This window comes from Pedobacter steynii (assembly GCF_001721645.1).
GTDB classification, from domain to species: domain Bacteria; phylum Bacteroidota; class Bacteroidia; order Sphingobacteriales; family Sphingobacteriaceae; genus Pedobacter; species Pedobacter steynii_A.
Map to the genome: position 1 here is coordinate 5,881,619 of NZ_CP017141.1, position 700,041 is coordinate 6,581,659.

Below are 700,041 nucleotides of genomic sequence, written 5' to 3' on the forward strand. Positions count from 1 at the left end.
CAATGTGGCTTCATTATTGCCAAGCAGGAAGTGTTTATCTGTCTTATCACCTTCGCTATGGTACAAATAAGTATCCAACCAGTCCGGCACTTTGCCGGTGACATCCTTTTGGTAAAAGCTTTTACCGGTAACGCCATTGGGATGGCGGTTAAGTGATTGCGGTCTGTCTTTTAAATACGGAAGCATATATGGTGCCACCTGATAATAATAATTGATCAGGTCGCGTTTGGTATACTTTTCCTTCGGCCAGAATATCTTGCTCAGGTTAGTGAACTTCAATTCATGGCCACCTATTTTTTTGACCTGGGTTTCTTCTTTGGGATTGAGCAAAGTCTTTCTTTCTCCTTTGCCTACCGGAGTTATGTATTTGCTTTCCTTTGCATCGGCGATCAACTCCTGAGTTTCGACTTCTTTTTCAAGCACTACTTCCTTTGCTTTTTTGTCTGAACGCATCCCTTCAAAAGACGGGTGGCGCATAACGCCGTCCGTGGTCATTTCGGTAAAGCTAACCTCACAGATGAGTTCCGGTTTTAGCCAGGTGGCGGTGGCCTTTGGCGGGTTGGGCCGGAACCGGCTGGGCTTGTTCACATCCGGCTCTTCTGTGAAAGGGGGCGTTTTTCTAATCAATGGTTTGAACTGCTGCAGCATTTCCTTTTGCTGTTTGATGTTAAACCCGGTGCCGATCTTGCCGGTATAGACGAATTTCCCTTTTTCAAATACACCTACCAGTAAAGAGCTAAATGGCTTGCTGGTGTCGATATTGGTGGTGTATCCGCCGATTACCACTTCCTGACGCTTATTGGCTTTTATTTTCAGCCAGTCCTTTGTCCGGTCACCTGCATTGTAATGGCTATCCTTACGCTTTGCCATGATTCCCTCCAGGCCCATCTTCTTTGCAGCTTCCAGGAACTCAATACCTGAAGTTTCAAAGTCCCGGCTTAGCTGTAAGATGGAACTTTCAGGAACCAGTTCAGAAAGTATCGCCTTTCGTTCAGTTAGAGGAAGATCTTTTAAATCATACCCATCATACCAGAGAATATCAAAAAGATAATACAGCAACGTGCCGTCTGCTTCGCTGCGCCAGTTCTGCATAGAGCTGAAGTCCGCTTGCCCGTTTTCTTTTACAACGACAATCTCTCCATCTACAACCGCGTTGATACCCCAGGCTTTTAATGCATCGTATACCGGGTAGTACTTCTCATTGAAGGACTTGTCATTCCTGGATTTGATCTCCAATTGCTTTTTATTCATAAAGGAGACTGCACGGTATCCATCCCACTTCACTTCGTAAAGCCAGCCTTCGTCGTCAAATGCTTTGTCTACAAGGGTCGCAAGCATTGGCTTTACCTTGGTGTAAAACGCTTGCTTCGTCGCTTTTTTAAGTATTGACTTTAACCGGTTTCCGGCAGGTGCAATACTTTCACTTTTCTTTGCTACAGCTTGTGTAACCTTTGCAACAGATGTCGGAGTTTTTGGTTCTTCCTCGCTGCCGGAGCCGCTATTGGTGCGAGACGTTTTTTTAGAAGACTTCTTATTTTTGATAGCGGCGTTCTTTTGAGGGTCATCTTTTCCATAGATATTGGTTGAAGTTTTAGCAATCTGTTCAAGTGTCTTTTTTGATAAAACTGACTTATCTTTTAAAGTGATATCATCTGTTTTTGCATACTTGTCCTCAAGTTTCATCAGCAGCCAACCGTTTTCTCCTCTGCCATGAGCTTTTACCAAGGCGTATTCCCCCTTTAGTTTTTTACCTTTCAGTTTGAATTTAATCTTGCCGGAATGCAGCTGATGCAAAAGTTCGGTTTCCTGCTTTTTCAAATCACCGTCCACAGGTTCAGCCAGTTCATAAGTGCCCTCGTCCCACACAATCACTGTTCCCCCGCCATATTCACCTTTTGGAATGATACCTTCGAAATTGCGGTAATCGTAAGGATGGTCTTCAACCATCATGGCCAGGCGTTTTACTTCCGGATCTGTGGAGGGCCCTTTCGGTACCGCCCAGCTTTTGAGCACACCACGCATCTCCAGGCGAAAGTCATAATGCAAATGGGAGGCGGCATGTTTCTGGATAACAAATCGCAACTCGGTTCCGGACGGCTCACCGCCAAATGGTTCAGAAGTTTTACGTTTCGATCTCTTGGAGTTGTATTTGGTGAGACTCATAAAATAGTGTTTACTGTCAAATCCATAACACGTTTAAATTCAAAATGTTTGGTGACTCAAATCGACACATTTCTAAGAATGGTTAAACTTTGAGCAATAACTTCTGGCATTTTTACTTGCCATAGCACAATCGGCATCTAGCGGTGGAAGCCTCATCATTTCAAAATATGCTAACTCAGCTAAGCACTTGATCATCTCAGTTAGTGTTTAGTGAAAATTTATACAGCGCTTGAGCACTGACTTAAACGCGTTTTCCAAGGCAATTCGTTAGATTCTCAATTGATGATACAAATTATCATACCAGTGGCATGTTTATTGTGATTGTTAAAAAACTTTAAATTATGTCCTCATTTAACGCAAAACTACTTTTTACAGATAATCCAGGTAAGGAATATTCTGTATTGCAGTGTAACTATTCTTTCCTTCAGAAAACAGATGATAAAGGAAGACCCAGCTCTCCGGCTTTGGGTGGTAACGTATATCTCACCCTAACAACCCCTCCTGATGATTTCCTATTAAAATGGATGGTTGACAGCTATAAGCGAAGGTCCGGCTTTATTAATTTCTTCAAAATTGATGAAGAGGCGACTTTTCAAAAAGTAGTATTTACCGGGGCATATTGCGTAGAATACCACACCAATTTTAACGCCGAAGGTTCTGCGAGTATGGTTACGTCTATTGTCCTTTCTGCACAGAAACTGCAGGTCAATGGAGTGGACCACAACAACGACTGGCCAGACTAACAAGAAGAAACTAGGATATGGTTAACAAAGGAAAAATAATATTGGTCAATGGGTATTGGCAAAATACCTGGCTGGGTAGGGAATTTATCGGCTCAACCGCGCCTAACAAGGATTATTGGAACAATGGAGATTTTAATGGCTATGCCAATGCTGCACAACGTTTCTTTGGTTTAAATGAAAATATCAATGATGCCTGCATCTGCTTAGATGCGTCAAGTTTGATAGTATTGGATGATAACGGATCAAGTAGAGCCGAGAGAGGCCATGATGAATATACTACTTATGAATGGGCAGGCAGAATGTATAAGAAAATCAGTGATAGATATGGTTATGGGTTACCTGAAACTTCGGGGCTCCGTAATAAAATGCTTGCTTCAGAAATTAATAAGAAAAGATTAGCCAGCCTAACTTTAGGCATGAATAAAAGCCAGCATGCTTTTTATTTAGTTGGACATAGTGAAGGCTGTGCCTACGCCGCAGGCTTAGCCAGATTATTACAAGAAAAGGGTTGGAAGGTTAATTTCATTGTATACCTCTCCTCTTATGACAGTGGCACTTTTGATAGTCCAAAAGGTATAAAAGCTTACCAGTTAGGATATACAGCTAAATATTTCGGAGATTGGGCAACTAATAATAACCCTATACGAAGCGGCGTCGAGCGCACTGCTATCGTATATAAAAATTGGGGTCATGCTGAAAAAAAAACATCATTAAAAGACGAGTATGGACGTGCAAAGGATGACTTTCAATATGCTCACGGCTCTACCAAAGGAGCTGAGGTTTGGATTCACCTGGAAGACTTACGGACTTTGATATTGAGAACAGGGAGAACTTACGGAACTACCTGGCAGGAACAGATAGCACAGTCAACTCCCAACCATACCGTATTTGCATTTTATAACGGGGTTAAATTGAACTATAAAGAATACATGGATTCTGAAAATGCAAAGTACAATCAATACAATCACAAAAAACATTATTACTATCGTTAATCAAAACTATGTTTTCAGACAAAACGCTTCAAGAGTTTATTTACCCGGTATTAAAGATCGCTCTATTTATAGTTAGTTCCTTTATTCTGCTCTTTGCACTGAATATGTTTTTGGGAACTAAAGAAGAATATGAAAGACTAACTCGGGAGTACACCTGGTCCAGAGTTTTTGCAAAGGGTCTTGTTTTTATCATTATACATTCTATAGCAGTACTGTTTTTTTTTATAGTCGGGAAGGTTTGCAAAGTATTATTCAACAAAAAGGCGTACTTATGGTTATTGGCAATTCATCTTTTTATTCTAATCATTTCATTAACCATACTTCTTTAAAGCTTGATGTTCAAATTGTGTAGAACTAATGCCTTTCAGCTAAGGCTACACAATCTAAATGCTCTCATAAATCTCAAAAAATTGAACAGGCGTAATTTGCAAGCCCTTGCAAAGCGCAATAACTGAAGTAAGCTCCAGATTAACTTTACCCTTTGAAATTCGCTGAACTTGTGCATATTCCAACTCAGACGCCAACGCAAGTTTACGAAGGCTCAGGCCTTTCTGCTCTATCAACTTTAAAAGTGCTTCGCCAAACCTGGCCTGAATTTCAACCTTATTCTCCATTACGGCCAATCTCTGTGTTTCATTGAAAATAAATGACGTATGATCATACATCATTCCGTAATTAATTGTTACATTAGAGCAAGACGATTGAAAGAATATGATGAGAATAAAGAAAAACCGGGTAATTATAGAATTTCCCGACCTATCTGGCTTCGAAGAAGACATTATCTACAGACTTCCGACTGAATTATCTAAGTTGCTACAGTGCGCAACGATATTACAGGTGGAGCACGGATGGGAAACAGACACGACCTTTTATAGCGTTTATTCGTTATTGAATGCTATACATCCGACAATGCCGCAGGTACAGGCACTTCATTTTAGCGCAACGAATAAACACGAACTGGACAGTAAAGATAGAATAGGATGAGGGCAATGGTTATTGGCGACATTCATGGTGCTTATAAGGCGCTGGAACAGTGTTTGGAAAGGTCTGCGTTTGATTATGAGCACGATATATTAATACAGCTTGGAGATATTGTTGACGGTTATCCGGATGCGTTTGAGTGTGTCGAAGAGTTATTAAAAATTAAAAACCTGATCTCCATTAAGGGCAACCATGACCAGTGGTTCGACGAGTTTATCAGAACTGACTTTCATCCATTCTACTGGACATATGGTGGCAAAGGAACACTGATCTCTTATTTGAAACATGCAGGTAAGGAAGGGCGTTACTTCGCTACGGGAAGTGGGTTTAAAACTTCATTGGAATCTTCAGACATACCTGAAGCGCACAAAGATTTCTTTAGAAATCAACAGCTATATTATATTGACGATATGAACCGTTGCTTTGTTCACGGTGGCTTTGTGCGGGATGTTCCTTTTATTCATCAGGCAAAATCAGAATATTACTGGAACCGGAGCCTATGGAGCGAAGCGTTGGAGCAGCAAGAACACGGCGCTGATGCGTTTACCATTGCAACACAGTTCAGCGAGATCTTTATAGGTCACTCTCCGACCACACATTGGGGAACGGACAAGCCCATAACTGCGTTTAATATTACCAACCTGGACACCGGAGCCGGGCATTCCGGGCGCTTAACGATTAGGGATGTAAATACAAAAGAATTCTGGCAATCAGATCCTGTATTAGAACTGTATCAAGAAAACTTCCGTTAGTGAAATATGTAATAGTTTTATTCCATTGACTAGCACTGAAGTGAATCAGGTAATGATCTTGGTGTGGATATTACAACACTTAGGCGATCTTGCTAGTTTAAGAATGTTATAATTGCCTCTCCATTCTTTGCCGCAAGAGTATAAAATTGTTGTAGGTTAAAAAAGAAGGGATTCAGATAATCAAACGCTTCATCTCCCTCTTCCCAAATTTCCGGATAGATACCTAATTCAGTCATTCGAATCGGATCGAATTTTTGTTTTAAACGCTCAATGTTAATTCCTGCAATCTCATTATTTAAAACATCAACTTGTTCCGGTGTCAAATAATGGGCGGGCCCATAACCCAAATCCTGATCTTCATCAATAAGCTGACCACTGAAAAGAACTTGTACAAGCGGATGTTCTGAACTTGCTACACTATCCCCTGTTAGCAAATAGACTATTCCATCCCATGCCTTATCAATGTCAATCGAATTAGGATCTTCTTCGTTGCTGTAAATCCGGTCCTCCAATAATGAACTGTCTTTTAAATAATCTTCTAATTCGCTGTTAGTCACTCTAAGCAACCTGCCGATCATACTCATAAGTCAAAATAAGTTTATGTTTTGCAAACATAAAGCAATCATCCGTATTTCGTGCCACTGGCATTATATTATTGAATTAAATAGCATACACAATCATTAGCTTCTGTTCGCGAGCCACGTCTGTTGATATCAAATCTTATTGCCTTTGTTCCCATACTCCTAATTGTAGTAGCGGAAAAAATTCTAAAATCGTTTTTCTGTATTGTTATTGTTGACGCTATTTTTTCTTTGTTGCAGCTGGTAACCCATACCGGCAAATCCTATTGCAAAAAGTATAAGTACCACGGCAACTAATTTGCCAAGCCGCTCAAGCCAAGTGGTGGCGACTGCCTTCCCATAGCTATCATAATGCTGTAACCCTCCAGGTCCTCTCCTATAGAACCGTCTCCGATTTATTGACGTGTTTACCACAATGCCGACAATAAATAGCACGGCTGCTATTACATAATACCAATTCACCTGTCCTCCTTCCTCAATAAATTAATACTTATTCCTTTTTCTAATTTAAGATTTCCTAAAGAAACATCCTCATGTTTCTGCAAATAAATCTGCAACGTTTCACATTAATAGCAGATTTAGAATCGCTCCACTCCCACTTTTGCTTTCGTAACCCGATGGTCCGATAACATTTGCCCCTTTTATTCACGCAACAGAAAAGGAGGATAAAATGGAACGGCAGAAGAAGGTCAGGCACGGAAGTCTTTTTAGCGGTATTGGCGGCTTCGACCTGGCGGCAGAATGGATGGGATGGACAAATGTATTTCATTGTGAATTCGATCTGTTCTGTCAAAACGTATTGAAGTATTACTACCCAAAATCAAGAAGTTATGGAGACATCAAAAAAACGGATTTCAGGGCGCACCGGGGCGGCATCGATATCCTCAGCGGCGGTTTCCCCTGCCAACCATATTCCATCGCTGGAAAGCGGCTCGGAACCGCTGATGAGCGCCACCTGTGGCCCGACATGCTTAGAGCAATACGGGAAATCAGGCCAATGTGGGTTGTGGGCGAGAACGTTCGCGGAATTATTAGTTGGAATGACGGGCTGGTATTCGAGCAGGTGCAGGCTGACCTGGAAGCTGAAGGATACCAGGTACAGGCGTACGTACTTCCTGCTGCAGGTATCAACGCACCGCACCGGAGGGAACGGGTCTGGTTTATTGCCTACCGCGACAGCGATGGATGCAACCGGGGCAACAGCCCAAATGAATTCCTCGCAGATGAAAGAGGGCAGCATGCATTCAGTGACCCTAAGCAGGGCCCTGGTCATGGGCCTTTTACCTACACCGATTGCATCAGAAGCAAAACGCGGAACAGTCAGGCAACTGACGATCAGCGACGGAAAGATACAGAACCTCTCCCCGAACGGAATGCGATTCGGCATAGGGATACGCCAGCTGGCAGAACAGGGGCTACTACCGACCCCGCTATGCTCGGATGCAACGACCGGCGCGATAATTGGCAAGAACGATCTCTTCAAAGCGACAAAGGGGCTGCCGCGCAAGATCAATCAGAACGGCAAATCAGGAAGTGTAGGCCTGGCTCGGCTGGTGCTGCTGCTGCCGACACCGGTGGCCCGGGACTGGAAGGGCAAACAGGCGAGCGAGTATCACCTGGAAGGGAGAACAGAGCTGAAAGGGAAAATAAGGAGCCTGCCGGGTATGGTAGAATACCGGGATGGCGAGACTTCCCGCAAACTGAACCCACTATTTGTAGAGGAAATGATGGGATTCCCGGAAAACTGGATTTTGATGCCCTTTTTGAATTGTACCCCTCAACCATAATGCCCCTTACATTTCCGAAGTGGCGTACCGAAAGTATAAAGGCGCTCGGCAATGCAATTGTGCCGCAACTGGCTTTACAGATATTTAAAGCAATTGAACAAACTATGAGAAAATTAAAATAATGCTGTTATGAAAATTGAATTGAAAAATATAAAACATAGCCCTTCCCTTAGCGAAGAGACGGAAGCATTTACCGCTAACCTTTATATCAACGACGTGCATGCAGGCTATGCAAAGAATAATGGTCATGGCGGTTCAACCGACTATTACCACGCAGATGAAAAAGGTAGGGATCTCATCCACGAGGCAGAAGAGCATTGCCTCAGCCTACCTGATAAACAATATCCGGCAGCCTATGGCATGGATGCCTACAGTCTAAAAATGAACCTGGAGCATTTTATTGATGACTTACTAAGCAGCCACCTGCAGGAGAAGGAAAACAAAAAGTTCGATAATAAAATAAATAAGGCAATGATCAATGGTATCGTCTATGGTTTACCCAATGATTCATCGGTAAGTATTGTGGCTTTCAAAATACCGTTATCACAACTGCTCACGCTTCCTGTAGGTCCCGATTCAATTAAGAATGCAATTATCAAGAATGTGTTACCGGATATAAAACCTGGTGAAATAATTCTGAATACCAATATCCCGGAACAGATTCTTAAAGATGCAGGATTAAAAGAAGGGCAATACATGGTGCCGCAGAAAACTGTTGCTCCAAAGCAGACCCAGAAGAAAGGCAAATCGCTATAGGCTTAGCGAACATATTTTAGACAAATCCTCACTGGAAAAAGAGAAACCATAATTTTTTAAACATGGAAATTGAAATTAAAAGAATAAGTTTTAATCCCAGGATTGATGCACAATCATTTGCTGCAAACCTGGTAGTCGATGGCGTGAAGGCCGGAAATATTGTAAGCAATAGTGCAGGTACCCAATACTATCCGGTAAATGAAAATGGACAGGCCTTGATTGAAAAGGCAGAGAAATTTTGCGAAAAACTTCCGGCCAAAACAATTACCGTGGATGGTAAGCCGCAGGAAGTAAAGCAAAACCTGCCGGCATTTATCGGTGATCTTTTTGCAACACATCTTCAAACACTTGAAAAAATAAAATACGATAAAAAGGTAGATATCGCCATGAAACAGAACATCGTTATCGGTGAACCGCTAAAGTATATTCGTACCGTACCGACTAAGAGTCCAATCAGTCTTTTGGCACAAACTACAAAAGGACAAGAGTTTCTTTCTGAGATCATATCCCGCCAAGTGTTACCTGGTTTGTCCGCTAATGAAAAGCTGCTCAACACCAATATATCGGAAGATATCCTGAAAGCAGCTGGATTAAAACAAGATCAATACGTCAGGCGAGCAGATATACATCAGGAGCTTCCGAAGCAACAAACAAAAAAACAAGGCAGAAAAATTTAGGATTTGTCTTTTCAAATTTAAGACAAAACGATAAACAAGAATTTTTTAAGAGCGGTAAAGAATGGCAAGTGAAAGAGAAAAAGTAGCAAATCTGGTCGAATTCCTTTCTTCCATAGGGTTTCATGGAGAGCGGCTCGAGCAAGGGATCAATAAGTTGATCGAATTAAATCCAGTTGGTTTTAGGCTCGACCATAAGGTTCAGTACGGAGAGGAGACCATGTTCTTTGAACTTCAATTTAAGAAGGACAGGCAGTTTAATGCCTATCGCCTCGAACAATACAATGCCAGGCATCGCAAGGCCATAAATATTGAATCCACAGTTATCAATGGCATCAATACGGATGTTTTAGAATTGCGGATGCAGGGCCTGGATTGGGAAACCTATTTTAAAGCTCCTGATACCATTGCCCCTGCCGCTTTAAGAAATATTGAAGATGCAAAGGAGATGCTGAGTAAATTATCTTCCAGTCAGAACTTCGACGGGATGAAGATTCGGGATGCACTAATGTTTAAATACTGGCCGGAGAGTGCCTTTGCAGGTTCCCTTTCCAATTATGATGATTTCCGGCAGCTTTATGAAGGAAAAAGAGACTTTCATGCGGGAGAGTCCGGTATTTGTAATTGTAACGATGCTTACATGCATGTGTCCGGGAAGTTCGAAGACCTACATGAAAAACTGCTGGAAATGAAGTTGGATGAATATGCAGGTGTCGATACCTATGATGAACTGACCCGCCTGCTTGCTGATAATCCAGATAGCTTCGAGATCAAATGTGCCAACAATAACTCGGAGGCGTATGCGGAGTTTCTTATCCCTGTCACTAAAACAGATGGCTCGTATAGTATCGACGAGTATACCGTCAGCCTGCAGGTTTATCCTGATATAGAGTATGGCATATATAATGGAGTGAACACCCTTGAATTGGAGAAAGCAATGCAGGCTGTTGACTGGTCCAAGGACGGTGAATTATTTGTACTTCATGAGGACCGGGAGCCAGAGTTTTATCCAGAGGTTGAGCAAATACAGCAAAAAATGTATCAGCTGGAACAGGACGAACAAGGAGAACCTATCTCCTATCTTCTGCAATTAAAATACTGGCAATACACCTCATGTCTCGAATCGTTCATTCAACCTGGAGCTGATCAACTGATGGATTCCCTGCCGAAAATTGAACGCAGGTTTCCTTGTGAGCTGGATGCTGGTATTGCCTGGAACCTGCTTTGTGGCAGAGCCGTTCTGGATAAAAATGTGTACCCGTTTCTTCCAGAAGCTGTAGATTGGCTACGTTTAGACCGCCAGCAGTATACTGGTGAAAGAAACCTTGCCTTTACTGAGGTCGGGGGGCTTTCAGCTCAAGAACTTGGACAGCTGATAAGACAGATGCCAATCTTTGCTGACCGGTCCGTGCAGTATCGATTGGAGAGAGGCGACCTGGTGCCGGTTACCTTAAACAATCAAAACAAAATACTGCTCCAAGCCAATCCCGAACAGAAAACTATAGATGTATTTACCACAGAGAGAAGGCCAATCCCAGTGAATCTAAACTTCGATCCGGACTGGAAACCAGTTCACATGCCCTCCGATGGATTACAAAACCAACAAGAGCAGTCAACCCGAAGGCAGATTAAACTTATCGCCGATGTGAAGGGTGTAAAAAGAAAAGGAAAGGGAATATGACCGAACATTTTAGAATAGTTCCTGCCTTTTAGGAGTACAAAAAAGGCAAAGAATATAGTCAACAACGGAAAAATGAGTATAAAAATTATCTAAAAAATAGAGCAATGGAAGATATCGGAAACGGATTTACGGCTTATACGCTTGAAGACCTGGGAATCTTGGTGACTGAGGCGGAAAGATTAAGATCCGGCGTAGGATTTGAGCATTATTTAAGAGATGAAGGTTATAAAAAGAAGTCGGAGTTTGTATACATACATAGCGAACCCGAACAAATAATTGAGCTTACTCAGAACAAAAACCAGATTACCTACGCCAATAATTTGGATAGAAATGATAAAGGTAATTTTATAAATTTCCTGCAAAACCGGCACCTCGAAGTCGGTCGTATTATTCCTAATGAAAAGATCCACACTTTTCTCAGCGCGGTTCAGGTAGCCCTCCAATATGAACAAAAGGCTCACTCGATAAAAATCTCTCCTGTAAAGCCTCCGATGAAAATAAAACGTAAAAGCAAAGGCCTTTAACAAGGCAAGTATCCATTTAAATAGGTAGAACACACTTCTGGGGTGTTCGGCAAGATGTAGGATTGTTGACAACAATCCGATCTTGCCCTGGCCGCCGTATGCGGTCCAGGGAAGCAAAAACCCTCCGGAGTCGGGTTTTTTATGATTAAGCTTTAAAAGAGGAAGAGATGAAAGAGAGAAAGAGCGGGAATTTAAAGTTTAAGGTATTTGCCAGAGTAAGTAAAGAACATTTTGATGAGCTTACTGCTTTGCTGGCAAAGTCCACCTGCAGGACCATGAGCGAATTGATAAGGGACATTCTCGAAAAGCGGGAAATCCGGGTACGGACTTTTGATCATTCTCTTGCTTCCGTAATGACAGAGCTTTCGCTGCTGCGCACAGAACTTCATGCCATTGGTATAAATATAAACCAGGTTACGCATCGTTTTCATCTTGAAGATAGCGCCGAAGGCAAGCTATTCCAGGCCCTGGAAATTGCAAAATTATACCAGCAGACCGACCAGAAGGTTGCCGACCTGTTCGTAATTATCTCCAATCTTTCTCAGCGATGGTTGCCCGGATCGTAAGCGGGAAAAGTATAAGGGGTGTTCTGAATTACAATGAAAACAAAGTTAAGAATTCAGAGGCTGCGCTGCTAATGGCCGCAGGCTTCCCGCGCGGTCCGGAAGAGCTTAGTTTCAAAAATAAGCTGGAAAGATTTGAAATGCTGATCCGGCAAAACAAGATGACGCTTACCAATGCAATGCACATCACCCTCAATTTTTCTCCGAAAGATGTGGTCGATGAACTGAAGCTTCAGGCCATTGCAATGGATTATATGGATCGGATCGGCTTTGGCAGCCAGCCTTACCTGATATACCAGCATTTTGATGCAGCGCACCCGCATATCCATATCGCTACTGTAAATATTGCGGACGGTGGTCAGCGCATAGAAACCCATAACATAGGAAAGAACCAGAGTGAAAAGGCCCGTAAAGAAATTGAGGTTAGCTATGGTTTAATCAAGGCGGAAGACCAGGTAAAGGAGACCGCCTTTATGATGCAGGCTATAAATCTGGAAAAGGTTATTTATGGAAAGGCTGAGACTAAAGCAGCCATATCTTCTATTGTCCGGGAGGTTACCGGAACTTATAAGTTCACTTCACTTCCCGAGCTTAACGCTGCTTTGCGCCAGTTCAATGTCCTGGCTTATCCTGGCGCACCGGGAACCAGAATGAACGAAAAGGGTGGGCTGGTTTATTGTCTCTTGGACGAAAAAGGCGAGGCAGCCGGTATACCGATCAAGGCCAGTTCCATATACTCCTCCCCGACTTTAAAGAACCTGGAGAAAAAATATCCTCAAAATAAAGAAGCCCGAAAGCCTTATGGCCAGCGGTTAAAGCATCTGCTTGACAAGGGTATCGATTCCGCAAAAAGCCGCGAAGAATTCGAAGCCAATCTCCGAACACAGGGTATCCGTATCCTGCTTCGGGAAAACGAACAGGGCCAGGTCTACGGCCTCACTTTCATTGACAACGCCACAAGGTCTGTGTTCAATGGCAGTGATTTAGGAAAGGCATACAGTGCAAAGGCTTTCCTGGAACGGTTACCGAGACTGACCGGCGAGCGTCCTGCGGAATCTGCAGCGCAACAACTTCCCAATGCACCATTTGATGCCGGACATAAAACAACCAAGACCAGCTTTGAACCCGCAGAAATAAAATATCCTGCCTCTGATCAGCCTGTCATCCTGACGCTGATCGACATAGCCCTATCTGATACCCACGAGGAAAATATGCCTGATCCTTTCCGAAGAAGAAAGAAAAAAAGAATACAAACTGAATAGTTGATGAGCCCTAAAGCCGTGAAGAATGAATACTGGAGAGAACGCAGAAGCTTTAAGAAAGATTGCCGATTTTATCAGGAAGAGCAGCATTTGCCTGTTATGCCTGCACTTTTATGTTTATTGCTATGCCGCATTTGAACAGTGGCAGCTCACCCACAGTATAGTCCGGCAGGTGTTGGAAAACATTGGCCGGACCGGGCTTTTTAAAGAGTTCTATATATCAAAGGCCGGGGCTTTGCTCCTGCTCATTGTTTCGCTGGTCGGCACTAAAGGCAGGAAAGATGAGAAGCTAAAGCTATCCACTGCTTTACGCCAGATCATCTCCGGTCTGATTATCTATGGCACCAGTTACCTGCTGCTCAGATTGGAAGCCTCGGTTGCTGTGCTTGGTGGCCTATACATAACGGTTACAGCAATCGGTTACCTGCTGATCGTTAACGGAGGCACATTGTTAACCCGCCTGTTGAAGCAACGTTTGGATGAAGATATCTTTAACCAGCTGCAGGAGACTTTCCCCCAGGAAGAGAGACTGTTGGAAAATGAGTATTCCATTAACCTGCCTGCCCGCTATAACCTGAAAGGCAAAGTCCGTAAGTCCTGGATCAATTTTATAAACCCATTCAGGGCCTTGCTTGTCGCCGGAACACCAGGTGCCGGCAAAAGCTATTTCGTAATCCGCCATGTGATTACCCAGCATCTGAGCAAGGGTTTCAGCATGTTTATTTACGACTTTAAGTTCCCGGACTTATCTGTTATTGCCTATAACTCCTTCCTAAAAAATAAGCATAAATATAAGGTTGAGCCGAAATTTTATGTAATCGATTTCGACAACATTTATCACCGCTGCAATCCGCTTTATCCGGAAAGCATGACTGATATCACTGATGCAACGGAAAGCAGCAGGACGATCATGCTCGGCCTCAATCGCGAGTGGATCAAAAAAACCGGGGATTTTTTTGTCGAAAGTCCAATTAATTTTCTCACCGGCATCATCTGGTACCTGCGAAAATATAAGAACGGGAAATACTGTACGCTGCCGCACTGTATAGAGCTGATGCAGATGGAGTACGATAAACTGTTCCCCGTTTTGCGTACCGAGCCTGAGATTGAGGTGCTGATCAATCCCTTTGTAACAGCATATGTAAATGGGGCGATGGAGCAACTCGAGGGACAGATTGCTTCAGCCAAAATTACGATGGCGCGGCTGGCCTCTCCCAAGCTGTATTATGTGCTCTCAGGCAACGACTTTACCCTTGATATCAATAATCCCGCAGATCCCAAGATTGTTTGCGTAGGCAACAACCCGCAAAAAGCACAGGTGTATGGTGCTGTGCTTTCGCTGTATGTTTCGAGGATGATCAAGCTGGTCAACCGGAAAGACCAGCTAAAATCGTCACTGATTTTCGATGAGTTTCCGACCATATATATCGGCGGTGCTTCCGGCATAGAGGGTACGATCGCGACCGCCCGAGGGAATAGGGTTTGCACCTGCCTGGCGGTCCAGGATATATCGCAGTTGCGTAAAGATTATGGAAAAGAAAGTGCTGATGTGATCTTCAATATTGTCGGCAATATCATCAGTGGCCAGGTGCTCGGCGATACAGCAAAGACTTTAAGCGAACGCTTTGGTAAGATCATGCAGCAACGCCAGAGCCTTTCCATTAATGCAAGTGATACTTCTATAAGTAAATCAACGCAGCTTGAGTATGCGATACCGGCATCAAGAATTTCAACACTTTCTTCCGGAGAGTTCGTCGGCTCCGTAGCCGATAATCCGACAGAAAAAATAGAACTTAAAAATTTCCATTCGGAGATCATTAATGATCATGATGCAATAGCAGCTGAGGAAGCAGCCTATGTGCCGATACCTAAAGTCCGAGAAACGACTGCGGCAGAAATTGAAGAGAATTATCTGCAAATTAAAGATGAAGTGGCTATGATCATCGAATCGGAAATGGAACGGATTTATGACACCCCCGAGTTAGCCCACCTCTTGATTGTAAGAAATGACTAAAAGGCTTCATCTCCATTATAAAGCAAAGTTAACACCTGAACTGACAGACATGGTAGCGATTACGATAGTAAGTAGGTGCTGATCCCCTCCTGTGTTTTTGAGCTGTCGGCACTCGCTCATTCTTTTATCCATTTCATGTGGCAACTCATGTTCCAGTTGGGCATTTCATGAGTGAAATTGGGTATCCTACGATCTTTTCCCTTTGTTTATTTGCCAATGCACTGCACCCAGGAGTAATTTTACCCTAAGCAACGGCATAATCATCATCCCTCCTATTATTTAAATCCCGAACAGATTGCCGTCCTTACCTTAAATGTTTGTACCATGACGACGCTCTTTGTTCTATTCAATTTTTCCGGTCACGATAACCAGCAGATACTTACCCCTTCAACTGCGAGAGATCCACCATGCTTACGGAATAATCGATCCTGGTCTTCAACAATGGAAACAAATAATCAAACCTTTATTTCAACAAAAAATGAAAAAGATATATATCACAGCAATAGTACTCTTCATAGGGTGCCTCGCTTTTTATGCCTGCAAGAAAGCAGGTAACCATAATTCACCTTTTAATGCTGATAACAGTAAGGATTCCGAAATCGGAGCCTTGCTGGCATGTAATTTTGTGACTCTGTCGGGTAATATCACGACTAATACTACTTTGTCTGCCGCCAACGTTTACAAGCTCGATGGCTGCGTGACAGTAAAAGCCGGAGCGACTTTAACTATTCCCGCTGGTACAAAGCTTTTGGGCATGAAAACCCCCACAGCCGGTGGGGAAAGTGCGTTGATTGTTGAGCGCGGAGCACAACTCGTTGCTGTCGGAACTGCAACCAATCCGATAGTATTTACCAGTGACCAGAACCCCGGCCTTCGTGCCCCTGGTGATTGGGTTGGCTTGCGCTTATTCGGTAGGGCTAATAATAACAATGCTAACTCCCTGCCTGTAGATTTAGGTTGTGCGATTCAAATTGGTGGCGGGACAAATAATGCCGATAATTCAGGTCGCTTGCAGTTTGTTCAGGTAAATTTCGCTGGGGCGCTTGCCAGTGCCAATGACCTATCACAATCTGGAATCATGTTCAACTCGGTAGGCGATGCCACACTGGTGGATCATATACAGATCAGCAACAGTAAAAATGACGGCCTCTTTGCAGCAGGAGGCAAAGTAAAACTAAACAATATTCTTACTTATAATTCAGATCGTACTGACTACAGGATATCCTATGGAAATATCAGCAAGATACAGTTCCTTGCCGCAATGCGTATGAATGCTGCAGCAATCCCATCTGCAAGTGCTTACGGAATTGATATTAGCAATCATCCAACTGCACTAACCAGCGCACCACTTACAAAACCAGTTATCAGTAATTTTACGATTATGGGACCCAAATATTGCGGTGCAGCCACTATAAATAATAACTTCCAGAACGCGATCAGGTTTTTCAACAATGGTGCCGGAGAAATTTACAATGGAGTTGCTTCCGGCTGGAATGGACGAGGACTTTTAATTCAGGGTCAACCTTCTGTTGCTCAGACAGCATCCAATAACCTGCAGTTTTCCTATAATAGTTTTCATAACACTGCAACACCATTTGCCTTTACTGCAGTGGGCACATGGCCTGTATCAGGTGGCTGTGATAACACCATTGCAGCATGGATCACCGGTTCAGGCACTGCTTCCTGCAAAGAAGCCGGTAATCAGTTTTCAGTAGCAACGTTGGGTTATGATGCTTCCTTCTGCGGAAACTATTGTGCAACAGGATTCAGCCAGAACTTTGTTTTGGGTAGCACGACCCTGCTTGCTGCTAATTTCGGTTGGGATACTACGAGCTCATTTACACACCCAAGCTATCGTGGAGCTTTTGGTTCTACTTCATGGACCCAAGGATGGACCGATATGTGCAGTGAGAGTACTAATTATTGTTTATAATACGTGTAGCCGGGGATAAATAGGGAAAGGGCTACTTCGCGGTGCGGGTAGCCCTTATTAGTTTCCTAAACTTCGCAATTACCGAATTAAAAGCACATCTCCTTTATAAGTTTTGGAGCTGCGGTCAGGTAGTTCAAGTTCGATGAGATAGTGGTATGTTCCTACATCACATGGATTATTATTTTGTGTGCCGTTCCATCCTTTAGTCGGGTCGGAGGTGCTGAATACACATTGCCCGAAACGGTTAAACACCCAGAACTGCTTTATCCTTTGATAACTGATGCCCTCTATCTTAAAGATATCATTTAAGCCGTCACCATTCGGTGAAAATGCATTGGGTACCATAGAAGGCATAGTATAATCAATGTCAATGCTTACAATGCCCGTATCCCCACAGCCATTTTCATCAATGCCGAGTACAGTAATTATTGTTGGCTGCAACGGGGCGGCCCACACCAAAGCGCCGATAACGGTATCCAGGAAAGTCGCAGGTGACCATACATATAACAGTGCCCCTGCTGCCTGAAGAGGAATACTATCACCATAACGGATGGTTGTATCTGCAGGGCTGGCAGAAACTACGGGCGCAGGATAGCTAGATATGGTTGCAAAAAGTGTAATGTCACACCCCGATTGATAAGTCAACTTAACCGTGTATGTACCTGTGGCAAGGCCATTAATTGTATCTGCAATGTTCTGGCTACTATTTTTGAGGGTCGCCCCTGCCGCATCGTACCAAATTGCGTTAAAGGGGACGCTCTCCCCGTTTAGGTTCCCCGCGGCTATGCTACCGGTATTGGTACCGGCACAGCTCTGATTGATGACGGTCAGAAATGGAGTTGCAACAAAGGAGACAAGGAATGTATCCGAATGGTAGACGCAGTCCTTAAAGTAAGTAACTGCATATTTGCCGTTTTCATACACCACCCGGTTATATTCCCGTGAACCGTTATCCCACAGTAAGCATTCCTTGTCCTGGTCGACAGCTAGGATCAGGCTGTCGGAAAAACACGCTGGCACAATATGGCGACCGAATAAAGTGTCTGGCAATGGGTTAGTATAAACAATGTCATTTTGAAGGTATGACTCACCACCGTCTCCTGACATGTAAAATTCTACACTTAACGGTGATTTTATCCTGTTTAAAACCGGCAGGCAGGCAAGACCCGCTGCATTTGGATTGTCTAGGACATGGAAGGCAGGTCCCGGATTGTATCCTAACGGCACGAAGGCAGTGTCGAGGCAGGTATAGCTACCATTGTCTATATAGACTTTGTTATCCGGGCCGGTTTTGATTTGGCCTAATGGATTTTCGCCAACCAAATCGCATGTTGCTAGGTTAGGAAAGATTGAAGGTTGATTTGCGATGATTAGTGTTCTGGATGCTACTAAAGCCGAAAAATTAGGTTGATTTAAATCGAATTGAAACAGCTCTCCAGGGGCGATCATGAAGTTTATGTTTCTATTTTTTGTAACATACAATTTAGTATTGTCAGGTGAAAACCCCACACCTGTAAACCTACTGTGGGATGGAAGAACGGTACCGGCACCGGGAAAGAGCGGTGGGTTGCCTGTGGTGTCAAGACTACCAGTTAATTTTATCTTGCCGCTGCAGCGTTCAAAATTGAAAAGTTCCACAGCGCTCCATCCTGTGACGGAAAGATAGGCCCCATTAGGGGATGCCTTTAGTGTCCCACCATAATTATAATCCCCTGGTGGATAAGCGCCGCTATGGGAAACTATTTTATGGGTGTCAATCCCGGAGGCCGAAACTTTATAGCTGTAGAATTCATCCGCGATTTGTGATCTTATAACCAGCCAGGTGCCGTTGCAACCTCTGACCGGAGTTATAAGTCTCGTGAATATTGAGCCTGGAGGTGCAATCTGTACATTTTTCTCACCCGGAACCATCCCTCCCGCTCCACCATTAAGGCTCATATCCAGCAATGAATAATACAGGCCGTAGTCTACAGAATGAAAAATATAGAATTGATCGCTATTGCCGGGTCGGGGTATTACAACCGGCATAGAATAATCTATCAATCCTGCGTCTGTCAACAAATCTTCACTACCGACAATTCCATTGCCGGCAGCATCAAATACATAGAACTCAGGAACGCCAAAGAAATTATATTGAAATCTTACGAAGAACCTGAGTGATCCATTGGGGTAACAAACCGTGCTTGCCCAATGGGATTGATTGGTCGGGATATTTACCAGTTCGTCTACCGACGGGACAGGCGTGTTAAAGTTAATTACTCTATTGGCCTGAAAACCAAAATTGCAGATGTTGTTCTCTCCCTGAGCTGTGGAAATAAACGGCAGGGTTAAAAATAATAGAAGGGTAACCAGGTAAGCTTTCATGGGCAATGATTTTAAGCAGCTTTCCAAGAACTGGAATTGGTTAAGAACAAAAATGGCACTAATGCCTTATTACAAAACAAACACATAAATCAGAGAATTACAGAACTATTTTTTGCCAAATGTGAACTGTTAAAAGATACATTTATTAGGTTAAAATGGCTTAAATTCGTCTAAAATGATCAATATGTACAGGGATCGGGATAGTGTTCGACAGTTGATTTCCGCAATGTCAGGCGGGGAAAAGCGTTATTTTTCTAAGTTCTCCAAGTCTTTTAATGTCACAGGGGAACAGCCCATGTTTTTACAGCTATTCCAATATCTTGAAAATGCCGAAAGTGAACTTCCAAAGATATTTTTTGAAAGTTCCCCCCAGGCGCTGACCACTACAAAGAGGCGGCTTTATCAGAATATCCTAAAGAGCCTGCGTTCCATGAATGAAGACAAATCGATTGATATCAGTATAGGTAATCAACTTGCAGACATTGAAATCCTTTACCACCTTAACCTACCGGAACAAGGCGCGTTTATTATCAATAACACCAGAAGGCTTGCAGCCTCACACGAGCGGTTTGGATTATTGCTGCAGGTTCTGGAATGGGAGAAACGGTTAAATATCGTACTTGACAAGCCTACGAGATCGGCAGAAGAGATCCTTGCTGAGGAACAAAAGGTATTACAACAGTTCCGGCAGGTCATGGACCTGGAAAATATTTACGGAAAAGCGAAAACCCTGAAAAAGCAATATGGATATGTAAAAGGTAAAATGAAAAAAAACCTGGAAAGGGAAACTATTGCGGCACCAGCCATGGTAAGGCTTACGGATTGCCTTTCGGAAAAGGCTCGTTATTATTACTATTTCATTTATGCCCTGCATTCATGGATGGTGTTTGATCATGACCAGGCTTACAGGTACAGTAAGCATTTACTGTCAACGGCGGCAGAAGTGATTTTACCCGATGACTATATAGAGGGTATTCTGGAGCATATTACTTCCTGCGTCTGTATGGGATTTTTTGAAGAGGCGCTTAATGGGCTGGAAATCAGTTCAGCTTACATGGAAATCCATAAGCTGGATCAATCACCTGCATTCGTTGTTCGGATGTTTGCCTATAACTCCGTGTACCGGTTAATTATCTATAACTACATGGGTAGCCGCTCTAAACTTCGCAACGTTATTAAAGAAACTGAATCGAAGCTTATACACTATGAAAAACTACTTTCATTTGAGATCAGGCAGGTCATCCTCGGAAATTTGATGAACGCCTACGTTGGTATCGGTAATCTCCATAAAGCAGATGAAATATGGAATAGCATGTTTAACAAACAGGCAAAAACTATACGAAGGGATATATACGCCGACCTGTATTTGTTCCGTTTGTTCAGCCTACTGCAAGCCAGGAATTATTCCTTACTTCAGCCTGCTACCCTTGCAGCATCCAGGTATTATCATAAATTTAAGGATGCTCCGTCGCTTTTTGAGTTCGAGATGCCGATTGTAAACTTATTTACAAAACAAATACGTTTGGATAAACCGGAAGCCATTGAGGAACTTTTGAGCCAAATCAAAGTTCTCATAGACCAGTACAACGTCCGGCTTAAAGGCAAAGCCACATTTCAAGAGCATTATACGCGATATCTTATATGGATTGATAGCCTGATCAACAACTCACCTTATAATGAAGTGGCGGCAAAATGGTACAAGTCTTCAATGGTATAAAGCGTAGCAACTTTTCATTGTAATGAGTTAACTGATTGTGTTATATGCCAAGCCGTTTCCGGAGGATGCAGGTCATACTCGAGTCCTGAAAAAGTCGGTTCTCAAAAATGGGCTGCAGGTTGTTAGTTTTCATTCAGCAAAGGTAATCTATGATTTACCTGACGAATTTCTATAGCAATCAAGCGGATTGAAAGATTTTAAGAGCGAATTTACATTAGAAGTTTCGAGCACCAAATTCTATAATAGTTTTATATAAATTATCAGTTGGTTCGAAGGAGCTTGAATCATTGAAAGGTGGTAACTGGCCTTCAACACTTACTTTATTGTCTAAGCCCTGCCTTTGGGGATCAGTTATGTTCAATTGCTCTAGTTTTCCAAAAGAAATTTGCATGACTGTTTTTGAGAACCTGCCTATGGTTTGTCAGTCTTATCTTACCTCGAAGGAACTCAATGAAATTTTTATTCTTTCCGAAAATGAAATTGGAAAGTTTCGAAAGAAGTTGAAAAAGTAATTTAAACTCTCACCGGATTGATCTGCTTATAAGCCTCAATATAGAACACATTCCATTGTTTTACTTTTTAATCCTTTAAAACGAAAAAATTATGAAATTGCAAAATTCAGAAAAAATTAAAAAGGTGCTAATGCCAGCATTTGTATTTGCCATTGCTGGTATTTTTCTAATACAAAGCCCGTCCCCGGTTACGGCCCAAGAGAAACCTACTACCCCTTTAAAACGCTCTGATGAGAAGGAAAAAATTTATGTCTCGATAGATCATATGCCGGAGCCAAGTGTCGATTTGAGCAAATACTTACACGAAAAATTTAAAGACCCTGAAAACGCCAAGAACGATACAACGAAAGGTTTAGTGGTCGTACAATTTATTGTCGGCAAAGACGGAAAGGTGAGCGACGCCAAGATTAAGAAATCAATACGTGCAGATATAGACGCAGAGGTTCTGCGCGTCGTTAATACTTTACCTGATTGGAAACCAGGAATACATGAAGGGCATCCAGTTGCAGTATACTACACTTTACCGTTCCGCTACAAGTCAAATTAAAGATGGACACCCGCTATCAAATTTGGACAGAAAGCCTATTGAATGAGACACCGTTTCATATTGAAGCAGCACAATGGTATAAGAAACTGTGACATATTTCTAAAAAAAGTTGATGAAGGCCTTTGTTGCGAGTGATGTCCTCTATTAATAGTGTTTAGCTACATACATTCAAAACTCTCTGGACTTTATAGCGATGCTTTCAATTTGATCATCAGGTTCCTGCCTGCGCCATTTATTCCGGAGGCAAATACCCGGTAATTCTGGTCGAATAAATTTTCCAGGGCTACCTGTGCTTTAATGTTTTTGGTAATACTCCAAGTTGTGGAAACATTAAACGTGTACCAGGAAGGCATACCCAATTCTGTAGTATATTGCAGGTTATCTTCTCCATAGGGATTATAATCGCCAAGATGTTTCCAGCCATTATATAATATGTATACATCTGCTTCCAGGAGACGGTACCTGTAACTGGCACCGGTCTTACCAAACACAGGAGGAATATGATCCATGGGCACTTCCTGTCCATCCAGGCCCTGATAACGGCCATAGGTGTAAGTAATATAGCTGTACAGACCGAAGCCTTGTAGCGGTCGCAGGATAACACTACCCTGGAAGCCGCAGATAAAGGCTTTGGCTTTATTCTGATTCGCAACCACAGCAGTCAGCTTCCCATCATAAAGTATGGAATCGGCTCCGTTAAATTTATATTTATCCAGCACCATGGCATTGCGGAACAAGCTATAAAACCCACTGGCTTCAACATAAATCCAACCCAGGAAATTCCGGGATAAGCTCAGGTCAAAATTATAAGTTTGCTCGGGGCGTAGATCGGGGTTCGGAACGACCAGTTGTACACCTCCGGCCGATTCAAATACTTTAGCCATATCGTCTATGTTCGGCGAACGGAAACCAGTTGCAAAACCCATGGAGAGTTTACTTTTATCATCAGGCAGGTAAATGATGCCGGCATTAGCACTGAAGGTAATGTTACGCTGGCGGGCTCCTGTAAATGGCAAATGAAGGATAGCCGTATCTGAAAATTTACTGTTCAGGCTTACGTAGTTCAGCCGCAAACCATCGTTAATAATCAGTTTGCCCGGTATAAGTTTAAATAAATGCTGTCCGTATATACCGGTATAATTCATATTATTACTACCATCGGGGTAGCGGGTATCAAGGCCATAAGTTTTTTCCTGGCTGACTATATTTTGTTTATAAGCGGTTGAGTTTAAAAAATTAAATTGCCCATCTATACCAATACTGACTTCATGCCTTCCTTTGCTCTTCCGTAGATCGGCATTCAAAGCAAGTACATCCACATCTTCGATCCTGTATTCCTTTTCCTCTTTTTTGTATGCACGTTGCACCCTGCTTTCTTTTATGTTTTGATAGTTTGCTCCGATCATCATCTGGTCAAAAAAGCCGTTCAATGCCTTTGCCTTGTATTGGTAGGATGCCATAAACCGCTCCTGCGGCCCATAATACCATTCAGCCCAGCGGAGTTGCCCATTCCTGGTATCTGTCAAGCGGTCGTAACGGGGAATGTCTCCACTGGTAGAATACTGGATATTTAACTGGTGGCTCTGATTGAGCTTGGGTTGCCAATATATCTTTTGTAATAAATCGATCTGTCTGTAAGAACTGAACTTTTGCACATTAGCATCTTTGTTGGCAACAATCGAATCCACACCGTTGATCCGCTCTATATACTCCTTCCTTTTACCCAGTTCGGGATAAAAGGGATTACGGTTATTGCCCTGACGCAGATCGCCGAAGCTGCTGTAGCTGATGGATGTAAGCGTTGCCCATTTCTTCCAACCCATGTTTACATCGATATGCCCGGTATATTCCTGGAAAGCACTGCTGTACCGGGTACTGACATTGGATTTTACCGATAGCTTTCCGGAAGAAGACAATTGCGGTTTCCTGGTCTGGAAATGTACAACCCCACCCAGGGCATCTGATCCGTATATGGTAGAAGCCGGGCCATACAATATCTCTACCTTTTCCAGGATATCATCATCTATTGTGATTGCATTCTGCAAATGGCCCGTCCGATATATGGCGTTGTTCATCCGTACACCGTCTACCATCAGTAGTATACGGCTGGCTTCAAAGCCACGCAATACCGGGCTGCCGCCACCTAACTGACTTTTCTGTACGAACACTTTTCCAGTCTGTTCCAGCAGACTTGCCGTGTTATTAGACATGGAATTTTCAATAACTGCAGGGTCGAGTACTTCCACCCTTTGTGCTACATATTTACTCTTTTCTTCAAATTTATTGGCGGTAACAATGACTTCAGCCACCTGTTGTTTAGTTGCTACTGTGTCTTCTTGCGCGTAGGAGGTCAACGCGTATAGGCTGACAGATAGGATACAGAGTAATTTTTTTTTCATGGTATTTATCAAGTGTAGATACTACGAATTCTTTTTATACCGGGAAAGAATAATATCCGTCCGAACAAACATTTTTCGAGAAGATTCTGGCCAGCCCTTAAGTATTGGGCGCTATTTTTGAATTACCAATTTGTCGAACTGCAGGACATTTGCTTCCGCAATGAATTGTAAAATATAAATGCCGGAAGCGAAATATTTTACATCAAGCACTGTTTCATGTTTGAATTTTGTCTCCAACAATACTTTACCCTGCAGGTCTGATATTTTTACAGAATATTGTTTATCGGACTTCTCATAACCTTTTATCGTCAGTTTATCACAACCAGGATTCGGATATAATTGAAAATGTTTTACTTTTTTATCCAATTTTTCTATAGCTAAAGCATTACAGAAGACACTAAATTTTGGATTAATTGAGCCCTTGTTCCGGAAACAGCTCAGTATCAGAGGGCCATATTCATTTATACTATTAGGTTCAAGAATGGGGCCGGAATCTGGTCCAACACCTTCATAAACAGTGTACCTGGTGTATCCTTGTGTGTCCCCACCTCTCATTCCTTTATACGCATTAAACTTATGCGTTTTATACCAAGTATTGTCTGACATAAAGCTGTCGACTTCAGTTACTACGTGAATACTGATGCTGTCTCCACTTCCCCAAAAGACCAAAGGCATGATTAGGGTATCACCGACATTAAGGTTATAATTTAGATACACAAACTCATTGGTATCTGTCACTCTGTAAATTCCAGAAAGTGTGTCCTGAAGGGGCTTTATATATACTAATCCAGCTGCGGTATCATCACGTATCAAGGTTCTTGCAAAGTATTGCTTCTCCCAGCCAATATCAGACTTTATCTCTGTATAAAAATGACCGTTCCTTTCAATTAAAGTATCAGAAGAATAATATTGATAAAAATTCCAGGTACCTAGACCGTTCGGCCCCATTTCTCCCGCTCGCCTGGTAATCCAGTTGTTGGTCGTATCCGTAAAATATATCTTTTGGGCGCCTGCCTGAAACGACAACAGCACCAATAAGCAATAAATGCAAACCGAGCAGTAAAAATGATTTTTCATAACCGAAATTTAGGGAAGGAAATATATTGTTCCTGCACAAGATGCTGAGGTGCAGGAACAATATACTTAAGGAATTACGCTCAATTTTTTCGAAGCGATTATATGGTTGTCCAATTCCAGGTTATAAAAATATACGCCCGCCTGCCAGCTTTTTACAGGAACACTAACCCGGTTTTCACCCACCTGCAATTTGGTACGCCAGACTTCGGCGCCGGAACTGTTGCGGACAATCAAGTGAGGATGCTGTATTGCATCGGCCGCATTAATCGTTGCTATAATCAGTGTATTGTTTTGTACCGGGTTTGGCGCGGCATCTGCCAAAGTACTTGGTTGGCGCCCTGGCGTTTCCGGTATTTTTATTTTTTTAGACATAGGGTCCATAGGTAGCTGCTCCACAGGCAACTCCCTGTCTTCCGCATACGCATACTCTAACAGTCCTAAGGCCATCTGGTTTACTTCTGCTTCCGATGCTGCAAGTTCACGAACCATTTCCAACTCAGCTGTTGTAAGTTGGTGTATAGTTCTGTTTTCCTGTTTGAGATTCAACATAATCGTATAATAGTTGAGGTATGCCTGTTTTTCAATAGCAGACACACTCAGTGCATTGATCGCATTGATTCCCTCGTCAACCATCATGGCATTGACATACATCGGGATCAGCAATCTGCGCGATTCATCATCATTTTCGCTTTCCAGGAACATTCGTAATCCGGCTTCGTCCTCCAGGTCATTATATCCCCATACGATTTCAGTTTGTAAGGCCCTGCCTTCAAAACTATATTTGTCACCTGCACTTACCAATCCGCTGTAATCCACCAGCAATCTTCCGTGATCCAAGCGGGTAATATACCTAACCGGGCACGCCCTTGGCCTATTGCATTGGGAGTTGGCAGTAGTATTGCAATTGTTCATCGTCATATGTCCAGACCAGAACGGGTTTTCGTTAGCACCATTACCGGCAAAGTACTTCCAGTTATAGGCTGTTGTAACGAAGTAAGAAATGATATCATATTGGTTTGTAGTAAAACGGTTGCCAGCCCTGATGCCCGGCGTGGGGACACAGCTCGTGCCCTGATCATTAAGAAAGCCATTGGTACTTTGAGGGTTAGCGGCCCAGGCCAGTTTGTTTTTATTATAAGTGTTACAGAAAATATTCAGAGCACCGTTGATTCCCTGGGTTTGTGTACCTACAGAAAGGTCACTGAAACCATTGTCAATAACGTGGATATAATTCCCACGGTTATTGTTGGCAATTAGCCCTAACCGGTTAACTATAGAACCAATACCCGGACCACCGTCCGTTGTGCCCGACACACTATTGCCACAGCCTACATAGCCGCCCGCAGACCCGTTCATGTAGATACCATATGCATTCATATAGGAGAGTCGGCTTTTGTAAGGATACATATTGCGGATGATATTACCCCGGATATCGGCGTAAGGGTCATCCTCGATGGTAATACCTTGGGAATTGTGATCAAAGGTGTTATAATTGATCTGGGCGTTACGCATGGGTGAGCGATCATAGCCATTTAGATAAATACCTCTACGGTAGCCGTCGAAAGAACTATTTTCCACCTTAATACCCGTTGCTGAAGCATTGATGGCTGAAGAACGGTGTGTGTAAGGTACATTCTGCCAAGGCACGGAAGTTATGGAATATCGGAACGTGCAATTACGTATTTCTACACCACCCTTTATCAACCAGGACGTAAAATAACCGCCTGCATCTATTTCATAGCGTGGATCGTCTTTGACAAACTCTACATTGTCGAAAATGCAGTTGGACTGCGAGGTGCCTGGCGTAAAGTAAGTGTAGTTAGGATAGTTATTAAGACATACCGCCATTTTGCAATTATTGATACTGCTGTTACTTGCTTTGATAATACCACCACCGGTATTCTCATCCCAATCAAAATTGGAAATTGCTAGGCGCGCATGTTCAAGACGTGCATTATTTTTAAGTTCCAGATAGCCTTGGTTAATAGGGGTCGGTGGCCCATTGAGGTTACCTGAAAGTTGTATGCCCAGCCACATAGCGCCATCACATTCATTGGTTATCCTGGCGCCGTCAATGATCAGCTTTGCCTCACCCTCAACTGCTATCTTACCTCTTGAAGGCATATAAATGGTGGTGCCTGAACCACTGATGGTTAAAGTAGCACCACTTCTGATACGGATACTACCACTGATAGTTTTGCTGGAATTCCAGGTAGTATTGGTAGTTATTTCATTGGTTTCACCGACGGGTGTAAGGCTACTCGGATTATCTTCTATTGGAGTCTCCCAGATGCCCCGGCCATAAGTTGACACCTTTAGCTTACCGCTACAGGCATTAAAATTAAGGTCTGTAATTATAGTTTTAGGTATACCGTTATTGAAGCATTCCCATTGTCCTCCTGTCTTGTTCCATCGGTAAACTCCGACATCGGTAGCGGCAAACAGCACATCATCTGAGCCTTCAATATAAAGGAGTTTAATCACAGGCATAGCTGGTAATCCTTTACTGATATCTGTCCAGGTATCGCCGTTATTTGAAGAATACAGAACTCTTTTTTTTCGTAGAGTACTGGATACCGGAACCTGAGATTCAACAATATTCCCATAACTGACCCAAACGCGATTGGGGTTCTTGGGGTCGATTTCCAGATCACTAATTGCACATCCCTCAACCTGTGTCGGAGTAATGTTGTCCCAGGTAAAAAGGGTAGTCCTATTTTTTGTCCGGAAGAGGTTACCATAATTATCACCGATTCCCCCATTTGCCCAATACACATCAGAATAAGCAATATAGGCTACATCTGGGTTCTTCTCTGATACAATAAAATCCGGAGGGTTTTTATGTTTTGAAAGTAATTCCAGATTCGCTGAAGAGTAGTCAAGTCCAATGGTTGGCTTTGGTTCCCGCATATTGGATAGATCACCGAATTCGGAAATCCAGTCTGGATCCATCAGCGCTTTTTTCCAGATGAAATGAAAGCCTAAACCGGCTACATTTTTTTCGTTAAACTTCAAAGGGCGCATCCAGCGATACTCTGTCCCCCAGATGACATCGGGAGGATTAGGCACATTACCTTGATTCGTCACAGTATTGCCTAAAAATGTTAAATTTACATTCATGCCAGTCTGCATTTGCATATAGGATGTATTAATACCATTCCGGCTAAATGCAGGTAGAACACCGTCTCCATAAGTATCTTCAAGGCTCCAGGGCTCAGGGCGGTTCCTTACATAAGCATGGTTACCGTTATCTTGTGCTCCTGCGGACATATAGGCATCGTTGGAGGGACTGATAGCCAGTCCATAAAATTGTGTGATACAAATATTTGCCCCCATGAGACTTTTGAAAGTTGTCCCCTTGTCAGAACGGGCCAATCCACCATCCGTTCCACAGAATAGGGTATCACCACCTGTATTCCCACCGTGGTAGATGTGAACAGCACGGCCGTCTGGATGCCCGCCGCCTATTGGACTGAACGTCAGACCACCATTAGACGATTTATGAATAAAATTGTAAGGATAGCTCGGATTGCCTGAGAGGTTATAAAGGTAAAGAACATTAGGGTCCTTTTGGGACACTTCAATACCTCGGAAATTGTAGGTTTGGGTGGCATTCTCCAGATTATTGTTTATAAGGGCTAAGGAGCTTGCAGCAGGGATACCAGTTTTGTATATTTTTTTTCCAGATTCTCTCTGAACAAGCATGTAAACATCATCTGAAGCTGTTAACCCAATATCGTTTATTCCTTCGGTGGAATCTAGCGGGTTGAAAACCATATTATGCTCTCCCCAAATTCCTGGCAGAGTTCCATTGATTTCATCGAAGGTATATAGTTTATGATCCGGATGAAGATTAGTTGTGCTCATTACTATCTTGCCGGTGGGGTTATGGGTAAAATCAAAATCAGACAAATTATAGTAATTGTTGAAAACGGAGCTGGTGATATCAAACCATGGTTGGTTATCGCCTGGTACAGGTTTTACGTAAAGTTTTTTGTTGCATAAAGCGTATAGTCTGTTTGTCATAGGACTATATGCAAGCTTAACAATAGGTTCTCTTGTCCACCCATTCGTCCCTGAGGTGCTAAGAATTTGTCGGAATTTAAGATCAGCTTGCCAGGTCTGCCCACCATCTTTACTGTACATCAGTCCTAACGTATATGCACCTTCCCAGGCCCGTGTAGCACCATGATAAGTGCCAGATGCGATATATATACTTTTGTGATTAGTTGGGTTTACTGCAATATGCGTAATTCCCATCGTTCCGGGCAATGCCTCATAAGATATTCCATCTGTAATGTTATTCCAACTTAGCCCTCCATCTATGGTCCGCCATAAACCACCAGCACCTGATCCGGCAAGAATAGAATCTGGATTGGTTGGACTAACCCAGAGACTGACAATTCGGCCATTAAAGTCAGCATTTTTACCGAAGTAATTAGTAAAGGGGCCTAAACAACTCCAGTTTCCTTTGTATCCTATCCCCAGACATCCAGATGTGCCACGCATCGCCACATCAAGCGCTTCGCTTACTAGGCCAAATATTGACGTGCCAAGCGCAGCGTCATTAGCTACACGCCCTCTCCAGAAGGTTTCCCAACGTCCATGTAGTTTTTTAGCCCTGGCGATCTTTGCTGAATCTGTTTCCTGTGCCAGAACACCACTTAAATATCTCTGGGAAATGAAATCAAAACTATTCGTATCCATTGGTGCTGAAGTCAATGGAGATTGCCCATAGCTTTGCCAGGCCGCCCATAGAAGGCAGCAGGTGAAAAGGAGTTTTTTCATGTATTTGTTTTTAAGGTTTGCGGACTAGTATCTTCCTGTATTGAAAATTATTGATCGGCTACTACCATTTTTTTCGTTCCTGTATTACCAGATATATCGGTCAATGTTACCGTATATACGCCGGGTTGCCATAGGCTGATATTTAGATCTAATTTATCGTGGAACTCTGTCTTAAAGGTTGTACTGCCCAAAGCACTTGCGATAACCAGGTTATATTTTTCTTTATTACCTCTTTTGATCCGGATATGTAAAGTCTTTTTACCCGGAACAGGATATAATTCCCAAACGGAAGCTTCCAGTACTTTATCTCTGATGCTTACCGTTTGAGGGCCAAGTCGGGTAAGGAAAATATCATTCTCCCCTTCGGTGGACTGCGGAAATTCAGGACTTGTAGGACCGGGAGAAGTTGTATAATAGTATCTTCCCCCCGCCAAAACCGTTCCATCTGACAAAGGATGAATCATATCAATCTGATCTTCCTTATTGTTACCAAATGACCGTTGGTTAATGAAATTGCCCAGGCTGTCGGCATGTACGACCCAGGAATCTGTCATGCCATATGTTGCATCAATCATACCGCCGGTCAAACTGCTCAGATTCTGCCCGCCCATCCAGAAGCTGCCATCTGTTGCCCGGCAGAAAACAGATGGTACCTGCCAGCCTGGTCCGCCAAAAGTGCTTTCCCATATAAGATTAGCCAAACTGTCAATATGAACGAGCCAGAAATCAGGACCATCATCAAGGGGTAACCTTCGCTGAATATCCCCATCATGGGAATTGGTGCGGTTAATCACATAAAACCCTCCCTGTCCGTCCTCTATAGCTTTGATCCCCAGGTCATAACCACAGCCATCTGTTGCAGTACCACCTAAGCATCGGTGCCACTCTTTTTGACCCAAACTATCCAGTTTTACTATATAGAGATCACTCGCACCTTTCATACCCACGGCATCATGGTCTGAAGAGGCCGTTACTCCAAATACATAACAACCACCATCAGGTGATGCCTTGATATCACGCGGAAGATCCGAACCGGACCCGCCCAGTACTTTTCCCCATAATTTGTTCCCATTACTATCCACACGCAGTATCCAAATATCAGCATCGAAGCCGCTACCATAGTGTAAGCCAACATCCCCATCTGTTGAATTCGTGCCAACAGCAATAAATAAGCCACCGTCAGCCGCCCTCGCAACATTTGCCAGACCATCACTGCCGGTACCACCATAGTATTTCGTCCACAATACGGTCCCAGAAGCACTTCTTCGCTCAATAGCTATATCATCGCTGGAACCGGCTGTATCCCGCATGCCCACAAATAGGGTATCACCATTGGTTTGGGAGTAGTAATATTCCGCATAAAAAGAAGAGCCTATTGAAGCGCAATACTCAGTAAGTACTGTTGTCCCAATGGCATTATATTGCTGGTAAAAAAAGCTACCAGATCCTCCTCCAGGAAATGTTCCGAGACAGGAGGTATTAATATTTCCAGCGGTTGAAGCGGTACCTATATGTATACTAAATGTACCATCGTTATGGTTATATACTCGGTCAAACACAGCTTCACTCTTATTGCCCCCTATACTTCCCATGGAAAGTTGAGCACAACGTTGCGCATAAGAAGTAAGGCATATCAGAAAAAGCAATGACGCTAGCACGCATGATTTCATGGGATATCAGAAAGAAGGTTATAAATAATGACAAAAACTAGTAATCTCCAAATGCGGTAGGGACAAGATAATCGCCAATCGAACGATAGGTAATCAGATGTCAAGCTAATACACTAACTCCTTTAGTTATTCATTAACAAGACAGCAACGAAAATATAACATATTTTGTAAACTCAAAATTTTATTTAGGCTATTAAAAACAAAAATTGTGATCATTCTTTCCCCAAAATTTCCACCAAGGTCTGCCGTTTTCCTTGTCTGTATTCGCTGTCATTTTAGCCCTTGAACGCAACAAATTGAAATTGAAGCTTCCTATTGTTTCGGCAGAATAGACTCTTTCGGCCTCAGCATCAAATACAAAATACGCCGTCTCGTCCATTATTATATTTAAATAAGCCTTGACTTCACGAAGTACATGAGTTTGCTTTTGTTCAATCAATTTAAATGGGATATCAATGCTTATTGTCGTGTCAAATATTACAATTGAAACGTTTGTTCCTCTATCTAATGATTGAATCTGGATAAAGTCGAATCTTGCCCTCGCTTCGTTTTCTGATATGTTTTGCAATAAAGCTATCTCTTTAAAGTCATGCGAGAGTATCCGTAGTTGAGGGTTGGTTGCTGCTAATTTTGATGCCAGTTTCTTTTTTTTATGTCCTATGCTGCCTTGGCGAAAATGCAATTCGCATTCCATGACCTCTAATGCCTCTATAAGATTAGGTCTACCTGTAGGACTATGGTAACAAAATAGTTGGTAATCCATGATAGGTTCTCGGTTTACTATAATCTGGGACGGGTGACGTTATCCGCCTGCCAGTGACTGTAATTTTTTAAGGTATTCGACAGCATTTTTGTTTGATGGATTCAATTCCAAGGAGCGCTTAAAACTCTTTGTTGATTTTTCGTAATCCTTCTCGATGAAATACATTTCGCCTAAGCTGTCAAACAGGTTTGCAGAAGTTGTATAAATTTCAGTCCCCCATAACAGTGTCTGTATTGCTAACTGGCCTTTGTTTTTTCCAGCCAGAAAGTACGCGTATGTATTAAATAAGTCCTCTGAAAACGACATTCGGTTTAGCTGGTAAGACTTTTTAACTTCTTGTATGCCTATGATCTCCGCAGCTTTTAAAACTTGCCGTGGTGTTTGAAGCACCGTTTTATCTTGTGCCTCGCCGTTTGCACCACGCGGCAGGTGTTCGGCAAAATTAGACCTGGTATTCAGGAATTGAAACGCACGCCCATTATTCTTGGGTTGGGAATAAAAATTAAAAAAGGCCAACGTATTCTCGCATACAGATGTATAATCTTTAACTTTTCCCAACAGTTCTTTATCATTTTTTAATTCGCCTGCAACCCAAGAGTTACTGATTTCTCTGGTTGAACTATAGTCATGGTGCTCTAAAAAGTGTAAGGGCAAATAATACCTGTCTGCAGATACAAAGGAATCAGTCATGTTGAATGTGGCTTCTTCATTTGTGAAAAGCAATAGTGGTTGCGTTATGTTTTGCACGCCTGCTAGGAGTAGTGCCGGCAGGTCCTTGAATCCTTTTGGAGCATAATCAAATGAATACTCCAGCCGGGAGTCCAAAGAAACGGCACTAACAAATTTGGAACCTTTTGCCAGTAGGTTAAAATTTGCCTGAGCGCCAAAACTATATCCCAGTAAATGAACGTTATTAGTGTCGATTACCAAATGTTGCTTTGAGTATTGAACTAGAAAGTTTACGTCTCCTTCTGCTCTCTCCAGATTCCAGTCCGGCCCCATCCTAACACCATTGTCGGGCTGATATGCGCAACTAAGAACCACATACCCATTTGATGAAAGATACTGACACAATAAGGCGTTTTCTTCAATTGTACCGCCTAAGCTGGGTTGATAAATTATCAGGGGATGATTTCCAGTAACAACCGGCTTACCCGAAGAGGCAAGAACCTCAGTATCCATAAGCCGCTCAAATAGCCTATCTTCTCTTACCGTATCGTTTAGCTTGGTATATCTGAATCCATTTAGCTTTACCGTTTCTTCGTTGTACTGTTTTAAACGATCAAGGAAATTCTTCCAACTTGGGTTATCATATGCAAACCGGAGATAGTTTTTGTACGGAAAGCTTCCACCGGAATTAACTTCTACTGGATACCACATATTTAAAACCATTGACCTCGGAAACTTCGTGGTATCGGAATTGGTTCCAGGTTGGAAATTTAAAGGATAGGAACGTGATGAATCAAATGTGTAAATCCTTTTAAATCCTGCATGATACTTTCCTGAAGGCAATCCTTCACTGCCGAGTAAAAATTGAGCATTCTGGCTGTGACCATAATTAAATGCAAAGGAAAAAACAATCAACAGGAGTTTGCTTTTAAACAAGGATCTGATCATTTATAAAATGTTTTTTGATTTCTGATACTATTTCTTTGGAAGCGCTGAGACCAACAAATGTTTCCAGCCAGTAATGGGCGCCAGGACGATTGGCCTCTAAAAAAAAGTACTGATCGTCTTCTGATAAAATCAGATCAATACTACACCAGGTTAAATTCAGACATTTTGCTAATGCAATAAGTTTGTCTTGCAATTTTTGGGGTAGCGCAGTAAGTTCCCATTTTACATGTTCATCGTCGTGAACACGCCAATCATTCTTTGCTAATTCAGAATCCTGAGAATGTATTTTACAAGGGAAAATCTTATCGCAAATTACAACGACTCTAAATTCGTATTTTTTATTGATATACTTCTGAAATATACATGGGGCAGCAAATAACAGATCTTTATCGACTTCATCAGCCTTGATTTTTGCAGGAGATAGTGAATACGGAGGGGTTGAAAACTCTCTCAGTAAAAGCTCATTCCCATGAACTTTGCTAAAACGGTGGAGCTCGTCCAAGTCATTGGTCAGGATAAAAGGCGGAACGTTTATTCCCAAGTCATAAGCGATCTTGTATTCAGATAATTTATTCTGCCATTCCTGGGAACCATTGAATGGGTCTCCAGGAAACCATAGCACGTCTTTGCGAAGGAAACCTCTGAATTCTTTTAATATCTGTGACCATCGTTTCCGGTGAAGGAATTGTTCCCGGTTTTTTTCTGGAAGGATGTTAAAATCAAAAATCGGATAAGGATACAGCGGAGTATTCCATATTACTATTTTAACATCACTTAAATTCATGATCACGTCTCCGACTTCAAGTATATTTACAATTGCGTTTTCTGTAATGCTGAACGTGACTTTGCCTTGGGCAGCAAACTGCACAAAATCAAGAAATACGAACTTGATGTTTTGCTCACATAGCTGATCAACAAACCCATAGCTCAAATTGCCCATAGCAAAAACCAGAACAATATCCTGATCTTCATCTCCCATGACATAATTTGTCATGCAAGCATAATCGACCTGTTCCCTTTCTTTTTTTAGTTCCTCGCCAATATTTTTGATCTTTTCCGGGTTTGCGGGAGTCCATGACCATTTCTCCGGATTCTCCCTGTTCTGGGTACTGAGTTTGAGTTCCAGATACTTACTTCTGTCAAATTCTTTTAAGCCAAATACTTCCATTGTGAAAATTTTTATAGTAAAAAATATCTCACCTGGCCCGCTTCAGACGGCCCTGGTGAGATAGGTAAGATTAAGGCAACGTAGGATCGCCTGGATGGATAATTATCGGGCTTGTACCATCATAATCAGTGTTGCTCTGACCGGAGCCTAAGCCTGAGGCTACATCTTTGCTGTCAGTATCACCTTTCAACGAGGCATTAACTGCACCGCCAAGAATTGATTCGAGCTCCTTAGTAGTGAGCGATTTTACTTTCTTTAATTTTAACATGTTTTCAGATTGAAAATGAGATTACTTCTGTCTTTGCTTTACCTTAATTTTTTAAAGGTAACCTTGCCATGAAGCGGATATTCAGCATTCCTTTGTTGTTTTAATGGGTAATTAAGGAGTAAACCCATATTCGCGAATAAATTATAATATTTTTTATATCATCTTTGGGTAATCGAAAATGTTTGGATGGTGCCTTTTTAATGAACGATATGGTGGATAGTAAATATTAAAAACTGACAGAAATCGATCATGGAACCAGACATGAAAAACACGCGGTCTGAAGGCAAATGTATTGTTCGGAAGCAATGAATCCAATACTTACTTATACGAATATTTGTACGTATTTGTAAGTACTATTAACTCAGTTTATTGTTATAAATAGTTTTACAGATTTAATTTTATATAATTTAAATGTTGTTTGGTCAAAATATCTTGAATTTCTCGTATAAGGAGAAAAAAAAAGACCTAACCAACGGTTAGATCTTTCTCCTGAGTTCCTGTAATACTATTAAGTCAGTTTCCTAATCAATTCGTATCTGCTTTTTACCCCCACTTTTTCATATATATTTTGAATGTGTTTTGTAACTGTAGATTCAGCAATATAGAGTTCATCGGCTATGTCCTTTGCTTTCAACCCCGCAATAATTTTGCTTGAAATCTCCATTTCACGGTTTGTTAACAAGTATATTTTACAATTCTCTATATAGCTGTTGCTGCTGGCCGTCGTTTCAGGCAGCATATTCCTGCCAAAGTCTTTCATATTTTGAAAAAGCCTTCTTTCCTGATTACCTTTCAAAGCAAGAATTGATTCTATTTTCTTAAGCAAGATTGGGTACGAGAAAGGCTTCTCCATGTAATCCACGGCTCCAAGGCCGATTCCTTGGAGTTTATCTTTTTCGGTATTTTTAGCAGAAAGGAAAATTATGGGTACATGATTCAGTTGAGAATTCTTGCTTAGAATTTGTGCCATTTCAAAACCGTCCATCGTATCCATCATAATATCAGAGATAATTAAATCCGGAATCCGATCATTAATTCTTTTTATCGCCTCCGCACCGTTGATAGCAAACCTAACATTGAAAACCTTACTAAGTTTACCTGTAAGGTAACTGTTCATCGACTTGTTGTCTTCAACTATTAAAAGGTGCGGTGCGTTTTCATCAAAATTACAGTCTGATAAGCGAATTTCCTCTTCCAATAGGAAATCCTGCCATTCAGCCTGATAGGATGCAATCGTGCCTTCACCGTTAGACTTATTTAATGATACCAATATTGTCGTCCCTTCCTTCCCGGCTTCATCATTTTTTAAGATTTCAATTACCCCGTTCAATCCATCGAGGATAGATTTAACCAAGGGTAGTCCTAAACCCATACCCTGAATGTTATTTTTGTTTAATTGAAGATAAGGGACAAACACATTTTGGACCTCTTCTTCAGGGATGCCAATGCCCTGGTCCTTGACTTGAAGATAAATCTTATTTTCATCTGAAGTAAGAGATATTGAAATAGTCGAATCTTCCGGAGAGAACTTTATGGCGTTTTCAACAAGGTTATTTATTATCCGGTTTACTGCAGCAGGATCTGCAAGGCTACTTAGATCGGGAGTGATGAAATGTTTTAATCGGATTTTTTTTCGTTTAGTGTAGTATTCAAAAATTCTTAAATTGTCTTCGAGAAGACCTGATACGTCACAATTTTGTTGGTGATCATAAACCTCTTTTCCGAGTTTAAGTCTTTGAAGGTCAAATATATTATTAATGTCTTTATTCATTTTTCCCATGCTGATTTTCATCAGATCAAGTTCGTATGAGCTACTATGTTTTTCTATATGCTCATTCAAACAGTTAATCGTCAGTGTCAGTGGAGTTTTGATTTCATGAACCAAATTAGCAAAAGTGTATTCCAGTGTTTTGTAATTGGACTCTATCTGCCTGGCTCTTTCTTCTTCGATTTCTTTTGCTTGAAGTGCCTTTTGTTGCGCGAGGTTTTCGGCAAGTGCTTTTCCAAGTTCTTTTAATTTTTTAAAATACTTTACTATAAAAAAATACGCAATAGCCTTAACAAAAAACTCCCAAATCCATAGAGAGCCCATTACAAATTCCTGCTTGAGCTTCAGGTTTTCTTTCGGAAACCCTCTTGCAACATCCATAATTGGAAATAGCCAAAAGTTTAATGTAAAGCGTTGTGCAAAGAAGACAGAAATCAGGCCTATTAATAGTAAAAATCCTGTGAGATATCTTTGCGGGGATTTTCCTGAGAGGTGGATGAACAAAAAAACAAAAGCATAGAAAAGATAAAGCGGATGCGTGACCAGCAGTAGCAATTCCTTGGAGAAATAATAAAAAGGCCCATAGAGAATCTGATCAGTAATATATCCATAGATAAAATAAAGCACCCAAAAAGCGAAATGCAATTTGTATTTCCAAAGCCAGGCCGCAGCCCTGCTTCCAACAATCTTTCCGATAAAATTTTTAATGTTATCTATGCTCATAATAATTTCTTACGAACTCAATCCAATCCGATTGCTGATCTGGAATTACAACATCTGGTTTAATCCCTGTACGATCTATAGGGTTTTGTCCGGGTGGAATATATCTTTTAAAAGTCGCTAAGGACATGACATACTTTTTCGAAGGGAACTGGGTCTGGAAGCTATTTAAATAATCGACTGCCCCCATAGTGTTCTCGCCAAATGTTTTCACTTTACTGCTCTGTTTAAAATCCAGGATCATCATTTCAGCAGCACTTTCTACAGAAAAGTTTTGGATTATGGCCACATTTTTAGGGTAAACCATAGCGCTGTCGAACTTAAGGGTATCGCCGGGTTCAAATACAAATTTTCCCAGATTTAAGGATATTTTGATCGAATCCTTTATCAATTCAGTAAGTACCACACTGTCAACTTTTGGCGCAGAACGAGTTGCCGAAAGCTGCTCTTTACGGTGTTCTAAAAGATCTGTGCTGCAAAACTTATAGCCTGCAATGGCCACAATTGGTTTTGTGACAATATATGGAAGTATGGGCCAATATGACCTGACCGTTCCCCCTGGGTTATTTCTGACGTCGAGGATGAGTGTTTTCGCTTGCTTAATTTTATTATGGTCTGCTTTTAGAATACTATCCACAACGGTAATATTCGGAGAAGTGAAATCTGGCAATGTCAACAGATAATTATCTTTATCAAGAAGCCTTCCATTGGTCGTCACTTGTCGCGGGGAGATGGTGCTTTCGGGAAGTATAGCTTCTTTATTTGACATTTTATTCCATGTAGCAATGTCTCCCATTACAAAAGTAGAGTCGTTACGAAATAGAGATCTTAATAACATTCTGGATCCACCACGCGCGGAAAGAAAATCAGTAATATATCTGTCATTAGAAACTTTTTCAATGGTTCCTATACGGTAACCGGACGGCACTAAAGAGGATGATTTGGAGGCGATAAAGTAAATTTTATAGCTGCCTGGCTTTTTCTTTTCTTTTAATATTGCAACGATCGTAGATTTTCGATCATTAATCCAATAGCCTTCATATTTATCTTTATTTATCGCTTTATTTGAAATAAGAGAAGAAATCTCTCCAAGCTTACTTTTGCATTGTTGACTATCGATTCTAGCATTAATTAGATCGTTAACAGCATATACCTGTAAATGTGGGTTGTCAAAATAAGCGACAATCCTACCTAATATCCGAAAGGTATCTGTTTTCTCTTCTTTTGTAACCCTACTAACAAACGCAACAAAATTTTTATGATCACCTTTAATTCGGTCTTCGTAGCCGGCATATCCAGTTTTAATCCTTTTTACGAGAAACTCAATATCATTACTTTGAGCATGTACATTTTTGGAAATTAGAGTGAGCAGAAGCAAGGTTGAAATAAAGAACCTGATCATGAAAAGAATATTGAGTATTTTAAAAATGAGTATAAAAGGTATGTTGCCTTTAAAATTTAGGCAACATACCTTTTACCAATAAAATAGATTGCCGTTCAAATCATTGATGGCTAAACTGTGCCTGTGTAAGTCGGTGGTTTTAAAGTCAGGCAGTCATCAATAAACGATGCAGTTGTTGGTGTGCAGACAATTGTCAGGGTTTGCTCACCACCTTTTAATTTAAACGATGAGTCAGGAGAAAGTACTGAAATGTTCATTTTTGATAACGCCAGTTTTTTGGGCGTAAGAGCCTTTTTTTTCATTTTCCTTGAAGATTTGATTTTAAAATATCAGGTTAAATAGATAATCAATTGAATATTGACCTGGCAAATTAAATGCAAATTTCCCAAACCAACCTACAGACAAAAACCTGAATTTTCCGATACTTTTGTAAATGTGTTACCGTCAAAACATTATGAAGCTCATTATTTAAGCAATTTGAAGTTTTTATATAGTGGTGAATCATTTCCTAAGAGCAATGCTGTTCTAAGTACGTTTTTTCTAGCCACCGTAGATTGCAGTTGGATATTCACACCGATAAAACCTAAGGTGGCGCCACAAATCGCTAACTACATGTCGTTTTTTTCTGTATTCAAATTTGATTTTTTAGGTTAGTCCGCTATAGACCCTAATAATGAAGAAAATAGAATTGCATCCTACTGCTGTGTTGAGGCTACCAGCCTTCTCTTATGCTGAAAACTTAAAAACAAATTGGGACGCTTTCAAAGACGCGATAGAACACTCATCACCAGGCTTCTTTCAATTAATTAAGGATCTTACTTTTGATCAGTTGCAAGCAACGGATAAAAAAATCCAACTAACGATACAGAAGTATTTTAACCGAGCCTCTTTTCGAAGTACTCCTTATGGTAAATTTGCGGACCTAACAGTGGTGCCGTTGTCGATTAATCCTGATCTACCTATTATAGTCGAAGAGCAGCCAATACATCACACTTTCCCCGATTGGGTCACCCGTCCGAAAGAAAAGATTACTCTTGAGGATGCAGTCAGAGCTGAATCATTGATTTTTAGTAATACAAGTTTTTACCGCTTACAAAATGAGATCAGGTATATACAAAATTCGGAAGACAAGTTTGTATTGGCAGCCGTTGACTTCAATGAAATCGTATTTGATATTCTTGAAACATGTAGTTTACCGAGATCGTATGATCAACTGAAGATAATTCTAACCAAGTATGATTCCGAACTGCTGGACGCGTACCTAAGCGATATGTTGGGAACTGATCTGCTTTTTACATCTAAAGATGCCAACATAATCGGCGAAGATTTTTTTTCTCGCATCGGGGACACGCAAATAGGCCCTACCCGGCAATACATAATCTCAGAAAAAAAAGTGATTACAGGCAGTCTTGATAAACGTCTATTCAGGCATATTCCTGATCTTGTACAAAAGTTGCAGGGAATTCTTCCAGATAATAAAGTCACTAACCTAGAGGAATTCAAGACAAAGTTTGTTCAGAAGTTCGAACAAGCCGAAGTGCCTTTTTTGATTGCTTTGGACCCAGATGCAGGTATCGACTATGGAAACCTGTCTATGGCTGTTGAACAACCTAAATTTGAAAAGCTGATCCTACAGTTTGCCTCGGAAGTTGAAGAAACCGGAATTAGTAAATTCAGGCAATTCTTGTACCGCGAAATATTACAGAACATAAAGACCGGTAAAGAAATAAGGCTCGAAAATTTTTCTAATGAAAGCAAGCAATTTCAACCATTACCCAATACATTCAGCGCAATTATTAATCTTGCGGACGATACTATCTTTCTTCAATCTATGGGTGGAGCCTCGGCTACAGCTCTACTCGGTAGATTTGCCCTTGCATTACCAGAGGTGTTTAAGCACTGTCAGGAATTGGTTAGCATTGAGCAAGAGGCAAATCCATCCGTTTTGTTTTTTGACATTGGTTACACTAAAGAAGACAATATAGACAACATTAACAGAAGGCCGTCGATTTATGATCAGCAACTAAATATTCTTAATTTCAACACATCAGCATGCCCTCTTTCCATGCACGATATCCTGATTAGTGTACGGAGCGGCGAGGTAATACTGCAATCCAAGCGTTATGGTAAGCGCCTTATTCCCCGGGTTGCTTCGGCCTATAACCATAGACGTTCCGATCTGCCTGTATACCGTTTGTTGATTGATATTCAAAATCAGGGAGTCAAGACCAATTTGTTATTTAACCCTTCACAACTCATTCCAGGGCTACCTTTCTATCCCAGAGTTAAGTTTCGTAATATTGTTGTTTGTCCTGCCTCCTGGTCCCTTTCTATTGACATAATAAAGGGAATTGTGGATCTCGATGGAAAAATCCTCGCTATAAAGAATCATCTTAAATCCTTTCTTAGTGGCCAGTACTTTAAGATTGGTAGATTTGATCAGACGCTGTTTTTAAACATTAAAGATCTAGCTGATATTGAAATACTCCTTTCCATTTTGGAAAAGGATCGTAAGATTTTTCTGGAAGAAGCATATTTGCCAGGTTCTCCGTCAGTACAGAACTGTAAAGGCCAACCGTTCCTTACTCAAATTATTTTATCTCTGAGTCATAACGAAGAAATTTACCTGCCGTTAACTACGCGACAAGTTTCATTCGCTGCTATAGAGGAAAAGAGTTGGATTGCACCAGGAAAGGATTGGCTATATTTTGAAATTTACTGTAACCCGTTTCGAGCGGATTTTTTGCTCCGGACAAAGATCAAGAGTTTTCTGGCTTCAAATAAACCACAGATAAGGAATTGGTTCTTTATTCGATATGATGAAAATGGAAGCCATATCCGTTTAAGATTGCAACTTCGCAACCGTTCCTGCGGGTACCAATTGATGGAAATGCTTACGGATATACTTGAACCGGAAATTAGGGCAGGTGTCGTCGCTGACGTTAAGATAAAAACTTACAAAAGAGAGGTTCATAGATATTCAACCCGTCTTATGAGTAGGGTCGAAAAACATTTTTGCTGCGATAGCCGATTCGTCATCAATTCCAACGGTGCAGCGTTAACCGATATGAAAAAGTATCGGCTATGTATTGAAATATTAGAATCCATAAGATCAAAGGAGGTTCTAACAGCAGAAGTTTTCTACAACGTCATCACTAAAATTACAAACGCTCTTAATCAAGAACATGAAATTTCCGGCAGTGCTTTCAAAGAGCTTAATCAGAAGTACAATGTTTTTTTAACAGAACCGTTTCCGAGGCTTAACTATAAGCTGTTACAAAAATATCATTCCTTAATTAAATCGTTTATAACATTACTGGCAGATTGTGACGATTTTAACCGGGTCATCTTGATGGCTGACCTTATACATATGCATGTCAATAGAATGTTTACCTCAGATCAAAGAAAACACGAGATGGTCATATACAATCTTTATCAGACAATGCTTAAGGCCAAAGCAGCACGCGAAAGCAACTTTCTAAGGGCTTAGCAAAGTAATAGATTTTAAATCGACCTGAACCTGGCGTAAACAGCGTCTATATATGTGGAGCCGATCACTAAAACAATCGAGTTTTCCAAATTTATCTGGTTCCCCACAATTCCGGTTATATAATCCAGGTTTACAATATGCGACTTGTGAATGCGCATGAACCGGTCCGCAGGAAGAATTTCGACCATACAATTCAATGCTTTTTTTACAACCAGCGGCTTCTTTTCACCGATATGCAACTCCAGCTCCTTATCCTTTGATTTGATATAAAAAATGGATTCCAGTTTAACTTTGATAATGTTTCGCGGAGAAAGATTCACAAAAATGTACCGTTGGTCGGTTTGATGGATTAGTGAAGGTTTTGTTGTGAGCCGCTCTCTTGCCCGTTGAACCGCCTTCATGAATTTAACCGGGTCAATTGGTTTAGTAAGGAAGTCAACTGTGGATGGACCAAAGGCATCAACAGCGTAGTGGCTATAAGAAGTTACAAATATGATCAATACCCTGTCACCGAGTAGCTCAGACATTTTTAAACCATTCATGTCGGGCATATCAACATCTAAAAAAAGCAGGTCGACACTGATGATTCCCGAAACAATTTTGTTCAGAGCTGTCAGAGAGTCGGTTTCAAAGCCTATCAGGTCCAGTTCCGGAACCCGTTTCACAAGGGTAGTAACCCCATCTATACCATGTAGTTCATCATCAACTATTAACACGCGAATACTCATAATTTAATTTTAAGGGTTAAGGAATAAGTTTCCTCGTTGTCGGCGATCTCCAGGGAATAATGTTCCGGGTAGTAATAATCCAATATAGTCCGAACACTCTTTAGACCTATGCCCCTTCCTGGTAACGGAAATCCACGCTTATGATTGAACGTATGGAAGATCATAAAGCCGCTTTCTTGACGGAGACATATTTGGGCCGGTGTGTCTGGATCATTTAGTATAGCATATTTTAGAACATTGTCTGTTAGTGTCAAAAGGATTGAGGGTGGAATTTTATTTTCAATTCCTACATTTTTGAACTGGTCTATATAATCAATATGCACTCTGCTTTTCGACCTTTTCTTATGAAGTTCTATGTAATTATACACAAGATCAATTTCATCTGACAAATACACCTTTTTAATCTTCCGAAGGTCGATTAGTGTATGTCTGAGAATTGCGGAAAGCAAATCTGCTATTTGGGCGATATCCGGATTCGTAGTTTCTGACTTTACTTTTATATAATTTAAAGAACCAAAGAGATGGTGAGGGCTTAATTGCAATTGGGACATTATGCTTTCAATTCGCAGTTTTTCCTCAAGTGCTTCGGAAGCCTTGCGATTTGCGATCACTAGTTGTTTTCCTTTTATCTCGCCAACCTGGTACAGCCATATATAAAAACTTAAAATGAGGACCAGCATCAGTTGTAAAGATGTAAGAACAAGCTGATCATATAAGATTACGAATTTCCAAAAATCAGCGTGCCAAAAACCACCTATAATTATCCAGCCTCGTAGGAAGCCATATCCAATTATTAAAACTGATAGTCTTCCGACAAATGCAATGATCTTTGTCTTTGGGCTTCTGATTGGGATAAGCCAAAAGATACCTGCGTAAAAAGTAAGGGTTTGTAATACAAAGATTAGCCAGCCCTTGAAAGTAATATTTAGTCCAGCGGAAATAATAAGTAGCATTTGGGAGCCAATTATAAACATGACTCCAAAAATGTGCAGTAAAATCAATTTTAAACTTGTGGCTTTTAGATACAAAAGCAGGGTATGAATTCTAAGTTTACGGTTCATATATAGGTGTTCACACCAGAAATATGGTAGTTCACGGATTATAATTGTTAGCAAAGACTGGTCGTTTTACCTTTAGTATACCAAAGCAATCAAGCTGAGGATTTTATTCAATAGCATCATGAACAAACAAAAACAAACAAACAGGTTATTAAAAATGAGATCTCTTTATGTGTTTGCACATAGCGGTAACAATTTGATGTCAGCAGGAAAGTCTACAGAAAACACTTCCGTATTTACCGTTGCATCCAAGACAAGTACCTGCTGTCCTTAAAGATTGGTGCGAATTTTTTCGCACCTATAAACTTTATGTTGTCGAAATAATTAAAAATAACAAATATTGATAACATGAAAAATTCAGTTTTTTGCATAAAAAATACATAATTGCTTATCTCCTCGATAAGGATTGATATCGGCCCCTACTTTCACGGAATCCCTGACAAACTTGTTACTTCCCCTCGACGTCGAAATATTGGTTATAAAATAGGCAGCGACTATAAGAAGACCGATTACCCCTTTGACCTTTTCGATTCCACATTTTGCGGTTCTAACTTTCTTAAACAGATGGCTATGATTCAGAAATGTAATGCTACCGGCAAGACGATTTTTCTTACTAAGCAGGATGCTAAGGCTACCATTAAGAAAATAAAAGGCTTTTTCAGATACTTGCGAGAAAGACATAAAGCCAGGCATCGATGGGGTAAACCCTCCCAAAAAAGAACCTATTATTGTAGTCATTGCAAGGGATACCATTTGACAAGTTGGAATTTCTGTTCCGTAAAAACCGAAAAAGAAAACAAAGCAAAACATAGATTTATTGTCGAACATATCCTGTCTCTAGTAAGATAAGGACCAAAACTTTAAACCGCGCAGGACATGCCTGAGGCCTGCGCTCGATCCAGGGCATCACCCCGTAACTCATTTTAAAAATCGAAAATGAGTCACTCAGATTAAAGTCGCTTAAATAAGGTCCCTCCTCTTTGGTACAAGACTGTTTACCAATAGGAGTTTTATTATCCATTTTAATTTCAAACATTTTATCTAACACAAAAAACAACCGAATATGAACTTCAAAAAAATAGTGCCCGTATTTGCCGCTGCCATCACTCTGTCTTTGACTGCTCTTGCAGGAACTCCCGAAACAAAACATCCGTCAGCAAATAAAACACAGCAGGACGACCAGCACACGTATTTTGTAATCAGCGAGCAGACTATTGGCGGTCAGGTCTACTACAATGTAACTACCAGTAACCCTGGTTGTCCCGATGTTGGAAGTAAACCTTGCGAAGTGCTTTCCGACCAACTAGCTGACAGCAATAACCGCATTCCACAATCTGCGGTGCTGTCGGTAGAATCTACCAGGAATTAAAATATACCATGTCATCCTAAAGCGGCATTCTTATTAGAATGCCGCTTTTTTATTCGCATGCTTTATAGTGCGGATAGTCAATACATCCACTTTTCTTTTCCCTTTTTTAATCGTGAGTCCAGCCTTATTAAGGTAATATTTTAGCTTGCCGAAATCCATTGTGCCCTGCGGAATTATAACCGATAGTTTGGTTGTAACGTTAAGACCTGTTTCATCTACTAACATTATTTTATGCTGGGAATTTTCTATTCTTGAACGTAGTGCATAGTAAACGACGGAAAATGGCTGATTCTGATAATTCACGGTATTTGAATCTAACTCCTCAACCTTGCTTTCCTTGTCAAGTTGTTGATTTAAATTACCCGAACCTTTTTGTAATATCCAGCAGGGATATTCATTCTTTTGCATAAAACCCTCAATTCTTTTTATTTCGGAAAAATAGCGGTTTAAGTCGGTTTGCATGTGTTTCGTTAACCGTTCCTTTAACCCTACTGGCAGGGCAATCTCGTATGAGAAACAATTTTCATCGAACCAGCTATCGACGTCATTATTATTTCTGGGCCATTCCATTGAAACGCTGTCTGCAACGTCGATTCTTATCCTGTTTTTTTCGTAAGGGGAAACTCCAAATGCTATCTTATACAAATCAAGAATTGGTTGGTTATAGAACCTTCTAATGAACACACCGTCCATTGTATCAATCTGGGTGCTGGCACCGCGTCCAATGCCATGAATGCCCTTAAAAAAAACAGAATAGAACATTGGTTTAAGTGTGGGATGACCTTTATGAACCAGGCTGCTTTTTTTTACATCATAGCCCGAAAGCTGTAAGTCAACTTTTAAGGATAGATTTACCTTTTCACCTGCCAGGATCTTTGCTATATGTTCCCTTGTTGCATTACGACTAAAGGTGCTAGCTATTACTTTATTTTTATAGATCCAGATATGGTGGGGAACACCAGCATGCGGGAATATATTTCTCCATACAGTATCTCCGTAAGCGTTAGGTAAGGTTGTCAAACCAATGCCAGGCCTAAGTATTTTCATGGCGTTTACCCTTTTTATTATGGCCTCTTTCTTTTCCCAAGGATTTACCATTATTATTTGTATCCTATCTGCAAATTCCTGCTGTAATTGTTCCAATGCAGGTATTGCTTCTACGCAACTGGGACAACCTGTAGTCCAGAAATCTATGATCACAAGTTTATCAGAAAGCATTCCAAGAGAGAGCTTTCCTTTATAATTAATTAAATTCCGAAAAGCTAGGTCAGGAACAGTGTCCCCTACACTTAATGCCTTGATTGTGGGCTGCGCCTTTACTTTGCAAGCTATTACAATTATAAAAAATAGTATAAGCCCTTGTATCATTTTATTACTCTTCTTCATCGCTCATTTTGTTCTATACCACTTAACCTTATTTCATTGTCCGGAATTGGGAAGACATATCTTTTGTCATTCGGTGCTAGTTCATATTTTACGCCATCAATGTTGCGTATCAGTGTTTTTGCAAATCTTGGATCTTTATTTAGCCTCCTTAAGTCTTCCCAACGAAGTTGTCCCGTAAAAGGAAGTTCTTTTCTTCTTTCCTGAAGTATTTTAAATAGCAGGGTTTCGGGATCATTGATATTAAGGCTGACAAATGTTCCGGTACGGTATCTGTTTTTCAAAAGGAGGTTTAAATCGTTATTTGCCTCTTCGATTTTACCAATCCTTGCACCGGCTTCGGCGTGGATCAGCAAGATCTCATTGGTGGCAATGCCTGCAAAATTATTATTGGAAGCAGCGTAATTCCCTCTAAATTGATAGAAGCCATTCCTTGCTACAAAGAACAAGCTTCGTCTCAGGTCATTGAGCTCGTACATGTTGTATAATGTTGAGTCCACATATCCCTGTGAATTGGATTGTGCAGAAACCGTTCTGTAAAGGTTTTGCCGGGCATAGAACTGGATCTCTGGATTATTAGGATAGTTAGGAAACCTGAAGGATGATGTGGGCGATACCTGGCTACTATTGAAATCCAATAAAGCACTGAATTGCTGTAATGCTGCTGAGGAATAGCTATATGCCTGTACATAGTCTTCCATAGCCAGGTAAACCTTGGCTAACAAAGCATTTGCCGAAAATTTGGCAGGACGCATTTGGTAAGGGGTAGTTGCAGGCAGACCATCAACTGCTGATTTTAAATCCTGGACGATGCGTTCATAAGTTTGTGCTATAGTTGAACGAACTGACTTTTGATTGACATCCGAATTCTCTCTTAAAACCAGACCAGGCAGGTTAAGATGATCAGGGGAATAGGTTTGGCAATAAGTCTGGCTTAAAATATAATACATAAAGGATCGTAAAAACAAAGCTGTTGCTTTTACCCTGTCGTAATCGAAGTTGTTTGCACTGGTCCTTTCTACTTTTTTGAGACCATCAAGCACAATATTTGTGCTTTCAATAAGCACATAAGCAGTATTCCAATCCGAAGCCATATTGCCGCCATAAATATCTTTAGCCCAGATATAGGAATTCTTCAGCAACAACTCAGCTCCATTATAATTCTGATCTGTAAGGAAATAATTGTCCGTACCAGTCAGTCCTATACCGGGAAATTTATTATTTACCCAAGTATCATCATCCAATATTGCCTGAAAATCCTCCAAGGTAGTAGGTCGCACATCAGATAGTTTTGATTTTTCATCTAACCATTTATCTTCCAGATCGCATGACCCGGAAAATAGAATCCCGATCATAATTAAAAAGTGGAATAGCCGTATCTTAATTTTATTTGTTTTCATAATTCTTACATATTAAACTGTCATAAGGTAGCTTTCAAACCGAAAGAAATTGAGAATGGTATTGGCAACTGATTCGTGTAATAGCCCCCGTAAACGTCAGGGTCAAGGCCTTTATCATTTGACCTCCAAATAATACCTATATTGGTCAGGTAACTAAAAAATTGTAAACTTCGAAGCGGCAACCATCCGGATTTTATAAAATTATAACTAAGCCGAATGTCTTGGAACCGGATATGATCGCCTTTTTCTACCAATACATCAGAATATTGGTAAAAGGTATTCCGATTCACGTCTTCTGCCATTAACACAGAAGGCACAGAGCTTGTCTGCTCGTCACCAGCTTTTTGCCACCGGTTTCCAAAATCACTATTGCCACCGTAGCGCAGAATGTCACTGTAATTGAGAAATGTCGAGGACCTGCGAAAAAAATATCCGAATTTGTAGCCGATGGAAAAAGAGAGCTGGAAATCTTTGAAAGCAAAATCATTTCTCAGATTACCAAAAACGGTTGGTGTTTCCGAACCATTATAGATAAGGTTCTCGGGCTGAAACTTATTAATAATTCCAGCATAATCCTTGCTTATCTGACCGTCTATATAACCCAATGGGTCTCCATTCTCAGGATCAAGCCCGCCCCATCGGTAGCTGTAAATACTATTAATCGGTTTCCCGGTAACTCCAATTACTGCAGAAGAAATAGATGAAGTAGACAGGGGTACGTCATAGGTGAGTATCTTATTTTTAATAGTACTTAAAATTAAGGTGGTGTTCCATTTTAGTAACCTGTTCAGGTTCCTGCTCGTTAATTGTAAGTCTACCCCTATGGTCTTGGTTTCTGCCGCATTTCCGGAAAAGGAAGTAAAACCTGTTGAAGGGGCTAATTCTATTGGTTGTATAAGGTCTTGACCATTCTTGATATAATACTCCAGGCTACCTGATAATATTTGGTCTTTCAAATTAAAATCAAGTCCAAAATTTACATTCCTAACTTTTTCCCATCTTAGGTCCGGGTTAGGTGCGGTCAAGTTGGTTATCCTTGGCAGACCTGTAACGGTACTTATAAGTGAAACACCGGTCACGTAAGCAGTACCAAAATAAACATTGCCGTTATAACCATAGGTTGCCCTTAATTTCAGGTAAGGAAAAAGATCACTATGATAAAACTTTTCATTACTTAAGTTCCATCCAAATCCTGCCGACCACAAGGGCGTTATTTTTTGGTTTGTGTTAACACCAAAGATATTTGCGCCATCGCGTCGGGCACTTGCGGTGACAGAATAAAGGTTCTTGTAAGTATAGCCGATATTGCTAAAGTAGGAAATGTATCTATTGGTAATTCCATATACCGTGCCTCCAGGAGAAGGTATCCTTGAAGTACCAAAAGGATTGACAGGGAAAAATGTGGCGAAGTCAAGACCGTTATTGATCGTACCCACCTCTTTTCGATATCCGTAATAATTACTTCCATAACCTTGCGTCCTTAATTGCCTTAATTCCCAACCGAGTATAGCAGATAATTGATGACTTTCCTTTATGTTTTTATCAAAACTAAGTTGACCTCTAAGGTTATTGGCATTCCAGTCATATTGTGCTATTTCCATGACCCCGCCATTATTGGGGAAGTGATAATTTATAGTGCCGTTATCGTTCAATACAGAAAACCTGTTAATCAAATTTCTGGCATAATAGGTCTCAGGGCTATTATAATTTGTCGTTTTGACTCTTTGATGCTGATTTTGAAATAGTATTTCAGCTTTCAGGAATGATGTAATTTTATAATTAACACCAGCCCTTAAAGTTAGATCGTTGATTCGCGTACTTCTGTCACTAAGGTCAAGCTCCGTCAGTGGTTTAAAAGTCCAGTCCTTAAAACCTTTGCCTATCATTTCTTGCAGATAGTAAGGCCTGTAATCTTTTATGATTGCAAGTGGTTCGCCTTGTTCATTCGCAAACCGAGCATAAGGATAGATCCTCCCATATTGTCCCCCCATAGCATAACCTCCACTGTATGAAAATTCATTATTCAGATCTGTTTTACTGATAGTATTAATAATGCCCGCTGTTAGCTGGAGCTTTGGTGTTATCTGATAAGTATTTATCGAATTGATCGTAATTCTTGAAAAGTTATTTCTTTGCAGACTTTCTGCGTTGTTGTCATAGCCAGTGGAAAGTGCATATTTTATTTTTTCACCACCTCCACGTAGCCCAATAGAGTATTGTTGGTTTACACCTTTGCGATACATATATCGTTCATATTGCTTTCTGACATCGTTTGGTTTTAAAGCTGAAACCTGTGCATTATACTCCGTAGCATCAATATTATTATTTCTCAACTGGGATAACAATTCTACAACCGGGGAAACTGGTGTATAAGCGAAGTTATCGGCAAGGTCTGCATCAAAATACCCGTTTCTAAAAAGTTCTTCCTCGATACCGATATAATCCCTACTGTTCAAAAAATTCCGGTCGTAATTAAGATCAGGTTTATCTCTGATGCTTAAATTACTATTAAGTTCAATGGTTAATGGACTATTGTGTTTTCCCTGTTTCGTTGTAATCACTATAACGCCATTGCCTGCCCTTGCCCCCCAAATTGACGCTGCAGCAGCATCTTTCATAACAGTAATACTCTCAATGTCGTTGGGGTTTATATTAGACAGCTCTCCTTCATATGGGAAGTTGTCGATTACGATGAGTGGAGCTTTGCTCACGCCTGAGGATAAGGAAGATTGCCCTCTAATCAGTAACCCCGCATTTCTGCTTAATGGGTTGTATGGTGAAATCGTTTGAAACGATACGTCCGTATACTGTAATCCGGGCACCATTCCATTTAACCTTTCTTGAAAATTTGTAGATACTGAACGGTTTAGGATTGTACTGTCAATAAATACAAATGATCCAGTTACTCGTTCTTTGGGAATGCTCTGGTAGCCTGTGTTTACAATGCTGACTTCTTTTAATTGCGCAGGTTCCTGATTAAGTTTTACGGAAAGAATTGATTCATCATTTATAGTATGTTCAAGGTATTGATAACCCACACAAGAAAACTGGAGAACTGAACCGATGCCTGGAACTTCAATTGAAAAGTGGCCTTGTTCCTTTGTCGATGTCCGGATGTCTGTTCCTTTCACCATTACATTAACACCGAACAATGCTTTTCCTGATTCATCTAAAACTCGCCCGGTAACCGTAATCTTCTTCATACTGGTTCTGACTTTACCACCTGCCTCTTCCGTGTTGGGTTTAACAACAATGGTTTTGTCGATTATCTCATACTGTAGCGGCTGGCCTTCAAAGCATTTATCAAGCGCTTCTTTTAAACTACGGTTCTTAATGTTAAGCGTAACATTACTGGTTCCCCTGAAATGCCTGGTATTGTAAATTAACTCATACCCCGTCTGTTTATTAATTTCTGTAAGTACTTCCAACAGAGGTTTGTTTCGCGCGGACAGGGTTACACTCTGCGCGTATGTCGCGGCATGAACACTAAGGATGCTCATGAATAAAAGAAATGCAACGAAGTTTATCCGCATGATGACCTTTCTTTTTATTGCCGGGTGTAATCCTGAATACCAGGAAAGCACGCGTAGCTTTTCTTTGCTATGGTAATTACCATAGGCTGAAAAAAATTTCATACTTTTATTCGGTTTAGTTAAGTAAGATTGACTGAACTGCTGACTGGCCTTTTCATTAAGCGCCAGACTTTACCGGAAGGGCTCTGAACAGCACCTCCGGTTTTTTTATGTCTGGCATAACTAAAGACCTAAATTTTAATTTGGAAAACGGTTACTTCATACTGTTTGGGTTAGGTGAAACATCGGGTTAGTTATCTTTTAGGGTTTGATGATAAGTTTATTTCCCTGCGGAGTTTGTATCAGGGTAAATTTAATTTCCATTGCCTGAAACATTCTTAGGACTGAAGAGAGGTCTGAGTGTCGGCTGATTGTTCCGGTGATAGTGTCATCAGGTATGGCTCCCTGATATTCTACTTTTATATTGTACCATCTGGATACTTGACGCATGATTTCAGCAATTCCGGTATCCTTAAATGTCATCTTATTATTTTTCCAGGCCAGCGCCGTCTTCAGGTTCGCCTCGGCCACCTGTAAACTTTTATCTGGATGTAGCAGCGTTTGCTGCCCGGGTTTTATAGTCGCTACGGTGCCACCACCAAATACACGGACAGCGCCTTCTTCCAGCGTAGTAACTATCCTGCCTTCATCAGCATATGTATTGATATTAAAATGGGTTCCCAGGACCTTAACCAGCTGACCAGCTGATTTTACAATGAAAGGCATGTTCTTATTAGTTGTAACATCGAAGTAAGCTTCACCGGTAAGTTCAACAACGCGCTGCCTACCGGTAAATACTGCCGGATATTTAAGGGATGAGGCTGCATTAAGCATAACCTTGGTTCCATCCGGCAGTTTTACCTGGTATTGCCCCCCATTGGGCGTCTTTATTATATTGAGTTGCGTTTTGGTTTTTGTTGATGACATTGAATCTTTAATGTCATAGGTGAGGATACCCTCAGCAGCCTTCGAGATTTTTACTCCATCTATTTCTTTGATCATACCAGCTTTAATTTCTTCAAGAGCAATAACAGTCCCGTCCGATAAGGTAAGCGTGGCTTTGTTGCCTCCGGGTTGTACCTGGCTAAAAGATAGTTCGGTATCCTGTTGATCATCCCGCACATACTTTAGAAAGAAGTAGGTACCAATACTTAAGATCAGAATGATGGATGCTGCTATTTTTGCCGGCATCCATAAGCGTTGGGCAAGGCTTCTGCTGTTTTCTTTCTTTAACCTTGCCCACACCTCATCCATATGTCCTTCAACAATATGCTCATCCATATGCAGGTTACCCGATCCAAACTGCTCATACCACTTTTCCACCAGCAGCTTTTCTTCTTCGCTGCAAGTGCCTTGGCGGTACTTTTCCAATAAATGTTTTGCGTTTAGGTCTGAATTCAGCATTACTGTAAATGATTTTATAGGTTCAATTACAGCTATAGTCAGATGAAAAGTCAGGTGGGGGGTAAAAAAAATTATTTATTTAAAAGCAGGGCCACAAAAAGGAACATGCCCAGTTTTAAGCGAAGGATATGGAGCGCATTCTTTACGTGAGAGCGTACACTTTGTTCTGTAATATTTAGCTGCTCGGCGATTTCTTTATGACTTAAGTTTTCTTTCCTGCTTAGCTCAAAGACATGGCGCATCTTCGGTGGCAGGTTGTTTATTTCCGCGTCTATTATTGAACATAGCATTTTTTCCCGGACCAGGTGATCGGTATTGTCAGCATAAGTCGTGAGGAAGGACTGAAAACTATCGACGTAAATAGAAGCTGTGTTTTTGCGGGCGATCAAATTGATGATCTTATAGCGCACTGCCTTAAACAAGTAGGCATTGAGATTATCGGTGATTTCCAAAGTCTCCCGTTTTGCCCACAGACCTGAGAATATTTCCTGAACAATGTCTTTTACTTCTTCCCAATCCCTAAGCTTTCGATAGGCATGGGTAAATAAAACCCCTTTGTACCTGTTATACAGTATAGCAAAAGCCTGCTGATCCCCTTTACGCATGAGGTCCAGGAGCACGGTATCATCGGTGGCACTTATTTGGTTCATCTTTGGTTTAGTTCCGCAAGTATATAAATTTAATCATTATGTCTCGCAAAGGAAAGTGATAAAGGTGGTTATAAGCGACTTAACAAAGACGTGACATTGGCATGGCCATCGTAAAAATGTGGAATTATTAATGTGAGGGCGATAATTCTGGAAGGTTGTTATAGGCTTCAACGTTTACTGCGAATTACTGCTCAATACTATTACTTTCTAAGGATCTTAAGAAGATATCCATGCTAAAAGCGTTTACATACCTGCTTACCGGCAGTTCGCAGGAAAGAATTGCATGTGGTTTTTTTATGATATAATTTCAAGGTATTAACCAATCTGTTTTTTATGAAAAAGAAACATTTAAAACTGAACCCGCTTGATTTACAAAAAGAAACCATTGCCAGGCTGACTACTGAAATGATAACGGGAGGAGGACCGGTCACGATCATCGGTTCTTCCTGCTGGAACAGCTGCCAACCAACTTGTACACTTGATGGAACCAAAGCATCGCAATATGTTAGCAATTGCTGTGCTACAGGTTGATTAGCTGTGACCGTGTAGTAACACAATTTTTGGGAACCATTAATTTATAGCCGCACCGACTTCGGGCGGCTTTATTTATAATTACAGATACTTGAATTTTCTTGAAAAGTTTTGCCGGAAAGCGCAAAACAAATTTTTGGTTGCCGGATATACTTATTGCTATATTTGAACGAGAGCGTAATAAACGGGGGTGGCACGGCTTAGGCTGTGCCCTTCTGCTTTAAAGGGAGGTTGGGTCGAGAAAATCTTTATAAAGAGCTATCTTTAAATGTATGGCCCGAAATAAGAAACCTGAAAGATACGAGGGAGAAAGAAGGGAGCAGATTGAATGGACTATTATGATTATTATTATGATCATCATTGCGCTTGCACTGTTATCCCTACCATTTATTCCTGGTGATCCACCAAAGTGGTAAGGTGCGTCAGTGCGTTATTGAGAGAGCGTTAATTTGACAGGCATTTAATCTACAAGATCATATTTAATCGAGGTGGTAAATGATCCTCCTATTGGCCCCGGTCCTGCTATAGGCGGGAAATAATTACTTGTACCACAAAACTCAATTGCCACTTGCTTTGTTCTTCGTGGCGGTCCATAATTGGTAGGAACATCCTGCATTACGATTACTGACCGGTGAATAATTGCTGCAGCAAGAATAGCCCCCCAGGCAAAGAGCACAGTGGGCGGCAGCAATGAAAAATAGGTGTGCTGTTTGGTGCTTAGCGTAAAGTTTAAAGCAGTCCAGGCATAGAGGTCATTGGCAAGATCCTTTGCTTCTGTCAGCAAATCACCATCATCGAGAAGATACAGATCAGCTGTTTTCAAGGTTACCCCTGCAGGGGTGAATGGATACGGCATAGGCTTAAAAATTAGGTTTAAATAAAGAGGAATTTAATAAATAACCCGAATAATTTAATAATGTAATCGAAATATCATATTGGTTTTAAATAGTTAATGGATGATTTTTTGCTTAAATTTATTTTTTGTAATTGTTGTTGGACTAGACTTAACGATTTGGAAACTCTCGCTCATCCCATTAAACGAATCAGATATAACGACCGAAAAATCAGGATCATTGCCATTATCATTGCTTCATACATCGTAACCGAGTATGGTGGAAACAGCCCACTGCTTCCACGGCTGCTTACCCTGATGTATTATATCGAATTCGGCGCAACGCTAATTATCACCACCATTCTCGTAGAAACTATCTATCGTATAACTCGCTTTCTGGATATCCGGTATCCCTGGAATGAATCTTTACTTAAAAGGATATTGCTGCAGTTTTTACTTGGAATAATATTTCCAACCGTTGGTTCTTACCTATTGGCTGCATTATATTTTGGCGTTCAGGGATATGATATCATAGACTATAATTTCCACATTTATGCCCTGCCGTTTATTGCACTTTTAATTACGCTTTTCAATGTCTATTATTTTGTGCGATACTTACTGGCAGAACGCGCTTACTATAAGCGGATAGATCCGTTATTGGATAGAATGGAAGAACGAACAACACCGCTTCAACTTTCAAATGAAAATCGGGCCAATGGTATATTTATCGTGCATACGGTCAATAAAAGTTTTCCGATTGATATTGCTGATATTGCTTACTTCTTCAGGGAAGCCAACCATGTATTTTTGCGTCCGTTTGATGGTGAAGACTATCTTCTCAACCAAAGCTTAGACCAGATTGAAAAAGACCTGAATAACCGCGACTTTTTCCGGGTAGCCCGGCACATGCTCATCAGCCACAATTCGCTGAAGGATTACCGGCCGCTGAATTTCGGCAAGCTGGCTGTAACGCTAAATCCCCCATACCGGGAAGCTGTAACCGCAAGTAAACCCCTTTCCCGTAGCTTTCGTCAATGGGTTGCCAATCCCGGCGGCCTGTAGCGCCTTAATGAAGGATAATAGTCGGGTTCTCTATTCAAGCTAATGGGAAGCACCTGGCATAAATACCGCTCAGACTCCCTGCTGCCTGATTATTGTAGATGGCGCTCATGTCGGTAAATTCAGCCATTGAAAGCAGAAAATGTAAATATATCAGCGAAAAAAAATATATGCACAACGAATATATAATCTATTCAATTTTGGATTTGCGCTTTATTAGCTTTACAGTTGCGCCATTACGCCGCTGTGAACTGATATAAATTCTGGCACTTCATGTGGCAATTCGCCTGAAATCCTGTCTATTCATGCCCCTGTTTTACCATTTGGCAATATTTACGCTTACAAAATTCCTTTCCTGTTTCTACACATAGATAGATTTGGCGCAAATAATCTTAAACCAAATACATCCCATAATGGAAAGATTCACCAATAACCTCTACACCCGGATGCAAAACCAACTGCAGGATATCGCACAGTCGACGGGAGATATGTTACATCTTGCAGAACAATCTTATTATGCCGTCTTTGAGCATCTTAAGGAACTCAACACTTTTGCCAAAGAATATGATTTTAAAAATGAAGAGGAGGAGGTAAAATTCTTTAAAGAAATCAAACCTTCTTTTCTGAAAGAAGCGATTTTTTTTGATGCGCTCTTTGGCGTTGAATCCACCAAACCACCTTCAAGTCCAGAGGTGCAAAAGAACTATTACCGCGAACACATAGATCGGTTCTGCCGCTATTTTGAACAGAACCAGGAGCTCTATCTATATTATCGGCTCGATCACTCCCATCTGGACCCGGCGATGTTCGTCCGTAAGCCCGACAGGAATGTGATGATGCCCGCCTATTCCTTAGAAATCGATCCCTCCCATTCCAATGTTTACAGTTTTAAATTCGGAAAGATTCAAGCTCTTGAAGACATGGTCAGCTACATTAAGGGTAGTATAACAGCATTGGATAATGGCGGCGCCCTGCAAACAGTAAGCGACGAAAGGTTAACCTTTACTGGCACAAAGGCACAATTCCATGAAGTGATGCAGGCTTTAGAAGCTGCGGGCGTTTTTAACAATGGCAAAGCGAGTACCCGTCTAATCTATGATGTAACACAGAATGCCTGGAACATCAGGGTAAGCAATTATTATGGATACTTTCAAACGATCCGTATCCGTAAGAAAAACAGGACCCCCTTCATGGACCTTGCCAAAGAGATGCTGATCCGCAAAATGGATGACCAGGACGAGCATCCGCGTTTCCATTGATCGGTAAAAATCGATACCCAAAATTTAGCTCTCAACCGACGATCTGGCGGTGCAATGGCCAGCAGTCCCGTGTTTATATAACACACCGGACTGTTGGCCTTTTTTGTGTCCAAAAAAAATAAATTTTTGAAACGTTTCACTCTAGTATCTAAAACAGAGTTGCCCAGGTGACAATTTTGCCTTCGTAATCATCACGGTAATGGAGCCTGATGACAAATCAAGACATTATGATCAGCAACATTTCATGGGGACTTTACTTCACAGCTTTGGGGCCAATCCTGTTTCTCTATTATACCGTAGTTCTGCTTTTGTTCTTTCGCAACGAGCTACAGTCCCTGTTCGAGTCAAAGCCTTCCCGTACTCGGGCAACTCAAGCAGCCGAACTTAAAGTACATTCCAACGCCTCAGAAGGTTCTGTAATTGATGGGATGGAAACGGTAGTAAAGGATTTGCGGCAAATATTACACAATGCAGGAAAAGATGCCGACAAGCAGGAACTCCTCCAGCAGCTTAACAGCCGTCTCGCCGGTTACAATGGGTTACGGCATCCCGTATTTCAACCAGCTATAATAACGTATTTGATAAACAATGCTGAATCCGTCTGCGGGGTGAGCTTTAGCGAGCAGGAACTCGTGCGTGGATGGGAAAACTTGCCCCGCTGATTAATCAAAAGGGAATGGCACGCACCCTTAAACAGCGTACCGGATAAACTCTAAATAAAAATTGCTATGAACAAAATTTATGTAAAAACACTGGCTGTGATTATGACAGGGCTATCGTTGTTTGCTGCATGCAAGCGTTCGGAAAGTATGGAACCCGACAAATTGAATGCGACAGCCAGCGGCATGCCCACTCCTATCACAGGCAAAGAGGGCTTGAGCGTTTCCAATGGCTGGCTGAAATTCAGCAACATGAAAAGCTTTAATACTACGATGGAAATGCTCCAGGAAAAGTTCGGAACCCCCAAAAAACTTAAAGGCTGGGAAGCTGCCTACAACCGACAGGGCTATACTTCTCTTCGAAATCTGTATGAGAAGCTGGACGCCGACACATCGGAACGCAGAACAGCTCCGACTGCTGATTCACTGATCAATGCCAATAAACTTCTGGATTGTCCGGACAGCTGGTTTGCAACTGTGGTAAGTAAGGACGGCTATATCCAGATTGCAGATACTGTATATAGCTTTAAGCCGGGCAAAGAGAAAGGCGAAGCTTATGCCATTCCTGCCAGGCATGTGAAATCTATTATATCTCGCGTAGAGCCAGAGCAACTGGAAGGCACCAAAGTGCATTATACTTCATTTCTGCGTATACCTTTTCCAAGATGGGGCGAGGTTGGCGAAGAGCATACCGGTCCGCTCAGGTTGCCAATCTGCCTTTACATGGGAAGCCCAATGCCTAATTTTTGGGGACAAAGCGGAGGCGATATCTATCACGGTGATAATGGCGATCCTTTTCCGGAACACAACGGCCGCACAGTAAAATTAAATTATCACCGCTGGCGTGTTGGTTATGTATTCTACGCCTCGACCGGGGTCCGTTTGAAAATGTGGAAACATACCCGGTTCGCAGGATGGCAAAGTGTTACTTATGCCGATCAAATGACAATGGAGGCCTGCTGCAAAGGATATGCAGTAACAGCCGGGACAAGCCCATATCAATTCAATTCTTCCACATCCCCATCCTGGCCAGGCTTCACCAGGTACGCAGAAAATAATTTCGAGAAAACCCTGAAGTGGGTCGGCTCACCAATTTTCAGCGAGATCTTACTGGAGCATTTCAACTTTCATTTTAAAGTCAACTACAGGGGCAGGATTGTGGAACGTTCCATTAGGCAATAGCAAATCAGTAATGAAAATAAGTAATGTGTCCGGCCTGATGGCCGGCCGCAGCCGGGGATGTTTTGCTTAAAAAAAACTTGTGGATAAGGTGAAGCATGGTTTGGTGAAGATGGAGACAGCCGCAAGGCTCTGCAGGCCCCTGTCCATCCGGACAGGGGAACCACAGAGCATTATTGAAGAAGGCCAAAGCAGTAGTTGAGGCCGCATCGTGTGCAAGGGATTAAATTTTAATCAGTGAGAAATGAAAAACGTGAAGAAGGGATTAAAGATTTCCCGTGTAGCCGGATCAGTGGTAGCAGTGCTGTTCCTTATCGTTATCGGCTTCTATGCTCAAGCCCAGGACGGGAACCAGGGTATCGCCGATGCCACCGCAAAAGTTAAAGGCTACTTCGAGAAGGGAACTTTTTTGATGTATGCTATCGGGGCTCTTGTGGGACTCGTGGGAGCTGTGAAGGTATATAACAAATGGTCAGCCGGAGAACCAGACACGTCCAAGGTTGCCAGTAGCTGGTTTGGCGCCTGTATCTTTCTGGTAGTCGTAGCAACCATACTCAAAGGCTTTTTCGGTGTATAACCAGGATCAACAATAAAATTATAGTGATATGGAAAGGCACTTACCTGAAGTGGATATAGAAGGCACTGCATTCTATGTAGATGTAATGCGAGAGGAGTTACGACAGAAAGAGGACCGGCTTAACCGGATATCCTTTAATGTTTTCAGCCAGGAAGGCAACGGATATACTTTCCTCTATGACAGAGCAACAAAAAATGTTGCCGAGGCTGACCAGGATCATCCGGTGATGAAAGAAACGTTTGTCTGGGTGACGCTGCCTGCTTTAATGGAATTGGACGCCGAGGGCATTGCCCTGAAATATAATATTCCACTATCGGTACTGTTGCCGGAGCTGGGTCTCGATGATGAAAATGAGGAGGAGGACTATTATGAAGATGAACACTATAGCTGAAGAGTTGCTGCAATCCAGGCTTGACGGGCAGCTTCCCATTATCGATATCGCAGGAAAGGATTTCAATGTGGTCTGGCAAGATCGCATGCTGAAACCTACGAACGGCAGCGGCTCCGGTTTGGACCTGGATAATATGCCCCTGGATGAAGACGGGTTAAACTACTTGTGTTTTTACAACCAGGCTACCGAATCTCAGGTATTGATACCGGAAAACATTACCCGGCTACCGGAAGATACCGTATTGCTTAAAATCCCTAATGAACTATACCTCGACCCGGTTGGTGTTGCAAGGGATTATGGTCAGCCAGATGCTTTCCTGCTCAATCTTTACCCGATCAGGGGAAACTTGAAGGCAGAGGTAATTCCCATTGAATTATCCGGTCTTCCGGAGTTAATAAAGGCCAATAAAGAGAAAAAACTGGGCGCAAAGATCTGCAAAGTATTTAAAGGTAAAAGGAAAAGTGGAAAAGGATTATAAGGGCTATGAAAGAAATCCAATATAGTATTAATAAAGGTGTTAACCGGCCAATTGAATTCCGGGGTCTAAAGGCACAGTATATCTATTATCTGGCAATTGGACTCGCAGTGTTGCTGGTTGTGTTCTCACTCATGTATATAGCGGCGGTACCTGTTTACCTGTGCGTACCGGTAGTGTTGTTGGCAGGATCGGGTTTGTTTATGGGGGTCTACCGGTATAGCCACAGGTACGGAGAGTTCGGGTTGATGAAAGCCCTTGCACTCCGGCAGGTGCCCGCTGCTATTTTACTGCGCTCGCGCAAAGCTTTTATTGCCTTGTGCAAAAGATAGGTTCATTCTGTAACGGTAAGGTGAAGAGATATGATAGTGATAATGATAATTGCCGCGATCCTTCTGGCAGCAGTGCTGCTACAGCATAAGGAAGCAAAAATAAACAGTAAGGATATTGAAAAAATCCTTCCGTTATGGAAGCTGGAAAAGGACTGTATCGTCTCCAAAAACGGCGATTTAACTCTGGCCTTTGCAGTTACCTTGCCGGAAATATTTACCCTATCCAATGAGGAGTATGAAGGATTACACAATGCCTGGCTAAAGGCAATCAAGGTATTGCCGGTTGGTACTGTGCTCCATAAACAGGACTGGTTCATGCGTTCATCATACAGCTCCGTATTTTCAGATGGCGAAGACAATTTCCTGAAGACAAGCGCCAATAAATTTTTTAACGAGCGGCCTTTTCTGGATCATAACTGCTACCTGATGCTTACCCTGAAAGCAGATGGAAGAAAGCCTGGCAGCTCTGCTTTTTCTAACCTGTTACGAACAAACATTGTTCCTGCAGGTGCGATTAATAACAAGCAGTATCAGCAGCTGACAGATGCGGCAGGCCAATTTTGCCGGATCTTATCAGATAGCGGTCAGCTTCAGCTCAGAAAGCTTTCGCAGCAGGAACTTACAGGCGACCAAAATAATACGGGGCTACTGGAACGGTATCTGTTTCTATCGGGCAATAAAGAAACACCTCAGATCAGGGACATCGAATTTAAGCCGGACTGGAAAATCGGCGAGAACTACTGCCAGCTTTATACCCTTGCCGATACTGACAACCTTCCGGCCACTTGTGGCCCAAGGGTAAATTATGATAAATATTCAACGGACCGCACCAAGTTCTCTGTCGGTTTTGCATCGCCTATCGGTCAGCTGCTTCCAGTAAACCATATTTACAATCAGTTTCTGATCATTGGTGATATTCCCAAAACCCTGAAGCGGCTGGAAGCCAAGCGCAGAAGACTGCAATCGCTTTCTGGCTATAGCCGGGAAAATACGATCAGCAAAGACGCGACCGGGGATTTTTTGAATGAAGCCATCGCAGATGCCAGGACACCGATAAAGGCACATTTTAATTTACAGTGCTGGACGGATGATTATAACGAGCTAAAGGAGCTGCGTAACCAGACCTCCTCCTCCCTATCCAAGATGGATGTAGTGCCGCACCTGGAAACAACAGGTTATCCGCAGCTCTGGTGGTCCGCCTTAGCTGGCAATGAAGCAGACATCCCGGAAAACGAATGTTTTGAAACCTTTGCAGAGCAAGCTTCCTGCTTCCTCAATATGGAAACGGCGTACCGGTCCTCAAAGAGCAGTTTCGGTATCCGCCTCAATGACAGGCTTTCGGGTGTGCCGATACATGTCGACATATCGGATGAGCCGATGGGAAAGATCACTCAAAACCGCAATAAGATAGTGGTGGGCGGTTCCGGATCCGGGAAATCGATGTTCATGAACCATATGCTCCATAGCTACGTACAGCAGGGCGCCCACTGCGTTGTTGTCGATGTAGGCCACAGCTATGAAGGGCTCTGCGAGTTGTTGGGTGGTTATTATTTTACCTATAGCGAGGAAAACCCAATAAAATTTAACCCTTTTTATATACCGGCAGGCGAAGTGCTGGATACAGAAAAAAAAGAGAGCATCAAAACTTTGCTTGTTGCCCTCTGGAAACAAAACGATGAGTCGTTCCGGAGATCGGAGTACGTGGCCATATCCAATGCCTTGCAATCTTATTACGGCCACCTGGATACAGAACCGGATCTGTTTCCCTGCTTTGATACCTTTTACGAATTCCTCAATGAACATTTTATCAAAGAGCTAGACCGGGACCGGGTAAAGGACCGCGACTTTGATGTTCATAATTTCCTCTATGTACTGCGGCCCTTTTATAAAGGCGGAGAGTTTGATTATTTACTCAATGCTAAGGAGAATCTGGACGTACTGGGCCAGCCTCTGGTGATATTTGAAATTGATGCGGTCAAGGACCATCCCATATTGTTTCCGGTTATTGCGTTGATCATCTGTGAGCTTTTTATATCCAAAATGAGAAAGCTGAAGGGAATCCGTAAGGTGATCGTCATTGAAGAGGCATGGAAAGCTGTGGCGAAAGCAGGTATGGCTGAATTCATGAAATACCTCTACAAAACAGTTCGTAAATATTTTGGCGAAGCAATAACCGTTACCCAGGAAATTGATGACCTGCTTAGTTCGCCGATCATCAAGGAAGCTATTATCAATAATGCCGATTGTAAAATCCTGCTGGACCTGCGCAAGTTCCAGAACAAGTTCGACCAGATCCAGGAAGTGCTGGGCATGTCAGACAAAGGCAAAGCGCTGGTGCTGTCGCTCAATATTGCCAATGATCCAAATAGAAGGTACCGGGAAGTATATATCGAGCTGGGTAACCAACTGATGAAAGTATATGGCTACGAACCATCGATTGAAGAGTACTATGCCTATTCTACGGAGCAGACAGAGAAATTGAAAGTAAAAGAATTTACAAAACGGTACGGAGGCGATATCAGAAAAGCATTGAGCGCCATTGCAGCGGAAGAACTCCGTGCCTAAAAATTAAAAGATTATGGAAAATGAATTTAATCCTCAGGATCTCTTCGACATAAATGTCTATAAATCCCTAAAAGGGAAAGAAGCAGTATCGCGGCGTGTTGACGGACTCCAGCCGGTTATAGACATCAAGGGCCAGCCCTATTTTATAAACGTTCACTTTGGCCTGCTGGAACCGGCCAACAACTTTTTGATTGAGCCGATCCGCATCGGTGATATCCAAATGGACCAGCAGACAAAAAAGTTGTCCTTCTACTTCGATACCAGCACCAAAGAAAGGGTTGATATCGACGAGGCCATTACGGAACTGCCGGGAAACGTGGTCCGTGTAGAACTACCCAACCTATATTACCTGGACCCTATCGGTATGGCACGTCGGAATGAAAAGGATTTGTTGTATTACAAAAACGATGGCATCCCGTTAAGGATGTACCGGGTAGCTACTATTATTCCATTGCAAAAAACCGAACTGCTGGCCGAGGTGAATGAGAACCGCAAGCGTTCAGGTATGGAGCCCTTGCAACCTGGCGGTAAGGGGAAACAAAATACTCAAAAGAAAAGGAGGATGGGCTTATGAAAAATGTCATTACCGGTAGATTGAAAAAAACGCTTGTAATAGTATTATGCCTGTTAGTTACTACGCCTGTATTTCAGGCACAGGCGCAGATCCCGCTGATCGATGTACTCAAAGGGGCAGTCAAAAAGGTGATCAAAGCTGTAGACCTGCAGATACAACGCCAGCAGAACAAAATCATCTGGCTGCAAAACGCGCAGAAAACCCTGGAGAACGCCATGTCGAAGCTGAAACTCAATGAGATATCGGAATGGACAGAAAAGCAGCGTAAGCTTTATGACGATTACTTCCAGGAACTCCGTAAGGTCAAAAACCTGATCAGCACCTATAAAAAGACAAAGGGTATTATTACCCGGCAGGTTCAGCTCGTGGAAGAGTATAAAAAAGCATGGAACCTGCTGCGCCAGGATAAGCACTTCAGCGCGCGGGAGCTTGATTATATGTATAAGGTCTATACCGGCATACTGGATGAGAGCCTAAAAAATCTGGATCAGCTGTTTTTGGTTACCAATGCTTTTGCAACGCAGATGACCGATGGTAAACGATTGGAACTGATACATACTGCGAGCGACAACCTGGAAAAGAACCTGACTGACATGCGGGGATTCAATAATCGCAACTACAGGATCAGCCTCTCCCGCGCAGATGATATCACCCAGGCCGAAATGTTGAAAAAACTGTATGGTTTACAATAGAGGAGATATGGAGAGCGAAGAACAAAAAAGGATTGCAGTATCAGACTTTACGACACTGCTATACCAGAAGGGATACCGGGGGCGCTTTAGCGTCGAATTGCCCCTGACGAACAACACGTTTTTTGCAGGTAGATTATCCGACTGCCTGAGTGATGCCCTTAAACATTATAATGCTACAGCCGGTACGGAATCAGTGCTTAAGTTAAAGACCACGGCCCCATATGCTGATCATCTGGAATGTACTTTCAGCGTTCGGTTTGATGAGGTTAAAGGCTTTTTAGTTAATGGCGCAGCATTTCGCGATACCAGAACCGGACAAAGCCATGCTTACAGGATAAGCAGTAATCATCAGCTGCCGGGTGCCAATACCATTGAAGGGCTCTTTCCAAAACCTAAACCCTGGGATAAACATTTGAAAGGAAAATTCAGGCCATGAAGAAACAATTTATTAATACCGGAAACAGATACAGATTGCTTACATGCTGCTGTATCAAGACGCTTACCACCCTAACTACTGTGATGCTGCTTTTCGCATCACCCGCCATTGCGCAGACCTGGGGCGAGTGGTTCAACCAGAAAAGTACGCAGAGAAAATACCTGATCCAGCAGATCGCTGCACTCAAGGTGTATACGGAGTTTTTACGCAAAGGCTATACGGTTGTAAAGGATGGCACCGGGCTGATTCGTGATATTAAAAACGGGGACTTTAATCTGCATAAGGATTATTTCGGAGGTCTGAAAACTGTGAATCCTGCAATAAAGCAATATGACAAGGTAGACGATATCATTGCAATGCATGCACTGATGTTGCAGGAGCGGCAAGCAACACTGGCTACGGCAGCGGACAGTAAGCGTTTCAGCAATGAAGAGATCCGGGCGCTGCTAAAACTGTATGCTGCACTGAGTGATGAAGCAGGCAAAGATCTCGATGAATTGCTAATGGTAGTAGAGAACGGAACACTGGAGCTTAGCGACGATGAACGAATTAAAAGGATTGAACAGTTATATGCCAGGATGCAGGGTAAGCTTAGTTTTCAGAGGAAATTGAATAACAATATTGTCGCAATATCCAGCGGAAGAAAACGTCAGTCGGAGGATAATGAGATAATGAAAGCCATAATGGGTATTTAAGATTGAATGTGAAATAGAAAAGGGCCTGACGGATTAACCGGAACGGCATGAGGAGAAAGATATGATGGAGATAATTTCACTGGGTTTAGGCGTGCAGAGCACGGCCCTTTACCTGATGTCCAGTATGGGACAAATTCCAAGGGCTGATTATGCCATTTTCGCCGATACAGGTAAAGAAGGTTCCGGCACTTACAAGTATATGAACTTCCTGCAGCAATGGCAGGCAAAAAATAATGGTATTCCGCTGATCGTATGCCAGGACAAAAACCTTTATGCAGATCTGCTGGACAAAGAACGGAGCAACCGATTTTCTTCTATTCCGGCATTTACCCAAAGTGAAAATGGTTCTGTAGGTATGCTTCGAAGGCAATGCACGGCCGAGTACAAAATATTCGTTGTCGATAACTATATACGCGATCATATATACCAGATCCCCAAAGGGACCCAAAGGCCACGAACCGGGCTTTGGCATGGTATTACGCTCGATGAAGTCGAACGCATGTCGCTTCCCCATGAAGCATGGAAGGTCAACACCTATCCTTTTCTGGGTCAGCTATCCCGTAAAAATGGAGAGACTTCCCCTATTTCCTGGTCCAGGCCGATGAGCCGTCAGGATGTAATCCGCTGGTATGTTTTGCATGAACTACCCATTCCGCCGAAGTCGAGCTGTGTATTCTGTCCCTATCAGTCCGATCATTCCTGGGCAATGAAAAAAATAAATGAGCCTGATGATTTTGCGGCAGCAGTAAAGGTCGACGAAGCGATCCGCAACAGTACGGCAAAAGGCATTAATAATCCGGTATACCTGCACCGCTCCTGTCGGCCATTAGCCCAGGTTGTATTCGATACCGGGCAGAAGGAAGAGTGGGGCGAATGTTCGGGCAACTGCCATGTTTAAAGGAAAGGCAAAAATACCAGCCGCAGGTGCGGCTGGTAAGAAAAAGTTGGATACAAAATTCAAGATCATGAAAAAGATACTTACAGCGGTTTTGACCCTGTGCTGCACCTTGCAGCTACAACTGGCTTCCGCCCAATCGGCGGAGATTCAGCAGCTGATATTAAATATTGAAAAGCTGGCGCAGTTCAAGGCTATCCTCAGTGACCTTAAGAAAGGATATGATATCGCGCATAACGGCTATAACACAGTAAAGAATATTTCCCAGGGTAATTTCAGCATGCACCAGGTTTTCCTCGATGGCCTGCTGGCGGTCAATCCGGAGCTTCGCAAATACAGGAAAGTAGCAGATATCATTAACTATCAGGTCAGGATACTTTCTGAATATCAGTCTGCCTTCAACCGGTTTAAAAGTACCGGCAATTTTACACCTGCGGAAATAATCTACCTGGGCAAAGTATATGGCAACCTGTTTGACCGCAGCCTTGAAAATATTGATGAGCTGGCTATGATCCTTACCGCAAGCGAACTGCGTATGAGTGACGATGAACGGATCACTGCCATAGACCGGCTTTACGAGGATATGAGCGGTAAACTTTCCTTCCTCCGCTCCTTCAATAAAAAGACCGAAATACTCCACAGGCAACGGGGCCAACAAGTCCGGGAGAATAATTTGGCAAAAAAGATATACGGACAATGATCCGGTAAGCAAGTTTAGATACCTAAAAATCGTGTAGAATGAAAAAGTGTGGAAGAAAATTTTGGGTTATGGTTACCCTATGCCTGTTAGTGCCGATGTTCAGCCAGGCTCAGGGCGTTAGTGAAAGTGTTTACGATCTTAATGGAGTGCTGAAAAAACTGTTCAACGATATGCTCCCTTTATGCGAGCCGCTGATGAACGTCGGCAGGGCAATTGCTGGTTTTGCCGCCCTTACCTATATAGCTGTCCGTGTATGGAAGCACATTGCCAAAGCAGAGGCTATTGATTTCTTTCCATTGCTACGGCCTTTTGCGATTGGAATGGCGATTATGTTGTTCCCGCAGGTTATCGGCCTGATGAATGGTGTGCTCGATCCCATAGAGGTCGCGACCAGGCAAATGTCTAAAGACAGCCATAAGGCTATCCGCTACAATATTGAGCAGCAGGAAAAGGCGGTTAATCAAACGCCACCCGTTGGCGTTTATCCCGGCGGCCCGGATGATATGGAAAAATATGAGCAGCCTGACGGCAGCTCGGAAGAAGATGGATTTTTCTCTGGTCTGAAAAGTGCCTTCAGCGTATTTAATCTCAAAAATATGTTTAAGCTATTTATCAGCGATGTCGTCCAGATCCTCTATTCTGCTGCCGCCTTATGTATCAATACCATCCGCACTTTTTACCTGCTCATACTGGCCATCCTTGGTCCCCTGGTGCTGGGATTGTCCGTCTTTGACGGCTTCCAGCATACGCTGGCGAGTTGGTTTGCCAGATATATCAATGTCTATATGTGGCTTCCGGTCGCCAATCTCTTCGGAGCGATCACATCGAAGATTTTAGAAAACATGATGACCCTGGACCAGGATTTTGGCAGCAGCATCGCCTATATCATTTTCATGATCATTTCCATAGTCGGCTATACCACTGTGCCCAATGTAGCTGGGTACATCATCCAGGCCGGTGGCAAAGATACCCTCCTCCATAAAATCAACAACATGACGCAAGCTGCCGGGAAGGCGGCAATGACCGGATTGTCAAAACTCTGATTCCTCAACTAAAGCAAACAAATATGTTCCGTCAATTGCAAAATATTGAAACGGCTTTTAAGCACGTGCGCCTATTCAGTTTCGTGCTGATTGGTGCCTGCATGGTGATCTGCTGTTTTACCGTACTGGAGAGTTATAAAATGGTGAGTGCCGCTCAGGGGCGTATATATCTCCTTGCCAATGGCAAAGCATTGGAAGCTCTTGCTGCCGACCGCAAGGATAATATACCTGTAGAAGCGCGCGATCACATATCGACCTTTCATCATTACTTCTTCAGCCTCGACCCGGACGATAAAGTTATCGAAGCCCACATCAACAAAGCCCTGTACCTGGCGGACGGGACGGCCAAGAAGCAATACGATGATCTCAAGGAAGGCGGTTACTACTCTGCAATCATATCCGGTAATGTAAGTCAGGAGGTTGCTGTGGACAGTATAGAGCTCAATATGGATACCTATCCGTATTACTTCCGCTATTGCGGCAAACAGAAAATTGTCAGGCCAACAGCAATAGTTACCAGGAGCCTTATTTCAGAAGGTTACCTGCGGAGTATCAGCCGGTCAGATAACAATTCTCACGGCTTTCTGATTGAGAAATGGCGCATACTCGATAACAAGGACCTTGATGTACAAAAACGATAAGACCATGCTATTTAGAAAAAGGAAAAGATCACCAGACCATACTCCCATTCAAGACAGGGCTGCGCTCGGCATTGCAAATGGTATTATCAGGCTGCAATCAAGGATGGCCGCAAAGCTCAGTCGCTGGGAAAGCAAATGTACCGTCAGGCAGAAAAAGATCCTGCTGTTCGTATTCTGCCTTGTATTCGGCACGTATTGCCTTTTCCTTTTACTCCGCTCCATACTGCTATAAGCAGAAGTAAGGATAGATAAGCCACTAATAATTCAACTAAAATAAAAAAACATGAAACCACACACAGAGCAAATTTTAAAGAAGAGAAAGTTTCTTTTGATGCTTCCTTTACTTACTGTTCCCTTCATTACCCTTGCATTCTGGGCTATGGGGGGCGGAACGGTTACCAAACAGGAAACCGGCAAGCAGCAGACCGGCTTGAACAAGGAACTGCCCGGCGCGCAACTGAGTACCGACCCGGTAGATAAAATGAGTTTATATAATAAGGCGGCCAAGGATTCCCTGGCTTTGCGTGAGCGCAGCAAAGGCGATCCCTATGCAGTGCCAGATAGTTCTTTGCAGACCATAACGTCAGATGCTTATGCAGAAAGCGGCTACAATAATCCGGCAACCGGTTACTCTGGGATGAGAACTTATGCTGATCCGAATGAGACCAAAGTAAAGGACAGGCTGGCGGCGCTGGAACGGGCCCTGAGCCAGCCCCAGCCACAAACTTCATCTGCCGCTTATGGCAATGGTGCTTACGGACAAAACCCCGGCATGTCTGCCGATCTGGACCGGCTGGAAGCCATGATGCAATCCATGACTTCCGGCAGCGGCGGAGACCCGGACCTGGCGGCCTTGAATGGTATGCTCGAAAAAATTACGGAGATCCAGAATCCTCAGCTTGCCCAGGAGAACCTCAAAGAACGGTCCCGCAAAAATAAAGGTCAGGTATATTCTGTGAACACCTTAACGGAGCAAAGGGAAATGCCGGTAATCAGCCGGAATGATCAGGTGATAACGGCAGAAAATCACGCAGGAAACTCTTTTTATGCCATTGAGGGGCAGGCTGCCACAGACTCCGTTCAGACTGCCATTCCTGCGGTGGTGCACGAGACGCAGACTTTAGTCTCCGGCTCAACGGTCAAGATGCGCCTGCTGGAAGATATTTTCATTAATGGTATGCTCATACCCAAAGGCAATTTTGTGTTTGGTACGGCGACAATAAATGGCGAGCGCCTGGCTATTGACATATCCGGTGTCCGTTATGGCAAAAGCCTCTTCCCTGTGTCCCTGAGTGTTTATGATCTTGACGCCCTGGAAGGCATTCATGTTCCGGGTGCCATTACAAGGGATGCGGTAAAAGATGGTTCTGACCGGGCTATGCAGAGCCTGCAGTTTATGAACATGGACCCTACACTGGTCGGCCAGGCCGCTGGCGTCGGTGTTGAAGCGGCAAAAGGACTTTTTTCTAAAAAGGCGAAGCTGGTGCGCGTTACCGTTAAGGCCGGATATCCTATCCTGCTTATGGATGCCAAGGCAAAGCAGGACCTCACTAATTGATTTCTTAACCCTATACAATTACAACTATGAAATTTTTGATGTTTATATGCGCCCTATTGAGCGTAACCATACTTAAAGCACAACAAACAGCCATTAATCTTGACGGCAACACTGTAATTCCCGCTTACAATCTTGATATAAGCTGGAATAAGACCACGATGCTGATCTTTCCTGCCGCAATTCAAAGCGGTGACGTAGGAGACAAATCCATTCTCGCCGAAACGGTAAAGGATGTAAAGAACATCCTGAAAGTAAAAGCCGGTAAAAAGGATTTTGAGCAGAGCAACTTACAGGTAGTAACTGTTGATGGTAAGGTGTATTCCTTTCAGGTGAATTATAATGAAAATGCTCCTTCGCTACCTATTGATATGGGCAAACAGCCTCCATATGCACCCATAACCTTTAAGGGCATATCCCTCAATAGTAAAGAGCTTGAAACTTATGCAGCTAAAGTCGCAGGCAGCATACCTTTTATGAAAGGCAAAGTATACCATAAACAAGGAATGGAATTCCGGTTAGACGGTATCTATATCAAAAACGATGTTTTGTTCTTTCAGTTTCATCTGCTCAATGAAACCCGTATCCCCTATGATGCAGCTTCCCTCCGCTTTTACGTGCGCGATAAAAAAACGGTCAAACGTACTGCATCCCAGGATAAGGAGATCCTGCCGGTATATGTGCATCAGTCCGGGGCTCCTGAATTTGGTAAAGGCCGGGTGATCGTTGTTGCTTTCCCCAAGTTTACCATTGCCCTAAAAAAGCGCCTTACCGCTGAACTTATGGAACAGGACGGAGACCGCAACCCAACAACATGGCTCGATCAGAAAAAACTGTTGAAGGCAAGGTCGCTTTAGGGAAATATAAAACACACAAATATCATGGAACAGGAAATGCAGATGTACAATAAAATGCAGGATTCTTTGATGGTGGAGCTCGGTACATGGAACAGGCAGGAAAACAAGTTCCGGGAAATATTTGGCGATCAGGCACTCAAAGACCGGGATTTTAAGAAGATGAAGCTGTCCGAATATGAGCGTCTTTCCAGTCTGTATGCCGGGGCAGCAACGACTATAGATGAGAAAGCAATGGTAAGGATGCTTCAGTTCCAACGGCGCAAACTTACCAAAGACCTGTATCCGGGCCTGATCAGGCGTGCCATTCATAAACTGATCGTTTTCTTCCGTTCGGAAATCAGTGCAAAACGGGAGTTGGCTATGGTAAAGCAGGCTGGAATGCAGCCTTACAGAGACATCCAGCTTCCCGGTAAAGACCCGGAAATTAAAAAGAGCCAGAATGAAAGTATAGAGGTGAACCAAGGTCAACGGCACAGGTACGCAAGCCGGGACCTGGGCAAAAAACGTCCGAGGCCGCAACATAAGAAAGGCCGGTCGATATAGCAGACCGGTATTATTCAACTAAAAAACAGAAATCATGGAACAAGAGAATTTCGAGAAACTAAAGAAGGAGCTTTTTTACAGGGGCTTTGGTGAAGGGCTTAATAATGAGCTTGGCGAGAAAATGTCGCGATCAGGTCCTGAATTTGCAATAGAGCATCAGGTGGGTATTGAAGGCGACCAGATGGCCTACCGGCTTAATTTCAGAAAAGATGACAATGCGGACAAGTATTATTTTAATACCATAGACACTTCTCTGCTTAAAAATGGCGACCAGCCGGGCCAGGAGCTTACCCATAGCTTCCCTGCAAATTCACTGGTAACAGCAACGGAGATGCACCATATGCTTAAACATGGATTGCTGGTTGCCGTAAACAAAACCCTTTTTAATAAGGAGGGCGAAGCCTACAATACCTGGGCGAGCATTGATATCAATGGACCAAAGGATGATTTCGGAAATTATCCGCGCAAAACTTATCATCAAAATTATTTCGCAAAGCAGCCTTTTGATGTCCAGCAGGCACTGCAGGACCTTGCAGTACCTGTCAAAGAATTGGAACAAAAATTCAAACTCGGTGACTATGAAAAGGCACTCAAAAAGGCAAACCTACCAGAAGTAACCATTATGGTAAATGGCGTGGAAAGCAAGGGGTATCTGTCTGTCAACCCTGGAGAACGGCGCATCGATGTTTATGATGCCAATATGAAGATCGTTCAACGGCAAGAGCAGGCCCAAGGCTTATCTGCTGCTGAAAATAAAAAAGATACATCGGTCCAACAATCCGGCGATGTAAAAAAAAAGCCCTGGGAGCAGCAGCAGCGAGTGAACTGGAACAGGAATAAAGGAAGAGGAATGGGTGCCTGAGCCCCATAAGGGGCTCAGTTTTTTTTAAAACTTATGGTTGAATTATGACAGCAGAGCAAATAGAATTATACCAGAAGGCCGCCGAATTAGGTACTATACCTGATGATAAAAATCCGCTCTACCTATTTTCGGTAACAGACAGTCACTTGCTGCTTCGAATACTCAATGATGATTTTGACCTTAAAGTCCTTGCCAGGCGGGAGCTTGAAGGGCGTGGTTATGCCAACGTCGATACATTGAAAACAAGCGGTAACAGCCAGAAGGACAATTATTCCAAAAGAATGAGTGAGGGCAAGCGGAAAAGAAAAGGCCGGGGACTTTAAGGCAATAGTGCAATAAGATTGAACATTAAAATGCAATAAAAAATGTCGAAACGCAGAGACTTGTTTTTGGAGAACACCAGTCCGTATGGATTCAAGCCAGAACTCCTGGTAAATGCTGATGAAGAGATGATCCGATTCCGTAGCCCCAATGCAACGGGCTACCAGGTCAACTGGTACGGTGAAGATATGGTGTTTTTCAGGCCTCACTTTTATCGCGGGGAAGAAAAATTACCATTCCTGACCAGTTACGAGGCATTGCTCAGGAGCGTTCCGTCGCTGGACCATATCGTAATCGACTCCATAGACACGCATGCATTGGAGCAAAAAATGGCCGCTGTCGATTGGTTTACAGCTGGGCCTCATTATGAGCGCCTGACTGAAGATGCACTTCGGCAGCTCCATGAGATCTGGCCAGTTATGGAGCAGCTTAAAAAGACAGGAAACAGAGCTGCAGCAAATATTGTTCAGGACCTGCAAATGAAGTATTGGGCGGACTCCGGAGCGGAATACTATACCCGCCTCGATATGAGAACTGACCGATATGATCGCAGTTACGAATTTTATGTCCGTCAACAACATGCTGGTATCAATATACGGCAGGCGTATAATTTGTTATGTGGCAGGCCACTGCTGCGTACCGAAGGTTCTGATAATGGAATGCCATATTGGTTGCAGCTCAAACCCTTAATGATTCCAAAAAGCTATGAACAATTCCAGGAGCATCGCTATCCAGATTTTGACCTTGCAGAAAAATTATCTATCCTGCCACTGAAGGAACTGCGTACAGAAGCGGAAGCAACTGCGCTGATCAGTGGCCTACAAGCAGGTGACAAAGTAGAAGCAGAAATAGAATCGACCGAAGGTGTAATTGCCGTGAAACTGACCGTTGATCCTGAAGCTCAGGCTGTATCTATACAGCAGCAAGGCTCCGCTCCTGAGATCATCAGGGCAATCGATGATTTTAACCGATTAAAGTATAACAAACCACTAACACAATCCCCGGCTCACCGCAGTAAACCGGCAAAAAAAAGAAAGCGTCAGGGATTATAAATCTTGAACAATGAAAGTAAAAGATATCAATGAGCTGGGCGCCTACCTGGAACATTTAGGGCTTGCCGATGCAGCCATTATGGAAAATCTTCAAACTTTGAAGGAAGGTGAAGGCTTCATAGGCCGGGTCGCTGCCCGTCATGGCGAAGACCGTTTGAGTTGCAGGTATCAGATCTCCAGGGATTCAGATTCTAATCTTTACCGGTTAGACGGCTATAATGCGGCGCTTCTCAGAGTAGATATTCCTCATGGTGTACTTGATGGAATCAGTTCCATGAACCTGGAAGCCAGGCTAAAGGAAGTCGATGTTTACCGGGACTGGCAAGATGTCTTTGACAGGCACAGTAGCATAGCACAGATATGCATGGAGCTTACACTGCTTTCAAAATCAACGGATGAGGAGGCCAGGGAACTAGGGAATTTACTATCGCTGAAATACCTTGCAGATACACCTGTTGAAAAATTGGTTGAAATCAATATCGACCGTCACCATTATGAAAAGGAAATATTTATCCCCCTTATGGGCAATGACCATGATACTGGAATCTTGCAGGCCTATAACCTGCTTTGCGGTAGGGGTATTATGAAATTAAAGGACATTTCGGAAGACCACCCCCCGGAAGCATATTGGCTTGTGCTCGAAAATGGCTATTTGCAATCTCTCCCTGAATTTGATATTGTCGGACAGCTTATGAGATTACCATTTAACACAGGCTTAGATCGCGAAGTTGTCCAGGATATGTTTTTACAACTCGTAAATGGGGATCAAATTACCGTTGATTTATCAATGGCTGGCCAACGCAGGCAGGGTATTATTGAAGTAGATGCGCGGCAGGGGATGATAGTTCTTTGTAATCAGCAGGGTGAACGCATATTAACTTCTGCAATGATAAGACGGGAATTGCCGAACCTGAATAACAGAGAAAAACCTAATGGGGCTATTAAAAACAATGCCCCGATAAAAAAGAAAAAAGGGCCCTCATTATAAGCCCAGATAGAATTATACAACGTGAAAATGATATGTGAGCATGGAAAAAAAACAAATGAAGACACCCGTCACCTATTATGGCGGCAAACAAACACTGGCACCCCTTATAGTATCGCTAATACCCGAGCACACCCTTTACGCAGAGCCCTTTACCGGAGGAGGGGCTGTATTCTTCCACAAGCCACCTTCCAAAGTTGAAGTGCTGAACGATACCAATGGCGAGCTGATGAATTTTTATAAAGTAACACGGGATCAATTCAAGCCGCTGCAGAAAATGATCCAACGGACACTGCATTGCCGCAATTCGTACAGGCAAGCTGAAGTAATTTATCACAATCCCGACCTTTTTGATGAAGTGAGGCGTGCCTGGGCTGTCTGGGTGATTTGTGCCCAGAGTTTTTCTTCAAAGATGGACGGGCCGTTTGGCTATGATAAAACACAGAATACAACCTCGAAGCGGATTGCCAACAAGCGGTTAAACTTTACTGAAGATTATGCAAAGCGATTGGAGCTTATCCAGGTAGAATGTGCCGATGCGCTTTATATTATTAAAAGCCGGGATCATGAACAGGCATTTTTTTATTGCGATCCTCCCTATATCGGTACGGCTTGTGGTCATTACAAGGGCTATACAGAAGCTGACTATAAAGCTTTACTAGACCTGCTTTCCAGCATCAAAGGTAAGTTCCTGCTTTCCTCCTACCCAACGAAGATATTGTCTCAGTATGCCAAAGAATATAAATGGCCATCGATGAAACGCGAATTATTTGTTACGGTAAATATGAAATCGGGAAATGCCAAAAAGAAAATAGAAGTGCTGACAGCAAATTATCCAATAGAAATAACCAAATAATAAAGGAGAAGAAATCGTGAGAGAGGAAATTGAAGAGAATAATATTTATGCAATCGACTGCCTGCAAGGGTTAAGAAAAATAGAGGACGACTCAGTCCAATGTTGCATTACGAGTCCGCCATATTGGAAACTTAGAAATTACGGTGTGGAAGGACAATTTGGACTGGAGCGTACTCCGGAAGCCTATGTGGAAATACTTGTTGAGTTGTTTGATGAAGTGAGACGGGTGCTAAAGCCAGATGGTACACTATGGCTGAACCTCGGAGATATGTATTGGGGCTCAGGTAAAGTCGGAAATAATCCTGCCTACTTACAAAAGCAAAAGGAGTTTAACAAGGTATCAGCACATCCTGGAAAATTCGGGATGCCGTTGACAGGAAAGCATAAAGAAATAAAAGACAAGGATCTAATCGGTTTCCCCTGGATGGTGGCGTTTGCGCTCCGAAAACAGGGATGGTATCTGCGACAGGATATTATCTGGCATAAACCCAACCCCATGCCCGAAAGCATTACCGACCGCTGTACGAAATCGCATGAGTATATCTTCCTGCTATCGAAAAACAGAAAGTACTATTTCGATCATAAAGCAATACAGACGGAAGCAAAAGGGCTTACGATCCGTGACCGCACATCAAGACCAGCTAGAAAGGCAAAATATGAGCCGCTGGTAAACTGCTTCAGAAAAGAAAGAAGTCCTGACCTGAAAGCAAACAGACGTTCAGTTTGGAGCATCACCAATAAGCCATTTAAAGAAGCTCATTTTGCTACATTTCCCCCTGAGATTCCAGAGTTGTGTATGCTCGCCGGTAGCAAGGAACGGGACGTTATCCTTGACCCTTTTATGGGTGCAGGAACAACTGCACTCGTTGCAACGAAGCTGAACCGGAGGTTCATAGGCTTTGAACTCAATCCTGATTATGTAGATATCGCAGTAAAACGACTTCTTGCGACCGGAGTCAGCATTGAAAAATTAATCAGGGAAAATTAATAACTATAGCATTAGACTATTAAGGAGACCACATGGAAAAGGAAGGGACAGGGAATTACTATTTCCGGAATCTGGCCACTGGGAAATTGAATATTTATATCGACGTGGCATTCTTTGAATCAATGCCAGAGCAGCAGAAAGGCATTTTTAGCGAGTTCTGTATTTGGAGCCGTAAAACAGGATGCTGGATATCAAAGAGAAAAGCAACAAAAAGTATTTACCTGCGGGCACGATTAAATGAATTTGGTTTTCAAAACAAGGGCGATATGGAAGGAATGGTAACCGATGGATCGGTGCAGACAGTATGATTCAAATAAAAAAGAAGTATTGGGTTTTAGATCAGTGTTATGGAAAAGAAGGACAGGTTAGAGAAGCTGATAGGGAAAACTGTAATGGTACCACAATTTCTTACGACAGACCCGGCTAATCATCGGGGAGATATAGGAACGGTTACCGCTGTGCACAGCTACAAGGATGGCTATGCGGATATTTCTGTCAGCTTTAAAGACGGCTGTGGAAGATATGATGCCTTCGCATTACTCATCCTCTTCCCTAAAAAAATAATTTTGCAAAGTCTCATCAACAAGTTTGATTCAATTGACAAGGAAACCAGGAAAGACATGCTTCAGGTGGTGAAATTGATTTGCCAAAAACGTCCCGAGCGTGCATTAAGCCTCGCAATGGAGAACAAGGACTTAGAATCTTCATGCGTTACCAATTGCCAGGACTGGATTGAAATAAAGAAAAAACAGGCATTAAAAACGGCCAGAAGACTTAGTGGGAATAAAAAATCCTAAATAGAAATTGATTAGTAGAATTTGTGATTAAATAAACAGCGATGAGAAATAAAGAAGCAATAATGGATTTGATAGGTAGGGTGGCAATAGTCGACCCTTACCAGGACGCCATGCAGCTCCTAAGGCCAGGGGAATGCTGTGTCATACAGGATATTCGGTCTGAATTGCCCTGTGAACGAGTGTATGTTGCTTTTGAGGATGGGAAAGTGGACTATTTTCATCCCACTGACTTACTAATATTGCGCCCCAGGTCTGATATTCTTCGAAGTATAGTTACCAGTACTGCAAACATGAATAAGGACGATTATAAAAACCTTATAAAAGTCCTCAAGTTGCAAACGGATAAAAAAACTGTACTGGCACTGCAGCTGGCGGTGAGCAAAGAATGTTACTTTATCCATTGTATTACTAGCTGCCAGGACTGGGTGGCAATGAAAGAGACGCAGCGTCTAAAGCAGTTCAAGCAGTCCGGAAAAAGAATTTAAGTTACAATTAAAGACAAGATTATGGCAGAATTGAAAAAGAGGATCTTATCCTTAAGTACCGGCAGACAGATAAAACTATACGGTAACAGTCTGGCCATCGGTAAAAGCCTGGAGGTAGGGGAAGGCTATGCGCCGAATGTACTATCATTCTATCCCGATGCTCCCGCTGATAAGGTATCAATGACGGTAAATAATCCTTATAAGTTTACCGCAGAAGAGATACAGGAAATTGCGGACTACAATATCCGGCTTTGGATGGAACTTAAAGACAACTTACGAAAGCATGGTATTGCAAGCAACAAGATCTTTAATAAAGACGGGGTTTTGTAGCAACGATAGGTTTTGAAAAAGCAAGCGGAAGATAGTTTCGCCGGAACCGCTGTTTTGGTGGAATCGGCAAGACCAAAAGAACAACATCCCAGGTCTGGGCAGATCGGCAGAATTGTGTCAATTTCTGAAAGTCGAGATTTGGTGGAGGTGAAATTCAATGATGGCAAATCGAATATGCACAGGACGGAAGATTTACTGACCCTGCATTCCGGCGAAATTATATTGAAGGGGCTTCTTAAAGAGTGGGATATCAGTAACAAGGACTGCCAGGTTGTTTTACATGTTATCAGATTGCTGTCAAAGGGAAACAGAGAGGATGCATTAAGATGGGCGCAGACCAATGATATTACCAGGGCGTTTTGTTTGATCAGGCTAAGTAGTTGTCTGACGCTCGTCAAGACCAAAAAGAATAATCCAAATTCCCTTAAAGGATACAAATAATGAAGAAAGTTTTTGCATAAAAGAAACTGCTTATTGGTTGGCGGTCAATGGCGGATCTGGTGTTGGCTGGGAAATGCCGACCCAGATTTCAGGCACGTGATTAGGATGCGATAGTTTTTAAGTCGCTTAATTTTTTTGGCAACAAAATTTGAACGCAGAGATGGCAAAGGTGAAGTTAGGAAATGAGGATGATGATAAGGTGTTAGGACAAAAGAATGATATTGAGCATCCCGAATTCAATATTACTGTTCTAAACAGAAAAGCTTTTCTATCTAGAAAAGCTAAAAAAGTCTATAAGACTATTATAACATATGTACAATTAACGGATGATGAAGCCAAAATCAAGCGTGCCATAATTGGAAGCATTATAAAGAAAGCTTATAAAAAATAGAATATTGCTATCAATTCATAATTTCATTAACAGTATCAGTTTATTTAACTTTTTTTGCGGAGGGACCCTTTCCGCTTTCTCCCATGCACATATCGTAGAACCGTCGATGCCGAGAATTTTTCCTAGTTGCTTATGACTAAGCCCGTTTCTATACCTATAAGCTTTCAATTTTCCTGCAATAGCAGAAACATCAATCTCCAAAGGCAAATATCCTAAAATCCAATAATTTGAGGAAAAATGGCGAATTTGGTGGATATTCTGGAAGCCTTGACCATGTCATTCTGACAATCATTGATCAGGAAAAGTGTTGAATATCGACCGCAGTCATGGTTAACTAAATCCGGAATCTCATGGTCAACCCCTTCGGATTTCCAATAAGATACAGTCGCTCGTTTTTAGTCATAATCAAGATTCAAATTTATATCAAAAGTTAATGTATACAAGATGAAAAAAACGTTATTATTACTTATGGCTTTTTTATGCTATGTTACAGCAAGCGCTAATAATTTTTTGATTTCTGATATTCCACTTTCTAACGCACACTTTGAAATTTAAAAGGGGTTTGACAAACATTATTACGATGCTAAAATATACACTGACATCGCTTACCGGTACAAAATTGAAACCCTTGAGGGCAAGCCCTTGCTAATTATTGAATCTAACCTATCGATTGGTTCTAAAAGCTGGATTAAGCAGGAGTTTTGGAGCCAAGCTAGATCCCTTGTTTGGGTGTTAGCGTATGAGTGTTAAATCTCCTTTTTTCTCGTAAATCTTTTGATCGCTGCATGTATATTTCAGGTAGTACATATAGACTCCGGCGGCGGCCTCCTTTCCATCGTAGGTACCGTCCCACCCTTTGGAAGGGCGCAGGTTGTTATATACCAGGTTACCCCACCGGTCGAATATCTTTGCAGTCAGTAATATTTGTGCAGGCTGCAGCTTTGGAAGCCAGTAGTCATTCAGGGCGTCGTGGTTAGGAGAAAATGCGTTCGGCACAAAGGTTTCGCAGCATGGTTTGGTAATCACAATGATGCTGTCTGTCGCCTGGCAGCCGTATTCATTAAATACCTGCAGGCTAACTGGGGTGTGTAGCTTAGGAAAAATACCCCGAACGACCCGGCTCCCGGCCCCGGTTGTCAACATAAAATAGCTGCACGGATACCATATATAATTATAACCCTGCCCCCCTTCCGCTTCGAGCATAACTGTATCAAAACTACAGGGTACTTCGGCTTCGGACAGGTGTATCTTCGCTTGAGGCAAGGGATGTATGGTCACAACTATTTTCCGGGAGGTGTCGCTGCAACCGCCTGTAATGCCGACTACGGTATAAACTCCCGCATCTTTTGCCAGGATTGAGCCACCAGTCTCCCCGTTAAGCGCTGTGCTTTCTTTATACCACTGGTAACTTACATTCGCGTCAGGGTTGTTGACCCTAAGCCAAATACTATCACCGACACAGAGTGAGGCGTCCGGCGGCATGGTTGCCATATCAGGCAAGGGTATTACATTCAGGTTAAGCGTAATACTGCTGTCACATGCCAGGGCATTGCCGGAGATTACGGTATCATAGGTGCCGGCACTGAAGAGGGTTTGGCCGTAAAACGTATAGCTATCGCCTTTGCAAATGGTTTTATTAATGATAAATTCCGTTGGCAAAACTTCAAGCAGATAGCTGCCAGTTACCTGAAGGCATTCTGTGTTCAGGTTAGCGGTGAAGATATAGGTACCGTTCTGACCTGGCTGCACATTGGTGAGGGTGACATTTGGCCCGGAAGCAGTAAAACCATTAGGCCCCGTCCATTGATAATTGGTATAAAGTGAATTTGGGTTACTTGCCGGCGCATTAAGGGTAAGGGTACCGCCGGCGCAGATTTGTCCGGTTAATGTAACAGGCTGCTGAATCGGGGTAATCGTAATATCGTCGACGAGGACACCGAGGCTGGCAGTGAGGTTGGTGCTGGCCATATCGACCGTTACCATATTCGTTGTAGGTATAAAAGAGTCTACTACGCAAGTCCATTGCCAGGTTGTATTATTGGCGACTTCGTTACGGCTAAGAAAATTGATTGCCCCCTCATAGATTTTGACGTTAAAGTTGCTGGGATTAGGTGCTGAGCCATTACCGGTACGCCTGCTGTAGCGATAGGAAATATAGTAAGGTTGCCCGGGCGTGACGGCAATATTGGTTTGCCTGAGTGACGCTTCCATATCCAGTTCGGCCACAATGTTTGCAGTCACCACACCTCCATATGTCGTTTCCGGATTATTGGCCTCTACTGAAGTGCCCGGCGGCGCAAAGGTCCAGGATACCGGCGGCTGCTGCGTAAAGGTGCCGTTCTGAACAAGATTCTGTGCGTTCAGAAATACAGGCAACGAAAGCGCGAATAACAGGAACATAAAGTTTCGTACTAGTAGGTGTACAAATGTAATGCATGCTTGCTTCATGGTTTTTATTTTAAAGCTGCTTGGAAAAAATAGCAATCTCCGATAGCTATTATTATAGGTTAGATTCCGTTAACTCTTTGACAACCGTAGAAAGACAGCGTCGTGGCATGTGCTGAACATTGCCGGGTATATCTGCCCCCTCATTGAATTTATTCTTTACAAAACCGTGTGTCACCTACCTACAATTTGCAGGGCCAATGGAGTGCTACTTAAAAATAGTTACGCTTTACCGGTCTGCATTTAATAGAAAGGCACTCCAGATTTTTTTCGGACTGGTATGTCTGACGGACCGGCGTTGGTTACGTTCATGAACGCAACCCGGATTTCGTATCTGAAATAAAAATAAAAGTGCCCGTATAATATCTTAAAACGAATCCGGACCAGAATCTGCAATTTCAAGTAAGTAAAACTTACGCTTCGCCATTTTTTTTAATGACTTTGTTTAAGGAAAATGATACCCTTTCTGATAGCGCAAGTCCATTTATTTCAGTACTTCGAATTTGCGGTTCACAAATCCTTTGTCTGTAACGACATGCATAAAATAGATACCCGGTACAAGTGAGGCAACACTGATCTGCTGCGTATTTCCGCTGAACTTGCCGGTTAGTAGGGTAACGCCGAATACATTGGTGATGCGGTATAGTTCCGGTTTCCAGGCATTATTCCGGGTCCCTATGCTGATCTGCGCCCGTGCGGGGTTCGGATACAACAATAAATCCGCGGATTGCCCGTGACTAACGATGCCCGTCCCCTGCCCGTCAAACACATCTACGGTACGGGATTGCACCAGACTGTCCTTGCAATCGCCGCTCAATTTTACGGTTACCGTAAAGATACCATTGCGGTTATAGCGATGCTGCACCTGGGGACCGCTTGCCAGCGGGGAGCCGTCACCAAAGTCCCAGGTGTAGTTGGATACGAATCGGGGATTAATAACATTGAATGTATAAGTGGCGGTATCCCCGTATATCGCATTGATCGTACCGGATGGGGTCGCTTTAACCACAATACCGATGCTATCCCTGCCTTTGCAGTCATAGTTGTCCGTTACCAGAACGGCGTAATTACCGGTTGTATCAACGATAATGGTCTGGCTGATTGCACCTGTATTCCAAAGAAAACTGGCCCCGGTGTTTCCGGCGTCGAGGACAAGGCTATTGCCCCTGCAGAATGCCGTATCATTACCGAGGTTAACAACAGGTAAAGGCCGCAGTGCTACATCTGTATTACTGTTAATCACGCAACCGGTCGCACTCGTTATCGCTACCGATTTCAGTCCGCCAGTAGTTACATTTATGGTTTGCGTCGTTTCTCCACCTGGTGTCCAGAGGAAGCTGCTGCCCGTATTACCTGCATCTAATGTTGCAATATTGCCTGCACAAAGATCGAGGAGTGCAGGAAGGTTATTTTGCGGCGTAATTCCGGCTGTGATCATGCGGGCTGCAGCATTATTGCAGCCGTTAAGCATTACTTGTACAGAATAACTGCCCGGTGCGCTGACAGTAACGACTTGTGTCGTCGCACCTGTATTCCAGCTATAGCTTGCTCCGGGATTGCCAGCATCCATGCTATAGGTAATACCGGGACATATCGTGGTATCATTACCTATGTGAACCACCGGCACCGGACGGATGCCGGCAATAACAGCCTGCCGTGGTGTGCTCTCGCAGCTGCCGGAAAATGCACTGATATAGTAAGTGGTGGTCGTGGTAAGCGACGGTGTGGTAAAGCTATTGCCAGTTGCCAGTGCTGTCCCTCCCGTAAGAGCGCTGTACCATTTTATACCGCCTCCCGCAGATGCCGTTGCCTGCAATACCACAGTACCGGGCCCGCAATGATAGCTATCTGCTTTTGACAAGATTGCAGGTATCATACAAGGTGTGGTGAAGTTCGTAACCTGCGACCAGACACTGGTGTCATTAGGGCCACATACTGCGCGCACATAATAGCTATATGCGGTAAACGGCGCCAGCGGCGCATTTAATGTATACGGCTTAGTAACCGTAAAAACAGAAGTCCCGGCAGTTGCAGGGTTGAAACCCGGGGCGCCGTATTTGATTTGCCATTGCAGAGGCGTTCCGGTCTGCGTCCAATTGAGCGTAGCCGTAGTGGGCGTCAGCGCAGAAGCAATAGGGCCGGTAGGCGCTGCACAGGTTATCATAGACTCAAAACTTACCGCAAATACGTTCAGTACACCGGTACCCGAGGTACGGGTAAACTGGATACTGGCAATTTGCTTATTTTGATTGGATGCGGAGATCGCCAGCACCTGGCGGTATAACCTGGGGCCGGTGGCTGATGTTTCCGCGGCGGTACTGGTCGTGTTCCGGAGTATTCTCCCTATCTGTCCTATTTCAAAAGGAGCGCCCCCAAACCAGTCGCTGATAGCCAGACCGGCAAACTGCTGATTGGTAGCATCCATAAAGTTGACCTGTGCGGTTATGGTACAATTTCCACTTCCTGATGTAGCCAATATATAGATGTTTTGTGCTTTAATTTGGCTCGCGAATGTCAGTGTACCTGTTGTGGCATTATTAATGCGGAGACTGTTGTTGGAGGAATAATCTGCCAACTGATAGGTAAGGCCGGGCGTAATGGGGCTGATGATCTCGCCATTTGCCGGTAATGCATTTACCGCCGGCGCACCGGATGCATTGAACTGCCAGCCGGTAGATAAAAAGCTGTAGTTGGCACCGTCCACGTCATTATTGGTGGTGGCTATAGTGGTGCCAATCCCATTGGCAATAACATCTGCGTTGAAACCTGACGGAATAACCATCGGTACCGAGTTGATCGGTACCGGCGGGGTGGTAAAATTATTAACAGGCGACCAGGCGCTGGTATCATTAACCCCGCACACCGCGCGTACATAATAGCTGTATGCAGTAACCGGGGTAAGGGGCGGGTTTAAGGTGTAGGGTCTGATAGTCGTAAAAACAGAAGTCCCGGTTGTTGCCGGGTTGAAGCCCGGGGCGCCGTATTTGATCTGCCATTGCAGAGGCGTTCCGGTCTGTGTCCAGTTGAGCGTGGCCGTTGTGGATGTGAGTGCAGAAACAATAGGCGCAGTAGGCGCCGCACAGGTTACCACAGACTCAAAACTTACCGCAAATACGTTCAGCACACCAGTTCCTGAAGTACGGGTAAACTGGATACTGGCAATTTGCTTATTTTGATTCGCTGCGGAGATTGCCAATACCTGGCGGTATAGCCGTGGGCCGGTAGTTGATGTCTCCGGCACGGTAGTTGTTGCATTACGAAGTATCCTTCTTATCTGTCCTATTTCATAAGGATTACCGCCAAACCAGTCGTTGACTGCGAGACCGGTAAACTGTTGATTGGTGGCATCAGTAAAGTTGACCTGGGCCGTTATCGTGCAGTTACCGCTTCCCGAGGTAACTAATACGTACACATTCTGTGCCTTAATCTGGCTAATGAAACTAAGGGTACCGGCAGCGGCATTGTTGATTCTAAGGCAGTTGTTGGAAGAATAGTCAGCTAACTGATACGTAAGACCAGTGGTAATGGGACTGGTGATCAGACCGTTGGCCGGTAACCCGTTGGCCAGTGGCGCATTGGCTGCATTGAACTGCCAGCCCGCGGATACAAAACTATAATTGGCCCCGTCTACGTCATTGTTGGTAGTCGAAATAGAGGTACCGATCCCGTTGGCAATAACATCGGCATTGAAGCCAGATGATACTGCCATGGGCACATATGCCCCAATGGCAGGGTTGACTGCGCATGATAAAAAAAATGCTAAAAATATTCCTCGTTTCATATAGGGTATTTTGTTTGATATCCGGTTTTTTCGTTTAGGTGACGTTCGTCGTTCTGCTTCAATGGCAAATACGGGATGGAATAATATGACCCAGAAGGTTTATCGTTCTGCCTGACCGAGGCCCATCTTCCGCGAAGACAAGTATCATCCACAGTAATATCATTAGGTTTATTTTATAAAGTCTTGTTGCGATTCCGACTACATAACACATGTATACAAACCAGCTGGACTTGAGCCGTACTCATCATTAGAACTAATACAATACGTAGTTCTATTTCGCGAGTTGCACATTCTAATTTGAATTAAGCTAATTCAAAAAGATTCATGAACAAATAAAGAGGCTAGCCCTAATCTGCTGCATTTTTTTTGTCGTACAACAATAATATACTGCGTTAAAAATTTCGGTATTGAGGCAGCTCATATTGCATTCTTCTATGAATTATTTATGCACCACAAATCGGCTACTTTACTGTAGTATGATACTTAAAATAGATGCTGCAGCCAAGAAAAGAAGCACAATCAGGCCAAAACCTTTAACTGCTCGGTGGATATAGAAAACAGTATACTTTCTGGGCATATACAAAGATTTATTTTTCGGGTAAAAGAAATTCGCATATAGCACATATTTAATTCTTATGGAAAGCTAGAGATTAATAATATGTATTCAGTAAAATCTTTACATACATTAACATTAATTAACATAGATCGAAAGGTCGGGTTCAAATTTCAAGACGGATTTGGCATATCACAAAATCTATATATGTCTTCAAATGTAGCGGGTAACCTTAAGTACCGGCAGGCAAATAAAACTATACGGAAATAGCCTGGCTATTGGTAAAAGCCTGGAGCTAGCTGAAGGTTATGCACCAAATGTACTATCATTCTATTCTGAAGTGCCCGCAGACAAGACATCAATAGCTGTAAACAATACTTATAAGTTTACCGCAGAAGAGATACAAGAAATCGCGGATGATAATATCCGGCTTTGAATGGAACTTAAGAATAATTTAAGAAAGCATGGAATCGGCAGCGATAAAATATTTAATAAGGAGGGGCTGCTGTAGCAGCACAGGTTGTGGGAAAGAAGAGTGAAGGTAGTATTGTCGGTGTAATTGTACTGGTAGAGCCACAACCCGGCTCAGAGGTCTCTCCCAGAGCGGGAGAGTTGGGTCATGTGGTATCTGCTTCTTTTGCCGGTGATATTATTTTGAAGGGGCTTCTTAAGGATTGAGAAATAAGTAACAACGACTGCAGGACTGTCTTGCGGGTCGTAAAGCTTTTATCAAAGGGTAATAACGAAGAAGCATTGAGGTGCGCCATGACGAATGAGACTACCAAGGCTTTTTGTATAATCAGGTTGAGTAGTTACCTATGCCTGGCTCAACAAAATGGAACGCGTATAAAAAACCAAGAAGTTTCAGTTAATAAATGATTGATGAAATGATAGCAAAAACCATTTTAAAAAAGTACGCTTACTCCTGAATTTTATAAGTGAATTCATGCTGTAAATAAATAGACTACAATCGTACTGTAAATGAGTACAAGATGTAAGCGATCAGGAAATGCCTCAATGCAAATTGAGGCATTTCCTATTAAAAGATTTTTAGAAACTGCCGGAATAGCTTATCTTTTACATAGATCGATGTATTTATTGCCTCCATGACCACAGCTTCATTTGTAGACAGGTTTTTAAAAACATGGATAAATTAAGTCGCCAGCGCGCATTCAAGTCAGGCGATCCTTGCTATGCAAAGTTTGCAGAAGACCAAGGATATTGGAGTACAGGGTTGCCACAGCCAAGCGATATTAACGATTCAGTGTTTTTAATACAATTTTTTATCAGAAAATTTCATATCCGGTATTTTCGGTAGTGGTCTAATTAAAACAACTTTATTTCTTTTCTTTAATGCTTTTTTTGAACCTGACTGCTCATCAGTTTCGATCCTGAGCCCGGAAATTAAGTCAAAATTAGTTTCTGTAAAGATGGTACTCTCATCAATATACTCTTTGGTACCATTGATAATAAACTTTTTTACATTGATTAATTCGAAATTCCCTTTGCGATATTTAAAATCATAAGTGATATTTCCTCCTTTAATTTCACTCCACATCGATAAAATCCCGTTTTCAATGAAAAAATTAGGAATTTGGTATTCATTATGTTTCCCTTGGTTTTCAACGGGATATTGTGGTTCAATTATTTTGGTCGAAGATACCGCTAAAGTTAATTTTCTTCCATTTGGTTGAGATAGGAAAATTTGTAATCTTAGTGGTCTTGTTTCGTTTATTGTATCCATTTCCACCGTTATTTTGTCCATTTTACCATCATTGTTTAAATCACCTTCCTCTTCTCTTACTTGGTAATTATAATGGTCTTTATTTTTATTTTGGGCGAATAAATCCATTTTGACTGAAATCAAAATGAATATAAAGTATAGATAAGTTTCTTTCATAATTTTAGTTCATTAATTTCATGTTCTTGAATCAGACGGCTACACCTGAATATACGCAACTTATTCAATTTGTGTAATGTAAACCTTCCAACCTCTCCGCTGATGATAACGTAAATTTATGATATATGTTCAAACTACCAGTTTGGCTGCTGTCTACGGTCCATTGACAAGAACATACTTGTATTTCTATTACTTAACATCATCAAAAACTATCTATGACACCTTTGCGAAATATCTCGCTTATTTGCATATTATCGGTATTAGGAAATGTTGTGCTGGAATGGATAAGCAGCTTGATTTGTTGGCCAGGTTTCTAAAAGGAATGAGCAACAATCAAGTTGACTTGGTAATACGTGCATTAATTTATGAATCCCATCGCAAACCAGTTTATGATTTTCCACTCACTAATTTTACTATTAATCTTAACCTCTGCTTGTTCTTTACTAGTGATCTTGTCCTTAATTTTCGATAGCTTTTCAACCTTGCACAATGAGTATGTCATAGTAGTTACAGCCGTGCTTTTCGCTACCACTATCATATTTAATAGATGGCGAAAATGGCTAAAGCAGCATCCGGTCAAGTACCACAGGCTTATAAATTTGCTAAGGAGCATATTGACCAAACCGCTAATTTTAGATGATCGTCCAGTTGCCCGAATGAAAAATAAAAGGTCGACTGAATAATGCAACGAGGTTCTTTCAGCAGCGAGTAGCAATATTGCGAGTATTCTATTAATGTTACTTTTGGAAACATTTAAATAAGCAACAAGTCAAAATGCATCCGTTTCTCATCGCATAATACGTTTAGATAGTCGGATTCGGGAGGTATGATCATGTTGAAGAACGAAGAGAAACCTTTTGCTCAATTTTCAACCTAAAACTCACTAGTGAAAAAACTATCAGAAATAGAGCTTATTGTATTAGACAGTATCTTGGAAGCATGTCCAACAGAGAAAGTTGAACGTTATCTTGCTCCGTGGGCAAGCCTCGCCGATGACCTCGGATTATCTCGCCATGAAATTAACCTGGTTGGATTCACGGTAGAGCAGAAGCTACAGGATCTGGGATTTCCGGCGCTAACCGATGAGCAGATATTAAGCTGGGAGAAAGTTCAGGATATTGTTGACTCGGTAGTCGATATTATGGCAGCTAACTCCAAATAAAAACCAATGCGAAATGTAGGTTGCAATCATCTGGAATGCTCGCCTTATAAATAACCCGGGTGTATGCACTATTTATTGTGACCACCTTAACGCTCACAAGATTTCTTTTAGGGTTATATCTAATGAAATCTAGCACAATCTCAGTACTCATATATGGCGAATACCATTATTTTACCTACGAATTCCATGCACAATCTGACTATGGTCAAATGGCGGAGGTAAAAATGGGCGATAAGCGAATGTATGTAGATGAAAATTTATCCCCGTTCATGACTTCTATTCCTGAAGATTGGATTGGCCCTATAATATGTAAACTTAAGGAAGTAATAAACTAACAACAACACCACCCATTAAAGGTGGTGTTGTTGAATGATATCAGGTCCACAATTCCCAACACACAACCTATTTTTTTGAGGTAATAAAATGAAGTTGGTTTCAGCCTGCATGATGATTATCATTGTCTTTACAAAACCTTCGGCTTCTTAAAGGGCATACATTTTTTATCAGGCCCAAACTTCGATGTGAAAAGATCAGGAAAAAGAAATAAAATAATTCCCGCCAACTGTTTAAAGTTGACGATGTCAGTGATTCGCTACATATTCGGCCTGCCATGAAAAGCGAACTTTAAAATGAGCAATACGCCTGGGTTTATGGCACCGGAACAGTGTGGCGTTTCCAGGTCAGATTGAAGTGTCTTTTGAACTTGATTTAGTTATTCCCAACAAATAATTTTTAATTAGCGGGCGAGTAATATTTTTTTAGAAGTGGAAGTTGCACCGTCGAAAAAGCGAATAATATACATCCCATTCGCGTAGTCACTCAGATCAAAACTATGAGAACCTGATTTTACTTTGTTTAATTTGGCAGATTGCTGTTTTTTGCCGGTTATGTCGTAAAGCTCAACAGTTAGATCCATTGCTTGCTTAAGATTGAATCTTGCTATCACCTTTCCGTTGGACGTTGGATTAGGTGAAATACTAATCGAGTTGGCCAAATCATCTTCGACAGAAGGTATCATTGTACCTCCTATACTGGTACAATTAGAATGCAAGGCATCGATCATAATAGTTCCTGTATTGCCTGGATCCAGCCAGGGCTTTAATTTTCTTCTAGGATTATTACCATCGACTGAATAATCCCAGATAAAAGAAAATTTACTGTAAAATACAATATCATTGACATCAATAGGATCTCCTTTCCCATTTACTTCACAGACTACTGGCACAAGATTGCTAGGGTTTCCTCCAGTAAGGACGCCAATTTGCCTACCCTTACCGTCAAATAGACCGCTTCCCGATGATCCTCCTGCTACATAACCGGAATCGAGTTGCGTACCCCAATGAGAATTCTGCATTCCAAGACTTTTAGACTCAAGAACATGAGAAGATGAGACCTTTTTTGTGTCTCCGCTTGGATGATGGAAACCTGTAAATTTTTCTGGGGCAGTTGCTGTTAAAGGGATTGTAGCACTGTTATTCCACCCTGCTAATGTTACATCCCAGCTGGTTGGAATTACTTGCCGGAGTTCAAGTAGCAAAAAATCCCCTTTAGTATTTGACGCAAGAGGGCTTGTATGTATACTTCTTGAAATAAAGTTAATCCCAGTCATAGTTTTTGCTTCCGGAATAATTCCTCCAGTGCATAAGGCACGTTCAAAGTTAAAGCGGATGATTGTCTGGTCAAACTTATCCGATGTAGTATCATTACTGCTATTGCAGTGGCTGGCAGTAAGCAGGTAAGGTTTGCAATTGGTGGGTGTATTTTCGACACTATTCACCATTGTTCCTGAACAAACGCCAAGCGCCGTCTCGCCCCCAACGGTTTGGGGAATCAACAACTGAACAGAGGCTTTGCGCTGTATGGCGTTATTGGCCCCCAACGGACAGATCGCATTAATCATACAGCCAGAGGAACTTCCATCCAATGCGGAATCCGCTTCGGAAGCAAGAAAATCGACTGGATTGCTATACCGGTGCAAATATTCATACCCTCTGAAATAAACGGCGGAGCGGTCAATGTGGAAATTTATATCTTCAAGATTTACTCCAAATTCAATATCTATTTCCAGGTTTACAACACTACCTTGTATTGCTTCGGTGGCAAAAAAACCGCTCGCTGTATTATTTGCTGCGGTAAAAGCGCCCAATATTTGGTTACCATTACCATTTGTAATATAGTATTTTACTCCCTTCGGTAGATGAAATCGATCATAATACAAACCTATGGCTGGAGCATTTTCAATCTTTAACTGGCTACACCATATTATTTTACCATTTTCCAATTGTTTAAATGTACCTGAGGATGGGAAGCTGATATTCAAAGGAGTAAAAAGAGCAATCGTAAAAGGCTGAGCCAGATCAGGGGCTTGCAATGTCTCCTCCTTTTTGATAAAGCTTTCCCAATCCGGTGCAGTTGCGTTTGTAACAGAAATGTACTGTTGTTCCTCTTTCAGTAGCATACCTTCGGGAATGCCCCCTACGCCAATCTGCGCATTTGCAGTAATGACCATGGAAGAAATGTAGCAAACGATTAGGCTTATTTTTTTCATATCTACTATTTTATGTTTTTAAATGTTTTGTTCGGAGTTTTAGACTAACGCTATTTAATTAATAAGAACAATATTTTTTGTGGATAATAAATGTTTTTTTATAAAAGTTTGCACGTCATTCACCAAACAAATTATCGATCTTAAAGGATTATAACTTTGCTTTTTATACGCATGCACTTTCTCGCAGGATGAATCAAAGAATTTATTTAACGTCCTATTATTACCTTTCTGGTATAAAATTCTTGATTCGATTGCAGTTTCAAAAAATATACTCCTGATGGCAAGTCATCAACTTTAATAATTCTGCTGCCATCGTGAATGCTCTTTACAGTTTTGCCAAACATATCCGTTAAAATCATCGATTCTATGTTTCCTTCAAAATCAATATTGAAGTATTCTCTTGCCGGTTGCGGATAAACTATGATTGAATTAACTTCGACATCTTTATATGAAATACCCGTGGGGTATTGGTTAATCAGAGTGTCCCGCTGATTTTCAAGAATATCTCTCATAAAATCAACTTGGCTTTTCGTAAACATCACCCTAAAAGGATCAAGCGTATAATCCATATAGTTTTCCCACAGATCAGGTAAATCTCCGGCTTGCCCGGCATTACAGCTGTTTTTTAATGAATCGGGAGTGGAAGTTCCCGAAGACTGCAATGGGGTATCATTGATGCCATCGTCACCCCCCAATGTACATGAGCCTCCGAAAATATGAACCAATCCTAAATAATGCCCAACCTCGTGTACTGCAACACGACCTTTCCCTCCCCCATGTGTTGACGCTGTTGCCAGATATGGACTTTTTTCACCGCCGACATATTGGTATTGCAGGATAATGCCATCTAACGTGTTGTCTAAATAAGGAGCAAAGCCCCAGTTTGAGGGCAGTGGATTTAATGGAGGTGTACCATAACCGATAACGCTGATCACGTTTTGACCATTCTCCTTAGTCGACATATCGGACACCCAAATGTTGAGGTATCTATTCGCAGGCCAGGGATCTTTACCTCCAAGAGCAGTTTTCTTTATCCTTTCAATGGAATCGATAAAATAATTATTATTACTTTCACCCCCGAATCCCTTCATAGTAGTCGATGTTCTTGTAATACCATTAGTATTTGCGCCCTGGGGATCTTTGGTTGCCAGGAAGAATTCAATTTCCGCGTCTGCAACCAAGGGCTTAAAAACAGTTCTCAGGATCACAGTATCTGCATTTCTTTTGCGAAAAGCATCATTCAAAATATCTATCTGCTCTTGCAAAGTGGAATCCGGAACATTACCTTTTACGATGCCGTTCTGTTCATAATATAGTACGTGAAATACAACAGGTATGCGATAAATAGCCCCGGTAGGTTTTGCCGCAACATTGCTTAACCTTTTTGCCGCGATGTAATCAGTATATTTCTGCCGGATGCCTGGACTTTCCTTTTCAAGCTTTTTCCAATACATCTCTGAGGCACACTGTGTGGTGTATGAATTGGATACCTGGGCCGAAAGCTTAGGCAGCGGCAGTATCAATAGTAGGAACAGAATTTTACGTATCATAAGTTGACTTTTAAAATAATAGGTGTAAGCATCAATATGCGGTTATTTTATGACTATTCTTTTTACACATAGTCCGCCTACTATACCTAACCCGTTTTGTATATTGCTGAATATCGAGGAAGGCTCAACAAAAGGATTACCCGCATTTTCTACAGCGTTGTAAGAACTTTTCAGGTATTTATAGCTTGCTTCGGACAAAGCCGTTATTTCGACTATAGCAGAATCAACAGTAGTATAATTGAGGGATAACGTATAGCTCATATCCTGAGCATCGAATAACTCATCATCTGTAAAGAAAGCCGTGTATTCCGTATTTAATGTCAGGTCGCTACCCAATTCGGTTTTTCCGTCAACGGAAAACGAATTTAATAGTGGATCATTGTTAGATGTATGGAGTTGAAATACCCTAAAACGATAATAATTTCTGGTATTCGCCTGATCGGTTAGGGAAAACTGAAGTTTGGTTTGTTCGTTACCTTCGTTATCAGTCTCATGACTTAGTTTGCCAGGCCTGACGCTAACGCTGCCCGGAATAATGTCCTCACCCTCCAGTTTTCCTTCTGCCATCTCTGCTTCGATTTTGTAACTGAATCCCTCAACTGCATTAATCGTGCTTCGGTAAAACAAGCGTCCGTTGCGTTCTTCCTTAAAAAGCGTTTCCTTAAATACACCATTTTCATAGAGCCTGACTTCCTTGGCCTGCTCTTCTTTAAAATTCACGGATAAACCAGGGTTAAGCTTAGTGAGCCGAACATAAATAATACTATCCTTGTTCATTAAAGCATTGAGCACAAGTTGTTCCGCACCTTGTGGTAAGGGGATGTCTATCTTCTTTTCGCAGGAAGAAAGGGAAACAACAAAGGATAGTAATATAGCGGTCAGCGATCGTAAATGTTTCATTTTGTTTTTATTAGACCTGTCAGGAATTGTTGCAGTAAATTGAAAATGGCCCCTGCCGTTTAGAACTTAAGACTGTAGGAAATACTGGGTAAAACCGGCAGCAAGGTGAGCCGGGTCATGTCACTTGTATTGGTCAGACCATTGTACTTGGAATAATAAAGGAAAGGGTTTTTCCTGTTGTATGCATTAAACACACTGATATTCCAGGTCCGGATTACACCGTTCTTCTTATTCCGTATAAAACTTAAACTTAAGTCCAGCCGGTGGTAGGATTCAATTCTGAAATTGTTCCTGGCCGTTATATTGGGTAATGCATTTGCCGGGTTGCCATATTCATCGTAAGAAGTGACGCCTTCATACTGTCCCACAGGAATGGTAAAGGGTGATGCAGACTGGAATATCCAGGATCCGCTAAGTTCTATACCCGGCGTCAGTTTATAACTGGTGATTATTTTAAAGTCGTGCCGGCGGTCATACTTATAGGGGAATGTCCTGTCGAAATTAATGCCTGGTATGGTTCGTTCGGTTCGCGATAAGGTATAAGCCACCCAACCGGTAAGCCGCCCTTCTTTTTTCTGTATCATTACTTCCATACCATAAGCTTTGCCTTTGCCCATTGCTATTTTATCACTCCAGTTTTTATCCGCTGTATTTATGTAGGCTTCACCTTCTTTGTATTCAATAACATGATCCATAGTTTTGTAATACCCCTCCAGTGAAAATTCTATTTTGTTGCTGAAAATATTGCGTGCCAACCCTATCGCAAATTGATTGGCAAGCTGTGGCAGTACCTTTTTTGTTGCAGGCACCCATAAGTCTGTGGGTAGGGTGATGGAGTTGCCGGCCAGTAGGTGTAAATACTGGGCCATCCGGGCAAAAGAAACTTTCAGGCCCCAATCGCCGGGTAGCAGATACCGTGCACTGATCCGGGGCTGCAGGTAATGGTAAAATTTTCCCTCTGTTGCAAAACCGCTCCAGTGCAGACCGTAGTTTACTTTAAGCTTGTCCATTACATTCCAGTCATCTTCTGCATAAACGTCTAGCTCAGTGCCTGATATTTTGTTATTGTTACTTTCCTGCAGCGACACCTGACTACCATCTTCTTCCAGCACTTCGCTGGTAACACCCGGCGTAAAGGCGTGCCAGGTATATCCGGCTCCGGCCCTGATGCTGTGATCGGGATGCGGCCGGTAATCGAAATCTGTTTTAGCGCCGTAGTCCCTGATCCCGGAATTAAGTGTAAAGGCATGTTTGGCTGTAGTGCCAATACTGGTTCTTTCATCCCTGTTACTGGTTTCGAATGCATAGTCCGACAGAATCAATGTAGTATTGGCAAACAGGTTTTTTGAAAATACATGGTTCCAGCGCAGCGTGCCGCTATAATTGCCCCAGCCAAGCGCCATATCATTTATGTAGTTGGTGCCCTTTGTCCTGATGCGGAGTTTATCTTTGCCTGCATACAGGCTTAGTACCAGGCGATCACGTTCCGATAACAAGTGTTGCATTTTGAAATTAAGGTCGTAGAAATACAATCCGAATTTATCTATATTAACAGCAGTCCCTTTCATCAACGGTGAGACAAACAGATCGGCATAAGTCCTTCTTCCTGATAATACGAAAGAAGTCTTCCCCTTAACAATGGGGCCTTCGAGTGTGAGTTGTGATGCTAATATCCCGATCGAAAAATCGCCGTGTATTTCATGGAGGTTGCCGTCTTTCGTTACTATATCCACAACAGAAGAAAGTCTCCCTCCAAAACGTGCCGGGAAGGCGCCCTTATACAAGTCTACATTCTTGATGGTGCTGGTATTAAAAGTGGAAAATACACCCAGCAAGTGAGAGGGATTATACAAAGGAGCACCATCCAGTAAAATCAGGTTCTGGTCAGGAGAGCCGCCCCGAACCAGTAAGGCAGAAGTGCCTTCGCTGCCCTGCTGTACACCCGGCATCAGTTGTAACGTTTTCATGACGTCAGATTCGCCAAAGAACTTAGGCATAGATTTTATCTGTTCCGGAGAAAGCGTCATTTTACTCATTTGCGACGTCCTTTGTATTTCCGGGCTCTTACTGGCTGTAATCACAACATCCTCCAAAGTGCTTTGTTCCTGGGGCATTCTGAAAACCACTCTTGTATCTTCCTGTAGCTGTACCGTAGTGTCTATCGTTTTAAAACCAAGGTAAGAAAGCCTTACATGAGCCTGGTTGCCGGGTAGTGCAATGCTGTAAAAACCATAATTATTGGAAGTGGTACCCACATCCGCACCGTAAACATATATAGATACACCTACCAGGCGTTCGCCGCTGGCCGGATCTTCTATATAACCGCTAAGGGTTCCCCCGGTCCTTCCCTGTTTTTCCTGACCGGTCCTGTTTTCCTGCCCGCCGTTTTTTTTTATAATAATATTATTTCCCTTCTCTTCATAACTCAGGTCCGTTTCCCGGAACAATGCTGTAAGTATAACGGACAACTTTTGATTTTTAAACCGGAATTTCCTTACAGTAACATCTTTGAGCATGCTGCTCTCGTAAGCAAATGTAATTTTATATTGCTTTTCTATCAGCCTGATTGCATCTTCCATCTTCCCGGAGGGGATATCAATACTTAGATTAATCGCCGCCTGTTGAGCCCCTGCATTAATGTTGAAGCATAAGAAAATACTTACAGTCAGAAACATTAGGACAAGGCATAATTTGATGCTCCTTTTTTGCATAAAAATGTATTAGCCAGTTAATATTTATTGTATCGGTTGTGATTGTTTTTTAGTCCTCTTAGTTTATCTTACGGATAACAACCCTGTCTCCTTGAATTTCATAATCCGCATCACTAAGGTCTCTGAGAATATTCAACGGTTCTTTTAAAGGCAATTGTTTTGAAAATTTAAAATTGAACTGCAAACCTGAAAAGGCACCTTTATCGTAAACCAATTTAACTTTATAAATTGCTTCTATGATTTCTGCTACTTCACTAATGTCGGCATTGTTAAACATCACGTTCCCGTTAACCCAATCCACAAGCTGGTGTGCATTTATACTTTGTTGTTTGCTTTCGCCTGATGTTTTTGAATACATAATTTGCTGATCAGGTGTTATCGTACCAAGGTCCCGTTTGGTGGCAGCAACTTTCACCTTTCCGGTAACTACACTTACCGCTACCTGGTCTGACTTTGTGTAAGCACTGATGTTGAATGATGTACCCAATACCGTTGTGCGGACATCACCGGAGGTTACCGTAAATGGTGCGTTTTCATTACGGACAACGGTGAAAAAAGCCATACCGTTGACTAGTTCCACTTCCCGTTTATTACCTGCAAACTGATGTGGAAACTTAAGTGTGGTACCGGCCATCAACCATACTTCTGAACGATCAGGCAGGGTAACCAGTTTGTTTTCCAGGCCTTGAGGGGCAGTGATTGTGGTGTAAGCTGTTTGTTCCGTTTCCGGACCGGTCAAACGGGTGGTACTCCAATACATCCAGGCGCCAAAGCCCAGGATAAGTATAGCTGCTGCTGCTGCAATACTCCGGCTGTACCTGAATTTTACTGCTTTGTTATTTTGTTTGGGCAAAGCGAGATGTATGCCTTTATAGACAGCGGTCTTAACTTCCGTTTTTATCCTTTCCCTGTCTATGGATGAACTAAAGGTAAGATCGTCATGCTGAGGGAACTGGTCATACCACTGCTCCAGTAATGCCTGCTCCTCTTCGGTCAGCGGCCTGTCGACCCGGAGTAACTCCTTTATCTTTAATTCATCCATGAGGTGGAAAATTTATCAGTTTCAAAAAAACATTTTTTATTTCTGCTTCATAATAAAGGTAGTTTCTGTATTGTTACCCTTATAATACAGGTTTAATTTTTCGGAGGTAATCATGGTAATGGAATATACCTGGTTTAAAATGTCTGCAAATTCATAACCGGACGGGAACGTTAATTTTACCTGTCCGTTGTTGTTGCCGATGATCTGGAAATTCCCTTCGACCGTAGTATCATCCACATGATAGGTAAATTTACTATTACTTTTGAACTCCATATAATCCCCGGGCTCGCCCGGAGTAGTTTCCGTATCGATCCCTATAACATAGATAGTAGTATCCAGTTTCCATTTTTTATAAAATTTCTCCGCAAAGGAAGGTTCTTTTGGGGTTGGGACCTTGTCTTCTTTTTTACAGGAAAAACTGAAAATGGATAAGATCGACAAAATGGCAACTATGGCGAAAACTGATTTTTTATTCATTGGATGATTTTTTTTAGATAATTTATTTCCTTAAGTAAGGGGCTCAACTACTGGCCCTGTTGTTTTAATAGTGACATCATTCTTCTATTACCAGCATATAATACGAGCGTATCTTTTGATAGGCGGTAATGGGTGGTAATTTTCAGCGCATTTAAAAAGTGGTACTCGGCCCGCACCGCACCGGCACAACCTCTCCAGGTCATGTTCATGTTTTTAAAATGAAGTATTCCCCGGGCGGGTTTTAGGGAATAAGTACCGGAAATATTATTACAAAGCGCGAAGCCGGACATTTTGTTGTTATTCATTAGGGTTATACCCATCTTTTGCCCGGACGCCCTGGAGGGAATTGTGTCTTCGAATGAAACAACCTGCCAGAATATGCCGGTTATCTGTTCTTTTACTACCGTCTTGGATTGCCCTGCGGCAGATAAATGAAGACATAAGAGCAGCATTGGAAATATAATTGGGTTGATTATACCGGTTTTCATTTTCATCGCGTAGCATTGACTAATTTCCTGGTGAAGCTTTTCCCATCTTTGTCCGAAATACGTAACAGGTAAACGCCTTGCGGCATACCGGTTGTATTGATCAGGTAGCTTTTAAATGAAGGGTTGGCAATAGCAACGTGGTAAGCTATTTTGCCTTCGATATTGTATAAGCGCACCATTACATTGCCCGTCTTCAGGTCCCCTAAAATAAGGTTGATGTTGCTGCCGTCACTACCCACCTTTATCTCTTCCCCGTTCCAACTTAATTGGCTTATAGACGTTGCCGGATCATTGGCATTCATTACGGAATCAATCCAGGGGCGGTAAGCGGCCAGCTTGGTAAATAGTCCCGGTTCGTCCTGAAGGGTTGTTTCGTCAAAGCCACCACTTACTACGCCGATTATCTTTTTACCACCTCCCGGCTGTTCTATCCATACCGGACCACCGCTATCTCCTGCTGCCGAGCCGGCCTGGACTTCACCTGCTTTATAACCTGCACAAAAAACATTATTACTCAAACTCGTATTATAAATAGCCGTGGTAAGGCTGTCACAGATATTATGGTCATATACTTTTGTATTACACCATTTCATGTTGAAGGATATATCTCCCGAAAAAGTGTCTTTGACACCCCAGCCAGCCATTTTTACCGGTGCTCCGGTTTGGTAGACTGTTGCCATGTCGCTGGTTGCAGGCAGGCTGATCGGGGTAATCGAAGTTACCGGTTGCTTAAGCAATACCAGGCCGATATCATAACCTCCTGCTGGGTTTGCTGTGGTCAGACTGAAAAGCTGATGCGGGAAAAATGCTTTTACTTCTGCTTCTACACCTCCGCCCGGATTGAGTGCGTTAATTGTGTTAACACTATTGAACCTGATGGTCGTGCCGGCAAGAGGGATTACAGAGGTATCTACACAGTGCCCTGCTGTAATGGCCCACCTGGGATGAATTAGCGCCGCACCGCAAAAATGCCCGTCAGGAATTCTCATGTCTCCGATCCAGGGGAACTGGCCCTCACTGGCTTCCTGACCACCAACAATCCAGAATTGTTGTGCAGAACAAGGCTTGTTGCTATTGAGTACTATAAACCCTATCGCGATAAACGCTAAAATTGCTTTTTTCATGTACGTCTGTTTTTAAACTTTAACTGCATTAGCGGAATAATATATAACCTGCTTTGAGATTAAGACCAGGAGCAAAGGTGTTCTGCCCGTTTCCCATCTGGTAGATTACCCCTGCTTCAAGATTAAGGAACAGGTTATTGTAAGTCCTTTGCAGTCCCCACAAAAGACCAACATTATAGCTGTATTTATCCGGCATTATATTGTTATTTGTTTCTGCACTGCCATTCTTCTTTTTACCCTCATCGTATAGGGTGAAGAGGTTTCTGGAAGCGCAGGAGGAGAGTGCGAAGTAATTGCCGGAGTTACCTGATGTATTGAGTCCTTTACGAGCTCTTTTGTTGAGGTTGTAGTAGTAACGACCCTGGGCTTCCAATTGTAATGCGCCCATCAGTACGCTTTCATTTTTTTCTGTACCATTCGCCAATTTGAGTTTCCGCTCATACGTGACTGGGCTAACGCCTAAATTGGCACCGATAGTTATTTTATCCGATAATCCGTGTTCGAACCCTAAACCGGGCATCAGGAAATTGATTTTGTATTGATTTTTTTCAACTCCTGCTGCCGGCCTGTTGTTAGTCGTTTGCGCAATGGTTATTGACTGTGTTGCAAGTTGTATGCCTGCGAATAGAAGGAGGAACAATGCTTTACGATTCATTTTGTTTTAATTTTTTAGATGATTAATTATGCCCTGGCGCCTTGGACGAAATAGAAAATACTAGTTTTTCTAAATACAACACATCCCTCACAAGGGGAAGTACTATGCCAATCCATAATTTTTTTTCTAAAATTTATGCGCAAACAAAAAAGAAGATAGCAAACCGTCTGGAATCCGTATCGGGATTTTGCATAAAAGGGGCTAATACTGCCCTTATTTTTTTTGTGGCAGCCGTAAGTTGATTTTTTACGGTCTGGGGTGAGAGGGAAAGATGAAGTGAAATTTGTTCAATATCAAGCCCTTTCTCCCGGCTTAAAATATAGATTTCACGCATTTTTTCAGGCAGTTGTGTGATACTTCTCTGATAATGTTCGTTCATTTCCTTTGCTGCCAGTAGTTCTTCTGTTGAATAGGTGGAGCTTGGCAGATGATAGCCGGCGGCATTGGTGTGTCCTTGCCGGATAGATTCTGATTTAAAATGATTAATTACCCGGTTGCGGGCCATAACTCTGAGATAGGCCTCAATGCTTCCGGTAATAAGAATGGATTCCCGCTTTTCCCAAAGAGATATGAAAATGTCTTGAAGCAGGTCTTTGGCTATATCTTCATCACATACACGCCAGTATATGGTATGATAAATAGTTTCCCAATGGAGATCATATATATCCCCAAAAGCGGTGGCATCACCTTTTTGGACTAAATGCCATAAATGCTCCATTTCAGATATAAATAAGTGGTCCAGGGAAAAATAGCAATCATCTCTATTGCCAAACAGAATGGAAAGGTAAATCTATTTTAAATATAATATTAATCTTATCGTACTATTCGGTTCTTATTTAAAAACAATCAGGACGTGCTAACGAACCCTTAGATTCTCTTAGCCAATAATGTTTTTTTTAATTACTTCCACACAATTAGGTCCGTTGGTTTAAGTTTGATCGGCCAAGCCCCCTATTTAAAATCATAAATAATTCGTGGTTTTTGTCTGTAAATTAATCTAAACTTTACTATTACCTTTATTGGGAACCGTACTAAAATGTATGTCTCAGTCTTAGATTATATCCTTCCTTAATTCTAACACTAAAAATCTTTCTGTATGACGCTTAATTTGAAATCTGTCATCTATCTTTCAGTATTTCTGTTGCTAATATTCTCTTCCCGCATATATGGCCAAGATAAGGCATTTGCTACAAGTCAATCCAATGTAGTATTGCAGCCCTGCTCTCAATGCAGCATTCAAAATCCAGATGGCGCGGTAGGAATTGAGGATACCAGTTATTCAACATTGTCCCTTGGTGGGGCTACACCGGGCACGGGTATCAAGCAAACACTCATTTTTGACGAATCAGCACCTGCTTCCATTGCTAAGGTCGTAATCCGGATAGGTAATGGAAATGCCTTAACTCCGGAACTACAACAGGATATTAGGATTCAATCTTTCTTAGGCAACGTAGCTAATAACGACACCACAACAGTTGCCAATCTTATTGGTTTGTTTGAATCAGACTCTCTAAACGCAGATATTGAGTTTTTTCCACATAAAGAATTCGATCGGGTAGAGATTTATTTAAGAAGCGAACAAATTAATGCATTTTCAAATTTCCGTATTTATCATGCCTATAAATTGATTGAAGTGATTTATGCTGCAGGTGAAACACATAATGTCCAGTTTCCATGTGGTTTATGTTCTGTCGAAAATCCCGCGGGTGCCTTAGGCAGCAATAGTGCTGACTATTCGTCATTGGTCCTTGGAACCAGTTTAATAGGAGGCAGTGTGAAACAGAAACTTATATTTCCAGACACAGCGGATGGAACTACATCAAAAGTGACGCTACGAGTAGGTAACGCTCAAGGGTTATTTATAAGGCTATTGGGGAATGTGACGGTTGAGTCATTCTTAGGTAATGTTGCCAATAACGATAAAAGAAAAATTGACAGTCTTAGTATCAGCATAAATACTGATTCTACCCTTGGAAGTATTGAATTTATTCCTGGAAATACATTTGACCGAATTGAGATTTCTTTAAATGGAGGATTAATAGGATTATTTGGCGCTTTTCGGATTTATTATGCTTATTATACATTACCTCCATTTAGTGAGTGTGCGACAATTCCTACAACTCCTTTGGCGTATTATCGTTTTGATAATAATTTTAGGGACGAAATTAGCCAAGTAGATATATATACTAATTTAGGTAGTAGATTTGACGGCGATGGAATTTGTTCTAAAAGCATGATTCCTGAAAATGTCGCTGTTTATCATTTTCCTTTCACAAACATGAATGAACGGTCATTTGCCGTATGGTGCGAAACTGACAGTACAGACAGTCAAAGAATGCTTCAAATGAATGGTGGTGATTTCTTATTTTCAGACACAATTACAGAGGGCGTACATAATTTACACCTTTCTCAGGCCAATTCAGCCGGATTAAAGATTCAATACACATTTAATTCTCCGGGGCCCATTCATGTGGTAGGTACTTTTGATGGAGATTCGACAAAGCTATATGTAAATGGTGTCTTTGTAGGAAAAACAGGAAAGGGACCGCTTCAATCCTCCACCAATGCGACATTTGTAGGTAATGCGGTGGCCATTGACGAATTATTTTTCTATGATCGTGCTTTAACACAAGAAGAGATTTCAGCGTTTTACCAATCGTATCCTGACACAAGCGGACAAACTAATTCATTTGCACTGCGAAAAGGTATTGAAAAACGAGCAGATATAAACGCTCCGATTTGCGAGTCATTGACACTTAGTCCGAATCCGACCACCGGCAAAGTAATCATCACTACTAACCGTTATATAAAACATGCAAATATCAGTGTGATAAATATTGCCGGACAGCTTTTATCGGAGCAAAAGGAACTAGAGGGTAATAAATTCTACCTTGATATTTCAGCATACCCTGCCGGCGTGTATATTGTAGCGTTACATAAAGCCGGAAAATCACTAAGGATTAAATTACTGAAGTATTAACGCTGAGGTTAATTTACCCGATCACCTTAGTTCGGAACTATAGAGGAAAAGCAAACTAAACATCATACAGAAGCGGTAGCGTTCGAAATGTAGGTTTACTACTTTTTGCTAAAGGCTAGGAAGGATATTTTTTTGGGATTAAAGAATGATATTTGTATCTTAGCTCTGCAAAAAGTTCTTGTATAAAGTTAAACAATCATAAACAAACAACAAGGGTAACTTTAAGGGTACCTATGTTTGTAACACTCTTAATAATAGTGACTTAATTAGTGAATTCGAGTCCCAGCGGGATCACGAAAAGCCTCAGAGAAATCTGGGGCTTTTTGCGTTTTATCTCTAATACCTTGAAGATATAGCCAATGATATTAATCGAACTTAATAAACATCTGGTTAAAATTCAGGATCATTTTGCTGAATTGACGAATCACATCCTGTCCTATGTTTCCATAAACAGTTTCTTTATTGATTTTAGCTTTTAATAAACTAACATTCTTAAGGGGAACCTGCCTTCCCAATATATGGAAGGTGTGATTCACTTTGAATCCCTCATGCTCAATCTTTCCGCCGGCACCGCCCATACCAATCTTAACGGACTGGTACTGCTTGTCAATGTTTTTTTTATTTTCCTGATAAAATGGCGCATATAACATCGTTTTATCGGCACCGGTATCAAAAGTAAAATGTCTTCCATCTATGTAAATGAGCGGAGTCAGGCCGTCAATTGCCATATTCGATTGCATATTGATTTTTGTATCCTCATATGGCACAATAAAATAATCGTCTTGTGTCAGCTGTACTTCATTTAAAGCCTCAATAACAGGAAACCCAAGAATGCCGTTGATCTGATAGTTGATTTGCGGAAAGCGAAGTGCACTGTCCGCAAATACAAGAAATACAGCATTTTCCACTGTAACATTCCCCAGGACCAGTTTTTTACAAACGGCAAGATCTGCTTTAACAGAAATGCCGGTAACTGCATCCACATCAATACCAGCAGAGATGACCTTCATTTTTAAGCGCCTGGCAGCGGATGCTGAAACCGTAGAAATATTAGCTCCTGTATCAAAAATAAAGTTCATGGTATCTTTTCCTGTATTTACTTTCAGGTTTTTTAAGCCTGCAATGTCTTTTTCCATCTTAAGACGGGTGCTGCCATTAATGGAAACCTGTTGTCGGAGTTCATGCTCCAGGGCAGTCCATATTTTCAGGTTATTTCTTAAGTCATTTTTTTCATCCGCTGTAAGTAAGTCAGGATATTGGTTGAGGGCAGTTTGCACGGCATTCTTTGCGCCCGCATAATCGTACTGCTTCATGCAGTTGTCCTCTTTAATAAGCCGGACTTTAAGCATCAGTGAATCCGGAAGTATGGCTTTTGAGGCTTCCAGTTTCAGAATTTTCCGGTTGGATTCCTCGGGCTTGTTAAAAGCATTGTCGAGCACCGCCCCTATAAAATACTGGTGCGCAATGGGTAATTTGCTATTCGTTCTGGCAAAAAGCTGGTTGAGTTTAAAAAAATTCTTTTGATTGATCTGCTCATATAGGACATCAAACGCAGAATGATGAGTCTGGCCGAAGCTGGTAAAAGATACCAACAACATAACAAACCATACCACCATATGTATCACCTTCATAATAGTACCGGAATTCTTCATGGTAATTTTATTAATTTATTAAATCTAATCATTCCGTACGACACAAATCACCTTAAAATTTTAGAAATCACACTTAACACCTGATTAAAGCAGGTATATACTTTAAATTTAAAACAATTACCAATTCGACGGTGTTGAAGAAAACAAAAAAACATTTCAACAGCTTATGCAGGAGACGACGACTTCCAGGAATAAAATCATTTCAAAACTCCTGCTGGTTTTCGGCCTTGCAATTTTGTTAGGCGCTGAAGGGTATTTTGGTTATCGGCTACACCAGCTTTCAGACCAGCAGGAAGAGATCAAGGAAGATTACGCTAATATTAACAACATCAGCTCAGGGCTGTTCTCTGTAGAGCAGTGGCGAGACAAAGTTTCGGCAATTGTCAGTCACCAGATCCGCGATTTCACGCTTAGTGCCAAACAAAAGAAAACACTTCAGAAGGAAGTTGAACAAATCATCATTGCACTGATTGACAAGGCAGAAGCATTGATCAATAAGCCTAAAAAGACCCTCGACGGAAAAATCAAGAAATTTATAGTTAAAAATTTCGTAAATACAGATGACTTCCGGAAGAAGGCTCCTTCATTCGCTAAAGAAATTATTGCCAAAGTTTATAATCCCACAAATAAAAAGCAGCTCAGCAAGATGGCGATGAACAGGTTTGATGCACTGGAACGTGCGGAATATCTGGACAGCACCGTAGCTGCCACGAAAGCTGCATCCGAAAAAATCTATAAAAAATATCGCGCATCGTCCAATGAAGAATTAAACAGCAAACTCAACTCTTCACTATCGCACATCAGGACTTTAACTTACAATTACTCCTTCGCGATGTTGGGTTGTATCGTAATCGTTTTATCGCTATGGTGGATATTAAGAAAACGGATTGATTTGCACGCGCCCCTTTTCATCATGTCGTTGATGTTCGCATTCATATTGCTTTTTATCGGCCTGACAGCGTCTATGATAGAGGTCGATGCACGCATCAAAGCACTCGATTTTGTGCTGCTGGGCGAACATGTGATTTTTGAGAACCAGGTATTGTTCTTCCAGAGCAAAAGCATTCTGGATGTGGTCAGGGTATTGATTAGCCAACCTGCTATGGATGCCGTAGCAGTAGGGATTCTGATATTAATCTTCAGCATACTCTTCCCTGTCATGAAGCTTAGCGCTACCGGTATACACCTGCTGAGCACAAAGAAAATTGCCCGGAACAAGGTCATCAGGTATTTTGCCTTTCAATCTGGTAAATGGAGCATGGCTGATGTCATCGTCATCGCAATATTAATGGTGTATATCGGCCTGAATGGACTGCTAGACAGTCAGCTGAACAACCTGAATATTAAAAGCGATGACTTAAATGTCATTACCACCAACAATACTGCGCTCCAACCAGGATTTATCATATTCATCAGCTTTGTATTATACGGCCTCATTTTGTCGACCATCCTAAAATTCATCTCTCCTCATGAAAGCCATTAGAAAAGTAGCCCTTCCTAATATTTTGCTCCTGGCTGGCCTGAGTCTGCTGCTTTGCGGAGAGGCCTGGTTTGGATTCCGCATATCGACTCTTTCCAGCCAGCAGGAAGAAATCAAAGCAGATTACAGTGTCGCAAACAGCATTACCTTTGGTATCTTATCCGTGGACCAGTGGCGTGAGAAAATGGCTGCGGTAGTTGACGACAAGGTGAACGAGTTCAACATGACGGCCGTGCAGAAGAAAGCGCTTCAGAAAAAGGTCGAAAAACAATTAAACAGTCTTGTTGACAAGGCCGTTGCCGAGGTCAATAAACCACAAAAGAGTATTGGTGGCAAACTCAAAAAACTGGCATTCAACGCATTGGTTGATCCGGAAGAAATCCAGGCAGAAGTTCCCGCATTCGCCGCAACCATTGTTGCCAGGATCAATAAGCCTACAAGTAAGAAAAGACTCAAAAACATTGTCACCAGTAAAGTCGACCAGTTGGAAAAACAAACATTCGACAATACGGAACCAGCCAGCGTTACGGTAACCAGGCATATTTATAAAAAATATCAGGTCTCCAATACAGAGGATTTTGAGAAAACTGTCAATTCACAGCTGATTAGAATACAGAGACTCAGCTATAATTATACCTATGCGATGATTGGTTGCGTGCTGCTGGCGCTTTTTCTCTGGTTCTTTCTGAGAAAACACGTACGCCTTCATACTACACTATATATCCTCTCTCTCATGTTTGCCTTTGTCCTCTTATCGGTAGGCATCACCGCTACAATCATAGAAGTTGATGCGCGTATCCAGTCCTTAAACTTTACGCTGCTAAGTGAAAAATTAGCTTTTACCAATCAGGTGTTATTTTTTCAAAGTAAGAGTATAACCGGCATAGTGGAGTCATTAATCGGACAGCCTAAACCCGATGCAATATTGGTTGGTATCCTCATATTGCTCTTCGTTATTATTCTACCCGTGCTTCGAATGATCGGCAAGGGCATCCTGATATGGGGCAGAGATAAATACGCTGAAAATAAGCTGATCAGATTTTTAGCATTGGACTTAGGCAAATGGGATATGGCCGATGTCATGGTTGTAGGTATTGCGATGACTTACATTGGCTTAAATGGAATTCTGCAAAGCCAGCTCTCGGGTTTGAATATAGAGGAGGAGTTGCTTTCCACCGTAACACAAAATAACACTTCATTGCAACCTGGCTACTACATTTTTGTAGCTTATGTGATCTATGCCTCACTATTATCGCTGATCTTAAAACGTATAAACCCATTAAAAAAATAACTATTGGAATAGTACCCATGAAGTTTTCCAAAGCTACATCCGCTTCAAGTTTGATTTCTTTGACGCTTTGGCTGTTTTATTGAAATCAAGGCATAAGTTCACAAAATACTCGAAGTCCATTTTTGTCTGAATTCCTTCAGGATTTATATAACAATACCCTTTGTATTCTTTTCCTTTCATTAGCATCGTTTCATAACCATTTTTTTCTGCAATCTCTTCCTGCATTTTTGGATCGAAACGACACATTAAATTTTCTCCGCTTACACAAACACAGGTCTTCCCGTTTACCATAAAATTCAGCACGTTAAACATTTTCTTTTCTTCAACTTCCAGATCGGGTATTTCAGCAAGATAGGCTCTTAATCTGTCGGCAAGTTTGATGTCGTAGGTCATATTTTGATATTTTACATTTGTCATGATTAAATTGTTTCACGTTAGCCAGCAAAATTAAAATGACTTTCAAACCTAAAATTGTAAAAATGCGACAAGGAAGGTTAATCCGTTTGATCAAAAATCAAAGACATCTTTAAGAGGTCTCCATAAAATTCTTTGGGTGTAATTCCGGTAAACTCTTTGAAATCTTTAATAAAATGCGCCTGGTCATAATACTCACCTTCGTAAGCCAAAGTAGTAAGGCTGCTCACTTTTTTTGTCAGCAAGGTTTTGAGTGTGGCTTGCAGCCTTATCGTTTTTGAAAGCTGTTTTGGGCTTAAACCAACCACCGAAGAAAATTTACGTTCTAACTGTCTGCGGTTGATATTGGTTTGTCTGGAAAGCTCATCAATTGAAAGTTGTCCATTGGCAGTCAAAATAGTTTCAACGGTTGATTTTACAATTTGGTCAAAGGCTTCCGTATTCGCCAATCTGCTGAATAAAAATGATTCGATGAGACCTATCCTGTCCTGTGTTGATTTGGCTTTTAAGATCTTTTGCTCAATATCCTGCCCTTCTTTTCCAAATAATTTCTCCAACGGAACGGCGGTATTTTCCATTTCTTTGATTGGAATTGTTGCAAAGGGTAAAAATCCATTCGGATGAAAGCGGACAAAAAAAATGCCCGTCTCCCCGGTCGGCTCTACTTCAAACGGCCCCGTCAGTTGTCCGATTACGAAACATCTCGGAAGGAGAGTGTTATTTCCATTTTCAGCGTAATGTTTATACAAATCGCCATAGTGAAAAATCATCTTCATACTGCCATCGGGAACAATGGTGTTTCTTTCAGGTGTTTTTTCTTTAGGGCTTTCCAATGTCCAGTAACATCTGACAACTGCTGCCAGATCATCGCTCGGCTCAAATATCTGGTAATTCATTATCTTTTTTTTAGCTTTTCCTGATGTTTTTTTGCCCTTTCTTCGCCTCTGCCCCTAATAACCGCTGTCAAAAATTCATAAGAATTCTTAAATTTAGTGATAAAAATGGAAGCCACTATACAAACACTTTATAGCTCGGAGATTTGTACCGTACATAACTTTTTATGCCGGTGTACAGATTGCCTGGTATCTGCTAAAGAACATCAGGACAACTTTGTCATTGCTTACATCAGAACCGGCAATTTTCAATTCAAAGTGTTCAGAAATAACCTCGATGCTTACCATGGCTTTTTCTTAATCAATAAGCCGGGGTATGAATATAGGGTCGGCCATGACCATAAATTTCCCGACGAATGTACTATCTTTTCTATTTCAGAGGAGAGCTTACAACAGATAAAGGAACATGCCGGCGCATTATCCTGGTTTTTTGACAATCCGGATCTTCAATCCGTTTTGGTTAAAGCAAGCCCGGAAACAGAATACCTGCATCATTGCATATTTCAACTTTTACAAACCACCCGGTTAGCCCGTCTATGGGTAGAAACGCTAATCACTGAGCTTTTTATTCAGGTACTTTTAACCTACGAAAGACCGGCATTACCACCATTACTAACGGTTAAACAAAAGAAAAACTACCTGCCGACTATCGAAACGGTTAAACAATTCATAAATGAAAATTTTACCGCCGATATCTCTTTGCCCGAACTTGCAGAATTGGGCTACCTCAGCTCCTTTCATTTTAACCGGCTCTTTAAACAGATGACCAGCGTTAGTCCATATCAATATTTACTGCGTGTACGTTTAAAACATGCTCATCTTCAGCTTTGCAATACCTCTACTCCGGTTTCTGACATTGCCTTCCTGGCCGGATTTAATAGTCTGGAGCATTTTTCTGCATCGTACAAAAAAATGTACGGAATGTCCCCTTCTTTTGCTCGTAAATAAAAAGCGCAATTTTCCTTAAATCTTAGCCAAATCCAGGCTTTAGCTTTGTTTTTACAAAATATACTTTTTATGAAAACTCAATTATTATCAAGACTGGAACAGGCTAAAAACTACACACTAAGTGTCGCAGAAATAATGCCCGAAAAATGGTATCATTTTAAACCGGCAGACACGATCTGGAACTTCAAGGAACTCCTGCATCATATCGGATACGGAATACATTGGTATGAAGACAATTACCTTAAAAAGAAAGATAAAGAATGGATGCCACCTCCCCCTACAGAAGATAAAACTGCAACTATCGCATACCTGAACACTGCTTTTGCAGGCTTAGCGCTAACCATCGCGCATATGAATGAAGATTCGGAAACCGTAAATGGCGTTTATGCGACCCTTGATCACATTACACATCACCGCGGACAGGCAACCGTTTATTTACGTTGCAGCGGAATCATACCACCCGAATATATCTATTAACAATTTAACCTCAACTCAATCAACATGGCAGTATATTATATAAACAGCTACGATATTGTAGATGCAGAACGCTATCAGGAATATGGTCCGAAAGTCTATCCGATACTTCAGCGATATGGGGCAGAAATTTTAGCTTCAGATACCGCTCCCATCGTCGTGGAAGGCCTGGCCAGAAAGATGAATGCAATTGTGAAATTTCCTTCAGAAGAAGCAGCACTGAATTGTTATAATGATTCTGAATACCAGGCGGTAAAGATGATCAGAATAAATTCAACAGCTAATTGTACAATGGTTTTGGTAAAAGAATTTAGTACTTGATTCGCATATTTAGAGCGCTCTTTTTCTTATTAATGGGTCTTGATTTAATTCAAGGCCCTTTGTTAATCTTTTAACAATTAAATAGGCAACAAGGAGATTCGGTATCCATGACCACCAGGCTATGATAATATATGCCGTTCTGAAATTGCCGATTATCAAAATCAAAACAGGCAACCAGATTCTTAAAGTTACCGCGGCAAAACAAGCTGCATAGCTGTAAATCATCATGGTCTGGTGTCTTATAAGCTGCTTATTTCTGATGGCCAGGTAAGCGATTAAAGTCGTACAAAACCAAATGACCCCCAGGATGCTAAATCCGAGCGAAGCCCAGAATCCACCGTCCGCAAACAGCGCAATGTAGAAACCCGAAAAAGAACTTAATAAAGCTGAAACCACATATATTTTTCCGATCTGTCTGTGTATCCTGACATTTATAGCCCTAAGTTTTGAGCTGAACTGAGTCCAGCCAATAAGTAATGAAATCCCTCCAAAAGCAATATGTGTATAAAAGGCAGCATTCCAGACCGCGCTCGCTAAAAGCCATTCCGGTTTAGAATTTAGGATCCCAAACTTTCCATCCGTTAATAAATACAGCAATGGATATAAAGCGATAGTGATGGAGAAAATGGCAAACAAAAACCAAAGAATCTTTTTTTTCATGTCAACAATTAAATTTAGAACCACAAAAATGTGCGTTATCGGGTTAAAAATCGTACCATCTTGTAAGATGGAACCTATTGTTTGTTAAGTTGCGGCCTGGAGTTGTATTTTCTGTTGCTGTAAATAAGCTGTTGGCGAACAACCCGTTATGTTCTTGAAATTTCTATTAAAGGAAGTTTTAGAATTAAAGCCAACTTCATAAGCCAGGGACAATAGTGTGAATTGTTGATTTTCAGGCAGAACAACAATTACCTTAAACTCTTCAATCCGAAGTTCATTGATGTAATCATAAAAGCTTTTTCTCTCCATAGTATTGATCACCTCCGATAATACACTGGGATGTACGGAAAGATATTTAGCAAGGACTCCGAGCGTAAGCTCGCCATCTTTAAACAACTTTTCAGCTTCCATAACGGCCAGGAGTTCCGCGTGTATTTTTTGAGCGGTGTTTTCCGTTAAAGTTGACTTTTCATATTTGATCTTTTCAGGTTCAACCGCTTTGGCTTTTTCTTCAACAGGAGATAGCATTCTATTGGTAAAGATCCCAACCTGCTTGATACCAAAATAGCCAATAAACAAGATAAATAAATCAACAAAGGTAAAGGTAGACCGGTCATTGCCAAAGAGAATGGACAACCAGATCACTCCCATCCCGATCGTGAGATTCCTTAGCCAGTTCAAATTGATCTTTTCCAGATAAGAGGCCTGATTTGATAGGTTTCTACGATGTGCTTTCAGCAAGAAAAGCGACCCGGCGATATAGGCAATTCCCGAAGGTAAAATTGCGAAATGGACAATTTTTAAAAGAGCCGTATAACCAGCGCCATTACTTCTATAAACAAGTACCTTTTCGGCCGGCGTCAATAAAAAGAATTTTGACAGGGTAAGGTAGATCAGGATGACCGGAAGGAAATGAAAAAAACAATGTAATCTTCCGACCCGCTTTCCGGTTATTAAAGCGGTATATAGAAATAGAAAAGGACCGTGGATAAAGGGCATGGCAATCTCAAGCCCCAGAAAGTATGGGAATTCGGAAAATTGATCAGAAGCGAGTAAATAATAGCTGAGCAGATGAAAGGAGATCAGGAACAGCCAAAGTGCCAATACTAAATCTGCATCAGACTTACCCTTTTTTGTAAAAAGAAGTAGAGAAAGAAACAAGGAAATGATTATCCCTATGATATGTAGCATGACCGATAGGTAAAAATATAAGCTAAATATAAAAGAAAGCAACAATATATTGAATAATGCTTAATTTTATGCCTACCTGCCACAAAATAATATTCTATATGAAAATATTAATGAAACCTCTTATTTATACTTTCTCCGCGGTTTTCCTGCTCCTTTCTGCCTGTACAAAGAAAAACACTAATGCCAAAGAAAAGAGGATTAAAGACGGTCCTACCCTTGATCTCGGGGCTGGACTTGCTGAAATTGTGATGACGCGAAATGATACCGCAAGTGTTGCACTATTTCCCCGTGCTCAATATTTCTTTATTGATCTTGGTCTGGAAGGAAGTGAGCAGAACATCCAATTGATCAAAGAGGCCAATCGTCTGAACATTCCTGTACGTGCGAAGGTATTTAAAGACAACGTAAGCGAAATTGCAGAAATCTACCCAGCTACTAAGGAAGAAATAGAAAAACACAAAAAATCCAAAGTTAAAACCGGACTATAAAACCAATAGTCCGAAATCCCTTAAATTATAAATCGGGTCTGAATACCAGAACAATTCGAAATGCTCGGCAGAAGTTTCAAAATCAGCTTTTATTTCCTGAAATGTATAAACCTGGGTGTTAGAAACCGCTATTTTCTGTAAGATAGAAGCCAACCATTCCCCCTCATTTTTATTGGTCTGGATGCTAAAGGTTTCCTTTTTATCATGAAAAGTTAAATTCATCATTTCCAGAGGCTTGTTTTTCTTATACCTGGTAAAGCTTTCCGTGTCGGGCTTCCCTCCTAACCAGACCACTTTAGCCGTTGATTTGGTATTGAACTTACTTTCTTCCCTGATTGCTTTCTCAATAAAATCAGGTGGAATTGTTGTTCTTGGAATCTTAAAATCAAACCAATCCTGTAGCTTATAATCGAAGCAAATCCCATGCATAAAATTAAACAGCGACTTCTTCAGGCCAAAACTGAATTTATCATGGTCTATTCCCGTTTTGTCAATATAATTGATATCATTATTGGCAAAAGTTCCGATTGCCTCCGTTTCTTTAACTACACCAAACTTCTCCGGATGCATTCCTACCGGGCTATGTGCAGTCATCGCAAACTGATGCCAGAAACCAGATTGTAAAATACCTGCTTCAAACAACTGTCTCACCATTTCCAAACTATCTACTGTCTCCTGAATGGTTTGTGTTGGATAACCATACATCAGGTAAGCATGGACCAGCACGCCCGCTTCCGTAAAATTTCGGGTAACCTGAGCCACCTGTTCCACTGTTACTCCTTTATCAATTAACTTCAATAACCGATCAGATGCTACTTCTAAGCCGCCGGAAACGGCAATACAACCCGATGCTTTCAACAAAATACACAGATCTCTGCTGAAACTTTTCTCAAACCGGATATTGGTCCACCAGGTTACAGAAATTTTTCTTCTTAAAATCTCCAGCGCTACCTCCCGCATTAATGCCGGTGGAGCAGCTTCGTCAACAAAGTGAAAACCATTCTGACCGGTTTTTTTACTCAGCTCTTCAATGCGGTCTACAATCAATTTAGCAGCAACAGGTTCATAAACCTTAATATAATCCAGAGAAATATCGCAAAATGTACATTTCCCCCAATAACACCCATGCGCCATGGTTAATTTGTTCCAGCGGCCATCACTCCACATCCTGTGCATTGGATTTACAATTTCTATCACCGAAATGTATCGATCCAGCTGTAAATCACTATAATCCGGTGTTCCTACATCAAATTGCTTATAATCACTCCTTAACGCATCATTTCTATAAACAACTTCATCATTCTCTAATAAAAATGTTCTTTTATACAGATGAAAGGCTCCGCCTTTTAGGATCGAATCATAAACCAGTTCTATTGGCAACTCTCCATCGTCTAAGGTAATATAATCGAAAAATTCAAATACCCTTTTGTCAGAAACCGAACGGAGTTCTGTATTGGCAAAACCGCCTCCCATCAAGATCTTAACCTCAGGATAATTCCGTTTCACATATTGCGCACATCGGAAAGCAGCATACAAATTTCCTGGAAAAGGAACAGAAATTAAAAACAATTTAGGTTGAATAAGCGCAATTTTCTTTTCCAAAATGTCAATCAGGATTTCATCCATATAGGTATATCCCTGATTTAAAACTTCATAGAGCTCATCAAACGAGTTCGCACTTCTGCCTAGCCTTTCCGCGTAACGACTAAAACCGAAATTCGGGTCAATACATTCAATGATAAAATCCGAAATATCCTCGAGATACAATGTCGCTAAATGCTTACCCTTATCCTGGGTTCCCATTGCACCGAATGCCCAGTCCAACTCATCTAATTCTGCAAACCTGGATGCTTCCGGCAGAAAATCCTCCTGACAAATCTGCAATGCTAAAGTTGGATTTTTACCTTGCAAAAAAGCAATAACTGCATCTATGGTTTTGATGTACTCATTTTTTAAGGCAAGAATGCGTTTCGCATTTAAGCTTCTCGTCTGACCAGACAGGCGCTCAGCATGAAGAAAAAGATCTTCCAGACCTTTCCTGGAAAATAAAGTCAGGATCACTTCAATCCCCAAATCGGCCTGAGTGGAAGAAATATTTTTTGTGTTTAAAAACCCTTTAATATAAGCAGTGGCAGGATACGGGGTATTCAGTTGGGTAAAAGGAGGTGTGACAAGAAAAAGATCTGTTTTCAAAATGGAATTGTATTTCCCTACAAAAATATCCATAATTATTTTAGTATTGGGCTTTATCAAATGATTTCTTGAGCTTCATCAGGTAACCATCAGCTATAAAAGCAACAAAAATGGGTAATTTACTTCCTCCTCCCCATCCGGAAAGAAAAACCTTTATCATCTTCCCCCAGAACCTCCACAAAAAGCGTAGAGTCATTTAATTTGGTATACTGTACCTTTTTAGGGAAATCATGAGATAAATTCTCAAATGAATACTTGTCTTTTACATCTTTGTTCCATACAAAGTCAATGACCTGCGCATTATTTTGATCCAGAACTCTGGCCTGGTAAACCATGCTATTGTTCAGGCTTTTGATCAAAAGTTCCTCCGTTATTATTTTCTTTCCCTCTTTAATTTTGTAGGAATTCCCCTTCAGTGTATTTCCTTCTCCTCTTTTCCAGGTTTCATAAGTTTCTTTATTTTCCACTTTCCAGGTTCCTTCTAAAAAAAGAAGATCATTAAAGTCATCATTAATCCTAAAAAAACTAAAAGGGAAAAGTATAAATGCGATAACAAATGTTTTCATTCCCATTGAATTTTTAAACCCTGCATTATTGCCGAACAAAACTATCAGCATAAAAATAAGGAAAATTGAGAGAACAAGACATCAGGAATTGTTTTCATTCTCCTCGGACTAAAAGTAGGGCTGACAAAAAAAATACTGTTTATAAAATCTTTTCTAAGGCTTCCATTAGCCTTTCGCCCCTCAGGTCTTTTCCTATGATGATCCCCTTAGGGTCAATCAGGTAATTAGAGGGCAGGTATTGAATATCATAAGCCTTTTGAGCCAGGTCATCAAAATCACTTAACTGAGGCCATAGATTTACCTGATCTTTCTTAATAGCTTCCAACCAGCTCTGTTTCATAGTGGCAACATCTCTGGTAATGCTGATGACCTGAAACCCCAAATCTTTATATTTAAGGTAAGCCCTGATCAAAGTCGGACTCTCTGTCCTGCAAGGCTGACACCAGCTTGCCCAAAAATCCACCAGTACATATTTACCTCTGAAATTGCTGATTTGAATAGATTTACCTGCTGTATCCTTTAAGGAAACATCCTTAAGCACCTTTCCCTTTGCCATTGTTCTCCCCAGTAATAATTTACTGAGCAATGTCCCTGCAGAAGGTAATTGCCTCATATCATCGCTCAGTTGATGAAACAATTTTTCTATCTCTTCTGGTTTTGACTTTAAGCGCTCATTTCCAAAAGGCCGGCCCGCATATTGGCAAAGTGCATACAAGCCAAAAGGACTATTTAAATTTCCCATAACCATTTTATAGAGATGATGGTCAGCTACATTTTCTACAGAATCCTGTATAAAACTGATCTGTGCTTCCACATCTGCAATCTTTTTGTTCTCATAGCTCACATTTTTGGCCAGACTATCCGTCAGAAAATGATACCATCTCATCTTTGCTTTCAGATGATTGATCTGTTTCTCCAGTTCCTGCGGATCAGAACGAACTACTACAGGTGCTGAATCCTGATCAATACGCAAACGATAGGTCGAAGCTAAGGCAAGAAAAGAGGTAGACGTGACTTTCCTGCCTGGCCAGTAAAACATGATGGTTAAGAATTCCGGCTCCGATAAAGGACTTTCATACCGAAATATCGCTGTGGTAATTTTAATACTTTCGGACTTAAGGTTAAAATTGCCCAGGTCCATTCTTTCCACACTCACCTTCAGCGGTCTGACTTTAAATCTTTTTAAATCAGCCGTCAATATTAATTTCCCCGGAATTTGCCTCTGCTGGGCAAATGTAAAGTAGTTAATGACGCTCAGGAAAATAACAAATGTGAATTGCAGTTTCATATTCCCTGTTATTTAATGTGATATATTTTCTTTCTTAAAGCCATGCCCTTTTCGCTTTTCTTTAGCCTTTCTGAAAGCAGGGTATACAATTCTTTAGGCGAGCCAAAAGCAGCTTCCAGTTTATCCTGGTTCAGCGGACTAATTCCGGAACTGGCCTCCGCCACGGCATCAAGACTCATCTGAGCATCAGGAAATTTTCTCACAAAATCCAGAAGCTTTCCATTTTTTGACCTAAGTGCAGCGAACCATTCATATAATATCCTGGTCTGCTTTCCTCCTGATGCGATTCGAGAAGTCTTCATTTGATCAGGTTCAGCAATAACCAGATCTATATCCTCCAGTATAATATGCTTAAAGTTCTTTTCACGATCAGTAATCAGGATCAGTTGGCCAAATTTGGAAATCAGCTCCTCTTTAGAAATGTTGCCCCGCTCCTCAATAAATACAGCGGCATGCTGATAAGTGTTATTGTCCAGCTCAAATGTCCCCCTGAAATTGAACTTTCCGTCTTTAATTGGTGTGACCATTAATAACTTGTCGCTGGAAATGGGCACCTGATGAGATAATGTGGTCAGGTAAGCGAATTTGGCCTTCTTTGTGTCTTTAAGACTTCCCTGAATGGTAAACTTTATAGATTGGGCTAACGACGTAAATGACGAAATGCACAATAAAAACAGATAAATAAAATGTTTCATGATGGATTGCTTTAGTTTGAACTAACAATTTAGGTGATTAAAATTGAAAACTAAAACTTTAGTACAAATTATTTAGTTTGCAAACATATTTCCTGAATGGCTGTTTAAGTGTTAAACCGAAATTCATGAATATGATTCTTCCAAAGCCATTACTAATGATAGACTGGTCCTCATTTTTCTTCGGTGAAGAAGGACTTGAATTTTTACTTGAAATCTCGCTGCGTACATTTATCATGTACCTGATCATCCTGGCAGGCCTCAGACTATTGGGTAAACGAGGGGTAAAACAGTTATCCATATTCGAGCTGGTAGTCATCATCAGCCTCGGTTCTGCAGCTGGCGATCCCATGTTTTATAAGGAAATCGGCTTACTGGTACCGATCGTTATTTTCAGCATCATTGTAGCCTGCTACAGGTTCACCACGTATCTGACTGCAAAAAGCACGAAAATTGACGACCTTGTGGAAGGTAAATGTACCTATCTGATAGAGAATGGCGAATTCTCCATTGAAAACTTCGGTAAAGAAGGACTGGCCCAGGACGAGTTTTTCTCCGAACTGAGACAGTATAGCATTTCACACCTCGGCCAGGTAGAAACCGCCATTTTGGAGACTTCCGGAAACCTAAGCGTATATTTCTTTCCCAACGAAAACGTAAAATATGGCTTGCCCATCCTCCCCGCTTTGTTCGAAAACAGCTGTACAGAAATCGTTAAAAAGAATACCTATGCCTGCTGCTTTTGCGGGAACATTGAAGAAATTGAGCCTAAACCGAAACATACCTGTAAAAAATGTGAACAGGATAAATGGGTGGCCGCCATCAATAGCCTCCGTATTAAGTAAATCCTAACGTAGACCTTTTGTAGACGCTATCTCTAAAACCCGTAGTCGGTAAGTAGCACACCATTCCTTGGCTGCACCGAACCATCTCCCTACTTTTGACTCCTATCATTTACCACGCTTTATGCATAAACACAATACCTATCTCATGAAAAAAATACTAATCATTTGCTTAGTAACCCTCGCAGGGTTAGCCGGCTGTAAAAAGGAAAACCAGGACAAAAAGAACAATCGAAATTTGCTGGGAACCTGGCAAGTACAGAAACAAGTAAGAATTGAGTACGAAAACAATGTGGAAAAGGACCGGGATGAGCGGATCTATGATGACGAGGTCCTTCAGTTTATTTTCCAGGGAGAGAACAAATTATCCATAAAAAACGGAACGGACGGAGACAACACAGAAGAATACACCTACACGCTAAGTGGAGATACCCTGGAGCTGAGAGAAGGAGATTCAATCACTACCCTGCTCCTCAGGTTTAATGGAAACAAACAAATGATATTGAGTCTTGAAGACATTGATGTTGACGGCGACATCACCTATAAAAATGTTACCGAATTTACGCTGGATAAGAAATAAAGAAATTATCGGTCTATTTAGCTACATAGTGTAGAAGATCTCTACAGTTAATTTTCGTTAAAATTACATAAACAACTGTTTATCAATGCTGTGCCAAAAACAATCTTTAATGGCATCATTATTAAACCTATCCTAAACGTAATTAACAAGAATATTAACTGAAATACAAAGAATATGAAAAAGATCATTTTATCAGCAGCATTTTTAGCTTTCGCAGGATTAACAGCAGCAAACGCAACTGAAGTAAAAGAACCAGTAGCAATTACAGTTAAACAAGATAGCGCTACAAAAGTACCAGTAGAATTGAAAGACCTTCCTGAAGCAGTAAAAACTACTTTACAATCAGAGCCGGTTAAAGCATGGACACCAACAGCAGCTTTCCTGGTAACGAACGCAGATAAAACTAAATACTACCAGATTGATGTAAAAAAAGAAGCAGAAACTGCTTCCATCAAAATTGGTGAAGACGGTAAAGTGATTCAATAGTTCAATTGGTCATACAGGACGAATATTAAAAAAGGCCGGATTTATCCGGCCTTTTTCATGTATCCACGCACCTATAAAGCAACTAAACAACACATAATTCTACAATAAAAACAATAATAGTATAATAAATATACAAGCGGGATAAAAAAAGCTATTTTTAGACGATTATTAATTATCTGAAAATATGAATAACCATAATAGAAATCAGTTAAATTTGATAACTGTTAAGTTGCTGTTTTTTTTTAGCGTCTTTACCATACTGATTTATTCTTGTAAAAAAGATCCGGTCATCATAAAACCAGATCCGGTCATCACCCCCACTCCGGAACCGAAACCTGTTGCGAGCAATAAAGCCTTTAAGCTCGACTCTATCAGAAAGCAAATAAAACTTCGCACAGATATCCGGTTAGTTTCAGACAGCGTCTGGAAGGATAGCACCGGTGTTACCTTCAAAGTGCAGAACGTAGATAAGGAATATAGCTTTGCATTCAGCCCTCTTTTTAAAGACAGCCTTTACGTTGGCGCCCTGGCATCTGAAGCCTCTCTTTTAAACGGCAGCGGACGGTCAATGCCGGAATACCGTGCCGGCAAGCTATCTTATTATTTCAGTAACCCATGGAATCTTGAGGAGTTTCAGGATACATTTGAACCATCTCTATTGGCTACAAAGAAATTTATTTCCGATGTTTTCCGAAATGCCAGGCCAAGAAAGCAAGTGGAGTATTCGCAGGGGGCAAGAACCGGATTTAGTGATTACAACGTCGTAAAGCAACAATACCTTAAATTATCTGCAGGAGCAAACATCAATGATTATCTGGAATTTTCAAATCAATCAGCAGACCCCAGGGGCCGCCTGAAAAAAAAGAATGGCTTTCTCCTATATGCAGCAACCATAAACCACGAACTTGTGATCGAAAGGTCCTTCCCTTATAAAGAGATTTACCTGAACACCAATGGTACTTCCATTACCTCAAAAGATGCTGCAGTAATCGAATCATTAAGTTATGGCTCCATTGCACTTTTAACCATAGAATCTAACCATACCTTTGGAGAGATTAATGCTGCCTTTACAGCAATGACAGACGGCCAGGCTTCGGCAGAACAAAGGGCAATTCTGGAACAGGCAGTTTCCGGGGTATTCATAAAAGGCTTCTCACCTTCTTTAGAACGGGCTATGAAAGCAGCTAAAGGATATGAAAAGATAAAAGCTTTTTATCATACCATAGATAAAGGATATATAGAAAAAGGATTAGGTGCTCCTCTTTTTTATCAGGCCACAAATTTAACAACAGATGAGAGGATTGGCTACCACCTACAAACTGAAATCAATTTCACATTTTAAACAAATCATCGTCGATAAAGAGCATATTTTGAACAAAATAGTTCGTTTCTTTGAATCATAAAAATGAAAAAGTATAGCTCATGAATATTTTAAAAGTATCAAAATTGAAACCAATCCTTGTAATAATAGCCATTGCAGCTCAGATTCTGGCTTCCTCTAAGGTTACAAAAGCAGCCGACCAGACCCTGCCTGCTGACTCGGCAATATATAAAACGACTACCCTGATCATCAATAAACTTTCCAGTCATTGTTACCAGCACCTGTCCTATTTTAACACCGAGGATTATGGAAAGGTAGAATGCAACGGAATGATTGTAATCGATGGAAATGAAGCCATTGTCTTCGATACCCCTGCGGATAACCAGAGTTCAGAAGAACTGATAAACTATGTCACCAAAAAAATGAATGTCAAAATAAAAGCCATCATTCCTACTCATTTTCATGAGGACTGTGTAGGTGGGTTGAAAATGTTTGATCAGTTCAACATTCCTTCTTACGCATCCAACCAGACCATTGAACTGTTAAAATCAAAAACCAAGACCAATACCAGCCGGATCAAAGGCTTCGACAAAAAACTTGATTTAAAGGTTGGAAATATTAAAGTTTATGCCAGCTACTTCGGAGAAGGTCATACCAAAGACAACATCATTGGATACGTTCCGGCAGATCAGGCTATGTTTGGAGGCTGCCTTATTAAAGAAGTAGATGCAAGCAAAGGCTATCTGGGTGATGCTAATGAGAAAGAATGGTCACAAACCGTAAAAAAAGTTAAACAAAAATTCCCTGATGCAAAAATCATTATTCCCGGCCATGGAAATTACGGAGGAACAGAATTGCTGGATTATACGATCAAACTATTTAAAGACACCATAAAATAATTTCTGTGGTAAATAGATATCCCCCCTATTTAGATGGGATATTCACCCCAGGCTGAGCATCAATTTCCTGAAATTCAAGTTCATAAACCATTTAACCAAATGTAAACGATTATGAAAAACTTGAATCTCCCTGCCATTCTCCTGGCCTTATCGCTGATGCTCAGCTGTAAAAAATCAACAGTACAACAGGAGCTACAGCCAGACACAAAGAGAATGATGACCCTTGCCAGCACCACAGGCACGGTCTATTATGTAGACCCCAATGGGGACGACAACAACGATGGAAAAAGCGACACGCAGGCCTGGAAAACAATTGACAAGGTCAATTCCATGGTTTTTAACCCGGGTGATCAGATCCTGTTCAAATCCGGCGGCGTCTGGGCCGGCCATTTGGCACCAAAAGGCTCTGGCATTCCAAATTCCAACATCATTTTAAACCGGTATGGCACAGGCAACAAGCCGCAGATTAACGGTCCGGGATCAAACGGCAGCTCCGCCATTTCTTTAAACAATCAATCCTACTGGGAAATACACAATTTCGACCTCACAAATACCGGAACAGCAACAAATACCAGCGTCAGGGGAATCTATGTGGGCCAGGCAGATTCTGTCAGGGGATCCGATATCAGGATCATGAACTGTGACATTCATGATGTAAAAAGTGCCCCGGGAACCAGCACCGTGTCCAATAAATCCTCAGGTGGAATTATTTTCGGTGGCAATACCGACAATGTACTCGTACAGAGCAATACCGTAAAAAACTCTACCCTGGAAGGAATCCGGACTTTAGGTGCGCCTGGAAAAAGTACTAATGTGGTGTTCGACCAGAATTACCTGGAAAATATTCTCGGCGATGGTATTGTCTTATCAAACGTGATCAACTCTGCCGCAACAAGAAACACTTTTAACAATTGCGCTTACTCCACAACTTCCTTAAACTATGCGGTTTGCTGGACCATTAACAGCATCGGCACGAGAGTAGCATTTAACGAGGTTTTCAATACCAAAGGCGGAGGGGTAAACGACGGACAATCATTTGATGCCGATCTGACCACCGATGGCGATATTTTTGAATACAACTATTCTCATGATAACAAAAGGGCATTCATGTTGTTCATGAACAGTTCAAAAAATATCATCGTCCGGTATAACTTAAGTATTAATGATGCCCAGACCCCAAGTTATGGCTTGTTTCTTTACATCTCAACCAGTACCAGCAATAAAATTTATAACAACACTTTCTATATCAAGGGTAACCTGGACTATATCTTTAAAAGCGGCGCTTTCAACAGTGTATTCAATAACAACATTATATACGCTGAAGGGACGGTTAGTAAATTTGGCGATAAACCGCTCAGCACTTCCAGTGTCATTCAAAACAATTGTTTCTATCCGGCATCGATCATCGCGGTTAATGGCCCGGCAGGCACTGTTTCAGGAAATATATATGTTAATCCTAAATTCGTTAACGTTTCCGCACCAGCGCTGGTGGAGAATTTTAAACTGCAGAAATCTTCAGCCCTGATCTCCGCAGGCTTTAATATGGTCAGTAACGGCGGACTGGATTATTTCCAGGCTACCTTACCAGGCAGTAATCCTGATATTGGCGCAGCACAATCGGCCTATAGTTTCAGCGGTTTTGTAAGCAATGCAGATAGCTATGTAAGAAACGGGACGTATGCAACCACTAATTACGGTACAGAAACAGGCATATATGTGAAATCAGATGTGAGCTCCTACGCCAGAAAATCTTATGTGAAATTTGATTTCTCAGCGATAAGCAGCTCAGCAATCTCGAATGCCAGGTTAATCCTGAATGCCTCCGGAGTAAATACAGATCCATCCCGGGTTATTAAAGTCTATACCACCCTGTCCAATTCCTGGCTGGAAACCTCATTGAACTGGAACAATGCCCCAGCTAACGGAAGCCTTGTCAATAGCTTCACCGTTTACAAGGCAGAAAAATATGCAATAGATGTGACCGATATCATCAACCAGCAACTCGCTGCAGGCAATAAAATCATCACGTTTGCCCTCCTCAATGAAGCGGCAGCAAGTGCCAAAAATGATGTGCAGTTTACAAGTAAGGAAGCAACAGCAAATAAACCGCAATTGAATATTATACTATAATATTGGCTAAAGAGTCATTTGATCATATTCAAATGACTCTTTAGTTCTTTAAGGTTATTTTTTTCTGATGAAAAACCCCGGCTCAGTTCCGGTCTCTGCTGTTCATAAAAAGCAGAATATAATAAAGCAAAGTGGCAACTGAACTGATGGCTGCGACCACATAGGTACGTGCAGCCCATTTTAAGGCATCGGCAGCCATATCATGTTCAGCAGTCGTGGTCATATGGCTTTCTTCAAGCCATTTTAAGGCGCGGTTACTCGCGTCATATTCTACCGGGAGCGTAATGATGGTAAACAAAGTCGTCACCGCAAATAAGGCAATACCAACCAGTAGAATCGTAGGATTGGCCCGGCCGATTAAAAAGCCCAGCCCAGCCAGTATAATCCATTGCGAAAGCTGAGAACTGATGTTCACAAAAGGAACAATGGCACTGCGAAAAGTGAGCATGCTGTACGCCCTGGCATGTTGAACGGCATGACCACATTCATGCGCTGCAACCGCAGCAGCAGATACACTTCTTCCTTCATACACATCAGGACTCAGGTTAACCGTTCGGTCTGAGGGATTATAATGGTCGCTCAGCTGACCGGGTACGGAAAGCACCCGGACATTGTAAATGCCGTTATCGGCGAGCATCTTTTCCGCAATCTCCCTACCACTCAGGCCATTTCGAAGCCCAATCTGACTGTATTCATTAAATTTACTTTTGAGCCTGCTGCTGACAATCCATCCAACAACAAACATAATACCTGCGATAAGGTAATATCCTGTGAGTCCCATGGTGTTAAAATAAATCCGGTAAATCTTTATAACAATGCTAACTTTAAATGGTTCGGTTTTCCATAATTTCTTTAACCATAGTCCGTTTCTTTTGAAAGCTTCATTACATTCGCTATGACAATACTCCTTAAAAACAAAGAGATGACCTACGATGAACGGTTAGCTTCAATTAATCCCTGTAAATCATGAACCATTTATCTGACAAGGAAAACCGCGGTAGTTTAGTGGCTAAAGAAAGCCGGAATACCCTGCTGAAACTTTTTCTCTCATTAAACCCGGAAAATAAAGCCCTATGGGGAAAGATGAACCCACAACAAATGGTAGAACACCTCATAGAGCAGGTCCAGTACACCAATGGTACAAAAGAACCTTTTTGTGAGGTGTCTGAAGAGGAAGCCATGCGCGCAAAACTTGCCAATATCTATTCCGATCGGGAAATTCCAAAGAACGTGATATTAGGGGAACTACCTGGTCAATTGAGATATCCCGATCTGCAGACTGCCATTGATCAGTTGATGACAGAGCTGGATACTTTTGACCAGTATTTTAAAACCCCGGGAACAACTGCCATACACGGTGGCTTCGGAGCAATGAACGAAGCAGAATGGCTGATCTGGCATAGCAAACATTTCAGGCATCACTTAAAACAGTTCGGCCTAATGCCATTTACCTCATGATCAACACCTTCATAAATAACCGGCAATTCATACGTTAACCCCTCATTTTTTTCGGACTAAAGCCATAAAATGCTTTAAAAGCCGTAGAGAAATTGGAGACATCCTTATAACCCGACAAATAGGCAATCTCCCCTATAGACTGTGTTTTCTGATGCAAAAGATAGCGTGCATTTTCCATTTTTAGCCGGATGATGTACTGATAAATCGTCGTATTAAATTTTTCTTTAAACCCGTTCTTTAGCTTAAACTCATTCAGGGAAACCATTTTGGACAACTCAGATAACAATGGAGGATTGGCATAATTGCTTTCCAGAATTTCTTTTGCGGCCATCAGCTTATGCAGCTCTCCCTCTTTCAGAAAACCCTTTCCTGATATCAGCTTTGGCTCTTGTTTCAACTGATCCAGCTGGAGGACCAAAAGCTCACGGATCTTCGCTTCCACAAACATCCGTTTAAGAATACCCTTCCGCTTGCACCTTAAAATATCAGAGATCGCGTTTTTTATCGATGCGGTAATCGGCGAACCTACAGGGGCAAAATAACTGTGTTTCCTGCCTGCCACCTGACTGGCAAATTCCCGCTGCAGCTCAGATTGCTGGCCGATGAGGTTAAAATAAAAATCCTCGGAAAGGATGACACAGAAATAATTGATCGGCTGGAATGGGCTCATTTCAAATGTTCCCTTAAATGAAGGAGTATAGCGGATCGTATGGTATTCCTGAGGGGCATCTTCCAGCGCGGCCAGCTTTTCTACGCGTTCAATCGGACTACCCTCTAACATGAAATCAAGGGTAATACTGCTGCCTTCAATCTCAAACAGATCGACCACAGTCTGATTAAAATTCATAGTTGTATCAATGATAAAAGCACCACTGGTGCTGAGTTGTATGCTCCTCAGCTGTTTAATCGTCTCGTCCTCCATCTCCACAATTTCTTCCAGCATTAAACTGTTGGGATCATAGGCCTCGGGAATCTCTTTATTGGAGATCCATTGGTCCATATGCAACAGTTTTGATTTAATTCTTATCATTTAATTAAAAGCAGATTTGAATTGCAAAGTTATTTTTATTCGGTCTAAATAATAACATTTACCACCCTCCTTTTGCAATTAATTTTAATCAACGCCTGCACTTTTCAAGCAAATCATCCCATTAACCTCCTTTAAATTAACATAATAAGCAATTAATTACACCATAATAACGATAAAAAAGCACATTAAATTAATCCTTTTTTAATAATTAATAATCCTTTTATCACAAAACTAAAAGCACAGCTGACTGTATATTTGCCGCATTATTTATATCGAGTCTAAATAAAACTCCAAATCAACGCATGTCGCAATTAAAATTTAATTCAATTCAAGGCCATTATCTGGTAAAATTCTTTCTGCTGATCTCTTTCCTGTTGATCTCTGCCCGCTCCTTCGGTCAGTCGCCGGGAAATGTTTCAGGAACCATACTGGATCAAAGCGGATCTCCCATTCCGGGCGTATCAGTGTCCTTTAAATCCATAAAAAAAGGAACTTCAACCAACGAAAAAGGCAGTTACGAACTGCAACAGTTGCCCGAAGGCAAATACCAGGTAATCTTCAGTATGATTGGTTACCAATCCGTAGCGCTGGAGGTTCAGGTAAAAAATGGCGCAAACATCGTCAGAAACCTGGTCATGAAAAGCAGTACACAACAGATGAAAGAAGTCAATGTTGCCGGAAGATCAAAAACCCAGCAGGCAAACAGACAAGCTTATCAGGTTACCGCCATTGATGCCAAACAACTGCACAATACTACACTTAACCTGGCAAAAGCATTGGACCGCGTTGCTGGAGTACGAATCAGAGAAAGTGGCGGTGTAGGCTCAAGAACGGAATTTTCGTTAAATGGCTTCTCCGGAAATCAGGTAAAATTCTTCATCGATGGCATTCCTATGGATAACTTCGGCAGCTCTTTCGACATCAATAACATTCCGGTAAACCTGGCCGAACGCCTGGAAGTATATAAAGGTGTAGTACCGGTTTCATTGGGTTCAGATGCCCTGGGTGGAGCAGTAAACATCATTACCAACTCCGGAAGATCAAATTACCTGGATGCCTCCTATTCTTACGGCTCTTTCAATACCCACCGAAGTTCGGTCAATGCAGGCTATACCACTGCAAAGGGAATCGTTTTAAACCTCAATGCTTATCAGAATTACTCCGACAACGATTATTGGGTAAATACAGAAACCCAGGTAGATCAGTATGGAACCATTGAGCGGGTAAAAGCACGACGTTTCCACGATGGATACCGCAATGAGATGATCCGGTTCAGTGCCGGCGTAAAAGGAAAGTCCTGGGCGGATATGCTGACCCTTGGTTTAGACCTAGGCCAGAATAAAGCAGATATTCAGAATGGAGTGGTTATGGGTGATGTCTATGGTGCGCGCAGAACAAGCGGAACCCTGGTCATGCCTTCCCTAAAATACCTGAAAAAGAATCTCGGACTAAAAGGTCTGGACCTGAATATCTCCGGAAACTTCAACCTGGGACACGAAAAAACCATTGACACGGTCAACAAACAGTACAACTGGCTGGGACAGGTGGTAAAAGATTTCAGCTATGGCAACTCGGACATTAAAGGTGGTGAAAGAGAACGCATGCTTTACCGCTATAAAAACAACAACGGAATCGGGACCATCAACCTGAGCTACAAACTGAACGATCAGCATTCCTTCGTGATCAACAATACCTTTAACACCTTCCGCAGAATAGGAAAAGACCTGCTGGAAGAGAAAGACCTTTATTTCGAAAGACCACAGACGACCTCAAAAAATGTACTTGGTGCAGCCTATCGTTTTGATGCAAATGAACGCTGGAACACCACGGTATTTTTCAAACATTACTACCAGCGCTCTAAGGCCTTTATCAATATAACCGGTGTCGACAGACCTTCCAACAGTGATTATGGCTGGTCAGAGAACAATTTCAGCACTACAGGTTATGGCCTGGCCAGCACCTATTTTCTGGGCAAAGACCTCCAGTTACGTGCTTCTTACGAACATGGGGTAAGGGTGCCTGAGAGTTCAGAGTTATTTGGAAACGTAAATACACTTACCGGAAACTTCTCCCTTAAACCGGAAAGCAGTGAAAATGTAAACATCGGCGCCATCTATACCCCGGCCATCAATAATACACATTTCTTCACCATTGATGCCGCATTGCTCTACCGCTATTCCAAAGACTTTATCCGCCCGAGTTTGAATGCAGGTAACAAATATACCCTTCAGCGTATGGTCAACCTGCGCGATGTGGACAATACCGGAATAGAAGCCAATATCAGGTACCGCTATAAAACGGCATTCAATATCGGCGCAAATGTGACCTATCAGAACCTCAGAAACCAGACTAAGTTCGAAGGTGGCGAAGGCGATAAACAAAGTATCATTTATGGCGACAGGCTGCCGAATATGCCTTACATGTATGGAAATCTGGATGCATCCTATACCTTCCGGAACCTGATGTCTAAGGGAGATAACCTGACTGTAGGTTATAACCTGCTCTATGTACATGCCTATTTTGAAGGCTGGCCTTCCTTGGGCAACAAAAATGAAAAATACACCATTCCTGAGCAATACGCGCATAACGCCAATTTGCTGTACAGCTTCGCCGGAGGTAAATATAACCTGGCCATGGAATGCCTGAACTTAACGGATGCCCTGCTGTATGACCATTACAAACTGCAAAAGCCAAGCCGCTCGTTCAACCTTAAGCTCCGCTATTTCCTCTTTAACAAATTCAAATAAATCACTATACACAAATCCATACAAAATGAAAAAGAACAATTTATTTTTACTCGCCGGTTTAGCCGCAGCACTTACTTTCAGCTCCTGCAAAAGCAATAATAAATCGGATGACGGGCCGGGAACGGATGTCAATGGCAGGTACATCATCTCCGGAGAATCCGCAACAGCCGAGGAAAGTAAAAACTATATCCTGAGCCTGGGCAACCTGACGGAAGGAAAAACAACGATCTTAGGAAACGGATTGGAAACCGCCGGAAGTACACTGGTATTTCAGAACAATAAAGTGTTTGTCTTCAAATACAACAGAGGTAATGATGGCGTAACAGAAGTATTCCAGCTGAATGGAAACGGTAAAATCGAAAAAATACAACAATTTGGGATCAAGTCGGTGAACGTGTTTCTCCCTTTAAAAGACCGTAAGGAAATCATCGTATTCAACGTAGCAAGAAACATCAAAACCCCTACCGGAAGAGGTTACCGCATCAGTACAGAAACCGGAAGAGTGATCAGCGATAAAGCCATTGATCAGAAAATCGTGTATGTAGATGGTAAAAACATCGAAGATCAGATGGCCCATATCCAGGGTGCTTTCCAGGTTGGCAACAGAATCTATATGGTTTTCCAGCCCATCAACGGTACTGCTGAAAACCAATGGGGTGGCAGTTATGGAAACCGGGCCTATGTTGCCATCTTCGACATGGAGCTGAACTTCATCAAAACGATCAGCGATAACCGTATGCCTTATATCGGAAGGTATTACGGAGGTATGGGACTGGCAGAAACGGAAAGTGGCGATGTATACACTTTCAGTAACGCGATTCCTGATGATGAAATGCCTGCAGGTGTTCGTTCAACCTTCCTTAAAATCAACAAAAACACGGAAGAATTCGACAAATCTTACTTTTTCAGAGTGGAAGACCTGACTGCAGGTTATAGAATTCAGCATGGTGAGTATGTTGGAAACAACAAATTTGTCCTGGCAATGATCAAAAGAGACGGTACCGGAGATAAAGCCAGAATTGGAGTAGCAGACGTACTGAACAAAACCTTTTCATGGGTGAGCGGAATGCCTGAAATCCCTGGAAATGACTACAGCATGCCTATGTTTGTAGAAAAAGGTACGGCATACATCTCTGTTCCTGAACGCGCTTCTGAATCGGTAATTTATGCGATCAACCCTTCAGACAATACGGCAAAAAGAGGTATTGTAGTAGAAGGCGTGTCGAATGTTGGCCATATCGGCAAACTGACTCCTGGTAACTAAACCAGATTATTTCATGTAAATAAAAAGACCAGGCATCAACCTGGTCTTTTTTTACGCCCTTGATTTCCTCTTTATCAAATGACCCGATCCTGACCAATTGATCATAAATCCGCAGCGTAAGGAAAGATAATTTCCTAAATTAGTTCATCAAATTAATCATGCAGATGAGTCAGGAAGCAAAACGCATTACTTCAGAAGGTTGGAAAAAATGGGGACCGTACGTCTCCAATCGTCAGTGGGGAACAGTCAGAGAGGATTATAGTGACAATGGTGATGCCTGGCAGTACAGCACACACGACATGGCGAGAAGTAAGGCCTGGCGATGGGGAGAAGAAGGTATTGGCGGCATTTCTGACGATAAACAGCTGTTGTGTTTTGCCCCTTCCTTCTGGAATGGGAAGGACAGCATCCTCAAAGAAGTATTGTATGGCCTCAGCAATACGGAAGGAAACCATGGTGAAGATGTAAAGGAGCTCTTTTATTACCTGGACTCCTCTCCCAGTCATTCCTATATGAAAATGCTGTACAAATATCCTCAACAGGCTTTTCCTTACGAAACGCTCCTTCAAGAGAACCGCCGTCGCAGCAAGGAAGATCCTGAATTTGAATTGATGGATACAGGCATTTTTGAGAACAATGAATACTTTGATATTTTCATCGAATACGCGAAATCGGCTCAGGAAGATATCCTGATTAAAATTACCGCATACAACCGCCATACGGAACCCGCTCCACTAACGGTGCTTCCCTCCCTCTGGTTTCGGAACAGGTGGTCCTGGGGTCATCACGAAAAAGATTTATCCATTTCCAAAATAAGTGACACCGCAGTTGCGGTCCGCCACCATACCTTAGGGGAATATTTTTTCTATTCGGAAAGCCCTTCAGAATGGTTGTTTACAGAGAACGAAAGCAATACCATCAGGCTGTACCAATATGATAACGGCAAAAGATACTTTAAAGATGCCTTCAACGACTATGTGGTCGATCAAATGAAGAAAGCGGTCAATCCGACTGGAACAGGAACTAAAGTCGCCGCCTATTGTCGTCTGGATATCCCCGCCGGAGAATCGGCAGTGTTGCAATTCAGGTTGTGCAAAGGCTCGCTTAATAAGCCTTTTTCTGATTTTAAAGAGCGCTTTGATCTCCGCAAAAAAGAAACAGATATTTTCTATCAGGACCTGCAAAAGAAAATGAAGTCGGCGGAAGAACAATTGATCCATCGCCAGGCTTTAGCAGGATTGCTCTGGAACAAGCAGTTTTACAATTACAGCGTGAGCCGCTGGCTGGAAGGCGATCCGGCCGGGATGCCGCCACCAGCAGGTCATCAGATTTCCCGCAACCTGAACTGGAAACACATCAACAATGCAGACATCATTTCCATGCCGGATAAATGGGAATTTCCATGGTATGCTTCCTGGGACCTCGGCTTTCATTGCCTTAGCCTGGCCCTGGTAGATCCTGATTTTGCCAAACAACAGCTTTCCATACTGACCAAGGAATGGTATATGCATCCGAACGGGCAATTGCCTGCATACGAGTGGAACTTTGATGACACCAACCCTCCTGTCCATGCCTGGGCAACATTCGAGGTCTATAAAATGGACAAACAACAAAACAATGGTAAGGGCGACCTGTTTTTTCTGGAATCGGTGTTTCAGAAATTACTGATCAACTTTACCTGGTGGGTAAACCGTAAGGATGATAAAGGAAGTAACATCTTTTCGGGAGGCTTTCTGGGTTTAGACAATATCGGAGTGTTTGACCGCAATACGAAACTCCCTTCCGGTGTACGCATAGAACAGGCAGATGGTACGAGTTGGATGGCCATGTATGCCCTCAATATGATGCAAATCTCACTGGAACTGGCAGTTCACAATAAGGTTTACGAAGATATGGCCTCCAAATTCTTTGAACATTTCCTATATATCGCAGGAGCGGTCATGAACATGATGGGAATTGCTGATACGGGACTATGGGATGAAGAAGATGGATTTTTCTATGATGAATTGTCTACGGATGATACGCATTCTATTAAGCTGAAACTCCGGAGCATGGTGGGACTTATCCCGCTGTTTGCAGTCGCAGTGATTAAAGATGAAACCTTAAAGAAACTTCCAAAATTCGCAGCCAGAATGCAGTGGTTTCTGGAACACCGTCAGGATCTGGCCTCTCTGGTTTCCCGGTGGACTGAAAAAGGAACGGATGATAAACATTTACTGAGTCTGCTTCGCGGTCACCGGATGAAACAAATCCTGAACCGAATGCTGGATGAAGCAGAGTTTTTAAGTGATTACGGAATCAGAAGCCTTTCTAAAAGCTATGAACAGCAACCTTATGTATTTCCAACAGAAAAGGAAGAGTTTGTGGTAAAATATGTCCCTGGAGAAAGCGATAGCGGAATGTTTGGTGGAAACAGCAACTGGCGGGGGCCGATATGGATGCCGGTCAATTTTCTGATCATTCAAAGCCTGCTTCGCTTCCATGATTATTACAGTGATGATTTTAAAGTAGAATATCCTAAGGGCTCCGGAAGCTTCCTGTCGCTCAAAGAGATTGCACTGGCACTTTCCCAGCGACTGATTGCCATATTTAAACCGGATGCAAACGGCAGACGCGCCTGTTTTGGAACGGACGAGAAAATGCAGACAGACCCACAGTTCAAAGACTATCTCTTGTTCAACGAGTATTTTCATGGCGACAATGGCAAGGGGCTCGGCGCAGCTCACCAAACGGGATGGACGGCATTAATCGCGAATCTTCTGGTCTCTGATCAGGATATTTTTTCTTAATTCCAAAAAGTAAACGCGGATAGCATGTTAGCAGAAACCTTTATCGAACTACTGAAACCTTACCAAAACAATACACTAATAATCAATGAATTGTGGGCTGAAATTAAAGTAAAACATTCAGATAAGAAAAGGCACTACCATACTTTAACACACCTTGAGCATTTGCTAAATGAGTTGTCGGCAGTTAAGGCCCGAATCAAAAACTGGGAGGTAGTCCTATTCAGCCTCTACTATCACGACATCGTTTACAATCCGCTTAAAGACAACAATGAAGAAAAAAGCGCTGAGCTTGCCGAAACCAGAATGCAAAGCATCGGTATCCCTGCCACATGGATTCATCAATGCAGCCTGCAGATTCTGGCTACCAAAAAACACCTCCCGGATACCAACGAAGACACCAATTACTTTACCGATGCTGATTTGTCGGTTTTAGGACAGGACTGGGATACCTATTCCGCTTACACCCAGGCCATCAGAAAGGAATATTCTATTTATCCAGACCTGATTTACAATCCAGGAAGGAAAAAGGTATTGCAGCATTTTTTAAAGATGGACCGCATTTACAAAACGGAATATTTTTACCAGCGACTGGAAGAAAGGGCAAAATCGAACCTTCAAAGGGAGCTGGAAGCGCTATAAACCTGGTTTTCAAAACCGCCATTACTCCTGTCCGTCTGATTTCTTTTTGAACAGATCCCCATATTTACTGATGAGCTTAGCCGCCTGCTCGGGAGCAATCAGAATATAGTTATCACCATGTAAATCCTGACGGAAATAACTGCTGTCTTCCGGCAAAGGGTATACTCCATAAGGAATCTTCGCCTCAGTCAAGGCCTCATTAATGATATTAATCAGCTTGTTATTCTCCCAGGCCTGCTCTTCCGTTGCAAGCTCTAGTTCATATTTCTTTTGACCACATTGAAAAGTAAGCACCAGCTTTTCCTGATCAGGCTGACCATTAACCGGAATGCGGGAATGGGCATAATCAGTCAGGTAGTCCTGATCTGTAGTTTGAAGTTCTTTTAATCTGGTGTTCAAATCGTATAGAAAACCTTCTACGGTGTTGCTCAATCCCGAAGTGAAGGCATTGGGAAGCTCCAACAGCATATTGGAAAGAGAAACCGGATTTCGTTCCCTCCAGGCAGCAACCAATTGTTCTCTGCTTTTCTTTTCCGTTTTTTTGAGGATTTGTTCTGCCAGGAAAAAATCAACAACATCTGCAATCTTGGTACGTGTTAAGCGCTCGTTGAGGTCATAATATTCCCATACCGCATAACTGTAATCGCCCGGACTACCATTGTAACAAACATCTGATTTACTGGCCAGATATACGTTTCTAACCAATTCTGCTTCTTTCTCTTTCAATAAAGTGAAGAATATCGTTTTGGGATAATTAGCCTCATATCCCGTGAACAAAGCCGCAGTGGTAAAATAAAAACGCCTCGGATCCAGCTGATCTTCCAGATAGTGATTAAGAAATTGAAAATTAGGGGCATTAATCCAACTTTCCAGATCCCTTTCTTTTATCATTTCTTTGTATAGGATGTCATTGATTTTTACATAGATATAAAACTGACGGTTGCCCGGAACTTCTGCCTGTATTTCGTCTTTTACCACATGAACTTCCAGGTCTGTATAGCGGAAATTCAGCAATGCCGCCGCTTTTTGCAAAACCAATTCATACAGCTTTTTTATCTTATCTGTGGGAATCTGACCATAATACTCCCTGGTGATAAAATCCAGCGGTTCTATCTCCTTTTCATAATCAAAAGACAGGTAGTTCTTCGTATGCAAGGCCAGGTCATTTATGTTTAAAAGAGTGGCCCGGCTATAGTTATCAATCAATTTTTTTCGTGCAGCCGGGTCTATAAAGCCGGTAGCAGTAAGGCTATCCAAAAGAGCAAGCTGCTGTTGTTTATAATAAGGGAATTTATCATGATAAATGATCAGTTTTCCGATATCATCCATCATTTTACGATGGCTTACAGAAGAAATAATGTTATTTCCATAGTAATGCTCCATCCGCATATCCTGAGCATCCAGCAAACCCGTTTTTTTAAACAAATCCAGCCATATTAAATAGGGTTTAGCCTGTTTAACCCGTTCTTCCTGCTGTACCTCCGTATCCTCAAAAGCAGAAACCTTAAATTCAACGGTGCTATCACTGAGAAGTGGTTTTATGGCCGGGCCAAAATATTCCCCAAACCCTTCAGCCAGCTTTTTTGTCGCCTCAGAACCCGATTGTTCATCCCGGTAATAAGCAGCGGCAGCATGAATAAAATTGAAAAGATCAGACCGGTTTGGAAAATTACCTGCCAGATAGCGCTGTTCTTTAAGCTCATATCCCTTTTCAAAGTCCTTTATTTTATTTAAAAGCGTATCAAAATGAGCAGGTGGAAAAATATTACGGCCTGGAAGGTCATCCCCATAATTTTTTTCGCTGATATTTTTATAAACCTGTAAAGGCTTCTTTTCCGAGAATCTGATCAGCTCATCCTTTCCTTTTTGACTCAGCAACTGCTGATCTTGCAGGGATTGTGCGATCTGGTTTACTTCAGTCACAGATAAGGGCTGCGCCAGCGCAAGGGAACACCACAACAGGAATAAGACAGACAGGGCTCCAAAACGTACAGATTTTCTAAAATTCATCATTAAAAATTATGCTTTCACAATTAGCGACAAGGATTGCACAGCAAATTAGCCAAATATTCTTTATTAGCTAAAGTAGGCGGTCAAAAGCTCCGGTTTTTTTTATTTCTTTGTGAAATATGAGATTCCTCCTCAAACAGTTTTATGCCCTGAAATGGACCGGGATCGGATGGGCTGCTCTGCTCCTTCTGATCTTAAATTCAGCCCCGGCTTTTAGTCAGCAAAACCAGCTGAACCGCATCACCTTAAACTGGAACTCATTTCGCAAAGTCAACAGTAATAACCGCCCCTATATTGCCTATACCGCTCACCAGACCAGACATAAATACCGCGCTACACAAAACGGAAAACATCTTTCGCTTCAGTTTGAAGTTGGGGTAACTTTAGACAGCTCGCAGACGATCATCGACCTCAGTAAACTAAAAAGCCTAGGCAATGCAGATAAAAAAGCATTGTTAAACCACGAGCAGGGGCATTCAGACCTGGCCGTTATTTACGGCAGAATCCTTTACCAGCGCTTATCCAGGAAAAATTACAGCATTGGCAATTTTAAAAAAGAGGTAAAAGTCATCTATGATGCGGTGATGAAAGAACTTGCCGGCAAAAACAGAACCTATGATATCGAGACCGAACATGGTCAGTATGCAGAACAACAGCAGAAATGGGATGTATACTTCAAAAAGGAACTCCTTAAAAATCCGGGATTAAGCCAATAAGGATTACAAATCCTTAGCTATGCAACAGCTGTTTCAATACCTGTTTATAGTTTTTCCCCAATGGCAGCTGCGTTCCATTTTTCAGGTATATCGTATTTCCTTCAATATAATGCACAAACTTTTTGTTCAGGATATAGGATTTATGAATCCGCACAAAGCTTTCTGCCGGCAGCTGACTTTCAAAACTACTCAATGTTCTTGGCGTCAGTAGAAAACCCTGCTCCTGCCAAACCTTCACATAATTACCCAGGCTCTCCAGGTAACACAATGCGTCCAGGCGAAGCAATACAAACTTCTTATCAGATTTAATATAAATCTCTTCGGCCTCATTAACAGCCACAGGCGCATGATTTTGAGCCAATGGCTGCGCATTATTTTTCAGGCTATGCTCTGCCAATGCCCGGTTTGCGGCTTTCAAAAAGCGATCAAAACGAAATGGCTTTAGCAAGTAATCACAAACGTCCAGGTCAAAACTCTCCAAAGCATGTTCTTCAAAAGCGGAAGTAATGATGATCAATGGCCTTTGTTGTAAAGTTCTCAAAAAGTCAAGCCCGTTCAATTTGGGCATACGGATATCAAGAAAGATCAGGTCTACCGCATTTCTGCTCAAAAACTCCAGCGCTTCGGTAGCCCGGTAACATTGTCCGCTGAGCTCCAGAAAGGAAACATCCGAAATGTATTTCAGGATCACCTCATGTGCCAGAGGTTCATCATCAACAATTAAACAGCGCAGGCTCATAACAGGTTCAGGTGTAATTCTGCCTTAAAAATAGAACTATTTATCTCTGTTTTCAGCACATGACGATCAGGATACAGTAAAGCCAGCCTTCTTTTCAGGTTAATCAAACCAATTCCCGAGGCTTTTTCCGGCTGTAGTTCAAATGAATTCTCACAGCTAAAATAAAGCAGCCCCTCCTTACACTTCAGCAGCAGGTTCAATTCCGCCGCTTCTTCTGCGGGCTCTATTCCATGCTTAAAGGCATTTTCTACAAAGATGATGAGTAATAAGGGTGCAATAGGCTGGTTTTCATCATCGATATCCACCAAGAAATTTAAGTTCAGCTTCTTCCTTAAACGGAGCTGTTGCAGCTGAATATAATCCTGAATATATTTTAGTTCTTCTCCGATACCCACCCAGTCTTCCTTTCCTCTGTAAATCACATAACGCATCAGTTCCGACAACCGGAGAATGCTTTCCGGTGCATCTTTAGATTGCTGCAGGCTCAGGGCATACAGATTGTTTAAGGTATTAAAAAAGAAATGCGGATTGAGCTGCTGCCTCAGCAGGTCCAGTTCGGTCTGTGTCTTTTCCTTTTCCAGAGAGATGATCTGGCTGTTTTGTCTTGCCCATTGCAGCGCCAGTACGATCGGCAGACTGATCACCATAATCCCCATCGCAGAAAAGGCATTCTCCATTTTAAAGGGATTGCTGGAAATGATTCCCCCCATAATGCTGTTGATGGGCAGGCTGATTAAAAACTGTCCGATCAGTGGATATAAAATGCCTACCGTTGCCAATACACTGAGCACATAGATGACCCTGCCCTGATTTTTCAATACCTTTGAAACCAAATAACGGCTATTGATATAAAAGAACAGGTAACCGCATAAATACATCAGCATAAACTGAATGCTAAAGCTCAGAAATGTTCCGAAATTACTAAAGATCAGCCGGAAGTTCAGTTCAAAATAAATCAGGAGGTAACCGTTTTTCAGGTACTCCGGCTTTTCAAGAGAGGAAACACCCATGGCCGCCAGAATCACCGAAACCAACACCAGGCTAATCAAAATGGCCCCATCCAGGTCCAACCTTTTTAACCACCTGACATGCTTTACCTGAAGCTGATAATATCGGTTTACCTCTAGTAAAACTTCAAGTATCAAACTGAACAGGCCGGTCATAAATATCGCCCCTTCAAAAATGCCCCAGGGTTTCAGCCAGATTAAAACACTGGTGGCGGCAGGCAAAAGCAAACAGAAACAAATCAGCCAGCACCAGATATACTGCTTTTTAGACAAATCCGCTTTAAGCACCGGCTTATACCAGGCAAAAACCAGCGCCGGCAACTGAGCCAGACTAAAGATAACAACGCCTTTAAAATAGCTATTCCAGCTGGAGTCAGCTTCTTCCAGATTGTAAAAAATGGCAATCCACAACACCAGGCCTATAAAAAATATGAATTCCTGATACCTGGCGAATGCGTCCTGCTTAACTGATAACTTAACCATAACCTATTAAAGAAGTATAAAGGAAAGTTGAAAATAGCGGACCAGCAAATCTTAATGACAAACGTCACGATTTTAGTGATGAAGGTAAAATAATGCGGATATCAGGAAATACCAGTCGTTCGTCACGCCACTGACCTCCTTCCTCATTTATAATTGAATCCTGTTTTTACCGCAGCTAATTTGCATCCAATTCATTCAAACCACATTTATGTACAGATTGCAAATCATCGGGCTCAGCAAGAGCTATAACAAAGGCATCAAAGCTTTAGATCAGGTTTCCCTTAACATTTCTAATGGTCTCTTCGGACTTCTGGGCCCGAATGGAGCAGGTAAATCTTCTTTAATGAGAACACTGGCCACCTTGCAGCAACCAGACAGCGGGCAGGTCTTATTTTCCGGAGTCGACATTCACCGGCATCCTCAGGAACTGCGCAGTCAGCTGGGATACCTGCCACAGGATTTCGGGGTTTATCCCCGGATTTCTGCGGAAGCACTCCTGGATCACCTGGCGCTGCTAAAAGGGCTGATTAACAAACGGGAAAGAACCCAGCAAGTGATGGCCTTATTACAACAAACCAATTTATACGAGGTCCGCAAACAGGCAGTAAGTACTTTTTCCGGAGGAATGAGGCAACGTTTCGGCATTGCCCAGGCATTACTTGGCAATCCCCAGCTGATCATTGTCGATGAACCTACCGCCGGACTGGATCCGCAGGAGCGGAACCGCTTTCATGACCTGCTGAGCGAGATTGGTGAACAGGTAGTGGTTTTGCTGTCTACACACATTGTAGAAGATGTGAAAGACCTCTGCCCGGAAATGGCGGTCATGGCACAGGGCAAAGTAATCCTTCAGGGAAAACCAGCAGATCTGACCGAAACCTTAAAAGGAAAAGTATGGCGCAAAACGGTATCCAGAGAAGTGTTAAAAGTTTACCAGTCTACCTTAAACATCATCTCCACCCGCAGTCTGACCGGCAAAACTCAAGTTCACGTGCTGGCAGAAAGTTGTCCGGACAGTGGCTTTGAGCCTTTCTATCCAGGTATGGAAGACGTTTATTTCTCCGCGTTATTCGGGACACAGAATCCGGGAAAGGAAGGCATTTCATGTTAAAAGATATGCTTTGGTTTGAGTTAAAGTATCACTTTAGCCAGATCACCTTTAAGATTGCTGCAGTGCTTTTTTTTGCAATGGGAATCCTATCCACAAAGGCCGGCTTCGGGAGCGATGAAATCCATAAAAACGCACCTTATGTAATCAGTACTATGGTGGGCCTGCTGGCCTTATTCTCTATTTTTGTAAGCACTCTGTTTTGCGCCAATGTCGTGCTGAGAGACAGCACCTATAAAATGGATTCCCTGTTATTTACCACAGGTATCAAACGCCTGCCTTATTTTACGGTAAGGCTCTCAGGACTGGTACTTGCCGTATTTATCATCCTGGCACTGGCAGTACTGGGACTGTTTACCGGCGCTCTGTTTCAGGAAGCGGAACAACTGGGGCCTTTTAAACCGGCTTACTTCATTCAGCCATTATTGATCATGGGCCTGCCAACAGTATTTCTGATCAGCAGTATTTTGTTTACTGCTGCCATCCTGAGCAGAAATGTAAAGATCATTTATGTCTGCGGGGTTTTACTTTATGTATTGTACCTGCTGGCTTCGATTCTCGGCAACTCCCCTTTAATCGCCAATTCAGCTCTAAAACTCACAGAGCCTGATCTCCTGACACTTTTAGCCGATCCTTTTGGTCTTGCCCCATATTTCAGGGAAACGCGCTCCTGGACCATCCTTCAGCGTAATGAACAGGTATTCGGATTAGAAGGAGATTTCCTGTTAAATCGCCTGGCATGGACCGGATTTGCCCTGTTGCTACTGGCCATCAGCTACCGATTCTTTAATTTCCGGGCATCTATTGCGTCTAAAACGGAGAAAGCGGTAAAACAGGAAAATACCTCTAAAAAAGAATGGTACAGAAAATACAAAGTGCAGACTACAGGAAAAAGCTATCACCTGGCCTCATTCTGCCAGCAACTGAAGCTGGAAACCGCTGCAGTGTTCAAGCACCTTCCCTTTTACCTGATGCTGCTGATCTGGGCTTTTCTGATGGGTGTGGAGATCAAAGACCGGCTTTTCAGCGGCTTCTATGACATCAATACCTATCCGGCTACGGAAGTCATTATCGGACAGCTGCTCAGCATACGTCCCGCCCTATTGCTGATCATATTTTATACCGCAGAACTCATTTGCAGGGAAAGAACAGTAAACATACAGTCGCTGGTCTACAGCAGCCCTGCTCCCAACCTGATCTTCTGGGCTTCCAAAGCCATGACCCTGGGCCTGATGATCCTGGCCCTGATCAGTCTTAATATTGGTATTGGCGTCACCACACAACTCTTCAATGGTAATTTCAACATAGACCTGCCGGCTTATCTGTCTCTGTATTATTATACCGGTTATCCCTTGTTTTTATTTGCATTGCTAGCTGTATTTATCCAGACACTAATCCCCAACAAATATCTGGGCATGATGCTCAACCTCTTTATTGCCGGGCTGATCAGCTTCAGCAGAAACATCGGCATAGAACATTACCTACTTCGTTATGCTTCCGTACCACGACTGGATTACTCCTATCTGACCGGCTATGGACATCATACCTATGCTTTTAACTGGTATATGATTTACTGGACAGCATTTGCTGCTATCCTTTCCCTGCTCAGCATTTGTATCTGGCAGAACTACCGGAAACACAGCTTTAGGGAACGTTTCAAATCTATTGTAAAAGGCTGGAACAAAACGGGCACATTCCTGCTCCTGCTCAGTTTGATCCTTTGGGTGGGTTCAGGGGCTTACATCTACTACCAGACCAATGTCCTGGGCAAGTATAAAAACATGCTGACCCAGGAAAACTGGCAATTGCGCTATGAAAAGAAATACAAGGCCGTGGACAGTCTTCCACAGCCTATGATCAAATCCATAAAAACACAAACAGACCTTTATCCTGAAGAACAAAAATACCGGGTAAAGGGCAGTTACATCCTGAAAAATGAAACGGGAAGCCCGATTTCAAAGATCTGGGTAAATATTGACCAGGAGGTCAGCACTGCGGAGATTGACATCCCGGGTTCAGAAAAGCTATTGCATGATGCCGAATTTGACCAATACCTGTTTGCTTTAAAGCAGCCGATATTGCCAGGAGCCAGCATGACCATGCGGTTTTCTATGGAGGTGATCCGTTCGGGCTTTACGCCTTTCAACGATGAAAATTCTGTGGTAAGCAACGGCAGCTATATCGAACTGGAAAAATACCTTCCTTCCTTTGGTTATAACAGCGGGAATGAAACGGATGATGCGGTTGCCAGGAAAAAAGCCGGACTTTCGGAAAAACCTCTGGCCCGAATTCCAGATCGGCAATACCATCTGGTCGATTACGAGAATACAATTTCGACCCTTGCCGATCAATACGTCGTAAGTCCGGGAACGCTGGTACAGCGATGGACCAAAGGCCGCAGAAACTATTTTCATTACAAAACAGCAGCTCCGATCAACTTCATGCTGGCTTTAAGTTCAGCATGCTATACCCAAAAGACAGAACAATTTAAGGGGATTGCCCTGAATGTATTTTATCAGGCCGGGCATGAATATAATGTCCCTGCAATTCTTCAGGGCATGAAGGATGCTCTCAGCTATGGCAACCAAAACTACAGCGCTTATCCTTTAAAGCAGCTCAGTTTTGCTGAAATCCCGCAGTACCGCGGTGCAGCTACAGCTTATCCGGGTGTGTTGTTCGGAGCAGAGCAACTCATCTTTCTGAGTGATTTCCGGGACCAGACCAAAGTAAATTATACCTATGCCACAACGGTTCATGAAACCGCACACCAATGGTGGGCAAATGCACTGTCTCCAGTCTATGGCCCGGGCGCTGCTTTCCTTACCGAATCACTGGCAAAATATACGGAAGCAGTGGTGGTCGAAAAACGATCCGGAAAGGCAAGGCTGAGTACGTACCTGAAAGCAGACAACGAGCTTTACTTCAACATGCGCTATAATTACAACGAGGAATTACCTGTGGCAGAAACCATTGATCAGGCTTTTGTACACTACCAAAAAGGAGGACTCAGCCTGTATGCCATTCGTGAAGCGATCGGAGAAGATCAGGTAAACGCTGCTTTGCGCAGGTTACTGAGCAAACATGGCGCTGGAAAAAGCAAGGCCTTCGCAAAAGACTTCCTGCAGGAATTGTATCAGGATGCTTCCCCGGATCAGATCAGGTTGATTGACGAACAGCTAAAGAAAGTAATTACTTATGCGCTAAAAATCAAAATATTAGGCTGCAAAGCACTAAACAAGGGGCAATACCAGGTTCAGCTACAGCTCAACATCGGGAAGAACGAGCTGCAAAATGGCAAAACCAAAGCCTTAGCCATCAATGATGACTTTGACATTGCCCTTTTTGATACGCAATCCAAACCTTACTACCTGCAGAAACACCATTTCCTCAAAAACGACAACCAGATCAGCATTATCCTGAACAAGAAACCTGTTTCAGCGGCAATCGATCCTTATGGCTATGTATTAGATGAAAATCAGGCAGACAACAAAGAGGTGTTTAAATAAAAATCGTGCCCCGGACCTGTCATAAGCCGGGGCGCGGTTATTAAACGCGCATTAAAAAGCAAAACAATTTGGCTAACTTTCGGGCTTTATAGCCCATGAGAACATTTTTAGCCCTATCCCTGACATTAATCTCCTTTACCTTTTCCGGTAAAGCGCAAAAATCCAGCACCGCTACCATCCGCCATTTCAGCGGGAAAATTGATCAATACCCGATAGAAATAACCATCAGCAGTTATGCTGAAAACGATTCTGTTGCAGGGAGCTATTATTACGTCAAAAGCGGCAGCAACCGTTATATTGACCTCAAAGGCACCTTAAAGAACAACATCCTTGACCTCACAGAAAGCACCTTTCAGGTCAAAAACAATAAACTCATCACCACCATATCCGGTCAGTTCAGCTTACAAATGAGCGCAGACTGGGGACTAAAAGGCATCTGGACCAATGTTAAAGGCGACAAGAAACTGAACGTCTCCTTAAACTGCCTGGAAAACAACCGCAGCTATAACCCTTTAAAAAACAAATACAAATTCCAGCAGTACACCATTAACAAATCAACGGTCAGCTATCCCAACTGGAAAATCGACAAGATAAAGGGCCTGGACATCTATAATGAGAAAGGAGTTTTAATTCAATCCTTAACCGGTTTTGACGAATTCATTTACGAAAGAAAAGCAGAAGTAGAACTCGAAGACCTGAACTTCGACGGCCTGCCCGACTTAAAAATCCAAACCTACCTGCCCGAACAGACCAAGGGTGATATCGCCTATCTCTATTTCCTCTACCACCCTGTTCAAAAGAAATACATCCGCAACCCTCAGCTTGAGGAGCTGGGCGTACTGAGTTTTGATGCCAAAAAGAAACTCGTCCTCAAAGATTATGCAGATGGCAGCGGAAACGAATCCACCCATACCTTCAAATGGCTCAACAACAAGATCTACCTGATCAAAACAGAAAGTATTTTTGAGAATGATGACCAAACACATTACGAAGAGTACCGGATTATCGGCAACAAATCTGTAAAAGTCAAATCCTACAAAAGCAAGGGTTAATAATTACGCTTGTTCTTTCCCCGTCTTTATGTAAATTTAAATTAATTGGCCAGACCAGGCCTAAAACCAAACATAAAGGAAACACATTTAAGGGCAATGAACAGAAGAATGCAGTTCAAAATAAAACAACTTGTCATCATCGTGATTTCATGGATGGCTATCGGTTTTATCATCGCTGTGTACGATCACCTCGTATTGCGTACCCATAGTGCCCAGGGCCCTGCTCCCGACTATTCCTTTCCAGTGGCCCTCGCCATCAATATGGGTGCCGGACTAATCGGAGCTTTACTGGGTGGCAGTTTTCTGGTCTTCTATATCAATGTCAGATACCAGGATAAGTCTTACGCTTATACCGTCATTGCAGTAACCGTTTCTTTCATTCTGATCATTATCCTCATCAATATTGTGTTAAGTCTGCTCGGCATTCCAGACTTGCTCCGGATGGCCAAAAACGGACTCGTATGGTCCATCATCGTGGCCATCACCCAGTTCTTAATTCAGATCAACAGTAAATTCGGACATGGCATCTTCTGGGACATCATCCGCGGAAAATACAATACCCCAAAAGAAGAACGCAGGATCTTCATGTTCCTCGATATCAATTCATCTACCACCATTGCCGAAAAGCTAGGCGATCAGAAATACCACGAATTGCTCAAAGACTTCTTCAGCGACATCACCAACCCCATTATCGACAATAAAGGAGAAATCTATCAATACGTGGGCGACGAGGTGGTCGTGGCCTGGAAATATGAAGATGGCATTCAAAACGGCAAATGCATCAATTGCTTTTTCGACATCAAAACACAGATCCACAACCTCCGCGAAAAATATATGAAGCGCTATGGTGTAGTCCCGGCATTCAAAGCCGGAATCCATTGTGGTCAGGTTATCGCCGGCGAGGTCGGGATTATCAAAAGAGACATCACCTATTCCGGCGATGTGCTCAATACCACTTCCAGGATCCAAAGCCTCTGTAAAGAGTTTAACCAGGAAATCATTGCCTCTGCTGACCTCATCACCGAACTCGGCATCACCAGCAATTACACTCTGCAAACCCTGGGCTCCATCAAACTGAGAGGTAAAGAAAAAGAAATGATGCTCGTTGCCCTGGCACCTATCCACTAAAAAAGCCACCCGAAGGCGGCCTTTTCTGATGTACTAAAACTAAAAAAAACTATTTGGACTTCTCCTTCAGGAGGCTCACTTCCTTCTTCAACAGCTCAATTTCTGCTTGTTGTTCTTTAATTGCCGCAACGAGTACCGGAATCAGGTTCTCTGTCTGCACTTCATTATACCTGGCAATTTTTGAATCGCTTTTTCCTGCAGGATAGCTTTTGGCGCTTTCATATACCATTGCCGGAAACTCAGGCTGGATGTTACTCGCTAAAAAACCGTACTGCTGACCAGCTGGCAATTTAAGGTAATTGTATTTTTTCGTATCGTATTTGAAAGTCACAGGCTCCAGCTTTTTTAACTGCTGCGTGGAATTCGCAATCTTGTCAATATTCACTTTTAACTCCTGTTCTTCAATTTTCTGTGCGTTTGCTGTTACTGCACAGGCGCTCAATAAAAGTCCCAATACAGAACCCTTAAATACTAAAGGATATTTCATATTTATTTAATTTAACTTGGTAAATGCTTTAATTCTGATGTTTGATGCCCTAACTTACAGGCGGTCGTCCGGAGGCGGATTACTCAGGGAAATATAGACCTTTACCGTATCCGGAAAGGCAAAAAGAGGATAGCCCTTTAATAGGCGCTGCGCAAAATCAGCTGCGGCAAGAGGTGCGATATATTCTTCATCCAGGCTTTCTATCGTTGCACCACGCTTCTGATCTTCATCAGGAACATCTTCTTCCTGGGCATCGGTGCTATGTACGACAGTAGTATGAGGATTAAAAGTAAGCGCATACAGCGAACCGCTCTTTACCAGGAGGAAAGAGATCAAGATCAGCAGGCCCGTTACTTTTTTAATCATAAGCGCTCAAATTTGCAAAAATACTCCAGAAAGTTAGTCATACTTCCTCCATTTTTACAATCTTAAGCTAAAACATTTTCAAAATTCAAACATAAAAAAAGGGTTCAGAATGAGGCCGTACCCCATCCTGAACCCTTCTGAATTATTTTAACCAATAGATTAAAAGATGTTTGCAACCAGCTGTAAAGTACCGGTTTTATGCTCCGGACTAAACATCGCCGTTGCAGAAACCGGCAGGTGATAGTTAAACAACACCAGGTCCTTATTATAAGTAAGCCCCGTATTCACCACATTCGGACGGTTTCCATAAAAATTCTTCTCTCTGCCAAAAGCAAAACCACCACCCACAAATACGTGCAGACTACTGTTTTCCTCATCCTTCCAGAGTAACTGATCCAGCTGTACGTAGTTTGAATAGGCATTGCCCAGCTTTCCATTACCCTTTACATAAGTATCTCTTCCCGCTACAATTGTATTCCAGCTCAGTGTTAGCGGCAGCTTAAAATCAAACTGATAAGCCAGTCCCACATCAATAAAATGGGATGTCGTTCCTTTTTTATAGTTAAACAGGTTTGCATTCGGGAAATCGCTGAAATTGTTGATGTCCCATACACTCAGCGTAAAACCTTTCTTCGTATAACTCATATAATAATCAAACTCCTTATAATTCCCGTTCAGGCTCGCCCCTCCCCAGAATCCTGCCTGAAAGCTTCCATCCTTAGATTTATAATGCAGGTCCACATCAGATATCGGCGCGTCCGACACTTTAAACCCCCTCCAGATGTATAAACTCCGAAGCTGCAGATTGGCATCAAAAGGTTTGTATTGTTTAATTGTTTTTGTGCTTTGATTCAGGGCGGTACTATCCTGTGCCCGAAGGCTCAAACCGGACAGTAACAGCAAAGCAATGGCTACCCCACTATTCTTTAACATGTTCATAGGTTTATTTTTGTTTTTCAGAAGATAAAGTCATCACGATCTGATCATGATGGTTAGCATGGTGCTATTTCAGCATCAGGTGCAGGAATGCGGCCAGTGCAGCACCAGTAAGCGGTCCCACAACCGGGATCCAGGCATAAGCCCAGTCATTGCCAGCTTTGTTTTTGATCGGAAGCAGCAGGTGCATGATCCTTGGTCCAAGGTCTCTTGCCGGATTAATCGCATACCCTGTAGTTCCACCCAGCGAAAGGCCGATCACCCAGACCAATAATGCCACAGGCAGGGCGCCTACAGAGCCCAGCCCTACTATCTGTTTCGTAGCGGTAATCTCCGCTCCGGTAATGTGAAAAATAGTGTATACCAGCACAAAAGTTCCCACCACTTCACAGATAAAATTGATGCCGTAGTTTCTGATCGCCGGTCCAGTGCAGAACACCGCCATTTTAGCGCCCGCATCTTCTGTACGGTCAAAATGATCTTTATGCGTAAGCCATACCAGAAAAGCTCCCATCATTGCCCCTAAAAACTGGGCGACAATATATCCCGGAACTGCTGTCCATGGGAAAGCACCGCTAATGGCCAGCGCCACTGTTACCGCAGGGTTCAGGTGTGCCCCGCTATACGGTCCGGCCACCACGACCCCAACAAATACAGCCAGTGCCCAGGCAGTCGTGATCACGATCCAGCCTCCGTTATTTCCTTTTGTGTCTTTTAAGACCACATTGGCTACCACGCCATCGCCCAATAAGATGAGCAGCATAGTACCAATCATTTCTGCAATAAATGGTGTCATAGTGTTTGTTTTTGGTTGTTATGATTGAATTTTTTTGGCAATAGTGTTCCTCCGCAGGGAGGAAAGGTTCAAAACAACCTCAGCTCCCTGCCTAAGAGCAGGACATGATGATTAAAATTTAAAGGGTTCTTTTCGCTATTCTTCCGACCAGTTTCTCGATCTTTCCACCGCTTTTTTCCAGTAATGAAGCAGGTTTTCCGATTTGTCTTTTTCCATCTCCGGTTCAAACTTCTTTTCTACCGCCCATTGTTTCTTGATCTCATCCACACTTTTCCAGTAACCTACTGCTAGTCCGGCCAGGTAAGCTGCACCAAGCGCAGTCGTTTCCAATACTTTAGGACGGATCACATTGCTTCCGAAAATATCCGCCTGGAATTGCATCAGGGCATTATTTTCTACCGCACCACCGTCTACCCGAAGTTCTGTAGATTTCTTTCCCGAATCCGATTCCATACTTTTCAGCAGATCCTGCACCTGGAAAGCAATCCCTTCCAATGCTGCACGGGCAATATGTGCTGAAGTTGTTCCTCTGGTAATTCCGAAGATCGCACCGCGGGCATACTGATCCCAGTAAGGCGCACCTAAACCAGTTAGCGCCGGTACAAAATAAACCCCGCCATTGTCCTCTACCGAAGCAGCCAGCTTTTCACTTTCTGCCGAAGTCCGGATAATGCCCAGGCCATCACGCAACCATTGAATCGCCGCACCGCCTACAAAAACACTACCTTCCAGCGCATAAGTTACTTTGCCATCAATCTTCCAGGCTACGGTCGTCAGCAGGTTATTTTTAGAAAGCACAGGTTTATGTCCAGTATTCATCAGCATAAAACACCCTGTACCATAAGTATTTTTAGTCATCCCCGCATCCACACACATCTGTCCGAATAGTGCCGCCTGCTGGTCACCGGCGATTCCGGCAATCGGGATTTTAGAGGCGAAAAGGGTGGTTACTGTATCTCCGTAGATTTCTGAACTTTGTTTCACTTCAGGAAGCATACTTTCTGGAATGGTCAGTAGTTCCAGCAATTCCTTATCCCATTCCATCGTATGGATATTGAACATCAGCGTCCGGCTTGCATTAGACACATCTGTAATGTGCATCGCGCCCCGGGTAAATTTCCAAACCAGCCAGCTGTCTACCGTACCGAAACAAAGTTCTCCGTTTTCCGCCCTTTCTCTTGCACCTTTCACATTATCCAGGATCCATTTCACCTTAGTTCCGGAGAAATAAGCATCAATCACCAATCCTGTTTTTTCCTTAATCTTATCCGACCATCCTTTTTCTTTCAGCTCGTCACAGTATTTTGCCGTTCTTCTATCCTGCCATACAATCGCATTATAAACCGGAATTCCCGTCTCTTTATCCCATACAATCGTAGTTTCCCGTTGATTCGTAATTCCAATTGCCGCAATGTTTAAGCCGTTTAAATCCGATTTAGCGATTACCTCTGCCGCTACAGACGACTGTGAGTACCAGATTTCATTTGCATCATGCTCCACCCATCCCGGTTTAGGAAAGATCTGTTCAAATGGCTTTTGCGCTACCGCAACAACCTCCCCATCGTGGTTAAAGATAATTGCGCGAGAGCTCGTCGTGCCCTGATCTAGAGCGAGTATGAATTTTTGGTCTGGATTCATAATATATAAGGTTTAATTAGGTATAAAATTTATATGGTTAATATCAAAAGACTAAACGAGTGTATAGGTCTTAGCCAATGTGCTGAAGTCCTGCAGCTCCTGTGTTACCCAGGCCTGGTCCAGCTTCAGTTCTTCCGCTATTATTTCTGCAACTGCCGGAGCAGCGGCCAGAGCGGCATGTACATCCAGGAACAACAAACGGAAACGACGGCCTACCACATCCTCTACCCTGCGGGCAAATTCATTTCTCACCGCCCATACCACCATGGCTTTGGTATATGGATATTCCGGCACCAATCTTTCCTGCAAAGCCGGATTTTCATTGATCAGTTTTTGTACTCCTGCGATGTCAGCGCCGTAAAAATGCAAAGGATCCGCACGATCAGGCTCTGGCACATAACCATGAATATGCAGTTCTTCCGTCACACATTTCTTAGCCGGTAAAAAGTTCTTTTCAATGGCTTTGTCCAGTGTATCCTGTGCCATCCTTCTGAAAGTAGTCCATTTCCCTCCCGTAATCGTAATCATTCCGGAATCCGAAACAATGATTTTATGACTTCTGGAGATTTCTTTTGTTTTAGCCCCCTCCGCTTTCGGAGCCGCCAATGGACGTAGACCTGCAAACACTGCTAATACATCCGAGCGCATTGGTTTTTTTACCAGGTATTTTCCTGCAGTAGAAAGGATAAATTCAATCTCTGTTTCCAAAGCTCTGGGCTCCAGTTCCGCATGATCGACCAAAGTATCGGTAGTTCCTACAATCAGTTTATTGTGCCATGGTACCGCAAAAAGCACCCTTCCATCGTCAGTCTCCGGGATCATCAGCGCATTTTCGCCGCCCATAAAGGAACGGTCCAGCGTAATGTGCACCCCCTGACTCGGACGCACCAGATGTGGCGCTTCCGGTTTATCCATTTTCAGGATATTATCTACATAGACTCCGGTCGCATTGATTACGATCTTTCCGATCGCCTCATAGCTGTTACCGGTTTCTATATCTTTCACTTTAATACCGTTTACTTTCTTTTTATCATCTTTCAGCAAACCTTCCACCTTCATATAGTTCAGTACCGTTGCACCGTTTTCAATGGCAGTCTGCGCAATGTTCAGCGCGAGACGGGAATCGTCAAACTGACCATCATGATACACCACCCCTCCTTTTAAACCTTCCTGTCTGATAGAAGGCAAAGCTTCAATGGTTTTCTTTTTGCTGATGTATTTCGAAGCGCCAAGACTTAGCTTGCCGGCCAGAAGATCATAAAACTTCAATCCGATGGTATACTTCACATTGTTGAACCAGGAATAGTTCGGGATCACAAAGGTTTCATTTTTTGTCAGGTGAGGCGCATTTTTCAACAACAAACCTCTCTCATGACAAGCCTCACGAACCAGACCAAGATCCCCTTGTGCCATATAACGAACACCACCATGCACCAGTTTCGTCGCCTTACTGGAAGTTCCTTTCGCATAATCCGCCTGCTCTACCAGTAAAGTTTTGTAACCACGTGTGGCCGCATCCATCGCAATACCTAAACCCGTAGCCCCGCCACCAATGATGATTACATCCCATTGGGTACCGGCAGCTAAATTCTGTATCAATTGAAGTCTATTCATAATAGCAGCTTTTAATAAAATGAAACTTTCAAATAGTTTCATTTACTTTCACAAAATTGTCTTATTATACTTTCATTTCCAAATTATTCCTAAGTTTTTTTACGAAGCTGCCAATTTTAAAGAAATCAGCAGCAGCAAAAACAATTGTAAAAGCAGGCAGAAGAACGTTTAAGCAGAATAATTCAGATTATTTTGCAGCAATAACCACACCACGTATTCAAAGGTTATTTATAAAGGCTTTACGAAAGTATTTGAAATTTGCTTTTCTATTTTATTAGACAGAGTGATGTTTTAGCCTATAATGCAAAAACATTTTAGCTGTATTTCAATGAATTAGCGGATTTAACAGAAAAAACTTAAAAATTAACACAATTAGATTGGCAACTTAATTTTAAAATCCTATCTTTGCCGCTCTTCAAAACAACGAAGAAGATTCCGTAGCTCAGCTGGTAGAGCATTACACTTTTAATGTAGTGGTCCTGGGTTCGAATCCCAGCGGGATCACCGTCAAACAAAAACGCTTCTAAAGATAATTTAGGAGCGTTTTTTCGTTGCAAGCGTTTGCCAAAGGTCCACACTCCCTATTCAGGGATCAATACCAAATTAGCACCTCAGAGGTCACCTTTAATACCGCAAGAATCGGATTCTGTACAGTATACTATTATGGTAGATTTGGTTATAAACAAATATCCATATGCATCAGTTAAGCGAACCCTCAATTCTTTATTTCGGCACTCCTGTAGTGCTAATCACCACCACTAACCCTGATGGGACATATAACATCGCACCTATTTCATCTATTTTCTGGCTCGGTTGGCGTGCTATAATAGGCATTTCGACTTTCTCAAAAACTACTGAAAATATTCGTCGTACTGGCGAATGCGTTCTAAACCTCCCTTCTATTCATCAGGCACCTGCCGTCAATCGCTTAGCACTAACCACAGGTGCTTTTCCCGTTCCGCCAGGCAAAATACAGAAAGGCTACGTCTATGAGGCTGATAAATTTGACCGTGCTCAACTTACACCTGTACCATCCGAAACAGTTAATCCACCTAGAGTGGCAGAATGTCCGGTGCAAATGGAAGCTGTAATGGAGAACTTTCATGGAATTGGAGAAGATGATGAGCAACAGCGTGGGCGCCTGATTACTATTGAGCTACGCATTCAACGTGTTTATCTTGATGAATTAATTCTAATGGATAGAAATCCAAATCGGGTTGATCCAAATAAATGGAGACCGCTTATAATGAGCTTTCAACAATTTTATGGTCTTGGTGAACAGGTACATGTTTCTACCCTGTCATCTATATCTGAGGATTTATATCGTAGTCCTGATGTTGAGCGGGCAAAAAATCTCACAAAAACTGAATCCTGAATATCTGAAAGCAAATGGTTATTCTTTTATCAATTCTGCTGGAGATAGCAAATTAAAAGCAGCACACGGCTTCAATACATCGGTTGTAGAAGCCCAGTATCAAATATTTAAAACATAAAGAGCTTATAATTAAAACTTTCAATAACGGTCATTAGCGGTTTTTAAAAGATCATATACTTGCCCGGCAATCGGATTAAACGATGATTAAACGATTGTCCGGGCAGTATGTATTGACAGCGTATGGTATCTATTTCATCAACTCAGCCAGTTTTTTATTGAGCACTTCACCCATCAAGTGACTGCCAATAATTTTACCGTCCGGCGCGATCAAAAAATTAGCCGGCACACCTGATATGCCATACACCTTTCTTGCGTCGCTTTCCCAACCTTTAAGGTCGGAGACCTGAGGCCAGGTTAATCCATCTTTTTTAATGGCCTCGATCCATTTAGCCTTATCATGATCTACAGAAACACCAAGGATCTCAAATCCTTTATCTTTATATGCCGCATATTGTTTCGACAAATTAGGACTTTCTGCGCGACAAGGAGAACACCAACTCGCCCAAAACTCCACCAATACATACTTTCCTTTAAAATCTGATAGCGACACAGATTTACCATTTACATCCTTTTGTGTAAAATCAGGGGCTTTTGAACCCAGCGCAGTTATGGTAGTGGCATTTAGAATTTTATAAAGACCCTGACCAGTATAAGATAACCTCAATGGCTCAGTGAGGCCATTAAATAAAGGCAATGCGATGTCTGACTTTACGCCATATCCACTTACAGATTCAGACAAGGCCTGCAACGCAAAATAAGAACCTGGATTATTTTTCGCGAACAGCAACATCTTTTGTCCACGCGAAACCCTTAAGGCCTTCACCTGTTTATCAAGAATTTGGAAATAAGCAGTGTCTTTTTGCTGTTCAGGTGTAGCCTTTTTCAGCAACACATTGGCATTATGATGCACCGTCATCACTGTTGGCCCCACCTCCTTTTCGAATGCTTTCATCTCCTCATATACTTTTGATCCCGTCCATTTTGCATTATACAAAGAGTCCGGAGAACTGATATGGATGTTTTCCTTGCCGAAGTTCATATAAATTACATCTCCGGTACCGCTGGCATAAATTTCCTTATCTCTGATCCCTTCGCGCGAAAGTGTCATTCTGGAAGAAGCGATTCCCTTTATATTCCCTGTAAATTTAAATGTCCCGTTTACCAAGGTCGCAGAGTCCGATTTCCCCTCTCCTTCTGAGCTGTAGTCAAGATAGACCTTTGCTGGTGCATTAAGGTTGCCAATTTTTCCGGTAATGGTAAAGTTAGGTGTCTGTGCTGCTGCAACAAAGGGTGCTAATGCAGCAATTATCAATAGTTTTATTTTCATTGTCTTCTATGTGTTTATCGTTTTTATCTGATGACTAAATCAATCGGTTCACCGGGAATGCCACTTATCGTTTTGGTGATGTTGCCATTTTTACCCACGGTGACATCAAGCGTGTATACAAATCCATTTACGCCTGCAGAAAGGGTATTTCCATCTGCACTTATTTTTAACATCGTCACCTTTTTACCGCCAAAACTGGCCTCAAGCTCCGTCAGACTTTCATTTACCGGATTATACCGCCATATTTTATCATTTGAGGAGAAATAGAATACATTCAGGTTGTTACGCACCCATTTTGAGTCCGCATTTACTGATGATGACCCCTTAAAGACACGTTTATGCTCAGGAATAATTTCCTTATCCTTGCCGGTGAGTTTGTAGCTGAACTTCAATTCATAGGTATTCCCGTCTGCCTCCTTAAAATAAGCGTAAGAAGTGCCCGACTCGCCTGCTTTCATAAAAATCAGGTTTTGCAGGCCAATGGATTTAGGGTTAAATATACTGGTCTCCTTTACCAGATAAGTGGTCCCGAGGTAGCTCCCATCTCCACCAAAAATCACAAATGCTTTTGCTTTCTTATCGAAACCAAAATAAAATGAGCTGCCATGCGTAAAAAAGCTGGACAATTGATAATCGCCATTCTGCTCATTCGCAAATTTCCCATAATCAGGTGCAAATGGTGCAGTACTTGCGATACCGATGTATAATTTATTGTTGATGACCCCGTTTGATATCGTACCCATCACCGGCTCTATATATCCCGGGGAAACCGAGGCTGGTGGCAAAAAGAACTGCGATTTGAAATTATCTTTGTGCAGCAACGTATTGGCGTCGACTATGGTACTTCCCTTAACCTCATCATTACATAATACCCAGTATTCTTCCTTGCTCAGTAGCTGATAAGGCAGTGGTTTTGAATAGTACAACTGCACCGGATTCCCACCTAGAGATAGGTTGTTAAGGTTTTGATAGATATTTGGCAATACGGTATGGTCTGGCTTTACGAATGACAATTTTGTAACGCCGCCATCATTGCTCAATACCACCGAACCTGTAGAAAATTGTGTGGTGCCGGTTACCTTAAACTTGAACTTATAAATAAGGCCATTTCTTTTATCTGTAACCACCAGGGTACCCGCTCTTTCGCCTGGACCTAATCCATAAAGCATTTTTAAGGGATAACCGGTATAAACGATTTCCTTCAGTTCCTCCAGTACAAATATTCTCCATTCAAAATTGAGGTCTTTCAGCGGATCCGCTCCGTCCAGACTCACTTTCGGTTTTATCACCAGTGTATCGCCGGTAAGTGCCGGAAAGTTAACATCCTTAACCCCTTCTACAACAGGCACCGAAGGAGGGGAATAGGAATAGTTCCCCAGGTCCTTTTTACAGGAGGTATAAAATAGGACTGTGATGGCCAGTATAAATATATATTTAAAATTCATGATCTTTTTTTTAATGTCTGAACTACATGATGATCTGTTTACCAGCCTCATTGATAAAGAAATAGCCGTTTACCTGAGGAAAGAACTTTACATAAAATTTGATTTCCGGTGATGCGGTATGGTAGAAATCATAATCCTCAGTTCCATCTTTACGCTTGGTAAGGACATATCCCGACTGTGGATTTCTGCTGATCCAGGTAAAGGGATCCTTAACAAACAACCTTACATTTTCCAGATAATACAATGTTCTGGGGATCTCCAGGTATGCATTTGGCAATGTTGGATTGACCAGATTTTTTCCACCGGAAATCAGGAACAATTGATGGGTTACCCTACTGTATTGTCCGAGTTGTCCCTGCCAGAACATCCACCAGGAAGGCATTTCCAGTCTATTGGAATAAACTATTTTTTTGGTACGTAGCTTAACCGGCAAATCGGGTTTAAAATCAGCACTTCCGGTCAGCATAAAGGTTAAGGCTACAGACTTACTGGTTAAATCCTGGTCGATATTTTTGATGATCACCGGAACTTTTATTTTTCCGGAATCTGCAGGCATAACGTAAAAAGGTTTTAGTGGTTCATAGTGTTTATCCTTTTCTGCGGTCGTTGCCGTATCTACAACCCTCAAAATAAACTGCCTGTCACGGTTTAGTCGTTTGCCTGAAACCACAACCGGCACCCAAACGGTATCTTTTGCCAACCCCGGACTGGTAGAAAAGGAATAAGTAACTGCTGCAGTGTCAAAAACACCTGTATTATCGTAATAATTTAAGTAAATATTATCGGCGGATTCATAGGTGGATATATCGCTTTTTTTACAGGCAAATAGCAATGTGCCCAGTATAAAAACGTAAAATAGGTTCATTTTCATCATCTCTGTATTTAGTTTCTGTAAGCTTGTTCGTCAACCGGAATCGGGGACACAAAAATGCTGTTGGAGGCAGGATAGACTAATCCGTTGGTATTAATGATGTCCCTGTTTAACCTTTTATGCATAAAGAAAATCTGGCTTTCTCCATAAAGTTCCTTTCTTGCCTCTCCAACGAGCTTATTCATAAATTCGGCTTTGCTGATGTTTTTCGGCAATGGCGTACCTATTCCACGGTGTTTACGTACCGTGTCCACTAAAGCAGTTGCGTTGTTCGGATCACTGTCAAAACTGGCTTCGGCAGCAATGTAATAGACTTCTGATAGCCGCAGGCCAGGCGTTACTGTTGGATGAAGGTTTTTTAAGGGACTGGAATTTGTCGTGTACTTCTGTAAAAAAGCTTTTCCGCCATCATTGGAGGAAGGCACATCGCGAAACCATTGCGCCCTTCTCCAGTCGTCCGCACCCACTGTTCCTTTTTCATAGATTAAGTCCTTCTGTGTAATGGAGGGCACATACATGGCATCATTTTTTGTAAACAGGGCGGAGAAATGATCTACCTGATTATTATCTTGTGAAACGAACCAGGCCGAAATCAGTTCCGGATAAAAGATTTTATCGCGCTGTTCAGGATTGGTATTGTTAAAATCTGCACTCTCCGTCCATGGGAATTTTTTAGCATCGATAACCTCCCTCGCATTTTGCAAACTATTTGGCAGGTCGTTCTTATACAGATAAACCCTGGCCAGCTGACCACAGACTGTAAAATAGTTCATGCGATGCCTTCTGTTCTGAAGAAACAGGGAGGAACTACTGGTCTCCGTTGCTTTTTTTGCTACTGGTGTTTCATCCGGATAAACTTTTCCCGGATAACCAATGATGTATCCCGGACTCAAAATAGGATCGGAAGTTCGCAGCAATACCTTAGCCGCAGAAAGATCGGCAATCACTTTATCCAATACCTCAGTTACCGTAGAGAAAGGGGTACTTTTTATAGAAACTGTGGTTACATAAGGAATAGCGGAAACGCCGGGATTGTTTTTATAGGATGGCGCGTACATCCTTAACAAGTCAAAGTGCAGGTAAGCACGAAGTGTAAGCGCTTCGCCCTTGATCAGCTCAAAGTTCTTATCCTGAAAAATGGATTTCTTCTGATCTATCGCTTCGAGTATGGCATTGCAATTACTGATGGCTTTGTAGAAATAGATCCAGATCTGATCATATTTGCTGATCAGCGTCTGATCAGTATATTTAAATGAAGCAATCTTCTGCAGGTTAAGATCGGTAAGCGTATAATTTTGGGCCATAATGTCCAGATTAGACACCGTCAGATTACCTCCATATAAATCGCGGGTGGCACAATAGGTATACACCCCATTCAATGCTTCTTTGAAACCTTCTTCTGTGGTAAATAATTGTTCCTTGGTTACGTCAGACTCCGGCTGTACATCTAGAAATTTCTTGCATGAAGTACAAATCAGCAAGCAGATCATAACTATATATGTTAATTTTAATGATTTCATGTGGCTGTTTTTTAAAAGGTGGCCTGTAAAGAAAATGTAATGCTTCTGGCGAAAGGTGAATCTATACCCCGCTCTATTTCTACGGTCGATGCCCTGAAAATATCATTCATGGTAAGCGCTGTTCTTAAGCTCTGGAATCCTGCTTTGCGTACAAAATCCTTTTTAAAATCATACGACACGTAAACCGATTGCAGCTCTATTAAGTTCTCTTTTTGAATAAACCTTGAACTCGCTCTGGTTAAGGAAAGATCTTGTATATTCTTGTATAAAGCAGGGTCTCCTGGCTTAAGCCATCTTTGCGACAATGCCCTCCGGTCTACATTAAACCGCGGATCAGCATTTTCGATTCTGTCTACCAGGGTCTGGTTATAAATCTGTCCGCCCATGCGGTAGTAAAAGCTAAAACTGACCATAAAATTCTTAAAGCTGACATTACTACCAAGATTACCCGCTACTTTAGGTGTGCTGTCCCCTACTGGCTGAGTATCTTTAATGTCATAGTCGTAGGTCAAAGTCCCATCTCTTTTTACATAAATCTCTTTGCCATTTTCCGGATCAATTCCTAAAGATTTTACGGCATATATGGTATTGAGCGACTGACCTTCGTTATACCGCAGCAAAGGCATTGACTTTAATCCATTTGCAGCGTTCTCATTGTAAGCAGGATCATTTTGCAGATCATCGATCTTATTGTTCAGCACTTTTAAGGAATTGGATAGCTTGACCAATGTATTGGTATTGTGGGCCAGGTTACCGGTGATATTGACATTCCAACCCGAAGTGTTAATTGCGTTAGCAGTTAGGTAGATCTCGTATCCTTTATTGGCCATATCGCCCAGGTTTTCTTTATACGTCGTAAAACCTGTAGATGGAGCAAGGCTGATGTCTGTAATCAAACCCTTGGTAAGTTTGTAATAGTAGCGTGGGGAAAGGACGATGCGGTCTTTAAACAAGCCGATGTCAAGGCCTACATCATAGGTTTTGGTTTTCTGCCATTCCAGATTACTGTTGCCGTAGCCGAGCTGAGCTGCTCCGATACCGGTAGAATACCAGTTCTGAGAATAGTAACCGTACATGGATCTGGACATATAGGGTTCAAATCCTACAGAGCCGAGTGTTCCAGTACTGGCCTTTAACCTCAGCTGACTGATGACCGGCGAGCCCTGAAGAAAATCTTCGTTATGAATGTTCCATCCCGTTCCTACAGCCCAGAAAGGTGCAAAACGCTTATTTGATCCAAATGCAGAAGAGCCCTCCAATCTGAAAGATCCATCGAACAGATATTTGTTCTTATAGGAATAGTTACCGGAAAAAAAGGCTCCCGCCGTCCTGCTGATGAGCACATTGCCACCCGGGCCGGAATTTTCTTTATAGATCCTGGCAAAACCGATATTGGTGAACCGGTCATTAGAGAATCCCTGTGCTTCAACAGACTTAAAATCAGACTTGGCAGAAAGAACATTGGCCCCTAGTACTAAATTGAAAAAATTGTCTGCAACCTGTTTGTTGTAATTGATGGTTAAATTTCCGTCGATGGCCGTTCTGTTTGTCGTGGTATACCGGTAAGTTCCCCTGTTATTTAGCTTATCTGTCGCATACTCATAAAATTCATTGCTGGAAGGTGAACGAAAGATATCGCCTTTTGAGTTGGTTTGATTTAAACTGATCAATCCTTTGATGCGGAGACTGGGCGTCAACTTATAATCAGCAGAAAAGGCATCGATGATTTCCAAATAGGATTCCTTATTGAAATTGTTTAACCCGGCCTCAAACAAGGGGTTAAATACATATACATTTTTATATTGATTGTCCTGGTTTCTGAAGGTATTTACCCGCCAGTTCGCCAGTTCCTGAATGATCCGGCCGGCGCTGTCGGCCTTAGGAAAATAGGGGTTCATCAGGGCATAGGTAGAAAAACTGCCATAGGGAGAATTTACCGCATTGGTCTGGTTGATAGAAAGATCGTTTCTCAGGATCAATTTAGAAGAAGGGTTATAAGTGAAATTCATTCCCCCGCTATACCGGTCTCGCGTGGCCCCTTTCATTACACCTGGCTGAGTCTGGTACCTGAGGTCAATACCATAACGGAAATTCTGATCCCCGCCCTGGGCATTAAGCGCGTGTTTCTGTGCGTAACTATTGCGAAGCGGCTGTGATAACCAATAGGTATCCACACCACTTGCCACGTTTCTTAACCTGGAAAATAATTGTGCATCCAATACATCCTGTGGGGTATCACCACTTGATCCACCTGTTCTGTACATCCCGGCAAGCTGTTCATAAGCAATTTTATCTTTGGCATTGAGCACCTGATAATCGGAAAGGTCTGGTCCCGAAAAAGTAAGTTCATAGTTATATCCCAATTGCAGTTTGCCCGCTACAGGGGCTTTGGTGGTGATCACCATAACGCCGTTAGCCGCTCTCGATCCGTAAACAGCCGTTGCGGCGGCATCTTTAAGCAAGGTAATGGAGGCAACACGGTTAACATCAAGGTCAATTACTTTTTGGAGGGAAACTTCAAATCCATCCAATATAAAAGCCGGCAGGTTAAAAGAACTGGACAAATTGTTCCGGTCCAATACATCATCCCTGTTAGCGGGTATGCCAGGTAATGCGGTAGCACCGCGCACATTGATTCTTGGCAGGGCATTTGGATCCGATCCTGCAAGGTTATTATCCAACAATCTGAAGGATGGATCAAATGTCTGAATGGCTTTCAGCACATTTTGCGGATTGGTTCTTTTCAGGTCTTCGCCCTTAATAACGATGGCATTCCCGGTATAACTCTCCTTTTTGATCGTCTGGTAACCGGTAACAATGACATCACTCATCTGGTTTACCTGATCTTCCATGCTTATGGTTAGAAACTTGGCATCGCCAACTTTTACTTCCTTTTCCTTATATCCGATATAAGTAAAGACGAGGATATCACCTGGTTGCGCATCGATTTTAAATTCACCTTTGCTATTGGTCTGAGACCTGATATTTTTATTCCCTTTGACGGTAATATTTACACCAGGAATTCCAATCTGGTTTTGGGGATCAATCACTTTTCCTGTGATCTCGATCCGGTTGCTCGCAGTTTCGGTCGCATTACCGGCCACCTCATTTCGGACTACAATGGTCTTATCGACGATGTTAAAGGTTAAATTCTGATCAGTAAGACATGCTTTAAGTGCCTCTTCCAGGGGGACATTTTTCAATTCAACATTTAGTATTTGCCTGTTCAGGTTCACCTTCCCACTATAGAAAAACAGATAGCCGGTTTGTTTTTTAATATCCTTGAAAATGGTCTCAAGTGTGGTATTTTTTCTGGAAACAGTAACGTTTTGTGAATAACTGGCAGCATAAATATGCATGGTCCCGATCAGTAATAAAATAGCAGTTAATTTCATCACTAATAGTAATTTGTACTTTACCCGCCGCATAAAAAATACGGGGCTGTAAAGAAAAGTTAATTTCATACTTTTGGAATAGAATTAAGTTAATAAATGGCAGCCCGGGCTCAACATCCGGCTGCTGACTTTTTTTTAACCGGAAGTGGTGAGATACTTCCGGTTTTTTAGTCAAATCTTTTGTGGTTCCTGATTTATTGTAGCTTTCTTATCATCTGCGATTGGTCTGGTTGGTTAAAGATTAGGTTCGTTATTTTACTGATTTTGGAACTGTTGCTGAGGAGGGCCGTTGGTTATACGACACCTTGATGGTTTTCCCTGCAACATCAAAATTTACATTATTGAGTTCCAATATTTTAATCACTTCTGAAAGTTTACTGCTTCTGGAGATCTCTCCGAAATATTTTTCCTCGCTGATCGGACCTTCATATATTACATTGACATCGTACCATCTCGCAACCTGTCGCATGACAGATTTAAGGTCATCCCCTTCAAAAGAGAAAACACCATTGATCCAGGAAGTTTCTTTATTGATATTGACAAGGTGTTTGGCCATAGAATTTTCATCAGCCTTATCCAGCACCGCCTGTTCTCCTGGTTCTATTAAAACTGATTTTTTAGCGGTAAATACTTTTACAGCACCTTCCAGCAATGTTGTTTTTATGGTTTGTTCATCTCCATAAGCATTGACATTGAAATGGGTTCCCAATACCTCTACAGTCTGGAGGCCGGAAATAACCCTGAACCGCTTGTTTTTTTCTTTAGCCACTTCAAAATAGGCTTCCCCGGTTAATTCAACCCTACGGTCTGCCGCGTTAAAAGATGTCGGGAAGGTCATGGACGAAGCCGAGTTTAACATCACTTTAGTCCCATCTGAAAGTATGATGGCATATTTCCCGCCTTTAGGTGTAGAAATGGTATTGTATGTATTTTCGCTCAATTCATCATCTCCGCTGGAAACAACCGTATATATCAGTTCACCATCCTTAGATTTACTGACACTGATACCCGGCTGCTTAGAAATTTCGCCTTTGGCGGCATCATTTAACACAATTTTCTTTCCATTAGCCAGCGTAAGAATAGCGTCATTGCCCCCAGGACTAATGGCATGGTCCATTTGAGCGATAGGATCGCTTTTTTGTTGATATGAAAAGAGATAAATGGAAACCGAAGCCAATAACAATACTGCTGCTGCTGCGTATTTGATCCATCCATAGCTTAGCTTTTTCAGCTTTGGCCCGGCAATACGCTGGTCTATCTTTGCCTTGATGTCCTCTTTTAATTCAGAAAACAAAGATTCATTTTCATCATTAATAAGGTCTTCATTGACATCAAACATATTATAATAAGTCTCCAGGAACCTGGTTTCCTCCAAACTGCTCTTATGTTGCCTGTATTTTGTAAGAATTTCTCTAAAATAGTTTCTGTAAGCGCTTTTCATTATCCGTGTTATACCTATATGAGTCGCAAAACCCAAAATAGCCCACGCGAAATTGAAATTTATATTTTTTTTTAGTCTACAACAATAAAAAACACAGGTTTTATCGTATCTGACAATATAAAACAACAGCATAAAACAGCATTAGCGAGGTTCTGAGCTTATTTAATGCCTTACCTAATTGATTTCTTACTGTTTTTGGTGAGATCTGCAGTCTATCCGCAATTTCCTGACTGCTTAAATCTTCTTCGAAGCGCATTTTAAAGATAATGCGTTGTTGTGCAGGAAGACTGTCTACCAGCTCATGAAAGGCCTGAAGAAACTCCTTATGTAATATTTTTGCATCAGCATCACCCTGGGTGCCTTCTAATTCAGTTACTGTATCAGGAAGCGCTGCATATCTTCCTTCTTTCTCCAGATGCTTGAACACCCCATTTCTGGCGGCCACATTTAAATAAGCAGGAAGGTTTTCAATTGGAGTGGTTGTGCCCCTGATCCAAAGCTGAGTAAATACATCCTGAGCAATATCCTGAGAACGCTCCATATCATTCAACCTTTTAAAGGCAGTATTAAAAACAAGCCTCCAGTATCTGTTATATAAAATATCAAAAGCAGGCTTGCTCCCCTCACTCAGTTGGAGCAAAAGCTCATCGTCCCCGGAACTATTTAAACTGTCAGCGTACATCTTCCCCTTTAACAACCAAATCTATAAATATTTATAATATTACCTATAGTGCGCTGCCATAAACACCAAATAGCTTTACATCCTAGTTTAAACCATACGTTCCGGGATCACTGGTACGCAGAAGCATTTGGTTGATGCTTATTCCAATTTTCGGTCAGTATTTTCATCAGCTCATTATGATTGATCTGCATAAATTGTGCGGAAAGACTAAAAGGCGATCCGTAATTATTTACATTAAACTTCATCAACTGCTTCCGCATTTTATTTTGCTCTTTTTCAACCCAATATTCCGAATTGTATAAATCAATAATTATCAGTTTTGTGCTGTGAATTTTAATTTCTGAGAATCCCTGAATATCATTCCATGCGATCTGCTCTGACGAAGATTTATTCGGATTGATATGTAATCCGTTTTCATCAACGATAAGAGCCAGGTGATTTTTGATCAGCTGTCTGATGGAAACATAGATCCCCAATCCGAAAAACAGAATTGAGGCAATTCCCACACCTTTTATAAAGGCTGGACTTTGCCCTCGGTATGCGCTGTTATCTCCCGCTTTCATCACCATCAAAATCCCCATAATTACAAAAAATGTGGAGCCGATTAATAATAGAAAAGACTTTTTCTTACTCGAATATATTTCAATGTTGTCCATTAGCATTTATTGGTTTTTCGGTTTAACTCATCATTAAGGCACTAAAAATACACCTAAATAAGATTAAAGCAAAAAGCAATAAAGCTCTCTATTTACCATCAGGAGCGATGCTAAAAATAGAGCGTTAAATATATAAACATAATGGGCAACGAGATCACCGGATTTTAAACCAATTGTGCATTATAATTTCTAATTTTACTTGTTTTTAAGAATTGTCTGACCTCCTTACCAGATTGATCACTGCAGATGAAATTCACAGAAGTCAAACCACACTTAAACATCGCTCCTTTTGTCGATGCCTATTGGGAGCTTAAAAACTGTGATAATTTTACCGTTTTGGATAAAGTTATTCCTGACGGCTGCATTGACTTGATCATCAATTTAGGGGAAGAGTACCTCATCGAATCAGAAAACTGCAGCCTCAAAAGCGAAAAGGCATATTTGGGAGGCGCCATAACCGAGGTAAAAGAGAATAAAATCAGGCCAAATACACACCTGTTGGGCGTAAGGTTCAAACCAGCTGGTTTTTCTCATTTTTATGCCTTCTCCTCATTGCATGAAACCACAAATCATTGTGTAGAACTGGATCAGCATATGGTTCCCGATCTGAAGTCCCTCTCAGGTAATTTCTCGAATGCCTTTGATCGGTTTTATGCTAACCGGTTCATACAGCCAAAACACTTTATGCTGCCCGTAGTTAACTCTGTTCAGAAATTAAAAGGCCAGGTTTCCGTTAATGATCTAGCCGAAATAAACTGTACCACAGTTCGGCAATTAGAAAGAACCTTCAAATATTATACAGGTTTAACACCTAAAGAATATATTGGCATTGTTAGATTTAAGTTTGCCAGGGAACTAATCGCGTCAAGCTATCCCGAAAGAACCCTTCTTGATATTGCTTTGGAATGTGGTTATTACGACCATGCCCATCTCGGCAATGAAATAAAAAAATATACAAACCTCTCTCCTTCTCAACTTTAACATATAGAACTCTCATCTAATCTGACTCTTTAGAATGCAAATTGTCTTTTGAGAAGCGGTTTATTTTGTCGCATTTTTCCAAATCTCCAGGTTTTAGTGTGTTTATTTTTGGTTATGAATAAAATAGCAAGAATTAGCACCCTTTTAGCCTCCTCAATTTTACTATTTTTTGGACTATTGCATCTGCATGGCACCTTTTTTTCTACAGATCTTCATCCCCAAAATCTGGATTTAACCACAAGACTTAAATCGTCCCATATACAAATGGACGAGTCTGGAAACCTCTGGAAATTATGGATAGGATTTAATGCCATGTTTAGCGCCGGCCTTATTTTTATCGGTTCCATCAATTTATACCTATCTGCAAGGCATTTCCAATTCTTAAGCTGCCGACCTTTTATAGGCTTGCTCAGCATTGCTACAAACGCTTTTTTTGTTTGGGTAGGGTATCAATACATGATAAGTGCATTTGTATTGAGTATGTCAGCCCCATTGCTGCTATTTGTTACCGGCTTTATATTGATTGCAGGCAAACCCAGGGGTTCAAATGAAAAATGAGGCAATACCCATTATTGCAGTGCTATTATGGGAAACAGGTATATATTTTCTATCCGCCCATATGTCCGATAATGAAGACCTTTTGTTTTGGATCGGGATACGCAGACTGTCAACAATTTATGGGAAAGAAAGTGCCAGGATGATTTTTGTTTCAGCGATGCTGTGCTTTGCCATTAACCATCTGATCCATTTTGTCTATATTGTTTTACATTACCGATATCAACAGCTAAGCCTTCTTAAACCAGGAAATATTTTTGGGGCGATTGGTTATCTGACAATAGTAGCCCTGCCCGTTTATCTGTTGCGAAAAAAATTCTTAACAAAAGGACGCTGTATCACAATTCATCTACTCCTCTATGCGACAACACTAATGTTTCTTGCCACTTATTTAGGCCGGCTCTCGAAAGAACTTCCCTTTCCCAGTCCAGCGTTATTCTATTACCTCTGCTTGTTACTTATTCTCTTTGCTATAGCAATCAATGTCCTTTCCTTCTTACTAAAGAAGGATGTCAGAAATGGCTGAAATGCGATCGTTCAATCCATTTCCTGCAAACTCCCTATTTCTTCCCAACTATATTAATAAAAGGTCTGATCTTTCCTGTACCATCCTGCCCGGTCACTTCTTCCGTCATTTGCGCGGCCTCAATATTCACAAAACCTGCTTCCTTGAAAAACCTTTTCACCTCATTAACATCATAAAAGGTAAAATCAGCCTGTGTCCAGGGTAACTCTACCCCATTCTTTTTTTCCATAAAGGATAGGCTAAGTTTTCCTCCGAGCCGTAACACACGATAGATTTCCTTTAAATGGGATATAGGGTCTTTCCAGAAATAAATGGCATTTACCGTAAAACAACCGTCAAAGAAATTGTTTTCAAAATCCAATGTACCATCTTCTTTTGCCTGGTTAAATTGGGCCGTACCTTCATTTATTTTTAATGCCGGAGCGGATGAAGCCCCTGTTACCAGCGCTTCAGAAATATTATTGCCGTAATAACCGATCCCAGTAGCTTTCTGAAAAAGAAACGGAAGATATTCCCTGCTTTTAAAGCCGGTTTCCAAAACCAGGGAATAGTCGGCCAATTCCAGCTGATCCACTGTTTTGGAAATCATAGTACGGTCAAAGGGCGAAATGTTAATTGTATTTTTTTTGCCTGCTTCTTTAAAATCTATTTGCTCTTCCATATTTGCTTTCTAAATCTCTTTCCAAATAAATTCTATAAATTTTCTTTTGAGCTTATTGAACGGCCAAAATTGAGCAATAACTACTGCAGGGATTTACACAAAAGGGATTTTCTTTTACAGGAAAATGTAATTTTTGAAAATTGGACTCATAAAAGGTCTACTTTATGATTATCATTGCCATTATGGCAATTAATGTTGGTAAGGATTATGGGGCCTGGAAAAAAGTAGGTGGGAATTTCGAGCCCTTTTCTAATCAGGGACAATTCATTAAAGAAAGCAGAGACCGATACAATTTTTCTTTTAGCGATGCGGAACTCCTGCAGATCACCACTCCGGATCTTTATATCGTATACGGGGACATTTCATTCAAACAGCGTCAAATCTATTTCAGCCCCAACAATGATAAACCGGATATGATTAAGTTGCGTTTCACCCTATCTGGTAATGGAACCATATATAATGAGGTGAACAAGCAACGCTATATCTTTAATTCCAACCAGCAAAACATCATTTATATGCCTGAACTGGATGGTACAGGTGAATATGATACGAACAGTAATTACCGTTTCTTTGAAGTCCATTTTGCTAAAGAAAAATTTTTGCAACTCGCCGAAAACTCGAACAGGCCGCTACAGATTTTAGCTGACCATCTGGATGCCGGACGTTATTCGCAGATGGCTGAGCAAAACCTGCCGATCTCCTGGGCCATGCAAAACTGTATGCATGATATCCTCAATTGTACTTATACAGAAGGATTAAAACTGCTGTTTATCGAGTCGAAATGCACGGAATTACTGGTGCTTCAGGCCGAAGCTTTTGAAAATGCGGTTGCTAAAAATGAAAAGTTTCCCCTGCAATCTGCCTATGATAAAGATTGTATTTATTATGCCAGAGATTACCTGATTCAGAACATCCTCCATCCTCCTTCCATTCCGCAGCTGGCAAAATTATGTGGCATTAACGAATTTAAATTGAAGAAAGGGTTTAAGAGCCTGTTTAATAAAAGCATATTTGGTTATTTAACTGATCACAAGCTAAACCACGCCAAACAACTCCTGCTTGAGGGTACGCCGATAAAGTCTGTGGCATTTCAATCGGGGTATTCTTCTGTTCAGCATTTTAGCAATGCATTTAAGAAGAAGTTTGCAGTTTCACCAGGGAAAGTGAGCGGATAATAGTACTCATTCCAGCACTCAACAGTAAAAAAAAAATTATTAATTTAGTACAATGAACAACATCAAAAACGCTCATCATTTTAAGTCTGGATTAATAGCAAATAACTGTAACAATTATAAACGTCAAATAACCTATACGGATTACATTACTTATCTATTAGGTAAAAATCAGCTCAATCAACCAAAAGCCAAACAGTCTATCAGCGACAAAGATCAATTCCAGGAAATTAAATGGCAAACCATTCAAGCTCAAGAAGACAATAAATTTCATGCTAAAGAATTAGCTACCGGATGTATATATCTGGCCTACCATTCTGACCAGGAACAAAACGCAATATTAAATGTATCTGGTCATCGGATGTTATACCTTAATGGCGTGCCACACAATGGCGACATGTATACTTATGGCTGGATGTACCTTCCTGTAAAGCTTAAAAAAGGCATTAATGAACTTTTCATCTTGGGTTCAACATCTGATATCACTGCCACGCTCCTCTTTCCGTTCAGCCATGCGATGATGAGCTTAAAAGACACAACATTTCCACATGTTATTTTTGGAGAACCGCATAAGATCTTAACAGGAGGATTAATAGTGATCAATTCCTCAGATCAACCACTTACAGAATTGAGTTTAGTAAGCAGAATTGCCGGAAAAGAAAGAACAACAAAAGTACCTGCTATTCCTCCTTTGACATTTCGGAAAGTTGCCATGGAATTTGATACTAGCGGAATGGTACAAAGAGGGGTGCACAAAATGGAACTGCAACTGCTGGAAAGTGGAAATATCACAGATCAAAATGCAGGAGAAATATTGGTGGTAGAACCAAATGAATGCCACAGCAATACTTTTATCAGCGAAATAGACAACAGTGTTCAATACTACAGTATAGTACCTCAGTCTGTATCCGGGCCTGAACCTCCGGCGCTGATCCTTGCCTTACATGGAAGAGAAGTATTTTCTTTAAATCTGGCCCATGCACATCGTCCCAAAAACTGGGGGCTGATAGCGATCCCGACCAATAGACGTCCAAGGGGATTTACATGGGAAGACTGGGGCAGATTGGATGCAATGGAAGTCTTGAATATGGTGAAAGAGAAATTTAAAGTAGACCACAGTCGTGTTTACTTAACCGGACATTCGATGGGAGGACGTGGCACATGGTATCTGGGGGCAACCTATCCTGGTACCTGGGCAGCTATTGCCCCTTGTGCAGGATATGCCACAACCACGTTGAGGGGTACTGAAAAAGAAGAGCCAATCAGAAAATCAACAAATATTGAGCAATTAATGAGGAGAGCAGGCAATGCCAGCAATGTTCTTGAACTCATGAACAATTATAAAGCATCTGGTGTCTTTATTCTTCATGGTGACGATGACGAAATTATCCCGGTAGACTATTCCCGTAGAATGAAAAAACTGCTGGCCCCCTTTCATCATGATTTAAGCTATCAGGAACATCGCGGCGGCAGCCATTGGTATGGCAATGAAAGTGTGGATTCAGAATCTATATTTGATTATTTTAAACCTCGCAGCATTCCGGTAAGCAAACAATTAAATCACATAGATTTCAGCACCGCAAATCCTGCCATTTCATCAACCATGCATTGGCTAAGTATCGTACAACAGAAATATCCGTTAAAATTTAGCCGGATCAAAGCAGACAGGGACCTGGAAAAAAAGAATATCGAAATCTATACCGAAGATGTACTTGTTTGCAACCTGAGTCTGGCAGATTTTAACATAGCTGACACCATAACAATTACTATAGATGATTGCTTAAATCTTTATCAGGTAAAAGATCCGGAAGAAAGGATCTATTTTTATAAGAATAATGAAAAATGGACATTAGGCCCGGACCTTAATCCGGAATTGAAGGGCCCCCACCGTTATGGAACCTTCAAAGAAGCATTCAAAAACAGAATGGTTTTCGTGTATGGAACTTCAGGTACCGAAGAAGAGAACAACTGGAATTACAACAAAGCACGTTATGATGCGGAGACATGGTATTATCGCGCCAATGGTGCGGTAGAAATGTTAAGCGATAAACAATTCAAGGCTTCAGTCTACGCGCACAGAGGAGTGGTTCTGTATGGAAACAACAGCAACAACAGTGCCTGGGAAGAATTGCTTGCAGATTGCCCGATTAAGGTACAAACAGGGTTAATTAACATAGGCGAGACAACATATACGGGAGATGATCATGGTATATATTTTGTCTGGCCGAGAGCAGACAGCCCGACAGCCCTGGTTGCAGTTATTTCTGGCTCAGGGATGCAAGGAATGCGCGCTGCCGAATCCTGCCAGTATTTTCATCATCAGGCCCAATTTCCGGATTTCATGGTATTCAATTTAGACTTTCTCGTTAATGGATTACGGGGAGTTAAACTGGCCGGATTCTTTGGTAATGACTGGAGTTTAGAAAATGGAGAGCTGGTTGAAAATGATCAGTTTACCTATTCCGATGAATGGGTTTAACAAAACCGTTTCAGATTTTGACCGGCCTGGTTTTGGTTTCCGGAATGTTTTGAACCTCTCCATATCGGGTTATTTTTTCCCATTTAAACAAACTTCCCTTAAAGGCTTTGACAACCATAGTAATATAGGTAAGCAATACCAGTTGTCTTAACAGGAACCGCTGAAACACCATGAAAAGAATCTGCAAAGGCCTTTCCTTACTCAAAAGGATAATAGCAGAACAAATTAAGGAATCGATACCGATAAAACAAAGATAAGCCGGCAACAGGGAAAAATCATGCATGAATAAACATTGGTAAATCACAAAATAGTCAACTATCGGAGTGATCAAAGGAAGAAACATCCCAAATATCCAGTTATAAGGAATAATGAGAAATAATAATATTTTGTTGGGATGAGAAAAGGGATAGCTCGAAAGTACCTGAACGGTTCCTACTTTCCATCTGATGCGCTGCCTGATAAACATTTTAAGACTGGCCGGAACTTCAGTATAGCCTTCTGCATCAGCTGCATTACGAATCAGATAATCATTACATAATATCCTTAAAGTCAACTCGGTATCCTCAGCCAATGTATCACTGGTATACCCTCCTATCGAATACACGACTTCTCTTCTAAAGGCACCAAGTGCTCCGGGTATGATTAAGATACCATTTACGGATTCAAACAGGTTCCTGTCGTAATTATACATAGTGGTGTACTCGGTAGACTGAATCTGAGTGATCAGGTTACTTCGATTGCTCACTTTGATATTTCCCGCAACTGCGGCTACTCTGGGATCTTTGAAGTAAGGCAATAATTTATCGATTAAATCGGGCTTCACAAGTGTATCGGCGTCAATACAGATGATAATTTCATGAGAAGAATTTTCAATCGCATTATTAAGGGCAGCGGCTTTTCCTTTATTAGGCTGATGGATGATGTTAAAATTTGGCAAACCTTCGTAATGCTGACGAACCAGATGAAGGGTATCGTCCTCAGAACCATCATCAATAATGGTAATGCACAATTTCTTATAATCAATCTTTCTAAGGGCTTCAATGGTTCGAATAATGACCTTCTCCTCGTTGAACATCGGAACAATAATATCAACACCAACAGGCTCAATATCATCATTTACTATTGGAGCGGCTATTGGAGCGGAATTTTTAGATCGATAACCTTTCTTAGGTAAGAAAAAATAGATTACAATTTTTAAGGCAAACAGGCAGTTAAGAATAATCAATAATAGCATACGTTTTATTTTATAAGTTAATATTAAAACAGGTAGGTGAACTTAAAGTCCTTGAGCAACAAATCTCTGTGCAAGTGCCTTCTTAACCATCGCTTTAGCTAAACAATCTGTAGCATCTATGATGGAAATCCCTTTGATCAGTTCAGCACTGGTAATCAGGGAAAACTCCGTACAGCCTAAAATAATGGCATCGGTCTGGTTATCCTTAAAGAACGCTATTGCCTGCTGAAACATGGTCAGCGCCTTTTCCGAAATCTTATTCTGACAAGCTTTGATCCCCCAATCAGGATCGTAAACTATCCGGTGTATGATTCCATCCTGAAAATCTGCATCGGGTACGATCACTTCATAATTCATATCCTGAAGAATCTTTTTATACAAACCGGTTTTATAGGTGCCATTCGATGTCATCAGTCCAATTCGACTGGATTCAGGAAAATTATCCTTAAGATGTAAACAGGTTTCCATTGGCATATGTAAAAGCTCTACCCTACTACCCAACTTTTTAAGCTCCTGCTTAATGATGTTATAAATGGCGGCTGAATAAGAGGTATTGCAGGCCATTCCAACAATGCCTGCACCTGCTGCTTCAAGCCTTTTTATCACACCAATAATGGCGTAGGCCGGGTTTTCCTCAATAATTCCGTCCAGAAATACTGACCTATCCATAATTTCAGATGGAAAAGAAATAAGAATTACAGGTAAATGTTCCTGATCCGTTTTGGCAGGAGTATTACATATAATTCTGTTAAACAACATATTTCCTGCCAGTGGTCCCATACCACCAACTATACCTATTGCCAGATTCGGCTCCGGCTTCATTTGATCGTAGTTTATCATCATTGAATTATAAGTTTTCTGTAATATTCAAGTTGCCCCATATCCATTTTCAAGACCTTATCTGCAACATCGAAATAATGATCATCATGCGTAATTGCAATAACTATTTTACCCTGAGCCCTCATTTCAGGCAATAGATTCCTATAGAAGAATTTACGGTAGTCGGGATCCTGATCCGCAGCCCATTCATCGAACAGGTATATCGGAGAATCTTCCAGATAACACTGTAGCAAAGCAAGTCTCTTTTTCTGTCCTCCGGAAAGTTCGAGTGTACTGAACCTGTTTTCAATAATGGAAACTTTCCCCTCAAGTCCGAGCGTCTTTAAATAACTGTCAATTTTTTCCCGCTTATGATCAAGATCTACATTATACAGTGTATCAAACAAATAAGCAGGACTGAAAATAGCAGAATAGTATTCGCCTAATAATGCAGGGTTTATAGCCTTGCCATTAATGCGGACTTCACCACTTGTCGGCGTATATAAACCAGTTAGTAATTTAGCAAGTGTGGTCTTGCCACTTCCATTACCACCGATAATAAATATAATCTCTCCTTTATTGATTTCAAGATTGATAGGGCCTACAGAGAATTCGCCATTGTCACTTTGATAGGCAAATGTCAGCTGATGTGCAGCGATGTGCTGAATGTTCTTATCAACAGGTAGCATCTCCTGAACCTCCTTATTATTCACCGGGATGGTTTTGATAAATTCCTGAATACGGTTCCAGGCAATACGTACTTGTAAAAGCGCAGGGATAGAACTTAAAATAGAATTGATCGGACCAATCAGATAAAGCAAAATCACAACGAAGCTACTGATGGTATAAACCTGAATCGATGGAAACATTTTGGGGAAACCAAATGCAACAACACCGAGTACAATGATCAGCAATGTTTCACCAATCAGGGATACATTTACGAACCGTATACTGGCAGTCACAATCTTCTCTTTATAATATTGAGCAGCATCTGATACCCTCCCCTGATACTCTTGCTTCTTGCCCTTCTGTAAGCTGATTTCTTTAAAGCCTTCAATCATATCACTGGTTAAATTCATGAATATGTTTTGACTGTTTCTGGCCTGTTCAAAATAAACGTTAGTGCTGTTGCCGGCAAAATAATAGACAATCAAAATGATTACAACAAGGCAGACAGTAATCAGGGTGGCCCAGAAAGCGATACTGGCTAGATAAATAAAAGCCCCTATCGCGGTAATAAAATTGGTAATCAGAATGATGAAAACATTCGTGGACTCCCCAATCACTCCAACGTCATCGTTCAGGGAAGTATAAATATTCCCCCTCGGAATTTTTTCAAATTTCTGGTGTGAGGTTCCTAAAATCTTTCCAACCAATTCAATCCGCAGATTGTAGGTAAGTCCCCTCGAAAAACGAATGAGCTGGATTTGCACGTATCGTCTTCCCATCAGGTACAACAGCGCCATGAGTAAATAATAGAAATAAAAATACTTCAGGTCCGCATCGGTGTTCAGAGAAGAGGTAATGAGTATGATGATAATCATATTCGCAAATCCCGCCAGGATCCCCAACAAGACCAAAAGTGGCATTTTACCCCTGAAAGTATTCTTTGCAGGATAAACAATGCTGAATACATAAGTCAGGTAGCTTAAACTTACAGCTGCAGTTAACAAAACCAGGCATACCTGCAAACTAAAGGGAGACCATACAAAAATAGCGCTCCAGTTAAAGCCAACCGTAGCTTTCGGAAGCAGATAAACGGCATATACAAAAGGCAACAGAATAAACAGACATTTCAACATTGCGCTTACTTTACTAAAATTCAAATTCGAGTAAGCCCGCTTTTTCTGACCTATCTCTATGAACATAAAGATGCTGTAACCAATAATAACAAGAATGTATAACACCAATATAACCGAGACAATCGAATAAGCCGAATCTCCTCCATCCTTCACTTCATAACCTTTCCCCGGTTCATCACCTGATATGATTTTAATAATTAAGGCGCCCAGATAGGCCGTATAATTACTAGAGGCGTTGGCCATGATAACCACACCGGTTTTGGTACGTGGACGAAAGGCGGTATAAGCCGTAAAACTCGGATTGAATCCGTCGTGATAAATCTCTCCCGATCCGTTTAATGCAACCTCCCAGCCCATAGCATAAGAAGACATCTGATGTAACTCTACAGATTCATCCCTCTGCTGGGTCCACAAGGCAGACTTGAATAAAACAGATGGTTTAAGTCCCATCTGAAATTTCAGCCATTCGCTCATATCTGTCGCATTTGAAATGACATAACCCGCGGCATTATTGCCTTTAAATACAGGTGGAGTAAAGGGCTCTGGATGATAAAATGCCGATTTGTACCCTTTTGCCATTAAAGAACTGTTTACAGGATATCCAACCTGAGTATGACTTAACTTTAATGGATTAATCACTTGTTCCTGTACATAATTTTCAAAAGGTTGTTGAGTAACAGATTGAATGATTAACGCACAGATGTCGTAATTAATGGTAGCATACTCGAACTTCTTTCCTGGTAAATGGGCCAATTTCTGATTTTGAAGGGTTCTCACCGTTTGCTCAAGTGCATCGGGGTTATCTATAGGAGAAATATTAGAAATCGTTTTCCAGGGTATTCCACTGGTATGGTGCAACAATTGCTTTATGGAAATTTTCACCGCTTTCCCTTTAAAGGTAACTCTGAACCAGGGCAGGTAATCAGATACGGATGCGTCAGGATTAATTTGTCCACGATCCACTAGTCTGGCCATGGCCAGGGCGGTGAAAGCTTTCGAACAGGAACCTATTTCAAATAAAGTATTGGAGGTAACCGGCACTTTGTTTTGCAAATCAGCATACCCGTAATTTCGTATGATCTGCTGACCATTCGCAATAATAACCAGACTTAACCCTGGAATATTGCCTTTTTTCATTGCTTTGTTAACTTCAGAATCGGCTTTTTTCAGCAACGAATCCAGCGATTTTACCTGCGCGGAAACCTGGAAGAAAAGGAAAACAAATAATGCAGTCAGTGTTATTTTCGTCGAGAGATGATAATGCATTTGTTGGAGCTTAAATTAATGGAGGATTTATTCAGACATTGCAACCAGCACCTTTCGGCTGCCGGTAAAGGAATTACGACCGTGACTCACCAGTTCATTATTCACAATTAGTAATTCATTTTTATGCCATGGAGGTGCAATGGTACAACCCTTAATCGTATGCAATACCTCGAGTACTAAATCATCCGGGATCTCCGTACCATCCGCAAAGCTTACATACATAGGGAAGTTTTCCTTGCTTTCGTACAAAATCTCTAATGTTTCATACATTTCATCTCCTAACTGAATAGGGTGAAACTGATCAATCTGATTAAACCAGATTTTTTTCCCGGTCGGCTCATGATGGAGAATCCCTTTACTGAATTGCTTTAACTTTAAACTGTCATTATGCCCCCATTCATAATTGATCTGATAGCTCCTTAGGTACTCTTCTACCCGGGATTTTTGATCTGATTCAAAAGTATCCTGCCAGGAGGGCCCCAATCCTTCACCGGAATGAAGATTTCTGATATAAGTAATGCCCCTCTTCTCAATTTCTTCAACAATAGATTTGTTCATCTGATCATATATTTCGCTGCTGCTTGCCAACAGCGTTTCCCCACCGGATGCCGCAGGCACAATACAACTGAAGAAAAGTTTTCCCGGCCATTTGGCGGAGTACGACAATTCATTATGCATGGTGATGATTTGCGCGGGATCATATTCTGTGGAGGTATAAACATTACCTGATAATTTGGTCCGGGGAGAATTGCCATCTATATAATTCATGAATTTTGTAGAAATCTCATTCACAACCTGTTGAAAATCATCTTGGCAGGCAATACTTACTCCGGTAAATTTCAAAGCCCCGACATGATCCAGCTGTTGGTCGTACTTTTCTTTATTCCGCTTAAAATGATCTATAAAATCGGGAATGGTAAGGTCTCCCAATTTCACTTCAACGGGCAGTTCAGTTTTACTGATTAAGTCATTTTTCATATGAATTACAATTAGTGATTTAGTTTTATTTTCCTTTAGAAATTGCCTTTTCTTTGATTTTAAGCAGACAATCGTCAATTTCCGGGCTGATATCCCAAAGTTTGAAATTCAGTTGTTTTGCTCTCTTATATTGTTTAAGGGCAACCTCATATTGGTTCATTTTTTTATAAAGATCTCCCAGCAGCAAATGGGCATAGGCCGAATTCGGAAAATACCTGATGTTCTGCTCAAGAATACGCCGGGATATGGTCGTATCCTGATGAAGGAAAAGCTGCCCCAACTGATTAAGGGTATTTGCCTGAAGTTCTTTAATCTGACGAAGCCTTTTAACTTCAAGGAACATGGCCTCAACTCCATTCAGCTTGTATAAATTCAGAAGAGAAATAGATTTACTGGGATATTGATCAACAGAAAATTGTTGGTAGTATTCCAGAATACCCAACTTTGTCGTCAACTCATTAATACGGCTGGTAATCAATTTACCCAAATCGCTGTTTGTCAGAAAGACCAATCCTCTTTTATTCACAACTGAATAAAACATCTGTGCCTTAAATCCTGGATTACTGCCACCATGCCCTATAATGGTATCTGTGCTGGTATTCAGAATTTCGAAACCGGTGCCATAAAAATATTTAGAATGCTGGATTCCAGTTGGAACAACCGGGGTCAAAATCTGTTTTACCGTTGCTTGTTTAAGATGAACACGATCAAATGTTGCCAGTAACAGCCGCGCATAATCTTCGGCGGTTGTACTAATGCCACTGGATGCTGAAGATTCATAATTTTTCCATTTTGGGAATTCCTTACCAAAGGAATCATGACCATAGGCAAAATTCACAGGGTTTGTGCTGATGACTCCATTTAAGGTATCCGATTTAAATTGACTAAAAGTATTTTTCAGCTGCAATGGGCTTAACACCAACTTTTCCAGGTATTTATCGTACGGCTCCTTCTGTATAGATTCAATGACTGCACCGAGATAATTATAGCCCAAGCTGGAATAATAAAACTTCTGCCCGGGAGTACTGATAATATCCATTTGTTTTGGGTTATGGTCATTTGGCCAATCTTCGAGCCCCGAACTGTGGCTCAAAACCATACGGGGGGTAATCAGCCGGTATCTTGGATCATGGTCCAGCATCGGACCAGGTTCCAGGTACTGATATAGCGGTTTATCAAGATCCAGTTTTCCCTGATCTACCAATTGATATGTGGCGTATACCAAAAAACTTTTAGACAATGAACAGGCCTCGAACACAGTACAGCTATCGGCTTCCTCAGGCTTTAAGGCTTCCTTTACACCATAGGTTTGCTTATAAGCTATTTTACCCTGATCAATAATCGCCAGTGAAACCGCCGGAATGCCGGCTTCCTTAATCATTTTAGTGATTTCCAGATCAAAATGATAAATGTCTATACTCTTTCCGTTGGAGATAAAAGTACCCTGTTCCTGAGCCAGCAATTCTTTGGAGCATCCTGCAGTCAGGAGAAATATAAAAACTGTTCGTAAAACAGTAAATGTTGTAAAGTTCATATCGGTTATATTAAAGGGAAACCACCATCTGATTATCCGGATGCTCATCTATAAGCATCTGCTTGTCTATATAATCCGCGGTGAAGCGGATAGTCGGTCTGATAAACAATTCTTTAAGCGGCATTTTTATATTATAAAATTGATAAACCTCAGACGAAAAGGCCATCGCATTCAGAGAATGTCCTCCGATATGAAAAAAGCTTGTAGTTACACTGATTTCATCCTTTTCTATTCCTAATAAAGCGGACCAGATCTCCACCAGCTTTTCTTCAGTCGGTGTTTCGGGCGCTACATATTCCATCGAATCAAATTCCGGTTCAGGCAAAGAATTCCGATCAATCTTCCCGGTAATTGTCATAGACATCTCCGGTATAAATACATATTGTAATGGAACCATGTAGTCCGGTAAAAGCGTGGAAAGAAAAAATTTCAGGTCATCTGGGGAAATCTGCTCATTTGCAACATAATAGGCCAGCAGATAACTAAAATCTTTGTACTCCTTTTTCACAACCAGCACATCCTTTATTTCCGGAAATTTATTCAGACAGGCTTCAATTTCTGCGGGTTCGATACGAATTCCCCTGATTTTTATCTGGTTGTCTTTTCGACCTAAAAACTCAATCCTGCCATCTTCAAGCCAGCGGCCGATATCCCCTGTCCGATACATCACTCCTCCGCTAAAAGGGTTTTCAACAAACTTTTCCTGACTGAGTTCCGGGTCGTTCAGATAACCTCGGGCAAGGCCCTTTCCGGATACACAAATTTCTCCTTTTAAAGATACCGGTGCCAAATTCCCATGGTCATCTACCAGCAAAACCTGCCTGTTCCTGATCGGACTGCCAATGATTGGCGCATCTTCCAAATTCAGTATAGGATGATAGGTCATACATACCGTAGATTCCGAAGGTCCATAAGTGTTATATATCGGACAACAATAAAATAACTGATCGATATAACTGGCTTTTAAAAGATCTCCACCACTAATGATGATTCGTAAGCTTCCCAAATAATCAACAAAGCCATTTAGTTCATTAAGAACCAATGGAGTTGAGCTGAGTATGCTGACATTCGTTTTGTAAATAAGATCAGCGATGGAATTCCCGCTGAATACCCGCTCACTTAGCATAACGATGCTTGCACCGCTGATCAATGCAGGGAAAATTTCCTCTATGGCGGTATCAAATGTGAACGAAGCCATTTGCAATACCCGGTCCTGATCAGTAACAGAAAAATAATCACTAAATGTCATCGCGTAATCAAGAAGCGACTGATGTTCTATCATTACTCCTTTTGGAGTTCCGGTACTACCCGATGTATAGGTCACATAAGCAAGTGAATATATAGGGATTACTTTTTTTGGATTATTGACCGGGAAGGTATCAGTACAGCCCTCAACTTCAGCAAAACTAAGGGCTTCGGCCCCATAAAAATCTGTCGTATGCATTTCAGCTACAATCACATTTTTCACCTTACTTTCTGTCAGAATTGACTTCAACCGCTCTGAAGGACATTGATCAGGATCTATACACAAGAATGCACCCCCTGCTTTCAAAACAGCAAGCATCGCAATAATCATTTCTGCTGAGCGATCCAGATAAAGGGCTACGATTTCTTCCATTGCCACTTCCCTTTTGATCAGATAATGAGCAAGACGATTAACCCGTTCATTGAGTTCATGGTAAGTAAAAACCCTATCCATATAGGTCAATGCCTCTGCTTCCGGCCTTTGACTTACCTGGTATTCAAAAAGATCAATAATGGTTTCATTTGTATGGTACTCCACAAATGCAGAGTTAAATTGGTTTAAGACTTCATCTTTCTCTACCTCCGACATCAGCTGAATATCAGCGATTGGTATCTCGCTGTTGATCACAATCTGATTGATGATATTTCTTAACCAGATCCCATATCTTTCTATTGTTTCTCTTTTGAAAAGCTTGGTACAATATTCAAAATTGAGGGCAATCTCTTTGTCTATTTCTATGGCAGTAAGGGTCAGGTCAAATTTAGCTCCGGCATTCTCCCAGTTGATCATCTCGAAACTTAAATCCGGAATGATATCCGACGAACGTTCAAAATTCTGAAGCATAAACATCACATCAAATAATGCATTTCTACTTAAATCCCTTCGTTCCCCGGCCACTTCCAGTGCGATATCAAACTCAAAACTTTGATGCTCAAAACTTGCAAGTGTTCTATGTTTAACAATGTCCAGAAAATCGCTAAACTTCAGATCTGCTTTAGGTTTATTTCTTAAAGGCAACGTGGAAAGAAACAGACCAATCATTTCGTTTAAATCCTCATGGTTCCGTCCCGCTGTTGAAGTACCGATAACCAGATCTTCCTGCCCGCTTACCTTACTGAGTAGTACGGAAAATGCGGAAAGCAGCACCATAAAAAGAGTGGTTTTCTGATTTTCAGCCAAATCCCGGATCGCCCCGCTTTCCTCTTCGTTTAGCTTAAAGTCAATCACTTTCCCTTCATGGCTTTTGCTGACTGGCCTTGTGAAATCGGTAGGCAGATTCAATACCGGAATTCCCTCAGCAAATTCTTTCATCCAGAAATCCTTTTTACGCTGCATTAATTTCTGTTGAATATGACTCTGCTGCCATTCCGCGTAATCTTTAAAATGTAATTTAATCTCTGGCAATTGTTCATTGTTATAAAGCGCAGCAAAGTCTCTGATCATGATTCCATTTGATATTCCGTCGAAAATAATATGGTGAGTGTCTACCATTAAATAATGTTCCGTATCGGATACCTTGACAATTCCGGCCCGGATCAGGGGCGCTTGAGCCAGATCAAAAGGCTTAATTAGGCTCATCAATAGCTGAGAAGTCTCTTCTATAGAAGCGGAGGTGAAAATCGGAATGTTAAAATCCGGCTTTTCTGTTATCAATTGCACTGGCTGATTTTCCACCAATGCAAAGGAAGTTCTGAATATTTCATGTCTGGCCACCAGTTTTTGTAAGGTATCTACCAGCTTTTCTGTAGTTACAACCCCACTTATTTTGACAATTCGTGGCATGTTATAAGCCAGAAATTCACGGTCATATTCGTGTAGGAAGTATAAACTTTTCTGTGCGGAATTCGTGCTGTAGTAGGACTTTTTAGAAGCCTTTGGAATAGAACGGTAAACGGATTGTTCAGTATCGCTGATGAGCCTGGCCAGGGAACGGATCGTATTGTTGGTGAAAATTTCCAGTAGAGGTAATTTAACTTTTAATTGTTTGAAAACTTTATTCAATACCACCATCGCCCTTAAAGAATGTCCTCCAAGGTCAAAGAAACTATGGTCAATGCTGATCAGACTAGCTTCAATTTTCAGTACTTCCGACCAGATCTCCAGCAACTGCTGCTCAATGGCTCCGGAAGCTGCAACGTAGCTGCCCGATCCGGTCAACAGCTCAGGAGCAGGAAGCCGTTTGCGATCCAGTTTGCCATTCCCCGTTAACGGAAAAACATCCATCCTGATAAAATATGAGGGCAACATATAAGAAGGCAGCTTACCCGAAAGAAAACTACGGAGCTCCTCTGTACCCAGCTCCACCGAAGAAATATAATAAGCCACAAGGCTTTGCTCTCCCTGCTGCTCCAGCAACAAAACCACACTCTCCCCGATCTGCTCATGAGCAGACAGGTGAACCCCGATCTCCTCCAGCTCAATCCGCTGACCACGAAGTTTTACCTGATGGTCTATACGGCCCAGGAATTCCACCTCCCCTGATGCGCTCCAGCGGGCAAGATCGCCCGAATGGTACAAACGCTCGCCCTTTATCCCTGCTGAAAACCGGAACTTCGCATCGGTCAGTCCTGCATTCCCCAAATAACCTCGCGCAAGACCCACTCCGGCAATACACAACTCTCCTGAAACCCCTAATGGAACGACTTTGCCCTGGGGATCAAGAATGTAAAAACGCGTATTGTCGATCGGACGGCCAATAGGAATCGTGAATGGAACAGGAACACTGAAATCACATTCATAATAAGAAACATCCACAGTCGCCTCTGTCGGCCCATACAGATTGATCAGACGGCTTCCTGTATAACGATGAATGTAATCCCTGAACTGGCTCACCTGAACCGATGGTAAGGCCTCCCCACTGGTAAAGACTTGTCGCAGGCCTTGAAGCGCTACCTCCGGGCTTTCCTCCTGAACAAGCATCTGCAGAAAAGCCCCAAGCATCGAAGGCACAAAGTGGATCGTGGTCACCCCTTCCCGACCGATCACCTCCAGCAGCGCGGAAGCATCTTTCTCTACCCCTGGTTCAGGAACATACAAGCCCGCACCGCTAACAGACCACCAGAACAATTCCCAGACCGAAACATCAAACGAAATCGGTGTTTTCTGGATCAGCAAATCTGATGCACCTATCCCATAACGATCCTGCATCCACAATAAACGGTTCACTACCGAATGATGTTCGATCATCACTCCTTTGGGCTTACCCGTTGATCCCGAAGTATAGATCACATAAGCCAGGTCACTCCCTTTAACCGGAATGCTTAAAGCTTCCTCCAACAGGATATCATCCAGCACCACATCCAGGTCTATAAACAAATCTCTGAATAATGGATTCTCTTTCAATGACTCAGGAATACAGGACCCTCTGGTCAGTACCGCTTTCAGTCCTGAATCTTCCAGGATCGAAACCATACGGGAGACCGGATAATGAGGATCTATCGGAACATATGCACAACCACTTTTCAATACCCCATAAATCGCCGGCACCAGAATGGAATCCCGTTCCAGTAATATCCCCACCAGGGATCCCGACGCTACCCCACATTGGCGATGCAGATAAGCCGAAACCTGACCGCTGAGCTTATTCAACGCTCCATAACTCAGCTCTTCCTGACCAAAACGCAGGGCCCGCTGCTCCGGATTACGCGCTACCTGAGCCTCAAAAAGACTGATCAGGTTCCCATCTGAGGGATAAGCCCGTTCCGTCTGGTTGAAACCGTTCAGCAGCTGCTCAGATTCCACTGCAGGAAGGATGTCCAGATCGCCGATAATCGTTTCCGGATTCCGGCAAAGGGTATCGATGATCCTGCGCAGGTAACCGATATAACGATCGATGCTTGCCGGCAAAAACAAAGCGCTGGCATAGTCCAGATCAAAACACAAACAACCGGATCTTTCTGTGCAGGAAAGTAATAAATCAAATTTAGAGAGCTGATGGGGGCTGGCAAGCGGGCTCAATGTTAAACCCGGAATCTGCAGCTCATTCATCTCATAATTCTGAAGCACAAACATCACATCAAACAGTGGATTGCGGCTGGTATCACGCTCCAGATGAAGGGCACCGATCAGCTCTTCATACTGATAGTCCTGATGGGCAAAGTCATCCAGCACCGCAGTACTCAGCTGCTGCAGGTAAACCTGAATCTCCTGTTCCACAGGGATCTCAGTGCGTAAAGCCAGCGTGTTGACAAACATCCCGGCCATCTGCTCCAGTCCGGCGTGATTTCTGCCCGCGGCAGGGCTACCCACCACAATATCCCGCTGACCGCTCAGACGGAACAACAGCAGGTTCCAACAGCACAGTAAAACCATAAAAACAGTGCTCCCCTGTTCATCGGCCAGCTTTTTCAACGCCTGGCTTTCGGCTGCTGTCAGCATAAACTGAACCGAACCTCCTTTATGGTCTTTCACCAGCGGACGTACCTCATCCAAAGGCAGGTTCAGTACCGGCAGTTCAGCAGAGAAACGGTTCAGCCAGTAAGCCTTGTCGGCTTCCTGACCATGCTCCTGCAAGCGATTATATTGCCATTCTGCATAATCTATATATTGTAATTCCGGTAATGCCGGATCTGCTCCCTGATACAAGGCCATAAATTCCCGGATCAGGATCTCCTGGGAAATCCCATCGGTAATGATGTGGTGCATGTCGATCATCAGCACATGTTCCTCTGCCGACAAGCACACCAGCCCCACTCGCAGCAAAGGACCTTCTTCCAGATCAAAAGGACGGATAAACAGATCGCTAACCGCTGCTAATTCGGACTGGTCGGCGGCCGTAAAACAGGATACTTTAAAAACAAAAGGAGCCAGAACAGACTGTACCGGTTCCTCGCCTACCTGTTCAAAAACAGTGCGCAGGATGCCATGACGACTAATCAAACGGCTAAAAGCATCTTCCAGACGAACCAGATCAACCGCGCCCTCCAGGCGGAACAAATGTGGCATATTGTAAGCCAGTGATTCGCGGTCCAGCTGATACAGCAGGTACATCCGCTTTTGAGCGGAAGACAACCGGTAATAGGGCTGCTTAGCAGCCTTCCCGATACCCTGATACTGAGACCTGGTACCAAACTCAGGCAACTCTCCCAGACCCCGGATGGTCGGGTAGTTGAAAACATCTTTCAAACGAAGGCCAGCCCCCATTTCCTTGCTGATCTGGTTGATCAGGTTCACCGCTTTCAGCGAATGCCCTCCCAGCTCAAAGAAACTGCGGTTCCGGCCAATCAGCGCTTTGTCTATTCCAAGTACTGACGACCAGATCTCTGCCAGCTGTTCCTCAATGGCTCCTGTAGGAGCAATATGATCGGCTTCCAGCTCCACAACAGGCTTTGGCAACAACTTCACATCCAGCTTCCCATTGGAGGTCAGCGGAAAAGAATGCAGTTCAACATAGTAAGAGGGATGCATATAATCGGGTAACAGTTCCGCAATATGGCTCCGTAAAGTACGCTCATCAATCCGTTCATCAGCCACATAATAAGCAACCAGATATTGGTCCTCCCCAACTTCCAGAAGCGATACATGAACCTCCTTTATACCGGCAAAAAGCTGCAGGGCATAACTGATCTCCCCCAGTTCTATACGGAAACCACGCAATTGCACCTGGTTGTCCGCACGACCTATATATTCGATTTCCCCTGAATTGTTGATCCTGGCCAGGTCTCCACTTCGGTACAAACGCCGGGCCTGATGATAGGGACTGTTTATGAAACGCAGGTCTGAAAGCGGCTTATTATTCAGATACCCCCTGGCAACCCCTTCTCCTCCAACATAAATTTCTCCCGCAATTCCCAGGGGAACTAAATTCATATATTTATCCAGCAGACAAACAGAGAGTGTTGGAATAGGTTTACCAATGCTATTGATGTTGGCCTCAATTTCTGAGCCGCTGATTTCCTTATAAGTAACATGTACCGTAGTCTCCGTAATGCCATACATATTGACGAGTTTAACGGAAGGATGCCGTGTATACCAGGAATGTAACCTCCTGACATTTAGCGCCTCTCCTCCAAATACAACCAGCCTGATTTTTAGGGCGTCATCATCTGCCAGCTCATCTTCTGCGATAAGATTGTAAAATGCACCCGGAGTCTGATTCAATATGGTTACTCCTTTTTCTTTCAGGAGTCTGAGGAAAATTTTTGAATCTTTTGCAGTTTGTTTTGGAACGATAATCAATTTACCACCATACAACAAAGCTCCATACATTTCCCATACACTGAAATCAAAACAATGGCTATGAAACATGGTCCAGACATCATGCTCGTTGAAATCAAAAGAGAAAGATTCATTAAACATCAGTCTTACCACATTTCTATGTTCAATCATTACCCCCTTTGGATGACCAGTGGTACCTGAAGTATAAATTACATAACACAAATCAGATGGTTTTGAACGAAGCTCAGCGGATAAAACATCAGTATTTTTCATTTCAATTTCATCCAGATAAATCACTTTTACATGGTCTGGTATGATACCTTTAAACTGCCGGTCCGCCAATATAAATTCAAGGCCACTATCCTTGATCATATAATCAATTCGTGAAGCTGGAAAATCAATATCAATGGGTAAATAGGCGCCCCCTGCTTTTAAAATACCTAGCATAGCAATAACAGCGTCGGGAGAACGATCTGTTAAAATACCTGTTATCGCATTCCCGGTCAAACCAGTTGCGATCAGCGCATTGGCAACAAGATTACTCAACCTATCTAATTCCTGATAGGTCATCTGCTTCTCCTCAAATTCAATGGCAATACTTAAAGGATCTTTTAATACCCGCTTCTTAAACAAGCTAACAATGGTTTCAGATTCAGGATATTTTACCTCACAATTATCCAAACCGGCTAATAATTGCGCTCTTTCCTTTTTTTCAGTAATCTGTAAATACCCGATACTCAATTGTGGCGTTTTAATTACATTTTGAATAAGCTGTACAAAATGTTTCATAAAGGCCTTAACAGTCAACTCGTCGAGATACAATGCATTGTAAACCATTATCCCATCCGCAATTTTTCCGTTGTGCTGAATCAGCAGATTAAGATCATACTTTCCATAACCAAGATTGGTTTCTTCAATCTCAACCTGTAATCCATTCAAATCAGAAACCTGAACAGGGGCATCATCATACTGAAACAACACATCAAATAAAGCGGTACGACTCATGTCTTTCTCCGGAGCCAGTTCTGTTACCATTTTATCAAATGGCATCAATTGATATTTACCACTTTCCTGATAGGCTTCGTACAAATCACCGAGGTAAGAAAGAACACTTAATTCATCATTAACATCGCTTTTAACAGGAATAAGATTTGAAACAGGCCCGATCATATCTCTTAACAATTGATGCTCCCGGTTTTGGATACTGGCCCCAATCACAATCTCATCCTGCAATGCATATTTATGTAACAGAATTTTAAATACCCCCATAAAAAATGTCTCGGTACTTAGCTGATGAGAGGCCGTAAAGGCCAGCACCTGTTTTAATACCTCTTCAGGTATGGCGATCTTGACGGTAGCAGCTTTATAAATATGAATGGCTGCCCTTGATCTGTTTAAAGGAAATTCCAGTGCACGCAGATTTTTCCCGATTGCTTTTTTCCAGAAAGACAATAACCCTAATTCTATGGAGCCAAACATGCTCTTCTGCCATAAACAAAACTCCTCATACCGGGCGGCTGACTTTATAGGCAATACCTTTCCGGTCTGCATAAAATGATCATAAGCGTTGATGATCTGTCCAGCAAGAAGCTTCATGGTGAAACGATCGGCAATCAAGTGATGCATCACAATCACCAGGACTGCTTTTTTGGATGAAATTTGAAAAGCCGTTATCCGGAACAATCGTTTAACAGTTTCAAAATCAAAGTTAAACTCCGCAGCAATCAGATTTTCAAGGTCTTTAGGACTGCCGTTTAAGTCAACAATATGGAGCAAAGAACCGGTATCTTCAGCCGGTTTAAGTATAATCTGGTCATTCAGCAGCTCAGCATACTTAAAAAATATACTGTCCTTTTTCAGGATTTCCTGCAAAATCCAGCTCAGCGCTTCAGTATTCAAATGCTGATTAAAATGCATTACCAACGGTATATTGTGGTAAACAGGTTTGGAAGGATATAAATATCCTGCTTCAAATTTATCAATAAACCAAAGCCGCTCCTGATGGTATGATGCCGGAACGGGATGCTGATTTTTGTCAGCTAAACTGAGCTGGTCTATGGTCTGACTGATCTCCTGGTCGTCCAAAAATTCTATTTCATGGATAGGCATATGAGCATTGATCAGTAGCTTTCTGCAAATACCCCAATAGGCTCCGGCTATTTGTTTGATATACTGTAATTCGAACCTCCTTGCATCGTATCTCAGGTTCAGTCTAAGGTTTTCCTTACTTTCGAAAGAAAAAAGAAGATCTATCTCTGCATTCCGTAATACATCTACATCGTGAATACTTTCGAACGCCACACCTGATTTAATAAAAGCGTCGTTTTCCATTTCTCCGGCTGAAAAAATTCTTGACAACTCATAATCAACATGTTGAAGGTCCTGATTCAAATTAACCTGGGTATTCCTGATCAGTTCAGCGAATGTAAATGCATCCAGCTCATTAATCCGGAATGGGACAATTTTCCCGCCTTTACTGCTTTTATCTTCCTGATAGGTCGTTGTAAAAATCAAAACATCCTGTTTAAAAGATAGCTTATTCATCAAGGCTGCAAGCACACTTATAAGGATGATATGCTGTCCTTTGGCCGAGGAAGTCAGCTTGAATAAATCCTCTTGCAGATCAACAGGAGCCATCAGCTCAAAAAGACGAAAATCACTTTCCTGTCCACGATCAGTAATAGAAAGACCGGGCTGGAAATAATTTGTCCATTCAAAATTATTCAGCCTTTTATTCCAATAGGTACGACCCTTAATATTTAAATTCGCGCTCAGGGCGCCAAGATCCAGTTTTGATTGATTCGACATGTAATTGCAATCGGTTAGCGTGGTGAGATAGGTTGATGAGGTTTTACTTAGATGTTGAAGATGATATTGTCATCTACGACAGCATCTCCTAAGTTATTTTCATGGAAAAGTTCTATGATCTTTGTATCGGGGCCCGACATGACCTTTCTGATCATAGTTTGAAATTGTTCTGCCAGCAATTCCATATCCGAAGCGGTAAAATAGGCATTCGAATATTCTAATCTGAAGTCCATTACATCATCATATTCTTTAACATATAAAGTCAGCGGATATTTGGAATCTGTATGCTGGAAATCAAAACGGGTTGCCTCACGGTGATCACTTTTTTCATGATCCAGAAAAACAAATACCACTTCAAAAAGACTGAGAAGAGGATGTTCTCTTTTGGAATTGATATCAGACATAATATTGGAGAGATCATATATCTGTTTGCTATTGATTTCAATGAGCAGCTCATGTAGATATTTTACAAACCCGGAGAAAGTGGAATCATAGTTAATGATGGCACGGACAGGAAGCGTTTTCACAAACATACCTACCACCTTCTCTAACTCTTCCTGCATACGTCCGGATGTCGTACTGCCGATTACCAGATCATCCTGTCCCGATAACCTCGAAATAAAGAGGAAGTATAGCGAAAAGATTCCTGAAGCCAATGTGATCCTATCTTTCTTAACCAGATCAAAAACAGGATGGAACAGCTCTTTCGTTAAGCTAAAACTGATATTCCCCCCTTTATCGGATAAATCGTCGATTAAAGGATTAGATACCGGTAACCTGAAATGTGGCAATTCCTTTTCAAAAATCCCCAGCCAGAATTCCCGGTGTTTGACATATTCTGTACTCAGCATAAAATCATACTCCCACTCCGCATAATCTTTGAGCTGAATCGAAAGTGGAGACAGATCAGTGTCATAATAACTTTGGGTAAAATCTGTCAGCAATATGGTTTGGGATATACCATCACAAATGATATGATGCAGATCCATAATAAAAAAATGTTTGCCCTCATCTGTACTGATAATTCCCGATCGGAACAAAATATCTTTACTCAGATCAAAGGGCCTGATGAAATCAGAAATTTTACGCTGCACTTCATCATTTGAACAAAAGATCTCATCCAGATGAAAATCAACCTCTTCACGGATCACCTGCATGATCACTTCGTTCTGCTCAATAAATATGGTTCTCAGGCTCTCATGTCGCGAAATTAACCGAACCAATGTTTCTTTTACTTTTGACACAGAAAAGGCTTCGTGAATCTCCCATACCATAGGCAGGTTAAACGAGGTTTTCTGAGGATTAAGCTTATAGCTGAAATACAACCTTTCCTGGGCTGCTGACAAATGGTAGGCAGGTTTCATTGTTGCCTTTTTAATCACCATCATATCATCCGTCTTTTGAGCCCTGATAAATACAGCCTGCTTCTGGATGGTTCGGTTTTTAAAAATCTCCTGCAATGGAACCCTGACTTTAAACACACCGTAGATTTTGCCGATCAGCTTCATAATGCTTAAGGAATTTCCACCCATTGCCTGAAAACTCTCGATAGTGGAAATCGGCTTGTCTCCCAGAATTTCCTTCCAGATTCCCAGCAATTTCGTTTCTATGTCATCTACCGGATTCACCAACTCAACAGGAATGGGTGTATTCAAAAGTTCCTGCAAATTAATTTTGCCATTAGGCAGTAAAGGAAAAGCATCAAGTTCTATAAACTTTGATGGCATCATTGCTGCCGGTAAAAAGTCCTTCATCACTGGTTCGAGCGCTTCATGAACATTTGACGGAACTTCAAACCCCGGTTTTCTAACAAAAAAAGCAAGTAATGCTTCTACTCCTCCTGCCTCAGATCGCAGACCAATAATGGCATTTTGAACAAAAGGAACCCTCAGCATAACATTTTCAATCTCTTCGGGCTCTATTCTTATACCCATCAGTTTTATCTGCCGGTCATCACGTCCGATTAAATCAATGTTTCCATCGGCAAGCTCCCGCCCGTAATCTCCGGTAAGAAATGCTTTTCTCATAGATCCATCTTTCAGTGTTACAGAAATGAACTTTTTTTCATTCTGCTCAGCATCGTTGAAATATCCTTTGGAGATATAATCTGAAACAATTAAAATCTGACCGGTAATCAGCTTTTTACAGCGTTTTAAGTTTTCGTCAACAATCCACAATTCGGTTTCGTCAATTGGCTTTCCAATGGGAATTTTTGAAGCCTGGGCATCCCCTGGTTTAATGAGATAAAAGGACCTGATCATCGTGGTTTCAGTTGCACCGTAAAGATTCACCAACTGAATCCGATCAGCAAACACACTGTACCATTTTGTGAGTTCCTGAGGCTTAATTTTTTCACCAGACATCAATACATGCTTCAGATTTTCGAAATCATCTGCTTTTAAATCAGAGGAATTAAGTGAACGAAATACACTTAAAACACAATGAATAAGGCTAACTTTTGATGCTTTAATCCAGGCATGCAATTTATCAGGAGCAAAGGTTTCTTCGTTTTGAACAGGAATGCAGATGGTTCCACCGGTTAATAAAGGAACAAATATATCCCTGAGGAAGGCATCGAAATAAGGACTGATCAATTGACTGACACGGCAATCACTTTGAATATCAAAAGCAGCAATTTCCCATTTCAAAAACTGAAGAAGACTGACATTACGTCCTACAATCCCTTTGGGAGTGCCTGTAGACCCGGAAGTATAGTAAATGTAAATACTGTCATCCTGATGAAATTCCGGATAATCAATCTGATGATCTACATCAAAAGCAAAAGACTGATCATACCTCAATACCTTTGTCTCTTTTCTTACGAAAACATCAGCTTCTGAGCTGATTAAATAGGCAAGATCAAGATGATCAGCAATCCGTTCCTGCCGCTGTATGGGTTGATCCGGATCTATAGGTACAAAACAGCACCTGGCATTGATGCAGCCAATCACAGCGGTGATCATCTGTATCCGGTCTTTTATCATAATTCCGACAACAGTTTCGGGATTCAGATTTTCATTCAACAACATATGGGTAATGTAATTCGCCCGGGATAGCACTTCCTCATAGGTCAGGGAGCGGTTATCCCCCTCAATGGCGATCTGCTGTTTATGCTTTATCATGCTATGATAAAGCTCAGACTGAAATGTATTTAACATAAATATTGTATTTAAAATACTTAGAAATATAATTGCTACTATTTATACCGGTTAAGAATATCGACCATATTCTCTTTTCCGGTGTTCACAGCAACCTGATAGGCAGAGCTGCCAGGCATTAGTGTTTTACTTTGTACATCTGGATTTGCACCCAAAATAAGCATGGCTTCCAGGACCTGCTCAAAATCCAGATGAATGGCTTTTATCAATAGTGGTTCGCCAGATTCATCGGTATGGTCAATACTAAAACCATTGGTGATAAACGAATTGATCAGATAACAAACCTCCTCTAAGCCCATCGTTTCAAGACCTAAACCATGGTCAATGTCAAACCGGTTCCACCAGTAGTTTACACTTATGGAAGTGTCGAGCGACTGAACCTGATGCCACCAGTAAGGAGTCAGATACAACAAATCACCCTCTTCCAGTAAACAATAATATTTAGTTGCTTTTCTGAATAGTGGAAACTGCTCATGATCCGGATCAGTGATTTGAACCCTGCTCACATGATCAAATTTTTTATCGGTATTAGGATACAAATACACGGAGTCTTCAGGTGAGAACAGAATCATCTCTTTACGGCCACGAACCTGAGCTAAGAAATTCTGACTCCGGTCAAAGTGCAGGTGTGTACTGCAGCCGGCACTTCCCATCCATAAATTGATAGAAAAAACATGAGCAGAAGGATCCTTTGAAGTAGGAAGGCTCAGGTCATTCATTAATTCAGGAAAGATTTCAGGTATCGATAATTGCTGCAAATAATAAGATTCCTGACTATTTACCTCCTTCGAAATCAGATCCACGGCTTCTGTAAAAGGAACCTTGATATTTACATACTGACTTACATTGGATATATTGTATAAACCGCCCTGACTGTATTTAACATCAACCTCCTTGGAACCTATGGCCGACTTAAGGTAGTTATTGGTCCAATTGGTAAAACATTTGTCTCTCAAAATGGCCTTTTTAAAAATAACCGGCTTTTTATTATAGTAAAGCTCATTAAACCGTTCCAGGTTAAGCTCATCTATCACATCTATTTCCTGATAAATGGTATCATTGACGACTGATTTCAAACTACTCATATGTTTAATTTTATAGGGTTCTTAATGAAAAATTCAGGACTCAAAAAATACTTCCTGAAGGATACCGAAAGTGATCACAGTAATGAGTATATCACTTTCATAGGGCGCGTTAATCGTAAAGCCCGGCTGGCTGTAGGTCTTTTTTAATTCTTCAATTTTATCAGGATTAAAAAACCCTTGTCTTTTAATGCGATCATAAGACAGTAAATCGTTGATATATTCTGATTTATTTTGCAATAGATAAGGACTTCCAGGAGCGATAAAATGAAATTTTTCTCTTTCTAAAACTGCACTGGGAAGAAAACTCCGCGACATTCTTCTCAGGATATACTTTTCAGTAAAATCATTCAATTTAAGGTCTGCCGGAAGTTGGGCAGAGAACTCAATCAGCTTCTTATCCAGAAAAGGATAACGTACTTCAACTGAATTGGCCATCGCCATCCGGTCGCCATGATCTGATACCAGATGATCAACCAACCTGATCTTATAGTCGATATAAGCTCTTTTGTTAATGTTGTTTCTCCCCTTAATGCGTTCAGCATTAATCACAAAATTGTTTAGACAATTAAACTCATCAAAAGAAGATGCCAGATGATCTGAATAAATTCCTTTTTTAAATTCATCGAATTCTAAAAAATTCCTTTCGTAAAAAAAATCGCTGTCGCCCCACAACCTGTTGCGCAAAATCTTTTCTTCATGACTACTGGAATTCTGGATTAAATTCATCTCACGCATCTTATCAAAGCGATACCCCACATAACCCGCAAAAAACTCATCTGCCCCCTCACCGGATAATATCACTTTGATGCCCTTTGCACGAACGGCCTCTGACAGACATAAAGAAGCAGTGTTATACGTTTCTTTAATCGGGCATTCGCTGTGATAAACCGAGTGCCGGAGTCGTTTGCTGATATCTTCGAAATAGAAGATTTTTTGGTTCAGCACCGCATTGCTTTCTTTCGCAACTATTTTCTGATAAACAGACTCAGAATGTAAAGATTCCGTGAAATCGATCGAAAATGCTTCTTTTGCAACACCGGGAAACATCTTGCTGACTTTTAACGCAATCATAGAAGAATCCAATCCCCCACTTACGTATAAACCTGATGGAACATCCGCACGAAGTCTTAAATTGATGGATTCTTCAAAGATAGTTTCCAACTCATCTACATAAGCCTGCTCAGGCTTTCCGTTCATGGGCATGTCCCCCATAGGGTAAATCAAATCCCAATATTCTACGTCGGTGATTTGCTGATGATCGTCAATAACAAGATAATGCCCGTTCTCAAGACTTTTAATACCTTTAAACATGGTTCTCGGACTAATCAAACCGGCAAAGGTAAATACCTGATCAAGGCCTACCGTATCCACCTGCCGCTTTACCTGCGGATGCTCCAGGATCGCTTTGATCTCGGACCCAAAAATAAACGTGTTCTCAACAAGTGTATAAAACAGAGGGATGATACCTAGCTGGTCCCTGACACAAAACATTTGTTTCCTTCTCTTATCATAAAGGGCAAAAGCAAATTGTCCGTTCAGCTTATTCAGGAAGTGAATCCCTTCTTCTTCATATAAGTGAATGATCACCTCAACGTCGGTACTTGTTTTAAAAACATGCCCTTTTGCCTGCAGCTCTTTGCGCAATTCAATATAATTGAATATCTCTCCGTTACAAATCAGAACAATACTCTCATCTTCATTAAATAAAGGCTGCATACCGTCGCTCAGTCCGATGATACTCAGGCGGGTAAAACCAAGGGCAACATTGTCAAATACTAAGGTATCCTGTGCATCAGGACCCCGGTGGACCAGCGTTGAATTCATTTTTTCAATCAACAGTCTCTCACCGTCTGATACTTTCTTATCAAATTTTATAAAACCACAAATTCCGCACATAATAGCTATTTATTGTAATGATTAACATGGCACTTGTAAAAATCAGATCATGACGATCTGTATGAATTTCTAGGAATTAGATTCGAGATCTAAGTCTTTAATAGTCTGTAAAGGATGAAGCAATACAGATTTCAAAATATGGATATAATAGTCCATTAATAAGGAGACTGTATCCTGATCATAAACCTTGTCATTGTATATGAACGCAATGATGATCCGATCACCGGTATCCACAACCTCAACCTTGAATTTGTATTGAGATGATAGTTTTCTTTCTACCTCAACTGACTCGAAAGAGAGTGCTTTCAAATCATGGTCATTGCTAAAGACCTCAGCTATAGAAAAATGAACTTCAACAATGGAATTACCGGATAACTGATTACTATCCTCCACCAGGTCTATCATCTGATCAAATTGAAATTCCTGATGCTCCTGGCCCTCCAAAACAATTGTTCTCACCTCTGCTAATAGCTGATCAATGTTATGCTCTGGGTTTAGATGGATTCGCATCGGGAGTATATTGACAAATGTTCCAACCATATGGTCTAATTGTGAAGATATCCTTCCTGTCGCATCAGAACCCACAATCATGTCGGTCTGACCAGAAACTTTATAGAGTAAGGAAAAGAATGAAGTCAGCAAAAACATAAACGCAGTGGTCTGGCTCTCCATCATTTTCACCTTTACTTTTTCATACCATTCCCCATCAATTTCACTCCTTAGTACTTCCGCTGAATAATCATCCAAGAACTCCTGTTCAGAAATTGCAGGCAGGGATAATCGTGGCAGCTGACCGGAAAGTTTTTTCGTCCAGTACAGTTTCTGACTTTCCCGGATTTTCGTCCGGCTTTCTATCCAGGAGGTAAAATGCCGGTATTGTAACTTCAGCTCCGGAAGTACTATTCCCCTGGCTATTTTATGTAAGTCATTAACCAATATATTCAAGGAAATCCCATCGGCTACAATATGATGGACATCAACAATCAGCAGGTTCTTTCCATTGGAATCTTTCAACAAGCCTATGTTTAACAATGATTCTTTCTGCAGATCAAATGGCCGGACAAAGCTTTCCAGAACATCGGATAACGGTGCGCCGCTATCATTTTTCAGCACCTGTACCACAGCAGCGACAGGAGGATTGATCACTTGCTTAACCTCCCCTTCCACAAGGAGGAAAGAAGTTCGCAAACTCTCGTGTCTTTGAATCAGCTGATTAAAATAATGTTGTATTTGTTCCACATTAAACTCATTGGGAACATAAAAAGCCCTGCATATATTAAACCCGGTAAATAAAGGATTTAATGACTGCTGAAAATACATTCTTTGCTGTGCTGCCGAAGCATTGTAATAAACCTCTTCCTCAATTTCCGGAATCAACTCTTCTACCACCTGATCTGCATGATCAATCAATTTTGATTGCAACTCAATGGTATAATGATTAAATACCTCAGGCATGGACAATTGAATGGAAAAGCACTCATTTATCCTGTTTATCAAATACATAGATTTAATGGAATGCCCTCCTAATTCAAAGAAACTGCGGTTCCGGCCAATCAGCGCTTTGTCTACTCCAAGTACCGACGACCAGATCTCTGCCAGCTGTTCCTCAATGGCCCCCATAGGAGCAATATGATCGGCTTCCAGCTCCACAACAGGTTTTGGTAACAACTTCACATCCAGCTTCCCGTTGGAGGTCAGCGGAAAAGAATGCAGTTTAACATAGTAAGAGGGATGCATATAATCGGGTAACAGTTCCGCAATATGGCTCCGTAAAGTACGCTCATCAATCCGTTCATCAGCCACATAATAGGCAACCAGGTATTGGTCCTCCCCAACTTCCAGAAGCGATACATGAACCTCCTTTATACCGGCAAAAAGCTGCAGGGCATAACAAATCTCTTCCAGTTCTATACGGAAACCACGCAATTGCACCTGCTGATCTATACGTCCCTTATAGATCAGTTTATTCCCTTCAACACGAATGGCCAGATCCCCGGTTTTATACATCCGGCTCCCTTTTACAAAGGGATTAGGAATAAACTTCTCTGCGGTCAGCAATGCATTGTTCAGATAACCCTCGCTCAGCGCAGATCCTGATATATAGATTTCACCAGGGGCACCAAATGGAACCGGCTGCAGATGCTCATCCAAAGTATAGATTTGCATATGATCTGCAGGACTGCCTATAGGTACAGAAAGGTACCCATCTGCCGGATCATACTGATACAGCATACAACCTACTGTGGCCTCGGTAGGCCCGTATTCGTTAAATATATTTACCCGACCCCCAAACAATTCATGTATCTCTGCCGTAAGTCCTGACTCCAGCTCCTCTCCACCCACAATCAATGTCCTGATCCGGCTCTCAGATAAGGATTCAGCAGTAAAATTTGCCCGGATGATTTTAAGGTGTGAAGGTGTTAACTTCAACACCGTGGCCTTATGGTCCAAAAGAACATGATTAATCAATAAAGCACTTTCTTCATGATCATATAAGCGAATCGTATTTCCTGAAATCAGGGGTACAAAAATTGAGGTGATCGTCAGGTCAAAACCAATAGAGGAATATAATGGGAATACAGAAGTGGCTCCGTTAACATAAACCGCGTCTGCCCACTTCACATAGTCGGCCAGTGCCCTATGGCTGATCATCACCCCTTTGGGCTGCCCGGTTGATCCGGAGGTATAAATAACATAAGCCAGACTATCTTCTTTTACAACATATCCGCTCGCTTCACTGGCCGAAGAGGTAATGGCCTCCCAGTCCTTATTCAGATCAGATACCTGAAGTTCTGATGGTAAAGTCAATCCAAAATCGTCCCTCATGATCAACAGCTGGGCATGGGCATCAGTTAACATGCCAACAACCCGTTCCGCTGGTGCATGTATATCGATGGGAATAAAAGCAGCCCCACTTTTCAATACCCCCAGGATGACCGGCAGCAGGCAGTATTCTCTACCCAGTAAAACACCCACCAGATGACCGGGTTGAATGCCTTTTTCTGTGGTTAAGTAATGGGCAACCTGGTTCGACAGCTCATCCAGCTCCAGATAGGTCATAGACAAGCCTTCAGCCTCTACCGCACACCCGGATCCGTTTAACCTCACCTGTTTGCTAAATAAATCCGGAACATACCCGGAAGAAAGGGTTAATCCCTCACTTTTATTGAACTCATAAAGCAGATGTTGCCGGTCTGATTCTTCCAAAATTTCAATCAGCCCGACTGGTATCTGCGCATGGTTCAGCAGTTTTTCTAAAAGCAGCACAAAATATCCGGCAATAGCCTTAAAATGAGGTTCATGATAGGAGCCGGCAATCATTTCTATACGGAGTGTTCCAGCCTCCCCATAGGTAAAAATCAAAGCATTCTCGTACTCATCAAAAGCCTGGGCAGCTTGTAGACCTTCCACAATCAAACCCGTCATCTGACCGAACAAGGGCAACACATCAGCACTGGAACTGATGCTGTTTAAAAAGTAATGACCATATCGGAAATCCGCTGTTAACTCCTGATGAACACGATTTACAAATGCATTGAAGTTCTCCTGATCATTTCTGGTCAGGAGTACAGGAATTACTTTTCCTTCATCTGTCTGCCGATATAACGGAGTAAATATCACTGCTTCATTGAGCGAATAATACTTTTGCACAAGGATGCTTAAAGCTGCAGTTAAAACAACATGTTTGGCTGCAGCGGAATTGGCAACTTCATTTAGCCTGAGCTGTATCGCTTCCGGAATAACCATCGTATACTTCCCATGATTCATCAACAGATGACTCAGCCGATGCTGAGGTCTGAAATAGGCAGTATGCCTGAGAACCGGAACTTTCTTGTTCCAATGACTTCGCGCAGCTACATTTTTATTAAAATGAATGGTCTCAAAATTGAGGTTTGTTTTACCGGCCATTTTCTAAGATTGTTTATGATATTAAAACCGAAAATCCAGGTCCTCTTTGCTGAATGGGTCCACCTGATCAGCATTCAGACTACTTTTTAAAGGTGTCTCAGAATTAGCCACAAGTAGCTTTAAAAGCTGAATAAATTGCTCGCTTAACATTAAAATATCCTCTTCTGTGAAATAAGAAGTGAGGTACTCCATGCGGAACTGAAATCCATCTCCATTCTGATAAACAAACAAACTCATTGGATACTTAGCCGCACCTGATTCAAAAACATGCGGAGTAAATAAATGACGCTCGTCAGCAGCCTCACTATGTTCAAAATTTTGAAATACCAGCATCGTATCAAATAACTGACCGATCTGAAAATCATGATCCCTGTTGATATCACTTAAAATATCTGAATAGTCATACTGCTGATAGTTAAGCAATTCTCTAAGATGGGCCTGTATCTTTCCGACAAACTGCAGATACGTATCATCAAGATCAATCTCATAACGTACAGGCAGTGTTTTTGCAAACATTCCTACTACATTTTCAAGCTCGCTTTGCATCCTTCCTGAACTATTGATACCAATGATGAGGTCTTCCTGTCCGTACAATTGCGACAGGAATAAAAAGTAAGCAGATAACAAACCTGAGAAAACAGAAACCCCCTCTTGTTTCCATTGATCCAGCAAAGGAAGCAGATCTGATGAAGGCACATAAAAAAGAAGATTACTACCATAAGATGAATCCTGTGGCTGATCCCGGACCGGCCATTTCAAGGAAGGAAGCTCCCCTTTATAGGAGTCAACCCAGAATTTCCTGCAGTTCAGATACTCAGGGCTGGTTCTGAATTGTTGTTCCCATACCGAATAATCTTTATACTGGATGGGTAATAAATCCAGGTCCTTACCATTGTAAAACTGCAAAAGATCAGCAAACAAATTCACCTGCGACATACCATCACAGATGATGTGATGCGCGTCTGTAAATAATATTGTCTTCCCATTTTCAGGATAGATGAGAAAACAACGGAACAAAGGGCCATTGTCCAAATCAAATGGTTTGATGAAATCGGATAAGGAAAAATCTGCAGCTACAGGTACTTCTGTAATCTCAAAATTGCTCCCATCTTCGATCAACTGATTGATGCGATGACGATCCATATTAAAATAAGTCCTTAAACTTTCATGACGGATCACTAAACTTCTGATGGCACTTTTCAACCGCTCTGTGTCAACTTCTTCACTCAGCTCCCATGCCATTGGTAAATTAAATGTGATTCCTGATTTGTCTGATAAATACAGGTAATAAATTCTTTCCTGAGCAATAGAAGCCGGATAAAAATCCCGTTTCCCAACTGTTGCAATGTGCAATGACTCATCCTTAAGCGCCGAACGGATCAATACCGCCTGTTTTTGTATGGTTAAATTATTAAAGAGGTCTTTTAGTACGACCCGCACATTGAACTCCTTGTATATTTTTGCAATCAGCCTCATAATGGATAAGGAATTCCCTCCTGCCTCATGGAACTTCTCAATTGTAGAAACCTCTTTTTGACCAAGAATTTCCACCCAGATGGCTAAAAGACGCTGCTCAATTTCATCCTTGGGAGCGATGATCTCTTTTTGTAAGGACAGCGCCGATAATTCCGGATAATTGATTTTCCCGTTTGGTAACAACGGATAACTATCGACCACGATGATCTTAGCCGGAATCAGGTCTTCCGGCAAATGTTCTTTCAGCTTGTTTTTAAGTTTTTCCGCCCAGTGCTCATCATCAGCTTCAGCATCATTTCTGATCACAAAGGCAGTCAGGATTTCCGGATCGGCCGACTGGCCTGCCGATTCATCCTGCAGTTCAGGATTTCCCAGAAAAACCAATGCATTCTTTAAAAATCCGGATCGGAGAAGGATGTACTCAATTTCTTCAAGATCAACTCTTATGCCCCTTATTTTTACCTGCCGGTCATCACGTCCGAGCAGTTCAACCTTACCAGATCCGGTAAATCTCGCTTTATCCCCTGTTTTAAAGGCTGGAACTTCTTTCGCTGTTCCTTTAAATAAGGTGATAAATTTCTCCTTGTTCAGGGCTTCATTATTCAAATACCCCTTCGATATAAAAGTAGAAGCGATATATAAATCTCCAACTATATATTTAGAACAGGGTATCCCATTTTCATCAAGGATAAACAACTGTGTATCCGCAATAGGGTTTCCTATGGATATTTTAGATTTTGAGGAATCTTCAGGCTGGATTCTATAAAAACAACGAACCATTGTTGTTTCAGTGGCACCATACAGATTAACAAGGGAGATCCGGTCATTAAACGTAGCATACCATTTAGCCAGTTGCAAAGGATTGATTTTTTCGCCCGACATAAAAATATAGCTGAGCGATGGAAACAAGGTCGCTGATGGAGCCCCCTCATTTATGATCTGGAATACACTTGGCACGCAATGTACTATCGTTACGCCGGCCTCATTCAACCAGGAAACCATTTTTAGCGGAGTAAATAAATCTTCCTCTTCGGGAGGTAAGCAAATGGTACCGCCGGTAAGAAGAGGAACAAATACATCCCGGAGAAAAGCGTCAAAATATGGACTGATTAACTGACTGACTCTACAGTTTTGATCTATGGAGAACTCATTGATTTGCCACTGTAAGTATTGCAGCAGACTCTTGTTTCTACCTATTATTCCTTTAGGTTTACCTGTTGATCCGGAAGTAAAATAGATATAGATGCTGTCATCCTGATCAAATTCCGGATAGATTGGCGTGGATTGATCTGCTGATTTCTGGTTTAAAATCAGATCAATGTCTATTGTATTGATTCCCGTATCCGTTGATTTTCCTCCAAAAATATAAGCCGGAGAAACTTCATTCAGCACTTCTTCTTTCCTTCTGACAGGCAAATCCGGATTGATCGGCACAAAAACACAACCGGCATTCATAATACCAATCATACATACAATTATTTCTTCCGGACGATGGGTATGAACCCCTATATTGCTACCCTTTAATACATTTTGCGCAATCAGGAAATTGGTAATTGCATTTGCCCTATGCTGTAGTTCAGTATAAGTAACAGAACCTCTGGCACTTTCTACGGCAATTCTATCCCCGTTAGCCGTAAAACTTTTCAGTAATTCATTTTGAAATATCATATTGATTGAGTTAAAACTTTTGGTAGTATATAAAGGAAATTAAAAGAGATTTTATCCAAAAGCTGATCTGACTTCAGCTTCCAGTTCAATGTTATTAATCGTAATAAAATTATCTTTTACGATGCTTTTGAGAATGTTCTGATAATAGTCAGCCAATGCCTCCACAAATTCCTGATCATGTAAACTGGTTTTATAAATAAAATCAAGCTGATAGGTTCCATCTTTTTCACATGCATCTATTTTCAATTCATACTGAGTGGTTAACCTGCGCTTAATGTCTATAGGTTTCATCTTTTTATTCCGCTCTTCTTCCTGGCTTTCGATATAGTTTGAAAAGGCAAAATGAACTTTAATCAGTTCCTGATGATAACCAGGGTTTAATGATTTCTGGATGGCAACAATCTGATCGAATTGAAAATCCTGATGGTCAAATGCAGAGATCACCGTACTTTTAACTTCCTTTAAAAAGTCTCCATACTCGGCATCTGCTGATACGCTCACCCTGAGCGGAAGTAAATTGACAAAACTTCCAACTGTATTTGTTAAACCGGCATCTGTTCTTCCTGAAACATCAGAACCAATGATGAGGTCTGTATAACCCGTTATTTTAGATAGTAATATATAATAGACAGAAAGTAGCAATACAAATTCTGTGGTATTGTATTGGGCTACCATTTTTTTGATTTGATGATAATCATCATGATTTATAATAAGCCTGTGAAGCCCGGTTTCATCCTGGTCCGGCTGATGATGTCCGGAACCATCAGGAAAGCTCAGTGGTACCACCGGAACAGAAAATACATTTGTCCAGTATTGCTTTTGTTTTTTCAGTTCATCTCCTCCATCCTGCTGCCACACCGAATAATCTATATACCTGACCTCCGGCTCTGCTGTGATGATCCCCTCACATAAATTATTAAAATCTTTCATCAACAGATTAAGCGAGATTCCATCGCAAATCATGTGGTGGATATCTACCATTAATAAAATGACTTTATCATTTTGAGTAATCGCTTTTGCCCTGAAAAAGCAATTTTCTGAAGGATCAAAAGGACGGATAAAGTCCTGGTACAAACGCGCTGTGTCCTGACCGTTTTGCTCCTGGGTTTCCAGCTTAAAAAATCCACTTTCCTGTACAATCTGATAAAGACGGTCTTCGGAGGAGAAGAAACTTGTTCTCAATACTTCATGACGTGCAGTCAGCTGATCGAAAGCAACTTCCAGGCGGTTAACATCAGCATCAAACTGAAGCTCAAATATCCCTGATATGTTATAACTCAGGTCTTCCTTATGCAGCAATTGCTGATAGTATAATCTTTCCTGCGCGGACGATGCCGGATAACGGTTGCTCTGCTCTACCCGGGGAATCTGGATTCTTGTTATTTTATCCTTTTGAGCAATGACCTGAGCCTGGCTTTTAATGGTATTGTGCGTAAATAATTCCTGCAACGAAACTTTGATCAGCAGCTTATTTTTTATCTGGTTAATTAGACTAAGTGCCCTTAAAGAATGTCCTCCAAGGTCAAAGAAACTATGGTCAATGCTGATCAGACCAGCTTCAATTTTCAGTACTTCCGACCAGATCTCCAGCAACTGCTGCTCAATGGCTCCGGAAGCTGCAACGTAGCTGCCCGATCCGGTCAACAGCTCAGGAGCAGGAAGCCGTTTGCGATCCAGTTTGCCATTCCCCGTTAACGGAAAAACATCCATCCTGATAAAATATGAGGGCAACATATAAGAAGGCAGCTTACCCGAAAGAAAACTACGGAGCTCCTCTGTACCCAGCTCCACCGAAGAAATATAATAAGCCACAAGGCTTTGCTCTCCCTGCTGCTCCAGCAACAAAACCACACTCTCCCCGATCTGCTCATGAGCAGACAGGTGAACCCCGATCTCCTCCAGCTCAATCCGCTGACCACGAAGTTTTACCTGATGGTCTATACGGCCCAGGAATTCCACCTCCCCTGATGCGCTCCAGCGGGCAAGATCGCCCGAATGGTACAAACGCTCGCCCTTTATCCCTGCTGAAAACCGGAACTTCGCATCGGTCAGTCCTGCATTCCCCAAATAACCTCGCGCAAGACCCACTCCGGCAATACACAACTCTCCTGAAACCCCTAATGGAACGACTTTGCCCTGGGGATCAAGAATGTAAAAACGCGTATTGTCGATCGGACGGCCAATAGGAATCGTGAATGGAACAGGAACACTGAAATCACATTCATAATAAGAAACATCCACAGTCGCCTCTGTCGGCCCATACAGATTGATCAGACGGCTTCCTGTATAACGATGAATGTAATCCCTGAACTGGCTCACCTGAACCGATGGTAAGGCCTCCCCACTGGTAAAGACTTGTCGCAGGCCTTGAAGCGCTACCTCCGGGCTTTCCTCCTGAACAAGCATCTGCAGAAAAGCCCCAAGCATCGAAGGCACAAAGTGGATCGTGGTCACCCCTTCCCGACCGATCACCTCCAGCAGCGCGGAAGCATCTTTCTCTACCCCTGGTTCAGGAACATACAAGCCCGCACCGCTAACAGACCACCAGAACAATTCCCAGACCGAAACATCAAACGAAATCGGTGTTTTCTGGATCAGCAAATCTGATGCACCTATCCCATAACGATCCTGCATCCACAATAAACGGTTCACTACCGAATGATGTTCGATCATCACTCCTTTGGGCTTACCCGTTGATCCCGAAGTATAGATCACATAAGCCAGGTCACTCCCTTTAACCGGAATGCTTAAAGCTTCCTCCAACAGGATATCATCCAGCACCACATCCAGGTCTATAAACAAATCTCTGAATAATGGATTCTCTTTCAATGACTCAGGAATACAGGACCCTCTGGTCAGTACCGCTTTCAGTCCTGAATCTTCCAGGATCGAAACCATACGGGAGACCGGATAATGAGGATCTATCGGAACATATGCACAACCACTTTTCAATACCCCATAAATCGCCGGCACCAGAATGGAATCCCGTTCCAGTAATATCCCCACCAGGGATCCCGACGCTACCCCACATTGGCGATGCAGATAAGCCGAAACCTGACCGCTGAGCTTATTCAACGCTCCATAACTCAGCTCTTCCTGACCAAAACGCAGGGCCCGCTGCTCCGGATTACGCGCTACCTGAGCCTCAAAAAGACTGATCAGGTTCCCATCTGAGGGATAAGCCCGTTCCGTCTGGTTGAAACCGTTCAGCAGCTGCTCAGATTCCACTGCAGGAAGGATGTCCAGATCGCCGATAATCGTTTCCGGATTCCGGCAAAGGGTATCGATGATCCTGCGCAGGTAACCGATATAACGATCGATGCTTGCCGGCAAAAACAAAGCGCTGGCATAGTCCAGATCAAAACACAAACAACCGGATCTTTCTGTGCAGGAAAGTAATAAATCAAATTTAGAGAGCTGATGGGGGCTGGCAAGCGGGCTCAATGTTAAACCCGGAATCTGCAGCTCATTCATCTCATAATTCTGAAGCACAAACATCACATCAAACAGTGGATTGCGGCTGGTATCACGCTCCAGATGAAGGGCACCGATCAGCTCTTCATACTGATAGTCCTGATGGGCAAAGTCATCCAGCACCGCAGTACTCAGCTGCTGCAGGTAAACCTGAATCTCCTGTTCCACAGGGATCTCAGTGCGTAAAGCCAGCGTGTTGACAAACATCCCGGCCATCTGCTCCAGTCCGGCGTGATTTCTGCCCGCGGCAGGGCTACCCACCACAATATCCCGCTGACCGCTCAGACGGAACAACAGCAGGTTCCAACAGCACAGTAAAACCATAAAAACAGTGCTCCCCTGTTCATCGGCCAGCTTTTTCAACGCCTGGCTTTCGGCTGCTGTCAGCATAAACTGAACCGAACCTCCTTTATGGTCTTTCACCAGCGGACGTACCTCATCCAAAGGCAGGTTCAGTACCGGCAGTTCAGCAGAGAAACGGTTCAGCCAGTAAGCCTTGTCGGCTTCCTGACCATGCTCCTGCAAGCGATTATATTGCCATTCTGCATAATCTATATATTGTAATTCCGGTAATGCCGGATCTGCTCCCTGATACAAGGCCATAAATTCCCGGATCAGGATCTCCTGGGAAATCCCATCGGTAATGATGTGGTGCATGTCGATCATCAGCACATGTTCCTCTGCCGACAAGCACACCAGCCCCACTCGCAGCAAAGGACCTTCTTCCAGATCAAAAGGACGGATAAACAGATCGCTAACCGCTGCTAATTCGGACTGGTCGGCGGCCGTAAAACAGGATACTTTAAAAACAAAAGGAGCCAGAACAGACTGTACCGGTTCCTCGCCTACCTGTTCAAAAACAGTGCGCAGGATGCCATGACGACTAATCAAACGGCTAAAAGCATCTTCCAGACGAACCAGATCAACCGCGCCCTCCAGGCGGAACAAATGTGGCATATTGTAAGCCAGTGATTCGCGGTCCAGCTGATACAGCAGGTACATCCGCTTTTGAGCGGAAGACAACCGGTAATAGGGCTGCTTAGCAGCCTTCCCGATACCCTGATACTGAGACCTGGTACCAAACTCAGGCAACTCTCCCAGACCCCGGATGGTCGGGTAGTTGAAAACATCTTTCAAACGAAGGCCAGCCCCCATTTCCTTGCTGATCTGGTTGATCAGGTTCACCGCTTTCAGCGAATGCCCTCCCAGCTCAAAGAAACTGCGGTTCCGGCCAATCAGCGCTTTGTCTATTCCAAGTACTGACGACCAGATCTCTGCCAGCTGTTCCTCAATGGCTCCTGTAGGAGCAATATGATCGGCTTCCAGCTCCACAACAGGCTTTGGCAACAACTTCACATCCAGCTTCCCATTGGAGGTCAGCGGAAAAGAATGCAGTTCAACATAGTAAGAGGGATGCATATAATCGGGTAACAGTTCCGCAATATGGCTCCGTAAAGTACGCTCATCAATCCGTTCATCAGCCACATAATAAGCAACCAGATATTGGTCCTCCCCAACTTCCAGAAGCGATACATGAGCCTCCTTTATCCCGGCAAAAAGCTGCAGGGCATAACAAATCTCTTCCAGTTCTATACGGAAACCACGCAATTGCACCTGCTGATCTATACGTCCCTTATAGATCAGTTTATTCCCTTCAACACGAATGGCCAGATCCCCGGTTTTATACATCCGGCTCCCTTTTACAAAGGGATTAGGAATAAACTTCTCTGCGGTCAGCAATGCATTGTTCAGATAACCCTCGCTCAGCGCAGATCCTGATATATAGATTTCACCAGGGGCACCAAATGGAACCGGCTGCAGATGCTCATCCAAAGTATAGATTTGCATATGATCTGCAGGACTGCCTATAGGTACAGAAAGGTACCCATCTGCCGGATCATACTGATACAGCATACAACCTACTGTGGCCTCGGTAGGCCCGTATTCGTTAAATATATTTACCCGACCCCCAAACAATTCATGTATCTCTGCCGTAAGTCCTGACTCCAGCTCCTCTCCACCCACAATCAATGTCCTGATCCGGCTCTCAGATAAGGATTCAGCAGTAAAATTTGCCCGGATGATTTTAAGGTGTGAAGGTGTTAACTTCAACACCGTGGCCTTATGGTCCAAAAGAACATGATTAATCAATAAAGCACTTTCTTCATGATCATATAAGCGAATCGTATTTCCTGAAATCAGGGGTACAAAAATTGAGGTGATCGTCAGGTCAAAACCAATAGAGGAATATAATGGGAATACAGAAGTGGCTCCGTTAACATAAACCGCGTCTGCCCACTTCACATAGTCGGCCAGTGCCCTATGGCTGATCATCACCCCTTTGGGCTGCCCGGTTGATCCGGAGGTATAAATAACATAAGCCAGACTATCTTCTTTTACAACATATCCGCTCGCTTCACTGGCCGAAGAGGTAATGGCCTCCCAGTCCTTATTCAGATCAGATACCTGAAGTTCTGATGGTAAAGTCAATCCAAAATCGTCCCTCATGATCAACAGCTGGGCATGGGCATCAGTTAACATGCCAACAACCCGTTCCGCTGGTGCATGTATATCGATGGGAATAAAAGCAGCCCCACTTTTCAATACCCCCAGGATGACCGGCAGCAGGCAGTACTCCCTAGCCAGTAAAACACCCACCAGATGACCGGGTTGAATGCCTTTTTCTGTGGTTAAGTAATGGGCAACCTGATTCGACAGCTCATCCAGCTCCAGATAGGTCATAGACAAGCCTTCAGCCTCTACCGCACACCCGGATCCGTTTAACCTCACCTGTTTGTTAAACAAATCCGGAACATACCCGGAAGAAAGGGTTAACCCCTCACTTTTATTGAACTCATAAAGCAGATGTTGCCGGTCTGATTCTTCCAAAATTTCAATCAGCCCGACTGGTATCTGCGCATTTTTCACAGATAGCTGGCCTAGGATAAACGCAAAATGACGTAAGACATCTTCCACCATATCAGAAGGTAGCTGATGAATATTGAAATTGACTTTTATACAAAAATCCGCTCCGGGAACAATAGTGATGGCTAAGTCATAATGAGTCTGATCAAAAATCTCGGTTTTAAGAATTTTAAAATGATCTGAAAAGGAATGATCCTGCCCTTCCTTTTCTCCTAAAGGATAATTTTCAAAGACCAGAATATGGTCAAAGAGATTCTTTTTCAATAAAGAACAAGCCTGTATTTCCTGTAAAAAAGTATAATTATGGGATTCCCGGTCCCTGGCTTCAGTCCTGATGCGGATTAAAGCATCAGCGATCAATTCCTCAGGCTTAATTTGAATTCTGACAGGCACGGTATTGATAAACAAACCAACCATATTTTCAATACCCTGGACTTCTGCAGGACGTCCGGAAACAACTGTTCCAAAAAGGCAGTCATTGCTCCGGTTATATTTAGAAAGTAATAAACCCCAGGCCAATTGAAAAACATGGTTAACTGTTACTTCATATTTTTTAGCAAAATCATAAAGCTGCTGGCTTTCCTTTCTTCCAATTGTGAAAGACCTGTTTTCAAACCTTTTCACACCCGAAGTCATTTGCTGTTGAGGAATTCCTGTTTGCAGTTTAAATCCATCAAGGTAGTTAGACCAATAGGCCAACGAAGGTTTTTTATCCCTGTTTTCCAGCCAATTGATAAAGTTTACATAAGGATATACTTCATCCAGCACCGGGGTATGTTTACTCAGATAGGCATCGTAAATTAACTTAAACTCTTTCAGAATGATGCCCATGCACCAACCATCCATAAGAATATGGTGATGGCTCCAAATCAAAGCAAATTTTTCCGGTCCTGTTTTAATGACATGCAACCTGATCAGTGCGCCCTGATCGAAATCAAACTTTTCAAGACGATCTGCAATTTTATAGGAACTTAAAATTTCATCAGCAGACACATTCAAATCTGAAGCATCTGTAAAACGAATAGCAACCTCTTTCTCCTTTAACACCATTTGAACAGGACGTTTCATATCCCTGTGCCGGATCAGTGTCCTGAAGATCACATGCCGGGAAGCTAAAAGCGCCATTGTTCTTTTCACTGCTTCGAAATCAACAGTTCCCTCCAAAAAGACAGTCGCCTGTTCGAAATAAGAATCGGTATCAGCATCTAACAGGTGATGAAACAACAGACCTTCCTGCATCTGAGATAAGGGATAAATATCTTCAATATCCCCTGCTTCAGATAGACTTTCCAGCTGTTGCATGGTCAATTGACTGTAGGTGAAATCGGATGGGGTTACGACTTTTTCCCTGGCTGAGCAGCAGTACTCAATAATATTCAGCAAAGATTGCTGATAGGAATGCATAAAAGAATTCATCCTGCTTTCAAAATACTGCTCTCCGCTATAACTCAGGCTTAACTGTAAAGTCCCTTCCACAACAAGACCTGAGAATTCCCATTCATACAAACGGGTTTCCTCAACTCCGATATGGTCCCATTTAAAATCATTCCGCACTTCAAAGGACTTGCCCGAGACATCGGTATCAAATTGTCCTGAATAATTAAAACTGATAGAAGAGTTGACAACATTGACCTCCCCTTCGGATTCGACGCCCGGAAAACGACTCAATAAATAAGCCTGGGAATATTCAGGAACGGTCCTTAAAGCTTCTTTAACCTGAATTAACAGCGTTTTTAAAGAATCATGTGCTGAATTCAGCAAAATCGGATATACTGCCGTAAACCAGCCGATAGTCCTGCTGATATTCAGCTGACCAACAGGATCACGTCCATGCCTTTCCAGGTCTACCAGTATCTCCTGCACTGCGAATTGTTCCTTATAGGCAAGCAACATAGCCGCCAGCAATAAGTCTTCCGTCCGGGTACCAAAAGCCAGATTGGCTTCCCCAAGTAACCTGTCGGTTTCCCCCACAGACAGTTTAAACGAAACTTCTTTCGCTTTTCCTATGGTGTTTGTACCCAAACCATGGTCTTTCGGTAAAGGATTTCCTTTCAACGGAAGCTGGCTCCAATAAGAAATGGCATTCAGGTATGGATTCGAGTCAATAGATTCATGAACTGCGCCTACCCATAAATGATAAGGATCCGTTTTTAAAGGAAGCAATAGTTCTGCTTCGCTTTTTACCTGCTGCAGCAGCGTTTGTATATCCTCAAACAAAATTCGCCAGGAAACCAGGTCTATAACCAGATGGTGAATGATCACCATTAATCTGCTTTCCTGCCCTACCTGAAAAAGGATTAACTTAACCAATCCGCCTGCTGTGATGTCAAAATCAGACTGAGCACGATTACCCATGCTTAAGATCAGCTCATCAGAACCAGGCTGATCTTCGATAAACAATTCATGGACAGATAATTCTGATGAAAAAGAACTGATCTTTTGAACATATTTATCATTTTCCCTGACGAATTTCGAACGTAAAACATCATGGTGTTCCAATAGCTTAGAGAAAATTGTCCTGATCTCAGATAAACTAACAGAGTCTTTAAAAGAAAGTAACACAGACTGGTTGAAATGATTTTTATTGCGGATCACTCCAGTCATGAACCAATGCTGTATAGGCGAAAGTGCGGTTTCTCCTATGATTGCCGATTGATCCGCAATTCTGTTTCTCTTTTTAAGTTGTAAAGCTAGTTTAGCAATGCTTTGCCAGGTAAAAATGTCTTTTACACTCAACTCAAAACCAGCTGCATGTACCTGAGAACAAACCTGTATAGATTTTATAGAATCACCGCCAATCGCAAAAAAGTTGTCATTTACACCTACCTTTTCCAGACTCAGCGTTTTTGCCCATATGCCAGCCAGTAACTGTTCATTTTCAGTTTCTGCTGCCAGGTACTGATCATTTGCCTGTACAATGGGTAGTGGAAGTGCTTTTCTGTCGATTTTACCAAGACTGGTATAAGGCAGGTTCCCGAGCAGACAAAAATGTGCCGGCACCATATAATCCGGTAACTTATGGGCCAGAAAATCCCGCAGCTCCACATCGGCAAGAGGAACTTGGGATACATAATAGGCCGCCAGTTTAGTTTGGTTATCTTTCTGAATCGCGACCACAGTTGCCGCTGTAATTTCAGGATGCTTAACCAGCTGAACTTCAATTTCAGCAAGCTCGACCCTAAAACCACGAATTTTTACCTGATCGTCAATGCGACCAAAAATTTCAATATTACCATCTGGTAACCAGCGCGCCAGATCGCCTGTTCTATAAAACTTCTGTCCGGATAGAAATGGATGCCTGCGAAACTTTTCTGCTGTAAGCTGCTCTGCATTCAGGTAACCATTGGTTACACCGGCTCCTGATATACATAAATCGCCTTTTACACCAATAGGAACCATTTCGTCATGCCGGTTCAATATCCATATCTGGGTATTGAAAATAGGCTTGCCAATGATCCGGTTATCGGTATTTAACAGGTTGTTGTTACAAGTTGCAGCAATGGTAGTTTCAGTTGGACCATACTGATTTTCAATAACAGTAGCAGCGAGCAATTCAGCACTTCTGCTCAGGATGTCATCAGTTGCGGCTTCTCCACCCAGCGTCACAAAACGAAGGTCTGTCGACTGATCAGCCCGCAATTTCAGGGCAGTTAGAATTTCCCCGTAAAAACTTGGCAGGACCGCAAAATTAGTCACCTTATTTTTTTGGATCACGTCGACAATGTAATCGGAATTATATTTTTGCCCGACAGGGATACTCACCATCGCCCCACCGGAGATAAATACGGAATAAAAGTTGGCACCAAATCCGTCAAAATGATAAGGGACCAGTTGTAAGGTAACATCTGAAGGGGTTAAACAATGACTATCTCTGTTCCATACGGCAAAGTTCATCACGTTACCATAGTTCACACCAACGCCTTTTGGTTCACCCGTTGTTCCGGAAGTATAGATAATATAAATCAAACGGTCATCAGATACTTTACATTCGGTCATTATAATTTCTGAAGCCACCGCATCGCCGACAAAAATAATCTGATCAGCATTTAAGGGCCATTCGGAAAAGTCTTTCTCTCCGTTCATTGCTTCGTTGGTCAGCAAGACAACGGCCTCACTATCAGCAATAATATAGGCATTCCTTTCTAATGGGGCTTCCGGAGATAGGGGCACAAACGTGCAACCACAGTTTAATACGGCAAGGATTGCAACAGACATATCGGTAGAAGGCTGAAACAACAGTGCGACTCTTTGTTCCGTTTTCCCTTCTACTTTCTCTTGTAGCAACAATGAAACGGCATTTACCCGCTCTTCAAGCTGCCGGTAGGTGATCTTTTCCTGATCATGAATTAATGCAGTCCGCTCTGGGTATTCCCGCACGCATTTCTTAAATACGGAAATAATCCCGTCTTCAGCAGGCAATTGAACCTTAGTGTTGTTAAAGTGTTCGGTTAATAGCTGCCTTTCGGGCAGTGGCAAAAATGCGATCCGCGAAAGTAAAACCTGATCATCATGAACCACACTTTCCAGAATATTATGAAAATAGGTGACGAACCGCTCAATGGTATCCTGCCGGAACAGGTCTGCAGAATACTCGAAAAAACAGGACAATTCGCCGTTTTTTAAAGTAACAGATAAAATCAGATCAAACTGGGTAAACTGGTGGCCGGCATCGTAGGAATAAATATCCAGGTCAGGGATGCTTAAGCGCTCTTCCTTAAAATCCTGATAGGTAAACAAGGTATCAAAAAGGGGATTATGACTATTGTCACGCTCTAATCTCAGGTCCTCAACCAATAAATTATAAGGAAATGACTGATTACTGAACGCTTCAGCTGCCCTTTTTTTAACGGATAGGATAAATTCATCAAAGCGCATTTCCCCAGAGGCCAGATTTCGTAGGGGAATCGTGTTCACAAACATCCCCGGAATATTTTCTAAACCTGGATAATCCCTGCCTGATACAGGAGTACCAACCACAATATCTTCTGCGTTGCACAATTTGGATAATAGCAGGTTATAAACCGACAGCATGAGCATATACATGGTCAGCCCATGTTTGTCACTGATCACCTGCAATTGCTGAACTAAATTTTCATTGATGTTGAAATTGCATTTTCCGGCTTTGGCGTCAACAAAAGATGACCTTGGGAAGTCAATAGGCAATTCCAGCACATCAGGGATCTGGTCAAAAAGCTGATTCCAGAACTTTCTTTGAGAACTGATCCGCTCCTGTTGCAGGGTGTCATTTTGCCACATCGCAAAATCCTTGTATTGAAGCATCAGCTCGTTAAGCGGATAACCATTATATAAAGAAGTAAAATCTTTGATGAGGATTTCCTGCGACAAGCCATCGCTAATGATGTGATGAATGTCAAAAATCAGTAAATGTTCTTCCTCCATCATTTCAATCAGCGCGATACGGAATAACGGCAGTTTTCCCAGATCAAAAGGCCGGACAAACTGCCGGATAATTTCCTCCTGCTTTCTGCCTTCACTTTTTAGCATTTCCAGCTCAAAAACATAATCTTCTACAATCTTTTGAACAGGTACGCCATCAACGGTGGTAAAATAAGTCCTTAATATCTCGTGGCGGTCCAAAAGCTTTTGAAATGCCTGTTTTAAGCGGTGAATGTTTAACGGACCTTTTATTTCCGTGACCAGGGAACCATTATAAGCCGAAGAATCCGGATTGAATTCATTCAAAAAATATAATCTCTGCTGTGCTGGCGATAAAGGGTAAAAATCGGCGGAAACTGCTGCAATGATTGGCTGAAAATGAACAGCGTCCGATCCATTGATGAAACCTGCCAGGGTCTGAACCGTTGGATATTTAAAAACGTCATTTAACGATACCCTTATGTTCAAAGTCCGGTTGATTTCATTGACCATAGCCATCGCCCTTAAGGAATGTCCGCCCAGTTCAAAGAAACTCCGGTTGATGCTGATCTGTGAAATATCAAGTCTTAAGACTCCGGACCAGATACTGACCAGCCGGGACTCGGTTTCCGTTGATGCAGCCACATAATCTGCCCCGGCTTCAATCACAGGGTCCGGCAAGGACTTTCTATCTAACTTTCCACTTACGAGCAGAGGAAATTCTTCCATCATTATAAAATAATGAGGAACCATATATTGTGGCAGACGGTCCAGAAGAAACTGATGCAAATCGGGAATAGCTGCTGTTCCCGACGGAATGTAATAGGCAACCAGATAGTCTTCTTCATTTTGCTGCCTTTTCAGTACCACAGCTTCTTTAATCCCCGATAAGGACAGTAACTGAGACTCGATTTCGCCCAGTTCTATCCGAAATCCCCTTAGCTTAATCTGATTGTCTACCCGGCCCAGAAACTCTATATTTCCATCGGGCATCCACCTCGCGAGGTCCCCGGTTTTATAAATTCTCTCAGTAATGACCGCAGGCTGATCAATAAACTTTTCTGCGGAAAGGCTTTTATTATTGAGGTAACCAAGTGCCAGTCCAATCCCACCAATGCAAAGCTCGGCCGTCACGCCAACCGGAACCGGATAACCCCAGATATCGAGAATATATAAATTCACATTATCCAGAGGTTTGCCAATCGGAATCATATTGTTTTCATCGGCATTAAACCTGCATTCGTAATAGGAAGCATCCAGAGTTGCCTCTGCAGGGCCATACAAATTGATCAGCCTGGTGCCACAGTATTTATGAATACTGTTCCGAAACGACTGAACCTGTAATGGCAATAAGGCCTCACCGCAGGCAAATACGATCTTTAAACCCGAAAATTGCGAAAAATCAAACCCTTCATTCAGCGTATTTAAAAACATACCTAACAATGAGGGTACAAAATGTAAAGTTGTAATTCCGAATTTACGAATGAACTCCACCATCAAGGGAGGATCCTTTTCTCCGCCATGAGGCAGAACAATAAGTGATGCCCCGGTAAATGACCAGCAAAATATCTCCCAAATGGAGATGTCAAATATAATCGGTGTTTTCAGCAACATCACATCTTCACCAGACAAAGGATATTGCTTTTGCATCCACCACAACCGGCTGGTCAGGGAATCATGAGAGATCATTACCCCTTTAGGTTTGCCGGTTGAACCGGAAGTATAAATGACATAGACCAGATCAGCTCCACTCAGCACTTCGCAAAACTGCCCCTGCCCTTTTATCTCGTCCAAATCCAGATCCAGATTCACCAGATTTCCAATATTTAATATTCCCGCAGGAATATGATGACTTCTGGAAATTAAAGTCTGCATTCCGGAGTCTTCCACAATAGAAGCCAAACGCTCTGCAGGGAAACCGGGATCAATAGGAACATAAGCACAGCCAGCTTTTATGACCCCATATATTGCTGGTATCAAATAAGCTTCTCTTTCCAGAAGAATACCAATTAAATCGCCTTTCTTTACCTTTTTGACTACTTTTAAATAGTGTGCAAACTGAGAAGACAACTCATCCAGCTGAGCATAGTTTAAGACGAAATCGTTAAACTGTACGGCTTTCCGGTTCGGATCCAGTTTAACCTGTTCCTGAAACAGAGTGATCACATTTTCAATTTCCGGATAAGGACTACCCGTTTGATTGAAATCACTGATCAACTGCTTATTTTCCTCCGGAGACAACAGATTTATACTTTTCAGATGCCTATCCGGATGAAGCATCATATCATCAAGAATTTCAATCAAATGACGACTGAATGAAACCTGATCAAAATATGCCGGTATATTTGGCTGGAATATAAACTCAAATTCTACCTCTTCTTTAAAAAATACATTTAGCAATAAAGGAATCTCCGTTTTTTCCGATACAGAATGTAACCTGATATCGAGCTGGTCATTAATTTTCAATGCTTTGGTATCAATCGGATAATTTTCGATCACAACCACAGCGTCAAATAACTCTTCTGCAGGAGTTAGTCCGGCAATTTCTTTTATTTCACTGTAAGCGTACTGAATGAACTCATTTCTACGAACTAAGGAAACATTGATATTTTCAATTACCTCTCCAATCGTTTTGTTTTCCTGCTCATTGATGCGAAGTGGCAGGGTATTGATAAAATTCCCCATCACCCGGTCTGCATCCTGCAAATCCATAGCCCGGCAGGATACGACCGTACCGATCACCACATCATTACAGTTCAGGTATTTACGCAATAAAATCCCAAAAGCGGCATAGACTACTGTTGCAGGAGTAACCCGATAAGAAGCGGCAAATGACCGCAACTTCTGAGCAGCATATACCGCAGTGACCTTATTCATTTCCAGAGCCCCCGCATTAACCACATAGCTGGTATTATTAAATAAGGATTTAGGAGAATAACCATCCAGATACTGTTTCCAATACCCTGATCCTGCATCTCCCCCTGATTTTAAGAATGATGCTTTCTGCATCGCCAGGTAAGATGGCTTTTGCAGCAAAACAGGCAGCCTTTCATTCTTTACTGAAAAGAAGTTTTCAAAAATTTCCTTCAGCAAAATTCCGGTACTCCATCCATCATATAAAATATGATGGTGGGTAATGGTAAACAGCTGACTGGAGGAACCGGTTCTGATCAGGTGAAAACGCACAGGAAGCTCCGTTAAATCAAAACGGGTCTGCTGATCCTCTTTAAGATATGCCTGAATAAATTCCTCTTTCTGCTCCATACCTGCGGCAGAAAGGTCATGAAAATTGAATATAAAAGGACATTCCCGGAGTATAAGCTGGATAGGCTTTCTTACTTCCTCCCATCTGAAAACGGACCTTAAAATTTCGTTATTTGCCTGTAAAACCTTTAGAGATTCCAGCAGCATCGACTCTTCAAAATCTCCCTCCAGTTGTAAGGTAATCTGTACATTATACAAAGACTGATCTGTTTCTTTAAGAAAATGAAACAGCATACCCTGTTGAACCAGATTTAGTTCAACAATTTCCGACACATTGGATTTGTCAATTTTCTTACTCATATCCTATTATCTGCTTAACTATTAAACAACCTGTCCATTTCGTTCTCATCCAGATCAACGGACATAAACTCTTCAGGCTGCGTAAAAGAAGTGGTGTTTTTTAATGTGGTGATGATTTTCTCCAGATTTTCTGTCCAGGAACGAAGCAGCAACTCCCCTGCGCCTGCAAAAACAGATTCATGACTATAACTGATTTCCAGCCACAGTTTTTTGCCAACTACCATTGCATTGATGTCGACACCCGCTGTACAATGATTTTCATGGTGTGTCTCTAAAAGAGGCGACTCCATACTATATTGAAAAAGGTCGTTACTTAATTCTGAACCAAACTCGCCCAGATAATTAAATCTGAAATCCGGAATGTCATTTACTAAATCATCCTGTTTATGGCAGCCATACTTCCAAATGCCATAATAGGCACAGGCATCATTATAAGCCTCCATCTGTTCTTTCAGATAGTGTATTTTAGTGAGCAGGTCCTTTCCTTTCCATTCCCATAAACCCGGGTACATTGCCGTGAACCAGCCTATGGTTCTTGAAAAATTGAAATCTCTGGTATGACGACCATGGCTTTCATGTGTAACCAGAAAGGTATCCTTACCTTTCATCTGCTGCATACTCTCTAAAAATGCCGCATATAACAACAATGCAGGATCGAATTTGAAAATATGCGAAGCCGTTCTCAGCAAGAAGCTCATATCGATTGATGCGGCTAGAGAATGTACTTTAAAAGGACGGCCAACACTTTGCTTTTTGGGCTGATCTGTGCCCAGCGTATTTTCCCGGGCACGATCAATCTCTTCCCATTTCGCCACATAGCCCAGAAAAGAAGCCGAATTGCAAATCTGCAAACGATCATTTTGCCAGGCAGTCAGCGAATCCGTTTTTAAAGGTAAAACTGGAATTCTGCCGCTTTCCAATGCTGTATAAACCTGATATAAATCTTCCAGCAAAATTCTCCAGGACATCCCGTCAATAACCAGGTGATGTGCCCTGATGAATAAAAAATGCCTGTCATTGGAATTAAATAAGGCTCCCCTCAGCAGACAATCCTTTTCCAGATTAAACTGATTCCATGCCTCAGCGGCATAAAACCCAACCAGTTCTTCCGGTCCTCCGGAAAATATTTCACTGAAGGTTTGAACTTTAAAGGTTGCTTTCTGATGCAAAGGATTATAAAAAAATTCATTCCTGCCAGCATCATAATTGAGTCTGAGCCCATCATGGTGCTGCAGCAACATCGTAAATGCTTTGTCCAGCAGCGCGGTATCCGGTGTCCTTAAAAACTCGAAAAGCAAAGTCTGGTTATAAAACCCGGCATGTTTAAACTTTTGGTGGAAAAACCAGGCAGCAATTGGTGATGGTTGTATGCTCCCCTCTACCGGTCCCTGATGAGTCGCAAGGCTGATGTCGATTTCTTTTGCATGGGCACTGACTCTTTCCAAAGTGTGCCAGGTCAGGATATCTCTGGCAGATACACGGACTCCTTTTGCCAATAAACGGGATGAAATCTGTGCTGCCTTGATAGAATCCCCACCCAACTCAAAAAAGTTAATGTCGGCACCTGCCCCTTCATATTCCAGAATCTCTTTCCATACCCCTTCGATGATCATTTGAATTTTCCCTTGTGGCTTGTCCTTTTTGATTGAAGGAGCCGAAGGATGTTCAACCGGCAGGCTACTGTAATCAATTTTTTGATTTTTTGTCAGCGGTATTTTTGGTATCCTGAAGTATTCCGCCGGCAGCATGTAATGAGGCAGTCTTTCGGATAATGCACTAATAAGGTCATCAGGATCAATAACGGTGTCACTGGTATAATAAGCCAAAATAACAGGAACCTGATGTTTGTTTATTTTCACCTGTAATAAAGCTTCAATAATGCCAGGATATTGCCTTAAATTCAGTTCAATCTCTGCAAGTTCAATCCGGTATCCGTTTATTTTGACCTGATCATCAAATCTTCCGATATATTCTATGGTTCCATCCGGGAGAAATTTCGCCTTATCACCGGATTTATACATCCTTTTCCCTTCCGCAAACGGATGGTTAATAAAACTTTTTACAGTGGCCTGCTCATTAAACAAATAACCGGTAGCCAAACCATCTCCCGCAATATAGATCTCTCCTGTTACCCCGATTGGGACCATAGACAGGTATTGATCCAATACATATATCTGCATATTATCGGCTGGTTTTCCAATGGAAACTACTGCCGACTGATCTTTCGGGTCAAAGGCATGAATCATGCAACCTACTGTGGCCTCTGTAGGCCCATATTCATTTAAAATTTCTACTTTACCATGAAATAAAGTGTAAATCTCCTGAGCCAGCCAGCGTTCCAGTTTTTCCCCTCCCACAATAAATCTTTTTATTTTACTCCCGGAAAGGGAATGCATCAGCGGGAGCCGGGCCACGATTTTAAGATGGGAAGGTGTCAGTTTTATCGTGGAAACCTTATTCTCACGCAGGATGGTTTCAATTGCCATTTCATGTTCTTCATAAATAACAATCGTATTGCCCGTAATCAGAGGAACAAAAATAGAGGTGATGGTCAGGTCAAAAGAGACTGAAGTAAAAAATGGGAATGCTTCCTTTGCTGAAGAGGTATAGGTTTTAGCCGCCCACACACTATAATTCACCAGAGATTGCTGACTGATCATGACTCCTTTGGGAGATCCGGTTGTTCCTGAAGTATAAATGATATAAGCGATATCGGCCGGTTTTTTATTTCCGGAAAAATGACCTGCCGGGTTTTCCGCAAGATCAGAATCATCCACATCAATCACCCTTGCTGTTATTTTACGGGCATCTGTCAACGATTTTAAACCTGAGACAGAGGATGAACTGCTGATGATGAAATCACATCGGCTATCATTTAATATCAGTTCAATTCTGCCAGGAGGCAATTCGAAATCAATTGGAAGATAAGTTGCCCCGGACTTTAAAACAGCCAGTATACTATAAATCAGTTCCGGCGACCTTTTCAGGTAAATTGCGACGATTCCCCCCGCTTTAACGCCTGCTTTCTGCAGATTTCGGGCCAGATGATCGGATTGGATTTCCAGTTCCTGATAAGTAACCTGCTTATTCCCAAATATTAAAGCCAAATGATCAGGCGTTTTTATCGCCTGTTCTCTGATTAACTGTTGAATCGTTTTTTTATCGGGATAAATCGCTGTGGTATCATTAAAGGTATCCAATTGATAAAAATGTTCCTGATGACTTAGATAAGATAGGTCACAGATCCTCTTTTCGGGATCGTTCAGTATGGTCTCCATCAGTTGCTTAAAATGGCTAACCATTACCAAAATGCGCTCCCGTTCGAACAGGCTTTTGCTAAACTCAATATTGCCGTTAAAGGTATCTCCGTCATCAAATATTTCCATGGAAATATCAAACTTGGTAGTCCCCGGATCAAAGAAACAGGGTTTGGTACTGAAATCATCAGAAGAAGGGAAAACATCCAGCATGTTTTGAAAAACAAACATCGTATCAAAGAGCGGGTTCCTTGCGGGATCTCTCGGGCCTTTATACATTTCAACCAATTCATCAAACGGAAAATCTTTATTCAATAAAGCTTCGTTCATGTTTTCCGCCTCCGATTTCAGCACTTCAATAAAAGTAGCCCCGCCATCTAACTCCTGTTTTACCGCCAGATTGTTCACAAACATTCCAAACAGCGATTGCAGGTCAGGATGATCGCGTACCGCAACAGGAATACCGATTACCATATTATGTTGACCGGTATATTTAAACAATAAAATTTTATAAATAGTGAACAACAGTACATGTATACTACAGCCCTGTTTCTGCGCCAGTAAAGCTATTTTTTTTCTTTCTCCCGTTTCAATCTGAAAAAATATCCTTTCTCCCTTTCCATCAAAATAAACGGGACGGCTATGGTCTGCAGGCAATTCTAATACCGGCCATTCCTCTGCTATCTTTTCCTGCCAGTATTTCTTTTGAACTGCAATTTCATTCCCTTTTAATTTTTCAGCTTCCCAGTTTAAGAAATCAGCATATTGAATTCCGGAAGAAGGCAGGGCTTTTCCCTGATACAACCTCAGTAATTCCTGTAAAAAGAGGTGTACAGAAATGCCATCAGCTATAATATGATGAAAATCAAGGAATAAAATATGAAGATCAGGTCTTATTGAAAATATCTTAAACCTAAAAAGCGGACCTGTTTCCAGGTTAAATGGCTGAACGTGTAAAGCCATATTGAATTCCCCGGCTTTCTCCCCCATCTTCAGGATTTCCAGCTGAACATCCAGCTCATGATGAACCACGAACTTTGGTTCTTGATCAAAAACAAAAGTGGTCCGAAGACTGTCGTGGCGCAAAACAAGCGCTCTTAACTGATCTGCTAAAAGGGAAAAATCGGGCAGGCCTTCGAGAAACATGGCCACAGGAATATTATAATTTATGGATTCCGGTGTCAATGCCCAGTGATAGTAAAGCCTCCGTTGTAAAGCCCCAACCGGCTGATTGATCCGGTAAGTGTTTCCTTTAACCGGCTGATAATTTTTAACAGGCCCGGACCTAATATTTTTAGCAATACCGGCTAATGTGGGCTCTTCATACAACAGGCGAATGCTCAGATCAATATTCCACTTCTTCAAAATGCTCATTTGCATTTCCGTTACTTTGAGGGAATTTCCTCCATTCTCAAAGAAACTGTAAGCGGGATCCGGCTTCCGGCCCGGTAGTACCTGCTGCCAGATTTCAAAAACCTGCTTTTCTATCGGACTAAGCTGCTCCAACATTAAATCTACCGCTGATGCAGCTTGCTTTTCGATCTCCTCTATTTCAGCAACAACACTTTGAAACTCATTGTTCTGGTATGCTTCCAACAGCTTAAAGCGCTGGATTTTACCACTGGTTGTCCTCGGTATATTTTTAACCGGTATAACGGATTTCAATGAAATACCCGTTTTTGCATTGAGGTAATTCCTCAATATTCCGGAAGTTTTCAGAAAATTATGCAGACTGCCTTTATGAACTACGAAAGCAATCACTTCCTCCTGTTCGATATCATGGTTATAAGCCCCGGCTATTGCAATCTTATTCAATTCAATTTCCCCGAGTTCTCCCGCTATACCTTCCAGGTCATTCGGATAATAATTCTGACCATTTACAAAAAAAACATCTTTGTCCCTGCCTGTGATGAACAGGCAGCCGTCTTTCAGAAAACCAAGGTCTCCTGTATTTAACCAGCCATCACTGCTGATGGTTTTATTGGTCTGCTCGGTATTGTTGTAATAACCGCTGGTCACAGATTCACCCTTGATATAAACCAGCCCTATGGTTTCGTCCGGCAGTTGCTTTGCTTGTCTGTCCAATATGCTAATGGCACAATTGGGAACTGCAGTACCTAAATTTACGATAGATACGCCTTCATTACCTGCGGTCAGGATTAAAACTTTTTCACCTATATTATTTTTTCGGCGACTGATTTTTAACGACAGTACAGGATCTTCAATTCTGGAAATCGAAACGGCCAGGCTTGCTTCCGCCAGACCATAAACCGGACAAATGGCCAGACTGCTTAAGCCATAATTTTCAAACTGGGCCAGAAAACGGCGACTGATTTTTTCAGAGACCGGTTCCGCGCCATTGTAGATCAGACGAATTGCGCTGAAGTCCCAATTTTGGTTTTCATCTGAGTTTAAACGTTTTAGGGTATACTCATAACCAAAATTTGGAGAGCAGGTAACTGTCACACGATGATTGCTTATCGCATCCAGCCATAATGACGGCCTCCTGATAAACAGTGAGGTTGGAATGATAAAATGATTAAGGCCACTATAAAGCGGGCTGATATGAAAGCCGATAAGCCCCATATCATGCGTTAAAGGCATCCAGCTGAGCAAAGAATCCTGCTTTGAATAACCAGATGCAGTAGCGATTGCATCCACGTTGTAAAGCAGGTTCCGATGACTGAGGATCACTCCTTTCGGTGATCCGGTAGAACCGGAAGAAAACTGGATAAAAGCGGTATCCTCGGCCTGAATATTTTCAATCCGTCCGTTTTCATCAGAAAGGGATAAAGTCCGGGGATGGATAATCCGGTCAGCCATCTCCAGATAGGTTTCCACCACTCCGTTGCTTTCAGCAAAATTTTTGATTTTGACAAAGTCATTATCTTCTATCAATAAAAATGGAGATTTCAATACAGGCCAGATATTGAACAGCTTATTCCTGTGGTCATAACTATTGTCCGTCGAAAGAGGTACAGGAATCACTCCGCCAAGTATACAGGCCCAGAATGAAATGACAAAAGTTTTCATGTCATCGACCTGAAACATCAGTTCATCCCCTTTTTCCAATCCTGCATTTTGCAAAACAGCCAAAGCTTTCGTAGCATGATGGAACAGCGCCTTATAAGAAAGAAACTCTTCCTGATTGGTACCGCTTATAAAAGTAATTCCAGATTTATCCTGATCAGATCTCCGTTTTAAAATATCTGCAAGCGTATTAAATTGCATAGGGAATTATTAATTCACAATTTTTTGTAGCGTAAACTATTATCGATTCAAACCTTGAATGGCCTGAAGAAATGGAAACGAGATTGAAAAATAAAGGTAAAAGCGCTGTATGATAGAAGAACACACAGCTATCGCTAAGGTTGTGTAGATTTGCTATTTTTGAAACGAAAAATTTTAATCCGACTCTCTTTATTCAAATATGATATATTGAGAGAGCACTTCCAAGCTTTTGAATCATATTTATACGAACTACCATTTTTTTGATGCAAACGGCAAATAATTCTTTCTAAATCCTAAAATTTGGATTTCATCACCCTCAAAAAGCATAGTTTATACAAAAAAACTATGCCAGAGTCTCTACAACAGAATCATAAGCCTGTTAAGTATAATAAAAATCAAATATCTGATATACTTTCAAACGTTCACACAAAGAATAAATGATAAGGCATAGACAAAACAATGATTCACATAATAAATAAATATTATTGTTTAGAATTAAGAATTGTCTTATAATTTTGAGACAGACCAAACACCAAACCATCATCTTAATCATAATACCTATTTGAATGAGCTTTCTACCAAAGTGGCAAATCGTGTATACCAGGCCGAAAAATGAAAAATTAACATCGAGATACCTAAACGAACTGGGAATAGAGCATTTACTGCCTATGGGAAGGATGACCAGACAAATGCGCGATACCCAAAAGACCATACGTGTACCACTCTTTCCTTCCTATATTTTTGTCTATCTCACCGATATCAGAAACGTTCTTGAGGTACTGAATTTAAATTCAGTAATAAATTATGTAAAAATTGGAAAAAAGATAGTTGAAGTTCCCGAAAAAGTAGTAAATAACATTAAAATATTAACCAATCAGGATGACGAGGTTATTGTAATTAATGATAAAATTAAAGTAGGAATCAAATGCGCGATTAAAGAAGGACCATTTGCCGGACTTGATTGCGAAGTTGTGAATATTGAACGAAAGAAACACATCCTGGTCAGACTGGATATTTTCGATAGAAATATCCTGTTAGAAATAAAGAATTCGAGTCTGATTTCAGTTTTGGATTAGATTTCGGATTAGTCCGGCATTCCATCTGCTTTAACTGTGGCTTCTTTGTAATGTATAATTTATAAAAAATATAAAATGAGCGATCTCCTAAAATGATTCCACCTCAGGTCGTCCGGACCAGATATACATTTCGAATCAATTAAAGCACATGATGCCAATTTCCTTCCGGGAACAAAGCATATATAGCTTGCGATCCCCTGAAACAGGAATAACGCTCCTTCTTCTCTACCAGCAGGCCCGGGATAAAGTCATTTTCAGCTCTTTATTCATTGAGCAGGCATACTAAATGTCACTACCTGGTGATTAAAATAAACAATTTAAAAATAATTAAAATAAATAGGACGGATAGCGTATTTTTAAAAATGAATAATTTAAATATATTGCGGTAATTTATTAACAACTACAACGCCCTATGAAGATATCCTGCTATATTGTGGATGATGAAAGCCATTGCATTAAAACGATTAAGGATCATGTAGAAAGAACACCTGGACTCGAACTTATAGGAACAGAGTCCAATCCTTTAGAAGCGTTAAGAAAAATTCTAACTCAGGAAATAAAACCTGATGTGGTATTCCTTGATATTAAAATGCCACAACTATCCGGAATAGAATTAGCCAGATTGATAAAAGACAAGACCAAGGTAATTTTCGCCACCAGTCATAACAATCATGCTTATCAATCTTATGACCTGGGTGCATTAGACTTTCTGATCAAACCTGTTTCTTATGAGCGCTTTTTACAAGCTATAAAAAAAGGATATAGTCAGCAGGCTCAACCTTTACGTGACGTCCATCCTTTTATTTTTGTTCAAACGGAAAATAAAAAAAAACTAATCAAAGTCGATACAGAAGAAATCACCACAATTGAAGGACTTAGCAATTATGTGAAAATTAACACCAGTTCTGCCAAAACATATACGGTTTACACCAGCATGAAGTCTTTGCTCAACAAATTGCCATCTGCACATTTTATCCGTTCTCATAAATCTTACATCGTTAACCTGAAATTCGTGGAAATGATTACAGGCAATGAAATTCTAATGAAAGGAAATGAGGTAATCCCTATTGGTGATTTCTTCAAAAAACAATTATATGGGTGTCTGTAAATGATAACAGCATTGATTAGTTCGCAATATCATTATTTGTGATGTTTCTTCTGGTTTTATTTACACCGCCTTTTAGTCGTCCGAAATTATAATTCAAATTGAATGTAAAATTCTGAAAGTAGTCTCTTGAGGTATAATATTGATTAAATTCCTTACCAAAACTACTGGAGTCATTATTTCTGTACTTCACAAACGGATTATTGATGCGCGCACCTAATGATAATTTATCAGCAATCAATTGCTTACTCACACTAAAACTGGTACTGATATAACCCTTAGTTGTCCCCTGCAAACCAGTAGGGCTTTTACTTACTCCGTTCAAAGTAGCATTCAAACGCCAGCCCTTATTCAGATTAAATGAATTCGAGAAGGAAAGCGAATACATGAGCAGGTCATTATTGACAATAATACCATCAGAATTCCCTTCTAACCATAGATACATTGCATTTCCATTGAGGCCTACCCTGTAAGCTTTACTGATGGGATAGGAAATCGAGAGATTACCTCCCAGACTACTGGACTTTCCGGTATTGTCGTAGGTTGTTCTTGTAATTTGAGTAGCGGGATCAAAATTGACCACCTGCAGATCAAGGTTATTCATAAAGGAGTAGTTCAATCCTGCATTTATCGAAAGCTTTTTATTATTGCCATAATTAACCTGTATATCATTTAAGAGTACCGGACGCAGATTCGGATTACCAGAGGTTTCAAAAAGCGGATTAGAGCGGTCAACATAAGGGTTTAGCCTTTTTATACTCGGTCTTCTGATGCGTTGGGAAAAACCGAAGCCCAGACTGCTTTGATCTTTGAAATTTTTATTGATCGCAATGGAGGGAAGTACATTGAAATAATTCTGATTTGCCACCGTCGCATTGCTAATGAAATCTCCTCTGATGACCGTCTGTTCAACACGTACACCAGCAATAATATTCCATGATTTTAAAGCGATGCGATAGGAATTATAAGCACTAAATACGTTTTGTGTATTGGTATACCTGTTGGAAAATTCAGGATCAAATTCAAACTGCCCATTATCAGCATTAAAGCTATTGTAATCAAAATTACTGCTACTGGACCTTAAGATACCTTTAAGTCCGGCTTCAATATTAATTTTCTTCACCGTGGTAGTAAAATCCATTTGAAAAGTATTTTCATTGAATTTCTGATGATCGTTCTGTCTGTAATCCGATTGATCATAATTGATTAAATTAGACAGATCTATATCTCCATTACGGTCAGTTCCGCTATTGGAATATTGATAAGAAAAAGTCAGCAGTTGATCCTTAGCCTTTTTGAAACTGATCTGATAGTTAACCGCAGCATCAAATCCATAATTTTTCCCTTTGTTATGATTTAAAAGATCGTAGCCCTGTAGGGGATCAGTACCACGTATTAATGCGGAGGATTGAGACTTGGAGCCGGATGACCTCCCCCCATTGAGGTTGAACTGACCAGACACTAAATTAAGGGAATCGATACTATAACTTAGTTCGGTGCCAAAATAACCTGTTTTTTGATCAGATTTCTGAAGACCTTTTTGAAAAAGATTGCTCATGACAGTACCGTAGCTCAACCTGCTGCCCTCATAACTGGTTTCCGGGTTGTCGTTCAGACTTGCTCCTCCAAAAGCTGAAATCGCAAAGTTTCCACTTTTCGCGGTAATCGATCCGCCAAATCCGGGTCCGCCGGCAGGAAAGCTTTCGTTCAGATTAAAAGATCCGTTATATCCATCACTAATCTTTTTACTAACGATGATATTGATGATCCCCGCCAGCCCTTCTCCATCATATTTAGAAGGAGGAATAGTAATCACCTCTATTTTTTCTATGGTAGAAGCCGGCATACTTTTCAGTATGGCAGTCAGATTTCCTTCCACACTCGCAGAAGGTCTGCCGTTAATCAGGACCTTAAAGCTGGAATTGCCCTTTAGTAAGATATTGTTTTGACCATCCAGCGTAAGGTATGGAATTTTAGGAGCCATATCCAGAACGCTGCTTACTTTACTTTCAGGGTCAGCTTTAAGATCGTAAACGATCCGGTCTGCCTTTTGACTGATCATCGGTCTTTCTCCGGTGATGACCACATTTTTCAATGTTTTGGACTGCTCTGTTAAATAAATGGCCCCAAGATCAATCTCTTTGAGTTCTTTTCCGGACAAGTTCAGTGAGATTGTTTTTGGATAATAACCCAATGCAGCGAAAGAGATCTGATAGTTCAAAGGCCCAAGTGCGGGAATAACAAACTTTCCGTCTTTATCTGACGCTACCGCTTTAAGGACCAGCCCTTTTTCATCTTTAATTCTGACTGTAGTAAAAGGCAAATCACTACGGCTCGCAGAATCAGCTGTCACTCCTTTAATCTGATATTCGCCTGGTGCATTCTGTGCAAACAACGCGCTGGTTTGAACGGTTAAAACAATTAGTAATAACATTGTTCCGGTAATTAACTTTACGATTCTCATTGGTAATAATTTTTAACTGTTTCTGGTTTTCGGGCATAGAGAATCATTTAAAGGCTTTTGTGCTTTAAAATCAACTGCTTTTTAAAAATTTAAATTGAATTACGGTATAGCAGGCAGGACTATTTATCTTTTTGATCGCGGATCATCAGATGGTAGACTAAAAATCCACCTGCGATAAAGATCATTTCAACTCCGTAAGGTAATGGTGATTCTTCTGCATGATAGGGTATAAACTCCAGCACCACAAAACCAATTCCAGCCGACATCAGGATAATTCCCCATTTCAGCAATTCGTTGACTCCGGATAACTGTTTTAAGAATTTCAGGCCGATTTCATCCAGCGGACCTGAATCAATGATTCTTCTTTTTAATCTGTACTTATAAAGGGTAATGATAAAAATTCCAATGATTATAAAAAAAACGATGACGATTATAAATGGCATTAACTGTTTCATGATCTTCTATTTTAAGTGATTTACCCAGTAGTCAACGAAAGAAGACAAGCGGTTGCAATTATTTTAAATTAATTTATTGAATCATCTTTATGCGTAATTATCTTCTGTTTTTTTTGTATTATTAACATCTGATGAACTAAAAAAGCTTTAAATTAAAATAACCTGAATATACTTCACATTTTTTGCAACCGGCACCCCATATTGATTGACTACTAAGTATGTTTAATGAAAAGGATATTATTACCAGAATATTAAATAAGGATTTTAAGGCTTTTGAATTGCTCGTCAGACAATACGAAAGGCTTGTTTTCTTTGTGATCAATAGGCTGGTACATGACCAGCAGGATAAAGAAGATCTCTGCCAGGAAGTGTTCATTAAAATCCATAAGAACCTTTACAAATTTGAATTTAAATCAAAGCTGTCTACCTGGGTTGCCCGTATTGCTTATCTGACGGCCATTAATCACCTCAAAGCGAATAAGCAGGAACGGCTGTCAGAATATCCCGAAGATATTGACCGGTATTATTTTACCGACGAAAACCCGGAACATACCATGATCAAAAAGGATACGGTGAATTACGTCAATGAATTAATTCAGGAAATGCCGCTTCAATATCGTACCGTATTAACCTTATATCATTTAAACGAATTCTCCTGCTCAGAAATTGAGGAAATTACAGGGATTCCCGAAGGAACGGTCAAAAGTTACCTGTTCCGGGCAAGGAAATTGTTAAAGGAAAAAATTGAAAAAGATCTAAAAAAAGAAGAAATATGAAAGAGTCAAATGATCAGAAAATACAGGAGATGTTGGAAAAAGGCATCAGGCATGATTCTCAACATTCATTTGAAAATGACGATCTCCTGGTTTATAAACAATTGTTCCAGGCTTTAAATGCCGGACAGGAATCAGGATTGCCGGCAAACTTTGCCTCCAACGTGACGAAGAAAGTTCAGAAAACAACTTATCAAAAACAGGATATGTGGTTTGCCCTGACCATTATTTTAATATTCGCGGTCACTTTTGGCGCAGCTTACCTGGTCCTTACCCTGATTAATCCGGATGCAGGACGTGATTTTTACGAAATGAACCTCAGATTTAAATACGTGATTCTCCTTGGAATTTTAACCTTTCTAGGTATCTTTTATGATAAAGGAAAGGCCAAAGTATGGAGTTAAATGACAATATCGCTGGACAAGAGGATCTCATCAATCAGTACGGAACTTTGATCGGGAGATAAGCCAAATATTTTCCCGGTCATATCAGCACTTACCTGGATTTCCTGGCAACAGGCAAAAATCTCGTTAAAATGATTAAGGTCCCAGGTATTACCGCCATGATAAACATAGATGTATAAGCCGGTGATTTCATTGATATTGACAATATATCCCTCTTCACATAAGAATTCCACAACTGCCGTATCCTCTCCTCTTGAACTGTTATCATATTGCTTTAACGAGAAAAGCTGCTTACGACACAACAGACTTCCTTCCCAGTTTCTGGCATGAGAAATATACAGTTTGTTATTTGTTGCGTTAAATATCAGCCAATGCGTTAATATTGAACCTGATTTCCCGGCAGCTGTTAAGGCAGTAAACTGATACTGTAAGCGGTTTACATGATACCAGTCATCATCGTCCCACTGACAAATAAAATCACCATCAGCTTCTGCAATGGCCATATTTCTCAACTCACCCAATGTCCTTTTCGGATAACCGCTTACTTCAAGAACCTTACAATTGTCAGGGAATGTCCGATTTTTGATGTAATGGGTTGTAGCCAGGTCATGATCTTCGTAAAGGATAATCAATTGTTTATTTTCATAGGTTTGAGCCTCAAAATAAGCGATCGCTGCATCCAGCTTTAAAGGCTTATTGAAGGTTACACAAATACAAGAAATTAAAGGTGATGTTTTTCCCATTTTTTAAATATTTTAATGAATTTATTAGCTATAATTTATATGGAATGATTTCCATAATGTTCTCTTTGAGCTAGCCCCACCAGCTTCCCCAATAATAATGCAGTCCATACGCATCTTTCAGATTTTCGGCAACCACATTCTTTTCAATATCGGCCAGCAGCTCTTTATTGATCTCGTCTTTTGTAAGCGGATATAAAAACTCCGGTTCAATTATTTTCACCTTTAAAGTTTCATCATGCTGATGTTGTTCGTACACCCTGGTTAACATAAAAGGCCCGGTTGTTTCAAGAATCATGTCGTTTTTATCTTTGAAGGTAGCAACTGAGGGATGATAAAGCTCTTCACAAATTAATTTCATGAACTCAGACTTAGCCTTGCAAGCCATAAATGCATTACTGATGATCATCTTTTTGTGGTGAATAGCAGAATGTAGCGCATGCTCCAGGCCAAATGCACAATGGCAATTTTCCAAAATTGGAGAGATATGCTTAAAACAATAGAAATCCAGGTCCACATAGATCCCCCCAAACTGATACAGAATAAAATACCGCACCGCATCCACTCTTTGAATATGACTGGGATAACTGCGATAAATGTCCAGAAAATCAGGAAAATAACTTTCAAGGAAACCGACATTCATGTCGTCAGTCCACAAAGAATACTTCCAGTCCGGATGAAGGTTTTTCCAGGAGTTTACGGATGCAGCAAATTCCTCAGGAATGGCCGCGTTTTTCCATGTTTGATGGATTATGGCTGGGATCTCCATTAGCATTCAAATATTTGATATAAAGATGATGAGTGAGAAAAAACAACAGCTATCGCTAGGATAGATTAAGAATAGGGAATATAAAAATCAGTAGAATACAATTATTTACAATTGATTTACAACAAACGATAATCTAAAATAGAACAACAATTTTAAATTAGCAAACATTTTAATTGTTTTTTCGCATTGGCAAAGATCTGCCTGGCAACTGTTCAATCTGTAAACAGACCTATACAAAATCAAACAATCACCCTGATAATCAGAAATTTAATTTAAAATCAATTGCAGCGATTAAATAAATTGCGACTTATTGATATATTTAATATTAGAATAACGGGCCATTCTTTTAAGACAAGGAATTTCAAGTCCTTTTAGTAGTGATATAATTTGATACGATTTATGAATGCTATTCCGAAAAAGATACATCTGATCTACAAGACCCATCATATTCCGAAAGAATATGAGAATTTTTTAGAAAGCATTCAATTGCATCATCCGGAATGGGAAATTACCGTATATGACGATGCAGAAGCACGTGCGATTGTACTTAACCATATGCCTGATCTGCTCGAAATTTATGACCAGTATTCATTGAATGTACAAAGAACAGATCTTTTCAGAATAATTGTAGTTTATCTTTTTGGTGGATTTTACCTGGATCTGGATATGCTTTGTTTTAAAAGCCTGAATCCACTTTGCCAGCATAAATTAGTACTTGGAGAGGAAAAAAAACTTACACCGGAAGAATGCCTGAAATTAGGGCTAACTCATCCGGTAAGAATTGCCAATTATATGTTTGGCTCTATCCCCCGGCATGCCTTCTGGCTGGAGCTCATCCATGGCATACGCGAATATTCCAGAATCGAAATCAGGAATGAAGACGATGTGTTAAATTCAACCGGCCCCGGACTACTAACCAATGTCTATCATGACCTAAAAGAAACTTACCAGGATATCACCTTAATTCCCAATCATCATAAACTGTGCATGAGATCCTGCTCGGCAAACTCTTGTCATTTCGGCGACTATGCAGCACATTTTCATCTTGGGAAATGGAGATGGGAGTCCGGTCCTGCCCCGGCATCTACTTTAAAAGCGAATCAATAGATCATGAATAGAAACACAATGAATGAGCATGCGGAAATCATAACTGAACCCTCTATAGGACAGTTAGACCATTTAAAATACCTGACCGAATCCGCTGGAAAACAAAACGTCCCCTACATGGTCTTTGAGACATTCTTGTCAAAAATCAATGTCGAAATGATCGAGAAAACTTTGTCATTTATGGTCAAAAGACATGAAAGCCTGAGAACCATCTTTCCGGTAATTGATGGAGAAATCAAACAGGTCATCCTGCCATATGAGGAAGAAACCTACAAACTGGAACAGTTTGAAATTCAGTCCGAGAAAGATTTTTTGCCTACAAGAACGATGCTGTATCAGAATGCAAGCCAAAGCTTCTCAAATTTAGATCAGGGACCACATGTAAAATTCATTCTGATCAAAAATGCTGATAATTATTTTTTCTCCTTTCTGATCAATCATATCTTTTGTGACGCCTGGTCATTACGGGTCATAGAACAGGAATTATTTGCCATTTACACTTCTTACGTCAAAGGAGAAGAACCCAAATTACCGCCTTTAAAACTTCAGTTAAAGGATTACTGCTTCCGGCAAAATGCCTATCTCCACCAACACAAAGATCAGTTAAGTGAATTCTGGGCTAATAAATTAAAAGGATTTAACCAGACCTTGAGAATTGAAGATTTCTACAGAAGTTATTCCAAAAGAAATCAGAAGGCATTGCAGCCGGAAAAGAAAATTGAAACGGAGCAGGAATTAACAGCAGTCTTGAATCAGGAAAAAACAATGGTATTTTCCTCTACTTTTGTTCAGCAGAACTACTTAAAAATTAAAACCCTTGCACAACGTAAACACTGCACGGTTTCCGCTATAGTCTATGCCAGTTTTTATGCACTTATTTTTCTCTATTCCAAAAAAAGCAGGGTTTTACTAGCTGCCCTGGTTGCTGACCGCGGAAAATTAGAAAACCGACAACTGATTGGCTGTTTATTAGGCGGCACTTATTTACCCATGAATGTCACAGAAGAAATTAGCCTGGATGAATTGATCGATCAGGCTTTTCCTAATCTTTTAGAAGGAATTCAACAGGTCATTTATTGCCATTCTTTTTTAGGAATAACAGGATCTGTATTGAGAACAAGCTCTGATATGTATACCAATTACATTCCGGTAGACGGGCCGTTAAATCCGCAGGAATCTCAAAAATTCAGTAAAGAACACCGGGTAGACGAAGGGATATATTATGCCATCAACTGTATGGTGTATGAATATAGTAATGGATTAGCCGTTAATTGGAGGTACAACACCGGTGTTTTCGCTAAAGAGCTGATGGAAGATCTGGTTAAATGTCATGAAACCATTATGGATAGCATTATAAAAAATGACAAATTAACTTTAAAAGAGATTCGTGCGCATCTTCAATTGGAGGAATTATAAAAACACTATCGCTCAATCCATTTCCTAAATTCAGCAGTAGCAGCAGTTGAAGTAATCAATCGCCTGGCACGGCCATTAAGCAAAATTTTATATTATTGTATACTGTATCGGCCTGAAAAATTGCCTGTAAATAATTAATGTGATGAAAAACTACTTTTTAGGCCTGATGCTTTTATATCTGATATTAGACAATAGTAATTTAAAAGCTCAAACTATTGATGTCACTAATTTCGGAGCCAGACCGGATAGTTTTGCGGATGCTACAGAAAACGTTAAAAAGGCTATTGAGGCAAGTAAGGCGCAGGAACAAACCATATTGAATTTTCCCAAAGGCAGATATGATTTCTGGCCCGACCAGGCTACCGAAACCCATTATTACATTTCAAACAGCTCTTCGGAAGTAGAATTCCCGGTAAAAAAACAGCGGGTGGGTTTATACCTCAAAGGATTGAAAAACGTCACTATTGAAGGCAATGGATCTTTGTTTGTTTTCCATGGAAAGATGATCTCCTGGGTATTGGACGATTGTTCGCAAATCAATATACAAAACTTAGCTATAAATTATGAGCGTCCGGGGATGTCTGAAATGACCCTGAAAGAAGTATCGCAGTCAACCGTAATAGCCGATATTCATCCCGATTCCAGATTTGCCATTTCCGATGGCCACTTAGAATGGTATGGTGAAAAATGGATCGCCAAAAACCATCATGCAGTATTGGTACGCCCGGAAAAAGGCATGTTATTATACAGCGATTGGGATCCGTTTTTAAAAAGCAAGGCAGAAAAGATTGCAGCCCTCCGGGTGAAATTCACCGGTGATTTCTCGAAGTTTAAAGGCAATCCAGGCGAAATACTTACTATAAGAGACCGGTACCGGGATTATGTGGGTGCTTTCATCAACCGGTCAAAAAATATTCGCTTACATCACCTGCACATGAATTCGATGCATGGCCTGGGCATTGTTTCTCAGTTTTCCGAAAACCTGAATTACGACAGTGTTTTTGTAGAACCCGAAAAAGGAAGCGGAAGGGTAATTGCCTCCTCAGCAGATGGGATGCATTTTTCGGGTTGTAAAGGGCAGATCACCGTCAATAACTGCAGGTTTAATGGTTTACACGATGATCCCCTAAATGTTCACGGAACGCATTTAAAAATAACGGAGATCGTAACACCAACCACCTTAAAGTTGAAGTTTATGCACCATCAGACTTATGGTTTTGATGCTTTTATTGCAGGAGATACGGTTGCTTATCTGCACAGCGCTTCTCTACAGATTTTTGAGCAGGGCATCGTTAAAACGGCTAAGTTGATTTCCGAAAGAGAAATGCTGGTGGAATTACAAAAGCCCTTTTCCAAAGCACTTAAAGTTGGAGATGCGCTGGAGAATACCACCTGGACGCCATCTGTTACCATTAAAAATTCGAGGTTTGAAGGTACAATATCCAGAGGAACTTTAATCACCACGCGCAGAAAGGTGATCATTGAAAATAATGTGTATTACCGTACAGGGATGCATGCAATCTTAATTGAAAACGATGCTTCGGGCTGGTATGAATCAGGTGCTGTAACAGATCTGACAATACGGAATAACCAGTTTATCGAATGTGGTTTTAATTCTGCTCCGGATAATTACATCATCAGCATCAATCCGCAGGATAAAGAGCCTTTATCCGGTTACTATGTGCACAGGAACATCAGGATAGAAAACAACACTTTTAAGGTGTATGACAGTCCCCTGCTCAGTGCCCGTAGTACAAATGGGCTGACTTTCAAGAACAACAAAATTGAGAACTCAGATTTTCTACCGGCAACTAAAACCAAACCGGCTTTCAATTTCGTAGGCTGCAAAGGGGTAAAATTAAGCGGCAATCAATTTTATAAAGTAATACCCCCGCTACACTGACCCTCCCAACAATAAAACATTGGGCTTTTCAGCAACAAAAAATAGTCACCAATAAGGCAATTTTGTTCTATAACTTTTAAACAAGGTAAAATGAGCAAAACAATTTTAATTACAGGAGCGGCAAGCGGTTTCGGGAAAATCGCTGCGTTCGATCTGGCCAAAAAGGGACATAAGGTAATCGCCACCACACAGGTGTATCCACAAATGAGCGACCTGATCACTGAATCTAAGGAAAAGGGAATTGACCTTATCGTGGATAAATTGGATGTGACCGATCCCCATGACATAGCCTATGCAGTTAAAAAATATGATATCGACATCCTGATCAGCAATGCCGGAATCATGCAAGGTGGCCCAATTGCAGAGCAACCCCTAAATCTGATCCGGTCGATGTTTGAGACCAATGTGTTCGGTGCCTTGGAACTTGCTCAGGGCTTTATCAGGAAATTCGTAGCAAAGAAATCCGGCAAAATTGTATTCACTTCCTCCATGGGCGGTCTGTGGACTGTTCCTTATGTGGCAGCATACTGTGCCTCAAAACATGCACTCGAAGCCGTCGCCGAAGGGCTAAAAACAGAACTAGCGCCCTTCAACATTAAGATTGCGACCTGCAATCCGGGAGTATTTGGCACTGGATTCAACGACCGCGGAGCCGATTCCATCTTTCGCTGGTACGACTCTGAGGTTAATTTCACATCCCCATCGGCATTCGACGGAATGGCTGAAGCCCTTGCTAACCAACTCGATCCACAATCCATGGCAGATTGCATCGTGGATGTCGCGCTGGACGACAATAGCAACTTCAGAAATGTACATCCAAAGGAAACAGAAGCCTTTGTAAAGCAATTACAAACCGATGCCTGGACCACAAAAAGTTAGTATGAACTTAACCTATAGTGTGGCAGCAAAGGCATTGGATGCCGCCATCAAAAAAGCAAATTCGCTCCACATCCCTGTAAGTATAGCCCTTGTAGACAATGGTGGTCATTTGGTATCCTTTGGGCGCCTGGACAGCGTTTATGGAGTGATCGATTTTGCCATTAAGAAGGCAAGAACTGCAGCGATGTTTGGAGTAGACAGTGATATAATGGGAACCATCATTGCCGGTGCAGAAATGCATGGTTATGGGATGATAAACGCCAATGGCGGTTTGTTGACCATTGCGGGTGGTGTGGTATTGAAAAACAAGGATGGTCATATCATCGGGGCCATTGCTTCTTCCGGAGGAAGCCCTGAGCAGGATCAGGAAATCGCAATGGCGGGAGCTGCCGCCATCTCCTGATTTTTTAGATATTTGTAATATGGGCGAATTCAGTGAGATCATCTTTGGAAAACTGGTCTATTCCTGTGCTTTTGAAAAATACAGAGGCGATGAGGAATTTATACCTGAGCATTTTCTAGGTTTCCAGTTATCTGGAGAGACCCATGCTTTCCATGCACAAGGGAATACGGTGATTACCGAAAACACCATTGTCGTGGTCAGAAAAAACCAATTGATTCGAACCATCAAATATCCTGACAAGTCTGGCAAATATCAGTTTGTATCCATATCGCTGGATCAGGAAACACTGCGACAATACGCCATTGAAAATAAGATCGTAGCTGATGCACCCTATCAGGGAAATCAGAAACTTTTCTTTGAATCGGATGATTACCTGCGGTCTTATTTTCTTTCTCTTGCCCCATATATCAATAAAACAAAGGAAGCAACGCCAAGACTGGCTGCATTGAAAATCAGGGAAGCCGTGGAATTGCTACTTCAAAGCCGCCCTGATTTTAAAAATCTACTGTTCGACTTTTCCGAACCTTATAAGATAGACCTGGAAGAATTCATGAATCAAAACTACATGTTCAATGTTCCGGTAGAATCCTTTGCGAAACTTACGGGACGTAGTCTGTCTACATTTAAACGGGATTTTAACAGAACCTTCGGCATCTCGCCGAAACGCTGGTTACTGGAAAGACGTTTAGACGAAGCCCACTACCTGATCAGGCACAAGCAAAAAAGGCCTGCAGAATTTTACCTGGACTTAGGCTTTGAGAACCTTTCGCATTTTTACTTTACTTTCAAACAAAAATTCGGTCTGACCTCTTCAGAAATATAAAAGCCAATTTTATGGAATTTATCCGGCTGATATAACCTTGACTAATATGATCTCCAGGGCTTCACCTGGCAAAGTAAAACCTCCTGCATCCTGATAACCGAGTTTCCTGTAAAAATGCTGTGCCTCTTCATTGGATAAGGTTGAGGTTAGTACCAACGAATGTCCCAGCTTACACATTTCCGATTCCCAGTATTCCGCTAATCTTTTCCCTACTCCCTGTTTCCTATAATCCTCTTCCACAAAAAGCAGGTTCATAAAAGGGATATTATCCCAAAAATATCCGAATCTCAGGTAGGCAATTTCGCGGCCTTCAACTGCTGCAATGAGAATTTGCCTGTTGTTGATTTTATCTAAAAGGGTTTCGCTGGTAATGTGTTTTTCAACTTCTGCCAGCCATTTAAAAGAATCGCTATCTGCATATTTAATGAGCATAAAAAGTATTATGAGGAAATTTAGAAAAAACACCTTAAATCATCTGACTGATAAATTCAAGCCAGACGATAAGGTACTGAAAAATAGTTCTGGTAACAATTCTTTTTAAAAAGCATTAAAGTCCCAATCTCCGCGATAAGGCCTACTCCTCAATGCATTAGCATATGCATGATCAAACTCTTCCTTCTTAGGGTTCCATCTTAGGTCTTTTTGTAGTTCATAGGCTATATTAACCGCATTGCAGATCGTGCTTGTCCTGTGCCCAATCTCTACATCACATATTGGTTGGGAGCGTTTTTTAATAGCGTCGATCCAATCCTGGTAATGGTTGTCGCTGAAATAGACCCGTTTGTCCTGATCACTGAATTTGAGCGAAGCCAGCTTGTCCTGACTCGTTCTGATAAACGAACGGCTTACTTCTATCTTACCCTCAGTACCGATAAATTGTATGGCATTGTGCTCGCCCCAAAGTACGTGGTTAACCTTGATTCCACTCTTATAGACATACGAGAGGCCATTTTGCGCGGCTGTTTTTTTAGGTGGGACAAACAAAATCGGTCCACTACTGTCCATATCCAGGGCCCATTGCACGATATCAAACATATGTGCGCCCCAATCAGCCACATAGCCTCCTCCAAAATCCCTGTACCAACGCCATCCCGCCCAGCTCGGATCTCCAAACTCCGGAGCCAGTATTGGGTGATAGCCACGGTACATAGATGGCCCTACCCACATATCCCAATTCAGTCCTTTTGGTACAGGCATGGTTGGCAGGTCACATTGTTTAACTGGCTCTCCAATAGAAACGTTTACTTCCTTAATTTCGCCGATATAGCCATTACGAACAAGCTCGACTGCCTGTCTAAAGTTGAAAGAAGAGCGCTGCATACTTCCCGTCTGAAATACACGCTTGTATTTCCTTGCTGCCTCAACCATTGCTCTGCCCTCGTCAATAGTTGAGGCCAATGGTTTTTCACAATAGATTTCCTTCCCTGCCTTGGCTGCATCGACAGCAATCTGTGCGTGCCAGTGATCGGGGGTTGCGATAACTACAGCATCGATATCCTTACGTTCCAGCAGCTCCCGATACAGCTCATAACCCTTTATTTGGGTAGATGGCTTTCCAAGATCTGTCTGGGTTTTGTTGGTTTCGGATAAAAAATTATTCAGCTTTCTGGCATCTACATCACAAGCAGCCTGTACCAGCACTTCCTTGCATCGGGACAGTTGATTCATCAATCCGTACGATTGCTTGCCGACGCCAATATAGCCAAGGTTAATACGATCACTTGGAGCTATAAAACCAGTGCCTCCGAGTACAGATCTGGGAACGATGGTAAAGGCCAGGCCAGCCTTTAAACTTTTGTCAATAAAGTCTCTTCTGTTCATATTTAATAGTGTGTTAAGGTCACTTTTGATTTTGTATGTACAATAGTAAATATGATAAAAAAAATATTATTGCGCAATCGATTGCCTGATATAATTTACCGTTGATATCTGCCCGGTAATTTTTACAGAAAAGATCTGCCGTAACAGCTGTAAAAATTAAGGACTATTGCCCAAATTCATTAGTGATCTCCTGATAATCAGCTTGTATTGAAATATTCTAAAATTGGCAAAACAGGGTCGATTCAATTATAAACTCCTATCCTGATTTACTTCAAAAATAAAACTCTGTTTACCATGCTGATAAAATGTGCGGTATTTGTGTTCACATATTATTGGCTATTACTTAATCATTAATAGGTAGTTGATAGGTCAATCATTGGTCATATAGACCTTTAAACCACGCCTTTAATACCTGGCAACAATTAACTTTAATTAAGCACAAATTAATATGATATGCAAAACATTTCGTAACTTACCGTAATTAAACTTAATCAGTTAATTAAAAACATAATCATGGGAAAATTAATAAACGGGATATTTGGCGGATTCCATGGCAGAATCGGCAATCTGGTAGGTTATACTTTAAAAGGTAAACACATCATCAGAAAAATAGGTATCAGCACTAAACCGCTTACCCCCGCAAGAAAAGCCAATTGTCAAAAAATGAAGGTAGTCAATGAAATACTAAGCCCTTCACTCCCTGTTATTCGGGCCGGATTCCGTTTGGCAATTGCGGGAACGGACAAAAACGAGTATAATGAAGCCGTTTCTTATAATAAACTGAATGCCCTTCAGGGGGAATATCCAAACATCAGCCTGGATTATACCAAAGTACTGGTTAGCATGGGAGATCTTCCTGTGGCAGTTAACCCTGTTATCAGCCAGGACGCCAATGGTCATGAAATCGAATTTAGCTGGGAAGTACCGGCTGATTTGTCCTATCAATATGATAACGACCGTGCCATGCTAATGATTTATTTCCCGGCATTAAAAGTAAGCTGCTATCATTTGATCGGGTCAAAAAGAGCGGAAGGGAAAGACAGTATCCGTATCGATGCAGCCCATGCGGGAGAACGCATGGAAGCTTATATCGCTTTTATCAAAGATGATGGAAAACAAGTCTCAAATAGTGTTTATGCCGGTTCTTTAAATGCTGGTAAAGGAGTAAAAACCGAGAAGGAAACAGCGCCAAAAACAGCAACACCAATTCTGGATTTCAGTTTTTCAGGCTCAGATTTTGAAATCCTAAACGATCAGAACCAGAATTCAATATCAGATGAAGGTTGGTCCCGTTACTGCTTAAAAAACAAGGCTAATGATGAGATTATTGGTGATTTCGCCTTTAAGCTCAGACGAAACAACCAGTATATAGGCGAAATTAAGATCAACATCTCTCCTACCGAACAACGCAAAGGTTATGCAAAAGAAACGGTATCTGCGGCCTTGTCTTTCCTGTTTAAAAATGCAAAAGTTAACCGGGTTGTGAAAACCATAGATGCCCAAAATGAGGCTGCTATAGCCTTACTGAGGAGCTTAGGCTTCAGAGAAGAAGGTTATTTCATTGAAAATGTCTTCGTCGGCGGTAAGTGGATCAACGAATATCAATTTGCCCTGTTAAAATCGGAATGGGATTTAATGAATTAGGAATCTCCTCCACAAATTACAACTTTAACAAAGCTTTGATCGAACTTTTTTTCTGTTTTGAAACGGGAACCTTCTGGTTTGTGTAATTCATGATCAGGTATCCGGAATCTTCATTGAGGATACTGGTAACATGTGCTTTATTGACCAAATGAGACTGATGACACCGGATAAACCCATAAGGACTCAATAGCTCATCATACTCATACAAAGGTTTTGAGATCAGGTGTTCGGCCCCATTCGTCAAAAAAAATGTGGTATAATTATTCGAAGACATACACCTCACAATATCCTTTACCGGTACCAGATAAGTTTCCTTCAATGTAGGTAAAGCAATTTTCTGATTCTCGTCCGGTGATGTGCGGTCCAGCAGTTTAAGAAGGTTATTCAACCTGGCATTATGTCTTTTCGCATTCACTGACTCAGCGATTCTGCCTACCGTGCTTTTGAGCTCTGCAATATTTATTGGCTTTAACAAATAGTCGAGCGCCGAAAATTTAACGGCCATGATACCATAAGCATCGTAAGCAGTGACAAATACAACGTCAAAATCAGGTTCATTAATCGATCTTAACAAATCAAAACCATTCTTTCCCGGCATTTCTATATCCAGAAACAGCACATCCGGCTTTAACTCCAGGATCAGTTCTTTCGCCTCATCAGCACTTACCGCTGTACCTACGACCGCTATCTCCTTGCAGTGACGGGCAAGTAAAGCTTGTAAGTTATCTATATTGATGGGCTCATCGTCAATTATTATTGCGCTTATCATTTAATTATCAATCCAGTTGTGAAATGTTAAAATGGCTTCCGTCCCTGATTCCTTATTGAAATCAAGCACAATTGCCTGTTCTTTCTTCAGTTTATTAATGGCCAGGATTCTTTCTGTGGTTAAAGAAAGACCATATCCTGAACCGGAGCTTTTATCCAGCCAGGTTCCATTATCTTTCACTATAACTACAAAAGTATTTTGTTTCTCTCCTTCCCGGCAAATGATCTGTAGTTTTCCTCTATCGCCAAGGCCGGAAAGGCCGTGTTTGATAGCATTCTCTACCAGAGGCTGCAACAGCAAAGTGGGTATTTCTATTCCTGATGTTTGGAGCTCTTCAGAGACGGATATATCCCAGGAAAAATTGAAGCGTAAGGCTTCCAGGTGGATATACATGCGCATCATTTCCAGCTCCTGATCGAGGCTGCTGAAAACCTGCTGACTTTTAGCCAGTGTTTTCCTGAGCAAGGAACTAAATTCCTGTAAATATTGATTCGCTTCTTCTATGCGGTCTGTATTCATCAACCCCTGAATCGAGCTGAGCGCGTTAAAGGTAAAATGAGGATTTAGCAGCGACTGTAACCTGATCGCTGCCTCTTCCATTTTTTGCTGTTTCTTTTGTGAGGATTTGATTTTATTCTTTAAGCCGCTGGTGATCAAAAGAAAAACAAGGATGACAACTATGGCCAGAAATATAATATAGGTGATGGAAGATTGATACCAGTAAGGTTTTACATTCAGATAAATCAGCTCCACGCTTTCTTTTTGAACCACATAGTTAACCCTTAATTCGTATGCTGTATTTGCGGTCAGCTTTAAAGAATCAAACCCGGTTTTACCTATTCCACGCTGAGATCTTTTTGTTTTTAAGTTGACTAAAGTATATTCTACCTCCATATCCTTAAAATCAGCCCTTTCGGTAATGCCTAATTTAAATTCTCCGGGTGATAAACTAAGCTGATCAGAATGATCTCCGGAAGAGGAAATATAGAAAGGAGTTTTACTGTTTTCTCCATGCTGATAGAACTTGATTTCAGGAATGAGTTTTGGCCTTTGGACAACATACCTGCACAACAGCGCATTACTTTTTCGGTCCGTCACATCCGTAAAAAATTCAGATCCGGGAGATAGATAAGCTGTATAGCCCCCGATCGGACGTTCTGTTTCCTGGCTTCCTTTCTTTTCTGAAAGCCTGTGAGTCTCATTATGGAATGCGCTGGAAGTGTAAATGCTAATAAAACCACCCGATACCTCAACCTTAATCAACTTTCCCTGTCGATTTTCCTTAACCTCGCTGCCTGGCACTCCAGCAGCAACATCAAAGCGCAGGTATGATTTTTCTGGTCCTTTGGCCGGCTGGCTGTAAGCGCCTGGAACACCCGTAACAAGAACTAGAATAAAGGCAATTAAATTCATATCACTGTCTTAAAGTACTAATATAATGGTTAATATCACATCCAGTTGCTTATTGCTCTTTGGCAATAGCAATCATTGCTTCCAGTTCATTGATCAGTTCCCTATCTGATGAATAGCCCTTGGTTGAAAACCGCAATTTACCTTTCCTGTCGATGACTACTTTGGTGGGGATCCCATCTACTTTATAGGCGGATGCCACCTGGAATAGTTCCGTATGCTGATCCATAGGTTGATCCATTAACGCATTAACCGGAAATTTATTCATTTTAACATAAGATGCTACACGCAGCGCTGCATCTTTTCCGTTCTCTCGAGTAGCTACAAACAAAAAAACCACCTCTGGATGTTGTTTGCTAATTTTTTCCATTGCCGGCATTGAGGCGACACATGGAGCACACCATGTAGCCCAAAAATCTAATACCACCACCTTCCCTCTCAGGTCTGCAAGTGTTACCCGTTTCCCATGAAGGTCCAAAAGGCTGAAATTTGAGGCTTCCTGGTTAGTAAACATAGTTTTGGCAATCTTCGTTCTGTAGGTATCATTTCCTTCTCTTTGTATAGGATCCAATTTCATCAATATCTCTCTGGCTTTATCTTCTTGCCCCTGAGAAACCAATAAAGTACTATAAAGTGTTATTGATGATGACATGGCATCGTCCAGATCAATGCCTTTTAATGCTTTCTCCTCGAAGATTAATGCGGTTTTATCGTCTCTATTTTCATGAAGAATTGCAGCATAAGTTTCATAATACGGATACGCAGCCATTCTCATAAACCTGTTCCAATCTTCCAGAGGAAAGCCATCAGGCCTGGCCGATGGGTCATCTTTATAAGAATCGTACAACTCCACGGTTTTTTGTGCCAGAGCCTGCGCATAATCCATGTTGTTTCCGGCACGGAATAACTGATCTGCTGCCATATTCAGATAAGAGGTCTGATTAAATTTGTTTCTGATTAAACCAATGTAGATTTCAAACTTCAGAAAGGTACCAGCCTTGAGAAAGGAAAGTGCCACCTGACCTTTCAAAACATCAATATCTTCCGAGTTTTTCACCGAATCGAGCTGGTAATCCCGGATGATATTGCGCATCGAAACGACATTTTTTTCCGGATCCGATTCTTTAGTCATCATTTGAATCCGGTTTTGCAGGGTTTCTTTGGTTTGTGCTTTTGCATTCCATGAGCAGCAAAAAAGCATACTCAATAATAAAATCATGATCGTTTTCATATTTTTCCTTTTTAACATAGGTCAAAATTAGGCCGGGACTTATGTATAAAGAATTGGAACTGTGAAAACGAACTAAATGGCTGTGAATTTGAAACCGTAAGAGAGAATGGCACTTTGCTTCAAAGGGTTCTTACTCCAATCCTCCCATGAAGCAGTATGAGGGTCGTATCCGCATTTTAAAGGTTTGCTGTAATCATCTGCAGGATCTTCCAGATAAGCCCGGCAATCGGTACAGATATAACGGAATTCGCAGTCTTTACAGGTCCGGATTTCATCTTTATGGATCGTCCACATTTTTTTAAAGTCTGATCTGGCGACTACGCTACTCAATGAAGTATCCTTAATATCTCCATAAGCAGTTGCCATGCCGGGGCAATTCTTAATCTGACCGAACCTATCCACGCTGATTTTCTGATTCAAACAGGTATTATGAAGCTGTGCTTCTGTAAAATGAGGGATATTGGGACTGAAATAGGACAAATGAAAAACGCCGCAATGCGTTTCATCTGAAAGGTGCTGCATGGTATAATCCACCCTGATCTGATTACCGAGATACCAGTCTGACCTGTTTTCAGGGGCGTCATAACAAATGATCGATCCGATCCTTTGATGCACGATAAAAACCTCTTCCAATTGTGAATTGCCGGCAATGCTTTCAGAATAGGGAATAATAAATTCAATGTTTCTGCAATTGCTGTTCGCTGTTGCAGTAGTGATATCGAGGATTTCTTCCAGCTCCATCAAACGGTAACTACGAACCTGAATAGCGATGCAATCCAAGGAGATCAGTTCTGCAATGATCTTGTGCAGATCAAAAGACGATTGCCCGTCTACATCAATAATGGCATTCTGGATTTTTCCGGAAGGCAGAAAATCCAGGGGTAAGTCGATAAACCTTTCTGCATCGGCAGCGGTATTGCTTAAAAAAATATACTCGCCTTCCAGTAAAAAGTCCAGGTACTCCTCCAGGGTCTGATGTTCTTCTTCCGGATAATCAGCATACATCTCTTCAATTCTTTTTCCTTTGTAGTCTGTAACCAGGTCTTTTAAACTCATAGGTACGGGCATAAATCTTTGCCGCTGCAAATCGCAGAGCAAAGCTCTTTTAGCCCCTGTCGTAAACAGACAACTGGCTAAGGGGATCAGGTACTTTTTTCCGTAGCGGTTTAAATTGTCCATCTGTTATTCGATTATCCTGGAAATAGGTTTATACAAACGGTGTACCCGGATAGACTTCAGGTGATACTGATTAAAAGAGGCATGCTTACTCAGCAATGCAGACTTGTCGTCTATACTGATTTTGGTGGCTTTTGCCTTTCCGTAAAAAGGCGGGTATTCGGGATCAAACCTTCCGTTAAAGATATCTTTTAGTTTTTTCATAATCACAGGGAGAGCTTAGATAAGTGTAAAGCAACATTTCTTTCTAAATAATAATTGCAGTTGGAGCTTACATTACCAAACTGACCAACAGGGTTGACTTCCAAAAAGACAAACTCATCTTCAGGGCTGACAATAATATCTATAGAGCCGGTTTTGAGCGATAATTGTCTCATCAGCTGATCTATTTTAACCGCAATTTCTTCTGGTAAACGATAAGGAAGAGCACGATTAGGCCTCTGGAAGTTGTAGTGCCGCATGTCTACACTTGTCTGTGTATCCTGCTGACTTAGAATAGCCATCGTATAGCAGGTACCACGTAGGTAAAATATGCGCAGTTCATATTTCTTTTCAATATATTCTACAAACAATCCTGGTAAAAAGGAATCGGGTAAACGGTCAATATCCTCCTGTTCAAAGACATCGGTATACTGCATATACGCGACCTCATCTTCATTTAAAGAGATGCCATCTCCGATTGGCTTGGTAACAATTTTTCCATGTTTTAGAGCGAAGTCCTGTACCTGCCGGCGAGTATTAAAAACACCGAACGAAGGAATTTTAAGCCCTGCATTCTCTGCAATACACATCACATCCAGGCGATTTGAATCGGCATTTAAACTGCTGCTTAGGTTAGGTAGCTCCAGTAACCTGTTATGGATCAGTTGAGTGATGCTGTTGAGTTCCCTTTTCAAATGAGCATGGATAATTGCAGGATGATCTTCAGCAGCTTTCAGCCGGAACGTAAAATCTCCCCGCCGATACCAATAGGCTTTAATTTTTGAAAAATCCAATGTCCTTTGATCCGTAAAACGAAGTAGGGTTTCATCATTGCTGATCTGAACTTCTTCAATGATATCTTCATTGCTCAGCACCATGATTTCCTGATCAAAATGACGGAGCCATTTGATTACATCCAGGGTAGTCGCATCCTGGGAGCCTGTTAAGATTAGAATCATAAGAAAAAAATGCCCGTGTATCCGCAAATACCGGGCATTTTAAATGTTGGTTTAATACCAGCCAGGACCGTCGGCAGTTTCACTGTAGACCAATCGACCGGCACTATCATGTATATATGTTGAGGTGTAATGGCTTCCACCCGATTCATAATCGAATACGGTTACCAGGTCGGTTCCGACCCGGTAACTGTTCATCGACCCACCTCTGAGACTGGTCATTTCTTCTTTACTTAGGGTTTGGTTAAAAACCCCAAGCTTTTCTAGTGTTTTCACAACTAAGGTTGAATATCTCTGGTATCCGGAGCTACGTTTGTAGAAAGGCCTTTAGGGCCAAAACCGATATCAGTACAGGTCGTTTGTCCTGATGGGTTAAACGGATCTAAGGTATCTCTACCTGGTCCAAGCGTACCTCCTTTAACCATTTTCTGCTCGTCTTTGCTTAACTCATGATTAAATGCTGAGAATTTTTCTAGGGTTTTCATATGATTTTGTTTAAGTTTAATATTAAAGTTCACAGAATTATAAATTCTTACAGCAAAATACAAAGTTGATTTCTGTTGAGGCAAAGAGATTGAAATTCGTAAGGTTTTTGTTATTATTCGTTAGTTTTCAATAGATATGTGTATTCTGACTATATAATTAAACCCTTAACGAGCCACGGAAGCCCCTGGCTGCATAATAAGATTCCGCACCATTATGGTACAAAAAGACCGTTCCATAGCGATAATCGCAGAAAAGCGCCCCTCCTAGTTTTCGGATATCAGCAGGTGTTTTAATCCAGCTCGAAGTTTTTGTATCGAACTTTCCAAGCTGTTGTAACTCACGATACTGCTCTTCGGTTAAGATTTCAATCCCCATGGCAGCAGCAGCATCCAATGCATTGTTTGCAGGTTTATGTTCTTTCCTTGACTCCAGCGCCGCACTGTCATAACAAAAACTTCTGCGACCTTTAGGGCTTTCGGCCGAACAATCATAAAAGATGTATTCACCGGTCTTTTGATCATAGCCCACTACATCCGGTTCGCCACCAGTAACTTCCATATCGTCCAGGGACCATAACTTTTCAGTACTGGCTTCCAACCTGGCCTGCACCTTTGCCCATTCTATATCTTGATGACGGTTCTTATTTTTCTCAAATCGGTCTTTCAGGGTTTTGAGTAATTCTTCACGTTGCTCTGGTAACAATGTTTTATTCTGGTTTTTCATGATATTTGGTTTTATGATTTAAGGGATTTTTATAGATTAACGGAGCTGATTTTTCTATCCTCAGGTCTGATGTACCAGGAAACTATGGTGAGTACCAGTAACAATAGCGGAGGGAGGATATCGCTGATGGGATTTCCCACTGCGATGTGCGAAAATATGGCGCCCGACATGGAAAAGAAAAAGCCGGCATAAGCCCACTCCTTTAACAAAGGAAATTTAGGAATAAGGACAGCAATAACGCCCAGAATTTTCCAGATGCCCAGCATGGTTAAAAAGTAGCCGGGATAGCCCAATTTTACCACAAGATCTACTTGTTCTTTCATTTTTAGTATCTGTACGACTCCTGTTGACACCATTCCCAACGACAGCCATAGTGTAGAAACCCAATAGATGATCTTTTTTGTTTTTGTCATGATTTGTTATTTTAGTTTGTTTACGATTTCCTGTAATCTGTTATGTGCCATGTTGATGCCCTTTGCAAATGGCAATTGTAAAACCTGATCTCTGACTGCGGCTGACCGGTATACAATATGCATACGAAGCTTGCTGGTTCCTTCAGTCAGTTTTTCAAATTCCAGGAATTCCAGTTGAGCATCAAAAGGAGTGCTGTCCATTTCGAATGTCCGGGTGATTTTCTGGTTCGGAACAAACTCATGAATAACCCCGCTGGCTGTAAACGCCAGATTTCCTTTAGGATCGCTCGTTTGAAATTCCCAGGCCCCATGCTTTTTGTTTTCAAGTTTCAGCACTTTTGTTCCCATCCATTGTTCCACAATTTCGGGCTCTACATAAGCTTTAAAGAGTAATTCAAGCGGTAAATCAAACTCCCTTGTAATTACAATTTCCTGTCGGCCGTTTTCAGCATCGATTTTTGTTTTTTGTTCCATCTTATTCTAATTCTTTAGATTGATAGTTTTTCATGATACTCTCTAATTTGTTGAACCTGTCATCCCACATCTTGCGGAAGGGTTCGATAAAATCTGCTACTTCTATCATTTTTTTTGCGTTTATGTAATAGTGAATCTCTCTCCCGTTCTGCTCCTGTTTCAATAATTCACATTCGGTAAGGATTTGAAGATGTTTGGAAACGGTGGGTCTGGCGGTGTCAAAATTGGAAGCAATTGCACCAGCCGTCATGGATTGTGAGGCAACCAATAGCAATATTGCCCTTCTTGTCGGGTCTGCTATGGCTTGAAATACGTCTCTTCTTAAATTCATCGTGTAGTCATTTGACTACTAATATACGTGTAGTTATTTAACTACACAATTTTTTTTTACATTTTTTTTGGCAGGATGCTTCGTATACTCCTATTAATCAATCAGAAGAAAGAATAAACGAATGCTGGAATGGATTTATTTAAAATTCCTGGCTTCGGGAAAAAGCTCAGTCTGTACCACTTTTTTGGGTGCAGTGCCTGTATTTTCAGCGTCTGTTGCCACCAGCCCCTGCAAAAGACCAGACAGGTCATAACAATGCTTAACCACCACATGAATCACCTCTCCTTCCTTTTGCAATTTCCCTTCTACCATCAGTAACTTTGACCTTAAGATCTCTTTCCGGTACTTTTCAAACAGTTTCTGAAAAACCACCAGATTGGCGATTCCTGTTTCATCCTCAATGGTAATGAAACAGATCCCTGCAGCGGTTCCCGGCCTTTGCCTCACCAGCACCAATCCACATACCCTTACCAGCGTACCATCAGGCCAGCGGTTTAATTCCTTAGCGGAAAGAATATGGCGATGGAACAGTTCCTTGCGGACAAAACTTACCGGATGTGCTTTCAAGGATAAGGCTGTGGCCCCATAATCATGAACCACATGTTCTGACAATGACATTCTGGGCAATTGTATCTGCTGCTCTTCTGCACTTTCTTTCAGTTGCCCTTCGAATAAACCTAAAGGGCGGTCAGCAAGCGCGGTTACCTCCCATAATGCCTGTCTCCTGTCCATCCCCATAGAACGGAAAGCATCAGCATCGGCCAGCTTTTCCAGCGTAGACAGAGGCACTCCGGCTTCCATTAAGGCATTGATATGGCGATAAGGCCCCTGTTGTCGTCCGGCGATCAACAAATTTAAATCCTCTTCTCTCAAACCGTTACTCTGACGAAAGCCCAGTCTCATCGCGCAGTATTGGCCGGACAGCTCTTCCAGGGTGTTATCCCATAGCGATAAATTCACATCAATCGGTCTGATCTCGACCTTGTGCTTCCTGGCATCACTTACAATCTGGGCAGGCTGGTAGAAACCCATAGGCATACTGTTTAGTAAAGCTGCCGCAAAAATATCCGGATAATAATACTTCAGCCAGCAGGATACATAGACCAGCAAGGCAAAACTTGCAGCATGACTTTCCGGAAAACCATAACTACCGAATCCTTCCAGTTGTTTGAATACCCGTTCTGCAAAACCTTTCTCATATCCTTTTGCAGTCATGCCATCCACCAGTTTCTTCCGGAACTTAGTAACCATGCCCTTAGATTTAAACGTAGCCATACTTCTGCGCAATTCGTCTGCCTCTGCCGGTGTGAAGCCTGCGGCAACAATGGCGATCTTCATGGCCTGTTCCTGAAACAAAGGCACTCCCCTTGTGCGTTCCAGGATTTCCCGGAGTTCTTCTGAAGGATAACTGACCTCTTCTTCTCCATTACGCCGGCGCAGATAAGGGTGAACCATATCTCCCTGAATGGGTCCGGGGCGTACTATTGCCACTTCAATCACCAGATCATAGAAGTTCCTCGGTTTTAACCTGGGTAACATAGACATTTGTGCCCTGCTTTCAATCTGAAATACCCCTATCGTGTCCGCATGACTGATCATATCGTATACTTTGGGATCGTCCTCAGGAATATTGGCCAGGGTGAGATCCAGATCATAATGCTGTTTGGCCAGATCAAAGGCCTTTCGGATACAGGTCAGCATCCCCAATGCCAGTACATCGATTTTAAGGAAACCAAGTGTATCAATATCATCCTTGTTCCATTCAATACAGGTCCTGTTTTCCATGCGAGCGTTCAGGATCGGACAAAGCTCGCTCAGTTTCCCCCTGGTAATCACAAAACCACCCGTATGTTGTCCCAGCTGACGCGGAAAACCGATAAACTGCCGAGTGAGCTCCAGGATCTTAATCAGGTGTGGATCATCAGGGTTAAAGCCATGATCAGACACAACTTTACCTTCAAACCATTCCTCCGTTAATTCCCACATTGATTTGGAAAGGCGGTCTACCGCGTCCACAGATAAGCCCATTGCTTTTGCCACATCGCGCACTGCCCCTTTCTGATGAAGCTGTGTTACTGTGGCCACAATTGCTGCCCGGTCGCGTCCATACTTATCGTAGATATACTGAATCACTTCTTCCCTTCGCTCATGCTCGAAATCCACATCTATGTCCGGAGGTTCATTCCGTGCAGAAGAAATGAAACGCTCAAAAAGCAACTCGAATTTGGTGGGGTTTACTGAAGTAATACCTAAGCAAAAACAAACTGTTGAGTTGGCTGCAGATCCCCTGCCCTGGCACAAAATCTTTTGTGCTCTGGCAAAGCGAACAATGTCGTACACCGTGAGGAAATAAGCTGCATAGTCCATTTCTGCGATGAATTTCAATTCATATTCAATGGCGCTGGAAATCTTCTCCGGCAGCTCTTCTCCAAAAAACTCTTTTGCCCCTTTCCAGGCCAGATGGGTTAATTCTTCCTGCGGATTACGTCCTTCGGTCGTGATTTCCTCAGGATAAACATATTTCAGCATATCCAGAGAAAACCGGCAGGCTTCCGCAATCTCCTGACTGCAGCTGATGGCATCCGGGTATTGCCGGAATAAACGCTCCATTTCTGCGGCAGGCTTCAGGTATCTTTCTGCATTCTGATACAGGTGATAACCCGCATTATAGATGGTACATTTTTCCCGGACACAGGTTACCACATCCTGAAGTTCCCGGCGGTCCGGATGGTGAAAATGAACATCATTGGTGGCGACCATCGCTACCCCGATCTGATCTGCAAGCGCTGAGATCCGATACAGTTTTTTCGCATCATCACCCCGGTAGGAGAAACTGGCGCCCAGATAGAGATTCGATCCAAATGCCTCCTTATATTCCTGCAAGGCAATTTTAAAGGCCGGATCTAAATCAAACGCAGGGTTTAATTTCCCCGGAGGGACAGTAATAAATTTGATTCCTTCGGAGAACTGATACACATCTGCTTTATACAATTCGCATTTACCTTTTTCTGTCCGCAGGTTGCCTGTGGAAAGTAAAGTAGACAAACGGGAATAAGCCGGCTGGTCGGTTGGATAGGCCAAAAGACTTGGACCATCTACCAGATCAAGCCTGCAGGCAGGAATGATCCTGATTCCTTTTGCCTTTGCCGCAGCATGCCCCCTTACGATACCGGCAAGGGTATTGTGATCGGTGATGGCAATTGCACGATGACCAAGCAATGCAGCCTGCTCTACCATTTCTTCAGGATGCGAAGCACCTCTTAAGAAGCTGAAATTTGTGGTGACCTGTAATTCTGTATAACTCATATCTATCCCTTCCTCAGGCAAAAAAACCATGTATAAACCATTCCGGCTGATCATCCTTATACTGACCCGAGCGGAAAACCCAGTAACGGGCACCCTGCTCATCTTCTACCCTATAATAGTCTCTGATCAGCCCCTGTTCGATCCACCATTCCCTTTCAATTCTTTCCGGGCCATCGGCCTTCCTGATTTTATGAACCTTTCCTTTATAGATGAATAACATTGGAGGATAATCCGGAATGGGCGAAGTGACCTGGATCGGTTCGGGTCTGGGTAATAAGCATACCGGCCTGGGCTGATCCTCCGGCCAGTTAATGGCAGGCCTCTCTTCCAGGCTTTTTGCTTCACATATAGACCGCTCCGGCCAATGGTGCTGATCCGGCAGGTACCGGTGGATGGCACCCGCTCCAAATCTTCCGGCCAGCCGGTCCAGCAAACCTGCAATAACGCTGTTTTCCTGATTACCGGCCGCCCAGAGAGACTCCTGCTGGATGGAAAGGTCTTCTGTAACAGGAGCTTCGAGGACAAACAATTCTATCCCCAAACCAGGGGCAATTGTAGCGATCTTCAAGGCAAACAATTTAAACAGGTGTTCGATATTTCTGACCGGTTGATTCGTACCGATTTCAATCTGCTGGATCTTCCCATCAATCCTATAGCCTTTAAATACCGCTTTCCTCATCCCTTTACCTTCCCGGAACAGACGCTGACAAATCTGATCCAACAATTTACGCAAGGCAATTTCAATACCTGTTGCTGTACGGATGGGTTCCAGAGCAGGGAGGCGTTCCTGATAAGGGACAATGGCTTGTATTGGTTCTATCCGTTCGGTTGTCCGCCCTAAGGCCTGGTCCAGTCTGGTCAGCAGGTCCTGCCCAAAGCGTCTGCGCAATACCCTGGCAGGCATATTAATAAAGCTACGGACCTGATACAAGCCTAGTTTTTGCAGGCGCTCCAATACCGGTGCTTCCAGGCGCAGGGCCGCCGGAGGTAAGGACCTTAAAGCATCCATATGGTCGCCGGGTTCCACAACCGCACTAATTTGTCCGAAGCGGGATATCGCCCAGGCAGCACCTATCGTATCTGCTATGGCCGCACTTACTTCATAACCTGCTGAACGCAGTTTCGTTAAAATCTCCCGAAGGTATAAATCTTCCCCACCCCAGAGGTGAGTGCAGCCACTGACATCAAGTATCAGGCCGTCAGGCAAATCAACCGCTGCAACCGGAGTATACCTTAAGCTCCATTCGGCCAGTGCGCGAAGTAACTTTCCGGCCCTTAGCGGATGATTGTCCAATACGTCCAGATCGGGTAATATAGCCCTTGCATCTGCCAGTGCCATTCCTGTTTCAATTCCCCTTTTTGTGGCAGCGGCACTACAGGCTTTCACCACCATCCGCCCACGTTCCGCAGCAGCAAGCACAAAGGGCTCTCCTTTCAGTTCCGGCTTACGGATAGCAAGCTGGTCTGTGGTCAGATGACGAAACCATATGGTCAGATAGCGTCTCGACATCTTATCCTGTTTGTTGAATTAAAGTTTGATCTGCAGCAGCCGTTGCCAGGTGGATAAACCGCCCTGCAGACCATTCCAGCTGCCAGCTGCCGGGTTTACCATTACGGATCTTTTGCAGTTCGACATTCCAGCGGGGATAACCGACACCCGGAAGCCCATCTTCCAGCTGACTGGCTATGGGGCTAATCTGCCAGCGGGAAACACAGGTAATGCGGTTTGTTTTGAGGGAATTGCAACGGTGCAGAAAACCAGTAACCCGGCTTTTCTCTACCGCCAGTTGTAACCTCCTGGATTCCGTAAGACTGATTTCTTTTAATTCGGCAACCACCGCAGTCAATGCCCCGCATTTTAAGCCTTCCTCTATTGCCCAGAGTGCATCCCGTTCGCGCTGCAGGTCTATAAAAATGACCCGGTCCGGGGAAATGCCAAAGGCCTTTAATCCCGGAGGAAAAAGCCTGCGTTGTGTACCCACCCAAAGGCAGGTTCCCTCTTCTTTCATTAAATGACTGATCAGGCCAGCCATAAATCCGGTTGTTGCTGCTCCCTCTGCCTGACTGGAGCTGACAAATTCGTGAACAGCTGCAGTTGGAAAAACATGATTGGGAAAGGCTTTTTCTAAAGGTCCAAGGCCTATATCGGGGCGCTCATAATCTAAAACTGCAGAGAATCCCTGCATTAAAAGGATGTCTCTTTTCAATTTTTCGATAATGTCATTTTTATTCGCCCCTTGTTCCATTACAATTAATTTTAAAAACACTACATTTGACACGATTAGTGTCAAATATTTGACACTAATAATAACAATACAAAATGAATACTCAAAAAGTTTTTTTTTCTACCAATATTAAGTTCCTCCGGGAAAGGAAGAAACTGAGTCAGGAATTGATGGCAGAAAGCCTGGGCATAGGCCGTTCCAAGCTCAATGCACTGGAAAGCGGGCAGACGAAAGCACCCCAGCCGGAGGACCTCATCAATTGTTCCAATACTTTTAAGATCAGCATTGACAGTCTGCTGAAAGTTGACCTATCCAGAATCTCGGAACTCAAACTCAGGGAACTGGAATCCGGAAGTGACATTTATTTACAGGGTGGCAATATCCGTGTATTGGCGATTACGGTAGACAAGGACAATAAAGAGAACATGGAATATATTCCGGTCAAAGCAAAAGCAGGTTATCGCGCCGGCTATAATGATCCTGAATTCGTCGCTTCCTTACCCAAATTTTCCCTTCCGAATCTTCCTGAATCGGGGACCTTCCGTATGTTCCCTACCATAGGAGCTTCCATGCTTCCAATTCCCGAAGGTGCTGAGGTGATCTGTAAATTTATAGAGGACTGGCAAAACATCAAGGCCCGTACCCTCTGTATTGTGGTACTAAAAGCGGAACAGGATTTTGTATTTAAGCAGGTGACGATTGAACCCGAAGGAATGATATTACTGGAATCTTTAAACAAACTCTTCCAACCTTATAAAGTACCGGTTTCTGAAGTGCTGGAAATCTGGCAATTCCATAGCTACCAGAGCCAGGAAATCCCGGAACAGGAAACTGATCTTCAGGAAATTAAGCGGATGATCACTGCACTACAAAACCAGGTGCTGAAAAGCTAATGTTATTTTTTTAAGTATGGAGGAATAACTGGTAACAATTACGCCTGAAACCAGTCTATAATGGCAAAACCTGATTATGAAATTCACTTTCTTCATTATTGCATTCTTCGTTATCGGCACTTTAAGTGTTCAGGCCCAAACCACTCAGGATACGCTTGATATCAAAAAAGTAGCACTGGCTTATATTGAGTCCCAGCATACGCCAAATCCCAAACAAATGGAAGATGCATTACATCCACGTGTAGTGAAAAGATCCGTGTTCAAAAATAAGAAAACGAAGAAAGATTATGTTTCTGAATATTCAGCGGAAAATCTGGTTATCCTTGCAGAAAGTTATAATACCGCAGGCGACAAATTTCCCAAAGCACCAAGGAAAGACCTTAAATTACTTGATGTATCTGCATTAACTGCTTCTGTTAAACTCATTGCCGACGAATGGTTTGACTACATGCACCTGGTTAAGACCAATGGAGAATGGAAGATCATCAATGTCCTTTGGCAGTATAATAAGATATCAGAGCACCAATAGCCGGTTCACTTTACCCACCAATTCGTCGAGGTCAAATGGTTTGGCTATATAATCGTCCGCTCCTGCAGCCTCGGCAATACTCTCTCCTTCCTTACTTGCGGAATACATAAGTACGGGGAGTTTAATAATGCTGTTGCTGTCCTTTATACTTTTTAAAACCTGATCTCCTGATAACACAGGCATCCAGATGTCTAAAATCAGTAGATCAGGTTGTTCTTTTTCAATTCTAGATATGGCATTCAGGCTATTGATTTCAGAGATGACAGAGAATCCCGCATCTTCCATAATCATTTCGATCAGGTCCAGTATTCCCCTGTCATCATCACATACCATTACTTTTTTAATACTCATAAGCCGCTTTTTTATCAAGATTTACCGGTAAAGTAAAACTGAATACCGATCCTTTTCCTGGTTCACTTTCTACCCAAAGTGTTCCTTTATGATTTTTTATAATCTGATCACAGATATAAAGGCCGATGCCCATACCCGGATAATTTTTCTGAATCTCTCCCACACGATAGAACCTTTCGAATACTTTTTTCAGATCATCCTCTTTAATTCCAAGTCCATAATCTCTGACCGAAAATTTAATAAAGCTACTCACCCGGGAGACGTGTATGTCTATTTCTTTAGAATCCGGTGAATATTTGATGGCATTACTGATCAGATTGGTAATTACCTGTACCAGATTGGATTCATCACCATAACATTGATTAATAGGTTGTCCTTTCACAATAATCCGATGTCCACGGGTTGCAGCTTGAATTCCTTCAATGGTTTCTCTAACCATTTTATCAAAGTCGAAATAATCCATGTGTAATTCAATATTTCCCGTTTGTATGCGGGAAACATCCATCAGTTCTTTCAACAACTGATTTAAGCGTGCTACATATCTTTCTGTTTTATCCACTACAGAACGGAATCTTTCCGAGGAATTTTCAGGCATTAAACGCTGCATCATCTGCACATAACCAACTACCGTAGTCAGAGGTGTTTTCAGCTCATGACTTGCAATGGAAAGAAAATCATCTTTACGCTGCTCAACCGCTCTTTTCTCAGTAATGTCTTCAATCGCCAATAAAATCCGGTCCTTAAACTGACCTTCCAGCTCTACCCTGTGTGCATTTAACAACATTAGTTTCCGGCCGATATGAGGAAATTCATGTTCCACTTCATAATCCAGTACAGGATTATTGGTAGGTAAGATCTCCTCCATCATTAACCTTAACTCCGGGATATCCCATTGCCCGTTTCCAAGGTCATACAACAGTTTTCCTTTTGTTTCATTGAGGGATACTTTAAACGTATTTAGAAAATGATGATTTGCACTTAGAATGGTATAATCTTTATCCATGACCAAGAGACTTTCACGGATTGTTTCCACAATACTGGAAAGGTACTCCTCGCTTTCTTTGAGCATCTTGGTCCTGTCGATGACCTTCTGCTCAGTTTCCTTGAAATTCATCTGCAGGGTCTGCTCGGCTTTTTTCCTTGAGGTCACATCGTTCTGTATGCCAATAAAATGGGTCACATTACCGGAAAGATCTTTAACCGCAGAAAGATAAAGCTGATTGTAGAACAACTGCCCGTCTTTAGTATAGTTCCTGATTTCCACCACGCAGTTTTCACCATTTCTTATCGCTTCGGCGATTTCAAAACGAGCCTCCTGGCTACGGTCCTTATTTTGTAAAAAGCGACAATTGTGACCAATGATCTCATCATGATCATAACCACACATCTTCTCAAAAGCTGCGTTACAATAGATGATGGGATTGTCCGGCAATAAATTATCGGTGATTACAATACCTGTGTTTGTAGCATCCAATACACTGGCAAGAATAGTCGGATCGAGAAAGCGTTTCTCTGATACGGATATATGATTTATGTTTTTCGTCTCCAAAGGCAAATATTTTTTTCCTTATCTAAACTCAAAAAATATATTGTTTGTTTGAAAATTTGAGTTTTTTTGTTAAAAAACAGGCTTTTTCAGCCAGGAATAAAGAAAAAAGTGCTAAAGACAGGGATAGTCTTTCCTACCGTTCGGGCTATTTGAAAAAAGTAATTACATTTATTTCGTGAAGTATAGAAAGAAGAAAAAGCCTGAACTGTTATTGCTTAATGATTCCAAATGGATCGCTCCGGTGTTGCTAATAATCAGCCTGATCTTTGTATATTTTATTCCAAAGGCAATTATGTACGCTGATTACAAAATAATTGGTATGCTTCCTTTCTTTGTTGGCTTGTTCCAGGGTTATAGGGAGAAAATAGAACTGGAGAAATTTGGGGTCTGGACTACATCCATTGTTGTGGACAGAAAGTATGTTAAAAATCGTCACAACCCGGGCGAATGGCTAATAAAATGCAGTTACCAGGCTACCCATCAATCTTATGAAACCGCTTATCATACAGATAGCAAACCAGCACATCCAGTTGGAAAAAAAATAAGAATAATCTACAGCAGTCAGTACCCTAAAATATATACGCTTGATTACGAATGGAAGAGATAAGTACTCAAGTCAAGACACTCCTTAACTTAAGTACTTTCCAGGCCACAAAAGATATTGGAGAAATCACCCTTCGCCAGATCGCTTTTATGGATAACAAAGTAAATCTCTCCGGCATCCCAGAATGAGAATCCGGTATGGTTATCTGAACCTACCCTTAATAAAACCATGTAATCCTCAGGTTTGCCCTTGAGTTTATTGGCAGCTTCGATCTGGGGCGAGCTGTGCTGTTTAAAAACATAACTGTTAATGCTATGCATTGGCTTAACATTTTGAGGCTCCAGACTTCGTCTGAATTTATCAATCAGATCCTTTCCCTTGAACTTGTTATAATAGTATTTTCATAAAGGGCAACGGTGATCATTCCATGGTCATCATCACCGTATTCGTATTCATGCTCCGCCCGGATACATTCCCACATGGTTTGCATATGTTCAAAGGGAGCAGGAATATTGATTTGAAAAGTTTTGGCGCTGATCGTTTTCATAATGACTGATTGGTTGATGTACACCAAAAATAGCCAATACGTGCTGGAATGAAGACATTTAACGGTCTACTTAGCGTCTACGATGCTCCGTTATTTTTTTCTTTTAATCCGGTCGAGCTCATTAACGCGAAGTACCGCGCCCCGGTCAAAATAGAAATCCGACATCACTTTCATGTTATTCTCGTCGGCAGTGATGTCATCTGTGGAGTTTAAAACAATCAAAAACCTGCCCAGGCTCATCATAGATCCATTGATACCATCTTCCCTGAACACCTTTAAGCCTTTTTCCATTTCATCCGGAGAACTGTATTCATATACCTCTACCGAAACTTCATCCAGGTTGTGGCCAGGCACCATAAAGAATTCCGAATATACCCCTTTAAGATGTACATTGTCCCGCCCCAGATTGTAACGTATTATCTCTGCAGGATCACGGTGAATCTTATTTTCATTTTCTTTATATGGTCTTGCATTTTTAAACTTTATCCCCTTTAACCTTAAATCTTCCAAAGTAGATTCTCTCCCCGCTTCTTTGGCGATTGTATCTGCCTGAGCAGACTTATCTACGCTATTTATGCATCCAACAGAAAACAGCGCCAAAGTCAGGGTGAGCAGATTCTTATTCATAAATCGGGGTTAGATTTTTGTTTTCCCAATATTAAGAAAAAAGCATGCTCAAATCAATAAAACTAAAGAAATAGGTTTGTCAAAAATTCACCATCCAGCTGACACCGAATTTATCGATGAACATTCCAAAACTTTCTGCCCAGAATGTTTTGCTTAAGGGCATGGTTACCGTACCTCCGGCAGAAAGTCCGTCAAATATACGCTGGGCTTCTTCTTTACTTTCCGGTGTGATGGTAATAGAAAAATTAGTCCCGTTCATAGGCGGCTCCATGTTGCCAGGCATATCACTTCCCATCAAAATAGTATGTTTTCCGATAGGCAGGGCAACGTGCATTATTTTATGACTTTCATCCGCCGGATACGGGCACTCGGTCTGGTGCTCGCCAAATCTCATGAGGGTAAGGAATTCTCCTCCAAAAACCGATTTATAAAAGTTAAATACTTCTTCGCAATTGTCTGCGAAGGATAAATAAGGACTTAATTCAGCCATGGCTTCCAAATTTTAGGTTTAATTACAATTGGTTATCTACCAGCTAAGTTAAGCTGCAAAAATCCAAACATAGCGGTGCAATTGCGACAACTAAAAGGGGAATCCGCGACTAATCAAGGTGACCCTCATTTACTCCTTTATAGTGAGCTCCTGAGCTGTAAGCGCGAAATAAAGGTTCTGTAGCTGATGAACATATTTCAGCTTATAATCCAGCATTGCAATTTCACCATCCATGGGCTGAAAGGTGTCGCTCAATACAAACTGATGGCCATTTTTCTTTTCCAGTACATACGTGGTTTCATCTCCTTCCTCGTACTCAAAATCAAAACGTTCAAAACCAAACTTAATCACCCACTCTTCCGTCAATATGATGGGCTCCATCATTCCGACAGAATCTATATCAGATCCATAAGGAATTTGTTCCGGATGTCCATGATCCAGTGTATAATTCCCAATTCTTAGTTCAGTCGCTTCCATAATCTGTAATTTGCCGCAAAACTACGATAAATCATTGTCTTATCTACCCCTCCACCTCATCGTTTGGTTCCCAAAGCTCAATAATGTTTCCTTCGGGATCGAGCACATGGACGAATTTACCATATTCAGAGTCCTGGATCTCATCAATAACGGTCACATGATCCTTTTTTAATTCATCTACCAGCGCAACGATATTTTCTACCCGGTAATTAATCATGAATTGTTTATCTGAGGGATTGAAATATTTGGTATCCTGAGGAAACGTGCACCATGCTGTTGTTCCTTTTTGCGAAGGATTATCCGCCTGACGCCACTCAAACGTTGCTCCGTAATCACTGGTAGCCAATCCAAGGTTTTTGGTATACCACTCATTCATACTCTTCGGATTATCACATTTAAAAAATACACCGCCAAGGCCTGTTACTTTTTTCATATTTATATATGGTAAGGTTAAAAATGGAATTTCCATTTATTTCCGGACATTAACAAATCTGTTTTTGGCAAGAAAATGATTACCTTGGATTTATTCATGAACGCCTGGTCACTTTTATTCATCGCTCTTTTATTAGCCTATGTGATCTATGGGATCGTTAAAACCATGCGTAATAAAAACCTCAGCCCTTTGCATAAACTTGTCTGGATAATTGTCATTGTTTCTATACCTCTTCTTGGCACTTCGGCTTATTTAAGATCCTCTTTTACACCAAGACGATTTTAGGGGCTTCTGACAAGAGTGGCAAGCATATAAAAACCCCTGGCTGAGTTCATCAACCAGGGTTTTTTTATAGTTCAGCGCTTTAAATTAAATTGGTTTTAAAGTAATGCTGGCAATTTCCGATAGCGACTTACCGCTAATTCCCGTTGCCTTTAATTCCAACCTCAAAGAGGCTGCACCTATGGCCTGCTGAGAAACTTCTATTACTCCCGCTTCCACTTCTTTAAATCCGGTACCGCTTGCGGCAGGAATGCTGTAGTTAAGCGTACTGTTCTCCAGGCTTAAGCTCAAGGCCCCTCCTGCATCTGCTGCTGCAAAATAATTCAGGATTACTTTATATTTTCCTGGTTTCTGAATTTTCAGGTCCCAATAGGCATAATCGTTCTTGCTGGTCCAGAAAGCAATCGTATTTGGCCGGTTTGGATCATGTGTTGATGCCCCTTTCAATTTAATCCCGCCAGTACCGGTTAGTTTCGCACTATTTGCAGTCAGCACAACACTTCCATCCTTCAGTGAACTCACCTTGTTGACCACCGCAACAGGCTCACCTTTTATCTCTGCCACAACCACCATTGGTTTCGGTCCGTCGAAATCAGCAGGCAATTGAATGGTTTTACCATTTGCAGAGGTTTTAACAGCAAGAACTTTCCCCTTACTTCCTAAGATATAAGCTTTGCTAATGGCGCTCGATAGCGGGACATCCAGCTGACCATTGGCTGGGGGATTAAATACTTCCAGGTATAATTTTCCAGGCTTTTGTGTTGCGTAGCCCCAATCCAATGCAGGAAAAGGGCTGGCAGTGGTTCCATAAACAGCCTCTCCATTCACTTTCATCCAGGTTCCGATTTCTTTCAGCAGCTTTACTGCAGGTTCAGGAATCTGTCCTTCTCCATCAGGTCCGATATTCAGTAAAAAATTTCCTCCTTTACTTACGGTTTCCAGAAACAGGTTCATCATCTTATCATAAGATTTCCAGTTCTGGTCATGGGCACTATAGCCATAACTCTCGTTCATCGTATGACTTACCTCCCAATCCATTCCAGGCAGACCTGCTGGCGGAACATATTTTTCAGGTGTACCGATATCGCCGTTTTTATTTTCCAGGCCATCCCAGAAGCGGTTGTTTACGATGGTACCTGGCTGCCATTTGATCAGGTCGGTCAGGATCCGTTTGGTGCCCCAGGCTTCCCCCTGATTGTTTTTTGCACTAAAGTCAAGCCATAACACATCCATCTTCCCATAATTCTGTGCCAGTTCTTTTATCTGATCATACAGATACGTCTTATACACCTCATGATTCGGTTTAGTCCCCGGTACACGTGGGTTATTACTGAATGTATGATAAGAATCCGGATGCTGCCAATCCAGCAAAGAATAATAGGCTCCGGTTTTTAAGCCCTCTTTTTTGAAAGCAGCTACCGTTTCTCCATATAAATCCCTCCCCTTTGGAGAGATGTTTGTCCCTCCCGTTACCGGATTGTTTAACGAGTAGGGTGTTTTACTGTTAAAGATACTGAAGCCCTCATGGTGTCTGGAGGTAATCACCATATACTTCATCCCTGCTTCCTTTGCCAGCGCCGCCCATACTTCCGGTTTAAATTTTGCTGCTGTAAATTTTGGCTTCAGCGTTTCACTATATTCTTTACTCGGAATATTAGCCCAGGTTTCAATCCATTCCGCATAATGCTGAGGATAGACTTTGCCCTTCCAGGAACCGCCCGCAGCACTATATAAGCCCCAGTGGATAAAAAGACCAAAACGGGCTTCTCTGAACCATTTCAGTCGCTGGTCCTTGCTTTCTGCCCAACCGGGCACTCCTTCGTAGGGCTTCGATTCCTGAGCGAACATTGGTGTCGCTGTGCTGAACAACAGGATAAAAGATAAAGTGATTTTTTTCATAGCCGGGCTAGATTCATTTCGTTGAAAAATAAATCTAAATGCTTTGTATGATATAATCTGGAATATGCTAAAATAATTGAATGTTATGTTAATAGCGTATAATCAATTTTACAGATCTGGAAAATAAGATTAAATAGTACCTTGCGGTCTTTCTATACTACATGGACGATAAGATACACCCCAATTATAAAATTGCAGCTTACTTAATTTTTGCCGCTATAGGCGTTGATTTAATTAACGGATTTATTCAAAAACAGAACAATCCGGCTTTCGACATTACTGTTCTTGCCGAAGTATCCCTCATGTTCCTGACTTTTGGATATTTTGCTTTCATTGGAAAAGAATGGATAAAATGGGTGCTGTTGCTCGCCACAATTCTTACCATATTTCCGGTAGTTGCCGCACTTAACCAACCAGCGAATAACCTAAACTTATTGTATGCTTCGCAATTCTTTTCCAGTTTGCTAAAGTTCAGCGCATTTACCCTGCTGTCTTTGGCCTCAATGAAAAAGTAACCCCAGCCCTGATGAGCGGGGATTCCCGATCAGGAATAGTTTTGGCAATCAGGCTTAACGTACAGAAGAAGAAGTAAAGGTCAAAAAAGGGGCTTTATCTATGGCGCTTTCTTTTTGTTGCTGACCGTAGGCAATCGCTTTTCCGGACACCTGTTTCCATGCTCCCCTTTTGTTAGTACCCTGGTCATCGGTTGGTTGCATTTCCAGGTAATAAATTCCCTCTTTGCTGACCAGTCCATAGACACCCGCCCGGTTTAAGGGGATGATGGTATAGTGTTTCCCATCTGAGAGTGTCAGGTTGCCGATATTCCCCTTAAATTTCAATTTCCCTGTTCCATCCAGGGTTTTATCTTTTGATAAGGTACTGGTCATAACTTTAGTTTCAAAATCTGGTATAGTATGCGGAACCTGATCATCCATAAACAGCTCCGCAAATAAATGGGCCGTTTCTTCTATAGAACTCGGCCAGGACGCATTTACCATGATTGAAACGGCAACTTCCTGATCCGGAAACATACAAACTACTGTCCTTGCTCCTTCCATTCCCCCTGCATGTTCTATTACATTTCGTCCAAATACATCCTTGCTAAACCTCCAGCCGATCCCGATCTGCTGTTCTTCTCCGGAAGAGAGGTGTTGATGGCTGAACATTTGTCCGGTAACCGCTGATTTTAAAAAACCATTTGCATACGCAAATGTCAGCTTCAAAAGATCAGATGGTGTGCTGATTAGTCCTCCTCCGGCCCATTTGTAACTTACATCTTCCGGATTGGACTCTTCGAGAAGTGTATCATCTTTAAAATCATAAAGTCTGGCCAGATGAGTATAGTGCTGATGCTTTCTCAGGTCAGGACCAGTATTGTTCATGTTTAAAGGCTTAAACAATTCTTTGTTCAGGTAATCCAGGTAATTCATACCCGAAGCCTTTTCCATTACGGCCGACAATAGTGTGAATCCATGTGTAGAATAGCTGTATTTTGTTCCGGGAGGACTTATCAATTTCTGATGTAAAAATACTTTCAATGCCTCTTCGGTTGACTGGTAGAAACGATTTTCAATTTTATCGTCATCAGCATAATGAGGCATACCAGACAGGTGTCCGGCTAATTGTAGCGGAGTAATCTGTTGATATTCCTGAGGTAAAGCAGGCAGATATTTTCCAATACCTGCTTTCAGGTCCAGCTGACCATCCTGTATCATTTTACCAAGTGCCGTTGCAGTAATAACTTTAGCAACGGAGGCCGTTCTGAATTGTGTTTCCGGACTAACCCGAATCTTATTTGCTAAATCGGCATAACCAAAACCTTCAGCATAAACGATCTTGCCCTTTTTACTTACGGCAATCGAAAGCCCCGGAATCTTAGAAAGCTCCAGCAGTTTTTCTGCCATGATTCCAGTCTGTGTAACCGGATCATTAATACACTGCATAACCACCATTTGATCCTGGAAAGAACGATCGTAACTGGACTGGGCAGCTCCGGTTATTAAAACAGATAATACAACAAAAATTAAGGTTAGTTTTTTCATGGCTTTTATCATTTACGCTAAAGTAAATGCAGAAACGATTGCAAAAAAAGAAGTCGTTAGTCAGTTTGATTTTGCCTATAGAAAAGCATAATTAAGAGACAGATCCATTCCATACACTTTTTTAGCTTGTTGGTCTGCTTTTTTCAAGGGCCCGTCGCCAGATCAGATTAATCATCAGAATCGGATTGCAATAGGAGTTAATAAAAAAACTCAATATTTTTCAGCTTATAATCAACAGGTTAGAAATAAATCTGCAATTATTTAAACAAAAAACGTGTCTGATGGCTATAATTTAAATATTAATGATACTTTTGCACCTCTTCAAAACAACGAAGAAGATTCCGTAGCTCAGCTGGTAGAGCATTACACTTTTAATGTAGTGGTCCTGGGTTCGAATCCCAGCGGGATCACCAGACAATGCTAAAAAGCGCACTTTAAGTGCGCTTTTTCTGTTTGTGATGGTTTTATGCCATTATATAAAAAAAAGGATCCAAGACAATTCAATGTAATTCAAGAAAAATGTTAACCATTCTATTAACCAATTATGTTCCATAAATTGGGTTAACGATTTTCTAGACTTTAGTGCGAACGCTAGAACCGATTTTAGAAAACACAACTAAAAAACATCAGTACAGCACTTAGTGCCCCCTTAACAAATAATTGATATACAAGTTATACTCCTCTAAGGTTTAATATGCAATAAGTTTTTAAATACAAATTCTAGAACCGCATCCCTGTTTCCAAGTATGTCCTCAACAGAGTTTGATACCTGATAATCAGGAATAGCTCCTCTTTTCTTAATATTTGGGTTTATTGCATGCTCGGTATGTAAAAGAGGTATTGTTATGGCTGTTTCAGTATGGCCGCCCAATATTGATATTATTTGTACCCCATTACTAATGCCAGCATATCCGGACGTTTCACTTCCGACCATAATAGCATTCGTATACTCTTTGAAAAGTCCTGCGGCCGTACCAGCCGCAGAAACCATTCCGCCATTAATCAACACCACCAACTTCCCGTTAAAATGATATTCTTCGATTGGATCAAATTTATTCAATTCACGCAAGGCATCAGTTTTCGTCACCTTAAAAGTACCATCCATTTGCTTAGCAAGGCCATAGTCTTCATCTAATCTAAGTTTAACCCCGGTTGTTTTCAAAAAATATTCATCATTCCCCAATGTAGTTACTTCTTTAGCCGGGATTACGGGCTTATCAATAAAGTACTGAAGTAAATAAGCGGCATTTGCTCCCTTACCACCACTATTATCTCTTAAGTCGATGATTAGGTTTTTAATCTTATTGGCAGAAATTTCCTGGAAACATTTTTTATAATAATCGGGAAAAATATTTTCGGGTTCATTGAAACTGTCTTTAAAAAATTGATTGATCTTGAGAATTGCATAGTTTCCTTGCCTGTTAACCTCAAAATTGAAAGCATCTGTCGCTGGGATTGAAGATGGATAACGCTTAGCTTTGAGTTCTATATAGTTTTGTCCGGATACCGGCTCTACCTGTGCGGTTAGTATTTGCTTAGATTTATAGTCCCGGTAGGAAATATTGTAAGACGATCTTCCTCCAAAAATCTGCGGATATAGTTTACCAAATAGCGTAAAGTAAGACACTCCCAGTTTATGTAGTGTAGGAGATTCGCTTATGCCGTCGGAAGAAAAATATTTCAAAGTTTCAGATAAAATCTCATTGCTTAAATGACCGTCTATTGCCAGAATTTCAGAGCCTTCCGGGATTTGCAGATTACTCAGGTTGTTTACTATAAAAATGCGCTCACCTGTAACGTAAACCTGAAAGGGTAGCCATTTTTGATTAGCAATAATATCGCCCAAATGGTTAAAAGCCTTTACACTTGTATGGTCATCATGAATACTAGCAATCATTTTGAGTACAACTTTGTAAAAATCTGCTGCCTGCATAGGTTTGGAAGTTTCCAATATCAATTTGTCTACCACTTCCTCAAATTTCTCCGGGGATTGATTTGTATAAAGTCCCGGATGTGTTTTGATAAGTGCATTTTTAAATTTATTGAGATCAGCCTGCATATCTTCAGGCTGATAGACTATCGGTTGTTGTGCAATTCCCGAGACAGGTGTAAAGTTATCCTTGTTAAACAAAGATATATCACCGCCCTGGTTCACTGTCATTTCACCGTTGGAAGTATCAAATAACAACTCTATACCAGCCTTATAATACATGAATTGATCTTTGGCACCGGCTTCCAGCGGAAATGCACTCTGTCCAGTTGCCTGGGCTATTAATGTCGTATCATTTTTGCTGATGGTTATTTTGAGTGAAGATTTTTTGCTGCTGTAAATGCCTAGGTAGCTATCTATGGGTAGCATCTTGATGGTTTGTGCCGCTACGCCAAAGGTAAATTTGATAAAGATTGATAAGAGTATAAAGATTTTTTTCATGATGAGGGCTTTCCTATAAGACGAATATAATATAAAAGGCAACACTTTTAACAAACTTTCCGGATGGCCTTTAAACGCTGAAAATTGAACCAAGTTCATATCACAGCGGGCTCACAGAGAACAGTATCAAAAGAAAAAACCCTGCAAATCAAACAATTGCAGGGTTTTTTCTTTTATGGGAACCTTTATATGCAATAAATCGCATATAAAAGTTCCCATGGTCTTTCCTTAAAATATTGGTCTATATAATAACTACATGAAATAGATGAAGTTTTTTTCATGTAGTTAATTTTCTATCAGTTAATTATTAAATATTAGGGGTCGTGTTCATTTTAATTCCGTGCCATTGACCATTTCTTTTAACTATCCCATACATAAGCACTTTGAATTCCTGTGGTTTTTTTAAAGCTCCTGGATTGGTACTCGGATTCACATCACCATTCGAATCTATTGTAAAACCGATTTGAAATCCCCAATCATAGGTTTTCTGAACATCGTCGGCATTATATTGGTGCTCATAAGAGGTCTTTTTAACTAATAACTTTCCTAAAGGCACAGCATTGTAAGAATAAGTAATATTGTTATCAGGTTTGGACTGCCCTAAAGATGATGCGAAATTTCCAACATTTTTCATTACATGGTCCCAGAACAGTTTATCCAGTTTACTATATGCCAATGCTTTATCACCAGCCTGTAAAGCAGAATACAGACCTTGATCTATCAATGAATTATTAGAAGAAAAAGGCAGGATATCAGAAATGTAGTAATTATCTTTAAAGATTCTCGGGTATCCCTGTGTGCTGAAGCCTGTCATGGTATAAATTCCCGGGTAATATGAGCTCTGTGTCCAGAATACGTTGGCATCAAACATATATCTATTGTTATTATTATATATAGTGGTTATTCTGTTATTTCCGGGTGCTGGGTTAAAAGAACCAGAATAATCATAATAGAATGTAGCTCCCACAACGCCAAGCCTTATCTCATCAACATTTTCTTTCCTCCATAGACCGGTCCACCCCCTATATTGGTGTTTTACCTTTACGCCTAGATTGTATACAAGGTAATAATTATAGTTATACGCCTTAGCTTTAACCCTGCGCCTGCTTTCATATTTATTAGTACACATATCATTGTCCCCAAACAAACTCTGAAGCCATGTGTGGTAAGTACTACAATTCGGCAAAGAATTTATATAATTTGCCATTTGCACATTGGGATCAGTCACAGGAGGAGCACCTGAACTCCCGCCACCACTATATGGAGGTGTGCCCGTTCCCGACCCCGGGTAATAATATATTCCTCCATCAGAGTCCGCAAGGCTCATAGTAAGTGGAATGCGCGCAGAAACATAATTCGTTTGAACTGCCTCTTCAGTCTTATATAGCATATTGTCTGCTATTTTTTCTTTTTCCATATACCTAAGCAAAGATTCATAATTCTCTTTGTTAACTTTAAATAATCCCACGTCCGTATATTTATAAATGTCTCCTCCGATCTGTATTTCTCCATCACTGTTTAATAGCCCTGCATAAATGTCATCTCCGACAATCTCCTGCAGGTTATCAATGTCATCGATCATTTGTTCAATATTTTCCAGTCTAACAGAGGCGTTTTTACTGGACATGAACCTCCTATTTTCCTTTAAAGCCCCTATCCGGCTAACAGTTTTATCATAGATATTTTTTTCATTCGACTCGGTCACTACGGGACGCAGCGATGCTATTCCCGTTGCATCGATATAGGACGCTATTGTCTCTTCATCTGCTTCCTTCAGTTCGTCAAAAAGGGTCTGCAGCTCTTCCTTGCTGGCAAAATACAATCGGCCATCAATAACATTTTTGGAAGCCATCCGGCTTAAATACAAATGCTTTTTCGAGAGAGTTTCGTTTGCAGGTTCTGAAAGATCTTTTTCTTTACACGAATACATCAAAAGTACACCCACCATTGATAGTAATAGCAATTTCTTTTTCATGTTTACTTGAGTTAGTTAATCAATAATTTCAATTGCATAAATATAATTTTTTTTTAAATACAATAAAATAGAAATATCTAATGTTAGTGAATTTGAAAAATTGGATTTTCATACAGACAGGCAATGCGTCTATCTATCCCCTTGATCTTATGAAAATAGGATTTGTGTAGATGATCCATCAGGAGAACACTGAAGAAAAAACGGTACAACCTTTTTGCAGGTTAAAATTATTATCCTGATCAACTGGTAATTCCTCCTTTCTTATTACGTCCATTAAAAGAGTAGATCAAGCCTTCCTGGATGATTTCGACTATTATTTAAGATAAAAAATGTGAGAATAATTATGTGGTTAAGAACGTCAAGAATTTAAGAAAGATTCTACGGATTGGCTTGAAGAATGACTGGGTGGAAAAAGATCATTTTCTGGCTATAAAGGCAAAACCAAGAATGTTGACCGTTATTAAGAGGATCTGGATCGTACAAATTAATTCTATAACCATCACAGGATCTTTCTCCGCATCGTAGCTCCATTTATGCAAAAGAGCATTATCATCCCAAATATAGCAAGTCGTTTTCTTTGAACAAATTGGTTAGCCGTTCAGTGTTTTTAATATAACTTTTTATCGGAAAATTTAAAATCCTGTATTTTCGGTAAAGGTCTGATTAAAACTGTTTTTTTTCTTTTATTTAATATTTTTTTTGAGCCTGATAGCTCATCAGTCTCAGTTCGAAGACCCGAAATTAAATTAAAATTAGTTTCTGTAAATATTGTATTTTCATCAATATACCCTTTGGTTGCGTTGTTAGTTAACTTTTTAACCTTTATTAATTCAAAATTGCCATTACGATATTTGAAATCATAAGTAATATTCCCCCCTTCAATTTCACTCCACATCGTTAGAATCCCTTTTTCAATAAAAAAACTCGGAATTTGGTATCCATTAAATTTCCCCTGGTTTTCCACAGGATATTGTGGTTCAATTATTTTGGTCGAAGATACAGCTAAAGTTAATTTTTTACCATTTGGTTGAGATAGGAAAATCTGTAATTTTAGCGGCCTTGTTTCATTTACTGTATCCATTTTCACCGTTATTCTGTCCATTTTACCATCATTGTTTAAGTCGCCCTCTTCTTCTCTTACTTGGTAAGTATAATTGTCTTTACTTTTAATATTTTGAGCGAATAAATTCATTTGGACTGTGACCAAAATGAATATAAAGTATAAGCAAATGTTTTTCATAGTTTGAGGTTCATTTATTTCGATTTTTCGAAACGGACGTCTACCCCGTGAATATACGCAACTTATATTTATAATTATATGCCAACCAGAACCATGACTTACCAGTCCCACTACCCCATTATTTTCATATATCGTCCTTGTAACCATCTTGCTGATATTGAAAAGCCTGGGTAATAAGCATTAACTAAAATCACTTTTAACCTATTTTAACAGATTCATGCCATCTATATGAATAAAAAAGAGATAACTTAGTTATCAAACTTAATGCAATAAAATGAAAATAACGCTCTTTGTATTTCTGATGCTTCTATGTCAAAAAAGCTTTTCACAACACCATACATACACGTTCAATACTAGTAAGTTTTACAGTGAAGCTGATATAAAGAAGTCTTTTGAATCGACTAAAAAGTCATTGGGATCAAGTTATATCGTCGTACCAGTAATCTATCATAAGCTAGCTAAAAATGATACGGTTGTCAATTATGTTAGATTTGAGATCAGTAAGAACGGCTCAGGACGGGAAACACCTGATTTCAAATTAGTCTACAAACAAGATTCTACTTTCCTACTCTTAGGTAAAAAGCTTCCTGATTTCAGATTAAAGGAATTGTCTGGAATTGAAATTTCGCTAGACCAGCTTTTAGGAAAACCTACCCTTATAAATTTTTGGGCAACCTATTGCGGGCCCTGCATAGCAGAAATGCCCCAGTTAAGCAGGCTAAAAGAAAAATATAAGGATAAAATGAACTTTATATCTATTACTGAAAACAACGCTATAACTGACAAGTTGAAAGACTTTTTAAAGGATAAAGATTTTAATTTCGACGTTTTGGAAAGCGCTGAAGCCTATAAGAGAGCTCTTAAAATAGAAGCAATTCCCAAAAACCTTTTTCTCGATAAGAATGGGGTGCTAAAATACATAGAGGGAAACTATCCGATAGGTAATGGGTCGACTCCTGTGGACATCGATGATGAAAGGAATGCATTCACTAAAATTATTAAGGAACTTATTGCGAACTAATCATCTTAGACTTCATACCATTTAAATACAGATATCCGGACGGGGTTCGAATCCCAGCAGATGCTTTGTAGATGCCTGTTATTAGGAAAGAGCCCTCATCAGATAGCACCTTTGCAATAAACATATCAAAATGAGAACAATTAAATTTTTAACGACATCAATATTATTGGTTACTGCCTTGGCATTCGTTGGCGCCTGTAAAAAAAAGTAATCCTAAGGATGACCAAAATAAAGCGGTTGAAATGATGCAACAAAAAATCCTGGGTCGTTGGAATTTGATAAAATTCATAGAAGAAACAAAAAAAGGGAACGAACCAGCCGAAGTGATTGAAAACAAGCCTGAAGATATTTACTTCGAGTTTTTTGCCAATGGCAAGGTAAAAACGAATGCTGAGGGCGAAGAAGAGCTCTCCTATTCAGTTAAGGCCGACAACACCTTAATATTAAATGGTTTCCCTCAAACCATAACAGCGCTTACAGGTAGTAGATTTACCTTCGGCAATACCGCAAGCGAGGCAGGTACAGTTTACAAGCAAACCTATGTTTTAACCCGTTAAAGAAGTCAGTATTTGAAAATTAAAAAGATCACATCATGAGCATCTACAAAAGAATATAACGATGAAAGAATTTATCCAAAATCACCCTGGTGAAAAAGACGCCAGTCCAAGGTATAATCCCCAGGATGGTAATTCAGTTACTGCGGGATGGGCTTATTTCGTCCTGGCCTGCGTACCCGTAATCATTACCTATGCCGTACTCAACAGGCTTAAAGAAATTAATAAAATAGAAACCTGGATGCACTATGCAGGCGTTCTGCTTGCATTGGCTTTCGGGGCCTTTCTAGGTAGTTTTTTTATCCGGAAAATAACCCGCAAAAGAATATCGGAACAAAAAAGGTACTATAAACTTTATGGCGCGAACTGGCTGCCTAAAGAAAAACAGGAAGCCCTTCAATTAGATGCACCCGATGCCTACCCGCTTGGCGAGTGGCTGGAAACGTTGGAATACTGGCCTTGCGAGGCAAGAGGCGCAAAACCGGAAGATTTTAAAACCTTTTTGGTTACGACCAAAGAAGAGCGTCTTATAAGTAACGACGAAAGCTGGGGTGTACTGACGGAACGATCCTATCATGAAACAATTGACAAGCTTTTTAATGGTATGCACAGCAGGCTTTTTGCTGCTGATAAAACATTGATGCAGGCCGATACTAAACAAAAAATGATTAACCGGATAGCAGAACTTACGCAACTGCCCGAAAGTTATGTGCAAAGTTGCTGGCAACCGAAGGATAACAGGCCACCACAATTGCTCTGGGGCTTCGACCTTAACCGGGTGATAGAATTATCTCGCACCTCATTTATGGCAGGATTGATTTCCGAAGAAACCGCCTGGGAAAATATATAAAAAACATCCTGCTTTGCCCATGCACTATTTGATAGTCTGGACGATTTCTACACTAATTTCAGGCTGGGTCACGCTTATTGGAGTAACGATTTTAAGCTCAGCAGCGAAAAGCTGAAAGGACATAAAACATACCATAACAACTGCGACTGATAATGAGGCTTAAATCCTATTTATCAGATTATGCTATAATACACTATTTTTCTAATCCGTAATAGGCTATAGCCTCCTGCTTAAGCGGACTGGTAGCCCAGTCCTCCCAGACATTTGCGTAAGGATCATAGCCACATTTTAATGGTTTTGAGTACCGGTCCTGAGGCTGCTCTACATAGGCCCGGCAATCGGTACAAACATGCCTGAACTCGCAGTCTTTGCAAACAGCAATACGGTCCTTATTCAGCAGCCAGTTTTTCTTAAACTCCGGATTTGCCAATACGTCTGCCAACCGGGTCTGGCTTATATGACCGAAACTCTCGGGCATGGAGGGGCAATTTTTAATATATCCATCCTTATTTATGGATAACTTACGGTTTAAGCAGGTATTGTGCTTTTGGCTTTCTGTAAACAGGTCTATGTTTGTCCTGAAATAACCAGGATCAATAACCCCGCATTGTAAGCAGGATGCGATCACTTCTTTCTTGTATAAGATGGAAACAGAGTTTTTTAATAATTTAATGGTCTTTTCCTGCGGGGAAGAATGTACAACAATAGAATTGATGCGCAGGTTGTTTTCTATTAAATTCTTAAAAAGTTTTTCTGTACACCAATTATTCCATTTCAAGAAAATCCTGATGGTTCCGACTATACTCTTACTGAAGTGATTTAAAAATTGTGTTAATTTTTCGCTGCTGATCGCCTCATAACATCTGATTTCAATAGCTTCTAAGTTTAGGTTTACCAACTCCTCAATAAAACAAGAATCATTTGCCATTTCCGGCGACAACTCCACGATTACATTGGTAATGTCAGCGTAGGCGTCCCATTGTAAAGGAAGAGGAACCAATTCGTCCATGATACGGGTATCCATAAAGCCCATATCGTTCTTTAAAACAAAATCCACATAGGATTTAATGACACCTTTGTTACCATAACCATAGGCATCATAACATTCCTCAACCGAATGGGATTTCAAATAATCCAGCACATCTGCCATGTCATTCGGAACGTGGTAATACTTCCTGAGCTGTAAATCACAGATCAGGGACATATTCTTTCCTCTAACCAATGGACAATTCGCAAACATATTTAAATATCCCATACATTATAATTTTGAAATTGGTTTATAATAATTTACGATACGATAACCTTTTGAATTGATTCTATCTGCTTCATCCATTTTTAACAGACCCTGGTCTGATAAACTCAATTCCTTATCTAAAAAATAAATGGCTAAGGGCAGTCCTTCCATTTTTGCTAACTTCTTTACAAATCTGTTTTTCATCAGAATATTATTGTTTTTCATCGGTTATGAGGCGATCATAAGTCCTCTGCACTCTTTTCTTTAAAGACCAGGGCCATTTCGCGTTCCAGATAATAATTACAAGGATGAGATACCATACCAAACTGGCCTTCGGGATTGATCTCCAGAAATATATAGTCTCCCCCGGGTGTAAGTATCAAATCGATAGAGCCTGTGTTAAATGATAAATCTTTCATTAAGGCATCAAGCTTTATTTCTATTTCTTTAGGCAGCTGATAAGGTACAGTTCTATTGGGGCGTACGAAATCATAGTTTCTAAAATCCACTTCTGTATTGTTATTATTTTGAGAATAAATAACCATGGAATAAAATTTTCCAAATAAATAGAATGCTCTTATTTCCATTTTTTTTGCTATACATTCCTGAATCAGAGAAGGAAAGAAACGAACTGGTACGTAGTGAATATTTCGCTCATGAATTACCTTGGTTAACATCTTAAAATGTGTATTTCCTTCACCCTCCAGAAAAATAAGTTCGCTCAACGGCTTAACGATGATTTGCGAATGATCACGAAGGATCCTGGCTACTGCAGCTCTGGTGGTAACCACTTCTGTAAATGGAACATTTAAATTGTGTTTAGCGGCTAACTGTAATACATGTAGCTTGTTTATTCCGTTTAGACTAAATGGATCATTAACCCACTTTTTCAATTCTATTCTATGATATAGATAAGTGTAAACAGCTTTAAACTCATCGGCTAAGAATTTCTTTAAGGCAAACTCATTATTATAATGCTGCGCCTTAAAACTATAATTTACATGTGGAAAACTGGAAATACGCCTCCTGTACCATACCAAACTGTAGTCTGTATTCTGTGGCATATCGTTTAGGCTATCCAGGTCAAACAAATCTTCGCCATTATAGCGCACAAACGGGATGCGATAATAAATTAGCCATTTACACAGAAGATCTGTTGAGGATTCCAACTTGGCCTGACTTAAAATTAAAACTTTACTCATTCTACCCAAAATCCATATTCGTTTAAAATTTATACTATTGATAAAGCATTGAAACAAAAAGCTTCACAAAAGATTAAAAACCTACTTGTGAAGCTTTTGCACTAGCAATAGACTTTAAACGTTAGTCTGGTGTGTGATCACAGATGAAGTGTCCGGTTCGAACAACAGCTGTTGGTTCATGGATATACGTACTTCCACCACCACCGTCAGACGTTTCCAAATCATAAGGACCTGCTAGTCTTCCACCCTGGATTTTTTCAAGTCCTTCAACTTTTTTTTCATTTAGTTTTTCTAACTTTTTCATAGTTTTTTTTTTAAAAAAATGATTTAACTAATTAGAAGCGAGAATAGCTCATCTATCTCTTTCTATTCCAAAATTTGGCATAAAAAATAAACCACTCAAATGCTAGTCTACATACGCAGCTCTGCAACCCATATTTGCAAACCTTGAGCAGATATTCGTAATGAAGCCAGGAGGATCAGTTATTTCAATACCGTATCATAAATTTCATTCAATAGGTTTTGTCTCATTTTTGAGTTCCTTTGGTTTAGAAGTATGATAATACCCCAGTTTTTTGCCCTATTGTAACATATAATTGAGGATTGTCCCATTGAATCTCCTGATTTCATATAGATTGTATTTTTATCATCCGTCACAATGTTTGTCCCTAATCCCATTTCTCTATTTTCATGTTTATAGAAGATTTTTTCCGTAATGATGGCCGCTTTCCCTATTGCAGTTTCTTTATTTAAAACTGCTTTTAAAAACGCAACCATATCAGCAGCATCGGATTTAACTAATCCGGCTGCTGCTGTAACATTCCATTTCATGAATTCCTGAACTCCACCATTGGGATTATGGCCAATTGTCCTGTTTTTTACCTCAAAATCTTTTGTTAAAGTATTTTTCATACGTAAGGGTTCAATTATTTTGCCTCTGAGGATTTCATCGTAACTCTTGCCATACACTTTTTCTAAAATTTGTCCGAGTAAAGTATACCCAATCGTAGAATAACGATATTTACCATAATCTATCAGGTCAGTACAATTATTGATTATCGTGGTCAATGTTTTTTCAGTTACACTACTTATAGGTTGTTGCGGATCCAGTTCGATTAACTTTCCAAAATCTATATCAGGCAAACCAGATTGATGAGATGCCAGGTCTGAAATTTTTATTTTGTTTTTAAGGTTTTCATGTAGCACATAAGCTTTGGGAAGAAGGTCGTCGATATCCTCATCAATTTTTATTTTATGATCAATAACCGCTTGTGCGATTAGATTTGAAGTTAAAATTTTAGTAATCGATGCGATTTCGAATATGGACTTTTTATTGATTTTAGTTTGACTTCCCGGATTCAAATCACCATAGGCTGTGTAGTATTCAACATTACTTTTGATAAAACCAACGCTGATACCTACGTCAGGATTTTTCATATAACTATCCTTGATTATTGAATCAATCTTTTTGGAGATATCTTGTCCAAAAGAACAGTTGCTGATTAATAATAGCGCCGCTAGAAATTTTAATGAGGTTTTCATTGTACCGTATTTTATGTTAAAAATTATTTAGGTACAAATATGTAGAAGAGCTCAAAGCTATACGACCGAATAAAAATAGTCGTACGCATTTGTTTCGAAAAATACGTACGAGTAGTTAAAGAGACAAGTACGAATAATTACAAGGGATTGTTTTACAAATCCTTACGATAAGAAGTTGGTGTTTTACCTGTGTGTTTTTTAAAAGCCGTATTAAAGGAAGATTTTGAATTAAATCCTACGTCGTATAGGATTTCCAAGACAGTTACCTTATTTTTTGTAACATCTTTTAAGATATCCATAGCACGCTCTATACGATAGGTATTGACGAAATCATAAAAATGCTGCTCCTGTTTATGGTTAATTAAAATAGATAAGTCCCGGACAGGAATTTTAATTTCCCTGGAGATATCCTGAATTGTTAAGGAAGGATTGAGAAATGGCTTTTCCTCATTCATATACTTCTTCAATTTCAATAACTCTTCATTGTACTCGTTTTCACTTACGGCTGACTGCTCCCTGTTTTGCTCTTCGGAAATGATATTCCTTACCAGTTTTAATTTGGAATCAATATTTCTAAATAGTTCCGGGTGATTTAATGCTTTATATAAATACCAACAAATGCTAACCAGCGTAAATAACAAAAGTCCAACTTTTAACCATTCAGAAATGCCAGGATATTCAGTAAACTTAAAGATGTTTTTTAGTAGCGCGATAACATAAAAGATGGATAGCGCCAGCGTAAACTGAAATAACCAATGAAGTGATTCCATACTTGCCCCTGCATAATTTTCAAGATATATTTTCCTTGCTTTTCTTAGTATCATAAAAGCTGCAATGAGGTATAATACAATTTGAATATGCATCAAAATATGATTGAGCTGTATTTCCGGCCTGGTACTGCTTTTTTCAAGAAAACTAATTTTAGCGGCCAGGTTAACGGCATAAAAACGCGGCAGCAAGGTTAAATTGGCTACTAAAAAAGTAGCTGTATGAATTAAGTGTACTGGTTTTAGTTTAAAATCAGCATAGCAGACAGATAAAACATATAAATAAAAAGCTGGAAGTTGTAAGAAAAAGAAAGAGCTTATAAAAATTCTTGCATTCAAAGGAATTTCAAGCAGGGAACCCTGACCTCCGACAATATCAATTGCGGTTAAGACCAGAAAAAAAGCAAAAAGACGATTACTTAACTTATGTTCAGTTTTGACTGTAATCAAAAAAAATGATAGAAATAACGAAATGAACATGGTAACTACAGCGATTGTAGCTAGTAAATTAATTTTATCCATTAATTATTTCTCAATGTTTGTTTTCAGGAAAGTTTCTTTTTTGCTTGCGGGTAAGGGTTCACAGCACAGGCGGCGAATTTAACTAATTTTTATAATTATTACTCCAATTTCCGCAGGCACCAGGTGGTCATTGACCGCAAATTCTGAACATTGGTTGTCTTGATCGGCTCATGTAGGGTTGCGCCCAGCTCTTTGGTAAACCGGAGTAACATCTCCTGATTGACCAGAAAACGCTCAGATTCATCCGGCAGAATATATCTTCCGTCTCCGATTGATCTGACCAGATTCTCTATACCAATATCCGATGCCAGACGGCAAAACAGATAGCCTCCGGGACGGATCACCCGCCACATCGAGTTCAACATTTCTTCGAAATGCCCGGCATTACTGGCAAAATGGAGTACGGCACTGCTAATTACCAGATCAAACTTTTCATCGTTAAATGGCAGATTTTCCACAAGACCGGTTCTGAAATTTTCTTCCGAGGAACTATCAGAAAATGGAGCAGCCATCTGTTTAATCCGGGCAATGTTGTCTGCAGATGAATCGACACCATAAACCTGGTATCCGGATCGCAAAAAATAACCGGCATTCCTCCCCTGCCCGCATCCTGCGTCCAGGACGGACCGACAGTCATCATATGTTCCTTTTAATAACTGATCAAATAAATAGATGTCGATATTACCAAACAGATGGCGCAGCTCTTCTTTCATAAAGTTTGTGTTTTCATATCACTGTTCCTAAAACATTTTACAGGGTTCCAATCCCGTTCAATCAGGAAGCAGTATGGCAACAAATGTAGCGTAATTTGCCCGTTTCACTTACCTTATTTCATTGCGTAGTTGATGTAGCCACCATCTGCTAATAACTCTGTTCCTGTAATAAAACTTGCGGCGTCAGAAGCGAGGAACAACACCGCATTTGCAATTTCATCAGGGTTACCCAATCTTTGCAGCGCTGTAGCAGCGGCTAAATGTCCTTTTGCTTCCGCAGGCACCGCGTTATCTAATCCAGGTGTTGCAACGGGTCCGGGACTAATAATGTTTACGCGAATTTTTCTTTCCGCCAATTCGTTTGCCGCAATCTGGGCAATTTTATTTAACGCTCCTTTGGTAGAAGAATATACACTGGTTCCCAGATTTGAAGCTGTTGCTACCGTTGAAGAGGTGAACAATACCGCTGCTCCATTTGCCATATGGGGAAGCAATTTTTGCAAAGTGAAGAAATGACCTTTTACATTGGTATTGAATTGTGCATCAAAGTCTGCTTCAGTAACTTGTTCAATTGGCGCAAATACCGCTATCCCTGCATTCAGAAAAAGAACATCCAATTTACTTCCGCTTTCTGCAACTGCTTCTTCCAATACCTCAATCTCAGGCAATTTAGAAGTGTCAGAAATTACAGTCTTCAATTTTGGGCTGTTGATCTCTATAGCGGCCTTTTCCAGATTACCTGCATTTCTACCTGTAATCCAAACATTTGCTCCTGCCCCGATAAACGCTTTTGCAGTTGCTAATCCTATACCTGTGGTTCCGCCTGTAATGACGACGTTTTTATTTTTAAAATCCATGTTTAAAGTTTTTAATTATTTATACTGCAAAGTTAGAATAGCTAATTTATTTTAGTTACTTTGTAACGAAAAGTAACAGTAACATTCGGGTAACCAAGTAACTTATGACTGACGACGTGTGTCAAAAAGGACATAAAAAAGAGATCATGGCCGTCCACGATACCATGGACGTGCTAAGCGGGAAATGGAAAATTTCTATCATTTCTTCTATTTGCTATTACAACAAAAGAAGATTTTCTGATATTTTGAATGATGTAAACGGAATATCAAACAAAATGTTGAGCAAAGAATTAAAGGAATTAGAGATGAATAAGCTGATAAAACGAACGGTTTTAGACACTCAATCTGTAACCGTTCAGTATCAACTAACGGAATATGGCAAAACATTACAGACCATAATTAATGATCTTACTGACTGGGGAATGAAACACCGGAAAGTAATCATTGGAGAGAAAGAGAAGTAAAAATGGGCTTCCGATAAACGTCTAAAACCCCTGCTGATCGTGCGATTGCAGGGGTTTGCTTTTTCAGGTATGCGGGATAAAATGTTTCCTGATTTCTTTAGGACTGTATTCTTTGTAAATTTCCAAATCGTTTCTCCTGAATGCGGTCGTAATCTTTCACATAATCCGGATGTTCTGTTTTCATCCACCTATCCCAGACCCTTAAATACAATCCATAGTTTCCTTTAAACTTCTGATGGTGCATGTTATGGAAAGTAGAAGTATTGATGATTTCGAAAAGGAAAGTATTCCGGAATCCTTTAGGCATAATTTCATAACCAAGATGTCCGTAAACATTGATCACAAAAGAAGAAAAGGCAAACAGCATCAATGTTAAAGGATGCAAAGGCATGGTAAACACCAATACGATCATCACTCCTCCTTCGGCTACCGCTTCAAAAAAATGAAAGGAATAAGCAGCCCAAGGAGAAGGATTGGTCGATTGATGGTGCACCAGATGTGTTGCCTTAAATAGTCTTTTATGGTGCAATATCCGGTGCATCCAATAAAAATAAGTGTCATGCACGATTAAGGTGAGTAGTAAACTAACCGGAACCCACCAAAGCGGATAAGTATGCAGATCGGTATAGATAAAAGTATATCCGCGTATTCCTTTTGATAAAGCAATCAATGCCATTACGGCCAGCACCATACTGGACACCGAAGAATGCAGGATCTCGCGCAAGAAATCGGCCGTTCCCGCCAGCTTGCTTTGAATTTTATTTCGCAGCATACTCTTGGGGAAAAGCAGGTAAAAAACTAAAAAAAAGACACCTGCAATAAGAAAATAACGACCTATTGTGAGGAGAAACGCCAAAATGATATTCTCAAAAGTTTGATTCATGATTATTTACGTTTTCTGCGGATCAGGGTCACCATTCCAAGCAGGAAGATGGCTCCCGGAATTACGCCATAATAAAATATTTGTATCGTTTTCACGCTGCCCTTGGTGAGCGTTGTTGCATTGTCTTTACGATCCGGCCTGCTCGTATCTATCGGGAATTCCCCATAAGCAAACCATTTGAAAATACCGAGGGCAAAACCTGCGTTAATGGTGGTCATATTCAACCTGGACAGTTCGGCATTGCTTAAAAAGTCGGCATCGCCTGATACCATGATGCGCTGCTCTTTGTTGTTCCGGTTCCTGGTCAGCATCAATGCAGTAGGAAAACTGCCCTTCTGGTCTCCGGCTCTGGCATCAAATACTGCAGCAGCAGAATCCAGCACCAGCTTACCGTTTTTCAGCCAGCTGCTTTCGGCATTGGTTGTTAACAATGGGTGGACTACAAACGGCCCCTTAGGATCGTAACTTAAAGCGGCTGCACCCGGCATGGAAACCACCCATTTCTGCAGGTAGAAAGGTTGTAATTCCGGAGTCATGGCTATCGCTCCGGCAGCCAGATTTGGGGCCACCAGATCATTTGCATAATCTTTACTCTCCTGAACCAATGTTCCTTCCAGCATTTTTACCCCAAGGGAATCCAGCAATGGATTCACAACACCTTGCTTCCCGGTCTCCCCGGCAATCATCAGGTTTCCGCCCTCACTGATATATTTCCGGAGCTTAGTGAGGGCAGCCTGACTAAAGGCCACTTTAGGATCAGCGATCACCAAGGCCGCAATGCCTGCAGGAATCTCGCCCCTTTCCAAAGAGACACTATCGACATCAAAGCCCTGGTTGATCATTGATCCCCTGCTCAGCTTCGTATTCGTCAAGGTTTTATAATCTCTGTCGCCTACTTTGTCCATGCCCCGCTGATAACCATCGGTTGCAAAAACAACTTTTGGCGCATTCACCATCAGACGTTTTAAGGCTGCCCCTGTTTCCGCTTCTTTGGGCCAAAAATAAGTATCGGGAGAAAATGTCCTTAGAAAAGTCGTCTTGCCTTTATACTTTAACTGCATCACCACACGGGCGTTCTCTCCTTCCAGGTTAATCCGTTTCTTGATCTCTGCAGGTGTCAGAAACTTACGCAGGTCAAGTTTCAACAGGTTGGACATGAACATCACATAATAGTTAAAACTGACCTTTTGCTGTTTCAACTGTACGGTTAAACCCGGGATACTATCATAATAATACACCCATTTCAGCTTGATATTTGGTTTAAAACGCAGGTAAGGCTCCCAGCGGGCAATGTCTGCGATCCGTTGTTTAGGCGTCGCCTGGTTGTAAGAATCTTCCAGGCCATTGATGTATTCGGTCATCTCCACAGGTTCATCCCCCATCTTTCTAAGGATTTCCTGTGTGTTTTTACTGATGGTGTTTTGCTTCGTAGCCGTCGCATCGTAATAACCAATCATCTGCTGGCGGGAACTGACATAGGTTGCTGTTAAACCGATCGCCAGGATCAAGCCATAGCGTATCACCTGCTGAAACACAGTTTTCGAGAGCCGCTCCAGTTCCAGTTTAGTGATCGTGAAAGCCAGAAACATCCCGGAAATCACGAAGTAATAAATCACATCACGACTGTTCAGCAATCCCGCCAGCATCCTTGCCGTACGGCTTGGCATAGATAAGCTATGGGTCAGGTCGCGGATAAAATCAATCCCTTGTCCGACTGTACCAATATAATTCATAAAACCCAAAGCCAAAAAGGTGCTGATGGCCGCAACCGCCTGGTAAGTAGTTAAACTGGACACAAAGATGCCGATAGCAGCAAAGGCATTGAGCATTAAATAAATGGCGAACAATGCCACTAAAATATGTGGGTAATCAAAATGCGGGATGTATATGGCACCAATCAACACAAACAACGCGATTACGCCAATGATCATCAGGTTATACACCAGCATCGCGGTAAATTTTCCATAAACCACCTGGTTTAGTTTTACCGGAGAAGAGTACAGTAATTTGATGCTTCCGCTACTAGTTTCTCTGCTGATGATCCCCATGGTGATCAAAGGAATGTAGAGATACAGTTTATCCAGAATAGCACTCAGGACACCAGCGTAGTCTATGCTCATATACAACCGCTCCGTCAGACCGCTAAATCCTTGTCCGCGGACCAACTCAGGCAACTTGGGAGTAAAGCCCATGCTCATTTGCACAAACAGAATCAGCAGCATCAGCCAGGCGATCGGTGAATAAAATAGCAGGCTGAGCTCCAGCCTCGCTATTTGTATTATTTTCTTCATATTTTTATAATCAAGGGTTAGTTTTTTCTGGCATCAGGACCAGTTTCACATAGTTTTTGTCCTGAATGTAAGTCGCCGCAGCTTGCTGAACTGATTTTATGGTAATGCCATTTAAGGCGGCGTCATAATCAAAAAACTGTGTCAGCGGTTCTTTATTCATCACCTGCGAAACCAGGTAGTCCAGCCAGAACTCATTGTTCTTAGCGCCCGTTTCCAATCCGACTTTACGCGCAGCCTTAAATTTCTGCAGGTTTTCTGCGGAAGGGCCTGCAGTTTTCATTTTGTTGATTTCATCCTGTACTGAAGCAATCAGCTGATCTACATTCTTAGGTGCACAGTCAAAAGAAACGACTATAGCAAATCTGGTTTTCGGATATCTGGATAGGTTCATCTGCACATTCGGGGTATAGGTCCCTCCTTCCTGATCGCGAAGGCGTCGGGTAAGGCTGATCTTTAATACATCGGCAATTGCATTCATCTTAATGGTGTTCTCGAAATTGTAATCAAAAGCGCCTGAATAAACCAGAACAACACTTGACTTCTGCTCTGTGCCTTTATATACGGTTTTAGAAATCCTACCCGCAGGAACGTTAATACCAAGGTCGCGCATGGTTTCTTTCTTCCTTGTCGAAGGCAATGAGCCCAGGTATTTTTCCAATAAAGGCTTCACTTTTGCTACTTCCATATTTCCAACAAATAAGAAAGTGAAAGCTGAAGCATCGGCAAAACGTTCTTTATAGATCTCAAAGGCCTTATCCAGTTTTACCGCATCTAAACGATTGATACTTTGTGGTTTCTTGCGCAAATGATAGTTGCCCAAGACCAGGGTTACAGTATCCATAAAAACCTGACTGCGGCTATCTTGTTTATTGATCAACTGTTCTTTAGCCCTGCCCAACAGAGTCAGATAAGATTCTTCGTCCTTTCGGGGTTCTCTGAAATAAGCGTGCAGCAACTCCAGTGCAGCTGGCAAATCCTCTTTGGTGGTACTGCCATTGAATCCCTGATACTGATCAAGTATAAAAGGGCTTAGCTGGACCTTTCTGCCTGTCATCAGTTTACCGAGCTGCAAGAAGTCATAGTTACCTGCACCTGCTGCTGCAATGATATTTGCGGCATTGGTGGCGCTTTCGTAATCTGCATCACCAGATAAAGAGGTTCCTCCTTCTGCAAGTCCCTTAAACAGGATCTGGTCGTTCTGAAAATCGGTTTTTTTCAATAGCACCGTCAGACCATTACTAAGCATGATTTTTTGAATATCTGCTTTTTTGATCTCTTCCACAGCGCTGATTTTTCCCGGAACAGGTTCCTTTTTAAGCAGGGGAAGTAAGTTTTCCTCTTCTTCCATCGGAGGCAGACTTTGTGTATACACACTTTCTATCCATTTCAACACAGTAGCCTCATCCGGAAGAAATGCTTTATTGTACTCTGAAGATTTCACAATAATGTCCCGGTCTGTAGCTTTCATGTAATCCTTCATCAATGCATTGACTTCGTCCAGCGTTACTTCAGGAAGCAATTCGCTGGTCAGTTCCGCTTCTTTACTGATCCCTGGAGCTGCATTACCGGTTAAAAAATGCTGCAGATAAGTCTTGATCAGCAGTTCAGACGCCGTCCTGTCTTTTTCTTTCAAAGCTTCTTCTATCTGGTACTGATGCGCTTTTTTCACCCTTTCCAGCTCCGATTTCGTAAAGCCCTGTTCCTCCATGCGGCGAAGTTCCAGCCATATACTTTTCAAGCCCTGCTCGGTCTCGGCCGGTTTGGTCGTAAGGTTCACAGAAAAAGAATTTAGTCCGCCTGTCAGCGGGCCAAAACCAACAATCGGTAACCTTCTAAACCGGATGCTCACCAGCTCAGCCAGCAATTTTTTAAGCAGACTGGTCCTGTAATCCGCAGTGGTCCTGACGGTATCAGCCAGCTCTTTCTTCGTAATTTCTAAGGAAACCCCGCCCAATTCTGGATCTATAAACTGCATATACTGGTTTTTTCCGGTCAGCTTTACCGGATAAACAGGACGCTCCTTTTCTTTTTGAGGGTTGCGCAGGTCAGAGAATTTTGCCTTGATGTCTTTCTCCATCTGATCTACATCAATATCGCCGACAACCAATATGGCCTGCAAATCGGGGCGGTACCAATCTTTGTAAAAACTGCGGATTTCTTCCGGTGTTACCTTTAGCAAAACTTCTTCCGTTCCGATGGGCAACCTCGAACCGTGACGGGAGTTGTTGGTGTAAAAAGGCACACTTTTTTCCTGAACACGCTGCGCAAGTCCCTGTCTGAAACGTTTTTCTTCCAGGATCACATGACGTTCCCGCTCCACATCTTCTGCTTCGATATTGGCATCCTGTGCCCAGTCGCGGATGATCTGTAAGCCATTGGCCAGCAGTTCCGGATGGTCCGAAGGCAATGGAAGCTGGTAAACAGTTTCTTCAAGACCGGTATTGGCATTGATGTCTGCCCCAAAGCGTACCCCTGCCTTTTCCAGGTAATCAGAAAGCTCCTTTTTTGGGAAATGTTTGGTTCCGTTAAAGCTCATGTGTTCTACAAAATGGGCTATCCCTCTTTGCTGATCTGTTTCCAGAATGGAGCCTACTTTGCTGGCCAGGTACATGGTGACACGTTTTTCGGGTGTTTTATTTTTGCGGATGTAATAGGTAAAGCCATTGGGCAGTTTACCCGTTCTTACTTCCGGATCCAGCTGCAGCGGTTGTGTATCCAGGCTTGTTTTACAGGCTAAAGGAATACAAAGCGTGGCTAGAAACAGAATGCTTAAAAACTTATATTTGATGAACATGTTACAGTGATATTAATGGTTTGCTTGTTACCTGATCGTTTCCTTTAATGATGTCGACGATCTTTTCATTTTCAATGATGATCATTCCCTGCCTGTCGGTGGTGATACCAGATGCCAGTGTATATGGATAGGTTGGTACGCCATCTTTCATCACTGTTGGTAAGAAGGAGAACTGCAGGTTATCACATACTTTACCTAAAGCTTCTCCTACTTCAATAATATGAGTAGAGACGACAAAGAAACTATTCCTGTTTTCTGCAAAGGCTTTAGTTACCGCGAGTGTGGCATCGTAAGCATCTTTTACATTCGTACCTTTAAACAACTCATCAAACAAGACATACAGATCAAGAGATTCACTCACCGCTTTTGCCACTGTTTTGGTCCGCAATACTTCTGCATAAAAGTGACTATAGCCCATATCCAGGTTGTCAGAAACATTGATCGAGGAGAACAAACCATCTTTCACGGAAAACTCCATCTTTTTAGCCGCTATCGGGAAGCCCATGTGGGCAAGGTAAACCGCGATGCCCATCGACTTCATAAAGGTGGATTTACCTGCCATATTTGCGCCTGTTAAGAACAGCACATTTCGGTCTCTGGTTAAATGGAGGTTATTGGCTACGCCATTTCTCAATCCCGGATGGCGAAAACCCTCCATATTTAAGACCATTTGTTCGGCAGGCAACGCTTTGGCATAAACGAATTCATTTTCTGCGGCAACTGTTGCTACACCGGCAAAGACATCCAGTTCATAGATCAGTTTCAATAAAGTTTCCATCTGGTTCATCATTGCATGACGAATCACGTAGTCATTTTTGATCAGTTGCATCAGCGAGGGCTGTTCCTCCCCGCCATTCAGGATGCCCTGCAACCTTGGATCCTGCAGGATTTTTTCTGCCACATCCAGCTCCTCCTGATACACTGCAATACCGGTTTTTAATTTCAGATCTGAAAAGAATATGCGGAATGCTTGCAAGACCTCTATCGTTACCGATTGACCGGCCTGCAATTGCAGCAATTCTGCACTATGGAAAAGCATTTGCTGGATTTTTTTTAGGAATATGCCCCAGGCAACGCTTGGCAGCGCAGCGCCCGCCCCACCAGCCAGGTAATCTTCCATAGACTCTACCTGTGAACGGATCACCGGAAAAATCACCCTGTGTTGCTGAAAAAATGCGAATAAGGCACTGCGTTTATTGATCTGATCCGGCTGATTCAGCGGACGGAGAAACATACCTTCGAGCACTTTCTCCCCACCCCTGGTTTGCAGACGGTTAAACAGGCTATAAATGGATTGCTGCTTAAACTTACCTTGCAGATTCAGGTCTTCGATCGTCTGCTGATCTGCAATAAGGCTGGTCTGCGCTTTCTTTGCTTCTTTTTTATCGCTGATCAGCTCCAGGACCCCTTCATTATTGATGATGATCATCCCATGCCTGTCGTCGGTAATCCCTTCGGTCAGCGTATAGGTATAAACCGGCTTGCCATCTTCCATGCGGGTGGGCAGATAGCGGAAACTCATGTTACTGCATTTTTGCTTCAACACTTCTCCCGCTTCCATAATGTGTGTGGAAATCACAAATAAAGAATGTGGCTTACCGGCAAAAGCTTCCATAATCGCGATGGTACCTTCGTAAGCATCCTTTACATTGGTACCGCGGAAAAGTTCATCAAAAACGACAAACAGGTTCTTTCCGGCACCAAGTTCGACCGCTACTTTTTTCACTCTTAATACTTCCGAATAAAAATGACTGGCGCCCATGGTCAGATTGTCCGGCAGGTTAATGGTGGTATACATGCCATCACAAACAGAGAATTCCATTTGTTTCGCGGCAACCGGGAAACCCAGGTGTGCCAGATACACGGCAATGCTCAGAGATTTCATAAAGGTCGACTTACCCGCCATATTGGCCCCGGTAAGAAAAACAATATTGCTGTCCGGGTTCATCTCCAAAGAATTCGTGACCGGCTTATTCAGCAAAGGGTGACGTACCTCTTGTAATTTCAAACGGTTGGCATCGCGTTTTAAAGCAGTCGCAAAATGATATCCACGTTCCTCCGCTACCCTGGCGATGGAAATGTAAACATCCAGGTGGTAAATGTGCTGCAGGATTTTCTCCATTAATGGACGCTGCTGAAAGCGCAAAATATTGTCGTACTCTACGATCTTACCCGAAGAGATCTTTCCCTTTCCATGATCTGCGAAGATGATTTCCAGCTCTCTGGAATTGACCAGTTCCAGTATTTTTTCCACTTCTTTGCCATAAGGGTTTGCCGCTACTTTTTGCTGAATGTCCAGCATAAAAGCCTTCAATCCCTGTAAAATCTCTGTTAAGGCGATTACACTTTCGCCGGCAGCTTTAAAGTCTGCCATGCTAAAACCCTGATTGGAAAGGCGGCTGCGGGGATCGGTATTGCCCAGATATCGTTCTGCTTCTTCAAAACGGTTTCCCTGTAGCGGGAAAGCAGATTTACTTTGCTGAAAATACCGTAACATCGCAACCCTGTCATTGATCATTTGCTCATCCGAAAGCGGATTGCGAAAGAGATCTTCCAGCAGCGCAGCGCCGCCCTGGGTATAGGTTTTATTAAAAATATGGTAGATAGAATCACTCCCCGATCTGGAGAAGATATTCAAATCATCGATTGTTTGTTTATCAGTTATAAAGCTCATTTTATTTACGTTTTCTGCGAATCAGCAACACCATTCCCAACAGGAATATGGCGCCGGGAATCAGCCCATAATACAATATCTCTAAAGTGCTCACCCCTGCTTTGGTCAGCATCAATTTATTATCTCTGGATTCAGGACGGGATAGATCTACAGGGAATATCCCATCAGCAAACCAGCCAAAAATACCGATGGCAAAAGAGCCGTTCACGACCTCCATATTACTCCTTGCCAGCTCTTTATTGCTAAAGAAATCGGCATCACCGGTTATTAAAATCCGCTGTTCCTTGTTCTTCAGTTTCCGGGTCAGCATCAAAGAAGAAGGAAAAGCACCCTGTTCATCACCCGTCTTTGCATCAAATACCAAAGCAGCTGAGTCCAGTACAAACTGTCCTTTTTTGATCCAGGCGATCTTTTCATTCGTCATTAACAGCGGCTGAATGGTAAAAGGCCCTTTATCATCCTGACTTAAGGCTGCGGCACCTGGCATCGAGATCTTTGCCTTTTCTTTATAAGCCTTTTCAAGCCGCGGACTCATGACCACCGCAGCAGCAGCCAGGGTTGGCGTAACGAGTCCGTAAGAGAAATCCCTGCTTTTCTGCACCAGTGTTCCATTGCGCATTTTTACACCCATGGAATCCAGCAAAGGATTAACAATAGCTTGTTTACCGGGCTCGCCAGCAATCATCAGGTTCCCACCGTCAGCAACATATTTCTGTATTTTGGCTCTTGCAACGGGGCTAAACTGAACTCTGGGATCGCCAATCACCAATACAGAAATACCTGCAGGAATCTGTGCCTGTTCTAAAGACACACTGTCCAGGTCAAAACCCATATTGACCATCGAATTCCGCATAAACTTGTTATTGATTAACATTTTGTAATCCCTGTCGCCGATCTTATCTATGCTCCGCTGATAACCATCTGTTGCAAAAACAACCTTTGGCGGAGTCACAATCAGGCGTTTCATCGCTGCCGCAATCTCTCCCTCTCCCGGCCAGAAATCAGCATCATCGAACGTCCTTAGAAAAGTGGTCTTCCCTTTATACTTTAGCTGGAATACCAGGCGGTCGTTCTCCCCCCGCAGGTCTACTTCTTTACGGATCTGCTCCGGACTTAAAAATCCGGCGGTATCAAAATCCGCAGCCTTTGCCTGTTCGGCAAACAAAGTTTTTAAGCTTTTCCCCTGGTTCATGACATAGAACTGAGGGTCCCTGTAATCGTAATAATAGACCCATTTCAGATTAAGATTAGACTTGAATCGTAAATATGGTTCCCAACGGGCCGTGGCCGGAATACGGCCAACAGGAGCGCCAAAACCATAGGAACTATGTAATCCATTGACATAAGCCGTTACCTCAAGCGGCTCATCACCCATCTTTTTTAAGACTTCCTGGGTCGTTTTAACAATCGTATTGGTTTTGGTAAAGGTGGCATCATAGTAGCCGATTACAGGTTGGCGGGAGCTTAGATAGGCTACTGCCAATCCAATACTCAGCACCAAGAGGTATCTACCCGCATGATAAATAAGGGATTTGCTTACCCTGGCCAGTTGTAATTTTGCAATCGTAAAACCAAGGAAAATTCCAGTAACTACGAAGTAATAGATCACATCACGACTATTTAGCAGACCTGCTACCATACGTTCTGCCCTGCTGGGCATGGAAAGGCTATAGGTCAGGTCGCGGATAAAATCAAGACTTTGTCCGAAATTCCCGATATAGTTCATAAAAGCCAGTACTGCAAAAGTGCAGATCGCAGCAACCACCTGATAGGTTGTGAGGCTGGACATAAAGATCCCGATTGCCGAATAAGTATTTAAAAGCAAATAGGCAACAAGCAGTGCCACAAGTGGATGTGGAAAATCAAAATGATCTATACATGCAAAACCGATCAGGAGAAAGAGGCCCATTAAAGCGATAATCACCAGATTATACATCAGCATGGCGAAAAACTTTCCATAAACGATCTGACTCAGTTTTACCGGAGATGAGTACAGCAGTTTAATGCTTCCGCTGCTCGTTTCCCTGCTGATGATGCCCATGGTTACCAATGGCGTATACAGATAGAGGCTGGAAAGAATGCTAAAAAAGATCCCGAAGGGAAGGTTACCTACCCTCAGGCTCGTGGTAAACAGCTTGTCTGTTAAAAAAGAAAAACCGGGAATAAATTGCTGGATATGTTGTATTTCATCTATCGCCGGAATCAGATCAAAACTCATTTGCAGAAACAAGATCATGATCAGTAACCAGGCTATAGGGGAATAAAATAGCAAGCTGAGTTCCAGCCTCGCTATTTGTATTATTTTCTTCATTTGTATATAGTTTTCTTTGGTGATGACTTCATTTGCGTGCCGATGCTTAGTTCGAGATCCTGGACAATTGGGCAAAGGTTTCATCCAATGAGCTTTTTTCCATATTCAGCTCACGCAAGCGCCATCCCTGCTTTGCACTTTCCAGCACCAGGGTTTCAGAAATACTGCGGTCGCCATTAAAATAGAGGCGCAACTGTTTTTCTGTCAGGTATTCTACTCTTGTAATGCCTTCTATGGCGAGCAGACTATCCTCCGCGGGTGCGTTTTCCATCAGCACAACCATACTGTGCGGCGCCACATAATTGTCGAAAGCTTCCATCGTGTCCGAAAACACAATGCGCCCGCTTTCGATCATCACGATTTGCTTACACAGGTATTGAACTTCGGTAAGGACGTGGGTAGAAAGGATCACCGCCCGTTCAGCAGCAATGTCTTTGATCAGGCCGCGAACTTCAATGATCTGGTTGGGATCGAGTCCGTTGGTTGGTTCATCAAATACCACGAGTTTTGGATGGTGAATAATGGCCTGGGCAATTCCCACCCTTTGCTTATACCCGCCAGATAAGTTCTTGATCAGGCGCTTACTGATATGTATCAGTCCACAGCGCTCTTTTACTTCATCCATGGCAGACCTTATTTGCCTACTGTCTATCGAACGCAGAATCCCACAATGCCTCAGGTACTCATCTACCGTTAAATCCATGTATAATGGAGGTGTCTGAGGCAAAAAACCGATTTCCTGTTTGGCCCGTTCCGGTTCCTTACTCAGGTCAATGCCATTGATGATCACCTCTCCCGCGGTTTGCGACAATACGCCGCAAAGGATGTTCATGGTAGTAGATTTACCCGCTCCATTGGAGCCTAACAGACCTACAATCCCACTCCTTGGGATCTCTATATTGATGTCACGAATAGCCCAGCTGGTACTATAACGGTGCGACAGACCGCTAATACGAACGATTGGTTCCATAGTAGTTAAATTTGGATTAAGAAAATTTATGAAGAGCAGGCTTAAAGAAGCCTGCTTTTGATTAGTAGTCGTTGAACAAAAAGGGTTTTTGTTTTAACACTTCTGTTGTTTCACCGGCTGATCCAATCAGGGCCAGGGTGAAATTCCGGAAACGCCATAAATTATCTTTGGCAACCCCCACTCCGTTTGTAGTATAACTGGCCAGGAGTTTTTGGGTTTCCTGATCCCGAAACTCAAAAATATAATCTCCGGTTTCTAATGGTGCCGCATAGCGCTTGTATTCAGTACCAGCTTTGTAAGCCAGCCCCTCCACTTCTTTACGTTCTCCATTGCTAACCAGGTAAACATTTACAGGTTTGCTTTGATAGGACAGGTTCAGAAATCTAATGCCGAATGTGCTGTCTGCAGCAGTGTAAGCAGGAGGAACAAAAGTAGAAAGCAGGTAATCAGGATGGGCCGCTGTCCCTGTAAAGTATAACCTGTTGATGCTTCCCTTTTTTATTTTAAGGTTCAGTTCAAACAATGGTTTACTTGTTGGCAATGTATCCGGATAGCTGTATACTGTTAAAGGCTGTTCTTCCTTAGTAATCGCGTATTTACCCAATTCATTAAAAGTAGCATAATAAAAAAGCTGTGCACTAGCGTAACGTTCCAAAGGATCGGTTCCTTTAAAGCTAGGCATTAACTTAATATTTCCAGGCATCGCATTAAATAGCGTAAGGTGACTAATAACAGCAGCCTCGTCGTTTTTTTTGCAGGAAACAAAAGCAAAGCACAATAAGCTGATTGACAGTATAATATTCCATTTATAAGTTTTCATGTAGTTCAGTTTAGGTGTTTAATAACCGGGATTTTGAATCAGTTTATTATTTGTCCGTATCTCGGTTAAAGGAATTGGATACAACAACTGATGATCTCCCGCCCAGGGCTGTTTAACAGGAATCACTGAAAGTACATCATGTGCCTTTCCGGTCCTTTTGAGGTCCAACCAACGGTGCCCCCACTCCGAAAAAAACTCTGTTCTTCTTTCTTTCTCAATTGCAAGAACAACGGCTTCTTTGGAAAGTCCTGCGGGGAGCTCATCAATGCCTGCGCGACGGCGAATCACATTCAGATCGGCAATAGCAAGCCCCAATTGCTGGCTTCCCAATGTTAAAGCTTCCGCTCTGATTAAGTATTGTTCTGCCAGCCTTAATATGGTGTAGTATTCTGTGATCGGGCCTCCGATTGACGAATTACCTATTCCTATTTTATATTTGTGGACAAAATAATTGATTTCCCCAGCTTTAGTCACCGGCATTAGCCAGGAAGATTTCCGCTTATCGTTGTTTTCAAATTTCTGAACAAGGTCATCCGCAATGCGAACACCAAAATACTCATTAGCTACACCAGACTGATAAGGTTTTATGGCATAACCTTCCGCTGTGGCATTTCCACGTACGAGCGTCAGGTTGCTATGCTGCATTTGCCAGATTGCTTCTTTATTATTCATTAAAAAAACCTCATTTAAATCCGCCCTCAACTCAAATAGTCCGTTTTGATTAATCACTTCCGTTGCAGCGGCAGCGGCATTGGAATAATCGCCCATAAAAAGGTAAACTCTGGCCAGCATGGCTGTTGCCGCCCATTTGTTCGGACGGATACGTTCTCCGGTTTTTGATCCGGAAAAATCAGCAGCAAGATCTGATTTGGCATCCTGTAAATCCTTAATCACCTGAGTATACACTTCCGCCTTTGGCGTACGGCTCATTTTAATGGTCTTATTAAAATCATCGGTAAGCACCAATGGTACGTCTCCAAAAAAGTTAACCAGGTAGAAATAGGTATAGGCCCTCATGAACTTTGCCTCAGCAGTCAGCTTAGTTCTAACCTCCTTATGCAGCTTTAAAGAAGTAGAAGCCGCGATTCCTTCAATAACGGCATTGGCATTATAAATATTCTTATAAGCAGTAGTCCAGAGGATAGCCGTACCCAGATCCGCCGAAGTGAGTTTATTGGTATACAATGCATTAAGGTTTGCGGCAGAGATATTTAACTCGTCGGCAGACTGGCTGCAAAAGGTTGTAGTTACCCCATTTCCAAAACCAAGGGACAGTTCGTTAATCAATTGCGAATAGGTTCCGGCCATGGCAGAGTTTGCCTGGTTATCATTATCAAAGACCTTCGCTGTAGTAATCGTATTGATTGGATCGGGAATGTCAATCAAATCTTTACAGGAAGAAAACATAAGGATACATGCCACTATAAAGGTATATCTGTTTAAATTTCTTTTCATCATCATCTCATTAGGAATTAAAAATTTACCGAAAGGCCACACAAATAGATTTTGGCGGGTGGAAGCGCCCCAAATTGCTGTACATCAGGATCAAGTCCTTTCACATTACTAATCACAAATACGTTCTGAGCATTCATAAATATGCTTAGCGAGCTTGCACCGAGCTTTTTTGCCCATTTCTGATCCAGCTCATAGGAAAGTGACGCATTCGACAGACGGATATAGGAAACCGTTCTATACCTGCCATCGGAATTAAAAAACAGCTGGGTACCCTCATTAAATTTGGTAGTTGGTTTCGGATATAAGGCATGGTCACCCGGGGCTTTCCAGTAATTCCCGATCACCTCTTTTGGTAAATTTCCCGGAGCGCCTGGAAAGACATCAGAACTGAAATTGGGATCTGCCCCTATAAAGTTATTGTAATTGAAAGAAGTACTCAGGCTGATGCCCTTGTATCTCAAAACATTAGTCAATCCACCGGTAAATCTTGGAGAAAGGTCTAATGCGACATACTGGTCACCACCACCGGCAAGGCCGGCATTCTGGCCAACAAAACCATCCCCGTTATAATCTTCCACCCTATAAGTACCAGTCAGGGGGTCTACGCCTAAATAATGAAAAAGATATTGGGTATTGATAGATTTACCTACTTTATGCGTATTTACATAAGGAGAATGTTCAATATCAGGATAAGAAACCAGTATATTTTTATTTCTGGAACCAAAAAGTGTTACCGACCAGTTAAATTTCTCTGAATTGATCAGGTTCGCATCCACTGTAAGATCCCAGCCTTTATTGTCTACTACCGCAGGCCAGTTGGCCGTTACTGTAGGAAAGCCAGTATATACCGGCGTAGGGAAATCCGTCAGTTGATTGCCGCAGCGTTCCCGGTATACTGCAAATGCAACATTGATCCTGTTTTCTAAGAAACCAATGTTTACAGCAGTTTCCAGCTTTTTATTCACCTGCCATTTGTAATTAGGATTTACCGCCAGCAAACTGATTAAAGGAGCAGTCCCATCATAGTTGGGTAATGGGTCGGCATACTGTTTATTTTTACCCCATTGTGCCAGGTATTTATAATCTCCAACCGCATCGCCACCCGTTAAGGCATAACTTCCTCTCAACTTCAGAAAACTGATAAACGAAGGAAGGGATTTTTTGATTGGTGCTTCTTCCGTTAAAATCCAGGCAGCTGCAACAGAGCCGAAATTACCGTAACGGTTGCCAGGTCCGAAGCGGGAAGATCCATCCCTGCGCCAGTTGATATTGACAATATATTTTGATTTCCAATTGTAGTTGATCCTGCCAAATACAGCAGCCAGTTTATGGTAGCCTACATCTCCGGTAGGATTGAAAATCTGAGGTGCCAGATTAATGGATTCAATAAAATCATCGTTATCATAACCAAGTCCCATCAATGAATTGGCCTTAGTTACATTTTTTTGCCAGGAGCTTGCTAACAACAACTCCAGTGTTCCTTCGCTTATTTTCAGTTTATAATTTAACTGTGGTTCTATCAATAAATTAAGGTTATTGGTGCTTCCAAAGCGGCTGGATCCTGTTGGGTTAGTGATCGGGTCCTGCGCATAAATATAACCGAAATACTTAGTGGCATTATTGCTGTAGCCGTAACCCAATGCGGTAGAAAAATTCAGGTCTTTTAGTATTTCGTAATTCAAGGTCAAATTACCATTGAACATATGAGTATCTGAATAATACGGGACTTCCAGACCGCTAAAAGGGAATTTACTTGATCCATCAGGGCCTCTCCATGGTGCAAAGTTCAACAGGCCATCAGTCCCATAGATATCCGGTGCATTGGGCGCCAGAGTAGCCATACTGGGAATCGAGGTGGTATTGACTGTACTGTAAGTATACATGCCCCTAAAATCTACCTTAAATCTCCTGTCGACAGTAGTATGCCCCATGTTAAAGGCCAGTCCGGCCCTTTGATTGCTTCCTTTACTGGTCAGGATCTCGGTTTGTTTGCCATAATTGGCGCCAAGGCGAAACTGGGTCTGAACATCACCACCGGTCAGACTCATCGTAACATTAGACTGTTTTCCAATATTACCCCAAAGTACTTTTTGCCAGTCTGTATATTTATTCTGGTCCCATAACACCAGATCAGGTGCATTTTCAAGCGTAGGAATAATATTGTCATTTTTAAATCCTTCCTTTCTGAGCTGCAGGTACTGCTCGGTATTCAATACATCCCAATGGCGTGTTACTTCAGAAAATCCCTGCTCCACACCCACCGAAAATTTAGTAGCCCCGGGCTTCCCTTTTTTTGTGGTGATCATAATGACACCATTAGCTGCCCTTGAGCCATAAATCGCGGTAGCATCACCATCTTTTAATACTTCGATACTTTCTATGTCTTTACTATTGATGTTAAACATCGGACTCTGGCCTCCGGTTGGAGACAATCCGTCCTGAACGACACCTGGAGAACCGGTCTGGTAATTGGAGTTTCCGCCCAGATCCAGCGTGTTTTGAGGCACTCCATCAATCACATATAAAGGTTCTGAAACGAAAGCAGAATTTATGGTTTTTCTTCCTCTGATTTCTACCTTCACCGGACTGCTGGCATAACCAGCGGTGGAGGTAACGGTTACGCCGGGTATTCTACCCTGTAAAGCGAGCAAGGGATTCATCAGGGGCTGCTGTTCCAGTTCTTTTGAACTGATCCTCGCAATGTTACCGGTGCTTGTTCTGCGGTCTGTGGTTCCATAGGCCTGCACCATTACTTCATCCAGAAAGGATACCGATGGCTCCAGCATAATGGTCAGATAAAAGCCAGTCCCTGTTTTTACCACGCTCATATTTTTAGAAAAAGAACTGGTATTGACTTCCATTTTTTCGAACTCCGCCAACCTGACCTGCAGGGAATCAAATCCTACAGAGCTGAAGGTAATGACACTATTCTCCTCCATCTTTGTCAAGTTAAACTCTCCCCTGGCATTAGAACTGGTGTTTACTCTTTTATTTTTTACCTTTAGTGTTACTCCACTCAGCGGTTCATTGGTCTTTTTATTGATGATATTTCCCTGCACTTCTATACCAACAGTAAAAACTGCGGCTACACGGTCCATAAGCGTCGGGGCCTTGGCCTTCAATAAAACGGTTTTGTTTACAATCTTATAAGTGATCGGCTGGTCGTTAAAACACTTTTCAAGCACCTCTTCTATCGCTGCGTTTTTTACAGAGATGGAGATCGGTTTACTCGCCTTAATCAGTCCTTCGCTAAAAAGGAAGTCGTAACCACTTTGCAACCGAATATCCTTTAGTACCTTTTCTAATGCAGTATTTTTGGTATTCAGGGTAATGCGCTGCGCAAAACTGCTGGCACTTACCTGCATAATTGTAGCTATTAAAATAACGGTGGTGAATCGCATCATTAGCAAAATTTTGTTCACATACTTTTTGAGTACGGGTTGGTTCGTATAGGTTTTATACATTTCATCTGGTTTGCGACAAATTCTTAGCGGCCGATGAAACCATAGCATTGCTTTAACTCACAATATTTGCTAAGTTTGTTTGTCTGGTTTAGTTGATAGGATCTCAAAATTTTTGTTAACGTATTCCGGCATCGGTCAGGAGTGTATCGAGCACTTCTGGCCTCTTTCTTAGGATTACGTTGCTTAAATAGTATCTATTTTTTAACGATCACCCTCCTTCCCTCAATTTTAAAATGTACGTTCCCGGTATAATCGAGCATATTTAGTAGTTCTGAAATATTTTTGTCTCTGGAAATCTCTCCCTTAAATTTGAAATCAGGATCTGGTTGGGTTTCATAAATCACCTCTACATCGTACCACCTGGAAACCTTGGTCATGATGGACATCAGGTTTTCATTGAATTTGAAATAGCCATTCTTCCAGGCGAGTACATCTTCGAGATCTACATCCTGGATCAGTTTCATATTTCCCGAAGATACCTGGGATTGCTCACCGGGTTTCAGAATCAGGAATTCGGCGGCATTAACTCTGGTAGCATGAGTTACATTGGAAGATACTTTCACACTTCCGGATAATAAGGTTGTTTTAACGGCCTTCTCATCATCGTAAGCCATGATGTTAAAATGGGTACCCAATACTTCCACTGTTTGCCCTTTTGCCATCACCCGGAACGGCGCTTTTTTATTGTGGCTGATTTCAAAATAAGCTTCCCCTTTCAATTCTACTTTTCTTTCTTTAGTAGCAAAAACTACAGGATACTTTAAGCTGGAAGAAGCATTTAAAAATACTTTCGAACCATCCGGCAAAATCACCTGCCACTGTCCGCCACGGGGCGCTTCAATGGTATTGTATTCAGTCTTATTTTTATTGAAAGCATTTGGAGCAGCCTGATAGATCAATTGTCCGTTGCTGGTTTTACTGATTGTCACTCCTGCCTGTTGCGCCAACTGCCCGTTAAGCGCATCGGTTAAACTGATTTTCTGTCCGTCGGCCAGGGTCAGCACGGCTTTATTTTTACCAGGATTAATGTCGTTTTTCACGATCTGAGGTCCGTTAACGTCTTTATAATTGCTATAGAAGAATACAGCAGTCATCGCGATGATCAATACCGCAGCGGCAGCAACTAACCTAAATCTTAAAGTTGACTTTCCTGCAGGAGTAATGTTTAAATTACTTTCCATTACAGGGCGATCGATTTGTTGTCCGATATTTAACCACATCTGTCGTTTTACATCCAGATAGTCAATATCCTCAGGCTCCTGTTGCCGAAGCTCAGATTGCTTCACAAACCAGTTTTCGACCAGACGTATTTCTTCTTTTGAGGCACTGCCATCATTATACTTCCTGATCAATTCTATTACCTGTTCCCTATTCATCTGTATTTATCAGTTTATTCCTGATTTATAAGTAATAGCGATGAAAGGCCCTCAGGGCGTAGATGGAAATGATGAAAATTTGAAAATAAATGTAATCAACTGATTTTCAGAAAGGAATATTTTAATTTCTTTTAGAAAGTTCAATAATAATTAGTCCGAATGATGCATAAACGGCTAGTTTTGAACGAAGAATCTTCAGGGCATTGTTCACCTGTTTTTTTACCGTCTGATCTGAAAGCCCAAGCTTACCGGCGATTTCAGCATGAGAAAGATTGTCCTTACGGCTCATTTCAAATATAAGCTTCATTTTAGGTGGTAAATTATCTATCTCGCGTTGTACGATAATTTTCAGCTCACGTTCATCGATATCCTGTATCGTTTCCAGGCTGATTTCTGAGGCATATTTTGCTAAAGAAGCGATGTGGTCATTTTTGAGCTTGTTACGTTGGATAAATTTCAATACGCGGTTTCTGGCACCAACATACAGGTATCCGGCAATGTTGTTATCTTCCTGAATAAGTTCCGGTTTATCCCAAAGGGCCACAAATAAATCCTGTACCAGGTCTTTAGATGGTTCTTCGTCCCTTAACATCTGATTTACCTTATAAAACATCAGCACTGCATACCTATTGTAGATCTCTGCAAAAGCCTGATGATTCCGGTCTTTTACAAGACGAACCAATTCAGAATCCGTAAATTCAGAATACATTTTCATTATAACCGCTATCCAATGCCCCCCAGCAATTTAAAGAAATAAGACAAGATTTGATCATTAAGAGGCGGATTGTGATCTGTCAGATCACAATAGTATCATCACCCCTTAACAAACGTACATAAATATTTTTTACAATCACAGCTCAATTTACTGCTGCGATTGTAGCTAATTTAAATAATCCTTTTTACTCCCGGAATCAATAAAACAAGGGCAGCAAGTATAAAGCTACAAAATATGGCTAATGGAGCGACCAGCAGCAGCTTGATCGCCGGATCTACCGACCAGTTTCTTACTGCAAGGGTCAACGCAACAATTGCCAGCGGGTGAAAAATATAAACGGCAAAAGAGCAACGTGATAACCTGCCGAGCAGTGGCGATGAGGCATTCCATGACCGTTTTGCCCGACAAAGCAATGCAGTCAGGATAGACAGTCCTATCCATTGTTCCCAAAGGGCATATAATAACGACTGCCAATGAAAGCCGCCGGAGTACCATGCAACCGGCATATTCAATTTGACCTGGATAATGAAAAATACCGGAAAGAACAATAAACACCACCATGCAGACCAGGTAAGGCGCTTCCCAGTACGTTGAGACAGGTTGTCAAACCATTGATTTCGATAGGCCAGCACCCCGATTATAAACAATGCAATGTACTGCGGAAAATGTCCCAATTGAAATCCCAGTGGCTTAAGCACCCATCCAACCGAGAATAATATCCTGGTCAAAAAGCTGATTACACCTAAAGAAACAGCGAACAGCAGAATGGTACCGGCTCCAGGCATAGGCAGTGGTTTTTTGAAAGTAATTTTGATGAGGCTTCGTCCCAACAAATAAATCAGGGTAAAAACCAATAACGCAGCCACGAACCACATTACACCGAAATCTATCCAGCTGTCAAACCCAGACAAGTATTGCAGGTAGGTGATGTGATATCCTTTGGCAAAATAATAAACCAGATAACTGAGAAAGGGTGAAAATACAAAAGAATAAAATAGCAAAGGGATACCCAGCCTCAGCAAACGGTCAGCAATAAACCGGCTGGCTCCTTTCCTATCGTAAGAAGGGCCCATAAAGTAGGCTGACAGCAGAAAGAACAGCCCCATAAAGAATGATTGGTTGATACTAACAAACATCGTCATGGGAACAGCGGCAGCAATATGAGCTGTTTTTTCCGTATAATACCAGCCATCGGAAAAACAATAGGCTATGAATGTGTGATGGAGCACCACAAGTATCGTTAACAGTACTTTAATATTATCGATGTAAAATAGCTTGTTTGACTGATCGGCTGTTGTTGTTGACATGTTTGATTTCTATTTAAGATGGAGAGGTTAACCTTGGTACTGATCACAAACCAACAACAACAACAAACAGCCTCCAAAGCACTTGTTAATGTAAATTTCCATAGTTTAAGCTATTCTCTCTGTCTATCAAAAATATCGTTTTTTATCTAAGCTTATTCTTAATTTTCATTTAAAGCACTTCGTTTCTTTTCTTCTTCCGCTCCAGCGCTTTTTTTGGCATTTCTTATTGTACCACCAAGGTTATGGCCATTAATTAGTTTATAATCAAAATATGATGGAGATGGTTGAAAATAGCTTCCAAAGCGGCTTTCTTTTGAAAAGATGCCGGCTTTCCTGCAGGTATTCATCCATGATCCGTGGTTTTCTTAAAATTAAATCTGTAATCGTATCTCTAGCCGGTTCAGGAACCTTAATTGCCAACTCGTCAAGCTCAACAATATGGGTAGCTAACCATTTCGGCAATTTGGCTTTGTTGGTTAGTTGACTAAACAATTCTTCTGGCGTAATGTCCACATATTCTATTTTACTGCCGGTTATATGGGATAGTTTTGCTGCCATTTCTATGTTCGTAATGGCCTGAGGTCCGGCAAGGATAACTGAACGTTGCTTTAATTCTTCCCTTGCCAATAAATAATTCACCGCCACTGTTGCAACATCACGACAATCAATATAATTTCGCTGAGCATTGCCTAAAGCCCCGTAAATTTTACCAAAATATCGGATGGTAAATGTATTCCGTTCCCAATTTTGCATAAACGAATGGGGTCTTAAGCAACAAAATTCATCGAAATTGCGCAGCAGGTAGTCATCGATTTCACCATGCCACTGGCTGACTTCCACTTTTGCCGGTGAATGAATTACCGGCGCAGATAACTTAACAATTCGTTTTATACCGCTTTGTCTGGCGGCATCAATGATGTTAATTTCATGCTCAATCTGGTTTGGGGATGTTGCAGTCAGAAGAAACAATGCATCCGCTCCAATGCAAGCCTCTTTGAGTTGGCTGCCTGAGTTTAAATCGGCACTTACATAAGTTATGTTGGATGGGTAGCTGCCTATCGGCACAGGATAAGGGCGTTCGGGATGTCTAAGCACCCCTCTCACCATACAATCACAGGTATTTAGCTGGCGCATCACCTCTTTCCCAACCGTACCTGTACATCCAAAAACAACTATGGTGGGTTTAAATTTTTTCATCTTTATAATTTTTTACATGTTGCCGGATTGTCAATATTGCTGCGCCCAGGAAGGCTGAGAATATGATATTAAAGCGTTCTGATGGTACATTGAGTATTGATGTGCAGGTCATCCCCAGACTAATCATCAATAGGATGATCAGCAGCGATCTTGTTAGCTTGTTTTGCATTAAGATCTTCCTCGACTCGAATTGCCAGAGTATGATAAAGCTAAATATTGTTGACAATAAGGAAGATAAACCTATAGTTGTATAACTTGCCATCATCAACTCCCTTTTTTGAAGAAGAAAGCCTGATATAAATGACATTGAGGCAGGAAATACATAAGCCGGCACAGCTGCAAAGACCAGGGAACGCAAATTGAAAGCTGAGGAAGGATAATTTCTCTTTTTCATCGTAGATTAATGTTTATTTGTTCTCCTGCCAACACGATAGCTCAGTGCAGCTTTTCCGTAAGCCATGTTCGAAATTGAGAAGTCATTCACTGTTTTTTGCCTGGTATCGAAGAGTTCGTAACGATTTAAAAGTCCCATTCCGCCCTGTACCTGAAGCCAGATTCCTCCTACCAGACGTTGATGTAACTGGAGGCCACCATGAATAGTAGAGAACTGCGCGTAATCAACCTCCTGACCTTTGTAGCCAGGATAGTTTTTCAGGTTAAACCGCGTCCAGTCTATGGAACCAGCCAAACCTATCTGGGTATTGGGGTTTACACTATAGAGCACATTTAACCTTGGCCAATAAAACTGGGCTAACCACTTATTGTTTGTACTCCGATAATCAATGGATATTCCCGGAGTAATCAGGGTCTCTCCGAAGGAATACATGGCATGAACACCCAATCCGATTTCCAGATTCGATTCTGCACCAAATTTTTTCGATACCCCAAGTATTCCGTCCAGGATCAGGTCATCAAATGAAACGGACTTTTTCAAATCCGCAGCAAGAGCAGGCATTGCAATTCCCAAAATCGACCATTTACCTGAAATCGGGCGCCGGATAATAATTACCGATTTTATTTCGTGGATTCGTTCCATAAGATTTGGATCCGCTATGGTATTGTTCTCATATTTAAAATCCATCAAGCGATAATTCAGGTTACTAAAAATGCTCGTCCTGCCAATTTTAAAAGGAGGAACAGGTAACCATGCGTCGTAAGTATTCAGCTGAAACTTATGCTCGGACAGCGAACTTTCTGAGGGCAGATCCTTAAAACTGGCTTTATTATGAATAGTGGCGGCAATACCACCAACATCCTGAATAATCTGGCCATGACCCTTATTCGAAAAGAGGACTAGAAAAAAAACCAGCAGACAAAGACGGGACCATTTGGTCATCCCTTTATATCTACAATGTGAGGCAATTTGGAGGTTATTACTGATATTACAGCTTCTAACCAGGATTAATGTTTTCATTTTCTTTGAATTTAATAACACAAAGATGGACTGAAAACAAAGATTGCTTTAAAACGAAACCACGCTTTATCCGGACAAATCCTGCATAAAAGCAATTCGATATTCAGAGGGGGTTAGGCCGGTTATCTTTTTAAAAAGGCGGCCAAAATAACTTGGGTCTCCATAATTAAGCTCAAAAGCAATTTCTGAAATGCTTTTGGTCAGGTCCTGTAAGAGCAACTGGCTTTGCAGGATGCATACTTTACTGATCCATTCCTTGGGACTTTCCCCAATTGTTTCCTTGATACAGCGATGGAGATAATTTTCGGAAACAGAGAGCTCATCAGCATAAAATAAGATCGACTTATGTTTAAGATAGTGTTTGTAAACCAGTTCTTTAAAATTGAAAGTAATTTCGGCGCTTCGGTTTATACCTTTATTCAGTTCTTTACTGGAAGTAAAGATTTTCTGTAACCCTGCCTGCAAAAGAGAATAACAGATACCAAGGTTTGGACTTGGATCATAAATCTCGACGCTCAACAGTTCAAACAACGAGGTTAGCCATACGCTGTTCTCCTCTGATAAATGAATAACGGTATTGGCAGAAAAGAGTTTAATGAGTTCCTGTTTTGATAACAATTGGTTGAGTGTCTGGTCTTCAAATAAAATCATGTGCCCGGCTGCATCAGGGCTCACCTCCTTTAATGAGGTAACATTCCCTTGTCTGACAAATAAGATTTCATTCTCTTTTATTGATATCAAATTAGCATCTACCTGCTGTTTCGCATTTCCTTTGGTAATATGAACAATGAAATTGTATTCTGGTCTATGTAATGGAGTGGGTACTTTAATGAAACCAGATGTTTTTTCTATGCTATGTATCTGAACAGGTGTTTTTAAAGTTGCAAAATCCGTTGACATTTCAGACATATACTGTCCTCTGAAATCTGTTGGAGTTATTCTCTTTATTTTAGTTTTGGTCACGGCTTAAAATTAATTACCCTCTTCTACTAATTTCATCAGTTATCAATGATTTAGAAATATACATCGATTTTATCCTGTTCCTAAGTAATGTGTACTGAGGGGTACCCTCAGAAAATTTGGGTTGCATTTTCTCACATTTGCTGATAATTGAAGTCACCGCTTTTAGCGCGTCTAACAATTCGTCTTTCGTATATTCCATATCATTTTCCTATTTAGATTATATCGCAGCTTTGACTCAATTAAGTTTAGCGTCAAAATTCTACAAAAAGATCCACAAACATAGACTTTCGAGGAGCATAAAAGTATTGAAGCTTACAGGCCAGGCTTATAGTTGTTAAATACAACCATAAGTAGCGTAATTACCACTAAGAGTTGTTATTTTTCTGCCGATTCAACAAATGAATCTAAATATCTTTGTAGTATCAATCAAAGAGATAGCACCTATGTTAAGTACAAAGATGATCGGAAATAAAATTATCAAAGCAAGAAAGGAAAAAAATCTTTCTCAGGCCCAGCTTGCTGAACGTTTATTCATTAGTTCTCAGGCAGTCGGAAAGTGGGAACGCGGAGAATCAATGCCGGATATCACTACTTTTAGCCGTATCGCAGAAATTCTAGGTGTTGATCTCAACTATTTTTCAGATAATTTCCAATCTGAGGTCAGGGAGGCCTCCGCTGCTGAAACATTGGTTAAACCATCAGATGAGTTGCCGTCACTAAAACGGGAGAAAAAGTTCAACTGGGATATGTCGAGAGGCAATTGGGTAGATGCTAATTTTTCCGGGTTGAAAAACCTACATGAAAAATTGAGTTCTTCCAACATGCAACGCTGCATATTTATAGGTTCAGATCTATCCGGACTTCTTTTAAAAAGCAATAATCTCGATAGCTGTGACTTCTCGAATTCCGATATCAGCGGCAGCCATATCCAAACTTCCCAGTTAGACAACAATTTATTCAAGAACAGTTTCCTGAAAACAGCTAAATTTTCAAAAAGCCATATCAAATTCTGCGACTTCTCCGGTTCTGATATCAGCAACAGCCACATTCAGAGTTCGCACTTTGAGAACAATCTATTTAAGTACAGCTCCATGAAAGAAGTCAACATTTTAAGAAGCCATTTCAAAGGTTGTGATTTTTCTGATGCTGATTTTACCGGAATGGAGTTTAAATCCGGAGGCTTTGTGCATAGTAAAATTGTAAATGCGGTATGGAATCACAGCTCTTTTATTGGAGTTCAGATTGAGGATATTGTTTTCGACAGCAATTTGGAGGACTGTTATTTTGAAAACTGCTCTTTTAACTGGGTGAAATTCCAGAGCGTAACCCTGATTAACACGTTCTTTAAAGACAACAGGTTTAAACGGATCCAGTTTGTTGATTGTCAGGCAGACCAAATCACCTACGAATTCCTGAAAAGTGGAAAAGCAGATTTAACGGGGATCAGAGTGCTGACCCCATAGAGGAACAATCCATCTTGATGACTGTGCCATTTATTCCTTGTGAAATACAGGAGTAGTGACCTTTTTAAAAACCAGTTCAGGATTGAAATTTGGAAACAACCTATCAATTTCCTGCTTACTCATGTTCCCTGCAGAAATAAATTTCCAGGTTTTTCCTCCATCAGCACTAATCCCCATCAAAGGAGAAGTACTGGTAATATAGCCACCTGGTACATTTATAGAGGAATGTTGAGGAATTGTGCAATGCAGCTCCGTTCCGGCTTTATATATTTTGCTGACCGCTCCTAAAGAGACACTTCGGAAACTCATGCCAGCCTTCTTCATCTCTTCCAGAGATTTTTTGACAGAAGCTATCATTTTAGCTTTCCCTGCACCAATAATTACTTTTGGATAGGTATAATTCATCAAGGTATTGAGGTCGCCTCTAAAAAAAGCATCTGCCATCATCTTTGCCTGCTGTTTAACTTTTGCAGTATCCTGTGCTTTAGAACCAGCAACTGATAATACAATTGCCAGGAAGAGGGTAAGGAAGGATGATTTCATGTGTTATTGTTTTCTGCAAGCTATAAAACCTGAATGATTTTCCTGCAATAAATTAAAAATCTGCGAAATAAATAAGTTTTATGTAAGAAATCCGGACTTGTCTTTACTAAATGATAAAACAGCTTAAACAATGAAAAGGGCAATATTAAACTCGGAATCGTTATCATCAGAAATTGATACATTTATCGGCAAGGCATAAAATCAGAAAATTTTGCAGAATAATAAACACGAACAGCAGGATTTCTTTACCGGACTCATCAAGGCAAATCATGCCAGTATCTACAGGATTTGCCGTGCTTATCTATATGATGCTTCTTATGCCGACGACCTTTATCAGGAGATTCTTTATCAGATATGGAAAAGCATTAAAAGTTTTAAGGGTGATTCTAAGGTAAGCACCTGGATTTATCGGATAGCCGTAAATACAGCGATTGGATTCAACCTGAAAAACAAACGACATCAGCATGAATCTATCGCTGAATCTCTGCAAATGCCTTATATAGAATCCTTACCAGAAAAACAGGAACAGGAAGTACAGCTAAACAAACTTCGTTACTGTATTAGCCAACTGGTTGCTCAGGACCGCCTGATCATTTCTTTATTGCTGGAACAGAAGAGTTACAAGGAAATTGCCGAAATCACCGGAGCGACCATGTCCAATACCGGAGTGCGGATTAACCGGATAAAAGAACGTTTACTTTATTTAATGCAAAATACCCGACCATGAATAGTTTTGAAGAAATGCAGAATAGTTGGCTCTCACAGCCCCTGGATAAAGAATTCACGCCTTCGGCTGTCCTTTCGATACAAAGTAAATGGCATAATCATCAGCGTAAATTCTTGATTTCAAGTTTGTGCATGAGCATTGGCTTTTTAGCTACATTTATTGTTACAGGATGGATTTATTTCGAATTCCGCCAGGAGTACCGATGGCCTTTCGAAATAAGCATCGCAGCGATTTACGTCATTTTGATTACATTTCTTATTGTCACCTGGCGAAGCTATGGTTTTAAAAAAGAAAGAATGGAAGTCTCGAGTGTGGATTATATCACTTACCAGCTAAAAAAACTACAATGGCAGCGAAAAACACTTACTAAATATGTTTGGATTTACATGATTTTGCTTTGGTTGGCCTTAAGCTTGTATATCATTGAAATCACTAAACGAGGTACTTTGCTATTTACATTAACCGCCTTAGGAGTTACTACAGCCTATATTGCCGGCATCATGCTTTGGAGTAAATTTTACAAACAGAAAAAGCAAATTCAGACAATTGACGATATATCTGATGACTTGAAGGAAGTACTGAAGGAAATAGAATAACCAGAAAAACCTGTGGAAATAAAAGGACTCGAACCTTACTACATAGTTATTCCCCGATAAATCGGTTTCAGTATAAAGCATTGTATTGATGTCATGTTCATGGTGCAACCATATACTATTTTTTGCAAAACCGGTAATTTACATTTATATTAATATTTTATTTTTTGCATTTCAACTATCGATAATTATAGTTGTTATAAAAAGAGATCCTCTGTTAGTTACAGGTATAATGATAGCAGCCGAACAGTATCCAAAGGTTTATTTATATAGAAGAATAGTACAGGCCAAACTATTCATCGACAATAACTATGCGGATAAAATAAACCTGAACAACATTTCAGACGAGGCTTATTTTTCCAAGTTCCATTTTATCCGCCTATTCAAATCTATATATGGAAAATCGCCGCATCAATATTTAAAATATGTCAGAATAGAAAAGGCAAAAGAGCTGTTGAAGAATAAGGTGTCAGTTTCTGAGGTCTGTTTTTTAGTAGGCTTTGACAGCATTTCCTCATTTAGCGGACTTTTTTCAAAAGTAGTTGGCGAATCACCTTCCCTTTACCTGGCGAATCATCAGGAAACAAAAAAGAGAATCAGTCAGGAACCACTTGCCTTTGTACCTGGTTGTTATGCCTATCAACATGGTTGGCTCGAGAATAGCAATTTTGAAGAAGTCGACGAATAAATTATTGCAGAGATTTAGGTTATGTTTAATACTAAATCAAAAAAGCAATGATTACAAAAATGTCGATTACTAATATTCATGTCATAGACCAGGATAGTGCCTATGATTTCTATGTAAACAAATTGGGGTTTAAGGTTGTAGATGATATCCCTATGGGGCCAGATACCCGTTGGCTCACGGTCTCCCCTCCTGAACAACCTGATTTACAATTGGTATTGTTTCCAGTTAAAGTGAGTAAAATGTTTCCGAAAGAAGTAGCAGAAAATTTAATAGACCTCATCAAAAAAGGAATATTTGGTTGTGGTGTCTTAACCTGCAATGATATTTTCGCTACTTATGAGGAACTAAAATCCAAAGGGGTGGAATTCATCAAAGCACCGACAAAAGAATTCTACGGAACAGAGGCACTGTTCAAAGATGACTCAGGAAACTATTTTTCTTTACAACCTATAAACAACTTTGGCAATGAAAACGATATTTGATCCTGCAACCAGGCAGGAATTAATAGAAAGAATAGATGCGTTAAATGAGAACAACAGTGCTTTATGGGGGAAAATGAATGTTTTTCAGATGGCCAAACATTGTACAATTTGGGATGAATGGGTTTTGGGCAAGAATAACCATACCTATAAACAAGAGTTTCTTGGTAAAATATTTGGCAAAATGGCTTTGAAAAGCAACACTAAGAATGATAAACCTCTCGGTAAAGGTATGCCTGCGGGAAAAGGTTTTACGGTGAAAGAGAAAGAAGGCGATTTGAAAACCCAGAAAACAATCTGGACAAAATCGGTAGCTGACTATGAAGATTTTTCAAATGAAGGGTTTGTCCACGACTTTTTCGGCAAGATGACAAAAGAACAAATCGGGATATTTGCTTATAAACACGCAGACCATCATTTAAGACAATTTGGAGTGTAGAAGTTTTATTTATTGATAAATATTTATCCATATTTTACGGTTCAATATTAAATCATAAATAAGCAATGCCTATTATCGTAAACTTAGATGTCATGATGGCAAAACGAAAAATGTCATTAAATGAGCTTTCAGATAAAGTAGGCTTAACCCTTACAAACTTATCTATTCTCAAAACCGGAAAGGCGAAGGCGATTCGGTTTAGTACACTGGAATCTATTTGTAACGTACTGGGTTGTCAGCCAGCAGATCTGTTGGAGTATACCGAAAAATGATCAATATGAAATATAAATATCTTTTCATTTTCCTCCTGAGTATCAATTGCACTAGCATTTACGCTCAAAAAAAGGTAAACAATCAAAAGATTAGTTCAGATTACAGGGAAGTTATACTTGGAACTACAGAGGAATACCAAAAATTGCCCCATCTGAAACTTAAATCAGCCTCAGCAGAAGATTTTGATCAATTGCCTGAAACCAATTTCTGGACCATGCCAAAGGTAGAAAAAGCAAATCATCACTTTTATATACAAACGTCAAAGGGAAAGCAGAAATTTAAAATATATAGCAATGAGGGAAATCAGAAAGGCTGGAATGGTTATGAGCTTTTAGGCTATTCGCATTTGCTAAGTCTCTATGCTATTTCCAGTAACAGCTCCAGTGAGGGCATTGGATTTGGAGAGCTGTTCTTACTTGACCCTAAAAATAGTTTTAAGTATCATATCTCCTCTTTCGGCGACTGGTATGTTTCTTTACCAGTTCCCTCTACTCAGCATAAAAACTTTGCTTATTACCATAACACCCAGTATCAGCATAAAAATTCAGACATCGGTATTTTAAAATTTAATGCGAAAGCTGCAGCCGGTAAGGCATTCAAACCTGTAGCAAGCCTGCATTCAGACGAGTTCGCGGTTGAAGAAATGAGATGGGCTGACGATAATATCCTTTATATAAAGGGATTTGAAGAGATCTATAATTGCGATAAATGGATAAAAAAGTACAAGTATTATCGGGCTGCATTGTCTGACCTATAAGATCATTTCATGTTCCCGATATGTGAATGAATGCTTACGCATTTTTTTAAATTAGAATAATCAACAACTGAAAATAAAGGGTGATATGAATTTGACAGCACAGATCGCAAAACATTTCAGAGAGGTTCATTTCGGAGGGAATTGGACCTGCTCCAATCTCAGAGATAACCTGGCAGATATCACCTGGCAGCAAGCCACGATATCCGTTCATTCCTTCAATACCATTGCTGCTTTGGTTTATCACGTTAACTATTATGTCAGTGCAGTTTTGAAGGTATTGCAAGGCGAAGTACTTGAGGCCAAGGATGAATATAGCTTTGACCATCCTCCCATTCGTTCGAAAGAAGATTGGGAAGCTTTAATCAACAAAGCACTGACTGATGCAGAAAACTTCGCTACATTAATTGAACAGTTACCGGAGCGTAAACTGTGGGAAACCTTTCAGGATGAGAAATATGGAATCTATTATAGAAATATCCACGGAATAATTGAACATACCCATTACCATTTGGGGCAGATTGCCCTGATCAAAAAAATGATCAATACAGGATAAAAAGTACCGTAGACGAGATGATGAAAACACTCCCACGAGTAATGGGAGTGTTTAAAAGATTTTTAATTAAACGCAGAAAATGCTGTGCTGAAATCCCCGATAAGGTCATCGATATCTTCAATACCAACTGACAACCGGATCATCGAATCAGGTATTCCCATCTCATCGCGCTTTTCTTTACCCAATTCAAAGAAGATGGTCTGCGCAACCGGAATAGCCAGTGTACGTGTATCCCCAAGGTTACTGGATTTTATCACCAACTTAAGTTCATTCAGAAATTTCAGACAATCTATTCCATCTACCAGTGTAAAGCTCATTAAGCCACCGTAACGGTGAAACAGGCTTGTAGCGAGTTCATGTTGTGGATGGTTTTTCAATCCTGGATAATAAACCTTGCTGATCATAGGGTGTTGGTCAAGGAAACCGGCCAATACCAAGGCATTACTACAGGCACGTTCCAATCTCAGCGCGATGGTTTCCGACCCAACAGAAATACTATGAGCTGCTTCCGGAGAAAGTGTACCACCTCCGTCTCTCAAACCTCTTTTTCTGATTTGAGTGATGCCCTGCATTTCCGGACGAATTTGTTCTCTTATAATTGGTGCAATATTAGGGAATCCCAGCCAGTTAAATAAGCCAGTATCAGTTACACTTCCACCTAAGGCGTTGCCATGACCACCGATATATTTAGTTAAGGAATTGATCACCAGACTTGCTTTTACCACAACCGGACGAAATAAATAAGGAGAAGTCATGGTATTATCCACCATATATATCAGTTTCTTTTCTTCGCAGAAATCACCTATTGCTTCCAGATCTGACACCTGAGTGGCGGGGTTTGCAATGGTTTCCACAAAAACCATTTTCGTATTTTCACGATAAGCATTTTTGATCTGCTCTGCATCAGTTGAATCTACAAAAGAAATCTCAAGTCCCATATCTATGTACGTCTGCATCACGCTTCTGGTATTTCCAAAAAGGTAAGAACTGGCGATGATATGATCAGAAGACTTCATTAAAGCGAGTATCGTAGAAGAAATAGCAGCCATACCCGTTGAAAAAGAAACCGTAGCGATTCCTTGTTCCATCTGCGTTACTTTGTTTTCAAGCGCAGTGGTAGTTGGATTTCCCTGACGAGAGTAAGCATATCCTTTAGTTTTATTCTGAAAAACATCTACCAGGCCCTGTACATCATCGTAGCCCCAGGTTACGGCATTGTGAACTGGCTGGTGTATGGCTCCGAATTCGGGCTTCAAAAGACGGTCTGAATGAAGAATGGTTGTTGTAAATCCTTTTTTATTAGTCATTTCAATAGATTAAAGAGGCGAACTTCTGCATTTTATTTTAAAAAAAAGACGATTTACGTTTATTTAGCTTCCTTTTTTTGCTGATTGATATGTGCACGTCTTTCTTCAAAATTCTGCTGCTCAACCGGAAGGAGAACCTGGCTGAACAATTGAATCAGTTCTTCGGAATGTTCCACTGGTTTTTGGCGGGCAATATCAAAATGATTGAACCTGGTCCAGCATAAGGCTTTGAGCCTGGTTTGCTGTTCATCATACATCCGCATTTCAACGACCAAAGCTCTGGAATCAAAGGAAATAAGCTGTGTTTCGATCCTTATACTTTCCATCGCCGCAGCAGGGCGCAGATATCCGATCTGATGAGAAGAGATCACCCAGCCCAGTTTCTGAGTATCCATCAAACCAAATACATCAAGTCCATAATCCTCAAGCAATTGATCTTCTCTCGCATTGATGAAGTAATCCAGGTACTTTGCGTTGTTCAGGTGATTAAAAGGATCACAATCCTGAAACCTTACCTTTCTGGTGTTAGCTAATATTTTTTTCATGTTTCGTATTTTACATACCGTTCGGTATGCTTAGGTATAAAAAATTTTAATGGTTCATTTTTTCTTTCAAAAGCTTCGCGATCAGATCCATAATATTCGCCACATACGAAGGATCTCTATGAGTAACAGACATGAACACGCTACCCTCTATCATTGAGTAGATGTTCTTTCCAAATGCAACAGCATCAGTATCCTTTTTGATTTCTCCCTGATCTATTCCCAGCTCAATTAATTCAATAAGACCGCCTTCCAATTTCAGAATGATCTTTTTTACGGCCTCGAACAATTCAGGGTTATTGTTATTTGCATCTGTGGCCATATTCAGGATTGGGCAGCCTCCCTCTTCAACGATCAAACCATAATACTCCCGGTAGAAAGCAATCAATACTTCCAATTTTTCGACAGCACTATCCTGAGCCATCATTTTCTCTGCAAGTGGATTTATTACCTTTTTGACATTTAGCCTGAAGGCCTGAATCGCAAGATCCTGTTTATTCCTGAAATGAAAATAGAGCGCACCTTTAGTCAGTCCGGTTGCCTGGGTAAGGTCGCTCAATGCAGTCCCTGAATATCCCTTTTTATTGAATATCGGGGCCACTTTTTCGAGTATAAGGGAATGGGTCAATGTAGAATCTCTTTGCACTGCTTTTGTTATTTGAGCCAAAGATAATAAAAATACCGATCGGTATGTTGTTTTTAATGCACTAACTTATTATGATTGCCTGATCAACACCGATCTGTTTCAAAAAATATTCGTCATGAGAGACTACGATTAAAGTCCCCTTATACTCATTAACCGCTGCAGTTAAAATTTCTATGTTCTGAATGTCCAGGTTATTTGTTGGTTCATCCAAAATAATCAGATCCGGAGCCTGATTTCCAATTGTTAAAGAACATAGCATCAACCGCATTCTCTCTCCCCCACTCAGCGCCCGACAAGGCTTATCCCAGTCTTCTTTTGTAAACAAAAACCGGTTTAGGCGGATCTTTATTTCATGTTCCTGCAAAGCGCCAGAATTAAATTGCTGCGCCTGTTCATAAACTTTTAGGGAAGGATCAATTAAGGAATAGTCCTGATCCACATAAATGCTCTTAACACCAGAATATCGCTCTATTTTTCCGGCTTTTGGCTGAACCTGTCCTAAAATCATTTTGATCAATGTGGTTTTTCCCGAGCCATTTCGTCCTTTAATCGCCATCCGCTCGGCACTCTTAATTTGAAAAGTCAGTCCATGTTTCCATAAACACATTGTACCATAGCCAAAATTAATTTCATTTGCCTCTACCAACGTTTTCCCTTTATGGAGGGCTGATTGGTCAAAATCCATTTTCATTTTATCGATATCTGGTAGGTTTTGCCTCAGCTGACCGAGCTCCTTTGAGATTGCAGCCGTCTTTTCCGTATGAACATCCTTTATCCTTGAGGTACTTTTCTCTGCATTGTTTCTAAGCGTGTTCATGAAAATGGTGGGCACACCTGCTTTTTCCTGTTTTTTCTTTCCGCGCGCATCTAACTTTTGCTGTCTTTCCAAAGATTCCTTCTCTACCTCTTTTGCTTTGCGAAAGGCCTTTTCTTTGCTTTTTAGTGCCTGGTTCAAGGTTTCGTCTTCTAGTTTTTTCTGCTCTGCATAGAAATCATAATTGCCACCATAAATGGTAATACCATGTTTTCCAAGTTCAAAAACAACATTTAACAAGTTTAATAAAGTCCTATCGTGGCTTACGATCACGAATGTTTTTCTGCTCGACACAATATCATCATAAAGCAGCTTTCTGCTCCAGGCATCTAAATGATTACTAGGTTCATCCAGAAGAACAATTTCCGGCCGGTGGATACGGATTCCGGCAAGGAAAACCCTGGTTTTTTGTCCGCCGCTCAGGTTCTCCATTTTCTGATCCAGTTCCAGTCCTTCTAATTTCCAATGCGCAAAGGCTTCCTGACAACGCTCCTCAATTGCCCAATCGTCATCAAGCAACGCCATGTTTTCATCAGTTACCTGACCATTTAGAATTTCTCTTAGTGCTTTTAGCTTCTCCCCGATCTGCAAGGCCTGGGCAATGGTATAATCATTAAACTGACCAAAAATCTGAGGCACATAATAGGGTTTCGATTCGGTTTTCACCAATCCTTTTGATATTGGTAAATTTCCTGCCATAATGTTCAGAAGGCTGGATTTTCCAACACCGTTATTGCCTATTAAGGCTATTTTATCGTGTTTGTTGATGACAAGGTTTAAGTCAGCAAACAATAAATCTCTGTTGGGATGTATATAGGTAATATCTTGAAGAATAATCATAATTCCTTTCTTTTTTGAGGTAAATAACTACGGAGACCAATGATTTGGTCGTCCATTATTTTCAGGAAAGAAATTAGATTCTACATGTGGTATTGATGTTCTTTGTTGCGTTGCAAAGATAAAATTTAAAAATGAAAACTATATATTTAATTATTTTGTTGCTGAGATCATCAATATAATGAGGGGAATAAATATGACCGCAGCTATAATCAAGGGCTTCCATATTGGTTTGGCCCGATGTTTAACATCTTCCTCAATGTATCTTCCCCAGAAGAGCTCGTACATTAGCAAAACGCCAATACCATTTACGATATAGACATAGGCTTTTCCTGGAGCGATATAATCGAGTGCTAATGACGTTAATAACGTAAATCCTAAACCAAATAAAATTACCGGTCATCCCTGCTTTCCAGCGTCCTTGCAATTTGCAGCCAGCATAAACGACCCAAAGAAAGCGGAAAACAATATCGAAAAAACATAAATAGCTGTTTTGGAATAATACTCCGGAGCATCAACATCTGTCACTACCTCCCTTTTCCAAAGTGGTACACTCTTTTCGTGTTTTTTTGCCTTATGAGCATTGATCTGACTTTCCAGATGGTCAGCAAAACCTTCTGGAAAGCTTACCTTTCTATTTTGTAATTCAGCAAATGCCAGGCGCACCGCTTCTTCCGTATGCTTTTCTACGTTTTTAACATAGAAAATTAGCTCCTGATCGGTTTTGGCAGTGAGGATTTTTTTAAGAGTGCTCATTTTTTGATTTCCACTAAATGTGTTGATCAAACAGAATCGTGTTTCCATCCGGATCAGTTACCATAAAACTTGCCGGCCCGGAAGAACTTTCATCAGCCTCTCCCATAATGCTAACCCCTTTATCTTTCAGCTGTTTCTGGATAGTCCTGACATCATCAAATGATGGAAGATTTGCTGCATTTTCATCCCATCCCGGATTGAAGGTCAGTATATTATTTTCAAACATTCCCTGAAACAGGCCAACCAAAGCATTTCCATTTTTCATAATGAGGTAATTCTGCTCCAGTGATCCTGCAAACACCCTAAAGCCAAGATTTTCGTAGAATGATTTCGAAGCGTTAATGTCTTTAACACTCAGACTGATTGAAAATGCGCCTAGTTTCATATTCTCTATATTTTGTTATCCTAAATAACGACTAATATTCGTTAAATGGAAATCATCAATTGACCAATTCTCAATTGTTATAGAATACCGGCCAGCTTAATATGTTGCAACAGCATAATCGTCTTTCCATCTTTTATTTCCCCGCTACCAATCAATTCCATCGCCTTGTCGATGTGCATTTCCAGCACCTCAATTTCCTCCTGTTCATGAGCGACTCCTCCTCCATCTGCTACTTTCATAGATTTGGAATATTCAGCGATAAAGAAATAAAGAATTTCTGTAACAGAACCGGGCGACATATACGCTTCAAAAATCTTTTTTACATCAGATATCTTATAACCTGTTTCCTCTTCAGTTTCTCTTCTTATACAATCTTCAACATTGTCTTTATCCAAAAGTCCTGCACAGGTTTCGATCAGCATTCCGGTCTCATTGCCATTGAGATAAGTAGGCAGCCTAAACTGCCTGGTTAGGATCACTGTTTTTAATGTTTTATTATACAGCAAGATCGTAGCGCCATTCCCCCTATCGTAGGCCTCTCTGTTTTGAGTCTGCCAAGTACCGTCCTTTTTTAGGTATTCGTAAGTGACTTTTCTTAAGGTATACCAATTGTCGGACAATACCTCGGTTTGAAGGATATTAATTCTACTCTTCTGCATGTGGTACCTCATTGATATTATAATACACTTTCAAGCCTCTTTCCAGGGCGATTCGCACGTCTTCATCCGCGCCTTTCGAAGCGCCTTCAAGACGAAGCACAGCGTCACATTTTTGCAGCAGACGATGTGCTACCGGATATAAAATTTCTTCATAAGCCTCATCTCCAGGTTGCGTGGATCCTGCAAGCTCCAATAATGGCAATGCAACCCACTCTCCGATCATCGGAATATGACCCAGCCTGAATAGCGGAAGCGCAGCTGCTTCTAATCTGCCTAAGTTTTGTTGCATCAATATGGGATCGTCATTGGTCCCGCTACGATATGGACCTGCAATAAGTATTAACATAATTTATATCTTTTTTACAAAAAAAGGGAACAAAGCGGAAGGAAAAAATAATATAGTTTAAGAAATTATTTTCTTTTTGGTTTTATTACCCCGAATCATGCTTAGGAATTCAGGGGTAATGCCCAGGTAAGAAGCAATTTGTTTTTGTTTGACTTGCTGGGCGACTTTCGGATATTTAATTAAAAAATTATGATAGCGTTCTTCCGCAGAAAGAGAAAGCTCCTGAATTACCCTAAGCTGTTCTCTGATATATGCATTTTGCATGATGATCCTGAAAAATCTTTCAAATTTAGGCACTTTTATATAGAGCTGATCTAAGTCTTCTTTCTGAAGTTGTAGCATACGACTATCCTCTATGGCCTCAATATTCAACATTGCAGCCTGTTCATTTACAAAGCAAAACATATCGGTTACCCACCATTCTGCAACAGCAAACATAATAGTGGATTCCTTCCCCATTTTATCCAGATAAAAGGCTCTTAATGTACCTGATTCTACAAAATTAATCTCTTTACAGACTTGTCCCTCTTTAAGAATAAAATCTTTTTTTGAAACCTGTTTTGGTTTTAAGAGCGCAAGAAAATATACTTCCTCTTCAGAAGTCAGGGTAATATGTTTGCTGATATTTTTTAAAATAAGTTCAGGCATTACTTGCTAAGTTACACGCTTATTTATTGAACTCACTATCCTGCCTTTCAATTGTAAGCTTTTTCAAGTAAGCAATAACATCACGGTGTGAAAATCTGATAGAGAGCTGCAAAGCTATGTTTTTCTTTTTTATAACTTGCTTAAAAATTGCCCATGAAAATACCAGAAAATTGCTTACGAATTTTCCCGGAATATGAAGATGTTTTTTACAATGACCTGGAAAATCACAAAAAGTATTTCCTCCCCTTATGTTCGATCAACACCAGGTTTTTTTCGCCTGCAAAAGATCAATGGTTACACTTTGTGTCGGTTAAAGAAATCTATGATGGCCGGGTAGGTGAAAATAGTGTTCCTTTTCATACAGACTTCACCAAATGTGATATGTTTGGTTTTGACATCATTGACGGGAAATATAAATTTGATGCCAGCTGGGACTACTTTACCGTTTCCAAAGAAATTCTTCCGGAAAATTATGCTCTGGAATATTCAGAAGCAGAGATTGAATATAATTTCAATGACAGCATGTACCAGTTAAAGAAGGCATATTACAAAAAATATGGAAAGATCTATGATCTTGATTTCAACAGACCTGGACTCGGTGTTTTTGACATCAGAAGGCTGGACCGGTTAAGACAACTGACTCCGGAAGATTTACACAATGATCAATTTTCAGATTATTTGGCTGATCGCATTAACGCTAAGATCAATGGTGTACTGGATGAAATAAACGTCGAAAACCTGCCCATGGAAGACTGTCAATTTGGAGGTGAAAACCTCATGGATAAACCTTTTAACAACCATAAGCCTTTTAATTATATAGGTTGTATGGAGGGTTATGATTTTCAACAGTATGCAGCCGATCAAGTGTTTCTGTTCCATGATCAGGAATTAAACAAAGCGGTGATTTGTCTGGAATATACTTAATTGTCCCTGCTCCTTACAATTAAACACCAGGATCATAGTATGATTATTCCGGATAACTGGTATATTCGCGACAATTATGGGTTACGCAAAAGAAAGAGGAAAGCTGGAAAAGTTATTGACAAAAACAGCTGGTATAAATGTATATGATGAGAAGAGCCTGGCAATTCTTGTGGATAGTCATGAAAAATACTCACATACAGTGAGGATTTTAAAAAACAAAGAGCCTGAATTATTCACAGACCTGTATACCAACGAATTACAGGAGATAAAAGAAGGCAGAAAATCACTAAAAGAGAGTGATTCAGACGAAGCACGTCAAACTAATTTTACAGCCTATAAGGACATTATCGTACGCGCTTTAGAAAAAACCATTAAAACGACAAATGAGACTGTTTAACCCTCCATTGAATTGCAATTGAGCTGATATATTTATCCCTGACAGGGATTACAAAGCCACTCTAAAGAGTGGCTTTTCTATTTTAGCTGGCCGGAATCCCCCTGTTATTTGTCACATACCTACACCTTAATTTTCCGGATTATCCTGCATTTTTGAGAAGTAAAAAATCAATTGTTCACATTTAGAACTCAGGATATGTTACTTCAAAACAAAACAGCCATTATATATGGCGCAAGTCCTTCTCTTGGAGGAACTATTGCCAGATCCTTTGCTGCTGCCGGAGCAAACGTATTTGTCACACATAAAAGATTGGAAGTCGCACAAAAAGTTGCTGACGAAATCAATACCCTCGGAGGTTTCTCCGAAGCAGCCGAAGTAGATGCCCTTGAAGCGGAGGCGATTATTAAGCACCTGACAGCGGTAAAGCTAACGACAGGTCACATTGATATCATTTTCAATCTTATCGGTTGGAATGACACTCAGGACATTCCTCTGACTGAGATGGATCTGTCTGACTTTGAGCGTCCGGTTCATATCGCCCTGCGCACCCAATTTCTCACCGCTACCGCAGCCGGGAGAATTATGATGGAACAGGGCTCAGGTATAATCTTATCACTTACTGCTACTCCTGGCGGCATTGGTTACGCAAATGTGGGCGGCTTTGGTCCGGCATGTTGTGCCGTAGAAAGTTTTTCAAGAAACCTGGCAGCGGAGCTGGGCCCTCATGGGGTACGTGCCGTCAATATCCGATCTGCGGGTTCGCCAGATTCCAGACCTTTTAAAGAAGCATTGAAAAATCCGGGCGAAGAGGTCAGCAATTTCTTTCAAAAGATGAAAGACGACACCATGTTAAAGCAGTTACCAATGATGGAGGACATTTCAAACACAGCGGTATTTCTGGCATCAGATCTGGCTGGAAAAATTACCGGCGTAACCATAGATGTAACTGCTGGAACAACTACCGCTTTAAACTATAAAGTGACCAAAATCCCCTTTGTATGATCCAGTTCATGATCATCCTTTTTATTTTTTGCAGATAATTAATATTATTTGTCCCCATCTTTAAGATTCAATCGTCATAAGCGCAAAACATAAAATAAAAACGATGAAAGAATTCTTATTAATTTTCAGATTGAACAACGATTCAAATGTGAAACCTTCGCCTGAGCAGATACAGGAAAGGATGAATTGGCTGGCAGGCATTGCCGCTCAGAACAAACTGGCCGACAAAGGAAACACCTTATCTACCCTCAATGCAAAAACAGTAAAGGCAGACAATGTAGTTACTGATGGTCCCTATGCAGAAATCAAAGAATTTATCAGTGGATATATTATCGTAAAAACTGATACGATTGAAGAAGCCGTAGAATTTGCAAAAGGTAACCCAATCTTTAAGATGGGTGGCAATATTGAAGTAAGAGAAGTACTGTAAGTGTCATGGCTGCAATTGGAGATCAGGAGCTTATCCCAAAGCTGTTCAAGTTAGAATATGCTAAAATGACGGCCGTATTGTGCCGTCATTTCGGACTGAAAAACGTGGAAATAGCCGAAGATATCAGCAGTGAAACATTTCTAAAAGCCACAGAAGTATGGGCTGTAAATGGCATTCCTGAAAACCCAACTGCATGGCTTTATACTGTGGCAAAGAACAAGGCCAAAGATTACCTGAAAAGGCACGCGATTTTTGAAACGCAGATTAAGGAAGCAATCAGGCAGGAAGAGTTGGAACCAGAATCCGACTTAGGCTTTAATCCACAGGGTATTTCCGATAGTCAGCTGGCTATGATCTTCGCTGTTTGCAATCCTGGCAATTCTACGGAGGCCCAAATCTGCCTGGCACTTCAAATCCTCTGTGGCTTTAGTGTAGAAGAAATCTCAGATGCCTTTCTCAGCAATAAAGAAACCATTAAGAAACGCTTGTTCCGGGCCAGAAATATCCTCAGAAAAGATAACTTTCAGATTAAACAGCTCCAGCAAAGCAGTATTTCCAGCAGACTTGATACCGTTTTGAGAACCTTATACCTCTTATTTAATGAGGGGTATTTTTCTAAATCGAACAACCTGCTTATTCGAAAAGAACTTTGCTCAGAGGCCATGAGGCTCTGTCATATGCTCACAACGCATAACTGGACAAATACAACCGACGCGAATGCACTTCTTGCGCTGATGTGCTTTCAGAGTTCGAGGCTCGATGCCAGATCAAATGATATGGGGGAAAGCATTTTGTATGAACAGCAGGATAAGAGCCTTTGGAGTCAGGAACTCATAGACAAAGGGAATTATTATCTTGTCAATGCTTGTTCAGGGACGGAAATTTCAAAATACCATTTGGAAGCAGGGATTGCTTATTGGCATACTACTCCCACAGACCAGCATAAGTGGAAACATATTTTGCAATTGTATAACCAGCTGATCCTGATTGAATACTCCCCTATGACTGCATTGAACAGAACCTTTGCTTTTGCAAAAGTTTATGGATACGAAAAGGGCATAAAGGAAGCTGAAAAGCTAAATCTGACAGAAAGCAGCCATTACCATTCTCTACTCGCTTACTTATTTTCCGGCACAGATCCGGATAAGGCAGTTGACCACTACCACAAAGCAATTGCCTTGACAAAATCACTCACAGAAATGAAAACTCTTAGAAGAGAAATGGAAAAGCTCTTCAGAAAAAAATAACAAAAACATGAATACTGAAAGTTTGTTCAGGCCATTTCGCCTGAAATCCCTACATACCAGGAATCGTTTTGTCATGTCTCCTATGACGAGGTCATGTTCACCCGCTGGAGTCCCTACAGCCGATGTTGCCAATTATTACAGAAAAAGGGCCGAAGGAGAAGTTGGCCTGATCATTTCAGAAGGTACCGTCATCAATCGACCTTCTTCTTCAAATGAACCTAATGTTCCGGATTTTTATAAAGACCAGTCGCTAGCCGGCTGGCAGAAAGTAATAGATGGTGTAATCCATGCCGGCGGACAAATGGCACCCCAGCTATGGCATGTTGGAATTCAGGAAAATCACCATTCGGGATGGCTGCCCTCTGTCCCATTTGAAGGACCATCAGGAATCGGGAATGGAAAAGCTATGACTGATGCTGATATTGCAGATACTATTGCTGCTTTTGGCCGTTCCGCAGCTCATGCCAAACAAATGGGTTTTAATAGTGTAGAAGTACAGGCTGCCCATGGATACCTTGTAGATCAGTTTTTCTGGCCAAACACCAATACAAGGAACGATTTTTTTGGTGGTAAAACTTTAGCCGAACGTAGCCGCTTCGCAGTAGAAATAGCCAAAGAAATCCGCAAACAAGTGGGAGATGATTTCGCGGTAATGATGCGCTTATCACAATGGAGGTTTAGCGATTTCTACAGCAAGCTGGCGAACAGTCCGCAGGAGCTGGAATCCTGGTTAAATCCTCTGGCAGATGCAGGGGTAGATATTTTTCATTGTTCTACACGACGTTTTTGGGAACCAGAGTTTGAAGGCTCAGACCTTAACCTTGCAGGATGGGCAAAAAAAATAACTGGAAAAACGACCATTACCGTCGGTTCTGTAGGTTTAGACAATGACGTAACCACCATATTTGCAGGTCAGAAATCAATGCCGGTCTCTATTGATGAACTGGTTCGGAGAATGGACAATAATGAATTCGATCTGGTTGCAGTTGGCCGGTCTATTTTAGCTGACCCCTATTGGGTCCAAAAAGTAAAAGAAAACCGGATGCATGAATTTCAGGGTTTCAGTAAAGAGGCACTTGAAACATTGGTTTAAAGCTATTGAGAAAGACTAATTTAAGATATAAGCCAAAACTGCCTTTTTATATGCAGGCTTTTGCACCTGTAATCCGAGGTTTTTAATGATCCTTAGCGGTCCCTCGGATGCAAACATATTGATGAGCCAGGGTGGTAAGGTTCCCCCCGGATCTACGTGGATGGTATATTCAATGCTGACATGGTCTGTACCGGATGGGCTGATTACCCATTTTCCCTTGGAATCCATGATCCTTACGATACCTTCTTTTTCAGGTACATGCCCCCTTACCGCTGGCCCATCAATAGTGACTACTTTCGTATCCCGGTTTTGACTAACGGTCAGGTGCGCCACGAAATCTCTATTTTGCAGAGGCCAGGGCAAACTGATCTCCGAGTAATAAAACAGTTCGGAAGCGGAAACTTTTTTTATCAATGAACATGATTTTGTATGATAAACCCAGTCTTTTGCTGATGCAACATCCATCAACAGGGCCACAACCTGTGAATTTGTAGCCTTGATCCTGCATTCTGCTTTTACCGCTTTGATCCTCGACCCTTGTAAAGCACTCGTATAAATCTTTATTCCATCCTTTTCCACGGAGAGTTTCCAATTCTGCTGTCCAAAGACAAAAATGAATCTGGCTGTTAACAGTAAGGTGATGAATACTACTTTAGGCATCTTTAAGTACAGTTTAATCCTGTTTAAATTCTTTTAGCGTTCCATCCGGATTGAACTCAATGATATAACGTTCCCTGCTCCCATCAATATTTGTCGGGAACCAGCGGATTTGATTTTTCCAGATAGAAATATAAATATGTGTGCCTGGCTTTGCACCTTCAATATGAGCTGCTTTCTCATCATAAATCTTTGCTACCCTGGCTACATTAAGAAATGGAACACTGCTGAGGGGGGCCAGTTGACTTTTAACATCATCTCTTACCGATAATTGTCTAGGCTTGGGTGCAGACCAGACTCCCTTTTTGTATTCATAACTATCTACATATTTGGGATTTTGAGGATGTTGCAGCATAACCGTGATTCCTCCATCATTATAGAAATTAATACCTGAATAAATGAAAATCTCTTTACCTGCATATTGGGGAAGCTTTTTCAGTTCATTTTCAGCTTTTGTCAATTGCTCAACATCTGTTAAAAAACTGATGTTCTTACCTTCAGTATGCTGCTCTGTATAGGTACTGGTATGCGTTTCTGTTATTGTGCTGCTCGTAGTTTGACTTTCAGTATAAAACTCATCCTGATTTTCTGTGGGTTTGTCCTGCGCAGCTTTACTGGTCAGGGAATCATTCGGATTAAAGGTTTCTTCTACGCTTTTTGAGATTTGCCTGCAACTGAAAAGAAGCTGACTGCAGAGCATCAAGATGATTAGTTTCTTCATGGGAGTTTAACTGATTTCGTTTAAGTCACTGGCAAAAGCAATACGTTCCGGCTTTTCCTTTAGGTAAAATATATCAATATGTTCCTGTTTGGTCATGTTTAAATCCAGCAGGTTGACAATTTTCTTTAAATTTCCCCGATGTTTCTGTTGGCGGTCATCTGTATATTCAAGATCGAAAAGAATCATAGGCTGTTCATTAATATAAGTACCTGTCTGGCTCGCGTTGATGAGCTTTGCAGTAGTTTGCACCCCCTTAAATTTGATTAAAGCAGCATCATCCGCTTGTCCGCTAAGTTTACTGAATAAACCCACTAAAATTTTATACGATAAAAGTACCAGCGGGCAAACGATTAAAGGATGTCCAAAGCTCATAAAACGCCAGCCCATCCCCTGGCTTTCGGACTGGTAGGCATACAGATAATAACCTGTTATTGCGGCGAGTAGCAGGAGCCAGCCTAATGTCCTAAGAATAACAACAGAAAAGTGTATCGTTGCTTCTGTGCTGGCAAGGATAAAATAAGGAATACGTTTCATTTCCTGATCAATTAAGATCTCTACTTTTTTACCCACTTCGAAACGCCGTTCTATAGGCCTGGCATCATTTACTCCTGACTTCTGTTTAATTTCTGTTCCCACCAGGTTTTTAAAACCCAGCGTCAGTTCATAGGTATCATAGTCGGCATTTGATTTAGAAAGCTTTGTTGCCGTTAAAATCCGCGCTTCCCGACGCTCTCCATGTTGTTTCAGGTATTCAATATTTCTCTTGGAAACAAAAACATTCAATACCCATTTGCGATAAAACACCATCAAAAGAAAACACCACAACAGGATAGAAACCACTAAAAGACTAAGTGCAAGCCAGGGGTTTTTATCACGAAGGCTATTGATATCGTCCTGATTATTGATAGAATAATACAAGATCATCGGAAATGGAACGGCAAAGAAAAGGCTGTAAAGCATCCAGAAGATAAGGGCACCACGTTTCATTTTTTTACAGATTAGCAGGGATTGATCAAATACTTAATAAAGCTAGCAAAGATCTACTTCAATTCCTGTATCATACTTCCTAATTTTTGAAGTGCAGCTTCAATTTTAGAGGTCCAAAGGTTACTGCAGCTGATCCGGATATAGTTCCTATAGTCTGCTCTGTTTGAAAATAAGCTGCCCGGGGCAATCTGGATGTGAGCTTCAATTGCTTTTTGATGGAGGCTAAGTGCATCAACTTCCTCCGGCAACTCAATCCAAAGTACCAGTCCGCCTTTCGGTCTGCTTACCCTTGTTCCAGCAGGGAAATACTTTTCTATCGCCTGTAAGGTCAACAACATCAGGCGGTGCAGCTCAGGTCTTAGCCGGCGCAGGTGACGATCATAGGCTCCTGTACTGAGTAGTTGTAATAAAGACAATTGTACCACACTTGCGGTAGCAACATTGGTTACTGACTTGAGGCGGACCACCTTTTCCGTAAATCTTCCCGGGGCACACCAGCCTATACGATAACCCGGCGCTACGGATTTAGAAAAAGAGGAACACAACATCACCCATCCATCTTCATCATAACTCTTGATATTTGCCGGCCGGTCCACATCAAAATGAAGGTCGCCATATATATCATCATCAATAACAGGTATTTTCTTCCGTTTTGCAAAAGCGGCCAGCTCTCTTTTTTTCTGATCAGAAAGCATGGCCCCGTTGGGATTATTAAAGTTAGAAATCAGGACAACTGCAGCTACCTGATGTACTTTACAAACCTGCTCCAGCTGATCCAGGTCAATTCCTGATAAGGTATCTCCCGGAAGTTCTACTATTTTTAATCCCAGCGCTTCGATCGCCTGAAGAATGCCATAGTAAAAAGGAGTCTCCACTACAATCGTATCCCCTTTTTCGGCAACGGCCCTTAGGCACAGGCCAACAGCTTCCAGTGCCCCATTGGTAATGACCACATCTTCAGCATTAAGCATCCCATTCCATCGGAAAGACCGCTTAGCAATTTCCTGTCTCAGTAAAGGATTTCCATCGGCCTGCTCATACAAAAGATGCGCGCCAGTCAGATCTCTTGAAGCATGCTGAAGACTTCTTCTGATGGCATTAAGCGGTAAAAGGTCCACATCCAGCACCGCATTAAAAAATGAAACAAAAGACTTGTTCTCCTGATCAACACGACTGATTTTATGTAAAATCGGGTTCAGCTTCACCGCTCCTGCAGGAGATACTGTTTTACTACTTTGCGGCAGATCTTCCCCGGTAACCGATTTTCTCAAAACCACATATCCAGATCGTTCCTTTCCCAAAATCAATCCTTTATCGATGAGTAAAACAAAGGCTTTCAAAACCGTCCCGATACTCACCTGGAAGCGGGAACTGATCAAACGCAGGGAAGGAAGCTTCTGACCTACGGGATAAACTCCCGTATTGATCAGCTTTTCTAACTCATCCGCTATGGCAATATATTGAAACGTCATCATCTGTTGCACTAAAATAGTTAAATTCTGTATCTGTTACAGTTCACCAAAGCTATTTACTTTTACGGAGTAAAAAAACATATTTTAACATAGAAAATGATGAAGAAAATCGGACTTGTCGGAGGCATCAGCTGGACATCAACAGTAGATTATTACCGTTACATCAATGAGGGAATCAATGAAGAATTAGGCGGATTAAACTTTGCGGAATGTATGATTTACTCCGTAAACTTTGACAATTTCCAACGTTTCAATTCAGAATACGATTGGGATGCCACTTTTGAATTGTTGGTTAATGCAGCGGAAGATTTAAAAAAGGCCGGCGCAGAAGCCATAGTTTTGTGTGCAAACACGGCTCATATTGTGTCTGACAGGATTGCGGCACAGGTAAACCTACCTTTGATAGACATTACCACTGCAGTAGCTGAAAGAATTAATCAGGTTGGTCTGAAAAAAGTAGGATTGCTTGGTACTACTTATACGATGGAACTGGATTTCTATAAGGACAAGCTGATTGCCAATGGAATTGAACCCATGATTCCGGAAAGCCAGGAAGACAGAGATTATATTGAGGATACGTTAAGGAACGAACTGGGCCGTGGGGTATTAAATCCAGAGACCAAGAAACAATATCTGGCAATTGTCCAGCAGTTGATCGACAAAGGTGCGGAAGGTATTATTTTAGGCTGTACCGAAATTCCATTGCTCATCCACCAGGAAGATATCCAGGTACCCGTTTTTGACACCACAAAGATTCATGCTCAGGCGGCAGTTGCATTTGCCCTGGAAGCAGGAAAATAATCTGATAAATCCCCGATCGGCACAGCATCCCTCATTATCCCCCTGGTGTGGGGACGCTGTGCCATTCGTGTTCGATTTCTGTCATCAACAACGCATGATCAAATACAACAGACCCTTTTGGTAACAGACTTTCATTTTCAAAAAAACTAGACCTCAGGTGTGAGACTTCCAAAGCTTTCATCTCCCATCGGTAAGTCTGCAGTTTAAGACCATCAAATTGGTCTTTATTCGGAGAGTACCCCAACGATCCCTTTTCAAAAAAAGCGGAGGCATTGGCTAAATTCTCAAATATAGAATGCTCATTTAAATCGGATATTTCTTTTGCATCAATTGAAATACCCGTTTGATCGCTGCTTAGGAAGTCAATGTGATAATGTCCGTTTTCTTCTTTCACATTGAATTTTGCCAGATGATGAACACCAGGAAAAAGCCAGCCGCCAACGAGGGTATTCAGCCTCAATGAAGTGTCTCTTCGGGGGATGTAAACCCCTTCTTTGACCTCCCCGTTTTCGTCCCATTCGACGGCAATCCGATGTGCTCCATTTTCAGAAGAAACGCCAATAAAGTCCGGTAAGCTCTTTGGTTTGACTTGTTTCAGCCGGATTAAGCAAATCCCGACAATCGCTTTATCTTTATAAATTTTAGGCCGGAACGGGAAAGGAAGAATTTGTCGTACCACTTCCGCATCAGCAGTATAATTGATTAGAATTCTCCGCTCAATATTACCATGTATCACAGGTATTTTCATCTCTTAGGATTAACTGTTATAAATTAGTTCTTTTATTCCTGAAACTAGCCTCTCCTAAACAAAAAATGTTGTATCCTAAATCATGAAGTTCAAGTCTGAGATGGCTCGGATAAAATAATTAACTTCGCCCCTTGATTATAACATAAGTATATGAAACTGGAAGAACTATTGCTGAAGAGAAGTGAAAACAAATGTGAATTGTGCCAATCCGGGGAAGCCCTTAGTGTATACGAAGTTCCTCCTCAGTCAAAGAGCAATGAAGACAACTGCATCATGATTTGTGAGAAGTGTTTATCACAGATTGAAAATAAAGAAGAACTGGACAGCAAACACTGGACTTGCTTAAGCGGAAGCATGTGGAGTGAAGTTCCTGGAGTACAGGTTGTTTCCTGGCGTTTATTGAACCGTCTCAGCAATGAAAGCTGGGCAATGGACAACCTGGACATGATGTACCTGGATGAAGAAAGACTGGAATGGGCTAAATCTGCAGGTCTTGAAAATGGCACGGCAGCAGAATTTCATAAAGATTGTAATGGCAGTATTCTTCAGGCAGGAGATTCCATCGTATTGATAAAATCATTAGACGTAAAAGGTTCTACATTGAATGCAAAAATGGGAACGGTGGTAAAAAACATCCGTCTGGTAGAAAACAACACAGATCAGATTGAGGGTAAAATTGAAGGTCAGGTGATTGTGATCCTTACTAAATATACCAGAAAACAGGGTGCTTAATTTTTTAGTCACCGAATTTCTGTTAAAAAGCTGATCATAAAATGATCAGCTTTTTTATGACGTTTTACCAGTTTATTTAATCGAATGATTACGCCCCCGTTAGTCAATCTGCAAAATCGTCTTTGCTAAATTGATCATCCTGTCCGTTCCGGTATATTTTCCATGTTCATCGGAGAGTTTCACCACTTCTGTCCACTCCCCGTCTTTAGGATGTGCTTCCGTCATTTTAATAACGATATTCATCGGATCGGGACCAGCATCATTGGTAAGGTTTGTTCCTATTCCAAAAGACATTCCTATTTTATCCCTGCAGTAGTCTGCAATGCGGGCCACTTTTTCATAATTCAGACCATCAGAGAAAATAATCGTTTTAGACTTAGGGTCAATCCCCATATTCTGATAATGAGCGATTACTTTATCCGCAAACAACAGCGGGTCTCCACTGTCATGCCGCACTCCATCAAAGAGTTTGGAGAACATCTTATCAAATTGACTGAAAAAGACTTCAGTGGTATACGTATCTGATAAGGCAATGCCCAGATCTCCGCGGTAAACATTTACCCAATGTTCCAAGCCCATGGCATTGGCCATTTTAAACCCATAACGGGCTGCATGAAACATAAACCATTCATGAGCATGGGTTCCAATTGGTTTGGTCTGGTGGAGCATAGCCATGTGTACATTACTTGTCCCAATAAATGAACCGGCCCCAAATTGTGTCAGGGATTGCAGGACCAGGCGATGTACCTGATAAGAATAACGTCTTCGTGTACCAAATTCTGCGACTGTAACTCCTAATTTTCTAAGGTTTTCAATTTTTTTTCGCGTCACTTCTATGACCTCATCATTGTTGATTCTTTCGGATCCGCTAAGGATATAAAACAATTCGCAGATGAGCGACATCAATGGAACTTCCCATAAAATGGTCCGGTACCAAAGCCCCTCGACATGAACCTCAAGCTGATCGTCCTGCTGTTCAATACGGACTTCTTCGGGGTTAAACCGGTAACCTTCCAGAAAATCCAGGTATACCGGATCCAGATACGGACAGGTCACTTCCAGAAAATGTTTCTCTTCCCGGCTCAGCTTCAGTAAAGCCATTTGATTGACCGCTTCCCTTAACGCTTTTGCAAATCCAGGCGGGAACGAATGTTTGCCCCGGTTAATGAACTTATAACGAGCTTTTGCACCAGGAAACAAGCGAACTACCCCTTGCTGCATAGTAATTTTGTAGAAGTCGTTATCAAGTATTGAAGAAAGTGTTACCGCGGGGTTTAATTGCATCATTGGTGCTGACAAAGTTTATTCCAAAACTACCGATTTTTGTTTATTTCTTTTTGTCGGCCGCAGCAATCACCATCAATGCGATGATTAACAGGAAGCTATATTCACAACCTCCTGCCCCATGCTCTCCCACAAACCAGCCATTTTCCAGATGAATGATCACGATTCCAAGCGTAATGATCCCAATAAAACCCGCCGACAACCATTTTGTGAAAATACCAAAAGCCAGTAATACCCCGCCAAGTACCTCATAGACCGTCACCCCCCAAACCAATGGCGTCCCATACACAAAACCTTTGTTATTCAGGTATTCTCCAAAACGAACCACCGTTCCTCCGGTAACCCGTATTATCGCGTGAGCGAGAAAAATAAATGCCACAGAAAGCCTCAATAACATCAGACAAGCCGACAAACTGATGAAGGGGAAATTTTTCATAAAGAGGAATGCGAATTTTTCAACAAAAACAGGTTTACCCAAATCTGCCGATTAACCTTTACAATTGCAAACTTATCACATCTCATCGCGGATTCTATTGCCTTACTTTTGCCAATAAAAATCCTGAAATGCTTGCTTTATTACAGAATTTAGTCTTTATTCGTTATTAATTTTTTATAGAATAGCTAAATTATGTCTCCAAATAAGCGTTTAAAAGTCGGACAGGGTCAGATCAGCGGATATATCTCCATCTTTTTATCTACATTGGCCCTTTTAGGAATTTTTTGTTTCCGGTATCCTGAACAACTGACTACCCCCGAGTTTCGTGAGGTTTATACCGAAGAGGTGGTGGAGATGATGATGACCATCGGTATCATTGCCTCCTTCTTTTTCGCATTACTCAGTTTGATTTTAAGTAAGAAGATCAAATGGGCACTGACAGGGACTTCAATTGCCGCGGTAGCTATTATTCTTGGCGCATTTACTGTTCAGGGACGCAGTGTGGAAAAAACCGACTGGCATTTCGGACTAGACTGGATGATTCTGGATTTGTTGCTGATGACGGTCATTTTTATTCCTTTAGAGTTATTTTTTCCTAAAAACAAGTCGCAAACGAAATTCCATGAAGAGTGGAGAACCGACCTGATGTATTTTGTCATCAGCCATTTATTCATTCAATTTTTTGGTATTGTAACCCAAAAGCCTGCAGTTTTATTCTTTGGCTGGATCGGGCTGGAAAAAGTTCATTTATGGGTTCAGGGTCTACCTTTCCTGGCTGCTTTATTCCTCGCTTTTTTTACTACAGATTTGTTTCAATACTGGGCGCATCGCTTTTTCCATACCCGTGTATACCTCTGGCGTTTCCACTCCATCCACCACTCTACAAAAAGCATGGACTGGCTGGCAGGTAGCCGTACTCATTTTATGGACATCTTCTTCACCAGAGCCATGACCTTTATTCCATTGTACATTCTTGGATTTTCTACCACGGTTTTCAATGTCTACATCATTTTTATTGCCATACATGCCGTACTGATCCATGCCAATACCAGGGTGAATTTTGGCCCCTTGAAATACATCTTTACTACTCCTCAGTATCACCACTGGCACCATTGCGAAGACCCGAAATATTATGGACATAATTTCGCTTCTATCTTTCCCTTCATTGACCTGATGTTTGGCACTTATTACCTGCCGGGAAAGAAATGGCCTGCGGGAACAGGGGTACATGAAGCTCAATATCCCAAGGGTTTTATCAAACAATCCATTTATCCCTTTACAAAAAGTCCATTTGATACAGACTTAAATATGGAAGAACGTAGCGACCGTTAAAAAAGAAGACTCCGCTCATTGTTTTTCCAAAACAGGGATGTAATTTAGTAGTAACAAACAACTAAAATCAACCACCACTAAACCAGAAAAACAATGAAAATCTTAAAAGTAATCTTAGGCGGAATCGTACTGATTGTTGTACTTCTCCTGATTGTTGCGTTATTCGTTAAAAAAGATTATGCTGTAGAACGGGAAATCACTATCAACAAGCCGAAATCTGAAGTATTTGACTACATCAAACTTTTGAAAAACCAAGACTTGTACAGTGTATGGTTAAAGCGTGATCCTGCTGCAAAAAAGGAATATAAAGGTACCGATGGAACGGTAGGTTTTGTAGCTGCCTGGGATAGCAAAAATAAAGAAGTTGGCAAAGGAGAACAGGAAATTTCAAAAATCACAGAGGGAGAAAGAATCGACATGAAACTTCGTTTTATAGAACCTTTTGAATCAAATGACGACGCTTATATGAGCACAGAATCCGTTTCAGAAACACAGACTAAAGTGAGATGGGGTTTTAAAGGAACTATGAAATATCCTATGAACCTGATGTTACTCTGCATGGACATGGAAGGCATGCTGGGTAAAGACCTGCAAAAGGGATTGGATGATTTAAAGGTGATACTCGAAAAATAGTATCTTAGAGCCATGAAGCAAGTCATCCTGGACCTTTCCGGTAATAAAGTGCAACTTTTAGAGGCTGATGCGGAGCTCTCTTTTAAACCTTTTATTGAATATCTGAGGAGAAGAGTAAAAACGGAGCCAACGATCAAAAGGTCTTACTATGAACTTGCATTGGCCGCCTTTGAAAAGGAAAAGGGCTGCGAAGCTGATATTTCACTGGAAGGCATCCATCGGTATGAACTTCTTTTGGAGTATATGTATGCTTCTCTTTCACCCGCACAGGAGGATGAAAAATTTGTGGCCTGGGGACTTTGTTTCCCGCTTCAGCCCATCACTTTTTATGGAACCAACTCCCTGTATGAATTGTTAGAAAGCAAGAAGGAAAACCCGGAGGAGTACTTTACAGCTAAAACTCCAGAGGAATTCCATAAAGAAAGGCTAAGGTATGTCTATGCTTTTATCCTGCAAAAACTATACAATTTCCATATTCCTTTACCAAAGGAAAAGTACCATTCGGGAATTAATAAAGAAACTGGTTTACTGAGTTACTATCAGGTCCATGTAAACACTGATTTTATAGAGGTTAAAGTAAAAGGAAAATTGCCGAAACTTGATTTCCGACAGATCCATGAGCACTTAGGTGATGGTGTCGGGTATGAAATGCTGGAAAGCGTATTGCCATTAAACCTATTTCAGTTCAGGGGCATTTCTGTACTTTCCGTGCATGATGTGACCGCCAAGCAGGCGGTAGAAAACATCAACAAAATACGGCTTAACCGCATTAGTGGCGAGGAAGAACAGGGTTATCAGATGGTCATTCAATCGTTAAAAACCTTGCTTCAGAATAACCGTATTGAGTTTGACTTATTTCCATTTGTCCGCGTGAACAACAAACTGGTGTATGGTTATGAAAAAGGCGGGACCGGGATCTTATTCTCGGTATGGGGTGAAAAAAGACTTAGTCCTCAAGCATTTCAGCAATTAGCGCAGGCCTATAGTTCCAATCCCAATTCATTTTTCTCCCCTGATATTTCAAAAGAAGACCTGAAGCAGTTTGCATTTTTAACGAGTTTTATTGAATTAGGGGTCAGGTCTATGGCGCTAATCCCTTTATTTTATAACCATACGCTTGTGGGGGTATTGGCCATGCATACTTATGAAGGTGAATTATTTAATGAATCTGCACTTGCCCTGCTGGAACCTTCAATCCAGCCAGTCGCCCAGTTGCTGCAGGTTTATATTGATGAATTTAACCAGGAAATCGAAAATATCATCAAGGAAAAATTCACTTCCATTCAGCCTTCAGTACAATGGAAATTTAATGAAGTGGCCTGGCATCACCTGCACAATAAGAAGAAACATCTTCCTGAAAGAACAGAATCGATCTATTTTAATGAGGTTTACCCCTTATATGGAGCCATTGACATCAGAAATTCTACTATCGAAAGGAATATTGCCAGCAAGGCCGACCTGGAATATCACCTCAATCTGTTGTCCGAAACACTGCAATCCTTAAAGGAAAACCACAATTCCTCTTTGATGGAAGAGATGATCTTTAACTGCAAAAAATGGCAGGGGGCTTTGGCTCAGGAACATTGGAACACTACTGAGGAGAACAACCTGAACGGTTTCCTTAAAACGGAGATGGTTGACTACCTGACCCACCTGTCTCAACAGGATTCAAGGACAAAAAAAGTGGTGGATCATTACCTGGGACGCGCCACTAAGATCGATGGTGAGGTTCAGCAGAACAGGTATGCGCTGGAAGTATCTATGCAGATGATCAATAATGCGGTGAACAATTACTTCGAGTCTGAGAAAGAAAAACTCCAGCAATCCTACCCTTGCTATTTTGAAAAATTCAGAACAGACGGCGTAGAGTACGACATCTATATCGGCCAGTCTATTGCTCCCGGAAAGCCATTTAATCATTTTCACCTCAAAAATCTAAGGTTGTGGCAGCTCTCCTCTATGGCCGCAGTAGCAAAGCTTACACATTCTCTGTTACCCGGAATGCCAAAAAAACTGCAAACCACGCAGCTCGTCTTTGTTCATAACCAAACTATAGACATCAGTTTCCGTTCAGATGAGCGTAAATTTGATGTAGAAGGCGCCTATAATATCAGGTATCAGATGATCAAAAAAAGGATTGACAAAGTCCTGGTTAGTGAAACCGGAGAACGCTTAACCCAGCCGGATAAACTCGCTATTATTTATTTTAACAAAAAAGATGTGGAAGATTACCTTCCATTTATACAATACCTTCAGGAAACAGGAATATTACTTCCTGAACTGGAAGAGCTGAACCTCGAGGAGGTACAGGGTCTAAGCGGACTAAAAGCCCTAAGGGTTGGTATTGCGCAGGAGTAATCTCTTGAATTATGATAGTTTTCTGGTAAACATATTATTTGAATTTTATAACTTTATAAAATGAACCACACTGAAACTATCGAAGATTTTTACAAGCGCGTGCCCCAGGCAAATGCTTCCGGGCGACCGTTAAACAACGCCGGAGCTGGCCATTTTAACGTATATACCCGCAACCTCTGTAAAGTACAGACACCTTATAGCAGGCGGGACTTTTATAAAGTCTCCCTGATTCTGGGAGAAGGGGTACTTCATTATGCCGACAAATGGATTGCCATTGACCGTCCTGCCCTTCTGTTCTCCAATCCGGTAATCCCCTATTCCTGGGAACCCTCTTCAGAAAAACAGGAAGGCTGGTTTTGCCTGTTTACCGAGGCATTTGTTAGCGCACATGAGCGTAAAGATGGCCTTCAAGACTCTCCATTGTTCAAAATCGGCGGTAAACCGGTCTTTTTCATCAATGAAACCCAACAGGAGGAAATCTCTGCAATATTCAGAAAAATGGTCCTGGAAATGGACTCAGAATACACCCACAAATACGATTTGCTACGCAATTACCTGCACCTGATCATTCATGAAGCCATGAAGATGCAGCCAGCTGGAAGCTTTGAAAAACATGCCAATGCGCCCAGCCGGATTACCAGTTTGTTTATGGAGCTTTTGGAGCGTCAGTTTCCGATAGACAGCCCGGAAGACGCACTCCGGTTAAAAACAGCGAATGACTATGCACAGAGCCTGTCTGTACATGCCAACCATTTGAACCGCTCGGTAAAGGAGGTTACAGGAAAAACCACAACAGCGCTGATTTCGGAAAGGATTACCAAAGAAGCCAGGGCATTGTTGCAGCATACCGACTGGAATATTGCAGAGGTAGCCTATAGCCTGGGTTTTGAATACCCTGCATATTTCAATCAGTTTTTTAAAAAACAGACCGGAGTGACTCCCGGAGATGCAAGAAACATGGCTGTTTGATTATTATAATCATCTGTTTGAATCTTATAAACCTGATCAGCTGCTATCGGACTAATTTTGATTCATAAAATAAAACGATATGAAATACAGAAATCTAGGAACAACAACAGAAAAACTATCTGCCATCGGTTTGGGATGTATGGGTATGAGCTTCGCTTACGGTCCGACGGATGATACAGAAAGCATCGCTACCCTACATAAATCATTAGACTTGGGAATTAACTTTTGGGATACTGCCGATATGTATGGCAATGGGCTGAATGAAGAATTGATTTCCAAAGTTCTGGTTCCAAACCGGGATAAGGTATTTATTGCTACCAAATTTGGTTTCCGCTTTAAAGACGAGCAAAAACCTGCAAGCAACGTAAATGGTACTTATTTTGACGGCTCTCCAAAATGGATCAAAATTGCTGTAGAGAACAGTCTCAAACGCTTAAACATTGATACCATCGACTTATACTATGCTCATCGTGTAGATCCGAATGTACCTATTGAAGAAACTGTAGGTGCTATGGCAGAACTGGTAAAAGAAGGAAAAGTGCGTTATTTAGGATTAAGCGAGGCCTCTCCTGCTTCTATTAGAAAGGCGCATGCCATTCATCCTATTTCGGCTTTACAGAGTGAATATTCTTTACTGACCAGAGATGTGGAAGCGGAAATTCTGGATACCGTAAACGAACTTGGTATTTCCCTTGTTCCCTATTCTCCACTGGCCCGTGGATTGGTCATCAATACAGTTGACATCAACAGTCTGCACGAAAGCGACTTCCGGAAAACGCTACCGCGTTATAGTGGTGAAAACCTGGAAAACAACAAATCCTTATCCAATGATTTTGCCGCCCTCGCCAGCGATAAAAACTGTACTCCTGCTCAACTGGCCATTGCATGGGTATTGGCACAGGGAGAACAGATTATTCCTATTCCGGGCACTAAAAAAAGAAAGTATCTGGAAGAAAATGCAGGTGCTGTAGACGTAAACCTTTCAGAAGCAGACCTTAAAGCGATACTAAAGGTTATTGAACAATACCCAAATACAGGCGCAAGATATAGTGAAGGAGCATTAAAGCTAGTTAACAACTAGTCTGGTTTAAACGCCATATCATAAAATAATAAGGCCGGGAAGAATGATCTTTCTGGCCTTATTTATTGATATCTAGATATCTTTAATCAATGATGCTTTTCAGGTGTTTGTAATTTGATTTCACCGTGTCCAATACTTCATCAAACTTACCACCCAGCATGAGTTTAGTCATAGAAAGGGCCATTCCTTTCATCATTTTAAATTCTATTTTAGGTGGCATTGCCAGGGCATTGGGATCCGTCATTACATTGACCAACACCGGTCCGTTGTGCAGAAAAGCTTCTTTTAAAAGTATTTCCAGATCATCGGGATCGCTGATGGTTATTCCTTTTATCCCCATTGCCTCTGCAACCAATGCAAAATCCGGGTTTACCATATCCGTTTCGGCATCAGGGAGTCCAGCCACCTCCATCTCAAGTTTCACCATACCTAAAGAACGGTTGTTAAATACAACCAGTTTAACTGGCAGGTTGTATTGTTTAATTGTAGCCAGATCACCGAGTAACATGGAGATTCCTCCATCCCCACACAAGGCAACCACCTGCCGGTCCGGACTGGAAAGTGCCGCACCTATCGCATGAGGCATGGCATTAGCCATGGAACCATGATTAAAGGAGCCCAACATATCTCGCTTACCGGTGGCATGAATATATCTGGAGCCCCATACACAACACATTCCGGTATCTACCGTAAATATGGCATTATCTGCAGCCAGCTTGTTGATTTCGAAGGCCACTGCTTCCGGATGAATGGCATCCGTTTTACCCTTATCTTCGACATAAGTATTGAGGTGTTCTTTTACTTTTTCATAAATTTTCAATTGTGCATTCAGAAAACTTTCATCCTCATTGCTATCCAACAGTGGAATTAATGCGGTTAAACTGGACTTAATATCACCGTGCAGGCCCATTTTCAGTTTTGCACGTCTACCCAGGCGCTCTGGTTTGGTATCGATCTGAACCAATATTTTATCCTGCGGGATAAAAGGGACATAAGGGAAATCCGTTCCCAGGAGGATCACCAGATCGCTTTCATGCATGCTATGGTATGCTGAAGGTAAACCAAGTAAGCCAGTCATCCCTACTTCATAAGGATTATCATATTGAATGCTCATTTTCCCACGGAAAGAATACCCAACAGGTGCTTTCAGGATTTGCGCAAGTCTAACCACTTCATCATGAGCCTCTGCAGCACCAACACCGCAAAAGATCGCAATCTTTTTATGGCTGTTGATTAATTTTGATAAGGCCAGGAGTTCCTCATCTGCCGGACGGACAATTGCTTTGGAAAAATAGGTCCTGTCTGCCGACATGTTCTCTACCGCTTCCATACTGCTGACATCTCCAGGCAGCCCTAATACAGCCACTCCTTTATGGTGAAACGCATGTTGCAATGCCGCCTGTGCCATTCTTGGCAATTGAGCTGGTGTAGTTGCGATCTGGTTATAATGACTACAATCGTCAAAAAGCTTAGTGATATTGGTTTCCTGAAAATATCCAGAACCGAATTCTGTAGTGGCACAGGTAGAGGCAATGGCTAGTACCGGAGCACCTGCACGATGGGCATCGTAAAGACCATTGATCAGGTGTACATGTCCAGGGCCGCTGCTGCCAGCACAGCAGGCCAGTCCGTGTAATTCCGCTTCTGCTGCCGCTGCATAAGCCCCGGCTTCTTCATGTCTGACATGGATCCACTGAATATCAGGATTTCGTCTTACCGCATCATTTAATTCATTTAAACTATCGCCGGTTACGGCATAAATACGCTTAATGCCTGACTGGATTAGCATATCGACCAATTGCTCTGCAACTTTCTTTGACATATCTCAATTTTTAATGCTTAATAAAATCGCAGATCTCAGAAATTTAAGATGGATGTTATCGGTTAATACAACACCCATCTATTGGCTATGGTTTTAGCTAAAATCGTTTATATCCGGTCCAGGTATCCCTGCAGTTCAAAAACTCGTTTTTTGGTAATTTCAAGATAGGCGGCAGCAAGTATCACCCTTTGGATTGTTCCTCCGCCGGAGTATTTTTCTTCGGTCAGCAATGCGTTCATTTTTCTTTCTGAATCCCGATATTTCAACCAGTTTCGCTGCACTTCAATCAGCAAAGGTTTATCTCGGGTTTCCATCAGTTTGAGCAGTTGCTGATAATACTTATTTAATAACTGGTCATATTCTTTCTCCGCATCATAGCTAGCCTGTACCATGCCCATTGTTGAATAATCAATCGCAATCCGCTGTTTCATGAATTGTTCAATTCTGGTCGTATCCATTTGAAAATCCATTGCAGTTTTGCTCATGTAATTATCTTTATCAGGATTTTCCAGCAGTTTTTTATATTGTGCATCCACTTCCTTATGGATTTTCAGCTTCATTTTCACCAAATCCTGTTCTGGAATTTCTTTTGGTGCCTGGGCAGTAGCTGTACTGAAAGAAAGGAGTCCGATACCCATCAATAACAATAATTTCATTTGTATTTTGTTTAAAACCGGCATTAGCCCATCAATTCTTTCATCAGCTTATCAAAAGCTTCTTTCATTTCTGCAAGTTCCTGTTCTACTTTTGCTAGACGGCTTTCGATTTCACTGGCCGGTTTGCTATAATGCTCTTCAACAGCTTCATCCTGACTAAGATCCGGGGTTCCTGAAAGCAGATGAATATACCTCATTTCTTTTTGACCCGCTTTTCTTGGCAATTGCAAAATATACGGTTGTTCCGCATCAGCCAGCCGTTCCAATACCGATTGTACTTCCTCCAGGGATTCAAATTCGAATAATCTTCCTGAATTGGTATTGAGTTCACCAGGAGTCTGAGGGCCTCTTAACATGAGCAGACATAGAATGGCAACTTCCTGCGGAGTAACCGGGAAGACAATAGCGAAATTATGCTTGTATTTTATACTTCTGCTGGATCCACCGGTAGCGGTAGAGATTAGTCCTTTTCTTTTAAGCACATCAAGCGTCAGAACCACGGTTTGTTCATCATATTGAACCACCGGCTTACGGGACGTCTTCTGATTACAGGCAGCGGTGATTCCATTCACCGTCATTGGATAATACTCGGGTGTTGTTTTAGATTTCTCCATCAATACGCCAAGAACACGAAGCTCTTCAGCGTTTAATACGGGCAAAGTTTGTGTAGATTCCATGCCTAAAGATAAAAATAAAGGCGGATGTTACCTTATGCCGACAAAATCCGGTCAATCTTTTGCAATTCTTCTGTACTAAAAGTAATGTTATTTAGGCATTTCAAGGAATCTGCAAGTTGTTCAGGCTTACTGGCACCAACCAGAACGGAAGTTACACGTTCATCCCTCAGAATCCATGAAAGTGCCATATGGGCGAGCTTCTGGCCTCTTTCGCCTGCAATCGCATTCAGTTCGTTCAGTTGTCTGATTCTTTCCGGAGTAATCTGGTCCTGCTGTAATGCACCATGTGATTTTGCCGCTCTGGAATCCGAAGGAATATCCTTCAGGTATTTGTCGGTCAGCATTCCCTGGGCCAAGGGAGAGAAAGGAATACAGCCAACCCCCTCATGACCTAATAAATCCAGTAATCCGCCTTCAATCCAGCGTTCGTACATGGAATATTTGGGCTGATGGATAAGACATGGCGTTCCCAGCCTTTGGAGTATCTTAATGGCTTTCGCTGCTTCTTCAGCTTTGTAATTTGAGATCCCCACATACAGTGCTTTCCCCTGACGTACGATCAGGTCCAATGCAGCCATTGTTTCCTCCAGTGGAGTTTCCGGATCCGGACGATGGTGATAAAAAATATCTACATAATCCAGCCTCATGCGTTTCAGGCTTTGATCCAGACTGGAAACAAGGTACTTTTTAGAACCCCAGTCTCCATAAGGTCCATCCCACATGGTATATCCGGCTTTGGAAGAAATGATCATCTCGTCCCTGTAACCTTCAAAATCCCGCTTCAATAACCTGCCAAAATTTTCTTCAGCCGATCCCGGAGGCGGGCCATAGTTATTGGCAAGGTCAAAATGAGTAATCCCATTGTCGAATGCAAGTTTCAAAATATTGCTGCAATTCTCCAGCTGATCTACATGTCCGAAATTATGCCATAAGCCCAGCGAGATTGCCGGAAGCTTTAATCCACTGTTTCCGCACCTGCGGTATTGCATTTGAGAGTATCTGTTTGGGGCGGCTGTATAAGACATAGCTGGAGGGGGAATGGGAAAGAGAATAAGCATCAGTAGCCGTTCGTGACGGCTACTGATGTTCGAATGAATCGATATTATTTACCGCTGTTCTTTTTGTCTGTTACTTCAGTACGGATTTCTTGTGCAAGAACTTTTAAATCCTGCATAGCTTTACGTACTCTAGTTCCTGCTGCGCTGTTTCCTGCATTATAAAATTTCTCTGCATCAGCCTCTACAGAAGCTAGTAATTCTTTAACTTTTGAAAATTTTTCCATGTTTTGATTATTTAATTTATAGCCAAATATATATTATTTTGGAAATAAACGTACATAACTTAGCTTCTATTGCGCTTTTTCTATTAAATCTATCTTATTTTTTCTTTTTTAAACCTCATTCAGCCCCCTCAGGGGCCCTTTCAGACCTCTTTCAGGGACGGGAATAGCGCTTCTCAGTCATAAAATCCAATTGGCCGGCAAGGGAATAATAGGCTTTTCCTTCCTGCTCCTTTAACCTTTCCGTAAACAAAATTCCATTCAGGTGATCCGTTTCGTGCTGAAAAATCACTGCAGTAAACCCTTCAATAATTTCCTCTTTTTCCTGGCCGGACTGGTCAGTATATTTAAGCCTGATGGAATGATGACGTACCACATCTCCTATCGCATCCGGAATAGACAAACACCCTTCCTGTCCTTTTCGCAACAACTCAGACCTCCAGGTGATCTTTGGATTCAGATACAGTTCAAAAGGCTCTCCCTCTTTATCATATCGCTTTACCCAGATGATATTACGGTTAATCCCTACCTGTGGCCCGGCAATTCCTATTCCCGGCCTCCTTACATCCCTCATGGCGAGGTACATGCGCCGCGCCAGCACTTTAATTAAAGGATCTTTAGGGTTAATATCAGCAGATACTGAGGTCAGCACCTTCAGCTCCTGCGCTTCAGTAATCTGAGTTACCCTCAACATGGTTGCGGTATCCCCTGACAGGATGATTGATTTTTCGCTGGCATTAAACCTTTGTGCAAAGCTGCAGGCCGGGATGGAAATGATGATGCCCAGCAGGGCAAGAAAGAATGTTCTCATAGATTGATACCCGATAGTCTGACTAAGGTAATGATTTAAAATAAAACGGTTTTTACTTTGATTTTGTTAAAAAGCTACCGAGATTAGCAAAAATGGAACAGAGAACCAGCCTATACAGCGCAACATTAATGACTTATAATAAAAGTCAGCTGCAAGTATATGCCCTTTTCAAAAGGTTTTCCAGGGAGAATTATCCCTTCGGCTTTACTTACCAGATAACAAGTAAAGACTTTATTAATTAAGCCCCGAATCATTTATTTCCAATCGGTTCAGGGGCCTTTTTCTTCTGATCAATTCTGCTATATTATCTTTTAAGACTCTGGCAATTTTGCCTGTTTTCTTTTATACCTGATTGATCTGTTATGCAAGAACTCCTTTGCGTTGCCTTTATTTTTCATCAGTAATTAATCATTATTCACATCAAGACATTTAAAACATGGAAACAAAGTCATTATCCTTATCCAAAAGCGATTTAAAACTGCTAAAAGAACACCTGGACAAATCTGACATGAGCTCATACAACAAAGAAAAACTAAGACAGGAAATTAAAGAAGCCACGATCTATGCAGATCAGGAACTTCCTGGCGATGTAGTTTGTTTGAAATCTGAAGCCAGAATAGCCAATACAAAGACCGGCAAAGAGTTTAATTTCAGGATCGTAATGCCCGAAGAAGCGAATATAAAACTACAAAAAGTATCTGTTTTCGCACCTATCAGCATTGCTTTATTCGGATACAGAACAGGCGACATCATTAACTGGGAGATGCCCGATGGCATTCAGGAGTTTAAAATACTGGAAGTAAAGAAAATTTCTTAACTCTGGTTCCCCTTCAAAGTCGCATTCCAGCTCCTAAAAATAGCGAGAATGTCAGGAATGCGTCTTTGTTTGGAAAATATTCTAAAAATCACAGAAAATATTCCTACATTTGAGATTACAAAAATGAAGTAATATGGCAAGTACTCCAAAACCCTACAAAACCAAGGCTAAAGTATCGGTAGTTGCTGAAGCAGCACTTATCGCTCCTTATCAATCCTTATATACCAATTCGATCAGTGTGCTTACCAGTGCCAAAAATGGCTTATCTGCAAAAGCAGCACTTGATTTCCTGAGCCTGTCTGGTTTTACCAGGGAAGAGTTTCAGGATACTTTTAAAACGAATGTAAAAACGATAGAGAATTATGTGAGCAATGCAGCTAAACTGGATGCGTCCTTAAGTGAGAAACTCTTAAAATCCTTCTCTCTTTTTGAAAAAGGGATAGAAATTTTTGGAACTGCAAAAGCTTTTCATTTATGGTTAAACACCCCTTCTTATGGTCTGGGCAATCAGGTTCCTTTTGATCTGATGGACACCATTACCGGTATTTCTCTGATTGAAGAAGAATTAATCAGGATAGAATACGGTGATTTAGCTTAGTATGCAGGTATTTCGAATTGCCCTTACCAAATATGCCGGTGCTTTAGTAGCTTCCGGAAGAGCAGCACGCTGGAATCCCAATGAAGTGGAGGTGATTTATAGTGCAGGATCACGTTCTCTGGCCTGTCTGGAAAACGTAGTACACAGAAATCAGATTGGGCTCAACAATTCTTTCCAGGTAATGACCATTGAAATTCCCGATGACATTATGGTACTTAGCATTGAGCTGAAGAAATTACCTTCAAACTGGGTTATCTTTGAAAACATGCCCCTTACGCAGGCTATGGGCGAAAACTGGATCCGAGAAGGAAAATCAGCAGTATTAAAAGTCCCCTCTTCCATCATTCCTGCAGAATACAATTACCTGATCAATCCGCAGCATCCGGATTTTAAATTGATCAAACTCCTGAAATCAGAATCCTTTGTCTTTGATAAGAGGATCAAATTATAGTGTTTACCTTCCGGCCAGCTTAATCATCCGTTGTGCCAGATCTTTTCCAAGATAGCCGTCAATAATACCATGAACCAGGTACAATATCGGCGTCATGAGGATGGCAACAACAAACTTGTAGGTATAATTCACCAATCCGATAGCGGCAACCATTTGCCAGCTCCAGTGGTACTGAGGATTCAGGTAAAAGGCGATAAAGATCACTACAAAGCTATCGATACACTGAGAAACCACTGTAGAACCTGTTGCCCGTAACCATAGGGCCTTATCTCCCGTCACTTTCTTTATTTTATGAAAGATGAGCACATCGGCGATCTGCCCGATCAGGAAGGCGATAATAGAGCCTACAATAATCCACATTCCCTGTCCGAATATCCCTGCAAAAGCTGCGTTCATATTCAGCTGATGTCCTTCAATATTCTGGTTCACCCAAAAATCAGAAGGTGTAAGCCGCATTGCTGCACCAACAATGATAAAAGCGTAAGAGATCAGCACCGCTGTTAAGATGGACAGGAAACGCACCTGTCTGACCCCAAAATATTCATTGATGATATCGGTCATGATAAAAATCAGTGGCCAGGTTAACACCCCTGCCGACATATTAAAGGAAAGGTTAGGCACTCCAAGCAGATTAATGTCAAACTGTTTGATTCCAAGCGTTCCCTCTACCGTAAATATTTTTACGCCTATAAATTCTGAGAGGATGGCATTGGCAACGAAAAAGGAGCCTAAAACGAGCAGCAACCTGCTTTCTTTTGTTTTAAAAGTCATAGCAGGATGAAATTATTAAATAAATCTGATATAAGGGGATAAATATTATTTCTATTTTCGTTGCCACATGATATCTACACAATCAAAACTACCTGGAACAGGCACGAACATTTTTTCGGTCATGTCCAAATTAGCTGAAGAACACCAAGCAATTAATCTTTCTCAGGGATTTCCTGATTACGACGCTGATCCAAAACTAATTGAATATGTAGCGGATGCGATGAAGCAGGGATTCAATCAATATGCTCCTATGACCGGACTTCCGGCACTCAGGGAGCTGATTTCTGAAAAGATGGATTATCTTTATGGCGCCAGTTATCATCCTGAAACGGAAATAACTGTTACTGCCGGAGGCACACAAGGGATATTTACTGCCCTGAATGCTTATATCAATGCCGGAGATGAAGTGATCATTTTTGAACCTGCGTACGACTGTTATGCGCCCACTATAAAGATGCTTGGCGGCCTGGTAAAGCCCTATCAGCTAGCCCCTCCAAATTACGAGATCGACTGGGAAATGGTGAAGAAGCTATTTTCTGCCAATACCAAAATGATCATTTTAAACAGTCCTCAAAATCCTACCGGCTGCGTTTTGTCGGAGAAGGACATCAAGGCCCTGATCAAGCTGACTAAAAATACCGACATCATGATTCTGAGTGATGAGGTTTATGAACACATCATTTTTGACGGCAAAAAACATCAGAGTGTCGCTTTATACCCTGAACTCAGGGAAAGGAGCTTTATTGTCGCCTCTTTTGGCAAATTGCTACACACGACAGGCTGGAAATTAGGCTATTGTCTTGCTCCTGAAGCATTGATGAAAGAGTTTAGAAAAGTCCATCAATTTAATGTTTTCAGTGTGAACACCCCTATGCAGGTTGGGATAGAAAAATACCTTAAAGATCCGGAGACTTATCTTGGATTATCGGCTTATTTCCAGCAGAAACGCGATTTGTTCCGATCCCTTCTTGGAGAAACTAAGTTTAAATTATTACCTTGCAATGGTTCTTATTTCCAATGTGTTAGCTATGAGCACCTCAGCGATGAAAAAGATGTCGCCATGGCCGAAAGGTTAATTAAAGAGTTTGGCGTAGCCTCCATCCCGGTTTCTGCCTTCTATATCCGGAACACGGACCACCATATTTTACGTTTTTGTTTTGCCAAAAAGCAAGAAACCTTAGAAAAAGCCGTTGAAAGACTAGTTAAATTATAATTTACATCTTCTTAAATTAGCATAATGGAAAGTCCAGATTACCTGAATATTAAAAACCTGAAGATTACCATTTTTCAGGCCTACTTATTTTGGGAAAATATTGACAAGAACCTTCAAAACCTATCCTTAAGGTTGTCGTCAGGTGTAAAAGAAAAAACAGACCTGATTATTCTCCCTGAGATGTTCAACACCGGTTTCAGCATGAATGCGGAAGCACTTGCAGAAGAAATGAATGGAAGAACCATGCAATGGATGAACGAAATTGCAAAGAAATACGAATGTGTGGTTACCGGAAGTCTGATTATCAAAGAAAACGGAAACTATTATAACCGCCTGATCTGGATGCTTCCTGACGGTGGATACAGTCATTACGATAAGAGACACCTCTTTGGTTTAAGTGATGAAGATAAAACCTATACTCCCGGCAATGACAAAATCATTGTAGAATTAAAAGGCTGGAAGATACGCCTTGCCATCTGCTATGACCTTCGTTTTCCAGTCTGGTTGCGCAACCAGAATGAAGAATATGACATCCTGTTGCTGATCGCCAGCTGGCCGGATAAGCGTGCGATACATTGGAACGCTTTAATCCCTGCACGTGCGATTGAAAATCAGAGTTATGTGATCGCTGCAAACCGTGTGGGCCATGATGGAAAAGAAGTTTACCACAGTGGTCATTCTCAATGCATTGACCCTATGGGTAAAACTGTCTATTACAAACCTGAGGACGAAGACTTATATACCTTCAGCATCGGTTATGAAGAACTTATAAAAACCCGCCAGACTTTTCCTTTTTTAAAGGATGCTGACAATTTTAATATCATTTAAAACAAACCATTACTAAACCAAACCATGTTTAACCGTAGAAAATTCATAAAAGCATCTGCACTTTCAGCCTCTTTATTAGCTATCGACAGAAATAGTGCAGCAGCGATGATCCCTAATTCTTCCTCCCATGAACCTGTAAAACCCATTGTGATCTCTACCTGGGATTTCGGTATTGCAGCCAATCAGGCTGCCTGGAAAGTACTTTCCAATGGAGGAAGGGCATTAGATGCGGTTGAAAAAGGAGTTCATGTACCCGAGGCTGACCCTAAAAATCAGTCGGTCGGATATGGTGGTTTACCAGACAGAGATGGTCGTGTGACCCTGGATGCCTGTATTATGGATGATTTAGGCAATTGCGGCGCTGTAGCTGGTTTAGAACACATCATGCACCCTATATCTGTGGCCAGGCTGGTAATGGAGAAAACGCCACATGTGATGCTTGTGGGCGATGGCGCCCTTCAGTTTGCGCTGGAAAATGGTTTTAAGAAAGAAAACCTGCTCACTAAGGAAAGTGAAAAAGCATGGAAAGAATGGCTGAAAACGGCGAAATACGCACCGGTAATGAATATCGAGAATAAGCTTTATGATAAAGCCGCTCCGACTAAACTACCTGGAAACCAATACAATCACGATACCATAGGAATGCTGGCTATTGATGCTAAAGGAAACATATCCGGTGCATGTACCACCAGTGGAATGGCTTATAAGCTTCATGGCCGTGTAGGAGACAGCCCAATCATTGGTGCTGGTTTATACGTAGACAATGAGGTTGGTGGTGCCACTTCTACCGGAGTTGGGGAAGAAGTAATCCGTAATGTGGGTAGCTTTTTAGTTGTGGAGCTGATGAGACAGGGTTATGCTCCTGAGGATGCCTGTAAGGAGGCAGTGATGAGGATCATCAAGAAAAAGCCTGAAATTGCAAAAGGCATTCAGGTCGGTTTCCTTGCATTGAACAAAAAGGGGGAATACGGTGCCTATGCTATTCAAAAAGGGTTCAGCTATGCCGTATGTACCAGTCAGAAGGACGATCTATTGATTCCAGGAAAAAGCTATTATTAATATTTTTCATTGTATAAAATGATTCAAATGGAAGTTTGTGCCAACTCCCTTACCTCTGCCCTTGCGGCACAGGAAGGTGGCGCGGTGCGGGTAGAATTCTGCGATAATTTACCGGAGGGTGGCACCACCCCCAGCTATGGCCAGATTAAGCTCGCAAAAGAATTATTGCACATCCTCGTCTATCCTATTATCCGTCCCAGAGGCGGGGATTTCTTGTATTCCGACTTGGAATTTCGCATCATGAAAGAGGATATAAAAATGTGTAAATCATTAAATTGTGACGGAGTAGTGATTGGAATTCTCCACGCAAACGGCAGCATCGATAAGGAACGTTGTGCAGCATTAATTGAGCTGGCAAGGCCTATGAAAGTAACTTTTCACCGTGCTTTTGACATGTGTAATGATCTCGAAAAAGCGTTGGAAGAGCTGATTGAATTGGGTTGTGAGCGGGTACTCACTTCAGGCGCCGCAGCCTCTGCCCTTCAGGGTGCAGAACGTTTGAAAGCATTGATTACACAGGCTGCCGGAAGGATCAGTATCATGCCCGGAGCGGGTATCAAAACAGAAAACATAGCAGAGATCATCCGCATTACCGGAGCTACAGAGTTTCATGCTTCTGCAAAACACGCGGTAAAGAGCGATATGCAATTCAGAAACCCGGGATTGAGTATGGGAACTTCTGCAGATGAGTTTAGCTATGACCTGACCGATGCAGCAACAGTGAAAAGCCTGATCGAATTGGCCAACAGCAATAGTTAACGCGATAATCACCTATAAAAATGATAAAAAAACTGATCAGCACGGCTTTATTTAGCGTCTTTCTTATTTCCATTGGTTCTGCCCAGACTAAAAGAGATTACACCCAATATGTCAATCCCTTTATAGGAACAGGTGGCCATGGGCACACTTACCCAGGTCCTTCTATGCCTTTTGGAATGATCCAACCAGGCCCGGACACCCGTTTAACAGGATGGGATGGTTGTTCCGGTTACCACGATACAGACAGCGTGATCTACGGCTTTTCTCATACCCATTTAAGTGGTGTAGGGATTCCTGATTATGGGGACGTATTGTTTATGCCTACTACGGGACAGCCGGAATTCAGCAATACCGCCTACTCCTCTCCTTTTCAAAAGAAAAATGAAAAAGCAAGCGTAGGCTATTATGCTACTAAGCTTGACAAATATGGTATTGATGTTGCCCTCACTACCACCAGAAGGGTTGCTTTACACCAGTATACTTTTCCTGCTTCCAAACAATCCAATATCATTATTGATTTAAAACACCGGGACCGTGTATTGGATTCCTGGATCGAAGTGGTTAGCCCCACCGAGATTCGTGGATTCCGAAGGTCCAGAGCCTGGGCAAAAGATCAGCCGGTTTACTTCTATGCTAAATTTAGCAAACCCTTTAAATCATATGGTATTGCTGTGGATGACGTTCTGCAAAAAGGACTGAAAAAGGCTTCTGGCAAAAACATCAAATTATATATACAATTTGAAACTAAAGCTGCTGAGAACGTACTTTCCAAGGTAGCCATCTCTGCGGTAAGTGCTGAAGGCGCTTTAAAAAATCTGGATGCGGAAATGAAAGGTTACGATTTCAAAGGTGCTGTAGCTAAAGCTAAAACGATTTGGAATACCGAACTATCTAAAGTAGAAGCAGAGAGCACTGATCTTAAACAACTCAGAACTTATTATACGGCATTGTACCATAGTTTCCTGAATCCTAATTTGTTTATGGATGTAGACGGTCAATATCTTGGTTTAGACAAAAAAACACATCGTGCAGCCGGCTTTGAGTACTTTACCGTTTTCTCTTTATGGGATACCCATCGTACCGAACACCCTCTCCTCGCCCTAATCGACAGAAAGAGGACGCTGGATTTTATCAAAACTTTCCTGGCCATGTACGATCAGGGAAAATTACTACCCGTATGGGAATTGGCTTCAAATGAGACTTTTTGTATGATCGGAAACCATGCCATTCCTGTTATTGTAGATGCCTACGCCAAAGGAATCCGGGATTTCGATGCTCAAAAAGCATTGGAAGCAATGAAAGTATCTGTAAACAGAAAACAATTCGGACTGGACCTCTATGCCACTGAAGGTGCCGTTCCTTCCGACAAAGAAGAGGAATCGGCCTCCAAAACCGTAGAATATGCTTATGACGACTGGTGTATTTCGGAGTTTGCCCGAATGTTGGGTAAAAAAGAAGATCAGGAGCATTATAGTCGCCGGGCACAATACTGGAAAAACCTATACGATCCGGAAACCAGGTTTATCCGTGCGCGGCAAAACGGAGGGTTTTACAAACCCTTTGAGCCAACAGAAGTAAACAGCAATTACACCGAAGGAAATTCCTGGCATTACTCTTTCAGTACCCAGCAGGACATCAATACCCATATGGAATTTATGGGTGGTGAACCTGTATATCAGGAAAAGCTCAATGAGCTCTTTACCACAAAAAAAGGATTAACAGGCAGGGCCCAGGATGATATTACCGGTTTAATTGGCCAGTATGCCCATGGTAATGAACCCAGTCACCATATGTCTTACCTCTTCAATTACACCAGACACCCTGAAAAAACAGCGCATTACCTGCAAAGAATCTATCGGGAACAGTACCACGATCAGCCCGATGGTTTATCAGGAAATGAGGATTGTGGTCAGATGAGTGCCTGGCTTGTCACGAGTGCTATGGGTTGGTACCCCGTCTCTCCCGGCAATAACATTTACAATATCGGCAGTCCATGGTTTAAGAAACTGACCGTACACCTGGAAAATGGGAAAAAGATAGTTGTAAATGCTCCTACGTTGAGCAACAAACAGTATTATACTTCCGGGCTAAAATTAAACGGTAAACCATACAAAAAACTGTTTTTGAATCACAGTGACCTTTCCAATGGAGGAACACTTGATTTTGAGTTTTCCGAGCAACCGGATATGGATTACCTGAACAGCCTTGAGAAGCCGGTGATGAAGATCAGTCAACAACTTATCACCCCTAATCCATCAATTAACGGCCCCTCAGCTATTTTCAAAGGAAAACAAACCATCAGCATCAGTAATCCATTAAAGGATGTTCAGATCTATTATACCATTGACGGATCGACACCTTCCAAGGCCAGTCTTCCTTATACCGGACCTTTTGAAATCAACAAGGACAGTCACATAAAAGCCATCGCTTATAAAGATGGGTATGTGAACAGTTTTCCTGTTGAAGCTTCTTATCAAACCGCAGCACAACATTATACCATACAGGTCAAAACTGCCATTAATCCAACCTTTACCGGTGGTGGAAACAATGCGCTGATTGACGGAATCAGGGGAACAGCCAATTATAAAATCGGAGACATATGGCAGGGTTTCAGAAGTCCTGAAATTGAAGCGGTTGTAGACCTCGGATTAAAGAAAAAAGTAAACACCGTAAGCATCGGCGCTTTACAGGATACCAATGCCTGGATCATTATTCCTTCGGAAGTTAGTTTTTATGCTTCTTCAGACAACATTCATTTTACAGAAATCGGTAAAGTAAAATCGACCGTTGATCCAAAGGATGAGCGTCAGCAAATTCAGGAATTTAGTGCCAAAGCAGGCATAGAATGCAGGTACATTAAGGTAATAGTCAAGGCTTATGGTATTTTTGGAGACTGGCACGATGGCTCAGGAGAGCTGGCACATTCTTTCTTTGATGAAATTGCGATAAATTAATCGAGTCAAAATCCTATATTTGCGCCACTGATGAAGCACATACGTAATTTTTGCATAATTGCACATATTGACCACGGTAAGAGCACCCTGGCTGACCGTTTATTGGAATATACTAAAACCATCACCCAACGTGAGTCTCAGGCTCAGTTGCTGGATAATATGGATTTGGAACGTGAACGTGGGATCACGATAAAAAGCCACGCCATTCAAATGAATTATGCAGTGGACGGACAGGAATATGTATTAAACCTGATCGATACTCCCGGACACGTAGATTTTTCCTATGAAGTTTCCCGCTCTATAGCTGCCTGTGAAGGTGCCCTATTGATTGTTGATGCTTCACAAGGTATCCAGGCACAAACCATTTCGAACCTTTACCTTGCGTTAGAGCACGATCTGGAGATTATCCCTATCCTAAACAAGATGGATTTACCTGGTGCAATGCCTGAGGAAGTTAAAGATCAGATCATAGACCTGATTGGCTGTAAACGCGAAGAAATCATTCCTGCTTCCGGAAAAACCGGATTGGGGGTAATGGATATCCTTCAGGCAATTATTGACCGTGTTCCTGCTCCGGTAGGTAACCCGGAAGCGCCATTACAGGCTTTAATTTTTGACTCTGTATTTAACTCTTTCAGAGGAATCATTGCTTACTTTAAAGTAGTAAACGGTGAGATTAAAAAAGGCGATAAAGTAAAGTTCATCAATACCGGCAAAGAGTATCTTGCTGACGAAGTGGGTGTACTTAAGTTGAACATGTTACCTAAGGACGGTGTAAAAACCGGAGACGTAGGTTATATCATATCTGGTATTAAAGAAGCGCGGGAGGTAAAGGTTGGGGATACGATCACTAACGTTGCCAGACCTTCATTAGATGCTATTCAGGGATTTGAAGAGGTAAAACCAATGGTATTTGCGGGAATCTATCCGGTAGATACAGATGAGTTTGAAGAACTTCGTGAGGCGATGCACAAATTACAGCTGAACGATGCCTCTATTGTATTTGAACCGGAGAGTTCTGCAGCTTTAGGCTTCGGATTCCGTTGCGGATTCCTTGGAATGCTGCATATGGAGATTATTCAGGAGCGTCTGGAGCGCGAATTTGACATGACAGTAATTACTACTGTTCCCAACGTCTCTTACATTGCCCATACGACCAAAGGAGAAGAAATTATTGTAAACAACCCTTCAGATCTTCCTGATCCAAGTAAGATGGAATTTGTGGAAGAACCTTTCATCAAGGCAAACATCATTACCAAATCTGAATTCGTTGGACCGGTAATGTCACTTTGTATTCAGAAAAGAGGAACTATCATTAATCAGTCTTACCTGACTTCTGACCGTGTGGAGCTGGTATTTGAAATGCCCATGGGTGAGATTGTATTTGACTTCTATGATAAACTAAAGACCATTTCCAAAGGATATGCTTCTTTCGATTATCATCAGATCGGCTACAGACAATCTGACCTGGTACGTTTGGATATCCTGTTAAACGGAGAGCATGTAGATGCTTTATCTTCCTTAATTCACCGTGCAAACTCTTATGATTTTGGAAAGCGCATCTGTGAAAAACTAAGGGAACTGATTCCAAGACAGCAGTTTGAAATTGCGATTCAGGCTTCAATCGGTGCAAAAATTATTGCCCGTGAGAACGTAAGGGCTTTACGTAAGGATGTAACCGCTAAATGTTACGGTGGTGATATTTCCCGTAAGCGTAAACTTCTGGAGAAACAAAAGAAAGGTAAAAAACGAATGCGTCAGGTAGGTAACGTGGAGATTCCACAAACGGCCTTCATGGCCGTTCTTAAATTAGATTAATTTTGGGGCAGTGCGCCGCATTGCCTATATACATAACAACCCATTAGGATTACATGCAGTTACTGGACGGAAAATTCGCATCAGAGAAAATAAAACAGGAAATAGCAGCAGAAGCAGCGGCTTTCTTAGCGGAGAGCGGTAGAAAACCCCATCTGGTTGCCATATTAGTTGGAAATGATGGTGGCAGTGAAACTTATGTTGCCAGCAAAATGAAAAACTGTGAAAAGGTAGGTTTTCAATCTTCCCTCATCAGATATGACGTCACAGTTACCGAAGCAGAGCTATTACAAAAGATTGAAGAAATCAATCAGGATGCCGGTGTAGATGGCTTAATTGTTCAGCTTCCTCTTCCAAAACATATCGATCCGGAAAAAGTAACAGAAACCATTGACTACCGTAAAGATGTAGATGGTTTTCATCCCGTAAACCTGGGCCGTATGATGAGGAACCTTCCCTGCTTCATTCCCGCAACTCCCTATGGGATCCTGTTAATGCTTCAGGCTTATCAGATTGATACTACAGGTAAACATTGTGTAGTTGTTGGCAGAAGTAACATCGTGGGAAGTCCTATGAGTATCCTGATGGCCAGGAATGCAAATCCTGGAAACTGTACGGTAACGTTGACACACAGTAAAACGGCTAACCTGAAAGAACTGGCATTACAAGCTGATATTATTGTAGCTGCAATCGGTAAGAAAAACTTTGTGACTGCCGATATGGTAAAAACAGGTGCAATTATCATTGATGTGGGTATCAATAGAGAAACTTCAACAGAAACAAAATCGGGTTACAAGCTCTATGGCGATGTTGATTTTGAAAATGTTGCACCGAAAGCATCATGGATTACTCCGGTTCCGGGAGGTGTAGGTCTGATGACGATCGTAGGTTTATTAAAAAACACATTAGCTTCGGCAAAAAAAGAGATTTATCCCTAAGGATTACGATCATTTAGATAAACCAAAAAGGCGGATTGATGTAACATCAATCCGCCTTTTTGGCTTTCAAATTTATTTAACCAAACAGTTTTTTTATCCAGCTTTCCTTTAGTCCAACATAAATTCCATCTACTCTCACTTCCACAGGGTAAGTATCAATATAATCTCCCTGCCCCTCCGCTCCTCTTCCTGTTTTCAAATTATACTCATAACGGTGGATCGGACAAATCAGGTATCCATCCCTACAACGGCCGCCACTCAGAATTCCTCCGGCATGCGGACAAGTATTCTGCACCACATGAAGCTCATTCTGATGTCTCAGCATACATAGTTTTTTTCCGTTCACCTTAATCTGGGTTACAAAATCCTGTTCCGGGAATGTTCCTTCTATCCTGTACCATTTCAACATCTCCGACTTACCTCCTTTTTCATAGATTGGTCATATAAACGTTTTCAATATACATATAATCTCATTTCCCGCGGATATTTTATTTACCTTTGCAGACTTTATATGGCACATCAAATACCAGCAGACGGCACATTACTTCCATTAATGGAAGAGTTTTACACCATTCAGGGAGAAGGATTTAACACAGGAAAAGCGGCTTATTTTATTCGTTTAGGAGGTTGCGACGTCGGTTGTCACTGGTGTGATGTAAAAGAAAGCTGGGATGCAGAGTTACATCCTTTGACGCTATCGGATGATATTGTGACCAAAGCGGACATCTTTCCCGGAAAAGCGGTGGTGATTACCGGTGGTGAACCATTGATCTATAACCTGGATTACCTGACTCAAAAATTAAAAGAAAAAAATATTCTGACCTTTATAGAAACTTCGGGTGCTTACCCACTTTCAGGCAGCTGGGATTGGATCTGTCTATCACCAAAGAAATTTAAAGCTCCCCGTCCGGACATCACTCCTTTTGCAAATGAACTGAAAGTAATTGTATTTAATAAGAGTGATTTTGAATGGGCAGAGAAATATGCAGAAACGGTTTCTGACACCTGTAAGCTATATTTACAACCAGAATGGTCTAAATCAAAAGAGATGACTCCCTTAATTATTGACTATGTAATGGCCAATCCGAAATGGGAAATTTCTTTACAGACTCATAAATATTTAAATATCCCTTAATTATATCTTCAGATTTTTCGCTACATTTAATATTATTCATAAACAGTAGCGTTTTGAAAAAAATATCTATTGCAGCTTTTTTGGTCTTTCTAATTCTTGGTGTCAGCGCTCAAACCACTTCCGTCAGAAAAGCGATGGCTGATTTCGAGAAGGCCCAGGTGTATTTGAATGACAACAATTATGCGGAGGCAATTGCTTCCTTAAAAAACGCTGCAGCCGCAGATCCAAACTTTAAAAATGCCATTATTCAACTCGCCGAACTCAACAGAAGGATCAAATCTTTTGAGGAAGCAAAGTTATATTATCAGAAAGCAATTGATTTAAGTGGAGGATCTGACGTCCGGTTATACTACGGATTGGCCGAATCACAGGTCAATACCGGAGATTATAACCCGGCATTGAAAAACATCAATCTTTTTATCGATCAGTATACTGGGAATGACAAGGCCTTTCTCGCTAAGGCAAAAAAATACAGGAAGGATTGTGAGTTTTCTATCACCGCCTTAAAAACGCCGCAGAAATACGAACCTGTTAATCTCGGCTCCCAAATCAACTCTGCACATCGGGATTATTTCCCCGCCATTACCGCCGACAATGAAACCTTAATCTTCAGCAGAAACATCGCCGGCAATGAAGATTTTTTCATTTCCAAAAAGCATAATAAAGAATGGAGCAGTCCGGTTTCTTTGAGCAGCAATATCAATACGGCGCAATTTAATGAAGGTGCCCAGTCTATTTCTCCAGATGGTCAATACCTCTTTTTTACCGGCTGCAACAGGCCCAATGGATTGGGAAGATGCGACATCTATGTCAGCCATAAAGAAGGGAACAGCTGGGGTCAGCCCTTTAACCTGGGTGCACCTGTAAATACCATTTACTGGGAATCACAACCTGCCATCAGTCCGGATGGAAATACCTTATACTTCGTCAGCAACAGACCCGGAGGGATTGGTGGTTACGACATCTGGAAAACACAACTTAATGAGGAAGGCGAATGGTCCCTTCCCCTCAATCTTGGCCCGGAGATCAATACGCCTTATGATGAAAATACCCCATTTCTCCATGCTGATGGGAAAACCCTGTATTTCTCTTCCGACGGATGGCCAGGCATGGGTAACAAAGATATCTTCCTGAGCCGTATAGACAGTACAGGACATTGGAGCAATCCGCTCAACATGGGTTATCCGATCAATAGCTTTAATGAAGAGACCGGACTTATCGTAAGTCCTGACGGAACGGAGGCCTTTTTCTCTTCCAATTTAAAGGATGGGTATGGCGACATGGACATTTATCAATTTAAACTACCTGAAGATAAAAAGCCAATGGCCATTACTTATGTAAAAGGAATTGTCCGGGATAAAGAAACCCGGAAGTTTCTGGAAGCCAGAGTACAGGTAGTTAATCTGGGTAATAAAAAGACCGCTTACAACGATTATACCTCGACTGACAATGGGCAGTTTCTTGCAGTGATGCCTTTTGGTGCAGATTATGCCTTTAACGTCAGCGCCGATGGTTATCTGTTCTATTCCGAAAATTATGAATTGAAATCCGCCAATGGAAATAAACCATTCCTTCTGGAGATTGATTTGGAACGGTTAAAAGTGGGTACAAATATGATCCTGAAGAATATATTCTTCAATACCAATGAATATGCCCTTCTACCACCTTCGGTAACGGAATTAGCCACCTTAAAAGACCTGTTAAAAAACAATCCGAACATCCATATAGAGGTTCAGGGACATACAGATAATGTGGGGAACGACCTTCAGAACGAGAAACTATCTGTCAACCGTGCCAAAGCAGTATATGATCATCTGATTGAAAGTAAAATTGATGCAACAAGGTTAACCTATAAAGGTTACGGTGAAACCAGGCCAATTGCAGGAAATGAAACAGAAGAAAAACGGAAGCAGAACAGGAGGACCTCCTTCATCATTACAAAAATCTAGAGAGAACGGCCGTTCTGGTGCTTTTCATAAAGCTTTGTACATTTATCCTCATAGTCAGAATATATACTTTCGCTATATGTTTCCAGATTAATGGCTTTAAATTTCATTTTTGCTCTGATCGTTGGAATTTTAACCAATCTCCCTTCTCCATTATTGGCCGAAGTGTTAAAATAATTCCAATCTCCGAGGTAATCATGGGTCAATAGGTTTACACTGGATTCCCCGCTTCCATCATGGGTAGCACCACCAAATGAATATCTACCTATACCAATCATCTGTACTTTTTTAGTGTTCTTATTATACCTGAATTGAGTTTTAAAACCAGCACGCATCCAGTCATTAAAAAATTCAAAGCCGTTTTTAGTGGCATTAATCCCTGAATTATCACTTAGATTTCCTATTGGCTGGCTTTGGATTTTTGCGAATTTCTGACTAGATAATTGGCAAACAATGGTTAATTCTTTTCTGGATAAATATACCGTATCCTTTATCCCATCATGATCTAAATCTTTTATTAATTTCTCCTGCCCAAAAACGAGCATGTGGGATAGTAACAAGATAGAGGTAATAAGTGCTTTTTCCATACTGTCTATACAAAATCCAACACTGGATAATCCGGCGCTATAAATTCCAGCAGGCGTTTCCGGGTAATTACCTGGTTTACTCTAAAAAAGGGGGCATCATCCAAGCGGGCCAATGAAGAAGTCGATTGCTGAACTAACCAGGCAACGAATAAATCCCTGTTCGGGAAGATTCGCGGTTCGGAAAAACTGCTATCCCATATTTCCGCATACAGGAATTCTTTTTTTTCATTCATGGCCATCCCCATACCACAATAGTCGCGATGGCCATATCTGAGTACATATCCTGATTCGAGTTTATCAGCTACCTGGCTAGCCAAAACAGGGCCAAACACTAAAGTATCTGATGCCAGTTTATACAGAGCTTCTTCATATTCGTCCATATACACAAAATTAACAATCCGGTTACCTCATTAGATCACCGCTTGTCTTAATCTGACCAGTTTTACCAGCAAATCTTCCAGTAAATCCAGGTGTAACATATTTGCTCCATCTGATTTTGCATTTGCAGGATCAGGGTGGGTTTCAATAAACAAACCATCCGCGCCAACCGCAATGGCTGCTTTTGCAATCGTTTCTATCAGTTCAGGCTTTCCTCCCGTTACTCCGGAACTCTGGTTCGGCTGTTGCAGGGAATGGGTACAATCCATTACTACGGGAACTCCGAAGGCCTGCATTTCCGGCAATCCGCGATAATCTACAATCAGGTCCTGATAACCGAAAGTATTTCCGCGATCCGTTAAGATTACCTTGTTGTTTCCTGATTCCACAATCTTTTCTACCGCAAACTTCATCGATCCTGCTGATAAAAACTGTCCTTTCTTTACGTTTACCACTTTGCCGGTATGAGCTGCTGCAATCAGCAGGTCTGTCTGGCGACATAGAAATGCCGGAATCTGCAATACATCCACATAAGCAGCAGCCATAGCCGCCTCTCCGCTTTCGTGGATATCAGTAACTGTTGGTACGTTAAAAGTCTTACCTATTTTCTCTAGTATTTTCAAAGCTTTTTCATCTCCTATTCCTGTAAATGAGCCGCCTTTTGAACGGTTGGCTTTACGATAGGATCCTTTAAAAATATAAGGGATATTTAGCTTATCAGTAATGGTAATGATTTTCTCAGCAATGCGTAAAGCAATCTCCTCTCCTTCAATGGCACATGGTCCGGCCATTAAAAAGAAGTTGTTGGAGCCCTGATGTTTTAAATTATCTAGTGGAAAATTGATCATTTCGTATTTTGTGTATTAATTACCTAATTCAGACATGAACTTGATCCGCATCAGCTGGATCTCTTCACGCGAATAATCTGTTTCACCTAATTCTTTTAGTGCTTCATCGATGGAATCATTTTCCGCAGACTGGAAGTAATCGAATACTTCATCCTGGCGGTCTTCGTCAATCAATTCATCTACAAAATAATTAAGGTTCAGCTTGGTGCCTGAATTTACAATGGCTTCGATCTCTTTTAAGATATCGAAATAAGTGATGCCTTTGGATTTTGCAATATCTTCCAGACCAATCTGTCTGTCGATATTCTGGATAATCGAAACTTTAAGCTGCGATTTATTCGCCTGAGTTTTAATGATCAGGTCTATAGGGCGCTCAATGTCATTATCCTCTACATATTTCTTAATCAGCTCAATGAATGGGGAACCGAACTTCATGGCCTTTCCGTTTCCTACTCCGGAGATCTGTTTCAACTCATCCATTGCAATTGGATAATGCGTACACATCTCTTCTAAAGAAGGATCCTGGAATACCACAAATGGCGGTACATTCTTTTGCTTGGCGATTTTCTTTCTAAGGTCCTTTAACAGCTGCAATAACTGTGTGTCCAGAGTTCCTGATCCATGTTTAACATCATCCTCGTCGTCATCGGCTGCACTTTCAATCGGCTCATTGAGCAAAAATTTCAAGCTATAAGGATTTTCAATGAAATCCCTGCCATTATTGGTTAGCCTTAACAGTCCGTAATTGTCAATATCCTTGGAAAGGAAATTGTTCAGTACGGCCTGACGAACCAGCGACTTCCAGTGATTTTCTCCTTCTACCATCCCCAATCCAAACTCAGGAATCTTACCATGCTCATAAGCAATGGTTTGCGCGGTTTCTGAACCGGTAAAAATGTTCAGGATATGGGTATCATCAAATTTCTCTCCGATACGTTGAACCAGCTTCAATAAAATGAGCAGCGATTCTTCCGCATCAAAAAGTTTTTTAGGTTTCTTACAGTTATCGCACATACAGTTACAGCCCGTTTCATTGAAGTTTTCTCCAAAGTAATGCAGGATCTGCTTTCTGCGGCAAACGCCGGATTCTGCATAATCAATCACTTCTTTCAGGATCTGTGTTCCGATCTCCCGTTCAGACACCGGCTTATCCTTCATGAATTTCGCCAGTTTGTCTACATCCTTCTGTGCATAAAAAGCGATACATACCCCTTCACCACCATCTCTTCCAGCCCTGCCAGTTTCCTGGTAATAGCCTTCCATACTTTTAGGGATATCATGGTGGATCACGAAACGCACATCCGGTTTATCGATTCCCATACCGAAAGCAATGGTTGCCACGATAACTTCCACATCCTCCATCAGGAATTTATCCTGAGTTTCCGCCCTTACCTTAGGCTCTAAGCCTGCATGGTAAGGCAAAGCTTTAATTCCGTTCAGGTTTAGTGATTCTGCTACTTCTTCTACCTTTTTGCGGCTCAGACAGTAAATGATCCCTGATTTTCCGGTATTGTACTTGATATACCGGATCATTTCCTTAATGACATCTCTTTTCGGACGGATCTCATAAAATAAATTCGGTCTGTTAAAGGATGATTTAAATAAGGTAGCATCCGACATCTGCAGGTTTTTAATGATGTCCTGCTGAACTTTCGGGGTAGCTGTAGCCGTTAACGCGATAATCGGGATACCATCCCCGAGGCCAGAGATCACTTGTCTGATCTTGCGGTATTCCGGGCGAAAATCGTGTCCCCATTCCGAAATACAGTGGGCTTCATCAACCGCTACAAAAGATATCTTAATCAGTTTTAAAAACTCAATATTGTCCTGTTTGGAAAGCGATTCCGGGGCAACGTACAACAATTTTGTCTGCCCGCTTAGCAAATCACTCTTTACCTGGGTAATTTCGGCTTTATTTAAAGAAGAGTTTAAAAAGTGGGCGATGCTGTCGCTTCCACCGAAGGCCCTTAGCTGATCCACCTGATTTTTCATCAGAGCAATCAACGGCGATATAACAATTGCAGTTCCCTCGCTCATTAGCGCAGGTAACTGGTAACATATGGATTTCCCTCCACCGGTAGGCATAATAACAAACGTATTCTTTCCCTCAAGAACATTAGTGATGATAGACTCCTGATCACCTTTAAAATTATCAAAACCAAAAAAGGTTTGTAAGTTATCAAACAACGACTTTTTCACATCCATTACGCGTATAAAATATTCAGTGCTATATTTACTTCAAAATAACATAATTTTGCACTAATTCAAAGCATCAATATACTAATTAATTCTGTTTGAAAAGTAAAAAATCTATTATCGAGGACGCAGTCAACACGTTACAGCTGGAAGCCCAGTCTATTTTGGGGCTGATTGATCATATAAATGATGATTTTATCCGGATTATCGACCTTATTCTGCAATGTAGAGGCCGTGTTATTGTTACAGGAATTGGTAAAAGCGCCATTATAGCGCAAAAAATTGTTGCAACTTTCAATTCTACTGGTACACCATCGATATTTATGCATGCGGCAGATGCCGTTCATGGTGACCTTGGAATGATCCAGAAAGACGACATTGTGATCTGTATTTCCAAGAGCGGAAATACCCCTGAAATTAAAGTATTGGCACCACTGTTGAAACAATCCGGCAACCTGATGATTGGCATGGTTGGACAGCTCAATTCCGAACTTGCTGTTCAGGCAGATCTGATTCTGAATACCACGGTTGCAAAAGAAGCCTGTCCACATAACCTAGCACCGACCACCAGTACTACCGCACAACTTGCCATGGGTGATGCCATTGCCATTTGTTTGTTAAATGCCAGAAATTTTAATGAAACTGATTTTGGCCGGTACCATCCTGGCGGCGCCCTAGGTAAACGCCTGTACCTCAAGGCCGGAGATATTGCACTTAAAAATCAAAAACCAAGTATCCCTCCCGATGCTTCTGTAAAAGATGTCATAATTGAAATTAGTCAAAACCGTTTAGGAGCAGTTGTTGTTATTGAGGCTGATGTGATTTTAGGAATCATTACTGACGGAGATATCAGGAGAATGTTAGAAAAACATACTAATTTAGCCGACATTACGGCGAGCGATCTGATGAATGCCCGTCCTAAAACCATTGAGAAAGAATTCCTGGCAATTAACGCTTTGGAAATGATTAAAGAAAACAACATTACCCAGTTACTGGTTACCGATGGTGGCGCTTATTTTGGGATGATACATTTACATGACCTTCTTCAGGAGGGGATAATTTAGATTTTTAGATTGAGCATGAATAAAAATAATTACGCACTTATAATGGCCGGTGGCGTTGGCAGTCGATTTTGGCCGGTAAGCAGAACAGAATATCCTAAGCAGTTCATTGATTTTTTTGGCATTGGTAAAACACTGATTCAAAGCACATACGAACGATTCCTAAGGGTTTGTCCTCCGGAAAATATTTTTGTGGTTACCAATGAGATTTATACCGATATCGTAAAAACGCAATTGCCTGATTTAGCAGAAAATCAAATTCTGGCTGAGCCGATAATGCGCAATACGGCACCATGCATCTCTTATGGTTCCATGAAAATTCTGAATCTGAATCCTGAGGCGACGATTGTTGTTGCCCCTTCAGATCACACCATTACCAATCAGGACGCTTTTATTGCGGCTATAGAACAGTCTTTAAAAGCCGCTTCGGAAAATGACTGTCTGATTACACTGGGCATTAAACCCAGCAGACCGGATACCGGATACGGCTACATTCAGTACGTGGAAAACACACTGGAAACCGATAAACAGATCCATAAGGTTAAAATATTCACAGAAAAGCCGAATCTGGACCTTGCAAAATCATTTATTCAAAGTGGCGACTTCCTCTGGAACGCCGGGATATTTATCTGGTCTGCGAGGTCGATCACCAAAGCCTTCGCCAAGCACCTTCCGGAGATGCATGAGATCTTCCTTCAAGGAAATCCACTATACAACACCAATAATGAAACCGAGTTCATTAGCGTGGCTTATCAACAGTGCACCAACATTTCAATCGATTTCGGAATTATGGAAAAAGCAGATAATGTATATGTCCTTCCTGCCGATTTCGGATGGTCAGACCTGGGTACATGGGCCTCGATCTATGACATTGCGGAGCACGACTACGTAGGTAATGCCGTTATTCCTGCAGAGAAAGTGATGATGTTTGACTCTTCAAACTGTATGGTAAACGTCCCTAAAGACAAACTCGTCATCCTTCAGGGTTTACATGATTATATTGTGGTGGAGTCGAACAACACCTTGATGATCTGCCCAAGAACCGAAGAACAAAACATTAAACAGATTGTAGCCGATGTAAAATCTAAATTCGGTACAAAGTATATATAACCAGAATCTTATCTTTTTTTAATACATCCGGGTTTTAGCATTTGCCAGAATCCGGATGTTATTGTTTTTAACAATTTTGCCCCAAATTTTTCTTCACAATGAGTAAGTATTTATACGGAATTGATTTTGGCACAACCAATTCTGCCCTATCTATCTATGACAACGAAAAAAAAGAGATCATCTCTACGATTACAGTTCCTTCCATTCTGTATTTCCAGAACGAACTCAGCGCCACAGAACCTGTACATCATTTTGTAGGTGAAGATGCCATAGAAGCCTATCTGAAAGACGGCATGAAAGGCCGCTTTATGAAGTCTATTAAGAGAATCCTTCCCAGAAGCAGTTTTATAGAAACCCGGGTATACAACAAAAAATACAATGCTTCAGACCTGGTCACCCTGATTTTAAAAGATCTGAAGCTGAAAGCAGATGAGATCATCAGATACGATTGTCAGAAGGCAATTATTGGCAGACCCGTATTCTTTGATGACGACAATACCGCAAAAGATGCCCTGGCTCAGAAACGCCTCAATAAAGCAGCGGAGAATGCCGGATTTACAGATATCCGTTTTCAGTTTGAGCCTATTGGTGCTGCCTTTGCTTACGAAAAAACCATCACAAAAAAAGAGAAAGTACTCGTAGCAGATTTGGGTGGTGGTACAACCGACTTCACCTACCTCATTCTTGATCCGGAAAAAGTAGGTAGTAAAGACCGTAGAAATGACATCCTGGCAACTGGTGGTATTTATATCGGCGGAGATAGCTTTGATTCGTCCTTCATGTGGGACCGTGGAACACCTCATTTTGGGAAAGAAACCCTTTATGAAGCTGCTCCCGGAAAGATGTTAACCGTTCCAAACTCCTATTTCAGCAACATCTGTTCCTGGGAACAAATGAACTTCTTCAATGGCTTAAGGGTGAGAAATGACCTTCAAAACTATTATCATTACTCAAAACAGGACCCAAAGCTCAAGAATCTGATTACGCTAACCGACCATAACCTGGGCTACTCTCTATTCCAATCCATAGAGAAAACCAAAGTTCAGTTGTCGAAAAGCAGCAATGCCCCTTTTGCCTATAGGAAAATGGAAATAGAGATTGATGAACAGGTTTCTCTTGACCAATACAATACAATCATCCATAAAGATCTGAGGAAAATCAGCATGTATCTGGATGAATTCATTCTTAAACATCAGATTAAGGCAGAGGAAATCGACAGTTTATTCCTTACCGGCGGAACATCCCTGGTGGCAGCCGTTAAAAGCTTATTCAACAGCAGATTTCCTGGTGTACCGGTGAATTCAGGAGATAATTTTATCAGTGTAGCCAAGGGATTGGCCTATAGCGGATATTTATTTGAAGAAGCTTAAATCAATTGGGGAGCCTCGGCTCCCCAATTGATTTAAATATGATATTACAACTGACGTTGTCTGATGGCTTCGTAGAGGATAACTCCGGCAGATACCGAAACATTCAATGAGCTGATTTCTCCGATCATAGGAATTTTAGCCAGGTGGTTTGCCATTCTCATGATGTCATTAGAAATCCCTTCATCTTCTGCTCCCATTACGATTGCTGTAGGAACAGTATAATCGGGTACATAGATCAGGTCATTTGTTTTTTCAGTACAAGCTACAATCTGCAATCCGCAATCCTGTAAAAATAAAGCTGTTTTATGAAGATTCGGGTGCCTGCATACCGGAATGGTAAATAAGGCTCCGGCAGAAGTTTTGATAGCGTCTGCATTGATCTGGGCAGAATTTTTGGTGGGTACTACAATCGCGTGAACTCCCGCGCAGGCTGCAGTTCTGGCAATCGCCCCCATGTTACGCACATCAGTAATGCCATCCAGGATCAGGATCAATGGTGTCTCCCCTTTTTCATAGACTGCAGGAATAATGTCTTCAATTTTCTGGAAGGTAATGGAAGAAATCACCGCGATCACACCCTGATGATTCTTCTGGGTCATCCGGTTTAATTTTTCTACCGGCACATTGTGAATCGGGGCATCAACCTCCTTTAAAAGGGCCTTCAATTCCAGCATCAGGTCTCCGGACAAACCCCGTTGAATATAAATACTTTCAATATCTTTAGCAGCTTTAATTGCTTCTATTACAGCACGTATACCAAATACGAATTCATTATTTTCTTTAGCTCTCGGGGCTCTCCTGGAATTTTCCATCTTTCTTAAATTGAAGCGCAAAAATAGCTGAAATATTACGATTAAAGGAAACCTATTTTTTCCCGGGGCTAAGTCCGTCTTATCCACATAGTTCTGTTGGAAAATAAGTTCGATTTGGCAAGGCGGTAGTAGAATTCCGGTATTTGATCTTTTTAAATGTTCATAAAAGAATTAAGCAAAGGACTTAATTTTTGTATATTTTTGTGCCTATGAGTAATGATAACGGAAATCAGGGACAAGACAAAGCAAACTTCACTGCCAGAAAAAACAGGTTAAGCAATTCCATGAATACGATGGGAAAGATACCACCTCAGGCTTTAGACCTTGAAGAAGCTGTCCTTGGTGCTTTAATGTTAGAAAAAGATGCACTTTCTACAGTAATTGATATTTTGAAACCAGAGGTTTTTTATGCCGAAGCGCATAAGAAAATCTTTGAAGCCATTGCTTTATTGTTTCAGAAATCAAAGCCTGTCGACATTTTAACAGTAACCTCAGAGCTTAGAAACCTGGGCTTACTGGAAATGGTAGGTGGTGCTTATTACATTACAAACCTGACCAACAGGGTTGCTTCAGCAGCAAATATAGAATACCATGCCCGGATCATTTCACAGAAATACATCCAGCGCGAACTGATCAGGATCTCTTCTGAGATTATTCAGAATGCCTATGAGGATACGACGGATATTTTCGATCTGCTGGACCATGCAGAAAAGAATTTGTTTGACATTGCCCAGAACAACCTTCGCAGGGATACCCAGAAAATGGACGAGATTGTTAAACAATCCCTGGCTACTTTAGAGGAACTTCGCGGAAAAAGTGACGGATTAACCGGGGTACCTTCAGGCTTTACTGATCTGGATCGGATAACCGGTGGCTGGCAACCTTCAGATCTGGTGATCATCGCGGCACGTCCGGCGATGGGAAAGACTGCATTCGTACTAACCTGTGCCAGAAATGCGGCAGTAGACTTTAAACGTGCAGTAGTGGTATTCTCCCTGGAGATGTCTTCGGTACAGTTAGTGAATCGTCTGATTTCCGGAGAAACGGAGATTGAGCAGGAAAAGATCAGAAAAGGGAATCTTGCGGAATGGGAATGGCAACAACTCCACAGTAAAATAGGTTCTTTAACAGAAGCCCCATTATTAATTGACGATACCCCTGCCTTAAATATCTTCGAATTCAGGGCAAAATGCAGAAGGTTAAAATCACAATACGACTTACAGTTAATCATCATCGATTACCTGCAGCTGATGCATGGTAAAGGTGAAGGTGGTGGTGGAAACAGGGAGCAGGAAATTGGTAGTATCTCCAGGGCCCTGAAATCCGTAGCTAAAGAATTAAATGTTCCTGTACTCGCGCTATCTCAGTTGAGTCGTGCGGTAGAGAGCAGGCCCGGACAAAACGGTAAACGCCCGATGTTATCGGATTTACGTGAATCCGGTTCCATCGAGCAGGATGCGGATATGGTGCTCTTCTTGTACAGGCCGGAGTATTACGGGATTACAGAAGATGAGCAGGGACGTTCACAGGCAGGTATTGGTGAGGTAATTATTGCAAAACACCGTAATGGTGAAACGGGTATTGTTCCCCTTCGCTTTATTGGTAAATACGTTAAGTTTGCGGATCTGGAAGAGAATTTCTCTGCACCTACCTCCTTCTCTATGGATAGCCCTAGTGCAGGAATGCAGCCTTCGCAGGATTTCGACAGACCTGCCGGCAATGTCATCATTAAACCATCCAGAATGGATGACATGAACGATGATGATGCACCGTTCTAAAATAAAATATCAAATGAAATAACCGAGTAAGATTCCCGCCAGCACAATGAATGGCGGGCTTATCCGGGTGAAATGAAGCACCAGAAAGGTGCTCAACATCACGCCTATTCCCATCAGGTTTAAGCCCATTGGCATTACCAGCAGGATAAAAGCGGCAATGATAAAGCCAACGCTAACTGCATTGATTCCTGACATAGAGTATTTAATTCTGGAGATCTTTTTCAAATCTTCCCAGAAAGGCACGATAAACAGGACCAATAACAGGCCAGGCAGGTTAATCCCCATAACCGCGACCAAGCCCCCCAGAATCTGTCCGGTAAGCCCGTAACCAAAGGTTTTCATACTCAAAGTCCCTACATAACTTGTAAAGGAAAAAGTAGGTCCCGGTAAGGCCTGCTGAAGGGCAAAACCGGAAAGGAAACCAGAACCGTTCAGGTAATGTTTCATTTCCACAAACTCCGTAAACATTAAAGGTACAAGTACTTGTCCGCCTCCAAAAATGAGGATCCCGTTCCGGTAAAAGTTTTCAAACAGCCTGATCGGTAAACTAAAGGGAGAAGTCCTGTTTATGATCGCCCCCAATAGTGACAGCAACAGCAATACACCAAGGAAATAGATCAGTTTCTTAGGATTAATGTTAGAGAAGAGTTTTACCCGGAGCTCACTTTCTTCCTTTGGTGTTCCGATAGCCGAAGATATCATTCCGCCAATCAGGATTGCAATAGGAAATACATAAGCATTTCTGAGCACCAGCGTGACAATTACTGCCGCAACTGCCAGAAAAACGGTTAATTGTGAAATGAGTACCCTTTTGGCCAGGTTAAAGGCACCAAAGGCAACAATCCCCAGTGCAATGGGTTGAATATACTCCAGGATTTCCCCGAATTTCTGCTTCTGATCCCATCTGGCAAAGCTAATGGCAGCAAAAGTCATTACCGCAGCAGAAGGAAGGACCCAGATCAGGAAGCTGATGAGCGCAATTTTCAGCCCTCCTACTTTATACGCAATCCCAACCAGGGTTTGAGTAGATGCCGGACCAGGTAATACCTGTGCCAGCGCATTTAATTCCAGCAATTCCTCTTCAGAAACATACCTGACGTCTTTTACAAAGTACTTCAGCAATAAAGCGAGATGCGCCTGTGCACCACCAAAGGCAGTAAACGTAAACAAAAACACATCCCTGATAAATAGCAGTTGTCTTTTACTCAACTTAATAAAGGTTAATCGTCCTCATAATCTAAACCTGCAGCAGAATTATAAGCCCCCTGTAACTCAGAAAAGGCATGCATATCCCGTTTATTTTTTGCCACGGCCATTCCTTTCTGATAGGTGGTTATGGCTTCTTCTTTTTGCTGTTGTTTTTCGTATAATTTACCCAGATGGTAATAAGTTCCTACATAATCCGGGTGTTCTGCCGTGAGTTTCAAATAATACTCAAATGCCTTTTCTACGTCATTTGAATTGTTGTATTCGGTCGCTAAAGCGTATAGAACGAATGGATCATTGGGATCATTGGACAAAAACTCCAATAACTTTGCTAATCGGGTACTTTGCATTTTAATTCCCTGCTTTTTTAATTAGATTTGCAAAAAGACAATTTTATGAAAATATTAGTTTGTATCAGTAATGTGCCCGACACAACGACAAAAATAACTTTTACTAACGATAATACACAATTCAATACATCAGGAGTCTCATTTATTGTGAATCCATATGATGAAATTGCCTTATCAAGAGCAATTGAGCTGTGTGCCGGTGGTAAAGGAACCGTTACCGTTATCAATGTTGGAGAAAGCGTCACAGAACCAACCATAAGAAAAGCACTAGCCATCGGAGCAGACGATGCAGTCAGAATCAATGCAGATCCGAGAGATGCTTATTTCACTGCTTATCAGATCGCGGAATATGCGAAAACTACAGATTATGACATGATCCTTTGCGGTCGTGAATCCATTGATTATAACGGATCACAAGTAGCGGCAATGGTTGGTGAATTTTTAGATATCCCTTCTATCTCCATCATCAAAAAATTAGACTATGATGGAACTACTGCCACTATTGAACGCGAAATTGAGGGTGGTAAAGAAGTGGTTTCTGTAAGCGGCAAATTTATCGCAAGCTGCGCTGAAGGAACAGCTGTTGCAACCATTCCTAATATGAGAGGCATCATGTCTGCAAGATCTAAACCTCTTCAGGTTGTTGAAGCTAAGGAAATAGCACAAATCAGTAAAGTAAAACAGTTTGACACTCCTCCTCCACGCGGAGCGGTTAAATTGGTTCCTGCAGAAGAAACAGAAAAGCTAATCGGCCTTCTTCATTCAGAAGCGAAAGTTATCTAAGTTTCCTATTTCACAGTTTAAAAAAATTATTTAATAAAGATCTTATGTCAGTTTTAGTATATGTAGAACAAGTCGATGGTAAGTTTAAGAAATCTGTTTTCGAAGCAGTATCTTACGCAAAATCCATTGCAGATATACAAGGAAGTAATTTAACCGCGATATCTATTGGTAATGTTGGAGAAGGTGAACTTAAAGAACTTGGTAAATACGGAGCCTCTAAAGTATTAAATGTTTCCAATGACCAGTTAAAAACCTTCGTTAATCAGGCTTATGCCTCGGTTATTGCCGAAGCCGCGAAAAAAGAAAATGCAGATGTAGTGGTTTTATCCAACTCTTTCTCCGGAAAAGGTCTGGCACCGCGTATTGCTGTAAAACTGGAAGCAGGATTAGTAGACGGTGCAGTAGAATTGCCTAAATTAGACGGAGGTCAGTTTCTAGTAAAGAAAACTGCTTTCTCAGGTAAGGCATTTGCCATCACTGAATTGACTTCCGCAACGAAAGTTATTGCTTTAAACCCGAATGCATTTGGCGTAAAGGAATCTGCAGTTGATGCAGCTGTTGAGGCATTCAGTCCTGAAATCAAAACCACAGATTTCAGTGCAATCGTTAAAGAAATTGTAAGGGCAACCAATAAAGTTTCTCTACCTGATGCAGAGCTGGTTGTTTCTGCAGGAAGAGGCTTGAAAAGTCCGGACAACTGGGGAATGATCGAAGAGCTGGCTAATTTATTAGGTGCAGCTACTGCTTGTTCCAAACCGGTATCTGATGCAGACTGGAGACCACATTCTGAGCACGTTGGCCAGACAGGAATTGCCATCAGCCCGAACTTATATATCGCTATCGGTATTTCAGGAGCCATTCAGCATTTAGCAGGTGTAAGTTCTTCGAAAGTTATTGTAGTGATCAATATAGATCCTGAAGCCCCTTTCTTCAAAGTAGCAGACTACGGAATCGTTGGTGATGCCTTCGTAGTAGTACCCAAATTAATTGAAGCTTTAAAAGCACATAAAGGTTAATTAAATACCCGGCGGAAACCTTGGTTTTGGCCGGGTATTATTTAATATGAAAAAAGTAAAACTCGACATTATTGGTTTGTCCTACAGCCAAACCCAATCAGGAGCATACGCCCTGGTACTTGGTGAAGTAAATGGCAGAAGACGTTTACCGATTATTATTGGTGCGTTTGAAGCACAAGCTATTGCCATAGAAATTGAGAAAATGGTCCCTAGTCGGCCTTTAACTCATGACCTCTTTAAAACTTTCGCCCAGACCTACAATGTGCAAATTACAGAAATCCTGATCTACAATCTTGTAGAAGGTGTTTTCTTTGCCAAGCTGATTTGTACCGATGGCGAAACCATACAGGAAATTGACGCAAGAACTTCTGATGCCATCGCATTGGCTGTTCGCTTTAATGCCACCATATACACTTACGAATTTATCCTTTCTTCTGCAGGTATTGTCATCGAAGGCAATGACTTCCTGTTTCTGGAAAACATGGATAACATTCCGAAAGATCAGGGCTCTGAAGACATTGGTACTTCTATCCCGGGCGCTAACTATAAAAACCTCAGTATTGAGGAGTTAAATCAAAAACTTCAGGAGGCAATTGCCGAAGAAGCTTATGAGAAAGCGGCGAGAATACGGGATGAGCTGAATAAAAGAAATTCTGCATAACACCACCATTTCCATATTATTTTACATAAAAAGCTGGATATAACAAATTTTTACTACTTATTTCAAACTATTTCGACTCATTTTAGATATTGTTTTAAAATAGTGATATATTCAGCTTCAATTCAAAATCAAACTAAACTATTATTATGAATGTTAAGTTACGCTTAACGCTGATGAATTTCCTACAGTTTTTCATATGGGGATCATGGCTAATTACCATCGGAGTATATTGGTTTCAAAACAAAAAATGGTCTGGTGCTGAATTTGGAGCCATATTCTCTACTATGGGAATTTCTTCTATTTTCATGCCCGCGCTTACGGGAATCATTTCTGATCGTTTTATCAATGCCGAAAAACTGTATGGAGCATTGCATATTATGGGAGCAATAGTGCTTTTCACCTTACCTATGGTGACCGATCCATCGGTTTTCTTTTGGGTGATCCTCCTGAATATGATTTTTTATATGCCTACACTCTCTTTATCCATAACTGTAGCTTATTCCGCATTAAAAAGCAACAATAAAGATGTGGTAAAAGATTATCCGCCAATTCGGATCTGGGGAACCATAGGTTTTATTGCAGCGTTATGGGTGGTGAGTCTTACTGGAAATGAAGCTTCTTCCAATCAGTTTTATATTGCATCGGCAGTTTCTTTAGCATTGGGAATATATGCATTTACGCTTCCGAAATGTCCTCCTCTGGCCAGTAAAATTGCTACAAAGTCCTTTGTTGATGCTTTAGGTTTAAGGGCATTCACCTTGTTTAGACAGCGAAAATTTGCGGTTTTCTTCTTCTTTTCTATGTTTTTAGGTGCTGCCTTACAGTTGACGAATGCCTATGGAGATACCTTTCTGCATGATTTCAAAAATGTACCTGAATATCAGGACCTTCTTGCCGTAAAATATCCTGCTGTAATTATGTCGATTTCCCAAATATCGGAGACCTTGTTCATCCTTGCCATTCCTTTTTTCCTACGAAAATTCGGTATAAAATACGTGATGTTATTTAGTATGATTGCCTGGGTGTTGCGCTTTGGCCTATTTGCCTTTGCTGATCCGGCCGGTGGCCTGTGGATGATCATTTTATCTTGTATTATTTATGGAATGGCTTTTGACTTTTTCAATATATCCGGTTCCTTATTTGTGGAAACACAGATAGACGAAAAAATAAGAGGTAGTGCCCAAGGTTTATTTATGATGATGGTAAACGGTTTTGGCGCCCTTTTTGGAAGTTTTGCGAGCGGGTACATTATACAGCAGTTTTTCACCAATGCAGATCAAAGTAAAGACTGGTATCACATCTGGATTACTTTTGCATCCTATACTTTGGTTTTAGCCATCATATTCCCTTTCATTTTCAAATACAAGCACAATAAGGCAGAAGCAAAAGCCATTGAGGCGATGAACCACTAAACGCCTTTAAAACTCTCCATATATGTCAGGTAGATACCGTAAAGAAAAAAACTGTTTAAACTGCGGCCATACGGTTGAAGATCATTTCTGTTCGCATTGCGGACAGGAAAACATCATCGTTGAAGAAGATGCTTTGCACATGATCGTTCATGCAACAGCTGATTATTTCCATTTTGAGTCGAAGTTTTTCGGCACAATAAAGCCCCTTCTGATAAAACCGGGATGGCTTACACAACAATACGTGGACGGTAAAAGGGTAAAGTTTATTCACCCTATCCGTTTATATATTTTTGTGAGTATTGTTTTCTTTCTGGTGATCCTTAGTGGTGGTCACAAAGCAAAAAAACATGTTGAAGTTGCTCCGGAAACAAAGGAAGAAACACTAAAAAAAGACAGTCTTCAAAAAGATGGCCTTACAAGACTAAAAGAAGGTCTTTCGACCGTCCCGGTTCCCGGAGCATTGAAAGACAGCATCATTAGTGACATTAATAAAAACGCAAAAGCACGTAAGAAGGATCAGGAATCCGAGCCGGTATATTTCAAGCTGGACAGTGTATTACGGGGGAAATTTGAGACAGTCGAGGACTACGATAAGCACCAAAAGAGCCTGCCGAAATCAGAGCAGGACAATTTCATTGAAAATTATATCGCTAAAAAAAATATAGATCTTAAAGATTATCCCGGTGATATAGGGAAAAAGGTGTTGGAGGATTTTCTTCACAATCTCCCAAAGATGATGTTCCTCCTGCTCCCTTTATTCGCATTACTATTAAAGCTGATATATATCCGTAAAAAGAAATACTATTACGAACATCTGATCTTTTCTTTTCACCTCCATTCGGCATTATTTCTAAGTATATTGATTACGATATTTCTTAGCTGGCTCTCAGGCTTCGTTTATAATGCAACTGGTTTTATGCGGGGAGCATGTTTCTTTTACATTGTTTGGTATATCTACCGTTCTTTAAGAACCTTTTATAACAGTAGCCGATGGATCACTGTTTTTAAGATCTTCTTCCTTTTGTTTGGTTATACCATTTTGGTTTCCATCACTTTTCTTATTGGAATCCTGATATCGGTTGTACTCATGTAATACCAATAAAATATTGTTAAAAGAGCGGAAAAATATATTTTTCTGCTCTTTTTATATAAGCCCAGGCCCAAGCTCACATTGGCCATCTTTATAGAATCCTCAGGGAATAAATTCCCCGCTTCATAAACCAAAAGAAAAACATCTTGAAATAAAAAAGCGATCGGGTAAATAGTATTACCCGATCGCTTTTTTTATGACGTTTTATCAGAGATTATCTGGCGCTGATGTCCGTAAAATCTCTGTTGGTATGACCTACATACACCTGACGTGGGCGACCGATAGGTTCTTTGTTCTCATGCATTTCTTTCCATTGTGCAATCCATCCCGGTAGGCGACCTAAGGCAAACAATACCGTAAACATATCTGTAGGGAAGCCTAAAGCCCTGTAAATGATTCCTGAGTAGAAATCAACGTTAGGGTACAATTTACGTTCTACGAAGTAAGGATCGTTTAATGCAGCTTCTTCCAGTTTTTTCGCAATTTCCAGAACAGGATCATTGATGCCTAATTTCTCCAGGATCTCATCACAAGCTTTCTTGATGATTTTTGCTCTTGGATCAAAGTTTTTATAAACACGGTGACCAAAACCCATCATACGGAAAGGATCGTTTTTATCTTTTGCTTTGTTGATCCATTTCTCTGTATCTCCACCATCTTCTTTAATGCGCTCCAGCATTTCGATTACAGCCTGGTTTGCACCACCATGAAGCGGGCCCCAAAGTGCTGCGATTCCTGCAGATACTGAAGCGTACAGGTTACAGTCTGAAGAACCTACCATTCTTACTGTTGAAGCAGAACAGTTCTGCTCATGATCAGCATGAAGGATCAGTAAAGTATTCATTGCTTTTACTACTACCGGATCAATTTCCACTTCTTCCGTACGCTGACCGAAGATCATGTTTAAGAAATTGCTAACGTAGTCGTATTTATTTTTTGGATAGATCAGCGGATGACCTAAAGATTTTTTATAAATGAAAGATACTATGGTTGGGAATTTCGCCAATAGTTTGATCATGGTCAGGTCCATGGTCTCCGGATCAGAATTTGCATTTAAAGATTCCGGATAGAATGTTGACAATGAGCACACCAAAGAAGCCAGTTGCGCCATTGGATGAGATTTAGAAGGATATCCATCCAAAAACTTCTTCATGTCTTCGTGAATCAGTGTATGACGACTGATCGAAGCCTGAAAATCATCCAGTTGTTCTTGTTTGGGTAAATCGCCATATATAAGCAGGTAGGCTACCTCCAGAAAAGTTGATTTTTCTGCAAGCACTTCGATTGGGTAACCGCGGTATTTTAAAATTCCTTTTTCACCGTCTAAAAAGGTAATTGCACTTTTTGTTGATCCCGTATTTTTGTAACCAAGGTCTAATGTAATGTGACCTGTTAAATCTCTAAGCTTAGAAATATCTATCGACTTCTCCCCTTCGGTACCTGTAATAACGGGAAATTCATAGACTTTTCCGTCAATCTTAATTTCTGCAATATCTGACATATATATATCTTAAATTTATAATAAACAAAACTAGCTAATCCTTTTTGATTAGCATTTAATCAGCTATAACAAAGCTGTTAAATAATTATTAAATGTGAGTCAAATCCAAGTAAGAATCCGAGATTCTACTTAGCTGGTTTAAGTTCTTCAAGAACAGCGCCGCACTCCATCATTTCATCTCCATAATATGGATTCTGAATTTTCTTTTCTGAAGCCAGCCAATCGCCCCCGTCTCCGTTATTTGCCATTGGGCAATGTTGAACGTAAATGGCTCCTTTCTCGATATCTGCATGTTTAAACATGGCAATCAAGTCGGAACTTAAAGCGGTAAAATCTTTTCTCTGGGCAGCAAGATCTTTAGCTGTAACCATTTTTCCAGCCGTAACAGCAGTATTTTCACATCCTTTATAACCGGACAGGTTAATTTTTAATGCTGCTGCTGCTTTTTTAGCCTCTTCAAATTTTGAGCTGACCAGCGCATCCTTTAAAGAGAGGTAACCGTTGTAAATAGCCTGTACACTGGTGTCCTTTAACTGAACACTAACAACCGCAGCCGTATCAGATGCCTGGTCGGTGGTCGTGCTATCTGCACTTAAAGCCACTTTTTGATTCGTGTTTGTACAGGATGTAGCAATCATAATTGCTGCTACAGCGAAGTATCTTTTCATATAAGTGTATTAGTTTTTATGAATAACAGATCTATGATATTCTGTTTTTTGGTTAAATTACCATTTTAAATTTAAATAAATAAAAAAGCCCCTGAAAAAATCAGGGGCTTAGTGTAATTAAGTCTTTTACAGACCTATAATTTAAAGCCATAAGCTACACGTAATGCGACCTGACCTGTGTTCAAACCATCTTTAGGCAAGCCTTCATACTTCACACCAAGGTCAAGCCCATTACTCCATGCATATCCTATTGCAGGAGAATAAAGGAAAGAAGTACCGGAGTTTTTTGTCACACCAAAGGCAGCGCCAATCTCGCCAAGACCATATAAGCCAGAACCACTCTGATCAAAAAACACTTTTACCCCAGCTTTAACAGGGATATATCCATAATCAGGGATATCTACATTATTTATTGTTTTTCCTAAAAAGTGCGTATAACCCGTTGTTACCGGAATAGACACTTGTTTGGAAACGTCAAATTGCATTCTTGCATCGGCGCCAATTGCGAAATTATAACCATCGCTGGTTGGTACACCTAAATTAACACCTACACCAAGTTTTTGCGCATTAACATCCGTACTTAAAAATAAAGCCACTGCAGCTACTGCCGAGGCTATAAAGGTTGTAGACTTTTTCATGCCTAGGTCATTACAAAATGCATGCCATCGGCTTTTTTATATACTTAGAGTCCCTTTCGATGAATATAAGCACCTAAAACCTGGCTAAATAGCTGATCAGAGTCCTGATCGGTGTCGAACCAATGAATAACGACTCCATCCTTTTCCATTTTCCTGAAAAAAGTCATCTGACGCTTTGCAAACTGACATATTGCAGTTCCGAGCTGTACCTTCAACTCCGTATAACTTAGGGTCCCCGATAAATAGGCTACAACGAATTTATACTCTAAACCATAAAAAGTAAGCACCTCCGGGTCCACTCCACTTTCGAGTAAAGTCTCTACCTCCCCGATCATTCCTTCTTCCAGTCTGAGCTCCATTCTCTGGAGAATCCTTTTCCTGCGTAAGCTCACATCAGAAGTCAGCCCCACGACAAAAGGTTTGATTAAAGGCCTTTTTACCGAGACCAGTTCATGATGACTTAAATATTCTGCAATCTCTATTGCCCTGATCAATCGCTTAAATGAAGAAAGGTCGGCATGCTGCGTTAGTACCGCCGGATAACCTTTCAGAAGCTCCCTTAAATCCGCAATATCTTTCAACCTTAATTCTTCCCTCAATGGCTCATTCACCGGGATTGCAGTATACTCATGGTCCTGAAAAATGCTGTGTACGTACATCCCTGTACCCCCGCAAAGGACAGGTAGAATTTTCTTTACTGTCAGTGCTTCAAAGACCTGATAAAAATCTTCTTTGAACTCATTGACATTGTATTTTTCTCCTGCTGCCCTGATATTGATCAGATGATAAGGAATTTGTTTACCATTGATCTTATATTCTTTAAGGTCTTTTCCAGTACCAATGTCCATACCTCTAAATACCTGCCTGCTGTCGGCACTGATCAGTTCTCCATGAAGAGCCTCAGCAAGCCTTACTGCAAGTTTGGTTTTTCCGGAAGCTGTAGGGCCTAATATGACCAGTAGTGGATGCTGCTCCATTTAAAAGTATAATATGTATTTTAAATTTCCGGTGTTAAAAACCCGTATATAATCATTTTCCAGAAGAAATTGTTGCTGCTCTTCCTTAGCCATTTCTTTCATTGCGGATTGAAGTGGTATGGGCAGACGATGCGTAAAAACTCTTTTATCGTCTTTTCTGTTTAACCAGATGTCTACCGCAGGAGATTCCTTTACCAGTTTAAAACCCGATAAATCATATGCATTTCCCAACGACCAGTCTTTATCTGCATAGCTCATGAGGTCATTCGGTTGAACCAGGTTAATAAAGTGCTTCAGTAATTTACTGAATCCACCAGTAACGGTATAACCAATCAAGCTGGCAAAACGGATCAGTTCATAAGAACGGTAATCTGCAGCGATTCTGTTCATTGGCCTTCCTCCACTGAATAAAGCGACTGCAACCATCTGCCCATCGATATCCAGTGCAAATTTATATCTGGCCTTTGCCGAGGCCTGCAAATGATTTTCTTCCAGGAACTCATCGGCCTCTGCCTGGTTGATCACCAGCACCTTTGCTTTACGCCCATGAAGGGTTTTATTCTGTCCCAGAATCGAAGCTATCCTACCCAGCACCTGATTTCGTCTGGTTTTCCAGATGTCTTCCCATAAATGAACAAGGTAAATGTTTTTCTTTTGACAGTCCGTTTGAAGATCGATCAGTTTTTCAGGATCAACATTGTTTTGTAAGGACACCATATTGATCGCTACCTGCCCTTTATCCAGCAAAACCAGTCTATCTTCCCCTTCTTTAAAGGCAATGCCCTTTTCCTGTAATGCGGCAACAAAATTCAATTGCCAGTCTGCTGTTATGCTACCCAACCTTTTTCCTTATATAATTTATATCCCTCTGCCAATGCGCTTTCGATCATTGACAGGAGTTCTTCATCCAGCTGTTTGATATGAAAGCAGGATTTTCCCTTTAACAATTTCAACAACTTCGGATCAAAAACGGCTTTCATATCCGGTTCTGCATAAACCGGCATATAATAAAAACCGACATGGCCCTTTTGAATCACCACACTGGCAAAAAATACTTCTGTTCTTTTGCGACCTTCGATCACGACGTTTTTATCACTCCACAATTCATATGCGGTTTCACTATTCAGGCGATTGCTGAATCCTAAAGTTGCATAAGGCTGCAATGCGGCCCTGATGGTTTGAAATATTTCTACAAAATCCGTTTTCATGAGCATAAGGTTTATTTCAATAACAGGTTTTCTCAGGTATTGTTTATCACTCCTCAATAGAAAATAATAAAATCAGCGCACATCATGAATTAATACGTAAAAATACAGAAAATAAGGGAAAGATGAAGGTCGTCAAGATATGCTTCGGACATTGAACTGCATCTTTCAGCGCTCGGTTGTATCTTCAAAGAAATCCTGAAGAAATGTCGTTTAGAACCCAACGTAAGCAAAGCTGATTTCCGAACAGCTAAGCTATATCAGAGCAACTCGGGCTAATCAAGAAACCATTTAGAGGAAGGATAGGATTTATCCAAGATCAAAGGTTCTCCCAGCATGGGTGTGGTTAGCTGAACCCCTTCTTCCTCTGCCTTTTTAACGGCCCTCATAATGGGTTCATTCCAATCGTGAGTGGCCAGTGTAAACTTACCCCAATGTACCGGAAGAAGAACTTTTGCTTTTAAATCTATAGCTGCCTGTACGGTTTGTTCCGGAAACATATGAATGAGTGGCCAATGCACATTGTACTGCCCGCATTCCAGAATGGCAAGATCAAAAGGACCATATTGTTCCCCGTCCTCTTTAAAATGGGTATCATAACCGGAATCACCACCAAGGTATAATTTATGTTGAGCAGTCTGCAGGATGAAAGCGGACCATAACGATTGATTTCGTTTAAACTTCCTTCCCGAAAAATGACGGGCAGTTCTTGCCAGAAACTTCAATCCGTTCAGCTCCTTTTCTTCTCCCCAGGCCAATTCAGTTATTTTATCCGTAGGAACTCCCCAGCGTTCCAAATGCGCGCCTACCCCTATAGAGGTCATGAAATGTCTAGTTTTATTTTTCAGTTTAAGTATACTCTGATAGTCAAGGTGATCATAATGGTCATGACTGATCAGTATCAGGTCCAGTGCAGGAAAGTCCTCTGCTTTGACAAAATCTGTGCCTTCATAATTCTTTGTTCCGATAAAAGAGAAAGGAGAAGTTCTTGAACTGAATACCGGATCAACCAGGATCCGCATACTATCTACCTGCAACAGATAAGAAGAATGCCCGAACCAGGTAACTTTTATGCCCTCAACCTCGGAAAAATCCGGTGTCAGAAAAGGAAGTGCCTTTTTAGGTCTCCCGTTTTTATTTCCTTTGAGCATACCAAGGATGATGTCCCAGTAACTGACCCCCTCCGGCAAGGTTGGAGTTAAAGACCGGTTCGTCAATTCCCCTTGCCCGTAATTCTGAAGGGTTTTAATTTTTGTAAGCCGTTGCTGCTCCGGCAAGCTTCCGAAGACCGGTAAGTTTAGCGTCCATAAACTAAACCCGATCAATACCGCAATAACTATCACCACATACATAGGTCGCTTTATTAAATTTTATGATGCTGCAGGCGTTTCTGCAGATTTTTCTTCCTTCGTCGGACTTAGCTTTGCAGCCAGGCCATTCCCTGCCAGCAACATCTCATGCGTAATCGCCTTAGTATACTCCGTGATTTCTGCTTTAAAGTCAGCCACTGAAGCACCCGAACGGATCTCTTCCAGGCGTTTCTCCCATTGTCCGGTCAGTTCCGCCTGAGCAATTTTCTGGTCTTTCACCACATCGTATACTGCAAGTCCTTTTGCAGTCGGCACCAGGTTTCTCTTTTCACGCAGGATATACTCTCTGTTGATCAGGGTCTCGATAATCGAAGCCCTTGTTGCCGGAGTGCCCAGCCCACTATCTTTCATGGCATAGCGCAGTTCTTCATCCTCTATGTCTTTACCTGAGGTCTCCAGTGCCTTAAGCAGCGAAGCTTCATTATACATTGGTTTAGGTTTGGTCTGTTTTTCCAGAAAGGCTTTATTAACTACCGGCAATTCCTCTCCTTTTTTCACTTTTGGTAAAGAAGGGTTTTCTTCATCTTTCTTTTCTTCATCACTTTCATTGAATACCGACCTCCATCCTGCGGACCGGATTACAGTTCCATTCGCGATAAACAGCGAACCGGACTCTATGGATATCTTGGTGATCTCTTTCACACATTCTTCATGGAAGGCTTCCAGCATACGACCTACCACCATATCATAAATGGCCTGCTTATCTCCGCTTAGCTGATATGCAGACTCACCTGTAGGCAGAATTGCATGGTGATCCGTCACTTTCTTGGCGTTAACGCTTCTCTTGTTCAGCTTTGCCGTAGTCAGGAACTCTGCCTGTTTACCAAAATCCTTATGGTCTTTTAATTTGTCAATCAGATTTGGAACCCCCGCAAATACATCATCTCCAATATAACGGCTGCCAGTACGCGGATAAGTAACCAGCTTACTCTCATACAAGCCCTGTAACAGACTAAGCGTCTGATCGGCAGTAAATCCCTTACGTTTATTTGCTTCCTGCTGTAAACTACTTAAATCATGCAATAGCGGGGGCGGTTCTTTTCTCGGCTTCGCTTCAACGCTGATGATTTTACCACCATTAGGAAAACCGGAATCCACATCCTCAATTTTATCAAATAGCTCCTGAGCTTCTTCCTTTTTGTTAAAATTGTTTACAGAAACTGCTTTAAACAGCTGCCCGTCTTTATCCAGCTGAATGGCCAGCTGATAATACGTTTGCGGAACAAAGTTTTTGATTTCCAGAAAACGAGAGCAGATCATGGCCAGAGTAGGCGTTTGCACCCTTCCCAACGACAATACTGAACGGTTTCCGGCGGAGATGCTCAAAGCCTGGGTGGCGTTCATTCCAACCAGCCAGTCGGACTCTGACCTGCAATGTGCAGAGTTGAACAAGGTATCGTAATCCGTACCCGGTTTCAGGTTTCTGAACCCCTCTTTAATTGCTTCATCAGTCTGCGAAGAGATCCACAGCCGCTTAAAAGGCTTTTTACATTTCAGGAAATAGTAAATATAGCGGAAGATCAATTCGCCTTCCCTCCCGGCATCCGTAGCCACTATAATCTCCGTAGCCTCATCAAAAAGCATTTTAATGGTATCCAGTTGTTTCCTTACCCCCGGATCTTCCACCAAACCGTCTTTCGTTTTAATCTTACGGATCGCCAATTTGAATTTTTTAGGCAGCATCGGCAAATGTTGCCTTCTCCAGCCGATAAAACCATATTCCTGTGGTGGAGCCAATTGAAGTAAATGCCCAAAGGCCCAGGTAAAAGAATACCCGTTTCCTTCAATATATCCATCTTTTCTTGTCGTAGCACCGAAGACTTTCGCCAACTCACGCCCTACAGAGGGCTTTTCTGCAATTACAATCTTCATAATTATTCAAAAATATCTAAACCGATTTTAAATGTATTACAATGTGCATCTACAATATCCTTAATGTTTGGAGAATAGCCCCCACCCATACTTACTTGTACGGGTAGGCCGTTGTATTTACAAAATTGCAATACCTTCCTGTCCCGCTCTTTACAACCCTCTTTTGATAAAGCCAGCTTTCCAAGCTTATCACTTTCCAGTACGTCTACCCCTGACAGGTAGAATACAAAGTCAGGCTGATGTGCTAAAAGTAAAGGAAGTGTTTCTTCCAGTTTATCCAAAAACTGTTCATCAGCAAGCCCCTCTTCCAGAGGGATATCCAGGTCTGATGTTTCCTTTCTGAAGGGAAAATTCTTATCCCCATGCATAGAAAACGTAAATACCCGGGGTTCCTTATAAAAAATTTCTGCCGTTCCATTTCCCTGATGAACATCTAAATCTATAATTAAGATTTTCGAAGACAGTCCATTGTGCAGCAGGTAATTTGCAGCAATTGCCTGATCGTTTAACAAGCAAAAGCCTTCTCCCCAATTGCTTCCGGCATGATGTGTTCCTCCTGCTACGTTAAAGGCAATTCCATTTGCTTTAGCATGCAATGCCCCGTCAATCGTTCCCTGAGCAATTCTCCTTTCCCTTTCCAGCAATTGCGCCGTTAACGGAAAACCAATTCGTCTTTGTTCCCTTTCTGGAAGTGTTAAATCGCTGAGTTGTTCCCAGTACCCCCGATTATGACTTAACAAAACCACCTCTTCCAAAACCTCTTCCGGAGAGAACAAATTCGAAGTGCTAATTACCCCTTCATACAGCAGTTGCTCCGGGATCAGTTCATATTTGATCATCGGAAAGCGATGTCCTTTGGGCAAAGGGTGTGCAAACAAATTATGCCAGGCAATCTTAACCATTTATTTCAGGATCTCTCCTACATGTTTTTCTATATTATTACAGATCTCATCTACCGGCAGATCATTGGCATCCAAACCAAAAGGGTCTTCAATCTCTTCTGCAATCAACTCCAAACTGGCGAGCACATACAAGATAAAAGGCACGATAGGCACCACAAAATACCCCAGACTAAACACCCATCCAAAAGGAAGAGTAATCACATAGATGAAGAGAAATTTCTTAATAAAAGCGCTGTAAGAATAAGGAATTGGCGTTCGCTTAATCCGCTCACAACCACCGCAGATATCAGTAAACTGCTGAACATCTGCATTAAGTATAATCAATTGTTCCTGGCTGATCTTTCCACTTGCCTGAAGGTCAAAAATTCTCGTGGAAATACTCGTTGCAACCTGGTTTGGAATGTGTTTTCCTCCATCAACTTCGATCAGTAAACTGTTCTTTCCAAAGTACTGTTTTTCCCTTAAATGCTCTTTTAAAGCAAACGCATATTTAGGGATGGCATAGTCAAAAAATTCATTATCCTCTTTAGCCATTCTCAAGGCCTTGATTTTTATAGCAAAATTTCTGCTTACATTGGTTAGTGCACCCAGCAACCTTCGGCCTTCCCACCACCTGTCGTATGAGGTATTGGTACGGAAAACCAGCAACATGGAAATCACAAAGCCCAACAGACTATGCATCATTCCTATATTCTTTACATAAGAACTGTCTGAAAGTTTCAGGTAATTTAGTTCCAGATAAGCGATGGCCCCTGAAAAGAGGGCTACACTAATCATCAATGGCCATAATTTTCTGAAGGTATCTGCTTTATCAAAATGAAAGATAAAGGTGATCCAGTCTTTCGGGTTATAGTGGATCATGAGCGCAACTCCTTACTTATCTTTAGCATCAGATCTGCACATAGAAATACATCTTCAAAAGAATTATACATCGGGACAGGGCTTAGACGGATTACGTTAGGCTCCCTCCAGTCGCCCAACACATGGCGTGCTACCAATTGCTGAAAAACTTCCTTTCCATTCTGTTTTGCAATGATAGAAACCTGGGCGCCACGGTTCTTTTCCTCTGCAGGCGTAATGACTTTAAATTGCTCTTCTCCAAGCTCAGTATTCACTTCATTTATAAGGTAAATAAGGTAAGAAGTTAAAGTTTTACTTTTAGCTCTTAAGGGCTCAATAAACCCCGCTTTTTCAAAGGTTAACAGGGATGCATGATAGAGCGCCATAGGCATCACCTGGGTACAACTTACCTGCCAGCCATCGGCACCCGCTTCAGGTACAAATCCCTTTTCCATTTTAAACCGCTGCTGTTCCTGATATCCCCACCATCCCGCAAAACGGTTCAGTGTCGTATCACCGAAATGCCGCTCATGAACAAAGATTCCACTGATTCCTCCGGGACCTGAATTCTGATATTTATAGGAGCACCAGCAGGCGAAATCTATGTTCCAGTCGTGCAACCACAATGGAACATTTCCAGCTGCATGGGCAAGGTCAAAACCGACTATTGCACCCGCGGCATGACCTGCTTTGGTAATGGCTTCCATATCAAACCATTGTCCGGTGAAATAATTTACACCGCCAAACAATACCAATGCAATCTCTTCCCCATTTGCTTCAATCTCTGCGATGATATCTGCTGTTTCTAACGTATATGCTCCCGGCTTTGGAGTGACTTCAATAATTGCATCTTTGGGATCAAAGCCATGAAAACGAACCTGACTTTCAATGGCATACTGATCTGAAGGGAAAGCTCCGGCTTCCATAATAATCTTGAAACGCCGGCCCTGGGGCTTGTAGAAACTAACCATCAAAAGATGGAGATTCACGGTCAGTGTATTCATCGGACAAACCTCTGCCGGAGATGCACCTACGATGGGCGCCATCAATCCTTTAAGCTCTTTATGGTAAAACATCCATGGGCTGTTTCCTTCGAACCAGCCTTCCACGGCAAGGTTTTCCCAATTGCTCAATTGCTGTCCCAACACTTCACGTGCTGCTTTAGGTTGCAACCCTAAAGAATTGCCACACAGATAAATAAAAGGCTTTCCATTTTGTTTCGGAAACAAGAAATCGTTTCTCCTATCTGAAAGCGGATCTGCCTGATCCAGGCTTTTCGCAAAAGCTAAAGTGTTCTCAAATTTCATTGTTTCAAATATCAATAAAAAAGGCAGATAAATAAACCGGACACCCGTTTTGTTATCCACAATCCCGTTCGAAGTACCCGAATATAAAAAAGGCAGGGATCTACATACCTGCCCCGTTTAACTTTAGATCTAGATTTAACTATTGGGCTTACTCACGTACTTATTCCCTTTTAGGTAATACCTCCAGGGCAACAGCGCATGATCTGCAGCATAATCAACTCCTATTCTTGGGCCGGCTACAATCTCAGCTGATTGCCAATCGGAGGCCGCCTCTTCAATCCATATTTCCTCCCCGGTCAGATCTTTCGCATTCAGTAGCCGGTCGATCCCCATCGCCTTAGCCAGCGCACCGGGACCCGCCGTGATATTGGGCTTCAAAACAGACATCCCCCTTCTTTCCATCATCAGATCTACTCCAGTTAGCGGTTCCAGCCCCCGGATCAGCACCGCATGTGGAGTTTCCTTTGGCGCTGTTACCACATTGAACAGGTGATGAATTCCATAGCAAAGGTACACATAAGACAAACCACCATTTTCATACATTACTTTTGTCCGGTCTGTATAACGGCCACCATAGGCATGAGAGGCCTTATCTTCTACCCCTTTATAAGCCTCAGTTTCCACAATGATTCCGGCGGTAAGCTGCCCATCAATCCGGGTAAACAAGCGTTTTCCCAGGAGCTGTACGGCAAGGTCATTCACATCGTCATTCTGATAAAAAGAGAAAGGTAGTTTAGACATCCAATAAATTAATTATTTCCTTTAAGTACTTAGCATCAACTTCATTAAAATGAGAAAGATACTCACTATCTACATCTAATACTCCAATCACTTCTCCACCTTTAAACAAAGGGAGTACGATCTCAGACCTGGAAGCTGCAGCACAGGCAATATGTCCGGGAAATTCTTCCACATCAGGCACAATCAAGGTTTCAGCCCGTTGCCAGGAAGCACCGCAAACGCCTTTTCCTTTTTGAATTCTGGTACAGGCGACAGGCCCCTGAAACGGACCCAAAACCAATTCTCCATTTTTCACCAGGTAAAAGCCAACCCAGAACCAGCTAAACTGTTCTTTTAACGCTGCAGCGATATTTGCGAGGTTTGCGACCTGATCCGGCTCCCCACTGATTAATGCCTGAATCTGAGGAATTAACGAGCGGTACTGCTCCTCCTTACTGACGTCTGTAACAATCTTTAAATCTTCAGCCATATCGCATTTCATTAGTATTTACCCGTCAAAGATACAAAAGCCCAACCCTAAATGTTGCCAAAATTTTATCTAAGTTTGGGGTTTTATAATCAAATATACCATCGAAATGAATAAGAAAACTTTATTATTTACTTCACTATTAGCACTCGGAATCCTCCAGTTGGGCTACAAACCCTGGGATGAAGGAATGTTTCCTTTAAGTGAAATCCACAAGCTGGACTTAAAGAAAGCAGGCTTAAAGATAGATCAGAATGAAATCTACAATCCTAATGGTACCAGCCTGGTAGACGCCCTTGTTAACGTAGGCGGATGTACCGGATCATTTATATCCAACGAGGGACTTATCATCACTAATCACCACTGTGCATTTAGCGCTGTACAGCTTGCCAGCACCCCTGAGCACGACTACCTTAGCAATGGATTTGTCGCCAAATCACATGAACAGGAAATTGAAGCAAAAGGATTAACCTGCCGTATTACTGACAGTTATGAAGACGTTTCTGATAGAATTTTAGGCGCAGTAGCTCAAATCGAAGATCCCGCTTCCAGACTAAAACTCATCAATGATGCGATGAAAAATATCGCAGCAGAAGCGGAGAAAAAAGACCCGAGCATTAAAGCCGAAGTATCGGAAATGTTCATCGGCAAAACCTATGTATTGTTCCGTTATAAAACCATACAGGATGTCAGACTAGTCTATGTACCGAATCGTCAGATTGGTGAGTACGGAGGCGAAACAGACAACTGGGTATGGCCACGTCATACCGGAGACTTCTCTTTTATGCGCGCTTATGTAGCAAAAGATGGCTCTCCTGCAAAATATTCAAAAGACAATGTCCCATATACACCGAAAAAATTCCTGAAGGTAAACCCGAATGGGACCAATGAGGAAGACTTCGTATTCATTTTGGGTTACCCGGGAAAAACTTTCCGACACCGCCCTGCTGAGTTCATCAAATACCAGCAACAATATGTCCTACCTTATGTATCTGATCTGTACGACTTCCAGAATACCACCATGGAAAATGCAGGTAAGAAAAGCAAAACCACTGAAATCAAACTGGCAACCAGAATCAAAAGAAACGCCAATGTATTAAAGAACTACAGAGGAAAGCTACAGGGACTAAAAGGCATGGATCTTATTTCTCAAAAGAAAGAGGAAGACGCTGCTTTGGCAGAATTCATCAACAACAATGTCGATGTAAAAGCAAAATACGGCAGTTTAATGAGTGATATTGATAATTTATATAAACTGATTAATGGGGACGCACAGAGAGACTTATGGTTTGCTCAAATTTACAATTCCACCAGTTTGCTATCTATATCAAAAAACATCAACGCCTTCAAAATGGCACTCGATGCACAACCCATGGCTCAGAAACAAACCTTCTTTGAGCAGAACATTGATCGCCTTAAACAATCTTTGAACAGTACTTACGAGGCTTATGAGATAGAGGTAGACAGAAAAATATTCAAGAGAATGCTAACTGATGCCGCTGCATTTAATCCTATCCAGAAGGTAAATGCTGTAGATAAGATCAATAGTAAAGGATCAAACAGCAATAACCTGATCGATCAGTTTATCGAGCATACCCTTGGACTAAGCAAACTAAAAGACGAAGCATATGTCTTTAACACCCTTTTGAAATCCCCAAAAGCCATTGCCGACTACAATGATGGATTGCTGTTATTCGAAAAAGACATAGCCAGACAAATTGCAGAACTGAAACCGGAAAAAGACCGTAGAGAAGGCTTACTTAACAAGCTAATGGGAGACTACGTCAATGTAAAAGAGAAATTTAAGAAAAAAGACTTCATTCCCGACGCCAATAGCACCTTGCGTCTTACCTATGGTTACGTAAGAGGATATTCTCCTGCAGACGCTTCTTATATGAAACCCTACACCACCATTAAAGGAATACTTGAAAAAGGAACCAATGGAAACCCTGAATTCAGTTATCCTGCCCAGATAAAAACCTTATGGAATGCCAAAGACTTCGGTCCTTTTGCGAAAAAAGACCTGAACGACGTTCCGGTATCCTTCCTGTACAACATGGATACTACCGGAGGAAACTCGGGCTCACCAATCATGAATGCAAAAGGTGAGTTGATCGGTGTGAACTTTGACCGTGCATACGGAGCAACCATAAACGACTATGCATGGAATGAAAGCTATAGCAGATCAATAGGTGTTGATATCCGTTATGTACTATGGGTAGCCTCAAAAATCGACAAAGCTGACTTCCTGATTAAGGAAATGGGCGTTAAATTATAAACCATTAAAATTTACCTGAAAGCCGTCATTCTTCATTTGAAATGACGGTTTTTTATTAAGAAAAAAAGACATGAGAGTAATAGCAGAACTGCCACATCCGGAATGCAAAATCACCCTGTTCAATATGAACCAGAAATACATCGTAAAGTTTGAGCAAGGCACCCTTGAACAGAGTTATAAATTATCTGAATTAGACCTGAGTGGAGGAGGCGCAAACGAGATTTTTCAAATGCTTGATGAGGCATTTATCAGCACTGTAGTGGAAAGATTTAAGACGATGAGGGCCGACTTTTCCGCCGCTTACAACAGACAGCAATACTAGTTGACAAAAACAAACGTAAATTACTGTAAAACAGCAATATTAATTCAAAAACAAAATATTGTTCTGCCAAAAACACCAAAACAACAACATATCCGACAGCACTGAGGCAACAAACAGACAGCAATAGATAATATAAATAACATTAACAGCACTGATAAACAGTAATTTAAAAAAACCAACAAAACATTATATGGTCCATGTTTTATGCCAAATATTATCAATGTTTTATGATTTTTGAGTAGAAAAGGATAAAAAAAAGAGGTTGATCAAAACTAAGAATTTAATGATAAAAAACAAGCATATCTGTAAAAAAGCAGCACTCTATTGTCTGTTAAAAACAGCAGAATACAGGCATACAATTCTGCCAGTTAATACGTACTTTTACAACGGCATTTTTTTAATTGCCGGAAATAAGTTAGACCTATGATGAGAACGAAATTCCCCTGCTTGGCTGCCTCCCTTCTACTTGCTTTATCGGCATGTAACAAAGTTTCTGAAAGCATTCAGCGGGACACCATCATCACTCCCGATTCCATTTCTTTCGAAATCCCGGTTATCCCTGATTTAAACAACCCAAACATCGACATTAAGGATCTGGAAACCGAAGTGGATCTGGCAAAAGAAATAGCAGATCTTCAGGGTGAGCGCTTCGAACCTGAAAACATTGTAAGCATCAGATTGAACAGCATGGTGATTGACCTGATGCCTATCCGATCCGCTGATGGCAAAAGAGATAGTATTGATGCTAAAAACAATTTTGCAAATATCGGCAATATAAGAGTGAATGTGACCAATGGCGCTAAAACAGACAGCCTGGCCAGGGTGACTAACAGCAGCAACACCCTACTCGCTAAATTCAACCTGACTCCAATCATCTCTCCTGATTCCTTAAGGGGTTATGTCAATACAGCGAATATGAAATACAACCTGGTAGTTCGGGCAAATACCCCAACCACCAAAACAATGAAGGCAAAAATTGCGGCCACTTATATCCTTACTCTCCGCAAATAAACTGAAACTCCATAAAAGTAAAGCCCCGATGTCAGCAGACATCGGGGCTTTACTTTAAAAAAAGCAGAACTATGCTTTTTTCGGAGGAAGTTCAAATGCGATTGCATCGTGCTCAAAATGACCACGGTGAGCCCCATCACAAAAAGGTTTATTTGCAGACAATCCGCAACGACAGATAGAAAGGGTAGTTCTTCCCTGCAATCCATATTCATTACCCTGCATATCTACAATTTCGAAATCACCTTCAATCTTTACAGATCCGTTATTATTTATCGTTAGTTTAGTTTTTGACATGTATATTTTTTTTTGACAAAAATAGAGATTGAATCCTTAGGCAAAAGCGCTCTTTACAATTTAGATTCATTCAGATTAAGCTGTTAAAAAGTATTTAAACATCTGAACTCCGCTCCTTGCTCATTTAAAACTGCTCCAGAATTGATTATGAACTTAAAAATGCTTACATTTGCATGAAACGGGATATCATTACAACTATTCTCTTACTACTTACTTACTGATCAATCCATTTGATCGGGTTTCAATTTCTCCAGGTTGCTAATCCGTTGCCTCCCGAGAATTAAATTACATTCTAGCCAAATTGATCTATAATGGAATCAAATAAGCAGGCTTATAGAATAGGTAAAACCAGGGGAGAGAGTTATTTTTTAACTAATACATTGAATTTATGGCTAAATCTCAGGCTACCTTCATGAAGAAGCAACTAGAAAAAAACAGACAGAAGAAAAAAGAAGATAAAGAACAGCGCAAACAAGAGCGTCAGCAGAATTCTACAGGCGGTGACCTGGAAAGCATGATGGCTTATGTAAATGAATTTGGAGAGATCGTATCCACCCCACCGGAAAAAAAATAGATCAACGAGAGAAGCTGCTTTTATAGCGGCTTTTTTTACATCCCTTATTGTGCAAATATCACCTCAATACCGGACAACCTGTCCCGTTTTCTCTTCAAATTAAACCTCCTGAGCTTAGGTTATAACAACTATTTTACACAAAAAAAATCGCCAGGTCAGCCCTCCTTTACTACCTGAAATTTTGAAAGCAAAACAAGATCCCGGCAAACAAAACGCCTTAAAACACTAAAAACAAGCCGATTATAAAAGAAGTTGTTTCAATCATTTCATTATTAGACAGTTTTTTTCCAATCATCCCCCCTTATATTTTAGTATTTTAGAAAAATGTATAATTAGATTATAATGAAACTACGCAAATAGGAGAGCTATTTGAAATAGGTTAGCTAAAGTTTCTATAGGTATATGTAGAAACCCATTGATAACTCATCCTATTTTTTCATCATAAATGATTCAGATATCATTGTTTACTTAACAACTCGACTTTGATATGCCAGATATTCAATTCTCTCTACTATGCCAGCAGAACAGTTCACTTTAAACCCAGACAAAGAAACTACGGTTCATCAGCTTTTCGAACAGGCAGCAATGCAATATCCTGATCTTAAAGCCGTTGTCTTCGGGTCATCAGCTATCAGCTATAGCGAGCTAGAGACCAGATCAAATGATTTAAAACAGGTTCTGTTAAACCTCAGCCCTGATCAGCAAATCATCGGGATCAGCGCAAGCCGGTCGATAGAAATGATCATCTCCTTGCTGGCAATCCTGAAAGCAGGTAAATCTTACCTTCCTCTGGATCCTACTTATCCCGAAAGCAGACTTCAGCAGATCATATCAGATTCCGGAGTTAAAGCATGCATCGCGCTAAATACGGAATCTGAATTCTTTTCCAATCTGGGCCTTCAGCCTGTTAATCCTGAACAAGTTTTAAGTCAGAACAGCGGAACTCCATTTCAACAAGGCTTAAACGGTTGCGTACTGTATACTTCGGGTTCTACAGGAAGACCAAAGGGTGTATGCCTGGGACATCAGAGCTTAATCAATTTTTTGAGCTGGCAAAAAGAAAACTCACTGAGCAAAGTAGGAACAAGATCATTACAGTTCTGTCATTTAAGCTTTGATGCTTCTTTTCAGGAGATCTTCGTTCCCCTAACAACCGGAGGAACCCTATACCTGATTGAGGACGACGACCGCCTGGATGGCGGAAGATTATTGAACTTTCTGATTGAAAACCGCATTAACAAGGCATTCTTTCCATATGTTACCCTGCAATACCTTACTGAGGCATCTGCCGCAGAAAACAAATACCCCCTGCATTTAAAGGAAGTAACCACCGGGGGCGAACTTTTAAAAATTACACCTACCATAAGGGCTTTCTTTTCTGCGTTGGCGGACAGCAGCTTTCTAAATATTTATGGACCAACTGAAGCTACAGTTTGTGTTACTACACTAAAATTATCTGGAAATCCTGAGGAATGGCCTGCAATTCCTACGATCGGCAGTCCGATGGCAGGCTCATCTGTATTTATCCTGAATGAAGAGCTGCAGCTGCAGAAAAATGGAAATGAAGGCGAATTGTGCATCTCGGGATTATGCCTGGCAAATGGCTACTTAAACCAGGAAGAATTAACGGTCGAAAAATTTATAGACTGGGAGCACCCCACTCTGGGCAACCTGAAAATTTACAGAACCGGCGATCTGGGAAAATACCTGGACAATGGGGAAATAGAATTTTTTGGCCGGAAAGACGGTCAGATTAAAATACGTGGTAACCGCGTTGAGCTTGGAGAAATCGAAGTCGCATTAATGCAGCACGAAAGCGTGGAGCAAGCAGTTGTCATATTAAGAGAGGACAAGCCTGGCAGGAAGAATCTCATTGCTTATATCGTTGGAAACAAGCAGACTTTTGATGCCAAAACCCTCCGCGACCAGGTCAACAGGCTTCTACCCGATTATATGGTTCCTTCCAATTTCATCCGGATGGAACAGTTACCGAAAACCGTTAGCGGGAAAATAGACAAAAAAGCGCTTCCCAAACCAGATTCTAAAAGACCGGATTTAAATGTTCTTTATAAAAAACCGGGTACAAAAGCAGAACAAGAGATTGCACATTTGTTATCCGATATCCTTCAATATGATAAAATAGGAATGGATGATAATTTCTTTGAACTGGGAGGCAACTCTTTACTCGCTCAAAGGACCGTATCAGAATTAAAATACAGATTGGGTTATCACCTGCCAATTACGAAACTGTACCAATTCCCTACTGTTTCCGGAATGGCGAAATTCCTAGATAAAAGCACATCCGGCGCAGCGTTCAGCTCAAGGAAAAGAACAAGCCAAAACCAGGCTTCCGATATTGCTGTAATTGGTATGGCGGGTAGGTTCCCAGGAGCAGATACCATCACTGGTTTATGGGACTTGCTGAGGGAAGGTAAAGAAACCACCACCTTCTTTAATCAGGATGAGCTGGACCCGGGAATACCAGCTCACATCAGGCTGGATCCTTCTTATGTAAGTGCGAGAGGAATTATCAGGAACGCAGATCAGTTCGATCCTGTTTTCTTTGGTATCAATCCGAAACTGGCCCAGCTAATGGACCCTCAGCAAAGGGTATTCCTTGAAATTGCACAGGAAGTATTGGAACAAACTGGTTATGCTACTTTAACAGACACTCAGAAAACGGGAGTCTTTGCCGGAAGCGGAAGTAACACCTATTATGAATACAATGTATTGCCTCATCCTGATCTTGTTGAAAACCAGGGAAAATTACAGGTGCTCACGGTGAATGAAAAAGACTATATTTCTTCTAGAACAGCTTATCATTTAAACTTAAAGGGACCTGCGGTTAGTGTTAATTCGGCCTGTTCAACGTCTTTACTTGCCATTGCGCAAGCCGTGAACAGTCTCCGCGCAGGTCAATGTGATACCGCATTAGCCGGTGGTGCAAGCATTACCTCTCCCATTAACAGCGGCCATCTTTATCAGGAAGGAAGTATGCTGAGTGCCGACGGCCATTGTCGTCCTTTTGACGACGACGCCACCGGAACGGTATTTAGTGATGGGGCCGGTGTGGTTCTTTTAAAAAGACTGGACGATGCCAAAAGAGATGGCGACACCATATATGGACTCATCAAAGGTGTAGGTATCAATAATGACGGATCCGGCAAAGGTAGCTTTACAGCACCGAGTACGGAAGGTCAATCTGATGCCATCATTCAGGCAATTGACGATGCAGGAATCGAAGCTTCAGAAATCAGTTATATTGAAACACATGGAACAGGAACCCCAATTGGTGATCCGATAGAATTTGAAGGGTTAAAAGCCGCATTTGGCGATCAGCCTAAAAAACAATTCTGCGCAATTGGTTCTGTTAAGAGCAATTTTGGCCATTTAACCCAGGCAGCTGGTGTGACAGGGCTGATAAAAACCTGTCTGTCCTTATATTATAAAAAAATCCCGGCCTCTATTGGTTATGTAAACCCTAACCGGAATATCGATTTTGCCAACAGTCCTTTTTATGTGAACCATTCTTTGTCAGACTGGAATGCCGATAAAAGAATTGCCGGAGTCAGCTCATTTGGTGTTGGAGGAACAAATGTACACGTGATTCTGGAGGGCTACGAAAATGAACCCAAGCCTTCATCTACCGGCCGGTCTGCAGAACTGATTACCTGGTCTGCCAATTCATCCTATAGCAGGGACCAATACGCAAAAGCACTTTCTGCTGACCTAAGCAGTCGGGAAGCAGTAAACATAGCCGATGTCGCTTATACCCTGCAAACATCAAGAACTGACTTCCGTTTCAGGAGGTTCCTGGTCTCAGACGATCCAGCTCAGCTACCGCAGTCACTTTTGGAGGAGAAACCCAATGCTGTTGAAGCACACCAGCTCCTGGGGCTACCTGGGGAAGTAGTCTTTACATTTCCTGGTCAGGGTGCACAGTATTTAAATATGGGAAAAGAACTTTACCTGACTGAACCTGTATATAAAGCAGCGATAGACCAGTGTGCTACGTTGCTTATTCCCTATCTTCAACTGGATATCAGGGATATTATCTTTCCGGCTGAACCTTCTGAAGCAGCATCTGAAAGATTAAAAGACACCCGTTATACACAACCGGCATTGTTTGTAACAGAATATGCGCTGGCGAAGCTCTGGATGCACTGGGGAATCCAGCCAACCCTGTTTTGCGGACATAGCATCGGAGAATATGTTGCCGCACATCTTTCCGGAGTATTTTCATTGGAAGATGGCCTGAAACTGATTGCTATCAGAGGGGCAATGGTAAGTGAATTGCCTTCCGGAAGCATGTTATCAGTCAGACATGAGGCAGAAGCCATTTCCGCATTGCTAACAGGCGACCTGTCCATTGCGGCAATAAACAGCCAGAAACTTTGCGTTGTTGCAGGTCCGGACGAGCAGGTCCATGAATTTGCCAAACTACTCGATACCACTGAAATTGCCAACAAATTATTATTTACCAGCCATGCTTTCCATTCTTCCATGATGGATCCTATTGTAGAGGAGTTCAGAAAGGTGGTTTCCGGGATAAGCCTGCATGCGCCTGAAATAGCTATTGTATCTACGGTCACAGGCGATGCTCTGACAGCTGAACAGGCTACAGATCCGGGGTACTGGGCCGGACATCTACGAAAAACAGTACGGTTTAGCGCTGCCATTGAAACCATTTTGAGTTATGAGCTTCCATTGTTCCTGGAAGTTGGCCCAGGAACAGTAACCTCGACACTGGTTAAACAGATTGCCGGTCTTCATACTAAACAAATTAAGGCAATACCAAGTTTAAGCAATAAGGATAAGGAGACTTCCTCTATATTAAATGCACTTGGCCAGCTATGGCTACATGGCTTAAATCCGGAATGGAATAATTATTATCAGGGACAGGAAAGGACTTTCCTTAACCTACCTACCTATCAATTTGACAGAAAAAAATACTGGGTGGATGCAGTGACCGAAAATCCGGTATTAAACAAGCAAGAATTAATTAATACTCTTATGATGAGAAAAGAAAACCTAGCAGCAAAGATCAAACAAGTATTAGAGGATGCCTCAGGCATCGAGATGAGTGGCATTCAATCAGACAGAAACTTTCTGGAAATCGGACTGGATTCCCTTTTACTTACCCAAGTTGCGATTTCCCTGAAGAGAGAATTCAATCTACCTATTACCTTTAGAAAACTAAATGAAGAATATCCTAGTATAGATGCTTTAGTAGATTACATAGATCAAAATACAGCATCAGATCTTCCGGCTGCTGCTACAACTGCAGCAAGTGCTCCGCATTTCCAGCCGCAACCTTCAGCACAGAACAATTCTATAGGCATAAACCATGCCTCCCCTGTTAATGACAGCGCATTAGGGCTCATTGCCCAGCAACTGGAGATTCTTTCGAAGCAGGTGATGTTAATGCAGGGAAACCAACCATTGGTGATTGCTGACAACAGTCCTGTTATACGGGCAGTTCCAGCCCCTGTCCGCATGGAACAATCAGAAAATCAGGAGCTGAGCCTTCAGGAAAAAACAGAGATTCAAAAACCATTTGGAGCAACCCCAAAGATAGAGCGTCATTCCACAGCGCTGAATCCGAAACAACTGAATTTTCTTCAGGAGCTGACCCGACGATATACGGCTAAAACCCTAAAGAGTAAGACTTATGCTGCTGAAAGCAGGTCTTTTATGGCTGATCCCCGTGTGGTTTCCGGCTTTAGACCGCAAACTAAAGAACTGATTTATCCCATCGTGATCAACAAGTCCAGTGGCAGTAAAATGTGGGACCTTGATGGAAACGAATACATAGACGTTTTAAATGGCTTCGGATCCAACCTCTTGGGTTATCAACCGGAAGTGATCAAAAAAGCGATGCACGATCAGGTGGAGAACGGGTATGAAGTAGGTCCGCAGCATGAATTAGCTGCAGAAGTAAGCAAACTGGTTTGTGAGTTTACAGGTTTTGACCGCTCAGCTTTATGCAGCACGGGTTCTGAAGCAGTTCTTGGCTGCATCAGGATTGCGCGCACGGTAACCGGACGTTCCTTAATTGTCGCATTTACCGGCTCTTATCATGGTATTATCGATGAAGTATTGGTTCGTGGAACAAAAAAATTAAAATCTTTTCCTGCAGCAGCAGGAATCATGCCTGAGGCAGTGCAAAATATTCTGGTACTGGATTACGGAACAGACGAAGCACTAGCCATCATTAAAGAACGCGCACACGAAATTGCAGCAGTACTTATTGAGCCGGTTCAGAGCCGCAGGCCGGAATTTGTACCTATAGAATTTATAAAGAAAGTAAGGGAAATTACCACTGCTTCAGGCACAGCATTGATCTTTGATGAAGTGATTACCGGTTTCAGAATGCATCCTGGAGGTGCACAGGCGCTGTTTGATATCCGAGTTGACCTTGCTTCTTATGGAAAAGTAGTAGGCGCAGGAATTCCAATCGGCGTGATCGCAGGAAAAAAAGAATTTATGGATGCCCTTGACGGCGGAACCTGGCAATATGGAGATCAGTCGTATCCGGAAGTTGGGGTAACCTATTTCGCAGGGACTTTTGTACGTCATCCTTTGGCGCTAGCCTCGGCAAAAGCATCTCTGAACTATATGAAAGAAAAAGGCCCTGCCTTACAGCAGCAGCTAAATGAAAAAGGAAATTACATTGCGACCAGTCTGAACAAGGAAATCGAGAAAAGAAACCTTCCATTTTTTGTTGCAAATTATGGATCTCTATGGAAAGTAAAATTTAACGAAGAGGTTCCATACAGCGAACTAATGTTTACTTTAATGAGAGAGAAAGGAATTCATATACTGGATGGGTTCCCCTGCTTTATTACAGAAGCCACTTCCAATGCTGACATCGAACAGGTGATAAAATGTTTTATAGAAAGTATGGATGCCATGATTGAAGCTGATTTTTATCCTGCTGCAACTAAAAAAAAAGAATTCATCAATAACCATACGATCGTTATCAATGGAAATCAGCCTCCGGTTAAAGGAGCTAAGCTTGGAAAGGACGAACAGGGTAATCCCGCCTGGTTTATCAAAGATCCTAATCAGGATGGAAAATATCTTCAGGTTGAAATTAACTAATCCTTATGCTTGATCAGAAATCCGACCTTAGTTTTAACGAAATCACCTTCAATCCATTTGAGGACCAAAAGGATATTGAGAAAATTGTAGCAATTAATGAATCACAACGTGAAATTTGGCTATCCTGTATTTTAGGTGGAGATGAAGCCAGTCTTGCCTATAATGAATCTGTTTCACTGGACTTTTCAGGTCCTTTTCATTTCGGTTATTTCAGAAAATCTTTTGAAATAATTGTAAAACGCCATGAAGCCTTAAGATCTTCAGTTAGTGCAAATGGAGAGCATTTTATCATTTACGATGATTTTCCTTTCCCTTTCGAAATGGAAGATCTGAGCAATTCCAATACCGATGAACAGGACCTGCTGCTTAAAGAATTCGTAAGCGCTCAGATGAACCTTCCCTTCGATTTGCAGAATGACCCCCTGTTCCGTGTACAAATTCATAAACTGAAAGAAAACCGCCATTATTTTACATTGGTTATCCATCACCTCATTGGTGACGGCTGGTCTATAGGTATCATTTTAGAAGACCTGAGCAAACTTTACAACGCATTTTTGAAAGGTTTCCCGGCAACTCTGGAAAAGGGGCCCCAGATCAGCACCTATGCTCTGGAACAACACGAATTCCTCCAAAGCAATGATTTCAAAAAGGTAGAAAATTACTGGCTGGAACTTTACAAAGGTCCTATCCCTGTACTGGATCTGCCAACAGATTACCTCAGGCCATCAATGCGCTCTTACAAAGCCAATCGGATTGATCATCCACTTTCCGTGTCGCTGATCAATCAATTGAAAGCAATGGGTGCCAAAGCAGGCTGCAGCCTGGTCAACACAATTTTGAGTGCATTTGAGATTTTTCTATATCAACAAACCGGACAAACGGATATTGTGGTCGGACTGCCAACAGCAGGACAATCTGCAACAGAAAATTTTGAATTGGTTGGACATTGTGTGAATCTGTTGCCTTTAAGAAGTACCATTGATCAGGAAGTTTCCTTCCTGCAATACCTAAAATACAGAAAATCTGCTTTTTTTGATGCCTACGAACATCAGCAGCTTAGTTTTGGACAGCTGGTAAAAAAATTAAATGTCAAAAGAGATCCTTCCCGAATTCCTTTGGTTCCGGTGGTGTTTAACATGGATATGGGCATGGATAATGCCGTCTTTTTCGACACCCTCAAACATCGTTTGATTTCAAACCCAAGGGCATATGAAACCTTTGAGATCTTTCTGAATCTGACCGGATCGAAAGACAGCTTTGTATTGGAGTGGACTTATAACACCCAGCTCTTCAAGGCTGCAACGATAGACCGGATGACAAATGATTTTGAAGTCCTGCTGGAAAGACTAGCCGGTCATCCGGACCTTCAATTAAAGGAGTTCGCTCAAGCCGAGACAGAAGAACTACCGGAGCCAACAATAAACGATGGGCTGCCTTTTAAAGATACGATCAGTCTGATCAATGAGGCAGCAAGCCTTTACCCAGATAAAACTGCTGTTTCTTTCAGAACTGAACAGATAAACTATACTGCGCTGATAAGGAAATCTAACCAGCTGGCTTTCTACCTGATTAAAAAGGGAGTTCAGCATGGTGACGTTATCGGATTGTCCACAGAGCGTTCTATGGAAATGCTGATTTCTCTGCTTGCTATCCTGAAGGCCGGAGCGGTCTATATCCCTCTGGATCCGGAATATCCTCATGAAAGGATAGAATTCATGTTGGAAGATTCTGCAGCAAAAACATTGCTGACTTCACGCCAAAATAAAGGCAAGTTCCGCAGCGATGCCTTAGAAATTGTAATTGAAGAAATCTGGGATGACCTTAACAATTATCCTGATCATGACCCCGGTTTGACCTTAAGTCCGAATGACCTGGCTTATATCCTGTATACTTCCGGATCAACAGGAAAGCCAAAAGGGGTAAAAATCACTCATAAAAATCTTGCTAACTTTTTATTAAGCATGCAGGCTGCACCTGGAATTACTGCAGCAGACCGTCTGCTTGCGATCACCACCATTTCTTTCGACATTGCTGGTCTGGAGCTTTATCTACCCCTCATTTCTGGAGCAGAACTCATCATTGCAGATGCGGAAGAAACAAAAGACGGCAGATTACTCCTCCATATCATTGAGGAAAGAAAAATCAGTATCATGCAAGCCACTCCTTCCACCTGGCAGATGATGATTGATTCTGACTGGCAAAAAAAATATCCGATAAAAGTGCTTTCTGGTGGAGAGGCCATAAAGAAGGAACTTGCGGATCAACTGCTTAAACGTTGTGCAGAGTTATGGAATATGTATGGTCCAACCGAAACAACGATTTGGTCCACGATCAAAAAACTAAGCTTTGCAGATCAGCAAATGACTATAGGCCTTCCGATTAACCAGACGCAGATTTACATCATAGATGAATTGGGTAGGCCCTTACCTGCCGGGATGCCAGGTGAAATATGCATTGGCGGCGCAGGTGTGGCAGATGGCTATTTAAACAGACCAGAGTTGACAGCCGAGAAGTTTATAAAGAGAAAAAACTCAGGTCAGCTATTATATAAAACAGGTGATCTTGGCAAATTACTGGAGAACGGGGAATACCTGTGCCTGGGAAGGATCGATCAGCAGGTAAAAATCCGTGGACACCGGATCGAATTGGGGGAAATTGAATCCATTATTGCCGCACAGGAAGGAGTTAACCAGGCTGTCGTCCTGGCAAGAGAAGATACTCCTTCCGATAAACGGCTGGTTGCTTATGTGCTCCCTGACGACAAAACCGATCAGGATAACCTTTCCTGGAAAGATCGCTGGGATGCGCTTTATGATATGGGGGCTGCATCCAAGCAAAACCTGGCTCTTTCCGAACAAAATTTGGACGATAGTTTGCTGGAACATTATGAAAACAGTGCTGATTTAGCTTTACAGGCTGCAGAATGGCTTCAATCCTCAGCAGAAAGGATTAAGGCACTCGGTTCAAAAAAAATATTCGAAATTGGAAGTGGTGCCGGACAGCTCTTATTTGAACTCGCTCCCGGAACTGAATATTATATGGCTACTGATTACGCCCAGACAGCCATTCATAATTTAAATGAGAAGTTAGAAGCAGCTCCTGAAAAATGGAGCCATGTAAAAGCAAAAACTGCAGCTGCAGATGATTTTACAGCCATTGTGGATGCTTCCTTTGATCTGGTAGTGATTCATAGTGTCGCCCAGTATTTTGCTAATGCGGATTACCTGATCAAAGTGATCAAAGAATCTGTAAAGTCGCTCAAAGTCGGTGGATGTATTTTTATCGGAGATATGCAGGGCAAGAATTCCCTGAAAATGTGCCATGCGATGGACCACCTGCCTCATGCTGCTGATACCAGTACGCTTACTTCATTTAATGAAGCTGTGCTCAATAGGGTCCGGATAGAGGACGAATTGGTTGCAGATCCGGCGTTTTTCTATAGTCTCCCGGCCATGATACCTGAAATCTCGGGAGTAGATGTGCAACTTCGGAAAGGTCAATCTTTAAATGAGACTACTAAATACCATTACGACATATGGTTGTATGTGGGGGTTCCATCCCATACCGCAACTCCTGATATCCAGGCAGATTGGACGAATGGGGGGTCATTGTCCGAAGCAGAACAGCTCCTGTCAGCCAATCCATCAAAGGTGCTAGAGTTCAAAAATATTCTAAATGAACGTACTGCCAAAGACCATCGGTTATTACAGCTCATGCAGAGTGAAGCTCCGGACAGTCCATTAAAAAATATCAAAGCAATGGTGGAATCAGTAAAGGAAGGCTACGCTCCCGACCTGTTCTGGGCACTGGGAGAACGTTTAAACTTTAATGCACACCTGAGGTGGACTACTGATGGAACAGATGGACTGTTTGATGTGGTATTTATTCCTTCTTCCCGGAAAGCAACCATTCCTTATTTTTCTGCTGCCGGGTCTTTAAAGCCGAATATATACCACTATGCCAGGTTACCTTTCTCCAAAAATGAAATCGTTGTTTCTAAAGAGATCATTACAAAATGGAAGGAAAACCTTTACGAAGCACTCCCATCCTATATGGTTCCGGAAGACTTTATTGTACTGAAGAGTTTTCCTCTAACGGCAAATGCAAAAATAGACAGAAACGCATTTCCTAAACCTTATGGCAAAAAAGGTAATGGAGATACCAGTCTTCAGCCACGGTTGCCGCTTACTAAAAATGAGCAACTGGTACTGGATATCTGGTCAGCTGCATTGGGACTAGAGGAATTAAACATTACCGATGATTTTTTTGAGCTTGGCGGGCATTCCCTTCTGGCGGTAAAAGTAATGATAGCAATTGAAAAGGAAACGGGGAAGAGACTTCCGCTATCTACTCTTTTTAACAATTCAACAATCGAAAAGCTGGCCGGACAACTTTCGGAGGACGAGCATGAAGAAATTTGGGAATCCCTAGTTCCTATAAAAGTGACCGGTAAAAAAGACCCCATATTTTTAATCCATGGCGGTGGATTAAATATCCTCTTATTTAAATCAGTTAGCAGCTATTTTGACGACGACCAGCCTGTTTACGGACTTCAGGCCATGGGACTGAACAAAGAAACGGACATCCCTCCCAGCCTGGAAGAAATTTCGAAAAGGTACGTCGACGAAATACTCAAAGTTCATCCTAATGGCTCCTATGCTTTAGCAGGTTATTCTTTGGGAGGACTGATTGCATTTGAAATGGCAAAACAATTAAAGGCAATGGGAAAAGACATCAAGTTACTGGGTGTCATGGATACTTATGTAGGTTCACATACAGCGCCTTCCGGAACTTTGCCAAAGTTAACCAGGAAAATCATTCGTCAGTTCCATAAGGTGCCGTTTTTCGTAAAATCATTCCTGAATAATCCAAGAGAATCTCTGGCTTATCAGCTGAACATCATCAGCTATAAATGGAAAAAGCTATTTTCTTCTGACCTTGGAATGGAAAGAGAAATCTTTACTGATTATGAAAAAGAGATCTATAGTGCCTATAGCAAAGCCAACGACAAATATAAGCTTCAGGCATCTGATTTGGAAGTGACGCTTTTCTGTGTCGAGAAAAGGCTTTATTATCTGGATGACAAGGTATTTCTGGGATGGGATAAGTTTGCCTTGAAAGGGGTGAAGATCCATGAAGTTCCCGGCGATCATAAAACATTTTTGCTTCCGCCCAATGATCAAAAATTCGCACAGATACTACAAGCTGTCCTGGATTATAAGAAGTAAGTAAGAACCGATTAAACCTCTCCCCTTCGTCCCTGGGATAAAAGGGAGAGGTTTACTATTTGTCAGGCATTATTTTCTTTTTGATTTTTCCCAGGCCGCACTCTGGTTCTTTTTAAAGAAGCGGACAATACCCGCAATTACCGCATAATTCATTACGCAAAAATAATAAGGCACAAAAAAGGCTTTGACCCGGATCTGACGGCTTTCAAAAAACAGCCCAAGAAGACTTAAAAGGTAAAACACCACCTGTCCACCAAACAGGACTTTATAAATCATCTGAGGATTATTGAAGCAAATCCATCCATTCAATAAGAAAACCAGAATGAGCAGAAAGGGAGTAATGGTCCATCGCAATACCCGATGGCTAATGTACTGAAATGTCAGTATTGGATAGTTAAATGGATTGGCAGCTTTTTTCAAGCGGCCGATAGACTGTATTCCTCCCGCCGCAATACGTATTTTCCTTTTCAGCTCCTCGGCAGTATTTGCAGAAGCGGTTTCCATTGCATACGCAGCCGCCTCATAGGCGATAATGTAACCTTTTTCGGCAATTCTCATAGCGATCATATGGTCATCGATAATGGTGTCGCTTTCTACAGGTTCATAAAGCGAGGTTCTGATGCTAAACAATTCTCCTGCAGCACCAACATTGGAGTACAATTCATAATCCCATTTTTTAAGGGCCGACTCATATTTCCAGTAAAAACCTTCCCCAGCCGAACTCGCATCCGCACTTTCCTGAACCAGTATTCTCTTTTCTCCGGCTACCGCTCCTACTTTTTTATTCTGGTAATGTTTGACCAGTTCTTTTAAAGCGGCCTTGTTTAAAAACGTATTTGCATCTGTAAACACAATGATCTCAGTTTTTATAAATGGCATAGCTCGTTTGATTGCCGCCATTTTTCCTGCCCTGATGTCCTCATGCAATAATAAAATATCTTTCCAGTTAGATGCCCTTTCTACGGTACGGTCGCTGGAGCCATCTGTAATCAGGATAACGTGTAGTTTTTCTTTGGGGTAATCAAGTTCAAGGGTGTTTTTGATCTTCTCCTCTATCAGATCTTCCTCATTATAAGCAGCCACCAGCACGGTTACTCCTGGTAATACCTGATCCAGATCAAAAGATGATGTTTTTTTAAAGAATCGTTTTATTCTGACCAGGATAAACAAAAGTAACCCATAACCAACAAAAGTATAGATGATCAGAAAAAGGCTGACCCAAAAAATTATAATCATTATCTATTAGATTTTAAAACCGAGTTTACTGCTATTTTTTGAGTTGGTTAAATTCCACCAAAGACCTTTAATAACCCCCTTTATCAAGTCTGCACGACCTTTAAGCAAATAAAGGACCACTTGTCGGCTGCTGGCCAGAAAAATATAATAGATGCTGAACAAAAGGGTATTGAGAAGCCCGGTATTCCTTCTGATAAAAAGCATCCTGTTACGGGTCATAAAATAAGTTTTGATACTACTTTCTTTTCCAACGCTGATAGATTCCTTATGATAAACTTTGGCTTTTCCGGTAAACCAGATCTTTTTTCCTGCTTTTTTAAACTGTTCACACCAGTCCAGCTCTTCATAATATAGAAAAAAATGCTCGGCCATTAATCCAACTCTATCCAGATCCGATCTCCGGCACATCATTGCGGCTCCATGGCAATATCCGGTTTCTACACTAACCTGATCATATTGCCCCTGATCTTCGTCCATACTCCCGATCCCCTTATTCCTGCACAGGAGATAATTCATTTCTGTGAACCCGGCATATTGTATAATATTTGGCTGATCAAAATATAAAATCAATGGAGAAACCATTCCGATTTCCGGGTTTGAATCCAGTTCTCCCTTCAAAACCGGGATCAGATGCGCAGTGATTTCGGTATCGTTGTTAAGGAATAAGAGATACGCTCCTTTTGATGCCCTGACGCCAAGGTTGTTTCCCCCTGCAAATCCCAGATTTGCTTCCGATCGGATATAGATCAATCCCGGAAACTCCTCCTTAAAACGGGCTCCATGGTCTTCCCGACTGCCATTATCAACTACTATAACTTCCAGGGATTCCTGATCAGCATGTTTTTTTATTGATTTCAGAAGGTCCAGGGTTACTTCAGGCTGATTAAAATTGACCGTGATAATGGAAGTAAGTTTCATGTATCGTAAAAGTAGTGTTTACAGTTATAAAATTCAGCATATTATTTCGAGGCAGGCGAAACGGGATTTTATAGAGCCTGAACAAATACAGGGGTTTCGGTTACCTTGATTTTCAAGATTCCACCCGATGTAGCGACCTTCTTTTGTTCCACCTGATCAGCACCTGGTTTTAAAGAGAAGATCATGGCATTTTTTGCACCTTTGAGGTCCAGTTCGTAGTCTTCTGTTCTACCTACTTCATCCGGAACAACCAAAGCGTACATTTCTTTTTTATTGAGATGATAAACATCTACAAATGGATCCTGATTAAGGGTATGTGAATAACGATATTCTCCCATTAGCTTACCTAGTTGCAATAGATAATCTGCTGCAGGCCTACGGCTATCCAGGTTAAGAAGTCCCGAGGCACCGAATGGATTGCCAGAGTTTGCTCCCGGTTCATCGCTATCAAAAAGCTGATAAAAGAAAATCCTGCTAACCCCGTGTCTTGCATACAATAAAGAAGACCTCACAATCCAGTCGGCCTGCGTAAGCTGGGCCGATTTTGAACCAATTGGAATTGCGCGTTGAATACTTTGTTCCCTCAGGTCATATCCCAGTTCAGTAGACCAGACTTCCACATTTGGCGGACCAAGTGTTCTTGCCAGGTCAACAAAAGAATCTGCAATTTTCCCCATGTTATTTAATTCCGGAGCCATTCCCCGCTTTTTACTTGAAAACTTCGAAAACCAGCTGGTATTGTCGTTCGAATACATATGGTAATTAATGATGTCAAAACACAGGTTGACACTCCCATCTGCCCTGTATCCCCTGTTCTTCTTACACCATTCCACCATATCCTTTACAAAGTTGACGTCAGGTTTTGCAATTCCCCCCATAGCAACCTTAATTGAAGGGTCTGCATTTTTAACCCCTACACCTTTACCCATAGTACCTTTATGTCCATCATAAAACGCAGAAAGGCTCGCGGCAAACTCAGCTGGTGAGAACTGAGCGCGTTTCCCCTTCCACCACTTATCCGGTTCATTATTACATTCTATATATTTGATTACGCCCATACCTATCCTAACCACATTCACCCCATCTTCATTCCAGCGCTCTTTTCCATTAACCTTAACTAACGAAGAATCAATATGTTTGTTAGAACCATAACGCGCGGCGAACTGGAAGCCCAGTTTGGCCATGTCTATATAAGAACCGGGCTGCTCACGGGCTGCTCCTTTAAACAGCGGCAGGTTGTCCATATCCCGTTCTCCTTCCGGATAGGTATTATACATCCAATCGGGAGTATTTTTAATACAAGGCAATATTTCAATCCCTTCTGCTTTACTCCTGGTATAGATGGTGTCGTAATTCCAGCCTCCTTTATGCGTAGGATTGTAAGTATAGTTTCCCTGAGTAGTTTCCAGTTTGTCCCAATCTATATAATGTCTGACCCCGCTAAATGATTTAATCATATTCATTTTAGGTTCATAAATTTTATTACCCGGCCCCTTGCCAGTTGCATCTCCGAGGAAGTCCCACTCGTGACCATTTACTCCCAACAGGTATTTAAACTTTACACCATCAGCATTTTTGTTTCCGGCTTGCGTAAATTTAGCATCAGAGGTGCAGGCGCAAATAAAAACAGAACTAAGAAAGATCAGAAATTTATGAAATGAGATCTTAACATTCATAACGTCGAATTTAATTTTATATCACAGTATTGTAGCTTGCGAAGATAATGCAATTAAAACTAATATAAGAAGAATAGCCAGGTAAAAAGCCGCTTACAAAGCGCCTGGAACACAAAGATTAATACCCTTAAAAACAGACAGATACACATTTAGTTATAAACTTTTCCCTGGTCGTATCTCCCTCTATAAATTGACAAAAACGGCATAGTAATTGTTTTCATTTTGAGGCGGATTTTCAGAAAAAAAACAACCACATATGGAAAATAATCCCCAATTCTCCCCACTATTTTTCAGAAAAACAGTTTGATTCTTATTTTTTTTATTTATCATTGTTTGATTTTTAGTAAATAACGTATATAGGGATATTTTTTTGAAGGCAAATTGCCTGCTTTACAGGGCATTTGAGACATTCATTACTACTGAAAATAATAAGATATTTTTTGTTACTACATGCTATTTAATTAGAATGATGCGCCGATTTACCATATTATTAACAGCCTCTCTTAGCTTTTTTCTGTTGGTGTCCTGCAAAAAAAGCAATATCGGAACCGACATTCCCGAAATCACGAACCCTATTCCCGTACCTCCAACTGATACTGTAACCACTCCAATAGTAGTAGGCAGAGTGATTCCCATTGGTTTGGGTTCAGGAAATCTGGCAATAGATGGCAATACGCTTGGGATCTTACCCAATGATCAGATTCTCATTAAAGGAGGTACTTATACCAATATCAACATTAAAAATGTACGCACTGCGGACGGTTCCCGTGTCTATATTAAAAATGATGGCTTAGTAGAAATATCCGGAACAGGAAGCCAGATGCGTTTATCTAATTTAAACAATGTGACCATCTCAGGAGATGGAACAAAAACCATCAGCAAAGGATTTTCTTTCAGAAATCTTAGCAACCGCGCTGTTCAAATGGATGGCAATATTGACAATTTCACATTTCAACATGCCTATTTCGAAAATATAAGTGACTATGTTATTGCTTATAACTCGAACAGGGTATATAACGGAAGCCAGGACTCCTATGCTAAGCGGTTAAAATTCAGCCAACTGGAAAGCAAGAATACGGCGTCTTTAATTTATTTCCCGGCTGCAGTGAATTCAGGAGGAATTATAGGTCTGGTTAAAAATCTTGAAATCTCTTATATCGTATTCAGTAATTCCCCATCAGTTTCTTCTGTGGTGAACCTTGGGGCTGCTGAAGATTATGACATCCATCATAACGTGATTAAAAACATCAATACGCTAAATAATAATCACAATGGAATTTTCCAGTTGAATGGAAATGGCAAATTTCATAATAACCTGATTAGAGATCATCAAGGTAATGCCGTAAGGTCCTGGCTCTTTAGTGTTGGCTCTGCGACAAAAGAAGTTCAGATATATAACAATATTGTATTCAACTCCAGAAAATATTCCGGATTCGAAGTGCAGGGCTTTAGTAATCTTGTTGTTCCGGGTATAACCAGTTTTGCCAATGCAAAAGTTTTCAATAATACCTGCGGAAGTCTTAACATGAGCAAAGATTGGGTCGGGGTTGTGGTAGATGTTTATGATTTAAAAGGTGGCCAATGTGAAGTGTTTAATAACCTGGGCTATAACTTCCCTACTCCAAGTAATAATAATATGATCTGGAGCCAGCAATCGGCTATTCCGGCTATCGCCAGCAATAACCTGTATTTCGCTGATTATTCGCGTGCAGGCCTCAGAGATGAGGTGAAATTCGAATTATCTACGACTTCTTCTGCCAAGAATGCAGCGATAACAAATAAACTGGTGCTGACTGAAGATTATTATGGAAATAAAAGGGGAGCAAAATACTCTGTTGGAGCCGTAGAATAACTCCTTTTTTTAGATTTTTTTTGTTCTATCTTTAGTCATCGTTTAAACGGGATTTAGGCATAGCTATTGCTTAACCGGGAAGTATAAAACTCATAGATGAAGCTGAAGAATTTTTTCAAATCACTAAACAACAAATATGTATTATCTCTCTTAGGAAACGGCGTAATGTCTATCATTGGCATGGTCATCTCCATCATCCTAAGAAGGGTATTTTCCCTGGAGGAAATGGGGATCTGGCTCCTGTTCTTTAGTGTAATTCTATTAGTAGACACCTTCCGGACCGGTTTTTTAACCACTGCATTTATTAAGTTTTTTGCCGGAGCTGAAGAACAGAAAGCGAGAGAAATTGTGGGTTCTACCTGGTATCTGGCCATTCTGATCACCGGCGTACTCCTCCTTCTGAATATCCCCGCTTATTTCATTTCTTTTCACGTTGAAAATTTAGGAGTGTCTTTATTCTTAAGATGGTTTGGCCTTGCTTATGTCTTGTCTCTTCCCTTTTTTGTGACCTCCTGTATTCTCCAGGCGAAGCAGAGGTTTGACCAATTGTTGTTTATTCGCCTTTTCAACCAGGGATCCTTCGTTGTATTTATCTTACTATTTATCTTTTTTAAGAGAATAAATATCACGACAGTGATCTATTCCTACCTTTTATCCAATGCTGTTTCCAGTTTTATTTCCGTCCTGAGAGGTTGGTCCATGATCAATGATGTCAGACTAAAAACTAAAGAAACCATCGCTACCATTTATCATTTTGGAAAATTCAGCGTAGGGACAAATATCAGTGCAACGCTTTTGGGAACTGCAGATTCCCTGATTATCAATTTTGTGATGGGGCCAGCCGCCCTTGCCATTTATGATGCCGGGATCAAGTTCATACAATTTATTGAAATCCCGTTGAGAAGTTTTGCAGCTACCGCCATGCCGGCACTATCTACCGCGTTTAACAACAACAAACGTATGGAGGTGATCGACATTACCAAAAAATACATTGGTATGGTTACAATTGCGATCGTCCCTATTACGCTGGGGACGTTGATTTTTGCCGATTATGCCATTCTGATTTTAGGAGGCGAGAAATATGTGCATACCATTGCCCCGAATATTCTAAGAATTGTGATGATTATTGCCTTATTTTATCCTGCAGACCGTTTTCTGGCCCTTACACTCGACGTAATCCACAAACCAAAAATTAACTTTTATAAGGTCATGCTAATGGTTGTCGTTACCGTAGTAACAGATTTTGCCGGTATTTATCTGACCAATAGTTTATATGGAGTAATTACGGCAACCATTTTCCCAACCCTTACCGCAATACTGATTGGATACTACGCCCTGCAGAAGAACTACGAGAAATTTGGATTCTGGGATATTTTCTCTTCAGGATACCTGGAAATGAAGTACTTTTTAAGTAGCCAGTACAAAAAATATTTCCGTTAAAATTTTAAAGATTTCCTTTTTTCAATTCATTGAAAGCAAAGTCACACGCCCTGGCAGTTAATGCCATATAGGTCAGCGACGGATTCTGACAAGCTGAAGAAGTCATACAGCTACCATCGGTGACGAATACGTTTTTCACGTCATGAAGCTGGTTATTTCCATTAAGCGCTGAACTCCTGGGATCATGGCCCATTCTCACTGTTCCCATTTCATGAACTGTAGAACCCGGCACTTTATTGTAATTAAAAACCTCTATATCTTTAAATCCCGCCTTATCAAGAATTTCTTCAGAGCTAGCACAAATATCATCCATCATTTTCTTTTCATTTTCCTGATAGGAGAAGTCGATCTTTACCAGAGGAAGCCCCCATTGATCCTTCTGATCTTTATCCAGGGCTATCTTATTATCAAAATAAGGCAGGCACTCCCCCCATCCTGCCATCCAGACCGTCCAAGGACCAGGATTGCTTAATTTTTCCTTGAATGATTTACCGAAACCGGCCTCATGAGCAGTAGTATCCATCCACTCCCTGCGCTCACCATGTCCCTGTAAGTTATAACCACGTAAAAAATTCATCTTTTCTCTTCCCGGCAGATTCCGGTATCGGGGAACAAGAAAGCCGCAAGGTCTGCGACCTTTATAATACATATCCGAAAATCCGTCATGCTTTCCTGATGCCCCGGCAGATGAATGATGGTCCATCAGATGATGGCCTATCTGACCACTGTCGTTTCCAAAACCCTCCGAAAACCGATCAGACTTTGAATTTAAAAGAATGGATGCAGTACCAATCGTAGAGGCATTCAAAAAGACAATTCTTGCTGAAAACTCATAAACCTCTTTCGTCATGGCATCAATGACCCGAACACCTTTTGCTTTTTGTTTATCGGCGTCATATAGTATCTCTGAAACAATTGAAAAGGGTCTCAATGTCAAATTACCAGTGGCCATTGCCGCAGGGATCGTCGAACTGTTACTGCTAAAATAACCACCAAAAGGACATCCTCTGGAACATAAATTACGGTATTGGCAAGGGCCCCTGTTATCCCATCCCCGGGTTAAATTAGCCACTCTGGCGATAGTCAGCAATTTATGTTCATCATTTTTCCGGATAGACTGAGCTAGGTGTTTTTCGATGCAGTTCAACTCCATTCCAGGTAAAAAATTACCGTCAGGCAAATGGCTCAATCCTTCATTTGTCCCACTGACGCCAATGAAAGACTCTACATGATCATACCAGGGAGCAATATCTTTATAACGAATAGGCCAGTCAACAGCTATACCCTCTTTAGCATTCGCTTCAAAATCAAGATCAGACAAGCGGTAACATTGTCGCCCCCAAGTTAACGATCTCCCACCAACCTGATAACCTCTCACCCAATTAAATGCATTATTCTGGATATATGGATGTTCCTCATCCTTAACAAAATACATCTTATCGCCCTCATCATAGAAACCACTCTGAACCGGACTATTCAACTGATCCTCCCGGGTATTTAATAAACGATGATCGAAATCCCAGGGATTAAGGTTTGCACTTTTATAATCCTGAATATGCTTCACATCCCTCCCTCTTTCCAGCAGTAAGGTTTTTAAGCCCTTCTTACACAATTCCATCGCCGCCCAACCTCCGCTAATACCGGAGCCAATAACGATTGCATCATAAGTTCTATCCCCTTTGTTATCCCTCATGTTCATTTTAGTTTATTTTGTTGCCCATGATTTCTGACCCTCCCGAAGAGGGATACAGGAGTGGTAAACCGATGGTATATAATCATAATTCAGTCCCTTTGTTGCACCCGCCATAGAAGTACAATAACCGATCACTGTATATTGTTTAAGTATTGAAAAAAAAGTATCCCCCATAATTTTTCTTCTTACCTTTTTCATAAAGGTATTTACATATTCTGTATTCGCTTCAAAATGAGCCAATGTTTCTTCTTTCTCCTTGGCATTACATGCTTTAAAATCTCTCCCGTAGCGATCCTGGGTATATTTCTTTAAATCTGCCAGTCCGTCAATAAAGCTCCTTTGATTTTTAGGTTCCAGGCAATCAGTTACGGCTTTAATTACAAAGTGATGCGCCCCCACATCTCTGGCACCTGGAGTTTCTGTTCTGGGGATGATGACTTCTGCCAATTCTGCGATCAGCTCAATATCAAGTTTCAGATCAGCTAGGTCAGGTGCATGCGTAAACTGATACCATTTGGATACAGAAAAAAAAGAAATACCAATACCTGCGAATAGTCCAGTTACGATTGCTTTACGCCTGTTCATCTGCAGGAAAATTTACTTGTTCCGCTTTTCATTATACTGATAAATTAAATTTATAAAATTAGTATACCAATACGCAAATACATAACATAAAATAAAACACATAAAAAGCACTGCCGATAGTGGAACTGAAAGTTTCAGGCTATCAATCACATACAATCCTGTAGTGATTACCAATACATGAATTAAATACAATCCGTAAGATATTCTTCCGGTAAACAGAAAAAAATCATTGACAAATTTAATGCTGAAATTATAGATCAGGACCGCCAGGCCGGTATAACCAACTAATGCAGGAATATCATTGAATAAACGGCCTACCTGACCTCCTTTGAAAGCCAGAAAGGCATAAGTCATCAATCCTGCCCCTGTAAATATCAACAAGTACAGATAATTAAACTTTCGGTTCAAAAAGCTTTTATCTTTCCATCTCGCCATAGCCATCCCCAACATAAATTCCCACATAAACTGAAGAAAAAAACTATTCCATGTCCTCAGATCAGATTTTTCCATCAGAAACACAAAAATGCTCCATAAGATACTAATTATAAACCCAATAAAAATGAACCATTTACCAGGAATTCTATTCAACAATTTCAGCAGGAAAGGAAAAACCAGGTAAAACTGAATAATGGTGGAAATAAACCATAACTGATGACCATAACTGATAGTGATGTCATTATCAAACATCTTATAAAAGAAAACATGGCCAAAAAAAGCATACCAGGAAGGATCATCAAATAAAGGAGTAAATAAACACAGTCCTGCCGATAAACATACGATCAGGATATAAGGAATATATATTTTATCAAACCGCTTCTTCAGGAAATCGAGGTAGCTGATTTCTTTGTTTCCTGAAGACAAAGCCAGACCGAAGCCCGATACCAGAAAAAAGGTATGAATACCCGTTCCACCAAAAAAAATGGCCTTATCAAAAGGTTGTGGTAAAGTGAAATATTGTAAAATATGAAAAATAACAATGGTGAATATAGAATATCCTTTCAGGAAATCAATCAATACAAATCTCTCTTTCATAATGACTTGTCAGTTTTTATTTTCTTATATAGGTCTTCTATCTGTAAGGTCATTTTTGAAATGCTGTAATCTTTCTTTACCGCTATTTCCGCTTGTTTCGCCAGCTCCACCCGGAATTCTTTTTCCGCAGCCAGCCTAATGATGGCATTCGCCAGGCCTTCGGCATCTTTTGGTTCAATAAGCAGTCCATTTAACTGATCGTCGATTACTTCTTTTGTCCCGTTAACGGCACTCGAAATGGTTGCTTTTCTCATCGCCATTGCTTCAAGCAGGCCAATAGGCAAACCCTCCCATAAGGAGGGCAGGCAATAAACATCAAAGATATTTAAGAGCTCAGGTATATCCTGCCTGAATCCTCCAAAAATTAATTTATGGCCTACCTTCAGCTGATTCGCTAATTCCACTGACTGAGCTTTCAGATCCCCATCACCTATCATTAAATATTTTATATTTAAATCATCCGGAACTTTGGCAACAGCCTCAATAAATGTAAAGGGATCTTTTTGTGCAGTAATACGGGCAATATATCCTACGATCAGGCTTTCCTCATTAATATCAAAACTTGCCCTGAGATTTTTGAAAGGAAAGTCTGCGTTAAATTTGGAAAAGTTAATTCCATTTTTAATAACCACTGCGCGATCCATATTAAAATTAGATTTCCCCTCTGCCAGATTATTCGCTGAAACGCAAATTGTCGCATCTGCCTTTCCTACCAGAAAACGTTCGGAAAGTATTCTCATCTTCTTAACCAGCGCATGCTGATTGGGATGAAATGACCAGCCATGAACAGTATAAATAATTGGAATCCCCAATTTCTTTGCCCCCCAGAAAGTATTCGACTGTGCACGGGTACCATGTGCATGCAATAAATCTATCCTCTCCTCCACCATCAGCTGTTTCACTTTCTTCCACACACTAATATTAAAAGGTTTTTCTGTGAGGATGACATGGGTTTTAATACCCAGTTTGTTGAGTTCAGTGATTAAAGGTCCATCTGTAAATGCAAGTACAACCGATTCAAAATCGGCTTTATTCAATTCCTGAACCAGGTCCAGAACATGAGTCTCCCCTCCTCCAATTTTCCCCTGTCTGATCGCATGAAGTACCTTCATCTTTCTACTATTCATAAACGTTTGATATTAGGGATTTTCCTCCACATGTTTTGTGGCTACAGACAATTTATTTGCCTTTCTTACTTTGGTAAATGCCAGTATCTGATAAAAAATAAATTTTGGAATTCCTTTTAATGACTGATAGATCTTTTCATCCGCTTTAAAATAAGACAGGGCTCTAAAGAATACAAAAAGGAAGAGAATGCCTGTACCCAGCCAAAAAAACAGCATATAAGGCAGGATAAATATATCAATCAAAAAACAGGTTCCTGAAAACAAGATCAACAGAAACAATGGCGGCCTCAATAATAAGATACTAAAGAGAAAACCGTTGAGGTTGAGCTTTGATAGGGAACTTACCAATAATTTTGTACCCAGAAAGAAAAACTTAAACCAGGTATTGATCCATCTCGCTCTTTGTTTAACCAGCTGATCAGATTTTGCTGTTTTCTCATCATAAACGACTGCTGCTTCTGAAAAAGCAATTCTGTGCCCTCTTTTGATAATCTCAAATTGAAGAATTTTATCAAAACCAGCTCCCATCAGTTGCTGATCAGCCAGACAGTTTTTATAAAGATCTAGCGTAAAAGCCATTCCTGAGCCAGCCAGAGAAGCCGATGAACCAGATTCAAATAATAATTTCCGGTCTACGTACCTATAATAAATATCTCCCGCCTCATCAAGTGCAGCATAAGTAGTATTGATCTTTTTCGCCCTACGGACACCTTGAACAGCCTGAAATCCAGCATCAAAAACCCGATTCAATGCTTTAAGGTAGTTTTTATCCACCAGATTATCACTATCTATAATGGTAATCCGGTCATGAGCTCTTTTGAAGTTATTGATCGCATAAAAATGAGATTTCACATTACTGGCCAGTACTTCCGGAGGCCTCAATAAGACAACTCTCTCATCAGTAAAATGAAGGTTAGAGATGTCACAATTATCAGCAATAATATAAATCAGGTAATTTTCATAATCCAGGTCCAGAATTGAACTGGCCACAGATTCCAGTAAACCAGTTTCCTCATAAGCTGTAACAATAATCGCATAGTCAGCAGAATCATCTGAAACTTTTTCAACTGATTTTCTTTTTCCCGACAATTTAGCTGCAATAAATAACAGGAAGGGGAATAAAAAATTAAAACCTAAAATAACCTGTAACACTGTCCAGACGATCATATTTGTTTACCTTGATAATTAAATTGTGTACCTGTAAGGGCATTAACGATCCAATGCCTTTACTATATATTGAAAGATACTTTTAACACTATTTTCCCAGGTATGGGTAGCAGCAAAAGCTTTTCTCTCTTGTTTGAGTTCAGGAGAATTCTCCCTAAGCGCCTGAGCAATTAATTCTACATATCCCTCTTTGTCTTTTGCCAGATAAACATGTGGTTTGAAAATCTCCATTGCTCTTGTTTCCGTCGCTACTACCGGTTTTCCTACTGCCAGATACTCATCAATTTTCCTCGGATAATTACCTATGGTAAGTTCATTAACCATTTGAGGATTGATGCATACATCAAATGAACTGATATATTTCAGCAATTCATCTTGTGGTTTAAGCCCGGTAAACACTACATTTTTAAGCGAATGAAGTTTACTTCGTTTAAATTTTTCATCCTCAGGCCCAACCAGCATAATTGTCCAGTCTGGCTGCGCCATAGCGATGTATTCTATCAGTTCTACATCCAGACGGATGCTTTGCAAAGCGCCTACATATCCGATTACCGACCCGAAACTTTCCTGATATTCAAGGGGCTTGGGCAATGCTTTTTCCGAACTAAAGTTGTCCAGATCACAGCCTTGCCCAACATAATAAGACTCCCGGTTATACTGTTGACAATAATCTGAAAGGTAGGTGGAGTTTGCCAGACAAAGATCGTATTTGGCAATCATCATTGGCTCCAGTCTCACACCATGCTTTTTCCAATACGGAGTGGCTAGAATATAGTCCCTGGAATAATAAACTGAAAGTCTGGGAGCCAGCAGGCTATTCAAATAAAAACATTTGATGATCTCGTTATCATTAAACAGGACAAAATCCTTAAAGTTAAGTGAATTGACCGCCTTTAATATAGATTTGTGAAATCTCCTGTTATTGATCTTATTAATAAAATCAAACAGAAATGCAGAATTCAGCCAATTGATGGATTCCACAATGCAATCCGGATAATAAGTCCAAAGATTCTCTTTGATGCTGATCAATCCCGTTTCCTTTCCCTGGATTACCTTCAGTCTTTTCTGACTACTTTCCAGCTTCCTTTCTCTTATTGAGGTAATCCGGTCAAGAGGCGAATTTACATACAGCACCTGGTGATACCGACTAAGTTCCAAAGCAATGTCTTTGCAATTGCTTCCTATCTCAGTATCCCAGGGTTGTTGTCCAATAATTATAATATTTAGCTTTTGCATATATGATCAGATAAGTATCTTGTATCCGCCTTTAAGTTTTTTTCTTGTAATAATTTATACCGGCAAAAAATCCGATAATCAGACAGATAATTCCTGGAATTGCAAATATTTCGAATGGCATACCTCAGTTTAATTTGTGATTACTTGGTTTATACTTTCTTCCTTCTCTTTGTCTAACCGAGGTCCTAAGTAAACAAAGGCCCAGGATACATATAATATTAACGCCGTAGGCATTGTATTCATCACTTCATTTCCATAGCTACAGACGAAAACCCCCACTGTTCCCGAAGTCAGTGCAATGAGTTTTACCCTCAACCTGTCGTCCTTTATCTTCCATACAATTCCACAACATTTACCGACGATATACATCATTATGCCAAACCAAATGACAAAACCTATGATTCCATACATCACCCACACTTTCACCCAATAGCTGTCTGGCTCAATGGTAGAAAGGAATTTATCTTTATTATACTCCTTCCCCCAGGTACCGATTACACCAAGTCCACCTCCAAACGGTCTTGAGCTTAAGTACTCTTTGAGGATTAGTTGATTGGTAAACCTCACATTCAGAGATGGGTCCGTAGGATCCAATGCCGTTCTTAGCCGAAAAATCTGGTAATTTCCGTTTCCAATGGTAGTAAATTTCAAAAAACCGAGAAAGGCAACGGCAAACATCCCGCCCAACAGCAACACCTTAAAATTTTTACTTAAAAATAAAGCAAAAAAACCACCCGCCACCAGCGCAAACAATGCTCCCCTGGTACCGGAGATCAGCATTCCATAAAACAATATAAAAGCAGCTATTCCAAGCAAAACACGCTTCCACCATAAGAATGGGCCTAGTGCCAATATAAATGCGATTAAACAAATGTGTGCCTGAGAGGCGCCAAACTGCCCCGCATCACTATAGAAGGAAAAAACCCTGAGTTTGCCCCAGAGTAAGTGTGTTTGGGCAGCCCCGTTATCAAGAAACTGCTGTTCTCCAGAGGTTAATCCTACAAATAGCTGCCGCATTCCATAAAAAGTTCCCGCCACAGAAATGATAATGATCAGTGCCAGAAAATGATTCAGGTCTTTTTTGCGATTCAATATCACAAAGCTTAAAGGCACAATCATAATAAAATAAAGTGCGGAACTTCTGATTTCCTGAACCCAGCCTCTCACACTTGCTCCCGCCGGATTAATCACTTCGATCAGACTGATCATAAACCAGAATAACGCCAGGAAAACCAGATCATTATTAGCAAGTTTCCAGTTTACCCTGTTACTATTAAAAAAGACAGAACACCAGACCAGCAGAATCATCACTTCCACTCCAATCCCAAACGGAATGCTGGAGCTGATTTCCCGATACAGAAAAATCACCATAAAACAGAAAGCAAACATGCCGTAAAAAGCGAACTTTATCTCCCTTACGGTGATCAGCAGATAGATGATTCCCAAAAAGGTTACGGTAAGCATAATCGGAACGATCACCCCAAAACGGACCGCCAGGAAAGCAACAGCCAGTGAGAAAATAATCCCAATTGTCAATAAAACGAAATTACTGCTTTCTCGCAACCAGACTTTCATAAAAAGAGTATCGGTTTATAGGAACAGAGAAGACACTTATAAAGGGGCCTTCTCATTCAATTCTTTGATTTTCACTTTGTTCAAAACCCATCCGGCGAATCCTTCATGATTTCGGATGTAATTTACAAATTCTTTATCATTTTCGTTGATTTCACTCCCCGCTTCAAAGATGGCAATAGAGTGGTCAGTAAAAGATAACCATTCTTTTGCTTTGTTAACAGACCTTAGACTATCAACATCAATCAGGATCAGATCAAACTTCTCTTTTAGATAATCAAAACCTGCTTTTAATACACTTGAGCTTTGAATTTCCAATAAGGAATTGCTTGTAGAGCTCTTGTTCAGGAAGGTAATCAGATCTTCCGTTTTGATTTCTTTCTTTACGAGGAAATTTTCAAAATACTGACTAGTCACCAGGCTTTTTTCATTCTCTGCAGGCTGACGGTTGGTATAGTCGTCACCGATCAATAAGATTTTCTTACCTGTCATTGCAAATGCATACGCGAGCGCAGAAGTAAAGAAAGTCTTTCCTTCGCCGGATTTCACGCTGGTCACCCCCAGGATTTTAGAACCTGAATCAAGGTCCAGTGTTTTAGAAATTTCAAAACGCAAAGAACGCATCAGGTCCTTAAACACAATAAAGTCAGTAACTTTATCATTGTCTCCCCAAATTACACGGGGATCTTTATCTTTCTCCTCAATAAAATTGATATTTCCCAGAACCCTACCAATGTTAAGACCGGAAAGTTGTTTGGTGTTATTTATAGTATGGTCAAGAAGAAACATGGAGAAAATAATCAATAAGCAGAAGGAAAAACTGGAAATACCAGACAATGCCATATAGATTAATTTTTTAGAAGGCTCCGGAGGTCCCGGCAAGCCCATTTGTGCTACCTGAAGCTTTAAACCTATACTCTTTTCTACATTTGATTGGTTGTACCGATTTAATGCATCCATATATTCTTTGGTCGCCACATCTGCATCACGTTCAAAATTCTGAACACCTGCATCAAAAGGTACCATCGTGTTATACTTCGCCTTAAGCTGATTCAATTCTGCGTCAATAGATCTCAGACTATTCTGCGCTAAAGAAACGGCAATCTCCATAGAGTTTTTTTGTTGAATCAGGCTTTGTTTGGTCGCAACCGGATCAGTAATGTTATCATCAGATGATTTCTGCATTTGCTTGGTCAGCAAAGTCTGCAAAGAATCTACTTTACGCTGATCCGATGGTTTAAAACCATTGTCTATATAATTGTTTGAAGCGATCTTAATCTGATTGTTTAACGCGACAATATTGGTATTTTCCTTAACCAGACCTCCACCAAGATATTTTTGGTCCGTTCCATTAAGTTTTCGGTTCAGGTTTGCAATTGCACCCTGGTTTGATTGGATTTCCCGAAGAGCCTGAGATTTACGCTCTTCGTAATCCGTAATCTGCTTATAAATAATTTCGGATTGTTTATCCAGGTTCAGTACACCATTATTGATTTTATAATTCTTTAACTCTGAGTTTTTAGAGTTCATGGCCATTTCTTTCTTTTTGACCAGTGAATCAAGAACCGAAATAGATTTATTCTGGTTGCTTGATACATTTGCACTATAGGTATTGATAAATTCACCTGATAAGGTGTTTACCACAAAAGCCGACAGCAAAGGATTTTCAGATGTATACTCGATATTGATAAAATCACTGTTATCAATTCTGTAAATGCTCAATTTTTTATTGAGGCTGATCTCATCATATCCCATCGATACCAAAAGATCATAAAGTTTATATTTGCCACTATCAACAGTAGTGATGACCTCCTTTTTAAAGAGTTTATCACTATAAAGAGAGATCACATTCTGAAGATCTGTAGCATTTAATTTTTTAATCTCCTCACTGTACTGTTTAAAAGATTCCGGTGCGCTTAACAAATCGTGTAAAATCAGACTATAAGACAGGGTACTCATGGTCTTTTTCATTTTCATCATCTCCATGATGTTGCTGAATTGCTGATTGACCTTAAAGAAATCTGTATTCTGGTTTTCTGAGGCCACCTGTCTGGACTGATCAACCAGACCAGTCGACATCTGTACCTGAGACTTATATTCCTTAGGTAAATTTTTTACCAGAAAAAAGGTAAGTAATAAAGCCACAAGTGGTACCAAAATTAGTACCCACTTATAGCGTAATAAAAGTCTTAAAAATACTTTAAGATCCATAGTTTAGGGATTTTTATAATTGGTTAATTAATCTCGGTAAGTTTTTTACCAATGATTTCCTCCAATGCATCTTTCGCTCTGAAATAGGCAACCTCTGTTAACAGCTTATCAGAATCGGCGGTTGCTGAGTTGATTCTCGACTGGTTAAAGACATCGATAGTTACTTCTCCCTTTGCAAATTTGTATTTTAGGTTCTCAGCAACACTTTTGTTGTCCTGAGCAGCCTGAGTTTTGATTTTAAGTGTACCTTGTTGTTGCAGGTACTCATAATATCTTTTTTTAACTTCATTGACAAGGATCAGGTCATATTCTTCATTCTCCAGTTGAGCCACTTTATATTCGGCTTTTGCTTTTTTTACCATAAAAGGTTTTTGAAGCAATGAACCAACGTTAACGTTTACACCAAACTGAAAGCCGTTTACAGTATAAGGGTTCAAAGGATTCAATGCCGCTTTATCATCAGGTCTGTAAATATAAGACGCATTCAGAATATCAAAGTAAGACATATTAGCAATGGGAACTCCTGTTTTAGCTTTTTCAACATTTGCTTCAAAAATCTTTTTTCTAGGATAGTTTTGTCTTGCAGACTGAATATATTTTTCTAACTGGCCATAATTAATGTCTCCTACTATAGATTCCTGCGCTGACAAGTTCAAATTAAAGATACCTATAATTAAAAAGGTAATAAAAGCTGATTTTTTCATTTTTTTTATGTTTTGTAGATCTTTTAAATAGATTATACTTTCTCCTTCTGGATTAAAGCGGGTATGGTTTTTAGGATGATTTTCAGATCCAGCAGAATAGAATAATTATCAGCATAATAATTATCCAGTTCCTTACGTTCGCGCTCTGACATATCTTTTTGACCTCTTTTACTAATTTGCCATAAGCCTGTCAGACCCGCAGGCCCAAGGAATCGCGTAGACCATTCGTTGGTGGTTAACTGTTCTGCCTCATACAAGGGCAAAGGTCTGTTCCCGACCAAAGACATATCTCCGATAAATACATTGATTAATTGTGGCAGTTCGTCAATACTTGTTTTTCTTAGAAACCCACCCAATCTGGTAATTCTTGGATCATCTTTGAATTTAACAAATGCAGACTTACCGGTTTTGTTCTCCTCATTATTAGCATATTGATTCAGATCGGCCATATCCTTTAGCATCTTATCTGCATCACTGCGCATAGATCTGAATTTATAAAAATCGAATATTTTATAGCCAGCCCCTACCCGCTTGCTCTTGTAAATTACTTTCCCCTTAGATTCCAGTCTGATGAGAATCGCAACAACAATAAACAGTGGCATCAAAAACAACAGCGCAAAGCCCGAAGCTACCATATCAAAAGCCCGTTTAGTCCATGGCAATTGATATTCTACATCAGCTTTCTGTGCGAGCTCCATTAATTTCGGTTTGATTAACTTAAATTTAACTAAAAAATTAAGCCTTTCACAAAAATCTTCCAGTGGAAAAGGATAGGTATAGTAATCATTGACTTTTAGATCCAATGCCATCTTTCTCCAGACTTTGTCTTCTTTAATCCCTAAAAGAACAAGAATGAGTCCCTGCAAAAGTGGATTTTTCTTAATCTCTCTGATCTGTTCGAAACAGTTTTTATTGTCATCAACTTCAATCAAAATGATATCAGGTAATGTTAATAATGACTGCTGATCAAGATAGCGCTTAAAATCCTGCGGGTCATCCATATGCTCCACATTGGTGTCGAACTCCTCAGCAATCACCTCTTTAAGGAGTTTTCCAAAATGCACTATTTTGGCATTTATCTGAGGACGGTTAATGGTCGAAGTTGTCATGCGGTTATGAGTTGAGCAATTTGCGATTTTAGAATTGCAGGATTAAAAGGTTTTTCCAGATAGCTGTCAATCTTGAAAGGCATTTGTTTCACTTTATCCGCCAGATCTTCTGCCCCAGACAATAAGATCACCGGTGTATTTCTGTAAAACCCGCTGATCTTAAGGTTTCTGATTAATGTACTTCCATCGAAGTAAGGCATCATCAGATCAGATATGATCAGATCAGGATCGTTTCCTTCTTCCAGCCAGGCTATAGCTTCGATTCCACTCTTTTTTATGATCAGGTCATAATCAGCCGCCAGGATGAAGCTCAATAGCTTAAGAATACTCAGTTCATCATCTACGATGAGTATGCTTTTTTTATGATCAGGTTTAATTTCCATGTATTCGTTACTGTAATTCTTACGGGAATTCCACAACAAAAACCTATCCAAATAAGGAAAATTCCCCATTTCGGATTCATTTTCGGTCGTCCCATTATTACTGATTCTTTCTGTAAACATAATACTTTTTCTAGTAATCGTCCCTATTCAGCCTCGATCGGTTTACATTTTAGAAATTTCCGAGTTTAGCCCCCTTAATTAACTTATTTTATATTAATAACAAATGTCTTTTTACTTACCTCGCCTGCCTTCAGGTCATTCAGTTCATTACAAACAATACGGCCAAAAGAATCGATTACTAATAACCTGATCTTTTGTTCTTCTTTAGACAACACCTCAGTTTTCAAATCAAAATCTCCGGAGTAGAAAAAAGGAATATCATTGCTTCCCTTATCGATTCCAACATTATATGCCTTGCTATTTACCTCATAATTGATTTCGCAATTTTCACATTCCACCCTTAAAAGCCCTTCTCTTTTAAGAATCACATTAGATATATTATCAAATGAGGCATCCTTTTTACAACTGTATAAGGAAGTCAGAACAACTAGCAATAATAGATATTGAATTCTCATTTTAGGTTATTATTATATCGAGGTAAAGGAAAAAACCAAGCCAATAACAGATATGATAGACGGAAATGTGGATATTAGGGGTTCAACCAAACGTTAAAGCTGTTTAGAAGCTGATTTTTCTTTCTGGTTAATTCCAAAATTTTTCATTCTTTCATTTTACCGGGTAGTTTATTTTCCCAAAATCCACCCCACTGTGGGCAATTTTCTACAATAAAAAAAATGGGGAATGTTGATTTTTGAAGGATTAATTTCCAATTGGGGACTTTCACACCATGCTCTATTCAGAAACAAAGATCTGTATCTTAAAAAGTTCAGTATATATTAAGATAAAAATAGATTTGAACTTAAAATTCCACAAAAAAACCAGGTAAAAAACCCCAATTAAAAGGCTCTTACCTGGCTTTCATGAAAATTTCGGTAATTAAATACTAATTTTTCGGCGTTACTCTTCCGGATTTTCTATCCTGTGCCCTTCCAATCACATAACCTGTACCGGCCCCCACAACTCCACCGATAATCGCACCTCTTCCATCCTTTTTATCAATCAGGACACCGCCTAAGGCACCTGCCCCTGCACCAATAACTGCTCCTTTAGCTGCCTGACTCCAGCCTTTTTTCTTAGCAGGAACTGCAGCTTCTGTGTTAGATGAATTATTTCTATCACTTCTTTCTGCTGCTGCTTCATTCCGTTCGGCCAAAAGAAGCGTTCTTTTTTCTTCTTTAACTTTTTCTTCTTTAACTTTCGCTAATCTTTCTTTCTCCTGAGCATCTGCTCTTTTAAAACTATCTAGTTTCAGACTATCCTTTACCGCAACAATTGCTTGCTGCTTTATCATCGCCTCCTGCTTGGCATTATTTGAACATGCTGATAAGACTATCGCAAATGCCGCTACTGAAAATATCTTTTTCATAACTATAGAATGTTTAGATTAATACATATACACTGTAAAAATGATGCCAAACTCTCTATTTGTCCATTAATGGCGAATTAATGAAAGGTTCATCACGATCATGATCATCGTCCTCACCGTCCGGATTTCCTGAAATCCGGTCATTATCAGTATTCAAATAATTATAAAAAGAGAAATTTTCTGAAGACTGATCCGCATCCAAACCGAGGTTATCCGGCTCTTCATAAGTCCTCTTTTTAGGTCTCTTTTCATTTGCAATTGATCTTATTTTTTCAGGATTCGTCTCTTTGCTCATTTTATCAATTTTAAATCCGACTATACATTAACTTCCTTATACCCTAACAATATACGTTTAAATAGGTTCCAACGGCATTCATCATTAAATATTTAATTCGTTTTTCTTCCTATTTAAAGATTTTGATATTAATATTCTATTCATTATTTTCACATCGAAATATATATATAATAATATGCGTACAACAGGAAAAGTTAAATGGTTTAATTCTGCAAAAGGATTTGGATTTATAACTCCAGAAGATGGAGGAAAAGATATTTTCGTACATTTTTCTGCGATTGCAGGAGATTCATTCAGAGAGTTGAATGAAGGAGACAGCGTAGAATTCGAATTGAATGAAGGAAAAAAAGGTCCTGAAGCATCAAACGTAACAGTTCTTTAGTCTTAATTCATTTCATAAAAGAGGGGTATGTTTAGGCATCACCCCTTTTTTTATTGCAGCCTTTAACCTGGATATACAACAAAATGCCGGAAAGTCCATCCTCGATTCCTCAAAACCATACCATCAGCATCCTTGGTTGCGGATGGTATGGTTTTGAACTTGCCAAACAACTCCTCTCATCAGGTTATCTTGTAAAAGGTTCCAGTACCACAGCAACTAAGCTAACCCTGCTTTCGGAATCTGGAATCCAGCCCTACCTTATAGATTTTCAAGAAGATAAAGCTCATTACGATCCCGATTTCTTTAATACAGATCTGCTGATCATCAACATTCCACCAAAGAGAGTCAGTGGAAAACAAGACTCTTTTTGCAAGAAAATAGAAAGAATTGCCAGTGCAGCACAAAAACAGCAGTTAAAACATATTGTGTTTATCAGCTCCACAGCGGTTTATGGCGATCAAAATCTTGAAATTACAGAGTCTACCCTAACCAATCCGGATACCGCATCTGGAAAAGCCATGCTCGAAGCAGAAAACCTGCTGACCAGCCAAACTGCTTTTACCACCACCATTCTTCGCTTTGCAGGATTAATTGGTCCCGGCCGAAATCCAGGAAGGTTCTTTGCTGGTAAAGACAATATTCCCAACGGACGCGCCCCTGTTAACTTAGTACACCTGCAGGATTGCATAAACTTCAGTATAACCCTGATTAAAAATGCAACATTCGGACCTATATATAATGTCTGCTCACCAGACCATCCGAGCAGACAGGAATTTTATCGCAAAGCCGCTCAGGTATCCGGACTTCCTGTTCCTACGTTTCAGGATGAACTTCTGAAATGGAAGAAGGTATCGACCATACATGTAGCTCCCGGCTTTAACTATACTTACCGGGTTAATAATTTTTCAACATGGATGGATACAGATAAATTATAAAAAATGATAACTTGGCTCCAATAAGGATACCATAGCTATGAAATTGACTATTTGGGGAGCAGCAAGACAGGTAACAGGGAGTATGCACCTGCTGCAATTAGAGGATTATAATATACTGGTCGATTGCGGTCTGGATTATGAAAAAGAAACTTATCAGGAAGAGAACCAGTATTTTCCTTTTGACCCATCCAGCATAGATGTGGTCATCCTGACACATGCACACATTGACCACTCCGGCAATTTACCTACATTAGTCAGAATGGGCTTCGAAGGTCAGGTTCTTTGTACTCCTCCCACAGCAGATCTTACAGAACTACTACTGCTAGATTCTGTCAATATTTTTCTCAGTAAACAGCATAAACCCAAGGGCCGCCGTGGAAGAGGTTCCCATCCCGGACCTCAGCCACTTTATCTCCAAAAGCATGTCATGGATACCGTTGAACGTTTTGTTACGATCGGCTTCCACAGAGATTTTCGCTTAAACGGGAAAGTATCTTTAAAATTCATACCGGTTGGCCATCTCCTGGGTGCAGCTGCGGTCGTACTCACGGTACAGGATCATGGGCTGGAAAAGAAAATCGCTTTTACAGGAGATATTGGCCGGAATAATTATCCGGTACTGGTAAACCCTGAGCCCATTCCTCAGGTAGATTACCTGGTGTCAGAATCCACTTACGGAGGAAAACTACATAGCACGGACGTCAGTCTGGAACAGAAGTTAATCGATACCATCAATGAATCCTGTATCAAATTTCCAGGACGGCTGATCATCCCGGCTTTTAGTATTGGCAGAACTCAATCTCTGGTTTATTCCTTAAACAAAATTTTCAGCCAGGGCCTCCTTCCCTACGTTAAAGTTTTTGTAGATAGCCCGATGGCAGAATTCGCCACTGATATTTACCGCCACCACCATGACCTGGTTAACGATGAAGCAAAAGAATTTTACAAACAAAAAGGAGATGAGTTTGAATTTGAGGCACTTTCTTATGTACACGATAAAAAAGAAAGTTTATCTGTTTCCAATTATCATGAACCGTGTATCATCATCTCCTCTGCCGGAATGCTGGAAGGAGGCAGGATACAAGACCACCTTTATTATAATATTCAGAATTATTATTGTACCATTCTATTCATTGGATATTGTGCAAAAGGAACATTAGGCAACCGCCTCTTGCGTGGTGATCCAATCATCAGGCTCAGAAACCGTGATCTGATGGTTTATGCAAGCATTAAGCAAACTGATCTGTTGAGCGGTCATGGCGATCACAATGATCTGGTTAATATGATAAAACACCAGGACTCCGGACAATTAAAACAGATATTCCTCGTTCATGGTGAAGAGAAGAATACAAATAGCCTGGCTGAAGCACTTATTGATATTGGCTATAAAGTCAGTATTCCGGAAAAGGGAGAAGTGTTTGAATTGTAAACCTGAGCTAGCTCTTCCAATGTTCAATTCTTTCTAAAACCAGGAATTGTAGCAAATACTATACATAAAAATGCCGCATTTATCAAAAAAGATATATTTTATAAATATTCTGGAACATCTATTAACATACTGATTATTAGTTAATTCTGATTTATTTTCCATCAACAATAGCTTTGGCAAGGTTATTACAAGGAGGTTAGCAGTTCAGTAGAGTAACTGGATGCACATATATCTAATTGAAAAGAAAATGAAATCTAACATTACAAAAGCCGCAATGGTAGTTGCCCTATTGGGAGTATCATCGCAATTATTCGCTCAAGATACGGCGCCTGAAACTACAGGACGCTTTGGGAAAAAAGAATTCCGTACCTGGTCAATTGGTGGACATGCTGGTGTATTAAGCACCAATACCATCTTCAATGGCAATAGCCGTGATTTTAAAACTGCAAATGAATCTTTAGGATATGGCGGTTATATCAAAAAACAAATTCTACCTGCTCTAGGTTTACAAGCAGATTTCTTAGCTGGTAAAGTAAAAGGTTCAAGAGGACTTGCTGGAATTAATCCATTAACCAATGAAGCTATTTACAGCAATGATAAAAGCTTTGAAACAAGACTTGAATGGTCAGCAGCCTTAACTGCAGTTTATAACCTGGCTAATATCAGCATCAACAGAGAAAATGCAGTATTGATTCCTTACGTAAAAGCTGGTGCTGGTTATATGTCATCAGGTGCTGATGTAACTACTGCCGGTGTTGTTGACAAACAATCTTACAGAGAAGGATATTTCATCCCGGTAGGTGCTGGTTTTAAATTGGGTATTGCAAAAGGTATCAATTTAGACTTCGGTTACGATGTTAACTTTGTTAAAACCGGTAAATTTGACGGTATGAACACTGCAAGATTCGATAAATTCTCTTATGGACATGCAGGTTTAGAATTTGCTTTGGGTAGCAAATCAAAACCACAGTTACAAAACTACAGCTCATTGGCTAACTTACGTAACGAAAGTGCAGAAGAAAGTGCTGATTTAAGAAGAGCCTTATCTACAGCAGAGCAAAATGCTAAAAGAGATAAAGAAGCAATGGAAGCTAAATATGCACAGGAAATGGGTGATGACGATGGTGATGGTGTAGCTAACAAATTTGATAAATGTCCAGGTACTCCTTCAGGAACCGTAGTTGATGGTGCCGGATGTACATTAAAAGCTGCTCCAGCTGTAATCAGAGAAAAAATTATCGTAACAGAAGCTGACAAAAAAGTAGTTAACGAAGCGATCAGAGATTTAGAGTTTGACTTAGGAAAAGCAACTATCCGTTCGAAATCTTATCCTACATTAAACCGTGTTGCTGCTCTTCTGGTAGAGAAAAATTTCAGCTTAAAATTAGCTGGTCACACAGATAACACAGGTTCAATGGCTTTAAACTTACGTTTGTCGAAAGACAGAGCTGAAGCAATCAAAGCTTATTTAGTATCACAAGGTGCAAATGCTTCCCGTATCGAAGCTACAGGTTACGGACCTAACCAACCAATAGCAACTAATAAAACTGCTGCTGGTCGTCAGAAAAACCGTAGAGTTGAATTTAGTTTGTTCTAGTTTAATCAATTAATAAGGAAAGGCCGGCAAGAAATTGCTGGCTTTTTTTTGTCTTGTCCTCCTTCAACTATAAAGAATCAGGTTCGCGCTCCGGCAGGTCAATTCCTTTGACATCCATTGCATTTCCTCCCTTAAGCAGAGAAATGCTCAGTAGCATCGTTTCGGAATCTACCTGATCAATAGCATTACAGACGCTGTACTCTTCCACTACATAATTTGCTTTAAGGCGAAATTCATTTGTCGCAAGCACCTGTAAACTCCTCTCTTCGAAGACCACCTTTCTCACCTTCTCCCTGGAATGGTAGCCCTGAAGCATCAGCTCAACCTGCGCTGCAGCTACATTTAAAATGTTTAATATTGCTGAATGAGCATCATTTTGCCATAGGGATTTATTTTCAGCAGTAACAGGAAGAGTAACAGAATATTGCATAGGATATCTTGTTTAGGACTCAAGATACAAAAAAGACCTGGACAAGTATTGTCCAGGTCTTTTAAGGTGATAAAGCCGCTAAGAATTACTTTGGTTCTTCTATAGCCGCTTTCTCTTTAGGAACGAATATCAGCGAAGCAATTACCGATAAAATCAATACCCCTCCTACTATTGATAAAGAAAGTGGAGAAGAGATATGATAAATCGGTGCAATCACCATTTTTACCCCTATAAATGCCAGGATAATTGCCAAGCCATATTTCAATAAGCTGAACATATGAATGAAATTAGCCAGAAGAAAATATAAAGCCCTTAAGCCCAATATGGCAAAAATATTAGAAGTATATAAAATCAACGGATCATCCGGAGCAATCGCAAAAATCGCAGGGATGGAATCTACCGCAAAAAGTAAATCAGTAAATTCAATCACAGCCACGACAACCAATAAGGGAGTAGCCAACTTTACACCGTTCTCCACGGTAAAGAACTTAGCACCATCAAACTCTTTACTTACTTTAAAGAATTTATAAACCAGACGTGCACCTGCACTCTTGCTAAAATCCTTCTCCTCGTCACCGTCGTCGTCTGCAACCCATGATTTGATCCCTGCATAAATCAGGAACAGACCAAAAATCAACAACACGATGTTAATTTTAACCAGGTGGCCCAATATGGTCATTTCCGGAAGGTAAGTCAGGTTAATCAATCCTACACCGGCAAAAATGAAAATTGCACGGAACAACAAAGCACCAATAATACCCCAGAAAAGCACTTTATGGTGCAACTCTTTGGGAACTTTAAAAAATCCAAAAACCAGAATAAACACAAAGAGGTTATCTACAGATAAGGCTTTTTCAATCCAATAAGCGGATTGAAACTGTGTGAACTTCTCAAATCCGGAGGTGATGTAAATAACCCCACTGAAAATCATGGATAAACTGATCCATACGATAGACCAAATAGCTGCTTCTTTACTTGATACTGCGTGAACCTTCTTATTAAAAACGCCCAGATCCAGTAGCAGCATCACAAGGACCAGCACTGCGAACCCGATGATCACACCGGGATGATTGATTAAATTATTATCCATTTTTTACTTTATAGTTTTTATTAATTGTGATAATTGCCTTAAAAATGCTAAAAAAGATCGGTTTTAAGCATCGCTTTTAAAATATTTGCCTGCACATCAAAGTTATTCAGATGATCAAGGAAATTGATATCTGATATCTTCAGGTAGTTTTCTTCTAAAAGAGCGATAATTTCTTTTGGAATATAGGATTTAAGTGCCGCAGCACTACTCTCCAGCTTGTCATTTTTATAAGAAAGCTCCTGAATAATCTTCTCTTTTTCAGACAGGTTTGTAGACCAGTCTACTTCTTTAAGTATATCCAGATCGCAGAACAGAAACAAGTTTCTACTTGGAAAAAACAGAAAATGACGATCTAAATCTATAAACTTATAAACCTCAATAATCAACTGTCCCGACTTTAACCCATAAAAAAATTCCGTTTTAAAATCCTGTTTACACAACATACCCATCAGTTTTTTCTGAATACTGGCACTTACATCCACATACATTTCCTTAGGATCATAGTCGATCAGCTGACTCAGCTGATCCGGACTAATATTATAAAAGAAATCTTTAGCATACCTGGAGCTGAAAGAGTTGATGTTTTTTGAAAATGGGAATTCCGTACTGAGTTCTGACAATACCTGGAACAATTTTCTTAAGGATAAGTTGATCTTTAAGGCCTGCTTCTGTTTATCCAGATTAAAGTTCTTGTCCGTATATACAGAACTGTTCATCCGCTCCATCAATTCTTCATTTAGATGAATTTCATCGTATAGCAGACTCACATTCTTTTCATTATTTTTCTTAATCTTTCGGAGAAGTTCGATAACACTTGAGGTAAACTGAACGTGAAAAAGTTCCAGTTTATCAATATCCAGATCCTCATTCTGCTCAAACAACTGGTGAATAACCTGACTGCGCAGATATATTTTATATACGGACTCCTCCTCAAAAAACACAGAGAGCAGCTGTAAACGGCTGATCTCTGTACGGGATTCCTTTAAAATATAAACACGGCGTTCATCCATTGATTAATTTTAATTAACGCGGGTAACGTTTTTCTTCAGTTCTGCTTCCAGGGTTTTTAATTCCCCATCCAGCACCCTTCTGCTTTGGTTACCTTCTTCATGAATTTTCTTCACCTCATTTAAGGTTTCGATCAACGAATTGGTCGTCATCTTCAAGGTTTCAAGAGACACCACAGTTTTCTCATTTTCTTTCGCCACATCGATGCTGTTTTGTTTCAGCATTTCTGCATTTTTCTGTAAAATGGTATTTGTGGTATCGGATATTTTTTTCTGCATCTCCACATTGGCCTTTTGCCGTTGCAGCGCCACCGCAATCGTCAACTGATTTTTCCATACCGGAATTGTGGTCGATACAATTGATTGTGCTTTTTCTGCGATGGAAGTATTGTTGTTCTGTACCACCCTGATCTGTGCCAGCGACTGCAACATGATAAAGCGTACAATTTTCATGTCCGCCAGTCTCTTATCCAATCTACTCAGGAAGTCCCTTAAATCAGCAATTTCATAATCCTGATAATCCGCAGGTCTTCCCTCCATCTCCGCCAGCTTAACACTCAGTTCATTGTATTTAAGCTGTCCTGAGATGATCAGTTCTTCCATCTGATGGATGTACCCTACATTGCTGTCGAACATCGTCTGAAGCGAGCTATTATCTTTAATAGAGTTTAAACGTCCAGCTTTGATTTTATTAGTGATTTTATCAATATTATTCACCACCACATCATATTTCTGGAAGAGTTTTTTAACATCTACCACCAGATTTTTCAGGAAGGGGATCTTTGAAATAAAAGACTTAAAGCCACCTTGTTCCAACTCAGAGACATCAATATAATTCAGCTCAGTCAGCAATTCGTTGATTAATCCACCAACTTCACCGCTATTATAGGTACGTACAGAAGACAAAAACTCATTACTGTACTTCTCCATAGAATTCTGTGCCTCTACCCCATAATTCAGGATAGAGTTCACGTCTGAAGGTTCCAATGATTTATTGAGCTCATTGTATTTTCTGGTTTCCTCAGGAGTAATGGTAGTCAGATCAACATTTCCGTCCTTATCCAGTTTTACAGGAGTAAGGTTTTGGGTATTACTTGGGTTTGTTTCCATAATTTAATAAAATGATCATCAACCTTTAGAGCTTATAAATAGCTTTGTGTTACGGTATTTACCGTTTCTTCTAATTTTTTGTCTTTTGTAGGTTCTCCGATTGCGTTGAATTTCCATTCTCCGTTTTTCTTATAGAACACCCCCATAACCATGGAAACATGGCCGGCAAATCCTGAACCGTTTGCAATGTCATAAGTGGCAAACACTTCGTTTACTCTTTTTGGTGTTCCTTCATAAATACGAATCGAGGCAAAAGGAATTGTTCCAAAATCATGACCTCTAAAACTGTTCAATACAAAAGCCACATAATTGACTGCCGGATTAAGTTGGGAAAAATCAAGCGTAATCACTTCATTATCTAATCCATCATCCCCTCCCATATCACCGGTTAAATCATCACCGCTATGTTTCACGGCACCATCTTTGGATTTTAAGCTACCGAAGTAAACTACGTCCACGAGTTGTTTGTTCTCATTAAATAAAGCACAGCTGGCATCTAAATCCACTGCTTCTTTACTTTTGCCGAAGCCAAACATGCCTTTTTTCTCGATGGCACCCCAGTTGATACCTACGCAAATATTTTGAAGTTTACTTCCATTACTTTTTTCAAGACTAATACGTTGTCCTTTTTGAAGATTGATTGCCATAATTTCTTATTGATATTTGTTTAAATAATCCTGTAAACCGCCTTTCATACCCATTCCTACTGCTTCGAATTTCCATTTTCCTTCACGCTTGTAAATTCTTCCAAACTCCACAGCCGTTTCAATGGAAAAGTCTTCTTCCAATTCATACTTTAAGATCACTTCATTGCTTGAAGCATCGAAAATACGGACAAAAGAATTTCTTACCTGCCCAAAATTTTGCCTTCTACTGTCTGCATCATGAATCGTTACCACTATACAGATCTCAGCTACTTTTGAATCAATAGTGGTCAGATCAATTTTAATTTGCTCATCATCACCATCTCCGGCTCCTGTCAGGTTATCTCCTGTATGTTCTACGGCCCCATCAGGTGATTTCAGGTTATTGTAAAATACCAGGTGTTGATCCGACACTAACTTTTTCTGATCGTCTAATATAAAAATGGAAGCATCTAAATCAAATGCGGTACCTGTAGTAGAGCTGTTGGTATCCCAGCCTAGCCCAATGGTAAATTTAGGGGCATCAATGTTCTCTCTTTGCCCTTTTTGCAAGTTAATCGCCATATTAAATCAATTTATAATTGTTACTATATATATAGTTCTTTAAATAATTCAGGTTTTCCGAATAGGATTCTATCGTATGGTAGCTGTTGCCTAATGACAAATCATAAAGATTATTGATAAAATCTCCACTTTGACGCTCCAAAAAGATAGAAAAACTATTAAAATCGCAATTTAGGATATATTTAACAATCCGCGTATTTATACAGAAATTTCCTCCTTTAATGATTTCCTCCAGATGGAAAATTGACTTCACCTGGTGGTAGTTTAAATGATTTTCTACGTTGGGATGAATGTCTTTATTCATTAGCTCTGCATAATAGAGCATGTGAATGTCATTTTTCAATCCATATTCTTTGACCATTTTCAAGATCATCCGTTCATGACTGCCGGTAATTTTTATGTCGTCCAGAAAAAGCAGTGTTTTACCTTCCAAAAAATCCTTATCGATATGAAAAGAGTCGTTTCCGATCAGGTTCATCCGGTCTTCCGCACTAAGTGCACCATAATCTTCCTTATAGGTAATGGTACGATGAACTTTAGCTTCCTGAACAACCAGGCCACCATGTTCCACCAACCAGCGGTTCAGCTGAGAAACGAAATAGTTTTTCATTGCAAAAGTTGCCGTTGGAATGAAGCAATAAGGACTGGAAATAACCACAATCTGCCCGGTAATGAAATTTTCCGTCAGATAATATCGGATAAATCCATCTGCAAGGTCTTTTCCAAAGGATCTGGCCACTTGTTCATCACCGAATTTAAACCGGCTATAATCGTTGGGCTCAAACCCGAAATTATCCGTGTTGTGGATTTTATGTAAAGAATAGGTGTATGGTATCATGAAAGTAGGTGTGAAATAGATAGATGATTTGAGTTGATGAGCAAGCTGTTAATGCCAATAGCTTCAGCCCCTTTGATATCCGCAATAGGATTATCACCGATATGGATAATTTCTTTTAATTCTATTTGCGGATGTTTCTTTTGATCAATGGTGTCCAGCATCAATTGAAAAAATTCTCGGTTTGGCTTGGACAAACGAAATTCATCCGAATACAACTGAAAATCTAACAGGCCATCCAATTTCAAATGTTTTAATACTTTTCTTAATGTTTTTCCCTTTATAAATCCGGTATTGCTTAAAATACTAATTGTACTTAAATCAGATTCCCTTAACTGACCTAACACGTCAATACATTCAGAACAATATAACAGGGGCATATGTTTTAATAATAATTCCTCCATCTCCAGATATAATCCTTCCACATCTATATCCTGAAAGGCGGTAGAGTAATCATTAATAATGCTAATCACCATCAGGTACATCTCATCAGCATCGATATTCTTTCCAGTTTTTTCATTGATGGCATTCACCATCAGGTCGACCTGCCGGAAGATCAGTGCCACTTCTTCTATCGTTTTTTTTGTGGTATTAAAATGAGTTTGAAAGTATTTTGTCCTTTCCATCTTAAAGGCTGGATCTGATTTGATTAAGGTTAACCAAAGATCAAAGGAATAGTGTTTATAAAAAGGCATCTTAAAGTGATATTTTCCAGTCTGATTTAATTAGGACCATAATGTTACAAATTTTGGATTGTAGTTCGAAATTAAATTTACCAAGCTGAGAATAAACACAGTTTTGCACCGCTCCCTCATCAGCAATTTTTATTTCACTTTATCCAGTGGGTTTCTGCGGGTTGAGCTGGAAGTTTTATACTTGCTCGGTGTCAGTCCGGTTAAAGATTTAAATTGAGCAGACAAATGTGCACTACTGCTGTACCCCATTTTATAAGCAATCTCGTTCAGATTCAATTCGCCGTATTCAAGAAGCTCCTTTACCTTTTCTATTTTCTGTTGAATGATATATTTTTCAATCGTAATGCCTTCCACATCCGAAAATAAACGACTTAAATAGGCATAATCCTTATCAAGACGATCCGCGATTAAGTACATCAGACTTTGGTTAATCTCATTAAGATCTGAATAATGAACCAGTTCAATCACTTTGTTCTTAATCTGTTCTACCAACTGATCCTTTTCTTTATCGATTAATTCGAAACCAAGAATCTGAAAAGAAGAAGCGATATCCTGCAATTGATAAGCATCAGGATCAGGGGCAACCTCCACTTTTCCAAGACTGATTTCCCCTACTTCAAAATTAAGGTTTTCCAATTGCTGACGCACAATCATCACGCAACGGTCGCAAACCATATTCTTTACATATAACGTCATATCCGGATTATTTACCCCTAAAATTAAAGATTTAAACGCAAAAATAAGACCTTTTACTTTCGCAAGGTTTACATAATCCTGCGTAAAAGTTATATAATTAGGAGAATGTTGATTTCATGTTATCTTTTTACATTACAAACAGATTTTAGCGCAGCCCTAAGTACAATGAGTATATTTGCGGGATCAGATGACAAAGCAAAAATACTTCCTACTGATTCTTTTATTAGGATCCTTAACCGCCCTTGGCCCCTTTTCTATTGACATGTACCTCCCTGGATTTCCCGCAATAGCGAAAGATCTGAATACTACTGTACTCAAAGTATCTCTGTCATTATCCAGCTTCTTTATAGGCATTTCGGCCGGACAACTCTTGTATGGTCCATTATTAGATCGCTTTGGAAGAAAAAAACCTTTATACATCGGGCTCAGTGCCTATATTCTCGCTTCAGCAGGATGTGTATTTGCCACTAGCCTGGATGCGCTGATTGTACTGCGTTTTATGCAGGCCATAGGAAGCTGTGCTGCTGCAGTAGCTTCTATTGCCATGGTGAGAGACTTATTTCCGGTACATGAAAATGCAAAAGTTTTTGCCCTGCTGATGCTCGTGGTAGGTGTCTCTCCAATGGTAGCCCCTACAATCGGAGGTTACGTTACCGTAGCTCTGGGATGGCATGCCGTGTTTATTATTTTAATGGCTCTTGGTCTTTTAAACCTTATCGCCAGCTGGCTTTGGTTGCCTGATAGTTATCAACCAGACACCAGCCTTTCCCTAAAACCTGTTCCAATCATTAAAAACTTTCTTTCGGTTGTAAAGGAGCCCCAATTTTATACTTATGCATTTACAGGTGCACTGGCCTTTTCCGGACTATTCGCTTATATCTCCGGTTCTCCTCTGATCTTTATCGATATCTTCAAAGTCTCTGAAGAAGGTTACGGATGGATATTCGCTTTGTTATCTGTAGGTTTAATAGGCTCCAGCCAGGTCAACACCTTAATGCTTAGGAGATACAAAAGTGAGCAGTTGATCTTTTCGGCATTAATCTGTCAACTATTTATCGTGTCTTTATTCCTTATTGGCAGCATCAATCATTGGTTTGGGCTAATAGAAACCGTTGTATTGCTCTTTATCTTTTTATGTTGCCTTGGCTTTACCAATCCGAATACCTCCGCATTATCGCTTGCTCCTTTTTCAAGAAATGCAGGAAGTGCCTCAGCTCTAATGGGGTCGGTACAAATGGGGCTCGGTGCATTGGCTTCATTTGGGGTCAGCATGTTTGAAGTGAAATCCGCTGTACCGATGGTTTCCATTATGACTGGTACTACCATTACTGCTTTAATTATTTTAACATTGGGCAGAAGAAATATCAAAGTTCAGGCAACTGCAGAAAAACGCCCTAATTACCATGATTTAGAATAAGTTGCTCAAATCGGCTAAAGTCTTTATTCAACCGAAGCAGCAATTGTTGTTTTACTGATGGCTCCTTTATAAAAGAATAGTTGATGCTGTTATAAACCATCTTTTTAATATCCTCATAGGTAAACTGAGGATACCGGTTGGCCAGAAGTACGTACTGTTCTGTTAAATTAGTTCTGAGAACCCCTGCATCATCTGAACTGATGACAATAGGCACATTAAACTCTTTATACAAAGTAATAGGGTGACGGTCGCCTTTTACTTTTAGAATAAATTCATTACTGGACAAGTTGACCTCAATGGCGACTCCCTTCTCTCTCATATACCTCATCAAATCATAACTACCTGTTTCATAAGGCATATCAACCCCATGCCCAATACGGGAAGCTCCGGCATCCCGTACTGCGGCATTAATATGCCAAGTTAACTCTTCAGGCTTAACAAGACCTAAACTGAGCTCACCGGCATGCATAGAATACTTTACCTGAGGATACTTTTTATGGCAGTATTTGAACATCTGCATATGTAACCAGTAATCCCGCATAGCCACATCGTTATTTTCCGGTGCCAGGATATTTACACCAACAATTAATGGATTCTTACTGGCAGCATCAAAAGCAATCAACAGCCTTTTGAATACATCACTGGCTTCAAGAATTCTAACTGTATACGTTTGATACCGCATCACAAACGATTCGTCATCCATCTTTAAGGAATGATGCAGTTTATTAACCGTGTGCTCACTGAAGTTATCTGCACAGGAAATCACCCCCTTTTTTAAAAGTTCCTGATAAAGCGTATCTAATAATAACTGGCATTTCTGCTCCTCATTTTGCTTTTGGAGTACCTGAAACCGTGGGTTGAACCGAATACTCAAATCTCCGGTTTTACCACAGCTAGCTGAGGCAAGCATGGTTTCTATATAACTTACATTCTCCTTAACTGCACGCTTTTTGATTTCCAGTAATCCGGAATCAATATTATTTTCACTTGCCACATTAAAGTGATTAAAAGATTCAAAAAATTGCCTGTCGGAAGGAAAGCTGACACCATTATAATCTTTAACAGACCACTTTTGTAATAACCTGGCCTTATAATCCTCCAGCTGCCCCTCTTTTTTTATCGTACTTAGTTTTGCCCATTCCTGATCTTCAGAAAGGAGGTTATCCCTGACTTCCAATGTTGCTCTATGTACAAAGTAATCCTTCGTGATTACATAATCAACAAAGCTCTCTGCATAGACAGAACCGCTATAATGATGATGAAGGTCTCCCCCTTTAGGCATTTGAGAAAAAAAGGCAGTCAGCTTCGCGGGATTATTCCTGATTTTTTCCAGATAAGCATGAATCGTTTGAGCATTGGTATGAAAGAAAAGAAAGGTAAAAAATAGAGTCAGGTACTTTTTCATTAACATAGTTTAGAAAGGACTGCATGGCCTTTCCACAATATTAAGAAAATTTATCTTCTGCCGTAGGGGTAAACCCTTATCTCGTTGTCTCAATTTAAAATAAGACAGAGATGAACATATTCTACAACAGAAAAACACAGGACGATCGGAGATTCAAAACTTTTACCCCTATTTTGAAAGCATTCGGTTTAGCCGGACTTTTAATCTCAGGGTTAAGTGGTTTTAGTCAGCAGACTAATCCGGGCAAAATACACATTGGTTTGGTTTATCCATTGAGTACCAACGGAACCCATGCACCATTAGATACCAACAAACTTTCTTTTCACCTTATTGCAGGGGTTTCTTCTGTGGAACGAGGCTTTAGTTTTGCCGGGCTCTCCAACATCATCCGTAACGAGGCAAAAGGAACCCAGTTTGCTGCTTTTTCCAACCATATTGGTAAAAAAGCAGATGGCTTACTGATAGCCGGATTTCTAAATACCTATGGAGAAGGTCAGGGTGCACAGCTTGCAGGCTTCGGAAACTTTTCCCGTGGAAATGTAAAAGGGGCTCAATTAGCCGGATTTGGCAATATCGCCAAAGAAGTAAATGGAGCTCAGCTTGCTGGCTTCTTCAATATCTCCACCTCAGTTAAAGGGCCCCAACTTGCAGGTTTTATGAACCTTAGCAAAAAAAATGTGGCCTGTACACAGTTTGCTGGATTTATCAATAAAGCTGCAAATGTAAATGGTTCTCAGTTTGCCGGATTCATCAATATCGCTAAAAAAGTGAAAGGCATTCAGGGAGCGGGATTTATCAATATTGCCGATAGCAGTGACTATCCGATCGGAATCATTAACCTGATAAAAAAGGGAGAAAAGGCAATCAGTATTACAACAGATGAAACATCGAGTACAATGCTCTCTTTCAGATCGGGAGGCAAAGTGCTTTACGGTATCATTGGTATTGGTTACAATTTCAAAAATAAAGATGAAGTATATGCCATGGAGATTGGATTTGGTGCCCACTGGTTTCAAAGTTCTTCCTTCCGCTTAAATACGGAACTGACTGGAATGTCGGTGGAAAGCTTCAAAAGAGGAGAATATTTTAAATCATCTTTCAAAGTCTTGCCAGCTTTAAGAATTGGAAAACATATGGAACTCTTTGGCGGACCATCATTTAATTTCCTAAGCACCAACACCATTGAAGGTAAAACCTTACACAAAAAATTCATCCACAGCTGGGAAAACAAATGGGGAGATCACCTTCAGGCCCTATATATAGGTTATGGCGGAGGAATTCAATTTAACTTTTAAACAAATAAAACCATGAAAAATATCGTTGCCTGCATGATTATCGGTCTTTTCCTGACCTCATGCTCCAAAGACAGACTGACCGCCAATGGCGATATCATTACAGAAACAAGAACTCCGGGAAATTTTAGCGGTGTTAACCTCAGCGGATCCAAACATATTCACGTCGTCTATGGAGAAACCTTTAAAGTGGATTTGAAAGGTTCCAGAAATCTGATCCCCTATTTTAGAACCGAAATCATCGGGGATAACCTCCATCTCGATTATAAAAAGGTGAATGTGAAGGAAGATGACCTCGAAGTTACCGTTACCCTGCCAGCCATTAGAAATGTTTCCCTGAGCGGCAGTGGCAAAGTGCGGATCTCGGGTTCTTTTCCCCTGGTTGATAAATGGAAAGGTTCTATCAGTGGTTCCGGGGAAATTATTACTCAGTCTGTCTTCGAAGTAAAAGATCTGCTACTTAATATTTCCGGTTCTGGAAACGCAAATCTGGAAAAAATTGTGGCCAGAGAAGCTGATGTAGACATTTCAGGCAGCGGTGATGCCAGGATTAATGCCTCAGAAGAATTAAAGGCCCGAATCAGCGGATCCGGAAAGCTTTACTATACCGGGAACCCAGAGATAGATTCCAGGATCAGCGGGTCTGGAAAAATTATCAAATTTTAATATAAAAACCATGGCAACAAATACTATGATCTGGCAGGACTTCATTTCTATATTTGGAGCGCAGCGCATCAATATATCAGACAGTTATCAAATCCAGGAAAAGGCACCTAATATTGTTGCCTATGCCCTACCTGCAGTTTTTCTTCTGACCATCATTGAGTTTATGGTTTCCTATTTCGGAGAACATAAAAGCTATGAAAGAAAAGAAACCATAGGTTCATTACTCGTTGGATTAGGAAATCTGGTTGTGAATATCTTAATGAAGGCTATATTGATCTATGCCGCAATCTGGATCTATAACCTGTTGCCGTGGAGAATGGAAATGAGCTGGTGGACCTTAATCCCATGCTTTATTCTGTATGATTGCTGCAGTTACTGGTCTCACCGCATCTCCCATTTCAACCGCTTTTTTTGGGCAACTCATGTCGTTCATCATTCAGCGGCGCACTATAACCTCACAGTAGCTTTCAGACAAAGTTGGGTACAGCATTTCAAAACTGTATTCTTTATTCCTGTGGCCATGTTAGGTTTTCATCCGGTGATCTTTTTGGTGGCCAGCCAGTTAAGCACACTTTACCAGTTCTGGGTACACACCGAATCGATTGGAAAGCTACACCCATTTATAGAAAAATACTTTGGTACTCCTTCTAATCACAGAGTACATCACGGTAGTCAGGAAAAGTATCTGAACAAAAATTTTGGTGCCACTTTCATGATCTGGGATCATCTTTTCAATAGCTTTCAGTATGAAGAAGAACAACCTATATATGGCCTAACGACTCCTTTGACAAACAAAACCAATCCATTTATACTGAACTTTCATGAATATCGGGATATGGTAGAAGATATTAAAAAAAGTGATGGAGTCCGGGAATGTCTGTTTTTCATTTTCGCCAGCCCATGCAAAATTTACCGCCATAAGCTGCAAAAAGATCAGCAGACTGATCCAGAAAAAAAACATAAAAATCATACAAAAACAACCGCTTTAATCTTGATGATTATGCTATTATTAAACCAGATGCTGAGTGCTCAACCTTTACCGGTACATGCGGAACTGCCTACTCCTACCGGAAAAAATCTGTTGTTCTTTCTGCAAAGAACTCCAGATGCAAATACAGTCATATACGAACTGAACTTCAAAGGGGAAGCGCTCGATCCAGAAGCACCGGTTAAGGGATCCTGGATCAGGTATGAAGAGGATGGAAAGACCAAGGAGCTAACCCCTATTGAGAAAAAATTCGCTTATGGAGTAAAATGTAAAGACTTGGGAAATGATCAGTTTGAGATCCGCCTGATGGCTTATAAAAAAATGCCAATGTACCTGATGAAATCTCCACTGGATCATAAATATCATATCTACATCAAAGAAGAAGGAAAACATTTTCTATTAAAAAGGGTGTTTGTAAAGGTAAATGGGGGGTCCTTCTGGTTTCCAAAAGTAGCTTACATCGACCTGATTACAGCCAATTCGGAAACAGGAAGGGAAATCTTAAAAAGAATTAACATTTAAGATAAACAAATAAACCCAGGGATAGAAAAAGCGAAGGAAACTAATATATTTGAAGAAGAATTAAACAAGTGAAATTAACCGATCCAGTTTCCGACACTGTCGTACATGATTATAATGATGAGGCTTTTGAACAATTGTTCAAACTGCATTATAAGGCTTTGCACATTTATGCCAATGTGATACTCAAGGACGAGGATCTTGCAGAAGAAATCGTTCAGGGCATGTTTCTAAAATTTTGGGAGAAAAGAACATTATTAAACATACAATCTTCTATTAAAGCTTATTTCTATAAATGCGTTTATAATGATTGCTTAAATTACCTGAAACATGAAAAAATTAAAATCAAACATCAGGAATTTACTTACCACACCATGGATACACATCACGAATCCGCATCGGCTAAAGTAGAACTTACTGAATTGGAAATCCAAGTGAGGACAGCATTAAATGAGCTGCCGGAACAATGCAGGACAATATTTCAAATGAGCAGATTTGAAGAACTTAAATATCGCGAAATCGCGGAACAGCTGGGGATATCCAGCAAAACAGTAGAAAACCAAATAGGAAAAGCGCTGAGAATACTGAGGTTAAAACTCGCTGATTTTTTAACCCTAATCCTATTGGGACTGATGTACTATAAAGATTTTTTGAATTAAGCAATGACAGCAATGACTGATGAACTATTGATAAAGTTTCTATTGAAAGAAACGAGTGAGGAAGAAAATATGACCGTTCAGGAATGGCTCGCTGCTGATCCTGCAAATATTTCCCGTTTCATCCAGTTTGAGAAAATCTGGGAAGCCAGCAAAAGCCTGGCCCCTGAAAGCAAAATTGATGAAGAACAGGCATGGAATACTTTCAAAGAGAAAACTAAACAACTAAAAAAGAAAGAAGAAGCTGTTATCGTACCCTTAAAGAAAAGTTATAGCTGGTTAAAAATTGCCGCGGCATTTGTGCTCGCCATAGGCGCCTGGGCCATTTACCAATTTATGGTACCAGTAGCGTATACCGCGCTGACAGCCAGCAACAAAGTATTGACCAGCACACTACCGGATGGAACTGAGCTTACCCTGAATAAAAAATCGCAGCTCAGTTATGCCCGCAACTTCAAAAATAACCGAAGTGTGCGTCTGGATTCAGGAGATGTTTTTTTTAATGTAGCTCACGATAAATCGCATCCTTTTGTGATTGAAATAGATGAAGTGTCTGTTGAGGTTGTTGGCACTTCCTTCAATATAAAACATCTGAATAACCAGACTGAAGTAATTGTAGAAACCGGAATAGTAAAAGTCAGATTAGATGGAGAAGAACTACAGCTTGTTAAAGGAGAAAAGGTATTCATCAGCGACCTCAGTAAGAAACTGACTAAAGAGCGAAATCAGGACCAGTCTTACAACTACTACCGCAGCGGGATTTTTGAATTCAGCGGGATGCCGCTATGGAAAGTTGCTGATTTACTGAACGAGGCTTATGAGGTAAAGATCAATGTCGATCCAGCCGCCAAGGAACATAAGCTATACACGACCTTAAAATTATCCAACTCACTTGAGCACAACCTTACAGTTATCTGTGATGCCTTGGATTTAACCCATTCACGTAACCAACAGGAAATTTTGTTGTCTAAGAAAAAGTGATGAAGACCAGAATGATTATTTTTTTTCTCGTTTTATCGGGATCTGCCCTTGCCCAGACAACTACCGGCACTTATCAGCACAACCTTTCCAAAAGAGTGAGCTTTTACATCAGACAGGAAAGGGTAAGTCAGGTCCTGAGCAAAATGAGTAAAGCGGGAGATTTCTACTTTGCCTATAACGGCACTTTATTTTCCCAGGACAGTCTGGTAAACCTAAATGTAAGAAATGCACCGGTCAGAGATGTTCTGGACCAGATGTTTAACGGAAAGGTGGATTATAAGGAAAATGCAGAATACATCATTCTCCGCTATGCAGTAAACCACCTGACCATCGAACCTGAAAATATCACCACCGCTGAGAATCTGTATATGATCAGCGGTTATGTTGTGGATACCCAAACCGGAAAAAAAGTTACACAGGCCAGTGTTTATGAAAAAAGATTATTACAGTCTACACTAACAGACAACGATGGCTATTTCAGATTGCGTTTTAAGGGCGATCATAAAGAGGTCATCCTCAACGCCAGTAAAGAAACTTACCGGGATACAGCCTTGGTTTTTCTTGCCGATATCACCATCAAACCTGAATCTTATGATGATCCGGACAGAGAAAAGGGAACTATGTTTTCGAATGCAATTGAAGATCTGGGCATCGGTCGTTTCTTTATCTCCTCTGCACAAAGGATACAGAATTTAAACATTCCTAACTTCTTCGCCAATACCCCTTTTCAGGCCTCCCTTACACCTGGACTAAGTTCTCATGGAATGATGAGTTCCAGGGTCATCAATAAAGTATCTTTAAACGTGATTGGCGGATATACCGCGGGAGTAGATGGAGTGGAGTTTGCCGGTGCATTTAACCTGACCAAGGGAAACGTAAAAAAGGCACAGGTAGCTGGAATTTTCAATACGGTTGGCGGTGATGTAGACGGAACTCAGTTCGCCGGACTACATAATGATGTAAGGGGACAACTAAAAGGAGCACAGGCTGCAGGCTTGCTCAATATTGTAAAAGGAGATGTAAATGGAGTGCAATTTGCCGGAATGGCCAATATTGTGAGTGGAAATATGAAGGGATTTCAGGCAGCTGGGTTGACAAACATTGTGGGTGCTGAAACAAAGGGCGTTCAAATTGCAGGTCTTGGTAATGTAAATTCACGTAATTCAGTGGGAATAGCAATTGCAGGATTGGCTAACATTACTTCCAAAACCTCTTCCGGTTTGCAATTGGCCGGACTCTTCAACGCTACAAAGAAGAACACGGGTTTTCAAATCGCGCTGGTTAATCTTGCAGATTCTTCTTCGGGAACAAGCCTTGGTCTGCTTAATTTTATCGGAGATGGTTACCATAAAATCAGCATATCTGCGAATGAACAGATCAATACAAATATTGCCCTAAAAACTGGAAATGCAAAGCTTTACAGCATTATTTTAGCGGGATACAATTTCTCTGACACCGCAAAACTGGCTACACTGGGCATTGGTTTCGGCCACGATTTCATTTTCAACAAACGTTTATCTCTTGCACCGGAACTCTTGTTTCAATACCTGTATCCTGGCAATTGGGACTATTCAAATTCATTAACAAAATTCCAATTGAATCTTCAGATCCAGGTCTTTAAGGGCTTTACGATATTTGGAGGTCCATCCTACTCTTATTACAATAGCGATGCCCCTGCCGGGTCGAGCGCTAAGAATTACAAGCAACAGATTGTGCCACGAAAACACCATAATTTCAGCGGAAATAATAAAGGATGGCATGGCTGGAATGTCGGGATTACCATTATGTGACCTGATTAACTCAGCAGTTGTAACAGTTCTTTCAAACCTTCGGTTGCTGTTTTTTCAATTCGGACTATTCTACTGCTGTCTCTCATTTCCGGTATTTTCGGATCGATGATATACCTCGGGCTTCTTCTGGGAACAAAATTCAGCAGATTTGCAGCGGGATATACTGCCAATGAACTGCCTATCAATACAAACAGATCTGCAGATCTGCAAATTCCAGCTGCTGCCTCGATCATAGGCACTGCCTCTCCAAACCATACCACATGTGCACGCAGCTGAGCCCCCAATTCACAAAGCTCGCCCATTTTTATTTCCCAGCCGTTTACAGGATAGGTCAATTCTGGATTGAGGTCTGATTGCGATCTGGTAATCACACCATGCAAATGGGTCACATTTGAAGATCCTGCTCTTTCATGCAGATCGTCAATATTCTGGGTAATAATCTGGACATCATAATGAGCCTCCAGCTCAACTAATCCCCTATGCGCATCATTTGGTTCGGCTGCCAGCACCTGCTTTCTTCTCTGGTTATAAAAATCCTGCACCAGTTCTGGATTTTTAAGCCAGGCTTCAGGCGTAGCTACATCATATACATTAAAGCCTTCCCACAACCCATCCGTGTCCCTAAAAGTTTTTAAACCACTTTCAGCACTAATTCCAGCACCCGTTAAGACGACCAGCTTCTTCTTCATAAATATCACGCTTCAGACCAAATATAGTAAAAAGGGTCGGTTAGCGAGCAAAACACATGCATCAGGACAAATTCCAGGGGAGACAAAATAAACCATGGTTCAGGATTTTGGAAAATAAAAATCCCGTAATGGTTTATGAACCATTACGGGATTAATATAACAAAGTAGCGGGTTAAGCTACTCTTGAATGGGTTAAACTCAAATTTGGATATTTAGCCTTAAGCATTTCGAAAGCACCAAACATAATGGCTCCATAAGCAAAGGTTCCATAAAGGAATTTTAGTTCAAATGGAATCGCCGCAACTAAACACGTCCAGTATCCGGCTAAAGTAGGTGCATATAAGCCAGGAATATACATTGCACTGATATCACTGATGATCCAGTGAACAAGAACCGCAGCAACTGAAGTCGTAATAAAGCTCAATACAGTCACTTTATTCATCATTACCTTACTTACAAATACCATCAATATGAAGGCAATATAGGTCCAATACCATCCACCATAGAAAAATCCAAACCCTGAAGTTTTTGCAATAAATAGATCACTCAATAATAAAATCAATAGTGGAAAAGCAAATGCTTTAATATTGTTATTGAAATATGCCCCTCCGAATAAAGCGATAGCCCCTACAGCAGAGAAATTAGCGATCACTTTAAAGTCACCGGAAAATGGAGCTGCAACACGGATAATGCTGACAAAAATGATAATCAATAATAAGATTATCGTACGCGGATTGAATTTAGATTCAGACATATTCATTTATAATTATAAAACAAAGTTATATTTTTTCCATCGGATAATAAAACGGGGAAATCCCTGTGATGGAATTTCCCCGTTTTTATTCTTATTTAAATCCCGTTAATGAAATACAAACATAGCCGGAAAATGGTACTTATCATAGCTAATGGTTTTATTCAGCTGCCCTGTTCCCGCATTATAAAAATATAGGTTGTTGACCGCATAATTTGCACCGTAGCCATCCTGAACAGTTGTAGTTACAATCTGATCGGTCTTTGCATAATATCCCAGGTTCTTTTTGTAGAAAGACTGCCGGTCAGGCGTGATAATAAAAGGTTTATCTAAAGAAGCCTTACTGCCAGCTACATATTTATAAATCTCTTTTCCACCACCAAAGCCCGGTGATTTCATAATAAACACTGCATTTTCTTTACTGGAAGCAATAATTGGAGATGAGAACCAGGCAAACCAGGTAGTACTCGGCGTAAAAGGCAATTCCACACTATCCGTTGCCAGGGTTTGCGGATCTGACTGATAAAGGTACTTACCTCCGGTATACCAAACTTTACCATTTGGTGTCCTTGCAAAACCAAGACTTACTCCTTTTATTTTTTTGGCTACCGAATAATCTGAAATATTATAAATTACCGCACCGTCAGACTGAGAAAGTGTATATACATATTTATCCGTCTTCAACATGTCTCCAACCTGTCCTTTAGTGCCCAAAAGACGCATTGCAGGTTTGAAAGTTTTAAGATTTACAAGATAAATACCATCACTACTACTCAATAGACCATCATTTTCATCGATTCCAACAAATGCACGCCAATCGTATTCAGAAGAGGCCGGGATTCGTCCCACTTCTTTCATCGTCTTTGCATCGGCCACCACAACTGGTCCGTTTATCTTACTTACTACATATAGATTTTTATTGAAGATCGTTCCAAATTGTACTGTGGAGCTTCCCGGCTCAAAACCTTTACCCGGATTCTCTTTTTGGAAAATGCTATCCTTTAATGTAGCACCGGCTGCATTAAAAAAGCTGACAGATCCGGTACCATGTCCAAACCATCCTTCATTGATGATAAAAAAACCATCTTCATATTTACCCGTCACCTGACTCAATTCTGCTTCCGCAGGGGCATCTTTCTTACAGGAGAATAACGCTGCAGATAAAAATACTGCAGTTGCTACACTCTTAAAATTTGTCATTTTCATTTACTATCGTTACTTACTGATTTACAATCTCTTTTTATTTTACCAGGCTCAGGTCTTCAACACCAATCACTTCTGTCGATAATTCTCCTAGCCAACCCATATTGGCCTGTATTGCAGTCTGGATCCTAATGAAATCAATTCCTCCCAATGCCACACTTTTACCATCTTTATCTACTGCCTTTGCAATATCTATCTTATCTCCGCCAACCGTATTATCGGCATACCCCCATGCGAAAGGAGTACTTGTGATATAGGAAGGGTTAGACATATTAATGCCGGTAGAAGGTAATAAAGACCCCTTTAGGGTATATGTATTACCCGTTATCCATTCCGGGAAATAAGATTGCTTGTGGAAACTATTCGTTTTAACCACACCGGTATTACCATCACTATCTTTCCACGGTACATCTGCGGTTGTCGGTACAGGTCTGGTATAGGTAACTGAATAATTGCGCCTGTATCCCGTTTTGTTAAATTCGCTGCCGGAGATTTCATACCAGGTATCATCCGCTAATCCATTTCCGTTTTCATCCTGCATCACCCAAACAATTCCTGGCTCTGCAAAATTTGGCATTGGATTTCCATAAACAATGATGTCATCTTTACCAGTTTCATTAATTACCGTATGGTCAAACCCAAGGACAATATATCCTCCCCAGGCGCCAAGGGTTACCATTCCCTTTTTACCCAGAATCCCCTGAGCACTCACCAGGTTTCCAGGCGCTTTATTAATAAACTGTCCGGGAGCAGGAGAATATTCCAGTAATTTCGTAACAAAACTATTGCTGGTCGGTGTAACCGGAACAGTAGGAACGCCTACATTCAGTGTATAATCATAGGTAAATTCAGTACCGCTTGCTTTTGCAGTATAAGCAATACTATAAATACCCGACTTAGGTGGCGTAAATTCGAAAGAACCTGCTGTAGTTTTAATGACTCCATCCAGTGTCCAGCTCTGTTCCACCAGCACACCATTCTCCACGGCTGCAGAAAAATTAATTTTCTCATTCACCTTTCCGTTTAAGGCTTTATCGGTTACGGCCATCTTTACAGATAATACAGGTTGTTCTTCTTTGTCCTTTTTGCAGGATGTCAAAACGCTAAAACTCAATAGCGCAATAGCGAGGCAATGTTTGATTTTCATTTGTTTATACTTTAGGGGGATAATTTGATGATTATGAATTATTTATAACCATATCTGAATACTGCAGCCTGAGGATTGGTACCTGTAGAGAAAGAGAATTTATGTTTACCATCTTCACTAAACCCAAAGAGCATTCCATCTCCGGTATAATCCTTTGCATCGGCTACAAAGAAAGTATTGTCCAATGGATTTAAAGTTACTGCATAAGCCGAAGTAACCACGGTAGCATCAGTTATTAAATTACCTTTAAGCGCTCCTGTGGAGACGTCAAGGGATTTCAGGTAAGGCCCTGGATTATATCCTATAGCAAACCCTTTGTTTTTTGTGATTTTTAAAAATGATGGGCCCGATTTATCATCACTGCTTACTCTGGTATCGGTAACACTACTTAGTTTATCTATTGTTGCCGGAATTGAAGGCTGGTACTGACCTCTGGTCATTACAAATAAATCTCCGTTTTCAGTAGCTGAGATTCTGGCAGGATTTAAACCCATAGGAATCTCTTTAATTTTAGCAAAAGTGTTCAGGTCTACAACAGATACAGAGGACTTAATATCCGAAGGAAAAAACGGATGTACAGAATTGGTCACATATAATTTGTTATTTACAATCGCCAATTCTTCTAATGCACCACCAACTTTAACCCTCGTCTCAATTGCCAGACTTGCTGTATCAATTTTTGTAATGTTTCCATCATATCCGGAAACATAGGCTTTGTTCTTATTAAAGACTATAAAACGAGGCATAAATCCACCATTGGCGTCTGAAAAAGCAATGCGTTTTATAGATTTACCAGTACTGATGTTCAACACTTCAATATAAGAATCCTTTGCGGCAACAGTTGTTCCGGTAATGAGACAATAAATTTTGCTGCCATATTGCTGCAAGTCGTTGGCGTTTGACCCCAGGTCTTTGCCATTTTGTTTTTTGAAATAATCTTTTTCTGTTGTTTTTGTGGCAATATCATAATAACTAATGCTGCTACTGGTGCTGTTGGTAACGGTATTGTATGCGCCCTCATTCAACACATATACACCTATTGTAGAAACCGGGCCTGGCTCAATAACCGGCATTTTATCTTTCTTACAAGAAGAAACGGCAGCCATAAACACGGCAGCTACTGCAATTGATTTTAAAGTACTTTTTAATTCCATATTTGTATGTTTTTATAATGTTTAGTTTATTTAATAAGACTGAGGTCCGTAACACTGGTCAGCTCTGTGGAAAGCTCCCCTACTGATTTCATGTTTGCCTGAATACCGGTTTGTATCTTAATAAAATCAATCCCCGTTAAGCTGATGTTTTTTCCATCCTTATCAATTGCTTTCGCAATATCTATCTGATCTCCGCCTGCGATGTTATCGGCATATCCGAAAGCAAAGGGTAGACTAGTCACAAATGCCGGGTTCATCATATTTATATTTGATGAAGGAAGCAAAGTACCTTTCAAGGTATATTCGGCACCGCTGATCCAGTCAGGGAAATAGGACTGACTGTGGAATGTATTTGCCTCAATCAAACCCGTATTCCCCTTATTATCCTTCCAGGAAACATCTCCGTTAACCGGCGTAGGTTTGGTATAAGTAACCTCGTAATTGCGGATATATCCAGCTTTACCAAATTCACTCCCTGCAATCTCATACCAGATATCATCAGGCTGGCCATTTTTATTTTCATCCTTCATCACCCACACGACTCCGGGTTCCGCAAAATTTGACTGAGCATTCCCCTTCACCAAAATATCAGGAAGATCTTTCCGATTGATTACAGTATGGTCAAATCCAAGAACGATGTATCCTCCCCAGGCACCGAGACTTACGATTCCTTCCTTTTTCAGAATACTTTGCGCTGATTCCATACGGCCGGATCCGAGATTGATAAACTGACCGGGAGCAGGAACATATTCGAATAAGCGGGTAACAAAGGCAGTATTTTCAGGAACCTCGGGAATAACCGCAGCTGTTTCCCCGTCTTTCTTACATCCTGATAAAAGAGCTGTTGCAATAAGTGCTGATGTCAGATAGTGTCTGGTATTCATTTTAATTCAGTTAATAGAAGTTATTATTTATAAACAAATGCAAAATGTGCCGGAATATCTCCCGCTGTCACTGACCATTTCTTTAATCCCTGCGGACTAAAACAATACACCACTCCTGGCGAAACGTAATCACCGGCATCAGTCACAAATACCTCTTTGGTAAAAGGATCAACAGCAATACCATAAGGAATGACAATGCTTTTATCCGTTCCGTCAGTAATAAATTTTTTATCCAGAACCTGCTCTTCATTCACATCAAGCATGCCATAAGTAACGGTGGTTTCTCCTGTATTATGGTTCCATTCCGAGCCATAGAAATAAGCAATATCATTATTAATCGTCAGGTTACTCACTGCCAGATCAAACTGCTTCTTTACCTTGTCTGTTTTGGTATCGATCACAAACATTTTGGACTTTGTTTCCAGATAATCACCTCTTGAAGTCACATATAAATCACCATATTTATCTGCTTTTAGCCGATGAAGATTAATGGCAACGTCAATTCTTTTGGTCTCTGTGAAGGAATTTAAGTCGATCACAGAAACGGTCCTCTCATAGTTTTCCGGACTGTAACCTCCAGAATTGGCGACATATAGTTTACTTCCAATAATGGCCATCTCTTCTGGTTGACGGCCTACTTTCACTCTTTTTTCTTCCGTTAAGGAAGCGGTATCAATCTGCGCAACAATACCATTCGGCTCAGCGGCATTTCCAACCTCTCCTAAATAGGCGCTGACATAAGCTTTACCATTTTTGAAGGTGATATAACGACAGTTGACAATATTAATCTGCTGCAGCCTTTTACCGGTTTTTACGTCTAACACTTCCACTTTATTGGAAACATTTACTACGATATATAGTTTTGATCCATAAATCCCAACATCATTCGCTACATCACCAAGTCCTTTTACCTGTGTAGGATTGGCTTCATTATAAATATTTCTTCTATATATTCCTGTTCTGAAATCCATGTAATCAAGTGAGGCTTTATTCATCCCCATATTCCCCTCATTTACCAGGTAAAAACCTTTGGCCGGACGGGCTGGCTCAGGAGCAATCACCTCTTCTTGTTCTTCTTTGATCACCTGTGGGTCTTTACGGCAAGCGCTGGTCAGCGTCATTGCCATCAACAGGATGCTCAGGATGTTCTGGTGTTTAAGTTTGATTCTTTTCATTGGTTTCATTTATCTATAAGCTATTGCTAATAATCATAAGTCAGGCTAAACCGGTAGGAACGGCCAGGCATAGGGTAATTGGTAATGACCTCGTAGGCCTGATTAAACATATTATTCATTTCTGCAGTAACCCTTACTTTTCTTTTATGAATAACCGCATGATAGTGAATGGCCATATCATGGGTATAAAAAGGCTGAACATAATTCTGAGCAATGTTGGCCGACTGGTCATAACGTTCTCCTGTATACAAATAGCTGTAGTTCATGGCCAGATTTTTATAGGATACACTTGCCAGAAAAGTAATGTTATGTAATGGGATATATGGAATCTGATGTTTATATGTTGTAGAAGTCCTTTCCGTATTCAGGGCCTGCTGATAAGTATAGTTGATACCTGCATTTAGGCTTAATTCCTTATTCAGCTGCCATGCCGATTGTACATTGACATCCAAACCTTTAATCTCCACCTGCCCCAGGTTTCTCATACTCCACATGGCTTGTGATGTTCCGGGAACCGCAACGATTTTATCTTTCACCTTATTAAAATAAGCATCTGTTTGTATAGAAAATTGCGTTAATGCCCTGTTTTCATATCCTTTTATATAAGTAAAGCCCAGATCGTATTGTTTGGTATATTCAGGTTTAAGTATAGTAAACTGATAAAAGGCATAATACAAATCATTAAATGTCGGCATCCGGAATATGCTCTTGTAAAAAGAACGAATCCTAAACTCTTTCTGATCAAATGGCTGCCAGGATATCATAATGGTTGGCGTAAGTTCATTCTTATTCCCCGCAGCAGGCCCACTTTTCACCTTATCGTAGGTCAAAGTACTTAGCAAATTCGCCTGGATATCCAGTCTGTCGAAGTGGACTTGCGTAGCCAATGCATTTAAAAAGGTATTCCTGATGGGGTAAGCAAAGCGATAGAGATTTGCATTCATATCATTAATCTGATAGTCTGTCGACCATACCACATCCCAAAAATGATTGATTTTTACTTTATTTGCCAATGACAGATACAATTCCTGCTGATGATATTTGTTGTTCAAAAGCCCTGTTGTCGTCACAATATCCGGGTTCAGATAGCGCAGATAATCATTGGAATATTTAGCGGAAGCCATCAGACTATACTTTCCTATAGTCTTTTCATAGGCTGATTGAGCAAAGAAATTACGATTCCACATCCGTTGGGAAAAATGCCATACATTGGCAACAATAGCTCCGGGCAAACCCTGATTATCATTGTAACCATACAACTTAACACTCCATTTGCTGCTATCCCGAAGGATTCCGTTCAGTCCCAGTTCCAGCCTCATTGCCTCCACATCCCCATCTGTTCTTACTCCTGTGGTATCCCATACCCCATTTGTCGAACGAAATTTATAACGTCCATTAGCCTTTTTAAACTCAGCGCTCAACGTACTATAAGTATGTTCCGAAATTTTATGCTGCCATAGTAATGAAGGATTAACCAGACCAAAAGAACCTGTTCTGATTACACCCTTAAACCGGTTATTTCTCCCCTCTTCAAAACTCGGCTGTCTCGCTTTCAGATATAAGGAACTTGCAGAAGCAAAACTTTTGGCAGATTGCAAAACATTGCTTTTCTGCCCGTTATACAATTCGATCTCTTCAATATTATCCAGGGAAAACTTCCCCAGGTCTACTTGTCCGTTCTGTGCATTTCCTAATTGTACTCCATCATAAAAAACCGCGGTATGATTGGTCCCCATACTACGTACATTGATGGTCTTCAGTCCACCAATACCTCCGTAGTCTTTCAGTTGTACTCCTGAAAAGAAGCGAACTGCGTCAGCAACAGAAAGACTGTTCAGTTTTTCCAGATCAGCACCAGAAAGAATCTGTAAAGGAGTAGAAGAAGTCTGACGCCGGGTAATCTTGATGGTCTTGATTTGTACTTCTTTCAGCTGGTTGATCTTTTCCAGCGAATCTTTTCTGGATCGCTTTAAAGAATCCGTTTGGGCAAACAAATTTAAAGGCATAGCCAACCCAAGCCAGCTGATGGCAAGAAAAGTAAAAAAACAAGGATTTATACCTTTAATGGTAAAATTGTTTCTTCTCATTTTTGTTGTGAGTTATTTACCCACAGCAAACAGTTCGATCAAGGAAATGAAATACAAAAAACAAGCACTCACTCCAAGCTTCAATCCCCGAAAGCTATGAAATATTACACCTACTGGCAGGTCTTCTGACTTACTCCCGGATATCCTGCCTTCCCAATCTATACCGGAACATTTCCGGATCGGACAAGTGGCTTCGATTTGAATACCGTTATGGAGCTTACAGCTGCGGGACAGTTACGGAATCACACCGTATTCCCTTTTAATCCCGATGAAACCACCGGGAACCAAAAGCGAGGCAAAGGTACTCAAATATCCAGCTAACAACAAACTTTATCAATTGATATACTATTTAGCTTTTCCTTACTATCTTAGGAATAATATTTTTATTAACAATAAGACAACGATGAAGACGAATATTCCAACCCTGCTCATCCTTATACTCAGCTTGAACACTATGGCACAACAGACTGATACTATACTTATTGAACAATTAATGCAAAAAAATCCGGAGCTCTTTTCCAATATCCTGAACCACCCACAAAAAAACCAGGTACAATTATTATATACCCAGGTAAACAGGAATAATAAAAACATACCCAGTTTTAAAACCTATAGCTATAACCTGGACAACCACCGGTACTTCTACCCTGCCAGTACGGTAAAACTGGCGGCTGTGATCTTTGCTCTGGAGAAAATCAATGAGCTGAAGTTAAGTGTAAAAGATCTCAGTTCAAAAAGTACAATGATCACCGATTCAGCTTATGCCGGCCAGACTAAGGTATTGAAAGACAGCAGCTCTGCAGATGGATTGCCTTCCGTAGCGCATTACATCAAAAAGATCCTGCTGACCAGCGACAATGATGCTTTTAACCGCCTCTTCGAATTTATTGGAAGGGCCGAAATCAACGCCAGGTTAAAAAAACATGGCTTTAACGACAGCAGAATCCTCAACAGACTAGCTATCGGTGATTCCGGCGAACCAGCTAAACATACCAATCCAATCCAGTTTTATCATCAGGACAAACTCATCTATTCCCAACCGGAACAATACGATCCCAAAGAATACCCTCTTCAGCTGACAAATACCATCATGGGTAAAGGTTATCTGGACAGCGCCGAGCGGCTCGTTAACAAACCTTTTAGCCTGGAGAACAAAAATGCGTTTAGCATCTCCGATCAACAGGCCATGATGAGGAAACTCATCAGCCCCGAAGCCTTTCCTGAACAGGAAAGGTTTAACCTGAGCCCCGAAGATTATAAGTTGATCTATACCCATATGAGTAAACTACCCACCGAAAGTATTTACCCTTCTTATAATGCCACAGAGTTCTGGCCAGCTTACGCTAAAATGCTATATTATGGACGAGAAAAGGATGCCGTCATTGAACCCAATATCCGGATATTTAATAAATACGGCGATTCTTATGGCTTCATCATTGATAACGCCTATATCGTAGATTTCAAAAACAAAGTAGAATTCTTTCTTACCGCAGTTGTACAATCCAATGATGATGGTATTTATAATGACAATAAATATGAATATGAGACCGTTTGCTATCCTTTCATGGGAAATATAGGACGCATCATCTATCAATATGAATTGGAAAGAAAACGAGATAAAATGCCTGACCTAAGCAAGTTCAGACTCGCTTACTAATTCGTCCATTAAAGGAAAAAGAAGCATTTTATTCAAAGGCTGAAATCTTCACCCTGAAGGGGGCAAATATTTCTATGCCTTTTCATAATACGCATCTTTTTTTTAAAAACCTACCGGTTACAGCGCTCACGCCATCATTTCCAGCTATTGGCTTAAACATGTGTATTCAACCATTCCATCCCATCCCGCAATTCAATCCCGCTATTCCACTTTGCTATTCAGCAAAAAGAAGTTTTCTGTGAGACGGCATAGAAATTCTTGCCCCCTTCAGGGCAAAAGGTTTCAGCCGTCGAATAGAATGCTTCTTTTTCATTCTTTAAGGAGCAGCTCCTTTATTTCGTCTAGTTTTTTTGCTTCCTCTTCTGCAAGAACAGGAAACTTAAGATCCAGCCGGTTAAAATGTTCTTCAAGAATCTGACTGATTGCCAGCCTGGCGTGCCATTTTTTATCTGCAGGAATGATATACCAGGGCGCCTGTTCTGTAGAAGTCTCTTCTATAGCCGTCTCATAAGCTTTCATATATTCATCCCATCTTCCACGTTCGGTAATATCCGAAGAAGAAAACTTCCAGTTTTTTGCAGGATCATTTATACGATCCAGAAAACGTGATTTTTGCTCTTCTTTAGAAACATTAAGAAAGATCTTAATGATGGTTATTCCATTTTCAGAGATGTGCTGCTCAAAACTACGGATGCTTTCGTATCTCTTTTTCCAGAATTTATCATCGATAAGTTTCAGGTCCTGATAACCCGGAATATTTTCATTCAGGACATATTCCGGATGAACTTTACAAACGAGTACATTTTCATAGTGTGAGCGGTTATGGATACCAATCCGGCCTCTTTCGGGAAGCGCCTTGTAATGACGCCATAAAAAATCATGTTCATATTCTTCAGATGTCGGCGCCTTAAAGCTGTATACCTGACAGCCCTGCGGGTTTAAGCCCGACATGACATGAGAAATCGCACTGTCCTTTCCCGCTGCATCCATAGCCTGAAAAAGAATAAGAATAGAATGAGAATTCGCTGCATATAATGTTTCCTGTAGCTTGCTCAATCTTTCCTTAACCTCATCCATCTCCTCTTTACCATCTTCCTTTTCCTGATCACCATTGTAACTGGTCTGATGATCTTTCAATAAAACTTTCTTTCCCGGAACGGCCAGGTATTTTTCGATCTCCTTTTTCATTCATTGATAGTTTACACGTACTTGTTTAAATATAATGATACGAGTGCACATTACAGCATTCGGATGCGATTTTCATCCCAGCTCCCTGAGCCGGTCCCGCAAATCCTTTCCTTTTCGAATAGAGATAGGAACCGTCATTCCATTACTTAAAATGATGGCATTGCTTTTTTTAAGGCTGACAATATGGTGAAGATTAATCAGATAAGACTGATGACACCTTAAGAAAATCTTATCCGGCAAAATGGCTTCATAATGTTTTAAAACTTTTGAGGTAACCACTTCTTTTCCATTTGATAAATAAAAAGTAGTGTAGCCGCCATCAGACTTACAGTAAATCAAATCTTTATAATCCACCAAAATGGTATAATTCTGGCCACTCAGGGTTATTTTACTGAAATCACCAGTAAAATTATTCACTGCTCCTTTTATCTGCAGGTTATTTAAAGCATTCCTTTTCGTTGCCTTTTCAATTGCCAGATAAAACTCATCTGCAATAATTGGTTTTAATAAATAATCAATTGCACCGGCCTTTAAAGCCCTGATGGCATATTCGTCAAAACTGGTAATAATGACCGCCACAAAATCAGGATCGTCGAATTTCTCCAGTAAATCAAGCCCTGTTTCGCCAGACAGTTGGATATCCAGTAAAATTAAATCCGGATTATGTCTGATAATTTCCTCATAGGCGTCCTTTATGTTATTACATTCCGCAACAACGTGGACATGCTCCAGTTTTTCCAGCAAAATGCGGCAAACACTGCAAATGTGGGGTTCATCATCTATTAAAATAACCTTAATCATAATCAGTTATAATTGGAATTGTCAACTTTACGACCAGCCCCTTCTGCCCATCGTCACGTGGATTCATCTCAAAGGAAGACCTGTTGCCGGTTTCCTTATTCAAAAGGGCCAGACGTTCTTTAATGATTTGGATCGAAAATGATTTTTTACCCTGCTTGTGAATCTGATGACTCAGGCCATGACCATTGTCCTTAACCTCACACACCAGATGCACACCCTGCAAAAATATTTTCAGCTCCAACAGACCTCTGTCAATCATGTTCTTAAAAGCATGTTCAATAGCATTTTCAATGATCGGCTGCAAAAGCATATTCGGTATCTTAATCTCCTCCATCACCAGGTCGTCGGCAACATCAAAGATGTACTCAAATTTGTTTGTAAACCGGATCTGTTGCAGCTCGATATAATTCCTGAGAATATTCAATTCGTCGTCCAGATAAATGTATTTATTTCTTGAATTTTCAAGTATCAGACGGTTTAACACCGCGTACTTATTCAGGTAAGAGATAGCCAGGTCATTCTTATGCTCATAGATCTCCTTTTGAATAGCGCTTAATGCATTTGCTATAAAATGAGGATTCATCTGGGCGAGTCGGAGACGTTGTTCCAGATCAATCGCCCTGTGTTTCTCTTTAAGCCTGAGCTGGCGATAATAAAAAAAGATACTGGTCGCTAATAGAATGAATATTGCGGAAAGGAGAACTGTTCTTTGCTTAATGACGGTCGACTTTAAGCTGTTTTCTGAAGCCAGTTTTTCTATTTTATCATTTTGTGCCTTTACCTGATAAATAACTTCAGCATTTTTAAGTGCCTTTGCTTTCTCACTATCGTAATTATTCCTCGCAAACTTCTGATAGGCCTTAATCAGGATATCCAGATCTGCATTCTTTTTTGTTTGTAAAGCAAAGGCTATTAAACCGGTAATGATCTTTTCTTTGCTGGTATAATCTGACACAGTTGCTTTAAAAAAGTAACTCTTGGCATGCTGATAATATTGATTTGCTTTTTTCAAGGAACCCAATTTAAGGTAGTTTAAAGCAAGTTCGGTTGCAACGTCATTATTAATGATCATTCTGGTACTATCCAAACCGGCAAAACTTTCCTCGGCAGTGTAGATCGCACTATCGATTTTATTCTGCCTTACGTAAATACGGCTTTGCAAACGGTTATATTCCATTTGCATGACCTCATTTATTTTTTTATTTGCTGACAGGTATGTTTTAGATCTTTTTAAATAAAAAAGAGCACTATCAATCTGGTTTGATTGTTCATATAAATTCGCAAGATTGTAATACACGGCCTTAAGAGTAGTCCCTTTTGTCTGTCCGCCGGATAGGTTCAGTTTTATTGATTTCAACAGAAGTCCCCGACTTTTCTTAAGATCTTTATCCAGTTCCAGAATATAAGCATAGTAACCGTAGATATTCGCTAACGTTACATTATAAACTCGTGTACTCTGTCCTGGCTGCTTAATTAAAGCTTCATATTCTGCCTTTTTAATATAATTGATGGCTCTCTCGCTGTCGCCAAGGCTGGCGTATAAAAGTGAAGCCCCCCTTAAAACATCAATATACTCCTTTCTTGCAGTATGGGGATAGTTTTTAAAATAATTGTAAGCGATATTATTACAGATCAAAGCCTGATCGAACTGACCCAATTCTGAGTAACAATCACACTTAAACAGATTGATATAAGCAATAGCGAGCGTATCAGCAGCATATCTTTTTTCTGCGTCTGATAAAATCTCCAATGTTTTCTTAGGATCGGAAATGTCAGTATTTTCGTTGGTTATTTTACTAAAAATTGCATTCAATTCTCCAGATAACCTATCCTTTAAGGGTTGATTTTCAATAACTTTATTAGTCTTTTGGCAAGAAAAAAATGCAAAACAAAAAGCTAAAACAGCAGCATACCTGTAAAAATATGTTTTCATTATAGGGTGATCTTTTATAACGCTAAAGCCGGATCAGAGACGATTGATTTTAAGAAAAACAACCATACCATTTCCGCTTTCAGCAGTAAGGTATACAAAGTGCATAAATTATTTATTAATTGTAGAAATCAAATTAAATTTCCGTTCCGGTTTCAGCAAAGGCCTATTCTTCCTGATGATCTAAATGGTTTATCGCAACCTTAAATCAGCATCATTCATTTACAGATTGAGGGTATGAATACAAACGTCATACCTATATAGAAATACAGATACGGACCAATAGGATAGAGAAATAGGGAAAAAATTTTTGTGTTCAGCTTCTCTCATCAAACCATTATGACAATAAAGATTACTGTTTAACTTTTAGACAGTTGCCCAAACCCTTTGCTACTGTTGTATAAAACAAGAAATCACGGCTTTGCTTCCTGTCGCGTTTAATTTAAATATAGAATAAAATTTAAGTAAATTAATTACGTTAATTTGTACTGCAAGTTTTAACACTATTTAACACTAACTGTTTTACGTTTTTTTGATCTTTATCTCATGTTTAAAGAAATTCGCAATAAGTATATCCGTTATTCAAGCATATTCCTGTTTTGCATTATTATCTTCTTTTGCGCATTGCAACTCAACTTTTTATGGTTATTTGGATACTCTCCATCCTATAAAGACATCAAATCACCTACCCTTAGTGTCGGCTCCGAGCTTTACACTTCAGACGGAAAACTAATTGGACGTTACTTTAAAGAAAACCGGACACCGGTAAGTTTCAATGAGATTGCGCCAAGTGTCATTAAAGCCTTAGTAGCGACTGAGGATGTCAGGTTTTACAGTCATATGGGAATTGACTTCCGTTCTTTACTTTCCAGCGGTCTCTCTACTGCTACCGGCGATAAACGTGGCGCGAGTACCATTACACAACAACTTGCCAAAAACCTTTACCGTACCAGATACAATAAATCGCAGGGTTTTATCAAACATATACCTGTTGTACGTACGATCATCTCTAAGCTAAAGGAATGGATGACCGCAGTAAAACTGGAATCCAATTATCCTAAAGATGACATCATCACGATGTACCTCAATACAGTATCATTTGGGAACAATGCCTATGGAATTAAAACTGCCGCCAGAGTATATTTTGATAAAGAAACCAATGAACTACAGGTACCGGAATCAGCAATGCTGGTCGGAATGCTGAAAGGTACGACCACTTATAATCCAATCAGAAACCCTGCGAAAGCACTGGAACGAAGAAACGTGGCGCTCGCTCAGATGAATAAATATAATTACATCAGCACTGAGGAGCTCAACACCTATAAAAACACTCCTATAAAACTCAAAGAAGGAAGCGTAGATGCGGGCAGTGATGGAGATTCTTACCTTAGAGCGGCTGTAGACAAATACCTGGAAAAATGGGCCGCTGATAACAATTATGATCTTTATGAAGATGGTTTAAAAATCTATACCACCATCGACTCCAAACTTCAGAAGTATGCAGAAGAGGCTGTGGCTGAACAGATGAAAACTATCCAGAGAAGGTTTTATAGTGTTTGGGGCAACGAAGATCCCTGGGAAGATTCTGAAAAGAAAAAGGTAGACTATCCGGATCGCGCCATGCGCAAACTACCGATCTATGCCTTGCTGGAAAAAAAATACAGCAACTCTCCTGACTCCGTAACTGCCTATTTCAATAAAAAGAAAAAAATGAAAATCTTCACCTGGAAAGGTGACCGTGATACCCTTTTCTCCACTATGGATTCGATCCGTTATTATGGTAAAATCATGAATACAGGAATGATGACCATGGATCCTTTCAGTGGTAAAATCAAAGTCTGGGTGGGTGGTATTGACCATAAATTCTTTAAATACGACCATGTTAACCAGAGCAAAAGACAGGCAGGCTCCACCTTTAAACCTTTCGCTTATCTTGCCGCATTGGAAGAAGGAATGAGTCCATGTGATAAATTCACAGATAAGCCGGTCAAAATCAAGTATCAGGAAAATGGTAAAACGGAATACTGGGAGCCTAAAAATGCAGATTGGAATTTTAGCTACAGGGAAATGTCCCTACGCTGGGCGATGGGTAAATCGGTAAACACGATTACCGCACAGGTAACAGAGGCTGTAGGAGCAGAAAATGTGGTAAAATGGGCACATGAATGTGGTATCGAAAGCCCCCTCAAAACCGTACCTTCAGTAAGTTTGGGGCCAAATGACGTTACCGTATTTGAAATGGTAAGAGCCTATAGTACCTTCCTTAATGAAGGCGTAAGAACGGAGCCGATTCTGGTTGAAAAGATCACAGATCAGGACAATAACCTCATTGAAGAATTTAAAGCAAAAACAAAAAGGGTACTTTCTGAAGAGATTGCCTGGCTGATGCTTTACATGCTCAGAGGTGGAATGGAGGAACCAGGTGGTACTTCCCAGGCGCTCTGGGAATGGGACCTTTGGAAAAACAATAACCAGATTGGTGGAAAAACAGGAACCTCATCTGATTATGTGGATGCCTGGTACATGGGGGTTACCAAAGACCTGGTTACGGGTGTCTGGGTAGGTTGTGACGAACGTACCGCACATTTCAAAAACGGAGAAACAGGCGAAGGTTCAAGAACAGCTTTACCTATTTTTGCTAAGTTCATGGAAAAAGTTTATCATGATCCCAGCACAGGATATACTTACGGTGCCTTCCCTAAATCAAAAGTTAAGATTACCAGAGAAATCAATTGTCCAAGTCCGAGGATTCGGGTAGACACCTCCAGTTCTGATAGTCTGGCAGTAGATTCCACAGGAGTCGCCCCTCCGGTGGTGGAAGAACAACAACCAGTACTGAAAGAAGAAGATATTATCAAAACTGAGGAGAAAAAAACTCCTGAACCTGTTAAACAGCCTGTTGCAGAGGTTCCTTTAACCAGAAAGGAAAAAAGAGAGCTGAGAAAGAAACAGCGTGAAGAAGAGAAAGAAAAGGAACGTATTAAAAAAGAACAGGAAAAGAATAACCAATAAAGAAGGATGACGATGCCCCGCCCCCAAAAAGGTCCGGGGCATTTGCTCGCAGTTTCCTGCTTAAATTATGATGAAAGGTGTAGCGTATTGGGCCTACCGGACGTTCTCCTTGAAATATCTGCTGCCAGTCAGCCAACTTAATAACACAATTTGCGTAAATTTAAACACAACAAAATATAATCACGCTATGAATCTGAGCTCTACTCTCTTTAGACGATTACTCCCTGTTCTGATTATTCTCCTTGTATCGGCCACTGCTGTCCAGGCCCAGGTTTTTGGACAAAATATAGTGCGGTATAAAAATGAGAAATTCAAAGTCCTGCAAACCCCTCATTTTGAAATCTATTACTATTTAAAAAATGAGAAGCTAATCAAAAAATTTGCTCAGGACGCAGAAACCTGGTACAAAATGCATCAGGAGGTTTTCAGAGATACTTTCTTAAAGAAAAATCCCATTATTCTGTACAATAACCATCCGGATTTCCAGACTACAACCGCATTGAGTGGTGAGATCGGAATCGGTACAGGTGGGGTAACCGAAGCCTTTAAGAACAGGGTAATTATGCCGGTTATGGAGCTGAACAACCAAACCCGACATGTACTGGGTCATGAGCTGGTGCATGCCTTCCAATACCACCTTTTACTGGAAAAAGATTCCATCGGTTTAGAAAATATCAGTCAGACTCCTTTATGGATGGTGGAAGGGATGGCCGAATATCTCTCCATAGGAAAAACAGATGCTTTTACTTCCATGTGGATGAGAGATGCCCTGCTCAACAGAGATATCCCCTCTTTAAAAGACCTGACCAACTCCAACAAGTATTTTCCTTACCGATATGGACAAGCTTTCTGGACCTTTGTAGGGTCGGTTTATGGCGACACCACCATTGTTCCTCTATTTAAAGCTACGGCCAAATATGGTTATGAAAACGGATTAAGATACACCTTCGGATACGACGACCGTACCCTTTCCGGTTTATGGAAAAATGCCATTGAAGCCCATTACCGTCCGATGTTGAAATCAGACAGTTCACAGGTGAAAATCACAGGTACAAAAATTATAGACAATAAGAATGCAGGAAATATGAACGTAGCTCCGGCAATTAGTCCGGATGGCCAGTATATTGCCTTCTTATCTGAAAAGGACCTTTTTGGGATTGACCTATTTCTTGCTGAAGCGAAAACAGGTAAGATTATCCGAAAGCTCAGCAGTCAGATTTCCAACTCCCATATTGACGATTTCAACTTTCTCGAATCCGCTGGAACCTGGTCTCCGGACAGCAAACAATTTGCCTTTAGTATCTTCAGTAAAGGAAGAAACCAGTTGATGATCATCGATGTAGCCACCGGAAATGTAAAATTACGTGCCCCGATGGGGGAAGTAAGCCAGTTTGGAAACTTGTCCTGGTCTGCTAATGGAGATGACATTGCTTTTTCAGGAATGGTAGAAGGGCAGAGTGACATCTTTTCTTATAACCTGAAGACGAAGCAGGTTACCCAGATTACCAACGACAGCTATTCTGATTATGCACCAAATTATGCTCCTGATGGAAAGAAGATTGTCTTCTCCTCAGACCGGGCATCTATGTCTAAAAACAGCAATACCGCGGTACATCCGATCAATCTGACAGTTTATGATATTGAAACTAAAACACTGATTGATGTTCCGGTATTTCCGGGTGCGAACAACTTAAATGCACAATTCTCCGGAGACAGCAACAGGATTTTTTTCCTGTCCAACAGAGATGGCTTCAGGAATCTTTACGAGTATAACCTTTCCGATCAAAAAGTAAAACAACTGACAGATTATTTTACGGGGATCAGCGGAATCACAGAATTCTCTCCGGCCATGTCTGTTTCCAGAAATGACGATATTGTTTATAGTTATTACCGTTCACAGCGTTATACTTTATACAATTCTCCATTAAGTAATTTCAGATCAAAACCGGTAGATGCAAATGAAGTAAACTTTGATGCAGCGATCCTTCCTCCTATGGAAAATCTGGGTGTGGACATTGTAAATTCCAACCTGGCGAATTTTGAGCGTTTTGAAAAAACGACCACAGACTCCATGAGACTCGTTCCTTACAGACCGAAATTTAAGCTCGATTATCTGGCTAACAGTGGTGGTGTAGGTGTTTCTACCAGTCGATTTGGAACAGGCGTTCAGGGAGGTATTTCCGGTCGCTTCAGTGATATTCTGGGTAGAAACCAGATCATTGCAAACCTTGCCGTAAACGGGGAGATCTATGATTTTGGGGGGCTTGTAGGCTACATCAACCAATCGAGTCGGATCAACTGGGGTGCCGCAATTTCCCATGCCCCTTATGTAACCGGATTCAGGGATATTGTTGCCGAACAGCTGGATGGCAGAAATGGAAAAGTGGACGTGATCAATGACCGGACAAATATCATCCGTACTTTTGAAGAACAGGCCCAGGTATTTGGTGCTTATCCTTTCAATAAAGTACACCGCTTTGAATTGGGTGGAAGCTTTTCCCGTTACAGCTATCGGGTAGATCGCTTCAGCAATTATTATGAAGATCTTGGTGGAGGCCTGATCGGTGGTTACCTGGGTTCTGATAAAAGAAAAATTCCTTCAGCACAAGCTTCCAGAGAATTAGGCTTTTCGCTTAATTCATTTACCATTATGCAAGCCAATGCTTCCTTTGTAGGAGATAACTCGATCATGGGTCTCACCTCTCCTCTTGATGGATTCAGATACCGTGTTGGAGTAGAACAGTATTTTGGCGATTACAAATTTTACGGATTATCTTTAGATGCCAGAAAGTATGTTCGTCTTAAACCATTCACTATTGCGGCCAGAACATTCAATTACCTGAGAGTAGGTAAAGATGGAGAAAACCTCTATCCCTTATTTATCGGATATCCTTATTTCATCAGGGGTTATGAAGCAAATTCATTCTATAAAAGCCGTAATTCAACCAGTGGAGATTTCGATATTAATCAATTGTCTGGAAATAAAATTGCAGTCTTCAATTTTGAAATACGCCTGCCATTTACCGGACCTAAAAAGCTAGCGCAAATCCCTTCAAAATTCCTGTTTACTGACCTTAACTTTTTCTTTGATGCAGGATTAGCCTGGAACCAGGGCAATAAAATCGCATTTAAAAGTCAGCCGACTTATACTACAGAACCGGCAAAAGACGGACAGGGAAATGTAATTGTGGATGCTGCAGGTCAGCCAGTAATGACACAGGTCACCAATGAACGGGTTCCGGCAATCAGTTTTGGGGTATCCTTAAGGGTCAACGTATTTGGCTATTTTGTACTGGAACCTTATTATGCTTTTCCATTACAGCGTAAAGATGTTAAAGCAGGTGTATTTGGGTTAACCTTTGCTCCTGGATGGTAAATCATTTGAACGGAACACCCCGGCAAACGGTTGGGGTGTCCCTGTTCAAAATCTATGATAGAATAAAGGGAAGATTCACCTGATTCACCAGTTTCTTACTGCTGATGATGTGTTCAAAATCCAATCCAATCGTCAGATCAATCCAATCCGGATTACAAGCCCTTACCACCCGCTCCTTCTGCATTCTGGTAAACCTACTGATTACTTTAAACCGGCTTAATGCCTGAGCTTCAGTCTTGAACTCTTCGAAATACACCAACCTCGTCAGCTGTTCACCGCAATCAAAAAATAAACTCGGCATCTGCTTATAAAAATCAAGCGTCTTAATTAAATCAGAACTCATTCCAACATGTAAACTCTTGCGGTTTCTATCAGTTACGATATATACAAATTTCTTCATGACTAAAGGATTAAATGACATAAACTAATTTAGTTAGTACAGCTATTTGGTATTCGAATAAATATTACTAACTTTATTGGTACAATAATACTAACAATATTAGTAAAAACAAATAAATTTTAAACTTTTATTTTATGTCAAATATTTCCTCCAACCTGAAGTACCTGAGAAAGAAAAAAAGCCACACACAGCAGCAATTCGCTGATGCTATGGGCATTAAGAGATCACTTATCGGGGCTTACGAAGAAGACAGGGCTGAGCCTAAATATGATTTGCTAAAAAAAATAGCAGAATACTTTGACCTCACGATAGACGAGTTTATTAACGAAAATATCAATGACAACTGGAAACCCAAGCCAAAAAGCCAGGGTTCGAACCTGAGAATTCTCAGCATCTCTGTAGATAAAGACGATAAAGAAAACATAGAAATGGTGCCTGTGAAAGCCAGTGCCGGTTACCTTAACGGTTTCTCGGATCCTGAATACATCAGAGACCTTCCTAAATTTCAGCTTCCGCTTCCTTTTCTGAAACAGGGAACATTCAGGGCCTTTGAAATTTTAGGAGACTCCATGTTACCCATCCAGTCTGGAAGCATTATCCTTGCCGAATACATGGACAACTGGAATGATGTAAAAGCAGGAGAAACCTATATCATCATCAGCAAAAATGAAGGTGTGGTTTACAAAAGAGCCGGGAATCGTTTTAAGGAAAATAAGGAACTGAAATTGATATCTGATAACAAGATCTACGATCCATATACCATTCCCTCAGATGAAATTCTGGAAATATGGAAAGCAAAAGCATTCATTTCCTCTACCCTTCCTGACCCCACACCGGAGCCTACTATTGAAACATTAAGCAGCATGATGGCCCAAATGCAGAAATCAATCTCGCAACTCAACAAAAACTAAAGAGGAAAACATTAGCTTAACCAGCCGGAAACGGACATTTGTCATAAAATTAAAATAAAGAAAGCAGGTTCCTCCTGCTTTCTTTATTTTTGAACCCAATGAACAAAACCCAACAGTTTATACAAGACAGGTTAAACGACAGAAAGGATAAAGGATCACTAAGAAAACTATCCCTTGCCCATTTGCCTGTAGACTTTTGTTCCAATGATTATCTGGGCTTCTCCAGGTCAGCGCTTCTCAAAGAACGTATAGAAAGCATGCTTCATCAGGTACCACAGCTATCGGTCGGCTCTGGTGGTTCCAGGCTCCTGAGCGGAAATCATTCCTTTACCGAACAGACAGAAACATTGATCGCGGCATTTCACCAGGCAGAAAGCGGTTTAATCTTTAACTCAGGTTACGATGCCAATATTGGCCTCATTTCCAGTCTGGCACAACGTGGAGATACCATCATCTCTGATGAACTCATTCATGCCAGCCTGATCGACGGCGCCCGGCTGAGTCATGCGAGCAGATATACCTTTAAACATAACGACCTGGACTCGCTGGAAGCTAAACTCAGACTGGCTACAGGCAATATTTATGTACTCGTAGAAAGTGTTTATTCCATGGACGGTGACCTGGCCCCATTGATAGAAATTAATGACTGTTGTAAAAGACATGGTGCAAACCTGATTGTAGACGAAGCACATGCCTTAGGGATCTTCGGAGCTCATGGAAAGGGAAAGGTTCAGGAACTCAGTCTGGAAAAAGAGGTCTTTGCAAGGGTGGTCACCTTCGGCAAAGCTCTGGGCTGTCATGGCGCCATTGTTCTTGGCACTTCCGCCTTACGCCAATACCTGATTAATTTCGCCAGATCTTTTATTTATACTACAGCAGCCCCATTACATAGCATCATCTGTATTAATGCAGCTTACCAATTACTTACAGAAACAGATTATACCCCGCTCATCACCGGTCGGATCCAGCAATATGCCTTAAATATGGAAATGGCCGGAATTTCCGGAAAGATCAGTAACAGCAGCATACAAACGATACTTTACGACAGCAATACTGCAGCCAAATCTGCTGCAGAAAGTCTTCAGCAGAAAGGCATGGATGTTCGTGCCATCTTAAGCCCTACTGTTCCAAAAGGTACTGAGCGGTTGAGAATTTGCCTGCACACCTATAATAGCAATGAAGAAATTCAAACCCTGATCAGTCAGCTGATCTTATTAAGACAACATGAATAAAACTTATTTCATTACCGGGATCGGAACAGGTATCGGAAAAACCATAGTCAGCGCTATCCTGACAGAAAAACTTCAGGCAGATTACTGGAAACCCATTCAATCAGGAGACCTGGACAATAGCGACAGCCTTTTAGTAGCGCAGCTGATCAGCAATAAAAAAACCATTATTCATCCGGAGCAATTCAAGCTTAGCCAACCGCTTTCCCCGCATTTATCAGCCCGGATAGATGGCATAAACATTTCTGCAAGTGCGATAAAAGCTCCTGTAACCGACAATCATCTGGTGATTGAAGGAGCGGGCGGTTTAATGGTACCAATTAATGAACAAGAACTGATGCTAGATTTGCTGAAACCCTTAGAGGCAAAGATAATTGTCGTTTCGCAGAATTACCTCGGTAGCATCAACCATACCCTTCTGACACTCGAAGTCTTAAAATCCAGACAACTTGCAATAGAAGGCCTCATTTTCAATGGCACTCCTAATGAAGAATCCGAACGTTACATTACAACTTATACCGGGGTTCCAATATTGGGAAGAATCCCTCAGTTGGACACTCTGGATAAAGAACACATCCGGAAAGCCGCAGAACAGCTGATTTTCTGATAATATAAACCACAAAAAAAGGGAGCTAATTGCTCCCTTTTTTTTTATTAAAACGATCTTAAGATCTATTTTACTGCATCAATTACAGCTTTGAAAGCTTCAGGATGGTTCATTGCTAAGTCAGCTAAAACTTTACGGTTTAAACCGATGTTTTTAGCAGCTAATTTACCGATCAGTTGAGAGTAAGAAATACCATGTTGACGTGCTCCAGCGTTGATACGTTGAATCCATAGTCCACGGAATTCTCTTTTCTTAACTTTACGGTCACGGTATGCATATTGCAAACCTTTTTCTACCGTATTTTTAGCAATGGTGAAAACCTTACTTCTTGATCCCCAATAGCCTTTGGCCATATTAAGGACTTTTTTCCTTCTTCTTCTCGAAGCTACTGCGTTTACCGAACGTGGCATAGTGTGTTGTTTTTTGATAAACGGTGTTGCGTATTACAGCAAACTTACTACCGGATACCTGGTTAAAAATTTAATTATTTACCGATGGCAAGCATACGCTTAACGTTGCCCATATCAGCTGCGGACACCATTGAAGTGTGACCCAAATTACGCTTACGTTTAGTCGACATCTTAGTTAAGATGTGGCTTTTGTAGGCATTCTTCCTTGCGATTTTACCTGTTCCAGTAAGCGAAAAACGCTTTTTAGCACTGGAATTGGTTTTCATTTTTGGCATAACCTGTGTTTATTTATGTAATTTATTTATTTTTTAGCAACTTTTGGAGCCAGCGTTAAAAACATACGCTTGCCCTCTAATTTAGGTAATAACTCCACTTTACCGATATCTTCAAGCGCTTGTGCAAACTTCAGCAAGAGAATCTCTCCCTGCTCTTTGTAAACAATTGCTCTACCTTTAAAGTGTACGTAAGCCCTAACCTTCTCCCCGTTTTCCAGGAAGCTAACCGCGTGTTTCAGTTTGAACTGAAAATCGTGATCATTGGTATTAGGACCGAAACGGATCTCCTTAATTACGGTTTGTTTTGCGTTTGCTTTGATCTCTTTCTGCTTTTTCTTCTGCTCGTAAACAAACTTGCTGTAATCAATGATCCTACATACCGGAGGCACTGCATTTGGAGAAATCTCAACCAGATCCAATTCCAATTCGTCGGCAAGGGCTAAAGCTTTTGCCAAAGGATAGATCCCCGGTTCAACATTATCTCCAGCTAATCTAACCTCCTGAGCTCTGATAAACTGATTAATATTATGTTCTGCTTCTTTTTTCTTAAAAGGAGGACGTGGTCCCCTGTTAAATCCTGGTCTGCCTAATGCCAAATTTATATACTATTTAAATTGTTATTTCTTTAATTAATAATTCACTAAACTCCTGCTGAGTCATTTCTCCTAAATCTCCCTCACCATGTTTCCGCACTGATACCTTTCCCTCCGCCATCTCTTTCTCACCGATAATCAGCATATAAGGTATTTTTTTAACCTCTGCGTCCCTGATTTTCCGTCCGATTTTTTCATCCCGAAAGTCAATCAAACCGCGAATATCGGAATTATTTAGTTCATCTGAAACTTTTTTCGCATAATCTTCATATTTTTCAGAGATCGGAAGAATGATAAACTGCTCAGGGGAAAGCCATAACGGAAAATTACCAGCGCAATGCTCAATCAATACCGCGATGAAACGCTCCAGGGAACCAAATGGGGCCCTATGGATCATCACCGGACGGTGTTTCTGGTTATCACTACCTGTATATTCCAGTTCAAAACGTTCTGGTAAATTGTAATCCACCTGGATCGTTCCCAGCTGCCATTTTCTACCCAATGCATCTTTCACCATGAAGTCTAACTTCGGACCATAAAATGCCGCTTCACCATATTCCACTACAGTAGGTAAACCCTTTTCTGCAGCAGCTTCAATGATCGCAGATTCTGCCAGATGCCAGTTCTCATCAGAACCAATGTATTTAGATCTGTTCTCCGCATCTCTTAAAGACACCTGAGCGATATAGTCACTGAAACCCAAAGATTTAAATACATATAATACCAGGTCAATCACTTTCATGAATTCTTCTTTTACCTGATCCGGGCGACAGAATAAATGAGCATCATCCTGAGTAAACCCACGTACTCTTGTCAGTCCGTGAAGTTCTCCGCTCTGCTCATAACGATATACTGTTCCAAACTCTGCAAAACGCAAAGGAAGGTCTTTATATGAACGTGGTTTAACTTTATAGATCTCACAATGGTGAGGACAGTTCATCGGTTTAAGGAAGAACTCTTCTCCCTCCTGCGGAGTTTTTATCGGCTGGAAAGCATCCTTACCATATTTTTCATAATGACCCGAAGTAATGTACAGATTCTTATGTCCAATATGAGGAGTAACTACCTGCTCATATCCTGATTTAGCCTGTGCTTTAGTTAAGAACTGAACCAGACGTTCACGCAATGCCGCACCTTTAGGTAACCACAATGGCAACCCCATACCTACCTTCTCAGAGAAAGCAAACAATTCCAGCTCTTTACCTAACTTACGGTGATCTCTTTTCTTAGCCTCTTCAATCATATGAAGGTACTCAGTCAGCTCACTTGCCTTAGGAAAAGTAACCCCATAAATACGGGTTAACTGCTTTTTAGTTTCATCACCACGCCAGTAAGCGCCAGCCACATTCATCAATTTTACCGCTTTAACGAAACCGGTATTGGGAATGTGTGGTCCACGACAAAGGTCAGTAAACTGCCCCTGGTTGTAGAAAGTGATTTTTCCATCTTCCAGGCCCTCTAAAAGATCTAGTTTGTACTCATCACCTTTCTCCGTAAAATACTGAATTGCATCCGCTTTAGAAACATCTTCCCGCACAAAAACTTCTTTTTGTTTGGCCAGCTCAAGGATCTTGGTTTCGATCGCCTTGAAATCATCCGAAGAAAATTCTCTGTCGCCGAAATCTACATCATAATAGAAACCGGTTTCAATCGCAGGACCTATACCGAATTTTGTACCCGGATATAAAGCCTCTAATGCCTCCGCCATAATATGGGCAGAAGAATGCCAGAAAGTAGCTTTACCGGCAGCATCATTCCAGGTCAGCAACTTCACAGATGCATCACCTTCAATTGCTCTTGAAGAATCCCAGATCTCACCGTTAACTTCGGCGGCTAAAACGTTGCGCGCCAGTCCCTCAGAAATAGAGAGCGCGATTTGGTGGGCAGTTGTGCCCTTTTCATACTGACGACTGGAGCCGTCAGGTAAAGTAATGTTAATCATCTACAACTATGATTTAAAAATTAATAAAATTGATTGTATAAAAATCACCTACAATGTGATTTATTTCCTACAAAGATAAAACTAATATTCTGTACTTTCTAACCATCCGTTAGCTAAAACGTCTGCTAAATGCATTGTTTTTAATGGAATGTTATTTTTATCGATATATCCCTGCAAATGCATCAGACAGGACAGATCTGTAGAAATCACATATTCCGCCCCCTGTTCCAGTGCATTGTTAACCTTTTGCTCAGCCATAGCAGAAGAAATGGCATCAAACTTCACAGAAAAAGTACCGCCAAAACCACAGCACATATCTGTATCTTTCATTTCCACCATTTCCAGTCCATGAACCTTAGATAACAATTGTCTTGGTTCTGCTTTGATCTTACATTCCCTTAAACCGCTGCAGGAATCATGGTAAACTGCTTTACCATCCAGTTCAGCACCAAAATAATCTCTTTTCAGCACATTGACCAGGAAATCAGACAGCTCAAATATGTTAGACTGAATATTTCTACATTTATTGTGTACAATCGTATTGGTAAACAGGTCACTAAACCCGTTCTTTACCATCCCGACACAGGAGGCAGAAGGTGCCACAATATAATCTGTTTCTGAAAAATCATTCAGAAATTTAGTTCCGGTTTCTTTGGCCTGCTCCCAATATCCGGCATTATAAGCCGGCTGCCCGCAACAGGTCTGGGCAGAATTATAAAACACCTCACAACCCGCTTTCTCTAATAGCTTTATCGTATTAAATGCTGTCTCAGGATATAACTGATCAACAAAGCAAGGAACAAATAATTCTATCTTCATGTGTATCTATTCGTATTGATCCTGAACCCTTACAGATCCGGAATCTTATTAAAGTAAATTATGGTTAACCTTTAACCACTTTTGGTGCTACTTTCTTAAGCAGTAGCAAAAATATCAATCCCAGTACAAAAAACGAGGCCAATGCGAAAATGGAATTCCGGATACTTCCTGTCTGTTCCTCAATATAGGCAAAACTAAAAAGTCCGATCACCACAGCCAGCTTTTCCGTTACATCATAAAAACTAAAAAAGGATGCAGTATCCGGTGTGTTTTCAGGAATAAACTTAGAGTAGGTAGATCTGGACAACGACTGAATCCCTCCCATAATCAGGCCAACCACGGATGCCAATGCGTAAAACTCATATTCATTGGTAATAAAATAAGCATAAATACAAGTTAATACCCAGATACAAACCACCAGGATCAGCACACTCACATTCCCGATTTTCTTTGCCAGTTTAGACATCCAGATCGCACCTAAAATGGCCACCAACTGAATAATCAGGATGACCATGATCAGTTTTGAAGTACCCAGATGCAAAGTTTTCTCTCCAAACCCTGCCGCGGCCAGCATAATCGTCTGCACTCCCATGGAATAAAAGAAAAAGGCCAGCAGAAAGCGCTTCATCACTTTCATACTCTTTAATTGTCTCCACACTTTCCCTAACTCCTGGAAGCCACTACGCACCACACTTTTATTAATTGCCTCATAATTAGGACTACCCGCCGGTAACCTGCGAAATGGAATCTGGGCAAAACCAATCCACCAGATTCCCACCAACAGGAAGGATAACCTTGCCGGCAGTGAAGCATCAGTAATACCAAAAAGTTCTGGCTTCAATACAAAGACAAAACAAATAATTTGCAGCAATACACTACCTACATAGCCATATGCATAACCTTGCGCACTCACCTGGTCCTGCCGATCTTTTGTGGCAATCTCCGGCAAATAAGAATTGTTAAACATCACCCCGCCGATATAGCCCATTGCAGCAATAGCAAAACAGATCACCCCCAGTTCCAGCGTATCCAGTTTAAAGAAAAATAAACCAATGCAGGCCAAACTCCCCAGATACGTGAAAATCTTCATAAAGATCTTCTTATTGCCCCTGTAATCTGCTGTAGCCGATAAAATCGGTAGCAGGATCACCATGATCAGATAAGCCAGCGAAAGTGCATAATTCGATAAAGCTGTATTCGTAAACGTACGGCCAAAAAAAGTCACTTTATCCCCATGCTCTGCAGTCGTGGTGATAATCGTATAATAAGCCGGAAAAATAGTGGAGGTGATGACTAAATTATAAGCGGAATTTGCCCAGTCAAAGAAGGCCCATGACCGGATAACTTTCTTGTCGTTTTTCTGTTCCATGTATTAAATAAGGCAACTAAAGTAGCTAAAAAACAACAATACGGCTAATTTACTTTTTCCAGTTTAGCCGCACCTGATTTCTTTTCGTCTACATTCTTTGGGTTCCCTTTATAATAAATTTCACTTGAACCGGAAGTTTTCACCTTTAAATCATTTAACACATTGATATTGGCTTTCCCTGTACCATCAACAGTAATGTCATAAATACCAGCAACAAAATCAAAAGCTTCTACCTTAGATGTTCCGCTTGTTTTCAGCACATGAGTTCCGGTTTGTCCGCTCAACGATAACCTGCCTACCCCATCAATTTTTGTCGTCACTTTGCCGGCACTCAGGTTTAGTTTCACATCAGAACTACCACTTAGATCCATTTTCAAGTCCTTCACATAAACCGGTCCTTCTCCGATTATACGTACCATTCCGCTGGTATTCAACTCAGTCAATTCCCCAATTCCCGCATAGATCACCACAGAGTCCGTTCCGCAATAGCTGCCATTTTCCAGTTTCAGCTCTAATTCGCTTCCACTTACCCTGGATCTGATGTGACTCATCACATTGGAATCAGCCTGAATTTTCACGTTGTAGGTACTATCCTGGGTTAAAATCAACTTTATTGTTCCGCTCACCTTAATTTTATCATAACTTTTCAGTTCCACCACTTTACTGGTCTGAATTCCTGAATCTTCTACACATTTCGAGGTACATCCTGCTAAAAACACAGGGATAGCAAGTACAATAAGGCTTAATTTCTTCATAGGTATATAGATTTGTTGCAATTTAAAGATAATAGTTTTTACCATCAGTTTTAATTTTTCCCGCATCCAGCAATTCCCGGATCCGGTCCAGTTTCTCATTTTCAGTTCCCATTTTTGTGCCACTGATCAGTTCTTCAATCGTCCGTGCCTGTGTTTGTAACAGTGTGATCAGCTCAAAATCAATACGTTCAGAAAGCAGCTCCAGATCGTCTTCTTTTTTTTCTGCAAGACAAACATCACAAACGCCACACTTATCGGCATTGGGCTCATCAAAATACCTTAACAACTGAACATTCCGGCATTCCGCATTTCCGGTATAAGCCAATACCGCGTTAATCTGATCCAGTTGAATCTTTTTCCTCAGCTCGATGTATTTCACATCAATATCCATATGGATAAAGTCTACCCTCGGACGGATATATTGCAATTGAGGCTGATCAGATTGAGGCAAATAAGACAATAATCCCTGTTCTTCCAGGTTGCTGATCATTTTCCTTGCTGTGCTAAATGACAAACCTACCTTTTTGGCAATTTCGTTTTCTTCGATCTTCACATATTGATCAAATGCTCCCCCATAAGATCTTAAGATCGCCTTTATAAGCGGGTCGTATCCTGCATTTTCAATTTGAAAACGGTAAACATCTTCATGAGAAGCTGTAAACAAAACCCTGGAAGGCAAAAAAATATTTTCCGACAAAGTCAGATAACCATCGTGCTCCAGAAACTTCAGGGCAGCCATTGTTTTGATCACTCCGATATTGAATCTTTTGCAAAAATCGGCAAGGTCAAAATTAAAGGTCAGCCCTTCCCCTGCGCCAAAAGCCAGCTGGAAGTAATTGCCCAGGTAATGGTATGTTTTTTTGATGTCTTCAACAGTTGGAAAATGATCAGCATATTTGGTTCGTAAAGCCATCTGATCAGATTTATTGGCCAGCAATACTGCATAAGCTTTTTGCTCATCTCTTCCTGCCCGGCCAGCTTCCTGATAATAGGCTTCCAGGCTCTCCGGTAAATCCAGGTGTACAACAAAACGAACATCTGCTTTATCGATTCCCATTCCGAAGGCATTGGTCGCTACCATCACCCTGATCTTATTCTTTTTCCATTCTTCCTGTTTTCTAAACCGCTCTGCCCTTTCTATCCCCGCATGGTAAAAATCAGCGGCAATCTGGTTCCTGATCAAAAAAGATGCGACCTCTGCTGTTTCCCTCCTGTTGCGAACATAAACCAATCCGCTTCCCTTCACATTCCTGACAATATCGATTAGTTTCTTATATTTATCTTCTTTATCCAGCACGACATAGCTCAGGTTCTTACGCTCAAAACTCTGAACAAATACTTTAGCTTCTCTAAACTTTAATTTCTCTGCAATATCGGCCCTGACAAACTGAGTTGCTGTAGCCGTAAGCGCCAGAACAGGCACTTTGGGGTGAAGCTCCCTGATTTCCGCAATCTGCTGATAAGGAGGCCTGAAGTCATATCCCCACTGGGAAATACAATGGGCTTCATCTACCGCAATCAGGTTTACATTCATATACGAAATCCGAACCCGTACAATTTCTGATAATAAACGTTCCGGAGAAAGGTATAAAAACTTAATTTTACCGTAAATGCAGTTGTCGAGCAGGATATCAATTTCCCTTTTCCCCATTCCCGCATAAATTGCGACGGCCTCAATACCTTTCGCTTTCAGGTTCTCCACCTGATCTTTCATCAACGCAATCAGGGGAGAAATGACCAGACATATTCCTTCCTTTACCAATGCAGGTATCTGAAAGCAAAGGGATTTGCCTCCTCCGGTGGGTAGCAATGCCAGGGTATCATGACCATTTAAAACAGAACTGATAATGTCTGACTGCAATGGTCTGAAAGAATCAAATCCCCAGTATCTTTTTAGTATCTCGGCTTCACTCATAAAAAGGTTACTCATCAAAACTATAAAAATGAACTGATATTATTAAATTGCGGGCTAATTTATACGATCCACCGCTATGAAGAAATCTTTACTCCCGCTATTATTCCTGTTTGTTTTTCAGTCCTCATTTTCCCAGGAAAAGAAATGGGACATCGAAAAATATAAGGGTCCTACAAAAAATTTCAGCATAGATACTGATGAGGGTACCTGGATGAACCTGGATGTGAGTGCTGATGGTAAAGACATCGTTTTTGATTTGCTTGGCGATATATATATCATGCCTGTTACAGGTGGCTCTGCTGTTTTATTGAGTGGAGGTATTCCCTGGGACATTCAGCCCCGCTTTAGCCCGAATGGCAAATACATCTCCTATACCAGCGATAAGAATGGTGCAGACAATATCTGGATCATGAACCGCGATGGTTCCAATAAAAGACAAGTTACTAAAGAGACTTTCAGGTTATTAAATAATGCCACCTGGGCACCAAACAGTGAATACCTGGTCGCCAGAAAACACTTCACAGGGTCCCGTTCCCTGGGTGCAGGAGAAATGTGGATGTATAGTATTTATGGTGGCGAAGGGGTACAGCTGACCAAACGAAAAAATGATCAGCAGGATGCCGGTGAACCTAATATCAGTCCAAATGGCAGGTATCTTTACTTTAGTGAAGACATGGCACCCGGTCCGAATTTTGAATACAGTAAAGATCCGAATGGTCTGATTTATGCCATCCGTCAACTGGATATGACCACTGGAAAATTCAGCAACCTGATTGCTCCTCAGGGTGGTGCCGCAAGGCCCCAGATTTCTCCTGATGGAAAAATGATGGCCTATGTAAAACGTGTCCGCCTTAAATCAGTATTGTACATTCAGAATCTGCGTACCGGCGAGGAATGGCCTGTTTACGAAGACCTTTCTCATGATCAGCAGGAAACCTGGGCGATATTTGGTGTGTATCCAAACTATGCCTGGACACCAGATGCCAAAAACCTGATATTCTACGCAAAAGGAAAGATCAAAAAAATCGACCTGGCTACATTGAGTACCAGCGACATCCCTTTCCGGGTAACCAGTAACCATACGGTTCAGGAAGCTTTACATTTCCCTCAGTCCGTATTCAATGCCGAATTCGATGTAAAAATGATCCGTCAGCTCTGCACCTCTGCAGATGGAAAAATGGTTGTTTTTAATGCCGCAGGATTCCTTTACAAAAAAGAACTCCCTAACGGAACTCCGGAAAGGGTAACCAATGGGATCGACTTTGAATTTGAGCCTAAAATCAGCAATGACGGAAAATATGTAATTTATACGACCTGGAATGATGAACTCAAAGGAGCCATCAAAAGGACAGACCTTAAATCAGGAAAAACCATTACCCTGACAGATGAAAAAGGATTTTATTACTCCCCCTCCTATTCCAATAAAGGAGATAAAATCATCTTCAGAAAAGGCATAGGAAACGATGTATTAGGCTATGCTTATGGTAGAGGAACAGGAATTTTTATTATGCCGGCAAATGGTGGCACAAAAACCCTCGTTTCAGATAATGGTATTAAGCCGCAATTTAATGCTGATGATACCCGGATTTATTTCCAGGGAAATGAAGGAGGAAAAAAAGCGTTTAAAAGCGTCGATCTTAACGGCGCCAACGAAAGAACCCATTATACCTCTACTTATGTGACCCAGTTTACGCCAAGCCCGGATGGTAAATGGATGGCCTTTACAGAGCTGTTCAACGTATACATCACCCCAATGGTGACTGTGGGCAGTCCACTTGAACTGTCTTCTACGAACAAATCTATCCCGCTTACCAGGGTAAGTGCCGATGGTGGAACTTATATCCACTGGAGTAACGACAGTCAGAAGCTCTTCTGGACACTTGGAGATCAATACTTTAGCAGAGAGATTAAAAGCGCTTTTAATTTCACAGATTCGGGAAACCAGGCGGTTCAAAAACCTGATACCACCGGTATTTCCATCGGACTAAAGCTCAAAAGCGATATGCCTGCAGGTTTACTTGCCCTGAAAGGAGCCAGAATTGTGACCATGAAAGGTGACGAAGTGATTGAAGAAGGAACAATTCTGATCGAAAATAATAAAATCATCGCCATTGGAAAAGCATCGGAATTATCTGTTCCTGATCAGGCAAGGGTAATTGATGTAACGGGCAAAACAATTATGCCTGGAATAGTCGACGTGCATGCGCACCTGAGAACCAGTCCGGATGGAATTTCACCGCAACAGGACTGGTCTTATATGGCTAACCTTGCTTTTGGGGTAACGACCTCGCACGACCCATCTTCCAATACGGAAATGGTATTCAGTCAGTCTGAAATGTTAAAAGCAGGAAGAATGGTTGGGCCACGCTTATATTCTACAGGCTCTATCTTATACGGTGCAGACGGAGATTTCAAGGTCACTATCAATAGCCTCGAGGACGCCCTTTCTCACCTTAAAAGATTAAAAGCAGTTGGCGCATTCTCTGTAAAATCTTACAATCAACCCAGAAGAGACCAACGTCAGCAGATACTGGAAGCCGCCAGGCAGTTAAAAATGGAAGTGGTGCCTGAAGGAGGATCGACATTTTTTACCAATATGAATATGGTAGCCGATGGACATACCGGGATTGAACATAGCATCCCTGTAGCCCCGGTTTATAAAGATGTAACTTCTTTCTGGAACAATACCAACGTGGCTTATACCCCTACCCTGATCGTAAGTTATGGCAGTCAGTGGGGAGAAAACTACTGGTATGACCGGACCAATGTATGGGAAAATGAAAGGCTGATGGCTTTCACCCCACGTTCCATCATTGACTCACGCGCCAGAAGAAGAACGACTTCAGAATATGGAGATTACGGACATATTGAAGTTGCCAAAGCCACCAGACAAATTGCCGATGGCGGAACAAAAGTAAACCTGGGTGCACATGGACAGATTCAGGGATTAGGTGCACATTGGGAGTTATGGATGCTGGTACAAGGAGGAATGACTCCGTTACAAGCCATTCGCAGTGCAACCTTAAACGGGGCAGCATACCTTGGAATGGATAAAGAAATCGGTTCACTGGAAACAGGTAAACTGGCAGATCTGATTGTAATGGATGCCAATCCTTTAAATGATATCCGGAATTCTGAAAAAATCAAATATGTAGTGATCAATGGTAGAATTTATGATAGCCTGTCGATGAATGAAATTGGTAGCCGTGAAAAACTTCGTGGCAAACTATGGTTTGAAATGGGCAAAGGAATGATTTATAGCTTCCCGACCGGGATTGCAGAGACATGGACTTATACAATTCCTAATTGCGATTAACCTCATCTTGAGGAGCTTGTCCGTATTAAGCCGTTCTTTAAAAAAAGAGCATATTCTTCAAAGACTGAAATCTTTTGCACGCTGGAGGGCGGCAAAATTTTCTATGTCTTTTCAGAACATGCTCTTTTTTTTATAAATACTGCATGATATATTGCTCACTACATGAGCGAACCCCGGTCCGTCCAGGTTTAAATTCGCCCTCTTCTGCTTTAAGAAGGTCTTTCAACATCATGTGATTGTACAATCATTGTTTTAAAGAAAAAGTATCCTCTGCTTTGAAGACGTTCGAATATTTACCCTTCAGCAAAGATTCGGGGATGAAAAGGAGAGGATACTTTTTCTTTATTACCTTCCGGAGCAAAAATAAATTTAGATGCCAGATAGAAATGGCCGATAAACTCAACAGCAAATTAAAGCTAACGGGCAATTAATAAAGATCATTCGAATAAGGGACAAAGTCCTTTAACTTCGGCAAGGGACTGATTTTAATGATTTTACTGCGCTTACTGTTTTTTTTATCCGAATCGTCATACTCCTCTGCCTGCAGATAAACACCTGTAGACAAATTAAAATCGACCGCACTCATTCCAAGGGGATTTGAAGTTCTGGAGCTATATCCTATCAATTCGAAATTTCCATTTTGATAACGAAATTTATGACGAAAGTGACCTCTTAAAAGCTGACAGAAAACATCAATCACTCCTGCTTTTATCGTTACCTTTGAAAACCCATATCCATCCCTGTATCCATCTTTTCCATTAGGAAACTGTTCATTAATCGCTTTGTCAGTCTGGATATTTCGCTGAAATCCACCGCCTTTTTTTGCAAAATATATTTCCAGACGATAAGGAGAAGTATCCGCAGTAGTATCCTGAGTAACAACTACAGAGTCAGCCAGTAAATCTTTATTCAGATCTCCTTTCGCCATAGAAACGATCACATTAAAATTTTCCTGGGCACGGAGCGATGCAGAAAAAATAACGAAGCAAAGCGGCAACAAAGAAAGTATTTTGATCAGTTTGACAGATCTTTTCATCGTATTAAATATTTTGAGCGATCACATAACCATTCGCCCATGCCCATTGAAAATTATATCCACCCAGCCATCCTGTTACATCTATACATTCCCCGCCAAAAAACAACCCCGGAACACGTTTACATTCCAGCGTTTTTGAAGACAGTTCATTCGTATCAATGCCCCCACGCATTACTTCCGCTTTATCATACCCCTTATCACCTGCAGGTTTTACCTTAAACAGGTGAATCGTTTTTTGAATTGCCTCCAGCTCTGTTTTAGTCAGTGCAGCTACCGGCTTCTCTATTGGCAGGAATTTCCCCATCGCATCGGTAAACTTCTTAGGATAAATCCGGTTCAGTAAGGTCGATAACAATAGCTTCCCATTCGACTTCCGTTCAGCTTCTATCAGTTCCAGAATATCCTGTTTTGGCAATAAATCTATATTGATAGACTCTCCCCTTCTCCAATACGAGGAAATCTGCAGGATTGCAGGCCCACTCAATCCCCAATGGGTAAACAGGATGTTCTCTTCAAAAGAGATCTTCTCGTTACTCACTTCACAGAAGACTGAGTTTCCTGATAATTTTGCATACCATTCTTCATCTTTTCCGGTGATGGTTAACGGAACAAGTGCTGGCGCCGTTTCAATGATTTTCAGATCATGTTTTCTGGCAAAACGCAGCGCGAAATCTGTAGCACCCATTTTGGGAATTGGTAAGCCGCCTGTAGCAACCACCAGCTTTGGCGCTTTTAACGTGCGCGACTTGTTTCCTTTATCAAAATGAACCTCAAATCCTGCTGTCGTTTGTTCAATTTCGTTCACCTGTGCATCGCAAATAATCTGTTGTCCAAAGTCCTCACAAATACTCGTAAATGCCGCCACAATATCTTTTGCATTCTTTCCGTCAGGAAAAAGTTGCCCTAATGTTTTCTCTTTTCCGGTGATTCCATAAGTCTCAAAAAAACTGATCGTATCTTCTACCGTCCACTGCGTAAATGCGGATTTGGAAAAGTGTTTGTTATTGGAAATGAACTGTTCATCAGTGGCAAACAGATTGGTATAGTTACACCTTCCTCCACCGGAAATCAGGATTTTCGCTCCCGGCTTATCACTTTTTTCCAACAATATTACCCTTTTCCCCAAATAGCCCGCCTGAACCGCACACATCAAACCGCAGGCCCCGGCGCCAATAATTATAGCATCTACATCCATCAATCCGTTTATATTGTTATTTTTGTGCAAAATAAGCATAACTTTTTCATATCGATATGGCAAAACAAATAAGTGATTTAAAATTAGGCATATTAGGTGGCGGTCAATTGGGCAGGATGTTGATACAGGAAGCCATCAATTATAATTTAACCACTTTAATTTTAGATCCGGATACAGACGCTCCATGTAAACACCTCGCAAACTACTTTGAATGTGGTTCTATCACTGATTTCGACACCGTATATAATTTCGGAAAAAAAGCAGACATCATTACTATTGAAATAGAGAAAGTAAATATTGAAGCACTGGAACAACTGGAGAAAGAAGGCAAACACGTTTATCCTCAATCCAGGGTAATCCGTTTGATTCAGGATAAAGGTGTTCAAAAACAATTTTTCAAAGAAAACAACATCCCTACTGCACCGTTTCAACTGGTTAACACCAAAGAAGACATGCGCAATAGTCATTTTCCATTCCCTTACATCCTGAAACAGCGTAAAGACGGTTATGATGGTAAAGGAGTGATGAAGATAAACAACCTGGCAGATATAGAAAATGCTTTTGATGCACCATGTTTAATCGAGCAACTGGTAGATTTCGAGAAAGAAGTCGCCGTAATTGTTTCCAGAAACCCTAACGGAGATGTAAAAACATTCCCGATGGTGGAAATGGAATTCAACGCAGAAGCAAACCTGGTAGAATTTCTGATTTCTCCTTCCACTTACCCGGCATCCATTCAGCATAAAGCGGAGACCATTGCTAAAAATATTGCTTCCTCACTGAACATTACCGGATTATTGGCGGTAGAAATGTTCATCACTAAAAACGGAGATATCCTGGTGAATGAGCTTGCCCCACGTCCACACAATAGCGGACACCATACCATTGAAGGAAATTATGTTTCTCAGTTTGACCAGCATTTACGAGCCATCTTCAACCTTCCATTAGGGGATACACGCACCATAAACAATGCCGTAATGATCAATCTTCTCGGAGAAAAAAATCATAATGGGGTGGCCAAATATCAGGGATTAGAAAAAATCATGGCCATTGAAGGAGTATACATCCACCTTTATGGTAAAAAATATACCAAACCTTTCCGCAAAATGGGACACGTTACCATTGTAGATCAGAACCGCGAGAAGGCTATAGAAAAAGCCAATTATATTAAAGACACACTAAAAGTTATTTCCTAATGAGCATACAAGTAGGCATTATTATGGGCAGCAAGTCTGACCTTCCTATCATGAAAGACGCAGCCGATATCTTAAAAGAATTCGATATCCAATTTGAAATGACCGTAGTGTCTGCTCACCGCACGCCGGAAAGAATGTTTGAATACGCAAAACAAGCTGCATCAAGAGGATTAAAAGTGATCATCGCCGGTGCCGGTGGTGCTGCACATTTACCGGGAATGGTAGCTTCAATTACCACATTACCTGTAATTGGCGTGCCGGTAAAATCTTCTAATTCTATTGATGGATGGGATTCTATATTGTCTATCCTGCAAATGCCAAATGGCATTCCTGTAGCAACCGTAGCACTAAACGCTGCAAAGAATGCAGGTTTACTTGCGGCTCAGATCCTGGCAACAGCCAGCCCGGAGCTTTCAGCAAAAATGCAGGCTTATAAAGACGATCTTAAGAAAAAGATCGAAGAAAGTGCCATAGATCTTGAAAATTATTAATTGAGATTAGGATCCTGAGGGAAATTACTCACATGGGCGTATTTAGGCCCAAGATTAATGATTACCTCCTTCCAGAGTTCCTCTTCATTGTTAGAGAATACCACATCAGCATGAAACTGATCGGACACAATCCAGGTATTCTCTTTCATTTCATTCTTTAGCTGAACGCCCGACCATCCGGAATACCCGATAAAGAATTTAATATCAGCAGGCTGAATGCTGTGGTTATTAATCAGCACTTTTAAAGTCTCAAAATTCCCCCCCCAACATACCCCTTTCGCAATCTCTTCTCCGTCTGTGATCAGGTCCTGACGCCTATGGATAAAATGAATGGTATCAATCGCCACCGGCCCCCCAAGATAAACCGGAAAATCGCCACCAACAAAGTCAGGCACTAAATCATTGAGCAACAAAGTACTGCGCTGATTCAGGATAAAACCTACTGTTCCCTCCTCCTGATGCTCGGTAAGAAAAACTACAGAACGCTTAAAATTAGGATCCATTAAGAATGGTTCTGAAATTAATAATTTACCTGCTGATGGCTCTAATCGACTTAACATTTCGGAAATTTAGCGATAAAATTAAATAAACTAAAACCTATTTTTGTACATGGAGCTGAATAAAGAAAATCTACAGAATTTAAGACAGGAATACCGCTCAGCAGAACTAGCCGAAACTGATGTGGAAAGTAATCCCATCCTGCAGTTTAAAAAATGGTTTACCGAGGCCGTAGATGCCCAGATCTTCGAGCCCAATGTCATGACACTGGCGACGGCAAATTCCGACAGCAAGCCCTCTGCACGTATCGTCCTTTTAAAGGGCTTTGATGAAGATGGTTTCGTATTCTTCACGAATTACGATAGTGACAAAGGAAAAGATCTGGCAGAAAACCCGCAGGCATCACTGGTGTTCTTCTGGGCTGAGCTGGAAAGACAGGTACGCATAGATGGAGTAGTCAGCAAGATTGACGCAGCAGCATCTACCGATTATTTTCACTCCCGTCCGATCGGAAGTCAGATTGGGGCCTCGGCCTCTCCGCAAAGCAGGGTGATCCCGAACAGGGAATCTTTAGAAGAGAAAGTAGCAGAACTGAGTACCGCTTACCAGGACAAAGAAATTCCACGCCCGCTTCATTGGGGAGGGTACCTGGTAGAACCTACACATATTGAATTCTGGCAAGGCAGGCCAAGCAGGCTGCATGATCGTTTAAATTATCAGTTGGTGGATGGTTCATGGATTATCAATAGATTAGCACCCTAATTACTCATTACCATAAAAAAACTTAAATGAAGAACATCGCAGTGATTGGCTCAGGAACAATGGGCAATGGAATCGCACATACTTTTGCGCAATTCGGATATCAGGTCAACTTAATTGATATTAACAATGAAGCTTTGGAACGCGCCATCAGTACCATCGGAAAAAACCTGGATCGTCAGGTCACCAAAGGTACAATTACGGAGTCCGACAAAGCAAATACCCTGAAAAACATTACGAATTTCACTCAGATCGCAGAAGGCGTCGCCAATGCAGACCTGATTGTGGAAGCGGCAACAGAAAATCTGGAGCTGAAGTTAAAGATCTTTAAAGACCTGGATTCTTTTGCCAAACCGGAGGCTATTCTGGCCAGTAATACCTCCTCCATTTCCATCACCAAAATAGCTTCTGTAACCAGCAGGGGAGATAAAGTGATCGGTATGCATTTCATGAACCCGGTTCCGGTGATGAAGCTGGTAGAGGTGATCAGGGGTTATGCTACCAGTGATGAAACCACCGCCACCGTAATGGACCTTTCGACAAAACTGAGTAAGGTTCCGGTAGAAGTAAATGATTATCCTGGCTTCGTAGCCAACAGGATTCTGATGCCGATGATCAACGAAGCCATTTATACCTTGTATGAAAGCGTAGCTGGTGTGGAAGAGATCGATACCGTAATGAAACTGGGAATGGCACACCCGATGGGCCCGCTTCAACTGGCAGATTTTATAGGCCTGGATGTTTGTCTGGCTATCTTAAATGTGCTCCATGACGGATTCGGAAATCCTAAATATGCACCCTGCCCCTTACTGGTAAATATGGTGACTGCAGGAAGCAAAGGTGTAAAATCCGGTGAAGGGTTTTATAACTATGCCAAAGGTATTAAGGAAGCAGTTGTTGCAGCCAAGTTTAGCAAATAATATCAATTACAAGCCTTTTATACTAACTTTACCCCATGAACGAAAATCTTGATCCCAATTCAGAAAGCTTAACTCCCTTTGAACGTGATATTGAAAAAGTATTGCGCCCGCAGGAATTTGAAGACTTTACGGGTCAGGATAAGATCATGGAAAACTTAAAAATCTTTGTCAAGGCTGCAAAGTTACGCGGAGAACCTTTGGACCATGTTTTACTGCATGGTCCTCCGGGACTTGGCAAAACCACCCTCTCTTATATCATTGCCAATGAAATGGGTGTAGGAATTAAAGTAACTTCCGGCCCTGTTCTGGATAAACCCGGAGATCTTGCCGGATTACTCACTAATCTGGAATCAGGAGACATCTTATTTATTGATGAGATCCACCGTCTGAGCCCTCTTGTGGAAGAATACCTGTATTCTGCTATGGAGGATTTTAAGATTGACATCATGCTGGAAAGTGGCCCAAATGCCCGTTCTGTACAGATTTCACTGAACCCTTTCACCCTGGTCGGAGCCACAACCCGATCCGGATTATTAACCGCACCATTAAGGGCACGGTTTGGAATCAATTCCCGACTCGCGTACTATGATGCAAAATTACTAACCACAATCGTTCTGCGGTCCTCGGATATTTTAAAAACCCCGATTACCGAAGAGGGAGCTTACGAAATTGCCCGCCGCAGCAGAGGTACACCCCGTATCGCCAATGCGCTGTTAAGAAGAACCCGGGATTTTGCACAGATCAAAGGAAACGGACAAATCGATACTGAGATTGCCAGATATGCTTTAAGAGCCTTAAATGTTGATGAACATGGTCTGGATGAAATGGACAACAAGATCCTGGTGACCATCATTGACAAGTTCAAAGGAGGTCCTGTGGGTCTGAAAACCATCGCTACTGCCGTCGGTGAAGATGAAGGCACGATCGAAGAAGTTTACGAACCATTCCTGATTCAGGAAGGTTTTCTGATGCGTACTTCCAGAGGAAGAGAAGTCACCGAAGCCGCCTATAAACACCTGCAAAAGAATTTCCCCGGACAAACTGGGAAATTATTTTAGAAATTCAACCTGTTTAGGCATCATTTCTGATCTTATTAGCTAAATTTAGCTGATTATGAATATAGAAACAAGAAAACTTACCCTAGCAGATTACAATGATTTGAAAGAATCAATGCAACAGGCCTATGATACCCTGGGTGGACAGATATGGAGCAGAAGCAGCATTGAAAGATTACTTAAATTATTTCCGGAAGGTCAGCTCTGCATTGCGGTAGACGATAAAGTGGTGGCTTGTTCCCTATCAATCATCGTAGATTATGATGAGTATGGTGATAAACATACCTATAAAAATATTACCGGAGATTATTCCTTCTCTACTCACGATGCTGAAGGAGATGTATTGTATGGAATAGAAATATTTGTAAGCCCTGAATTCAGGGGATTAAGACTGGGCAGAAGGTTATATGAAGCCAGAAAAGAGCTTTGCGAAAGCCTGAACCTGAAAAGTATCATTGCCGGAGGGAGAATCCCACGCTATCATGAATATGCGGCAACCCTCAGTCCCAGACAGTATATTGATAAGGTAAAAGCAAAAGAGATCTTCGATCCTACCCTGACTTTCCAGATCTCCAATGATTTTCACGTCCGGAAAGTACTCAAAAATTACCTGCCCGGAGACCATGAGTCCAAAGATTATGCAACGCTGCTGGAATGGAACAATATTTACTACCAGGGGATAGACGCTTCTGCACGCTCAGCAAAAACCATCAGAATTGGTTTGGTACAATGGCAAATGCGTCTTTTTCCAGATATCGATGCCTTTTACGAACAGGTGGAATTCTTTGTGGATGCAGTGAGTGGATATAAATCAGACTTCATCATGTTCCCGGAGTTCTTTAATACGCCACTCTTGCAACCTTACAACCATCTGCCTGAAATGGAAGCCATGCGTAAACTGGCAGAGCAGACAGAAGAGATTGTACAAAAGATTCAGGAATATGCCGTTTCCTATAATGTAAATGTAATTTCGGGCAGTATGCCCATTATAGAGAATAACAAACTTTATAATGCGACCTATTTATGCCATAGAAGTGGTAAGACTGAAGAATACAGAAAAATCCATATTACCCCTAATGAGCAGAAATATTATGGAATGGTGGGTGGCGACAAAATCCAGGTTTTTGATACCGATTGCGGAAAAATAGGTATCCTGATTTGTTACGATGTAGAATTCCCGGAATTGAGCCGGATTTATGCAGATCAGGGGATGCAGATTCTTTTTGTTCCCTTCCTGACCGATACACAAAATGGCTATACCAGGGTAAGAAGATGTGCCCAGGCCAGAGCGATTGAAAATGAGTGTTATGTAGCCATTGCCGGATGTGTGGGTAACTTACCAAAGGTAAACAACATGGACATTCAATTTGCGCAATCTGCAGTATTTACACCTTCCGACTTTGCCTTTCCCACCAATGCGGTAAAAGCAGAAACTACTCCGAATACAGAAATGATGCTGGTAGTCGACGTAGACCTTCATTTACTGGATGAACTTCATCATTTCGGGACCGTAAAAATCCTGAAAGACCGTCGTAAAGATCTTTATGAAGTGAGGTTATTAAAATAATCAGCTGATCAATATTACCTGTCGGAATACGCTAAACCTATGTAAGCCGCATTCCGACAGGTATTTTAAGTTTCTGTTATTTTAGGAAATCCCTCTTTAGTTTACTCAGCTATACATGAGCTTTAGGAATGTCTGAAAAATAGCCAATAAATCAGCAATGCAAGTACCAATATCGGAATGATCCATTTCAAAACCGGTCCGGCACCATTCTTATCATATTCATTTACAGCCTGAGGAGATGGTCCGGGATCATCCTCATGTTTAGAATAATTCGTTTCTATTGGCTTATGCGGTTTTAACGGATCCTCTTCGTGTTGTGGATTAATATTTTCCATGATTTCAATGTTTAATTCCAGTTTACATAACAACACCTTATCTTTTAAAAGGTTTTAAGGCTAAATCTTATCTTTGTAGCCGATGTTGAACAATTCCGTGAAATATAGCAGGATGATTAAAGCCGAAGCCTTAAGGCTGGGCTTCATGCAATGCGGAATTGCCAAAGCAGATTTCCTGGAGGAAGAGGCCTCGAGATTGGAGAAATGGTTGAAAAACAACCACCATGGAGAAATGGGCTACATGGAGAACCACTTTGACAAACGGCTCGACCCAAGATTACTTGTGGACGACTCAAAATCAGTGATCTCTCTGACCCTGAACTACTTTCCTGAAGAAAGGCAGCAGGACCCCGATGCGCCTAAGATATCGAAATATGCCTATGGTACCGATTACCATCTGGTCATTAAGGATAAGCTTTTTCAACTGCTTAATTTTATTTCAGAAGAGATTGGTGAAGTCAGCGGACGTGCATTTGTCGATTCGGCTCCGGTGATGGACCGCGCATGGGCAAAACGCGCTGGTATTGGCTGGATTGGTAAAAACAGCAACCTGATTAATAAAAAGAGTGGCTCTTTCTTTTTCCTTGCGGAGCTGATCGTGGACCTTGAACTGGAATACGACAACCCTTTTGAGACGGATCATTGTGGAACCTGTACCAAATGTATAGATGCCTGCCCTACTGATGCCATCTTATCCCCTTTTATTATAGATGCGAAAAAGTGTATTTCTTATCTGACCATAGAATTAAGGGAAGAAATTCCGCAGTCTTTTAATGATAAGATGGAGAACTGGATGTTCGGATGTGACATTTGTCAGGACGTATGTCCCTGGAACAGGTTTTCAGTTCCCCACTCTGAACCGAAATTTCAACCCAATGAGAACCTGTTGCAGATGAAACGAGAGGACTGGCTGGACATTACGGAAGATGTATTTAAAACCATCTTTAAAAACTCAGCAGTAAAGCGGACCAAATTTAAAGGGCTGACCAGAAATATTGATTTTATTAAAACAGCACCAAAATAAAAAACTGCGCCATATATCGATGCGACGCAGTTCTTATTGTTTTTACTTTTTATTTTAGCAGCTTATCGATGAATCCAACTATTTCCGGATCATTGTAGTCGGCCGCACCTAAATGGTGAAATGCCAGTTTTCCCGATTTATCCAGAATCACAGTAGTAGGCATTGAGCCAGCAAAATATTCTTTAGGCACCTCACTCTCCGGCAAATAAACAGGAAGCGTATAGCCGTTCTTTTTCATGAATTCATTGGCCTCTTTATATTTACCGTCTACATCAACCATGATAAAAACCAACTGCTCATTATCTTTATATTTAGTATATAAAGCTTGAATAGAGGGCATTTCAGCAATGCATGGAGGGCACCAGGTAGCCCAGAAATTAACAAAAACTACTTTCCCTTTTAATTCAGCAAGGCTGATGGATTTGCCCTTCCCATCGGCAAAGGTGACTTGTTCTCCACCAGGTACCGCAACCGAAGCATCTGCTTCCGGCGCTGAACTTTTTGGTATTGCAGGCGCCTGAACCAATCCTATTTTCATCAGGCTTTGGATCACCCAGCCTTTTGCCTCCGGACTAAATATGAGAGTAAGCACAAATAAAATGGCTACTGCCATACTGATATTCGAAAATGTGAACCAATTCTTTTTTTGCAGGTTATTATTTTGATCTTTTATAGATGTCATGATATTGATTTAAACTTCAGGTATTCAGAAACTTTTGTTTTATTACGGATGATGTAAACAGATCCTATATCAGTAAAAGTCTGTTCCACAGGAAAATCGAAGTCCTTGTCCGGCGAAACCAGGAATATGGAATTGGAAGCTGATAATGTCTTTTGTCTGCTGTCAGAAGAGAAGTCAGAAATCCAGGCAAAATGAAAAACAAGAATGGCATCATGGCCTGTGTCTTGCTTAGGTTCCGGAAGGTCAACTGTACGCTTTCTTTTAAAGCTGTCTGCATTTTGCAGGAGGATATTCCTGATTTAAAATCTGCTTTTATCCGGGTAACAGTCTTTACTGCCCCTACCCGAGCTGATTGTTCAATAGTCTGAGCAGAGAAAAAGAAAATAATCCCTTGTTTCAAGGCGCAGGAGGAAGGCAGACATAATGTACACAACAGAAACACCGCTAAAATCTGACGGACTTTAGTGGTTAATTTACAAGGAGTATGTCCAACTAATCTGTTCATGCGACACAAAAATAGGGAATTAAAGAAAACGAATGGTCATAAGTCTTAAAAAACAAAAGAAGACAGCTCTTCACTGTCTTCTTTTATACCACAGGACTAAAACTATAAACTCAGCACATTATCAGATTTGTCCTTGTCCGGAACATGAGCACTACCCAGCTCCACCTTTTTCAAATTTTTCTTACCTGAAACCCGAAGACTGATCTTTTGATCTCCATTCTCCCATACCGCGATACTTTGATGAACCTTCATCTTAGTACCATCCTCAAAAGTCAACGACAAATCCACAGGCAGCGGTTTATTGCTTTTGTTTTCTATTACAATTTCATATTCTTCTCCTACTTTGTTCGCAGAAACGATCCCCAGGTCCGTTACTCCCTCTTCGAAGAACCAACGTTTCCAGAACCAGTCCATATTTTTACCAGCACCTTCATTCATACTGTAAAAGAAGTCGAATGGCATCGGGTGTTTTCCCTGCCATTGGCTGATATAATGATGTAAAGCCTTATTGAACAATTCATCTCCCAGATAATCCTTTACAAAAAGATAACCTAATCCGGGTTTAGGATAAGAATTCGTAAATGCCCCTACCCCCTTCAGCTCCGTGCTTAAGGTCACGATGGGAACATCATCCTTTGAGCCGGAAGACATTGCTGTTGGAGCTACTCCATATTCATCAACCATAGCCGGATCGATCATTGGTCCGATCAGCCATTCGCCGATGGTGGCCCAGCCTTCGTCCATCCAGGCATATTTGGTTTCATTCGTGCCCATATAAAAAGGAAACATCGTATGAAAAATTTCATGAACCGTCAGTGTAATCGCATCTTCTCTTTTTTCTACCGGATTATCGTTCACCATCATTGGATACTCCATCTGATCAAGCCCGTCAAAGATCGTTTCATGTGCATATGGATAAGGCCATTTAGGGAAAGTATAGCTCATCGCATGAACCGTTTTACGGGCAAAATCGATGACTTCATAATAATCCTTATGGATTGGGTTAAAAGCTGCATCTACCCTGGTCCTTCTTCCTGTTTGAGGATCTACAACCAGACTCGTTGACTTCCATAAGTAATGATCGCTTGTGGCGAACACAAAATCAGTTACATTTTTAGCTTCAAACTTCCAGGTATTGTACGCCTGATCAGCAGTAACTGCTTTATTTTCCAGGTCTTTATCGTCAATCACATCAACCACCGCATCTTCCTTTTCCGCTTTGGCAAGACGTTCTGCAATGTCTTTTTTCAATACCTGTTTTGCATTCAGCAGATCGCCGGTAGCCCAAACCACAAAGTTCTTGGGAACAGTAATTTCTCCTTTGAAACTACAGAAATCATTATAAAACTCCACTTCACCGGTATATGGGAATTTATTCCAGCCATCGATATCATCATAAACAGCCACACGCGGAAAGAAATAAGCAACGAAATGAGAACCTTCATCTACCTGTCCAGTACGCATATGAGAGCCTTTATTCAAATCGTATTTGTATTCGATTTTCAATTTGATGTTCTTTCCCGGGGCAAGGGCAGCAATTGCGGCCTGCATATTCGTTCCTTCGATGGTCATGGCCTGCTGATCCAGTTTCCGGCCATCAGCCTGCATCGACAGGATACTCACGCCTTCATTCAGGTCCCTTTCATTAAATTTGGTTTTTCTTTCCACACCCTTCTTATATAAGTTCGGATAAAGTTTAAACCACAGTTGTTTCAGCGTATCCGGACTGTTGTTATAATAAACAACCTCTACTACTCCTTTTAACTCCCTGCTTGCAGGATTAAAATTAACTTTCAGGTCGTAGTTTGCCGTATTCTGCCAGTATCTGGCTCCGGGTTTCCCCGATACAGCTCTCGTACCCTTTGCATAAGCTGCCTGGATTTCCGCAGGAACAGGTAACTGCTGAGCATAAACCAAGCCCGACAGGCATATTGATACCAGCAAAAATGAGATCTTTTTCATAGTTAGTATATCATCTTGTTTTAACAAAAAAGAGGTTGCCGGAAATGAATCCAGACAGCCTCTTTATATTTTTCTAATCGTTTCTTTTATTTTCCAAACTTCATTTTCAATTGCTCTAACATATCGTTAGTTACTGCAACTGCAGGTTTCGGCTTTTTAGCTTGTGGAGCTGATGGATTGGCATTAGGCTGAGCTGGTTTTGGCTTATTTGCCCCGGCCTGTTGCTGCTTTTCCTGTTTCAACTGTTCCTTCTTCTTGTTCCATCTGGTCCAGATCTCTTCCAGCTTTTTCTTGGTATAAAGCGGGAAATCCCCTTGCTTCATCCATGCATAATAGCTAGGCTCAGTATCAAATACCTGTTCAACCGTTTTACCTTTATGTTTACCGAAGTTAAATATTTCCTGATCCTGCTCATTGAAAACCATTCTTCCGGCAAAATCAACGGGTTTATTCATATTCGTAAAGGTATGCAGCGCATCTACATCATTCTTTACCGGCTTAGAAATTTTACCTTGTTTATCTTCAAACTCAGTATCGCTGTAACGCTCAATCTGAGCAAGAAGCACATGGTAAGTCGCCAGGATATCGGCTTCAGCAGAGTGTGCATTCACAATATCTTTGTCGCAATAAAACTTATAGGCAGCACGTAAAGTGCGTTGTTCCATCTGGTGAAATATATTCTGAACGTCTACAAATTTCCTGTCAGACATATCAAAATCTACTCCTGCTCTTAAAAATTCTTCCAGTAATACCGGAATGTCAAATCTGTTGGAATTATAACCTGCAAGGTCAGCATCTCCAATAAATGCAGACAGTTCAGCAGCTACATCTTTAAAAGTAGGCTCATTGGCAATATCCTTATCATAAATCCCATGAATCAGGGAAGATGCTAAAGGAATCGGCATTTCAGGGTTAATGCGCATTGTTTTGATCAACTCCGATCCATCGGGCATCGCTTTTAAAATGGCAATTTCTACAATACGATCTGCACCAACATTAACACCAGTGGTTTCCAGATCAAAAAAAGCAAGAGGGCGGTTTAAATTTAATTTCATTAGTATATGTTGCTATTTTTAAAGGTGTGAATCCCCAGGAATTCATTTTATAACTCTTTGGTAGCTTTTCAAAAGTCGTAAAAATCATCCATTAAACCTGAACTTATTTAGTATTGTATAAAATAGTCTCCCCGGTTCTTTTTTATTAAGAACTATCCTACCTTTGCGGTTAATAAGTTACGCTTCCATGAAATACATTTACCTCTCATTATTTTTTGTTTTTTGTTCAGTGAAATCCAATGCACAGGATTTCAAATTCGGAGACTATACGCACGATGATCTTGCCTTAAAAAACACGGTGATTGACAGCAATGCCAATGCCATCGTAATTCGTGAGTTTGGAACAGCGAGAATCGACAACGATGATGTCAGAGGCCGGATGATGGTCGAATACCTATACCATGTCCGCATCAAAATCTTCAACAAACAAGGCTTTGACCAGGGAAACATCAGCATTATGCAACATGTTTATGGTAATGACGCAGAAGACGAAATCAGAGACATCAAGGGCGTTACCACAAATTACGTAAATGGGACGTTTAAGCAAACTGATCTGGATCCTAAAAAAATATTCAAAGAGAAAAAGAACAAATATAGAAATCTGACCAAATTCACCATGCCCAATCTGATGGATGGAAGTATTATTGAATATAGCTATCGCATCAGTATCCCCAGAATATTTAATTTCAGAAACTGGGAGTTTCAATCCGATATTCCAAAATTACATAGTGAATACATTGCTTACATACCTGCATTGTACAATTATAATGTATCCTTAAGAGGAGCCTTAAAACTCAACGATACCAAGGCCGAGCTTCAGAAGGAATGCCTGCGGATCTCCGGTGTTTCCGTTGATTGCTCCAAAATGACCTATACCATGAAAAATATCCCCGCATTTGTAGAGGAAGATTACATGACAGCAGCGGTCAACTTTAAATCAGCCATTAACTTTGAACTCTCCGATTATCAAACATTGGATGGTTCTAAAAGAAACGTTACAAAAACCTGGAAAGACGTCGATAATGAACTAGTATCTGATAAATCATTTGGATCACAGATGAAGAAAAAAGATGCTTTTAAAGACCTCATGCCTGAGCTGCTTAAGAATACGACCGACGACCTGAGTAAAGCACAAGCCATATACCGTTACATCGCAAAAAACATCAAGTCCAATGGTTTTATAGGAATCTATAGTGAAACAGCCGTTAAAAAGGCACTGGAAACCCATTCCGGCAATACCGGCGACATCAACCTTAGCCTTATTGCCGCACTCTCAGCAGCAAATATTGATGCAGAAGCACTGATCCTCTCCACCCGTGAGTATGGTCAGGTAAATGACCTGTATCCGGTGATTACCGATTTTAATTATGTGGTGGCCAAAGTAAATATCGGAGATAAAAGCTATCTGCTGGATGCTTCTACCCCACTACTTCCTTTTGGCCTACTCCCGCTACACTGTATCAATGGAAAAGGAAGAGTAATTAACCTTAAAAAACCTTCCTACTGGTATGATCTGATTGCCAGTCAGAAAGATTATACCCGCTACAACTTCATTGCAACCCTCACCAAAGAGGGCAAAATAAAAGGCGAACTACTCACCTATTCCTCAGGATATGCAGCACTAAAAAAGAGAAAGGGCATTCAGGCCGCTAATTCTGTAGAGGAATACGTGGAAAAACTGGATGAAAAAATGCCTAAAATCAGCATTGGTAAATATGAAATCCAGAATGTGGACAGTCTGGAGCAACCATTAATAGAAAAGTACGACATTACCATTAATTCTTATGATGGAACCTCAGCGGCTCAGATCCTCTTCAGCCCTTTCTTTATCGATAATATCAGTAAAAATCCTTTCAACCTGAACGAAAGAACCTATCCGATAGATTTGGGTGCAATGACAGAAAGCAGATGCAGTATTCAACTTACCGTTCCGGAAGATTTTGTGCTGACTGAACAGCCGAAGGACCTGAACATTGCTTTACCGGATAATGGGGGAAGATACCTGAGCTCCACCTCTTTTATGAATCAGGTCATTAACTTTAACCAGCTCCTGCAATTGAATAAGCCGGTTTACCATCCGGCAGAATACCTGTCCCTTAAAGAACTTTACAGCAGAATTATTCAACTGCAAAAAACAGACATTATCTTTAAAAAAGCTAAATAATTATGATGAGGAGTTTAATCCTTGGGTTATTGACATTTACAGCCTTTCCTTGTTTTTCTCAATCGCCATATGCAACTGATCTGGTTCCATCAAACTTAAAAAGCCGGGCAAATTCGGTGATCCGGGAAATGGAAACTACCGTAGACATGCGGGCAACTGACCAGGTCATTATGACCGTAAAAAAGGTCGTTACCGTCTGGAATAAGAGTGGCGATCCAAGGGCAGAACTCGTAATTTATTACGACAAAAGCAGCAGCATCCAACGGGTCAAAGGACAGGTTCTCGATGCAATGGGAAACCTGAATACCAAATTTTCTCTCAGTGATTTTAACGACCAGAGCGCAGTTAGTGATGGAAGTCTGTTTGTAGATTACCGGCTGAAATATTATTCACCAATTGTCACGACTTACCCCTATACTGTGGTATATGAATATGAAATCAGGAACAAGCAAAACCTGATCATTCCCGATTGGTATGCAAATGCCTATCCCGACCAGTCTGTCGAAAAAAACAAATATACTTTTATCTCCAGGCCGGGTGATGAAATCAGGATCAGGGAATACAATTATGCCGGAAAATCAGAAGTACTAAAGTCTGAAAAATCAACGAGTTACACCTGGCAGCTCAGCAATAAACCGGCTTTTAAAGCGGAACCTTATGCTCCGGATCCCGAACGTTATCAGACCTATGTAAAAATCGCCGCCAAACAATTCAGTTATTATGGATACAAGGGTAGCTATCAGAATTGGGACGAGCTGGGGAAATGGGTATATAATGATCTGATTAAAGGCAGACAAGCCCTTCCTGAAGGTGCCATACAGACCGTTACGGAACTCGTAAAAGGAATAGACAACGACCGTGAAAAGGCAAAAAAGATCTATGAATATGTTCAAAAGAAAAACCGGTATATCAGCGTTCAGATTGGCATAGGTGGTCTGCAACCCATGCAGGCAACAGAAGTTCATCAGCTGTCTTACGGAGATTGTAAAGCCCTGGTAAATTATACACAAAGCCTTTTGCAGGCTGCCAATATTCCTTCTTTATATTGTGTGGTCAATGCAGGAAGCAGAAAGAAGAATATGGATCCTGATTTTGCAAGTGTAGAACAGGGCAATCACATTATTCTGGCTGTCCCGATGAAAACGGATACCGTCTGGCTGGAATGCACCAGCTCAGATAATCCCTTTGGTTTCCTTGGAGATTTTACCGACGACCGTACTGTTCTTGCCTGTACTCCGGAGGGAGGAAAGTTATTAAAAACTCCTGCCCTGACCAGTGAAATGAATACACAGAAGAGAAAAGCTCAGCTTCAGGTAGATGCTCAGGGATCTATAACCGGAAAACTAAACACCATCTTCAGTGGTTCACAATACGACAATTATCAGCATATGGTTGCTGAACCTTATACCGAACAGCTGAAGTTGTTAAAAGACCACTACGATGTGGACAACATTAATTTCAGCGATTTCAAACTCGTTCAGGACAAGGGTTCAAATCCAAATACCCGGGAATCTTTCAACCTGGACATTCAGAAATATGCGGCTAAAAATAATGACCTGTTTTATCTCGAATTAAACGCTTTTAATAAAACCCGTACCATTCCTGAAGTCAGAAACAGGACTTTGCCGGTATACATTAACAGAGGCTACACAGACGATGACGAACTCATTTACCAGCTTCCGGAGGGTTTTAAGGTAGAAACAAAGCCAGACAATAAGCTGATCATCAGCCCGTTCGGAACCTATAGCTCCAGCCTTAAAATCGAAGGAAAAACCCTGACTTATAAAAGGATACTGCAACTAAAAGACGGAAACTATCCGGCAGAGAAATACGAAGAATTCAGCAATTTCATGAGCAATGTAAATGCGGCAGACCATGCTAAATTAATTTATAAGTTAAACTAGCACAACGGGTTAAGCTAACTCAGGATCAGAATCCCAAGGCCAATGCCGATAATCATAATCAGGTACATCAGGATTTCAGTCGTTGCAAATTTCTTGTATTTTTTCCAGAAGGAATCTTCTTGTTTTGAGGTGGACATAGCTTAGTTTTTTATAGATCCTGCTTTCACCAATGCCCGCTGATAAGCTGGTAAGTTCAGGTCGTCTACCACCACACCACGTGTAGTGGAAGCATGGACAAAATAGTTATTATTGAGATAAACCCCTACATGGTCTACCGCACCGCCACCAAAAGAGAAAAAGATCAGGTCTCCTTCTTTTAGCTGACTCACACTTTTGGTCCTGATCACTGTTGCCTGATCACTTGACCTTCGGGGCAGTTCATTTCCATAAATATTCTTCTGCAGCAAAAAAGCAAAGCCCGAACAATCCACCCCTCTTTTATCCAAACCACCCAAACGATACCTTACCCCTGTCCAATCGGTAATAAAACGGTATAAAGGTTTACTTTTAAGATTCGACATGGCCATCGCTGTTCTGGCCGCCGTACTGGTGCTGACTGTTTTCTTTCTGGAACCACAGGCAACCAGTACCATCAGCACCATTAAAAAAAGTAACGATTTTAATCTTCCTTTGAGAACAGTGTGATCAATGGTCATCATAGTTTATTCTTTAATTATCCGTTGTATTTCATCCAGTTTTAGCAAAGCCTCTACCGGTGTCAATACATTTACATCCAGATTATTCAGGGTATCTCTTATTTTCAGTAATACCGGGTCATCAATTGCAAACATGTGTAACTGATAAGCCTGATTCTGTACTTTTTTAATGCTGTCTTTGATGCTCTGCCCCTCGGTCCTGTCGATCTCCAGCTTTTTAAGGATCTCATTTGCCCGGTTGATCAGCTTAGGAGGCATTCCCGCCATCTTGGCTACATGAATACCAAAACTATGCTCACTACCACCAGGCACCAGTTTTCTAAGGAAAATCACCTTATTGCCCACCTCTTTAATCGACACATTGAAGTTCTTGATACGGCTCATGGTATTGGCCAGCTCATTCAGCTCATGGTAATGCGTCGCAAACAATGTTTTAGGCTTTGCAGTAGGATGGGTATGCAGGAATTCAGCAATTGCCCAGGCGATCGAAATCCCGTCATAGGTACTCGTTCCCCGGCCAATCTCATCCAGCAGGATCAGGCTGTTGTCCGAAATATTGTTCAGGATACTGGCCGTTTCATTCATCTCCACCATGAACGTACTCTCTCCGGAAGATAAATTATCCGAAGCACCAACCCTGGTAAATATCTTATCTACCAGACCCAGCGTAGCCGCTTTTGCAGGTACAAAACACCCCATTTGCGCCATCAGCACAATCAGACCGGTCTGCCTCAGTATGGCCGACTTACCCGACATATTGGGTCCCGTAATGATAATGATCTGCTGTGTTTCATTGTCCAGAAATACATCATTCGTAATGTATTCTTCTCCTACAGGTAACCGCTTTTCAATTACCGGGTGCCTTCCACCTTTAATATCCAGGTTTTTGGTCTTGTTAACCACGGGTTTCACATAGTGGTTTTTAACCGCCAGCTGAGCAAAACAAAGCAATACATCCAGCTGCGCAATGGAGAAAGCATTCAGCTGAATCTGTTTGATATAGGCACTCACCAGGAACATCAGTTCTCCATAGAGGCGTACTTCGATCTGCATGATCTTTTCCTCCGCACCCAGAATCTGTTCTTCGTATTCTTTCAGCTCAGGAGTAATATAGCGCTCTGCACTTACCAGGGTTTGCTTCCTGATCCAGTCGGCAGGCACTTTATCTTTATGGGTATGCGTCACCTCAAGATAATATCCGAAGACATTATTGAAGGCTACTTTAAGCGAAGGGATACCTGTACTTGCCGCTTCTCTTTTTTGAATTTCTACTAAATAATCCTTTCCACCGAAAGAAATTTTACGCAGGCGGTCCAGCTCCTCATTCACCCCATCGGCAATCACATTTCCTTTGATCAGCAATGCCGGAGGATCCTGTTGCAGTTCTCTTTCCAGCTTCTCTCTGATGCTTAAACAAGGGTCCAGCTGATCAGCCAGGGCCATAAGGAAGGGGTTACCGGATGCGGTTGCAATCTCTTTTACCGATTCAATATGGTACAACGCCTTTTTAAGCTGACACAATTCTCTTGGTCCAACTTTTAACAGCCCTACTTTAGAAATCAGACGCTCCAGGTCACCAATCTGTTTGATGTGGTTTAAAAACTCTTCCACCAGGGCCTCATCTTTCACCAGGAACTCCACCATTCCCAATCGTTCCTCAATAGGCTTCAGTTCCTTGAGCGGCATAATGATCCAGCGGTGTAGCAAACGTGCCCCCATTGGTGTAGAAGTATGGTCGAGCACCTGAAATAGCGTTACCGCATTATCATTGGCCGAACTAACCAGTTCCAGGTTGCGGATTGTAAAACGATCCAGCCACATGTATTTATCTTCCTCTAACCGGGAAATAGAAGTAATATGTTTTAAATTACGGTGTTCGGTTTCATTCAGGTAATGAAGCACTACCCCGGCAGCAATAATACCGATCTGCAATTTATCTACGCCAAAACCTTTCAGTGAGTTGACCTCAAAATGTTTGGTCAGGGTTTCTGTAGCGTAATCAGTCGTAAAAGCCCAGTCGTCCAGATGAAAAGTGTAAAACTTATCACCGAAAAGCTCCAAAAACTCTTTTCTTTTTGTCTTTTGAAAGATGACTTCATTAGGTTTAAAACCCTGCAAAAGCTTATCGATATACTCCGCATTTCCTTGAGCAACGTAAAACTCTCCCGTAGAGATATCAAGAAAAGAAACACCCATTCCCGCTTTATCAAAATAAACCGAGGCCAGATAATTATTCGATTTCTGGCTCAGGATGTTATCATTGTAAGCAACCCCAGGGGTAACCAGTTCTGTTACTCCACGTTTTACAATTGTTTTGGTGGTTTTGGGATCTTCCAGCTGGTCACAAATCGCTACCCTTTGGCCCGCGCGAACCAGTTTCGACAGGTAATTGTCTAAAGAATGATGGGGAAACCCAGCCAGTTCAATGTGCCCTCCAGGTCCATTTCCCCTTCTTGTCAATACAATTCCCAGAATCTGAGAAGTTTTCACCGCATCTTCACCAAATGTTTCATAAAAGTCGCCAACTCTGAACAATAGTAATGCACCCGGATACTTTGCTTTAATAGCATTGTACTGTTGCATTAAAGGTGTCTCTTTAGTTTTATCTTTAGCCAAAATGTATTTTATTTTACAAAACCGTAAAGATAGCATCTGGATGCATAACCTTTAGGCTTTGTTGAAAATTTTAAAAAAAACTACAACTGTTCAATATAGGACAGAAACAGGCTTAAAGCTTCCCGCTTTTTTTCCGTCAGTTCGAAATCCAGTTTATGCATTAAGTAGTCGTCAAGATCAAAATCCGGAATGGCCGGCAATTCTCTCAGCAACTCCGCACGATGGGAAAGACCGGTGGCCAATGCCTCGTTAAATTCAGTAATAAATGTCTCAGGAATAGCTTTATTGGCCACCCAGGCCGCGTATACAAAAGGAAGTCCGCTGAACTTCATCCATTCCTCTCCCATATCATAGGCATAGGGGTAGTTCGCCTTTTTACCAAAAGTCCGGTCGCCAATCAAAACCATTGCATCGGTCTTCGCTTCCGGATCGGTGGTATAGCTGACTTCCTGTTTCCAGTGAAACTTTAACAACACCTTAGCCAGGTTGTTGGAAGTACGGGAATGACTATCAAGCCTTACCGTTTTGATTTCCTGAAAAGGGACATTGCTGAACACAAACACCGAATTTACCGCACCAACAGAACCGATACAATAATCTGCAACAATATTTGCATTGGGTACCATTGGAATTGCAGCCACCGGAATCAGGCCTATATCGACCTGACCATTAATGAGTTTTGCAGCACAATCTGTAGGGATATCTAAACTTAAATCTATCTTATTAATCAGTTCCGAATGCTCAATCCCATAAATAAAGGGTTTAGTATTGGTATAAGAAACTGCGGAAATTTTAATCTTATTCAAAGGGGAATTATTTTAAATGATCCGTATTGTTAAACTCAGTGATCACAAACTGATCTCCGGTCATTTGAATTTTATAAAGGGTGGTATTCTGGTGAGGAAACTCTGTCATTTCGCTCAATGGTCTGCCCGTAAGTAAACAAAGGAACAGGCGCATTGCGCGCCCATGCATGCAGATTAAAATCGTTTTTTCATTTTTTGCAGCAGTGATGACTTTCAGTGCTTCTTTCTGACGGACAATGACATCTGCCGGGCTTTCCCCTCCTTCAAAACGGGCGTCATAATCTGCCGACTGCCATTTTTCCATGATGCTTTTAAAAGCTGTAATGGCATGTTCATCATTTGTTTTACCTTCCCAGATGCCCCAGGCCAGCTCATCAAGTCCTGACAATTGCTCCCATGGTAATCCGGCATCAATAAAACCTTGTACCGTCTGGTGGGTACGTTTCAGTGCTGAAGTGTAAACCTTATCAAAAGGAACCTCTTTATAAGTGGCATAAAATGCAGCTGCCTGTGCTCTTCCGGTATCATTAAGGTCACTATTGATCCCTCTTCCCTGTACGATACCCTGTCTGTTTAGTTCTGTTTCACCATGTCTGATGATGTATAATTCTTTATCCATTAATTGATTACAGGCAATTTATAATATTGTGGTTTCACCGATCCTTCAAATACGAAATCCGTATAATCAGTGACTACATTGTAAAGGGTATCTCTTTCTATCGGCTTACGGTTTACCTGTTTGATCAGGTTTACCAGCTCTTCCGTATTCATTGCTGGGTGTTGTTCTTCAGCACCTGCCATAGAATAGATTTTGGTCGTATCATCTAAAGTACCATCAATATCGTCTACCCCGAAGTTTAAAGAAAGCTGTGCAGTCTGCCTGCTGATCATTGCCCAGTAAGCTTTGATATGGTCGAAATTATCCAGATAGATTCTGGCGATAGCATAGTTTCTCAAATCTTCAATCACCGAAACCTCCGGAACATGGTCCATCTGGTTGTTTTGGTTTCTGAATTTAAGCGGGATAAAGGCCTGGAAACCTCCAGATTTATCCTGCTGCTGACGTAAGCGTTCCATATGGTCTACACGATGCCAGAACTGCTCAATATGACCGTACAACATCGTTGCATTGGTTTTCATACCCAGTTTATGTGCCTGTTCATGAATATCCAGCCATTGTTCCGCATTACATTTATCATGGGCAATTTTCTCTCTTACTTCAGGGTGAAAAATTTCCGCTCCACCTCCCGGCATAGAATCCAATCCGGCTTCCTGCAGGTATTTCATTCCGTCATAATGACTCAGCTTCGCCTTTTTGAAAATATAGTAATACTCCACAGGAGTCAATGCTTTGATATGTAAATCAGGGCGATGTGCTTTTGCACGCCTGAAGAAATCACTGTAAAAATCAAGATTTTGCTTGGGAACAACACCTCCTGTAATGTGGACTTCCGTTACCGGCTCATTGTCGTACTTTTTAAGCACATCCATCATTCCTTCTACGCTCATCTCCCATCCTTCCTCACGCTGCTTAATCAGTCGGGAGTAAGAACAGAACTTACAATCGTACACACATACGTTGGTCGGTTCAATATGGAAATTACGGTTAAAATAGGTTTTATCGCCATGTTTTTGCTCCCTGATATAGTTCGCCAAAACACCCAGGTAGCCTAGTTCGGCATGCTCATAAAGGTAAACACCTTCATCGAAGGTAATCCTTTCCTGGTTCTGAACTTTATTGGCAATAGCTTTAAGTTCTGCAGACAGACCGGTGTCGTTTAGAAGTAAGGCCAGCTTTGAATTAGCATCCATGTAGTATGATATAATGATGAACAAAAGTAGTATAAAATCATCAGAAACCCGTTTTTTTAACAGGTTTTAGCTGTCAGCATTGTGTAAAAGAGCATTAGGCTTAAAAAATGAAGGCAGATAAGGAAAGGGAATAAATTTTGATTATTTTAGAGCATACCATTAAGTATGGTCCTATACTACATTATGCCATGGAAAAATACGACCCTAGAGTTGACGCCTATATTGACCGTGCAGCAGATTTTGCCCAGCCAATCCTGAAACACATCCGCAAGCTCGTTCATCAGGCTTGCCCGGAGCTTATAGAAACTATAAAATGGGGCTTCCCTCATTTTGATTACAAAGGAACAGTATGTAGCATGGCCTCCTTTAAGAGCCATTGCACTTTCGGCTTCTGGAAAAGCAAGCTCCTTCCCGATCCGAATCACCTGCTTGGCGAGAGTAAAGAAGAAGCTATGGGACAACTGGGGCGGATTACTTCCGTCGCAGACTTACCGGAAGAAAGCATTTTTATTACCTATATTCAGAATGCCGTCATCCTCAATAAAGAAGGGATCAAGATGGAGAAAAAGCCGGCCGCAGCAAAAATAGAACTGGTAATTCCTGATTATTTTGCCAAAAGCCTGGCCGAAGCTCCGGCAGCACAGGAGCATTTCGACAAGTTCAGTTACTCGCAGAAAAAAGAGTATCTGGAATGGATTGTGGAAGCAAAGACAGAGGAAACCCGTCAAAAAAGACTCGGTACCGCGCTGGAATGGATTGCTGAAGGGAAATCACGTAATTGGAAATACCAGCGTTAAATCTAATAAAACACCCTATTCAGACCGGAAGAGAAAAAACAGATTACTGAAGAGTGATCTTATTGATAAAAGCATGATCCGTTAAGGTTTTTAAAAACACAATGATCTTTTTCTGCTCAGTAGCTGTTAAAGGGATTCCTGCTTTTCCATGTTGCTGCATTAAAGGATCCAGATCTGCATCAGCCTTTACACCCGAAGCATAATACTGAAGCACTTCTTCCAGCATATTAAACCTGCCATCATGTAAATAAGGGCCAGAGACTTCCACATTTCTCAGACTGGGTACTTTAAATTTCTTTACCGGATCCTTTGCCATTGCCGTCCCAATATTTCTGAATGATTCATCACTGAACAATTCCCCGGAATGACAGGACGCGCAGTTTCTTTTAAACAGTTTCCATCCTTCCCTTTCATCCGGACTAAAAGTATCCTTCTGTTTTGCCACCAACTGATCGTAACGCGAATTAGCGGAAACCAGCGAAAGTAAATATTGTTCAATCGCTCTGGTCAGCTCTTTTTCCGTAATTTTCTCTACGCCAAAAACAGTCAGAAAGTGTTGTTTATACACCCTTGAACTGTTTAATTTCCTAACCACATTCTCCATGGTCTCTCCCATTTCCGCCGGACTGGTAAGCGCATTTACGGCGGTATTTTGAAGTTTTGTTTCCCGGCCATCCCTGAAATAGGAATGTTTCCATTGCAGGTTCATCAGGGCCGGGGTATTTCTTGTCCCCATTATTTTGGCATCTACCCCTTCATTGATTTTAATACCCGCACTGGAATACGCATCAACCTGATTATGACAGGAAGCGCAGGCCACTTTTCCGTTTTTGGATAAGGAAGGATCATCAAATAATTTTTGTCCCAGCGTTACCCCTTCCACAGTCAATGCAGGCGCTACCTGAACCGGAACTGGAAAATTAACCGGTTTCCTTACGGCAACCACTGTTTTTATCGTAGAAAGTCCAAAAGCAAGTGCCAACAGGACGGTAGAAAACGCAATAATGGCAATTACAAAAAGTTTATTTTTCTTCATTTAACATCAATTCGGCCTTTCTTTTTCGGCCCTTAAAAAATCAGGACTTCAGGAAGATATCGTAGGCAAACCTCAGAATCGTACCAAAAACAACGATCAGAAAAAAGATCCTGATAAATTTATTTCCCTTCAGCAACGCCAGTTTAGTCCCTAAAAAGGAGCCTCCAACATTACAAACAGCCATAGGGATAGCCAGCTCGTATAAGATATGCCCCGTACTTCCGAAATAACAGATCGCCGCAATATTGGTCGCCATATTGATCAGCTTTGCCCCGGCACTGGCATGAAGGAAGTCGTAACCCATCAGTGCAATAAAGGCAAGGATGAAAAAAGTTCCCGTTCCAGGCCCGATTAAACCATCATAAAAACCAATCACAAAACCAAAGAGCAGACCAATCAACACCTGTTGCAACACCGTATGTTCCTTTTCCTGATGAACACCGAATTTCTTATTGAAATACGTATATACAGCAACCAGGATCAGGATAACTAATACTGCGGGTTTGATGACCTGATTGTCGATCAGGGTAATGCTATAGGCACCAAATAAGGCACCGGTAAATGCGGCCAGTGCAATATAGATGAGCAGGCCCCAATTCAGCTTTACATTCTGGGAGTATTTCCAGGCAGCGAAAGCGGTTCCGGAAAGAGAAGGGATCTTGGTGGTACTGAAAAGTGTAGCTACCGGGTACTGCGGCAAAACGATCATGATGGCTGGCGTCTGTAATAAACCTCCCCCACCAACAATAGCATCAATAAATCCTGCAAAAAAAGAGACTATACAGAGTATAATCAGGTCTGAAACCATAATCCAAATAATTGCCGCAAAAGTAGCGTTTTTTAAGGCAAAAAAAAAGGGACCCACACCACTGAGTCCCTTTTAACCTAAACCAAATTTAACTAAAAACTATTTTGCTGCTGCTGTAAAGTTTAACACAATATAAGCAGTCGAATTACCATATTCTACAGGTGATTTGATAGTCAGACTCTCTTTTGTAGCAGAAGAAAGTACCAGTCTGTAACCTTCAGTTACATTTTTAGCTTTATCACCTTCGTACAATTTTTTAAACTGGAACGTCTGATCAGGTACACTTGCAGACCAGTAAATGGTTTGTGTTTTAGCTGCACATGCTCCACCACCCGGCAGACTGTAGCTTCCATTACCGCTATTAGTTAATCTCCAGGTACTACCAACAAAGCAGGTATATGCACCTTCACCAAACAATGATTTTACAGATGCCTGAGGAATGCCTTCAAAAGTAATATCGTTTAGCACCCAGTTACCTGTTACATCACCACGTTTAACAACAGTTTGAGCAGCACCACCACCTTTTGGTGAACAACTTTGCAAAACCATTAATGAACTGCATAAAATGGCTGCTATCAGGAATATTCTTTTCATATCAATTTGTTTTTCTTCTTTAATACATAAATCTTGCCAAAACTTCAACAGAATAATTTTTACCTTTAGCTTTGTTCTACCAAGCCACTTAATTCACTATTTATCCTCCTGAAAATGAAACCAGAAACTTTAGCAATCCATTCCGGAAACTTGTACGAGAGCAGCACTAAAGACGTTACCCCGCCTATTAATTTGTCCACAACTTTTTTCAGAGATGAAGATGGTGGCTATTCTGGCGGACATATGTATAGCCGGGTGAGTAACCCGAACCGCTCTGCACTGGAACAGGTATTGACCAATCTGGAAAAAGGAGCTGATGCCTGTGCCTTTTCTTCCGGGAATACCGCCGGAATGTCTCTTTTTCAGGCCCTGGCACCGGGAAGTCATATCATTGCCGCGGACGACATGTACTGGGGGTTTAAGAAACAATTGCAGTCAATTTTTGCAGACACCTTAACCATCGATTTTATTGATCTGACTGATATTGACCGGATCTCCGGCTATATCAAAGAAAATACCGTGATGATCTGGGTAGAAACCCCTTCTAACCCTTTATTGAAAATCACAGACCTTGTGGCCATTTCTGCAATCACTAAAAAACACAACCTGATTCTGGCCTGCGACAGCACTTTTGCTTCTCCCTGCCTGCAAAACCCAATTTCCCTGGGCGCAGACATCGTCATGCATTCTTCCACCAAATATATTGGCGGCCACAGCGATGTGCTGGGCGGGGCACTCATCACCGCAAAAAAATCCGCTTTCTGGGAAAAAGTCAGAAACATACAGCAGATTGGTGGGGCAGTACCTTCCCCATTCGATTGCTTTTTACTGTTAAGGAGTATCAAAACCCTTCCTTACCGCATGCGTGGACATTGTGAAAATGGAATGGCACTGGCACAATACCTGGAGCAGCATCCAAAAGTGGAGGCCGTATTTTATCCGGGATTGCCTGCACATGCACAACATGAAATTGCCCGTCAACAGATGACCGGTTTCGGAGGTATGTTGTCTATTTTAGTGAAAGGTGGTGCCGATGAAGCCCGCAGAGTGGTTAATACCGTAAAGCTTTTTGCTCAGGCCACCAGCCTGGGCGGAGTAGAGAGTCTTATTGAACACCGGGCATCAGTAGAAGGTCCGGACACCAAAACCCCGCAGAATTTAATTCGGATCTCTGTAGGACTGGAACATATAGATGACCTTATCGCAGATTTCAATCAGGCCCTGGCCTAAAAATCACCATTCACCCTGACAAACCGGACTCCAGAACTATATTTTATAACACTCATTATCAATTAATTACAAAATAACCAGAATATAATTTTGGTTATTTTGTCACTTAGCTTTACATTTGAACTATTCTTAGCGAAAGCTATTCAAGTCATTACCTCTTAAACTGGGTTTTGATTTATAAAGAAGTGGCGAGAGACAGGCTCTTTGACCCACTGGCAACCCTCCCAAAATGGAGAAGGTGCCAATTCCTGACCGGCTGGCATGGTGCCATCTGGAGAGATAAATTAAGACAATGAGAACAGTTAAAATTACATCAGATTCTTTTAATTATTGTTGCCCGCAGCGTACGATTTGTATGTGCTGTTGCATACAATAACCGACAAAATCTTCCTTTTGCATTCTTGATCCATCCGGAAGGCCTCAATTGAGGTACGCTAAACAGCTATATCCCCTTATGCCACAATACCGCATAAGCAGGAGTCTCAAAACCCTATTTACCAAACGATTAAAAGAACACAACATGTCAGCCAACCATAAATTCGAAACCCTTCAGATACACGCAGGTCAGGAAATCGACCCCACAACAGGTTCAAGAGCCGTTCCACTTTACCAGACTACTTCTTACGGATTCAAAAACTCTGAGCACGGAGCCAACCTCTTTGCTTTAAAAGAATTCGGAAATATCTATACCAGGATTATGAATCCTACCACCGACGTTTTTGAAAAACGTGTAGCCGCCTTAGAGGGTGGTGTTGCTGCCCTGGCCGTAAGTTCTGGACAGGCCGCTCAATTCATTGCATTGAATAACATCCTGGAAGCCGGAGACAACTTCGTTTCTTCCTCTCATTTATATGGTGGTTCCTATAACCAGTTCAAGGTTGCCTTTAAACGTTTGGGAATTGAAGTGAAATTTGCAAATGGCGACGATGCTTCGGACTTCGAAGCAAAGATCGACGAGAATACCAAAGCCCTTTACCTGGAAAGCATCGGAAACCCTTCTTTCAGCATCGCAGATTTTGAAAAGATCTCTTCAATAGCCGGGAAACATAACCTTCCTTTAATTGTAGACAATACCTTCGGCGCTGCCGGATACCTGTTCCGCCCATTAGAACATGGCGCACATATCGTCGTTCAATCGGCCACCAAATGGATCGGCGGACATGGAACCAGCATTGGTGGAGTAATCGTTGACGGTGGAAATTACAACTGGGGAAATGGTAAGTTCAAACAATTTACTGAACCTTCCGAAGGTTATAACGGATTGGTATTTAACGATGTATTCGGTATCGGTGGTCCATTTGGAAACATCCAGTTTATCATCCGTGCCCGCGTAGAAGGTCTGAGGGACTTTGGTCCTGCCATCTCCCCTTTCAACTCTTTCCTGTTGATCCAGGGCCTGGAAACGCTTTCTCTCCGTGTACAACGCCATGTAGACAATGCGCTTGCTTTAGCCACCTGGCTGGAAAATCATGAAGCGGTAAAAAGTGTCAATTATCCCGGCCTGGAAAGCAGCCCTTATCATGCAAATGCTAAAAAATACCTGCAGAATGGATTCGGAGCGGTATTGTCCTTTGAACTTCATGGAGAAAAAACCCAGGCTACCGCATTGGTAGATCAATTGAAACTGGTGAGCCACCTCGCAAACGTAGGGGATGCAAAAACACTGATCATCCAGCCTGCTGCCACTACCCACCAGCAGCTGAGCGAAACAGAGCAGATTGCTGCCGGAGTTACCCCCAATTTATTGCGGGTGTCTGTAGGAATAGAACATATCGACGACATTAAAGCGGATTTCGAACAGGCATTTGCAGCAATCAACGTAAAATAGACAATGAGCACTATATCAACATATACCCATACCAAAACTTTCAAGCTGGAGAGTGGCAAGAAATTGCGTAAAATAGAACTGGCTTATCAGACGTATGGAAAATTAAATGCAAAGAAGGACAATGTCATCTGGGCTTGTCATGCTTTGACAGCAAATTCAGACGTGCTGGACTGGTGGAAAGGCCTTTTTGGTAACAACGACCTGTTCAATCCGGAAGAACATTTTATCATTTGCGCGAATGTATTAGGTTCCCATTACGGAAGCACCAATCCACTGAGCATTAACCCAGTAACCGGTTTGGCTTATTACCTTTCTTTTCCTGAATTTACCATACGTGACCTGGTTTCTGCACACCGTTTGCTGGCAGAGCACCTGGGAATAAAAGACATCAAAGTTTTAATCGGTGGTTCATTAGGAGGGCAACAAGCACTGGAATGGGCAATCACAGATGGCTCTGCAATAGAAAACCTGATCCTGGTAGCCACCAATGCGGTACATTCTCCATGGGGAATCGCCTTCAATGAGAGCCAGCGTCTAGCCATCAGTACCGACAGAAGTTTTTTTGCACAGAAGCCGGACGGTGGACTGAAAGGATTAAAAACTGCCAGAAGCATCGCATTATTGTCTTACCGTACCTACGATGCCTATACCGATACACAACTGGAAAGTGTGAACGATAAGACCGGTTCTTTCCGGGCATCTTCCTATCAGAACTACCAGGGTGAAAAACTATGTAAGCGCTTCAATGCCTATAGTTACTGGTACCTCAGCAAAGCGATGGACAGTCATAATGTGGGAAGAGGCAGGAAAAGCGTAACAGAAGCGCTGGCTACTGTAAAATCAAACACCCTGGTGATTGGGGTAGAAAACGATGTATTGTTCCCGATCTCAGAGCAGGAATTTTTAAGCAAACACATTCCTGATGCCGCATTTCATAGCATCAAATCTGCTTACGGACATGATGGTTTCCTGATCGAAACCGACATCCTGACCAATGTGATTGGCAATTTCCTGAAAGAAAGCAGCAACAAGAAAATAATTAAATTACATAAAACAGCATAGTACTTAGATGAGCAAGAAACTTAAAATTGGTTTATTTGGATTTGGAGTGGTAGGTCAGGGATTGCACGACATTATTCGTGGTCAGGAACTGAACCTGGAAATCATTAAAATCGCTATCAAAAACCCGGATAAGAAACGTAGTTTAGACGCCAACCTTTTCACTACCAATCACGACGAGATTTTAAATAACGAAGAGATCAATACCATTGTCGAACTGATCGACGATGCAGATGTTGCTTTTAACATTACCAAACGTGCCTTAATCAGCGGCAAAAATGTCGTTTCCGCCAATAAAAAAATGATTGCCAATCACCTGGCAGAACTGGTAGAATTACAGGAAAAACATGGCGCTTCCCTACTTTACGAAGGTGCGGTATGTGGCAGTATTCCAATCATCAGAAACCTGGAAGAGTACTATGACAATGAATTACTTCATGGCATCAGTGGCATCTTTAACGGCTCTTCCAATTATATCCTGTCTAAAATTTTCAATGAAAACCTGGAATATGGTGTGGCTTTAAAACAGGCTCAGGACCTTGGTTTCGCAGAAACCGACCCGATCCTGGATGTGGGAGGTTACGACCCTAAGTTCAAGCTGGCCATCGCCACTGCACACGCTTATGGTTTGTTCATCAATCCTGATAAAATCCTCAATATCGGCATTCAGAACCTGAGTGAGAACGACATCAGGTATGCAAGAGAGAAGAACTTCAAGATCAAGCTTGTTCCAACAGCACGCAAAATCAGCACCAAACAGGTAGTTACTTATGTATTGCCTAAGTTTGTGAAATCTGATGATTTCCTTTACAACGTAGAGAATGAATACAATGGGGTAACCGTTCAGGCTGCCTTTGCAGATAAACAATTCTTTTTCGGAAAAGGCGCAGGCGGACACCCTACGGGAGCAGCAGTACTTTCCGATATCGCTGCCTTAAGATATGATTACCGTTATGAGTACAAGAAATACCACCAGCAAAACGGCCTGATCCATACTGACAATGTAAATATCGAAGTTTACCTGCGTTATGTCCATGAATATACCGTGGAGAAATTACAGGTAGAGAACATTGTAGAACGTTTCTCCCGTCAGGATTACAAATATGTAATCGGAAGTGTCAGCTTAAAAAGCTTATTGGCCAACCGCAATTTACTGGAGCAGAAAGACGTATTTATTGCCCATACCGGCAGATACACCTATACTGAGCAACAGATCCAGACGGTTACAGAAGAAGAAATACTTTTTAATTAATAATAACAATTCGTTTTGATCGTAAAAAGGCCCCGGAATTCGGGGCCTTTTACGTTTTCAATCATTTTATAGAAATCCTTAGATTTCTCTGTTAATGTCCCAGCTTTCCAGGTAATCAGCCACTCTGCGTACAAAGGATCCGCCTAAAGCACCATCTACTACCCTATGGTCATAAGATAAAGAAAGGAACATCATGTGACGGATGGCGATGACATCGCCAAATTCCGTTTCCAGTACTGCAGGCTTCTTTTTAATTGCCCCCACAGCCAGGATTGCCACCTGAGGCTGGTTAATGATCGGAGTTCCCATCACATTTCCAAAAGAGCCTACATTGGTCAGCGTAAATGTTCCGCCCTGAGTTTCATCAGGTTTAAGTTTTGAGTTGCGTGCACGTACCGCCAGGTCATTCACCGATTTGGTTAAACCGACCAGGTTTAGCTGATCCGCATTTTTGATCACCGGAACAATCAGGTTTCCGCTTGGTAAAGCCGCTGCCATACCGATATTAATATCTCTTTTCTTGATGATCTGTGTTCCGTTAACAGAAACATTGATCATCGGGAAGTCTTTAATTGCTTTAGTTACCGCCTCAATAAAGATTGGTGTAAAAGTGATTTTCTCATTTTCACGTTTCTCGAAATTGCGTTTCACTTTTTCACGCCACAATACCATATTGGTTACATCCGCTTCCACGAAAGAAGTCACGTGGGGGGAATTGTGCTTACTCATCACCATATGATCGGCAATCAGCTTGCGCATCCTGTCCATCTCAATGATTTCGTCACCACCATTCACACTTACCACCGGTTGTACCGGCTTAGAGGGAGCTGGCTGATGGTTGACTGCCGTTACTACCGGTGCAGCCGTTGCTGTAGCTATAGGTGCAGCACCACCTGTTTTTTGCTGAATATAATTTAAAAGATCATCCTTTGTTAAACGTCCTTCTGCTCCTGTACCTGCGATGCCATCCAGTTCAGCCATTGAAATATTTTCCTGAGCTGCGATATTTTTTACCAATGGAGAGTAAAAACGATCTGAACTGCTTTGCTTTGGTGTTTGTACCTCCTCATTTGAAGGCAACTGATCTGTACCTGGAATTTCTGCAGTCGTTACCTCCGCTTCAGGCTCCGCTACCGGAGCTTCAGCTGGTGTTGCAGCAGCATTGGCATCTGTTTCGATAATTGCAATTACTACACCTACCTGAACCACTTCGTCTTCCTTGAATAACTGTTTGATTAATTTACCGGCGATTGGTGATGGAACTTCAGAGTCTACCTTATCTGTAGCAATTTCCAAGATCGTATCGTCCAATTCTATCATATCTCCTGGTTGTTTCACCCATTTGATTATGGTTGCTTCCGCAACGCTCTCCCCCATTTTAGGTAACAATAATTCGTATTGAGCCATTTTTTATTTTATGATTGGTATCAGGTACAAAAGTAAAGTATTTCGGACACTTAATCCTCATGTTGCTGGAGTTCATTCAAAATCATTGACAATGCAGCACTTGCAGAACGTTCAATATTCTGTGCTCTTTTGTTGCCAAAACTGAATACTTTTGCCACTACCCCTTTTGCATGGGCCACTGCTATCCAGACAGTTCCGACAGGTTTATCGGGTAAACCTCCGTCCGGACCAGCAATGCCACTTACGGCTACTGCATAATCTGTTTTAAAATGTTTTATTGCACCTAAAGCCATCTCTTTAACCGTTTCCTCACTTACGGCGCCATATTTTTCCAGCGTTTCCTGCAAAACACCAAGAACAGACTTTTTAAGTTCATAAGAATAGGTCACTGCTCCTCCTTCATAGACAGAAGAACATCCCGGATGCTGTGTGATCAGCTGTGCAATATATCCTCCCGTACAGCTTTCTGCAGTGGAAAGTGTTAGTTTACGCTGCTCCATAAAGTTCAGGATAGCTTTTTCCAAGGCGATATCTTCCTCCGCAACTACATACTTTCTGATTTTAGCAATCATCTGTTGTGCATATACTTCTACCTCTTCTTTCAGCAGCACCTCATCCGTTCCCGTACTGCTTAACCTTAAACGTACCTGTCCGAGTCTGGGCAGGTAAGCCAGTTTAATATGGGCAGGCAGGCGGTCTTCAATCTCTTCAATTTCCACCGCCAGAAAGGACTCCCCGATATTTGAAGTCAGAATGGTCTTATGATAAATGACTGGTAATTTAAAGGACTTCCGGATTCTTGGAATGATTTCATCATCCATTAAATACATCATCTCAAAGGGAACACCCGGCATGGATACAAATATTTTTCCATGTTCCTCAAACCACATACATGGAGCTGTTCCGTTTTTATTTTTGATCACCGTACACCGGTCAGGCACATCGGCCTGCTTCCTGTTCAGGTCTATCATAGGCCTGTTAACACGGGCAAAGATTTCCATAACATGGTTTAGCGTTTCTTCATCTCTTCTGAAACCCATATTGAAATATTTAGCGAGCGTCACCTTGGTGATGTCGTCTTTTGTCGGCCCTAATCCACCCGTAATCAAGATGACATCCGCTCTTTTTTCTGCCTCCTGCAAGGCTTCGATAATATGATCAGCATCGTCAGATACGGAGGTGATCTGTTTCACTTTCATCCCGATCAGGTTCAGTTGTTTCGCCATCCATGCAGAATTCGTATCTACAATCTGACCAATCAGGATTTCATCACCTATGGTTATAATTTCCGCCAGCATATCAATAGTTTTAGTATCTCGTATAGTAATTCTTTCTCTTGCTCAGCTTCAGATCCTGTAATACAGAAGCTTTCACTTTGATGTCCACTGAATACATCTGCTGCGTACCAAAAGGAATCCAGCTGAAACTCATATCCCAGCAATGCAGGTCCCTGTAGATACCAAAACGGGTAATGGAGAAATTATTGGTCTCAAAATTCCATCCAGAGTCAAATGTCACCTTCCATTTAGGAGTGATGTTTGCATCTCCGTTAAAGGTCAGGCTATTGTTGATTCTGCTGTTCAGTCCTAATCTATCCGTAGAGTAATTGAAACTGTATCTGAAAGCAAAGTTCCATGGAATTTTAAAGTCCACAAAAGCGTTTGGATCACGGCTTACCAGGGCCATCGCTTCCGCCTGTTCAGGTGTCATTCCTTTCTGAATGTTCTGCTCACGCTGATCCTGTTCATTGATATTTTTCCTCTTCAGGGCTTCCGGATTCAGACTATAGTCAAATGATAAGCCGAAGGAGGTCAGACGTGGCAATTGCCCTCTCTGCCAGGTATACGTATTTGTATAGGTCTTTGCGGTATTATTGATCGGATCATATTCATCCTTCACGTAATAAGGATTCAGCACGGCATTGTAATTCACCTGAAATTTATCGGTAAAAGGCGTACTACCTGTGATGTTAAAGTCAGCCAGGTTATTTCTTGGCGCCAGGAAATTATAGGCACTGGTGATGGATAAGTTATTGATGATCGGTACTTTCTTTTCTCCTTTTCCGGTAGTATCCTTCGGGGTCAGCACCTTTGCTTCAACCGTATTTTGTATCCCGAAAGAAAGGGAGGCTGATCTTCCCATAGGTGGCCCACCGTATAACATCCCCTCCTGGCGCGCATAAGTCAGGTATTGAGGTACCGTATTATTTGTAGTTGCATTATAAGAAGGATTAGGTACGCGAATGGGGTTCCCATTGGCATCTCTTGATCCGTCATACTCCGCATACCGGTAATTTCCTTTAGTAGGATCAGAAAAGTCCGGCGCATAACTAAAACCAATACTTGGCGTCATGACATGTCTGATTGCTTTCAGATTCCCCATCTTGGAAAACTGCGCCGTAGAGTAAATCTTAGTCGAAACCGATCCACCCACATTATAAGTTCCATAACGGTTAAATCCGGGAACGGTATCTATCCGGCTCAGATCAGCACCATTTCCGGTTGCTTTTAAATAAGTTTTTCTGATGGTTTGAAAATGCCAGGTCTCGGTATAGTTCACACTTGTACCAAAGTTGAAGTACTTCAATACATTAAAGTTCATTTGAATCGGGATGTTATGTTGCATCCCGTTTCTGAACTTATTCAGGATTTGTTTCTTGAATAAAATACTATCTCCTGCAGTCACCGAGTTACTGCTTTTCATGCTGTAGCCTATGGAAATCTTTTCATACCAGCGCTGGTCGCCTACCCTGTTAGGGGAGGCAAAAGGAAAAATACTCCTCGCCATATTCAAACTGATATCAGGTAAAGTCAGATCGACCGTTTTCGAAGACGTATTCTGGTTTACCCTTGTTGCCAGGGAAAGGTTAAATAAATCCCCGAACAGCAGCTTGGAATAAGAGATCGAAGAGGATAAGATATTGGTGGAAAGTTGCTGAGGATCATAAGTCATCCCCGCGGCAGTATTCCTGTTGTAACCACTGGTCTGAATCTGCACGGATGCAGAGAAATTACTCCCCGGATTCGCATTCGCATTCTGACTGTGGTTCCAGTTGATGCTAAAATCTTTCTGTTTACCAAAATCTCTTGTTCCTTCAGATCCCGTGATGGTATTGGCGTACCTCAACATGATATTACCATTATATTTATACCTTTTGGTGTAGGTCGAAGTCAGGTTGACATCATAAGAGCCCCCTGTAAAAATCGTACCCAGTATTTTAGCGTCCCAATAATCACTCAGGCCAATATAATATCCACCATCTCTTAAAAAGAAACCTCTGGTAAAGTCTTCACCGGGACTGGGTAAAATAATACCCGACGACTTCTTATTGGGTTTTGGGAAAAAGGCGAAAGGCAAGCCGATCGGTAATGGAATATCTTCTATTTTTAAATAAACCGGACCAGTAATGATCTGATTCTGGGTAACGATCCCTTTTGTGATGTGAATTCCGAAATGGGGATGTGGCAGATTACACGTACTATACGTTTGTCCTTTACTGTGAATCTCATCATCCGGTTGCTTTTTTGCCAGTCCGCCTGAGAAAAAGCCTCCTTCCTGCTCGGTAAACACACCATAAATTTTTCCGGCTGCCGTTTCTGTGTTGTAGCGCAGGGAATCTGCCAGGGAACTCCCCTGTCCGGGCATCTTAAATATCGGCCGGCCCACATACTTACCTTTGGCATCGTGTTTCCCGCTGGCAAAAATCTGTTTTGTTTTACTATTATAGGTAATATAATCTGCGTCCAGTTCTAATCCCTGGTAAACTACCCTCGCGCGACCATATAAATAAACGATACCTTCTTTTTTATCAACTTTTGTGGAATCCTTAGCAGAGTACTCAATTTTATCACTGGATTTTGCAGTATCCGTAGGATTACTTTTCAGCCCGGTTGCCCCGGCCCTTTTAGTGGTATCTGTTTGAGGGACGACCTGTTGAGTGGAGGAAAAACCAGAAGATGCAAGAGCAGGAATACTAACAATTGTTAATAAAACAAGCCGTTTTAAAAAAATGATGTCGCTTAAAAGTTTCAAATTCGTGTGTGAATGTTATTTTTGCATTAATGTTTAATCCAAAACGTTCAAAATTAATGAAAAATATGCCATTGCTTAGACCAAATGCAATTTTGATCGTATTTATTTCTCTGATATTAGCTACAACCACTAGTTATCAGGCATTTACGCAAGAATATAAAATAAAAACCATCGTATTAGACGCTGGTCACGGGGGAAGAGACGGCTCTACCAGGGGGGCTTATTCAACAGAAAAAGATGTCGCTTTAAAAACTGCATTACGACTTGGAGCAGCGATAGAAGCCAATATGAAGGATGTAAAAGTGATTTACACCAGGTCAACTGATGTTTTTGTTCCGCTTTATGAACGCATTGCCATTGCCAATAATGCAAAGGCAGATCTTTTTATCTCCATTCACTGTAATGATATGCCGGTAATCCGCTCCTCTACCGTTACAGGATACCGGAAAGGACGCAATGGAAAAAGGATTCCCATTACAGAAACCTCCTACAGAAAAAGTACTTCCACCCGGGGCGTAGAAACCTTTGTTTCCGGTATGGGCAGGATCAATGAACAGGATGAGGTAATCAAGCGGGAGAATGCCGCCATCTTCCTGGAGGATAACTACAAGGAGAATTATGAAGGTTTTGACCCCAACAATGCGGAAAACTATATTATACTATCTTTGATGAAAAATACGTTCAGAACACAAAGTTTAAAATTAGCAAAACTTGTTCAGGACGAATATGTTAATGTAGGACGTGTAAACCGCGGGGTACAGGAAAAAAGCCTTGCCGTTTTAGCCAGGGCAGGAATGCCCGCCATATTAACAGAGATTGGATTTATCAGTAACCCTGAAGAAGAAGATTACATGAACTCAGAAGCCGGACAGGCGGAGATCACCAGTTGCCTGCTGAAAGCCATACAAAGCTATCAGCATAAGATAGAAGGATAATAGTTAGATACCGATAAAATAAAGAGTTAAGCCTGATGAGATTGAAAAGAAGTATATTCTTGTTTACCGTTTTATTATTTATAAGTTCAGAATTCGCTTTTTCGCAGGGATATAAAGTAAAAACCATTGTAATTGATGCCGGGCACGGAGGTGGTAAGCCAGGAGCCGCAGGCAGTTACTCTAAAGAAAAAAATGTTGCCCTGCAGGTTGCCCTCCGACTGGGTAAAAAGTTTGAAGACGAGATGCCTGAAGTCAAGATTCTCTACACCAGAAAAACCGATGTAGACGTTGACTTTTATAAAAGGGCCGAAATTGCAAATGATGCCAAAGCAGATATTTTCATTTCCATCCATTGTAACTCTATGCCCGACAGAAGGGTTGTAGCCGGTTATACCAAAGGAAAAAGAGGTAAAAAGATCCCGAGATATGCTTATGTAAAGAACTCTTCCACCAGTGGAACAGAAACTTTCGTTGCCGGAACACACCGATTAAATGAGCAGGATGTGGCCATCAGGGAAAATGCCGATATCAAACTCGAGAAAAACTACAAACAAAACTACGACGGATACGATCCCAATGATCCCGAAACATTTATTATACTATCTTTGTTTAAGAGTACATTTAGAGATAAGAGCCTGAAATTAGCGAGATTGATTCAGGACAACTACACTAACGACAATAAGAGAGTAAACAGAGGAGTAAAAGAGCAGGGGATTTTGATTTTACAAAGGGTTGGAATGCCTGCTGTGTTAACGGAAATCGGATTTATATCAAACCCGGCGGAGGAGAATTACATGAATTCTGCGAGCGGACAATCGGAAATCGTAAATGCTATCTTTGATGCCGTCAAGAAATATAAAAAACAAACAGAAGTAAATTAAGTAAACACACATACGTGAAAATAGCAAACGAAACCAAAGTAGGCATACTAGCAGCCTTTTCCATAGCCTTATTAATCATCGGCTACAACTTTTTAAAAGGCAATGCCATTTTTTCCAGCGAGACGGTATTGTATGCCAGGTATTCGCATGTAGACGGGCTGGGTGTCTCTAAGCCGGTTTTAATCAATGGCTATCAGATCGGCCGTGTAGATAAACTTACCCTTCAATCGGACGGAACAATTATCGCGACGCTGAAAATCAAAGGCAAATATGAAATCCCTAAAAACAGTGTGGCCAAACTGGAGAGCATTGACCTTTTGGGTGGTAAAGCAATTGTGATGGCTTTAGGAACCGGAAACGTATATGCTAAAGACGGAGATACTTTAAATGCAAATGTGGCTAAAGGCCTGATGGAAACGGTACAACCGGTTCAGAAGAAAGCAGAGATGATCATTGCAAAAATGGATTCCATCTTAACCAGTGTAAACTCTATCCTTAACCCTAACTTCCAGAAAAACGTAGACAAAAGTTTCAACAGTATTGCTTCTACCCTGGCTTCCCTGGAAGCTACTTCTAAAAAAGTAGACAATCTGGTAGGCTCTGAAGGCAGCAGGATTTCCGCTATTCTGGCCAACGTAGAGAACATTTCCAATAACCTGAAGAACAACAATGAAAAGATCAATGGTATCCTGAATAACATCAACACCATTACCGATCAGGTAGCGGCAGCGAACTTCAAACAAACCATAGACAATGCCAACAAATCAATGGCAGACCTGCAGGCGATCGTTGGTAAGATCAATGAGGGTAAAGGTACTTTAGGCTTGTTGATTAATGACACGAAAATGTACGACAACCTGAACAGTGCTTCTCAGAACCTGGATAAGCTGATCATTGACTTAAAAGAAAACCCTAAACGTTACGTTCACTTCTCTGTGTTCGGTGGCGGGGCCAAAAAAGATAAATAACGATTGTTATCCAAACAGAAAAGCCTGCTTAAAATTTAAGCAGGCTTTTTTTATGGTCATTGATTTTTCTTTTTAATCAGTTGATTTCAGGTCAGATGGAAAAGGTACTTCCCTCCTGTGCCAGTTGCGTGTGTTCAAAAACCTGACTGGCTTCTTCCAGCAAAGGCTGTAAGGTCTTATACCTGGAAGAAAAATGTCCGATGAGCAGTTTTTTAGCTCCTGTTTTTATCGCCGTTTCTGCGGCCTGCAAAGCAGTGGTATGGTGAGTTTGATTTGCCCGTTCCAGCATCTCATGCAAAAACGTAGCCTCATGGTAAAGGGTATCACAATTCTGAATGAGTTCAAAATAACTGCCATCACAAAGGGTATCCGAGCAATAGGCATATTTCCTGGGCTCATCAGAGTCTGTGGTATAATCCTTATTCAGTAATACAGTTCCATCCGGTAAGGTCAGGTCTACCCCTCTCTTGAGCAATGGATAGTATTCCAAAGGAATATTTTCCTCTTCCAGTTTTTCAACGATCACCTTGCGCAATCTTTTCTTTTCGTTGAAAACGAAACCGGTACAGGGAATTCTGTGGTTCAATATAATCGTAGATACCGTCAGGTCCGAATTCTCAAATATCTGCTGAGGGGAATCTGCAGTAATGGGTACAAAGGTAAGCGGATAGCGGAGAATCGTTTCAGAGTGCTTAAACTGAAGCTCCAGGATTTCCATTAAAGCTGCAGGAGCAAATAAGGTAATCGGTTTGATCCTTCCATTCAGATGCATGGTAGAAAGCAGTCCGATCAATCCAAAATAATGATCTCCGTGAAGGTGGCTGATGAATACAAAATCTATTTTGCTGGCTTTAAAACCATACTTGATCAATTGCTGCTGGGTTCCTTCCCCACAGTCGATCAGATAAAATTTTTCATTGCAATTTAAAAGCTGGGCACTTGGATTTCTATTGTATACAGGTGTAGCAGAACTGCTACCTAAAATAGTAACCTCAAACTTCATTAACCTTTATCTACGCTCCCCAACAATTCCTTCTCAATTTCTTCCATAAAGATCAGATCCGTAGCTTCATCCAGTTTAGACACAATGGTCAGGGACTGATCCAGATTAGACATTTCTAATATTTTGGCAACTACGCCATTTACCCCTGTAAGAATAAATAAACCATTTGCTTTCTTGCATAGACGGTCTCCTACCAGCAGACTGCTCAGATCCTGTGAATCATTACATTCCTTTATAGCGGATAAATCCAGAACAATGTTATGGTAACCTTCTGCGTTCAATAAAATGAACTCAGATTTTAACTTAGGGGCATTGTCGTTTGTAAACTTAGTCTCTCTAAGCTTTAAAACAACATACTTTTCATGCTTGTCAACTGAAAATTTCATGATATTGATTTATTTATATGTGTTGCTAAAGTAATTAATTTTATCTGTTTTTAATATTGATTGGTCTAATAATTCCTTCTTAACGATCTAAAAATTTGTTTCTGAAGGTGCCAACCGGCTTTGGCTTTATATCATGGCGCTCATCCGACAATTCAGATGAGCACCATAAATTTAAAAACAGGGTTTAGTTTTCTAAAAGCCTGTTTAATGAATTTTTCACATTCTCTTCAATCCGCTGAACCACATCTGAAGTTTCATTTTTGATGAAGGTATCACCTGTGATCTGCTCATAAAGCTCAATATAGCGTTCTGAGATGGAATTTACAATTTCTGGTGTCATCACCGGAATCGCTTGTCCATCTTTACCCTGGAAACCATTTTCGATCAACCATTTACGGACAAACTCTTTAGACAATTGCTTTTGAGGCTCATCTGTAGCTTGTCTGTCGGCATATCCTTCCGCATAAAAATAGCGGGAAGAATCAGGTGTATGGATTTCGTCAATCAGGAAGATTTCCTCCCCTACTTTACCGAATTCATATTTGGTATCTACCAGGATCAGTCCGCGCTCAGCAGCCATTTGTGTACCACGCTCATAAAGTGCATAGGTATACTGCTCCAATTGCTCATAGTCTGCCAGGGAAACAATTCCTTTAGCCAGGATATCCGCTCTGGAAATGTCTTCATCATGCCCTACCGCTGCTTTTGTAGTTGGGGTAATGATTGGCTGAGGCAATTTATCATTTTCTTTCAGTCCTTCAGGCAAAGCAACTCCGCAAACACTACGTCTGCCGGCACTGTATTCTCTCCAGGCATGTCCGGCAAGGTATCCCCTCACCACCATTTCCACCTTAAAAGGTTCACAGATCCTGCCTATGGTCACCATTTCATCCGGAACATCAATTACCCAGTTAGGTACGATATCTTTGGTAGAACTCAGGAATTTAGCAGCGATCTGGTTCAGCACCTGTCCTTTAAAAGGAATCGCTTCGGGTAGTACAACGTCAAATGCAGAGATTCTATCCGTTACGACCATGGCCATAAACTGATTATTGATCGTGTATACATCACGCACTTTTCCCTTGTAAAAATTGGTTTGCTTTGGAAAGCTAAAATTTGTTTCTTTAATTGCTGTCATGGTATTTGCCAAAGAGCTGTTGTTATTTGTTCTTAATTATTGGATATCGCCGTAGGCTTTTAAAATTCTTTTTACCAGTTTATGCCGCACCACATCTTCTCCCGTCAGGTAAATAATTTCAATACCAGGAATATCGTCTAAGATACGCAGGGCATTATGCAGTCCGGACATCTGCTTTTTAGGCAAATCGATCTGGGTTACATCGCCTGTTACAATAAACTTAGCAGAAGGGCCCATCCGGGTGAGGAACATTTTCAGCTGCAGGTCAGTTGAGTTCTGGGCCTCATCGAGGATTACAAAACAGTTATCCAGTGTCCTGCCACGCATAAATGCCAAAGGGGCAATTTCTATCGTTCTGTTCTCCAGATAAAGTTTCAGTTTTTCTGCCGGGATCATATCATCCAGGGCATCATATAAGGGGCGAAGGTATGGATCTACTTTTTCCTTCAGATCGCCTGGCAAAAAGCCCAGGCTCTCCCCTGCTTCTACGGCAGGTCTGGTTAAAATGATCCTTTTAATTTCTTTATTTTTAAGTGCTCTTACGGCAAGGGCTACTGCGGTATAGGTTTTTCCCGTTCCTGCAGGGCCGATGGCAAAAAGCACATCGTTCTTCAGAATGCTGTCAACCATGCGTCGCTGGTTCGCGGTCCTGGCTTTCACCAGTAAACCGTTTGGCCCGAATACGATCACTTCACCTCCACCACTACCCGCCGCAGGAGCGGCCTTTTCGGCTGTTCCATTTTCGGAAGCAGGCTGTGCTTTCTTAGAAACGAGGATAGATTCTACATCACTGGCAGTTAATGTGCTATACTGCTCCAGCTGGTTTAGCAACAGCGTATATTTCTGCTCAAAAACTTTAAGCTCTTTCTCATCACCCAATACTTTCAGTTCATTGCCTCTCGCCACCACTTTAAGCTTTGGAAAAGCATTCTTAATCAGCTCGTAGTGCTCATTGTTTGCTCCCCAAAACTGTACCGGATCTACCGATTCTAATGTTAATTTAAGTTCGTTCAAAATATTGTTTTTTAGATAGAGGTGTATATTTTGATATAAAAATTGAATATTTGTACGCGATTTGCCGCTTACGCAAGATTAAGAATAAATATTCAATTTTTAATGGCCATTATTACATTAACGACAGATTTAGGTTCAAAAGATTTTTATCAGGCTGCCCTTAAAGGCAGTATCCTGAGCATCTTGCCTACGGCCAATATTGTTGATGTTACCCATGAAGTTCCTTCCTTCAATATTTCTTATGCGGCATTCGTTCTGAAGAATGTTTATCCTTATTTTCCTAAAGGTACTGTGCACCTGATCGGTATCGATTCCGTGTTCAGTGAAAACACCAGATATATTGCCCTGAAATACAGGGACCATTATTTTGTGGGTGCAGATAACGGTATTTTTTCTTTATTGTTTGAAGAAACTCCCGAAGAAATTGTGGAGCTGAATATCATGCAGGACCTGAAATACCTGCATTTTCCATTGGTAGATATTTTTGTAAAAGCAGCCATCCATCTGGCTAAAGGCGGCAGGTTAAGAGACATTGGAATGCCGACCGACAATGTAGAGGAACGCATGTTGCTAAACCCTGTTATTGAGCGTGATATCATCCGTGGAAGTGTGATTTATATCGACACCTTCTCCAACGTGATTACCAATATCACTAAAGAATTATTTACTAAAATACAGCGGAACAGGGACTTTACTTTGTACTTCAGAAAGAGTGAAACCATTACCCAGCTGAGCTGGCATTACAATGAAGTTCCTGAAGGAGAGAAACTCTGTCTTTTCGGCATAAGTAATCACCTTGAAATTGCCATTAATAAAGGAAAGGCCAGCGGCCTCCTCGGCTTACACCTGAGCGATATTGTCAGAGTGGAGTTTCATCCTTAAAAATATTTTCATGTTAATACGTCTGGTAAAAATGCATTTCTCTGCTGATTCTGTAGCAAAATTCAAGGAGACCTTCCAAGCAGTACAACCCAAAATAGCTGCGTTTAAAGGCTGCAGCGCCGTGCAACTGCTTCAGGACAACACTAACCCTGACGTATTCTTTACCATCAGTCATTGGGAAGATGAGCAGCATCTGGAAGATTACCGGCAGTCTCCGCTCTTCCGGGAAACCTGGGCTATCGTAAAACCCATGTTCCTTTCCAAAGCTGAGGCATGGAGTTTGCTTGCTCCATAGAAACACAAAAAATGATCAAAAATTTATTGCTTCTCCTGTTGCTTGGATTTAGTCTCCAGGCCGCTGCTTTTCAAAGTGACACCAGTGCCTATCAACTACAACGTTTAAAGATCAATGGGCTCCTTGCAGAGCGCAGTACACGCTTTGGCCAGTACGACCAGAGTTTAGATGCAAGAACCGGAATCTTCGGGTTTCAAACAAAAAGAGACATTAAAAATTCCAATGAAATCCTTCGTCAGATCGTCCTGAACGACAATAATATTTTCAAGGAGCTTAAAATATTAATGGACTACAAAGATCAGGAAGTGAAAGAAGTTATCAATACTGCCAACAGCACCAATAGCAGGATTCAGGCCTATATGCTCTCCATCAAAAAGCTACAGGACCAGAATCAGTCTCTTAAAAAGGAAGCACAGCAACTGGAACGCGGCAAGACCTTTTATCACTATATCATCATATTTTTGGTATTGGCACTTGGGGGAACAGGCTACGTTTTACTGAAGAAGCTAAAGAAAATCTAAGCCTGCCGATAAAAGGAATTCAGCCAAAATTTAAACTTAGCGCATATGAAAAAATGGTTTTTCAAGATACTGGTCAGGATCAACAAAGCCCTCCTGCCCAGTTTGTACAAAAAAGACCCGATGAAACTAAGTACCTTTCAAAAGGCAATATTAGGTTACCGGTACTGGGTATTGACCAATAGCCTCAATTAAAATAGTTGGTCAGCAGGCCTACTAAAAATTTAGGTTCTACCCAGGTGGATTTCGGAGGCATTACCCCATCCGCTTCTGCGACTGCGATCACCTGTGCAACCGAAGTCGGAAATAAAGTAAAAGCAACAGCAAATAAGCCGTTATCCACCCTACTTTGCAGGGCCGAAACCGGCGTTCTTCCCCCTTCAAAAGTAATTCGTGCATCCGTTCTCGGATCCCTGATTCCCAGGATGGGTTCCAAAATAAAATCCTGTAAAATACTCACGTCCAATACCCCTACCGGATCATTCGCATCATAAATTGCCGGCTTAGGACTCAACACATACCACTGTTTACCGAAATACATTCCAATCTGATGCAGCTCCTGTGGCTGGACAGGCACGTCCGATATGGCGACCTCAAAACCAGTTTTCAGGGCTTCCATAAATTCAGCTTCGGTCTTGTTTCCAAGATCCCTCACCAGCCGGTTGAATTCCAGCACCTTTACCTCAGCAGTATTCATGTACACCGTAGTGAAATAATTATAGAGTTCTGTGCCCGTATGTTTAGCACTATTCAAAGCCTGCTTCTGAAGTCCCATTTTGGCCATTGAAGCGGCCCTGTGATGACCATCAGCAATATATACCGAAGGTATTGCCTGAAAAGCAGCCACCAACTGGTCCAGGTCCCTCGTTTCCGTTATTGCCCAAACCCGATGCCGGCTCGCATCTGCAAAGCTGAAGTCAAGGTCAGGATTTAATGCCACATACTTTGCAATCAGCCCATCGATCAGCTCATCCGGATGATAAGTAATCAGTACCGGATTCGCATCCAGTCCAGTTTGCTGCAGGTAGTCGGCCAGCAGTTTTTCTCTGCGTTCTACAGTAGATTCATGCTTTTTTATCCTTCCTTCCAGGTAATCCTTAATGTGGGTCAATGTCCAGATTCCAGTCTGACATAAGCCATCATGTTCCACCTGATACACATAAATTGCAGGTTTTGCTTCCCTTACCAGGTAATGGTGGTCCAGAAAACCTTCGAAATTTTCCGCAATCTTCTTGAAGATCAATTCCTGACGGGTCCCTCTAAGGTATGGATTGTCCAATTCCGGATTAATCAGGTGCAGAAAGCTACAGTTATTTTCGGACGCAATTAAGCGGGCTTCACCCGTTCCATAATTTTCCAGGGGACGGGTAACCACCTTCGACTGGAGGTGAACTGCAGGTTTTAATCCACAGAAAGGCTTTATATTTGGCATAGGATGGATTGGGAAATGAGGTACCCTTCTATGGGCACCTCATTAAAAGCTATTTATTAAAATGCTCAATAATTAGGGTAGCAAGTTCAACACCGATACGCTCCTGTGCTTCATTTGTTGCCGCACCGATATGAGGTGTTAAAGAGATCTTTGCATGTTGCAGGATAGCCGCTGCAGGGGTAGGTTCGTTATCGAATACATCTAATCCGGCAAAAGCAACTTTACCACTGTCTAAAGCAGCGATTAACGCGGCCTCTTCTATGGTTCCGCCTCTTGAGCAGTTCACCACACCAACGCCGGTTTTCATTTTTTCAAACTCTTCCGCACCCAGGATTGGTTTATCTGCAAATGGTGTATGTAAACTGATGAAATCACTGTTCGCGATCACTTCTTCCAGCGAAACTGTTTTTACCGGAATATCCACTTTAATACCTCCCTGAAGGTTTAAGGTCAGGTTTCCTTCGAAAGGAAAAAGATCATAAGCCAGGACATTCATTCCCAGGCCTAAAGCTACAGTAGCCGTTTCTCTTCCGATTCTGCCGAAGCCAATGATACCGATCGTTTTACCTCTCAGTTCCACACCTTTAGCATAAGCTTTTTTCAGGGCATTGAATTTAGTATCTCCTTCTACAGGCATTTTTCTGTTGGCATCCTGTAAAAAGCGAACACCAGTAAACAAATGAGCGAATACCAGTTCAGCTACAGAAAGAGAAGAAGCAGCAGGCGTATTGATTACTGCCAGGCCTTTAGCCCTTGCATAATCTACATCGATATTGTCCATTCCTACCCCACCTCTTCCGATCAGTTTAAGATTTGGACACTGATCAATCAGTTCCTGACGTACTTTTGTGGCACTACGTACCGTAATCGCATCATAATTCTGTAAAGCTTCAGCTAATTTATCCTGGGCAATTGTTTCTGTATCTACTACAAAACCCGCCTGCTCTAACAGGGATTTACCGATGGGATCTATTCCATCGTTTGCAAGTATCTTGATCATTAATTCTAAATTTTATTGGTGTTTTTCAGCAAAAATCTGCATTAATTCAATTAAAGTATGTACGCTGGTAATTGGAAGTGCATTGTACATCGAAGCTCTGAAACCGCCCACACTTCTGTGGCCTTTGATTCCTTCGATGCCGTTTTCTTCCGCGAACTTTAAGAATGGTTTTTCGAGTTCCGGGTTTTCCATCACGAAGCATACGTTCATTCTCGAACGGTCTTCAACTGCACAGGTACCTTTGAACAATGGATTTCTGTCGATTTCTGTATATAAAGCTTTCGCTTTTGCAATGTTTTCTTTTTCAATTTCAGCTACGCCACCTTTAGATTTCAACCATCTCAGGTTTAGCATCGCTACATAAATAGAGAATACCGGAGGTGTATTGTACATAGAACCACCTTCAGCATGAACTTTATAGTCCAGCATCGAAGGGATTTTTCTTCCCGACTTACCTAAGATCTCATCTTTAACAATGACTACCGTTAATCCTGCAGGTCCGATATTTTTTTGTGCACCTGCATAGATCAGGTCGTACTGAGCTACGTCAATTACACGGCTCATGATGTCTGATGACATGTCACAAACTACAGGAACTTTTGTTTCCGGCAGGCTGAACATTTCTGTTCCATAAATGGTATTGTTAGAGGTGCAATGAAAATAAGCACTGTCTTCAGGGATGCTATACTCTTTAGGTACAAAGGTATAGTTCGATGATTTTGAGGAAGCTACAATATTTGCAGTTCCAAAATTAGCGACTTCCTTAATCGCTTTGTTTGCCCATACTCCTGTCTCCAGGTAACTGGCTGTTTGGCCTTCAGGCAATAGGTTCATAGGAACCATTGCAAATTGCAAACTCGCACCACCTTGTAAAAAGAGAACGGAATAACCGGCAGGAACATTTAACAATTCTTTAACCAACTTCCCGGCCTCTTCAACTACACCTTCAAATTCAGGCGTGCGGTGAGAGATCTCCAGAATAGACAAGCCGTCTTTAAAATCAAGTACTGCTTGTGATGCTTGCTTGAAAACTTCCTGTGGTAGGATACAGGGTCCAGCGCCGAAATTATGTCTCATTTTTATGTTATTTTTATTAGTTGTAAATGTAATATTTTCTATGGTTTATTATTTCGAATTTTTAAACTTAATGATCAGTTTCAGGTTGAATCTCCTCCCGCTTAAATAATTAGGTATCGCATATTGGACGTTATTCAGGTCCTTCAGCCAGAGGTAGGATACCGTGTTGTCGATATTCAAAAGGTTGAACACTTCGGCATATAAGGCAAAAGAGCTGAAGTATTTATCCAGCAATCTTGATTTCCCCGGACTGGCATCATCCAGAAAATCTTTAGAGAATCCGATATCTATTCTTTTATAGGCAGGAATATGAAAATCATCCGTATAGCGATCCGACGAAGGTGCTCCGACAGGCAATGCTGATCCATACAAAACGTTCAGGTGTACTTTATACGTCGGACTATTGAGCAGGCGGTCCTGAAAATAGGCAGAGAAGTTCAGACGCTGATCTGTAGGACGTTTCAGATAACCTTCCTGATCACCCGCTATATTTTGCACCGCCTTCATCAGAGAGAGCCTGAAATGAGAAACCAGGTCTTTCACAAACTCTCCCCCAATGCTGAAATCAGCACCATACGTATATCCTTTTGCCTGTTCTCCCGCCAGGTACCTGATCCGCACATTGTCCATCATATAAGGGATCAGCCGGTCCTGATATTTAAAGTAGGCCTCCGTACTGAACTTGAGTCTTGTACCCAGGCCATCAAAAGCATAATCCATTCCGGCAGAAGTATTGTAAGAGCGCTGCGCCTTTTGATTCAGGTTCAGTATGCCCTGAAAATCCCGGATACTTCTATAGTCAGGAGCCTGCTGATATACTCCTGCACTCCACCTGAAAATCTTATGATTACCCGAAGGCCGGTAAGCCAGCAACAAACGCGGACTGAAAAGCAGCTGATCACTCAGGCTATTGTAATTTCCTCTGATCCCCAGCTGAAGGTCCGTATAGGCAGACAGGCGGTAACTATCCTGCAGGTAAGCACTGTAATATTGAATACCCAGTTTATTTTCAGCTTCGATGACCGGCCCTCCATAAAAACGGCGGATTCCCGCAGAGTCAATCACACTGTATTCACTTAAATCATCCCGGTAGTTCTTATGCTCAAAGCGCAGTCCCCAGGAAAAAGTATGGTCATTAAAAGTCTGGTCTCCTTTCAGTTCAGAGCTCAGGTGCTGAGAACGGAGTTTGTTATTGGCAAACGTAAAGTACCCTCCTACTCCTGTTAATCTTTCCGATGGCCGGGGTTCCGGATCCCCCGGATCCGGGCTCATTTCGCTTAAAAAGTAAGCCCCCTGAATGTCTATATTTTCTCTCTCCCGACTGTTAAAATAGCTGTTGATCCATTTGATCACCAGGTTTGGCCTGGGTGCATAAAGCGTGGTGATGGCTCCACCCAGCGTCCGGTAATCATCCACTTCCTTTCCTTCATAATCTACATCCAGTCGGATTGTCCTGCTTAAAGTTCCGAATTCCGTCTGGCGGCTTTGCGGAATCAGTTTAAAGCTGCCATTGTTAAAGCTGCCCATAAAATTAAGGCTTAGCTTTGGAGAAAGCTGCTGCTGATAGATCAGTTGGGCATCTGTAAAATTAGGACGATAGCTACCTTTGTTCTCCTGGCTACTTAATACCCCTGTATTGTTTTTATAACGCAGGCCTGCCAGCAGAAAACTATTTTGACGGAGCATTTTAGTACTCAGAGAAGCGCCGTTCAATCCTGCAGTTAAAACCGTCTGACTACTGTCCGGTCTTCCGTACTTTACATCCAGCACAGAAGACAATTTATCTCCATACCGGGATTCAAAACCTCCGGCAGAAAACTTAGCATTGCTCAACAGGTCACTATTGATAAAGCTCAGTCCCTCCTGTTGCCCGTTTCTGATCAGGATCGGCCTGCTGATTTCTATATCATTGACATAGACCAGGTTTTCATCAAAATTTCCTCCCCTTACGCTATACTGAGCACTCAACTCGTTATTTGTAGAAACGCCAGGCAAAGTTTTGAGTATGGCCTCGAAATTCCCAGAAGGAGAAGGCATGGCCCCTATTCCCGAAATATTAATGGTGGTGCTGTTGCTGAGCTGGTTTTGTCTGCTGGTAATCGTGACCTGCTCCAGCTCATTACTGCTTTCTGTAAGCGTTACATTCTGGATCAGTCGGCCGGCCTTATCATGACTAATGCTGACCAGCACTTGCTTGTAGCCCAGCAGAGCATATTTTAAAATGAAAGAAGTGTTTGTGGCGTAAATGGTATAATTCCCTTTATCATCTGATAAAGCGGACTGATCCTGCCCCAGGATTCTGACGGTCACTTCAGCCAGTGGTTGTTGCAGTTCATTCGTCACCCTTCCTGTCACCTTTACTAAAGGTTGCGCCTTCAGTCCTGTCAGTGTCAGGAGAAGAACAAAGAGCAACAGGAGGCGTTTACGCATTTACACTTTCAGGATGCCTGCATTGAGATTTTTTAATTCCGAAATCATTTCTTTTGGAGCTGTTGCTGCGAAAATGGCATTTCCGGCTACAAAAGCATTAGCACCAGCCTGGATTAAATCTGCCAGGTTATGGATATCTACCCCTCCATCCACTTCAATAATCAGTTCCGGATTTATTGTAGCCGATAAAGCTTTCAGTTCTCTCAGTTTATGAAGCGTATTGGGAATAAATTTTTGTCCGCCGAAGCCGGGATTTACCGACATCACCAATACCAGGTCCAGGTCTGCCAGCACCTCTTTCAGTAAAGCTACCGGCGTATGCGGATTAATGGCGACCCCAGCTTTACATCCCGCTGCATGAATGGCCTGTATCGTCCGGTGAAGGTGTGTACAGGCTTCATAATGAACCGTAATCACTGCAGCCCCTGCCGCTGCAAAACGTTCGATATACTGATCGGGGTTAACGATCATCAAATGTACATCCAATGGTTTTGTAGCATGTTTTTTAATTGCTTCCATCACAGGAAAGCCAAAAGAGATATTGGGAACAAAAACACCGTCCATCACATCTACATGGAACCAGTCTGCTTCACTGGAGTTAACCATTTCAATATCACGTTGAAGGTTCGCAAAATCAGCAGCAAGTAAAGAGGGAGCAATGAGGTGTTTCATGATCAACGGGGTTTTAATATTAACGAAGTAAAGATAAAAAATTAAGCCATTTTAAAACAAAAAACCCCGCAAATTGCGGGGTTTTAAATGTTTGTATTATGCAGGTTTGTTTTCTGCGGCGCCTTCCGGTTTTGGTGGACGAGGTAATAAAGCTTTTCTTGAAAGTTTCATTTTTCCTTGTTTGTCAATATCCAAAAGTTTCACCTGAATCCTGTCACCTTCTTTGAACACACCGTCCATCGTTTCTAAACGAGTCCAGTCGATCTCAGAGATGTGCAACAATCCGTCTTTTCCTGGCATGATTTCTACGAATGCACCAAATGGCATAATAGATTTCACTTTACCATCATAAGTAGCACCTATGTCTGGTTTAGCAGCAATCGCATTGATACGGCCAACAGCAGCATCAATAGCAGCTTTGTTATCAGCGAAGATTTCAACGATACCTTTGTTACCTACTTCTTCGATAGAGATAGATGCACCGGTTTCGCGTTGCATTTCCTGGATGATTTTACCGCCTGGGCCGATTACAGCACCAATAAATTCTTTATCAATACTTAGAGAAACGATACGTGGCGCGTGATCTTTGTAGTCTTCACGTGGTGCAGCAATCGTTTTCTTCATTTCGTTTAAGATGTGTAAACGAGCTTCTTTAGCCTGGTTTAGGGCGTTAGTTAACACTTCCCATTTCAAGCCATTGATTTTTAAATCCATCTGACAAGCTACGATACCTTTTTCAGTACCGGTAACTTTAAAGTCCATATCACCTAAATGATCTTCATCACCTAAGATATCTGAAAGGATTGCATATTTACCAGTTTTCTCATCAGTGATTAATCCCATTGCAATTCCGGATACCGGTGCTTTGATTTTAATACCTGCATCCATCAGTGCTAAAGTACCTGCACAAACAGTTGCCATTGATGAAGAACCGTTTGATTCCAGGATATCAGAAACGATACGGATGGTATATGGGTTTTCTTCCAATCCAGGTAATACTTTCTTCAATGAACGCATGGCTAAGTTACCATGACCGATTTCACGACGACCAGCACCTCTGTTAGGACGAACCTCACCAGTTGAGAAACCAGGGAAGTTATAGTGTAATAAGAATTTGTTATATCCATTAACGAAAGCACCATCAATCATTTGCTCATCATCTTTAGAACCTAAAGTAACGGTAGTTAATGATTGGGTTTCACCACGTGTAAATACTGCTGATCCGTGAGCAGAAGGCAGGTAACCTACTTCACTCCAGATCGGACGTACCGTGCGTACATCACGACCGTCTAAACGAATTCCTTCGTCTAATACCAGGTTACGGATGGCATCATATTGTACATCATGGAAATATTTTTTAGATAAGAATCCGGTTACATCATCGATATCTTCACCTAAAGTAGCGATGAAATCCATCAGGATTGCACCGAATGCATCACCACGCTCACCTTTGCTTGTATTGCTTTTCGCTATTGCATATACTTTATCATAAGTAGCTGCATAAACCTGTTCTTTTAACTCAGGATTGCTGTCTTCATGAGAATAAGTACGTTTAACCGTCTTACCTACTAATTCAGCCAATTCTTTTTGTGCCTGAACCTGTACAACGATTGCTTTGTGTGCAAATTCGATTGCTTCTACCATGTCAGCTTCAGAGATCTCATCCGCTTCACCTTCCACCATTACGATGTCGTTTTCAGTACCTGCAACAAGGAACTCCATAGTTGCACGCTCTAAGTCGCTCACATATGGGTTAATTACAAAGTTACCATCGATTTTAGCTACACGTACTTCAGAGATTGGTCCGTTGAAAGGGATATCTGAAACCGCGATAGCAGCCGAAGCAGCTAAACCAGCTAAACAGTCAGGCATTATATTTTTGTCAGAAGAGATCAAAGTGATCATCACCTGAGTATCTGAGTGATAATCTTCAGGGAACATCGGGCGTAAAGCACGGTCAACCAGACGTGAAATTAAAACTTCATAATCTGATAATCTTGCCTCACGACGTAAGAATCCACCTGGAATACGGCCTGCGGCAGCATATTTCTCCTGATAATCTACAGATAGTGGCAAAAAGTCAACACCAGCTTTTGCACCCACTGTAGATACTACAGTAGCCAATAACATGGTATCGCCCATTTTAACAACTACAGAACCATCAGCTTGTTTCGCCAATTTCCCTGTTTCAATTTCGATTGTTCTTCCATCGCCCAAGTCGAACGATTTTTTTATTACATTCATTTAAAGAGTATTGTGGTGTGTTTTCCTCTTTCTACACACCTGATTTATATATATTTATTTTATTTTTCAAAGTAAAAAAGCCATCCTTAAGAATGGCTTTTCTTGATATTTTAACGCTTATTTGCTATCTCTCGAACCTAATGGTTTGATGATATCTCTTAGCCCTAAAGCTTTGATGATAGCACGGTAACGGCTAATATCTTTTTTGTACAGATAAGCCAAAATACCGCGGCGTTTACCTACTAATTTTTGTAGAGATAACTGAGTAGAGAAATCTTTACGATTTTTCTTTAAATGCTCTGTTAAGTGCGCAATACGGTATGTAAATAACGCTACCTGACCTTCTGCAGAACCCGTGTTAGTTTCTACTTCGCCGTGTTGTTTAAAAATTTCGGCTTTCTTTTCTTTACTTAAATACATTTCTTGAATGATACTAAAGTGTGTATGGATTAATTAATTGGGTGCAAAGATAGTTTAAGTTTTAATTATTCGCAAGTTGTCAGCCCACAATTGTCATCTGCTTTTAATTTACGATGATGGAGCAAATATAAATAAAATCTAAACCCTATTTTTGCCCACAGAACGAAGAAAACATGGAAAAGAGCGAATACAGCATATTTGAAAGTGAATTAAAAGTACGTCCGGATGACATAGATATGTTTCAACACGTACACAACAGTAAGTACTTTGACTATGTCCTAGCAGCCAGGTACGACCAGATGGAGCAATTTTATAAGATGCCTATGGAATCTTTCCTGGAAAGTGGCTTTGGCTGGGTGGTACGTACCGCACATGTTGACTTTAAGCGCCCACTGATTCTTGGCGATATCATTGCAGTCCGCACCGGCATCCTTACCATCAATGAGAAAGGCTGTCGTGTTCAGTTTGAAATTGAAAACAAACGCACCGGCAAAATCGCATCTGATGGCTGGTTCGATTATGTGATGATTGATACCAATACCGGAAAAGGATGTAAGGTGAATGAAGAAATGATTCAGGCTTACAGCATTTAGACCTTCCTTTTCAACAATACGATAACACCTCCGGACCTGCCGGGGTATCCCTAAACTTATCCTGGTATAGAACAGTTCGGGGATCCTCCGTAATGAGTCCGGATCTGGGAGGTAGTTACGAGGTAGTTGCGAGGTACTTGAAAGGTTAAATAACCATGCAACTACCTCCCAGATACCGGTCAACTACCTCGCAACTACCTTCCAACCCCAGAGTCTGTACAGAGTGTCTTATACTGCAATAAGTTTACATACAGAAAGTAAATTACTGATTAGTGTTTACGTAGTTTTTTTGTTTTACTGATATAGGTTTACAATGATAAATTTTATTACTGATATAAGTTTACCCAAAAATGCTGATTTTCCTGTTTTGAGTTTACATAGGCAGTAAGGATTGTGTTTTTTGTTGTTTTGGAACGATATTCTCCACCATGTGAGTCAGCTGTGGGGTTTGGAATTCGCAACTGGAATGCATTCTTAAATTATTGTATTTATCCATAGCCAGTTCTACTGATACTTTCGCCTGGGCTACATTTTTAAAGGTCTTTTCCAACCCTAGTTCCATTTTCAGTATTCCATTCACTCTTTCTGCTATTGCATTATCATATGGACTGCCTGTCTGAGTCATACTGATTTGTATTCCATTGTCTTTAAGCATGGTCACATAGTCATCGCAACAATATTGAGTTCCTCTGTCTGAGTGATGAATAAGGGGTCTGTTTGGATACAATCTTCCTTTTAAGGCTAGATTTAATGCTTTAATACATCCGATTGCCTTTAAATCAGTCGCCAAATGATGACCTACGATCTTTCTTGAATAGGCATCTGTGATTAGTGATAAATAAAGAAAACAAGTACTGGTACGCAGATAAGTAATATCGCTTACCCATATTTCTTCAGCATGTATCGCTGGCCTGCGCTGCACCAGATCAGGATGAACTTTAAACCGGTGAAAAGAATTTGTTGTACGAACCCATTTCTTTTTTGTCTTGATCAACATTCCATTAGAACGTACGAATTCAAATACCGCATCTCTTCCCATAGTGATACCATGGGCCTGTAAAAAGCCATTATTGAGTTCTTTATACAACTTTATGCATCCTGTTTTAGGAAGCGCTTTACGGATCTCAATGATTTTTTCAAGTACAATATGCTCCTCCAGAAGATGCAATTCAACACTTTTTAGATGATTATACCAGGCTTGCCTGGTATAATCAAATGTGGCGCAAAGAAGAGCTATGCTATAGTATTTGCGGGTGCCTCTGAGTTCTGAGATCACTTGGTAGCAGCTTTTTTTTTAAGATCTGTACCATATTCCTCATTAGCAATGGCAATCACTTTTTCCAGCACGGCGACCTTCAGTTCTGATAAGGCCAGCCGCTTTTCCAGCTCTCTTCGTTCTTTAGCGCTGAAAGGCAGCTCTTCAGCTACGTTGACGGCTTCTGGCATAAGATGGTTATGATTACTTTTGTACCAAGATACGAATCTATAAACCGTATTGGGCGATAACCCATACTTACGTTCTATTTGAACCTGGCTAAAATCACCATCAAGATACTCTAAGGCGATCTGTACTCTAAGACTCTCGGAATGATTCCACTCTGTGCCTCCTTTTCTTTTGTTTGGACGTTCATTTTTCATACTCATTTTTCTCTCTTGAAAAACTTTCTTATGTAAACTCAGGGCAGGAACGGACAGAGGATCCCCGAAGCAATCCCGGCCCGCTTATCCGACCTGTAACACCAGCGCGCAAAAAATTATTTTCTTTTTTAAAGATTTAATCATAAAAAAACTATATTTGGCACTTAACTAAACCGCAGTACCATGATAGTATTTGCAGTCCGATTTAGGTTTTAAGCCGAGGACTCCCCTCCTTCCTTCAGTTAAATGATTCAGCATTACCTGCTGACAACGGTTTATTATTATCTCTTTTCCCTTATTTATGTCACATCAGCAAACAGCTTCAACAGGCAAGCTATCTCAAATTTTTACGCTTTTAAAACAGGCCTTAAAAGGCGAAGACCTTGATTTCACTCAAGGCAGCATTCGCCGTGCAGTGCTACTTCTGGCCATCCCGATGATGCTGGAAATGGCTATGGAATCCGTTTTTGCACTGGTAGACCTTTATTTTGTCGGCCACCTTCACAATAGCAGTCATGCGATACAAACGGTAGGACTAACAGAATCTGTACTCACCATTATTTACTCTCTGGCCATTGGAATGAGTATGGCAGCAACAGCCGTAGTTGCCAGACGCATCGGCGAGAAAAACCCGGAAGCAGCTGCAAAAGCAGGTGTTCAGGCCATCATTGTGGCTGTTGCCGTTAACCTGATTATCAGCATTGTCGGCTTCATTTACGCTTCAGACATTCTGTTGCTGATGGGTGCTTCTGCAGAAACAGCCGAACAAGGCACTCCTTTTGCGCGGATCATGATGGGCGGAAGTGTGATTATTGTTCTTCTCTTCCTTATCAACGGGATATTCCGTGGAGCCGGAAATGCGGCCATTGCCATGAAAAGTTTATGGATTGCCAATATTGCCAACATCATTTTATGTCCGATACTCATTAACGGCTTTGGCCCTATCCCTGCATTCGGATTAACAGGTGCTGCCATCGCTACGACTATTGGCCGGGGTATTGGTGTCTGTTATCAGGTGTATCATCTGGTTAGCGGAAAAAGCCTGCTTAAGGTTCACTTATCTTATTTCAAACCGCATTTTGAACAAATTAAAGCTTTGTTAAAAATTGCTACACCCGGTATCTTTCAGTTTATCATTGCCTCCTGCAGCTGGATTTTCCTGGCTCAGCTGGTGGCGACAACCGGAGGAGACCATGGTTCTGCAGGTTATCAGACGGCTTTAAGGCTGATGATGTTCTTTATGTTGCCCGCCTGGGGTATGAGCAATTCTGCGGCAACCCTTGTTGGTCAGAACCTCGGTGCCAAGCAACTTGACCGGGCAGAGCAATCCGTTATGAAAACTGCCAAATACATTGTAATCTATATGATCTCCGTGATGCTCTTTACTTTTATAGGAGGTTACTATTTCATTTCCTTCTTTACCAACGATAAGCAGGTACAGGAAGTAGCCCTTCAGGCATTACAGATCATGTGCCTTGGTTATATATTTTATGGAATCGGAATGGTTTTGATCAGCACCTTTAACGGTGCCGGTGATACCTGGACACCAACATGGGTTAACTTCTTTGGTTTCTGGTTGTTTCAGATTCCACTGGCGTTCTTATTGGCAAAACATTTTAATATGGGACCTACAGGTGTGTTTATCGCGATCCCTGTAGCCGAAACAGGAATTGCTATTGCAGGTTACATTCTGTTTAAAAAAGGCAGGTGGAAAACCATTAAGGTTTAATGCCTGTTTCGGAAGATTCAGGATCTTACTGGAAAAAGAAGCATGACCACTCAAAGGCTGGAATCTTTTGCGCTAAAAAGCGCAAAATTTCCTATGCCTTTCCCTGGAACGCATCTTTTTCTTGAAATTAAGTTCCCTGCATCCGGTTTCATTTCGCAATTTCAATATACCCATAAATAAGCATTGTGATACTGAGGGTCTATCCCGAAATTTGAGGGACAAATAATTATAAAGCGTATGCGAAAGACTTTCAGCAACTTAGTTCTGCCATTTGTTTTGCTTACATGGTCTTTCTCGGGCAATGTAAGTTATGCTCAGGAGAACAGTACAAATTCAGAAAAACATCATTTGGTGAAGTGGAATGTTGCGGCATTGGTGCTTAAAAACTACTCTTTTCAGTATGAGCAAGCTATTGGTAAGAAGACCGCTTTCGCGCTTGGCATCCGCTTTATGCCAAAATCAACTGTGCCATTTAGTTCCCTATTAAAAAATACAATTGATGATGATCAGACATGGGATCACATTAAAGGTTATAAAACGGGTAACTTCTCCATTACCCCTGAGTTTAGATATTACCTTGGAGAAAGTGTTTTTCAAGGGTTTTATATTGCCCCTTTTCTGAGGTATGCCAGATACAATGCTGATCTTCCTTTCACCTATGAGTATCATGGGAACGGCATTACCATAAAAGACGAGATGAACTTTAGCGGAGGGATAGATACCTTTACCGCAGGCGTGTTGTTTGGCGCACAATGGAATTTGGGTAAATCCATCTCCCTTGATTTATGGATTGCAGGACCAAATTACGGTGTTTCTTCCGGAAATATCTCCGCACAAAAAACGCTCAGCCCCAGGGAGCAGGAAGAACTGAAAAAGGTACTTGAGCATGATTTTGGAAACCTTCCCTTAGTAAAAACGAAAACCACCGTTGATGGCAATGGCGCCAATATAGATTTTGACGGTCCATGGGCAGGCTTAAGATCAGGATTGAGTATCGGATACAGGTTCTAAATTTTTCGGGATCCTTTAGATCATATTCTTCCTGCCGGGTTCGGGATGTCAGTGCAGGATTAATAAAAAAAACGAGAATCCTCTTTGAAGACATTCGAATATTTGCCCTTCAGCAAAGATTCGGGGATGAAAAGAGGGTTCTCGTTTTTTAAGTAAATCACTTAGGAATTACCCTATAGTTTCTTTTACTAATTTGGTATAAAAGTCGTTGAGTTTCATTCCTGCTGCTGCTACCTGCTGAGGAATAAAGCTGGTTGCTGTTTGTCCTGGAATGGTATTGATCTCAATGAAATAAAAATCACCTTCATCTTCCGTCAGGATAAAATCAATACGTACCACGCCGCTGCAGTTTAGTTTCAGGTATACATCTTTTGCAATCTGCTCTACCCTTGCTTTGGTTTCCGGTCTGATTGGTGCAGGAGTAGTTTCCGTTGCTACGCCAGGTGTATATTTTGCTTCAAAATCAAAAAACTCTTTCGCAGTTTCCACTTCTGTTGCCGGCAATACTGTAATTTTCCCATCCAGCTTCACCACTCCTACGGTAAACTCACGACCGGAAATAAACTCTTCAATCAGCAGCTGAGTATCTTCTTTGAAGGCTTTATCGATTGCGCTTTGCAGGTCTGCACCATGAGTAACCTTACTCATTCCGATACTGCTTCCACCGTTATTCGGTTTTACAAAATATGGGATTTTGAGGTCCTTTTTTATTTGCTCCAGGCTATATGCCGTGTTTTTAAAAATTTGCGCAGATTTAGCGATGTGAAGATTTTCGATCCCCTGAACGATTGCTTTGGTATATCCTTTATTCATAGTGATGGCCGAAGTGAGGGCATCGCAAGTGGTATATGGAAGGTTAAGCATGTCGAAATAGCCTTGTAATTTACCATCTTCACCCGGAGAACCATGAATGGCAATAAAAACGCCATCGAACATAATTTTCCTGCCTTTTATAGTCAGGGAGAAGTCGTTACGGTCGACTTCAATTTTTACAGAGTCTGCGGGTTCATAAAACCAACCTTGCTGGGTTAGCATAATTTTATAAACATCAAACTTGTCGGCATCCAGATTTTGGGCGATAGTGGCTGCACTTTTAACCGATACGACCCACTCACCTGTGGTACCACCGGTTAGTAATGCTAATGTTTTCTTCATTTTTAAGCGTGTTAAAACCTATTAAAAGTAATAAGTTAAATGTATGCACAAATATAAATTAGTTGGTGCAGATGTCATTTTAATTCCAATAAAATATTTTTTTAGCCTATTTTTGGGCAAAATACAATAAGAACGAAAAACACCTATGAGCAAATTCATATCTTACCTAAAGACGAAATCCTTTAGAAACAACTTTATTGCCGCAATTGTAACTGTAGTGGTGATTTTACTGGTTGCTTTCTTTAGTTTAAGATATTACACCAAACATGGTCAGGGATTAAATGTTCCGGTATTGAAGGGCCTCGCATTTACTCAGGCGGTTAGTAAACTCGAAGATCTGGGACTTCGTTATGAAGTAGACTCGGTATTTGTGATGGATTCGCCTCCGGGGATTGTGATTGATCAGGATCCTGAAGCCAATACTTTTGTAAAAGGCAACAGAACCATTTACTTAACCGTAAATGTAGCCATGGCACCTAACGTTAAGTTTCCTGATATAGAATTTAAGCCTTTGAGAGAAGCGCAGGCATTGATTGAAAATTACGGACTTAAACTTGGTGATACGACTTATAAATCTGATGTCAGCAGAGATGTAGTCCTTCAGGCATTATTTGGTGGACAACCACTTAAGGCGGGCGAGTCTTTACCTAAAGGCTCCAGAATTGACTTTGTGCTGGGTGACGGAAAGGGAAATGAAGAAGTTGACATTCCTTCGTTAATAGGGCTGACTAAAGATGAGGCTGTTTTTGCGCTAAAAAATGGCGCAATGCTTACTTTAGGAACAGTTACTTACGAAGGAGAGATTACAGACAGTGTAAATGCCGTTATTATCAGGCAGGATCCTTTCTTAACAGACTCTGTTTCGAAAGTAAAAATCGGCACACCAGTAAATATTACGTTATCCAATAAGAAATAACATTTACGATCATTTTATGACAAACGAAAACGAGAAAAGCTTTAAGACAAAAACGAAGGTAATATTAGCTGTATTGCTGGCTATATTGGTTGTTGGTGGTTATTATGGGTTACAATTTTATAAGGTTTACTTTGCACCAAACACAACAGGGAAAGAAAAATACCTGTATGTGAGAACCGGGCATAATATTGATGACCTGTTCCAGGAAATCCGACGTAAAGATATTTTAACAGACATTGGAACTTTTAGTCAGGCTGCAGCAAAAATGGACCTGAAGAGTGCATTAAAACCAGGTCGTTATAAAATTGCAAAAGGAATGACCAACCGTGGTCTGATCAATATGCTGAAAGCTGGAAATCAGGAACCGGTAAAGCTTAAATTCCAGAACATCAGAAAGAAAGAGAACTTTGCCGGATACCTGGCTAAGAACCTGGAATCAGACTCTCTTACCTTTATCAAGTTATTGGATTCTGCATCTCTAATTGAAAAATATGGTTTCAACAAAGACAACAGTTATACCATGTTTATCCCAAATACTTACGAATTGTACTGGAATACCTCCCCTTCTGAGTTCTTTGAGAAAATGCAGAAAGAATATGAAAAATTCTGGAATGACTCCCGTAAGGCTAAAGCCGCAGCATTAAACCTTAGCCCGATTCAGGTTTCAATTTTAGCGTCTATCGTAGACTCTGAGGCCTTGTACGATAAAGAGATGCCAATCATTGCGGGGCTTTACTTAAACCGTCTGAAAAAAGGAATTTTACTTCAGGCAGATCCAACGGTGATCTTTGCCAATGATGATTTTACGGTTAAAAGGGTAACTAATTCTCTTTTACAGGTTCAATCGAGATACAATACTTATAAGTATGCAGGATTGCCTCCGGGACCAATCATGATGCCAAGTATAAATGCAATTGATGCGGTATTAAACAAGGACAACAACAACTACATCTATATGTGTGCAAAGGAGGATTTCTCCGGCTATCATAATTTTGCGGTTACGGTTCAGGAACATGAAATCAACGCCAAAAAATATAGAGAAGCCTTAAACAAACGCAACATTTACAAATAAGGATGTATACACACAGCACTAAAGTCAGGGTACGTTACGGAGAAACGGATCAGATGGGATACGTATATTATGGCAATTATGCAGAGTATTACGAAGTTGCCCGTGTAGAAATGCTTCGTAGTCTGGGAATGGATTATGCAGGGATGGAAAGCAGCGGGGTAATGATGCCGGTTCTGGAGCTGAACTGCAAATACATCAAGCCGGCACTTTACGATCAGGAGCTGACCATTAAAACCACCATCCATGAGCTTCCGGGTATACGCATACATTTCGTGTATGAATTGTTCAACGATGCTGACGAACTGATCAATATCGGAAAAACGACCTTGGTATTTGTAGACATGGAAAAGAATAAACCATGCTCGCCTCCTGAAAACTTCATGGAAAAGTTAAAAGTATTTTTTAATTAAATTTGATAGATGGAGTGGGTACATAGGCAACTATTAAAAATCAGGATTTATGCTTTGTTTATAGACTGGACCAAAGTATGTGTACTTCCAGGTTTTAGTCCGCTGCCGCTTTATACCATCGCTTCGTTTTTCTTTAAGGAGATCGGGAAGGATTCTTTAGTCAATAAGGCCTCTTCTCTTGCCTATAATTTTATGCTGGCTTTATTTCCTGCCATCATCTTTCTGTTTACTTTAATTCCGTTTATTCCAAGGCGTATAGGCTTCCAGAAACAGCTGATGGATTTCATTGTGCTGATCCTGCCGGCCGATGCTTATAGAGCCTTTGAGACCACTTTAAATGAAATTGTAAACAAGCCTAACCGGGGATTGTTATCCTTTGGTTTTTTCCTTTCTCTATTTTTCGCTACAAATGGCGTGCATAGTCTGATGATGGCCTTTAACAAGTCATCCCTGATTATAGAAACGAGGACCTGGTTAAAGCAACGCTTAATTGCAATACTGCTGACCATCGCGATTGCGCTTTCTGTGATCATTTGTATCGTGGCGATGACCATCGGAGAGGTTGCTTTAAATTACATTGATGATGAACTGAACATCAAAGGAAACTTCATTGCTTACCTCATTCAGTTAACCCGCTGGTCGCTCCTTGGGATTCTGTATTTTGTGACCATCTCGATTTTATACAAATACGGACCCGCACATGCAAAAAAATGGAGATTCTTTAGCGCAGGTTCCTGCCTGTCTACAATCCTGGCATTTTTAACGATCTGGGGATTCTCTTTTTATATCAATAATTTCAGTTCTTACAATAAAGTATATGGTTCAATTAGTACTTTAATTGTGCTGATGATCTGGCTTTATTTAAATTCTTTGATCTTATTGGTGGGATTTGAGCTCAATGCGAGTGTAGATTTGTCGAAAAGAAGTGTAAAAATCATCCGTCCGAACTTCAATATGTTCAAAAATACACCGCCTAACCCGGGGAATTCAGAAAGATAAAAAATTTTTCTAACTCATCTTTAAGGGCTTATCAAGTTTTCGTTAAATTATCTGATTCTGAATTTGCAGAATCAAGCGGTATTTGTACTTTTGTCGCGGAGAGTTGGCAGAGTGGTCGATTGCGGCAGTCTTGAAAACTGTTGACTTGTCAAAGGGTCCGCGGGTTCGAATCCCCCACTCTCCGCCAAGGTATCAAAACCTACAAAAATCCTGCAAATCGAAAGATTAGCAGGATTTTTTGTTTTAATTGAACTCCAAAATGCTCATTAATTTCCATATAGTTGGTGAGTGATTCGGTGAGTACATCTTGGACTTGTAAAAACTCACCGAACAGACAATACCAAGTCGACATTAAACAATGTTAAAAAAACAAACATCTAATCTTTAACATAGTCGTTTCATTTAGACTACCGACTTATATCAATGGATTCACTACACAGAGAATCAATGTCCAAACCAACTAAATAGATTATTGCGTTAGAAATCAGATCTGCGTTTACTTCAGCCATAAAGTTCAATAGGATTAGAAACCATACATACCGCCCGAAACTGATATTTGCTCACCAGTGATCCAACCCGCATCATCAGATGCGAGAAATACCGCGGCTTTCGCAATATCTTCGGGCTGGCCTCTTCGGCCAAGTGGTGTATTGGCAATAAACATTTTTTCATAATCACTTCCGGCGGTTACACCCGCACTGGTTGCACCTTCTGTTTCTGTGGCGCCAGGTAAAACTGAATTGATCCGAACCTTTTTTGCACCCAGTTCTTTTGACAAAGCGATAGTGAAGGCGTCTAGTGCAGCCTTAGTTGCAGAGTACAATGAAGCATTCGGAAGTGGATATTTACTTGCTCCCGAACTAATATTAATGATGTTGCCGCCCTCATCACCAAAAAGTTTCAATGCTGCCTGAATAGTCAATATTGGCCCTAACACATTGACATTAAAACTCTGGTGAAATGCCTCTACCGAAATCTGCTCAATAGGTGCGTAACCCTGTGATACTGCATTGTTAACTAAAACATTTAATGTGCCGTAGGCTTTTTCCGTTTCTTCAAACAGCCTAATCACGTCAGCTGCTTTAGATACATCTGCCTGCACGGCGATGGCTGTGCCTCCATTATCTATTATGGCTTTCACCACTTTTTCTGCGCCTTCTTTACTTGAGGCATAATTCACCACAACTTTTGCGCCTTCTGCAGCAAAATGTTTCGCTATGGCTGCGCCTATTCCTTTTGAAGCACCGGTAACAACCGCCACTTTATTTATTAATCTTTCCATTTCGAATTATTTTTTTATTTAGATAAATAGGTCATGCCACCATCAACAAGGAGTTCAGCACCCAACATGAATGAAGAATCATCAGAGGCCAGGAATACCGCTGTTTTACCGATATCAGACGGATGGCCTATCCTGCCAATTGGCATTACACTAGCAAAGTGAGTTTTTAAAGCTTCGATTTGCTCCGCAGGCACGAATTTGTCAAATGCCGGCGTATCAGTTGTACCCGGCGTAATTACGTTTACTCTTATTTTTCTATCTATAAGGTCATTTGAAAACGCTTTTGCCAGATAGATCACTGCTGCTTTTGCGGCACCATAAAGTCCAAATGAAGGGTAGGCACGATGTGCTGCATTTGATCCGATCAGAATAACAGAACCTCCATCATTCATATAAGGCAGCGCTTTTTGCACAGTGAAGTAAACACTTTTTAAGTTCAGGTCCACGGTGTTGTCAAAGTCGGCTTCGGTCGTATCTGCTACGGTTCCGGTAGTTCCAGCCCCCGCGTTCGCAACAACCACGTCTATCTTACCGAATTTTTCAGCGGTTTCCTTAAAAACGCGCTCCAGATCGGCTAGGTCGGTTACATCTGCGTTGATGGCTATAAAATCATCACCAAGCTGTGCCGCAGCGCTTGCCAGGGTTTCCTTGTTTCTGCCAACAATGGTTCCTACTACGTTTTCATTTTTGAAGGCTTCCGCAATACCAAAACCAATACCACTATTACCGCCTGTAATTACAGCGACTTTATTTTTTAACTTATTCATGATTTTTATGATTTAATTAACATATCCAAAAATGCAGTGTCGTAACGGGCTGAATCTTGACTTAAGTCATTAAATACACTTGATAAAAATCAATTTATTTTAAGGAATTCTTTCTTATCCTGCTTAAAGTCTCGGGAGATAATCCCAGATAAGATGCGATCATGGCTTGTGGAAAGCGCTGTAGAAAATGTGGATACTCATTAACCAATTCCTGGAAACGCTCTTCGCCTGATTGGCTTATGGCAGACTGCATCCTTTTCTGTGCTGCAATGGTGTAATTTTGACCTATAACGTTTTGCATTGCCGCAAAAGCGGGAATAGGCTTAATAAACTCATCCACTAGCGCATTCGTTATCTGGAGAATTTCCATATCCTCCAATGCCTGGATATTAAACCGACTTGGTGTTAATTGGTAAAAGCTTTCAAAATCGTTCAACCACCAGTTCTCGACACTTAATTTTAGAATATGTTCGTGCCCTTTTTCATCAACTGTAAACGTTCTGGCCGAGCCTTTTACGATAAACCCGGTATATTTACATACATCCCCTTCTTGTAGAAAATATTGTCGTTTTTTTAGTTTCTTTGACTTGAAGTGCATCATAAAGACTTGCTTCTCATCAGCTGAAAGCACTTTGCCAGAAAGTTTCTCAACATAATCAAAGAGCGGTGTAAATTCGGACATCATATAAATAGCTATAGAAATAAGGTCAAAAATAGCCTTTTTTCACCTTAGTTCTATAGTCTTCTGTCACTTGTTAAAAACCGGTCGATGGCACTTAAAATCATCGTTTAACCAGAGAACCAGTACGCCGGAAGAAGCCGGAGAACGCATCGCCAAATACGCGCTGATCGACCCGAACGAGTCTACTGGTAAATATTTCAGCTAAGAATATTTACCAGACATAGTTTGTACCTGGTAATCAGCTAAAAGTCTGACGAAATTCCAGTGGTGATAAATTCGTCTTCTTTTTGAAAAGCGTGCTAAAGGATTGCGCGTGCTCAAAGCCCAAGGCATAAGCGATCTCGCTGACCGAAAGACTGGTCGTGGAAAGTTTTTCTTTGGCTTTCGCGATCAGTTTTTCATGAATATGCTGCTGTGTGTTCTGCCCGGTATGAACCCGAAGCAGGTCACTCAGGTAGTTCGGCGACAGGTTCATCTGCGCAGCAATATATTGTACCGTGAGCAAACCCTCTACGTCGCTGTTAAAATAGTCATCTATCAACTGCCCGAACCTGGTCAGCAGCGCTGAATTATTATTCTTGCGGGTCAAAAACTGCCGCTCATAAAAACGGTTGGAGTATTTTAGCAGGCTCTCGATCTGCGTCAGAATGATCTCCTGGGTATGCTTATCGATACGCTGGCACTCCTTATCAATTTTATGGAGGATCGTGATCAGGTCATCTTCTTCCTCGGCCGACAGGTGTAGCGCTTCGTTAACTGCGTAATCGAAAAAACCGTATTGATGAATGCTATTCGCCAGCTTATGCTGTAACAGGAAGTCCGGGTGAAAGATCAGGAGATAACCGGACCCGCATTCCATATTTTGCAGGTCCAGTTGTTGCACCTGGTTAGGCGCAGTAAAACTCAATACTCCTTTATCATAATCATAATGCTGCTGTCCGTACCTGATCTTGCCTTTGGCCTCGCGTTTGAGCGCCACGCAATAAAAGCGGTTAACGAAACCTTTCCAGATCTCGTCTTCCAAAAAAACACTTTCTGCGAGATTGATCACGCTCACCAGCGGATGGCGAGGTTCTGTTAAGGAAAGCAAACGGTGAAATTCCGATATGGAGTTAATGGCGTTCATAAACAAAACTAATCAATTAAGCCCATACTGAACTCATCATAAGGCGCGCCGGTATCTGTACCTAAAGGCACGATGCTTTCCAGTTGTGATAGATCCGCCTGAGTTAATACAATAGTTGTTGCCGCAATGTTTTGCTCCAGGTACTTCCGGCGTTTCGTTCCCGGGATCGGCAGGATGCCTTTGCTCATGATCCAGGCCAAAGCCAGCTGCGAAGAAGTGACCTGCCTGGCTTCAGCCATTACTTCTATAGCTTTCACCAATTCAATATTCTTGTCGAACTGTACGCCCTGGAAACGCGGGATTGCCCTGCGAAAATCATTCTCAGGCAGATCATCGATGCTTTTGATCTCTCCAGATAAGAATCCACGGCCCAGCGGTGAGTAAGCTACAAAACCAATACCCAGTTCCTTTAAAGTTGCCAAAACCCCGCGTTCTTCCACCGTCCTCTCGAACAAAGAGTACTCGCTTTGTACGGCAGTGATCGGGTGCACGGCATGCGCCCGCTTAACCGTTTCAGACGAAACTTCAGACAAACCGATATAACCCACTTTACCTTCTTGAACCAGCTGAGCCATCGCCTCAACCGTTTCCTCGATCGGCGTATTTTTATCCAGGCGGTGCAGGTAATACAGATCAATGTAATCCGTATTCAGATTTTTGAGCGAACGCTCCAAAGATTTCTTTACATAATCTTTCTTGCCATTGATGGCCCAGGTTACCTTATTGTTATCATCGATCTCCCAGCCAAACTTGCTCGCCAAAATATACTGATCACGTTTACCACTGATCGCTTTAGCGATCAACTGTTCATTCTTTAGCGGTCCGTACAGATCGGCAGTATCTAAAAAATTACCGCCTAACTCAAGCGAACGTTGGATCGTCGCGATGGCTTCCTGCTCATCCGCAGGACCATACATATGCGCCTTTTCAAAACCCGTCATGCCCATACAGCCCAGGCCGATCACAGGCAGAACTAAACCCTGGCTGCCCAATGCTATTTGTTTTATTTCCATGATCCAAAGGTCGGTAAGCCAAATCGCGTGCATGTATGCAAACCCCTGAAGCTTGTAAGCAAATCAAGGATTGATTTTTAAACGTCTATAAACCTTTCGACTTATGGGAGGATCTGACTTACTATGAAATAGAGTTATAACATTACCGTCTAAAAGAAAAGCCATGCTTTAGGAGAAAGATAACCCACGATCAGTGAGTGATTCGGTGAGTCGCCAATCACAAACCATCCAGACACCATATTAAAGCAGGATTTTAACCTGGGGTACAATTCCCCCACTCTCCGCCAAGGTATCAAAATATGCTCAGTTTTTCATCCTGTAGATGAGCGATTCGGTATATGTAAGGCTTTTTGTGATCATTCATTCTCTTCCGCTTAAAGAGCTACATTTCTTATCCTTATTAACTTACCACTCAGTTCATCGGTAAGAATGTATAATTTACCCATAGGACTTTGCGTCACTTTTCGCATTCTTACTCTATCATCTGTAAAAAGTTCTTCAGCGCTTTTTATATTTTCCCCTTCTATTACCATGCGCCATAAGCTACCTTTTGATAATCCTGCAACAAGTAAGTTTCCTTTCCACGCTGCAAACTCATTTCCCGAATAAAAATGTAATCCGGTAGGTGCTACAGTTTGTAACCAAGACCATACAGGGTCTGTATACTCATTACCAGGGATAGGTTTTGGTGCAAATTCTGCAAAGCGGTACTTCCCCGTGGTTTTCATAGGCCAACCATAATTCGCTTTTGCTTTCAGCACATTAATTTCGTCCCCTTGATGTGTACCATGTTCTGTAAACCAGATTTTATTGGTAGTTGTATCAAGCGTTATACCCTGTGCTGCCCTGATTCCTATAGCATATAATCCTGGACTTGCTTTGCTTCCAAAATCTGGGTTGTCTTTTGGAATGGTTCCATCAGAGTTAATTCGATAAATTTTCCCTCTTCTATCTTCAATATTCTGAGCAATGGGAATTGCAGGCTGATCTTGCTCAGAAAATAATCTTTCCCCGATAGTAAAATATAATTTTCCATCTTTACCAAAAACCATTCCACCTCCATAGTGATACCGCTCTTTTGTATAAGGTTCTGCTACAAAAAGCACTTTAATTTGCTGTAAAGTTTCATTTTCTAATACTGCTCTTATAATCTTAGTAGTTCTATTATTAGAACTTAAAGCAACGTAGGATAAGTAAACATATTTATTTGTTTTAAAATCCGGGTCTAACAGAACCTCAAATTTACCTGTGTTGTCTCCAAAGCCAGTAATGCTATCATCTAGGTCGGCTGGATAACCTTGTATCTTAGTCTTTTCTTTAGTCAAGAGGTTAACTTTTACAAGATCTCCTTCTTTCTCAGAGATGAGTGCTTCGTCTTCTGACATAAAAGCGATGCTCCAAGGGCGTTTTAAACCTTCTACAATGATTTCTTTTTTTGGCAGGATAGCATTTACATTAAAGATTTTATGTGGTGTTCTCGTCGAAACTTTATCGGCAATAAACCAGCCTTCATTGGTTTTCATCAAATTGAAATAATCAGTAAACAGATCTCTTTCCGTACTAATTTCTACTTTTGCACTACCCATATTGTTGGTAATATCGATAGCAACTATGCTGGTTTTTAAATTCTTAGTACGCTCATGAAGTTTGAATAAGCTGAGATACTGATTTCTGGTAAATGTGATAAATTTACCATTGTTATAATTCTTTAACTGACAAGAAGGATGCATTGCCCCGCCCAATTTAGTAGTGTCTCCAGTTGCCCAGCCATCGAAATAGCGTTGTATTGTATTTTCTATTAATTGCCTTTCAGTCGGCTGATTTTGGGAAAATCCGGAGAAAAAAAAGGCGACTATTACAATGATAGTCAGAATTACATTTTTCATAAAAGTGTTTTGATAATTAGTGAAATTTTTACTTGTTGTTCAAATTTGCACTGTACTTTTATGATCAGGGTCTTGTAATTTAAATCTAGTAGTACGATTTTATAAATCTGGAGTGTTTAACTGCTGATAAACACTGGGCGTTGCCCCCTTCATTTTTTTGAACGCCGCAAAGAAAGTAGATTTTGCATTAAATCCCACTTCATCCGCTACTGCTTCAATAGTAAGGTTTGTATTACTTAATAATAGTTTACAAGCTTCATTTATTCGGTACTCGTTAATAAACAGTGTAAAATTCTTATCAATACTTTCATTTAGAATTTGCGAAAGTTGATGGCCAGAAATGTTAATCGCTTTGGCCAGGTCTGATACTTTCAAGTTTGGATTTTTAAAAAGCTCTTTCTCAGTCATTACTTTGGTTAGCCTGGAGATGATTTGCTTCACTTCTTCATCATCCAGCTTTTTGTCGGCATATTTCTGAACAGAGAAAGCAGACAGATCGTTTGTTTTCTTTCGGTAAAGCAATGTAAATACCACCAAATAAAGAATTAAAGAAAAGAATACAGCCGCACCTATATAGCTACCCTTGGTAATATTCAGGATTGCCCAAACATAGGATGCAAAAAGTACCAGCACCCCACAATAAATGGTTAATATCCACTTTTCAAAAGTCTTTAGTTCTTCTTTATGAAATAATCTTTTTACTATTGGCAACAAGAAAAACGCTGAAAAAACAATATAAATACCCCATTGAAAATAAATGAGAGGAATGATATAGTTCCACCATAAGGGAGCAAAATATTCATAAGGATAAATAGTGCCGATTACTACAATCAGTACCAACCAACCTACAAGTTGCCATAACCACAAACCAGGTAACCTTCTAATTTTTCTAGCTTCCGTTTTGATGAAAAAATACAAAAACGGTCCGATAAAAAGACACGCTGTTAGTCCAAGTTGAAGGTAAATTCGAGGTAAACTATTGTCAAAAAAATAGACAACCGATTTTCCGATCCTGATACTCAATACCACTAACAGGGCTCCTAAAAGATAATTAGACAAATGTTTTTTAGTCGTAAAGAAGATAAAATAAACACCTAATATGAGTGCGTTAAATGCGCCCAAAAAACTAAAAAAGAATAATATTTTCTCGCCAAAGCTCATATTAATGTTTAAAACTATTTTACTTTCAAAACTTTACTTACTTCATCTACAATAGATCCGCTACCGTATCCCTTTGGGCTATAGTGCGGATTTTGGATGATTGTGCTGCTACAGGGAGGTAGGCAACAGTTACCAGAATAATTAGTTTAGAGAATATCTTTAATAACGCCATTTTTCATTTTCAATCAACAACTTCAAATGTAAATATTTGGAAGGTATAAAAATGCGTAGGATTTATTATTTTATCGTTACTAATTCCTATATCGGTGTATAGCATTTGCAGCTAAAACGTACAAAGAAAAGGCGAGTGATTCGCTGAGTCAATAATCACAAACCTCTTCGACACCATATAAAGCGGGATTTTAACCTGGAGTACAGCTCCCCCTCTCTCCCTATTTACGTATCACAGTAAATGGTAATAAAGAAGAAATAAAGATACTGAACATCTTCTTAAACCATTTAAAGATCAAAGTTTATGAAGCGCAAACCCCGTGATTCGAACGATACTCTCCTACTTATAAAAGGAGGTTATTGTACTGGCATTCTTAATTTTCTTTGTTCTTTAAAAGGAAAAAATAGAATAAATAAACTCCCAACCAGACTCCTGCTACCGTTGCATAAATATCATTTACGTCGAATGTAAGCCCCGTTCCCTTTTGTGTCATTTCGTGTAGAAGAAATCCCACTAAACCAATAATTGTAAATGCAAATAACAATAATAGTTTGAACTTTTTTGAAATCGTTTTGTCAGATGAGCTTTGTGCTAAAATAATTATAGCTATTGCAACTGACATGAAACCTAAAGGCGCAAGAAAATTGGGAAGCCACCCTAGTATTTCACTAAGCAATCCATACTTTCTTTGTCCATATATTGGCCTTAACAAAGTCCTTATCAATTCACTTGTTATAAAAATTAAAGCTGGAAGAAAAAAAATCACTTTACTTTTTTGCTGCATATTGGCTGAAATTTATAGACTCAATTTTTTAATTTCCCTGCTCTTCCAGGCTACATCGATTCATCGGGCTTTTCGCAGCATAGGTCGTAAAACAGGCGAATTTCCAGATTGAATCGTTCCGATAACCTCGAAACCGTGACGCTTATATAACGAAATATTCTTTGGGTTAGAGGATTCAATCATTAGCGCGGAGCCCACACCGGCGCCTTGGTGCGCAGGATCAACACCAATCATTGGTAAATACCAATGTGGCTCGGTCGGATGAAATTTATCCATTTGCTCAAAGATTCCCTGCATATGACCCTTTTACGATTCGGATTCCATTAAATCGGCATTTGGTAATTATGGCCCGATCGATGCTGTGATACTTCGTTATTTTCTATTCATTTTTATTTTCTTGTGTTTATGAAATAATTCAGTACAGCTTTTAGCATAACCAAAATAGATTTCTTCTCCGAAGTCTTCTAAGTTTATTAAATTAAACTTCATTTTAGTTTTTATAGTTGGTATTTTAATTAGCTCACCTTTATCCATATCATAATAATTCCAATTTCCAATATAATCTGCAGTTAAAAGATTAGCACTAGACTCACCACTTCCGTCATTAGCGGCATTCCCAAATTCATATCTACTCATACCGATTAATTGTATTTTCTTTGTTTTAGTGTTATATCTAAACTGATTTTTATAACCAGCACGCATCCAATCGTTAAAAAATTCAAAACCGTTTTTTGTTTCAACAACACCTGACATTAAATTCAAAATCTCAATAGGTTTGCTTGATATTGGATTGTAATTTTTTGTGGATAATTTACAAACGATTGTATATTTTGTTGAGTCAACATATACAGTATCTATTATGCCATCATGATCAACATCTTTTAATAATTTGTTTTGCCCAAAAACAACTAATTGAATTAATAGAAGAATTAATGTTACTACTGATTTTTTCATGTATTTTTCTGTTTATCTTCAATTATTAATTCGTTTTATTAAAGCTATTTCGCATTTAAATTTGACTTGAAATACCTGAATTTTAAATCCTCTTTATTCCCCGTCCGTGTTCCATTATACAATTCAAGAGCTATAGTATTCTCATCCACCCAGATCAAATTATTAATTGACCAGTCTTTGGTATAATAATTAAGAGAAGGTGTTATTCCTTTTAACCCGATTCCTGTTGAAACATTGAATAAAAAAATTTCTGCTCTATATTCATAATAGTTTCCATAATCAGGGCCATCATATGATGAACAAACTATTAGTTGATTACACGATGGAGAAAGTAGCATCTTTAATATTCCTGCATCATAGGTCGAAGGCATTAACATTTTTCTATTTGTATTCCTTTCTGCCAGGTAAGTTTCATAAATTTCTTTACGCTCGTGAATTACATAAAGACCTGAACCACTGATAAATTGTCCGGAATCCAAAACGCAACTTGCTTTATATTTCCCTTTGTAAGATTGAAACTCATTCTTCGATATTTTAGTAAGATTTAATTCCCGGCCACTACGTAAAGAGTCATTATACAACGTCAGTGAACCAACAGCTGTTTTTCTTTCTATTTTGTCATTCATATTGTCTTTCTTCAATGCGTCAGAAATAACAATTGCTGCGTCAGCACCTACTTTTAGATTATCATTTGTTAAATAGCTTGCAATTAAAAAAATGAACCCAATTTGTAATTTCGAAGTCTTCATGTCTTTAATTTTCTTTGACAAACTGATGCCCGTTAAATTTTAAATAGAAAATACTTGGTTCGCTATTGTAGCCTTCACCTATTAGTGTTGTTAATTTTACATTGGCCATTTTATCTTTTGAATAATCTCCTTGACCATCTACAGCATATTTCAGTGGAGATGGAACTGAGGGATGTCCCAGAAAACTAGTTAAAACCTGTATTTTAGCGTCGAATTCAAATTCTCTGTTACATAAATTCAGATAGGGTCGGTTAACAAAAATTGGATTATCTGCGATTAAATAATCACCCTTAATCTCAATAACATATGCTATGCCCTGATAACAATTACCGTCACCAGCCTCTACTCCAATTAACAAGTATAAATTACGGGATTGGCTTTTGAGACGATATATTTTGAAAAAATCGCAATTAATCTTTGAAGATAGATTGTAGGCAAAAATTTTGCCGTATGCATTTTTCCATTGAATAACAGGATGTGTAATTAATCTCCTCGTTCCGCCACAATCATAACCAAAATTGTAAATTTTAATGGCTGTTTTGTCCTTGCACTCTGCAGACAACTTTAAACCGAGATTCTGATAATAAATTGACGAATAATTGTTGCCTACCATTAAATTCACCACCTTATTTGCCGTTACCTTGCAAAGGCTATCGATATTATAGTCAGAGTTTTCTGCATAAACAAAATTTCTGGCAAAGCTGATGTTCTTTTTGATCTGTCCGGTCAGTTTTTTCTGGTAATTATTCTTCTGCCCAACACTAATTATCGATAGAAAAAGTAGAAGTGTCAATAAAAAAACTGTTTTCATATTTATTATCTTTCCCAACAGATTGAACATACTTAAAAATAAGCTTATTATTTGGCAGTTTATTCGACAATTATTATTCGCCCAAAAGCAGCATATATTTGATGATTCTTGACTATCATTCGTAATGAAATGGTTAGCTGGAGCATCCTTTATCCCTATAAATCTCTCCAATTATCCTCAAAATTTCTGACAAGTGTTCTAATGGGGTTCCTATTTCCACGCTAGCAAACAAAAAAGCCTTTGGTTATATACCAGAGGCTTTTTTGTTTTTGGGGTATTGCGGTAGTCTTAAAATATGTTACGATTCCAATCGGTGTTTCATATTGTTCAGGCTTTCTGCAATGTCGTTACCGATGATTTTATCCATATCCATAAACAGAAGTACGAAATTAATTGGCCAGTTCATCCCACTGTTATATACCCAGGTCAGTTTTGTTGAATTTGGCGACAGGGATTTTACATCCATATATCCGTTGGCTGTAAAAGCCAGAAAACGAATCTCAAAATCAACCCTTTGGCCAGCTGTTATTTTTTTAGTTTCAAATTCACCTTTACCTGCTTTACTATTGCTGCTTTCAAAGGTTAGTATAGCACCGGGCAATCCATCAGGCTCACCTTTATAGCTAATTTTTGTATTGGGGTCAAGCAACAACCATTTGTTGTATTCAGGCTGATTCCTTAAGTACCTGACATAATTAAACACAGTATCCGCTGGTCGGTTGATGATAATTTCCCGCGTTAATGTATACTTATTTTTAGAAAACATGGCAATAACCAGGGATACAGCAACAATGGCAATTAGGACAACTATTATTTTTATGATCATTTTCATTAGTGTTTACATTTTTTATTTTAGTTATTTAAAATGCTATCTGGATAACTGATTGTCGAAATTGATCATCCATTGAATGCCAAATTTATCACGACACATTCCAAAGTAGGCTCCCCAGAATGTTTTGTTTAACGGCATATCTATTTTTCCTGCTGCAGAAAGTGCCCCAAACAACCGATCGGCTTCCTGTTCATTTTCCGTATGCATACAGATGTGGAAATTATTTCCTTCATTAAAAGGTATTTCCATTGAATCCAGCACATCAGATGCCATAATACAGATATCATCTGAAATTTGTAATGTAATGTGGATGAGTTTTTCCCGGTCTTCGGGCGACATTTTTTTTCCGCTGTCCAGGCTTTTATAATGCTGAATATTTTTGAATTCACCACCGAAAACTGATTTGTAAAAATTAAATGCCTCTTGGGCATTGCCCATAAAATGCAGGTAGGTATTCGTGCCAATCATAATGAATGAAAATTAATTGATTAATTGTTTAACAAAGGTAAATGCATATTATAAAGGTAGTGATGGGTAAATGCGACATAGTATAGAAGGTGAATGCGACAATTATAATATCTATTTTTGCTGAATGATCCGGATATCTATACTCCCAGTAAAACGAGCGGTTTTGGCAGCTATTACCGATGCTCATGATGTGTTTACCTATACCAACAGTTTACTAAAACAAAAGGGGAAGCCTGAACTATTTAGGATTTCCCTGGTTGGGCTAGGAAAGGATGTGCAATTGAACGACGGTTTGTTTACCATCAGGCCAGATGGGCAGATTTATAAAGAGCAACGACATGATCTGATTGTAATTCCTCCTATGTCGGGCGATATGATTAGCGCTACCTATTTAAATAAGGATTATGCAGGCTGGATAGCCGATCAGTATAAAAATGGTGCTGAAGTCGCAAGCTTTTGTGTAGGCGCATTTTTATTGGCCTTTAGCGGATTACTTAAAAATAAACAATGCAGCACACACTGGGATTATGCTAACGAATTTAGAAGTTATTACCCCGCAGTTCAGCTGGTGGAAGATAAAATTTTTACGGCTGACACAGGACTTTACTCAAGCGGCGGCAATAATGCTTACTGGAGCCTGCTTTTATACCTTATAGAAAAGTTTACGGACAGGCAGACAGCAATACAAGTTGCCAAGCATTTCGTAGTGGACATCAACAAGGTGAATCAAACGCCGTTCGTAGTGTTTAAAGGCTATAAAAAACATGATGATGAACTGATCAAAGAAATCCAGACTTTTATTGAACAAAATTTTACAGAGAAACTAACCGTTACTGATCTGGGTGCAAAATATCACATAGTAAGAAGAACTTTTGAGCGTAGGTTCCTGAAGGCAACACACCTTACAGTTGCTGAATATATACAGCGCATCAAGATAGAAGCTGCAAAAAAACTTTTGGAAACGGGGCGCAGATCTGTTTCGGAGGTGATGGTGGCAGTGGGATATGCCGATACACAGAGTTTCCGGGATGCATTTAAGAAGATTACCGACCTTACACCTGTTGCCTATAGGGATAAATACTTACTTTTACGCTAGCAGAATCCTAAAAAACAGCACAACAAAATGAAAGCCATTAATAAATCTCAAATTCTGTCTTCCCTTTTGGGATATGCAACAAATAGTCTAATTCAGCTCCAGTCAGGCTTCCCCCTTTCTTGAATTTACACAGTAGTGCAGAAGCTCCTCTGAAACCTTTGTCTTTCTTTGTACTTTTTAATCCCACCAACTTTCCGTCTCCGTAAAAAACTAATTCGTAATGCTCCAATGGCATAAATTCTAAACTTTCGGCTTTTGCTATAGAGGTCAACTCATCCCAGCCTTCCTGCACTTCATCTTTATCAAAATATTGGGAAACGGCCTGGTCTTTCATTTTACGATAAGAAAACTGTGCAATTTTATCCATATCTTTTGCCTTAAATGCTTCCTGAATCATTTTATATGCTTCGAGTATCTTAGCTTCTAGTATTTTTTTGTCAAAATTTTTCAGATCCTGGCTGTCTTTCCAACTTATGGTGTAAGGTACATTAGACAGTTTAAAGGTTTTTGTTTCTTCAAAACGACCTTTTCCTGCATCTTTAAATAAGTTATCTTTATCCTTTGGCGCATTATAAACAAATAAATCATTCTGTTGCTTTTCGGCTGAAAGCCTTTCGGTATTTTCATAAGATTCCACTTTTACATCAAACTCTGTCTGACCATCCAATTTTTCAAGATCTTCCCTTGGGTAAAGAACAACCTTTAATGTATTGGTATTCCCGGTAAGATATGGATTGATCTCATTTCCGCTACTGAATGATTCATTATTAAAGCTTTTTGTAACTTTAACATCATTAATAAAGATTTCAAAATTGCACATCCCATTCGTATGAGAGATCACATATTTAGACTCTTTTGGATAATGCCTTATATTTTGAAGTATTTTTTCTATAATATTTTTAGAATTGATTTCCGAATCCTGTTTCGTATTCAATTGACTATTAGAAATTTGAGAGCAACTTAAAGTTGTAAATAAAATTACTAATGATAAAATAGATCTTTTCATTATATTTTTGATAAATTAAATCCTTCTAGGAGTAATGAATGATGTATTGTTGCAATACTTAATACAACTCTATATAAGTATCATCAATGGCCCTATCAGTTTGGTATTTGATATTCTTTGCCACCACTGTTTCCTTTTTCAAATCCTGATCAATCTTATATAAATTATTATCCGAACAGAGGTAATAGTAAAATCCATTACAATACTTAAGCTGCCCAATCGTTTCCCGGTCTGCAAAATACTTCTGCTTTAAAATCTTTCCATTATCCTGGTCAACAATCAGCAAATAATGTGGGGTATTCGCAACAATAACATCATCCATTACCTCCATAGATTGTAAAAGGTTATTCTTTCCTTTTTTATCAATTTGATGAGGCAAAACAATCCGCCAGTTCAACTTACCACCATTTTTCTTTAATGAAACCATTGCGGTATCGCCGTAAATAATATCCTGCTCAGTAAAATTGAGTTTAGTCTGCTGGAACATATCCACCTCAGGTTTATACGCCCAACGCAAATTCAAATCACCATCTAAGCAATGCACAGCACCATGCTCATCAACTACGTAAAGCAGATTATCGTTTACAACAGGAGCTAAAAAAGCTGGGGTTTCCAAATCAAAGGTTGCTATTCGCTTACCATTAACCAGGTTTAAAGTTCTGATTGAAGAACTCGCATTAATGACCACTTTGTCGTTGAAGATTACTGGCGAACAATAAATAGGTTGATGAATCTGATGTGTCCATTTCACTTTTCGGGTTTTCTGGTCTACAGATTTAAATTCACCCCGGCTATTGCCAAAAATAAAATGGCTACCCTGTATAATTGGGTACTGAGCAAATAACAGATGAGATACACCAGTGAAATCATAACCATACTCGGCCTGATTGGGCGAAACTTCGTCCGTAAATACCCAATTGATTTTCCCGGTATGTTTATCAATTTCCACAATACGCTTATCGGAATATGCCCTTAAAATAGTTTGATCCTGTTGCGTAAAATAAGTCAGCTCATCATTATTTCTTTGATCTAATATTTGCCATTGTAATTTCCCGGTAGTCAGGTTGACATTATACAGGTCACCATTATTGGTCGCAATCAACAAATTAGTTTTAATAGGCTCCTGCTTTTTGGTACAGCCAAATAAACCAATGCCTAACAGTAAAAACCCGACATAATGAAGTAACCTCATTTTATCTTTTATTTAACTTATAATCATAAGGAATGGTTTGGCTGATGTCCGTCACATACCAGGTATCAGGATCACTTTCGAACTTCACAAAATCATATACGGGTAACAGTGGTTCCTGAATGTTCATCAAATTAACATGCTTACTGTTAAACGCTGTAACCATCATGGTAACCCGTGCTATCTCCTGCCCATTTTTCTCACTATTTTGTAGAGGTGCATGATAAGCCTTTCCACCTTTTAGCGTGGCATCATTTTGTTTTAATAAATTAATAGCCTCTTCCCCAAATCTTTGCACAATTGCCTGTCTGATTTCAGAATCATTTGGTTTATCTGTAGCAACACTCATTTTAGAAAAATCTGTTTTTCTAATGCGTGCCAACTCCTCTTTTACCCCATCAGGAATATAATCTCCATTTTTTATTGAATTGACCCACATTAAAGTATCCAGTGGAAATTCCGGCGCCGATGCGACCTCAGTTGTCATATCCTCGGTCGTTACAGCAGCATCCATTGCAGCCTGTTCTCCGCTATCCATGTTACCTGATATACCCACCATTTGTCCAAGTTCCCGCACATGATGTGGGATATGCTGAAACCCCAGGTAATAACCTAAACCCAAAAACAGGACTACAATTATACCCAGGCTGATTATTGTTTTTTTATATCGTTTAAAGAATGGCACTTTTTTCATTTGATCTAGTTTATTTTTTTAATTTCCCGATTGGAGACATTGGTACATGTCCTAATCATTTTTTATTGAAGCTTTTATATGATTGCGCTAAAATAGAGAATGCGCTACACTAAATAAACTAACTTTATTATTCGTTACAATTACGTCTTTATTTGTCGTCATTGAGTTATTATTCGGGATCTGATGACTCTTCCCGGGAGATGGCATCATGCAACCTTTCTAACATGCCAATCGTCTACTTCCATTGATCACATACATTATGAATAAATTTCTTCTATCCTTCTTGCTTCTATTGGCACCCATCTATCTTAACGCACAAACAGTATTTCAAGGCACCGTCAAAGACCAGCAAAACAATCCTATTCCTTACTGTTCCATCGGTGTCAAAAATTCCAGAACCGGCAGCCTGGCCAATGAAAAAGGACAATACAAACTTGTATTGCCGGATAGTGTAAAAAACAACCCAATCATATTCAATGCTCTGGGCTATCTCGAAAAGACAGTAAGCCTAAGCGAACTCCAAAACAATGGCAATATAGTACTCGCCGAAAAAGTATCCACATTGAATGAAGTAAACATTAGTAGCACCAGGCTCAAAGAAAAAACCATCGGCCAACAATCGCGTCCGTTCCTCACTTTTTCAAGAATGTTCGACCAAAATGTACCGACCATAGAGCAGGGAAACAGTTTTCAACTTTTTGCAGACACCAGGTTAAAAGCCTACAATTTTTACATCATGCCCAGCTCAAGGTATAAACAAATTACCTTGAAGCTCAACATTTATAGCTTAAAGAATGACCTTCCAGACCAGTCACTTCAAAATGAAAACATCATTTTTAGAACGGAAACTACCGGCTGGCAGCACATCGATCTGTCCCCTTACGCACTAAGGTTCAAAGACCAGGACAAAATAGCCCTTACCCTTCAGCTCATAGACTATGTTCCCCTAAAGGACACCGCCTTCATATTTGGACTTTCTGCCAAAAAAACCATCTCTAAAAACCTTTTATACAGGTACCAGAGCCAGGGAAACTGGGAGGCCAGCGCAGGTACCTTTCTATCCAACCTGCAGGTAAGTTATAGCCAAAAGGGCAACAAAGTAGTGGGAAACAGTACTACAAAAGCCGACACCAGTACCGACCTGAACACGAAAACGCTGATAACTGTATATCAGAACAGGGCAAAGGCACAAAAAACAAGTTATGGAAAAGACAAAAACGGAAAATATGTAAGCATCAGAGATGCGAAGATCTATTATGAAGAATATGGAAAAGGCGATCCCCTTATATTGCTCCACGGCAACGGGGGTAGCATCGCAGATTTCTATCAGCAAATCCCCTACCTGGCCAGATATTTTCGGGTCATTGCAGTAGATACCAGAGCTCAGGGTCGTAGTACTGACCTATCTACCCAGGCATACAGTTACGAGCAATTCGCCTCAGATCTGTTTCAACTCACCGAAGCATTGCAACTGAAGAGAATAAATATTCTGGGCTGGAGCGATGGTGGCAATACAGGCCTGATCTTCACCCATCAGCACCCCCAACTGGTCAACAAGCTCGTTACCATCGGGGCAAACCTAAACCCTAAGGGCGTAAAAGAAGATTTACTCGCAATGTTCAGGAAGCAGATATCCAATAACGATAAGGACACCAGACTGATAAAGCTGATGCTGGAGGAACCGAACATTAGCCCTGAGCAACTGGATCATATTACTCAGAAAGTGCTGATAGTTGCTGGAAGCGAGGATGTCATCCTGGAGGAACAAACCAGATCAATTGCGGCAATGGTCAAAAATTCCCAATTGAGGATCCTTCCCAATACAACCCACTACCTCCCTTTTGAGCAGCCAGAAGAACTCAATAGGATGGTTCTGGAATTTCTTAGAGAGAAATAGAGCTCCTCACACGACAATTCCACTAAAGAATTGTCTGCAAAAAGACAATTCGCACCAGATATAGCATAATTTAAATCAGAATCATACAGGTTTATTTATCTTTAGATAAAACCTACTTCAAGGCTTATGAAAAACGAGAAAGACCTGAAACTTGCTGTACTAATAGATGCGGACAATGTACCCTATGCCAATGTGAAAGAGATGTTTGAGGAAATTGCCAAATACGGTACACCTACTTTTAAAAGAATCTATGCCGACTGGACTAAACCAACAGTTTCCGGATGGAAAAAAGTACTGCTGGAAAATGCCATTACGCCCATCCAGCAGTACAGCTATTCCAGTGGCAAAAATGCGAGCGACAGTGCGCTTATCATTGATGCAATGGATATCCTTTATACAGGAAAAGTGGACGGCTTCTGTATTGTCTCCAGCGACAGTGACTTTACCCGGTTGGCCACCAGGCTTCGGGAAGCAGGGATGAAAGTAATCGGGATTGGCGAAAAGAAAACACTGACACCTTTTATTACCGCCTGTGATAAATTCATCTATATCGAGATCCTCAAACCTAAACTACAACCTTCAGAAGACAACAGCATCACAGCAACCACTGCCAGCACTAAATCTCCGGAAACGCAGCCTTTAAACAAAGTTGATCCCGGAATCATCAGGTTGTTTACCGATAGCATTACCGACCTTGCAGATGAAGACGGATGGGCTTATCTTGGAGATCTAGGCAGTTTGATGATGAAGAAAAAACCAGATTTTGATTCCAGGAATTATGGGTTCTCTAAATTGCTGCCTTTAATAAAGAGCACCAATCGCTTTGAAGTGGATGAAAGAGAAAGTGGGAAAACTAATGTTAAACACATCTATATCAGAAAAATAACTCCACCTGCAGCTGTCATACAAAAGCCCGGCAATAAGAGAAAATCGACAAAACGGTAAAGAAACAAACAGATCAGGGGGTGTTGCTTTAAACCTGTCGCATTCTCCCCTTCTATTTGCCGCATACATACCGCAGCTATTTCCCTATCATTCCCTAGATTTACCTTCGTAACCTGATCTATCTTAAAATGTACTTTTAAAATAACTATGCAGGAGGCTAATCGATATGAGAAAAATAACTGTTTTATCATTCATTACTTTAGACGGAGTAATGCAAGCTCCCGGCGGACCTGAAGAAGATCCGTCTGAAGGATTCAAATACGGCGGTTGGACCGCAGCCTACGATGATGAAGTTTCTGCTGAGGTCATGCAAAAACAGCTGAAACCTGCCGATCTTCTTTTAGGCAGAAAAACATTTGACATCTGGGCAGATTACTGGCCTACACATGCAGAATATTGGCCTGGTGTAAATGAGGTCACAAAATACGTCTTGTCCAATACCATGGATAAGTCAGACTGGGAAAACTCTGTATTCCTTAAAAGCGTGGAAGAAATTGAAAAGCTTAAAAATTCGGAAGGTTCCGACATCAACGTTTGGGGTAGCAGCAAGCTGGTTCAACTATTATTGGAACATGATCTGGTAGATGAATTTTGGCTCAATATTCACCCGGTGCTTCTTGGTAAAGGAAAAAAACTATTTGACGATAGCGCGATACCAGCAGCATTTACGCTTATAGAAAGCACGGTTACCCCCAGTGGTGTGATTATGGCGAATTACAGACGAGAAGGAGAAGTCAAAACCGGCACCGCTGGTGCTTAGAGATTGCAAAAACATACAAAAAGCCTGGAATCATAAGACTCCAGGCTTTCTCATTTTTGATTCAAACGGTTTTTAATTCCTTACGTTTCCTTCACCTCAACCAAATTTGTATAACCCCTCATTACCGAAATATCATCTGGGTGTACCAGCAATTTAGGTTTTTGTGCAGAAAACGAATAGACGATATTAAAAACCCCTTTCACCTGCAATTCGTTATCACCGGTATATCGAAAATAAACGGGTCTTTGATCCGTTGTACGCAGATTATTTTCTGTTTCATGCACATCGGTATCAGTAGTAAATTCCAGGCTTTGCCTTTTTTGTCCGCAGCAGTTCATAGTTTTAGTTTTTAAGGGTAATTAGATTATTTTTCGGGCATCACAAACAAAGCAGCCTAATTTTTTTTCATAATTATTTGTTCTAAAAATATTGCAGCTGCCGAAAAAGACAGGGTTAATAATATTTTTTCCATCCAGTCGCCACCGAAATAAATCCCGACAGGCAATGCTACCCAGATAGACAAGCAAAAGAAACAATCCATTAATGAACCAAAAAAGCTTTTACCAGCAAGCTTTCTTAGCTTATAAACTACATCAAAGGGACCATCTTCTGCCTGTATTAAATGGGTAACACGCCAAACGGAGAGAACAGAAATTAGAAACAAATAAATTGTCATTGCGCTGTGTCTATGGTAAACGTTCAATGGCTACACCCGTACTTATGGTATAGGGAGCCGCATTTGCACCAGCGCCATATCCATTGGTTGTTCTTTTTGATGCCGATAGACCAATAGAAACGGTTGCATAACTTTCATTAGGTTCCAGCCATTTTCCCGCGGGAACAGGTAAAGGCACAAAAGTAATCTGGTGTGCATTTGAATCTCCGAATTTGCTGGCATCTGCTGTGCCCCGATAACCCGGGCAACTGTTCGCCTCGTTATTATTGGGGTTATCACCATGTAAAATACCCGGTTCAGGTATCAGGCTTCCCAATCGTTTCACCTCAAAACCTGCAGAAGTACCACATTTTCCGATAGAAAGGTCGTAATGATCCTGGAATACAGAATTGGGATGAGTCTCGCAGGCTTTAAATTTCACGTTTAGTGAACTGTTTAAAAAGGCCTCTTTAATACGGTATAAATTACATTCAGCTTTTACAATATTTACACCATCTGCATCAAACCAGACATCATCTAAGCTAAAGCCAAGGTAATTGTTATCTATAAACATGGCAATCATATCTGTAGCACCTGGTATATGTTTTCCGGCAGCATCGTAACCGTCCATACGGAAATAAACTGTCCCTGGTGCCGTACCCTGATAAATTGAGGTATTTAGTTGGATTAAGCGGTTTTTATCGTATGGCACCCAGGGAATACCCGCTTCAATTTGAGCTTCTACGTTTAAGTAGTAAGGTACTTTAATTGCCGGGCCACCATCAACCTTTAGGGGAACAGTATCGTACGAACCTATTAATTTGGGCAACAGGTCCCAGCTGCTCCCTTGAAATAAATACCCCATATAACCTTCAGCTACATAATTCCAGGTACTGAAGGGTTCCAGCATATTTTTGCTGTACCTAATGGTATAAAAGGCAATTATCGGATCAGTAGCTTTCCTTTGCGTATTGTACAAACAACCTTTTACATCTACAATACCCGCCCATGCTGCACAATCTATATTTAAATGCGCTAAAACATTGTGGCTGGTAATACGTCCATCGGCATGTAAATGGTTATGCAGGGCAGCAGAATTTCTATCCATTGCAGAAGCAGCAAAACTTGCCGCGCTATTTTGGTTACCACCTATAAGTACGTTGCCTAAAGCACCGATCATATTGCCGTTAAAACAATTAAAAGGTTTGGATATAACCGATGCAGGGATGCAAATATCAATGCGTTTAAGTTTACTTACATTGAAGTAACAGGCGCTTTCGTACAAAACAGGTGCGCCAACAGTAGATCCCGGGATGCTTACAATCAAATCCGGCAATACCTGTACGGCAACATTTTCGCCGACAGCATAATCTGTCGAAAATTCGTCCAATACATCAGAAACCCTATGCTTATAATGGAAAATATAGTTACCATTCATATCGGTAATGGCAAAGCCTAAATTTCTTCGCTCTCCTGTACCGGTATAAGGATTTCCAACTTTTTCCGAAGTAGTACGGTCGTATTCTTCAAAATTTAAACTGATGTTTTTTCCGTCGGAAACGCTGCATCCAAAACGGGCATTCTCAAAAATGCCAACAACTTCACGATGAGCTGCAGTCAGCTGTTTACTTACTTTGGTATCCAGCTGAATGGTTTTACTAAATTTCAGTGTGCGCTCCAGGGACATACTTTCCGGATTTTTTAAACTGGTTGCTTTTTTATCAATAACCTTTTCTTCGTTTTCAATGTTGAATACCTCGGCTATACGATTGGGCATTTGCTGATCATCCATTAAATTAATCATAATGGGTCTGAAGGGGCCTGGATCTGGCGGATTTGGATTGACAATAACGGGTGGAATACGCTCAGGGTAATATTTTTTGATCAGTTCATACATTCTTGGATTTTTTAATGCCCGTTCTAAAGCATCACGATGATCAATCACAAAATGGCTGCGATAACAAGGATTGTATAGACAATTGCCACTGTAGGTGCTGACATGGCCATAGGCTAAAAAATCCTGAGCACTTGCCGGCGTGATGCAGGTAAGCACCAGATCATCGAAATCCTGATCAGCTCCCGTATCATTGGATTGAATCTGAAACTGGTAATTGGCCCCTACTTTGGTTGGAAATTTAATCCGCGTATCAGAATTCTGGAAACCTGTACCTGGATTATTTTGAATATTAAGGGTCCACATGGCGCCGGTTACCACCACATCGGCTGCGCCGATTGTACCTGGATAGGTGCCGTTTCCGCTTGTCGCGCCTTGCACTACAAACTGCTGTTTAAAGGCTGCATTTTTGGCCGTAACACGTATGGTCCAATTGCCTTGCATAGAAATATACATAGTTTTGATGATTTTAATAGCCTACTCTTTCATCGGATTTTCGGCTGACTCCTGTATTTAATTTTAGATGCACACGCTTCAACTTTGCCTGGAATGGCATATATAAACGCTCAGACTAACAGCATTACCCCCCTGGTTGGCATGCTGAGCGTTCCTGGAGCGCAGCGTTTAGCTATCTTCTACCCCAGCATCACAGTCATTAGGGCAGCAGCGATATTCCTGTGATTTTTCGAGTAGTTCTATTTGCTTACGCAAAAGTTCATTTTGTAAATGGATACGTTCTCTTGCAGCGGGTTCGCAGGTGTTACATTCATCCAGACAACCTTTTACAATGACACCGGCAGTTGGCAAAGAGAACTCCATCGAAAACTCAAATTTCTTCCGGTAAGCCGCAGAGATCTCACCTTTATCATCTAAGATACCTGCCGCAATCAAATCTTTGTTGAGCTCTTTTAAGGCTTCTTCACGCATAGCAGGTGTGATGGCCGGATTGACAAAAGCAAGATTGGTAACTCCTGAAACGCTGATTAGTTTTTCTATACTTAGCAATTCAAATTTTACGACCTGCTTTTTATTCATCCGGTAAAAAAAATACGAGATGGCGTGACAGCCATTAGGGTTCGAGAACTCCCTGGAAGAAGATTCGAAATGATCTTCTGACTGGCCCTCCGCGTGGACCTTGGTGGCAACCTCGCCAATCGAAATAGAATGCGCTTTATGTGTCGCATTTACCGCCTGACTTGCAGAAGCCCGCATGTTACTGCTTTGGCTGTTTAAATAATCGAGTGTAGAAGAACCGTTGTGATTTTTAGTAGCATTACTGCTCGAATCTACACCCGGACTAAACGGATTGATATCAATACTGCTGCTCGAGCCGCCGCTAAAGTCCCAGTGGTCTTTATTTTCACTACTTTGATGTCCTGACTGGCTGCTTTCCATATCAGAAAAATAGCTTTGCGATGCTTTCATAAAGTACTGTTCTTCTGATATCTGTTCAGAACGGTAACTCAATTGGGTGCTGGCATCATAGGTAAACCGGCTTCTTCTATCGGTGGTAACCAGGCGCACTCTTTCGCCAGGCAATAAGGTGGTGGTATAAACCGGATCACCCAATACATTACCTACGGTACACCTGCTTAATCGAAAGCTGATTAATAGTTGGGCTATCAGAGCAGTTTGCCGGTCCTGCCCCCTTATAGCCAATGGGTAATTTAAAGTGCGTGTAAAAACAATTACATCGCAATTGCTGTCCTTTAACAATTCAGGACAGCAGGGAACTTTTAGGGATTCATCTTTTGTTTCCATTTTTTTAAAATTTATTCTTATTCAATAGGGATGTTTAATCAGGATAATTGAGACAGCCATTTGGATTCCTTTTTTGATAGATTAAAGTTCCAATGAATACCGGCCCGACACAAGGTAGCCGCCACGGATTTTGCATGCGTGTTATTACGCATGAGCAATATGGCTTTTACGCAATTATTAATAAAAGGCCGTTTATTGACGCTAAGTCTTTGAAATACAGTTGATAAATATCTAATTTTAGTAAACCAAACTAAACGAACCTATAAAAATGGAAACTCAAAACAGACAACACCCGATTGATGGTACCGAAGGCAATCCAATTGATTCAAAGATTGCCGCTGCCTGGACTACTAACTATCGCATCATGAATCCGAATGAAACGATTTCGTATTTTTTTGGCAATCAAATTATACAGCAAATCCTTAGTCAGCCTGATTGTTTAGGCATCCGCATCTACTATGCGAATGAATTAAGGTTAAATTGGTTTCAGCGCATTGTGATTACCATAAGCAATTTTTTGCGTTGGATTGTTGGCGCCTACGGCGTGAAGCACCTGATTTTGGTAGGTAGTGATAAAGATGGTATAGATCAGATACCGGAGGAAGTGCCGACAATGGATCCGGCAGGTTCACAAAAGACAATGATGGCCATGTCTTTTAATAAACAAAATTATATTATGGGTGAGCAAGCCTCGCCATGTCCGGGTGGTGCGGGTTGTCCGGACAATAAACTGACCAGTTAAAAAACAGATCATGTCAACGCCTCTCCTTTTGCAAAACTTATCAAGCTTATCTGCACTCTTTCCCATAGTGGCAGCAATAGTTAACCGCAGGCACTTAAATCATCTGCAAAAAATTGCTGCTGTCTTTTTTATCATCTCTGCTCTGTTTGATTTTAGTTTGTTGTTGGTGAGGCATTTTAACATCACCTTAATTACTACCGGAGGACGTGCCAATAATGCGCCTTTAATTCATCTGTTTATATTGGTAAGCGTCTTTTTTTATGCGTTAATCTACTTTTATGCCTTTAATAAATTAACTTTAAAAAAGCTCTCTATAATTTTTGCAGGAATAGCCGGAGTACTGATTTTAACCAATGCCTTTTTTATAGAGGGTTTATCAAAGTTTCCTTCAATCGGTAATACCATTTTAAGCGTAACCTTGATTTTATTGTCTTTGTTATATTTCTGGCAATTACTGGATCAGGTTGAAATTGTCCGCCTTGAAAAGCAACCCATGTTCTGGATAAGTGCGGGGGTATTATCGTATTGTAGTATCAATATTTTTTTATTTATGCTCATAAGGTCTTTGGGATCTTTGTCTCAAAACTTTTGGACCATCCACTCTATCATTAATATAATAGCTAACTCATTATTCGCAATTGCCTTATTTTGCAAACCACGGAAAACGATATAACCGAAGTACTCATTATTGGTACACTTGTGGTAGTTTTGCTACTGGTATTTTTGTTTTTGTTTGTCATCCTTTACCAACGAAAGACCTTAAAATACCAGGAAGAAAAACGTAAAATGCAGGCTGAAGTACAGAACAGTTTCTTGCGCGCAGTTTTTGAAACGCAGGAAAGTGAACGCAAGCGCTTATCAGTTGACCTGCACGATAGCGTCGGACAGGTATTATCAGCGATCAAATTAAACCTGCATCGCATTGATAAATTATCTGGAAATGCCGAAAATGCCTCCGCCCTGCTGGCCTGTACCCGCAACTTAACCGACGAATGTATACAGGAAATACGCAACATTATTCATAATGTGTTGCCTCCGGTTTTAATAGATTTTGGATTGACCGATGCACTGCAGGATCTGTGCAATTATGTACAGCAAAATACGGGCATGCAGGTCATTTATAGTCAGAATTTAAATGGAGAACGCTTTAAACCAGAAATAGAAATCACACTCTACCGCATGATACAAGAGCTGTTTGGCAATGCCATAAAACATGCGCAGGCTTCCATAATTGAAATTACTTTAAGCAAAGAAGCGGAACTGCTCTGCTTAAATTTTAAGGACAATGGCATCGGCTTTAATAAAAAAACCATTGTACATGGCTTTGGTTTGAAAAACCTGCAAAGCCGGTCCCAACTTATAAAAGCTGACATCAAAACCTGTTCAGAAATCGAAAAAGGCACCCAAACTACGATTACTTTAAATATCAATAAACTTGACAGTTAACTTATTCCAGGCTATATTTATATACTTAACCACCACCACAGCATCAACTTATGGACTTAATAAAATTAGCTATTGCTGATGATCATAAAATTTTCCGTGAAGGTTTAAAGTTCACTTTAGAAGATTATGTCCAACTAAACTTAATTATAGAAGCAACTGACGGAAAAGACTTAATTGCTCAGATTACCAATAACAAACCCGATGTTATTTTAATGGACATTAAAATGCCCGAGATGGATGGCATGCAGGCGATCACCTATATTCATCAACATTTCTCAGACACTAAAATCCTGGTGCTTTCTATGCATAACGAAGACAAATATATTTTAAATGCGATGCGTTTGGGGGCTTCAGGTTATCTCTTGAAAAACGCCGAACCTGAAGAAATACTGGATGCTATTGTAACCGCGCACACTAAAGGTTTTTATTTTAATGACAATCTATCCGTGACGATGGCTAAAGAATTGTTGGGTGCAAATTTCATGCATCGTTTACATGAAAAAGACGCCCGGCTAAATGAACGCGAAATTGAAGTACTTAAACTTATTTGTGAAGAATACTGCAATACTGAGATCGCCGATAAATTATTTTTAAGTGTACGTACTGTTGAAGGTTACCGTACCAGATTGTTGGAAAAAATAGGTTCTAAAAACGTTGCAGGCCTGGTTATGTACGCAGTAAAGAATGGAATAGTTACTATATAACTCTTAAATTGAGTGTATACACAATATTTGGTCTTTATTAGCGTCTATATAGGTGAGAGCGTTAATTTAGATAAAGCGGGAATGGTCGGAGGATCATTTCCGCTTTCTTATTTACTTTTCGTATACTGGAATGGTTAGACTTTGTGTGAAACCAGGTGTACCAGCTACCATGATTAAGATACTGCCATTGGTTTCATTAGCCGAATCGATATAAAGCTGCCCCTTCTTCCCTATACCAAATTGCATTTTTGCAGAGGAAACCGACCAAAAAAATGGGGGCACTCCCCTCAGCGACAAGTCATGCCTGGCCCTAAAATAACCCTTTTTCAAATGACCTTTTAGAACCCCCGTTTTTAAAGGAGCATTCCCCTTATATAATATTGCTGTAAGGTGCTTTTTGTCGGACAGCTTCAATTCAATATGCGTTGCCTGAGCTATTTCCAGAGAATCTATGTCCTTAGAATTCTTAAAATAATACCAGACCACTGTTGAAATGATCTTGCCCTTATAGGATCCGGTTTCAATCGTCCGGCTAACGTTGACAGGATACTTTCCCATTGTCATCGGTGCTTGTAATGGAACAAGATCTGCACGTTTAGGTGTTTTAAGGCTTACACATGAACTAAAGAATCCCAGAACGAAAACAGCAGCCAGTACGGCTTTCTTTTCAACGATTGATATTGAGGTCTTTTTTTTCTTTCCGTTCATGGATGTTCTGAAGTTTAGCCTTACTGATGCTTTCTTTGTATGAAGAGTGTAAACAATGAGATTTCTTAGGATAATTATTCTCTCTAATATAAACATGTTTCACCGACACAAACAAAGAAATTTTCTATGTCTAACTTTATTTGAAACAGGTTGTTAAATTAAACCTTAAATTTGGCCAGCTAAATGATATCATGTCTTATCCCTTTTCAATTTTCTTTACTATTTTCTTTTTACTCATGTCCAATGTTCATGCGCAAAAGAACGAGCAGACAAAGGAAAGTATACTATATTATTTTTGCAGCCCGGACAGCGCTTTTGTAGGAGTAAAAGATCAGCTGGGTAACATCATTATTCCGGCTACGTATCGTGCAGGTTTCAATTACGATTTCAAACATCCCATTACCGATCCTGTAATAGAATTCCAGGACACAGATGTTCAACCCAAAAGAAAAGACAGTCCGGCTATCCCCATAGGCGATGTCTACAGCCGGGAAGGCAAATTTTTATATCATGCCCAATTCTTCGATAATGGTCTGGACTATTATTCGGAAGGCTTTCGTCGTTACGTAGATGGTGATAAAATTGGATTTGCTGATAAATATGGCAATAAAGTGATCCCTGCACAATGGAATTTCGCTACTCCTTTTCATTATGGTTACAGTAGGGTGTATACCGGGAAATGGACAAGAAAGTACGATAAGAGCGATGAACACTGGACTGTAGTACCAGACGCTCCCGATACGGATATCCATATGATCAACGTTAAAGGAGAAAAAGTAAGCCCTTTGGCGAAACAACAGAACCCGAAAGATTATTTTTCGGACGGCAATTATTACCCTTACCCGTTTTCCTATACAGCTAAAGAACAAAAAATCGCAGATCAGCTCAACAGCCTTGAGGTATTAGGTCTGATAGCCCGGCTCAGATTCAGCGATGAGCAACAGGATACCCCCAGATTACAATTTGAAATTACCGAATGGCCTACCAGTCGTTTCCCTTATTATACCTTGCAGGGTTACCAGAATCAGCGGGCAGAAGATGACTACATATTTACGGTGTCTGAAGATGGCAAAAACATCTTCCATTACTCTTTTTTTATCACTGAAGAGCAGAAATCCTTACAAAAATGGATAGTTTCTGAGTTAGAAGAATGTAAAAAATACATCAGAAATCACCCCAATGCTCCGTATAGGTTTGATGTAAAAAAACATTTGAAAGAATGGAAGAATAAGTAGTAGTTTTAACCGAACATCCAAAATCAAATCCCCATGAATAAACTCCATACCATCGCAATTTCAGCCCTGCTATCCTGCCTCTTTTACTCCTGCGCGACTTCCAGAAGTTCGTCCACGGAAGAGAAAAAGAAACGTACAAAAATAACCACCATTAAACCCGGCATTAAGAACCCTACAGGATCGGTAATTAATGCAAGCGGCGACGGACTTTCACAGGGCATTAATCAGCCAAAGGGTGCTGGCTCAAGAGAAAATGCAACTCATATTGCCAGCAATGCCATTGAAAGGGCAAACGAACTGGCAAAAAGTAAACAGCAAAAACTGGACGGACTTACAAGTACAGAGCTGATCAACGGAATGATAGCCGCACAGCAAACAGAGATCAGTGTAAGCAGTAATACCCGGAAAACAACGGCAAATGATAAAATCAGAGACTATGCCAGCATGATTCTTAATGGCCATGCTACACTTACAGGTGAACTGAAAAACCTTTCTACACAGAAAAATATTGCACTGAGAGAAGAAGTTTCATTAAAAAAAGCTTCTAAAACCGATCTGGAATTTGTTAAAATGATGATAGAAAGCAACCGCAACCTCATCTCACTTTACACGGCAATGAGTCATTCTGAAGATCCGGAGCTGAAAGCCTTTGCTCTAAAGCAATTGCCAGCCTTGAGAAAACACCTGGAGGCCGCTCAGGAATTGACTAAAGAAGTAAAACCGAATTAAGTAAGCTCCTGCTGTCGGGCTTCGCTTACAACGGTTAACCGGAACGGCCCATAGACCTGCCATGGACATACCTGGAACGTCTTTTTGAACATTTTGGCGTTCCAGATACGTTCCAGATACGTTCGACGTACGTTCCAGTTAACCGTCGTTATCGAACAAGCTTACAACTTGCTATAGCCAAATACATTATATTTAGGCATTAGCTGTAGCCATTTTATGCAGCATACGACCTGCTTGTTTTTCATTATTCTTTAAGGGTAACCCGGCAACCAGATATTGATGGCTAAATCCGCTCTTTTCTTTTAAATCATTCCATTTAAAACTGGTTTTTCCAAGAATGATCCCATCGTAGCCAACCTGGCTTAGTACGACTTCTTCTTTTTTCGAGTTTCTGGAAATCATAGCGCCGCTCATCACCTTTGTGCCGTTTTTTCCGATGATGAAATCAACATATGCTGATCGCCCGGCTAAATAAATATTACTATAAGATTTATCTTCGGCATTCAGATTAGAAAGGCAGATCACGAAATCACATTTTTTTTCCGTTTTCAGGAATGCTGACACCTTGTTCAGCGAAAGATAAGGATCCTGAAAGCGAAGACCTTCTACCTGCACTTTTTCAGCGAGGCCTGTAATTCCGATTTTTAAACGACCAAAGTGAATAATCACATAAGTCTTCACCTCTGCAGATAAAGCAGGATTACTGAATTTGTAATTACAACTTACCAGAGGAAAGCTCAGATCAGGTAGCAATGCCGCCAACTCCTCCTGTCCTGCGCTCAATTCATTTGCCCCGATAGCTGCAGCATGATAGCCGGCCCTGTTCATCTGAGAAATGACTTCATAGGCAGGTACCTTTCCCATGAAATTTCCCACATCCAGAATCAAGCCTGAATGCTCCTGTCTTTCAATAAGCTTGTGAATTTCCCTTAAGCCCCCCAGCTGTTCGGCATTACTTTCTAAATGGCCCTTCAGGTTACCGGTATGATAAACTGTCAGATGGTGCCCATTTGCTAAACTCTTAATTGTTTTATTCACCTCAGCGAGCGCTGACAACGGACTGCTTACCAAGGCAGTACCAGCGAGAATAGATGCATTTTTTAAAAATGATCTGCGTTTTGATTCCATGAAGCATTAATTTGAAGACGAATATTACAAAAAAAATCTGCTAAACGACAAAAAACAAGATATATTATATTTATTTTAAAATTTTCTTGAAATAATGGATATTTAAATATAATTTTATTTGGATAATCTAAAACTCTCTCATATGTCACTCGAAGCTTATATCGGCGATATCAGCATTGTCGCCTTTGACTTTGCCCCAAAAAACTGGGCCACCTGCAGCGGACAACTCTTATCAATTGCTCAAAACCAAGCCTTATTTTCTATCCTGGGGACTACTTATGGAGGAAATGGAACAACCAATTTTCAACTACCCAACTTTCAGGGCAAAACACCTGTTCATGTCGGGCAAGGTCTTGGTCAGTATTTTACACTCGGACAAACCGGTGGGGAATATGCCCATACTTTAACCAATAGCGAAATGCCCGCACACCAACATTTGGTATCTAATGCGGGGGTGGTAAAAGCAAAAACAGGACCTTTGGCAGATCAGACCTCTCCGGTAAATAATTATTTCGCTACTAATGCGGCAGAAACGAAGCGATTTACTGCAGTCCCGGATACCACAATGGGAACCATTTCATCACTGACTACAGCAACCGCCGGATCTTCCAGTCCTCATGAAAACATGCAACCCTACCTGGTACTGAATTTTGTCATCTGTTTATACGGTATGTTTCCTTCACGCAATTAATTTAAATAGTTATGCCAAACGATACCTACGTTGGTGAGATTAACATGTTCGCCGGCAATTTTGCAATTAGAAACACAGCCTTATGCAATGGTCAGATCTTGGCCATTCAGCAAAACACGGCTCTGTTTTCCCTTCTAGGGACAACCTATGGAGGCAACGGTTCAACCACTTTTATGCTGCCAAACCTGATGGGGAAATGTCCGATACATCGCAGCGATACCCATCCTTTAGGGGAAACGGCCGGTACTGAATCGGTCACTCTGCTCCAAACAGAAATGCCAACTCACGACCATGGTCAGGCCGTACAGGCTGCCATCGGCACAGGAGGAGCTGCAGTTACTGCTACAGCGATAGATTCTTTGCCAGGAACCACTACGGGAACAGCCTTATACACCAGTAACCCCACGAATACCTTTATGACTCCGCTGACGACAAACCTCAGTGGCCCGACCAGTATAGCCGGCAGTAGCCATCCTCACAACAACCTGCAACCCTATCTGGCTGTAAACTTTTTAATTTCCCTGTATGGAATCTTTCCTGCAAGAAACTAATTATTAATTATATAAAGACATATCATGGATCAACCATATTTAGGAGAAATCACCATTTTTGCAGGAAATTTTCCACCTCTTGGCTGGAGGTTTTGCGACGGACAGTTATTAGCTATTTCTGAAAATGATGCCTTATTTGCCCTTATTGGAACCACCTATGGTGGAGACGGTGTGACCACCTTTGCCTTACCAGATTTACGGGGCCGCGTTCCCATCCATCAAGGCTCCTATGCTGGAAGAACATTTATTCTGGGTCAATCATCTGGAAGCGAATCCGTTACACTACTTACCAATAACCTTCCAATGCATAACCATGGTGTAAACGGAGATATCAGCTTTAAGACACGGAGTGATTCAGCAGGAAATTTCGCTTCTCCTGATGACCACTATATCGCACAGGCTCCTTTAAAAAAGTTCTTTGGCCGAACGGTAACTACAGATAAGATGGCGCCGCTTACCTGTTCAGGTATCATTGGACCGGCAGGTAACTCTATGCCACATGACAATATGCAACCTTATTTAGCACTACACTTTATCATCGCAGAGTATGGAGTTTTTCCATCACGCAATTAACGATCAACTCAACTAAAACCATCTCAGAAGCAACTGATGAAAACAGGTATACTATTACCCAGATCCAGTACTCACCCATTGATCTCCTACAATTTTATGGATGGCATCCATACCTTCCTTAAACATAGGGGACTGAGCAATGAAATAGAATGTATTACCGCTTCTATAGGTTACGGGACAGACACGGCCTTAATCCAACAGGAAGCAGAACGTTTAATCCTCGAACACCGGGTAGATTTACTGGTTATCTTTGCAGATTATCCCGTGGTAGAATGCCTGTTTCCTGTAGTTACTTCTCTCAACAAATTATTAATCATAGTAAACCACGGGGCTAAATATCCCCCTTCATGGGCAGCAAGTCCCAATGTGATTCACCATAGCCTGAACAATGCATCAAATTGCTGGTTAACCGGAAAATTGGCTGCAAAAGAAAATAAATCGGCCGCATTGGTAAGCTCATTTTACGACGGGGGTTATTCCATTACTCATGCAATTGCTGCTTCCTTTATGGACGATTCCGGACAAATTGCTTTTAACTTTGTCGGCCACCAGCAAAAGGAACAATTCAACACCAAACCACTCATCTCCTTCCTCAAAACAAAACCCGAAGTCGACTCGTTATTGGCAACACTAAGCGGTGAACTTGGTCCGGAGCTTTATCTTCAACTTCGTGAACAGGCGGCTGATAAAAATTTAAAACTTTATGCCTGTCCAGTATTATTGGAAGAATCGCTATACGAAGGCAACTTAAATCCTGAAGAAAGCATTGCCGTTTCAGGATATACCTCCTGGTTTAAAGCATCAGAAGAGGAAGAAAACCAGGCATATTGCCAGACCTTTAAAAAAGAAACCAACAGAGAACCCGATTCTTTTGGCGTTTTAGGCTGGGATACCGGCCTGATGCTTAAAACAATTCTGGAAATCTCAGAGGATAAAGCCCTCGATGCAAAAACGATAGTTCAACATCCGGATCTACAAAAGCTTCGGGGGGCTAAGGGTGAAATGCGTTTGCATGCGTACACCCAACATTACATTTCTCCGGTACATTATCTGCATAGTGGAGTCGGTAAAGAGGTATCTAAACATCACGACTTATCCCTGGAAATGGTGGAAGCCTCTTTTAATGAACTGATTAATTTCGAAATACAAGGCCCTTCATCGCAATGGCTAAATACATATCTCTGCTCATAAAAAAAAATTATAGGGTATAATTTTACTATTAAAAACGCTCTCAATGAAAACACTAACAAGCGCATTGCTATTAAGGGTATTACTACCCTTATGTATGATATTTTGCATTGGTTTTTCGGCCTCTGCACAATGTACATTAGGTCCCGGCGACTTAGTCATCACCGGATACGATCAGCTTGATGATGGCACTAGCGGATCTACCTTCAACGATTCCTTTTCCTTCCTGCTGTTAAAAGACATCCCTGCCGGACAGGTGATTTTTTTTACAGATTTAGGCTGGACAGGGAGCAGCTTTCAGACGGCCAGCAATGCTCCGGCAGATGCGGTACTGAGATGGACAGCAGATGTTGCCTATGCGGCGGGAACAGAGATCATTGTTTACTGTAAATTTTCACCCTCATCAAAAGATATCAACGGAATAGCCAGAGGAACCATTACAGTAGAACAGCCTTCTTTCAATACCAGCTCCGGTGCCGTAAGTCCGGCAGAACAAATGAGTCTGGCCGAATTTTCAGGTGATCAGATATTTGCCTTTACCAATTCCATTGCCGCTCCTACCTTTTTGGCGGGAATCAGTATCAACAGACCGGCAGCCTCTCAATGGGATGCAGTTCTTTTATCCACCACTTTTGCTTCAGATAAATCTACACTCCCTGCCTCTCTGGCTTCAGGAGCTCAAAATATGGGGGTTTCTTTTGTGGATCCAGGTGACCCATTTGTGAATGCCGCTCCGGTTGCGAGATATAAAAGAGATGTTGCAGGTAATGCAACAGGACTCGCTTCTGCCCTGCTTACCAAGATCAACAATGTGGCAAACTGGGAAATCAGAAGTGATGGGAACAATTACGTTCCATTATTTTCGGCCACTCAGATTAATGTTACCGGTATCAGCATCACTGCACAACCGATAAACCGGACTAACTTATGTCCTGGCTCATCAACATCTTTCACCGTTGCCGCCAGCCCTGTATGTACGTATCAATGGGAAGTCAGCAATGATGGGGTCAACTTTACAGCAGTTGTAGCTGGAGGAGTTTACAGCAATGTGACTACGGCGACACTCAGCATCAGTAATGTGTCGACACTGAATAATAAAAAATACAGGGTCAAGCTGACTGGGGCGCATGGCACCACTTCAAATATTGTCAATTTAACCCTACTCAATCCTACAGTAGTACTCAACCCAGGGCCACTTGCAGCAGCAGTTCCCAATGTAGCCTATAGTCAGTCTGCAAATGTAACTTCCGGTGGAAGCGGAACATTTACCTATACTCTTGACAGTGGCACTTTACCGACAGGATTATCACTTAACGGCAGCACAGGGGCGATTACAGGAACGCCAACTGTTGGTGGATCTTACTCATTCGTGATTAAAGCAACAGACAACTGCAGCAGCCCGAATAGCGGAACCCAAAGTTATACGATTATTGTTGGCACACTGAATCAGGTGATTACACTAACGGATTATAGTAAAACCTATGGGGATGCAACCTTTACTTTACCTGCTACAACTGATGCCGGCTTAACCATCAGCTATACCTCTGCAACACCAGCAGTAGCAACAGTAACCGGCAATACCGTAACCATTGTGGGTGCGGGAACTACAAATATTACGGCAACGCAGGGAGGAAATGCCAGCTATAATCCTGCAACACCAGTGACCAAAGAAATTGCAGTGGCTAAGAAAGCCATTACGATTACTGCCGATATGAAAACAAAGGAATATGGGCAAGCGGATCCGGCACTGACCCAGTCTATTACAACCGGTGGCCCATTGGTGGGTACGGATGTTTTATCCGGAGACCTTGGAAGGGCTCCTGGGGAAAATGCAGGTAATTATGCCATCAATATTGGAACACTCACTGCAGGCAATAATTATCTTACAACCTTCGTCGGCGCCAACTTCAGCATCACGGCAAAACCATTGACCCTGGCGCTCAATGCAAGTCCATTGATCACTAAAGCCTATGACAACAATGCTTCCGCTACGCTTGCAGCAGCAAATTATACCCTGACCGGCCTGATCAATAGTGATGCGGTTACGGTTACGGGAACGGCAACTTACAACGATGAAGATGTTGCCGCAGGAAAGACAATTACTGCAAATACCTTTGTTCTGGCGGGCCTGTTAAAGGATAACTATAACCTGACCACCACTACAGCAACGACTACCGGCGATATTACCGCATTACCAATCACCTTAACATTAAATGCCAGCCCACTGATTACAAAGGTCTACGATGACCAGACCACCGCAAATCTGGTTGCCGGAAACTATACCTTAAATGGTGTTCTGGGCCTGGATGTAGTGACGGTTTCAGGAACAGCTGATTATGATACCAAAGCAATAGGCACAGGGAAAACCATAACGGCAAATACCTTTGTGCTTGCTGGTCCGGATAAAGACAATTACAGTTTAACCACCACAACGGCAACAACTTCCGGTGACATCAGTACCAAACCAATTACCTTAACCTTAAACGCCACACCGCTCATCACCAAGGTGTACGACGACAACAATACCGCAACGCTGGCAGCAGGTAATTATAGCTTAAGCGGGGTATTGGGTACAAATGTGGTAACCGTATCCGGAGCGGCAACCTATGATACCAAAACCACAGGAACCGGTAAAACTGTTACGGCCACTACTTTTGTACTCGCCGGTGCGGATAAAGACAACTATAACCTGACCACCACTACGGCAACGACTACCGGTGAGATTACCGCCTTACCGCTTACTTTAGTATTGAATGCAACACCCTTAATTACTAAAATTTACGACAATAACAATACTGCAACTCTGCTTCCTGCCAATTACACATTGACCGGAGTATTGGGTACAGATGTGGTAACCGTTAGCGGCTCCGCAACCTACGACAATGCAGATGTAGCAACAGGAAAAACCGTTACTGCAAATACTTTTGTGCTCGCAGGTACGGATAAAGACAATTACTCTTTAAGCACAACCACGGCCACTACAACAGGTGATATCAGTACAAAAGCAGTTACCCTTGCTTTAAATGCTGCTCCTTTAATTACCAAGGTGTACGACAATAACACAGCAGCAACACTAGTTGCAGCCAACTATACTTTAACAGGTGTCCTGGGTACTGATGTGGTTACGGTAAGTGGTAATGCAAATTATGACACTAAAGCCACTGGAACAGGGAAAACCATTACGGCAAATACCTTTGTGCTTGCTGGTGCGCAACAAGGAAACTATAATCTGACCACCACCACTGCAACAACAACTGGTGAGATTACCGCATTGCCACTTACTTTAGCGCTAAATGCAACACCTCTAATCACTAAGGCGTACGATAACAACAATACTGCAACACTACTTCCTGCCAATTACGACTTAAGCGGAGTATTGGGTACAGACGCAGTAACGGTTAGCGGTACAGCGACTTATGACACTAAAGATGCGGGGACTGGTAAAACAGTTACGGCCAATACATTTGTACTTGCCGGTGCAGATAAAGACAATTACAGCTTAAGCACCCTCACTGCCACTACTACCGGTGAGGTGACTGCCTCCCCTATTACGCTGGCATTGAATGCCCTGCCATTAATCACCAAAACCTATGATGGGGATGCTATTGCAACATTGGTTCCTGCCAATTATACTTTGACCGGAATATTGGGCGTCGATGCCGTTACGGTTAGCGGTACCGCTAGTTACGACTCTCCTGACGCAGCAACAGGTAAAACCATTACCGCAAACACTTTTGTGCTTGCCGGTGCAGATAAAGACAATTACTCATTGAGTACCACTACCGCAACAACCACAGGTAATATCGTTCAGAAGTCACTCACCCTGGCATTGAATGCCACACCTTTGATTACGAAAGTATACGACGATAACAATACTGCAACATTGGTACCTGCCAACTATGACTTAACCGGGGTATTGGGTACGGATGTGGTAACCGTTAGTGGTACCGCAACCTACGACACTAAAGCTACCGGAACAGGTAAAACTGTTACCGCCAACACTTTTGTGCTTGCTGGTGCGCAACAAGGAAACTATAACCTGACCACCACTACAGCAACAACTACAGGTGAGATTACCGCATTGCCACTTACTTTAGCATTGAATGCAACACCTTTAATCACTAAGGAGTACGACAATAACAATACTGCAACTCTGCTTCCTGCCAATTACACATTGACCGGAGTATTGGGTACAGATGTGGTAACCGTTAGCGGCTCCGCAACCTACGACAATGCAGATGTAGCAACAGGAAAAACCATTACAGCGAACACTTTTGTACTTGCTGGTGCGGATAAAGACAATTACTCTTTAAGTACAACAACAGCCAGCACTACTGGTGATATCAGCACAAAAGCAATTACCCTTGCTTTAAATGCTGCACCACTGATCAGTAAAGCTTACGATGGCAACACTACGGCAAATCCAGCTTCGGCAAACTATACGCTAACCGGAATCCTGGGAGCAGATGTGGTTACTGTTAGCGGTACAGCGAATTATGATACCAAAGCTACGGGAACAGGAAAAACCATTACCGCCAATAATTTTGTACTTGCAGGTGCACAACAAGGCAACTATAACCTGACCACCACCACTGCAACAACAACTGGTGAGATTACCGCATTGCCACTTACTTTGGCGCTAAATGCAACACCTCTAATCACTAAGGCGTACGATAACAACAATACTGCAACACTACTTCCTGCCAATTACGACTTAAGCGGAGTATTGGGTACAGACGCAGTAACGGTTAGCGGTACAGCGACTTATGATACTAAAGATGCGGGGACTGGTAAAACAGTTACGGCCAATACATTTGTACTTGCCGGTGCAGATAAAGACAATTACAGCTTAAGCACCCTCACTGCCACTACTACCGGTGAGGTAACTGCTTCCCCTATTACGCTGGCACTGAATGCCCTGCCATTGATCAGCAAAACCTATGATGGGGATGCTATTGCAACACTGGTTCCTGCCAATTATACTTTGACCGGAGTATTGGGCGTCGATGCCGTTACGGTTAGCGGTACCGCTAGTTACGACTCTCCTGACGCAGCAACAGGTAAAACCATTACCGCAAACACGTTTGTACTTGCCGGTCCGGATAAAGACAATTACTCATTGAGTACTACTACCGCAACAACCACGGGTAATATCGTTCAGAAGTCACTTACCCTGGCGTTGAATGCGACTCCACTAATCAGCAAAGTATATGACGACAATACTTTAGCAACATTGGTTCCTGCTAATTATACCCTAAACGGAGTATTAGGCACTGATGCGCTTACCGTAACTGGTACGGCAAATTACGATACCAAAGCCACCGGAACAGGAAAAACCATTACCGCCAATACTTTTGTACTCGCTGGGGCGCAACAAGGAAACTATAACCTGACCACTACTACTGCAACAACAACCGGCGACATTACCGCATTGCCGCTTACTTTGGCACTCAATGCAAGTCCTTTGATCACTAAGGTCTACGACAATAACAATACGGCAACCCTGGCTCCTGCCAATTACACGTTGACCGGAATATTAGGTACAGATGCAGTAACCGTTAGTGGTACGGCAACTTATGATAGCCCTGATGCCGGAACAGGAAAAACCGTTACGGCAAATACCTTTGTACTTGCTGGTGCGGATAAAGACAATTACTCTTTAAGTACAACAACAGCCAGCACTACTGGTGATATCAGCACAAAAGCAATTACCCTTGCTTTAAATGCTGCACCACTGATCAGTAAAGCTTACGATGGCAACACTACGGCAAATCCAGCTTCGGCAAACTATACGCTAACCGGAATCCTGGGAGCAGATGTGGTTACTGTTAGTGGTACAGCAAATTATGATACCAAAGCTACGGGAACAGGAAAAACCATTACAGCCGGTAACTTTGTACTTGCAGGTGCACAACAAGGCAACTATAACCTGACAACCACTACAGCAACAACAACCGGAGACATTACCGCAATGCCACTTACGCTGGCCTTGAATGCGACTCCTCTGATCACTAAAGTGTACGACAATAACAATACTGCAACATTGGCTCCTGCCAATTACGCTTTGACCGGAATATTAGGTACAGACGCAGTAACCGTTAGCGGTACGGCAACCTATGATACAAAAGATGCAGGTACAGGGAAAACCATTACCGCCAACGCTTTTGTGCTTGCAGGTGCAGATAAAGACAATTACAGTTTAGCAACCACCACTGCCACTACTACCGGTGAGGTAACGGCCTCCCCTGTTACCCTAACACTGAACGCCCTCCCAGTGATCAGCAAAACCTATGATGGCAATATCAGCGCGATTCTTACTCCTGCCCATTATAACCTAAACGGAATATTGGGTACAGACGTAGTAGTCGTGAGCAGCGATGCGACCTATGACAATCCCGATGCAGGAACAGGTAAAACGGTTACAGCCAACAACTTTGTGCTGCTTGGTGCTCAGAAAGATAATTACAGCTTAACCACTCCTACTGCAACTACTACCGGTAATATCGTTCAGAAATCACTTACCCTGGCTTTGAATGCGACTCCGCTAATCAGCAAAGTATATGACGACAATACTTTAGCAACATTGGTTCCTGCCAATTATAACTTGACAGGAATTCTGGGTACGGATGCGGTCACGGTAACTGGTACGGCAAATTACGATACCAAAGCCACCGGAACAGGAAAAACCATTACCGCCAATACTTTTGTACTCGCTGGGGCGCAACAAGGAAACTATAACCTGACCACTACTACTGCAACAACAACCGGCGACATTACCGCATTGCCGCTTACTTTGGCACTCAATGCAAGTCCTTTGATCACTAAGGTCTACGACAATAACAATACGGCAACCCTGGCTCCTGCCAATTACACGTTGACCGGAATATTAGGTACAGATGCAGTAACCGTTAGTGGTACGGCAACTTATGATAGCCCTGATGCCGGAACAGGAAAAACCGTTACGGCAAATACCTTTGTACTTGCTGGTGCGGATAAAGACAATTACTCTTTAAGTACAACAACAGCCAGCACTACTGGTGATATCAGCACAAAAGCAATTACCCTTGCTTTAAATGCTGCACCACTGATCAGTAAAGCTTACGATGGCAACACTACGGCAAATCCAGCTTCGGCAAACTATACGCTAACCGGAATCCTGGGAGCAGATGTGGTTACTGTTAGCGGTACAGCAAATTATGATACCAAAGCTACGGGAACAGGAAAAACCATTACAGCCGGTAACTTTGTACTTGCAGGTGCACAACAAGGCAACTATAACCTGACAACCACTACAGCAACAACAACCGGAGACATTACCGCAATGCCACTTACGCTGGCCTTGAATGCGACTCCTCTGATCACTAAGGTGTACGACAATAACAATACTGCAACCCTGGCTCCGGCCAATTACGCTTTGACCGGAATATTAGGTACAGATGCAGTAACCGTTAGCGGTACGGCAACTTATGATACTAAAGATGCAGGTACAGGGAAAACCATTACCGCCAACGCTTTTGTGCTTGCGGGTGCAGATAAAGACAATTACAGTTTAGCAACCACAACAGCCAGCACCACAGGTGACATCAGTTCTAAAGCAGTTACACTTGCCCTGAATGCCCTCCCATTGATCAGCAAAACCTATGATGGTAATATCAGTGCCACACTTACTCCTGCCCATTATACCCTAAACGGAATACTGGGTACAGACATAGTCGTCGTGAGTGGCGATGCGACCTATGACAATCCCGATGCAGGAACAGGTAAAACGGTTACAGCCAACAACTTTGTGCTGCTTGGTGCTCAGAAAGATAATTACAGCTTAACCACTCCTACTGCAACTACTACCGGCAATATCGTTCAGAAATCACTTACCCTGGCTTTGAATGCGACTCCGCTAATCAGCAAAGTATATGACGACAATACTTTAGCCACATTGGTTCCTGCCAATTACAACTTAACAGGAATCCTGGGAGCAGATGTAGTTACCGTTAGCGGTACGGCAAATTACGATACCAAAGCCACCGGAACAGGAAAAACCGTTACCGCCAATACTTTTGTACTCGCTGGGGCGCAACAAGGAAACTATAACCTGACCACTACTACTGCAACAACAACCGGCGACATTACTGCATTGCCGCTTACTTTGGCATTGAATGCAAGTCCTTTGATCACTAAGGTATACGACGATAACAATACGGCAACCCTGGCTCCGGCCAATTACACTTTGACCGGAATATTAGGTACAGATGCAGTAACCGTTAGTGGTACGGCAACTTATGATACTAAAGATGCAGGTACAGGAAAAACCGTTACCGCCAACACTTTTGTACTTGCAGGTGCAGACAAAGACAATTACAGCTTAAGCACCACTACTGCAAGCAGCACAGGTGATATCAGCACAAAAGCAATCACCCTTGCTTTAAATGCTGCGCCACTGATCAGCAAAGTTTATGATGACAATACTTTAGCAACATTGGTTCCTGCCAATTATACCTTAACAGGAATTCTAGGTTCTGATGCGGTTAGTGTAAGTGGTACGGCAAATTATGACACCAAAGCCACCGGAACAGGAAAAACCATTACCGCCAATACCTTTGTACTTGCGGGTGCACAACAAGGCAACTATAACCTGACTACCACTACAGCAACAACAACCGGAGACATTACCGCAATGCCACTTACGCTGGCCTTGAATGCGACTCCTCTGATCACTAAGGTGTACGACAATAACAATACTGCAACATTGGCTCCTGCCAATTACGCTTTGACCGGAGTATTAGGTACAGATGCAGTAACCGTTAGTGGTACGGCAACTTATGATACTAAAGATGCAGGTGCAGGGAAAACCATTACCGCCAACGCTTTTGTGCTTGCAGGTGCAGACAAAGACAATTACAGCTTAAGCACCACAACAGCAAGCACCACAGGTGACATCAGCTCTAAAGCAGTTACATTGGCCCTGAACGCTTCACCGCTGATCAGCAAAGCTTACGATGGCAGTACTACTGCAAGCCTGGCCACAGGAAACTATACACTTGCCGGAATTCTCGGTACGGATGTAGTTACGGTTAGCGGTACGGCAAATTACGATACCAAAACCACCGGAACAGGCAAAACCATTACAGCCAATAACTTTGTACTTGCAGGTGCACAGCAAGGAAACTATAACCTGTCTACCACTACTGCAACGACGACCGGTGACATTACCGCATTACCAATCACATTGGCATTAAACGCCAGCCCGTTGATTACAAAGGTGTACGATGATAACACTACCGCAACATTGGCTCCTGCCAACTACGCCTTAACCGGAGTATTGGGTACAGATGCAGTAACGGTTAGCGGTTCTGCAACCTACGACAACCCCGCAGCCGCAACAGGTAAAACCATTACAGCAAATACTTTTGTATTGGCCGGTGCGGATAAAGACAATTACACTTTAAGTACTACCACCGCAACTACTACCGGTAACATCACGGCTGCTCCGCTTACTCTGACGTTGAATGCAACTCCATTAATCAGTAAAATTTATGACGGCAATACTGCTGCCCTTCTTGTTGCAGGGAATTACAGTTTAACCGGATTACTTGGTACAGATGTGGTGACAGTTTCAGGAACGGCCAGCTACGATAACAAAACAACAGGAACTGGCAAAACAGTTACTGCGGATGGTTTTGTACTCGCCGGAGTTGATAAAGACAATTACAGTCTGACTACCACTACCGCAACCACGACAGGTAATATCACGGCCTCTCCGATTACTCTGGCATTGAACGCCACACCATTAATCAGCAAAGCTTATGATGGCAATACCACTGCGGTACTTGCTGCAGGGAATTACACCCTCAACGGAATCATCGGAGCTGACGTGGTAAACGTAAGTGGTACTGCCAATTATGATAATAAAAATGCAGGAACAGGTAAAACGGTTACCGGAAATGCCTTTGTGCTGAACGGAGCGGATAAAGACAATTACAGTCTGACCACCACTACCGCAAGTACCACTGGCGAAATTACCCTTAAAACCATTACTGCTTCATTGAATGCCGCACCAATCATCAGCAAGGTGTACGACAACACTACCATCGCTACTCTTGCTGCAGGAAACTACAGCCTGAACGGAGTATTGGGTGCAGATGCAGTAACAGTAAGCGCTAGCGCAACCTACGATAACAAAACCGTAGGAACAGGCAAAACCATTACAGCAAACACCTTTGTATTAGCCGGTCCGGATAAAGACAATTACGCTTTAAGTACCACTAACGCAACTACTACTGGTCATATTACTGCATCCCCACTTACTTTAACACTTCATGCGAGTCCTTTAATTACCAAGACTTATGACAATACTACAGCAGCCACATTAAGTCCTGCGAACTTTAGTCTGAATGGTATTCTGGGTGCAGATCAGGTTGCCGTATCGGGAACAGCGAACTACAATAATGAAGATACCGGAAATGGAAAAACCATTAATGCAGGAACATTTGTACTTAGCGGTACAGACAAGGATAACTATACCTTAAGCACAACGATAGCTTCCACAACCGGAAACATCACATGGAAAGACCTGACCGTTACGGCTGACGACAAGAGCAGATTCCAGGGCACTGCAAACCCGCCTCTGACCCTTACCTACAATGGCTTTGTTACCGGAGAGGGAATCAGTAACCTCAGCACTGCACCTGTTGCCTCAACCCTGGCAAATGTTGCATCGCCAATAGGAGATTACGACATCACTGTAAGTGGAGGACTGGCTACAAATTACAATTTCATCTATGTAAACGGGACATTGAAAGTACTTCCGGGTGCACCAACAGCAATCCTTCTGGCCAGCACACCGCTTTATGAAAACCGTCCGGCAGGAACAACTGCAGGAACCTTAAGTTCAACTTCAGAAATTCCTTCTGCAGTTTATACGTATTCCTTAGTTGCGGGAGCGGGAGATACAGACAACAGCGCTTTCAGTATCGTTGACGATCAGATCAGATCAACTGCAGCATTTGATTTTGAAACGAAATCAAGCTATAGCATCCGGGTCCGGTCGACCACTCAATTCGGACTATCGCTGGACAAACAGTTTACCATCTCTATCAGTGATGTAAACGAGATCCCAACGCTTTCCCCTATATCCAATCAGACCATTTGCTATACAACAGCAACACAAAATGTTCCGTTGACTGGCATCAGTGCGGGGCCTGAGACTGCTCAGACCAACACATTGACCTTACAGAGCAGTAATGCCAATCTGCTGCAAAATCTTACCGTAACACCTACCGGAGCAAACGGAAACATTAGCTATCGTGTGAAAAACGGAGCTTCTGGCACTGCAACCATTACGGTAACCGTAAAAGATAACGGAGGCACAGCAAATGGTGGTGTAGATACTTATACCAGAACATTTGTAATCACAGTGAATCCTTTACCAGTGGTTATGATTCATGCAGACCGCGGAACGGTTAACGGAAACAGTACGGAAGTCAGCAAAGGAGAAACAGTATTGCTAACCGCAAGCGGCGGCAGCACTTATGCCTGGTCTGCTCATAATAGCATCATCAGCGGACAAAACGGAGCCACATTAACGGTAAGACCTAGAGAAACGACTACTTATATGGTCACCGTAACCAATGCGAATGGCTGTACTGAAACGGCAACATTCAAGGTTAACGTACTGGATGATCTGGCTAAAATCAAAGGCACCAATATCCTGACTCCTAACGGAGATGGCTACAATGACAAGTGGGTAGTGGATAATATTGATTTTTATCCTAACAATGAGGTTAAAGTCTTTGACAAGTCCGGAAGAATAGTATACTCAAAAAGAGGATATGACAACAGCTGGGACGGAACCTTCAATGGTACGGCCCTCACTGAAGGAACCTATTATTATCTGATTGACTTTGGAAGCAACAGACTAAAATTCAGAGGCTTTATTACCATCGTCAGAGAAGACTAATTCATAAAGGCATTTACAAAACACATCATGAAGATGAAAACGACATACAAATTTCTGGCCTTGTTACTGGTGATCATCACCAGTAACAATAGCTACGCTCAGTTAAACCCACTTACCTCTCAGTATTACAGCAACCGTTACCTGATCAATCCTGCCTTTGCCGGTACCGGAGACGGGCTGAAACTGAATGCGGCTTACCGCAAACTATGGAGCAATGTTCCCGGATCACCACTTACCCAAAGCATCACTGCCGATTATGGAACCGGCAGAGTTGGCCTTGGCCTGAATGTTTATAATGAAAGTGCCGGACTGCAGAGACAAACGCGTGTAATTGGTACTTATGCTTATCACCTGCCACTTGGTGCCAATGAGCAGCAATTGCATTTTGGATTATCTCTTGGTTTCATGAACCAGCGGCTGGAGACCAGTGATCTTTATGGCAATCCAAATGACCCTATGGTAGGTCAGTACAACAATAGAAAAACCTATCTCGACGGAGATTTCGGACTGGCTTACACCTCCCGGAAAATCAGTCTCCAGCTTTCGGTACCTAACCTGAAAAGCGTGCTGAAAAAAGACGTCATCAAACTGGCCGATGTTACTACTTTTTACGGAGCAGCAAGTTATAAGATCCGGATTAGCGAGGGGGTTGAAGGCATAGATCTGGAACCAATGGTGGCTTACCGCGGAGTTAAGGGATTTGATAACATCTGGGATGGAGGGGCTCAACTGGAACTTGCCGACAAACAGGTCTTTCTTCTGGCGCTTTATCACAGCAGCAAAAGCGCCACCTTCGGCTTAGGAATGGACTTAAAAAAGAAATACATGGTGAGCGGCAATTATACGACTCAGACTTCTGCCCTTAGCGGATATACCAATGGAAGTTTTGAACTCAACCTCAGGTTAAACCTGAGTAAATAATCGCAGATTAACCTGATTCAATGATGCGTCCGGCTTACATTAAGTTCAACCTCAGTTACGATAGCCAAAGGCTTCAGCAGGAACTCCGCTCCTGCCTGGAACTGGAATGGCCTATGCATTTCAATACCAGGGATTTTGAAGGAACCTGGAAAAGTATTTCTCTGCGTTCCAGTAGTGGTTCTGCTACAGATATTCTCGCCCATCCGGGGCAAAACCTTTATCAGGATACGGCATTATTGCAAAATACCCCTTATATCAAAGAGATTCTAGATTCCTGGAAATGTGATAAGGAAAGCATCCGCTTACTTGCACTGGAGCCTGGAAGTTTGATAAAGCCACATCAGGATATGGGTTGTGCTTATAAAGATAGTTCCTTCAGAATTCATATCCCGATCCAGACCAATCCCGGGGTTTACTTTACCATCGCCGGGCACCAACTGCAATTAAAGGAGGGGGAATGCTGGTATATGGATTTCAGTAATACACACAGTATCCGGAATGAAGGAAAGACCACCAGGGTCCATCTGATCATCGATGCCCTTAAAAATGACTGGACGGATCAATTATTTGAGACTCATGGTTATCCCCTTTCCGAAGACCATGCGCCCAGGAAGTATGATGAAGATACCCTGGCAAAAATGATTGCGGAGTTGACCCGAATGGATACTCCTGCAGCCCATGCGCTCATTGAAAACCTGAGAAACCAACATTCCTGATTAAATGAATCCTCATCCCTTAAGCAATTGGATCCCCTATCAGCTATCTTATGATGAACAAGGTAAATGGCTGCTTTTCTGGCTGGACCTGGAGCATAGAAGAATGAAGGAACCTTTTTTTGAGGAGACCATCCAGATCAGCCGCTATCGTAATATCGAGCGTTCCCGGTTAAAGAGCTGCAGTGATCCTGAGTTTTTAACTGCCCTTGCTCCAGGGCTCCCACATCTTAAACCTACCGCCTTTATCTTTCATATCTCTCGTTGTGGTTCCACCCTGCTCACGCAGGCTTTCTGTGAAGCAGAAGAACATATTGTAATTGCCGAGGCTCCCCTGCTTGATGAAATATTAAGGGCAAATGAAAAAGATCCTCAAGTTACACCGGCTCAGCAGGAGAAATGGTTTAAGGCTGCCTTACAACTCATGGGACAGCTGAGAAATTTCAAAGAATCTGACCTGATCATTAAGCTGGACAGCTGGCATTTACATTTCTATACCCTGCTCCGCAAGTGGTTTCCGGATGTTCCATTTATTTTTTTATTCCGAAAGCCTGAGGAAGTGCTGGCCTCTCATGAAAAAAGAAGGGGCATACACAGTATACCCGATATGCTCAGCAGTATTTTACTGGGCATTGATCCTGCAGTCGATTACAATAGTGATTTCAACCGGTACACTGCCGATGTCATCGAACAATACTTTTTAAAACTCCATCTTATTCATCAGCAAAAACATCCGCTTAATTTCTTTGCGGATTATGGCGACGGAATAAGCCCGATGATTTCATTATTTACCAGGGCTACCGGTATAAAAGTCAGAAATCCTGATCAGCTAAAAACACGGCTGAACTACCATAGTAAATCGCCAGATGAGATCTTCAAAGGAGACCTTCCTCCGAATCCAAAATTCAGTTACCCGCATTGTACCCGGGCTTATGAGGAATTTAGAGCACGATGCTTATCTGCACCCTATATCAGTATATAAATGAATCAACACTGCACTTTCGTCTCCCTGATTTATGAGATACATAGCCAAAAGAAAGCCGGAAAGAAACCGGCTTTACCCATGGATTTTGAACGTACAGAATCTATGTGGATGAACTTTTATGGCCTGGGAAAATTTGAGACTTTATCTTTTCTCTATACGGAATGCAAAAGTCCGGAGCATTTAGAAGAATGGATCATTAACCGGAAAGGTCAGGATTTTACAGATGAAGCTGCGCTTAAATTCAGAGCCTGGCAGAATGCTCAGGAATCTATAGACACGAACAGCTCCGATTATCCTCAAACGCTTTTTCCTGAGCAACTGCAATTCTGGGAACAAAACGGTTATCTCGTGATCCCGCAGGTAGTAGAAGCAGCACTTTGCGATCAGGTAAAAACCCAGATCTGCCAGCACCTGAAACTTGACCTCCTCCGGCCGGAAACCTGGTATACGCCACACCCGGACTGGCAAGGCATTATGCTTCAGCTTTATCAGAATAAAGAGATGGAACAAATCCGCTATCACGATGGTGTTAAGGAGAAGTTTGCGGAACTTTATCAGAGCACTGAGCTGATTCCAAATACGGAAAAAGTGGGTTACCATCCTCCCGAAACTCAGGGATACACCTTGAGAAACGGAAGTTTACATTGGGATCTGGATTTGAGCAGGCCTATCCCCTTTCACATCCAGGGGCTGGTTTACCTGGATGACGTTCCGGAAGAAAGAGGACCATTACAGGTCGTACCAGGATTCCACCGTCATTTTGAGGATTGGATGAAACCTTTTTCTTCATTAGATACCGCCCATCAGCACATGCTGGCTACAGAAACTGCAAAACCAGCATCGGGTAAAAAGGGCGATCTGGTACTCTGGCTAAATACCTTGCCTCATTCGGCAGGCAGAAATCAATCTGATTTGCCAAGATTTGTTCAATATGTGAGCTTTAATAAATTATAACTGTGATCATTTTATACCTCTCAAAATGTCTAAAACAAAGAAAAAGAAAAATCTTTCAGATTTGGAGCTTTCCTTAATCAAGGAAAAACTTATTAACGGAAATGCAAATGTGATTACCGTAGATAAACTGGCATCAGTAGCACCAGTCCTGGCCTTATTAAAATCCTTCAACGTACAATATCAAGTCTTTGGCTCGAGTATTTACATGAATGCGGCCAATCTCATTGTGATGAAAAATGTCGGAACTGCGCTGGCCAACACCAACTTCTCCTACATTTTTTACCATGTGAGTAATCCACTTGGAAGTGAACTACGCACAAAGAATATTGCCCCGCTTAAGGAAACAGATATTAAGGACATTTTATTAATCAATTAAAATCATGAGATTTTTCATATTCATACTCTGCTGGGGCTTTCTATATGCTCCTACCGGTGCGGTAGCACAAAGTAATAAATCGCTGAACCGGGGGTCCATTATAAACTTTGTAGACTTCTATCCCATCAATACTGATCCTTATATCGGATGGAAATCTAATATGACCGATAAGGAAACCATCCTGTTTGAAACCAATCCGGAAGTGCGCATCAGTTTGTACAATAATTTTGTTGCAGGCATGAATGAAGGGAGGTTCCATACCAGTGCCTACTATATTCATTTCAGACCTCAGTTGAGGATGTTTTCAGAAAACTCCTCTCCTGTAAAAACGATTTCCACGCCGATTCTGCTGGGGACTCAGCATGCATTTCTATTTAACAGGTACCAATCGGATGGGACTTTAGACGACTTTAAACGTTCAATACTTTCTTTTTCCTTTGAGACAGGACATTATTCCAATGGCCAGAAAATGGGTGCCTTTACCGAAGCATACGAGGACGGAAGTACTGAAAGTGAAGCCATATATAATACCATCACCCCAACCACCAACCTTTCAGACATCCTCAACCGGAACAGTGGAAATTTCTCGACCAACCTGACCGAAATCAGAGTAAACTACCGGGCAAATAAGTTGGACAGCAACGCCATTCCAGTCCGGACACATTCCATGACCTTTGGGGGAACACTCTACCACAACAGGCTGCTTTATCTGTTCGATCTGGGTGGTTATTCGGCAAATGATATTAAAATTTATGGCCGGATCAGGTTAAATGCAGGATATGAATATGTCAACTATCTGCCGTTTTTCAGAAAAGTCAGGTATGCACTGGCCGAGAACATCGAACGGATTTTTAATGCTCATCCCTTTGTAGAACCCATGCGTTTTGAAACATCAGTGACGGTATACCCTTTTCCCAAAATTGGGGATCTGGGCTTTTTCGTTAGCCATACCTGGGGACATGACAATTACAACTACCGTTTTGTAGATTCGGGACATCAATTTGGTATTGGTGCCAGTTTCTCAGTATTTCCGCCTTTCACGCTAAAACAAAGGAACTGACATCAACACTAATTGCCGGTACAGTTAATGATGCTCATTGATTTTATGGTAATAGACATAAGAGAGCCCTAAAATAACCAGAATGATCAGGGGAAAGAGGCCATTAAAGCCGAAGCCGTCCACTGCAAAATGGCTCACACTAGCGGCAATAAGATTAAAACCAAATCCTGCATAGGCCCATTCTTTTATGCGCTTAGGGATCTGGGGGATAATCAGTGCCAACGATCCCAGGACTTTAAACACGACGAGCATCACACGGAAATATTCAGGATAGCCGAGGTGCCTGATTCCTTCTTTTGCAAGTTCAGTCTGTGATGTAAGTGCAGGCATCAGACCTTCAAACAGAAAAATTACGATGGTTGCGGTCCAGTAAATTATTTTATTCTTTTTCATTTTAGTTGATTTGGTTGTTTAAATAATGGTTTTATATTTCTTTTATCATTCCAAAATTAAGTTTGAATCCTGAATTCAAAGTAGTGCAAAAACGACATATTCAGGGGGCGAATCAGACAATTGTATCTACCTGTTTCCTGGTATTTTTAGGTTCATTGTTTCAGGGTATAAAAAAAATACTCATTTTTAGGCATATGATGAGAGCATTATACACCTGCTGCATCCTACTGGCCATTGGCCTGTGCAGCAAAGCCCAGCTGCCCATGAATGAGCCTGAATATGCGGACAGCCTGACCAAACAACTAAAATTAAAAGCAACAGATAGTGCCAAAGCAAGGACCAATTTCCTATTGAGTCAGTATTGGTCTTATCTGGATTTTAAAAAGTCTAAACAATTCCTGGACGAAGGAAAGAAACTGAGCAAAAGCAACGTGATGCTGAATGCCATTTCCTATTTTTTTGAAGGAAACCTATATTTTGACGATGAACCTGCAAAAGCAGAAAAGGCTTTTCTTACTGTTGAACGGCTGCTGAATAAAGTCAACACAAAGGAAAGTTATTATTTCCGCGCCAAAGCATTAAGTAATTATGCGACATTGCAGGAGGGGAAAGACGATTATAAAACTGCCATAGACATTTTGTTAAACCAGGTAATTCCTTTGGCCGAGAAGAATGGCAATCCCACTGCCCTTGCCGGATACTACCAGAATCTGGGTTCGTTTTTTCAAACCAATAGACAATTTGAAAAAGCAGAAACTTATTACCTGAAGACCATAGAAACATTAAAAAACGGGCCAGCTAAATCTGTAACAAGATTAAAAGCATATGTCAGTGCGGCCAACCTTTATTGCTTCATGAAAAAATTCCCACAGGCAAAAAACATGCTGGACAAGGCCAGACCTTTCGTAGCCAACCTGAAGAACACAAAAGTGGTAGTGGATTATTACGCTGCTGAGGGGCTTTACAGTTGGTTTGGGGCAAGGCAATTCGACAAAGCACTGGTCAGTTTTGACAAGGGTTTAGCACTTGCAAAAAAAATCAATTATGACTATGCCATCCCTTCCCTCACCTTCTCAAAATACGATGTATACAGCAATCAGAAAAATTTTGCTAAAGCACTTGCCACCCTCAATGAGCTGACCAGATCCAAGCTGTTTATGGGTTGGACAGAAAACAGGATTTCCATCTATAACGAGTATGCAAATACATATGCCGGCATGGGCAAAATGTCGGAGGCTTATGCCTGGTCCAGGAAACACAGTAAACTAAATGACAGTCTAAATAAAGCTGAGGTAAAAAAATACATCAATGACCTGGAGATCAAGTTTAAAACTACCGAAAATCAAAAGAAAATAACCCGCCTGGAAGCAGAAAAGAAAGAAGTAGCCCTTACGGCAAAAAATGCCCGGTTAAACAACTGGTTATTGGGTTCCATCAGTACCTCGCTGCTGATTGTCACCGCCTTTGTGATCTTCTATTACCGGAACACCAAGAAATTATCCAGACAAAAGGAAATTAACCACAAGCAGCAACTAAAAGAGATGGAGCAGCAACAAAGACTGGTAACGGTAAAAGCCATGCTGGAAGGAGAGGAAAAAGAACGCAGCAGGATGGCGAGAGATTTACATGATGGTCTCGGCGGATTACTTACCGGAGTGAGGCTTAATCTTTCCAATCTGGTGGCAGGCCCGGGTATAAAAGACAAGGAAGCTGGCCCCCATCCATTAATTGCGCAGGTGGATGCTTCCATCCACGAATTGCGTAACATCGCCCATAACATTATGCCACAGGCGCTGCAGAATTACGGACTTGAAGCGGCAATAAGAGACTTGTGTCATTCTATGATGAGCAGCGATCTTCCAATCCGGTTCCACACGCTTGGCATGGAAAACAACCTGTCCCTATCAGTAAAAATGACCATATACAGGATTATTCAGGAAGCCCTTAGTAACGCCATCCGTCATGCCGGAGCGAATTTTATTATCGTTCAATGCAGTCAAAATCAGGGTGTATTGTTCATTACCATAGAGGATGATGGCGTTGGTTTTAGTCCTGAGACACTAAAAAACAAAAATGGGATAGGTTTGAGTAACATCAGGAACAGAGTTGAATTCTTAAAAGGGGAAATCGAAATCAGCTCTGCTCCAAATGAAGGGACCACCATAAATATTGAATTGGTAGTGGATTAGATTAAAGAAGTTGCGGAAAAAGGTGCAGATGGGTGCTCGCTCCCTGGTGGTTTACATCCATCTTCAGTACCTCCTTAAACCTGGCCCGCGCCTCCTCAGCACGTCCCAGACCAAGATGGCCTAAACCGATCAGATATTGGCAATGGATGTGATTTTTCAAATGGAGGTCCTGATCAAATACCAGTAAATCCGGAAGGGAAACCGCAAAGTAATCGATCCTGATCTTATCGTCAAGGTGTAACTCAGCAAATCGGATAAAGCGCTCAAAGATCACTTTTGCCTTTTCCTGTTCCTCTAGCTTTAGCCAGGCCAGGCCCTGGTAAAAGATTTTATCCGGTTGTGGATCATTATAAAATATAGCCTGTACCGGTTCATCCGGCCCAGTAGTTGCCATCAGAAACTGTTCTCTTGCCTGATCTGTCCATCCCATTTTTTCGTAAATGCAGCCACGCAAATAGTGGATATCATTTTCCTGTGCACCATATAATTTCCCTTCACCAAGATGATGCGGATATTCCACTGTAGCCGAAAGCAATTCCAGTGCAAGCTCATATGCGCCTTCCCTCAGCGCCTTTACTGCCAATCCAATATGACAAAGCAGATACTGTCCTACTACCTTTCCTTCTCCCCCTTCCCAGGGATGAAACTGCTTCACTGCAATACATGCCCTGGCCTCCTGATAACGGTTCAGCTGATTCAACAACGTCACCTGCTCCAGGTACAAATCATCGCGATCGTTGACCAGTTCCGGATATTTTTCAAAAAACGCCAGGCGATGCTCCGGTGTGTATCCCATTTTTTTATACAACTGATCCAGTTCCATAAATACCCTTGCATCCGTCTTATCCAGGCTAAAAGCTTTTTCAAGTGCTTTCAATGCACGGTCAGACTCATTCAAATGATTCTGATAGGCCAGAGATAGATTTCGATGTGCCGTTGGAAAAGATGGATCTGAAGACACAGAATTTTCCCAGCATGCTACTGCTTCAGTAAACTGTTGTTTGTCGAACCAGAAATTCCCCAGATAATAATGCGCTTTAGCATCCCCTGGATTTAACGTGATGGCGGAGGATAAAACCTTTACATCCTCAATCCGGTGCGGGAAACACAAATCAGGTATCGCCTGTTCCCCTTCAAGAAAACATGACCTTGCTGCCTGCCCGTCTTCAATCTGCAGGTAACACCAGCCCATATAGTAATACACCATTGGATATACTGCGCCTTCCTGTTCCCCGGTATAAACCAATAAAAATGCAATCGCTTCTTTGTATAATCCTGCATGAGCATAATCCAGCGCACATTCTATGTAATTATGGACATCCTGTCTCATCAGCTGCACAAAATGGTTCAGTGCTTGCCCGGCGACGGCACCCTCAGCTGTCTCCAGATGGATGACATATTTTTCATAAAGGCATCCGAAATTGAAAGGATCAATCAGTAAAGACTCTTCAATAACCTGCATCGCCTCTTTAACCCGGTTCATTTTATGAAGAACAGCTGCTTTAAGGTGACGTACCGAATGCGCCTGTCCATTCCTTTGCAGCGATTTATTCAGCAGGTATAAAGCATCCTCAAAATCTCCTTTTTCTGAGGCAATCCGCGCCAGTGCAAAAAAACCGGCATCCTGCCAGGCGGCATTCCAGGTCGCTTTATAAATTGCTTCATAAGCTTCCTCCGATTTCCCCTGCATCTTTAAGGACCAGCCCAGGTTATAATAAGGCTCCCCATCATAAGGATTCGGATTCCGGCTGGTTAAGGTCTTTATTGCAGTCCGGAAAAAGGGCTCAGCTTTGGTAAACTGTCCGCGTCTCATATACCATAACCCCATCGCGTTATTACATCGGGCATCTCCCGGCTCGCGTCTGAGTGCTTCCAGGTAATAATCCCTTGCCGCGTAAGTTGCGTGACGGTATTGCTCAATATGCAAACCATTCAGGTATAATTCTTCTACGGAGCTGATCTCTTCCGGATCCTTCGCTGCAGTTGCTGCTGCAGGAATTTCTTTGTTGGTTTGCTCTTCCTGTTCATAGTCGATCAGGAGCTTACCATCGGCCCTTTCTACGCGCACACTGATATTTTCCTGACATACGTTACCCTCCAGCTGAATATTCTTCTCAAATATAGCCGAGGGCGAAAGGTCAAATACACTGCTATCAACAAGCGCTTCATTTACAAACAACTTAATTATTGCTCCTGGAAAAGCCGAGGTGGCATAGACCTTTATCCCTACCTGATCTCCATTCGGTTCCACATTCAGCATCGCCTCTTTACTGGCATTTTTAACTGCCCCTACTTTTGCGTAAGGCATAAAATACTGCTCAAATGTTTTCTCTTCATTGGGCTGTAACCAGGAAAAATCCGGTTGATTATCCGTAAATACGCCCGTCATCAGCTCAATGTATGGCCCGTCTTCATCGGTCAGGTTTCTATCCCAGGATTGTCCGAAATCACCATTTCCCCAGGTCCATTGTTTTTTTCCCGGTGCGATATGGTGATTTGCCACGTGCAGCATTCCCGCCTCGGTATCATGTTCGTAGCCACCAATAAAATTATACTGAGAGCGGATGGCCATATAAGAAGTGGGTACCGGAATATTTTTATACCTGGAGATATCCGTTCCCGGTGCATAGTCCTTTTTATAATAGGTTCCTGTAGCGATCGGAAAATCCGAGACATCCCGTTTTCCATGATCAAAGACAGCATAGACATCGGGCGGAAAAACAGATTGATAGTGGTCATTCACCTTTACCGCAGGGTTTGCCCACCACAAAAATGTCTGAGGAAAAGGAGTACGGTTATATATCTTGCCTTTAACCTCCAGATATGCCTTATCAGGATAAAGGGTAAAACCAGCCATTCCTTTTGTTCTGCACATCAGCTCCAGCTCATTTACCCAAACCGTTTTGCTGCCGTCGGCATATTCTTCTATCGTAAAATCCACTGGATCAAATGTACTTGGACGATGGTGTTGTGGCCAGTTAAATTCGATTCCTCCGGAAATCCAGGGTCCGGTTAAGCCCACCAGTGCAGGTTTGATCACCTGATTATAATAGATAAAATCACGGTTTCGTACTTTATCAAAAGCCCTTTGAATACGGCCGCCCAGTTCAGGGAGCACCATAATCCTGAGAAATTCATTTTCTATATATACTGCTGTGTATTCCTTATCGGTCTTTTCATCTGATATTTTTTCGATTACCGGATTTGGATAGACTGCCCCGGTACTTCCCTGGTAAACTCTTTTCTCCAGAAAAATCGGATTCTTCTCAGGTTTGCCTGTTTCGTAAGTGGGGATGATCACTTTCTCCACCCATGCTTTTACTTCCATAATATTGCTTCTTGATAGATATGTTATAGGTTAATGAGGGGTAAATACGGACTCCAGTTCTTCCAGTGTTTTGCCTTTGGTCTCTTTGACTTTGGCCCTTATAAACAAGAAGCCCAGCACACAAATCCCCGAATAGATATAAAAAGTATGGTGCATTCCAATCCATTTCGCTAGCACCGGGAAGGTAAAGGTCAGGATAAAATAGGCCGACCATAAGCACAGGACGGCGATGGAAGAGGCTGCCCCTCTGACGTGATTGGGGAAGATTTCCGAGATCAATACCCAGGTTACTGGCCCGAGAGAAATGGCATAAGTGCCTATTGCTGCCAGCAGAAACATGCCCACCAATGCAGACTGAATGGCCAGCAGCTGAGCAATTACGACATATAGTATGGCCAGTGCCAACGCACCAAACAGCATCAAAGGCCTCCGTCCGATCTTGTCGACCAGAAACATCGCCAGGATGGTGAAAAACAGGTTAACCCCTCCTATGAAAACGGTTTGCAACAACTGGTCATCCTTCGAAGCCCCAATACTTGCAAAAATATTTGAAGGGTAATTGAAGACCACATTAATGCCGCATAACTGCTGAAAAACCGCTAGGACAATACCGATCATTACCGCCGGAAATACCGCTTTTTCAAATACCGCTTTATAGCTGACTTGTTGGTTTCCTTTTAAAGAAAGCTTAATCAGGTCCATGGAACTGCTGGAAAATTCTGGCCCGCCGATTTTCTCCAGCACCGCCCGTCCCTTCTGTTCTTTTCCGACCTTAAGTAACCATCTTGGACTTTCCGGCAACCAGATGACCCCTATAATGAACAATGCTGAAGGAACAGCTCCCAGACCAAACATCCACCTCCAGGCATCAGGCCCGCTATTCCGAAGAGAATAATTAATCAGGTTGGTAATCAATATTCCCAGTACGATGGTGAGTTGGTTGATGCTGACCATTCTGCCCCGGTATTGTGCCGGAGAGACTTCTGCAATATACATGGGCGACAATAGGGAGGCCATTCCTACCCCGATTCCCGCTATAAAACGCGCCGTAATAAAAACACCCAGACCAGAGGCAAAAGCCATGGCCAGCGAAGAAACCCCGAAAATAAGTGCGGCCAGAAACAACCCTGGTCTGCGGCCATATTTATCAGCTACCCGGCCAGCTGCCAAACAGCCGATAATCGCGCCAAGGGCAAGCGACCCGGTCGCAAAACCCTCCCAGTATTCATTTAATCCAAACTGATCTCGCAAAAAGGGCAATGCACCGGAGATGACGGCAAAGTCAAAACCAAAGAGGTATCCCCCAAGTGCAGAGATAAAAGAGATAGACAAAAGATACGAAGTTTTAAAATGCTGCATTTTCAGGTTTAATTTGGTTAAATCAAATTTGAGCTTATCCCAGTGACAGAACAATAGAGATATTTACGAAAGTAATGGACTATATTACGGAATAATCTATATAAATTCACGCCAACAGAAGCCACAATATGGAGAACATGAGCACTGATATTAAGAAAGAAGAAGGGTTTGATGGCCAGAAAGCCATTGTATTGCCAAGACCGATCCTGATAAAAAACTGTGTTCCAAACCCATTGTTATCCGGAATTTACATCACAGACATCGGTTTCTATCCGAAGGCGAAGTTCCATTACCGGGAACGCGATCATGGCATAGATCAATACATTCTGATTTATTGTACTGATGGAAAAGGTGAAGTGAAGATTGAAGGGCTTTCCTATACCCTAAATTCGGGAAATTTCATCGTCATTCCTGCGGAAAAATCACATTCCTATGCTTCGGACCGGAACAATCCATGGACCATTTATTGGGCACATTTTAAGGGCCATCTGGTAAAGTCCCTGATCGGACTGCTGGTTAAACGGCAAAAAGGTTATAAAGGTTCTGTCCAGTTCAACGAATCCAGGATAAAGCTTTTTGACGACATCTATTTAAACCTGGAAAGCGGTTATAGCAGAGATAACCTCTATTATGTGAATATGAGCTTCTCCCATTTCCTGTCGTCCTTTATTTTTGATGAGAAATTCAACTACTCTTCTAAAAAAAGCAGTGTAAACCCCATTGATATTTCAATAGAATTTATGCAGAAAAACCTGCATACCACCTTTACACTGAATGCAATTGCCAAATCTGCCAACTTATCACCCTCTCATTTTTCTGCCCTCTTTAAAGAGCAAACCGGCTTTGCCCCCATCAAATACTTCAACCATATTAAAATACAGAAAGCCTGTCAGTATCTGCAATTTACGGAGCTCCGGATTAAGGAGATTGCTGCAACACTGGGTATAGATGACCAGTATTACTTTTCAAGAATGTTTTCTAAAATAATGGGCGTTTCCCCACAAGACTATAAGCTCCGCAGAGAAACACTGCGCGAAAATAAATCTTTATAAAACAGGTTTATTTACTTTCCACAAATACCAGCTCGTCAATCATCGCATTGCTTCCGGCAAGAGATTCCATACGAACCTTTACTTTTCCATCATTGGTATCCTCCCTCATCACGAATAGCTTCACCCATTTACCTTCTTTATCCAGTTTACCTGTCGTAAACTCCCTCCCTTCAATCCATATTTTAACATCTCTGCCCTCATTGTTCCAATCTGCAAAATGAATAAATAACTCACCGATTACCCCTTGAGGAGGATTGATCTCCAGTTCCATTTTCTTACCATACCAGGCCGCTTTATTGTCCCAGCGCCAGGTGCCCTCGGCCCCCTTAAGTTCATAGCTGGTATTGCGCTTCAGAACTGCTGTACTTTCCGTCGCTTTGGCGTACAGTAAAGCATCTGCGAAGGCGGCCGGAACAGGGATTTTACTTTCCGCCTGTTTGATAAATGGGAAGCTTTTTTTCAGCAGAACGGGATCTACTTCTGTATCCGGATTAAAGTCTTTTGTATGGATATAATTTAAGAGGCTGTACCTGAATTGTCTGGCGACAGGGTTTTTAGCAGATTGTACATCATAACCACAAATCAGCAGCTTTCCTTTCCCAACCTTACACTCAATCAGGGCACCTAACTTTTCATTGAGATGAAAATCACTGATCGGCTGAGCCATAGGCTGGATGTTTTGCGGCCATCCTGCCAGTCTGAATGCCCTGCCTCCTTTGCTAATCGATTCCCATTGCCAATCTGTCCAGGAATCTGTAGGAAAATCACGGTATACAGGATGTTTATCATTGATATAGGCTCCCAGCGTCGTATTTTCCTGACCTGGGAAAAATACATTAGACCAAAACAAAGGACTGAAAAATACGGGTCTGAAGTTTTCTGTGTTTCCCAGTTTTGCGGCATAAAGCAACACTGTTTTTCCATTTTGTAAAGCGTCCAGTGTCTTTTCATCAAGCACATCAGTTTCTATGACCTGTGCAGAGGATGGTACATCGGTATGATCCGGATAGATCCACAGGTCCCATTCATTGCGGTATTCCGTTCCTGGTAAGCTGAGCAGCAACCGGGCTTTTGTTGCTTTCTTCACTTTCCCTAAAGCCACATTTAGGGTACCGATCTGTTTTACTTCTCCTCTTTTAACGATCCCTGCTTCCAGCACTCCGGTTCCTAAAAGGTCCTCATTATCTGTCCGGATTTCCCACTTTACCTTGTTCATCAGATCGGCACTTCCATAATTGGCCAGCTCCAGTGTTGCATGAAATGCTTCCCTGTTTTCCCAGGCGAACTTTTCGAATCTTGCCAAAGGAACCACTGCATTATTATATTGTTTAAAATACTCCGGAGAGGTGCTGCCTTTATCCTCATAAAACACATCCAGCCAGCCAACCAGTGCTTCTCCCTGGCCCTGATAATCCTGCATGCTCAGCATTTGAAAACCTGCACAGGAAGGAGTACGGTAAAAGTTCTCAATTAAACTCTTGTATAATACCCTTTGCAATGCCCCACTAGATTTATGAAACACTTCATCCTGCTTTTCCAGGCCATTGGCAATGGCCGAAGCCCGGCAGACTTCCAGGTTTCGCGCCTTCAGGACTCCTGTGTATTTATTGATTTCGGACCATAAAGGGTATACCGGAAACTGCCCTACTTCATGAGCAAGAATTGGAATATTGCTTCTGGAATAATTCTTCTCCAGGTCGTAATCCGTACGTGCTCCCTGCAAACCATAAGTACCGCCAACATTCGGAATGTTATGGGTAGCAGAAAAATCATCCACCGGCATAATTTTTCTTGCTGTAGATACTGCGTACAACCTCCTGTTGTCTGTTGTTTTTAGCTTTTTTATCCATTCCTGCATCACCTCAAAATCAGAATTCCCCAGCTCATTTCCGATACACAGCATAGCAAAGGAAGGGTGATTCCCGTAAGCATCCAGCATACGCTGCATTTCCTCCTGCACAAACTGATCGGCAGAGGGATTTTTCCCGAGACCTTTAGGCAATCCCTGGGTCAGCATATCCGGACGGTCTTTAGGTGGCTCGGTCATCCACCAGTCGATCCAGATGGTTTCTGCCTGGATATAAATTCCCAGCTTATCTGCCGCTTCAAATGCAGCTTCCGGAGGGCACCAGGAGTGAAAACGAACATGGTTAAGGCCATAAGATTTATAGATCTTAAAGATCCTTTCCCATTCTTTTACATCACAGGAAGGATATCCTGTAAGTGGAAAATGAACACAGTCGAGATTTCCCCGCATAAATACCGGGGCATTATTAATCAGGACCTTTGAAGCAGAATGACCGATGCTCCGAAAGCCAAAATCGATCTTCGTTTTATTCTTATTTTGCAATTCAGCTATGATGCGATAACGGTTGGGGGAAAACTCATCCCATAGCTTTAACGGGAAATTTAACTGCAAATGATGTGTTTGATTTTCTGCGGCAGACAATGCCAGCGATTTACTGAATACCTTTTTGTTCGTTTGCAAATCCAGAATAGTATAGGTGATTCTGGTTGCTATAGGGTTTTCCAGTTTCATCTTCAGCTCCAGTGTCTTTTTCCCTGCATCAGGAAAAACCTGCAAATTGCTCAGTCGACTGCGCTCTTTTGCCCTCAGTTCCATCTTTCCCACAACGCCATTCCAGATGCTTTGGGTATATTCTGTATATACATGGCCCTTATCTCCGATATTGTAAATCATTCCATTATCAATGCGCAAGGTCAGCAGGTGTTTTCCCGGTTTTAATTTACCCAGTGAATGCAGATGTGGTACGGCCAGTGCATCCCTCGTGGTTAAAGCTTTGCCGTTTACCCATACTTTCGATTCCCACATGACCCTTTCCAAAAACAGCTCCACCTCCTTTCCCTTCCAGGCAAGGGGGATATTGATTTCTCTGCTGTACCATGCTTTTCCGAGATATTTATAAGCCCTTGAGAGAATACCGTAATCGGCCCCTTCTGTTTTGGTTCCTTTTTTACCTTCATCCGTAGAACCGGGTAATGAGATCTGCTCTTTAAAATTCTGCTGATACCACTGTTCTTTTTCTCCCTTACCGGCAGGATCAAGTTGAAAATTCCAGGAACCTGCCAGCGACAATTGTTCCTGTGAAAAAGCTTGTTGTAAGGTTAAAACAAAAAGAAGAAGGACAGTAAAGCATCTCATAAATTGAACTTTAAAATGGCAAAAAAACAGATCATCTGATCAGGTACAAACTTAAATGAACTGAGCCTATTCCGAATGGATATTATATCGTTAATGATGGATTATTTTATGGGATGCCATAGTTTTTCCCCCTATAAAGTTTGATTTGTCACCCCTACCGGGGTTTCCATCCTTTTACCTTTATTAGAATTGATAACCAAATTAAACCCTGTTATGAAAAGTAAAATCATCCTATTGGTATTAGGCAGCAGCATACTTGCCCATACTTCCTGTAAAAAATCAACGCTTACACAAGATTCTCAATTGAAATCCAACACCCTTCTTGTTAATCAGCTTAGTCCAGGCTACAGCCCCAACCTGATCATGACTGAGCAGGGATTTCAGGATATTTTAAACGATATCTCCAATACTCCGGCTGCACTGCAACTGATCAGCAATACGGTAACTAATCCTGCAAAGGCAGCATTAAGCGTTGCCCCGAGTCCGGTAAGTAGTTTAACCGACAGCCAGACCTCTGCCAAAGTCAAAGCAGATGGAGACCGGATTTATAAAACTGCGCTTCAATCATTTCTGTTTCAAAACTCGGATAGTTCCGGTATCTATAGAGATAAAGCCAGAGACATTCTCCTGGCCTGGGTCAATGCAAACAACATCGCAACCACCCATACCCCTAATGAAAGTATCTACCAGGGCTTCTATGAAGGCTATTCTCTGATCAGGGCATTTATTGATACGGACAGTAAAACTGCGATAGACAATTGGTTCAAAAAGAAATATATTGTCTTCAAAAATACAGCTTCCCGTGCAAACAACTGGGAAACGATCAGAGGCTGGCTGATGCTGAATATTGGCTATATATTGAATGATCCGGCGTACATAACGGAGAGCAAGAATATAATCTATACTCATTTTGACAAAGATACCCGCGTAGACGGAGCAAGTGTAGATTTTCTGGGAAGGGATGCATTTGCCTATCATGCCTATAATCTGGCATTTATTGGCCGGATCCTAAGAATTATCGCCATCCACAATGGCCGCATAGAGAGTTCAGGCCTGATCTACAAAAGGGTAACAAAATGGAATTCCGAGGTTACTGGCGGCACTATTGCCGAGCAAATCAAATTCTGGACACCTTATATTGTGGATCCTGCCAACAATGTCCATCTTGAATTTGTAAACACAGAATGGGCACCAGACAAAACCAGATCAGACTATAACAAGCCTTACAATGCTGCAGGAACCTATTATGCTTTGGATCAAATGGTATATGCCATGAAAAATCAAATCAATGCCATCTATAGTATAGCGGCTCCAAACAGAACAAAGTACAATAGTGGCCTGGATTATTACCTGAATTCATTCGGTTTTACTCCGGAGGAACTTTCCGGCACACAGGTTTACTTATATGCGGATGAGAATTACCTAAAATTAGGAAAAGCTTTGAGCCCCGGAAATTACACGATGACACAACTGCAGGCTTTAGGCATTACCAATGATGCCATCTCTAGTGTAGGTGTACCCGATGGGATGAAAATCACACTTTACGAGCACAACAACTTCACAGGAGCAAGCATTAGCCTGACTAAGCATACCCCAATCCTGAGCGCAGTAAGCTTTAATGATAAGGCTTCTTCAATTAAGGTAGAAAAGCTATAATTACTTCGTAACTTTGGAAGAAAAATATTTACATGGCAGTATTACATAGAAAAGAAGAGAAAATTGAAATGGTGCTGAGTAAGCTTCCAAAAGATTATACAGACAAGCAATTTGTGGACACCTTTATTCAGCTTTATTCTTTGGATTGGGGGAAGATAAAAGCTAATTACATTAAGCAATCTCAGGATAAAGAGCCAGGTGCAATCATTACCATGCCGAAACCTGAACTTTATTTAAAAAGCATTTTAGAGACCTACCTTGAAAATTTGAAAAGTACTAAAGGCGGTAAATAATAAAAATTCCGGTACAATATCAGTTGTTGTACCGGAATAAATTGCTTAAATATCAGACTCCTCTCCTCCATATCAGCGTTTGAACCTTCAAATGATACTGATATTTTGGCCTGACTATGGCCACATGTAACCTAATGGAAGAACAAAATCAGTCTTTTTAGCGCCTAATCAGTCGAATAAGGCGGTTTTACAATATTTTTAAAAATAAATCAATCTTAGTTTGGAAAATCAAACAGGATTTGTACTTTTGCGCCGGAGAGTTGGCAGAGTGGTCGATTGCGGCAGTCTTGAAAACTGTTGACTTGTCAAAGGGTCCGCGGGTTCGAATCCCCCACTCTCCGCCAGATGGTCATCAAAACCATGCAAAAAGCCTGGAATCGTAAGATTTCAGGCTTTTTGTTTTTATCGGGTATCAAAACTCTCATAAGATTGGTGAGTAAATTCTAGACAAGAGTCACCAAGAATTTAACACAATCCTTATAATAATCGTATTGAAAGAATGATCATCTTGACTCTTAATCATTAAAGGTATACTAGTGTTTTTACAATAGGCTCCTTATTAAGGAAAGCATCCATTTGGAAAAAAGCGGACGTTAGTTCATTGGCTTTCAATTCCAATTTCTGAATCGATGATCCCGAAAGATAACAAGCCATTTCCAAAAAAGCATTTCTAGCCCTCAATTCAGAAACCTCTTCGACAAACTCTTCCTGATCATAGGATAAAATTTCATCCGCAAGTAACGATGTTAACAATCCATCTGTAGCGTTAGCGCCATCTACAAATAAATCAGCCCAAGGTAAAGTGTCATTTACTGCTTCGGTTAAGCTCCCGCCGTTTAAAAGGCGGAAAGAATATTCAAATATATTAGCCTGTTCGTTGTCCAAACCGTAAAACACCCCTGGGTAAATTCCCCAATCTTCATCACAAACCAACAATGTGATATGGTATTCATTAGAATAAGGGATGCTATCAATCTCTATGTACAGGGACAATTGTTTCTTTTTTAAAAGCTGATTAGTTTGTTCTCTTGATGTAAGTAATTGCCAAAGCTTGTATTGAAATTTATTTTTAAACAAGACAATACTTTCGAGCATCATACGACTGCTATTTATCAATATGTTTTTCTTAGCAATTTTAATCTTAAAGGATTTCTCCGTTAAAATAGCTGTTGCATGATTGATTTCTTGCCAATAGGCAATATTATTAATTTTGTCATAGATGACAACGATCACTGGCATGGAATGATTCAACCAGTATTCTAAATGCTTTTTTGAGCCACGAAAAACAAAATGATCATCTTTTGATTCTTTAAAATAGCTCTCTCCGGACTTGATTTGGACACCAAATAATTTTCCAGTTGGAATTGAGTCTATCCTATCTTTCGTTATTTCGACAAAGGCGTCAATGCCAAAATCATTTATTGGTTGCTCTCTAAAAATCCATTTCAGATTTTCAGAGAAAATTTTAGCAACTGAATATACTCCGAGTCTTTCTTCGTTATTATATCTCATTATAAGGTCGTCTCATGATTAAAATTAAATCTGTAATTTAGTAACACAGCATTAGAGGCTAAAATGAAAATAACATTAGTTAGTGATTCAGTGAGTCACAAATAACAAACCTCTTTGAATCCATATTAAAGCGTAATTCCAACCCATGGTACCCCCTCCAAATACTCGATAAAATCATACAGATGCCTGTAACCACAAGATCTGAAGTTTTTCAGTTTTTTAATCATTCCTATAGTAATAATTAAAAATGATTCCTCTATTAATTATTCTTTAAGCCCAGGTCCGTGTTTTATTCACACTTTTTATATAGGTTCGTATATATCCAATCCAGATTATGACAACTAAAGATCAAATTACGATTTATCAAACTAAAGACGGAAATACTTCTATTCAAGTTAAACTGGAAAATGATAGTATTTGGCTAAACCAACATCAACTCGCTGAACTTTTCAAAACAGACAGAACTTCATTAGCTAAACACATCCGAAATATATATAAAGCTGGAGAATTAGACGAGATATCAACCTGTGCAAAATTTGCACAAGTTCAAACAGAAGGTTCAAGAACTATAAGAAGAGAGATAATTCACTACAATCTGGATCTTATCATTTCTGTTGGCTATAGAATAAATTCAAAACTAGGCACCCAATTCCGCATTTGGGCTAATAAAATTCTGAAGGAATATCTTATAAAAGGCTATTCTTTAAATGAGATAAGATTAAGAGAACAGAATGACCAGTTAAAATCCTTGAAGAACACCGTAGGATTATTAAGTAATATACTAGAAAACAGGCCGCTAAATTCTGACGAAGCCTCCGGATTATTGAGAGTCGTAACGGATTACGCATACGCACTTGATATTCTTGACAAATATGACCATCAGCAGTTAGCTATTGAAGGAACAACAGCTCTAGAGCTATTTGTCATAAACTACAACGAAGCAAAACAAGCTATATATGATCTCAAAGATAAGTTCGGGGGCAGTTCATTATTTGGAAATGAAAAAGATGAATCTTTTAAAAGCTCAATTTCCACAATATATCAAACATTTGCTGGTATAGACTTGTACCCGAGTGTTGAAGAAAAAGCTGCTAATCTTTTGTACTTTGTAGTTAAAAACCACTCCTTTTCAGATGGAAATAAACGAATAGCTGCCTATCTTTTTGTGTGGTTCTTAGACAAAAACAATATTCTTTATAGAACGGATGGTTCTAAACGAATCGCTGACAATGCATTAGTGGCATTAACACTAATGATCGCAGAAAGTAAGTCGGATGAAAAAGAGATGATGGTAAAGGTGGTTGTTAACTTAATTAACATTAAAAATTAAGTTATAAAAGCATCTAAGGGCCTGCGCTTTTCGTCAGTACCGAGGCAGTAATCGACCCAAGTCTTAGCATGAATAAGAATTTAATATCTAAATTAGTGACATAGCATTTGCAGCTATGAAAAGAAAACAAAATCGGTGAGTGATTCGGTGACGCCAATCACAAACCTATCCGACACCATATTAAAGCGAGATTTTTACCTGGGGTACAATTCCCCCACTCTCCGCCAGATGGTCATAAAACCATACAAAAAGCCTGGAATCGTAAGATTTCAGGCTTTCTGTTTTAATTGAAAGTCAAAACACACCGACATTCCTTATAAATCGCTGAATCATTCAGCGAGTAGTTGAAAGTAAATTAAAACGCCAGGCTCAAAAAATATTAATCCAAAAAAATGGTGTTCTTAGCAATTGCAATTATCACGATTGCGTGAAGTATAAGCAGATATTTCTTCCAAACGCTTTATTGACCCCGGAAAATGAAACAACCTATGTCAGGCCGCTTGAATTCAGAGCAGGATATCTTATGCGAAAAAATGAACAAGATGAATAAATAGTGGTTTCATTGCATAATTATGGTCAATTTCAATGTATACACCAAAACAAGCCTTTTTTTTATTGACAGTTACGTATCTATAGTTTGAGAGTAAAACCACCTCACTATACAATAAATCTATTTTATATTATCTTTAAACTCTCAGTTTTTAAACGAAATTTTAAATTATATGCAAAAAACATCAATTAATTGCTCTCCTTTATTGTTATGTGCCTCATTTATGCTTGCTATGCTCGTTGGATGTAAAAAAGACAATATTGTACCAGAACCAAAACCAACTGTACTTTCTATGAACGAGTTATACAAAAGCGCCATACTGGATGCAATGGTAGCTGATAGTGCAGAAATAATTGACACCTTATGGGCCTTAACACCTGAAAACACTGCTCTGAAATGGAAAACAATTAAGGGTAAGCCACATGTTTTGCTGGCTAGTTTTATGCGTTATCCTTCCAGCTATCCTGTTGGTGATTCAATTACTACTTCATGGGGCGAATCGTGGTTATTCATTCCACAACAAATGAAAGCACGCATCGGTTCTTCCTTCTCTGCGACAAGTGATACAACAATGCGTATCTGCCAGCTATTGGGCCTACCCCCTGCTAATGAACGAAGTAATACGCATATCGCCGAGGTTTGGGTAAACCCAGAACGTTTGTATCGACCAGCAGGTAGCCGGGTGATCACAACTAAAACAACTGGTGCAGCGCTAAACAATAGCAATCCTGAAGATTTCACCTCATGGTTTAATAACTATATTGTTTTTGCCTATTATCGAACATTATCAACTACATCTGATTACCATTACCCTTGGACGCGTCTAGGTTATACATATGATTGGGCCCCTGATAAAAATGAGGTGGGACTGAGCGAATACGTTTTACAGTCCAATTCAGGCGCTTGGGTGGAAAGTGTATCAAAAGTGAGCAACTATTTTTAAAGTATTCGCCATCAACTAAAATCAATATTTCAGGCTGTCTGATACGCGGTTAAGCTATTCTATAGCTAAATAAGAGGGACTAGCTTTGCAGAATTCCTTAGAATTCTTACCTTCGCAGTGGATAGCTGGCAGAGTGGTCGAATGCGGCAGTCTTGAAAACTGTTGACTGTAATAGGTCCGGGGGTTCGAATCCCTCGCTCTCCGCTAGAAGGTATCAAAGACCAAGAAAATCCTGCTAATCGTATGAATAGCAGGATTTTTACTTATTTCGAAATCATAGTTTTAAGGGAGCCGTAAAAAAGGGTAAGCGGGAATTCCATTACTTCAAAAAAGCCGTATGCCTTTTAGCAGTCCTATTGTTTACTACTCCGTTGGCCTGCCTGCTGGGGAGTTAAAACATGTACATCTTTATCAGCTATATTTAATAACATAAACAAAAATCACCTTACCTTCAAACTGATCACTATTTTATAAAAATCAGATCACATTTCGACTCCGTAAATTTTATTAATTATTAAAAATACAACCGACAACTGCAGGGAATCCAGGGCAACAAAAACAGAGAAATATAACGTTATAAAAGAGGTATTCCGGAATATTAACTTCAATGTAATTTATCACAATATTGTTTTTACGGAATATTGGGATCAATGGTTGTGAAAGGACTGAAAATGGCGGTTACCGTTGTAGTATGGATAGCTGGCCAGTTACTGTTAAGCCTCTCAAAGCGGGAGGATTTATATTCTTATCTAATAAAGTTCATTTCGACGATTATCATTATTCCATAGTATTGATTAAAGTAGATAAAAATGGCCAGATAAATTAAGTAATTATCTTTTTTTGTTTCTTTGCGTCATGTTTAAACAAATGTTTGCCGCCCTGCTAATCATCTTTTCTGTTAGTCTTCAGGCGCAGGAGCGCCCCGCGGCCTATGCCGTAGATAAAGAACTTAACCTCTGGAATAAAAACATCAATGATACTGCCTGCGTCTTCGCAGATATCGCTTATATACGAGATTATCCTGGTTTAAACGGAGCGTTATTGGATTCCTTGAACGCCGGGACGAAAGTTATAATCAAAAGCGAAGCTTATAACAATACCTTAATCAAAGATTTTCACGCACCATGGCATAAGGTCGAATATACTATTGGGAAGCAAAAGCGGTCTGGATTTATCTGGCTGGGGTTGCTCGCTCTTGGAACAAATACGGACAAGGAAGGCAAGCTATGGATGTATGGTTTCAACAAATACCTGAACCGGTCAAATGATGAGGCACACCTCTCCCTATGTGAAATTAAGGTTTTAGATGCTTCTAGCCACCTTATTGGCCGAACGTCTATTTTAATCACAAAGGGAGACCGACCTTCAACCAGTGGAAAAATCATGGACAACATGGGCTTAGCAGGCTTACAATCCATTTACCGGATCGGCTTTTTTAGTGAATCCTGTGGCGTACCAACGGACCACTATTATCTTGGATGGACCGGATCGGAATTTCTACCCCTGCCGGGAAAGACCAATGTTAGTGATGCTGGCGTTTCTTATTATGAAGAAAAGTTGCTGTTCCCTTCCGAGCACGGCCTTGACCCTTCCTTAATTATTAAAGACATCATCGAAGGAGAAGTAATAGACCCCGACCAGAAGGAACTAACTTATAAAGAAAGTAAAAAACGTGTGAAATACATCTGGAATGGTAAAATCGCCAGCGAAATCATAGAGATGAAATAGCTGTTTTTAACCTGTAAAATGGCTTTTCTATCAAATTCCATGATAATATAGCGACAAGCAATGTACATATCGCATAAATAATGAAACAGCTTCCCGGCGAAACAATAATCTTGAAAAAGATCTCAATTCCTTTTTCGTTGTTCTTGAAAAAGGAAGGAAAATGATGCTCCAGGCTGTCATAAAATTTATCAAATAACTTCCAGAATACGATAGGAACAAGAAGGTGATACAGGTAAATTCCATAGCTGATCTTCCCGATAAAGAGTACGATCCTGTGTTCAAGAAATCTCCCGAAGGAAGCTTTGTAGCCCAGGATTGCCCCTTCAATTAATTTCATAGAGATAATTGAAAACACCAGCGCCCCTACCACAAACGAAAAATAAAAGGATTGCAGAAGAACGATCATCAATGCCAAAGGGATCGCTACATAAAGCGCGATATTAAAACCCTTGCTGATTGCCCCCCTTTTTTCAACTGGTAGGGTATATTTATAAGCAAGCAGTCCTCCGATAGCAAAAGGATCTAAACAATAATGGGTAAGTATTACCTGAGGGATTGTTTCAAAAGGCTGATAAGTAAACAACCTGAGCACAACACTGCAGATCAGCATAAGTAAAAATGTTCTGAGCAAATACCTGTGCGGAACAAATAGAATGACAAATGGCCAAATGAAATAAAACTGTTCTTCCACAGCGAGTGTCCATATATGTGACGTTACAGGTGACCAGATCTGATCATGAAACATTTGGTAATTGATCAGATAGGAAAAGTACATATCCGCATTCTTTCTAACCTCAATACCGATAACCGGCATAAGGGCAACAACCAAAAGAAAAAAGTAATAAGCAGGAAATATACGGATCACACGCCGTAAAAGAAATACACTCATGACTTTGTATTTCGAAATCCCCTTACTTACACTCTTCTCTTTGGCAAAGAATAATATTTTAGTAATCAGATAGCTGCTCAGTACAAAGAAAAAATTGATAAACCCACCAAAGAAATAGCTGATCTTTAATTCTGAAATATAGGGCATCCAATGATAAGTGACTACAGCTAAAACTGCAAAAAAACGAAGCCCGTCCAGCTGAGGATTGTATTTAATGACCTGAGTTGAAACCTGCTGATATTCACTAACCATAATGGCTAAATTAATAAAATATTCGCAAGGTTTCCTAAAAATAGTCCACATCCCTTTCTGATTTCTAATTCAGAATCAGCATTAACTCAGTTTTAAATTACTCTTTGTAAGCAGATATACTTTCATCGCTGTATTTCGTTTCTTTCTCTTCCGGCAACTCCAGCCTGATCTCTATCTGGTTTTCTTTTCTATGGCTAACAGGTATAGGTATTCCCCCTCCCAGGCTAATTCCCAGCATGGCCAGACTAAGGTTTTGCTACAGGTTTTTTATCATAAAAATTCACCTGCTTTCCCTTTAGTCCCTTACCAGCCAGGACTAACTCAGTTTGGAATTTTTGCTGTTGCACAGAGAAGAAAGCCTGATTTCCAGATAATGCAAAAAAACTGATCAATAAAAAGACGATCATCAAAAAACCTGAATGCACATTTTTCATCCGGACAAACCTTTGACATTCCATACTGAATCAAAGTTAATACTTTTATATTCAACCACCTGCATTCATCTTTCCTGTTCCATCCTGTCATGATCAGGCTCATGTAGCCCGATTGTGCCAGAATATTGCAATGGCACGGCCTGATTTTTGATAACCTATAAAAAATTAAGTATTTATAGACATGCCAGATACTACCGCTTTATTACAAGCATTTAGAGAAAATAATTTCGAACAAGCCAAACTCCTTTTAGAAAACGATAAGAACCTGGCTTCCGGGCTGGAGGAATTTCATCGCGATCAGATCTTTACGAAGGTGATTAATGAGAAGGTTTTTGATCTCATCCCGGTATTGATTGATCAAAAGATAATCGAAACAGATATCTATGAATATGATTCTTTTAAAAAATCTATATTCAAAAACATTGTCATGTATCTTAAAGACGATGAAATATCTGTCAGATTTCTGGATGATCTTCTTGCAAAACTGGACAATATAAAAGATGAAGTAGCAGATCAGACTTTATTGAGTTATGCAATGGAGGAGGGCGCTGATTTATGGATCATCAAAAAATTGATAGCTGCAGGCCTGGATGTACATTATAAAAACAATTCCGACCTGAGCCTGCTGCACGAGGCAGTCAGGAACAACCGCATTAAAGGAGAAAAATCCCTTGCCTATGTTGACCTCCTTATTGAAGAAGGCCTTGACGTAAATGCGTTGAATGTGGTCAACGAAACTCCTTTATTCTATGCCATCGATTATAATAAACCTGATTTAATTGACCTGCTGCTTCAAAACGGTGCAGATCCAAACCACAGAGACAATTCCGGGGAATCTGCTTTTTTTCAGGCAGTTGTACACAAAGGAGACTTCAAGCTCTATCAGAAACTGCAAGAATACGCCAGTCCTGAATTTGATGAGCCGAATAAAGACGGGGTCACACTGTTATTTGATTTTATCAGACGGATACATCGCATTGATCAGGACACCATTGCATTTTTGAAGAAACTAATCGGAGATGGTGCAGATGTACAACAACCGGCAATCTGGTATGGCAATGGAAAAACACCATTGGAGGAAGCCGTAGAAAAGAAGTTTGAAGTACTCCTTGCCATTATTGACCTGGATATCATCGACATCAATGCCACAGACGAAGATGGAAATACACTGCTGCACAAAGTATGTGCATTCAATGTCAACTATGATAAGGAAGTTGCAAAAGATACCTATAGAAAAGCAAAACTACTGATCGAAAAAGGTGCAGACGTTAACCTCATAAACAGTAAAGAGCAAACAGCATTGATGCTTGCTTCTGATGATAACTTAAAATCAAAAACAGTAGAGTTGTTACTTACCCATCAAAACGCCTAAATAGAAAAGAATGTCCATGTCATTTATAATTGCCTGCGAAGCCGGCAAGAGAAAAATTGCAGAAATACTGCTTAAAAACAACGAAGTAGAGGTCAGCTATACCGACGAGAAAGGACGAACGGCTTTACATTACGCTGCTCATCAGGGCTATCTCGACATTGTAAAATCATTGATCGAAGCCGGAGCTGAGTTAGACTATGAAGACCACAACGGGGAGACTCCTCTTTTCTTTGCCTGCCTGCAGAAGCAAAAGCAAACGGCTTTATATCTATTGGAAAACGGGGCAAAGGCCGATATCAACGACCATCAGGGAAATAGTCTCCTGCATCTGACAGCAAAGACCGCTCAGATTGAAGTATTAAACGAACTCTTGCAGAAAGGCCTTGAAGTTGATTTACAAAACAACCAGGCAGAGACCCCATTATTGGTGGCTGCCTGCTTCAGAAATAAAGAAATTGTACAGAAGCTGATTGATGCTGGTGCCGACACCAATACCACAGATAAGGTTGGTAACAGTCCGCTTCTCTTTGCGGTTGGCGCGAAAACAAATGCAATTATTGAATTGCTGTTAGACAATTCTGCAGACATCAATCATGCTAATCATGCTGGGGAAACTGCGCTTTTACTGGCCTGTTATCAAAATAACAATATGCTGATCAAGATCCTGGTTCAACGTGGAGCAGACCTGAAAGTATCTTCTAAAAACGGATTGTCACCGATATGGTATGCCTGCAGCCATAATCAAAAAGAAATTGTCAGTTTGTTTTTGGAAAATGGGATAGATGTGAATTACAGCAAACCGTTATCCGGTGATGATGAGTCTATGAATTCGTATCTCGACTGGATCGAAAACGCTACCAATATCTCCTTAGACAGCAGTTTCAGTTTAGATAGCAGCTACAATTATGGTGGAGAAACTTTACTTCATGTAGCAGTAAAGAAAGGTCATCTTAGCCTGGCTAAGCTGTTGATAGAAAATGGAGCGTCAATTAACATTGCTGATGAAAGTGGAAATACCCCGCTACATTACGCTGCTGCCGATGGTAAAAAAGACATCGTCAAATACTTACTGGAAAACCAGGCAGATCCATCTGTAGTGAACGTAAAAGAACAGAAAGCAATCGATTATTCCAATATTAAAGGATTTAATGAAATTACAGAACTACTGCTGAAATTTAGCCCTAAGGACACCGTATCGGCTAATGTTCCTGCAGAAAAGCCTGTTGCATCAAATGAAAAAGCTCCGGAGAACCAAATGGCCTTAAAAAAACAGGCACTCCTGGACCTTAAAGAATTAATGGATGCCGGAATTTTAAGTCAGGAAGAGTTCGATCTGGAAAAACAAAAAGTCCTGAAGGGGTAAAAAACTCGATAAATAAAAAAAGAGGTGCCGGAGAAAAAACCAGCACCTCTTTTTATTTCAGAACATTTCAGTTCTTTAAACCCCTTCCATTCCGTATTGTTTCAGTACATCAGCAGGTACTCCTTCCCATTTATTTGGAACATTCCCTACATAACCAATGTCTTTCACACCAATCTCGCTGGTAAAAAAGCCGGATGCGGTCAGGTTTCTCATCAGGTTAAAGAAAGCTACCCCCTGCTCCATGCCCGGCTTTGCTTTCTTCGGATAGGCAATCTGATCGATCATTTCTATTTTCTGTTCGTAAGAAGCATCTTTAAAAGATTTCTCAAAGCGGTTCAGGCATTGCAGATCCAGCCATCTTAATCCTCCCCTCATAGGAGTTTGATGCTCAGGCATATCTTTCACGATAAACTCAATAAAATCAGGCACTTTTGCATCAGATGCACTTCCTGACTTCCCATCTTTAGGAATGATGATATCTGCAAGCAGTGTAATCGTTGCCATTTCATGAGCAGTGAAGAATTTTTCGGCTTTCAGTTTTTTATCTCTTTCTACTTCCCACTCTTCTCTTCCGGCTTCTGATGCTGCTCCTTCCGGATTTTCCAATGCTTTCTTATCTTCACCTGGTTTACAGGCATCCAATAATACTGCAGTACTAACAGCGGTTAGTCCTAAGACTTTCAGTGAATCACGTCTGTTCATAATTTCTTTGTTTTAAACAGATTAAATATTTTGTTTTTTCTTTTGCTCCAGGATGTACTCCGCAGTTCTCATAGAAAGGGCAAGAATTGTCCAGGTTGCATTTTTATCTCCTTGTTGTACAAAAGGTGCAGCATCTACTACAAACAGGTTTTTACACTCATGTGCCTGACACCATTTATTCAGCGCTGATTTTCTCGGGTCATCTCCCATCCTGATGGTACCTACCTCATGGATGATTTTCCCTGGTGCCTCCAGACCATAATTGGTCTCAGGTCCCGGAATATCAGAGGTAATAATGGCGCCCATTGCATGCATCATCGATTGAAATGTTTCCTGCATGTGTTTTGCCTGTTTGATTTCTTCGTCAGCCCATTTATAGTTGAATCTCAATACCGGAATACCGTATTTATCAACCACTTTAGGATCAATTTCGCAATAATTGCTTTCTCTTGCAATAGCAGTTCCCCTACCGGCCATTCCTACGGATGTTCCATAGAAACGTCTGTAATCGTCCTTTAAAGAAGCACCATAACCTCCGGCTTCCTTCATTTTGCCGTCTCTGCCAGGAACCATACCGTTTAGTTTGGCAGTACCGCCACCAAATCCATAGGCTGGCATTCCCATACCACCCCAATACTCGATATGATATCCTCTTGGGAAATCAAGCTTTTTATTATCCAGCCACCATGGGGAATAGATATGAACACTGCCCACTCCATCTTCATTATAGCGTTTACGGTCCATTAACTGTGGCAGGAATCCACCCAGACTTGCACCTGTAGAATCATGTAAATATTTACCTACAATACCGCTGCCATTGGCCAGTCCGCCGGGATGTGCAGCTGATTTGGAATTCAACAGGATCCGTGCAGATTCACATGCACTCGCACCAAGGATGACTGTTTTAGCATTCACCTGGTACTCTTGTCCGTCTTTTTTATTGATGTAAGATACACCGGTAGCCAATCCATTTTTGTCCGTCAGCACCTCTCTTACCATTGCATTGGTAATTACCGTTAGGTTTCCTGTTTTCACAGCCGGGATAACCAGGCAGGAAGAAGAAGAAAAGTCTCCGTAAACTTTACAGCTACGGCCACATTGCCCGCAATAAAAGCAGGGAGCACGGTCTTTATTTCCAGGTAATGCTTCTGTTAAAACAGAGCCTCTTCCAGGGATAACTTTTACTCCGGTCTTTTGTCCGGCCTTTTTAATAAACAACTCCGTAAGTCTTGGTTTTGGAGGAGGAAGGAAAATACCATCGGGTTCATTTTCGATCCCTTCGACACTTCCATAAACACCAATAAGGCGGTCTACCTTATCATAAAAAGGTTTTAGCTCATCATACGTAATAGGCCAGTCGTCGGTTAGTCCATCCTTACATTTGAAATCCAGAGGACCCATTCTAAGCGAAATTCTACCCCAGTGATTGGTTCTTCCTCCAAGCATTCTTGACCTGAACCAGGCAAACTCGGTTCCGGATTTTTGGGTATAAGGTTCTCCATCTAATTCCCAACCTCCATACGAGGCATCAAAATCTCCAAAGGGTCTTGTGGTTGATGCACCGCGTCGGGGAGATTCCCATGGCCATTTTAGCTGTTGTGCGTCGATACGTGGGTCAAAATAAGCACCAGCTTCCAGCATCAGCACTTTTTGCCCGGCATTGGCCAATACATATCCGGCCATACCTCCGCCCGCTCCTGATCCTACGATAACAACATCGTAGACGGCAGACGATTTCTTGATTTGAAATTCACTCATATAGTTGGTTGAATGGTTGATGATCTAATATTAATAAAAATATGACTAAATATGCAAATAGCTAAATCAAGAATGATTCTTAATAAGCAAAATCACATTTATGTAAGCAAAAAAATACAGTCATCTTTTTTCGAATATCGCTTTTACAGCTCAGGAAGACGACTTTTTAACCTGGTCTGGAATAGGTTTAGATTTAGGAGTTACCTTGGCAGAGACTTTTCTTTTTACCAATGGTTTCTGTGTCGACTTTTCTTTCTGGAGATCTTCTGCAGCATCTATAGAATGAGATTTATGAATATCATCTTCTGCTTCAGAGATATCAGATATCTTTTGATAATACTTATGAAGTACATCAAGCTCCGATTCTGTCAGGTCTTCAATATCAACCATCCGGTTACTGGCATGTCTGCTTGCAGCAATCAGCTCATTTAATTTGAGTTGAATCGCTTTAGAATCCTTATTCTGACTTTTCTGAATCAGAAAGACCATCAGAAAAGTAATAATGGTAGTCCCCGTATTGATCACCAGCTGCCAGGTATCAGAATAATTAAATATAGGCCCTGAAATAATCCAGGCCAGTACAATAAAAAAAGCAACCCCAAAAGCCACAGGACTTCCTGTCCAGGTAGTGATTTTAGTAGATATCTGTTCAAAAAAATTATCGGCATTCTTTTTCATAGGATAAAAGTTTAGCTTATTCACGGTGATTTTCTACCAATAACAGTGCAGCATTTTAAAAGTTTGAAAGCAGTACCTTAACCTGCTACTAATCAGCGCAAAATGATGCAGGGTATTCAACTAACATCCGTAAATATTTAAAACATTTTTCTTTCTGATTTGTAGCTATAATATTGCTAACTACAAACTTAGAACCATGAAAACTAAACATTTAACCGTAATTTTCTCATTGGTTGTATTGGCATTTGCTGCCTGTCGGAATACCGATAAAATTAATGCAGGTGCTACAGATTCCAGTATTGAACAAAGCATGACCGATACCACCGCGATAAACCGGGGTGCTGATCCGGCCGCATTCATAAAAGAAGCTGCAATTGCAGGAATAATGGAAATTGAACTGGGAAAGGTTGCTATGGAAAAAGCAACCAATGCAAAGATTAAAAAGTTCGGCGAAAAAATGGTCAAAGACCACAGCAATATTGCCGCCGACCTAAAAACATTGGCCGATAGCAAAAAAATAACCCTTCCCGCCACCCTCCCATCAGCAGATCAGCAGCATATTGAAGAAATGAAAAAACTAAGCGGCAAGGCATTCGACAAGCATTATATGGAAATGATGGAAAAAGACCACGTAAAAGCACTGGATCTGTTTAAGTCTGCTGCCGTATCGGGAGATGTAAAAATCAGAAATTTTGCCAGCAAAACTTTACGTGTCGTAGAACGTCATTTTAAACTGGCTGGGGAAATTAATGCAGGTACTACTTATTAGCATTGGTCTTATCAGACATGCTGATCATCTGATACTTTTTCATATAACTATATAAGACCATATCGAGCCCGTACACGTCTCTTCTCAACTGCAAAACACCCTTATGGTCTGCCCATGCTGTATAATAACTGAGGTAAACGGGGATTTTTTGGGGTAAAGCAATGTTCTTTGCCCTTGGATAGGAATTTTGCATTGCCAGCCTGATCTGATCATAATTTTTTCCTTTGCCAAACAATGCAAGAGCAAGTTCCAGAGGTTTTTCTACACGGATACAACCATGGCTAATTGCCCGGTTAGCTTTTTTAAAGGCACTTTTTACCGGAGTATCGTGGAGGTATACACTACTGTGGTTGTTGAAAAGAAACTTAATTTTTCCAAGAGAATTCTGATCACCAGGACGTTGTTTAAAGGAATAATGATCCACCTGCTTCCAATCTATCTCCTGACTGGAACTAATACGTTTGCCATCTCTATAGACATCGATCTCATTGTTCTCCAGGTAATCAGGATCCTCAGCCTGATATTTTGAAATTTCAGCCCGGGCAATGCTTGCCGGAATATGCCATATCGGGTTTACCTGTACACTATGAATGATGCTGTTGAGCTGAGGACTTTCCTTTTGCTGTAACTGGTCTTTAACTAACCCCGTATCGGGATCTTTACTCAGCTGCTGCTGATAGCTTTTATTTCTCCCTTCCCCTACACATACTTTCATCTGTAAAACAGATTTTCCTTTTTCTATCACCTGCAGGTTAAAATCAGGAATATTTACCCATACATATTTTGTAGCCAGTGGCTTATTTTTCCATCTTAATCTTTCCAGGTTAACTTTAATAATCAATTCCGCTTCTTCTGCACTAATTTGTTTGGTGCTCATACCGGTTTCCAATGCTTTTTGCATCGCCAGATAAGAGGCGGAAGCGGGCTGAATGCTGTCCAGGTAATTCCCTAGGGAAGGTTTGGAGAATGGTTCCATCATCGCGGCACTGTCCGGACTCGGGCCGGAGATAAAATAGTTTACATAGACACTATCCGGATTCACCATTCCATAACGCATCGTCAGACTATATTTGATCAGAGCTGCTGAAAGGAGCCCTTCCAGTTCTGCTTTCGCCCTTAGATCGGATTTCATTTTTTCCGGCTTCATCTCTACCATTTTATGGAACAGGTCCCGGATTCTGGAAAGGTAAAAAGCTTCCGGATTCAGGCCGTGCCGTGGACTCTGATCCAGATATTTCAACAAAACGTCAAGGTCACCGGAAGCCAGGTACCGGTCGGTCAGAATCGTTTTATAATTTTCACTCTCATAATAACGGATCAGGCAATCTGAAGGATCATCCCATACCTTTTTAGACAAGAGCACTTTTTTTAAGGTCGGATTTGCTACTTTTTCAGGTAGGATTGGCTCCGGCACCTCTACAGGAGAAAGCCTGATCAACTCTTTTACCTTCGGGGTCACAGCATGCTCAGGTACCTTTACAGGAACAACTGGCTTTTTTACCTTGCAGGACGACCACATTAAACATATGGTTAGTCCTAAAGCAATTGCCAGTTTCAAAGGCCGATAACCATCAGCAAACTTCAACATGAGGGAGATAATTATGCTTATCTACTTTAAACACCAGTCCATCTTTATTGTTTCAAATCAGCAAAAAAATAAAACACTAACTCACTGAAATAAAAATACATATAAATCAAAATTATTAAAACAGCGGACCTCTTCTCTTGTTTATAAGTTATCAGCAATGTCAATTTGTTGGATAAAAAGAAGAAATCATGAAAACCATATTAGTGGCAACAGATTTTTCAGAGACCGCCAGCCATGCTGCTTATTATGCGGTCTCTATCGCCTGGCAAATCGGATTTTCCAGGATCATTCTTTATCACTCTTACGACATTCCATATGTAAGCTCGGAACTTCCGCTTCCGGAGCCTGCAGATATTAAACAATTACACCAGCAAAGCCTGGAATTCCTAGAATACCTTAGAAATGACCTGCTTACACTTGGAAATCAACAGACGCTGATAGAAATCCATACCGATGAAAGACCTCTGATGCTGGCCGTGCAGGCTTTTACAGTGGAAGAAGAGATTGAACTCGTGGTGATGGGAATCAGGGGAAAAAACAAAATGGAGAAATTATTACTTGGCAGCAATAGCCTGAATGTGGCAAAAGAATGCGATGTCCCTTTATTATTGGTTCCTTTGGAAGCTCCTATTGAACGCATTAAACGCATTGCACTGGCCACTGATCTGAAAGAAGTAGCAGAAATCAGTCCGGTTGTGACGATCAAAAAACTCATCCATGCGCTTAAGGCCAAATTGTTTATCCTGAATGTGGATTATAATGAGAGTGAACATTACAGCCCTGATATCATTACTCAGCAAACAGCACTTCATAAATTATGGGATGATGAAAATCCAGCATATCATTTTACCAATCATAAAGATTGCGCAGCAGGGATTATGAGTTTCGCGGAAGAAAACGACATTCAGCTGGTGATTGCTATCCCAAGGAAATACGCTTTCTTTCAAAGTCTGTTTCACCGCAGTCTAACCGAAAAACTAGCTTATCACAGTCATATTCCCCTGCTCTTTATCAAAAGATCAGAACTCATTGATTAATCAACTCATCAATTATTTTAGCGTGAGCCGGGGTATTCCGTTCAGGTTTATCCCTGCGGGAAGTATTAACTCCTCAACAGTAGCCTGGTATCTGTTCATATTCCTGGTTAAACAATTAAGCAGTCAAGTGGTTTGTTTTTTTTGATGGACAAAAAGAACTAAATTTATACTGGATTGTTTAAGGTATATAAATTACACACATCATGAAAAAATCGATGTTTATTGGTCTTTTAGGAATGTTTTTTCTATTGACCTTATTATTTAATTCCTGTACCAGCACAAAAATCATTTCCTCCTGGGCAAATCCATCAGGACAATTTGGACAATATCAGAAGGTGCTGGTGATCGGTTTAATGGGATCAAAGGATCGGGAACTTAGGGAAGAGATTGAAAATTCGATGGTCAGGATCCTTTCCAGCCATGGTATAAATGCCGGTTCTGCTTACGCGGAATACGGTCCTAAAGCATTTGACGGATTGAATGAAAAAGAAGCGATAAAAAAAATCAGAGATAAAGGATATGATGGAACCTTTACCGTGGCATTACTGGACCGGAAAAAACAAAGGACCTATTACGGTCCTTCTGTAGGTTACTACCCGCAAACCTATCGGTTTTGGGGGCATTACCGAACCCTCTATGCGCGCATATATGAACCTGGCTATTATACGGTAAGCACTAATTTCATGCTGGAAGCCAATTTTTATAAACTCGGCTCAGATGAACTCTTGTATTCACTGCAAACGAAAACTTCTGCGCCAAATAGTCCACAGAGCCTGGCTACGGAATTTAGCGAAGTGCTGATCAACGATATGCGAAGTAAAGGACTCGTTAAATAAGCTCTTTTATACTATTTTAATCCGGCCTCTTTCGCAGCGGGACCAATAAAACCGCTGGCGATCTTCGTTAAATACTCCTCTATATCCTTTTCATCACTCAGGCATTCCTCCAGTAAAACCGTCACTTTTGAATGCTTCATTTCTGCGGATAAAGAGACCAGACTACTATAAATAGCAATTTTATAGTGTTGAATAACTTTAACGAGGCAGAAAATAGCTACATCTCTCAGTGCGGTCCCCGTCTCAATCTTCCGGATCATACCAGATGCTTTATCTGTCAGGTTTTCCACCAGCAAACAAGTCCCTGCCCCAGCTTGATGATGAAACCTACCCATGATAGCCTCCAGATGTCCCAGGTGTTTTTCGGTAACCGCGCCATGCGAAATCAGCGCATGTTGAAGTTCTTTGCTTACTGCCGCCAGTCCAAGGGCGGCAAAACATTTCATAAACCTTTTTTCTGCATCATAAATCTCTTCCAGCCCATCAATGAAAAAATCATGCAGGCCTATTCTACTCATGGTATCTGTCATAATTCAGAAGTCAGTTAAACCAAAATCAAGAAAAATGTTACTATAAATTTCGTTAAATCGCATTTAATTCGCAAGAATCAAACTGATTTAAAAGCACTTACATCAAAAAATATAAAGTAAAAACCTATTTTTTGTTGATTTGTTTTATAAAAACAATGAAATTTATCATACTTCTGCTCTAAGCTATCTTTTTTTGTTTATGATTTACATTAAAAATTAAAACAAAAATATTCTTCGGCGGTTATACACCCAGCATTTATGAATCACTTATGATGACGACAAAAGATTGGATTTCAACAGATCAGCAATTACCAAAAGACCATGGCTATAAATTGATTACAGTCATGAATCCTGAGTTAGAATATGGTTATCACATTGCCCGTTACAATACTTATCTGCAGGAATGGGAACTTCAGGAAGAAGAAAATTTAAGTCCCTGTCTGAAGGTGACGGGATGGATGGATTTACCGGAGCTGTTTAGCAAGAATCGGATTTCTTCTCTGCAATAGAGCCATTAGCTTTGTAACCAACATCAATAAGATTACCTAAACAATTAAATGATGAACAGCGTTACAAGCAACCTAAAAGCCAGGAACTGGGAAGAAATAGGCCATCACCTGCATGAACATGGCTATGCCAATGTAGAAAATGTGCTCAGCAAAACGGAATGTACAGAATTGATCAGCGCCTATCAGGACGACCATACCTACCGGAAAACGATTACCATGGAGCGTTACCGTTTTGGTCTTGGAGAATATAAATATTTTCAATATCCGCTACCAGATCTGATTACAAGGATCAGACAAACGGTTTATTCGTTCATTGCTCCGATTGCCAATCAATGGATGAAAGTCCTGAATCTTGATCAGCTCTACCCGGAAACCCATGAAGAGTTCAAAAAAACCTGTCACGACAACGGCCAGACAAAACCTACTGTACTGATTCTTAAGTATGGCAAAGGAGGATTCAACACCCTTCACCAGGATTTATATGGAGAAACCTACTTCCCCCTGCAAATTGTCCTGTTTTTAAATGAACCGGATGAGGATTACCGTGGCGGGGAATTTGTACTGACCGAGCAGATTCCAAGAGCACAATCCAAAGCTAACGTTCTCCGCCCCAAAAGAGGTGATATGCTGATCTTTACCACAAACTTCCGCCCCGTAAAAGGGAGTAAAGGCTATTATCGGGTAAATATGAAACATGGGGTCAGCCCACTGCATAGCGGACAGCGTCATACACTGGGGATCATTTTTCATGATGCACTGAGTTAAACATTTCCTATATTCATAGCTGATTTTACCTCCTGTATATGTTTAGTGAAACTCTGCTCCTCGTACTTGTGCTTCTTTTCGCTGTTTTTATGCTGACCATGCTGGCACAAAAACTCAAGATATCTTATCCAATCTTTCTGGTCATCGCCGGTCTCGCCATCAGCTTTATTCCAGGAATACCAAAGATAAAAATTGAACCGGAGCTCATCTTCCTGATCTTCCTGCCACCACTATTATATGAATCAGCCTGGTATACTTCCTGGAATGATTTCTGGAAATGGAAAAGGCCGATCGCTGCACTGGCCTTTGGTCTGGTATTCTTTACCTCGATCATTGTAGCTTATGTTTCTACAACAATGATTCCTGGCTTTACCCTGGCAATGGGCTTTTTATTGGGCGGGATTATTTCACCTCCCGATGCGGTAGCGGCAAATTCTGTATTGAAGAACATCAAAATACCCAAACGGTTAACTGCGGTATTGGAAGGAGAAAGCCTCATCAATGATGCATCCAGTTTAATCGTATTCCGTTTTGCACTGGCGGCAATACTTTCAGGTCAATTTTCCATGCAACAGGCAGTGGGACAATTTTTCCTTGCAGCAGGAATGGGGGTAGTAATTGGCCTGGCCATCGCACATATCGTTTATGCAGTGCACCGCTTTTTACCCACCACACCTAGTATTGATGCAGCATTAACCCTCATGACACCTTATTTCATGTATATAGGAGCAGAACATTTTCATTTTTCCGGGGTGATGGCGGTAGTCAGCGGAGGGTTATTTCTTTCCTTCAGGTCCCATGAAATTTTTGCACACAGCAATTCCAGGATACAGGCAGTGGGTGTCTGGGCAACTCTGGCCTTTGTTTTAAATGGCCTGGTTTTTATCCTCATTGGTCTTGAGCTTCCTGTAATCATGGAGAGTCTGGGTGATTACTCCATCAGTCAGGCCATCAATTACGGGCTGATCATCAGCCTGATCATTATCGTTATCCGGGTATTTTATGTACTCCTCATTGCTTATGTACCTGCATGGCTCGGCAATAGAAAACGGGCTGATCCGGTAAACCCACTCTGGAAAGGCCCTGTAATTGTAGGCTGGGCAGGGATGAGAGGGGTCGTTTCCCTGGCCTCAGCACTTTCTATCCCCTTATTAATGGGAGATGGAACCGCCTTCCCCCACCGCAGCCTGATCCTCTTTATCACCTTTGTCGTTATTCTTGTGACTTTGGTATTTCAGGGGTTGACTTTACCTCTGGTAATCAAATGGACGAAAATCAGGGAAATTGACGATTTCCCGCCAGAAGGAGAACAGGAAGCAGGGATCCGCCTTCACCTGATGCAGGTCTCTTTAAAAAGACTGGAGGAGAAATTTTCAAAAGAGATTCAGGAAAACGAATTAGTCGGCTTTCTGAAAGACCAGATGGAGAGTGATATTTTCATCAATAACCAGCGACTGGAATCTTTGGAATGTGATACCATAAGAAAAGACGAAATGGACTTCTACAACTCCATTTTACTGGACATCTATGCCGTACAACGCAAGGAATTGCACCTCTTACGTAAAGAGAACCGCTATAGCGACGAAGAAATCCGAAAACAGGAAAGCCAGCTTGACCTGGATGAAGCAAAGATCAATTATTAGTTTCATTCCCTCAACATATGTATATGTTTTGCAGTTAAAGTAAGCAGAACTTTGTTTCATAAAACAAAAGAATATGAAACGATTACTGTTTATTTTAACTGCAATTTTCTTTGCAGACGCAGCTTTTGCCGCAAAAGTGGATACGGTGAAGGTCTACAGCGAAAGCATGAAGAAAGACATTACCTGCCTTTTTATCTGTCCGGAACAGGCTAAACAGCAGAAAGAAAAGAAGTACTATCCTACAGTATACCTGCTGCACGGCTATACAGGAGACGCAAGGAGAACTTTGAAACTGGACATCCCTGATCTGAAAGCCCAGGCAGATGCCCTGCAAATGATCATTGTGCTTGCTGATGGCGGATATGGGAGCTGGTATTTCGATAGTCCTGTTGATGAAAACATCAGGTATGAGCGCTTTATTACTAAAGAGCTGGTTCAGTTTACTGATAAGAACTATCCCACGATTGTAGATCGGACCAAAAGAGCCATTTACGGCTGGAGCATGGGCGGACATGGCGCTTTATACCTTGCAATGCGTCATAAGGAGTTGTACGGTGCAGCAGGAAGTATTTGTGGAGCAGTAGATTTCAGAGCAGCCACAAAAGGTTATGACATCGAAAAAAGTCTTGGTGATTATGCGGGTAATGAAAAAAGCTGGGAAGAACATACGGTAAACTACAATGTAGCTACTCTTAAAAACCAGGAATTGAAGTTGATCATTGACTGTGGACTTCAGGATCCTTTGCTGGAAGTAAACAGGACTTTACATAAAAAACTAACTGACCTGAAGATTGACCATGATTATATTGAACGTCCTGGTGTGCACGACAATACCTATTGGTCAAAAGCTTCCGCATTCCAACTCTTATTTATCCATAATTATTTCAGCCAATCATGAACAAACTCAGATCAACATTATTTATAATCCTATTCAGTATTATGGCAATTCAAGCTCAGTCACAGGAAATCAGTAACCCGAAAGGGCTTTACGACCCACGTCCGCACGGATATTCACATATGGCCACTGTCCCGGCCAACAGCACCCTGGTTTTTGTGGCCGGACAGGCGGGAACCGATGAAAAAGGAGAACTTTCTGCTGACTTCAGAACTCAGGTGAGATTTACCCTCAAAAATATCGAAACCGCCCTTAAAAGTAAGGGCTTAACCCTTAAACATATCGCGAAACTGACCACATTAGTGGTAGATTATGGCCCGGAAAAGCATAAAATCCTCATCGAAGAGAGCAAAAAGGCATGGCCTGATGAGAAATATCCGGTAAACACCCTCATTCCGGTATCCCGACTAGCCCTAGACGGGATGCAGATTGAGATAGATGCAACGGCAGTCCTTTTGAAAGATTAACCTCATTTCTCCTCCCGGAAGGCTTCCCGGAGGAGATTTCATTTATTACCCTAAATCGAGTAGATTTATTCCTGGTTAAACATTAAAGGAATGAAAATTAGTTTACTGCACCTGGTCTGTTTATTATTTATGGTTTTTCTTTGTCGGACTGCCTCCGCACAGAATAAAATCGTCGTCTTTCAATCTGATTTTGGATTAAAAGACGGTGCTGTATCGGCAATGAAAGGAGTGGCAATGGGGGTTTCCACAGATTTAAAATTATACGACCTTAGCCATGAAATTCCCGCATACAACATATGGGAGGCTGCCTACAGATTGTTACAAACTGTCCCCTATTATCCAAAAGGAACGGTTTTCGTTTCGGTGGTTGATCCTGGCGTTGGAACGGAGCGCAAATCTGTTGTCCTGAAAACCAAAAGCGGACATTATATCGTCAGCCCTGATAACGGAACCCTGACCCTCCTTGCTGAATCTTTAGGCATTGAATCAGTCAGAGAAATCAATGAGGCGGTTAACAGACGTAAAGGTTCCGGAAAATCCTATACCTTCCATGGAAGAGATGTTTACGCCTACACTGCAGCACGACTTGCCGCAGGAACCATCAGTTTTGAACAGATAGGAAAACAATTACCAAATCAGGTGGTTTCGATTTCTTATCAGAAAGCGCTGATGGAAAATGGCAAAATCAAAGGAAATATCCCTGTTTTGGATGTTCAGTACGGAAATGTATGGACGAATATAGATGGAAAATTACTAAATCAACTGGGTGTTAAGTATGGGGATCAGCTTCTTCTCACGGTTTATCACCTGAATAAAAAGATTTATGAAGGAAGCATGCCTTATCATGCTACATTTGGCGAAGTACAAGAGGGAAAACCTCTGGCTTACTTAAACAGCTTGCTGGAGTTATCATTTGCGATCAATCAGGGTAACTTTGCTGCAGAACATCAGGTACAAAGTGGCAATGAATGGAAAGTAGAAGTAAGTCTGGTTAAGTAATGGTAAAACAACTCATATGAAATGGATCCTCGTCTTAGAAATTGTCTACACCCTCTTTATTATAGCTGTTTGCCTGCGCATTATCTACGACACACGCTCTGTAAGCAAAACACTGGCTTATCTGATGCTGGCTGTATTTCTTCCGGTAATCGGTGTCATCATTTACTTTTCATTTGGAATCAATTACCGGGTGAGGAAGATCTATAACAAAAAAATCATTTCTGATGACATCATATCTCAAAGGATCAATGCAAGGATTGTTCTGAATTCAGAGAAAGCCGTTGATGAGATGAACCCGGAACTTCAAAAGTATAAAAAGCTCGCTCAATTGCTATTGAACAGCAATGTAAGTGGACTATCCGGAAAGAATGAGGTCAAATTATTGCTAAACGGCGAGCAGAAGTTTCCGGAAGTATTGCAGGCATTACGGGATGCCAAACATCATATTCATATGGAATATTACATTTTCGAGGACGAGAAAATCGGAAATGAGATCAAAGACATTCTAATTGAAAAGGCAAAACAAGGAGTACAGGTCCGCTTAATTTATGATGATTTTGGCAGTCGCTCTATCAGGAAAAAATTGGTTCCAGAGCTCAAAAAAGCCGGAGTTCAGGCCTTTCCTTTTTATAAAATCTTATTCATTGCCCTGGCAAATCGCCTTAACTACCGAAACCACAGAAAGATCATTATTGTGGATGGAAATATTGGATTTACAGGCGGGATCAATATCAGCGACCGTTATGTCAATGATGTCAGTGACTCTAAATCTTTATTTTGGAGAGATACTCATGTGAAGATTATAGGCCCTGGAGTACATTATCTGCAACATTTGTTCATCTCCGACTGGAATTTCTGTTCCGAAGAATCTTTAGAAATTCAGGAAGCCTTTTTCAATACACATGGAAAACTTAAAGGAGATGTAGAAGTACAGATTGCAGCGAGTGGCCCCGATTCAGACCATCCGACGATCTTACTGAACCTCATTCAGGCAATAGGAATGGCTGATCAGGAGATCCTGATTACCACTCCATATTTTATTCCGGGGATTAGTCTGTTAGATGCGCTCTTTGTAGCTGCCCTAAGCGGGGTAAAAGTAAAACTACTGGTTCCCTTCGAGTCGGATTCCATTTGGGTTGCCGCTGCTGCCCGTTCCTATTATCAGGAATTACTGGATGTAGGAGTGGAAATCTATCAGTATCAGAAAGGTTTTATCCATGCGAAAACCATGGTGATCGATGAACAATTATCCTTTATAGGGACTGCAAACATGGACGAACGCAGCTTTGAACTGAATTTTGAAGTGAATACCGTTATTTACGATACCGGAATTGCCAAAGAGCTGAAACATGCTTTTGAAGAAGACCTCAGCTTCTCCGTCCCTATTGACCCGGTAACCTGGGCTGCAAGGTCCGCAAGAGTACAGTTCCCTGAAAAGATAGCCAGGTTGCTTTCTCCATTATTGTAATGACTACATAAAGCAATCGATGTAATCCAGAATCATATGGATGACCAGTCCTATTCCAACTAACCTCGTCTTAGGAAAGAACAACAAAATCACGTACACCCCTATTGCATAATAAGAATGTAAGGGATGAAATCCAATGCTGCACCGGTTAGGATCATAGATGGGCACAGCCAATAAATGATCCAGGTCTACCACCATAGTAGCCATCATGATCAACCATGCTTTCAACAGGGTTTTTCTAAAAAAAACAACAGCAACTATCGCGGGTACCAGAAAATGTAAGAAGATATGAAACATGGCTTCAAAGATACCGCTATGCAGGCTTCAAATAAAATATAAAAAACGCTACTTATTTTTAATATAATATTGTTAAAGTGAAATATATTACCAATATTAGACATACATCAAAGATGTTAAGATGCAGAATCCCTCCTGTTCAAGCCAATATGATAAGATTATCAAAGAGAATATGAATGAAGCCATACCGAATATACTTATTGGTATTCTCGGTATTCAGACCGCAAGAGCAGAGGAACTTGCAGAGCGCATACAACATACGAAGGAAAGAATTCCTGATCAGCTGAAAAAGATCGCGGATGATTCAGGAGAAACCTTTGTATTGCACATAGAATGGCAATTGAAAAACGATGCCGAAATGATTGACCGGATGCTGGAATACCGGGCAATGTTAAGGAGGAAGTACAGGATCAACATCAGGCAATATGTATTGTTCATGGGAAAAACAACATCAACAATGATAAACAGAATAGAAGAAAGAGGTCTGAAATTCCGTTTTCATCTGATTGTCTTATATCAAATAGATTATAAAGTGTTCCTGGCCTCAGAAAAGCCGGAACAGAAAATACTGGCGGTACTCGGGGATTTTTGTAAGGAAGATCCCGAAACCGTTTTAAGAAAAATAATTGAAGGAATAAAAGCAAAAACCAATGGAAGTCTGGCTGGGCAAAGGCATATGAATCAGCTCAGGATATTGGTGCAGTTAAGAAATTTAGAAACACAATTTAATCATATTATGGAATCAGTAAGCACATTTTTTAAAGAAGAAAGAGATCCTTATTACATCAGGGGGTTTCAAAAAGGTACAGAAAAGGCAACGATTAAGGCAGCAATCAGAGCATCCTCTGAATTTGCAGAAAGATTAATTGAGGGTACAGACCTTACTGATGAAGTCATTGCTAAATTAGCTGGCGTAACTGTCCCATTTGTTAAAAGAAAATGACGTGCCCTGATGAAAAGGAAAAACATCAATAAATAAATAAATAAATAAGAACACCTTATGGATTCAACAAGAACTTTTTTCAAAGAGGAAAGAGATCCTTATTACATCAAGGGATTTCAAAAAGGAGTCGAGAATGGAAAAAACAGGGAAAGAGCCAGGGCATCAGCTGAATTTGCAGAAAGGCTGATTCTGGGTACAAATCATACTGATGAAATCATTGCGATCCTGGCAGGCGTGACCATTGCTTTTGTAAAAGCAAAGCGCCACTCAGTAGCCAAAAAGAACCGCATAAAGAAATGAACGAGAGTTACCTGATTTTGCATGATGAAAACAATTTCATCATGCAAAATCAGGTAATGTGGGAGAGGGATTATCTTTTTCCGGAAAGCGTATAGCCAATGGTTAAGGAAACACCCCGGTTATAGATCTTCCACTGACTATCATTTCTTTCAGTATGCTCTATCAGGGGAATAAGACCATGGGAATATCTGGCCTGTATGTTCAGGCCATTCTTCAACTCATACCCCAATCCGGCCAAAAATCCGGCATCAAGTTTTTGAGTGTAATTCCCTGTTTGTTTTGCATCTCCAAAAATACTTTTGTCTGTGTAAAGTGCTCCGGATTCATTTTTCCGCTGAATGGAGGAAGACAGCAAGACCCCTGTATAAGGCCCGGCAAAAATCTGCAACCCTTCCAGGTGAAAGCTCAGACTAAAGGGAGCAAGATCCAGGTAAACATTTTTATACTTGCTGTCAAAAGCAGAGGAAACGGAATCTTCTGCCATTTTTAGTATCGCTCCCTTTTGAAGGATGGAAAGTTCATGTTTGATGCTTAAATATTTGTTCAGTTTTGTATGGAGTTCTATTCCAAAATAATAGCCACCCAAAAAAAGCGGCTTTCCTCCGGTAGAAAACTCACTTAGCCCCGTTCCCGCAATCGTAAAACGGGAATAACCTGCTTTCAGACCAAAACTCAGTTTCCCGGTCTCTGTTGTTTCTTTATCATCTTCCTGAGTTATTCCTATCGTTGTCTGGGCCATTCCAACATTAGTCAGCAGCAGCCCCAATAACACCACAATTATCTTTTTCATTTCCTGTCTTTTTATCAGTTAAAATTCAATATCCCAAATCCCGGCAGCTCTTTCCAGTTCCAGCAACGCATCTCCATAAACATTCAGCGTTTCCAGATAGCTTTGCTGAACATCATTGAACGTTCGCTGGGCGGTAAGGACTTCCAGAAGCGAAGTTTCTCCACGTTTATAGCTGTACACCTTTCCATCCAGCACTTTTTGTGCATCCAGTAACATCCCTTCTCCAAACTGTGCAACCTGCTTCCGGCCAGCCAGATAATTATAATAGGCCTGGGTTACCTCTGTTTGAATCTGCAATTCAGTTTGTTTGTACAATACTTCCCCCTGCTGAACTCCATATCTGGCAGATTTTAATGCGCCCTGATTTTGATTGGAAAATTTTAAGGGGATACTAAACCCAATGGTCACATTTGTAGAGGAAGGTGTAGGTGCCACCGCATTCGCAACAACAGAATTCGAAGCCAGGCCAATAGAAAGGCCCAAATCAAGCGTTCTGGCGGCTTTAGCAAGCTTAAGTAAGCTAACAGATATCTCATTGCTTTTTAACGCAGCCAGCAGATCGGTACGGCGATTCTGAGCATTTAAGATCAGCTCTTGCAGATTAAAAACTCTATCGAGCTTTTTCATATCTGCTTCCGGCTGGTAAAACAAATCCCGTTGTTTGGATCCGATGAGCAGGTTCAGCTTAGCGACTGCCGCTTTCCAGTCGGCCTCCTGCTGGAAAACTTCATTCAGCTGAGATGCTGCTTCCAGTCTGGACTGCCGGGCATCAACGGCTGTAATTGCCCCCATTTTTAAACGAATGCTATCCGAACTGCTCAGTCTTTTCATCATTTCATAAGAGTTCATCTTGACGCGCAACAGTTCTCTTTCCTTGATTGCATGGAGATAAGCCGCGCTTGCATCTACCCTGAGGTTTCTGAAATAATCATCCAGTAAGAGCTGGGCCAGCTCTGCCTCCCTGTTGGCAAGGTTAATTCTCGCCCTTCTTTTACCACCCAGTTCCAGCGTATAGCTTAATCCTGAACTGATTTCATAACCCATTTTCATGCGGCGCTGTCCATGATCTCCTGCCCCAAAACTCAGTTCAGGGTCCGGAAAGACCTTCGCACTCAGCGCATCTGCCTGAGCAATACTGACTTTGAATTTCTCTGCAGCATAGCCGAGGTTGTGTTCTCCTACCATTTTCAAATAGGTTGGGAAGGTTAATTTCAATTGCTTAAAAGTCGTATCAACCTGAGCAGCAACCCTTCCTCCGGAAAACAACATCAACAGGATCAGCAGGCCATTTTTATATTCATTAAGTAAGTTCATTGGTGTTGGTATTAGTCGTTAATAATTTAGTTTCCTGACCTGTCCTGCTGCCCTCTCCTTTTCGCTCCAGCAGGTAATAAAGCGCCGGAAGCGCGTATAAGGTGATCGCAGTAGAAAAGAGCAGGCCATAAACAATCACCGTTGCCAGTGGACGTTGTACATCGGATCCTATCCCTGTCGCAAGAGAGGCAGGTAACAGGCCCAGAACAGCCACAGTTGCCGTCATCAGAACCGGCCGGAACCGATGCTTTGCGCCTTCAATTACCGCAGTCTTCAATACCATCCCTTGTTTACGGAGGTTATTGATATGGGAAATCATGATGACTCCATTTTGAATGGCCACTCCAAACAAGGCAATAAAGCCTACTGCGGAAGAAACATTGAGCGTCATTCCCCTCAGATTTAAAGCCAGCATTCCACCAAATAAAGCCAGCGGAACAATGGTCAGAATCAGTCCTGCCTGATTGAACTTTCCGAAGGCCACATAGAGCAATAAAAACATGATGGCCAAGGCAAGCGGGACAATCACCAACAACCTGGAATAGGCACGGTTCTGGTTTTCAAACTGACCTCCCCACTGGATGCTGTATTGATCATGATCGTATTTAACGTTCGCCTCAATCTTACCTTTAGCGTCTGCAAGTAAAGAAGATAAATCCGTACCCCTCATGTTAAGCTTTACTGTCAAATGCCTTCTGTTGGTTTCCCTTGTGATGGTACTTTCTCCTGTACTTAACCTGATCTCTGCTACCTGAGACAAGGGAATTTTTGCCCCTTCATTGTTCCTCAGCATCAGGTTCCCAATCTTCTCAGGGCTGTCCCTGCTCTCCTCTTTATAGCGACAAATCACATCGTAAACCTTATTGCCCATAAATACTTGTGAGATTGCTTTTCCACCAATGGCCACTTCTATCAGGTTTCCTACATCCGAAACATTCAATCCATATTGAGCAATCTTTTCCCGGTCAGCATGAATCTGTAGCTGAGGAAGCGGAGGCTCCTGATCGATCGCGATATCTACCGCCCCTTTCACCGTTTTCAATGTACGTTGGATGTCTTCTGCAATTCGTCTGGTCTCTTTAAAATTATCGCCATAGACCTTCACCACGAGTTCGCTGTGTGCACCTGAAATTTTATCCATTACGCCATCAATCATGGGCTGTGCAAAGCCGACGGTATACCCGGGCATGCCTTCATATTCTTTGGACAATTCCTCGATCAGATCGGCCTTGGTTTTCCCCCTTGGCCATTGGGAATAAGGTAAAATCCCGATGGAACATTCGAAGTGAGAAGCGCTAAAAGGATCGGTCCCATCATCGTTTCTTCCGGCCTGAATCATCATGTAAGTCACCTCCTTATGTTTCATCGTCCGCTGCCGGAGGGTATCGCTCATCTCTCTAGACTTCTCTACCGTAATTCCCGGAGGAAGCTGAACCTGCAACCATATAGAACCCTCATCTAAAGGAGATAAGAAATCTTTTCCTACAGCAACACTTAAAGCGATAGCCGCGGCCAGCACCAGTGCAAGCGGCAGAAAAACCTTGCGGGGTTGCTGCATAATTTTGCCGGTTCTGCTATGGTAAGCGACGCTCAGTTTCTCCAGCCATTTGTTGTGATACATTTTTTTAGGCTTGCGATAAGTGAGGTAAGCAAGTCCTGGAATCAACAGCAAGGCAACGGCCAGAGCACCGAGCAAAGCATAGCCAACTGTAAAGGCCATAGGGGTGAAAAGTTTCTTCTCTACCCTTTCAAAAGCAAACAAAGGCAGGTAAGCAGTGATGATAATCAGTGTTGCAAAAAAGATGGGTTTTGCTACGCTGAATGCACGCTCCGCAATTGACTTTTCTTCCAGAACTTCCTCCGGATGATCTTCTCTTTTTTTGAGAATCGTCTCCATCATTACGATTGCACCATCGACAATAATTCCGAAATCTATCGCTCCCAGTGAAAGCAGGTTGGCCGGAATATTCGTTAGTTTCATCAGGATAAAGGCAATTAGCAAGGAGATCGGCACGGTGATCGCTACTAATAGCGCAGCTCTCCAACTGCCCAAAAAGACAATCAAAACCACGATCACCAGGGCCATTCCTTCGATCAGGGTATGAGAAACGGTATTCAGAGTGGCATCTACCAGATCCGTACGATCTAAAAAAGTGTGAATCTTTACCCCTTCAGGAAGCAGGCCGTTATTGAGTTCATCAACAGCTTTATTGATCCCCGAAAGGACATCTGAAGGGTTTTCACCTTTTAGCAACAATACAATTCCTTCAATACTCTCGCTGTAGTTTCGGCTCCGGTCGGTATACCCCAATACCCCTTTCCGCTCCAGATTCCCGTATTTTAAAGTTCCCAGGTCATTCAACAGAATTGGCACACCTTTTTGCGTCCGGACCACGATGCGGCCAATATCTTCCAGATTCCTTAGTAAGCCGATCCCACGGACCACATAGCCTTGCTCTCCTCTGTTGAGGATGCTTCCACCTACATTTGCATTGTTTTTACTAATCGTTTCTTCCACATCATCAATGCTCAGCTGGTATTGTTCCAGCTTTTCAGGATGAAGTTCGATCTGGTACTGCGTCGTAATCCCCCCGAAGTTCGTGACATCGGCTACGCCTGAAACCTGTTTGATTTTGGGGATGATGAGCCAGTTTTGAAGACCAGTCAGTTCCCGGAGGCTATACCCCTTACTTTCAATCACATACCTGTAAATTTCTCCTGTGGGCGAAGTGAGGGGATCCAGACCAGGTTTCGCTCCGTAGGGAAGTTCGACCTCATTGAGCCGTTCCTGAATGCGCATACGTGCAAAATAATCGTCTGTGCCGTCTTTAAACACAATGGTGATCATAGATAAGCCGAATGTACTTTTGCTTCGCATCACGTGCATCCCAGGCATTCCATTTAATGCCCGTTCTACGGGAATGGTAATCTGTTGTTCAACTTCTTCTGCGGCGAGGCCTGGCACCTGGGTAACGACCTGAGAAGTTACATCAGCAATATCCGGGTAAGCTTCTACAGCAAGTTTTGTCCAGGAATAATAGCCAAATACGCCCAGAAGGAGGAATAAAGCCAGCATCAGCCAGCGCTTTTGTATGGCGGTAAGTACAACATTTTTCATTTGTGTATTTTTTGTACGTGTAATGATTTAAGGTCTTTGTTAATTTGCTTTCAACAGGGTTATTTTGCTTCCAGCAGGTAAAAACCGCCTTCAGACACAATCGTTTCTCCTGGTTTTAGCCCGGAAAGGATCACCATTCTCCCTTCATCAGTAGCTGCTGTCTGCACCTTCCGTCGAACAAAGCTTCCTGGAGTAGTTTGTAGAAAGACAAAGCTGCTGTCATTCATCTGCAAGACCGATTTGACAGGAACAACAGCCGTATTCTGAGGGCTGTCTTTAAAGGTGACGGTCACATACATTCCTGGTTTAAGGGTATAATCCTTGTTTTCACATTCGATCAGGACCTTTACACTCCTGGTTTCTTCATCCACCAGTTCATCAACATGGTATACTTTACCCGTAATTTTACGTCCCGGATAAGCTGCGATTTCTATGGTCGTATCATCTCCCTGACGGATAAAACGGATGTCCTTTTCCTTCACCTGTCCTGCGATCCAGACTTTATTCAATTCTGCGATTTTAGCGTGTGGAACTTCATCACTTTTCAGGTAATGGCCGGTCACCAGTTCATTCTGAATCACCTCACCTTTGATGGGGGATCGGACGATCAGTGGTTGCCCTAAAACCATTTTCTCCGGGTCTGTCTGATAGATTTTAAGCGCTGCTTTTAAATTCTCATACTCTTTTAAAATCAGCTCATAAGCTACCTCTGCCTCTTCTAAATCTTTAGATGAACCCACTTCGTTTTTTTTGAGGTCCTGCTGACGTTTTAAATTTAATCCCGCCATCTTTAATTCGGATTTTGCAGCGAAAAAATTCTTCTGGGTTTCTATAAATTCCGCGGATACCATTTCGAAAAGCGGGGTGCCGGGATCCACCTTCATTCCCAGCTTCAAAAACACCTTCAATACCCTCCCTGAAAATGGCGGAGCGATGTCCGCATAGAAGTTTGGAATCGCTTTTACCGTCCCGGCACTGCTGAGCCTCATGCGATAAGGGATCTCAGCAACGGTATCCACTTTTATTTTATGCTGCAGATTTGAATTTGCAGCAATGACTACCGTATCACCGGACAGGTGATAATTTGCTGTTTGTTCTTTGTCTTTTTTTGGGGCACAGGAAGCCATGAACAGTACGAAACTGCCCCTTAGAAAAATGTATTTCATTTGTGTTGTTTTTTTACGTTTGAAAGAGAGAATTCTCAGCGCAAAATCTCAGATTTCTTTGTTTACAAGGACTAAACTCTCAATTTTAACAATTTTTAACTATTTTTTATTCAAATACTTACAACCATTGATTAAACTTTTTAATGAATACAGTTTTCACATATTGAGTCAACAAACAATAGCCAGTAAGGATCCCGATGAGCCATGGAAAATAGCTGAGCGGCAGGGCTCGTAACTTCAATATTCCGGCAAAAGGACTGAAGGGAATGGCGATCCCGATTAACATCACCAGGGTAGTCAAAGCCACTACCGGAGTTGTTGCCCAACTTTGGATAAATGGAATTTTGCGGGTCCGGATCATGTGCACAATCAGGGTCTGCGATAAGAGTCCTTCGACAAACCAACCCGTTTGAAATAAGGCCTGGTGCTCCGGCGCATTCGCTTTAAAAACAAAGAACATCAGGGCAAAAGTTGCATAATCAAAAATTGAGCTAATCGGACCGATGTACATCATAAAACGGCTGATCCCACCGGCATCCCATCTTTGCGGTTTCTCGAGGAAATCTTCATCCATCCTGTCCCAGGGAATGGAGATTTGAGAAATGTCGTACAAGAGGTTCTGAATGAGCAAATGGATAGGTAGCATGGGCAGAAAAGGCAGAAATGCGCTTGCACCAAGCATGCTAAACATGTTTCCAAAATTACTGCTGGCGGTCATTTTGATGTATTTGATGATGTTTCCAAATGTTCTGCGTCCATAGATCACTCCTTTTCTAAGTACCATCAGGTCCTTTTCCAGCAAAATGATATCCGCACTTTCTTTGGCAATGTCTACCGCTGTATCCACAGAAATCCCTACATCAGCATCTCTCAATGCAGCTGCATCATTGATTCCATCCCCCATAAAGCCAACCGTATGGCCTTTGGCTTGCAACAGCTTTACAATTCTCGATTTTTGAATCGGACTAAGCTTGGCAAAGATGCTCGTCTCCCCCAATTGCGCAGAGAGCTGCTCATCCCCCATTTGCTCCACTTCATTGCCCAGTAAAACCTGTTGAAAAGGAATACCAACCTCCCTACAGATTTTTCGGGTCACCACATCATTGTCGCCGGTCAGTACCTTTACACTGATCCCCAACTTCTGTAAACCTTCGATTGCAGGCTTTGCAGAGGGTTTAGCGGGATCAAGAAAGCCGATAAAACCTGTTAAGATCATTTTGTTCTCATCGGCAACCGTGTAATTTACCGGACATTCCCCATGTTCTTTGATGGCCACGAGCAACACCCTGAGTCCATCTGCATTGAGCTTCCTGGAAATGCGGAGCACCGTATTGCGCATGGCTTCATCCATAGGCACAATCCCATCTTTTTCAATATGGAGCTGCCGGTCTTCCCCCGGATCAAAAGCATGGGAACACAGGTCCAGCATTTCCTCTACCGCTCCTTTACAGATCAACAACTGCTTTCCGTTTTTCTGTTCCAGGATAACACTCATGCGTCTGCGCTGAAAATCAAAGGGAATTTCATCTACTTTTACATAATCCTCTTCAACCTTCAGGTAATCATGCAGTTCCACATGCTCCAGGACCGCCAGATCTAGTAGATTTTTCAATCCGGTTTGATGGAAGCTGTTGAAATAAGCCCATTTCAATACTTCATCATCTTCATCGCCAAATACGTTCAGGTGCCTTTCCAGGATGATTTTATCCATGGTCAATGTCCCTGTTTTATCAGTACAAAGCACATCCATGGCGCCAATATTCTGAATCGCATTCAGGCGTTTCACAATGACTTTACGTTTGCTCATATTCTTTGCCCCTTTGGCCAGATTTGCGGTTACAATCATCGGCAGCATTTCGGGAGTAAGCCCTACGGCAACGGCAATTCCAAATAACAAAGCTTCAAACCAGTCACCTTTGGTTAAGCCGTTAACCAGGAAAATGAGTGGTACCATCACCATCATGAAGCGAATCAGCAACCAGCTCACCTTATTCACTCCCTTGTCAAAGCTCGTTTCTGCCCGTTTTCCGATAATCGCCTTTCCGATAGAGCCGAAATAGGTCAGGTTTCCGGTAGTGACCACAATGGCCATTGCTGTTCCACTCACCACATTTGTCCCCATGAAACAGATGTTATCCAGCTCCAGCGGCGATTTATGATCGGCATCGGGAATCGGTTCCGAATTCTTTTCCAATGGCAGAGATTCTCCGGTAAGCATGGCCTGACTCACAAACAGGTCTTTCGACTGAATGATCCGGATATCTGCAGGAATCATATCTCCGGCACTTAAAAAAATAACATCACCGGGAACAATGTTTTTAATGTCGATTTCCTTTTTACCCCTTTTACGAAGCACGGTGACCGTGGTTTTCACCATGCTCTTCAATTGCTCTGCTGCCCGGTTACTGCTGTATTCCTGCCAGAAACGCAGCAAAGAACTCACAATCACCATTACCCCTACAACAATAACCGTTTTATAATCCCGCTCATGCGCTTTAGCGAGCCATACATCCATTATAAAGGAAATTACAGCCAAAGACACCAACACTCCGATAAAAGGGTTTAAAAACGCCTGAAATAGCTGAACATACCAGGCCGGAGCTTTTTCATGTTCAATTTCATTTAACCCAAAGGTTTTTCTCTTGTCAGAGACATTGGAAGGCCCCAATCCTTCTTTGCTGCTGGTCAGCATCGCATAAAAGTAATCCTGATCTCCCCTGGAGGCATTTCTTAATTTGGTCACTGCTACATCGTCGAAGCCTGAGACCGCTTTCTGATGGTTAATTTTTAGTGTTTTCATAACTCTGATTGTTGTCCTGTTAATTCCCAGCTTACCCTCATTACCTCGCTCTCGATCGTTAACCTGCTGACCATTTTCTCCATTAACTCGTCCTGATTGCCCGCAGCAATGATTTCGGCAGTGATGATCGCATTTGCCGGATCCCCGTTGTCGCTGCTTGTCAGGGACCTGAGCATTAACTTATCATGGTTCCCCAAATGTTGCAGCAAGAGGACACGGATGTGATTTTCTACGGGTTCTTTGCATTTGATAGCGATCAGGTATTCCGTTTCAGCGGATTCGCTTTTCTCAAAAACCGACATATTTCCCAGTTTGATACCCAATGGGCGTAACATCAGGTGTGCCATCACAATGAAGCCAGCTCCAATGGAGGCTTCCGGAATAAATCCCATTCCACATAGTGCACCAATTGCTGCAGAACACCAGAGGGTAGCTGCGGTATTGAGGCCCCGCACATTCATTCCATCTTTCATGATGACTCCTGCACCAAGGAATCCGATTCCGCTGACGATGTATGAGGCCACTCTTCCGCTTGCATCTCCTCCGATCTTTACGGCGAGGGTAATGAAAATTGCAGCACCTAAGGACACCAGTGTATTGGTGCGTAATCCTGCGATCCGCTGACGCCACTGGCGTTCTATTCCGATACCTGCGCCTAAAGCAAGCGCCATTAAAAGACGGGTAGTGAAGTCTAATGTAGTTAACATAGCTTTGTTGTTGTCCTTTTCAGGGACAGCAACAAAGTGCTATTTCTGAGAAGGGGGGTTAAAAAAATAATGGCTGATCACACGGAGGCTTATCCATAGGGTTTGTTTTTTATTGTGACGCAAAAGTAAGGCAGGCGCTGCCGGATCGCCGTTAGGGGACCATTAGAAACACATTAGAAAGTCATTAGAAAAAGGAGGATTTTACTAAACGTGGTTTAGGATAAGGATAAAAGTCGTTCCTTCATTTAGTTTGGAGGTGACCAGGATTTCTCCGTTATGCAGGGCGATGATCTTTTTGGTCAGGGCCAGGCCGATACCATTTCCTTCCGCATACCCCTTATTATTTCCACGATAAAAGGGTTTAAAAAGGTTCTCGATGTCTTTTTCTGCAATTCCTATCCCCTGATCAGAGAAGCGGAGAATTGTTTTTTCTTTGTAATAGGAAATGGAAACTACTGATTCCCGGTTTTCAGAAAACTTACAATTGTTCTCCATCAGGTTGATAAAAGCAACTTTTAACAGGTGTTCATTCCCCTGAATGGAGATAAAATCATCATCTTCTGCTTCCTGATCAAAGATAATGTTCACATGATACCCTTGCTGATTGTGCATGACTTCAGTTCTGGCATCCAGCAACACCTCATCCAGGCGGATTTCTTTAAAGCTGATCTCTGCCTGATCATAACTTGCATTGGCCAGGTTCAGCAGGCTTGTGCTCAGGCGGGCCAACTTCCGGGCATCAGTTAAAGCCAGTTCGATTGCTTTTTTATATTCCTCTGTACTACGTTCTTTATTTTGAGAGATTTCCAGTTCTGCAATCACCGTTGCCAAAGGCGTTCTCAGCTCATGAGAAATATGGGAAACAAATTCTTTCTGTGCATCAAAAGAGTTTTCAATTCTATCCAGCATCAGGTTGAAGGTAGTGGCAAGCTCCCCTACTTCATCATTACTATTCTCGACTTTAAGTCGCCGGTCGAGACTTTTAGCGGTAATTTCTTCTACTTCATCCACCATTTCTGCCACCTGTTTCAGGGCATGTCTGGCAAAAAAATAACCCGCAAAAACAGTCAGCAGCACAGATCCCAAAGCAGATAAAATCAGGATAAAACGAAGATTATTCAGTTTTAACAGTCCATATTCATCTTTTGCTGCGGCGGTAATTACGTAGTCCGTCCCTTTATACCGGTACAAAAAACCGACTGCCTGCAGTTGCCCCTGGTTGAACTGAATTTCCCCCTTGCGGACAATCTCTCCAATCATTGCTTTGGTTTCTTTGATCTTATCAATATTCACCGCATCATGATACAATAAATGAAAAGCGGTATCATAAACGGCTACTTCCTCCTGAAATAAGGAACTGGGAGAGTTCTTATAGATCAGTTGTAAAACATCAGGTGCTACCTTAGCATCCAGCAATAAATTTGTTTTTGTGATGGCCAATTGCCTCAACCGCTTATAATACTCTTCCTCCCGGTTTTCAGCTGAGGAGAAATAGATAAAAAAGGCAAATCCACAAATGAGCACTGCAAAAAGCAGGGTAAATAAAAGGCTCAGTTTATGACGGATTTTCACAATGTTCCAGGTTAAAAGATCAGTTTTCTTTAAAGATAAAGCCCATTCCGGTTTTGGTATGGATGAGTTTATTTTCAAAATTCTTATCAATCTTCTTTCTAAGATAGTTCATATAAACATCGATAAAGTTCGTTCCTGTATCAAAATGGGTATCCCATACTTTTTCTGCGATCTCCGTTCGGGTTAGCATCCGTTCTTTATTGCGCAGCATGTATTCCAGCAGCTTAAATTCTTTTGGGGTCAGGCTGATCTCTGCCCCCATCCGGCTCACGACCTTTGTTTGCAGGTTCATTTCCAGGTCCGCATATTTCAATACATTCATCAACGGGCTTTGCAAAGTCCCTGCTGAGCGGTTCAGAAGGGCTTTTATTCTGGCATGAAGTTCCCTGAAGTCAAATGGTTTCACAAGATAATCATCAGCACCTGCATCAAATCCTTCAATTTTATCATCCGTAGTCCCAAGAGCAGTGAGCATTAGGATTGGGATTTCCGGCCAGATCATTCTGATTTCTTTACACAGTTCAATTCCGTTCATCTGTGGAAGAACAATGTCCGTAATGATCAGGTCATAAGAATTGGAGGTCATTAGTTTCTTTCCCATCAGCCCATCATAAGCCAGGGTAACCAGGAAGCCCTGTTCCTCCAGTCCTCTTTTTAGGAGTTCGGAAACGCGAAGATCGTCTTCAACCAATAACAGCTTCATACTTATAATTTAAACGGCTTGTGCTGGCAAATATCCAGAATTATTTCGGATTACCCCATTTGAAGAGAAAACAGCTTCACAGTTAAGCAATAAAACAAGGTAAAACTTGTTTTATTGCTTAACTGTGGTATTTTTGCAGTATAACTATACTTTATGATCACGAATCAAACATCAGCCATTGGCTGGAGCGATTTATTATCCGGAAAAAATGGGCTCAGGTCAATTGCTTTAGCAGGAGGAGTGATGCTCCACGCTACAGATGTCTACCTGGCAACTACAATCATGCCTTCGATTACGCGGGACATCGGAGGTTTATCTTTTTACTCCTGGGCCACCACGATCTATGTCGTAGCAGCCATCATGGGATCAGTTTTCTCTTCCCTTCACCTTTCAAAAAGAGGCCCCAGGTTAGCCTATCGGATTGCCGCATTGCTCTTTGCAGCCGGATCAATAGTCAGCGCTACCGCACCAAACATGGGATTACTGCTCCTTGGCCGATTCATTCAGGGACTTGGAGGAGGGTTATTATTTGCCCTCTCCTATGCCATGATCAGAATTGTTTTTGAGGAAGCGCTCTGGCCAAGAGCAATGGCATTGGTCTCTGCAATGTGGGGCATATCTGCTTTTTCAGGTCCTTTTGTCGGAGGAATGTTTGCCCAATACGGTCATTGGAGGATTGCATTTATCACTCTGGTGGTGATTGCTGTTTCTCTGTTGCTGATTACCGAAAATATTTTACCAAAAAAGACGTCTGAATCTTCAGATCAGCAAAAGGTTCCGTTTACGCAATTATTATTGCTTACACTGGCCACATTAGCCATTTCAGCAGGAAGTATTACAGACCTTTTAGCTGTTAATATTGGTAGTATGAGTTTGGCCATTGTTCTTTTTTTATGCTTGTTAAAGATGGAAGCAACGTCAGGCAACAGACTTCTTCCCACCGGAGCTTATCAATTGTCAAATCCCTTAGGTGCCACTTATACCGTGATCGCCTTACTGACCATTGCCACTGCAGTAGAAATTTACATTCCTTATTTCATGCAGATCGTTCATGGATTTTCGCCGCTTAAATCAGGTTATTTAACCGTAATCATTGCATTGGGCTGGTCTTTTTCTTCTGTATTTTTCTCAGGAGTTTCGAAAGAAAAAGCAAAGTTACTGATGAATAGCGGCCCATTATCTGTACTTGCAGGGTTAATCGGCTTCGCTGTTCTGACGCCATTAAGCCAGAGCAGCAGCGGTCTCTTTTATTACCTGATGTGCCTTTGTTTATTCCTGATTGGCATTGGTGTAGGGATGGGATGGCCTCATTTGCTGACTCAGGTATTGACTTCCAGCGCCAAAGGTGAGGAAGAGAGGGCCTCGGCCTCTATTACCACGGTACAACTGCTGGCTACCGCGGTGGGCACTGCATTAACCGGATTAGTGGTCAATTCAGCAGGCATCATCAAACCCGGAGGTATTCAAGGTGCTGAGCAGTCTTCCGTATGGTTGTTTTCCCTATTTGCAGTGATGCCGCTTTGTGCATGGCTGATTCAATTGTTAAAAGAAAGCCTTAAAAACAGCAATTCCGGACCTTAATTTAAGCATCCGGAATTGATATAACCATCTATAAAATACGGTTTAGTAACTCATTTCAACGATTTTCTGTACGTCTGAAGGAGAAAGTGTTTTATGCTCACCCAATCCTAACCAACCTCTTTCCGTAAAACGTTCAGAGATCTTTTCAGCGGTCCCCTGATAGTCATCGGTATATTCCGCTAAGGTTGTTTTTATGTCCATTGAATGAAAAAAAGCCTCTGTTTTTGCAATTGCAACAGTAGCGATCTTCTCAATTGAACCTTCATTCACTCCCCATACACGCTGACCATACTGAGCCAGCTTTTCTTTTTTAGCTTCAAAATTATAGCGGTAATGACTCGGCGCAATAATCGCCAATGTTCTGGCATGGTCTATTCCAAATAAAGCAGTCAGTTCATGTCCCATTGCATGTACTGCCCAGTCTGTAGGAACTCCTTTTTGGATCAGTCCATTCAAAGCCATGGTACAGCTCCACATAAAATTAGCTGCAGCCTCATAATCAGTGGGGTTAGCAATCACCTTTGGTCCTACTTCGATTAATGTCTGCATGATGCTTTCTGAAAAACGATCCTGCAGGTGTGCTCCTGCCGGATAGGTCATGTATTGCTCCAACACATGCGTAAAGGCATCTGTAATGCCATTTGCCAGTTGCCGTTTTGGTATAGATTTAATGACTTCAGGATCCAGGATTGAAAACTCCGGAAACAGCCCTGGACCACCCATACCCAGTTTCTCCTGAGTCTCTGCCCGGGTAATCACTGCACCAGAATTCATTTCTGAACCTGTTGCCGGCAAGGTTAACACCGAACCAAAGGGCAATCCCCACTCCGTTCTGATATTTTTTGACAGGATATCCCATGGATGCTCACCAGGAAACACTGCTGCAGCAGACAGGAATTTTACCCCATCAATAACTGAGCCTCCTCCTACTGCCAGCATATAAGTGATATTTTCTTCTTTAATCACTCTCAAAGCCTGCATTAACACTTCGTATTCCGGATTTGCAGGCACCCCGCCAAACTCCAGCACTTCAAAGCCTTTCAATGCACTAATCACCTGATCATATACCCCATTGCTTTTAATGCTTCCTCCACCGTAAACCAACAGTACTTTTGCACCTGGGGGAATTTCTTTACTTATCTTTTCTATTTGCCCTTTTCCAAAAATGATTTTGGTTGGGTTTTTAAATTCAAAATTTAACATGCTATAGGATTAAAAGGTAAAATTATCATCCATAGATTATAAATCCAATGCATGTACCTGCTTTATTGCTTACTGAATGTCATATTACCCAACGAAATTCATCTTACTCCACTCTTTGCATCAGCATTTTTCTCGTTCCGGCTTCCAGCTCCTGCTTCCAGAGCCTTCTATCCAGCTCATCGATATAATAATTGCTCAACATTCCAGAAATCTCATCAGAGACGCTCAACACCCACACTTTTCTTAATCCTGATTTCTGACTTTGGTAGGTTCCTTTTTTTACCTCCTTTACTGAAGCACTAATGACTCCCCTTTTGCCTGCGGAATTATATTCAAAAATGGAGATTTCCTGTTGATATCCTTCTTTTAAAGGCAACCACCTGAGCAACGTAGGATATAGATTTCCATCAAAATAACCCGCTTTTGAAACTTCATTGATATCAGTTTTCAGCTTTTTAATTTTGTCATTGTAGAATCCGGTTACAGTATCCCCAAAACGAAGCACCATATCGCGTTGTGGATTGAAAGAAGAATGATATAGCGGTTTTAAATCTTTGCGAAAAGCAACAGTAGTATCTACCCAGGTTCCCTGCATTTGCTTCATTCCAACTTCTGTAATGACCATTACCTTTTCTTTATCCAATAAAATTCTATTGGTAACCGTTCCTATTTCAAATTTCGAAGTATCTTTCAAAGCATACCATTTCATTTGGAACTGTTCATTTTTAATCCATTTTTCAGTGCCATTTTTTTGTGAAGGAACAAGTTTATCCTGGGCACTTAAAGAAAACGTTGTCAAAAGCAGTAAAAAAGTAATTGATAATCTCATCATCAGATCGGTTTTAGTTTCAGCTATAAGACTGATTTACTGACCAGTTGTTACATATATACTCTTGAACAAGTATACAAAAAATCATGGAACATAGCCTTGAAAACGATACGTCAGAGGAAGCTGATTTAGAATGAGGTTCCTCTGGTGTTTTTTAAATACTCAGCATATTCCGTTTGGGTATCTTTTGCCATGGTAAATTCGGGTGAAATAAAGGAAAGCGCCTTGATTACCTCTGGATTTGAGGTTACATTCAACGCCCTCACTCTGGGCATTTCCGGTATTCTAAATTCCGTATGGTCATGAAAAATTACCGTTACGATCGTTCCGCAATCACTCCCATCCGGATATTTTATAGCGGTCCATATCCAGCGTTCTCTATGATGCTCCTCCCCCCATTCTCTGGAAATGTTTAAATTTCCAGGCAATCTTGGCCGCATACGGAAACCCGACTTCCTGAGTTTCTGAACAACAGGCTCCAGAAGGAGCTGAAAATACACCCCATAAGCCGCTTCAGACATTTCCTCATAAGCCTTTAATAACTTCAGGGGATGGTTCCTCAGGATGACATCCCAGTTTTGTTCCATATGTTCCTGAATAAATATGGCAATGGAGCTAATAGAGCTTTCCGCATTGATTGTATTCATAATTTTTAAGTTTATTTCCGAACAAACCTCCCTGTTTTTTTCCTTATTTTGCCTTTATATACTTTTTCCTCTATAAAGAAAAAATACACAAACAACTGATAAACAAATAATTAATTTTACAACTTGAAAGATTTCATCCATCAAAACAAAATATATTACAGTCCGGTTGAATTTGCCATGGCCCATATTGGAGGAGTCTGGAAGATGCCAATTATTTTATGTCTGGGAACACAGGCATTAAGATATGGGGAGCTAAAGGAAAGAATTAAACACATTTCAGACAAGATGCTCATTACCCAATTACGGGAATTGGAAGAAAGGGGGATGTTGAGCAGAACTGCCTACCGGGAGAAACCTCCAAGAGTAGACTATCAGCTTACCGAAAGAGGAGTACAAGCATTACCGGTGATTCATCAGCTCCATAAATATGGCCAGACGCTGATGCAGCTGGAAGGAATAAATACTTAAAGCAATAGCGGCGTTTCTTTGATCGTATCCATTACAAATATGCTTTTGGTTTGTGCTATTCCTGAGATTTCGCTCAGCTTGTTTACGGAGAAATAATGAAAGCTTCCCATACTTTCCACCACAATTTTGAGCATAAAATCGAAATCTCCGGAAATGTTGTAGCATTCAGTGACCTCCTTAAATTCCAATACCGCATCTATAAATTCCTGCGCAGCTCTTTTATTGTGCTCCTTGAGTGAAATCTGAACGATGACTGTAATTCCTTTATTGATTTTCCGGTTATCCAGTAGCGCTACATATTTTCTGATTACTCCCTCTCTTTCCAGACGCTTGATCCTTTCATGGGTTGGCGTTGGACTCAGGTGTACTTTTGAAGCAATTTCACGGATAGTCAGCTTCGAATTTTCCTGTAGCAGCTTCAAAATTTCATAGTCTTTATCATCTAATGTTACCTGAGCGTGTCCGGCTTGTTCTGTTTGAGCTCCCATATTTAAGACCAAAATAACTTTTGTTCTGTGAACTTAGCAAAATTTAATCATTTGTTCTAAATAATACGAACTTATTTTTACTCTGTTTCACCACGCATACCTTTGTAAGAAAATTATACTTTATGATTCAAAGAAAGAACCTGATCCTTGCCATCGCCTCTGTTGGTATATTTGTAGAAGCCCTCGACATTGCCATTGTCAACCTGGCTATTCCATCTATACAATCAGATTATGGCTTAAGCAGTGATAAGGTACAGTGGTTACAAACGCTTTATGTGTTGTTATACGGCGGATTTCTAATCATTGGCGGAAAACTTTCTGACCTCATTGGTAAAAAGAACATTTTTATTGCAGGTTCTGTTATATTTCTGCTTACGTCTTTGGGGGCCGGGCTCGCTCCTTCTTTTGAAATGCTCGCTTTTTTCCGGGCAGCTCAGGGGATCGGTGCTGCATTGATTATGCCATCTGCATTTTCTATCGTCACCCATACTTTTACTGAGCCCAGAGAACGTGCCAAGGCTATTGGTATATTCAGTTCTTTTGCCGCCATCGGATCGGGAAGTGGTTTAGCTCTGGGCGGTATCATCACCACCTTTTGGGGTTGGCAATGGGTATTTTTCATCAATGTCCCTGTTTTAACTGCAATTATTATCCTTTCCTGGTATTATTTAACTGCTGATCCGATAAGAAAAGTCAAACCAAGACCTGATCTTATTTCCGGTTTCTTATTGGTCCTTGTTTTATTGATGCTTAGCTATGGAGTTCATGAGCTGGGCAGGATACGGGAACATTACTTCCTGTTGATGGCATTGACAATTGCAGTAATTGCCGGAACCAGGGTGATTCTACAGCGCTTAAAAGGGCAAAAGGAACCCTTAATAGATAGTTCTCTTTTCCGCTCAAAAGCCACAGTGACCGGTATAGGGGTGTTTATGCTTCTTGGAGCATACTTTACTGGGTATATGTTTATTTTATCTCTTTTATTACAGAAAGACATGCATTTTACAGCTGCAAAAGCAGGAATTACCCTTGTGCCTTTCAGTCTTTTGTCTGCACTTTTCGCCAAATTTGTTTTGCCACCACTCATGAAAAGGCTCAATGTCTGGCAGACGGGTGTCTTTGGAATGTCTCTGATGGTAGGTGGTGCAGGTTTTCTGCTGGGTTCTGTATTGATGAACCATAACCTGATTTTATTGCTTTGTTCTGCAGCTTGTGTTTCCGGATTGGGAATGACCATTTGTTATACCAGCTTATCGGTAATTTCTGTACAGGGGATTCCGCCACAGCATTATGGCCTGGCATCCAGCTTAGCTACCACCTCTTACTTTCTGGGAGGAGGAATAGGACTATCTGTTCTTTCTTTATTCATTATCGCTAAGGGTCCCGGAAATTCGGTCAGCAATTCGTCTATTATTGTGCTTTGTATATACGCGATTGCGGCGTTAGCCTGGCTGGCTTCCTATACAAAAAAACATGTCGCACTGGAACGTCCGTCTCTGGCCGGAGAATAACATTATTTGCTGTTCAGCCAGTCTTCAGCGAAATCCGGATCGGTAAAAAACTGTGTAACGACATTCCCAACGGCAATGTCTACACTTTTTTTCGCCGACAGCCGACTGAACATACTTGGCGAATAGATCCAGGCAAAATACTTCAACCCTGCTTTTTCAATCATTGGAAACCAGACCTCTCCTGTCCATTCGGCCGCTTCAGACCAGGTGCCCAAAACATTCCTGTTGTCGTTCAGGATTTTGCTGCATTGGTTGTCCTTCAGCATCTCCAGCAGCTTCATTCCACCATGTTGTACGGATTCAAAGCTCTGAAAGCCGGTCCAGTCTACATCCAGACGTCTGTGCTCCTGATGATAAGCGATCGTAATATGATCATCTTTATAATAAAGGGGCTTTTGAATAATCGGCTTTGAAGATCTTGTTTTGGAAAGCGGAAGCCTGAAATAAAAGGTAGAACCTTCTCCCAGCCTGCTTTCCAGCCAAAAGCTCCCCTGATGACGTTTTAATATCTCTGAGGAAATAAATAACCCCAGGCCAAGTCCTTCAAACCTCAGCGCAGAATTGTCTACACGGTAATAACGTTCAAACAGGCGTTGCAAGTCATTGCTGGCAATTCCAATTCCAAAGTCCTGTACAGAGACCATCACGTTGCCCTGCTGAAGCCGACTGTTGATCAGCACCTTACCTCCACCCGGCGAATATTTGACCGCATTGCTTAGAAAATTATTCAATACCTGTTCAATTCTAAAACGGTCTCCTGTATAGTTCACTTCCACCTTTTCCTGCAGCACCAGCTCATGGTCAGGAGAAATATACTGGACACTTTCTACACTTTCCTCCAGCATCTGACCGAAATCAAACTCAGTCATAGAATAAGTCATCTTACCGGCATTAATCTTGGTTACATCCAGGAGGTCGCTGATGAGCTTTTCCAATCGAAAGATATTGGCGGCAGATTTCTCCACAAAACCTTGTAGCTTCCCCATGTCGTTCGTCTTTTTCATCAGCTGATTGAAAGCCTTGATGGTGGTCAGCGGAGTTTTAAGCTCATGACTGGCGATAGAAAGAAATTCGTCCTTTTTCTGTTCATTACTTTTTTGAAGATCGATATTGGTGTTCGTTCCCATCCATAACCTTAAGGTCCCATTTTCAATCAACGGGATCGCTTTGCCTAGAAACCATTTATACGCTCCGTCCCACATCAGCAGACGAAATTCTACCATATACTCCACCTGGGTTTGCAATGCTTTTTTCCAGGCTTTCACACAACCTGGAAGATCTTCAGGGTGTACAAAACTCTCCCAGCCCAGTTCTTTAAGTTCGGCTGCATTTTTACCAAAATCAAAACAGCAGATCTGGTTCACATAGTTGATAACGCCCTCAGCTGTAGCCGTCCAGACCTGCTGAGGCATCGCATTTAAAAGAAAGCCGAGATGCTTCTCACTCGCCCATAACTCTTTTTCACGTTGTTCCACTCCCTTTTTTGCTCGAACCAGGTCAGTGACGTCAAAACTATGCTGAACAATATACTGAACCTCTCCCTCCTCATCTGCAAAAGGGGTATGGGTGATGTCCATATACCGCTGCCTGTTATGGGTTTTGTTGCCCGAATCGGGCAATTCCTGTCGTATTAAAGGCAATTGATGTGGTTTTCCTGTGCTGAGTACTTCCTGTAGGGAAGCTGCAAATCCAAGTTCATAAGGAACTGCGGGATCGGGAGGAAAAACATCAAAAATAAATCTCCCGGTGATTTCGGCGCGGTTCAGCGCCTTTGCTTTTAAATAAGAATCGCTGGCAGTAAGGATGATAAGCTCAGCTGAAAGAACAAGGTACATACCTGGTACAGTTTCGTAAGCGCTTAAAAGTTCAGGTGTGGGTAAAGTTCTATCTTTCATATCTTATAAGTGGTATAGCTTACAAGACTCATACCATTTACGCCAAAATGCGGGTATTTTCTACATCATTAACTCTCAGCTGAATTCTTTTCTACAATACTTTGCCTATTTTTACACCATGTTACTACCATTCGGCAAGACGCAATTCAGTAACCTTTTTAAAAGGACGATCTATTTTCTCATTGGTCCTCCGGGACATTTCAAATTGGAGAATCAGGTATTCAATTCTATCTGTGTCATTGCGATCATTATTGTCGGATATAATGTCCCTTTCAGCTACTATACGGGATTAAAAATAGGGACACTGATATTTTCGCTGCTGTTATTTACTTTTTGCTTCACTTATTACCTTGCACGCTATAGAAAACAACTCAAATTCAGCATTATCATTTCGTCGGTGATGGTGTTATTGATGTTAGGCAGTAACTATTTCTTTAATGCGGGAATCAGGGGCCCTTCATTACTCTCCTTCACCCTTGCCTTTTTCCTGATTATGATCATCTCACCCAGGAAACAATATGGTTTATGGACACTCCTGTCTTTAGCCACAGGCCTTGGCCTGCTGCTTTTTGAGTACAATCACCCACAATATATTCAAAGCGCCTATAGCGGCCAGTCTGCCATGTTCATTGATATGGCCTCCACATATACCATTAATATCTTTGTCATATTTATCGGTTTATATTACCTCAAGACGGCCTATTACAGGGAAAAAAGATCTGCCGAGGCGAAGGCATTGATGCTGGAAAGGATGAACCATGAAAAAACAAAATTCTTCTCCATCATTTCACATGACTTGCGCTCCCCTCTGGCTTCCATCCAAAGTTATATGGAGTTGTTCAAGATGGATATCCTGACTGAAGAAGAAAAGGAAATGATGGAAAAAAAGCTGACCAATGCAGTGACCGGTACCCAGGAAATGCTGGACAACATGCTTTCCTGGTCTAAAGCCCAGCTAAACGACGGTAGGGTAAATATGGAACTAAACAATTTAAGCCGGGCACTCCAACCAGTCATCAATATCCAGATAATGGCAGCTAAGGAGAAAAAAATTAAGCTTACCCATCAGATTGATCCTTCCATGGCGGTAATGTCTGACATACATATGCTGCAGCTGATTGTCAGAAACATCATCGGTAATGCCATTAAATTTACTCCTGAAGAAGGACTTATTCAACTTACGGTCAGCAAATCTGCAAAAAACTGCCTGATTAAAGTCCAGGATAACGGAAATGGGATCCCAAAAGAGAATAAAGCAGAGATCTTTTCTTTGAAAGCACAGTCTACCTATGGAACGGCGAATGAAAAAGGCATCGGACTTGGTCTGTTCCTGTGCAGGGAATACACACAGGCCCAGGGCGGAAAGATATGGTATGAAAGTCAGGTAGGCATTGGAACCACCTTTTACATCTCAATTCCCCTTGATGAGGAGGCGTTTTAATCCTTAGGAAATGCTGAGCTCCTGATCTTCGCTCATACCGGTATTGAAAATTATTTTAGTCGGGAATAACCTGGCTTTTTTCTCTGTGGGAAACCAGTTCCGGTCTTGATTCACAATGATGAACAGGCCCTCTTCATCTCCAAGTGCCGTAAAATTATCTTGTGCAGGTTGTTTTGAATAAACTTCCAGTCCGTATTTGGTCATCAGGGTTTCGGCTAAAAAAGGAACATCATCGGAAACCAGTCCGATTTCACTGACATGAAGAATAGATGAGCCGTCAAAAGCATGCTCAGACTGATTGTCAAGATCATACCTACAAATCAATTCCAACAGGTTTTCATTGTTATCATAGAAATAAAAAGACTTCGCGTTCCACAATTCAAAATCAGAGATTTCGGTCTCGTCAGTTACGGGCAACAAGTTGATTTTCTGCTTTAACCAATGATAAGCTTCCTCCAGCTTATTTTTGGGGATATCAAAAGCAAGGTGGTATATCGGATTTTCTTCTGTGGAGAGCTGAAAAACGATCTTGGTTTCTCCTAGTAACAAAGAGACTTCCTCTTCTTTCTCTTCAGTAAGCACCGCAGCAATAACCTGAGTATAAAACTGAACAGTTTCTGTCAGGTTATTGGTCAGCAAATGTAATTCCTTAATTTTCATATTCCTTTGTTTTATTCCTCAGCGACTAAATTAGGCATATTTCATGGTAGCAATGTCATAAACAGGTAGTATGGCAAATTTGATTTCTCTATTTCGTAATTTATAAATATTCAACTAACTTAAGCTCACCAAGATTGCTAAGAGATAAGGAGAATATGATGTCAAACACGAATACTTCAGCTAAGCCAATTCATCTTCAGGGCTCCGCCCCTTTACTATCAGTTTTTAATATGCCGGCCTCAGTTCGCTTTTACCGCGATGTGCTGGGTTTCGATGTGGTAGAAACTTCGGATAAACCCGACCGACAGGATGATTTCCAATGGGCATTGCTCAGATTAAACGGAATTGAACTGATGTTGGAACCCAGAGGGGAAAAAAGCTGTCCGAAGCCAGTTACAGCAAACGCCTGGCTGGATCGCCACGATATGTCTATCTATTTTGGCTGCAAGGAACTGGATAAAGTTTACACTTATCTGTCTTCGAGTGGGATTGAGGTACAGGAGCCATCTGTTACCTCTTATGGTTACAAGGCACTATATGTCAGGGATCCTGATGGCTTTCTACTGGTATTTCACTCGTATCCCTCAAACAAATAAAGCAGGAGACTGTTATTGATAGAAAATAATACATTATGGCTATTCCAGAAAACGCAGAGGATAACGTTCCTTTAGATGACGCACTGAATTCAGAAGCAGAAGATCAACAGAGTCAGAAAGACATCCATTCCAATGGATTTGATGAGAATTTTGACCAGCCTGAAGGACACGAGCAACCGGATACAGAAATATTAAAGCAGGCTTTTGATGCGGCTGAATCTTCATACACCTTAAATGCAGATAAAGGTATCGCACCTAAAAATGGTAAGGAGGGTGACAAGAAGAAATAACTTCCCGTCGGGTAAAAATTAAAGAACTCTGATCAAAAACTTCGTAATTGTTCAATTATGATGATCTTTGTAGTTCTTTAATTTAAACTTCATTCCTTCTTTGTTTATGTTCCGTCTTAAATTTACTTTGCCGCTGTTTATCCTCAAAATTGTCTTATTTCTATTCCCTTTTCTCCTAAATTCTTCCTTAAAGGCTCAGGTAAAGACCGGCATTTACAAAATTGATTACCGGACCGATGCTGCTTTCTTAAATAATTATTTCTCTCCCTACAATCAGCAAAATACTGACCGGACTTTCAACATCAAAACCTTTTATAACTACCAGTATAAAAACCTTGTCGATAGCAGCAATGGACTAAACTATGTCCTGATCATCAATAAAAAAAATCCCGGCAATAAGGAATTTTATACCCTTCAGATGGTCTGGCTGGCCCAATACACTCCGGAACATTTTAACCTTACCTATAGTGATTCATTGCCCAGGAAATTTGTAGGAATGGAAATCTACGTCGGACAGAAAAGGAATTACTGGAATGCCGGCCGTCCCTCCTTCAACGATGGGTTTATATGGAACCAAAATTTTGACCGCTACTCTGCCGACGACAGCTACCGTTATAAATTAAGTGATAGTACCTTCTATTCAGATTCTGATCTCTTTATTCTCAAATCAAAGAAATTTGAACTGATCTCCGATTCTGTAAAAGTAGATTCCAGCACTTATTACAGTTATCCACTAGGAGACTCCGGTTATAAAACTGCAACAAAATACCTCAGCTATAAACAGGATTTTACAACGTTTAAGCTGAAAGAAGCCAAAGCCTATCAGTCATTTCTCTACCTCCCGGCCAATGTTAAGTTTTATACCGGCCCCCTGGAACGTCCGCAATTTAAAGAACTCCAGGCCGGTGATTTTATTGCCGTTACAAAAGAAACAGAAGAATGGTACTGGGGCGAACACGTCTCAACTGATGGTAAGGTTAGTAAAGGAAGAATCTATATCAGTGATTTATGGATTGGAAAGACAAAATCACAAACCATTAACGGCCTGCGACTTCATATAAAATACAGCTCAAACCCTGAAGAAAATTCTTTCCCTGATGCTTCCGGATCAATTTCAGGCATCCGGATATATTCCAACAATAAGCTGGTTCAGGTCATTAAAGATCCAGGACTGGTAAAAGATACCGCCCAGATTATTCATCCGGTAGATGTTAATTTTGATGGTTATCCGGATTTACAAATCTATTCACATTCTGGAGGTGCAGGGCCCAACTATGGAAACAACTATTATCTGTACAACCCAAAAACAAAGCGATTTGACTATCATGCAAAACTATCTGACCTCTCACAACCGGAGATCAATGTAAAAACCAAATCCATTTCCGCTGCCTGGCGCAACGGAGCGGGAAACTATGGCTCAGAAAAATACAAGTGGATCAATCGTCAGCTAATCCAGGTAGAATATTATGAAATCCGGTATCTGGACGAAAATCAGATAGAGGAAACACATCACAAAATGATTAAGGGCAAGATGAGGAAAAAGACCCGTATTCTGAAAGACGAAGAAGCATTCTCCTCTCCACGTTGAGGATTAAAGCTTTAACAAAAAAGGCTGTCCTGAAAAACCGGACAGCCCTTGCATTTCCTTTCAGTCTGTTTACTGATATTTATTCAGGTAATCCTGCAATCCACCATTCATACCAACACCCACTGCCTCGAATTTCCATTCTCCATTTCTGCGGTAAATTCTTCCAAATTCTACTGCTGTCTCGATAGAAAAATCTTCTTCCAGCTCATATTTCATGATTTCAACGCCATTGTTGTCAATAATTCTAACAAATGAGTTTCTCACCTGACCAAAATTTTGTTTACGGGTAGCTGCTTCATGTATCGTTACCACAATACAAAGCTCCGAAACTTTGGCATCAACCTTAGTAAGGTCAACTTTTATACTTTCATCGTCCCCATCCCCTTCACCGGTAAGGTTATCACCAGCATGTTCCACTGCTCCATCAGGAGAATTCAAATTGTTATAAAAGATAAAATGCGAATCTGAAACCAGTCGTTTATCTTCACCAAGCATAAAAACTGAGGCGTCCAAATCAAAATCATGTCCGGTTGAACTGTTCGTATCCCATCCAAGTCCAATAGTGAATTTTGGGGCATTTATATTTTCCCGCTGTCCTTTTTGTAAGTTAATAGCCATAGTATTGATTTATTTTTTGCTTTATTCTCAAATATTAGGACATTATTTTACATAAACAACACCGGATTAAAATAATTTATAACAATTCTGTTAGGCAGAGACCATCTTTCTCCATATCAATGAGATATTGGTTTTAGCCCTGCTTACGTTTCACTTAACAGGCTTAAGCCAGAATTACGCAGGGTATTAGCGGAAGATAATCAAAACACAAAAACACAATTAATTTTTCAAATAAAACCCTATTGAGCTAAATCAATTTAAAGCCAATTAATATGACTAATTTTGGAAATGACAATTAAGCACCTATTAACGAAGGAACAGGAAACCTTTCTAAAGAAGCACAAGATCTCATCAGAACTATTGTTCGATGCCGAGGGGGAAGACACATCAGAAAATCTACAGAAAAGTATGACTGAAGCGGACAAGGTAATCGCCTGTAATACTGCCGCATGCAGTGAAGATGACACGCATACCTTAAAAACTATCGGAGGCTTTTGTCCACAATGCGATACGACTAAAATTGCTGCTGCTTTAAGAGAACTAAAACCCGGTTATATCTACATCTCCGGATCAAAAAGAGGAGGTTTAATAAAAATCGGTTCCTCTAATGAAGGAAAAAGCAAAACACTGACTTTAAATTTAACTACCGCAAGAGATGGTGGCTATGACGACTGGGAGCTATTATTCAGCGCAAAAACTGCCACATTGGGAAGAGTAGAGCGCATATTTCAGGAAAAGCTAAGTGAATACAAAGCAGCTTATCAGCATGAAAAAAGCGGAAAGCTACAAAATGGTGGAGAATTATACCGTTGCTCCTACCTTAAAGCCAAAGAGGCTTACCTTTCACTACAAGAAGAACATCTATTTGAATTTACTCAGATCAGTGAGAAGAAACACATCATTTCTGAATATCAATTCAAAAATCTAAAAATAAAATCGAGTACTATCGTTACCGAAGCGTAAACTTTTACACTTCCGCTGAACGAACTCAGCACTATTCAGTATCGGAACAGACTTAAAATGTTCCGATGCTGATCTGATTCCCTTTCAGATTTCTATTTCTTCAGGATCATAAAGTCGTCAAGACTGACCCCTTCGGCCTTTAGCTTTTCAAGTTCATCTTTGCTTTTCATCAATGCACGCGCAGCTTCTTTGGTAAATTCATTGCTCCCTAAAGCATAACTAGTACCATTTAACACCAGCTTTTCTGTATAACAGTCCATCAACATATGATAAGCAGCAAAATCTGTAATAGGGAAAGTCATTTTATCCCATTTTATAGCAGTGGAATTTCTTTTGGCCGTCTCGAAGGGATAACTGCAACTAAAGATTTTGGTCTCCTGAGGCGCAAGTACTTCTGTACCTTCATAGCCCTTACTGCAGCTCCAGCCATCATTCTCATCTTCAGTAGAAGAATACGCGATTACTGTGGTATAATTGCTGATTGGCTGGTCACTTTTATTGGTAAAGGCACAATAAATCACCAACTGCCCATTCAGCAGATCTGCTTTTACCGGCCTGGCTTCCAGCACATTTAATTTCGATTTCAGCTGATCGGTTTTCTGCCTTTTAAGCTCCTCAACCTTTACCTCGGCTTCCTTTTTATCAATCTTTCGCTGATGATCTGCTTTTACAAAGCTTTCGGCAAGGCTAAAAACTTCCGGCAGGGATTTACCATTGATCCTTTTTCTCACCACCTCATCGAAGGGTTTCTTTTTGTTTACCGGCTGATTTCCTCTTTCATAAATAACAGAAAGGGCCAATACCCTCATGGCAATCTCCAGTTTGTTTTTTTCCTGCTCGGTGATTCCACTCTCTATTTTCTTTCTTGACTCCTCAAATTTCTCTTTTGATCCTCCTTTGAAAACGTCCTGACACACTGCCAGAAAAGGAAAAACAATCAATAACAGGGATAAATATCTTTTCATGCGTGGGTCTGTTTTAATAACTAATCAAGGATATCAGCATTCTTTTTTCCATAATCAGGAATGTGCTTCCCTCCCATTTCCAATAAGGTAGTTTCAATCATTTCCGTCATGGCGTTTAAGGCCAGGTCATTGGGTGCTGTTCCAAAAGGCTCTTCTATTTCATCTGCAATCGCTTCCAGCGCCACAAAGGTATAGGCAATAAAAATAACAATGAACGGAGTCAGCCAGCTGAGGCTGTCGACAAAACCAAATGGCAATAGAAAACAATAAATATAAACTGTACGGTGCAGCAGGATATGATAAGTATAGGGAATCGGTGTGGAAGCAATCCGCTCACAACCTCCTACAATATCCGATAACTTGTTCAGGTTCTCATCAAAAGCCCGCTGAAGAATGGTATCTATTTTCCCGTTTTCTCTTGCTTGCTGTACCCAGATCCCCATTTCTTTCATCAGTATAATGGGCTTGTAAATTGCCGTACTTAACCTTTTAGCCAGTACAGGGTCCAGTCTTTCCCGAAGATCCTCAGTAGCATCGGTTCCCCTCAGCTGATGTTTTAAAGCATAGGTAAAAGCAATCAGGTATTTCAGGAAGGTATCCACCTCTTTCCCGTCACGGTGATAACCGCTAAAGGTAATCGCTTGTCTTGCCAGCGAGCGGGTATCGTTTAATAGCGCACCCCAAAGTTTACGCGCCTCCCAGAAACGGTCATAACTGGCATTATTCCGGAAGCCGAGAAATAAAGCCAATGCAATTCCAAAAAGAGTAAAAGGCGCCGGGCTCAGGGGAATCTTGAAATGAAAAAAGGTTCCTTTAAGGAAGACAATTCCAGCTGAAATCAGAAACAGCATCAATAAACGGGGTAACAACTGCGGTAAAACTGAGCCTCTCCATATAAAAAGCATGCTAAACCAATGTTCGTTTTTCCTTTGGATCATATGGACAAAATTAAACATTTATCGCAAACCATCTCTTTAAAACCCAATCTCATGATTAACTGTTATACAAGTATGACAGCAATAGAAACCCCGGATCATAATCGCTACTTCTCAGGAACCAGCGGCCTGTTACTCCCCTTTCCCAATAAGGAATACTACCCGGCAGAATTCCAGGATAAGAGCAGGTTAACCTATTATGGAACACTATTCAACAGCATAGAAATCAACAGCTCTTTCTATAAAATCCCAATGCCTTCCACCGTACAAAAATGGTCGGATAGTGTCCCTGAAAACTTCAGGTTCACCTTTAAGCTTTGGAGAGAAATTACCCATCATAAAGACCTGGCCTTTGATCCGGAGGCGGTATATCGGTTTATGAAAAGTGCAGAACAGGCAGGTAACAAGAAAGGCTGCCTGCTGATTCAGTTTCCGGCCAGTATCAGGAATAGCAGTCTGAGGCAATTGACACAGCTGATGCAGCATGTCAGCTTAAGCGATCCGCAGCAACAATGGAAAATAGCCCTGGAATTTCGTCACCCTTCCTGGTATCAGGAAAGCACCTACGAGTTAATGGAACAATACGGTGCCGCAATCGTAATTCATGACAAACCGGGTTCTGCAAGTCCTTTGACGGAACAACAACAGGATTTTGTATACCTTCGTTTTCATGGCCCGGAGGGCGATTATAAAGGCAGTTATACCGATGAGTTTTTAAAAGAATATGCAGGTTATATAAAGGACTGGAACGAGGAAGGGAAAACAGTATATACTTATTTCAACAATACAATCGGAGATGCACTGGGGAACCTCCAAACCCTGAACAGCTACCTTAGCCAGATTTCCGTTCAGGGCTTTTAATTCCGGTTATTTCTGAGCAGTGAGCTCATTTAACAGATTTTGTATGGCTACGTTATAACCCACCATTTCGTCTTTATACTTTTCTGTATTTTCAGCAATGGCTTTATAAGCCAGGTCGTAGCTTTTAATTCTCAGCTCACAGTATTTCTTAAGCAGGACATTCCGCTGATGAAATACTTCCGGAAGGTTTAATTTATCCAGTTCATTAATGATCGCCAGACTTTTATGCCAGTTGACGATGCCATCTTCTTTGAGCCCTTTCAGCAGCTGCTCTTTTGGCGCATCTTTTGGCAATTTATAGACTTCCAGCGCTTTAGTCTCCAGTGCGGTAAAGCGGGCAATTTTCTGATCGTAAACACCGTAATCATTTGGCATCTTTTTATAAACCACAAATGAAGTACTCAAAACAAAAAAGACCAGCAAAGCAATGGTTCCAAATTTCAAATTCAGCTGGCCTTCCTTTTTAAGACTGGGAACAAAGGCATACCCAATAATGATCCCTCCCAGAAGTCCGCCAATATGGGCTGCATTATCTATTCCGCCACGAACACCGGTTAGAAGGTTAAAAATCACAAAAACAGCAATACTGGTCAACAGAGCTTTCCTGGTATCTTTCTCGATCAGATTTGTCGTCAGCATGGCCAGAAATACGCCGTACATTCCAAAAATTGCACCGGAAGCACCTGCACTGATCGTCAGGTCATTCCACCATAAACTGGCAACACTGGCGGTAATACCGGCTAACAGATAGGCAGATATAAATCTGATTTTACCCAAATGAGGCTCCAGAAGGACACCTATATACACCAGCGCATACATGTTCATCAGCAAATGCAGGACTCCTATATGTAAAAAGCAATTCGTTAGCAATCTCCAGGGCTGACCTTCTAAAGTTAAAGGACGGAAATTAGCCCCCCAGCTGAGTAAACTCTCTGCTGAAGGCTCAAAGACATTGACTCCTGAAATGGCCATCAGGATAAAAATCAGCATGTTCAGGTACATGAAGACCGGCGTCACTATATAGCCTTTCACAGGTCTGAAAATATACAGGAACTCTTTCAAATTTTCTGCAGCTGTAGGCGGGGGAATTCTCAAAATGTCGTCTTCAGGAGGAACGAAACTAACTTTCAAGGCTTCGTATTTGGTGGAAAGCTCTTCTTCAGAAAGAGGCTCCAACTCCTGATAAGCAGCTAAAAACTGTCGTACATTTTTCTTGTTTCTACCCCAATCCATCACTTCATTTCCAACAGAAGTACTTTCGATACCTACCTCTTCTTCTTCTATCAGCACTTTCAACTCCGCATTCCAGGAAAAGGCACCTTTATCTGTATAGGCGACAACTCCAGATTCACTAAGCTGGACAATCCTCCAACCTAATTTATCAATCGTTTCAATGGCATGAACCAGAAATGAATGTCTAGTCTCTCCTTTTAAGGGAATTTCTTCTTTATATCTTGGGGTAAATCCTATTGCCATTGTTCTTTTCTTCCTGAATACTTCCTAAATATTTATCCGGCCAAAGATTGATCTTTTATTTAGGAAAAGCAATGCCCCATCAGAAGATAAGTTTTATGTAATTCAATGACACTGCCATAGGGTTGTCAGTGGCGTGTATTTATTTTACACCAGATACTCAAATAAACAACTGGATATGCAACTTAAAATAAATGAAAACGATGAGCTGATCATTAGCCACTCTCCTTCTTCTTCCGCAAGTGATTTTGATTTTTACTTCAGAAAGTGGAACATTAGAAACAGGAAACTAAAAATCAGACTGGCCGATTGCCAGGAATGGATGGAATTTGATTCAACAGAAGAGGCTGGTCCCTTATTGAAAGGTTTTGGAAATATAAACCGGTTCATCGCTGAACTGGAGAGCGGCCCTTTTGAAGGTATCGCCGTTCGGTTGTTTAATCCGCAAACCAGGTTATGGAGTATTTACTGGGCCGATAGTACTGTGGTTGCTTTTGACCCTCCGCAGATCGGTTCCTTTGATGGCAATATCGGAAAGTTTTATGCATGGGATACCTTTAATGGTCAGAAAGTTCTGGTTTTATTTCAATGGGACAAGACTGATCCCAACCGTCCGGTATGGAGCCAGGCTTTTTCTGTTGACCGTGGGAAAACCTGGGAATGGAACTGGTACATGTATGCGAGTCCGGCGGAATAAAAGACTCCGTCGTAAAACTTTTTCTTATTTCAATTTGTTAAACCGTGATGTATTTCCAAAAGAAAACAATTGAATTCAGTCTAACAGTATCATTATCACAATGGGTAAGAAAACAATCATTATCAACGGGGAGAATTTTTCAGAATTAGAAACATTTTATACAGAAACAGATAAAGTCCTGAGCAAAAACCTGGACTGGCAAACCGGACATAACCTTGATGCATTCAGTGACCTGCTGGAAGGCGGTTTTGGAGTCCACGAATATAAAGAACCAATAAAACTCATCTGGAAAGATTTTTCAAAGAGTCAGCTGGACCTGGGTAAAAAGCTATCCGGTAAACTGGTCAGGATCATCCGGGAACACGATCATATTGAATTTTCTACCATAGAATAAGAGATCAGTGAAAAACAAAGGGCTTTTCTGTTATATAGAAAAGCCCTTTGTTTCATTCATTCCGATAATTATTTCAGGTTGATATCTACCAGAATGGGAAAATGATCAGAAACGAATTTACCGTGATAGGTATCCGTTAATATTCCCCATCTTTTTGCAGTGATTCCTTTACTTACAAACACGTGATCAATAATTTCATATCCTCCTACGTCCCTGCCCCAGGAATTAAAAGAAGAATTGTTGACATAAGGATATTTCACCTGTGTGTAGGTATCTCTTAGCAGGCCGGAATTAGCCAGGGTCAGATACCATTGACTTTTTTGTCCGCCATTCAGGTCCCCGGTAAAAATAGCCGGACTGCTTCCGGCAATTTCTTTGATTTTCTTCAGCATCAGTTTTCCACTCTCTACCCTGGCAATTTTTCCCTGATGGTCAAAATGCGCATTAAAAAAATAAAACTTCTTTCCGCTTTTCAGCTCTTCAAGATGCACCCAGCTGCAAATCCTGTTGCAGCAGGTGGCATCCCAGCCTAAGCCTGGTTTATCCGGGGTTTCCGACAACCAGAAGTCACCTTTATTTAATAGCTTAAATTTGTCCCTGCGGTAGAAAATAGCAGAATGTTCACCAGCATCCTTGCCGTCATCCCGGCCAAGACCATAGTGTGTAAATTCAGGCAGTAAACTGTCCAGATCGGCAATCTGGTTTTTCAACCCCTCCTGGGTACCAAAAACATCGTATTGATGAAAACGGACCAGGTTGGCTGCTATCGGTCCTCTGTTTGTCCATCTGTTGCCTTCATCCCCGGCATTGTCATAACGCAGGTTAAAGGAGCCAACAGTTAGTTTCTGAGCAGAAGCAATCATGCTGATTCCGCTCAGCAATCCGGTAAATATAAAGTGTCTTAGTTTCATAAAGTATAATCTCTTAAAATGTTAACAGGATCCGTTAAAACCCGATCCAGTCCGGGTGTTGTTTAAGGTTGGTATTAAATACCACATCTGCTTCCGGAATCGGATAAACATAATGTCTTTGTTCAAAAATACGTGGGGCGGTAGTCAGCCAGGTCAACTCTCCATAAGTATCATTTGATAATCGCTGAGGGTTATCCTGTCCGTTAATCTTTGCCGCAACATTGACATAAGTTACCCCTGGTACTTTTGTCTCCGGCATGACCTGATAAAAGCAGACATCCATTACTCCATCTTCATTCAGGTCCATTGGTACATTCAATGCCGGAACATAAAACCCATTCCAGACTTTGGTCATTAATACACCTCTTTTCCACCTCACAATATCGTCAAAACGAAGACCTTCCAACGACAACTCAATACCGCGTTCCCTGCGGATTTCCAAAAGTACCGCATCAGAAATATCAGGAAAATAATTGGCCTTCAGGTAAGGATCGGCAGAGATTGGTTTAGCTGTTGTTCCTCCGGTAATTCCTGCCCTCTGGCGTAATGCTCCTATTGTTGTTGCCCAGTCGGCATCGCTAAACCCGCCTAATTCGGCTTTTGCTTCTGCATAGTTTAATAATATTTCGGCATACCGCATTAAAGAAATAGAGTTGATATTCTTTTCCCCCCCATCATAACCGGTTTCATCAAGTACCCATTTAATAGGCTGATAACCGGTATAAGTATAGGAGAATATCGGAGGAGCTGCCTCAGGTGTCCCACCGTTTAAGCGCTTGTAACTTCCCATTCTGATGGTTTGCTGTAAACGCTTATCCCTTCCTTTTACCTCATCCTTAAACGGAAGCGTCTGATAACCGGCCCGGTCGGTAAAAGGTGTACCATCAATATTTAAATAGGTATTGATAAACATTCTTGTGAAGCTGATCCTGGAGCCATAAGTGGCACTTGTCCACCACCAGTTGGCATCGTTATAAACCGCAAGATTAGCATCTGTTACCGAGGCAAGCATCACCTCAGTAGCCACCGGAGCCGTACTGATGAAGAGGTTCCTATAAGCCATATCTGTTCCTCCGGCAGTATTCAGTGAGAAACCACCTTTAGTCATCACCTGCTGTGCAGCATCTACGGCTTCTTTTAACCAGCGCTCAGCACTTCCTGTTAATGCGGCTTCGGTGTGGTATTTACGGTATGTCCCTTCATACAGGCAGATCCTGGACTTAAAGCCGAGCGCCACATATTTAGTAATTAATGAACGTGAATTATCTGTTGTTTTCGCAATGTGCTCACAGGCATAATTCAAATCTGCCAATACAGAATCCATGACCAGGCTACGGGAATCTCTTCCTTTATAAAGGTCCGGATCGTCTACTTTAAAAGTTTTGTTGATCCAGGGTACATCCCCGAAACGCCTTACTTTATCATAATAAAAATAAGCCCTGAAGAATCTTGCCAACGCCGTGTATTGTATCCTCACAGCAGCAGGTACTTTAGGGTCATGGTTGTTCTCCAGAAAATAGTTAATGTTTCTCAGGTTATCCCATTTCCATCCATCACTTTGTCTTGAACCAAAAGCACCTGGTATCAGGAAGTTAGGCGCCTGACTGCGCGCGCCATAATCAGACATGGCATCTCCTTTATGGGCATCCGACGCCCTGGGCAAAAGCTTATAAAATGAATTGGCGTACAGTTCCAGGCCTTTTTCATTTCCAAAAACTGCAGCATTGGTTGCGGTATCCTGTGGCAGCTGATCTAATTTTTTACATCCGGAAAATAGAATTCCGATGGTAAAAAGCCACAATATGATTTTTTTCATATCTGTATTTTTTAAAATATTACTCATTTTCCTGTCCGGTTAGAATGTTGCAGATAAACCTAAACTGAAACTTTTCAGGATCGGGTAATTGTTTCCATTACCCGAACTCTTATCAGGATCTGTTTCTAATACCCGGTCTGACTTGCCGATATTCTCGACATCCAGATCTCTGGTGATTTTATATAAAGGAGACCAGGACCAAAGGTTTTCTCCGGTAAAGAAAACTTTCAGGTTGCTCAGTCCTATTCTTTTTATAAAGGCAGGTGGTACATTGTAACCAATCTGCAGATTTTTCATTCTGATATAGGCTGCATTCTGAAGGTATTTCGTTTGCACCTGCGTCAGCGTTGCCGATCCATTCTGGGCGATATAGCCCCTGTATCTCGGGAAATAAGCATCCGGATTCTCGGGAGTCCAGATATTGCCAAGCTGAGATTTCGGAACTTTATTATACGGACGGTTGTATTGTCCCCAGAAAGTTCCGTTTTCAGAACCCGGATACCAATCCATCTTACCTACACCCTGGAAAAAAGTGCTGAAGAAAAAGCCACTCCAGTCCGCGCCAAGAGAAATCCCATAGGTATAGCGGGGTGTGGAATTTCCGATAATCTTCCGGTCTCCGGGATCATTTACCGTATTGCTTCCGTTATTGATCACTCCATCTCCGTTCAGGTCAGCAAACCTGATGTCGCCGGGAAGTATTTTCCCGGTATTGGATGATTTATACAATACCTGATTGGGTGAACTGGCGATATTTTCTGCGGTATAATAACCATCAGTTACAAATCCCCAGATCTCGCCTACCGTTTGCCCGGCATAATAGCTGTTGTTATCGCCAAACCTTTTCTCCACGTTATTGAATTTGAGAATCTTGGCGGTATAATCAGACAGGGTTAAACGCAGGGAATAATTAAACGGTTTAGCATCGAGGTCAAATTTATCATTCCAGGAAACGCTGGCTTCCCATCCTTTGGTCTTTAAATCCGCATAGTTTCCCTTAGGAACGCCGATCCCAAATACAGCCGGAAGGGTCATACCTAAAGTGAACATATCCGTGGTTTTACGGATATAAGCATCTCCGCTAAAATTTAAACGGTTATTCAGAAAAGCAATGTCCAGTCCGAGGTTTTGGGTGGTAGAAGTTTCCCAGGTCAGACCATCTGGTATCACTCCCGGCTGGTTCGTCTGTTGAGGACGTACGCCATTTAATACCCGGTCCGACTGAGAGATCATGAATTTCTCCATAAAAGCATAGGAACCGATATTACCATTGCCCAAAGAACCATAAGAAGCCCTGATTTTTACATCGGTGATGGCATTCGGATTTACTTTCCAGAAAGGCTCCTTACTCAGTCTCCATCCGGCAGAAACCGATGGAAAAAAGGCATAGCGCTGATTTGCCGGAAACTTTGATGAACCATCATAACGTCCGTTAAACTCAACGAGATAACGGTCTTTAAAAGCATAATTTAAACGGTAAAAACCACCTACAATAGCCCATTGATCATATCCTCCGTCGGTCGTGATGGACTGTCCCAGCGCAAGGCTGATGTCTTTGGCATCTTCGAAAATCAGACCATTCCTTACCGTTTCCAGGCGTTTATAGGTGGATTGCTCATAATTGTATCCGGCCAGAACTTTTACGTAATGGTCCTTTCCAAAATCAGGTTCATATTCTCCATAGACGTTGGTAGCCAGGTATTGTGTAGTCCGGTATAGGTTCTGCAGGTCATTGTAGTTCGTCCCTACATACTCAATCACTCCGGGTTTTCTGCTATAAGGAACGGGAACGCGCTTTCTGCTTTCATTATTATTGGTATTCTGAATGGTAAAATCTCCTTTTACCCGGAACTTATTGTCGAAGAAATTACTGCTGAAGCCAGTCGTATTCCGGAACACCTTTTTGTCCATATCAATGCCGTTCTTGCCATAATAGAAATCTCCTACGGTATAAGCTGCGGAATAGGTTAGGGTCCCATCCGGATTAAACATAGGAGCAACGTTATGCCCTTCATCGGCAATATTTCTCCAGATTCCACCACCCTCACCCACATTCACCGGATTGTGGTACTTTACAGCAGAGTAATCTGCATTGTTGTAAACCTTTAACCAGGGATACAATTCAACCGAGCCCTTAGCCCTTACATTATACGACTGATAATCGTCGGAATTATACCGGAATAAACCCGATTGTGTAAAGGAACGCCCTGAAACGTAAAAATCTGTTTTTCCACTTCCACCGGACAGGGAAATATTCTGATCTGTGGCGTTGTTGTGATCCTTATACAACTGACCATACCAATCCGTACTGTCGTAGTATACATACTCCCCATTACTGTTGATTTCGTATTTCGGTAAACTCGGGTCCATAGACCTGCGTTTCAATTCTTCCAGATATGCCGGAGAAAATTTTACCGTTTTATTGATGTTCTGGGGTGTTTGTGAATAGTCATTCCAGGCAGACCAGGCATCGTTAAACATACTGGCAAAAGTGTAACCATCGGTTACATAATCAGGCACAGTAGTCGGTTTCTTGATCGATTGCGAAATGGTATAACTAATGGAAGTCCTTTCTTTCGCCGGACTTTTAGTCGTGATTAAAACCACCCCAAATGAACCTCTCGCCCCATAAATAGCGGCAGAAGCAGCATCCTTAAGAACAGTAACATTGGCAATATCATTTGGGTTGATCCTGGAAGGATCTCCTTCTACCCCATCAATGAGGACCAGGGCATTCCCACCCTGTCCGATAGAGGTTGTTCCCCTGATGTTATAAGCCGGGGATTGAATCGGTTTTCCATCTCCAATGTTCAGGTTCAAATTCGGGATCATGCCTTGTAAACCTTGGGCAAGATTCGGAACTGCCCGGTTTTCCAGCATCTTTGAGGTGACCTGGTCCACAGCCCCGGTTAGGTTTTCCCTTTTCTGAGTACCATAACCTACCACAAGAACCTCATTCAATGTTCCGGGCTGAGCTGTCATGGAAACATTCAGCGTAGTGGTCTCTCCGGCTTTTACATTTACCTTGGTTTGGGTAACAGTACCATAAGAAATATAACTTATGGTCAGGGTATAAACCCCGGGCGCAGCGCTGACCGTATAACTCCCGTTGACATTGCTTTGTACCACCGCATTTAACTCCATAATCTTAATGGTTGCGCCGGGCAGGGGCCCGCCGCTTTCATCGACCACCTTACCACTGATTTTACCGGGTTCCTGATTACGAAGAAGTGTGATCATTCCCGGCACCTCCTCTCTAAAGGTAATATCGGTTTCCCGTAAAATGGAACTCAGGATAGCTCCCACTTTCTTCTGATCAAAATCCATTTCTTCAATTTTGATCTTCCTAAGGTTAAGGTAAGCCGGATCATAGGCAAAGTCGACTCCGCTCTTTATCCGCAATTGTTCAATTACCTGAAGCAGGTTCTCTCTTTTAAAAGAAATGTCAATTCTTTTATCCAGGGCTTGTCCGTTGGTACTTTCTGCAAATAGTACCTGCGAGCAGCCAATAATAGAGCAATAAATGAGAAGGGTATAACGCATAATTTTCTGCAATAGCAGTAAATGTTTTTTCATATATTTGATACATTATTGATAAATAAGATTTTTTTAAGATCCAACAGACCGAGGGTCTCAAACTACTTGCTGTTGAATTTATCGCTCCGGATCTGCTTCAGATCCGGTTTTTTATGGGTTAGTAAATCACTATTTCATTCTTTATCCTCCTATATTTATTCTGATGAACGGAACAGATTATTTTCAATGTTTCTGTTAAGGAACGGCTTGACCTGATCTGTAAATTATAGACATAACCGGCGGTCTGTTTATTCCCGCTGCGTATTTTTACACCATAATTAATCCGTATGATCTTTGCCAGTTCATCAAATGAAGCATGATTCAGGTTAATGACATTCTGGAACCAGGTCTGGTGCTCCCGGGTTGCAAAATCACCGACTTTCCATTGTTTATTTTCTGAATTGTAACGAAGCCGCTTCCCGGGAATCAGGTCGTCCAGCCGGTCTTCACCATGGCTCACCCTGACCTTTCCTTCACTTACACTAACTTCGGTAAGGGCTGCAATCTGCCTGTTTAGGCTGAACTTCGTTCCCAGCACCAGCGTCCTCACCTGTCCGCTATATACAGTGAAGGGGTGTTGAGGGTCTTTTGTGACTTCAAAAAATGCAAGTCCCTGATCCAGATAAACGGTTCTTTCTGCTGATTTTGCAAATGATAAAGGAATCCTCAACCGTGTTCCGGGATTCATATGTATAATAGTAGAATCTTCCAGAATGACTTTCTTGTACGCTCCTGCACCGGTTTCCACAAGTTTAAAATCCTGTGCTAAACCAGGTTTGGCCGATTTCTTAAGAAAAGGTTTCCCAAGGAAAAAAGCAGAAAGGGCAATCGCCAATACAGCTGCATATCTGTAAAATTGCCGGAGTGATATTTTTTTGATCAGCGGAGGGTTTCTATGAGCCTGGATCGCGCTCTTCATCTCCTGTCTGACCTGCTCTTCTTCAACAGCGCTGGAAAATGGTTCTGCTTCATCTTCCTTATCATAGGAATGATACCAGGCTTCTATGAGTTTTTGTTCTTCCTCATTTGCTGCTCCGTCAATATAACGTGCTAATAATTTTTTAAACTGATCTGGTTCCAACCTGGCTCTACTTTTATAACAAGTACCGGCAAAACCAGAAAACTACTTTTAGAAATCATTAAACTTATGTTAACTAATCATACGCTCCGGAAATTTATCTCCTAACTTTTTCCGCAACCTTCGCATAGCTTCAGAAACGTGATTGGAAACGGTTTGCTCGGCAAGGTTTAATTTTTCAGCAATTTCTGAGGTAGATAAATGGGCATTTCTCATAAGATAGGCATGCCGCATCTTTTCAGGAAGTTCCCTTATTTCAGTTTCTATCAGTTTTTCAAGGTCATAATAATCAGACAGCTCATGAATAGAAACGCTAGCCCGCTCCAGTTTTTGCAGGGTATATTCCATCACCCGTTCTTCCATTTTTTCGGCTCTGAAATAATTCAACACTTTCAATTTTACCGCTCCGAATAAAAACTGATCCAGAGAAGTATGGATCTCTAAAGCATCTTTTCGCTCCCAGATGCTGATAAAAACATTCTGCACAATATCCTTGGCAGCGTCTTCATCTTTTACCCGGCTAAGGACATGGATATAGAGTCTTTTCCAGTATTGTTCGTACAAAAGGTCATAAGCAACCTCATTGCCCAATTTTAACTGCCGGACAAGTTCCTCATTATTTCCACTACCTTGAAGCATATCCCAAAAGTAGAAAACCAATATAAACAAGATGTTAAGTTATGCCTATCAATGCTCGTGTACACCAGGCTGGCGCAAAATATAACCGGTCTTTGCTTTCTCCCGGGCGACCATTTCTTTGACTTCCTGAAGCAGTTTTTTCGCATCATACACAATCCCGTCTTTAATGGTATACTTCACCCCGCCAACCCTGACAGCTTCATTTTTAGCATTCAGTTTAATGGCTCCGGTTCCGTACAGGACCTGCAGGTTTTTCAGAGGATTTTCCTCTACGATCACAAAGTCAGCAAGCTTGCCAACCTCTACACTTCCGAGATCTTTCTCCAGTCCAAGGGCCTGGGCCCCGTTCATCGTTGCAGCTTTTATAATTTCCAAAGGATGAAAACCGGCTTCTCTCAGTAACTCCATTTCTCTGACATAAGCAAAGCCAAACAACTCGTATATAAATCCGGCATCAGTACCCACGGTTACCCTTCCCCCTTTGTTTTTATATTCATTGATAAAGGCCATCCACAACCGGTAATTATTTTTCCAGTTGTTCTCCTGCTCCGTTCCCCAGGAATGCCAGTAGGAACCATGGGAGTTCCAGCTTGGGCTATAAAACTCCCATAATTTAGGCATGGTATAGTCTGCATGCCATTCCACTGTTCTTGCCCGCATGAGGTCGCGGTTGGCCTCATAAATATTGAAAGTCGGATCTAAGGTAAAATCCAGGCTCACCAGTTCCTGAATCACCTGTTTCCATCGATCTGAAAAAGGGGCAGCAGCCTGTTTCCATAGCGTTCCGGCCTCGCCGAAACGATCCTGCTCATTCTGATAATTGTAGTCCGGAGAGTAATCCTGCACGGTACGGTCTGTAAACATGGACTCGGGTAAACCATACCAATGCTCCAGGGAGGTCATTCCCGCCCTTGCACTGTTCAGGGCATTCCAACGCCCAACATCGGTTTGTGCATGATGCGCCATAGACCTTAACCCTAATTTTTTGTTCTCATCAAGGGCCGCAGACATCACCTCCGGAGAGGCCCCGAAGAACTTAATTCCATCCGCTCCTTTTTTTGCATTTTCACGGGTCCAGGCCCTGGCTTCGGCAGCAGTGGAGATGCTGGTCTTGCTTCCTTGTCCAAATACAGTATAGGCCAGTATTCTGGGTGCAGTAATCTCATTTTTTGCGCTTTTCTGCTTCTCTTCCAGCACCCAGTCCAGCCCATTCATAGAACCTGGTTCCCGGATGGTCGTTACCCCATGGGCCATCCACAATTTAAAAACGTAATCTGCATCAGACCCTTTTTCGGCACCACCAATATGGGCATGCATGTCAATAAAGCCAGGCATCAGGTACATCCCCTCTGCCTGTAACTCCTTACCTCCGGCTTTCAGTTTAGGTCTTCTGGCTGGATCTATCGGCAGTCCGGGAGACCCGACACCGCGTACGGATACAATCCTGTTCCCCTCCACCACAATATCTACCGGCCCCATTGCAGGAGCTCCTGTACTATTGATCAGGGTTACCCCACGAATGATCAGCTGAGACCATGGCCCATCTCCCTCTTTTCTCGGAGCTGCCTTTTGTGGCTGTCCGAAAACATGAAGCTGAAGGAGGATAAAAAACGATAATGACATCCATTTAACACCTGTTTTCATTTGCGCTAAGATTAAGATTTACGATCGTGTCCTGAAAGGTAAAATACCGGAATGCCGATCAGCACCAGGACCAGTCCCCAACCACAAGTACTGGTCTTGTAATATAAAAGCCCTCCGCTTAACACGGCGGCACAGATCATATATAATGCCGGAATCAAAGGATAACCAAAAGCTTTATACGGGCGATCAGCATCCGGGTATTTACGTCTTAATATGAAAATCCCTCCAATGGTAAGGATGTAAAAAATCAGCACTACAAAAATCACATAATCCAGAAGGTCGCCATACCTGCCCGTCAGGCATAAAGCCGATGCCCAGATACATTGCGCCCATAAACCCCAGCCTGGAACCTCAAATTTATTGAGCTTTCCGGCCTGCTTAAAGAACAGTCCGTCCTGTGCCATTGTATAATATACCCTGGCACCCGACAGGATCAGTCCGTTGTTACAGCCAAAAGTAGAAATCATGATCATCACCGCAATCACCAGTGTTCCGGCAGTCCCGAAAATATACTGAGAAGCAGCCACAGCTACCCGGTCTGCTGGTGCAGCTGCAATTTCCTGCATAGACAATACCGCCGTATACATAATATTGGTGGATACATAGATTACCGTTACAATCAGCGTCCCCAGAAAAAGGCTTAAGCCAATGTTCTTGCGTGGATTTTTAATCTCTCCGGCGATGAAGGTAACATTGTTCCAGGCATCGCTGGAAAATAACGAGCCAACCATTGCCGAAACCACCGCAGCAAATAAGGTGGCCCCACCAATGTTCACCGCTGTCTGTGTTTCCGGATTCCAGTTAAATGGAGTGAATACCTCAGCCCAGTTGGCATTCCAGACTTCAGACCGGAATGCAAACAGTAGCCCCGTAATGATCAGTCCGAAAAGAGATAAGATCTTGATGACGGTCAGCAGGGTTTGAATAATTTTACCATTCTTTACTCCCCTGCTGTTGATCCAGGTCAAGAGGATAATCGTGACAATGGCGACCAGCTGAGCGGCATTGATTTTAAAACTCCCTATCGCATACAGGATGTGCTGGTCTCCCAGGGGCTCGTAAATATAGGCGGCAAACTTAGCAAAGGCAACGCCTACGGCGGCAATGGTGCCGGTTTGGATCACCATAAAAAAAGACCAGCCATATAAAAAGGCAACCAGTTTGTTGTAAGATTCCCGCAGGTAAATATATTGTCCTCCTGCTTTTGGATACATTGCAGAAAGCTCTCCATAGCTTAAAGCCGCCATAAGTGTGATGACCCCGGTCAGGATCCAGATGATGATGAGCCATCCCGCGCTTCCTACATTTCTGGTAATATCGGCACTAACGATGAAGATTCCGGACCCGATCATAGAACCGACCACCAGCATGGTGGCGTCCAGCAGACCGAGTTCCCGCTTCATTTCATGATTTTCAGTTTGGTTTTCCATTTTTTGACGGAGCTCATTAGGTGGTGAATGGTTATTTTTTTGATTTCATTTTTAATTCAGAGAGGCTCGCTCTTAAAGCATCGGCCTTTGCCTGCTGACCCGCAACAGTATAATTACTGATCAATTCGGAATAGGCATTAAACAAATAAGGATTGGCAACAACAGCCTGTTCATAACTGCTGGCAGCCTCTTGTTTCTGTCCGCTGGCATCCATCAGTTTCCCCCTGGTATACAGGTAATCTGCCCGGTAAAAAGGATCTCCTTTTTCTGTGATCGCCTTAAACTCAGTTTCAGCCTCCTGCTGATGTCCGGTAGCAACCAGCAACAACACATACCTTAACTTATCAGCATCCCTTACCGGAGTTTTGCCTTTTAAAAAGGGTTGAAGATACTCCTCAGTACCTTCCTTATTTCCCTGAGCAGCATAAAATGCCGCAATCCGCAGGTTATAGTCAGATCTTGCATTGCCGGAAGCCGCAAGAATCCGCTGGGCTTCTTTCAGTGTACTGATCGCTTCATCGTATTGTTTGTTTACAGCCAGCGCATCGGCATACAGGTTTCTGTATTCAAAATTCTGTGGTTTTTGTTCCACCAGTCTCCTGAGCACAACCACCGGTTCCTGCTCACCCAATCCGGATTGAAGGGTTGCAGCATAGGCCAATGCATCGTCGCGCCGGTCTCTGAGGTAGGTGGATACGGTTGCCCCGCTCTTTCCATATTCCATGGCTGCTGCTATCGCTTCGGGAATCATTCCGTTTCGTTTATACATTTCCCGCAGCTGCATATTGACCCTTGCCAATTCCTGATAATCATCTTCCAGCTGGAAAGATTTTTTTAGATAAAAGGCCTGTTGCTCAACCGCCTCCTTCTGCGCAATTTCACCAGCCGCAAACCTGGACGCCACCAGTCCGGCGTAAGCGGAGTAAACCGGAGCATACTTCGCATCCACATTTTCCGCTTTTTTGAGCCAGTCGCCAGCCCCATTAAAGTCCTTTTGCTCTATTTTCAACTGTGCATAGTTCAGGTAAGCAGGGAGGTATTTCTGATCATATACCAATGCGGTGTCCAGATAGGCTGCTGCCAGTGCAGCGCTTTTTTGTTTGGCTTTATTGCTCAGGTTCAGGTATACCTGAGACCAGTTACTGGCCATAGCGTCTTTATCTCCCGCAAGGTAGGCACGCTCCTTTTTAACCAGCCCATCCAGAAAACGGTACATTTCGGGATCTTTGGTTTTGAGATCTGAAGTGGTATTCATGGATTTAAAATCCAGGGGATGCACTTTTACGGGCTCAAAATAGGCCGGATAAGTCTGGGCAAGATATTCACTCTCATTGTTCTGCGAGTAATAATCCAGGGTACGTTTCTCTTTCATCGCCTGATAATACAGGGACCTGATCTTCCGGTTTTCGGCATCGGTCAGCACACGCCCATGAAAGAGGTGAACATATTCATGGAGGATCACATTTCGTTCCAGGAAAGCACCGCGTTCCACATATTCTATAGCCGCGGCACCGCTTCCTACTCCACGGATGTCCATCCATTGCCGGTTGTCAAAAGTCGTCATATAACGGAAAGACGGAGAGTTCATCGTGATCGCCAGGTCATTGTGCAATGGCGGAATCCGAAAGGCATTGTCTTGTTTAGACAGAAAAGGAAAATACACCACTGCCGTAAACAACTGGTTCCAGGCCATGGCTTTCACCGTCTCTCCGGGGTAATAACTCACATCCGGGAATACTTTCTGGAAATTAACCATATCCGTAATCTTAGTGGTATTCAATTGATTTGAAATCGAATCGTATACAGCCAGATAAGGGATGCGCTTGGATTTGATCACGGCAGATAATCCATTATGAGCAGGCCCGTAATGTTTTTTCCTGGAGAGGATTGCCCGGAAAATGCGCTCTGCAGAATCGAGTCTTGCTTTGCGGTCCATATCAAAAGCGATATAATAGATCGACGCCCTGTGCATTCCCGGAAGCACCGAAGCAGGGTATTGTTTTTCTACAAATCTGGTAGTCTGGATTGCATCCTGCACTTTATTCTGACGGACCTGGTCATCGGCTTTTTCCAATGCTTTCCGAACCATATCATCGTCCTTTTCTGCATAGTCTGCGTAAGTGAGGTTGGTATGTCCATTTCCCCAATGCCAATGTGTCTGAAAATGCAAAGGATTGATGGCCAAAGCAAGCTCCCATTGAGCAGCCATCGCGTTCAATTGTCTGGCATCTACCCTTCTCCAGATGGCATAACCATAGCTAAACCGGGCATCTGCATTATAGGGATCGATCTCCAGGGATTTCTTCAATGGGGCCTCGGCAAGGTCCGGTTGCTGATCCCAGAAATACACATCGGCTTCCAGCAGATAAGCGCCTGCACTTTTGGGATGTTCCTGAATCATCTTTTTCGCAATCCTCAGGGCTTCTTTATAATTCTTTTGCAGCAGCCTTGCCCGGCCCAGCATCAGCCATAATTTCTCAGAAGACCGGACTTTTAAGGCCTGCTCACATAGCTCAGCAGCCTCTGGCAATCTCCAGGCCTGGATTTCAAGAAATGCTTTCAAAACGATGGCCGTTTCATTTTTTGGCTCTGCCTTCCTCACCTCATTCACCAGTACTTCCGCTTTTTTCAGTTCGTTGCTGAGGATCAGATAATCTGCCGACAGCAGTTTGTAGTCGGCAGAAGCAGGTTTATGGGCTGCAATGGCTGCAGTTGCCTCTTTCCACATTCCCAGCTGCAACATCCTCCGAATCCCTTCCACCTGCTTACCCGAAGCAGAAAATTCTTTCAGGGTCCGGGCTTTTAATGCCGATAAATCCTTTAAAGCCCGCCCGGCACTATCCGGACTAAGGGTTTGTGCAGAAAGGCCGGTTACATTCAGGCAGATCAGACAGGACAGGTAAAAATTGATTCTTTTCATAGCAACACTAATTTAGGGGGGCGGCATTAATTTCTTTCATGACTTCATCATATACCCGGTCTGCATCTTTCTTCACCTGCAACAATGATGGTTTATGAACGTATAACATGTGCCCGGCTTCATAATAGGTAAAATTTACGTTTTTCTTTTGTTCCGGCCTCAATCCCATCGTATTAAAAGTATACTCAGCGGCAAAATAAGGGGTAGCAAGGTCATAATAACCGCAGAGTACCCAAACCTTAAGATAAGGGTTTACAGCCATGGCTTTCCTTAATGACTCGGCCACATTTAAGTAGCGGTTCTGTACATTATTATAGTTCCATGGCTGAACCCTCCCCCCGAGAATTTCATAAGGCAGGTCATTCTTAAACTTCAGCTCTGCCCTCACATAATGATTAATTGCCGCACTGTATGGACCGGATATGGTGCCATCGTTACTGGGATCAAACTCCGGAGCAACACCCACATCGTTATAATCACGCCCGGTAAAACGACTGTCCAGACGCCCTACAGTAAGTCCTTCTGTTCTTCTCAGCTCCTTATCAAATTTATGAATGTCTATCCTCAGGTTGGTCTGACGGATGTATTCCTGTGAAAGTCCGGTATAACGGCTCAGCTTGTTCACGATACTGGTATACTCCTCAGCGCTCAGCTCACTGCCTTTCATCAATGCGGTATGGTATTCACCCAGGGCAAATGCTTCCGCTTCTTTCAGGGTACTTTTCAGGTCCCGCTGCAAGTCCGCAGCTAATTTCTTATGGTACCAGGCCGTTGCAGTATAGGTAGGCAGAAACAAAGGAAAAGGCAGGTCATTACCAATGTCAAAACGGGCGGTCTGCATATTGAGAATAGAACTGATCAATACCACTCCGTTCAGGTAAAATTTATATTTACTCTGCAGGTATTCCGACAGACCGGCGGCACGTGTGGTTCCATAGCTTTCTCCAGCCAGGAATTTCGGCGACTGCCACCTGTCGTACCTGGTCGCGTAAAGGCGGATGGCCTCTCCCATGCTTTGAATATCTTCCTCATAACCATGAAATTGCTTGTCGTTTTCTCCGGTCACGGCCCTGCTGTACCCGGTAGTTACCGGATCCAGGAAAACCATATCGGTCTTATCCAGCCAGGAGTATTCATTGTCAACATACCGGTAAGGCGGAGGCAATACATCGCCTTTATCAGACATCAATACCCTTTTCGGACCAATGATCCCCATATGTAACCATACCGAAGAAGATCCCGGCCCACCATTAAAGGTATAGGTCATCGGCCTGCTCTTACGGTCAGTAACGCCGTCTTTGGTATAAGCCACAAAGAAAATATTGGCTTTGGGTTTCCCATCTTCAGTAGCCAGCTGAAGATAGCCGGTTGTAGCGGTATAATTGACCAGCTGCCCCTTTATGGTGATGCTGTGTTTGGTCGCCACCGGAGCGGGTATATGAGGAGAATTGGAAATGATGTATCCGTTTGGATCAAGAGGTAAGGCGACAACAGGCGCAGTTTTACTTTCCGCAGAAACCGCCGTTACCGGCGCTACCTCAACGGCTCCTCTACCGCCTCTTGACTGCGCATTGCTGCACAGTGCGGCCCCGGCCAGCAGTCCGGATAAAATAGTGCATCGAATAGGTGATCTCATCTTCATAACTATTTAATTTCTTGTAAAGTGTTGGTGTAAAAAGAGTCGGCATCTACTTTCATCTGCTTTAAAGAAGGCATATGGATATAAAGCATATGACCGGCTTCATAATAGGTGAAATTGATATTCTTAGCCTGTTCCGGTCTCAGTCCCATATGGTTGATCACGTATTTAGAGGCATAATAAGGAGTGGCAAAATCATAATAACCACCAAGCACCCACACCTTCATTGAAGGGTTTACAGACATCGCCTGTCTCATATACTCGGCTACATTCAGGTATTTATTCTGGACATTGCTGTAATTCCAGCGCCCGACACCGCCGCCAAGGATGTAATAAGTCAGGTTATTGGTATAATTCAGCTCTTTTCCAAAATAACTCAGCACTCCGGCAGTATAGGGCCCTGATATGGTTCCTGTATTGCTGGGATCGTATTCTGTAGATGAACCGGTATCATTGTAATCAATTCCGGTAAAACGGGAGTCCAGACGGCCCACAGTCTTTCCTTCGTCCCTGAGCAGCTCTTTGTTGTACTGAGGCAGGTTAATCCTCAGGTTGGTTTGCCGGATGAAACTTTCCGACAGTCCGGTGTATTTACTGAGCTTGAGGACTACGGAAGTATACTCCGCTGCAGTCAGCCGGTCGCCTTTCATCAGTGCGGTGGCATATTCGTTCATGGCAAAAGCCTCCGCTTCGGCTGTCAGTGTCTTCAGATCCTTTGCCTGCATTTCCGGGCTCAGTTGTTTATAATACCAGGAGGTTGCCGCGTAACTGGGAAGGTATAAGGGATAAGGAAGGTCATTTCCGATGGCGAAATTGATGGTCTGGAAATTGAGTACCGCAGAGATGAGCACAATTCCATTGACATACATCTTAAAAGCACTTTGCAGGTAGTTTGATAAGCCCGCTGCCCGGGTTGTACCATAACTCTCTCCCGCCAGAAATTTAGGAGAACCCCAGCGTTTATTCTGGGTAGTATACAGTTTAATAAATTCTCCCACCGACTGGATGTCTTCGTTATAACCCTGAAATTCACTTTTATCCACTCCCGGAGCTGCCCGGCTGAAACCGGTTCCCACAGGATCTATAAACACAAGGTCGCTATGGTCCAGCCAGGAGAACTCATTATTGGTATAGGAATAAGGGGGAGTCAGGGCCTCACCTTTTTCAGACATCACAATTCTCTTTGGCCCGATCACCCCCATATGTAACCAGACTGAGGCAGACCCCGGTCCCCCGTTAAAAGTGTAAGTCACCGGTCTTTTGGTCAGGTCTCCCCCATCATCCTTCGTATAAGCTACGTAGAAGATGTTCGCCCTCAACTTTCCTTCCTCAGTTTTAAGGGGCATATATCCGGTGGTCGCGGTATAACTGATCACTTTTCCATTGATCGTTACCGAGCCTTTGGTCCTGACCGTTTCACCTTCCCCGGATTTTGACTTCAATTCCTGAGCTGCAGGACTATCCGCGGCAGACTTTGTTTGGGCAATGGATAACTGAATACCCATTGCCAATATAAATAAACCTATTTTCTTCATTTCGATACGGATTGATAAAACACAATTACGGACGGGTATCCCAGAACACGCGTTGTAACATATCATTTCTGACTGGCGTATTCGGATTGCTGCTTCTTTCAGAAAGCGGGTAAATGAGCACCCTTGGGATCTTATCATATACCGCTACCGAAATTGGTAGTGGAGTAATGGCCGGAAAACCTGTTCTCCTCCAATCGTTCCATGGTTCCATCAATACCCCAAAATTGGCAACATACTTTTCATTGATGATCTGTTCCAGTTTTTTGGCATTTGTTCCGGTTAAAGTTCCGTATGCAGCAATATAGTCGTCTATGGCAGCAGCACTTACACCAGACTCGGCCATAGAAGAACGAATCCCTGCCTCAAAAAAGGTTTGAGCATCACCCGGAGCACTTAAGCTCAAAGCGGCTTCGGCCCGGATGAAATTATACTCGGAGAACGTAAGCAATCTCGTTGGGGAATTACCAGACCAGGTGATCGATCCATCGGTAATCGTTCCGTCAGGGTTAATTACAATGCTGTTCAGACTGGCATCTCCTTTCAGAAAGGTATTTAACCTGGAATAAGCTACGGAGGAATTGTCCAACACACTGGCGCCTTTATAATTTCCACTATTGTAAGGGAAAGAAACAAAGTAAGAAGGCCTGCGCGGGTCAGATTTAACATTCATCATGTCTACAATCGTTCTGTTCGGAAAAAAGGCATTTCTGAACTGTCCGCCTTCTATACTGGTAATCGGGTTCTGACGACCAGACTCGGCCAGAAATTTCATCTGAAAATTATCTGCATTAGAAGTCATGAACTGCGCACCGCTATTGATCAGCGCCGTAATCTGACTGGAAGCAAAAGCGGGGTCCTTCTGACTGTAGTGCAGGTAAATGCGCAGCTTCAGGGTGTTGGCAAATTTAATCCAGTTGGTCTTCACATTCGACCATACTCCCGGATATATGGTCGTATTTTTGTCCGGTTCAAAGACAGAAGCAGGGGCATTGACATCAGCAATTCCTGCATCAAGAGTAGCAATCAGGTCTTTATAAATCGCCTCATCATCATCATATTTCGGATATAGGTTTTCTGCGAACTTTGAAGCTTCGCTATAAGGTACATCGCCCCACCCGTCAACGGTGACCTGATATACATAGGCTTTTAATATTTTCGCCACACCTGCATAGTGCGGACTGCCATCTTTTTCTGCTTTAGGGATAATTTTTGCAATGTCTGCAAGCAAAGTGGCAAATATAGAACTCCACTGGTTGTTCACATCCGAGTTATTGATGTTGTATCGTTCGTACTCTTTAAAAGTCTGGGAAGTATTGGTGGTCTGTCCGGAAAACTGCTGCATCATCAGACCGCTGTAACGGAACAGATCACTGGCCCCTAAATACCCGACATTTACTGTAATAGAAGGCAATAACTGGGCAACCGGAACATCGATCACGTTATTGGGATCCGTATTGACATCATAGAATTTTTTACAGGAATGGAACAAGCTTCCAAAAAGTAACAGGCTTGTGCATATGATGGTTTTATTCGGTTTCATAGCTTTTATCTAAAATTTCTTTAAATCAGTTAATTAAAATGTGGCCCTTAAGGTCGCTCCGAAAGTTCTGGCTACCGGCTGTATACCGAATTCCAGACCTCTGGCATTGCCTACTCCCAATACGTTTTGCTCGGGATCAAGGTGTGGGAAATTAGGCGCATAAGTCAACAGGTTACGTCCGTAAACAGACAGCTGCAGGCGGCTGATAAATTTGGTCCTTGCCAGCAATTCTTTAGGAAATAAATAGCTGAAGGTAGCCTCTCTCAGTTTCAGGAAAGTGGCATCCAGCACATAACCTTCCCAGGCTACATATTTCCCTGCCAGCCCCCAGTAATCCTGTGCAGACACAGCAGTGGTATTCGGACTGCCATCGGCATGCACACCTTCAAATAAATAAGGAGTAGAAACGGTACCATCTGCATTAAAGCGATCAAATTCAGCGGTTTCTTTAGCTACACCGTTGATTCTTAAATCGCCCACAGTTCTGGAAAGGATATCACCTTTGTATTTAAAGTCAAGCAGGAAGGAGAAGCTAAATGCTTTATAGGTAAAGGAGTTGGTTAATCCTGCAGTAAACTTAGGATTTGGATTCCCTACCGGCCCTACTTCATTTGTGGCCTGCGGCAATCCATTGGCTTTAATGACCATACGTCCCTGGTTATCTCTCTGGTACATATTGGAATAAATCAGACCATAAGGCTGTCCGGCCACCGCCTGAACATTGGGCGATGTAAAACCACCCAGGGAAATCAGGCTTACACCAGGAGCAAGCTCTTTTACTACGGATTTAAAAGTGGTGAAGTTCAACATCGCATCCCAGGTAAAGCTGGATGTCTTTACCGGTGTACCGCTCAATAAAAACTCCAGTCCTTTGGTAGATAGCTTTCCTGCATTTTTCACCTGACTGGTAAAGCCGGAACTTGCAGGAACAGGAACATTGAAAATCAGGTTTCTGGAATCTCTCTTATAAACCGAAAGGTCCAGCGACAACCTGTTGTCAAAAAAGCTCAGCTCTGTTCCCAGCTCAATCTCTCTGGTAAATTCAGGAAGGATATCTTCATTTCCAGACGTATTGGCGTAAGTATATCCCGCCATATTGTTGAAAGGAAAGTTAACTGCAGTAGAACTGAAACCGTCTGAAGCCCCTGCAGTACCATATACGGTAGAAGCGTCATAGGCATTTGCCCCTTTACCCACTTCACCTACGTTCGCCCTGATTTTGGCAGAGGTCAGCACTTTTCCTTTTAGCTCCGGAAAGGCTTCTGTAGGCACAAAACTTATCGCGACAGCCGGATAAAAGATCGACCGGTTTTTCTTACTTAAAGTAGAAGAAAAATCATTACGCGCTTTCACGTTCAGGTTCAGATAAGATTTATAGCCCACAGAGATATCTCCGAAAAAGCCCATTAACCGGGTCCTGAAAAAACTGTCTTCTGCACTAAAGGTGGTGAAGTTTTTAAGGTTGGCAAAGCCGGGAATGGTGATGCTTTTTCCGGTCGCCACAATGGATTTATCATAATTGGAAAGGATCTCATTCCCCAATGTTGCAGAGAGGTTATAATCACCGTAAGTTTTGTTGGCGGTTAATGTAAAATAACTGCTGAGGTTACGGGTCATGTTCTGACGCTCTACAATTCCACCCGCACCGGCAGAAGCTGTATTTCCGTTACTTCTCACTCCTTTATCATCAAATCCGACAAAATTATTGTTGAACACATCCACACCGACTTTTAAATCAGCCTGTAACCAGCTGGTAAAATCGTATTTAAGGTTTAAGTTCCCGAAGAACCTGTTCAACTCCTGGGTAGTCGTAATGTGGTCGATGGACCAGTATGGATTTTCCTCTGAACTGGAGTACCAGATTTGTCCTCCCTGAGCATCGGTAACCGGCAAACCGGAAACATCATAACTGCGGGGTGCATAAATCGCCCTCCACAAGGGGTTAGCACCCTGATTTCCTGCCTGGGTCCGGTTAGATTTGTTATTGATATAAGAAAAGGAAGTATTCATTTTCAGTTTATCGGTAATGCTTGCTCCCATATTCCCGCTGAATGTGTTCTTGTAAAGTTTGTTTCCTGGAACAAGGGCATCCTGAGTATTGTTTCCGTAAGAAATCCGGTAGTTATATTTCTCATTCGCTCCCGAGAAGTTAATGGTATTATCGAGTGCGAGCTGGGTTTGAAGAATGTCCCTTACGTTATCAGGATAAGCCTGCAGGGTCACGGTATTTCCAAGAATATCTGTTACCTGTTGTCCGGCAATACGCGGTCCCCAGGAAGTAGATTTAGGGTCCCATTTATACCGTTGTTCCGGAGTGTCATTCTTTCCATAAATGCCTCTGGATCCCTGGGCATAATCATTCTGATATTCCGGGAACCTGTTTATACTGCCCCAGGAAGTATTGGAAGTAAAGGAAACTTCACTTTTTGTGCCCTGTTTACCCTTTTTCGTAGTGATCAGGATAACACCTGAAGCTGCTCTGGAACCATACAGAACGGTTGCTGCTGCTCCTTTTAAAACGCTGATACTTTCGATGTCTTCAGGATTCACATCTGATGCTCTGCTGGAACTTGCCACACCAGCATTGACACTATTTCCGCCACCACCATTATCGATTGGCACCCCGTCTATAACATATAAAGGCTGGTTACTTCTGGTGATACTGGAAAACCCTCTGATGGTTACGTTAGAGCTGGTAAAACCCCCACCGGAACCGGAGATCTGAACCCCGGCAACTTTACCTGCAAGTGCATTGGTAATGTCTGGTGTCGGGGCCTTGGTCAGACTTTCAGCGCTCACCTTACTGACGCCGTAGCCCAGGGTTTTCTTGTCCCGCTGAATCCCGAATGAAGTGACAACCACCTCTTCGAGACTTTTGGAGTCTTCGACCAGTACAATCTGGTAATCATTTTGGGCTCCGACCGCCACCTTCTGGGCCGTATAACCGATATAACTAATGAGAAGCGTTGAATTGGCTGGTACCTGGATACTAAATTTACCATTACCACTGGTTACAGTGCCAATAGATGTACCTTCTACCTTAATAGAGGCACCGGGGATAGGCTGCTTGTCTTCTTTAGCAGTGACAGTTCCGGTAATCGTTTTGTTCTGTGCATTTGCTATAGAACAGCAAAATAAAAGCACAGAAAAAAAAAGTAATACTTTTTTCATAGTTCGGCTTGCTTAGGGTTAGTTAATAGGTTCGTTTAGAAGGTGATTGACCTCCCTGGTTAACCAAATTTAGTTCAGCAAGCCAACAAATTGTAGGCTTTTATTGTCTACTACTTATCAAAAATTGTCTATTATACCGGGAAAATTCAAAGAAAGACCAAAGCCTGTGGACAAGGCCCGGAAAAAAGAATCAGGAAAGGGTTATAAAGAATTAGAAAAGGACTATAATAAAAAGAAAAGATCATTCAAAAGCACATAAAAAGAGACAAAAAAAGAGCCAATTGCCTTATTAATTGGCACTTCTGCACTCTTAAATTTATACTTCTTGATGTAATCTTTAGGGGCCATGGAAGTGATTTTCTTAAACACCCGGTTAAAGGTGATAATACTGTTGAAGCCTGAAGTATAGGCCACGGAAGAGATACAGTCAAAATCGCCACTAATGATCTTTTTGCAGGCCTCGTTTACCCGGATTTCATGCAGGAAAGACAAATAGGTTTTCCTGGTATGCCGTTTAAAATACTTGCAGAAGGCATGGGGTGTGATACAGGCAATGGAAGCAATGGTGTGGAGTGAAATATCCTCTGAATAATGATCGATGGTATACTGATATACGTCGTTCATCCTCAGTCCTTCGGAATCCGTAAAAGAATGATTGGAAAAACCGGTGGAAAGGGATTTCCATTCTTTAATGTTATTGGCACAGGATTGCAACAGCTTAATCAGGTTCAGAAGCCGGTCAAGTCCTTCTGAATCCCTCACTTCTTTTACCATCCCGGAGATTTGCAAAACATGTGAGGAAGGCACTTGTAAACCAAATGCAGTTCCTTCCATAAACCTTTTTACAGGCTCCATCTCGGGAAGTTCCAGCAAACTGGCCAGGTTATGTTTATGATCAAAGAAGATATGGATCGCATGAATGTTATTGCGGTAACTCTCGCCAAAATGACTGGCATTGGAGCGGAAAAGATGGGGCTGATCGCTACCTATAAAATAGATGTCGCCAGGTTTGCAGGGCTGGGTATAATTTCCTGCAATCAAGGTTCCCTCCCCTTTTATAATTAAAGTAATCTGTACTTCTTTATGCCGGTGCAGATAGTTGTAAAAGTAAGGCAATATATCTTCCTGTACTACTATAGAGTATTCATTTGCAACGGGAACGGTGAATTGAAGTACTTTCATACAATCAATAATACCATAAAAAAGAATAATTTGTACTGCAACTACAGGAGCGTAACAAGAATCATACTTTTCGGCAGCCCTTCCTTCAGGAAAAGACCTAAATCACTGCCGATAAACTACTTAAAGCCCAAAATATCCAAAATCATTAAGTACTTAAATCAGAAGTATAAATATTTTATCAAAAATAGGCCAAAGACAATTCCTTCCGGACAATAAGAACAGAAACAGTTAATGATTTAAGAAAACAAAGGAGGGATCAGGTGTTATATTGGGCTTTTAGCTGCCTGAACGCTATCAAAGAAGTTACAGAAAAGCGGATCTCTAAATGAACAAAGCAATACCGGCGATCTGCCCTGGTATTGCTTTGAATATCGCAATGTCCTGATATGGATATACCTTACTCGCTTACCAGATCCAGAGCGGCCTCTTTTACAGCCTGACTGCTTAGGTCTTCCAGCTCTGCATCATGAGTATAGCTTCTGATTGCCGCAATGCTACGCTCCATATCCAACCAATAGGCATAATAGCCGCTACGGCCCAATACCTGGTTGTCTGCATCTTTCAAAATAAAATAAGAACCCTGTTCGTCTGACTGTCTGCTGAAACGGTGAGCGAATTTTGCATTTGCCCTAACCAGGTCAATTTGCTTTTCACATGCGATCTTTGCAGTCGTACGGTCTGAACTCCGCAATACAATATCGCCGGATTTCAACTTTAGGTTAAAATGGTACTTGTTGTCAAAGTCTTTTATAATCTGAAATTTTGCCATAACTCATTTAAAGTTTACGACTGCAAATTTAAGAGCGTCACAAATAAAAAATACGCATCAGTGTCAATCGAAAAACTGATAATTATCAATTATTGTGGAAAGTTATTACTTCAACATGACCTTTAATAGTTAAGGAATGCAAAAAAAATAGAAGTAACTTTGTGCCATTAATAAAGTATTGATCATTTAACAGGATTCAATAGTAAAGTACAGAGAACGAGAATATGAGCCTATCCGGAATTTTTCCAATTGATCAATGGAATTTCAAATCACAATCTATCCTGAAGAGTATTCCTGCTGAAGACCATGACCGCCTTTGTATCAATATGACTGTAGAAAGTTATAACAAAGGGGATGTGATTTTTAAAGAAGGTGCCGTTCCCTCTGGGATTTTTTACATTCAGAAAGGAATTGTAAAGAAATATAAGGTAGACCGTGACGGCAGGGAGCAGATCATTTATGTAGCAGGCAGCGGTGAACTTCTGGGATACCACGCCATCCTGGCTGAAGACAGATATCCGGATTCTGCAACTGCAATAGAGGATTGCAATATTGCTTTTATCCCTAAGGAGGATTTTCTGGAAGTATTACACAACTCTGTAATCTTATCTCAACGGCTCTTAAAGAACATGAGCCATGAATATGCGGTTTTAACGAATAACATCGCGGTGTTTACCCAAAGAACTGCCCGGGAAAGAGTAGCCATTACCCTGATCGTATTGAGGGAAAAATATAAAAATGAGGAGGCAAACGAGGATACCATCAATATTTCCAGAAGTGACCTGTCCAATATGGCCGGAATCGCCAAAGAAAACCTGGTCCGCATTTTAAAGGAATTTAAAACACTGGGGGTCCTCTATACTGAAGGCCGGAAGATTACCATTACAGATATCAAAATGCTGGCAGAAATCTCCAGCTACAGCAATAAATCCCTCAAACTTCGTTAAGTATTCCCCGTCTTTTGTTTATTGGATGTCACATTCTGTGACTTCCAATCCGACAATTCCGCTGCAGTCAGCTCCGGTGGTTATTTTCCGGCAAAAGCTTTCAGGTATTTATCGATGTATTCCTGTCTGGATCTGGACTTGTATTGCATGATATATCTCGGATGTTCAAGGGCAATGATCTGCTTAAAAAAGCGATGTTCTTCATTTAGCTTTCTGAAAAAACTTTCATTTTTTCCGGTCCCAAAACAAAAGCAAACATCTGTTTCAAAACCCATTGCAATCTGTGTCTGAATATTCTTTACGATAAAAGGGTATACCGCTGTTAACAGCGCCTTATTGTCGTAATAATTATAATTGGTTTCTTTCCCGTTCTCTCCCATTATCGTGAAGCCCAGGGGGCAGATGGAATGGATGTAGAACTGCTGATAGAATTGTGCTACCCCTCCAAAAGCTTTGATCATTTCATAAATATACTCAGAAGAAGGCTCATGGGTCATGGGCCCTGGAAAGTCAATGTCACAATTGGCCACCAGCCGCTTGGGATCCGTAAAAGAAATCCCCGTCAGCCCGGAGCCAAAACGACCGGGGTTAATTCCCAGGATCAAATGCCGGGGCAGCTCATCGTTATAATATTTACGGTAAAATGTGGATGAGGATTGCAAAGCAACCGGGCTTTCTTTAAAGGGGTTCATAATCCTGATTCCCGCAGGTAGAGTTCCTTTGAACTCCAGGTTTTGGTTGAAGGAGATGATCCGATCGGCAAATGTTGACATAAGCTAAAGATAGCCATTCTATCATGAAGAACAACATGGGAGCTCCTCCAGATACGCCATAATGCAAAAGCCCAATAACGAAAAATCGGCAGCCTCCCATCGGAAACTGCCGCTTTTTTATGCTTTATTTCTATGAACGCGGA

The 700,041-nt window shown here is 41.4% G+C and carries 587 protein-coding genes, 5 tRNA genes and 2 riboswitches (1 of these 594 running past the window's edge); of the genes, 258 read left to right on the forward strand and 334 right to left on the reverse strand.

Annotation, left to right across the window (positions count from 1 at the left end; all coding sequences use genetic code 11):
• On the reverse strand, window positions 1-2,163 hold the 5' portion of the coding sequence (gene ligD, locus BFS30_RS24365; RefSeq protein WP_069381680.1) for a DNA ligase D. The gene continues 597 nt to the left of window position 1, outside the view; only the first 2,163 of its 2,760 coding nucleotides appear in the window; it begins with the start codon at window positions 2,161-2,163; its stop codon lies off the left edge, out of view.
• Between the two features lie 341 nt (window positions 2,164-2,504).
• Here ligD and tssD point away from each other — a divergent pair, with 341 nt between their 5' ends.
• Window positions 2,505-2,906 carry a type VI secretion system tube protein TssD gene (tssD, locus tag BFS30_RS24370; protein WP_069381681.1) on the forward strand — a complete coding sequence of 134 codons (402 nt, stop codon included), beginning with the start codon at window positions 2,505-2,507 and terminating at the stop codon, window positions 2,904-2,906.
• Window positions 2,907-2,923: 17 nt separating this feature from the next.
• Window positions 2,924-3,898 (forward strand): hypothetical protein, encoded by a 975-nt coding sequence (locus tag BFS30_RS24375; protein ID WP_069381682.1) that lies wholly within the window; start codon window positions 2,924-2,926, stop codon window positions 3,896-3,898.
• A gap of 383 nt (window positions 3,899-4,281) precedes the next feature.
• Here BFS30_RS24375 and BFS30_RS27605 read toward each other — a convergent pair whose 3' ends face one another.
• The gene (locus tag BFS30_RS27605) at window positions 4,282-4,566 is read right to left on the reverse strand and encodes a helix-turn-helix domain-containing protein (protein ID WP_167353192.1); all 285 of its coding nucleotides are present in this window, start codon (window positions 4,564-4,566) and stop codon (window positions 4,282-4,284) included.
• A gap of 43 nt (window positions 4,567-4,609) precedes the next feature.
• Between BFS30_RS27605 and BFS30_RS27990 the strand changes: the two genes are divergently transcribed.
• The gene (locus BFS30_RS27990) at window positions 4,610-4,882 is read left to right on the forward strand and encodes a hypothetical protein (RefSeq protein WP_069381684.1); all 273 of its coding nucleotides are present in this window, start codon (window positions 4,610-4,612) and stop codon (window positions 4,880-4,882) included.
• Window positions 4,879-5,631 (forward strand): metallophosphoesterase, encoded by a 753-nt coding sequence (locus tag BFS30_RS24395; RefSeq protein WP_069381685.1) that lies wholly within the window; start codon window positions 4,879-4,881, stop codon window positions 5,629-5,631. Before BFS30_RS27990 ends, BFS30_RS24395 begins: the two co-directional genes overlap by 4 nt.
• 92 nt (window positions 5,632-5,723) lie before the next feature.
• Here BFS30_RS24395 and BFS30_RS24400 read toward each other — a convergent pair whose 3' ends face one another.
• Window positions 5,724-6,215: a YfbM family protein gene (locus tag BFS30_RS24400; RefSeq protein WP_069381686.1), complete on the reverse strand. Its 492-nt coding sequence runs from the start codon at window positions 6,213-6,215 to the stop codon at window positions 5,724-5,726.
• A 667-nt stretch (window positions 6,216-6,882) separates the two neighbouring features.
• Between BFS30_RS24400 and BFS30_RS28045 the strand changes: the two genes are divergently transcribed.
• From BFS30_RS28045 to BFS30_RS24450, 9 genes are all read left to right on the forward strand, one after another.
• The gene (locus tag BFS30_RS28045) at window positions 6,883-8,121 is read left to right on the forward strand and encodes a DNA cytosine methyltransferase (protein ID WP_069381688.1); all 1,239 of its coding nucleotides are present in this window, start codon (window positions 6,883-6,885) and stop codon (window positions 8,119-8,121) included.
• Window positions 8,122-8,128: 7 nt separating this feature from the next.
• Entirely contained in the window at window positions 8,129-8,755 is a 627-nt protein-coding gene (locus tag BFS30_RS24415; protein WP_069381689.1) for a hypothetical protein, read from the forward strand.
• A gap of 62 nt (window positions 8,756-8,817) precedes the next feature.
• A complete protein-coding gene (locus BFS30_RS24420; RefSeq protein WP_069381690.1) occupies window positions 8,818-9,432 on the forward strand; it encodes a hypothetical protein in 615 nt (204 codons plus the stop codon).
• Between the two features lie 61 nt (window positions 9,433-9,493).
• Window positions 9,494-11,110 carry a hypothetical protein gene (locus BFS30_RS24425; protein WP_069381691.1) on the forward strand — a complete coding sequence of 539 codons (1,617 nt, stop codon included), beginning with the start codon at window positions 9,494-9,496 and terminating at the stop codon, window positions 11,108-11,110.
• Window positions 11,111-11,214: 104 nt separating this feature from the next.
• On the forward strand, window positions 11,215-11,634 hold the full coding sequence (locus BFS30_RS24430; protein WP_069381692.1) for a hypothetical protein: 420 nt from the start codon (window positions 11,215-11,217) through the stop codon (window positions 11,632-11,634).
• Window positions 11,635-11,801: 167 nt separating this feature from the next.
• Window positions 11,802-12,200 (forward strand): hypothetical protein, encoded by a 399-nt coding sequence (locus BFS30_RS24435; protein ID WP_069381693.1) that lies wholly within the window; start codon window positions 11,802-11,804, stop codon window positions 12,198-12,200.
• The gene (locus BFS30_RS24440) at window positions 12,182-13,459 is read left to right on the forward strand and encodes a relaxase/mobilization nuclease domain-containing protein (RefSeq protein ID WP_069381694.1); all 1,278 of its coding nucleotides are present in this window, start codon (window positions 12,182-12,184) and stop codon (window positions 13,457-13,459) included. The genes BFS30_RS24435 and BFS30_RS24440 overlap by 19 nt, the downstream gene beginning before the upstream one ends.
• A 25-nt stretch (window positions 13,460-13,484) precedes the next feature.
• Window positions 13,485-15,473, forward strand: coding sequence for a conjugal transfer protein MobC (mobC, locus tag BFS30_RS24445; protein WP_069381695.1), 1,989 nt, complete (start codon window positions 13,485-13,487; stop codon window positions 15,471-15,473).
• Window positions 15,474-15,951: 478 nt separating this feature from the next.
• Window positions 15,952-17,406: a hypothetical protein gene (locus tag BFS30_RS24450; protein WP_069381696.1), complete on the forward strand. Its 1,455-nt coding sequence runs from the start codon at window positions 15,952-15,954 to the stop codon at window positions 17,404-17,406.
• Window positions 17,407-17,484: 78 nt separating this feature from the next.
• On the opposite strand, the gene BFS30_RS24455 is transcribed toward BFS30_RS24450, so the two are convergent.
• Window positions 17,485-19,770: a gliding motility-associated C-terminal domain-containing protein gene (locus tag BFS30_RS24455; RefSeq protein WP_069381697.1), complete on the reverse strand. Its 2,286-nt coding sequence runs from the start codon at window positions 19,768-19,770 to the stop codon at window positions 17,485-17,487.
• A gap of 175 nt (window positions 19,771-19,945) precedes the next feature.
• Here BFS30_RS24455 and BFS30_RS24460 point away from each other — a divergent pair, with 175 nt between their 5' ends.
• Window positions 19,946-21,487: a hypothetical protein gene (locus tag BFS30_RS24460; RefSeq protein ID WP_157263032.1), complete on the forward strand. Its 1,542-nt coding sequence runs from the start codon at window positions 19,946-19,948 to the stop codon at window positions 21,485-21,487.
• Between the two features lie 603 nt (window positions 21,488-22,090).
• Entirely contained in the window at window positions 22,091-22,546 is a 456-nt protein-coding gene (locus BFS30_RS24465; RefSeq protein WP_069381699.1) for an energy transducer TonB, read from the forward strand.
• Between the two features lie 185 nt (window positions 22,547-22,731).
• On the opposite strand, the gene BFS30_RS24470 is transcribed toward BFS30_RS24465, so the two are convergent.
• From BFS30_RS24470 to BFS30_RS27875, 11 genes are all read right to left on the reverse strand, one after another.
• Window positions 22,732-24,945: a TonB-dependent receptor plug domain-containing protein gene (locus tag BFS30_RS24470; RefSeq protein WP_069381700.1), complete on the reverse strand. Its 2,214-nt coding sequence runs from the start codon at window positions 24,943-24,945 to the stop codon at window positions 22,732-22,734.
• Window positions 24,946-25,056: 111 nt separating this feature from the next.
• Window positions 25,057-26,022, reverse strand: coding sequence for a T9SS type A sorting domain-containing protein (locus BFS30_RS24475; protein WP_083252220.1), 966 nt, complete (start codon window positions 26,020-26,022; stop codon window positions 25,057-25,059).
• A gap of 66 nt (window positions 26,023-26,088) precedes the next feature.
• A complete protein-coding gene (locus BFS30_RS24480) occupies window positions 26,089-30,810 on the reverse strand; it encodes a T9SS type A sorting domain-containing protein (protein ID WP_083252221.1) in 4,722 nt (1,573 codons plus the stop codon).
• A gap of 47 nt (window positions 30,811-30,857) precedes the next feature.
• Window positions 30,858-32,402 carry a T9SS type A sorting domain-containing protein gene (locus tag BFS30_RS24485; RefSeq protein WP_069381703.1) on the reverse strand — a complete coding sequence of 515 codons (1,545 nt, stop codon included), beginning with the start codon at window positions 32,400-32,402 and terminating at the stop codon, window positions 30,858-30,860.
• Between the two features lie 271 nt (window positions 32,403-32,673).
• The gene (locus tag BFS30_RS24490; RefSeq protein ID WP_069381704.1) at window positions 32,674-33,243 is read right to left on the reverse strand and encodes a hypothetical protein; all 570 of its coding nucleotides are present in this window, start codon (window positions 33,241-33,243) and stop codon (window positions 32,674-32,676) included.
• A gap of 39 nt (window positions 33,244-33,282) precedes the next feature.
• Window positions 33,283-34,860 (reverse strand): tetratricopeptide repeat protein, encoded by a 1,578-nt coding sequence (locus BFS30_RS24495; protein ID WP_069381705.1) that lies wholly within the window; start codon window positions 34,858-34,860, stop codon window positions 33,283-33,285.
• Window positions 34,841-36,028 (reverse strand): hypothetical protein, encoded by a 1,188-nt coding sequence (locus BFS30_RS24500; protein ID WP_069381706.1) that lies wholly within the window; start codon window positions 36,026-36,028, stop codon window positions 34,841-34,843. Before BFS30_RS24500 ends, BFS30_RS24495 begins: the two co-directional genes overlap by 20 nt.
• 70 nt (window positions 36,029-36,098) lie before the next feature.
• The gene (locus BFS30_RS24505) at window positions 36,099-36,296 is read right to left on the reverse strand and encodes a hypothetical protein (RefSeq protein WP_069381707.1); all 198 of its coding nucleotides are present in this window, start codon (window positions 36,294-36,296) and stop codon (window positions 36,099-36,101) included.
• A 508-nt stretch (window positions 36,297-36,804) separates the two neighbouring features.
• Entirely contained in the window at window positions 36,805-38,787 is a 1,983-nt protein-coding gene (locus BFS30_RS24510; protein ID WP_069381708.1) for an ATP-binding protein, read from the reverse strand.
• On the reverse strand, window positions 38,774-40,186 hold the full coding sequence (locus BFS30_RS24515; RefSeq protein ID WP_069381709.1) for a S41 family peptidase: 1,413 nt from the start codon (window positions 40,184-40,186) through the stop codon (window positions 38,774-38,776). Before BFS30_RS24515 ends, BFS30_RS24510 begins: the two co-directional genes overlap by 14 nt.
• Before the next feature lie 110 nt (window positions 40,187-40,296).
• Window positions 40,297-40,488: a hypothetical protein gene (locus BFS30_RS27875; protein ID WP_157263034.1), complete on the reverse strand. Its 192-nt coding sequence runs from the start codon at window positions 40,486-40,488 to the stop codon at window positions 40,297-40,299.
• Between the two features lie 371 nt (window positions 40,489-40,859).
• On the opposite strand from BFS30_RS27875, the gene BFS30_RS24520 reads away from it, so the two are divergent.
• The gene (locus BFS30_RS24520) at window positions 40,860-43,676 is read left to right on the forward strand and encodes a lantibiotic dehydratase (protein ID WP_069381710.1); all 2,817 of its coding nucleotides are present in this window, start codon (window positions 40,860-40,862) and stop codon (window positions 43,674-43,676) included.
• A 14-nt stretch (window positions 43,677-43,690) separates the two neighbouring features.
• On the opposite strand, the gene BFS30_RS24525 is transcribed toward BFS30_RS24520, so the two are convergent.
• The 3 genes from BFS30_RS24525 to BFS30_RS24535 form a co-directional block, all read right to left on the reverse strand.
• Complete coding sequence (locus tag BFS30_RS24525) at window positions 43,691-44,404, reverse strand: LytR/AlgR family response regulator transcription factor (protein ID WP_069381711.1); 714 nt, start codon at window positions 44,402-44,404, stop codon at window positions 43,691-43,693.
• A complete protein-coding gene (locus tag BFS30_RS24530) occupies window positions 44,401-45,465 on the reverse strand; it encodes a histidine kinase (protein WP_069381712.1) in 1,065 nt (354 codons plus the stop codon). Before BFS30_RS24530 ends, BFS30_RS24525 begins: the two co-directional genes overlap by 4 nt.
• A 354-nt stretch (window positions 45,466-45,819) precedes the next feature.
• Window positions 45,820-46,290, reverse strand: a complete 471-nt coding sequence (locus BFS30_RS24535; RefSeq protein ID WP_069381713.1) for a hypothetical protein — start codon at window positions 46,288-46,290, stop codon at window positions 45,820-45,822.
• A 253-nt stretch (window positions 46,291-46,543) separates the two neighbouring features.
• Here BFS30_RS24535 and BFS30_RS24545 point away from each other — a divergent pair, with 253 nt between their 5' ends.
• Window positions 46,544-46,831, forward strand: coding sequence for a hypothetical protein (locus BFS30_RS24545; RefSeq protein WP_157263036.1), 288 nt, complete (start codon window positions 46,544-46,546; stop codon window positions 46,829-46,831).
• 33 nt (window positions 46,832-46,864) lie between these two features.
• On the opposite strand, the gene BFS30_RS24550 is transcribed toward BFS30_RS24545, so the two are convergent.
• From BFS30_RS24550 to BFS30_RS24570, 5 genes are all read right to left on the reverse strand, one after another.
• Window positions 46,865-48,217: a TlpA family protein disulfide reductase gene (locus BFS30_RS24550; RefSeq protein ID WP_069381716.1), complete on the reverse strand. Its 1,353-nt coding sequence runs from the start codon at window positions 48,215-48,217 to the stop codon at window positions 46,865-46,867.
• Complete coding sequence (locus BFS30_RS24555) at window positions 48,214-49,614, reverse strand: RagB/SusD family nutrient uptake outer membrane protein (RefSeq protein ID WP_083252223.1); 1,401 nt, start codon at window positions 49,612-49,614, stop codon at window positions 48,214-48,216. Before BFS30_RS24555 ends, BFS30_RS24550 begins: the two co-directional genes overlap by 4 nt.
• A gap of 20 nt (window positions 49,615-49,634) precedes the next feature.
• Window positions 49,635-53,249 carry a SusC/RagA family TonB-linked outer membrane protein gene (locus BFS30_RS24560; RefSeq protein WP_157263038.1) on the reverse strand — a complete coding sequence of 1,205 codons (3,615 nt, stop codon included), beginning with the start codon at window positions 53,247-53,249 and terminating at the stop codon, window positions 49,635-49,637.
• Window positions 53,250-53,447: 198 nt separating this feature from the next.
• A complete protein-coding gene (locus BFS30_RS24565) occupies window positions 53,448-54,590 on the reverse strand; it encodes a FecR family protein (RefSeq protein ID WP_069381717.1) in 1,143 nt (380 codons plus the stop codon).
• A gap of 71 nt (window positions 54,591-54,661) precedes the next feature.
• Complete coding sequence (locus tag BFS30_RS24570; protein WP_069381718.1) at window positions 54,662-55,240, reverse strand: RNA polymerase sigma factor; 579 nt, start codon at window positions 55,238-55,240, stop codon at window positions 54,662-54,664.
• A gap of 333 nt (window positions 55,241-55,573) precedes the next feature.
• On the opposite strand from BFS30_RS24570, the gene BFS30_RS24575 reads away from it, so the two are divergent.
• A complete protein-coding gene (locus BFS30_RS24575) occupies window positions 55,574-55,771 on the forward strand; it encodes a class I lanthipeptide (protein WP_069381719.1) in 198 nt (65 codons plus the stop codon).
• Window positions 55,772-56,043: 272 nt separating this feature from the next.
• A complete protein-coding gene (locus tag BFS30_RS27880) occupies window positions 56,044-56,187 on the forward strand; it encodes a hypothetical protein (protein WP_157263040.1) in 144 nt (47 codons plus the stop codon).
• Between the two features lie 44 nt (window positions 56,188-56,231).
• Here BFS30_RS27880 and BFS30_RS24580 read toward each other — a convergent pair whose 3' ends face one another.
• On the reverse strand, window positions 56,232-56,627 hold the full coding sequence (locus BFS30_RS24580; protein ID WP_069381720.1) for a hypothetical protein: 396 nt from the start codon (window positions 56,625-56,627) through the stop codon (window positions 56,232-56,234).
• A gap of 156 nt (window positions 56,628-56,783) precedes the next feature.
• Between BFS30_RS24580 and BFS30_RS24585 the strand changes: the two genes are divergently transcribed.
• From BFS30_RS24585 to BFS30_RS24745, 32 genes are all read left to right on the forward strand, one after another.
• Window positions 56,784-57,665 (forward strand): LytTR family DNA-binding domain-containing protein, encoded by an 882-nt coding sequence (locus BFS30_RS24585; protein WP_069381721.1) that lies wholly within the window; start codon window positions 56,784-56,786, stop codon window positions 57,663-57,665.
• A gap of 410 nt (window positions 57,666-58,075) precedes the next feature.
• The gene (locus BFS30_RS24590) at window positions 58,076-58,921 is read left to right on the forward strand and encodes an RteC domain-containing protein (RefSeq protein ID WP_069381722.1); all 846 of its coding nucleotides are present in this window, start codon (window positions 58,076-58,078) and stop codon (window positions 58,919-58,921) included.
• A gap of 227 nt (window positions 58,922-59,148) precedes the next feature.
• Entirely contained in the window at window positions 59,149-59,583 is a 435-nt protein-coding gene (locus tag BFS30_RS24595; protein ID WP_157263041.1) for a hypothetical protein, read from the forward strand.
• Window positions 59,584-59,649: 66 nt separating this feature from the next.
• Complete coding sequence (locus BFS30_RS24600) at window positions 59,650-60,762, forward strand: hypothetical protein (RefSeq protein WP_069381724.1); 1,113 nt, start codon at window positions 59,650-59,652, stop codon at window positions 60,760-60,762.
• 241 nt (window positions 60,763-61,003) lie between these two features.
• Window positions 61,004-61,336 (forward strand): DUF4134 domain-containing protein, encoded by a 333-nt coding sequence (locus tag BFS30_RS24605; protein ID WP_069381725.1) that lies wholly within the window; start codon window positions 61,004-61,006, stop codon window positions 61,334-61,336.
• A 28-nt stretch (window positions 61,337-61,364) separates the two neighbouring features.
• The gene (locus tag BFS30_RS24610) at window positions 61,365-61,727 is read left to right on the forward strand and encodes a hypothetical protein (protein WP_069381726.1); all 363 of its coding nucleotides are present in this window, start codon (window positions 61,365-61,367) and stop codon (window positions 61,725-61,727) included.
• Complete coding sequence (locus BFS30_RS24615; protein WP_069381727.1) at window positions 61,711-62,205, forward strand: hypothetical protein; 495 nt, start codon at window positions 61,711-61,713, stop codon at window positions 62,203-62,205. The genes BFS30_RS24610 and BFS30_RS24615 overlap by 17 nt, the downstream gene beginning before the upstream one ends.
• A 5-nt stretch (window positions 62,206-62,210) precedes the next feature.
• The gene (locus BFS30_RS24620) at window positions 62,211-62,534 is read left to right on the forward strand and encodes a DUF4133 domain-containing protein (RefSeq protein ID WP_069381728.1); all 324 of its coding nucleotides are present in this window, start codon (window positions 62,211-62,213) and stop codon (window positions 62,532-62,534) included.
• Between the two features lie 30 nt (window positions 62,535-62,564).
• Entirely contained in the window at window positions 62,565-65,099 is a 2,535-nt protein-coding gene (locus BFS30_RS24625; RefSeq protein ID WP_237028654.1) for a TraG family conjugative transposon ATPase, read from the forward strand.
• A gap of 13 nt (window positions 65,100-65,112) precedes the next feature.
• On the forward strand, window positions 65,113-65,673 hold the full coding sequence (locus tag BFS30_RS24630) for a hypothetical protein (RefSeq protein WP_069381729.1): 561 nt from the start codon (window positions 65,113-65,115) through the stop codon (window positions 65,671-65,673).
• 20 nt (window positions 65,674-65,693) lie between these two features.
• Window positions 65,694-66,365: a conjugal transfer protein TraI gene (locus BFS30_RS24635; protein WP_237028655.1), complete on the forward strand. Its 672-nt coding sequence runs from the start codon at window positions 65,694-65,696 to the stop codon at window positions 66,363-66,365.
• Complete coding sequence (locus BFS30_RS24640) at window positions 66,352-66,801, forward strand: hypothetical protein (protein ID WP_157263042.1); 450 nt, start codon at window positions 66,352-66,354, stop codon at window positions 66,799-66,801. The genes BFS30_RS24635 and BFS30_RS24640 overlap by 14 nt, the downstream gene beginning before the upstream one ends.
• On the forward strand, window positions 66,798-67,496 hold the full coding sequence (locus BFS30_RS24645; protein ID WP_069381732.1) for a hypothetical protein: 699 nt from the start codon (window positions 66,798-66,800) through the stop codon (window positions 67,494-67,496). The genes BFS30_RS24640 and BFS30_RS24645 overlap by 4 nt, the downstream gene beginning before the upstream one ends.
• 61 nt (window positions 67,497-67,557) lie before the next feature.
• Window positions 67,558-68,394, forward strand: coding sequence for a hypothetical protein (locus tag BFS30_RS24650; protein WP_157263043.1), 837 nt, complete (start codon window positions 67,558-67,560; stop codon window positions 68,392-68,394).
• A gap of 67 nt (window positions 68,395-68,461) precedes the next feature.
• Window positions 68,462-69,091: a hypothetical protein gene (locus BFS30_RS24655; RefSeq protein ID WP_069382653.1), complete on the forward strand. Its 630-nt coding sequence runs from the start codon at window positions 68,462-68,464 to the stop codon at window positions 69,089-69,091.
• Between the two features lie 38 nt (window positions 69,092-69,129).
• Window positions 69,130-70,134, forward strand: a complete 1,005-nt coding sequence (gene traJ, locus BFS30_RS24660; protein ID WP_083252226.1) for a conjugative transposon protein TraJ — start codon at window positions 69,130-69,132, stop codon at window positions 70,132-70,134.
• A 23-nt stretch (window positions 70,135-70,157) separates the two neighbouring features.
• Window positions 70,158-70,775, forward strand: a complete 618-nt coding sequence (gene traK / locus BFS30_RS24665; protein WP_069381734.1) for a conjugative transposon protein TraK — start codon at window positions 70,158-70,160, stop codon at window positions 70,773-70,775.
• A 283-nt stretch (window positions 70,776-71,058) separates the two neighbouring features.
• Window positions 71,059-72,333, forward strand: a complete 1,275-nt coding sequence (gene traM, locus BFS30_RS24675; protein WP_069381736.1) for a conjugative transposon protein TraM — start codon at window positions 71,059-71,061, stop codon at window positions 72,331-72,333.
• Between the two features lie 38 nt (window positions 72,334-72,371).
• On the forward strand, window positions 72,372-73,187 hold the full coding sequence (gene traN / locus BFS30_RS24680) for a conjugative transposon protein TraN (protein ID WP_257785611.1): 816 nt from the start codon (window positions 72,372-72,374) through the stop codon (window positions 73,185-73,187).
• Window positions 73,188-73,211: 24 nt separating this feature from the next.
• Window positions 73,212-73,730, forward strand: coding sequence for a hypothetical protein (locus tag BFS30_RS24685; protein ID WP_069381738.1), 519 nt, complete (start codon window positions 73,212-73,214; stop codon window positions 73,728-73,730).
• A 34-nt stretch (window positions 73,731-73,764) separates the two neighbouring features.
• A complete protein-coding gene (locus BFS30_RS24690) occupies window positions 73,765-74,592 on the forward strand; it encodes a hypothetical protein (RefSeq protein ID WP_069381739.1) in 828 nt (275 codons plus the stop codon).
• Between the two features lie 44 nt (window positions 74,593-74,636).
• Entirely contained in the window at window positions 74,637-74,915 is a 279-nt protein-coding gene (locus BFS30_RS24695) for a hypothetical protein (RefSeq protein ID WP_069381740.1), read from the forward strand.
• A 42-nt stretch (window positions 74,916-74,957) separates the two neighbouring features.
• The gene (locus BFS30_RS24700; RefSeq protein ID WP_069381741.1) at window positions 74,958-75,965 is read left to right on the forward strand and encodes a hypothetical protein; all 1,008 of its coding nucleotides are present in this window, start codon (window positions 74,958-74,960) and stop codon (window positions 75,963-75,965) included.
• A gap of 10 nt (window positions 75,966-75,975) precedes the next feature.
• Complete coding sequence (locus BFS30_RS24705; protein ID WP_069381742.1) at window positions 75,976-76,953, forward strand: hypothetical protein; 978 nt, start codon at window positions 75,976-75,978, stop codon at window positions 76,951-76,953.
• A gap of 40 nt (window positions 76,954-76,993) precedes the next feature.
• Complete coding sequence (locus BFS30_RS24710) at window positions 76,994-77,806, forward strand: DNA adenine methylase (protein WP_208603006.1); 813 nt, start codon at window positions 76,994-76,996, stop codon at window positions 77,804-77,806.
• Window positions 77,807-77,822: 16 nt separating this feature from the next.
• Window positions 77,823-78,794, forward strand: coding sequence for a DNA-methyltransferase (locus BFS30_RS24715; protein WP_208603007.1), 972 nt, complete (start codon window positions 77,823-77,825; stop codon window positions 78,792-78,794).
• A gap of 32 nt (window positions 78,795-78,826) precedes the next feature.
• Window positions 78,827-79,102 carry a hypothetical protein gene (locus BFS30_RS24720; protein WP_069381743.1) on the forward strand — a complete coding sequence of 92 codons (276 nt, stop codon included), beginning with the start codon at window positions 78,827-78,829 and terminating at the stop codon, window positions 79,100-79,102.
• A gap of 39 nt (window positions 79,103-79,141) precedes the next feature.
• Entirely contained in the window at window positions 79,142-79,591 is a 450-nt protein-coding gene (locus tag BFS30_RS24725) for a hypothetical protein (protein WP_069381744.1), read from the forward strand.
• Between the two features lie 62 nt (window positions 79,592-79,653).
• The gene (locus tag BFS30_RS24730) at window positions 79,654-80,076 is read left to right on the forward strand and encodes a hypothetical protein (protein ID WP_157263044.1); all 423 of its coding nucleotides are present in this window, start codon (window positions 79,654-79,656) and stop codon (window positions 80,074-80,076) included.
• 21 nt (window positions 80,077-80,097) lie between these two features.
• The gene (locus BFS30_RS24735; RefSeq protein ID WP_069381746.1) at window positions 80,098-80,406 is read left to right on the forward strand and encodes a hypothetical protein; all 309 of its coding nucleotides are present in this window, start codon (window positions 80,098-80,100) and stop codon (window positions 80,404-80,406) included.
• 12 nt (window positions 80,407-80,418) lie between these two features.
• Complete coding sequence (locus tag BFS30_RS24740) at window positions 80,419-80,847, forward strand: hypothetical protein (RefSeq protein ID WP_069381747.1); 429 nt, start codon at window positions 80,419-80,421, stop codon at window positions 80,845-80,847.
• Window positions 80,848-81,007: 160 nt separating this feature from the next.
• On the forward strand, window positions 81,008-81,238 hold the full coding sequence (locus BFS30_RS24745; protein ID WP_069381748.1) for a hypothetical protein: 231 nt from the start codon (window positions 81,008-81,010) through the stop codon (window positions 81,236-81,238).
• A 15-nt stretch (window positions 81,239-81,253) separates the two neighbouring features.
• Here the strand turns inward: BFS30_RS24745 and BFS30_RS28255 are convergent, their stop codons facing one another.
• From BFS30_RS28255 to BFS30_RS24760, 3 genes are all read right to left on the reverse strand, one after another.
• Window positions 81,254-81,445: a helix-turn-helix domain-containing protein gene (locus tag BFS30_RS28255; protein WP_167353194.1), complete on the reverse strand. Its 192-nt coding sequence runs from the start codon at window positions 81,443-81,445 to the stop codon at window positions 81,254-81,256.
• A gap of 525 nt (window positions 81,446-81,970) precedes the next feature.
• Window positions 81,971-83,686: a gliding motility-associated C-terminal domain-containing protein gene (locus BFS30_RS24755; protein ID WP_083252227.1), complete on the reverse strand. Its 1,716-nt coding sequence runs from the start codon at window positions 83,684-83,686 to the stop codon at window positions 81,971-81,973.
• 481 nt (window positions 83,687-84,167) lie between these two features.
• Window positions 84,168-87,464, reverse strand: coding sequence for a PKD domain-containing protein (locus BFS30_RS24760; RefSeq protein WP_083252228.1), 3,297 nt, complete (start codon window positions 87,462-87,464; stop codon window positions 84,168-84,170).
• Between the two features lie 1,075 nt (window positions 87,465-88,539).
• Here BFS30_RS24760 and BFS30_RS27885 point away from each other — a divergent pair.
• Window positions 88,540-88,695 carry a hypothetical protein gene (locus BFS30_RS27885; RefSeq protein WP_157263045.1) on the forward strand — a complete coding sequence of 52 codons (156 nt, stop codon included), beginning with the start codon at window positions 88,540-88,542 and terminating at the stop codon, window positions 88,693-88,695.
• 592 nt (window positions 88,696-89,287) lie between these two features.
• On the opposite strand, the gene BFS30_RS24765 is transcribed toward BFS30_RS27885, so the two are convergent.
• Window positions 89,288-89,917: a hypothetical protein gene (locus tag BFS30_RS24765; protein WP_157263046.1), complete on the reverse strand. Its 630-nt coding sequence runs from the start codon at window positions 89,915-89,917 to the stop codon at window positions 89,288-89,290.
• 931 nt (window positions 89,918-90,848) lie between these two features.
• Here BFS30_RS24765 and BFS30_RS24775 point away from each other — a divergent pair.
• Complete coding sequence (locus tag BFS30_RS24775) at window positions 90,849-91,079, forward strand: hypothetical protein (RefSeq protein WP_157263047.1); 231 nt, start codon at window positions 90,849-90,851, stop codon at window positions 91,077-91,079.
• A gap of 736 nt (window positions 91,080-91,815) precedes the next feature.
• Here the strand turns inward: BFS30_RS24775 and BFS30_RS24785 are convergent.
• The 10 genes from BFS30_RS24785 to BFS30_RS24830 form a co-directional block, all read right to left on the reverse strand.
• Window positions 91,816-93,627 carry a T9SS type A sorting domain-containing protein gene (locus BFS30_RS24785; RefSeq protein WP_083252229.1) on the reverse strand — a complete coding sequence of 604 codons (1,812 nt, stop codon included), beginning with the start codon at window positions 93,625-93,627 and terminating at the stop codon, window positions 91,816-91,818.
• A gap of 206 nt (window positions 93,628-93,833) precedes the next feature.
• Window positions 93,834-95,177, reverse strand: a complete 1,344-nt coding sequence (locus BFS30_RS24790; protein ID WP_069381757.1) for a zinc-dependent metalloprotease — start codon at window positions 95,175-95,177, stop codon at window positions 93,834-93,836.
• 42 nt (window positions 95,178-95,219) lie between these two features.
• On the reverse strand, window positions 95,220-96,077 hold the full coding sequence (locus BFS30_RS24795) for a DUF4249 domain-containing protein (RefSeq protein WP_069381758.1): 858 nt from the start codon (window positions 96,075-96,077) through the stop codon (window positions 95,220-95,222).
• A 59-nt stretch (window positions 96,078-96,136) separates the two neighbouring features.
• Complete coding sequence (locus BFS30_RS24800; protein ID WP_069381759.1) at window positions 96,137-98,752, reverse strand: TonB-dependent receptor domain-containing protein; 2,616 nt, start codon at window positions 98,750-98,752, stop codon at window positions 96,137-96,139.
• 94 nt (window positions 98,753-98,846) lie between these two features.
• Window positions 98,847-99,830 carry a FecR family protein gene (locus tag BFS30_RS24805; protein ID WP_069381760.1) on the reverse strand — a complete coding sequence of 328 codons (984 nt, stop codon included), beginning with the start codon at window positions 99,828-99,830 and terminating at the stop codon, window positions 98,847-98,849.
• A 36-nt stretch (window positions 99,831-99,866) separates the two neighbouring features.
• On the reverse strand, window positions 99,867-100,307 hold the full coding sequence (locus tag BFS30_RS24810; RefSeq protein WP_069381761.1) for a hypothetical protein: 441 nt from the start codon (window positions 100,305-100,307) through the stop codon (window positions 99,867-99,869).
• A 47-nt stretch (window positions 100,308-100,354) separates the two neighbouring features.
• Window positions 100,355-100,759 carry an META domain-containing protein gene (locus BFS30_RS24815; protein ID WP_167353195.1) on the reverse strand — a complete coding sequence of 135 codons (405 nt, stop codon included), beginning with the start codon at window positions 100,757-100,759 and terminating at the stop codon, window positions 100,355-100,357.
• 38 nt (window positions 100,760-100,797) lie between these two features.
• Window positions 100,798-101,919 carry a trypsin-like serine protease gene (locus tag BFS30_RS24820; protein ID WP_069381763.1) on the reverse strand — a complete coding sequence of 374 codons (1,122 nt, stop codon included), beginning with the start codon at window positions 101,917-101,919 and terminating at the stop codon, window positions 100,798-100,800.
• Window positions 101,920-101,947: 28 nt separating this feature from the next.
• Window positions 101,948-102,574 carry a hypothetical protein gene (locus BFS30_RS24825; RefSeq protein ID WP_069381764.1) on the reverse strand — a complete coding sequence of 209 codons (627 nt, stop codon included), beginning with the start codon at window positions 102,572-102,574 and terminating at the stop codon, window positions 101,948-101,950.
• A gap of 133 nt (window positions 102,575-102,707) precedes the next feature.
• Window positions 102,708-103,292, reverse strand: a complete 585-nt coding sequence (locus BFS30_RS24830; RefSeq protein ID WP_069381765.1) for an RNA polymerase sigma factor — start codon at window positions 103,290-103,292, stop codon at window positions 102,708-102,710.
• Between the two features lie 378 nt (window positions 103,293-103,670).
• On the opposite strand from BFS30_RS24830, the gene BFS30_RS24835 reads away from it, so the two are divergent.
• On the forward strand, window positions 103,671-105,554 hold the full coding sequence (locus BFS30_RS24835; RefSeq protein WP_069381766.1) for a LamG-like jellyroll fold domain-containing protein: 1,884 nt from the start codon (window positions 103,671-103,673) through the stop codon (window positions 105,552-105,554).
• A gap of 365 nt (window positions 105,555-105,919) precedes the next feature.
• On the opposite strand, the gene BFS30_RS24840 is transcribed toward BFS30_RS24835, so the two are convergent.
• Window positions 105,920-107,206 (reverse strand): retropepsin-like aspartic protease, encoded by a 1,287-nt coding sequence (locus BFS30_RS24840; protein WP_069381767.1) that lies wholly within the window; start codon window positions 107,204-107,206, stop codon window positions 105,920-105,922.
• A 166-nt stretch (window positions 107,207-107,372) separates the two neighbouring features.
• Here BFS30_RS24840 and BFS30_RS24845 point away from each other — a divergent pair, with 166 nt between their 5' ends.
• Both BFS30_RS24845 and BFS30_RS24850 read left to right on the forward strand, forming a co-directional pair.
• Window positions 107,373-108,689, forward strand: coding sequence for a paraquat-inducible protein A (locus BFS30_RS24845; RefSeq protein WP_069381768.1), 1,317 nt, complete (start codon window positions 107,373-107,375; stop codon window positions 108,687-108,689).
• The gene (locus BFS30_RS24850) at window positions 108,676-109,977 is read left to right on the forward strand and encodes a paraquat-inducible protein A (protein ID WP_069381769.1); all 1,302 of its coding nucleotides are present in this window, start codon (window positions 108,676-108,678) and stop codon (window positions 109,975-109,977) included. Before BFS30_RS24845 ends, BFS30_RS24850 begins: the two co-directional genes overlap by 14 nt.
• Before the next feature lie 33 nt (window positions 109,978-110,010).
• Here BFS30_RS24850 and BFS30_RS24855 read toward each other — a convergent pair whose 3' ends face one another.
• Both BFS30_RS24855 and BFS30_RS24860 read right to left on the reverse strand, forming a co-directional pair.
• Complete coding sequence (locus BFS30_RS24855) at window positions 110,011-110,370, reverse strand: TfoX/Sxy family protein (protein WP_069382657.1); 360 nt, start codon at window positions 110,368-110,370, stop codon at window positions 110,011-110,013.
• Window positions 110,371-110,471: 101 nt separating this feature from the next.
• Window positions 110,472-111,287, reverse strand: a complete 816-nt coding sequence (locus tag BFS30_RS24860) for a helix-turn-helix domain-containing protein (protein ID WP_069381770.1) — start codon at window positions 111,285-111,287, stop codon at window positions 110,472-110,474.
• A 105-nt stretch (window positions 111,288-111,392) separates the two neighbouring features.
• Between BFS30_RS24860 and BFS30_RS24865 the strand changes: the two genes are divergently transcribed.
• The 3 genes from BFS30_RS24865 (at window position 111,393) to BFS30_RS24875 (ending at window position 113,027) form a co-directional block, all read left to right on the forward strand.
• Window positions 111,393-112,232 carry a helix-turn-helix transcriptional regulator gene (locus BFS30_RS24865; protein WP_069381771.1) on the forward strand — a complete coding sequence of 280 codons (840 nt, stop codon included), beginning with the start codon at window positions 111,393-111,395 and terminating at the stop codon, window positions 112,230-112,232.
• A 69-nt stretch (window positions 112,233-112,301) separates the two neighbouring features.
• Window positions 112,302-112,709: a DinB family protein gene (locus BFS30_RS24870; RefSeq protein ID WP_069381772.1), complete on the forward strand. Its 408-nt coding sequence runs from the start codon at window positions 112,302-112,304 to the stop codon at window positions 112,707-112,709.
• Between the two features lie 24 nt (window positions 112,710-112,733).
• On the forward strand, window positions 112,734-113,027 hold the full coding sequence (locus BFS30_RS24875; protein WP_069381773.1) for a DUF1330 domain-containing protein: 294 nt from the start codon (window positions 112,734-112,736) through the stop codon (window positions 113,025-113,027).
• 9 nt (window positions 113,028-113,036) lie between these two features.
• On the opposite strand, the gene BFS30_RS24880 is transcribed toward BFS30_RS24875, so the two are convergent.
• Window positions 113,037-113,687 (reverse strand): DUF2306 domain-containing protein, encoded by a 651-nt coding sequence (locus BFS30_RS24880; protein WP_069381774.1) that lies wholly within the window; start codon window positions 113,685-113,687, stop codon window positions 113,037-113,039.
• Window positions 113,688-113,771: 84 nt separating this feature from the next.
• Window positions 113,772-114,878: an AraC family transcriptional regulator gene (locus tag BFS30_RS24885; protein WP_069381775.1), complete on the reverse strand. Its 1,107-nt coding sequence runs from the start codon at window positions 114,876-114,878 to the stop codon at window positions 113,772-113,774.
• Between the two features lie 98 nt (window positions 114,879-114,976).
• Between BFS30_RS24885 and BFS30_RS24890 the strand changes: the two genes are divergently transcribed.
• Window positions 114,977-115,366, forward strand: a complete 390-nt coding sequence (locus BFS30_RS24890) for a hypothetical protein (RefSeq protein ID WP_069381776.1) — start codon at window positions 114,977-114,979, stop codon at window positions 115,364-115,366.
• Here BFS30_RS24890 and BFS30_RS24895 read toward each other — a convergent pair.
• From BFS30_RS24895 to BFS30_RS24910, 4 genes are all read right to left on the reverse strand, one after another.
• Window positions 115,361-117,592, reverse strand: a complete 2,232-nt coding sequence (locus BFS30_RS24895) for a B12-binding domain-containing radical SAM protein (protein WP_208603008.1) — start codon at window positions 117,590-117,592, stop codon at window positions 115,361-115,363. The genes BFS30_RS24890 and BFS30_RS24895 overlap by 6 nt on opposite strands.
• A gap of 86 nt (window positions 117,593-117,678) precedes the next feature.
• A complete protein-coding gene (locus BFS30_RS24900; RefSeq protein ID WP_157263048.1) occupies window positions 117,679-118,125 on the reverse strand; it encodes a DUF6265 family protein in 447 nt (148 codons plus the stop codon).
• Window positions 118,126-118,264: 139 nt separating this feature from the next.
• Window positions 118,265-119,413, reverse strand: coding sequence for a peroxiredoxin family protein (locus BFS30_RS27620; protein ID WP_083252230.1), 1,149 nt, complete (start codon window positions 119,411-119,413; stop codon window positions 118,265-118,267).
• A gap of 8 nt (window positions 119,414-119,421) precedes the next feature.
• On the reverse strand, window positions 119,422-120,108 hold the full coding sequence (locus tag BFS30_RS24910; RefSeq protein WP_069381778.1) for a DUF4369 domain-containing protein: 687 nt from the start codon (window positions 120,106-120,108) through the stop codon (window positions 119,422-119,424).
• Window positions 120,109-120,233: 125 nt separating this feature from the next.
• On the opposite strand from BFS30_RS24910, the gene BFS30_RS24915 reads away from it, so the two are divergent.
• From BFS30_RS24915 to BFS30_RS24940, 6 genes are all read left to right on the forward strand, one after another.
• Entirely contained in the window at window positions 120,234-120,950 is a 717-nt protein-coding gene (locus BFS30_RS24915; RefSeq protein ID WP_237028656.1) for a DUF421 domain-containing protein, read from the forward strand.
• 145 nt (window positions 120,951-121,095) lie between these two features.
• Window positions 121,096-121,527: a hypothetical protein gene (locus BFS30_RS24920; protein WP_157263049.1), complete on the forward strand. Its 432-nt coding sequence runs from the start codon at window positions 121,096-121,098 to the stop codon at window positions 121,525-121,527.
• Between the two features lie 174 nt (window positions 121,528-121,701).
• Entirely contained in the window at window positions 121,702-122,013 is a 312-nt protein-coding gene (locus BFS30_RS24925) for a hypothetical protein (protein ID WP_069381780.1), read from the forward strand.
• A 184-nt stretch (window positions 122,014-122,197) separates the two neighbouring features.
• Window positions 122,198-123,355 (forward strand): hypothetical protein, encoded by a 1,158-nt coding sequence (locus BFS30_RS24930; RefSeq protein WP_069381781.1) that lies wholly within the window; start codon window positions 122,198-122,200, stop codon window positions 123,353-123,355.
• Window positions 123,356-123,435: 80 nt separating this feature from the next.
• Entirely contained in the window at window positions 123,436-124,233 is a 798-nt protein-coding gene (bla, locus tag BFS30_RS24935; protein WP_069381782.1) for a subclass B1 metallo-beta-lactamase, read from the forward strand.
• A 111-nt stretch (window positions 124,234-124,344) separates the two neighbouring features.
• Window positions 124,345-126,363: a DUF7594 domain-containing protein gene (locus BFS30_RS24940; protein WP_069381783.1), complete on the forward strand. Its 2,019-nt coding sequence runs from the start codon at window positions 124,345-124,347 to the stop codon at window positions 126,361-126,363.
• A gap of 82 nt (window positions 126,364-126,445) precedes the next feature.
• Here BFS30_RS24940 and BFS30_RS24945 read toward each other — a convergent pair whose 3' ends face one another.
• A complete protein-coding gene (locus tag BFS30_RS24945; RefSeq protein ID WP_069381784.1) occupies window positions 126,446-127,144 on the reverse strand; it encodes a zinc metallopeptidase in 699 nt (232 codons plus the stop codon).
• Between the two features lie 185 nt (window positions 127,145-127,329).
• On the opposite strand from BFS30_RS24945, the gene BFS30_RS24950 reads away from it, so the two are divergent.
• Complete coding sequence (locus BFS30_RS24950; protein WP_069381785.1) at window positions 127,330-127,821, forward strand: DUF1569 domain-containing protein; 492 nt, start codon at window positions 127,330-127,332, stop codon at window positions 127,819-127,821.
• Window positions 127,822-127,855: 34 nt separating this feature from the next.
• Here the strand turns inward: BFS30_RS24950 and BFS30_RS24955 are convergent, their stop codons facing one another.
• Window positions 127,856-128,851 (reverse strand): helix-turn-helix domain-containing protein, encoded by a 996-nt coding sequence (locus tag BFS30_RS24955; RefSeq protein ID WP_083252231.1) that lies wholly within the window; start codon window positions 128,849-128,851, stop codon window positions 127,856-127,858.
• A gap of 302 nt (window positions 128,852-129,153) precedes the next feature.
• On the opposite strand from BFS30_RS24955, the gene BFS30_RS24960 reads away from it, so the two are divergent.
• The 4 genes from BFS30_RS24960 to BFS30_RS24975 all read left to right on the forward strand — a co-directional run bounded on the left by BFS30_RS24960 (window position 129,154) and on the right by BFS30_RS24975 (window position 136,290).
• Window positions 129,154-131,598, forward strand: coding sequence for a TonB-dependent receptor (locus BFS30_RS24960; RefSeq protein ID WP_069381786.1), 2,445 nt, complete (start codon window positions 129,154-129,156; stop codon window positions 131,596-131,598).
• Between the two features lie 25 nt (window positions 131,599-131,623).
• Window positions 131,624-132,862 (forward strand): DUF4374 domain-containing protein, encoded by a 1,239-nt coding sequence (locus BFS30_RS24965; RefSeq protein ID WP_069381787.1) that lies wholly within the window; start codon window positions 131,624-131,626, stop codon window positions 132,860-132,862.
• A 164-nt stretch (window positions 132,863-133,026) separates the two neighbouring features.
• On the forward strand, window positions 133,027-135,651 hold the full coding sequence (locus BFS30_RS24970; protein ID WP_069382662.1) for an MGH1-like glycoside hydrolase domain-containing protein: 2,625 nt from the start codon (window positions 133,027-133,029) through the stop codon (window positions 135,649-135,651).
• A gap of 24 nt (window positions 135,652-135,675) precedes the next feature.
• Window positions 135,676-136,290 (forward strand): hypothetical protein, encoded by a 615-nt coding sequence (locus BFS30_RS24975; RefSeq protein ID WP_069381788.1) that lies wholly within the window; start codon window positions 135,676-135,678, stop codon window positions 136,288-136,290.
• Between the two features lie 21 nt (window positions 136,291-136,311).
• On the opposite strand, the gene BFS30_RS24980 is transcribed toward BFS30_RS24975, so the two are convergent.
• Entirely contained in the window at window positions 136,312-138,303 is a 1,992-nt protein-coding gene (locus BFS30_RS24980) for a hypothetical protein (protein ID WP_157263050.1), read from the reverse strand.
• A gap of 116 nt (window positions 138,304-138,419) precedes the next feature.
• Between BFS30_RS24980 and BFS30_RS24985 the strand changes: the two genes are divergently transcribed.
• Window positions 138,420-139,016 carry a DUF922 domain-containing protein gene (locus BFS30_RS24985; protein WP_069381790.1) on the forward strand — a complete coding sequence of 199 codons (597 nt, stop codon included), beginning with the start codon at window positions 138,420-138,422 and terminating at the stop codon, window positions 139,014-139,016.
• A gap of 13 nt (window positions 139,017-139,029) precedes the next feature.
• Here BFS30_RS24985 and BFS30_RS24990 read toward each other — a convergent pair whose 3' ends face one another.
• Window positions 139,030-139,755: a LytR/AlgR family response regulator transcription factor gene (locus tag BFS30_RS24990; RefSeq protein WP_069381791.1), complete on the reverse strand. Its 726-nt coding sequence runs from the start codon at window positions 139,753-139,755 to the stop codon at window positions 139,030-139,032.
• A complete protein-coding gene (locus tag BFS30_RS27625; RefSeq protein ID WP_083252233.1) occupies window positions 139,752-141,245 on the reverse strand; it encodes a sensor histidine kinase in 1,494 nt (497 codons plus the stop codon). Before BFS30_RS27625 ends, BFS30_RS24990 begins: the two co-directional genes overlap by 4 nt.
• Before the next feature lie 208 nt (window positions 141,246-141,453).
• Here BFS30_RS27625 and BFS30_RS25000 point away from each other — a divergent pair, with 208 nt between their 5' ends.
• From BFS30_RS25000 to BFS30_RS25015, 4 genes are all read left to right on the forward strand, one after another.
• Window positions 141,454-142,356, forward strand: coding sequence for an ABC transporter ATP-binding protein (locus tag BFS30_RS25000; RefSeq protein WP_069381792.1), 903 nt, complete (start codon window positions 141,454-141,456; stop codon window positions 142,354-142,356).
• 5 nt (window positions 142,357-142,361) lie between these two features.
• Window positions 142,362-145,859 (forward strand): ABC transporter permease/M1 family aminopeptidase, encoded by a 3,498-nt coding sequence (locus BFS30_RS25005; RefSeq protein ID WP_167353196.1) that lies wholly within the window; start codon window positions 142,362-142,364, stop codon window positions 145,857-145,859.
• A gap of 95 nt (window positions 145,860-145,954) precedes the next feature.
• Window positions 145,955-146,911 (forward strand): XAC2610-related protein, encoded by a 957-nt coding sequence (locus tag BFS30_RS25010; RefSeq protein WP_069381794.1) that lies wholly within the window; start codon window positions 145,955-145,957, stop codon window positions 146,909-146,911.
• Between the two features lie 96 nt (window positions 146,912-147,007).
• Complete coding sequence (locus BFS30_RS25015; protein ID WP_069381795.1) at window positions 147,008-148,039, forward strand: adenylate/guanylate cyclase domain-containing protein; 1,032 nt, start codon at window positions 147,008-147,010, stop codon at window positions 148,037-148,039.
• 49 nt (window positions 148,040-148,088) lie between these two features.
• Here BFS30_RS25015 and BFS30_RS25020 read toward each other — a convergent pair whose 3' ends face one another.
• The 6 genes from BFS30_RS25020 to BFS30_RS25045 all read right to left on the reverse strand — a co-directional run bounded on the left by BFS30_RS25020 (window position 148,089) and on the right by BFS30_RS25045 (window position 153,876).
• Window positions 148,089-148,526, reverse strand: coding sequence for a tail fiber domain-containing protein (locus BFS30_RS25020; protein ID WP_069381796.1), 438 nt, complete (start codon window positions 148,524-148,526; stop codon window positions 148,089-148,091).
• Window positions 148,527-148,580: 54 nt separating this feature from the next.
• A complete protein-coding gene (locus BFS30_RS25025) occupies window positions 148,581-148,892 on the reverse strand; it encodes a hypothetical protein (RefSeq protein WP_069381797.1) in 312 nt (103 codons plus the stop codon).
• 159 nt (window positions 148,893-149,051) lie between these two features.
• The gene (locus tag BFS30_RS25030) at window positions 149,052-149,825 is read right to left on the reverse strand and encodes a hypothetical protein (RefSeq protein WP_208603009.1); all 774 of its coding nucleotides are present in this window, start codon (window positions 149,823-149,825) and stop codon (window positions 149,052-149,054) included.
• A gap of 70 nt (window positions 149,826-149,895) precedes the next feature.
• Window positions 149,896-150,624 (reverse strand): MIP/aquaporin family protein, encoded by a 729-nt coding sequence (locus tag BFS30_RS25035; RefSeq protein WP_069381799.1) that lies wholly within the window; start codon window positions 150,622-150,624, stop codon window positions 149,896-149,898.
• Window positions 150,625-150,759: 135 nt separating this feature from the next.
• Window positions 150,760-152,262, reverse strand: a complete 1,503-nt coding sequence (gene glpK, locus BFS30_RS25040) for a glycerol kinase GlpK (RefSeq protein WP_069381800.1) — start codon at window positions 152,260-152,262, stop codon at window positions 150,760-150,762.
• A gap of 51 nt (window positions 152,263-152,313) precedes the next feature.
• The gene (locus tag BFS30_RS25045) at window positions 152,314-153,876 is read right to left on the reverse strand and encodes a glycerol-3-phosphate dehydrogenase/oxidase (protein WP_069382664.1); all 1,563 of its coding nucleotides are present in this window, start codon (window positions 153,874-153,876) and stop codon (window positions 152,314-152,316) included.
• A 431-nt stretch (window positions 153,877-154,307) separates the two neighbouring features.
• Between BFS30_RS25045 and BFS30_RS25055 the strand changes: the two genes are divergently transcribed.
• Both BFS30_RS25055 and BFS30_RS25060 read left to right on the forward strand, forming a co-directional pair.
• Window positions 154,308-154,380 (forward strand) — tRNA-Lys (locus tag BFS30_RS25055).
• Window positions 154,381-154,570: 190 nt separating this feature from the next.
• Entirely contained in the window at window positions 154,571-155,251 is a 681-nt protein-coding gene (locus tag BFS30_RS25060) for a flavin reductase family protein (RefSeq protein WP_069381802.1), read from the forward strand.
• Window positions 155,252-155,498: 247 nt separating this feature from the next.
• On the opposite strand, the gene BFS30_RS25065 is transcribed toward BFS30_RS25060, so the two are convergent.
• The 8 genes from BFS30_RS25065 to BFS30_RS25100 all read right to left on the reverse strand — a co-directional run bounded on the left by BFS30_RS25065 (window position 155,499) and on the right by BFS30_RS25100 (window position 166,648).
• Window positions 155,499-156,638 (reverse strand): TlpA disulfide reductase family protein, encoded by a 1,140-nt coding sequence (locus BFS30_RS25065; protein ID WP_069381803.1) that lies wholly within the window; start codon window positions 156,636-156,638, stop codon window positions 155,499-155,501.
• A 23-nt stretch (window positions 156,639-156,661) separates the two neighbouring features.
• A complete protein-coding gene (locus BFS30_RS25070; protein WP_167353197.1) occupies window positions 156,662-158,083 on the reverse strand; it encodes a PKD-like family lipoprotein in 1,422 nt (473 codons plus the stop codon).
• 22 nt (window positions 158,084-158,105) lie between these two features.
• Window positions 158,106-158,948, reverse strand: coding sequence for a DUF4843 domain-containing protein (locus tag BFS30_RS25075; RefSeq protein ID WP_167353198.1), 843 nt, complete (start codon window positions 158,946-158,948; stop codon window positions 158,106-158,108).
• Window positions 158,949-158,965: 17 nt separating this feature from the next.
• Complete coding sequence (locus tag BFS30_RS25080; RefSeq protein WP_069381806.1) at window positions 158,966-160,474, reverse strand: RagB/SusD family nutrient uptake outer membrane protein; 1,509 nt, start codon at window positions 160,472-160,474, stop codon at window positions 158,966-158,968.
• An 11-nt stretch (window positions 160,475-160,485) separates the two neighbouring features.
• The gene (locus BFS30_RS25085; protein ID WP_237028657.1) at window positions 160,486-163,869 is read right to left on the reverse strand and encodes a SusC/RagA family TonB-linked outer membrane protein; all 3,384 of its coding nucleotides are present in this window, start codon (window positions 163,867-163,869) and stop codon (window positions 160,486-160,488) included.
• Window positions 163,870-164,119: 250 nt separating this feature from the next.
• A complete protein-coding gene (locus BFS30_RS25090) occupies window positions 164,120-165,310 on the reverse strand; it encodes a FecR family protein (RefSeq protein ID WP_069381808.1) in 1,191 nt (396 codons plus the stop codon).
• Between the two features lie 100 nt (window positions 165,311-165,410).
• Complete coding sequence (locus BFS30_RS25095) at window positions 165,411-165,992, reverse strand: RNA polymerase sigma factor (RefSeq protein WP_069381809.1); 582 nt, start codon at window positions 165,990-165,992, stop codon at window positions 165,411-165,413.
• Between the two features lie 107 nt (window positions 165,993-166,099).
• Window positions 166,100-166,648, reverse strand: coding sequence for an STM3941 family protein (locus tag BFS30_RS25100; protein ID WP_069382665.1), 549 nt, complete (start codon window positions 166,646-166,648; stop codon window positions 166,100-166,102).
• 246 nt (window positions 166,649-166,894) lie between these two features.
• Between BFS30_RS25100 and BFS30_RS25105 the strand changes: the two genes are divergently transcribed.
• The 3 genes from BFS30_RS25105 (at window position 166,895) to BFS30_RS25115 (ending at window position 168,710) form a co-directional block, all read left to right on the forward strand.
• Window positions 166,895-167,629: a helix-turn-helix domain-containing protein gene (locus BFS30_RS25105; protein ID WP_069381810.1), complete on the forward strand. Its 735-nt coding sequence runs from the start codon at window positions 166,895-166,897 to the stop codon at window positions 167,627-167,629.
• A 114-nt stretch (window positions 167,630-167,743) separates the two neighbouring features.
• Complete coding sequence (locus BFS30_RS28260) at window positions 167,744-168,187, forward strand: LIC_13387 family protein (RefSeq protein ID WP_420488417.1); 444 nt, start codon at window positions 167,744-167,746, stop codon at window positions 168,185-168,187.
• The gene (locus BFS30_RS25115; protein WP_069381812.1) at window positions 168,177-168,710 is read left to right on the forward strand and encodes a hypothetical protein; all 534 of its coding nucleotides are present in this window, start codon (window positions 168,177-168,179) and stop codon (window positions 168,708-168,710) included. The genes BFS30_RS28260 and BFS30_RS25115 overlap by 11 nt, the downstream gene beginning before the upstream one ends.
• Window positions 168,711-168,744: 34 nt before the next feature.
• Here the strand turns inward: BFS30_RS25115 and BFS30_RS25120 are convergent, their stop codons facing one another.
• Window positions 168,745-169,371: a class I SAM-dependent methyltransferase gene (locus tag BFS30_RS25120; RefSeq protein ID WP_069381813.1), complete on the reverse strand. Its 627-nt coding sequence runs from the start codon at window positions 169,369-169,371 to the stop codon at window positions 168,745-168,747.
• 164 nt (window positions 169,372-169,535) lie between these two features.
• Between BFS30_RS25120 and BFS30_RS25125 the strand changes: the two genes are divergently transcribed.
• On the forward strand, window positions 169,536-170,546 hold the full coding sequence (locus BFS30_RS25125) for a helix-turn-helix transcriptional regulator (RefSeq protein ID WP_069381814.1): 1,011 nt from the start codon (window positions 169,536-169,538) through the stop codon (window positions 170,544-170,546).
• Between the two features lie 52 nt (window positions 170,547-170,598).
• Window positions 170,599-173,022 carry a prolyl oligopeptidase family serine peptidase gene (locus BFS30_RS25130; protein WP_069381815.1) on the forward strand — a complete coding sequence of 808 codons (2,424 nt, stop codon included), beginning with the start codon at window positions 170,599-170,601 and terminating at the stop codon, window positions 173,020-173,022.
• Window positions 173,023-173,032: 10 nt separating this feature from the next.
• Here the strand turns inward: BFS30_RS25130 and BFS30_RS25135 are convergent, their stop codons facing one another.
• The 13 genes from BFS30_RS25135 to BFS30_RS25195 all read right to left on the reverse strand — a co-directional run bounded on the left by BFS30_RS25135 (window position 173,033) and on the right by BFS30_RS25195 (window position 225,884).
• The gene (locus BFS30_RS25135) at window positions 173,033-174,256 is read right to left on the reverse strand and encodes a glycosyltransferase family 2 protein (RefSeq protein WP_069381816.1); all 1,224 of its coding nucleotides are present in this window, start codon (window positions 174,254-174,256) and stop codon (window positions 173,033-173,035) included.
• 42 nt (window positions 174,257-174,298) lie between these two features.
• Entirely contained in the window at window positions 174,299-175,099 is an 801-nt protein-coding gene (locus tag BFS30_RS25140; protein WP_069381817.1) for an aspartate/glutamate racemase family protein, read from the reverse strand.
• On the reverse strand, window positions 175,096-178,143 hold the full coding sequence (locus BFS30_RS25145) for a cyclic peptide export ABC transporter (protein ID WP_069381818.1): 3,048 nt from the start codon (window positions 178,141-178,143) through the stop codon (window positions 175,096-175,098). The genes BFS30_RS25140 and BFS30_RS25145 overlap by 4 nt, the downstream gene beginning before the upstream one ends.
• 27 nt (window positions 178,144-178,170) lie before the next feature.
• Window positions 178,171-179,121 carry a TauD/TfdA family dioxygenase gene (locus tag BFS30_RS25150; RefSeq protein ID WP_069381819.1) on the reverse strand — a complete coding sequence of 317 codons (951 nt, stop codon included), beginning with the start codon at window positions 179,119-179,121 and terminating at the stop codon, window positions 178,171-178,173.
• Window positions 179,122-179,146: 25 nt separating this feature from the next.
• Window positions 179,147-180,655, reverse strand: coding sequence for a serine hydrolase (locus tag BFS30_RS25155; protein ID WP_167353199.1), 1,509 nt, complete (start codon window positions 180,653-180,655; stop codon window positions 179,147-179,149).
• Between the two features lie 10 nt (window positions 180,656-180,665).
• A complete protein-coding gene (locus BFS30_RS25160; RefSeq protein WP_069381821.1) occupies window positions 180,666-190,865 on the reverse strand; it encodes a non-ribosomal peptide synthetase in 10,200 nt (3,399 codons plus the stop codon).
• A 47-nt stretch (window positions 190,866-190,912) separates the two neighbouring features.
• Window positions 190,913-194,023, reverse strand: coding sequence for a non-ribosomal peptide synthetase (locus tag BFS30_RS25165; protein ID WP_069381822.1), 3,111 nt, complete (start codon window positions 194,021-194,023; stop codon window positions 190,913-190,915).
• 38 nt (window positions 194,024-194,061) lie between these two features.
• Complete coding sequence (locus BFS30_RS25170) at window positions 194,062-195,108, reverse strand: cupin-like domain-containing protein (RefSeq protein WP_069381823.1); 1,047 nt, start codon at window positions 195,106-195,108, stop codon at window positions 194,062-194,064.
• A 33-nt stretch (window positions 195,109-195,141) separates the two neighbouring features.
• Window positions 195,142-197,004 carry an asparagine synthase (glutamine-hydrolyzing) gene (asnB, locus tag BFS30_RS25175; RefSeq protein ID WP_069381824.1) on the reverse strand — a complete coding sequence of 621 codons (1,863 nt, stop codon included), beginning with the start codon at window positions 197,002-197,004 and terminating at the stop codon, window positions 195,142-195,144.
• Between the two features lie 69 nt (window positions 197,005-197,073).
• The gene (locus tag BFS30_RS25180; protein WP_069381825.1) at window positions 197,074-200,913 is read right to left on the reverse strand and encodes a non-ribosomal peptide synthetase; all 3,840 of its coding nucleotides are present in this window, start codon (window positions 200,911-200,913) and stop codon (window positions 197,074-197,076) included.
• 21 nt (window positions 200,914-200,934) lie between these two features.
• Window positions 200,935-204,057: a non-ribosomal peptide synthetase gene (locus BFS30_RS25185; RefSeq protein ID WP_069381826.1), complete on the reverse strand. Its 3,123-nt coding sequence runs from the start codon at window positions 204,055-204,057 to the stop codon at window positions 200,935-200,937.
• 51 nt (window positions 204,058-204,108) lie between these two features.
• A complete protein-coding gene (locus tag BFS30_RS25190; RefSeq protein WP_069381827.1) occupies window positions 204,109-219,396 on the reverse strand; it encodes a non-ribosomal peptide synthetase in 15,288 nt (5,095 codons plus the stop codon).
• A gap of 14 nt (window positions 219,397-219,410) precedes the next feature.
• Complete coding sequence (locus BFS30_RS25195; protein ID WP_069381828.1) at window positions 219,411-225,884, reverse strand: non-ribosomal peptide synthetase; 6,474 nt, start codon at window positions 225,882-225,884, stop codon at window positions 219,411-219,413.
• Between the two features lie 566 nt (window positions 225,885-226,450).
• On the opposite strand from BFS30_RS25195, the gene BFS30_RS25200 reads away from it, so the two are divergent.
• Together BFS30_RS25200 and BFS30_RS25205 are read left to right on the forward strand one after the other, a co-directional pair.
• Entirely contained in the window at window positions 226,451-226,960 is a 510-nt protein-coding gene (locus BFS30_RS25200; protein WP_069381829.1) for a UpxY family transcription antiterminator, read from the forward strand.
• A 412-nt stretch (window positions 226,961-227,372) separates the two neighbouring features.
• Window positions 227,373-228,068, forward strand: coding sequence for a LytR/AlgR family response regulator transcription factor (locus BFS30_RS25205; protein ID WP_069381830.1), 696 nt, complete (start codon window positions 227,373-227,375; stop codon window positions 228,066-228,068).
• A 16-nt stretch (window positions 228,069-228,084) separates the two neighbouring features.
• Here the strand turns inward: BFS30_RS25205 and BFS30_RS25210 are convergent, their stop codons facing one another.
• Window positions 228,085-230,529 carry an outer membrane beta-barrel family protein gene (locus tag BFS30_RS25210; RefSeq protein ID WP_069381831.1) on the reverse strand — a complete coding sequence of 815 codons (2,445 nt, stop codon included), beginning with the start codon at window positions 230,527-230,529 and terminating at the stop codon, window positions 228,085-228,087.
• A gap of 119 nt (window positions 230,530-230,648) precedes the next feature.
• Window positions 230,649-230,984 (reverse strand): hypothetical protein, encoded by a 336-nt coding sequence (locus BFS30_RS25215; RefSeq protein ID WP_069381832.1) that lies wholly within the window; start codon window positions 230,982-230,984, stop codon window positions 230,649-230,651.
• Between the two features lie 218 nt (window positions 230,985-231,202).
• Between BFS30_RS25215 and BFS30_RS25220 the strand changes: the two genes are divergently transcribed.
• Both BFS30_RS25220 and BFS30_RS25225 read left to right on the forward strand, forming a co-directional pair.
• Window positions 231,203-231,760, forward strand: a complete 558-nt coding sequence (locus tag BFS30_RS25220; RefSeq protein ID WP_069381833.1) for an RNA polymerase sigma factor — start codon at window positions 231,203-231,205, stop codon at window positions 231,758-231,760.
• The gene (locus BFS30_RS25225) at window positions 231,757-232,161 is read left to right on the forward strand and encodes a hypothetical protein (RefSeq protein WP_069381834.1); all 405 of its coding nucleotides are present in this window, start codon (window positions 231,757-231,759) and stop codon (window positions 232,159-232,161) included. Before BFS30_RS25220 ends, BFS30_RS25225 begins: the two co-directional genes overlap by 4 nt.
• On the opposite strand, the gene BFS30_RS25230 is transcribed toward BFS30_RS25225, so the two are convergent.
• Both BFS30_RS25230 and BFS30_RS25235 read right to left on the reverse strand, forming a co-directional pair.
• Entirely contained in the window at window positions 232,158-232,904 is a 747-nt protein-coding gene (locus BFS30_RS25230) for a glycosyltransferase family A protein (RefSeq protein ID WP_069381835.1), read from the reverse strand. The two genes, BFS30_RS25225 and BFS30_RS25230, sit on opposite strands and share 4 nt — an antisense overlap.
• A 70-nt stretch (window positions 232,905-232,974) precedes the next feature.
• Window positions 232,975-233,670, reverse strand: a complete 696-nt coding sequence (locus BFS30_RS25235) for a glycosyltransferase family 32 protein (protein ID WP_069381836.1) — start codon at window positions 233,668-233,670, stop codon at window positions 232,975-232,977.
• Between the two features lie 399 nt (window positions 233,671-234,069).
• Between BFS30_RS25235 and BFS30_RS25240 the strand changes: the two genes are divergently transcribed.
• The 6 genes from BFS30_RS25240 (at window position 234,070) to BFS30_RS25265 (ending at window position 240,201) form a co-directional block, all read left to right on the forward strand.
• The gene (locus BFS30_RS25240; RefSeq protein WP_069381837.1) at window positions 234,070-234,777 is read left to right on the forward strand and encodes a glycosyltransferase family 32 protein; all 708 of its coding nucleotides are present in this window, start codon (window positions 234,070-234,072) and stop codon (window positions 234,775-234,777) included.
• A gap of 3 nt (window positions 234,778-234,780) precedes the next feature.
• A complete protein-coding gene (locus tag BFS30_RS25245; protein WP_083252236.1) occupies window positions 234,781-236,193 on the forward strand; it encodes a condensation domain-containing protein in 1,413 nt (470 codons plus the stop codon).
• 142 nt (window positions 236,194-236,335) lie between these two features.
• Window positions 236,336-238,096, forward strand: a complete 1,761-nt coding sequence (locus tag BFS30_RS25250) for a right-handed parallel beta-helix repeat-containing protein (protein ID WP_069381839.1) — start codon at window positions 236,336-236,338, stop codon at window positions 238,094-238,096.
• Window positions 238,097-238,186: 90 nt separating this feature from the next.
• On the forward strand, window positions 238,187-238,975 hold the full coding sequence (locus tag BFS30_RS25255) for an SDR family oxidoreductase (protein ID WP_069381840.1): 789 nt from the start codon (window positions 238,187-238,189) through the stop codon (window positions 238,973-238,975).
• Window position 238,976: 1 nt separating this feature from the next.
• On the forward strand, window positions 238,977-239,378 hold the full coding sequence (locus BFS30_RS25260) for a GlcG/HbpS family heme-binding protein (RefSeq protein WP_069381841.1): 402 nt from the start codon (window positions 238,977-238,979) through the stop codon (window positions 239,376-239,378).
• Window positions 239,379-239,397: 19 nt separating this feature from the next.
• On the forward strand, window positions 239,398-240,201 hold the full coding sequence (locus BFS30_RS25265) for a helix-turn-helix domain-containing protein (RefSeq protein ID WP_069381842.1): 804 nt from the start codon (window positions 239,398-239,400) through the stop codon (window positions 240,199-240,201).
• 18 nt (window positions 240,202-240,219) lie between these two features.
• Here BFS30_RS25265 and BFS30_RS25270 read toward each other — a convergent pair whose 3' ends face one another.
• Together BFS30_RS25270 and BFS30_RS25275 are read right to left on the reverse strand one after the other, a co-directional pair.
• Entirely contained in the window at window positions 240,220-240,633 is a 414-nt protein-coding gene (locus BFS30_RS25270; RefSeq protein ID WP_069381843.1) for a GNAT family N-acetyltransferase, read from the reverse strand.
• 105 nt (window positions 240,634-240,738) lie between these two features.
• Window positions 240,739-242,022 (reverse strand): Gfo/Idh/MocA family protein, encoded by a 1,284-nt coding sequence (locus BFS30_RS25275; RefSeq protein WP_069381844.1) that lies wholly within the window; start codon window positions 242,020-242,022, stop codon window positions 240,739-240,741.
• Window positions 242,023-242,535: 513 nt separating this feature from the next.
• Between BFS30_RS25275 and BFS30_RS25280 the strand changes: the two genes are divergently transcribed.
• Window positions 242,536-243,666, forward strand: a complete 1,131-nt coding sequence (locus BFS30_RS25280) for a GNAT family N-acetyltransferase (RefSeq protein WP_069381845.1) — start codon at window positions 242,536-242,538, stop codon at window positions 243,664-243,666.
• Between the two features lie 16 nt (window positions 243,667-243,682).
• Here the strand turns inward: BFS30_RS25280 and BFS30_RS25285 are convergent, their stop codons facing one another.
• From BFS30_RS25285 to BFS30_RS25350, 15 genes are all read right to left on the reverse strand, one after another.
• Entirely contained in the window at window positions 243,683-244,435 is a 753-nt protein-coding gene (locus tag BFS30_RS25285) for a LytR/AlgR family response regulator transcription factor (RefSeq protein ID WP_069381846.1), read from the reverse strand.
• Entirely contained in the window at window positions 244,436-245,848 is a 1,413-nt protein-coding gene (locus BFS30_RS25290) for a sensor histidine kinase (protein WP_069381847.1), read from the reverse strand.
• 49 nt (window positions 245,849-245,897) lie between these two features.
• Window positions 245,898-247,076 (reverse strand): TlpA family protein disulfide reductase, encoded by a 1,179-nt coding sequence (locus BFS30_RS25295; protein ID WP_167353200.1) that lies wholly within the window; start codon window positions 247,074-247,076, stop codon window positions 245,898-245,900.
• A 72-nt stretch (window positions 247,077-247,148) separates the two neighbouring features.
• Window positions 247,149-248,255: a grasp-with-spasm system SPASM domain peptide maturase gene (gene gwsS / locus BFS30_RS25300; protein WP_069381849.1), complete on the reverse strand. Its 1,107-nt coding sequence runs from the start codon at window positions 248,253-248,255 to the stop codon at window positions 247,149-247,151.
• Between the two features lie 3 nt (window positions 248,256-248,258).
• A complete protein-coding gene (locus tag BFS30_RS25305) occupies window positions 248,259-248,456 on the reverse strand; it encodes a hypothetical protein (RefSeq protein ID WP_069381850.1) in 198 nt (65 codons plus the stop codon).
• A gap of 2 nt (window positions 248,457-248,458) precedes the next feature.
• A complete protein-coding gene (gene gwsG, locus BFS30_RS25310) occupies window positions 248,459-249,412 on the reverse strand; it encodes a grasp-with-spasm system ATP-grasp peptide maturase (RefSeq protein ID WP_069381851.1) in 954 nt (317 codons plus the stop codon).
• A gap of 51 nt (window positions 249,413-249,463) precedes the next feature.
• Window positions 249,464-249,685, reverse strand: a complete 222-nt coding sequence (locus tag BFS30_RS27890) for a hypothetical protein (RefSeq protein ID WP_157263051.1) — start codon at window positions 249,683-249,685, stop codon at window positions 249,464-249,466.
• Between the two features lie 2 nt (window positions 249,686-249,687).
• Window positions 249,688-249,894, reverse strand: a complete 207-nt coding sequence (locus BFS30_RS25315; RefSeq protein WP_157263052.1) for a hypothetical protein — start codon at window positions 249,892-249,894, stop codon at window positions 249,688-249,690.
• Window positions 249,895-250,051: 157 nt separating this feature from the next.
• Window positions 250,052-250,618, reverse strand: coding sequence for a DUF4256 domain-containing protein (locus tag BFS30_RS25320; RefSeq protein WP_069381853.1), 567 nt, complete (start codon window positions 250,616-250,618; stop codon window positions 250,052-250,054).
• Window positions 250,619-250,647: 29 nt separating this feature from the next.
• Window positions 250,648-251,031, reverse strand: coding sequence for a DoxX family protein (locus tag BFS30_RS25325; RefSeq protein ID WP_069381854.1), 384 nt, complete (start codon window positions 251,029-251,031; stop codon window positions 250,648-250,650).
• 6 nt (window positions 251,032-251,037) lie between these two features.
• On the reverse strand, window positions 251,038-251,505 hold the full coding sequence (locus BFS30_RS25330; RefSeq protein ID WP_069381855.1) for an SRPBCC family protein: 468 nt from the start codon (window positions 251,503-251,505) through the stop codon (window positions 251,038-251,040).
• A 1-nt stretch (window position 251,506) separates the two neighbouring features.
• On the reverse strand, window positions 251,507-251,836 hold the full coding sequence (locus BFS30_RS25335) for an ArsR/SmtB family transcription factor (RefSeq protein WP_069381856.1): 330 nt from the start codon (window positions 251,834-251,836) through the stop codon (window positions 251,507-251,509).
• Window positions 251,837-251,971: 135 nt separating this feature from the next.
• Window positions 251,972-255,142 (reverse strand): error-prone DNA polymerase, encoded by a 3,171-nt coding sequence (locus BFS30_RS25340; RefSeq protein WP_069382666.1) that lies wholly within the window; start codon window positions 255,140-255,142, stop codon window positions 251,972-251,974.
• A gap of 13 nt (window positions 255,143-255,155) precedes the next feature.
• Window positions 255,156-256,652, reverse strand: a complete 1,497-nt coding sequence (locus BFS30_RS25345) for a Y-family DNA polymerase (protein ID WP_069381857.1) — start codon at window positions 256,650-256,652, stop codon at window positions 255,156-255,158.
• 1 nt (window position 256,653) lies between these two features.
• Window positions 256,654-257,388: an ImuA family protein gene (locus tag BFS30_RS25350; protein WP_069381858.1), complete on the reverse strand. Its 735-nt coding sequence runs from the start codon at window positions 257,386-257,388 to the stop codon at window positions 256,654-256,656.
• Between the two features lie 74 nt (window positions 257,389-257,462).
• Between BFS30_RS25350 and BFS30_RS25355 the strand changes: the two genes are divergently transcribed.
• Window positions 257,463-258,260, forward strand: a complete 798-nt coding sequence (locus BFS30_RS25355) for an XRE family transcriptional regulator (protein ID WP_069381859.1) — start codon at window positions 257,463-257,465, stop codon at window positions 258,258-258,260.
• Between the two features lie 76 nt (window positions 258,261-258,336).
• Window positions 258,337-258,789, forward strand: coding sequence for a nuclear transport factor 2 family protein (locus BFS30_RS25360; RefSeq protein WP_069381860.1), 453 nt, complete (start codon window positions 258,337-258,339; stop codon window positions 258,787-258,789).
• Here BFS30_RS25360 and BFS30_RS25365 read toward each other — a convergent pair.
• Both BFS30_RS25365 and BFS30_RS25370 read right to left on the reverse strand, forming a co-directional pair.
• Entirely contained in the window at window positions 258,775-259,140 is a 366-nt protein-coding gene (locus BFS30_RS25365) for a response regulator transcription factor (RefSeq protein ID WP_069381861.1), read from the reverse strand. The genes BFS30_RS25360 and BFS30_RS25365 overlap by 15 nt on opposite strands.
• Complete coding sequence (locus BFS30_RS25370; protein WP_237028659.1) at window positions 259,130-260,689, reverse strand: sensor histidine kinase; 1,560 nt, start codon at window positions 260,687-260,689, stop codon at window positions 259,130-259,132. The genes BFS30_RS25365 and BFS30_RS25370 overlap by 11 nt, the downstream gene beginning before the upstream one ends.
• A 175-nt stretch (window positions 260,690-260,864) precedes the next feature.
• On the opposite strand from BFS30_RS25370, the gene BFS30_RS25375 reads away from it, so the two are divergent.
• A complete protein-coding gene (locus BFS30_RS25375; protein WP_069381862.1) occupies window positions 260,865-261,296 on the forward strand; it encodes a hypothetical protein in 432 nt (143 codons plus the stop codon).
• Between the two features lie 26 nt (window positions 261,297-261,322).
• Here BFS30_RS25375 and BFS30_RS25380 read toward each other — a convergent pair whose 3' ends face one another.
• From BFS30_RS25380 to BFS30_RS25405, 6 genes are all read right to left on the reverse strand, one after another.
• Window positions 261,323-261,553, reverse strand: coding sequence for a DUF1963 domain-containing protein (locus BFS30_RS25380; protein WP_069381863.1), 231 nt, complete (start codon window positions 261,551-261,553; stop codon window positions 261,323-261,325).
• Window positions 261,554-261,597: 44 nt separating this feature from the next.
• Window positions 261,598-261,780 (reverse strand): hypothetical protein, encoded by a 183-nt coding sequence (locus BFS30_RS25385; RefSeq protein ID WP_069381864.1) that lies wholly within the window; start codon window positions 261,778-261,780, stop codon window positions 261,598-261,600.
• Between the two features lie 90 nt (window positions 261,781-261,870).
• The gene (locus BFS30_RS25390; RefSeq protein ID WP_069381865.1) at window positions 261,871-262,407 is read right to left on the reverse strand and encodes a hypothetical protein; all 537 of its coding nucleotides are present in this window, start codon (window positions 262,405-262,407) and stop codon (window positions 261,871-261,873) included.
• A gap of 79 nt (window positions 262,408-262,486) precedes the next feature.
• On the reverse strand, window positions 262,487-262,897 hold the full coding sequence (locus BFS30_RS25395) for a VOC family protein (protein ID WP_069381866.1): 411 nt from the start codon (window positions 262,895-262,897) through the stop codon (window positions 262,487-262,489).
• A 129-nt stretch (window positions 262,898-263,026) separates the two neighbouring features.
• Window positions 263,027-263,374, reverse strand: coding sequence for a hypothetical protein (locus tag BFS30_RS25400; RefSeq protein ID WP_069381867.1), 348 nt, complete (start codon window positions 263,372-263,374; stop codon window positions 263,027-263,029).
• Between the two features lie 43 nt (window positions 263,375-263,417).
• Window positions 263,418-263,807, reverse strand: coding sequence for a VOC family protein (locus BFS30_RS25405; protein WP_069382668.1), 390 nt, complete (start codon window positions 263,805-263,807; stop codon window positions 263,418-263,420).
• A 96-nt stretch (window positions 263,808-263,903) separates the two neighbouring features.
• Here BFS30_RS25405 and BFS30_RS28265 point away from each other — a divergent pair, with 96 nt between their 5' ends.
• Window positions 263,904-264,092, forward strand: a complete 189-nt coding sequence (locus BFS30_RS28265; protein ID WP_167353201.1) for a PLDc N-terminal domain-containing protein — start codon at window positions 263,904-263,906, stop codon at window positions 264,090-264,092.
• A gap of 84 nt (window positions 264,093-264,176) precedes the next feature.
• Here the strand turns inward: BFS30_RS28265 and BFS30_RS25410 are convergent, their stop codons facing one another.
• On the reverse strand, window positions 264,177-265,988 hold the full coding sequence (locus BFS30_RS25410) for an alpha-L-fucosidase (protein ID WP_069381868.1): 1,812 nt from the start codon (window positions 265,986-265,988) through the stop codon (window positions 264,177-264,179).
• A gap of 161 nt (window positions 265,989-266,149) precedes the next feature.
• On the opposite strand from BFS30_RS25410, the gene BFS30_RS25415 reads away from it, so the two are divergent.
• Window positions 266,150-266,503: a hypothetical protein gene (locus tag BFS30_RS25415; RefSeq protein ID WP_069381869.1), complete on the forward strand. Its 354-nt coding sequence runs from the start codon at window positions 266,150-266,152 to the stop codon at window positions 266,501-266,503.
• A gap of 54 nt (window positions 266,504-266,557) precedes the next feature.
• Here the strand turns inward: BFS30_RS25415 and BFS30_RS25420 are convergent, their stop codons facing one another.
• Window positions 266,558-268,030, reverse strand: a complete 1,473-nt coding sequence (locus BFS30_RS25420) for a serine hydrolase domain-containing protein (RefSeq protein WP_167353202.1) — start codon at window positions 268,028-268,030, stop codon at window positions 266,558-266,560.
• Between the two features lie 337 nt (window positions 268,031-268,367).
• Between BFS30_RS25420 and BFS30_RS25425 the strand changes: the two genes are divergently transcribed.
• Window positions 268,368-268,443: transfer RNA gene (locus BFS30_RS25425), tRNA-Lys, on the forward strand.
• Between the two features lie 269 nt (window positions 268,444-268,712).
• Here BFS30_RS25425 and BFS30_RS25430 read toward each other — a convergent pair.
• From BFS30_RS25430 to BFS30_RS25440, 3 genes are all read right to left on the reverse strand, one after another.
• Window positions 268,713-270,461, reverse strand: coding sequence for a S41 family peptidase (locus tag BFS30_RS25430; RefSeq protein ID WP_167353203.1), 1,749 nt, complete (start codon window positions 270,459-270,461; stop codon window positions 268,713-268,715).
• 307 nt (window positions 270,462-270,768) lie between these two features.
• Window positions 270,769-272,436 (reverse strand): hypothetical protein, encoded by a 1,668-nt coding sequence (locus tag BFS30_RS25435; RefSeq protein WP_157263054.1) that lies wholly within the window; start codon window positions 272,434-272,436, stop codon window positions 270,769-270,771.
• 607 nt (window positions 272,437-273,043) lie between these two features.
• Complete coding sequence (locus BFS30_RS25440; RefSeq protein WP_069381873.1) at window positions 273,044-273,628, reverse strand: hypothetical protein; 585 nt, start codon at window positions 273,626-273,628, stop codon at window positions 273,044-273,046.
• 322 nt (window positions 273,629-273,950) lie between these two features.
• Between BFS30_RS25440 and BFS30_RS25445 the strand changes: the two genes are divergently transcribed.
• From BFS30_RS25445 to BFS30_RS25455, 3 genes are all read left to right on the forward strand, one after another.
• On the forward strand, window positions 273,951-274,697 hold the full coding sequence (locus tag BFS30_RS25445) for a TlpA family protein disulfide reductase (RefSeq protein WP_083252238.1): 747 nt from the start codon (window positions 273,951-273,953) through the stop codon (window positions 274,695-274,697).
• Window positions 274,698-274,939: 242 nt separating this feature from the next.
• Window positions 274,940-275,254, forward strand: a complete 315-nt coding sequence (locus BFS30_RS25450) for a hypothetical protein (protein WP_157263055.1) — start codon at window positions 274,940-274,942, stop codon at window positions 275,252-275,254.
• Between the two features lie 61 nt (window positions 275,255-275,315).
• Entirely contained in the window at window positions 275,316-276,101 is a 786-nt protein-coding gene (locus tag BFS30_RS25455) for a DUF1266 domain-containing protein (RefSeq protein WP_069381876.1), read from the forward strand.
• Between the two features lie 193 nt (window positions 276,102-276,294).
• On the opposite strand, the gene gwsS (BFS30_RS25460) is transcribed toward BFS30_RS25455, so the two are convergent.
• The 8 genes from gwsS (BFS30_RS25460) to BFS30_RS25495 all read right to left on the reverse strand — a co-directional run bounded on the left by gwsS (BFS30_RS25460) (window position 276,295) and on the right by BFS30_RS25495 (window position 282,938).
• Window positions 276,295-277,356, reverse strand: a complete 1,062-nt coding sequence (gwsS, locus tag BFS30_RS25460) for a grasp-with-spasm system SPASM domain peptide maturase (protein WP_083252239.1) — start codon at window positions 277,354-277,356, stop codon at window positions 276,295-276,297.
• Window positions 277,357-277,359: 3 nt separating this feature from the next.
• Window positions 277,360-277,539 (reverse strand): hypothetical protein, encoded by a 180-nt coding sequence (locus tag BFS30_RS25465; protein WP_157263056.1) that lies wholly within the window; start codon window positions 277,537-277,539, stop codon window positions 277,360-277,362.
• A gap of 35 nt (window positions 277,540-277,574) precedes the next feature.
• A complete protein-coding gene (gwsG, locus tag BFS30_RS25470; protein ID WP_069381879.1) occupies window positions 277,575-278,537 on the reverse strand; it encodes a grasp-with-spasm system ATP-grasp peptide maturase in 963 nt (320 codons plus the stop codon).
• Between the two features lie 121 nt (window positions 278,538-278,658).
• Window positions 278,659-278,841 carry a hypothetical protein gene (locus BFS30_RS25475; RefSeq protein WP_069381880.1) on the reverse strand — a complete coding sequence of 61 codons (183 nt, stop codon included), beginning with the start codon at window positions 278,839-278,841 and terminating at the stop codon, window positions 278,659-278,661.
• 179 nt (window positions 278,842-279,020) lie between these two features.
• Window positions 279,021-280,079: a serine hydrolase domain-containing protein gene (locus BFS30_RS25480; protein ID WP_069381881.1), complete on the reverse strand. Its 1,059-nt coding sequence runs from the start codon at window positions 280,077-280,079 to the stop codon at window positions 279,021-279,023.
• A gap of 152 nt (window positions 280,080-280,231) precedes the next feature.
• Entirely contained in the window at window positions 280,232-281,368 is a 1,137-nt protein-coding gene (locus BFS30_RS25485) for a helix-turn-helix domain-containing protein (protein ID WP_069381882.1), read from the reverse strand.
• A 98-nt stretch (window positions 281,369-281,466) separates the two neighbouring features.
• Window positions 281,467-282,081: a class I SAM-dependent methyltransferase gene (locus BFS30_RS25490; RefSeq protein ID WP_069381883.1), complete on the reverse strand. Its 615-nt coding sequence runs from the start codon at window positions 282,079-282,081 to the stop codon at window positions 281,467-281,469.
• A gap of 113 nt (window positions 282,082-282,194) precedes the next feature.
• Window positions 282,195-282,938, reverse strand: a complete 744-nt coding sequence (locus BFS30_RS25495) for an SDR family oxidoreductase (RefSeq protein WP_069381884.1) — start codon at window positions 282,936-282,938, stop codon at window positions 282,195-282,197.
• 146 nt (window positions 282,939-283,084) lie between these two features.
• Between BFS30_RS25495 and BFS30_RS25500 the strand changes: the two genes are divergently transcribed.
• Window positions 283,085-283,402, forward strand: coding sequence for a winged helix-turn-helix transcriptional regulator (locus BFS30_RS25500; RefSeq protein WP_237028660.1), 318 nt, complete (start codon window positions 283,085-283,087; stop codon window positions 283,400-283,402).
• A gap of 97 nt (window positions 283,403-283,499) precedes the next feature.
• On the opposite strand, the gene BFS30_RS25505 is transcribed toward BFS30_RS25500, so the two are convergent.
• The 16 genes from BFS30_RS25505 to BFS30_RS25580 form a co-directional block, all read right to left on the reverse strand.
• Window positions 283,500-284,174, reverse strand: a complete 675-nt coding sequence (locus BFS30_RS25505; protein WP_237028661.1) for a sterol desaturase family protein — start codon at window positions 284,172-284,174, stop codon at window positions 283,500-283,502.
• 113 nt (window positions 284,175-284,287) lie between these two features.
• A complete protein-coding gene (locus tag BFS30_RS25510) occupies window positions 284,288-286,576 on the reverse strand; it encodes a Gldg family protein (protein ID WP_069381887.1) in 2,289 nt (762 codons plus the stop codon).
• A gap of 10 nt (window positions 286,577-286,586) precedes the next feature.
• A complete protein-coding gene (locus BFS30_RS25515; RefSeq protein ID WP_083252241.1) occupies window positions 286,587-289,370 on the reverse strand; it encodes a M16 family metallopeptidase in 2,784 nt (927 codons plus the stop codon).
• Between the two features lies 1 nt (window position 289,371).
• The gene (locus BFS30_RS28100; protein ID WP_237028662.1) at window positions 289,372-292,044 is read right to left on the reverse strand and encodes a MutS-related protein; all 2,673 of its coding nucleotides are present in this window, start codon (window positions 292,042-292,044) and stop codon (window positions 289,372-289,374) included.
• 1 nt (window position 292,045) lies between these two features.
• On the reverse strand, window positions 292,046-294,355 hold the full coding sequence (locus BFS30_RS25525) for a Gldg family protein (protein WP_069381888.1): 2,310 nt from the start codon (window positions 294,353-294,355) through the stop codon (window positions 292,046-292,048).
• Window positions 294,356-294,401: 46 nt separating this feature from the next.
• A complete protein-coding gene (locus BFS30_RS25530) occupies window positions 294,402-295,325 on the reverse strand; it encodes an ABC transporter ATP-binding protein (protein ID WP_069381889.1) in 924 nt (307 codons plus the stop codon).
• A 61-nt stretch (window positions 295,326-295,386) separates the two neighbouring features.
• Complete coding sequence (locus BFS30_RS25535; protein WP_069381890.1) at window positions 295,387-296,145, reverse strand: DUF4397 domain-containing protein; 759 nt, start codon at window positions 296,143-296,145, stop codon at window positions 295,387-295,389.
• Window positions 296,146-296,163: 18 nt separating this feature from the next.
• Window positions 296,164-297,606: a RagB/SusD family nutrient uptake outer membrane protein gene (locus tag BFS30_RS25540; protein ID WP_083252242.1), complete on the reverse strand. Its 1,443-nt coding sequence runs from the start codon at window positions 297,604-297,606 to the stop codon at window positions 296,164-296,166.
• Between the two features lie 11 nt (window positions 297,607-297,617).
• Window positions 297,618-301,004: a SusC/RagA family TonB-linked outer membrane protein gene (locus BFS30_RS25545; protein WP_167353204.1), complete on the reverse strand. Its 3,387-nt coding sequence runs from the start codon at window positions 301,002-301,004 to the stop codon at window positions 297,618-297,620.
• Window positions 301,005-301,258: 254 nt separating this feature from the next.
• Window positions 301,259-302,440 carry a FecR family protein gene (locus BFS30_RS25550; RefSeq protein ID WP_069381892.1) on the reverse strand — a complete coding sequence of 394 codons (1,182 nt, stop codon included), beginning with the start codon at window positions 302,438-302,440 and terminating at the stop codon, window positions 301,259-301,261.
• Between the two features lie 121 nt (window positions 302,441-302,561).
• The gene (locus BFS30_RS25555) at window positions 302,562-303,149 is read right to left on the reverse strand and encodes an RNA polymerase sigma factor (protein WP_237028663.1); all 588 of its coding nucleotides are present in this window, start codon (window positions 303,147-303,149) and stop codon (window positions 302,562-302,564) included.
• 176 nt (window positions 303,150-303,325) lie between these two features.
• Window positions 303,326-304,462, reverse strand: a complete 1,137-nt coding sequence (locus tag BFS30_RS25560) for an acyltransferase family protein (RefSeq protein ID WP_083252244.1) — start codon at window positions 304,460-304,462, stop codon at window positions 303,326-303,328.
• A 264-nt stretch (window positions 304,463-304,726) separates the two neighbouring features.
• Window positions 304,727-305,659, reverse strand: a complete 933-nt coding sequence (locus BFS30_RS25565) for an NAD(P)H-binding protein (RefSeq protein WP_069381895.1) — start codon at window positions 305,657-305,659, stop codon at window positions 304,727-304,729.
• On the reverse strand, window positions 305,646-306,053 hold the full coding sequence (locus BFS30_RS25570; RefSeq protein ID WP_069381896.1) for a hypothetical protein: 408 nt from the start codon (window positions 306,051-306,053) through the stop codon (window positions 305,646-305,648). The genes BFS30_RS25565 and BFS30_RS25570 overlap by 14 nt, the downstream gene beginning before the upstream one ends.
• A 6-nt stretch (window positions 306,054-306,059) precedes the next feature.
• Window positions 306,060-307,073 carry a DUF6268 family outer membrane beta-barrel protein gene (locus BFS30_RS25575; protein ID WP_069381897.1) on the reverse strand — a complete coding sequence of 338 codons (1,014 nt, stop codon included), beginning with the start codon at window positions 307,071-307,073 and terminating at the stop codon, window positions 306,060-306,062.
• 66 nt (window positions 307,074-307,139) lie between these two features.
• Complete coding sequence (locus BFS30_RS25580) at window positions 307,140-307,973, reverse strand: helix-turn-helix domain-containing protein (RefSeq protein ID WP_237028664.1); 834 nt, start codon at window positions 307,971-307,973, stop codon at window positions 307,140-307,142.
• A gap of 506 nt (window positions 307,974-308,479) precedes the next feature.
• Here BFS30_RS25580 and BFS30_RS25585 point away from each other — a divergent pair.
• Window positions 308,480-309,499 (forward strand): helix-turn-helix domain-containing protein, encoded by a 1,020-nt coding sequence (locus tag BFS30_RS25585; protein ID WP_069381899.1) that lies wholly within the window; start codon window positions 308,480-308,482, stop codon window positions 309,497-309,499.
• A gap of 30 nt (window positions 309,500-309,529) precedes the next feature.
• Here the strand turns inward: BFS30_RS25585 and BFS30_RS25590 are convergent, their stop codons facing one another.
• Window positions 309,530-310,042, reverse strand: coding sequence for a hypothetical protein (locus tag BFS30_RS25590; RefSeq protein ID WP_069381900.1), 513 nt, complete (start codon window positions 310,040-310,042; stop codon window positions 309,530-309,532).
• A gap of 211 nt (window positions 310,043-310,253) precedes the next feature.
• On the opposite strand from BFS30_RS25590, the gene BFS30_RS25595 reads away from it, so the two are divergent.
• The 8 genes from BFS30_RS25595 to BFS30_RS25630 all read left to right on the forward strand — a co-directional run bounded on the left by BFS30_RS25595 (window position 310,254) and on the right by BFS30_RS25630 (window position 314,551).
• Window positions 310,254-310,769, forward strand: a complete 516-nt coding sequence (locus tag BFS30_RS25595) for an RNA polymerase sigma factor (RefSeq protein WP_069381901.1) — start codon at window positions 310,254-310,256, stop codon at window positions 310,767-310,769.
• Window positions 310,766-311,365 carry a hypothetical protein gene (locus BFS30_RS25600; protein ID WP_069381902.1) on the forward strand — a complete coding sequence of 200 codons (600 nt, stop codon included), beginning with the start codon at window positions 310,766-310,768 and terminating at the stop codon, window positions 311,363-311,365. The genes BFS30_RS25595 and BFS30_RS25600 overlap by 4 nt, the downstream gene beginning before the upstream one ends.
• Window positions 311,366-311,594: 229 nt before the next feature.
• Window positions 311,595-312,050, forward strand: a complete 456-nt coding sequence (locus tag BFS30_RS25605; protein ID WP_069381903.1) for a helix-turn-helix domain-containing protein — start codon at window positions 311,595-311,597, stop codon at window positions 312,048-312,050.
• A gap of 47 nt (window positions 312,051-312,097) precedes the next feature.
• On the forward strand, window positions 312,098-312,532 hold the full coding sequence (locus tag BFS30_RS25610; RefSeq protein WP_069381904.1) for a VOC family protein: 435 nt from the start codon (window positions 312,098-312,100) through the stop codon (window positions 312,530-312,532).
• The gene (locus tag BFS30_RS25615) at window positions 312,516-312,968 is read left to right on the forward strand and encodes a DUF1569 domain-containing protein (protein WP_069381905.1); all 453 of its coding nucleotides are present in this window, start codon (window positions 312,516-312,518) and stop codon (window positions 312,966-312,968) included. The genes BFS30_RS25610 and BFS30_RS25615 overlap by 17 nt, the downstream gene beginning before the upstream one ends.
• A 65-nt stretch (window positions 312,969-313,033) precedes the next feature.
• The gene (locus tag BFS30_RS25620; protein ID WP_069381906.1) at window positions 313,034-313,240 is read left to right on the forward strand and encodes a helix-turn-helix domain-containing protein; all 207 of its coding nucleotides are present in this window, start codon (window positions 313,034-313,036) and stop codon (window positions 313,238-313,240) included.
• 5 nt (window positions 313,241-313,245) lie between these two features.
• A complete protein-coding gene (locus tag BFS30_RS25625; protein ID WP_157263057.1) occupies window positions 313,246-313,998 on the forward strand; it encodes a hypothetical protein in 753 nt (250 codons plus the stop codon).
• A gap of 85 nt (window positions 313,999-314,083) precedes the next feature.
• On the forward strand, window positions 314,084-314,551 hold the full coding sequence (locus BFS30_RS25630; protein ID WP_069381908.1) for a DUF1572 domain-containing protein: 468 nt from the start codon (window positions 314,084-314,086) through the stop codon (window positions 314,549-314,551).
• A 62-nt stretch (window positions 314,552-314,613) separates the two neighbouring features.
• Here the strand turns inward: BFS30_RS25630 and BFS30_RS25635 are convergent, their stop codons facing one another.
• The 9 genes from BFS30_RS25635 to BFS30_RS25675 all read right to left on the reverse strand — a co-directional run bounded on the left by BFS30_RS25635 (window position 314,614) and on the right by BFS30_RS25675 (window position 321,491).
• Window positions 314,614-315,858 carry a cystathionine gamma-synthase family protein gene (locus tag BFS30_RS25635; RefSeq protein ID WP_069381909.1) on the reverse strand — a complete coding sequence of 415 codons (1,245 nt, stop codon included), beginning with the start codon at window positions 315,856-315,858 and terminating at the stop codon, window positions 314,614-314,616.
• A 59-nt stretch (window positions 315,859-315,917) separates the two neighbouring features.
• Entirely contained in the window at window positions 315,918-316,403 is a 486-nt protein-coding gene (locus tag BFS30_RS25640) for an acyl-CoA thioesterase (RefSeq protein ID WP_069381910.1), read from the reverse strand.
• Window positions 316,404-316,449: 46 nt separating this feature from the next.
• Window positions 316,450-317,046, reverse strand: a complete 597-nt coding sequence (locus BFS30_RS25645; RefSeq protein WP_069382672.1) for a TetR/AcrR family transcriptional regulator — start codon at window positions 317,044-317,046, stop codon at window positions 316,450-316,452.
• Window positions 317,047-317,107: 61 nt separating this feature from the next.
• Window positions 317,108-318,700, reverse strand: coding sequence for a ribosomal protection-like ABC-F family protein (gene abc-f, locus BFS30_RS25650; RefSeq protein WP_069381911.1), 1,593 nt, complete (start codon window positions 318,698-318,700; stop codon window positions 317,108-317,110).
• Between the two features lie 396 nt (window positions 318,701-319,096).
• Complete coding sequence (locus BFS30_RS25655; protein ID WP_069381912.1) at window positions 319,097-319,453, reverse strand: hypothetical protein; 357 nt, start codon at window positions 319,451-319,453, stop codon at window positions 319,097-319,099.
• 13 nt (window positions 319,454-319,466) lie between these two features.
• Window positions 319,467-319,838 carry a VOC family protein gene (locus BFS30_RS25660; RefSeq protein WP_069381913.1) on the reverse strand — a complete coding sequence of 124 codons (372 nt, stop codon included), beginning with the start codon at window positions 319,836-319,838 and terminating at the stop codon, window positions 319,467-319,469.
• 77 nt (window positions 319,839-319,915) lie between these two features.
• Entirely contained in the window at window positions 319,916-320,497 is a 582-nt protein-coding gene (gene nudK / locus BFS30_RS25665) for a GDP-mannose pyrophosphatase NudK (RefSeq protein WP_069381914.1), read from the reverse strand.
• Window positions 320,484-320,843 carry a DUF4406 domain-containing protein gene (locus BFS30_RS25670; protein WP_069381915.1) on the reverse strand — a complete coding sequence of 120 codons (360 nt, stop codon included), beginning with the start codon at window positions 320,841-320,843 and terminating at the stop codon, window positions 320,484-320,486. The genes nudK and BFS30_RS25670 overlap by 14 nt, the downstream gene beginning before the upstream one ends.
• Before the next feature lie 57 nt (window positions 320,844-320,900).
• Window positions 320,901-321,491, reverse strand: a complete 591-nt coding sequence (locus BFS30_RS25675; protein ID WP_069381916.1) for a Crp/Fnr family transcriptional regulator — start codon at window positions 321,489-321,491, stop codon at window positions 320,901-320,903.
• A gap of 153 nt (window positions 321,492-321,644) precedes the next feature.
• Between BFS30_RS25675 and BFS30_RS25680 the strand changes: the two genes are divergently transcribed.
• The 6 genes from BFS30_RS25680 (at window position 321,645) to BFS30_RS25705 (ending at window position 326,584) form a co-directional block, all read left to right on the forward strand.
• Window positions 321,645-322,415, forward strand: coding sequence for a hypothetical protein (locus BFS30_RS25680; RefSeq protein WP_069381917.1), 771 nt, complete (start codon window positions 321,645-321,647; stop codon window positions 322,413-322,415).
• Between the two features lie 76 nt (window positions 322,416-322,491).
• Window positions 322,492-322,812, forward strand: coding sequence for a hypothetical protein (locus tag BFS30_RS25685; protein ID WP_069381918.1), 321 nt, complete (start codon window positions 322,492-322,494; stop codon window positions 322,810-322,812).
• A 195-nt stretch (window positions 322,813-323,007) separates the two neighbouring features.
• Window positions 323,008-323,814, forward strand: coding sequence for an SDR family NAD(P)-dependent oxidoreductase (locus tag BFS30_RS25690; protein WP_069381919.1), 807 nt, complete (start codon window positions 323,008-323,010; stop codon window positions 323,812-323,814).
• Between the two features lie 103 nt (window positions 323,815-323,917).
• Complete coding sequence (locus tag BFS30_RS25695; RefSeq protein ID WP_069381920.1) at window positions 323,918-324,244, forward strand: YciI family protein; 327 nt, start codon at window positions 323,918-323,920, stop codon at window positions 324,242-324,244.
• A gap of 5 nt (window positions 324,245-324,249) precedes the next feature.
• On the forward strand, window positions 324,250-325,491 hold the full coding sequence (locus BFS30_RS25700) for an RNA polymerase sigma factor (protein ID WP_069381921.1): 1,242 nt from the start codon (window positions 324,250-324,252) through the stop codon (window positions 325,489-325,491).
• 7 nt (window positions 325,492-325,498) lie between these two features.
• Window positions 325,499-326,584, forward strand: a complete 1,086-nt coding sequence (locus BFS30_RS25705; RefSeq protein ID WP_069381922.1) for an NADH:flavin oxidoreductase — start codon at window positions 325,499-325,501, stop codon at window positions 326,582-326,584.
• A 15-nt stretch (window positions 326,585-326,599) separates the two neighbouring features.
• Here the strand turns inward: BFS30_RS25705 and BFS30_RS25710 are convergent, their stop codons facing one another.
• The 4 genes from BFS30_RS25710 to BFS30_RS25725 are packed head-to-tail and all read right to left on the reverse strand — an operon-like array spanning window position 326,600 to window position 330,424.
• Window positions 326,600-327,244: an START domain-containing protein gene (locus BFS30_RS25710; RefSeq protein ID WP_069381923.1), complete on the reverse strand. Its 645-nt coding sequence runs from the start codon at window positions 327,242-327,244 to the stop codon at window positions 326,600-326,602.
• A gap of 13 nt (window positions 327,245-327,257) precedes the next feature.
• Window positions 327,258-327,962 (reverse strand): hypothetical protein, encoded by a 705-nt coding sequence (locus BFS30_RS25715; RefSeq protein WP_069381924.1) that lies wholly within the window; start codon window positions 327,960-327,962, stop codon window positions 327,258-327,260.
• Between the two features lie 6 nt (window positions 327,963-327,968).
• Window positions 327,969-328,949: a hypothetical protein gene (locus BFS30_RS25720; protein ID WP_069381925.1), complete on the reverse strand. Its 981-nt coding sequence runs from the start codon at window positions 328,947-328,949 to the stop codon at window positions 327,969-327,971.
• A 53-nt stretch (window positions 328,950-329,002) separates the two neighbouring features.
• Window positions 329,003-330,424 carry a PLP-dependent aminotransferase family protein gene (locus BFS30_RS25725; protein WP_083252248.1) on the reverse strand — a complete coding sequence of 474 codons (1,422 nt, stop codon included), beginning with the start codon at window positions 330,422-330,424 and terminating at the stop codon, window positions 329,003-329,005.
• A gap of 93 nt (window positions 330,425-330,517) precedes the next feature.
• Between BFS30_RS25725 and BFS30_RS25730 the strand changes: the two genes are divergently transcribed.
• Complete coding sequence (locus BFS30_RS25730) at window positions 330,518-331,222, forward strand: aspartate/glutamate racemase family protein (protein WP_237028665.1); 705 nt, start codon at window positions 330,518-330,520, stop codon at window positions 331,220-331,222.
• A gap of 34 nt (window positions 331,223-331,256) precedes the next feature.
• On the opposite strand, the gene BFS30_RS25735 is transcribed toward BFS30_RS25730, so the two are convergent.
• The gene (locus tag BFS30_RS25735) at window positions 331,257-331,970 is read right to left on the reverse strand and encodes a DUF2071 domain-containing protein (protein ID WP_069381927.1); all 714 of its coding nucleotides are present in this window, start codon (window positions 331,968-331,970) and stop codon (window positions 331,257-331,259) included.
• A gap of 150 nt (window positions 331,971-332,120) precedes the next feature.
• Between BFS30_RS25735 and BFS30_RS25740 the strand changes: the two genes are divergently transcribed.
• Window positions 332,121-332,702: a PhnA domain-containing protein gene (locus BFS30_RS25740; protein WP_069381928.1), complete on the forward strand. Its 582-nt coding sequence runs from the start codon at window positions 332,121-332,123 to the stop codon at window positions 332,700-332,702.
• A 99-nt stretch (window positions 332,703-332,801) separates the two neighbouring features.
• Here BFS30_RS25740 and pncB read toward each other — a convergent pair whose 3' ends face one another.
• Together pncB and BFS30_RS25750 are read right to left on the reverse strand one after the other, a co-directional pair.
• Window positions 332,802-333,989 (reverse strand): nicotinate phosphoribosyltransferase, encoded by a 1,188-nt coding sequence (gene pncB, locus BFS30_RS25745; RefSeq protein WP_069381929.1) that lies wholly within the window; start codon window positions 333,987-333,989, stop codon window positions 332,802-332,804.
• A 40-nt stretch (window positions 333,990-334,029) separates the two neighbouring features.
• Window positions 334,030-334,422 (reverse strand): DoxX family protein, encoded by a 393-nt coding sequence (locus BFS30_RS25750; protein WP_157263058.1) that lies wholly within the window; start codon window positions 334,420-334,422, stop codon window positions 334,030-334,032.
• Between the two features lie 192 nt (window positions 334,423-334,614).
• Here BFS30_RS25750 and BFS30_RS25755 point away from each other — a divergent pair, with 192 nt between their 5' ends.
• The 5 genes from BFS30_RS25755 to BFS30_RS25775 all read left to right on the forward strand — a co-directional run bounded on the left by BFS30_RS25755 (window position 334,615) and on the right by BFS30_RS25775 (window position 340,795).
• Window positions 334,615-335,754: a sterol desaturase family protein gene (locus tag BFS30_RS25755; RefSeq protein ID WP_069381930.1), complete on the forward strand. Its 1,140-nt coding sequence runs from the start codon at window positions 334,615-334,617 to the stop codon at window positions 335,752-335,754.
• A gap of 93 nt (window positions 335,755-335,847) precedes the next feature.
• Window positions 335,848-336,387, forward strand: a complete 540-nt coding sequence (locus tag BFS30_RS25760; protein ID WP_069381931.1) for an SRPBCC family protein — start codon at window positions 335,848-335,850, stop codon at window positions 336,385-336,387.
• Between the two features lie 12 nt (window positions 336,388-336,399).
• Entirely contained in the window at window positions 336,400-338,745 is a 2,346-nt protein-coding gene (locus BFS30_RS25765; RefSeq protein ID WP_069381932.1) for a GAF domain-containing protein, read from the forward strand.
• Window positions 338,746-338,805: 60 nt separating this feature from the next.
• Window positions 338,806-339,714: a helix-turn-helix domain-containing protein gene (locus BFS30_RS25770; protein ID WP_069381933.1), complete on the forward strand. Its 909-nt coding sequence runs from the start codon at window positions 338,806-338,808 to the stop codon at window positions 339,712-339,714.
• Between the two features lie 79 nt (window positions 339,715-339,793).
• On the forward strand, window positions 339,794-340,795 hold the full coding sequence (locus BFS30_RS25775; RefSeq protein ID WP_069381934.1) for an aldo/keto reductase: 1,002 nt from the start codon (window positions 339,794-339,796) through the stop codon (window positions 340,793-340,795).
• Between the two features lie 82 nt (window positions 340,796-340,877).
• Here the strand turns inward: BFS30_RS25775 and BFS30_RS25780 are convergent, their stop codons facing one another.
• From BFS30_RS25780 to def, 6 genes are all read right to left on the reverse strand, one after another.
• Window positions 340,878-342,617 (reverse strand): thiamine pyrophosphate-dependent enzyme, encoded by a 1,740-nt coding sequence (locus tag BFS30_RS25780; protein WP_069381935.1) that lies wholly within the window; start codon window positions 342,615-342,617, stop codon window positions 340,878-340,880.
• A 107-nt stretch (window positions 342,618-342,724) separates the two neighbouring features.
• Complete coding sequence (locus tag BFS30_RS25785) at window positions 342,725-343,273, reverse strand: lysozyme inhibitor LprI family protein (RefSeq protein WP_167353205.1); 549 nt, start codon at window positions 343,271-343,273, stop codon at window positions 342,725-342,727.
• Window positions 343,274-343,296: 23 nt separating this feature from the next.
• The gene (locus tag BFS30_RS25790; protein ID WP_069381937.1) at window positions 343,297-343,950 is read right to left on the reverse strand and encodes a YceH family protein; all 654 of its coding nucleotides are present in this window, start codon (window positions 343,948-343,950) and stop codon (window positions 343,297-343,299) included.
• Between the two features lie 32 nt (window positions 343,951-343,982).
• Window positions 343,983-344,975 (reverse strand): L-glyceraldehyde 3-phosphate reductase, encoded by a 993-nt coding sequence (gene mgrA / locus BFS30_RS25795; protein ID WP_069381938.1) that lies wholly within the window; start codon window positions 344,973-344,975, stop codon window positions 343,983-343,985.
• A 77-nt stretch (window positions 344,976-345,052) separates the two neighbouring features.
• Window positions 345,053-345,232: a histone H1 gene (locus BFS30_RS25800; RefSeq protein ID WP_069381939.1), complete on the reverse strand. Its 180-nt coding sequence runs from the start codon at window positions 345,230-345,232 to the stop codon at window positions 345,053-345,055.
• Window positions 345,233-345,383: 151 nt separating this feature from the next.
• Window positions 345,384-346,040, reverse strand: a complete 657-nt coding sequence (gene def, locus BFS30_RS25805) for a peptide deformylase (protein ID WP_083252250.1) — start codon at window positions 346,038-346,040, stop codon at window positions 345,384-345,386.
• A 436-nt stretch (window positions 346,041-346,476) separates the two neighbouring features.
• Between def and BFS30_RS25810 the strand changes: the two genes are divergently transcribed.
• The 3 genes from BFS30_RS25810 (at window position 346,477) to BFS30_RS25820 (ending at window position 347,906) form a co-directional block, all read left to right on the forward strand.
• On the forward strand, window positions 346,477-346,857 hold the full coding sequence (locus BFS30_RS25810; protein WP_069381940.1) for a GreA/GreB family elongation factor: 381 nt from the start codon (window positions 346,477-346,479) through the stop codon (window positions 346,855-346,857).
• 133 nt (window positions 346,858-346,990) lie between these two features.
• Complete coding sequence (gene parS / locus BFS30_RS25815) at window positions 346,991-347,455, forward strand: antitoxin Xre/MbcA/ParS toxin-binding domain-containing protein (RefSeq protein ID WP_083252251.1); 465 nt, start codon at window positions 346,991-346,993, stop codon at window positions 347,453-347,455.
• A gap of 1 nt (window position 347,456) precedes the next feature.
• Window positions 347,457-347,906 carry an RES family NAD+ phosphorylase gene (locus BFS30_RS25820; protein ID WP_069381941.1) on the forward strand — a complete coding sequence of 150 codons (450 nt, stop codon included), beginning with the start codon at window positions 347,457-347,459 and terminating at the stop codon, window positions 347,904-347,906.
• Window positions 347,907-347,909: 3 nt separating this feature from the next.
• Here BFS30_RS25820 and BFS30_RS25825 read toward each other — a convergent pair whose 3' ends face one another.
• Window positions 347,910-348,677, reverse strand: a complete 768-nt coding sequence (locus tag BFS30_RS25825; RefSeq protein ID WP_069381942.1) for a queuosine precursor transporter — start codon at window positions 348,675-348,677, stop codon at window positions 347,910-347,912.
• 67 nt (window positions 348,678-348,744) lie between these two features.
• Between BFS30_RS25825 and BFS30_RS25830 the strand changes: the two genes are divergently transcribed.
• The 7 genes from BFS30_RS25830 to BFS30_RS25860 are packed head-to-tail and all read left to right on the forward strand — an operon-like array spanning window position 348,745 to window position 358,243.
• A complete protein-coding gene (locus tag BFS30_RS25830; RefSeq protein WP_069381943.1) occupies window positions 348,745-349,890 on the forward strand; it encodes a methionine aminotransferase in 1,146 nt (381 codons plus the stop codon).
• 24 nt (window positions 349,891-349,914) lie between these two features.
• A complete protein-coding gene (locus BFS30_RS25835; RefSeq protein ID WP_208603010.1) occupies window positions 349,915-350,718 on the forward strand; it encodes a nitrilase family protein in 804 nt (267 codons plus the stop codon).
• A 24-nt stretch (window positions 350,719-350,742) separates the two neighbouring features.
• Window positions 350,743-351,777 carry a N(4)-(beta-N-acetylglucosaminyl)-L-asparaginase gene (locus BFS30_RS25840; protein WP_069381944.1) on the forward strand — a complete coding sequence of 345 codons (1,035 nt, stop codon included), beginning with the start codon at window positions 350,743-350,745 and terminating at the stop codon, window positions 351,775-351,777.
• Between the two features lie 27 nt (window positions 351,778-351,804).
• Window positions 351,805-352,536: a copper homeostasis protein CutC gene (locus tag BFS30_RS25845; RefSeq protein WP_237028666.1), complete on the forward strand. Its 732-nt coding sequence runs from the start codon at window positions 351,805-351,807 to the stop codon at window positions 352,534-352,536.
• A gap of 20 nt (window positions 352,537-352,556) precedes the next feature.
• The gene (locus tag BFS30_RS25850; protein WP_069381946.1) at window positions 352,557-355,490 is read left to right on the forward strand and encodes a GH92 family glycosyl hydrolase; all 2,934 of its coding nucleotides are present in this window, start codon (window positions 352,557-352,559) and stop codon (window positions 355,488-355,490) included.
• 30 nt (window positions 355,491-355,520) lie between these two features.
• Window positions 355,521-357,308, forward strand: coding sequence for a translation elongation factor 4 (gene lepA / locus BFS30_RS25855; protein WP_069381947.1), 1,788 nt, complete (start codon window positions 355,521-355,523; stop codon window positions 357,306-357,308).
• A 53-nt stretch (window positions 357,309-357,361) separates the two neighbouring features.
• On the forward strand, window positions 357,362-358,243 hold the full coding sequence (locus BFS30_RS25860) for a bifunctional 5,10-methylenetetrahydrofolate dehydrogenase/5,10-methenyltetrahydrofolate cyclohydrolase (RefSeq protein ID WP_069381948.1): 882 nt from the start codon (window positions 357,362-357,364) through the stop codon (window positions 358,241-358,243).
• A 76-nt stretch (window positions 358,244-358,319) separates the two neighbouring features.
• Here BFS30_RS25860 and BFS30_RS25865 read toward each other — a convergent pair whose 3' ends face one another.
• Window positions 358,320-358,652: a Rieske (2Fe-2S) protein gene (locus BFS30_RS25865; RefSeq protein WP_069381949.1), complete on the reverse strand. Its 333-nt coding sequence runs from the start codon at window positions 358,650-358,652 to the stop codon at window positions 358,320-358,322.
• 102 nt (window positions 358,653-358,754) lie between these two features.
• Between BFS30_RS25865 and BFS30_RS25870 the strand changes: the two genes are divergently transcribed.
• Both BFS30_RS25870 and BFS30_RS25875 read left to right on the forward strand, forming a co-directional pair.
• Window positions 358,755-359,378, forward strand: coding sequence for a 7-carboxy-7-deazaguanine synthase QueE (locus BFS30_RS25870; RefSeq protein WP_069381950.1), 624 nt, complete (start codon window positions 358,755-358,757; stop codon window positions 359,376-359,378).
• A 53-nt stretch (window positions 359,379-359,431) separates the two neighbouring features.
• The gene (locus BFS30_RS25875) at window positions 359,432-361,327 is read left to right on the forward strand and encodes an OmpA family protein (RefSeq protein ID WP_069381951.1); all 1,896 of its coding nucleotides are present in this window, start codon (window positions 359,432-359,434) and stop codon (window positions 361,325-361,327) included.
• On the opposite strand, the gene BFS30_RS25880 is transcribed toward BFS30_RS25875, so the two are convergent.
• From BFS30_RS25880 to recQ, 4 genes are read right to left on the reverse strand one after another with little or no spacing between them, the layout of a single operon-like run.
• Entirely contained in the window at window positions 361,324-361,911 is a 588-nt protein-coding gene (locus tag BFS30_RS25880; RefSeq protein WP_069381952.1) for a hypothetical protein, read from the reverse strand. The two genes, BFS30_RS25875 and BFS30_RS25880, sit on opposite strands and share 4 nt — an antisense overlap.
• Window positions 361,912-361,916: 5 nt before the next feature.
• Entirely contained in the window at window positions 361,917-362,291 is a 375-nt protein-coding gene (locus tag BFS30_RS25885) for a hypothetical protein (RefSeq protein ID WP_069381953.1), read from the reverse strand.
• A gap of 30 nt (window positions 362,292-362,321) precedes the next feature.
• The gene (gene kdsA / locus BFS30_RS25890) at window positions 362,322-363,137 is read right to left on the reverse strand and encodes a 3-deoxy-8-phosphooctulonate synthase (RefSeq protein WP_069381954.1); all 816 of its coding nucleotides are present in this window, start codon (window positions 363,135-363,137) and stop codon (window positions 362,322-362,324) included.
• A 15-nt stretch (window positions 363,138-363,152) separates the two neighbouring features.
• Window positions 363,153-365,342 (reverse strand): DNA helicase RecQ, encoded by a 2,190-nt coding sequence (gene recQ, locus BFS30_RS25895; RefSeq protein ID WP_069381955.1) that lies wholly within the window; start codon window positions 365,340-365,342, stop codon window positions 363,153-363,155.
• Window positions 365,343-365,431: 89 nt separating this feature from the next.
• Here recQ and BFS30_RS25900 point away from each other — a divergent pair, with 89 nt between their 5' ends.
• The 3 genes from BFS30_RS25900 to BFS30_RS25910 all read left to right on the forward strand — a co-directional run bounded on the left by BFS30_RS25900 (window position 365,432) and on the right by BFS30_RS25910 (window position 368,874).
• On the forward strand, window positions 365,432-366,397 hold the full coding sequence (locus BFS30_RS25900) for a KpsF/GutQ family sugar-phosphate isomerase (protein WP_069381956.1): 966 nt from the start codon (window positions 365,432-365,434) through the stop codon (window positions 366,395-366,397).
• A 15-nt stretch (window positions 366,398-366,412) separates the two neighbouring features.
• Entirely contained in the window at window positions 366,413-367,504 is a 1,092-nt protein-coding gene (locus BFS30_RS25905; RefSeq protein WP_069381957.1) for a mannose-1-phosphate guanylyltransferase, read from the forward strand.
• Window positions 367,505-367,602: 98 nt separating this feature from the next.
• Entirely contained in the window at window positions 367,603-368,874 is a 1,272-nt protein-coding gene (locus tag BFS30_RS25910; RefSeq protein ID WP_069381958.1) for an Hsp70 family protein, read from the forward strand.
• 44 nt (window positions 368,875-368,918) lie between these two features.
• On the opposite strand, the gene rlmB is transcribed toward BFS30_RS25910, so the two are convergent.
• Window positions 368,919-369,686, reverse strand: a complete 768-nt coding sequence (gene rlmB, locus BFS30_RS25915; protein WP_069381959.1) for a 23S rRNA (guanosine(2251)-2'-O)-methyltransferase RlmB — start codon at window positions 369,684-369,686, stop codon at window positions 368,919-368,921.
• A 209-nt stretch (window positions 369,687-369,895) separates the two neighbouring features.
• Here rlmB and dnaB point away from each other — a divergent pair, with 209 nt between their 5' ends.
• A complete protein-coding gene (gene dnaB / locus BFS30_RS25920; RefSeq protein ID WP_069381960.1) occupies window positions 369,896-371,464 on the forward strand; it encodes a replicative DNA helicase in 1,569 nt (522 codons plus the stop codon).
• A gap of 9 nt (window positions 371,465-371,473) precedes the next feature.
• On the opposite strand, the gene chrA is transcribed toward dnaB, so the two are convergent.
• Window positions 371,474-372,673, reverse strand: coding sequence for a chromate efflux transporter (chrA, locus tag BFS30_RS25925; protein ID WP_069381961.1), 1,200 nt, complete (start codon window positions 372,671-372,673; stop codon window positions 371,474-371,476).
• 11 nt (window positions 372,674-372,684) lie between these two features.
• Window positions 372,685-373,020: a tetratricopeptide repeat protein gene (locus BFS30_RS25930; protein WP_069381962.1), complete on the reverse strand. Its 336-nt coding sequence runs from the start codon at window positions 373,018-373,020 to the stop codon at window positions 372,685-372,687.
• 45 nt (window positions 373,021-373,065) lie between these two features.
• Between BFS30_RS25930 and BFS30_RS25935 the strand changes: the two genes are divergently transcribed.
• The 5 genes from BFS30_RS25935 to BFS30_RS25955 all read left to right on the forward strand — a co-directional run bounded on the left by BFS30_RS25935 (window position 373,066) and on the right by BFS30_RS25955 (window position 377,985).
• Entirely contained in the window at window positions 373,066-373,803 is a 738-nt protein-coding gene (locus BFS30_RS25935; protein ID WP_069381963.1) for an electron transfer flavoprotein subunit beta/FixA family protein, read from the forward strand.
• Window positions 373,804-373,847: 44 nt separating this feature from the next.
• Window positions 373,848-374,819: an electron transfer flavoprotein subunit alpha/FixB family protein gene (locus tag BFS30_RS25940; RefSeq protein WP_069381964.1), complete on the forward strand. Its 972-nt coding sequence runs from the start codon at window positions 373,848-373,850 to the stop codon at window positions 374,817-374,819.
• Window positions 374,820-374,865: 46 nt separating this feature from the next.
• A complete protein-coding gene (locus BFS30_RS25945; RefSeq protein WP_069381965.1) occupies window positions 374,866-375,480 on the forward strand; it encodes a bifunctional nuclease family protein in 615 nt (204 codons plus the stop codon).
• A 146-nt stretch (window positions 375,481-375,626) separates the two neighbouring features.
• A complete protein-coding gene (locus tag BFS30_RS25950; RefSeq protein ID WP_069381966.1) occupies window positions 375,627-376,892 on the forward strand; it encodes a nucleoside permease in 1,266 nt (421 codons plus the stop codon).
• A 22-nt stretch (window positions 376,893-376,914) separates the two neighbouring features.
• Window positions 376,915-377,985, forward strand: coding sequence for a DUF3667 domain-containing protein (locus tag BFS30_RS25955; RefSeq protein WP_069381967.1), 1,071 nt, complete (start codon window positions 376,915-376,917; stop codon window positions 377,983-377,985).
• 211 nt (window positions 377,986-378,196) lie between these two features.
• Here the strand turns inward: BFS30_RS25955 and BFS30_RS25960 are convergent, their stop codons facing one another.
• The 13 genes from BFS30_RS25960 to BFS30_RS26020 all read right to left on the reverse strand — a co-directional run bounded on the left by BFS30_RS25960 (window position 378,197) and on the right by BFS30_RS26020 (window position 390,472).
• On the reverse strand, window positions 378,197-379,483 hold the full coding sequence (locus tag BFS30_RS25960) for a citrate synthase (protein WP_069381968.1): 1,287 nt from the start codon (window positions 379,481-379,483) through the stop codon (window positions 378,197-378,199).
• Window positions 379,484-379,608: 125 nt separating this feature from the next.
• Entirely contained in the window at window positions 379,609-380,151 is a 543-nt protein-coding gene (locus BFS30_RS25965) for a DUF3347 domain-containing protein (protein WP_069381969.1), read from the reverse strand.
• 134 nt (window positions 380,152-380,285) lie between these two features.
• The gene (locus BFS30_RS25970; protein ID WP_069381970.1) at window positions 380,286-380,789 is read right to left on the reverse strand and encodes a hypothetical protein; all 504 of its coding nucleotides are present in this window, start codon (window positions 380,787-380,789) and stop codon (window positions 380,286-380,288) included.
• A gap of 44 nt (window positions 380,790-380,833) precedes the next feature.
• Window positions 380,834-381,766 carry a tRNA (adenosine(37)-N6)-dimethylallyltransferase MiaA gene (miaA, locus tag BFS30_RS25975; RefSeq protein ID WP_069381971.1) on the reverse strand — a complete coding sequence of 311 codons (933 nt, stop codon included), beginning with the start codon at window positions 381,764-381,766 and terminating at the stop codon, window positions 380,834-380,836.
• Window positions 381,767-382,606, reverse strand: coding sequence for a hypothetical protein (locus tag BFS30_RS25980; RefSeq protein ID WP_237028667.1), 840 nt, complete (start codon window positions 382,604-382,606; stop codon window positions 381,767-381,769). It lies immediately after the preceding gene.
• Window positions 382,594-382,974 carry a DUF1801 domain-containing protein gene (locus BFS30_RS25985; RefSeq protein WP_157263059.1) on the reverse strand — a complete coding sequence of 127 codons (381 nt, stop codon included), beginning with the start codon at window positions 382,972-382,974 and terminating at the stop codon, window positions 382,594-382,596. The genes BFS30_RS25980 and BFS30_RS25985 overlap by 13 nt, the downstream gene beginning before the upstream one ends.
• A gap of 272 nt (window positions 382,975-383,246) precedes the next feature.
• Entirely contained in the window at window positions 383,247-384,323 is a 1,077-nt protein-coding gene (locus tag BFS30_RS25990; RefSeq protein ID WP_069381973.1) for an MBL fold metallo-hydrolase, read from the reverse strand.
• Between the two features lie 18 nt (window positions 384,324-384,341).
• A complete protein-coding gene (locus BFS30_RS25995; RefSeq protein WP_069381974.1) occupies window positions 384,342-386,213 on the reverse strand; it encodes a DNA topoisomerase 3 in 1,872 nt (623 codons plus the stop codon).
• Window positions 386,214-386,215: 2 nt separating this feature from the next.
• Window positions 386,216-387,115 carry a histone deacetylase gene (locus tag BFS30_RS26000; protein WP_069381975.1) on the reverse strand — a complete coding sequence of 300 codons (900 nt, stop codon included), beginning with the start codon at window positions 387,113-387,115 and terminating at the stop codon, window positions 386,216-386,218.
• On the reverse strand, window positions 387,116-387,976 hold the full coding sequence (locus BFS30_RS26005; RefSeq protein WP_069381976.1) for a bestrophin family protein: 861 nt from the start codon (window positions 387,974-387,976) through the stop codon (window positions 387,116-387,118).
• Window positions 387,973-389,262: a kynureninase gene (gene kynU, locus BFS30_RS26010; RefSeq protein ID WP_069382679.1), complete on the reverse strand. Its 1,290-nt coding sequence runs from the start codon at window positions 389,260-389,262 to the stop codon at window positions 387,973-387,975. Before kynU ends, BFS30_RS26005 begins: the two co-directional genes overlap by 4 nt.
• Before the next feature lie 135 nt (window positions 389,263-389,397).
• Window positions 389,398-390,003, reverse strand: a complete 606-nt coding sequence (locus BFS30_RS26015; protein ID WP_069381977.1) for a DNA-3-methyladenine glycosylase — start codon at window positions 390,001-390,003, stop codon at window positions 389,398-389,400.
• Window positions 389,996-390,472 carry a GAF domain-containing protein gene (locus BFS30_RS26020; protein ID WP_069381978.1) on the reverse strand — a complete coding sequence of 159 codons (477 nt, stop codon included), beginning with the start codon at window positions 390,470-390,472 and terminating at the stop codon, window positions 389,996-389,998. The genes BFS30_RS26015 and BFS30_RS26020 overlap by 8 nt, the downstream gene beginning before the upstream one ends.
• 106 nt (window positions 390,473-390,578) lie before the next feature.
• Here BFS30_RS26020 and BFS30_RS26025 point away from each other — a divergent pair, with 106 nt between their 5' ends.
• From BFS30_RS26025 to BFS30_RS26035, 3 genes are all read left to right on the forward strand, one after another.
• The gene (locus tag BFS30_RS26025) at window positions 390,579-392,747 is read left to right on the forward strand and encodes a S46 family peptidase (RefSeq protein ID WP_069381979.1); all 2,169 of its coding nucleotides are present in this window, start codon (window positions 390,579-390,581) and stop codon (window positions 392,745-392,747) included.
• Window positions 392,748-392,817: 70 nt separating this feature from the next.
• Window positions 392,818-393,069 (forward strand): hypothetical protein, encoded by a 252-nt coding sequence (locus BFS30_RS26030; protein ID WP_069381980.1) that lies wholly within the window; start codon window positions 392,818-392,820, stop codon window positions 393,067-393,069.
• Window positions 393,070-393,492: 423 nt separating this feature from the next.
• Window positions 393,493-394,080, forward strand: coding sequence for a hypothetical protein (locus tag BFS30_RS26035; RefSeq protein WP_157263060.1), 588 nt, complete (start codon window positions 393,493-393,495; stop codon window positions 394,078-394,080).
• A 69-nt stretch (window positions 394,081-394,149) separates the two neighbouring features.
• Here BFS30_RS26035 and BFS30_RS26040 read toward each other — a convergent pair whose 3' ends face one another.
• Window positions 394,150-394,374 (reverse strand): CDGSH iron-sulfur domain-containing protein, encoded by a 225-nt coding sequence (locus BFS30_RS26040; protein WP_069381982.1) that lies wholly within the window; start codon window positions 394,372-394,374, stop codon window positions 394,150-394,152.
• A 412-nt stretch (window positions 394,375-394,786) separates the two neighbouring features.
• Between BFS30_RS26040 and BFS30_RS26045 the strand changes: the two genes are divergently transcribed.
• The 3 genes from BFS30_RS26045 (at window position 394,787) to BFS30_RS26055 (ending at window position 407,280) form a co-directional block, all read left to right on the forward strand.
• Window positions 394,787-394,948 carry a hypothetical protein gene (locus BFS30_RS26045; protein WP_233602992.1) on the forward strand — a complete coding sequence of 54 codons (162 nt, stop codon included), beginning with the start codon at window positions 394,787-394,789 and terminating at the stop codon, window positions 394,946-394,948.
• A gap of 513 nt (window positions 394,949-395,461) precedes the next feature.
• Window positions 395,462-402,052, forward strand: coding sequence for a type I polyketide synthase (locus BFS30_RS26050; protein WP_069381984.1), 6,591 nt, complete (start codon window positions 395,462-395,464; stop codon window positions 402,050-402,052).
• Between the two features lie 5 nt (window positions 402,053-402,057).
• On the forward strand, window positions 402,058-407,280 hold the full coding sequence (locus tag BFS30_RS26055) for a non-ribosomal peptide synthetase (RefSeq protein ID WP_069381985.1): 5,223 nt from the start codon (window positions 402,058-402,060) through the stop codon (window positions 407,278-407,280).
• 69 nt (window positions 407,281-407,349) lie between these two features.
• On the opposite strand, the gene BFS30_RS26060 is transcribed toward BFS30_RS26055, so the two are convergent.
• The 3 genes from BFS30_RS26060 to BFS30_RS26070 all read right to left on the reverse strand — a co-directional run bounded on the left by BFS30_RS26060 (window position 407,350) and on the right by BFS30_RS26070 (window position 411,110).
• Complete coding sequence (locus tag BFS30_RS26060; protein WP_069381986.1) at window positions 407,350-408,516, reverse strand: glycosyltransferase family 2 protein; 1,167 nt, start codon at window positions 408,514-408,516, stop codon at window positions 407,350-407,352.
• A gap of 6 nt (window positions 408,517-408,522) precedes the next feature.
• Window positions 408,523-409,434 (reverse strand): glycosyltransferase family 2 protein, encoded by a 912-nt coding sequence (locus BFS30_RS26065; protein ID WP_069381987.1) that lies wholly within the window; start codon window positions 409,432-409,434, stop codon window positions 408,523-408,525.
• 68 nt (window positions 409,435-409,502) lie between these two features.
• Window positions 409,503-411,110 carry a hypothetical protein gene (locus BFS30_RS26070; RefSeq protein ID WP_069381988.1) on the reverse strand — a complete coding sequence of 536 codons (1,608 nt, stop codon included), beginning with the start codon at window positions 411,108-411,110 and terminating at the stop codon, window positions 409,503-409,505.
• Between the two features lie 466 nt (window positions 411,111-411,576).
• Here BFS30_RS26070 and BFS30_RS26075 point away from each other — a divergent pair, with 466 nt between their 5' ends.
• Entirely contained in the window at window positions 411,577-412,962 is a 1,386-nt protein-coding gene (locus tag BFS30_RS26075) for a hypothetical protein (protein WP_157263061.1), read from the forward strand.
• Between the two features lie 96 nt (window positions 412,963-413,058).
• Window positions 413,059-414,402 (forward strand): oligosaccharide flippase family protein, encoded by a 1,344-nt coding sequence (locus BFS30_RS26080; protein ID WP_069381990.1) that lies wholly within the window; start codon window positions 413,059-413,061, stop codon window positions 414,400-414,402.
• Between the two features lie 4 nt (window positions 414,403-414,406).
• On the opposite strand, the gene BFS30_RS26085 is transcribed toward BFS30_RS26080, so the two are convergent.
• From BFS30_RS26085 to BFS30_RS26150, 14 genes are all read right to left on the reverse strand, one after another.
• Window positions 414,407-416,095, reverse strand: coding sequence for a GMC family oxidoreductase (locus tag BFS30_RS26085; protein WP_157263062.1), 1,689 nt, complete (start codon window positions 416,093-416,095; stop codon window positions 414,407-414,409).
• Window positions 416,096-416,107: 12 nt separating this feature from the next.
• A complete protein-coding gene (locus BFS30_RS26090) occupies window positions 416,108-416,680 on the reverse strand; it encodes a gluconate 2-dehydrogenase subunit 3 family protein (protein ID WP_069381992.1) in 573 nt (190 codons plus the stop codon).
• Window positions 416,681-416,692: 12 nt separating this feature from the next.
• Window positions 416,693-417,712 carry an acyltransferase family protein gene (locus tag BFS30_RS26095; protein WP_069381993.1) on the reverse strand — a complete coding sequence of 340 codons (1,020 nt, stop codon included), beginning with the start codon at window positions 417,710-417,712 and terminating at the stop codon, window positions 416,693-416,695.
• Window positions 417,709-418,839 (reverse strand): glycosyltransferase, encoded by a 1,131-nt coding sequence (locus tag BFS30_RS26100; protein WP_069381994.1) that lies wholly within the window; start codon window positions 418,837-418,839, stop codon window positions 417,709-417,711. Before BFS30_RS26100 ends, BFS30_RS26095 begins: the two co-directional genes overlap by 4 nt.
• 12 nt (window positions 418,840-418,851) lie before the next feature.
• Window positions 418,852-420,006 (reverse strand): glycosyltransferase, encoded by a 1,155-nt coding sequence (locus BFS30_RS26105; protein WP_069381995.1) that lies wholly within the window; start codon window positions 420,004-420,006, stop codon window positions 418,852-418,854.
• Between the two features lie 42 nt (window positions 420,007-420,048).
• A complete protein-coding gene (locus BFS30_RS26110) occupies window positions 420,049-421,242 on the reverse strand; it encodes a glycosyltransferase (RefSeq protein ID WP_069381996.1) in 1,194 nt (397 codons plus the stop codon).
• 129 nt (window positions 421,243-421,371) lie between these two features.
• Window positions 421,372-422,817, reverse strand: a complete 1,446-nt coding sequence (locus tag BFS30_RS26115) for an O-antigen ligase family protein (protein WP_069381997.1) — start codon at window positions 422,815-422,817, stop codon at window positions 421,372-421,374.
• Window positions 422,818-422,853: 36 nt separating this feature from the next.
• A complete protein-coding gene (locus BFS30_RS26120; protein WP_069381998.1) occupies window positions 422,854-425,025 on the reverse strand; it encodes an exopolysaccharide transport family protein in 2,172 nt (723 codons plus the stop codon).
• 23 nt (window positions 425,026-425,048) lie between these two features.
• Entirely contained in the window at window positions 425,049-425,729 is a 681-nt protein-coding gene (locus BFS30_RS26125) for a TolC family protein (protein ID WP_069381999.1), read from the reverse strand.
• 32 nt (window positions 425,730-425,761) lie between these two features.
• The gene (locus BFS30_RS26130; RefSeq protein ID WP_069382000.1) at window positions 425,762-426,838 is read right to left on the reverse strand and encodes a sugar transferase; all 1,077 of its coding nucleotides are present in this window, start codon (window positions 426,836-426,838) and stop codon (window positions 425,762-425,764) included.
• Window positions 426,835-427,341: a response regulator gene (locus BFS30_RS26135; protein WP_237028668.1), complete on the reverse strand. Its 507-nt coding sequence runs from the start codon at window positions 427,339-427,341 to the stop codon at window positions 426,835-426,837. Before BFS30_RS26135 ends, BFS30_RS26130 begins: the two co-directional genes overlap by 4 nt.
• Window positions 427,342-427,424: 83 nt before the next feature.
• On the reverse strand, window positions 427,425-427,796 hold the full coding sequence (locus BFS30_RS26140) for a hypothetical protein (protein WP_069382001.1): 372 nt from the start codon (window positions 427,794-427,796) through the stop codon (window positions 427,425-427,427).
• Window positions 427,797-428,224: 428 nt separating this feature from the next.
• Window positions 428,225-428,707, reverse strand: coding sequence for a YMGG-like glycine zipper-containing protein (locus tag BFS30_RS26145; protein WP_069382002.1), 483 nt, complete (start codon window positions 428,705-428,707; stop codon window positions 428,225-428,227).
• A gap of 55 nt (window positions 428,708-428,762) precedes the next feature.
• A complete protein-coding gene (locus BFS30_RS26150; RefSeq protein WP_069382003.1) occupies window positions 428,763-429,002 on the reverse strand; it encodes a hypothetical protein in 240 nt (79 codons plus the stop codon).
• Between the two features lie 175 nt (window positions 429,003-429,177).
• On the opposite strand from BFS30_RS26150, the gene BFS30_RS26155 reads away from it, so the two are divergent.
• From BFS30_RS26155 to BFS30_RS26170, 4 genes are all read left to right on the forward strand, one after another.
• Window positions 429,178-429,384 carry a cold-shock protein gene (locus BFS30_RS26155; RefSeq protein ID WP_062548063.1) on the forward strand — a complete coding sequence of 69 codons (207 nt, stop codon included), beginning with the start codon at window positions 429,178-429,180 and terminating at the stop codon, window positions 429,382-429,384.
• 83 nt (window positions 429,385-429,467) lie between these two features.
• Window positions 429,468-430,319 carry an SDR family oxidoreductase gene (locus tag BFS30_RS26160; protein ID WP_069382004.1) on the forward strand — a complete coding sequence of 284 codons (852 nt, stop codon included), beginning with the start codon at window positions 429,468-429,470 and terminating at the stop codon, window positions 430,317-430,319.
• Between the two features lie 37 nt (window positions 430,320-430,356).
• The gene (locus tag BFS30_RS26165; protein WP_069382005.1) at window positions 430,357-431,748 is read left to right on the forward strand and encodes an MBL fold metallo-hydrolase; all 1,392 of its coding nucleotides are present in this window, start codon (window positions 430,357-430,359) and stop codon (window positions 431,746-431,748) included.
• A gap of 247 nt (window positions 431,749-431,995) precedes the next feature.
• On the forward strand, window positions 431,996-433,345 hold the full coding sequence (locus tag BFS30_RS26170) for an OmpA family protein (RefSeq protein WP_069382006.1): 1,350 nt from the start codon (window positions 431,996-431,998) through the stop codon (window positions 433,343-433,345).
• 67 nt (window positions 433,346-433,412) lie between these two features.
• On the opposite strand, the gene BFS30_RS26175 is transcribed toward BFS30_RS26170, so the two are convergent.
• From BFS30_RS26175 to BFS30_RS26215, 9 genes are all read right to left on the reverse strand, one after another.
• Window positions 433,413-433,775 (reverse strand): hypothetical protein, encoded by a 363-nt coding sequence (locus BFS30_RS26175; RefSeq protein WP_069382007.1) that lies wholly within the window; start codon window positions 433,773-433,775, stop codon window positions 433,413-433,415.
• Between the two features lie 85 nt (window positions 433,776-433,860).
• Window positions 433,861-434,865, reverse strand: coding sequence for a TerC/Alx family metal homeostasis membrane protein (locus tag BFS30_RS26180; RefSeq protein ID WP_069382008.1), 1,005 nt, complete (start codon window positions 434,863-434,865; stop codon window positions 433,861-433,863).
• 47 nt (window positions 434,866-434,912) lie between these two features.
• The gene (locus BFS30_RS26185) at window positions 434,913-435,875 is read right to left on the reverse strand and encodes a hypothetical protein (RefSeq protein WP_069382009.1); all 963 of its coding nucleotides are present in this window, start codon (window positions 435,873-435,875) and stop codon (window positions 434,913-434,915) included.
• Window positions 435,876-435,884: 9 nt separating this feature from the next.
• Window positions 435,885-436,982: a toxic anion resistance protein gene (locus tag BFS30_RS26190; protein WP_069382010.1), complete on the reverse strand. Its 1,098-nt coding sequence runs from the start codon at window positions 436,980-436,982 to the stop codon at window positions 435,885-435,887.
• 32 nt (window positions 436,983-437,014) lie between these two features.
• Window positions 437,015-437,629 carry a TerD family protein gene (locus BFS30_RS26195; protein WP_069382011.1) on the reverse strand — a complete coding sequence of 205 codons (615 nt, stop codon included), beginning with the start codon at window positions 437,627-437,629 and terminating at the stop codon, window positions 437,015-437,017.
• A 6-nt stretch (window positions 437,630-437,635) separates the two neighbouring features.
• Window positions 437,636-438,190, reverse strand: coding sequence for a TerD family protein (locus BFS30_RS26200; RefSeq protein WP_069382012.1), 555 nt, complete (start codon window positions 438,188-438,190; stop codon window positions 437,636-437,638).
• Between the two features lies 1 nt (window position 438,191).
• A complete protein-coding gene (locus BFS30_RS26205) occupies window positions 438,192-439,028 on the reverse strand; it encodes a phosphoribosyltransferase family protein (protein WP_069382013.1) in 837 nt (278 codons plus the stop codon).
• Window positions 439,025-439,720, reverse strand: a complete 696-nt coding sequence (locus tag BFS30_RS26210) for an HAD family hydrolase (RefSeq protein WP_069382014.1) — start codon at window positions 439,718-439,720, stop codon at window positions 439,025-439,027. The genes BFS30_RS26205 and BFS30_RS26210 overlap by 4 nt, the downstream gene beginning before the upstream one ends.
• 129 nt (window positions 439,721-439,849) lie before the next feature.
• Window positions 439,850-440,416 carry a helix-turn-helix domain-containing protein gene (locus BFS30_RS26215; protein WP_069382015.1) on the reverse strand — a complete coding sequence of 189 codons (567 nt, stop codon included), beginning with the start codon at window positions 440,414-440,416 and terminating at the stop codon, window positions 439,850-439,852.
• Window positions 440,417-440,603: 187 nt separating this feature from the next.
• Between BFS30_RS26215 and BFS30_RS26220 the strand changes: the two genes are divergently transcribed.
• Window positions 440,604-441,833 (forward strand): multidrug effflux MFS transporter, encoded by a 1,230-nt coding sequence (locus BFS30_RS26220; RefSeq protein WP_069382016.1) that lies wholly within the window; start codon window positions 440,604-440,606, stop codon window positions 441,831-441,833.
• Here the strand turns inward: BFS30_RS26220 and BFS30_RS26225 are convergent.
• Window positions 441,811-443,238: an adenosine deaminase gene (locus BFS30_RS26225; protein WP_069382017.1), complete on the reverse strand. Its 1,428-nt coding sequence runs from the start codon at window positions 443,236-443,238 to the stop codon at window positions 441,811-441,813. The two genes, BFS30_RS26220 and BFS30_RS26225, sit on opposite strands and share 23 nt — an antisense overlap.
• A gap of 110 nt (window positions 443,239-443,348) precedes the next feature.
• Here BFS30_RS26225 and BFS30_RS26230 point away from each other — a divergent pair, with 110 nt between their 5' ends.
• The 6 genes from BFS30_RS26230 (at window position 443,349) to BFS30_RS26255 (ending at window position 450,130) form a co-directional block, all read left to right on the forward strand.
• On the forward strand, window positions 443,349-444,533 hold the full coding sequence (locus BFS30_RS26230) for a hypothetical protein (protein WP_157263063.1): 1,185 nt from the start codon (window positions 443,349-443,351) through the stop codon (window positions 444,531-444,533).
• A 12-nt stretch (window positions 444,534-444,545) separates the two neighbouring features.
• A complete protein-coding gene (locus tag BFS30_RS26235; RefSeq protein ID WP_069382018.1) occupies window positions 444,546-445,196 on the forward strand; it encodes a head GIN domain-containing protein in 651 nt (216 codons plus the stop codon).
• Window positions 445,197-445,206: 10 nt separating this feature from the next.
• Complete coding sequence (locus tag BFS30_RS28000; protein WP_069382019.1) at window positions 445,207-446,706, forward strand: DUF4833 domain-containing protein; 1,500 nt, start codon at window positions 445,207-445,209, stop codon at window positions 446,704-446,706.
• Window positions 446,707-446,774: 68 nt separating this feature from the next.
• Complete coding sequence (locus tag BFS30_RS26245; RefSeq protein WP_069382020.1) at window positions 446,775-447,362, forward strand: RNA polymerase sigma-70 factor; 588 nt, start codon at window positions 446,775-446,777, stop codon at window positions 447,360-447,362.
• Between the two features lie 12 nt (window positions 447,363-447,374).
• The gene (locus tag BFS30_RS26250; protein WP_069382021.1) at window positions 447,375-448,340 is read left to right on the forward strand and encodes a FecR family protein; all 966 of its coding nucleotides are present in this window, start codon (window positions 447,375-447,377) and stop codon (window positions 448,338-448,340) included.
• Window positions 448,340-450,130, forward strand: a complete 1,791-nt coding sequence (locus BFS30_RS26255; RefSeq protein ID WP_069382022.1) for an STN and carboxypeptidase regulatory-like domain-containing protein — start codon at window positions 448,340-448,342, stop codon at window positions 450,128-450,130. The genes BFS30_RS26250 and BFS30_RS26255 overlap by 1 nt, the downstream gene beginning before the upstream one ends.
• Window positions 450,131-450,135: 5 nt before the next feature.
• Here BFS30_RS26255 and BFS30_RS26260 read toward each other — a convergent pair whose 3' ends face one another.
• The 8 genes from BFS30_RS26260 to BFS30_RS26295 all read right to left on the reverse strand — a co-directional run bounded on the left by BFS30_RS26260 (window position 450,136) and on the right by BFS30_RS26295 (window position 459,220).
• A complete protein-coding gene (locus BFS30_RS26260) occupies window positions 450,136-450,819 on the reverse strand; it encodes an SIR2 family NAD-dependent protein deacylase (protein ID WP_069382023.1) in 684 nt (227 codons plus the stop codon).
• 172 nt (window positions 450,820-450,991) lie between these two features.
• A complete protein-coding gene (locus BFS30_RS26265; RefSeq protein ID WP_069382024.1) occupies window positions 450,992-451,573 on the reverse strand; it encodes a DUF6580 family putative transport protein in 582 nt (193 codons plus the stop codon).
• Window positions 451,574-451,678: 105 nt separating this feature from the next.
• Window positions 451,679-452,776, reverse strand: a complete 1,098-nt coding sequence (locus BFS30_RS26270; RefSeq protein WP_069382025.1) for a DUF5074 domain-containing protein — start codon at window positions 452,774-452,776, stop codon at window positions 451,679-451,681.
• 34 nt (window positions 452,777-452,810) lie between these two features.
• Window positions 452,811-453,920: a cell surface protein gene (locus BFS30_RS26275; protein ID WP_069382026.1), complete on the reverse strand. Its 1,110-nt coding sequence runs from the start codon at window positions 453,918-453,920 to the stop codon at window positions 452,811-452,813.
• A gap of 38 nt (window positions 453,921-453,958) precedes the next feature.
• A complete protein-coding gene (locus tag BFS30_RS26280; RefSeq protein WP_069382027.1) occupies window positions 453,959-455,074 on the reverse strand; it encodes a YncE family protein in 1,116 nt (371 codons plus the stop codon).
• 26 nt (window positions 455,075-455,100) lie between these two features.
• On the reverse strand, window positions 455,101-455,958 hold the full coding sequence (locus BFS30_RS26285; protein ID WP_069382028.1) for a cell surface protein: 858 nt from the start codon (window positions 455,956-455,958) through the stop codon (window positions 455,101-455,103).
• A 23-nt stretch (window positions 455,959-455,981) separates the two neighbouring features.
• Window positions 455,982-457,133: a YncE family protein gene (locus tag BFS30_RS26290; protein WP_069382682.1), complete on the reverse strand. Its 1,152-nt coding sequence runs from the start codon at window positions 457,131-457,133 to the stop codon at window positions 455,982-455,984.
• Window positions 457,134-457,159: 26 nt separating this feature from the next.
• Window positions 457,160-459,220, reverse strand: coding sequence for a TonB-dependent receptor plug domain-containing protein (locus tag BFS30_RS26295; protein ID WP_069382029.1), 2,061 nt, complete (start codon window positions 459,218-459,220; stop codon window positions 457,160-457,162).
• A 97-nt stretch (window positions 459,221-459,317) separates the two neighbouring features.
• Window positions 459,318-459,524: riboswitch (cobalamin riboswitch) on the reverse strand.
• Window positions 459,525-459,623: 99 nt separating this feature from the next.
• On the opposite strand from BFS30_RS26295, the gene BFS30_RS26300 reads away from it, so the two are divergent.
• Window positions 459,624-460,877 (forward strand): serine hydrolase, encoded by a 1,254-nt coding sequence (locus tag BFS30_RS26300; RefSeq protein WP_069382030.1) that lies wholly within the window; start codon window positions 459,624-459,626, stop codon window positions 460,875-460,877.
• 309 nt (window positions 460,878-461,186) lie between these two features.
• On the opposite strand, the gene BFS30_RS26305 is transcribed toward BFS30_RS26300, so the two are convergent.
• The 3 genes from BFS30_RS26305 to BFS30_RS26315 form a co-directional block, all read right to left on the reverse strand.
• Window positions 461,187-462,065 (reverse strand): polyphosphate kinase 2 family protein, encoded by an 879-nt coding sequence (locus BFS30_RS26305; RefSeq protein ID WP_069382031.1) that lies wholly within the window; start codon window positions 462,063-462,065, stop codon window positions 461,187-461,189.
• 72 nt (window positions 462,066-462,137) lie between these two features.
• Window positions 462,138-462,866, reverse strand: a complete 729-nt coding sequence (locus tag BFS30_RS26310) for a LytR/AlgR family response regulator transcription factor (protein WP_069382032.1) — start codon at window positions 462,864-462,866, stop codon at window positions 462,138-462,140.
• On the reverse strand, window positions 462,859-464,799 hold the full coding sequence (locus tag BFS30_RS26315) for a tetratricopeptide repeat-containing sensor histidine kinase (protein ID WP_069382033.1): 1,941 nt from the start codon (window positions 464,797-464,799) through the stop codon (window positions 462,859-462,861). The genes BFS30_RS26310 and BFS30_RS26315 overlap by 8 nt, the downstream gene beginning before the upstream one ends.
• A gap of 543 nt (window positions 464,800-465,342) precedes the next feature.
• Between BFS30_RS26315 and BFS30_RS26320 the strand changes: the two genes are divergently transcribed.
• Together BFS30_RS26320 and BFS30_RS26325 are read left to right on the forward strand one after the other, a co-directional pair.
• Window positions 465,343-467,808, forward strand: a complete 2,466-nt coding sequence (locus BFS30_RS26320; protein ID WP_069382034.1) for a penicillin-binding protein 1A — start codon at window positions 465,343-465,345, stop codon at window positions 467,806-467,808.
• Window positions 467,809-467,995: 187 nt separating this feature from the next.
• Window positions 467,996-471,184: a basic secretory protein-like protein gene (locus BFS30_RS26325; protein ID WP_069382035.1), complete on the forward strand. Its 3,189-nt coding sequence runs from the start codon at window positions 467,996-467,998 to the stop codon at window positions 471,182-471,184.
• Between the two features lie 52 nt (window positions 471,185-471,236).
• On the opposite strand, the gene BFS30_RS26330 is transcribed toward BFS30_RS26325, so the two are convergent.
• Complete coding sequence (locus tag BFS30_RS26330) at window positions 471,237-471,584, reverse strand: GIY-YIG nuclease family protein (protein ID WP_069382036.1); 348 nt, start codon at window positions 471,582-471,584, stop codon at window positions 471,237-471,239.
• A 134-nt stretch (window positions 471,585-471,718) separates the two neighbouring features.
• Here BFS30_RS26330 and BFS30_RS26335 point away from each other — a divergent pair, with 134 nt between their 5' ends.
• The 3 genes from BFS30_RS26335 (at window position 471,719) to bioD (ending at window position 474,331) form a co-directional block, all read left to right on the forward strand.
• Entirely contained in the window at window positions 471,719-472,495 is a 777-nt protein-coding gene (locus BFS30_RS26335) for an XRE family transcriptional regulator (protein WP_069382037.1), read from the forward strand.
• Window positions 472,496-472,593: 98 nt separating this feature from the next.
• Window positions 472,594-473,727: an aminotransferase class I/II-fold pyridoxal phosphate-dependent enzyme gene (locus BFS30_RS26340; protein ID WP_069382038.1), complete on the forward strand. Its 1,134-nt coding sequence runs from the start codon at window positions 472,594-472,596 to the stop codon at window positions 473,725-473,727.
• Entirely contained in the window at window positions 473,720-474,331 is a 612-nt protein-coding gene (gene bioD, locus BFS30_RS26345) for a dethiobiotin synthase (RefSeq protein WP_069382039.1), read from the forward strand. The genes BFS30_RS26340 and bioD overlap by 8 nt, the downstream gene beginning before the upstream one ends.
• A 65-nt stretch (window positions 474,332-474,396) precedes the next feature.
• Here bioD and rplT read toward each other — a convergent pair whose 3' ends face one another.
• The 8 genes from rplT to BFS30_RS26385 all read right to left on the reverse strand — a co-directional run bounded on the left by rplT (window position 474,397) and on the right by BFS30_RS26385 (window position 482,409).
• Complete coding sequence (gene rplT, locus BFS30_RS26350; RefSeq protein WP_069382040.1) at window positions 474,397-474,741, reverse strand: 50S ribosomal protein L20; 345 nt, start codon at window positions 474,739-474,741, stop codon at window positions 474,397-474,399.
• A 74-nt stretch (window positions 474,742-474,815) separates the two neighbouring features.
• Complete coding sequence (rpmI, locus tag BFS30_RS26355) at window positions 474,816-475,016, reverse strand: 50S ribosomal protein L35 (protein WP_041887185.1); 201 nt, start codon at window positions 475,014-475,016, stop codon at window positions 474,816-474,818.
• Window positions 475,017-475,042: 26 nt separating this feature from the next.
• A complete protein-coding gene (gene infC / locus BFS30_RS26360; RefSeq protein WP_008238148.1) occupies window positions 475,043-475,612 on the reverse strand; it encodes a translation initiation factor IF-3 in 570 nt (189 codons plus the stop codon).
• A gap of 13 nt (window positions 475,613-475,625) precedes the next feature.
• Window positions 475,626-477,551 (reverse strand): threonine--tRNA ligase, encoded by a 1,926-nt coding sequence (gene thrS, locus BFS30_RS26365; RefSeq protein ID WP_069382041.1) that lies wholly within the window; start codon window positions 477,549-477,551, stop codon window positions 475,626-475,628.
• Window positions 477,552-477,632: 81 nt separating this feature from the next.
• A complete protein-coding gene (locus tag BFS30_RS26370; RefSeq protein WP_069382042.1) occupies window positions 477,633-478,370 on the reverse strand; it encodes a (Fe-S)-binding protein in 738 nt (245 codons plus the stop codon).
• Between the two features lie 64 nt (window positions 478,371-478,434).
• The gene (locus tag BFS30_RS26375; RefSeq protein ID WP_069382043.1) at window positions 478,435-479,739 is read right to left on the reverse strand and encodes an MFS transporter; all 1,305 of its coding nucleotides are present in this window, start codon (window positions 479,737-479,739) and stop codon (window positions 478,435-478,437) included.
• A 44-nt stretch (window positions 479,740-479,783) separates the two neighbouring features.
• Window positions 479,784-480,494: a head GIN domain-containing protein gene (locus BFS30_RS26380; RefSeq protein WP_069382683.1), complete on the reverse strand. Its 711-nt coding sequence runs from the start codon at window positions 480,492-480,494 to the stop codon at window positions 479,784-479,786.
• A gap of 22 nt (window positions 480,495-480,516) precedes the next feature.
• Window positions 480,517-482,409, reverse strand: coding sequence for a RecQ family ATP-dependent DNA helicase (locus BFS30_RS26385; RefSeq protein ID WP_069382684.1), 1,893 nt, complete (start codon window positions 482,407-482,409; stop codon window positions 480,517-480,519).
• Window positions 482,410-482,485: 76 nt separating this feature from the next.
• Here BFS30_RS26385 and BFS30_RS26390 point away from each other — a divergent pair, with 76 nt between their 5' ends.
• The gene (locus BFS30_RS26390) at window positions 482,486-485,725 is read left to right on the forward strand and encodes an amidohydrolase family protein (RefSeq protein ID WP_069382044.1); all 3,240 of its coding nucleotides are present in this window, start codon (window positions 482,486-482,488) and stop codon (window positions 485,723-485,725) included.
• A 427-nt stretch (window positions 485,726-486,152) separates the two neighbouring features.
• Here the strand turns inward: BFS30_RS26390 and BFS30_RS26395 are convergent, their stop codons facing one another.
• Window positions 486,153-486,761, reverse strand: coding sequence for a hypothetical protein (locus BFS30_RS26395; RefSeq protein WP_069382045.1), 609 nt, complete (start codon window positions 486,759-486,761; stop codon window positions 486,153-486,155).
• Between the two features lie 4 nt (window positions 486,762-486,765).
• Entirely contained in the window at window positions 486,766-487,995 is a 1,230-nt protein-coding gene (locus tag BFS30_RS26400) for an NAD(P)/FAD-dependent oxidoreductase (protein ID WP_237028669.1), read from the reverse strand.
• Between the two features lie 17 nt (window positions 487,996-488,012).
• Here BFS30_RS26400 and BFS30_RS26405 point away from each other — a divergent pair, with 17 nt between their 5' ends.
• Both BFS30_RS26405 and purE read left to right on the forward strand, forming a co-directional pair.
• Window positions 488,013-489,152, forward strand: a complete 1,140-nt coding sequence (locus tag BFS30_RS26405) for a 5-(carboxyamino)imidazole ribonucleotide synthase (protein ID WP_069382046.1) — start codon at window positions 488,013-488,015, stop codon at window positions 489,150-489,152.
• A complete protein-coding gene (gene purE / locus BFS30_RS26410) occupies window positions 489,152-489,643 on the forward strand; it encodes a 5-(carboxyamino)imidazole ribonucleotide mutase (protein WP_069382047.1) in 492 nt (163 codons plus the stop codon). The genes BFS30_RS26405 and purE overlap by 1 nt, the downstream gene beginning before the upstream one ends.
• Here the strand turns inward: purE and BFS30_RS26415 are convergent.
• Complete coding sequence (locus BFS30_RS26415; RefSeq protein ID WP_237028670.1) at window positions 489,640-490,146, reverse strand: YqgE/AlgH family protein; 507 nt, start codon at window positions 490,144-490,146, stop codon at window positions 489,640-489,642. The two genes, purE and BFS30_RS26415, sit on opposite strands and share 4 nt — an antisense overlap.
• Window positions 490,147-490,252: 106 nt before the next feature.
• Between BFS30_RS26415 and pdxH the strand changes: the two genes are divergently transcribed.
• Genes pdxH through BFS30_RS26435 form a run of 4 tightly spaced genes read left to right on the forward strand, consistent with a single transcriptional unit; the run spans window position 490,253 to window position 494,442 of the window.
• The gene (gene pdxH, locus BFS30_RS26420) at window positions 490,253-490,903 is read left to right on the forward strand and encodes a pyridoxamine 5'-phosphate oxidase (protein ID WP_069382049.1); all 651 of its coding nucleotides are present in this window, start codon (window positions 490,253-490,255) and stop codon (window positions 490,901-490,903) included.
• Window positions 490,904-490,929: 26 nt separating this feature from the next.
• The gene (locus tag BFS30_RS26425) at window positions 490,930-491,820 is read left to right on the forward strand and encodes a 3-hydroxybutyryl-CoA dehydrogenase (protein ID WP_069382050.1); all 891 of its coding nucleotides are present in this window, start codon (window positions 490,930-490,932) and stop codon (window positions 491,818-491,820) included.
• A gap of 35 nt (window positions 491,821-491,855) precedes the next feature.
• Complete coding sequence (ruvB, locus tag BFS30_RS26430; RefSeq protein WP_069382051.1) at window positions 491,856-492,878, forward strand: Holliday junction branch migration DNA helicase RuvB; 1,023 nt, start codon at window positions 491,856-491,858, stop codon at window positions 492,876-492,878.
• A 55-nt stretch (window positions 492,879-492,933) separates the two neighbouring features.
• A complete protein-coding gene (locus tag BFS30_RS26435) occupies window positions 492,934-494,442 on the forward strand; it encodes a bifunctional GNAT family N-acetyltransferase/carbon-nitrogen hydrolase family protein (protein ID WP_069382052.1) in 1,509 nt (502 codons plus the stop codon).
• Between the two features lie 122 nt (window positions 494,443-494,564).
• Here the strand turns inward: BFS30_RS26435 and BFS30_RS26440 are convergent, their stop codons facing one another.
• Entirely contained in the window at window positions 494,565-494,777 is a 213-nt protein-coding gene (locus BFS30_RS26440; RefSeq protein ID WP_069382686.1) for a hypothetical protein, read from the reverse strand.
• A gap of 82 nt (window positions 494,778-494,859) precedes the next feature.
• Here BFS30_RS26440 and queG point away from each other — a divergent pair, with 82 nt between their 5' ends.
• Window positions 494,860-495,801: a tRNA epoxyqueuosine(34) reductase QueG gene (queG, locus tag BFS30_RS26445; protein WP_069382053.1), complete on the forward strand. Its 942-nt coding sequence runs from the start codon at window positions 494,860-494,862 to the stop codon at window positions 495,799-495,801.
• A 49-nt stretch (window positions 495,802-495,850) separates the two neighbouring features.
• On the opposite strand, the gene BFS30_RS26450 is transcribed toward queG, so the two are convergent.
• From BFS30_RS26450 to BFS30_RS26465, 4 genes are all read right to left on the reverse strand, one after another.
• Window positions 495,851-496,483, reverse strand: coding sequence for a TlpA family protein disulfide reductase (locus BFS30_RS26450; protein WP_083252256.1), 633 nt, complete (start codon window positions 496,481-496,483; stop codon window positions 495,851-495,853).
• A 64-nt stretch (window positions 496,484-496,547) separates the two neighbouring features.
• A complete protein-coding gene (locus BFS30_RS26455) occupies window positions 496,548-496,988 on the reverse strand; it encodes a hypothetical protein (protein WP_069382054.1) in 441 nt (146 codons plus the stop codon).
• A gap of 102 nt (window positions 496,989-497,090) precedes the next feature.
• Complete coding sequence (locus BFS30_RS26460; RefSeq protein WP_069382055.1) at window positions 497,091-498,950, reverse strand: M1 family metallopeptidase; 1,860 nt, start codon at window positions 498,948-498,950, stop codon at window positions 497,091-497,093.
• Window positions 498,951-499,036: 86 nt separating this feature from the next.
• Window positions 499,037-500,005: a 3'-5' exonuclease gene (locus BFS30_RS26465; protein WP_069382056.1), complete on the reverse strand. Its 969-nt coding sequence runs from the start codon at window positions 500,003-500,005 to the stop codon at window positions 499,037-499,039.
• Window positions 500,006-500,192: 187 nt separating this feature from the next.
• Here BFS30_RS26465 and BFS30_RS26470 point away from each other — a divergent pair, with 187 nt between their 5' ends.
• A complete protein-coding gene (locus tag BFS30_RS26470) occupies window positions 500,193-502,169 on the forward strand; it encodes a DUF3857 domain-containing protein (protein WP_069382057.1) in 1,977 nt (658 codons plus the stop codon).
• A 2-nt stretch (window positions 502,170-502,171) separates the two neighbouring features.
• Complete coding sequence (locus BFS30_RS26475) at window positions 502,172-504,073, forward strand: DUF3857 domain-containing protein (protein WP_157263064.1); 1,902 nt, start codon at window positions 502,172-502,174, stop codon at window positions 504,071-504,073.
• A 14-nt stretch (window positions 504,074-504,087) separates the two neighbouring features.
• Here BFS30_RS26475 and BFS30_RS28150 read toward each other — a convergent pair whose 3' ends face one another.
• The 6 genes from BFS30_RS28150 to mqnE all read right to left on the reverse strand — a co-directional run bounded on the left by BFS30_RS28150 (window position 504,088) and on the right by mqnE (window position 509,963).
• Window positions 504,088-504,210 (reverse strand): hypothetical protein, encoded by a 123-nt coding sequence (locus BFS30_RS28150; protein ID WP_257785591.1) that lies wholly within the window; start codon window positions 504,208-504,210, stop codon window positions 504,088-504,090.
• Between the two features lie 3 nt (window positions 504,211-504,213).
• Entirely contained in the window at window positions 504,214-504,732 is a 519-nt protein-coding gene (locus BFS30_RS26480) for a C40 family peptidase (RefSeq protein WP_237028671.1), read from the reverse strand.
• Between the two features lie 3 nt (window positions 504,733-504,735).
• On the reverse strand, window positions 504,736-507,345 hold the full coding sequence (gene mutS, locus BFS30_RS26485) for a DNA mismatch repair protein MutS (protein WP_069382689.1): 2,610 nt from the start codon (window positions 507,343-507,345) through the stop codon (window positions 504,736-504,738).
• Window positions 507,346-507,425: 80 nt separating this feature from the next.
• Complete coding sequence (locus BFS30_RS26490) at window positions 507,426-508,151, reverse strand: menaquinone biosynthetic enzyme MqnA/MqnD family protein (protein ID WP_069382059.1); 726 nt, start codon at window positions 508,149-508,151, stop codon at window positions 507,426-507,428.
• Window positions 508,152-508,158: 7 nt separating this feature from the next.
• Complete coding sequence (locus tag BFS30_RS26495; protein WP_069382060.1) at window positions 508,159-508,770, reverse strand: histidine phosphatase family protein; 612 nt, start codon at window positions 508,768-508,770, stop codon at window positions 508,159-508,161.
• Window positions 508,770-509,963, reverse strand: a complete 1,194-nt coding sequence (mqnE, locus tag BFS30_RS26500) for an aminofutalosine synthase MqnE (protein ID WP_069382061.1) — start codon at window positions 509,961-509,963, stop codon at window positions 508,770-508,772. The genes BFS30_RS26495 and mqnE overlap by 1 nt, the downstream gene beginning before the upstream one ends.
• Before the next feature lie 188 nt (window positions 509,964-510,151).
• Between mqnE and BFS30_RS26505 the strand changes: the two genes are divergently transcribed.
• Window positions 510,152-510,760 carry a YdeI/OmpD-associated family protein gene (locus BFS30_RS26505; RefSeq protein WP_069382062.1) on the forward strand — a complete coding sequence of 203 codons (609 nt, stop codon included), beginning with the start codon at window positions 510,152-510,154 and terminating at the stop codon, window positions 510,758-510,760.
• 43 nt (window positions 510,761-510,803) lie between these two features.
• On the opposite strand, the gene BFS30_RS26510 is transcribed toward BFS30_RS26505, so the two are convergent.
• The 3 genes from BFS30_RS26510 to BFS30_RS26520 form a co-directional block, all read right to left on the reverse strand.
• Entirely contained in the window at window positions 510,804-511,796 is a 993-nt protein-coding gene (locus tag BFS30_RS26510) for a cytochrome-c peroxidase (RefSeq protein ID WP_069382063.1), read from the reverse strand.
• A gap of 40 nt (window positions 511,797-511,836) precedes the next feature.
• The gene (locus BFS30_RS26515; RefSeq protein WP_069382690.1) at window positions 511,837-512,604 is read right to left on the reverse strand and encodes a sulfite exporter TauE/SafE family protein; all 768 of its coding nucleotides are present in this window, start codon (window positions 512,602-512,604) and stop codon (window positions 511,837-511,839) included.
• 99 nt (window positions 512,605-512,703) lie between these two features.
• The gene (locus BFS30_RS26520; protein ID WP_069382064.1) at window positions 512,704-513,198 is read right to left on the reverse strand and encodes a hypothetical protein; all 495 of its coding nucleotides are present in this window, start codon (window positions 513,196-513,198) and stop codon (window positions 512,704-512,706) included.
• Window positions 513,199-513,312: 114 nt separating this feature from the next.
• On the opposite strand from BFS30_RS26520, the gene BFS30_RS26525 reads away from it, so the two are divergent.
• The 4 genes from BFS30_RS26525 to BFS30_RS26540 all read left to right on the forward strand — a co-directional run bounded on the left by BFS30_RS26525 (window position 513,313) and on the right by BFS30_RS26540 (window position 518,567).
• On the forward strand, window positions 513,313-514,428 hold the full coding sequence (locus BFS30_RS26525) for a trans-sulfuration enzyme family protein (protein WP_069382065.1): 1,116 nt from the start codon (window positions 513,313-513,315) through the stop codon (window positions 514,426-514,428).
• Between the two features lie 172 nt (window positions 514,429-514,600).
• Window positions 514,601-514,714, forward strand: a riboswitch (SAM riboswitch).
• A 234-nt stretch (window positions 514,715-514,948) separates the two neighbouring features.
• Window positions 514,949-516,256 carry an O-acetylhomoserine aminocarboxypropyltransferase/cysteine synthase family protein gene (locus BFS30_RS26530; RefSeq protein ID WP_069382066.1) on the forward strand — a complete coding sequence of 436 codons (1,308 nt, stop codon included), beginning with the start codon at window positions 514,949-514,951 and terminating at the stop codon, window positions 516,254-516,256.
• A 3-nt stretch (window positions 516,257-516,259) separates the two neighbouring features.
• A complete protein-coding gene (locus tag BFS30_RS26535; protein WP_069382067.1) occupies window positions 516,260-517,318 on the forward strand; it encodes a homoserine O-acetyltransferase family protein in 1,059 nt (352 codons plus the stop codon).
• Between the two features lie 7 nt (window positions 517,319-517,325).
• Window positions 517,326-518,567 carry a homoserine dehydrogenase gene (locus tag BFS30_RS26540; RefSeq protein WP_069382068.1) on the forward strand — a complete coding sequence of 414 codons (1,242 nt, stop codon included), beginning with the start codon at window positions 517,326-517,328 and terminating at the stop codon, window positions 518,565-518,567.
• A gap of 78 nt (window positions 518,568-518,645) precedes the next feature.
• Here the strand turns inward: BFS30_RS26540 and BFS30_RS26545 are convergent, their stop codons facing one another.
• Genes BFS30_RS26545 through BFS30_RS26555 form a run of 3 tightly spaced genes read right to left on the reverse strand, consistent with a single transcriptional unit; the run spans window position 518,646 to window position 524,006 of the window.
• Entirely contained in the window at window positions 518,646-519,974 is a 1,329-nt protein-coding gene (locus BFS30_RS26545) for a dihydrolipoamide acetyltransferase family protein (protein ID WP_069382069.1), read from the reverse strand.
• A gap of 50 nt (window positions 519,975-520,024) precedes the next feature.
• Window positions 520,025-521,272: a competence/damage-inducible protein A gene (locus tag BFS30_RS26550; protein WP_069382070.1), complete on the reverse strand. Its 1,248-nt coding sequence runs from the start codon at window positions 521,270-521,272 to the stop codon at window positions 520,025-520,027.
• Between the two features lie 10 nt (window positions 521,273-521,282).
• Window positions 521,283-524,006 carry a putative LPS assembly protein LptD gene (locus tag BFS30_RS26555; RefSeq protein ID WP_083252257.1) on the reverse strand — a complete coding sequence of 908 codons (2,724 nt, stop codon included), beginning with the start codon at window positions 524,004-524,006 and terminating at the stop codon, window positions 521,283-521,285.
• 56 nt (window positions 524,007-524,062) lie between these two features.
• On the opposite strand from BFS30_RS26555, the gene BFS30_RS26560 reads away from it, so the two are divergent.
• From BFS30_RS26560 to BFS30_RS26570, 3 genes are read left to right on the forward strand one after another with little or no spacing between them, the layout of a single operon-like run.
• Complete coding sequence (locus BFS30_RS26560; RefSeq protein ID WP_237028672.1) at window positions 524,063-524,941, forward strand: N-acetylmuramoyl-L-alanine amidase family protein; 879 nt, start codon at window positions 524,063-524,065, stop codon at window positions 524,939-524,941.
• 35 nt (window positions 524,942-524,976) lie between these two features.
• Window positions 524,977-525,822 carry an N-acetylmuramoyl-L-alanine amidase family protein gene (locus BFS30_RS26565; RefSeq protein ID WP_069382072.1) on the forward strand — a complete coding sequence of 282 codons (846 nt, stop codon included), beginning with the start codon at window positions 524,977-524,979 and terminating at the stop codon, window positions 525,820-525,822.
• 14 nt (window positions 525,823-525,836) lie between these two features.
• Window positions 525,837-526,790: an MlaD family protein gene (locus tag BFS30_RS26570; RefSeq protein ID WP_069382073.1), complete on the forward strand. Its 954-nt coding sequence runs from the start codon at window positions 525,837-525,839 to the stop codon at window positions 526,788-526,790.
• Window positions 526,791-526,881: 91 nt separating this feature from the next.
• Here BFS30_RS26570 and BFS30_RS26575 read toward each other — a convergent pair whose 3' ends face one another.
• The 4 genes from BFS30_RS26575 to BFS30_RS26590 all read right to left on the reverse strand — a co-directional run bounded on the left by BFS30_RS26575 (window position 526,882) and on the right by BFS30_RS26590 (window position 530,331).
• Window positions 526,882-527,793 (reverse strand): ribonuclease Z, encoded by a 912-nt coding sequence (locus BFS30_RS26575; protein ID WP_069382074.1) that lies wholly within the window; start codon window positions 527,791-527,793, stop codon window positions 526,882-526,884.
• Complete coding sequence (locus BFS30_RS26580) at window positions 527,793-528,179, reverse strand: STAS domain-containing protein (protein WP_069382075.1); 387 nt, start codon at window positions 528,177-528,179, stop codon at window positions 527,793-527,795. The genes BFS30_RS26575 and BFS30_RS26580 overlap by 1 nt, the downstream gene beginning before the upstream one ends.
• A gap of 184 nt (window positions 528,180-528,363) precedes the next feature.
• On the reverse strand, window positions 528,364-529,317 hold the full coding sequence (locus tag BFS30_RS26585; RefSeq protein WP_069382076.1) for a phosphoribosylaminoimidazolesuccinocarboxamide synthase: 954 nt from the start codon (window positions 529,315-529,317) through the stop codon (window positions 528,364-528,366).
• A gap of 36 nt (window positions 529,318-529,353) precedes the next feature.
• Window positions 529,354-530,331, reverse strand: coding sequence for a PhoH family protein (locus BFS30_RS26590; RefSeq protein WP_069382077.1), 978 nt, complete (start codon window positions 530,329-530,331; stop codon window positions 529,354-529,356).
• Window positions 530,332-530,433: 102 nt separating this feature from the next.
• On the opposite strand from BFS30_RS26590, the gene BFS30_RS26595 reads away from it, so the two are divergent.
• Genes BFS30_RS26595 through BFS30_RS28005 form a run of 4 tightly spaced genes read left to right on the forward strand, consistent with a single transcriptional unit; the run spans window position 530,434 to window position 532,221 of the window.
• On the forward strand, window positions 530,434-531,213 hold the full coding sequence (locus tag BFS30_RS26595; protein ID WP_069382078.1) for an SAM hydrolase/SAM-dependent halogenase family protein: 780 nt from the start codon (window positions 530,434-530,436) through the stop codon (window positions 531,211-531,213).
• Between the two features lie 10 nt (window positions 531,214-531,223).
• On the forward strand, window positions 531,224-531,508 hold the full coding sequence (locus tag BFS30_RS26600; protein WP_069382079.1) for a putative quinol monooxygenase: 285 nt from the start codon (window positions 531,224-531,226) through the stop codon (window positions 531,506-531,508).
• Window positions 531,509-531,519: 11 nt separating this feature from the next.
• Entirely contained in the window at window positions 531,520-532,029 is a 510-nt protein-coding gene (locus tag BFS30_RS26605) for a hypothetical protein (RefSeq protein WP_069382080.1), read from the forward strand.
• 45 nt (window positions 532,030-532,074) lie between these two features.
• The gene (locus tag BFS30_RS28005; RefSeq protein WP_167353206.1) at window positions 532,075-532,221 is read left to right on the forward strand and encodes a hypothetical protein; all 147 of its coding nucleotides are present in this window, start codon (window positions 532,075-532,077) and stop codon (window positions 532,219-532,221) included.
• Here the strand turns inward: BFS30_RS28005 and BFS30_RS26610 are convergent.
• The 7 genes from BFS30_RS26610 to rpsO form a co-directional block, all read right to left on the reverse strand.
• On the reverse strand, window positions 532,214-533,458 hold the full coding sequence (locus tag BFS30_RS26610) for a DUF1015 domain-containing protein (protein ID WP_069382081.1): 1,245 nt from the start codon (window positions 533,456-533,458) through the stop codon (window positions 532,214-532,216). The two genes, BFS30_RS28005 and BFS30_RS26610, sit on opposite strands and share 8 nt — an antisense overlap.
• A 49-nt stretch (window positions 533,459-533,507) precedes the next feature.
• Entirely contained in the window at window positions 533,508-534,458 is a 951-nt protein-coding gene (locus tag BFS30_RS26615) for a D-2-hydroxyacid dehydrogenase (protein ID WP_208603011.1), read from the reverse strand.
• 12 nt (window positions 534,459-534,470) lie between these two features.
• Window positions 534,471-535,535 (reverse strand): 3-phosphoserine/phosphohydroxythreonine transaminase, encoded by a 1,065-nt coding sequence (gene serC / locus BFS30_RS26620; RefSeq protein WP_069382082.1) that lies wholly within the window; start codon window positions 535,533-535,535, stop codon window positions 534,471-534,473.
• A gap of 48 nt (window positions 535,536-535,583) precedes the next feature.
• On the reverse strand, window positions 535,584-537,965 hold the full coding sequence (locus BFS30_RS26625; protein ID WP_069382083.1) for a TonB-dependent receptor: 2,382 nt from the start codon (window positions 537,963-537,965) through the stop codon (window positions 535,584-535,586).
• On the reverse strand, window positions 537,966-538,637 hold the full coding sequence (gene rpe, locus BFS30_RS26630) for a ribulose-phosphate 3-epimerase (protein ID WP_069382084.1): 672 nt from the start codon (window positions 538,635-538,637) through the stop codon (window positions 537,966-537,968). It abuts the gene before it with no gap.
• A gap of 96 nt (window positions 538,638-538,733) precedes the next feature.
• Window positions 538,734-540,881, reverse strand: coding sequence for a polyribonucleotide nucleotidyltransferase (pnp, locus tag BFS30_RS26635; RefSeq protein ID WP_069382085.1), 2,148 nt, complete (start codon window positions 540,879-540,881; stop codon window positions 538,734-538,736).
• Window positions 540,882-540,998: 117 nt separating this feature from the next.
• Window positions 540,999-541,301: a 30S ribosomal protein S15 gene (gene rpsO, locus BFS30_RS26640; RefSeq protein ID WP_069382086.1), complete on the reverse strand. Its 303-nt coding sequence runs from the start codon at window positions 541,299-541,301 to the stop codon at window positions 540,999-541,001.
• Between the two features lie 173 nt (window positions 541,302-541,474).
• On the opposite strand from rpsO, the gene BFS30_RS26645 reads away from it, so the two are divergent.
• A complete protein-coding gene (locus tag BFS30_RS26645) occupies window positions 541,475-541,894 on the forward strand; it encodes an acyl-CoA thioesterase (protein ID WP_069382087.1) in 420 nt (139 codons plus the stop codon).
• A 373-nt stretch (window positions 541,895-542,267) separates the two neighbouring features.
• On the opposite strand, the gene BFS30_RS26650 is transcribed toward BFS30_RS26645, so the two are convergent.
• Together BFS30_RS26650 and BFS30_RS26655 are read right to left on the reverse strand one after the other, a co-directional pair.
• Window positions 542,268-543,170, reverse strand: coding sequence for an IS3 family transposase (locus BFS30_RS26650; protein WP_157262844.1), 903 nt, complete (start codon window positions 543,168-543,170; stop codon window positions 542,268-542,270).
• Window positions 543,167-543,532 carry a helix-turn-helix domain-containing protein gene (locus BFS30_RS26655; protein WP_069377809.1) on the reverse strand — a complete coding sequence of 122 codons (366 nt, stop codon included), beginning with the start codon at window positions 543,530-543,532 and terminating at the stop codon, window positions 543,167-543,169. The genes BFS30_RS26650 and BFS30_RS26655 overlap by 4 nt, the downstream gene beginning before the upstream one ends.
• A gap of 301 nt (window positions 543,533-543,833) precedes the next feature.
• On the opposite strand from BFS30_RS26655, the gene BFS30_RS26660 reads away from it, so the two are divergent.
• Together BFS30_RS26660 and BFS30_RS26665 are read left to right on the forward strand one after the other, a co-directional pair.
• Window positions 543,834-545,261, forward strand: coding sequence for an MATE family efflux transporter (locus BFS30_RS26660; RefSeq protein ID WP_069382088.1), 1,428 nt, complete (start codon window positions 543,834-543,836; stop codon window positions 545,259-545,261).
• A gap of 237 nt (window positions 545,262-545,498) precedes the next feature.
• Window positions 545,499-546,272 (forward strand): DUF3575 domain-containing protein, encoded by a 774-nt coding sequence (locus BFS30_RS26665; protein WP_069382089.1) that lies wholly within the window; start codon window positions 545,499-545,501, stop codon window positions 546,270-546,272.
• A 168-nt stretch (window positions 546,273-546,440) separates the two neighbouring features.
• Here BFS30_RS26665 and BFS30_RS26670 read toward each other — a convergent pair whose 3' ends face one another.
• Window positions 546,441-547,427: a D-alanine--D-alanine ligase gene (locus BFS30_RS26670; protein WP_069382090.1), complete on the reverse strand. Its 987-nt coding sequence runs from the start codon at window positions 547,425-547,427 to the stop codon at window positions 546,441-546,443.
• 145 nt (window positions 547,428-547,572) lie between these two features.
• Between BFS30_RS26670 and BFS30_RS26675 the strand changes: the two genes are divergently transcribed.
• The 5 genes from BFS30_RS26675 (at window position 547,573) to BFS30_RS26695 (ending at window position 551,011) form a co-directional block, all read left to right on the forward strand.
• Complete coding sequence (locus BFS30_RS26675) at window positions 547,573-548,343, forward strand: PASTA domain-containing protein (RefSeq protein ID WP_069382091.1); 771 nt, start codon at window positions 547,573-547,575, stop codon at window positions 548,341-548,343.
• A 16-nt stretch (window positions 548,344-548,359) separates the two neighbouring features.
• Window positions 548,360-549,415, forward strand: a complete 1,056-nt coding sequence (mltG, locus tag BFS30_RS26680) for an endolytic transglycosylase MltG (RefSeq protein ID WP_069382092.1) — start codon at window positions 548,360-548,362, stop codon at window positions 549,413-549,415.
• Window positions 549,416-549,417: 2 nt separating this feature from the next.
• Window positions 549,418-549,825: an acyl-CoA thioesterase gene (locus BFS30_RS26685; protein WP_069382093.1), complete on the forward strand. Its 408-nt coding sequence runs from the start codon at window positions 549,418-549,420 to the stop codon at window positions 549,823-549,825.
• A 9-nt stretch (window positions 549,826-549,834) separates the two neighbouring features.
• Window positions 549,835-550,824, forward strand: a complete 990-nt coding sequence (locus BFS30_RS26690; protein WP_069382094.1) for a YihY/virulence factor BrkB family protein — start codon at window positions 549,835-549,837, stop codon at window positions 550,822-550,824.
• 97 nt (window positions 550,825-550,921) lie between these two features.
• A tRNA-Ser gene (locus tag BFS30_RS26695) sits at window positions 550,922-551,011 on the forward strand.
• A 336-nt stretch (window positions 551,012-551,347) separates the two neighbouring features.
• Here the strand turns inward: BFS30_RS26695 and BFS30_RS26700 are convergent.
• From BFS30_RS26700 to BFS30_RS26765, 14 genes are all read right to left on the reverse strand, one after another.
• A complete protein-coding gene (locus tag BFS30_RS26700; protein ID WP_069382095.1) occupies window positions 551,348-552,106 on the reverse strand; it encodes an SDR family NAD(P)-dependent oxidoreductase in 759 nt (252 codons plus the stop codon).
• Window positions 552,107-552,120: 14 nt separating this feature from the next.
• Window positions 552,121-552,873, reverse strand: a complete 753-nt coding sequence (locus BFS30_RS26705; RefSeq protein ID WP_069382096.1) for an SDR family NAD(P)-dependent oxidoreductase — start codon at window positions 552,871-552,873, stop codon at window positions 552,121-552,123.
• A gap of 94 nt (window positions 552,874-552,967) precedes the next feature.
• Window positions 552,968-553,558, reverse strand: coding sequence for a Crp/Fnr family transcriptional regulator (locus BFS30_RS26710; protein ID WP_083252258.1), 591 nt, complete (start codon window positions 553,556-553,558; stop codon window positions 552,968-552,970).
• A 235-nt stretch (window positions 553,559-553,793) separates the two neighbouring features.
• Complete coding sequence (locus tag BFS30_RS26715) at window positions 553,794-554,681, reverse strand: helix-turn-helix domain-containing protein (RefSeq protein ID WP_069382097.1); 888 nt, start codon at window positions 554,679-554,681, stop codon at window positions 553,794-553,796.
• Between the two features lie 8 nt (window positions 554,682-554,689).
• Window positions 554,690-555,727: an aldo/keto reductase gene (locus BFS30_RS26720; RefSeq protein WP_237028673.1), complete on the reverse strand. Its 1,038-nt coding sequence runs from the start codon at window positions 555,725-555,727 to the stop codon at window positions 554,690-554,692.
• 341 nt (window positions 555,728-556,068) lie between these two features.
• A complete protein-coding gene (locus BFS30_RS26725; RefSeq protein WP_069382098.1) occupies window positions 556,069-557,580 on the reverse strand; it encodes a PQQ-dependent sugar dehydrogenase in 1,512 nt (503 codons plus the stop codon).
• 99 nt (window positions 557,581-557,679) lie between these two features.
• Window positions 557,680-558,639, reverse strand: coding sequence for an AraC family transcriptional regulator (locus BFS30_RS26730; protein WP_208603012.1), 960 nt, complete (start codon window positions 558,637-558,639; stop codon window positions 557,680-557,682).
• Between the two features lie 647 nt (window positions 558,640-559,286).
• Window positions 559,287-559,697: a hypothetical protein gene (locus tag BFS30_RS26735; RefSeq protein WP_069382100.1), complete on the reverse strand. Its 411-nt coding sequence runs from the start codon at window positions 559,695-559,697 to the stop codon at window positions 559,287-559,289.
• A gap of 60 nt (window positions 559,698-559,757) precedes the next feature.
• Window positions 559,758-559,994: a GNAT family N-acetyltransferase gene (locus tag BFS30_RS26740; RefSeq protein WP_335645345.1), complete on the reverse strand. Its 237-nt coding sequence runs from the start codon at window positions 559,992-559,994 to the stop codon at window positions 559,758-559,760.
• Window positions 559,995-560,069: 75 nt separating this feature from the next.
• Complete coding sequence (locus BFS30_RS26745) at window positions 560,070-560,651, reverse strand: hypothetical protein (protein WP_069382101.1); 582 nt, start codon at window positions 560,649-560,651, stop codon at window positions 560,070-560,072.
• Window positions 560,652-560,695: 44 nt separating this feature from the next.
• Window positions 560,696-561,400, reverse strand: a complete 705-nt coding sequence (locus BFS30_RS26750) for a hypothetical protein (protein WP_083252259.1) — start codon at window positions 561,398-561,400, stop codon at window positions 560,696-560,698.
• A gap of 4 nt (window positions 561,401-561,404) precedes the next feature.
• A complete protein-coding gene (locus BFS30_RS26755) occupies window positions 561,405-562,211 on the reverse strand; it encodes a hypothetical protein (RefSeq protein WP_157263065.1) in 807 nt (268 codons plus the stop codon).
• Between the two features lie 298 nt (window positions 562,212-562,509).
• Window positions 562,510-563,043, reverse strand: a complete 534-nt coding sequence (locus BFS30_RS26760) for an SRPBCC family protein (RefSeq protein WP_069382103.1) — start codon at window positions 563,041-563,043, stop codon at window positions 562,510-562,512.
• Between the two features lie 36 nt (window positions 563,044-563,079).
• Window positions 563,080-563,511: a VOC family protein gene (locus BFS30_RS26765; RefSeq protein ID WP_069382104.1), complete on the reverse strand. Its 432-nt coding sequence runs from the start codon at window positions 563,509-563,511 to the stop codon at window positions 563,080-563,082.
• 163 nt (window positions 563,512-563,674) lie between these two features.
• Here BFS30_RS26765 and BFS30_RS26770 point away from each other — a divergent pair, with 163 nt between their 5' ends.
• Complete coding sequence (locus tag BFS30_RS26770; protein ID WP_237028674.1) at window positions 563,675-564,607, forward strand: GlxA family transcriptional regulator; 933 nt, start codon at window positions 563,675-563,677, stop codon at window positions 564,605-564,607.
• Window positions 564,608-564,644: 37 nt separating this feature from the next.
• On the opposite strand, the gene BFS30_RS26775 is transcribed toward BFS30_RS26770, so the two are convergent.
• From BFS30_RS26775 to BFS30_RS26785, 3 genes are read right to left on the reverse strand one after another with little or no spacing between them, the layout of a single operon-like run.
• A complete protein-coding gene (locus BFS30_RS26775; protein ID WP_157263066.1) occupies window positions 564,645-565,613 on the reverse strand; it encodes a hypothetical protein in 969 nt (322 codons plus the stop codon).
• A gap of 58 nt (window positions 565,614-565,671) precedes the next feature.
• Window positions 565,672-566,805, reverse strand: coding sequence for a PQQ-binding-like beta-propeller repeat protein (locus BFS30_RS26780; RefSeq protein WP_069382107.1), 1,134 nt, complete (start codon window positions 566,803-566,805; stop codon window positions 565,672-565,674).
• A gap of 1 nt (window position 566,806) precedes the next feature.
• Window positions 566,807-567,496 carry a hypothetical protein gene (locus BFS30_RS26785; protein WP_069382108.1) on the reverse strand — a complete coding sequence of 230 codons (690 nt, stop codon included), beginning with the start codon at window positions 567,494-567,496 and terminating at the stop codon, window positions 566,807-566,809.
• A 259-nt stretch (window positions 567,497-567,755) separates the two neighbouring features.
• Here BFS30_RS26785 and BFS30_RS26790 point away from each other — a divergent pair, with 259 nt between their 5' ends.
• From BFS30_RS26790 to BFS30_RS26800, 3 genes are all read left to right on the forward strand, one after another.
• Entirely contained in the window at window positions 567,756-569,393 is a 1,638-nt protein-coding gene (locus BFS30_RS26790; protein ID WP_069382109.1) for an alpha/beta fold hydrolase, read from the forward strand.
• Window positions 569,394-569,519: 126 nt separating this feature from the next.
• Complete coding sequence (locus tag BFS30_RS26795) at window positions 569,520-570,338, forward strand: NYN domain-containing protein (protein ID WP_083252260.1); 819 nt, start codon at window positions 569,520-569,522, stop codon at window positions 570,336-570,338.
• A 166-nt stretch (window positions 570,339-570,504) separates the two neighbouring features.
• Window positions 570,505-571,098, forward strand: a complete 594-nt coding sequence (locus BFS30_RS26800; RefSeq protein WP_069382110.1) for a dihydrofolate reductase family protein — start codon at window positions 570,505-570,507, stop codon at window positions 571,096-571,098.
• An 80-nt stretch (window positions 571,099-571,178) separates the two neighbouring features.
• On the opposite strand, the gene BFS30_RS26805 is transcribed toward BFS30_RS26800, so the two are convergent.
• The 4 genes from BFS30_RS26805 to BFS30_RS26820 all read right to left on the reverse strand — a co-directional run bounded on the left by BFS30_RS26805 (window position 571,179) and on the right by BFS30_RS26820 (window position 575,408).
• Entirely contained in the window at window positions 571,179-571,436 is a 258-nt protein-coding gene (locus BFS30_RS26805; protein ID WP_069382111.1) for a hypothetical protein, read from the reverse strand.
• A gap of 56 nt (window positions 571,437-571,492) precedes the next feature.
• A complete protein-coding gene (locus tag BFS30_RS26810; RefSeq protein ID WP_069382112.1) occupies window positions 571,493-571,774 on the reverse strand; it encodes a DUF1360 domain-containing protein in 282 nt (93 codons plus the stop codon).
• A 10-nt stretch (window positions 571,775-571,784) separates the two neighbouring features.
• Window positions 571,785-574,091, reverse strand: coding sequence for a hypothetical protein (locus tag BFS30_RS26815; protein ID WP_069382113.1), 2,307 nt, complete (start codon window positions 574,089-574,091; stop codon window positions 571,785-571,787).
• Between the two features lie 180 nt (window positions 574,092-574,271).
• The gene (locus tag BFS30_RS26820; protein WP_069382114.1) at window positions 574,272-575,408 is read right to left on the reverse strand and encodes a hypothetical protein; all 1,137 of its coding nucleotides are present in this window, start codon (window positions 575,406-575,408) and stop codon (window positions 574,272-574,274) included.
• A 268-nt stretch (window positions 575,409-575,676) separates the two neighbouring features.
• Between BFS30_RS26820 and BFS30_RS26825 the strand changes: the two genes are divergently transcribed.
• The 4 genes from BFS30_RS26825 to BFS30_RS26840 are packed head-to-tail and all read left to right on the forward strand — an operon-like array spanning window position 575,677 to window position 578,300.
• Window positions 575,677-576,150: a hypothetical protein gene (locus tag BFS30_RS26825; protein ID WP_069382115.1), complete on the forward strand. Its 474-nt coding sequence runs from the start codon at window positions 575,677-575,679 to the stop codon at window positions 576,148-576,150.
• Between the two features lie 28 nt (window positions 576,151-576,178).
• Window positions 576,179-576,823, forward strand: coding sequence for a hypothetical protein (locus BFS30_RS26830; RefSeq protein ID WP_157263068.1), 645 nt, complete (start codon window positions 576,179-576,181; stop codon window positions 576,821-576,823).
• Window positions 576,799-577,596, forward strand: a complete 798-nt coding sequence (locus BFS30_RS26835) for a sensor histidine kinase (RefSeq protein ID WP_069382117.1) — start codon at window positions 576,799-576,801, stop codon at window positions 577,594-577,596. The genes BFS30_RS26830 and BFS30_RS26835 overlap by 25 nt, the downstream gene beginning before the upstream one ends.
• A 50-nt stretch (window positions 577,597-577,646) precedes the next feature.
• A complete protein-coding gene (locus BFS30_RS26840) occupies window positions 577,647-578,300 on the forward strand; it encodes a response regulator transcription factor (RefSeq protein WP_069382118.1) in 654 nt (217 codons plus the stop codon).
• A gap of 111 nt (window positions 578,301-578,411) precedes the next feature.
• On the opposite strand, the gene BFS30_RS26845 is transcribed toward BFS30_RS26840, so the two are convergent.
• Window positions 578,412-579,008 carry a hypothetical protein gene (locus BFS30_RS26845; protein WP_157263069.1) on the reverse strand — a complete coding sequence of 199 codons (597 nt, stop codon included), beginning with the start codon at window positions 579,006-579,008 and terminating at the stop codon, window positions 578,412-578,414.
• Between the two features lie 191 nt (window positions 579,009-579,199).
• Between BFS30_RS26845 and BFS30_RS26850 the strand changes: the two genes are divergently transcribed.
• Window positions 579,200-580,243, forward strand: a complete 1,044-nt coding sequence (locus BFS30_RS26850; RefSeq protein WP_157263070.1) for a WG repeat-containing protein — start codon at window positions 579,200-579,202, stop codon at window positions 580,241-580,243.
• Window positions 580,244-580,276: 33 nt separating this feature from the next.
• The gene (locus BFS30_RS26855; protein ID WP_069382121.1) at window positions 580,277-580,972 is read left to right on the forward strand and encodes a DUF4142 domain-containing protein; all 696 of its coding nucleotides are present in this window, start codon (window positions 580,277-580,279) and stop codon (window positions 580,970-580,972) included.
• A 192-nt stretch (window positions 580,973-581,164) separates the two neighbouring features.
• Here the strand turns inward: BFS30_RS26855 and BFS30_RS26860 are convergent, their stop codons facing one another.
• Window positions 581,165-582,100, reverse strand: coding sequence for a hypothetical protein (locus BFS30_RS26860; protein WP_069382122.1), 936 nt, complete (start codon window positions 582,098-582,100; stop codon window positions 581,165-581,167).
• 142 nt (window positions 582,101-582,242) lie between these two features.
• On the opposite strand from BFS30_RS26860, the gene BFS30_RS26865 reads away from it, so the two are divergent.
• Genes BFS30_RS26865 through BFS30_RS26915 form a run of 11 tightly spaced genes read left to right on the forward strand, consistent with a single transcriptional unit; the run spans window position 582,243 to window position 602,065 of the window.
• Window positions 582,243-582,791 (forward strand): phage tail protein, encoded by a 549-nt coding sequence (locus BFS30_RS26865; protein ID WP_208603013.1) that lies wholly within the window; start codon window positions 582,243-582,245, stop codon window positions 582,789-582,791.
• 11 nt (window positions 582,792-582,802) lie between these two features.
• The gene (locus tag BFS30_RS26870) at window positions 582,803-583,342 is read left to right on the forward strand and encodes a phage tail protein (RefSeq protein ID WP_069382123.1); all 540 of its coding nucleotides are present in this window, start codon (window positions 582,803-582,805) and stop codon (window positions 583,340-583,342) included.
• Window positions 583,343-583,366: 24 nt separating this feature from the next.
• Entirely contained in the window at window positions 583,367-583,915 is a 549-nt protein-coding gene (locus BFS30_RS26875; protein ID WP_069382124.1) for a phage tail protein, read from the forward strand.
• A 36-nt stretch (window positions 583,916-583,951) separates the two neighbouring features.
• Window positions 583,952-585,106 carry an ABC transporter substrate-binding protein gene (locus BFS30_RS26880; RefSeq protein ID WP_083252261.1) on the forward strand — a complete coding sequence of 385 codons (1,155 nt, stop codon included), beginning with the start codon at window positions 583,952-583,954 and terminating at the stop codon, window positions 585,104-585,106.
• Between the two features lie 43 nt (window positions 585,107-585,149).
• The gene (locus BFS30_RS26885) at window positions 585,150-597,056 is read left to right on the forward strand and encodes a YDG domain-containing protein (RefSeq protein WP_157263071.1); all 11,907 of its coding nucleotides are present in this window, start codon (window positions 585,150-585,152) and stop codon (window positions 597,054-597,056) included.
• A 33-nt stretch (window positions 597,057-597,089) separates the two neighbouring features.
• A complete protein-coding gene (locus tag BFS30_RS26890; protein ID WP_069382697.1) occupies window positions 597,090-597,977 on the forward strand; it encodes a PorP/SprF family type IX secretion system membrane protein in 888 nt (295 codons plus the stop codon).
• 20 nt (window positions 597,978-597,997) lie between these two features.
• Window positions 597,998-598,693 carry an aspartyl/asparaginyl beta-hydroxylase domain-containing protein gene (locus tag BFS30_RS26895; RefSeq protein WP_237028675.1) on the forward strand — a complete coding sequence of 232 codons (696 nt, stop codon included), beginning with the start codon at window positions 597,998-598,000 and terminating at the stop codon, window positions 598,691-598,693.
• A 4-nt stretch (window positions 598,694-598,697) separates the two neighbouring features.
• Entirely contained in the window at window positions 598,698-599,672 is a 975-nt protein-coding gene (locus tag BFS30_RS26900) for a hypothetical protein (RefSeq protein WP_069382128.1), read from the forward strand.
• Window positions 599,673-600,629, forward strand: a complete 957-nt coding sequence (locus BFS30_RS26905) for a phytanoyl-CoA dioxygenase family protein (RefSeq protein ID WP_069382129.1) — start codon at window positions 599,673-599,675, stop codon at window positions 600,627-600,629.
• Between the two features lie 25 nt (window positions 600,630-600,654).
• Window positions 600,655-601,005 carry a hypothetical protein gene (locus tag BFS30_RS26910; protein WP_069382130.1) on the forward strand — a complete coding sequence of 117 codons (351 nt, stop codon included), beginning with the start codon at window positions 600,655-600,657 and terminating at the stop codon, window positions 601,003-601,005.
• A gap of 4 nt (window positions 601,006-601,009) precedes the next feature.
• Window positions 601,010-602,065 carry a hypothetical protein gene (locus tag BFS30_RS26915; RefSeq protein WP_069382131.1) on the forward strand — a complete coding sequence of 352 codons (1,056 nt, stop codon included), beginning with the start codon at window positions 601,010-601,012 and terminating at the stop codon, window positions 602,063-602,065.
• A gap of 24 nt (window positions 602,066-602,089) precedes the next feature.
• On the opposite strand, the gene BFS30_RS26920 is transcribed toward BFS30_RS26915, so the two are convergent.
• Window positions 602,090-602,458: a DoxX family protein gene (locus BFS30_RS26920; RefSeq protein ID WP_069382132.1), complete on the reverse strand. Its 369-nt coding sequence runs from the start codon at window positions 602,456-602,458 to the stop codon at window positions 602,090-602,092.
• Between the two features lie 194 nt (window positions 602,459-602,652).
• Here BFS30_RS26920 and BFS30_RS26925 point away from each other — a divergent pair, with 194 nt between their 5' ends.
• Complete coding sequence (locus BFS30_RS26925; RefSeq protein WP_157263072.1) at window positions 602,653-604,647, forward strand: tetratricopeptide repeat-containing sensor histidine kinase; 1,995 nt, start codon at window positions 602,653-602,655, stop codon at window positions 604,645-604,647.
• Between the two features lies 1 nt (window position 604,648).
• Here the strand turns inward: BFS30_RS26925 and BFS30_RS26930 are convergent, their stop codons facing one another.
• Both BFS30_RS26930 and BFS30_RS26935 read right to left on the reverse strand, forming a co-directional pair.
• Window positions 604,649-607,975 (reverse strand): DUF5107 domain-containing protein, encoded by a 3,327-nt coding sequence (locus BFS30_RS26930; RefSeq protein ID WP_069382133.1) that lies wholly within the window; start codon window positions 607,973-607,975, stop codon window positions 604,649-604,651.
• 30 nt (window positions 607,976-608,005) lie between these two features.
• Window positions 608,006-609,334: a sugar porter family MFS transporter gene (locus tag BFS30_RS26935; RefSeq protein ID WP_069382699.1), complete on the reverse strand. Its 1,329-nt coding sequence runs from the start codon at window positions 609,332-609,334 to the stop codon at window positions 608,006-608,008.
• Window positions 609,335-609,471: 137 nt separating this feature from the next.
• Here BFS30_RS26935 and BFS30_RS26940 point away from each other — a divergent pair, with 137 nt between their 5' ends.
• Window positions 609,472-610,386 (forward strand): AraC family transcriptional regulator, encoded by a 915-nt coding sequence (locus BFS30_RS26940; RefSeq protein WP_069382700.1) that lies wholly within the window; start codon window positions 609,472-609,474, stop codon window positions 610,384-610,386.
• 7 nt (window positions 610,387-610,393) lie between these two features.
• On the opposite strand, the gene BFS30_RS26945 is transcribed toward BFS30_RS26940, so the two are convergent.
• Window positions 610,394-613,549 carry a glycoside hydrolase family 2 gene (locus BFS30_RS26945; RefSeq protein WP_069382134.1) on the reverse strand — a complete coding sequence of 1,052 codons (3,156 nt, stop codon included), beginning with the start codon at window positions 613,547-613,549 and terminating at the stop codon, window positions 610,394-610,396.
• A 213-nt stretch (window positions 613,550-613,762) separates the two neighbouring features.
• Between BFS30_RS26945 and BFS30_RS26950 the strand changes: the two genes are divergently transcribed.
• From BFS30_RS26950 to BFS30_RS26960, 3 genes are all read left to right on the forward strand, one after another.
• Window positions 613,763-615,205, forward strand: a complete 1,443-nt coding sequence (locus BFS30_RS26950; protein WP_069382135.1) for an alginate lyase family protein — start codon at window positions 613,763-613,765, stop codon at window positions 615,203-615,205.
• Window positions 615,206-615,237: 32 nt separating this feature from the next.
• A complete protein-coding gene (locus tag BFS30_RS26955; protein ID WP_069382136.1) occupies window positions 615,238-615,498 on the forward strand; it encodes a hypothetical protein in 261 nt (86 codons plus the stop codon).
• A 254-nt stretch (window positions 615,499-615,752) separates the two neighbouring features.
• A tRNA-Ser gene (locus BFS30_RS26960) sits at window positions 615,753-615,842 on the forward strand.
• Window positions 615,843-616,020: 178 nt separating this feature from the next.
• On the opposite strand, the gene BFS30_RS26965 is transcribed toward BFS30_RS26960, so the two are convergent.
• Window positions 616,021-617,010: a DUF4365 domain-containing protein gene (locus tag BFS30_RS26965; protein ID WP_069382137.1), complete on the reverse strand. Its 990-nt coding sequence runs from the start codon at window positions 617,008-617,010 to the stop codon at window positions 616,021-616,023.
• Between the two features lie 334 nt (window positions 617,011-617,344).
• Here BFS30_RS26965 and rhuM point away from each other — a divergent pair, with 334 nt between their 5' ends.
• The 4 genes from rhuM (at window position 617,345) to BFS30_RS26985 (ending at window position 621,561) form a co-directional block, all read left to right on the forward strand.
• Window positions 617,345-618,340 carry a RhuM family protein gene (gene rhuM / locus BFS30_RS26970; RefSeq protein WP_069382138.1) on the forward strand — a complete coding sequence of 332 codons (996 nt, stop codon included), beginning with the start codon at window positions 617,345-617,347 and terminating at the stop codon, window positions 618,338-618,340.
• A 722-nt stretch (window positions 618,341-619,062) separates the two neighbouring features.
• Window positions 619,063-619,833 carry a hypothetical protein gene (locus BFS30_RS26975; protein ID WP_069382139.1) on the forward strand — a complete coding sequence of 257 codons (771 nt, stop codon included), beginning with the start codon at window positions 619,063-619,065 and terminating at the stop codon, window positions 619,831-619,833.
• 119 nt (window positions 619,834-619,952) lie between these two features.
• Window positions 619,953-620,037, forward strand: a tRNA-Ser gene (locus BFS30_RS26980).
• Window positions 620,038-620,688: 651 nt separating this feature from the next.
• Window positions 620,689-621,561 (forward strand): hypothetical protein, encoded by an 873-nt coding sequence (locus tag BFS30_RS26985; RefSeq protein WP_069382140.1) that lies wholly within the window; start codon window positions 620,689-620,691, stop codon window positions 621,559-621,561.
• Here the strand turns inward: BFS30_RS26985 and BFS30_RS26990 are convergent.
• Together BFS30_RS26990 and BFS30_RS27900 are read right to left on the reverse strand one after the other, a co-directional pair.
• Window positions 621,545-622,702: an acyltransferase family protein gene (locus BFS30_RS26990; RefSeq protein WP_069382141.1), complete on the reverse strand. Its 1,158-nt coding sequence runs from the start codon at window positions 622,700-622,702 to the stop codon at window positions 621,545-621,547. The genes BFS30_RS26985 and BFS30_RS26990 overlap by 17 nt on opposite strands.
• Before the next feature lie 97 nt (window positions 622,703-622,799).
• Entirely contained in the window at window positions 622,800-622,940 is a 141-nt protein-coding gene (locus tag BFS30_RS27900) for a hypothetical protein (RefSeq protein WP_157263073.1), read from the reverse strand.
• A 377-nt stretch (window positions 622,941-623,317) separates the two neighbouring features.
• Between BFS30_RS27900 and BFS30_RS27000 the strand changes: the two genes are divergently transcribed.
• Window positions 623,318-624,508 carry an ankyrin repeat domain-containing protein gene (locus tag BFS30_RS27000; RefSeq protein ID WP_069382143.1) on the forward strand — a complete coding sequence of 397 codons (1,191 nt, stop codon included), beginning with the start codon at window positions 623,318-623,320 and terminating at the stop codon, window positions 624,506-624,508.
• Between the two features lie 16 nt (window positions 624,509-624,524).
• A complete protein-coding gene (locus tag BFS30_RS27005) occupies window positions 624,525-625,871 on the forward strand; it encodes an ankyrin repeat domain-containing protein (RefSeq protein WP_237028676.1) in 1,347 nt (448 codons plus the stop codon).
• Between the two features lie 75 nt (window positions 625,872-625,946).
• Here the strand turns inward: BFS30_RS27005 and BFS30_RS27010 are convergent, their stop codons facing one another.
• The 3 genes from BFS30_RS27010 to BFS30_RS27020 form a co-directional block, all read right to left on the reverse strand.
• Entirely contained in the window at window positions 625,947-626,573 is a 627-nt protein-coding gene (locus BFS30_RS27010; protein ID WP_069382145.1) for a gluconate 2-dehydrogenase subunit 3 family protein, read from the reverse strand.
• 21 nt (window positions 626,574-626,594) lie between these two features.
• The gene (locus tag BFS30_RS27015; protein ID WP_069382146.1) at window positions 626,595-628,331 is read right to left on the reverse strand and encodes a GMC family oxidoreductase; all 1,737 of its coding nucleotides are present in this window, start codon (window positions 628,329-628,331) and stop codon (window positions 626,595-626,597) included.
• Between the two features lie 150 nt (window positions 628,332-628,481).
• Window positions 628,482-629,009 (reverse strand): low affinity iron permease family protein, encoded by a 528-nt coding sequence (locus tag BFS30_RS27020; RefSeq protein WP_069382147.1) that lies wholly within the window; start codon window positions 629,007-629,009, stop codon window positions 628,482-628,484.
• Window positions 629,010-629,205: 196 nt separating this feature from the next.
• On the opposite strand from BFS30_RS27020, the gene BFS30_RS27025 reads away from it, so the two are divergent.
• Window positions 629,206-629,778, forward strand: coding sequence for a DUF4142 domain-containing protein (locus BFS30_RS27025; RefSeq protein WP_069382148.1), 573 nt, complete (start codon window positions 629,206-629,208; stop codon window positions 629,776-629,778).
• On the opposite strand, the gene BFS30_RS27030 is transcribed toward BFS30_RS27025, so the two are convergent.
• Window positions 629,768-631,366 (reverse strand): L,D-transpeptidase family protein, encoded by a 1,599-nt coding sequence (locus BFS30_RS27030; RefSeq protein WP_069382149.1) that lies wholly within the window; start codon window positions 631,364-631,366, stop codon window positions 629,768-629,770. The genes BFS30_RS27025 and BFS30_RS27030 overlap by 11 nt on opposite strands.
• Before the next feature lie 188 nt (window positions 631,367-631,554).
• Between BFS30_RS27030 and BFS30_RS27035 the strand changes: the two genes are divergently transcribed.
• Window positions 631,555-632,403 carry a universal stress protein gene (locus tag BFS30_RS27035; protein ID WP_069382150.1) on the forward strand — a complete coding sequence of 283 codons (849 nt, stop codon included), beginning with the start codon at window positions 631,555-631,557 and terminating at the stop codon, window positions 632,401-632,403.
• 203 nt (window positions 632,404-632,606) lie between these two features.
• Window positions 632,607-633,239 (forward strand): hypothetical protein, encoded by a 633-nt coding sequence (locus BFS30_RS27040; protein WP_069382151.1) that lies wholly within the window; start codon window positions 632,607-632,609, stop codon window positions 633,237-633,239.
• Between the two features lie 11 nt (window positions 633,240-633,250).
• On the opposite strand, the gene BFS30_RS27045 is transcribed toward BFS30_RS27040, so the two are convergent.
• On the reverse strand, window positions 633,251-633,757 hold the full coding sequence (locus BFS30_RS27045) for a DUF892 family protein (RefSeq protein WP_167353207.1): 507 nt from the start codon (window positions 633,755-633,757) through the stop codon (window positions 633,251-633,253).
• Window positions 633,758-634,038: 281 nt separating this feature from the next.
• Here BFS30_RS27045 and BFS30_RS27050 point away from each other — a divergent pair, with 281 nt between their 5' ends.
• The 7 genes from BFS30_RS27050 (at window position 634,039) to cls (ending at window position 640,515) form a co-directional block, all read left to right on the forward strand.
• Complete coding sequence (locus tag BFS30_RS27050; RefSeq protein ID WP_157263074.1) at window positions 634,039-634,278, forward strand: DUF551 domain-containing protein; 240 nt, start codon at window positions 634,039-634,041, stop codon at window positions 634,276-634,278.
• Between the two features lie 48 nt (window positions 634,279-634,326).
• Window positions 634,327-635,043 (forward strand): 2OG-Fe(II) oxygenase, encoded by a 717-nt coding sequence (locus tag BFS30_RS27055; protein WP_237028677.1) that lies wholly within the window; start codon window positions 634,327-634,329, stop codon window positions 635,041-635,043.
• Window positions 635,044-635,081: 38 nt separating this feature from the next.
• Window positions 635,082-636,686, forward strand: coding sequence for a Na+/H+ antiporter (locus BFS30_RS27060; protein ID WP_069382154.1), 1,605 nt, complete (start codon window positions 635,082-635,084; stop codon window positions 636,684-636,686).
• A 73-nt stretch (window positions 636,687-636,759) separates the two neighbouring features.
• Window positions 636,760-637,584, forward strand: a complete 825-nt coding sequence (locus BFS30_RS27065) for an alpha/beta hydrolase (RefSeq protein WP_069382155.1) — start codon at window positions 636,760-636,762, stop codon at window positions 637,582-637,584.
• Between the two features lie 41 nt (window positions 637,585-637,625).
• A complete protein-coding gene (locus BFS30_RS27070; RefSeq protein WP_069382702.1) occupies window positions 637,626-638,048 on the forward strand; it encodes a RidA family protein in 423 nt (140 codons plus the stop codon).
• 90 nt (window positions 638,049-638,138) lie between these two features.
• Window positions 638,139-639,047, forward strand: coding sequence for an SAM hydrolase/SAM-dependent halogenase family protein (locus tag BFS30_RS27075; RefSeq protein ID WP_069382156.1), 909 nt, complete (start codon window positions 638,139-638,141; stop codon window positions 639,045-639,047).
• A gap of 16 nt (window positions 639,048-639,063) precedes the next feature.
• Window positions 639,064-640,515: a cardiolipin synthase gene (gene cls / locus BFS30_RS27080; protein ID WP_069382157.1), complete on the forward strand. Its 1,452-nt coding sequence runs from the start codon at window positions 639,064-639,066 to the stop codon at window positions 640,513-640,515.
• A 3-nt stretch (window positions 640,516-640,518) separates the two neighbouring features.
• Here the strand turns inward: cls and BFS30_RS27085 are convergent, their stop codons facing one another.
• A complete protein-coding gene (locus BFS30_RS27085) occupies window positions 640,519-640,812 on the reverse strand; it encodes a DUF6122 family protein (protein ID WP_069382158.1) in 294 nt (97 codons plus the stop codon).
• Window positions 640,813-640,984: 172 nt separating this feature from the next.
• Between BFS30_RS27085 and BFS30_RS27090 the strand changes: the two genes are divergently transcribed.
• Window positions 640,985-641,755 carry a hypothetical protein gene (locus tag BFS30_RS27090; RefSeq protein WP_157263075.1) on the forward strand — a complete coding sequence of 257 codons (771 nt, stop codon included), beginning with the start codon at window positions 640,985-640,987 and terminating at the stop codon, window positions 641,753-641,755.
• Window positions 641,756-641,812: 57 nt separating this feature from the next.
• Window positions 641,813-642,055, forward strand: a complete 243-nt coding sequence (locus BFS30_RS27095) for a hypothetical protein (protein WP_069382160.1) — start codon at window positions 641,813-641,815, stop codon at window positions 642,053-642,055.
• Window positions 642,056-642,125: 70 nt separating this feature from the next.
• Here the strand turns inward: BFS30_RS27095 and BFS30_RS27100 are convergent, their stop codons facing one another.
• The 8 genes from BFS30_RS27100 to BFS30_RS27135 form a co-directional block, all read right to left on the reverse strand.
• Complete coding sequence (locus BFS30_RS27100) at window positions 642,126-642,845, reverse strand: porin family protein (RefSeq protein WP_069382161.1); 720 nt, start codon at window positions 642,843-642,845, stop codon at window positions 642,126-642,128.
• An 18-nt stretch (window positions 642,846-642,863) separates the two neighbouring features.
• A complete protein-coding gene (locus tag BFS30_RS27105) occupies window positions 642,864-644,159 on the reverse strand; it encodes a TolC family protein (RefSeq protein ID WP_069382162.1) in 1,296 nt (431 codons plus the stop codon).
• Window positions 644,146-647,277, reverse strand: coding sequence for an efflux RND transporter permease subunit (locus BFS30_RS27110; protein ID WP_069382163.1), 3,132 nt, complete (start codon window positions 647,275-647,277; stop codon window positions 644,146-644,148). The genes BFS30_RS27105 and BFS30_RS27110 overlap by 14 nt, the downstream gene beginning before the upstream one ends.
• Before the next feature lie 59 nt (window positions 647,278-647,336).
• Entirely contained in the window at window positions 647,337-648,443 is a 1,107-nt protein-coding gene (locus tag BFS30_RS27115) for an efflux RND transporter periplasmic adaptor subunit (RefSeq protein WP_069382164.1), read from the reverse strand.
• Between the two features lie 118 nt (window positions 648,444-648,561).
• Window positions 648,562-651,243 (reverse strand): magnesium-translocating P-type ATPase, encoded by a 2,682-nt coding sequence (gene mgtA / locus BFS30_RS27120; RefSeq protein WP_069382165.1) that lies wholly within the window; start codon window positions 651,241-651,243, stop codon window positions 648,562-648,564.
• A complete protein-coding gene (locus BFS30_RS27125; RefSeq protein WP_069382166.1) occupies window positions 651,240-651,950 on the reverse strand; it encodes an MgtC/SapB family protein in 711 nt (236 codons plus the stop codon). The genes mgtA and BFS30_RS27125 overlap by 4 nt, the downstream gene beginning before the upstream one ends.
• Window positions 651,951-652,154: 204 nt before the next feature.
• The gene (locus BFS30_RS27130) at window positions 652,155-653,600 is read right to left on the reverse strand and encodes a HAMP domain-containing sensor histidine kinase (protein WP_237028678.1); all 1,446 of its coding nucleotides are present in this window, start codon (window positions 653,598-653,600) and stop codon (window positions 652,155-652,157) included.
• Window positions 653,542-654,225: a response regulator transcription factor gene (locus BFS30_RS27135; RefSeq protein WP_069382167.1), complete on the reverse strand. Its 684-nt coding sequence runs from the start codon at window positions 654,223-654,225 to the stop codon at window positions 653,542-653,544. Before BFS30_RS27135 ends, BFS30_RS27130 begins: the two co-directional genes overlap by 59 nt.
• 153 nt (window positions 654,226-654,378) lie before the next feature.
• Between BFS30_RS27135 and BFS30_RS27140 the strand changes: the two genes are divergently transcribed.
• Window positions 654,379-655,806 (forward strand): MFS transporter, encoded by a 1,428-nt coding sequence (locus tag BFS30_RS27140; protein WP_069382168.1) that lies wholly within the window; start codon window positions 654,379-654,381, stop codon window positions 655,804-655,806.
• 42 nt (window positions 655,807-655,848) lie between these two features.
• Here BFS30_RS27140 and BFS30_RS27145 read toward each other — a convergent pair whose 3' ends face one another.
• The 3 genes from BFS30_RS27145 to BFS30_RS27155 all read right to left on the reverse strand — a co-directional run bounded on the left by BFS30_RS27145 (window position 655,849) and on the right by BFS30_RS27155 (window position 658,485).
• A complete protein-coding gene (locus tag BFS30_RS27145) occupies window positions 655,849-657,009 on the reverse strand; it encodes an iron-containing alcohol dehydrogenase (protein ID WP_069382169.1) in 1,161 nt (386 codons plus the stop codon).
• A 103-nt stretch (window positions 657,010-657,112) separates the two neighbouring features.
• Window positions 657,113-657,841: a hypothetical protein gene (locus BFS30_RS27150; protein WP_208603015.1), complete on the reverse strand. Its 729-nt coding sequence runs from the start codon at window positions 657,839-657,841 to the stop codon at window positions 657,113-657,115.
• Between the two features lie 125 nt (window positions 657,842-657,966).
• Complete coding sequence (locus tag BFS30_RS27155; protein ID WP_069382171.1) at window positions 657,967-658,485, reverse strand: DUF6022 family protein; 519 nt, start codon at window positions 658,483-658,485, stop codon at window positions 657,967-657,969.
• 123 nt (window positions 658,486-658,608) lie between these two features.
• Here BFS30_RS27155 and BFS30_RS27160 point away from each other — a divergent pair, with 123 nt between their 5' ends.
• Window positions 658,609-658,953 (forward strand): winged helix-turn-helix transcriptional regulator, encoded by a 345-nt coding sequence (locus BFS30_RS27160; RefSeq protein WP_069382172.1) that lies wholly within the window; start codon window positions 658,609-658,611, stop codon window positions 658,951-658,953.
• Here BFS30_RS27160 and BFS30_RS27165 read toward each other — a convergent pair.
• Window positions 658,950-659,441, reverse strand: coding sequence for an Lrp/AsnC family transcriptional regulator (locus BFS30_RS27165; RefSeq protein ID WP_069382173.1), 492 nt, complete (start codon window positions 659,439-659,441; stop codon window positions 658,950-658,952). The two genes, BFS30_RS27160 and BFS30_RS27165, sit on opposite strands and share 4 nt — an antisense overlap.
• A gap of 122 nt (window positions 659,442-659,563) precedes the next feature.
• On the opposite strand from BFS30_RS27165, the gene BFS30_RS27170 reads away from it, so the two are divergent.
• A complete protein-coding gene (locus tag BFS30_RS27170) occupies window positions 659,564-660,952 on the forward strand; it encodes an MFS transporter (RefSeq protein WP_069382174.1) in 1,389 nt (462 codons plus the stop codon).
• Window positions 660,953-660,954: 2 nt separating this feature from the next.
• Here the strand turns inward: BFS30_RS27170 and BFS30_RS27175 are convergent, their stop codons facing one another.
• On the reverse strand, window positions 660,955-662,847 hold the full coding sequence (locus tag BFS30_RS27175) for a PAS domain-containing sensor histidine kinase (protein WP_083252264.1): 1,893 nt from the start codon (window positions 662,845-662,847) through the stop codon (window positions 660,955-660,957).
• A gap of 118 nt (window positions 662,848-662,965) precedes the next feature.
• Between BFS30_RS27175 and BFS30_RS27180 the strand changes: the two genes are divergently transcribed.
• Window positions 662,966-664,288: a sensor histidine kinase gene (locus BFS30_RS27180; RefSeq protein WP_069382176.1), complete on the forward strand. Its 1,323-nt coding sequence runs from the start codon at window positions 662,966-662,968 to the stop codon at window positions 664,286-664,288.
• Between the two features lie 3 nt (window positions 664,289-664,291).
• On the opposite strand, the gene BFS30_RS27185 is transcribed toward BFS30_RS27180, so the two are convergent.
• Complete coding sequence (locus BFS30_RS27185; RefSeq protein ID WP_069382177.1) at window positions 664,292-664,948, reverse strand: VOC family protein; 657 nt, start codon at window positions 664,946-664,948, stop codon at window positions 664,292-664,294.
• A gap of 155 nt (window positions 664,949-665,103) precedes the next feature.
• On the opposite strand from BFS30_RS27185, the gene BFS30_RS27190 reads away from it, so the two are divergent.
• The 3 genes from BFS30_RS27190 (at window position 665,104) to BFS30_RS27200 (ending at window position 667,422) form a co-directional block, all read left to right on the forward strand.
• Window positions 665,104-665,544: a VOC family protein gene (locus tag BFS30_RS27190; protein ID WP_083252265.1), complete on the forward strand. Its 441-nt coding sequence runs from the start codon at window positions 665,104-665,106 to the stop codon at window positions 665,542-665,544.
• Window positions 665,545-665,579: 35 nt separating this feature from the next.
• Entirely contained in the window at window positions 665,580-665,834 is a 255-nt protein-coding gene (locus BFS30_RS27195) for a hypothetical protein (RefSeq protein ID WP_069382179.1), read from the forward strand.
• A 106-nt stretch (window positions 665,835-665,940) separates the two neighbouring features.
• Complete coding sequence (locus BFS30_RS27200; RefSeq protein WP_069382180.1) at window positions 665,941-667,422, forward strand: XAC2610-related protein; 1,482 nt, start codon at window positions 665,941-665,943, stop codon at window positions 667,420-667,422.
• 69 nt (window positions 667,423-667,491) lie between these two features.
• On the opposite strand, the gene BFS30_RS27205 is transcribed toward BFS30_RS27200, so the two are convergent.
• On the reverse strand, window positions 667,492-668,040 hold the full coding sequence (locus BFS30_RS27205; RefSeq protein WP_069382181.1) for a TerD family protein: 549 nt from the start codon (window positions 668,038-668,040) through the stop codon (window positions 667,492-667,494).
• 288 nt (window positions 668,041-668,328) lie between these two features.
• On the opposite strand from BFS30_RS27205, the gene BFS30_RS27210 reads away from it, so the two are divergent.
• Window positions 668,329-669,003, forward strand: coding sequence for a hypothetical protein (locus tag BFS30_RS27210; RefSeq protein ID WP_069382182.1), 675 nt, complete (start codon window positions 668,329-668,331; stop codon window positions 669,001-669,003).
• 92 nt (window positions 669,004-669,095) lie between these two features.
• Here the strand turns inward: BFS30_RS27210 and BFS30_RS27215 are convergent, their stop codons facing one another.
• Both BFS30_RS27215 and BFS30_RS27220 read right to left on the reverse strand, forming a co-directional pair.
• Window positions 669,096-669,968, reverse strand: coding sequence for a hypothetical protein (locus BFS30_RS27215; RefSeq protein ID WP_069382183.1), 873 nt, complete (start codon window positions 669,966-669,968; stop codon window positions 669,096-669,098).
• Window positions 669,969-669,988: 20 nt separating this feature from the next.
• A complete protein-coding gene (locus BFS30_RS27220; RefSeq protein WP_069382704.1) occupies window positions 669,989-670,906 on the reverse strand; it encodes a bestrophin family protein in 918 nt (305 codons plus the stop codon).
• Between the two features lie 51 nt (window positions 670,907-670,957).
• Between BFS30_RS27220 and BFS30_RS27225 the strand changes: the two genes are divergently transcribed.
• Complete coding sequence (locus tag BFS30_RS27225; protein ID WP_237028679.1) at window positions 670,958-671,764, forward strand: DUF72 domain-containing protein; 807 nt, start codon at window positions 670,958-670,960, stop codon at window positions 671,762-671,764.
• 6 nt (window positions 671,765-671,770) lie between these two features.
• On the opposite strand, the gene BFS30_RS27230 is transcribed toward BFS30_RS27225, so the two are convergent.
• Window positions 671,771-673,240 (reverse strand): rhomboid family intramembrane serine protease, encoded by a 1,470-nt coding sequence (locus BFS30_RS27230; RefSeq protein ID WP_069382184.1) that lies wholly within the window; start codon window positions 673,238-673,240, stop codon window positions 671,771-671,773.
• Window positions 673,241-673,415: 175 nt separating this feature from the next.
• Here BFS30_RS27230 and BFS30_RS27235 point away from each other — a divergent pair, with 175 nt between their 5' ends.
• Together BFS30_RS27235 and BFS30_RS27240 are read left to right on the forward strand one after the other, a co-directional pair.
• The gene (locus tag BFS30_RS27235) at window positions 673,416-673,934 is read left to right on the forward strand and encodes a hypothetical protein (protein ID WP_208603016.1); all 519 of its coding nucleotides are present in this window, start codon (window positions 673,416-673,418) and stop codon (window positions 673,932-673,934) included.
• 100 nt (window positions 673,935-674,034) lie between these two features.
• The gene (locus BFS30_RS27240) at window positions 674,035-674,328 is read left to right on the forward strand and encodes a barstar family protein (RefSeq protein ID WP_083252266.1); all 294 of its coding nucleotides are present in this window, start codon (window positions 674,035-674,037) and stop codon (window positions 674,326-674,328) included.
• Between the two features lie 68 nt (window positions 674,329-674,396).
• On the opposite strand, the gene BFS30_RS27245 is transcribed toward BFS30_RS27240, so the two are convergent.
• The 14 genes from BFS30_RS27245 to BFS30_RS27310 form a co-directional block, all read right to left on the reverse strand.
• On the reverse strand, window positions 674,397-675,239 hold the full coding sequence (locus BFS30_RS27245; RefSeq protein WP_069382186.1) for an endonuclease/exonuclease/phosphatase family protein: 843 nt from the start codon (window positions 675,237-675,239) through the stop codon (window positions 674,397-674,399).
• 34 nt (window positions 675,240-675,273) lie between these two features.
• Window positions 675,274-677,055: a RagB/SusD family nutrient uptake outer membrane protein gene (locus BFS30_RS27250; RefSeq protein WP_069382707.1), complete on the reverse strand. Its 1,782-nt coding sequence runs from the start codon at window positions 677,053-677,055 to the stop codon at window positions 675,274-675,276.
• A 39-nt stretch (window positions 677,056-677,094) separates the two neighbouring features.
• A complete protein-coding gene (locus BFS30_RS27255; RefSeq protein ID WP_069382187.1) occupies window positions 677,095-680,631 on the reverse strand; it encodes a SusC/RagA family TonB-linked outer membrane protein in 3,537 nt (1,178 codons plus the stop codon).
• A gap of 118 nt (window positions 680,632-680,749) precedes the next feature.
• Complete coding sequence (locus BFS30_RS27260) at window positions 680,750-681,712, reverse strand: FecR family protein (protein WP_069382188.1); 963 nt, start codon at window positions 681,710-681,712, stop codon at window positions 680,750-680,752.
• A 69-nt stretch (window positions 681,713-681,781) separates the two neighbouring features.
• Window positions 681,782-682,348, reverse strand: coding sequence for an RNA polymerase sigma-70 factor (locus BFS30_RS27265; protein ID WP_069382189.1), 567 nt, complete (start codon window positions 682,346-682,348; stop codon window positions 681,782-681,784).
• A 48-nt stretch (window positions 682,349-682,396) separates the two neighbouring features.
• On the reverse strand, window positions 682,397-683,992 hold the full coding sequence (locus tag BFS30_RS27270) for an amidohydrolase family protein (protein WP_069382190.1): 1,596 nt from the start codon (window positions 683,990-683,992) through the stop codon (window positions 682,397-682,399).
• Between the two features lie 11 nt (window positions 683,993-684,003).
• Window positions 684,004-685,422, reverse strand: coding sequence for an APC family permease (locus BFS30_RS27275; protein WP_069382191.1), 1,419 nt, complete (start codon window positions 685,420-685,422; stop codon window positions 684,004-684,006).
• A 31-nt stretch (window positions 685,423-685,453) separates the two neighbouring features.
• On the reverse strand, window positions 685,454-688,342 hold the full coding sequence (locus tag BFS30_RS27280) for a tetratricopeptide repeat protein (protein ID WP_069382192.1): 2,889 nt from the start codon (window positions 688,340-688,342) through the stop codon (window positions 685,454-685,456).
• A gap of 7 nt (window positions 688,343-688,349) precedes the next feature.
• Entirely contained in the window at window positions 688,350-689,978 is a 1,629-nt protein-coding gene (locus tag BFS30_RS27285; RefSeq protein WP_083252352.1) for a S10 family peptidase, read from the reverse strand.
• Window positions 689,979-689,986: 8 nt separating this feature from the next.
• Window positions 689,987-691,516 (reverse strand): S10 family peptidase, encoded by a 1,530-nt coding sequence (locus BFS30_RS27290; RefSeq protein WP_208603017.1) that lies wholly within the window; start codon window positions 691,514-691,516, stop codon window positions 689,987-689,989.
• Between the two features lie 25 nt (window positions 691,517-691,541).
• The gene (locus BFS30_RS27295) at window positions 691,542-693,056 is read right to left on the reverse strand and encodes a SusD/RagB family nutrient-binding outer membrane lipoprotein (protein ID WP_069382193.1); all 1,515 of its coding nucleotides are present in this window, start codon (window positions 693,054-693,056) and stop codon (window positions 691,542-691,544) included.
• Between the two features lie 33 nt (window positions 693,057-693,089).
• Window positions 693,090-696,227 (reverse strand): SusC/RagA family TonB-linked outer membrane protein, encoded by a 3,138-nt coding sequence (locus BFS30_RS27300; protein WP_069382194.1) that lies wholly within the window; start codon window positions 696,225-696,227, stop codon window positions 693,090-693,092.
• Between the two features lie 222 nt (window positions 696,228-696,449).
• Window positions 696,450-697,409, reverse strand: a complete 960-nt coding sequence (locus BFS30_RS27305) for an AraC family transcriptional regulator (RefSeq protein WP_069382195.1) — start codon at window positions 697,407-697,409, stop codon at window positions 696,450-696,452.
• A 397-nt stretch (window positions 697,410-697,806) separates the two neighbouring features.
• A complete protein-coding gene (locus tag BFS30_RS27310) occupies window positions 697,807-698,178 on the reverse strand; it encodes a DUF1508 domain-containing protein (RefSeq protein WP_069382196.1) in 372 nt (123 codons plus the stop codon).
• A gap of 224 nt (window positions 698,179-698,402) precedes the next feature.
• On the opposite strand from BFS30_RS27310, the gene BFS30_RS27315 reads away from it, so the two are divergent.
• Window positions 698,403-699,125 (forward strand): Crp/Fnr family transcriptional regulator, encoded by a 723-nt coding sequence (locus BFS30_RS27315; RefSeq protein WP_069382197.1) that lies wholly within the window; start codon window positions 698,403-698,405, stop codon window positions 699,123-699,125.
• Between the two features lie 80 nt (window positions 699,126-699,205).
• Here the strand turns inward: BFS30_RS27315 and BFS30_RS27320 are convergent, their stop codons facing one another.
• Window positions 699,206-699,898 (reverse strand): uracil-DNA glycosylase family protein, encoded by a 693-nt coding sequence (locus tag BFS30_RS27320; protein WP_069382198.1) that lies wholly within the window; start codon window positions 699,896-699,898, stop codon window positions 699,206-699,208.
• Between the last annotated feature and the right edge of the window lie 143 nt (window positions 699,899-700,041).

Coding starts and splice junctions, on each gene's coding strand:
- BFS30_RS24795 (WP_069381758.1), bottom strand. CDS start 96,077: ATGAAACATTTACGATCGCTGACCGCTATATTACTATCCTTTGTTGTT.
- BFS30_RS26160 (WP_069382004.1), top strand. CDS start 429,468: ATGCCGGAAAGTCCATCCTCGATTCCTCAAAACCATACCATCAGCATC.
- BFS30_RS25505 (WP_237028661.1), bottom strand. CDS start 284,174: ATGCTGCGAAATAAAATTCAAAGCAAGCTGGCGGGAACGGCCGATTTC.
- BFS30_RS25480 (WP_069381881.1), bottom strand. CDS start 280,079: ATGAAAACCTCATTAAAATTTCTAGCGGCGCTATTATTAATCAGCAAC.
- BFS30_RS25685 (WP_069381918.1), top strand. CDS start 322,492: ATGGGTTACGCAAAAGAAAGAGGAAAGCTGGAAAAGTTATTGACAAAA.
- BFS30_RS24465 (WP_069381699.1), top strand. CDS start 22,091: ATGAAATTGCAAAATTCAGAAAAAATTAAAAAGGTGCTAATGCCAGCA.
- BFS30_RS24745 (WP_069381748.1), top strand. CDS start 81,008: ATGGCAAAGGTGAAGTTAGGAAATGAGGATGATGATAAGGTGTTAGGA.
- BFS30_RS25025 (WP_069381797.1), bottom strand. CDS start 148,892: ATGATTAAAAAAGTAACGGGCCTGCTGATCTTGATCTCTTTCCTCCTG.
- BFS30_RS26060 (WP_069381986.1), bottom strand. CDS start 408,516: ATGATTATAATTTTTTGGGTCAGCCTTTTTCTGATCATCTATACTTTT.
- BFS30_RS24475 (WP_083252220.1), bottom strand. CDS start 26,022: ATGAAAAATCATTTTTACTGCTCGGTTTGCATTTATTGCTTATTGGTG.
- BFS30_RS26170 (WP_069382006.1), top strand. CDS start 431,996: ATGAAATCTAACATTACAAAAGCCGCAATGGTAGTTGCCCTATTGGGA.
- BFS30_RS24455 (WP_069381697.1), bottom strand. CDS start 19,770: ATGAAAGCTTACCTGGTTACCCTTCTATTATTTTTAACCCTGCCGTTT.
- BFS30_RS26325 (WP_069382035.1), top strand. CDS start 467,996: ATGAATCTGAGCTCTACTCTCTTTAGACGATTACTCCCTGTTCTGATT.
- BFS30_RS27230 (WP_069382184.1), bottom strand. CDS start 673,240: ATGGCAATAGGATTTACCCCAAGATATAAAGAAGAAATTCCCTTAAAA.
- BFS30_RS25555 (WP_237028663.1), bottom strand. CDS start 303,149: ATGTATTCTGAATTTACGGATTCTGAATTGGTTCGTCTTGTAAAAGAC.
- BFS30_RS24400 (WP_069381686.1), bottom strand. CDS start 6,215: ATGAGTATGATCGGCAGGTTGCTTAGAGTGACTAACAGCGAATTAGAA.
- BFS30_RS24625 (WP_237028654.1), top strand. CDS start 62,565: ATGATAGTGATAATGATAATTGCCGCGATCCTTCTGGCAGCAGTGCTG.
- BFS30_RS25325 (WP_069381854.1), bottom strand. CDS start 251,031: ATGACAAAAACAAAAAAGATCATCTATTGGGTTTCTACACTATGGCTG.
- traK (WP_069381734.1), top strand. CDS start 70,158: ATGTTCCGTCAATTGCAAAATATTGAAACGGCTTTTAAGCACGTGCGC.
- BFS30_RS26425 (WP_069382050.1), top strand. CDS start 490,930: ATGAAGAACATCGCAGTGATTGGCTCAGGAACAATGGGCAATGGAATC.
- BFS30_RS26435 (WP_069382052.1), top strand. CDS start 492,934: ATGAATATAGAAACAAGAAAACTTACCCTAGCAGATTACAATGATTTG.
- BFS30_RS24960 (WP_069381786.1), top strand. CDS start 129,154: ATGTCGCAATTAAAATTTAATTCAATTCAAGGCCATTATCTGGTAAAA.
- BFS30_RS25985 (WP_157263059.1), bottom strand. CDS start 382,974: ATGAAAACGGATTTTGTAGAAATATTTCAAACCATCAGGGCCGCATTG.
- BFS30_RS25580 (WP_237028664.1), bottom strand. CDS start 307,973: ATGTCAACGGATTTTGCAACTTTAAAAACACCTGTTCAGATACATAGC.
- BFS30_RS27990 (WP_069381684.1), top strand. CDS start 4,610: ATGATGAGAATAAAGAAAAACCGGGTAATTATAGAATTTCCCGACCTA.
- BFS30_RS26810 (WP_069382112.1), bottom strand. CDS start 571,774: ATGACAATTTATTTGTTTCTAATTTCTGTTCTCTCCGTTTGGCGTGTT.
- mltG (WP_069382092.1), top strand. CDS start 548,360: ATGACAAACGAAAACGAGAAAAGCTTTAAGACAAAAACGAAGGTAATA.
- BFS30_RS27145 (WP_069382169.1), bottom strand. CDS start 657,009: ATGTTAAATTTTGAATTTAAAAACCCAACCAAAATCATTTTTGGAAAA.
- BFS30_RS25045 (WP_069382664.1), bottom strand. CDS start 153,876: ATGAATAGACTTCAATTGATACAGAATTTAGCTGCCGGTACCCAATGG.
- BFS30_RS25545 (WP_167353204.1), bottom strand. CDS start 301,004: ATGATGCGATTCACCACCGTTATTTTAATAGCTACAATTATGCAGGTA.
- BFS30_RS25720 (WP_069381925.1), bottom strand. CDS start 328,949: ATGAAACGTGGTGCCCTTATCTTCTGGATGCTTTACAGCCTTTTCTTT.
- BFS30_RS25190 (WP_069381827.1), bottom strand. CDS start 219,396: ATGAGTAAGAAAATTGACAAATCCAATGTGTCGGAAATTGTTGAACTA.
- BFS30_RS27155 (WP_069382171.1), bottom strand. CDS start 658,485: ATGAATACAATCAATGCGGAAAGCTCTATTAGCTCCATTGCCATATTT.
- BFS30_RS26795 (WP_083252260.1), top strand. CDS start 569,520: ATGAAAAACGAGAAAGACCTGAAACTTGCTGTACTAATAGATGCGGAC.
- BFS30_RS26790 (WP_069382109.1), top strand. CDS start 567,756: ATGAATAAATTTCTTCTATCCTTCTTGCTTCTATTGGCACCCATCTAT.
- BFS30_RS25365 (WP_069381861.1), bottom strand. CDS start 259,140: ATGAGTATTAAAAAAGTAATGGTATGTGATGATGACAGGGGAATACTG.
- BFS30_RS27295 (WP_069382193.1), bottom strand. CDS start 693,056: ATGAAACCGAATAAAACCATCATATGCACAAGCCTGTTACTTTTTGGA.
- BFS30_RS26405 (WP_069382046.1), top strand. CDS start 488,013: ATGGCAAAACAAATAAGTGATTTAAAATTAGGCATATTAGGTGGCGGT.
- BFS30_RS26455 (WP_069382054.1), bottom strand. CDS start 496,988: ATGAACAGATTAGTTGGACATACTCCTTGTAAATTAACCACTAAAGTC.
- BFS30_RS27115 (WP_069382164.1), bottom strand. CDS start 648,443: ATGAAATACATTTTTCTAAGGGGCAGTTTCGTACTGTTCATGGCTTCC.
- BFS30_RS28260 (WP_420488417.1), top strand. CDS start 167,744: ATGAATAAAATAGCAAGAATTAGCACCCTTTTAGCCTCCTCAATTTTA.
- BFS30_RS25550 (WP_069381892.1), bottom strand. CDS start 302,440: ATGAATAGGGAACAGGTAATAGAATTGATCAGGAAGTATAATGATGGC.
- BFS30_RS27185 (WP_069382177.1), bottom strand. CDS start 664,948: ATGAAAATTAAGGAATTACATTTGCTGACCAATAACCTGACAGAAACT.
- BFS30_RS24420 (WP_069381690.1), top strand. CDS start 8,818: ATGGAAATTGAAATTAAAAGAATAAGTTTTAATCCCAGGATTGATGCA.
- BFS30_RS26550 (WP_069382070.1), bottom strand. CDS start 521,272: ATGCTGGCGGAAATTATAACCATAGGTGATGAAATCCTGATTGGTCAG.
- BFS30_RS25220 (WP_069381833.1), top strand. CDS start 231,203: ATGTTTAATGAAAAGGATATTATTACCAGAATATTAAATAAGGATTTT.
- BFS30_RS25965 (WP_069381969.1), bottom strand. CDS start 380,151: ATGAAAAGATACTTCGCTGTAGCAGCAATTATGATTGCTACATCCTGT.
- BFS30_RS24525 (WP_069381711.1), bottom strand. CDS start 44,404: ATGAGTATTCGCGTGTTAATAGTTGATGATGAACTACATGGTATAGAT.
- BFS30_RS26765 (WP_069382104.1), bottom strand. CDS start 563,511: ATGATTGGCACGAATACCTACCTGCATTTTATGGGCAATGCCCAAGAG.
- BFS30_RS26940 (WP_069382700.1), top strand. CDS start 609,472: ATGAGCACTGATATTAAGAAAGAAGAAGGGTTTGATGGCCAGAAAGCC.
- mgrA (WP_069381938.1), bottom strand. CDS start 344,975: ATGTCTTATACAGCCGCCCCAAACAGATACTCTCAAATGCAATACCGC.
- BFS30_RS24695 (WP_069381740.1), top strand. CDS start 74,637: ATGACAGCAGAGCAAATAGAATTATACCAGAAGGCCGCCGAATTAGGT.
- BFS30_RS25065 (WP_069381803.1), bottom strand. CDS start 156,638: ATGAAAATAAAACTATTGATAATTGCTGCATTAGCACCCTTTGTTGCA.
- BFS30_RS26005 (WP_069381976.1), bottom strand. CDS start 387,976: ATGATCCACTATAACCCGAAAGACTGGATCACCTTTATCTTTCATTTT.
- BFS30_RS25560 (WP_083252244.1), bottom strand. CDS start 304,462: ATGTCAACAACAACAGCCGATCAGTCAAACAAGCTATTTTACATCGAT.
- bioD (WP_069382039.1), top strand. CDS start 473,720: ATGAATAAAACTTATTTCATTACCGGGATCGGAACAGGTATCGGAAAA.
- BFS30_RS26225 (WP_069382017.1), bottom strand. CDS start 443,238: ATGAAAAAGTACCTGACTCTATTTTTTACCTTTCTTTTCTTTCATACC.
- BFS30_RS24735 (WP_069381746.1), top strand. CDS start 80,098: ATGGCAGAATTGAAAAAGAGGATCTTATCCTTAAGTACCGGCAGACAG.
- BFS30_RS26270 (WP_069382025.1), bottom strand. CDS start 452,776: ATGAAAATGACAAATTTTAAGAGTGTAGCAACTGCAGTATTTTTATCT.
- BFS30_RS25905 (WP_069381957.1), top strand. CDS start 366,413: ATGAATAAAAATAATTACGCACTTATAATGGCCGGTGGCGTTGGCAGT.
- BFS30_RS24560 (WP_157263038.1), bottom strand. CDS start 53,249: ATGAAATTTTTTTCAGCCTATGGTAATTACCATAGCAAAGAAAAGCTA.
- BFS30_RS25715 (WP_069381924.1), bottom strand. CDS start 327,962: ATGAAGAAACTAATCATCTTGATGCTCTGCAGTCAGCTTCTTTTCAGT.
- BFS30_RS27060 (WP_069382154.1), top strand. CDS start 635,082: ATGTTTAGTGAAACTCTGCTCCTCGTACTTGTGCTTCTTTTCGCTGTT.
- BFS30_RS27035 (WP_069382150.1), top strand. CDS start 631,555: ATGAAAACCATATTAGTGGCAACAGATTTTTCAGAGACCGCCAGCCAT.
- gwsS (WP_069381849.1), bottom strand. CDS start 248,255: ATGGACAATTTAAACCGCTACGGAAAAAAGTACCTGATCCCCTTAGCC.
- BFS30_RS25515 (WP_083252241.1), bottom strand. CDS start 289,370: ATGTTCATCAAATATAAGTTTTTAAGCATTCTGTTTCTAGCCACGCTT.
- BFS30_RS24705 (WP_069381742.1), top strand. CDS start 75,976: ATGAAAGTAAAAGATATCAATGAGCTGGGCGCCTACCTGGAACATTTA.
- BFS30_RS25060 (WP_069381802.1), top strand. CDS start 154,571: ATGCATCAGTTAAGCGAACCCTCAATTCTTTATTTCGGCACTCCTGTA.
- BFS30_RS25695 (WP_069381920.1), top strand. CDS start 323,918: ATGAAAGAATTCTTATTAATTTTCAGATTGAACAACGATTCAAATGTG.
- BFS30_RS24810 (WP_069381761.1), bottom strand. CDS start 100,307: ATGAATAAAAAATCAGTTTTCGCCATAGTTGCCATTTTGTCGATCTTA.
- BFS30_RS25660 (WP_069381913.1), bottom strand. CDS start 319,838: ATGAAACTAGGCGCATTTTCAATCAGTCTGAGTGTTAAAGACATTAAC.
- BFS30_RS24930 (WP_069381781.1), top strand. CDS start 122,198: ATGAATAACCATAATAGAAATCAGTTAAATTTGATAACTGTTAAGTTG.
- BFS30_RS26330 (WP_069382036.1), bottom strand. CDS start 471,584: ATGAAGAAATTTGTATATATCGTAACTGATAGAAACCGCAAGAGTTTA.
- BFS30_RS27875 (WP_157263034.1), bottom strand. CDS start 40,488: ATGAAAAAAAAGGCTCTTACGCCCAAAAAACTGGCGTTATCAAAAATG.
- BFS30_RS26595 (WP_069382078.1), top strand. CDS start 530,434: ATGGCCATTATTACATTAACGACAGATTTAGGTTCAAAAGATTTTTAT.
- BFS30_RS26975 (WP_069382139.1), top strand. CDS start 619,063: ATGCAAAAAACATCAATTAATTGCTCTCCTTTATTGTTATGTGCCTCA.
- BFS30_RS25845 (WP_237028666.1), top strand. CDS start 351,805: ATGGAAGTTTGTGCCAACTCCCTTACCTCTGCCCTTGCGGCACAGGAA.
- BFS30_RS26185 (WP_069382009.1), bottom strand. CDS start 435,875: ATGGATGAACGCCGTGTTTATATTTTAAAGGAATCCCGTACAGAGATC.
- BFS30_RS27255 (WP_069382187.1), bottom strand. CDS start 680,631: ATGAAAAAACATTTACTGCTATTGCAGAAAATTATGCGTTATACCCTT.
- BFS30_RS26645 (WP_069382087.1), top strand. CDS start 541,475: ATGGAAAAGAGCGAATACAGCATATTTGAAAGTGAATTAAAAGTACGT.
- BFS30_RS26080 (WP_069381990.1), top strand. CDS start 413,059: ATGAAGCTGAAGAATTTTTTCAAATCACTAAACAACAAATATGTATTA.
- BFS30_RS27150 (WP_208603015.1), bottom strand. CDS start 657,841: ATGATGAGATTATCAATTACTTTTTTACTGCTTTTGACAACGTTTTCT.
- BFS30_RS25690 (WP_069381919.1), top strand. CDS start 323,008: ATGTTACTTCAAAACAAAACAGCCATTATATATGGCGCAAGTCCTTCT.
- BFS30_RS27270 (WP_069382190.1), bottom strand. CDS start 683,992: ATGAAAACAGGTGTTAAATGGATGTCATTATCGTTTTTTATCCTCCTT.
- BFS30_RS27290 (WP_208603017.1), bottom strand. CDS start 691,516: ATGAAGAAAATAGGTTTATTTATATTGGCAATGGGTATTCAGTTATCC.
- BFS30_RS26820 (WP_069382114.1), bottom strand. CDS start 575,408: ATGGAAACAAAAGATGAATCCCTAAAAGTTCCCTGCTGTCCTGAATTG.
- BFS30_RS26145 (WP_069382002.1), bottom strand. CDS start 428,707: ATGAAAAAGATATTTTCAGTAGCGGCATTTGCGATAGTCTTATCAGCA.
- BFS30_RS25400 (WP_069381867.1), bottom strand. CDS start 263,374: ATGGAAGCGACTGAACTAAGAATTGGGAATTATACACTGGATCATGGA.
- BFS30_RS25075 (WP_167353198.1), bottom strand. CDS start 158,948: ATGAACCTATTTTACGTTTTTATACTGGGCACATTGCTATTTGCCTGT.
- BFS30_RS26615 (WP_208603011.1), bottom strand. CDS start 534,458: ATGATCAAGATACTTGCAAACGATGGAATAGATCCCATCGGTAAATCC.
- BFS30_RS27620 (WP_083252230.1), bottom strand. CDS start 119,413: ATGAAACTGCAATTCACATTTGTTATTTTCCTGAGCGTCATTAACTAC.
- BFS30_RS26125 (WP_069381999.1), bottom strand. CDS start 425,729: ATGAAAAAATCAGCTTTTATTACCTTTTTAATTATAGGTATCTTTAAT.
- BFS30_RS24760 (WP_083252228.1), bottom strand. CDS start 87,464: ATGAAACGAGGAATATTTTTAGCATTTTTTTTATCATGCGCAGTCAAC.
- BFS30_RS25570 (WP_069381896.1), bottom strand. CDS start 306,053: ATGAAAAAGAGAAATTATCCTTCCTCAGCTTTCAATTTGCGTTCCCTG.
- BFS30_RS25000 (WP_069381792.1), top strand. CDS start 141,454: ATGTACAGATTGCAAATCATCGGGCTCAGCAAGAGCTATAACAAAGGC.
- BFS30_RS27225 (WP_237028679.1), top strand. CDS start 670,958: ATGATTAACTGTTATACAAGTATGACAGCAATAGAAACCCCGGATCAT.
- BFS30_RS25710 (WP_069381923.1), bottom strand. CDS start 327,244: ATGCCTAAAGTAGTATTCATCACCTTACTGTTAACAGCCAGATTCATT.
- BFS30_RS26580 (WP_069382075.1), bottom strand. CDS start 528,179: ATGAAATTTTCAGTTGACAAGCATGAAAAGTATGTTGTTTTAAAGCTT.
- BFS30_RS26440 (WP_069382686.1), bottom strand. CDS start 494,777: ATGGAAAATATTAATCCACAACACGAAGAGGATCCGTTAAAACCGCAT.
- BFS30_RS25910 (WP_069381958.1), top strand. CDS start 367,603: ATGAGTAAGTATTTATACGGAATTGATTTTGGCACAACCAATTCTGCC.
- BFS30_RS27140 (WP_069382168.1), top strand. CDS start 654,379: ATGATCACGAATCAAACATCAGCCATTGGCTGGAGCGATTTATTATCC.
- BFS30_RS26295 (WP_069382029.1), bottom strand. CDS start 459,220: ATGAGAAGAAACAATTTTACCATTAAAGGTATAAATCCTTGTTTTTTT.
- BFS30_RS25590 (WP_069381900.1), bottom strand. CDS start 310,042: ATGAAATCATCCTTCCTTACCCTCTTCCTGGCAATTGTATTATCAGTT.
- BFS30_RS24375 (WP_069381682.1), top strand. CDS start 2,924: ATGGTTAACAAAGGAAAAATAATATTGGTCAATGGGTATTGGCAAAAT.
- BFS30_RS24720 (WP_069381743.1), top strand. CDS start 78,827: ATGGAAAAGGAAGGGACAGGGAATTACTATTTCCGGAATCTGGCCACT.
- def (WP_083252250.1), bottom strand. CDS start 346,040: ATGAGAACATTCTTTCTTGCCCTGCTGGGCATCATCATTTCCATCCCG.
- BFS30_RS25435 (WP_157263054.1), bottom strand. CDS start 272,436: ATGAAAAAGAAATTGCTATTACTATCAATGGTGGGTGTACTTTTGATG.
- BFS30_RS25200 (WP_069381829.1), top strand. CDS start 226,451: ATGAGCTTTCTACCAAAGTGGCAAATCGTGTATACCAGGCCGAAAAAT.
- BFS30_RS26865 (WP_208603013.1), top strand. CDS start 582,243: ATGTCACTCGAAGCTTATATCGGCGATATCAGCATTGTCGCCTTTGAC.
- BFS30_RS27110 (WP_069382163.1), bottom strand. CDS start 647,277: ATGAAAAATGTTGTACTTACCGCCATACAAAAGCGCTGGCTGATGCTG.
- BFS30_RS26905 (WP_069382129.1), top strand. CDS start 599,673: ATGAATCAACACTGCACTTTCGTCTCCCTGATTTATGAGATACATAGC.
- BFS30_RS24975 (WP_069381788.1), top strand. CDS start 135,676: ATGTTAGCAGAAACCTTTATCGAACTACTGAAACCTTACCAAAACAAT.
- BFS30_RS26920 (WP_069382132.1), bottom strand. CDS start 602,458: ATGAAAAAGAATAAAATAATTTACTGGACCGCAACCATCGTAATTTTT.
- BFS30_RS25170 (WP_069381823.1), bottom strand. CDS start 195,108: ATGAGTAGTTTGAAATCAGTCGTCAATGATACCATTTATCAGGAAATA.
- rplT (WP_069382040.1), bottom strand. CDS start 474,741: ATGCCACGTTCGGTAAACGCAGTAGCTTCGAGAAGAAGAAGGAAAAAA.
- BFS30_RS26000 (WP_069381975.1), bottom strand. CDS start 387,115: ATGGTTAAGATTGCCTGGCATAATTTGTTTGCACACCCTTTGCCCAAA.
- BFS30_RS24765 (WP_157263046.1), bottom strand. CDS start 89,917: ATGAAAGAAACTTATCTATACTTTATATTCATTTTGATTTCAGTCAAA.
- BFS30_RS27285 (WP_083252352.1), bottom strand. CDS start 689,978: ATGAGATCACCTATTCGATGCACTATTTTATCCGGACTGCTGGCCGGG.
- queG (WP_069382053.1), top strand. CDS start 494,860: ATGTTGAACAATTCCGTGAAATATAGCAGGATGATTAAAGCCGAAGCC.
- BFS30_RS27245 (WP_069382186.1), bottom strand. CDS start 675,239: ATGAAACTAAGACACTTTATATTTACCGGATTGCTGAGCGGAATCAGC.
- BFS30_RS24970 (WP_069382662.1), top strand. CDS start 133,027: ATGAGTCAGGAAGCAAAACGCATTACTTCAGAAGGTTGGAAAAAATGG.
- BFS30_RS26610 (WP_069382081.1), bottom strand. CDS start 533,458: ATGCCAAATATAAAGCCTTTCTGTGGATTAAAACCTGCAGTTCACCTC.
- BFS30_RS27215 (WP_069382183.1), bottom strand. CDS start 669,968: ATGAAAAGATATTTATCCCTGTTATTGATTGTTTTTCCTTTTCTGGCA.
- BFS30_RS25540 (WP_083252242.1), bottom strand. CDS start 297,606: ATGATGATGAAAAGAAATTTAAACAGATATACCTTTATAGTGGCATGT.
- BFS30_RS26040 (WP_069381982.1), bottom strand. CDS start 394,374: ATGTCAAAAACTAAACTAACGATAAATAATAACGGATCTGTAAAGATT.
- BFS30_RS24910 (WP_069381778.1), bottom strand. CDS start 120,108: ATGAAACATTTTATTTATCTGTTTTTATTGTGCATTTCGTCATTTACG.
- BFS30_RS26290 (WP_069382682.1), bottom strand. CDS start 457,133: ATGAAAAGAATCAAACTTAAACACCAGAACATCCTGAGCATCCTGTTG.
- BFS30_RS26195 (WP_069382011.1), bottom strand. CDS start 437,629: ATGGCAATCAATCTTCAAAAAGGACAACGTATTAGTCTTGAAAAAAGT.
- rhuM (WP_069382138.1), top strand. CDS start 617,345: ATGACAACTAAAGATCAAATTACGATTTATCAAACTAAAGACGGAAAT.
- BFS30_RS27125 (WP_069382166.1), bottom strand. CDS start 651,950: ATGTTAACTACATTAGACTTCACTACCCGTCTTTTAATGGCGCTTGCT.
- BFS30_RS25305 (WP_069381850.1), bottom strand. CDS start 248,456: ATGAAAAAACTAAAAGATATCTTTAACGGAAGGTTTGATCCCGAATAC.
- BFS30_RS24605 (WP_069381725.1), top strand. CDS start 61,004: ATGAAAAACGTGAAGAAGGGATTAAAGATTTCCCGTGTAGCCGGATCA.
- BFS30_RS25355 (WP_069381859.1), top strand. CDS start 257,463: ATGAATACTCAAAAAGTTTTTTTTTCTACCAATATTAAGTTCCTCCGG.
- BFS30_RS26495 (WP_069382060.1), bottom strand. CDS start 508,770: ATGGATAAAGAATTATACATCATCAGACATGGTGAAACAGAACTAAAC.
- BFS30_RS26155 (WP_062548063.1), top strand. CDS start 429,178: ATGCGTACAACAGGAAAAGTTAAATGGTTTAATTCTGCAAAAGGATTT.
- BFS30_RS26565 (WP_069382072.1), top strand. CDS start 524,977: ATGAGATTGAAAAGAAGTATATTCTTGTTTACCGTTTTATTATTTATA.
- BFS30_RS25360 (WP_069381860.1), top strand. CDS start 258,337: ATGAAATTCACTTTCTTCATTATTGCATTCTTCGTTATCGGCACTTTA.
- mqnE (WP_069382061.1), bottom strand. CDS start 509,963: ATGGATGCTAATTCAAAGCTGGCCTTACTTCTAAACGACACCGGTCTG.
- BFS30_RS24985 (WP_069381790.1), top strand. CDS start 138,420: ATGAGATTCCTCCTCAAACAGTTTTATGCCCTGAAATGGACCGGGATC.
- BFS30_RS27085 (WP_069382158.1), bottom strand. CDS start 640,812: ATGTTTCATATCTTCTTACATTTTCTGGTACCCGCGATAGTTGCTGTT.
- BFS30_RS25235 (WP_069381836.1), bottom strand. CDS start 233,670: ATGGAGATCCCAGCCATAATCCATCAAACATGGAAAAACGCGGCCATT.
- BFS30_RS24480 (WP_083252221.1), bottom strand. CDS start 30,810: ATGAAAAAACTCCTTTTCACCTGCTGCCTTCTATGGGCGGCCTGGCAA.
- BFS30_RS27605 (WP_167353192.1), bottom strand. CDS start 4,566: ATGATGTATGATCATACGTCATTTATTTTCAATGAAACACAGAGATTG.
- BFS30_RS25945 (WP_069381965.1), top strand. CDS start 374,866: ATGAAAAAAGTAAAACTCGACATTATTGGTTTGTCCTACAGCCAAACC.
- abc-f (WP_069381911.1), bottom strand. CDS start 318,700: ATGATTATTCTTCAAGATATTACCTATATACATCCCAACAGAGATTTA.
- BFS30_RS25320 (WP_069381853.1), bottom strand. CDS start 250,618: ATGAAAAACCAGAATAAAACATTGTTACCAGAGCAACGTGAAGAATTA.
- BFS30_RS25070 (WP_167353197.1), bottom strand. CDS start 158,083: ATGAATTTTAAATATATATTTATACTGGCCATCACAGTCCTATTTTAT.
- BFS30_RS24965 (WP_069381787.1), top strand. CDS start 131,624: ATGAAAAAGAACAATTTATTTTTACTCGCCGGTTTAGCCGCAGCACTT.
- BFS30_RS24955 (WP_083252231.1), bottom strand. CDS start 128,851: ATGATAAGAATTAAATCAAAACTGTTGCATATGGACCAATGGATCTCC.
- BFS30_RS25380 (WP_069381863.1), bottom strand. CDS start 261,553: ATGCATAGCATTAACAGTTATGTTTTTAAACAGCACAGCTCGCCCCAG.
- BFS30_RS25030 (WP_208603009.1), bottom strand. CDS start 149,825: ATGTTAAAGAATAGTGGGGTAGCCATTGCTTTGCTGTTACTGTCCGGT.
- BFS30_RS25655 (WP_069381912.1), bottom strand. CDS start 319,453: ATGAGCACTCTTAAAAAAATCCTCACTGCCAAAACCGATCAGGAGCTA.
- BFS30_RS24430 (WP_069381692.1), top strand. CDS start 11,215: ATGGAAGATATCGGAAACGGATTTACGGCTTATACGCTTGAAGACCTG.
- BFS30_RS24615 (WP_069381727.1), top strand. CDS start 61,711: ATGAACACTATAGCTGAAGAGTTGCTGCAATCCAGGCTTGACGGGCAG.
- BFS30_RS24510 (WP_069381708.1), bottom strand. CDS start 38,787: ATGAGCATAGATAACATTAAAAATTTTATCGGAAAGATTGTTGGAAGC.
- BFS30_RS26265 (WP_069382024.1), bottom strand. CDS start 451,573: ATGTCTGAATCTAAATTCAATCCGCGTACGATAATCTTATTATTGATT.
- BFS30_RS24520 (WP_069381710.1), top strand. CDS start 40,860: ATGAAGAAAATAGAATTGCATCCTACTGCTGTGTTGAGGCTACCAGCC.
- BFS30_RS27205 (WP_069382181.1), bottom strand. CDS start 668,040: ATGGCTATTAACTTACAAAAAGGACAGCGGGAAAATATAAATGCCCCA.
- BFS30_RS27880 (WP_157263040.1), top strand. CDS start 56,044: ATGGCCCGAAATAAGAAACCTGAAAGATACGAGGGAGAAAGAAGGGAG.
- BFS30_RS25640 (WP_069381910.1), bottom strand. CDS start 316,403: ATGAAAAAAATATTAGCTAACACCAGAAAGGTAAGGTTTCAGGATTGT.
- BFS30_RS27250 (WP_069382707.1), bottom strand. CDS start 677,055: ATGAAAAAAATCATATTGTGGCTTTTTACCATCGGAATTCTATTTTCC.
- BFS30_RS24830 (WP_069381765.1), bottom strand. CDS start 103,292: ATGGAGCATTTATGGCATTTAGTCCAAAAAGGTGATGCCACCGCTTTT.
- BFS30_RS25125 (WP_069381814.1), top strand. CDS start 169,536: ATGATTATCATTGCCATTATGGCAATTAATGTTGGTAAGGATTATGGG.
- BFS30_RS25260 (WP_069381841.1), top strand. CDS start 238,977: ATGAACTTAACCTATAGTGTGGCAGCAAAGGCATTGGATGCCGCCATC.
- BFS30_RS24855 (WP_069382657.1), bottom strand. CDS start 110,370: ATGACCTACGACATCAAACTTGCCGACAGATTAAGAGCCTATCTTGCT.
- pnp (WP_069382085.1), bottom strand. CDS start 540,881: ATGAATGTAATAAAAAAATCGTTCGACTTGGGCGATGGAAGAACAATC.
- BFS30_RS26665 (WP_069382089.1), top strand. CDS start 545,499: ATGCGAAAGACTTTCAGCAACTTAGTTCTGCCATTTGTTTTGCTTACA.
- BFS30_RS26800 (WP_069382110.1), top strand. CDS start 570,505: ATGAGAAAAATAACTGTTTTATCATTCATTACTTTAGACGGAGTAATG.
- BFS30_RS27005 (WP_237028676.1), top strand. CDS start 624,525: ATGTCATTTATAATTGCCTGCGAAGCCGGCAAGAGAAAAATTGCAGAA.
- BFS30_RS26930 (WP_069382133.1), bottom strand. CDS start 607,975: ATGGAAGTAAAAGCATGGGTGGAGAAAGTGATCATCCCCACTTACGAA.
- BFS30_RS25185 (WP_069381826.1), bottom strand. CDS start 204,057: ATGATATTTCAAAATGAATTACTGAAAAGTTTTACGGCTAACGGGGAT.
- BFS30_RS25195 (WP_069381828.1), bottom strand. CDS start 225,884: ATGCAATTTAATACGCTTGCAGATATTTTAAAACGGAGATCTGATCAG.
- BFS30_RS26805 (WP_069382111.1), bottom strand. CDS start 571,436: ATGAACTGCTGCGGACAAAAAAGGCAAAGCCTGGAATTTACTACTGAT.
- BFS30_RS24925 (WP_069381780.1), top strand. CDS start 121,702: ATGAAAAAGATCATTTTATCAGCAGCATTTTTAGCTTTCGCAGGATTA.
- BFS30_RS26250 (WP_069382021.1), top strand. CDS start 447,375: ATGACTGATGAACTATTGATAAAGTTTCTATTGAAAGAAACGAGTGAG.
- BFS30_RS26220 (WP_069382016.1), top strand. CDS start 440,604: ATGACAAAGCAAAAATACTTCCTACTGATTCTTTTATTAGGATCCTTA.
- BFS30_RS26690 (WP_069382094.1), top strand. CDS start 549,835: ATGGAGTGGGTACATAGGCAACTATTAAAAATCAGGATTTATGCTTTG.
- BFS30_RS25620 (WP_069381906.1), top strand. CDS start 313,034: ATGCCTATTATCGTAAACTTAGATGTCATGATGGCAAAACGAAAAATG.
- BFS30_RS24920 (WP_157263049.1), top strand. CDS start 121,096: ATGAAAAAAATACTAATCATTTGCTTAGTAACCCTCGCAGGGTTAGCC.
- BFS30_RS25100 (WP_069382665.1), bottom strand. CDS start 166,648: ATGGACAACATTGAAATATATTCGAGTAAGAAAAAGTCTTTTCTATTA.
- BFS30_RS26020 (WP_069381978.1), bottom strand. CDS start 390,472: ATGGCTGAAGATTTAAAGATTGTTACAGACGTCAGTAAGGAGGAGCAG.
- BFS30_RS25285 (WP_069381846.1), bottom strand. CDS start 244,435: ATGATAAGCGCAATAATAATTGACGATGAGCCCATCAATATAGATAAC.
- BFS30_RS25760 (WP_069381931.1), top strand. CDS start 335,848: ATGAAAATCTTAAAAGTAATCTTAGGCGGAATCGTACTGATTGTTGTA.
- BFS30_RS25390 (WP_069381865.1), bottom strand. CDS start 262,407: ATGAATAAGAATCTGCTCACCCTGACTTTGGCGCTGTTTTCTGTTGGA.
- BFS30_RS25830 (WP_069381943.1), top strand. CDS start 348,745: ATGATATCTACACAATCAAAACTACCTGGAACAGGCACGAACATTTTT.
- BFS30_RS25280 (WP_069381845.1), top strand. CDS start 242,536: ATGGGAAAATTAATAAACGGGATATTTGGCGGATTCCATGGCAGAATC.
- BFS30_RS25750 (WP_157263058.1), bottom strand. CDS start 334,422: ATGAAAAATTTCCCCTTCATCAGTTTGTCGGCTTGTCTGATGTTATTG.
- BFS30_RS28100 (WP_237028662.1), bottom strand. CDS start 292,044: ATGAGCTTTATAACTGATAAACAAACAATCGATGATTTGAATATCTTC.
- kdsA (WP_069381954.1), bottom strand. CDS start 363,137: ATGATCAATTTTCCACTAGATAATTTAAAACATCAGGGCTCCAACAAC.
- BFS30_RS25740 (WP_069381928.1), top strand. CDS start 332,121: ATGAAACTGGAAGAACTATTGCTGAAGAGAAGTGAAAACAAATGTGAA.
- BFS30_RS25990 (WP_069381973.1), bottom strand. CDS start 384,323: ATGTATGTGGTGATAGTTATTGCGGTATTGATCGGGTTTAGTTTATGG.
- BFS30_RS26660 (WP_069382088.1), top strand. CDS start 543,834: ATGTCACATCAGCAAACAGCTTCAACAGGCAAGCTATCTCAAATTTTT.
- BFS30_RS26735 (WP_069382100.1), bottom strand. CDS start 559,697: ATGCAGCAAAAAAGTAAAGTGATTTTTTTTCTTCCAGCTTTAATTTTT.
- BFS30_RS26050 (WP_069381984.1), top strand. CDS start 395,462: ATGCCAGCAGAACAGTTCACTTTAAACCCAGACAAAGAAACTACGGTT.
- BFS30_RS27025 (WP_069382148.1), top strand. CDS start 629,206: ATGAAAACTAAACATTTAACCGTAATTTTCTCATTGGTTGTATTGGCA.
- BFS30_RS27280 (WP_069382192.1), bottom strand. CDS start 688,342: ATGAAAAGAATCAATTTTTACCTGTCCTGTCTGATCTGCCTGAATGTA.
- BFS30_RS27045 (WP_167353207.1), bottom strand. CDS start 633,757: ATGAGTAGAATAGGCCTGCATGATTTTTTCATTGATGGGCTGGAAGAG.
- BFS30_RS26955 (WP_069382136.1), top strand. CDS start 615,238: ATGGCAGTATTACATAGAAAAGAAGAGAAAATTGAAATGGTGCTGAGT.
- BFS30_RS25090 (WP_069381808.1), bottom strand. CDS start 165,310: ATGAAAAGCGCTTACAGAAACTATTTTAGAGAAATTCTTACAAAATAC.
- BFS30_RS26385 (WP_069382684.1), bottom strand. CDS start 482,409: ATGAGTGAAGCCGAGATACTAAAAAGATACTGGGGATTTGATTCTTTC.
- BFS30_RS26095 (WP_069381993.1), bottom strand. CDS start 417,712: ATGAAAGAGAGATTTGTATTGATTGATTTCCTGAAAGGATATTCTATA.
- BFS30_RS24570 (WP_069381718.1), bottom strand. CDS start 55,240: ATGAACCAAATAAGTGCCACCGATGATACCGTGCTCCTGGACCTCATG.
- BFS30_RS26530 (WP_069382066.1), top strand. CDS start 514,949: ATGTCAGCCAACCATAAATTCGAAACCCTTCAGATACACGCAGGTCAG.
- BFS30_RS25870 (WP_069381950.1), top strand. CDS start 358,755: ATGGCACATCAAATACCAGCAGACGGCACATTACTTCCATTAATGGAA.
- BFS30_RS26230 (WP_157263063.1), top strand. CDS start 443,349: ATGAACATATTCTACAACAGAAAAACACAGGACGATCGGAGATTCAAA.
- BFS30_RS25785 (WP_167353205.1), bottom strand. CDS start 343,273: ATGAAATTATTGTTATTGATGGGTATCGGACTCCTTTCTTTCAGTACA.
- BFS30_RS26895 (WP_237028675.1), top strand. CDS start 597,998: ATGATGCGTCCGGCTTACATTAAGTTCAACCTCAGTTACGATAGCCAA.
- BFS30_RS26065 (WP_069381987.1), bottom strand. CDS start 409,434: ATGAAACTTACTTCCATTATCACGGTCAATTTTAATCAGCCTGAAGTA.
- BFS30_RS25955 (WP_069381967.1), top strand. CDS start 376,915: ATGTCAGGTAGATACCGTAAAGAAAAAAACTGTTTAAACTGCGGCCAT.
- BFS30_RS24495 (WP_069381705.1), bottom strand. CDS start 34,860: ATGATCAGATCCTTGTTTAAAAGCAAACTCCTGTTGATTGTTTTTTCC.
- BFS30_RS25865 (WP_069381949.1), bottom strand. CDS start 358,652: ATGTTGAAATGGTACAGGATAGAAGGAACATTCCCGGAACAGGATTTT.
- BFS30_RS27210 (WP_069382182.1), top strand. CDS start 668,329: ATGACAATTAAGCACCTATTAACGAAGGAACAGGAAACCTTTCTAAAG.
- BFS30_RS25635 (WP_069381909.1), bottom strand. CDS start 315,858: ATGACTAATAAAAAAGGATTTACAACAACCATTCTTCATTCAGACCGT.
- BFS30_RS27320 (WP_069382198.1), bottom strand. CDS start 699,898: ATGTCAACATTTGCCGATCGGATCATCTCCTTCAACCAAAACCTGGAG.
- BFS30_RS27240 (WP_083252266.1), top strand. CDS start 674,035: ATGGGTAAGAAAACAATCATTATCAACGGGGAGAATTTTTCAGAATTA.
- BFS30_RS26720 (WP_237028673.1), bottom strand. CDS start 555,727: ATGCACGCGATTTGGCTTACCGACCTTTGGATCATGGAAATAAAACAA.
- BFS30_RS27055 (WP_237028677.1), top strand. CDS start 634,327: ATGATGAACAGCGTTACAAGCAACCTAAAAGCCAGGAACTGGGAAGAA.
- BFS30_RS26105 (WP_069381995.1), bottom strand. CDS start 420,006: ATGATCGTCTGGACAGTGTTACAGGTTATTTTAGGTTTTAATTTTTTA.
- BFS30_RS27625 (WP_083252233.1), bottom strand. CDS start 141,245: ATGGTTAAGTTATCAGTTAAGCAGGACGCATTCGCCAGGTATCAGGAA.
- BFS30_RS26670 (WP_069382090.1), bottom strand. CDS start 547,427: ATGAAGAAAACATTAGCATTACTAACCGGTGGTACCACAGGTGAGTGG.
- BFS30_RS25940 (WP_069381964.1), top strand. CDS start 373,848: ATGTCAGTTTTAGTATATGTAGAACAAGTCGATGGTAAGTTTAAGAAA.
- BFS30_RS25450 (WP_157263055.1), top strand. CDS start 274,940: ATGATGCAACAAAAAATCCTGGGTCGTTGGAATTTGATAAAATTCATA.
- BFS30_RS26375 (WP_069382043.1), bottom strand. CDS start 479,739: ATGGAACAGAAAAACGACAAGAAAGTTATCCGGTCATGGGCCTTCTTT.
- cls (WP_069382157.1), top strand. CDS start 639,064: ATGAAATGGATCCTCGTCTTAGAAATTGTCTACACCCTCTTTATTATA.
- BFS30_RS26755 (WP_157263065.1), bottom strand. CDS start 562,211: ATGAAAACAGTTTTTTTATTGACACTTCTACTTTTTCTATCGATAATT.
- BFS30_RS25840 (WP_069381944.1), top strand. CDS start 350,743: ATGTTTAACCGTAGAAAATTCATAAAAGCATCTGCACTTTCAGCCTCT.
- BFS30_RS26625 (WP_069382083.1), bottom strand. CDS start 537,965: ATGCGTAAACGCCTCCTGTTGCTCTTTGTTCTTCTCCTGACACTGACA.
- BFS30_RS27090 (WP_157263075.1), top strand. CDS start 640,985: ATGAATGAAGCCATACCGAATATACTTATTGGTATTCTCGGTATTCAG.
- traN (WP_257785611.1), top strand. CDS start 72,372: ATGTTTATATGCGCCCTATTGAGCGTAACCATACTTAAAGCACAACAA.
- BFS30_RS25135 (WP_069381816.1), bottom strand. CDS start 174,256: ATGCTATTATTGATTATTCTTAACTGCCTGTTTGCCTTAAAAATTGTA.
- traJ (WP_083252226.1), top strand. CDS start 69,130: ATGAAAAAGTGTGGAAGAAAATTTTGGGTTATGGTTACCCTATGCCTG.
- BFS30_RS25475 (WP_069381880.1), bottom strand. CDS start 278,841: ATGAAAAAGTTAGAAAAACTAAATGAAAAAAAAGTTGAAGGACTTGAA.
- BFS30_RS24435 (WP_069381693.1), top strand. CDS start 11,802: ATGAAAGAGAGAAAGAGCGGGAATTTAAAGTTTAAGGTATTTGCCAGA.
- BFS30_RS25500 (WP_237028660.1), top strand. CDS start 283,085: ATGGCCGTCCACGATACCATGGACGTGCTAAGCGGGAAATGGAAAATT.
- BFS30_RS25340 (WP_069382666.1), bottom strand. CDS start 255,142: ATGAGTTATACAGAATTACAGGTCACCACAAATTTCAGCTTCTTAAGA.
- BFS30_RS24850 (WP_069381769.1), top strand. CDS start 108,676: ATGAAAGCCATTAGAAAAGTAGCCCTTCCTAATATTTTGCTCCTGGCT.
- BFS30_RS26035 (WP_157263060.1), top strand. CDS start 393,493: ATGATGAGAACGAAATTCCCCTGCTTGGCTGCCTCCCTTCTACTTGCT.
- BFS30_RS25005 (WP_167353196.1), top strand. CDS start 142,362: ATGCTTTGGTTTGAGTTAAAGTATCACTTTAGCCAGATCACCTTTAAG.
- BFS30_RS24450 (WP_069381696.1), top strand. CDS start 15,952: ATGAAAAAGATATATATCACAGCAATAGTACTCTTCATAGGGTGCCTC.
- BFS30_RS24425 (WP_069381691.1), top strand. CDS start 9,494: ATGGCAAGTGAAAGAGAAAAAGTAGCAAATCTGGTCGAATTCCTTTCT.
- BFS30_RS25420 (WP_167353202.1), bottom strand. CDS start 268,030: ATGAAAAAACTAACCTTAATTTTTGTTGTATTATCTGTTTTAATAACC.
- BFS30_RS26520 (WP_069382064.1), bottom strand. CDS start 513,198: ATGAAAAGAATATTCCTGATAGCAGCCATTTTATGCAGTTCATTAATG.
- BFS30_RS26115 (WP_069381997.1), bottom strand. CDS start 422,817: ATGAAAGTCTGGTTGCGAGAAAGCAGTAATTTCGTTTTATTGACAATT.
- BFS30_RS24900 (WP_157263048.1), bottom strand. CDS start 118,125: ATGAAAACATTTGTTATCGCATTTATACTTTTCCCTTTTAGTTTTTTT.
- BFS30_RS27315 (WP_069382197.1), top strand. CDS start 698,403: ATGAGCCTATCCGGAATTTTTCCAATTGATCAATGGAATTTCAAATCA.
- BFS30_RS24800 (WP_069381759.1), bottom strand. CDS start 98,752: ATGTTTCTGACTGTAAGTATTTTCTTATGCTTCAACATTAATGCAGGG.
- BFS30_RS27175 (WP_083252264.1), bottom strand. CDS start 662,847: ATGAAAGATAGAACTTTACCCACACCTGAACTTTTAAGCGCTTACGAA.
- BFS30_RS25705 (WP_069381922.1), top strand. CDS start 325,499: ATGAATACTGAAAGTTTGTTCAGGCCATTTCGCCTGAAATCCCTACAT.
- BFS30_RS25410 (WP_069381868.1), bottom strand. CDS start 265,988: ATGAAAAAAATCACTTTATCTTTTATCCTGTTGTTCAGCACAGCGACA.
- BFS30_RS25230 (WP_069381835.1), bottom strand. CDS start 232,904: ATGGGAAAAACATCACCTTTAATTTCTTGTATTTGTGTAACCTTCAAT.
- BFS30_RS25020 (WP_069381796.1), bottom strand. CDS start 148,526: ATGAAATATCCTTTAGTATTTAAGGGTTCTGTATTGGGACTTTTATTG.
- BFS30_RS25330 (WP_069381855.1), bottom strand. CDS start 251,505: ATGGAACAAAAAACAAAAATCGATGCTGAAAACGGCCGACAGGAAATT.
- BFS30_RS25485 (WP_069381882.1), bottom strand. CDS start 281,368: ATGGATAAAATTAATTTACTAGCTACAATCGCTGTAGTTACCATGTTC.
- rpe (WP_069382084.1), bottom strand. CDS start 538,637: ATGAAACACCTCATTGCTCCCTCTTTACTTGCTGCTGATTTTGCGAAC.
- BFS30_RS24845 (WP_069381768.1), top strand. CDS start 107,373: ATGCAGGAGACGACGACTTCCAGGAATAAAATCATTTCAAAACTCCTG.
- BFS30_RS25610 (WP_069381904.1), top strand. CDS start 312,098: ATGATTACAAAAATGTCGATTACTAATATTCATGTCATAGACCAGGAT.
- BFS30_RS27305 (WP_069382195.1), bottom strand. CDS start 697,409: ATGAAAGTACTTCAATTCACCGTTCCCGTTGCAAATGAATACTCTATA.
- BFS30_RS25800 (WP_069381939.1), bottom strand. CDS start 345,232: ATGGAAAAATTTTCAAAAGTTAAAGAATTACTAGCTTCTGTAGAGGCT.
- BFS30_RS26380 (WP_069382683.1), bottom strand. CDS start 480,494: ATGAAGAAATTAAGCCTTATTGTACTTGCTATCCCTGTGTTTTTAGCA.
- BFS30_RS26855 (WP_069382121.1), top strand. CDS start 580,277: ATGAATAAACTCCATACCATCGCAATTTCAGCCCTGCTATCCTGCCTC.
- BFS30_RS25935 (WP_069381963.1), top strand. CDS start 373,066: ATGAAAATATTAGTTTGTATCAGTAATGTGCCCGACACAACGACAAAA.
- BFS30_RS27195 (WP_069382179.1), top strand. CDS start 665,580: ATGGCTATTCCAGAAAACGCAGAGGATAACGTTCCTTTAGATGACGCA.
- BFS30_RS25115 (WP_069381812.1), top strand. CDS start 168,177: ATGAAAAATGAGGCAATACCCATTATTGCAGTGCTATTATGGGAAACA.
- BFS30_RS26340 (WP_069382038.1), top strand. CDS start 472,594: ATGAACAAAACCCAACAGTTTATACAAGACAGGTTAAACGACAGAAAG.
- lepA (WP_069381947.1), top strand. CDS start 355,521: ATGAAGCACATACGTAATTTTTGCATAATTGCACATATTGACCACGGT.
- BFS30_RS24600 (WP_069381724.1), top strand. CDS start 59,650: ATGAACAAAATTTATGTAAAAACACTGGCTGTGATTATGACAGGGCTA.
- miaA (WP_069381971.1), bottom strand. CDS start 381,766: ATGGAGCAGCATCCACTACTGGTCATATTAGGCCCTACAGCTTCCGGA.
- BFS30_RS26655 (WP_069377809.1), bottom strand. CDS start 543,532: ATGAAAAATGAACGTCCAAACAAAAGAAAAGGAGGCACAGAGTGGAAT.
- BFS30_RS24505 (WP_069381707.1), bottom strand. CDS start 36,296: ATGTTAAAATTAAAGAAAGTAAAATCGCTCACTACTAAGGAGCTCGAA.
- BFS30_RS26320 (WP_069382034.1), top strand. CDS start 465,343: ATGTTTAAAGAAATTCGCAATAAGTATATCCGTTATTCAAGCATATTC.
- BFS30_RS26870 (WP_069382123.1), top strand. CDS start 582,803: ATGCCAAACGATACCTACGTTGGTGAGATTAACATGTTCGCCGGCAAT.
- BFS30_RS27165 (WP_069382173.1), bottom strand. CDS start 659,441: ATGGGAGCTCAAACAGAACAAGCCGGACACGCTCAGGTAACATTAGAT.
- BFS30_RS26675 (WP_069382091.1), top strand. CDS start 547,573: ATGAGCAAATTCATATCTTACCTAAAGACGAAATCCTTTAGAAACAAC.
- BFS30_RS24915 (WP_237028656.1), top strand. CDS start 120,234: ATGAATATGATTCTTCCAAAGCCATTACTAATGATAGACTGGTCCTCA.
- BFS30_RS24980 (WP_157263050.1), bottom strand. CDS start 138,303: ATGATGAATTTTAGAAAATCTGTACGTTTTGGAGCCCTGTCTGTCTTA.
- BFS30_RS24870 (WP_069381772.1), top strand. CDS start 112,302: ATGAAAACTCAATTATTATCAAGACTGGAACAGGCTAAAAACTACACA.
- BFS30_RS25820 (WP_069381941.1), top strand. CDS start 347,457: ATGCAGGTATTTCGAATTGCCCTTACCAAATATGCCGGTGCTTTAGTA.
- BFS30_RS26860 (WP_069382122.1), bottom strand. CDS start 582,100: ATGGAATCAAAACGCAGATCATTTTTAAAAAATGCATCTATTCTCGCT.
- BFS30_RS24835 (WP_069381766.1), top strand. CDS start 103,671: ATGACGCTTAATTTGAAATCTGTCATCTATCTTTCAGTATTTCTGTTG.
- BFS30_RS26400 (WP_237028669.1), bottom strand. CDS start 487,995: ATGCTTATTTTGCACAAAAATAACAATATAAACGGATTGATGGATGTA.
- BFS30_RS25465 (WP_157263056.1), bottom strand. CDS start 277,539: ATGAAAAACAGATTTGTAAAGAAGTTAGCAAAAATGGAAGGACTGCCC.
- BFS30_RS25215 (WP_069381832.1), bottom strand. CDS start 230,984: ATGAAACAGTTAATGCCATTTATAATCGTCATCGTTTTTTTTATAATC.
- BFS30_RS25700 (WP_069381921.1), top strand. CDS start 324,250: ATGGCTGCAATTGGAGATCAGGAGCTTATCCCAAAGCTGTTCAAGTTA.
- tssD (WP_069381681.1), top strand. CDS start 2,505: ATGTCCTCATTTAACGCAAAACTACTTTTTACAGATAATCCAGGTAAG.
- BFS30_RS27030 (WP_069382149.1), bottom strand. CDS start 631,366: ATGTTGAAGTTTGCTGATGGTTATCGGCCTTTGAAACTGGCAATTGCT.
- BFS30_RS25565 (WP_069381895.1), bottom strand. CDS start 305,659: ATGAAAAAATTTAAACCCACCATAGTTGTTTTTGGATGTACAGGTACG.
- BFS30_RS25385 (WP_069381864.1), bottom strand. CDS start 261,780: ATGAAAACGATCAGCGCCAAAACTTTTCAAATCAATATTCCTGCTCCC.
- BFS30_RS24565 (WP_069381717.1), bottom strand. CDS start 54,590: ATGCTGAATTCAGACCTAAACGCAAAACATTTATTGGAAAAGTACCGC.
- BFS30_RS24885 (WP_069381775.1), bottom strand. CDS start 114,878: ATGCTACATATCATAGGGATAATCATTTCCTTGTTTCTTTCTCTACTT.
- BFS30_RS26985 (WP_069382140.1), top strand. CDS start 620,689: ATGTTTAAACAAATGTTTGCCGCCCTGCTAATCATCTTTTCTGTTAGT.
- BFS30_RS27095 (WP_069382160.1), top strand. CDS start 641,813: ATGGATTCAACAAGAACTTTTTTCAAAGAGGAAAGAGATCCTTATTAC.
- BFS30_RS24555 (WP_083252223.1), bottom strand. CDS start 49,614: ATGAAAACAAATAAAATTAAGATACGGCTATTCCACTTTTTAATTATG.
- BFS30_RS27015 (WP_069382146.1), bottom strand. CDS start 628,331: ATGAGTGAATTTCAAATCAAGAAATCGTCTGCCGTCTACGATGTTGTT.
- traM (WP_069381736.1), top strand. CDS start 71,059: ATGAAACCACACACAGAGCAAATTTTAAAGAAGAGAAAGTTTCTTTTG.
- BFS30_RS24640 (WP_157263042.1), top strand. CDS start 66,352: ATGGTTTACAATAGAGGAGATATGGAGAGCGAAGAACAAAAAAGGATT.
- BFS30_RS24595 (WP_157263041.1), top strand. CDS start 59,149: ATGATCAGCAACATTTCATGGGGACTTTACTTCACAGCTTTGGGGCCA.
- BFS30_RS26370 (WP_069382042.1), bottom strand. CDS start 478,370: ATGAAGATAGAATTATTTGTTCCTTGCTTTGTTGATCAGTTATATCCT.
- BFS30_RS25825 (WP_069381942.1), bottom strand. CDS start 348,677: ATGACTTTTAAAACAAAAGAAAGCAGGTTGCTGCTCGTTTTAGGCTCC.
- BFS30_RS26825 (WP_069382115.1), top strand. CDS start 575,677: ATGGAAACTCAAAACAGACAACACCCGATTGATGGTACCGAAGGCAAT.
- BFS30_RS25970 (WP_069381970.1), bottom strand. CDS start 380,789: ATGAAAAAGTCTACAACCTTTATAGCCTCGGCAGTAGCTGCAGTGGCT.
- BFS30_RS24415 (WP_069381689.1), top strand. CDS start 8,129: ATGAAAATTGAATTGAAAAATATAAAACATAGCCCTTCCCTTAGCGAA.
- BFS30_RS26845 (WP_157263069.1), bottom strand. CDS start 579,008: ATGAACGGAAAGAAAAAAAAGACCTCAATATCAATCGTTGAAAAGAAA.
- BFS30_RS26215 (WP_069382015.1), bottom strand. CDS start 440,416: ATGACGTTATATGTAAAGAATATGGTTTGCGACCGTTGCGTGATGATT.
- BFS30_RS24460 (WP_157263032.1), top strand. CDS start 19,946: ATGATCAATATGTACAGGGATCGGGATAGTGTTCGACAGTTGATTTCC.
- BFS30_RS26015 (WP_069381977.1), bottom strand. CDS start 390,003: ATGTCTAAACTACCTTTCTCTTTTTATCAGAATGACGATGTGAATGAC.
- BFS30_RS25780 (WP_069381935.1), bottom strand. CDS start 342,617: ATGTCAAAGAAAGTTGCAGAGCAATTGGTCGATATGCTAATCCAGTCA.
- BFS30_RS26545 (WP_069382069.1), bottom strand. CDS start 519,974: ATGGCTCAATACGAATTATTGTTACCTAAAATGGGGGAGAGCGTTGCG.
- BFS30_RS26700 (WP_069382095.1), bottom strand. CDS start 552,106: ATGGAAAGATTAATAAATAAAGTGGCGGTTGTTACCGGTGCTTCAAAA.
- BFS30_RS24840 (WP_069381767.1), bottom strand. CDS start 107,206: ATGAAGAATTCCGGTACTATTATGAAGGTGATACATATGGTGGTATGG.
- BFS30_RS25335 (WP_069381856.1), bottom strand. CDS start 251,836: ATGAATTTAAGAAGAGACGTATTTCAAGCCATAGCAGACCCGACAAGA.
- BFS30_RS25315 (WP_157263052.1), bottom strand. CDS start 249,894: ATGAAAACCCTAGAAAAATTCTCAGCATTTAATCATGAGTTAAGCAAA.
- nudK (WP_069381914.1), bottom strand. CDS start 320,497: ATGCAGAAGAGTAGAATTAATATCCTTCAAACCGAGGTATTGTCCGAC.
- BFS30_RS26130 (WP_069382000.1), bottom strand. CDS start 426,838: ATGACAACTTCGACCATTAACCGTCCTCAGATAAATGCCAAAATAGTG.
- BFS30_RS26070 (WP_069381988.1), bottom strand. CDS start 411,110: ATGAATGTTAAGATCTCATTTCATAAATTTCTGATCTTTCTTAGTTCT.
- BFS30_RS24470 (WP_069381700.1), bottom strand. CDS start 24,945: ATGAAAAAAAAATTACTCTGTATCCTATCTGTCAGCCTATACGCGTTG.
- BFS30_RS25405 (WP_069382668.1), bottom strand. CDS start 263,807: ATGAAAAAAGTAACAGGCCTTGGCGGTGTATTTTTTAAATGTGATAAT.
- BFS30_RS24865 (WP_069381771.1), top strand. CDS start 111,393: ATGGAAGCCACTATACAAACACTTTATAGCTCGGAGATTTGTACCGTA.
- BFS30_RS28265 (WP_167353201.1), top strand. CDS start 263,904: ATGAACGCCTGGTCACTTTTATTCATCGCTCTTTTATTAGCCTATGTG.
- BFS30_RS24710 (WP_208603006.1), top strand. CDS start 76,994: ATGGAAAAAAAACAAATGAAGACACCCGTCACCTATTATGGCGGCAAA.
- BFS30_RS27075 (WP_069382156.1), top strand. CDS start 638,139: ATGAAAATTAGTTTACTGCACCTGGTCTGTTTATTATTTATGGTTTTT.
- BFS30_RS28150 (WP_257785591.1), bottom strand. CDS start 504,210: ATGTCCACCTCAAAACAAGAAGATTCCTTCTGGAAAAAATACAAGAAA.
- BFS30_RS24805 (WP_069381760.1), bottom strand. CDS start 99,830: ATGGATGAATTAAAGATAAAGGAGTTACTCCGGGTCGACAGGCCGCTG.
- BFS30_RS25035 (WP_069381799.1), bottom strand. CDS start 150,624: ATGACACCATTTATTGCAGAAATGATTGGTACTATGCTGCTCATCTTA.
- BFS30_RS26200 (WP_069382012.1), bottom strand. CDS start 438,190: ATGGCGATTAACTTGCAAAAAGGGCAAAGAGAGAACATTGATGCCCCT.
- BFS30_RS26210 (WP_069382014.1), bottom strand. CDS start 439,720: ATGCCTTTTTATAAACACTATTCCTTTGATCTTTGGTTAACCTTAATC.
- BFS30_RS26395 (WP_069382045.1), bottom strand. CDS start 486,761: ATGAAAAGATCTGTCAAACTGATCAAAATACTTTCTTTGTTGCCGCTT.
- BFS30_RS24530 (WP_069381712.1), bottom strand. CDS start 45,465: ATGAACCGTAAACTTAGAATTCATACCCTGCTTTTGTATCTAAAAGCC.
- BFS30_RS24690 (WP_069381739.1), top strand. CDS start 73,765: ATGGAACAAGAGAATTTCGAGAAACTAAAGAAGGAGCTTTTTTACAGG.
- BFS30_RS25770 (WP_069381933.1), top strand. CDS start 338,806: ATGAACCACACTGAAACTATCGAAGATTTTTACAAGCGCGTGCCCCAG.
- BFS30_RS24650 (WP_157263043.1), top strand. CDS start 67,558: ATGATGGAGATAATTTCACTGGGTTTAGGCGTGCAGAGCACGGCCCTT.
- BFS30_RS26255 (WP_069382022.1), top strand. CDS start 448,340: ATGAAGACCAGAATGATTATTTTTTTTCTCGTTTTATCGGGATCTGCC.
- BFS30_RS26775 (WP_157263066.1), bottom strand. CDS start 565,613: ATGAAAAGATCTATTTTATCATTAGTAATTTTATTTACAACTTTAAGT.
- BFS30_RS25860 (WP_069381948.1), top strand. CDS start 357,362: ATGCAGTTACTGGACGGAAAATTCGCATCAGAGAAAATAAAACAGGAA.
- BFS30_RS26705 (WP_069382096.1), bottom strand. CDS start 552,873: ATGAATAAGTTAAAAAATAAAGTCGCTGTAATTACAGGCGGTAATAGT.
- BFS30_RS27275 (WP_069382191.1), bottom strand. CDS start 685,422: ATGGAAAACCAAACTGAAAATCATGAAATGAAGCGGGAACTCGGTCTG.
- BFS30_RS25950 (WP_069381966.1), top strand. CDS start 375,627: ATGAATGTTAAGTTACGCTTAACGCTGATGAATTTCCTACAGTTTTTC.
- BFS30_RS27190 (WP_083252265.1), top strand. CDS start 665,104: ATGATGTCAAACACGAATACTTCAGCTAAGCCAATTCATCTTCAGGGC.
- BFS30_RS26880 (WP_083252261.1), top strand. CDS start 583,952: ATGAAAACAGGTATACTATTACCCAGATCCAGTACTCACCCATTGATC.
- BFS30_RS25765 (WP_069381932.1), top strand. CDS start 336,400: ATGAAGCAAGTCATCCTGGACCTTTCCGGTAATAAAGTGCAACTTTTA.
- gwsG (WP_069381879.1), bottom strand. CDS start 278,537: ATGAGTAAAGTTTTAATTTTAAGTCAGGCCAAGTTGGAATCCTCAACA.
- BFS30_RS24785 (WP_083252229.1), bottom strand. CDS start 93,627: ATGAAAAAAATAAGCCTAATCGTTTGCTACATTTCTTCCATGGTCATT.
- BFS30_RS25015 (WP_069381795.1), top strand. CDS start 147,008: ATGAACAGAAGAATGCAGTTCAAAATAAAACAACTTGTCATCATCGTG.
- BFS30_RS24815 (WP_167353195.1), bottom strand. CDS start 100,759: ATGCTGCTCTTATGTCTTCATTTATCTGCCGCAGGGCAATCCAAGACG.
- BFS30_RS26535 (WP_069382067.1), top strand. CDS start 516,260: ATGAGCACTATATCAACATATACCCATACCAAAACTTTCAAGCTGGAG.
- mobC (WP_069381695.1), top strand. CDS start 13,485: ATGAATACTGGAGAGAACGCAGAAGCTTTAAGAAAGATTGCCGATTTT.
- BFS30_RS25835 (WP_208603010.1), top strand. CDS start 349,915: ATGGAAAGTCCAGATTACCTGAATATTAAAAACCTGAAGATTACCATT.
- pdxH (WP_069382049.1), top strand. CDS start 490,253: ATGGAGCTGAATAAAGAAAATCTACAGAATTTAAGACAGGAATACCGC.
- BFS30_RS26605 (WP_069382080.1), top strand. CDS start 531,520: ATGATCAAAAATTTATTGCTTCTCCTGTTGCTTGGATTTAGTCTCCAG.
- thrS (WP_069382041.1), bottom strand. CDS start 477,551: ATGATTAACATTACTTTACCTGACGGCTCCAGTCGTCAGTATGAAAAG.
- BFS30_RS26990 (WP_069382141.1), bottom strand. CDS start 622,702: ATGGTTAGTGAATATCAGCAGGTTTCAACTCAGGTCATTAAATACAAT.
- BFS30_RS26135 (WP_237028668.1), bottom strand. CDS start 427,341: ATGTTTACAGAAAGAATCAGTAATAATGGGACGACCGAAAATGAATCC.
- BFS30_RS26525 (WP_069382065.1), top strand. CDS start 513,313: ATGAAACCAGAAACTTTAGCAATCCATTCCGGAAACTTGTACGAGAGC.
- BFS30_RS25600 (WP_069381902.1), top strand. CDS start 310,766: ATGAATAGTTTTGAAGAAATGCAGAATAGTTGGCTCTCACAGCCCCTG.
- BFS30_RS25265 (WP_069381842.1), top strand. CDS start 239,398: ATGGGCGAATTCAGTGAGATCATCTTTGGAAAACTGGTCTATTCCTGT.
- BFS30_RS26470 (WP_069382057.1), top strand. CDS start 500,193: ATGAAATACATTTACCTCTCATTATTTTTTGTTTTTTGTTCAGTGAAA.
- BFS30_RS26205 (WP_069382013.1), bottom strand. CDS start 439,028: ATGATACCATACACCTATTCTTTACATAAAATCCACAACACGGATAAT.
- BFS30_RS27200 (WP_069382180.1), top strand. CDS start 665,941: ATGTTCCGTCTTAAATTTACTTTGCCGCTGTTTATCCTCAAAATTGTC.
- BFS30_RS25105 (WP_069381810.1), top strand. CDS start 166,895: ATGAAATTCACAGAAGTCAAACCACACTTAAACATCGCTCCTTTTGTC.
- BFS30_RS26585 (WP_069382076.1), bottom strand. CDS start 529,317: ATGACAGCAATTAAAGAAACAAATTTTAGCTTTCCAAAGCAAACCAAT.
- BFS30_RS26780 (WP_069382107.1), bottom strand. CDS start 566,805: ATGAGGTTACTTCATTATGTCGGGTTTTTACTGTTAGGCATTGGTTTA.
- BFS30_RS26760 (WP_069382103.1), bottom strand. CDS start 563,043: ATGAAAATGATCATAAAAATAATAGTTGTCCTAATTGCCATTGTTGCT.
- BFS30_RS26540 (WP_069382068.1), top strand. CDS start 517,326: ATGAGCAAGAAACTTAAAATTGGTTTATTTGGATTTGGAGTGGTAGGT.
- BFS30_RS27300 (WP_069382194.1), bottom strand. CDS start 696,227: ATGAAAAAAGTATTACTTTTTTTTTCTGTGCTTTTATTTTGCTGTTCT.
- BFS30_RS27900 (WP_157263073.1), bottom strand. CDS start 622,940: ATGCTGGGAATTAGCCTGGGAGGGGGAATACCTATACCTGTTAGCCAT.
- BFS30_RS26715 (WP_069382097.1), bottom strand. CDS start 554,681: ATGAACGCCATTAACTCCATATCGGAATTTCACCGTTTGCTTTCCTTA.
- BFS30_RS25095 (WP_069381809.1), bottom strand. CDS start 165,992: ATGTACGCTGACAGTTTAAATAGTTCCGGGGACGATGAGCTTTTGCTC.
- BFS30_RS26280 (WP_069382027.1), bottom strand. CDS start 455,074: ATGGAATTAAAAAGTACTTTAAAATCAATTGCAGTAGCTGCCGTGTTT.
- BFS30_RS24700 (WP_069381741.1), top strand. CDS start 74,958: ATGTCGAAACGCAGAGACTTGTTTTTGGAGAACACCAGTCCGTATGGA.
- BFS30_RS27100 (WP_069382161.1), bottom strand. CDS start 642,845: ATGAAAAAGATAATTGTGGTGTTATTGGGGCTGCTGCTGACTAATGTT.
- BFS30_RS25755 (WP_069381930.1), top strand. CDS start 334,615: ATGTCTCCAAATAAGCGTTTAAAAGTCGGACAGGGTCAGATCAGCGGA.
- BFS30_RS24580 (WP_069381720.1), bottom strand. CDS start 56,627: ATGCCGTATCCATTCACCCCTGCAGGGGTAACCTTGAAAACAGCTGAT.
- BFS30_RS25585 (WP_069381899.1), top strand. CDS start 308,480: ATGTTAAGTACAAAGATGATCGGAAATAAAATTATCAAAGCAAGAAAG.
- BFS30_RS25140 (WP_069381817.1), bottom strand. CDS start 175,099: ATGATGATAAACTACGATCAAATGAAGCCGGAGCCGAATCTGGCAATA.
- BFS30_RS26575 (WP_069382074.1), bottom strand. CDS start 527,793: ATGAAGTTTGAGGTTACTATTTTAGGTAGCAGTTCTGCTACACCTGTA.
- BFS30_RS25880 (WP_069381952.1), bottom strand. CDS start 361,911: ATGGAAAAAGCACTTATTACCTCTATCTTGTTACTATCCCACATGCTC.
- BFS30_RS24875 (WP_069381773.1), top strand. CDS start 112,734: ATGGCAGTATATTATATAAACAGCTACGATATTGTAGATGCAGAACGC.
- BFS30_RS25775 (WP_069381934.1), top strand. CDS start 339,794: ATGAAATACAGAAATCTAGGAACAACAACAGAAAAACTATCTGCCATC.
- BFS30_RS28045 (WP_069381688.1), top strand. CDS start 6,883: ATGGAACGGCAGAAGAAGGTCAGGCACGGAAGTCTTTTTAGCGGTATT.
- BFS30_RS27000 (WP_069382143.1), top strand. CDS start 623,318: ATGCCAGATACTACCGCTTTATTACAAGCATTTAGAGAAAATAATTTC.
- BFS30_RS25245 (WP_083252236.1), top strand. CDS start 234,781: ATGAATAGAAACACAATGAATGAGCATGCGGAAATCATAACTGAACCC.
- BFS30_RS27220 (WP_069382704.1), bottom strand. CDS start 670,906: ATGATCCAAAGGAAAAACGAACATTGGTTTAGCATGCTTTTTATATGG.
- asnB (WP_069381824.1), bottom strand. CDS start 197,004: ATGTGCGGAATTTGTGGTTTTATAAAATTTGATAAGAAAGTATCAGAC.
- BFS30_RS25885 (WP_069381953.1), bottom strand. CDS start 362,291: ATGGACGAATATGAAGAAGCTCTGTATAAACTGGCATCAGATACTTTA.
- BFS30_RS25510 (WP_069381887.1), bottom strand. CDS start 286,576: ATGAAGAAAATAATACAAATAGCGAGGCTGGAGCTCAGCCTGCTATTT.
- BFS30_RS25960 (WP_069381968.1), bottom strand. CDS start 379,483: ATGTCAGATATTGCAGAAATTAAGATTGACGGAAAAGTCTATGAATTT.
- BFS30_RS24725 (WP_069381744.1), top strand. CDS start 79,142: ATGGAAAAGAAGGACAGGTTAGAGAAGCTGATAGGGAAAACTGTAATG.
- BFS30_RS27310 (WP_069382196.1), bottom strand. CDS start 698,178: ATGGCAAAATTTCAGATTATAAAAGACTTTGACAACAAGTACCATTTT.
- BFS30_RS26875 (WP_069382124.1), top strand. CDS start 583,367: ATGGATCAACCATATTTAGGAGAAATCACCATTTTTGCAGGAAATTTT.
- BFS30_RS25295 (WP_167353200.1), bottom strand. CDS start 247,076: ATGAAAACGATCATGATTTTATTATTGAGTATGCTTTTTTGCTGCTCA.
- rlmB (WP_069381959.1), bottom strand. CDS start 369,686: ATGGAAAATTCCAGGAGAGCCCCGAGAGCTAAAGAAAATAATGAATTC.
- BFS30_RS25250 (WP_069381839.1), top strand. CDS start 236,336: ATGAAAAACTACTTTTTAGGCCTGATGCTTTTATATCTGATATTAGAC.
- BFS30_RS26110 (WP_069381996.1), bottom strand. CDS start 421,242: ATGCAAAAGCTAAATATTATAATTATTGGACAACAACCCTGGGATACT.
- BFS30_RS24685 (WP_069381738.1), top strand. CDS start 73,212: ATGGAACAGGAAATGCAGATGTACAATAAAATGCAGGATTCTTTGATG.
- BFS30_RS26475 (WP_157263064.1), top strand. CDS start 502,172: ATGATGAGGAGTTTAATCCTTGGGTTATTGACATTTACAGCCTTTCCT.
- BFS30_RS26725 (WP_069382098.1), bottom strand. CDS start 557,580: ATGAAAAATGTAATTCTGACTATCATTGTAATAGTCGCCTTTTTTTTC.
- BFS30_RS25630 (WP_069381908.1), top strand. CDS start 314,084: ATGAATTTGACAGCACAGATCGCAAAACATTTCAGAGAGGTTCATTTC.
- serC (WP_069382082.1), bottom strand. CDS start 535,535: ATGAGACATAATTTCGGCGCTGGACCCTGTATCCTACCACAGGAAGTT.
- BFS30_RS25575 (WP_069381897.1), bottom strand. CDS start 307,073: ATGAAAACATTAATCCTGGTTAGAAGCTGTAATATCAGTAATAACCTC.
- BFS30_RS26450 (WP_083252256.1), bottom strand. CDS start 496,483: ATGACATCTATAAAAGATCAAAATAATAACCTGCAAAAAAAGAATTGG.
- BFS30_RS25155 (WP_167353199.1), bottom strand. CDS start 180,655: ATGAACTTTACAACATTTACTGTTTTACGAACAGTTTTTATATTTCTC.
- BFS30_RS26745 (WP_069382101.1), bottom strand. CDS start 560,651: ATGAAAAAATCAGTAGTAACATTAATTCTTCTATTAATTCAATTAGTT.
- BFS30_RS25490 (WP_069381883.1), bottom strand. CDS start 282,081: ATGAAAGAAGAGCTGCGCCATCTGTTTGGTAATATCGACATCTATTTA.
- BFS30_RS24880 (WP_069381774.1), bottom strand. CDS start 113,687: ATGAAAAAAAAGATTCTTTGGTTTTTGTTTGCCATTTTCTCCATCACT.
- BFS30_RS25440 (WP_069381873.1), bottom strand. CDS start 273,628: ATGAATTTATTCGCTCAAAATATTAAAAGTAAAGACAATTATACTTAC.
- BFS30_RS26480 (WP_237028671.1), bottom strand. CDS start 504,732: ATGATGACCATTGATCACACTGTTCTCAAAGGAAGATTAAAATCGTTA.
- BFS30_RS27105 (WP_069382162.1), bottom strand. CDS start 644,159: ATGAACTTACTTAATGAATATAAAAATGGCCTGCTGATCCTGTTGATG.
- BFS30_RS26945 (WP_069382134.1), bottom strand. CDS start 613,549: ATGAGATGCTTTACTGTCCTTCTTCTTTTTGTTTTAACCTTACAACAA.
- gwsG (WP_069381851.1), bottom strand. CDS start 249,412: ATGATTCTAATCTTAACAGGCTCCCAGGATGCGACTACCCTGGATGTA.
- BFS30_RS28005 (WP_167353206.1), top strand. CDS start 532,075: ATGAAAAAATGGTTTTTCAAGATACTGGTCAGGATCAACAAAGCCCTC.
- BFS30_RS26315 (WP_069382033.1), bottom strand. CDS start 464,799: ATGAAAACATATTTTTACAGGTATGCTGCTGTTTTAGCTTTTTGTTTT.
- BFS30_RS27010 (WP_069382145.1), bottom strand. CDS start 626,573: ATGAACAGACGTGATTCACTGAAAGTCTTAGGACTAACCGCTGTTAGT.
- BFS30_RS26900 (WP_069382128.1), top strand. CDS start 598,698: ATGAATCCTCATCCCTTAAGCAATTGGATCCCCTATCAGCTATCTTAT.
- BFS30_RS25735 (WP_069381927.1), bottom strand. CDS start 331,970: ATGAAAATACCTGTGATACATGGTAATATTGAGCGGAGAATTCTAATC.
- BFS30_RS25725 (WP_083252248.1), bottom strand. CDS start 330,424: ATGATGACGTTTCAATATATTGCCATAGCGGATGAGTTAGAAAAGCTG.
- BFS30_RS26300 (WP_069382030.1), top strand. CDS start 459,624: ATGAAGACGAATATTCCAACCCTGCTCATCCTTATACTCAGCTTGAAC.
- BFS30_RS26180 (WP_069382008.1), bottom strand. CDS start 434,865: ATGGATAATAATTTAATCAATCATCCCGGTGTGATCATCGGGTTCGCA.
- BFS30_RS24895 (WP_208603008.1), bottom strand. CDS start 117,592: ATGGATATTTTTGTAGGGAAATACAATTCCATTTTGAAAACAGATCTT.
- BFS30_RS25130 (WP_069381815.1), top strand. CDS start 170,599: ATGAACAACATCAAAAACGCTCATCATTTTAAGTCTGGATTAATAGCA.
- BFS30_RS26915 (WP_069382131.1), top strand. CDS start 601,010: ATGAGATTTTTCATATTCATACTCTGCTGGGGCTTTCTATATGCTCCT.
- BFS30_RS24990 (WP_069381791.1), bottom strand. CDS start 139,755: ATGAGCCTGCGCTGTTTAATTGTTGATGATGAACCTCTGGCACATGAG.
- BFS30_RS26965 (WP_069382137.1), bottom strand. CDS start 617,010: ATGAGATATAATAACGAAGAAAGACTCGGAGTATATTCAGTTGCTAAA.
- BFS30_RS25810 (WP_069381940.1), top strand. CDS start 346,477: ATGGAAACAAAGTCATTATCCTTATCCAAAAGCGATTTAAAACTGCTA.
- BFS30_RS24820 (WP_069381763.1), bottom strand. CDS start 101,919: ATGAAAAAAGCAATTTTAGCGTTTATCGCGATAGGGTTTATAGTACTC.
- BFS30_RS26285 (WP_069382028.1), bottom strand. CDS start 455,958: ATGAATACCAGACACTATCTGACATCAGCACTTATTGCAACAGCTCTT.
- BFS30_RS24630 (WP_069381729.1), top strand. CDS start 65,113: ATGGAAAATGAATTTAATCCTCAGGATCTCTTCGACATAAATGTCTAT.
- BFS30_RS26165 (WP_069382005.1), top strand. CDS start 430,357: ATGAAATTGACTATTTGGGGAGCAGCAAGACAGGTAACAGGGAGTATG.
- BFS30_RS24645 (WP_069381732.1), top strand. CDS start 66,798: ATGAAGAAACAATTTATTAATACCGGAAACAGATACAGATTGCTTACA.
- BFS30_RS24610 (WP_069381726.1), top strand. CDS start 61,365: ATGGAAAGGCACTTACCTGAAGTGGATATAGAAGGCACTGCATTCTAT.
- BFS30_RS26305 (WP_069382031.1), bottom strand. CDS start 462,065: ATGAAAAAGGAGATCGAAAAATACCTGGCCGTTCCGGGAAAGAAAGTT.
- BFS30_RS26685 (WP_069382093.1), top strand. CDS start 549,418: ATGTATACACACAGCACTAAAGTCAGGGTACGTTACGGAGAAACGGAT.
- BFS30_RS25495 (WP_069381884.1), bottom strand. CDS start 282,938: ATGGATTTTAAAAATAAAAACGTCGTCATTACAGGCGGAACCACAGGT.
- BFS30_RS25290 (WP_069381847.1), bottom strand. CDS start 245,848: ATGAATTTAATTGCCTTTATTCTAGTTCTTGTTACGGGTGTTCCAGGC.
- purE (WP_069382047.1), top strand. CDS start 489,152: ATGAGCATACAAGTAGGCATTATTATGGGCAGCAAGTCTGACCTTCCT.
- BFS30_RS24890 (WP_069381776.1), top strand. CDS start 114,977: ATGAAAATATTAATGAAACCTCTTATTTATACTTTCTCCGCGGTTTTC.
- BFS30_RS26310 (WP_069382032.1), bottom strand. CDS start 462,866: ATGATTAAGGTTATTTTAATAGATGATGAACCCCACATTTGCAGTGTT.
- mgtA (WP_069382165.1), bottom strand. CDS start 651,243: ATGAAAACACTAAAAATTAACCATCAGAAAGCGGTCTCAGGCTTCGAC.
- BFS30_RS27020 (WP_069382147.1), bottom strand. CDS start 629,009: ATGAAAAAGAATGCCGATAATTTTTTTGAACAGATATCTACTAAAATC.
- BFS30_RS26390 (WP_069382044.1), top strand. CDS start 482,486: ATGAAGAAATCTTTACTCCCGCTATTATTCCTGTTTGTTTTTCAGTCC.
- BFS30_RS25225 (WP_069381834.1), top strand. CDS start 231,757: ATGAAAGAGTCAAATGATCAGAAAATACAGGAGATGTTGGAAAAAGGC.
- BFS30_RS25415 (WP_069381869.1), top strand. CDS start 266,150: ATGGACGATAAGATACACCCCAATTATAAAATTGCAGCTTACTTAATT.
- BFS30_RS24500 (WP_069381706.1), bottom strand. CDS start 36,028: ATGGAAGTATTTGGCTTAAAAGAATTTGACAGAAGTAAGTATCTGGAA.
- ruvB (WP_069382051.1), top strand. CDS start 491,856: ATGAACGAAAATCTTGATCCCAATTCAGAAAGCTTAACTCCCTTTGAA.
- BFS30_RS25430 (WP_167353203.1), bottom strand. CDS start 270,461: ATGAAAAAAATCTTTATACTCTTATCAATCTTTATCAAATTTACCTTT.
- parS (WP_083252251.1), top strand. CDS start 346,991: ATGGCAAGTACTCCAAAACCCTACAAAACCAAGGCTAAAGTATCGGTA.
- BFS30_RS25525 (WP_069381888.1), bottom strand. CDS start 294,355: ATGAAGAAAATAATACAAATAGCGAGGCTGGAACTCAGCTTGCTATTT.
- BFS30_RS25445 (WP_083252238.1), top strand. CDS start 273,951: ATGAAAATAACGCTCTTTGTATTTCTGATGCTTCTATGTCAAAAAAGC.
- BFS30_RS26085 (WP_157263062.1), bottom strand. CDS start 416,095: ATGAGGGATAACAAAGGGGATAGAACTTATGATGCAATCGTTATTGGC.
- BFS30_RS26910 (WP_069382130.1), top strand. CDS start 600,655: ATGTCTAAAACAAAGAAAAAGAAAAATCTTTCAGATTTGGAGCTTTCC.
- BFS30_RS25675 (WP_069381916.1), bottom strand. CDS start 321,491: ATGCCTGAACTTATTTTAAAAAATATCAGCAAACATATTACCCTGACT.
- BFS30_RS26750 (WP_083252259.1), bottom strand. CDS start 561,400: ATGAAGACTTCGAAATTACAAATTGGGTTCATTTTTTTAATTGCAAGC.
- BFS30_RS26140 (WP_069382001.1), bottom strand. CDS start 427,796: ATGAGAATTCAATATCTATTATTGCTAGTTGTTCTGACTTCCTTATAC.
- BFS30_RS25205 (WP_069381830.1), top strand. CDS start 227,373: ATGAAGATATCCTGCTATATTGTGGATGATGAAAGCCATTGCATTAAA.
- BFS30_RS24395 (WP_069381685.1), top strand. CDS start 4,879: ATGAGGGCAATGGTTATTGGCGACATTCATGGTGCTTATAAGGCGCTG.
- BFS30_RS26515 (WP_069382690.1), bottom strand. CDS start 512,604: ATGGTTTCAGACCTGATTATACTCTGTATAGTCTCTTTTTTTGCAGGA.
- BFS30_RS26120 (WP_069381998.1), bottom strand. CDS start 425,025: ATGGATCTTAAAGTATTTTTAAGACTTTTATTACGCTATAAGTGGGTA.
- BFS30_RS26740 (WP_335645345.1), bottom strand. CDS start 559,994: ATGCAGGGAATCTTTGAGCAAATGGATAAATTTCATCCGACCGAGCCA.
- BFS30_RS25345 (WP_069381857.1), bottom strand. CDS start 256,652: ATGTCGAGACGCTATCTGACCATATGGTTTCGTCATCTGACCACAGAC.
- BFS30_RS26260 (WP_069382023.1), bottom strand. CDS start 450,819: ATGAAGAAGAAGCTGGTCGTCTTAACGGGTGCTGGAATTAGTGCTGAA.
- BFS30_RS25240 (WP_069381837.1), top strand. CDS start 234,070: ATGAATGCTATTCCGAAAAAGATACATCTGATCTACAAGACCCATCAT.
- BFS30_RS26510 (WP_069382063.1), bottom strand. CDS start 511,796: ATGAAGAAAAATAAACTTTTTGTAATTGCCATTATTGCGTTTTCTACC.
- BFS30_RS25120 (WP_069381813.1), bottom strand. CDS start 169,371: ATGGAAGAGCAAATAGATTTTAAAGAAGCAGGCAAAAAAAATACAATT.
- BFS30_RS25395 (WP_069381866.1), bottom strand. CDS start 262,897: ATGGCTGAATTAAGTCCTTATTTATCCTTCGCAGACAATTGCGAAGAA.
- glpK (WP_069381800.1), bottom strand. CDS start 152,262: ATGAATCCAGACCAAAAATTCATACTCGCTCTAGATCAGGGCACGACG.
- BFS30_RS26150 (WP_069382003.1), bottom strand. CDS start 429,002: ATGAGCAAAGAGACGAATCCTGAAAAAATAAGATCAATTGCAAATGAA.
- BFS30_RS26600 (WP_069382079.1), top strand. CDS start 531,224: ATGTTAATACGTCTGGTAAAAATGCATTTCTCTGCTGATTCTGTAGCA.
- BFS30_RS27050 (WP_157263074.1), top strand. CDS start 634,039: ATGATGACGACAAAAGATTGGATTTCAACAGATCAGCAATTACCAAAA.
- bla (WP_069381782.1), top strand. CDS start 123,436: ATGAATATTTTAAAAGTATCAAAATTGAAACCAATCCTTGTAATAATA.
- BFS30_RS26235 (WP_069382018.1), top strand. CDS start 444,546: ATGAAAAATATCGTTGCCTGCATGATTATCGGTCTTTTCCTGACCTCA.
- BFS30_RS24535 (WP_069381713.1), bottom strand. CDS start 46,290: ATGTTCGACAATAAATCTATGTTTTGCTTTGTTTTCTTTTTCGGTTTT.
- BFS30_RS25165 (WP_069381822.1), bottom strand. CDS start 194,023: ATGTTAAATACATTTCAGTCTGAGCTTTATCATAGCATGATAAAGCAT.
- BFS30_RS24655 (WP_069382653.1), top strand. CDS start 68,462: ATGAAAAAGATACTTACAGCGGTTTTGACCCTGTGCTGCACCTTGCAG.
- BFS30_RS25930 (WP_069381962.1), bottom strand. CDS start 373,020: ATGCAAAGTACCCGATTAGCAAAGTTATTGGAGTTTTTGTCCAATGAT.
- BFS30_RS25455 (WP_069381876.1), top strand. CDS start 275,316: ATGAAAGAATTTATCCAAAATCACCCTGGTGAAAAAGACGCCAGTCCA.
- BFS30_RS26465 (WP_069382056.1), bottom strand. CDS start 500,005: ATGAAATTAAATTTAAACCGCCCTCTTGCTTTTTTTGATCTGGAAACC.
- BFS30_RS26710 (WP_083252258.1), bottom strand. CDS start 553,558: ATGATGTCCGAATTTACACCGCTCTTTGATTATGTTGAGAAACTTTCT.
- BFS30_RS24730 (WP_157263044.1), top strand. CDS start 79,654: ATGGATTTGATAGGTAGGGTGGCAATAGTCGACCCTTACCAGGACGCC.
- BFS30_RS26785 (WP_069382108.1), bottom strand. CDS start 567,496: ATGAAAAAAGTGCCATTCTTTAAACGATATAAAAAAACAATAATCAGC.
- BFS30_RS24590 (WP_069381722.1), top strand. CDS start 58,076: ATGGAAAGATTCACCAATAACCTCTACACCCGGATGCAAAACCAACTG.
- BFS30_RS27235 (WP_208603016.1), top strand. CDS start 673,416: ATGCAACTTAAAATAAATGAAAACGATGAGCTGATCATTAGCCACTCT.
- BFS30_RS24860 (WP_069381770.1), bottom strand. CDS start 111,287: ATGAATTACCAGATATTTGAGCCGAGCGATGATCTGGCAGCAGTTGTC.
- BFS30_RS27265 (WP_069382189.1), bottom strand. CDS start 682,348: ATGCTTCAAGGTAGTGGAAATAATGAGGAACTTGTCCGGCAGTTAAAA.
- BFS30_RS25350 (WP_069381858.1), bottom strand. CDS start 257,388: ATGGAACAAGGGGCGAATAAAAATGACATTATCGAAAAATTGAAAAGA.
- BFS30_RS26100 (WP_069381994.1), bottom strand. CDS start 418,839: ATGAATAGTAGAAAGATGAAGGTACTTCATGCGATCAGACAGGGGAAA.
- BFS30_RS26335 (WP_069382037.1), top strand. CDS start 471,719: ATGTCAAATATTTCCTCCAACCTGAAGTACCTGAGAAAGAAAAAAAGC.
- BFS30_RS25010 (WP_069381794.1), top strand. CDS start 145,955: ATGAGAACATTTTTAGCCCTATCCCTGACATTAATCTCCTTTACCTTT.
- BFS30_RS25790 (WP_069381937.1), bottom strand. CDS start 343,950: ATGGAATCTACACAAACTTTGCCCGTATTAAACGCTGAAGAGCTTCGT.
- BFS30_RS25210 (WP_069381831.1), bottom strand. CDS start 230,529: ATGAGAATCGTAAAGTTAATTACCGGAACAATGTTATTACTAATTGTT.
- BFS30_RS27065 (WP_069382155.1), top strand. CDS start 636,760: ATGAAACGATTACTGTTTATTTTAACTGCAATTTTCTTTGCAGACGCA.
- BFS30_RS26935 (WP_069382699.1), bottom strand. CDS start 609,334: ATGCAGCATTTTAAAACTTCGTATCTTTTGTCTATCTCTTTTATCTCT.
- BFS30_RS25625 (WP_157263057.1), top strand. CDS start 313,246: ATGAAATATAAATATCTTTTCATTTTCCTCCTGAGTATCAATTGCACT.
- BFS30_RS25160 (WP_069381821.1), bottom strand. CDS start 190,865: ATGTCGAATCAATCAAAACTGGATCTTGGCGCCCTGAGCGCGAATTTA.
- BFS30_RS26925 (WP_157263072.1), top strand. CDS start 602,653: ATGATGAGAGCATTATACACCTGCTGCATCCTACTGGCCATTGGCCTG.
- BFS30_RS25850 (WP_069381946.1), top strand. CDS start 352,557: ATGATAAAAAAACTGATCAGCACGGCTTTATTTAGCGTCTTTCTTATT.
- BFS30_RS26840 (WP_069382118.1), top strand. CDS start 577,647: ATGGACTTAATAAAATTAGCTATTGCTGATGATCATAAAATTTTCCGT.
- BFS30_RS25530 (WP_069381889.1), bottom strand. CDS start 295,325: ATGGAACCAATCGTTCGTATTAGCGGTCTGTCGCACCGTTATAGTACC.
- BFS30_RS25180 (WP_069381825.1), bottom strand. CDS start 200,913: ATGGCCGGTAAAACAAACCTCAATTTTGAGACCATTCATTTTAATAAA.
- BFS30_RS26950 (WP_069382135.1), top strand. CDS start 613,763: ATGAAAAGTAAAATCATCCTATTGGTATTAGGCAGCAGCATACTTGCC.
- BFS30_RS25670 (WP_069381915.1), bottom strand. CDS start 320,843: ATGTTAATACTTATTGCAGGTCCATATCGTAGCGGGACCAATGACGAT.
- BFS30_RS25150 (WP_069381819.1), bottom strand. CDS start 179,121: ATGAAAAATGACTTAATCAGTAAAACTGAACTGCCCGTTGAAGTGAAA.
- BFS30_RS26890 (WP_069382697.1), top strand. CDS start 597,090: ATGAAAACGACATACAAATTTCTGGCCTTGTTACTGGTGATCATCACC.
- BFS30_RS26415 (WP_237028670.1), bottom strand. CDS start 490,146: ATGGATCCTAATTTTAAGCGTTCTGTAGTTTTTCTTACCGAGCATCAG.
- kynU (WP_069382679.1), bottom strand. CDS start 389,262: ATGAAATTTGAGAACACTTTAGCTTTTGCGAAAAGCCTGGATCAGGCA.
- BFS30_RS26885 (WP_157263071.1), top strand. CDS start 585,150: ATGAAAACACTAACAAGCGCATTGCTATTAAGGGTATTACTACCCTTA.
- BFS30_RS24940 (WP_069381783.1), top strand. CDS start 124,345: ATGAAAAACTTGAATCTCCCTGCCATTCTCCTGGCCTTATCGCTGATG.
- BFS30_RS24550 (WP_069381716.1), bottom strand. CDS start 48,217: ATGAAGAAGAGTAATAAAATGATACAAGGGCTTATACTATTTTTTATA.
- BFS30_RS24620 (WP_069381728.1), top strand. CDS start 62,211: ATGAAAGAAATCCAATATAGTATTAATAAAGGTGTTAACCGGCCAATT.
- BFS30_RS24515 (WP_069381709.1), bottom strand. CDS start 40,186: ATGATCAGGTTCTTTATTTCAACCTTGCTTCTGCTCACTCTAATTTCC.
- BFS30_RS26030 (WP_069381980.1), top strand. CDS start 392,818: ATGAGAGTAATAGCAGAACTGCCACATCCGGAATGCAAAATCACCCTG.
- BFS30_RS25275 (WP_069381844.1), bottom strand. CDS start 242,022: ATGAACAGAAGAGACTTTATTGACAAAAGTTTAAAGGCTGGCCTGGCC.
- BFS30_RS26850 (WP_157263070.1), top strand. CDS start 579,200: ATGTCTTATCCCTTTTCAATTTTCTTTACTATTTTCTTTTTACTCATG.
- recQ (WP_069381955.1), bottom strand. CDS start 365,342: ATGGATGTGAAAAAGTCGTTGTTTGATAACTTACAAACCTTTTTTGGT.
- BFS30_RS26175 (WP_069382007.1), bottom strand. CDS start 433,775: ATGCAATATTCTGTTACTCTTCCTGTTACTGCTGAAAATAAATCCCTA.
- BFS30_RS26190 (WP_069382010.1), bottom strand. CDS start 436,982: ATGGAAACAAACCCAAGTAATACCCAAAACCTTACTCCTGTAAAACTG.
- BFS30_RS27170 (WP_069382174.1), top strand. CDS start 659,564: ATGATTCAAAGAAAGAACCTGATCCTTGCCATCGCCTCTGTTGGTATA.
- BFS30_RS24575 (WP_069381719.1), top strand. CDS start 55,574: ATGAAAAAGAAACATTTAAAACTGAACCCGCTTGATTTACAAAAAGAA.
- BFS30_RS24490 (WP_069381704.1), bottom strand. CDS start 33,243: ATGGATTACCAACTATTTTGTTACCATAGTCCTACAGGTAGACCTAAT.
- BFS30_RS27180 (WP_069382176.1), top strand. CDS start 662,966: ATGTTACTACCATTCGGCAAGACGCAATTCAGTAACCTTTTTAAAAGG.
- dnaB (WP_069381960.1), top strand. CDS start 369,896: ATGAGTAATGATAACGGAAATCAGGGACAAGACAAAGCAAACTTCACT.
- BFS30_RS25270 (WP_069381843.1), bottom strand. CDS start 240,633: ATGCTCATTAAATATGCAGATAGCGATTCTTTTAAATGGCTGGCAGAA.
- BFS30_RS24790 (WP_069381757.1), bottom strand. CDS start 95,177: ATGATACGTAAAATTCTGTTCCTACTATTGATACTGCCGCTGCCTAAG.
- BFS30_RS25535 (WP_069381890.1), bottom strand. CDS start 296,145: ATGAAAACTTATAAATGGAATATTATACTGTCAATCAGCTTATTGTGC.
- BFS30_RS27070 (WP_069382702.1), top strand. CDS start 637,626: ATGGCAATTCAAGCTCAGTCACAGGAAATCAGTAACCCGAAAGGGCTT.
- BFS30_RS24945 (WP_069381784.1), bottom strand. CDS start 127,144: ATGGGACTCACAGGATATTACCTTATCGCAGGTATTATGTTTGTTGTT.
- BFS30_RS27135 (WP_069382167.1), bottom strand. CDS start 654,225: ATGAAGCTGTTATTGGTTGAAGACGATCTTCGCGTTTCCGAACTCCTA.
- BFS30_RS25255 (WP_069381840.1), top strand. CDS start 238,187: ATGAGCAAAACAATTTTAATTACAGGAGCGGCAAGCGGTTTCGGGAAA.
- rpmI (WP_041887185.1), bottom strand. CDS start 475,016: ATGCCAAAAATGAAAACCAATTCCAGTGCTAAAAAGCGTTTTTCGCTT.
- BFS30_RS24440 (WP_069381694.1), top strand. CDS start 12,182: ATGGTTGCCCGGATCGTAAGCGGGAAAAGTATAAGGGGTGTTCTGAAT.
- BFS30_RS26815 (WP_069382113.1), bottom strand. CDS start 574,091: ATGCAAGGCAATTGGACCATACGTGTTACGGCCAAAAATGCAGCCTTT.
- BFS30_RS26560 (WP_237028672.1), top strand. CDS start 524,063: ATGAAAAATATGCCATTGCTTAGACCAAATGCAATTTTGATCGTATTT.
- gwsS (WP_083252239.1), bottom strand. CDS start 277,356: ATGGGATATTTAAATATGTTTGCGAATTGTCCATTGGTTAGAGGAAAG.
- pncB (WP_069381929.1), bottom strand. CDS start 333,989: ATGATGCAATTAAACCCCGCGGTAACACTTTCTTCAATACTTGATAAC.
- BFS30_RS26460 (WP_069382055.1), bottom strand. CDS start 498,950: ATGAAAAAGATCTCATTTTTGCTGGTATCAATATGCCTGTCGGGCTTG.
- BFS30_RS26090 (WP_069381992.1), bottom strand. CDS start 416,680: ATGAACAGGCGTAAAGCAATCGTAACTGGACTATTCGCAGGTATTGGT.
- rpsO (WP_069382086.1), bottom strand. CDS start 541,301: ATGTATTTAAGTAAAGAAAAGAAAGCCGAAATTTTTAAACAACACGGC.
- BFS30_RS26505 (WP_069382062.1), top strand. CDS start 510,152: ATGGAAAAATACGACCCTAGAGTTGACGCCTATATTGACCGTGCAGCA.
- BFS30_RS26045 (WP_233602992.1), top strand. CDS start 394,787: ATGAAGAAGCAACTAGAAAAAAACAGACAGAAGAAAAAAGAAGATAAA.
- BFS30_RS24950 (WP_069381785.1), top strand. CDS start 127,330: ATGAACCATTTATCTGACAAGGAAAACCGCGGTAGTTTAGTGGCTAAA.
- BFS30_RS25615 (WP_069381905.1), top strand. CDS start 312,516: ATGAAAACGATATTTGATCCTGCAACCAGGCAGGAATTAATAGAAAGA.
- BFS30_RS25085 (WP_237028657.1), bottom strand. CDS start 163,869: ATGAAATTAACTGCTATTTTATTACTGATCGGGACCATGCATATTTAT.
- BFS30_RS26275 (WP_069382026.1), bottom strand. CDS start 453,920: ATGAAAATCAAACATTGCCTCGCTATTGCGCTATTGAGTTTTAGCGTT.
- BFS30_RS25145 (WP_069381818.1), bottom strand. CDS start 178,143: ATGCATTATCATCTCTCGACGAAAATAACACTGACTGCATTATTTGTT.
- BFS30_RS28000 (WP_069382019.1), top strand. CDS start 445,207: ATGGCAACAAATACTATGATCTGGCAGGACTTCATTTCTATATTTGGA.
- BFS30_RS25730 (WP_237028665.1), top strand. CDS start 330,518: ATGATGAAGAAAATCGGACTTGTCGGAGGCATCAGCTGGACATCAACA.
- BFS30_RS26075 (WP_157263061.1), top strand. CDS start 411,577: ATGATGCGCCGATTTACCATATTATTAACAGCCTCTCTTAGCTTTTTT.
- BFS30_RS25680 (WP_069381917.1), top strand. CDS start 321,645: ATGAAAATACCAGAAAATTGCTTACGAATTTTCCCGGAATATGAAGAT.
- BFS30_RS27040 (WP_069382151.1), top strand. CDS start 632,607: ATGAAAAAATCGATGTTTATTGGTCTTTTAGGAATGTTTTTTCTATTG.
- BFS30_RS24825 (WP_069381764.1), bottom strand. CDS start 102,574: ATGAATCGTAAAGCATTGTTCCTCCTTCTATTCGCAGGCATACAACTT.
- BFS30_RS25995 (WP_069381974.1), bottom strand. CDS start 386,213: ATGAAGATTGTAATTGCAGAAAAGCCCTCTGTAGGGCGTGAGTTGGCG.
- BFS30_RS25080 (WP_069381806.1), bottom strand. CDS start 160,474: ATGAAATCATTAAAATTAACATATATAGTTATGATCTGCTTGCTGATT.
- BFS30_RS26055 (WP_069381985.1), top strand. CDS start 402,058: ATGCTTGATCAGAAATCCGACCTTAGTTTTAACGAAATCACCTTCAAT.
- BFS30_RS25605 (WP_069381903.1), top strand. CDS start 311,595: ATGATAGCAGCCGAACAGTATCCAAAGGTTTATTTATATAGAAGAATA.
- BFS30_RS24755 (WP_083252227.1), bottom strand. CDS start 83,686: ATGAAGCAAGCATGCATTACATTTGTACACCTACTAGTACGAAACTTT.
- BFS30_RS24485 (WP_069381703.1), bottom strand. CDS start 32,402: ATGGGAAGTATAGGGGGCAATAAGAGTGAAGCTGTGTTTGACCGAGTA.
- BFS30_RS26025 (WP_069381979.1), top strand. CDS start 390,579: ATGAATAAGAAAACTTTATTATTTACTTCACTATTAGCACTCGGAATC.